Below are 910,722 nucleotides of genomic sequence, written 5' to 3'. Positions count from 1 at the left end.
GACCCGGAAAGCATCGAACTGCTGTGGATTCCCGTCGAGGAGGTGGCCGGCATTAACCTGCATCCTTCCTTTGCCGCCTCCTGGCCGGAGCTGCGCGGCAGGCTGCTGGACGGCTCCGACCATGGACGCTGAGAAGTTCCGGCAGCTGCTGGAAGAGGAACGGGAGAGAAAGCTCGCCCTTCTGCCGGCCCTGCGCGCAGACATAGCCTCAGCTAATGCCGCCCGGCACAACTCCAACGTCGACGACGAGCATGATCCCGAAGGTGCAACCATCGCCTTTGAACTTTCGCAGGCGTCGGCACTCCTGGACCAAAGCCGGTCCGGATTGGCGGAGGTGGACGCTGCCCTTGAGCGGATCGACGCGGGCACTTACGGAATATGCACGGTGTGCGGAAAGCAGATCGCCGAAGGGCGGCTGGAGGCCCGTCCCTGGACCCCCTTCTGCATCCGCCACACGGGCGGCCGGGCCTAATCCCGGCTCCGCTGCCGAGGATACCGCGGAGCTGTTCCGCCAAAGGGAAGAGCATCGTACTCTAGGGCTGGGAGGTGATTGCCATGCAGGCAACCCAGGGAGACCGCATCATCATCCGGGGCAGGACAGTGGAGTCCTCGGACCGGCACGGTGAGATTCTGGAGGTCCGGGGCCCGAACGGAGCGCCGCCGTACCATGTCCGTTTCGACGATGGCCACGAGACCATCCTGTACCCCGGCGGCGACTTCACCGTCGAGCACCACACCACCTAGCTGCCCGGATGACCGCACCGCCACGGCCCGACCGGATCCTGATTTCAGTCCTTGCCATCATTGCCGGTCTCGTCGCCGTGGCGCTCGCTGTGGTCTTTTTTCCGGGGCGAGCCTGAGCCGCTTGCTGAGAGTCATTGCTCGGCGCTGTGTCCCAGCTGTTCGGGCTGCTGGCCCGCGCCGCACCCGGCGTGGCGGGTGCGGACGGGGTGGTTGAAGGAACGGAATGGCGCTCTTCCCTGGCCGCGTGTGTGGTGTGGGCGGCCGCCTGGGCGTGGCACCGGTGGATGTGGTGGTCATCGGACCGGACGCCCCGGATCGGCGTCATCCCGGTTAGGGACCACACAGTCCCACAGCGGAAGCCTCAACACGGAAGCCTCAGGAAACGGGTTGCCCCTTAATGGGAGCCCGGTCCGCGCCGTACTCGGCCGTCACGAGGATGGGCAGGTGATCCGACTTCCCCCGGGGGAGAGTTTCCACGCTTTCAATGTCCAGTCCCAGTGACGTCGCAAAGTCGAAGTGGCCCTTGAAAACCTTGTACCGGGTGTAGGTCCTGCGGTTGCTCAGGGACAGTGCGTAGCCGGAGTTCTTCATGTGCGTGTCAAGGCTCTTGGTGAAGAACGGATAATTAAAGTCGCCCACCATCAGTGTCATGAGCCCCGTGCCCATGCTCAGCAACTCGGCATGCGCCGCGTGGATCTGCTTGCGCCGCAGTGAGTTTGACGCGGTGAGCGGGGCGGCGTGGAACGAACCCACCACCAGCTCATGATCGGTTTCGTTGTCCACCATCCGGGTGCCGATCAGCCGCTCATGGGCCGGTGCCATCACGCGGTCGTGCATGGACTTCTTCAGGGCGAAGGCCTTGGTTTCCAGGGCAGTGAACCGGTCAGCCCGGTAATAAATGGCCAGGCCCAGCCTGTTGCCCTTGGTGTAGTCGGCCAGGTGGAGCGGGCCGAGCGTGTCAGGCAGATCGGATGAGTCACACTCCTGAAGGCAGAGGACGTCTATCCCAAAGTTGCGGGCCAGACTCATCAGTTCGCCACTCGCCTTGTGTTTGCGGAGGTTGTAGCTAATAACTCGCATCAGTGGAACACCTCTTCCGAGGGCTGCTAGAAGGACCAGTCTCCGAGTCTACCCAGATCATCATATGGAGATCCGGACATTAAGCGCGCGTCCGGCCGGGGCAAAAAAATGCCGCGCCGGACGTATGCCGGATTCCACAAGATGCTGCTGCCCGACCTGCCGCTGGCGACCTGCCGTTTGTTACCTGCCCCTGTTACCTTCCGCCATCGGAGGCGGTCACCGATACCGTGCCGCCGCTGATGGCGATGTGCCGGCCATCGAGGCCCTCGGAGGATTCGGATACCGTTACGGTTCCGTTCGCGATGGTCAGCTGGTTCTGCGCCTTCAAGCCGTCGCCGCCGGCCGTGATCTGTTATGTGCCGTCCAGCAGTACGGGTTGATGGGCTTCGCCGGGTTGGAGGAAGCTGTAAACGGCTTCCGGCCCGCGAGGCCTGAGACGGCTCCGTATGCCGGAAGCGATAGAGTGAACGGGGATTAACCGATCACGCTGTAAAGGAGTCAACGTTGACTGCTGAACTCCCGGAACTCGCCGACGGCGACTTCTACTACCAGGACCTCGGCGACGGCCGCTTCCGCTCCACCATCCACGCCCAGGGGGCCTGGAACGCCCACGAGCAGCACATGGCCCCGGCGTCCGGACTCCTGGCGGACCGGCTGGACCGGCACGAAACCCGGGACGACATGCGGATGGCCAGGCTCAGCTACGAAATTCTGGGACTGATCCCCGGCGGGGAATTTGAAATCGTCACCACGACGCTGCGCCCGGGACGCACCATCGAGCTGCTGCAGGCCGAACTGGTGGCGGCCGGGCGCGTGGCCATCAGGGCGACAGCCTGGCGCATGATCACCAGCGACACGTCCGCGGTGGCGGCCGTCGAGGATGGCCCCATCCCCGCGCCGGAAGAATGCAAGCCCTATGACGGTGCGAGCGTGTGGCCGGGAGGGTATATCCGTTCCCTGGAAATGAGGGTGGCGGAAGGTCACCGGCCGGGTGCCGGGAAGGTGTGGCTGCGCACGGACCATCCGCTGACGGACGGAAACGACAGCACGGACATGGCGAGGCTCATGGGGCTCGTGGACACCGCCAACGGCATTGCCGCACGCGTGCCCCCCGGCATGGACAGCTACGCGTTCCCGAACCTGGACCTCCAGATCCACATGTATCGGCGGCCGGAGGGTGAGTGGCTGGGACTGGACAACGCGGTGTCCTTTGGTTTCGACGGCATCGGCCTCACTTCGACCGTGCTCCATGACCTGTCCGGCCCCTTCGGACGGGCGGAACAGATCCTCACGCTCCGGAAGAGCTGACCGCTGCCGGCCTCGTGGAAGACCAGCCAGCCCACCAGCGTGGCGAGGGCGGTCAGAAGGGCGCCCCACGCCATGTCAACGGCAATGAGCGGCAGCGGCCAGGTCTTGAGCGTCGCGGCGTTGGTGAGGTCGTAGGTTGCGTAGGCAAAGGCGCCCAGCGCCGCCCCGTGGCCGACGGCGGTCAGCCAGGTGCCGCCGTCGAGCGCCGGCCGCAGGGCAAAGAAACTATGCCCGCAATGTAAATCAAATAGAACGCCACGGCGTACCCTAGATGGGGCCGGCCGGCCAGCAATTCACCGATGTGGCTGCGGTAGAACGGGTTCATGAGCTTGAGCGACACGGCGTCGATCACGGCGAAGGCAGCGGCCACGACCAGAAACTGCAATACGACCATAAGGGAGCTCAGCAACATGCAGCAGGCCGGGGCTGATTCACGGACTCTGACCCTCGTCCGGCAGGAGCAGTCCCTTGGCGCCGTCCGCGACCTTGATTTTGGGATCGAGCTCCTCGGCAAAGCCCGGGCCGGGGACATCGGACCCACCCTTCGGCTGTACCGGCCCGCACCGACTGTTGCTTTCGGCCAGCGCGACACCCGCCTGCCCGGCTTCGGCGCCGCCGCCCAGGCCTGCCGTGAGCTGGGGTTCGAGCCGCTGATCCGCAAGGCGGGTGGCCGCGCTGCCGCATACCACGAGGGCACCCTCATCATCGACCATGTGGAGCCCCACAGCGATGCGATCGCCGGAGCCAAAGGCCGGTTCGCATTTTTCGGCGAGATGCTGGCGGGGGCGCTCCGGAGCGTGGGCGTGCACGCCGCCGTCGGCGAGATTCCCGGGGAATACTGTCCGGGCGAATACAGCGTCCACGGCTTCGAACCCGTTGCCCCCGCGCGCCGCATCAAGCTGGTGGGAACAGCCCAGCGCGTGGTGTCGGGCGCCTGGCTGTTCAGTTCCGTCGTGGTGGTGGAGAACTCGGCGCCCATCCGCGAGGTGCTTACGGCCAGCTACGCGGCCCTGGGGCTGGACTGGGATCCCGAGACCGCCGGTGCGGTCAACGACCTTGTGCCCGGCCTTGACGTGCAGGCCATCGAGGACGCCGTGGTCCGCACCTACGCGGAGTACGCCACGATGGGCCAGGCCGACTTCAGCAGCCTCCGTTGACAGGCCGCGACGCGGAGTGTATTGCTAAGTGCAGAGCAAGGAGGTCCCCTTGTGGCCACCGTAAGCGTGCGGTACATCGTCGATGATGTCGATGCTGCGATCAACTTCTACCGCGACCATCTGGCATTCACGCTCGTCATGCATCCCGCTCCAGCTTTTGCCATGCTCGACCGCGGTGATCTGAGGCTGCTGCTGAGTGCTCCTAGCGGCCAGGGTGGGGGAGGCCAAAGCATGCCCGACGGCACCAGTCCTGCGCCGGGCGGCTGGAATCGCTTCACGCTGGAGGTGTCCGACCTCGCGGCAACCGTGCGGGCCCTCCGCGACGCGGGCGTGCCGTTCCGAAGTGACATCGTGACCGGTATCGGCGGCAACCAGGTACTGATCCAAGATCCCTCAGGCAATCCGATCGAACTGTTCGAGCCGAAGATCCCTGAGGCGCGGCTCGCCACATCCTGATTCCCGGTGGCGGCTGGGCGCAGAACGGCCTCGCGACGAGTTATTCGGTGGCCGGGGGGATCTGGCAGATCATGAGGACGTTTCCGTCCGGGTCCCGGAAGTTGAACCACTGGTCATCGTTGACGTCGGTGAGTTCCACACCCCGGGTTTTCATGAACGCGTGGGCCGCATGGATGTCGGCGGTGTTGAAGTGGAACGCAGGAACCTGGAAAACCGCGCCAGGGGAGTAGATCCTGCTGTCCAGGACGAGGCCGGCCCCCTCCATGGGGAGTATATACAGATGGTCCAGCAGGACCTTGTCATCGGCGGGCACGCCCAAGATGCCGCAATACCAGTCGCGGGCTTCCTCGATATCGCTGACGGGGACAAAGACGGTGCCGATCTGCGGGGAAACTGGATTCACAGCAATCCTTTGGAACGCGGGAAGGAACTCGAACTGTAACGCGCCCGACTGGCAATCGCCAGAAGCGGCGCCGGGCCCGGATTTTTCGTACCCCGACCTGTCGATTTCAAACGCAGAGGGGAGGACGATTAAGGAACAGCCGCTGAAAAGGAGGTCGGTGATGTGCTATTCATCGCGGGCGGATTTCGGCTGGGACACACGAAAGGATACCGTCCGAAAGCCTGAGGCGCACCGGGAACCGGTGCCCCCGGAAGCTGCGCCCGGGAACCCGCTGCCTGTGGACCATCCGGAACCCCGGACCCACGCGGACGACACCAGGCTGTGGGCCTTCCTGGCCCGCCGCAAGGAGCCCCGCCGCAAGGAAACCCACGCTCCCAGGCCGACACAGGACCGGATCGGCGAAAAGGTCTGATCCGCCGGAGGGGCCTGGGACAGCCATGGCATGGAAACAGTAAAGGCACCGGTCTCCGGTGCCTTTACTGGATAACATGCTGCGGCGTCAGCCCTAGGCGGCGAGCCTGCTCTTGACCTCTGCAGCGGACGGGTTCGTGGCAGCGGTGCCGTCCGGGAAGAGGACGGTGGGGACGGTGCGGTTGCCGCCGTTGATCTGCTCCACGAGCTCGGCCGTGCCGTCGACCTCTTCGATGTTGATCTCGGTGTAGCCGATGCCCTGGGCGTCCAGCTGCTTCTTCAGCCGGTTGCAGTAGCCGCACCAGGTGGTCGAGAACATGGTGATGGTGCCGTCTTCGGGGGTAAAGTCCACGGGCTCTCCTCGGATTGTATGGTCCTGTCGGTTTCCTTCCCCACAACCGTAACCCGGACACCGGTATTCCCCAGCCTCTGTTGCAATGGCATGCTGGTGCCATGTGTGGACGTTACGTCATGGCCCGGGCAGTGGGGGATCTGCTGGCCGAATTCGACGCCGAACTTGAGAACGAAACCGAAATCCCGCCGTCGTGGAACGTTGCGCCCACCGACGGCGCGCCCATTGTCCTGGAACGGCTTATCGACGGCGCCACGGTCCGCCAGCTGCACGTCGCACGCTGGGGGCTGGTGCCGTCCTGGGCGAAAAGCCCGGCCATCGGCGCGAAGATGATCAATGCGAGGAGCGAGTCGATCCTGGAGAAGCCGGCGTTCCGCAAGGCTGTGCAGTCGAGGCGCTGCGCGGTCCCGGCCGACGGCTACTACGAGTGGAAACAGGGGGAGGGCCGCAGCAAGCAGCCGTATTACGTGCATCCCCGGGACGAGTCCGCCATGGCCTTCGCCGGACTGTACGAGTGGTGGAAGGACCCGTCCGTGCCGCCGGGTGAACCCGCCCAGTGGATGCTCTCGATGTCCATCATGACGGCGGACTCGCCGCCGGCGGGAACTGAAGGCACGGTGTTCGCCGAACTGACAGCGCTCCACGACCGCGTCCCGCTGCCCATGAGCCGCGACACCATGGCGGCCTGGCTTGACCCCCAGGTGGACGACGCCGCCGGCCTGGTGGACCTCGTCCGGTCCGGCGTAAAGGACGTAGCCGCCGGCTGGCGGGTGGATTCCGTGGGCAAGGCGGTGGGCAACGTCCGCAACAACTCCCCGGAACTGATCGAGCCCGTGGAGGCACTCTTCTGAGTCTGCCTTCTGTGGGTCCGGGACAGGCGGAGCCGGCCGTAATCAGACCCGGGCCTGCCTTCAGACGGTGACCTGGCCGCCGTCGTCCACTGTCCAGGTGGGGTTGAACGCAATCTCCCAGCGGAAGCCGTCCGGATCGGCGAAGTATCCGGTGTAGCCGCCCCAGGGCTGGGTCTTGGGAGGGGCCACGACGGCGGCGCCGGCGGACTCTGCCTGGGCCATCACCTGGTCCACCTGCTCGGCGCTGCCGACGTTGTGGCTGAGCGTAATGCAGGGAACTGCGGCGGGAGCATCGACGACGGCCTCGGCCTGCATCTGTCCGGCATCCCACAGGGAGAGAATCAGGCCGTGGTTCGCCTGGATGAAGACCACCTCGTTGGGAACCTCGCGGTGGACCGGCCAGCCCAGGCCGTCCACATAGAAGCGCCGGGAGGCGGCCACGCTGCGCACTCCCAATGAAATAAAATCGACTCTGGGCTGCATGGTTCGATACTGTCATGATCATGCCCACAAATCACGGAGACGAGAAAAACGCCCAGGCTGACCGGGAACAGCTCGCCGCCGTGCGGGTCGCGGTGGATGAGGTGGACGAGCAGATCGTCACGCTGATCGCCCGCCGCGAGCGCCTGATTCGCATCGCGGGAACCCTGAAGGGTGACGATGCCGAAGTGCGTGCCCCGGGGCGCGTGGAGCGGGTTATCGAGCATGTGCGCTCGGCAGCCGAGAAAAAAGAAATAGACCCGGACATCGTGGAAAGCACGTACCGGGCCATGATCTCGAAGTTCATCGAGCTTGAGATGAAAATCCACAACGACAACAGCTGAGCTGTTGTTTCTGGCTGTCAGTGTTCTGTTTGCTGAAGGGTTCTGGTGGCTGACAGGCGCGCCGGGGCGCAGGGCCGGCTGATCCGGGCTGGTGCCCGGTGCCGCTCGCGGGGGGGCGCTGACCCTCTAAAGCTTCTCCTCGACAGGCACGCCGGACTGGAATTCCCGCCCGTCCGCCTCGCTGAACGCGGACATGAGGTGGCTCTTGTCCAGCCCCAGTACCGTGCTCATGGGGAAGTTGCCCGTGATGGTGTTGCCCGAGTGCTCAACGCTGCTGAGGTCGAAGTTCTCTTCCGTGCCGTCGTGGCTGAAGGAGTAGATCGAGACCGCCTCGCCGTTCATGAACTCGATTCCCAGCCTCCGTTGATGTGAATAGTCCGGAGTTGCAGCCACGAGCCCCACAACAAAGGCGCCCGATGCTGGAATGTTGCCGTCGATATCGAACTTGGCCACCAATGTGCTTTCTTTGGCGGCGATGCTTACCTGCTTCAGGAGCGCGTCATTGGAACTCATGGGACCATCCTGCCCTGTGAGCCGCCGTCCGTCCACACCCATCTAGGTTTTGTCTCCGGCCCGGCGTAGACTGGAACTATTCGAATACATATTCGAATGACTGCGTATTTTCTGCAGGATGAGATTGGTATCCGGAGGCACCCATGGGAACGTTCAGCGAGTCTGTTGACGTCGTCTGCGCACCTACCGGTGAGCCAGCGGAACTTCGGTGGGGCGGCACGGAATACCGGGTCTGCGCTGAACCCTTGCGCTGGTACGAACGCCGCCAGTGGTGGGCAGAAGAACGGCGTGCTCCGCTGGGAAGCGGTCCCGGGCTTGTGGACCATGAGATCTGGCGGGTGCAGGTCCTGCCTGCCGGCAGAAGCAGCCCACCGGAAACTCCGGCTGCAGAACCGGCTGAACCTCTAACCCTTGACCTGGTGCGGCATGCCGGCAGCGGACGCTGGCGGCTGCTCCGGATCCACGACGCCCTCCGGCCCAAAGACGCACTCCGGCACAAATCAGCATGAGCTTCACTCACCTTCACGTTTCCACCGCCTTCAGCGCCCACTACGGTGTCTCCTGGCCAGATGAACTCGCCCAGGCAGCAGCTGCCCAGGGAGCAACCGCCCTCGGATGCACGGACCGCGACGGGCTGTACGGCACGGTAAAACACCTCAAGGCATGTATGGCTGCCGGAATTGACCCGGTGGTCGGCGTGGATCTGTCGGTATTCGACGACGAGGGGGACCACGAGGCCGGGGTGGCTGATGCACGGGTTTCCAAAACCCGGTTTCCGGCAGCCCGCGTCACCGGGCGGGTCGTTGTCCTCGCGCATGGCCACAACAACGGCGCGGGATACAAGGCATTGTGCCGGCTGATCTCCGACGCGCATGCCCGCACCACGGGCAAGGCCGGGGGAGCGGTGCCCGTTGCTGTCACCAGGGCTGAACTCGCCTCACGCGTCCTGGACCCGGAAACCCTGAAACCGGTGCTCACCGTGCTGTTGGGCCCGGATTCCGACGTCGGCATCGCGCTGGGCGGGCGGCGGTACCTCCGGCCCCGCACCCTTTTCAAGGGCTGGCTGGACGCCATGCCGGCCGGAAGTGTTGCGGCAGAGATCGTCACCCACCTCAGTGCACCGGGTGAGCCGTTAAGCACCGCCCATGCGGTCCGCATGCTCAAGCTGGCGCAGGAGTACGGCGTGCCGGCCGTGCTCACCAACGCAGTCCGTTACTGCGAAGAGGACGGGGCGGCAACCGCCGATGTCCTGGACTCGGCCCGCACGCTGAAGTCGCTTCCCGAACTCTCCGCCGCGCCGCTGCTTCAGCCCAACGGGCAGGGCTGGCTGAAAACCCCGGACCAAATGGTGGAACTGGGAAAGGAAGTCATCCATGCAGCCGGCTACGGGTCCGCAGATCTCCAGGTGCTGCTCACGCAGACTGAGGCGCTCGCGGACCGTTGCCGCATGGATCCCGTGTCTGACATGGGCTGGAAGCAGCCGGTGGTGCCCGAGGCCGCCGTCATCGGCATCGAAGGGGATCCGCTGGCAGAACTGGCCCAGCGCTGCGAGGCGGGAATTGCGCGGCGATTCCCCGGCATCGCCGGGAAGGCGGAAGCGGACATGCGTGCTCGGCTGCAGCATGAGCTGAAGATCATTGCCCGCCTCGGCTTTGCCTCCTACTTCCTCACCGTGGCCGAGGTTTCCCGCATGATCCTGGATATGGGTGTGAGGGCGGCAGCCAGGGGATCGGGGGCTTCCAGCCTGGTGAACTACCTGATTGACATCAGCCAGGTGAACCCCCTCCAGCATGACCTGATCTTTGAACGGTTCCTCTCCGGCGACCGGTCAACGCTGCCTGACATCGACATCGATGTTGAAAGCGCTGAGCGGCACAACGTCTACCGGAAGATCTTTGACCGGTTCGGCTCCCAGCGCGTCACACTGATGAGCATGCAGAACGGCTACCGCGCTCGCGGTGCGGTGCGGGACGCCGGCATGGCTTTGGGGATGGACGACGGCGATGTCGGCGAGATTGCCAAACAGCTGTGGCGCTTTTCGGCACGGAAGTTCCGGGAGGCACTGGAGGAAAAGCCGGAACTTCGAGAGTTCGCCGGACGTGTGGAACAGCGGAACTTTGCGGAGAACCAGCAGCTGGACCTGCTGGTGGATCTCACCGAACGGCTGGACCGGCTTCCGCGCCATATCTCCATGCACCCCTGCGGGGTGATCCTCGGTGATGCCACCCTGCTGGACCGGACCCCCGTCCAGCCCAGCGGCCTTGGCCTGCCCATGAGCCAGTTCGATAAACACGACATGGACCCCATGGGCATGCTGAAGTTGGATGTCCTGGGAGTCAGGATGCAAAGCGCCATGGCCTTTGCCGTGCGGGAGATCATCCGCATCCATCCCTCCAAGGCTGAAGTGGTGGCAGCCGGAGCCCACCCCGTGGCAACGGATGGCAGCGGTCCGGACTACATCGCCGAGGACGGCCGGATCGACCTCAATGCCGTGCCCCTGGATGATGAGCCGACGTATGAGCTGATCAGAAGCACCCACACGCTGGGGTGCTTCCAGATCGAATCACCGGGCCAGCGGGAGCTGGTGGGCAAGATGGCCCCGCGCGAATTCAACGACCTCATCATCGACATCTCACTGTTCCGCCCTGGGCCCATGAAATCGGACATGGTCCGGCCGTTCCTGGAACACAGGCACGGCTTCGCGCCAGAGACCTACCCGCACCCTGACCTGAAGCCGGTACTTCAGGAAACCCACGGGGTGACGGTCTTCCATGAGCAGATCCTGCGGACCTTTGATGTGATGACCGGCTGCGGGCTGGCAAAAGCCGACGAGTTCCGCAGGGCGTTGAGCAATGACGTCATGGAAGGGCAGGTTGAGGAGTTTTTCCGCCGCGAGGCAAAAGCCAGAGGATATAAGCCGGACGTCGTGGACAAAGTTTGGGGCACCCTGAAATCGTTCGCCAGTTTCGGGTTCTGCAAAGCCCACGGCGCCGCCTTTGCCGTGCCCACCTACCAGTCGGCCTGGCTGAAGGCGCACCATCCGGAAGCGTTCCTCGCTGGCCTGTGGGAACACGATCCCGGGATGTATCCCAAGCGTCTCCTTGTGGCCGAAGCACGCCGCATGGGGATCCCCATTCTTCCGCTGGACATCAACCGCAGCGGGGCGGAATACCGGGTTGAGCGCGTCGCGGAAGGCCCGGACCGGGGAAAGCTGGGCATCCGACTGAGCCTCAACGGCATCTTCGGGCTGTCCGGTTCTGAGCTGAAGCGGATCGTTGCAGGCCAGCCCTATGACTCACTGGCGGATCTAAGGGCACGCTCCAGGCTGAGCAAGCCCAGCATCAAGCGGCTCGCCCAACTGGGTGCCTTTGACACACTGCACCGGGAATCCGGCGGAACAGCCAACCGGGCAGACCTTGTCCACCACCTGCAGAGCCTGCAGGGCAAGCCGGCAAAGAAGGGCGCCGACGTCATTGAGGGGCAGCTCGCGTTGCCTCTTGGGGATGTCGAGTTGCGGAACGTCAAGGCCGGGCTGCCGGAGCCCACCATGGTGGAGAACGTCCGGGCGGAACTTGACCTGATGGCTGTTGATGTCAGTGAACACCTGATGTCCAGCCACCGGCCGCTCCTGGACCGGCTGGGCGTCACCACAGCGGATAAACTGCTAGGGCTGCGCAACGGCACGGAGGTCCTGGTTGCCGGTGTCCGCATCGCCACCCAGACCCCGCCCATGCGCGGCGGCAGGCGGGTGGTCTTCATCAGCATCGATGATGGCACCGGGTGCGTGGATTCCGTGTTCTTTCACGAGGCGCAGGAGCATGCAGGCCCGCTGCTGTTCAGCACCCGGCTGCTGCTTATCCGGGGAACCACCCGGCGGACCGGTCCGCGTGGCATCAGCCTCAGCGCCAGCATGGCGTGGGACCTCAGCCAGGTGGATACCCTGCCATTCCCAGGACGGGGGACCGCTGCCCCGGGGAACGGCGAGGCGGGAAACCTTGAGCAGGGGAACCTTGAGCCGGGAGATCTCGAGCCAGGGAACGGCGAACCAGGAAGCATCGAACATGAATTCAGGCAGCCGGGACCACTGGAAGGCATCAGCAGGAACCTGGCCATCACCGGCCTGGGAAGCTGACCCGCCCCTTTCCTTTTCCAATTGTTCCCATTGGGTGCCGCCGTGCCGCTTTGGCTCGCCACTTCTGCAACAGATAACATTGACGAGGCTGGCTGTGGTCCCCGTACGCCACAAGCTACGAAGCCTGAACCTTGAATAGGAGACACCCGTGTCAGATGCCCAGCAGATCACCCTCATCGTCGATGGCGAAGAAATGAAGGTGACTACCGGGACCACCGGCGCGGAACTCTTCTTTGAGCGCCGCGACGTCGTTGTGGCCCGGGTCGACGGCGAACTCAAAGACCTGGACCAGCCCCTTCCCGAGGGTGCCGAGGTTGAAGGCGTCACCATCGATTCCCCCGACGGGCTCAACGTCCTCCGGCACTCGACTGCCCACGTCATGGCCCAGGCCGTGCAGCAGCTGCGCCCGGACGCCAAGCTTGGCATTGGTCCCTACATCAATGACGGGTTCTACTTCGACTTCGACGTCGCGGAGCCCTTCACTCCCGAGGACCTGCGCCAGCTGGAAAAGATGATGCTCAAGATCGTCAACCAGAACCAGAAGTTCGTCCGCCGCGTCGTCTCGGAGGACGAGGCCCGCGAGGCCATGAAGAATGAGCCGTACAAGCTTGAACTGCTGGGGAAGAAGAACGACGCCGCCGAAGCCGGCGAAGGCGTCAACGTCGAAGTGGGCGCCGGAGACATCACCATCTACGACAACGTCGACCGCAAGAGCGGGGACAGCGTCTGGTGCGACCTGTGCCGCGGCCCCCACCTGCCCAACACCAAGCTCATCTCCAACGCCTTTGCCCTGACCCGGTCCTCGGCCGCGTACTGGCTGGGCAACCAGAACAACCAGCAGCTGCAGCGCATCTACGGCACCGCGTGGCCCACCAAGGATGCCCTGAAGGCGTACCAGGAACGCATCGCCGAGGCCGAGCGCCGCGACCACCGGAAGCTTGGTGCCGAGCTGGACCTGTTCTCCTTCCCCGATGAGCTGGGATCTGGCCTGCCCGTCTTCCACCCCAAGGGCGGCATCATCCGCAAGGCCATGGAGGACTACTCCCGGCAGCGGCACGTGGACGCCGGCTACGAGTTCGTCTACACCCCGCACATCACCAAGGGGCACCTGTACGAGGTATCCGGCCACCTGGACTGGTACCGGGACGGCATGTTCCCCGCAATGCACATCGACGCGGAGCACAACGAGGACGGCACCGTCCGCAAGCCCGGCCAGGACTACTACCTGAAGCCGATGAACTGCCCCATGCACAACCTGATCTTCCGCTCCCGCGGACGCTCCTACCGCGAACTGCCGCTGCGGCTGTTCGAATTCGGCTCGGTCTACCGGTACGAAAAGTCCGGTGTGGTCCACGGCCTGACCCGCGTGCGCGGCATGACACAGGACGACGCCCACATTTACTGCACCCGCGAGCAGATGAAGGACGAGCTCACCACCACGCTGAACTTCGTGCTGGGCCTCCTCAAGGACTACGGCCTGGACGACTTCTACCTCGAGCTGTCCACCAAGAACGAGGACAAGTTCGTCGGTGACGACGCCACCTGGGAGGAAGCCACCCGCACCCTGGCCGAAGTTGCCGAGGCCTCCGGACTGGAGCTGGTTCCGGACCCGGGCGGAGCTGCGTTCTACGGGCCCAAGATCTCGGTCCAGGCGAAGGATGCCCTGGGCCGCACCTGGCAGATGTCCACGATCCAGCTCGACTTCAACCTGCCTGAGCGCTTCGAACTTGAGTTCCAGGCCGCCGACGGCACCCGCCAGCGTCCCGTCATGATCCACCGGGCCTTGTTCGGATCGGTGGAGCGGTTCATGGGCGTCCTCACCGAGCACTATGCCGGCGCCTTCCCGGCCTGGCTCGCTCCGGTGCAGGTGGTGGGCATCCCCGTAGCGGAGGCCTTCAACGACTACATGTTCGACGTCGTCGACAAGCTCAAGGCGGCCGGCATCCGCGCCGAGGTGGACATCTCCTCGGACCGTTTCCCGAAGAAGATCCGCACGGCCAGCAAGGACAAGATCCCGTTCGTGCTGATTGCCGGCGGTGAGGACGCGGAGGCGGGCGCGGTCTCCTTCCGGTTCCGGGACGGCAGCCAGGACAACGGCGTGCCCGTGGCCGAGGCTGTCCAGCGGATCGTGGACGCCGTCCGCAACCGGACCAGCTAGCCGCGGCGGAGGGGAACACGTGCAGGACAACACAGGGTCGGGCTATCCGGGCGACGCGGAAGTGACGGACGATTTTGGCCTCGCCGGCGTTCCGGATGCCTTCCAGCGGCTGTGGACTCCGCACCGCATGGCCTACATCAAGGGCGGGCAGCACCAGTTTAAGAACACGGACGACTGCCCGTTCTGCATCGCGCCCGCGCGCACCGATGAGGAGTCGCTCATCGTGTACCGAGGGCGCACGAGCTACGTGGTGCTCAACCTGTTCCCCTACAACCCCGGCCACCTGCTGGTGTGCCCGTACCGCCACGTCCCCGATTACACGGACCTGACGGTGGAGGAGACCGCCGAATTCGCCGACCTGACGCAGACTGCCATGCGCGTGCTGCGGAAGGTGGCGAATCCCGGCGGCTTCAACCTGGGCATGAACCAGGGGGTTGTGGGCGGGGCCGGCATCGCGGGGCACCTGCATCAGCACATCGTTCCGCGCTGGGGCGGCGACGGTAACTTCTTTCCGATCATCGCCCAGACCAAGGCGATCACCCAGACGCTCGACGAGGTCCGCCAGCAGGTTGCCGACGCGTGGCCCGGGGAGACGCATGCTGAATAGGCATGCCCGCGGCTTCTTCACCGCGCTGTTTACCCCCCTTGCACGCTGGCTGCTGAAAGTTGGCGTCTCGCCGGACGCCATCACCATTGTGGGAACTGCCGGCGTGGTGGTTGGTGCCCTGGTGTTCTATCCGCTGGGCCAGCTGTTCTGGGGAACCGTCTTCATCACGGCGTTCATCTTCTCCGACGTCATCGACGGCATCATGGCCCGGATGCAGAACCTCGGCGGCCGCTGGGGCAACTTCCTGGACTCCAGCCTGGACCGGCTGGCTGACGGGGCCCTCTTTGCCGGCCTTGCCATCTGGTTTTTCACCGGCGGTGCGGATGCCCCCATAGCCATCGCCGCCGTCGTCTGCCTTGTTCTTGGCATGGTGGTCTCCTATGTCCGGGCGAAGGCCGAATCCCTCGGCTTCCAGGCCAACGTGGGCATTGCCGAGCGTGCCGAACGGCTGGTTTCCGTCCTGGTGATCACCGGCCTCACCGGTGCCGGGCTGCCGCCCGTGGTGCTGTTGGCGACTCTGGTACTGCTGGCCGCGGCGAGCCTCGTCACCGTGGTCCAGCGCGTCCTGACCGTGCGCGTCCAGTCGCTGGAAGACTCCGAGCAAACCTGATTAAGCCGGGCTGCCGCGGGGGGACTAGTATTAGGACTGCCCGGTCAATGGATCCGGTAATCCGGTGTGTGCAAAAACGGCATGTCCATGCCGCCCGCACTGCCGGCGAAGGTCATCTAGCTACCCATAGGGGTTTTTGTGTCTACACCTGATGTAAGCAACGAAGCCGGCTCGTCCGCCAACAGCGTGACGGGCAGCAACCGCGTCAAGCGCGGCATGGCAGAGATGCTCAAAGGCGGCGTCATCATGGACGTCGTCAACGTCGAGCAGGCCCGCATCGCCGAAGACGCCGGTGCCGTTGCCGTTATGGCGCTCGAGCGCGTCCCGGCCGACATCCGCGCGCAGGGCGGCGTGTCCCGCATGTCCGATCCGGACATGATCGACCAGATCATCGATGCCGTGTCCATCCCGGTCATGGCCAAGGCCAGGATCGGGCACTTCGTCGAGGCCCAGATCCTCCAGTCTCTCGGTGTCGACTACATCGACGAGTCCGAGGTCCTGACCCCGGCCGACTACACGAACCACATCGACAAGTGGAACTTCACCGTTCCCTTCGTCTGTGGTGCCACCAACCTCGGTGAGGCGCTGCGCCGCATCAACGAGGGCGCGGCCATGATCCGTTCCAAGGGCGAGGCCGGCACCGGCGACGTCTCGAACGCCACCACGCACATGCGGCAGATCCGCGCCGAGATCAAGAAGCTCGCCTCGCTGCCCGAGGACGAGCTGTACGTCGCGGCCAAGGAACTGCAGGCCCCGTACGAACTGGTCAAGGAAATTGCCGCCACCGGCAAGCTTCCGGTGGTGCTGTTCACCGCCGGCGGCATCGCCACCCCGGCCGACGCCGCGATGATGATGCAGCTCGGCGCCGACGGCGTGTTCGTCGGCTCGGGCATCTTCAAGTCCGGCAACCCGGCCCAGCGTGCCGCCGCCGTCGTGAAGGCCACCACCTTCTTCGATGACCCGGACGTCATCGCCAAGGCCTCCCGCGGCCTCGGTGAGGCCATGGTCGGCATCAACGTGGACGAGATCCCCCAGCCGCACCGCCTCGCCGAGCGCGGCTGGTAACTCGCACCGTTAGGTGCGCCGGACGGCGCGATCCCCGCTCAATACACTGAGTCTTTTGGCCCAATAAGAGAGACTGCAGAGGCTCCGTAGACGAGGCGCCCAAGCGCCGAGTTTGTGGAGGGGCAGTCGAACGCCGCTCGGCGCCTGGCGCTTCTGACTAAACGACGCCGGCCGGTCACCCTTCGAGGTGACCGGCCGGCGTCGTAGTTTTTGGCGTTACTCCAGGCCGCGGCGCTTGAGTAGGGGCTCGAGGGCAGCGTCGCGGCCGCGCAGCGTCCGGAACGACTCGAGCGGATCCCGGCTGTTGCCGCGGGAGAGGAGTTCGGCGCGGAAGCGGTCGCCGTTGGCCCGGCTGAGCCCGCCGTTCTCGGTGAACCAGTCCACGGTCTCGGCGTCCAGCACCTCGCTCCAGATGTAGGAGTAGTAGCCCGCAGCGTAGCCGTCGCCCGCGAAGACATGCTGGAAGTAGCCGGTCCGGTACCGCGGGGGAATGAGCGGATGTGCCACTCCCGCTGCGGCCAGTGCCTTCGCCTCGAACTCGAGGGCGTCCTCCGGAACGCCGCCGGCTTCCAGGACGTGCCAGGCCAGGTCCAGCAGCGCCGCGCCGAGGTACTCCGTGGTGGCGAACCCCTCGCCCCACAGGCGGGACTCGTTGAGCCGGTCGATGACGTCCTGGGCCAGCGGCTCCCCGGTGGCGTGGTGGCGGGCGTAGTTGGCCAGCACCTCCGGCCACATGATCCACATCTCGTTGACCTGTGACGGGTACTCCACGAAGTCCCGCGGCACCGACGTGCCCGAGAACCGCGGATAAGTGACGTTGGAAAACAGCCCGTGCAGGGCGTGGCCGAACTCGTGGAACGCGGTCCGCACCTCATCGAGCGTGAGCAGCGTAGGCTCACCCGCGGGCGGCTTGGAGATGTTCAGGTTGTTGATGACCACCGGCTTGGTGTCCAGGAGCGCCGACTGGTCCACCAGCGAATTCATCCACGCGCCGCCCCGCTTGGTTTCGCGGGTGTAGTAGTCGCCCAGGAACAGCCCCAACTCTGTTCCGTCCGCGTCACGGACCTCCCAGACCCGGACGTCCTCGTGGTAGCCGGCGAGGTCCTTGCGCTCATGGAAGGTGATGCCGAAGAGCGAGGTCGCGGCGAAAAACACGCCATCCGTCAGTACCCGGTCCAGCTCGAAGTACGGCCTGATGGCCTGCTCGTCCACGGTGTAGCGTTCCCGCCGTACCTTGGCGGAGTAGTAGGCCCAATCCCAGGCCTCCAGCGGGTGGCCGGCGCTCTCGGCCAGGGCAGCAGCCTCGGCGTCGGCGTTCCGGACGGCGGCGGGCGCCAGCCGGTTCAGCATGGTCCGGACAGCACCGAAGTCCGGGGCCGTTTGCCGGTCCACCACCAGTTCAGCGTAGTTGGCGAAGCCCAGCAGGGCGGCCTTTTCGGCGCGGAGCCGGACCATGGATTTCACGAGGTCGAGGACGTCGAGGTCTCCACCGGAGCTGCCGCGGGCCACGGACGCCTCGAAAAGCTGCCGGCGCACGTCCCTGTTGTCCAGTGACGCCAAGGCGGGCTGGTTGCTTGGCTGGATGAGCGTCAGGAGGAACTTGCCCTCATGTCCGGCAATGCGGGCCGCTTCCGCGGCGCTGGCGATCTCGTCCCCGGGAAGGCCGGCGAGGTCGTCGACGCTGTCCAGCAGCAGGGCGGCGGACTTCATCGCTTCCTTGACGAGCTGGCCGAATTCCGTGCCCAGCCGGGACAGCTCGGCGTTCAGGGAACGGAGCCGGTCCTGGCCGGCGTCGTCCAGCTGAATGCCTGACTGGCGGAACTCCTTGAGGTACTCCTCGACAAGCCTGGCCGATTCGGCGTCGAGGCCCCCGGTTTCCACGGCGTCGAACCGCTCGTAAAGCGCCCGGTTGAGGTAGACGGCGTCCTGATGGGCGGCGAAACGGGGCGAAAGTTCGGTTTCCAGCTTCCTGATGGCCTCGGAGGCGTCGGCCGAAACCAAGGTGAAGAACGAAGCGGCGGCGCGGTCCAGCAGGCGGCCGGACTTTTCCATGGCCTGCGCGGTGTTCTCGAACGTGGCCGGCTCGGGGTTGTCCACGATGGCCTGGATCTCGGCCAGGTGTTCGGCGAGTCCGGCGTCAATGGCCTCGGTGTAGTGGGCGTCGTCGATGTCGGCAAACGGCGGCAGGCCGAAGGGCAGGGCGCTAGGGGACAGCAGGGGATTGGTCATGAAGCAACCCTTTCATGCAGCTCCGCGGTGCACAATGTTTTGGCGGACTTCCACGGACCGGTTGCCCGCCGTCGGCGTGCCCCGGACTTAGGCTTTGGTCATGGGGAAAAACAACATACCGAGCCGTGCGATTCGGGCGGCCGCCGCCGCACTGCTGATGGTGGCGCTGGCATCCTGCGGCGTGCTCGCCGAACAGGCCCGGCCACAACCCGGCAACCAGTCCGGTACCCAGCCTTCCAGTGCGGCCGGCCAGCCCTCGAGCCCGGCAGCGCAGCCGGGCGCCGGGAACACCGCAGTTCCAACGCCGACGGCGGCCCCCGTCCCGAGCGCCGCAGCCACCCCCACCCCGGGTGCCGGCCCCGCCTGCAAGGCGGTCCGCTGCACGTCCGTCCTGGTCACCGGCGACATGCTGGTGCACGCCCAGCTCTGGCAACAGGCCCACGAGGACGCCGTGGCCGGCGGCGTCAAGGGACTCGACTTCGGTCCGCTGCTGGAAGGCCAGCGGCGCTACATCGAACAGAGCGACCTTGCCATTTGCCACCAGGAGACGCCGGTGGCCCTGCCCGGCGGCCCCTTCTCCGCCTATCCCTCCTTCAACGTCCCGCCCCAGATCGCCGCTGCCTCCAAGGCGGTCGGCTACCGTGCCTGCACCACGGCCAGCAACCACACCATCGACCAAGGCACCGAGGGCCTCGCCAGGACACTGGATGTGCTGGATGCAGCAGGGCTGGAGCACACCGGCTCCTACCGGACACAGGCTGAGTCCCGGGGGATCCTCATCCTGCAAACGGACGCCGCCCGGATTGCCGTCATCGCGGGCACTTACGGGCTCAACGGGCAGGTCCCGGAACAGCCGTGGCAGGTGGACATGCTCGATGCCCCCGCCATGATCGCCAAAGCCAAAGAGGCCCGGAACCAGGGCGCGGACATCGTGCTGGCCGCCATGCACGCCGGGGACGAGTACTCCAGTGCCCCCAACGCCCAGCAGTTGGAGGTGGCGCACGCGCTGGCGGACAGCGGGCAGTTCACCATGATCTATGGGCACCACACGCACTCGGTGCTTCCCGTTGAAAAGTACAAGGGAACCTGGATCGCCTACGGGCTGGGCAACGGAGTGACGGAACTGTCTCCGACGTACGTCGTCAACAACGAGGGCCTGCTGCTCCGGGCACAGTTCAGCCAGGACAGTGCCGGCAAGTGGACCGCATCCGACGTCGCCTGGGCGCCGTCAGTCATCGTCAGCAGCCCATACCGCTGGTGCTCTGTGGCCGCGGACGCCCCGCAGGGCGTCTGCGCCAGTCCCGCGGCGGACGCCGACACCCGGCTGCGGACCAAGCAGGTAGTGGAGTCCATGGGCGCGGCGCAGGCCGGAGCCCACGAGCTGCTGCTCACCAGGGAGCGGTGATACAGCAGCGGTGACACAGGAGCGGTGATAACCGAACGGCAGCCCGGCCGGGTTACTCCCTAACGGGGCCGGCGGGCCGCGTGCTCGCGGGCCAGGACGGCGTAGCGGTCATCCGGTTCGCCGGGAGTGAAGGTTCCGTACTTGCGTTCGACGGCGGTCCGGATCAGGAAGTCGGCGATGGCCGGGTTCTTGGGCAGCAGGGAACCGTGCAGGTAGCTTGCCACGATGTTGCGGTAGCGGGCGCCCTCCTGGCCATCGCTGCTGTTGTTGCCGGTGCCCTTCGCCACCGTCCCCAGAGGTTCGACGCCGGGGCCCAGGGTGGTCTGGCCGCTGTGGTTTTCGTATCCCAGGACCTCGCCGAATTCGGCGGTGGTGACCTTGACGTTGCCGATCAGCCGCTCATCCGTGCCGTGGGTCTCCACGTCCAGAACTCCGATGCCGGGAATGACCGGGCCCGAGCGGGTCTTGAAGAAGCGGCCGAACAGCTGGTACATGCCGCAGATCAGGAGCATGGGCGCACCGTCCTCGGCCATCCCCTTGAGGAGGCCGGCCCGTGACTGGAGGTCGTCCTGGATGACGAGCTGGCCGCTGTCCTGGCCACCGCCGCCCAGGATGATGTCCGCCCCCTCGGGGAACTCGTCGCCCACGTCGTACTCAAGCAGTTCCGGGGTGTACCCGTGCCACTTCAGGCGCTGCCGCAGCACCAAGGCATTGCCCCAGTCGCCATAGATGTTCATCTCCCGCGGGTACAGCTGCACGACCCGGATGGTGCCCTTTGACGCGGTAGTGCCGGCGCCTGAATCGGGGGTCAAGAGACCACCTCCACTGTGGTGATTTTGGACAGCTCACGGCGGATGGCGAGCATCGCGGTGTAGGTGCAGAAGACCCGCTTCGGCTTGCCTTTGCCCTTGCGGATGAAGTCGGCCAGGTCGGCCGCGATGTCAGTGCCCACAGCCCCGACCTGCACTTCGTCGTACTGCAGGCGCAGGGCCATGTCATACGCGCGGGAGCCGGTGACCTGGTCCACTCCTTCCGCGCGCAGCGAGTCAAAGTCAACGTCCCACAGCCAGGACATGTCGCGGCCGTCCGCGTAGTTGTCGTTGATGGCGATCATGGTGGCGTAGCCGCCCGAGGGGAACGACTTGAGGCCCAGCCGGAAGCCGCTCGGGTTCTTGACCAGGACCAGATCCAGAGGGAGCCCGTCCACCGTGAGGCTTTCGCCGCGCCCGAACGCCGGGGCCACCTCGGACAGGGCCCTCAGCAGGGTGCTGTGGTCCGCCGTGGCGGCGCCGCTGCCGCAGATGCTGCGGGCCAGGGCCAGCGCAGCCGCGGCGTTGAAGATGTTGTAGACGCCGCGGAGCTTCATCCCGGTGGTGACAGTCACGCCGTCGTACTCAAAATCGGCATCATCGGCACCCACGCGGCGGAGGACGACGTCGGCCTGCGGCCGTTCCGGCACCGCAGGGATGGGGCTGCCCGGCCCGGCGCGGAGTTCATCGTCGCTGGGGAAGGTTCCCAGCAGCGAGTCGTCCAGTCCGAAGTAGAGGACCTCGGGGCCATGCAGCGTATCGGCGATCCTGGCCACCCGCGGGTCCTCGCGGTTCAGCACCACGGTTCCCGTGGTCTTGACGGCGATGTGCTGGAGGAGCTGGGCGGTCTTGTCGATCTCACCGAAACGGTCCAGCTGGTCGCGGAGGACGTTCAGCAGCAGGCTGTAGCGCGGCGGGACGCGGTTGACGAAGTGCACGGCGTGGGCCTCGTCCAGTTCCAGCACGGCGATGTCGGCGTCGAGCCGTCCGCGCCAGTCAACGTCGCCGAGCAGGGCGGCCGCCACGCCGCGGGTGAAGTTGCTCCCGGTGCGGTTGGTGAACACCTTCAGGCCCTGGCTTTCCAGCAGTTCCACCACCATCTTCGTGGTGGTGGTTTTGCCGTTGGTGCCGCTGACCACGGCGACGCCGTGGGGAAGGGTGGACAGGGTCCGCTGCATGAAGCCGGGGTCGATTTTTTCGACCACCAGGCCGGGTAGTGCAGAGCCTCCGCCCCTGAGCCGGGTAACCCGGCGAACGAATTTGCCGAGCGGAACGCTGAGGGAAAACATGCTCTGTAATATATCCCAGCAACGACAAGCAATGTGGCGGAGGGCCGACGGCGGAGGCGGCCGTTCGCCGTCGGGACACTATGCTGTTTAGATGACCAATTCCCTTTCGAGCGCCCTTCCGCGCCCTGCCGGCGTGCCCGAAAAGCCCGGCACCGGCCTGCGAATCGGCGTTCTGGCGCTGCAGGGCGACTTCCGCGAGCACCTCCGGGCAGTCGAGACAGCAGGCGCCGCCGGCGTTGGCGTCCGCCGCCCCGCCGAGCTCGACGGACTCGACGGACTCATCATCCCCGGCGGCGAGTCGACGGCCATCGATAAACTTGCTCGCGCCTTCGACCTCGCCGGCCCGCTGCGGCAGCGGATCGCCGACGGCCTCCCGGTGTACGGTTCCTGCGCGGGCATGATCCTGCTGGCGCACGACATCGCCGACCCCGCGGCAGACCTCGCCGGCAACCCCCAGCAGACGTTCGGCGGCCTGGACATCACGGTGCGCCGCAACGCGTTCGGCCGGCAGCGCGAGTCCTTCGAGACCGACCTCGACTTCAAGGGCCTGGAGTTCAGCGCCACCGAGCACGGCGTGGCACCGGTTCACGCTGTGTTCATCCGCGGCCCCTGGGTGGAACGCGTCGGGCCCGGCGTTGACGTCCTGGCGCAGGTGGAGCCGGCCGACCAGGAGCACGCCTCCCACGAGGCCGATCTGCAGGGGACGGCTAGAATTGTTGCAGTGCGTTCCGGCCAACTGCTGGCCACCTCCTTCCATCCGGAAGTGACAGGGGAGAAGCGCGTGCATGAACTTTTTATCCGCATGATCAGAGGAGAAGCGTAAAGCATGTCAGGCCACTCCAAATGGGCAACGACCAAGCACAAGAAGGCCATCATTGATAGCCGCCGGGCAAAGTCGTTCGCCAAGCTGATCAAGAACATCGAAGTCGCGGCCCGGATGGGCGGCCCGGACCTCGCCGGCAACCCCGGACTCGAACTCGCCGTCACCAAGGCCAAGAAGACTTCGGTTCCGAACGACAACATCGACCGCGCCATCAAGCGCGGCGCCGGGCTCACCGGCGAGGTCGTGGACTACACGGAGATCATGTACGAATGCCGCGGCCCGCAGGGTTCCGCGCTGCTGATCGAGTGCCTTACCGACAACAAGAACCGTGCCGCATCCGAGGTCCGGCTGGCCATCTCCCGCAATGGCGGCACCATTGCCGACCCCGGCTCCGTGAGCTACCTCTTCACCCGCAAGGGCGTTGTCACCCTGCCCAAGAACGACCTCACCGAGGACGACGTCCTCATGGCCGTGCTGGATGCCGGCGCCGAGGAAGTCAAGGACAACGGGGATACCTTCGAGATCCACTCGGACCCGAAGGACCTTCAGGCTGTCCGCGATGCGCTCAAGGAAGCCGGCATTGACTACGACACCGACGAGGCCGAGTTCGTGCCCTCCATGGAGGTGCCGCTGGACCTTGACGCCGCCAAGAAGTTCATGAAGCTCGTTGATGCCCTCGAGGACCTCGACGACGTCCAGAACGTCTACAGCAACGCTGACCTCAGCGACGAAGTTCAGGCAGCCCTGGAAGCCGAGTGATTTTCCGCGTGGCGGACCGGGGCGGTTGCACGTGACGCTGCGCGTACTGGGAATCGACCCCGGACTGACCCGCTGCGGCATCGGCGTAGTGGACGTCGAGAAGAACCGGCGGGCCACTATGGTGGCCGTCGGCGTGGTGGGAACGTCACCCGAGGAAACGCTCGACCAGCGTCTGCTGGTGATCGCCCTCGCCATCGACGACTGGCTCGACCGTTACGAGCCCCACGTGCTCGCGGTGGAACGGGTCTTCTCGCAGCTCAATGTCAGCACGGTCATGGGCGTTGCCCAGGCCTCCGGCGTCGTCATCGCCGCGGCAGCCCGGCGCGGCATTCCCGTGGCTTTGCACACGCCCTCGGAGGTCAAGGCAGCGGTGACGGGCAGCGGATCCTCGAACAAGGAGGCCGTCACCAAGCTGGTCACCAAGATTCTCCGGCTCGATGCTCCGCCGCGTCCCGCGGACGCGGCGGACGCCCTGGCTCTCGCCATCACCCACGCGTGGCGCGCGGGCAGCGGCGCCACCGTAGCCACCACCGGTCCCGGGAGCCAGTCACTGACCCCGGCCCAGCGTGCGTGGGCCGAGGCTGAGGCGAAGGCGCGCCGCGCACGCTGAATGTCGCCGTCCCTTGCTAGGGTATTCGTAGATATGTTCGGATAGTCGGTTTTTGCCGGCGCAAGTTCAGGAGCCCCGGCCTTGATTAGTTTTCTCCGCGGAACCGTGGCGCACGTCGGACTGTCCACCGCCGTCATCGACCTCAACGGCGCCGGCATGAGCGTGTACGCGACGCCGCAGACGCTCAGCAAGCTGCGGACCGGCGAGGAAGGGAAACTTTTCACCTCCCTGATCGTCCGGGAGGACTCCCTGACCCTGTTCGGCTTCGCGAGCGACGACGAACGGGAAGTTTTCGACGTTCTGCTCAGTGTCAGCGGTGTGGGTCCGCGGCTCGCCCTCGCGGTCCTCGCTGTGCACGACCCCGAAGCCATCCGGGTGGCGGCACACACCGGGGACAGCAAGACGTTCACCAAGGTCCCGGGTATCGGCCCGAAGGTTGCCGGGCGCATCGTCCTGGAACTCGCCGGGAAACTGGTTCCGCACGGCACGGCTACACCCGCGGGAGCGCCGGCCGCGTCGTCTGAAGGCGTCTGGAAGCCACAGGTGGTGGCCGCCATGACCAGCCTGGGCTGGTCCGAGAAGGACGCTGCGGGCAGCATTGACAAGGCCCTGGCAGATGCGCCGGAACTTGCCGGCGAAGGCAACGTTGCCGAGATCCTGCGCACCACGCTGCGCTGGCTCGGCCAGGACGGCGCCCGAGCGGGCAACAGGGTAGGCAGCCGTGGCTGAACCGTCCCTGGTCGCCGGGGGAGAAGAGCCGGAGGAGCGGGCCATCGAGGCGGCGCTCCGGCCTAAGAACCTCGACGACTTCGTGGGCCAGCACAGGGTCCGCAAGCAGCTCTCCCTCGTGTTGAAGGCATCCCGGATGCGCGGGCGCAGCGCCGATCATGTCCTTTTTTCCGGACCCCCCGGCCTCGGCAAGACCACGCTCGCCATGATTGTCGCGTCCGAGATGAACGCGCCGCTGCGGATCAGCAGCGGCCCGGCCATCCAGCACGCCGGCGACCTCGCCGCCATACTTTCCTCGCTGTCCGAGGGCGAAGTCCTCTTCCTGGACGAAATCCACCGGATGTCCCGTCCGGCCGAGGAAATGCTCTACATGGCCATGGAGGACTTCCGCGTAGACATCGTGGTGGGCAAGGGCGCCGGCGCCACGGCCATTCCGCTGGAGTTGCCGCCTTTCACGCTGGTGGGTGCCACCACGCGTGCCGGACTCCTGCCGGGGCCGCTCCGGGACCGGTTCGGGTTCACGGGCCACCTAGAGTTTTATTCGGTGGAGGAGCTGGAGTTGGTGCTGCGTAGGTCCGCCGGCCTTCTGGACCTGAAGGTGAACTCGGCGGGATTCACTGAGATCGCCGGACGGTCCCGCGGCACCCCCCGCATCGCCAACCGGCTGCTGCGGCGGGTCCGGGACTGGGCGCTGGTGCACGGGATCGAACAAATTGATGCCCGTTCCGCCTCCGCCGCGCTGGATATGTACGAGGTGGACAAGCGCGGGCTGGACCGGCTGGACCGATCAGTGCTGGAGGCGCTGATTACCAAATTCGGCGGCGGCCCCGTGGGCCTGTCAACCCTGGCCATAGCCGTGGGCGAGGAGCCGGAGACCGTGGAGACGGTCGCCGAGCCGTACCTGGTCCGGGAGGGGCTGCTGGGCAGGACACCGCGGGGCAGGATCGCCATGGCGCCGGCCTGGACCCACCTTGGGCTGGCAGTACCCGCGGGGGTCTTTGGCCAGGAGACCCTGGACCTTTTCGCGGCCGGGCCGGGCGATGAAGAATCGTCATCTGAATGGGTTTCCAGCACCCAATAGCAGCGCCCTCCCAGCTTTTCCCTCTAGACTGGAAAGACGCTCGGCACGTCCGGGCTTTGTTTCCGTGTCCCGCTACGGCGGGCCGCCCGCGGCCGCTCTCCCGCGTCTGGGCGGGCAGCGCGGTGCAAAGCGGACGTCGCTGTCAACCAGCTACGCAAGTACAGAACGGAACTTCACTTGTTCGGACATATTACTGCCCAGGCCCAGCCGCAGGCCGGCGGCGGCATCGACATCATGACCATTCTGCTGTTCGTCATGCTCGGCGTTTTCATCTTCATGATGTTCCGCCGCAACAAGAAGACCCAGCAGCAGCAGGCAAAGCTGCAGTCGGAGTTTGCTCCCGGCATCGAGGTTATGACCAGCTTCGGACTGTTCGGCCGCATCGTGTCGATTGATGAGGCGGAGAACAAGGTCGTCCTGGAGCTGTCGCCCGGCAACCTGGCCACCGTCCACCGCCAGGCGGTGAACAAGATCGTGGAACCCGCCGAAACCCAGGCCGTTCCCGACGACGCGTCAGCACTGACGGCCGAGGACCCGCTGGCCCCTGAAACCAAGGCCGCCACAGCCGACGAGACTCCGGACGAAACCCTCAAGCGCCTCAATGACGAGGGCAAGAAGGACATTTAGTCCGCCGCTTCCGCACAGCACAGCTGTCTACGGCTGCGGAGCCGCCGGGCGCGACAAGGCTCGCTCCGGCGGCCCTCCGCAATTAATAGAAAGATAGGCAATGGCACGAACTGGCCGCAATAAACCATCCCTTCGGGTGCTGGTCTGGCTTGGCGTTATCCTGGCTGCCATGACGGCCGTCCTTGCGGGCGGCACAATGTCCGGGGTTGCCAGCTGGAGCCCGAAGCTTGCCCTGGACCTGGAGGGCGGCACGCAGATGATCCTGGCACCCAAGGTTGAGGGTGGCTCGGACATCAACGAGGAGCAGCTCAACCAGGCGGTGGCCATCATCCGCCAGCGTGTGGACGGCTCCGGTGTCGCTGAGGCTGAGATCAGCACGCAGTCCGGCCGCAACGTGGTGGTGAGCCTTCCCGGTACGCCGTCCACAGAGACCCGCGCCCTGATCCAGGCCTCCGCGGACATGAACTTCCGCCCGGTTCTCGTCACGGGCGCGGGGGCAGCAGTTCCCGCCGCGCAGCGGACACCTGCTGCCCAGCTGCCGAAGCCGACGGCCAAGCCCACGAACGCCAGCGATTCGAACTGGATCACTGCGGACGTCCAGAAGCAGTTCGAGGCCCTTGACTGTGACCACCCGGCCCAGGACAAGCAGGAACGTTCCGACCCGGCCAAGCCGCTGGTCACCTGCGAGCCTGCCACGGACCAGACACCCGCCATCAAGTACATCCTGGGTCCTGTCGAGGTCAAGGGTGTGGAGATCCAGGGCTCGACGTTCCAGCTCCAGCAGGGCGCCCAGGGTGCCGTCACCAACGAATGGGCTGTGAATATCCAGTTCAACGCGGAGGGTACGGCCAAGTTCAAGACCGTCACCGAACGCCTCAACCAGTTCTACGTTGCTGCAGGCGGTGAGACCGGCAGCGATCCCAAGTCGCAGTTCGCCATCGTCCTGGATAACCAGGTCATTTCGGCCCCGCGGTCCCAGGCCGTGATTACCGACGGACGCCCGCAGATCACCGGCGGCTTCACGGAAAAGTCCGCCAAGGCGCTGTCCGACCAGCTCCGGTTCGGTGCCCTGCCCATCAGCTTCGACATCCAGAGCGAGCAGCAGATTTCCGCCACCCTCGGCGGCGAGCAGCTTCGGATGGGCCTCCTCGCCGGCCTGATCGGCCTGCTGCTGGTGGTTGTCTACTCGCTGTTCCAGTACCGGGCGCTCGGCTTCGTCACCATTTTCTCCCTCGTGGTGGCAGGGGCGCTCACTTACCTTGCCATTGCCATCCTTGGCTGGACCGAAAACTACCGCCTGTCCCTCGCGGGCGTCGCCGGTCTTATTGTGGCCATTGGCCAGACGGCTGACTCGTTCATTGTCTACTTCGAACGCATCCGCGATGAGCTGCGGGAAGGCCGTGGCCTGGTGTCGGCAGTGGAGAACGGCTGGAAGCGGGCCAAGCGGACCGTCCTTGCATCCAAGGCGGTCAACCTTCTCGCTGCACTGGTGCTGTACTTCGTGGCGGTTGGCAACGTGCGGGGCTTTGCCTTCACGTTGGGCCTAACCGCCATCGCCGACCTCATCGTCGTCTTCATGTTCACCCACCCCACGCTGCAGCAGCTGGCCAGGACCCGGTTCTTCGGCGAAGGCCACAAGTTCTCCGGCCTTGACCCTGAGCGCCTCGGCGCGGTGCCGCTCTACCGCGGCGCCGGCAGGCTCCGCAGTCCCGAGGACAAGCCATCACCGGTGCGCGCCAAGAACACCGGTGCCGCCGCTGAGGCTGAGCGCCGGATGACCATCGCTGAACGCCGCCGCGCGGAGCAGCAGGAGCAGCTCGCCGGTTCCTCCAAGGGCCCGGCCAAGGAGGGCAAGTAATGTCCAGTTTCGCGAAATTCGGTAACGAGCTCTACACGGGCAAGCGTTCCTACGACTTCGTCGGGGCCAAGAAAATCTGGTTCGCCGTGGCCGCTGTGGCGGTTGCGCTGTCCATCCTGATCCCGGCGGTCAAGGGCGGCTTCAACCTGGGCATTGAGTTCCGTGGCGGTTCCGAGTTCACGGTGTCCAACGTCAAGACCACCGAAGCATCCGTAGGCGAGAAGGCAGTCCACGACGTCGTTCCCGGCAGTGTGCCGCGCGTCGCCAACGTCGCCGGAACCACCATGCGGATCCAGACGGACAAGCTCTCCGATGACGAGACCCTCAAGATCAAGGAGGGCCTCACCAAGGCCTACGGCGTGACTGACAACGAGGTGACCTCCACCTTTGTCGGGCCCACGTGGGGGGCTGACGTCACCAAGCAGGCCCTGATTGGCCTCGTGGTCTTCGTTGCCCTCGCGACGGTCCTGATGGCCCTGTACTTCCGGACCTGGAAAATGTCCCTCTCGGCGATCGTGGGCATGCTCGTCACGATGTTCATTACGGCCGGTGTCTACGCCCTGAGCGACTTCGAGGTCACGCCCTCGGCGATCATCGGGTTTCTGACGGTGCTCAGCTACTCGCTGTACGACACCGTGGTGGTGTTCGACAAGATCCGTGAAAACACGGCCGACATCGACTCCTCCACGCGCCGGACCTTCGGCGAGGAAGTCAACCTGGCCGTCAACCAGACCCTGGTCCGTTCCATCAACACCATGATGGTGGCCATCCTTCCGGTCGGGGCGATCCTGTTCATCGGGGCCGGCCTTCTGGGCGCGGGAACCCTGCGCGACCTTTCGTTGGCCCTGTTCGTCGGGATCCTGATCGGCACGGCCGCTACGATCTTCATCGCGGCCCCGATGTATGCCTGGCTGCGCCAAAGCGAGGCGCCCCTGGTCAAGCAGGCCCAGCGTGTCAAGCAGCGCCGCGCTGACGCTGCTGCCAAGGCTGCGGCCGCCGAGCCCGCGAAAGCCTAGGTGCCTGCAATGCCTGGGGCGCCCGCGAAAGCGTAGAGCCCCGCCCTTGGACCGGATGCCGTCACCGCGACGGCGTCCGGTCTTTGCATTAAAGCGCCCGTCTTAGTCGCGTCCGGCCGTCCGGGTACCGGGCTGCGTAGGCGGCTGCCCCGTTGGTGACGGACCCGGTTATCGGTCGGGCCCGGAGCGGGAATAGACTGGGATAATTAAACGGGTCGTGAGGGGTACTTCATTGGAAGAAGGTTCGACGTCGGCGCCAACGGCGGCCGGAGGCAACGGTCCGGGCCAGGGACAGCAGACTGGTCTGGTGGCTGCCGGACGCCCGGCGCCCGGCGTGCCTGTGGACAACTCCGGCGTCCGACCCACTTTCCCGGGCCGGCGTGAGCGCACGAGGTCCCGCCTGGCGCGGCTGACGGGCCGCAGTACCGCGACGTACTCGCCCATCCTGGAGCCGCTGCTGCGGACCGTGCGGGCGAACAACCCCAAGGAAGACTTCGACCTCATCCAGCGCGCCTTTGTGGTCGCGGAGCAGAGCCACAGAGGGCAGAAGCGCAAGAGCGGCGACCCCTACATCACCCACCCTGTCGCCGTCGCGACAATCCTCGCCGAGCTGGGGCTCAGCGGCACCACCCTGGCCGCCGCGCTCCTCCACGACACTGTGGAGGACACGCCCTACACCCTTGAGGACCTCCGGGCGGACTTCGGGCCCGAAGTCGCCATGCTGGTTGACGGCGTCACCAAGCTGGACAAGGTCAGCTTCGGCGAGGCAGCCCAGTCCGAGACCGTCCGCAAGATGGTCGTGGCCATGGCCAAGGACATCCGGGTCCTCATGATCAAACTTGCGGACAGGCTGCACAACGCGCGCACGTGGCGGTTCGTCTCCGCCGAGTCCTCAGCCCGCAAAGCCCGGGAAACCCTGGAAATCTTCGCACCGCTGGCACACCGGCTCGGCATGAACACGATCAAGTGGGAGCTCGAGGACCTGTCCTTCGCGGCGCTTTATCCCAAGGTGTACGAGGAAATCGTCCGCATGGTTGGGGACCGCACTCCGGAGCGCGAAAAGAGCCTCAGCGTGATCCGGAACCAGATCGCCGACGATCTGCGCACCGCACGGATCAAGGCCACGATTACCGGCAGGCCCAAGCACTACTACTCGATCTACCAAAAAATGATCGTCCGGGACAAGGACTTCGACGACATCAACGACCTCATGGGCGTCCGGGTCCTGGTGGACTCGGTCCGCGACTGTTACGCCGCCCTGGGCACCCTGCATTCGCGCTGGAACCCGCTGCCTGGCCGGTTCAAGGACTACATCGCGATGCCGAAGTTCAACATGTACCAGTCGCTCCACACCACGGTCATCGGCCCCGGCGGCAAACCGGTTGAAATCCAGATCCGCACGCATGAGATGCATCGCCGCGCCGAGTACGGTGTGGCCGCGCACTGGAAGTACAAGGACCAGCCGAACCGGACCGCCACCGGACCCGGCAGCCCGCGCGACGGCGACATGGGCTGGCTCCGGTCCCTGGTGGACTGGCAGCAGGAGACCTCCGATCCCGGGGAGTTCCTCGACTCGCTCCGGTTCGAGATCAACGCCCGCGAAGTGTTCGTGTTCACCCCCAAGGGTGAGGTCATGGCGCTGCCGGCCGGCTCCACCCCGGTGGACTTCGCCTATGCCGTGCACACCGAGGTGGGCCACCGCACCATCGGAGCCCGGGTCAACGGCAAGCTCGTGCCGCTCAACAGCGAACTCAACCACGGCGACTGGGTGGAGATCTTCACGTCGAAGGCCGAGGGGGCCGGCCCCAGCCAGGATTGGCAGCACTTCGTCAAGAGCGCCCGGGCACGCAACAAGATCCGGCAATGGTTTAGCAAGGAACGCCGCGAAGAGGCGATTGACCGCGGCAAGGAGCTGCTGACCCGCGCCATGCGGAAGCAGAACCTCCCGCTGCAGCGCCTGATGACGCACGACGCCCTGGCCGCCGTGGCCGAGGACTTCAAGTACGTCGACATTTCCGGGCTGTACGCCGGAGTGGGCGACGGCCACACCTCCGCGCAGTCCGTCATGGAAAAGCTCGTGGAGAGCCTTGGCGGCAATGAAACACCCGACGACGACCTTACCGAAGTCAGCATTCCCACCCAGGTCAGCAAGGCCCGGTTCTCAGATTCCGGCGTGGTGGTCCGTGGCGTGGGCGATGTCTGGGTGAAGCTGGCCCGCTGCTGCACGCCGGTGCCGCCGGACCCGATCCTCGGCTTCGTCACGCGCGGCTCGGGCGTGTCGGTGCACCGGACTGACTGCACCAACGTGGCAGGCCTGAAGGACCAGCCGGACCGGATCGTCGACGTTGACTGGGCGCCGACACAGTCAAGCGTCTTCCTGGTGGAGATCCAGGTGGAGGCGCTGGACCGGAAGTCCCTCCTGTCCGACGTGACGCGCGTGCTCTCCGAGAACCACGTGAACATCCTGGCGGCCAGCGTCCACACGTCCACGGACCGCGTGGCCATCTCAAAGTTTGCCTTCGAGATGGGTGACCCTAAGTACCTCAGCCACGTGCTCAGTGCTGTACGGCGGATCGACGGGGTGTTCGACGTCTACCGGACCACGGGCAACCGCCGGAGAAGCTAACAGCGAGAGCTTCTCCAGGGCTGCGTTCTTGTGCGGCAGCCGGGGCATCGCCTCGACGGCCAGCACCAGGAGCCGGAGCCTGACATCGAGTTCGGGTTTCGCCAGGAGCAGCCTCAGGGCCGGAACTGCCCTCTCGGTCTCCACGTGCAAGGCGATGTCCAGTGCTGTCCGGAGCGGACTCGAGACCATCAGGCCGCCGAGGCTGACGACGTCAAACGGTCCGAGCCGGACCTCGTGGAGCGTGCAGCCGCGGGTGGACCGAAGGCTGGAGATGCGGCGTTTGGCGTCCACCAGGAGGGCCAGCCGGTCCGGCTCGCGGGCGCAGCCGTAGATCCAGGCCGCGGTCATCCGTCCTGCCACCACGCGCCGCCGCACCGGGGCGGGCACCCCGTGAGCCGCTGCGCGTGCCCGCAGCTGCGGGGAGGCCGCCGTCCCGGGAACGGTGTAGCCGTGCTGATAAAGCTGCGTGAGCACGCCGTCGGCCGCCATGGACTGGAGCTCGGGCCACGTGAAGGGAAGCCCCGGCGAATAGAGTTCCTGTAGCTGTTTGGGGGAGTCCGCGGGCGGGGAATCGCCCCGCGCCAAGGAGGCGTGGGCCTGGGTCACAGGTGTCTGGGTCACAGGTGTCTGGGTCACAGGTGTCTGGGTCACAGGTGTCTGCGAAACAGGGGGCTGGGAGAACGGTGCCATTCCGTCATCCTGCCGGAAGCGGACTTAACGGGTAAGGCCCCGCCCCGGTTATGTGGATAACCGGGGCGGGGCCTTACTGATGCTCCTTAGGAGAGCTCGCTCGCCGAACGCTGGATCTGGTCCAGCCATGCCTGGCGGGCTTCAAGGGCTTCCCTTGCGGCCTTGATCTTGCGCTGGTCGCCTGCCTTCTCCGCGTCGGCCAGGTCATCCTTCAGGCCGGCGATGGCGGATTCGAGCTGGGTCAAGGCGCTGTTGGTGCGGGCCTTGGTCTCGGGGTTGGAGCGCTGCCACTTCTCGTCCTCGGCCTGACGGACTGCATCCTCGATCCGGCGCAGCCCGGCCTCGATCCGGCCCATGTCCGCACGCGGAACCTTGCCTGCCTCCTCCCAGCGGTCGTGGATGGACTGCAGGGCCTTCTTGGCGGCGGCGATGTCCTTGACCGGAACGATGGACGACGCCTCCTCGAGGAGAGCCTCCTTGACCTTCAGGTTGGCGGCGTATTCCTGGTCGATCTCGTCGTTGGCGGCCTGGCGCGAGCTGAAGAAGACGTCCTGCGCGGCGCGGAACCGGGCCCACAGTGCGTCGTCATCCTTGCGGCTGGCCCGCGGTGATGCCTTCCACTCGTCCATCAGCCGGCGGTATTCCCCGGCAGCGAAGCCCCAGTCGGTGGACGTCGACAGAGCCTCGGCCTCCGCAATCAGCTTCTCCTTGGCAGCCTTCGCCGCCGAGTTGTTGCTGTCCAGCTGGGAGAAGTAGGCCCGGCGGTGCCGGTCAAAGACGGTCCGGGCGGCACGGAACCGCTTCCACAGGGCGTCCTCGTTGCTGCGGCCCAGGCGGACCCCGCTCTTCTGCGCGGCCTTCCAGCTTTCAAACAGCTCGTTCATGCGTGCGCTGGACGTCTTCCACTGAACCTGGGCCGGATCGGTGCCGGAGATCGCCTCGGCCTCGGCCACGATGGCCTCACGGGCGGCGAGCTCGGCGGCGCGGACGGCGTCGTGCTGTGCCTTTTCCGCCTTCTCCAGCTCGGTGATCTGGGTGGACAGGGTGTCCAGCCGGCCCTCGGCGGAACGGATGTCGCCCACCATGTTCCGTTCAGCGAGCTGCTCGCGCAGGTGCGTCACGGTCTTCTGCATGTCAGTGGTGGGGGTTTTCGAGGCCACGCGCTGTTCCAGCAGGACAATCTGGGCGACGACGTCGTCATACTTCCGTGCGAAGTAGGCCAGGGCCTCGTCGTTGCTGACGTCCGGGTACTGACCGACCGGGTGCTCCTCGCCGTCGATGGTCAGGAACACGTGGCCGTCGCCCTCAACGCGGCCCCAGCGGGCGGCTTCGGCCAGCGACGTGGCGGGCGGTGCCTGCACCGGCGTTACGGTGGCAGCGGGGCCAGCCTTGGGTCGGGCAGCAAACGCTGCCGGCGTCGGCGCGGGCCGGGGTGCCGGCGCCGGACGCGGTGACGGTGCGGGGCTGGGTGCCGGCGCTTCCTCCACAGCCTCCGGCCGCGGGCTTTCCTGCGTGGCCTCGGGCTCCACAGCCTCCTCGGGCTGCACCGCGTCGGCCTGCGCGGCCTCTTCGGGCTGCGCCTCACCCTCGGGCTGCACCTGATCCACAGGCTCGGCAGCCTCCACAGGCTCGGCCGCTCCCACGGTCTCCGGGGAAGCCTGGACCTCGGTCACTTCGGCTGCTGTTTCGTCGGATTTCTGACTGTCTGTCACCGCTAAAAGTCTTTCGCTTGGAGGAAGATACTCATTCATAAGTCGCCTGGGGCCGCTGGCGCGGCAGGGGTTCCTACTTCAGAGAAAACGAGTCTATCCTGACTGCTTCCGCAGGTGCGCCGTCAGTGCCACTTTCGCCGGCCTTAAGACCGGCAGCCGCAATCTTCGTCACGACATCCAGGCCCGAGGTCACCTTGCCCACGATGGTGTAGCCGCCGGCGGAGTCGGCCGGAATGACGGTGTCCTTGTAGACAATGAAGAACTGCGTGCCGTTGCCGTAGGCGTTGTTGCCCGTGCGGGCCACGGCAATGGTGCCGGCAGGATACTTGTTGTCTGCCGGCGTGTTCTCCAGCGGCCCCCAGGTGTAGTTGGGGTCGCCCTGGCCATCGCCGGTCTTGGAGCCGCACTGCAGGACACCGAAGTTCTCGGCGGTGGTGAGGCGGTGGCAGCTGACGCCCTTGTAGTAGTTCTGGTCGGCCAGGGACTTGAACACGGCGGCTGCCTGCGGGGCCTTGGTGCCGTCCAGCTGCACGCCCAAGGTGCCGCTGTTCAGCTTCAGTGAGCCGGTGAACGTCTTGCCGGCCGCCGTCGCGGGCTTGGGGATGTTCGCCGCGTTGGTCTGCGCGGCAGTGGGAGTGGCGGAAGGGGCGGCTGACGGCGTGGCAAGGCCCGCCTCGGCAGCAGCGAATTCCTCTTCGGTGGGGTTCCCGGCAAACACCGTCAGTTGAAGCACGACGGCGAGCACCACCGCCGCGGCCGCCGCACTTCCCGCTACCAGGTTGTCCCGCTTGCGGCGCTTCTCCTGGTCCCGTCGAAGCTCACGTTTGGCTTCCATCTGCTGGATGCGCCTCTTGGCTTCGCGCGTTTCGCGTGGACTGGCCGCCACGGGTCCTCCTCATCGATCGGACTGCCCGGCCGGGCAAGCCCCTGAAGGCATCCCCGGCTGCAGATTGCACTGCGGCAGCCCGCCACCGCCTGGTTTCCCGCATTAGAGATGCAGGCGCCGAAAGCATAAACTGACTGCCGCACATAAGTTTATGCAGAACAGGCTGGACTCCCGCCGCTGCCGCAGCTGTTTGATTTCAAATAGCGACGCGGAACATGGCGCAGCGGCTCCGGTCTTCGTTTACCTGAGGAGAAACTCCACCATGGCACGCACCGCCTCCCTGTCCGGATTCCCCGAGTGGCTTCCTGAGGAGCGGCTGGTGGAGCAGCATGTCCTGGACTCGCTGCGCCGCACGTTCGAGCTGCACGGTTTCGGCTCCATCGAGACCCGCGCCGTGGAGACGGTCGGCCAGCTGCTGCGCAAGGGCGAGATCGACAAAGAGGTCTACGGGCTGAGCCGGCTCCAGGACGATGAGGGAGAGGAAGCGAAGGGCAAGCACGATCCGCATGCCCTGGCCCTGCACTTCGACCTCACCGTGCCCTTCGCCCGGTACGTCGTGGAAAACGCCGGCTACCTGGCCTTCCCGTTCCGCCGCTACCAGATCCAGAAGGTCTGGCGCGGGGAACGCCCGCAGGAAGGCCGAGCCCGCGAGTTCACCCAGGCGGACATCGACGTGGTGGGCGACGGCGAGCTGCCCTTCCGCTACGACGTCGAGATTGCCCTGGTCATCGCCGAGGCGCTGGGCGCCCTCCCGATTCCGGAGTTCCGGCTGCGCATCAACAACAGGAAGCTCGCCGAGGGCTTCTACCGGGGCATCGGCCTGCCCGACACCGCCGGAGTGCTGCGCAGCATCGACAAGCTGGAGAAGATCGGCCCGGAGAAGGTGGCTGAGCTCCTCAAGTCCGAGCTCGGCGCCACAGACGAGCAGGCACAGGCGGCGTTGAAGCTGGCCGGCATCAAGACCGAGGACACATCCTTCGTGGCGCAGGTCCGTTCGCTAGGGGTCAGCAACGACCTCCTGGAGGAGGGCCTGAACGAACTCGAACAGGTGATCGAGGCCGCCGTGAAGCGGGTCCCGGGCAAGGTTGTCGCGGACCTCAGCATTGCCCGCGGCCTGGACTACTACACCGGCACGGTCGTGGAAACCGTCCTGGTTGGCCACGAGCAGCTCGGCTCGATCTGTTCCGGCGGCCGCTATGACGCCCTGGCGAGCAAGGGCAACCGGAAGTTCCCCGGCGTCGGGCTGTCCATCGGCGTGACCCGGCTCGTCTCGCGCATCCTCAGCCAGGACCTGGCCAAAGCTTCCCGTTCCGTGCCGACGGCAGTGTTCGTGGCGCTCACGTCGGACGAGAGCTGGGGCGAGGCGCAGGACGTGGCCACGGAGCTGCGCAGCCGCGGCATCGCCGCCGAGGTGGCCGCCAAGGCAGAGAAGTTCGGCAAGCAGATCAAGTTCGCGGACCGGCGGGGCATCCCCTTCGTCTGGTTCACGGACGAGGACGGCAAGCACCAGGTCAAGGACATCCGCTCCGGCGTGCAGGTGGACGCCGATCCGGCGACGTGGACGCCGTCGGACGAGGACATTCGCGTCCAGGTCGTTCCCGCGCCGGTTTCCTGAGCTACCGCTTACTGAGTTACCGCTTCCCGGGCTGCAGCCGTCGCTTCCGGAACGCAAGGACGACGGCGCGCCCGGCGAGTCCGACGGCCATGATGGCCGCCATGCCGAGCACCGAGGCCGCCGGCAGGGTGAACGCCAGGACCAGGCACCCGGCCAGCCCTGCGGCGTTGAGCCACCTGGGCGCGTGCCGGGCCCGGTCCCTGAGCGTGAACGCGGCGGCATTCGTCACGGCGTAATACAGCAGGACGCCGAAGCTGGAGAAGCCAACCACCGTCAGCACGTCCGTGGTCAGCAACAACAGAACGACGACGGCGGCCACCGCCAGTTCGGCCGTTACCGGCACCGGATGGCGCCCGCCCACCCTGGCCAGGGGAGCGGGGAGGTCGCGTTCGCGGGCCATCGCCATGGCCGTGCGTCCCACCCCGGTGATGAGGGCAAGCAGAGCGCCGAGCGAGGCGGCGGCGGCACCTGCCTGGACTGCCGGCGCCCCGGCGGCCAGCCGGGACTGTTCCACAGCGTTGAGCAGCGGCGCCGTGGAGGAGGCAAGCACGTGCGCCGAAAGATGCACCAGGAGCAGCGCCCCCAGCAGCAGGTAGATCACCAGGGCACCGCCCAGTGCCCCGAGGATGGCGCGCGGAATGACCCGCGCCGGGTCCTTCACCTCCTCGCCGAGCGTGGCGATGCGGGCGTACCCGGCAAAGGCGAAGAACACCAGGCCTGCGGCGGGCAGGACGCCCCAGGCACTGCCGGCCTGCCCGGGAAAGGCGCCTGCCTGTCCGGAAACTGTCCCGCCGTCGGGAACATGCGGTCCCAGAATGCTCGCGGCGGCCACGAAGGCGAGGGTGGCCAGGACCACGGCCAGCAGGATGCGCGTCAGGAAGGCCGTCCGGGTGATGCCCAGCAGGTTCACGCCGGTCAGCGCGGCCACCGCTGCGATGGCCACGGGGGTGGCGTAGCCCGGCGCAACGTACTGGCCGAAGGTCAGGGCCATGGCCGCGCAGGACGCCGATTTGCCGGTCACAAAACCCCAGCCGGCAAGGAACCCGGGCCACTCGCCGAGCTGCTTGCGGCCGTAGACGTAGGTGCCGCCGCTTTGCGGATACTTTGAAGCGAGCTGGGCCGAGGCGACGGCATTGCAGTAGGCCACGGCGCCGGCCAGCGCTATGGCCGCGAGGAACAGCGGTCCGGCCAGCCGGGCAGCCGGCGCGAAGACGACAAAAACGCCGGCGCCGAGCATGGATCCGAGCCCGATGGCTGTTGCATCGGCCACACCGAGCCTACGTTGCAGCTGCTGGTGCTTGGTCATGGCGGGGCGGGAACCTTTCAAACGGGTAAACTCGGACGGGATCGTTTCCGCAACGATCGTATTTAAACTTCATTCTGTCTTCCTTCTGAAAGGAATGCTGTGCTGCGCACACATGACCTCGGATCACTTCGCTCCGAGCACATTGGACAAACCGTAACCCTGGCAGGCTGGGTCGGCCGCCGTCGTGATCACGGTGGTGTCGCATTCGTCGATCTGCGTGACGCCTCGGGCGTGGCGCAGGTGGTGGTCCGTGAGGAAGAGGTCTTCCACGGGCTGCGCAACGAATACGTGCTGCAGGTGACCGGCACGGTCTCCAAGCGTCCGGAAGGCAACGAGAACCCTGCCCTGGCCACGGGCGAGGTCGAGGTCATGGCGGACAAGGTGGTCATCCTCAACACCGCCGACGCCCTGCCCTTCCAGATCGATGAGCACGTGGAAGTGGGGGAGGAAGCCCGGCTCAAGCACCGCTACCTGGACCTGCGCCGCCCCGGCCCCGCCCGCAACCTGCGCCTGCGTTCCGAAGCAAACCGCGTGGCCCGCGAACTGCTCCACCAGGACGGCTTCGTGGAGATCGAGACGCCCACGCTGACGCGCTCGACGCCGGAAGGCGCCCGTGACTTCGTGGTCCCCGCACGCCTCGCGCCGGGTTCCTGGTACGCCCTGCCGCAGTCGCCGCAGCTGTTCAAGCAGCTCCTGCAGGTGGGCGGCTTCGAGAAGTACTACCAGATCGCCCGCTGCTACCGCGATGAGGACTTCCGGGCCGACCGCCAGCCGGAATTCACCCAGCTGGACATCGAGGCCAGCTTCGTGGACCAGGACGACATCATTTCGCTGGGCGAAAACATCGTCAAGGCACTGTGGAAACTCATCGACGTCGAGATCCCCACGCCCATCCAGCGCATCACCTATGCTGACGCGATGGCGCGATACGGCTCCGACAAGCCCGACCTTCGTTTCGGCGTGGAGTTGACCGAGCTCACCGAGTTCTTCAAGGACACCAACTTCGGCGTCTTCAAGGCCCCGTACGTGGGTGCCGTCGTCATGCCCGGCGGTGCCTCCCAGCCGCGCCGCACTCTGGACGGCTGGCAGGAATTCGCCAAGCAGCGCGGGCACAAGGGCCTGGCGTACGTCCTCTTCAAGGAGGACGGCGAACTGGCCGGTCCCGTAGCCAAGAACCTGACCGACACCGAGCGTGAAGGCCTGGCCGCCGCCGTGGGCGCCAACCCCGGCGACTGCATCTTCTTCGCCGCCGGCGAGAAGTCCGCGGCCCGCGCCCTCCTGGGTGCTGCCCGCGTGGAGATCGGCCACCGCACCGGCCTGATCGACCCCAGCGCCTGGGCCTTCTGCTGGGTGGTGGACGCGCCGATGTTCGAACCGGCCGCCGCAGCAGTGGCATCCGGGGACGTCGCCGTCGGAGCCGGCAAGTGGACGGCCGTCCACCACGCCTTCACCTCGCCCAAGCCCGAGTTCCTGGACACCTTTGACCAGGACCCGGAATCCGCGCTGTCCTACGCGTACGACATCGTCTGCAACGGCAACGAAATCGGCGGCGGCTCCATCCGTATCCACGAGCGCGACGTCCAGGAACGTGTCTTCGAACTGATGGGCCTGGACCGGGCAGATGCCCAGACCAAGTTCGGGTTCCTGTTGGAGGGCTTCAAATACGGCGCTCCGCCGCACGGCGGCATCGCCTTCGGCTGGGACCGCGTGGTGGCGCTGCTCGCCGGTGTTGAGTCCATCCGCGACGTCATTGCCTTCCCGAAGACCGGCAACGGCTACGACCCGCTGACCCAGGCCCCAGCGCCGATCACGCCGCAGCAGCGCAAGGAGGCCGGCGTCGACTTCAAGCCGGAGGCCAAGAAGCCGGAAGAGAAGAAGGCCGACTGAGCCGCGCGGCCAGCGTGCAGCTTTACCTCGACGCGTGAGCTGACGCGAAGCATCACCAGGAGCAGGAGGCTCCCCGGATCTGCACCGCAGATCACCGGGGAGCCTCCTGCCGTTGACGAAGGAGTGCCACGGCCGTGATCGACTTGCCCGATGCCGACTTGCCGGCTGCCGCCTTGCCAGATGCCGGCCTCCCGGATCTGGAAGCGGCCATGGATGCAGCCTGGCCCGCGCCGGACCGGGAGCTGTCCGGAGGCTGGGTTCTACGCGCCGCCAACGGCGTGACCCAGCGTGCCAACTCCATCTGGCCGCGTTCGGAGCCCCGGGGGACGCGGGATGAACGGCTCGCGGCACTGCGGGATGCCCGGGCCTGGTACCGGGGCCGCCGGCTGCCGGTGATCTTCCAGGTCTTCGACACTCCCGGCAGCTCCGCGCTGAACGCCGTCCTGGACGAGGAAGGCTTCACTCGGCAATCCGAAACGCTGGTCATGGTGCGTGCAGCTGACCTTGCACCTGCAGCCCTCGGGGATGCTCCGGAAACTGGCGCCGGCGTCGAAATGAGCGAACATCCATCGGCCGAATGGCTGGACCTGTGGTGGTCCGTGGACGGCCGCGGCGGGGCCCCGGAACTGGACGCCGCCCGTGCCATCCTCACCGCTTGCCCGGCGCTGTACGCCCTGGTGAGGGACGACGACGGCGGGCCGGCCGCCGTCGGACGCCTCGCCGTTGTTCCGGGCGGGACTGTCGGTCCCTGCGGGGCAGCGGTTCCCGGTACGGGAGTTGTTCCCGGCGCAGCAGGCAGCTGGGGCGGGCTGTACTGCATGGCCACCCGGCCCGATGCCCGGCGCCGGGGGTACGCCACCCGGGTCCAGCAGGCCCTGTTCAGCGCAGGTGCGGCACGGAGGACTGGCGGGTTACTGGCTGCTGGTGATGGCGTCGAACTCCGCTGCCCGGGAGCTGTACTCCCGGGCAGGCTTCCTTGAGGTGTCCCGATATTACTACCGGCAGGAACGGCCCCGGCGGTCGCTGACCGGCTGCTGAGCGGGGCTACACTCCGCCGTTTCGACGGTTCCCTACGCACACGACATTGCGGAACATCGAGTGGGCAGGGAACCGTCGAAACGGGCGGTAGCAGTGCGGCTACGGGCCTTCGGTCCGGTAGTGCAGGCCCATCCACGGGGCGGTGACCAGCTTGCCGTCGCCTGGGGGGATCAGACTGGGGGAGTTGTTTCGGCAGCCACCGGAGCATGGGTCGGATCAGGAGCCGCGGCGGACGTGAGAATGTCCTGGGGCCGGACGACTGCAATTTGCTGCGTAGACGCGCCATTTCCGTGCAAAGCGTTGCGGACTCAACGCGGTGCCAGGGCGAAAAATATGCAGGGTCCGGGCTCCCACCGGCATAGTTAAGATTTCGGGCTTGCATTTATGGGTACAGTCACCGCATAAACGCAAGACAGAAACGAACAGGGGCTTGACTTGGCAGGGAATGCAACCTTCCGGCACAGCAACACCGGGCTGCTTTCGGTGAGCAGTGTTGAGGCGCCGAGGATCGTGAGTTCCACGGATTTCGACCGCAGGTTGGCTTCGACCCTGCAGCGGCTGAAGTTCCCCCCGCGGCTGCTTGAGCGCGTTGCCGGCATCACGCACCGTCGCTGGTGGGCCGCCGGGACATCGTTCGATGATGCTGCGGTTGAAGCGGGCGCGAAGGCCCTGGCCGAGGCCGGCGTCGAAGCGTCCGAGATCGGCCTGCTGATCAATACTTCGGTCACGCGGCGCAACCTCGAACCGTCCGTGGCGGTGAAGATCCACCACGGACTGAGCCTGCCATCGTCGGCCATGAACTTCGATCTGGCCAACGCCTGCCTCGGATTCGTCAACGGCATGACGCTGGCGGCCACCATGATCGACTCCGGCCAGATCAGGTACGCGATGATCGTCAACGGCGAGGATGCCCAGGCAACGCAGGAGGCGACCCTGGCCCGATTGCAGCGGCCCGAGACGACCCGCGAGGACTTCAACCGCGAGTTCGCCACCCTTACCCTCGGCTCCGGAGCCGCTGCGGCTGTCCTGGGCCCGGCGGACCAGCACCCAGGGGCGCACCGGATCCTCGGCGGCGTGATGCGCGCGGGCACGGAGCACCATGAACTGTGCGTGGGTGGCATCGACGGCATGGCCACTGACACCAAGGGCCTGCTCGACGGCGGCCTGCAGCTCGTGGCCGATGCCTGGCACGAGGCCCAGCCGGAGTGGAACTGGGCCTCGATGGACCGCTACGTCACGCACCAGGTCAGCAATGCCTACACCCAGGCCATCATCGACGCCATCGACCTGGACCCGGCCAAGGTGCCGATCACGTTCCCGCACTGGGGCAATGTAGGCCCCGCCTCCCTCCCCATGACCCTCGCCGCCGAAGCGCAATCTCTCGAAACCGGGGACCGCGTGCTGTGCATGGGCGTCGGTTCCGGGCTGAACACCGCCATGATGGAAATCGTTTGGTAATCGCCGACTGGTCCGGCGTCGACCCCGAATGGTCGCGCGAAATCACTGTGGCGTCCACATCGGCCGTGGATGCGCCAGGCACAGTGCGCCGCTGGCACCTGCTCGACAACGGCGCCCAGCTTTCCCGCCATGGCCTGGCGCCCGCCGGTACCCTGCTGTGCGTGCATGGCAATCCAACCTGGTCATATCTGTGGCGGACGCTGCTGGCCGCCGGATCCGACCCGGCACATCCGTGGCGCGTGGTGGCGGTGGACCAACTGGACATGGGCTACTCGGAGCGCACCGGCAGGTTCCGGCGTCTGGCGGACCGGATCAACGACCTGGGGGACCTTACCGCCGCGCTGGGACTGGACGGACCGGTCGTTACGGTGGGTCATGACTGGGGCGGAGTGATCAGCCTGGGCTGGGCCTTGGCGCACCCGCAGCACGTCACCGGGGTGGTGCTGACTAACACAGCCGTCCACCAGCCCTCCGATTCGGCAATCCCGCCAGCCCTCCGGCTTGCCTTGCACCCTGCCGTGCACCGGTGGGGCACGAGGACGTCGGACGCCTTTCTGCGGGTGACACACTCGCTGGCAAACCCGCCGCTGCCCGCCGACATCCGAAAGGCCTACATGGCCCCCTACCGCGGAGCCCGCCGCCGGTCCGGGGTGGGAAACTTTGTTGCGGATATTCCCGCAGACGCTTCCCATCCCAGCTTCCGGGCGCTCAACCGCGTAGCGGAAGGGTTGCGCGGGCTGAAGGTCCCGGCCCTGATGCTCTGGGGTCCCCGGGATCCCATCTTTTCCGACCGGTACCTCAAGGATCTCATCAGGCGGCTTCCGCACGCGGACGTGCATCGCTTCGAAGGCGCCGGACATCTCGTGGCTGAAGACCGAAACATTGCCACGCCCGTCTTCCAATGGCTCGCCGAGCACGGCGGTGCCAGTGGCAGCGATTCCCCGGCAGCCGAAGCCGCAACGACCGGTGGCCAGGGGCTGAAGGATCCGGCCGGGCGGGAGCCCGGGGGATTCCGGCCCCTTTGGGAGTTGCTCGGCGAGCTGGCGGCAGGGCCGGCGAAAGGAGATACCGCCGTAGCGGAAATGGCGCCGGGCGGCAGAGTCAGCCGCTCGCTCAGCTGGCAGCAGCTGGACCGGAACATCACGGACCTCGCCGCGGGGCTACAGGAAGCCGGAGTGGGAAGCGGCAGCCGGGTGAGCCTGATGGTTCCGCCCGGGGTGGACCTGACCGTAGCCCTCTACGCCTGCCTGCGGCTGGGCGCTGTGGTGGTCGTGGCCGACGCCGGGCTGGGAACCAGAGGCCTGAGCCGCGCCGTAAAGGGCGCCACCGCCGATTTCCTCATCGGAATCGACAAGGCGCTGGCGGCTGCCTCGGTGCTCGGCTGGCCGGGACGGCGGATCAGCGTACGGGACCTCCCGGCCGCCCGCCGCCGAATCCTGGGTGTCGAAACCTCCCTCACCGCCCTGGCTGGGCGAGGTGCCGGACGCGGTTCGAGGCGGCCAACGCACACTATGGACCCAGCTGCCCCAGCCGCCGTACTCTTCACGTCCGGCTCTACCGGTCCTGCCAAAGGCGTGCTCTATACGCACCGGCAGCTGGCCGCGATGCGGGATACGGTGGCCGCAACTTTCGGGATCCGTTCCGGCGCCCGGCTCGTGGCGGGCTTCGCCCCGTTCGCCCTGCTGGGGCCGGCGCTCGGAGCGGTTTCGGTGACGCCGGCCATGGACGTGACTGCGCCCCGCACCTTGACGGCCCGCGCGCTGGCGGACGCCGCCGCGGCCATAGACGCTACGGTCGTCTTCGCCTCGCCGGCGGCGTTGCGCAACGTCCTTGCCACCCGGGATGCCGTGAGTGAGGCAGGGCACAAAGCCCTGGAACATGTCGAGTTGCTTTTGTCTGCCGGCGCACCCGTCCCGGAACCGCTCCTGGCGGAGGTCCAACGGCTGCTGCCCGGGGCATCGCTGCATACCCCGTACGGGATGACTGAGGCGCTGCCGGTCACCGACATCAGTCTCGAACAAATCCAGGCCGCCGATGCCGAAACGGCTGCCGGCACCGTAGCGGGCGTAGGCAACGGCGTGTGCGTGGGGAGGCCCGTGCATGGCGCCCGCGTGGCCGTCGTCCCACTGGCTGCGGATGGCACCGCACCCGGGTCCCATCTCGTGACGGCGGCTGGCGTGACCGGCGAGATTCTGGTCAGCGCCGCGCACGTCAAGGAAGCGTACGACAGGCTCTGGCTGACCCAGCGGGAGAGCATCAGTCTGCCCGGATGGCACCGCACCGGCGACGTGGGGCACTTCGACGCGGCCGGCCGTCTCTGGGTCGAGGGACGTCTAGCCCATGTCGTGACGGCGCCCGGGGCTGTGGTGACGCCCGTGGGCGCCGAACAGGCCATCGTACGCCTGGACGGCGTCCGGCTGGCCGCTATCGCCGGGATCGGGCCGGCAGGGACGCAAGCCGTCGTCGCCGTCGTCGAGACCGTACCTCCCGCCCGCAAAGCCGGCCCTGCTGCGCCGCAACTCGCCGGGCGTGTCCGCAGGGCGGCCCTTGAGGCTGGCGTCGATATCTCCGCTGTGCTAACAGTCCCCGCACAGCCCACCGACATCCGGCACAACGCCAAGATCGACAGGACCCGCCTGTCCCGCTGGGCTTCACGGGTGCTGGCCGGCGGCCGCCCGGGAAAGCCATGAAGGTCCTCGTCACCGGCGCAAGCGGGCTGCTCGGGCGGGAAGTGGCCCGGCTACTGGTCCGCCAGGGCCATGCCGTGGCCACGTTCCAGCGCCGTCCCTCGGGAGTCGACGGCGCAGCGGACTTCTGCGGGTCCGTCACGGACGATGCAGCGCTCCGGGGAGCAGTCGACGGGTCAGAAGGAATCATCCACCTGGCCGCGAAAGTTTCTTTTACGGGCCGTGCCTTGGAGTTCGAGGAGGTGAACGTCGAAGGAACCCGCCGTCTGCTCCATTCCGCCCGTGCGGCCGGGGTACGGGACGTGGTGTTCGTCTCCTCTCCGTCCGTGGCCAACTCCGGCGCCGCCATCGTCGGGCTGGGTGCGGAGCCGGCTGACCCGCAGCATGCGCACGGCGACTACTCCCGCACCAAGGCCGAGGCGGAGTTGCTGGCGCTGGCAGCGGACGCTCCGGAATTCCGGGTTGCAGCGGTGCGCCCCCACATCGTCTGGGGCCCCGGCGACACCCAACTGGTGGAACGGGTCTTGGCACGCGCCAGCCGCAGCCGCCTGCCGCTGCTCGACGCCGGTGCGGCCCTGATCGACACCACCTACGTGGACAACGCCGCCTCGGCCATCGTCGCCGCGCTGCACCGCATGGAACACGTCCATGGCAGCGCCCTGGTCGTGAGCAACGGCGAGCCCCGCCCGGTCGGCGAGCTGCTGGCGGGCATATGCGCTGCAGGAGGCGTCCCCGCGCCGTCGTGGACTGTCCCGGGTGGGGTGGCGCGGGCAGCGGGAGCGGTAATGGAAAAGCTCTGGACCTGGGCAGGGCGGAAAGAGGAGCCGCCGATGACCAGGTTCCTTGCTGAGCAGCTCTCCACCGCCCACTGGTTCGACCAGCGCCGGACCCGTGAACTGCTCAACTGGACGCCCGCTGTCTCGCTTGATGACGGACTGGCGAGGCTGGCCGAGCACTATAGTTCCCGGTCATCGGCGCGGGTTCGCCGGTCCTGAGGCTTAAGTGAAAGTTGCCCTTTGGTCACAGGGGATGTGTCACGGGCCCGTTAGCCGCTGCGGGCCGCTCGAGGACAAGGAGACTTTGCCGGCAGAGGCTGGAAGCTGGCGGACCTGTCTGAGCTGATCAGAGCGACAGGCAGGTGCTAGCTGTTCTCAGGGCCACACCAGCGATGGGCCGCCTAGCCTCTGGCCGCAGTCCGGCGTCCTTGGTCCTGCCCGCACGGTTGAAAATCAAGGCTGTTCTTCCCTTGGCTCAGACCCTAGGCTATGCCTCACACTTATCGACCTGTGGAGGCTGCTGTGCGTGTATCCGAAAAAACTGACCGGTCGGCTCAAGCCCGTCATCTCCAGGAAAACCTCATGGCCCGTCTGTCCAAGGGGAGGGAATGGGCGACGCCAGGTGTCGAATCCGCCTTGCGCCGAGCGTTGGGACGAATTGATGCGGGTAGAGACGTGGCATCTCCCCGCCTCCAGGCCACTTTGAGGGCCATTGCCGACGAACTGGCCGGGGGAGTGGAGACGGTGACGCCGCGGCTTCACGAGCGCATCGCGCGGATCATTCCCGAGGTAGAAGTTCCGGTGCCGGATGAGCCCCAGGCTGGAAAGCTGGCAGGGAAGCCTTGGTTGGTAGCGGCGGCGGGCATTGCGGCCGTGGCCGCTGGGCTCTCCCTGTGGCGTGTGCTGCGGGTGGGCGAACCTGCGTCGGAACATCAGGAAGTTCCAGCTGCGGATGCCGGGCCAATCCAGGCCAGCGCCCTCCCAGGCAACCAGCCGGACTCGCCGTCGGCCCGGCCTTGACGCGGCCGGTCGCTGAGTTCCGGAAGGTCGAAGCCTCGGACGGCCTGGAAGCGTCTTGGCCGTTGTCTTGCTCGCTGCCCCAGGCGCAGGAATCCGCATCTCCGACCGCCACCCGTACGTCCACGCTGCCGGGCTAAGGTGCTCAGGACGGTGCGGTAGGAGTTTTCGGTGCTCACCCACAGGGAACGCCATCACGGCTGAGGACAATCAGAGCTTCCACTCCGTGAAGGAAATCTGGGCCGCCAAGGACTTCAAGGAATTCGAGTCCTGCGACTTGTACGCGGACGGAACCTGGCACAGCGACACCTTCTCGCTGGAACCGGATGAAGCCGCCATGGTCAAACAGGTCGGAGCCGACGGCGGGGACATCAGCGTGCCGTCCTCCGCATTTCGTCAACGTGCTGCTGCTGCGCGCTGGCGCCCGAGAAGGGGTGGGACCGCAAACGGGGTGATAACGCGGCTGGTCCCAAAGTCCGCTCCGAGGCCAAGGCCTCGGTGAAGATGTGCCCCACGGCGCCATTCGTCGCAGAGCTCAAACTCGTTGCCAACGGTGTGCCTCCCAGCCGACAAGCCAACCATGGGCAACGGCACCTACGCCATCGCCAAAGACATCGCCGCGGGCAACCACCAGGTGAACGCATCAACCGGAGCCAATGGCATCCACGACCGCTATTGGGAACGGACAGGACCCCCAAGGCGGCACCATCGCAAACGACTTCCTAACCTTCGCACCGCAAGGGCCCGTCGTCACCGTCTAAGGGGGCGAAGCGTTCGTCAGCAAGAGCTGTGGGACCTGGACTAAGAACGGCTGAATCCACAGCATTCATGCCAGTGCAAGGTCGCTGCTGGGCGAAGCTTCCCGCGGCGAAACCGTCAGGGTGAAACCTATGACCTTGTCCCGGACATGTCCAGAAATGCTCGTTCGGACCCTATCCTGACGGCCATCAGGAGGGTGCATGACGTCAGGTTGGGGTGTGCTTCAGTCGGTCGGCCAAACCATGCTTCCATATTTGAATTTCAGCGGTATGAGACTTCCAGCAACGCCGTTTGGCGGCTGGCACGTTCCGCCGAATCAAGCGGGGACCACACAAGGCGCGTTATTTGAGGCCTGCCGTCGAATCGCGTACTACGAGTTCAGGTTCTACGACGTAGTGCTGGGCCGGCTCTCCGGTGAGGATCTGATGGTGGAGCATTCTGAACGTCGCGGTTCCCAGGGCCCGGAAGTCGAGCCGCATGGTGGTCAGCGGAGGGGAGAAGTAGGCGGCGGCCGGCATGTCATCGACCCCGACGATTGAATAGTCGTAAGGCGCGTGGAGGCCGCGTTTTTCCATTGCGCTCAGGAAGCCGAGTGCAATCTCGTCGTTGGCGGCGAAGGCAGCGGTGAACGTGCCCGGATCCGCGAGTTCGCCGGCGCGGTATCCGGAGGGCGAGGACCAGTCCTTTGCCGTATCGAGGACTTGGGGGCTTAGTCCGGCGCTCTGCATGGCATCGCGGTAGCCGCGCTCACGTTCGTGTGCTTCATTGCGAGTTGAGGGGCCGGCGACGTGCAGGATGTTGCGGTGGCCCAGCCCGATGAGGTGGCGGGTCGCCTCCCAGCCGGCGGCGTAAGAGTGGGTGCCGGCGGAGCCTTCTTCCGCTGATGGGAGCTCGGAAACCGTGATCAGCGGCGTTGACTGGTCCCAGCCGACGAGTAGCTTGTTTACGTCGGGCAACGGTGTGGATAAGACGATCCCGTCCACCTGCACCGACTTGAAGTGTGCGAGTGCCCGCCGCGCCTCGGCTTCCCAGTTCTTTGCTTCGAAGTCGAGATCAAGCTGAGCGATGGTCAGTGTGACATCGGCCTCGCGGGCTGCGAGTCCCAATCCGGTGAGCACGCCTGCGCTTCCGTAATTAATTCCGCCCATGGTCAACACGCCCACTGAGTTCGTCCTGCTCGTGCGGAGGGCGCGGGCGGACTGGTTCGGCACGTACCCGAGCTCTTCAATGGCGGCGGCTATCCGCTCGCGCGTCTCTGCCCGCACGTAACCGACGCCGGTGAAATAGCGCGACACCGTCTGGGCGGAGATGTTGGCCAGCCTGGCGACGTCGGCCATGCTCGGCCGTGCCGCCGTCCTTCCATTTGCCATCTCTAGCCCTCCCCGGAGCAGTCTTCACTGAGAATAAGTTTACGATAACCCACGCTCAAACCACAGCAGCTTGTCTTTTTCAACGGATATTGGTCAACCGGTTGACGTGGGTTATCGTAAACCTGCATACTCCTTATGGGCTGGATCACATCTCCTTCGGCCGAGGAATTCGGTGACCAAAGCAACCCCAAACTACCTACGAAAGGACGCGACGATGCGTTTGATTGCCAAAGGCGCTGTTGCTCTGACCGCCATTGCTGTGCTGGCTGGCTGTTCAGCCGGCTCCGGCTCTTCTACTTCCGGCAAAACCGAGCTGAATTGGTGGGTGATCAACCCCAGCGCCCCGACGGCGGTGGCCGCCCAGGACAAGATCATCAAGGATTTTGAAGCGGCGAATCCGGATATCACGGTCAAGAAGACCAACCGTGCAGTTGACGCGCACAAGGACGCTTTGCGGACGTCGATTGGCACCTCTGCGGCGCCGGACATCTACGATTACTGGGCAGGTCCGGGCTTGGGCGGTGAGCTGGTCAAGAACGGCGCCAGTGCCGACCTCACCTCCTACTACACGCAGTACAAGTGGGACAGCCGGTTCACTGACGCTGCCCTCGGGCCGGCGAAGCAGTACGGCGGATACAACGGGGTACCGTGGAAGCTCAACGGGGAGGCGATGTTCTACAACAAGGCCCTGTTCCAGAAGGCGGGCATCACCAAGCTGCCGACGACCATTGATGAACTGAACGACGCTGCCGCCAAGCTCAAGGCTGCCGGCATCACCCCGATCCAGTTTGGCGGGACCGTCAACTGGCACGTCATGCGCCTGCTGGACACCTTCCTCGAGGGCTACTGCGGTTCGGCAACCTTCGACAAGCTCGTCACCAACCAAGCCAACTGGGGCCAGGAGGAGTGCGTCAGCAAGTCGTTCACGAACCTGCAGAAATGGTCCAAGGACTACTTCAACTCCGGCTTCATCGGCATCAACAACGACGAATCGTCCTCCCTGTTCTACACGGGCAAGGCCGCCATGGCCCTTGAAGGTGACTGGTTTAACGCCAACATCAAGGACAACGCCAAGGCAGAAGACTTCGGCGTGTTTCCCCTTCCCACCGGCACCGGCCGCATGTACGGCTTCGAGCAGGCCATGTACATCACCAAGGACAGCAAGAAGCAGGACGCTGCTGCTAAGTTCCTGGACTTCATGATGTCCACGGCGGTACAGAAGGAAACCGTGGGCACGTTCTCGACCCAGTCAGTGAACAAGGAAGTCAAGGCCGCGGCCACTGACGAACTGAGCAAGTCCTGGGACGGCATCTTCAAGAACGCCAAGGGCCTGTACATGAACAACGACCAGAACCTCAGCCAGTCCCAGACCACCGAGTACTGGCGGATCCAGAACCTGGTTGCCACCGGCGGCCTGGACCCGGCCAACGCCGGCGCTGAGTTCCAGAAGTTCCTCGATTCGAGCAAGTAGCTCGTTCGCTGAAGGGCGGGACTGTGCCCCGCCCTTCAGCCCACTGACCGATCCTCAGATCAAAGGCGACCTCTCTTGTCTAAGCTCACAGCCACGCGTCTGGAGACTCCACCGGGCCCTGTTACGCGGCATCCTTCAAAAAAACCGCTCCTGAAGCGCATCGCCGGCGGCGGCTTCATCGCAGCTCTGCCCTTCCTCGCTCCCGCCCTGGCGGCATACGTTGTCTTCGTCATTGGCCCGATGGTCACAGCCGTGCGCCTGAGCCTGTTCGAGTGGTCCGGCTTCAACGCGGACCCGCAGGTGTTCGTCGGCTTCAAGAACTACGTCCGTCTCTTCACAGCCGATCCGGTGTTCTGGACCGCCATGCAGAACACCATCGTCTGGGTTCTGCTCTCGCTGGTGATTCCCACCAGCCTGGGCCTGGTGATGGCTCTGGCCCTGAACCGCCCGATTTTCGGCCGGAACCTGTTCCGATCCGTCTTCTACATCCCGGGTGTCCTTGCCCCAATCGCCATCGCGAACATGTGGCGCTGGATGTACAACCCCAACTACGGCGTCTTCTCCGAACTCGCCAAGGCCTGGCACATCGGCGACGGCTCCGGTGTCACCTTCCTCAGCGACCCCAAAGTGGCCATCTACGCCATCTTCGCCGCGTTCGTCTGGCAGATCGCCGGACTTAACATGGTGCTCTTCCTCGCCGGCCTCCAAAGTGTTTCGAAGGAACTGGTTGAATCGGCCCGTCTGGACGGGGCGAACAGCTGGAAAGTGTTCCGCCACGTGACCTTCCCGGCGCTGCGCCCGACCGTCGTCGTCGTCCTGGTGCTGACCATCGTCCACTCCATTAAGGTCTTCGACCTGGTGGTCGGCATGACCGGCGGCGGCCCCGCCCAGTCCTCGCAGGTGCTGGCACTGTGGTCCTACTCGCAGTCCTTCCTGCAGCACGACTTCGGCATGGGCAACGCGGTGGCCACGGTGCTGCTAGCCATCACCCTTGTCCTTGTCATCCCCTACCTGATCTGGTCCACCAAAGGAAACGAAGACTGATGAGCACCCTCACTCTCGGGCGCGTAAAGCACGCCGACGGGACCGCCCGTCCACGCCGCAACGTCGACTACGTCAGGGTGGGGCTGTGGCTCGCCCTGGCCGTGACGATGCTCATCTGGGCCATGCCCCTAATCTTCGTGATCTTCACGTCCCTGAAGTCCGAAGCCGCGATTTTCTCCACGTCATCCTTCTCCCTGCCCACTTCAGCCGAGTGGTCGAACTACGCCGAAGCCCTGGAAACCGGAAACCTCTTCACGGCCGGCGGCAACAGCCTGCTCATCGCGGCCATCAAGGTTCCCCTCGGTCTGCTCTTCTCGGCGGCTGCCGCCTTCGGCCTGTCCCGGATCCGCTTCAAGCACAGCAAGCTGGTCCTCGGAGCCTTCGCGCTGGGCTCCATGGTTCCCATCCAGGTGGCCCTCGGCCCGCTGTTCAAGATCATTCTGGACCTCGGCCTGCTCAACAGTCCGGTCGGCGTGATCCTTCCCTACATCGGGTTCGGCCTGCCCATCCAGATCTTTATCCTGCACGGCTTCTTCAGCGCCATCCCGAAGGAGATAGACGAGAGCGTCCGGGTTGATGGCGGCGGCAACTGGCGGCTGTTCTGGCAGATCATCCTGCCGCTGTCCAAGCCCGCACTGGCAGCACTGTTCATCCTGGACTTCGTCTCCACCTGGAACGAATACGCGATCGCACTGGTCATCCTCCAGGACCAGGGAGCGCAGACCATCCCGCTGGCCATCCAGGGCTTCCAGTCCCAGTTCACCAGCTCCTATGGGCCGCTGAACGCCTTCACCATCATGTCCATCCTGCCCGTCATGATCGTCTACCTGCTGTTCCAGCGCTACTTCGTCGAGGGCATGTTCAGCGGCGCCGTCAAGGGCTGACCGTCTCTCCGGATCAACAGCTAACCTTCACTGAAGCTTTCACCGCAGAAAGGCCATAATGGCGACCTTCACCGCACAGACCCCGCTCTTCGACGTCATGCGCGACCCCGCAGGGCATGAGATCCTGGCCAGCCATGTTCCCGACCTGGCAGCCAACCCGCTGCTCCACACGCTGTACCACTACCAGCTCGGCCTGATCCTCGGCACCGAGGAATCCCTTCGCAACGACCCGGCGAAGAAGGCCGAAATCCTCGCCAAGATCGAGGCGCTGGACCCCGTGCCCGCCGGCCAGGACCGCTTGGTTCGGGACATTGAACGGACATCCGGGTACGAACCGGATTCCGTGGAGCCCGGCAGCGCCGACGCCGCGTTCCCGGCCGAGGTGCGCAAGTGGGAGCGGTTCGAGCTCACCCTCCAGGGACCCTCCCATGGCAACCCCTTCACCGACGTCGAACTCCGCGCCGACTTCACCAGCGGCGGGCGGACACTCAGGGTCCCGGGCTTCTATGACGGGAACGGCACCTACCGCGTCCGTCTGCTGGTGCCCGCTGAGGGCGAGTGGTTCTTCACGACGGACAGCAATGCCCGCTCGCTTGACCGGATCACCGGCTCGTTTACGGCGGCAGGCACGGAACCGGCGTCGCGTGGTGTGGTCCGCGTGGCGGACACGTTCCACTTCGCGTACGACGACGGCTCCCCCTACCTGCCGATCGGCACCACCGCCTACGTCTGGACCCATCAGGGCAACGAGCTCGAAGAACAGACCCTCGCGTCCCTGGAATCCGGACCGTTCAATAAGATGCGCATGTGCGTCTTCCCCAAGTCCTACCTGTTCAACGAAAACGAACCCGGGATTTACCCCTATGAGGGATCGCTGCAGGAAGGCTTCGACTACACCCGGCCGAACCCTACCTACTACCACCACCTGGAACGGCGCATCAGCCAGCTCGAAGAGCTGGGCATCGAAGCGGACCTCATCCTCTTCCACGCGTACGACCGGTGGGGTTTCTCCACCATGAATGCCGCGGCCGACGACCTCTACGTCAAGTACGTCACCGCCCGGCTGGCGTCCCACCGGAATATCTGGTGGTCCCTGGCCAACGAATACGACCTCATGTTCGAGAAGACCACCGAGGACTGGGAACGTTTCGCGGCCATCGTGCAGGAGAATGACCCGAACCAGCACTTGCTCTCCATCCACAACTGCCGGGACTTCTATGACCACACCCGTCCCTGGGTCACCCACTGCAGCATCCAGCGGCGGGACATCTACAAGACCGCCGAGATGACCACGGAATGGCGCGAGCAGTACGGCAAGCCGATTGTCATTGACGAATGCGCCTACGAGGGCAACATTGACCAGGGCTGGGGCAATATCACCGGCGAAGAGATGACCCGCCGCTTCTGGGAAGGTGCAATCCGCGGCGGTTATGTGGGGCACGGCGAGACCTACGTCCACCCCGAGGACATCCTCTGGTGGGCCAAGGGCGGCGAGCTGCGCGGAACCAGCCCGGACCGGATCGGCTTCCTGCGCCGAATCCTCGAGGAAAGCCCCGGCGGGCACCTCGAACCGCTGGCCGGCCACTGGGACGCGCCCAGCGCAGGCATCAAGGACCAGTACGAACTGATCTACTTCGGGTTCAACCAGCCCACTTACCGCCGGTTCGTCAAGCCGCAGGACCAGACGTTCGAGATCGATGTCATCGACACCTGGGACATGACCGTGGAGACGCTCCCCGGCACGTTCTCGGGGCGGTTCAAGATCGAGCTGCCGGGCAAGCAGTTCGTGGCCGTGCGGCTGCGCGCCGTCTGACCATTCCATATCCGGCCGGGGACAGGTTCACCTGTCCCCGGCCTGACCATCGCGACCGAAAGCACAGACGTGATCCTCGCCGAGAACACATCCCGGTTCCCTGCACCGGCCCGCACGATTGAAAGCGGCCCGTGGCGCCTGCAGTTGCGCGGGGACGAACTTGCCGACATCGAATACCGCGGCCACCCCGTGCTCCGGGCCATCCGGCCTGTGGTCCGGGACCACGACTGGCGGACCCTGATTCCGGCGGTCCAATCCGTGACCGGCGACGACGACGGCGCGGACGGCTTTACTTTACGGCTCGCCGTCAGCTTCACCGGCTTCGGCGCCGAATACGCTGCCGACCTTGAGGTCATCATTTCGGGCAATGAGCTCATGGTCGCCTTCGACGGCACCTCGCCCAGCGAATTCCGCAGCAACCGGATCGGCCTGGTGGTCCTGCACAGGCCCGACGACGCCGGACGGAACGTCACCATTTCCGCTCCCGACCAGACCCGCACCGAGTCTGCCTTTCCGACCGACATCAGCCCGCACCAGCCCTTTGTGGACATCGCGGCCATGGCCTGGGACCGCGACGGCACCGCCTTCGCGCTGGAGTTCAGCGGCGACGTCTTTGAAACCGAAGACCAGCGCAACTGGACCGACGCCTCGTTCAAGACCTACAGCACGCCGCTGTCCCGTCCCTTCCCGGTCAGCGTGCACGCCGGGGACCAGGTGCAGCAGCGTATCCGCCTCACCGCAGAGCCGGCAGCTGCCCCGGCAGAAGCTCCTTCCCCGGAACCTGCAGACGACGTGCTGACGGTGCGGCGACAGGTCCGGGGCCGGGTGCCCGCGCTGGGAACCTCATCGTCACAGCCGGCGGTCAGGCTCGGCCCGGTGCCAGGCCTGGACGCGCTGATCGTCGAGTTGGCTGGTGGTGACAACGCCACAGCCGCGGGGATCCTCCGGAACGCGGTGCAGCAGGCCACAGAGCTGGGCGTTCCGCTTGACGCCCGGATCATCGCGGCCAGTGCTGGCGACGTCGCGCCCGTGTTGGACCTGCTTCCCCTTGGGAACGTGGCCAGGCTCGGGGCATTCAGCTCAGACAGCCACGTCACCGAGCCTGCGTTGTGGGAGGAACTGCATGCCGAAGCGGTGCGGCGTGGCTTCACCGGCACACTGCTCGCTGGCGCCCGCTCACACTTCACCGAGCTCAACCGCCGGCAGGACGTCCTTCCCGGCGACGCCGGTGCCATCACCTACAGCATCACGCCCCAGATGCACGCGACCGAAGTACCCCACATCGTCGAGAGCCTCCCGATCCAACGGCTAACGGCGCTGAACGCCCTCCGAATCGGATCCGGAAAAGCACTGCATGTCGGTCCCGTGACGCTCAAGGCCCGGTTCAACGCCGTCGCCACCGACGGGGCCTACGACGCCGGGACCATCAAACAGATGACGACCGACCCGCTGCAGGCAGAAGACTTCACCGCCGCCTGGCTGCTGGGCAGCATCAATGCCCTGACCCTGCCCGGCGTCGACTCCGTCAGCTATTTCGAGGCCAGCGGACCCAGGGGCCTGATCACCGAAGACGAGACCCCGACGCCGGCCTTCCGGCTTTTCGAAAAACTGGCCGCCCTGCGCGACGCCTACGTGCTGGAAGTGCCGCACAGTGTCCCCGGGCTGGTGCTTTACCCGGTCTCGGCAGACTCCGGCGTCCTGCTCTTCGCCGCAAACCTCACAGCAGCACCGCGCTCCGTGGCCGTCCGACTTGAATACGGCGGCACGCACACCCTCGACATTCCCGCCTGGTCGCACACGGCCCGGCGGTTCAGTTGAATCATCACCACGAAATGAGGAACAAGATGTCCAATAGGCTTGCAGGAAAGACCGCCCTTGTCACCGGCGCCGGATCCGGAATAGGGCTGGCCGTGGCACAGCGGTTCACGGCCGAGGGCGCCCGCGTGTACTTCGCCGACATCAACGCCGAAGCCGCCGAAAAGGCCGCCGCGGCCACCGGCAGCGACCTAGCGACGGCCCTGCCGGTGGACATTTCCGAGGAACCCAGCGTCGAAGCCGCCTACGCCTCCATTGCGGCCGGCGGACCGCTGGATATCGTGGTGGCCAATGCCGGGGTCCAGCTCTTCGGACAGGACGCCAAGGTGGGCGACCTTTCCCTGGACGTGTGGGAAAAGACCGTGGCGGTCAACCACCGCGGGGCATTCCTTACGCTCAAGCATGCGGTGCGGGCGCTGCAGGGGAGGGGCGGATCCATCATCTGCACCGGCAGCCCCACCGCGGTGACCGCCTGCGGGCAGACCTTCACCGCCTACTCCAGCTCCAAAGCGGGCGTGCACGGGCTGGCACGCGTCGTCGCGGCTGACTATGCCAAGGACGGCATCCGCGTGAACACGGTCGTTCCCGGATATACCGAGACCCCGCTGGTGCAGACCATCGCAGACGACCCCACCAGCCGCGCCGGCCTCGTGGATTCCACCATGCTTGGGCGGGCCGGCACCGCCGCAGACGTCGAAGGCATCATGGTCTACCTCGCCAGCGACGAATCCGCCTACGCGACAGGAGGCCTGTTCACGGTCGACGGCGGCCTGACAGCACTATGACAGCAACAGCACCGTTAGACATACCGATGGAAAATACCCGTTTCCCGGATGATCCTGCTGGAAACGGGCGCTCACAAACGGAGTAGGGCATGATCACATCCGGCCCACAGGCATTGAACGAATCGATCCTCACAGCGCCCGAATATCGCCCCGGACTGCTTAGACACATCGTTCTCTTCCAGTACCAAGAAATAACGACACCGACGCAGCGCCAAGAAATCGCAGACCACTTCCATGCCCTGGCGGAATCTCGCAGGCAAGGTAAGCGGTACATCGTCAGCATCGAGTCCGGCTCGCAGAACAGCCCGGAAGGCCTACACCACGGCCTGGAGTGGGCCTTCATCGTCATCTTCCGGTCGGAGGGAGACAGGAACTACTACCTAGGGGAGCCGCTAATTAGGAATCCTTCCTTCTACGACCCTGCGCATCATCGGTTCAAGAGATTCATCCGCTCGTTTTTGGACCCAGCAGGTATTCTCGTTTTCGACTTCGCCGTCGATCGGCATTTGACAAAAGATCTGCTTCGTCAATTAGTGCTCTGCGTATCTCAGTGGCTTGGCGGTGGCTTCTATTTCCGTGCTGCACGCGTACCTGCGTCCGTGCCCGACCCCGTCGTCGGAACGAACTTCCAGGTGAAAGACCCGTCATCCCGGAGTGTCATCCGAAGGAACCCGTGGGTGTTGCTGAACCGCTTCACGATGTACGAAGGACTGCTGGTGAAGGGGCGGAGACCAATGCCTCCAGTGGAAACCTGGAACGCTGTCATCCCGTCACTGACGCACCGGTCCTCATTGTTCACCGGACATGAGCGTTCGTAGTTGTGTTGTGACCCTGACAGGGTCAGCCGGACCCGGTGCTTCCACATCACGTCGATCCACGGCTTGTGGTCACGGGCCCGCTTATGTTCCTTCGTATTCGACGTGAAGTACGGTTCATGGTGCACGACCGCCAGGTGTTTACCCGCCGCCTGAGCAGCAGCGAGGTCCTTGTCCAGCCACGCCGTCAATGCCCGAGCCTGCGTAGGGTTGTACCGCCAGTGCGCGGAGGACAGGAACGCGAAGTGCCAGTTCCCGAAGTCCTTCGAGTACGGCTTCCCGTTTTCGATGAACCCACGCTGCTGGTTGATCGCAGCCTTCGCCTTAGACCCCGGGCATTGGCCGTTCATGAAGTTGTCGAGGTCTTCGTTCCGTCCGGGCTTCCAGTCATGGTTGGGTGCGGACACCCAGTACAACTTGGGTTTCGTGCCACCCCACAGCCGCGTCCAGTACTTCACATAGTCAGCGCAGTACGCGGTGTCATACTGGAAGTCCCCGAGCCCCAGGAACGCGTCAATCTCGTTCTTCTGCACAAGCCTGGTGATCGCCGCACCGTTCCGCCCGGACCGGCTATTCGGTGCGTACGTCCTCGGGCCGTTCATGTCACCGACAGCAGCGATCCTCACCGCACGCCCAGGTGAAGCGGCCTTGGGTGACGGTGGGGGTGGCGCAGCGAGAGTCGTAGTTGGTTGCGGCACCCCATTGGCGGTGTTCCCACCGCCGCTACTGAGGGCCAAAAGCCCAGTGACGACTAAGAGGAAAGCGGACGTTCCAGCGATAACACGATTGCGGCGCATGGGGCCGTGCCTCCCTTCGTGGGGGCGGTGCTACTTCGGGCAAGATGGGGGTTCGCCCGGTATGTCGAGTGTAGAACAACCGGAACGATCAGGGCATCACGGTTCTCGTCACCGCGCAGGTTCCCGTTCGCCATTCGGATATCGCGGGTACTTCATGGGGCAGATCGCCCACAGCACGTACACCTTCGCGCGTTTCCCACTTCGGCTGATTTTCTAACGCCGTAACGGCCTTCCGTCAACCTGTCGGGCTTCTGGCGTCAGGTTGGGGTGGAGTTCAACTGGACTTCCCCCGTGCGCCAAAACCCACCGGTCCCTTCGCGAATCGTCGGCTAGGATCAGGCAGGCCAGCGGGGACGGGTCAGCTCAGGAACTCATCCTGTGGCACACTCGCTCAGCAACACCGACGGCCACCTGGGCTTCGGGCACGGGGTCCACAGCTGCCTCGGCGCGCCCCTCGCCAGGCTTGAGGTCCTGGTCACGGTGAAGCTCCTGGCCGAACATTCGCATCGCTAACCCTGGATCCGGACAAGCCCATCGAATACGTGCGCGGCAACAACCTGACAAACTCGGGCCCGGAGCACCTCTACGTGATGCTGGAGGAGACCAATGCGTAGCGGGACAGGCACCGCTGCACCGGTACTGATCCAGGACCCGGTCTTGACCCAGGACCCGGTGCTGACCCAGAAAGTGGTCATCGTCGGTTCGGGACACTCCGGCGTCGCTGTCGCCGCAGGGCTCCGCACCCGCGGCTGGGAAGGCGGCATTCTGCTCATCGACGCGGAGAACGAACTGCCGCCGTCGACACCGTAGCCAACCTGGCCGACTTCCGCACGGCCAAGCGGCTGATCGCGCAGGGACCCCGGATAGACCCGGTGCTGGCCGCGGACCCCGGCATCCCCCTCGCCGAAGCCATCTCCGGCAACTCCAACCACTCCGGCCACGTGTTCCTGGAGCAGGAGGTCTTCGACACCTTGGAGGAACGCAGCGACGACGAACTCGAGCTGCTGGTGGAGGCCGAGGGTTACCGGGAATGCGGCTCGCGGCTCTCCTGCCAGGTGGGCTTCAGCCGGGACCTCAACGGGGTCACCGTGACGCTGGCGCCCGAGGAGTAGAAACGGCGCGGGTGCGGTTGGCGGTCACCGCCGGGGCGGGTCCGTCACGGTCACCCGCACCGCGCAGGCGTCCGCCGCGGCTTTCTTCAGGACAGCCGTACGGGGATCGGGAACATCGAGGTAGGCCAGGCGCGGCAGGCCTGCCCAGGGCTTCAGGGCGGGCAGTGCCAGGACTTCGTCGGCCAGGCCGCGGTCACCGCCCGGGAGGATGTACTCGAAGGCCTGGCCACCAAAAACCAGCCGCGCCTGCTCCGCAACCGCCTCCACCATCGCGTCCGCCTGGTTGGCGCGGCGCCGGGCGAACCGCTGCTGCGACTGGCCGCCGGCGGCGGTGCGGGGCTGCACATACTTCGAACCGGTCTTGGCGGCGAGGATGATTCCCTCGCTGGCGACGGCCACACCGTATCCTCCGCGGCGGACCAGGACCAGGCCGACCGTGCGCGGCTGGGAAGCCAGCGAAGCCAGCCGTTCCACGAGGCCGGATCCCCGCCCCGGCCGGCCGTCGTCGGGCCATGGCGCCACCAGCAGGGCGGTGGCGCCGTCCGCGGCAGCCAGCCGTACGCCGTCGTCGTGGTCCTCATATTCAAGGTCACCGTGGCTGGCGGCAAACCGTTCCACCCAGCCGGCCAGCCGCGGGCCGGGGATGAACGCGGTCCTGGTGGACGCCGCACGTCCCTGCGTCGGACGGCTGCCTGGCATCGCCGATTCCCTGCTTTCGTGGCCGGATTTTTCCTGCTGCATCTAGAAGTAGCCTATCTATGTGGATGATCTCTTTGGTTCGGCGGCCCAGGACAGCGACGACGGCGACAACGACGACGCTGCCGATTCGGCCCAGTCCCGGTCCGGCCAGTCCCGTTCAGCACAGTCCCGCTCCACCCCGCCGCGCAGCCCGCTGGCCGTCCGGATGCGCCCCCGAACGCTGGACGAGGTGGTGGGCCAGCAGCACCTGCTGGGCCAAGGTTCCCCGCTGCGGCAGCTGGCTGCAGGTGCCGACGCCGCCGGCCCGGCCGGCCCCAGCTCGCTGATCCTCTGGGGGCCGCCGGGCACCGGGAAAACCACGCTGGCCCACGTGATCGCACGCGGGCCGGGGCGCAAGTTCGTGGAGCTCTCAGCCATTACCTCCGGGGTCAAGGATGTCCGCCGCGTCATGGACGACGCCCTGACAGCCCGTGACCTGTACAAGACCACCACCGTCCTGTTCCTCGACGAGATTCACCGCTTCAATAAGGCACAGCAGGATGCGCTGCTGCCCGGCGTTGAAAAGGGCTGGGTTGTCCTGGTGGCGGCAACCACGGAAAATCCTTCGTTTTCGGTGGTGTCGCCGCTGCTGTCCCGCTCCCTGCTGCTGACGCTCAAGCCGCTCACCGATGCGGACATCGAGGGCCTGCTGGTGCGGGCCGTTGAGGATCCCCGCGGGCTGAACGGCAACGTCCGGCTCAGCGACGAGGCCCTGGAGCACCTCGTGCGGCTTTCCGGCGGCGACGCCCGCCGTGCGCTGACCGCGCTGGATGCCGCTGCCGGCGTTGCATTCGGCGACGCGGACGACGTCGGAAGTGCAGGTGCGGGGGACGGTGGCACCGATGCAGACGGCACAGCTGGTATCGGCGGAGGGCAGCAGACCACCGTTGAACCGGTCACCGTGGAGCTGCGGCACACAGAGCGCGCCCTGGACGCCGCGGCCGTCCGCTACGACCGTGCCGGGGACCAGCACTACGACGTGGCCAGCGCGTTCATCAAGTCCATCCGCGGGTCCGACGTTGACGCTGCGCTGCACTACCTCGCGCGGATGCTGGAGGCCGGGGAGGACCCGCGCTTCGTGGCCCGGCGCATCGTGATTTCGGCCGCGGAGGACGTGGGCATGGCGGATCCGACGGCGCTGCAGACGGCCGTGGCCGCGGCGCAGGCCGTGCAGCTCATCGGAATGCCCGAGGGCCGCATAGTGCTCGCCGAGGCAGTGGTCCACCTGGCCACGGCGCCAAAGTCCAACGCTGCCTACATGGGGATCAACAAAGCCATCGCGGACGTGCGGGCTGGCCTGGGCAACGGGATCCCCTCGCACCTGCGCGACGCACACTATCCGGGGTCCAAGCAGCTGGGCCACGGCGTGGGCTACAAGTACGCCCATGACGCCCCGCACTCGGTGGCCGCCCAGCAGTACCCGCCGGACGACCTCGTGGGCCGCGACTACTACGAGCCCACCGCCAACGGCGCGGAGCGGGACATCGCCGTCCGGCTTGAACGGCTGCGGAAGATCGTCCGGGGCAAGTGACCGCCGTGGTAGGATGGATGTTTGTCTGGCAAGGCACGGGCGCACAATCCACCGAATTTAGTTCGACGGAGCTGTGCCCTGTGCCCAGTAGCAAAAGGCAGCGGTTGGCCGATGCTCTCCATCGTGGAGGCCAGTAACACTGACACACCGCAGATATTGGAAGGACACAAGTGGCTAACAACACTCGTGCTCGCCGTCAGGCCCGCCTCTCGCGGTCCCTCGGCATCGCTCTGACCCCCAAGGCCGCCAAGTACATGGAGCGCCGCCCGTACGGCCCCGGTGAGCATGGCCGTGCCCGCAAGAAGCAGGACTCCGACTACGCCGTACGTCTGCGCGAAAAGCAGCGTCTGCGCGCCCAGTACGGTATCCGCGAAGCCCAGATGACCCGTGCCTTCGAAGAAGCACGCCGCACCAAGGGCCTGACCGGTGAAAACCTCATCGAACTGCTCGAAATGCGCCTCGATGCCCTCGTGCTGCGTGCCGGCTTCGCCCGCACCATCGCCCAGGCGCGCCAGCTGGTTGTGCACCGCCACATCCTGGTTGACGGCATCCGCGTTGACCGCCCGTCCTTCCGCGTCGGCGAGGGCCAGCTGGTCCACGTTCACAGCCGCAGCGAAACCATGCCTCCGTTCCAGGTTGCAGCAGCCGGCGCACACCGCGACGTCCTGCCCCAGGTTCCGGCCTACCTGGACGTCAAGCTTGACGCCCTGCAGGCCCGCCTGGTTCGCCGCCCGAAGCGCGCCGAGGTCCCCGTGACCTGCGAAGAGCAGCTCGTCGTCGAATTCTACGCACGCTAAATTCCGGCAGCGTATACAAAGAAGCCCGTGGCAAGCGCCGCGGGCTTCTTTGTATGTAAGGTACTTGGGGGACATTTGCGGCTGCAGCACTTTGGCCGCTGCAGGCCCGGTACAGTTCCACGGAGTTTCAAGGAGATGAACGTTTATGTCTGGTGGCGATATTGCCGGCCTGATCGCGGCCGGGGTATTTGCGCTCCTGGTCCTGTTGCTTGCTGTGCCCATCCTCAAGCTGGGACGGGTGTTCGACGAGGTGCGGACATCCATCCGCTCCATCAGCGACGGCGCCACCCCGCTCATGGACGAGGTCACCGCGACGGTCTCCACCACGAACCAGCAGCTGAAGAAGGTGGACGGCATTGCCTCCAACGTTTCGGATGCCTCGGCCAACATCTCCGCGCTGTCCTCCCTCGTGGCCGCGACTGTCGGGTCGCCGCTGATCAAGGTGGCCGCGTTCAGCTACGGCGTCCGTTCCGCGTTCGCCACCCGCAAGAAGCCCGCCACCGGCCGCCGCAGCCGCTAAGCCCACCCGGAGAACTGAAATGAAACGACTTGTCTGGATGGGAATCGGCGTGGCCATCGGGGTCATCGCCTTCCGCAAGGTCACCGAGGCGCAGTCAGCGCTGGGCCCCGAAGGCCTGAACCGGGCCGTGGGCCGGCTCGCCGACGGAGTCTACGACTTCGCCGACGCCGTCCGCGCCGGCATGCACGAACGGGAAACGGACCTGCGCGCCGCTCTGGGTGTTGAATCCCAGGACATCGTCCGCCGCTAAACGCGCGAGAATTAAAATCTGCAGTGCCCTCCAACACCGGGACTGCCTCTGAATCAAACTGTCACGCGCCAGCATGCGTGAACCAAGAAGGGTAAGTAATCAGCTCATGAAGTCGCAGGAGATCACAAAGCGCTGGGTCGATTTTTTCGTCAGCAAAGGCCACACGGCGGTTCCCTCCGCATCGCTGGTCTCCAGCGACCCCTCCCTGCTGTTCACGGTTGCCGGCATGGTTCCGTTCATCCCGTACCTGACTGCGCGCGAGGAACCGCCCTACACCCGGGCCACCAGTGTCCAGAAGTGCATCCGCACCGGTGACATTGAGGAAGTCGGCAAGACCGCCCGCCACGGAACCTTCTTCCAGATGTGCGGCAACTTCTCCTTTGGGGATTACTTCAAGGAAGACGCCATCAAGTTCGCGTGGGAGCTGCTCACCACGAGCGTTGCCGACGGCGGGTACGGACTTCCGCCAGAGCTGCTGTGGGTGACGGTCTACGAAGAGGACGACGAAGCCGAGGAACTCTGGCTCAAGTACACCGGAGTACCCGCTGAGCGCATCCAGCGCATGGGCAAGTCGGACAACTACTGGTCCACCGGCCAGCCCGGCCCGGCCGGCCCCTGCTCGGAAATCTACTACGACCGCGGCCCGGCCTACGGCGCCGAGGGCGGCCCCATCGCCGACGAGAACCGCTACGTGGAGATCTGGAACCTCGTGTTCATGCAGTACCAGATCGACAACGTCCGCTCGAAGGTCGAGTTCGACATCATGGGCGAACTGCCCAAGAAGAACATCGACACCGGCCTGGGCATGGAACGTCTTGCCATGATCCTGCAGGACGTCGAGAACATGTACGAGACCGACCAGGTCCGCCCGGTCATCGACATGGCCGCCAAGCTCTCGGGCAAGGAATACACCTCCGCCGAGACCGAGGACGATCCGCACCACACCGATGACGTCCGCATGCGCGTCGTCGCCGACCACATCCGCTCGGCCCTGATGCTCATCGCCGACGGCGTCACGCCCTCCAACGAAGGCCGTGGCTACGTGCTGCGCCGCCTCATCCGCCGCGCGGTCCGCTCCATGCGCCTGCTCGGCGTGGAACAGGCCTGCCTGCCGGACCTCCTGCCCGCCTCGCGCGACGCCATGAAGGGCGTGTACCCCATCGTGGACACGGACTTCGACCGCATCAGCCGGATCGCCTATGCCGAAGAGAAGGCGTTCCTGCGCACCATCGCGTCCGGCACGGCCCGCCTCGAGGACGCCGTCAACGAATCCAAGGCCGCAGGCCGCCCCCTCTCCGGCGCCGACGCGTTCACGCTGCACGACACCTACGGGTTCCCGATCGACCTGACGCTCGAAATGGCCGAGGAAGCCGGCCTGAAGGTGGACGAGCCCGAATTCCGCAAGCTCATGCTCGAGCAGCGCCAGCGCGCCCAGGCCGATGCCAAGGGCAAGAAGGGCGGCCACGCCGACCTCAGCGCCTTCCAGGAACTGCTCGCAGAGGGCGAAACGGTCTTCACGGGCTACACCGACCTCGAAGGCGAGTCCCGGGTCCGCGGCATCCTCAGCGGCGGCAGCAAGGTGTCCCAGGCTGCCACCGGCGACGAAATCGAACTCGTGCTCGCCGAGACCCCGTTCTACGCCGAGGCCGGCGGGCAGGCAGCCGACACCGGTCTCATCACCGGCGACGGCTTCGTCGTCGAGGTTCTCGACGTCCAGCGTCCGCTCAAGGGCCTGAGCGTCCACAAGGCCATCGTCCGCGAAGGCGAGATCGCCTCCGACGCACTGGTCCGTGCTGCGGTGGACCGCGAACGGCGCCACGCTGCCGAGCAGGCGCATACCGGAACGCACATCGTGCACGCGGCACTGCACCAGATCCTCGGCCCGCAGGCCACCCAGCGCGGTTCGTTCAACAAAGCCGGGTACCTGCGCTTCGACTTCGCCTGGGGTGAGGGACTGAGCGCCGCCACCAAGTCCGAAATCGAGGAAGTCTCCAACCTCGCCATCCGGAACAACTTCCACGTGGACACCAAGGTCATGGGCCTCGCAGAGGCCAAGGCCCTGGGCGCCATGGCGCTGTTTGGCGAGAACTACGGCAGCGAAGTCCGGGTTGTGGAGATCGACGGCGCGTGGTCCCGTGAGCTGTGCGGCGGCACCCATGTGTCCAACACCTCCCTGATCGGCAGCCTGTCCCTGCTCGGCGAGCAGTCCGTCGGATCCGGAAACCGCCGCGTCGAGGCGTTCGTCGGCATGGATGCCTTCCGGCACCTGGCGGCTGAACGCGCCCTGGTGACCGAACTCACCGAGATGCTCAAGGTGCCCTCCGGGCAGCTGGCTGACCGCATCTCCGCGACCCTCACCAAGCTGAAGGCCACGGAAAAGGAGCTCGAGCGGCTCCGGAAGGAGCAGCTCGCTGCCGCTGCCGCCCAGCTCGCCGGAACCGCTGTGGACGCCGCCGGCGTCCGGGTCATCGCGCACGATGCAGGCCAGGTCAGCGGTGCCGACGACATCCGCGGTCTCGCCCTGGACCTCCGCAACCGGCTCGGGTCCGAAGCCTCCACGGTTGCCGTGGCCGGCGTCAGCAACGACCGCCCGGTCATCCTGGTGGCCACCAATGAAGCCGCCCGTGAAGCCGGCGTGAAGGCAGGTGCCCTGGTCCGGCTCGCCGCCGGAATCCTCGGCGGCGGCGGTGGCGGCAAGGACGACGTGGCCCAGGGCGGCGGCACCGACGCCTCCAAGGTCGGCGCCGCACTGACCGCCGTCGTCGATGCCGTCACCAGGCGCTAACCAACCGTGACTTCTTCCGCTGAGCCGCACGTCCACCCCCGGGGCATCAAACTGGGGGTGGACGTGGGGACCGTCCGCGTCGGCGTCGCCATCTGTGACCGGGACGAGATCCTGGCCACACCGCTGAAGACGCTGGAACGCAATGCCAAGAAGAATTCGGATGTCCGGGTCATTGCAGCCCTGGCGGCGGACCAGGGAGCCGTGCAGATTTTCGTGGGCCTGCCACGGACCATGAAGGGCGAGGAACACGCCTCAGCCCGCATGGCCACGGAGTACGCCCAGCTGCTGGCCGACGAACTGGACCGCGCAGGTTCGGACGTCCCGGTACACCTGGTTGACGAGCGGCTCAGCACCGTCACGGCCCACCGTAACCTTCACGAAGCTGGCATGAGCAGCAAAAATCACCGTAAAGTGGTGGATCAGGTTGCGGCTGCAGGAATATTGCAGCACGCCATCGACATGCAAAAAGCCAGGGGAACGGATGTGGGGAGCCGTGTGCGCGCGCTTCCCCGTACGGGGCTGCCCGGACACGCCGCCGCAGATACTGCTGGACGGCCTGACCCGGAAAAGGAAACACGATCTTCAGAGGATGGACAGCTACAGTGAGCCCGGCCAATAGCGACGACTCCTCCGGCGACCCCTTCGCGGACGCCGGACGGCCCCTGACACGCAAAGAGATCCGCGCCCGCGAGAAGGCCATCACCGCCGAGTCCGGCGATGCCGTACCCGAGCAGGCCTACGAGTCCGGCGAAGAGCTGCACGTGGGTGTGGGCGCCGCACAGCGGGCCGGGTCATCGGCTACGGCGTCCGGTTCGGGCAGCCCCCGGACGGCGGCAATAGCCGCACCTCCGGCTGCCGTTCCTGCTGCATCCGCTGTCCCGGAAGCCCACATTCCTGACGCCCAGGTTCCGGATGCCCGGCCTGTTCCGGCCGTGGAAGTTCCCGATGCAGAGCCTGTTCCGTCCGCCGAGGTACCTGACGTTCCGCCGGTTCCGCCAACGATCCACGACCCGGCTGAACATGCCGACCCCGCCGTTCACGGGGACGCTGCTGCCGAGGTCCACGGCGCCCAGTCTGAGTACGCCCCACATTTTGCCGAGTTTGCGGACGGCCACCATTATGACGTCCACCACGACGCAGTCGCCCACGAGCCCTACGAGGAGCATGCGCCCTACGAGCAGCAGGCCGTGGGGCACCAGCTCCTGGCCGGCGCCGAGAACGCAGCCACGGTGACACGGCCCTCCAAGAAAGTCCGGCGCCGGCGCCGACTCGTGGCTCTGCTGCTGACCCTCGCGCTCTTCGTCACAGCCACCGTCGTCGGCGCGCAGTTCCTGAAACCGCTGCTGGGGAACGATAAGCCGGCCGACTATCCGGGCCCCGGCACCGGCCAGGTCAAGGTATCGGTCGAACCGGGCGAAGGCCCGGTGTCCGTCGCGGCCAAGCTGGAGGACGCGAAGGTGGTGGCCAACGCCGACACCTTCGTGGCGGCGCTGTCCGCATCCGGCGGAACGCTCTCGCCGGGGGAGTACGACTTCAAGCAGGAGATGAAGAACTCCGACGCCGTCTCCGTACTTCTCAACGAGGGACAGGCCAAGGTCATGTACTTCGCCCTCAGCGCCGGCCTGCGGATCGATGAATCGCTGCAGGCCATCTCGGAGGGCTCGGGCCTTTCCGTCGCCCAGCTGAAGGCGCTCAGCGACTCGCCCAAGCAGTTCGGACTGAGCTCCAAGGCCAAGAACCTGGAAGGCTTCCTGGCCCCGGGGGAGTACCGCTTCCCGCTGGGAACCACCGCCAAGGACATCCTCACCAAACTGGTCAAAGCCACCCAGGACGAACTGAAGGCACAGGGCGTCACGGACGCCGCCAAACAGTACGACGTGGTGACCGTCGCCAGCATCGTGCAGGCAGAGGGCGGCCAGGCCGAGTACAAGGACGTGGCAGGCGCCATCTACAACCGCCTCAAGCCCACCAACACGGAGACCAACGGGCTGATCCAGTCGGACGCCACCGTCACGTACGGCCTGGGCAAGAAGACCTTCCACATCGACGAAGCCGAAAAGGCAGACAAGTCCAACCCGTACAACACCTACGCCATCAAGGGCCTGCCCGCGGGGCCCATCGGATCGCCGGGCAAGACGGCCATCGACGCGGCAGCCAAGCCGAACAACAACGATTACCTGTACTGGGTGACCATCAACCTCGACACCAAGGAGACGAAATTCTCCAAGACGCTGGCCGAGCACAACGGCTACGTCGAACAGTACAACGCCTGGTGCGAGGCCAACCCGGGCCGTTGCGTATGAGCCTGCGGGCGGCCGTCCTGGGGCACCCCATCGGCCATTCGAAGTCACCGGCGCTCCACCTTGCCGCCTACGCGCGGCTCGGAGCGGACATCGGCTACAGCGCCATCGATGTGACTGAAGAGTCACTGCCGGCGTTCATGGACTCCGTCCGCGCCGAGACCGGCTGGCGGGGACTGTCCGTGACCATGCCGCTGAAGAAAGCCATGGTCGCCGAGGTGGACGAGGTCCGCGGCGTGGCCCGGATCCTGGGCGTCGTCAACACGGTGGTGTTCGAGGGCGCTGGGGATTCCGCGCGGCGCATCGGCTACAACACCGACGTCGCAGGAATCGTTAACGCCCTCCGCAACGCCGGGGCCGGCGACGGCCCCTCGGGCGTCATACTCGGCGGCGGCGGAACGGCAGCCGCGGCAGTGGCAGCCCTGCAGGAGCTTGGCGCGGTCTCCGTAGACCTGTACGTTCGGAACACTGCCCGGGCTGAAGAGGCCAGGGCAGCGGCCAGCGGGCTGGGCTTGGGCATCACCGTCCAGTCCCTCGACGGCGCCGTCGAAGCGATGGCCGGTGCCGGCGTCGTAATCTCCACACTGCCGCCGCGGGCGGCCGACGGGATGGCTGCAGAACTCGAAGCGCTGGGCCGGCGCACAGACGGCGTCCTGCTGGACGTCGCCTACGATCCCTGGCCCAGCCAGATCGCCGCGGCCTGGCACGCCGGAGGCGGAACAGTGGTCCCCGGCCTTGAGATGCTGCTCTACCAGGCGGTGGAGCAGGTCCGCCATTTCACCGGCCTGGCAGAAGCCGGCAGTGCCGAAGTCATAGATGTGATGTGCGACGCAGTCGGGGCACCCCGGCGGGTGTCCTGACCGCCAAACATGGCAGGATGGTTTTTATGTTGCGTTGGTTGACCGCCGGTGAATCCCATGGCCCGGCATTGGTCGGAATTATTGAAGGCGTCCCCGCAGGTGTTGAACTCACCAGCGGGCAGATCGCCGATGCCCTTGCCCGCCGGCGGCTCGGCTATGGCCGCGGGGCACGGATGAAGTTTGAGCAGGACGTCGTTACGATCCTCGGCGGTGTCCGCCACGGCATCACCCAAGGCGGCCCCGTCGCCATCCAGGTGGGCAACACCGAATGGCCCAAGTGGGAACAGATCATGTCAGCCGATCCGGTGGACCCCGAGGAACTCGAGGGCCAGGCCCGCAACGCCCCGCTGACCCGACCGCGCCCCGGACACGCCGATTTCACCGGCATGCAGAAGTACGGCTTCGACGAGGCCCGTCCCGTGCTTGAGCGCGCCAGCGCCCGCGAGACCGCCACGCGTGTTGCCATGGGCACGGTTGCCGCCCAGTTCCTGAAGCACCTGGGCATTGAGCTCGTCAGTCACACAGTATCCATCGCCAGCGTGACCGTTCCGGAAGGCCGGCCGCTGCCGGTGCCGGACAACGTGATTGCGCTCGACGCCGATCCGCTGCGCTGCTTTGACCGCGAAACGTCCGACGCCATGGTCGCGGAGGTGGACGCCGCCCACAAGGAAGGCGAAACCCTCGGCGGCGTGGTGGAGGTGCTCGCCTACGGCCTGCCCCCGGGACTCGGCAGCTACGTCCACTGGGACCGTCGCCTTGATTCCCGCCTGGCCGCCGCCCTCATGGGCATCCAGGCCATCAAGGGCGTTGAGGTCGGCGACGGTTTCCTCACCGCCGCACGCCGGGGCTCCGCCGCCCACGACGAGATCGTCAAGGACGCTGACGGCAGGATCATCCGCACCAGCAACCGCGCCGGCGGCATCGAAGGCGGTATGAGCATCGGCGACGTCCTGCGCGTCAGGGCTGCCATGAAGCCCATCGCCACCGTGCCGCGCGCCCTGAAGACCATCGACATCAGCACCGGCGAGGCGGCCAAGGCCCACCACCAGCGCTCGGACGTCTGTGCGGTTCCGGCTGCCGGCGTGGTGGCCGAGGCCATGGTTGCGCTGGTCCTGGCCGAGGCCGTGACTGAAAAGTTCGGCGGCGACTCCGTGGCCGAGACAGCCCGCAACATCAAGGGCTACCTCGAGAGCATTCCGGCGTCGCTGGATACGATCGGACTCTAGTGCCCCGGAGCAATACACCCTGCGCCGCAGGGGACCGGCCCATTGTGCTCATTGGGCCCATGGCGGTCGGCAAATCGGCGATCGGGCAGCAGCTGGCGCAACAGCTGGACGCCCCGTTCGTGGACACCGACTCGGTCATTGTGGAGGGCCACGGTTCCATCGCCGACATCTTCGCCAGCCGCGGCGAGCGTGCCTTCCGGGAGATCGAAGCCCGGACGGTTGCCCGCATCATCGAGGCCGCGGCCGGCACCGCAACCGTGGTTTCCCTGGGCGGCGGGTCGGTCCTGGACTCCGGCACGCAGCAGCTGCTGGAACGATGCACCGTTGTCTATCTGGAGTGCGATGCCGATACCGTCGCCGCCCGTATCGCCAAGAACTCCGGGCGGCCGCTGCTGGCCGGTGACGGCATCCGGCGCTGGAAGGCGCTGTTCGCCACCCGGAAGCCGGTCTATGAACGCCTCGCGGACATTGTGCTGGACGTCCGGCAGGGAACTGTGCCGCAGCTGGGGCTGAAGCTCGAAGCGGCGCTGCGCGATTTCGCCGCCGGTAAACCGCAGGAATCCACCACCCGCGAGATCAACAAAACCGCGACGACGGCAGGCAACGGAAGTGCTGCCGCGAAACAGGAAGTTGAAAAGTGAGCGAATCAACAGTCATCAAGGTCACCGGCCAGTCGGCCGGGGACAACTACGACGTCGTAGTTGGCCGCGGCCTGCTCGGCACGCTGCCGGGACTGCTGGGGGAGCGCGTCCGCCGCGTCCTCGTCATCCATCCGCGGGCCCTCCGGCTCACCGGCGACACCGTCCGGGATGAACTGGCCGCTGCCGGTTTCACCGCCGTCACCGCGGAAATCCCCGATGCCGAGGAAGGCAAGCACATCCAGGTTGCCGCCTTCTGCTGGCAGGTGCTGGGACAGAACGATTTCACCCGCTCCGATGCCGTGGTCTCCGTCGGCGGAGGCGCTGTCACCGACCTTGCCGGCTTCGTGGCAGCCACCTGGCTGCGCGGCGTCAAGGTCATCCACATGCCCACCAGCCTCCTCGGCATGGTCGACGCCGCCGTGGGCGGCAAGACCGGGATCAACACGGCCGAAGGCAAGAACCTGGTTGGTTCCTTCCACCCGCCCGCGGCTGTCCTCGCGGACCTGGACACGCTGAAGACCCTGCCCCGGAACGAGATTATCTCCGGCATGGCCGAGGTCATTAAGTGCGGCTTCATTGCCGATCCCGCCATCCTGGACCTGGTGGAGAAGGATCCCGACGCCGTGACGGATCCAGGCTCAGACGTCCTGCGCGAACTCATCGAACGCGCCATCGCCGTCAAAGCCCGCGTCGTCTCGGAGGACCTAAAGGAATCCGGACTCCGGGAAATCCTGAACTACGGCCACACCCTGGGCCACGCCATCGAACTCGTGGAACGCTATTCCTGGCGGCACGGCGCTGCCGTCTCGGTGGGCATGATGTTCGCGGCCGAGTTGTCCCGCAGCGTGGGCCGGCTCAGCGACGCCGACGCCGACCGGCACCGCAGCATCCTCGAATCCCTCGGGTTGCCCGTCACGTACCGTCGCGACCGGTGGCAGGGCCTTCTGGACGGCATGCGCCGGGACAAAAAGTCCCGCGGCGACCTGCTCCGCTTCGTGGTCCTCGACGGGATTGCCAAGCCCGGGATCCTGGACGTGCCCGATACCTCCCTGCTCTTCGCCGCCTACCAGGAGATTGCTTCCTGATGCGCGACAACCAGAGCGGAACGATCGAATGGCCCGACGGCGGATTCCCGGGGATCCGGGTCAACCCCGAATCGCTGCTTCCTGAAATCATCAGCGAAGAGACGTGTGCCGCCGCGCTCGAGGCATCCACCGACCCCGCCGAGCGGGTCCTTGTGCTGCTCGTCGAGGGACGCGCCGCGGACGCGGCCGAAGTGCTGGCAGAGGCCCGATACAGGGATCCCGAGTCGTTCCGGCTGCGGGCCTATGAAGCGGACGTCCTGCGCGTCTCCCACCGCTACGACCGCGCCGTCGAGCTCTTCCGGCAGCTCCTCACCGAGGCACACGGCACGGCCAACGAAGCCCTCGTCCACCAGTACCTTGGCCGGGCGTACTTTGCCTCGGGGAACATCGGCGCCGCGGTGGAATCCTTCGCCCGGGCGCTCGATCTCCGGGTGGCGCAGTCCGCCGACGCTGCGCTCATCTACTCCTCAACGGTGGCGTTGCAGCGGGCTCGGGACGTCTTCGAACTGGCCTCCTGACGGGTCTTCCGGCTGCGCCGCAGCGGTCCTCCGGCCGCACCGCCAGGGGGCCCCGAAAAAGTGTGCCCGCCTTTTCCGCTAGAATAGATTCTGGATTTTTGATAAATACACGCTGGCGCGCCGTTCGGCAAGCCTGCTTGGCATAACCAGCTGGCAGCCAGAACCAGTCAGACACAACCAGAGGAAACCAGTGGCAACCACAAATGACATCAAGAACGGCACCGTCCTGAAGCTCGAGGGCCAGCTCTGGAACGTCATCGAGTTCCAGCACGTCAAGCCGGGCAAGGGCGGCGCCTTCGTGCGCACCAAGATGCGCAACGTCATGTCCGGCAAGGTAGTGGACAAGACCTTCAACGCAGGCCTCAAGATCGAGACCGCCACCGTTGACCGCCGCGACTACCAGTACCTGTACCAGGACGGCGCAGACTTCGTCTTCATGGACACCTCGGACTACGACCAGATCACCGTTTCGGGCGCCACCGTGGGCGATGCCACCAACTTCATGCTCGAAAACCAGATGGTCAACATTGCCATCCACGAAGGCACCCCGCTGTACATCGAGCTGCCGCCGAGCGTTGTCCTCGAAATCACCTACACCGAGCCGGGCCTGCAGGGCGACCGCTCCTCCGCCGGCACCAAGCCTGCCACCCTGGAGACGGGTTACGAGATCCAGGTGCCCCTGTTCGTTGAGAACAACACCAAGGTCAAGGTCGACACCCGCGACGGCAGCTACCTGGGCCGGGTCAACGACTAGTGAGCGCCCGCGGTAAAGCCCGCAACAGGGCTCTTGAGGTCCTCTTCGAAGCCGAGCAGCGCTCTGTCTCGGCCTTCGACGTGCTGCGTGCGCGCCGCGAGAGGACCGACCAGATCGTCAATCCGTACACCCTCGAGATCGTCGAGGGAGTTGTGTCGATGCAGTCCACCATCGACGAATTCCTCGAGACCTACTCACAGGGCTGGACCCTGGAGCGCATGCCGTCCGTAGACCGCATCATCCTGCGGATCGGCACCTGGGAGCTGCTCTACAACGACGACGTTCCCGACGGCGTCGCTGTCAGCGAAGCTGTCGCTTTGGCCAAGACGCTCTCCACCGACGAGTCGCCGTCGTTCATCAACGGCCTCCTGGGGCGCCTTCAGCAGTTGAAGCCGTCCCTGCTCGCCTGAGCTGAGTCATACGCAGAAAGCCTCTGCCGGTTTTGCCGGCAGGGGCTTTCTGGATTTAAGCCTCGATGTTGGAGCGCCACCTACTGCTGGACGGCAGCCCGCAGCACGGTCAGGTGGCGCAGCTGCTGCACTTCGTCCTGCTGGTGCAGCGGCACATCCCTGCCGCTGAGGATCCGCTGCCGGGTGAAGGCCAGGCGCGTCGCCGCCTTGACGAACTCCTTCATCTCTTCGCCCCGGTTGTACGACCCGGCCCAGCGCACAGCCTGCCGGCGGCCTCCGGGAGTGGACAGCAGCTCCACCTCGGCCGGCGCGAACCACCCCGCTGCGGCGTACTCCTGGAGGCGCTGCCGGGTGAGGCGCGTTTCCGCGACCCGCAGCACCACGATGCACACCACCGCGAGCAGGAAGATGGGGACCTGCACCAGCACGTACTGGGCCAGGAAGTCCTGTCCCATGCTGTTCCACCTGTTGTGCAGGACCATGGCGGGAACCAGGCCAACGAAGAACGCGAGCACCGAAATACCGGAGTGCCCGCGCCGCGCGGCCAGGCCCATGATCAGGCCGGTGGTTCCGGTGAAGATGGCGTGCGCGAACGGCGACATCACCCCGCGCAGGAAGAAGACCTGGACAAGGTCGCTGCCGGGAGTGCTGGACTCGGCGATCGCCCGGCCGAAGTAGAGAATGTTCTCGGTGAACGCGAAGCCGCCGGCGATGGTGAAGGCAAACACCACGCCGTCGACTGGGCCGTCAAAGTTGCGGCGGGCGAACAGGAGGAGCAGCAGCAGGCCCAGGGACTTCGCGAACTCCTCCACCACAGGGGCCTGCACGGTGGTCATGAAATCGCGGAAGGCCGCCTCATCAGTGACGGGGGCCGCGAGGGCGAAGACCGGCTGGATGAGCAGCGTCACGGCAATGGACACGGCCGCGCCCCAGGTGAAGGCAAACAGCAGCAGGCGCTTTGGCTCGGGTTCCCACCGGTCAATGACGGCCACGGCGAACAGCACCGCCGCCAGCGGGATCAGGGACGCAATAAAACCGATGACGAAACCGGTCACGCCGGTGCTGGCCAGGAGGAACGGCACCACAAGGAACAGGCTGACGAAGGCAAGTATCCCGCCGCCCACGACGAGTCCCAGGGTCCCTGCCCCCAGCCGGGCCGCCACGGTGGACGCGGCTTCCGGGATGACCTGGTACACCGCGCCGCCGCTGTGCCCGGGCGCCGGCCGGTAGTCCTGCGGCTGGACGTGGCCCATCCAGCTGGGATTGGCGGGCTGGCCCTGGAACTGCCGCCCGGGATCGCCGGGGCGGTTCCAGGCTGAGCTGTTCCGGCCAGGGCCGGAAGGCGGCTGCTGCGGGTTCATCGACATAGACACGAGCCTATGTGCCGCGGGGTAGGCAGCAAAGGAGCAGCCGCACGGTGTGACGGACGACGCCTTCTGGCGGGGCCGGGGGCAGACGCTGGTGTGGTAATTTTGGAAGGCAAATGTTCCTTTTTTAATTCCGTCCCGTGAGGCGGGGAAAGGGGAGACGAGCGATGACTCCTGTCACGCAGGCACCGGTTCCGGCCAGGGTTGTTCTCAACCAGGCGGACATTGACCGTGCCCTCACTCGTATCGCCCATGAGATCCTCGAGGCCAACAAGGGCTCCCAGGACCTGGTGCTGCTGGGCATTCCCCGCCGCGGCTACCCGCTTGCAGTCCGGCTCGCCCAGAAAATCGCCGCCGCCGATCCCGCCGTGGACGCCGCCGCCATCGTCGGCCAGCTGGACGTCACCATGTTCCGGGACGATCTTTCCCACCAGCCCACAAGGCCGCCGCACCATACGCGGCTGCCGCTGACTGGCATCGACAACAAAGTGGTTGTGCTGATCGACGACGTCCTGTATTCCGGCCGGACCATCCGTGCCGCACTGGACGCGCTTGTGGACCTCGGCCGGCCGCGCATCGTTCGCCTGGCTGTCCTGATTGACCGGGGCCACCGCGAACTTCCCATCCGCGCGGACCACGTGGGCAAGAACCTGCCCACGTCCTCCGCCGAGAAGGTCCGGGTCCGGCTCGAGGAGACCGATGCCGTCGACGGCCAGGCAGTCAATGAAGTGGTAATCGAGGCCGGCGCATGAAGCACCTGCTTTCCACCGAAGACCTCAGCCTGGCCAACGCCGTGCGCATCCTCGACACCGCCGAAGAGATGTCGACCGTGGGGGAGCGCGAGGTCAAGAAGCTTCCCGCCCTGCGCGGACGGACCGTGGTGAACCTCTTCTTCGAGGATTCCACCAGGACCCGCATTTCCTTCGAGGCCGCAGCCAAGCGGCTCTCGGCGGACGTCATCAACTTCGCCGCCAAGGGATCGTCGGTCTCCAAGGGCGAGTCGCTCAAGGACACCGCCCAGACGCTGGCCGCCATGGGGGCTGACGCCGTCGTAATCCGCCACTGGGCCTCCGGTGCCCCGCACCGGCTGGCGGCCACCGACTGGATCGACGCCGCAGTCATCAACGCCGGAGACGGCACCCACGAACACCCCACCCAGGCACTGCTGGACGCCTTCACCATGCGGCGGCACTGGACCAAACTCTCCGGCCTGCCCTCCACGGGGGCGGACCTGCGCGGCATGCGCGTCGCCATCGCCGGCGACGTCCTGCACTCCCGCGTGGCGCGGTCCAACGTCTGGCTGCTGCGCACCCTCGGCGCCGACGTGACCCTGGTGGCGCCGCCCACACTGCTGCCCATCGGCGTCGAACACTGGCCCTGCAGCATCAGCTACGACATTGACGAGACCCTGGAAAAGGGCGTCGACGCGGTGATGATGCTCCGCGTCCAGGGCGAGCGGATGAACGCCTCGTTTTTCCCGTCCACCCGTGAGTACTCCCGCCGTTGGGGGTTCGATGACAACAGGCTCCGCGCGCTGGACAGCCTGGGCCTGAAGGACACCATCATCATGCACCCCGGACCCATGAACCGGGGCCTGGAAATTTCCGCGGCCGCCGCCGACTCGCCCCGTTCCACCGTGCTCGCACAGGTCAAGAACGGTGTGTCGATCCGCATGGCCGCCCTGTACCTGCTGCTCTCCGGGGATACCCGGGAACCAGCCACCACCCTGAAGGAGAGCAACTGATGGCTGACGAGACCACATACCTTATCCGGGGCGCCGCGATCCTTGGCGGCGACCGCGAGGACCTGCTCATCCGCGGCGGCCTGATCACTGCCAGGGGCACCGACCTCTCGGAGACGGACGCAGCGGACGGAGCCACGGTGATTGACGCCGAGGGCCTCGTCGCCCTGCCGGGCATGGTGGACGTCCACACCCACCTCCGTGAACCGGGCCGCGAAGACGCCGAAACGGTGGAAACCGGCACGCGCGCCGCAGCGCTCGGCGGCTTCACCGCCGTGCACGCCATGGCCAACAGCACCCCGGTGGCGGACACCGCCGGTGTGGTGGAACAGGTCTACAGCCTGGGCCGGTCCGCCGGCTGGGTGGACGTCCGCCCCGTGGGCGCCGTCACCGTGGGGCTGGCCGGCGAACAGCTCGCCGAGCTCGGCGCGATGGCCGATTCCCGCGCCCGGGTCCGCATGTTCTCCGACGACGGCATCTGCGTCCACGATCCCGTCCTGATGCGCCGCGCCCTCGAGTACGTCAAGGCGTTCGACGGCGTCGTGGCCCAGCACGCGCAGGAACCGCGCCTCACCGCCGGTGCCCAGATGAACGAAGGCGAAGTGTCCGCTGTCCTCGGCCTGACCGGCTGGCCGGCAGTGGCCGAGGAGAGCATCATCGCCCGCGACGTCCTGCTGGCCCAGCACGTGGGATCCCGGCTCCACGTTTGCCACGTCTCCACCGCGGGTTCGGTGGAGATCATCCGCTGGGCCAAGGGCCGCGGCATCAACGTCACCGCCGAAGTGACGCCGCACCATCTTCTACTCACCGATGACTTGGTCCGCAGCTACGACCCCGTCTACAAGGTCAACCCGCCGCTTCGCACCAACGACGACGTCCAGGCCCTGCGCGCCGCCCTCGCCGACGGCACTATCGACGTCGTCGGCACCGACCACGCCCCGCACCCAAGCGAGCACAAGGAGTGCGAGTGGGCCCAGGCGGCCATGGGCATGACGGGGCTGGAAACCGCCCTGTCAGTGGTCCAGCACGCCATGATCGAGACTGGCCTCATGACCTGGGCCGACTTTGCCAGGGTCACCTCCACCGCGCCAGCTGGCATCGGGCGGCTCACGGACCAGGGCCGGCCGCTGGAAAAGGGCGAACCCGCCAACATCGTCCTGGTGGATCCGGCCGCGCGCTGGACAGTGGATCCTTCCGCGATGGCAACCATGGGGCGCAACTCGCCGTTCCGCGGCATGGAACTCCCCGGCAAGGTGGTGGCCACGTTCTTCAAGGGCCACCCCACGGTCCTGGACGGCAAGCTCAATACGCCTTACCGCTACCCCACGGAAGCGCCGGTTGCCAGCGCAGCAGGTGCCAACTGATGGAAAAAGTCCTTCCCGGACTTGCGATGCTGGCGGTCGTCGCCGTCGTTTTTGTCCTGATCTGGATCGGCTGGCGCAACCGGCTGCGACGGCAGTCCGACATCGACCAGCTGCCGGCAGTTCCTGCTGGGCTGGGCGAGCCGCTGCTCTCGGCCGACGGACAGTACGTGGCCTCCACCACCGCGGGGGACTGGCTGGACAGGATCGCCGTGCACGGCCTCGGCATCCGCACCAACGCGGAGCTCTCCATCCATCCGGAGGGGGTGCTCCTGGACCGCTCCGGTGCGCGGCCGCTGTTCATCCCGGCGGCTTCGCTGGCCGGCGTCCGGCAGGACAGCGGCATGGCCGGTAAATTCGTGGAAAAGGACGGGCTGCTGATGCTCAGCTGGACGCTCGGAACCCACGCCCTGGACACCGGCTTCCGCACACGGCGCGCCGCGGACAAGCCGGCCGTCCTCCAACAACTTCAGGAAATGATCTCCCCAGGCCCCCAGGCAGGTGCCCATAGTGGAAAGTAATAAAGTGACGGAAACCGAAGTGACAGTAAATGCAGGAACTGCGCCGCAGGCCGCAGCATCCGCCCCCGCCGTCCTGGTGCTCGAAGACGGCCGCATCTTCCGCGGCCGCAGCTACGGCGCGCAGGGTACCGCCCTGGGGGAAGCGGTCTTCGCCACCGGCATGACCGGCTACCAGGAGACCATTACGGACCCGTCCTACGCACGCCAGCTGGTGGTGCAGACGGCACCGCACATCGGCAACACCGGTGTGAACAGCGAGGACGCCGAATCCCGCCGCATCTGGGTGGCCGGCTACATTGTCCGTGACGCCGCCCGCCGTCCGTCCAACTGGCGGTCTGAGCGATCTCTCGACTCCGAACTCGTCGAGCAGGGCATCGTCGGCATCCAGGGCGTGGATACCCGGGCCATCACCCGCCACCTGCGCGAGCACAAGACCATGCGCGCCGGCATCTTCTCCGGCGAGGCGGCCAAGGCCACCGACAAGGAACTCGTCGACACCGTACTCGCCAGTGAGCCGATGGAAGGCGCCCGGCTTGCCGAGGAAGTCAGCATCGACGAAGCCTACGTGGTGGAGCCCAAGGACCACGGCTGGGACGGCGACGCACGCTTCAGCATCGCGGCGATCGACCTAGGCATCAAGGCCATGACGCCGGTGCGCTTCGCCGAGCGCGGTGTCCGCGTGCACGTGCTGCCCGCCACGGCCACCATCGACGACGTCAAGGCCGTCAGCCCTGACGGCTTCTTCATGTCCAACGGCCCCGGCGACCCCGCTACAGCTGACAACCAGGTCAAGCTGCTCCGCACCGTCCTGGACGAGAAGCTGCCGTACTTCGGCATCTGCTTCGGCAACCAGATCCTGGGCCGCGCCCTCGGCTTCGGCACCTACAAGCTGCGCTACGGCCACCGCGGCATAAACCAGCCCGTCATGGACCGCCGCACGGGCAAGGTGGAGATCACCTCGCAGAACCACGGCTTCGCCGTCGACGCCCCGCTGGACGGCCCCACCAACGCGCCGGAAGAGCGCTACGGACGGGTCGAGGTCAGCCACGTCAGCCTGAACGACGAGGTCGTGGAAGGCCTGGCCTGCCTGGACATCCCGGCTTTCTCTGTCCAGTACCACCCCGAAGCTGCCGCCGGCCCGCACGACGCCGCCTACCTCTTCGACCGCTTCATCAAGCTGATGGAAGACACTAAGCCAAACACCGACGGCCGCACCGCCAACCTGTCCAAGGAACCCGTGGACGCGCAGCACCCCGCAGAGGCCCAGCAGAACCCGGCCGAGCCGCACACGACTGACAACAAGACTGAGGACAAGAAGTAATGCCCAAGAGAACTGACCTTAAGAGCGTCCTGGTCATCGGTTCCGGCCCGATCGTCATCGGCCAGGCCGCTGAATTCGACTACTCCGGCACGCAGGCCCTTCGCGTCCTCAAGGAGGAAGGCCTGCGCGTCATCCTCGTCAACTCCAACCCGGCCACCATCATGACCGACCCGGAGTTCGCTGACGCCACCTACATCGAGCCCATCACCCCCGAGGTGGTGGAGAAGATCATCGCCAAGGAGCGCCCGGACGCCGTGCTGCCCACCCTGGGCGGCCAAACGGCACTGAACACCGCCATCGCGCTGGACAAGAACGGTGTGCTGGAGAAGTACAACGTGGAACTGATTGGCGCGAACATCGCCGCGATCGAGCTCGGCGAGGACCGCGAGAAGTTCAAGGGCGTCGTGGAGCGCTGCGGCGCCGAGTCCGCCCGCAGCCACATCATCCACACCATGGACGAGGCCCTGAAGGCAGCCGACGACCTCGGCTACCCCATGGTGGTCCGCCCCTCCTTCACCATGGGCGGCCTCGGTTCCGGCCTGGCGTACAACGAAGAGGACCTGCGCCGGATCGTCGGCCAGGGCCTGCAGTACAGCCCCACCAGCGAGGTGCTGCTCGAAGAGAGCATCCTGGGCTGGAAGGAATACGAGCTCGAGATGATGCGGGACAAGAACGACAACGTGGTTGTCGTCTGTTCCATCGAGAACTTTGATCCCGTGGGCGTGCACACCGGCGACTCCATCACCGTTGCCCCGGCACTGACCCTTACCGACCGCGAATACCAGCGGCTGCGCGACATCTCCATCGCGGTCATCCGTGAGGTCGGCGTGGACACCGGCGGCTGCAACATCCAGTTCGCCATCGATCCCGCGACCGGCCGCGTAGTGGTCATCGAAATGAACCCGCGCGTGTCCCGCTCCTCGGCGCTGGCGTCCAAGGCCACGGGCTTCGCCATCGCCAAGATCGCCACCAAGCTCTCGCTGGGCTACACCCTGGACGAGATCCCGAACGACATCACCCAGAAGACCCCCGCCTCCTTCGAGCCGACGCTCGACTACGTGGTGGTCAAGGTCCCGCGGTTCGCGTTCGAGAAGTTCCCCGCCGCGGACCCCACGCTCACCACCACCATGAAGTCGGTGGGCGAGGCGATGGCCATGGGCCGCAACTTCACCGAAGCCCTGCAGAAGGCCCTGCGCTCCTTGGAGCAGAAGGGCTCGCAGCTGGACTTCAGCTCCGTCCCCGAATGGGAAGTCCCGGAGCTCATCGAGAAGGCCAAGCGCCCCACGACGGAACGCCTGCACCAGGTCCAGCGCGCCCTGCTCGGCGGCGCCAGCGTGGAGGAACTCCACGAGGCCACCAAGATCGACCCCTGGTTCCTTGACCAGCTCCAGCTGCTCAACGAAATCTCCCAGGAGATCCGCCACTCCGGCGCCCTGACTCAGGACATGCTCCGCAACGCCAAGCGCCACGGCTTCTCCGACGAACAGATCGGTTCGCTGACGCATAACTCGGAGGCCGTTGTCCGCGGCGTCCGCCAGGCACTGGGCATCCGCCCGGTCTACAAGACCGTGGACACCTGCGCCGCGGAATTCGCCGCCTACACGCCGTATCACTACTCGGCCTACGACGAGGAGGACGAGGTTGCGCTGCACTCCAAGCCGTCCATCCTTATCCTCGGCTCCGGGCCCAACCGCATCGGCCAGGGCATTGAGTTCGACTACTCCTGCGTCCACGCCTCGATGGCACTGCGCAAGGCCGGCTACGAGACGGTCATGGTCAACTGCAACCCGGAAACCGTCTCCACCGACTACGACATCTCCACCCGGCTCTACTTCGAGCCGCTGACCCTTGAGGACGTCCTCGAGGTCATCGCGGCTGAGGAGCGCACCGGCGGCGTGATGGGCGTCTTCGTGCAGCTCGGCGGCCAGACCCCGCTGAAGCTGGCCCAGCAGCTGGCCGACGCCGGCGTGCCGATCCTGGGCACCTCGCCCGAAGCGATCGACCTCGCCGAGCACCGCGGCGCCTTCGCCCGCGTGCTGGACGAAGCTGGCCTGGTTTCCCCGAAGAACGGCACTGCCGTCTCCTTCGAGGACGCCAAGAAGATCGCCGACGAGATCGGTTACCCCGTCCTGGTCCGCCCGTCCTACGTCCTGGGCGGCCGCGGCATGGAGATTGTCTACGACGAGCCCAACCTGTCCCGCTACATCGCCAACGCCACCGAAATCACCGCCGAGCACCCTGTGCTGATTGACCGGTTCCTCGAGGACGCAGTCGAGATCGACGTCGACGCCCTCTTCGACGGCACGGACATGTACCTGGGCGGCATCATGGAGCACATCGAGGAGGCCGGCGTTCACTCCGGCGACTCTGCGTGCGTCCTCCCGCCCATCACGCTGGGCAACAATGTGCTGGAACGCGTCCGCACCGCCACCCGGGCCATCGCCGAGGGTGTGGGCGTCCGCGGCCTCATCAACATCCAGTTCGCGCTGGCCTCCGACGTCCTTTACGTCCTGGAAGCCAACCCGCGCGCCTCCCGGACCGTGCCCTTCGTGTCCAAGGCCACCGGCGTGCAGATGGCCAAGGCCGCTGCCCTGATCGGCACCGGCGTGACCATCGGCCAGCTCCGCAGCGCGTACAAGATTCTCCCGGAAACCGGCGACGGCTCCACGCTGCCGCTGGACGCGCCCGTGTCCGTCAAGGAAGCGGTCCTGCCGTTCAGCCGCTTCCGGACCCCGGAGGGCAAGGTCGTGGACTCCCTGCTCGGCCCGGAAATGCGTTCCACCGGCGAGGTCATGGGCATCGACAAGCACTTTGACACCGCCTTCGCCAAGAGCCAGGCCGCGGCGAACAACGCCCTGCCCACCGAGGGCAAGGTCTTCGTTTCCGTGGCGAACCGCGACAAGCGTTCGGTGATCATGGGCGTCAAGCGCCTCTCCGACCTCGGCTTCGAGATCGTTTCCACCGGCGGCACCGCCGACGTGCTGCGCCGCAACGGCATCCAGGCCACCCCGGTGCGCAAGGTGGCCGAGGGCAGCAGCGCCGAAGGTGAAGGCACCATCGCCGACCTCGTGATTGCCGGCGAAATCGACATGGTGTTCAACACCCCGTCCGGCGGCGAGGCCCGCAGCGACGGGTACGAACTCCGTGCCGCCGCCACGTCCATCGGCATCCCCTGCATCACCACCGTGGCCGAGTTCAACGCCGCCGTCCAGGCGATTGAGGCCCTGCGCACCTACGCCTGGTCCGTGACCAGCCTGCAGGAGCACGCCGCAGCGCTCGTTGCGTCGCAGGAGGCCGCCCTGCAGAAGGCAGCCGCGCAGAGCCCGGCAGCGCAGAATGCCTGAGGCAGGGGACACTGCCGCAGGCGCCGGCCGGGAGTCGTTCGGCTCCCGGCTGGGCCGGGCCATGGCGGACCGCGGTCCGCTGTGCGTCGGGATTGATCCCCATCCCGCCCTCCTGGGCAGCTGGGGCCTGAACGACGACGTCGCCGGCCTGAGGCGCTTTTCGCTCACCGCCCTGGAGGCCGTGGCTTCGCTCGCTGCCGCGGTCAAGCCGCAGGTGGCGCTGTACGAACGGCACGGGTCGGCAGGCATGGCGGTACTCGAAGAGGTTCTCGCCACTGCCCGGGACGAGGGCGTGCTGACCATCGCCGACGCCAAGCGCGGCGACATCGGCTCCACCATGGCCGCGTACGCCGACGCCTGGCTCCGTGACGGGTCGGCCCTCGCCGCGGATTCCGTGACGCTGAGCCCGTACCTCGGCTTCGAGTCCCTCCGTCCGGCCCTGGATCTTGCTGCCGAGCACGGCCGGGGCGTGTTTGTCCTCGCGCTGACGTCCAACCCGGAGGGCGCCTCGGTACAGCACGTGGGCGGAAACGATTCCGTGGCACGCCGGATCGTTGAGGCCGCAGCCGCGGAAAACGAACGCTACTCCGGGCCCCTGGGCTCGGTGGGCCTCGTGGTGGGAGCCACCGTGGGCACGGCGCTGGCCGACCTGCAGCTTGACCTCGGTGCCGTCCGCGGCCCGATCCTCGCGCCGGGCCTGGGCGCCCAGGGGGCAACCCCGGCAGACCTGCGCCGGACCTTCGGCACCGCCTATCCCCAGGTCCTGGGAACCTCCAGCCGCGACATCCTCAAGGCCGGCCCCGGCGTCCGGGAGCTGACCGAGGCGGCGGAGCGCACCCTCGCCGGACTCCGCTCCGAATAGTCCATTGATTTCTCCGGCCGGCAGGGAGTAGGTTCAGGACAAATCCGTGGCTGCTCCAACGCCGCCGGCCGCGGATCCGTTGGCTGACCCCAGGGGAAATGACCGTGAGCTTGCGACCCTTGTCACCGCAGGAACGTTCCGACGCACTTAGGAAGGCCGCGGCGGCAAGGGCTGCCAGGGCCTCAGCCAAGGAGCGGCTCAAATCCGGAGAGCTGACCGTGGCCCAGATCCTGGACTCCGGCGGCACCGAGGAGGCCATAGCGCGCATGCGCGTCTCGGAACTCCTCGAGGCCCTGCCGGGGATCGGGAAGGTCCGGGCCGCGGCCATCATGGACAGCCTCGGCATCGCCGCATCCCGCAGGGTCCGGGGGCTGGGCATCCACCAGCGCCGGGCGCTGGTAGATTTTATGAACGAGAAATAGCTTCATCCGAACAGAGTCATCTGTAGACCGTCCAAAGGAATACGTGAGCAACAAACCCGGACTGACAGTCCTCGCTGGTCCTACGGCTGTTGGCAAAGGCACCGTGTCCACCTATATCCGCGACAACTATCCCGAAGTCTGGCTGTCCGTGTCAGCCACCACCCGGGCCCCGCGGCCCGGTGAGGTCGACGGTGTGCACTACTACTTCAAGTCCAAGGAAGAGTTCGAATCCCTTGTGGCCGCCGGCGAATTTCTGGAGTGGGCCGTGGTGCACGGGCAGAACACCTACGGAACCCTGAAGAGCACCGTCAACCAGGCCATCGCCGAGGGCCGCTCCGTGCTGCTGGAGATCGACCTGCAGGGTGCACGCCAGGTGAAGGAGGCCGTTCCGGACGCCCAGTTCGTGTTCCTGGCACCGCCCAGCTGGGAAGAACTCGTCCGCCGGCTGGTGGGCCGCGGCACGGAATCGGCCGAGGAACAGCAGCGCCGGCTGGAAACCGGTAAAGTAGAACTTGCTGCTGAACCGGAGTTCGACCACACCGTCATCAATGACGACGTCCGCCGGGCAGCAGACGAGCTTGTTTCACTCATGGGGCTGACCCCGCACCCGCGCCAGCCGCAGACGCCATCAGCCCGCTAGAAATTTGGAGAATTCGTGTCCACGAACCTTGAAGGCATCATCAACCCGCCGATCGATTCGCTGCTCGAGGCGGCCGATTCCAAGTACGGCCTGGTGATCTTCGGTGCCAAGCGTGCACGCCAGATCAACGCCTACTACGCGCAGCTGCACGAGGGCCTGTTCGAGTACGTCGGCCCGCTGGTTGACACCAAGCTGAACGAGAAGTCGCTGTCCATCGCCCTGCGCGAGATCAACGAGGGCAAGCTGGTTTCCACGCCGATCGAAGCTGCAGAGTAACCTCCGCAGAGTAAACAGACTGCCTGCTGACGGAGTTCACGTGCGCATAGTCCTCGGAGTCGGGGGAGGGATTGCCGCCTACAAGGTGGCATCGCTCCTCCGGCTTTTTACTGAAGCCGGCCATGACGTCACAGTCATTCCCACGGAAGCAGCCACCCGCTTTGTCGGCGTGGCCACCTGGGAGGCGCTGTCCGGGAACCCGGTGACCAACAGCGTCTTCGTCGACGTTGACCAGGTCAAGCACGTGCGGCTGGGCCACGAGGCAGACCTCATTGTGGTGGCCCCCGCCACAGCCGACCTCCTGGCCCGCGCCGCCACCGGCCAGGCCAACGACCTGCTCACCAACACCCTCCTGATGGCGAGCGGCCCGGTGCTGTTCGCCCCGGCGATGCATACCGAGATGTGGCAGCATGCTGCCACCCAGGCGAACGTTGAAACTCTGCGCAGCCGTGGCGTGACCGTCCTGGAACCCGCCAGCGGGCGGCTGACCGGCAGCGACTCCGGCCCCGGCCGGCTGCCCGAGCCCGAAGCCATCTTCGACGCCGCCATGGTGCTCTCCCAAGGGCTGGCGCTTTCCCACGGCCTCCAGTCCGACGCCGTGCTGTCCCGGTCCGCAGCCGGAGCCGCGGACGGTACCTCCACTGGGCCGCTCTTCCCGCTGGCCGGCCGCACCGTGACCATCAGTGCCGGCGGCACCCGGGAGCCCCTGGACCCGGTTCGGTTTCTGGGCAACCGCTCCTCCGGCAAACAGGGTGTGGCGCTGGCCGCCGCCGCGCGCGACGCCGGAGCCACCGTGCGGCTCGTGGCAGCACACATGGAAGTGCCAGCCCCGCCGGGCGTCGACCTCGTCGCCGTCGAAACGGCCCTGCAGCTCCGCCAAGCCATGCTGGCAGCGGCAGCTGATTCCGACGTCGTCATCATGGCGGCAGCGGTGGCCGACTTCCGGCCGGCGGAGGTGTCCGAAAGCAAGATCAAGAAGCGGGACGACACCGCCGACCCCGTGATCACGCTGGTCCGCAACCCCGACATCCTGCACGAGCTGGTCGCGGTCCGCGACGCCGCAGGCAGCAGCCAGCTCGTGGTGGGCTTTGCCGCCGAGACAGGGGACGAGCAGGGTGATGTGCTGTCCTACGCAGAGGCAAAGCTGAAGCGTAAAGGCTGCGACCTGCTGGTGGTGAACCACGTGGGCGCTGACAAGGTCTTCGGCCAGGACCACAACTCCGTGGTCATCCTCTCGCGGGCCGGTTCCGAGCCCCAGTCGGCCTCGGGCTCCAAGCAGGACGTCGCCGCCATTGTCATCGACCGCATCGGCTCCGAACTGAGCCGGGTCTTTCCGCGAACCTGACGGGCGTAAGCAACGTCTCCTTAGCATGGGGACACACGCTGCCGCCCCTCCGTTTGCCAACCAGTAAGGTAGTTGAGTGACTTTACCGCTGCACATTCCAGAATCCCACGGGTCCGCACCCGCCGCGCTTCGGCTCTTCACCTCCGAGTCGGTAACTGAAGGGCACCCGGACAAGATCTGTGACCAGATCAGTGATGCGATCCTGGACGCCCTGCTGGACAAGGACCCCGAGTCCCGTGTCGCCGTCGAGACCATGGCCACCACCGGCCTGGTCCACGTGGCCGGCGAAGTGACCACCGACGCATATGTCGAAATCCCCCAGATCGTCCGCGAGACCATCCTGGGCATCGGCTACGACTCCTCCGCCAACGGCTTCGACGGCGCACGCTGCGGCGTTTCCGTGTCCATCGGCCAGCAGTCCAACGACATCGCCGGAGGCGTCTTCAATTCCCTCGAAGCCCGCGAAGGCCGCCAGGAGGACGACTACGATCTCCAGGGCGCCGGCGACCAGGGCCTGATGTTCGGCTACGCCAGCGATGAGACCCCGTCCTACATGCCGACGCCGATCTGGATCGCGCACCGCCTCTCGGAGCGGCTCACCGAGGTCCGCAAGAACGGCGAACTCTCCTACCTCCGCCCGGACGGCAAGACCCAGGCCACCATTGGGTACGACGGCGACCGTCCGGTTTCGGTCGAGACCATCGTGATCTCCAGCCAGCACGCCGACGGCTTCAGCCTTGACCAGCTGCGGGCCGACCTCGCGACGCACGTCATCGACCCCGTCCTCGCCCTCGCGGACCTGGATATTTCGCGCACCAACAACATCCTGAACCCCGCTGGCGCGTTCGTGATCGGCGGCCCGGTGGGCGACGCCGGACTCACCGGACGCAAGATCATCGTGGACACCTACGGCGGCATGGCCCGCCACGGCGGCGGCGCCTTCTCTGGCAAGGACCCGTCCAAGGTGGACCGCTCCGCAGCGTATGCCATGCGCTGGGTTGCCAAGAACGTGGTTGCAGCAGGACTCGCCAAGCGTGCCGAGATCCAGATCGCCTACGCGATCGGCCAGGCCCGCCCGGTGGGAACCTACGTAGAGACGTTCGGGACCGAGACCGTCGACCCGGCAAAGATCAGCGCCGCGATTGCGGAGATATTCGATCTGCGCCCGCGTGCCATCATCGACGCCCTGGACCTCAAGCGTCCCATCTATGCCAAGACCGCCGCCCACGGCCACTTCGGCCGCGATGACCCGGACTTCACCTGGGAGCGCCTGGACCGCGTGGATGACCTGAAGGCGTACTTCAACGCCTGAGCCGTCCCGTCCGCGGCCATCAGCATCGGGAATGTCAGACCCGTGTGATTGGCTGATGAGTAGGCCAGGACGGAGGTAGGGCGCCATTTCCGCGAACAGCAAGTCTTCACACGGCATGTCTTCGAACCGCATGCCTTCGCACCCAACGCCAGAGCCGCTGCAGCTGTCACTGCTGCAGGGGTTCCCGGCAACGGCCAGGGCCGCCGGCGGGCCGCCGCTGGCCGCCGACCGTCCGGTGGCGCGCGTGCTCATCGAGTCGCCGCTGCCGCACCTGGACCGGCCGTTCGACTACAGCGTGCCCGCGGAACTGGATGAGGACGCCCAGCCGGGCGTCCGCGTCCGGGTGAAGTTCAGCGGCCAGGAACTCGGCGGCTACATCCTGGACCGGGTTGAGGAGTCGGACGCCGGCCAGCCCCTCGTCCCGCTGCACAAGGTCGTCTCGCCGGTCGCCGTCCTGACCCCCGCCCTGCAGGAACTCGCCGGGCGCGTCGCCGCACGCTACGCAGGCACGGTCAGCGATGTGCTTCGCGTGGCCATCCCGCCCCGGGTGGTCAAGGTGGAGAAGGAGCTTGCCGGCGTTGAGCCGGCCGAGCCTCCCGCGGCGGATCATGACCTGTCCGGCTCCGGGTGGACCACGTACCGGAACGGCGCCGCCTTCCTCCGCCATCTTGCGTCCGGAGGCTCACCCCGGGCTGCCCTCAGCGCGCTGCAGGGGTTCGGCCCGGACGGCTGGCCGCGGCTTATCGCGGAAGCCGTGGCGGCGGTCCGGCAGTCCGGACGCGGCGCGGTCGTCGTCGTTCCCGACTACCGCGACCTGGACCGCGTCCAGGCTGCGCTCGAGGACATCCTGCCCGCCGATGACGTTGCGCGGCTGACGGCCGACGACGGCCAGACACCCAGGTACCGCAACTACCTCAGAATCCTCAAGGGTTCCGCGGGCGTCGCCGTGGGCACCCGCTCGGCGGCCTACGCCCCGGTGCAGAACCTGGGACTGGTGGTGTGCTGGGACGACGGCGACGACCTGCACGTCGAACAGCGCTCCCCGTACGCCCACACCCGCGAAGTGTTGCTGCTTCGTGCCGAACAGGAGGGTGCTGCCTGCCTGCTGGCGGGGCACGCGCGCAGCACGGAGGTGCAGCGGCTGGTGGACGCCGGCTGGGCTATGCCCGTGGAAGCCGAACGCACGGTGCTCCGCCGGACGGTTCCCAGGGTCCTCAACACCGCCGACAGCTTTGAACAGGAGCGCGACCCGCTCGCCCGGCTGGCCAGGCTGCCGGGCGCTGCGTGGCGCACCGCCAAGGAGGCACTGGAGCGGGGCCCCGTCCTGGTGCAGGTTGCCCGGGCCGGGTATGCGCCGTCGCTGGCGTGTGAAACCTGCCGGGAACCGGCGCGCTGCCCGTCCTGCCAAGGGCCGCTCGCCATCGCGGGCAGCGCCGCTGTTCCCCAATGCCGCTGGTGTTCGACGCCGGCACCGGAGTGGCGCTGCGGGCACTGTAACGGCGCCCGGCTGCGCCGCGGCGCGGCCGGCGTTCTCCGTACGGCCGAGGAGCTGGGCCGGGCGTTCCCCGGCAAGGCCGTAGTCACGTCCTCCGGCCAGAACGTCAAGGCCACGGTGCCGGATGCCTGTGCGCTGGTGGTGGCCACGGTGGGTGCCGAGCCCGTGGCTCCGGGCGGGTACGCTGCGGCGCTTCTGCTCGACGGCGACTCGCTGCTGCGCCGGGAGAACCTCCGCGCGGGCGAGGACGCCGTGCGGCGCTGGTTCAACGCCGCCAGCCTGGTCCGGCCCGCCACAGAGGGCGGGATCGTCGTCATCACCGCCGACGACACTGCTGCCGTCGGCGCGCTGCTGCGGTGGGACCCGGCGGGCTATGCCCAGCGTGAGCTGGGTCTGCGCGCCGAGCTGCAGCTGCCCCCGGCGGTGAGGGTAGCCGCCGTCACCGGCGGCAGCACCGCCGTCGGCCATTTCACGACGGCAGCCACAAAGCTTCTTGCCGCCGAGGGCGTGGAACTGCGCATTGCGGGCCCGGCCCCGCTGCTGCATACGGCAAGCATCCAAACCCCCAGCATCCAGGCCCCGGGCGTTCAGGCACCGGGCTCGGAAAGCGTGGAGGTGCGCACGCTGCTGTTCATTCCGTACGCGCAGGCCGCCACCGTGACGAGGGTGCTTCGGGCCGCTAAGGCCGCAGGGGCGGCGAAGCGCACCGAGGCCCCGGTGCAGCTGCGGCTCGACGGGGTTGACGTGCTCTGACGGATTGACGCTGCCTGTTACCTGCGGCGTAGTGCGACTACCTCCGCCGCAACGTCCACCAGCTGGCGGGCGGATTCGTCCCAGCTGAATTGCTGTGCGCGCGCCGCCGACCGCCGGGAGATGTCCTGCCAGTGCTGCACGTCGGCGAGGCTGCGCGCTGCGGCGGCGAACTCCGGCGCCGACTCCGGATCAACGTAGGCGGCGGCATCCGCACCCACCTCCCGGAAGATCGGGATGTCGCTGGCGATGACCGGGGTGCCCAGTGCCATGGCTTCCACCAGGGGCAGGCCGTAGCCCTCGGCCTTGGACAGGGTAACCAGCGCGGTGGTGCGGTTCAGCAGTGCCGTGTATTCGTCGTCAGTGACGCCGTTATGGAACACAACGTTCGCGCCGGCGGGGATCTGCGCTTCAAGCTCGGCGCGGCGGTGCGGGGTGATCCGGCTGAGCAGGTGCAGCGTGTAGTCAGGCAGTTCCGCCATCCCGGCGAGCATGGTCTCGACGTTCTTGTAGGGCATGAACGAGCCCATGTAGAGCAGTGTCTTCTCCGGCGCCGCGGCCGGGTCGCGGGGCCGCTGGGCCGGCTGTGGAGCGTTGCTGACGATGCGCACCGGACGGCTGGTCAGGCGGTACTTGGCCATCAGGGCCTCGGTGGTCCTGCTGATGGTGGCGACGACGTCGGCACGGTTGAGCAGGAGCCGCTGGGGCCAGAACGCCTTGTGGTACAGGCGCCACAGGATCCGCACCGGGGCCGGCAGGAAGCCTGGCGGTGCCGGGTGTTCGTAGTAGATGAGGTCGTGCAGGGTCAGTACCAGGCCGTACTTGCGTCCCCACGTCCCCATGGTCTGCATGGGGCACACCACCACATCCGCTCCGAGCTGATTGACTTTCCGCGCCACGAAGAGCTCGGCGGGGGAGAGCGGGCTGCTGATGAGCGTGTACGGAACGTCGGGAAGCAGGGCCAGTTGCCGGAGGTCGCTGATGAGCATGGACACATCGGCGATCTTTGAGACGGCGGCAATGAGGCTGGAGCCGTAGCGGCTGATCCCGTCGTGGTGGTCCGTCCGGGTGAACCGGGCGTCGATGAGTATCTTCACGCGGGGTGGTCCTTAAGGAAGCGGCGGATGAATCCTGCGGCAGGTTCGGGCGTTTCGTAGTGGATCAGGTGGCCGACGCCCGGGATGACATCGAGCGTTGCGTCGGGGAGCAGCCCGGCAAGCCGGTGCTGGTCCCGCAGCAGGGCGATTTCGTCCTTTTCGCCGGCGACCAGCAGCACGGGCAGGGTGAGCTGGGGCGCGACTTCGGCCACGTTGCTGCTGACGGACGCGGTGAAGGATTCCAGCAGGCTCTCCCGGTTTGCGAACGCACTGAAGTACGCGCGGTGCTGCCCGTGAATGAACCGCAGCAGGTCCTTGTCCTTCGTCTTCGCCATGGCCATGCTCATCACCCGCACGATGAGCGGGCTGCGGAGCAAGGCCAGGCCAAGTGGGCGGGGGAGCCGCGCGGAGAGGCGGTAGTACAGCACGGCAAGCCGGGTCATGACGCCCTTGGGGCCTTCGAGCGCGGGCGCTGCAATGGGGTTGACCAGTATGAGCGGGCGGACGGCGTCCGGATGGGCGGCAACGAAGTGGGCGGCCACGATGGAGCCGAACGAGTGCCCCAGCAGTACGGTGTCCGGCCCGAGTCCGAGGGCCGCCATGAAGTCGCTGATGAACCGGCCGTAGCGTTCCACGCTGTGGGCACCGTTGGTGAATGCCCCGGAGCTGCCAAAACCAGGAAGGTCCGGCATGATCAGGCGCATGTCCGGCAGCTGGTCGGCCACCCGCAGCAGCCCGTGGTGGTCGCCGCGGAAGCCGTGGATGACCAGGATGGTCCGCGTATCAGCCGTCGTCTTTTCCGGTTCGTAGACCCAGTAGGCAATGTTGCTGCCTGCCAGCTGCACGGTCGATGCCCGGGTGCGGGCGGCGAGTCCGCTGCTGACGAAGGACGGTGCGGTTGCGGGCTCGGAGTCGGCTGTTCTCATCTGTTGGGGAGTCCTAGTTGACGTTGTCGGGGTGGGAGCCGGTACGGTGGCCGCGGTCCAGGGCCTCGATGTCAGCCATGTCCAGGGCTGAGAGCTCGAACTGGAAGACGTCGAGGTTCTCACGGATCCTGGCGGCAGAGCTTGCCTTCGGGATGGCGACGTTGCCCAGCTGCACCTGCCAGCGCAGGATGACCTGCGCGGCGCTCACCTTGTGCTCGGCCGCGAGGGCGCCGATGACGGGATCCTCCAGCACCTGGCCGCGGCCCAGGGGGCTCCACGCTTCGGTGAGGATTCCCAGCCCGCGGTGCTTTTCCCGGAGCTCAGCCTGCTGCAGCCACGGGTGCAGTTCGATCTGGTTGACGGCCGGCACCACCTCGGCTGTCTCCAGCAGCTGGTCCAGGTGCTGCGGCTGGAAGTTGGACACGCCGATGGCCCGCACCTTTCCCTCGCGGTACAGCGTCTCCATGGCGCGGTACGTTTCCTGGAAAAGTCCCCGCTTCGCGCACGGCCAGTGGATCAGGTACATGTCCACGTATTCCAGGCCGAGGTTGATCATGGACTTGTCGAAGGCCCGCAGCGTGGCGTCGTAGCCGTGGTCGTCGTTCCAGACCTTGGTGGTGATGAACAGATCCTCGCGGGAAGTACTGTGCGCCGCCTCGCCAGAACCACCGGTGGCGGCTTCCGTGGCGAATAGGTCTACCAGGCCCCGCGCCACCCCGGACTCGTTCCCGTACATGGCCGCCGTATCGAAATGCCGGTACCCGGCCTCCAGAGCAGTCGCGACCAGGTTGGCGGTGTCTTTCGGCGGAACCTTGTAAAGCCCGAAACCCAACTGGTCGATCAGCACGCCGTTGTTCAGGCTGAGCCGGGGTGAGGTAGTCATGGATACGACTCTACCGATACCGTGCCGCCACGCGTGTGACCGGCAGGCGCAGTGTCAGCCCTGCGGGGGTTCAGCCCCAGCAGAGACAGAAGGGGTGGCCGGCAGGGTCTGCGTACACCTGGAAGCCCTCGGCGGAGGTGATGTCCTCCGCGGCCTTGAGCAGGCGTGCACCGAGCGACATGGCCTCATCGTGGGCGGACGCGACGTCCTCAACGTACAGGTCAAGGTGGATCTGCTGCGGGTTCCCGTCGGGCCATTCCGGCGGCACGTGGTTGGGTGCAAGCTGAAAGCCCAGGCGCGGCTTCCCGTCGACACTGACCGTGTGCCAGTCGTCGTCCGCGTCCACGGTACCTCCCAGCAGGCCGGCCCAGAAGGCGCTCTCGGCAGGAAGGTCGGCGGCGTCGAACACAACGATCTCTCTGGTGATTTTCATGCGGTCATCCTTGCATGGCTGCACTGATTTTCCGAGAGTTTCCCACCGGTTGTCGTTGGGTGGTCCTTGAAAAGTGGCCCCTGGAATAACGCTTCGAGGGCGCGGCTAGCCTTCGCTGATGTCGATGCCTGTGACGGGTGCTCCGAAGGTGAGTGGGTAAAGGAAAGGTTCAGCTGGTCTACGAGGTCGGCCTCCAGCAGCGATGTCGCCGCTGCCGGTGACCAGGATGTCGTTGAACCGGTGCTCCTTTTCAGTTCCCGCCTTCGAAGCTCACGAGCCGCCGGGCCGAGGCCTCGTCCAAGATCAAGTCAGTCGCCAGCCCGGCCACCAGTGCTCCGCGGAGCCCGTTGATCTTGGACGCGCCGGACACGACGCAGATCCGGCGGCGCACCTGGCGGAGCTGGTCCAGCGACGGGCCCGTGGAGCGTTCATTCAGGGTGATGCCGTCAGAGGAGCCGTCGCCGCGGAAGAATACCGTGGCCACGTCCCCGACGACGTCGGACTTCGCCAGGGTTGCCAGGTCGTCCTCGTCGAGGTAGCCGCCGGCGTAGACGTGGCTGGGGTAGTCTGCATCCACCGAGCCCACGCCGAAGATCGCGATGCTCATGCGGGACTGCAGGTCGAGGATGCGTTGCACGCTCCGCTCATTCCACATCGCGGTCTTGGTGGCGGCATGGTCGAAGAAGGCCGGCACGGGAAACTGTTCAACCCGCGCCCCGTAGGCGCTGCCGAAGCGCCGCATGATGTCGCTGGCGTAGGTGATGCCCGTGGTCTGCATGTTGCCCGCCCCGTTCAGTTGCACCACCACGCTGTCGTGGGTGATCTTGCGCGTGAGGTGCCGGCTCACCGCGCTGAGGGTGGCTCCCCAGGCCACGCCGATGATCGCGTTGGAGTCCACGAGGGGGCCGATGGTGCGGGCCGCCTGCATGGCCACGCGGTCCAGCGTCTCCGCCTCATTAAGCGTGTCCAGAACGGGCACCACGTGCACATCCACCTTGTACTGCGTCCGGATCAGCCGCTCCAGCTCCGGCCCTGTGTCGAGTGGACTGCGGATCTGGATCTGCACCAGGCCTGTCTCCCGAGCGGTTGAAAGGAGCCTGGAAACCGTGGAGCGGGAGGTCCGCAATTCGCGGGCGATGGCGTCCATGGTGAGGTCCTGCATGTAGTACAGCTGGGCGGCGCGCAGCGCTTCGGAGTGGCGGGGACGGGGCATGCATCCTTCCGTTCTGCACGTTTGTGCATAGTGCTTGACGTCATTTTCCAATAATTCAAACAATAGTGGTGAACGGCCCCGCACCTTTCGGTGCGCGGCCCGCAACAAGCCTTTCCGAACCAAACCCAAAGGAGCAGATTTGGGACTCAAGGATTCATCCGGCCATACCAACAGCGCTACCGCCCGCGGCGCGGAGCGCGAGTCCGTTTCCCGGCTGCGCCGCCGGCCCAACGCCCGGGTCCTGATCATCGGTGGCGGCATCAACGGCGTCGGAACATTCCGCGACCTCGCCCTGCAGGGCGTCGACGTGGCGCTGGTGGAGCGCGGTGACTACTGCCAGGGCGCCAGCGGTGCCTCGTCGCACATGATCCACGGCGGCATCCGTTATCTGGAAAACGGCGAGTTCCGCCTGGTCCGGGAATCCGTGGTTGAGCGCAACAGGCTCCTGCGGATCGCGCCCCACTATGTGAAGCCGCTTCAGACCACCATTCCAATCTTCAGCACATTCTCCGGTGTCCTGGCCGCGCCCCTGCGGTTTCTGACCCACAAGCAGCAGGGCAAGACCAAGGAGCGCGGCGCGTTCCTGATCAAGCTGGGACTCAGCCTTTATGACTCCTTCTCCCGCGACGGCGGCAGCGTCCCGCGCCACCAGTTCCGCACACGGCAGAAGGCGCTGGCCGAACTCCCGATGCTGCACCCCGGCATCAAATACACAGCCACTTACTTCGACGCATCCGTGCACAATCCCGAGCGCCTCACCCTGGATGTCCTGCAGGACGGCGAGAAGGCGGGCGGCCGGGCCAGCAACTACCTGTCCCTGGCGTCCGTCGGGTCCAACGCAGACGGTTCCAGCACCGCGACGCTCCGGGACGAACTGACGGGCAAGGAATTCACCTTCACCGCGGACGTCATCGTCAACACCACCGGCGCGTGGGTGGACCTCACCAACCAGGCCATGGGCGCGCCAACCACGTTCATGGGCGGAACCAAGGGCTCACACATCGTCCTTGACCACCCCGGCCTGCTCACCGCCTGCAAGGGACGAGAGATCTTCTTCGAACATACGGACGGCCGGATCGTTCTGATCTACCCCATGGGTGACCGCGTGCTGGTGGGAACCACCGACGTCGACGCCGACATGGCGGAGGACGCCGTCTGCACCGACGAGGAGATCGACTACTTCTTCGAACTCATTGGCCACGTCTTCCCTGACATCACCGTGAACCGCGGCCAGATCGTCTACACGTTCTCGGGCGTGCGTCCGCTCCCGCGGCACGACGCAACTCAGCCGGGGTTCGTGTCGCGGGACTACCGCATCGAACGGCGAGCGCCGGAAGCCGGCGGCAGCGGCGCCGTCGTGCTCAGCCTGGTGGGCGGCAAATGGACCACCTTCCGTGCCCTGGCCGAACACCTGGCCGACGACGTCCTCGCCGAACTGGGAACGGAACGGAAAATTTCGACGGCGAAGCTCGCCATCGGCGGCGGCTCAGCGTTCCCGGAGAGCGAAGCCGGAATCCAGAAGTGGATCAAGGCGCACATGACCGCCACCCGCGACGCCGACCGGACCGCCGGCCTCCTCACCAGGTACGGCACCCGTGCCGAGGAAGTCATCAGCTACCTCGACGCCGGCCCCGACCGCCTTCTGCGCTCCACCCGCGAACTGAGCGTCAGGGAACTGCACTTCATGGCGGCCCACGAACAGATCGGCCATCTCGTGGACGTCCTGATCCGGCGCACATCGCTCGCCTTCCGCGGACTGGTCACCGGGGAGCTTCTGAACGAGGTTGCCGAGGCCTTGGCCGGCCCGCTCGGCTGGGATGCGGCAGGGGTTGCCGCTGAGATCAACCACGCGCAGGAGGTGTTGAAGCGATATCACGGCGTCGAAGTCCACAGCCTCGTCGCTTAGCGGGAAACCGTCCTTCAAACACGCGAAGGACTGACAACAGAAAATAGAGGAGTCAAAGATGTCTCTTGGATTGGTTTTTCTTTCCGAAGTATTCGGAACCGCGATGCTGACCCTGCTGGGTTGCGGCGTGGTGGCCAACGTTGCGCTCAAAGGCACGAAGGGCAACAACGGAGGGTTCCTGATGGTCACCTGGGGATGGGGCATCGCCGTCTTCGCCGGTGTCTACGTCGCCGCCAGGTCGGGCTCGCACCTGAACCCTGCCGTCACGCTGGGTCTTCTAGTGAACGGCAAGCCGGAGTACGCGGCGGGCGTTCCGGTGGACTTTGCCTCCACGTTGACATATTTCGGCGGTGAGCTGACCGGCGCGTTCCTTGGCGCCGTGCTGACCTGGCTGGCGCACAAGCAGCACTTCGACGCCGAACCCGAGCCCGCGAACAAACTCGGCGTCTTCTCCACCGGCCCGGCGATCCGGTCCACGCCGTGGAACCTGATCACGGAAATCATCGGCACCTTCGTGCTCGTGTTCGTCATCCTAACCTTCGGCGGAACACCGTCGGGGCTTGGCCCGCTGGCGGTGGCGCTTCTCGTCGTCGGCATCGGTGTCTCGCTGGGCGGACCCACCGGCTACGCTATCAATCCCGCCCGTGACCTCGGGCCACGCATCGCACACGCGGTCCTGCCCATCAAGGGCAAGGGATCCAGCGACTGGAGCTACTCCTGGATCCCGGTGGTCGGCCCGCTCGTTGGCGGCGCACTGGCCGGCCTCGTGGGGTATCTGCCCATCGTGTTTACGGCCGCCACCTGAAGCGCGGCACCTGAGCCACGGCACCTAGTTTCGAAACCATATCCATAACCACATCTGTTCAAACTGAATCAAACCGAAGCACAACGACAAGGACGTCATCATGAGCCAATACGTAATTGCCATCGACCAGGGCACCACCAGCACCCGCGCCATCGTCTTCGACCAGAGCGGCAGCATCGTGTCCTCCGGCCAGATGGAACACGAGCAGATCTTCCCGCAGGCCGGCTGGGTGGAGCACGATCCTGCGGAGATCTGGGACAACACCCGCGAGGTCATCGGCTCGGCCCTGTCCAAGGCGAACCTGACCCGGCACGACATCGCCGCCGTCGGCATCACCAACCAGCGCGAAACAGCGGTGGTCTGGGACAAGACCACCGGCAAGCCGATCTACAACGCGATCGTGTGGCAGGACACACGCACCCAGCCGATCGTCGACGAACTGGCGAAGGACGGGGGAGCGGACCGGTTCAAGCAGAAGGTCGGGCTGCCGCTGGCCACGTACTTCTCCGGAACCAAGATCAAGTGGATCCTGGACAACGTCGACGGTGCACGGGAGAAGGCCGAGGCCGGGGATCTGGTCTTCGGCAATACCGACTGCTGGGTGCTGTGGAACCTCACCGGCGGCGTGGATGGCGGAGTGCACGTCACCGATGTCACCAACGCTTCGAGGACCATGTTCATGGACCTCGACACGCTGCAGTGGGACGAGGAGATCCTCGGCATCTTTGGTGTTCCGGCGACCATGATGCCCGCCATCAAGTCCTCCTCCGAGGTCTACGGCACGGTGCACACCTCGCAGCTGCTGCGGGAGGTCCCGGTGGCGGGTATCCTGGGCGACCAGCAGGCGGCCACCTTCGGCCAGGCTGCGTTTGAGACCGGTGAAGCGAAGAACACCTACGGCACCGGATGCTTCCTGATCTTCAACACCGGCGAGGAGATCGTGCACTCCAAGAACGGACTGCTGACCACCGTCGGCTACAAGCTTGGGGACGCGGCACCGCACTACGCGCTGGAAGGCTCGATCGCCGTCACCGGTTCGCTCATCCAGTGGCTGCGCGACAACCTGAACATGATCAGCAGCGCCCCCGAGGTGGAGTCCCTCGCCGCCTCGGTCAAGGACAACGGCGGCGTGTACATCGTCCCCGCGTTCTCCGGACTCTTCGCGCCCTACTGGCGCTCGGACGCCCGGGGCGCCATCGTCGGCCTGACCAGATTCGTTAATAAGAGCCACATCGCCAGGGCCGCGCTCGAGGCCACAGCCTTCCAGACCCGCGAGGTTTTGGATGCTGTCAACGCCGACTCGGGCGTTCCGCTGACGGAACTGAAGGTCGACGGCGGGATGGTCGCCAACGATGCCCTCATGCAGTTCCAGGCGGACATCCTCGGCGTGCCGGTCATCCGCCCGAAGGTGGTGGAAACCACGGCGCTGGGTGCGGCGTACGCGGCGGGCCTCGCCGTCGGCTTCTGGAAGGACCTCGGGGAGCTGTCCGCCAACTGGTCCGAGGACAAGCGCTGGGAACCGAACATGGATACGGAGGAGCGGGACCGGCAGCTGCGCCTCTGGAGGAAAGCGGTCACCAAGTCCATGGACTGGGTCGACGCGGACGTGAGGTAGCCGGTCCGCAGGGGCCGCCGCTGTCAAGGGCCTGCCTCACGCTTCAGAGAGGAGGCCGCACCCGCCCGCCCGTCCCCGGCTGCTCCCTGACACTCGCAAGCTCGTGTCGGGGCCCTCGCAGCCGGGGGCCCATCGCGGTGCCCACCACACCCTGGCGGGGTGCGGCCTCCTCTCTTCCGCTGCGTCTGCATCCAAATCCAAACTACGCGTGCCCATGGGCTTGGGGTGCCGGGAGGGCGATGGTGGTGCGCTAAAGTAGGTGTATGCGTGCGATCCTTCTGCTTAGCTAGCCGCTTGGTATCCCGAACCAAATACGGATTATCGAGCGGCCGCCCCTCCATGTCGAGGGGCTTTTGTGTGTCCCGGGAGACCTTCCCGGCAGGCGGCGGGGATCAGACCGTTGTGACAGGACAGAGGTCATGACAGAACAGAAGAGGGCAGCAGTGAGCGTTCAGCCGGAGACCGAAACCGGAACAGCAGCAGGTGGAGCGGAGACGCCCGAAGAGGGCGCGTACAGCTTCGCGGCGATGGAGGCGCGGTGGCCGCAGGTGTGGGAAGACCTAAAGGTCTTCACCCCCGCCGACGACGGATCCCGGGAACGCCGCTACGTCCTGGACATGTTCCCGTACCCGTCCGGCGACCTTCACATGGGCCACGCCGAAGCCTTCGCCATGGGCGATGTGGTGGCGCGGTACCTGCGCCAGCAGGGATACGATGTGCTGCACCCGATCGGCTGGGACTCGTTCGGGCTCCCCGCGGAAAACGCGGCCATCAAGCGCAACGCCCACCCGAGCGAGTGGACATACGCCAACATCGACACCCAGGCCGCCTCCTTCAAGCGCTACGCTATCTCCGCTGACTGGTCTCGCCGGCTGCACACCTCCGATCCGGAGTACTACCGCTGGACGCAGTGGCTGTTCAAGCGCTTCTACGAGCGCGGCCTCGCATACCGCAAGGACTCACCTGTCAACTGGTGCCCCAAGGACCTGACCGTGCTGGCCAACGAGCAGGTGGTCAACGGGGCCTGTGAGCGCTGCGGCACGGCCGTGACCAAGAAGTCGCTGAACCAGTGGTATTTCAAGATCACCGACTACGCGGACCGGCTGCTGGACGACATGTCCGAGCTGCAGGGGCACTGGCCCGAGCGAGTACTGGCGATGCAGCGAAACTGGATCGGCCGCTCAGAAGGCGCGCATGTTCGGTTCGTGATCGAGGCGTCTGACGGGCGTGCCGAGCGCGAAGTCACCGTCTTCACCACGCGTCCGGACACCCTGTACGGGGCCACCTTCTTCGTCGTGGCCGCGGACGCGCACCTGGCCCTGGACCTGGTCACCCCCGAACACCACGACGCACTGATGGCCTATCGTGAGAAGGTCAAGGCCCTTTCCGATATCGAACGCCAGTCCACCGAGCGCGAAAAGACCGGCGTGTTCACCGGGCGCTACGCCATCAATCCCCTGAACGGTGAAAAGCTGCCCGTCTGGGCAGCGGACTACGTCCTGGCCGACTACGGCACGGGCGCCATCATGGCCGTCCCCGCGCACGACCAGCGCGACCTCGACTTCGCCAAGGAGTTCGGCCTGCCTGTGCGCGCGGTGCTGGACACCGGCGAGGAGGACCCGGCCGTGTCCGGTACGGCAACGGCGGGGGAGGGCACCCTGATAAACTCCGGTCCGCTCGATGGCCTGCCTAAGTCGGAAGCCATTCCGGCCGCCATCGAAATCCTCGGCAAGCAGGGCACCGGCGAGAAGTTCGTGAACTTCCGGCTGCGTGACTGGCTCCTGAGCCGCCAGCGCTTCTGGGGCACCCCGATCCCCATTATCCACTGCGCCGAGTGCGGCGAAGTGCCGGTACCCGACGAGCAACTGCCGGTTACGCTTCCCGAAGACCTGCGTGGCGAGGCGCTGTCCCCGAGGGGCACTTCCCCCCTGGCCGCGGCCGCCGAATGGGTGAATGTCGAGTGCCCGAATTGCGGACGTGCAGCCCAGCGGGACACGGACACCATGGACACCTTCGTGGACTCGTCCTGGTACTTCCTCCGCTTCGTCTCCCCGCACTACACCGACGGTCCCTTCGATCCCGCGAAGATCAACGACTGGATGCCCGTCGGGCAGTACGTGGGCGGCGTCGAGCACGCCATCCTGCACCTGCTGTACGCCCGCTTCTTTACCAAAGTCATTCATGACATGGGCCTACTGGCTGCAGACGAGCCCTTCAGTGCCCTGCTCAACCAGGGTCAGGTCCTGAACGGCGGTAAGGCGATGAGCAAGTCGCTGGGCAACGGTGTTGACCTGGGCGAGCAGCTGGACAAGTACGGCGTCGACGCCGTCCGGCTCACCATGATCTTCGCCTCCCCGCCCGAGGACGACGTCGACTGGGCGGACGTTTCGCCGTCGGGCTCCGCGAAGTTCCTGGCCCGCGCCTGGCGACTCGGCCAGGACGTTGCCAGCGCCCCCGGTGTTGACTTCAGCACCGGAGACCGCTCCCTGCGCTCGGTCACGCACAGGACCATCGCGGACGCTGCGGAGCTGCTGGACAACAACAAGTTCAACGTCGTGGTGGCCAAGCTGATGGAACTGGTCAATGCCACCCGCAAGACCATCGACTCCGGCGCCGGCGGTGCCGATCCGGCCGTGCGTGAAGCCGCGGAAGCGGTGGCTGTCATCCTGAGCCTCTTCGCGCCCTACACCGCGGAAGACCTTTGGAACGTCCTCGGGCACCCGGCGTCGGTGGCCAACGCCGGCTGGCCTTCGCACGACGAGGCCCTTCTGGTGCAGGACACCATCACCGCGGTGGTCCAGGTCCAGGGCAAGGTCAGGGACCGGCTCGAGGTCTCACCGGCCATTTCCGAGGACGACCTGCGCGAGCTTGCGCTGGCCTCCGAGAACGTCCAGCGGGCCCTCGACGGCCGGGGCATCCGGACCGTTATCGTGCGTGCACCTAAACTGGTGAACATCGTCCCGGCCTAACGGGAGCGACTGACTGGCCGGGTTCCGGCCGCCGGCCCTGCCGGCGGCCGGAAGCAACTGCAGGAGGTGTGCCGTGATTGACCGCGAACCGGCAGCCTGGCTGTGGTTAAAGGAGCACCTGGTCCGTCTCCGCCAGGCCACCAGGCCGGGCCAGGCCCCGCCCACGGGTGAGCCCGCCGTCGTCGTCCGCACTGCCGTGGTGACGGACTCCGCCGCCGCCCTGCCCGCCGACTGGGTGCGGGCCTTCTCCATCAACGGCCGGCTGGCTGTCATCCCCATGCCCGTCATGGTGGGTGAGGAGATCTACGGTGAGGGCGAGGATGACATCAGCGGTACCATCGCGGTGGCCCTGGCCGCCGCGACGCCCGTCAAGACCTCCCGGCCGTCGCCGGGCCAGTTTGAGCAGGCCTACCTGGCCGCCGAACGGCAGGGCTTTGAGTCCGTTGTGTCCATTCATATTTCCGGTGGCCTATCGGGCACCGCAGATGCCGCCCGCCTCGCTGCCGGCCGGGTGAAGATCCCTGTGGAGGTGCTGGACACCCGCACCGTGGGAATGGCTCAGGGACTCGCCGTCCAGAGCGCCGTGGTGGCAGCGGCGGACGGCCGCGATGCCAGCGACGTCTGCCGGCTCGCCGCGGAACGCGCCGCGAGGTCCAAAGTGTATTTCTACGTGCCCAGCCTGGAGCAGTTGCGGCGCGGCGGACGCATCGGCGCTGCAGCCTCGCTGGTCGGAGCCATGCTCGCCATCAAGCCGATTCTCGCGGTCGACGGCGGTAAGATCGTTCCGCTGGAAAAGGTCCGCTCCGCTGCGAAAGCCGTTGCCCGGCTTGAGGAGATCGTGGTGGCGGAGGCCGCGGGGCGCCCTATGGGGGAGGCACGGCTCGCCATCCACCACTTCGGCAACCGGCCCGAAGCCGAGATGCTCGCGGCCCGGCTCGCGGCGAAGCTCCCGGCCATTCCGCCGGCCCAGATCAGCTCCCTGCCTGCCGTCCTGGCGGCGCACGCCGGGCTTGGCGTCCTCGCGGTGATCGTGGGGGAGAGCAGCTCGTCGGTTGCCGGTTGCCTCGCCGTCGGTGCCGGCGGCACTGAGGCCAGCACCTAACCCTTCGCAAGCAGCGCTCGATGCACCTGATCCGGTTCCTGTGCAGCGTTTCTGTGCGGCGGCGTTTTTGTCGGTGCCTCGTGGGATGCTCGCGGGATGAAAGAAAATCTGGCTCTGGAGTCGATGGACGCCCTCGTATCCTCCCTCTCTGCACTGGCTGCTTTTGTCCGCCGCGGCACGGGCAGCCTGGTCTCTGCGGATGCTGATACTCGTCGGGACCAGGCTGACGCGTGTCTGAGCGGGCTCCCTGAGGTGGCCAGGGTGGAAGCTCTCATTGCCGCCCTGAAACGCCACCTTCTAACCGGAAACGGCACCGCGGACACGCCCGTGGCGCTGCCGGCTAAGAGGCCCCGGGACGTTCCGTGATGCCACCGCCTGTGGCCGCGGGGCTTTCCGGTGTGCCCTTTTTGCACCACACGGGACCCCGCACCACGCGGTGCCCGTTGCAACCGGCACCACTCCTCGGCACGGTATTTTTGTCGGTGCCTCGTGGGATGCTTTCGGCATGAAAGACAATGCAGTGGTGGAGGCGGTGGAGGCGGTCGGTGCTTCCTGCTCTGCGCTTGCTGTTTTGGCTCGCCGCGGGACGGGCGGGCCGGTGGTGACTGGTGCTGGAGCCGGTCCGGATGTACATGTCCTGGGTCAGGCGGATCCTTTGCGGGAGCGGGCGGATGCGTGCCTGGAGGGGCTGGCGGAGGTGGCCAGGCTGGAGGCCCGGGCGGCGGCGTTGAAAGTCCATTTCGCTGCCGAGTATGCCAAGGCTTCCGGGGCGTTGGCAACGCCGGCTGAGAGCCTGCGGGACCGTGAGGTCCGGCGGATGTCCGTGACCGCTGAGGTTGCCTGTGCCCTGACCGTGAGCGAGGGATCGGCGGCACGGTTTCTGGCTGAGTCGGCCATGCTGAGCATGGACTTGCCGTTGACGCTGGCGGCGCTGGGGTCGGGGACCCTGTCGTGGCAGCATGCCCGGGTGATGTGTGATGAAACGGACGGGCTGGATCGGGCGGCCGCTGCGGCGTTGGAGGCGCATTTCCTGGACGCTGACGCGCCGCATGCTGCCAGGGGGTGTCCGGCCGGGGAGCTGACACCGTCCAGGTTCCGGGCCAGGGCACGTTATTGGCGGGAGCGGCATCACCCGGTCAGCATCGAAACCCGGCACCGCAACTGTGCGAAGGACCGCCGGCTGGAGTATGTGCCTGACCGGGACGGCATGGCCTGGCTGTCGGCGTATCTGCCCGCGGACCAGGCTGCCGGGATCTGGGACCGCGCCACCGCCGCCGCCCGCGCCCTGCAGGGCCCGTCCGAGTCCCGGACCCTGACACACCTCCGGGTGGACGTTGCCGCCGCGTGGCTGCTGGGCCCAGATCAGCGGCTTCACGGCGCGCCTGGCGACCGGGCGGCAGGATCCTTTCCGGCAGATTCCCTGCCGGCGGGGTCCGCGCCAGGCGATCCTGTGCGGGCCGGTGAGGTTCCGTCCCCGGCAGCGCAGGTGCTGGTCACGGTTCCGGTGTTCTCGCTGCTCGGCCTGACCGGGGAACCGGCCACGCTCGACGGGCACGGGCCGATCCCGGCGTCGATGGCCCGCCGGCTCGTGGCCGACGGCGGGACGTCGTTCCTGCGGGTGCTGACCGACCCGCGGGACGGGGCGCCGCTGGAGATCGGGCGCACCAGCTACCGGATCCCCAAACCGATGCGCCAATGGCTGCGCCTGAGGGACGGACGGTGCACGTTTCCCGGCTGCACCAACCACTCCCTGGACAACGACGCCGACCACATCCTGGCCTGGGCCGACGGGGGGACCACCGGGATCAGCAACCTTGGCCAGCCCTGCCCCAAGCACCACCGCCTCAAACACAACACAACATGGAGACCGGTCGGCGCCACCCGGGACACGCCACCTGGCTGGATCTCACCCACCGGCCGCCACTACCCCAGCGAACAGCAGGACTGGGAACCGCCAACCTGGCCTGAACCGCCGCCTGTAGAGGACTCTCCGGAGCCGCCACCCGCCCAGGACTATCCGGAACTACAATCCGTCCGGGACTATCCGGAACCATCACCCGTCCGGGACTATCTGGAGCCGCCACCCAGGCAAGACTGGTCGGAGCCGTCTGGCTGGGCCGACCAGACGGATCGGCCAAGCTGGCCCGATGGGTGCGACGACCACTCAGGCCTCGACAGTTACCGTGGCCCGGAATCTTGGGAAGCTCCCGACGACCTTGACGGTGCTGCTCCCAACGACCTCGACGGCGCTGAGAGCCCGGTGGCCCTCGACGGCCTTGAACCACCGCTGCCAGTGGATCCATGGCCCGACTGGGCGTCTTCCACAGCAGCGTAGGAATATTCCTGCCCCAACACCCCGGCCGTATGGGCGCCCAGGCGGCTGCCCATGCCTTCGCGGCGCGGAACCTGCCGCTTGCCCAGTGTCAACCCAACAGCTGTTCGACTTCTTGTGACGCCTAGCAGTGCCTGCCCACCGGTAGTACAGTCTCCCCACCGAGCAAGGAGGCTCCCATGTCCATGCAAGTCCACCACGTCGCCCAGCTGGATCGGGATGTGGCCGACGAAGTCACGAAATGGCTGAAGTACCTGAAGGGCCAGGTGACGAGCGTCCAGTTCCTCACCACCACTGTCCCTGATCCCAAGGAACCGGAGAAGTGGCGCGTGCAGTACGAGGCGTACATCACCTACCAGCGGTAGCGGCGCTATCCACATACGGCATGACGGGGCTGTCGGGAGGACTGCCCGTTTCCTAGCGTGGTGGATATGTCACGCCGGACCGCTGGAGCAGCAGCCAGCGCTCAGCCGCGCGTCGGTGAGGTGCACGCCGGTCATGGACGTGGCCCCGTGCAGCGGAGGGCCGCAGATGGGCGGGCGGCCAGAAGACTGGCCGCCTCGCTCGGGCCCCCTGCCATGCCGGAACATCCTGGCGATGAAGAGCCCAACCGGCAGCCGGGCGGCCCCACGGGACTGCTGGAGGCGGGAACGGGGGGCGGCTTCGCCTACGGCCGGCAGGCCGCTTCCGCCGGGTCTGCGGCGTCTGGCGAAGTGACCGAACCGCGGTTCCGCTGGCGCCTCGGCATCCGTGCCGCGGCACTGGTGGGCGTGCTGTCGCTGATGGCCGGAGCCATGCTCTGGTGGCAGGTGGCTGCCAACGGTCCTGTTGTCCTTCCGCTCAGCCCGGTGACCCACGACGCCGCGGGAAAACCGGCCGCCAGTACTCATGACCAGGAGAGGAGTAGCCCGGACAGCGGCACCACGGAAAGCAGTGGGCCGGACGGAGAGGGGAACGACGCTGACGGGAAAGACGCTGGCGGAACGAACATTGACGTGCCGGCGGCCGGGAACGTCGTGGTGCACGTCGCCGGAGCGGTGAAGAAGGCCGGAGTGGTCCGGCTTCCAAGGGGAAGCCGGGTACATGAGGTCATCGCTGCCGCCGGGGGAGCCAGCCCGGAGGCCGACCTCGACCGGCTCAATCTCGCCTCCCTGCTGGATGACGGCCAGAAAATCTACGTACCGCGCCGCGGCGAGGCAGCACCAGCTGACAAATCCGCCCCAGCCGGCACATCAGGAGCAGACGCCGCCGAAGCCGAAGGAACCGCTGGGCCCGCAGGCGAGGCCAGCGGAGGCAAGATCAACCTCAATACCGCCACCGCGGAAGAACTCGCTGAGCTGCCGAAGGTTGGCCCCGTATTGGCCCAGCGCATCGTCGACTGGCGCACGCAGCAAGGCCCTTTCAAGTCCCCTGAGGAACTGGACGCCGTCGACGGAGTCGGCCCCAAAATGCTGGAAGCGCTGCTTCCCCTGGTGACCGTCTGAAATGGACGGCAGGAACGGACGCGCGCCGAGCCGATGGCACCCCTATGTCCAGGCGGCCGTGGATTTCCCAAGGGTCGACTCTACGCAGGGTGAACCTTTCCCTGGCGATTTCGCGCCTGCTCATGCTTGGCCGCTACAGCCTGAGGCCCGACCCGGTCCCGCGAGTGCACTCGGGCAGAAGATCCGGGCTGACATCCGCCGGCGCCTGCTGCCAGACGAACGGGACGCGGTCGCAACCGAACCGAACCGCCGCCGGACTGACCTTCGCCTTGCCCCGGCCGCGCTCCTGGTGTGGGCAGCCACCGTCGCCGGGCCATGGCTGGCGCCGGCCACACTCCTGATTGTGTGGGGCGGTCTCGCCGCGTGCGCCGGAGTGCTCCTTGCCATGGTTCTGCGCAGGAAGAGAGCAGGAGGACACTGGCGGCGCAGTTTCCTGACCACCCTGACCGCTGCACTCATGCTTGCCGCGGCATCGACTGCCCATTCGGCAGTGTCGTCGGCCCAGCGCCACGACGAGCAGGTGGCGGGACTGGTCGCCGGGCGGGCATCAGTTGTGGCGGAACTAGAGATCACCGGGGCTCCGCGTGCCCTTAAGACGCCTGGCCCCTCCGGGCGTGCCGAACGCTGGGCAGTGGGGGCAGTGGCTCGGGCATTGACGTCGGGAGGTCAGGTGACGCATGCCCGTCTGCCTCTGGTCATCATTGGCGGGCAGGGGTGGCAGCACGCCGGCACCGGCCAGGTGTTCCGGGTCACCGGAAAGCTCCGGCCCCCGGACGCCGGTCGGGTGGAGGCGGCGATCCTGAGCGCGTCATCACCGCCCGTCAGGCTCGAAGCAGCGCAGGATTGGCAGCAGGCGCCCGCCGTCCTGGGCCAGCGCTTCGCTTCGGAGGCCAGCCGGCTGGCCCCCGATGCGAGGGGTCTCCTCCCGGGCATGGTCACGGGAGATACCGGCGGCCTGAGCGAGGAGCTCGAGACGGCCATGAAAACCGTGGGCCTGACTCACCTGACGGCCGTCTCCGGCGCCAACTGCAGCCTGATACTCGGCGCCCTGCTGTTGGCGGCACGCTCGCTGCGCCTTGCCAGGATCCCGGCTGCGGCCGTCGCTCTCTCCGGCCTCGGCTTGTTCGTCCTCATGGTGGGTCCCGATGCCAGCGTGCTGAGGGCATCGCTGATGGGCGCGGTTGCTCTCGTGTCCCTGGCGGGCGGCCGGGTCGGCCGCGGATTGAGTTTCCTTTGCCTGGCCGTGATTGCCCTGCTGCTCGTGGAGCCCGAACTGGGCATCAGCTTCGGGTTCCTGCTCTCCGTCCTTGCCACCCTGGGGATCATTGTGCTGGGCCGGTGCATCATGGGCTGGTTTCCAGCGAGCGTGCCACGCTGGGTGGCGGCTGCCATCGCCGTACCCCTGTCAGCCCAAGTGCTGTGCGGCCCCGTCATCGTGGTGCTCCAACCACAGTTTTCGACTTACTCGCTGCTTGCCAACGTGCTTGTTGCCCCGCTTGTAGCACCCGTCACCATCCTGGGCACAGCTGCCGCGGCGTTCCTGCCCCTGGCACCTTGGCTGGCGTCTGTACTGATGGGCGCGGCCGGCTTCTTTGCCGGTGGTGTGGCAGCCATCGCCCGGTTCACCGCCGGTCTTCCCGGCGCCGCGCCGCCCTGGCCGGAGGGTGTGTTCGGGTTGCTGACCATGCTGCTGTTCTCGGCTGTAACTTTGCTCGCCGTATGGATGGCCGCCCATCCCGCCCGGACCGTCAAGCTCGTCCTCGCTGCGCACGCCGGCACCGTCCGGCTCGTTGACCGGCTACCGGAGGCCAAGTTCCGCCGCGGCAGCCCCAGCCGCCGTGGGAGACTTAGAGTCTGCAACCTGAACTCCGGGAGGAATCACCAGTGGCCGCTGCCCAGCAACGACCGAAGACGCCGGCAGCCAATTCGGCGTCCTGGCGGGACGTAACCCCTGCGGCGGTCGTCCTGATCACGGGTCCCGAGGAGTACCTCGGCATCCGGGCAATGGACCGTGTCCGGACACAGGTACGGGCGGCCGCGCCGGACGTGGAGGTTACCAAGCTTAGTGCCGGAGCGTACGAGCCCGGGGCGCTGGCCATGAATGTCAGTCCGTCACTGTTCGGCGAGAGCAAGCTGATCGAGGTCGACGGCCTCGAAGCGATGAACGACTCCTTCCTGGCGGACGCACTAACCTATCTCAAGCACGTGGAACAGGACGCTGTCCTCGTGCTCCGGCACGGCGGCGGAACCCGCGGCAAGAAGCTCCTCGACGCCGTGAGGGCAGGGGGATGGCCGACCGTCGACTGCCAGCCGCTGAAAAAAGATGCGGAAAAGACCGCCTTTGTCACCGCGGAATTCAAGGCCGCCGGCAGACGGATCACGCCGGAGGCAGTGCAGTCCCTGGTCAACGCGGTCGGCGCCAACCTGTCCGAACTGGCGGCGGCGTGCAGCCAGCTCATTGCCGACGCCTCCACTGGCGTTGACGCCGACATGGTCGACCGCTACTACGGCGGTAGGGTCGAAGCAACGGCCTTCAAGGTGGCCGACGCCGCGATGGCAGGTAACGGTCCCGTGGCCCTGTCCACACTCCGTCACGCGCTGGCCACCGGTGCCGACCCGGTGCCGCTGGTCGCGGCCTTGGCGGCGAAGCTACGGACAGTCGCCAAGGTCGCCGGCGCCAAGGGCTCGGCGGCGCAGATCGCCAAGCAGTTGGGCATGCAGCCGTGGCTGGTGGAGCAGGCACAGCGGGACGTCCGGAGGTGGACCCCGGAGGGCCTGGCGCGGTCCATCCAGGTCACGGCCGAAGCCGACGCGCAGGTCAAGGGACTTTCGCGTGATCCTGTCTACGCCGTGGAACACGCCGTGACGGTGATAGCGGCTGCCGCCCGCGGCCGCTAGCTGTCCTGTCCCGGCATATAGGCGCCCGGTCAGTCTTAAGGCCCGGATCAGCTTGTGGGCCCCCGGTCGGCTTGTAGGCCGGGGTCAGCTTGTAGGCTCTGGGTCAGGGGTGTGGTTGTGACTGACGTGTCGTTGATGAGCGGTCCGCGCGGGCGCCAGTTCTGCCTGGGCGTTCTCACGGCTACGAGACCGGAAATTTGGACCCTGGCTGCCAGGGCGGCGGAACATTCCGGAAATCAGGGATTCGCCAGTGAACTGGCCGAGGCGCTCCGCAGCCCGGCGTCCGTAACGGCCGCGGCATCCGCTGGTGGCGAGGCGTTGCTGGCTGGGCTAGCCGAGGCGGTCGACACCGCGCGTTACTGGCAGCAGCCTGACGAAACGGACGCCCTGCTCGCACAACCCGCCATCCAGTTGGCTCTGGGGCCGGTCGCCCGTGCCCTGGCTGGCGCCCTTGCCGCGTGGTGGAGTCGCGGGTTCCTGGACCGGGACCGCCAGAATTTCGTGCAGTGGACAGACGAACGAAAAGGTCCGCCGCCGGATCTCGGCGGCACAGTCAGAAGGCTGGCCGATTGGAAGGCGGCCGTCCTCGCCGACGAACGCCAGGCGGCCAAACGGCCAAAGAACCCGGCCGCGAACTGGGGCGGCTGGTGGTGGTCCACGCCCACACCCTCCGGGCTGCTCACCACCACCCGAAGCCTGCCGGACCTCGGCGCCATTGGTCTCCTGCTGGTCGAGGACAGTCTCGGGTGGAAGCAGGCTACCGTCTGGCCACTCGTACCGCGGACGGACTGTCGTGTGTACGAGATAGATGGCCCGGCGGCGTGGACCGAACTGGCTGCACGGTACCCATTGGACGTCAGCCTCTCCAAACGCCACGACTGGTGGCGGACCACGGGGATTGCCGGCCCCTGGTTGGTTCCCGACTGGTCCGCCGTTGCTGCCGACTACGACGGCGTTCATCTAACCCTCTGGGGATACCTCACGACCGCCGGACTCGCGCTACCCGCAAGTCCATCCGCCGGACCGTCTGTTTCAGTGCGTGAGCGGACGGTCCTGGCGGGCTGGAATCCCGATGAGACCTACTGGCTCAACGACGTCCTCACATCGGGCGCCGCCCCCTCCAACTGGCTCAGCGACGGGTCCGGCCGGTGGTCCAGGCAGAGGTAGTTCAGACAGAGATAGTTCAGACAGAGATAGTTCAGACAGAGGCAGTCCAGGAGAGCGGTCAGCCTTAGCGGCCCTGGTAAGCGGCCAGGGGCGGGGTCTGGGACAGCCGTCGGAAGCACCGCCGTCGGAAGCACCGCCGTCGGAAGTTAAAAGAGAAGTGGCCGGCACCAATGGTGCCGGCCACAAGCATCAGTTCAGATGAACTGGAAAACCTTAGAGTGCGTTGACCTTCTTGGAGATCGCCGACTTGCGGTTTGCAGCGTTGTTCTTGTGCAGAACACCCTTGCTGACAGCCTTGTCCAGCTTACGGCTGGCAGAAACGAGCGCAGTAGTAGCAGCTTCCTTGTCGGAGGACTCAACGGCGGTGTTGACGGCGCGGATGGCCGTCTTCAGCTCGGACTTGACTGCGTTGTTGCGCAGGCGAGCCTTCTCGTTGGTCAGGATGCGCTTCTTCTGGGACTTGATATTTGCCACGTGTGAACTCTCTTTGTAATGCGGAAATGGTCTAGAGGGCTTTCAAGCTGGCCTTGACTGAGCGGCGTGGGGATACCTATGGCGGCCAGCCATCAGTGACCGTCGACCTGCACGGACACACAGCTATAAATCTTAGCAGGTCGGGGCCATTTGTGGCCATTCAGCGCGCTGACGGCGCGCCGGCGTCATTTCCAGCCGTGCAGCCGCCGTAACTCGTCCGCCACAAGCCTAAACTTCTTCCGGTCCAGAACCGACCCCTCGCGCCGGATGTCGGCCGGATGGATCTGCAGGACGCGGTCCAGCTTGGCCTCGCTGGGGCGGCCCTGCCTGTCCCAAGGGCCGGTGCCGATATCCACGTAATCGAGGTGGGCGCGCGGGTGGCCGTCATGATCCTTGCTGGTCAGCATCAGGCCCAGCAGAAACCGCCCGTGGCTGCCAACAAGGAGGACCGGCCGGTCCTTGCCGCGCGAATGGTCCTCTTCGAAGGGAACCCATGTCCACACGATCTCGCCGGGGTCCGGGCGACCGTCCGGGGAAGGGGAGTACCGCAGCGTCGCCGTGCCGGTGAAGTCGCCCGGGTAGCTCCCTGTTACGCCGGTGCGGAGCCGGGGTGCGTTTCCGGGCCCGCCCCGGGCGGGCACCGGAGTTCGAACCGCAGGTTGCCTCAGCAGGCCGAGGAAGCGGAGCGATGCGCGGACGGCGCCGCCGGTGGAGAAGAAGTTCAATGCCATGCGGGCCACCCTACCGGCGCGGCCTCCGGAGCTGCCGGACCTCCGGCCGTGCGCACCGCACAAAATGTACTGCCAGCGCCCGGGACGTGGGAGACTAGAAGTTCAGATATTGCGGCAGGCAGCAGGATGGCCAGAGTTCAGCCTGAACAACGCCGCTGAAATGCCAACAGTAAGGACCCTGCGTGTCTCCCATGGCCCGCACCGCCCCGGTGCCCGCCGCGACAGATCCGGCCATTATTCGGAATTTCTGCATCATCGCGCACATTGACCACGGTAAGTCCACTCTGGCCGACCGCATGCTGCAGTTCACCGGCGTCGTGCAGTCCCGCGACATGAAGGCCCAGTATCTGGACCGCATGGATATCGAGCGGGAACGCGGCATCACCATCAAGTCCCAGGCTGTCCGCATGCCCTGGGAGCTCGATGGCGTGAGCTACGCCCTGAACATGATCGACACGCCGGGCCACGTGGACTTCACCTACGAGGTGTCCCGCTCTCTCGCCGCCTGCGAGGGTGCCGTTCTGCTGGTGGACGCAGCGCAGGGCATCGAGGCCCAGACGCTCGCCAACCTGTATCTGGCCATGGAAAACGACCTCACCATCATCCCGGTCCTGAACAAGATCGACCTGCCGGCCGCCCAGCCGGAGAAGTACGCCGCCGAACTGGCCAGCCTGATTGGCGGCGATCCCGAAGACGTGCTGCTGGTCTCGGGCAAGACCGGCGTGGGTGTCGAAGCACTGCTGGACAAGATCGTGCGCGACCTGCCCGCACCTGTGGGCGACCCCGATGCACCTGCCCGGGCCATGATCTTCGACTCCGTCTACGACACGTACCGCGGCGTGGTCACCTATGTCCGCGTGGTGGACGGCATGCTGCACCCGCGTGAGCGCATCCAGATGATGTCCACCAGGGCCAGCCACGAACTCCTGGAAATCGGCGTCAGTTCCCCGGAGCCCATACCGTCCAAGGGCCTGGGCGTCGGTGAGGTTGGATATCTCATCACCGGTGTGAAGGATGTCCGCCAGTCGAAAGTGGGCGACACCGTCACCAATCTGGCCAAGCCGGCCGCGGAATCGCTGAGCGGCTATGCGGATCCCAAGCCGATGGTGTTCTCGGGTCTCTACCCGCTGGACGGCACCGACTACCCGGTGCTGCGTGACGCGCTGGACAAGCTCAAGCTGAACGATGCTGCCCTGATCTACGAACCGGAAACTTCCGCAGCGCTCGGCTTCGGCTTCCGCGTGGGCTTCCTCGGCCTGCTGCACCTGGAAATCGTCCGTGAGCGCCTCGAACGCGAATTCAACCTGGACCTGATCTCCACGGCACCGAATGTCGTCTACGAGGTCACGCTTGAGGACAAGAACGTGGTCACCGTGACGAACCCCAGCGAGTTCCCCTCCGGGAAGATCAACGAGGTCCGCGAGCCCATGGTGGCCGCGACAATCCTCGCGCCTAACGAGTTCGTCGGTGCCATCATGGAGCTCTGCCAGGGCCGCCGCGGCGTCATGCGCGGCATGGACTACCTGTCCGAGGACCGGGTTGAGCTGCGGTACTGGATGCCGTTGGCCGAAATTGTTTTCGACTTCTTCGACCTGCTCAAGTCCAAGACGCGCGGCTACGCCTCTCTGGACTGGAAGGCCGACGGTGAACAGGTCGCCGACCTGGTCAAGGTGGACATCCTGCTCCAGGGCGAACAGGTGGACGCCTTCAGCGCCATCACCCACAAGGACAAGGCCTACGCCTACGGCGTCATGATGACCGGCAAGCTGCGCGAACTCATCCCGCGCCAGCAGTTCGAGGTACCCATCCAGGCCGCGATCGGCTCCCGGATCATCGCCCGCGAGTCCATCCGCGCCATCCGCAAGGACGTTCTCGCCAAGTGCTACGGCGGTGACATCTCCCGTAAGCGCAAATTGCTGGAAAAGCAGAAGGAAGGCAAGAAGCGCATGAAGATGGTGGGGCGTGTGGAAGTGCCGCAGGAAGCCTTCATCGCAGCCCTGACCACCGACGAATCCAAGGACAAGGCCAAGAAGTAGTGATGACCGTGGCCGGAACCTCCGGAGGCCGCACGCATGCCTAGCGTTCTTCCTCTGGGTGACCCCGCGCCGTCGGACGGCCTGCTGCCGCAGCAGGCGGCTAACGGTGCAGCCAACCGGGCCTTCGGGCTCTACGTGCACATCCCGTTTTGCGCGGTGCGCTGCGGTTACTGCGACTTCAACACCTACACCGCAACCGAGCTCGGCGGCGGCGCGTCCCAGGACGCCTACGCCTCTACTGCCATCTCGGAGGTGGACTTTGCCGCGCGCGTCTTGGCGGAGTCCGGCTTGCCAGTCCGCAAGCTGAGCACCGTGTTTTTTGGCGGCGGCACGCCCACGCTCCTGCCTGCCGAGGATCTGGCCAGAATCCTCCGTGCCGCCATAGACACGTGGGGGATCGAACCCGGTGCCGAAGTGACCACGGAGGCCAACCCGGATTCCGTCACTCCGGAGTCCCTTCAGCTGCTCGCCGACGCGGGCTTCACACGGGTCTCCTTCGGCATGCAGTCCGCCGTACCCCACGTGCTGAAGGTCCTCGACCGCACCCACACTCCGAGCCGTGTCCCGCTCGTGGTGCAGTGGGCGCGCGACGCTGGACTCGCCGTCAGCCTGGACCTGATCTACGGCACACCCGGCGAGTCAATCGAGGACTGGCGCTTTTCGCTGGAGACCGCACTGTCGTACCGGCCGGACCACATCAGCGCCTACGCGCTGATCATTGAGGACGGCACCAAGCTCGCCGCCCAGATCCGCCGTGGCGAAGTTCCACAAATCGACGACGACGATCACGCCGACAAATACGAACTCGCCGACCGGATGATTTCCGACGCCGGCCTGCACTGGTACGAGGTCAGCAACTGGTCCGCGACGCCGGAGCAGGCGTGCCGCCACAACCTCGCCTACTGGCGCGGGGATGACTGGTGGGGCATCGGCCCGGGCGCGCACTCGCATGTGGGCGGGGTGCGCTGGTGGAACGTCAAGCACCCCACCGCGTATGCCGGCAGGCTCGGCTCAGGCGTCTCGCCGGCGGCCGGACGCGAGACCCTCGACGCGGAAACCCGGAGCGTCGAAAAGGTCATGCTGGAGGCCCGGCTTTCTTCGGGGCTGGAAACCGCTGCCCTCTCGCCGTCCGGAAGGAAGGCCGTGGCCGGCCTGATCGCCGACGGCCTCGTGGTCCCCGAGGACGCCTTCCGGGGCAGCCTGGTCCTCACGCTGAAGGGCCGCCTGCTGGCGGATGCCGTCGTCCGCAGGATCCTGCCGGACTAGTCCCCACCCGCACCCTAACCTCGCAAGTCCGGTCCGGCTCCCTGCCCTCGCAAACTCGGGCCGGGGCCCTCGCCGGAGCGGCTCCACGGCCAGGGGACCCTGCGGGCGTGGGCCCACCTTACGGGTGGGGACTACTTGATCCAGCGGAGGTTGTACTGGTAGCGGTGCGGCTGGCCCTTGTTCACGTGGACGCCGGCGGACACCGCGAAGCAGGTCAGCGCAATCCAGATGAGCGTGGCCAGCACAGCGAACAGATTGCCGACGACGGGAAGCAACACCAGGAGGTTGGCCACGAAGGCCGCAATGGTCGGCGGCAGGGTGAAGTTGAGGGCTTCCTTGGACTCCTGCGCGGTGAACGGGCCGCGGTCGCGGAAGATCAGGTAAATCAGCAGCGCCGGAACACAGCCGAGGATGCCACCGAAGTGTGCGAGGGTGGCCCACTGCCGGTCCTCGCTGGCGGTCAGCGGAAGAGCGTTGGCCGGAACCCCATGGTACTGGGGCAGGTCCTGGCCGGACTGTGTGTCCCTGCGGTCGCGAGCGTCTTCTGCCACGGTGTCTTCCTTTAGCTTGCGTTGGTGCGATAGCGGCGCCGGGGCCGCGGTGCGGTGGCGCCGTACCAAGGATACCGGCCCGTACGGGCAATCGCGGGCTCAACGCCGAATCGGGGAACCGTAGCTACGGAACTGTTAGGAAATCGATGACCTCTTCCACCCGGCCCAGCAGGGCGGGCTCAAGGTCAGCGTAGGTGCGCACGGCGCCGAGGAGTTTCTGCCAGCCGAGGCCAATGTCTTCCTTCGTCTCGTGCGGCCAGCCGAAGGCGGTCAGGATGCCGGTTTTCCAGTCCGTGCCGCGCGGCACCACAGGCCACTGCGGAATGCCCAGTACCGACGGCCGGATCGCCTGCCAGACGTCGACGTAGGGGTGACCCACGATCAGCACGTTCCCGGCGGCGCCGGGGGATGCCATCACGGCGTCGGCGATCCTGGACTCCTTGGAATCGGGGACCAGGTGGTCCACCAGGACGCCCAGCCGGCGGCCGGGACCGGGGCGGAAGGAGGCAACGGCCGCCGCCAGGTCGTCAATGCCATGGAGGGGTTCGACGACGATGCCCTCTACCCGGAGGTCGTCGCCCCAGACTTTTTCCACGAGTTCGGCATCATGCTTGCCTTCAACCCAGATCCGGCTGGCCTTGGCGACCTGCGCGCGCTGTCCTTCCACCCGCACCGAACCCGACGCCGTCCGTGCAGCGCCCTGTCCTGCGGGCTTCGCCTTGGGGGCCGGGGGCATCAGGCGGATCGGCTGCCCCTCCAGGAGAAATCCGAAGCCCAGCTTGAAGGACCGCGACTTTCCGCGGCGGTCTTCGAGCGCCACCACGTGCATCCCGCCGGACTTCTCCACCCGGGTTACTGCGCCCACCCAGCCGGACTGGACGTCCTCGAGCACCATGCCGCGCTCCACCGGCACCTCGGGCAGGCTGTTCTTGGCGGGCGCTGCGATCTCCTGCGGGCCCCAGGTCTGGTACTGCATTCGTTCACCGCTCTGCACTCGGAAGGAGCCGCTCCGGCCGCGGGCATGCCGCCGGGGGACAGGCGCCCGGAATTTCGCCCGGAGCGGTACCAATGCTAACAACGCGGCGACTCATATTAGACTTGTTAGCACTTAGGCATGTCGAGTGCTAACCACAGCGTTTTGCGGGCAGGATTAACGCCCGGCGCGGTTATGGCCAAGAGGAGGTGGACTGTGAGCGAACCACGGAAGCTTGAGGTGCTGCGCGCCATCGTGGAGGACTATGTCCATTCCCGCGAACCTGTCGGCTCCAAGGCCCTGGTGGAACGGCACCACCTGGGCGTTTCCAGCGCCACCATCCGCAACGACATGGCGGCGCTGGAGGACGAGGGCCTCATCACGGCCCCGCACACCAGTGCGGGCAGGATCCCCACGGACAAGGGTTACCGCCTGTTCGTCGACCAGATCTCGGCGGTCAAGCCACTCTCCCAGGCGGAGAAGCGCGCCATCCAGACCCTGCTTGAGGGGTCCGAGGACCTTGACGACGTCCTGGACCGGACTGCCCGGCTCCTGTCCCAGCTGACCAACCAGGTGGCCGTCGTGCAGTACCCGCACCTGAGCCGCGCCGTGGTCCGGCACATCGAATTCGTGCTGTTGGCGCCGCGGAAGGTGCTGATCGTGCTGATCGCCGACTCCGGCAAGGTTGACCAGCGCGTCGTCGACGCCGGACAGGACCTGTCGGACGACACGCTCGCCGCCCTGCGCACCCGGTTCCTGACCGGTGTCGCCGGAACGCCGGTGGCCATCCTGCCCCAGCATCTGGCCGCCGTCGTGGCCGGCTGCACGCCGGCCGAACGCCCCATTGCCATGGCCCTCGGCAAGGGGCTGGAGGGCCTCGCCCACAACAGCCGGGAAGACAGGATCGTCCTGGCCGGAACGGCCAACCTGGCGCGGTCCAACGTGGACTTCCCGCTCAGCATCGGACCAGTGCTGGAGGCCCTCGAGGAGCAGGTGGTGATGCTGCGGCTCCTGAGCGACATGGCGCAGGACCCGCGCGGCGTGGCCGTCAGCATCGGCCGGGAGAACCCCTATGACGGGCTGGCCGAGGCGTCGGTGGTGGCCACCGGCTACGGACCCGATGCCACCGCCAAGGTGGGCATTCTTGGCCCCACCCGGATGGACTATCCCACTACCATGGCCGCCGTGCGCGCGGTGGCCCGCTACCTTTCGAGGATTCTGGGCCCGTGACCGCACGCCCCGGACATCCTTTGACCACAGGCAGTACAACCAGGAAGAGATACGAACTTTGAGCAGCCACTACGACGTTCTTGGAGTCTCCCCGGAAGCCACCGGCGAGGAGATCAAAAAGGCCTACCGCAAGCTGGCCCGCTCGCTTCACCCGGACGTCAACTCCGGGGAAGACGCCGCCGAACGCTTCAAGGCCGTCACCCACGCCTACGAGGTGCTGTCCGATCCGCAGAAGCGCAGGGTCTACGACACCACAGGCAATGAGAACGGCACCGATAACGGTTTCGGCGGTGGCGGCTACGCCGGCCAGGGCTTCGCGTTCCAAGACATCTTTGACACCTTCTTCGGCGCCGGCGGCACGTCCGGGCCCGCGTCCCGCGTCCGCCGCGGCCAGGACGCGCTCATCAGCGTCCGCATCGACCTGCGCGATGCCGTCTTCGGCGTCAACAAGAAGCTGGAAGTGGACACGGCCGTCACCTGCCCCACCTGTGAAGGCTCCTGCTGCCGCGAGGGAAGCCACCCGGAACGCTGCGACATCTGTGGCGGCAGCGGCCAGGTGCAGCGGGCGGTCCGTTCCATCCTCGGCCAGGTCATGACCGCCGCACCCTGCGGATCCTGCGAGGGCTTCGGCACGGTCATCAAGGACCCCTGCAACGAATGCAGCGGCCAGGGCCGCATCCGCAGCCGCCGCTCCCTGACCATCAAGGTTCCGGCCGGGGTGGCCACCGGAACGCGGATCCAGCTCTCCGGGCAGGGTGAAGCCGGCCCCGCGGGCGGCCCGTCCGGAGACCTCTACGTGGAAATCCGGGTTAACAACGATTCCACCTACATCCGCGAGGGCGACGACCTCCACGCGACCCTGAACATTCCCATGACTGCCGCTGCCCTTGGCACCGAACTGAGCCTGGAAACCTTCGACGGCAAGCAGGAGATCGACGTCAAGGCGGGCACGCAGTCCGGCGAGATCATCACCCTCCGCGGCCTCGGCGTCACCCACCTTCGCGGCTACGGCCGCGGTGACCTCAAGGTCCACCTGCAGGTGGAAACCCCGTCCAAGCTCGACCCCGCCCAGGAGGACCTGCTCCGGCAGCTTGCAAAGCTCCGCGGCGAGCAGTTCTCCGAGGGCAAGCTCGCAGCCAGCGGCGGCGTGTTCGCCAAGCTGCGGGACCGCCTCGGTAACCTGTAGCGGTGAGCAACCCCGTATTCTTCACACCGGCCGGCGCGCTGGACAGCACGGTTCCCGGTTCTGTGTTCGTCCTCGACGGCGCCGAGGCCCGGCACGCGGTCACCGTCAAGCGCCTGGCCGTGGGGGAGCGGGTGGACATTGCCGACGGCGCCGGCAAGCGCATCACCGGAACCGTGACGGATGCCGCCCCCGCCGAGCTGACGGTCGAATGTACGTCCATCAGCGTGGAACCGCGGCCGGACGTCCGTCTGGTGCTCGTACAGGCACTGGCCAAGGGTGACCGGGACGAACTCGCGATCGAAACCGCCACCGAGTTGGGCATCGACGCCGTGGTTCCATGGCAGTCGGAACGGTCCATCGTCAGGTGGAAGGGTGACCGGGCGGCCAAAGCCCACGGGAAGTGGCAGTCCACCGTGACGGCCGCCGCCAAGCAGGCGCGCCGCGCCTGGATCCCCGAGGTGCGCCCCGCCGTCGACACCCATGCACTGGCTAAGGAAGTGGCGGAAGCCGGCCTTGCCGTGATTCTGCACGAAGACGCGGTCACGCCGCTTCGGCGGGTTCTCGGCAAATGGTCTGAGGAGCGCCAGGAGGCGTCCAATCCCAGCGAGATTTTCCTCATTGTTGGTCCCGAAGGGGGCATCAGTCCCCGCGAGGTCACCCGGCTGTGCAGCGCCGGGGCGGTCACGGCTCTGCTGGGACCGCACGTCCTGCGGTCATCGACGGCGGGACCTGCCGGCGTCGTGGTTGCCAGCGACGTCCTGGGCCGCTGGTAGCTTTAGCGAACTGTGAACCCGCGCGTGTCCACGTTGAGTTCGTCCTGGGGCTTGCCCGGGTCGATCTGGGAGACGCGCACCTCGTAGTTGCCGGGCGCCAGATTGACCGTGATGCCGAAGACTCCGGAGGCGGCGGGATCCGCGGCAGCCGTGGCTTCGCCGGTCAGGTAGCTTTCCTTGTCGCCGTTGTCCTGGACCTTGAGGATGCGCCAGTGGAGTTTGCCGCTGGGGACGGTGCTTCGTCCGGAGATCTTGACCCGGCCGTCGCCGACTTCGGTGCCCTGTTGCGGATCGATGATCCATACCGGCGCCACCATTCCGGCGCTGCGGGACGTGGGGGCACCGAGCTTGACGTGCTTGAAGGCCAGGTAGTCGGTGTGCCCGTCCACCAGGATCACCACTTCGATTTGCTGGCCGGCGTCAATCAGGCCCGAGCTGGCTCCTGCGGCCGTTGCGGTGTACACCAGTTGCTGGATGGCCCGCTGGGCCATGTCCGCGTCAAGGTTGCTGTTGAAGGCATCGGCGGAAACGTCCACGGTAATGACGTTGGTGCCCGAGATCGAGGTCGCGAGGTTCTTGGGGTTCTGCCACGGCGTGAAGAAGTCCGGATCCAGCGGCGTCTCCGACATCATGGCGCGAAGTGCCCGCGTGATCGGGTTCTCATCGTCCGGCACGTCGCGGAACTCGCGGTACAGGAAGACATTGCTGTTGCTGCGCCCGATCCAGTACACGGGTGCCTTGTTGGACGACTGCGTCGTTTCCAGCGGCGCGCTGGTGGTGGGGACGCCGTCCGTGCCCGCGGCCCTGCGCGACGAGGAGGTCGGCGGGTTCGCGGTCACCGCGGGGTCGGGATCGGCGATGCACCCGGACAGCAGCAGGGCAGCCGGAAGCAGCGCTGACAGCAGCGCGGAGCGCATCCGCGGTACTTTCCGGCCCGGAGTTCCTGGCTGACTGATGCTGGCGATCCCTTCAAATGAGCAGTTGCGGTGCGGGCACCCCGGACCGTTGCCGGCGGGCTCCTTTTCCAGCATTACACGAGACTTTGGAGCGTTGCGTGCCTTTTGCGGCAGGCCGCCGAACTGCAACGGGAACGATATGAGGCCGATACAAAGTTGATACCAAATTGCGGGAACGCGTTACGGAATCGCGGTCCGCCGTGACCTTCCGGGACGGCAGGCCAAGGCGTGCGCTGGCGTAAGATGTAAAGACACAAACGAGTTACATTCCGAACTGGAGGGAACCGAAGGCCCGAGGGCCGTCACCATGACTGAATCAGCTAACGGAAAGCGCCGCCTCAACACGGGGGACCGCACCACGGGCGAATTCCCCCATACTCTCCCCGGTGTCCGGACGGAGGTGGTCATCTTCGATAACTCTGATCAGATGGTGCAGTCGTTGGGAAGCCACGACGAGGCCCTCCGCTTCATCGAGGACCAGTTCCCGGCCGTCAGTTTCCACGTCCGCGGCAACGAACTCTCCATCAACGGACCCGCGGCCGATGTTCCGCGGATCATGCGCCTGCTCCACGAGGTCCGGGGTCTCGTGGCCCGCGGCACCGTGATCACGCCGTCAGTTCTCCAGCAGCTGGTTTCGCTTCTCCGCAGCCAGTCTCTGCAGAATCCGGTGGAGGTGCTGACGCACGACATCCTGTCCAGCCGCGGCAAGACCATCCGGCCCAAGACGCTGAACCAGAAGAACTATGTGGACGCCATCGACGCGAACACCGTGATCTTCGGGATCGGCCCCGCCGGTACGGGAAAGACCTACCTCGCGGTGGCTAAGGCGGTGCAGGCCCTGCAGCAGAAGGAAGTCAGCCGGATCATCCTCACCCGCCCCGCCGTTGAAGCAGGCGAACGGCTCGGTTTCCTCCCCGGCACGCTCAGCGACAAGATCGACCCGTACCTGCGGCCGCTGTACGACGCGCTCCACGACATGATGGACCCCGAGTCCATTCCCCGGCTGATGGCGGCCGGAACCATTGAAGTGGCGCCGCTGGCCTACATGAGGGGCCGGACGCTGAACGACGCTTTCATCATTCTTGACGAGGCACAGAACACCACGCCGGAACAGATGAAGATGTTCCTGACCCGACTCGGCTTCGGCTCCAAGATGGTGGTCACCGGCGACGTCACCCAGGTGGACCTTCCGTTCGGAACACGCTCCGGCCTGCGCATCGTCGAGGAGATCCTCAGCGGAATCGACGACGTCAGCTTCTCCGTTCTGGACGCCGCCGACGTCGTCCGCCACCGCCTGGTGGGGGACATCGTCAACGCCTACAGCATCTGGGACGAAGCACAACGCAACCGGGTCAAGCATTCCGTTCCCCGGGAACGACGGGAGCACGCATGAGCATCGAAGTTAACAACGAATCCGGCATCCAGGTGGACGAAGCCCGGCTGGTGGCGTTGGCACGCTTCATCTTTGAGCAGCTGTACATCCATCCGCAGGCGGAGCTGTCCATTCTGCTGGTGGACGAGCCGGCCATGGAAAAGCTGCACATCGAGCTTATGGATGAGCCCGGCGCCACCGACGTGCTCTCCGTGCCTATGGACGAGCTGACCCCGGGAACCCCGGACAAGCCGACTCCGCAGGGCATGCTCGGCGACATCGCGATCTGCCCCCAGGTGGCCGAGGTCCAGGCCCGCAACGCCGGACACTCCACGCAGGACGAGATGCTGCTGCTGACCACGCACGGAATTCTGCACCTGCTCGGCTATGACCACGCCGAACCCGAGGAGAAGGCAGAAATGTTCGGCCTGCAGCGCGAACTGCTGACGGCATTCACCGGCAAAGAAGCACCGGCCGAGACCACCCAGTGACCTCCCTGCTCCTTGTCTGCATGGCGCTGGCGTTTCTCGGTGCCGCAGCGCTGCTGACTGCTGCCGAGGCGGCGTTCAGCTTTCTTCCGCGCCACGACGCCGAGCAGGCGGTGCAGGGGAGCCAGGGCCCGGCGTTGCGGAGGATCCTGGATCAGCCGATGACACACATGCGTGCCCTGCGCTTCTGGCGGGTCTGGTTCGAGTCGGCCTCTGCCGTGGCCGTGGCCGTGCTGCTTTACAGCTTGCTGGACAACGTCTGGCTGGCCGGCCTGGCGGCGACAGGCATCATGGCGGTCCTCGGGTTTGTGCTGGTGGGGGTCTCGCCGCGCCAGCTGGGCCGCTCGCATCCTGCGGCCGTGGCGCAGTATTCGGCGTCACTGGTCCGTTTCCTGGCCTGGATACTCGGACCCATCCCCGCCTTGCTGGTCCGGCTGGGCAGCGCCGTGGCCCCGGGTTCGCCCAACGGTGACGACTCCTACTTCAGCGAGGAGGAGTTCCGCGAACTGGTTGACCGGGCCACCGAGTCCGACGTGATCGAGGACAACGAGGCCGAACTGATCCAGTCCGTCTTCGAGTTCGGCGATACCCTGGTCCGCGCGGTCATGGTGCCGCGGACGGACATCCTGACCATCGACGCGGGCTCGAGCCTGCACAGCGCGATGGCACTGTTCCTGCGGTCGGGGTATTCCAGGATCCCCGTCATCGGCGAAAACACCGACCAGATCCTGGGCATCATCTACCTCAAGGATGTGGCTGCCGCGATTCACGGCATGGACCCGGAGGCCGAACCTCCGGTGGTGGATGTGCTGGCCCGCGAGGTCCGCTACGTTCCGGATTCCAAGCCGGTGAGCGACCTCCTGCGGGAACTCCAGAAGGAGTCAACCCACGTGGCCATCGTCATCGACGAATACGGCGGGACCGCAGGGCTGGTGACGCTCGAGGACCTGATCGAAGAGCTCGTCGGCGAAATTGTGGATGAATACGACTCGGAGAGTGCCGCCGTCGTCGATCTGGGCGACGGCACGTACCGGGTAAGTGCCCGGATGGGGATCGACGACCTCGGGGAGCTGTTCGGCATCGAACTGGACGACGACGAGGTGGACACCGTGGGCGGCCTGCTGGCCAAGGCCCTGGGCCGGGTCCCGATCGTGGGCAGTGCGGTGGATGTCGACGGCGTTTCGCTGCGCGCCGAGCGGCTGGAGGGCCGCCGGAACCGCGTCAGCCACATTATTGCGGCCGTTGCGCCGAAAGAACACACTGACCTTGAAGAACTTCTCGACGAGGCCGAATCAATGCAACAGGGAGTTCCACGTGAGCAAGCAGAATAAGGCCGACGGCGGCGAACCGTTCGGTGGGTACCATGCCGGATTCGCGGTGCTGGTGGGCCGGCCCAACGCGGGCAAATCCACCCTTACCAACGCCCTGGTGGGCAAGAAGGTGGCCATCACGTCCGCCAAGCCGCAGACCACTCGGCATACCATCCGGGGAATCGTCCACCGCGAGGACGCCCAGCTGATCCTCGTGGACACCCCGGGCCTGCACCGGCCCCGCACACTGCTGGGCAAGCGGCTTAATGACCTCGTAGCCGACACACTCTCAGAAGTGGACGCCATCGGGTTCTGCATCCCCGCCAACGAGAAGATCGGCCCCGGTGACAAATTCATCGCTGCCCAGCTCGCAGCCGTCGGCCGCAAGCCAGTGATTGCCCTCGTCACCAAGGCAGACCTGGTGGACCGGCAGGCCCTGACGGAGCAGCTGCTGGCCGTCGCCGAGCTCGGCAGGGAAGTGCTGGGCGAGGACGGCTGGAAGGACATCGTCCCGGTCTCGGCCGCGGATGGGTTCCAGGTAGGCACGGTGGCAGATGTCCTGATCAGCCACATGCCGCCGTCGCCGCCGCTCTATCCGGACGGCGAGCTGACCGATGAGCCGGAGGCCGTCATGGTGGCCGAACTCATCCGCGAGGCTGCACTGGAGGGTGTGCGCGACGAGCTGCCGCACTCGCTGGCCGTGGTGGTGGAGGAAATCGTTCCGCGCGAGGGCCGGACCGAAGACAACCCGCTCCTGGACGTCCGCGTCAACCTCTACGTAGAGCGCCCGTCGCAGAAGGCCATCATCATCGGCAAGGGCGGAAGCCGCCTGCGCGAGGTGGGAACCAATGCCCGGAAGGGCATCGAGGCGCTCCTGGGCACCCGCATCTACCTCGACCTGCACGTCAAGGTGGCAAAGGACTGGCAGCGCGACCCCAAGCAGCTGGTGAAGCTCGGGTTCTGACCCGCTGCCGCCTGCATTCCGGGGCTGGTGCCTGCGCGCCGGGCCGCGAACGCCGGATTTCCGGCGTTTTCCCAGAAACGGCCACTAAAATAGGCCGGATCCCATTTTTTCGAGGAAGGTACACCCTGTGGTGCGACGCCGCGACAACCGCGCCCAAGGACCGGGCACACCCGTCCGCTCCGAGCCAGCTGCCCGGCATGCTGAGGACCCCCGACTGGGCGCTGCCCGGCACTTGAATGTCCGCCACATGCCCACGTGGCTCAAGGTAACCACCGCCGTCGTCGCTGTGGTCCTGGCTGGCGGCCTGGCCTTTGCCGGCTACTGGTACTTCAGGCTCCAGTCCAACATCTCCACGGCCGCTCTGGGCGCCGGCAGCAGCCGCACGGACACCACGGACGACGCCACCGGCCGGCTGCAGATTCTGATTCTGGGCTCCGACACCCGTGACGGCAAGAACTCGAATTACGGCAGCACCGAGGATTCCACCGGCTACGGCAATTCCGACGTCATGATGCTCATGGACATCTCGGAGGACAACAAGCGGGTCAACGTCATCAGCTTCCCCCGCGACCTGCTCGTGGACATCCCCAAGTGCACCGACCAGAAGACCGGCAAGCAGTACGCGGCCCGGAGCGGCATCATGATCAATGAGGCCATGAAGGAGGCTGGCATCGGCTGCGCCGTGGACACGGTCAACAAGCTGACCGGCATGGAGGTGGACCATTTCATGATGGCCGACTTCAACGCCGTCAAGGAGCTGTCGAACGCCGTGGGCGGCGTCGCGGTGTGCATCAGCGACGCCGTCTATGACCCCGACTCGCGGCTGCGGCTACCCAAGGGCACCTCCCAGGTGCAGGGCGAACAGGCCCTTGCGTTCCTGCGCACACGCCACGCTTTCGGCGACGGCGGCGACCTCGGCCGCATCAAGGCGCAGCAGGGCTTCCTGTCCTCGCTGACCCGGAAGATCAAGGATGACGGCACTCTCTCCAACCCGGCGAAGCTGCTGAACATCGCTGACGTCATCACCAAGAACCTGACCGTCGACGACGGACTCGCATCCGTACCGTCGATGGTCACCATCGCCAACCGGCTGAAGACGATCGACGTCGGCAAGGTCGCCTTTGTGGCGCTGCCGACTGTCCCTGCCACCAGCGATCCCAACCGGTTGGAAGCCGCGCAGCCGGCCGCCTCCCAGCTGTTCGCTGCCCTGCGCAAGGACGTCGACCTGACGGACCCGGATGGGAAGGAAAGCCCTTCACCGTCGGCGACGCCCAAACCTTCGGCGAGCTCCACTCCCAAGGCCACCCCGAAGCCCACCGCGACGGCGGCGCCGTATGACAAGGCGCTGCAGCCCATCACCGTGGCCAACGGAACCGGCTCAGCCACCAGGACGCAGGAAATCGTTGAGGCCGTTGTTGCCGGCGGCTTCTCCCAGGTGGGGCAGCTGGAGGCCGACACGACGGCAAAGACCATGGTTTACTACGGACCTGAGTACGCGGACGTCGCCGCAGATGTGGCAGCCCTGTTCGGTATTCCGGCCGCCCAGGTGGCGCCGTCGTCCGGCGTCGCGGGAGTGCAGCTGTACCTCGGCAGCGACTTCCCGTCCGGAACCAAGTACGGCAAGACCACGGTTCCCAAGGACATCGTCAACCAGACGGCCAGCGACACCGTCTGCCAGCAGGCAAACCCGGAGCTGATCGTCCAGCAGTGACCATCCAGCAGTGACCATCCAGATAGCCCAGTAGGTCCCGGACAAAGTGGGCCACATACAAAGTGGGCCACATACAAAAGCAGGCCGGACACAAAAAATGCCGGGCCGCCCCGAACGGGAGCGGCCCGGCATTTCTGCGCTCACCAGATGCTGACGCGCTCCGCCGGAGGCATCCACATGCCGTCCTCCTCCGTGACGCCGAACGCGGCGTGGAAGGAGTCGAGGTTCTTGGCAATGGCGTTGGTGCGGAACTCGTTGGGGGAGTGCGGGTCCGTGGCGAGGCGCCGGATGGCCTCCTCGGTGCGGATCACCTGGCGCCACCCGGCGGCCCAGGAAGCGAAGAAGCGCTGTTCACCCGTCAGCCCGTCGAGCACGGGAGGTTCCTGCCCGTCGAGGCTGAGGCGGTAGGCCTTATGCGCAATGGTGAGTCCGCCAAGGTCGCCGATGTTTTCGCCCAGCGTGAGCTTGCCGTTGACGTTGTGCCCGGGCGCGGCGTACGGGGACAGCGCGTCGAACTGGTCCACGAGGCGTCCGGTCAGTGCTTCGAAGGCTTTTCGGTCGTCCTCGGTCCACCAGTTGCGAAGCTCGCCCGTGCCGTCGAACTGTGAGCCCTGGTCATCGAAGCCGTGGCCGATCTCGTGTCCGATCACGGCCCCGATGCCTCCGTAGTTCACCGCATCGTCCGCTTCGGCGGTGAAGAATGGCGGCTGCAGGATGGCGGCCGGGAAGACGATTTCGTTCAGCATCGGGTGGTAGTACGCGTTGACGGTCTGCGGCGTCATGAGCCACTTGTTGTGGTCCACCGGCTTGCCCACCTCGTCCAGGTGCCGGTCGACGTCGGCATTGTGGGCCCGTTCGACGTTCCCCAGCAGGTCTGTGGGGTCGATCACCACTGCCGAGTAGTCGATCCACTCGTCGGGGAAGCCGATCTTTGCCCGGAAAGCCCCCAGTTTCCGGAGCGCCTCGGCCTTGGTGTCCTCGCCCATCCATTCCAGGGCGCTGATGCTCTGCCGGTAGGCCTCGATCAGGTTGCCCACGAGCGTCTGCATGCGGGCCTTGTGGCCCTCCGGGAAATGCTTGGCCACATAGATCTGGCCCACGGCCTCGCCCAGTGCTGCCTCGACGACGGCGACGCCCCGCTTCCAGCGGTCCTTGTTCCGCGGGGTGCCGCTGATGGTGGTGCCGTAGAAGGCAAAGTTCGTGTCCACAAAAGCTGACGAGAGGTAGGGGGCCGCCGAGTTGATGACCCGCAGGGCAAGCCATTCCTGCCACACCGGCAGCGGTTCCGAGGCCAGCAGTGCGGCGGCGCCGGCAAAGAAGTCAGGGGTGCTGACCACGATCTCCTCCCGCTTGTCCGCGGCGATGTCTGCGGCGTCGAACCACGTGTCCAGCAGGGGGAACAGCTCACGCGCCTCGTCCGCCGACTTCAGGTTGTAGGTCTTCTGCGGATCGCGGAGCGTGACGTTGTCCCAGTGGTGCGAGGCGAGGGCGGTCTCCAGTGCCACCACGCGGGCCGCGGCGTTTCCGGGATCGGCCACGCCGGCCAGGCCGAACATGGTGCCCACGTACTCCCGGTAGGACTGCACCACCGGGGCGAATTTCTCTTCGCGGTAATAGGACTCGTCCGGGAGCCCGAGGCCGCCCTGGCCCGTGTACAGCAGAACGCGGTCGGGGTTGCCGGCGTCGGGCGCCGGGTAAATGTAGAAGAGCCCGGAAACATCAGCACGGAAGAGACGGCCGGCCAGTGCCAGCAGTTCGGAAATGCTGGCCGTGGCGAAGACCTCGGCCAGGCGTCCGCGGATAGGATCCAGGCCCTTGGCCTCGACGGCGGCCTCATCCATGAAGCTGCTGTACAGGTCGCCGATCTTCCGCTCGATGCCGCTGGCCTCGGCCCCCTTGGCAGCGGCTTCCTCGATGATTTCCTTGACTGCCAGCTCGGAGCCGTCGCGAAGGGCCGTGAATGTGCCTTCCAGCGGACGGTCGTCAGGGATGGTGGTGTCCTTGAGCCAGGCGCCGTTCACATGCTGGTAGAGGTCGTCCTGTGGCCTCACACTGCGGTCGATGTTTGACAGGGCGATCCCCGAAATTGGCACAGGAGCTCCTTCGATGACGGGCTGCGGCCGGCACTTTCACCGGTGCCGCGTCTGCATGGTGGACGTTGCTGGAGGTGTTGCCCCTTCATCTTACGCACCCGTGTTACTGTGAAATCGTGCGTGCAGAGCTCCTTCTTCTTAGCTGCCGCGGCGAGGCCTCAGACGCGATCTAGCGCAAGGCCCACCCTCGTCGCGGAGTTTGTGTTGCCCGGCCACCCTTTCACTTAGGAATCACAGAAAAGGCCAGATTAATGCGAAACGCACAGAAGCCCTCGGGAATGCCGATCCACCGCTACATCCCCTTCCAGGACCAGATCAAGGTCGATCTGCCAGATCGTACCTGGCCGGACAAGATCATCACCACGGCCCCGCGCTGGTGCGCAGTGGATCTGCGCGACGGCAACCAGGCACTGATCGACCCCATGAGCCCGGCGCGCAAGATGAAGATGTTCGACCTGCTGGTCCGGATGGGCTACAAGGAAATCGAAGTCGGTTTTCCCTCCGCGTCCCAGACCGACTTCGACTTCGTCCGCCAGCTGATCGAGGGCAACCACATCCCGGATGACGTCACCATCCAGGTGCTGACCCAAGCCCGCGAACACCTCATCGAGCGGACTTACGAGTCCCTGGTGGGCGCCAGGCAGGCCATCGTGCACCTGTACAACTCCACGTCCGTCCTGCAGCGCCGCGTGGTGTTCAACCAGGACGAGGACGGCATCCTGGACATCGCGCTGCAGGGCGCCCGCCTGTGCAAGAAGTACGAAGAAACGCTGGGCGACACCCACATCACCTACGAGTACTCGCCCGAGTCCTTCACCGGCACCGAGCTGGAGTACGCGGTCCGCGTCTGCAACGCCGTCGCCGACGTTTTCGAGGCATCCGCCGACCGCCAGGTGATCATCAACCTGCCCGCCACCGTGGAAATGGCCACCCCCAACGTCTACGCGGACTCCATCGAGTGGATGAGCCGCCACTTGCACCCCCGCGAAGGCATCATCCTCTCCCTGCACCCGCACAACGACCGCGGCACCGGCGTGGCCGCGGCCGAGCTGGGCTATCAGGCTGGCGCCGACCGCATCGAGGGCTGCCTGTTCGGCAACGGTGAGCGCACGGGCAACGTGGACCTGGTGACCCTCGGCCTGAACATGTTCGTGCAGGGCATTGACCCGATGATCGATTTCTCCGACATCGACGACGTCCGGCGCACCGTGGAGTACTGCAACCAGCTGCCCGTCGCGGAGCGTGCACCGTACGGCGGCGACCTCGTCTTCACAGCGTTCTCCGGGTCCCACCAGGACGCCATCAAGAAGGGCCTCGAAGCCCTGGAGAAGGACGCGGCGGCAGCAGGCAAGGACGTCAGCGACTTCACCTGGCAGGTTCCCTACCTGCCCGTGGACCCGAAGGACCTCGGCCGCAGCTACGAGGCCGTGATCCGCGTCAACTCCCAGTCCGGCAAGGGCGGCGTGGCCTACCTGCTGAAGAACGAGCACAGCCTGGACCTGCCGCGGCGGGCGCAGATCGAATTCTCCGGCGTTATCCAGCGGCAAACGGACACCGTGGGCGGCGAAGTCAGCGGTGCCCAGCTGTGGCAGCTGTTCCAGGACGAGTACCTGCCCTCGGCCAAGGCGGAAAGCCAGTGGGGCCGGTACTCCCTCGGCTCGGTGAAAACCGAAACCGACGAGGACGGCTCCATGACCCTGCACGCCTCGCTGGGCGTGGACGGCACCCACGTCAGCCGCACCGGCACCGGCAACGGCCCCATCGCCGCGCTGCTGGACATCCTCGGCCAGGACGGTGTGGACGTGCGGGTGCTGGACTACAGCGAGCACGCCCTGTCTGAAGGCGGCAGCGCCCTCGCCGCGGCCTACGTCGAATGCGCCGTGGGAGAACGTGTCCTGTGGGGCGTCGGCATCGATTCAAACACCAGCACCTCGGCGCTGAAGGCTGTCATCTCTGCCGTGAACCGGGCCATCCGGGACGCCCAGGCCTGAGCTTCCTGGCAGCTGCGCCGCCGGTCCACACCGGCGGCGCAGCTGTTTGCGGGAGTCAATGGGAAGATTAAGCGTGGTCCAATCATTTGCAGCGCGCAGCTACCGCGACGACGCCGTGGTGTTGCGCACCCACAAGCTGGGCGAGGCGGACCGCATCATCACCCTCCTGACCAAGCACCACGGCCAGGTCAGGGCGGTGGCCAAAGGGGTCCGGCGGACCACCAGCCGCTTCGGCGCCCGCCTGGAGCCCTTCATGGTGGCAGACCTGCAGCTCGTGTCCGGCAAGACCCTCGACATCGTGACGCAGGCCGTCGCGAAAGGGGCGTACGGGGGCAACATCGCCGCCGACTACGGGCGGTACACGGTGGCAGCGGCCATGACCGAGACCGCGGAAAAGCTCACCGACGTCGACGGTGAAGCCGGAACCGCGCAGTACAACCTTCTGGTCGGCGCCCTGGCCTCGCTGAGCCGCGGGGACCATGCGCCGGAGCTGATCCTGGATTCCTACCTGCTGCGGGCCCTTTCAACCGGCGGCTGGGCGCCCAGCTTCACCGACTGCGCGCGCTGCGGCGCGCCCGGACCCCACACCGCCTTCTCTGCCCCGCTGGGTGGCATGGTCTGCGGCGACTGCCGCCCGCCGGGCTCGCCGGCACCGGCGCCGGCGACGGTCTCCCTGCTGGGTGCGCTGCTTACCGGTGACTGGCGGACAGCGGATGCCTCCCTTCCGCTCAACCGCAGGGAATCCGCGGGTCTGGTGGCAAGCTATCTGCAGTGGCACCTGGAGCGTGTCCTGAAATCCCTCAAACATGTGGAGCGTACCTAACAGTGTCCTTGGGAAAGAAGACCAGTCCTGCCCGGCGGCGGACCGCTCCGGTGGTGGCCCCGTACCCGCACCACTCGGGCGCGGTTCCGCCGTCGATTCCGGCCGAGTTCGTGCCCCGGCACGTGGCCATTGTGATGGACGGAAACGGCAGGTGGGCCAACCAGCGCGGCCTGCCGCGGATCGAAGGCCACAAGGCAGGGGAACCCGCCCTGCTCGACGTCGTAGCCGGTGCCATCGAACTCGGCATCGAATACGTCAGCGTGTACGCCTTCTCCACGGAGAACTGGCGCCGGTCGCCCGAGGAAGTCCGGTTCCTGATGGGGTTCAACAAGGAGGTGCTGCGCAGGCAGCGCAACCAGCTGGATGACTGGGGTGTGCGGATCCGCTGGTCCGGCAGGCGTCCCCGGCTTTGGGGCTCGGTGATCCGCGAGCTCGAGGAGGCGGAGGAGTACACCGCAGGAAACAGCACCTGCACGCTGACCATGTGCGTGAACTACGGGGGCCGGGCGGAAATAACGGACGCCGTGTCCGCCATTGCCCGGGACGTGGCCGACGGCAGGCTTAAGCCCGGGGCCATCACCGAGAAGACGATCCAAAAGTACCTCGACGAGCCGGACCTTCCCGACGTCGACCTCTTCCTCCGCAGTTCCGGTGAACAGCGCCTGTCCAACTTCATGCTGTGGCAGTCGGCGTACGCGGAGTTCGTCTTCCTGGACACCCTGTGGCCCGACGTCGACCGCCGGACCCTCTGGGATGCGGTGGAGATCTATGCGCAGCGGGACCGCCGGTACGGCGGGGCGGTGGACGCCGCCCAGGCCCTCTAGGTTTTTGATGCCCTGCACCCCGCTTAGGCGGCGTAACCCCTGATCCACCTGGCCAGGCGGCTGTAGGCGTCGGCCCGCACATCGGTGCGGGAAAGGAACACATCGTGGAGGGCGCCGTCGATGCGCTCCACGGTGACGCTCCTGCCCAGCGACACGGCACGGGCGGCAATGGTGTTGACGTCCAGCACCGCGTCCGCCCGGCGCATCTCTTCGCTCCACACCATCCCGTTCTCACTCGCGGCGGACAGCAGCACCAGAATGGGGACCCCGATGCGCAGGCCGCGCGCCACCTTGGCCTGCCCGGCCAGGATGGCACTGAGCCAGGCGGCGCGCACCGGAAAAGCCAGGGGCGGCCGGTAGGCGGGGTCCAGTGTCCACTCGCCTTCGGCGGAACTGCTGATGCTCCGCCAGTAGAAACCGCGTTCCGGTAGCCTGAGCACCGCCTCCGGCCGCAGGCGGGCGATCGGCTCCACCATGGTCCAGGCCGCGCGCCGGACCAGGGCGCTGCCGTGCATTTCCAGCCAGGGACTGTTCAGGACCAGCTGGGAAACCGCACCGGGATTGCGGCTGGCCCACAGGGCTGCCACGAGGCCGCCCGTGGAATGGCCCATGAGCGCGAGCTGCACGGGTCCTGCCCCGCCGGACTCGGCGATCATGCCCACTGCGGTAACGATCTCGGCGTCATAGTTTCCCAGATCCGCGACGTAGCCGCCGTGGGTGCCCGGCTGCAGGCTGCGGCCATGGTTGTGCATGTCCAAGGCAAAGAACTCGAAGCCGTGCGCGTCCCAGAACCGCGCCAGCTCAACATTGAAGAAGTAGTCGCTCCAGCCATGCAGGAAGAGCACCGCCCGGCGCGGCCCGGCAGAACCGACCCCGGAGGCATCCGGGGGAGTGAAGCGGACCAGCGTCGCCTTGCGGCGGACGCCGTCTTCGCCCGCGGCTTCGAAGGCGCAGGACTCGAAGCCCGGCCCCAGGATGTCGCTCTGCCACTCCATGGCAACAGCGTAGGCTTTCCAGTCCCGGCCCGGGTGGTGTTGTGTCAGCCCGGTTTGGTCTGTACCGCCGAAGACGGAAAACTAGAGGCATGCGCGTATACCCCACATTTTTCAGGCTGGCCTTTTCATGGATGGACGCCGAACGCGCCCACAAGATCGGTTTCAAAGGAATCCGGCTGGTCCATTCCGTGGGAGCGGGTCGACTGCTGGAACGGGTTACGGCACCGCCGGCGTCCCTGCAGACGAACGCGCTCGGCCTGACCTTCCCGTCGCCGTTCGGGCTGGCTGCAGGCTTCGACAAGGAGGGCCACGGGATCGAGGCCCTTACGGAGCTTGGATTCGGTCACGTTGAGGTGGGGACCATCACCGGCCAGGCCCAGCCCGGCAACGAAAAGCCCCGGCTGTTCCGGCTGATTGAGGACCGGGCCGTCATCAACCGGATGGGATTCAACAACGACGGGGCCTCTGCCGTGGCTCCGCGGCTGAAGTCCGCCCGGGCTGCGCTGCAGCGGCGCCATGCCAAGGTGCGGCCTGTGATAGGCGTTAACATCGGCAAAACCAAAGTCGTGGAGCTCGAGGACGCCGTGGAGGACTACCTCATCAGCGCGCGCGGCCTCGCCCCAGCAGCGGACTACCTTGTGGTGAACGTCAGCTCGCCGAACACGCCCGGGCTCCGGCTCCTGCAGAACGTGGAGACGCTCCGGCCGCTGCTGAAGGCAGTAGGGGAGGAAGCCGACAAGTCCGCCGGCAGGCACGTCCCGCTGCTGGTTAAGATCGCCCCTGACCTCACCGACGAGGACGTCGACGACGTCGCCCGGCTGGCGATGGACCTGGGCCTGGACGGCATCATTGCCACGAACACCACCATCAGCCGCGATGGGCTCGGTTCTGCAACGGAAAAGGTGGAGGCCTGCGGTGCCGGCGGTCTGTCGGGTGCTCCGCTGAAGAGCCGTTCGCTGGAGGTGCTGCGCCGGCTGAAGTCGGTCACGCAGGACAGGCTGACGCTGATTTCCGTGGGCGGCGTGGAGACCGGCCAGGACGTCCAAAACCGACTGGACGCGGGCGCCACCCTGGTACAGGGCTACACCGCCTTCCTGTACGAAGGGCCGTTCTGGGCCGCCCGGATCAATAAGGAACTGGCCAAGAACCGCCGGAAAGCCGGTTAAACGCCGGAAAGCCGGTTAAACACGGCACGCGCATTAAAGACAGCAGCCCGGCGGTGGAACCGCCGGGCTGCTGTGTTCAGGTCCGGGACCGACTCCGCGCACGCTGGGCCGCAGGAGGAAGACGTGGGATCAGGAGGGGTACTGCCCGCGGCGGACCAGGGGCTTGGGCAGGCGAAGCTTGCGGAACTGCAGCGAACGCATGGAGCCGTACCAGACGGTGCCGCGCTCAACTTCGCCGAACTTTTCGGCGAGGCGCTTGCGGAGCTTGCGGGACAGGATGAACACGTCCACGAAAACAGCCAGGAACATTACCCAGAAGCCGCCCAGCACGTAAACCATCATGTTGCTGCTGGCAGGCACCACGAGGGAGATGATGACGAACACCAAGGCGCCGAACATGAGGTACTCGCCCAGGCTGAAGCGGGCGTCCACGTAATCACGGGCAAACCGCTTCTGCGGGCCCTTGTCGCGGATCGGCAGGAACCGTTCGTCGCCGGTATCCAGTGCCTGGCGCATCTTCAGGCGCTGCTCCTGGGCGGCGGCACGCTCCGCTTCCTTGGAGGCCTTGCGGTCCTCCGGCACGAGGGGGCGCTTGCGGGCCGCTACCTGTGCTTTGCGCTTGGGCGTGGGTGCGCCTTTGCCTGCTACTGCGGCTGCCTCGGCAGCCTGCTGGTCAACTACATCCTGCGCCGCTGGCGCTTCCTTTTTACGTCCGAACACCACAACAGAATACCTTGACGGGCTGCGCCCCCGGTCAAGCCCGGCTGCCCGCAGAACGTCATGCCGGGGCAACGGGTGCCCCCTGACGGCGATGTTTGTTGTGGCGTGTGACACAGGTAGTGTTTGGCCATGACTTCATTCCCTGCGGCGACCCCGCAACAGTACGGCGACTCCGCGGCCGGCGTTGACACAGACGCCCTGCGGGCCGCCGTTGACACAGACGCCCTGCGGGCCGTCGTTGACGCGGCCTTCGACACCACGGTTGCACAGCTGAAGGACCTGGTGGCCATACCCGGCATCGCCTGGCCCAGCTTTGACCCTGCCCCACTGGACGCCAGCGCCGAGGCTGTGGCCAATCTGGTGCGCGCGGCGGGCATTGGGGACGTCCGGATCCTGCGGTGCGACAGGGAAGATGGCACCCCCGGCGGGCCCGCCGTGGTGGCACGCCGCGAGGCCGCGCCCGGCAAACCGACCATTCTTCTCTACGCCCACCACGACGTCCAGCCCCCAGGTGATCCGGCACTGTGGGAGTCCGAGCCGTTTACCGCCGTCGAACGCAACGGGCGGCTCTACGGGCGCGGCGCGGCCGACGACAAGGCCGGGATCATGGCCCACGTCGCCGCCTACGGCGCTGTCACCCGGGTGCTCGGTGACGAATTCGGACTGGGCGTCACCCTGTTCCTCGAAGGGGAGGAGGAGGCCGGTTCGCCGACCTTCAGGACGTTCCTCGAAACCCACCGCGAACTGCTCCGCGCCGACGTTATCGTGGTGGCCGATTCCAGCAACTGGAAGGTGGGCGTCCCGGCCCTGACCACCAGCCTGCGCGGGCTGGTCGACGGAACTATCGAGGTGCAGGTCCTCGACCACGCCGTGCATTCGGGAATGTTCGGCGGGCCGGTGCTCGATGCGCCCACCCTGCTCTCGCGCCTGATCGCCACACTCCACGATGACGATGGCAGCGTGGCCATTGCGGGGCTGGTTAGCCGGGACGAAACCACCGTGGACCTCACCGAGGAGGAGTACCGGGCGGATTCGTCAGTGCTCGACGGCGTGAAGCTGGCAGGCACGGGGACCATCGCCTCGCGACTGTGGACCAAGCCGGCCCTGTCGATCATCGGCTTCGATGCGCCGGCCGTCAGCGTAGCCTCCAACACCCTGCTGCCCCGCGCCCGAGCCAAGTTCAGCCTGCGGCTGGCCCCCGGACAGGACCCGGCGGAAGCCATGGAAGCGGTGCGCCGGCACGTTGAAACCCACGCACCGTTCGGCGCCAAGGTGACCTTCACACCGGGGGAGAGCGGCAACGCCTTCCAGACGGACACAGGTTCGGCAGCTGCCGGCATCGCTTTGTGGGCGCTTGGCGAGGCCTGGGGCGTTCCGGCCGTGGAAATGGGGATCGGCGGTTCGATTCCGTTCATCAGTGACCTGACCGAGCTGTACCCCGAGGTCCAGATCCTGGTCACGGGCGTGGAGGACCCCGATTCCCGCGCCCACTCCGCCAACGAGTCGCTGCACCTCGGGGACTTCCGAAATGCGGTGGTGGCCGAGGCCCTGCTCTTGGCGCGGCTGAATTCAGAAGGGCTCAGCTAGCAGGCCACGGAGGGAACAACGAAGGGCCTGGGAGGGTTACGCCTGAAGTTAGAGCTCCGCGCCGGATCGACGTAGCATGTAGCTATAGCCCGTACCGTTTCCGTAGGGGCAGGCACCGTGCAAGCGGGGCAGCCACAACCGTCGTTAGTAAGGTAGGCCAATGAGCACTACGACCAATGAAAACAGCACCGAACCCACCGGCACTGCCAGTGAGGAACTGGCGAGCCACGAGGTTCAGCTGACGGACGTTGCAGCAGGCAAGGTCCGCAGCCTCCTGGAGCAGGAAGGCCGCACCGATCTCCGCCTCCGCGTAGCCGTGCAGCCGGGCGGTTGCTCCGGCCTCATTTACCAGCTGTACTTCGATGAGCGTCTCCTTGAAGGTGACGCGGTACGCGACTACGACGGCGTCGAGGTCGTCGTGGACAAGATGAGCGTCCCGTACCTCAGCGGTGCCAGCATCGACTTTGAAGACACCATCTCCAAGCAGGGCTTCACCATCGACAACCCGAACGCGGGCGGCTCATGCGCCTGCGGTGATTCGTTCCACTAAAGGGCAAGTAAGCCCTTCCTGAACCTCTTGGCGGCGCCGGTGAAAACCGGCGCCGCCACACGGTGGGGACATGTGGGCGAAAACCTGCGGGGAGCGGTAAGCTCTACACCGAGTAGTAAAACTTTTAGTGTGCCCGGGAAGCTTTTTGCCGCCCTGGCAACAGCAACAAGTAGGAAGGGCCGTCTGTGAGTTCGCAGAACCGAACCGGCAGCCGACGCAAAACGATCACTACGATCACTGGCTTGGCAACTGCCGGCGCGTTGGTTTTGACTGGATGTTCGCCAGAGGTAGAGAAGGGGTGGCTGCCCACCGAGCGTGGCACCACCAATCACACTGACCGCATCATGGACCTCTGGGTCAACTCATGGATTGCCGCCCTCGTGGTGGGCATCATCACTTGGGGCCTGATCGTCTGGTGCCTCGTTGCCTACCGCCGCCGCAAGGGCACCGTGGGCTTCCCGCGGCAGACCAGCTTCAACCTGCCCCTTGAGGTCTTCTACCTGACAATCCCGCTCTTCATGGTCCTGGTGTTCTTCTACTTCACCGACCGCGACCAGCAGGCGATCGATGACCGCTCGCAGCCGGCCGACGTCGTAGTGGACGTCCGCGGCAAGCAGTGGGCGTGGGACTTCAACTATAAAAAGGGCGACGTCATCACCGAAGACGTCCACGAAGCCGGTGTCCAGGCGCACCTGACCGGTAAGGAAGTGGACAAGGAGAAGCTCCCCACCCTCTACCTGCCCGTCAACAAGTCCGTGGACCTGGAACTGAACTCGCGCGACGTCATCCACTCCTTCTGGGTTCCTGCATTCCTGCAGAAGAGGGACATGATCCCGGGCAAGACGAACTACATCCGGTTCACCCCCACCAAAGAGGGCACCTACGACGGCAAGTGCGCCGAGCTCTGCGGTGAGTACCACTCCGAAATGCTGTTCCGCGTCAAGGTTGTTTCCGAGTCCGAATTCCAGGCTCACATGAACCAGCTTCGCCAGGACGGCAACACGGGCCTGCTCGGCCCTGAGTATGACCGCAACCCGAACCTGAACGCTACGAAGTAAGGGAAGCGAAGTGGCTATTTACACCCAGACCCCCGGGATCCTCGAGGCTCCCGTAGTTCCCAAATCCAAGGGGCGCATCGTCGTCAACTGGATCACCTCCACGGACCACAAGACCATCGGGTACATGTACCTGATCGCGTCCTTCGTGTTCTTCTGCTTCGGCGGCGTGATGGCCCTGCTCATCCGCGCCGAGCTCTTCGAGCCGGGTATGCAGATCCTGCAGACCAAGGAGCAGTACAACCAGCTGTTCACCATGCACGGCACGGTCATGCTGCTGATGTTCGCCACCCCGCTCTTCGCCGGCTTTGCGAACGTGATCATGCCGCTGCAGATCGGTGCACCGGACGTCGCGTTCCCCCGACTGAATGCACTGGCCTTCTGGTTCTTCCTGTTCGGTTCCACCATCGCCGTTTCCGGCTTCATCACCCCGCAGGGTGCTGCGTCGTTCGGCTGGTTCGCATACGCGCCGCTTTCCAACACCACCTTCAGCCCCGGCGTCGGCGGTGACCTGTGGGTCTTCGGCCTGGCACTGTCCGGCTTCGGCACCATCCTCGGCGCGGTCAACTTCATCACCACCATCATCTGCATGCGTGCCCCGGGCATGACCATGTGGCGCATGCCGATCTTCACGTGGAACACCCTCGTCACGGCCATCCTGGTCCTGATGGCGTTCCCGCCGCTGGCCGCAGCACTCTTCGCCCTCGGCGCGGACCGCCGCTTCGGTGCCCACATCTTCGACCCGGAGAACGGCGGCGCCGTCCTGTGGCAGCACCTGTTCTGGTTCTTCGGCCACCCCGAGGTGTACATCATTGCCCTGCCGTTCTTCGGCATCGTGTCCGAGATCTTCCCGGTCTTCAGCCGCAAGCCGATCTTCGGCTACAAGGGCCTGGTCTACGCGACCATCGCGATCGCTGCCTTGTCCGTAACCGTGTGGGCGCACCACATGTACGTCACCGGCTCCGTGCTGCTGCCGTTCTTCTCCTTCATGACCATGCTCATCGCAGTCCCCACCGGCGTGAAGTTCTTCAACTGGATCGGCACCATGTGGCGCGGTTCCATCACCTTTGAGACCCCCATGCTGTGGAGCATCGGCTTCCTCATCACGTTCCTCTTCGGCGGCCTGACCGGCATCATCCTGGCCTCCCCGCCGCTGGACTTCCACGTCTCCGACTCGTACTTCGTGGTGGCGCACTTCCACTACGTGGTCTTCGGCACCGTGGTGTTCGCGATGTTCGCCGGCTTCTACTTCTGGTGGCCGAAGTGGACGGGCAAGATGCTCAACGAGCGCCTCGGCAAGATCCACTTCTGGCTCCTGTTCCTGGGCTTCCACGGCACCTTCCTGATCCAGCACTGGCTCGGCGTCGAGGGCATGCCCCGCCGCTACGCCGACTACCTGGTGGAGGACAACTTCACCTGGATGAACCAGTTCTCCACCATTGCCTCGTTTGTCCTGGGTGCGTCCCTGATCCCGTTCTTCTGGAACGTGTACATCACCGCACGCAGCGCCGAGAAGGTTCAGGTTGACGATCCCTGGGGCTTTGGTGCCTCACTCGAGTGGGCCACGTCCTGCCCGCCGCCGCGGCACAACTTCACGTCCCTGCCGCGCATCCGCTCGGAGCGTCCGGCACTGGACCTGCACCACCCTGAGCTCTCCCAGTCACACACCATTGAGTCGCCGGCACCTGCAGCAAGCGTGCTGGGCAACGCCGATCAGAAGGACACCGCGCAATGAGAATCGAGTCATGGATTTTTGGAGCAGGAGTCTTCTTCTTCGTTCCGGTTTCCATCATCTACGGCTTCCTCACCAACTGGTCTGAGTGGGTTGGCACCTTGGGCATCCTCCTGGTGGGCGGCCTGGCGGGCATGATCGGTGCCTACCTCGGCTTCACCGGCAAGCGCGTGGGCATGCGTCCTGAGGACCGTGCGGACGCCGAAATCCACGAAGGCGCCGGCGAGCAGGGCCACTTCAGCCCCTGGAGCTGGTGGCCGCTGGTCCTGGGCCTGTCCTGCGCCGCAGGATTCCTCGGCCTGGCCGTAGGCTTCTGGATCGTGTTCATCGCCGGCGGTATGGCGCTGGTGGCCCTCGTGGGCTGGGTCTACGAATACAGCCGCGGAGACCACGCACACTAGCGTTTCCGTTCCATAGAACGACGGCGGGCCCCACCTTTTTGGTGGGGCCCGCCTTCGTTCTTCTTGTATTTAAGCCGGCACTAGCTGGCCTTCTGCGATGCCAACAGCTCCACGAGACCCGAGAGGGCCGCCTCGGCCTCACCCAGGCTCTTGCCCGCAGGCAAAGCCGATTCCTTGACTGCCAGCTCAACCTCGCAGCCGTAGTTGAAGTCGGCAGTCATGACCTCGAGCAGGGATCGGGCATCTACGGCGTCACTGCCATCTTTGCGGATGGTCACCGGTAACCCTGTCTCCGTTACGGCGCGGACGAACACCGCTGCGGGCCTGGCGTGCAGGCCGATGGCCGCAGAAACGATTGCCTTACGAACGGGCAACTGGACTCCTTCGTCTTGGACGGGATGGCACATTGGGGGGAAGCCGCCGTCGTGCTTCAATTTTGTTCGCCTCTAAGAATATCGGCCCCCGTGCCGTCAACCTGCGCGGGGAGGGGTCTGGTCTAGACCTGTGGCTGCGTTGGCTTACCCTTGAACTGTGAGCATGCAATACAGGAGCGGCCGCCATGACGGCTAACGTGGCCGGCATTACCGGTGAAATCGACAGAACCAGCGGGACGCCGATCTACGTCCAGCTCCGCGAGATCCTCAGGAGCTACATCGCGACGTCCTGCCCGCCAGGCTCGGCGCTACCGTCCGAACGGGACCTGGCCGAACGTTTCAGCCTGGCTCGGATGACGGTCCGCCAGGCCATCGACGCCCTGGTGGGGGAGGAGGTCATCGAGCGGGTGGTGGGCCTTGGCACCTTCGTCCGGAAACCGAAGCTGGACCTCCAGGTCAAGCTGACCTCCTACAGCGAGGAGATGCAGCGCCGTGGCATGGTGCCGGCTGCGAAGGTGCTGAGCTTTGAGCAGATCGCCGCCAGCGCCTTCCTGGCACGCGAACTGCAGCTGGAGGAGGGAACACCCCTGGTGCGCTTCCGCCGCCTCCTGCTGGCCGATAACGAGCCAATGAGCGTGGATGAGAATTTCATCCCGGCCCACCGTGTCCCGGGGCTGCTCGACGGCGAGCCGCCCACCTCGCTCTACAACGTCCTGAGCGAACAGTTCGGCCTTGTCATGGAATGGGGCGAGGACATGATCGAGGCCACGGCTGCGTCACCCTCCACCGCCCGGCTGCTCAACGTTGAAATCGGCGCGCCCCTGCTGAAGATCCAGCGGCACGCCTTCGTCGCCCGGGCAATGGTTGACTACTCCGTGTCCTTCTACCGGGCCGACCGGTACAAGCTCTGGGTGCCGCTGCAGCGGCCCGGAGTCCGGCCCACCCGCAACTACGCGTCGGGTTACCGGCAGCAGTAGCCTGGCCGGCTGCCGTTTCCTTCAGGAGACACAGCGTTGCCCACGGCATGCATAAACCGGACGGAAAATCCGGACACAGAGAAGGCCCGGTCCTGGCGGACCGGGCCTTCTCTGTGTAATGCCTGGGTGAAGCGCTGCTGCCTAGTGGCCGAGCTTCTTAGTGGCTGAGGGTCTTCTGACCCTCGCCGGCTTCAACGGCCTCGTGGTGGCCGTGGCTGGCTTCCAGCTCGGCGGGCGTTGCCGGAGCAACCCGGTCCTCGAAGAACCAGCGGGACAGCTTGGCGCGGCGGTTTTCCTTGCGGGTCACCACACCGTGCTCGTTCGGCTCGGCCGGAAGGGGCGCGAGCGACTCGAAGCCAACAAGCCTGTAGCGCTTGTACTCGTCGAGCGGAGCATGCACCTCAATGAACTCACCGTGCGGTAGGCGGACGATGCGTCCGGTCTCGCGGCCGTGGAGGGCGATTTCGCGGTCCTTGCGCTGCAGGGCCAGGGCCACACGCTTGGTGACCACGAACGCGATGACCGGTCCGATGAAGAACAGTGCACGCAGCCAGTACGTAACGTCGTTCAGTGCCACGTGGAAGTGCGTGGCGATGAGGTCCGAACCGGCGGCGGCCCACATGACGCTGTACCAGGTGAAGCCGGCTACACCGATCGCGGTACGCGTGGGAGCGTTCCGGGGACGGTCGAGCACGTGGTGCTCCCGGTTGTCCTTGGTGATCCAGCGCTCGATCCACGGGTAGGTGAACAGCACGGTAAAAATGATGCCAGCCGGAACAAGTGCCGGAAGCAGGACATTCAGCGTGAGGACGTGGCCAAAGATGATGTATTCGAAGTGGAAGCCGCTGACCACACCGGGCATCAGGCGCAGCGCACCGTCGACGAAGCCGATGTACCAGTCAGGCTGGGTACCTGCGGACACGGGGGAGGGATCGTACGGGCCGTAGTTCCAGATCGGGTTGATGGTGAAGAACCCGGCCATGAGCGCAATGACACCGAAGACGATGAAGAAGAATCCGCCGGCCTTCGCAGCATAGACCGGGCCGAGAGGGTAGCCGACGACGTTGCGGTCGTTGCGTCCCGGGCCGGGGTACTGCGTGTGCTTGTGGACAACCACCATGAAGAGGTGCACGACGATCATGAGCAAGATCAGTGCCGGCACGAGCAGGATGTGCAGCGTGAAGAGGCGGCTGATGATGACCGTGCCGGGGAACTCTCCACCGAACAGGAAGAAGGAGATGTAGGTGCCGATCACGGGGATCGACTTGATGACGCCGTCGATGATGCGCAGGCCGTTACCGGACAGCAGGTCATCGGGGAGCGAGTAACCGGTGAAGCCGGCAGCCATGGCCAGGATGAGCAGGACACCGCCCACCACCCAGTTCATTTCGCGGGGCTTCCGGAACGCGCCGGTGAAGAACACCCGGAGCATGTGCACGGCCACGGAGGCCACGAACAGCAGCGCTGCCCAGTGGTGGACCTGGCGCATGAACAGGCCGCCGCGAACGTCGAAGGAGATATCCAGCGAGGAGCTGTAGGCCACGGACATTTCGACGTTCTTCAGCGGCGTGTAGGAGCCGGCGTAGTGCGTCTCCGCCATCGACGGATCGAAGAAGAACGTCAGGAACGTTCCCGACAGGAGCAGGATGACGAAGGAGTACAGCGCCACCTCGCCAAACATGAAGGACCAGTGGTCCGGGAATACCTTGCGGCCGAATTCGCGGAGGATTCCCGACCCGCCGACGCGCTCGTCGACGAAGTCAGTAAAGCGTCCGACTTTGGTGTTGGCTACGTAGGCGGGGGCTTCAGCTGTTGATGCTGCGCTCATGCTCATCACGCTCCCAGTAACTTGGTCCTACAGGTTCTTTGAAGTCGCTGGTGGCGACCAGGTAGCCCTCATCGTCAACTGCGATGGGCAGCTGGGGGAGCGGGCGGCTGGCCGGGCCGAAGATAACCTTGCATTCCTGGGTCAGGTCGAAGGTTGACTGGTGGCACGGGCACAGCAGATGGTGCGTCTGCTGCTCGTAGAGGGCAACAGGGCAACCGACGTGGGTGCAGATCTTGGAGTAGGCAACGATGCCGTTGTAGCCCCAGTTTTCGCGTCCCGCGGAGGGGTTGAGCGAGGCGGGGTCGAGGCGCATCAGCAGAACGACGGCCTTGGCCTTTTCGTTCAGCTTGCCTTCGTGCAGTTCGTTGAGGCCTTCCGGAATGACGTGGAAGGCGGAACCAATGGTGACATCCGAGGCCTTGATGGGGGTTCCATCGGGGTCGCGGGTGAGCCGCTTGAGCTTGCCGTCCTGCGGAGCCCACATGGTGTGCGCCAGCTTGTCGTCCGGGCGCGGTCCGAGGTCACCGAAGATGGCGATGGCCGGCAGGGGTGCCAGTGCCATAGCGCCAAGCAGGGTGTTCCGGATGAGGGGACGGCGCTTGATGCCCGTTTCCTCCACGATGTCGTCGACGATGCGGACTGCGGCCTGGCGGTCGTCCTCCTCGCGGATCGCGTGGCGTTCCTCGGAGACTTCGTGGTCCGGCATCAGAGCCTTGGCCCAGTGCACGATACCGGTGCCGATGCCGAGCATGGCGAACGCGGTGCCGATGCCGAGCAGCGCATTCTGCAGCCGGATGGTGGCAATGCTGGAGTCGTCTCCCAGGTCAATGGCGAAGTACGCCACCAGGAAGACCACGGTGCCAATGACTGAGGTTGCGAACAGAGCGGCAACCTGCCGTTCTGCCCGCTTGGCGGCTTTCGGGTCCGTGTCAGCCAGGCGCAAGCGGTGCGGGGGAATTCCAGGATCCTGGAATTTCTCCACCTCATGCTGACCAGCCGTAGCTACGGTGCCCGAGTGGTTCGGACTGCCGTCACTATGGTTGCCCATGATTCGCCTCATCCTTCTCTCGTCTCGGCGTTTGCCGAGTTAGTGTTCAGTTCCAAACCTGCTGTGCAATCAGCAGGACGTTCTTGTTGTGCCCGTTGTGGCTAGGACGAGCGGGACGTCAGCCAGATGGTGAAGGCGATGATGACGCCCAGGCCGGCGATCCACACGAACAGGCCCTCAGAAACAGGACCCAGGGCACCCAGGTCTGCGCCGCCCGGGGAACCGTTGGCTTCAATCTGCTTCAGGAAGGTGATGATGTTGCGCTTGCCTTCGGGGGAGATGTTCGAGTCGTTGAACACCGGCATGTTCTGCGGGCCGGTCGCCATTGCTTCGTAAATGTGCTTGCCCGTGACGTCGGCCAGGGCCGGGGCGAACTTGCCGCGGGTAAGTGCACCGCCCGCTGCTGCGGCGTTGTGGCACATGGCGCAGTTCACGCGGAACAGCTCGCCACCTTCGGCGGCGTTGCCCTTCTCATCCAGGTATTCGTCGGCCGGGATGGCGGGACCTGCGCCCAGCGAAGCAACGTATGCAGCCAGCTGGTGGGTCTGGGTGTCGTTGAACTGGGCCGGCTTCTTGTAGGCCTGGGGTCCGTTCATCTGCATGGGCATGCGTCCGGTGCCGACCTGGAAGTCAACAGCGGCGGCGCCGACGCCAACCAGTGAGGGACCATCCTGCGTTCCGCTGGCACCCATGCCATGGCAGGTGGCGCAGTTGGCTTCGAAGAGCTTCTGGCCTTCCTGTGTATCGCTGGCGGTGAACTCTGCAGTGCTGGCTTTGGCCTCGTTGACGGTGGTGGCAACGGCGTACAGCCCACCAGTGAGGAGGAGGCCCATCAACAGCAGGGCTATTGCTGCCAGTGGGTGACGTCGCTTCTGCGAGAGTGCCTTCACGTGGTGGTTCCTTTATTCGATCGTGCGTCGGCTCCGTGAGCCGCTTCTTGAAATTCGTTCTCTTGGAGAAGAGGGAGAAAAGCCTGGACTACTGGAGGACGTAGATGACCAGGAAGAGGCCAATCCACACGACGTCCACGAAGTGCCAGTAGTACGAGGTGACAATGGCCGAGGTTGCCTCGAAGTGACCGAACTTCTTGGCGGCGAAGGAGCGGCCCATGATGAGCAGGAATGCGACCAGGCCGCCGATGACGTGCAGGCCGTGGAAGCCGGTGGTCATGTAGAAGGCAGAGCCGTAGGCGTTGGAGGACAGCGACACGTGCTCAGAGACCAGCATGGCGTATTCCGTGGTCTGGCCGGCAACGAAGAATGCGCCCATGAGGAAGGTCAGGGTGAACCATTCGTTCATGCCCCAGCGGGTGAACTGGAGCGGCCCGCCGCTGCGTCGCGGCTGGAGCCTTTCGGCGGCGAAAACGCCCATCTGGCAAGTGAACGAACTTGCCACGAGGACGATCGTGTTAACAAGCGCAAAGGGGAAGTTGAGCTTGGCCGTCTCTTCCGCCCACATCTGGCCGGACGTGGACCGGAGTGTGAAGTACATGGCGAAGAGGCCGGCGAAGAACATCAACTCGCTGGAGAGCCAGACGACGGTCCCGACGGAGACCATATTCGGGCGGTTCAGCGTGGGGTGCGCAGGGGTACTGGGGGCATGGGTCGCAGATGTCACATAGACATTATGTCTGTAAAACTTCGGCTTGCCCAACGCAAACCGCCTTTTGCGGAGACTTTTTCTACAAAGACGCGAAATCGCGCTGAAAAGTTCCCGGGGACGTTCATATTGGTCTTTGCGACGGGCACCTCGATAGCATCAGGAGGTGACTTCACAGGCATCGGCACCGGCGGCAGGCAACACCTGGCCGCGCCTCATCTCGGCACTGTTGAACGGCGAACACCTGAGCGCGGACAGTACGTCATGGGCCATGGACACCATCATGTCGGGGGCCGCCACACCCGTCCAGATCGCCGGTTTCCTCGTGGCGTTGCGCGCCAAGGGCGAGACCGTGGAGGAGATCGCCGGCCTCGTGGACGCCATGGTGTCCCATGCCAATCCGATCTCCATCTCCGGTGAAAAGCTGGACATCGTGGGCACCGGGGGTGACCAACTCAACACTGTGAACATCTCCACCATGGCCGCGCTGGTCTGTGCTGGAGCGGGCGCAAAGGTCGTTAAGCACGGCAACCGGGCGGCGTCGTCGTCGTCGGGATCGGCGGACGTCCTGGAAGCACTGGGGGTGCGGCTCGACCTCCCCATAGCCGACGTTGCCCGGAACGCCGAGGAAGCCGGCATCACCTTCTGCTTCGCCCAGGTCTTCCACCCGTCCTTCCGGCACACCGCGGTTCCCAGGCGTGAACTCGCCATCCCCACAGCCTTCAACTTCCTGGGCCCCCTCACCAACCCCGCGCGGGTTCAGGCCTCCGCGGTAGGTGTGGCGAACGCCCGCATGGCGCCGCTGGTGGCAGGTGTCCTGGCCCGCCGCGGCAGCCGCGGCCTGGTGTTCCGGGGAAGCGACGGCCTGGACGAACTGACCACCACTGGACCGTCAACCGTGTGGGAGATCCGCGGCGGCGAGGTGACCGAACAGACTTTCTCGCCCCAGGACCTGGGCATCCGTCAGGCGACGGTGGAGCAGCTTCGCGGCGGGGACGCACAGGCGAACGCCGCCGTCGTCCGCAATGTCCTGGCCGGGGAGACCGGTCCGGTCAGGGACGCTGTCCTGCTGAACGCGGCGGCGGGCCTGGTGGCGTACGACCTTCAGGCCGACGGTCCGCTCACCGACCGCATGAAGCTTGCCCTGGACCGGGCTGCGGAATCCATTGGCTCGGGCGCAGCCGCTGCCGTCCTCGATAAATGGGTCAGCCTCTCGCAGGCATAAGGCACCGAACAGCACTGACGCACCAACAATGGAGGGCCAGGCACCTGCAGGTGCCTGGCCCTCCATTGCTAGTTAGCGATTAGGGGGCTGCTATTCCTCGAACCCCAGCGCGAAGGCGGCATCGAGATCGTGCTGTGAGTAGGCGCGGAAGGCAATATGGGTGGTGGTGTGCACGACGGCGGGCACCTTGGACAGCTTGTCGGCGATGACGTCCGCGAGGTCTTCGTGCTGGGCTACGCGTGCGACAGCGATCAGGTCCCATTCCCCGGTAACGGAGTAAACCTCGCTGATGCCCTCAATGGCGGAAATTTCCTCGGCCGTCTCGGGGATGCGCGAGGCGTCTGTCTTGATCAGGACGAATGCGGTGATCACTGTGAACCCTTCCGGATCTGTTGAGCTGTGCTGCCAGCCTAATACATGGGCGGGCCGGTACATGGGTGGCCACCCGCCGGGCCCCAGGCGGGGGCGCCGGCCTGGAGGAGTCAGGCGCGGCGGCGTCCGCGCAGTCGGAGGACTATGGCGACAATGAGGCGGTAGCCGAGGAGGAACACTGCCAGGCTCAGCAGTGCCACGATCACAAACGGCAGGACCACGGTCTGTCCCGTGAGCGCCCGCAGCGCCATTCCGATGGCCACCGTGCCGAGCCAGACAGCCACCCCGGCGGGCCACAGCGCCAGGGGCCGTCGCCAGACCCGCAGCAGCAGCCAGGCGACGGCTGCGCCGGCCAGGAACGGCCAGGCCGTGGCCAGGATTCCCGTCACTGATTCGCCGCGCGCGTGGGCGTCGCGGCCAATGGCGGCAAAGATCAGAATGAGGATGAAATCGGCCGCCGCTGCGGCTGCTGTGAAGGCCGGAACCGCCCGTGTTGCGGAACGGTCTGTTGTGGAAGGCATGCTTCCGAGCCTATCCGTTTTTGGCGGGTCTTGCCCCGACGGGAATATCCCGTGACGATGTCAGCCAGAACCAATGCGTACGGCTTGAAGGAGTCCTGTGAAGCTCACCCAGATCGCGCAGCGTGCCGAAGACCTTGACCGGGCGGCGGAGTTCTACTCTGCCCTGCTGGGCGCCGCTCCGGCGGCGGTCTTCGACCCGCCGGGACTGCTGTTCTTCGATCTCGACGGCGTGCGGCTCCTGCTGGAGCGGGGAGCGCCGTCGTCGGTGATCTACCTCCACGTCCCGGACGTCCGGTCACGCGTGGCCGAGCTGGAAGCCGCGGGAGTGGAGGTTGTCGGCGCGCCGCACGTGATCTTCCATCACGATGATGCGCGGCTCGGCCCGGCGGGAACGGACGAATGGATGGCGTTCATCAGGGACAGTGAAGGAAACACCATCGGCCTGGTGAGCCACGCGTCCGACGACGGTCCGCCCGCCTGACAGGTGTCAGGCACTTGTCGGCCGGCGACCATTGTCCCCGGCATTTGGCGGGACTAGTCTCAGGGCGGAATACTCAGGAGATTTCCGGGTGCCCAAGCCTGTCGGAAGGGCTCCGGCCCTTCGAAGGGGAGAGAGGAGAGCGGCGTGCAGAAGATCACACCCTGCCTGTGGTTCGATAACCAGGCGGAGGAGGCGGCCGGATACTATGTGTCTGTCTTCGACAACGCCTCGATCACCAGCGTCTCACGCTTCGGCGAGGGCGGCCCCGGGCCGGCAGGCCAGGCCATCGTCGTTGAATTTGAAATCGAAGGCCAGGTTTTTCAGGCATTGAACGGGGGACCGGCCTTCTCCTTCACTGAGGCGGTGTCCTTCGTGGTGGACTGCGCCTCGCAGGAAGAGGTTGACCGTTACTGGAACTCCCTTACGGAAGGCGGGAGCGAGAGCCAGTGCGGTTGGCTCAAGGACAGGTACGGCGTTTCGTGGCAGATAGTGCCGACAGTCCTCAGCCAGCTCATTAACGGGCCGGACCCCGCCGGCGCCCAGCGTGCGGTCCAGGCCATGCTGGGCATGCAGAAGCTGGAGATCGCCGAACTCCAGCGGGCTTACGACGGCGGGTAGTTACCTCCGGCCAGCCGGCCCACCCCAGAACCCCAAGGTTTCCCAAGAATCGTGGGCAAACCGAGGTGAGGCCATGCTGTGGAGGGTAAAAGCTGGCAACGGCAATTACCGGAACCGTCACCAATCAAACCCAGATGATCGTCGATTGGGTGCGCGTTTACCGGTGGCACCAGATCAGGAACGTCTCCGGGGGGGACGACGGCGAGAGGTCCCGCCGTCGTCCGTTTTCTGTCAGGCGGTGGCCTGGTAGGCCTTGACCCGCTGTTCCACCACAAGGTGAATGAGGGCGAAGACGCCGTCCTCATCGATGGCGGCCAACGCCGCGTCCAAGGCGGCCGGAACGTCCTTGTCCTCGGTGACAGTAATTCCGTAACCGCCAAAGGCCGTGGCCATCATGCCGAAGTTCGGATTCTTCAGCTGGGTGCCGGAGACGCGTTCGGGATAGTGTCGCTCCTGATGCGTGCGGATGGTGCCGTACTCCTGGTTGTCCATGACAATAACCAGCGGCGTGGCACCGTACTGGGCGGCGGTGGCCAGTTCCTGGCCGTTCATAAGGAACTCCCCGTCGCCGGCAATCGTGACCACGCGGCGCCGCGGTTCAGCAAGTGACGCCGCGACGGCCGACGGGATGGAATAGCCCATGGAGCCGTTCCGGGCGCTGATCATGGAAGCGTACCGGCGGGTGGGGAAGTACCGATGGGCCCAGTTAGTGTGCTCGCCCGCCCCGAACGTCACCAGGGCGTCCTCCGGCAGCCTGGGGACCAGGTTCGCCATCAAGGTGTCCATTCTGGCCGGGCCCGCAGCGGGAGTGGATGGGGGGAGCGCGGCGAAGGACTCCTGCTCGGCCCTCATCCGGCCTGTCCACGCCTTCCACTCCTCCTTCACCTGCAGGTCGATGCCGGCCAGGTCGCTGACAAAGGCCTCGGGTTTAGCCAGGATCTGCCGCGAGACGGGACCTGAACGGCCGCGCAGTGAGGGGTCAACGGTGACTAGGAAATTCTTCTTGCTCCAGTCCTGCCGGCAGACGAATCCGTCCGTAATCACGTCTCCCGGGACAGTGCCCACAAATACCAGAAGGTCGGTTTCCTCAAGCAGGTCGTAGGTGGGGCGCGGGCGGCCGTACCCGATGGGCCCCACATAGGACGGGGAGTCAAAGGAGACGGTTCCCTGGGTGCGCCATTCGGCGGCGGCTGGAATCTGGTGCCGCTCCAGCCAGCCGGTCAGTTGGTCCGCTGCTGACTGGGTCCAGTCGTTGCCGCCCGTCACGAATAGCGGCTTGTTGGACGAAGCCAGTGCAGCCTTCAGTGCCTCGACATCGTTGCTGCTCATGCCGCCGCCCGCCACCGGGATGGCCGGGTGCAGCGTCGGATCAATCAATTGCCGGATGATGTCCTCCGGCAGGCCCACCACCACTGGCCCCGGCCGGCCGCTCATCGCCGCAAACATTGCCTCGGCCACGATCTCGGATGCCCGCTCCGCGTGGTCCAGGACCATGACGCGTTTGGCGCCGGTATCGAACCAGGCTTTGATGTCGAACTCCTGGAAGGCCTCGCGGTCCCGGTGCGCGAACGGAATCAGGCCCACGAACAGCAGCATCGGCGTCGAGTCCTGCCAGGCCGTGTGCAGTCCCACGTGGGCGTTGGCTGCGCCGGGTCCCCGGGTGACCATCGCCACCCCGGGCAGCTGATTCATTTTTCCGTCGGCCTCGGCCATATACGCTGCCCCGCCCTCGTGTCGGCACACGATGGTTTCTATCTCCGAGCTGTGCAGGCCGTCCAATACGTCAAGGAAGCTTTCGCCGGGAACCACATAGGTGCGTTCCACGCCATGGGCCGCGAGCGAATCAACAATCACATGCCCGGCAGATTTCAGGGCCGTACGCGGTGCTGCAGGCACGCTCTCGGGGCCCGTCTGGAGGAACTTTTGTTCTTGGGCCCTGCCAAGATCGGGACGGATGTCGGTTGCGGTCAGGGTGGACTGAGACTCTGTTGTCATGTGCTTTCTTTGGCTATTCGGCGGGTGGGTATGAGTGAAGGTGCGGACTTTTATCTGATGGGCGTCGGGTTGGCGATGACGGGGGACATGCCGGTGAACCCTTCTCGGGCTTCGGCGATCTCGTGGATCCGTTTGCGGCAGGCGTACCAGCCGGCGACCATGAGGGCGATGGCGATGAGTGTGACCAGCAGGGTCAGGGGCGAGTCGATGAAGACCATGACGAGGACGCCGACCAGGAAGAGCAGTGAGAGGTAGCCGGTGTAGGGGGCGCCGAACATCCGGAAGGCGGGGCGTTTGAGCCAGCCTTTGTCTGCCCAGCGCTTGAGTTGGATCTGGCACAGGACGATGGTGGCCCAGGTGACGATGATGCCCACGGAGGCGATGTTCAGGACGATCTCGAACGCCTGGGAGGGGACGAGGTAGTTCAGCGGGACGCCGAGCAGGGAGACGCCGGCGGTGATGGCGATGCCGCCGTAGGGGACGCCGGCTTTGTTCATGCGCTGGGCGAATTTGGGGGCGGAGCCGGCGACGGACATGGAGCGCAGGATCCGGCCGGTGGAGTAGAGGCCGGCGTTGAGGGAGGACAGGGCGGCGGTGAGGACCACGAGGTTCATGATGACGTCCACGCCCTGGATGCCGATGGAGCCGAAGAATGTCACGAAGGGGCTGACGCCCTTCTGGTAGGAGGTGAAGGGCAGGAGCAGGGCCAGCAGGATGACGGAGCCGACGTAGAACACGGCGATGCGGAAGACCACGGAGTTGATGGCCTTGGGCATGATTTTTTCGGGGTTTTCGGTTTCGCCGGCGGCGGTGCCGACGAGTTCGATGGAGGCGTAGGCGAACAGGACGCCCTGCATGAGGATGATCATGGGCAGGAGGCCGTTGGGGAAGATGCCGCCGTTGTCGGTGATGAGGTTGAACCCGGTTTCCTGGCCGGGCACGGGGGTGCCGAAGATGACGAAGTAGGTGCCGATGAGCAGGAACGCGACGAGGGCGGCGACCTTGATGATGGCGAACCAGAATTCCATCTCGCCGAAGACCTTGACGGAGACGAGGTTCAGGCCCAGGACGACGATGAGGGCGGTCAGGGCCCAGACCCACTGGGGGACATCGGCCATCCAGGGGACGTAGTTGCCGAAGAAGTTCATGTAGAGGGCGGCGGCGGTGATGTCCACGATGGTGGTGGTGGCCCAGTTGATCCAGTAGAACCAGCCGGAGACGAAGGCTGCCTTTTCGCCGAAGAATTCGCGGGCGTAGGAGACGAACGAGCCGGAGGAGGGCCGGTGGAGGACGAGTTCGCCGAGGGCGCGCAGGATCAGGAAGGCGAAGAAGCCGCAGACGGCGTAGGCGATGACCAGGGACGGGCCGGCGGCGTTGAGCCGGCCGCCGGCGCCGAGGAACAGGCCGGTGCCGATCGCGCCGCCGATGGCGATCATCTGGATCTGCCGCGGCTTCAGGCTCTTGTGGTAGCCCTTGTCCTCGGCATGGAGAAGGTTTTCGGTCGCATGTGAATGGGATGGGACAGCCTGATGCAAAGCAACCTCGCCATTGGGGTTGTCGTGGGGCATGGTGTTCCTTTCGATCCTGGATGGATTGATTGGTTGGGGGACTAGGTGGGGGAATGGGTTCCGGTTTGAGGCCCGCGCGGACGGCTGGCCTGCCGGTCAGAAAACGGACCAGCCGGTGCGGTCGGACAGATCGGCGAGCGCGGCGCTGCCCGCAAGCGAGTTGCCTTTTGCATCCAGGCGGGGACTCCAGACGGAGATGGCGCAGTGGCCCGGGACAATGACCAGGATGCCGCCGCCCACGCCGCTTTTTCCTGGCAGTCCTACCCGGTAGGCGAATTCGCCTGCAGCGTCGTACATGCCGCAGGTCAGCATGATGGAGCCAATGCGTTTCGCCTCGCTCCGGGACACCACGGTTCCCGAGGGTCCGCGGCCTTCCCGTGCGAGGAAGAGCCCGGCCTTGGCCAGTTCCACACAGGTCATCATGATGGAGCACTGGCGGACGTAGTTTTCCACCACAGCCTCGGCGGACTGCCTGAGGTTGCCGAAGTCTTTGAGGAAGTGGGCCAGGGCCAGGTTGCGGCTGCTGCTGGAGAGTTCACTGATCGCGGCTGCCTCGTCGATGAACGGTCCTGGTTCCCCCGTTTGTCCGGTGAGGAAGCACAGGAGGGAACTGGCGGCGTCGGGGGTTTCTTCCATCAGGTGGTCGGTGACCACCAGGGCGCCGGCGTTGATGAACGGGTTCCGCGGGATGCCGTGTTCCACTTCCAGTTGGACGAGGGAGTTAAAGGCTGTCCCTGAGGGTTCCCGCAGCACCCGGGACCACAGTGGTCCCGAGCTGTCCCGGCGTAGCGCCATAGCCAGCGTGAACACCTTGGAGATGCTTTGGATGGAAAAGGGGACATTGGCGTCACCTGAGGCGAAGACCTCCCCGGCTGCGGTGGCGACAGCTATGCCGAACCTGTCGAAGGGAACGGCCGCCAGGGACGGGATATTCGCCGGGATGGAGCCAGCTTCCCGCTGCGGCCTGTGGCTGCTGACGATGTCATCGAGCATCGGGCCCAAGGGCGGAGCGTCGAGTGTTGTGGTCATTTCCTTCCCTGAAGTTCTTTGTGGAGGTCGGCCCATTCCTGGACATGCAGCAGTGCCACCAGAGCATCGCGGGGGTTGCCGAAGTCCAGGCCGGTGACCCGGGTGGCCTTGCTGATCCTGTAGTAGACGGTGTTCTTGTGCAGTGCCATACGTTTGGCACACTCGGCGACGTCGAGTGAGGCTTCGAAGTACACAAGCAAGGTTTCCGCGAGATCGCTGTCGTCCCGCAGAAGAGTGGAGAGGCTGCGGTGGCGGAACGTCGAGGACAAAAAATTCCGGACGGCGTCACGGAAGAGGATTTCGCCCTCGAAGTCAGCCACTGTGGCTACGGTGGTGCCAGGGGAGGTGCTAACGCAGTCCAGCAGGGCCTCGGTGATCGGGGTAACCGAGTGGAGAGCCAGCAGATCCGGGGCCACCGGACCGACGGCGGCGAAGGGGCTGATGCCGAGGTGTTTCGCGGCGTCCCTGACGATGGATTCTGCCAGGCTCCGTAGTCCGGGTTCCCCCGTGGTGGATTGCAGCCCGGGGACGATCACGGCTGTGCCGCCCTTGAATTGCCCGACGACGGCGGATGCCTTGTAGGCGGCGGCATGGATGGATGCCAGGCTGGCGAGCTCGCCGTGCTTCAATGCGGCATCATCAGCCTGCACATCGGCACGGGACATTCCGATCAGGATCAGTGCGGCGGGACGCTCCACCGGGATTTTCCCGCTGCGCGCACTTGCAGCGGCCTCCGCGGGGCCGGACAGGAGCCGGGCAATACGGTCTTCTCGCATGTGCACTGACTGCTGGTTGCGGTAACGGATCAGTTCGGCGGAGGCCCGGGCCGCGGATCCCCTCAGAACGTAGTCAACATCCGCGCCGAAGCCGTCCCCGGTCTCCTGTAGCCAGATGTAGCCCATGATCCGGTCACCGGCAAACAGCGTGATGGCCACCCGTTCCCTGAGGCCGTCCTGTGGCCGGGCCGGCACACGCACCGGGAGACGGGTCCTGTGCAGTTCGCGGTAGGCGCCGAGGTCCTTGAGCAGCAGTTCGTATTTTCGCGGGCCCCGCCGGGCCAGGATGGATGCCTTGCGCAGTTCGTCGATGTCGTTCGAGACGGTGGAGTAGGCCAGGACCTTGTTGGCGGCGTCCTCAATAACCACGTGGCTGGAGGTCAGCCGTGCGGTGGTCTGGGCGATGGCAAACAGGTCCTCTTCCAGCAGTGTCAGCACTTCACTCTGGTAACTGCGCGGCTGTATCCGGTCCTTGGCGATAGACAGCAGCCGGTCCCAATCGGCGGCGGGGTCCACCAGCAGCAGCCCGCTGCCTGCTGCGGCCAGCAGTTCTTCGGCATCGGTCAGCTCTTCGCGGTTTCCCTTGACCGCGACAACCGGCGGCGGGTTCTTCAGGAGCCGGCGCAGCGCGGGCAAAGCCGAGCGGCCGCGGACGCCGATCAGCAGGACAAAGGCCTCTCCTGCGTCGGACGTTTCATCGTCGGCGTCGACGATGAGGAATCGTTCGACCGCCGAATGCTCCGGGGCCGGTCGCAGGATGAGGGTGGCGAAACCCAGGGGGAAATCCGAAAGGATATCGTCCACCGTAACCGCGGCCATGAGTTTCCTTCTGAGTCGATCCACCCGGACGGCTCTGTCCGGTCACCTCATGCTACCGAGCCGGTATTCAACAAAATATGTGATGGAACCCAAATAGGTTTGTACGTTTTCGGTTTCCGGTCCAATGCGCCTCACGTTTCAGTTCCTGGCTGGCCTGTCCTGACCGTGCGGCGGGGGAGTGCCGCGTGGGGCAGACTGGTGCCATGAATGATGATTCGAATGCGGTTACGACGCAGCGCTCGACGGTTGAGGATTGGACCCAGGCATTGGCGCAGTCCGTTGGTTCTCCAGGCGGCGGCGCCGGCGCGGGTGTGATGCTTGCCATCGCCGCGTCACTGGCCTCCATGGTCGCCGGATATACGGAAGCTGACGGGCAACAGCGGCAGGAACTGGCCGATGTTCACGCGCGAGTGCGTTCGCTGCGGGAAGCCGCCCTCCGGCTGGCCGACGAGGACGCCTCAGCGTCCCAGGCTTTCGGCGCCGCCTTCCGGCTGGATCCGGGTCCGGAACGGCAAGATGCGATACACCGGGCATCCGTGGACGCCGCCAAGGCCTCTGCCGTGCTCGGCGAGCGCGCCATCGATGCCATTGGGGACCTGGAATGGCTGGCATCCAACGGGAATCCGGCGCTTGTTGCCGATGTCGTCGTCGCATTCGGGGCGCTCAGGGCGGCGGTGACCGGAGCGCGGACCAATGTGAGTTTCGACCTCGCTTCGCTCACCTCCGCAGGCCGAACGCTTGAACAGATCCGGCAAGAGCAGCCTGCCCTGTGGTCGACAGTCGAAAACCTTGAGGCCGCGGTTGACCGGATCGACCGGCTGACTGCCGAGGTGAATCACCGTTCCGCTCCTGCTGGTTCCGGTTCCTAGGGCGCAACCCCGTAGGTGTGACAGGCAGTGGGATTTTAGCCGGCTGCCTGGTCTGGTTCCGATGCAGGGACAATCGTGTGACCCAGCGCCGAACCGAACAGTGCACGGGGCTCACACCCGTTGGCGCTAATCCAGAACAGTTCCCCGGAGGGCGTGGCGGTTTCCACGTAACCCACGCGGATGACCGTTCCTGCTCGTTCCACCCTGACTTCTGTCCCTATATGGTCGCGCGCATCATGTGTGCTTCCTGCAATTGTCCCCGGCGTCACTGTCGGTGGCTCCTTCGAATAGAACGGCGTCGGCCTGACCATCTTGTGGGCCAGGCTAAATAAATGAACGTCATTCATTTTATGCGATCGGCACCGATATGCATAGCGGCAATGCCTGGGGTTGCTCAGGCGCCTTCAGGGCTCGAGGCCGCCGCTTGGCTGCGCAGCGTTTCCAGCGCGTCTGCCAGCGGCATGCGGAGAGCAGGGCCATGGCCCGGCAGCACCACCGAGGCGTCGATTTCGTCCAGGCGGTGGGTGGCCGCGAGCGCCTGTGCAGGGTCGGTTTGGAACATCTGGTGCAGCATCTGCGGTCCGGCTGTCCGGCTCAGCGGATGGCCGCTCACGAAGGAATCACCCACCGCTATCGCACAGGCCTCAGGAAGCAGGATGGCGACATTGCCCGGTGTGTGCCCCGGCAGAGGAACGGCTTCCGGCTTGCCGGGAAGGTTCTTCAACGTGTCGGCGCTCCAAGCCTGGGCATCCGTTGCCGGCTTCGCCCTGAGGGCTCCCGACTTGATGACATGGAGCATCCAGCGGAACACGCGGGGCCGCCAGGCGCGGACGATGACTTGGGCGAACGTGACCTGGTGCTTTTCCCTCCCGCGGACGTGAGCCAGCTCCTCAGGCGCGCAGAGGATGGGCGTGCCATAGGTTTCGGAGAAGTAGGCCGCTGAACCGGTGTGGTCGACGTGACCGTGCGTGATGAGCATGGCCCGGGCGTCAGACGGGCGCAGGCCCAGATGGCGGATGGATTCAAGGACCAGGGGACGGTCGGACGGGTAACCGCTGTCGATGATCATGAATCCGGTCTCGTCGCGGACCACGATCCAGTTTGATGCGGGTCCCTCGATGAAAAAGACACCGGGGGACGGCTCGGACGTGCTGGAGGAGGCCTGCCACATATGGGTTTGCTGCTTCACATGCACATCCTAGCCACCGGCCAGTGGGGCTCGGCGCCCATTTCGCCGTCGCGTGGCTACGGGGGAGTGATGCCCAACCCGGACACGAACCCGATTGTCGCCGCGCTGAACAGCCGCCCCAAGTACGTCGTGTCCACCAGCCTCGCCAACCCACGGTGGGCAGGCACGACTGTCCTTCGGGGCGACGTCGCCACGGCCATCGGTGATCTGAAGGCGAATCACGAGGGCGAGTTGCTGGTGCCGGGCAGCGGTGCCCTCGTTAGATGGCTGCTGGCCAATGACTTCGTTGACCAGCTCGACCTGGACCCCGACGACGTGTTCTAGCTGCGCCGACCCGACTGGGCCGCGAACGATCTGGCGAGGGGCGCCGGACACCGGGCCACCGTCGACAAATCGCCGCGGAGGAGAATGGCGGCCGCGGCTTCGTGTCAGGTGATCCCTTTTCCGAGACCACAAACAAATTAGGCTGACGCTGTGGAGTACAAAGCAAGCGGAATACCAGTGCATTATGTCGAGCACGGTGACGGGGCACCGATCCTTGTATTACACGGTGCCGGCGTGGATCACCGGGAGATGGTCGGTGCCATGGAGCCGATATTTGGCGAGCTACTTGATTGTCTGCGCCTGTACCCGGATTTGCCGGGCATGGGGCAGACGCCTGCGTCGGGCACGCTGAACAGCGCCGACGACGTTCTCGACCTCCTGCTCGCGTTTGTCGATGGTGTGATCGGTGATAGGCGGTTCCGGCTCATAGGCCATTCGGCTGGAGCGTACTATGCCCGGGCCATCGCCGGCAGGTACCCGGAACAGGTGGCAGGGCTTGCGCTGATCTGTCCGTTGGGCGAGAACATTCGGAATGTTCCTGCGCACCAGGTCTTGCATGCCTCAGTCGATCCGGGCGAGATGCTCGGCCCGGCCGAGGAGAGCGTATTCCGCGATTACTTTGTCGTGCAGACGCAGGCGACGCTGGAGCGGTACAAGGAGTACGTCGTCCCCGCCCTTGGCCTGGTCGACGAGGCCGGGCTCGAGCGGATCGGCCAACACTGGCGGTTCAGCGGCAGTCCCGAAGGTGGCCCACCGTACTCCGGCCCCGTCCTTATCCTCACAGGACGCCAGGACTCCATGGTGGGGTACGCCAGCCAATGGGATCTTCTCGAACACTATCCGCGGGCGACATTCGCCGTGCTAGACCGCGCCGGTCATGCGTTGCCGCACGAGCAGCCCGGCCTCATCAAGGCGCTGATCATCGAATGGCTCGACCGCGTGCGCGAACATCGCATCGGCACTGATCTGTGAGTTCGAAGCGGTTGACCCGTGGATGCCGTGCGCCATTGGCGGCCGTTCGGCACAGCCTGTCAAGGGCTGACGGGGGAGGTTTGATCTGGCGTCCGATGCAGTGATCGCGAGTTTACTTTACATAATGCTGATTATCGGCGTTATGTATGGGGATGCAGAAGTGGGGGCGAAAGCACCCTGTACGGCGGATCCGTATCGCTTACAGATCAGGTTCATCTCCGTAAAGGTTTGGGCGTTTCCAGCCACAGTTTTCCGCCATGACGTACTGGCCGGCACTGACACGCCGACAGGATTCGAAACCATGTCGCGTTTTCGATCTTTTGTCTTCGGACGATCACGTCGTCCCGTAGGAACCCCCAGGAAGATGCCTTCACCGGTTAACTTGACATAATGTCTACTCTCTCAGCGCTCCGACCTAATTCGGCGTGTGGATGTTGGAGGCAGCTGTGCCACCAAGCAAATCAGCGCGATCGTGGCATTTCCGCGCCAGTGCGTAGGCCGACCTGGAAGATCGTCCTCGTTGCCCTGATAACGATCACGGCGAGCTTCGTTGCCGCGGCGGGAATCGCCTGGGTTGCCTTGAACTTCTAGCAGGTGCTGTTGTGGAGGGAGGGCAAGCCGGCACCGTACCCTCTCCACTGTCAGCTGTATCCCAGCCACTGTCCGGTCGTAAGGAAGGAACCATGCTTATCACCAATGTCCGTCCGTGGGGCGGGAACGCCGTGGATATCGAGATCAGCGAGGGACGGATTGCTGCACTGCACCCCGTGGGGGCCGCCGCCGTCAGTGCCGGGACTGCCGCTGGCGCAGTGAACGGGCGCCACCGGATCGCCATTCCCGCATTCACCGACGTCCATGTCCACCTCGATTCGACCCGGATCGGGCTGCCGTTCCGGGAGCACACCGGCGCGCCCGGGGTATGGAACATGATGTGCAACGACCGGGAGAACTGGCGCGACACTCCCATCCCCTACCTGGAGGTGGTGGCGGGAACGCTGGAACGGATGATTGCGCGGGGCACCACCCGCGTCCGCTCGTACGCCCAGATCGACGTCGACTGCAAACTGGAGCGTTTCGAGGCGGTCATGGCTGCCAAGGAGCGCTTCGCCCGCGCCGCAACAGTGGAGATCATGGCATTTCCCCAGGCCGGACTCCTGCTGGAGGACGGTACAGTCCCACTCCTGGAGGATGCCTTCAGGGCGGGTGCCACGACAATCGGCGGCATAGATCCCTGCCAGCTGGACCGGGATCCGGCGCGCCATTTGGACATCGTTTTTGGCCTGGCAGAGAAGTACGGAGTCGACATCGACATCCACCTGCACGAGCCCGGCCACCTCGGCGTTTTCAGCGCGGAACTCATCTTTGAACGCACCCGGGCACTGGGCATGGAGGGGCGCGTCTCGCTCTCCCACGCCTACGACCTGGCCAACGTCCATCCGGAAGTGACCGCGCGGCTCCTGGAGCAGATGGCCGAGCTGGACATTGCCTGGGCGACGGTGGCCCCTGCCAGCGGAGGCACCCAGTTCGACCTGGCACAGATGACCGACGCCGGGATCCGGGTTGGGTTGGGCGAGGACGGCCAGCGGGACTACTGGAGCCCCTACGGCAATTGCGACATGCTCGACCGCACCTGGCAGCTGGCCTTCACCCACCGGCTGCGCAAGGATCGGCTGATCGAGCACTGCGCGGCGATCGCGACCGTTGGGGGTGCCTCCATCATGGACCGGGCAGTCCACCGCCTCACGAGCCCCGACGACCGGCCCGGGCTGGCCGTCGGGGACACAGCAGACATCGTCCTGGTCGATGGCGAAACCATCACGAGCACCGTCATGGACCGCGGAGCGGACCGCACCGTCATCCACGAGGGCCGCGTTGTCGCCGACGGGTTGTCCGTTCTGCCACGCCCGGCGGCATAACCAACCCGCCTTCCTGCGGGCCCCGACGGGCGGCGTTTTCCCACACTGGACGCGCGAACGGACACTTGCGGCCCCACGTCCACCCGTTTCAAGGGCCCCAAGTGTCCGTTCGCGCCAGCCGGTCAGCTGGCGCCGACGTAGGCTGCGAGGTGCTCGCCGGTTAGCGTTGATCGGGCGGCCACAAGATCTGCCGGCGATCCCTCGAAGACGATCTTGCCGCCGTCGTGCCCGGCGCCGGGCCCGAGGTCGATGAGCCAGTCGGCATGCGCCATGACTGCCTGGTGGTGCTCGATGACGATCACCGACTTTCCCGAGTCGACGAGCCGGTCGAGCAGGCCCAGCAGGTTTTCGACGTCGGCCAGATGCAGGCCCGTGGTCGGCTCGTCGAGGATGTAGACGTCGCCCTTCTCTGCCATCTGCGCGGCCAGCTTGAGCCGCTGCCGCTCACCGCCGGACAGCGTCGTGAGCGGTTGGCCGAGGGTCAGATAGCCAAGCCCGACGTCGGCCAGCCGGTCGAGGACCTTGTGGGCGGCCGGTGTACGCGCATCGCCATCTTCGAAGAACTCCTTGGCCTCCGCCACTGACATGGCCAGCACCTCGGCGATGTTCCGGCCCCCGAGCGTAAACTCCAGAACTGCTGCCTGGAACCGCTTGCCGTCGCATTCCTCGCAGGTGGTCTCGACGGTTGCCATGACGCCGAGGTCCGTGTAGATGACGCCGGCGCCGTTGCACGTGGGGCATGCACCCTCGGAGTTGGAGCTGAACAAAGCGGGCTTCACGCCGTTCGCCTTGGCAAACGCCTTGCGGATCGGCTCGAGCAGCCCGGTGTAAGTGGCAGGGTTGCTGCGCCGTGAACCCCGGATGCCGGCTTGGTCGATCACCACCACGCCGTCGCGCTTGGCGACGGAGCCGTGGATGAGGGAGCTCTTACCGGAACCGGCAACGCCGGTAAGGACGCAGAGCACGCCGAGCGGGATGTCGACGTCGACGTTTTTGAGGTTGTTCGTCGACGCGCCACGGACCTCCAGCGCGCCGGAAGGCGAGCGCACCGCCTCCTTGAGTTGCGCCCGGTCGTCGAGGTGCCGGCCGGTGATGGTGCCACTCCCCCGGAGCCCGTCGACGGTGCCTTCGAAGCAGACGGTGCCGCCCCCGGTTCCGGCGCCCGGGCCGAGGTCGACGATGTGGTCGGCGATCGCGATGCTCTCCGGCTTGTGCTCCACGACGAGCACCGTGTTGCCCTTGTCACGCAACTGCAGCAGCAGGGAGTTCATGCGCTCGATGTCGTGCGGGTGCAGGCCGATCGTGGGCTCGTCGAAGACGTAGGTGACGTCTGTGAGCGACGAACCGAGGTGGCGGATCATCTTGGTGCGCTGAGACTCTCCCCCGGAAAGTGTGCCCGACGGCCGGTCCAGCGAGAGGTAGCCCAGTCCGATTTCCGCGAACGAGTCCAAAAGGTGCTGCAGCCCGGCGAGCAGCGGGGACACGGATGGCTCGTCCAGGCCCCGGACCCAGTCGGCCAGGTCGGTGATCTGCATAGTGCAGACGTCGGCGATGTTCTTGCCCTTGATCTTCGACGACAGGGCTTCCTGGCTGAGCCGGGTGCCGCCGCAATCGGGACAAGTCGTGAAGGTGATGGCCCGCTCCACGAAGGCGCGGACGTGCGGCTGCAGCGCGTCCACGTCCTTGGAAAGCATCGATTTCTGGATCTTGGGGATGAGGCCCTCATAGGTCAGGTTGATGCCCTCGACCTTGATCTTCGTCGGCTCCTTGTAGAGCAGGTCGTGCAGTTCCTTCTTGGTGAACTTGTTGATTGGCTTGTCCATGTTGAAGCCGGCTCCGCTGAAGATGCGGCCGTACCAGCCATCCATGCTGTAGCCCGGAATGGTCAGGGCACCCCCGCTGAGCGACTTGCTGTCGTCATACAGCGCCGTAAGGTCGAAGTCGCTGACGTTGCCCATGCCTTCGCAGCGGGGGCACATGCCGCCGAGCCGGTTGAACGTCGCCTTCTCCGCCTTGGTCCTGTTGCCGCGCTCGACGGTGATTGCGCCGCTGGCCTTCACCGTGGGGATGTTGAAGGAGTAGGCATTAGGCGAGCCGATGTGGGGCTGGCCCAGCCTGCTGAAGAGGATCCGCAGCATCGCGTTGGCGTCGGTGGCGGTGCCCACGGTGGAGCGCGGGTTGGCCCCCATCCGCTCCTGGTCGACGATGATGGCCGTCGTCAGCCCCTCCAGCACATCGACGTCGGGCCGCGACAGTGTGGGCATGAACCCCTGCACGAAGGCGCTGTACGTCTCATTGATCATCCGCTGCGACTCCGCGGCGATTGTGCCGAACACGAGGGAGCTCTTACCCGAGCCGGAGACACCGGTGAACACGGTCAGGCGGCGCTTGGGGATCTCGACGTTGACATCCTTGAGGTTGTTCACGCGCGCGCCCTGCACACGGATCAGGTCATGGCCGTCGGCGGTGTGCAGTCCGGATGACTTCGTGTCCGTCCTCGTGGTTATGGTCATCGTGTCTCCATCTGTTAAGCGGATAGCAGGTTGAGCCCGCCGGCTTCGCGCGCCATGTCTGATTCTTGTTCGTTGGCGCGGTTGCGGCAACAGTAACTCCGCACGACAACCGGCGGACGCAGCAGTTGCGCCCGCCGGTCGTGGTCGAAAATTACTTAGCGGACCTCGTTGATGCGGATCAGGTTCCCCGCAGGGTCGCGGAAGGCGCAGTCCCGGACGCCGTACGCCTGCTCGGTGGGCTCCTGCACCACCTCGGCGCCGCTGGCCTGCACCTTTTCGAAGGTGCCCTCCAGGTCCGGGGTGCCGAGCACGAGGCGGGCGTAGGTGCCCTTGGCCATCATCTCGGTGATGGTGCGCCGCTCGTCCTCGGTGATGCCCGGGTCGGCTGCCGGCGGTTCCAGGACCACAGAGGTGCCGGGCTGGTCCGGAGGACCGACGGTGAGCCAGCGCATCCCGCCGTACCCCACATCGTTGCGAAGCTCGAAACCGAGGGTGTCGCGGTAGAACGCCAGGGAGGCGTCGGCGTCGTTATGCGGAAGGAATGTCCAGTGAATGGTGAGGTTCATGCCGCCAGTCTAGGTGCGGCCTGACGGGGCCGCTTCTCGATTCCTGACCGGTCTGCTCACCTGTTTCACCACGCATGACGCCATGCCTGCCGTCTCCCCCGCCGCCTGTGTCCGGTACACACTGGGCGCCACGCCGACCAGCTCGGTGAAGCGGCTGCTGAACGTGCCCAGCGACGAACAGCCCACGGCGAAACACACCTCCGTGACGCTGAGGTCGCCGCGCCGCAGCAGCGCCATCGCCCGCTCGATGCGCCGCGTCATGAGGTAGGCGTACGGGGGCTCGCCATAGGCTTCCCGGAACTGCCGGCTGAGGTGCCCGGCTGACATGTTCACGCCGCGGGCAAGCGCCTCGACGTCCAGTGGCTGGGCGTACTCCCTGTCGATGCGGTCGCGGACGCGGCGCAGCCGCGCCAGATCGTCAAGGCGCTGTTCTGCGGCGGGTCTGGTGGTCACAATCGAGATGGTGCTACCTCCCGCCCGAGTTGTCCAGTCCCGCGGTAGTTGTCCGGTTGCGGCCAGTCCAATCCATTGTCTTAACCTGCGCTCTCGTTAAGAATGAACGAATGACGGTCTATGTGAGAGCTCTCGAAACTGCAGTTCCGCCGACTTTGCTCATCCAGCATGAGGCCCGTGACGTGTTCGCAGCTCAGCCCGGGCTGACACGCCTTGGCACACGGCTTGTGTCCACGTGCTTTGATTCGGCCGCCATCGACACCCGCTACACGGCGGTCCGCGAACTGACCCTGGACTCCACCGCCGAAAACCCCCAGTTTTTCGACCCGCAGACCGGCCTGCTGCGGAGCCCCAGCACCAAGGCACGCAACAACCTCTTCGCCGAGGAAGCCACGAAGCTTTTCATCCAGGCGGCGGACGCGGCCGTCTCCAAGTGCGACGGCATTGACCCGCTGGACATCACGCACCTCATCACCGTCTCCTGCACCGGCTTTTTCAACCCCGGTCCGGACTACAAGATCGTCCGCGCCCTGGGCCTCAACCCTGCGGTGCAGCGCTATCACCTCGGCTTCATGGGCTGCTATGCAGCCTTCCCGGCGCTCCGGGCGGCCAAATCCTTCTGTGAGGCGGACCCGACGGCGGTTGTGCTGGTCGTGTGCGCCGAGCTTTGCTCCCTGCACGTGCGGACCTCCAACGATCCCGACACCATCATGGGATCTGCGCTGTTTGCGGACGGCGCGGCGGCAGCCGTCGTCACGGCACGCGAGGACCTGGAATCCCCGCCGCAGCTCCAGCTGGACCACTTCGAGACGGTCCTGACCCCGGTGGGTGAGGACTCGATGGCCTGGAACATCGGTGATGAAGGCTTTGAGATGGTGCTCGGCAACTACGTGCCGCACATCATCGACGACCACATCGTGGGCGCGCTCGAGCCGCTGCTGGCACGCGACCCCTCGCTGCGGGAGCTCGCTTACCGCGACATCACCCACTGGGCCATCCACCCGGGCGGTCGCAGCATCCTGGACAAGGTGCAGTCCCGGCTGGACCTCACCGATGAGCAGCTGCATCCGGCCCGCGAAACGCTGCGGAATTACGGCAACATGAGCAGCGCCACGGTGCTTTTCGTCCTCAAACACATTCTGGATCTTCCTTCGCGGGAGGGGGACGAACGCATCTGCTCCATGGCGTTCGGCCCAGGGCTCACGGTGGAAACGGGGCTGTTCACCAAGGTGAAGCAGCCGGCGGATGAGCTTCATGCGGTGGCCGGCGAGGCCGAGCCGTCCCTGGCCTGACGGCCGTGAGAATCCCGGGAACGGGCCCAGGCATCCTTGGCCTGCGGGACACGGACGCCGTCGAGGACATGGACCGGCCGGACTGCGATCCGGACCGACTGCAGCGCACTTACGAACAGTTCGCGGTGGTCAACCGCGTTGTCTCCGGCTGGCACCGGCTGTACCGCACCAGAGTGCGCCCGCAGGTGGCCGGCGTGGGCACCGCAACGCTGTTGGACGTAGGCTGCGGCGGGGGCGACGTGGCCGTGATGCTCGCCCGCTGGGCGTCGAGGGACGGGATCCAGCTTCACGTGACGGGGATCGACCCGGATGAACGGGCCTTCCGTTTCGCCGCCGGCCGCACGCCCGTCCCCGGCGTGGAGTTCCGACAGGCGAGCAGCGGCGATCTGCTCACCGAGGGAAAGTATTACGACGTCGTCATCTCCAACCACGTGCTGCACCATCTGACTGCGCCGGAATTGCAGCAATTCCTGGATGATTCCGCCCGGCTGGCCCGCCGCCTGGTCCTGCACAACGATCTAAGTCGGAGCGCGGCTGCCTTTGCGCTGTTCAGTGCCGGCGCCCTCCCGCTCACCGGCTCCTATATCCGCGGGGACGGGCTGACCTCGATCAGGCGCAGCTACACCGTCCCGGAGCTGGCCGCCATGGTCCCTGCCGGCTGGACGGTGGAACCGCACTCCCCCTTCCACTGCCTGCTCACCTACCGGCGGCGCCCGGCATGACCGACGTGCTGATCGTGGGCGGCGGGCCGGTTGGACTATTTCTCGGTTCACTGCTCCTGCAGCACGGGGTTTCGGTGCGGGTCCTCGAAAGGCGGACCGGCCGGAACGCCCACACCCGGGCCATCGGCATCCATCCGCCTGCGCTCGCCGCCCTGGAGCGCATCGGCGTTGCCCAGGAGCTGGTCGGCCGCGGCGTCCCCATCCGCCAGGGCTTCGCCGTGAGTAACAGGCGGAAGATCGCCCGCATGCCGTTCGCCCCGGTTTCCGACCGGTACCCGTTCGTCCTCGCCGTGCCCCAGCCCGTGACGGAGGGAGTCCTGGAGCGGCGGCTCCGGGAGCTGGACGGCGGCGCGCTTGTCCGTGGCGCCCGGGTCACAGGAATGCACGACGACGGCGGCCGGGTCACGCTCAGCGTCACCACTGCCGGGGCCGCCTCCAGCCACTCCGCCGCTTTCGCGGTGGGCGCCGACGGCGCCTACTCGACGGTGCGGACGCTTCTGGGGGTCGCGGCGCCGGAGAAACTGTATCCGGACCACTACCTGATGGGTGACTTCCCCGAATCCAGCCCCTTCGGCAGCGACGCCGCGCTGTTCCTGGAAAGCGACGGCATTGTGGAGTCCTTCCCGCTGCCCGGTGGAGTCCGCCGCTGGGTAGTCCGGCTGGGGAGACCGCCGGCACGCCCCGATGCAGAGCATCTGGCCGGACTCGTTGTCCGCAGAACCAGCGTGGCGCTGGACCCCGGCGCGAACACCATGCTCAGCAGCTTCAGCGTCCGTTCGCGGCTGGCCGCGCGCATGGTTTCCGGCCGGACGGCGCTCATCGGTGATGCGGCGCACGAGATCAGCCCCATCGGCGGCCAGGGAATGAACCTTGGCTGGCTGGATGCTGAAGCGCTGCTGCCGGCGATCCTCGCCGTCGTGCGCGGTGAGCCTTCCGCTCAAGCGCTGCGGCGTTTCGATGCCTCACGGCGCCGGGCCGCAGCCGCCGCGAGACGCCAGGCCGAGGTGAACATGGCGCTGGGCAGGCCGCTTCCGGTCGGCCTGCTGCGGCCCCGGAACGCGGCGATCGCCAGCGTCGCGGCCGTACCGGCCTTCAACGCGTTGGTGGCCCGGCGCTTCACGATGCAGTAGCGCGCCGCTGCACCGCGTGAGACGGCACGGCACTGCGCAACGCGGCACTAGGCTGTCCCCATGACCCACGCATCTCCGCCCACGTCCTACAGCCCCGCCCGCATCAGGGAAACAGTGCAGGAACTGCTGGCCTCGGAGGCACTGCCGCCCATCGTGCAGGCCGGGCACCCGGTCCTGAGGCAGCACGCGGCTCCCTTCGACGGCCAGTTGGAGCCCGATGAACTCAGCCAGCTGATCGTCCTGATGAGGAAGGTCATGCATGCCGCACCCGGCGTCGGCCTGGCAGCTCCGCAGCTTGGCATTCCGCTGCAGCTGGCCGTCCTTGAAGACCAGTTCGAGATCGACGAGGTCACGGCCGCGGCCCGGGGCAGGGCGCCGCTGGAGTTCTTCGCCATGCTGAATCCGTCTTACTCCCGCCTGGGCAACGGCACGGCCGCCTTCTTCGAAGGCTGCCTCTCGCTGTCCGGACTGCAGGCCGTGGTTGAGCGCCCCGAAAGCGTGCGGCTGGAGTACGTAACGCCCGACGGCGGGCATGTCACCAAGGACTTCAGCGGCTGGCAGGCGCGGATCGCGCAGCACGAAACCGACCACCTCCACGGCCGGCTCTACATTGACCGGGCCGAGCTCCGCTCACTCAGCACGAACAGCGAGTACGCCGCGCGCTGGGCCGGGCCCGGCATCGCTACTGCCAGCCGAGAGCTTGGCTTCCCGGCCGGCACGGGGGCCGGCCGGGAAGCCGGAACGGATAAGACGGAGGCGGATTAGTCGGCGGCGGACTCGGCCGACGCTGATTAGATCCACACGGGCTAGGCGGTGCCGGCGCGGTTGCTGTCCGTCGGCAGGTACTTCGCCCACCAGGCCAGGATATGTTCGAACCGCTGCCGCCGGTGATGTGGCGTCCCCGAGCGTGACAGCTCGTGGTCCTCGCCCGGGAACACGAGGAACGCCGAGTCGACGCCCTGCTGTTTGAGGGCAGTGAAGTAGCGCTGGCCCTGTTCCACCGGGCAGCGCAGGTCATCTTCGCTGTGGATCACCAGCGTGGGCGTCCTGACGGCGGCAACCGTTGCCATGGGGCTCTGCGCGGCAATCTGCTCGGCCGCCGAGCCGACGTACTCACCGCCGAAGAACCAGCCGATGTCCGACGAGCCCGTGAAGCTCACGGGATCCAGAAAACCCCGCTCCACGATGGCGGCCTGAAACCGGTGGTCCTGGCTGATGGTCCACGCCGTGAGGTAGCCGCCATACGAACCGCCCATGATCCCCAGGGCGCCGGCGTCCAGGGACGAGAACTTCTCAAGGCTTCCGTCCAGGAATGCGAGTACGTCCTGCATATCCACGGTGCCCATCCGCTCTTTGATGGACCGGCCGTGGGCCTGGCCATAACCTGCCGAGCCGCGCGGATTGCACATCAAAACGGCGTATCCGGCCGCGGCATAAACCTGTGCTTCATCGAAGAACGCGGTGGTGTACTGCGAGAACGGTCCGCCGTGGATGTTCAGCAGCACCGGGTGCGGGCCTTTCCCCGGCGGCAGAACCAGCCAGCCGTGGACCGGGTAGCCGTCAGGGGCAGGGAACGTCAGTTCCTGCGGTTCGATGATGCCTGCTTCAGTGCGCAGCGCTGCCGAGAAATCGGTGAGCAGGCGGAGCTGACCCTCCTCGAGGACTCCGACATCACCCGCCGTCGCGGCGTCGCTGTAGCTTAGGAAGACCGTGCCCGCACCATCCCCGGCTCCGGCGACCACCCGGTCACCATGAACGAGGAGGGAGTGGTCTCCCGTGGCGCTGAACTCGAGCAGCTCCACCGTTCCCTGGGCATTGTTGAGCACCAGCGCACTGTCGTTGCCGCGGAGGCCGATGGTGGCACCGGGCGCTTCGACGTCCATGTTCTCCGCGTCGCTAAGGGCCGTGGCGTCGCCGCCGGCGACGGGCATGACGTGGAGGACCGTGTTCTTGGCAACGAAGTCCTGACGGGTGCTGCCCAGGTCCTGGGACGTGAAGAACAGCCAGCGTCCGTCGGCCGATTCCCGGACATCGGAAACGGTCTGGGCGCCCAAGTTGGCGTGCGGCACCAAAGCTGGTGTGCCGCCGTCGGCTGCTATGCGGTAGATCCCGGATACCAGGTCCTGGTCAGCGTCCTCGTGGAGTGCTGCCACGAAGTAAATGGCACTGCCGTCGCTGCTGAAGGTGGCGCCGGTGTGGTCGGTTGCCGACGTCGTGAGCTGGCGTGCCTCCGGGAAGCCGCCGGAATCCTCGCCGGATTCCGCCGAACGTTCACCCTCACCGCCGTTCTTGGCCTCCCCACTGTCGCTCCGCTTGGCGGCGCGCCCCACTGGCTTTACCCAGGGTTCCCCGCCCAGTTCCGGAACTTCGAGCATGAATAGCTGCAGCGGCTTGTCCCGCGTGTAGCCCACGCCGTTCATCCTGTACTTGTAGTCCGCGATCAACCGGGCGTCCTCAGCGCCGGACCCCACGCCGTCGAGCGATCCGTAACGGCCCTCTTCCGGTTCCCTCGAACCGAAGACGATTCGGGTGGAATCCGGCGACCAGGCGAAGGAGCTGACGCCCATCTTTCTGTCGGTCAGGGCCTGCGGTTCCCCGCCAGCGGCCTCCACGACGTGAAGCTGGGGTTTGCCGCCCGGGGCGGCACGGAGGAAAGCCAGCACCCGGCCATCCGGCGAAAAGGCCGGCGCCGTGTCGCGGAAGCCCCGGGTCACGCGGCGGGGCAGCTTTTCCGGGTCCCGGGGCACGCTCCACAACTGGCCCACATAGGAGTCGGCGTCAAAGTCCGGACGGACAACGGACACAACGGCCCTGGTGCCGTCGGGGTGGACGGCGGGCGCGGAGACGGAGTTGAGCAGCGGCAAATGTTCAGGCTTCACCCACGTGAGCCTAGCGGGTCGGGAAAGGGCACGGAACGGCAACCGCCGAAAACACCTGCCCTAGGATTGTCCTCATGCTCTCGCGCCTGCCCGTTCTGCTTTGTCCCGTCTGCCGCCAGGAACTCCAGCCCGTCCACGACGGCGGCAACGGCAGGGTCCGCGCGCTGGCGTGCCCGGAGCGCCATAGCTTCGACGCCGCCCGGCAGGGGTACTTCAACCTGCTGGTGGGCAAGGGAACCGCCTTCGAATCGGACACCGCGGAGATGGTTGCGGCACGGGCAGCCTTCCTCGATGCCGGTCACTACCGGCCCTTGGCCGACGCGCTGGCCGAGGCAGCCCGGCCGGCCCTGAACGGGCCAGCCCCGGCTGTCCTTGATTCCGGCACGGGAACCGGACACTACCTGCGCGCGATTCTTGATTATCTGGACAGCGACGATCATCTGGACAGCGACGATGACTTGAAGAACAGGGAATCCGCGGCCGCCGTCGCCCCGGTGGACGGCACCGGCGGCGTGGCCGCGGTCGGGCTGGACATCTCCAAGTTCGCCCTGCGCCGCGCCGCCAAACTCAATCCTGAAGCCATCAATCTGGTGGGTGACGTCTGGCAGCCGCTGCCCCTGCCTGATGCCGCCGTCGACGTCGTCACCGTGGTGTTCGCGCCCCGCAACGCTGCCGAGTTCGCCCGCGTCCTCAAACCCTCAGGCAGGCTCATCGTGGTGACACCGCGCGCCGGCCACCTCGGGGAAATTGTCGGCCAGGCGGGAATGCTGGGCATCGACCCTGACAAAGACGAGCGCTTGGGCGAGGCGCTCGCAGGCCGCTTCTCGCCGCTGTCGACGCAGGACATTGACGTGGAGCTGTCGCTGTCGCCCGTGGACGTGACCAACCTTGCGCTTATGGGTCCCGCCGGCCACCACACGGACCGCGTCACACTGACCGAACGGCTCGTTGGCCTCCCGCCAACAACCAGGGTCTCCGCGCGGTTCCGGATCAGCATCTTCGTCCCGGCGGAAATTCCCGCTCCATAACGGCTTGGCCACGTTCCTGCGCTGCCCGCCGTTCCCCTGCCGGGCGCTCCTGCTTCGGTCTACGATGGAAGAAAGTTACTGAGGGTCTGCCCCGCAGCCCTCGGGATCAAGGGGGAACGCGATGTTGGAATGGCTTGGCCAAAACTGGTGGGCACTGTGGCTCACCCTCTTCCTGGTGTTCGCCGCCGTGGAGATGCTGACCCTTGATCTGTTTTTCATCATGCTGGGCGGAGGTGCCCTTGCCGGCCTGGTGGCCGACTTTGCCGGCGCTGACCTCTGGCTTCAGATCGTGGTGTTCTGCGTCGTCTCGCTGCTCATGATTGCGTTCGTCCGCCCGGTGACACTCAAGCACCTGCACAAGGGCCCGCCGGAACAGCGCACCAACATCGACCGCCTGATCGGCGAATCAGCGCTCGTCCTGGAGGCGGTAACGGCCACCGGCGGACGAGTGAAGATCGGCGGCGACATCTGGAGCGCCCGCTCGCAGTCCGGCGTCCTTCCCGAAGGCCAGCGCGTGATCGTCTCGGCCATTGAAGGTGCGACGGCGGTCGTCTCACCTCAGGCTGAGACCGCCGTCCAGTAGGCGGCTCCCCCATGGGTTTCTGCTCCCGCCGCGGCGGAGCAGCAGATTGCGGCGAGTTTTCGCCAGGTTAGAGCTTCACTGAAAGTTGGGGACAAAGGAGAAGTATGGATAGCCCTGGAGGAATCGCACTCACGTTCGTGATGGTGGTTCTGATCATTTTCGTCATCATCGTGCTGGTCCGCTCGGTGCGGATCGTGCCCCAGGCCCGGGCCGGCGTCGTCGAACGGCTGGGGAAGTACCAGCGCACGCTTAATCCCGGCCTGACGCTCCTCATCCCCTTTGTTGACCGGCTCCTGCCGCTGCTGGACCTGCGCGAGCAGGTGGTCTCCTTCCCGCCGCAGCCCGTGATCACCGAGGACAACCTCGTGGTGTCCATCGACACCGTGGTCTACTTCCAGGTCACCGATCCGCGCGCCGCCACCTATGAGATCGCCAACTACATCCAGGCCGTGGAGCAGCTGACCACCACCACCCTCCGTAACGTGGTGGGCGGCCTGAACCTGGAAGAGGCGCTCACTTCCCGCGACCAGATCAACGGCCAGCTGCGCGGTGTCCTGGATGAAGCCACTGGCCGGTGGGGTATCCGCGTCTCCCGGGTGGAGCTGAAGGCCATCGACCCGCCGCACTCCATCCAGGATTCGATGGAGAAGCAGATGAGGGCAGAACGTGACCGCCGCGCTGCCATCCTGACCGCCGAGGGAACCAAGCAGTCCGCCATCCTGACTGCTGAAGGGCAGCGGCAGGCCGCCATCCTCAAGGCCGAGGGTGACGCGAAGGCTGCCATCCTGCGCGCAGACGGTGAGGCGCAGGCCATCCAGAAGGTGTTCGACGCCATCCACAAGGGCAACCCGGACCAGAAGCTGCTGGCCTACCAGTACCTGCAGACCCTGCCGAAGCTCGCCGACGGCTCCTCCAACAAGCTGTGGATCATTCCCAGTGAAGTCGGCGAGGCACTGAAAGGCATTGGCAGCGCATTGGGCGGAACCAACCCTGATCCCCGCTCCGGCGACCTGTTCGGGGGCCCGGACGGCGGTCAGACCGGCGGGGCAGCGGCCCGGACCCAGTCCTAGCGTTACAAGGCAAAGAAAACGGGAGGCGGGCCGCAGCGGCCTGCCTCCCGTTTTCTTGTGCACCCGGCTGGGTTGCTGCAGCCTGCAGGATTGCTGTGCCGTCGGATTGCCGCACCCCGTTGGAATCCGTATAATGGGATATTTGTCCGGCCGGATCAGTCCGTGCGGAACAACAATGCTTGGCGAAGCGTTTCACCTAGTGATGCTACGTGAACCACACCGTAGTCCGGAGGCACCCTTACCAGGGCTTCCGACTAGCGCGGAGTCCGCTCCGCGAACCGATTAGAGGGAGAAATCATGAGCGATCGCAGCCTGCGGGGCATGCGTCTTGGCGCCCAAAGCATGGAGACCGAATCCGGCGTGGAGCCGGCTCCGCGTCAGCGGGTTGAGTACCGGTGCGAGGACGGCGAACAGGTTTTTGTAACCTTTTCCTCCGAAGCCGAAATTCCCCCTGTCTGGGTTTCCAAGACCGGCAAGGAAGCGCTGCTCGTTGATGGCGAACGCCCGGACACCAGCAATGAAAAGGCAGTCCGTACGCACTGGGACATGCTGCTGGAGCGCCGCTCGCTTCCCGAGCTGGAGCAGATCCTCGAAGACCGCCTCACCATCCTGCGCGAGCGTCGCGGCGAACGGCGTTCAGCCTAGCCGCTGCTAGCTAGCAGGCAGGCGCTACAGCCAAAAGGCCGGACCGGCTGCATCCATGGATGCAGCCGGTCCGGCCTTTTGTGTGCCAGCCTGGCTCTTTGTGCCAGCTAGGCTCTTTGAACCAGCTAGTCGCGCGGGCTCCTGCCCGTCAGCTTCCTCCAGCGGGCGGTCAAGCCCCACTTCGTCACGTTGACCATGGCCTCAACCACGATGTTGCCGCTCATCTTGGAAGCCCCGAGTTCCCGCTCCACGAAAGTGATGGGCCGCTCCACGATGTTCAGGCCCATCTTCGCGACGCGCCATGCCAGGTCCACCTGGAAGCCGTAACCGACGGAATCGACCTGGTCCAGGTTCAGCTTCTCCAGCGTGGTGCGTCGGAACGCGCGGTAACCGCCCGTCACGTCCTTGATCTTGAGGCCGAGCATGATGCGCGCGTACGTGCTGCCGGTCCGGGAAATAGCCTGGCGGTACAGGGGCCAGTTCACGACGCTTCCGCCCTTCACCCAGCGGGAACCCATGGCGAGGTCTGCGCCTTGGTCCACAGCCTCAAGCAGGGAGGGCAGCTGTTCGGGCTGGTGCGAGCCGTCGGCGTCCATCTCCACCAGGACGTCGTAGCCGGCCTCCAGTCCCCACTTGAAGCCCGCGATGTAGGCCGCGCCCAGGCCTTCCTTGCCCTTCCGGTGCAGGACGTGGACCTGGTTGTCCCCGGCAGCGATGCTGTCCGCCAGCTGCCCGGTGCCGTCCGGGCTGTTGTCGTCCACAACGAGGACGTCGGAAGCCGGCACGGCGGCCCGCAGGCGTCCGAGAGTCTTGGGAAGCGACTCCAGCTCGTTGTAGGTGGGGATGATGGTGAGGACACGCACAGGGAGGCCTTTCCTGGATGGGAGCGGTCAGCACGCGGGGAGCCCGGCGGGAACGCCGGCTCGTAAAGCGCAACTCCCCATTATACGGGCCCCGCAGAGCGCTTCCGTCCGCGCAGCTTTTCTGTCCACGCAGCAGGCGATGGGGCTCAAGTGTCCGTTCGCGCTTGCCGCCCAGCGGCAGGGGCGGGATCTGCGGGCTCAAGTGTCCGTTCGCGCTTGTCTGGCAGCACGGGGTGGTGAGGACTCCGGTCTCCGCCACGGGCGGGTCCATGCGCTACGGGCCAGTTCCTGATGCCGCGATAAGCGGATGGAGGAACTGTTTTCTGCTGCGCTTTGGACCCGCCCCGGAAGCTCAATGCTACGGACTGGCTGGGGGCTGTCAACAGCCCCCTGACCTGCCCGTTCACGTATCGCCGCAGCTCAGAGCCCTTTTCCGGGAGGGAATCACGGCACGGCCGGGCGCTATGTGTCGCCGAATTAAGCCGAATTAAGCCCGTCCAAATCAGGCCCGGAGGGCGTCGGCGGAGAACAGTTCCAGCCCGTTCCGCACGGTCTGCAGGCACCGGGGATCCGTGCCGGTGTCCAGTGCGGGCAGCAGCGGCGTGCGGGCGCGGGGATCCGTGCTCCAGGACTGGACCCTGTTGTCGGCCACCTGGATCATGAGCTCATCCACTTCCCAGACGGCGAAGGTTGCCGGTGCGCCCGGTACCAGTTGGCCCGCCATGGGGTTCTCGTAGCGGGCGGCGCGCCAGCCGGCCCGCGTGTGGCCGAGGAAGGCCGCCCGGGCGGAGACCCGCTGGCCTGCGTCGTGGTGCTCAAGGCACGCCCGTACGCTGGACCAGGGACGGAGCGGCGTCACCGGGGTGTCGCTGCCGAAACAAATGGGGACGCCGGCTGAATAGAACGAGGCGAACGGGTTCATGCCCTGGCTGCGGGATCCGAGGCGACGCTCGTAGAGCCGGCCCTGGCCGCCCCACGCGGCGTCGAAGGCGGGCTGCGCGCTGACCGTCACCGAGTACTTCGCCAGGCGGGCGATGGCGTCGGCGTCGGCCATTTCAACGTGCTCGAAGCGGTGCCCGGCCGCCCGGACCCGCTGCTCCCCCACTTCAGCGGCTGCTTCCTCGAGGGCCTGCAGGGCTGCATCGAGGCCGGCGTCGCCAATGACGTGGAATCCGCCCTGGATACCTAGGAGGGAGCACGCAGCCAGGTGCGCGGCCGCATCAGCCACCGACAGGTACGTCGTCCCTGTCTCCTCGGGTGCGTCCGCGTAGGGTTCCCGCAGGGACGCCGTGCGGGAGCCGATTGACCCGTCGATGTTCAGGTCCCCGGCAAATCCACGGACCCGGACGCCAAGCTCTGCAAGGAGCGCCTCCCCGTCGGCCACCGTCGGCGTCAGTTGTCCCCAATACGGCAGTACTTCGGGCGCCGGGTGGGAGCCTGCTGCGTCGTTCCATCCAGCGGCTAGCCGCAGGTCGTCGACGCTGCTGATTCTTGGTGCACCCATCTCGGCCAGTGCCACATACCCGTTGGCCGCAGCCTCGTCCAGGGCACGCCGCTGGTAGTCCTGCAGCGCACCGGAGGACAGGCGGCGGGTGGCCTGCCGGGCGGCAGTGTGGGCCTGGCGCCTGACGTGGCCGCCCGGCGCGTAGCCGTCCAGCTCCGCCAGCCCGGCACTGGCAACGAGTGACGGGGAGACGAGGGCCGAATGCACATCAACCCGGGAAAGATACACGGGACGGCCAGCGGCAGCCCGCTCCAGCTCTCCGGCGTCCGGGAGCGTGGGATCGTCCCAGAGCGACTCATCCCAGCCATGACCCAGCACGGCGCCTTCCCCGCCCGAGGCCGCAACGGCGTCCAGCAGCTCGCGTGCCGACCGCACACCGCCCAGCTGCAGTGAGTCGAGCGCAATGCCGGTCTCGGTCAGGTGGGCGTGGGAATCGACAAAACCAGGAGCAACAAGGGCGCCGCGGAGATCGACGATGTCCATGGAGCTGTCGGCGATCGAGGTGGCCGCCTGTTCCGAGCCGACCCACGCGATAGTGTCGCCGTCCACCAGCACTGCCGTGGCGAAGGGATCAGCCGCGGTGTAGACGGAACCGTTGCGGTACAGCGTGACCTTTGACGGTCCGGTCCCTTCCTGCGGGCGGGCGGGGGCATCGGCCATGGAGGCGCTCCTTGGGGTGTTCTAACGGGGTGTTGGGGACGGCAGTGTTTAGTGCGGACGTGGGGGGCCTGGAGTGCTGGCATTCAGCCCACAGTGGAGTAGGCGACGACGCCCCGCCTGATGAGCCGGATGGCCTCGGCGCAGAGCCGGGCCAGCCGGGGGTCCAGGCCGGGAATCTTGGCCAGCTGGTCCAGCAGGTCGATCACCTGTTTCACCCACCGGACGAAGTCGCCGGCGGCGAGGTCGGTGCCGTTGAGCACTTCCTGCAGATGCCGGCCGCGGGCCCACTTGTACATGGGCCAGATCAGTCCCAGCTCCGGCTCGCCGGTGAGCGGAAGCTTGTTCTGTTCCTCCACGTCCTCGAGCGCAGACCACTCGCGGACCACGATATCCACGGCGGTCTCCAGGGAGACGCTGGGCATGCGGGGCCGCAGGCCGCGGTCCTCACGCTTCGCCTGGTACACCAGCACGCTGGCGAACGCAGCCACCTCCACCGCGTCGAGGTCATCGAAGGCGCCCTGCCGCAGGGCCTGCGAAATCAGGAGGTCCTTTTCGCCGTAAATCCGGCGCAGCCGCTGGCCGTCGGTGCTGATGCGGTGCTGCCCGTCCTCGGTGGACTCGAGGTATCCGTAGGCCGACAGGACATCGCAAACCCGGTCGAACGTCTTGGCGATGGTGTTGGTGCGCCCCTGGATCTGGCGGACCAGACCGTCGGTTTCCTTGCGCAGCTTCCACCAGCGTTCAGACCACCTGGCGTGGTCCTCGCGTTCGCTGCAGCCGTGGCATGGGTGGGCCCGCAAGGCACGCCGCAGGTCGGCGATCTTCCTTTCCTGGTTCTGCAGGGCGGTGCCAAGCCCGAAGTCATTGTTGCGGCTGCTTCCCCTGGCCGGCGGCCGGTTCTCCCGCAGTGCGTTCCGGACGGATGAGGCCAGGTCCCGCCGCGACTTGGGAACCTTCGCATTGAATGACTTGGGGATCCTGATCCGGGTCAGCGGCGCAATAGGGCCCTCCAAGTCATCGACGCCGATCCGGCGCAGCTGGCTTTCCAGCGTCAGCACGGCGGGCCTAGGCTCCCGAGAGCTGTGGTCGGAGCTCAGCACCACGGCAAATCCGGGGGCCCTGCCTGCCGGGACATCCACAACGTCGCCGGGCAGGAGACGGCTCAGGGAGTCCTCGTTGAGCGATTTGCGGGCCCGTGATTTGCTCCGCGAACTGAAATTCTCGGCGTCGGAAAGTTCCCGCCGCAGCCGGGCGTATTCGGTGAAGTCGCCCAGATGGCAGGTCATCGACTTGGCGTAGCCGGCCAGTGATTCCTCGCGGCTGCGGACCTGCCGGGCCAGCCCGACCACCGACCGGTCAGCCTGGAACTGGGCGAAGGAGGACTCCAGGATTTCCCTGGCCCTTGGCCGGCCGAACTGGGCGAGCAGGTTGATGCTCATGTTGTACGTGGGCTGGAAGCTGGAATTCAGCGGATACGTCCGGCGGGAGGCCAGGCCGGCTACCGCGGCGGGGTCCGTACCCGGCTGCCACAGGACCACGGCATGGCCTTCGACGTCGATGCCGCGCCGGCCCGCCCTGCCGGTGAGCTGGGTGTACTCCCCTGCCGTGATGTCCACGTGGGCTTCGCCGTTAAACTTGTCCAGCTTCTCCAGCACCACGGAACGGGCCGGCATGTTGACCCCGAGAGCCAGCGTCTCGGTGGCGAAGACCGCCTTCACGAGGCCGTCGGCGAAAAGCTTCTCGACCACTTCCTTGAACGTGGGAAGCATGCCGGCATGGTGGGCCGCGATGCCGCGCAACAGCCCGTCGCGCCAGTTCCAGAAGCCCAGCACCTCAAGGTCGTCGGACGGGATGTCCTGGCCCGCCTCGTCCACCCGCTGGGCGATGATGCGCTGCTCCCGCTCCGTCGTGAGCCACAGCCCGGATGCCACGCACTGGGCGACGGCGGCGTCACAGCCGGCCCGGGAAAAGATGAAGGTGATCGCAGGCAGCAGGTCCTGCCGGTCGAGGCTGGCAATGACCTGCGGCCGGCTGGCCCGCCGCACTGCGGTCCGGGTCTCCTGCTGGGGCTTGTCACCATAGCGCTGGCGCTGCTGCCGCCGCTGGCTCCGGCCGCCGTGGCCGAAGCGGCCCTGGAAGTTGAGCTGGCTTTCAGCCCTCGAGAGGGTCAGCAACTCCGGGTTGACCTCGAATCCCCGCTGGCCGGCGTCGGCGGGTGAAGGCGCCAGGGGCAGGGCAGTGGCCGCCGCGGGGCTGCCCGCGGGGGCTATTTCGTCAAAGGTGGTCTCGCCGGCGAAAAGATCCACAATGTCCCGGCCCACCATGACGTGCTGCCAGAGCGGCACGGGACGGTGTTCGGAGACGATCACGTCGGTGTCGCCGCGGACGGTGTCCAGCCAGGCGCCGAACTCCTCCGCGTTGGAGACCGTGGCACTGAGGGACGCGACCTGCACCTCGCTGGGGAGGTGGATGATGACTTCCTCCCAGACGGCGCCGCGGAAGCGGTCGGCCAGGTAGTGGACCTCGTCCATGACCACAAAGCCCAGGTCGAACAGGGTGTCCGAGTCGGCGTACAGCATATTGCGCAGGACCTCGGTGGTCATGACCACCACGGGCGCATCACCGTTGATGCTGGTGTCTCCGGTCAGGAGCCCGACGTTCTCCTCGCCGTACTTCTCCGTCAGCTCGGTGAATTTCTGGTTGCTGAGCGCCTTGATGGGCGTGGTGTAGAAGGCCTTCAGTCCGCGCTGGAGCGCCAGGTAAACGGCGAACTCGCCCACGATGGTCTTGCCGGCCCCAGTGGGCGCAGCAACGAGTACACCCCGGCCTTCCTGGAGGGACTTGCACGCCTGCCGCTGGAAGTCGTCCAGTTCAAAGCTCAGTGTGCGGGCGAATGCGCCCAGATGGGTCTTTGCTTCCGCGGCCCGTTCGGTGCTGGCGCGGTACCGTTCGGAGGGCGACGGAGTGGTGGTGGACATGCCTCAAGCCTAGCGGGGGCGCACCTAGAGATTCTTCAGCTCACTGCTTGGAGTCGCGATATCGGCTGTGGCCTCGGTCTCTGCGGCCCGCTTCTCTGCCCGGCGCGCACGACGGCGGTCGTTCAGGACGCACAGGCCGATGGCAAGGAAGAAGAGCAGGAGCATGGGACCGGCAAGGTAGAACATGCTCATTGCGTCGCCGCCGGGGGCGGCCATGGCGGCGAACAGGCAGACAAGGAACACGGTGATGCGCCAGCTCTTTATGAGCTGCTCCCCGCGGAGGAGCCCGGCAAGGTTCAGCCCCACCAGGACAACCGGGAGCAGGAAGGCAATGCCGAAGGCGAGCAGCAGCCGCAGCACGAAGGACAGGTAGACCTGCGCGCTGATGAAGTTGGATCCGCCGGAGGGCGTGAAGTCGGTGAGGACCCGGACGGCGTTCGGCAGGACGAGCCATGCCATGGTCACGCCGCCGATGAAGAGCGGCACCGCGGCCGCCACGAAGGACAGCGCCAGCCGGCGCTCCTTCTTGTGCAGGCCGGGGACGATGAAGGCCCACAGCTGGTACAGCCAGATCGGGCTGGCCAAGATGACGCCCAGGAAGACCGACACCTGGATCATGAGGTCGAAGGAGCTCGCCACGCCGTCGAAGTTGAGGGACGCCTGCCGGCCCTGGCTTTCGTTCAGGTCCCGGATCGGTTTGATCAGGGCCGCGAGCATGGGCTGGTAGACCATGAAGCCCGCAACGGTGGCGAGCACAACGGCAATGGCGGACTTGAACAGTCTGTTCCTGAGTTCGCGCAGATGGTCCAGCAGAGCCATCCGTCCCTCAGGATTGGAGCGACGACTCATGGTTAGTGCCACGTGATCTTAGGCGCGGTTGGGGGGCGGAACGTCGTTTCCGTCGGCAGGACGGTTATCCGTCGCGGAGGAACGCGGGTGGTTGACGACGGTGCCTTCAACGGGATCTGAGCCGTCCTTGGCTTCCGGGGCTCCGTCCTTCTTCATTTCGCGGACTTCCGACTTGAAAATGCGCATCGACTGGCCGAGGCTCCGGGCCATGCCGGGCAGCTTCGGTGCAGCGAAGAGCACCAAAGCCAGGACGATGATGATGATGAGATGCCAGCCTTCAAGCCTCATGGGGGGTGTTCCTTTCGTTTAGTAACATCCTACGTTTATCTGAATTCGATGTCGCCCAGCGATTGGGGCTGGCCCCGTTCGGCCTTCCGGCGGACCCTGCGCTGGCGCCGGGTTTCCCTGCGGGCCTCTTTGGATGCGTGGTAATCATGGCGCATCTGGTGCGGCGAGGCAAAAGGCGCGGTTCCTGGTGCAACCCCGGCGACGTCGGAATCAGGAGCCGTCCCCGTGGCGCCTGCGGACGCTGCCGCCGCAACCGGAAGGCTGGTGAGTTTGTGGCCCGCTTCGCCGAGCTCCTTGACTGTTGCCATGAACTGGCGGAACAGGCGAACACCCATGAGCACGAAGAACAGCAGGGACAGCGACACAAGTGCCACCCAAATAAGGATCCAGGACCACCAAGGCATGCTGAGTAGTCTAGCTGGCGTACTGGCTAGCCGTTGTACTGGGCCAGGGCCGCTGCGATCCAGTCCCGCGAGGCGCGGGTAAGCGCCTCAGGTTCCAGGATCCGTGCCGTTCCGCCGTGCTGGGCTACGAACATGGGCAGCCATGCCGTGTTGCCGAACCGGATCTCGGCCACCAGGCCGCCGCCCGGAAGCGGCGCTGTCCGCTCGGCATAGTAGTCGTCCGCGAGACCGGCACCGCGGGCGGTGAGCTGGACGGTGACCAGGGTGTCGTCGTCGTTGGGGGTGAACAGCTTTGCCGGGAACCCGCCGTCGGGCTTTATCCCGGACGAGACCGGCTTACCGGTCGGGGCGAGGTCCTCGATCCGGTCCAGCCGGAAATTCCGGAGGCCGGCCGCCGAATGGCAGTAGGCCTCGAAGTACCAGGTGTTGTCCATGGAGTAGAGCCGGAGCGGATCCACGTCCCGCTCCGACAGGGTGTCCTTCTGCGCGGAAAGGTAGACGAGGTGCAGCTGGGATCCTGATTCAATGGCGTCGCGGATGACCTCGAGGTTGGCCGAGTTGCCGGGTCCCACCTCGGGCCCGGACAGGGCAGCGGCACGGAGCCCCTCCTCCCCCGCGGCCGCCATCAGCTTGAGCGTCACCGATTCCAGGGCACTGCCCTCGGCCAGTTCCGGCAGGCCGTTGAGGGTCTCGAGGCCCGTGAGCAGCGCGCAGGCCTCGTCCACGGTGAATCGGACGGGGCGGTTCAGCTCCATGGACTGGCTGATGAAAACGTGTCCTTCCTCCCACTGGATGTCCAGCAGTTCGTCCGGGTACCCCTGCGGCAGGCCGGAGCAGATCAGGATCAGCAGATCGCCCTCGAGTTCCTGCCGGGTCACCCCGAACCTGTCGGCGACCTCCTCGATGGGCAGGCCCTGGTTGCGGACCAGGAACGGGACCAACTGCAGCATCCGCTTGAGCTGGTCCTCCGACGTGCGCTTGCGGGTCCGCTTTCCCGTCCCGGCATGACCGAAAGAATAAGACGGCACCGGAGTGTCGATGAAGGCGGCGGCATTCGCAAGGCGGCGCTGCACAGCAGCGGACAGCTCTGCGGGGGCAACCACCCTGACGTTCGGCCCGTAGGAGGCCAGTTCCTCTCCAAGCACCTCAGCGTCACGGTAGGGAACGGTCAGCCGGTCCCAGCCGGCGCCGGCCTCCGTGCCCGTGTCGGCGTCCGGATCCGCATCCGTGACTGTGTCCGAGGACGGAGTGGCCCCGGCCGCACGCTTGCGCAGTCCCAGCAGCTTGCCGCTGCGGACATCCACGACGGCGGCGCTGACCGGAAGCTCCGGAAGGCTGTTCAGCTCGGCACGGACGTTGAAGCCGGCGGGCGGCGTGAAGGCTTCCCTCTCCAGAATTGTGACGGCGGACGTGAAGCGCGACAGCCGGAAGAAGCGCTTGGCGCTACGGCCCCGGTCAAAGCCGACGAGGTACCACTGGCCGAAGCGGCTGCCCAGGCCCCACGGTTCAACGACGCGTTCCGCTTCCCGGCCCGTGCTGCCGGCCAGGTAGCGGAAGCGGACAGCGTGCTGGGCGTGCATGGCGGCCACGAGGTCCTCGAACGCCTGGCCGGCTGGTTTGATGCGCGGCTGCACGCCGGCCGGAAGTTCGACGTCGGCCAGGCCGCCCGCCGCCTGGAGCTTGCGCAGGGCGTTGCCCGCTGCCGTGCCCAGTGCCGCCTGTTCCCAGAGCTGCGAAGCCAGCAGCAGGACCGTCCATTCGTCCGGGGTCAGCTCCACATCGGGCAGACGGTTCGATTCCTTGCCGATCCGGTACCGGGTGGTGCCGGGATCGTCCGAACTCCAGCCCAGGTCCGTGACTGTCTCGACGTCGAAGCCGAAGTCGCGAAGGTCGTTCTTGTCACGTTCGAACATGCGGCCAAAGGCGGCGTCGCTAGCCGCGCCGCCCGCATAGATTTTCTCCCGCAGCTCACTGCGCCGCAGGCCGTACCGCGAGTTCAGCAGGGCGATCAGGAGGTTCAGCAGGCGTTCAGTACGTTGGGCGGACACCCTCGTTACGTTACTAAAGCCGTTCCGGCAAAAACGCGAAAGCGCGGCAACAATCCGGAAAATCCTTCCGATTGTTACCGCGCTTCCGCTGTACGCGTGGGTGGATGCGCCCACACCCGCCGGGTTCCCTGTCCGAGCTTGCGAGGATAGGGGGTGGGTGGATGGGCCCACACCCGCCGGGTTCCCTGTCCGAGCTTGCGAGGATAGGGGGTGGGTGGGGACTAGCGGACGCCCACCAGGTCCACGACGAAGATGAGTGCCTCGTTCGGGCCGATGGCTCCGCCTGCACCGCGTGAGCCGTAAGCCAGCTCCGAGGGGATCTCAAGGCGGCGGCGTCCGCCGACCTTCATGCCGAGCAGCCCCTGGTCCCAGCCCTGGATGACCTGGCCGACGCCGACGCGGAAGTCCAGCGGGGCCCCGCGGCCCCACGAGGCGTCGAACTCTTCGCCGGTAGACCAGGCCACGCCGACGTAGTGCGTGGACACGGTGTCGCCCGCTTTGGCCTCGGGACCGTCGCCCTCAATGAGGTCCGTGATCACGAGTTCCGTGGGCACCGGGCCTTCGGGGAAGTCGATTTCCGGCTTTTCACGGTCGAGCTTGCGCTGGCCAAATGACATGGTTGCTCCTTCTGCGTATGGGAACTTGGGTATTCGGGTGGTTACTTGACGCCTGGCTCTACTTAACGCCCAGGATGTCGACGACGAACACGAGGTCGCCCTTCGCGTCACCCTGGCCGGAGTCGCCGTAGGCGAGATCCTTGGGGATGACGAGCAGGACGCGCGAGCCGACGGTCTTTCCGGCCAAGCCCTGGGTCCAGCCCTTGATGACCTGGTTCAGCGCGAACGATGCCGTCTGCTTGCGGTCAAAGCTGGAGTCGAACTTCTTGCCGCTGGCCAGGGCAACGCCGACGTAGTTCACGGTCAGGGTGTCCGTGGCCTTGACGGCGGCGCCCTTGCCCTTGATCAGGTCCTGGGCGATGAGCTTCTTCGGGGCTGCGACGCCCTTGACCGAGATCTCCGGGACGCCGTCCTTCTCGGTGACGGTCGGCAGGCCGGCGGGCGGGGTGACCGGATCGCCTTCAGGCTTGTCGAGGACCTTCGGGGCCTCCTTGGCCGAGAGCACCTTGATGATCAGAAGCTGGGTCGGCTGGGCAGCCTGTCCTCCGGCCGCTGCCTTGCCCGGGATGGCGAGGGCGAGCTGGGAGCCCACCTTCGCGCCAACAAACGCGTTGTAGACGACCGCGCTGCCGGTCTTGAGTTCATCGTTCAGTTCAAGGGGCTCGGGATCGCGGGGGAAGCTGTCGTCCAGCGTGGAGCCGTCCTTGGCATTGAGGGCAAGGACGGAAATCTCGGCGATCTGGTTGGCCTTCACACGGTCCCCGCTGCCTTCGGTGACAACCTTGACGGTGGGTTCCTTAACGTCGAGGGGCTTGGTGAACTCGACGCCCGGGGCTTTCTTGTCCCCCTTGTCCGTCAGCTTGAGCGAGTCGAGCTTGGCGGTCTCACCCGCGGACTGGCTGGTCGGTTCCGGGGCTGCGGGCTCCTGGCCACCGCAGGCGGTCAGCAGAAGCAGTGCGGGAAGAAGGATTGCTAGTAGTCGGCGCACGTAAGAACTTTCGTCGGGGCAAGATGGATGCCCTGCCGGGATGCTGGACACGGCAAGGCAGTCAGGACCGCGGAACGGCCTCTTCCAGAGTAACGCGGAAAGCTGGGTATCAGCCCATAGAGTCCAGAAGGGCATCCACCCGCTCGTCCTCGTTGCGGAACGGGTCCTTGCACAGAATGGTCTGGTGCGCACGGTCGTTGAGCTTCAGGTGGACCCAGTCCACGGTGTAGTCACGGCCCAGCTCCTGCGCCTTGCGGACGAAGTCGCCACGCAGCTTGGCCCGGGTGGTCTGCGGCGGGGCGTCCACGGCGTCCTTGATGGCCGTCTCCTCCGTCACCCGGCGGACTGCCCCGCGTGACTGCAGCAGGTAGTACAGGCCGCGGGAACGGGAGATGTCGTGGTAGGTGAGGTCCAGCTGCGCGATCCGGGGGGCGTCCAGGCCCAGGCCGTGGCGCCTGCGGTAGCTGTCCATCAGCTTTTTCTTGATCGCCCAGTCGATTTCGGTGTCGATGGTGCTGGAATCGCCGCTTTCGATGGCGCGCAGCGTCCGCCCCCACAGGTCCAGGATCAGGGGGACGTGCGGGTTGTGGGCTCCGTTTTCCTGGACGAACGCCGTGACTTTGCTCAGGTACTCCTGCTGGATCTCCAGCGCGGTGAGCTGGCGGCCGTTGGCGAGCCGGACCAGCGCGCGGCCGCTGAGGTCATGGGAGATCTCACGGATGCTGCGGATGGGGTTTTCCATCCGCATGTCCCGCATGATCACGCCGGCCTCGATCATCCGCAGGATGAGGTCCACGGTGCCCACCTTGAGCAGCGCCGTGGTTTCGGACATGTTGGAGTCGCCGACGATCACGTGCAGGCGGCGGTAGAACTCGGCATCGGCATGCGGCTCGTCCCGGGTGTTGATGATGGGCCGCGAACGGGTGGTCGCGGATGACACGCCCTCCCAGATGTGGTCCGCCCGCTGCGAAAACGCGTAGGTGGCTCCGTGCGGCGTCTTCAGGATCTTGCCAGCACCGGCGATGAGCTGGCGCGTGACGAGGAACGGGATGAGGATCTCGGCCAGCCGGGTGAATTCTCCGCGGCGGGGAATGAGGTAGTTCTCGTGGCTGCCGTAGGAGTTGCCGGCGGAGTCGGTGTTGTTCTTGAACAGGTACACGGTGCCGTTGAAGCCCTCGGCAGCCAGCCTGGACTGGGCCTCATCCACGAGGTCGTCCAGGATGAGCTCCCCGGCGCGGTCATGGGCGATCAGCTGGGCAAGGTCGTCGCATTCTGCGGTTGCGTATTCCGGATGCGAGCCCACGTCGAGGTACAGGCGGGACCCGTTGGTGAGGAACACATTGGATGACCGTCCCCAGCTGACCACTTTGCGGAACAGGTAGCGGGCCACTTCCTCCGGGGCGAGGGGGCGGGAGTCCGGGCTCGAATAGGAAATCCCGAATTCGGTTTCAATGCCGAAGATCCTCTTGTCCATGTCAGCTCTCCTCAGCCAGCAGTTCCACAACGTCCTGGTTGGACAATCTGCGGAAAGCCCTCCGCGTACCCCTGTTGCTTTCCGAACTGCGGTCCAGCACCGCCACTTCCAGGGCCTTGGCCGGCAGGTCGGGTGCCTCGTTGTCCGTCACGAGTCCCCTGACAGCGAGCCGGATAGCCGCCGCGAACGGGAGGTCCCGCTGCCAGCCGCCCTCGATCGCCCCGGACACCTTGTCCGCCTGGCCGCCCATCACGATGAAGTTGTGCTCGTCCGCGATCGAGCCGTCGAACGTGAGCCGGTAGAGGTGGTCGAGGTCCTGGCTGGCTCCGACTTCCGCCACGGCCAGTTCCACCTCGAACGGCTTCTGCTCCGCGGTGAAGACGGCACCCAGGCTCTGGGCGTAGACGCTGGCCAGTCCCCTGGCCGTGACGTCGTCGCGGTCGTAGGAATAGCCGCGGACGTCGGCGTAACGCACCCCGGCCTGACGGAGGCTCTCAAACTCGTTGTACTTCCCGACGGCGGCGAAGGCGATCTTGTCGTAGATCTCGCCGATCTTATGCAGCGACGGTGACGGGTTCTCCGCCACCAGCGCAATCCCGTCCTCGCAGCTGATCACGATCACGGACCGGCCGCGGGCGATGCCTTTCCGTGCGAAATCCGCACGGTCTTTCATCAGCTGCTCGGGAGAGACATAGAACTGCTGCGTCATATCAGGCCTCCCTGCGGGCAGCTGCCCTGGACTCGATAATGTTTCCGGCCATGGCTGCGAGTTCCCGGTCGGATACGCGCCGGGCTCCGGCCCGGTTGACGGCGTACACCACGGGCCACAGCTGCCGCACCGGGTCGGGGCCGCCGGTGGCGGAGTCGTCGTCGGCTGCGTCGTACAGGGATTCGACGGCCACGGAGATCGCTTCGTCCTCGGGCAGGTTGGGCCGCCAAAGCTTCTTGAGGGCGCCGCGGGCGAACATAGATCCGGAGCCCACGGCGTGGTGTTCCTGTTCCTCGTAGCGGCCGCCGGTCACGTCATAGGAGAAGAGCCTGCCTACCCCCGCGGCAGTGTCGAAGCCTGCGAACAGCGGGACCACGGCGAGGCCCTGCAGCGCCATCGGCAGGTTGCCCCGGATCATGGCGCCGAGCCGGTTCGCCTTGCCATCGAGGCTGAGCAGGGTGCCCTCGATCTTCTCGTAGTGCTCGAGCTCCACCTGGAACAGGCGGGTCAGGTCGATCGCAATGCCGGCCGTGCCGGCAATTCCCAGGACTGAATACTGGTCGGCGGGGAAGACCTTTTCGATGTGCCGGCTGGCGATGATGTTGCCCATGGTGGCCCGGCGGTCGCCGGCCATGACGATGCCGCCGGCGTACGTCATGGCCACGATGGTGGTGGCATGGGGCACGGCGGGCGGCTGGCCGGCGGACGTGCCCGTAGCGAACGGTGCGTATTGGGGAAGCAGTTCCGGACGGTCGCGTTGGAGATGCTCAGTGAACGACGACGTCGCGTGGGCGGCTACCTTGTTGGCTGTTGTCTCCTGCACTGGTGCACTCCTTCAACGTGTTACTTCAGCGGCTGTCCGGTACCTCTGGCTTCCGTGCCCGGTGCGGGTGGTGTCGCTGCCGGTCTACTGGCCGCCCTTTTGCACGAATGCCCGGACAAATTCCTCCGCGTTGGACTCCAGGACGCCGTCGATCTCGTCGAGGAGATCGTCAACACCCTGCGTCGAGGCGGATGCCTGTGCATCTGCGGGCGCCGGCGGTACGGGGACCTCTTCCTCGACCTCGGTGTCGCGTGGCTGCGGCTGCTGCTGCTCCTGGCCTGCCATGTCCTTCTCCTTCATCCAGTCCCCCCTTCCGGAGGGACATCCTGTATGCCCATATTGCCACGCAAAGGGCCTTCGCGGGGCGCATTATGCCGGTGGCGGAGCCGGTGCCGATCCGAGGAGTTCCGCAAGGAACGGTGCCGCCTCGCGGTGCCTGTCAAACAGGCCTCCGGTCAGCGCCTTCGTGCCCCGCAGCGGTTCCCGGGTGGGCACGCGCTGCAGCCTTCCGTAGCCCGGCACGTCGAAGATCACCGAGTCCCAACTGGCCCCCACCACGTCCTTGCTGAAGCTGCTGACGCAGCGTCCGCGGAAGTACGCGCGGGTGTCCGACGGCGGTTCCGTCACCGCGGCGGCGATGCCAGCGTCGTCGACGATCCGCTGCATCCGGTTCCGGGAGAGCAGGCGATAGTAGAGCCCCTTTTCGGGGCGGAGGTCAGCCCACTGCAGGTCCACCAGACCCAGCCTGGCGTCATCCCACTGGAGCCCGTCGCGCTGGCGGTAGCCCTCCAGGATGGACAGCTTGGCCAGCCACTCCACCGAGGTAGCGGCGGCGGCCCGGTCGCTGTCCAGCTGGGTCAGGGTGGTGGCCCACCGCTCAAGCACGGCGTGGGTGTGGCCGTCGCCATCAATGGCGTCCGAGACACCCGTATCCTGGGCGAGCTTGGCGGCGGCCTCGTGGTACATCCACTGCAGGTCCAGCGCCGTCACCCGGCGGCCGTCGAGCAGCCTGATCTTGGTGGTGAGGGTGGTGTCGTGGCTGATGGCCTGCAGCGCAGCCACCGGCTCGTGGACCTCGATCCGCGGCGCGAGGCCCGCCTCGATCAGGCTGAGCACCATGGCGGTGGTCCCGAACTTCAGGTAGTTGGACACCTGGCTCAGGTTGGCGTCGCCGATGATGACGTGCAGCCGCCGGTACTTGTCCGCTGTTGCATGGGGCTCGTCGCGGGTGTTGATGATGGGGCGCCGGATAGTGGTTTCGAGCCCCACCTCCGCCTCGAAGAAGTCGGCCCGCTGGCTGATCTGGTAGCCGGACCGGGAGCTGTCCTGGCCCATGCCCACCCGCCCCGAGCCGCAGATGATCTGCCGCGAGACGAAGAACGGGGTCAGCCCGCGGACAATGTCTCCGAACGGCACAGACCGCGGCATCAGGTAGTTTTCGTGCGACCCGTAGGACACGGACTTGTTGTCGGTGTTGTTCTTGTAAAGGTTGACGGCGGGAAGTTCCGTGTCGCTGGCCAGCCTGCGGACCGCGGCCAAGCCCACGAGGTCCCCGGCGGCGTCCCAGGCAACTGCCGCCGCAGGGTTGGTGACCTCCGGGCTGGAGTACTCGGGGTGGGCGTGGTCCACGTAGAGCCGTGCCCCGTTGCCGAGCACCATGTTCATCAGCAGTGATCCCGATTCGTCCTCGCCGTCGAGCTCAAGCTCTTCCCGGCCGTAGGCAAGAGCCACCGCCTCGGCGTCCAGCACGGGCGGCTGGTCCGTCAGCTGGCTCGGGTGGGCCTGGCCGCGTTCGAGGGTCCAGCCGCGGGCGTCATGCAGCGGCTCCTCGTCCGTGTAGTCCCAGCGGGTTTCAGCGCCGCCGGCGGCCCGGAGCCGAGTGACCTGGGCGTAGGCCTGGACCACCCTGGCGGACATCATGGTGGCATTGGCGCCCGGTGCGGCCGGGGCGTGGATCCCGTATTCGGTTTCCGACCCCATGACCCGCATGGCGCCGCCAGCTGGCAGGCCACCTCCCAGCGACGATTCGGAGCCGGCCGTCACAGGTACTGGCCCGTGTTGGGCATGGTCTCGATGGATTTGCCGGGCTCTTGGCCGGCCTTGCCCTGGACGATGGTGCGGATGTACGTGATGCGCTCACCCTTCTTGCCGGAGATGCGCGCCCAGTCATCCGGGTTGGTGGTGTTGGGCATGTCCTCGTGCTCACGGAACTCATCGACGACGGCGCGCAGCAGGTGGTCGATGCGCAGGCCCTTCTGCTGGGTGGTCAGGAGGTCCTTGATGGCGTACTTCTTGGCACGGTCCACGACGTTCTGGACCACGGCCCCGGAGTTGAAGTCCTTGAAGTACAGCATCTCGGTGTCGCCGTTGGCGTAGGTGACTTCGAGGTACTCATTGGACTTCTCGGTGGAGTACATGGCTTCCACTGTCCGCTGGATCATGGCGTCCACCGTCTCCTGGACGTCGCCGTCGTGCTCCACCAGATCGTCCTCGTGGAACGGCAGGTCCGGGGTGATGTACTTCTTGAAGATGTCCGCCGCGGCCTCGGCGTCGGGACGGTGGATCTTGACCTTCACGTCGAGTCGGCCGGGGCGCAGGATGGCGGGGTCGATCATGTCCTCGCGGTTGGAGGCACCGATGACGATCACGTTGTCCAGCCGCTCCACGCCGTCGATCTCGCTCAGCAGCTGCGGCACGATTGTGGTTTCGACGTCTGAGGAGATGCCCGTGCCGCGGGTGCGGAAGAGCGAATCCATCTCGTCAAAGAAGACCACTACGGGGCTGCCGTCCGAGGCCTTTTCGCGGGCCCGGGAGAAGATCAGCCGGATGTGGCGTTCGGTTTCGCCGACGTACTTGTCGAGGAGTTCGGGGCCCTTGATGTTGAGGAAGTAGCTCTTCAGGTCAATGTTGCCCGAGCGTTCCGCGGCCCGCGCGGCAAGGGAGTTTGCCACGGCCTTGGCGATGAGCGTCTTGCCGCAGCCCGGAGGGCCGTAGAGCAGGATGCCCTTGGGCGCCTTGAGCCCGTGTTCGCGGTACAGGTCCGGATGCAGGAACGGCAGTTCGATGGCGTCCCGGATCTGTTCGATCTGCGGGCCGAGGCCGCCGATGTCCTCATAGGTGATGTCCGGGACTTCCTCCAGGACGAGGTTCTCGACCTCGGACCGCGGGACCTTTTCGAGGGCGTACCCGGTGCGGGAATCAATGGACAGGGCATCGCCCACGCGCAGCTTCTCGCTCAGGAGCGGGCCGGCGAGCCGGATGACGCGCTCCTCGTCGGCACGGCCCAGCACCAGGGCGCGGTCCGGGCCGAGCAGCTCCTTGAGCGTGACGAGCTCGCCCGCGCGCTCGTAGCCGAGGCCGGCCACCACCAGGAGAGCCTCATTGAGGAGCACTTCCTGGCCGACCGCCAGCTGGTTGATGTTGACCAGGGGGCTGATGCCAACCCGCATTTTGCGCCCGGCGTTGAAGATGTCCACCGATTCCTCGGTGGCTGCCTGGCCGCTGCCTGCGGCCTGGCGCCGCGGGTTCAGCTGGAGGATGGTTCCGAAGCTGTACGGCGGCTGACCCTCCTGGTCCAGGGCGTTCTTCAGCCGGAGTATTTCCGCCTTGGCAGTTTCCAGCATCGCCACGAGCTTGGAGTTGTTCTGCGTGGCAGCTGCCAGTTGGCGGTCGATATGCCTCAGTTTGTCCCTGAGGATATTGACCTGCCGGTCCGCGACAGACAGTTCGTTGGCGCCAGCCTGCTCAGCCGGCGTAGGCACGGAGTCATTGTTTGGCGTCTCCATGATGCATCAGCCCCTTCCTGCGCTTCTCTTAAGACGATAGCCCCAAGTTGGCTGGTAGAGCCGACGACATCCGAAATACGGACTAGTTTGTGATCTCCGGGTCGTCCTTCACGTTGGTGCCGGCGATCGCGTCCCGCGCGGCCCGGCGGAGCTTCTTGTCGGAGACGAGGCGTTCCCCCACGGCGCCGGGTGTCCAGGCATTGACGTCCTCTTCGTTGAACTCGGTCTTGGATGGGCGCCGCTTGACGGAAATGCCGGTGACGCCGTCGGCGAGCCGCCGGGTAACCAGCAGGAAGCCAGTGTGGGCGACCATGCGGTGGTCGGGACGGACGGCCAGTCCTTCGAGGTGCCAGCCGCGGACCATCGATTCCCAGGCGTCCGGCTCGGTGAAGCGGCCGTCGGCGCGGATGGCTTCCGCCGTGCGGGAGAGCTGGGTGACGGTGGCGACGTAGTTGATCCACACGCCGCCGGGGGCCAGGACGGTGGCCACGGCGTCGAGGCATTCCCAAGGCGCCAGCATATCCAAGACCACGCGGTCGATGGACCCGGGCTCTTCGGCGCGGACAACTTCCTCCTGGAAGTCCCCGAGGGAGATCTGCCAGGCCGGGTGCGGGCCGCCGAAGATGGTCTCCACGTTGCCGCGGGCGATGGCGGCGAATTCCTCGCGGCGTTCGAAGGAGTGCAGGTAGCCCTGGTCCCCTACCGCACGCAGCAGCGAGATGGACAATGCACCTGAGCCCACGCCTGCCTCCACCACGCGGGCACCCGGGAAGATGTCAGCCATGGTGATGATCTGGCCGGCGTCCTTGGGGTAGACCACCGCAGCGCCACGGGGCATGGACAGGACAAAGTCGGACAACAGCGGGCGGAGCGTCTGGTACTGCTGGCCCACGTTGTTGACCACCACCGAGCCGTCCACCTTGCCGATGATGTCATCGTGGTTGAGGAAGCCGCGGTGGGTGTGGAAGGCTCCGCCGGCCTCGAGGCTGATGGTGTTCATGCGCCCGCGCTCGTCCGTCAGCTGGACCCGTTCGCCTTCGCGGAAGGGGCCGCGCCGGCGGGCAGCGCCGACCGGCTGGTCCGCCGTCCCGGCTGCAGTGCCGGAGGAAAGGCCCGTGCTGGCTCCGTTGGCGGCAGATTCGCTGCTCATGACTGTGTCCTCGCTCCTGTAAAAGCTGTCTTGGCGTGCACCGTGGCGGTCCGGCAGGGCGCCGTGCACCCGCTGCCGATTTCACGACCGGCACGTAACTCTACCGGTTCTGGCCCTGTCGGCGCGTGTTTTAGCGGGGGGCCTTGCCTGTTATGGCCGTCACCACGGCGGACTGCCGCAGCAGGCCGGTGACACTGCCGTTGTGGTCAACCACCGCGTAGTCGTGTCCTTCGAGCTGCGCCAGGTACTGGAGCAGCTCCTGGCCTTTGGACCATTCCGGCACGTAGGCGCCGGCGCCGAGCGGGTAGGCCACCGCTCCGGCGGGGGTGGTGCCGGCCACGGTGGCGGGCACAGCCGCCAGAGCCGCGGGGTCCACCACGCTGTTGGGCCTGCCGTCCGGAGCGCAGAGCACGACGGCGGTCCGCCCGCCTGCCGATGATCGCAGGATGTCGCTGACGCTCCCCGCTTCGGAAAGGCCGACGGCGGGTTCAGCCAGTGCGGCGGCGCTCACCAGATGGAGCCGGCTGCGCAGGCGGCCCTGCTGGATTGACGCTGAAGCGCCCATCCAGAGGAAGCCGCCGACCAGGATGGTGATGAGCAGCATGCTGGTGTCCGGGACGTCTCCGCTGAGCAGCGGCCGGACAATGAACCACAGGCCCAGGGCGATGACGATGACGCGCCCGCCCCAGCCCGCGGCGACGGTGCCCTTGGCGTGGCTGCCGGTGGCCTTCCAGACCGCGGATTCCACCAGGCGGCCGCCGTCCAGCGGCAGCCCGGGCAGCACGTTGAAGATGCCGATCACAAGGTTCGCCCAGAAGAAGATGTTCAGGAGGGTGTCCGCAACTCCGGACAGTCCGCCCGAGGAGATCACCAGCCAGGCCGCCCCGGCGAGCACGAAGTTGGCGGCGGGCCCGGCCATGGCCACCAGCACCGACCGTCCGGGCGTGGCGGTGAAGCTTTCAAACTGGGTGTGGCCGCCCCACAGGTTGAGCACGATTTTCTCGCTGGGCCAGCCGTAGATCTTGGCCGTCAGCGCGTGCGCCAGCTCATGGACGAGCACCGACAGCAGGAGCAGGACCGCGTAGGCGAATGCCACGTAGTACGCCCCAATGCCCAGCGAGGGGCTGCCATGCTGCAGCACCGGTCCGTACACGATCACCGTGAAGGCGGCGATGATGAACCAGGAGTAAGCCAGGATGATGGGAATGCCGGCGATCCTGCCGAGCGGGATGCCCTCGCGTCGGCTGTTCTTCGTCAGCACGTTCGGGGGCTGCTGACCGGATCCCGCGGGATCAGACACGTTCCGGGCTCCTTAGTTAACGTTCTCGAAGGTTGCCGCCGGTTCGCTCAAGCCGAGGCGGAGCCTCACCAGCTCCTCGAGTTCGGCCACACTGCGGCCCGCGAGGGAATCCCACGTGGTCCTGCGGGCGTCGTCCGGCAGCGGCACGATGTGCGGAATGGCCACGGTTACGGCGCCCGACGCCACGGCGGCGGCAACGCCCGGTTCCGAGTCCTCCAGCGCCACGCAGTGGTCGACGGTGAGCTCAGGGTCCTGCTGCTTCAGCAGGTCCACGGCCGTGAGATACGCCTCCGGGTGCGGCTTGCCCCTGGTTACCGTGTCGCCGGTAACGAGGAACTCGAAGTAGGGCCGGGGAAGGCTCGCCACAATCTCGCGGGCCAGCGGTGCCTCTGACATGGTCACAAGGGCACAACGCACGCCGGCGCTGAAAAGTTCATCCAGCAGCTCCCGGGCCCCCGGACGCCACGGCACGTTCTCCCGGACGCGGCTGATCACCTGGGCGGTGAGCGTGTCGATGATCTCGCGGATCTCCAGGCGCACTCCGGCGGCCTGGAGGATGCCGGCCGAGTGGACCAGCGATTGCCCCACGAGCTGCATGGCCTGTTCGTGCGACCACGTCCCCCCGTAGGCCGCGACAAGGTTGTGTTCGGCTTCGATCCAGTACGGTTCCGTGTCAACGATGGTGCCGTCCATGTCCCATAAAACGGCTTTGAGCAAGGGCTGAGTGGCGGCAGATTCCATGCTTTCCACTGTACCGGGCCGCCCCGCGGCGCCTTGCCGCGGGCCACGGGCGTACGCCGTCGGCGAATATCCGCGCCCCGCATGACGCGGATGAGGGGTTTTGTCCCGATCTGCGGCGGTTCGTTCTATGCAACAGCAACGCTTGTGGACGTAGGGTGAAGGGATGAACAGCTTCGACGGAGACACCAACGAACCGGGCACCGCGCCTGAGACGGAGCAGCTACTGCAGCCTGTTCCCGAGGGCCAGCGTATTACTGTGATGCTGGCTGCGTTCGAGGGCTGGAATGACGCGGGGGAAGCCGCCAGCGATGCGCTCCGTTACCTGAACAAGCTATGGGGCGGGAAGAAGGTCGCGTCCATAGACGCCGACGAGTACTACGACTTCCAGTTCACCCGGCCCACCGTCCGCCGCACTGCCTCCGGGGAACGCAAGATCAAGTGGCCGTCCACGCGGATCTACAAGGCCAGCGCTCCCGGCACCAACGTGGATGTGATTTTCATCCAGGGAACCGAACCGTCCTATAAGTGGCGCGCGTACACAGCTGAACTGCTAGTTCATGCCGAGGCGCTTCATGTGGACTACGTGGTCCTGGTGGGTGCACTGCTGGCGGATGTGCCTCACAGCCGCCCCATCCCGGTCAGCACGTCCACCGACGACGGCGCGCTGCGGGAACGGCTCAACCTTGAGGCCTCGCAGTATGAAGGGCCAGTGGGGATCGTCGGTGTGCTGTCAGAGGTATCGCTGCTCGCCGGCATCCCCACCGTCTCACTCTGGGCGGCTGTGCCGCACTACGTTGCACAGGCCCCGTCACCCAAGGCGCAGCTGGCGCTCCTGCACCGCATCGAGGAACTGCTCCAGGTTCCGCTGGACACGCACGAGCTGGCCGAGGAGGCCGAGGCGTGGGAGCGCGGCGTCAACGAACTGGCCACCGAGGATCCCGAAATCGCCGCCTATGTGCGGCAGCTGGAGGAAGCGAAGGACACCGCAGACCTGCCCGAGGCCAGCGGTGAATCCATTGCGCGCGAGTTTGAGCGCTACCTGAAACGGCGGGGCAAGGACAAGCCCTAGGGCTCCGCCGCTTCGACGGTTCCCTGTGCAGGGAACCGTCGAAGCGGGGCGCTAAAGTTCGACGGCGCTAAAGTTCGACGCCGAGAAGTGCGTTGACGGCGTCGCGCACCAGGGCCTGGCCTGCTTCGGACACGCTGTCCGTGTTGTTGAGCCCGGTGTTGGAAAGGGCATTGTCCGCCCACTTGTCCACGGCGCTCAGGGCTGCGGGGGCGTCCAGATCGTCGGCCAGGGCCTCGCGCATCTGCCCGATCAGTTCCTCACCCGATCCGGCCGGCGCCGCGGACAGCGCAGAACGCCACCGTTCGAGGCGTGCCTTGGCCTGCTCGAAGCCTTCCGCCGTCCAGGACCAGTCGGACCGGTAGTGGTGCGCCAGGATTGCCAGACGGATGGCTGCGGGTTCTTCGCCCGCCGCGCGCAGCTTGGAGACGAGGACCAGGTTGCCCTTGGACTTGGACATCTTCTCGCCATCGAGTCCCACCATTCCGGCGTGGGCGAAGTGCTCCGCAAGCGGAACACCGGACAGTGAGTAGGCATGCCCCGCGCCCATCTCGTGGTGCGGGAAAATCAGGTCCGAGCCGCCGCCCTGCACCGTGAAGGGTGCCGGCAGGTACTTCTGGGCGATGACGGTGCACTCAATATGCCAGCCGGGCCGGCCCTTCCCCAGCTCGCCGCCGGGCCAGCTGGGCTCGCCGTCGCGGGCCACGCGCCACAGCAGTGGATCGAGGGCCTGGCGCTTGCCTGCCCGGCCGGGGTCGCCGCCCCGTTCGGCGAACAGTTCCAGCATCTCGGCTTCCGGCAGCCCGGAGACTGCTCCGAGGCTCCAGGCGTCCACGCCGACGGCGTGCTTGCTGGCGGCTTCCACGTCGTAGTAGACGTCGCCGTCGGGCTCGCCCTGGGTGCCGTTTACGCGGTAGGCCAGCCCCTGGTGCAGGAGCCGTTCAATCGCGGGGACGATCAGCGGCATGGCTTCGACGGCGCCCACGTAATGATCGGGGGCAATGACGTTGAGGGCTTCCATGTCACTGCGGAAAAGCTGGATCTGGCTGGCCGCGAGCTCGCGCCAGTCGACTCCGGTAGCTTCGGCGCGCTCCAGCAGGGGGTCATCGATGTCGGTGACGTTCTGGACGTACGCAACCTGCTGGCCGCCGTCGCGCCAGGCGCGGTTCAGCAAATCGAAGGCGACGTAGCTGGCGGCATGCCCCATGTGGGTCGCGTCATACGGGGTGATCCCGCAGACATACATCGACTTTTCGCCCTCGGCGTTCAGGGTTACGGCACGGCCTGCGGTTGTGTCAAACAAGCGGAGCGCGGGCATTTCCCCCGGCAGGACAGGCACGGGGCGGGAGATCCAGGACTTCACAGACCAAGCCTAGTGCTAGGCGCTGATGACATTGAAACCGAGCAGCAGGTACAGGGCGAGGCCCAGGAAGATGCGGTACCAGACAAACAGCCGGTAGCTGCGCGTCGAGATGAACTTCAGGAACCAGCCGATGATGACGTAGCCAATGACGAACGCAATTACCGTTGCCAGGGCCGTCTCCCCCAGTCCGAAGGGGCCGCTCACGCCGTCCTTGGCCACCACCTTGAAGAGCTGGTATAGGCCGCTGCCGAACACCGCAGGGATGGCAAGGAGAAAGGAGTAGCGGGCGGCGGCTTCACGCGTGTAACCCATAAGGAGCCCGGCCGTGATGGTGCCGCCGGAGCGTGAAACGCCGGGGATCAGCGCCATGGCCTGGGCGAATCCGTAGAGGATGCCGTGCTTGTAGGTGAGCCGGGTGAGGTCACGGTCCTGCTTGCCAACGGCGTCGGCCACGGCGAGGATCAGGCCGAAGACGATGAGCATCGTGGCTACGATCCACAGGCTCCGCAGAACGGATTCGATCTGGTCCTGGAACAGCAGGCCCAGGACGATGATGGGCAGGCTGCCCAGAATCACCAGCCAGCCCATCCGGGCGTCCGGGTCCTGGCGCGGGACCCGCCCGGTGAGCGCACCGAACCAGGCCCTCACGATCCGGACGATGTCGCGCCAGAAATAAACAATGACGGCGGTCTCCGTGCCGAGCTGCGTGATGGCGGTGAAGGCCGCGCCGGGGTCCGCCGCATTCGGCAGGAAGGAGCCCACAATCCGGAGGTGGGCGCTCGATGAAATAGGTAGGAATTCGGTCAGTCCCTGCACAAGACCCAGCAGGGCCGCTTCAATCCAGTTCACGCTAAGACCCTACGTCATGATGCGGGTGGTTTCCCCGTAAGCTAGCTGCTATGCAGCAGCGTTACATCGGCAACAGCGGGCTCCGCGCGTCCTCCCTTTCCCTCGGCACCATGTCCTGGTCCCGTGAGACGGATGAGCAGGATGCCTCGGAGCTGCTGCGCACCTTCGTGGACGCCGGCGGGACCCTGGTGGACACCGCGGCCTCCTACGCTGACGGTCAGGCCGAAGCCATGCTCGGCTCGATGCTGGGCGACGTCGTCTCCCGCACGGAAGTGGTCATCTCCACCAAAGCGGGGGTGTCGCCGTCGGACGGGCGGCAGCGGGTGGACGCTTCACGGAACGCCATGCTGTCCGGGCTTGACGCCAGCCTGGCGCGGCTAGGCACCGACTATGTTGACCTCTGGCTCGCCCAAGCGTGGGACCCCAACGTCCCACTTGAGGAGACGTTGTCCGCCCTTGACCTTGCCGTCCGCAGCGGACGGGCCCGCTATGCGGGAATCGCCAATTACAACGGCTGGCAGACTGCCAAGGCCGCCGCAGTCGCCGGGATCCCACTCGTGGCCAACCAGTCCGAGTATTCGCTGCTGCGCCGCAGGCCCGAGGCGGAGCTGGTGCCGGCCATCGAGGATGCTGGCCTGGGGCTGATGGCGTGGGCGCCGCTGGGCCGCGGCGTCCTCACCGGCAAGTACCGCGGTCATGTGCCCTCCGATTCCAGGGCGGCCGGGACGCGGCTGGCCAACTACGTGGAGCCTTACCTTGAGCAGCCGTCATCGCAGGTGGTCGAGGCTGTTGCCATGGCGGCCCGCGGCCTGGGGCGGTCGTCCCTGGATGTTGCGCTGAGCTGGCTCCTGTCCCGGCACGCAGTGGCGACCGCCATCGTTGGCGCGCGCACGCCCGTCCAGCTCAAGGAAATACTGGACGCCCAGCTCACGCCGCTGCCGGCGGAAATTGCACGTGCCCTCGAGGATGTCTCCAGCAGCCTGTGCTAGCCAGAGCCGGGTCTGAACGGGCCGGTTACTCTTCAACGATTTCCAGATCCTCGTCGTCGACTTCGCCGTCTTCCTCTTCGTCTTCCTCGTCATCGAAAACCTGGAGCGGCGTCACTTCGTTGTAGGCCTCATAGAGGGCGTCCTCATAGACTTCGAAGGCATCGGCAACCGCAAAGAATGCCGCCTCCACTGAGGGGTCACCATCACCGCGGCGGGCCGAGGCGGCTGCAAGGTGTTCTTCCAAGGCGGCAGTCAAGGACTGAAGCGCGACACGCGGATCGATGCTCATGCCTTCACGTTAGCGGGAAAAGGACGAAAATGGAGAGCAATGAAGGAACATTTTCTGACCAGCTCAGTCCTGCGGGAACGGGACTACGCACGTCAATACGAGTATCTCGTATTGACCGTGGGTCCTGAGGATTCCCTGCCCGAAGCCCGGCGACGGCTCGTGGAACACTCCGAGTACGGCAAGTGGGAACTCGAGCGCAGCAGGCTGTACGTGGGCGGCGGCAGGCGCTTCTGGCTTCGCCGCCGGGTCACGCAGGTGCAGCGCACCGTCTAGGCCGCTCCGGCCCTCTGCGCGCGCACCACGATGGTGCGCGCCACTTTCTGTTGCCGGTTCCAGCTGGTGCCTCCGGCCCGGGCGGGCGCAGGAAGTGAGCGCTGCCCGATTATTCTTCGAGCGGGCCAAGCCAGGCGTTGGCCACGGTGTTGTGCGCTGACTCGTCGTCGGAGGGGTGGAACATGCCGGCCAGGACGTCACGGTACAGGCGCTCCAGCTCCGAACCCCTGAAATAGCTGGAGCCGCCGGAGACCCGGATGGCAAGATCCACCACCGTCCGCGCCGTCTCCGTGGCCCGGATCTTGACGCCCACGAGCTTGGGAAACCACTGGTTGCCATGGTCGGCCAGGCGGTCCACGTCTGCGGCCACCACCGAAAGCTGCGGGTACAGGGCATCCATGGCCATGGCAGCCTCGGCCACCTTCCAGCGGATATCAGGGTCCTGGGCCAGGCTCCTGCCGCCATTCTTGAATGATGTCCTGCGCCTGGCGGCTTCCACCGCCAGCACCAGCGCCCGCTCCCCGATGCCTGCGTAGACGCCCGCAAGCAGGGTCTCAAAGCAAGCGAAGATCGCGAAGATCAGCGGATCGGCGTTGGGGCCCACCGGCAGCTTCCGGAAGATGCGGCCGGGCGGAACGACTGCACCGTCGAGGATGGTGGTGTTGGACTGGCTGGCGCGCATGCCCAGCGTGTTCCAGTCCTCCAGGATCCGGTAGCCGGCCGTGTCCCGACTGATGAATCCGTGCACCAGTTCACCTTCGCCGTTCCGTGCGGCCAAGTCCTTGCCGAAGATGCCCAGGCGCGTCCAGGCCGGCGAGAGGCTCGTGAAGATCTTGGTGCCCGTGAACGAGTAACCGCCGTCCGGCAGGGGCGTGGCCGACGTCAGCGAATCGAACAGGACGGCGTCGTTGCCTGCCTCGGAATTGCCGAAGGCGAATATCTCCCCCGCCGCTGCCTCCTGCAGCACGAAGTCCAGCGAGGAGTCGCCGCGTGCGGCCAGGACGCTGGCCACCCCTGTCCAGACCAGGTGCATGTTGACGGCCAGCGCGGTGGCCGGGGCCGCCGTCGCCAGCCGCCGCTGGCAACGGACCGCAGCCTCCAGGCCAAGGCCTGCACCGCCGTCGGACTCCGGCACGAAAAGCTTCAGGTACCCGGCGGCGGCGAGTTCCTCGAGATCCTCGGCGAAGAAGCGGTTCTGTTCGTCGTACTCCGCAGCCCTCCCGCGGATCCGCTCGAGCAGGCTGTCAGGAAGCAGCTGTTCCGGTTCCACCGCCAGCCTCAGTAGTTGGTGAGCAGCGTGTTCAGGACGCGGGCGCCGAACTTCAGGGATTCCGCCGGAACCCGTTCATCAACTCCGTGGAACATGCCGGTGAAGTCGAGGTCGTCAGGCAGCTGCAGGGGCGCGAAGCCGTAGCCGGTAATGCCGAGCTTTGAGAGCGACTTGTTGTCGGTGCCGCCGGACAGGGTGTAAGGCAGGACTTTCGCGCCCGGGTCTTCGGAGTGCAGGGCGTCGATCATTGAGTCGACCAGGTTGCCGGCGAACGGCACTTCCAGGGAGACATCGTTGTGCACGTAGCTGACGTCAACGCCGCTGCCCGCCAGCTCCCGGACGATCTCGAGAACCTGGTCCTGCTGGCCCGGGAGGGTCCGGCAGTCCACCAGTGCTTCGGCGGACTCGGGGATGACGTTGTGCTTGTAGCCGCCGCCCAGGAGCGTCGGGTTGGACGTGTTCTGCAGCGTGGCCCCCACGAAGCGGGCTACCGTGCCCAGTTCCTTCAGCAGCAGCTCCGGGTTGTCGGGGTCGAATTCGACGCCGGTCAGTTCCGTCACGCCGTCGAGGAACTGGCGCGTGGTGGCGGTCAGCTCGATGGGCCACTGGTACTCACCGATGCGGGTCACCGCGCCGGCGAGCCGGGTGATGGCATTGTCGGTGTTGATCTGAGAGCCGTGGCCGGCACGGCCGTGCGCCACGAGCCGCAGCCAGGAGATGCCCTTTTCCGCCGTCTGCAGCAGGTAGGCGCGCTGGCCGCCGATGGTGGTCGAAAAGCCGCCGACTTCCGAGATGGCCTCGGTCGCACCCTCGAACAGCTCGGGCCGGTGCTTCACCGCGTACTGGGCGCCGTGCACGCCGCCGGCCTCCTCATCGGCAAAGAACGCAAAGACGATGTCCCGCTTGGGCTTGCGCCCGGTGCGGGCGAAGTTGCGCAGCACGGACAGGATCATCGCATCCATGTCCTTCATGTCCACTGCGCCGCGGCCCCAGATCAGTCCGTCTTTGAGCTCGCCGCTGAACGGGTCCACGGACCATTGCTCGCGGAGGGCAGGAACCACGTCCAGGTGGCCATGGACTACGAGGGCGCTGGCGGAGGGATCCTCACCGGCCATGCGGGTGACCACGCTGGCCCGGCCGGGCTCCGATTCGAAGATCTCCGCGCCCAGCCCCACCTCGGTGATCAGGCCGGCGGTGTATTCGGCCGCCGCACGTTCGCCGGGACCCGAGCCGTCCCCGTAGTTGGATGAATCGATGCGGATGAGCTCCTGGCAGATGGTGACGACTTCATCCTCAGGCCGAACGTGAGACATTGATCACTCCTTATAGCGGGGAAACGCGGATTCATGCGGGTTGTGGCGGCTTTTGGCTGCCGGAACGCCCGGGTTCAGCCTACCCAGTCCGCTCGATTCCATCTTTCCGGAAAGTTCGTGTTAGAGTTTTTCTCGCTGCTTCGGAGAGAAGCGAACCGCTGAAAGGCGGAGAGAGTCCTTCGAAATACCACCTGCGCGGGTGGCGGAATGGCAGACGCGCTAGCTTGAGGTGCTAGTCCTCGAAAGGGGGTGGGGGTTCAAGTCCCCCTCCGCGCACAAAGGGAAAACCCCGGGAATCCAATGGATTCCCGGGGTTTTTCGTTTCTCCGTGAAGAGCAGGAACGTACCCCCCACGCTAAACCGACACTTGGCTCCGGCGGTGCCGATCACGGCAGGGCGTCGCTGCCGGCTCCCCGAAAAGGCGCTCGGGAAACGGACTGATGATGACCAAGAAAGTCAGGCGCGTTACTGACTGTGACGGCACTGTCCACACTCTTCCCGTGGGCCGCTGACGGGCGTACAAAGGAACTGGAGGGCAACAGTTGTAACCTCCGCCTCACCGCTCTCCCGGAGCCCGGAAAGCGGGAGACGGGCTGACAAGGAGGTCGTCGGGTGTCCCATCAAGATCGTCCTGACCCGAAACAGCGCCCCGTCCCAGGGGCTCCCCCGGGCGCCGGACAGCCAACCCGCAACACTGCAACCCGTGGTCCGGCGCGGCGCACGCCGTACGTCATAGCCGGCGTACTGCTTTCCGTGGCGATCCTGCTCCCGCTCATGCCGCAGACCTACTCGTTCAATGCCCCAACCTTGGGCGGCATGCCCTTCTTCTACTGGTACCAGCTGCTCTGGGTTCCCATTTCCGCAGCCTTGAGCGGCGTGGCGTACTGGCTCGTGACAACGGAAGACCGGCGACGGCGGGCAGCGGCCCGCGCGGGCGCTGCCGGCGTCGACGGCGACGCAGCGAACGGAGATGAGCGGCCATGAACGGGCGCGAGATCAACTGGGTCGCCCTCATCATCGTGGTGCTGCTCTTCGTCGCAGTCGCCATCATGGGCTTCATGGCCGCCCGGTGGCGCCGGACGGCGGAGACTGAGGGACTGCACAGCCTCGACGAATGGGGACTGGGCGGACGCGGCTTCGGGACATGGATCACGTGGTTCCTGCTGGGCGGCGACCTCTACACCGCCTACACGTTCGTTGCCGTTCCCGCCGCGATGTGGGCCACGGGCGCCGTCAGCGGCTTCTTCGCGGTGCCGTACACGATCGTCCTCTACCCGATCATCTTCATCATCATGAGCCGGCTCTGGTCCGTGTCCCACCGGCACGGCTACGTGACGTCGGCAGACTTCGTGGGTGGCCGCTACGGGAGCCGGTGGTTGTCCCTTGCCGTCGCCGTCACCGGCATTGTGGCAACCATGCCGTACATCGCCCTGCAGCTCGTTGGCATCAAGGCTGTCCTCACCGTGCTCGGCCTGGGCAGCTCCGAGAATGTGCTGCTAACGGACCTGCCGCTCATTCTGGCGTTCGTCGTGCTGGCTGCCTATACCTACACTTCGGGGTTACGGGCGCCGGCGATGATCGCCGTCGTCAAGGACCTGCTGATCTATCTGGCGGTGATCGTCGCGGTCATCTACCTGCCGATCAAGTTCGGCGGGTGGGACGCGATCTTCGGGGCGGCGAAGACGAAGCTGGACACTGTGAATGAAGCGACGGGGAAGCCCGCCGGGGTGTTCATCCCATCGGCCGCGAACTACTCGGCCTACTGGACGCTGGCGCTCGGGTCGGCCATGGCGCTGTTCATGTACCCGCACTCCATCACCGGCGTGCTCGCGTCCAAAGGGCGCAACACGATCCGGCGCAACGCCGCGATTCTGCCGCTGTACTCCCTCATGCTTGGCTTCCTCGCGCTGCTGGGTTTCGTCGCCATCAAGGCCGGCACCAGGCCGATTGACCTGAACGGGTCGGTCAACCCCCAGCTTGTCGTCCCGCAGCTGTTTCTGGACCACTTCCCCGCGTGGTTCGCAGGGGTCGCCCTGGCGGCCATCGCCATCGGGGCGCTGGTACCGGCAGCGATCATGTCCATTGCCGCGGCGAACATGTTTACCCGTAACATCTACCGGGACTTCCTCCGGCCTGACGTCGACCCCAGGACTGAGGCGAAGGTGTCCAAGATCGTTTCCCTGGTGGTGAAGGTCGGCGCGCTTATTTTCGTCATAGCCATGGACCAGTCCACGGCCATCAACATGCAGCTGCTGGGTGGCATCTGGATTCTGCAGACATTCCCCGCTGTTGTCGCCGGCCTCTACACTCGGTGGTTTGACCGCTGGGCGCTGCTGGCCGGATGGGCCGTGGGCATAGCCTTCGGCACGGCCTCGGCCTACAACGTCGTCAATCCCGTCACCCGCGCACACTTCGGCGGCTCCATTGCTCCCATCCCCGGGACCGACTTCACGGTGTACATCGCCGTGTCGGCGTTCGTGCTCAACCTGGTTGTCGCCGTCGTACTTACCTTGGTGCTGCGCGCACTCAAGGTGCCCCAGGGCGAGGACAGGACGCGCCGGTCTGACTACGGCGCCGATGAAACGGACCCGAAGGTTGCAGAGATCGAGCGGACCCAGCGTTTCGTGGAACCCGGAGGACCGTCACCGGTATAGCCGGCCAGGGGCTTCCGGGTGGCGCCGCGCCCAATGGGCGTTTGAAGCTGACATGGACGAATTGAGGAGGAGCAGGATGTGGGCCTCGCGGTGCTGGAGAGCCCGGCCTGGGTCAGGAAGATTGCCAGGCGTCGGCCTAACCCGCCATCTGTAATACGGCACAAGCACGCGGACCCTGCCCGACGGAACCAGCTGCATGTTCGTTGATGATTCGATCGCCGTTCGCGACCGGCTGGTCCGGGGAGGAACGACTGTCACCGGCACCGCGCCGAAATGAACGGTTGAAGGACGGTCCATGCTATGAACGTCAGCGACATCCGCGGGCTTTTCCCCCGGGCTCAAAGACGCCATCTACCTCAACACCGCCACCATGTCAGTGGGCTGCGCCCCTGCCAGGGAAGCCTACGAGCTGGCCGTAGAGCGCTGGTCCGCCGGGCGGTTCGACTGGATGGAAGCAGAGCAGGCGGGTGAGGACGCCCGTGGCATGTTCGCCGAGATCATCGGAGCTACATCGGCAGACATTGCCATTGTCCCCGCCGTCAGCTGGAAGGCTGCGCGACTGCCGCTCGAAAGCTTCCTTGGCACGGACATGGAACCGTCGCCGACGGCGTCGAAGCTGGACGCTTCGTTGGCGTGGTTCCCAGCGCTGGCCGACCAGGTGGCGCTTGCTGTCCTTCGCCGGTTCGGTATTGGCACGGTCCTCGAACGTAACGCGCTGCTTGCCGTTCACCTGCGGAACGCACTGGAAGCGGAGGGCGTCAGCTTCCGGTCCTTCCCCGAACGGCAGCGGTCCACCATCGTCTCTGTTCCGGTGGACGACCCGGATGCCGTCATGGCCCGGCTGCGCCGTGCGAACGTGGTGGTGTCCGTCAGGGCCGGCAGGATCCGGCTGGCGACCCATTTCTACAATCTCGAGGAAGAGCTGGTCCGGGTCGCCGAGCTCATTGCCGGCCACTGAGCGGAGCTCATGGGCCCATGAATCCCCCGGGTTGGTTCTTTGTGTGCCCTGGCGCTGCTGACTGATAGGAGTCACCTGCTGAAGAAATAGTTGCTCGAGGCATTGACGTTGCGCCTCGTAGGGGCCACGATTCTGCTAGACGTTTGGGGGGCGCGAAGGCAGTAGCAATGGAGCCGCGCCGTGAACACATATTCTGCAGTTGAGACTTTCTTCCCCCGTCACCTCAGCGTAGATCTGAGCGTGAACCCGCACACAAGGCGTCCTGAAACGCAAAGAACCGCTGGACTGTCCACCAAACACCGACATCGCCGTCGGCCTGGCAGCACTCCCAGCCCTTCGCTGCCCGTGAAGTCAGCGGGCATGAAGCTGGCGGTGAACAGGCCATGATGGGCGCCATTCTCGGCTGGGTTCTGCAGTTCCGGATCCTTGTCCTGGTCGTGGCCGCCGGCGTCCTCGGGTACGGCTTCACCGCCCTGCCCACCATGCCGGTTGACGCCTTCCCCGAGTTCGCACCGCCGCAGGTCGAAATCCAGACCGAGGCCCTGGGGCTCTCTGCCGGTGAAGTCGAACAGCTCATCACGTCACCCATGGAGGCCGACCTCCTCAACGGTGTGGCATGGGTGGAGGCGATCCGTTCCAAGTCACTTCCCGGCCTGTCCTCGATCCAGTTGGTCTTCCAGCCGGGTACGGACATGTTCCGGGCACGCCAGCTCGTCGCTGAGCGCTTGACCCAGGCCAGGGCGCTGCCCAACGTGTCGGCAGCACCCGTGCTCATGCAACCACTGTCTTCCACCAGCCGGGTGATGATGGTCAGGCTCACGTCCAAGGACATGTCCCCCATCGACATGTCCGTGCTGGCACGGTGGACCATGAAGCCGGCGCTTTTGGCCGTTCCCGGAGTAGCGAACATTTCCATCTGGGGCCAGCGCGACCAGCAGTTGCAGGTACTCGTGGACCCCAAGCGGCTGGAAGCTAAGGGCGTGACACTGGACCAGGTCATCAGGACCACGGGCAACTCCGTGTGGGTGTCCCCGTTGAGCTACCTTGAGGCCTCAACGCCGGGCACGGGCGGCTTTCTGGAGACGGGACATCAGCGGCTGGGCGTCCAGCATGTCCTTCCCATCACCACTCCCGAGGACCTCGGAAAAGTCAGCCTCCAGGGCACCTCCAGCAAACTGCTCCTCGGGGACGTCGCCCAGGTCCAGACGGACCACCAGCCGTTGATCGGTGATGCACAGCCCGGCCAGGACGCTGAGCTGTTGCTGGTAATTGAGAAGTTCCCGGAGACAAACACCGCGGACGTCACAAAGGGGCTCGACGAGACTATGCGCGAGCTCCAGGCCGGGCTACCCGGCGTAACCGCCGACACCACCGTGTACCGGCAGGAGTCGTACGTCGAGCAGGAAATGGGCACCCTTGGTGTCGCGCTGCTTGTCACGCTACTGCTGGTCGCGGCGGCATTCGGAGTGATCTTCCGGTCCTGGCGCAGCGCACTGATCACCCTGATCACCGTACCGCTCTCGCTCATTGCTGCGGCCCTGCTGCTAACCCTACGCGGGGCCGGGCTCAACACCCTGGTCTTCGCCGGCATGATCCTCGCACTGACCGTCATCATCGGGGATGTAGCGGAAGACCTGAACTCCGCCGCCAGGGCCTACCGGGCATCCAAGGCAACCGACCTCGGGGATTCGAGGATCGCCCTGCTTGCGGGTGCGTTACGGCCAGTCCGCACCTCGCTGTTCTACGCCCTGCTGATTATGGCGCTGAGCGTGCTCCCCATGCTCTTTGTCCCTGGCCAAAACGGCGCCATGTTCGGGCCCCTGGTAATTGCATATCTGCTCGCCCTGGCGGTCGCCATGGTCGTGGCCCTCACAGTGACAGCGGCCCTGGCGTTCTTCCTGCCGCCGGCATCAGCGGCCCCGGGCCGCGAGCGCCAGGCTATGCAGCGCCTCCGTATCCGGTATGGGCGGGCACTGTCCCGCCGGCCCGGCAAGCCCGCGTTGGTCCTTGCCGCCGCGGCGGTCATGGCGCTCGCCGCCCTGGCGTTGGCGCCGCAGCTGGTCCCCAACCACCCTGTGGTGCCGGTGCTGGCAGACAACACGCTGGTGGTCCAGTGGAGGGCCGCGCCTGGCACCTCCGACCAGGAGATGGTCCGGATCACCGACACCGCGGCCCGCGAACTGCGGGCGGTGCAGGGCGTCTCCAATGTGGCCACCGAGGTTGGGCGCGCCATTACGTCCGACCACGTGGGAGACATCAGTTCCGGGGAGCTGTGGGTGGGAGTGGCAAAGGATGCCTCGTACTCCAGCACCCTTGAGGACGTACAAAGGGTCGTGGCCGGGTACCCAGGGCTGAGCGCAACGGTCTCCACCTACCCGCAACAGAAAATCGACCAGATCCGGGAAGCTGCCGATTCCGGATTCGGCGTCAGGGTCTACGGCGTAGACATGGCCACCCTCCGGGCAAAGGCCGAGGAAGTGCGGCAGGTTCTCGCGCACACGGCCGGTGTGGTAAATCCCCGCGTTGATGCCGCCATCGAACAGCCGACCGTCCAGGTCAAGGTGGACCTGGCGAAAGCACAGAAGGCAGGCGTCATACCCGGCGATGTCCGGCGTGCGGCGGCTGCGCTGCTGCAGGGCATCGAAGTGGGTAACGTCTACGAGCAGCAGAAGGTCTTCTCCGTGGTGGTCAAGGGAACGCCTGCAACCCGGAACAGCCTCACCAGCGTCAGCGAGCTGCTGATCGACACTCCCAAAGGCGGGCATGTGCGTCTTGGCGACGTCGCCGAGGTCAGTATCGTTCCAAACGATGCGGTCATCGTGCATGACGACACTTCCCGGCGCGTGGATGTAAAGGCGGACATCCAGGGGCGCGGGCTGGCTGATGTGCAGCAGGACATCGAAAGAGGCCTGCAGCAGATCCAGTTCCCGGTGGCCTACCACGCGGAGATCCTCACCCGGTTCGCGCAGCAGCAGTCGGCCTTCCAGTGGCTGTGGCTGCTGGCAGCCGTAGCTGCCTTCGGCATCCTGGTTCTGCTGCAGACAGCGCTGGGCGGGTGGCGGCTTTCAGCCGCCGTATTCCTCGGACTGATCGCATCCCTCTCGGGCGGTGTCATTGCCGCCCTGGCAGATGGCGGGGCCAACTACCTGGCGGCGTTTGTCGCGTTCTCTGCCATCTTGGGCATAGCAGTCCGCAGCTGCCTGCTGCTCGCCGGCGAGGTCAGGAACCTCCGCGCCAGGCATGGCGAAGCCACGGGGCCCGCCCTCGTTATCCGCGCCGCACGCAACAGGCTCAAGCCGACCCTCGCGTCCGTGGTGACCACCGCCGCCGCCCTGCTTCCGCTCGTTCTCCTGGGCGGTGTGACAGGAACTGAGGTCATCCAGCCGATCGCCATCATCATCTGGGGCGGCCTGCTGACTACCACCCTTTTCGTCCTGTTTGTGCTCCCCGCAATCCTGCTCCGCTTCGAAGGCAGCCAGGCAGGGACACGAACAGCAACGACACAACCCGCACTTGCCGACGCCCCCACGGGCCTGTGAAAGCCGGAATACATCATGACAACGACTTCGCCGCGGGTGCGCGGCCTGATGGTTCTTACCGTCCTGGGTCTCCTGACCCAGGCATTGCCGGCATGCAGCCAGCCACCGTCTGAGGCTCCGGCAGCCGGTGACGCTGCCGCGAGCCTTGAGGAGGTACCCGGGACCGACCTTAAGCGCATCACGCTGAATGAACGCGCCGCCGGGAACATCGGCCTCCAGACGTCGACGACGAAGCTGGATGCCAAGAGTGGGAAACTCACTGCCCCCTATCTGGCAATCCTCTACGACAGTGAGGGAAGGACCTGGGTCTATACAATTGCCGGCCCCCGCGTCTATGTCCGCCAATCCGTCACAGTGGATCGGATCGACGGCGAGCTGGCCACGCTAAGCGACGGTCCGGCCCCGGGCACGACTGTGGTCACTCTGGGGGCCGAAGAGCTCTTCGGCGCTGAACTGGATGTGGCGAGCTGACATGCGGTGGATCGTAGGAATCAGCCTCAGGTTCAGGACGATAGTTGTTGCCCTTGCCTGCGTGGTGATGCTGCTGGGATCCGTCCAGCTCAGTAAGGCATCGCTGGATGTTTTCCCGGAGTTCGCGCCCCCGCGGGTCGAGGTCCAGACGGCCTGCCTGGGGCTCACGGCCCAGGAGGTCGAGGAACTCGTCTCAGTGCCGATTGAGGCGTCTCTTTCCGGAATGCCGGGCCTGGATGAGCTGAGGTCAAAGTCGGTGCCCCAGCTGTCCTCGATCGTCCTGATCTTCAAACAGGGGACCGACCTGCTCAACGCCCGGCAGCAGGTTTCCGAGCGGATGGCTTCCGTGACGTCGGCCCTGCCCACGTGGGCTGCTCCCCCGGTGATGCTGCAGCCGCTGTCCTCGACCAGCCGCGTCATGAAAATCGGGATGACGTCGTCCAACCGGTCCCTGATCGAGATGTCCATGCTGTCGTACTGGACCATCCGGGCCCGGCTGCTGCGGGTCCCGGGCGTGGCCAACGTGGCCATCTGGGGCGAGCGGCTCCAGATGCTGCAGGTCCAGGTCCAGCCTGAGCGGCTCAAAGCCAAGAATGTCTCGCTTAACCAGGTCATGGAAGTAACGGCCGGGGCTGTGGACGCCGGTCTGCTCCAGTACTCACCCGGAAAATTCATCGGCACCGGCGGCTTCGTCGGCAGCCCGAACCAGCAGATGAGCATCCGCCACGTCCAGCCGATCACGAGCCCCGAGGATCTGGCCCGGGTGACCATACGCGAAGACCACGGCACCGCACTGCACCTGGGCGACGTTGCCAGGGTGGTGGAGGACCATCAGCCGCTGATCGGTGATGCAGTTATCAACAACGGTCATGGACTGATGCTTATTGTCGAGAAGCTCCCGTGGGGCAACACGCTCGAGGTGACCAAGGGCGTTGAGGAAGCCCTCCACGAACTTCAGCCGGGTATGAGCGGTGTCACCTTTGACACCACCATCTTCCGTCCGGCGAGCTTCATCGAGGAGGCCGTTTCCAACCTCAGCCTCGCCCTCCTCCTGGGCTGCCTGCTGGTGGTCATGATCCTGAGCGCCTTCCTGTTCCAGTGGCGGACAGCGCTCATCAGCCTGATCGCCATTCCGCTCTCCCTACTCACAGCCGTCATGGTGCTGTACCTCACCGGCGGTTCGGTCAACACGATGATCCTGGCCGGGCTGGTCATTGCGGTGGGGGTCGTCGTCGACGACGCGATCATCGACGTCGAAAACATCATGCGCCGCCTGCGGCAACACCGTGGCTACGGCGGAGGTGAATCGACGGCGTCCGTGGTGCTGAAGGCCTCCTTGGAAATGCGAAGCCCGATTGTCTATGCCACCCTGATCATTGTCGTGGCCGCCCTGCCCATCTTTTTCCTGGAAGGGCTCACGGGAGTATTCTTCAGGCCTCTTGCCGTCTCCTACACTCTGGCCGTCCTGGCCTCGATGCTGGTGGCGCTCACCGTGACGCCGGCACTTGCCTTGATCCTGTTGGCCAGGGCAAAACTGGAGCAACTCGATCCGCCGCTGGTCCGCGTGCTCAAACGCGGCTACCACGCGCTACTGTCCCGCATCATGAACCGGCCGCGCTACGGCTACGCCGGCTTCGGGGCCCTTGCCCTTGTGGGTCTGGCGATCGCCCCTCTGCTCGGACAGTCTTTGTTCCCCACGTTCAAGGAACGCGACTTCCTGATGCACTGGGTGTCGGAACCGGGCACGTCGGCAGCAGAAGAATACCGGATTGCCCAGCGGGGCTGCGCAGCGTTCCTCAAGGTGCCCGGGGTCCTCAACTGCGGAACGCATATCGGCCAGGCCTTTCAGGCTGACGAAATTGTCGGCGTCAACGCCGGTGAACACTGGATCAGCATTGACCGTCACGCCAATTACGAGCAGACGGTCGCAGCCGTCCAGGATGTCGTGGACGGATACCCGGGCCTGCACCGCGACGTGCAGACCTACCTGAAGGAGAGGATCGAAGAGGTCCTGACGGGGGCCAGCGAACCCATCCTCGTCCGGGTTTACGGTGACGATCTTGCCGTGCTGCGTGAGCAGGCCCAGAGGATCAAGGGAATCCTCAGTGAGATAGAAGGGACCGACGATCCCCATATCTCCCTGGAAGTCGACGTACCGCAGATTACCGTCAAAGTGAACCTGGCGGCGGCGGAAAAGTTTGGCCTTAAGCCCGGGGACGTGCGACGCGCTGCTGCGACCCTCGTAGCCGGGGAAGAGGTGGGCGACGTCTTCCGGGACGGACGGGCCTACGACGTCCAGGTGTGGAGCACACCGGAGACGCGGGCAAACGTCACCAGCATCGAGGACCTGCCCATAGATACGCCGGGCGGAAAGCGCGTGCGCCTCGCCGACGTCGCCGACGTCAACGTGCAGGCCACCCCGAACCTCATCGACCGCACCAACGGGTCCCGCAGGGTCGAGGTTGGGTCCTTCATCGACCCCGGGGCGGACCTCGGCCACGTTGTCACACAGCTGCAGGAACGCCTGAAGTCCCTCAACCTGCCCGTAGGCTACAGCGTCCAGCTCCTGGGCGAATATACGGAGCGGCAGGCGGCCACGGAGCGCCTGACGATTCTCGCTGTCGCGGCGCTGATTCTGATCCTCGTGCTCCTGCAGGCGTCGTTCCGCAGCTGGCGGTTGGCGATCCTCGCCCTCCTGACCTTGCCTATTGCACTCGTCGGAGGAGTCCTGGCTGCGTATTTCACCGGTGGCGTGCTGTCGCTGGGCTCGCTCGTGGGGTTCCTGACAGTCATGGGAATCGCGGCCCGGAACGGCATCCTGCTCATCAGCCACTGCCTGCATCTGGAAAGGATCGAGGGGGTTCCGTTCAGCGGCTCGCTCGTGCTGAGGGGCGCCGGTGAACGGCTCTCCCCGATCCTTATGACCACCCTTGCCACCGGACTCGCCCTGGTGCCCCTGGTCGTCATGGGGGATGTGCCCGGGCATGAGATCGAATACCCGATGGCTGTGGTCATCCTCGGCGGACTCCTGACCTCCACGCTGCTGAACCTGTTTATTGTGCCGTCGCTCTATCTGCGGTTCGCCCAGTCGAGGAAATCCCGGAAGGCGGCAGAACAGGAGCTCGCCCTGCAGAAACTCGCAGTTCAGTAGGCGGGCTCCTTTCGCTTGACCGCCGGAGCATCATTCAGCCCGTGCTCCGGCGGTCAGGTACAGGTTGCGCGTCTCGATGAGTTGGCGGAGGTAGCGCGCCAGGAAGAGTTTCTCCGCAAGGCGTCCCAGGAGCCCGCACGGCGCCGCGAAGTCGATCCTGTCCACCATGATGGTTCCGGCCCCGTCCGCAGTGAATTCATGGACGTGGCGGAAGTGACGAAACGGCCCGCGGACCTGCTCGTCAACGAAGTAGTGGGGCAGCTGCATCTCGGTAATCCGGCTTGTCATCCGTATCGGCAGCCCGAAGTGCCAGGCGCGCCAGGTTACTTCCTCCCCCAGAGAGATCAGCCCGGAAGCGACGCCACCAACGGCTTCCTCCCGCGAGCGGGCCATGGAGTCCTTGTGGGCATCGATGCTTCGGGAGAGGTCAAACAGCTCGGTCATCCCGATGGTTGTCCGTGTGGTGCTTTCAAACGTGACGGCCATGCTCAGAGTATGCCAGCAGTTTCACCGCGCTACTCCGTCAGCTCACGGCCCTCGGCCGCTGATGGGCGTAAGCTTTCAGGGCTCCGGCAGGCCGCCCCACCCCGGGACGCGCTGCGGGGCCAGGTCCGGGGCAAACAGCAAAGCGGACCGGAAAAGGAGCCAGCGTGGACACCCGGAAGCTGAAGTATTTCCTGGCGGTGGTTGACCACGACGGATTCAACCGTGCGGCGGAACACCTGCTCATCGCGCAGCCGTCCCTGTCCCAGACCATTGCCAGCCTGGAGAAGGACCTGGGCGTGCCGCTGTTCCACCGCATCGGGCGCCGGGCCGTCCTTAGCGAGGCCGGAAAGGAACTTGTGGGGCCAGCCCGGCTGGTGATGCGCGACCTGGACGCTGCCCAGTCTGCCGTGCAGGCGCTCCGCGGCCTGCGGAGCGGGCGCCTGGACATCATCAGCATGCCCTCCCCCGGCATCGAGCCGCTGACGTCCATGACCGCCGCGTTCACCAGGCTGCACCCGAAGGTCCGCCTCAACGTCAGCGCCGCCTTCACCCCGGAGGAGGTCATCGAGTCGGTCCGCAGCGGCAGCACCGAGATTGGCCTGGCCGGCTCCTCCAGCCCGGTCCGTGTCCCGGGAGTCAACGTACTGGACCTGGAACGCCAGCCGCTGATCCTCATCGTCAACCCCCAGGCGGACGCATTCCCCGACGGGAGCACCATCCAGCGGGAGGACCTGGACGGGCACCGGCTGATCGCCAGCCAGCGCGGATCACTGATGCGCTGGCTCGTGGACGATGCACTGGCGCACGGCGTTAAGGTCGAAATCGTCGTCGAAGTCGCACACCGGACCTCGATCCTGCCCCTGGTGCTGGCCGGCGTCGGACACGCCGTCATGCCATCCTCCTGGGCGCCCACCGCGCACAAGGCCGGCCTTCGCACTCTGCAGATCGAACCCGTCTCCCACCTGGACGTGGCCATCCTGAGCCGGAAGGACGGCCAGACACCGGCTGCCCGCGCCTTCCTCGACGTGGCGGAACGGCACGTTGCCCTGGAGCACGCAGACGCCGACTCATAGGCTGAACCTATTTGCCGGATCGAATCTTGGTCTTGGACGCATCCAACCGGCCTGGCTTCTACTTGAAGAGGAAAGGCAGTGTGACCCTGCCAACACACTCAACGAGGAGGTCGGCAATGAGCGCCACCCAGACATTCAGCATCGCTTCAATCCCCGCAGACGGCGTCGGCAAGGAAGTCGTTTCCGCCGGCCGCCGCGTCCTGGACGCACTGGCGGACAACTCGAACGGCAAGTTCGCCTTCGAGTGGACCGAGTTCCCGTGGGGCTGCGGCTACTACGAGAAGACCGGGCAGATGATGGACCCCAACGGCCTGGAGGCCCTGAAGGACTTCGACGCCATCTACTTCGGCGCCGTCGGCTGGGAGAACGTCCCGGACCACGTCAGCCTGTGGGGCCTGCGCCTGAACATCACGCAGAACTTCGACCAGTGGGCCAACATCCGGCCGGTCAAGTTCCTCCCCGGCATCCAGTCCCCGCTCCGCAAGGCAGACAACACAGAACTCGACTGGATCGTTGTCCGCGAGAACAGCGAAGGCGAGTATGCCGGCCTCGGCGGCCGAAACCTGAGCGGCCGCGGCCCCGGCAACGAGGTTGCACTGCAGACCGCGCTGTTCACCGAGAAGGGCTGCGAGCGCATCATGCGGTACGCCTTCGACCTCGCCCGGACCCGCACCGTGAAGAAGGTCTCCTCGGTGACGAAGTCCAACGCGCAGCAGTACGGCATGGTCCTCTGGGATGAAACCTTCAAGCGGGTGGCCCTGGATTACCCAGACGTGCAGACCGAAAGCGTCCTTGTCGATGCGATGAGCGCCAAGTTCATCCTGCATCCCGAGGATCTGTCCGTCGTCGTTGCCTCCAACCTGAACGCCGACATCCTGTCCGACCTCGGCTCAGCCCTGGCCGGCAGCCTCGGCCTGGCGGCGAGCGCCAACCTGAACCCGGAACGCCGCTTCCCGTCCATGTTCGAACCGGTCCACGGCTCCGCCCCGGACATCGCCGGCAAGGGCATCAGCAACCCCATCGGCGCGATCGCCAGCGCAGCCCTGATGCTTGACCACTTCGGCCTGCACGAGGAAGCCCGCCGCGTCGAGGCCGCCATTGAGCAGACCACCGGCGCCGGGCACCTGACCCGCGACGTCGGCGGTGAATCCACCACCGACGACGTCACCGAAGCGATTATCGCGGCCCTGACCCACTCGCTTGCCTCTGTCTAGGCCGCGCTCTTACGTGCGACGGGCGGCCCCCCCCCCCCCGGCCGCCGTCGTCCCGTGGAGGTCCCTTCCCAACGCCCGCAAGCTCGCGTCGGGTCGCTCGGGACGCCGCTTACGCCCGCTTACTGAAACGTACGATGGCGGCCGGGCCGGCCGCCGTCGGACGCCGCTTAACCAAACCCTTCAGCCTTCTCCAGCGACATTCCACAACGAGGTAGGAATCATGGACCACATCACCACCGCCGGCCCGGCTGCCCCAGCCAAGACGCAGTCGGCCCGCAAGACACGTTGGTACAGGCAGCTGTACTTCTGGGTGCTGACAGCCATTGTCTTCGGCATTCTGCTCGGCTGGCTGGCGCCGGCCGCCGGCATCGCCATGGAACCCATCGGCGCCACTTTCGTCAACGCGATGAAGATGCTCATCGGGCCGATTGTGTTCCTGACCATCGTGGGCGGCATCGCCAGCGTCGCCGACCTCAAAAAGGTGGGGATGACCGGACTGAAGGCCCTCACCTATTTCCAGATCGGCACCATCTGCGCCATGGTCTTCGGCCTGGTAGCCATCAACATCTTCCGCCTCGGGGACGGTGTCAACGCCGACGCCAGCACCATCAAGACCTCCGAATCCGCGGCAAAGCTCATCGACGCCGGCCAGCACCAGGAGTGGTGGCAGTTCCTCACGCACATCATCCCCAACAGCATCGTGGGGCCATTCGTGGAGGGCGACATCCTGCAGATCATCTTCATCGCTGTTGTTTTCGGCATTGCCCTGAACGCCATGGGCAAGGTGGGTACGCCCGTCCTGGACGGTGTTCAGCGCCTGACCGCGGTGATGTTCAAAATCCTTGGCTTCATCATGAAGGCCGCCCCGATCGGTGCCTTCGGGGCGATGGCCTACGCCGTGGGCAAGTTCGGCGTCTCCTCCCTCACCAGCATGGGCGGCCTCATCGCATTGTTCTACGCCACCTCGATCCTCTTCGTGGTGATCGTGCTCGGCTCGGTCATGGCCTTCCTGAAGCTGAACATCTTCACGATGATCCGCCACCTCAAAGAGGAATACATGCTCATCCTCGGCACCTCCACCGCGGAGCCGGCCCTGCCCGGCCTGATGCGCAAGCTCGAGCATGCGGGCGTGAAGAAGGAAACCGTCGGCCTCGTCGTCCCCACCGGGTACAGCTTCAACCTGGACGGCGCCGCGATCTACCTGTCCCTGGCCGCGCTCTACATCGCCCAGGCCACCAACACTGATCTCACCATCGGACAGCAGCTGGGCCTGCTCGCCGTGATGCTGCTGACCTCCAAGAGTGCGGCGGGTGTTGCCGGCGGCGGTTTCATCGCCCTGACCGCCACGCTGACCACCCTCGGCACCATCCCCGCCGCCGGTATCATGCTCATCTTCGGCATCGACAAGTTCATGTCCGAATGCCGTGCCCTGGTGAACTTCACCGGCAATGCCGTCGCCACCCTCTTCATCGCCTGGTGGGACCGCACCCTCGACGCCGACCGCGCCCGCCGGGTCTTCGCCGGGGAAACCGTCGAGCCGATGCCCGCCGAGGATCCCGTCCATGCCGAAGACGTCACCCGCATCGACGAGGACCTCACCGAATACGGCCACCACTCCACCCGGCACGATGCCAAGAACGGGAATGCCGGGCCCGGGGACGCCAAACACCACACGGCGGACCCCGCCCATTACCGCCGCCGCGCCTACTCGGAAACCGTCTGACATGCACAACGCTACCGCCCCGGCTCCCGTACGTGCCCTGATCGCACCCGACAAATTCAAAGGCAGCCTCACCGCGGCTGAGGTGGCCGGTGCCCTGGCCGCAGGGCTCCGCTCCGCAACTGGTGTGTCCGGCAGAGCCGGAGCGGTCCACTGTGAACTGCTTCCGCTGGCCGACGGCGGCGACGGCAGTGTGGATGCTGCCGTCACCTCCGGCTTCACCCGTTACAGCGTCACCGTGCCCGGCCCTACCGGCCGGCCCGTCCAGGCGGACATCGCCTTCGACGGCGCCACGGCAGTCGTCGAGGTCGCCAACACCTGCGGTCTCGCACTCCTGCCCGACGGCGAGCTGGACCCGCTGAATGCCTCCAGCCGCGGCTTCGGGGAAGCGGTCCTGTTCGCCCTCGGCCTTAAGCCCGCACGGGTGGTGCTGGCACTGGGCGGCAGTGCCAGCACTGACGGCGGCATAGGCATGCTGTCCGCGCTGGGCTACCGCTTCCTTGACGCCGCGGGACATGAGCTCAACGGCGCCGGCGAAGCCCTCGGCCGGATCCGGTCCATTGAGCGGACCGGCCGCCCCGACCTCGATGGAATCGAACTGGTCATGGCCAGCGATATACTCAATCCGCTGCTTGGCCCCCGGGGCGCGCCTGCCGTCTTCGGGCCGCAGAAAGGTGCGGGGCCGAAGCAAATCGCGGCCCTCGAGGACGGGCTGAAACGCTTTGTGGACACGCTGTCGGAGGCCGGGGTCCTCAATGCCGGGACGCTGGCGGAACACGCCGGCGCGGGAAGCGCGGGAGGACTCGGCTTCGCCTGCCTGCTTCTGGGGGCAACGCAGGTGTCAGGCGCGGACTATTTCCTGGACCTGCTGGACTTCAATGCCCGCAAGGACAGCTGCGACGTCGTCATCACTGGGGAGGGCAGCATCGACGAACAGACCCTGGCCGGCAAACTCCCTGCCGCCGTCGCCCGGCGCTCGGTCGGCCGCCCGCTCATCGCGGTGGCTGGCAGGTCGCTGCTCCCGAGGGAGCGCTGGGCCGAGATGGCGTTGAGCCGGGTCTACACGCTGGCGGAGTACACGGACCGGGACTCCGCCCGGGACCCCGGGCTGTCCGCCACCCTGCTGCGCCGAATCGGGCAGGACATAGCGGCAGGCCTCCTGTAGCAGGAGGGAGCAAGAGTGGAAGGCACAACAAAGAAAGGCCCCGCACCGGCGGGGCCTTTCTTTGTTGTGCCTACGCGTTCTCGCGGATGCGGTCAGGCTCACGGTCAGCGGTTTCCTCCAGCCGGGCGAGGTAGGCCCACATCCTGCTTTCCTCTGCCTGCACCTGGGGTTCAGGGGTCTCGGCCGGCCTTGCTTCCGGCCGTCCCTCGGCCTCCTTGGCCGCTTCCTTCCTGTAATTCCGCCATCCTTCACACGATGAATAGCACATCACCGACCTCCTAACAGTTGGTGTATCTTAATCGTCCTCCCATTGCCGGACGGTGTCGATCGGCAGGAAGTCGTGACACCCAGCCTGCTCAGGTGAGCCGCTGACGGACGATGTCGCTCACGGCCTTTCCGTCGAAGCGGCCTGCCACCCGGGCCGTCACCGGCTTCATCACGGCGCCCATGTGCCGCACGGACAGCTCGGTGCCGTCCGCCCGCAACCCCTCGATGACCTCGTCGACGATGCCCTCCACCTCGGCGGCGGAGAGGGCCTTGGGCAGGTAAGCCTCAATGACCTCCGCTTCGGCGACTTCCGCCGCGGCCCGCTCCGATTCCCCGGCTTCAGTGTAGATGCGGGCCGTGTCGCGCCGTTTCGCCGCCTCCTTCTGCAGCAGTGCCGTCACCTGCGCATCGTCCAGCTCCACCGGCGTCTTGCCGGACTTCTCCCGGGTCTCGATCTCGCCCAGGACGCTGCGCACGGTGCCCAGGGCCACCTTGTTGTGCTCTTTCAGATGTGCAACGACGTCCCCATGCAGGCGTTCCTTCAGCGTGGCCATGGCTTCCTTCTCTCGGGATTAGTGTGTACCTCAATCGTGGACCCGGCCGGGCTGCACTGCCAGAACCCCGCAGCGCCCGGAATCAGGTGTTGCCCGCGTGTCCTTCGCCGCTGCAGCCGGCATTCGCACATATGTTCTACGTATGGAAGAGGAACACCCCGGTGAACTTGCCGGGCAGATGTCAATCAATGAGCTCCTTGTCGCGATGGGTGAAGCCCCGGTGGAAAGCATGCTGCATCTGGTGGTTCCGGACGACGCTTCATCGCTGATGGAGGATCCGCCCACGCTGCCCGGGCTCTGAGCCGGACCCGAAAGGGCAATGCCCCTGTAGCCTTGACTCCTATGGTTTATGTGCAAGTCCCCGGCCTGTCCCTGCCGGAACAATGGTGGGACCGGGTGGCTTCTGGATTCACCCACACGGCCCTTCCCGTGGTCTCCGTCACCGAGCTCCTGGCAGTCGTGTTCATTGCGGCGGTGCTGTCCGTTCCCCGTGCCACGTGGCGCTATTTCGGCCTGCTCGCCACGGTTACGCATGAACTCGGGCACGCCTTTGCAGCCCTGACCAGCGGCCAGCGGCTGGGCGGCATCCGGCTGCAGCTGAATCACGGCGGAACCACCACGTCCTACACCCGGGGGCGTGCCGCCGCAGTCTGGTCAGGATTTTGGGGCTATCCCGTTCCCGGCGTGACGGGCGCCGCCCTGGTGTGGGCGGGCTTCAGCGGCTGGGGCCCGGCGGCCCTGTCTGCCGGACTGCTGGTCCTGCTGGCTTCGCTGATCTTCATCCGCAACGCCGCCGGCGTACTCATCCTCCTTGGGGCTGTGGTGGCGGTGGCGGCCATGATCATCAATGTGCCCGCCGCGTTCACCGGCCACGTGGCCATCATCCTGGGCCTCGCACTCCTCGTTGCCGCTGTCCGGGACCTGCTCAAGCTCACGAACGTCCACCTCCGCCGCCGCGACCAGCTCCGCTCCTCCGACGCCTACATCCTCTACCGCGCCACCGCCGTGCCGTCCGGCGTCTGGATCGCCCTGTTCTCGCTGGTGGTGGGGGCCTGCTGGGTGGTTGCCTGGCTGCCGATGTCGCGGGTCTTTGGGGCGGCAACATAGTCTGGTGCCATGAGTGAGAAGACCAGCACAGTCGAAGCACACAGCAGTGTCGAGGGACACAGCATTGACGAGGAACACAGCACCCGGGGCGCGTACGTCACCGGCGGCGAGTTCACCCGGGACACCAACTACATCGAGGACCGCATCACCCGGGACGGCACCCCCGGGCCGAACGGTGAGCCCGGCTGGCCAGTGGAGCCGGGGCGCTACCGGCTGATTGCCGCGCGGGCGTGCCCGTGGGCCAACCGCACCGTCATCGTTCGCAGGCTCCTGGGGCTCGAGGACGTGATCAGCCTCGGCCAGCCCGGCCCCACCCACGATGCCCGGTCCTGGACCTTTGACCTGGACGCGGACGGCAAGGACCCCGTGCTGGGCATCGAGCGGCTGCAGGAGGCGTACTTCCGCCGTTTTCCGGACTACCCGCGAGGCATCACGGTTCCTGCCGTGGTTGACATCGCCAGCGGCGCGGTGGTGACAAACAACTACCCTCAGATCACGCTGGACTTCTCCACGGAATGGACGGACTTCCACCGCCCAGGTGCGCCGCAGCTGTACCCCGAGCACCTGCGCGGGGAAATCGACAGTGTTAACCGACGCGTTTTCACCGAGGTCAACAACGGTGTCTACAGGTGTGGCTTCGCCGGGTCCCAGGAGGCCTACGATGCTGCCTACACCCGGCTGTGGAACGCGATGGACTGGCTCGAGGAACGGCTCACCGGCCAGAGGTACCTGGTGGGCGATTCCATCACCGAGGCGGACGTCCGGCTTTTCACCACCCTCGCACGCTTCGATGCCGTCTACCACGGCCACTTCAAGTGCAATCTGAACAAGCTCAGCGAAATGCCGGCGCTGTGGGGTTATGCCCGGGACCTGTTCCAGACCCCCGGCTTCGGGGACACCATCGACTTTGTGCAGATCAAGCAGCACTACTACATAGTGCACGAGGACATAAACCCCACGCAGATCGTCCCCGCGGGCCCGGAATTGTCCGGGTGGCTGACCGCCCACGGCAGGGAGTCCCTGGGTGGCAGCCCCTTCGGCGAGAGCACTCCGCCGGGACCGGTCAAGGCGGGCGAGGAAGTGGCCGCCGGCCACGGAGCCGGCTAGCACCGCAGGGTGAGCACCTCGAAACAGCACCAGACAGCGGCCCGTGATCCGCTGCCACGGAGGATCTGGCAGTCAGTGTCCACCAGCGCTGCGCGTGCCCTCGCCGCGCCGCGCCTTCAGCTGGCGGCCAAGGCGGGACTGGCGGCCGGCGTCGCGTTCTGGGTTGCGCCCTTCATGCCTGGGGCTGCCGCCCACTACGCTTATTACGCCCCGCTCGGCGCACTCGTTGCTATGTATGAGAACGTGTCGGGATCGATGCGACAGGGGCTGCAGACCCTCGTGGGCCTGGGCGCGGGCATTGCCCTGGCGTTTGTCCTGATCAGCTTCGGCGCCTCGCCGCTCAGCGTGGCAGCAGTCATGGCACTGGGCGTCCTGCTGGCGGGGCTGCCGCGCCTGGGCGCGGGCCGCGACTGGATTCCGACGGCTGCGCTGCTGGTGCTGCTGGTCGGCGGCCAGAACCCGGATGATTTTTCTTTCGGCTACCTGCTGCAGATGGGTGTGGGCGTTGCCGTCGGCATCGCCGTCAATCTGCTGGTCTTCCCGCCACTGCACTTCAACGCTGCCGCCCTCAGCCTCGCGGAGCTGCGCCTGTCGCTGTCGCGCCAGCTGAAGGACATGGGGGCAGCCATGCACGAAAAATGGCCCCCCGAACACGAGGACTGGTCACGCCGCTCGGAGGACCTGGCCCAGTCAGCCCGCTCGGTCCGGGCAGCCGTGCAGAAGGCGGACGCCAGCCGCGAGGCGAATCCGCGGCGTCGCTTCCATCCCCGCGACGTGGACGAGGACTACCGCAGCGTCCGCGACCTGGAGCAGATCACCTTCCACATCCAGGACATGACTGAGGTGCTTGCCGACGTCATCTGGAGCGAGGAGATGCCTTTCACCATCCCCCTGCCCTACAGTGAACCGCTCGCGGAGGCTCTTTCTGCCGTGGGCGAGGTGCTCCGCTCCGCGGAGGAGGACGACGCCGAACGGCAGGCAGAGCTGTTCCAGGCGGCCCATGCGGCGGTCGCCTCCCTGGAGGACCGCACCGCAGCCGAAGGCAACGGGGCCGGCACGCCGAGCGCCGCAGGATCAATCCTGCTCAGCCTGCACCGCATCCTCCGGGTCGCCGACCCGAACGGCAAGTAGCCCGGCACAGCATCTATGGGGCGCTGCAGCACACCACGTGCTACAGCGCCGCCACCGATCCGCTGAAGTGCTTCCGCCCGGACCGTGGACTCCAGGCCACGTAGTCGGACCGCAGCCAGCCGCCGTCCCCGGCCTCCGCCGTCGAAATATCCAGCGCCACCCGTGCGGGCAGGAAAACCGGGGCCTCGAACCCCACATCCCAGCGGAAGGCGTCGCCTTTGGCCGAGCCCACATCCGCCAGCGCCCTCGACGCCAGGTACATGCCGTGGGCGATGGACCGGCGCAGGCCCAGGGCCCTGGCGGAAAGGACACTCAGGTGGATCGGGTTGAAGTCCCCCGACACGGCAGCGTAGGCGCGGCCGGTGTCCACGCCAAGCTGCCAGAGTCCCGTGGGGTCCGGAGCCGAGAAACCCTGCGGCGCCGCTGCTGCCGACGCCTTGTCGATGCCGGGCAGGAACACGCCCTTGGCGAGATAGGTGGACACGCCGCACCAGGACATAGCGCTGTCACCGGCGGCGCGTACCTCCACCGCGATATCCACCTGGGTTCCGGCGCGGTGCGCCCGGAGCGTCTCCGCCCTGGCCACAATGTCCAGGGGCTCAGTGAACCTGACCGGCCTGCGGTACTCAATCACGTTCCGCAGATGGATCATCCCCAGCAGGGGCAGCGGAAAGTCGTCGCGGTTCATGACGCTCATGGCCACGGGGAATGCCAGCGCATGGATGAACCCTGCCGGCAGCACGTCGCTGGCGGTCTCACCCAGCAGGTGCTGGTAAGCCGTGAGGTTTTCGACGTCGGTACGGACGTCGCGGACTTCGTGGCTCACTGCGGGCAGCACAGCGGCAGCATGCGAGCCCAGGATCCTGCGGCGGGCCGCCGTCGCCGCCGCGTTCACGTACAGCTTGGAGAGGGACGGCATCTCGCCCAGGATGAGGGGCTGGCTGCCGGTCATGCCCCCACCAGGTTTTGTCCGCACACCCTCAGCACCTCTCCGGAAATGCCCCCGGCGGAATCGCCCGCGAGGAAGGAAATGGCCTCGGCAACGTCCCCCGGCTGACCGCCCTGCTGCAGTGAATTCAGCCGCCGGGCAATCTCCCGGGTGGCGAAGGGAATCCGGGCCGTCATCTCTGTCTCGATGAATCCGGGTGCCACCGCATTGATCGAACCGCCGTACTGAGCCAGGAGCGGTGCGGTGGCCCGGACCATGCCCATGACCCCGCCCTTGGACGCCGCATAGTTGGTCTGTCCGCGGTTGCCGGCGATACCGCTCGTGGAAGCAACCGAAACGATGCGCGGCGCTGAACGGAAATACTCGGAGGCAAGGAGGGCCTCATTGATGCGGAGCTGGGCGGCGATGTTCACGTCAATAACTGAACCCCAGCGGGACTGGTCCATGTTGACCAGCAGCTTGTCCCGGGTGATGCCGGCATTGTGGACCACGATGTCGAGCCGGCCATGGCGGCGCACGGCATGGTCGATGATTCTTTGCCCGGCATGGTCGCGTGTGATGTCCAGCTGCAGCGCGGTCCCGCGGATCCCGTTGGCAACCTCCGCCAGATGGTCCCCCGCCGCGGGAATGTCCACCGCCACAACGGTGGCCCCGTCACGGTGAAGCGTCCGGGCGATGGCCGCACCGATGCCGCGGGCCGCACCGGTCACAACGGCTACCTTCCCCGCGAGCGGCGCGTCGACGTCGTCGGGCAGGCTGCCTTCGGCGGAACTGACGCGGACGAACTGGCCGTCCACGAAAGCGGACCGGCCGGAGAGGAAGAAGTGCAGCGCACCTAGTGCTGAAGGCGCGGTGGGACTGACGTCGTCGTCCAGCAGGATGCCGTTACCGGTGGCGCCGGCGCGCAGTTCCTTGGCCAGGGACCTCAGAAGCCCGTCCACTCCTTGCCGGGCGGCGGCCGTGGCCGGCGAACCGCCTGGCACCCGCGAGACAGTCACCACCCGTCCGCCCGGGGCAAGGTCGCGAAGTGACGGGGCTGCCGCAAGGACCGGCTGCTCCAGGTCGCCGGGGGCTTCGAGGGCGTCGAGAACCAGCACGATTCCGCCGAGCCGTTCCTTGGGAACAGCGTGGCGGCGGACATCGAGTCCCCACGAAAGCAGCGCCGCCGCGATCCCGTCGGCACCGGGTCCGGAACCGCCAACCAGGACCGGTCCGTCGATCAGTTGCTGGCCAGGCCGGTAGCGCCGCAATTCGGCCGGCTGCGGCAGGCCGAGCTTCCGTGCCAGATCCCGGCCGAGGCCGCGGTTAACCAGCCGTGCGTAGGTGTCAGTCATTGATGTCCCCCGCGGAGGTTCCTGCCGGGTACGCTTCGAGCAGCGCCACAACGCCCTGGCCGCCGGCGGCGCAAACGGACACGAGTCCCAGGGCGGGGCGCCCGCCGGCGCTGCCCTTCTCGTGCAGCATTTTGGCAAGCGTGGCCACGATGCGTCCGCCCGTGGCAGCGAACGGGTGTCCGGCTGCCAGCGATGATCCGTTGACGTTCAGCTTGGACCTGTCGACCTTGCCGAAGGCACCGTCCAGCCCGAGGCGCTCGCGGCCGAACTTTTCGTCCTCCCAGGCGGCGAGCGTGCTCAGTACCGTCCCGGCGAAGGCTTCGTGGATCTCGAAGTAGTCGATGTCGTCCAGGGTGAGGCCGTTGCGTGCCAGCAGGCGCGGGACGGCGAACACCGGCGCCATCAGCAGCCCGTCCTTGCCGTGGACGAAATCGACGGCGGCTGCCTCGCCGTCCAGGACGGTGGCGAGCTTGGGCAGGTCGTGCCCGTCCGCCCAGTCCTCCGAGGCGAGCAGTACCGTGGAGGCGCCATCGGTCAGCGGCGTGGAGTTGCCGGCCGTCATGGTGGCTTCCGAACCGAGGTTCCGGCCGAACACCGGCTTCAGCGACGCCAGCTTTTCGGGGCTCGTGTCGGGCCTGAGGTTGGAGTCCCGGGTGAGCCCCCGGTAGGGCGTGAGGAGATCATCGAAGAACCCGGCGTCATAGGCGGCGGCGAGGTTCCGGTGGCTGTTGAGGGCGAGCTCGTCCTGGGCCTCGCGGGAGATGTTCCACTGGGCCGTGGTCAGGGCCTGGTGCTCGCCCATCGACAGGCCGGTCCTGGGCTCTCCGGTGTTCGGAGCGTCCGGGGCGAGGTCCTTGGGGCGCAGGCGGGCGAGGATCTGAAGCCGCTGCGGGAGTGTCTTGGCGCGGCTGAGGTCCAGCAGCACCTCGCGGAGTCCTTCGCTGACGGCGATGGGGGCGTCCGAGGCGGAGTCCACGCCGCCCGCGATGGCTGAATCCAGTTGGCCGAGCCTGATCTTGTTGGCCAGGCCCAGCACTGTTTCCAGTCCGGTGGCGCAGGCCTGCTGCAGGTCGTAGGCGGGAGTTTCCGGTGACAGTGCCGAGCCCAGGACTGCTTCGCGCGTCAGGTTGAAATCCCGGGAGTGCTTAAGGACGGCGCCTGCGGCCACTTCACCGATGCGCTCCTCCTGCAGGCCGAAGCGGGCGATCAGGCCGTCCAGGGCTGCGGTGAGCATGTCCTGGTTGGACGACTTGGTGTACGCGCCGCCTGTGCGGGCGAACGGGATCCTGTTGCCGCCGACCACCACGGCTTTCCGCACGGTTTGAGGCTGACGATCCACGGGCATGTGCTATCTCCTTTGATGCGGCTGGTTATCGATACCCAGCGTACCTGATACGCTGGGTATCGTGAACTTGATTCCCCCGGCCGCGTCGCCGGCCCCCACCTCAGAAGCCGTGGACGGTCGCGCCTCGCGCTGGCAGGGGCACCGGGAAGAACGCAGGCGCGAACTCATCAAGGCCGCCCGGCGGGCAGTGCACACGCTCGGCAGCGACGCGTCGATGGAGGACATTGCCGCCGCGGCCGGCACCTCCAAGTCGGTGTTCTACCGGTACTTCGGCGACAAAGCCGGCCTGCAGCAGGCGGTGGGGGAAGTGGTGCTGGGACAGATGCAGCAGCGCATCAAGGAAGCGGCGCAGAGCGCGCAGACGCCCCGGGAGGGTCTGTTCGCCATGGTCTCGGCCTACCTCCAGATGGCTGAAACCAGCCCCAACGTCTACACGTTTGTGACCCGGTACTCTGCTGCGGAGCCCGACGGCGGTCCCACCTCGATCACGACGGCCGGCGCCCTGGGCCACTTCTTTGATGCCATCGCGGACATGATCGCCACGCCCATGCGGGCCCACCTCGGCGAAGGCAGGGAGTCCGTCATCGGCTACTGGCCCAATGCCGCCATCGGCCTGGTCCGGAACGCCGGCGAGCAATGGCTGGCAAGTCCGGACTCCCCGGCCAAGCCGGACCAGGAAACCATGGCACGCCAGATCACCGACTGGCTGTGCGTCGGCATCGCGCCGGAACTCACGGACATTCAATAGCACCGGAACCTGTCAATACCAACGAACGGAATCGACATGACTGAAGTAGCGGACCGCCAGGGCATAACCACCCATGAAGCAGCCGCCGGGACGGTAGGCCCGTTGCCCGCCGTCGACGTCGCCGCTCTGGGTGAGCTGCTCCTGGGCAAGTGGGCAGACGTCCGCCGGCAGGCGCGTGACCTGGCCGCACGCGAGGAGCTCCACAAGACGGAAGGCCTCACACACACGGAGCACCGGGTGCGCACCTTCGGACAGCTGAAGCACCTTGTGGACAGCGGCGCCGTCCACCGTGCCTTCCCGGCCAGGTTCGGCGGGTCCGACGACCACGGCGGCAACATCGCCGGCTTTGAGGAACTGGTCACCGCAGACCCGTCCCTACAGATCAAGGCCGGTGTGCAGTGGGGCCTGTTCGGCTCGGCCGTGATGCACCTGGGCACGCCGGAACACCACCAGAAGTGGCTTCCGGGCATCATGAACCTGGACATCCCGGGCTGCTTCGCCATGACCGAAACGGGACACGGTTCGGACGTCGCCAGCATCGCCACCACGGCAACCTATGATCCGGACGCGCAGGAGTTCGTGATCCACACCCCGTTCCGCGCCGCCTGGAAGGATTACATCGGCAACGCGGCCATTGACGGCCTCGGTGCCGTGGTGTTCGCCCAGCTGGTGACGCGCGGGGTCAATCACGGCGTGCACGCGTTCTACGTGGACCTGCGTGACCGCGCCACCAAGGCATTCCTGCCGGGGATCGGCGGCGAGGATGACGGCGTGAAGGGCGGGCTCAACGGCATCGACAACGGCCGGCTGCACTTCGACCATGTCCGTGTCCCCCGCACTAACCTGCTGAACCGCTACGGCGACGTGGATGCCGAGGGCAACTACACCTCCCCCATCGCGAGCCCCGGGCGGCGGTTCTTCACCATGCTCGGCACGCTGGTGCAGGGCCGAGTGAGCCTTGACGGCGCCGCCGTCGCCGCGTCCAAGATCGCACTTAAGACGGCCATCACCTACGCCACCGAACGGCGGCAGTTCAACGCCTCGTCCCCCGTCGAGGAAGAGGTGCTGCTGGACTACCAGCGGCACCAGCGGCGGCTCTTCACCCGGTTGGCCACCACGTACGCCGCGGGTTTCGCGCATGATCAGCTGCTCGAAAAGCTGGATGACGTCTTTTCCGGCGCCCACGATTCCGACGAGGACCGCCAGGACCTGGAAACCCTGGCCGCGGCGCTGAAGCCGCTGAGCACCTGGCACGCACTGGATACGCTGCAGGAATGCCGGGAAGCCTGCGGCGGAGCCGGGTTCCTGATTGAGAACCGCTTCGCCTCGCTCCGCGCCGACCTGGACGTCTATGTCACGTTCGAGGGCGACAACACCGTCCTGCTGCAGCTCGTGGCCAAGCGGCTGCTGGCCGACTACGCCAAGGAATTCCGCAGCGCGACGTTCGGGGTGCTGGCACGGTACGTGGTCAACCAGGCCGCCGGCACCGCCGTGCACCGCACGGGCCTCCGCCAGGTGGCACAGTTCATGGCCGACAACGGCTCCGTCCAGAAGGCGGCCATTGCCCTTCGCGACGAGGAAAGCCAGCGCGCACTGCTCACCGACCGCGTCCAGACGATGGTTGCAGAAGCAGCCGCGGCCCTCAGGGGCGCCAACCGGCTGCCGCAGCGCGAAGCGTCCGCCCTGTTCAACCAGCACCAGGACGAACTCATCGATGCCGCCCGGGCGCACGCCGAACTCCTGCAGTGGGAGGCCTTCACCGAGGCCCTGGGCAGGGTCAGCGACCCGGGAACCAGGACCGTGCTGACGTGGCTTCGCGACCTGTTCGGGCTGTCCCTCATCGAGAACAACCTCTCGTGGTACCTAATGAACGGCAGGCTCTCCATGCAGCGCGCCCGGACCGTGGGCGGGTACATCAACCGGCTCCTGGTCAAGCTGCGGCCGCATGCGCTGGACCTCGTGGACGCCTTTGGCTACGGCCCGGCCCACCTGCGCGCCGCCATCGCCACCGGCGCTGAAAAAGTCCGCCAGGACGAGGCACGGGACTACTACCGGCTGCAGCGCGCCAGCGGCATAGCCCCCGTACCGGAGAAGTTCAGTAGTTCCCGCCCCTCCCCAACCGCTCCCTAACCTCGCAAGCTCGGCCGGGGGACGCTGCGGTCGTGGCCCCACGTTCAGCCAGCCATTGAACAGCACAGCGCCCGACGGCGGGAACCCGCCTAAGGAGGTCCCCGCCGTCGGGAGCTGTATTAGGTGACGCTAGCTGAGGACGGAACGGTAGACGTCCAGCGTGGTCTGGGTGATCGACTCCCAGGAGAAGTGCTCCTCGGCGCGCTTGCGGCCGGCCTGGCCCATGGCGCGGGCACGGTCCGGGTCCGACACAACCTCCGTCAGGGCCGCGGCGAACTCGCTGACGAACTTCTCCGGATCCAGCGGGGTGCCGGTACCGTCGGTCACCTGTTCGAGCTCCACCAGCAGGCCGGTCTCGCCGTGGTTGACCACCTCGGGGATGCCGCCGGTTGCACTGGCCACCACGGCAGCGCCGCAGGCCATCGCTTCGAGGTTCACGATACCGAGCGGTTCGTAGATGGAGGGGCAGGCGAAAGCGGTGGCGTGGCTGAGGACCTGGATCAGCTCGTTGCGGGGAAGCATGCGCTCGATCAGCACCACGCCGCTGCGCTGGCTTTGCAGCTCCTCGATCAGCCGGGCGGTCTCCGCTGCGAGTTCCGGTGTGTCCGCCGCGCCGAGGCAGAGGACCAGCTGGACGTCGGCAGGTAGCTTGGCGGCCGCCCGCAGCAGGTACGGGACACCCTTCTGCCGGGTGTTGCGGCCAACGAACACCACGCTGGGGCGGGCGGGGTCGATGCCCAGGGAGCGGATGACGTCATCGTTTTCGTCGCGGTTCCACAGGCTGACGTCGATGCCGTTGTGCACCACCTTGACCTTGGCCGGGTCCACCTCCGGGTAGCTGCGCAGGATGTCCTGGCGCATGCCCTCGGAGACGGCGATGATCGCGGCCGCCGCCTCATACGCGGTCTTCTCCACCCACGAGGACAGGGCGTAGCCGCCGCCCAGCTGCTCCGCCTTCCAGGGCCGCAGCGGTTCCAGGCTGTGGGCGCTGAGCACGTGCGGGATGCCGTGCAGCAGCGATGCCAAGTGGCCGGCCATGTTCGCATACCACGTGTGCGAATGCACCAGATCCGCGCCGACGATGTCCGGGACGATGCGCAGGTCCACGCCCAGGGTCTGCACGGCAGCGTTCGCTGCACCCAGGTCCTCGGGCACCGAGTAGGAAGTCACGGAGGCGCCATGGTAGTCGGCGTCCCGGGGCGCGCCAAAGGCACGTACCTGAAGGTCGACATGCTTGGCCAGGACCCGGCTCAGCTCGGCAACGTGGACGCCCGCGCCGCCATAGATTTCCGGCGGAAATTCTTTAGTCACAATGTCTATTCGCACGTTACCCAAGGTAGTCGTTACGGTTGAACTGTTCTAGTGTGAAGAAAGTCCGGACAAACCGGATTTTTTGGGGAGTTACGAAGGCGTACAGGAGCGACCATGCCGTTAACGAAGAAAGTCCTGGCCATTGTCCTCGCGGGAGGCGAGGGAAACCGTCTCATGCCGCTGACGGCAGACCGGGCGAAACCTGGCGTGCCCTTTGCCGGCAGTTACCGCCTCATCGATTTCGCGCTGTCCAACCTCGTCAACTCCCGGTACCTGCAGATCGTGGTCCTGACGCAGTACAAGTCCCACAGCCTTGACCGCCACATCTCCGAGACGTGGCGGATGTCCACGCAGCTCGGCAACTACGTCGCCTCCGTTCCGGCCCAGCAGCGCGTCGGCAAGAGTTGGTTCCTCGGCAGCGCCAACGCCATCTACCAGTCCCTGAACCTGATCCGCGACGCCAATCCCGATATCGTCGTCGTGGTGGGCGCCGACCACGTGTACCGCATGGACTTCGCCCAGATGGTTGAGCAGCACGTCCTGAGCGGTGCCAAGGCCACTGTGGCCGCCGTCCGCCAGCCGCTCAACATGGCCAACCAGTTCGGCGTCATCGAGGTGGACCCCGAAGACTCCCAGAAGATCGCCGCGTTCGTGGAGAAGCCTGCCTCCACCCCGGGGCTGGCCGCAGACCCCACCCAGTTCCTGGCCTCCATGGGCAACTACGTCTTTGACGCCGACGCCCTGGTGGACGCCCTTCACGTTGACGCCGAACGGCTGGACACCAAGCACGACATGGGCGGGGACATCATCCCCTACTTCGTGAACCAGGGTCAGGCCGGCGTCTACGACTTCACGCTGAACGATATTCCCGGCTCCACTGAGCGGGACCGGACCTACTGGCGTGACGTGGGAACCATTGATTCCTTCTACGAGGCCCACATGGACCTGATCTCGCCGCTGCCGGTGTTCAACCTGTACAACTCCGAATGGCCCATCTACACCCGGCAGAGCATTTCCCCGCCGGCTAAGTTCGTCCGGGGCGGGAACAACACCGTGGGAACGGCCCTTGATTCCATCGTGGCCAGCGGCGTGGTCATCTCCGGCGGCATCGTGGAAGGTTCTGTGCTGTCCAACGATGTCTACGTCGGGACGGCCAGCCGCGTCATTGACTCGGTGCTCATGGACAAGGTGCAGATTGGCGAAGGCGCCGTGGTCCGCCGGGCCATCATCGACAAGAACGTCAAGGTTCCCGCCGGCGCTGCGATCGGCCTCGACGCGGAACTGGACCGCTCGCGCGGTTTCAAGGTGACCGACTCGGGCATCACTGTGCTCTCCAAGGGCCAGGCCGTTCCTGAGCCGGGCGACGAGGAGCGGGCGCTGTCCGCCGCGAACCTGCACCTGGTCCCCGATGCCGTAAAGGCTGCCACGGAGAACTGGCCCGAGGTCCGCAGCTCGGTGGAAAAGGTGGGCAAGGTCCAGGCGGCCGCCGTCGGCGTGGACTCCCCGCCGCAGCAGGCCGTCCGTTCCTGATCCCCTGTTCAAGCAATTTCCTTGAGGCAGGTCTGACGCTCCACAGGCTGTAAAATCAGATCAATGAGCTCCGCCGATCTGACGCCTGAAGAGATTCAAGCCTGCCTCAAGGTTTTGAACGCCATCCACGTCTACGACGAGGAACACCCCGACTACGTCTCGGTGCGCCGCGCCACCGGCAAGATGTTCAAGGCGGTGAAGCGGCACCGGCGGGTGACCAAGCGCGACCTGATCGCGGAAGCTGACCGCGCCGTGCTTGCGCAGACCGCCACCGCCGCGCCGGACCGGATCGACGACGAGACGCGCGGCAACAAACTCGCCCCGTCCGCCACGGGAAAGGTCGCCGGCCACCTCATCAGGTCCCGGCCCTGCTACATCTGCAAGCAGCACTACACCCAGGTGGACGCCTTTTACCACCAGCTGTGCCCCGAGTGTGCGGCGTTCAGCCATTCCAAGCGCGATGCCCGCACTGACCTCACCGGCCGGCGTGCCCTGCTGACCGGCGGCCGCGCCAAGATCGGCATGTACATCGCCCTGCGGCTGCTGCGCGACGGCGCACACACCACCATCACCACGCGCTTCCCCAAGGACGCCGCGCGCCGCTTCGCTGCCATGGAGGACAGCGGGGAATGGCTGCACCGGCTGAAGATCGTCGGCATCGACCTCCGCGACCCGTCGCAGGTCATGGCCCTCACCGATGACCTCAATGCCGCCGGCCCCCTGGACATCATCATCAACAATGCAGCGCAGACAGTGCGCCGCTCCGGCAATGCCTACAAGCCGCTTGTCGACGCCGAGGACGAGCCTCTCCCGGCCGCCCTGGAGGCAGCCAACGGGGGCCCGGAACTGGTCACCTTCGGCCACGCGCACGACAAGCATCCGCTCGCGATTGCCAGCAGCGTCACCGAACACCCGGTCCTGGCCGGGGATGCGGTCACGTCCCTTGCCCTGTCCACCGGTTCGGCCTCCCTGGAACGGATCGCAGCCGGAACGGCCATTGACGCCGGTGGCCTGGTCCCGGACCTCGCCACCATCAACAGCTGGACGCAGGTGGTGGACGAGGTGGACCCGCTGGAGATGCTAGAGGTGCAGCTGTGCAACGTGACCGCGCCCTTCCTGCTGGTCAGCCGCCTGCGGGACGCCATGAAGCGCTCAACTGCGCGCCGCAAGTACATCGTCAACGTCTCCGCCATGGAGGGCCAGTTCTCCCGGGCCTACAAGGGACCCGGCCACCCGCACACCAACATGGCCAAGGCGGCCCTGAACATGATGACGCGGACCAGCGCCCAGGAGATGCTGGAAACCGACGGGATCCTCATGACCGCCGTCGATACCGGTTGGATCACCGACGAACGCCCGCACTTCACCAAGGTCCGGCTGATGGAGGAAGGCTTCCACGCTCCCCTGGACCTGGTGGACGGCGCGGCCCGGGTCTACGACCCCATCGTCATGGGTGAAAAGGGAGAAGACCAGTACGGTGTGTTCCTGAAGGATTACAAAGCGAGCCCCTGGTAAACCGGCGCTGCCCGGGTCGAAGACCACCGCAGGGCGGCTTTTGAGTAGCCCGGACCGATCTGGCGGGTCCAGCGGCTCGGGCGTAGGCTCAGGTCCATGACCGACGTGCAGCCCGCCGAAGCATCCCACGAGTCCGTTGAACGTTTGGATTCCAGCCAGTGCTGGCACCTGCTCCGCCAGGTTTCGGTCGGCAGGCTGGCAGTCTGGGTGGAGGACCACCCAGACATTTTCCCGCTCAACTACACCGTGGACCACGGCACGCTGGTGTTCCGAACAGCTGAGGGCACCAAACTTGGTGGTGTCCTCGGGGAATCTCCGGTGGCACTGGAAGCCGACGGAGTGGATGCCGATTCGGGGATGGCCTGGAGCGTCGTGGTCAAGGGGAAAGCTGCAGCCCTCAAGAGCACCGAGGAAATCCTCGATTCTGCAAGCCTCTACCTCTTCCCCTGGCAGGCGGGCCAGAAGGACCACTTCGTGCGCATCACACCCGATTCGGTCACCGGCAGGCGCTTCAAGGTCACGCCGCCGCTCACCTGGTGGACGCAGCTCAGCGGCGCAGTGCGGTCCTCGCCGGAGTAGTCCGCCTCCGGTTTAGGCCAAGCGGGTGATCTCCACGCTTACGCTGAGGTCCGAGCCGCCGCCGCCGGACAGGATGCCCTTGAGCGGCGGAACGTCCCGGTAGTCCCGGCCGCGGGCCACCGTCACGTGAAAGTCACCGGCCGGCTTGTGGTTGGTCGGGTCCCAGCTGCGCCATTCTCCGTCCCACCATTCCAGCCACGCGTGGGACTGGCCGGCCACCGTCTCGCCGATGTCCGCCGTCGACCGCGGGTGCAGGTAACCGGAGACGTACCGGGCCGGGATGCCGCAGCTGCGCAGGGCACCAATGGCGAGGTGGGCCAGGTCCTGGCATACGCCCTGGCGATGACCCCAGGCTTCCTCAGCGTTGGTGGTCACGCCCGTGGTGCCCTTCATATAGGTCATTTCGCCGCGCATCCAGGCGAAGATGGCCATTGCGGCCTCATGCGGGTTCTTGCCTGCAACCACGCCGGGGATGATGCCCAAGACCTCCTCCCCCGGACCGGTGAGCTGTGACTGCGGCACCCAGTCGCTGAACTGGTTGAGCGTCTCGGGGAAAGCGAGGTCGTCCCAGCCCACAATGTCGGCCTCCGAGGGGACACGCACCGCCCGGTGGACCTCCACTGTGGTGGTGGCAAGGACTTCCAGGTGCTCGTGCGGCATCTGCATGTCGAACGCCGTGACCCGGGTTCCCCAGTAGTCGCGGTAGCTGCTGACCGCAGCCTGCGACGGCGTGACCTTCATGGAGGACTCCAGCACCACCTGCTGCGGGTCCGTAAGGGGCGTCATGCGTGCCTCGTTGTAGGACAGCGTGACGCGCCCCTTGTACTTGTAGCCCGTCCTGTGGACGATGCTCAGCCGGGTCATGAAACTTCTCCCACCCAGGCCAGTTCATCCGCCTGATTGAAGTACTTACGGGAAATGGCGTCGGACGCCTGCGCGACGGCCTTCTGCACGCGCTCCATGTGCTCCGGAAGTTCGGACATGAGGTCGTCCGTGCGGTGGAACTCCAGGAAGGTGCGGGCCTGGCCCACGATCCGGCGGGCGTCGTTGATGAAGCCAACGCGCTGGGCCGAGGGGTCCAGCTTCGCCAGGCAATCGTCGGCATCGCGCAGGGCGTAGACGATGGAGCGCGGAAACAGCCGGTCCAGCAACAGGAACTCGGCCGCGTGCTGGTCGCCGAACGCGGCCCGGCGGGTCCGCAGGAAGGACTCGTAGGCGCCCGCGCAGCGGAGCATGTTCACCCAGGACATGCCTGCGGAGAGGACGTCCCTCGTGGAGAGCATTCGGGCGGTCATGTCGGCCCGCTCCAGCGAGCGGCCCAGCGCCAGGAAGAGCCAGCTGTCGTCGTGACTGACCGTGGTGTCGGCCAGACCGCTGACCATGGCCGTGCGCTCGAGCACCCAATGGCAGAAACGGTACGTGCCCACCACGTCCTTGCGGTGCTGGTTCAGCCCGTAGTAGGTGGTGTTCAGGCTCTCCCAGAGGCCGGACGACACCGTTTCGCGGGCACGCCTGGCGTTCTCGCGGGCAGCGCCGAGGGACCCTGCAATCGAGGTGGCGCTGTGTTTGTCGTAAGCCAGGGCGTGGAGCAGTTCCTCCAGCCCGAAGTCCTCGTTCTGCGGGCGGGCACCCATGACGCCGAGCAGCTCGCGGGCAACGCTGCGCCGCTCCTCGGTGGGCAGGTGGTTCAGGCGCTCCAGGTGGACGTCGAGGATACGGGCCGTTCCGTCGGCCCGTTCAACGTAGCGGCCGATCCAGAACAGGGATTCGGCAATTCGGCTAAGCATTCGCGGGTACCTCCTGCGCGTCAGAAATCTGCTGCTGCTGCTGCTGTTCCGACTGCCGGTCGCGCCAGTTGCTCTCGACCGGCCACACGGAGACCCGCTCGCGGACGGTGACGGACTGCCGCGGCAGCTGCTCCACCGGCACCTGCGGCGACCCGGCCAGCACCCAGGTGTCCTTCGACCCGCCGCCCTGGCTGGAATTCACGATCAGCGACCCTTCCTTGAGGGCAACGCGGGTCAGCCCGCCGGGCAGCACCCAGACGTCATCGCCGTCGTTGACCGCGAACGGCCGGAGGTCGACGTGCCGGGGCCCGAACTTGTCGCCGCTGAGCGTGGGCACGGTGGACAGCTGCAGCACCGGCTGCGCGATCCAGCCGCGAGGGTCGGCGATGATCCGCTTGCGCAGCGCGTCGAGCTCGTCCTTGGACGCGTCCGGGCCGATCACCAGGCCCTTGCCGCCGGAGCCGTCCACGGGCTTGACCACGAGTTCATCCAGCCGGTCCAGGACGTGCTCGCGGGCTTCCTTCTCCTCCAGCCGGAAGGTGTCTACGTTGGCGATCACGGGTTCCTCGCCGAGGTAATAGCGGATCAGGTCCGGAACGTAGCTGTAGACCAGTTTGTCGTCCGCCACGCCGTTGCCCACCGCGTTGGCGATGGTGACGCCACCGGCGCGGGCGGCGTTGACCAGGCCGGGGCAGCCGAGCATGGAGTCGGAGCGGAACTGCAGGGGGTCGAGGAAATCGTCGTCGATGCGCTTGTAGATAACGTCGACGCGCTGCTCGCCGGCCGTGGTGCGCATGTACACGCGGTTGCCGCGGCAGATGAGGTCGCGGCCTTCCACGAGTTCCACGCCCATCAGGCCGGCCAGGAGGGTGTGCTCGAAGTACGCGCTGTTGAAGACGCCGGGAGTCAGCACCACCACGGTGGGGTCGTCCACGCCCGAGGGCGCCGTCTTACGGAGGGCCGAAAGCAGCCGGCGCGGGTATTCCTCCACCGGGCGGATGAGCTGCTGGCCGAAAGCCTCCGGGAGGCCTTTTGCCATGGCCCGCCGGTTCTCCAGCACGTAGCTCACGCCGGAGGGCACGCGGACGTTGTCCTCCAGGACCCGGAACGTTCCGGCGGCGTCCCGCACCACGTCGATGCCGGAGATGTGGACGCGCACCCCGCCCGCGGGTTCGAAGCCGTGCACGGCGCGGTGGAAGTGCGCGCTGGTGGTGACCAGCTGGCGCGGGATCACGCCGTCGGACACCACGGTCATCTTGTCGTAGACGTCGTTCAGGAACGCCTCGAGGGCGCGCACCCGCTGGGCGACGCCGCGCTCCAGCACGTCCCATTCGTCGGCGGGGATGACGCGCGGCACGATGTCCAGCGGGAACGGGCGCTCCTCCCCCGCGAAGTCAAAGGTCACGCCGCGGTCCAGGAACGTCCTCGCCATCGAGTCCGCCCGGGCGCTGACATCTGCCAGGGACAGCTCCCGCAGGGCACCCGCAACCTGGCCATACGACTGGCGTGCCTTTTGCCCGGGGGCAAACATCTCGTCGTAGGCGCCGGTGCGGCCGGCAGCCTCAGAGTAATCCTGGAATAGGTCAGACATGGTAATTAGCCAACCACCTTTTTGTTGCGAATTCATTTCCCGTCCCGCCCTGGCGTGTTGGCGGGACTTCCGGTTGGTCTTTGGCGCCGACGTCCGGCAAGGTTGGGAGGTGCCAGACTTCCGACTCCCGCCGCCGCTGCTAACGCAGTTGCGCGGGATGACGCATCAGAACCTTACCCGGATTCTGCCCGGCCTGCTGACCGCCGTCGTCGCCCTGGCCTTCGCGTTCGCAATTCATGCGGCCGTGCCCGCGCTTCCGGCCATGACCCTGGCCGTGGTCCTGGGCCTGCTGGCAGCAAACCTTCCCGGCACGGCGGTGTGGACGGCCGGCCGGGCACGGCCGGGGCTGGACTTCGCCGGCAAGCACCTGATGCGCGGCGGGATCGTGCTCCTGGGACTGAAGGTGAGTATCTCGGACGTGTTGGGCCTCGGCTGGCTGGCCCTCCTGCTCATCACCGCGGTGGTGGTGGCCAGCTTCGCGGGCACCTACGGGATTTCCCGGTTGTTCCGGCTTCCGGCCGATACTGCGCTGCTGATTGCCACCGGTTTTTCCATCTGCGGTGCCTCGGCGATCGGCGCGGTGGCCGCGGTCCGGCGCATCAGCCACCGGGACACCGTCCTGCCCGTGGCGCTCGTGACGCTGTGCGGGACGCTGGCCATCGGCGTGCTCCCGCTGCTGGTCCACCCCCTGCACCTGAGCACCGAGGCCTTCGGTGCGTGGACCGGCGCCTCGGTCCACGACGTCGGGCAGGTAGTGGCCACGGCGCAAACCGCAGGTCCGGTGGCACTGGCCCTCGCCGTCGTCGTCAAACTCACCCGGGTGATCCTCCTGGCTCCGATGGTGGCCATGGCCGGGGCAGAACAGAGGATCCGGCACCGCCGGGAGGCGGGCAGCCGGGCCGGCGGCCCTGCCGCGGGCAAGCCTCCGCTTGTTCCGCTGTTCGCCGTCGGATTCATCGTCACGGTGGCGCTGCGCTCCAGCGGCTGGCTCTCCGCCGGGTGGCTGGAGGCAGCGGCCGGTCTGCAGGACGTGCTGCTGGGCGCTGCCCTGTTTGGGCTCGGATCGGCGGTCCGTATCCGCACCCTGCTGCACACCGGGGCGCGCGCCGTGCTGGCCGCCCTCGCGGCGTGGCTGCTGATCGCGGTCCTTGGGCTGGCCGCCGCGCTGCTGATGGTTCAATAGCCCCCGTGGTTCAGAGGGCGTGGTTCAGTGGCCGCGTGGTTCAATAGCGCACGTGGTTCAATGGCTGGGTGCCGAACCAGAATCTCCAGCGCAGCGAAGCGGCAGAGCGGTCCGCCCTGATCACCACCCACAGCTACGACGTCTCGCTCGACGTCCGCAGCGCACGGGATCCCGAGGCCGCGGGGTACACCAGCCGCAGCACCATCGCCTTCTCGGCAGCGAAGCCGGGAGCATCCACCTTCCTGGACTTCATCGCCGGGGACGTGCGCAGCGTGGTCCTCAACGGCGTCGAGCTGCCCGTCCCTGACGTGGTGGACGGCGCACGGATCCGGTTGGACAACCTGCAGGCCGAGAACAAGGTGACGGTCACCGGAACTGCCCTCTACAGCAGCTCGGGCGAGGGCATGCACCGGTTCTTCGACCCGGCCGACGGCCAGTGCTACCTCTACACCCAGTACGAGCCGGCCGATGCCCGCCGGGTCTTCGCGAACTTCGAACAGCCCGACCTCAAGGCCCGGTTCACCTTCTCCGTCACCGCCCCGGCCGGCTGGGAGGTGGCCTCCAACGGCGCCGAGGCAGCGCGCCTTCCTTTGGCGGAGGACTCCGCCGCGGCCCGCTGGGACTTCGCTCCCACCCTGCCCATGTCCACCTACATCACCTCGGTGCTGGCCGGGCCCTACTTCAAGGCCGAGGACCACTGGAGCAGGACGGACGACGGCGGGACCCGCCTTGACGTGCCGCTGGCACTTTACTGCCGGGCCTCCATGGCGCCCTCGTTCGATGCCGCCGAGCTGTTCAGGCTCACCAAGCAGGGACTGGAATTCTTCAACCAACTGTTTGACTACCCCTATCCGTGGGGCAAGTACGACCAGGCGTTCGTGCCCGAATACAACCTGGGCGCGATGGAAAACCCCGGCCTGGTCACCTTCACGGAAAACTACGTGTTCACTTCGCGGGCCGCCGATTCCCAGTACCAGGGCCGGGCCAACACCCTGCTGCATGAGATGGCGCACATGTGGTTCGGCGACCTCGTGACCATGCACTGGTGGGACGACCTGTGGCTGAAGGAATCCTTCGCGGACTACATGGGCACCCTCGGCGTGGACCGCGCGACGGACTGGGACACAGCCTGGGTCAACTTCGCGAACAATCGCAAGGCCTGGGCCTACGTCCAGGACCAGCTGCCCACCACCCACCCCATCGTCGCAGACATCCCGGACCTCGAGGCGGCCAAGCAGAACTTCGACGGCATCACGTACGCGAAGGGCGCCTCCGTCCTCAAACAGCTCGTGGCGTACGTCGGCTTCGACGCCTTCATTGCCGGGTCCCGGCAGTACTTCAGGGACCACGAGTACGGCAACACCACGCTGGCGGACCTGCTCGGCGCCCTGGCCGGTTCCTCGGGACGGGACCTCACCACCTGGGCTAGGCAGTGGCTCCGGACGTCCGGCATCTCAACGCTGAGCGCCGAACTGGAGACAGCTGAAACGGCTGACCGCACGGCCATTCTCGAGCGGGTCACGCTGCTGCAGGACGCCCCCGATCCCGTCACCGGGCAGCAGGAGCCACGCCCGCACCGGCTGCGCATCGGGCTGTACAACTTCGACGCTGCCGGCATGCTGGTCCGGACTGATTCCGTGGAGACCGACCTGGCCGGCGGGGCCGAGCAAATCACGGCCCTGTCCGGGAAGGCCCGCCCGGCGCTGCTCCTGGTCAATGACGAGGACCTCAGCTATGCCAAGGTCCGGCTGGACCCCGTTTCCGAGGCCACCGTGCGCGCCTCACTGGACCGGATCAGCGATCCCATGGCCCGCGCCCTGTGCTGGTCCGCGCTGTGGAACTCGGCCCGGGACGGCATTGTGCCCGCTTCACAGTACGTGGACGCCGTTCTCCGGTTTGCTTCCGCCGAGTCCGGGATCGGCGTGCTGGTGAACATCCTGGGCAACGCCACCATGGCCCTTGAACAGTACGTGCCGGCCACGGAACGCGAGGGCCTGCGGAAGTCCTTTGCCGAGGGCGCGGCACGGGAACTGTACGCGGCGGAGCCCGGTTCCGACCAGCAGCTTTCCTGGGCCAGGACCCTCGCCACGGTCAGCCGGACCGAGGGCAGCCAGGCGGCGCTGCTCCGCGGGCTGCTGGATGGCAGCGAGCGGGTGCCCGGGCTGGCCGTGGACGCGGAGCTCCGCTGGAGCCTGTGGCACGCGCTGGCGGCCCGGGGCCTGGCCACGGACCAGGAGCTCGACGCCGAGCTGGCCAGGGACACCACGGCCTCGGGACGGGCAGGCCATGCCACGGCGCTGGCGGCCAGGCCTGAGGCGGCGGTCAAGGCCGCGGCCTGGGAAGCAGCGGTCCGCGGGACGGGGCTCTCCAACCAGCTGCTCAGCGCGACGATCGCAGGGTTCAACACAGCCTCCGAAGAACTCCTGGACCCGTTTGTGGAGCCCTACTTCGAATGCCTGCAAAAGGTGTGGGCGGAGCGGAGCATCGAAATCGCGAGCCGGATCGTCCGCGGGCTCTACCCCGGGGTCCGGGACCTGGGCCCGGCCGGGAACCCGGAGGACCATCCCGTGCTGGCACGCACCGACCACTGGCTCTCAGAACACGCGGACGCCCCGCGTGCCCTGCGCCGGATCATCATCGAACAGCGCAGCCACCTGCATCGTTCGCTGGCCGCCCAGGCTCTCTCGGCCGGATGTTAAGGCACCCGGTGCAGCCACGCGTCCGTGCCGAACTTTGATGCGACACGTTCACGGGCGGTTTCCAGTTCCAGCGCCGTGATCTCCGACGGAGTGGCCCCGTAGCGTTCGGTGAACACTTCCATCATGGCCGCCACGATCTCGGCCCGGGCCAGGCCTGTCTGGCGGCGCAGCGGGTCCACGCGTTTCTTGGCGCTGGTGGTTCCCTTGTCCGAGAGCTTTTCCTTGCCGATGCGGAGCACGTCCACCATCTTGTCGGCGTCGATGTCGTAGCTCATGGTCACATGGTGGAGCATGCCGCCGTTGGCCAGCCGCTTCTGGGCCGCCCCGCCGATCTTGCCCTGGCCGGTGGCGATGTCGTTGAGCGGGACGTAGAAGGCGTCGATGCCGAGCTTCTTCAGGGCGGCCATGACCCACGCGTCGAGGAACGCGTAGGAGTCGGCGAAGCTGATGCCGTCCACGAGGGTCTGCGGCAGGTAGAGCGAGTACGTGATGCAGTTGCCCGCCTCCATGAACATCGCTCCTCCGCCGCTGATGCGCCGGACCACGGTAATGCCGTGCCGGGACACGCCCTCGGGATGTACCTCATTGCGGTAGGACTGGAAGCTGCCGATCACCACCGACGGTTCCTCCCAGTCCCAGAAGCGAATGGTGGGGTTGCGGCGGCCGGCGCCGACCTCCTCGGTGAGCACCTCGTCCAGCGCCACATTGAGGTGGGTGGGCAGCACGCTGGGTACGATGATGTTCCAGTGATGGTCCGTCCATGCGGTGGCCTTGGCCAGCGCCCTGCGGACGGCGATGGCCACGGCGTCGGCCGAGAACCCGAACAGCACCGCGTCCTCCGGGAGTGAAGCCTCCACAGCGGCGGCGATGTCGGCCGCCGTCGAACTTTCCGGCAGGCCTCCCAAGGCGCCGTTGATGGCCAGGAGGGCCTCATCAGGTTCGAGGAAGAAGTCGCCGCTGACGGAAACGTCCGCCAAGACGCCGTCCTCGACATCGAGGTCCACCACCACGAGCTTGCCGCCCGGGACCTTGTACTCACCGTGCAGCCCCGCGGCCGCTTCTCCCCTTGCAGATATTGGCGTGGCAGTCATGCCTTCCATCCTGCCCCACAAACGCGAAAAGCCCGCACCGTTGCCGGTGCGGGCTTTACAAAGAACCTTGGGGAGAAGTGACTTACTTCTTGCCGCCGAAGCCCTTGAAGCGAGCGTTGAAGCGCTCGACGCGGCCAGCGGAGTCCATGATGCGCTGCTTGCCCGTGTAGAACGGGTGGGACTCGGAGGAGATTTCGACGTCGATGACCGGGTAGGTGTTGCCGTCTTCCCACTCGATGGTCTTCGAGGAAGACACGGTGGAGCGGGTCAGGAACTTCGTGCCGGAGGCCAGGTCGTTGAAAACAACAGCTTCGTACTTCGGGTGGATATCAGACTTCATAATGGGACCTTTTGTTCACGCAGCTGGATTTTGCCAGTTGCCAGGTATGAATGGGATGGCTTCCATCCGTGCTTCGGCCGGCCAAAAGGCCAGCGAAAAACACAGTGGAACCAGCTATCAATCATAGCGGATGGTGGAGGATCTAACGAACCCGCCGCTCCGCGTGCTCAGGCCCGCGGCCGCAGCTCCCAGAATGCGACGGCGGACGCCGCCGCCACGTTGAGTGAGTCCACGCCCGCGCGCATCGGGATCTTGACGGCGAGGTCGACGGCGGCAAGCGTGTCCGCGCTCATGCCGGCACCTTCCGTACCCAGCACCAGGGCGAGCCGCTCGGGGTTTCTTGCTGCCAGCTCGTCCAGGTCCACGGCGTCGTCGGTGAGCTCCATGGCTGCCACCGTGAACCCCTGCTCCTTGAGGAGGGTCAGGTCCTGCGGCCAGCTGTCCAGCCTGGCCCACGGCACCTGGAAGACGGTGCCCATGCTGACGCGGACGCTGCGGCGGTACAGCGGATCGCCACAGCGGGGTGAGACCAGGACGGCGTCGACGTCGAGCGCCGCAGCCGACCGGAAGATTGCCCCCACGTTGGTGTGGTCCACGATGTCCTCGAGGACTGCCACGCGCCGGGCGCCTGCCAGCAGTTCCGGCAGCGGGACCGGCGCCGGGCGGTGCATGGCTGCCATGGCCCCGCGGTGCAGGTGGAACCCGGTGATTTCCTCCAGGAGGCCGGCGCTGCCGATGTACGCGGGAACGTCAGGGTACTGCTCGAAGATGTCCGCAAGGTCCGGAAGCCATTTCTCGGCGAGGAAAAAGGACCGCGGCCGGTGCCCGGCTGCGAGGGCGCGCCGGAGTACCCGGGAGGATTCGGCGATGTACATGCCCTCGGCGGGTTCGCGGAGTTTCCGGAGGTGCACGTCCGTCAGCTGGGTGTAGTCGGCGACGCGCGGATCCGCGGCAGACTCGAGATAGTGGAAAGTCACCGGCCAGTCATTTCAGTAATCATTTGAGCAGGTTCGCGACCAGGAAGCCGAGCGCCACCAGGCCGAGGGCAAAGATGACGCCGCGCAGTACGGGCGGGGACAGTCTGCGGCCCACTTTGGCGCCAACGAGGCCGCCGATGAGGGAACTGACAGCGATGATGGCCACCACTGCCCAGTTGATCCGGTCGAAGGCAAACAGCAGGTAGGAGGCGGCGGCAATCAGGTTGACGCCGAGCACCAGGACGTTTTTCATGGCGTTGGCGTTCTGGATGGTGCCCGTCATGAACACGCCGAGGATGCCCACCAGCAGGATTCCCTGTGCCGCGACGAAGTATCCGCCATACACACCGGCGAGGAAGACGAGGACCACCAGCAATACACCGTGGTGCTTGTCCCGGAGGGCGTGCTCGGGGTTTTCCTCTCGGTTCCGCACCCACCGCTGAAGCCTGGGCTGGAACACCACCATCAGCAGGGCCAGGACAATGAGCACTGGCGCCGCGTAGTGGAAGACCTTCTCCGGCAAATGGAGCAGGAGCCAGGCTCCGCTGATGCCGCCCAGCAGGGAAGCCGGCAGCAGCCGCAGGAGCTGCCGGCCTCGGCCCTTCAGTTCCCGGCGGTAACCCCACGCGCCCGCCGCGCCACCGGCGACGAGGCCCATGGCATTGCTCATGGAGGCCGTCACCGGTGCGATGCCCAGGGCGATCAGCACCGGGAAGGTGACAAGGGTTCCGGACCCGACGACGCTGTTGATGGTGCCCGCCCAGAGGCCGGCGAAGAACACAAGGATGCCGCTGAAAAACTCCACGCTGTGCCGGCCGCTCCGCTAGCGGCGGGCGGTTGCGGTGTAACGGCCGGCGTTTACTGAAACGTCCAGGGCCAGGCCGAACGTCTCGCTCAGGTTGTCCGAGGTGAGGACATCTTCGACCGGCCCGGCAGCCACCACTTCGCCGTCGCGCATGAGCATGGCGTGGGTGAAGCCCGGCGGGACTTCCTCAAGATGGTGGGTGACCAGCACGATCGCCGGGGCGTCCTCGTCCATGGCCAGCTGGCTGAGGCGGTGCACAAGGTCCTCGCGGCCGCCAAGGTCGAGGCCGGCGGCGGGCTCATCGAGCAGCAGCAGCTCGGGGTCGGTCATGAGCGCGCGGGCGATCTGCACGCGCTTGCGTTCACCCTCAGAAAGCGTGGAGAACTTGCGGTTCAGGAGCGGGCCCATGCCCCAGTCGTTCAGGAGGGCGAAGGCGCGGCGTTCGTCGTCCTTCTCGTACCCTTCGCGCCACCGGCCGGTCACCCCGTAGGCTGCGGTGACCACGACGTTGAGCACCTTCTCGTATTCGGGGATCTGGTTGGCCAGGGCGGCCGACGAGAGCCCGATCCGTGGCCGCAGTTCGAAGACGTCAACCTTTCCGAGGCTTTCGTCCAGGATGCCGGCGATGCCGCTGGTGGGATGCAGCCGTGCCGCGGCGATCTGCAGCAGAGTGGTCTTGCCGGCGCCGTTGGGGCCGAGGATGACCCACCGCTCGCCCTCCCTGACCTGCCAGTCCACCTTGCTCAGGAGCGTCTTGGCTCCGCGCACAACGCTGACGGCGGCCATTTCAAGAACATCACTCATAGAAGTAGACACTAGGACAAAACACGTCCCGACTGATAACCGGTACCGACGGCCGCCAGTGGACCGTCCGCCTGTATGAAAAGATATGCGTATGAACGCAGATAAGCAGGCTTGCGGGCTCGACGTCGACAGCCAGTACGTGGAGCTCGCGGTGGAGATTTTCGCCATGCTGGCAGACGCCACAAGGGTGCGGATCATCCTGGCCTTGCGCGAGGGTGAGATGGCCGTGGGGGCTTTGGCCGAGGCGGTGGGAAAGTCACCGGCGGCCGTGTCCCAGCACCTGGCCAAAATGCGGCTAGCGCGCATGGTTTCCACGCGCCAGGACGGGACCAGGGTCCTCTACCGGCTCGAAAACGAGCACGCACGCCAGCTCGTTGCTGATGCAATCTTCCAGGCCGAACATGCGCTCGGCGGGCAGCCTGCCCACCACCGCATGAAGGGAACCGCATCATGAGCGACCGGACTCGGACCACCGGAGTGCCAGCGGGCGGAAGCGCACCGGACCACCACCGGCACGACCACTCGCACGATCACAGGCACGATGACGCACATGGCCACGGCCACGAGCATGAGGGGCATCACCCACACGGCCACGGGCACACGCATCACAAGGGGCTCAAGGGCTGGCTTTTCGAGCTGTTCGTCCCGCACACCCATGACGCGGCCGACTCGGTTGATGATGCCCTGGAGGCCAGCGCGCAGGGCATCAGGGCGCTGAAAATCAGCCTGTTCATGCTGCTCGGGACGACCGTCCTGCAGTTCCTGGTCGTCCTGGTGAGCAGCTCGGTTGCCTTGCTGGCCGACACGATTCACAACTTTTCCGACGCCCTGACCGCCGTTCCCCTGTGGGTGGCGTTCGTCCTGGGGCGCCGCGCGGCCACCCGCCGCTACACCTATGGCTTCGGCCGGGCGGAGGATCTGGCAGGGCTGTTCATCGTGGCCGTCGTCGCTCTTTCGGCAGTAATGGCTGCCTGGCAGTCGGCGGAACGGCTGATCCACCCGCAGGTGCCCCAGAATCTGGGCTGGGTCATGGGCGCAGGGCTGATCGGCTTTGCCGGAAACGAGGCAGTGGCGATGTACCGCATCAGGATCGGGCGCCGGATCGGCTCGGCTGCGCTGGTGGCCGACGGCGTTCATGCGCGGATGGATGGCTTCACATCCCTGGCCGTAGTGCTCGGCGCCGGCGGCGTCATGCTCGGCTTCCCACTGGCGGACCCGATTGTTGGCCTGCTGATCTCGGCGGCCATCATCATCCTGCTCTGGGGAACTGTCCGCAGCATCGGCCGCCGGCTGATGGACGGCATCGAGCCCGAACTCGTGGACCGCGCCCGCCGCACGCTTGAGGGCACGCCTGGCGTCTTTGACGTCAAGCGCGTGCAGCTGCGGTGGGTGGGGCACCGCCTCCAAGGCGCGGCGACCATCGCCCTAGACGACGACGCCAGTCTTTGGCTGGCTGAACAGACCCTGCACGAGGCGAGGCACCGGCTCCGCCACGCCCTGCCCAAACTCGACGAGATGGTGCTGACGCCGACGGCTGCAGGTACCCGAGCGTCCTAGCCTTCATGGGTTCTTAAGTCTTGGCACGGTTCTTCGAAGAACCGTGCCGGGCTGCGTCCGTGAACACCGCAACCGCTGCAACAGCCAGCGCCACCCCGAAGGAAGCCACGATGTCGGTAAGCCAGTGGTAGCCCAAATACAGGCGGCTTAAGCCAACCAGCGCTGTGACTGCAAAGGCCGCGGAGAACCCAAGCACCGCCGTCGTACGCGTCCCCGACCGTGACAATACGAGGTAGGCGAGCACAACCGTGAACACGCCGATCCCCACCGTGTGCCCCGAGGGAAACGAGAGGGCGTCATCCGGGCCGAGCAGGAAATCAGAAGCGGGCGGGCGGGACCGGCTGACGAATTGCTTGATGAGGGTGGTCAGCACCACGGCCAACAGTATGGCCCCCATGAGCACGGCCGGGCGCCACAACTCGCGCTTCCAGACAGCCCACGCCAGGGCAAACGCCGCGCCGATGACGCCCAGCATTTCCGGCGATGTCACGGTGGTCACTGCCGCCAACAACGCCGTGGCGGCAGGATTGCGCGAATCCACTATCAGGCTGTGCACAGGAACGTCCATCGCCGCCAGCCCCGAGTCAGACTGGACGGCAGCGAACATGAGCCAGAAAACAGCGTCACCGGCCACCAGGAGAGCCCCGGCCCAGCAAAAAAGCACCTCCCGCGGCGCCCTCAGCAGGGGCGTCGGGCGCAGGCGGGCAATCAGGGCAAAGAGCATCGGACCATTCTGCCCGACCGGCCTCCCGGTTGGCCGGACGTTTGCTGGGAGCCGGCTGGGGGCCGCCGCTATGCACTGGATGCCAGGCAGCGCATGCCAGCCGCGGATGCCATGGCTGGATGCCGAACGGATTCGGGAGGCGGCGCTGCGCTGGATAAGATTGCAGCCATGACTTCGAACGTGACTGCGGTCAGCTATGGCCTGAAACTGTCCCCCTCGGAACCGGAAAACCTGCGGTCACTGCTGGCGGACTCCGGCGCCACCTTCAAAGAGGCCTCCAGCACAGGGGACGGACGCTTCGACGTCTGCACCGTGGACTTTTCCGTGCCTTCGGGCTCCGTCGCAGACATCGCCGGCCTGCGGCACACGATTGCCGCCGCGAAGGAAAACGCGGAGCGCACCGGCGTGGACACGGCCATCGTCCCCGCGGAACTGCGGAGGGCGCAGCGCAAACTGCTCGTCATGGACGTCGACTCCACCCTCATCCAGCAGGAGGTCATCGAACTCCTCGCCGCCTACGCCGGAAAGCGCGACGAAGTCGCGGCCGTCACGGAAGCCGCTATGCGCGGTGAACTCGACTTCGCGCAAAGCCTGCACGCCCGCGTGGCCGTCCTCGCAGGGCTGCCGGCTGCCGTCGTCGACTCCGTCCGCGCGGAAGTGAAGCTGAGCGAAGGAGCTGCCGAGCTGGTGGCCGCGTTCAAGGCCGCAGGCCATGCCGTGGCGGTGGTGTCCGGCGGCTTCAACCAGATCCTGCGCCCCATCGCCGAGGACCTCGGCATGGACTACTGGATCGCCAACGAGCTGGAGATCGTTGACGGGGCCCTGACCGGCAAGGTCCTCGGCGCCGTGATCGACCGCGCCGCCAAGGAAAAATACCTCCGCGAATGGGCAGCCGCCGAGGGCATCGCGCTGGAGCACACCATCGCGGTGGGCGACGGCGCGAACGACCTGGACATGCTCGGCGCCGCGGGGATCGGGGTGGCTTTCAACGCCAAGCCCGCCGTCCGCGCCGTGGCCGACGCCGCCATCAACATGCCGTACCTCGACGCGGTGCGGCACATCGCTGGAGTCTGAACGACCGGAACTAGAAGCCCGACGGCGGAGTGAACTGGCTTGCGGTGAAAACAGCCCCGCCGGGGTCCCTGATCAGGGCGGTCCGTGTCCACTCGGTGTCGTCCTGCCCCAGGACGTGGCCGCCGAGGCGCTCTGCCTCCTGGACCGCCCGGTCCCGGTCCGCCACGGTGAAGGTGACATGCCAGTGCGGCCGCTCGCCCGGGGCCACCGGTGCAAGCCAGCCCACTGCGTCCTCGAAGCCGGCCGGGACCGCGTCACCCGATTGCCGGGTCCTGATGCCGGGGTCGATGGTTGCCTCCAGATGGTCGCCGTACCCGGGGCGGCGGATCATGATGCCGAAGTCAAGGCGGTCGAACTGCCAGCCGAAGGCCCTGGCGTAGAAGTCCGCGGCAGCATCCGTGTCCGCTGTGTGGAGGTCGCTGAAGTTCCAGCCACCCGGCAGGTTGACCGCCTGGGCGCCCGGCCGCTCCCCGGGCTGCCAGATGCGGAACTCGGCTCCCTCTGGATCGGCCAGCGCGGCCCGCACGCCTCCAACGCCCGTATCGGCAGGAGCCGATTTCAGGGTTGCACCCGCCGAGAGCAGGTGACGAACCGCGGCGTCCGCATCCTCGACCGCGATGTACGTGTTCCAGGCGGGGACGCCGTGGATGCCGGCGCCGAAACCGGTGATGGCGCCCGTCTCCTGGCCGCCGAGCCGGGCGACCGCGTAACTGCCAGTTTCCCCGGGCGGCGCCGAACCGGCGTAGAACTCCCAACCGAACAGTCCCCCGTAGAACCTCAAGGCTGCTTCCACGTCGGGCTGCTGGCTGTCCACCCAGCACGGCACGCCGGCCGGATAGCTCCGCTTCGTTACTGCTGCATCCTCTGCCATGGCTATGACCCTAGGCGCCCCGGGCCGCCCGGACAACGCCTGCGCGGCCTGATTTGGGTGCTAGCGCCGGGGCAGCGAAGGCCCGGCGCTGTTGCACCGGGCCTTCGTGTCAAGGAACCGCGTCAGGCACCCGCGGAGAGAGTGACTAGCCGGCGTTCTTGCCGAAGTAGTCCGCGCCGCCGGCGTATTCCGTGTGGCCGGACTCGACATCCGCGGTGGCCATGCTGGCAACCACTGCGGCGAACTCCTCGACGGAGTACAGCTTGCCGGCCTCGGCGCGGCGGGCCTCGATGGCGCCCGGGTTTGAACGGTCCAACAGCGTGGCGGTTACGGTTCCCTCGATCATGTCGCCGGACACGACCACCAGGGAGATGCCCTTGTCCGCAAGGTTCGGCAGGAGCTCGCGCAGGGCGTCTTCACCGGCGCGCTTGCTGCGGGCAACAGGCTCGTACTCGGGCATGGTGGCGACCGAGTTGATGAAGTGGGCCTGGTGGCTGGTCACGAAGACGACCCGGGAGCCTTCCTTCATGAGGGGCACGGCGGCGTTGAGCATGTTGACCTGGGCGTCGCGGTTGAGCTTGAGGGCGTAGCCCTCCTCCATGCCGGTTTCCATGCCGCCCGAGGCGTTGAGGACCAGGACGTCGAGCGAGCCGAAGTTTTCCATGGCGGCGCTGGCCAGCGCCTGCACGCCTTCGAGGGTGGTCAGGTCCGCGCCAACGGCAACTGCACGGCCGCCGTCGGCCTCGATTCCTGCCACCACTTTGTTGGCGCGCGGCGCCTTCTGGCGGTAGTTAACGACGACGGCGGCGCCCTCGCCGGCGAGGATCTTGGCAACTTCGGCGCCGATGCCGCGCGAAGAACCGGTGACGATGGCTGTCTTGTTGTCCAGCTGTCCCATGTGGGCTCCCTTGTCTAAAGCTTTATCTTTGTTCAAAACGTCTAATAGCTGATGGCCTGCATTCCATCATGCCAGCGGGCGCGCCGGTTTCCTTTGTCGGAACGCGACAAAGAAGGTGCCGGCCCGCCCGTTGATATTGTTGGCGCCAGAGGCGGCCTAGTGCCCCATGCCGAGCCCGCCGTCGACCGGAATGACGGCGCCCGAAATGTAGGCGGCCTCATCGCTGGAGATCCAGCGCACCACGTTGGCCACCTCGGAGGCATCAGCGAAGCGTCCGGCGGGGATGCTGGACAGGTAATCCTTCTGGGTTGCCTCCGGCAGCTCTGCCGTCATGTCCGTGTTGATGAACCCGGGCGCCACCACGTTGGCCGTGATCCCCCGCGAACCGAGCTCGCGGGTCAGGGAGCGGGCAATGCCGACGAGCCCGGCCTTGGAGGCGGAGTAGTTGATCTGCCCCGGTGCGCCGTAGAGGCCCGAGACCGAGGAGATGAGCACCACGCGGCCCCTGCGCAGCCGGATCATGCCCTTCGAGGCGCGCTTGATGACGCGGAACGCGCCGGTCAGGTTGGTGTCGATGACGGACGTGAAGTCGTCCTCGCTCATGCGCAGCAGCAACGTGTCCTTGGTGATGCCAGCGTTGGCCACCAGAACCTCGACGGGGCCGTGGGCGGCCTCAACCTCGGTGAATGCAGCGTCAACGGAGGCTTCGTCGGTCACGTCGGCCTTGACCCCCAGGATGCCCTCCGGCAGCTTCGATTCGCTGCGGTACGTCACGGCCACCTTGTCGCCGTTGGCCAGGAATGCCTCCGCGATGGCCAGGCCAATGCCGCGGTTTCCGCCGGTGATGAGGACGCTGCGGGCCGTGGTTGCTGCTTCAGACATGTGTGCTCCGGATTTCCGCGGAGCCTCGCTCCGCTGTGGTGGCTGGATTTTTAACTGCCTCCGATCTTATCGCCCGATTGGGAGCGACCTTCGGATGGTGAGAGAATTGTGGTAGCCATTGGAGCGTGATGAGACAGTCGTGACAACTGAACCCCAACCCGGACAGCAGACGCCCGGGAAGCGTGAAGCAGCCGCCGGCCATCCGGAAGTAATCAGCATCACGGACGCCGCCGCAGCGCATTCCGAAGACATGCGGGAGCGCATGATCAAGTACGCCCTCGCCATGGGTATCCGCATGGTGTGCCTGATCCTGATCTTCGTGGTGGACGGCTGGTTCAAGTTGGTTGCCGTGGCGGGCGCGGTATTCCTGCCGTGGGTCGCTGTTGTGATCGCCAACGGTTCGGACAAGGCGGAGATCCACAGCGATGCGCTGCTCGATTACACGCCGTACGCCGAGCTGGGAGCGGCCGACGACTCCGGGACTGCGGAAGGCGCCGACACCGCGGATGAACCGGCGGTGCTCCAGGGCGAACTCATTGCTGATGACGAAGAAGACGACGACGGCCGGGGACAGAAAGCTTCATGAACATTTTCAACCTGGGTGGCGGCAGCGGTGATCTTGCCGGACCGGCATCCGCGGCCACGTGCTCCCGCAAAGCCTGCCGGGCCGACGCGTCCTGGCAGCTGCTGTGGAACAATCCCAAGATCCACACGCCTGACCGCCGCAAGGTGTGGCTGGCGTGCGGTGAGCACAAGGCGTGGCTGGAGGATTACCTGCAGACGCGCGGCCTTTGGAAGGAGACCGTGCCGCTCGAGGCCGCAGAGACCGGCGGGAACAGCTGAATGTACAAGTTCCTGTTTTCCAGCAAGTGGCTGGGCTACCTCCTGCTGGCCGCGATCTTCGCCACCGGCTGCGTGTTCCTTGGCCGCTGGCAGATGGATCGCCGGGCGGAGACCCTGGCGGAAATTCAGCGGGTAACGTCGAATTACTCGGCAACTCCCATCACCTTTGATCAGGCCCGCGCTGAATTCAACCAGCTGGATCCGTCCAGGGAATGGACCCAGGTCAAGCTCCAGGGCAGCTATGACGTCGACGGGCAGCGGATCGTTCGTAACCGGCCCCTGAACGGGCAGCCCGGGTATGAAGTGGTGGTGCCGTTCAAGCTCGTGTCGGGCGAGACAGTGGTGATTGACCGCGGCTGGCTACCGATCGGCAACAAGACCCCCGGCCGGCCGGACTCCATTCCGGCGCCGCCGTCCGGGCAGATCACGGCAGTAGTGCGGCTCAAGCACAGCGAACCCACGCTCCAGCGCGGCGCTCCGGAGGGCCAGCTCGCCTCCATTGACCTGCCCACTTACGCCGCCGAGCTCGGCTATCCGCTCCTGACAGGGGCCTACGGGCAGCTCGCGTCAGAGACGCCACCGGTGGCCGACATGCCACAGCCGTTCCCCATGCCCTCGGTGGACGAGGGAACGCACCTGTCCTACTCGCTGCAGTGGTTTGCCTTCGGCGTCCTCATGTTCGTGGGCTTTGGTTACGCTGCCCGGCAGCAGGCACGCAACGCCGCGATGGATGCCGAGGACGCCGAGGCGTTGGACGGCGAGCCTGCCCACACCGCCGCGGGAGCCCGCCGTCGTCCGCCGGCGCCCCGGAAGCGCAGGCGGCCGACGGCTGAAGAAGAGGAAGACGCGATCCTGGATGCCCAAGGCTACTGACGACCGGGGTGCGGATATCCTTGCCGACCCGGTGGCCAACGTGCGCCGCGCTCTTACCGCCGCAGGCGCCCGCGACACAGTCACGGTTCTTCCCGGTGCGGTTCCGACGGCGGCCGCCGCGGCTGACGCGCTCGGCTGCGACGTTGCGGCAATCACCAACAGCCTGGTGTTCGAAGTGGACGGTACTCCCCTGCTGATCCTCGCCAGCGGCGCCGCGAAAGTGGACGTCGGGCTGGTCGCCTCCCAGCTGGGCACCGGACGGATCCGCCGCGCGGCCCCGGATTTCGTGCTGCACCACACCGGCCAGGAGGTGGGCGGCGTTGCGCCGGTGGGCCATCCTGCCAAGATCCGCACCCTGCTGGATGCCTCGCTCGAAGAGCACCCAACGCTCTGGGCCGGAGCCGGCGACCATCACTCCATGTTCTCCATCAGCTACGGCGAGCTGCAGCGCATCACGGACGCCCACGCATTACGCGTGCGGTGAGTGCCGCCGGGGGCCGGCTCAATCCTTTGGCGTCGTGAGCGGAAGTAGGTGTTGCGTCCGGTTGCCTTCAATTCAGACATGCAGGGTGGGCCGGTAGATGAGCTCTTGGGTGTGGCCATCGAGCGTCCGGGTTTCGATCAGCTCGAGGTCGAAGTCGGCCGCGCCACGGAAGATCGGCTCCGCCCCGGTCTGGCCGGTGATCACGGGGAAGACAGTCACCTGGACGCGGTCCACCAGACCGGCGGCCATCAGTGCCCGGTTCATCGACAGGCTGCCGTGGGAGCGCAGCGGCACTGCTGACTCTTCCTTGAGCCGGGCGACGACGTCCACCGCGTCGCCACTCGCGACAGCTGCGTCCGGCCAGTCGAGCGGTTCTTGCAGCGTGGTCGACACCACCGTTGCCGGCAGGTTCCTCATCCGTGCGACCCAGGGGTCACGGACCTCGGACTCCTCGGTGCTTGCGGCCAGCATCTGCGCGAACGCCCGGTACGTGTTGGCCCCGAAGACCATTCGCTGCTCCTCGCCGTATAAGGCGAGGCGGTGCTCGAGCAGCTCGGGGCCTTGCTTGCCCCAGTAGCCGCCCCAGTTTCCGTTGTGGGAGCCGAAGCCGTCGAGGCTGGAAAAGATGTCGAAGGTGTAGGTAGCGCTCATGATGCTCTCCTCGAGTGCGGCTGATGGGGTTTGGGAATGCATATGTCACAGCGGGACGAGCTTAGCCACCGAAGCGGAGGCTGACCACCAGGCTGACTGCTGCGGTACGGCTCGAAGACAGCGAACCCCCGCTGCAGCGGCGCGCTGCTGGGCAGTTCACGTTCTTTATCAGATACGGCCAGCTGTGTCGCAATACAGACGCCCAGGCTCGGGTGCTGAGTGCTCGGGCCAGTTTCATTCGTGTTGGGGTCGTGAGCGGAAGTAGTTGTTGCGGTGGGGGTCGAGTTCTGGTGGGGGTTTGAACCAGGGGACTTCGGCGGTGACTTCGATGTGCCAGTGTTCCTTGTGGATCAAATGATGGTGGGGATGTGGGGCGGGAAGACCCGTGAGGCGCGGCCGATGTCCAGGATGCGGCCTTCGCTGCCGAGGACGACGGGGATGATGTCGGCGTCGCAGGCGATTTTGCGGATCGTGGCCGGGTTCACCGGGCCGGTGAACCCGAACAATGCGGTGCCGTCGCCGGTCCGGCCGGTATAAGCCGACCGGGGACCCCGCGCGCCCTGGGCCCACAGTGCTCCTTGTCGTTGGTGGAGTTCGCCGAGGAGGTCGCGGTAGTTGGTGCCGGGGTGCGGGGGTTGGTGGCGGTGTTCATGACGGTGGTGAGGGTTTCGAACTGTTCGGTGGTGGCGTAGATTTCCAGGTGCTGCAGGCCGTGTTTGGGGCGGCGGATGAAGGCGCCTTGGATTTGGCGGAGGGCTGCTTCGGAGGGTTCGGTCCCGTCCTGGTCGATGGCCTCGGTCCAGTGTTTGGTGACCCGGGTAAGGAAGTCGGCGTCGTTGTCGATGGCGGTGCGGGTCAGGGCGTGTTCCATCTCGGTGCTGAGGGCCGGGGTGGTGAGGTGCCGGGCCCGGTCCAGGGCCAGAGTGATGGTGGTCCCGGCGCGGGAGCTGATCTGGGCGGTGCTGATCGCGGCGGCGAGTTCTTCGTAGCGGGGAGGGAGCTGCTGGCCGCCGAAACCAGCCCGGGGCAGCACGGCGCCGGCCAGGCCGAGCCGGCGGCGGGCTTCGCCGGCCGGGATCCTCAGCCTCGCCTGCAGGAACTCGACAGTGTTGCGGGACCCGTCATCCCCCGGAGCCGGCTCGCCACCGGAGACGGCAGCGGTCGGGTCGAGGGGTGACGTCGCGCCGGTGAGCGCCCCGGTGCGGGCCCGGTCCACCGCGCCGGCGGCCACCACCTGCAGAAACTCCACGTGACGGGAGAGCCGCTCGACCCGGCCCGCGAAATCCGCGGCCTGCCCGAAACCCCACAACGCCGTGTCTTCGGCGGTGATCGCGCTGGAAGTCAGCAGATCAAGGCTGCGGTCCACCACGTCCGCCGCAGCAGGAAGGCTCTGAAGGGCGTTGGCGCCGGCAGTAGCCAACCCGTCGGCAGTAGCCAACCCACCGGCACCAGGCCATCCGGCCCGGTCTGCGGTGAACCCCCCAATGGCTTCCATGGAACCAGTCTGATCAGGGGGCCTGACCTTCAAGGCCTCAGCGAGGCCTGGCAGCGATAGCTGGCACACCGGCCAGCCCCCGGTGAAACTAGGCCAGCGTGATGAGGTCCAGGTAGTCCTCGTTCCAGAGGTCCTCAACGCCGTCGGGCAGCAGCACCACGCGCTCCGGGTTGAGGGCCTCAACGGCGCCTTCGTCGTGGCTGACCAGGACGACGGCGCCGGTGTAGTTGCGCAGTGCGCCCAGGATCTCGGCGCGGCTGGCAGGGTCGAGGTTGTTGGTGGGCTCGTCCAGGAGGAGAACGTTCGCGCTGGAGGCCACGATGGTGGCCAGCGCCAGACGGGTCTTCTCACCGCCGGAGAGCACTCCGGCGGGCTTGTCGACGTCGTCACCGGAGAACAGGAACGAGCCCAGGATGCCGCGGACCTCCGCGTCCTTCATATCCGGCGCAGAGGAACGCATGTTTTCGAGGACTGTCCGGTCGTGGTCCAGGGTTTCGTGTTCCTGGGCGTAGTAGCCCACCTTGAGTCCGTGCCCGGGAACGATGTCGCCGGTGTCCGGGCGGTCCACGCCGGCGAGCATCCGCAGCAGGGTGGTCTTGCCGGCACCGTTGAGGCCGAGGATGACCACCTTGGAGCCGCGGTCGATGGCGAGGTCCACGTCGGTGAAGATCTCCAGCGAACCGTAGGACTTGCTGAGGCCCTCGGCCGTGAGCGGGGTCTTGCCGCAGGGGGACGGGTCCGGGAAGCGCAATGCCGCCACGCGGTCGTTCTCGCGGACGGCCTCCAGGCCGCTGAGCAGCCGCTCGGCGCGCTTGGCCATGTTCTGCGCGGCGACGGCCTTGGTGGCCTTGGCGCGCATCTTGTTGGCCTGGTCCATCAGGACCTGGGCCTTCTTCTCGGCGTTGGCCCGTTCGCGCTTGCGGGCGCGTTCGTCGGTCTCGCGCTGCGTTAGGTAGCGCTTCCAGTCCATGTTGTAGAAATCGATCTGGGCGCGGTTGGCATCCAGCAGAAACACCTTGTTCACGGTTGCTTCCAGCAGTTCGGTGTCGTGGCTGATCACGATCAGCCCGCCCTGGTGGTTCTTCAGGAAGTCCCGGAGCCAGGAGATGGAATCTGCGTCCAGGTGGTTCGTGGGCTCATCCAGCAGCATGGTCTCTGCCCCGGAGTACAAAATCCGGGCAAGCTCCACGCGGCGGCGCTGGCCGCCGGAGAGCGTCTTCAGCGGCTGGTTCAGGATGCGGTCCGGCAACGCAAGGTTGGAGGAAATGGCCGCCGCTTCCGCTTCGGCCGCATAACCGCCGCCCGCGAGGAACTCGGATTCCAGCCGGTCGTACCGGTTCATGGCCTTGCGCTGGACTGCCGCGTCGTCACTGGCCATTTCCTCGTGGGCCTTCTTGAGCTTCCCGACGACGACATCCAGGCCGCGCGCGGACAGGATCCTGTCTCGGGCCAACTGTTCCATGTCCGGCGTGCGGGGGTCCTGCGGCAGGTAGCCGATCTCGCCGCTGCGGGTTACCTTGCCGGCGGCCGGGAGGCCCTCGCCGGCAAGAACGCGGGTCAGGGTAGTCTTACCGGCGCCATTGCGGCCAACCAGGCCGATCTTGTCACCCTTGTCGATGCGGAAGCTCACCTGGTCCATGAGCAGGCGGGCGCCGGCGCGCAGTTCAAGATCCTGGACGGTAATCAAAGCAGGTAAGGCCTTTCACAACAGGGAACGCCGCGGCACAACGAAAATGGAACCTAGTGGGTACCGGAGGTGTGGCCGAGAGAACGGCCCCTACAAGTCTACCGGCCGCAACAAGAGCACGTAACCGGACGCGTCGCCCGCCATTTGACCGGTGCGCAGGGCCGCCATTTGTGCCGTGGACCAAGCACCGGAGCCTCCGGCTTGTAGAAGACCCACAAAATACACCTTTTCCCGGGCCAGTAACGTCGAGACCAGCTGATAATTGTTTGTACCCTCTCGACAGGACCACCCATGACCCAGACCCATTCCGCCGGCACCCTGCAGCCGGCAAAGCGCAGCCGCTGGAACGCCACCGACCTCGGACTCATCGCCGTCTTCGCCGCGCTCGTGGCCGCGTCAGCCCTGGTTGCGGCCATCCCGGTGGGCGGCCTCGGCGTCCCCATTACGCTCCAGACGCTCGCCGTCATGCTGACCGGGCTCGCCCTCGGCCCCGGCCGCGCGTTCGCCGCCGTCGGCCTCCATACCCTGCTTGGGCTCGCCGGACTCCCCATTTTCAGCGGCGGCCGCAGCGGGCTGGGAATCCTGGCCGGACCGTCGGCCGGCTACATCATCGCGTTCCCCCTCGCCGCCGCGGCGGTGGGCTGGCTGGCCGCCGTCGTCATCCGCCGCACGGTGAAGTTCCGTGCCGTGTTCCTGTTCGCGGCCGCCATGGTTATCAGCATTGTGCTGATCCACGGCCTGGGCATCGCCGGCATGATGGTCAACGCCAAGCTGGACTTCTCCAAGGCCTTCCTGGCCGATCTGCCCTTCTACCCGGGTGACATCATCAAGAATGTCCTCGCGGTGGCGGTGGCCATCGCCCTGCACAAGGCCTTCCCCGACCTGCTGGTCCGCCGCGTCCGGCAGCTCCCGCAGAAGTCCACCACGGAGCAGCGCGCCACGCCGGAAGCCTCCGCACAGCAGTGAGCACCATCTCCCTCAGGAACGCAGGGGTCAGCGTGGCCGTCGACGGCCGCACAGACCCCAAAGTTCTGCTCCAGGACATATCACTGGAACTCACCGAGGAGCGCATCGGCGTGATCGGGGCCAACGGTTCCGGCAAGTCGACGCTCCTCCGAATGCTCAACGGCCTCGTTGCCCCCACGGCAGGGACAGTGACCGTCAACGGCGCCGACACGGTCCGCAATGTGCGCGCCGTGCGGCAGCAGGTGGGCTTCGTCTTCACCGATCCCCTCTCCCAGCTGGTCATGCCCACCGGGCGTGAGGATGTGGAGCTGTCCCTCCGGCGTTCGGTGCGGCACGGGAAGGAACGCCGGGAGCAGGCCACGGCCGCCCTGGACCGTTTCGGGCTGCTGCCGCTGGCTGACCAGAGCATCTATGAACTCTCCGGAGGCGAGCGGCAGCTCCTCGCCCTGGCTTCCGTGCTGGCGGTGGAACCTGACGTGCTCGTGCTCGATGAGCCCTCCACGCTGCTGGATCTCCGGAACCGCGAGCTGCTGCGCCGCACACTTTCTGGCCTTAGCCAGCAGATCGTCATGTCCACCCATGACCTGGAGCTGGCCCTGGACATGGACCGGATCCTGGTGGTCGAATCCGGACGGATAGCGTACGACGGCGGTGCTGCCGCCGCCGTCGAGCAATACCGCTCGCTTTCTGCCCGGAGCCTGTCAGGCGGGGACTTCCGGTGAGGGGACACGGCTTCCTGCTCGCCAACTACGTGCCCGGCACCTCCCTGATCCACCGCATGCCGCTGTGGCTGAAGTTCCTGCTCGTCCTGGCCTGCGGAATGGCCTCGTTCCTGATCGTCGACTGGCGGCTCGCCGCCGCGGCCCTCCTTGTGGTGTGCGTGCTGTTCCTGCTCAGCGGCGCCGGAGCGGTGCGCCTCTTCCGTGCGGTCCGGCCGCTGCTGCCCATCCTGCTAGTCATCGGCGCGTTCCAGTGGTGGCAGCTGGGCGGGCCTGTTGCCGCGCGGATCGTCCTGAACATCCTGCTGTGCGTCGTGGCCGCATCCCTGCTGACCGCCACAACGCCGCTGCACCGGCTGCTTGACGGCGTGGTTTCCCTGGCCCGCCCGTTCCGGCGCTTCGGCGCGGACCCCGAACGCTTTGCACTGACCATCGCCATCATGCTGCGGAGCATTCCCTTTATCGCCGGGGCATTCGCAGACGTCCGGGACTCTGCCCGGGCACGCGGCCTGGAACGAAACCCGAGGGCACTGGTCCTGCCGGTGTTCATCACCACTGTTGCCTATGCCCGCCACACGGGCGAAGCGCTGGCCGCCCGGGGCCTGGGCGAGCCGGAGGACTAGGAGCTTCCGGTTCTCAGCCCGCCTGGCTCAGCCTGCCGCTGACGACGGCGCCCGCTGGGCCGGCCCCGTCGACTGTCCTTCCTCGAAACGGCAGATCACCACAGCCTGGCGCATGGGGCCGCCCCGCTCCTCGAGCTGATCCACGAGCGTTTCGACGCCCATGCGTCCCAGCTCCGTGCTGGGCAGCGTGAGGACGGTCAGCCGAGGATCCGTCGTCGCGGCCCCGTCCGGCGTTGAGCCAATCAGCAGGACCGACATGTCGCCGGGCACGTCGATTCCGTGCTTGTCCAGGCCGTTGATGAAGCCGAACGACGCGTTGTCGTTCATGAGGATTACCGCCGTCGTGTCCGGGGCGGTTTCGAGCAGCCTTTCGGCGGCGCCCTGACCTGATATGGGCGATTCCTCGCACGAGATGTGGACGGATGCCAGCCCCCGGCGCTCCACTTCCGCGGCAAAGGTCGCCCGGCTCCGCACCACGGGGCCGTAGCCGCTGAGTGCATGCTCGGCCCCGCCGCTGTCAACGAAGCAGAACCGGCGGTGGCCCAGCCCCTCCAGGTAGGAGACGGCCTCGATCATGGAATTCTCAAAGTCGACGTCCGCATACGGCAGTTCCTCGGGGTGCCGCGTCCGTCCAATCAGGGCAAACGGCAACGTGGAACGCCGCAGCCGCTCCACCCGCGCATCGTCCAGCTGCACTTCCATGAGCAGGACACCGTCGATGAAGCCGCTCGAGATGAGCTCCTCAACCTCTTCGGCGTCGTTGCTGATGGGCCACAGCACAAGGTTGTACCCGAGGTCCTTCGCCGTCTGCGTGGCGCTGGTGAAGAACTTCACGGCGGTCTCGCTGAGCCGCCGCTGCAGCGCGGGGTACAGCAGCGCAATGATCCGGGTGCGCTTGCTGGCCAGCGCGCGCCCTAGGGCATTCCGGCGATAGCCAAGTTGCAGCATGGCCTCCTCAACCCTGGCGCGGGTGGCCGGGGCAACCGGTTTGGTGTCGTTGATGACAAACGACACCGTGGCGATCGAGACGTCCGCCAGCCTCGCAACGTCTCTCATGGTGGGCACGGCACGCCTCTTTCAGTTCAGACTCGGGAAACCGGACAGGACTCCAGTAAAGCGGTTAACTTTTTCCTTGACAACCCCTCGCCGCGGCATGCAGAGTTGTTTCGACATCCCCCGACACATTGAACCCGTGCCGGACTCGGCCAACGAGTTAACCGCTTAACTGCCGATTTGCACGAGCCTACTTTTCGACAGGAGGACGATGACGTCCACAACATCAGAGCCGGGAAAGCTGCGGATAGCCCTAATCGGCTACTCGTTCATGGGCTCCATTCACGCCCAGGCCTGGACCACGGCACCGAGGTTCTTCGACCTCGACGTTGTGCCCGTCCTCGCAGCGGTCTGCGGCCGCAACCAGGAAGCAGCCGAATCCTTTGCTGACAAATTCGGCATCGGCCGGGTGGAGACCGACTGGCGGGCCCTCGTGGCGGACCCGGAGATCGACGCCGTCGACATCTGCGTTCCCGGGAACCTGCACGCCGAGATTGCCATCGCCGCGCTCCAGGCCGGCAAGCACGTCCTCTGCGAAAAGCCCCTCGCCAACACACTGGCCGAAGCCGAGAGGATGGCCCTCGCAGCAGAGGAGGCGAAGGCCCGGGGCGCCCTGGCGATGGTCGGCTTCAGCTACCGCCGGACCCCGGCACTCGCCTACGCCCGGGATCTGGTCCGGGACGGCAGGCTCGGTACCATCCGCCATATCCGTGCCTCCTACTTGCAGGACTGGATCGTGGACGAGGACTTCCCGCTGGTCTGGCGACTGGAGAAGGACAAGGCAGGCTCGGGTGCGCTCGGCGACATCGGCGCACACATCATCGACCTCGCGCAGTACGTCACCGGACACCGCCTCGCCGGGATCAGTGCGCTGACGGAGACTTTCGTGAAGACCCGGCCGCTCGCCGGCTCGTCGTCCGGCCTGCGGGCCCAAGGCCACGACAAGGCTGAACAGGGCACAGTGACCGTGGATGATGCCGCCGTCATCGTCGGCCGGACAGCCGAAGGGGCGTTGGCCACGTTCGAGGCAACCCGCTTCGCCACCGGCCGCAAGAACGCCATCCGGCTTGAGGTCAACGGTTCACTCGGTTCCCTGGCCTTCGACTTCGAAGACCTCAATGAGCTCTGGTTCCATGACCACACCGACCCCGCCGAGTCGGCAGGCTTCCGCCGGATCCTCGTCACCGAGCCCACTCACCCCTACGCCGGAGCGTGGTGGCCGCCCGGACACGGGCTCGGCTACGACCACGCCTTCGTCCATCAGGCTGCCGACTTCGCCCGGTGCATCGCCCGCGGCGAGCAGCCGGAGCCATCATTCGCGGAGGGGCTGCAGATCCAGCGCCTCCTCGACGCCGCCGAAACCAGTGCCGCCCACAACGCCCAGTGGCAGGACGTAACGGCCGGCGCGTAGCCCGCCGTCGTTCCCGCCACCGGAACCACCACCGGAACCGCCCCACCAAACCAACCAAACCGCAGCGGCTGCAGGCCGTCTGGACGATCCCTTGCGCCCGGAACCACCGAATCACCGGAACCAGCAAGATACCTAAACACCGAACACCTAAACCACCGAATCACGGCAAAGGAGCCCCCAATGAAGAAAGCATCACTCACCTGCCTGATGGCCATGGCCGCCATCGCACCCCTCACCCTCACCGCCTGTGGCGGGGGCAGCAGCCAGGCCGCCGCCAATGAGAAGGTCGACTCGCTGACCGTCCTGGACTACTACAACAACGAACCTGACAAGACCCACATCCAAGGCGCGCTGGACAAGTGCGCCGCGCAGCTGGGCGTGACCCTCAAGCGCGAGACCGTCCCCGGCAAGGACCTCATCCAGAAGGTCCTCCAGCGGTCGTCCTCCCGGACCCTTCCGGATGTGCTCATGCTGGACAACCCCGACGTGCAGGAGATCGCCGCAACCGGGGGCCTGGCCCCGCTGAACGACTTCGGCGTGGACACCTCCGGCTTTGCCCAGGGCATGCTGGAGGCCGCCACATACGAGGGCAAGGTGTATGGCCTTGCCCCCACCGCCAACACGCTGGGCCTGTTCTACAACAAGGAGATGCTCGCCGCTGCCGGCATCCAGCCGCCCAAGACCTGGGATGAGCTGAAGGCAGCGGCGGAAAAGCTGACCACCGGCGACCGCTACGGCCTGGCCTTCTCCGCGATCGCCACCTATGAAGGCAGCTGGCAGTTCCTGCCCTTCATGTGGACCAATGGCGGGGAGGAAACCGACCTGAAGAGCCCCAAGGTGGCGGAGGCTCTGAGCTTCATTGACGGCCTGGTGTCCTCGGGGTCAGCGTCCAAGAGCGTGGTGAACTGGAGCCAGGCGGACGTGCGGGACCAGTTCGCTGCAGGCAAGGCCGCCATGATGATCAACGGCCCGTGGCAGATCCCCTCCCTGGCGAAGACGCCGAACATCAAGTGGGAGGCAGTCCAGGTCCCCGTCAACGCACAGGGGCTGACTCCCGTCGCCCCGCTGGGCGGCGAGGTGTGGACCGTGCCGCAGACCGGCAACAAGGCCAAGCAGGCCAAGTCCGCCGAGCTCGTGGAATGCATCAGCAGCGACGAGAACCAGCTGGCCCTGGCCAAGGAGCGCTTCACAGTGCCGACCAAGACCGCCCTCGCCGGCGAGTACGTGAAGGCCGTGCCGGAGATGGCAGCGTTCGCCGAGCAGGTGGCCAACGCCCAGTCCCGGACAGGCAAGCTTGGCAAGGAATGGCCCAAGACGGCGACGGTCATGTACACGGCGATCCAGCTGGCCCTGACTGACCAGGCGTCCCCGCAGGAGGCCTTTACGAAGGCCGAAGCGAAGTAGGCCCGGGATGAGGCAAGGACCCATCACGCAATACGGAGAGGAGCCAGAGCCGTGCCAACAATGACAACCAGCCGGGCGCCGGGAGACCTCTCCCCCGCCAGCGCGGGCACGGCAGAACGGGAAGGACGACGGCGGGGCTTCCGCCGGGAGCGCCTGGTCCAGGCACTCTTTCTGGCACCCGCTGCGCTCTTCCTCCTGCTGTTCTTCGGCTACCCCGTGGCGAAGAACGTTGTGATGAGCCTTCAGGAGTACACCACCCGGACCTTCTTCACCGGAGAAGCACCCTGGGTGGGCCTGGCGAACTATGCCACCGCCGTCGGAAGCAGCCTTTTCGGTCCGGCCATGCTCAACACGGCACTGTTCACCCTGGGTTCGATCGCGGGCCAGTTTGTCATCGGCCTGGCCCTGGCCAGTTTCTTCAAGCGGCGGTTTCCGCTGAGCGGTTTCCTTCGTTCGATGTTGCTGCTGCCGTGGCTGCTGCCGCTGATTGTCTCGAGTGCCACGTGGCGGTCGATCCTCGACCAGGACAGCGGCATCCTCAACGCGTTCCTGCGGAACCTGGGCGTCATCCAGGAACCGGTCCCCTGGCTGACCAGCCCGTCGGTGGCGCTGCTGGCCGTGGTCCTGGTCAACATCTGGGTGGGCATTCCCTTCAATGTCACCCTCATCTACGGCGGCCTTCAGGAGATTCCCGAGGAACTGTACGAGGCGGGCGCGGTGGACGGCGCAACGGGCTGGAAGGCGTTCTGGCACATTACCTGGCCCAACCTGCGCCCGGTGGTCAGCGTGGTCCTGGTCCTCGGCGTCGTCTACACGCTCAAGGTCCTGGACATCATCCTCGGCCTGACCAACGGCGGACCGGCGAACGCCACCCAGACCCTGGCCGTGCGCTCCTACCAGGAGTCGTTCGTCAACTTCCAGTTCGGCGTCGGCGCTGCCTTCAGCAACATCCTGATCCTGATCTCACTGGTGTTCGCGGTGGTTTACCTCCGCATGAACCGACGTGCGGTCGACGAGTAAGAGGACCACCATGACAACCCTGGATGTAACGACCGCGCGCTCCGCGCCGGCTCGGCCGCGGAAGGCCAACCGGCCCAAGCTGGGGCACACCGCCGTCGGACTTCTGCTTCTCGCGGTGATGCTGTTCCCGGTGTACTGGATGGTCAACGCGTCCCTGCAGCCTTCCGGCAACACCCTCACCGCGGACCTCCTGCCGCTGAACCCAAGTTTCGAGGGCTATGAAAAGGCGATCGCGCAGCAGGGCCCGAACCTGCTGACCAGCCTGGTCATCTCGCTCGGCACGGTGGTGTTCAGCCTGGCCGTCGCCGCCCCTGCTGCATATATGCTGGCGCAATTCCGGTTCCGCTGGATCAACGCCGCGCTGCTGGCGATCCTCATTTCCCAGATGATCCCCGGCATCGTGATCGCCAACGCCCTCTACGCGGCCTACAACCACCTCGGCCTGCTCAACTCCATCCCCGGGCTGATCCTGGCCGACTCGACCCACGCCATCCCGTTCGTGATTCTGATCATGCGGGCCTTCATGATGCGGATCCCGCCCAGCATCGTGGAGGCAGCGAGGGTGGACGGCGCCGGGCTGGTCCGGGCGTTCGTCTCGATCGTGCTGCCCATCAGCCGCAACTCGCTCATTACCGCGGGCCTGTTCGCTTTCCTTTTTTCCTGGAGCGACTTCCTGTTCGCCCTGACGCTGACCACCACGGAGGACGTGCGGCCCGTGACGCTGGGCATCTACCAGTACCTGGGCACCCAGGTTTCCAACTGGAGTGCGGTGATGGCGACGGCGGTGCTGTCCTCGCTGCCGGCCATCGTGCTGCTGGTCCTGGCGCAGAAGTACATCGCGGCCGGGGCCACCGGCGGCGCCGTCAAATAGCTCCTTCATCATTTTGAACCTAAGGAACCATTCATGACTGAGAACCACACTCCCCTGCGCGTCACCGTATGGGGCGAAAACCGCCACGAACAGCACCAGCCCCACGTGGCCGAGATCTATCCGGACGGCATGCACAACACCATCCGTGAGGGCATCGAGGAGAACCTTGGCCCGCGGGCCGAGGTGGCAACCGTGACCCTCGACGAGCCAGAGCACGGCCTCACCGAGGAGCGGCTGCGGGACACGGATGTCCTGGTCTGGTGGGGCCACGCCGCCCACGGCGAGGTGGCGGACGAGGTGGTGGAGCGCGTCCACCGGCACGTGCTGGCCGGAATGGGCCTTGTGGTGCTCCACTCCGGGCACTGGTCGAAGATCTTCGGCAAGCTCATGGGCACCACCTGCACGCTGCGCTGGCGCTCGGAACGGGACCGCGAGATTGTCTGGACGGTGGACCCGACCCATCCGATCGCGCAGGGCGTGCCGCACCCGTTCATCATTCCGGAGCAGGAGATGTACGGCGAGCACTTCGACATCCCCGCCCCCGACGAGCTGATCTTCCTGAGCACATTCTCCGGCGGTGAGGTGTTCCGCAGCGGGTGCACGTTCAAGCGGGGCTATGGCAAGATCTTCTTCTTCTCCCCCGGCGACCAGGACTACCCGGTTTATCACCACAGGGACGTGCGCAGGGTCATCGCCAACGGCGTGGAATGGGCCCGCACCCTGCGGCCCGAGCGCACCGACCCGGTCCTGCTGCGGTACGAGACCGAGGCGTTCTACACCGGCCACAGCTACGAGGGGGCGATGGCCAATTGAGCCGCGTCGCTACTTTGCTTGACCCTTCGGCACCTGTCCGCGTGGTCCAGGTGGGGGCGGGCGGCATGGGCCGGGCGTGGCTGCGTCTCCTGGGCGAGTCGGCCGAGGTCGAACTGGCCGGCGTCGTGGACCTCAACCCGCAGGCGGCACGGGACGCGCTGACCGCTCTGGGCCTTGGTTCCGTACCGGTGGGGGCGAGCCTGACCGAGCTGGCTGGCGCCGTCGGGGCGCAGGCGGTGGTGAACGTGACAGTCCCCGCCGCGCACCATCCGGTGAACGTCGAGGCGCACTTCCTCGGCCTGCCGGTGCTGTGCGAGAAGCCGGCGGCACCGACCGTCGCGGAAGCCCTCTCCCTCGCCGCGGTCGCCGACGCAACCGGCCAGCTGCTGATGATCAGCCAGTCCCGCCGCTACTTCCGGACGCTCGGCGCCTTCAAGCGGCAGGCTGCCCGGCTCGGTGAGATCGGGCTGCTTACCTGCGACTTCTTCAAGGCGCCGCATTTCGGTGGCTTCCGGGAGGAGATGGAACACGTGCTGCTGGTGGACATGGCCATCCACGCGTTCGACGCCGCGCGGTACCTCCTCGGCCGGAACCCGGTATCCGTGTACTGCGAGGAGTTCAACCCCGGCTGGAGCTGGTACGCCGGGGATGCGGCTGCCACGGCCGTCTTCGAGATGGACGGCGGGACGCGCTTTGTCTACACCGGAAGCTGGTGCGCCGACGGACTGGAAACCTCGTGGAACGGCAGCTGGCGGATCAACGGAGCCAACGGCACCGCGGCCTGGGACGGCGCCGCGGCGCCGGTCGCGGAGCATGTTGCCGGGGCTGTGGCGGACGGCGGCCAGCCGGGTTCTGCTTCTTCCTCGCCGGATTCTTTGGCTGCGGAGGGCGAGACCCCGGAAGAGATCGCCGGGGCGCTGGCGGAGTTCGTCCGGAGCCTCCGGACAGGTGAGGTTCCTGCGGGTGAGATTCATGCGAACGTCCTGAGTCTGGCCATGGTCGAGGCGGCCGTGAGGTCTTCGCAGACCGGGCAGAAGGTGCTCATCTGGGACGTGCTGGATGACGCGCACCGGCAGGCGCTCGCCGTCGAGTCGGTCCCCGCCGCCAGGGAGGTCCTGGCCTCGTGGGCATCGCCGCTCGAGGCCCTGGAGCGGGCTGGCCATTCAGAGCAGTCCGTTTCCATGACGCTGGGGTAGGCGCCGCGGCGGGAGTCCTTCCTGGAACGGGTACCAGCAGGGACTCCCACAGCGTTGTAAACGCTGGTTAGGTGGAACGGCACCGCATCACCGCCGTCGAACTGGCGGCAGCCCTCTACCCCTTGAACGGAGGCAGCGTGACTGTGACCGACGCTCCGGTGACCACGCGCGAACAGGCAGTCGGACGGCCATTGGCAATTGTCCTTGGCCTGCTGACCATCTTCGGTCCGATTTCCATGGACCTGTACCTGCCGGTCCTGCCGGCCCTGACGGCGGAGCTTGGAAGCTCCACATCTACAGCGCAGCTGACCATCACCGCGTGCCTGCTCGGACTGGCCATCGGCCAGGTGATCGCGGGCCCGCTGTCGGACCGCTTCGGCCGCCGGCTCCCGCTGCTGATCGGCGTCTCCGCCTACACAGTCACGTCCGTTCTCTGTGCCGTCAGCCCCACCGTGGAGACGCTGATCACTGCTCGGTTCGTCCAGGGCCTGGCCGGCGCTGTGGGCATTGTGATTGCGCAGGCAGCCGGGCGGGACGTGTACGAGGGCGCCAAGCTCCTCCGCTACTACGGCCGCCTGACTGTGCTCGGCGGACTGGCGGCGATCGTTGGGCCGGTCATCGGCGGCCAGCTGGCCGCCGTCACCGACTGGCGCGGCGTCTTCCTCTTCCTCGCGGCGGTCGGCGTGGCAATCCTGGTGGCCTGCCTGGTGATTTTCAAGGAGACACTTCCGGCTCAAAGGCGGGCGGCAGGCGGGTTTGCGCACACCCTGCAGGACTTCCGTCGCCTGCTGGCGGACCGTGTGTTCGTCGGCGCCGTGCTGATCACGGGCTTTACGTACTCTGCGATCTTCGCCTACCTCAGCGGCGCCACGTTCGTCCTGCAGGGCATTTACGGGCTTTCGCCGCAGGGCTACTCGTTTGCTTTCGGCCTGAACTCCCTGGGGTTCATGATCTTTGGCTTCTTTGGCGGCCGGCTGGCCGAACGGTGGTCGGAGAAGGCGACGCTGGTGATCGGGCTGGCGATGGCTACCGCCGGTTCGCTCGGACTGCTCGTCACCGCGCTCCTGCACCTGCCCCTGATTGCGGTGATCCTGTCCCTCTTCACGATGGTGGGCGGCGTGGCGGCGGCCAGCCCGCCTGCGACCTCCCTGGCGCTGAAGGGCTATCCGGACATTGCCGGCACCGCGTCGTCGCTGCTGGGCCTGGCCAGGTTCGCTTTCGGCGGCGTCGCCGCACCGCTGGTGGGCATCGGCGGGGCGGACAACGCCCTTCCGTTCGGCATCGTCACGGTCGCGTCGGTCGCAGCTGCAGTGGCCTGCCTCGGGCTGATTCGGGCGCGCACGACGGCGGGGTGAATCTTCTCTGATGTGCGTCCCTGACGGGTCGTGCGAGCCGTGGACGCTCTCGCGAAACCGACCACGAGTGAAGAGATGAGCGGCTGTGTGCCATAGAGAGCTGCGTGTGGCCTTGCCATGGACTCGCGCCCATTGTCACTCTCCGAGCCGTGCCGGGTCGGCCGCCTGGTGGGTGTAACAGTCTGCCGGTGCCCGGGAGGACGGCCTGAATGGTACCCACCGCACGACCGGCCGGGCATTTGGTTCCGGTTTGATTGGTGCCCACCTTCACCGTTGATTCCATCAGTTTGGAATCAACGTGCGGGAGTGCCGATGACGTTCATACCTAGAGCTACTATGTTTGATACCCTTCAGATCTAGGTATAGGAGGCGCAGTGCGCATTGACAAGGACCTGGTCGCTGCCTCGGCCACCCCGCTTGTGCTGGGCATCCTGTCGGACGGGGACCTGTACGGCTACGCAATCCTCAAGCGGGTGAGTGAGCTGTCGGGCGGTGGCATGCAGTGGACCGACGGGATGCTCTACCCGCTGCTGCACCGACTCGAGCGTCTCGGCTACGTATCGTCGTTGTGGGGTACCTCCGACGCCGGGCGCCGGCGTAAGCACTACACAATCACGCCAGCGGGCCGGGAAGCACTCGCCGACCGGCAGGAGCAGTGGACCGTCGTCGCAGACGCACTGCGCCAGGTGTGGCAGACCACGCCGCGGTTCCCTGCCGCCGTGGAGGGGTGGGCGTAATGGAGTCACACGCGGAACTGGAGGCCCAGATCGACCGGTGGCGCGGATTTGTTCAGCGTAGCCAGGCGATCTCACCCGCGGACGTTGACGAGCTGGAGGACCACCTGCGCGAGCAGATTGCCGACCGGCAAGCGACCGGCTTGGATGATGAGGAGGCTTTCCTCGTCGCCATCAAGCGCCTAGGCAACCTCGACGCCGTCTCCCACGAGTTTGCCCGCGAACACTCCGACCGGCTGTGGAAGCAGCTCGTCCTAGTTCCGGAGCGTTCCGACGACGCCGGCACGCCACCCTGGCGCGAGCTGGCAGTCGTCCTTGCACTGGCTGTCGGGGCGGGCGTGGCGGTCAAGGCCGGCCTTGCATGCATCAACGGAGGCGAAGCGCTGATGCGCAACGTGGGCCTGCTCGTCTTCCCCTTCCTGGCCGCGTACTTCGCGTGGAAGCGCCGATTCTCCGTGGCGGTGACGGTGACACTATTCGTCCCCTTCGCCGGTCTGGCAGTCGCGCTCAACCTCTACCCGTTTGCGTCAGGCGGTTCCACCGGGATGCTCGCCGCCATCCACGCCCTGGTGGTCTTGTGGCTGCTGGCCGGAGGGGCCTACCTCGGAGGGAGGTGGCGGTCCGACAGGCGACGCATGGACTTCGTCCGGTTTACCGGTGAGCTCGCGATCTACTTCACGCTACTAGCGCTCGGGGGCGCCGTCCTGATCGCGCTCACACTCGCCACCCTCCGGATCATGGGCGTCAACTTCGAACCGGTCCTGGAAGACTGGATCCTGCCGTTCGCGGTGCCCGGGGCGCTTGTGGTCGCGGGCTGGCTCGTCGAAGCCAAACAGCAGGTCGTCGAAAACATCGCGCCCGTCCTGACGCGCGTGTTCACCCCCTTGACGGTTGTCATGCTGCTGGTGCTTCTGCCCGTGCTTGCCTCCGCGGGTGGTTTCGTCGACATCGACCGGGACCTGCTCATCCTCATGGACGCAATCCTCGTGCTCGTGCTGTGCCTGTTGCTCTACTCGATTTCCGCCCGCGACTCGCTCGCTCCTCCCGGGCTGTTTGATGCCCTGCAGTTGGTCCTGGTGGTCGCGGCCCTTGGTGTCGATGCCGTGATGTTGACGGCGATGCTTACGCGTATCGCCGAGTTCGGCTACAGCCCCAACAAGATCGCCGCGCTTGGCCTAAACGTTGTACTTCTGGTCCACCTGTTCGGGGCGGCATGGCTCGCCGTCGGATTCCTGCGCGGCCGGCGCCCGTTCACCGCCGTCGAGCGCTGGCAAACACGGTACCTGCCGGTCTACGGCGCCTGGGCCGCCGTCGTAGTTCTGCTCTTCCCTCCCCTGTTCGGGTTCGCCTAAGAGCGCTTCCGCTAAACGCTTGAGCAGCAGGGGTCGACTCCGGCAGCCCAGCCCAGTCAAGGTTCGCCCGGCATGAAGCCCAACCAGGGTAACCATGAAGCCCAACCGGGGTAAGCACGGGCCCTGACTAGCCGGGACGGGGAACTTCGTCGCGGAGCTCCTCAAGTTGATGCTCAAGTGCCCGAACGCGCCGGAGTCTCTGCCGTCCGTCTAGAGCGCTTGCCTTCATGGATTCCCCAGGTGCAAGCCGCCCTACTTGTCTCCTGTTACCCCCGATGTGCCGCTCGCAAAACCGCCGAGCCTGTCGCGAAGCGCGTCATACCAATCGCTGAGGTATGGGTCGACTGAGCCATCCCGCTTCTGGATGTACCGATCATCAAGACGGCCGGGACCTGATTGAAGGGTGGGGAGCACCCACTCCCGCGCCTTCTCCACCGCTTGGGCTGAGCCGTCCGTCCTTTGGTCCATCGCAAGCGACTCATACTCCCGCGCCAACTCGGGCAGCCGGATGAGCCCCAGTAGCGTGGCGAAGGCCAGCATGTCTAGGGTCACGGCTTCCATGTCGGTGGCCTGCGGATCGGCCCGCCTTGCAGCGGAGGGATACCCCACCCACTCACCCCGCCCGTTCGGGAAGATGTTCCACTTCTCCTGATACCCCATGCTGGCCACAATAGCGGTGGCTACGCCAACAGGACCGTCCCGCAGTTATCGGCAGCGTCACGAAGAAAGGAGCAGGCTCTGCGATTGACACTTATGGGAGCGTCAGGTGTGCACGGCAAAAGCTATTTCAATAGGGCCAACATGTAGCGCTGAACTCCACAGGGCAGCGATTTCGGAGGCTCGCCGAAGGCAGGCCAGAAACGGTCGTTGTTGACCTCCCAGCTGTCGCTGACCGTGAGATGTGTTCCCGAGACATCCACCCGCCAGCGGGTCTCGACACGGACGGCGGCTGCATCGCCCCCAAACTGTAGGCTTTGCGCTCGTGTACATAGGTCATTTCGCCGCGGCAGCGGCCATTCTCACTGTGGCGCCCGAGGCGCCCGCTCTGCCCATCGCCGTCGCGGTCGCTTGGCCCGACCTTGTGTGGCCTGCGCTGGTTTTCGCCGGCAGGGAGCGGCTAAGGGTAGACCGCGACAATCCGTTGCAGACGGGGGTCGAATTCACCTCCTACCCGTATTCTCATTCGCTGGTTCTCGGCGGCGCACTTAGCCTCTTGCCGGCGCTGTTGGCCGGCCTGATCTACCAGAGTGCTCTTGTCGGCGTGCTTTTCTGGATTGGCGTCTTGTCGCACTGGCTTCTTGATGCAGTGGTTCACCTCCGTGACCTGCCAATTCGAGGATGGGGCCAAAGTGACCGCCTTATCGGGCTTGGCTTGTGGTCGCGCCCCCGCCTGGCCTTCGCTCTCGAGTATGCGTTCTTCGCGGCAACGGTTCTCGTGCTGGCCCCGTCCTCCATGCATGTCGGGCTGCTGGGCGGCGGTTTGCTGCTTCACCTTTTCAACATCAATTCCTTTTTCGGGTTCACGAAAAATAACCCGTTCGGGACGCCCAAACGGTTCGCACTTCTGGCACTAGTGGGATATGCCTTCGCGACCGTCTGGTTCACAATGTCCTGGCAGTAGCTTCTTCATGATTCCTGTCGAGTACACACTCCCGGAGATGCGCAGCCGGCTCTGTTTGCCAGGCGTCATACTCTGGAATCGTGATCTGCCCCCAGTTGGACTTGGTCAACCCGGGGCAGAACGCCGAGTTGCGCGTCGCCGGTTGTAAGCGCATCATCGTCGACCACGAAGAGCCCAGCCGGATCGCGGATTGCCTCGATTGGGTCGCATGCCTCGACTACTTCCGCCCTGGCGACGTAGGCTTGGCGCCGTCGCCGGTCGCAGACGCCTCGGTGGTCCACGGGCGCACGAGGCCGGCTACAACAAGTGCCTGACAATTTGAAGGAGGCCTGACACGATGTTCACGAAGAAGGGTGACGCAGCCGTTCTCACCAAACTCAGCGAAGCCCCCGCACAGTACCGGGAGATTGGAGAGCGCCTGCATCGCATCATCCGGGAGAGCGCGCCCTCGTTAGAGCCGATCGTCCGCTGGGGACTCCCGTTCTATGTGAAGGACGGCAAGGACATCTGCTACATCAAACCGGATAAGGACTTCATAGCGTTCGGCTTTGGCGAAGTTGTGAACCCCGCACGCGAGGAGGGCGCCAACATGCACCCGGTCGCCTGGACCATCACCTCGCTGGATGCTACGACTGAGGCCAAGATTCGCGCGCTCGTCGAGAAAGCGGCTGCCTGACACGGTCCCGTGCCACCCAGTGGGTGCCTGCCGTCTTCAGGGCGAGCAGGTGCCAGGCGTTTGACCGGGGAGAGCTTTGGCTGTTTCCGCGCAGCTTCCTCCTGGGCTTTGGCGATCCGCCATCTGGGACCGTAACGGGTCCCGCAGGAGGTTCCCCAACGGCGAGACCGGAGGAAGAGGCTCAGTCACGGTTGAGTTTCAACCCGACGCCGCGAGTAGATCGTACAAGGGCAAGGCAGGGCAGGAAACCGTCCTCATCTCGTCCATGCCCCAGACCTGCACCGGTGGGGAGTCCTATCCCAACGGGGACCCGCTGGACACGAATCAACGAGTCCTCATCTTCGCCACCGAGCAGGACCGCGAGTGGTTCACGATGACCCCTGACCAGGGGGTCGTCCCGTTCGAACAGGGCGCTCCTTTGCCATTCAACCCCGGCTAGCGGGGAATGTCCTTGCGTCCACTGCACCAGATGGTCAGTTTTCGCCCGGTCAGGGTTCGGCTCCCGGTAATCCGACCAACGCGAAATGGGTGTGCTTAGGATGACCACATGGGCATCCCCGAAGATCCCGACGAACCTCTGCAGAAACTGCCGGCGGGAATGCCGAGAAGGTACGCAGAATATAAGCCAGTCACTTCGGATGCCGTGGTACCCCCGCCAACCAACGTCGGCGGATACGACGAACTCCACAGCTATTTCCAAGAGCGAGGTCAAACACTGCTACGCAAAGCAGAAAGCCTCGCCACTCTTGATCAGGCCATCAATGATGGTTTGCCGGCCGAGCTTGCCCGCCCTATCGGCATGTTCTACGGAGATCTCCTCACGCACACAGTTCCCGGCGCCCACTGGGAAGTAATCGAGGAGGGATACCCTCGGGTTCGTATCACCAGGAACAATGCCGTCGACGTCGTTCGAGTCGCGCTAGGACGCCTGGCTACCCCGGAGCCCACACTTGAACAAAACTATGCCCACGTCCTCGAAGTGGTTCGGCGAGAGCCGTAGAAGGAAAACTGGCCGGCTGGGTCCGACTCTTCGCAACGACCGCAGGTGGGTATCAAGTATCTATTCTGTCCGCTGGTGGTTCCTCTGGTGATCATCGCCAAGCGTGCAAATGCAGGAATAAATGCCCTCCAAGAATCTGCGCGCAGGTTTCTGAGGAGTGAAGAGACAGCAGCACACCCCAACTTGCTGGTTTGGGCACTCTGTTGACATTGACTCCCGGAACTTGTTCAGTCGAGTCCCGGCTCGCCACTGGAGCTAATCGGTCCGCCTTGGTAGCTTCAACGCATGGCCATCAAACTTGAGAACGTCGGTATCGCCGTTCGCGACCTCGAAGCAGCAATCGCGTTTTTCACCGACCTGGGGCTCACGGTCGTCGGCCGTGATACGGTCAGCGGCGAGTGGACCGAGACGGCCGTCGGCCTTGATGGCAACCACGCCAAAATTGCGATGCTCCAGACACCAGACGGTCATGGTCGACTTGAGCTCTTCGAATACATCCACCCCAAAGCGATCGAGTCGAACCCAACTCGTCCCAACGACATCGGCATGCACCGCGTGGCCTTCTCGGTCGACGACATAGACAAAGCCCTTGAGGTAGCTGCGAAGCACGGATGCCGTCCGCTTCGCGGCGTGGCGACCTACGGCGACGTCTACAAACTCACGTACCTCCGCGGTCCCAGCGGAATCCTCGTGATGCTCGCCGAGAAACTGAAGAAAGACTGACACCCGGATCGGCCCATAGCCAGACCATTTGGGTCGCTCGTCCCATCACCTGGAGTTCTTCCGGGCGAGCCCAGAGGCGGGGATCACCCAGCCCAAACCTAGCTGGCGGGGTCGTATTGGAAAGCGCGCACCTCCTGCGCGCAACGGCAGGCGACCGCCATCTTCGCGGCCCACTCCAAGGCCGCACCGTACGAGGGCAGCTCCAGCACCGAGTAGCCGCCCTCCAGCTGCGTCGTCTGCGGGTAGGTGCCATCGCGCACGGTCCCATCGCCGTCGACCATGACGGGCGGGATGCTCTCATCGATGCCGCCGCCGAACACCCAGACGCCGGCGTCCTTCGCCTCCTGAACGATTGCGTGCGCCGCATCCGAAACGGCCTGCAGGTCTTCGTCAGGGAAGACCATGGCGGCACTCGGAAACGAGATCAGATACTTGGTCATCGCGTCGACTCCTTCATCGCAGCACGGGCATCGCTTTCATCCTCGCCGATGCCATCGTGCCGCGCAAAGGTCTCAGCGGTCCCGGTGCCCCTTCACGGACCAGCTAACGACTGCGCCAGCGCCAGAATGTGGTTTCGCTTCAGACGCCCCCTCTGGGGTCCGCGCCGCCGTGTCGAGGGCTTCCAACACCCGCGCATTGTTGGCCGCGTCCGCGAGATCGTAGCGGAGCGGCGTACCGTTTAAGACGCTGTCGGCGAAGTGTTCGCCCATCCGTACGAAGTGGTTTTCGCCCTTGACCTCGTGATAGATAGTGTCCTGCCCGAAGTGATGCTCCTCCAGGACCGAATCCTCCTCCAAGAGCCCAAAAGGATTGTCGAGGTAGAGCCGGCCCTCGGTGCCCGTGAGTTCTAAAAAGTTGCGACGCTCGAGGTTCACCCCGGTATCAAAAAGCGCGGTTGCGCTGCCGGGGAAGCGCAGCATGCCCGCAATGCTGGTGTCAATCAGACCTCCGTCGTTGGCGTCGCGGTAGTTGCCAAAGGCGGCGACTCCACTCGGCTCCTGCGCCGTGACCATCCGGCTCACGTTGACGCAGTAGCACCCCGTGTCGAAAAGTGCGCCGCCGCCAAGCCCGGAATACCAGCGGATGTTGTCGTCCCCGCCCGCGTCGAAGGAGTGTCCGACGTGGACAAATGTCAGCTTGCCCACCGCATGGGCCGCGAGCAGCTCTTGCAGCTTCTCGAAACGCGGGTGAAAACGGTACATGAAGCCTTCCATGACTCTGAGCCCGGTCTCGTCGGCCTTGCGCGCAATCTCCTCGCACTCGGCGGCACTCATCGCCAAGGGTTTTTCACAGAGGACGTGCTTGCCTGCGTCCAGGGATTTTAGGATCCACTCGAGGTGCAGTGCGTTCGGCAGCGGAATGTAGACAGCGTCGATGTCTGGGGAGGCGAGGAGCGCCTCATAAGAGCCAAACGCCTGCGGGATGCCGTGCTTGTCGGCGTATTCCCTAGCCTTTTCCTCAGTGCGGGAAGCGATGCCTACGACTTCACCGTTTTTCGTTTCCTGTAATGCCGGAATCGTCTTGCGGACGATGCGGGCACTGCCCAGGACGCCCCAACGCAATTTTTCGCGCATTGAACTCTCCTTTTTTCACAACCTACCCCGACTGAGAACGGTACTGTCGAGGCCCAGCTTCCGCACGCGAACAGGCCGGACGGCTCAAAAAAGGGAGCGACGCCGTCACCAACCACCGCGCGTCGGCGTGTGTCCCTTTCGGGCATCGTCGGGCATGGCCATTTCGGCCCGCAGGCCCAGGAGCCGGATCGGACGGCCCGCTTCGATTCCGGCTGCGAGATCCAAGGCCCGGGCGAGGATTTCGTTCCGGTCGAATGTCTCGGGCATCTTCCTCGCGTGGGTCTTGGTGAAGAACGGCGCGTACCGAACCTTGAGGGTCAGCCCGACCACGGGCCGTCCTTCGGCCACAACGTCCTCCAGGACACGCGCTGTCAGCTCCCGCACGGCGTCGTCCACCTGGACAGGCTCGGTCAGGTCGCGCTGGAAGGTGGTCTCCCGGCTATGCCCGCGGGCAACCCACGGGGTGTCGTCCACAACGCTGGCGCCGTCGCCGCGTCCGAGCTCCGCGTACCAGGGACCCATCTTGGGGCCAAACTCCGGGACCAGGTCTTGGGGGTCGGACGCGGCGAGCTCGGCGACTGTGTTGATGCCGAGTTTGGCCAGCCGACCCGACACTTTGGTTCCGACGCCCCACAGGTCCTTGGTGGGCCGACTGCCCATGACCTCTAGCCAGTTCCCGGCGGTGAGACGGAAGACGCCGGCCGGCTTGCCGAAACCGGTGGCGACCTTGGCTCGGACCAGGGTGTCGCCGATGCCCACGCTGCAATGCAGCTGCGTCCGCTTCAGGACGGCGGCCTGCAGCTGCCGGGCGTAGGCTTCCGGATTCTCTGTCTCAGTGCCTACAAAGGCTTCATCCCAACCCAGCACCTGCACGATGGCGCCGGGTTGCGCGCGCAGGGTAGCCATCACCGTTTCAGACGCCGCGAGGTAGGCCTCCTGGTCGACGGGCAGGATCACAGCGTCGGGCACTTTCCGGGCCGCAATGCGTAGGGGCATGCCGGAACCCACGCCGAACGCCCTGGCTTCGTAGGATGCGGTGGACACCACAGCCCGTTCCGTGGGGTCGCCCCGGCCCCCGACAATGAGCGGCTTGCCCGCAAGCTCCGGCCGCCGGAGCACTTCGACCGCCGCGATGAACTGGTCGAGATCGACGTGCAGCACCCACCGGATTCCGCTCACGCCACCAGTCTGCCCTAAAGTTCCCGGGCAGGCACCGGCTCCAGTAAGCACGACGACGAGGCCGCCTAATATGCCCTTGGCAATTGCGCCCTTTCGTCTGTTTCAACTCGGGCGATCGCGATTGGGGCCGTCAATCACCCATACAATTTCTCACCCCTTTGAGCGATCGCTTCTTCACGCTCCAGGAGGAAGCGCAGGAACGCGGCCTGGTTGTCGATTTCCCGCTGCTTGCGGGGAGAGATCCAGTCCAGCATTTCTTTGTCGTCAGCCATTGTGTTCACCCCTTTCACCCTCGTATTTATGCTCACCCCGTTCGGGCAAGATAGGCGAAAGTTTCGGGCAAGATAGGCGAAGGTCTTGTCTACAGCGATTCTGGCCCCTAACCGTCAGCACCGGACGCCAGGACCGTACCAGAACTGCCGTCCACAATGACGCGCTGCCCCTCGGCCAGGATGCGCGTGCCCGTGCCGGTCCCCATGACGGCGGGGATTCCGTACTCCCTCGCCACGATCGCCGCGTGGGAGCCCAGCCCTCCCATGTCGACGACGACGGCGGCAGCGCGCTGGAACAGCGGCGTCCAGGAAGGATTCGTGTACGGGCACACCAGGATGTCGCCGCTGCGCAGCCGGCCGAACTGGTCCGGTCCCCTGATGATCCTCACGGGCCCTTCCGCGTGGCCGCGGCTGGCCGGCGTACCGGAGACCAGGACACCGGCAGCACTGCGGCGGTTCCTGAATAGCAGCGCCGCATCCAGCAGCGGAATCCCTTCGAATTCACGGCGCTTGGCCGCCCTGGCCTGCAGGAGCGGCCGGTAATGCTGCCGAACGGAAGCCGGCAGCGCGCCGCCGTCGTCCGTTATCGCCTCCAGTTCCTCAAACCGCAGGTGGTAGATGTCCCTGACGTCATCAATGACACCGACGGCAACGAGACGCCGGCCGAGCTCCCGGTACGCGCGGCGCATGGGCGGGATGACTTTGGTGGCGTAGAAGTGGCTGTCCTCGCGGAACGCCATGCCAGCCCGGGCGTCGTCGACGGCGGCCAGCACGTGCCGCCGGATACGCCTGAATCGAAGGAGCGGATGGCGCTTCAGCTCCGCCAGCGCCGCGCCGGTCTGGTCGGCCGTGCGGGGCCGCTGGCCCAGGAGCGCCTTGACGAGCCCCAGCACAACCCCGGGGGCCTCGGACCAGGTGGGTGAACTGCTCAGCACAACGCTGACCGTTTCGCGGTTCCCGTATTCGCGCAGGAACCGAGCGAACGCCTCGCGGAAGGCGGCGTGCGTCGGGTCCCGCTCCACGAGCTGCAGCAAGGCCGGCCCGTCGGATGACGCAAAGGCGCCGGCCAGCCGCGGATCCGCACGGACCACCCCGGCCAGCTGCTCCAGGGACCGGTTCGCCTGGCTCGTCATGGTTTCCGCACCCGCGACCAGGGCGGAGGCCAGCCTCGTCCTGCCCAGCAGGACGAGCATCAGGCGCAGCCGAAGCATGGGCAGGAATATGCCGGGCATGTAGGAGCTGCGCAGGTCGGTGATGCCCCGCATCGTGGCGAAGGACTCCCGCGCAACGCCCACGACCTCGGACCAGGGCAAGGGTTCGGGGTCCCGTGCGTTCAGCCGATCCACCTCCTCCAGGAAGGTGATGAACCGGGAATCGTTCTTCCAGTCGGCCATTTTGAACTGCCTCGCGCGGCGGGCCAGGGTCAGCGGTGCGGCCAGAACGCGGGGCGTTAGCCGCGGGGACGGGGGCACGAGCTGGACCACCACGCCATCTTCCTCGGGCAGCAGCTCCTCGACCCCGGGAAACTGTACTCCAACGCTGCCGGCCATCCGGTGCAGCATGGCCAGGATCCCCTGCTCCATCCAGCCGGACACATCCAACGGGTAGGGCCGTTCCTGGAACATTTCGATGAAGAACGGACCGACCCGCCGCTGGATCGCGTTGAGCCGCAGCGGCTGCGGCGGCAGTGCTGTCATGGGCCTCGATTGCAGGACATGGATTTGGCCGCCGGCCAGCGCCCACTCGATATCCTGCGGCCGGCCGAAGTGCTCCTGCGCCCTGCGGCCCAGGCCGGCCAACTCCCGCAGCTGTTCCGCGGTCAGGGAGGGGACCGAGCTGCGGCTGCCGGGCTGTTCCCGCGTGCCGCCGCCTGCGTCCGGGCTGATCACCACCTCCCCGCCGCCGGGACGGAAGCTGCGGATCCTGCCCGTGCGGTCCAGCACGTAGTGTTCCGGCGTCACTCTTCCCGAGACCACCGCCTCCCCCAGGCCCGGACTCGCGTCCACAACGATCTCACCGCGCTCACCCGTGACCGGGTTCGCCGTGAACATGACGCCTGCGACGTCCGCCAGCGCCATCTTTTGGACGACGACGGCGATCGCCACCTCCCGCGGGTCGATCCCCTGCCGCCGCCGGTAGGCAATGGCCCGGTCAGTCCAAAGGGAAGCCCAGCAGTCACCGACCGCCTTGGCCACTGCCTCCTCGCCGACGACATTCAGGAATGTGTCCTGCTGGCCGGCGAACGCCGCCCCGGGCAGGTCTTCGGCAGTGGCGCTGGAACGCACTGCCACGGCGCCCCCTCCCAGGGCCGCATATGCCTGGCCAATCTCCGCCCGCAAAGCCGCCGGCATGCCGAAGCGCGCGAACAGCGCACGGAGGGCCCCGCCGTCGGGCATGTTTTGATCCATGCCGTCCAGGGCCGCCCCGAGCCCCGTCGCTGCGAGGAGCAAGCGGTAGGCGTCCGTCGTGACGATGAATCCCTCAGGCACCGGAAACCCTTGCCGCACCAGTTCGCCCAAGGCGGCACCCTTCCCGCCAGCGGCGGCGAGGTCCGTCCGGCCGAATTCAGCGAGGGGGCCGGTTGTCTTACGTGTCATCCGGGGCTCCTCGTGGCGGTTGGCAGCAGGGTCTTCGCTGGCGGACGCCGCACGGCCATCCGGACGTGTAAAAGCTACTCCGCCGTCACTTGCTCGCATAGTGTTTGACCACTAAGAATGGCTTTCGCCGCCGGGTTGCGCGACATTACAGGTGCCTCTTGACCCCTCCCTGCATCGGGACCACACTCGTTACTGATTACCAATTTACAGATTCGTGAATTCTTCTCGGCACCTCAAAGGCAGCAGCGTTGACGGTCCGGCGCCGCGACGGGGGCAGGTGGGCATGAGTACCTAGGCGATGTGTCTTTTGGCGATTTCTGCACGTCATGCGGCGCCCTGAAGCGCAAGCCCCGACGGCCGCAGTCAATTTATGTAGGGTCTCAAATCCGAGGAGCACGTCATGGGCCAACGGCCGATTGATGAGTGGTGGAATGAGCTTGATGAGCCCACGAAGAAGTGGCTCATCGAAAATCCCGGTTGCGTGGTTCTTCCGCGGACCGTGGCAAACGTGGTGTACCAGGCCTCAGGCGGCCACGTCGCCCAGGACCAGCACGGCGAACACCAGCTGTCACAAGCAGAGCAGTCCTTTCTCAGGGCCAAGTGCAAAGCGGCCGGGGCAGCGACCGGCAGAAAACGGAACCTTACCGGCTGATGGTCAACGGCTTCACCGCCAATACACACGATGCCCGCTGCAGGAGAACGACGGCGGCCCCCGCCACGCGGTTGTTCGCGCCGTAAACACGCCATTATGGCCCCCAAGAGCACAACGGAACGGGGACCGTCTGCAGCAGACGGTCCCCGCACCCTTGGTTTCAGATCAGCAGTTGCACCCGGTCACCGCGTTCCGGTGGTGAAGGTCCAGCTCCGCGGGACGAACGGGTTGCCGGCCATGTCACGTACGGACGAGATCGACATGGTGTAGGTCCGGTTCGGCGCCAGGGTTGCCGACGGGTTCAGCGTCACTGTGCGGGTGACGTTGTTGTAGCTCACGACGGCGCGAATGACCGTTGTGCCGAGCCGCAGCACCACCGTTCCGGCGCTCGCGCCGGTGATCGGTTCGCTGAAGCGGGCCGTCACGTTGGCCGTCCGGGACACGCCCCGTGCCGAGATCCCGGGACTCACCGAGACCAGGGTGGGGGCGGGCCCTGTGGTGAACTGCCATGAGGTGAACGCCATCGCGTTTCCGGCCGAGTCGCGGACGGAGGATACAGCCACGCTGTAGTTCCGGTCCGCCAGCAGGTTCGCGTTCGGGTTCAGCGTTGCCGTCCGGGTCAGGTTGTTGTAGCTCACCGTTGCCGGGACCACGCTGGTTCCGAGCCGCAGCACCACCGTTCCGCTGTTGACGTTCGCCACCGGCTCACTGAAGGTGATAGTCAGGTTGTTGGTCTGGCTGACCGACTTTGCGCCAGCTGCCGGGGTGCGTGCGGTGATCGTCGGGGCGACAAATTCCGTCCGCGGCGTGGTGACTGCCGTCCGGGCCGACCTGGCACCGGTGCCGGCCGAGTTGATCGCCGCCACGTCGAAGGTGTAGCCAGTGGCGTTGATCAGCCCGTCCACGACGGCGCCCGTGCCGGTTCCGACCGTCAGGGTCCTTGCCGGGATGGTTGCGGCGCCGATGAAGGTGCGGACCTCGTAGCCGCTGATCTGTGCACCGCCGTCGGAGGCCGGAACAGTCCAGGCCAGCGTGGCCGCTGCGTTGCCCGCCACTGCCGTCACTCCGGTGGGAGCGCCGGGTGCGGTGGCCGCGGGCGGCGGGGGAACCTCGACGGTTGCCGCCGGAATCACCACGTTGGACGCTACCGAGAACGGGCTGGTGCCCTGGGCGTTCGTTGCCGAGACCCGGAACACGTACTTGTTCCCGTTGGTCAGCCCCGGCACCACCAAGCTTGTGTCCGTGCCTGCCGCGGTGAGCAGTCCGCCCACCTGGACGCCGGCCGGGTTCGTCGTCACATCGAGCGTCTTCACGTTGAAGCTGCTGGCGATGCCGATGGTCGGCGCGGTCCAGGTAACTGTTGCCCGGGCGTTGCCTGCGGTCGCGACGCCGATTACCGGAGCGTTGGTGACCACCGTGTCGGCGAAGGCCAGGGTCTCGATGTTCCGCAGTGTGTCGGTTCCGTCGGCACCGACGTTGTCCGTCACCGTCGTCGTCGAACCGGGTGAGCCGAGGGTGCCGTCGCCGCCGGTGGTGCTGACGGTGTAGTTGGCCGCGGGGCCGGAGAACACTGCGGTGTCGACGTTGCCCGCGGTCTGCGCGGCCGTCGGCGTGATGACTTCACGGACTGCCGCCAGGTTGCCGGGGTCGATGACACCGGCGGCGACGTCGGCCTCCAGGGTGTGGGGGTTGCCCGCCTGGTAAGTGTGCTCCATGAGGTCGGTCCTGCCGATCTCGGTGGCCGGGTCGCTCGGGTTGGTGCGTACGCTGATCCAGACCCGGACGTACCGGTCGCCGTCGAGGACGTCGTTCGCCCCGCGACCTTCAAGCCTGTCGCTGCCGAGGCCGCCGAGCAGGATGTTGCCGTCGCCCCAGACCGGGCCCTCAAGCGGGCAGGCTCCCATGGCCGAAGCCGCCGCGATCGGTTCCAGCGGGGTGCTGGGCGCGGGAAGGATGGCCGCCAGGCCGGCGATCCTGTCGATGCCTGCCTGGTCGAGAACGTCGCAGCCGCTGAAGCCGGCGCCGCCCACGGTGCTCGGCGCCCGGTCGTCACCCTTGATCACGTCGTCGAACGCGGATCCGGAGTTGGCTTCCGTCTCCTGCCAGCGGTCTCGGTTGACCACAATCTGCAGCGGCAGGCCGCCAAGGTTCTGGTTGATCTTCATGTCATCGTTGGCGCCCACCGTGTCGTACTGGTGGATGGCCCAGTCGAACCCGGCCGCACCGGCGAACCGGTCGATCGCCGCGTTGGACGCCATGAGGTCATCGCCGCCTTCGGCGTCGTAGTCGTTCTCACCGACCTGGCCAACCATGATGTCGTTGCCCGGCTTGGTCTGCGCCGGGTCATCGAAGAACGGAGCACCGTGGTCGCCTTGGAGCAGGTCCTGGCCGGAGCCGCCCTGGATCCAGTCGTCCCCGCCGTCGCCGAACACCGCGTCCGCACCGTCGCCGGCCCGGATGAAGTCGTCTCCGGGCCCGGCGAACGTCTCGTTGTCGTTGGCGCCGCCGTTCATGAAGTCCTGGCCGTCGCCGCCCATCATGATGTCGTCGCCGATACCGGCATTGGTGTAGTCGTTGCCCGGGCCGCCCTTGAGCACGTCGGCTCCGGACAGGTCTGTGATCCTGTCGTTGCCGTCGCCGCCAAGCGCCACGTCATCGCCGCCGTTGCCTTCAATGACGTCGTTGCCGGCGTTGCCCCAGAAGGTGTCGTTGTCGTTGCCGCCGGTGACCCGGTCCACGGCGGCAGTGCCGTTGTACACGGACTGGCCGTTGATGCCGGACGGGTCGACGGTGTTCTTCTCCAGATACTGGATGGTGCCGTCAGGCTTGCGCAGGAGCAGCGCGTTCTCGTTGCAGTCGGTGGTCGTGCTGTCGTCCGCGACCGTGAGACCTGACGTGGTGAAGCCTTCCGGCGTGCCGGCGAGGTTGCCCAGCTGGAACTTGCAGTCCGCCGTCGCAAACACATCGGCCTTCAGTGTGTTCACGCCGTCGGTGTTGCGCATGATCATCTCGGCGAAGCTGTTGCCCTCCAGCTGGGTGCGCAGGTTCATGCCGGGCGTGCGGGCCAGGTAGTACAGCCGGTCGCCGTTCTGGAGGTCCGTCAGCTGGTTCTCGAACACATAGTTGAATGTGCTGCCGAGGAGGCCGCCGAATAGGTTGGTCTTCTCGGCGAGGCCGCCGACCCACAGGTCCACCTTGTTCAGCCCGGTCTCCTGGTTGGCCCACGCTCCGGAGCTGTTCATGAAGTCGATCATGTCCGCCGTGGGGGGCGTGACACCGGGGCCCGGATCCACGATGGCCTTTGCGGCTGCGCGCTTGTCCGCCAGGGTGGTGGCGTTCACGATACTCGGGTAGGTGCCGTATGCGGCCACGAAGTTGATCAGCGACTCGGGGTGCTTGATGTTCTGGCCGAAGTCAGCCCAGCTTGTGTACGGGGCAAGCTGCCCGTCACCGGTGGAGTCGTGGATCTGGCGGCGCACCTCGTTCAGCGGCGGGACGCCGGCTTCGCGGGCACGGGTCATGTTGATGGTCGCGAGGTCCAGGGGCAGGCCCAGCAGGTTGTTGCGGAGGGTGTCGGTGACGAACTCATCGAGCTCGTTGCCCGCCTGGTCGCTCATGCCCATGACGACGGCGCCTGCGGCCTGCTCGGAGTTGAGTTGGTGTCCGTGGCCGTCATCGGTGTACGACGGCGGATTCAGGAAGCCGTTCAGCAGCGGGATCGAGTTGTCCGTCCCGTCCGGGTTGGTGCGGGCGATGGTCTCGGTCAGCATCGAGTGGCCGAACCGGTACACCGCATGCGCGAACTCGGCGTGGATCGCGGCGTTGACGTCCGTGTGGTAGACGTGGAACGGCTGGATTGCCGGCTGCACCTTGCGGGCGAATTCCTCGAAGACGAGGTGCTGGTATTCCATCTCGGTGACGAAGCGGGCGGCCTGGAAGAGGCGTTCGCCGTTCCAGCCGTCTGCGCCGCCGGCCAGCTTCCATTCGGCGAGTGCAGCGATGCCGGTGACTGAGGTGTCGTTGGTCAGGGTGTTCTTGAAGTCATCCACGAGCCGGTCGTGTTCGGAGTGGAAAATCTGGTGGATGGTAGTGAGGCCGATGTTCTCATTGACGCGGCCGTCGCCGGCGACGAAGTGTGCATTCAGCATTTCATCGTCGTAGGTGCCGGGGGCCTGGCTGGCGAAATCAGCAGAGGCAACGGTGTCGGCGTCGGGCGCCGGCGTGACCGGAGGGGTTCCCGGATTGTGGTCCGTGTCCTGCCGGGACGGGTCTGCGTTGTGCGCGATGTCCGTCAGGAACGGGGTGTCGAAGTAACGGACATTCGCCGGCACCGGGACGGGGTTGGCAAGATCGCCTTCGACCAGGCCGGTCGTGGTGACGTACTGTGGCAGCCCTCGCTCCGGCCCCGGGATGAACTTGCCGTAGGGGTCCACCGCGAGTTGGGGGACGTTCAGGACGTCCGCATCGGCGAGCTGGAGCCCCAGCAGCGAAGCAGCCTGGTCCTTGACGGTGGCCCACGTGGCCATGCCGTTGGCGGCGTTGGTGCCAGGTTTCCCGCCGAGCAGCTTGCCCGTGGCGACCGGCTTGCCGTCGGCGTTCCTAACGTACTCCCGCAAGAACACCTGGTGGGACGGGTGCGAGGTGTAGGTCTGGGACTGGTCCACGTACGGGGAGTCAGTGTTGGAGGCCTCCCGGACGTCGTCCGCGGTGCCCGGGACGCCGTCGGGGCCGGGCTGGTTCTGTGCGCGAGTCAGCACCATGAAGCGCTGGTTGGCGGGCAGGTCATCGGCGTTGCCGAAGATGTGGTCCTTGCCGGCTACCAGCGGGTCGTCAGCGCGGAGCGGCACGAACACGTTGCCGCCGCTCTTGACGGTCTGGTCCACGCCGTGGTCGAAGAACTGTCCGAACAGCGTGAACATTGAGTTGTATGGTGGCGAGAGGCCGACGTCGGTGGTGACGTTCGGGATGAAGAGCGTGTTGTGTGACGGCACGCAACCGGCGGGGACACCCTCCACCGGCGGGGTGGCCAGTGGATCCGGGTCGGTGGTGCAGGGGTGAACGCCTACGTTGCCCTGGGTGCGGACCGGGAAGCCGGCGGCAGCCACGGCTGCGGGGTTGGTGGAGGTCTGGTCCACGATGAGGTTGCTGATGTCGCGCGGCTTGCTGTCGAAGACGTTCCCGCTCTTCTGCTTGTAAGAGGTAGGGCCAGCGGGACCAAAGCCGGCGGGCACGGGGTCTGCATCGTTGAAGACCGGCGTGGTGTAGCGGGGGAACTTCTGATCAGCGGCGCCGTAGGTTTCGCGCCCGGCCAGGAGGTTGTTGCAGGATCCGTCGACCGTACGGAGACCGTACGAGGTCAGCGCGTCGGGGATCTGGTTGGGGCCCGTACCGATCAGGGCGCCACAGGGGCCGGTGGCCGACGTCGTGTTGGCCACATGGGCTTCAGCGATCTTGATCTGTTTGAGGATGAAGGCAAGGTCTGATGCCGTGACGGTGAAGCCCTCGCCCACCGGCGCGGTCACGGCCTGGGCCGCGATGCTTGCTGACTGGCCGATGGCCGCCACCAGGGACATGGCCACGCCGGCCGCGACGACGCGGTTAGGGACGCCGAACAGGCGCCGCCAGCTCCCTTTCGGGTGCTTCGGGCGCCGTGGCGCTCCACGGGACGCCGTCCGATCACCTCCAACGGTTCTGATTGGGTGGAACGCTTTCATGACGCACCTGCCTGTTTTGTTGGTTGAACGCTCTGATTGAACGTTGCATCGGACGGTGCAAGATTGCGGACGGTGCCTTGCGGAAACCTTGGGCCGTTTTTGCCGGTGATGACGCCGGTTGCACCGGCGGCAAGGACTGCGCCCGGCGCTTACTAGGGCGTTTCAACCGCGAGGCGGCAACGTCCTCCCCCAGATCAGGGGGTGCACCCACGTCAGACGGCCCGCCTGGTCGGAGGATTCCTCAGGACGCGCTTACTAGGCTCGCCCGTCCTACGGAGCTCGCCCGCCCGGCGGTGGGCCTGACCTGATGCGAAATCGTCCGTGATTCTCAGGGAACTCCCAGTTGTTGACAAGCCTGTCCGAAGGATTGCTCCAGTACCTTGTCCCCAGTTGCCACACAGATTTGTGGGACTGCCGCTAGGAAGGCCCCGCACACCACCTCTAACTGAGGCGTGCGGGGCACTCTCCTCTTGAGGGCAAAGGAAGTGATGCCTACTGATTAAAGCCAGCATCCGGCTGTGCCCCTAATCCCTACTTTTCGGTATACCTAAATTTCGGTTATCCTCGTCTTATCAGTACCCCCAAAGACGAGGATGAATGATGGCTGTTTCGACCCTTACAGAACGCACCGCGCCGGCACGGGTCTGGTCGCGCCTGCTGTTGCTGGGTCCAGCGTTCGTGGCGGCCATCGCCTACGTCGACCCGGGCAACGTTGCGGCAAACCTGACGGCCGGGGCAAGCTACGGCTATCTGCTGGTCTGGGTGCTCGTGGCAGCCAATGCCATGGCCGTGCTGGTGCAGTACCAGTCCGCCAAGCTCGGCCTGGCCACCGGCATGAGCCTTCCCGAGATTCTGGGCAAGCGCCTGGGAACCCGCCGCCGGCGGGCGTACTGGGCGCAGGCGGAGATCGTGGCTGGAGCCACCGACATGGCCGAAGTGATCGGCGGTGCCGTCGCGCTGAACCTTCTGTTCGGACTTCCGCTGCTTGCCGGCGGGATCATCATCGGCCTCGCGTCGATGGCGCTGCTCTCGCTGCAGTCGAACCGGAGCCAGAAGTCGTTTGAAGTGGCCATTCTGACGCTGCTAGGCGTGATTGCTGTCGGGTTTGTGTCCGGCCTGTTTGTCAATCCGCCGGACGCCGGGAACGCCCTGACGGGTCTGGTGCCGCGCTTCGAGGGAACCGACACCATCCTGCTCGCCGCGAGCATGCTCGGCGCCACGGTGATGCCGCACGCCATCTACCTGCATTCCGCCCTCGCCCGGGACCGGCACGGCTTCTCCGAGAACCCTGCCGTGAGGACCCGCCTGATCCGGGCCACCCGGTTTGACGTGGCCGGAGCCCTGTTGCTGGCCGGCGTCGTCAACATCGCCATGCTGCTGCTGGCAGCGTCCAGCCTGCGCGGCGTGGAAGGCACCGACACCATCGCCGGCGCGCACGCGGCCGTGACGTCGGCACTGGGGCCGGTGATCGGCGTCGTGTTCGCCATCGGGCTGCTTGCCTCGGGCCTGGCCTCCACCTCCGTCGGTTGCTACGCCGGCGCCACCATCATGGGCGGTCTGCTGAAGGTGCGAGTGCCGCTGCTTACCCGGAGGGTGATCACGCTGATTCCGGCGCTGGTGATCCTCGGTGCGGGCATCGAGCCGACGCTGGCGCTGGTCCTGAGCCAGGTGCTCCTCAGCTTCGGCATCCCGTTCGCGCTGATTCCGCTGATCCGGCTCACCGGGAAGCGCGAGGTCATGGGCATCCACACTGATTCGACCCCATTGAAGATCGCGGGCTGGACCAGCGCCACGCTCATCGTCGGCCTGAACTGCGTGCTGATCGTCCTGACCGCACTCGGAGTGTCCTGACGGGCCTGCCCAGACCGATCAGTCCTCCCGAGGTGGAATAGCCAGACGCCGGTGAGGCGGGCGCTTCCTGCGGAGCCTGGTTCGGCGCTCCAGCACTTTTAGCACCGCCCGGCCATGGGAGGCACTGCCGTTACCTGTATTAGCAGCAACTCCCACGCCCGCCGGGAGTGCGGTTTTCTGGATTCGTGGCAACGCTCATCGGTGCCCGCTTCGTGCAGTGCAGCGCTTAACCAACAGAAGGAAATCCAATGACCACCTGGCTCATCACAGGCTGCTCCACCGGACTCGGCCGGGCCCTCGCCCAGACGGTGCTCGCGCACGGCCACAACGCCGTCGTCACCGCACGGAACGTCAACGCGGTGAAGGACATCGCGGCTGATTTCCCCGACACCGCGCTGCCCCTCCCCCTCGATGTCACTGACAAGGAGCAGATCAGCTCTGCGGTGCAGCAGGCGCAGGCCCGGTTCGGCGGCATTGACGTCCTCGTCAACAATGCCGGTTACGGCTACCGTGCCGCCGTGGAAGAAGCGGACGACGCCGACATCCGCCAGCTGTTCGACACGAACCTTTTCGGCGCCGTCGACATGATCAAAGCAGTCCTGCCGGACATGCGCGCGAAGCGGTCGGGTGCGATCCTGAACATCTCCTCCATCGGCGCGCGCATCTCGCCGGCCGGGTCCGGCTACTACTCCGCCACCAAGGCGGCCCTGGAGGGCCTGTCGGGTTCGCTGCACAAGGAACTCCAACCGCTCGGCATCAGTGTCACAGCCATCGAACCCGGCGCGTTCCGCACTGACTTCGCCGGCCGCTCGCTAACGCAGTCGGCGACGGCGATTCCGGACTACGCGGAGACGGCCGGCAAGCGCCGCAAGGAGAATGACACCGTCCACGGCACGCAGCCCGGGGACCCCGGCAAGGCCGCGGAGGCGATCATCGCCGTCGTCGAAAGCGCCAACCCGCCGTCGCTGCTGGTGCTCGGCCAGGACGCCTTTGGTGCGTTTGCCGCCGTCGCCGACGCCCAGCGCGCGGAGCTGGACCAATGGCGCGAGCTGAGCCTCAGCACGGGCATCGACGAATAACAACCGGTACGGCACGGCGGTGCCGGGCTTCTGGGCGTTGCGGTTCTACTCGGCTTCGAAGCCCAGGCGGTCGCGGACGAGCTTCGCGACGACGGCGGCGTGCTGATTCTTGTCCGAGCGAGCTTCTGATTTGAGCGTCGCAAGATATGCAACGTACGCGGCAGTCCGAGTGTCATAGGCCGCGGCGCGCGTTTCGAGCGCCAGGGCAAGAGTGGCATGCGCCTGGGCCAGCCTGATCTGCAGTTCGGCGTCGACATCGGCACCTGAGAGGGCCTGCTCGGCGGCGGAGAGAAGGGACTGTGCGATGTCGGCGTGCTCGTTCGCGGCGCGCTGGCCAAGGTCGGGCTGCAATGGCTCTGCCTCTCTTCATTCAGCTCGCGACGGGCTAACGCGAGATGTGGAGTAAGCCTAAAACACGATGTGCGGTTCTGTTATGCCCTCTTGTCTGTCTGCTTAGGACAGACAAGCCGCGATTTCTTCGACGGCGTCGACAAGCGCGGCCATCGATTCCGGGCCACCGTGCCCTTCGTTCTCGATGACGATGAGACGGCTACCTTCCCATCGTTGATGGAGCTTCCAGGCCGTGACGACGGGGCCGCTCACGTCCCGCCGGCCGTGAATGAGGTAGCCGGGAACCCCGTTAAGCTCGTGGATCCGCTCCATGATGCCTTGTCCGTTCCTGAGAAAAGCATCATGGGACCAGTAGTGGGTGACCAGGATAGCGAAGGCCATGCGCTCGTGGTCGTCGTCAAACATAGGGCCGGGTTGCCACAGGGGATCCAAGGAAATGTGCGTCGATTCCCACCGGTCCCAAGCCAGAGATGCCGCCTCTGCGTCGTCCCTGTCTTCGCCTGCGAGGCGGCGGGCGTACGCTTCCACGACCCGCTCCCCGGGTCTGCGTTTGGCTGCCTTCGCGAACTCTGCCCAAGCTTCCGGGAAGATCCCTCGCACGCCTTCCGTGATCCACTGAACCTCTTCGCGGCTTGTGGTTGTCACAGCCACCAGGGCGATTCCATGCACGCGAGTCGGATGCTTGAGGGCATAGGCCAAGGCAAGGGTGCTTCCCCAGGACACCCCTGTGACGATCCACTTCCCGATTCCAAGATTCTTACGCACTTCCTCGATGTCCTCGATCAGGGCCTGGGTGGTGTTCGCCGATAGGGAGCCCAGATCATCCTGGACCGCCGGAGTGCTCCTCCCGCAGCCGCGCTGATCCAGGCCGACGACCCAGAATTTTGCAGTGTCATGGCGGGTCCGGTAGCCCTGGCCCAGAGAAGCACCGGGGCCGCCGTGGAGGAAGAGCACGGGAATCCCCGAGGGGTTCCCCGTCGTCTCCCAATAGATTTCAGCCCGGCCGGCCTTCACCCAGCCGGCATTCTCCCCCGTCATGCAACAAACGCTACGAGAAGTACTCCGGCAGGGGTAGTGTCGGTGCAAACGTCAGATGGGGAATGTCCTGGTAAGCCTACGTCGATCGGTAGGCTCGCATGGTGACGGACAAACGGGTTCAGGACGCCTACGCTGATCGTGCGGCAGAATACACAGCGCTGTTCGGATCGACTGACAGAGCCCATGAGCAGGATCAGCGGCTTATGGTGCGCTGGGCACAGTCGCTTCGTGGTCCGGCCATCGATGCAGGCTGCGGTCCAGGGCACTGGACCGCATTTCTCGCCGACCACGGCGTGGACGCTGAGGGCATCGACCTGGTTCCTGTCTTCATCGAAAAAGCTCGACGGCGGTTTCCGGCCATACGCTTTCGAGTTGCCACACTCCGCGCATTGGAGGTCCCGGATGGTCATTTGGGCGGCATCCTCGCCTGGTATTCGTTGATCCATTTCGAGCCGGCCGAAGTGCCTCTCGTTCTTGGCGAATTTGCCCGTTGCATCGGCCCAGGGGGCACCATTCTTCTCGGCTTCTTCAATGGGCCGGCCGGGGAATCATTCCCGCACGCGGTCACGAGCGCGTACTACTGGTCCGAGGACGCCATGAGTCAGCACCTCGTCGCCGCAGGCTTTGAAGTCCAAGAAGTCCACGTCCGCACCGAACCGGGAAATCGCCCGCACGCAGCAATAATCGCAGTTCGGACCGCCGGCGAGGATAGCGCATCACCTCCCCCAAGAGGCCAGTCAGGCAATGCAGGGAAATCGTTGACAAATTCAACTAGTTAAATAACCATTAGTTGTCCCCTTCAACTTTCTTCGACTGACTGAGGTTGCCCGAATGACTCGTAATCTGCGCCAAAGCTGCCGCACCATCGCTTCCACATCGGCCCTTGCCGCCCTGCTCGTCACGGCCGCGGCGTCCCCAGCGGCCCTCGCCGCCCAGCCCTCCGCAGATGCTTCGACGCCGGCTCCCGCGCCAACAACAGCATCAGCAGCACCGCCGACGGCCGCCACCGGCACCCTCGCCGACGGAGCGGCCTGGCGTGCCGAGGTGCCGGCGAACTGGAACGGGAAGCTGGTCCTCTTTGCCCACGGCTTCCGCCCGGGACCGGCGAACCCCGCCTGGGACACAGGATTCACACCCACCGCCAGCGCGCTTGTGGCCCGTGGCTACGCCGTCGCCTCCTCTTCCTACGCCACCGCCGGCTGGGCGCTCGGAACCGCAGCCCAGGATCAGCTCGACACCCTGGCCGCCTTCGAGCAACGCTTTGGGAAGGCAAATCGGGTTATCGCCGTCGGACGGTCCATGGGAGGCCTCGTGACGAGCATGATGGCGGAAATCCCGGACTCCGGCATCGACGGCGCCGTCAGCACCTGCGGCCTGGTGGGCGGCGGCGTTTCCCTGAACAACTACCAGCTCGATGCTGCCTACGCGGCAGCGGAACTGCTCCTTCCCGGGCAGGACATCCGACTTGCCGGCTTCACCACACCGGCAGAGTCCGCCGAGACCATCGCCGCGCTGAAGGCAGCCCTGCAGCAGGCCACCGCATCCGCCGATGGCCGCGCTCGCCTGGCTCTGGTGGCCGCGCTGCTGAACACTCCGACCGAACTCGACGGCGTTGACGCGAACAACCCGGAGGCCTTGGCGGCGGCCCAGGCGAAGCTGGTCCTCGAGACGCTCCCCACGGTAATCGAACGGCGCCACACCATTGTCAACGCCGCCGGCGGTGACAGCGGCTGGACCACCGGCGTCGACTACGCAAAAGTCCTGCAGTCCTCAGCCCAGCGCCAGCTGGTGGGGCACATGTACGCCACGGCCGGGCTGAACCTGAACCGCGACCTTTCCACGCTCACGGCCAACGCCGACATCGAGCCCAGCAATCAGGGCCTCCGGTGGATGCTGCGGACCTCCACCCCCACCGGCGAGCTCCAGGTGCCGCTGCTGGCCACCCACACCACGGTGGACCTCCTGGCCCCCGTCGAATATCAGGAGGAGTACGCAGAAACAGTTCGCCAGGCGGGCAGGAACTCCCTGTTCCGCCAGGCGTTCGTCAACCGGGCAGGACACTGCAACTTCACGGTGGCGGAGAATATCGCCGCCATCGAGGCCATGGACCAGCGGCTCCAAACCGGTCACTGGGGCTCCATTGCCACAACCGCCAACCTGCAGCACGCCGCAACATCACTGGACCTGGACGGCGCCAACTACGTCGAGTTCCGTCCGGACGAATTTATCAACGACCGGGTCTGGACGCCCACCCGCTAGGCCGCAGCGACACGCCTGCTCCGCTACCCGTCCAAGCCGGGCCACAGCGCCTTGCGGAGCAGGCGTTTCAGCTCCGCTACTTCGTCCCGGTTCAGCCGGTCCAGCGCCTCCGACTCCGCCCGGCGGGTCGCCTTGCTGGCTTCCGTAAACAGCCGCTGCCCCTCTGCGGTGGCCGTGACGATCTTGGCCCGCCGGTCCTGCCGGCCGGGTGCCCTCAGCACCAGTTCCCGCTTCTCCAGGTCATCCACCAGGGAGACGATCTGGCTCGGGTCCAGGCTGAGGAAATCAGCCATCTCGCGCTGGCTCGGTTCAAGGCCGCTCGCGGCCAGGGCCAGCACTGAATACGAGCGCTCCTTCAGATCGAACTCCTCCAGCGCCCGGTTATTAACCACCGACCCCGCGGCATGCAGCTTGGCCAGGAGGAAGCCGGCATCGCTGCTGATGGAGGCAGGAACCAGCTTGTCCGCCGCGGGGGCAAGCTGCCCCGTCCCGGTCTCAGTCATGACCCTCCAATAGTGATCAAAAATAATCATTGACTTTTTCAACTATCCAGATTTTCATGGATACAGAACAGCATCCCATGCCGGAGCGCAGGATGCACGATCCGCTAGCAAAGGAGCAGCAATGAGCCTGTCAGGCAAAGTAGCAATCGTCACGGGCAGCGGCCGCGGTCTGGGCCTGGCCTACGCCCGCGAACTCGCCCGCCAGGGCGCTGCCGTCGTCATCAATGACGTTGACGCCGACGTCGCCTCGGAAGCAGTCCGGACCATCGAGGCCGACGGCGGGAAGGCGGCCGCCGTCGTCGCTCCGGTCGGCAGCACGGAAGTTGCGCAGCAACTCATCCAGGCGGCGGTCAATGCATTCGGCCGCCTCGATATCCTGGTCACCAACGCCGGCATCCTGCGGGACAAGAGCCTGCTGAAGATGACGGACGAGGATTTCGACGCCGTCATCAACGTCCACCTCCGCGGCACCTTTACCTGTGTCCGCGAAGCCTTCGCCTACTTCAAGGCCAACAACGTTCAGGGCCGCATCATCACCATCGGCTCCCCCACCGGCCAGCGGGGCAACTTCGGCCAGACCAACTACGCGGCCGCGAAAGCCGGCATCGTTGGCATGGTCCGCACCTGGGCCCTGGAGATGAAGAAGGCCGGCGTCACCGCCAACGCCGTCATCCCGGTGGCCGCCACCGCCATGACCAAGACGGTCCCCTACTTCCAGAAGGCTGTCGAGGCGGACGAACGCGGCGAGGCCATGCCGTCCTTCTTCCGTCACGACCTCGGCTTCGGCACGTCCGACGACGTCGCCGGACTGATTGCCTTCCTCGCCTCCGATGAAGCCGCTGGCATCACCGGCCAGGCCATCGGCGCCGGCGGGGACCGCCTGCAGGTCTGGACACACCCGACTGCGGCCACCACCGAATACCGCGACGGCGGCTGGAGCTATGAGGCCCTGCACGCGAACGCCGGCACCCTCTTCACCCAAGACACGCTGCAGGGCTACGGCGAGGAGTTCCTCCCGCTGCCGGCAGAGCTGCAGCCCGAATCCCGGCCGGTACAGCCCGAGCCGGCGCAGGTGCCCTGATATGACCACCACCCGCTATGAACTGGGCATCGATGCCGGAAAGATCGCCGCGATCGACATGCACGTCCACCTCGAAGTGGACAGCTGCGGCCACGGCTCCTTGCCTGAGGCCCTGACCGAGGCTTCTGCCAAGTACTTCAAGGCCGAGGACCGCACGCCGTCCCTGGACCGCATCGCCGAGGTCTACCGGGAACTGAACATGGCCGCCGTCGTCTTCACCGTGGACGCCCGGACCCAGCTCAAGCACGAGCCCAACAGCATCCCAGAACTCATCGCCGGTGCCGCGCGGAACAACGACGTCCTGATCCCGTTCGGCAGTGTCGATCCCCGCACCGGCGAGGACGCCATCGCCGGCGCCAAGCACCAGGCCGTGGAACTGGGCGCCCGGGGATTCAAGTTCCACCCCAGCCTGCAGGGCTTCGACCCCTCCAACGAACGCTTCTACCCGCTCTGGGAAACCCTCCAGGAACTGGGCCTGCCCGCCATTTTCCACACCGGCCAGAACGGCATGGGCGCGGGGATGCCCGGCGGGTACGGCATCAAGCTGGCCTACTCGAACCCGCTGCTCCTGGACGCGGTGGCCGCGGATTTCCCGGAGCTGCAGATCATCATGGCCCACCCCTCGGTGCCGTGGCAGGACGAGGCCAACTCCATTGCCACGCACAAGGCCAACGTGTTCATCGACCTCTCCGGCTGGTCGCCCAAGTACTTCCCGGAGTCCCTGGTTAAGGCGTCCAGCTCCTACCTGCAGGACAAGGTGCTCTTCGGCACCGACTTCCCGCTCATCACGCCGCAGAAGTGGCTGGGTGCCTTCGGGGACCTGCCGCTGAAGGACGAGGTGCGGCCGAAGATCCTCAAGCACAACGCCGTCCGCCTGCTCGGCCTGGGGGCATGACATGGACACGACGACGGCGGAACCCGCCGTGGGTGCCCGACTCCAGGAGGGCATGGCGCAAGACGGCGGCACTGCAGCGCAGGACCGGCTTTACGCCTTGGCGGACTGGTACGACGCCGAAGCCCTCCTCACAGTCGAGGAGCGCCACGTCCTCTGCCGGCTCCGGGACTTCCTGGACCGAGAGGCCAAGCCGCTGCTGGCCGACTACTGGGAGCGCGGCGAGTTCCCGGAACAGCTGGCCCGCCCGCTGATCGACCTAGACCTGATGGAACCCGCCGGGCTCACGGGTGCCCGGGATGCAGAACGAATCCCCGCTCGCGGGATCTACCAGGGCTTCCGGATTTTTGAACTCGGCCGCACCGATGCCTCGCTGGCCACCTGGTACACCGCGCAGGCCGGACTGTTCCGTACAGCCATCCGGGTGGGTGCCTCGGCGGAGCAGCAGGCTGAGTGGATGCCCAAGGTGATTGATTTTTCACTCAAGGGCGTCTTCTCGCTCACCGAACCTGAATCCGGCTCTGACATTGCCGGCGGGCTCTCAACAACGGCACGCCGCGAGAGGGATTCCTGGGTCCTGGACGGCGCCAAGCGCTGGATCGGGGGCGCTGCGACGGCGGACGTCCTTGCGGTGTTCGCCCGTGACGTGGCCGACGGGCAGGTCAAGGCCTTCCTGGTTGACCGGCAGGCGGACGGCGTGACGCTGGAGAAGATCCGTGGCAAGACGTCATTGCGGATGATGCAGAACGCCCACATCACGCTGGAAGGCGTCCGTGTTCCGGAGTCCATGCGGCTACACAACGTGAACTCCTTCAGGGACGTCGCGGCGATGCTGCGGGCCATGCGCTCAGATGTGGCCTGGATTGCCACCGGCATCCAGGCCGGGGCATTCGAAGCGGCCCTCCGGTACGTCACCGGACGCAACCAGTTCGGCCGCCCGGTCGGCTCCTTCCAGCTGGTCCAGGAAAAGCTCGCCCGCATACTCGGCAACGTCACGGCCAGCCTGTCCCTGGTGGTCCGGCTGACCGAACAGCAGGCCAAGGGCATCTACCGCGACCAGGACTCAGCCCTGGCCAAGATGCAGACCAGCCTGTTCATGCGCGATACCGTCGCGCTGGCCCGCGAAGTGGTGGGCGGCAACGGCATCACGCTCGAAGCGGACGTCGCTCGCTTCCATGCTGACGCCGAGGCCGTCTACTCCTACGAGGGCACGCACGAAATCAACGCGCTCATCGTGGGCCGGGCCCTCACCGGCGAAAGCGCCTTCACCCGCTAACTGAAGCACCACCAACCCAAGCCCGACGCCGGCAGCACCGGACCGCCGTCGTACGTCCGCAACGCCAAACTTCCGCAACTAGAACCACCACATCAGGAGGCACCACATGCCCAATCTCGTCGTCGACTTCGACAAACTGCTCACCCTCGCCGGCACCGACCTTGGCGTCACGGAATACCGCGAAATCACCCAGGAACAGATCAACAAATTCGCCGACGCTACGGGCGACGACCAGTGGATCCACGTGGACCCCGAGCGCGCCAAGGACGGCCCGTTCGGCGCCCCGATCGCGCACGGCTTCCTCACGCTCTCGCTCATCATCCCGTTCTGGGGAGAGCTGTTCGACGTCGACGGCGTCACTACGAAGGTCAACTACGGTCTGGACAAGGTCCGCTTCACCTCCCCGGTCAAGGTGGGCTCACGGATCCGGATGCAGGCCACCATCACCGAGGTCACCGAGGTCAAGGGCGGCGCCCAGATCAAGGTCTCCAACACCATCGAAATCGAAGGCCAGGAACGCCCCGCCGTCGTGGCCGAATTCCTCGCCCGCTTCTATAAGTAGCCGCTTCCAACCCTCCCCCACCCGCACGTGCAGTAAGGAACAACGATGTCCCAAACTTCGCAGCTTCAGACCATGGATGTGACCGCCAGGCGCAGGGAAGCCCGCACCGTCATCGCCTCCAGCTACCTGGGCAGCACCATCGAGTACTACGACTTCCTGCTCTACGCCACCGCCGCCGCAGTGGTCTTCCCGAAAGTCTTCTTCTCCGGGCTCGACGACTGGGTGGGCGTTGTGGCCGCCTACGGCACCTTCGCCGCCGGCTATGTGGCCCGGCCCCTCGGCGGCATCATCTTCGGCCACTTCGGCGACAGGGTGGGCCGCAAGGGAATGCTGATCGTTTCCATGGCAGTCATGGGCGTGGCCTCCACGCTGATCGGCGTTATCCCCGATGCCTCGGTGGCAGGCCCGTGGGGCGCCGTCCTCCTCGTCCTGCTGCGCGTATTCCAAGGCATTGCCGTGGGCGGCGAATGGGGCGGAGCGGCCCTGATGGCACTGGAGCATTCCGAGTCCGGACGGCGCGGCTTTGCGGCATCCTTCGTCAACGCGGGCGCACCCTCAGGTGCAGTACTGGGCACCCTCATCATGGGCGCCTTCGCTGCCCTGCCCAACGAGCAGTTCCTCTCCTGGGGCTGGCGGGTGCCGTTCCTGCTCTCCTTCGTCCTGTTGATCGTCGGGATGTTCGTCCGGCTCAAGGTCTCCGAGAGCCCCATCTTTAAGGCCGCCATCGAGCAGGAAGCGCTGGCAAAGAGCCAGGACTCCGCCGCGACAGGCACCACGGCCCCGCGCTTTCCGCTGGTACAGGTCCTGCGCCGCCCCCGGACACTGATCTTCACCATGCTCGCCGGAGCCGCCGGGTTTGCCCTGCAGGTGGTGATGGCGACGTTCTCGGTCACCTTCGCGGTCTCCAAGGGCGCCGAGCGGCAGGGCGTTCTGTACGCCTTCGCCGCCGCCTCCCTCATCTCCATCGCCTTCGTGGTCCTGGGCGGCAGGCTCTCGGACCGGCTGGGCCGCCGTCCGGTGATGATCGGCGGGCTGGGGCTCTTCATCCTGTACCTCTTGCCGATGTTCCAGCTGCTGTCCTCCAACAACATCTTCCTCATCTTCGTGGCCTTCACCGTAGGGCTGATGATCCACTCCACCCTCTTCGGCCCCATTGCGGCGTTCGTCTCCGAGCAGTTCGCCACCACCTCCCGCTACACCGGCGCCTCCCTGGGCTACCAGCTCGCGACGCTCCTGGGCGCCGGCTTCACGCCCGGCATCGTGGCGCAGATCTTCAAGGACTCGGGCCAGAACACCGGCTCCGTGGCCCTGTACCTGGCCGGAATGTCCGTGGTGTCCATCGTCTTCATCCTGCTTACCAGGGAACCCAAGAACAACGATTTGGAGTCCTCACGGCTCTGATCAGCCGCACAGGGACTATTTTGAGACAAGAAAGGATGCTCGATGGAAAATTTTGGCATCGGCTCGTGGCTGCAACGGCGCCGCCCGAAATCCGGGGACAAGACGGCGCTCATCGCCGGGGACCGGAAACTCAGCTATGAACAGTTCGCTGACCGCAGCTGCCGGCTGGCCAACGCCCTGCGGCACCGCGGCGTGGCCAGGGGCCACAGGGTGGCCTATCTCGGGGAAAACCACCCCGCCTTCCTGGAGACGCTCTTCGCCTGCGGCCAGCTGGGCGCGATCTTTGTTCCCCTCAATACGCGGCTCGCACCGCCGGAAATCAGGTTCCAGCTGGACGACTGCTCCGCCGCCGCTTTGGTCTACGCCGCGGACCTGGGTACCGTGGCCCGTGCGGCTGCCGTGGGGACAGCGCTGACGCGCCTCGCAGTCGGCGACGCTGCAGCTGCTGGCGCCGATGCAGCTGCCGAGGACTATGAGGACGTCGTGGCATCGGGCAGCGCCGAGCCCGTGGACGAACCGGTCACCCTGGACGACGGCGCCATGATCCTCTACACCTCCGGAACCACCGGCAACCCCAAGGGCGCCCTGCTCACGCATGGGAACATCACCTGGAACTGCATCAACGTCATCACCGATTTCGACTTCTCTTTCGCCGACGTGGCTCTGATGATCTCCCCGATGTTCCATGTGGCGTCGCTGGACATGGGGGTCCTGCCCACCCTGCTCAAGGGCGGCACGGTGATCCTCGAGCCCAGGTTCGATCCGCAGCGGACGCTGCAGCTCATCGAACGCCACCGCGTGACCACCATCAGCGGGGTGCCCACCACCTACCAGATGCTCTGCGAACATCCGGAATGGCCGACGTCGGACATCAGCTCGCTGAACAAGCTCACCTGCGGCGGATCCGCCGTCCCCCTGCGGGTCCTGGAAGCCTACGAAGCCCGGGGCCTGCGTTTCTCGAACGGCTACGGCATGACGGAAACGGCCCCGGGGGCAACCACCCTGCCCGCTTCCCGGTCCCGGGACAAGGCCGGCTCCTCCGGGCTGCCGCACTTCTTCACCGACGTGAGGATCGCCGACCCCGCCGGCGGCCCGGTCCAGCAGGGCGCCGTGGGTGAAATCCAGATCAAGGGCCCCAACGTCATCCGCGAATACTGGAACCGGCCGGACGCCACCGCCGGGTCCTACTCCGACGGCGGCTGGTTCAAGTCCGGCGACATGGGCTACCAGGACCAGGACGGGTTCGTCTTCGTTTCCGACCGGCTCAAGGACATGATCATTTCCGGCGGCGAGAACATCTACCCGGCCGAGGTGGAGCAGGCCATCGCCGAGATCGACGCGGTGGGGAGCGTCGCGGTGATCGGTGTTCCGGACGACAAGTGGGGTGAAGTGCCACGGGCCGTTGTGGTGGTCCGCGAAGGTGCGACCCTGACCGAACAGCAGGTCCGGGCACACCTCGACGGCCGGCTCGCGCGCTACAAGATCCCCAAGGCGGTGGTGTTCGTCGACGAGATGCCGCGAACGGCCAGTGGGAAGATCCGCAAGAAGGACCTCCGGCAGCAGCTGTTCCCGGACCCGGCAACCCTGTAGCGGTTCTTTGGTGCGTCCGTCCGGTCTACAGCCGGATGTGGCGGAACAGCGCCGCGGTGCCCATGCCGCCGGCGATGCTGATCATCGCCAGGGCTAACGTTCCTTGGGCAGGAGCGGCCGGTTCCTGCCGGGCCTGCGCCAGCAGCCGGGTGACCAGTACCGCCCCGGACGCGCCGTAGGCATGGCCCAAAGCCAGGGCCCCGCCGTCGGCGTTGGCCCGGAGCGAATCGATCCCCAGCTGGTCCAGGCACGCGAGGGTCTGCGAGGCGAAGGCCTCGTTGAACTCCACCAAGTCCACGTTCGCCGCTTCCACAGACTGCGCGGCCAGCAGCCGTGAGGCGGCCGCTGCGGCACCGATGCCCAGCAGCTGCGGCTCCACCCCCGCCGTCTCCGTGCCCAGCACGGCCAGTCCGTCGGCAGCGCCCAGTTCCCGGGCCCTGGCCAGGGAGGTGATAACGACGGCGGCTGCACCGTCCGCGTCGAAACACGAGTTTCCGGCGGTAACAGTCCCGGACTCCACGAACGCCGCGGGGAACCGCGCCATCAGCGCCTCGCTGAGTTTGGGGCGGGGACCGTCGTCGGCCGTCACTTTCGCCGGGACAGTTTCCGGCGCCGGCGCTGTCCCCGAAACGGCCGGTAGCGCCACCGTCTCCCGGGCAAACGTGCCACCGGCCTGCGCAGCCACAGCTCTGCGGTGGCTGCGCAGCGCAAACTCGTCCTGCCGGGCCCGGCTGATGCCATACTCCCGGGCCACGTTCTCTGCCGCGACGCCCATATCCGGGTCGCCGTGGCTGTGCGGCGCAAACTGGACGCGGCTGAAGAAGGCGGGTTCGCCGTCGTCGTTCCGATGTGCGCGCAGCGGCGCGGTGCTGATGCTTTCGACGCCGCCCGCGAGGTACGTGCCGCCGCCGGCGGCGACGAGCCGGGAGGCGAGGACGATGGCGTCCAAGCCGGAGCCGCACTGGCGGTCGACGGTGAGGCCGGGAACGGTGACGGGCAGGCCGGCTTCCAGGGCCGCGAGCCGGGCAACGTTGCCGCCCGCGCCCACCGCGTTGCCGATGACGACGTCCGCCACCTCGCCCGTGTCCACTCCCGTTTCGGCGAGAAGCGCCGTGAGGACAGGGGCCAGGAGCTCGTGGGAGCGCAGGTGCTTCAGCGCCCCGTTCGCCCGGCAGACCGGAGTGCGCAGCGCAGCGATGATCACCGGCTGCCGGTCATCCGGCAGTCCGAGCCCGGGCCGCTCGAACCCGGAGCTGCCCGGCCCCGAGCTGCTGTGCCCCAGGCTGGACTCTGTGCTCCTAGACAAGGTGCCGGACCCGGCTGTCACGGGCTGCGATCCACTCGAGCAGCAGGCGGCGGCTGACCTTTCCACGGTCCGTCACCGGAAGCTCGTCGAGGGCGAAGTACTGCAGCGGCCGCTTGTCCTTGGCCAGGACGTCCTCCAGGCCGGTCTTGAGCTGCGTCGCCGTAACCCCGCCATGGGACGGAACGATGCCGGCCACCACGCGCTGGCCGCGGAGGTCATCGTCCATGCCGGCGGCAATCGCCGACGCCACCCCCGGCACGGAGGACAGCGCCAGCTCCACCTCGTGCGGGTAAACGTTCTTGCCTGCGGTGATGATCATGTCGGCGCGGCGGCCGAGGATGTGCAGCACCCCGCCGGACAGGTAGCCCTGGTCCCCCACGGTGAACCAGCCGTCGAAGCAGCGCAACGCCTGGCCGTCGTCGCCCCAGAGGTAGCCGTTGCTGACCATCCCGCTTTGTACACTGATGTTGCCTGCCGCCCCGTCGGGAACCTCCGCCCCGGCGTCGTCCAGGATCCGCACCTCGACGCCCGGGAACGGCCGGCCGATAGCGGTGCTTCCGGCGGCGAACGGCTCCCCCGCGGCCAGCCCTGCACCGGAGACAAAACTCAGCTCCGACGCGCCGTAGTACTCGAAGATGGTGGCGTGCGGTGCCCACCGGCGGGCCGCCTCCAGCGTGCGCGCATCCAGCTTCGAGCCCGCACAGATGATGGTCCGGACGCCTGACGCGTCCACGCAGCCCAGCAGCCCGCGTTCGCTGAGCAGCCGCAGCATGGTGGGTACCAGCACCAGCCGGGTGATGCCGTCGTGGGCGATGGCGGCGTGGACGTCCCCGACGTCGAAGGATTCGAGCGTGTGGAACTCAGAGCCGGCGTAGAGGCACTCGGCCAGGGCGTAGAGGTTGAGGCTCGCGGCCAGCGGGCCCGGTGCCAGCGTTTTGTCCTGCTGGCTGAGCCCGAAAAACTCCATGGAGGCTTTGAAGGACTGCTGCCAGGAGCTGCGCGAACGCGTGAAGGCCTTGGGTACGGAGGTGGTGCCGGAGGTCAGACCAATGAGGAACGAGGCCGCAGGATCCCCGTCCGCCAACTCTGTGCCGGCGCTGCCGGGCACGGGGTCAACCCTGCTGCCGAGGCGCTGGACAATCTCGTCCTGCAGCGCTTCAGGCCATGCGGGGTCCAGGACCGCGCACTCACGGTCGCCGGCAACGGCAGCAGCGAAATCAACGGCGAACCGGGTGGAATTGGGCTGGGCGAGGACTGTGACGGGAGCCGAGCTGCCGGCCGCCGCGGCCAGCGCACCATCGCGCAGTTCGGCCCAGCTGAGCCGTTTTCCGGCCACGACGACGGCGGTGTCGTCGGGGCGTTCATCGGCCCAGCGCTGAAGGTTGTTGAGAAAAGGCATCGGACCAACTTTACCGGCCTGAGCCTGCCACAGCCCTGTGGCAAAGACTATTGTGACAACATGAGCTTCAATGACGGGGTCGAGCTGGACCCATCCCAGGTGGAAGACCGGCGTGGCGGTGGAGTCGGCCGCGGCACGAAGATCGGCGGAGGCATCGGGGGCGGTGTCGTCCTGCTCCTTGCGGCCCTGTTCGGCATCAATCCGCAGTTGCTTGGCGGACTCCTGGGCACCGGCGGGGAACAGCCCGCCCAGAGCACGGGAACGCCTCTCACCCAGTGCAAGCTGGGTTCCGACGCCGACAGGGACCTCGACTGCCGGATTGCCGGGACGGTCAACAGCCTTAACGTGTTCTGGCCGGCCTATCTCGCTGACTACAACGTGAAGTACCCGCGGCCGAAGGCTGTGCTGTTCGAGGGCGCCACCCGCACCGGCTGCGGCACGGCCACGTCCGAGGTGGGCCCGTTCTACTGCCCGCCAGACACCACCGCCTACTTCGATCCCGGGTTCTTCCAGGACCTCGTGACCCGTTTCGGCTCCTCAGGTGGCCCGCTGGCCCAGGAATACGTGGTGGCACATGAGTTCGGCCACCACATTCAGAACATCCTCGGAGATCTGGACAAGGCGCAGCAGGATCCGCAGGGCGCGGATTCCGGCGCCGTCAGGGTGGAACTTCAGGCCGATTGCTACGCCGGGCTCTGGACTCGGTATGCCACCACGCAGAAGGACCCGAAGACCGGCAAGCCCTTCCTTGAGCCGCTCAAGCAGCAGGACCTGAACGACGCGCTGTCTGCTGCCTCCGCCGTCGGCGACGACCGGATCCAGAAAGCCGCCACGGGCCGCGTCAACCCCGAGGGCTGGACGCACGGGTCCAGCGCGCAGCGGCAGAAGTGGTTCTACCAGGGCTACAAGACCGGCGACATCAACCAGTGTGACACGTTCAGCGCCCCCACCCTCTGAGGTGGGCCCACGCCGGCAAGGTTCCCTGGCCGAGCTTGCGAGGCTAGGGGGCCGGTGGGGAACGACGACGGCCGGTCACCTTCGCTGGGAAGGTGACCGGCCGTCGTCTCATGTCAGGGGCCTCCGCCTGGGCCCACGCTACCGAGGTGCCCCAATCGAGCTTGCGAGATTGGGGAGGTAGCGGGGAGGGTTCCCTGGCCGACGCGAAGCGAGGCGAGGGAGGCGGTGGGGATTTAGATGTTGAAGCCGAGGGCCCGCATCTGGTCCTTGCCGTCGTCGGTGATCCGCTCCGGACCCCATGGCGGCATCCATACCCAGTTCAGGCGCCACTCGTCCACTACGCCGTCAAGCGCCTTGCCGACCTGCTCCTCGAGTACGTCGGTCAGCGGACAGGCGGCCGTGGTGAGGGTCATGTCGATCAGCAGTGCGCCGTCGTCCTCCGAGTACTTCAGGCCGTACAGCAGCCCCAGGTCCACGATGTTAACCCCGAGCTCGGGGTCGATGACATCCTTGAGTGCCTCTTCGACATCCTCCAGCCCGGTCCGGGCTGCGTCGATTTCTGTCATGGCGTGTCCTTACTAGGCCTGGGCTGCGGCGGGAGCGATCGAGGCTGCGCCCGCGCCCTTGGCGTAGCGGTCGTAGCCTTCTTCTTCAAGGCGGTCGGCGAGCTCCGGGCCGCCCTCTTCAACAATCTGGCCGTCAACGAAGACGTGGACGAACTCAGGCTTGATGTAGCGCAGGATGCGCGTGTAGTGCGTGATGAGCATGGTGCCCATGTTGCCTTCGGCGTGCGCGCGGTTGACGCCTTCGGAGACGATCTTCAGGGCGTCGACGTCCAGGCCGGAGTCGGTCTCGTCAAGCACTGCGAACTTGGGCTTGAAGAGCTCGAGCTGGAGGATCTCCACGCGCTTCTTTTCGCCGCCTGAGAAGCCCTCGTTGACGTTGCGCTGCGCGAAATCCGCATCTATGCGCAGCTGCTGCATGGCGGCCTTGACGTCTTTGGTCCACGTACGCAGCGCCGGCGCCTGGCCGTCGATGGCGGTCTTGGCAGTCCGCAGGAAGTTGGTCATGGTGACGCCGGGAACCTCCACCGGGTACTGCATGGCCAGGAAGAGGCCGGCGCGTGCACGCTCGTCAACGCTCATGGCGAGGACGTCTTCGCCGTCCAGCGTGATGGTGCCGCCGGTGACGTTGTAGCGCGGGTGGCCTGCGATGGTGGATGCAAGGGTGGACTTGCCCGAGCCGTTGGGGCCCATGATGGCGTGGGTCTCACCGGTGCGGATGGTCAGGCTGACGCCCTTCAGGATCTCCTTGGTGCCCTGCTCGGTGTCGATGCTGACGTGCAGGTCCTTGATCTCAAGAGTAGACATGTGTCTTGTTCTCCTCTGCACCGTGCCGTTGGGGCGGCGGTGCGGTCTTTTGGTCTGGAAGTTGTTTAGTTCTGGTACAGGCCGGGCTAGCTGAAGTTCGGGGTTTCGGCGCCGTTGAGGACGTTGGTGAAGTCCACGTAGACCTCGTCCCCGACGATCTCCACCGCGAACACGGGCACGGGGTCGTAGGCCGGCAGCTGGAGAGGTTCGCCGGTGCGCAGGTCGAACTGCGACCCGTGGCCCCAGCATTCGATGGCACAGCCCTCGACCTCGCCCTCCGAGAGGGAGATGTCCGCGTGCGAGCAGGTGTCGCCGATAGCGTGGATCTCTCCCATGGAGTCCTTGACGATCGCGACGGGGAAGTCATCGATCAGGATCCGCAGGGCCTGCTTGGGCTGGATCTCGTTCACGTTGCAGACGAGCTCGCCCTTTGGCTGTTCAGTCATCCGTTGTCCTGTACTTTCCGGGGCTGCTTAGTTCTCGGTCGCGGCGAGTTCACGCTCAACAGCCTCGGTCAGGCGCTCTTCGAGGGCCGGGACCTTGATCTGCTGGATGATCTCGTTGAGGAAGCCGCGCACGACGAGCCGCCGCGCAACCTCTTCCGGAATGCCGCGTGCCATGAGGTAGAACAGGTGTTCGTCGTCAAAACGCCCGGTGGAGCTCGCGTGTCCGGCGCCCTCGATGAGACCAGTCTCGATCTCGAGGTTCGGAACAGAGTCGGCCCGGCAGCCGTCCGTCAGCACGAGGTTCTGGTTCTTCTCGTAGGAGTCGGTGCCCAGGGCGTGCTTCTGGATCAGGACGTCGCCGACCCATACCGTGTGCGCGTTCTTGCCCTGCAGGGCGCCCTTGTACAGCACGTTGGACTTGCAGTTGGCCACGTTGTGGTCAACGAAGGACCGGTGCTCCAGGTGCTGCCCGGCGTCGGCGAAGTAGAGGCCCAGCAGCTCGGCCTCGGCACCTTCACCCGCGAAGCGGACGTTTGAGTTCAGGCGCACGATGGATCCGCCAAGGGACACGGCGATGTGCTTGTACACAGCGTCCTTGCCCACCTGCGCGTCGTGCTGTGCGAGGTGCTTGGCGTCGTCTTCCCAGAGCTGCACCGAGATGACGGTGAGCTTTGCGCCCTCGCCAACGATGACTTCCAGGTTGCCGTTGTGGTCAGCGGCACCGGTGTGCTCCAGGATCACCACGCTGCGCGAGTTGGCCCCGGCTTCCAGCACGTAGTGTGCGTTGGAGCGGCGGCCGGCGCCCGCGCCGTGGACCAGGATCCGCACCGGCTCAGCCGGTTCGGCTTCCGCCGGGATGACCACGTGCAGGGCCTCGTCGGTGTTTGCTGAGCCGACGACGGCGGCCCGGTCGGCCGGGGTCAGCACGGTTCCGCGCGGGGCGGCTCCCTGTGCCAGGCTGCCGCGGACATAGCCTTCGGGGGCTTCCACGGTGAACGCGGCCGCTTCGCCGTCCGACGCTGCATCGGAGAGCAGGTTGGCCAGCCCGCGGACCGGGCTGAAGCGCCACTCTTCCTCGCGGCCGGTGGGCAGCGCGAAGTCGGCGACGTCGAAGCTCGTGAGGCGCTCGGCGCGGGAGGACATCACGGTGAGGCCGTGGTTGTGGCTGTGGTCCACCTTGGCGGAAACCAGGCCCTCGCCTTCCTCGGTGAAGCCTGCGATGGAAGGCGCTCCGATTCGGGCCTTTTCAGTAGTAATTTCGGCAGTCATTAACCGACGGATCCTTCCATCTGGAGTTCAATGAGGCGGTTCAGCTCGAGGGCGTATTCCATCGGCAGCTCGCGGGCGATCGGCTCGATGAAGCCGCGCACGATCATGGCCATGGCTTCGTCTTCGCGCATGCCGCGGGACATAAGGTAGAAGAGCTGTTCTTCGGAAACGCGCGAGACAGTAGCCTCGTGACCCAGCTGGACGTCATCCTCGCGGATGTCGATGTAAGGGTAGGTATCCGAGCGGCTGATGGTGTCCACCAGCAAGGCGTCGCATCGCACGGTGTTGGCCGAGTGCTTGGCGCCTTCGCGGATCTGGACCAGGCCGCGGTAGGCCGCGCGTCCGCCGCCGCGGGCCACGGACTTGGAGATGATGGAGCTCTTGGTGTTCGGCGCGATGTGGACCATCTTGGAGCCGGTGTCCTGGTGCTGGCCTTCGCCGGCGAACGCGATGGACAGAGTCTCGCCCTTGGCGTGCTCGCCCGTGAGGTAGACGGCCGGGTACTTCATGGTGACCTTGGAACCGATGTTGCCATCGATCCACTCCATGGTGGCGCCTTCTTCGCAGATCGCGCGCTTGGTCACCAGGTTATACACATTGTTGGACCAGTTCTGGATGGTGGTGTAACGGACGCGGGCGCCCTTCTTGACCACGATTTCCACGACGGCGGAGTGCAGCGAGTCCGAGGTGTAGATCGGGGCGGTGCAGCCCTCGATGTAGTGGACGTAGGAGTCCTCGTCCGCGATGATCAGCGTGCGCTCGAACTGGCCCATGTTTTCCGTGTTGATGCGGAAGTAGGCCTGCAGCGGGATGTCGACGTGCACGCCCTTGGGCACGTACACGAAGGAGCCGCCGGACCATACGGCCGTGTTCAGCGAGGCGAACTTGTTGTCGCCCACCGGAATGATGGTGCCGAAGTATTCCTGGAAGATCTCCGGGTGCTCGCGCAGCGCGGTGTCGGTGTCCAGGAAGATGACGCCCTGGGCCTCAAGGTCCTCGCGGATCTGGTGGTAGACCACCTCGGACTCGTACTGGGCGGCCACGCCGGAGACCAGGCGGCTGCGCTCGGCTTCCGGGATGCCGAGCTTCTCGTACGTGTTCCGGATGTCCTCGGGAAGGTCTTCCCAGGTAGCGGCCTGCTTCTCGGTGGAGCGCACGAAGTACTTGATGTTGTCGAAGTCGATGCCGGAGAGGTCCGCACCCCAGGTGGGCATGGGCTTACGGTCGAAGTACTTCAGGCCCTTAAGGCGAAGGTCCAGCATCCATTCCGGCTCGCTCTTCTTGGCCGAGATGTCGCGGACGACGTCCTCGTTGAGGCCACGGCGTGCGTTAGCGCCGACGTCGTTCTTGTCGGCCCAGCCGTACTCGTAGGTGCCGATTCCGTGGAGCTCGGGATTCTTTTCCAGAATCTCCGAAATCACAGCAGTCTCGGCAACCGTCTTCTCTGATAGTTGGTCCGTCATCACGGCCTTTCTTGCAGATGGTTGGATACTTCATCCAGGTTGTCCGGGGCGCCATGCGTGGCTGAGGCCACTGTGACGGCCGGACGGCCTGTGGGTATGTGGGTGGTGCAGACGTGTCCCCCGCGGGCGAGCGTGGAAAGCCTGCGGACATCGACACCAACGAGGCGCGAAAACATTTCCGTTTCCGCGTCGCAGAACACGGGAAACTGGGTGGCCAGTTGCTGGATGGGGCAGTGACCCTGGCACAGCTGGACGCTGGAGAGTGCGGCGGGCAGGGGGGCCTTGGCTTCAATAGTGGCAGTGGAAGCGACGAAGCCGTCCCGGGACAGGGCGGCAGACAGCGCCTGCGCGCGGGCGGTGATGTCGGTTCCGGCCGCTTCCACCTCCGGGGCGTAGCGGCGTTCCATCTCCGCGAAACGCTCGACGGCGAACTGGCGGACGGCTTCGTCCCCCGCCACCGCGCCGAGCTGCTTGAGCGCCAGGCTGGCAATGTTCAGATAGTCGTCACCCAGTGAGGACTGGCCCTGGGAGCTGAGGACGTAGCGGCGGGCGGGGCGGCCGGCACCGGCGCCGGCGCGGGCCACGCGCTTGACCTCGATGACGCCAGCACGGGACAGGTGGTCCAGGTGGCGGCGGACGGCGGCCGGGGTGAATCCGAGCAGGTCGCCCAATTCCGCGGCGCTGACCGGCCCGTGTTCCAGGACGGCGCTAAGGACGCGGTCACGCGTGCGCTCATCGGCATCGGCCGCGGCGGGCACGGATGCCAGGGCAGCACGTTTTCCACCGCGCAGCGCACCTGCAGGCGCGCCCTGCCCGGCCAAAGGCGCGGAAGTGGTGTTGGTCATGGAATACACAACACAATCATGTCGTAATTTGTTGCGGCGTTCCAGTAAGGCAAGGCTGACCTGCGCCCGGCACCCCCGCTCACCGGTGACAGTACTACTTCACGTAGAATACTGGGGTGCGATCCCCCAAATCCCCCGTATTGACCATCGACGGGCTCATCAAGGACGTCGGTCCACTCTCCACCCTCGATGGCAAGATGCTCAGGGTGGTGAGCGACGTCTCACTCGTCGCCGGCCGCGGCGAGGTGACGGCGCTGCTCGGAGCCAACGGTGCCGGCAAGACTACCACCATCGAATGCGCCCAAGGGCTCCAGAAGCGCACGGGCGGAACTATTACGCTGCTCGGCGCCGATCCCGGCACCGCCGGTGCAGAACTGCGCGCCCGCGTCGGCGTCATGCTTCAGGACGGCGGCCTCCCGCCGTCGGCCCGTCCCATTCCCCTGCTCCGCCACATTGCCGGTATGTACCGCAATCCCAGGCCCCTGGATGAGCTGGTGCAGCGGCTGGGCATCGACACCTTCAGCCGGACCAATGTCCGCAGGCTGTCCGGCGGACAGAAGCAGCGGCTGGCCCTCGCCGCCGCCCTGATCGGCAACCCCGAGGTCCTGTTCCTGGACGAACCGAGCGCCGGGCTGGACCCGCAATCCCGCCAGCTGGTCTTCGAACTGATCACCGAACTCCGGGACAGCGGGATGGGGATCATCCTCACAACCCATCTCATGGATGATGCGCAGCGCCTGGCCGACTACGTTTACATCATCGACGCCGGCAGGAATGTTGCGGAGGGCACCGTGGCCCAGCTGCTCCAGCACAACATGCCGGAGACGCCCCACAGGGACCACGTCCGGACGCTGCACTTCGAGGCACTGCCGGGGCTGGACTTCACCGGCGTGTTGCCTGCCGAGGTCGAGATCCGCGAGACGCGTTCCGGGAGCTACACGGCCACCGGCGCGCTGACCCCCGAGGACCTCGCCGCGCTGACGGCCTGGTGGGCACATCACGGCATCATGCCTGGCTCGCTGAGCATGGAGGCCCGGAGCCTCGAAGATGTATTCCTTGACATTTCCGGAAGGGAAATCCGATGACGACAGCCACGGGCAGCGCACCTGCTCCCCTGCTCCGCCGGATCCTGCTGCAGGGCAAATATGAGGCCACCACAATGCTCCGGAACGGCGAACAGCTGATCCTGGCCGTGGTCCTGCCGCTGCTTGCCCTGATCGGACTGACAGTCACCCCGCTGCTCGACGGCATCGGGGACAGCCGGGTCAATGTTGCCGTCCCCGGCATCCTCGCGCTCTGCGCCATGTCCACTGCGTTCACCGGTCAGGGCATCGCGACCGGCTTCGACCGCCGGTACGGCGTGCTGCGGTTCCTGTCCACCACACCGCTGGGACGGACCGGCCTCATCGCTGGGAAGATCCTCGCGGTCCTGGCCGTCCTGGTGATCCAGATGGCCATCGTCGCCGCCGTCGCTTTCCCCCTCGGATGGCGGCCAAATCCGCTGGGCGTGCTGCCCGGTCTGGGCCTGCTTATCCTGGGCGCGGCCGCATTCACCGCCCTGGGCCTGCTGGTGGCCGGCACCGTCCGGCCCGAGGCCACGCTGGCCATCACGAACCTGCTGTGGATCCTCCTCGGCGCCCTGGGCGGCATCGTGATCCCCATGCAGCGGCTGCCGGAACTTGCCCAGAACACCGTCCACCTGCTGCCGTCCGGGTCCCTCGGCGAAGGCCTGCGCGACGCGTTCCTGCATGGCGCCGTGAACGGCAACGCTGTCCTTGTCCTGCTGATGTGGACGGTTCTCGCCGGCGCAGCAGCCATCCGCTGGTTCAAATGGAATTGAGAATAAAGTGAGCACGGCTCCGCGCTTCCCCCAGTTCGTCGGCCGCCTGGCATCGAGGCTGCCCGTCACCGTCGATTCGACCGTCCGCCGCCTAGCCGTGCTGTCCCTGATCGGACAGACGGTCCTGGTGGTCACCGGCGGCGCCGTCCGGCTGACCGCCTCGGGCCTGGGCTGCCCCACCTGGCCCAGGTGCACGAACAATTCCCTGGTGAACACCCCCGAGATGGGCATCCACGGCTTCATCGAGTTCGGCAACCGTCTCCTGACGTTCGCCCTGGCCGCCGTCGCAGCGCTCATGCTGGTCTACCTGTGGAACCTGCGCAAGGAGCGCAAGGACCTGTTCCTGCTGGCCTTGGGGCTGCTGGCGAGCATCCCGGCGCAGGCAATCATTGGCGGCATCACCGTGCTCACCCAACTGAACCCGTGGGTGGTTGGCCTGCACTTCCTGGTGTCCATGGCCCTGGTGGTTTTCGCCACGCTGCTGGTCAACCGGGCCTACGGAAGGACGGGCCAGTTCCGGACGCTGCCGCTCACCTCACTGCCGGGGGTCGTGCGGCCGGTGATGACCGCCGTCGCGCTCTTCTCCGCGATCGCCGTCATGCTGGGCGTCGTGGTTACCGGCGCCGGGCCGCACGCGGGTGACGCCAATGCGCCGCGCAACGACCTGGACTGGGACCTGTTCTCGCACATCCATGCCGTCCCCGCCTACCTTGTCACCGCCGGGACGCTGCTCGCCGTGTACTTTGTGTTCCGGCGCGGCATTTCGGGGACGTTCCGGACGGCCGTGCTGATGCTGCTCGGCGTCACCGTGCTCCAGGCCATCATTGGCTTCACGCAGTACTACAACGGCATTCCGGCGCTCCTCGTGGGCGCGCACATGCTGGGTGCGGCCCTGCTGATGGCCGCGGCAACCAACGCCGCCGACATCGCCCGCTCCAGCCCCGTCGGGTAGCGGCGCTCACTCAGGACCAACGCTTCCTCAGGTCCCGTCGCTTCATTTCCGACGCTCTCTCAGATTTCGTCGCCTCATCCCGGACGCTCCCGCAGGTTTGGCCGCTTGCGGCCAAGGAAAACGCCCCTTCACATCAAGTGAAGGGGCGTTTCCGCATTCGGCAAGACCAGAGGGAGCGTCCCGAGAAACACGCAGGATCTGAGGAAGGGTCCAGGGGGACCCTGAAGGATCTGAGGAAGCGTCCGGGGGAACGCTGCAGGATCTGAGGAGGCGTCCGGGGCTTCTGGACTGCTGGAGGGCTCTTGGCTGGTGGGTTAGCCCATGATCGGCGAGCCGACGAACGGGTCGACAGCCAGCGCGATGAAGAGGAGCGTCAGGTAGCTGATGGAGCCGTGGAAGACCTTCATGGCGCCCTTGTCGGAGAGGTCCCCGCCCTGGGCCCGGTTGTAGAGGGCATGGGACTCATACAGGAACCAGGCACCGGCCAGCACGGCTACCACAGTGTAAACCCAGCCCGCGTTGCCCGCCGGGATCATCAGCAGCGAGCACGCAACCATGGCCCAGGCGTACAGGACCACCTGGACGGACACGACCTTGGCACCGGCGATGGCTCCGAGCATCGGCACGTTGGCGTTCCGGTAGTCCTCGCCGTAGCGCATCGATAGCGGCCAGTAGTGCGGCGGTGTCCAGAGGAAGATCACCATGAACAGGACTACGGCTGGCCACTCCACCGTGTTGGTCACGGCGGACCAGGCGATCAGCACCGGGAAACAGCCGGCGGCGCCGCCCCAGACGATATTTTGGGCAGTGCGGCGCTTGAGGATCATCGTGTAGATGACGACGTAGAAGACGATGGCGCCGAGTCCGAGCCAGGCGGAGAGCGGGTTCGCGCCGAACCAAAGTATGGCGATTGCTGCGGCGCCCAGCAGCCACGCAAAGATCAGGGCCTCGCGCGGCGTGACCTCACCGGTCACCAGGGGACGCTTCTCCGTGCGGTGCATCAGCTTGTCGATGTCGCGGTCGATATAGCAGTTGAACGCACCGGCGCTGCCGGCAGCGAACGCGCCGCCCACGAGAGTGGCCATGATGAGGCCGAGGGACGGGAAGCCGCGCTGCGCGTAAATCATGGTGGGCAGGGTGCTGACCAGCAGGAGTTCAATGACCCTGGGCTTGGTGAGTGCAAGGTACGCCTTGGCCTTGCGGGCTAGTCCGGCTCTTCCGTGGACCCGGGAAGAGGTCAGCGGCGTATCTGTTGTGCTCACGTGGCAGTCACTCTGTTTCTGTCTGGCTGTTTATCTGATCAGTCCATCTGGACACACGGCCCGGACCGATCCCTCAACGGCGGTAGCGGGCTGTCATGTGCGCACTTGAGCCCGCCCTGTCCGCCGGTGGCCTCCCGATATCATACCGCGGTCCCGCATGGATCGCTGGCATCAGTGTGTGACGGGAAATCACTGAAAATGATTCGTTCGTGCTTGCTTCAATCACATTAACGCAGCCTCACCGCACGAATGATTCACAAAAGAGAAATTGCGTCCAACTGGTGAGATTTTGGCCGCTCGAAGTGTGGAATGGAGCTAAGCTGTCTGCAGATCAGCGCACACTGGAAGACGGGCAAGAAACCGCATTCCATACCGTCCGGCGACTGAATGAAGATCAACGTTTCAATGGTGAACGGCTGGTAGGCACAAATGCAGCGGGCACCAATTATGCCCTGCCGCTGTGTGTCATTACCGCTTGCCGTTAACACAGAGAGGGGCCCGGTTACGTGGCACATTTGAAAGAGCAAGAACTGACTTGGACCGACCTCGACCAGCGCGCCGTTGACACTGTGCGCGTCCTGGCCGCCGACGCCGTCGAGAAGGTGGGCAACGGCCACCCCGGCACGGCGATGAGCCTGGCTCCGGCCGCTTACCTTCTGTTCCAGAAGCTGATGCGGCATGACCCGAAGAACCCGGACTGGATCGGCCGCGACCGCTTCGTCCTCTCCCCCGGCCACACGTCTTTGACGCTGTACATCCAGCTGTTCCTCTCCGGCTACGGCCTGGAACTGAAGGACCTTGAGGCATTGCGCACGTGGGGTTCGCTGACCCCGGGCCACCCGGAATACAAGCACACCGCCGGGGTGGAAATCACCACCGGCCCGCTGGGCCAGGGCCTGGCCTCCTCGGTGGGCTTCGCGTACTCCCAGCGCCGCATGCGCGGCCTGTTCGACGCCGATGCTCCCGCCGGCGAGAGCCCGTTCGACCACACCATCTGGGTTATCGCTTCCGACGGCGACCTCCAGGAAGGCGTGACCTCCGAGGCGTCCTCCCTCGCCGGACACCAGGAACTGGGCAACCTCGTGGTCATCTACGACGAGAACCACATCTCCATCGAAGACGACACTGACATCGCCTTCACTGAAGACGTCCTGAAGCGCTACGAAGCCTACGGCTGGCACACCCAGCGCGTGGACTGGACCAAGACCGGCGACTACGTCGAAGACGTCCAGGAGCTGTACTCGGCTTTGCTGGCGGCCAAGGCGGAAACCTCCAAGCCGTCCATCATCTCGCTGCGCACCATCATCGGCTACCCGGCCCCGAAGAAGCAGAACACCGGCAAGATCCACGGCTCGGCCCTGGGCTCGGAAGAAGTGGCAGCACTGAAGAACGTCCTCGGCTTCGACCCCGAGAAGTCCTTCGAGGTGGACGAGGACGTGCTGGCCCACGCCCGCGGCGTCGTCGACCGCGGCGCCCACGCACGTAAGGAATGGGAAGAGTCCTTCTCGGCCTGGCAGTCCGCCAACCCGGAAGCTGCCGCCCTGCTGGAGCGCGTCGAGGCCCGCCAGCTCCCCGCCGAGCTCGACGGCGTCCTGCCGGTCTTCCCGGCAGGCAAGGACGTTTCCACCCGCGCCGCGTCCGGCAAGGTCCTGAACGCCATCGGCCCGGTCATGCCGGAACTGTGGGGCGGCTCGGCCGACCTCGCCGAGTCCAACAACACCACGATCGAGGGCTCGCCGTCGTTCGTTCCTGCGGGCAAGCAGACCAACGCCTGGTCCGGCAACCCGTACGGCCGGGTCCTGCACTTCGGTATCCGCGAGCACGCCGCAGCCTCGATCGTGAACGGCATCAGCCTGCACGGCAACACCCGCGCGTTCTCCGGCACGTTCCTGATCTTCAGCGACTACCAGCGTCCCGCAATCCGCCTCGGCGCCCTCATGGGCGTGCCCTCCCTGTACGTATGGACGCATGACTCCATCGGCCTCGGCGAAGACGGCCCGACGCACCAGCCGGTGGAGCAGCTCGCTTCGCTGCGTGCCATCCCGGGTCTCGACGTCGTCCGCCCGGGCGACGCCAACGAGGTTGCGGCAGCGTGGAAGACGATGCTGGAGAATCACGAGAACCCGGCAGGCATCGTCCTGACCCGCCAGAACATCCCCACCTACGAGCGTGGCGAGGGCGCGGCCGAGGGTGACACCTTCGGTTCGACCGCAGGCGTTGCCAAGGGCGGCTACGTGCTGGCCGAGGCCTCCAAGGACGGCAAGACCGTGGACGCGCAGGTCATCCTGATCGGCACCGGCTCGGAAGTCCAGCTGGCTGTCCAGGCCCGCGAAGCACTCCAGGCCGAAGGCATCGCCACCCGCGTGGTGTCCATGCCGTGTGTCGAGTGGTTCAACAAGCAGGACGCCGCCTACCGTGACGCTGTCCTGCCCGCAGCGGTCAAGGCCCGCGTCTCCGTCGAAGCCGGCCTGTCCCAGGGCTGGCGCGAGTTCGTCGGCGACGCCGGCCGCTCCATCAGCCTCGAGCACTACGGCGCATCCGCCGACTACAAGCGCCTGTTCCAGGAATTCGGCATCACGGCAGAAGCAGTTGCCGCCGCCGCCAAGGATTCCCTCGCCGGACTCCAGTCCTGACAGACTCCCCCACAGTTCAAGGAGATTAGAAATGACTAGCACTCCCACCCAGCAGCTTTCCGACGCCGGCGTTTCCATCTGGCTCGACGACCTCTCCCGCGGCCGCCTGAAGACCGGCACGCTGCAGAAGCTGATCGAAGAGAAGAACGTTGTGGGTGTCACCACGAACCCCAGCATCTTCCACGCCGCCATCACCTCGGGCACGGACTACGACGCCACCATCGCGGCCCAGGCCGCTGCCGGCGCCTCCATCGAAGAGACCATCTTCGAAATCACGACGACGGACGTCGCCGACGCCTGCGACCTCTTCGCCCCGGTCGCCGCGGCAACCAAGGGTGTTGACGGCCGCGTCTCCATCGAGGTGGACCCCCGCCTCGCCTGGGACACCGCCGGCACCATCGCCGAAGCGAAGCACCTCTACAAGAAGGTCAACCGCGACAACGTCCACATCAAGATCCCTGCCACGCTTGAGGGCCTGGAAGCCATCACGGCAACCCTGGCCGAGGGCATCAGCGTCAACGTGACCCTGATCTTCTCCCTGGAGCGCTACCGGGCCGTCATTAACGCCTTCCAGAGCGGCCTGGAGCAGGCCAAGGACAACGGCCATGACCTGTCCAAGATCCACTCCGTTGCGTCGTTCTTCGTCTCCCGCGTGGACACCGAAATCGACAAGCGCCTCGATGCGATCGGCACGGAAGAAGCCAAGGCACTCAAGGGCAAGGCCGGCGTTGCCAACGCCCGCCTCGCCTACCAGGTGTACGAGGAGCTCTTCTCCACGGAACGCTGGGCTGTGCTGGCCGAGGCCGGCGCCCTGCCGCAGCGCCCGCTGTGGGCTTCCACCGGCGTGAAGGACCCGGCCTACCCGGACACCCTCTACGTCACCGAGCTCGTTGCCCCCGGCGTCGTGAACACCATGCCGGAGAAGACCCTGGACGCCACGTTCGACCACGGCGTGGTCACGGGCGACACCGTCACCAACGGCTACGATGAAGCGAACGCCACCCTCAACGCCCTCGACGCCCTCGGCGTCTCCTACAACGAGGTCGTCGCCCTGCTGGAATCCGAAGGCCTGGACAAGTTTGTTGCCAGCTGGAAGGAACTCCTGGCCGACGTCGAAGGCGCCCTCGCCACTGCACGGAAGGCTTCCTAGTCCACAATGAGCACACTCAGCTACGACGCCACCGGTGCCGCCCGGAAGGCTCTTGAGCAGCACCTGCCCGCCCTCGTGGAAGACCGCGTTGCCACCCGCATCTTCGCCGAGGACCACACCCTGTGGGGTCCCGACGCGGAAGCCGAATCGGCCATCCGCCTTGGCTGGGTCGAGGCGGCCACCGTCTCCCGGCCCCTGGTGGACGGGATCCTGGAACTCCGGGATGCCCTGAAGGCCGAGGGGGTGACCCGGATTGTCCTGTGCGGCATGGGCGGGTCCTCCCTTGCTCCCGAAGTCATCGCCGGCACCGCTGGCGTCGAGCTGACTGTGCTGGACAGCACCGACCCCGAACAGGTCGGTGCTGCCCTCGCGGACCGTCTCGCGGAAACCGCGATCGTGGTTTCCTCGAAGTCCGGTTCAACCCTGGAAACCGATTCGCAGCGCCGGATCTTCGAGCACGCCTTCACCGAAGCCGGCCTCGATGCCAAGAGCAGGATCATCGTTGTGACCGATCCCGGTTCCCCGCTGGACAAGGCGTCCCGCGATGCCGGCTACCGTGCGGTCTTCAACGCGGACCCGAATGTGGGCGGCCGCTACTCGGCCCTGACGGCCTTCGGGCTGGTCCCCTCCGGCCTGGCCGGCGTGGACATCGCGGCCCTGCTGGATGAGGCAGAGGAAGCTGCCGAGATCCTGAACGAGGACGCCCCCGAGAACATCGGGCTGGTCCTGGGTGCCGCCCTGGGCGGCACCAACCCGCTGCGCAACAAGATCGTCATCGCGGAGGACGGCTCCGGCATCGTGGGATTCGCTGACTGGGCCGAACAGCTCATCGCTGAATCCACCGGCAAGCTCGGCACCGGCATCCTGCCGGTGGTAGCAGGGCCAAACGCTCCGGAAGTTACCTCCGGCGCTGAAGACGTCCTGGTGGTCCGCCTGGTCAGCACGAATGCCGACGTCGAACTCGGCGAGAATGAAGTTGCCATTGCCGGCGGCCTCGCCTCGCAGATGATGGTGTGGGAATTCGCCACCGCCGTGGCCGGACGCCTCCTGGGCATCAACCCGTTTGACCAGCCCGACGTCGAAGCCGCCAAGGTGGCTGCCCGCGGACTGCTGGACGCGCAGCCGGAACCGACGCCGGCCAGCTTCGTCGACGGAGCCATCGAGGTCCGCGGCGGCGAGTGGCTGGGCGAGGCCGCTAGGGCCGAAGCCACAGCAACAGCTGCCGTTTCGGAGTTGCTCGCGCAGTTGGGCGGCGACGGCTACCTGAGCGTCCAGGCCTACTTCGACCGCCTGGCTTACGCGCAGCTCGAGGGCGTGCGGGACGAGCTCGCCGCAGTGAGCGGCCGTCCGGTCACCTTCGGCTGGGGACCCCGCTTCCTCCACTCCACGGGCCAGTTCCACAAGGGCGGCCCCGCCATCGGTGTTTTCCTGCAGGTCACGGCGGCGTCTGCACAGGACCTCGCAATTCCGGAGCGTCCGTTCACCTTCGGCGAGCTGATCGCGGCCCAGGCCGCCGGCGACGCCCAGGTACTCAGCGAGCACGGCCGGCCTGTCCTGCGCCTGCACCTCACCGACCGCGCAGCGGGCGTTGCCCAGCTGCAGGAGATCGTTTCGTCGCTGGCCAGCAAGGCAGCATCCGCCACTGAGAGCTAAGGCACCGAATAAACCATGCCAGATACTTTGAACGGCAAGAGGTCAGCGGCCCGGTCCGGGAATCCCTTGCGGGATCCGCGGGACCGGCGGCTGAACCGGATTGCCGGACCGTCCTCGCTTGTGCTCTTCGGAGTCACGGGGGACCTCGCTCGTAAGAAACTCATGCCCGCCGTGTATGACCTGGCCAACCGTGGCCTGCTGCCGCCCAGCTTCGCGCTGGTCGGCTTCGGCCGGCGGGACTGGGATAACGAGGACTTCGCCGCGGAGGTGAAGGACGCCGTGAAGTCCTACGCACGGACACCGTTTGATGAGGCGGTCTGGAACCAGCTCTCGGAGGGCATCCGGTTCGTGCAGGGCGCGTTCGACGACGATTCGGCGTTTGAGCGGCTCGGCGAGACGATCAAGGAACTCGACGAGAACCGCGGCACCCGCGGCAACCACGCGTTTTACCTGTCTATCCCGCCGAAGGCCTTCGAACAGGTCTGCCGGCAGCTGTCCAAGCACGGCCTGGCGCAGGCCGAGGGCGAGAAGTGGCGGCGGGTGGTCATCGAGAAGCCGTTCGGGCACGACCTCGAATCGGCCCGGCAGCTGAACGACATCGTGGAATCGGTGTTCCCGCAGGACGCGGTGTTCCGCATCGACCATTACCTGGGCAAGGAAACGGTGCAGAACATCCTGGCGCTGCGTTTTGCGAACCAGCTGTTCGAGCCGTTGTGGAACGCGAATTACGTGGACCATGTGCAGATCACCATGGCCGAGGACATCGGCACCGGCGGCCGGGCAGGGTATTACGACGGCGTGGGGGCGGCCCGCGACGTGATCCAGAACCACCTGCTGCAGCTGCTGGCCCTGACGGCGATGGAGGAGCCGATTTCCTTCAACGCCGATGACCTGCGGGCGGAGAAGGAAAAGGTTCTCGCTGCGGTGAGGCTCCCGGAGGACCTGTCCACGCATTCGGCCCGCGGGCAGTTCGCCGGCGGTTGGCAGGGCGGGGAGCAGGTCCAGGGGTACCTGGACGAAGAGGGCATCCCGGCCGACTCCACCACTGAAACCTATGCCGCGATCCGGGTGGACATCAACACCCGGCGCTGGAACGGGGTGCCGTTCTACCTGCGCGCGGGCAAGCGGCTGGGCCGCCGCGTGACGGAGATCGCGGTGGTCTTCAAGCGGGCACCGAACCTGCTGTTCCGGGACCACGGCGACGACGATTTCGGCCAGAACGCCGTGGTGATCCGGGTCCAGCCCGACGAGGGCGCCACGATCCGGTTCGGGTCCAAGGTCCCTGGCACCCAGATGGAAGTCCGGGACGTGACCATGGACTTCGGCTACGGGCACTCGTTCACCGAGTCCAGCCCCGAAGCCTACGAGCGGCTGATCCTGGACGTGCTCCTTGGCGAGCCGCCGCTGTTCCCGCGGCACGAGGAAGTGGAGCTGTCCTGGAAGATCCTGGACCCCTTCGAAGAGTACTGGGCCGGCCTGGGTGAACAGCCCGAGCCGTACGCGCCCGGCAGCTGGGGCCCGGCCTCGGCTGACGAGCTGCTAGCCCGCGACGGACGCACCTGGAGAAGGCCATGATCGTAGACCTGCCGAACACCACCACCTCGAACGTTTCCAAGAAGATCCAGTCCCTGCGCGAGCAGGGCGGCGTGATCGCCCTTGGCCGGGTCCTCACCCTCGTGGTGGTCACCAAGTCAGGGCTCGAGGAAGAGGCGATCGAGGCGGCCAATGAGGCCAGCCGCGAACACCCCTGCCGGATCATCGTGCTGGCCGACGCCGGCTCCTCCGCGCCGAACCGCCTCGACGCGCAGATCCGGGTCGGCGGGGATGCCGGCGCGTCCGAGGTCATCGTGCTGCGCGGCTTCGGTGAACTCGCCGAGGAAAGCGAGTCCCTCGTCGCCGCGCTGCTGCTGCCCGACGCCCCGATCGTGGCCTGGTGGCCGCACGGGGCACCGAAGAATGCCAGCGAAACCTCTATCGGCCGAATCGCGCACCGCAGGATCACGGACTCGGCGAACGAGGCCGAGCCTCAGGTGGCCCTGGAAAACATCCGGAACACCTACAAGGCAGGCGACACCGACCTCGCCTGGACCCGGCTGACCAACTGGCGCATCCAGCTCGCCGCGGTCCTGGACCAGGCCGACTCCTCGCCCGTCACCGCCGTCGCGGTCGAAGGCGCGTCGGACTCGCCCAGCACCATCCTGCTGGCGGCCTGGCTGACCCTGTCCCTGGACGCCCCGGTGACGATCGTCGCCGACCCTGCCGGCACCGGCATCCGCCGGGTCCGGCTGACCCGCTCCAGCGGCGACGTCCAGCTTTTCCGCCCCGGACTTTCCATCGCCGAACTCACCCAGCCAGGCCAACCCGCACAACGGATCTCCCTCCCGCGGCGCAGCCTCCGCGACTGCCTCGCCGAAGAACTCCGCCGCCTCGACCCCGACGAAGTATTCGGCGAAGTGATTACTATTGGACTGCCACGTACCAACCTAAGGAGTGTCCGTCCCAGTGAGCGCTGAGCCCAGAGTAAGCATCCATCCTGACTCTTCCGTACTCATGGCCGCCATCGCGGCCCGCCTGATCACCAAGCTCGTGGATGTGCAGGACCGATTCGGTGAAGCCACGGTGGTGCTTACGGGAGGCACGGTGGGCATCGGAACGCTGAAGGCCGTGGCCGATTCGCCGGCCGCGCCCGCCGTGGACTGGGCCAAGGTGAACTTCTGGTGGGGTGACGAACGCTTCGTCGGCTCCCAGGACCCGGACCGCAATGCGGTCCAGGCCCAGGAGGCGCTTCTGAAGCACATCGATGTTGATCCTGCGCGCGTCCACGTGCCCGGGTCAACTGATGACTTTGAATCACCGGAACAGGCCGCAGAGGACTACGCGCGCCGCCTCAGCGAGGCGGCAGCGGCAGAGCACGCCGCGGACGCTTCGGACGACCGTCCAGAGGAAGCAGGCAGGCTTCCCCGCTTCGACGTCGTCCTGCTCGGTGTGGGCCCTGACGCGCACGTGGCATCCCTGTTCCCGGAGCAGGGCGGCATCCGCGAGAAGCAGCTGACGGTGGTGGGGGTCCGCAACTCCCCCAAGCCGCCGCCCGAGCGTATTTCCTTGACCCTGCCGGCGATCAACACCTCCGCAGAGGTGTGGATGGTGGTCGCAGGCGAGGACAAGGCCGGTGCGGTTGGCCTGGCCCTGGCCGGGGCCAATCCCGTGCAGGTGCCCGCGGCCGGCCCTGCAGGCCGATCCCGGACGCTGTGGCTGATCGACGAAAACGCGGCCTCGCGCGTTCCTGAACAGCTAGTCCGGAAGGCGCCGGCCGGCTCTTAGCCGCTGCAGCGCTCCAGCCAGAACGTCTTCGGCGTCCTGGCTGGAGCGTCTTTCTTTAACGTATTCCAGATGGGTCTTGAAGCCCTCTTCCGGGGCTTCGCTCGGCACCCCGGCACCGGGGTTGCGCGACGCCGGCCGGCCGCACTGGCGGCAGTCCCAGGCATCCGGTATCTGGTCGTCCGGCAACTTAAGGAAAACAGGCCGCGTCTCATGTCCCATGGCGCACCAATAGGACACACAAATACGCGGCAGGGGCTCCCCGGGAGGACCATCCCCCTGGTTCTTCAATCCGGCTCCTTGAATGACACCTACGCGGGTGCCGTGAAATCCTGAAGAGGAATGCACCATGGGAACTCCCTCGCTGCTAATGGCGGCGCTGCCGTTAGATCCGATAGCGACAGTTTAGACCGCAGTTCCTCCTGGCGGCAGAAAAAGCCCGGCCCAATCAGGAACAGCTCCTGATTGGGCCGGGCTTTTGGTGTTGAATGGCTGCGACAGCGTTAGGAGTCAGCCACACCTGTGAAGCGCATGAGGAGGCCGAGGGCGATGATCACGACGCCCCAGGTGACGCCGAGGATGATGGTGAACCTGTTCAGGTTGCGCTCAGCAACACCGGAGGAGGCCAACCCCGAGCTCATTCCGCCGCCGAACATGTCTGACAGGCCGCCGCCGCGTCCCTTGTGGAGCAGGATGAGCAGGGTCAGCAGAAGGCTGGTAATGCCCAGCAGGATCTGCAGAATCACATGAAGAACGTCCACGACGGCCTTTCCAAAGTTGGTGGATGCGGGAGCGTGCCAGATGAACGGACTAGTCCGTTACGAGGTGGCTCTCGAACCTGACAATATTAGCAAACTCAGCGGGATCAAGGCTGGCACCGCCCACCAGCACGCCGTCGACGTCGCGTTCCTTAAGAATGGCGGCAGCGTTGCTGGCCTTGACCGAACCGCCGTACAGCAGGCGGACCTTTGCGGCCACATCGGCATCGAAGAGTTCGGTGAGTTCGGCACGGATCGCGGCACACATTTCCTGGGCATCCTCCGGGCCTGCAACCTCACCGGTGCCAATGGCCCAGACGGGCTCATAGGCGACGACGAGCTGGGCCGCCTGCTCGCCGGTGAGGCCTTCGACGTCGGCGCGGAGCTGGTTCAGCGTGTGCTGGACGTGGGTGCCTGCCTGGCGGATCTCCAGGCCTTCCCCGACGCAGAGGACGGGGATGACGTTGTGGCGGTAGGCCGCCTTGACCTTGGCATTCAGGACTTCGTCCGACTCAGCGTGGATGGTCCGGCGTTCGCTGTGGCCGACGAGGACGTACTTGCAGCCGAGCTTGTTCAGGAACTGGCCGGAGATGTCCCCGGTGTAGGCGCCGGAGTCAAACTGGGACAGGTCCTGGGCGCCGTACGCGACGTCGAGTTCGTCGCCCTGGACGAGGGTCTGCACACCGCGGAGGTCGGTGAAGGGAGGGAAGACAGCGGCCTCCACGCGGCTGTAGTCGTGCTTGGCGTCGGACAGCGTCCAGGCCAGCTTCTGCAGGAGGGTGATGCCCTGGACGTGGTCCATGTTCATCTTCCAGTTGCCTGCAATCAAAGGCGTGCGGTCAAAGGTGCCGTTGGTTGACGTGGTCACGTGTTCTCCAAAAATGCCGGTCAATCTGCTGATCATGTGAACAGCCGGCAGGGCGCCTTCACGGTGCGGAAGGTGCCCTGCCGGCTGGTGTGTCTTTAGCGGTCCAGAACGCTCAGGCCGGGAAGTTCCTTGCCTTCAAGGTATTCCAGGCTGGCGCCGCCGCCGGTGGAAATGTGTCCGAACTGGTCATCGGCGAAGCCGAGCGTGCGGACCGCAGCCGCGGAGTCGCCGCCGCCGACCACCGTGAACGCGTCCGTCTCCGTCAGCGCCTGGGCGATGGCCCGGGTCCCTGCGGAGAACGCCTCGAACTCGAAGACGCCCATCGGTCCGTTCCAGAACACCGTCTTGGCGCTCTTGATCTGCTCCGCGAACGCCCGGGCGGACTCCGGTCCGATGTCCAGGCCGATGCCCTGCGCCCCGAAGCTGCTGCCTTCGATGGCGTCTGCGCTGACCGTCTCGTGGTCGGCGTCGGCTGCGAACTTGGCCGCAACGACGACGTCAGTGGGGATCACGAATTCCGTGCCGGCGTCGGCTGCACGCTTGAGGTAGTCCTGGACGACCGGGATCTGGTCCTCTTCCAGCAGGCTGCCGGCCACCTTGTGACCCTCGGCTGCCAGGAACGTAAACAGCATGCCGCCGCCCACGAGGATGGTGTCTGCCTTGCCGAGCAGGTTGTCGATGACCGCGAGCTTGTCCGAAACCTTCGACCCGCCCAGCACCACAACGTAGGGACGCTGGGTGTCTGCGGTGAGCTTGCGGAGGACTTCCACCTCGGTGGCCACAAGGTCGCCGAGGTAAGACGGGAGCCGGGTGGCGACGTCGTAAACGCTGGCGTGCTTGCGGTGCACGGCCCCGAAGGCGTCGTTCACGAAGGACCCGTTTTCGCCGGTGAGTCCCACCAGCTCGTCGGCAAATGAACCACGCTCGGCCTCGTCCTTGCTGGTCTCGCGGGCGTCGAAACGCACGTTCTCGAGGACCAGGACCTGGCCGTCCTGCAGCGCAGCCGCCTTCTCCTTGGCCGAGGGGCCCACCGTGTCCTCCGCGAGGGAGACAGGGAAGGAAGCGAGCTCGGCCAGGCGGGCAACCGCCGGCTTGAGCGAGTACTTGTCTTCAGGGGCGCCCTTGGGGCGGCCGAGGTGGGCTGTTACCAGCACGCGGGCACCGGCGTCCGTGAGCTTTCCCAGCACTGGCAGTGAGGCCCTGATGCGGCCGTCGTCAGTCACTGTAGAGCCGTCGAGCGGCACATTCAGGTCACTTCGAACCAGAATGTACCGCCCGCGGACACCTTCAGCGATCAGTTCGTTGAGGGTGTGAGATGTCATGTAGCTAACCCTAGCCCAGCTTTGCCGCTACAAGCTCCGTGAGGTCCACAAGGCGGTTTGAGTAGCCCCATTCGTTGTCATACCACGAAACAACCTTGACCTGGTTACCAATGACCTTGGTCAAACCGGAGTCAAAAATGGACGAGGCGGGGTCGCCGACGATGTCCGAGGAGACGATCGGAGCATCGGTGTACGTCAGGATGCCCTGCCATTCGTCGGACTCTGCGGCCTTCTTGAGCGTCGCGTTGACTTCCTCGACCGTGGTCTCGCGGGAGACCGTGACGGTGAGGTCGGTGGCGGAGCCGGTGGGGACCGGGACGCGGATGGCGTAGCCGTCCAGCTTGCCCTTGAGCTCCGGCAGGACCAGGCCAATGGCCTTGGCGGCACCGGTGGAGGTGGGGACCATGTTGATGGCGGCGGCGCGGGCACGGCGGAGGTCGTTGTGCGGGCCGTCCTGCAGGTTCTGGTCTGCGGTGTACGCGTGGACGGTGGTCATCAGGCCACGCTCGATGCCGAAGGCGTCGTTAACAACCTTGGCCAGCGGGCCGAGGCAGTTGGTGGTGCAGGAAGCGTTGGAGATGATGTGGTGGTTCTCGGGGTCGTACAGGCCGTCGTTGACGCCCATCACGATGGTGATGTCCTCGTCCGAGGCGGGGGCGGAGATCAGGACCTTCTTGGCACCGGCTTCGATGTGCTTCTTGGCGGCAGCTGCCTTGGTGAAGAAACCGGTGGACTCGATGACGATGTCAACGCCCAGGTCCTTCCAGGGGAGGTTGGCGGGGTCGCGCTCGGCCAGGACCTTGATCGCGTTGCCGTTGACGACGAGGTTGCCTTCCTTGACCTCGATGGTTTCGGCCAGGCGCCCACCAACGGAGTCGTACTTGAGCAGGTGGGCCAGCGCCTCGGGGCTGGTGAGGTCGTTGACGGCAACGATCTCAAGGTCCGCACCCTGAGCAAGTGCAGCGCGGAAGTAGTTGCGGCCGATGCGGCCGAAGCCGTTGATACCAATACGGGTGGTCACTTTTTAGTCTCCTTTGTGCCTTGGAAGCACAACTAGTAAGCGGGCGTTCAAGCCAACTAACAGATCCCGCACGCCATTGGGCAGAGATATTTTTCAGATCGGAGGGCGACCAGCCTCATTGCTGAAGGCTAACCGCCTTCCGTGATCCATCTTACGTTTAAGTAGGTCCGCCCCCGCAAGTGCGGGGGCGGACCGTCCATAATTCGGCCCTAAAGTCGCCGAATGTGAAGTTTATTACTGCTTTGTGTACGCCGGGTCACACTTAGAGGGTAATGAGACCCGTCGCGTTGGCGCGGGCCGCGGCGAAGCGGGCGGACACGTCAGCCCAGTTGACGATGTTCCAGAACGCCTTGACGTAGTCGGCCTTGACGTTGACGTAGTCCAGGTAGAAGGCGTGCTCCCACATGTCCAGCATCAGCAGCGGGGTGGTGCCCAGCGCGACGTTGCCCTGCTGGTCGTAGAGCTGTTCGATGACGAGGTTGCCACCGATGGGCTCGTAGGCCAGGAAGCCCCAGCCCGACCCCTGCAGGCCGAGGGCGGCTGCGGAGAACTGGGCGCGGAAGGCATCGAACGAGCCGAAGGCGTCGTCGATGGCGGCGGCGAGCTCACCTTCAGGCTTATCCCCCCCGTCCGGGGAGAGGTTGTTCCAGAACACGGAGTGGTTGACGTGGCCGCCGGTGTGGAAGGCCAGGTCCTTGGAAAGCCGGTTGATGTTGGCGAAGTCGCCCTTTTCGCGTGCCTCTGCCAGCTGGGCCAGCGCGTTGTTGGCGCCCGTCACGTACGCGGCGTGGTGCTTGCTGTGGTGCAGCTCCATGATCCGTGCAGAGATGTGGGGCTCGAGCGCTGCGTAGTCGTAGCTGAGTTCGGGCAGAACGTACTCGGTCACAAAATCCTCCAATGTCGTGGACAGTTTGTCCGGTTTTGCTAACTTGCGGATTGTGCATCCCGGATGACGGGTCATCCGGAAAACTCCGATGGCGGCAACAGCCGCCACCTGGTCTTGATTCTATGGGCGCCGTTTACTCGTCCAGCATTTCCGGCGTCACATTGGCATCCGTGCCCGGGATGCCAAGATCCGAGGCGCGTTTGTCCGCCATGGCCAGCAGCCGGCGGATGCGGCCGGCGATGGCGTCCTTCGTCATGGGCGGATCGGCAAGCCGGCCAAGTTCGTCGAGGCTGGCCTGCTTGTGGGCCACCCGGAGTTCACCGGCGTACTTGAGGTGGTCAGGGACGTCGTCGCCGAGGATCTCCAGGGCCCGGTCCACCCGGGCGCCGGCTGCCACGGCGGCCTGCGCGGAACGGCGGAGGTTGGCGTCATCAAAGTTGGCGAGCCGGTTCGCCGTCGCCCGCACTTCCTTGCGCATCCGCCGCTCCTCCCAGACCATGAGGGCGTCGTGGGCGCCCATCCGGGTGAGTAGCGCGGCGATGGTGTCGCCGTCGCGGATGACCACGCGGTCCACTCCCCTGACTTCCCGGGCCTTGGCCTGGATCCCCAGCCGCCGCGCCGCGCCAACGAGTGCGAGAGCGGATTCGGGGCCGGGGCAGGTGACCTCCATGGACGATGACCGGCCGGGTTCAGTGAGTGAGCCGTGGGCCAGGAAGGCGCCGCGCCACACCGCTTCGGCGTCGGCGGCGGAGCCGTTGACGACGACGGACGGCAGCCCCCGTACGGGCCGTCCCCGGCCGTCGAGGAGACCTGTCTGCCGGGCCAGCGCCTCGCCGTCGCGGACGACGCGGACAACGTAACGGCTTCCGCGGCGCAGGCCGCTGCCGGAGACGACGATGATCTCGCTCTGGTGCCCGTAGACCTCGGCGATCGCGGCGCGCAGGCGCCGGGCAGTGGAGGCCAGATCCACCTCGGCCTCGATGACGATCCGGCCCGAGATGATATGCAGTCCCCCGGCGAAGCGGAGCATGGCCGAGACCTCGGCCTTGCGGACTGATGACTTCTTGATGTCCAGGCGGGAGAGTTCTTCCTTGACTGATGCTGTCAGTGCCATGGCACCTTTCCTAACTATTCCCGAAAATATCCTGGTAGGCCGTAGCCAGCCGCAAGGGGTCGTGGACCGGACGCTGGCCCGAAGCCCCTACTCTACCCAAGACAACCTCGGCGCCGATCATCCCCGCGGCCCGCTTAAACTCGGTCAGGTCCGAAACCGAAGCCGGGTCCGCGAGCACCACGTCCGCGCTGAACTCCGGCGCGTAGTCGCGCAGGACGTGAAGATGGTCCGCGGCGGACATGCCGGACGTTTCCTTGGTGTCCATGGCGAGGTTCATCGTGAGGCAGCGCTTGGCCGGGGTGTCGCAGAGCGCCTGCCGCATCTCCGGCAGCAACAGGTGAGGGAGCACGGAGGTGTACCAGGAGCCGGGGCCCAGCACTACCCAGTCGGCAAGCTCAATCGCGGTCAGGGCGTCAACGCAGGCGGGCGCCTCTTCGGGCAGCAGGCGGACGCTTTCCAGCGAGCCCGCCACGGCGCAGCGCGCCTGGCCCCTGATGGTGGTGACCGTGCTGCTGCCGTCGGGGGCGGTCACGCGCACGTCGCCCTCGATGGTGAGCGGAACGGTGGACATGGGCAGGACCTGTCCGCGGGCGCCAAGCAGTGCACCGGCCCATTTCAGGCCGGCCACTGCATCCCCGAGCAGTTCCCAGAGGGTGACGATCAGCAGGTTGCCCATGGCGTGTTCATCCAGTGAGGCACCGCCGCGGGCGGAGCGGAACCGATGCTGCATGACGTCGCGCCAGGTGCGGCCCCAGTCGGTGTCGTCGCACAGGGCCGACAGGGCCATTCGGAGATCACCGGGCGGAAGGACGCCGTACTCCTCGCGGAGGCGGCCGGAGGACCCGCCGTCGTCCGCCACGGTGACCACCGCCGTGAGTTCGGAAGTAAGCAGCCGCAATGCCGAGAGGGAGGCCGAAAGGCCGTGGCCGCCGCCGAGTGCGACGACGGTGGGCCCCTTGTCCTGTTGGGAACCGGTCAGGCCGGCCGGCGGAATCAGGGGCAGCGGGCCGGTAAGAACGCCCACTACTCGCGCCCCAGGTCCCGGTGCGTCGTGGTCACAGTTACGCGGGGATATTGTGCGAGGCGTTTGGAGAGCTCCATGGCGACTGCCACCGAGCGGTGCTTTCCACCTGTGCATCCGACGGCGATGGTGGCGTAGTGCTTGTTCTCCCGGCGGTAGCCCTCCATGACAGGTTCCAGGGCGAGGACGTACCGTTCCACGAAGTCGGGCACGCCCTCGGCTCCGAGGACGTACTCGCTGACGTCCTGGTCCAGGCCCGTGTGCGGCCGCAGCGCGGGTACCCAATGCGGGTTCGGGATGAACCTGACGTCAGCGACGTAGTTCGCGTCCATAGGCAGGCCGTACTTGAAGCCGAAGCTCATGATGTTGAGGCGGATCGCAATGGGGCCGGTCTCGGTGAACAGTTCGGTGATCGCGGTGGCGAGCCCGTGCACGTTCAGGGACGAGGTGTCCAGGACGAGATCGGAGGAGTCGCGCAGCTCCTTGAGGAGTTCACGCTCGGCGGCGATGCCGTCCAGGATCCTTCCGCCGCCCTGCAGCGGGTGCGGACGCCGTCCCTGCTCGAAGCGGCGGACCAGGACGTCGTCGCTGGCATCGAGGAACAGCACCCGGAAGGTGACACCGCTGGCTTCGAGGGCCCGCAGCGCCGCGCGGATATCGGCGAACAGCGCCTTGCTGCGCACGTCCATCACCACGGCAAGCTTGGGGATGGACTGCGGTGCGTGGGACACGAGTTCGGCAAGCGTCCCCAGCATCTGTGGCGGCAGGTTTTCGACGACGTACCAGCCGTGGTCCTCCAGCGCATCGGAGGCAGTGCTGCGGCCTGCGCCGGACATGCCGGTCACGATGAGCAGTTCCGCTTCGGCGGGCTTGACCGGTGTCAGGCCGTCCTCTTCCGTGCTGGACTCCGCCGTCGACTCTGCCATTGATTCCAGCCTCATTCCTGCTGTTGCTTCCGCGCGCAGTCTCTGCGCGGTTGCTGTTTGCGGCACACGCCGATTTCCCGTACTTACCCTAACCAAGTTTCGGGGCGCGGGCTAAGTTTCCAGCACTTCCCCGGTGGTCATGTTGATCCCGGGAACGGTGTCACCCGAGTCGCCTCCGGCTCCGCCCGGACTGAAGTGCGTGACGATGGCCGCGGCCAGCGCCGGCCCAACACCCTTGGCCGCGGTCAGTTCCTCGGCGGACGCCGCCTTGATCCTCTTAACGGAGCCAAAGTGGGCGAGCAGGGCCTTCCGCTTGGAATCGCCCAGCCCGGGTACGCCGTCGAGGGCTGAGACGGTCATCGCCTTGCCGCGTTTTTGCCGATGGAACGAGATGGCGAACCGGTGGGCCTCGTCGCGGATGCGCTGCAGCATGTAGAGGCCCTGCGAGGAGCGGGGCAGGATGACCGGAAAGTCGCTGTCCGGCAGCCAGACCTCCTCGAGCCGCTTGGCGAGCCCGACCACATAAACGTCCTCGATGCCCAGCGATTCGAGGGCACGGGCGGCCGCGTTGACCTGGGGCTTGCCGCCGTCTACCACCACGAGGTTGGGCGGGTAGGCGAACTTCGCGCGGGGCGCCGGGGTGGTGGTGTCGGACAGCGCGGCGTCCGGCGCGGTGGCTCCTGGTGTGCCCCCGTTGGCCAGTGCCGCCCCGTTGGCCAGCGCCGCCCCGGTGGCGCCGGCAGTCGCGACTGCCGGCGTGGCGACCAGTTCGGCTTCCTCAACCTGGGCCGTTTTGTCCATGAGGTAGTGCCGGAAGCGCCGCGTCAGGACGTCGTGCATCGCAGCGGTGTCATCCGAGGCAGCGGCCCCGGTGATGGAGAACTTGCGGTAGTCGGACTTCTTGGGCAGTCCGTCCTCCACCACCACCATGGAGGCCACCACGTTGGTGCCCTGGACGTGGGAGACGTCGTAGCACTCGATGCGCAGCAGCGGGACGGGGAGCTCCAGTGCCTCCTGGAGCTCCTGCAGCGCCTGCGACCGGACGGTAAGGTCGCCGGCCCGGCGGGTCTTGTGGAGCCGGAGCGCGTGCTCGGCGTTTTCGCGGACCGTGGACATCAGGGCGGCCTTGTCCCCGCGCTGCGGAACGCGGATATCCACCTTGGCTCCGCGGATGCCCGCCAGCCACACGGCCAGATCCTGCGCATTGCTCGGCTCAACAGGCACCAGCACCTCGCGGGGAAGCCTGCCCTGGACCTCGGCGTCCTCGCCGTAGACCTGCTGGAGGAGGTGTTCGACGAGGTCGGGGGTGGTGAAGTCCTCCACCTTTTCGACCACCCAGCCGCGCTGGCCGCGGACCCGTCCGCCCCGGACATGGAACACCTGGACGGCCGCTTCGAGCTCGTCCTCGTGGAGGGCGAAAACGTCGGCGTCAGTGTCTTCAGCGAGCACCACGGCGTTCCGCTCGAAGACCTTCCGGAGGGCGGTGATGTCGTCGCGCAGCCGGGCGGCGCGTTCGTAGTCAAGGATGGCGACGGCGGCCCCCATCTCCTTTTCGAGCCGGGCGATGAACCGCTTCGCCTCGCCTCCCATGAAGGCGCAGAAGTCCTCGGCCAGGGCGCGGTGTTCCTCAGGGGTGACCCGGCCGACGCAGGGGGCCGAACATTTGTCGATGTAGCCCAGCAGGCACGGCCGGCCGCTGGCCTGGGCACGCTTCAGCACGCCCGCGCTGCAGCTACGCACCGGAAAGACCCGCAGCAGGGTGTCCATGGTCTCCCGGATGGCACCGGCCGTGTAGGGCCCGAAGTACCGCGTGCCCTTCCGCCGCTCGCCGCGCATGACCTGCACGCGGGGCAGCTTCTCGCCCATGGTGACGGCGAGGTAGGGATACGTCTTGTCGTCCCGGAAGACCACGTTGAAGCGCGGCTTGAATTCCTTGATCCAGGTGTATTCCAGCTGCAGGGATTCCAGCTCGCTGCCCACCACGGTCCACTCGACGCTGCTGGCTGCGTACACCATGGCGTGCGTCTTGGGCAGCAGCCCGGCCGGGTTCGCGAAGTACGAGTTCAGCCGCGACCGGAGGTTCTTGGCCTTGCCGACGTAGATAACCCGCCCATGGGGATCCCTGAACCTGTAAACACCCGGATTGGTCGGAATCTCACCCGTCTGGGGCCTATAACTCGATGGATCTGCCACGTTTCCAGTCTACTGAGCTGAGGGGCTGCGGATTGCCGCAGGCCATCTTGAAGGAACGGCCGGCCGATGCGAGGGAACCGCCGGCTATTCGATGACCTTGCTCTGGTTGTAGCTGGTGGAGCGCTCCTGGCCGCTGAGCTCGGCGATGGCGTCCATGATCCGGTCGGTCACCTGGCGCCGGGCGGGGAGGGAATGGTCCGGCCCGGTCTTGTCGAAGTAGATGGGCTCCCCCACCTTCATGGTGAAGTGCTGGGGCTTCACCGCATTGCGGCCAGCGGGCTGCAGCTTCTCCGTGCCGATGAGCCCCACCGGGATCACCGGCGCGCCGGTGGTGAGGGCCAGCCATCCGACACCGGTCCGGCCGCGGTACAGGATTCCGTCCCGGGACCGGGTGCCCTCGGGGTAGATGCCGATGCCCCGGCCGTCCTCGAGGATGTCAAGGAGTGTCTTGAGGGCCTGCACGCTGGCGGCCTGCTCACCGCGCTCGACCGGAATGGAGCCAACAGCCTCGAAGAAGGACTTCATCACGCGACCCTTGATGCCCTTGGTGGTGAAGTACTCCGCCTTGGCAAAGAAAGCCACGGGGCGGGGCATGAGCGCCTGGACAATCACGCTGTCCAGAAAGGAGAGGTGGTTAGGCGCCACGATGAAGGGACCGTCCTTGGGGACGTTCTCCAGCCCGATGACGGTGGGCCGGCAGGTACCGGAGATAAGGGTCCGCGTAGTCCAGCGGACGCCGTCAAACAGCTCCATCGTTGCGCACCTCGCTCAGGGCTGCGGCACGGACGTTCTCCAGCTCCTCGACTTTGGCACGCAGGCTGGCGGTGTCGTGCACGACGGCCACAGCTCCCGCTGCCTCCAGTTCGCCGTCGGGCGCAAAACCCCAGCTGACGCCGATGCAGTCGAGTCCGTTGGCCAATGCTCCGGCCACGTCCTGCGCGCGGTCGCCCACCATCACGGCGTGCTGCGTGCGGAGGTCGGTCATGGCGGCGGCGATGATGCCGGTTTTGCCGACCGGACCCGCTGCAGCCTCGGTCTCGTCCGCGGCTGACCCTCTGATGGTGAGGAACCGGCCAGCGATCTTGTGGTGTTCAAGCACGATATTCGCAAGGTTTTCCGGCTTTTGCGTCGCCACTGCCACGGGCCGTCCCGCCGCCACATAGCCGTCCAGCAGGTCGACGATGCCCGGGTACAGGCGGCTCTGGGAAATGCCGGAGTCCAGGTAATGCGTCCGGTAGGTCTGGATGACCGCCTTGAGCATGGCCGGAGGAACAGCCGCTACGTTCAGCAGGGAGTCGCTCAGCTTGGGACCCACCATCGCGTCGAGAAGGTCCTGGCTTGGGACGGCAAGGCCATGTTCCGTGAGGGCCGCGGCAATTCCGTCTGTTATCCCGCCGGCCGGATCGACAAGAGTGCCGTCCAGGTCGAAGATCACGGGCACTGTTGTTGAAGTCACCGGCTTAGTTTCTCACGATGACACGCCTGCTCAAACTCGTATGCCTTCCGAGGAATACTTCGGAGGACGACGTCGGCCCGCCAGTTGATCTGGCGGGCCGACGTGCTGGTTTCGCGTTGGGCTAGGCCCGCTAGCCGAGGATTTCGGCCAAAAACTTTGCGGTATGGCTCTCCGAGGACTTGGAGACCTGCTCCGGGGTACCGGACGCCACGATCCGGCCGCCGCCGGAACCTCCGTCAGGGCCCAGGTCCACGACCCAGTCGGCGCTCTTGATGACGTCTAGGTTGTGCTCGATGGTGATGACCGTGTTGCCCTTCTCCACGAGGCCCTGCAGCACCATGAGCAGCTTCCGGATGTCCTCGAAGTGAAGCCCGGTGGTGGGCTCGTCCAGGACATAGACGCTGCGGCCGTTGGACCGCTTCTGGAGTTCGGCCGCCAGCTTGACGCGCTGCGCCTCGCCGCCGGACAACGTGGTGGCGGGCTGGCCCAGCCGGACATACCCGAGGCCTACGTCCACGAGTGTCTTGAGATGGCGTGCAATCGGGGAGAAAGCGGCGAAGAACTCGGCTCCCTCCTCGATGGGCATGTTCAGGACGTCGGCGATGGTCTTGCCCTTGTAATGCACCTCGAGCGTCTCACGGTTGTACCGCGCACCGTGGCAGACCTCGCACGGAACGTAGACGTCCGGCAGGAAGTTCATCTCGATCTTGAGCGTGCCGTCACCCGAGCAGGCCTCGCAGCGGCCGCCCTTGACATTGAAGGAGAACCGTCCGGGCATGTAGCCGCGGACCTTTGCTTCGGTGGTTTCGGCGAAGAGCTTCCGGATGTGGTCGAACACTCCGGTGTATGTGGCTGGGTTGGAGCGCGGGGTACGGCCGATAGGGCTCTGGTCCACGTGCACCACCTTGTCCAGGTGCTCGAGGCCCTGGACTGTGCGGTGGCGCCCGGCCACCTGCTTGGCGCCGTTGAGCTTGTTGGCCAGCACCTTGTACAGGATCTCGTTGACCAGGGTGGACTTGCCGGAGCCGCTGACGCCGGTCACGGCCGTGAACAGGCCCAGGGGGAAGGCGGCATCAACGTTGACGAGGTTGTTCTCGCGGGCGCCGACCACCTTCAGCTCGCGCTTCTTGTCGTACTTGCGCCGCTTCTTGGGGACGTCGATGCTCTTCCGGCCGGAGAGGTAGTCGCCGGTCAGGGACTTCGTGTTCTCCAGGAGTGCCGTGTAGGACCCCGAGTGGACCACCTGTCCGCCGTGCTCGCCGGCTCCCGGGCCGATGTCCACGATCCAGTCGGCCTCGTGGATGGTGTCCTCGTCGTGCTCGACCACAATGAGGGTGTTGCCCAAGTCCCGCAACCGCGTCAGGGTCTCAATCAGGCGCCGGTTGTCCCGCTGGTGCAGTCCGATGGAGGGCTCGTCCAGGACGTACAGGACGCCCACAAGGCCGGAGCCGATCTGGGTGGCCAGCCTGATGCGCTGGGCCTCGCCGCCGGAGAGGGTGCCGGAAGGACGCTCCAGGTTCAGGTATTCCAGGCCCACGTCCAGTAGGAAGGTCAGGCGGGCCTGGATCTCCTTGAGGACCTGGTGCGCGATCTGCGCCTCGCGGCCGGTCAACACGAGGTTGTCCAGGAATGCTGCGCATTCGCGCATGGGCAGCCTCGCGACGTCGGCAATGGACTTGCCGTTGATGAGAACCGAGAGCGACGCCGGGTTTAGCCGTGCGCCGTCGCAGGCCGGGCAGGGGATCTGCCGCATGTATTCCTCGTAGCGGTCCCTGGCATAGTCAGACTCGGTTTCGGTGTGCTTGCGGTGAACGTACTGCACCACGCCTTCGAAGCCGGTGCTGTACTTGCGCTCCCTGCCGAACCGGTTCCGGTACTGCACCACAACCTTGTGGTCCTTGCCATGCAGGACAGTCTGCCGGACCTCGGACGGAAGGTCCTGCCACGGCGTGGTCATGGAGAACCCGAGTTCCTTGGCGAGTCCACCGAGCAGCCGGTTCCAGTACTCGGTGGTGGCGGTGCCCAGGGACCACGGCGCGATGGCTCCGTCCTCGAGCGCAAGCTCCGGATTGGGAATGATCAGGTCCTCATCGACTTCCAGCCGCGTGCCGATGCCGCTGCAGGCCGAGCAGGCACCGAACGGGTTGTTGAACGAGAAGGACCGGGGTTCGATCTCATCGATAGCCAAGGGGTGCTCGTTGGGGCAGGCCAGGTTTTCCGAGAAGGCACGCGTGCGGTGGGGGTCGTCGGCGTCGAGGTCAACGAAGTCGGCCAGGACGCGCCCCTCGGCGAGTCCGAGCGCCGTCTCGATGGAGTCCGTCAGCCGCTGTCGGATGCCTTCCTTGACCACGAGCCGGTCCACCACCACCTCAATGGTGTGCTTGAACTGCTTGCCAAGCTTGGGCGGATCGCTCAGCTGGACGAGGTCGCCGTCGACCCGGGCACGGGAATAGCCCTTCGCCGTCAATTCCTTGAAGAGGTCGACGAACTCACCCTTGCGCCCGCGCACCACCGGAGCGAGGATCTGGAAACGGGTGCCGTCCTCCAGTTCGAGCAGCTGGTCCACAATCTGCTGCGGCGTCTGCTTGATGACGGGTTCACCGCATACGGGGCAGTGCGGACGGCCCACGCGCGCCCACAGGAGACGCATGTAGTCGTAGATTTCGGTGATGGTGCCCACGGTGGAGCGCGGATTCTTGCTCGTGGACTTCTGGTCGATCGAGACCGCCGGCGACAGGCCCTCGATGAAATCGACGTCGGGCTTGTCCACCTGGCCCAGAAACTGCCGGGCGTAGGCAGAGAGCGATTCGACGTAGCGGCGCTGGCCCTCCGCGAAGATGGTGTCGAAGGCCAGGGACGACTTTCCGGAGCCGGACAGGCCCGTGAAGACGATCATGGCGTCACGCGGCAGGTCGAGGTCGACGTTGCGGAGGTTGTGCTCGCGGGCGCCCTTGACCACCAGCCGGGACAGGTCCGGGCGTGCCGGATTGGCGGGGCTCAGGGGGACGACGGCGGAGGAGGCAACAGCGGTTTCTTCAGCTACGGCTTTAGGCACCCACTAATGCTAGTCGAAAACTTCTTCGAATATCCACGCGGGTGTCCTGTGCCACCTTCGCTACTCAGCGTCGTAGGCAGCCGCCAGCAGGTGGACCGCCTGGGCGAAAGTTGCGCCCTGCGATTTGGCGGCTGCGGCATACTCGGCTGCGGCCTCGGACAAAGCCCCCCAACGCTCGTCGCGGGCGCAGACCACCGTCCCATTGCGGCCCTTGGTGGCGACGACGCCCGCAGCTTCGAGTTCCTTGTACGCCCGTGCCACCGTGTGGGGTGCCACGCCGAGGGTTCCGGCGAGGGTCCGCACTGCCGGCAGCCGCGTGCCGGGGGCAAGCTTTCCCTGGTCCGCCTGTTCGATCACGTGCAGCCGCAGCTGCTCAAAGAGGGCCACGGAGCTGCCGGTGTTCGGCTTCCACTGCCCCGGGAAGGTATCGCCGGCGGTCACAGGCCGGACCCCCGGTAGCGCTGCTGGCCCGCGGCGTGCCTGCCTTGCTGGCGGCGGATGGCGCCGAGTTCGCGGTCCACCCCGCGGAACTGGGCCTCGTACAGGTTCCTGTAATGGCCGTCCACGGACAGCAGGCTGCTGTGCGTCCCCTGTTCAACAATGCGTCCGTGATCCATGACGAGAATTAGATCAGCGTCGCGCACGGTGGACAACCTGTGGGCAATGATGAAGCTCGTCTTGCCCTGCCTCAGCCTGTTCATCGCGAGCTTGATCTGCACCTCGGTCCGGGTGTCCACGGAGCTTGTTGCCTCGTCCAGGATCAGAACGCTGCGGTCCGCGAGCCGGGCCCGGGCGATAGTGATCAGTTGCCTTTGGCCCTGGCTAAGCGAATCGCCGTGGTCGCCAAGGACCGTGGCGTAGCCGGCGGGCAGCGACCGCACGAAGTGGTCCACGTGGCTGGCTTCGGCCGCTGCCAGGACCCGGGCATCATCCGCTCCCGGGGAACCGTATTCGATGTTTTCGCGGATGGTGCCATTGAACAGCCAGACGTCCTGCATGACCACGGCGAAATTGGACCGCAGCGAGTCCACAGGCACCGTGGCGATGTCTGTGCCGTCGATCGTGATACGGCCTGAATCGAGTTCATAGAATCGCATCAGGAGGTTCACCACGGTGGTCTTGCCTGCACCGGTGTGGCCCACGATGGCCACGGTTTGACCCGGGAGGACGGAGAAGGACAGCCCGCTGACGGTTGGCGCCCCCGGGGTGTACCCGAAGGTGACGTCCTCGAAATCAATCCGGCCGCGCAGGTTTTCCTCGCGGGTCGGAACGTCGTCCTCGCGGGGTATCTCAGGCTCGTCAAGCAGGGCGAAGACCCGTTCCGCCGAGGCCGCACAGGACTGCATGAGGGTAAGCATGCCGCCGATCTGGCCCATCGGCTGGGTGAAGAGGCGGCTGAACTGGATGAACGCCTGGATGCCGCCGATCGTCATGGCGCCGGCTGCCACCTGCAGGGCGCCCACGACGGCCACCGCCACGTAGTTGAGGTTGGCGACGAAGACCATGAGCGGCTGCACGGCTCCGGAGACGAATTGGGCGCGCGCGCTGCTGCGGGCCAGCCGGTCGTTGCCGCGGCCGAAGATGGCCGACACCGTGCCTTGCTGCCCAAATGCCTTGATCACCTCGTGACCGGTGATGAATTCCTCAATGTGTGCGTTCAGCTCCCCGGTAGATGCCCATTGGGCGGCGAAATAGGCCTGGGACTGGCGCGCCATGAACACCGTTATCAGCGTGGACAGAGGTACGGACACCAGGGCGATGGCCGCCAGCAGCGGGGAGATCCAGAGCATCATGGCCAGCGAACCGCACAGCATCAGAACAGACATGATCAGCTGCGTGAGCAACTGGTTGAGCGCCTGCGAGATGTTGTCGACGTCGTTGGTGGCCCTGCTGAGTACATCGCCCCTGGCCTGCTCGTGGAAGTGCGCGGACGGCAGCCGGTGCAGTTTGTCCTCGACCGCGGCGCGAAGGCCGAAAACAAGCCGCTGCACCGTCTGGGCGGTCAGGGCGCCCTGGACCCAGTTGAAGATGGACGTGCCGACGTACATCAGGGACACCGCGGCGAGCAGCGCGGCCAGCCTGCCGGCGTCGAACGTGCCATGCGTGAAGCCGTTGACGATGACGTCGGTGGCGTCACCGAGGAGCTTTGGAGCTGCCACATTGAGGGCCGCGAAGCCACAGGTCGCCGCGACGGCCAGGGCCATCTTGCCCTTGAACGGGCGCAGCAGGCCCAGCAGGCGTGTGGCCGCCGGCAGGAAGCTGCCGGTTTTGCGTTCGGCGGCGTGCGTGCCCCTCATGGCTGCCCGATTCTCAAGGCTGCTCATCAAGGGCCAGCTGAGACTCGGCGATCTCCCGGTAGGTGGCCGACGATCCCAGCAGTTCCGCGTGGGTTCCCTGGGCCACCAGCCGGCCATCCTCGAGCACCAGGATCCGATCCGCGCCCATGATGGTCGGGATGCGTTCAGCCACCATGAGCACGGTTGATGCTGCCAGCACGGGCTCCAGCGCCCGTCTGACCGCGGCCTCGGTGGCATAGTCCAGGGCGGAAAAACTGTCATCAAAGAGGTAGAGGTCCGCGGTACGGAGCATGGCGCGGGCAATGCAGAGGCGCTGCCGCTGCCCGCCCGACAGCCCGGCCCCGCCCTGGGCGACGGCGGCATGGAGTCCCTGCGGGAGGAGGCGGACGAAGTCGTCGGCCTGTGCCAGCCGCAGGGCTTTCCACAGGTCGTCCTCAGTGGCCTCCGGTGCGGCCATCCGCAGGTTGCCCGCCACGGTGCCTGAGAAGAGATAGGAGTTCTGCGGGACCACCGAAATCCGTTCCCGGAGCCGTTCAGCGGACAGTTTCCGGATGTCGGCTCCGCCGAACCGGATTTCACCTGACGTGGCGTTCAGGAACCGCGGCAGGAGATTCAGGAGCGTGGACTTGCCACTGCCGGTCGCACCAATGATGGCCGTGGTGGTGCCCGGTGCGGCAGTAAATGAGATGTCGGCCAGGACCGGGGTCTCCGCCCCCGGATAGGCGAACCAGACGTGGCCGAACTCGACTCCTCCGCCGCCCGGGGGTGCCGGCCCCGGCGCGGCGGGCCGGGTGGTTACGGGCCGGGTCCCGGCGGGCTCCGGCACAGCGGGCTCCGACGCGGCGGGGATGGCCAGTGCCGGGGTCACGTCCAGCACGTCCTGGATCCGCTCGGCGCAGACAGCCGCGCGCGGTGCGGTGCTGAACACATACATGGCCATCATGATGGCCAGCAGGATCTGCAGGATGTAGGCGATGAGGGCCGTGAGGGCACCCACCTCCATGCTGCCGCTGGCGATCAGTTGCCCACCGAACCAGACCACGGCCACCGAGGAGAGGTTCACCACGATCATGATCATCGGAAGCATGCCCGCAACCAGGAGCGCGGACTGGAGGTTGTTACTGGTCAGCCGCCGGTTCGCTTCCATGAAACGGGCAACCTCATGCTTCTGCCGGACAAAGCCCCGGATGACGTTGGCGCCTATGATCTGTTCGCGGAGGATCCGGGTGATGCCGTCGATGAGAGCCTGCCCCTGCCGGTAGAGCGGGATAAGGCGACGCACGATCAGGTACATGATGAGCACCAGCACCGGAACTATGACGATCACGACAGAGGAGAGGGCCGCGTTCTGCTGGACGGCCAGGATGATTCCCCCGATGCCCATGACCGGCGCTGCGGCGAGCATGGTGAAGACCAGGACCGCGAAGGTCTGGATTTGCTGGACGTCGTTGGTGGCCCTGGTGACGAGGCTTGGGGTGCCGAACATCCCGACCTCCTGGGATGACATCGCCTGGACCTGGGAGAACAGCTCCCGCCTGAGGCGGTGGCCGATCTTCATGGCGACGTCGGCCCCAAGGTACCCGGCGCCCAGGGCGGCTGCAGCCTGCACAGCGGTGAGGACCATCATCCAGCCGCCGAGCCCCAGGATTACCCCAGGCTGGTTGGCAAGGATTCCGTCGTCGATGATGCTCGCGTTCAGCGTCGGCAGCAGCAAATTGCCTGCCGTCTGCAGCACCTGCAGCACGATGATCGCCCAGACAGCAGGCCGGTGTTCGGCGAGGAGGCGGAGCATTAGGTTAAACAGCACCGCGCGCCTCCTCCATCGCCAGGGGCGTACGGGAGCCTGGGCAGGCCCCCAATCGCCGCTTGGCCATTGTAAGCCAGATCACATGTGACCGCGCGGGACGCCGCCCGCGCGGCGGAAGCGGCAGCCCTAAAGCTTGCGGGCCACCGCGAAAATCCGTCGGAACGGGTAAACCGTTCCGTGCGGCGTGCCCGGATAGGCCTCGGCCAGCCGGGTGCCGTATTCGGCCTCGAACTCGGCGGCATCGTCTGGCGACAGCGCAGCCAGCACGGGCCGCAGGCCGGCGCCGCGCACCCAATCCAGCACCGGGTTTTCGCCCGTGAGCACCTGCTGGTAAGTGGTCTCCCACGCGTCTGCCGCGCACCCGGCGTCGAGCATGATCTGCAGGTAGCGCGCGGGGTGCGCCACCGCCTCGTCGTGGCGCAGCACGCCAGCGAGCTTGCCGGCCCATCTGGGCGACTCGGCCACGTCCCGCATCAGGGTGTGGGACGCGGAGGAGAAGTTGCCCGGCACCTGGAGGGCGAACCACGCCCCCGGTTTCAGAGCCTTGAGCCAGGTTGCCAGCAGTTCCGGGTGCCCGGGGACCCATTGCAGGGCCGCGTTGCTCACCACCACGTCGGTGTCCGCGGATGGCAGCCAGGAAGCGATGTCTCCAAGGCTGAACTCCAGTAGCGGCGCTGTCTGCCGGTGCTGCTCCGCCGTGGCCAGCATCTCGGCAGATGAATCCAGTCCCACCACCCGCGCGGAAGGCCAGCGGGCAGCGAGCGTAGCGGTCAGGTTGCCGGGGCCGCAGCCCAGGTCAACCACCTCCCGCGGGGAGTCGGCAAGGATGCGGCCGGTCAGGTCAAAGAACGGACGCTGCCGGTAGTCGCCGAACTGGACGTACTTGGCGGGATCCCACACATGGCCTCCGGTTGCTCGTGGCGGTTGTTCGTGAACAGTCTGCCCGGACGGCCGATGGTCCAGACATCGCGAGCCTAGCGCCGGACCGGCGCGAAATGGTTGCGGGACGCGCGGGCACTAAGCTGGAAGGCAATGAAACTCGTTGAACAGCTCCCCGCCCCGTCCGCACGGATCACCACCGGAACCGGCGCGGACCCGGACACGCTGTACGAGCGCTTCGTGGAGTGGACCGAAAGCCGGGGCCTGCAGCTCTACCCCGCCCAGGACGAGGCGATCATGGAACTGGCCTCCGGCGCCAACGTGATCCTCGCAACGCCCACCGGATCCGGCAAGTCCCTCGTCGCCGTTGCCGCCCACTTCCAGGCGATGGCCCGCGGTGAGCGTAGTTACTACACGGCCCCCATCAAGGCCCTGGTGTCCGAAAAGTTCTTCGCCCTCTGCGAGATCTTCGGGGCGGAGAACGTCGGCATGATCACCGGCGACTCCGGGGTGAACCAGGACGCCCCGATCATCTGCTGCACCGCCGAGATCCTGGCCAACACCGCGCTGCGCGAAGGCGCCGCGGCCGATCTGGGCGCCGTCATCATGGACGAGTTCCACTTCTACTCCGATCCGCAGCGCGGCTGGGCATGGCAGGTTCCGCTGCTGGAACTTCCACAGGCACAGTTCCTCCTGATGTCCGCCACACTGGGCGACGTGAGCCGATTCGAAGCCGGCATGACCGAACTCACGGGACGGCCCACCACCACCGTCAGCTCGGCGGAACGCCCGATTCCGCTGCACTACTACTACCGCGAGACGCCGGTCCACGAGACCCTCGAAGAGTTGCTGGGCACCAAGGAAGTGCCAGTCTACGTGGTGCATTTCAGCCAGGCCGAAGCCATCGAGCGCGCCCAGACGCTCATGAGCATCAACGTGTGCACGCGCGAGGAAAAGGACAAAATCGCCGAGCTCATCGCGAACTTCCGCTTCGCGGCAGGCTTCGGCAAGACCTTGAACCGCCTGGTCCGGCACGGCATCGGCGTGCACCACGCGGGCATGCTGCCCAAGTACCGCCGGCTCGTGGAGCAGCTGGCCCAGGCCGGCCTGCTTAAGGTCATCTGCGGCACGGACACGCTGGGCGTGGGAATCAATGTGCCCATCCGCACCGTCGTGCTCACCGCACTGAGCAAGTACGACGGCGTACGCACCCGGCTGCTCAACTCCCGTGAGTTCCACCAGATTGCCGGAAGGGCCGGCCGTGCCGGCTACGATACGGCCGGCACCGTGGTGGTCCAGGCCCCCGAACACGTGGTGGAGAACGTCAAGGCGATGGCCAAGGCCACCGCAAAGTTCGGCGATGACCAGCGGAAGCTGCGCCAGGTTGTGAAGAAGAAGCCGCCGGAGGGGTTCGTGTCCTGGGGCCAGCCCACGTACAACCGGCTGGTGGAGTCCGTTCCCGACCCGCTGAACTCCAGCTTCGCCGTGACCCATGCGATGCTCATGAACCTCATGGAGCGTCCGGGCGACCCGTTCGCTGCCGCCCGGCGGCTCCTCACCGAGAACCATGAAACCCGCCCTTCCCAGCTCCGGCTCATGAAGAAGGCCTTGGGGATCTACCGGGAGCTGCTCGCGGCCGAGGTTGTGGAGCGTATCCCTGCTGCAGAGCAGGGGGCGGACGGCCGCACGGTGCGCCTGACCGTCCACCTGCAGCCGAATTTTGCCCTCAACCAACCGCTGTCCCCGTTTGCCCTGGCCGCGCTGGACCTGCTGGATCCAGAATCGCCCTCATACGCAGTCGACGTGGTCTCCGTGATTGAAGCCACGCTGGAGAAGCCGCGGCAGATCCTCTCTGCGCAGCAGAAGAAGGCACGCGGCGAGGCAGTGGCCGCCATGAAGGCAGACGGCATCGAGTATGAGCAGCGGATGGCCATGCTCGACGAGGTCACGTATCCCCAGCCGCTGGCGGAAATCCTGGGCGAGGCCTTCGAGGTGTACCGGAAGGCAGCGCCGTGGGTGGGCGACTTTGAACTGGCCCCCAAGTCGGTCATCCGGGACATGTACGAGCGCGCCATGAACTTCGGTGAGTTCGTGCAGTTCTACGGCCTTGCCCGTTCCGAAGGCATTGTGCTGCGGTACCTGGCGGACGGTTTCAAAGCGCTCCGGCAGACCGTGCCGCAGGATGCGCTGCGTGAAGACCTCGAGGACCTGATCGCCTGGCTGGGTGAGCTGGTGCGGCAGGTGGACTCCAGCCTGCTGGACGAGTGGGAGGAACTGACCTCCGGTGCCGCGCCGACCCCGCACGATGCCCCGCCTCCCCCGCCGCCGTCCCTCACGTCCAACATCCGGGCTTTCCGGGTTATGGTCCGCAACGAGATGTTCCGGCGCGTCGAGCTTTTTGCAGACGAGGACGCCACTGCCCTGGGCGAACTCGACGGCGACGCCGGCTGGGACGCGGACCGCTGGGAGGACGTCCTGGACGACTACTTCGACGAGCACGACGACATCGGCACCGGCCCTGGCGCCCGCGGACCCGGGCTGCTCATCATCACCGAGGAGCCCGGCGTCTGGAAGGTCCGTCAGATCTTCGACGACCCGGCCGGGAACCACGACTGGGGGATCTCCGCCGAGGTGGATCTGGCCGCCTCGGACGAGACGGGCACTGCGGTGGTGCGGGTTACCGGTGCGAACCGGCTCTAATCTCCCTGACATGGACTCGGTCGAATGGTGCGTCCCGTCCCTACGGACAGACCGCAGAATCTCACAGCTTCAGGACAACCGCCACTGCCGCAGTGAGGGAACCCGGCAGCCCCACTGAATCTGGCTCAACGGCGTCGACCAGCCACCGATGGCGGCCGCCTTCCTGCCCCTCCACCAGAGGCACCCCGGTTACGAAGGGCCCGGCCGGCGCCGTTTGCAGAAGGTCCGGCAGCAGCGGAACGGGACCCGCTACGTCCAGGAGACCCGGGTCGACGACGGCCAACCCCCTGCCCAGCGCTTTGAGGACTGCTTCCTTGCGCGTCCACAGATGTGTCTGGACACTCGGCCGGAGTGCGGGCTCCACTCTCTGAAGGTGTTCCCGCTCGCGCTCCGAAAGGGCAACCGCCCCGAACCCTTCGAAGCCTGCGGCTGTGCTGCCTTCAAGGTCCACGCCAACTCCCAGCACCTGTTCATCTGTTGTCGCGGCCAGCAGGCACCAGTCCCCCGCCCGGCTCAGGCTCGCCAGTACGGTGGGCCTGGACGGACCGGCCTGGTACCGGGGCGTTCCGTGCACGTGGTCGCTCCGGGTGCACTCCCGGCAGTAGTAGTCAGCCTGCAGTGCGCCAGCACCGACTCCTGCGGCCCTTGCCGCCTGGCGCCGCAGCGCTATGCGTCCGGCCAGGAACCTGTCCCGCTGCAGTTCGGAACGGAACGACGCCGCCCGCTGGCGCTCGCCGTCGTCCAAAGTATCGGCCTGGCGAAGGTCTATGCTGGAGAGCATCACAGCGGCCAGAAGGATCCGTTTAGGATCCGGTTCGGCTGGCCTTTCCACGCCGTCCCCGGAAGGGTTGCTGCACTGTTGGTAGGTCATTGGAGTCAACAGCCTATACTCCGGGTGCATCCTGCCCTGCGTGCTGCGGCCTGATCCAGCAAGCCCGGACCCAGTAAGCTCGGACTCATGAGTGCAATCCGTCCCGCAACACCCGCCGACGTTCCCGTAATCCTGCAGTTCATCCACGAACTGGCTCTCTACGAAAAGGAGCCTGACGCCGTCCGCAACACCCCCGAGATGCTCACCGAGGTGCTCTTCGGCAGCAACCCGCGCGTGTACGCCAACATGGCCGAGAACGAGGACGGCGAGGTGCGTGGCTTCGCACTCTGGTTCCTGAACTACTCAACGTGGGAGGGCGTGCACGGGATCTACCTGGAGGACCTCTACGTCACCCCGGAGGCGCGCGGCGAGGGCCACGGGAAGGCTCTCTTGCAGCATCTGGCGGCGACCGCCGTCGAACGCGGCTACGCACGCGTCGAATGGAGCGTGCTGGACTGGAACGAACCGTCCATCAACTTCTACCGGAAGCTCGGTGCGTTCCCGATGGACGAATGGTCCACGTTCCGGCTGACCGGAACGGCGCTGGCCGAATTCGGCAGCCGCAGCGAGGTCGGTGTCCATGGCTGAGGCAACGCTGGACACCACTGTGCATAAGGACCCCCTCCATACAGTCCGCGCCAGGCACCAGTTCCGCGGCATGCGCACGGCGGAACACTACTTCACGCTTCCGCTGGACCATTTCGCCGGCCCGGAGGGAGAAGACGGGGCAGAGAGAATCACAGTGTTCGCCCGCGAGTACGTGTCCGCCGAGCACAGTAAGGCAGAGGCGGCCGATCTGCCGTGGCTCCTGTATCTGCAGGGCGGCCCCGGCGGACGCGGCAACCGCTTAGCGTCGCTGGGCGGCTGGAGCAAGGCAGCCGCAAAGGACTTCCGCATCCTGATGCTGGACCAACGGGGAACCGGACTATCCTCCCCCATTGACCGCAACACCCTGCCGCTGCGCGGGGATGCCGCGGCGCAGGCGAGGTACCTTGAGCACTTCCGTGCAGACTCGATCGTTGCCGACGCCGAGCTCATCCGCCAGGCTCTCGGCGCGGAGCCGTGGACCGTCTACGGGCAGAGCTACGGCGGCTTCTGCGCGCTCACCTACCTGTCGTTCGCGCCCACCGGACTGCGCGAGGTGCTGATCACCGGCGGGCTTGCCCCGCTGACCGGTTCCCCCGACCGGGTCTACCGCGAGACCTTTAAGCGGGTGGCAGCCCGCAACGCAGAGTACTTCGGCTGGTACCCCGAGGACCGGGAAACCGTAAACCGGGTCACCAATCACCTCCGCAGCACGGCGGAACACCTCCCGGACGGCTCTCCCCTCACCGTGGAGAGGTTCCAGATGGTGGGATCCTTCCTCGGCGGGAATACCCGGGTGGACAGCCTGCACAACCTGCTGGAGGACGCCTTCGTGGAGACGCCCGGCGGTCCGCGTCTCTCAGACCCGTTCCTGGAGCAGGTCCGCACGCTGGTCTCGCGCGCGGCCAACCCTCTATACGCGCTGATGCACGAATCCATCTACGGCCAGGGTGCGGCCACGGACTGGGCCGCCTGGCGGGTCCTCAAGGAGTTCCCTGAGTTCAGCCCGGACGCCGCCGAGGTTCTCCTGACCGGCGAGATGGTCTACCCGTGGTACTTCGAGCAGGATCCCGCCCTGAGCCCGCTCAAGGACGTGGCGGAACTGCTGGCGGCCAAGGCTGACTGGACGCCGCTCTATGACACTGCACAGCTGGCCGCCAACATCGTGCCGGCGGCCGCCGCCGTGTACCGCGACGATATCTACGTGGACCACGGGCTCTCCCTGGAGACCGCCGCCACCGTCCGCAAGCTGAAGACTTGGGAAACCGGCGAGTTCCACCACGACGGCATCGCCGACGACGGTGAGGCCATCTTCGGCCGCCTGCTCGGCATGGTCCGCTCCGCCCGCTGAGACCAGCGCGAACGGACACTTCAGCCCCCGCCCGAACGGACACCTAAGCCCCCGCCCGCACAAGACAAAGCAACCCCGGCCACCTGGTGGCCGGGGTTGCTTTTCCGCTGAAACGGATCCGTAGAACCTAGTCGACGTCGCTCAGGCTCTTCCGGGCGTCCTCCTCGAGGCGGGCGTCCAGCTTGGCCTTCTGCGCGCCGGAGGTCACCAGGCTGGCGATCACGGCGATGATGATCGTGCCGATGATGACGGCGAGGGACACATAGGTGGGGATTTCCGGAGCCCATTCGATGTGGTGCCCGCCGTTGATGAACGGCAGTTCGTTGACGTGCATGGCGTGCAGGACCAGCTTCACGCCAATGAAGGCCAGGATGATGGACAGGGCGTGCTTCAGGTAGATGAGGCGGTTCATCAGGCCGCCAAGCAGGAAGTACAGCTGCCGCAGGCCCATCAGCGCGAAGATGTTGGCCGTGAACACGATGAAGGCGCTTTGCGTCAGCCCGAAGATTGCCGGGATGGAGTCGACGGCGAACAGAAGGTCAGTCATGCCAATGGTGATGAAGACGATCACCATTGGGGTGAACACCTTCTTGCCGTCGACCGTGGTGCGCAGCTTGCCGCCGTCGAACTTCTCCGACATGGGGATGACCTTGCGGAGCTTGCTGATGAGGGCGTTTTCCTTGTCCTCTTCGTCTTCACCCTCGTCCTGCGCCTGCTTCCAGGCGGTCCAGAGGAGGAAGGCGCCGAAGATGTAGAAGACCCAGCTGAACTGTTCGATCACGATGGCGCCGAGCATGATGAAGATGCCGCGCAGGATCAGCGCGATGATGATGCCCACCATCAGCACTTCCTGCTGGTACTTACGCGGCACCGAGAAGCGGGCCATGATGATGATGAAAACAAACAGGTTGTCGATGCTGAGGCTGTATTCAGTCACCCAGCCGGCCACGAACTGGCTGCCGTACTCGGGTCCCGTGAACATGAACATGGCACCGGCGAACACGAGGGCCAGTGCCACGTAAAAGGCCACCCAGAGGCCGGCTTCTTTCATTGAGGGTTCGTGCGGACGGCGCACTACCAGAAGCAGGTCCATGAGGAGGATGATGCCGAGGACGACGAACGAGCCGACCTCGAACCAGACGGGAAGTTCCACAAAAATGCCTTTCGCAGGGTACAGAAAACCGGTGTAAGTCTCTCCGGCGAACCTGTGCACTTGGTGCTGATGTGGCTGCCCGCTACGCCCGGCAGGGCATCTGTGCCCTGCGTGCTGACGTTCGTAGCGCTTGGGATACTCCCCTACGTGACCTCAACTTTACCCTAGAGGCGGCGCCCGATGCGCCAGGTGACGTCGCGCCCCGTGGCTTACCGACCGGCCGCGCCCCTGTCAGCCTTAGGCGTGCCCGGCCGACTGCATCTGGCGCAGTTCCTTCTTCAGCTCGGAAACCTCGTCGCGGATCCGGGCAGCCACTTCGAACTGCAGCTCGGCGGCCGCTCCGTGCATCTGTTCGGTCAGCTGTTCGATCAGCCCCACCAGGTCCTCTGCAGGTGCCGCTGCCAGCCCGTCGGCGCGGACGGTGGCCGCGCCCTTGGCGGCGGACTTGCCCCGCTTGGCGCCCTTGGCGAGGCGGTTGTTGTTGAGGAGCTCCTGGGTATCGGCGTCTTCCTTGGCCAGCTGGTCAGTGATGTCGGCGATCTTCTTCCGCAGCGGCTGCGGATCGATGCCTCTTTCCGTGTTGTACGCCACCTGGATGGCCCGGCGCCGGTTGGTCTCCTCGATGGCGTGGGCCATGGAGTCCGTGATGCGGTCGGCGTACATGTGCACCTGTCCGGAGACGTTACGTGCGGCACGGCCGATGGTCTGGATCAGCGACGTGGACGACCGCAGGAAGCCTTCCTTGTCGGCGTCCAGAATGCTCACCAGTGAGACCTCGGGCAGGTCCAGGCCTTCCCGGAGCAGGTTGATGCCCACCAGGACGTCGAACGTGCCCATCCGGAGTTCGCGGAGCAGCTCCACGCGCCGCAGGGTGTCCACGTCCGAGTGCAGGTACTCCACCTTCACTCCGTGGCCCAGGAGGTAGTCGGTCAGGTCCTCCGCCATGCGCTTGGTAAGCGTGGTGACCAGGACACGTTCATTCTTCTCTGTCCGCGTTTTGATTTCACCGAGCAGGTCGTCGATCTGGCCCTTGGTGGGCTTGACGACCACTTCGGGGTCGATGAGGCCGGTGGGCCTGATGATCTGCTGGACAAAGCCGTCAGCCTTGCCAAGTTCGTACTTTCCGGGAGTGGCGGACAAGTAAACGGTCTGGCCTACGCGTTGGAGGAATTCGTCCCACTTGAGTGGACGGTTGTCCATGGCGGAGGGCAGGCGGAACCCGAAGTCCACCAGGTTCCGCTTGCGGGACATATCGCCCTCGTACATGGCGCCGATCTGCGGGACGGTGACGTGGGATTCATCGATCACCAGCAGGAAGTCGTCAGGGAAATAATCAAGGAGGCAGTGCGGAGCCGTACCGGGGGCACGGCCATCAATGTGCACGGAGTAGTTCTCGATGCCGTTGCAGAAGCCCATCTGCTGCATCATCTCGAGGTCGTACGTGGTGCGCATCCGCAGCCGCTGGGCTTCGACGAGTTTGTTCTGGCTTTCCAGGACCTGCAGCCGGTCGGCGAGTTCGTCTTCGATCCGCTTGATTGCTCGGGCCATGCGCTCGGGCCCGGCAACATAGTGCGAGGCCGGGAAGACGTACATTTCCTCCTCGTCCCGGATCACTTCACCGGTCAGCGGATGCAGCGTGTGGATGTTTTCAATCTCGTCGCCGAAAAACTCGATCCGGATGGCCAGTTCCTCGTACATCGGGATGATTTCCACGGTGTCTCCGCGGACCCGGAAGGTGCCGCGGTGGAAGTCCATGTCATTGCGCACGTATTGCATGGCGACGAACTTCCGGAGCAAATGGTCGCGGTTCATCTCCTCGCCCTTGCGGAGAGTGACCATACCGGCGATGTACTCCTCGGGTGTGCCGAGGCCGTAGATGCAGGACACCGTGGCCACCACTATGACATCGCGGCGGGTCAGCAGGGCGTTGGTGGCGGAGTGGCGAAGCCGTTCCACTTCCTCATTGATGGAGGAGTCCTTCTCGATGAAGGTGTCCGTCTGCGCCACATAGGCCTCGGGCTGGTAGTAGTCGTAGTAGGAGACGAAGTATTCCACCGCGTTGTTGGGCAGCAGCTCGCGGAACTCGTTGGCGAGCTGTGCCGCGAGGGTCTTGTTCTGGACCATCACCAGGGTGGGCCGCTGCACCTGCTCCACCAGCCACGCCGTCGTGGCGCTCTTGCCGGTGCCCGTGGCGCCCAGCAGGACCACGTCCTTTTCACCGTTCTTGATGCGTTCGGTGAGTTCGGCGATGGCCGCCGGCTGGTCACCGGCCGGCTGGAACTCGCTGATGACCTCGAAGGGGGCAACGACGCGGTTGATCTCCTGCGCAAGACTCATGTATCTAATCTACCGCCGGCCACTGACAGGAACCCCTGATTCAGCTTTGGGCTGCACCTGTCACCTCTGGGCCGCGTTGGCGGAATCGGAAACGTACGACGGCGGCTGCCAGCCGCTGCTTTCGGCCCACCGTTCCATTCCGGGAGCCGCGACGTCGCGGAACCAGGCCTCCTTGTCGTCGGCATAGCCGGAGGTGTTGGCATCGGAGGCGTGCAGGGCTGCCACCCGGCGCTTCTCCGCTGCATACTTCTCCCGTGCGGCCGGGTCGGCGCGAAGCCAGTCGCGGAAGCAGAGGGCGAAGCGCCAACCCGGTGAACCTGCCACCCGGACATGGAGGTTTACGGGACGCGCGGGATCGGCGTTGCCGTGCAGGCGCTTGGACCAGGCAGCGGGGTCGTGGCGTCCGTGGGGGCTGTCCATCAGGATGCCCGGCCAGGGCGGGAACCCCGCGGCACCCAGCAGGGGCGCAATCCGGTCTGCCGTGGCGAGATCAGAGACCGCGAGCTGCAGGTCGATGACGTCCTTCGCCTCGAGGCCGGGAACCGACGTCGATCCTATGTGGTCCACAGCCAGGATGTCCTCCGGCGCCGCGACCTTCAGCCGCTCGGCCAGGCCTGCAGCCTGGCGCGGCCAGTCGGAGTTCGGCGTGGCCAGGACTGGCGCGCCCCTGCGGGCGGCCACTGTGGCCTGGCTGATGTTCCGCGCGAAAGGCAGCAGCCGCTCGTCCCACAGCCCGTCCACCGCTGCCAGCAACTCCTCGCGCGTGCCCGAATTGGTGAGGACCACGTCCGCCGCGGCGAGCCTGTCCTGCCGGGACGCCTGCGCGGCCATCCGTGAACGGGCATCCGCTTCAGTCATTCCACGGTGCTCGGTCATGCGCTGCAGCCGGACATCCTCGGGCGCATCAACCACCAGAACGAGGTGGAAGTTACTCTGCTGTCCGGTTTCCACCAGGAGCGGAATGTCCTGCACCACCACCGCGTCCTCCGGAGCGGCCGCTATCACCGCCGCGGCGCGTTCCCGGACCAACGGATGGACGATGCCGTTGAGCTCCTCACGCCGTTCCGGCTGCTGAAACACGATGGCACCGAGGCGCGGCCGGTCGAGCCGCCCCTCGCCGTCGAGGATCTCCGGGCCGAACGCGTCCACGACGGCGGCGAGGCCAGGAGTACCCGGTTCCACGACTTCACGGGCGATCGCGTCGGCGTCGACGAGCACAGCCCCCAGCTCCGCCAGACGTGTTGCCACCAGCGACTTCCCCGAGGCGATGCCGCCCGTCAACCCAATCTTCAGCACTCCCCAAGACTAAACTGAACCGGTGGCAGACGAGGCAGTTCCAACACAGACAGAGACGACACAAAGCAGGCAGTCCGCGTACACCACCCTGGCTGCGGGGGACGGATTCCGCCACGAGATCGAGATCAAGCGTTCCCGGTTCATCACCGTGCTGCACCGCGCGGCGACCGAAGAAGACGCCCGCGCCCTGGTGTCCGAACTCCGCCGCGAGTTCCATGACGCACGGCACCACTGCTCGGCCTTCGTGCTTGGGCCGGACCGGGACATCCAGCGCTCCAGCGACGACGGGGAACCCTCGGGCACGGCCGGGATCCCTATGCTGGAGGCCCTTCTCCGGCGGGAAACTGCCCCAGGGGTGACGGACCTCAGCGACGTGAGTGCCGTCGTCGTGCGCTATTTCGGCGGGATACTGCTGGGAGCCGGCGGGCTGGTGCGCGCCTACTCCGATTCTGTCTCGACGGCGCTCGAGTTGGCTCCGATGGTGCAGCGCCGGCGGCTGCGCATTTGTGCCGTGCGGGTACCGCACACCGCGGCCGGGCGGCTCGAGAACGACCTGCGCAGCGCGGGCTATGCGATGGCGGAAACCGGCTACGAAGCCCAGTCCACGGTGCTGCGGCTCGCCCTGCCGGATACGCCCGATGACCTGGCGGCGGCCGCCGACCGGCTGGCCGCCTTGACCGCCGGAAGTGCGGCCCTCCAGCGCGAGGGCACGGAGTGGATTGACGTCCTGCGCTGACGGCTGATCCAGGAAATCATCAGCTTGCTTATGAGTTTTCGCTTTTCTAGGGTGGACCTGTAAGGCATCACAGGAAAGGAGGACTCATGTCAGAGCACAACATCACCGGCAAGAGGGTCGCGTTTCTGCTGACGGACGGCGTGGAGCAGGTTGAACTGACCAGCCCGTGGGACGCCGTCAAGAACGCCGGCGGCGAGCCTGTCCTGGTGGCCCCGAAGAGCGGCAAGCTGCAGGGTTTTGAGGGCGTAGAGAAGGGTGACACCTTCGACGTGGACCTGACCCTGAAGGACGCCAATGCCTCGGACTTCCATGCCCTGGTGATTCCGGGCGGCGTGGTGAACGCCGACCATCTCAGGGTGGACAAGGACGCCCAGGCGTTTGCGCGGAGCTTCTTCGAGCAGCACAAGCCGGTGGCGGCCATCTGCCATGGCCCGTGGCTGCTTATTGACGCGGGCGTCGTCAAGGGCAGGAACCTCACCTCGTACCACACGCTGGCCACGGACCTTCGGAACGCGGGCGCCAACTGGAGCGACCAGGAAGTCGTGGTGGACCAGGGCTTCGTGACCAGCCGGAAACCGGACGACCTCCCGGCATTCAACGACAAGGTGCTGGAGGAGATCGCCGAAGGCGAGCACGCCGGCCAGACCGCCTGACGCAGCCAATCAGGCAGCCTGCGAGCAACAAACTGCGGGCAACAAAAAAGGTGGCCGCCCCCTTTCGGGGACGGCCACCTTTTTACTGGCTTTCAGCCAGCGCGGGGCAATTAGTTGCCGGTCAGCTTCTCGCGCAGAGCGGCAAGAGCCTCGTCCGAAGCAAGCGTGCCTGCACCGGAATCGGTGGCAGCCGGCTCGGAGGAGTAGCTGGTGGTGCCGGAGTCGCTGTCCCCGGACGTCGCAGCAACGGCGTCGTCGGCAGCGTGCTGGGCAACCTGCTTCTTGTGTGCTTCCCAGCGGGTCTGGGCGTCAGCGTACTGCTGCTCCCAGGCTGCGCGCTGTGTTTCGTAGCCTTCAAGCCACTCGTTGGACTCGGGGTCGAAGCCCTCCGGGTACTTGTAGTTGCCCTCTTCGTCGTACTCTGCGGCCATGCCGTACAGAGCCGGATCGAACTCGGTGCTGTCGGCGTCAACGCCCTCGTTCGCCTGCTTGAGGGAGAGGGAGATGCGGCGGCGCTCGAGGTCGATGTCGATGACCTTGACGAACAGTTCGTCGCCAACGGAGACAACCTGCTCAGCCAGCTCAACGTGGCGGACAGCCAGTTCGGAGATGTGAACGAGGCCTTCGATGCCGTCTTCGACGCGGACGAACGCACCGAACGGAACCAGCTTGGTGACCTTACCCGGAACAACCTGGCCGAGGGCGTGGGTGCGGGCGAAGGTCTGCCACGGATCTTCCTGCGTAGCCTTGAGCGACAGGGAGACACGCTCGCGGTCCAGATCCACTTCGAGGACCTCGACGGTGACTTCCTGGCCAACTTCGACAACCTCGGACGGGTGGTCGATGTGCTTCCAGGACAGCTCGGAAACGTGAACCAGGCCGTCTACGCCGCCCAGGTCCACGAAGGCACCGAAGTTGACGATGGAGGAAACGACGCCGGGACGGACCTGGCCCTTTTCCAGCTTGTTGAGGAAGGTGGAGCGGACCTCGGACTGGGTCTGCTCGAGCCATGCACGGCGGGACAGCACAACGTTGTTGCGGTTCTTGTCCAGCTCGATGATCTTGGCTTCGATCTGCTGACCGATGTACGGAGCCAGGTCGCGCACGCGGCGCATCTCGACGAGGGATGCGGGCAGGAAGCCGCGCAGGCCGATGTCGAGGATAAGACCACCCTTGACAACCTCGATGACGGTACCGGTGACAACACCGTCTTCTTCCTTGACCTTCTCGATGTCGCCCCAGGCGCGCTCGTACTGAGCACGCTTCTTGGAGAGGATCAGGCGGCCTTCTTTGTCTTCCTTGGTGAGCACCAGGGCTTCGACCTGATCGCCAACGGAGACGACGTCTCCGGGGTCAACGTCGTGCTTGATGGAAAGCTCGCGGGAGGGAATGACACCTTCGGTCTTGTAACCGATGTCGAGCAGAACTTCGTCGCGGTCGACCTTGACGACGGTACCTTCGACGAGGTCTCCGTCGTTGAAGTACTTGATGGTCGCGTCGACAGCTGCGAGGAAGTCCTCAGCGGTACCGATGTCGTTGATCGCGACTACGGGGGTACCGGGCTTCTCGGTGGAGGTGATGGTCATGTAGTAGGGGCTCCGTTGTGGATAGTTAGTCGGTCAGGCAAACCGCCGCGCCTGCGTTATGGAACGCAGGCGCAGGTGCGGGCACTTCGCAGGGAAGTGCCTGGTCATCCTGATTTTGTGGATTGAAGAAAAAACGTGCACGTAGTACACGCCCGTTTATTCTAGTGGCAAGCGCCAACCGGGGTCAAAGCGTTAGAAATGCGTCAGGCAGTGTGGCGCGCGTTCGACGGCGAACATCCGGGCGGCGCGGAACGCCGCGTCCGGCGTGTGCACCAGAATGCGCCCCGACGCCGCCAGCGTTACGGGGTTGACTCCGCCGAGGTAGATGGCGGACAGCGCCGCCACATCCAGCTCGAGGTCCGGCGCACTGATGTCCGGCGCGCCGCTCTCCACGGCCGTGACGACGGCGTTGCCGCCATCAACCGCCAGGGCGAACGTGCCACCGGTCAGGCCGAGGGAGTCGGTGACTTGCAGAACCAACCGCCCGTCGGCCGGATACTGCCGGGCTTCCAGCGCCTTCGTCACGTCGAGGATCCGCAGCCAAAGCATGTCCCGCGCCGCCGACGTCTCCACGCAGCGCGCGTCCTCGAGAGCCCACCGCAGCGGGTCGTCCACCGGCGCTTCCTCCCAGGTGACGCGTTCCACGAGGTCGATGGCGGCCAGGTACTGCCACAGCTCGAGGTACGCTGCCCCGGTCGCCGCGACCAGGTCCACGACTTCCATGGTGAAGGGGGTGCTGGACCAGCCGGCGAACCTGTAGGAGACGTAGCCGTCCACGTCGCCGCCGGGCCCGTAGTGCAGCGCCACCTTGACCTTCGGGTCTTCGCCGCCGTCTCGGCTGACGGAACCCGAGGCGAACTGCCGGTAGAACTCATGCCGGCCGATCGATCCGGGCGTGCTGCGGTGAGCACGGTCGAAGACTTTCGGAGCCAGCTCCAGAAGAACCTTGGGATCGGCAACTTCGACACTGCCCACCGGCGTGTGGTTGAGCCTGAAACGCGCCGTGGTGTCCACCTTAACGGCCTGCTCGGACGTTGCGACCCCGAACCCGAACCGCCCGTAGATCGAGGCCTCGGAGGCCGTGAGGGCTGCCATCGCGAGGCCTTCCTCCCGGGCCAGGGCCAGGTCCTCCCCCATCATGCGGCGCAGCAGGCCGCGGCGCCGGTGGGACGTTCGGACCGTCACGGCAGTCACCAGCCGGGTGTCCAACAGCCTGCCAAAACCGATGTTCAGGGTCTTGGTCATTGTGCCGAAGGTGGCTACAGGCACATCGGCGCCGAGCGAGTGACCGGCAACAGTTCCTGTCTGGTACGCACCGGTCATGACGCGTTGGTCCGTGCGCTGCAGTTCGATGCTCGTGTCCACGCGCTCATCGCTGCGCCGGGCTTCGTGGAAGCCGAAGGCAACCGCCCGCATCCAGGCAACCGAGTCCGCGTACGCGGGATCGTCTTTGGCCGCCGCTTGGAACCGACGGATTTCATAGTCAGCGCTCAGATTAGACACAACCCCGAGCCTAGCCAATCCAGCCGCCGGTCCGGTACCGGCACGCCGCTGGCGCGCCGGTACCGGACCCAAGGCCCACCAACGCTAGTGGCCGGCGTCGTACCAGCTGGTGCCGACGCCGATCTGGACTTCCAGCGGAACGCTCAGTTCAGCGGCGGCAGCCATCTGCTCCGTGACGAGCTTTTCGACTGCCTCGCGTTCGCCCTTGGCCACTTCCAGCACGAGTTCGTCATGGACCTGCAGCAGCATCCGTGACTTCAGTCCCTGGGCAGCCAGTTCCGCATGCACGCCCAGCATGGCGCGCTTGATGATGTCCGCGGCGGAGCCCTGGATCGGCGAGTTCAGGGCGATGCGTTCTGCGTTCTCCCGCAGCTGCCGGTCCGTGCTGGTGAGGTCCGGCAGGTAGCGGCGCCGGCCCTCGATCGTGGCGGTGTAGCCGTCCACCCTGGCCTGGTCCACCACGCCGCGGAGGTAGTCGCGCACGGCACCAAACCGGTCGAAGTAGTCCTTCATGAGGTTCCTGGCCTCGTCCACCGAGATCTCGAGCTGCTTGGACAGTCCGAAGGACGTCAGCCCGTAGGCCAGGCCGTAGGACATCGCCTTGACCTTGGAACGCATCGCGCTGGTGACCTCGGCCGGCGGCACGTGGAAGATGGACGAGCCGACGAAGCGGTGCAGGTCCTCCCCCTCGCGGTAGGCCTCGATCAGCCCGGCATCCCCGGATAGGTGCGCCATGATGCGCATTTCGATCTGCGAGTAGTCCGCGGACAGCAGGCACTCATAGCCGTCGCTGACCACGAAGATGCCACGCACGCGGCGGCCTTCCTCGCTGCGGATGGGGATGTTCTGCAGGTTGGGGTTGTTGGACGAGATACGACCGGTGGCGGCCACGTTCTGGGCGTAGGTGGTGTGGATGCGCCCGTCCTCGGCAACCGACTTCTTCAGCGTCTCCACCATCTGCCGCAGCTTCGCCGATTCGCGGTGTGCCATGAGCTGGACCAGGAATTCATGCCCGGTCTTCTCCAGCAGGTTCTTCAGGGATGCCGCGTCCGTGGTGTAGCCGGACTTGATCTTCTTGGTCTTGGGCAGTTGCAGTTCATCGAAGAGGACGGTCTGCAGTTGCTTCGGCGAGCCGAGGTTCACCTCGTGGCCGATCGCTGCGAACGCCCGCTCCTGGGCGTCGTCGATCACCCTGGCCAGATCCGCCAGCTGTTCGTCCATCAGCTCCATGGAGACGGCGATGCCGGTCTTCTCCATGTCAGCCAGGACACGGCTCACCGGCAGTTCCAGCGTGGCCAGCAGGTCCTCGGCCTTGCGGTCCTTCAGTTCCGATTCGAAGTACCGGCTCAGTTTATGGACGACGGCGGCCACCTGGACCAGCGCGCCGGACGCCGCGGCGGAGTCGTCGTCGAACGACAGCTCCAGCTGGCCCGCCTTGGCGGCCTCGGGCGTGATGTGGATGTTCAGGTGGAACTGTGCCAGTTCGGCCAGTTCATAGGTGCGGCGGTCGGGCTGGATGAGGTAGCCGGAGATGGAGGTGTCATCCACCACGCCCTCCAGGCCGAACCCGCGGTTGGCCAGTGCCTTCAGCGCCGCCTTGTAGCCGTGCATCACCTTCGGGGATCCCGCGTCCCGGAGCCACTGCGCCAGGATGTTTTCCGCGTCGGCGTCCAGCATGGTGAGGTCCACGTACGCCGCGGCATCGTCCCGCACTATCGCGACGGCGTCCGCATCTTCGCCGATCCGGCCGGGCAGCACGTCCACGGCAAGGGCAGAGCGCTGCCCGGCCCCTGCCTGAAGGAACGCCCGGAGCGCGTGCGCGTCCGTGAGCGTTGCGAAGTCCCTGGTCTCCAAGGCTTCGCGTTCAGGCGCCGGAGCCTCGCTGGCGTAAAGATCAAAGAGCCGGGTGCGGATGGTCTTGAATTCGAGCTCGTCGAAGAGCTCCTCGAGCGCCTGCTGGTCCGGCCGCGGATCAGCCAGCTCGTCCAGCGTCACCGGGAGGTCAAGGTCGGTGTGGAGCTGGTTCAGCTTGCGGTTGCGCTTGACGGCGTCCACATTGGCGCGCAGCGATTCCCCCACCTTCCCACCGATGGCATCGAGGTGGTCCAGCACGCCTTCGAGGCCGCCGTAGAGGTTGATCCACTTGGCGGCCGTCTTTGGCCCGACGCCGGGGACGCCCGGCAGGTTGTCCGCGGTCTCGCCCACCAGGGCCGCGAGATCCGAATAGCGGGAGGGGCTGACGAAGTACTTTTCCTCTACCGCGGCGGCGTCCATGCGCGGGATGTCGCTGACGCCCTTCCTCGGGTACAGCACGAACACGTTGTCGGTGATGAGCTGGAAGGCGTCGCGGTCGCCGGACACGAGCAGCACCTCGTAGCCGGCCTTTTCGCCCATCGCGGCGAGCGTGGCCAGGATGTCGTCCGCCTCGTAGCCGGGCATCTTGATGGTCTTGATGCCCCAGGCGCCCATGACCTGGTCAATGAGGTCGATCTGGCCGCTCATTTCCCGGGGCGTCTCGTTGCGGCCGCCCTTGTACTCGCTGTACTCGGCCTTGCGGTGAGTGGTGTCATCCGAGACGTCGAAAGCGACCGCGACGTGGGTTGGCTTCTGTTCCTTGATCAGGTTGATGAGCATGGACGTGAAGCCGTGGATCGCGTTGGTGTGCTGGCCCCGGGCGGTCGAGAACTTGTCAGCCGGGAGGGCAAAGAAAGCCCGGAAGGCCATGGAGTGCCCGTCCAGCACCAGAAGCCGGGGCTGCTCCGTCATAGGAACGACGGGAGCCTCGGTGGCCGACACCGATCGGGCGTCAGGCGAGGACACCGGAATGTCCTGAAGGGTCTGGGTTGTGGACGGAATTGGGGCCGGTTTGGTTGTTTCACTCACAGGTGCCAGCCTAGTTGCCATGATGGACAATTTCACGCCCGGGCCCGCCGGTGAGGCCAGCCCCACAGAGGCCAGCCCGACGCCGGAAGCACGCTCCGCCGTCGGAACGCCTGCCTCGGTTGAAGCGCCAGCCGCGGTGGAAGCCGCGGTGGAAGCCGCGGTGGAAGCACAGTTCAGGGAAGAGCTGTTCGCCGCCGGCGTCCCGGAACACCTCCACGACTGGCTCGCCGACTACGGCATCGGTGCCTTGGTGGTGAAGATGGGGATCCGGTTCCTGGAGATGAGCCCCGAACGGTGCGTGGCCACGATGCCGGTCGAGGGGAACACCCAGGTGGCAGGGATCCTGCACGGCGGCGCGCACGTGGTGCTGGCCGAAACCCTGGGGTCGTTTGCCGCCGGGATGCATGCCGGTCCCGGCCGGCAGGCGCTGGGCATCGAGGTCGGCGCCACACACCACCGCGCCGTTTCCGCCGGCACGGTGACCGGAACCTGTACGGCCATCCACCTCGGCCGCACGCTGACCACCCACGAAATCGTGATGACCGACGAGCAGGGACGCAGGCTGTCCACGGCGCGCATCACCAACCTCATCCGGGACACCGGCCGGTAGACGGAAAACTAGCGCGCCTCCAAACTAGCGCGCAGGCCAGCTGTACCGGAGCTCCACGATCCCCCGCCCCTGGGGACGCGCCTCCTGCAACTCAAGTGGCGCCGTCGGGCCCTGGCCGAGCGGAAGAAGCCGCTTTCCGCCGCCAAGCACCACGGGGATGACCGAGACGATCAGTTCGTCCAGAAGGCCGGCGCCGGCGAACTGGGCGGCGAGCTCGCCGCCGCCCACCAGCCAGATGTTTTTGCCGCCGGCGTCACGCCGGAGGTCGTCGATGAATTCGGTCACCTCGCCGCGCACGAACGTGATGTCTGCCCCCGGCGGGGCGCTGAACTCGTGGTGGGTGAAGATCCAGCAAGGCGTGCCGGGGTAGGGCCAGTTGCCGGGTTCGTGCTCCATCAGCCACTCGTAGGTGGTCCCGCCCATGACGATGCAGCCGACGCCGGCCATGAAGGTTTCGTAGCTTTCCTTGCCGCCTTCGAAGCCGTCGAACTGCAGCAGCCAGGCAAGATCGTCGTCTGCGGTGGCGATGAAGCCGTCGAGGGAGGACGCAACGTAATACTGGACACTGGGCATGCGCCCAGCCTAGCCAGTCCGGTTCCCTCTTCCCAGAGGACGAGGCTAGCTGCTGAAGTACGGGATGATGAGGTAGAGCCCGAACAGCACGGCGATTCCGCAGAGCCCGAAGCAGGCGTAGGAGAGGTACTTGACCCACGCCGGCGCGGCGACCTGGCGGTCACCGGCGATGGCGGTAAGCCGGACGCCGAGGGAATAGAGGACCACGACGGTCACGGCGGCGACCAGTGTGGCGCCGGCTACGGTGAGGAGTTCCAGCCACTTCATCGCTGCGGGCCCTTCGGGTTGTTGTTCTTGGCGCGCTCGGCGGCGCGTGCCCTGGCGAGGGCCTTCTTCTTTGCCCAGCGGACTGCCTGCCCTGCTTCTTCGACCTCCACGGCATTGTGATGGCCAACCTGGGACTTGCGGGATACCAGGAACATGTAAAGCACCGCCCCTGTGCCGGCCACGGCCGCGATCACCACACCGGCAACGCCGGTCTTCACCAGCAGCGCAGTCAATGCTCCCACGATGCCAGCAGCGGGCAGGGTCAAGAGCCAGCCGACGGCGATCCGTCCCACCATGCCCCAGCGCACCGTGGTGCCCCGGCGGCCCATTCCCGAACCGATCACAGATCCGGAGGCCACCTGGGTAGTGGACAGGGCAAAGCCCAGGTGCGAGGAGGCCAGAATGGCGGAGGCCGTGCTCGACTCGGCTGCGAAGCCCTGGGCGGGTTTCACCTCGGTGAGTCCCGCACCCATGGTCCGGATGATCCGCCAGCCGCCGGCGTAGGTGCCGATGGCAATGGCTAGCGCGCAGGCTGCGATCACCCAGAGCTGCGGGCCCGAGCCGGGCTCCTGCGTTCCCGCCGCGATCAGCACCAGGGTGATGATTCCCATGGTCTTCTGGGCGTCGTTTGTGCCGTGGGCCAGCGCCACCAGGCTGGAGGTGAAGACCTGGCCGTTCCGGAAGCCGCCGCGCTTCTGCGTCAGCTTGCTGCCCGTCTCGGGATCATGCCGGGACGTCAGCGCGTAGGCGATGCGGGTGCAAACGTAGGCGACAAGTCCGGCGATGACCGGAGCGAAGACGGCGGGCAGAATGACCTTCTGGAGCAGCGTCTCGAGGTTGACGGACTGGAAGCCGATGCCGACGACCGCGGCCCCGATGAGGCCCCCGAAGAGCGCATGGGATGAACTGGAGGGCAGTCCCTTGAGCCAGGTGATCATGTTCCACAGGATGGCGCCCATGAGGCCCGCGAAAATAATGTCGGGGGTGATCTGGACCCCGCCGGACCCCTCACGGATGATGCCGCCCGAGACCGTCTTGGCAACTTCCGTGGACAGGAACGCGCCAACCAGGTTCAGGGCCGCCGCGAGGGCAACCGCAGTCTTGGGCTTGATGGCACCGGTGGCAATGGGCGTGGCCATCGCGTTTGCGGTGTCATGGAAACCGTTCGTGAAGTCGAAAAATAATGCCAGCGCAATGACCAGCGCCACCATGAAGGTGATGTCCACCTGTTGCCCAATCTGCAGAGTCTACGTACAGCAGTTCCACTTCCCCTGCCTGCACTGCAAAGCATAGTTCACCCGGTGTTCGGCAAAACGTCTGAGGGTGGGGATAGCGGAGCTGCAGGGCGGGCTTGAAACCTTATCGATGGTACGCGTCCTGCAGACGAGGTCCAACCTGCAACGCGTAGGCTCTGTCACACCTGCCGGTCCGGACGCCGGGCGAAGGCGCGGATCGCCTCCAGGTCTCCCGGCGACAGGCCTGTCCGGGGATCCGGTGAGACCAGCAAAGCACGCCGGCCAAGGATCCGCGCCCACGCCTGCGCCCGGCCCTCGAAGGCGAGCTGGTCGTCCACCCAGATGATCCGCTCCGGCGTGTTCCTTCCAACATCCGCTTGGAGGGCTTCCAGCTTCCACCACTCCGCGCCGCTTCCCGCCCCGTCGGCGGTCAGCACCGGCCACGAGCTTCCCTCCAGTCCCGTAACCGGGCAGAGCACTGCAGGCGCCAGCTCCTCCCAGCTGGTGAGCCAGACGAAACGGAGCCCGGGCCACAGCCGCAGCCGGTTCAGGGCCGCCACCAGCTCCGCCGCGTAAGCCACCTCCAGCATCCCGGCGTAGGCATACTGCCAGGCCGAGCCCCATGGCGTTGTGCCCGTGGGGCCGAACGGGCACACGACGCCGTCGACGTCGAGGTACAGGGTGACCCTAGCCTCCGGGCCGCCATTCAGCGCGGCGTTCCCGTTTGGCGCGGCATTTCCCACGGCATTCCTCCAACGCCTGCAACCGGCGCTGGACTCAACGCTACGGAACGCCCGCGGGGCGAGGCAATGCTTTCCAGCTGCAATGCCTTCATGCTGCAAGGCCCCGCCCGGGGCAGGTTCCTACGCCGGAACCTTGGACCGCACGGACGGCGCCGGCAGGGACGTGGAGGGCACGCCGTCGCCATCCTGGCCGTACAGCCAGTCGTTGTACTGGTAGTCGCCGTCCTTCCGGCTCTTGAAGAGCAGGTTGCGCAGGGTGCGCGCCAGGCCCGAGACGTGCCAGGACTCGCCCCAGACACGCGCGGTGCGCTGGACCCGGGCGGTGCGCGCGGCGCGCGCTGCGTTGAAGTTCGTGATCGCGGCGTCCCAGGCGCCGGCGTCGGGGCCGTCCTCCGTGAAGACGGTCCCGAGGGTGGCCTCCTGCAGGACGGCGGCGTCCTCGAGGGCCTGGCAGGCGCCCTGGGCGAGGTACTGGAGCATGGGGTGCGCGGCGTCGCCCATCAGGACCATCCTGCCTGCCACCCAGTTTTCGATGGGGTCGCGGTCGTACATGGGCCAGCGGATCCCTGTGGCCAGGTTTTTCAGCGCTTCACGGACCGCGGGGACGCAGTCCCGGTAGGCCGCCTCGAGCTCGTCCACTCCCCCATACTGTTCCTCACCGCGTTCAAAGGAGGCCGATTTGAAGACCGCAACGGTGTTGAGCAGCTCGCCCTTCCGCAGCGGGTACTGGACCAGGTGGCAGTCCGGGCCGAGATAGACAATCACGTCCTCGAGGTCGCCCTGGGGCGTGTCCGCCGTGATGGGAACGGTTCCGCGGTAGGCAACGTACGACGACGACACGGGGCCGTCCTGCGCGACCTCGCGGCGGAGTGTGGACTTGAGTCCGTCTGCCCCGAGAACGACGTCGGCTTCGTAGGTGGAGCCGTCCGCCGCCCGTGCGGTGGCGCGGCCGTCCACGGTCTGGACGGTTTCGACCATGACATCGTTCACCAGGCGGACGCCGGCGTCCTGGCAGGCCTCGAGGAGGATGCGGTGCAGGTCGCTCCGGTGGATGACCACGTAGGGGGCGCCGTAGCGTTCCTCGAAGCTGCCGCCAAGGGACTGCCGGGTGAGTTCCTCGCCCGTCACAGCGTCCCGGAACACGAGGTGCTTGGGCCGGACACCGATCTCCAGCGCCTTGTCCAGCAGGCCCCAGCGCTTGAGCACGCGGGAGGCGTTGGGCGCCATCTGCAGGCCCGCCCCGACTTCGCCGAACTCCGGCGCCCGTTCCAGCAGGGTGACCTCGGCGCCGTTTTCGCGGAGGGCGAGGGCTCCGGCGAGGCCGGCCATTCCGCCGCCGATCACCAGGACATCGGTGGACGGTTTCGGGTTAGACATTGTTGACTCCTACAGGGGTTGGGGTTGTGCGGATGGTTTTGGCGCCGACGGCGACGAGCAGGAGTGCTGCGACGGCGGCGGCCCCGGCGAATGCCAGGAAGTTGGAGCTGACGCCCAGGCCTGCCGCCAGCAGCAGGCCTCCGGCCTGCGGGGCGGCTACCGCGCCGATCCGGCCCACGCCGAGGGCCCAGCCGAGGGCTGTCCCCCGCAGGTGGGCGGGGTAGTGGCTGGCGACGGCGGCGATGATCAGGCACTGCGTTCCGTGCGTTCCGACGCCGGCCAGGACCAGCATCAGGTACACCACGGTGACCGGCGGCCCGGCAACCAGCACCAGGAGGGCGAGGGCGGCGACGGCGGCTGCCGCGACCGCCGTCGGGACGGGGCCGAAGCGGGTCCCGGCCCAGGCTGTGGCCACGGAACCGACGACCGCGCCGAGGTTCAGGGCCAGGGCGAAGGTGAGCGCCGAACCGAGGTTGTAGCCGGCCAACTGCATCAGGTTGGGCAGCCAGGTGCCCAGCCCGTACCAGGCAAAGAGGGTCACGAGGGTCGCCACGGCATAGAGCACGCTCACGCCCAGGTAGGGCGCCCGGAGCAGGGAACCGAAGCCTGCGCGAGGGGTCGTCGGGGTTGTGGTTCCAGCCGCTGGCCGTGTGACTCCGGCCGGCGGCAGGGTCTCGGGCAGGTAGCGCAGGCCCAGCGGGATCACCACGGCAAGGGCAAGCACCGCAACGAGGAACATGACGGGCCAGCCGAAGGCCGGGATCAGCGGGATGCCGGCCAGCGCCGCCAGCGATCCGCCAATCGGCACGCCGGACATCATCAGGGTAGCTACGGTGGACCGCCACTTCGCCGGCACAAGTTCGGCCACGAGGGCATTGGCCGAGGGCACCAGTCCGCCGAGGCCGATGCCGGCCAGCAGCCGCAGCGTGCCGAAGACGTAAGCGTTCGGGGCGAAGGCGCAGAGGATGGTGAAGACGGAGAACAGCACGGCGCAGCCGATGATGGTCTTGCGGCGGCCCCAGGTGTCGGCCATCCGGCCCGCGAAGACGGCGCCGATCATCATGCCGGCGAATGCCATGGATCCGACCGTTCCGGCGGTGGCCTTCGTCAGCCCCCAGCCGGTGTCATTGATGAGCGCCGACTGCACGGTCCCGTAGACGATGAGATCGTAGCCGTCGAAGACCACCAGCAGCCAGCAGACGAGCACGGCCATTGCGGATTGTTTGGGAAACCGGGGCGGCGACGCCGGCGGAAGGACCGCTCCGGGCGTGGGCCGCTCCGTCGCTGCAGCGGAAGGTGTGTGATTCATGCCACCAACTCTCATGGCTGAAGCCGTGGCCCTCCAATAGAATTCTGTCATGCAGAACTTGCCGCTCCGGAAGAGGCCCACATATTCGATCGAGGCGGTTGACAACGCGCTGCAGCTCCTGCAGCTGCTGCGGGACGGCGGCAGCCTGCGGCTCAAGGATGCGGCCACTGAACTGGGCGTGGCACCGTCCACCGCGCACCGCCTGCTGGCCATGCTGGTGTACCGGGGCTTCGCCGTCCAGGACGAAACCCGGCGCTACATCCCCGGACCGGCGATGGGGGCCGGTCCGGCCGGCGTCACTTGGACCCGGCTGCTGCGGAATGTGGCACGCCCCCACATGGAGCTGCTGAGCTCCCGCCTCAACGAGACCGTGAACCTCATGATCCGGGTAGGCACCAAGGTCCGGTTCCTGGAGACGGTGGAAGGAACCAGCGCCCTCCGCGTGGGCGACAGGCAAGGCACCGTACTGCCAGCGAACAGGGCGTCGGGCGGGAAGGCGATGCTGGCCGAGCTGGAACCGGCGCTGATTGAGCAGCTGTTCCGGAGCCAGAATGCGGAAATTGGCGGCGACAACATTCCCGACGCCGAGTACCCGGGGTTCCTGCGGGAGCTGGAAACGGTCCGTGGCAACGGCTTCGCGGCGAATTTCGAGGGAACCGAGGAGGGCATCAGCGCCTTGGGCATGGCCCTGCACAACGGGAAGGGCGAGGTGGTGGGTGCCATCAGCGTAGCCACCCCGGTGACCAGGTTCCGCGCCGTGTTCGACGCCGGGCTGGTCCCGGTCATGCTGGAAACGCGCCGGCAGCTGGAGATCGACATCGCCGCCAATCCCGCCGAGCACGGCTGACGGAAGCGGGCGCAAGACCAAATAATTCTGCCTGCCAGAATATGCTGTGGTTCACAGCCCCGCTGTCCCTAATCTCGGTACTACGCCAAGACGTCATCCATACCCACCGAGGAGGCCGCCGTGCCCATCAGCGCCGAGACCACGACCCACGAATCAGTTGCCGCCGCCCATGTGGCCCCGGAGCCCACACCGGAGGAGGCCGTGCAACTCGAGCAGCTGTACCGCGACTTCAAGCAGGATAACCTCATCCCGCTGTGGACCGAGATCGGTGACCTGATGCCGATGGTTCCAGCACCTAAGGCCCGGCCCCACGTGTGGCGCTGGAACGACCTGTACCCCTTGGCCGCCCGCGCCGGTGACCTGGTCCCGGTGGGGCGGGGCGGCGAGCGGCGGGCCATAGCCCTCGCCAACCCGGGGCTGGGTGGCACGCCTTATGCGACACCGACGCTGTGGGCGGCCATCCAGTACCTGGGCGCCCGCGAGACCGCACCGGAGCACCGGCACTCGCAAAACGCCTTCCGCTTCGTCGTCGAGGGCGAAGGCGTCTGGACCGTGGTGAACGGGGACCCGGTGGCCATGCGCCGCGGCGACTTCCTGCTGACCCCGGGCTGGAATTTCCACGGCCACCACAACGACACCGACCAGCCTATGGCCTGGATCGACGGCCTGGACATCCCGTTCGTGCACTACGCCGACGCCGGGTTCTTCGAGTTCGGCACCGAGCGCGTCACGGATGAAGCCACCCCGGACATCTCCCGTTCTGAGCGGCTTTGGGCACACCCCGGCCTGCGTCCGCTCTCCGGCCTGGACAACACCACCAACTCCCCCATCGCCGCGTACCGCTGGGAACACACCGACCGCGCACTTCGCGAGCAGCTGCTGCTGGAGGACGAGGGCCACCCGGCCACCGTGTCCCAGGGCCACGCCGCGATCCGCTACTCCAACCCGACCACGGGCGGGGACGTGATGCCCACGATCCGCGCCGAGTTCCACCGGCTCCGCGCCGGCGCCGCCACCGAAGCACTCCGTGAGGTCGGTTCCAGCGTGTGGCAGGTCTTCGAAGGCACCGGCAGCGTGCTGCTCAACGGCGAACGCAAGGACCTCGCTAAGGGCGACCTGTTCGTCGTTCCGTCCTGGGCTGAATGGTCCCTGCAGGCAGAAACCGAATTCGATCTGTTCCGGTTCAGCGACGCCCCCATCTTTGAACGGCTGAACTTCAACCGCACCTACACCGAAGGACGCAAGAACGCATGAGACTCCTCACCCTCCGCCTCCCCAACGGGCACAATACCGTCACAAAAGCCGTCCGCCAGGACGGCGGCACCCTCACCGAGATCGACGGCTTCGCCGACGTGGGCGAACTCCTCCGCAGCGAAGACTGGGAAACCACCGCTGCCGCGGCCAACGGCGCAACGCACGCGCTCGACGGCGCCGACCTGGCCGCCGTCGTACCCTCCCCGGGGAAGATCATCTGCGTGGGCCACAACTATCGGAACCACATCAAGGAGATGGGCCGGGAAATCCCGGACCACCCCACCCTGTTCGCCAAGTACGCCGAATCCCTGATCGGCCCGAACGATGACCTGGCGCTCCCGCAGGAATCGGACACCGTGGACTGGGAGGCCGAGCTCGCCGTCGTGATCGGCAAGCAGGGCCGCCGGATCAGCGAAGCCGACGCCGCGGACCACATCGCCGGCTACTCGGTCCTGAACGACATCAGCATGCGCGACTACCAGTTCCGCACCGTCCAGTGGCTGCAGGGCAAGACCTGGGAAAACTCCACCCCGTTCGGCCCAGCCCTGGTCACGAAGGACGAATTCAGTGCGGGTCCGCTCATGACCTCGGCCGTGGACGGCGAGATCCAGCAGAGCACCCCCACCGGGGACCTCGTGTTCACCCCGGAATTCCTGGTCTCTTACATCTCCACGATCATCACGCTGAACCCCGGAGATGTGATCGCCACAGGCACCCCAGGCGGGGTGGGCCACGCCCAGGACCCCAAGCGCTACCTGCAAGAAGGCCAGGTCCTGGTCACCACGATCGAAGGCCTGGGCCAGCTGACCAACCGCGTGGTCAAGGAGGCCTGATGGTCGCCCGTGCCGATCAGACGACCGACCCGGGCCTGCAGGAAGAACTCCTGCAGGCACGGCGGGGCACCGCGTTCTTTGCCCGCAAGCTCAATGAACTCACCGATGGGGAGCTCGACGGCGGCTCCCTCCTCCCGGGTTGGACGCGCCGTCACGTCGTGGCCCACGTCGGCTACAACGCCCGGGCGATCGCCCGGCTGGTGGAGTGGGCCGGCACCGGGGTGGAGACGCCCATGTATCCCTCCATTGCGGTTCGGGACCACGAGATCAACTTCGGCGCCACGCTGAGCCCGATTGCCCTGCGGAACCTCTTCGACCACTCGGCGGTGCACCTGTCCGTCGAGTGGCGCGACCTGCCCGACCGGGACTGGGCCAACGAAGTCAAGACCATCCAGGGCCGCACCGTCCCGGCGACCGAAACCGTGTGGATGCGCACCCGCGAAGTCTGGATCCACGCCGTCGACCTCGGCAACGGGGCAACCTTCGCGGACATCCCGGAGCCCGTCCTGGAACGGCTGCTGCGGGACATCACCTCGGCCTGGGCAAACCGCGGCACTGACGCCGGGCTGGTCATCAGGGTGACGGGCACAGACCTGGTGTTCGGCGACACTAACGCGGCGCATCCCGTCACGGTCAGCGGGCCGCTCGCCGGCGTGGCTGCCTGGGCCGCCGGACGGACGGCCGGAGCAGGCTGCTTCGGGGTCACCGCCGCAGGCGGGACAGAGGTGCTGTCCGACGTTCCCGCCGCCCCGAAGTGGATCTGACGCCAAAGTGGGTCTGAGGCCCGAAATGGATCCGGGTTTGCGGCCAAAACGCCGGGGTAGACTGTGCCCGTCAGCGCTGGAGCGGATCCGACGGAAGGCACATTCATGGGCATGGCCGGGGCAAACGGGGCAATTTCCGACGACGAACTGGACCTCCTCCACCGCTACTGGAGCGCGGCGAACTACCTGACGGTGGCCCAGATCTACCTCCAGGACAATGCTCTGCTTCGGGAGCCGCTACGGCCGGAACACATCAAGCCGCGGCTGCTGGGCCACTGGGGCACCGGCCCCGGGCTGTCGCTGATCTACGCCCACCTGAACCGCCTGATCAGGAATACGTCTGCCGAGGTCCTGTTCGTCGCTGGGCCGGGCCATGGCGGACCGTCGGTGGTGGCGAACGTCTACCTCGAAGGTACCTACTCCGAGATCTACCCCGATGTGAGCCGCGATGCTGCCGGCCTGCGCCGGCTGGCGCGGCAGTTTTCGACGCCGGGCGGCGTGGGCAGCCACGTGGGCCCCGCCACCCCCGGATCCATCCACGAGGGCGGCGAGCTGGGCTATTCACTCATGCATGCGACCGGCGCGGTGATGGACAACCCCGGACTCATCGCCGCCTGTGTGGTGGGCGACGGCGAAGCCGAGACCGGCCCGCTCGCCGCCTCCTGGACGGCGCCGTTCTTCCTCAACCCCGCGCGGGACGGCGCTGTCCTGCCCATCCTGCACCTCAATGGGGCCAAAATTTCCGGGCCTACTGTCCTGGGACGCCGCACGGACGAGGATGTTGAGGCGCTGCTGCGCGCCAACGGCTGGAAGCCCGTAACGGTCTCCGGCGACCAGCCTGGGAAGGTCCACCGGGCCCTGGCCGCCGCACTCGACAATGCGTACGGGACCATCCGGGACATCCAGCGGGACGCCCGGGACGCCGGTTCCGGTGACACCGGAACGGGCCGTAATCGAACGACGGCGGCCCGCTGGCCGGCGATCATCCTGCGCACGCCCAAGGGCTGGACGGGTCCGCAAACCGTGGACGGCATCCAGGTGGAAGGCACGTTCCGTGCGCACCAGGTTCCCCTGTCCGGTGTCAAGGACAACCCGGAGCACCTGGCGCTGCTGGAGCAGTGGATGCGCTCCTACCAGCCGGAATCGCTGTTCGACGGCGCCGGCCGGCTTCTGCCCGAACTGGCGGCGCTGGCACCCGAAGGCAGGCTCCGGATGGGGGCCGCACCCTGGGCCAACGGCCGGCCGTCCGTCCCGCTGGAGATTCCGGACCTCGCGCAGTACGCCGTCGACCCGGGCCGGCCGGGCTCCACCAGCATCGAAACCACCAAGCCGCTGGGCGAGCTGTTCCGCGACCTCTACACCGGAACGGAGGACGACCCTCGGTTCCGGCTGTTCTGCCCGGACGAGACCAACAGCAACAGGCTGGGCGCCGTGTTCGAGGCCACTGACCGCTGCCTCCTGCTGCCGAGCAGCGACGGGGACGACCATGTCTCGGCGGACGGCCGCGTGATGGAGGTGCTCTCGGAGCACCTCTGCCAGGGCTGGCTGGAAGGGTACCTGCTGACCGGCCGGCACGGGTTCTTCGCCAGCTACGAGGCCTTCGCCATGGTCAGCGCCTCCATGACCGTCCAGCACGCCAAGTGGCTGCAGCACGCGCGCGAGCTGGAGTGGCGTTCACCGGTGCCGAGCCTGAACATCCTGCTGACCTCCACGTGCTGGCGCAACGACCACAACGGCTTCAGCCACCAGGGTCCGGGCCTGATCGACACCGTGCTGTCCCTGTCCGGCGAGGTGACGAGGATCTACCTGCCGCCGGACACCAACACTTTGCTGGCGGCGGCGGAGCACGCCCTGCGCAGCAAGGACTACGTGAACCTGGTCGTCGTCGACAAGCAGTCCCACCCCCAGTACCTCACGCTCGCGGAAGCCCGCGCGCACGCCGAGGCGGGAGCGTCCCGGTGGGAATGGGCCGGCAACGAGAATGGCAGCAGCGCTGAACCCGACGTCATTCTCGCTTGCGCCGGCGACATCCCCACCGAGGAGGCACTGGCGGCAGCCTGGCTGCTGCAGCGCCACGTTCCGGATGCCGCCGTGCGCGTGGTGAACGTCATGGATGCCATGGTGCTTCCGCCGCGGAACGTGCACCCCCACGGGCTCGACGACGGGACGTTCACTTCGCTGTTTACGGATACCTGCGAGGTGGTGGTGGCCTGGCACGGCTACGCCCGATCCTTCCACCAGCTCCTGCACGGCCGGCCGAATCCGGAGAGGTTCCACGTCCGCGGCTACAGCCAGCAGGGCACCACCACCACGCCGTTCGACATGGTGGTGGTCAACCGGATGAGCCGCTACCACCTGGCGCTGGAAGCGCTCCGGCGGGTGCCGCGGCAGTTCGACGGCGCGGAGGCCCTGGCTGATCATTGCAACCACCAGCTGGACGCCCACGCCGCATATATCCGGGAGCACTTTGAAGACCTGCCCGAAATCCGAGAGTGGGTCTGGTCGCCGCCAGGTTCCTGAACGGCCAGGTTTCTGAAGTGCCGGATATTGGGCCCGGCCGGCGCAGGCATCCCCGGCGTTTCCAGCGTCAGGGCGCGGCAGTACTCTGGACTCATCCGGGGAAAATCACATGCCTGAACTCGAACAATTGATCCTGACTGCCCGCGAGGCCTACGACCGGCGGGACTGGGCCGCTGCACGGCGCGGCTTCGGCGCCGCGCGCCTGCGGGCACCGCTGGACGCCCCGGATCTTGATGCGCTGGCGAGTTCGGCCTGGTGGCTGGGCGACACGTCCGCGGCGCTGGCTACGGCCGAGGAACTGTACCACCGGCTGGCCACGGATGGCGACCGGACGGGTGCGGCGATGGCGGCGCTCAACCTGTCCCTCCGCTGGGGCACCCGGGGCGACCTCGCCGTGGCCTCGGGCTGGCTGAACAGGGCACGCCGCATGCTGGAGGGGCTGCCGGAAGGTCCGCCCAGCGGCTACCTGCTCTACCTGGAGGCGGGCATGACAATGGACGTTGAGGGCGATCCGGCACCAGCCCGGGCTGCCGCCGCAACGGTCGAAGCACTCGCCGTACGCTTCGGGGACCCGGCGCTGGCGTGCTTTGCCAGGGTCCTGTCCGGCCTGGCACGTGTCCGGGAGGGACAGACTGAAGCAGGATTCCGGGACCTCGACGAGGCCATGCTTCCTGTCCTTGCCGGCCAGGTTCCGCAGGAGTGGGCCGGCGACATCTACTGCACGGTGACCCATCTCTGCCACGTGCTGGGGGACTTCTCCCGGATGCGGTCCTGGACCACGGCCATGGAGCGGTGGACGGCTGGCCAGTCCCGCACATTCGTCTATGCCGACGTGACCCGGGTCCACGAGCTCCAGCTCCTGTGCACGGAGGGCAACTGGGATGCCGCGGAACGGGAACTCCGGCCCCTGAGCGACAGGCTCGCCCAGTCCCACGGCTGGATGGCAGGCGCCGGCTACTACGAACTGGGCGAGATAAGCCGGCTGCGGGGCGACCCGGCCGGCGCCCTCGATGCCTATGCCCGCGCACGGGCACTCGGCGTCGAACCGCAGCCGGGAGAGGCCTGGCTCCACCTTGCCACCGGTGAACGCGGCCTGGCGCTGGAGGAGCTGCGGGTCGCTCTGGCCGAATGCGGCCCCTTGGACAAAGCCCGGCTGCTCCTGGCCGCCACCGAACTGGCCGGCGCCTGCGGCGACGGGGACCTCGCTGCAACATACTGCGCCGAACTGGAACAGACGGCCGCCCGCTACTCCTCCCCTGGCCTGCGGGCGTGGGCAAGCCACACCCGGGGTGTGGTGCTCCTGGCCGCGGCCCGGCCGGCCGATGCCCTGTCAGCCTTCGAAGCGGCAGGCCGGATTTACCGCGACCAGCGGGCCCGCTACAGCACGGCGGTAATCCATGAACTGGAATCGTCCTGCCGCAGGTCCCTGGGATATCCGGAAGCAGCTGACGCGGACCTGGCCACGGCGGCGGCCATCTACCGGCAGCTTGGCGCAGCACCCGACCTCCAGCGGCTCCAGGCTAATCTCCAACGGATTCGAGGGTCCGCGCCGGGCGGCCTGACGGCGCGGGAAGCCGAGGTCCTGGCGCTGGTCAGCGGCGGAGCGAGCAACCGCCAGGTGGCCGATGCCCTGGTGATCAGCGAGAAAACGGTGGGCCGCCACCTGGCGAACATCTTCGGCAAGATCGGCGTCTCCTCTCGCACCGGCGCCGCGGCGTGGGCGCGCGAGCATGGCCTCCCGGGCTCCTAAGCAGCGGCCTGCATGATCTGCCCCATCCCCGCACGGAAAGATGCATCGTCCGCCCGACGCGAGGCGGCCTGCCCCGCGCCTACCTTCAGAAGTAACCGACCGCAGTTCCCAAAGGGTCCGCAGTTCCCGAAAGGCACGAATCATGAGCACCTTCCAAAGCGAGGCAGCCACCGCCCCCGAGGCAGCCGTCGAGGCTGCTGCTGGCAGGCTGGTGGGGATCCTCAATGACAGCTCCGCGGCCATCCTGGCCAGCATCGGCTACCAGACCGGCCTCTTCGAAGCGATGGCGGACCTGCCGGCCGCCACCAGCGAGCAGGTAGCCGACGCCGCGGGACTCAATGAGCGCTACGTCCGCGAATGGCTGGGCGGGATGACCACCGCCGGGTTCGTTGACTACAACCCTGCGGCACGGACCTACCTGCTGCGCCCCGACGTCGCCCCGTCCGTCACCGGCCCCGGAGTGGACAACCTGGCCCGCACGCTGATGTACATCACGCTCATGGGAGAAGTGGCGGGCAAGATTGCCGGCAAATTCCGGACCGGCGGCGGCCTGAACTACGCAGATTACCCGGGTTTCGTGGAGATCCAGGCGGCCGACAGCGGCTCCGTGCACGACGCGTCCCTCATCGACGCCATCGTTCCGCTCGCCGGACGCGTGGACGCGCTGCGGACGGGAATCGACGTCGCGGATATCGGCTGTGGCGCCGGCCACGCGGTGAACCTGATGGCAGCAGCGTTCCCGGCAAGCAGGTTCACCGGATATGACTTCCTCGAGGAAGCCCTGGCCGCCGGCCGGGTCGAGGCTGAGCGCCTTGGCCTCACCAACGTGCGCTTCGAGCAGCGCGACGCCGCCGGCCTGGACATCGACGAAGAGCTGGATCTGGTCACCGTCTTCGATGCCATCCACGACCAGGCGCACCCGGCCACCGTCCTGCGGAACATCCACCGGGCCCTGCGGCCCGGCGGAACGTTCCTGATGGTGGACATGAAGGCGTCCAGCAAGCTCGAGGAAAACCTCGACCTTCCGTGGGCGACGTTCCTCTACGCCATCTCCACCACGCACTGCATGTCCGTGTCACTCGCCCAGGGCGGCGACGCGCTGGGCACGGTGTGGGGCGTCCAGCGTGCCGGGTCCATGGTTCGGGAGGCCGGCTTCGATGAGGTTGACGTCAAGGAGCTGGACGACGACCCGTTCAATGCCTACTTCGTCGCTAGGAAGCCGGAGCTGCCGCGGCTCCGCTGATGTTCACCAGCCACGCGATGCCGAACTTGTCCGTGCACATGCCGAAGATGTCGCCCCACGGAGCCTTCTCCATCGGGACGGTGACTGTGCCGCCGTCCGACAGTTTGTCGTAGTAGCCGCGCAGTTCGGTCTCGTCGTCGCCGCTGAGCGACACGGAAATTGTGCTCCCCGGCGAGTAGTCCATGGAGTTGGGGGTGTCGGCCCCCATGAGGACGAGCCCCTTCTCCGAGGTCAGCATGCCGTGCATGATCTTGTCCGACTCCGCGGGATCTTCACTGGCGTTGAACTCCCCGAAGGTGCTGAGCGCCAGGTCGCCGCCGAACACCGACTGGTAGAAGGTCATGGCGTCGCGGGCGTTGTCACGGAAGCTGATGTACGGGTTGAGCAGGGTGGACACGATCGGTTCTCCTTCGGCTGTACATGTGGCGCCCGCTGCGCGGCGCCCGGCATTACACATGTTGCCCGAATCCGGCTCCCCTTCATAGGGGTTCACGGAAGTTCACGGTCCGTTCATAGGTGCAGGTCAGGGCCGGAAGCGGTAGCCGATGCCGGCCTCGGTCAGCAGATGGCGCGGGTTGCCGGTGTCCGCCTCGAGCTTGCGCCGGAGCTGCGCCATGTAGACGCGCAGGTAGTTGGCTTCCTTCTCGTAGGCGGGCCCCCACACGCTGGCCAGGATCTGCTGCTGGGTAATGAGCTTCCCCGGGTTCCGCACCAGCAGTTCGAGGATGCTCCACTCCGTGGGGGTGAGCCGGACGGGCTCTCCGTTCCGGGTGACCATCCGCCGTCCCAGGTCCACGCTGAACTCCGGGGTATCCACCGTGGACGGCTCGGTGGCTTCCGGGGCGCGGCGCAGGAGTGCGCGAAGCCGGGCCAGGAGCTCCTCCAGTCCAAAGGGCTTGGTGATGTAATCGTCCGCGCCGGCGTCGAGGGCGTCCACCTTGTCTGATGAGCCGTGCCGGGCCGAGAGCACCAGGACCGGTGCGGTGCTCCAGCGGCGAAGCTCCCTGAGCACCGCGGCGCCGTCCATGTCGGGCAGTCCGAGGTCCAGGACAACAATCCCCGGCGGATTGCGGGAGGCGGCAATCAGCGCCGCCTCGCCGTCCGCCGCCGTCTCCACCGCATAGCCATGCGCCTGCAGCGTGATCCGCAGGGCCTTCAGCAGATGCTGGTCATCGTCCACCACGAGGACGCCGGTCACTGGGCAGTCTCCTGTGGAGAAACGGCAGGAATAGCGGCGGATGGCCCGCCGTCGTGCCCGTCATGCCCTGGTGAGCCGTGCCCCGTCGAGAGGGGAAGCCGGATGACCATCGTGAGTCCCCCGCCGGGCGTCTCCTCCGCCGCCAGGCTGCCGCCCATGGCCGTGACGAATCCCCTGGCCACGGCGAGTCCGAGGCCCACGCCGGTTGACTGCGACAGATCATCCAGGCGCTGGAAGGGCCGGAACATCGCTGGCACGTTGCGGTCTGGCACGCCGCGTCCGTGGTCGATGATCCGCAGCTCGCCGGCCGGGTGGCCGTTGAGGACGGCGCCGCTGAGCCCGCCCGACGCCGAGGTCACGGTGACGTCCGATGCGGGCGCGTACTTGACCGCGTTTTCTGCGATGTTGGCGATGACGCGTTCCAGCAGGACCGCGTCAGCGTCGACGGCGGGAAGGTTCGGCGGCAATACCACCCGCACCCTGCCCGGCGGAAGGCCACGCAGCGCCGGAGGCACGACGTCGAGCCACCGGACGGGCTTCATCAGGGGGCGCACCGAGTCGGCCGTGATCCTGGACATGTCCAAGAGGTTTCCCACCAGGGCGTCCAGCCGGTCCGAGCATTCGTCGATGGTTTCCAAAAGCTCCTGTTTCTCTTCGGGGGTGTAGCTGACGGCGGTCTGCAGGAGACCGCCGACGGCGAGCTTGATGCCGGCGAGCGGCGTGCGGAGGTCATGCGAGACAGCCCGCAGGATGGCGGTGCGCATGGTGTTACCTTCGGCTAGCCGCAGCACCTCCAGGCGGCTGGCGGCCAGTTGCCGGCGCTCCAGCTGAGCCAGCACGTGCGCTGCGAAGGCGCCCAGCAGGCTACTGTCGGCGGCCGGCACCGTCCTGCCGAACAGCACCAGCCAGGTGCCGTCGTCGACCGGTTCCACGGTGTGCTCGGCAAAGTCCGCGCCTTCCCGTTCAGAATCGGTCAGCTCGCCCGCACTCGCAAGCAGCTTCCTCCCTGCCCCGCCCTCCCCGTCGCGGAAAGCAGGCGCGGCACCGAAAGGCTGCGCATCGCCAGAAGCCATCCCGTTCCGGAAAGCCGGCCCGCTGAAGAGAGCCGCCCCGCGGACTCCGAAGACGTCCAGCGCCTGTTCCAGCAGGCTGCCCACCGTGTCCTCCGCGCGTGTGGCTCCGCGGGCCAGCTCGCCGAGCGTCGCGGCCTCGGCGCGCGCCCGGGCGGCTTCCTTGGAGCGCCGGGCGGACCTGTCCACGACGCCGGCCACGGCAACCGAGACGCCCACGAACACGCCCAGGGAAAGCAGGTCCTGCGGGTCTTTGATGGCCAGCTCACCAAGCGGCGGCGTCGAGAAGTAGTTGACCAGCAGGCTGCTCCAGAGCGCACCCGCGACAGCCGGCCAGAGGCCTCCCACAAGCGCCACGGCCACGGCCCCGGCGAGCTGGACCAGGACGGCAGTGGCCACACTGTGCTCGATGACGGCGAGCGCCAGCTGCATCAGGATGGGGACGGCGGCCGCCAGCACGAACCCGACGGCGACGCGCGCGCGGCCGAGGTCCCGCTGCCGCCGCCGGCCTGTGCCTCGCCCGGCCAGCGGATGCGGCACCACCTGCACGTCGAGGGCCCCGGCACGGCGGATGATCCGTGTCTCCGTCGCGCCAGTGAAAAGCCTCGAGAGCGGGCGTGCCCGCGACTGGCCGATGACCAGCCGGGTGGCGCCCACATGGGACGCGAACCCGAGGAGTGCTTCGACGGGGTCTTGCGCGGCGACGGTGTGGTAACTGCCGCCCAGCTCTACCACCAGGCGGCGCTGAGATTCGAGGGCGCTGGTTGATTCGCGCGACGCGCCTTCCGCGGAACGGATGTGGACGGCGAGCAGGTCCCCGCCGCCAGCCCCGTCCAGGACCTTGACGGCACGGCGGATCAGGACCTCCCCCTCAAGGCCTCCCGACAGGCCAATGACGATCCGTTCCCCTGCCATGACGCCATTCTTTCACCAGTCCGGTGGCCAAGGCGGCACGCGCGGTGGGGTGCTTCACAACGGCGTTAAGGATCCGTCAAGATTCGGCTTCCGGCGGTTCCGCCGCTCCTGCCCGGTGCTACGTTCGGCTGTGCCCCAACGAAATCCCGCGGCATCGGTGAGATACCGCGGCCGCGGGGCACCACCACAGATGAAAGGCACCATGACCACCATGAGCCGCCCACCGGCGGAACCCTCGGCGCTGCGCCACACCCGGAGGCAGCGGCTCAACAGCTGGCTGCTGCTGGGTCTGCAGGACAGCAAAGGATCCCACCAGGGACCCGGCGGCCGGACCATGGCCCACGAGCGGAAGCATGCATGGTGGCAGGTCATGTGCCTGACCGGCGTGGACTACTTCTCCACGCTCGGCTACCAGCCCGCCATCGCCGCGCTCGCTGCCGGCGTCATTTCCCCGCTGGCCACGCTGGTCCTGGTGGCCGTCACACTGTTCGGGGCACTGCCGGTGTACCGCCGCGTGGCGGGCGAAAGTTCCCACGGCGAGGGTTCCATCGCCATGCTGGAGCGGCTCCTCCCCCGCTGGGGCGGCAAGCTGTTCGTCCTGGTGCTGCTCGGCTTTGCGGCGACGGACTTCATGATCACCATGACCCTTTCCGCCGCCGACGCCACGGCGCACCTCATCCAGAATCCGTACGCCCCGATGTGGCTGCATGGGCAGGAGGTGACGGTGACCCTCGTTCTCCTGGCCCTGCTCGCCGCCGTGTTCCTGCGGGGGTTCAAGGAGGCGATCGGGATCGCCGTCGTCCTGGTGGCGGTCTATCTGGGACTGAACGTCGTGGTGGTGGCAACAGCCGCCGTCGAATCCCTGGCCCACCCGGCCGCCGTCGGGGACTGGTGGCAGGCCCTGGGGACGTCACACGGCAATCCTGTACTGGCGGTGGCCATAGCGCTGCTGGTGTTTCCCAAGCTGGCCCTTGGGCTGTCCGGCTTCGAAACAGGCGTGGCGGTCATGCCGCAGGTCCGCGGCCGGGATTCGGATACGGAGGAGCACCCGGCGGGCCGCGTCGAGGGAACCCGCCGCATGCTGACCACGGCCGCGCTGATCATGAGCGCGTTCCTCATCGCCAGTAGCTTCACCACGGTGATCCTCATTCCGGCCGCCGAATTTCAACCCGGCGGGCAGGCCAACGGGCGCGCCCTTGCCTTTCTGGCCCATCAGTACCTGGGGAACGGGTTCGGCACGGTCTACGACGTGAGCACCATCGCCATCCTGTGGTTCGCCGGTGCGTCCGCGATGGCAGGGCTGCTGAACCTGGTGCCGAGGTACCTGCCGCGGTACGGGATGGCGCCGGAGTGGGCCAAGGCGGTCCGGCCGCTGGTGCTGGTTTTCGGCGTCATTGCCTTCCTGGTCACCATCCTTTTCGAGGCCGACGTCGACGCCCAGGGCGGTGCCTACGCCACCGGCGTGCTGGTGCTGATGACCTCGGCGGCAGTCGCCGTCGCACTGTCCGCCCGGCGCCGGCGGCAGCGGAAGCGCACCGCCGGCTTCGGGCTGATCGCCCTGGTGTTCATCTATACGACGGTCGCGAACATCATTGAGCGGCCCGAGGGCATCCGCATTGCCGCCTTCTTCATCGCCGGCATCATCGTCATTTCGCTGCTGTCCCGGATCGGGCGGTCCTTCGAGCTGCACGCCACCCACGTCCGGCTCGACCGGACGGCCCTGGAGTTCGTCGCCGAGGACGAGAGCGGCCCCATCGGCATCATCGCCCACGAACCCCGCAGACTGACCGCGGAGGCGTACCGGCAGAAGCTGACCTCCGCCATCGAGGTAAGCCACCTGCCGGTCCACTACCAGGCGCTGTTCCTCGAGGTGATCGTGGACGACTCCTCCGACTTCGAAACCGAACTGCAGGTGCACGGCGTGGTGCGGCACGGCTACCGGGTGCTGGAGGTGCACGGGCCCGTGGTGCCGAACACCATCGCCTCCGTTCTCCTGCACATCCGGGACGTCACCGGGCTCATGCCGCACATCTACTTCCGCTGGACCGAGGGCAATCCGGTGGTGAACCTGCTTCGCTTCCTGTTCCTCGGAGAGGGTGAGATCGCGCCGGTCACCCGGGAAGTGCTGCGGGAAGCCGAGCCGGATGTCACCAAGCGCCCGTGGGTGCATGTGGGGTGAGCGGGCGTGCCTGCGTGGGTGCGTGCGCGGAACGCCGCCCGGCCGTAGGCTCGACGCATGGCGAAATTCTTTGATGTCCACCCCGAGGACCCCCAGCCCCGCGCGATCTCGCAGATCGTGGAGCTCCTGCGATCGGGCGGGCTGATCGCCTACCCCACGGACTCCTGCTACGCCCTCGGCGCCCAGCTGGGGAACAAGGAGGCGCTGGACAGGATCCGATCCATCCGCCAGCTGGACAGCAAGCACCATTTCACGCTGGTCTGCCGGGACTTCGCGCAGCTGGGGCAGTTCGTGAACATCGGCAACGACGTGTTTCGCAGCATCAAGTCCGTCACGCCGGGCAGCTACACCTTCATCCTGCCGGCCACCAAGGAGGTTCCGCGCCGGCTGCTGCACCCCAAGAAGAAGACTGTGGGCGTGCGCATCCCAAGGCACAACTTCGTCCAGGCGCTGCTGGCGGAGCTTGGCGAACCGCTGCTGTCCAGCACGCTGCTGCTGCCGGACGAGGAGGACCCGCTGACCCAGGGCTGGGAAATCAAGGAGCGGCTCGACCATGTGGTCGACGCGGTGGTCGAGGCCGGTGACTGTGGTGCCGAGCCGACCACGGTCGTCGACTTCTCCGGCGGCACCGCCGAGGTGGTGCGCCGCGGCACCGGCGACCCGTCCCGGTTTGAGTAGGGCGGGTTTGAGTAGCGGTGTTCGACTGGAGGCACCGGGCCCGGGCGGCGCGGCGCCGCCGGCTAGTCCGGCTTCTTCGCCCTGCTGGCCTGCACCCGGGGCGGTTCGCCCGGCATCTTGGGGTAGTCCGGCGGGAACGGCAGTTCACCCAGTCCGTTCGCGACGTCGCGCTCCCACCATTCCAGCAGCGTGTCGATGGTTCCCGGCTTCGCGTGCATGTCCGCCCACGGGTCCCCCACCGTTTTCAGCCTGTCCGGGACGGTGAGGATGGTGAAGTCCTTGGGCCTGACGTCCGCCAGCTCGTCCCAGGTGATGGGGCAGGACACGGAAGCATGCGGGAGGGCCCGCGGGCTGTATGCGCCGGCGATGGTGCGGTCCCGGTTGGCCTGGTTGAAGTCGACAAAGATGCGCTCGCCGCGTTCCTCCTTCCACCAGTTGGTGGTGACCTTCTCCGGCATGCGCCGCTCGAGCTCCCTGGCGGCAGCGATCACCGCGTGGCGGACATCCAGGAACTCGCGGGTCGGCTCAACGGGGGCGTAGACGTGCAGGCCGCGGTTGCCAGAGGTTTTCAGGAAGGCGTCCAGCCCTGCGTCGGCGAGCACCTTCCGAAGTTCGAGCGCGGCGGGGATGGCGTCGTCATAGTCAGTGCCCGGCTGGGGGTCCAGGTCGATTCGCAGTTGGTCGGGATTGTCCGAATTGTCCGCATGGGACGGCCAAGGGTGAAAAACCACCGTGTTCATCTGCGCCGCCCAGACCGCCGCCGCGGGCTCGTCAAGGACCAGCATGGGATGCGAGCGCGCGCTCGGAAAGGTGACCTTCACCGTGCGGATGAAGTCCGGCGTCCCCTTCGGCGGATTCTTGGAGAAGAACTGCTCTCCGTCCACGGTGCCTGAAAACCGCTGCAGCGCCACCGGCCGGCCTCCGTTGGCCCGGATGAAGGCCTCCCCCACATCCACGAAGTAGCGCGCCAGGTCCAGCTTGGTCAGCCCCAGTTCGGGCCACAACACCCGGCTTGGACTGGAGACGCGCATTTCCCGGGGGCCGTCGGGCCCGTCGACACTGATGGTGGTCTGTTCACTGGCCATGGGGACAACCTACCCCCGCGCGGCCCGCGGCGTCAGCAGTACGCCCGCCGCGATTCTCACGATGATCTATGGTGCGCGGATCCCTCGGGCGAGTCCCGCCGTCGGGCACTGAGAAACATCTGCCCGCTCTCTGGGCAGCGGCGGGGCCATCTGTAAGGATGAAACACACCGGGCGCCGCCAGGCGCAGAGCATCCTCGAAGGAGACCCGTTCCATGGTTGAATCCCCGAGTCTGGACGCTACCCAGGGACCATCCGCCGCCCAGGAATCCGGTTCACCGCAGCCGTCCGGGGCATCCCAGGCAGGCAACCGCCAGCTGTTCAGCACGGTGGCCGGGAAGGCCGGCCTGGAAGCGGGCAGTGGGGACCGGGACGCACTGGAGCGGCGGTTCGACCACCACTTCCCCGACCTGTCCAGGCTGTTCCGTTCACTGTACGGATCACGGCCGGACATCGAGGAACAGCTGGCGGCCCTCGCGCTGGAGATCGCCCGCTCCTGGAAGGAGCGGCCGGCAGACCTGAAAGAGCTGGACGCCGGCCGCGAGGGAAATACCGAATGGTTCCAGTCCAACCGCATGCTTGGCGGCGTCTGCTACGTGGACCGGTATGCGGCAGACCTCGAGGGGGTCCGCGCCCGCATCCCCTATTTCAAGGAACTCGGCCTCACCTACCTGCACCTGATGCCGCTGTTCCTGGCCCCGGAGCCGCTGTCGGACGGCGGCTATGCCGTGTCCAGCTACCGTGAGGTCAACCCGAAGCTCGGCACCGTGGACCAGCTGCGGGCGCTCGCCGCCGAGTTGCGCGCCAACGGCATCAGCCTGGTGGTGGACTTCATCTTCAACCACACCTCGAACGAGCACGAGTGGGCGCAGCGGGCCGCCGCGGGCGATCCGCACTACAGCGACTACTACTGGATCTTCCCGGACCGCGCCATGCCTGACGCGTTCGAACAGACCGTGCGGGAAATCTTCCCGGAAGACCATCCCGGTTCCTTCGTGCAATTGCCGGACGGCCGGTGGGTCTGGGCCACCTTCCACACGTTCCAGTGGGACCTGAACTACTCCAACCCCGAGGTGTTCCGCGCCATGGCGGGAGAAATGCTGTTCCTGGCCAACCTGGGAGTGGACATCCTGCGGATGGACGCGGTGGCCTTCATCTGGAAGCAGCTGGGGACACCGTGCGAAAGCCTGCCCGAGGCACACACCCTGCTGCAGGCCTTCAACGCGGTCTGCCGGCTGGCGGCGCCATCGCTGCTGTTCAAGTCCGAAGCAATCGTGCACCCGGACGAGGTGGCCCTGTACATCGATCCGGCCGAGTGCCAGCTCTCCTACAACCCGCTGCAGATGGCACTGACCTGGGAAGCCCTGGCCACGCGGAACGTGTCGCTGCTCGCCCAGGCGCTTGAACGGAGGCACAACATTGCGCCGGGAACGTCCTGGGTGAACTATGTGCGGAGCCACGACGACATCGGCTGGACGTTCGCGGATGAGGACGCTGCCGAGTTCGGCATCAACGGGTTCGACCACCGCCGGTTCCTGAACTCCTTCTACGTTAACCGTTTCCCCGGCAGCTTCGCCCGTGGCGTGCCGTTCCAGGACAACCCGCGGACCGGCGACTGCCGCATCTCCGGCACCATGGCGTCGCTGTGCGGCCTGGAGGACGGTTCGGCCGAGGCCATCCGCCGCATTCTGCTCACCCACTCGGTGGCCTTCAGCACCGGCGGCATCCCGCTGCTCTACCTCGGCGATGAGGTGGGGCAGCTCAATGACTACGACTACACGCTGGAGGACGGCCACGAGACCGACAGCCGGTGGGTGCACCGGCCCCAGTTCCCGGCCGAAAAGTACGCAAAGCGCCTGGACCCGGCCACGCCCGAGGGCGCTGTGTTCGCAGGGCTCAGGCGGCTGGCGGAGGTCCGTGCGGCAACCCCGGAGTTGGCCGGCACCCGCCTGGTCCCGTTCACCACGAACAATCCCGCCGTGCTGGGGTACCAGCGGCCCGGCGAGGGAACGGTGGTCCTGGCCCTCGCCAACTTCGGTGACGGCCCGCAGGTGGTGTCTGCGGACACGCTGTCCGGGTTCGCGGCCGAAGCTTTGGACCTGTTTTCCGACGAGCCGGTCCGGATCGACGAGGGGCTCGTGCTGCGGCCGTTAGATTACGCCTGGCTCAGGGTGGTGCCCGCTTCCTGAGAAATCTCGCCACCACTCCGGATCGGGCATGATGGAGTCATGCCCACCGCTGACTCGCCCATCACCATCACCATCGCCGTCGGCGACGGCCACGTCTCCGGCGCCTACGCGAGGCCGGCCAGTCCGTTCGCAACGCTCGTGCTGGCCCACGGCGCCGGCGCGGGCATGGAGCATCCGTTCATGCGCGGGTTCACGGGCGCATTGAACGACGACGGCGTCGCCACCTTGCGCTTCAACTTCCCCTACCGTGAGGCGGGTCGGAAGTTCCCCGACCGGCCGCCGGCAGCGATTGCCGCCTGGCGGGCGGCGATGGCCGAAGCGGCGGCCCGGGCGGAATCCGCAGGGGAAGCCGAGCCGGTGTGGGCGGCCGGGAAGTCGTTCGGCGGCCGGATGGCCTCCATGGCGGTGGCAGAAGGAATGCCGGCCGCCGGCCTGATCTATCTCGGCTACCCGCTGCACCCGCCGGGCAAGCCGGAGAAGCTCCGCGACGAGCACCTCTACGGGCTGGAAACCCCGATGCTTTTCCTGCAGGGAACGCGCGACACCTTCGCCACCCGGGAGCTGCTGGAAGGCGTGGTGTCCCGCATCGGACCCACCGCCGCACTCCAGTGGTGCGAGGGCGGCGACCACTCATTTGCGGTCGCCGGAAACAAGCGCAGGGCCGAAGACATTGGCGCCTCCCTGGCGGCGCCAGTCGCAGCGTTCTTGCGTGCCAACATCCCCGCTGGCTAAGGACGTCAGGCGTTCGCAGCCGCCGGCGCCACGTTGCCCGGGACGGGTTCGTGCCGCAGGTAACTGCGGCGGAACCGGCCGGTGCCGGCGGTCAGCGCCCGCAATTGGACCGCATACCGGAGGAGCTCCCCGTCCGGGACCTCGGCGGTGACCTCCGTGGCATCCCCGCCGGACGACGTCGTGCCAGTGAGCCGGCCACGGCGTGAGGAGAGGTCGCTCATGACAGCCCCGACGTACTCGTCCGGGATGCTGATGGTGACGGCGGAGACGGGCTCCAGCAGCTGGATGCGGCCGGCGGCTGCGGCCTCGCGCAGCGCCAGCGCGCCGGCGGACTGGAACGCGGCGTCCGAGGAGTCAACGCTGTGGGCCTTGCCGCCCACCAGGGTCACCCGGATGTCCACCACCGGGAAACCGGCCGAGACGCCCTTCTGCATCTGCGCCCGCACGCCCTTCTCCACCGAGCCAATGAACTGGTTCGGCACCACCCCGCCCACGGTCTTGTCCACGAACTCGAAACCCGCGCCGCGCTCAAGCGCCTCCACCTCGATGTCGCAGATGGCGTACTGGCCGTGTCCGCCGGACTGCTTCACGTAGCGTCCATGCCCGGCGGCGGGGGCGGCGAAGGTCTCGCGCAGCGGCGTCACCACGGGCACGGTCTGCAGCTTCACGCCCTGGTCCCGCAGCCGGTCAAGGACCACCTCGCCGTGCGCCTCGCCCATGCACCACAGGATCAGCTGGTGGGTTTCTGCGTTGCGTTCCACCCGAAGGGTTGGGTCCCCGGCGGCCACTTTGCCCAGGCTCTTGGCGAGGGCGTCCTCGTCGCTACGGGTGGCGGCCTCGACGGCGACCGGCATGAGCGGTTCGGGCATGTCCCAGGCGGTGATCAGCAACGGGGCATCCTTCGCTGACACGGTATCGCCCGTCTCGGCGCTGCCCAGCTTCGTGATCGCGCAGATGTCGCCTGCCACGGAGTACGGGACGGGACGCAGGCTTGCCCCCAGCGGCGAATACAGGTGGGTGAGACGCTCATCGCTGTCGTGGTCCTCATGGCCGCGTTCGGCCAGGCCGCGGCCGCTGACGTGCACGGCCGAATCCTCGCGCAGCGTGCCGGAAAAGACGCGCACCAGGCAGACCCGCCCCAGGAACGGATCCATGGTGGTTCGCACCACCTCACCGGCCAGCGGTCCGTCGGGATCGCAGGAGAGCGGCCCGGCCGGTTCGCCGGCAAGGTCAGTCACGTCCGGTAAGGCACGCTCAACGGGTGTCGGAAACGCCCGGGTCAGCATGTCCAGCAGCTCCGTGATCCCCAGTCCCGTTTCAGCCGATGTCGCCAGGACAGGAAAGAACGATCCGCGCGCCACAGCCGTTTCGAGGTCGCCCACCAGGACGTCGGCGTCGATGTCCTCGCCTCCAAGGTAGCGGTCCATCAGCGACTCGTCTTCGCTCTCGGAGATGATCCCCTCGATCAGCGTGCCACGCTCGGACTCCGCGGCGGCGAGCTCCTCGGCACTCGCGTCCCGGACCGCGGGCTCCGGGGATTCGCCGTCGTATTCCGAGACCTGCCCGGACAGCAGCCCCAGCAGCGCCGTGGCGCTGCCGTTCCCGCGGAGCGGCAGGTAGGCGGGCACCACCGACTGGCCAAAGGCGCGCTGGCAGGCAGCCAGGGCGGCATCAAAATTCGCCCGCGGATGATCAAGCCGGCTGATCACCACGGCCCGCGGTGTATCCAGCTGGGCGCACTCCGCCCACAGCGCGGTGGTGGCGGCATCGACGCCGTCCACGGCCGACACCACGAACAGTGCCGCGTCCGCAGCGCGCAACCCGGCACGCAGCTCGCCCGTGAAGTCCCCGTAGCCCGGTGTGTCCAGCAGGTTTACCTTGACGCCGTCGTAAATCAGCGGCGCTACGGAAAGGACCACAGAGCGCTGCTGGTGGATCTCGGACGGTTCGGCATCACTGACCGTGTTGCCGTCAACGATGGAACCCATCCGCGGGATGGTCCCGGTGGCGGCGAGCAGGGCCTCGAGCAGCATGGTTTTGCCGGCCCCGGAGTGTCCTACCAGCGCGACGTTGCGGATGCCCTCCGGCTTGTCCACCGGCGCCCCTGCCGAGGCGTCCGCCCGCCGGAGATCGGAACTGCCGCGGCCCGTGCCCTTGCCCCGGCCATTAGTGCCCTTTACCGACATGACCATCTCCCGGCGTGCTAGTCGTGAGCCGCCAAGCGGCCTTAGTAAGAAGATTCGACACCCAAAGCTGCTGTTCAGCAAGGGGTCCAGCCGCTCAACGCCAGTCCGACGGCGGCGGGGCGCGGCTCTTCCGGAGCCGTCACCGCCGGTAGGCAATAACCCGTTGCGGCGTCATCCCGGTAGGGGGACGATGGATAACGTGGCCGCACGGGCCGGCCCATGCCATCCGACTAGTCGCCAGGGAGCGGTCGATGAGTGCGTGGAATGAAAATATCGGTGCAGGATCATCCGGCCTGACAGCGGTGACCGTGGTGGAGGGCTCCTCCTTCTGCATCTCTGCCGAGAGCGGGGACGTGTTTCCCGGCCAGCCGCAGGGAGCCTTCTACCAGGACACCAGGATTCTGTCCCGCTGGCAGCTGACGGTCGACGGCGCTTCTCTGGAACCGCTGTCCGGCCAGACCCGGGAACCCTACCGGGCGGTGTTCGTCGGCAGGCCCCGGGGGGTCAACGGTGCGGTGGAGAGCCCGCTGGTAGTGGAGCACAGCCGGCAGGTCGGGCCCGGCCTGCGTGACGACCTCAAGGTCCACAACTATTCGGAACAGCCGCGGACCTGCCGGATCCAGATCAGGGTGGACGCGGACCTGAGCGACCTGTTCGACGTCAAAGGCGGAAAGGTTGTGCCGTCCACCGAGCACAGCCGACAGGTCAGAGCAGATGCACTGCAGATTGACGCCATGCGCAACGGCATCCACCGCGGCGTGGTCATCAGCGCCTCCGGAGCCACGGTCACCGAGGACGCCCTGACATTCGACGCCGAACTGGCCCCCCGCGGCTTGTGGACGGCCACCGTGCTCACCACGCCCCTGGTTGACGGCGCGGGACCGGAGCAGCCGTTCACGCATGAGTCGGCCCCGCACGTGGGGGCGCAGCGCTACGCCGCCTGGGAAGAACATGTTCCCCGGCTGACAGTGACGGACAAAAACGTGGAGAAGGTCCTGACCCGCAGCCAAGAGGACCTGGGCGCTCTCCGGATCTTCGACCCCGACCACCCCGAGCGGGCCGCCGTAGCCGCCGGCGCCCCGTGGTTCATGGCCCTGTTCGGCAGGGACTCCATCCTTTCTTCCTACATGGCGCTGCCGGTGGATCCGAAGCTGGCGGCGGGGACCCTCCAGACCCTGGCCTCGCTGCAGGGCCAGAAGGTTGACCCGGACACCGAGGAGGAACCTGGCAGGATCCTGCACGAAGTGCGGCTGGGGGTCACCGCGGGACTGGCCCTCGGCGGCAGTCAGGCGTACTACGGCACCGCGGACGCAACGCCCCTGTTCGTGGCGCTGCTGGCCGAACTGGGGCGCTGGGGGCTGGCGGGCGAGCTGCTGGAATCGCTCCTGCCGCACGCAGACCGGGCCCTGGAATGGGTGGAGCACTACGGCGACCGCGACGGCGACGGCTTCGTGGAGTACCAGCGCGCCAACGAGCACGGACTGCTGAACCAGGGCTGGAAGGACTCCTGGGACGGGATCAACTTCGCCGACGGCCGGATGGCGGAGGCCCCCATTGCGCTGTGTGAGGTGCAGGGCTACGTCTACAGCGCCTACCTGGGGCGAGCGCTGCTCGCCCAGCAGCTCGGCGACGAGGAAACCACCGCCAAGTGGAACCGCCGAGCCGCAGACATCAAGGCCGAGTTCAATGAGAAGTTCTGGCTTCCTGAGCAGGGATACTTCGCCGTGGCCCTGGACAAGGACAAGCGCCCCGTTGATGCCTGCACGTCCAACATGGGCCATTGCCTCTGGGTGGGCATCGTCGACGCCGAAAAGGCGCCGCTGGTGGCCAAGCGGCTCATGTCGCCGGAGATGTTCACAGGATGGGGCATCCGGACGCTCGCCTCGGACATGGGCGCCTACAACCCGGTCAGCTACCACAACGGTTCGGTGTGGCCGCACGACACAGCACTGGTGGCCGCCGGACTGATGCGGTACGGCTTCGTCGACGAGGCCACGCGCATTGCCACCGGCCTGTTCGACGCCGCCGAACAGTTCGACGGGCGGCTGCCGGAACTCTTCTGCGGATTCTCCCGGGACGATTTCCCGGACCCCGTCCCCTTCCCCACGTCCTGCTCGCCGCAGGCCTGGGCTTCGGCCGCGCCGGTGCAACTGATGCGGACCCTCCTGCGCTTTGATCCGCTGCTTTCGCGCCAGGAGGTCTGCCTGGCCCCCGTGCTGCCGGCTGTGTTCGGCAGCTTCCGCGCGGACAAGGTGCAGATGGACTCTTCCCGGATCACCCTGAGCGCCAACGGCAGCGAAGGGTCCATTGACGGCCTGCCGTCGGGCGTGACCCTGCTCAACAAGCCCCGGCCGCCGCTGGAGCGGCTGATGGCGCCTTAACGACCGGCGCCTGGTTCCACCCACAACTGAATGGTCTCAGGAGTTAAGGCGGTCTCAGTACATCCGGACGACAAGGGAGCTGCGGATGCGTATCGGTTTAATTGCGGGGCCTTGGTATCCGATTCCCCCGGCCGGTTACGGAGGCATCGAACTGGTAGTCGATGCGCTCGCCAGGGGCTTCGTCAGGGCGGGCCATGAGGTGCTGCTCGCCGCCGCAGCGGAAAGCACCTGCCCGGTGCCACAGCTCCCCGGGATGCGCATCTCCGAACCCGACCTCGTTGGCAACACGTCCTCTGAGCTGAGCCACATCATCGACGCCTACGCCGGCATGGCGGGCATGGTGGACCTGGTGCACGACCATACCATCGCCGGGCCGCTCTACCGGGGCCGTCCCGAGGGGCTGCCGGTGGTAACCACGATGCACAGCGACCTGAGTCCGGAATTCGCCGCCGTCTATGGCGCGGCGGCCCGGGACACGACCCTGATCGCCATCTCCAAAAGCCAGGTCAGCAGCGCGCTGGCAGACCGGGTCGCGGCCATCATCCCCCACGGCATGGAGGTGGCCGCTGTTTCGGTGGGGCACGGGCAGGGCGGCTATGCGTGTTTCCTTGGCCGGATGTGCCCCGACAAAGGCGTGGTCGAGGCCATCAGGGTGGCCCAGCTGGCCGGGGTTCCGCTCCGGATCGCCGCCAAGATGCGGGAACCGGCTGAAATGCAGTACTACCGCGATGTTGTGAAGCCGCTGCAGGGTCCGGACGTGGAGTTCCTGGGCGAGGTGGGCGGCGCGGAGAAGTACGAACTGCTCGGCGAGGCCATCGCCCTGCTGAATCCCATCCAGTGGATGGAGCCGTTCGGGCTGGTGATGATCGAGGCGATGGCCACCGGCACACCCGTCGTGGCCACGCCCATGGGGTCAGCGCCGGAGATTGTTGACGACGGCGTCAGCGGCTACCTGGCCTCGTCGCTGGAGGACCTGGCCGGGCTCCTGCTGCGCGCTGGGAACCTGGACCGCAGGACAGTACGGGCCCAGGCAGAAGACCGGTTCAGCACCGAGCGGATGGTCGGTGCCCATCTGGCCCTCTACTCACGCCTGACCGGTGTGGCTTCCGCGCGGTAGTGGCTTCTGCGTGCTAGTCACTTCCGTGTATTGGTCCGTGCGGTCGCCGTCGCGGCCCAGGGGTCCTCGGGCCAGGGGTGCTTGGGATAGCGGCCCCGCATCTCGGCGCGGACCTGCGCGTAGGGGCCGGACCAGAAGGAGGCGAGGTCGTCGGTGACGGCCAGCGGCCGCCGGGCCGGCGACAGCAGGTGGAACTGCACCGCCACCCGTCCGCCGGCGAGCAGCGGCGTCCGGTCCCAGCCAAAGCATTCCTGGAGCTTGACGGCGACCACCGGCCTGCCGCCGTCGTCCCCGGCCGCGGGATAGTCAATCCGGATGCGGGAACCGCTGGGCACCTCCAGGAACTCCGGGGCGAGCTCGCCCAGCCGGGCGGCATCGGGCCATGGCAGCAGTCGCCGCAGCGGGTCCGTCAGGTCAATGCCGGAGGTCGCGGCCCCGCCGGCCAGCGCCTCCAGCTCCGGACCAAGCCAGTCGTCGAGCCGGGACAGCAAAGCATGCTCGGACATGTCCGGCCAGGGATCGCCCAGTTCCCGGTGCAGCAGCGCCAGACGGCGGCGCAACGCATCTGCTGCCGTCGACCATCCGATGGCTCCCAGCCCCTGCTCCGCCAAAGCGCGGGCGACGGCGGCTCGGCCGTCACCTGCCGACGCCCGCACCGGCGTGGAGGAGAGGGATATGGCGCCAAGGCGCCGCTCCCTGCGGGCCGTCACACGGCCCTGGCTGAATGTTGCCTCCACCGAGTCGAGCAGCAGGTGCGCCGCGGCGGCCTCGGCCGTGTCCGCCGTCAGCGGCGCGGCAGAGCGGATCACCGCGCCGGTCCCGGCGGCGTCCCGCCCGTCCGCCCGCGCAACCTCGGCCACGGCCAGCCACTCGTATCCGGCAAGCGGGCTGCCGGCGGGAAGGCCGGCCCGCGTCCCGGAGGTCAGCAGGTAACGCTCCGGCCCGTCTCCAGGGACGCGGCGGGCCACCCGGTCCGGGAACGCCAGGGCGACGACCAGGCCAATCTGCTCGGCGGTTCCCGCCGGCACAGTGACGGAGGGAAGCCCGACGCCGGACCCCGCCTGGCGTGCCAAAGTGTCCAGCCGCCGTGCCTCATCGGCCCACCGCCTGGATGCGGGATCCTTGCCGGAGCGGAGGGCGGTCACCAGCCGGGGCAGATCGGCTCCCGTGGCGCGCTGGTCCCCGGCGACGGCAGCAACCACCTCCGCCGCCAGCCCTTTACCTGCAGTCCCGGAACCAGTAGTCCCGGAACCAGTACCGCCGGCATACCCTCCGCCCAGCAGCGCCGACCCCACCAGGAGGGCGCGTCCCAGGCGGGGGTCGGCGGGGATGCGCGCAAGTGCTTTGCCCAGCGCCGTTGCGAGGCCGTCCTCCCCTACCGCGCCAAGCTCTCCCAGCACCTCGACGGCGTCACCCATCGCCGACTGCGGCGGGGCGTCAGGAAGCCCAAGCCCGCGGCCGCCGGGTGAGCCCCAGCACGCGAGGATCAGGGCTGCGCCCGTCAGGTCGGACACGGCAATCTCGGGCGTTTGGTGCGCAGGCGCTGCGCCGAGGGTCTTCTGGTCGTAGCAGCGGACCACCTTCCCTGGCCCTTGCCGCGCCGCACGTCCGGCGCGCTGTTCCGCGGAGGCCCGGGAGCAGGAGACGGTGACCAGGCCGGTCATGCCGCGGCCGGCGTCGCGGCGCGGTTCGCGGGAGAGCCCGGCGTCGACCACCAGCCGGACACCGGGCACAGTCAGCGATGACTCGGCGAGCCCTGTGGACACGATGATCCGGGCGGGATCCCCGGGCTTGCGGCCGGACACGGCGCGGTCCTGGGCCGCGGGGCTCACCTGGCCGTGCAGCTCCAGGATTTCGACGCCGGGACCCACCCGAGTGCGCAGCCGGCCGGCCACGTGGGACACCTCCCGCGCGCCCGGCAGGAACACCAGGGCGTCGGTGCCGGGGTCGGCGGCAAGGGCTTGCGCATATGACGCCGCGGCGGTTTCCGCGACATGATCGAGGAAGGGGCGCGTCACGCCGCGCCCGTCCAGCCGCGCCACCGGCGCGGGCGCCCAGGCCGTCTCCAACGGGTGAAGAGCGGAAGGACAGTCGACGACGGGAGCAGGCCCGCCGCCGTCGGCCTCCTTGGCTTGTTCCCGGCCGGAGTCCGCGCCGAGCAGCGCCGCGAACCGCGGCGCGTCCAGGGTGGCGGACATGGCAACGAGCATGAGGTCGCCGCGCAGCTGGCGTACCTCGGCGAGCAGGCCCAGCAGCAGATCGGTTTCCAGGCCGCGTTCGTGCACCTCATCGAGGATGACGGCGGCGGTGCCCTCCAGGCCGGGATCGGCCAGCAGGCGGCGAAGCAGGATGCCCGGCGTCACAAACTCGATGAGAGTGGCCGGACCGGCCTGCCGTTCGCCGCGGACGGCGTAGCCCACTCTGTCCCCCAGCTCCGTCCCGTCCAGGGAAGCGAGGCGCTTTGCAGCCGACCGGGCGGCCACCCGGCGTGGCTGGGTCACCACGATGCGCGGCCGCTCATCGCCGGTGGCAGCCTGTGCCAGGTTGGCAACCAGGGGAGGCACCAAGGTGGTTTTGCCGGTGCCGGGCGGGGCCTGGACCACCGCAGCTCCGCCGTCGCCCTGCCTTCCCAAGACGTCGGCCAGCTCTCCCAGCGACTCCGCAAAGACCAGCCCGGAGCCGATGGCCTGCAGGTTGAACGGGACGGAACGGCCAGGGGCGTCCTTTGGGATGCCTTGAAGCGCGGCGGGCGGGAGGGGTGCAGAAGTCACCACTCCATTGTGCCCGCCCGGTGCGTTCTGCTCGGTGCCGGGGCCCGTTCCGCGCTGTCCGGCAGAAGGACTTCCCGCTCAGGGCCCTCCCCCGCCGGCCTACCTCTGCTGAACTCCAGAGGCTGGCCTCCGTTCTCGGCGCCTAGCGGGTCAACGGCACTGGGTCAACGGCAGCGGGTCAACGGCACGCCACTTCGCAACGGCGTGGTTGTCCCACGGCGGCCGAGGTGTTGGAGCGGCCGCCTCAATGCTTGACCCAGGCGTCTTCCTGCGCTTAAGCAAGCGCCTTCCTACGCTGCTCTGAAAGATGCCCAGTCTGGCCATGGATCCACCGGTAATGGTGGTCCCAAGCCGTCGGGAGCCTCCGGATCTTCGGAACCGGCAGGGTCCTCGGGCCAGCCTGGCGGTTCAGGGCAGTCTGGCGGTTCAGGGCAATCGAGCGGCTCCGACCAGTCCTGGGCGGGTGGCGGCTCCGGATATTCCTGGCCGGGTGGCGGCTCCGGCCAGGTTGGTGGTTCCCAGTCCTGTTGTTCGCTGGGGTAGTGGCGGCCGGTGGGTGAGATCCAGCCAGGTGGCGTGTCCCGGGTGGCTCCGACCGGTCTCCATGTTGTGTGGTGTTTGAGGCGGTGGTGTTTGGGGCAGGGCTGGCCGAGGTTGCTGATTCCGGTGGTCCGGCCGTCGGCCCAGGCCAGCACGTGGTCGGCGTCGTTGTCCAGGGAGTGGTTGTTGCAGCCGGGAAACGTGCATCGTCCGTCCCTCAGCCGCAGCCATTGGCGCATCGGTTTAGGGATCCGGTAGCTGGTGCGTCCGATCTCCAGCGGCGCACCGTCCCGCGGGTCGGTCAACACCCGCAGGAACGACGTCCCGCCGTCGGCGACGAGCCGGCGGGCCATGGACGGCGGGATCGGCCCATACCCGTCCAGCGTGGCCGGTTCGTGGGTCAGGCCGAGCAGCGAGAACACCGGAACCGTGACCAGCACCTGCGCCGCCGGAGACGGCACATTACCGGCCCGCACAGGACCGCCTGGCGCGGACCCCGCCGGCAGGGAATCTGCCGGAAAGGATCCTGCCGCCCGGTCGCCAGGCGCGCCGTCAACCCGCTGAACCGGGCCCAGCAGCCACGCGGCGGCGACATCCACCCGGAGTTGGGTCAGGGTCCGGGACTCGGACGGGCCCTGCAGGGCGCGGGCGGCGGCGGTGGCGCGGTCCCAGATCCCGGCCGCCTGGTCCGCGGGCAGATACGCCGACAGCCAGGCCATGCCGTCCCGGTCAGGAACATACTCCAGCCGGCGGTCCTTCGCACAGTTGCGGTGCCGGGTTTCGATGCTGACCGGGTGATGCCGCTCCCGCCAATAACGTGCCCTGGCCCGGAACCTGGACGGTGTCAGCTCCCCGGCCGGACACCCCCTGGCAGCATGCGGCGCCTCAGGGTCCAGGAAATGCGCCTCCAACGCCGCAGCGGCCGCCCGATCCATCCTGTCCGTTTCATCACACATCACCCGGGCATGCTGCCACGACAGGGTTCCCGACCCCAGCGCCGCCAGCGTCAACGGCAGGTCCGTGCTCAACGTGGCCGACTCAGCCAGAAACCGTGCCGCCGATCCCTCGCTCACGGTCAGGGCACAGGCAACCTCAGCGGTCACGGACATCCGCCGGACCTCACGGTCCCGCAGGCTATCAGCCGGTGCCGCCAACGCCCCGGAAGCCTTGGCATACTCGGCAGCGAAATGGACTTTCAACGCCGCCGCCCGGGCCTCCAGCCTGGCCACCTCCGCCAGCCCCTCCAGGCACGCATCCGCCCGCTCCCGCAAAGGATCCGCCTGACCCGGGACAAGTACATCCGGACCGGCTCCAGCACCAGTCACCACCGGCCCGCCCGTCCCGCGGCGAGCCAAAACAGCAAGCGCAGAGCAGGAAGCACCGACCGCCTCCACCGCCTCCACAACTGCATTGTCTTTCATGCCGAAAGCATCCCACGAGGCACCGACAAAAATGCCCTGCTGATCAGGGACCTGGCTATCCGTCTTCGACGGGCCGACACAGTCAGGGCAGAGACAGGGCAGGCCTTCAGCGGAGGCCGTGCAGGAGCTTCCTTTAGGCCGTACCCCATATTGACCACAGGCCCGGTATCGGTCTCCCGCAACCGCCTATGAGGCGCATAATGGCATGATCCACAGGCAGGAATTCCGACGGCGGCCAAGGACAAGGGAGGTCCGGATGCTGAGGCTTCCGCGCATCACGGTTGAGGTGCCGGTCCTGGGCGTCGGCGCCAAACCCGCGGACTACGAACAGCTCGCAGCGTACGCGGACGGCCTGCGCAGGCCGCAGGGACTGCACATGACCCTGCTCCACATCGGCATCCTGGAAGACTTCGCCGCCGACGTTGCCGACTGGACCAAGGGCGCCACTGACCCCGCCGCGGCCGCCGTCAAGACTGCCGACTGGCTGCGCGCGCTGCCCGTGCTGGAGGGTTTCTCCGGAACAGCGGAGCGGCTGGTCCTGCTGGGCGGCGGCAGGGTGTCCGGACTGGAGGTGGAAGTGCCCCAGGGCGTGCGAGACTTTCAGGTCTCGCTCGTCCAGGCCCTCCATGAGTTGCTGGATGACCTGCTGGTGGACAACCCCGATGACTTCATCCTCAGTTCCCGCGCCCTGGGCTACAGGTATCCGCGGTGGCGCCCCCACGTTGCTGTGGGAAAACCAAAGCTGCAGGGCAGCTCAGGGGAAGGCCGTCCACGGGAACGAAGCGGCTCCTGGGAAATCCGACCGCTCACGGTGGAGTTCGGACCGTCGCAGATCAGGAACCGGCAGTTGCTGCCCGGCCACGGCCACGGCCTTCCTTAGCGGCCCGCTTTCCGTAGCCGACCGTGTTCCTTAGCGGCCCTTCCCTGACGGTTGGCTTGTCTCACCTCGCAGGTTTGACCACCATGGCGGAGCCGCCGCCGCGCCTGACCGGCTCGGCCGCGGCGACCAGGCGTCCGCCTGACTTGAACTCGATGGCGGTGGCCGCGCCGATCTCCGCTGCCGAGGTGAACGCGTCACCGGACGGGGTGAACTCGTGGCCGAACGGCTTCAGCTGGCGTTCATACGCGGTGATGAATCCGGGCTCGGCCGTGACCTTGGCAGAGTTCCGCTGCGCCGCCCGCGGAGCGGCGATGGCATCGGAAATGTTCATCCCCAGATCCACCCTGTTCAGGATCGTCTGCAGGACGGTGGTGATGATCGTCGAACCGCCGGGCGAACCGAGGGCGAGGAACGGGTCCCCGTCCTCGAGGATGATCGTCGGGGACATCGAGGACCGCGGCCGCTTGCCGGGCTCAATCCGGTTAGGGTCCTTCGGGTCGTAGACGGTGGAGAAGTCGGTCAGCTCGTTGTTCAGCAGGAATCCGCGGCCGGGAACCACAATGCCCGACCCGCCGGTCTGCTCGATGGTGAGGGTGTACTCAACGACGTTGCCCCACTTGTCCGCGACCGTCAGGTTGGTGGTGGAGATGTTCTCGGTGTCCTTCTCGCTGGCGGGGGCCGCCGCGGCGGCCGGGCACGCGCCGTCGTAATTTGCCACGTCACCCGGCGCCACCGGCTTCACGGCTGCCACCTTCGGGTCAATCTCGCACGAGCGTTCCTTGCCGAACAGGGGATCCGTCAGGGCGCCTGTGGGAACGTCGACGAACGCGGGGTCGCCAACGTACTTGCCGCGGTCCGCAAAGGCGAGGGCGCTGGCTTCGAGGTAATGGTGCAGCGCCGTGGGCGCGGACATTCCGGAAAGGTCGAACGGCTCAAGGATGTTCAGCGCCTCGCCCACCGTGGTGCCGCCGCTGCTCGACGGTGCCATGCCGTAGACGTCCAGGCCGCGGTATTCAACATGGGTGGGCGACTGGTTCAGGGCGCGGTACTTGGCGAGGTCCGCTGCGGTCAGGCGGCCGGCCGGGACGGGCAGCTTGGTGGTCTTGGTTTTCGGCGGAGCCTGGACGGTTGACGCTATCTCTTTGGCGAGCGCGCCGTGGTAGAAGCCGCCGGTCCCCTTGTCCGCGAGCAGCCGGTAAGTTGCCGCGAGGTCCGGGTTCCTGAAGATACTGCCGACGGCGGGTGCGTCACCGCCCGGGAGGAAAAGCTTGCTGGTGGAGGTGAATGCCTCGAAGCGGAGCTTGTTGTCGAGGGTCTGTTGGCGGAAGGTGTCGTCCACCACGAAGCCGCGGTCCGCTACCTGGATGGCGGGCTCAAGGACGTCGTCCAGGTCCTTGGTTCCCCACCGGTCAAGCGCGCGCTCCCAGGTGGCCGGCGTGCCGGGCACGCCCACCGACACGCCGCTGGTGACAAGCTCGGGGGTGAAGTTGTAGGGCTTGCCGGTCTTGGGATCGATGAATGCATTGTGCGGCATGGCGGCCGGCGCTGCCTCACGGCCGTCGATGGTGCCCACATGCCCGGTATGTGCGCTGTAGAAGAGGAAGTACCCGCCGCCGCCCACCCCGGCGCTGTAAGGCTCGGTCACACCGAGGGTGGCCGCGGCTGCAACGGCGGCGTCCGCCGCGTTGCCTCCCCTGCGGAGAATGTCGATGGCCGCCGCGGATGCCTCCGGGTCCACGGTGCTGACGGCGCCGCCGTACCCGGTGGCCGTGGCGGTCTTTTCGGTCTCCCGCTGGTCAGCAAAAGCGGGGGCGGTGACGGTCCCCGCCGTCACGCTCAACGCCACGGCCGTGGTGACGGCGGCTACTCGGCTTCTCAGGTATGGCATGGTCGCTCCCGGGTCGGTCTAATGCGGGTTGACGGTACTGTCACGCTACTCCGCCGGGGGAGGACACTCAACGGCCGAACCCTTCATCGGGGCAGCGGTCAACGGCCGTGTGCTTCATCAGCTGCGGCGCGCTGGCGGCGGCTGGCGTACAGGAACGGCACCGCGGCCAGCTGGATTACGCCGCTGAACGCCAGCGACGCCGAGTAGCCGTAAACATCGGCTGCCCGCCCCAGCAACGGCTGCACCACCACGCCGCCGCTCGAACCCGTGAGGGAGGCGAAGCTGAGCACCGTGGCCCGCTGCCTGGAGTCGATCATGTCGTTGAGGTAGGCCTGCCCCACCGGTGTCCCCACCTCGGCCACCAGCGCCCACACAGCCAGCAGCACCAGGGCCAGCCAGAACTCACGGGTGAACCCGAGTGCCACCAGGATCACTGCACTCACGGCGCCGCTGAGGATCAGCACCGTGGTGCGTTTGCGGACCAGGCGCCGGAAGCGCGGCGCCAGCCATCCGCCGAGGACCTCGGCCCCTGCCACGATGGCTGCCGCCAGGCCCGCGATGGCGTACGCGCCGCGGTCGCCGAACAGCTCAAGCAGGAACGGCTGCAGGGCGTAGAAGACGTAGATTCCGACGCCGGCAGTAAACGGCGCGGACAGCATCACGTAACGCACGGGCGGGTTCTTCAGGCCGTTCTCGATGGAGGCGGACAGGACGGCGCGCGTCGCCTGAAGGGGACGCGCCGAGCGTTCGGGGGTGAAGCCGACGTCGTGCATGAGCCACAGGGCCACCACGAACATGGCGAGCAGAACGCCCACGCGCAGCAGGAACGGCACACCGAGGTCGGTGGCCTGGGCGATGACGCCGCCCGCGACAGACCCGATGAGCATGGCGGTGCCGGACACCATCTGGCCGCGCCCGAGCACCGTCTCCAGTGCACCGTCGTAACCGGAGAAGTGCAGGGCGTCCACGAGCCAGGCCTCCACCGCGCCGGAGAAGAAGGTGAAGCCCAGGCCGAGCAGCACGGACACGACTGCCCACGCCCAGAACGGCGCGGAAATCTGCCACAGCAGGTAGTAGAGGAACGTCGAGACGGACAGCGTTGCAGTGCCGAGCAGGAAGGAAACGCGGCGCCCCCAGCCGTCGGCCACCACGCCGGTGGGTACCTCGAACAGCACCATGCCGGCGGTGAAGAAGGCGTTCGCGGCAAAGGCTTCGAGGTTGCTGAGCCCGGCGTCGAGGAGGAAGAGCGTGTTGATGCCCCAGATGAACGAGGCCGCGAGGGTATTGCCCAGTGTCAGCGTCAGGTAGATGCGCTGCACCTTGCGGGCCGCCGGGTTCATCGCCTCGCTGTCCGTCCCGGCGCGAAGTTGGGGCACGAAACCCATTCTCGTCGTCTTCACCGGGGGCCGCCAGAGGCCCTTTTATCAGGAGGCGTTCGAGCGTAGCGTCATGCCCAACGGAGTAGGCGGCGAACGGCAGTGCGGCTCCGGTCCGCACAACGCCGCCTCTCCCTGAGCCGTCGAAGGAGGCGGGCATGGCTGCTGGCTGGAACGCTGATACGGCCGCCGGTCCTGTGGGGTCGGGCACGGTCACCCTGGTGGAAGGTTCGTCCTTCTGTATCTCCTCGGCGAACGGGGACATCCATCCTGAGCACCCGCACGGGGTTTTCCATGAGGACACCCGCATCCTGTCCCGCTGGAACCTGTCGGTGAATGGCCTGCCCCTGGAGGCGCTGACGGCGGAAACCAAGGAGCCTTACCGGGCGCTGTTTATTGGCCGGGTTCCCCGCTCTGACGGGTACGCGGACAGCCCCCTGATCGTGGAGCGCCTGCGGGAGGTCGGTGCAGGCATTCACGAGGAGATCACCATCCGGAACTATTCCTCGCAGGGGACCGAATGCATTGTTTCCCTCAGCGTGGAGTCGGACTTCGCGGATCTCTTTGAGGTGAAGGAGGCCCGTGTCCAGCGGCGCTGGGAAGAATCCCGCCGGCCCGAGGGCGACTCCCTGGTGATCAGGGCCGGCTGGCAGGACCTCGTTAAGAGCGTCGTCGTCAACGCAGCCGGCGCCGAGGTCACCGCCGATGCCCTTACTTTCCGGACGGTGGTCCCGCCGCGCGGTGCATGGAGCTCGCGGGTGAGCGTGGCACCTGCCGCCAACGGCCGCGGGGTCCCGCCGTCGTCGTTGGTCCGCCCAGCCGCCGGTGACCTTTCCCCGAGTGACCGCCGTCGGCAGGAATGGGTGGCCAAGATTCCCAAGCTGCACATGGGCAACCGGTCCATCGAGCGTACCCTGCGGCGCAGCTACGACGACCTCGGCGCGCTGCGCATTGAGGATCCCGACCATCCGGAGCGGATCGTGGTGGCTGCGGGTGCGCCGTGGTTCATGACGCTGTTCGGCCGGGACTCGCTGTGGGCTTCGGAAATGGCGCTGCCCGTGGACCCTTCCCTGGCCCTTGGCACCCTGCAGACGCTGGCCGACCGGCAGGGCAGAGTGGTGGATCCGATGAGCGAGGAGGAGCCCGGGAAGATTCTGCACGAGGTCCGGCTCGGTGTCTCCAGCGGGCTGGCGCTGGGCGGCAAATCCGCCTACTACGGCAGCGTCGATGCCACGCCGCAGTTTGTGATGGCACTAGGGTCGGTGAGCCGCTGGGGTTTCGCCCGTGACACTATCGCCGCCCTCCTCCCCCATGCCGACCGTGCGCTGGACTGGGTCCGGAGCTACGGTGACAAGGACGGCGACGGGTTTGTCGAGTATGAGCGCCTCAACGACCAGGGCCTCATCAACCAGGGCTGGAAGGACTCCTGGGACGGCATCAACTTCGCTGACGGGACGCTGGCCGAGCCGCCCATCGCGCTGTGCGAAGTCCAGGCGCTGGTCTACTCCGCGTACCTGTCCCGGGCGTGGATAGCGTACGACGCCGGCGACGCACCTTTGGCAGCCCGGCTCACCGAAGAGGCGGCGCAGTTGAAGAAGAAATTCAACGAAGAGTTCTGGCTGCCTGACCGCGGCTATTTCGCCGTCGCCTTGGACCGCGACAAGCGGCCCGTTGACGCGTGCGCGTCCAACATGGGGCAGTGCCTGTGGCACGGCATCATCGATGAGGACAAGGTGCCCCAGGTGGCCGAGCGGCTGATGTCCCCCCAGATGTTCAGCGGCTGGGGTGTCCGGACGCTGGGCACAGACATGGGCGCCTACAACCCGGCCAGTTACCACAACGGGTCAGTCTGGCCGCACGACAACGCCATCATCGCGGCGGGGCTGTTGCGCTACGGCTTCGTGGAGGAGGCGCAGCGGATCGCCACGGCGCTGCTCGAGGCGGCCGACTACACCGACGGGCGCCTGCCGGAACTTTTCTGCGGCTTCAGCCGGGACCAGGTCACCGAGCCGGTGCCCTATCCGACAGCGTGCTCCCCGCAGGCATGGGCTGCCACCACGCCAATCATGCTAATGACCAGCCTGATGCGGTACGACGCGCATGTGTCCCGGGGCGGCATGTGGATGGATCCGGTACTGCCGGCATCCTACGGCGATCTGCACATCACCAACGCGCCCATGGGCGGCGGCCGAATCACCATCGACATCACGGGTTCCGAACCTTCCGTCCAGGGGCTGGCGGAAGGATTGACCTTCCACCGCGAACACCGGCCGTGGCTGACAGAGCTTATGGCTGAAGCCGGGCTGGAAAAGTAGGAAGTCGTCGTGGTCCGTCCGGTCCAGATTCAGGTCTAGGGGCGGCGGTCCAGCGCCTGCAGCAGCCGGGGGACCGAACCGCCGAGGTTCCATTCGGTCGCGAGCCGTTCGAGTTCCGCCCGCGCCTCGCCCGTGACTGAATGAAGTTCCGCGCGCACTTCTTCCAGGGACGGCAGCTCCAGATTGCGCACCACGTTGACGACGGCGGGAGCGACCTTGAGATAGTCCGCGGCCGCAGCGAGCTTGGAGCGCACCGAGGCGGACAGCCTGCCGCCGGGATCCGCCGCCGCCGCGAGCAGCCCGTCGAGCGTGCCGTGTTCCAGGAGCAGCGCCGCCGCGGTCTTCTCGCCGATGCCGGCGACGCCCGGCAGCCCGTCCGAGGCATCGCCGCGGAGGGTCGCGTAGTCGGCGTACTGCTCGGGCAGCACGCGGTACTTTCCGACCACGACGGCGTCGGTCATGACTTCGAGGTTCTTCATCCCCCGGGCGGTGTAGATCACACGAACCTGGCGGGCGTCGTCGACCACCTGGAAGAGGTCCCGGTCCCCCGTCACCACGTCAACCGGAAGGTCAGCGTGGCTGGCGTAGGTGCCCACGACGTCGTCGGCCTCATGTTCCGGAACACCCACGACGGCGATGCCGGCCAAGTCCAGCACGTGGCGGATCAAGGGGATCTGCGCCTCAAGGGCGTCCGGCACCACTTCCACGTCGGCCGCACCGGCCACCACCTCGGCCACGCGGTGGGCCTTGTAGGTCGGAATGAGGTCCACGCGCCACTGCGGACGCCAGTCGTTGTCCCAGCAGGCCACCAGATGCGTTGCGCCGTAGTCGGTGGTGAGCCGCGCGATCATGTCGAGCAGGCCGCGGACGGCGTTCACCGGGGTGCCGTCGGCCCGGCGGATGGTGTCCGGCAGGCCGTAGAAGGCGCGGAAGTACAGGGAGGCGGTGTCGAGCAGCATCAGGCGGTTGACCATGACTGATCCTGACATGGATTCGCCGTGCGGTGCCCGTGACACGGGCCGGAAGTGGGAGGATGGGCGCATGGAACTGCACATCACCGGCGACGATGCCGCCGACAAACTGCTCAGCGATGACGCCTTCGCGCTGCTCACCGGCATGCTGCTTGACCAGCAGGTGACCATGGAGTCGGCGTTTGCCGGACCCGAAAAGATCCGCACGCGCATCGGCTCCATCAGTCCTGCCGCCGTGGCCGAACATGACCCGGCAGGCTTCGTAGAGGTCTTCAAGGAGCGCCCTGCAGTGCACCGCTTCCCCGGCTCCATGGCCGGCCGCGTCCAGGCGCTCGCCGAGGCCGTGCAGACTGAGTGGGGCGGCGAGGCAACTGCCATCTGGACCCGGGACGAACCGGACGGCAAGGAAGTGCTCCGCAGACTGAAGGCATTGCCGGGTTTCGGCGAACAGAAGGCCAAAATCTTCCTGGCGCTGCTCGGCAAGCAGTGCGGGCTCCAGGCGCCGGGCTGGCGTGAGGCCGCGGGCCACTACGGCGAAGAGGGTTCATACCTCTCGGTCGCGGACATCGTGGACCCCGAGTCGCTGACGAAGGTGCGCGCCAGCAAGCAGGCAGCAAAGGCCGCCGCCAAGGCAGCGAAGGCGCCGGCCGCCGAGTAGTTAGGTACGACGGCGGCCGGTCGCCTGGGCGGAGCTGCTCAGTACTCGCCCTTGATCACGAAGTAGGAGCCGCGGATCTCACCGGCCAACTTCGACTTTTGGCGCGCGAACTTGAAGCTTGATGCGAGTTCCTCTGGAACTTCCATGCCTTCCGAGAGCTTGAACCCTACTGCGCGCTTCGCTCCGGCCTCAATGCCGTACATTACGTTGACTGACAGGCCGGACTCGTAAAACACATAAGCCATTCGGAAACCGTCCACTTCGAAGGAAGTAACCTCAAGCGGACGGGCTGAGATGACGATGTTGCGCTCGTCGGAGAGGATGCGGTTCACCCAGTCGAGCGTTTCCGGCGCCTCACGTGCGGGGCAGACGGTGAAAGCGTGGTCGTACTTGTTCTTGTAATAACGCGCCTCGTTGGCACGCAGTCCTGCCAGCGGCTCCGCCACTGGGGACGATTGCACGCCAACTGTGGACACGTTCTGGAAGTCTACGGTGTATGGCATGCGCCCTCCTGGTAATGATTCATCGCACTCTTCACCCTAGTGTCCAGCGGTGCGGCCCGGCTTCTCGATTCCTGATCGAGTACGTCATGGGCTCCCGTTTCTCATGCAGTTGCCTGGACAGCCCTTCGACGTTCTGCACCTCGATGGCCAAGCGGGCGAATGCAGCACCCGTGTCAAAGGTTGCGGGCCGGTTCACTATAGCGCCAGCTAGTATCGCCAGCGGAGGGCGGCGATCACAGCCTCACGGTCGAGCTTGGCAAACCGCTCGGCTTCGCCCCGCCGCACAGCCACGTAGGCGTCCAGCAATTCATGGCCCAACGCTGTGCGGAGGAAGCTGCTGCCGTCCAGATCGTCCAGGGCCGTGAACATATCAGGCGCAAATGCCCGGATGTCCAGGCGCTTCCTCTCCGCGTCGCTCAATATGCCGGGGTCGACCGTGACCTCGGCAGGCAGTTTCAACTGACCCCCGAAGCCCTCCAGTGCGGCTGCCAGAATTGCAGCTACGGCAAGGTACTGGTTGGCGGAGCCGTCGCAGCATTTCACTTCCACGTTCGATTGCTCGTCCTCGTAGCCCTTCAGACCCGGCACGAAGCGGACGGCGGCCTCGCGGTTGCCCGTGCCCCAGCAAATAAAACTGCCCGCCCACTGTGCCGGTTGAAGCCGGACCAAGCTCAGGGCGCTACCTCCCAGCAATGCCGAGCTTTCAGCCAGTTTCCCGAGCACGCCGGCGATCATGCTCTCCCCTGCCGGGCGCATCTGCGTGGCGGCCGCAGCGTCGTAGAAGACGTTGCCGTCCCCGTTCCTCGCGGAGAAATGGATGTGGCATCCGTTGGTCGCAGTATTGGAATCCGCTATTGGCGAGTAGGAAACATGCAATCCATGCTGTCGGGAAACCCGGGTGACAATGAACCGGGCAAGAAGGTAATCATCCACAGCCTCAACGGGGCTCCTCGGGGCCAGTGCGATCTCCACCTGGCCCCTGCCATATTCGGGGTGAATCTGTTCAACCGGAACGCCGGCCTCCACAAGCCCCGTGAGCACGTCCAGATGCCATGCTTCCAGCTGCAGGAATGCAGCCGCACCATAGCCCGGACCATCATGCGCCAGAACGGGCGCGTCCGGCGTACCGCTGAACACTGTGAACTCGAGCTCGAAGCCTACCGAAACCTCCAGTCCGGCTGTTCCCCATTCGGCAGCAACACGTTTAAGTGCCGTGCGCTGGCAGGCTGGATAAGGAGCACCATGCAGATCCACCAGGTCGGCCGGCGCCCAGGCGAGGCCGCTTGCCTTGTCGATGAGAGCAACCGCTGAGCGGTCCGGCATTCCGCGAAGGTCACCGACAATGGCATCGATCTCGGATGACCGGGTGACGTGGTCATCCGACGCCAACAGGACTCCGACACTCACTGAGACACCACAGCCATTGTGGAAAGCACCCTCTACCTTGGGTCCCGGCAGAACTTTGACCCTTGAAACGCCGGCGTTGTCCAGGCTGGAAATGACAAGAGCCCTGACGTATTGGAGATCCATGTCTGCCTTTGGATTTGAAGTCACCGCTTTTCCCTTCGTGTTCAGGCGACCGGCATTTGGGCTTTTAGGCGTCCAATTTATAGACGCGCCTGGCGTTTTTCGAGGCAACCATCGTGGCAATTCTCTCGGCGTCGTTCGGGGTTGCCCAGCCCGAGCCAACCCATTCGTCCATCAGGTCTGCGAATGAAGTTCGCCAGTTGGCCGCGCTGACGGCGTAGTGCTCGCCAAGGCCGTACGAATCCGATGAGTAGAGAATCTTGCTGAATGGCGCAATTTCCATCGCCTGGCGGACTGCTGTGCCGGAGCTTGGCCCCAGGTAATGCGAAACCAGACCCACATCCAGGTAGACGTGCGGGAAGATCTGGGCGAGGATTCCGGCTTCCCTGACGAAGGGGTAGCAGTGCAGCAGCATGAAATCGACGCCCAGTGATTTGGTGGCGTGGAAGAGTGGATTGAGTCGGGATGGGTCAGCCCGGAAAAGCTCAATGTCGCCGTCGCCGTATCCCGTGTGGAGCTGAATGGGAAGGCCTGTCTCAATCCCCGCCCAAAGCCCGAACGTCAGCAGTACCGGGTCAGTGATCCTGAATGTTCCCGTCTTCCCGGCGGCACGAAACCATTCGTCAGCCGCCTTGAGCGCTTCACGCTCGGTTGGCCGTTCTGCAGGGATGTCGAAGCCATGACGGTAGGCAATGATGGATTTCAGCCCCACGGCTTCCCGGCTTCTGGCTGCCAGCGTCTCCGGGAGCTTTGAAACGAAGCCGGCTGCTGTGGACTCGGAAGCAAGGTTCTCCGCCACCCTCTCGATACGGACGATTTCGCGGGTGCGGGCATCAGCACACGCCGCCATGGCGGCGGGGTCAAGAAGCCTCGTATCCGGTATGCCCGTGTCAAGAAGGTAGTCGGATGTTCCGGTGCTGCGAAGCAGCAGCCTGTTCGCTTCAGCGGCGCCAATGGTCCTGCGATGCGCGATGTAGTCATCAATTGGCGCAAGCGGCTCAAGTCCGAGGATCGGGGCGCAAAGACGCCGTACCGCCAGCCCGAAGGGTGAATCAAGGCTGTCAGTGCCTGCCGGTCCCGGCCAGTCGGATTCTGTGGCCAGGCTCCTGAACTCGTCATCGCTGAGTTCTGTTTCGACCACGCCATGGCAATGGTGATCAACCAGGGGCAGGTCAATCCTGCGGTTGTTGGTGTCGGTCATGATCCCCGCCAGCTGTTTGTGTTTGGCCACCCTTAGATCGAGTATGGGTCTGATGCCGCGGGAGCACCATGCGGCGCCGGGGAGCCGTTTAAGGCTGAAGTACGACGGCGGCCGGTCGCCCGGGGCGCGGCGCCCAATTTCAGGAAAGCCGCTGGGCCGGCTGGTACGTCGCCATCAGCACTCCAGTCGCGGTGGGCGAGCAGTCGACCAATCTCAGCCGGCGCGCCTCATCATCCGGTCCGAACAAGCGGCGGCCCGAGCCGAGCACCAGCGGGTGAATCATCAGAAATAGTTGGTCGATCAGGCCGTGCGGGAGCAGGGACCGGATGAGCTGGCCACTGCCCATGATCACGAGGTTGCCCCCGGGCTGTTCGCGCAGTGCAGCGACCTCAGCGGGTACGTCCCCGCTGAGTAGCGTGGAGTTCGGCCAGGGCAAGTCGGCATCGGGGCTGGACGAGGCGACGTACTTCCTTGTTTTGTTGAGGCCGTCCTTGAACGGGCCACCGGCCTGATTCCAGTAGGTGAGCATGTCGTCGTAGCTGCGGCGGCCGAACAGCCAGGCGAAGTCCTGCCCCATCCGCTCGCCCATGGCGTCGAACATGGCCGGGTCATTCGCCTCCTGGGCCCAGCCGCCGTGCAGGAAGCCGTCACGGGTGTCTTCGTCAGGGCGGCCCGGCCCCTGCAAGACGCCGTCAAGGCTGACGTGGTTAATGACCAGAACGCGCATACGGGACTCCGTCCGTTATCAGCTGGCGTTGACCGCCGTTTGCCGAAGCAAACCTTCCCGCCCGGTGCCATAACTGCCGTGTTTCTCCCCACTCATGTCACCGATTCTAGGTGCTGAACACTGCGATTGACCGGATGTCGCCGACCACGACTGGACCAGCGCCCCCCTGTCCGGGCAGACCCGGCCATGCACCGGCCGAGTTTCCTGACAGAGTCGCTAAGCCGGTGCCCTTCCTGCTGGGGCCACCACCAGAGTAGGGACCCGACTAAGGTCCCGGCCGTCTGATTGTCGGGACCCCACAAAATCTTGCCGTCGATGGGGAATTAGCGTCAGTTCGGAGGAATAGCCACCACACGCAAAGGACCCATCAATGACGATTCAGGCAAACGCGAGCGAAGCCACAAGCCACGCGATCCCCGGCACCTTCCCCATCCTGGAGACCGCCCGCCAGCAGGTTCTCGAGGACGGCATCGGGCTCACCCAGGAGCAGCTCGAGGAAGTACTTCGCCTTCCGGATGAGGCCCTTCCCGCAGCCCTGCAGCTTGCCCACGAGGTCCGGCTGAGGCACTGCGGCGAGGACGTCGAGGTGGAAGGCATCATCTCCATCAAGACCGGCGGCTGCCCGGAGGACTGCCACTTCTGCAGCCAGTCCGGCCTGTTCGACTCCCCCGTCCGCGGCGTCTGGCTCGACATTCCCGAACTGGTGAAGGCCGCGAAGGAAACCGCCGCCACCGGAGCCACCGAGTTCTGCATCGTTGCCGCCGTCCGCGGCCCCGACATCAAGCTCATGAACCAGATCAAGTTCGCGATCGACCGCATCAACGAGGAGGTCGACATTAACATCGCCTGCTCGCTTGGGATGCTCACCCAGCGCCAGGTGGACCAGCTCGCGGAATGGGGCGTGCACCGCTACAACCACAACCTGGAAACAGCCCGCAGCTATTTCCCCGAAGTCGTCACCACACACAGCTACGAGGAACGCCTCGACACCTGCAACATGGTCAAGGCAGCCGGCATGGAACTGTGCTGCGGCGCCCTGATCGGCATGGGCGAATCCCTGGAGCAGCGCGCCGAACTCGCCGCGCAGCTCGCAGCCCTCGAACCGCACGAAGTCCCGCTGAACTTCCTCAACCCGCGCCCGGGCACCCCGCTCGAAAACCAGGGCATCATGGACGGCAAGGACGCCCTCCGCGCCATCGCCGCCTTCCGCCTCGCCATGCCCCGCACCGTGCTGCGCTACGCCGGCGGCCGCGAACTCACGCTCGGCGACCTCGGCACCCGCGACGGCCTCCTCGGCGGCATCAACGCCGTGATCGTCGGCAACTACCTCACCACCCTGGGCCGCCCGGCGACGGCGGACCTGAACCTGCTGGTCGAGCTGAACATGCCGATCAAAGAGCTCCAGAAAACGCTGTGAACGAAGGGATTTTGACCGGCACCGGCGCAACCACGGCTGCCTTTTGCGGGCACTGCGGTGAGCCGTACGACGGCGGCGACGGCCCGCCGTCGTACGCTCACCGGAAGTGCGGCGAACGCCTGGCCATGGAACCGCCGCGCTATTGCACAGCCTGCCGGCGCCGGATGAAGGTGCAGGTCACTCCGCTGGGGTGGTCCGCCGAATGTTCCCGCCACGGGGTGCTGGTCCCGTGACGCAGAAATGGCAGCAGACCGGCCTGATCCAGCGTGACCGCGCCCGGTTGTGGCACCCGTACGCATCCGCTTCCCCGGACCTTCCGCTGTGGGAGGTGGAGGCAGCCGACGGCGTGCGTCTGCGGCTCCGCGGCGAAGACGGCACACGCCACGAGGTGATCGACGCGATGTCCTCGTGGTGGTCGGTGATCCACGGCTACCGCCACCCGGCACTGGATGCCGCTGCCAACGCGCAGCTGGGAAAGTTCAGTCACGTGATGTTCGGCGGGCTTACCCATGCCCCGGCGGTGGAACTGGCCGAGCGGCTGGTGGACATGGCTCCGGCTGCCCCGGGCCGGCCGGGGCTGGAGCGGGTGTTCCTCGCGGACTCGGGCTCCGTTGCCGTGGAGGTTGCGCTGAAGCTGGCGGTGCAGTTCCAGACAGCGGCCGGCCATCCGCAGCGGCAACGGTTCCTCAGCGTCCGTGGCGGCTACCACGGCGACACGTTCGCGGCCATGGGGGTCTGCGATCCCGTGGACGGCATGCATTCGGCCTTCCCCGGACTGCTCGCCGGCAACCTGTTTGCGCCCCGTCCTCCGGCGGCGGGATCGGCAACCCCGGAAACCGTCCAGGCCTGGGCATCCGAAGTTGCCGGGCTCGCGGCCCTGCACTCTGCGGAACTGGCGGCGGTCATCGTCGAGCCGGTGCTTCAGGGTGCCGGCGGCATGCACGCGTATCCGGCCGAATGCCTGACGGCGCTCCGGGAGGTGGCGGACCGGAACGGACTGCTGCTCATCTTCGACGAGATCGCCACTGGCTTTGGCCGCACCGGCGAGCTGTTCGCGGCCGATCATGCCGGTGTCGTGCCAGACATCATGTGCGTGGGCAAGGCACTGACCGGCGGGTACCTGACCCTTGCTGCGATGCTCTGCTCCGCCGAGGTGGCCGCGACTGTTTCCGCCGGCCAGGCAGGTGCCCTGCTGCACGGCCCCACCTTCATGGGCAACCCGCTGGCCTGTTCCGTGGCCAACGCCAGCCTCGGGATCATTGAGTCCGGGAGCTGGCGGGCCGACGTCGCCCGAATCGGCACCGGCCTGGCGGCCGGGCTGGCGCCTGCCCTTGAACTTGGTGCCGTCCGGGAGGTCCGCACCATCGGCGCCGTCGGGGTCATCGAGCTGCATGGCGCCGTCGACGTTCCCGCCGTCACCGCCGCAGCCATCCGCCACGGCGTCTGGGTCCGCCCGTTCCGGAACCTTGTCTACACCATGCCGCCGTACATCAGCACCGCGGCGGACATCGCCAGGATCACGGCGGGGATGGCAGCGGCCGTCACCGAGGTCCATGAGGCTGGGGTCCATGAAGCTGGGGTTCACGAAGCCGACGTTCCTGAACCCCACGTCCAACGGGTCCGAGTCAGCGCCGGACGTGCGTCATGAGCGCCTCGATGACCCAGTGGCTCGAACGGCAGGCAGCGGTCCGGGAACGCCGGGGCCAGGTGCGCCGCCCCCTCCCCCGCGCCGCGCACGAACAGTTCATCGACCTGGCCAGCAACGACTATCTGGGCCTCGCAACGGAGCCGCGGGTTACCGGGGCAGCGGCGGAAGCCGTATCGCGCTGGGGCGCAGGCGCCACGTCCTCGCGGCTGGTGGCCGGTACCACGCAGCTGCATCTGGACCTCGAGCAGGAGCTGGCCATGCTGGTCGGGATGGAATCGGCGCTGGTCTTCTCCTCCGGCTACCTGGCCAACATCGGGGTGATCACGGCGCTGGGCGGTCCGGGGACCCTGATCATCGCGGACGAGCACTGCCACGCCTCGATGATCGACGGCTTCCGGCTCAGCCGGTCCCGCACCGAATCGTTCGCCCACAACAGCGTCGGGGAAGCCGGCCGGCTGCTTGGCGGCCGGACGGAACCGCGGGCGATGATCGCCGTCGAATCCGTCTACAGCGTCCTTGGAGACGAGGCGCCGCTCCCGGACCTGCTGGCCCTGGCCGAGCAGCACGACGCCGTGCTGCTCATCGACGAGGCCCACAGCCTCGGCGTCACCGGCAGCGGAAGCTTTCAAGGCTGTGGCTCGGTGGCGGGGACCGTCCTTGCCGGCCATCCGAACGTGATCGTGACCGCCACGCTGTCGAAGGCCCTGGGCAGCCAGGGCGGAGCCGTCCTGGGATCCGTCCTCTTGCGGGAACACGTCCTGAACCGTGCCCGCAGCTTCATCTTCGACACCGGTCTGGCGCCGGCGTCCGCCGCAGGTGCCCTCGCCGCGGTGCGGATCATCAGGGAGGAACCGTGGCGGGCGGCATCCGTCCACAGCAACGCGGCCGCGCTTGCCGCCGGGCTTGCCCCGGCCCTTGCCAACCGCGGCGCGGTCCCTGACCGGACAGCGGGAGCCGTCCAGTCCATCCCCATGCCGTCCGCGGAGTCAGCCCTGGCGGCCGCCGAGTCCGCCCGCAGCGCCGGCGTCCGGATCGGCTGTTTCCGCCCACCGTCCGTTCCGGACGGGATCCCGCGGTTGCGGCTCACCGCTCGCGCCACGCTCACGCCCGAAGAAATCGAAACAGGCTGCGCGGTGCTGCGCGGCATTTTGGAGGAACTTCCATGAACCTGTCCCCCGTCGTTCTGGTCACCGGAACGGACACCGGCGTCGGCAAAACCATCACGACGGCGGCCCTCGCCGCTGTCCTGCACGGAACGGGACGCAGCGTGGCGGTGTACAAGCCGTGCCAGTCGGGTGCCGCCGACGGTGATTCCGATGCGGCCGAAATCGTCCGGCTCGCCGGCGTGAGCGCTGAGGCCGGGGTCGTCCTGCAGGAACCCATGGCGCCCGTCGCGGCTGCGGCCCTCGATGGGACGCCGCTGCCCTCGTTGGCTGCGCACGCAGAGCGGATCCGCGAACTCGCCGACGCCCACGACCACGTCCTGGTGGAGGGCGCCGGCGGCCTCCTCGTGGAGCTGGATTCCGACGGCGGCACCATGGCGGACCTCGGATCCCTGCTGGCGGCGGCATTTGTGGTCGTCGTCCGTCCGGGGCTTGGCACGCTGAACCACACCGCCCTGACCCTCGAGGCGCTTTCCGCGCGCGGGCTTGATGTCCTCGGCGTGGTGATCGGAAGCTGGCCAGCCAGCCCCCACGCCGTCCACAACAGCAACCGGCAGGTTCTCGGAACGCTGCGGGTGCCGCTCCTGGGCGCCCTTCCGGGCCAGGCCTCCGAACTGTCCCCGGCTGACTTCCGTGCCGGCGCAGCCGCCTGGCTGAACGGGGTGCCCGCATGATGCCGGCGGCTCTCACTACCGGGTCCGCGGCGAAGGTGGCTCGGGGGAAAGCCCCGGGCGGCTCCGGGTGTCCGTATCTTGTGGTCCGGGACCCGGAATCGGTCCGGGAGGTCCTGCACCGGCCCGCCGATTTCAGTCCGGCGAATGCCCTGGTGGCGGTGACCCCGCTGGAGGGACCGGCCCTGCGCGTGCTGCAGCGCGTGGGCTTTGCACTGCCTCCGGTGCTGGCCAGCAATGGCACCGGCACGCACGGCGGCATCCGCAAGGTGGTGGCGGGGTTTTTCACCCCTGCCACCGTCGCCGCCATGGAGCCGCGCATCCGGGAACTGGCCAGGGAAGCTGCAGCGAAAACCGCCGGCCAGCTCGCCCGATCCGGCCACGCGGACCTCGTGCAGACGGTGGCGGCATTTCCTCCGGCAGTCATCATGTTCGAACTCCTGGGACTGCCCGTCCGGGATCTTCCCGACCTCAAGCGCTGGGGCCTTGACTCCATGGAGCTGTTCTGGGGCTGGCCGGACGGGGACCGGCAGCTCGAGCTTGCCCGCAGCGCCGCCGAGTTCTATGTCTGGCTGCGCCGGCTCGTGGCCGAATCCGTGGCGGCCCCGGGACGCAACCTGTTCAAGTCGCTGGCCGAACATGGCCTTTCGAGGACTGAGATGTGCTCGCTCGGCTACTTCCTGCTGATCGCCGGCCAGGAAACCACCACCCAGCTGATCAGCACCACGCTGTTCCGGCTGCTGGAGGGTGCCGCGCCGGTCGGCTGGACGGAAGCGGCCTCGGAAGCTGCCGCCCGGTCCGTTGTCCGGCATGTGCTCGCCACCGAATCGTCCGTCCCCACCTGGCGCCGCGTGGCAGCCCACAGCACGGACCTCGGCGGCGACCGGATCCCGGCCGGGACAGAGATACTCCTTGAGCTGTCCGGCAACCAGATAACGGCAGCGGCCGGACCGGGAAGCCCGTCCCCGCAGGCACAGGCCGGCGGCGGATACTCGACGGGACTCATCTTTGGTTCGGGCATCCACCGCTGCCTCGGGGCCAAGCTCGCCGAACTGGAGGCCGGCGTCATTGTCCAGGAAGCCGCGGCGGCACTGCCCGGGATCCAGCTGCGGGACCATGAACCGGACTGGATCCGGCTCCTGTCCTTCCAGGCACCCCGGAGCGCCAGCGTAGCGAACGGTCCAGGCTGACCGGAGCCGAAAACGGCGGGGGCTAGAAGGACGAAACCGTGAAGCCAAGGCCCAGCAGGCCCCGGCCTGCCTGCTCAAGGATCGGATCCAGGCTCAGGGTCGGGTGGTTGAGCAGGACATTCACGTCGCGCTGGATCCGCTGCAGGGGATGCGATAGCCGGTGGGCACTCCCGCCGGAGCCCGCGACGATGAGCCGGACGGCTTCTTCGGCTGCCTCACCGCTAAGGACGAGCGAGAGCCGGTGGCCGGCGCGTTCCTCTTCCGTCAGTGTTGATGGCCGGCGCCGATGGGACTCAGCGGCCGCCTTGACCGCCTCCTGCCAGTGCAGGCGCGCGGTGGCCACGAGTCCGTAGGCTTTCGAGTACCGCGCCTGGGCCAGCGGGCCAGCATCCAGACGTGCTCGATCAGGTGCCCGGCTGTCCATGCCGTGGATGCGCAGCCGCGGGCAAGCCGCCGGGTGACCTCGGCATAGGTTTCCACGCCCATGCCGTAGCCGCCCACACTCTTCGGAGCGAGGATTCTGAAGACGCCGGCGTCCTTCAGTTCTGTCATGGTGGAGTCCGGGGGGCGGCGCAGCTGCTCCGTTTCCTCGGCCCGTTCCCGCAGCCGGGGAACCAGGTCGTCAACACGGCGGAGCATCTCGTCGTGGCTGGGAACGGTGCCTGCAGGCACCGGCGGTACGGGCCCGACGTCGGCACTCGAAAGTTCCAGCGTATGTGCGGTGCGGTCCCGCTTCGCCGCCATGTAGCCGTGGTTGGCCGGCGAGAGGTACACGCCGGTAGGAACCTGTTCGGTGACGCTGATGCCCAGGGCCGACAGTTGCGCGGCTTTGTCCGGGTTGTTGCTGAGCAGTCGGACGCTCGTGGCGCCGAGGGCGTCCAGCATCTGGGCGGCGGCAGTGTAGTCGCGTTCGTCCTCGCCGTGGCCCAGTGCCAGGTTGGCGTCGTAGGTATCGAGGCCTGTGTCCTGCAGGGCGTAGGCGTCGAGCTTAGAATACAGGCCGATGCCGCGTCCCTCCTGTCGGAGGTAAAGCAGGAATCCGCCGGCTGAGGCGATCTCTTCGACAGCCTCGCGCAGCTGCGGACCGCAGTCGCAGCGCTGGCTGCCGAACACGTCGCCGGTCATGCATTCGCTGTGCAGCCGGACCAGCGGCACGTCATGTGCGAGGAGCTGCTGCTCCCACTGCCCCAGGGCGAGCAGCAGGTGCTCCTTGCCGTCCGCGAGGCCGCGGAACGTGAGCACCTCGGCCGTGGTGCTGAATCCGTCCGGAAAGCGCAGCGGCACGGTCACCTGACTGCGCACAGTAACCTGGTGGGGCTCGGCAACCCGGCCGCGCCCGGTGGCGGCGGGCAGGGGCGAAGTCTGCGGGGCGGTTTCAACACATGCGGTCATCTGCGGTCCTCGACGTTCCATTGCGGAGTACTTGAACCTTGAAGTTAAGCGTAGTCCCATTTAGTTAAAGCTTCAAGTAATTAGTCGTCCTATGACCGGACCGTCGCCATCCCGGAATCTCTCCCTTGAGGCAAAGTACGAGTCCAGGCGTCTCGATGGCCGGTCCTTGACCTTGCCGCAACGTCAACCTTTAGAGTCGGAACATCGGATCAATAGCGGAAGGAGGAGCGCATGGACTGGTCGATCCAGCAGATCGCCAGGATCGCCGGGACCACCAGCCGGACCCTGCGCCACTATGACGACATCGGCCTGCTGAGGCCCAGCCGGATTGCCCGCAACGGCTATCGGCACTACGACCAGGAAGCACTGATCCAGCTTCAGCGGATTCTGCTGCTGCGTGAACTGGGCCTGGGCCTGCCGGTGATCGCCGAGGTGCTGGGCAAGGAGTCGGACGCCGCCACAGCCCTGAGTGGCCACCTGCAGTGGCTCCGGCAGGAGCAGGACAGGCTGAACCGGCAAATTTCGTCGGTCCAGCGCACGATTGACGCGGTGAAAGGAGGTGGAGAACTTATGGCAGAAAACATGTTCGACGGCTTTGACCACGCCCGCTACAAGGATGAGGTGGAGGAGCGCTGGGGCAAGGATGCCTACGCCAGCAGCGACGCCTGGTGGCGCGGAATGGACGCCGGCCAGAAGGCGGCCTGGAAGCAACGCTCACAGCAGCTCGGCAGCGACTGGATCGCCGCGGCGGGCTCGGGTATGGCAGCTGACAGCGCCGAGGCCCAGGATCTTGCCCGGCGGCAGGTGGAATGGCTTCGCGGCATCCCAGGAACACCCGCGGCAGCGCCGGACGGTGACGTGAAGGGCTATGTCATGGGCCTGGGTGAGATGTATGTCGCGGATCCGCGGTTCAGCGCAAACTACGGCGGCGAGTCCGGAGCCGCTTTCGTCCGTGACGCGCTGCGCATCTACGCTGAAGCGAACCTGTAGCAGCTCAAGCAAGCCACTCCGACGCCCGGCCGGGATTTCCCAGCCGGGCGTTGCTCTGATCCCTCAGAGCTGCCCATGCAGGGCTAGGCGCGCAGATGCGCAGGGGCTTTGGTGACTTTTTCTATATCGGCAGCGGTGACCTCAATTAGCTGATGGGCCAAATCCGCCAGAGCGCGGGCGGTCGCCAGCTCATCCCCGATGTCGGGGACGTCGGAGTCGGCGGGGTTCAGCCTGGCCATTCCGATACCTTCCAGTTCGGGCCTGTTCCCGGCGCGCAATCGCGCCGTGGCCCTCGTTTGGCCTTCATGTTCGTCGATTGCGATGTTCACCGACCAGCTTTTCTCTTGCATGGTGGCCTCCTCCATCCAAATTCCACCATGCCAAGCCGCGGGCAAGCCGTCAAGGGTCGGAAAACTTCCCGGCAGAACGGACCGTAAACGGTCCCTAACGAACAGCGCCGGAATGATAACGACATCGGGCCTGCAGCAGCACCTACGCCTGCTTCCGGCTCACAGGCGGGACGCGCAAGCTCCCGTACCGCTCCATGCGGTGCCAGCGAAGGTGTACACCCGCAAGCGCTGTGACGACGGACTGGATGACCACCAGGTACATCAGCTGCCGGTACACGAACTGCTGAAGCGGGAGGGTCCAAAGCGGGCCCAGACGTTCCCTGTCAAGCCGGAATGCGTAAGCGGCCATGAGCAACTGCACCACGAGGAACACGAGCCACAGGACGGCGATGCGCATCGGGTCAAGGAAGAACAGACCGTAAACGGCGAATACATCAACGACCGGTGCGAACAGCGGAAGGAGGACCTGGAGCACGAGTAGATAGCCGAGGCCCCGGCGACCGAGTTTGCCGGCCTGTCCGCCCTGGACCACCGCGCCGCGGTGCTTCCACATGGCCTGAAGGGTTCCATAGCACCAGCGGTACCGCTGCTTCCACAAGGCACCAAGCGTCGCCGGCGCCTCGGTCCACGCCCGGGCGTCGTCCTGGTACACGACGCGCCAGCCGTCGCGGCACAGCGACATTGTCAGGTCGGTGTCTTCGGCCAGCGTCTCGTCGCTCACCCCGCCCACCCGGACGAGTGCGTCGCGGCGGAACCCGCCGACGGCTCCCGGCACGGTAGGCATGCATTCGGCGACGTCGAACAGGCGGCGGTCCAGGTTAAAGCCGACGACATATTCGATGTGCTGCCATGCCCCAAGGATGCCGCCGCGGTTGGCGACCTTCGTGTTTCCTGAGACCGCGCCCACCCTCGGGTCGGCGAAGGGCTGGATGAGCGCCCGGACCGTGTCGGGCTCGAAGACGGTGTCGCCGTCGACCATGACAACGAGGTCGTGGCTGGCGGCATACAGGCCCTCGTTGAGCGCGGATGGCTTTCCGCCATTTTCTTTCCGGATGAGCGTCACACCCGGCAGGTTGAGGGCCTCCACAAGGTCCGCGGTACCGTCCGTTGACCCATCGTCCACGACGACGATCTCGACCGGATGGGTCGAAGCGGCGATGGAACGCACGGCGGCCTCGATCCCGGCCGACTCGTTATACGCAGGGACGATGACTGTCACGGGCTCTGTAATTGCCGTTCCACCGGCAGCACTGCCAGCCAGCCGCTGGCGCCGTGTCGCACGGCAGTGCCTCACTGCGGCGCCCATGACGAGGACAGCCCGGACGACGGTCACGAAGCCGCTTGCCACGAGTGCCCACGAAATTGCCACCACCAGCCACTCGCTGAGCCTGATGCCCCAGATGAATGCGGCCCCGCTTGCCTGCTCGGCCGGTGTGGCCTGGCGTGTGCTGGACACTCCAATGGCGTCCCCGACCGTGGTCACGTCGTAGCCCTGCCGGTCCAGACGGGAAAGGAGCGAGTCCAGTGCCGCAACGGTCTGGCCGCGGTCTCCGCCGCCGTCGTGCATCAGCAGCACCTGGCCCCGATTTCCGGTTGGTGCGAGGTTCCGCTCGATGGACCCAACCCCTGGCCGCTTCCAGTCCTCGCTGTCCTGCGTGGTCAGCACTGTCAGGTACCCCTCATCAGCTGCGGCGCGGATGGAGGCCCAGGCAGGGTCGGTGACCTCGTTGTTCCCGGAGCTGAACGGCGGCCGGAGCAAGGATGCCGCCTGCCCCGTGAGGCCCATGATGATCTGCTGGGCGCCCTGCACCTCAAGTTTCTGGCGCCAGTCGGGCGAGCGCCCAAGATCTGCGTGCGTTAGGGTGTGAACCCCGATCTCGTGTCCGTCCGCGACGATGCGCCGGACGAGGTCGGGATGGTCGACGGCCGCGGTGCCGACCACGAAGAAGGTGGCATGAACGTGATGCTTTTTCAGGACATCGAGGATCCGCGGGGTCCAGGCGGCGTCCGGGCCGTCGTCGAATGTCAGCGCGAGCGTGCGCTCTGGCGGACCCACGGTGCGGATGCTTCCTCCCCGGGCGTCGATGACCGGGCCTCCCTTGGATACGGAGGCGGGGACGCCGGACGTGGAACCAGCGGCGGGGGCGGCATCATTGCCGATCCCGGCCAGGTGGTGCAGGTATCCCTGCACCGTCAGCGCGAAGGCAACGGCGAACAGAACCGCGCAGAGAACCAGCCAGTGCGCGCGGACTGAGACGGGGCCCCTTGATTTACGGTGGCGGCTCACGGATGCGGAGGCGGTGTCGGGCGAGCCGCCTGTCCCGGAGCGGTGTCAGACTTTCCGGGTGCGGTCGGGGCCGTCGTCGGCGCCGGTTGGGCGGGGCCTTGACCTGCGGGCGCCGGTTCGGCCGGGCCGTGACCTATGGGTGCCGGCGCCACGGGTGCGGGCGTCGCGGCGGTACCAGCCTGCACGGGACTTCCAGCCGGTTGGGCCGCCTGGCTCCTGGAACCGGATGCTGCGGGCGCCGCCGGAGCACCCGCGACCGCTTGCCCAACCGGCAGTGCCCCTTCACCCGGGTTGGTTGTGACTGCCTGAACAATCCCTGCGGCAGGGGGCTGGGGCGTGGCGGACGGCCGTTCGGCCTGGACTTTCTTTTCGGCCTGCAGTGCCGGACCGGCAGGCTTCGGCAGATACGGTGCGACGATGTCGGGACCGCCGAAAATGGCGACCAGGAAAAGAACCACGTATCCCGCCACGAGGACGAGAGCGAGGAAGCCGGCGACGCGTGCCCACCGCAGCCGCCGCCCCGAAGAGTCTACGAAAATCGGGCCGGGTGCATGCACTCCGGACCGTTTAGGGGTACTGCTGGAAGCCGCCATAACGCTAAACATCGTAGGCGACCGGCTGCACCGGCCCCAAACCAGCAAGGACAACGAGGCCGTGATCTGCCCGGATTTGACTTACCCTGCATTGCTGTCCGGCGGGCCGTCGAGCACGGTGGGGATGTACTCCAGCAGCTGGAGCCGGCCGTCGAAGGTCCGGCTGTCCACCATTTCGAGCGAGACGTCCGGATAGTCGTCGTAGATCCGTTCCCGCCCGGTGCGTCCTGTGATCACAGGGAAGACGACCAAGCGGAACCGGTCCACGAGGCCGGCGGTCAGCAAGGACCGGCAGAGGCTGAGGCTGCCGAGCGTGCTCAAGGGCCTGGTCCCGGTCCGTTTCATCTCCCGCACGGCCTCGACGGCGTTCCCGGTCACCAGCTTCGAGTTCGGCCAAGTCAGGGGTGCCTGCAGGGTGGAGGAGAAGACCACCTTGGGCACGGCGTCAAGGCCGGTCAGGGCGGCCCCCTCCTCCTTGGAGAATCCCGACCCCTCGGCCGCCGCCTCCTCGGACATGCTGGACATCGCCCGGTACGTGTTCGCCCCCATGAGGAAGGCGTAGTTCTTCTTTCCCTCCTCCTCGAGCCAGCCCAGGTATTCCGGCCCCTCCAAGCCCCACCAGCCGGGCCACCCCTCGGCCGAGGCATACCCGTCCAGGGAGATGATCAGGTCGACCATCAGGTCCGCTGATGACGTTTCTGCAGGCATTTCACCCATGGCCGTCTCCTCGATCTGATCGACGTCACTGGCCGTCGAGACGCTGCGCCACCGGGTACGCTGCGCCGTCGACGCCCGTGCCGGCAATGCTATCCATGGAGCCACCGGCCGTTCAAGGGCCCGCTCCGTCGACTTCCTGGCGCGCCGAAGGACCGCGCCACGCGTCGCGCCTGGGCAAGGGGGAAGTGCTCTGGAAACTGCTGCCGGAAGGTGCCAATGTGAAGCAGTGGAGTGAACCATCCGGCACGCAAGCAACGGAGGATGTCATGAATCTCGACGATCTGGTCTTCCACCCCTGGGCTGTGCAGGGGCCGCGCGAGGTGCCTACGTTGATCGGCGGCTCCGGGAGCCACGTCTTCGACGGCGACGGAAGGCGCTACCTGGACTTTAGCTCGCAGCTGGTGTTCACCAACCTCGGTCACCAGCATCCCCGAATTGTCGCTGCGATCAAGGAGCAAGCTGACCGATTGTGCACCCTCGCACCCGGCAACGCATCCGATGTACGGGGCGAAGCGGCCCGGCTGATAGTAGAGGTCGCACCGGAGCATCTCGGGCACGTGCTGTTCACCACCGGCGGGACCGAGGCTATCGAGCATGCAGTGCGGATGGCGCGTCTGCACACGGGACGGCCCAAGGTGCTCGCTGCCTACCGCTCGTATCATGGCTCGACGACCACATCAATCCACCTCACGGGCGACCCGCGCCGGTGGCCCTCGGACATGGGCGCAGCTGGCGCCGTACACTTCTTCGGTCCTTTCCTGTACCGATCCGCCTTCGGATCAAAGACTCCGGAGGAAGAGTCTGAGCGGGCGCTGGCCCATCTCGAGCAGGTGATCCTCCTGGAAGGCCCGTCGACTATCGCCGGCCTGGTCCTGGAATCAGTCATCGGCAGTTCGGGTGTCATCGTGCCGCCGCCCGGCTACCTGCGCGGGGTTCGCGAGTTGTGCGACCGCCACGGCATTGTCTACATCGCCGATGAGGTGATGGTGGGTTTTTGCCGCACGGGAGCCTGGTTTGGCGTGGACCACGCTGGTGTGGCACCCGACCTGATGGCGTTCGCGAAAGGCGTCAACTCCGGGTACGTTCCGCTGGGCGGCGTACTCGTCAGCGACACGATCTATGAGACTTTCACCAAACGCCCCTACCCGGCGGGCATGACGTACAGCGGCCACCCTCTGGCCTGCGCAGCAGCCGTCGGCGCCATCAACGCGATGCACGAGGAAGGCACCGAAGCGGCAGCTGCCCGCCTTGGCAAGGATGTCCTAGGGCCAGCGCTGAGGGTGCTTGCCGAGAAGCACGTGTCCGTCGGGGATGTGCGGGGTATCGGCGGCCTCTGGGGCCTGGAGCTGGTCCGCAACCGGCAGACGAAAGAGCCGCTCGTGCCCGCAGGAGCCACAGCCGCTGACAACGCACCGATGGTTGCCGTCGCCAAGGCATGCCTGGACCGGGGGCTTTTGCCGCTGATTCAGGGCAACCGTGTCAACGTCGCTCCACCCCTCAACGTGACCGACTCTGATGCGGCCGCGGGCCTGGCTATCCTGGACGAGGCACTGTCCGTGGCCGACGCCTACCTGAGCTAAAGCTATATACGGCAGTTCGTCGCTGCTCGACCAGATCAGGACAGTACGCGGTAGGTTACGTGCGTCACGAGTGTCGCCGCCCGCGACTTCACCTGCTCGAGCTTAAGCGGCGGGACGCCCTCGAACAGCCGGGTGCCGGCGCCGAACGTGAGCGGAGCAATGTGCACGCGCAGTTCGTCGATCAGACCGGCGGCCAGGTACTGATTGATGGTTGTCGCGCCGCCCCCGATCGCGACATCGCCGTCGCCGGCCGCCGCGCGTGCCTGTGCCAGCGCCGACTCGACGCCGTCGGTAACGAAGTGGAACGTGGTGCCGCCGCCCATCGGCTGCGGTTCGCGGGCGTGGTGCGTGAGCACGAAGACAGGGTGGTGGAAGGGCGGGTCGTCGCCCCACCACCCGTTCCACTGCCGATCCCACTCACCACGCACAGGGCCAAACATGTTGCGCCCCATGATGAATGCTTTAGCGGCAACGATCTGGTCGATCTCCGCCCGGTTCTCGTCGGGAGTCTTGAACATCCAGGCATGCAGCCCGTCGCCGGAGCCGTCGCCGCCGTCGTCGCCGAACGGGCGCTGCTCGGTCTGGTTGAGCCCGGCCGAGTATCCGTCGGCGGTAACGGTGATGTCGCAGACCACCCTGCCCATACCTTCAGTCATTGCTCTACCCTCCTCATGGCGACCTCCATCGCCTCGCGGTGAGCTTGCTTGCAAGCATCAGCTTAGACAGCCCCGGCTCCCTGTCCAGTGGCAAAGCGCGCGTGAGAAGACCCTCACAGGCTTCTCATGCGTGTCTCAGGTCCGCGGGTCACCATGGAGGGTGTAGAAGGCGATGAATCAACTGGGCCTTGTTCCGGCCCGGGCATCGGGACAGTCGGGACGGAAAAATGCTGATAGCTCTGGAGAAAGCCCACCACCAAGCCGAGGCGGCAGCGTCATCCTTCCTTTTCGACCAGGTGGCGGGGCTGCTCTCTTACGACCCCAGCGTGCGATCCGGCGAACAGGACGCCTCAAATGCCATGAGTGCCGCCGCGCGCCGGGTATGGTCCGCGCTCGGGGACCGCAAGCTGTTCAACAGGACTGCAGTGGATGAGCTCCGGGCAGAGCTGACATGGCTCTCCGAGTCCCTGGCACCACTCAGCCGCTCCGCAGCCGTGCATGAAAAGACCCTACGGAACCAGCACGCGCGCACCGTCCAGGAAACCGCGTATGAAGCGGCCTATGACAGAGCACTCGCCGCACTCGAATCCGACCGGTACTACCGGCTGGTCGCCGACCTCCAACACTTCTGTTCCACTCCCCCGGTCAGACAGCCGCGGCGCAGGCACCTCTACAGGGGATGACCTCAAGTCCGGCAAAGCACCGGATGCCGCCGACCAGGACGTATGATTTCTCCCCGGTGGGTTTCTCCTTCCCGGAACGGCCCGGAGCAGGGCCGACCCGAGGGAAGGAAACAGTGATGGCTAAATGACCGTCAAGAATCCATCGGCCAGTGGGACGGGGCGCAGCGATGTTCTGCTCCGCATCGGACGGCTGCTCGGTGATGAGTCCGGGGACCGCACCCCGCCTGTCATCCTGGCGGTCGTGCTGGTTCTGGCAGCACTCGGCCTCATCGAGGTGCCTCGGCCTCGTCGGTGGAGTCAGTGGCGGCCGGCAGGAACCCCTACGACCTTCCGCTGAAGCAGGGCATGTGGACGGCGGCCGGCATAGTCATCATGTTCGGCCTGGCCCGTCTCCGGACCCGGCACATCCGTTGGCTCGCCTGGCCACTTCTGGGGGTCGCCGTCGTGGCCCTCGGCCTGGTGTTCACACCGCTGGGCATGACCGTGAACGGCAACAGGAACTGGTTGGGGTTCGGCGGGTTTACGGTCCAGCCTTCCGAGTTCGCGAAGCTCGCGCTCATCGTCTGGGCAGCGGCCGTGCTGTCCCGCAAGCAGGCCCTGCTGCATGAGTGGAAGCACGCCGTCGTGCCGCTGCTCCTGCCGACCGGCGCCCTCATTATCGGGCTTGTCGCCCTGGGCCATGACCTGGGCACCGCCATGATCATCATGATGATCCTCGCTGCCACGATGTTTTACGGCGGGGTGCGGATGAAAGTCTTCGGCGTAGCCGGAATTCTCTGCACCGTCGCAGCCCTCATCCTTGCCGCCACCAGTGGCAACCGCGTATCCCGCATTTCGTCTTGGCTCGGTGCGGGTTCCGCTGACGATTCCCAGGGGGTCGGCTACCAGGCGCTGCACGGCCAGTACGCCCTGGCCTCCGGCGGATGGCTGGGCGTGGGACTGGGGCAGAGCCGGCAGAAATGGAACTGGATCCCGAGGCCCACAACGACTTCACCTTCACCATCCTCGGTGAAGAACTCGGACTGGCTGGAACTCTCCTGGTGCTCGTGATGTTTACGGTCCTCGGCATCGCTGTTTTCAAGGTCATTGCCCGGACCCAGGACACGTTCGCCCGCATTGTCTCCTCCAGCGTGATCACCTGGATCATCGGTCAAGCCGTCGTAAACATCGCCATGGTCACCGGCCTGCTCCCGGTTATCGGCGTGCCGTTGCCGTTCATCTCCTACGGCGGCTCCGCGATGGTCTCCTCGATGGCCGGGGTGGGCATGATCCTGGCCGGCACCCGCCCCCAGCCGGTTCAAACCGTTCGATCGAAGAGGCAGCAAGCCGTGCACAGCGGCTGATTGCAGGACCTAGTCGTGTGCGGATGCCGCCTTGGCCTTGGCGGGTGCGTCCGGGCTGGTGCTCTTGCTGTCCACGGCAGGCATCGCGACAACGGCAACAACGGTGAGTACTGCACAGACCAATACCGCCAGGAAAACGGCGGTCGACGCCGACACAGTTGTCTGAGGATCGGAAACGCCGCCGGGGGCACTGGCGTAGATCGCGTTGGCAACTGCCCCGAAAACGGCGACACCAATGGAACTGCCGATCGAACGCGCAAAAAGATTGGTACCGGTGACTACACCGCGCTCATTCCATTCGACGCTTGACTGGGCGGCAATGAGGCTCGGGGTCGCTACCAACCCCAGTCCAAGTCCGACGACGAAGCAACCTGCCGCTGCCACCAAAATGTTGGGTGCGGAGGCAGTCAGGGCCAGAACGGCTGTCCCGATGACTGTGACCGTGACGCCGATCAGGGCGGTCCTCCGGAAACCTATCCGAAGATAGAAACGGCCCGCCTGGGACGCACTGATCGGCCAGCCGATGGTCAGTGCCGCCAAGGCGAGCCCGGCGAAAATCGGGGAGGTCCGGAGGGATCCTTCGAGGAACGTGGGGACGTAAGAGGTGAGGCCGAGCATGACTGCACCGACGCCGAAAGAGATCATCGCCGTCGTCGCCAGCAGCCGACGGGACACGACCCACGGCGGCAGGACCGGCTCCGCAGCCTTGCTCTCGACGAGCATGAATGCGGCGAACAACAGAGCCCCGACGGCAAAGACGGCGATACTGATGGAAGAGTTCCAGGCCCACGCCTGGCCACCCTCCAGGGCCCCAAGGATGAGCAGGCTGAGGGAAAATGTCAGCAGTGCCGCCCCCAAGTAGTCGACCCGGTGCTTCGCGCGCTCGACATTTTCGTGGAAGGTTCGGATCAGCATCCACGCTGCCAGGATGCAAAGGGGAATGTTCACGAGGAAGATCCCACGCCAGATGCCCAGTGAGGAAAACACGCCCCCGAGCGTCGGGCCGACGACTGACGATACCGCCCACACGCTGGCAAGGTAGCCTTGCACCTTTGCCCGCTCGGTCAGCGTGTAGATATCGCCCGCTATTGTGATCGCCACCGGCTGGACTGCTCCCGCGCCCAGGCCCTGCAGCACACGGAACGCGATGAGGGCCGGCATGCTCCAGGCCACTCCGCAGAGGATCGAACCGAGCAGGAAAAGACCGATACCGCTGAGGATGATCGGTTTACGGCCGACGACGTCCGAGAGCTTCGCGTAGACCGGCACCGATACAGCCTGCGCCAACAGATAGGCCGAAAAAAGCCACGGAAAGGACGTGAACCCGCCGACGTCATCCACGATCGAAGGCACCGCCGTGGCAACGATCGTCGAGTCGATCGCCACCAAACCCGTCGAGAGCATCAGGGCAATTAGGATGGGTCCCCGCCGGGAACGGAACCCTATTCCCTCGGCAGTGGTCGTCGTCATGTAATCTCATTCCCGTTGTCAGCGAAGGAAGATGCGTGCGCGTAGCCCTGTTGGGCCCCACGTGCATAACTGCGCCAACGGCCGAATTAGTCCCGCCGCCAAGCGAGATTCATCCCAGTTCCGCAGGCCCGCCCGGACGTCTTCCTCCGCCGAGTGGGGTCTTTAGGAAAACTTGGCCGGTTCCTTGCCGCAGCCCCCAATATGGCACGCGCCCTCAAAGCCGTCCTGAACCTGGACCTTGGCGAACTGGCGGAGCGGCTGGTCCGAGCAAGATCAGCGCCATTTTGCACTGACCGGAGTGCCGGGAGGCGCATCAGCACCCCAACCCATGAACACCGACGTACCGAAGCTGTGTCGGTATTGTGCAAGGCTGGTCTGTATGGATCTGGAGGTGTTTCCCGCGCTCACAATTCCCGCATCGGAACTGCGCTGGCGGTTCTCGCGTTCATCCGGGCCAGGCGGTCAACACGTCAACACCTCGGACAGCCGCGTCGAGCTCTCCTGGAACGTTAGCGAGTCCGTGGCCCTTTCCGACGGCCAACGGCTGATGCTGCTCACGCGTCTCGGCCGACGAATCATCACCGGGGTGATCACCGTAACCGCCTCCGAGCGGCGCTCTCAGCTACGCAATCGCGAGATCGCCCTCGCCAAGCTGGCAGACCTCGTGGCAGAGGGTCTTGCGCCCGAAGCTGCCCGCCGCCGGGCGACCAAACCCACCCGCGGTTCGAACCGCCGGCGCCTCGCCGCCAAGGAACAACGTGCAGCAACGAAACGACAGCGACAACGACCGCCCGCCGAGTAGCACGCTGTCCAGTCGACGATAAACTTTCAGCCGCGAGCAGGGGGCCGTTCTGCACCAGTGCGGCATACGATCGCATCGGCCGTGGCCCGATCATCTTGTATTCCGATCCGGCAAAAAGGGCCTGCAGAAGGCCGCACTCTCCAGCCAGGTAGCCACGACCCTTTCGCTAATATGTCGTTAGGCGCGTGGCTCCAGCCTCGCTACCCGTCACCCATTCGGGACCGAACGACGACGACCCTGGGTTCTTGCAAAAGTCAGCCAACGCCGCTTCAACAGAATCCAGATCATGAACCAACCGAGAAGGCATGAATCCCTTCACATCCCCCATCGGAATCTCCACCGACTCATCCGCGATACCCGCAGACCTCACCAATACCGCCCATGACCCCTCGTTGGTAGCATCAGCATTCCGGTGACAGACCAGCCCCAACGCAACACCGCCAGCCACTTCAAAACGAGCCGACCCGCGGTCAACGGACAGACGCCCACGCGTCCCCCCGTCCAAGGCATGCAACGCCGCACCGGCCGCCTTCCGCGCCTCCGCCACTGTGCTGAAGCCTTGGCCATCCACCGCCCAGGCCGCCTTTGCAGCCGTTACCTGTTGGTTTTTTGCGGCCAACCTCCAAGCCACTCCAAAATGCGTTCCGGCGACGAACCCTCCGATCCATGCGATGCCTGCCGGACCGACCACATCCACGTTCATCCACAAAGTCACGCACACCGCCAAAGCGCCAAGCAGACACAGCAGCGGCACCCAGCCGTGACGAGATCCGGATCGAAAGAGCCAGATCCCCAGCGCAGCCCCTGCGACCAAAGCAGCGAAAGAGGGCCACGTCGCCTCCAACCGTCCAAAAATAACCAGCGCAAAGGTCCCGCCCAGGACGGCAACGCCGAAAATAAGGTACGCGAGCCCCGTTTCGCGTTTCCGCTTGTATCGCTTCATTGTTTTGCTATTTGTTTCTAATCGCATGTAACAGCCCAGCATTCCTTTACCAACGTCTCCGCCCCAGCCGACAGTTACACCGCCAACCGACCCACCCCACACGCCAATGGTATTAGTCTGCGTGAAGTTGAAGATCCCTGAGATGGTGCGAGGCGCGAAATACGGCGCCTGAGGGTAAGTGTTTACCCCAGCTGCCGGGAAATGGGGCCGATACCGGGGAGTTGTTTTCGGGGCACTGCCGCAGTTACCCCAGCAAACAAAGAACTTGTGGCAATATGCGCCGGATCAACAGGCTTACCAGCCATTGCGCGGGAATCCTGGGAGCGATAGTGATCCTTTATGGTCCTTCTGCGAAGAGCCGGGCTACCGGCCGGGAAGCCAACTAAGCCGCCTCGGCCGGAGCACATCTATGACCCCTGTCCGCCCTCTACGAGACTGAGGACCTCCATGAATGACAGCTTCGTCAGCGGTGGTGACGTCTGGCTGGCCATTGCACTGATCAATGCCGGTTAGCCGGGCAGAAGAACCGGAGCCGGCTCGTGTGGTTTTTCATCTCGGTCTTTTTCGGGCCGATTGCGACGCTGCTGATCGTAGTGATGCCGCCGCCAACTGCGGCTGTACCCGCCCGCCGGCGCCTACCTCGGGAGTGACCGTCGGCGGCGGCTCCTGACTAAGCCACCTCTCCTGCCTTCAACCGCTCGCACAAATTCAAGAACTTCTGTGCCCAGGACTGAACTGAAGGACCAAGAATTGGCTACATGACGTGCGGCAGAGTCAAAAAGCTCTCGAGCTTTATCGGACTCTAGATAGCCGAAATATGGGACCAACCCGTCCAGAAAAATATGGGGAACCATCGGTGAGACGCCAACGATTCGTTCACCGTTGGCTGCCGATGACTCCGCCGGGCACCAGGCGGAGTACGCTAGCGCCGGCGGGCGCGGTGGCGACGGCCTCCTGGACGTGGACCGAGAACATCGCGATGGATGCTGCCTTCAAGGATCTGTCGGCCCAGATGGAGCGCCACGTTGCCTCGTCAATGGTGATGGCCGACTCGATCTCCCTCAGCGACTCCGCAAAGCGGAATTCCCTCCGGGCACCGCTAAAGTCCTGGGCGTCGATGAAGAGCGTGGCGTCTGAGCCCCGCCACTCACACCGGATTGTCCCGACATCAACCATGCCAGCCGAGAGTTCCGCCGCAAAGTTGTCTGGCTCCTGCATCCGACCCACTTTCCTGCCCCGTTCCGTTCCTGCACCGCGGTGGTCAGCCTCCCCCGCGCCCTTTGACCCTGGCCTTGATGTCCTCCAGCACTGCCAGGTCATCATCGTTGGGCCCGCTCCGTACGATGGCGAGCGTCTCCAGCCTGTAGCCCAGATCGACCGAGGTGATCGTGTAGGTGTACGAACTGACGGTAATCGTGCCCCTGTACTGGGGGGCCTCCAGGTTTGTAAGCGCAGCGATCAGCACTCCCGGTTCCTCCACGATCGGCCGGCTGGCGTCCAGTTGCCAGTCATCATCCTCCCGGCCCAGGAATGTCGAGTACCGCGGCAACACCAGAGACCATGGAGGACGACGCGGCGGCGTACCCCTGCCCGGGGCTTCCTCAAAATATCCTGAGTCCTGCTCAAACCGCATTCCCCACGGCGCCTGAACGAACCGGCCACCGCCGTCGAGGGTGACCTCCCAGAAACCGCCCGGGAAGTACCTAAACGAGCCCGTCTCGCCCTCCGGCCCGGAAGCACTCCTGAATCTGGTCGCAAAATCCCCGGCGACAAACCCCGGATCGGCGTGGGCCAGGAGTCCGATCAGCTGCTGGTGATTCGGGATCATGAGGAGAAGCGTAGCCGCATTCGTGGGCGTTCCTCAGTCCATACCTAATAACTGCTTCAGGGGTAGATCTTGACGCGATTGAGTGGCGAAATCCCTGTGCTGCGAGACTCTCGCCCATCTCATCAAGGAATTCTCATAGCTTCAGAAGCTGCACTATCCCTTCATCTCATCAATAACATGCCCTGCTGTGCACGACGAAAACATCGCCAAGGCCGACGTCGAAAATGATCTCCGCAGCCGGACGGGAGTCCGCGCAGCCAAAGATGACTGCGAACGGGTTCGGGGTGTTCACCGGCTCGCTGCGCCGGGCAGCGGCTAAATTTTCTTCATCTGACGGTAACTCCCGGCGGGGTTCCGGAAACCTAGTTATCGAGCGGGCCGTTCAGCCCGCCGACATAGATATTGGGGGTACAGAAATGAATTCAAACCGCGCCGGATTCTTTACGGTCGTCACAATGGCGGGTTTTGCCGCCAGCCTCATGCTTGGCGGGTGCGGGTCACAGGCAGGACGTGATCCTGCCGCCACCGCGAACGGGACCGTGAATGACAAAGCCGAGTCCACGCCGAGGCTGGCCTTCGCACCAGCTTCCACTGCCGCACCGGCGGCCCCGGGCGCCAGGGAGGTGCCCGCGTCAGTGGTAGGTGCCTCATCGAAGAAGCATGCAGATCCAGCCCTGAAGACCTTCACATTCCCCGACGGACACATCTCCTTCGCCTATCCGGCCACGTGGACGGTGCGGACCGTGCTCCCCGCTGTCGGAGTTCCCGGCGTTGAAGTGATCGTCGCCGACGGTGCCGGCAGCGATCTGCTCTCCCTGGCCCATGGCTTCACCGCTGGTTGTGCCGGCGGTCCCGTGTCACGTCGAGTGCTCGACGAAGCGGCAGTTCCGGGAATGACCGCACAGGACGGCACGGAGCCCGTGTTCGGGTTCGCCGCGGAAAGCTATGAGAATGGCAAAGGCGTTGCCTACGTCATGGGGCTGACCGATCCCCGGTCGCTGGAGGAAGGCGAAAACGTCGCATCATGGTGCAATCTCGTGCCAACGGGTAACGGCGGCCTGAGCACCCGTGTTCTTTTCGACGACCCGGGATTCCCGAACAGGGGCGCAGCCAGGGCATGGATGGCCACAGACCAATACGCCCAACTCAAAGCACTGTTGGTGAGCCTGACCTACGCCTAAGCTGGCCCTCGCATTGGGGTGACACTCAACCAGAATGCGACTCACAGGCCGGAGTTAAGCGGTCCTTCACGGGTTTCTTGCCGCAACCGTGATGAGGTCGCGGCGGAAGGCTGCGGTTCATCGTCGATGGGGAGGTCGACAAGGTCTTCGGCCCCGTCAAGAAATTCTTTCGAGTCCGGCGTGAGTGAGGTGAAGACGGTGGTGAGCTCCTCTTGTTCGGGTCCTTGGTCGGCGACGAGTTCGAAGGTTTTGTGGTCAGCGGCATCGATGTGCAGGCTGTCGATGAGTACGCGGGCGATTTGGTCGCGGGCGACGACGCCGTCGGCGGGTGAGCCGGACTGCCGTCTGTCGCCCTGGAGCAGGGCGATCTTCCGCTGGTCGGGTTGGTTGTAGTCGAACCAGCCCGGCCGGACGATCGTATAGGCGTTGCCGCTGGCGCGGACAAGCCGTTGCTGCGCAGCTTCCACTGGGCATACGCGACGCCGGGCCGTGTGGTGCCGATTGCGGTCATGAGGGCGATGCGGACCCCGCGGCCGGGCAGTGCCTTAAGGACGTTCGCGACGCCGGCATAGTCGTTGTCCCGCACGTCGCGTTCACTGGTGGTGGACCCGTGCGTGAACGGTGGTTCATTTTTTCTCCTTGACTGCGGCCGCTGTGGTTTCGCGCTGGGTGGCGGCCCAGCTGGCCAGGACCTTAGCGCATCCTCGGACGGGTCCCGGGGTCTGCTGTGTACACGTTGATCCGCAGTCCCGGATCAGCGGGGAGTTCGAGTGCCTCGAAGCTCAGGTCCAGGTCCCCGACGATCGGGTGGTGGAGCCGTTTGCGGCCGGTGCGGTGGTATTTCACGTCGTGTCGGGCCCAACGGGTGCGGAATTACTCGCTTCGGGTTGAGAGTTCACCGATGAGGTCTGTGAGGTCTTTGTCGTAGGGGTTTTTCCCGGCTGTGGACCTGAGGACAGCGACGATGTCGTCCGCGCTGCGGTCCCAGTCGGCGAAGAACTCCCGCGCTTTCGGGTTCAGGAAGGTGAACCGTGCGCTGTTTGGCGGGGTGGTTTGTTCTGCCATCAGGTCCAGGTAGAGGGCCCGGCCGAGTTCGTTGGCCGCCAGGACGTCGCCGCGGTCGTTGCGGACCCAGGCTGGGGCCGTGGTGATCGCGTCGATGACGCGTTGCACGCTAGGCCGCACCGTTTGCGGGCTGCGCTTGCGCCGCACGCGAGGCGAGGCGGTGGCGGCGCGGGCGAGATCGAAAAGGTGGGCCGTTTCGGCGTCGTCGGGCTTCAGGGCCCGGGCGAGTGCCTCGATGACGCTGTCCGAGGCGCCGGAGAGGTTTCCACGCTCCAGGCGGACGTAGTAGTCGACGCTCATCCCGGCGAGCATCGCGACTTCCTCGCGGCGCAGGCCGGTGACCCGGCGGTTGCCGCCGTAGAGGGCAGTCCTGCCTCCTCGGGCGTGATTCTGGCTCGGCGGGAGGTCGGGAACTTCCGCACGTCGTCGCTGTGTGTCATGGCATCCACGCTACGCGGGGGCTGATGCCCGAGGGAGGCACTGGCATTACCCGGAACGACAGGAACTCCCGGCGCCTAAGAAATCACGGTTCCATTGAAAGCATGAAACCTGCACCCACATCCGCTGCCCACCCGGCTGCGATCCTGGCGATCATCTTGGCCAGCTACTTCATGATTCCTGGCACGGTCGATGACACCGTCGCTCGGCGACTGCAAACCAGGCTCGATGTCGAAGAACAACGCCTCACCGGCGTCGAAATCATCGACTGAAATACTTCGGAACAACTGACCACTTCAGAGTCCAAACCGGAAGAAGGACCATCACGGCTGACCAGCCCAAGCAGCTTGGAGGCGGGCAGTTCCTGCCATCTGCGGTACTCTCCGCCAGCGAGGGTGATGAATTGTCCAGAACCGAAAACATGCCCTGTTGCACCTTTGTCTGGCAGGGTATGTTGCACGAATGGACGATACATATCAGGTGATCGTGGTCGGCGGCGGGTTTGCCGGCATGACAGCAGCTGAGCAACTCGGGCGCAAAGGCATTCGGGTACTCCTTATCGACGCGAACAACTACCACCAGTTCCAGCCCCTCCTCTACCAGGTGGCTGCTTCGCAGATCGGCGTGTCCGCTGTGGCCAGGCCGCTGCGGTCCGTGTTCCGCAGCACCAAAAGTGTCCGGGTCCTCACTGCGGAGGTAACGGCGATCGATTCCGCCACCCGTACCGTGACCACCGTCGATGGCTCCCGCTTCCAGGCGAAGATCCTGGTCATTGCCGCAGGCGCGGTACCGAACTTCTTCAACACTCCCGGTGCCGAAGAACATGCCTACCCGCTGTACTCAGTGACCGACGCCACCCGCCTGAGCGCTGCCTTCACAACAGCCCTGGACCAGGCAGACCGTGTGGAGGCCGGCCGCGCGGACGTGGTTGTGGTCGGCGGCGGCCCCACCGGAGTCGAGACAGCCGGCGCCCTCGCCGAGAACATCAAGTACCTGGTGCCCAAGTACTTTTCGCCCGGGCTGGCAGACCGGTGCCGCGTCCATCTTGTGGATATGGTGCCGAACGTGCTCATGCCCTTCTCTGCCAAGTCGCAGGCGTACACCCGGGACCGACTGATAAAACTTGGAGTTCAGCTGCACATGGGCCAGGGAGTGACCGAAGTCCGAGCCGACGGCGTGACGCTGGCGGATGGGACTATCATTCCCGCGCAGATCGTCGTGTGGGCCGGCGGCCTGAAAGCCGGAAAAATCATCGCCGAATCCGGCCTGCGGCAGGGGAAAGGCGGACGCATCGACGTGCTGCCGGACCTGACCGCGCCCGGCGCCGAAGGCGTCTACGTCCTGGGTGACTCCGCCAACATCACCGACGCCACCGGCGCCAAACTGCCCCAGCTCGGCTCTGTTGCCGAGCAGTGCGGAAAATGGGCCGCCCGCAACATCCACGCTGACCTTACCGGCGGCACACGGCAGCCGTTCGCGTATTGGGACAAGGGTTACATGGCCATGGTCGGCCGTGGGGCAGCAGTCGCCGAACTGGGCCGCAAACGCATCCAACTCCAAGGACCACTGGCGTTCCTCTCCTGGCTCGCGGTTCACCTCGCCTTGCTCCCCGGCACCCAACAGAAGGTCCGTGCACTCTCCTCCTGGCTCACTGGGTACGTCACGCACAGCCCGTCACAAGTCGTCGTCGGAAGGCCCGACTAGGAGCCGCACGACCAGATGAAACAGCGTAGTTCCGGATGCGGGGCACGCACAGCATTGGCTGACGCCTCACAGGCACTGATGACGAACACAGGTAGCGACCGCTATCCGGCGACGGCGGGACCTTGCCTGTGCGACCACGTCCCTGACTGCCCTGAAGGTTCGGAACCGCCGTCGACATCGGCGCTGGCCCCGGCGTAGGCTGGCAACATCGGCGCATGTGCCCGGTGACTCTGCGTCGATACACCAATCGATGAAGGAGGACCAATGAGTGCCGTACGTGAATTCATGACTACGGATGCACAGTGTATTAAGGAGAACCAGTCCCTCGCAGATGCCGCACGGATGATGCTGGATCTAGACTGCGGATCGTTGCCGATCTGTGGTGACGACGGCAAGTTGAAAGGCATGATCACCGACCGGGATATCGTGCTCAAGTGCGTGGCCATGGGCCGCGATCCACGCGAGATGCCGGCCCGCGACCTCGCCACGGGCAAGCCACACTGGATTGACGCCGATGCGAACGTTGACGCCGCCATCGAAATGATGGAGAAGTACCAGGTCCGGCGGCTCCCGGTCATTGCCGACCACAAGTTAGTTGGCATCATCAGCCAGGGTGACATCGCGCGCAACTACTCGGAGGAGCGTGTTGGCGAACTGGTAGAGCACATTTCGGAACGCCAACGAATGCAGTCGAGCAGTTCATAAAACCAAATTCATCAGCAAATAAGCGCCACGGAGAACTCTCCGTGGCGCGACTTTGTACCCGATTATCCGAGGCCGCGTGTGGCCTCGCTCTGCATTCGGCAGCTTGCGCACAAGCCGGACCAGGCAGCCGACATTACGGAACGCAGGAAGAAGGGACCAATTTGGACACATAGTTGCCTTCTAAGCATCATGTGTTGCATAGTCGTTCATGTGATCGGAATCACTCCCATCACCGTGCCGGCTCAGTCCGGCGGCAGTCCCAGGACGGCACAACACGCCAGACCAGACAGTGGAGAACTATGAGCCCGCAGTTAACACCGGAAGAAATCACTTCGGCAGCATCCCGTATCGTTGCGGCTTTTGCCGCCATGGACGAAGACGCATACTTCGCCTCTTTCGACCCGGCGGCCACTTTCATCTTCCACGGGACCCCTGCACGGCTCACCAGCCGGGACGACTACGAAGCGCAGTGGCGAACCTGGGTGTCCGAAGGATGGAAAGTGATCAGCTGCCACAGCAGTGATCCGTTCATCCAGCTCTACGGCACAACCGCGGTCTTTTCGCACAGCGTGGCAACCACCACCGAGGAACAGGGGCAGCGGACGACCACTGAGGAACGGGAGACCATCCTGTTCACCCGGTCCGGCTCCGACGGCATCCTGGCCGTTCACGAGCACCTCTCACTCAACACTTTCTGATCACGGAGTCGACAATGACCTCAGAAACGTCAGACCAGCCCAAGGCGCGGCCCGGCGCACCCCTGATCGAGATACGCTCCATCGACTGGGTTCCCGATAACGAACGGCACGGGAAGCTATGGCACCAGACGCCGCTGTGGTTCCTGGGCAACTTCCAATACTTCTCCATCCCGATCGGTTTCATAGGCCCTTCGATGGGCCTGAGCCTGGGATGGACCGTCGTCGCGAGCGTCCTTGGCATCGCGGTCGGAACCGTCTTTATGGCCTTCCATGCCTCTCAGGGGCCCACCATGGGTCTTCCGCAGATGATCCAGTCGCGGGCCCAATTCGGTTACAGGGGCGTAGTGATTCCCTTGATTGCCACTCTGTTCACCTATGTGGCTTTCAACGTCGTTGACACGGTCCTCCTCAGTGACGGCCTAAGCAGCGCCTTCGGCTGGAGCCCTGCCATCATCGCCATCGTCGCGGCCCTCGGTGCGGCAGCTCTTGCGATCTTCGGACACGACTGGGTGCACAAGGCCTTCCGCGTGCTGCTCTACGTTTCCCTGCCGCTCATGCTGATCCTTACCATCGGCGTCATCACCGGCAACGCCGGCGGAGCCGCAAGCGCCACTGAGTACGGCTTCAACTGGGGTGCGTTCATGGCGCAGTTCGCAGCGGCAGCGGCGTACAACATCACCTACGCACCTTACGTTTCCGACTATTCGCGCTACCTGCCGTCCAAGACCAGGAGCCGGTCCGTTATCGCAGCCGTCTTCTTCGGCGCATCCTCCTCCGCGATCTGGCTCATCATCCTCGGGGCCTGGCTGGCAATCCGGCTCGGTGCCACAGACGGCCTCGCCGGCCTCCAGCTGGCCGGAAACACCGTGTTCGTCAACCTTGGCGACGCCACCGCGCTGCTTTCGGCCCTCGCTCTGGCGGCCACCATGGGAATGAACGCCTACGGCGGGATGCTCACCGTGCTGACCACCATCGACTCCTTTCGGCCCATCAAACCGACCCGCAATGCCCGGATCATCACCGTCCTTATCCTGACTGCGGTGTGGTACCTCATCGCCAGTACGATCACCTCGGGGGCTGTCGCCACAGTTTTCTCAGCACTGACCCTGATGTTGTATCTGCTGGTTCCGTGGACGGCGACGAACCTGGTCGATTACTTCGTGGTCCGCAAGGGCCATTACGCCATCACCGACCTGTTCACCCCCAAGGGCATCTACGGAGTCTGGGCGTGGCGTGGTCTGGTCGCCTTCGCCATCGGTCTCCTGGCTGAAATCCCGTTCATGGTGCTGCCCCAGGTCGGTTCCTGGAGCTACATCGGGCCAATTGCCGACGCACTTGGCGGTGTCGACATCGCCTGGCTCGTCGGACTCGTGGTCACCTCTGTCGTCTACTTCCTGCTCAGCCGCTCGCTGGACCTTTCCGAGGAACGCACCGCGATGGACCGGAGCGAGCAGCAGCTCGGCCATGGTGCGCCAGCACCGACGGCAGGGCATTGACAGGAACGGCAACAAAACGCTCCGGACAAACGCAAAGGAAGTCCTAGACCAATGACAATCACCCGCAAGTCTGTTTCGTCGGACGCTGTCACCTTCCGAAGCGACGCCGGACTGGGCGTCGAGCCGATCCATGTCACGGCTCCCGGGCGCGGCCAGATCAGAGTCGAGATCCGAGCCACCGGCGTCTGCCACTCCGACCTTCACATCGTCAACGGAGACTGGCCCGCCGACAAGCCACTCGTCCTGGGACATGAAGCAGCCGGAATAATCAGGGAAACCGGGCCGGACGTGGCCGCTGTATCCGTGGGCGACCATGTCGTGCTGTCCTGGTTCGCGCCGTGCGGCCGGTGCACCAACTGCGCGGCAGGCCGGGCATGGCTGTGTACTGGAACCAAGGCTCTGGAAAACACTCTTCCCGACGGGTCAACTGCCTACACCGACACGGACGGGCAGGCACTCTGGCCCTATCTGGGTCTCGGAACGTTTACCCACAGCGTCATCGTTCCCGAAGCAGCGGCGATCACCATCCCGAAAGAACTGCCCTTCGAGGTCGGCGCACTGCTGGGCTGCTCCATCACCACCGGAGTGGGGGCCGTTGTGAACACCGCCAAGGTGCCCATCGGGTCCTCCGCCGTCGTCATCGGCTGCGGGGGTGTGGGGCTGTCCATCATCATGGGCCTCAAGCTCATCGGCGCCAACCCCATCATCGCCGTCGACCTCTCGGATGAAAAACTCACCAAAGCAGCAGAACTCGGTGCCACCGTCACGCTCCGCGCGGACCAAGTAGATGTGCCCTCCCACCTTCAGGAAAGCTACGGCGGAGTGGACTTCGCTTTCGAGGCCATAGGCCGGGTGTCCACCATTGAGAGCCTTCCCCGCATGCTGGTCCGCGGCGGCACCGCCGTTCTAGTCGGTATGGCGGCCGCGGGATCCCGCGCCTCCATCGACCCATTCGATCTGGCAGATCAGGGCAAAAACATACTGGGCTGCAACTACGGTTCCAGCGTCGCCAAAATCGACATCCCAAAACTCGTCAACCTCTACCTCGCCGGCCTGCTCCCACTGGGTGAACTCATCGGCCAGATCCGGCCCCTCGACGAAGCTCCGGCAGCTCTGGAAGACCTCCACCACGGCAAAGGCCTTCGCGCAATTCTGGTCCCGTCCTGACGGAATGACATCACCGGCGCCGCCTCCATATGCGGCCGGGACCATCAACAGGAGGGCGGGCCAGTACCAATGACCCGCCGCCTGCCTCCGCATCAGCCTCGCTGGGCAGCTTCCTTGATCTTGCTGACAGCGTCGTTGAACCCATTGGGAGTACCGCTGGATCCGGCGATCTTCTGGACGCGGAGCTGGTCAATCCTGCGGCCAACAACAACGGCCCGGACAGCGTCCGCGATCCTTTCCTGGTAGTCCAGGGAGGTCGGATCCGTGGCGTTCGGCGTCACCCGGACCGCCGTGACAACGCCGTTGTCCAGCGTCATGCTGACGCCGATGCTGGACGGGCCGCTGCCGTACGAACCCGTGGCTTGGTACTGACCGTCGGCGTACTCCCCTGCCGTTACCGGCTGGCTGGCAGAGGGATACGGCACAGTCGAGGTGGCCGCTGTCGCTCCCGGCCCGGGGGGTGCAGCCGGCGACGGCTGCCGTTGCGGCCAGGCCTGCGATCGTTGCTGCGCCGGCCCTGGCTGCGTTCCTCCGGGACGATGCAACTGTCCTTGGAACTTTCCGGACTTCCGGTTCATTGTCCATGCGAAGCTCAGGCTTCGGGGATGTCGCGGCTGAATGCCTCGGGGGTCACGGTTTCCGGTTCCGGGCCGCCACGCACACCCGTGTCGAGGCCGTCGATGGCGGTGATCTGTTCAGGGCTGAGTTCAAAATCGAAAACGTCGAAGTTCGCGGCGATGCGGTCCGGGTTCTCGGACTTCGGGATTACCGAACGTCCTTCCTGCAGGTGCCAGCGCAGCATGACCTGGGCCGGGTCGTAGGCGCGGCGGGCCCCCACACGGTCCGAGAATGTCCCGGCGAACAGCTGCAGCGCGGAAAACATCAACGTGTAACCGGTACGATCCACTGCAGCCCGGACAGGCCGCCCCCGAGGTCTCTGCGGATCGAAGGCAGCGCCACGTTGACGATCTGGGGAGGGCGACAACGAAGAAGCCCAGCATGGCAACTGCCAGGGACGCCCGCGGCCGGGCCAGGATTCCTTTCAAACAGGGAAACAGGAACTGATTCAAGAGAACCAGCTCATTCAGGCGCGTGGGAGTACCTGCTGTGAGGTGTAATGACAGTTCCTGTTTGATAAGGACCCACGCGTCGTAGCGTGGGAACCATGGACAACAGCAAGGACGTACGCGAGTTCCTCACGAGCCGCCGTGCCAGGATTACCCCGGCCCAAGCCGGACTGCCCGCGTACGGCGGGAACCGGAGGGTGCAGGGGCTCAAGCGCGAAGAAGTTGCCATGCTCTCGGGCGTCAGCACGGAGTACTACGCCCGCCTTGAACGGCGAAACCTCCGAGGGGTTTCGGAGTCGGTGCTTGATTCCCTCGCCCGCACCCTTCAACTCGACGAAGCCGAACGCGTCCACCTTTTCGACTTGGCCAAGGCAGCAGCTCCATCGCCTGCCTCGCGGCCCCGTGGCCCACGCTGGGCACACATGCACATACGCCCCAGCACGCAACGGATCCTTGACGGAATGACCGGCACGCCGGCATACACCGCAATGCCCGCCGGGATATTATCGCCGCCAATAGTCTCGGCTTCGCCCTTTACAGCGGAATCTTCAACCCGGACACTCTGCCCCTGAATCTCGCCCGCTTCATCTTTCTGGACCCGCGTTCCCAGGAGTTCTTCCTCGAATGGAACGCCGTGGCCGACGACCTGGCGGCCGCCCTTCGCGTTGAATCCGGCCGCAGCCCCAATGACCGGGAATTGAACGTTCTCATCGGCGATCTCGCGACCGGCAGCGTCGAATTCTCCACCCGCTGGGCCCGACACAACGTCCGGCACCACCGTTCGGCACGCAAGACCCTGCACAACGCGCTGGTCGGCGACATCGAACTCACGGGCGACGCACTGGAACTGCCCGGCGAGGATCTGACCCTGATCGCCTACACTGCCGAGCCGGGCAGCCACGCCCAGGAACAACTCGATTTTCTCGCCAGCTGGAACACCTCCCGCCGGGACCCTTCTGAAACCCTCTCAAACGATCCTGCAGACCGCAGCGACCAGCCCCGCTGAAGCGCGCACGACCGCGCCGAACCGCGTTCCAGCTAACTGAACATGACGGACATTGGCGTGGCCTTATACGCCGCTGGCCGAAAGCGATCCGCCATCAAAGTCGCCAACCACGTTCGTCGCTGCATGTCGACCAGCGATCTGGTTTCTCCGGGTGTCACGCCGACGTCGGAACACAGGCGGGCGTGCCCGGCCGGGACCGTTGGGAGGTGTCTTAGCTGTGTTGCGTAAGCTGCTGTTCTGTGCCGTCGCGGTGGTGTTTCCTCTGCCACTGGTGCTCACCCACCACATCCAGGCAACGGATCCGTGGCGCTTGAAGTACTGCACCTGCTCGGTCTCGTTGCGTACTCATGGTGGCTGCTGTCCATCGTGCCCACTGCAGGCTCTGGTGCTGGCCGAACAGCGCATGAGATGCCCGTTCATGAGCCCGCCTTCGACGGCCGCAAACCCTCTGTTTCCAGCGAGGCCTGGATGGCTCCCACGGGGCGAAGGCCATCAGACAAGGGATGGAATCTTCCGCAATGTGGAAGTTTTATTTCGATGTTAAACGTGGCTGAACCTTTGATGTAGCAGTTACGAAACACTGCCTCCATAGCGTCAACTGTGACCTCGGCCGCGGATTCCTGCGGCTCCCACACAGACAGGCAGCTCATGAAGATCCCCCCAGCTCCAGCGGCCGGCCCTTCGGCCATGAAGAAGCCACTGCACAAATCCTTGTTCTTCCAGATCCTGATCGCTGTGATTGCCGGCGTCTCGGTCGGATCCTTCTGGCCGGAACTGGGATCCAGCCTGCGGCCCCTGGGCGACGGCTTCATTCAGCTCATCAAGATGATCATTGCACCGTTGATCTTCCTGGTGATCGTCACCGGCATCTCGGCAGTAGACGACGTGAAGTCCGTTGGCCGCGTGGGCGTGAAGGCCCTGCTCTACTTCACGGGCGCCACGCTCTTCGCCCTGGCCTTCGGACTCGTGGTGGCCAATGTCGTCCAGCCCGGAGCAGGCCTGAACGTGGATCCGGCAACGCTTTCCCAGGACGCCCTGAACGCGAAGACCACTACGGCGTCGCCCAAAGACGCAGGGCAGTTCCTTCTGGGGATTATTCCCACCAGCGTGGTTGGTGCTTTTGCCTCCAACACTCTGCTGCAGGTCCTCTGCTTCTCTGTGTTCTTCGGGGCTGCCATCGTCGCGGTCGGGCGGGAGCGGTGCAAGCCGGTCATAGCTCTTCTGGAAACAACCCTCGAGCTGTTTTTCAAGATCATGGGCTGGGTGATGCGGGTTGCACCGTTGGGTGCATTCGGCGCAATGGCCTTCGTCATCGGCCAGTACGGCCTCAGCTCCCTAGGCACCTATGCTCTGCTGATCGGTGCCTGCTACGGCTCAGCTTTGGTTTTCATAGGCCTTCTGTTCATCGTGGCCTGGGTTTATCCGCGAGTCCCGCTGTGGCAGTTCATCAAGTACTCCCGCGAAGAGTTTCTGCTGGCACTGGGCACGGCCTCCACTGAATCCGTCCTTCCGCGGATCATGACCAAGCTGACCAACGCAGGCTGCTCCCGTGCCACCACCGGCCTCGTCGTGCCGACAGGCTACTCATTCAATCTGGACGGGGCGGCCCTGTACCTGTCCATCTCGCTCCTGTTCCTGGCTCAAGCCTTCGGGCACAGCCTTGACCTCGGCCAACAGCTGACAGCCCTTGGCATCCTCATGCTGACCTCAAAAGGCATGGCCGGCGTGCCCGGGTCAGCATTCCTGGCCCTATCGGCAACCGCCGGGGCACTGGGCGTCTTCCCCGTGGCGGGCGTAGCGCTGCTGCTGGGCGCCGACCGCCTGATGGACTCCATGCGCGTCACCGTGAACCTCCTGGGAAACTGCGTCGCGACATTCGTTGTAGCCAAATGGGAAGGCCAGTTCGACCGTCACGCCATGCTGGCGGCCTTCCAGGGTGAAACGGCGGCGGCCGCTGAAATCCTGACCGCCGGACCTGCAGGACAGGCAGGACCGGCTGCCAGTATCCCGGGCCCAGGCGCTGACGACGTTGCCATCCAAAAAGTCCGCTAATTGCCGACACCGCTTTTGGTGATGCCGGCGCTGCCGCCTTCGCCGGTTTTTCCCCGTGGTGAACATTCTCTTCAGGAGAAGTCCTTCAACGCCTCCGTCAGGCGGCTGCCCGGTGGGCCGAGCCGCCGGTGGATGCCGTTGGAGGCCACCAGCTCGCCGGCGATGACGACGTCGGTGACGTCGCTGGCCGTGGCGCTGAACGGAAACTGCAGTGCCTTCGAACCGGCCGTGCGTGCCGACCCGGGATCCACAGCCATCAGGTCGCAGACCGCGCCGACCGACAGGACAAATGCGGCGATGGGCGTGGCCATGGCTCGAGTGGCCCCGTCCGTAGCGGCCCGCAGCAGTTCCTGCGGGGAGAACCTGCCGCGCTGCCCGGAACCGAGTCGCTCACCGTGCTCCAGCGTGCGCATTTCCACCCACGGATCGATGATGGCGTGCTGGTCGGTGCCCAGTGCTATGGCGGCTCCGGCGTCGAACAACGCGCGGGCCGGGCCGATCCCGTCGGCAAGGTCGGCCTCGGTGCTGGGACACATCACCACCGTTGCCCCGGCGGTGCCGAGCAAGGCGATGTCCCCGGGCGTCAGATGCGTGGCATGGACGGCCGAGAGCCGCCGGGACAGCAGTCCGTGCCGCTCCAGCAGACCCGCGGGCGTGACGCCGTAAGCCGCAAGGCAGGCCTCGTTCTCCGCCGGCTGTTCGCTGAGGTGGATGTGCAGAGGCATATCCGCGGGCAGCTGTCCGGCCACCGCCGCCAGGTCCTCGTCCGGGACGCCGCGCACGGAATGCAGCGCGGCACCCACGCCCACCATCTCGGGGGGAAAGCTTCGCGCGATTTCGGTACGAAGCGATTCCAGCCTCTCCAGCCAGGCCTGGACATCGGCGTCGCCGAACCTCGACTGCTCGGGACTCAGCGGCGTGCCGATCCCTCCCGCGAGGTACAGCGTGTCAAGGAGCGTCAGCCGGATCCCGGCTGCCATTGCTGCCCGTGCCAGGGCCAGCTCCATGGCGTGGGGTTCCGCGTAGTGGGCCCCGCCCGGCTGGTGGTGCACATAGTGGAACTCGGCCACGCTGCTGAAACCGGCAACCACCATTTCCGCGAACACCGCGCTGGCGAGCTTTTCGTACGTCTCCGGCGTCAGCTCGGCCGCGCTCCGGTACATCTGTTCCCGCCAAACCCAGAAATCGCCGCGTCCGTCGTGCGTGCGTCCCCGCAGGATCCTATGGAAGGCGTGGGAATGGGCGTTGGCCGCGGCCGGAAAGACGACGCCCTTCAAGATGTGGTCGCCGGGCTCCGCCTCCGCACCCGGCGTGAGCGCCGCAATGCGGCCGTCCCGTATCTCCAGCCGTACCGACGCGAGCGCGGTGGGACCGCCGTCGGCTTCGCCGGTGCCACCCTCGCCGCCCACAACAGCAGACTCGCACCAGAACCCGGTCACAGCAGGCCCTCCAGGACATCCGCCAGGGCCTCGGCCCCGGTGTTGGCGTCCTCGTCAGCAACATACTCTTCAGGCGAATGCGAGATGCCGCTGGGATTGCGGACGAACAGCATCGCGGACGGCACATAGGCGGCGAGGACCCCGGCGTCGTGGCCGGCACCGGTGGCCAGCAGCGGAGCGCCGGGCAGGATACCGCTGATCCGCCGGGTCAGGCCGGGATCGAAACGGACAGTGCCGCTGTAGGACTCCTCGGTGAGGGAAACTGAGCACCCTTCGCCGTCCGCTATCTGCCGGGCGGCGCCGTAGATCGACTCGATCAGCCTGGCGGTCACGGCGTCGTCGGGATGCCGGGCATCGAGCCACATGTCCACGCGGGAGGCAATGACGTTGGTTCCGCCGGGTACCGGCAGCAGGCGCCCGACCGTGGCGCGCGCATCCGGCTGGGCTGCGGCGGCGTCACGTACGGCGACGATGATCTGCGCCGCTGCCACCATCGGATCCGCCCGGTCCGCCATCAGGGTGGTGCCGGCGTGGTTGCCCTGGCCGCCGATGCTCAGCTTCCACCGGCCATGCCCCAAGATGGAACTTCCGACGGCGATGGCAGGGCCGCCCGTCCCCAAGCCTTTGCCCTGCTCCACGTGCAGTTCGACGAAGTCGCCGATCCGGGCCAGGGCCTCGGGATCCGGACCGACGTGCAGGGGATCGAGGCCGTTCAACCTTGCGACGTCCGCAAAGGTGTTGCCTTCGCCGTCACGCAGGTTCCGGGCTTTATCGACGTCGATGGCTCCGGCGAGAAGGCGGGATCCGAGGCAGGCCACCCCGAAGCGGGAGCCCTCCTCTTCCGGGAACACTGTGATGGCCAGGGACCGGTTCGGCACTTTTCCGCGGGCTATGAGAATGTCGACGGCGGCGAGTGCCGATGCGACGCCGAGCGGGCCGTCAAAGGCGCCGCCGCCGGGGACAGAATCGAGATGGCTTCCCGTGACCAGTGCGCCGTCCTGGGGTTTGCCCCACCACGCCCAGATGATGCCGTTGCGGTCGGTCTCGACGGCCAGCCCGCGCTGGAGCGCCTGTTCGGTGAACCACGCCCTCAGGTCGAGTTCAGCCGTCGAGTAGACGGCCCGGGAATAGCCTCCGCGCACCGCGTCGCGGCCCACGTCCTTGATCGAGTCAAGGAGCTGATTGACGGTTTCCAAAATGAACCTCCGCGTTGTACGAACTGCCATCAAGTAAAAACCAGTTTCTACTGAGTGACAAGGCGTCGCCGCAGGCACCCCTGACAGTTAACACGCCCGCAACCTGGCCGAAACGGGATCGTTGCACACGGTCTCAATCAACCCCGACTTCGTGAAGAACCCGTGAAATATAAAGGCCAGCTATTGCCGTCCGGTGAAAGTTGGTTTTTACTTGGTGGCAAGACAAAGTGATTCGGACCACTTGAAAGTGGGTCATAAAGTGGCTGCAGATTCTTCAACACGGACGGTTGAGAGGGCGTTGGCACTGCTCAGTGCAGTGTGTACTGACGGCTCCCTCACCCTGAGCGACGCCGCCCGCGTCGTCGACCTGTCAGCGAGCACGGCCCTTCGCCTCCTGCGCACTCTGGAGAACAGCGGTTTCGTTTCACGGGACCCGGGCGGGAACTTCCGCCCCGGTGCAAGTGTCATCCAGCTTGGCGCCCTGGCGTTGGGCCAGGAGTCACTGGTTTCGCTCTGCACCCCGCACATGAAGCGGCTGGTGGCCCAGACAGGCGAGTCCTGCTATCTGAGCATTCCCGGTCCTGGAGACACCGGAATCTACATAGCAATTGTCGAGGGCACCCGCTCCGTCCGGCATACCAGCTGGGTGGGCAGAAGCATCCCGCTGGAAGGGTCGGCCGCCGGGCAGGTCCTGACTAGCGGCCAACCAGACGGCGGCTTCGCGATAGTGCGAAGCGGCGTTGAAGACGACATCACAGCCGTCGCCGCACCGATCGTAATTGGTGGCCGCACCGTGGCCGCCCTGAGCATCGTGGTACCCAGCTACCGGCTGGACGAGGCGAAGGCCAAAAACATTGGCGAGGAGCTTGTGAAGGCGGCCGACAACATCCTCACCGAGCCCTCCAAAGACCATGGATCACCCCCGGAAAGCATGGAAGAGAAATGATCAAGTTTGAAAATGTCACCAAGGCCTATCCCGACGGCACGGTTGCTGTCGACGGGCTGAACCTTGAAGCCCCTACCGGGAAGCTGACCATTCTGGTTGGGCCTTCGGGCTGCGGCAAGACCACGTCCCTGCGGATGATCAACCGCCTGATCGAGCCCACCAGCGGCACCATCTACCTGGACGACGAGCCAACTTCCGGCATGGATGCAGCGTTGCTCCGCCGCCGGATCGGGTATGTCATCCAGCACGCCGGACTGTTCCCGCACCGCACCATCGTGGATAACGTCGCAACCATGCCGGTGCTGCTCGGAGAGAGCCGGCAAAAAGCCCGCATAAAGGCCCTTGAGCTTATGGAGCGGGTCGGCCTCCCGGCGAACTTCGCCAAACGCTACCCCTGGCAGCTTTCGGGCGGCCAGCAGCAGCGTGTCGGTGTGGCCCGCGCCTTGGCATCGGACCCTGCCTTCATGCTCATGGACGAACCCTTCAGCGCCGTCGACCCCGTGGTCCGTGCGCAGCTCCAGGACGAATTCCTCCGTCTGCAGCGTGAAATCGGCAAGACCATCATCATGGTTACCCACGACATCGACGAGGCCCTCAAGCTCGGGGACCAGGTGGCTGTGATGCGCGTCGGCGGAAAGCTCGCCCAGATGGCCACGCCGTCGGAGCTGCTGACCTCCCCCGCCGACGAATTCGTGGCCGACTTCGTCGGACGCGACCGGGGCTACCGTTCCCTCGGCTTCACAAACGCGGCCGGGAACGTGACGGTCAGCGAAGAGTCCGTGGTCCAGCTTGGAGCGTCCTCCGCAGAGGCGCACGCGAAGGCCTCCGGGGCATGGGTCCTGGTGGTCGACGGCGGACGGAAGCCGCTTGGCTGGGCACAGCCTGAACTGATCGCCGGCGAGCTGAAGCGGGAGCATCTGAACCTCAGCGGCACGTCCGCCACATCGTCCGGAACCATGCGCCAGCTGCTTGACGCCGCATTGTCCTCCCCCAGCCGCCGCGGCGTCGTCGTCAATGACCGCGGTGAGCTCATCGGCACCGTCACTGCGTCCGACATCGTCAGGGCCATCGAGGCCGAGCCGCATCTGGAGACGGCCCGATGAACCTTGAATGGCTGGGACGCCAGTTCGACAACATTGTGTTCCTGCTCGGCTGGCATGTGCTGCTGGCCGTCACCCCGCTGATCCTCGGCCTGCTGATTGCCCTGCCCCTGGGCTGGTGGGCACACCGCAGCCGCCGGATCTACCCCCTCCTGGTGGGCACCGCGGGCCTGCTGTACACCGTGCCCTCGCTGGCATTGTTTGTACTGCTGCCGCTGGTCCTGGGCACCAAGATCCTGGACCCCCTCAACATCGTGGCCGCGCTGACCATCTACACCGTGGCGCTGCTCGTCCGCGTAGTCGCCGATGCCCTGGACTCCGTTCCCGAAGATACCGTCCAGGCGGCAAAGGCCATGGGCTACCGCGGCTACCAGAGCCTCCTGAAAGTGGAACTCCCCGTCGGCGTCCCGGTGATCAGCGCTGGCCTCCGGGTCGCCGCGGTCTCCAACGTCAGCCTCGTGTCAGTGGCCGCACTGCTCGGCATCCCCCAGCTCGGTTCCCTCTTCACCCAGGGCTTCCAGCTGCGGTTCTTTACCCCGATCATCGCCGGCATCATCCTCTGCGTGGTGCTTGCCATGATCCTTGACGGACTGATCATCCTCCTCAACCGGTGGCTGACACCATGGACCCCCAAGGTGGTGGCATCATGATCAACTACTTGTTCGACCCCGCGCACTGGACCGGTGCCGACGGCATCCCCAACCTGATCGGCGAGCACCTCGTGTACTCGCTTATCGCCCTCGCCATCGCGGCCGTGATCGCGGTTCCGCTTGGCATCTACATCGGCGTCACCGGCAAGGGTGTGTTCCTGATCGCCGGACTCGCAAACGCCCTCCGCGCCCTCCCCAGCGTGGGACTGCTGATCCTGCTCGTGCTCCTGATCTCGCCGGCTTTCCCATCCAAGATGGGCTACGTCCTGCCGAGCCTCATCGTGCTGGTGCTGCTCGCGGTGCCGCCCATCCTGACCAACACCTATGCCGGCATCCGCGCGGTGGATGCGGCCGCCGTCGACGCCGCCAAGGGCATGGGCTTCCGCACCATGAGGATCCTCACGGATGTGCAGCTCCCCTGCTCACTCCCGCTGGTGCTGTCAGGCGTCCGCAGCGCACTGCTGCAGATCATCTCGACGGCGACCATCGCGGCCTACATTTCACTCGGTGGCCTCGGCCGCCTCCTGATCGACGGCAAGGCCCAAAACGACTACAGCCAGATGGTTGCCGGCGCCGTGCTGGTGGCCCTGATGGCCCTGTTCTTCGACCAGTTGCTCGCCTTCATCACCCGCCGGATCGTCTCACCAGGACTCACCCGGCGCCTCGTCAAGACCGCCGCCGCGGTCGACACCGTGAAAATCCCCGCCACGGTCTGAACCACCGCCCCAAGCATCATCCCAACCGCCGTCCGACACCAGACCCAACCCCAGCCTGGCCGCTGCATGCCCTGCGCCAGCCTCCCCAGAGAGCATTGACATGAAAAAATACCTGACCGGCATCACCCTCGCAGCTGCTGCCGCCCTTGCCCTGACCGCCTGCGGCGGGGATCCGATGAGCAGCTCCAGCACCCAGACCGCCGCCTCGGGCGACAGCATCATCGTCGGCTCTGCGGACTTCCCGGAAAGCCAGCTGATAGCCAAGATCTACGCCGAAGCGCTCAAGGCAAGGGGTGTCCAGGTGACCGAAAAGCCCAGCATCGGCAGCCGCGAAGTCACCATCCCGGCCCTCAAGGACGGCTCCATCGATCTCATGCCCGAATACGGCGGAGCCCTCCTGCAGTACCTTGACTCGGCCACCAAAGCGGTCACGCCGGATGAAGTCACCAAGGAACTGGGCACCAAGATCCCGTCGGGGCTGACCCAGCTGACAGCATCGAAGGCACAGGACAAGGACGTGCTGGCGGTCAAGAAGGAAACAGCCGACCAGCACAAGCTCAAGTCCGTCAGCGACCTCCAGCCCGTGGCCAAGGAGCTCGTCCTGGGCGGCCCGCCGGAGTGGAAGACCCGCATCAACGGTGTGGCCGGCCTGAAGTCCGTCTACGGTCTTGAATTCAAGGAATTCTCGGCGCTCGACGCCGGCGGGCCCCTGACGCTGAACGCCCTCCTTTCCGGCCAGGTACAGGTTGCCGACCTCTTCAGCACCGACCCTGCGCTGGCCGCCAACAACCTGGTGGCCCTCGAAGACGACAAGAACCTCTTCCTGTCCGAGAACATCGTCCCCGTCATCAACGAGAAGAAGTCCACGGCCACCGTCAAGGAGGTCCTGGACAAGGTCTCCGCCGCGCTCACCACGGAAGACCTGATCGAGATGAACGGCCGCGTGGCGAAGTTCGAGGACGTCGGCGAGATCGCCAAGGACTGGCTCAAGTCCAAGACCCTCGCCTAGGTCACGCAGAATATTAGGAGCAATACATTGAAAGCCGATTTCACCACCGGTGCCCGCCCGGTCAAAGCAGCCCGCGGCACCGAGCTCACCGCCAGGTCCTGGCAGACCGAGGCACCGCTGCGCATGCTCATGAACAACCTCGATCCCGAGGTCGCCGAACGTCCCGATGACCTGGTGGTCTACGGCGGAACCGGCCGGGCGGTGCGCAGTTGGGCCGCGTTCGACGCGATCACCCGCACCCTGGAAACCATGGAGAAGGACGAGACCCTGCTGGTCCAGTCCGGCAAGCCGGTGGGTGTTTTCCGCACCAACGAATGGGCGCCGCGGGTGCTGCTGGCCAACTCCAATCTCGTCGGGGACTGGGCGACGTGGCCCGAATTCCGCCGGCTCGAGGCCGAGGGCCTGATGATGTACGGCCAGATGACGGCCGGGTCCTGGATCTACATAGGCACCCAGGGCATCCTGCAGGGCACGTTCGAGACGTTCGCCGCGATCGCCCGCAAGCTCACCGGCGATGAGAACGGCACGCTCGCCGGGACGCTGACCCTGACCGGCGGCTGCGGCGGCATGGGCGGCGCGCAGCCCCTCGCCGTCACCCTGAACGAGGGCGCGTGCCTGATTGTGGACGTCGACGAGACCCGCCTGCGCCGCCGGGCCGGCAAGCGTTACCTGGACGAGGTGGAGACCGACCTCGACACCGCGATCGCCAAGGTCCTGAAGGCCAAGGAGGAACGCCGCGGCTGGTCCGTGGGGTTTGTAGGCAACGCCGCCGAGGTCTTCCCGGAGCTGCTGCGCCGCCACCAGGCCGGCGAGCTGGCCATCGATATCGTCACCGACCAGACCTCCGCCCACGACCCGCTGTCCTACCTGCCGGAGGGTATCTCCGTGGATGAGTGGCACCGCGAAGCCGACGCGGACCCGGAGGGCTTCACTAAGAAGGCCCAGGCATCGATGGCCAAGCACGTCCAGGCCATGGTGGAATTCCAGGACGCCGGCGCCGAGGTGTTCGACTACGGCAACTCGATCCGCGATGAGGCCCGCAAGGGCGGCTACAGCCGGGCGTTCGAGTTTCCCGGCTTCGTCCCGGCCTACATCCGGCCCCTCTTCTGCGAGGGCCTGGGCCCGTTCCGCTGGGTGGCGCTCTCCGGTGACCCCGAGGACATCGCCGTCACGGACAAGGCCATCAAGGAGCTGTTCCCGGAGAACAAACACCTGCATCGCTGGATCGACGCCGCAGGCGAACGCGTCGAGTTCGAAGGCCTGCCGGCCCGTATTTGCTGGCTGGGCTACGGCGAACGCGCCAAGGCCGGCCTGCTGTTCAACCAGCTCGTCAGGGAAGGCAAGGTCAAAGCGCCGATCGTGATCGGCCGCGACCACCTGGACTCCGGCTCGGTCGCGTCCCCGTACCGGGAAACGGAAGCCATGGCCGACGGTTCGGATGCGATCGCTGACTGGCCGCTGCTGAACGCCCTGCTCAACACCTCCTCCGGGGCCACCTGGGTCTCGATCCACCACGGCGGCGGGGTCGGCATCGGCCGCTCCATCCACGCCGGCCAGGTCTCCGTCGCCGACGGCACGGACCTCGCAGCCGAGAAGCTCGAACGGCTCCTCACCAACGACCCCGGCATGGGCGTCATCCGCCATGCCGACGCCGGCTACGACCGCGCCGTCGACGTCGCCAGGGAGCGCGGCGTCCGCATCCCGATGAACGAAAGCCGCTAACTAACCCATCGATAGCTCCGTAGCCGCCGTTTTGGGCCGCCAAAAGGGCGCCTACGGAGCAATCGACAAGAAAGGATCATCCGTGATTGAAATCGACGGCCGCGAACTGGCTTTGGCAGACATCGCTGCGGTGGCTGCCGGGGGCATCCGGGTGACCCTGACGCCGTCGGCCGTTGAGCGGATGGCGGAATCCCAGCGGTCAGCGCGGGCAACCGCGCTAGTCCGCCCTGTCTACGGGCGGTCCACCGGCGTGGGCGCCAACCGCTCGGTCGCCCTGGATCAGGCGGCCGGGGCAGCGGATACGCACGGGCTGAACCTCCTGCGGAGCCATGCAGTGGACGCCGGGAATGTTCTTGATCGGGAAACCGTCCGGGCGATGCTCGTCATTAGGCTCTCCCAGCTCGCCGCCGGATCCTCCGGGATCAACCCGGCGGTGGCCGAAGCCTTACAGGAGATGCTTAATTCGGATTCCCTGCCGGAGGTCCGGGAGTACGGCGGCATCGGCACCGCCGATCTCCCAGCCCTGTCCGGCACCGCACTCACCCTGCTGGGTGAACGCAAGACAATGGACGGCCAGCAGATCGCAGCAGCGCTTCCCTGCTGGGCCACCGAGGACGCCTTGCCGTTCATCAGTTCCAGTGCCCTGACCATTGCGCAGGCAGTACTGGCCCGGCAAAAGCTGACTGCCCTCCTGCACAACCTGGTGTCCGTCAGTGCGTTGTCCTTCACCGCGATGTCCGGCAACCCCGAGGCCTACAGGCCGGAGGTGGGCCAGGCGGCCGACTCGGTGGCCGTCACCGGCATGGCGGCCGAACTGCGCGCGCTGGTCGACGGCGGCGGCACTCCGGCAAGGATCCAGGACCCGTACTGCCTGCGAACCCTCCCGCAGGTCTTCGGCGCCGTGGCCGAAGAACTGGACGCCCTCAAAGCCGTGCTGGAACGCCTCGTGGTCGCCGGCAATGAGAACCCGCTCGTTTTCGGCTCCGTGGATGACGGCAGCAACGGGGTCGCCCATCACGGCCTGTTCCAGATGACCACCCTGGCACGGCGCGTGGACGCGGTCCAGCTCGCCATTGGTGCGGCGTGTGCCACGAACCTTCGCAGGATCAGCCTCCTGTGCGACCCCGCTTACACCGGACTCAACCGCTTCCTGGCGGCCGACACTGCCGGCCAGTCCGGCGTCATGATGCTGGAGTACGTGGCGGCCGCCGCAGCCGGACGCATCCGCGCCAACGCGCACCCGGCAAGCCTGCAGACAGTGGTCCTGTCCCTGGGCGCCGAAGAAGATGCAAGTTTTGCGAGCGTGGGGGCGGCCCAGTTGGACTCCACCGTGCGGGCCCTCTCCACGATCGCCGGCGTCGAACTCATCTGTGCGGGGCGGGCTCTGAGGCTCCAGGGCCGGACACCACGGCACTTCAACAGCGAGCGGTTCCGGAGGACCCTTGAAGCCGCGCTGTCACTGCCTGCCGACGTCCAGGACCGCGACCTTAGGGGAGACGTCGACGCCGCCGTCCGGCTGGTGATGCTTCCGGAGTTCCGCTAGCCCGAGCCCGGTACGCGTCGGGGTCAGTGGATCCCGTCACCGGACAGAGCTTTGATGCGGGCTTGGGGAAGGCCTTCGTGAATGATTTGGCGGGCGGCATCGTGTGCGAGGCGCGGGGTGTCGGGATCCAGGGTGCCCATGGTTAGTGCCAGCGCCCCTTCAAGGAGAAGTGCCAGCTTTCTGGCCAGTTCGTCCCCGGTTTGGCGGGACATACTACGGATCCACTCCAGAACCCCGGCCCTGTGCGCGGTGACCCTGAGTTGCACGGCGCTGCGGGGCTGGCCTCGGCGGAAGCCTTCAGGAACGCGGCGCCCCGCTACTCCTCCGGATGCCCGCCCCAGAGCAGGGCATCCAAACATGCCTGCCAGCCGGACGGTCGACACGGCCTCGTCATGGCCTGCAGCCCGCCGCAGCGCAGCAGTCCAGAGCTCGTCCATCTCATCCTGGTAGGCCAAGACGAGATGCTCCTTGGTGGGAAGTATCTGTAAAAGGTCGCTTTGGCGACCTCGGCCTCCTCGATAATTCTGTTGACTCCCACACCACGCAGGCCGTCGACATAAAACAGGTCAGAAGCGGTCGGGAGGATCAGGCCGCCTTCGTGCGCGCTGGAGCATCGCTGCTGTCGGGCGTTGCGGTGTGCCCGGACGAACTGTGCCGCGCCGTTCGTTGCTTCAGCGCGGATAAGGTGCACGAGGGTGTTGATTAGGCCCAGGTGGGTGAACGCTTGTGGGAAGTTCAGGCTCCCGCGGAGGCTGTCTGCGCCGGCCTCGGCCTGGCCTATCTGTGGGTTTACTCTCGTGACAGAATAGGCGTTACGCACCACCGTATCTGCGCTTGCGCTAGGGATCGGAAATGAAGAGAGAGCTGAAGGACGCCGCGAACGCGGTCGAGGATGCATCGAACTCTAGGGCTCTCGTGATTGCCGCCAGGGCAGGTTTTGCCGTCAGCGGCCTGTTGCACCTGCTGATCGGGTTCGTCGCAATCCAGTTGGCATTAGGCACGGCGGGAAAGGCGGGACCGGCGGATCAGGCCGGTGCAGTCGCCCAACTCGCCTCCCAGCCGCAGGGTCTGCTGCTGCTCTGGGCCGGATTCGCCGCCTGCGTTGCTCTGGCTCTCTGGCAAACCAGCAACGCCGTATTCGATTACGGTCAACTGGAGGCCCGGAAGAAAGTAGGAAAGAAGCTTTCCGCAGCCGGCAAAGCGGTGGTGTTCGCTATCATCGCCCTGACATTTGCTGCCTCCGCCAGCGGAAACAGCAAGAACAGCGGAAAGACCACCAGCGATTTCACCGTCTCAATCATCAAAGCGCCCGGGGGTGCGTTCCTGCTGATCGCCATCGGGGCCGCGATCGCCATCGCCGGCCTTGTCTTCGTAGTCCTCGGAGTCAAAGGAACGTTCAAGAAGGATCTGCAGCTGCCACCCTCGGGCACCGCACGCTCCGTCGTGACGGGGCTGGGAGCGGTCGGCTATGCAGCGGAGGGCGTCGCACTGTTTCTGGTGGGACTGCTGTTCATCATTTCCACCGTTAACGCCAACCCTCGGGAGTCCACCGGCCTGGATGGCGGGCTGAAGGCACTGCGCGAGCAGCCGTACGGGATTTACATGTTGTCCGCCGTCGGCGCCGGTTTGATCTGTTATGGGCTCTACCTGATGGTGAAGGCCAAATTCGCGCGGATGTAGGCTCCCCGCCGCCGTCCTCCCCCTTCGCCTGGCGGCGCGCCCTTAGCGGCTGGACGCCAAAACCTCGCCTCATAGTGCTCTACCTTGAGCATGGGCATATCTTCCCGACCGGCGCGCCAACGCCGGCACATGATCAGACTTGCAGACGAGCGGGAGTAGGTGCGTCCGCCACTCCCCCGTCGGCCGTCAGCCGAGCCGCCCTGTGGCTCGTTCATAGAGTTAATCGCCGTCCGCCTGGGTGTTGAAGAATGTCAGTCAAAACCCCACACAAACAAGCATGGGTAGTCATACAGTCGCAAGGGAGCTCTGCCATGAAGAGACAGCACCCACGGGCTCCCCCAACTCCAAAAGGTCAGCCCAGCACACTCATCAGCCAGGTTGGGAGTGCAACCTTGGCTTCCGGCTTGCCTTGAACGGTGGCAGTCCTGCTGGTCCTGGACGTCGCGGAGGTGGGTGAGCAGAGCCTGCTCGGGATGCCGGCGGAAACACCAGCCTCGTGAACCATGCGCTCACAGAACGTGCACCAGGCTTTCGAGTCGTTAGCTCGATGCGTGACTTCGGTGTCTGGTCTCGTGTTGGTTCCTTGGGGTCGGCCTGCCCCGGCCTGCTGCAGTGCTTTCTCTGACCGGGTGAGTGTCGTCGGGACGGGCGAGCCGTCCCCGGGAGCGTTCGGCGATGAGCGGTGCGGAGTGCTTCAAACAAGGATTGACGCGGGTAGTGACAACGGCGCCGACGAGTTGACTTCCAGCCGGTCAACAGCAGAGCCTGCTCGGACGCTTCGGTCATCGTGGGTAGTGGCGGTGGCGCTCGATGAGCGACTTGGCCATCAGTTGGGCCAGTTCAGCGGCCTGCGGATCGCCTTCCATGGCGGAGACGACCGAGCCCTTCAACAACAGGTGCCACGCCCGGGCGAATTCACCGCAGCGCTCCAGCCCGGCGTCCTCGGCCAGTGCCTGGACGTGTCCTCGGATCCTCGCCATGTATCCCACGCAGGGCCCTGCCCAGGGGATGGTCCGGGCCCATTTCCACGCGCTGGGCCTCCGCCACGACTTCGGCGAACCAGATCTGGTCCCGGAGGGCCAGAACTGCCAGGACCAGATCGTCCTTGGACGGGAAGTGCCGGTAGAACGTCGACTTGGCAACCCCAGAGGACTCGATCAGTTCGTTGACGCCCACATCACGGATACCCCGCCGGGAGAACAGATCATAGGCGATGCCAAGAATGCGACCCACAGTGCCGGCCGTGGCCACCGAGGGCCGGCCCGGAAGCGAAATGCCGTGCGGAACCTCGGCTGCGGTCATGATCGAGAGTCTACGCCCCGGAAGACCGAAGGCACCTCGCGTGGGACGGCAAACCGCCATACAGTTCTGTGGTTTACCGCCATGCCCGGTTAACCCATTACAGCGACTCCGTGGCGCTCTGATGCCCGTTACCGCTCCGGCTCGGGACATCGGGGCGAACCAGGCACGTCGCACCCTGGATGATCTACGCAGTCAGGTGCAATAGTGGCGGGATGATCAACCAGCAACAGCTCTGGGACGAGGACGCCGCGAAACAGTACGACACACCCGGCGAGGGAATGTTCTCCCCCGAGGTACTGGCCCCCACGGTGGAGGTCCTGTCAAAGCTCGCGGGTGGCGGTCCGGTCATTGAGTTTGCCATTGGCACCGGCCGTGTCGCCATCCCCCTCTCAGAGGCGGGGGTCCGGGTCACCGGCATCGAACTGTCTCACGCGATGATCTCCCGGCTACGGGAGAAGGTCGGAGAGGACGACATTCCCGTCGTGCAAGGCGACATGACCGAGGCAGTGGCCGGGGCCCATTTCACGCTTGCGTTCCTGGTGTTCAACACCATCGCCAATCTCTTGACGCAGGACGAACAGGTCCGGTGTTTCCAAAACGCCGCCCGCCATCTTGAACCCGGCGGACGCTTCGTGATCGAGCTCTGGGTGCCACAACTGCGTTCGCTGCCACCGGGACACGGCGGAACGGTCGAGGTGAGCCAGCCCGGGTATCTCCTGGTCGATACCTATGACGTGCTGCACCAGCACGTCATCTCGCACCACATGCGGTTCGGCCCGGAACTATCGGACGGGCGGGATGCACGGATCGGGCGGACACCACACCGGTACATCTGGCCCAGCGAGCTCGACCTCATGGCGCGGCTCGCCGGGTTTGAGCTGGAATCCAGGTGGGCGGACTGGGACCGCAGCGAATTCACGGCCGAATCCCGCAGCCACATCTCCGTATACCGGCTCAGCTCACCGCATGCCTAGGGCTTCGTCTGTTGCAGCTGCCAAAAGACCGCCATCAGAGGAGGGAGCCCGGTTCCCTGGGCTTGACGAGACTGGCGCCTCCGCCAGGACCGACGCTTCTGGGCTATGTACAGGCCCCGGCAGCGCGGGGTAGTTTCAATACCGGACCCCTGCGTGCCAGCGCCTTTTGGGCAGGGGGACCCCTCAGGCGGTTGGTGCACCGCATGGAGGTAACGCCGCTATAGCCTCATGGCGGCCCAACATGCACCCTGAGGAAAGAGCCTGCCATGGCCACCTCGCATTTCCGGCAGTTCCTTCACCACGCCACGTCCCCCGCCCCCGACACCGACATTCCGCTGGGGTCCGGCTGCCTCTACGGGCTGTACACGAGCTGGTGCCCGCTCCAAGGAATGACACGTAAATCCGGACCGTCTTTCCGAGCCGGTACACGCCTGCGCCGCATCAACATTCATAACCGCAGGGTGAGGATGAAGGGCCGCGCCGCGGCAGGCTACATACTCGCCAGCTACCGACACTCCGCCTGATCATGTCACACGGATCTCCCGGCTTCCGCCCTGGCGGCGCCGGCCGGCCGCCCCGCGTGCAGCCGGTAATGTGCGAGCACTGTGGTACGCACCGCCACCTCACCATCAGATCCATGACGGATCTTCCGCAATACCCGGCCGGTGTCGTCCTGGTGTCCTACACCTGCAGCCAGTGCCGGCGGTTCGGTGAACATCCTGCCCGGACCGCAGACGTGTCCATGGTCCTGGCCAGCACGGAACCGACCGGCGACGTGCTGATCTTCGACAGCCACTACATGCACTGCGGACAGCCGATGGGAACGGCAGGTTCGGAACTCCGCCGGCTCTCCGCGCCCCTGTCCACCGAAGGCACAGGCGAGGACGGCCCGGACATCTACCTTTCCACCAGGGTCCTCAGATGCGTCTGCGGCTTCCAACTGGAACTACCCGAGTAACGATCTGCGCCGCAGCCGGCACTCCAGCCCTGGGGTGATTCTTGGGCATAGCAAGCAAGGAGGAACGACGGGATGGCTATCGATTACGACTCCCCACGACAGGCACCCGAAGATGATCTGACTGGGACGCCTGAGCACGTCGGCAGGGACAAAACCGCTGCACGCGGGGCTGCCATCGACGCAGATGAAAGCGAAATCGCCGAAGGCTTCGAGCTGCCCGGAGTAGACCTGTCCAAAGAAGAACTACTCATCCACATCGTCCCCCTCCAGCCCGACGAATTCACCTGCATGTCCTGCTTCCTAGTTCACCATCGCAGCCAACTGGCACGCGAAAAGGACGGCAAGAAGTACTGCACGGAATGTGAAAGCTAACCGCTCCACCCGCATGACCTCAGACAAACAGGAGCGGCCCGGTGCCCGCTGTCGGCCGAGTGAAACCCAGGCCATGAAAGCCAAGAGGGTCGCCTCACCGTGCTCGTCGCACTCGCACTGGCCGTGGTGTTCAGGGCCGGGTTATGGTTCGCAGGCTTTGACGGTTGATCGCAACGGACACTGCAGTGCAGGCGTGCAGGCAGATGATCGGGAAACGTCCCCCTCCGGTCCGACCCTGTTCAGACCCATTCGGCCTAGAACGGCCGGATGTTCTCCGCCTGGGGACCTTTCGGGCCGTGGGCCACCTCGAACCGGACTTTCTGGTTCTCCTCCAGGGAACGGTAGCCGCTGGAAGCGATCGCTGAGTAGTGGGCAAAAATATCGCCGGACCCGTCGTCAGGGGCGATGAAGCCAAAGCCTTTTTCCGCGTTAAACCACGTCACTGTGCCTGTGGCCATGCCTGTACCCCCAAGTACTTCATTGTCTCTCCGCAGGCACCGCTTGCCCGCGGGCGGAAGGATCCTTCCGCTGGTCCCCAACCTACGGTTACCGTCCCGCCGGCACAAGTAAGAGGCGGCACCAGGGGACGGTCTGCGGCCCGGCGAATGCCATTTTCTTGGGCCCATCGACGCATCGAGCCATACGGCAACCGCCGTCGTAACGGTGTCGGCGGTTGCCATGCGGTCCGATGGCCCCTGGCGCCGGCGAGCGGCTAACGGCGTGCGGAGCAAAGCGGAGTCGGTTAGGACCTGCGCCTGGGGTCCGGGTCCTCTGGTCGCGGTTCCGGCTCCGGTAAAGGGCCGGGGGCCGGAGCAGGAAGTGGTTCCGGCTCAGGAGGTGTCCTGTCCGGAGACCCAGGACCTGGAGACTCAGGATCCGGCGAGCCAGGCCCGGCCGGCCCTGGGTCCATAGGAAACGGCTCCGGTTCTGGCAACGGTGGGATGGTCACGGCTTCCCCCTTTGTTGGATAGTAACGAACATCCGGACGGCGCTGCCTTCAGGTGGTCCCGGGCAGTACCTGCCATCCTGATGATCCTGACCACGCCGCAGCTGTCATGGACGGGTAGCCCGAGCCTCTGCCCTCTCGGAACTGCCTGCGGTCGCCGTCTGTGGATCACCGGTTTCCGGCAGGGCCGCGGAAAGGGAGGCACGGCACTTTCTGCTCCGGGACGTCGGGCAATGGATTCAGTAGAAGGAGATGAGCTCGACGAGCTCTCCGACCCTGTCCTCGGGGTAGTTCCGGGCGATGTCTGCCTGGCTGAGCATGCCAATCAGGTCGTGGCCGTCAATGACCGGCAGCCTGCGCACCTGGTGCTCCCCCATGGTCCTGATTGCGTCTTCTATGGAGTCGTCGGCACCGATGGTCACCGGTTTGCCCTGGCCGAAATCCCCGGCCTTGGCTGTGCGTGGGTCTCCTCCTTCGGCGAAGCATTTGATCACGATGTCACGGTCGGTGATCATGCCCTTGAGGCGGTTGTCCTCTCCGCATATTGGCAGGGCGCCCACGTCCAGCTCTTTCATTTTCCGGGCGGCTGCTTCCAGCGTCTCGTTCTCGCCGATGCATTCAACGCCGCCGGTCATGATTTCACGTGCAGTTGTCATCGCATTCTCCTCAGACGATCCGAAGGGCTTCCAGAGTTAGCGGTCGCCATCCTTGTCAGTCAGGCAATCGCCACTCCTGCACGGTAAGTCCGCCGCCTGCCTGTGTCCAGACCTCGCTTCAATAAAAACTCGGGCCGTGCAGTGGTCTTTACGACATGGTTACGGAGCGGGTTCCACAACTCGCACCCTACCGTCGTAGCGTCTCTGCACTTTTTCAAAATGCAGGTTGGCCGGGGCATGTGTACGGGCCGTTCTAAGCAACTTTGCAAATACCGGTTCACCAATCGCAACAAGGCAAAGCTGACTGACATAGACGCGCTCTTGCGGTCCACACCTGGAACCCGACTTGTCGCTCGTATCTGGCAGCTGACGCCGAATCAACAGTAGGAAGCCAGATGGCGTTTCCGTCCACGCCCCGTCACGGTGGCGCAATGTCACCGGCCTAACCCCTTGCCGGTAGTTAACCGAAGTGGTAAAAAATCTGTATCAGCGGTTATAGATCTGTTTCTGTCAATGGTGATCAAGGAGGTATGTCATGTTGATGGTGAGCGATCCCTTCCGCCAGCTGGACCGGTGACCCGGGGACCGCGCCACACTGCACGACTCGGCGCACGCCCGCAGACAAAGAGGAGGACCGGACTCGCTGCAATGCCAGTCACACGCAACGTTGCCTGGGACAGGCGTTTGGAATCCTTCAAGGGCAGGGACACGACACAATACGTGCTCACGGCTGCCTCCATGGCCAGCGCCTGCGCTGCCTGCCGGGCACCCCTTGAGTCCGGTGAGCCGCTCTCATTGCTGGTGAACGTCACGGAAAGCACCGCACCGGACGGAACCAGGTACGTCACCTTCACCGACTGCGTCTGCCACCGCCGCTGCAGCGATCCCGGCCTGAGTGTCCAGCGGAGCCAGTGGGCGCCAAACGAACTCGCCCCCATGGCCGCCCGGATGGTCCTCACCCAGCAGTCCGGCAACGGACAGGAACGATTGGTACCGGTGCTGGCCTACACGTTGGTCCCGGTCGTGGCTTTTCGGGAGAACGACGGCGACCTGACCTCTGCACTCGTATCGATCCTGCTCTTCCACGGCTTCCAATTGGCCATGAGCCCGGACTACGTCGGCATCCTGGAAGACGCCGTCGAAACGTCAGCCAGCTGCAGCTTCGCCGTGACACCGCAGGGCCTGATCACCCTCAGCATTGGCGGCAAAACCCTCTTCGGAGAACAGCTCCACCCAGATGATCCCGACGACGCGCTGTGGCTCGAGGCCGCCCGCAACGGCCACGTCCTGGTCATCAGCGGGGACAACCTCATCATCACAGCCAATAGCCTCGACATCCGCCATGCCGCAGCCCAAGGAACACTGGTCATCGGCACAGTCCCCATCTGCGCATAGGCCATGGACCCCCGCCCTGTCCCGCGCATGCTGGATAACAAGGACGCGTGCATGCCCGGCGGCAAGAGGCTAGTCCACGAGCGGCGGAGGGCCGAAGAGGAATTCGTTGGCGTGGGATACCGCTTTGCGGAACGCGTCATTCCGAAGCGCGACCAGGTGTTCAATGTCATCGACGCCGGGCTCAAGGAACCCGGTAAAGCCCGGGCGAAGCACCCAGATATCCCCCGCAGGGGGCAGGTAGAACACCCCGAAGGAACGGTGCTGATGGTCGTCGTCGGACCAGATGGGCACCACGGCCAGGGCCGCACCGGTTGCGGGATTGATCCACTGTGCGCGGGGCAGCGGCTCCTCATGGGTTTCGGGGTCCAGGAACGGCGCTGTGCCCTTGCCCCAACGCTGCTCGAACCGCTCGTGGAAGGCAGGGATCAGGTGTGAGTCGTAGCGGCGCCAGTCGCTCATCGTGGTAGTTCTCCTCTGGGTCTGGTTCATGTGCGGTTACGCCCACGGTCCGCTCTCCCACCTGACGGGAGTGGCGCGCAGTGGCGGCTCTCGGCGCCGGACCACCCGGACCGGAATATCTTGCGGACTACTGTCGTCCCGGCCTTCGGCGCTCTGGCGGGCGTCCTGGCCGTTCGCTTCCGAAGGTTTCCGCGGCCGGTTGTGCTCGGCGGGTGGATCAGCAGGCCCGGCGCGGGAGGCTTCCCGGTCGTAGGCGTGGCGGCGCTTTGGGTCACGGAGCACGGAGAAGGCCTGCATGATGAGCTGCAGTTCGGCGGGCGCGGCCTCTCCGCCGGCGACATCGGGATGATGCCGGCGCATGAGGGCGCGGTAGGCGCGCGCGATTTCCTGTGGCGATGCGCCACGGGAAACGTTCAGGACCGCGTAGTAGTCCGGGACAGGTCTGGTCATCATGAAGCCCGTTGCTGCTGCAGGATTGTGCTGGTCGTTGCGGTTGCCGGTGGCAGCGGTCCGGGGCGGCCTCCGGTAGACGCCCGAAGGCGGGAATCCGGACACCGCCCCGTCAGGCGCATCGAAGGGCTACGTCTCGATCTGGTGCTGCTGGCCTTTGCTTTCGATCTCGATCTTCCGCGGCTTTGCCTGCTCGGCAACGGGGATCCGCAGTGTCAGCACGCCGACGTCGTAGCTGGCCTTGATGTTCTCAGTGTCCAGGGTGTCGCCAAGAATGAGCTGGCGGCTGAAGACGCCGCGCGGCCGCTCGGAGACCACCAGCTCCACGTTGGGCTGGGTGGCGTCCCGGCGCTCTGCCCGGACAGTGAGGACGTTCCTTTCAACGTTCAGATCCACGGCGTCGGGCGAAATCCCGGGCAGGTCAAACGCCACGACAAACTCCCCGTCTTCCTGCCACGCGTCCATCGGCATGGCCGCCGGACGGGCTGCTGTTCCGAAGACCTGCTGGGTGAGCCGATCCAGCTCACGGAACGGGTCAGTACGGATTAGCATCATTTCCCACTCCCTTCAGCATCTAGGTTTCATGGCTACCCACCGCCGTGTATCTGTGACAGTGGATATAGATTTCTTATAGCACTGGTGACAAACTGGTGCAAGAGGAAGATCCAAGCAAATTGACGGGAAAGTTATGGCAAATCAACGCAGGAGCGGACGCGGGCTGTACGCCATTTCGGTGGTGGCGGAACTCCTGGGGACGGGCCAGCAAAACATCCGGCTCTATGAGCGCCGCGGCCTGCTGACCCCTGAACGGACCGAGGGAGGCACCCGCCAGTACAGTGAATCCGACCTCGCGGTGCTGCGCCGGATCGGAGAGCTCCTGGATGAGGGACTCAACCTGGCGGGCGTGGCCAAGGTGCTGGAACTGGAGATGGACAACGCCCGATTGCGGCGCCAGCTAAAGCGCGCCCGCAGCGCCCGTCCGGACGACGACCGCACGTAAGGCAGTCAGGACCCATTCGTGCGGCTTAAAGCCTGCTGCCCGCGAACAGACCGGCTCCAGCAGGAGCACCCGGCCCTTGGGCGGAACCGTCAGCACACCCAGGTCCGGCGGGACAGCCGATCAATGAAGAGGCAGCGGGGATCCAGCGCCTGATTGCTGTTGGCATTCAATCCAGGGGCCAGACTCCAACCGAAGCCGTCACATATGGCAGCAGCCACCCGGAACAGTCCCGTCCACACATCGTTCTTATGATGCCTTCTCCGCCCCTAGGACAGGCCCGCAATGCCCGGTTGCTTCCAGGACGGTTCCCGTCCGGGTATGTTCCGGCTGATCAGGTCCAGCCGTTCGCCCTGGTCCAGGCCGGTCGCCTCGCTGATCTCGGCAAGGGTGGCATCCCCGGTGCGCAGCAGCGCCGCGGCGGATTCCCGCAGCGTCCGGTATGCCACGTTCAGGGTGGTTTCGGCGGTTGCTATGACCGCCGCCAGTGCCCGCAGCCTCTGAAGTTCTGGGTTCATTTCCATCACCGCCCTTCGTCTGGATCCCTTCCGGACCAGGAGTCCGGCGGATTGTTCCGGCGTGCACCCGGTGGGGCTCGAACCCACGACCCGAGGATTAAAAGTCCCCTGCTCTCCCGGCTGAGCTACGGGTGCCCCCTGCTCTGCGCAATATTCGGTCACTTCGCTGTTTGCATTATCACGGATCTATGTCAACCACCATAGATTTTCTAGCACTGCCGCAGGGCGGACGCAAGAGTTTTCCGGGTGGGAAACCGGCCAGATAACCCTTGCAAGATGCGGCGGCGCGTGCTATTTAAATCTATGTCAGTGGATATAGATCGATCCGGATCGAAGGTGTCAAAGGTGATCAAAGGAGGCATGTCATGTTGATGCTCGATCCATTCCGTCAGCTGGACCGCCTCGCCGAACAGGTGCTGGGCACCGTGGCCCATCCTGCCGCCATGCCGATGGATGCCTGGCGGGAAGGTGATGAGTACGTCATCGCACTCGACCTGCCCGGAGTCGAGGTCGATTCCATCGACGTGGGTGTTGACAAGAACGTCCTGACAGTCCGTGCCGAACGGAAGGACCCGGCCGGAAGAGATACTGAGATGGTGGCATCCGAGCGGCCACGCGGAGTCTTCAGCCGCCAGCTCATCCTCGGGGATGTCATGGAGACAGAGAACATCAAGGCGGGCTACGACGCCGGCGTCCTGATGCTGCGCATTCCCGTCGTCGCCCAGGCAGCACCACGGAAGATCGAAATCGAGACCAAGGGAGGCCAGCAGCCCCAGATCAACGCGGCCTAACAGACCGGAACGGGACGCCCGTTACACGCCAACGCTGCCTCTTTGGGCGGCTGGCATCAGAAATGCAACGCCACCGCGCCTGATAGCGCACATGCAGCTGCCGCGCACGGGCTGTCCCAAACCGGCGGTCCCCGGCCACCTTATGGCCGGGGACCGTTTTCCTGCTACGGCCGCAGGCAGGCCCATAGATGTTGCTGCTCTTTTTGCACGGCCTGCCCCGCGGCTTTCCGGGATGGCCGGCAGTTAGTGTCCAATAGCAGTCCTCCTCGTGGACTGGGGGCCGCCGGGTCAGACATCCAAGCGGCTTGCGACTGGGGTTGGTGTTGCGTTCCGCCGTAGAAGCTTTGCCTGGATCACAAGGCCTAGGGCGGCGAGGGCAATGACCGACGTCGCGTAGGACTGCAAGGTCGGAACGAGCCCCCATCGGGGCGCGAGTTGGCCGGCGATGATGACCGGCACGCCGAAGGAGAGGTAGGCGGCGGTGTAGATGCCGGAGAAGACGCCGGCGCGCTGGTGCGGTTGTATGTGCGGGGCGAGCAGGCGAAGCTGTCCGCCGAACGTGCCACCGAAGCCAACGCCGCCGAGCGCGGCACCGATCCAGACTGCAGGCAGCCACGTTTGAGTGACTCCCAGGAGGACCACGCTCATTCCCGCGAGGATGAGGCTGGCCCCGACGATGGTGCTGCGTCGTGCGGGATGCCGGCTGAAGGCGAAACCCGAAACCGCGGCGGCGAACGGACCAAGGAAGGCTGTGAACCCGGCCACGAGACCGCCGTCCAGGCCGAATTGGAGCCGGAGCACGGCCGGTGAGAGGCCGAGGAAGAGGGCCGGGAACATCCAGCCTGCGATGTGTATCGGGACCCCCGCCAGAAATTCACCACGAATGTGGTGTGGGAGGTCTATGCGCGGACTGAGGGAGCGAAGCGCCCCTGGCCGCTTCGCGGCTGTCTCGGCAGTAAAGCTCACAAAGACGATGGCCAGAACCATGACCCCAGCGAGGACGCTGAAGATGAGCGTGTTGGCGTCAGGGGTGAATTGAACCGCCGCCCCGGTCAGCAGGGCGCCGATCCCAAGGCCCCCTGCCATGGAAGCGCCGGCCAGGCCGCCTGCGAGCTTCTTGAGATGGGCCGGCGCGTGCTCAGCGAGGGCCGCTGAGAACGCGCTGGTCGCCAGACCAGTGGCGAGGCCCTGGATGGCACGGGCGAGGATGACCCAGGTGATTGTCGGCGCGATCAAAAAAGCAATGATTGACACGAGCTCGCCATAGAGGGCCGCGAGCATGACCGGTCGCCGACCGATGTGGTCAGGAAGCGACCCGCCGACCAGGAGCGCGACCAGCAGACCAAAGGCGTAAACGGAAAAGGCGACGGTGAGAAGGCCGGCCGAGAAGCCCCACTCCTGCTGGCGGAGCGCGAGCAAGGGCGTGGGTGCGCCGGCGGCGAGGAAGAACGCGGCAAAGACGGCGGCGACCCCGGCAAAGGCGGTTTTGGGCGGCACTGTACGGGACAAGAAGGACTCCTTTAGACAGAACGGTATAAGAGCCTCCAGTTAGACAGATCTGTCTCATCAAGTCAAGATTTTTTTAGACAGATCTGTCTGATATTGTTCGGGGTATGACCTCCTCGACGCGGTCCCCCGCCCGGCAACGGCTACTTGATGCAGCGGACCGGCTCTTCTATGCCGAGGGCGTGCACACTGTCGGGATCGACCGGGTCATCGGCGAGGCGGGCGTCGCCAAACGCTCGCTCTTCTACAATTTCTCCGGCAAGGACGAGCTCGTGGCCGCGTACCTCGCGGGCCGGGACCAACGTCGGCGTGACCGGATCGCAAGGCACCAGGAGGGCCTGGAAAACCCTGTCGAGAAACTACTCGCAGTCTTTGACGCTCTGCACGAAGCGGTTGCTGCGCCCGGCTACAACGGGTGCGCGTTCGCGAACGCGAACGCCGAGGCGCTCCCGGGCAGTGTGGAGGCCGAAGCGCTCCGCACCTTCCGTGGCTGGCTCGCCGGCATGTTCCTTGACCTGACCAGGCAAGCCGGGTTTGCCGACCCCGAGGACGTCGCGAACCGCCTGCGCCTGCTCTACGACGGAGCAGTCGCCAACTCACAGCTCGATGCGCATCCGGACGCGGTCCGATTAGCCAAAGAGCTTGCCACCATGGTCCTGGAGACCTCGCAGCGAGACACCGGAGCGGGTAAGAAGCCCTCCTGAACCGGCAGATGGTGCGAACCCTGCCGCGTGTTTCACCCCCACTTCTTATCCAGTTGGCGGACAGCTACGTGGCTTCCCGGACCTAGGAGTGGACGGGCTAGCCCGAGGTCCTTTGCCCTTCCACCGGCACCCCAGTCGCACGCCGCAGGGGCCTTAGCTTCCAGTTCCTGGCGACAACAGCCCGAAGCTACGCTTCTCGGTGCAGGCCGGCTTGCTCCACAAGTTCAGCCAGTTAGGGGCGTTGCTGATGTGCAGGTCACCGTAACAATCCGGCAGTACTGGAGCCAGCCAGGCGGCCCAAAATCGACCTCAACGCGCAGAAATACCCCGTCGAACTCGCTCGCGGCAATGCCCTGAAGCACACGACCCTGGCCACAATGCGTGCTGCGACAAGCCCCCGGAGTCGCTCGGCGAGGATGCCGTCACGTGCTAGGATCCCGAGAATCCTCAAAACGACCGCATGCAAGTCCCACTCACTCAGGAGGTTCGCGGTGCCGAACACCACCTGCCACATGTCGATCTCACTGGACGGCTTCGTCGCCGGGCCGGACCAGAGCCGCGAGGACCCCCTGGGCAAGCGGGGGCTGGAGCTGCACGGCTGGCACATCGGCGACCCGCGTGCCAACGGTGCCGACAAGGTCGCAAACGAGTGGCTCATGCGCCCGCGGGGCGCGTATGTGATGGGTCGGAACATGTTTGGCCCGATCCGCGGGGACTGGGATGAGGAATGGACCGGGTGGTGGGGCTCCGAACCGCCGTACCACGCGCCGGTGTTCGTGCTGACCCATCACGGACATGATCCGATCCAGATGGACGGCGGAACGACCTTCCACTTCGTCACTGAGGGCTTCGACGCGGCCTACTCCGCAGCGTGCGAGGCCGCCGGGGACAAAGGCGTGGACATCGCCGGTGGGGCCTCGACCGTCCGACAGGCACTGATCGCCGGCGTGATCGACGAGCTCACCCTCGACATCGCACCGGTACTGCTCGGTTCGGGCGAACGCATCTTCGACGGGTTTGAATCCTTTGGCTTCGAACCCGCCGAGGTACTTCACTCACCGCTGGCCACCCACATCCGCTATCGCCGCGTCGGCTAACTCCGCAGGCGCTGCCGGCCCTCTGCGCAGCAGGACGGTCATTCACTCCGCTCGGGACGCCCTTTTAACGGACGGTGGGACAAATCGGGGCCAGTGCCCCAGCTCTCGAACTTGTCGCCCGTGTTGTTGAGGGAAACTGTGCTCGTCGCGGAAACAGAGGATATTCGCCTTAGCACCGAGCGGATCGAAGCACTTTGGCGTCCGAACTTATCCGCTGAGGCGCTCTTGTCGGAGGGAACAGCGGGTGGCCAGAATTTTGCGACGCAAACATCCTGCACCCACAGGCTTCACTCCATGGCAGCCTGCCGACAACTGAACCCAGTTGCAAGGCCTGACGTCGAGATCCAGGCGGGGCAACGATCGTCGACCATGGGCTGTAGAAGTTGTCACGAAGCACGTCTGGGTTCGTTGCGTAGAAGGAAGGCCGTATCAGGGGCCTTCCTATTACGCCAATTGGAGGCTGCTGCCATCCAAGCCCCCGCGCAATTACCAGGACGGCAGGGCCGGCAAGGGGTCGTCAGCCTCGACATTGTCAGCAACGCCGCGAGCCAGCCAGTCAAGCAATCCTTCGTGATCCGTCGAGACTCGAAGAGCACCATCGCCAAATAACCCGCTCGTCGCGTTCCTCCGTCACCAGGGTCATGCCCGGCGCTCCCTTGGCACGCGTAGTGCGAACGGCAGCTTCAAGGGCGTTCAGAACCGAATCCGGATCGGCCTCCTCGATGGTCCAGGCAGTGTCGAGATCGTGGTGGTGGACGACAACCTCGGCGATCCGCAATGCCACGATGGATGTCGCGGGAATCTGCTTGCCGTGCAGATGCACCTCCTCGACAGCGAGTTCGCCTCCCAGCCGCAAGGCTACGTTCGACGGCCGAAGTCCTGGAATTCTCGCCGGCTGTCCTATCCTCGCGGCCCACACGGCCAACGCGACGCGTGATAACTTCCCAGCCTTGATATATTAGTTCTGGCCTCTGATATATATTAGTTCTCATGAGATCTGGTTTCTTCGGAGGATCGATCGTCAACTCGATGAGGAGTGAAAGAGCATGCAGCAACTCGCGCACCGGCTCGAACGCCTAGGCACCGAAACGGCCTTCAGCGTCGCACAAGCAGCCGCCGCCTGGAAGGCGAAGGGGAACCTGGTGTACCCCTTCCATCTCGGCGATATCAACATCCCCACCGCGCCGAACATCGTGGAAGCGATGAACCGGGCGATCGCGGACGGCTACACGGGCTACTGCCCCGGCCCCGGCATCCCGCAGCTGCGTGAAGCCCTTGCCGATGACATAGGCTCGCGCCGCGGTATCCAGTTCTCCCCCGACAACGTGGTCGTGATGACCGGCGGCAAGCCCGTCATCACGAAGTTCCTGCAGGCGGTCATGAACCCCGGCCAGGAAGTGCTCTACCCCAATCCCGGCTTCCCGATCTATGAATCGCAGATCGAGTACCTCGGCGGCACTGCCATGCCCTACCGCTATGTCCCCACGAGCACGGGCTTCGCCATCGACCTCGAGCAAATCCGCTCGTCGATCACGCCGAACACAGTCGCGATCATCTACAACGACCTGCAGAACCCCATCTCTGCCGAGTCGACGGCGGCCGAGCGTGAGGCCATCGCACGGCTCGCGATGGAACACGACCTTTGGGTGCTCTCCGACGAGGCCTACTTCGAGACTCGCTATGAGGGGGTCTCGAGCTCTATCGCATCGCTTCCCGGCATGGCCGAGCGTACCGTCATCCTCTACACGTTCAGCAAGAAGTTCGCCATGACCGGCTCGCGCCTCGGCTGCGCCGTCGCCCCGCGTGAGATCGCCCAGGTGCTCAGCACACTAAACACCAACGACGAGTCCTGCACGACACACTATGTGCAGTGGGCCGGGGTCGAAGCGCTCCGTGGCCCCCAGGAATCTGTGCAGCAGATGCTTAACATCCTGCAGAAGCGTCGGGACACCGCCTGCGAGCTCGTGAATGCCATCCCCGGCATGCACGTCGCCGTGCCGCAGTCGACGTTCTACCTGTTCCCCGACGTCACCGATGTCATGGAGCGCATGGGATACTCGGCGGTCGGCGACTTCGCCACGGATGCCCTGTACAAGACCGGTGTCTCCTTCTGCACACGCGAGCACTTCGGCCGACGCCTGCCCGGCGAGGAGCGGCAGTACATCCGGCTCGCCTACTCGGGCATCGAGGTGTCAGACATCCGCGACGGCCTGGGACGCCTGCGCGAGTGGATCGAGACGGCATGAGCCGGGTAGTCGTCACAGGGCGGGTTCCCGACGCCGCGCTCGAAAAGCTTCGTAGCGAGCACGAGGTCGATGCCTGGACCGGTGCGGAGTCGATTGGCCGCGAGGAGCTCCTGCGCCGCGTAGCGGGGGCCGATGCCATCGTGAGCCTGCTCACTGAACGTGTCGACGGCGAGCTGCTCGATGCCGCGGGCCCGCAGCTCAAAGTCGTCTCCAACGTCGCCGTCGGCTATGACAACATCGACGTGCCGGCCTGCACCGGACGGGGTATCGTCGCCACCAACACACCCGGGGTGCTCACCGAGGCGACTGCCGACATTGCGTTCGGGCTCATCCTCATGGCAACCCGCCGGCTCGGTGAGGGCGAACGGCTCATCCGCGCCGGCCAGGCGTGGAAGTGGGGCATGTTCTTCCTGCTCGGCAGCAGCCTGCAGGGCAAGACCCTCGGCGTCGTCGGCATGGGCGGCATCGGACAGGCGACGGCACGCCGGGCCAAGGCCTTCGGCATGGACATCGTCTACCAGTCACGCAGCGAGATCGATCCCGCGATCGCCGCGGAACTGGGCGCCCGGAGGGTCGATCTCGACGAGTTGCTGACTGTTTCCGATGTCGTTTCGCTGCACTGCCCTTACGGAGCCGCAACGCACCATCTGATCGGCGCCGAGCAGCTCGCAGCGATGAAGAGCTCAACGTACCTCGTCAACACCGCACGCGGACCGATCGTCGACGAAGCGGCCCTCGCCGCCGCGCTTCGCGAAGGCGTCATCGCAGGTGCCGGACTGGACGTCTTCGAGCACGAGCCCCAAGTCCATCCCGAGTTGCTGGACTTGGAAAATGTGACACTCGTGCCGCACCTCGGCTCGGCCACCGTCGAGACGCGCACCGCCATGGCAGTGCTCGCCGCCGACAACGCGCTCGCCGTGCTCCGCGGTGAGCGGCCGCCCACTCCGATCAACTAGTGGCGACGGGCGCCCACCAGAAACGCGACACCCGGCCGACCTGGAGTTCAAGTGCCGGCCGAGCTTCACGCATGGCAGGTGGGTAACGCGCGCCTGAGAAGCCCGCACGAATCAGTGTGATTCGCCCCGGGCGCGTCCGAAGCATCATTCCTGCGAAGGATCTGTTTCAGCTCGCCAACGACACGAACAACGCAAAACGAGTACGAGCCCCGTCCCGAAGGATGAGGCTCGTACTCGTTCTAGTGTTCACGGCACTGGACCTCGCCGACCTGGCCGTCGGAATCAATCCAGCACACTACTTCGCGGTGGAATCGAGCGGCGCCGCGGCGTCAAAAAGCCGCCCCGAACCAGGAGAGGTAGGGGCGGCCCTTTGGCTGACGCTAGTACTGCCGAACTTAGTTCGGCCACCAGCCGATGGTTGCGTGGTTGGTCGAGGTCGTCGAGGTGGAGGACGTGGTGCTGTCCTGGTCCTTCGGCGCGGCGTTAGCCGGAGCGGCGAACCCTGCTATGGCGAGAATGCCGGTCATCAGAAGTGTGGCAGCAAGTTTTTTCATCGCGATGTTTCCCCCTTGGTGGTGCTGATGTGATACGTGTGCACGTATCGGCGTCAGTATATGGTCTCCACCTCAAGTTTTGGCAGGGGATGATCAGCCTGTGTGACGATACGCGGTGCTTGCATGGTGACGAACAGGGTCAGCGGCTTGCCCGGCAAGGACGGGCGAAGGACCGTGACAAATGGGACGTGGCCGGCGCTGGGGTTGGCCAGCGCCGTGGCCCAGGCGGTGCCGGCCGGTCCGGACAGGTGGCCCAAGACCGTGTTCACGTGGGCGGCGTTGATGCCGTTGCCGTTGAACGATTCCCCGATCTGGACCCTCTGTTCAGGAGCGGCGAGGTCTGGTGCAGAGGGTGAGGCGTGGGTTTGGGTGGTCATGTGTTAGATCAGGCCTTCCGATTCGAGCCATTCCTTGGCGATGTCCGCCGGGGTCTTCGCCGTCAACGTCGGCTTTGGCGTTGAGCTGCTGCATGACTTCGGTGGTGAGTTTCGGGGAGATCTGGGCGATGACGTCGGCGATGGCCGGGTATTTGGCCAGCAGGTCCGCCTTGATGGTCAGCGCGCCCTGGTAGATCGGGAAGAAGTGCTTGTCGTCCTCCATGACCTGCAGCTTGAGTGCAGAGATGCGCCCGTCCGTTTCGAAGACCTCGCCGAAGTTGCAGTCCTGTCCTTTCTGCGTGGCGGTGTAGATGTCGCCGGTGTCGAGCATGGATACCTTCGCGTCGGGACTCAGGCCGTATTCCTTTTTCAGGCCAGGCCAGCCGTCGTCCCGGGTGGAGAATTCACTTTCCATGCAGAAGGTCTGTTCGCTGTCAGGCAGTCTGGCGACGTCGGAGAGGCTCTTTACGCCGAGTTCCTTGGCTTTGTCCTCGCGGATGGCAAAGGCGTAGGTGTTGTTCAGCGGCGCCGATCCAGCCAGGCGATGCCCTTCTTGGCGTCGGCCTTTTTTACGGCCTGGAACATTTCCGCCTTGTCCTTAAGTAGCGTGGTCTGCTTGTTGTAGGTGATCCAGGAGGTGCCGGTGTATTCCCAGTAGCTGGTGAACTGTCCGGATTCGAACGCGGTGCGGACATTGGGCGATCCCACGACGCTGGTGTCGGTGGTGGTGTCTGCGCCGTGGGCGTTCAACAGTTCGCTGGTGATATGGGAGACGATGAACGGCTCGGAGAAGTCCTTTGCGCCGATGACGCCGGTGAGGCCCTTGGGTTCGGTGCCTTTGGCCTGAGCGGCGGAGCCTGCGCCGCCCCCCGCAGGCTGTGAGCGTCAGCACGGCTGCGACGCCGGCTGCGAGGAGAGTTGATGCTGGTTTTTCAGGATTAGATGCCTTTGGGTTTGAGGAGGAGGTCCTCGGCTAGCCCGGCGAGCCAGTCGATGGTGAGGGCAGTGCAGGAGACAACGACGACGCCGGTGATCAGCACCGGCCAGCGCTGCAGCTTCAGTCCGTTGACGATCATGTCGCCCAGACCCACGGCGTTGATGAACGTCGCGACGGTGGCGACACCGACGCAGAACACCAGTGCGGTCCGCAGCCCGGCGACGAGACGGGGATGGCCAGGGGAAGCTCGATCCGGGTGACGACTTGCAGCGGATGCATACCCATGCCGCGGGCGGGCTTCGGTGAGGCTGGCGTCCACCTGTTCCAGGCCCACCAGGGTGTTCCTGAGTACGGGCAGCACGGAGTAGGCGACCAGGCCCACGAGGGCTACTTCGAACCCGAGTTTCCAGACAACGGCCAACAGGACCACCAGGCCGATCGCGGGGCTGGACTGGGCCACGTTGGCGATGCCGAACACGATGGCGTGCACTGCCCTGGAATGGATCCGGCTCAACCCGATGCCGACCGGGATCGCGATCGCGGCCACAATCGCCGAGGCGACGACCGTGAGCCGCAGGTGCTCGAAGGTCCTGTCCTGCAGGTAAGCCCAGTTCAGAAACGCAGGTTCCCGGGCAGCTCGAAGCTGGGGCTGGTGACTGGGACCACCAGAATTGATCCCAAGCCTTGGCATCCAGCACGAACGCTGCGACTTGAATGCTCTTTGCGCCCACATAGCACCCACAATGCCGAGGGTGAGAAGGAGAACGCCTGGCCCGTTCCCAAGGTCCACCGGGTATACGTTGGCCTTACCTCAAGCGAGGGACAGAAGGAACGAAAGCACGAACCCGGCCGCGGTGCTCAGAGCCACTGCCGGTCCTCCATGCTCGAACGCCTCCGGCATCAAGGTGTCCGCCAGCGCGGCGATCACTGCTCCGGCCGCGAAGGCCAACGGCAACGAGATGGTCTTGGGATCGCTGCCCGACAAGGGCCCGGCGCCGAGCACCACGGCAATGACCAGCACGATCGAGCACAATCCCCAGAGTCTGAGGATGGCGGGCGTGGACATGCCTTGGCTGCACATTGAGGCTGCCCCGACAAGGGCCTCTGGCAGATTGGAGACGAAGATTGCGGCCAACAACGCCAAACCCCCGGTCCCCTCCCCAAGCGAGACGCCCAACGCGAGATTTTCCGGTACGCCGTCAAGCGTGGCGGCGGCAAGCAGTGCCAGACCCGCCGCACCCCGGGTGGATGCCGGGGAAGGCGCTCGCCCCGTGGCGGCGGCGTCCGTATCAAGCTTGGCGCTGCCTCGGTGCTCGTCCGCTGGAACCGGGTCCTGGCCCGCCTGCGCCCAGCGGTCAAGTAGCGCACTCAAGACCGTGAACACCACTGCACCAATGAACAGGCCAATCGCGGCGAGCCAAATCCCGCCGCGCTGGAAGGCGTCCTCGAAGAGCTCGAAACTCAGGGCAGTAATCAGGGCGCCTGACGCGAAGGACAGGATGATCGCCAGCACGCGCTTGGGCAATTCGAAACGCACACCGATGAATGCCCCCAGAACCAAGGCGCTGGAAGTCACGACGCCAAAGAGCAGCGACATTGCCACACGGCCATTATGAGTGGTTGCCGAAACCGAAGACAACCGCAAGACAAAGCCTCAAACGGATACTGGAGAGCTGGCATCGACACCGATGCAACAGAAGCCAAATATGCCTAGGTGGTCGAGCCGTCGGCGAGGACGGTCCACCGAATGTTGGTCCGGGTATAGCCACACGGTGATTGTGCCGGCGACCTGGTGCAATTTCCGCAAGTACAGGTGCTTGTGCTTGACGCCTCCCACAGCATTGGGCTGCCCCGCTGGTGCACACCTGCAGCACAGCCGCCGAGCACTTGATTACGAGTGATGGCAGGATGAAGGTATGGACATCATTGATTTCCTTGAAGCCCGAATCAGTGAAGACGAAACCGTTGCACAGGCAGCGTCCCCCGCGCCATGGGAGTGGTTTACCAAAGCCGGGAACCCAACGCCCGCACTCTACGGCGCGGACGAGCAGGCCGTGCTCGACGCGCACTCGGACCACGCGCCTGGGTATCTGTCGTGCAAAGCCGAAGACCGGGTCTACATCGCTCAGTTCAACCCGGGCCGCATCCTCGCTGAATGCGCTGCGAAGCGGCAGGTGCTCGCCAATGTCCCGCTCGTGGTCACCGACACTGCCAGCGAGGTCGGCGCGACCAGCGAATTTGTCCTCATGTGTATGGCGTCCCCATACAGGGACCACCCCGACTACCAAGAGGGCTGGGCAATAGAGCTCTGAGGTCAAATCAGCTTCCGCTACCGATTGCCCGTCTACCCTTCGGCCCCCAGTCTTGCCCCCTGCGGGCCTAACGCAACCCTTTGTGTGTTGCCCTGGCTGGACTGCACTTCCGCCGAAAGGATGGCCATGACGGCCAGCGGAAGACAGGCAATGTTAGTGGCATGGAACGTACCGATGTCAGTGTCTGGGTTACCAGGGCCCGGTAGCGTCGCGGCATCGAACTCAGAAGAAACCGGGCCTGGGCCATGTCCGCCTTGGCGCCGGCCGGCTGTCATAACTGCGTGCTCAGCGCCAGGCGGGTGTCCACCTCGGAGGTGCAGGAGATGGACCCATGCTGGAACAGCCTGAGAGCCAGATGGAGCATTACGGCCGCGCCGATCCCCATGTGTCCTGTAACCCTCGCTTTCCCAGTCCGAAACGACGAACTTGTCGGCCGGACCCTTTGAGGCCAAACAACCAATTACGGCTACCAGCAAGACCGTTAGGGCCAGTGGCTGCGGTGAGACTAGGCCTTAAGCTCAAGCTCCGGGCAGATCACTCGGTTGGATTCCAGCCAGAACAGCAGCAGGTCAGTTGCCCTGGCTTTTGGCTCCAGTTTCTTCGCTCCTTCCAGGAATTTCGTTGAATCGGCACCGGATTCCATGTACATGCAGGAAAGCAGTCCGAGACGGGCGATCCGGTCATCCGGCAGCATCCCTGAGCCGCCCTTTCCGAGCGTTCCAAGCCGGTCCGAGTTGGCGAATCCTTCCAGCTTGTCTCCCCATTTATCAAAGGCGTCCGTAACTCCCTGATCGCAGGCATTCTCGGACAGATCAGAGCACGCGTATTTTTTGCCGTTGATTTGAATGGTCTTTGGACCGGAGTTCGGCTGGGTGGCCACAGGAGAGTCGGTGGGCGTTCCTGTGCCGGTGTCTGTACTGGTCGGTGACTCTGTTCCGGTGGCAGTTGCTGACCCTGCAGCGTTAGATGTTCCCGGAGCGTTAGATGTTCCCGTGGCGGTGCTCGTACCGGTTGCCGTGGTGGTGCTCGTACCGGTTCCCGTGGCGGTGCTCGTACCGGTTGCCGTGGTGGCATCGGGGACAGGTGTTGTGGGCAGGAGTCCTGGTTCGGTCTGCGTCTGGGTGGGAGTCGCTGCCACCGTCTGGGTGATAGTGGTGGCGGGAGCGGCGGGTTCCCCGCCGCCGCAGGCTGGTACGACAGGAATAAGGCAAAGCCCGATAAGGATGGGTGATCGTTTTTTCTGCATGGGGTCATCCCGGTGGTTGCTTCAGCCCTGGGGCGAGCGGTTAAAGTGAAGAGCAGAGCCGCGCTGCGGCTCCTTGATGAGACGACAAACGGGACAATAGCCCCTTGATCACGATTTCAGGCAGTGGACACCTCCTCGTACCCGCTCCGATCACAACCCTCACCGGACCTCCCCGGCGGACGCCGGAAAAAGCCAGATAGAGCAATCAAAGTACGCCTGGGCAATAAGGGTGTCAAGAACGTTTTGCCACCTCTAGTGAGGCGTCATGCCGATGTACCGTAACCAGCGCCACGCCTACCAATTATTTGCAGTCAGAATTGTCATCGCCGCTTATTATCGAAACAATTTTATTGTTTACTGGCGTGAACCGACAATCGCAGAAATTCGCAGAACCTTCTTTATCAGCCGAGCAATTGAGATGGGGCGCGTCGGAATTCAGCCCGCCTTAGCTCGGGGCCCGCTAACCCGGCAGGTTGCGCTTCTTCCACCGTCTGCGGAGCAGTTCCGTGATGGCCAGACAGCCAGGCTACCCGGTGAGAGCACAACTCCCACGTTAACAGCAGCATCCAGACCAATGTAACCAGAGGTGGGTGTCGCCTGTTCAACAGCGACAGGCCGTCGAGCATCCCGGTGGCCCAGAAGGCGGCGAGGAAGTAGACACCAGCAACCGCGATCACCGCGGCCAGGTAGAACAGCCTGCTGAGCTTCCGCTTGCCACGACCGTTTCCAGAATGCGGGTCATCACGATGGTCAGGCCGATGATGGGCCAGGCCTTGGTCGCACTGGTCGCGGCAATGCCGAACGTTTCGAAAAAGACGGTCGACAGCAGCAGGCCAAGAATGCAGCCGGTCGCTGCCTTCCTTCTCGGTACGCACGGATTCCCTCTCCCAGGCTTCGCGGTCACGAAGGTACAGGGCGTCCGGTGCGCAAATTCTTACTGTATCCACTGAACGCTGGTTCGTGGTCCAAGTGACGGTGCCGGTAACGCGGCTGGTTTGAGGACTCAATGAAAGCCTGGGCCGCGGGGCGTAGTCCGCCAAGCCAGGCCGCTATAACGTCTACAGCCGAATCTCCCAACGCGGTGATTGAGCTCCTCAATGATTGCAGCAAGCTCCATGGCGCGGCCGTCCGCAGGCACGGGAGTCTGTTCTCAAAGCCGAGGGTTATCTGCTCTTCGGAGTAGCTGCCGGTTTTGGCCGACCACCGATAGAGGTCCCGTTCCATGGCGTGGTTTTCCGGGCTCTCCAAGAACCCGGATTCAATTTTCGCTGAGCGGTCGACCGGATCGAGGTCGTAAGGACTTCTTGGCGTCCTCGCGGATGGACGCGATCATCCATGCGTTGGGGGTCGAGCTGCCCTCGCATCCGGTGAGCCGCAGATCGCTGATCTCCACGGCGTTCATCACGGTCGTGCTTTGGGCTATTTTGGCGTCGCGGCCCGTCTCGAGCCAGGACCAACCTGTGTTCCACCGCTGCCAATCGCGGGCACCCTTTGGCTCGTCTTTCAGGTGCACCGCTGGAGAAGCCGGCGTCCACCTGAATTTCCGAGTTGATAAATTCATCAAGTTTGCTGACCGGAAAGGGTTACTCTGTCAGAGAGGCTTGGGGAGGGTTTCCGGCTGAAGGCCAGAGGGGGGCAGCTGAATGCCAAGCAGTGCGGCAATGTCGATGACCGTCACATCGGGGAACGACTCCGGGGACAGGTTCCCGGACTTCGTTCCGGACCGGGAACCAAATGAACTCCGCGAGAGTTTGGGTTCGAACAACGACCATCCCCCGGAGGGGCAGCGGTTCCGGTGCCAGAGAATCGATGGTTCCCAGGTTCTTCCCGGTCTATTTATTTATCCGAGTGCCTGAAGGCTGAGGACCGGCTCCCGCCGCTTTGTCGGTGGGTGATCTACACACCTGAAATTGCATACAGGCTGGGGCCAGCTGGAGGATATTTGGGGCTGCAGCCGCTCGAAGATTGGAGTGTCATGCACCGCCCTGCCAGATTACTCGTGGCACTGTTGTCTGCGGCAGTGCTGCTGGCAACATCGGCCTGTTCCCCGGAGCAGCCGGCCGCAGAAAACCGGACACTGAAGATCGTCTACCAAAAGACGGACTCCTTTACCGCCCTCGACACCTTGTTCAAGGATGCGAAGAAGGACTTTGAAGCTGCCAATCAAGGCACCACCGTTGAGCTGCAGCCCATCGAGGCGAACGACGACGACTATGGGACCAAGCTTGCACTGGCCCTGAGGTCAGCGGAAACCGCACCTGACGTCTTATACGAGGACACCTTCAAAGTGCGGTCGGACGTCGACGCCGGATACCTCCTGAAGCTGGACAGTTACCTTGAGAAATGGGACGACTGGAAGACCTATAACGAAGCCGTCAAGGCTGCCGGCACCGGTGACGACGGCAGCATCTACGCTGTCCCGTTGGGCACTGACACCCGCGGCATCTGGTACAACAAGAAGGTCCTGCAAAAGGCAGGGATCGCCGTGCCGTGGCAGCCCCGGACCTGGGATGAGATCCTCGACGCTGCCCGCAAAATGAAGGCCGCGGATCCGTCCGTGGTTCCCTTCAACATGTACGCCGGCAAGGCGTCCGGTGAAGGCACCGTGATGCAAAGCTTCTACGAGCTGTTGTATGGCACGGACAGTGAGCTGTATGACCAGCAGGAAAAGAAGTGGGTGGTCGGTTCGCAGGGCTTCACCGATTCGCTGGCCTTCCTGAAAACCCTCTACGACGAAAAACTGGCTGTTACGCCTGCCGAGGCTCTCGACGCGAATGTCTGGAAGAAGGTCTTCGGCGAATGGTTGCCGCAGGGCAAAATGGGGGCCGTCGTGGAAGGCTCCTACTCGCCGTCGTTCTGGCAGAAGGGCGGCAGTTACGAGTGGGCAGGCTACGCCGAAGATATGGGCGTTGCTAAGTTCCCCACCCAGCGCGGCCAGGAGCCGGGCGGCGTCAGCATGTCGGGCGGCTGGACCCTGGCCGTCGGTGCGGATTCCAAGAATCCGGACCAGGCGTTCCAATTCCTCGCCACGGCTCTGAACAAGAAGAACTCACTGGCGTTCACCGTTGCGAGTTCCCAAATCGCGGTGCGGTCCGACGTTGCCGCCGAACCCGACTATCTGGCGGCCAACCCGTTCGTCAAGGACGTGTCAAAACTCGTTTCCGTCACGCATTACCGGCCCGCAACAGCGGACTACCCACGGATCTCCGCGGCCGTGCAGGTTGCCACTGAAGCCGTGATCACGGGTACGCTCTCGCCGCAGGAGGCAGCCGAGCAGTACGACAAGACAATCAGGGATCAGGTGGGCGACGCCAAGGTCCTGCAGAAGTAACGCATGAGTGCACGCAAGTCCGTCCGGCAGCAGCTCCGGCTGCTCCCGGTCGTGCCGTCCGTCCTGCTCCTCCTCTTTTTCCTCGCGGCGCCCGTTCTGTGGTCCTTCCACGCGTCCTTCACGAATGCGGCCCTTACCGGCCGGAACGCCAGGAATCCGGCCTGGACCGGCGTCGACAACTACGCGCGGCTGCTGACCGACTCGGCGTTCCCGGCCTCAGTTGTCCTGACGGTCGTTTTCGTGGTGGCGTCCGCCATCCTGGGCCAGAACCTGCTGGGACTGCTGATTGCCGGACTGATGACGCGTGCCCGGAAGCCCGTGTCCGCCGTCGTGGGTACCGCCGTGGTGGCGGCCTGGGTGCTTCCCGAGATTGTTGCCGCGTTCGCCGCTTACGCCTATTTCAGCAAGGACGGGACGCTCAATCAGCTGCTGGCGGGTGCGGGCTGGGCCGGTGCCGACTGGCTGTACGCGTTCCCCATGGTGGCTGTGGTGCTCGCCAACATCTGGCGCGGTACCGCCTTCTCTATGCTGGTGTACCGGGCGGCCCTCGCCGACGTGCCGCAGGACATCGCCGAAGCCGCCCTCATGGACGGCGCATCCGGCGGGCAGCGGCTGGTGTTCATTACGCTGCCATTGATCCGGTCCAGCATTGCCACCAACCTGATGCTCGTGACCCTCCAGACCCTGGCGGTCTTCACCCTGATCTGGGTGATGACAACCGGCGGACCATCCAATGCCAGCACCACTTTGCCGGTCCTTGCCTATCAGGAGGCCTTCAAGTTCGGCGACATCGGCTACGGCACCGCCATCGCCTCCGTGCTCATTGTCCTGGGCTTGGTGTTCGGGATTGCTTACGTCCGGCTGCTCAAGGGGGACAATCGATGACGACGGCGCAACAGGCGGCCCGGCGGACCGCTAACGGGAGGGTACCCTCGAAGGAGCGCCGCCAGGCCAGTGCTCCGGCAGATGCCGCGCTGCTACTAATCGGCGCCTGCTTTCTGCTGCCTTTACTGTGGTTGGTATTCGCTTCGTTGGATACCAACGCCGGTTACCAGACACAGCTGCCCGCCACCGCCTCGCTCACCAACTTTGCGGCCGTCCTCACGCCGGAGTTGCTGCTCAGGCCGCTCTGGAACAGCCTGCTACTCTCCGGCGGGACGGCAACGGTGACCCTGGCCGCTGCCGTGCTGGCCGCCTACCCGCTTTCCCGGTTCCAGTCCAGGTTCAATAAGCCGTTCCTGTATTCGATCCTGTGCGGAACCTGCCTGCCCATCACCGCGATCATGGTTCCGGTCTACGGCCTGTTTGTCCAGTTGCGGCTGCTGGACTCCATGCCGTCAACCGTTCTCTTTATGGCGGCAACGGCGCTGCCAATGGCCATCTGGATGACCAAGAACTTCATGGACACGGTGCCCGTCTCGCTGGAGGAAGCCGCCTGGATGGATGGTGCCTCCGGGCTGACTGCCCTGCGCTCCGTGGTGCTGCCCCTAATGCGCCAGGGCCTGGGCGTGGTATTCATCTTCGTTTTCATCCAGACCTGGGGCAACTTCTTCGTGCCCTTCATACTCCTGCTGTCCCCGTCGAAACAGCCTGCGTCCGTCTCGATCTTCAGCTTCTTCGGCCAGCATGGAGCCATCGCCTACGGCCAGCTGGCCGCATTCTCCATCCTTTATTCGGTTCCGGTCCTGTTCCTGTACGTTCTAGTGGCGCGCGGGGCCGGCGGATCGTTCGCAGTGTCCGGGGCGCTCAAGGGCTAAGCCCGCGGGGCAGTCGATGTCTTCAACCACCCTTTGCGAACGGGATGGTGTCGTCCCGGTGTGCGTTGTGGTCGGGCGGGTCCAGGGTTGTAGAGAACCGTGACTCCGTGCAGCTTGTCGGCCCGGAAATTGATGGTGGCGTCGGTTTTATGGGTCATGGGTCATGGCCATGAACATCGTCTGACCTGACCCAGCAGCATCTGGCCCAGCGACTCAAGGTAACGAGAGGAACTATTGTCAGGCTGGAACGTGGATAAGGGGTGTCCGTCGTCGTCGCAGTGCAGGCCATCAGGATCATGCGCCGCGACGTAACCCTTGTGCCACGGTTCTCGAAGCTCATATTGCTCGATAATGCTCCACTACATCGTCGAAACCTCGGATCGCCCCTTTTGATCGTGATCCGGTTCGGATCACCGTCCCTTTCTCGGGGGCATGACGGTGGCGGTGCCATGCCGGTCCACGTCCACCGTGAAGGTCAGGCCTCCGGCCTTTAGCCCTTCGAACGTGCACGCGCCGAAAGGCGTCGGGACAACCGGAGCCACTGCGGGCAGCAGGCCGGGTCCCTGCGCGGTAAGCCCGAGTGTTGCCAGCATCAGGGGAACGGCCGATGCAGCTGCCCAGGCTTGAGGGCGGCATGATGCCGGGTAGGGCTGCGGTGCGCCCTGGGCTAAGTTGTGACCTGAGAACAGTTCAGGTAGCCGGTAGTCGAAGATTTCCGCCGCGTCCATCACGCCGGCGGCCAAGAGGGCTGCTTCGTCGCTATAGCCGGCTTTTGTGAGGCCGTCCAGCGTCATGGCTGTGTCATGGGCCCACACGGAACCCGAGTGGTAGCGCAGGGGCCAATAGGCCCCGTTGCCGGTATTCAAGGTACGGACGCCGTAACCGGAAAACATCGTGGGGTGCATGATCCTCCGGGCCACCAGCTCGCTTTCCTCCTCATTCAGGATCAAGGTGCCCAGCAGGTGGCCCATGTTGCTTGCGACTCCGTCCACTGGGCGCTTCTCCACGTCCAGTGCTATCGCCGGGTAAGCCCCGAGTCCGTCCCGGCACCAAAACGCGTTGCGGAATCTCTCGGCCAGGTCCGCGGCATAGTCCCGCCATTCCTCCGCGCCAGGGAGCCCAAAGGCCTCGAACAGGTCGGCCGCGTTGGTCGCGGCCTGGTAGGCATATCCCTGGACCTCTGCCAGTGCAATGGGTCCTGTGGCCAGCGAACCGTCGTTCCAGCGGATGGAGTCTGCGGAGTCTTTCCAGCCTTGATTCGCCAGCCCGTATCCTGTCTCGTCGATGTACTCAAGGAAGCCGTCACTGTCGGGGTCTGCCCAGTCGCGCAGCCACAGTAATGCTGCTTCCAGGTTGCTCATCAAATCCTTGACTTCCTCCTCGGGCATGCCCCATTGCCAGGCATCGTGGAGAAGGGCAATCCAGAGCAACGTGGCGTCCACGGTTCCGTAATACACGGGCGGCAGCCGGAGTTCTCCGTTGCTGGCGTCCGCGGGCATCCGAAGCTCACCGCGGCGCACTTCATGAAGGATCTTCCCCGGTTGTTCAGCCGTCGCGGGGTCGTACTTTCTGCCCTGGCGGGCTGCGAGAGTGCGCAGCGTCCCGGCCGCCAGTAACGGGTCGATCGGAAGAAGCATCCGCGCGGCGATCAGCGAGTCCCGCCCGAAAAGAGTGAAAAACCAGGGAGCCCCGGCCGCGAGGAAAACATCCTGTGGCGAGGAAACGGCCGACATACGTAGCCCCTGGAGGTCCCCCAACGCCCTTTCTGCCAACGCCGTCAGGCGCCGGTCATCGCCCTGGACGCGCAAGGCTGCCTGCGTGGGTTGGGCTGCGGCAACGAATGGGGCAAGAGTGTCCGCAGCCTGCACCTCCCAACCAGCACGGGCGGTACCCCGGGCCGGAATGTTCAATTTCCACCTGAGGCGAAGCTGACTGTTGTTCTGCTCAGCGACGGCCCCCGGCGCGCTGATCATGGAACCGACGCCTTCCACCGCCGCCCGCCACACCCCGCCGTGCAGTTCGGGTGGGACAGGGTGGGCCCGGCCGCCGGCTTTGACTGACTCCAGCGGCGAAAAGTCGGATCCGACCGCCATCTCAATCACAGCGGTGACGTCCCGGCTCAGGTCCGAGCGCAGGATGATTTCCTCACTGAGCCGATCGGCGAGGATGCTCCGGCGGCGGGTCAGGCTAACCAGCGTGGTGCAGGGGATCTACTGCGCGGACACACGGATGATCGATGAGGCTATTCCTTACCGCCGCTGCGTCGCAACTGGCCTTAATGACTGAGGCCGAGTCATGGGCGTCGCAAGGTGCTGCTTATGTGTCGTTAGCAAGCCGGCGGGCCAGCGGTTTTCTACCTAGCCCTTGCATATGAGGACGCCGCGACGTTCTATAAGAAACGCCTCACTTCACAGTAAGGGCATCGATCGCGGTGGTCCCGTCCCCTCCGGTTATCTTTTCAGTTGCAGTGCAGCAACTACTAACCCGGCCGAATTTGACGCACGATGTCTGGTTGACTGGACCGGATGATCAGGGAAGCAAGAGCAAAAGACCTCCCGAAGATGCGCGACATTGAAGTCGCAGCGGGCGAGGCATTCCGAACCATCGGTATGGGAGCCATCGCCGATGAAGCGCCACCCAGCCTGGAGGCCCTGGCTGTCTATCAGCAGAACGCCAGAGCATGGGTCGCCACCGATTCCGGTGACGAGGCGGTGGCCTACATATTGGTTGACGTGGTCGGGCCGTTTGCCCATATCGAGCAGGTAACCGTCCACCCGCTCTATGCGCGGCAGGCTATTGGCCGAAGACTTATCGACGAAGCCGCTCTCTGGGCGGCGGCTCGCGGGCTCAAAGGGATGACCCTGACGACCTTCGAAAGAGTTCCTTGGAACGCTCCCTACTACGCCCGCTTGGGATTCCAGCCGGTGCCTGAATACCAGTGGTCGGATGGTCTGCGCCAGATCGTGCAGTCCGAACGCTCTCAAGGTTTGGATGCATGGCCACGAGTCATCATGAAAATGGACCTCCCAGGAGAGTAGACCGGCAATTGACTCCTAATGCGTCCGACGGCGTTTCGTTCGATCTCCTAATGCGCAAAACGAACCCTCATAGTCACGCAGTTAACCGGTAGCTCTGCCATGAACAGTTGTGAAGGCAGAAACAGGCACCTATCCGAGGCCCGGGTGTGCACATTGTGCACACCCCCTTTTTGCGACTTTGATGCACCGTCGAGTGCAGTGCCGCAGCCCACGCGGCGCCGCAACCCGCCTTGTGCGCGTGCAGGCACCAGCTTCCTTTCGAGGAAATGCCGATGAATCAACATCAAGGAAGCGGGCAATCCCGCCCTCGTTGAAAGCGGCGCATCCGCGGCCGCAAGCTCCGGCGTCTCCCAACACCTTGCACGTTCAGCTACGACGTCGTCCGCTGGCGGAATTGCCCACCGTCGCCTTTGTCCGCGATTTCCGGTCTTTCCATGCTTACGGCACTGAGCACGTCTCCGGTTACGGTGTGCCCAACGGTCCGACCCCAATGCGGTCGCTGCCCGCCGCTCCGGGGAGCGGCTGTCCTATGAAGCCGAAGCATCAGCCGCGGAGCGAGATCTCGGAAAACGAGATCTCGGGGAGAGACCCATCATCGGCTTCAATCCAAGCGGTGAAGTCTGCATACGACATAAATGAGTAGTAGTCGCAGAACCTCGCACACCCTCTTTCATAGGTGCCCACGCTAGTAAGAACTCCTCCTTTCTTGACCGTCTAATCACTACAACCGACATTGCGGATTGCGCATTCCCGACGAAGTGAACAAGGCATGAGGGCACAGTATTTCAGTTCGAACAGGCGCTCGGCTGGCGCCCGAGGAAGCCGCATTCCACGCCCTCGATGTGGTGGCCGTTTGGGGCTTTCCCCTTTTGTTTTTTGGGTAGGGCGCCTGCGGGAATCTATCTTGCCAGTCTCTTGCGCCGGTGCTATTAAATCTATGTCAGTGGATATAGATCGATTGGTTCGTGGGCCTAGCCGGGAAAGCACCATACTTCACACCACAGCCGTATTGCCCGTTTCGCCAGGACATTGCCGTCCTGACGTATCCAGAATGGAGGCAAGACAGTGACGATCCAGTACATGGACAACGGTTTCGCTCCGCATGTTGATCGGGGCCTGGCAACGGCAAGGTCGCGTCTGGATTCCGGCGGCGCGGGCTGGGACCAGGGCGGGGAGGCCGAAAAGCACTCCCGGGCTATGGTCGAACACATTCTCGCCCTGGAACCCGAAGGCGTCCCTGCCGTCACGGCTGAACTGTTCGCGGAGGCCATCGCCGTAGCCAACGCCATGCGCCAAACGCAAGGAAGAGGACCTGTTACGTCTTTCCGAGCCCGGGACTTTTGGGAGATTTTGAAAGACCTGATTGACAGCGTGCTGGAGCACTAGCCGGAACAACCGGAACGGAGTACCCGCTAGCGTACGACGCTGGTAGAGGTTACTGAAGGGAATGGTTTGCGTGGTGAAGATCGCTGTGGTGGTTGGCAGCACCCGGCCCGGCCGGCGGAGCAAGCAGGTGGCAGACTGGGTGCTGGCCAGGGCAACCGCCCGGGGCGGTGCGGAATTCGAGTTGCTGGATCTGGCTGATTACGAGCTGCCCCTGCTGGACGAACCGATGCCGCCGTCTCTGGGCAACTACCAGCACGAACACACCAAAGTCTGGGCGGCCACGATCGCCCGGTTCGACGGGTTCATTTTCGTTACGGCCGAATACAACCACTCCGTTCCCGGGGTCCTGAAGAACGCCCTGGATTACCTCTATGAGGAATGGAACAACAAGGCCGCTGGCTTCGTCTCCTACGGTAGCGCCGGCGGAGTCCGGGCGGCAGAAAACCTGCGCCTGATCGCCGGTGAACTGCAGATCGCCGACGTCCGCGCCCAGGTGGCGTTGCCCTTCGCCACCGACTTCGAAAACTTCACCACGTTCACGCCCAGCAACGCCGCGGAAGAAGCCCTGGAACCACTCCTTCAGCAGCTCATCGCCTGGGCCACAGCTCTCAAGACACTCCGCGCCTGATTGCTGCCTGACGCTACCCGGTCGAGGTCCTTGTGCCCCATTCGTGGCCCTGCCCGGCAGCGCCTCTCGGGCGAACCCGGCCAAGGGGACGTTGATCCTGGCGGACACTCCTCGTATCGAGGTGCACTGCCGGCACCGGCCATGTAACAAGAGAGGAAGCTCCAATGTACGCCCGGCAACCAACATCACGCCGTTCCTCCCGCATAGGCGGGATCCTGGGTGCGGCGGCGGTCCTCGCAACGATCCTGTCAGGGTGCACGGCTCCCGGGCAGTTCCCGGTTCCGTCATCACAGCAGTCTTCCAGCAACGCCACCGGCAGCGCATCGGGGATTGCTTCAGGTGGTGCACCAGGAGGCGGGATCACGCGGGACCAGCCGTCCGAGGCGCAAGCACCACCGGCTGTGGGCGGGGGCCCGGGGACCAGTCAAGGGCCGGTCGATATTCCCACGATTGTCAGCAACGTCCAGCCCTCTGTCGTGACTGTCTTCACCGACGGCGGGCTGGGAAGCGGCGTGGTGTATTCGAACGACGGGCTGATCCTCACGAACGAGCACGTGGTGCGCGGAAACAGCAGTGTGGAGGTGGGCTTCGCCGATGGCCGCCGCGTAGCCGGAACGGTACGGGCAACGGACGCAATCTCGGACCTTGCCTTGGTGGAGGCAAAGCGGACAGGCCTCCCTGCCGCCAAATTCCAGCCTGCCCTGCCCCGGATCGGTGAACTGTCCGTGGTCATCGGGTCGCCGCTCGGATTTGAGAACACGGCGACGGCGGGCATCATCTCGGGCCTGCACCGGCAGATCCCAGGGTCCGCGTCCAGCAGCCAGTCCCTCGTAGACCTCATCCAAACCGATGCCGCGATCAGCCCCGGCAACTCCGGCGGCGCCGTCGTGAACAGCAGGGGCGAGGTGGTCGGGATCAGCGAGGCCTACATACCCCCGCAGTCCGGTGCCGTGGCACTCGGCTTCGCCATCCCGGCCGCCACAGCGGTGAAGGTAGCAGACCAGCTCCGTGCGGACGGGACCGCCGAGCACTCCTTCATTGGCTTGGGACTGGGCGAGATCACTCGACAGATCGCCGAAGAACTGGGGCTGCCGGACACCCGCGGGGCGCTGGCACTCACGGTCCAGGAAGGCGGGCCCGCAGACAAGGCCGGTATCCGGCCCGGTGACGTCCTCACTAGGCTTGACGGCGACGAGCTCGCATCCCCCGAGGACCTGCTCGCCGCGCTGAGAAGCAAGAACCCCGGCCAGACCGTCACAGTCGAATTCCGCCGAGGAACGACCCAACAGGAGGTCAAAGTTCCGCTGGCTGCACGCCCTGCCTCATAAGCCCGGCACGCGCAAAAGCTGATGTGGGAAGGCATTGACGAGCCGTTGGAGTCCGGCAACTGGCAGGCAGTTGGCCCGTCCGCGCTGCCCTACGGGCCCGGCAACCAGACACCGCTTGAACTCGATCGCGCCGGCATGGACGCCATCAAGGAAGAGTTCGTGGCCGCCACGCTTCGCGCCGACCAGGCCGGATTCGACCTCCTGGAGATTCACGCCGCCCACGGCTACCTGCTGTCTTCCTTCCTTTCGCCGGTCTCCAACCGCCGGTCGGATGAATACGGCGGCAGCCTGGAGAGCCGGCTACGGTTCCCGTTGGAAGTGTTCGACGCCGTCCGTGCGGCGTGGCCCGCCAGCAAGCCTGTGACGGTCCGCATTTCAGCGACCGACTGGATCGAGGGCGGCAACACTTCGGACGATTCGGTCGAGATAGCCCGCGCTTTCGTTGCTCACGGCGCCGCTGGACTCGATATCTCCACAGGCCAGGTGGCCAAGGAAGAGAAGCCCGCGTTCGGACGCAGCTACCAGACGCCGTTTGCTGACCGCATCCGCCAGGAAGTAGCCGAACCCGCTGGCGTGGCCGTGATCGCCGTGGGTGCCATTTCCACGTACGACGACGTCAACTCCGTCCTGCTTGCAGGCCGGGCCGACCTCGTGGCCCTCGGCCGTACGCACCTGTACGACCCGCAGTGGACACTGCACGCAGCAGCCGAACAGGAATACCAGGGCCCCGGTGCCCAGTGGATTCCCCAGTTCAGGGCCGGTCGCCGCAAGCCGCCGAGCTCACGTACCGACGCCGTCCGCCCGCGGCTTTCCCTCCTGCGGGAGCCGGACTCCGAGGCAACGTCGGCGCACCTGCGCTGGACGCCTGACGCCTTGGCCAAGGAACCCTCCCTGCTTCCGAGCAAGTAGGGCATCAAAGTCTGTGGGCCTGCCCGGAGAAGGGCAGGCCCACAGGAGGTACAGGTCCACGGGCCGCTGCAGTCACGGACGTTCAGCAGGTACAGGGAACGCCCTTCCCTGTTTGCTTTGAAGGTCCTAGAACGTGCCTGCGTCGATCACAAAGCGGTACCCGACGTCGCGGGCGACAACCCGGTCGAAGGCGTCGTTGATTTTGGTCGCAGGAATGACCTCGACTTCAGCCCCGATGCCGCGGGCTGCGCAGAAGTTCAGCATTTCCTGCGTCTGCCGTATACCGCCCATTTTGGATCCGGCGAGATTCCGCCGGAATGCCACGAGGGACCAGGCGCGTTGGGACAGCGGCTTCGCGGGCAGCCCCACGAGAACCATCGTGCCGTCCAAAGCAAGCAGCGAAAGGTACTGGTCGACGTCGATATCGGCCGAGACCGTGTTGATAATCAGGTCAAAGTGGCCCGCCAGGGATTCGAACGTGGCGGGGTCCGACGTGGCATAGTAGCGTTCCGCCCCCAGGCGGAGCGCGTCCTCCTGCTTCTTGAGAGACTGGCTCAGTACCGTGACTCCAGCGCCCATGGCGGCCGCCATCTTGACCCCCATGTGGCCCAGGCCGCCCATGCCGATGATCGCCACACGTTTCCCGGGCCCGGCATTCCAGTTCCGCAGCGGCGAGTACATGGTGATGCCGGCGCACAGCAGAGGGGCGGCCGCTTCAAGCGAAATGCCGTCAGGAATCCGCAGCACGTAGTTCTCATCCACGACGATGCTCGTGCTGTAGCCCCCTGCAGTCGGCAGGCCGTCCCGGCCCACAGAGTTGTACGTGCTGGTGGATCCTGCGAGGCAGTGCTGTTCTTCGCCGGCACGGCAGTTGACGCAGACCCGGCAGGAATCCACAAAGCAGCCCACGCCGACGCGGTCCCCCACCGCATGGCGCGTCACCTTGGCTCCAACCGCCTCGACGACGCCGGCGATCTCATGGCCAACCACTACCGGGTATGTCACGCTCGCCCAATCACCACGCGCAGTGTGGATATCGGAGTGACAGATCCCAGTGAATTTAATGGCAATTTGTACCTCGAACTCACCGGGCTCACGCCGTTCGATGGTGCCGGGTTCCAAAGGGGCGGCAGGCGAAGTCGCGACAAAGGCTTTGGCAAGGGTGGGCATGGTGCCTCCTTAACTGCTTGTGGGGACGGACCCGGTGCGGGCTTGAGGGTTTGCCAGGTGCTCGGGGCGGAGAATCTTCTCGAGTTCGTCCGCCGTGAGCAGCCCGCGTTCCAGGACAAGGGAAGTGACGCTGCGGCCCGTTGAGACCGCCTGCCGGGCAATGGAGGTGGCCGCGTCGTAGCCGATGAGCGGGTTGAGGACGGTGACGACACCGATGCTCGCTTCGACCTGGGAGCGGAGATATTCCTTGTTCGCGGTGATCCCGTCGATGCAGTGGTCCGCCAGGGTTCGGCATGCCGCGGTGAGGTGGGTGAGGCTGGCAAACATGGAACGGGCGATGATCGGCTCAAACGCATTGAGCTGCAGCTGGCCGGCTTCGGCGGCCATGGTGATGGTCAGGTCGTTCCCGATCACCTCGAATGCCACCTGGTTCACCACTTCAGGAATGACCGGGTTGACTTTCCCGGGCATGATGCTCGAGCCCGCCTGCCGCGGGGGAAGGTTGATCTCAGCGAAGCCTGCCCGGGGCCCAGAGGACAGCAGCCGCAGGTCGTTACAGATCTTCGACAGCTTTACCGCGACCCGTTTGAGCATCCCGGAGAACAGCACGAAAACACCACAGTCCTGCGTTGCTTCGACGAGGTTGCCGGCAGTTACAAGCGGCAGCCCGGTGATGCGCCGCAGGTGTGCGCAGGCCTTGGCGGCATAACGCGGGTGGGTATTAATGCCGGTACCGATCGCGGTCGCGCCGAGGTTGATCTCGTGCAGGTGAACCAAGGCCTCGCGGACCCGCCGCTCGTCCTCGTCAACCATCACCGCATACGTGCCGAACTCCTGGCCAAGGGTCATCGGCACGGCGTCCTGCAGCTGGGTGCGGCCGACCTTCACCACATCGTCGAACTCCACTGCTTTGCGCGCGAGTGCTTCGCGGAGATGCGCCATTGCCGCCAACAGTTCGTGGGCACCCTGGATCGTGGCGATTTTGATCGCCGTCGGATACACGTCGTTGGTTGACTGCCCCATGTTCACATCCCCATTTGGGTGGATCACGGAGTACTCGCCCCTGGCGAGGCCTGCATGCTCCAGCGCATGGTTCGCGATAACCTCGTTGGCATTCATGTTCGTTGAGGTACCGGCACCGCCCTGGATGACATCAACCACAAACTGATCCAGGAGCCGGCCCTGTTCAATTTCCCGGCATGCCTGCACGATGGCGTCCTTTTTGGCCCCATCAATCAGTCCCAGATCGAAGTTGGCCAACACGGCCGCATGCTTGATCTGGGCCAGCGCCCTGACGAGTCCCGGATAGGCCGAGATTGTTGTGCCCGTGATCGGGAAGTTCTCCACTGCGCGCAGGGTCTGGATGCCCCAGTAGGCGGCCGCAGGGATCTCCCGGGGGCCCATGAAGTCGGTCTCGGTTCTGCTATCCGGCGCTTCCAACAGGGTCGATTTGTCTGTCACGTCTTGTCCTTGTGCCGACTGCTCCGTAAGCGCCCTTTTGAACATTCGAAACGGCACTTACGGAGCAATCGATGGGTTTAGTTGGCTAGGGAGGGCGCAGGAGTCGGGACGAACCCGAGGGCCTTGTCCACGACGTTTTCCAGTGGCTCGCCGGTGCAGTACCGTTTCAGGTTGTCCACGAACAGCTTGCCGAGGTCATCGAGATAGTCGTCCGTGTCACCGCTCATGTGGGGCGTGATGATGACGTTCTCCATAGCCCACAGGGCGTGGCCTTCGGGCAGCGGCTCGGGGTGCACCACATCAAGGGCGGCCCCCGCAATCGCTCCCGAGGCCAGCGCTTCGGTCAGTGCCCCGGTATCCACCAGGGGCCCGCGGCCTACGTTGATCACATACGCGGACTGCTTCATGGCCGCAAGGACGTCTGCGGTAACCAAACCACTGGTCTCAGCAGTCAGCGGTGCTGCAAGCACCACAACGTCGTAGCCGTGGACGATTCCGGCGAGGCCGGCCGAGGAGTGGATGCGTCCGAAGTCCGCGTCCCCGGGACGGCCGGTCCGGCCCGCGCCGTCGACGTCCATGCCGACGGCGCAGAAGAGCCGGGCGATCTCCCGGCCGATGGACCCGGTGCCTACCACCAAAGCGCGCTGGCCGTGGATCTTGCGGGTGACCCGGTGCTGCCATCGTTGCTGCTGCTGCAGCCGGAACGAACCCCGGGCATCCTTGGCCATGTCCAGCACAAAACCCAGTGCGAACTCCGCGATCGCCCGGCTAAGCACGCCACGGGAGTTCGTGTAGGTAACGCCACTTGCGATCAGCTCATCAAACATCAGCTGGCTCACTCCCGCCGCCGTGACATGGACCCATTGCAGGGAGGAGGCGGCGCCCCAGTTCTCCCGCAAAGCCGGGGAGAACGAGTGCCACTGATACAGGACGTCGGCGCCGTCCAAAGCCTCTGCAAAACCGTCGGCCTTGGTCAGCCGAACCTCCGCGAGCTCCTCGACCTCCGCCAGGCGGGGCGGCAGCGCCTCCCGGTAAAGGGCCGCGACGACGGGACGCCTGCGTTCCGGGGCGGTCATCCCGTTGGCGTTGCGGCCGCGCTATCCGCGTAGACTGCGGCAAGCGCATCAATGGCGGCCACCACCGCAGCCGTGAACTCCGACGTCGACGAGGTTCCCCCAACATCCCGGGTGCCGAAGCCGTTGCGCAGCGCCGATTCGAACGCGGCCTGCAGGTGGGCGGCGGCCTCGGGATGGCCGAGGTGCTCCAGCATCATCGCCCCCGACCAGATCTGCCCCACCGGGTTTGCCAGGCCCTTCCCGGCAATATCCGGAGCCGAACCATGAACCGGCTCGAAGAGGGACGGGAAGTCGCCCTCGGGGTTCAGGTTGGCGCTGGGCGCCAGGCCGATGGAGCCGGTCGCTGCACTGCCCAGGTCCGAGAGGATGTCGCCGAACAGGTTGGACGCCACGATGACATCCAGCGTCCAGGGCTTCAGGACCAAGTGCGCCGCCAAAGCGTCCACCAGTTCGCTGGTGAGCGTCACGTCCGGGTACTCGCGAACCGTTTCACCAACGACCTCGTCCCAAAACGGCATGGTGTGCACGATGCCGTTGCTCTTGGTGGCGGAGGTAAGGTGTCCGCGCCTGGAGGCAGCCAGCCGTGCCGCATAGTGCGCTGCCCGCAGCACGCCCAGCCGGGTGAAGACGGTGGTCTGCATGGCACTTTCCTCAGGCTGCCCACGGTACATGCGGCCGCCGACCTCCGAATATTCCCCTTCGTTGTTCTCCCGCACGATGAGGAGGTCGATCGGATGCTTGGCCGCAAGCGGTGACGCAACGCCGTCGAGCGTTTTCACGGGACGCAGGTTGATGTACTGCTGGAACTCGCGCCGGATCGGGATCAGCAGCCCCCACAGCGATTCAGTGTCCGGAACGTCCGGCGAACCCACCGCGCCCAGGAAAATAGCGTGGTGCTTGGCGAGCTGCTCCAGCCCGTCCTCGGCCATCATCCGGCCGTGCCGGGCGTAGTATTCGGATCCCCAGTCGAAGTACGTGAACTCCAGATCCAGGGAATGAAGTTCCGCAATGCGCTCAAGGCAGTCGACAGCAGCAGGGACGACTTCGTTCCCGATGCCGTCGCCGGGGATGACAGCGATCTTGTGGGTGCTCATGACATTTTCCGTTCCGGCAGGCCGCCCGGCAGCTGTTGCCAGCGGTGACCCGATCCTCCGAGGTTGACTATGGTGCTTTTAGGCTCCGTCATCTCGTGGACGGCATACCGGACGCCTTCCCGCCCCACACCGGACTTCTTGAAGCCGCCGAACGGCATGGAATCGATGCGGACGTCGCTGGTTTCGTTGATCACCACGGCGCCCACGTGCAGCTTCTCCGCGAGAGCCAGCGCCCGGTCGATGGACTGTGTAAAGACGCCGGCCTGCAGTCCGTAGTCCGAGCTGTTGGCGGCATGGACAGCGTCTGCGATGCTGATGAAGGGCATGATGCTGACGACCGGACCGAACACTTCCTCGCGGATCACGCGGCACTCCGCCGGCACATCGGTCAGGACCGTCGGCTCATAGTAGGCGTTGCGACGCTTCCCCCCGGCGTGGATGCGTGCCCCGGCGGCCTTGGCCTCTTCGACCCATTCCTCGACCCGGCGGGCTTCCGCTTCGGAGATGAGCGGGCCCACGTCAGTGCTGCGGTCGAATTTCGGCCCGGTTCTGAGCGCCTTTGTGCCGCGGGTTACCCGCTCGAGTACGTCCTCGAACAGCGAGATGTGCACGTAGACGCGCTGAACCGAGAGGCAGTTTTGCCCGGCCACACCAAACGCCCCAGCCACGATGGCATCAGATGCCTGAACCGCATCCGCATCGGAACAGACGATCGTTGCATTGTTCCCGCCCAGTTCAGAGAGGATCTTCTTGGCTCCGGCTGTCCCAGCTATGCGGTCCGCAGTCTGGGGACCGCCGGTGAAGGAAATCAGATCGACCTGCTCATCACCCACCAGCGCTTCGGAAACGCCGGGCCCGGAGACAATCGCGGCGATGCGTCCCGACGGGACACCCGCTTCGAGCAGCAACTGGACGAACGCCAGCCCGGTCAGCGGGGTACGGCCGGAAGGCTTAAGCACGACGCCGTTGCCGCCGATGAGGGCCGGGCCCAGCTTGTGTGCCACCAGGTTCAGCGGATCGTTGAACGGAGTAATCGCGGCAACAATCCCCACCGGCTTCCGGCTGTACCAGCCGATCTTGCCCGCACCGGCCATGCTGTCCTCGAAGCCCAGCGTCTCCCCCGTAAGTTCTCCGGAGGCGGCGGCTGAAAGGCGCAGGGTTTCGATGCAGCGTCGCACCTCACGCTCCGCCTCGGTGATGGTTTTGCTGCTCTCCGCGGCGATGATCCTGGCGAATCGCCCAGACTGATCGGCGAGAAGCTGGGCTGCGGTCTCCAACGCCTGTCTGCGGGTCCGCAGAGGCCACTCTGGACCCTGAAGATGGCGGTGGATGTGGGCGACTGCCCGCCGTACGTCCTGGGGCGAAGATGAGCAGACCCGGCCGAGCAGAATGCCGTCTTCAGGGTCCCGTATTTCCACGATCATGTCGGTGGTCTGCCATTGGCCTTCGAAGAAGGCACCGCCGGGAAGGTTAGCAATTTCTGCCCTGCTGTACCCTGTTTCCGGGCGCGCGTCAGCGAGGGATTTCGATGGCGTCATGTGATCCCTTGCCTACTTGACTCGGTCGATGATCTTGGCGGCTGCGCCGATGAAGGGCAGGAACCAGGGCGGGCCGAAGTGGCCCGGCACGGGCGGGTTTTTTAGGTCCTCCCACACGTTGGCGCTCTTGTCCCCGGCCATGTAGTGGGCCATCCGCTTGCCCATGTGGGCGGCCATCTGTACCCCGTGTCCGCTGTAGCAGAGCGAGTAGAAGAGCCCGTCGTGGACACCTGCATGGACCATCTGGTCCATGGAGAGATCCACCAGTCCGCCCCAGATGTAGTCCACCTTCGCGTTGGAAAGGTAGGGGAAAAGTTCAAGCATGGCCTTCCGCAGGATCTCGGCGCTCTTCACGTCCGAGTCCGGGCTGGACAGCGCGAAGCGGGCACGCCCGCCGAAGAGGAGCCTGTTGTCCGGCGTGATCCGGAAGTAGTAGGTCAGCATTTTGCTGTCCGAGGCTTGGCGACGGTTGGGCAGGATGCGGTTGACTACGTCTTCGGGCAGCGGGTCGGTCACAATGATGAAGCTGCCCACCGGGATCACGCGGCGCTGCAGCCACGGGGTGATCCCGCCGGTGTAGCCGCTGGTGGCGACCAATATCTGCTTGGCCCTGGTGATGCCGCGGGTGGTGTGCACATCGTGCACGGTGCCCGAAACCTTCTTCAGCTCGGTGACCGCTGCGTTCTCGCAGATGTCCGCTCCGGTAGCAGCGGCCACCTTCGCCAGCCCATGGACGAACTTCCCGACATGCAGACCCGCACCCAGCGGATCCATCATCGCGCCCTGGTAGAAGTCCGTTCCGATTTCGCTGTGGATCTCGGACTTCGGGATAACGGTGACATGGTGATCGGCCAGTTTGGCCAGCTTCTCCTGCGACTTCAGGAAGCCCTCATAGTGGGACTTGTGGAAGGCCAGCGAGAGCTTTCCAAAGCGCTTGTAGTCGCAGTCGATGCCATTGTCATGCACGAGCTTCTCGATGGTGTCGATGGCGTCGTTGTATTCCTGGAACATCTCCACGGCGCGCGTGGCGCCGTAGCGCTTGACCGCGGTGCTGAAGCTGATGGCCAACCCGGTCGTCGCCATTCCCCCGTTGCGGCCGGATGCGCCCCAACCCACGGTGTGGCGTTCGAAAACGGCAACGCTGGCGCCTTGCTTGGCAAATTCCAGGGCGGCGGACAGCCCCGTAAAACCGGCGCCGATGATTGCCACATCGACATTCTCGGGTACCGGAGTCTGCCGGTAGTCCCCGGATGCTTCGGCTGTGTCCAGCCAGTAAGGAATGAGTTTCACGGTTTGACCTTTCGCCTCGACGTCGGTTTAGAGACCGAGGTGCTTGTTGATCTCGTCCAGGGACTTAGCAGTGTTGAGGTCGTAGCCCGGGCCAATAGGGTCATAGCCACGGTCCAGCATCCAGAGGTTCCGGAAGCCCATGTCGTGCATCGGATGCATGTCGTAGCGTGTGTGCGAGGAGATGTGCAGGAAGTCCTCCGGCTTGGCGTTCAGAGTGTCCAGCATGTACTCGAACGCCTGGTAGCGCGGTTTGTAGGCCTGGGCCTGCTCAGCGGTCAGCACGGCGTGGAAGTCAGCGCCGAGCTTGGGAATGCTGATGTCCAGGAAGCTGTCGTCTGCGTTGGACAGAGCCACCAGCTTGTAGTTGTCGCCCATGAGCTTCAGCGGAGCCGGCACGTCCTCGTGGGCAACCCAGCCGCGCACAGCCTCAGCGAACGCTGCGCCGGCGCCTTCGGTCGGGCCAATGCCCCAGCGCTTGCACACCCGGTCAAAGGAATCCTGAAGGATCTGCTCGTACGGCTTGTAGTCGCCAAGGACCTCGTCGAACCGGTACCCGCGGAACTGCTTCTTGAACGTAGGCCACTGCTCTTCAGAGATGCGGCCATCAAGCAGACGTCGCGTGGTGGGATCAATATCGAAGTTGATCAGCGTGCCGTAGACATCAAAAGAGATGTACTTCGGCCGGGAGTTCGTAGTCGCCATGATTCGTCCGTTCAGTAGAAATTTTATGCGAGGGCCGGGCGGATGGCCATCCGGTGTCCGTTGGCCGAGCTGCCGGTGTCTTCCAGGCTGGAACACTCTTCAGCCCGTTGCTCTCGACTGTAGGGCCGAAAATTGTCAATTGTCAACAGTTCTTACTGAGATTCCTTCTCAAGAAATGCCGCACCAAAGTCCATCGATTTTTTTATCGTCAATTGTTGACAATCTGCGATCGAGAGGGTTGCATTGCTCTTGGATGCGGAACGAGATCCGGATCACAACCCGCATGAAGCAACAAGCGCCAGCACCACCTTCGCCTCCGCCAGCAGCATGGCAAGACGAGCGGAAAGTCCTGGAAATACTGCACCCGTTCCAGACCAACCTCAGCTGGAACCATTCGAAGGGAAGCACCATGAAAACCAGAAACAAAGTTCAGACTGCCACGGCAGCACTTGGCGTCTTGCTGGCCCTGAGCGCCTGTGGAGGCACAGCCGCAAGCACCCCAGCCCCGGACAGCTCCAAGACGTCAAACACAGCAGATATTTCCGAGGGTGTCCAGCCGGATGCGGCCGCCGTCGCACTGCTGCCGCAGTCCATCAAGGATAAGGGCGAACTCACTGTTGCAATGGACCTGCACTATCCGCCGACGACGTTCCTTGCTGACGACAACACCACCCCGATCGGCCTTAATCCGGACATCGCCCGCCTGGTGTCCAAGAAGCTCGGCCTGAAGCTCAAGTTTGAAAACACCGGTTTTGACACGATCATTCCCGGTATCGACGGCGGCCGCTACGACTTCACTATCACCACCATGTCCCCCACGCCCGAGCGGCTAAAGGTCCTGGACATGATCGACTACTTCACGGCCGGCAATTCAGTAGCAGTCAGTGCAGGAAATCCGCTGAAGCTCACCAATGAGACACTGTGCGGTAAGAACATAGCCGTCACAGCCGGATCGACCGGCCAGCTCAAACGCCTCCCGGCCCTCTCGGAGCAAACCTGCACCTCCAAGGGACAGCCAGCCATCAACGCCGTGACGCTGCCCAACGTCCAGGACGCGCTGACCCAGCTGGCCTCAAAGCGCATCGACGGCATCCTCTACGACACCACCTCCCTCGCGTGGGCCGCGAAGCAGCAGCCGGACGCGTTCACCCTCCTCACCCCCCAGATCAACGTCGGCAACAGCGACCTTGTGTCTGTCGGGCTGAAGAAGGGCTCGGCCCTGACCCCCGCTCTGCAGAAAGCCGTGCAGGATGTCCTGGACAGCCCGGAATACAAGAAGTCGCTCGCCAACTGGAGCCTGGAATCGGGCGCCATCAAGACCGCCAAGCTCAACTAATGGGTGCATCCATGCTTCAAACGATTCCCCAAGGAAAAGAAACCACAATGAGCGGGATGGACCCGGCACTCAAACCACGGCTACGGCGGCGAAGCACCTTCGAGTACGTCGCCTGGGTTGTATGTAGCCTTATCGGACTGGGCATTCTCATTTCGGTTTCGACTAATCCCAATTTCAAGTGGGGCGTGGTCGCGAAGTACTTCACGTATGAAACGATCCTCCGCGGCCTGATGCTCACGATCTTCCTGACACTTGCCAGCATGGCCCTCGGCACGCTTCTGGGCCTGGCGCTTGCCGTCATGAGATCCTCGAACCTCAAACCGATTGCCGCCACCGCCGGTGTCTACATCACCCTGTTCCGCGGCACCCCGGTCCTGGTGCAACTCATTTTCTGGTTCAACATCGCCGCGCTCTACCCCAACCTGACCATCGGCATCCCCTTCACCAACATCAGCACCGCGATCGACGTGAACGCCCTGATGGCGCCCATCACCGCAGCCCTGATCGGCCTGACCCTGAACCAGGCCGCCTACATGGCCGAAATCATCCGCGGCGGCTTTTCCTCCGTCGGCAAGGGCCAGATCGAAGCCGCCGACTCCCTGGGCATGAGCGCGGGGATGAAGATGCGCAAGGTCATCATTCCCCAGGCGATGCCCTCGATCATCCCGGCCACCGGAAACCAGTTCATCGGCATGTTCAAGGAAACCTCCCTCGTCAGCGTGCTCGGCGTCGCCGAACTGCTCCAAAGCGCCCAGCTGATCTACGCCCGCACCTACGAGACCATCCCGCTGCTGATCGTCGCCAGCCTCTGGTACCTCGTGATGACCCTCCTGCTGAGCTACCCGCAGTCCAAGCTCGAGCAAAAATATTCCCGTTCAACCTCCAGGCTTCCCCGAAAAGCGAAAAAGGTTGTCCTGACAGACCCGGAAGGTATTGCCCGATGAGTACCGACGGCACCATTCACGCCCGTAAAATCCGCAAGTCCTTCGGATCCAAAACAGTCCTCAAAGACATCGACCTGGACATCGCCAGCGGCGAAATCTGCTGCATCATCGGCCCCAGCGGCTCCGGCAAATCCACCGTCCTGCGCTGCATCAACGGCCTGGAAACCGTCGACACCGGAGTCCTGAAGGTCAACGGTGAAGACTTCGGCTACTACGAAACCGACACCGCCTACCACGCACTGCGCCCGAAGAAGCTTGCCGAGCAGCGCACCCGGGTAGGCATGGTCTTCCAGCAGTTCAACCTCTTCCCCAACATGACGGCAAACGAAAACATCATGGCCGGACCCGTCATGGTCAAAGGCCAGGACAAGAAACAAGCCCTGAAACGGGCGCACGAACTGCTCGCCAGTGTCGGCCTGGCCGGTTTCGGCGACTACTACCCGGCCCAGCTCTCCGGCGGGCAGCAGCAGCGCGTCGCGATCGCCCGGTCCCTGGCCATGGACCCGGAGATCATGCTCTTCGATGAACCCACCTCCGCCCTGGACCCCGAAAAAGTCGGCGAAGTCCTCACGGTCATGCAGGACCTGGCCAAGAAAGGCATGACCATGGTAGTCGTCACCCACGAAATGGGCTTCGCCCGCGAAGTCGCTGACTCCCTGATCTTCATGGACGACGGCTGCGTCGTCGAACGCGGCGACGCCCGCGAAGTCCTCCGCAACCCCAAAGAACCCCGCACCCAGGCCTTCCTGGACAAGGTGATCTGACATGACCGACGGAAAACTCGCAGTCATCGGCCTGGGCAGCATCGGATCCATGGCCCTGTGGCAAGCCTCCCGCCTGTCCGACTCAGTCACGGGATTCGAGGCCGCCTCGCCCGCCCACGGCCGCAGCGCCGTCGGCGGCGACACCCGCCTGTTCCGCATGATCTACCGCGGCAACCCCGGCTACTACCCCATCCTGGAACGCTCCCGCACCCTCTGGGCCGAACTCGAAGCCGAAACCGGCCAGAACATCCTCACCCGCTGCGGCGGGCTCTCCATCGGAACCGCCGACGGCCCCTACCTCTCAGCCCTGCTCGAAACCACCAGGACCACCGGAGCAGAGCACCAGATCCTGAGCCGCGAGGACATGGCCGAACGCTACCCCCAGCACAACCTCCGGGGTGACGACATCGCCGTCTACGACCCCCACGCCGGCGCCCTGCGCACCGACCGCGCCGTCACCGCAGCCGTCGCAGCCGCCCAAGCCAACGGGACCACCATCCACACCAACACCCCAATCGACAGCATCACCGAAACCACCGACGGCGCCCTCATCACCTCCGGCGAAAAGTCCTGGACCTTCGACAACGTCATCGTCTGCTCCGGCAGCTGGTCCCAACGCCTCATGCCCGACTACCTCAAGGCCGCAACGGAAACCAAGCGGATCTTCCTCACCTGGTTCGTCGCCCGCGACGCCGCCGAATTCTCGCCGGAGAAATTCCCCGTCTTCATCCGCATCTCCGGGGACCGGTCCATGTATGGGGCACCCGCCGTCGACGGCGTCACCGTCAAAGCCACCCTGGACGGCCGCGGAGCACCAACCCCTTCCCCGGACACCGTCCCCAGGGAACTCACCCCGGCGGAAATCACCGAAACCATCGAAACCGTCACCGAGTTCTTCCCCGGCCTGATCCCCAATATCGTGCGCTCCGACGCATTCCCCGACCTCTTCACCAAGGACAGCAACCCGCTGCTCGGCCGACTGAAGGAAGACAGCAGAATCTACTGCGCCACCGGCTTCTCCGGTGCAGGCTTCAAAATGGCCTCCGGCTACGGCGAGATTGCCGCCCACGAGGCCTTGGGTAAACGCTCCTTTGACGGCCTGGACTTCGTGCGTCCCCAACGCTTCACCTCCTAAACCGACCCCGTCCGGTCGGACAAAAGGCGACTCATCACGATCGCCAATTGTTGACAATCTACAGCTCGTAAGAAAGTATGAAGCCATGGCAACTCTTAGCCCCATCCTCAAGCAGGCAACGCCGGTCATCGTTGATCACGCAGTCGGCTCCTGGATCCACGCCACCGACGGCAAAAAGTACCTCGATTTCACCACCGGCATCGGAGTGACCAGCACGGGCCACTGCCACCCTGACGTCGTCGCTGCCGCCCGCGAACAGGTGGGCAAGATTGTCCATGCCCAATACACCACTGTGATGCACAAGCCCCTCCTCGAACTCACAGAAAAGTTGGGAGAATTCCTGCCCACCGGGCTGGACAGCGTCTTCTACGCCACCTCGGGCTCCGAAGCCGTGGAAGCCTCAGTGCGCCTGGCCCGCATGGCAACCGGCCGGCCCAACATCATTTCCTTCCAGGGCGGCTTCCACGGCAGGACAGTCGGAGCAGCCTCCCTCACCACCGCAGGCACCAAATTCCGCTCAGGGTTCTCCCCCCTCATGGGCGGCGTGCATGTTGCACCCTTCCCGCACGCCTACCGGTACGGCTGGGATGAAGAAACAGCGGTTGCCTTCGCCCTGAAGGAACTGGACCACCTCCTGGTCAGCATCAGCAGCCCCAGTGACACGGCAGGCTTCATCATCGAGCCCGTCCTCGGCGACGGCGGCTACATCCCCACCCCTGTTGCCTTCCTGCAGGGCTTGCGGGAGCGTGCCGACCGGCACGGCATCGTCCTCATCGTGGACGAAGTCCAGGCAGGCGTGGGCCGCACCGGAAAATTCTGGGGACACGACTGGGCGGGCATCACCCCGGACGTTGTCATCACCGCCAAAGGCCTCGCCAGCGGATACCCGATCTCGGCGATTGCCGCCTCGACGGAACTGATGGGCAAGGCATGGCCTGGCTCCCAGGGCGGCACCTACGGCGGAAACGCCGTCGCCGCCGCGGCCGGTGTCGCAACCCTGGGCGTCATCGAGCGCGAAAACCTGGTCTCCAACGCACTGGTCCGCGGCGATGAACTGCGCTCCGGGCTCGATGGCCTCACCCCCGAGTTCACGGCCATCGGAGACGTCAGGGGCCGGGGCCTGATGCAGTCTGTCGAATTCACCGCAGCAGATGGAACTCCGGATGCCGCCACCGCACTGGTCGTCCAGCAGGCCGCCATCAAGGAAGAACTCCTGCTCCTCACCTGCGGCCCCTACGGCAACGTCATCCGCATCATCCCGGCACTCAACGTCAGCAGCGACGAGATCCAAGCTGGGCTGACCAGGTTCACCCAGGCACTGAAAACAGCCACCTCCTAATCTCCCCTACGATCCCCGAAAGCGTGACATGAGCACATCATTCGACCCCTCAGGTCTTCATAGGGACCTGTTCATCGATGGCGTTTGGCAGAAGGCCGCCACCGGCGCCACGTTCCCGGTGGAAAACCCGGCCACCCATGAGATCATCGCCCACGTAGCCGATGGCGGCTCCGAAGAAGCCCGCGCAGCCATCGAGGCAGCAGGGCGGGCCCAGGTCGAATGGGGCAAGTCCACCCCCCGCGAACGGGCTGACATCCTGCGCCGCGCTTTTGAACTGGTTCTTGCGAACACTGACCGGCTGGCTGCCATCATGACCGCGGAGATGGGCAAGCCTTTAGCCGAGGCAAAGGGCGAAGTGGCCTACGGCGCCGAAATGCTTCGCTGGTTCTCGGAAGAAGCCGTCCGCATCGGCGGAAGACCATGCCACCTCCGTTGACGGGAACACCCGGATCATGATCACCAAGGAACCTGTCGGCCCCTGCGTGCTGGTCACCCCGTGGAACTTCCCGCTGGCCATGGGCGCCCGCAAGATCGCTCCCGCCGTGGCAGCGGGCTGCACCATGGTCTTCAAGCCCGCTGAGCTGACCCCGCTGACCTCCTTGGCCCTGGTGGACATTTTCCGGCAGGCAGGCCTTCCGGACGGGGTCCTGAACGTCGTGACCACGTCCACTGCAGCCAGCGTCGTGGAGACCTGGACCAGCAGCGGCATCGCACGGAAGATTAGCTTCACCGGTTCTACCGAGGTGGGCAAGATCCTCCTGCGCCAGGCGGCCGACAATGTCATGCGTTCCTCCATGGAACTGGGCGGCAACGCCCCCTTCATCGTCCTGGCCGACGCGGACATCGAAAAAGCCGTCGACGGTGCCATGAAGGCCAAGATGCGCAACATGGGCGAGGCCTGCACCGCGGCGAACCGTTTCTTCGTGCACCGTTCCGTCGTTGAGGAGTTCAGTGAGAAGTTCGCCAAGCGGATCTCCGAACTGAAGGTTGGCAACGGCGCCCTGGCGGGAACCGACGTCGGACCCCTGATCGAGCAGAAGGGCCTGGACAAGGTCGAAAGCCTCGTCAAGGACGCGGTTAACAAGGGTGCGCGAATCCTCACTGGCGGAACGCGTCCGGAAGGTCCGGGATACTTCTTCACCCCCACCGTCCTGACGGACGTGACCGCAGACGCAGAACTGATGAACACCGAGATCTTCGGTCCGGTAGCGGCGATTACGCCCTTCGACAGCGAGGATGAAGTCCTCCGCCTGGCCAACGACACCGAGTGGGGTCTGGTTGGCTACGTCTTTACTGAGAACATGGACAAGGCCTTGCGCTTCTCCGCGGAACTGGAAGTCGGAATGGTCGGACTGAACACCGGACTGGTCTCCAATCCTGCAGCACCGTTCGGAGGCGTGAAGCAGTCCGGGCTGGGACGTGAAGGCGGCAAGGTCGGAATCGAAGAATTTCTTGAGACCAAGTACACCGCAATAGCGGTCTAGCGAGCCAGTAAGTCGAAGAATGAAATGAGGGGGATGCAATGGCGGCACCGGAAGGACTGTTCGTCCTGGAGGGACGGCCCACCGCGCAGCTGATCGCTGATCAGCTGCGAGAACAAATCGTCCAAGGAACCTTTCGCCCCGGACAGCAGATCAACGAATCTCTCCTGGCCAGCCAGCTTCACACTTCCCGGGGGCCGCTCCGGGAAGCGCTGCAGCGTCTGTGCCAGGAAGGGATCCTGGTCAGCCACCGCAACCGCGGAGTGTTCGTCCTTGAGCTTTCGACGGCGGACGTCAAGGAGATCTATGCCGTCCGTGAGTCCGTGGAACTGGCCGCTGCCAATACACTGCTCGACGCCGGCCAGCAGGAAATCAACGACACCGGCGACGTGCTCAGGGGAATCATCGCGGACATGGCCAAGCAGGTCGCGGTCTCAGACTGGCAGGCGATCGCTCGGCTGGACATGGAGTTCCACACTGCCTTCGTTGCCGGTGCCGGCAACACACGCCTGATCCGGATCTACAAGACCCTGGCAGCGGAATCAAGGATGTGCATTCTCAACCTGGAAGTCTCCTACCCGCGGGTGGATGTACTGGTGCAGGAACACCAGAACATCCTGGACCTGCTGGAAGCAGGAGACCGAAAGGGACTCCAGCACGCCATCAAAGGGCACATGCAAAAGGGTGTGGAGGACCTCACCGCAACCAGGCACGACATCGATATCACCGCCTAGAGAGTCCCTCGAAGCGCAATACCGATGAAGAGGTGGCCGGGTCGAGAGGATCTGGCCACCTCCTCGTTTTTGCGCAGCAACAAAGGAGGAGCGGACTAACGGTTGTGGCACGGCCGACAGACATGAAAGTAACCTGAGAAAGTTTCTGTAAATTGTCGATCATCTGCGATCTCGGTGGTTGCATTATTAGATAGGAGACGGCAGGGAAACAGGTGGAACACAAGTCCGGCACCGCCGTCGCACGAGGAAAGCAGCGATGAGGATCAGAACCAAGGTCCAGAGTGTAGTTGCAGCATTGGCGGTTGTGTTGGCACTGACCGCTTGTGGCCCGGGTGCCAACAGTGATTCGGAAGCCGAGGGCGCCAGTACCTCGAACACTGCCGATATTTCCGAGGGTGTCCAGCCTGATGCGGCGGCAGTGAAGCTTTTGCCGCAGTCGTACCAGGACAAGGGAGAACTGACGGTTGCCATGGACCTGCACTACCCGCCCACCACGTTCCTCGCAGACGATAACGTCACTCCCATCGGCCTGAACCCGGACATCGCCCGACTCGTGGCGAAGAAGCTGGGCCTGAAGCTGAAGTTCGAGAACACCTCCTTTGACACCATCATTCCCGGCATTGATGGCGGTCGGTATGACTTCACTGTCACCACCATGGCCCCCACTCCTGAACGGCTTAAGGTCCTGGACATGATCGACTACTTCAACGGGGGCCTTTCTGTTGCCGTGAGCGCCGGCAACCCGCTGATGATCAGCAACGACGAGATGTGCGGCAGGAACATCGCCGTCACGAAGGGCTCCACCGGGCAGCTGATCCACCTGCCGAACGTCTCCGAGTGGACCTGCGCCTCCAGGGGCAAGCCGGCCATCAACGCTGTTACGCTCCCCAACGTCCAAGAGGCCCTGACGCAATTGGCCTCCAAGCGGATCGACGGCATCTTCTACGACACCGCTTCGCTGGTTTGGGCGGAAAAGCAACAGCCGGACACATTTACGATTCTGTCTCCGCAGGTGGATACCCGCACGGACCACACCGTTGCCATCGGCCTGAAGAAGGGGTCACCGCTGACTCCCGCACTGCAGAAGGCCACGCAGTCTGTCCTGGACAGCCCCGAATACAAGAAATCACTCGGCAATTGGGGCCTGGAATCAGGCGCCATCACCGAAGCGAAGCTTAACTGAAGGCCCGCCGTGCTGAAGTTCACTAATCGAGGAAGGCGGCCAACAGTGGGGGCGATAAACCCTGCCCTAAAGCCAAGGCTGCGGCGCCGGAGCACCTTTGAGTACGTCGCGTGGGTAGCCTGCAGCCTGCTTGCTCTGGGCATTCTGATCTCGGTTTTGACCAATCTCAACTTCAAATGGCACGTGGTCGCCAGATACTTCACCCATGAAACGATCATCCGCGGCCTGATGCTGACGGTTTTCCTGACCCTTGCAAGTATGGCGCTCGGCACCCTGCTGGGCCTGGTGCTAGCTATCATGAGGTCCTCCAGCATCAAGCCGATCGCCGCCACCGCAGGCGTGTACATCACGCTCTTCCGTGGCACCCCGGTCCTGGTGCAACTGATTTTCTGGTTCAACATCGCTGCGCTGTACCCGAACCTGACCATCGGAATACCGTTCACCGACTTCAGCACCGCAGTCGATGTCAATGCCCTGATGGCACCCATCACGGCAGCCCTCGTGGGCCTCACGCTCAATGAAGGCGCCTACATGGCCGAAATCATCCGCGGCGGGTTCTCCGCCGTCGGAAAGGGCCAGATCGAGGCCGCCGACTCGCTGGGCATGAGCGGGGCAATGAAGATGCGCAAGGTCATCATCCCGCAGGCCATGCCCTCGATCATTCCGGCGACCGGAAACCAGGTCATCGGCATGTTCAAGGAAACCTCCCTGGTCAGCGTCCTCGGTGTTGCGGAGCTTCTCCAGAGCGCACAGCTCATCTACGCCCGCACCTACGAGACCATTCCGCTGCTGATCGTGGCCAGCCTCTGGTACCTGGCGATGACCCTTCTGCTGAGCTATCCGCAATCCAAGCTTGAGCAAAGGTACTCACGTGCAACCTCCGCGCTGCCGAGGAGGGCGAGAAGAGCGCCCCTGACAGAACAGGAGGGAATTGCCCGATGAGTGCCGACGGCACCATTCATGCCCGTGGAATCCGAAAGTCCTTCGGACCCAAAACCGTCCTGCATAACATCGACTTGGACATCGCCAGCGGTGAAATCTGCTGCATCATCGGCCCCAGCGGCTCCGGCAAATCCACTCTGCTGCGCTGCATCAACGGCCTGGAGACCGTCGACACCGGAGTCCTGAAGGTCAACGGCGAAGACTTGGGGTACTACGAAACCGATACCGCGTACCACGCCCTGCCCCCGAAGGTACTAGCGCGCCAGCGCACCAGAATTGGCATGGTCTTCCAGCAGTTCAACCTCTTCCCCAACATGACCGCCCAGGAGAATGTCATGGCCGGCCCCGTGCTGGTCAAGGGCGGCGACAGGAAGCAGGCCGCCACGCGGGCAGAGGAACTGCTGGCCAGCGTCGGCCTCTCTGGTTTCGGCGACCACTATCCCGCCCAGCTCTCCGGCGGGCAGCAGCAGCGCGTGGCGATCGCCCGGTCCTTGGCGATGGACCCGGAGATCATGCTCTTCGATGAGCCCACCAGCGCCCTGGACCCTGAAAAAGTCGGTGAGGTCCTCGCCGTCATGAAGGACCTGGCCAGAGAAGGGATGACCATGGTGGTGGTCACCCACGAAATGGGCTTCGCCCGCGAAGTCGCAGACTCCCTGATCTTCATGGCCGAAGGCTGCATCATCGAGCGCGGCGACGCTAGGGAAATTCTCCGCAACCCCAAGGAACCCCGCACCCAATCCTTCCTGGAAAAGGTGCTCTAACAATGAATGAACTGGCATCCTGCACCGTCGGGTACAGGTAATATGCGAAGAGTGAGATGAGGAATGACATGGCGGCAACCGAAGGACTATTTGCCCTGGAAGGAAGGCCCACGGCCCAGCTGATTGCCGATCAGTTGCGGGAACAAATCGTGCAGGGGATCTTCCGTCCGGGCGAGCAGATCAATGAATCTGCCATGGCCAGCCGGCTGCGCACATCCAGGGGCCCCCTCCGGGAAGCATTGCAGCGCCTGTGCCAGGAAGGCATCCTGGTCAACCACCGCAACCGCGGAGTGTTCGTCCTGGAACTTACGACCGAGGACATCAAGGAGATCTACGCCGTCCGCGAGGCGGTGGAATCGGCCGCAGCCAATACACTGCTGGACGGCAGGGAGGAACAGGTCGCCGACACCTGCGACGTGCTGCAGGGAATCATCAAGGACATGGCGAAGCAGGTGGCCGTTTCCGACTGGCAGGCGATCGCACGGCTCGACATGCAGTTCCACACCGCCTTCGTGGCAGGCACGGGAAATTCCCGCCTGATCCGGGTCTATGAGACGCTGGCCGCCGAATCCCGAATGTGCATTCTCAGTCTGGAAGTCGCCTATCCTCGTGTTGATGTTCTCGTGCAGGAGCACCAGAACATCCTGGATCTCCTGGCAGCACGGGACAGAAGGGGACTCCAGAACGCCATCAAACGGCACATGCAAAAGGCAGTGGACGATCTCACCGCCACCAAGTAGCTGAAACCCACGCCCAGCACTCGGCCAGGCCTCTGGACAAGAGCTCCCCGGGCAGCTGTTGCTGCCCGGGGCTCTTGCGGTTTGAGGATTACTCGCTCGTGGCCGGCAGGTCCTTGACGACCCACATCTTGCGCAGCGTCTCGTGGATGGTCCAGCTGCCCTCCCAGCCGGCAGGAGTCACGAACAGGGTACCCGGGCCGATGTCGAAGCTGGTGCCGTCCGGCTCCGTGATGGTGCCGGTCCCGCTCAGAATCTGGCAGATCTCGTCGTAGCCGGGCCGGGTGCTCTTGAACGTTCCCGGAGTGACCTCCCAGATGCCCGTCCTGAAGTCGTCCCTGGCCCAAAGATGCAGGGACACCTCGGTCTGCCCTTCGGTAATAGAGGTTTCCTTGGCTTTGTGCTCCCCCGGGTTTGCGGTTGTTGCATCGCTCATGACGGTCGCCTTGACCATAGTTGCTCCTTCTTGGGCCATGCCCTGTATGTAGGTGCCTGCCTTCGTAGGAAGGCACGGATTTCATCCTAGCAATTGTCAACAATCGACGATAGGCTTGGCGTGGAAGTTTTTCCATCGGGGGCTGCCCCGGACGACGTACCGTCATTCCGGAGCCAAGATAGCTAGGGCAGAAACCGTGGCCGCCAATCGAGGCAATTCACAGAAAGGCACACAAAATGCGACAGAGCCGTCGTGTATCCATGTGGACGTCCCTGCAGCGCGGAGACGTCATCACTCTTTGCCGGCAGGGCGTCGAATGTTACAAGGGTTCAATTGATGAGCGGACTGAGGATGGTCGGACGATTTGGGTGACAGACCAGATCGGAGACCGTCGCCTGTTCCATGTCGAGGATGACTACGACCTGCTGGTTTCGGGCAATGTCTACTCCTACTAGGCAACTTGCGGGAATACGTCGGTTCGGAAGCCTCTGCGGAACGTTGGGACTGGGGGCGGCGCGGTGCTCAGTCTGATCTTGCTCATCACAGCAGGGCTCCTAACCAGCTCAAGCGCCGTCTCGCGACTACCGCGGTCAACAAGACGTGAACGCCGCCGGAGGAAATTCGAAGCCAACGTCCCATTGCAGATCTCCGCCGGAATCCTCGCCTTGGGCGCCGTCCTCCTGGCTGTTAATGTTCAACTGGGCGCGCTCCAATGACCGAACCAACACCCGGTATTCCTATGGCTGCGTTCGGGGACAGCCCCCAGTCGTTGCCAGCCGGCGGCCCCTCACCGACAGCAGCGGCGGTGGTCTTCCACGACCCTCTCTCGGGTTCGCTGCCCGAGGGGCAAGCGCTGCGCTCCCACCGCCCCCTCGAGTCTTCTCATCGTTCGTCCCCATCCAATCGCTCGGGACCAAGACGCCTAAAGAAGAGCAGGCTTGCCGCGCGAGCCGATGCAATCGAAGCTGTTGCGCGGGAACTGCAGCTCTTGGCCCAGCGCCGAGGAAAGCCATGAATGCCGCCGGTCTCCCGTGGGCAACCCGCGCACCAAGGGCTTGGCCGATTCGAGCACGTCCCTTCTGCAGCGGCAAACGCACGATATCGTCAGCTTCGCCATGGGGAGTCCCGCTGCTGGAGCGGTCCCATCCGAGGCTTTCAGCGAGATCTACAGTTCCGTTCTCGCCAGAAACGGGGCAGGCAGGGGCCAGTCGTCGCTGGAAAAGCACTTCAGCGGATTGGCGACATGGACGAATCCCCAAGGCGGATCCTTCCTGTGGCTCACCTTTACCACGTCGACACTTCAAAACTCTTTGATCTGGCTGTCCGGAACGGTGTGGCATTCATCCCGGGACGCGCATTTTCGGTGAGCGGACAGTTCGGCAATGCCCTGCGGCTGTGCCTTGCCTCGCAAACCCCCGAACGGACGGAGCTCGGCATCTCCCGGCCCGCGGAGGGACTCAAGGCCTTCTGAAGGCGGCCCGCATGCCGGCCCACCTCGAGCGCGCCGCACACAATTTGGCTTTCAGGAGCTCTGGCCTCCGCCGGCAAGCAGGAGTATCTTCGGTGAAAGATTGGCTACGGCGGACGCCTGCAACACAACCTCCAGGCGCCGTGGCGTCGGTTTCTTGAAGGGGCCAGGATGGCTGGATGGAACGCTGACACTGCTGCCGGACCTGTGGGGGCAGGGACGATCACCCTGGTGGAAGGCACGTCCTTCTGCATCTCCCTGCCGAACGGAGACATCCATCCCGAATATCCGCACGGCGTATTCTTCCAGGACACCCGCATCCTTTCCCGCTGGAGCCTGACCGTTAATGGCCAGTCGCTGGAACCGCTGGCCGCAGAGACGAAGGAACCGTACCGCGCACTGTTTGCCGGCCGTGTCACCCGTTCCGACGGGTATGCGGACAGCCCCCTAATCGTGGAGCGGCTGCGCGAAGTGGGGGCAGGCATCCAGGAGCAGGTCACCATACGCAACTACTCCCCGGATCCGGCCGAATGCACCATTTCCGTCCGGGCCGAGGCGGACTTCGCGGACCTTTTCGAGGTCAAGGAGGCCCGGATCCAAGGGCGGTGGGAAGAAACCCGGGAAGTGGACGCTGACACTCTGACCATCCGCGCTGTATGGCGGGATGTCCGGAAGGGGCTTCTGGTCCAGGCTCCCGGAGCCGAAGTCAGCCAGGACGCCCTGACGTACCGCGTGTCCCTCGCGCCGCACAGCCATTGGAGCACAATGCTGACTGCGTTGCCCAGCGCCGAGGCAGCGAGCCCTCCCCCGCCGTCGTTCATCCATACAGACGGCGAGAAACTGTCCCCCCGCGACCGCCGCCGGCAGGAGTGGGTGGCCAAGATCCCCAAGCTCCACATGGCCAACCACTCCATCGAACGGACCCTACGGCGCAGCTACGACGACTTGGGGGCGCTCCGCATCGAGGACCCCAACCACCCGGAGCGGATTGTGGTGGCAGCCGGCGCGCCGTGGTTCATGACTCTCTTCGGCCGCGACTCGCTGTGGGCGTCGGAAATGGCAATGCCGGTGGACCCTTCCCTGGCACTGGGCACGCTGCAAACGCTGGCCGACCGCCAGGGCAGCGTGGTGGACCAGATGAGCGAGGAGGAACCGGGCAAGATCCTGCACGAGGTCAGGCTGGACGTCTCCAGTGGACTCGCGCTCGGCGGCAAGTCCGTCTACTACGGCAGCATCGACGCCACCCCGCTCTTCGTGACGGTGCTTGGATCCGTGAGCCGCTGGGGCTTCGGCAAGGAAACCATCGCGGCGCTGCTGCCCCACGCGGACCGTGCATTGGACTGGATCCGCGACTATGGCGACAGGGACGGTGACGGGTTCGTCGAGTATGAGCGCCTCAATCCGCGGGGGCTGATTAATCAGGGCTGGAAGGACTCCTGGGACGGCATCAACTTCGCCAATGGCCGCCTGGCCGAGCCTCCCATCGCGCTCTGCGAAGTGCAGGCGTACGTCTACGACGCCTACATGGCTCGCGCCTGGATTGCGTACGACGCCGGCGACACGCCTTTGGGTGATGAACTCGCCGACCGCGCGAAGCAACTGAAGAAGCGGTTCAACGAGCAGTTCTGGATCCCGGAGCGCGGGTATTACGCGATCGCGCTGGACGGCAAGAAGCGGCAGGTCGATGCGTGCGCGTCGAACATGGGCCACTGCCTGTGGGTGGGCCTGGTGGATGAGGATAAGGCGCCGCAGGTGGCTGAACACCTTATGTCGCCGGAGATGTTCAGCGGCTGGGGAGTGAGGACCCTGGCCAGCGACATGGGAGCCTACAACCCTGCGAGCTACCACAACGGCTCCGTCTGGCCGCACGACAACGCCGTGGTTGCGGCAGGCCTGATGCGCTACGGGTTCGTGGCAGAGGCGCAGCGCATCTCCACGGCGCTCCTGGAGGCTGCCGAATATTCGGACGGCCGGCTGCCGGAGCTGTTTTGCGGCTTCAGCCGGGACCAGTTCGCTGAGCCCGTCCCCTACCCGACGGCGTGTTCGCCACAAGCCTGGGCAGCCACAACGCCGATCCAGCTCGTGACGACATTGATGCGGTATGACACGCATGTTTCCCGTGGCGGCTTTTGGATGGATCCCGTCCTCCCAGAGTCCTACGGCGACCTGCATATCACCAACGCGCCGATGGCCGGCGGCCGGATCACGATTGACATCGCCAACTCGGTACCCACGGTCCAGGGCCTGCCCGAGGGAATGATTTTCCACAAGGGGCACCGGCCATGGCTGACCGAACTCGTGAAAGAAGCAGAGGAGCACCGCAAGGGCTAGTTGTAGGGTCCCACCCAAGCACCGTTACACAGCGAATGCGGAACTGTATGCCCAGTCGCTTCCCAATCTGTCCGGATTCAACGCACAGGATGCTACGCCGAACGAGGAGGCCATCTCTGCAGCGGCCCTTCCGGATCCGATCCCGCCGGCCACGAGGGCGTCTCATACCGACTCCTTGCCGGCCGCGTTGCGCGTGCCCTGCACAACGATGGCAGGCGCCTGCGACCGCTTCACCGCCCGTAACTTCCCGGCCGGCCCCACCTCCCCCGTCCACAGCTCATCCCGCGCTTGCCAAGGAACAGGCAAGCAACCAGACGCAACTGGACCAAATAACAAACCACGAACTCGCCCTCACATGTGCAACGGCCAGGAGCATGACCGTGAACCTCGAGGTCGGCCAGGTCTTCGCTCATCTGGTGCCCATGACCACCGAGCCGGGCAGCGCAGCCGTCGCCGGCTTCTGTATGGTCCCGGCACCATAGACAAATCACGCACCGTCGGAGCTGCCCGACCAACGTCTGGCCTGACCGAGAATTTGGGGCCGGAGCTCCCGAAACCGCGGGTCATGGCAGGGTCGGTCGGACATTAGCTCGAATTCTTAGCACTCTGCCTGCTCCTAGCCAGGTATGTCGCCACTCCGAGAACCAAGGACGTAGCGAGGACAGCAGGCAAAGGGATGTTTCCGTTCACCCACGCGGCGACCAGCGAAACCGCCGCAACCGAAAAACCCGTGACGACGGCGAAGGTCCTGCCCTTTATTGTTTTCCCCATGGTGGGAGCATAGCGGCGTTCACGGACCACCCGGGAGGACCATGTCCGAATCGTGCATCAGTCCCTGATTTCTGCGTCCTGATCCTCGCAACAGGCGCAACCCTTGCCAAGGATGGTGGCAACAACCTTTTGGACAAATTTGGATATGGTTTGGCAGGATATGGGAACCGGGATGATCTGGTGAGAAAGACGGGGGAACGAGGGCAATGAGTACGCGGGGGACCTTTCCGGTCGCTGCGGCCATAGTGAGCGAGGTGGCCGTCATGGCCTGCAGTGTGCCCGCTGCTGCACCCAGCTTCCCCTCGACGCGGAACCGTCCCTAGTTCTTCAGGTCACCAACTGACAAAAGACGTAGATTGCGGTCCCTTTCGCGCGGGAAGCTGACATTCCATGACCGTCCCCGGAAGGGGAAGCCACATCGTCGAAGGAGTCAGTCATGCAGGCAATCACGCCGCAACAGATCCGTTCATCCTTTATCAACGCCACCCGTTCGGAGGCCGCAAGGCTCACCCTGCCCAAAAACCTCGATTCCCAGGAATGGGACACCCTGGACTTCCTGGGCTGGCGGGACGAAAAGATGCCGCTTCGGGGGTATTTGGTAGTGCCCGGGCCAAAAGGCCTGACCGGGATTATGCTCCGCGCACCCGAGGGCGGTGCCAAGAAGAACCGCTCGGTGCTTTGTGAGTTGTGCCGGGATGTGTTCTCCAAGGAGGATGTGCTCCTTTGGGTGGCCAAACGCGCTGGCCAGTCCGGTCGTGACGGGAACACCGTTGGCACGTTGATCTGCGCAGACTTCCTGTGCAGCGAGAACGTGCGAAAGGAGCCTCCGGCCAACGAGATCAACCCGGACCCTGCGGCCGTCGTCCTCCGCCAGATTGAGGGCCTCCAAAACCGCACGGGGCACTTTCTCAAGCGGGTCCAGCAAAGCTAGGCGGAGAGCAGTCAACAAGCCGGGAAACGGCCTCTATTTCCGCGCCCGAGAGCGGCGCATGACCAGATACCGGATGCTTACGGGGTCCGGGGAAGCCTGCCAGACTAACACTGGCAGGCTTCCCCGGAACGAATCTATAGCTTGTCTGTCTACGCATTCCGCGCCTACGGGCGTGAGCACCTGGCGTTCCTGGTACGAGTATTTGGCTGTCGGCACGGATCAGGGCAGCTCAAACTTTCGGGGCACCAAGTCTGAACAACTCCACCACGAAAGAGCCGTGTTTCGGGATGCCTCCCGAAACTACGGCTGACTTGGCAATGATAAAAAGGCGCTCCTTCGCCACTGCACGCCCACCCCAACTGACGGAATCCCCATTTTCGGCGTTATAAGCTCCCCGGAAACGCGGGAAAATTGCCCCATTACTGGCCGAACTGCTTGCGAATCTCGGAGGACTATGCCGGTGTTGGTCTTTCATGCGACCATGCGGCAATGAGGAGTGAGAAGGACGTCCTTGTCATCATGGACAGGGCGAGGGAAGAGATGATTTACATCGGGCCTGACCACCCGTACTACCCATTGTTGTCGGACCTGGTTTCGGCGATCCCGGACGCCTGGCAGCAGGGGTACAACAGCCACCAAGCCGGCAGGTCCAGCATCAATCCTTATCGCTGGAACGACGCAGGATCATGACTGAGCTTCCGGCCGCGCACCTCCTTCTGGGAAGATCGCCCCACGGCACGGTTGGGGATCTTGCGGACTGAAGCTTGTGCGTCCGGATCCTGGTGTCAGGCTGTGGGCCGGTCCCTGGCCTCCCCTGCTTTGCTGTCCTGTTGTACAGCCGGTGATAGGAAAGGCGCCAGAAATGACTGAAGAGCAGCTTCCCGACAAAGAACCCTATACCGTCCAGGATGACGACGTCCTGCCTGACCAGCTGCAAGACGCATGGTGCAAGAACGGCCGCGTCCAGTCGCTGGGCCACTAGGATCATCACTCATGGCTAGACGCGAACATCGTCTAGTTTGCGTGGCAAAACTAGTGTGGTTTCTTGCGCTGGTTGCGCCAGAAACCGATTCCCAAAGGGAGGAGAATCCAGACACGGCGTGCAGCCGGCCGCAGGACGGTTGAGCCGGGCCGCAGGACGGTTGAGCCGGTGGAGCGGCACGTACGATCCGCAGGAATCGCAATGATGTTGTCAACGGACGTGTGCGGAGGCTGGCACCTGTACCGGTGCCCCCTCCCCCAGCATGTTTTTGCCTGCTGGCGGAGCTTCGCGTAGCTGTGCCCGACGGAGCCGGGGTAACCCGAAGGGCAAGCAGCGGATGGATTGGGTGCGGAAATCAGCGCAGCGCCGAACCCCAATCCATCGGCTGCGCGGCCGTCCGCGGGACGCTTTCATGGTTGGAAAACGGGTACCTGCACGACGCCAGCATCCTGGTCCAGGGCGGCCGGGCCTACGCCTTCGTGGTGCACACCCTGGGCAGGAGCACGGCGGACATCCCGGCGCGAACCGGGTCATCCACGAACTCACCCACGCGGTTTTGGAGAAGCTGTTCTAACACCCACCGATCCCGGCGCCTCTGTGGGGGCATCGGCAGGACCAGGCACTCACGTTCCATGTCCCCAGCGGCGTAGCGCTCGGCGGCCTCGTACCATTCGTGCTCGAACTGGTACAAGGCGATGTCAGTGGCGGAGTCAAGAACCGTGACGCGATGATGTTCGGGCCGTCGGGCCATGAAGGATCCGACAAGCGTCGTCATAGCCAGCCATGTGTGCGGACGGATGCCTGTGAGTCACAGGACCCAGCTCGGGAAATTCCTTTCACTTGACAGTCAGCATTCCGTGCATGTCCGGGTGGAAGAAGCAGTGGAAAGGGTAGTTGCCGGGTTTGGACGGGGCGATGAACGTGGCTGTCCCGCCGCTGCCGGTGACGTTTACGTCGAACGCCGATCCTTCGTCGGCCGTCACGGAGTGTGCGTCGGTATCCATGTTTGTCACAGTTACCGTCGCCCCGGAAGGCACGGCCGTGGGCGTTTGGTAGGAGAAGTCCCTGATCGTGATCGCTGTAGCCGAGGCCGACGGGCCGGCCGTCTCCGAGGGGGTGCGGCTATCGACGCTGCATCCTGCCATTCCGGACAGTATCGCCACCAGTGTCAGGGCGCCCATCGCCTTAGCTGATTTCATCAGCCACCCGTCCTCAACTACACACGCATGCGTGTGCCCATTGGCCGAATTCCTAGCGCCGTCAGCCGAGGGCATCGAGCAACTCGCGCTCGCGCTGCGCGCTGAGGCCCGCGCGCCTTTCCCGGTCCAGCCCCTGCTCGCGTTCCCAGCGCAGCGTGTCGGCCAGCATCTCCGCCCGGGGTCGGTGACGCAGCCCCGCGGCGCGCGCCGAGGCCCCGTCCCGGGCCGACCACCCTTCCCGGCCCGGCTCGACCAGCCACATCGCGAGCGATTCGGACCCCATGTACTGGGACACGCCGTTGGCGAGCAGCCACGCCGATTCGGCGTTGACCACCGGACCGGTGTGCCCGCCAATGGCGCGGCACAGCTCGATCCACTCTCCGAACGGAACGACCGGACCGACCGCGTTGTAGGTGCCGGTGGTTCCCGTCTCCGCGGCGTCGAGCAGCCAGGCGGTGAGGTCCCTCACATCGACTACCTGGGTCGGCATGGCCGGTGTGTCGGGGACCAGCAGGGGCCCTTGCGGATCGCGTGCGGCGCGGGCGACCCAGTAGCCGGAGCGCCCTCTGTGATCGCCCGGGCCGCCGATGAGCCCGGCTCGTGCGATGAGGAGGCGGTCGCCCACAGCGGCCGTCGACGCCTGCTCGCAAGCGACCTTCGCCTCGCCGTACAACTCGCGATCGACCTCGCTCCGGTCGGTCGGCGCGAGCAGGGCCGCGGAGTCGTCCGCCCCCGGCGTGGTGTGGGAGGCGTAGGCGTTGCCGGACGAGATATACACCCAGTGCCCAGCCTTGCTGCCCAGCACGTCGAGTGCCTCACGAACGAAGCCCGGCTGCCATGACACCTCGACGATCGCGTCCCACACGCGGTCGAGCAGGGGCCCGTACGCCGAGGGATCGCGCCGGTCGGCGGCGACCAGTGTCGCTCGGTCCGCCACTTTTCCGCTCTCGCCACGCGCGAGGCAGGTCACCCGATGGCCGCGCTTGATCGCCCGCCGCGACAGCTCCCGACCCACCCATGCCGTTCCGCCCAGAACCAGGATCTCCATACCGACACACAAGCACTGGAATCACCACGCGGCCAGACGGTTTCGCTGACAGCAGATGGTCAGCCGCGAGATCGATCTCACCCCTCCGGCAACGGTGGCCACGGCGAGATACAGTGGCGGGCCGACCCCCCCGCTCTCGTGGTCACGCGCCAAGCGGTATGGGAGCGGTGGCATGAAATCGACGAGACCCTGCCCAAGAGCGAGGCGTGGGGCCCTCCTCACTGAACGACGCGGTGCCCGAGTAATTTCGCAGCCCCGGGTAAAGCAGCATCGCCGCCACCTCTGATCCCACACGATTCGGCTCGCGGCGTTTGCTCGAGCAGAACTCTGAATCGGAACGAGAGGGCCGCTCGGGTGGGACAGCGCAACCCTTCGGTTTGCATCCGCCAAGCCGTTGCTGGGCTTCAGGCCACTGCGGCGGTCGATTCACCGGGCCGGAGCGCGCGGACGCCAGAGTCTTGAGGCGCGCTCAGCAGTCGAATACCGACCAACAGATGTCGTTGCGTAATCGCTGATCATCCATCACCAGCCCTCTAATCGCCTCCGGTAGCTGATCACGCTGCCATTGACCCTCACGTCGTCCTGCGGCGGCGGCCTCAGCTGCAGGGGCTGCAGCACGTGCAGCCTTGATTGCATACGCGGCCGCGCCAAGTTCGTGGGCAGCGACATGTGCCACTGCCCCGGCCTGACCAGCGGCATACGCGGCATGGCGTGCTGCCCCATGCAAGTCTCGGGCCGCCCCCATTGCATGGCCGCCCATCGCGCGGGCCTCCATCATCCTGACTTCGCCACGCACCCAACCACGGGCACCCTCAATCGCCTGACGCGGACGCAGATCCCCCGGCCGGGCCGACTCGAACAGATCAAGGACATGCTCGGCGCAGGACGCCGCCCAGAGAACGAGGAGGTGATGATCGGAATCAGAAAGGGTTCCACCTCGGCGGATCGTCACGAAACGAGGGTCACGGATCTTCGGGAGGATCATAGTGGAGCTCCTGCTGGCGGTAATGCTCTCAACCTACCCATTGAGAGAACGGGCCGCTATGTCGTCCGCCGGCTGTTCGTCTTCGGGAATTCACGGAGCGTGGCCGCTACGGCTCTGACCGCCGCCGGGTCTTTTGTCCAGGGCAGGCCTGTCCGGGTGCAGGCCTGGAAGCTCGTCACTTTCGAGTCTTTGGCAGCCTCAGTGAGTTCTGCCCACGCTGCGCTCAGTTCCTCCTGAAGCTCCGGTGACATGGGTGCATCCTGCACATGGGCGGCCGCCTCAACAGGAACCACGTGTGCCGCACTTGCTGCTTGGCGCTGAAAAAGACTTCTAAGGCCCATTTCTGTGTCCCCCTTCTGACCTTGAGCGAACCCAGAGTACCAATGCCCCCTCAAGATGTCCGGGCCCTCCAAACCCGGAAGACTGCGGCATAGGCCGTGTTCAGCCCGGCTATACAGACATCGCTGGCTGCGCCGCCCGGCCTGCCAATGGCAATAGTTCCAAGCTAGACAGGCGCATGCTCGTAGGGCTCGCACCTGTTGTGTCCACGTCGATGCCCCTATGGGGTCAATTGCAGACCGGCCCAGGCCGGTGTCACGGGCTCGGCTGCGATTCTGAACAACAGACGGGGTTGCTGATTCCTTTACCGGTCATTTCCCGGCCTCACGATTTCCAGGAAGGCCTCCGGGGCTGGAGCGAGGGGGCCATTCGGCGGGACAGGATAATTGGGCGTCCCAGAGGGGGAAGCATCGGGCGCAACATGCAGTCTCCGATGTTTGATCCCATCGTTGGGTCCACCACAGGGCGTAGCCTGCTCCTCCAGCGACCAGCGGCATGATTCCTTCAGTACTCCCCGGGAATCAAGGGCGCCTCTCCCCCGCGATGCATAGGCACGGCCAGAGGACAGCCAGAGTCCGCACCAACTCTTCGTTTAGGGGTGGTAGCGAATGTCCCTCTGAACAGCCTTTGCTTAAGCATGAGGCGCGGCAGGGCTGCGGGACACATACGCTAACTTTCGCCAGTCACATCAGGTCAGGGAGGGTCTCGAGGACGAGCGCCTACTTGGCAGCAAGTCAGCCGCAGTTCCATGCATACTCAGTTTAGGTCAAGCGTGCTTCACTTCTTAAGGTACATATCGAGCAATCGGTCGGCGCGCATCCCGACGCGACCGCCACCATGAGACGAGGAACCACTGCCATGGAGCTGAAGGTCAACATCCAGGTGTCCGTCGACGGCGTCTACCAGTCCAACGGCGGACGTCATCCCGACTTCGACCCGGGCATGGAGAGAGGCGGCTGGGCCAGGCCGCTGTTCGACGACGAGTCGCTGGCCTACGTCGGCGACTACTACCAGCGCGCCGACGCGTTCCTTTTCGGCCGACGCACGTACGAGATGTTCGCCTGGTCCTGGGGAACCGGCACCTGGGGCTCCGACCAAGGCGACAACCCGATCTCCACGGCCTTGAACACCAGGCCGAAGTACGTTGCATCCACCATCCTCACCGACCCGGCCTGGGCGAACACGACCGTGCTCTCCGGGGACCTCGCCAGCGCGATCCGCGAGCTCAAGACGCCGCCCGGCGGCGAACTGCAGCTGCACGGCAGTGGCGCACTCGCCCGCTGGTTGCTTGCAAACGACCTCGTCGACGAGCTCACCCTGCTCGTGTGCCCCGTGATCGTCGGCCAGGGCGCGCGGCTGTTCCCCGAAAACGGCCCCGATCTGGCGCTCGAACTGGTAGCTACACGGGCCTTCCCGAAGGGAATCATTCTGCAGACGTACCGGCCCGCCGGACTCCCCCGGTACGCGTCCGACCCCACCAGGTGAGAATCAGGAGACCAGCAATGGCCGCCGGCCTCGTCGACCGGCTCCAGGTGACGATCTTCCCGGTGATCAGCGGCCAGACCGGAGACGCACCGATCTTCGCCGGTGCCGCCGACTTCGACCTGGAGCTGATCGAGAGTCGTACGCTCGACGGCCGCACCCAAGAACTCCTCTACCTCCCCACTCGGCATCACTGACAGAACACTGCGAGGAGAATCACCATGAGCAAGGCCATCCTGTACATGTCGATGTCTCTCGACGGCTACATCGCAGGTCCCGACGATGGCCCGGACAACGGGCTCGGAACCGGCGGTCTCCGACTTCACGAGTGGCTGGGCGAGCCCGTATCCGACTATCCCCACTTCGACCCGCCGGGAGTCAGCGGGCAGGTCCTCGCCGAGTCAATGGCGACCGGCGCGGTCGTCGTCGGCCGCAAGACCTTTGACTACGCCGGCCACTGGGGCGGCGACCACCACGGCGTGCCCATCTTCGTGCCCACCCGTGGCCCCTTGCCCGAGCCCCAGAGCGGCTGGGTCCACTACCTGCACGACCCGGCCACGGCGGTCCGCGAGGCCAAGGCAGCCGCCGGTGACCGGGACGTGATGGTGCACGGGGCCGGGCTCGCCCAGTCCCTTCTCCGCGAGGGCCTGCTCGATGAGCTGGAGATCCATCTGATCCCGGTGCTGCTCGGTGGCGGGCGGCGACTGTTCGGCGCAGAACGCGCCGAACTGGAGCTGACGCGTGTAATCGACGCACCCGGCGTCACGCACATGCACTACCGGGTGGCGTAGCGCCTCCCGCCGCGTCGGCTCGGCCGAGCAGCCCTTCCCGCGATGCGCCAGGGCTACTCGCCTGCGGCCGCGACTGCGTCGAGCAGATCGTCACCAGCCATCCTGACTGTCTGTCGCCCCGCGCCTGGCATGTGTCGACCCGACCCACCAGTTAGCGAAACCCATAAAGGCCCCGGCCCAGGGGCATCCAAGAGCACCAGGGCCCGATCCAACCTTCTTCTCAGAGGTGGGTAGCCGAGGCTGCCTCCCCAGAGGGGGAGCCCAAGAACCGCGTCTTCCCGGGAGATTTCTGGTCTCCCACTTATGCAACAAAGTCATGACTTGCCTAGGCAAACGCACCGCAGTTTGCACCACCGAACAGGTTTTCGTCGAAAAGGCAGAGTGCGCCGCCCAAAAACAACTCTTCCACTAACCACCTGTGCTATGTACAATTTCACATATCACGTGACATGGCCCACATCGACCGACGGCCCTTTGGTCCCCACATGGAAGATCGATATGACCCTTTCAGAAATCGCAGACGGTAAGCTCGCGCCCCGTCTGGGCATCAAGTTAGACAACATCTCGAAGCGCTACGGCGACCATACGGTCCTCGATGACGTGTCCCTGCACGTTGAACCCGGGACGGTCACCGCGCTCATTGGCCCTTCAGGCGCCGGTAAAAGCACCTTCTTGAGGTGCATCAACCTCCTTGAGCGGCCCGATTCCGGCACCATCCAGGTAGACCAGCACATCATCGAGCCGGGCAAGGACGTCAACAGTCGCGACCTTGCCGCTCTGCGCCGCACGGTAGGCATGGTGTTCCAGTCCTTCAACCTGTTTCCGCACATGTCGGCGCTGAAGAACATCAGCTTCCCGCAGCAGAAGGTTCTCGGTCGCAGCAAAGAGGAGGCCGACGCACGCTCGATGCAGCTGCTGGAGCGGGTGGGCCTGAAAGAAAAGGCGGACCAGCACCCCGGACGGTGCTCGGGCGGCCAGCAGCAGCGAATCGCGATCGCCCGGGCGCTGGCGCTCGATCCGAGCATCATGCTTTTTGACGAGCCGACGTCGGCCCTGGACCCCGAGGTGGGGCTTGAGGTCCTGGCCGTGATGCGCGAGCTGGCCGCCGACGGCATGACGATGATCGTGGTCACTCATGAAATGCAGTTCGCCCGGGACGTCTCGGACACCCTGGTCGTCATGGCAGATTGCAGGATCATTGAGCAAGGAGATCCACGGGCCATCATGAGCGACCCTCAGGAATCCCGCACCCGCCGCTTCCTGCGGGCCGTACTGGAGCGCTGATATGGACGCCTTTTCAGCAGTACTCCAAGGCTTGCCCATGACCATCGTGCTAACGCTGTCGGCATTCGCGATCGGCATCGTAGGCGCCGTCCCACTGGCCTTGGGCCTGTCGTCGTCGAACATTCTTGTCGGGCTGGCGTCGCGACTCTTCGTGGACTTGGTCCGGGGTGTGCCGATCATCGTCTGGTTGTTCCTGCTCAAGTTCGGCATCCAGATCGGAACCTTCAAGTTCAACCCCGTTGGCGCGGCGATAGTCGGACTGGGCGTGGTCTCCGTGGCCTACCTCGCTGAAATCTATCGTGGCGGACTCCAAGCAGTTCCGCGTGGCCAAGGCGAAGCTGCCCACGCACTGGGCCTGACCCGCGGCACGACGTTCTACGGTGTAATGGTCCCCCAGGCCTTCCGCATTGTGTCCCCGTCCATCGCCACGTACCTGACAGGCCTGCTCAAGGATTCCTCGATCGCCTCCACGATCATCGTTGCCGAAATGGTCTTCCAGTCGCAGTCCTTCGCCCGGCAGCACCCGACAATCGAGGGGATCCTGCCCTACATCCTGGTGGGCATCCTCTACATCGTGCTCAGCCTGCCGGTCGCCTACCTGTCCCGCAGACTCGATTCCCGCATGAGGAAGGCTGTTTACGCATGACCTGGCTTACTGAATGGGCGGCATATCTGCCACAGATGATGTCCGGCCTGAGCGTCAGCCTCCTGATCGCGGGGGTGTCAATTGTCGCCGGCTATCCCCTGGGGCTGATCCTCAGCGTCATGGTGAGCGCGAAGAACACGGCCCTCCGAACCCTGGCGCTTGCCGTCGTCGAAGTCGGTCGCGGGGCGCCGGCCCTGGTGATCCTCTACCTCTTCTACTACGGCCTGCCGAAGTTCGGCATCGCCTTTGAAAGCATCACCGCGGCATGCCTGGCACTGATCTGGAACTCGGCCGCGTACTCGTCCGAGATCATGCGGGCCGGCATCCAGTCCGTTGGCCGCGGACAGCTCGAGGCCTCCAACGCCCTGGGCCTGTCCCAGGCGCACACCTTCTGGCGGGTCATCATGCCGCAGGGCATGCGCTCGGCAATCCCCGGACTAATGGGAGTGGCCATCCAGATGTTCCAGGGCACCTCCCTGGCCTACGCCATCGCAGTCCCCGAGCTGATGAAATCCGCCTACAACATCGGCAGCCAGGACTTCAACTACCTGCAGATCTTCACCCTCGCCGGCCTCTGCTACGCCGCCATATCAATGCCGGCCACCTGGATCACCGTCTTCTTCGAGAAACGCCTGGCCCGCCACGCCTGATCACCAGACCCTACCAACGTTCCATCAGTCCCCCTCTGAACACCACAGGAGCAACCATGATCAACACCCGCCTCAAGACAGCAGGACTTCTCACGTCCAGCGCACTCGCACTCGTACTCGGCCTGTCCGCTTGCGGAGGGACCTCGGATGCAGGGACTTCAGGGTGCAGCCCCAAGCACTCTGACATCCAGACCGTCGCCCCGGGCAAGCTCACTATCGGAGTCATCGACATCCCGCCGTTCAGCAGCTACGGCTCGGGCAACCCGACGGGCATCGATATAGAGATCGTCAACAAGATCGCAAAAGATGAGTGCCTCACCCCGGCATACCAGCAGGCCACATATGCCGATGCCGTCCAGTCCATCGCGAGTGGAAACATTGACCTCGCAGTGGGCACAATCGACGCCACCGAGAAGCGGCTCAAGGTCGTCGATTTCTCCGCTTCCACGTACCTTGACGGCATGGGCATCGTCTCCAAATCCGGCGCCACCACGGTGGCCGACCTGGAGAAGATGAACAAGGTGGGTACCATCGACGGCTACCTCTGGGTCGAGGACCTCAAGAAGATCCTGGGCGACCGACTGGTGACCTATCCCAGCAGCGTGGAGCTGAAGGCCGATTTCGACGCCGGCCGCCTCGATGCCGACGTCGATGCCTATGGCGTGCAGGTGCTCCAGTTCAAGGACGCCAAGGGCGTGACCGTGGCCCTTTCCAACGAAAAGCCGGATCCGCGCGTCGGCGCCATCAAAAATGCCCCGGAGGCTGCCTTCCCGATCACCAAAGGCAACACAAGCCTTAAGGATGCACTCGACGCCGGCATTGTCGCCCAGCGCGAAGACGGAACGATCGCGAAGCTCCTGACCGGCGCCGGCCTGTCCGAAGGGCTTGGCAAGGTCGCGGCCGAACAGTATGTAGTCCCCGCCAGTTAGCCACGGCTCGGATTGCATCAAAACCTGGTCCCAACGCCAACCACCCCGATTTTCATCCACCTGTGCAATGTCACATGGTAAGTTTGGCCGTGAGGTACGTCACGGCCGCAGCACACGCGCCAAGCGTGCCAACCGAAAGGATCATCCATCATGACCGAAACCCGTAAGCCGTGGCATGGAGTACTCGTCGCTACCTCACTGCCGTTCAACGACGACCTGAGCGTGGACTACGACGCCTACGCCGAGCACGTCCGCTTCCTGGCAAACGCAGGCTGCCACGGTGTGGCCCCGAACGGTTCCCTGGGTGAATACCAGACCCTGAGCGAAGAAGAACGCGCCCGGGTCATCACCACGGCGGTTGAAGCCGCCCCTGAAGGCTTCACTGTGATGGCTGGCGTGGGCGCGTACGGCGGCCTGCAAACCCTGAAATGGGCCGAACAGGCTGCCGAAGGCGGCGCCGGCGCCCTGATGCTGCTCCCCCCGAACTCGTACCGGGCCACCGATGAAGAGGTCGTGGAGCACTACCGCCTCGCGGCCGCCGTCGGACTGCCGATCGTGGCGTACAACAACCCGATCGACACCAAGGTGGACCTGACCCCGCAGCTTATCGCCCGGCTGCACGGCGAAGGCCTGATCGTCGGGGTCAAGGAGTTCACCGGCGACGTCCGCCGCGCGTACGAGATCAAGGAGCTCGCTCCCGGAGCGGACCTCCTGATCGGCACGGATGACACCGTGTTGGAGATGGGTCTGGCGGGTGCTGTGGGTTGGGTGGCGGGCTACCCGAACGCCATTCCGGAAGCCACCCTCGAGCTGTACCGGCTCTCCACCTCCGATGATGTTGCAGACCTTGAGCGGGCCCGCGAAATCTATCGCGACCTGCATTCGCTGCTCCGCTGGGACAGCAAGACGGAGTTCGTTCAGGCCATCAAGCTGTCCATGGACGTCGTTGGCCTCCGCGGCGGCGCCTGCCGCCCGCCGCGCGGTCCGCTGACCGCGGCCATGCGCGACGCCGTCATTCGGGACACCGAAGCAGCCCTCGCTAAGGGCTACAAATAATCAACCAGGTCACCGCCAGTTCCGTGACTGCCCCCTTGAAAGAGTTTAAGGGGGCAGTCACCGAACATCAGATCGAACAAATAGGGAGTATTCCATGAGAACCAGCCGCATTTTCCACGCCGTGGACTCGCACACTGAAGGCATGCCCACGCGCGTTATCACCGGCGGAATCGGGACGATCCCCGGCGCCACAATGGCTGAACGGCGCCTGTGGTTCATGGAGAACAGCGACTGGATCCGCACCCTCCTGATGGCCGAGCCGCGCGGCCACGCCTCGATGAGCGGGGCCATCCTCCAGCCATCCACGCGGCCGGACGCGGACTTCGGTGTGCTGTATATCGAAGTTTCCGGTCTGCTGCCGATGTGCGGCCACGGCACCATCGGAGTGGCAACCGTCCTGGTAGAGACGGGCATGGTCGAGGTTGTGGAGCCGGTTACCACCGTACGGCTCGACACACCTGCCGGCCTGGTGATCGCCGAGGTGGCTGTCAAGGACGGGCACGCCGCGTCCGTGACCATCCGCAACGTTCCGTCGTTCGTTGAGCGGCTGGACGCCAAGGTCGAAGTGCCCGGGTTCGGTCCTGTGTCCTACGACCTGGCGTTCGGCGGAAATTTCTACGCGATCGTGGACCTGGAGGGACTGGATTTACCGTTCGAGCGCGGGCGTAAGGATGACCTGCTCAAGGCTGGATTGGCCATCATGGAGGCGATCAACGCCACGGATGAACCGGTCCACCCGGAGCGCGCCGACATTCGCGGCTGCCACCACGTGTACCTCAAGGCCCCGGGATCTACGGCGGAGCATTCCCGGCATGCGATGGCGATCCACCCGGGGTGGTTTGACCGCTCCCCCTGCGGCACGGGCACGAGCGCGCGGATGGCCCAGCTGCACGGCCGCGGCGAGCTTGGCCTGGACAGGGACTTCGTCAACGAGTCCTACATAGGTTCGCGTTTCGTCGGCCGTCTGGTCGAGGAGACGGAAGTGGCCGGCCGGCCGGCGGTGATCCCCACCGTCACGGGACGGGCCTGGCTTACCGGGACTGCACAGTATTTCCTCGATCCCACCGATCCGTTTCCTGCGGGGTTCCTGCTGTGAATATTCCCTACTTTGATTCGACGGCTGTCCGCGCGGCAGCTCCTTGGACGACTGCCGTCGAGGCCCTGGAGCAGGCGCTTCTGAACGTTGTTGACCCTGAGGACGATAGCCCACGGCTGTTTAGCCCCGCTCCAAACGGTGAATTCCTGCTCATGCCTGCAAAGAACCGGCAGTATAGCGGGATCAAGGCGCTCACTGTGTCCCCAACCAACCCGGCACGGGGGCTGGAAAAGATCCAAGGGGTCTATGTTCTCTTCGATTCGGACACGTCAGCCCCTTTGGCCACGATGGACGGTAACGAGCTCACGGCCATCCGGACACCGGCCACCACGCTGCTGGCCGTCAAATACATTCTTGCCTCGGCGCCCCGCGCCGCCGATCCCCGTCGCCCCCGCGCACCCCGGGTGATCGTGTTCGGCACCGGAGTGCAGGCGCTCAACCACCTGCGTGCCACGCACTCCGTGCTCCCGGAGGCAGGCCTCGCCGTCGTCGGCCGGCGCCCAGAGGGGATAGCTGCGCTCATCCGGCAGCTAACAGCCGAGGGCCTGGACGTCCGTCAAGCCACATCCACTGACGTGGCCGAGGCTGATGTGGTGATCTGTGCAACTTCCTCCCACACGCCGCTGTTCGACGGCGGTCTGGTTGCCCCCGGTGCCGTCGTGGCGGCGGTGGGGCAGCACGGGCTGGGCGCCCGGGAGGTTGATGCTGAACTCGTTCGCCGCAGCGATGTGGTTGTCGAAGGACGGGCCTCAGCGCTGCGTGAAGCCGGGGACCTGATACCTGCACGGTCTGCGGAGGAATGGGAAGCGATCTGTCCTGCCAACCTCCGCGATCTCGTGAAAGGCGAATTCGAGCGCGCGGCAGGGAAGCCCTGCCTGTACGCAGGGGTGGGTATGGCATGGGAAGACCTTGTGATCGCCAGCCTGGTGTATGAAGGAGGCACTCGATCATGAAGTCCGTCCAAGGAGTGCTCACCGTGCCAACCAACAACCAGCTCCCGATCGCCCCGCTCGGCCGCCAGCACAGCCTGCGCGAGTCCGTGACGGAGTCCCTGCGCACAGCGATCATTGCCGGCACGCTGGTGGAGGGCACCCTCTATTCCGCGCCGGCACTTGCCGCCGCCTTTGGCGTCTCAGCCACGCCGGTGCGCGAGGCGATGATGGACCTCACCCGCGAAGGCTTGGTGGAGACAGTCAAAAACAAAGGCTTCCGGATCACCACCATGAGCGACCGGGAGCTGGACGAGCTGACGGAGATCCGCCTGCTGCTCGAGCCACCAGTTGTTGGCGATGTGGCCGGCACTGTTCCACCCTCCGGGGTGAAGGTCCTGCGGTCCATGGCCGACGACATTGTGGATGCAGCGCGGCAGGGCGACCTCACCGCATACCTTGCCGCGGACCGAATCTTCCACGCGGAGCTTTTGCGGTATGCCGGCAACGGCCAGCTCGTTGAACTGGCCACCAGCCTCCGATCCCGAACCCGCCTGTACGGCCTCAAGATCCTGAGCGAGAGCAACCGCTTGGCCGATTCCGCCCAGGAACACCACGTTCTGCTGGACCTCATCGAGGCCGGAGACGGAGCCGCCGCCACTGAATTGATGCGCCAACACATCAGCCACGCCCGCGGCCTATGGGCTACCGGAGAGACCGAGACACCGCAGGAGCAGCAGACATGAACGCAGGGAGCGATGTGCTCGTCATCGGCGCAGGGGTAGTCGGGGCCGCCACTGCCTATTTTGCAACGCAACAGGGCCTCACCGTGACAGTCCTTGACAAGGGGCTTCCCGCCAGCGGAACCTCGTCCGCCTGCGAAGGAAACATCCTCGTCTCGGACAAGGAGCTTGGCCCCGAGCTCGAACTGACGCGCTACTCCCTGGACGTCTGGCACGGCGAGCTCGCTGAGCACAAGCGGCTCTGGGAATTCGAGTCCAAGGGCGGCATCATCGTGGCCTCCCGCGAAAGCAGCCTGGCCTCGCTCAACCGGGTGATGGCCTCCCAGTCGGGATACGGCGTTACTGTGGACAGGCTGGACCCCGATGAGCTGCGGAAAGCCGAACCGCACATCACGCCGGACGCGTTGGGCGGGGCGTTCTACCCGGAGGACTGCCAGGTGCAGCCCATGCTGGTTGCCGCGCATCTGGTCCGGCTGGCCGCCCAAAGCGGAGCACGTTTCCTTGGAGATACGCCCGTTAGCGGCTTCCTCAGGAGCGGAGACCGCGTCACCGGCGTCCGGACACCCCGCGGCGACTTCTCCGCCGACGCCGTGGTCAACTGCACCGGGACGTGGGCCGGCCAGCTCGCCGCCCTTGCCGGGCTCAGGGTGCCCGTCCTTCCCCGCCGCGGCTTCGTTATGGTCACCGAGCCGCTGCCGCCCATGGTCCACCACAAGGTCTACGCAGCCGAATACATCGACAACGTGGGCAGCTCCGACGCCGGGCTCCAGGCCTCCCCAGTGGTCGAAGGAACTCCCAGCGGCACCATCCTCATCGGCTCCACACGTGAACGCGTCGACTTCGACCGCACCGTGAGCACCGACGCCCTCCGGCTCCTGGCGGGCAACGCCATGGCGCTCTTTCCCTTCCTCGAACACGTCAAGGCCATCCGGCACTACCACGGCTTCCGGCCCTACTGCCCGGATCACCTCCCGGTAATAGGCCACGACGACCGCGCCCCCGGCCTGTGGCATGCGGCAGGCCACGAGGGTGCCGGCATTGGCCTCTCCGCAGGAACGGGCAAGCTTCTGGCACAGGCTCTGGCAGGCCAGTCGCCGGATCTTGACCTGGCATCCTTTGCCCCGGCCCGATTCGGCGAACAAGCCCCCGACATCACAACCCAGCGAGAGGAGGCCACAGCATGAGCGCCTACCCATCAGGAACCAGCCTTTCCGGCACGCCGGACGAAGTAACCATCAGCTTTGACGGCCGTCAGATCACAACGGCTGCCGGCCAAAGCGTTGGCTCGGCGCTGGTCACCAACGGCATCACCGCCTGGCGCGATACGCGCAAGCAGGCACGTCCCCGCGGCCTGTTCTGCGGCATCGGCGTTTGCTTCGACTGCCTTGTCGCGGTCGACGGCGAACCCAATCAGCGTGCCTGCCTGGTGGAAGTGCGCGAAGGCATGGAGATCAAGGGTTCCTGCGGGCCTTCTGTGCATCCCCTGGCTGAGCCCGAAGGGGGACGGGAATGAGTGCCACCGTTCCGGGCACCGTCGAAACGGGCGTTGCCGTCGTGGGTGCTGGGCCGGCGGGGCTGGCTGCGGCCGTTTCGGCAGCCGAGGCCGGAGCCGCCGTCGTGGTTGTGGATGCCTGCCCCCAACCTGGCGGCCAGTTCTGGCGGCACCGGCCCGAAACCGTCGAGCCCAACCCCGATGGTAAAGGCCACCATGGCTGGCGGACCTACCGCGACCTCCGTGCCCGTTTCGACGCCGGCCGCCATACCGGCCGGATCAAATATCTGCCCGGCCAACAGGTCTGGATGGCGGAAAAGACCGACGGCGGATTCGTTGTCCGCATGACACCTACCGTGACCGCGGACCCGGCGTACGGGACGGCCGGCAGCGGCAGCACGGTCGTTGCCCGCCGATTGGTTTTGTGTCCCGGCGGCTACGACCGCCAGTTGCCGGTTCCCGGTTGGGACCTGCCCGGCGTTATGGCCGCCGGCGGAATCCAGGCGTTCATCAAGGCCAACGGTGCCTTGCCGGGGAAGCGCTTCGTCATCGCCGGCACCGGCCCTTTCCTTTTGCCGGTGGCGGCTGGCATTGCCCAAGCCGGCGGCCAGGTCCTCGCGGTACTGGAGTCGTCCTCACCGAAGGCCTGGCTGCCGCACCTCAAAGCAGCCGCGAGTGTGCCGGAGAAGGCCGTCGAGGGTGTCGAGTACGCAGCCGTCTTTGCCCGGCACCGGATCCCGTACCGTATTCGCACCATAGCCACGGAAGTACTGGGAGACGCCCGCGCCTCGGGCGTTCGCACAGCCAAAGTGGACGCCGACGGCCGGGTCCGTCCCGGTACGGAGCGCGTTTACACGGACGTGGACGTCGTCGGTTTCGGCTGGGGTTTCACGCCGCAGATGGAGTTGCCCCTGTCCCTCGGAGTTGAAACCCGCCTGGATGCGGATAGCTCCCTAGTCGGCGTCGTCACTGAGCGACAGGAATCCAGCATTCCCGGCCTGTTCCTGGCCGGGGAGGTGACCGGTGTCGGAGGCGCCTCGCTGGCGGTGCTGGAAGGCCTCACTGCCGGCGCGTCCGCCGCGGCCGAACCGGATTCCGCGGCAGGGCCGCCGGGCTTCCGTGCCATGGCGCGGCACCGGCGCTTCGCGGAGGCCATGCACCGCGCCCATCCCATACCGGATGTCTGGCAGGACTGGCTGACGCCGGACACCACCGTGTGCCGCTGCGAAGAAGTCACGGCCGGCGAGATCACCGAGGCCCGGGAGAATTTGGGAGCCCGCGACGCCCGCACACTCAAATCCTTCACCCGTGCCGGAATGGGCTGGTGCCAGGGGCGGGTCTGCGGTTTCGCTGCCGCCTGCCTGGGCTCCGGCCCGGGTGCGCTTCCCACCGTTGCAAGCCTGTCTGCCGCCGCAAAACGGCCGCTGGCAGCGCCGGTGGGGATCGGCGAACTGGCCGACCTTATACCTACAGACGACTGAACTTGCCCATCTGACCTGCCTCCTGAAAGGAGACTGCGCATGACCACGTCCACCCAAACCACCGCCGTCGTAGCCCCGCCAACTACCGACGTCGAACTTGAGACGCTGCTAACAGCAGCCCACGCAGCGGCGACACCGCTCGCCGGCCTGCGTCCCACCGACCGGGCGAAGCTGCTCGATGCCGTCGCCGACGCCTTGGATGAGGCAGCGGACCAACTTGTCCCCGTGGCTGAAAGGGAGACCCGTCTGTCCGAGGCGCGCCTGCGCAACGAGCTCAAGCGCACCACCTTCCAGCTGCGCCTCTTCGGGGAAGAACTGCGCGACGGCGGCTACCTTGATGCCCGCATCGACCATGCCGACGCCGAGTGGCCCATGGGCGCGCCGAGACCGGATCTGCGGCGCCTGCGCGCGCCCTTGGGACCCGTGGTGGTGTTCGCGGCCAGCAACTTTCCTTTCGCGTTCTCCGTTGCCGGCGGCGACACCGCCTCGGCGCTGGCGGCAGGCTGCCCTGTGCTTCTCAAAGCCCACTCCGGCCACCCCGGGCTGTCCCGGCTCACGGCTGAGGTGGTGACCTCCGCGCTTCGCGCCGCCGGAGCTCCGGACGGCACGTTCGCGCTCATCGCCGGGACTGCTGCGGGGGCGGACGCCCTGCGCGACCGGCGGGTCAAAGCCGGCGCCTTCACCGGGTCCATCCCAGGCGGGCGCGCACTCTTCGACATCGCAAGCTCCCGGCCCGAACCCATCCCCTTCTACGGCGAATTGGGCAGCAACAATCCCGCCTTTGTCACGGAGGCTGCAGCCAGCGAGCGCAGAACGGAGATTGCCGAAGGGTTCGTGAGCTCCTTCACCCTAGGGGCCGGACAATTCTGCACCAAGCCCGGGACGCTCTTCGTTCCGGCGGGATCCGGAATGGTGGAGGCACTGCGCGATGCCGCACTGCCGCAGGCCGCTCCCCTGCTCAACGGACGCATCCAGTCCGGCTACGAAGACGTCCTGCAGGACCTGCTATCCAACCGGCGCCTCGAGGTCCTTGCCCAGGGACCCGGCCCCCTGGCCGATCCGCCCGGCCCGACGCTCCTCCTCACAACCGCCGCGGACATGCTCGCCGAGCCACACGCCCTCCAAACCGAATGCTTCGGCCCCACCGCCGTGGTGGTCACCTACGATGACGAGTCCCAGCTCCCCGAGCTCGCCGAGACCTTCGAGGGGCAACTGACAGCCAGCATCCAAGGGACAGACACCTGCCAGGTAGCAGCACTTGTGGAGGTTCTGGCCCGCAAGGCGGGACGCGTGGTCTGGAACCAATGGCCAACAGGTGTGTCGGTAACCCACGCGCAACAGCACGGCGGACCCTACCCCGCGACCACCGCCGTCGGAAGCACCTCCGTAGGAACCGCCGCAATCGAACGCTTCCTACGTCCCGTCGCCTACCAAGGCTTCCCGCAGCACCTCCTGCCGGAAGCACTCCACGAGGACAATCCCCTTCGAGTGCCGCGCCTGGTGGACGGCCGGCGGGAGGCGTAGCCGTGGTTGTCGTGGAGTGGCTGCAGTCTTTCGCCCGGCGAGGGCTGCGGCCATTGGGTCTGGCTGCCCTCGTTCCCCAAGATGATTCAGGGCAGCAAATCCTGAATGAACGGCTCCACGCCAGTGATCCATACTGGTGGATCCTCGCCGGCGGAATACACGTTCAAGGATTTGGTCCGTACACTGGGCCCACTGAACCAGCACCCTGACTTCACCCCGAAAGCCCAGCCACTCTTTCACCCGGAGCAGGGGCACCAACTCACCTGTCCTGCACCACCCGATTTCTGAAAATAAGGCTACTGCCTATAGGCCTGGGTCAGCACTTTCGCGTTGCCCCAACAACCGAAGTGTTCTAGTCACCGAGAAGAACCCCGCGCAACTGGGCCCGTGCCGCGGCGTTCTTCTTTGCAGTCGCTCCTTCACGGTTCGGATGCCCCGTGACGCGCTGCTTCAGGGCAGCGCGGGACTCTTTTGTCGTTGGCGACGAGTTGCCGGCATCCAGTCAATCCCAGACCCGTCGATCGTTCGAGTCGGCAGGTTGACGGAGCCTTCATTGTCGGCGTTCGGGAATCAGTCAACAAAGGGCCAAGAACTGGATCGGCAAAACCAGCCACGAGAACCAGACACTGCCCATCCTCCAGCTGCGCGAAAACCCAGCGCAAGCTCCGGAAGCGGCATCCACCTCCTTGGAGCCAGGAACGCCCCTCCGCGCGCTCGGCTCCACCATGCCCCCAAACCGTGGCAGCCCAGGCGCTTGGCTACTGCCCCAAGTCCTTGCAGAAGCGCCAAACCACGTGAATTCCCAGATCTCAATTCACCGGTTTCCCAGTAAAACGGCGTCAGACGTCGGTAATGCTCTGCCGCTGCCTGGCCTCGACTACTTCATCGACGTCGAGGGCTATTGAGATACGCGTGAGGTCGGAAACGCGAGAAGGGTCAAGTGCCAGCGGCTCGGGGTAGCGGCTACTGCCAGTCGGCTGACGTCGCACAGGCCGAAGCTGACCACGCCGGGCTCGTTAAAGGACCACCGTGAGTGGCCCGCATTGTCCGCCTGACCCCACCTAATATTGTCATTTCCCGGGTTAGCGGGTCAGCGCGATGGCGACTTCCCCACCGAGGGACACGTTATTGCGGTACACATCGACATTTACATTCAGGCTGCGGCCGTTCGTCTCGCGCTGAATGAAGTCCAAAAGGAACGGTGTGGTGGCCTTGCCGGTGATCCCGTTCTTCTCTGCCTGCGCCCATGCCCGGGAGAGAATGTCGTCGAGCTCGGCCGGAGGGAACTGTTTGTCCTCTGCGATCGGGTTTGCCAAGAGGATGGCCGATGCGATGTGCAAGTCATCGCGTGCCCTGCAGATTGCCGCGACTTCGTCCGGACTGTTGACCGCGTACTCGATGTCAAACCCCGAGTCGGCAACGTAGAAGCCAGGGTACTTCGTGGTCTTGTAACCGACGACCGGGATGTTGAGTGTTTCGAAGCGTTCGAGGGTGGCCGCGACGTCCAGGATGGACTTCACGCCAGCGCTGACGACGACGATCGGGGTAGTAGCCAAGGTAGTCATATCGGCAGATTCATCAAAGGATGTTGCCGCACCATGGTGAACTCCACCCAAACCACCGGTTGAGAACACTTTGATGCCGGCCCGGTGTGCCAGGAACGCCGTCGCTGCCACAGTGGTGCCGCCATGGAACCGAAGAGCAGCGGCCACGGGAAGATCGCGGAGGCTGACTTTCTTGACTGCCGCGTCATTGGAGAGCGAGGTGATCTGCTCACGGCTGAGCCCCACCGTCGGAACGCCGGCGAAAACACCGATGGTTGCAGGAACGACCCCCTGACTGCGGAGGCGTTCCTCTGTTTCCAAAGCAATTTCGAGATTGCGCGGACGCGGAAGGCCGTGAGTGAAAATGGTCGATTCCAAAGCGACGACAGGGCGCCCTCCAGCAACGGCTCCGGCCACTTGCCCTGAGACGTGGAACGCGGCGCTGGTGCTCGTGGATGACACCGTGGTCTCCCGGTCGAACGTGACTGACCTGACGCACCAAGGTTCCCTCACACGAGAACTAACAACAAGACATCGCCGTGCGATCGGTCCGGGCTGCGGCCCTGGATTATTGGCGGTCCGGCGAGGTTGTCTCTCGGCGTAGCGTGACCGGCCCGGGGCCCGCTTCGGCCGGACAGCTTCCTATGGGGCCGCGTGCCGGAACGCCGGAATCAGCCGCGGAAGGGCAAGCCGCAAAAGCAGAGGCCAGCTGTTGTTGTGCCAGAGGCAAGGCCGTAAGTCGAGCGGCCCTTTGTGTGTCTCAGGAGCTTCAGACGGACCGGCGGAAAACATGGCCCGAGCTGCACTCCCCAGAAGGTGTCGCCGAGGCGCAGCTAAAGTTCATGGGTACTGTCGCTGCCTATCTAGGCAGCTGAGACTACGGAATCGCGTCGCCCATCACCCAGTAGCGCAGGCGCTCTCCGCCCTTGCCCAGGCCGCAGCCGGGCCAGTCGTCTGGGCCGGTAATAAAGCCGTCAACGGGACGTGGTGATGAACGCGATAACCTTGCCCATCAGGCGCCCCGCATGTCCTGCGTCGCCACGCTGCCCGCTCGGTCGTAGACCAGCGACACTGCCCCCTTCGGGAAGGTGCGCGCCGGCTCGGCGAGGCGGAAGGAGGCGGGAACGGTCCCGGTATCGAAGATGCGCTTGCCCTGCCCGAGGGTGATCGGATAGAGCCAGAGGTGGAGGCGGTCGAGCACGTCCGCCGCCAGTAGCGACCGGATGAGGACGCCGCTGCCGAACATGTGCACCTCGTCGAACTCTTCACGGAGCTGGCCCGCTGCCTCTGCATTTGGCAGCACCTTGGTGCCCGCCCACGCCGGAGCAACCAGTGAATTGGAGACGACGAACTTGGGCGCCCGGTTGAGCGTGCCGCCGATCTCGTCGGACTGGTGCGGCCAGTAGGCCGCGAAAATGTCGTAGGTCTTCCGACCGAGGAGCAGGGCGTCGATGCGGCCAATCTCCTCGCCGATGGCAGCGCCGGCCTCGTCATCGGACACCGGCGCCTGCCAGCCACCGAAGGCGAATCCGCCCGCGGTATCTTCTTCGCTGCCGCCCGGCGCCTGGTAGACGCCGTCGAGGGTGACAAACAGGTTGGCGACGATGATGCCCACGCGCCCATTCTGGAACAGGGCCTAATCGCTGTCCATAGCCAGCGGCCGTGACAGACTGGTGCCATGCTACTCGACGAGCTCGTGAGGACCTCGGAAGCCGTCGCGGCCACCCGCTCCCGGCTCGCCAAGGTCAACGAACTGGCAGGCCTGCTGCTCCGGCTCGACCCCGCGGACATCCCGACGGCGGTCGGCTTGCTCACCGCCAAGCCTCGCCAGGGCCGAGTCGGGATCGGCTGGAGCGGCATGCGGGCGGCCAGGGGCGAGCCAGCTCCTGAGCCGAATCTCACTATCGCCCACCTCGACGTTGCGTTGGACCGGCTGCTGGCAGCCGCAGGCGCTGGCTCGACCGTTGAACGCGCCGCCACCCTTCGGACTCTGATGGCGGAAGCCACCGAACGAGAGCAGGCCTTCATCGCCGGCGTGCTGCTCGGAGAACTTCGTACCGGTGCACTCGAAGGCGTACTGACGGATGCGGTTGCCCGCGCCGCCGGCCGGCCGGTCGAGGCCGTACGCCGCGCAGCGATGCTCTCCGGCGATCTCGGCGGGACCGCCCTGCTGGCGGTCACGGGCACCGCGGCCCAGCTTGACGCCGTCGGCCTCGTCGTCGGACGTCCCGTGCAGCCCATGCTCGCCGCAACCGCGGCCAGTGCCGGCGAGGCGCTGGAGACGACGGGGGAAGCGTCGGTGGAATACAAACTCGACGGCGCACGCATCCAGGTGCACCGTGCCGGCGACGACGTGCGCATCTACACCCGCACCCTGGCCGAAGTGACCCACCGGCTGCCTGAGGTGGTGGAGGTGGTGCGAGGACTGCCCGTGCGCGATGTGATCCTCGACGGCGAGACCTTAGCCCTCGACGAGGACGGCGGGCCGCGGCCGTTCCAGGAGACCATGTCCCGGTTCGGGGCGAACGCGGCGCGCACCACGCTGCTGCATCCGTGGTTTTTCGACGTGCTGCACATCGACGGGCGCGACCTGCTCGACGAGCCGCTGTCCACACGCATCGGTGTGCTCGAGCGCATCGCCCCCGGGCACCGCATCCCGGGAAAAATCACTGCGGATGCGGCTGTTGCCGAGAGAGTGTCGCGCGATGCGCTGGCCGCCGGCCATGAGGGCGTGGTCGTGAAGGCGGTGGACTCGGCCTACGCCGCCGGGCGGCGGGGTTCGAACTGGATCAAGGTGAAGCCGGTGCTCACCTACGACCTGGTGGTGCTCGCCTGCGAATGGGGGTCAGGACGGCGCAACGGGCTGCTGTCGAACCTGCACCTCGGAGCCCTGGACCCTGTTGGCGAGTTCGGCGAACCCGGTGGTTACGTGATGGTGGGCAAGACGTTCAAGGGCCTCACCGACGCGCTGCTGCGATGGCAGACTGAAAGGTTCCAGGAGTTGGAGGTGCGGCGCACGGCGGGTACGGTGTGGACCGAGCCGGTCACCGTGGTCGAGATCGCCATCGACGGCGTCCAGCACTCTCCCCGCTATCCGGGTGGAATCGCCCTTCGGTTCGCACGCGTCAAGCGCTACCGTGACGACAAGACGGCCGCGGAGGCCGACACCATCCAGACGTTGCGCGCTCTGCTCCGTCCCCCGCGGGGCAGAAAGGTATCGCCCGCGCCGGCGGAGCCAGATTGGGGAAGAGACGTCCCACACCCGCAAAATTGATGGTTTAGCGTTTTCCGTGCAGGCGCGTGCACGAGCTTCAGATCCTAGCAGCGGAGAAGGTCTCGATGCGCCGACGATCGTCACGTGCCGAGCTCTCCGGGCCCTGGCTGAGGATCCTTAATTAGGATGTTGCTTTGATGGAGGGAAGCCGGTGAACAAGAACCGTCTGGAGGCGTTCAGTGATGGTGTGCTCGCCATCATCATCACAATCATGGTGCTGGAACTCCATGTGCCGGACGAACCGACCTGGCGTGGTTTGGGGTCCGTCCTGCCCACGTTCCTCAGCTACCTGCTCAGCTTCGTCTACGTCGGAATTTACTGGAACAATCACCACCACATGATCCACCTGGCAGGCAGGGTCAACGGGGCGATCCTCTGGGCCAATCTGCACTTGTTGTTCTGGCTTTCACTAATCCCGTTCACCACCCGCTGGATGGATGAGTCCGGCTTCGTGCAGATCCCGGTGCTGACGTACGGGATCAACTTACTGTGCGCCGCGATCGCCTACTTCATCCTGGAACGGGCACTGATCCGCCAACAGGGCCGGGACGGCCCCCTCGCCCAGGCAATTGGCCGGGACTGGAAAGGCAAAACGTCGCCACTGATTTACCTCGCAGGCCTTGGGCTGACCGCTGTCCAGCCACTGCTTGGGGTTGCGGTCTACACCATTGTGGCCCTGATCTGGCTAATTCCTGACCGCCGGGTTGAGCACTTCGTCACCCGTGCTCACCCGGACTGACCCGCCCGGGCGGCATATAGTCCGCTACCTGTAAATGTTTGAGTAGCCGGCTGCCTGTCCCATCAGAACGGGCCCGCAATAAGGAAGATGCAACGATAGTCTCCGGTGTCCAGTGCCGCGGCAGAAAGCGCTACCTGATCGTTGTCCTAATTTAAATCGTCAACGTGGGCTCAGATACCGCGGCGTCATCACAGCCACCAACTCGTCGAACTGAACTCGACCCAACTCATCAAAGACCCACTCATGGCATGGCTGGAACCCCGCCTGGGAACCGCAGGCCGACACGCTTCTCCCCGACGACGTCGTAATCCAAGAAGACACGGCCGGACCGTTTCCCGCCTCGTCAGCCGATCGGTGCGCTTTAGGTTGGCGAAACGGCGGTTATCGGCGTTCCGAAATCACTCAGGAGTAGGGGCTCCGGGCCGTGCACGAAGGCCGAAACGTGTGAGCCGTTGAAGGGCTCGAAGCGGTTACTGAACCTGATAGAGCATTTCGCTGTCCTGTGCTGTTCCGCCGAGGCAGGCAAGGAGTCCGAACTCAGGAGGTAGGGGCGACAGTGGGTCTGGATGTGGGTGCCCAGACCCGCCGCTGCTGCCGTTATGGAATTGTTGGACATTCAGAACGGTTGCCGTTTGGCTGGCGGGCCTCCCTTGTGGTCGTGCCGCTATGCGTGCGGCAACGGGGCTGCGTGAAAACAGAGAAGCTGGCCGGTTTGCAGCCGGCCAGCTTCCTGAGAACCACTTAGAGCGGCTGGATGTTCTCCGCCTGCGGACCCTTAGGGCCCTGGGTGACGTCGAACTGAACCTTCTGGTTCTCGTCCAGGGAGCGGTAACCGCTGGATGCGATTGCTGAAAAGTGTGCGAACACGTCAGCGCTTCCGTCGTCGGGGGCGATGAATCCGAAGCCCTTTTCGGCGTTGAACCACTTGACCGTACCTGTTGCCATGCTTTTTTCCTTCACGGGTCGCGGGCCGGATCCGCTTGTCGGATTGCCGTCCCCGCCACTCACATGTTGAGCCTATGTGTCAGTGCCGGTGCGGGCTACAGATCGGTCAAAGCGGAACCTGGATGAAGCGGTCTGCCCCACTGCCCACGGCGTAGTCGACCGCTCCACGCGGGCCTCTGGGATCCAGTCCTGTCCAACCGCGATCCCAGCCGCGGATTCTTCCACGCAACCCGCCCCTTCAGGCCTCGCTGCCTTACGGGAAAGAGGGCGTGACCTCCCCCGCGTCCTGGTCGTCGGGCACCTTGAGCGCGGCCCCACAACGTGACCCAAGGTAATAGTTGGCGGCGTACAGGGAAGAGCTCAGTCAGATGACGGATGTCCGGGCCTTGCTCCATGGTCATGATGGACAAGTCCAATCCGGGGGCCTGGGCCCTGCTCGCAGCGGGCGGAAGCCGGCTCGGGTGGCCCGTGGGTGGCATCGGCTTAAACGAATAGGAGTAAGACATGCCGGAGAAGTTCACGGGACGTTGCGAGTGTGGCGCCCTCACGTACGAGTTCAGCAACACACCCGACGTCATTGCGAACTGTTAGTGCAAGGATTGTCAGAGATCGTCCGGGGGCGTACTGGCTAGCTATTTCAGGGTGGCCCAGGACGACTTCAAGCCCCTCAGTGGCAGCCCGCGTTCCTATCCTTATGGGGCCGACAGTGGAAACACGCTGGAACGCAACTTCTGTCCTGATTGCGGTGCCCGGGTCTATACCAGACAAGCTCTCAGGATTCCCGGGCCAGGTATTCGTGATGCTCGGCAGCCTCAACGACCCTGAAAGCGTCAGCCGCCGATCATGGAGATGCGAACCTCTCGGATCTACTCGGTGCGGCACGGACGTTCGATCTCACCTTCCCAGACTTTGGACCGCTTGAACGTGCCGGTTTGATCCGGGTAGCAGACGGCATCCTGACGTTTCGCCATCCCGTCCTCCGGTCAGCTATACACGGTGCAGCGACAAGTGAGGAGATCCACCGAGCCCACGAGGCTCTGGCACTGACAATTTCCGACCCTGACCGTGCCGCGTGGCATCGGGCGGCGGCAACAGCGTGCGTCTCCTGTGGGGCCAGGTTCGGGAGGGCTTGGCCGATGCAGAGTACGCCATGCGGATGGCCCGGGATACCTCCCAGCCAATGCTGGGAAGCCACGCCGCAGCCACGGTAGCACGCGCCAACGCCCTCCTCGGAGACTTCTCCAAGGCACAAGCCGCCCTCGCCCATAGTCGCGAACTGATGAAGACTTCACCGCTTGCTGTGACCAGTCCAGACACGCGGTGGGCAGCTGGTCTCATCGCAGTTGGGCAGCAGCGTTTTCGTGATGCCCTCATCGAATTCACCCACATGAGTGTCCATCCTTCACGTGCCCTGTGGGCGATCGCGGATCGTGCTGGGGCGGCAGTGCGTGCGGGCCGGCCCGAGAGCATACTCGAGAATGTAGCTCAGGCTGACACCAGCACCGCCGGCCTCATGGCCCGGAGCGCTGCTACAGGCTCACCTAGCCGACCCGAACCAGTCCGGCGTCAACCTAACCTGCGGAAACGCCGAATTAGCAGCCATGGAACGGAAGCTCCCGCCGCTGCCCTTCCATGGCCCAACGGTACCTATCGGTTGAATCTTCCGGAAGATCCGGGGACTAGGGACCGCCCATGAGGTCGCAGACGAAGACGCCATCCTCGGTGCGGACCGAAATGGAAGTTACCACGCTGTTCCCTGGCGGCGGGTCGGCGGCGTAGATGTCGGCGCCGCCGGCGGTCTTACCGCGCACGGTTAGCCCGTCCAAGGTTCGCCCCGGCCTCGGCTGGGCGCCGGGCCCGCAGTTGAACTCGCGGTCATCGTACTGGACCTTCGAGGGCACCTCTTTCGGTGTCAGTGTCCAATCCGAAGTCAGGAGGTGGACCTCCCACAACCTGATCCCGACCGGAACGAGGACGATGACCAGTGCGGCGGCGACTGCTGCCGACACCGCCCACGCGAGGATGCGCTTCTTCCTGTTCATGGCACTGTTACCCGCTCATCCACATGATCCGAGTACGGCCGTTTGTCGGGGCAGTCAACCGATGCCGAAGTCACCTGTCCGGATGCCACCGCGAACTGCACGCAGGCGCCGACGGTGCGCTGTTCTCCCCACCAGCCGCCGCTGGTCGTCAGGTGCTCCCGGTAGTAGTGATCGGTGTAGAAGTCCCCTTCGGCGTCCCAGCCAAAGTCGTATGGATTACCCAGGCCCTCGAGCTTCGAGGTCACCAGGACCCTGTTGGCCGTGTCAGTGGCTGCCGTGAACTCGGTGAACCAGGCCTTGCCCTCGGCGGCCTTTTCCCAGATGGCGTTGCGTCCCATCTCCTCGGTCGACGGCCCGGCACACGAGCTCAGGGTCAGCACCAGCAGCAGGCAGGCAGCTGCAGCGGGATTCAAGCGCCGGCCCATCAGTCGCGCATGCTGAGTTCGATGTCCGCCCCGTCGACGCAGAGCCGGATGCTCACCCCGTCCACCCAGCCATCAGCGCAGTCCGGCCGGTAGACCGTCCCTACTTCCAGGTCGTATCCCGTGGCCGCGGCCAGCTCGTCGACGTAGACCGGCTCCGCAGCCGGCCATGTCCGGGACAATTTGTGGCAGGACTGGTCAAACGGGATGCAGCCGATGTCGTGTTTCGGGTTCGAGGAGGACGTCAGCTCCCAGTCAGCGGACGGAATGCCATCCGCGATAGAAACCATTCTCTCGATCTCGGCTGATTCTCTGAGGTTGGCACTCACCATCCATACGACGATGAGGGCCATGATCGTAGCGCCGATGCCGCCGAGCGTGTACCAGAGCCACCGCTGACAGCTATTTCGTTGCACGTAATTGTCGTATTGGCCCGGCACAAAGTTAGGTTGTTCCATCAGTCCCCCTGCTGTGGTTTTACTGCCCCCATGGAAACATGCGCAGTATGACATGGGTCCATGAGGGTGACTGGGAAACGGCGCTGCTGGATCCGGAAATCGACCAGAATGAAGCAAGCCAAGCTTGGCCGCCGCGTCCGCGTCGCGCTGACCGCCGAGTAGGCGTTTGGGTCATGTCTGGTTTTCTTCGAAGACCAGGCCTGCGGCGGCGCAGACTTCGACCGGCCCGTGGGTGCGCATCGGACTTCGACCGGCCCGTGGGTGCGCATCGCTCCCTCGGGCACAGTCGTTCGCACGTCCCGCCTTGAGTGGGGCCCGTTGGCTTTCTGGCTCTGAGGGGATCGCAGGCCCGCTGCTTTGCGCGATTTCCGTAGGAAGTTGCGGCTAACTCTTCCTCCCGAGGAGGGGGCCACGGGATTCGAAGCGGTCAGCCCGCGGCCTGACCCTCGCGGGCCACCTCCTCCAGAATCCTGGCTGTCGGCGACGCCGACATCAGTTGCCCCATCACATCCGGCTTATCCCACACCTCGCTGCGCAGCTTTTCCAGAAAGGCGGTCGCTGCTTCCTTGGTGTCGAAGTCAAGGAGTACGGCCACGCCGTTTTGGTCGTCTGTATCCCGGAACACCCGGACAGACCGGGCACCCGAGGCGGCGCGGCCTGCGGGATCGGTGTCGAAGACTTTTTTCCATGCCTCGTAGTCCCGGACCGGATAGCTTGTATGCAGGGTGAACATCGTAGTTCCTTTCCCTCGTGCTAGGTCAGAACCACGATAGGCCGTCCGGCGTCATCCCGGTAGGGCTCGACGCTGGCCGTGATCCGGTGCCGTGTCGGGAAGCCCGCGGCGTCAGGAGAAGGCACCTGTACCGACGAGTTTCGGGCGTAAAGTAGACGAGCCGGCAGCCTCGACATGGGCGCCCTTCCCAGTCTGGACCCGCGAAGCAGAAAGACCAGCTGTCAGTGACAGCGGGTCTTTCTGTTGGTGGTTCGTGCAGGATTAGCTCACGACCCGGCACCGACATCCACGCCAGGCTGGTCGAATCGCTGTCCGGCGGGGTTGGACGGCAAAATCATGAAAACGAGCACGGCGATGGCGCCCAGGAACGGGACCAGGACGAGGAGCAGCAGCCAGCCGCTGAAGTTTCCGTCGTGCAGGCGGCGGACCGACAGTGCCAGGGACGGAACGAGAGTCGCCAGTCCCCAGATGACGAGCAAGACCGTCCCGAAGACGGAACCGGGGCCGGCGGTCGCCGTGCCGGTGAGGCTCGAAGTGGTTGATCCGGCGCTGATGATGATGTTCAGGATGATGCTCACGCCGATGGACACGAGCGTCCACCACCAGTATTCGCTGCGGCTGGCCCTGCCGGAGAACGTGGCGTACTTCTTGAAGAACCGCTTGACGGCCACAGGGAACGGCGCCCCGTAATAGGGGGCCCAAAGCGGAGGTTCACCCTGCCAGGATTGCTGCTGCTGTGGATACGGCTGCTGGGACGGGTATTGCGGCTGACTCAAGGTTTCCCCCCATTGGTTAAGAGTGAAGTGACGCGCTCATCGTACGACCGCTTGAGGGCAAAGTCCCTGCTCAGAGGGCTAATTTACGTGGACTTTCCTGAAAGCGATACGGGCACGCAAAAGGGGCGGCACCGAAGTGCCGCCCCTTTTTGGGAGGATAATTTGACGATGCGAAGTACCGGACGGCGGAAGCGGAGCATCGCGCCGGGCTGGAGAAGAAAACGGTCGGAAGCGTCAGGAGTGCCAGCAGTGACAGTCCGTTGAAGACCGGCTGGCTGATGCCGATGGCAAGTGCGGAAGCGAGGATCAGGATCTGGAGGGATTTGCGGGTTCTCATGCCGTCCATGTGTGCGTCACACCCCCGCCACCGGCGGGGCAGTCAGTGTGATTCCCCGGCGCCCATGATGGAGAAGTGTGCAGCTTAGCCACCCAGGCTGGTGAGCATGGTGGATCGGGCCACGTACAGCCCGATCTTGTGGCCATCAGCTGTATTCGTGCGCAGGACAGCGCGGAGCTGTGCGTTGCGGGTGCTGGCCCCACTGGTCTTGCCCACCTTGTGGTGGCGGGTAACGGAGGATGGAAAGATCATTTGGATCCACTCGTTGGTAGAAGGCCGCCGGCTTTTTGAGAAGTCAGAGTTCTACGAGGCGTGAGCCGCCGAGGAGCGTGCACGCTGTCACTGCCTGGGTGGTGACCCCGGGAACTCCAGAGCTCACCACGGGCATCGAGGATGGATCCGGCGTCAGACATCGCCGGATCCACATGCTCCGGCAAGTCGTCTCTAGGTCGAACCGACGACTCCCGCTTTAGAACAAGGCGCTACTGGTGCCTGGAAATGGGCCGTCCATGTCGGAATCTAGCTTCCGGACGGCAGTCTCCGGCTACTTCAACATTTGACCGGACGGGCTGACCAAGTACCACGCGTTGTTGACGCCCTGGCCGAGGATGTCCCCCGCCTTCGTGTCCTTGGCATAGAAGTAAACCGGCATGCCGTTGAGCGTGATCTGCTTCGAACCGCCGGCTGTGCTGATGGTACCGACTGTGCCTGTGATCCCTTCCACTTTGGGTGCATCCGAGTCTGTCGTGACCGCCGGCCATGCCGCCGCACAGGCGTCCTTGCAGGCACTGGTGGACGAATTCTTGACGTCCTTTGTGAAGAAATAGACGCTTTTCCCGTCCTTGTCCACCACGATCGGGCCCGCCGCTGAGGTGGCGGTCTTGAGCTCCACGTCCGCTGCCGCAGTAGTGGATATACCCGGTGCCGGAGCGGTGGCAGACGCCTGCGGTGTACCTGTGGTAGGACTTGTGGAGCCGGGGTTGCCGCCGCAGCCACCAAGCGCCGCAGCCAGAGTAAGCATCGAGAAGCTGATGCGCAGTTGCTTTTTCATGTCTGCTCCTTAGTTGCCGGTGGCGCCTGTACCTATTTTGCTGCTGGCCAGGGCACAATCAACAGATCTCATGGTTAGGCCCAGGAGATCAATCCCAGAAGGTGTTCTGTTGGATCAAGAAGCGGCGGTGCACGCACCCGCGGCAGGCAGGCCAACGGCCAGGCTGCGTCGATCGCAGTTGCTTCCAACCTTGCAGGACTTGGAGAGCCGGCTACACGACCGGCTTGACCGGACGGAATGAGAGTCATCAGGGCGGACCGCTCGCTCATTGGTCGCATGGCCGTGATGTCACCGGGGACCAGTTCATTCTCCACAGCAATGGCCCCAGGCAACCCGAAGCTCACGTGCGCTTGTGCAAGCGGGCATGGTCGTTCGCCCAGAGCCGTGCCCGGTCCTTCTACCAGCACCGGCAGGGCTGACGGGACGGATTCGACCCGGACAGGGTCCTTCGCGGAATGGATTGCGCTTCTCCGTCGAGTTGGTAGAGGAGTGGCTTGAGCGTGGTGAACGCCAGTCACTGGCGCTTGGTTGCTCACCCGCCGCGAGTCGTGGCGAGCAGTGCCGTCAGAAGCATGTGCCATTGGGCCAATGCGGGAAGACGGTCCTCCGCTTTTGCCGGTGCTAACCCGACTGCGTGAACACCGATCTTCCTGATGTCCCCTCCGGGTGGGACGATTCGGTTATGAGCGAGAAAAATGGCGAGAAGCAGACCAATAGTGAACCGGCCCAGCAGCCACAACCGGCACCGGCAACCCAGCAGATGCGCACCGTGGGTCAACGCCGCCGTGACGCAGAAGAGAAACTGGAGCACCACCTCCAGGAAGCCCGCCACAAAGATGATCCCGAACCTGATGAGTCCGTTCCACAGGAGGTTGAAACGGTTGATGGCAGCGACGTCGCCGCCATCCAGAACGATGACGAGCTAACCGCCGCTGACCGCGTGGACCTGATCGCAAACCAGGTGGTCCCCAAAGGCGGGAATAGCGGGAACAAAGCCGGCTGAAACCTGCGCCAGATCCCGAACGGTAACCAGGCTCAGAACGCCACTTTTCGGTACCCTCACACCCGCCCTGTTCCGCTTGGTTCCGAATCACAGGTGGCCTTACGTGATCGCGTCCTGGCCGGTACCGGATGACTTATCCGCCAAAGTACCTCCCCGGGTGCCGTCCCGGGATCGAAGGCTGCCATGAGCGCGGTGAACGGTTTGTCTTCCCGGGCTTCCCTGCGATCATGGCGCGCGGCTCGCCCCCGGCCAGCCACCGGTTAACACTGCCGCAGAGGTGACCGCTGTGTCGACCCCTATGGAACAAGGCGTGATTGGGTCAGCGCCGGCCCATTACTATTGCCTTGACCGACAATCCCCAGAGTCGGACGATGCAGGCGCGGACATGCCTTGGCTGCGCATTGAGGCCGCCCCGACCAGGGCCTCGGGCAGGTTGGAGACGAAGATCGCAGCGAGCAGCGCCAGTTCCCCTCCCCGAGCGAGACACCCAGCGCGAGATTCTCCTGTACGCCGTCAAGCGTGGCGGTTGCGTGCGGATCGCAAGCTGGCGCTGGAAGCGTCCGGCGGAAGGATTATCCGGCGTTAGGTTCTTCGCCTCATCCGCGAGGTCCTGGCTGACCCGGACATCGAGGAAGAGGTCCGATCCGGATTGCTCAGGCTCAGGACTTCAACGGGTATGTCCGTGCAATTGGGCGTGCGCATAGACTACGGGAAGAGATTCCTGCACTCCATGAAGGACACCCGGATGCCTGCTCTTGATTCAGAGCACCTGATCTTTCGGTATAGCTGCGAGTATCGGGGCGTCCCTGGACCGGATCACGATCCGGCCGGCTATCCAATGGATTGGACGGTCTCGGTTCGCGGCGCGGCCTCGGGCGACAAGGACGGGGCCGACGGCGATGACGTGCACGTTGGTGAGGCGAACTTCAGGATCATCCCTGATGCCGGTACGATCCACTTGCTGGACTCCATGGACGTGGTTGACCAGGAGATGATGCTGCTCGCAGAGATGCTTTTCCACGAAAGACCTGACCTTATGCATTCGGCGGGGATGGACCTGGGAGGCGACCTGCTCCTCCTCTCCTCTATGACCGTTGAGCCCAAGTTCCGGGGCAACCGGATTGGCCACACTATCCTGAAGGCGATCCTGGGAACCGTGGCGCGCAACACCGCCCTGGTCATGCTGGAGGCGGTGCCGCCGCTGGCGGAGGAGACGCCGGAGGAAGGGTCTCCGGAGCATGTGGCGGCCACGGCCGCATTACGGCGCTACTGGATGGACTTCGGCTTCGAGGAAGCCGCCGGCGACTATCTCTACCTCGAGGCCGCCTAAAGCCTCGGGAGCGATGGCACCTCCTGTCCACCGGCCAGTGCCTTTGCGAAGATGACCACATGACCCACGAACAGCAGCAAACCGCCACCCAGAAACCACAAACAGCCCATGACCCCGCCTTCGAAGCCGCCTACCAGGCTGCCCAAAAGAGCCTCGGCGAAGGCGGGATCCCCATCGGAGCAGCGCTGGCCCGTAACGGCGTGGTCATCGCGAGCGGGCACAACGAACGAGTCCAAAACGGCGATCCGATCGCGCACGGCGAAATGTCCGCACTTCGCGCAGCCGGCCGGCAGAAGAGGTACCGGGACACCACGCTCTACACCACCCTCGCCCCGTGTGCCATGTGCACCGGAACCATCATCCAATTCAAAATTCCCCGAGTGGTGGTGGGTGAAGCGCGCACCTTCGACGGCGAATTCGAGCTACTGCGATCACGTGGCGTTGAGGTGGTGGTTCTGGATGATCAGCGCTGCGTTGACATGATGCGCACCTTCCAGAACAACAACCCGGACCTTTGGGCGGAGGACATCGCCGAGCAGGCCTAGTCTTCCATGTCGAAGTCCAGGTCGAGGTCTTCCAGAGCGCCCAGCAGGTCGTGCTGGAAACACGCGGGCGTCCGCAACAGGTTACGCGGTGGCGGTGTTTGGAGTAATTTGGGTAGCCACCGGGCGCCGGCGTCTGAGCGTCCAGCCCCTGTTGCAGACGAGGGACGTTATGGCCAAGAAACCCACCAGCAACCCAGCGAAAACGCTGTACCGGCCGATCGGGCTGGCCTCAGGACTGATCGGCGGCGCCATCGCTGGACAAATTTTCAAACAGGTGTGGAAGCACGCCGCCCCGGGCGACCGGGATGAGCCCCCAACCCCCCTGGCAACCGACTACGGTCTGAAAGAGATCCTGATAGCCGCCGCCATCCAGGGCGCTATTTTCGCAGTGATAAAGACGGTCATCGACCGCGGCGGCGCGCGGCTCTTCGAGCGCTGGACGGGAGAATGGCCCGGCAACTGACTCGGTCTCTGGCTTGCAGTGCCGACCACCTCCAAGCACTACTTTCAACTTCGCTGACGTCGTAATGACTGCTGGAAAAGGTGACCACACGTAGAAGCTTCCTGGTTAGGGCAGGAGCCCTTACAGTGGCTGCTGCCCTCTCCGCCGTTCTGGAGTAAATATGGACCGTCCGCGGGAAACTTCGCTGAATTTCGCTGCTTTGATTGCCAGGCCCGGAAAGGAACCTGCCTCGATACCTGTTCCCGGGCAGCATGCTCTCGGCCTTGACTCTGCGCCGAACACATTGTTCTATGTGCCGGCGGGCATAGGGGCCGTACAGCCGGCCCCGCTTATTCTTTTGCTTCACGGCGCCGGGGGTGAAGCAGCGGGAGGTTTAGGGCTGCTGTCCGCCTTTGCCAAGTCACACAAGATCGTCCTGGCAGCACCGTCGTCGCGAACCTCAACGTGGGATGGCGTCCGTGGAACCTTCGGCCCCGATGTCGAGATGATTAAACAGGCACTGGAGCGGATATTCCAACTGGTCTTCGTTGACCCGAACCGGATCGCTGTGGGCGGCTTCTCGGACGGGGCTTCCTACGCGCTGGGTTTGGGTCTGGCAAATGGGGGCCTCTTTTCCAGGGTCATGGCATTCTCGCCAGGGTTTGTCCCTCCCGTACCTCGTACTGGCAAACCCCGCCTTTTCGTTTCCCACGGAGAGGGGGATACTGTCTTGCCGATTGACCGCACCAGCCGACGGTTGGTGCCTCTCCTAAAAACGGACGGCTACGACGTCACCTATCGAGAGTTCCCGGGCGGCCATTCTGTACCCACCGCCATCTCCCGGGAAGCTATCAACTGGCTGGGCTGGCAGAGGTAGAGGAACCGAAAGTGGTAAGCGGCATTTCCAGCATGCGACGTCCCGCCCGTTCTACCCCGGAACAGTGAAGAAGGCCTTCGGGTCGTCGGCGCCGAGCAGGTCGTGATGGAATACGATGGCGTCCACCGGACGGGTGTCCACGAACTGCACCGCCAACGTTCTGGAGTGGACGACGGTCCACCCAGGAATGGATCCCGGTGTACGCCTCGACGTCCGGCCGTCACGGAGCAGGCCCCGCTCCGAGAGCAGGTCGTAGACAACATTCCAGGCGCGATCCATCAGGTCGTTGATCACCGCTTCCACTGTTGGAGCCGTCACCCCTTCATGGTCCTCCCGGGCACCGACAGGATGGCGGGTACAGCGCGGCGTGTCTTCCAGATGATGCATCTTGATCGGCACGGTGGTTGTTTCGAACTGCTGGCTTGCCCACCACGGAAGCGTGGGAATGAAGGACAGGCCGCACCGGATCGGACTTGCCCTGTGCCTGCTGATCCCTTTAAGCGGGACTGCGGGGTGCGTCTATGACTACCCGGAGCCGGTGCACACGCCAACAACTGACCCCGAACCCGCGCACACCCACACTCCTGCCCCGGCGCCGGTAGCAAGGCCCCCGAAGCCCCACAGGGATCCTCAGGTCCTGGCGCGTGAGGTCAAAAACTACGCTGAGCTGGACCGGCTCCTTAAGGCAGTGCCGGGGCCAAGCCTCCTTTTTGAGGAAGGGCCACTCGATGGCCCCCTCCGGGGCTTTGGCACGACGGCGAAGGTGCCGGCAGCCGGGCTATACACCGTCACTGCAGCCTGTGTTGGTGCTTCCGGTGCGAAGGTCGCCGTTGGACAGGAGCATCCCGGCGCCCCCTTCCGGCCGATGGAGCTCGCACTGGATTGCGCCAGGACCACTTCCCGGGTCATTGGAATTCAGCAGGGGTACCTTTTCGCTCATCTGTTGCTCCCCAGCCCGGGCGATACGCCGTGGACAGGGCCAGTGGGCGGAGTACGTGTGACCGGTCAGGTGCATCACGCCTGCTCCGCGCCAGCTCCCCGTCCACCTTGAGTTCGCCGGCAGCGACGTGCTCAACGGTGCCCCGGTAGGCCTCGGCGACATAGTCCTCGAGGTCGTTGGCCCCGATGCGCCAGATGGCCCGGCCGCCGACCTGGATGGCGCGAAGCTCACCGCTACTTGATCAGTGACCGGATGAGGCTTTGCTTCACGTTCAGCTCTTCAGCGGCCTGGTCAATGGTCAGGAATCAGTGCTTCTAGGGTTCATCGGACACCGGACCATCCTACGTGCATAAGAAAGCCCCGCTGTCAGGTGACAACGGGCTTCTCAGGCGATCAGCTCGCTGGCGGTGTCAGTAACCTGCGGGCTGGTCGAACCGCTGCCCGGCGGGGGCGGAACCGAGGGTAAACACCAGCAGGAAGATCGGGCCTGCGCACGGGATCAGGCCGAGCAGGATCATCCATCCGCTCTTGTTGCTGTCGTGGAGACGGCGCACCGTCAGCGTCAACGACGGGACAATGGTGGCCAAGGCCCAGATAACAACAAGAATCAGCCCGAAGGCGGCCCCTGGGCCCAGCTGCGGGCTGCTGCTGAGGCCCGATGACCTCATTGCCGCGCCGGCATTGGCGACAATGTTCAGGATGAAGCTGACGATGCCGGCCACGAGGGGTCCATCACCAGTACTCGCTCCGGCTGGCGCTGCCGGTGAACGTCGCGTACTTCTTGAAGAACTGCCTGTCGGCGACGGGAAACGGGGCCCCGTAGTACGGGGCACACAGCGGTGGTTCGCCGGCGGTGTCCTGGTAAGGATTCTGCTGTTGCGGGTATTGCGGATAGCTCAAGATTCCCCCGAATGCCGAGTGATGAGAGGAGCTCATCGTACGGTGGCCTGCCTCCCTGCTTAGCGGCGACCAAGCATCGCTGCTCGCGTCCTGCGAAGCGGACGCGTGCGAACGATTCTTCCTCCGCACCCACGCACGACGGCAATGGTGCTCAACCCGCTGCGGCGACCGAGTCCGCGCCGCACGCGCCTACTCACGCAAAGGAGCGATACACAGCGCATAATTCATCTGCTGCCGAAGCCACTCAAATGACCAACACGCCCGCCCTGATCGGGCGGGGATGGACATTTCATCTCTGCAGCTAGCGGCCCGGTTGGTCTACCGCAGCCACAGCGGACCTGCCATCCGCTTGTGCCGTTGGTCTGTAAGGCAAAGTGGTGGCGGCCAGCATTCCGACAGCCATGAGCAGCCCGGCGGCGACGGCGAGTGCACTGCCGTACCCAGCGGCAAGTTGACCACCCTCGGAGAAGTCGGCATGGTCCGGGCTGCTGGTGACCGTTGCGGCGATACCGGCCAGAACGGCCAAACCAAGCGCGACACTGATAGGCCGGGATTGCGTCAGCAGGGCTGACGCAATCCCGGCCTCCTTCCATTCGGTGTGGTAGACCGCGGCCTGGGTCAGGGCGATGACACCGAGCCCGAACCCAAGGGCAAGGACAAACATGGCCGGCGCCAAATGCAGCCAGTAGCTCGTGTCGACCTGGATGAAGGAAAACCAGAAAACGGCCAAGGCGCTGAGCAGCGCACCCGCCGCGGCAACAAAGCGTGGAGCGGCCCGGTTCAGCAGTTTGAAAGCGGATCCTGCACCGACCGCGAGTCCTGCTGCGAATGGCAGCCAGCCAGCGCCGGTCTGCAGCGGGCTGTACTGCTGAACCTGCTGGAGGTAGAGGGTAATGACGTAAAAGGTGCCCATGGGGCCGATGGCGAGCAGCAACATGGACGCGTAAGCGCCGCCGCGGCCGCGGTCCCGGAACAAACTCAGTCCGTCAAAAAAGGGGGTGTTGAGCCAGGCGGACATAACTTCATAGGAGCCTGATTCGACCAGTCCCATCACCGTTTTGTCTGTGTACCTGGCCTACGCCCTGTTCAATCCGCCATTGATCTCGACTGGGGGCAACTTCCATCTTGGCAAACGACACAACCAACGTAATCGCCGGTATCGACACCCATGCCGACACACACCATGTGGCCGTCATCAACGAACACGGCAAATCCCTCGCGGACAGGGAATTCCTGGCCGTGGGCTCCGGATGCCGGAAAATCGTGGAGTCCACCAGCCACGGTGTGGTCACTGCCGTAGGGGTCGAAGGAAACAGGCTCCTACGGGGCCGAAATCGCCCAGACCCTGCGTGGTGAAGGCCTGACCGTGCTGGAAGTGAACCGCCCAAACCGGGCCGCGCGACGGCTAAAGGGCAAATCCGACCCCTTGGACGCCTACCAGGCCGCTCAATCGGTACTCGACGGCCGGACCAAGTCGATCCCGAAGGCCAAGGACGGTCCCGTTGAATGCCTCCGGATCCTGCGCGCCGGGCGCACTTCGGCGCTAAGGCGCGCACCGCAGCCATCAATCAGATCAAAAGCCTCCTCGTTTCAGCTCCGAACAAACTCCGTCCCAAATACCGGGCACTCGGAACCTCCGCGCTCATCACCGCCCTGCAGCGCACCAGACCAACCGGCCATATCGCTGACCCCGAGTACGTGATGATGCTGACGTTGGAAGCCCCAGCCACCCGCTGCCAGTCCCTGGCAGCCTACATCGCAGCCGCGGACGCCGCTCTCCAAGAAATACTCGGCGCATACGGGCCGATGCTTTGCGACCTTCCGGATGTCGGAACGGAAGTGGACAGCCAGCTCCTGGTGACCGTCGGAGACAACCCGGACCGCCTCGGAAATGAGGCCCAGTTCGCGGCCCTCGTCGGGGTTGCACCCGTATCCGCATCCTCGGGCAAAACCACCCGTCACCGGCTCAGCCGAGGCGGTGACCGCAACGGCAACCATGCCTTGTATCCGGTCGTACTGGTCCGCATGGCATCGTGCCAACGGACCAAGGACTACGTGGCCAAACGCACCGCGGAGGGCGAGAGCAAAGGGGAAATCATGCGCTGCCTCAAACGCTACGCAGCCCGGGAAATCTATCGCCAGATCACCAAACCCCAAGCAACTCCAGACAACACCGATCTGCGCCAAAGGCGCACCGCACTCGGTCTCACCATCACGACCGCAGCCCGCGAGCTTGGCCAATGGCCCTCCAGCATTTCCCTCCTGGAACGGGGCCTCCTCCGCAACGACACCCTTGCGAAGAATTACCGTCATTGGTTGACAGGCCAGCATGAAGCACCCGTCGTTATGTCTCTCTCGCATGACCCGAAATTGCTGACGCATTCCGACAGGTGAACCAGGCACAGGCCTTGACATGGGTCGTTGCTGCCTTTGTCTCCGTAACTCGACTGCGGAAACGAAGGTCCTCACTTTTACGGAAATAACTCCCGCAAAACACCGCGTCCACCCACCGGATACCCATGGGCAATACATCTAATCGGCCCGCGGTGTAGCGGTATTGCTGATTGAGGGATGTTGCCCGGACTGATAGGCAGACGCAATGACTGGTTCGAGTTCGTCGATCACGGTACGGTTCCCGGGGAGAACCACATGGGCGAGAAATTCCGATTCGAGAGTGGCAACCCCGGCTGCCACCGCTGCGAGTTTGGCCTCAGTCGATAGGGCGAAGGCATGCCAAACCCTGCGGGCATTGAGCTCCAGGACTTTTGCTGTAACTTCGCCGTGGACATCCGCGGCGCCTCCCAGGACAGCAGAGATTCCGTCGGGCTGCGGCAATGAGATGACAATGCGGAACTGCCTTCCGCAGGCCCTGAACGCGATGGCGCTGAGGCGCCCGCGCTGACTGAAACGAACATCCGTCGCCCCAAAGTCCAGGAGCGCACGCTCGACATGTTCCCGTGAAGCCCCAACGCTGAAAGAGTCACCACGCGTGTAAAAACTCCGGGAATCAAAAGTTGCCATCGTCTAACTATGCGCCCCCATGCCGCCCTTCGACTGCCTTCAGCGTATCGGCGGGACGAACAAAGCCACAGGAACGATTTCTGGAGCTCAGGTGCAACGGGGTCCGCCGGGGCTAGTGTTGGATGTGTCGGCACATCCCGCAACTACCCTAGAGAGGGTGCAAGAACTCCAAACAGTCCAGCTCGGAACAATTCATGCTGTATCTGAAAAGTCTGGGTGGTTTAGCTGACGTTACCGGACCTGCATGCGTGGTCAGCGATGAGGACACCGTGGAGACGGTTATCTCGCGACTCAGGATGGAGAAGTACACGCATGGCAGTTACCACGTGGACCCTTCAAATTCTTGAGGCCTCCGCGCAAGTCCTAATCAGCAGGCGCGACGAGAGCGATTCCGTCCACCAGCCCGAGCATCCGCAAGAAGGGGACTTTCAGCTGGGTATCCGCCTGAGTGGTTCCCACACAACCAGGGAAACCATTCCCATGAAGAGCCTGAAAGACGCCAAGGTATGGGTCAGAGAACGACTCGACGCCATAGGTGCCCACGCCGGTGTTATCTACTTCTCCACCCTTGGCAGCACTGGACCGAGAACACGGACACTCGCTTCCAACTTTGAACGCTCCGTCGGCTGGCTGGTACCGATAAACACACCGCCCGCCACCACAGAATGAACGACATCCTCGACTGGATAGGCCGAAAAAGGAAAGCAATCTCCACATCCTCCCCGGCTGGCCGTCGAGGCCCCGATCAGCCGTGCATCGACGCTACACAACGTGGCTATCCGCAAGATACTCCTTCGCTGTCAGCTGAACAATGGCGGGAGGAAGCGCAGCATTCCTCAGGGACCCCCATTACTGGCGACGCTACGTCTACCACTGCTTCACGCTTATCCCTGATGTCTGTCCCACTGGTTCATCATCCGGAAGGCGCGTGGACATGAAACAACGGTTCAAATTCATCGGCACGGTGGCCGCGGGTCTAATCGGGATTCTGGCCGCATCAGGGTGCAGTGCGCCCACCGCCAGCCCGCCTGCCACGGAACAAACCAAAACCCTGCGGATTGCCACCGATGACGAACCCGGCCGCCCGGCCGCCGCCCAGATCGAAGAATTCTCCCGCCAGGTCAAGGAACTCTCAGGCGGCAGAGTCCTCATCGAACCTGTCTGGAAGGCCGTAGGCGAGGACAAGGACGACTGGGATCAAGCCGTGGCACGCGGAGTGATTGCCGGCGACTTCGATATGGGTCTCATTCCCGCCCGGGCTTGGGACACCGAAGGTGTGAGTTCGTTCGCCGCCTTGCACGCCCCGTTCCTGGTGACATCAAATGCCCTCATGGCAAAAGTGGCGGAGCCCGCCATTGCGGACGAGATGCTGGGAGGACTGGACAAAGTCGGTGTGTCCGGTCTGGCCCTGTTCCCCGAAGGCACGCGAATGCTCTTCTCCTTCCGCGGACCGGTACTCAAGCCTTCAGATCTTGCCGGGAAGACGGTGCGGGCTCCCCGCTCCGACACCACGTATGCGTTGCTGAAGGCGTTCGGGGCCACCCCCGACGATCTTGTGGGTGATGCGTTCCCAGAGGGCGTTGCCGCCGGAGAAGTTGTCGCGGCGGAGTCGTCGTTCTTGGGGGCCAAGTCCTTGCCTCAGCCCACGACTGCGGCCGCTAACGTGGTGCTTTATTCAAAGTTGAACTCCCTCGTGGCCAACACCCACAGCTTTCAAGCCCTGAGCGAGGCTCAGCGGCAGGCCCTCCAGGACGCTGCGGCAGCTACCCGTACCTGGGCGGCCGACGCCATGACCACGTCCGCGGACGACGCCGCCAACTTCTGTAAGGACGGTGGCACCGTTGTCACGGCGACTGAAAACGAGCTTGCCGCGTTCAAGTCGGCGGGCGCGCCTGTCTACGCGAAGCTCGAAGCGGACCCGGAAACAAAAACACGTATAGCCAAGATCAGGGAGCTGAGAGCCGGCGAACCTGCCCCGGCCGCCATCAAGCCATGCAGCCCCGGCGACTAACTTCCGTCCGCCGCACCTGAACGTGACGGTTTAAGCAGTGACGATCATGGTCTGTTTCAGCCCCCCTTTGCGAGCTCGCAGTCGACTTCGAGGTAGGCAGGTGTGGCACTGGCGTCCTGACCACGATGTAGGCGGTGCCGTCTTTCTATGTCAATCTCTTGAATCAGGTCCACCGCGACGTGGGTGAGGGGTAAGCGTCAGCTCGATCGGCGCACGCACACGCAGCGGCATCATTGTGTGAAGCGTTCAGAGATATTTTCGGCTGACTGCAGCAGACGGAACAGTCGTGGCCGCCGTCTCACCGAGGTTCACGACGATTAAGGAAGTCGTGGACGGCAATGAGGCTGTGTGTAAAACGCTGCAGCGGGGTTTGTTGTGGATCGTTCCTCCTATACCGCTGATCCCGGCCAGGGCTACTCTTCCCGTACGGACGGCCAGTTGCTCGACGAGCCACCGTTTTCGATATAGCCTGACGGAAACCCGGCCGCAACGTGCCCGGGACGACCAGCCGGCGGCGATGCTGCGGTTGATGCAACGACTTGGGGGAGTCAATGACAATTCAACCTCTCACCGAAAACCGGGAGCCGCTCCCGGAGCCCACGATCCTGGTCCGGACTCCTGCGGAAGCCCTGACCATGCCCTCGCCGGATCTCCTTCTTACCGAGAGCTACTCAGACTTCGCCGTCGACCGCCTGAGTCCGGGAGTACCCGGATCATCCTGCGGCCCAACACCCGCATCACAGACGATGACTGTATCCGGACAGGTGCAGAACTGCTGGCGCTCACCGGAGGAAAGCCCGGAGCCGTGCTGCTACAGGTCAGCGGCGTCGGCTCCGTCAGTCGGACAGCAATCAGCCTTTATTGTGAAGCAGCCGCCGTCACGGCGTTCGCCATCCTGGGCGATACCCCGGTCGACCGCGTCATCGCCCACACCCTTCTGCGGCTGGCGCCGCCCAAGTGCCCAACGAAATACTTCACGGAGGAAGAAAAAGCCGTCTTCTGGCTCCAAACCACCGGGTGACCCCCGACAAACTCCTTGACTTGGCCAGCTTGCTGCGCATGACGCTCTAACGGTGAAGGCATGAAGAGGCCACGGATATCACCTCGCGATGGATGCAGCTGGACTGGTAACCGGAGCGGCAGATCTGACAGGTGTTGTCGCCGACGACGAACTGGCCGACCTGGATGGTGTGGACGTCGTCGCCGATCTCCTCGACGATGCTGACGTATTCGTGCCCCATCGGATGTGGCTCGTCGGTGGGAACGGTGCCGCGGTAGGGCCACAAATCGGATCCGCAACACACGCTGCGGCGACCTTGATGATCGCGTCGGTGGGGTGCTGGATGGTGGGTTTGCCGCGGTCTTCGACGCCGACGTCGCCGGGTGCGCGGAGGTGGTTGCGCGCATGAGGAGGTAGTGCCTTCCAGGGTTAGTGATCGGTACAGGAGGGGATGGGCGGGACGGTTTAGCGGCCTTCGAACCCGTCGTCGGTGATTTGCTCGCCCACCAGGAGGCGATGTCGGCGCCGTCGTCGGCTTCCAGGAGCACGATATGTTCCATAAACATCCCGGGGGCTGCTGCGTGCCAGTGCTCTTCGCCGGGGGTCTGTAGAGGGTCTGGTCGGGGTGGACTTCGATGATGTTGCCGTCGCGGTCGCCGAACCGGACGATGCCGTCAGTGACTTGCAGGTACTGGCCGCGGGCGTGGGAGTGCCAGGCGGTGCGGACTCCGGGCTGGAAGCGTACTTTCGCCATTGTCGAGCGCTGCTGGGTCCGTGTGGTGCTGCGATGACGTCGAGGCACACTCCGCCGGGGAACTGTGCTTCCGGGTTCAGGATGGTCTCGCGCTGGGGTTCGATGATCATAATTTTTCCTTTTCGGGGGTGCTACTTGGTGAGAATGCGCTGGGCGAGGGTGAGGGCGGAGACCGCGCGCGGCCAGCCGGCGTAGAACGCGACATGAGTGATCGCTTCGATGATCTCTTCCTTGGTCAGTCCGTTGGCGATACCCATGGGGATGTGCGCTTCGAGCTGCTCGATGTTTCCTGTCGAGACGAGGCTGCTGATCGTGGCAAGGCTGCGGTCGCGGCGGGATAGCTCGGGCCGGGACCACACCTGACCGAAGAGCACCTCGTCGGTCAGAGACACGAAGGTAGGGGCGAAGTCGCCCATCATCCTCTGCATGGGGGTCTGCTCGTAGTCGGTCATTTGGCGTGACTCCTTGGGGTGGGGTGTTGTTGGGGCTGGGCTTGGGGGCGCGGGTGCGCGTTAGGAGATGAGGGCAGCGTTGCTGGCCAGGAACAGGGCGACCTTGGCGATGTCGTCGGGGCCCGCCGAGTCGCTTGAGGAGGACACGCCCGGTGACCTGGTTGACGCTCGCGGTGGAGTTCTCATCCATTGCACCGACACCGGGCGTCCTGACGAGTCCGGGAGCGATGCCGTTGACGCGGATGCCGAACTTGGCGAGATTCAGCGCCAGCGAGCGGGTCAGCATGACGACGCCGCCCTTGGAGGCGTCGTAGGCCTCGAAGTCGATGTTGGGCTTGAATCCGCCGGTGGAGGCGACGTTGATGATCTGCCCGGGACGGTCGTCTGCCCGAAGTGCCCGCACGTACGCCTGGGCCAGCCTCAGCGTTTATCCTGACGACTCCCCGAGCGTACCGCTGGATGCCCGAGTTCAGTTGCGGACGTCGTAGTGGCTGGAGATTGCCACCCGGTTGAACGCGTTGATTGTGATTGCCACCCATTCCACTGCGGCTATCTGGTCGTCGTTGAGTGCTGCCACTTCGTCTTGGGGCAGGGTCAGCCGGTCGGAGATCAGGGTTGTGCTCTCTGCGATGGCGAGGGCATGTCTCTCTTCTGGGGTGAAGTACCCGGTATCCCGCCAGGCGGGCAGGATGGCGAGGCGGTCCTGGGTTTCGCCGTGGGAGATGGCGTCGCGGATGTGCATCCTCAGGCAGAACGCGCAGCCGTTGATTTGGGAGCAGCGAATCTTGACGAGCTCGATGAGGAGGGGTTCCAGGCCTGCTACACCGGCCGCGGTAGAGGATTCGTCGTTAAGGAGCAGCAAGGTCTTGTATGCCGCTGGTACGGCTTGGTTCAAGCGAATGTGATTGCCCATGGCGGTCTGCTTTCAGAAAGTATTGCCTTCTATCGAAAAAGCTGGGGAGCGGGGTGCCCTTCAACGTCCTCTGTGAAGGGCACCCCGCGCTGTCCGGCTACTGCTGGTTCAGCCATTCTTCGAAGCGGGTGTTATAAATGGTCGCTTCGTTGCCGGGGAGCAGTTCGCGATCCTGGAGCAGGGCGTTGAAGTAGCGTGCGTTGGGGTCGGTGACGACCTCGCGGGGGTCGCCTTGGAAGCTGAGGCGCTTGCGGATGAGCTCGTCGAGACCGAATTGCTCGGGGCCGGCGACCTCGATGGTGGCATTTTGTGGACTTCCGACGGCGGTGCGGGCAACAGCGGTGGCTACGTCCTCAGCGGCCATGGGCTGAATCAGCGCGGGTGACAGACGAACGGTGTTTCCGTCGGTCGCGGCCTGTGCGATGCTCTTGACGAACTCGAAAAACTGCGTCGCATGGACAATGGAGTACGGGACACCTGATTCCTTGATGAGCTTCTCCTGGGCGATTTTCGCCCGGAAGTAGCCGCTCTCGGCCAAACGCTCGGTGCCGACGACCGACAGTGCGACGTGGTGGCCGACACCGGCTTCCTTCTCCGCGGCGAGCTGGTTGCGGGTGGACGTAGTGAAGAAGTTCAGCACAGCTGCATCTTCAAACGAGGGCGAGTTCGACACGTCGACTACAGTGTCGGCGCCCTGCAGCACGTCCGCGAGGCCTTCGCCGGTGAGGGTGTTCACACCCGAGTCAGGGGAAGCGGCCACTGCTTCGTGTCCGTGTTCGCCGAGCTTGTTGACCAGTTTCGACCCGATGAGTCCGGTTCCGCCGATAACTACGATCTTCATGATCTTCCTTCCGATAAGTGACGCAGAGGGATGCAGTGACATCCGTCCACCAGCTGTGACCGTGTGCCAACGCAATCTGTGACAGCCTGAGGAAGATTGCTTCATCCGCGTCCGGGTACTGCGTCATAGTGGGTGTCGTAGACAGGCTCACAATGGGACGCCATAGGTCAGGTGCCAACCCTTGTAACGCCCGGAGAGATGGTCCGGGTTCAACGCGGGTGAATTCCAGCCTGCGGTCATGCTGCTGCCGAGCTAGCCGATGTCCTGGCTATGGTGTCCGGAGCTGGGTAGCGTCCGTTAATCGGGAGAAACGCTGCTGGCGAAATCTCCTATAGTCGCGGAGACGTAGCTACAGGCCGTGCTATGACGTCAAGTTCAGCCACTCCTTGAGGGTGATGTCCCCGATGCGGGTTTCACCGACGGGAACGATGCTTGTCTCTTCGATCGGTATACCGAAGTAGCCGGCTTCGGTATCAATGACCACTGGGCGGGAATCATTGCGGGCCGCGAGAACCCGACCCACGAATTCATTAAGTCCTGCGCGCTCAGGGCCCGCCATTTCAAGGACGCCGTCAATCGCAGGCGAGACCGCCGTCTCCGCCACAATGCGAGCAACGTCTGCAGCAGCCATGGGCTGCATCAGGTGACTTGTCACATAAACCGACCCGCCGCGTGTTCCGGCGTCAGCGATCATCGGGATGAACTCGAAGAATTGAGTGGCCCGCAGAATGGTGTACGGCACTCCGCCTTCTCTAACAGCCTTCTCCTGCGCAGTCTTTCCGGCAAAGTAGCTGGCGGCCCCGATACGGTCGGTTCCAACGACGGACAGAGCCACATGATGTTGCACGCCTGCCTTTTGCTCGGCGGCGAGAAGATTGTGGGATGAAGTGGAGAAGAAGGGAACGACTACCTTCTCATCGAAATCGGCGGTGTTCGTCAGGTCGACAACTACGTCCGCCCCCGCCATCGCCTCATCCAATCCCTGGCCGGTCACCGAATCCACCCCGGTGGAAGGGGACGCCGCTTTCGCCTCATGGCCCTGACTGCTTAGGATCTCCACAACCTGCTTGCCGATCAGGCCAGTGCCGCCGATAACAACGATCTTCATGATGATTTTCCCTTCGATAATGGCTTAGCGGAATGTCGTGACATTCCGTCCACCAGCTATGACCGGGAACCAAATCAATCTGTGACAGCGTTGGGAAAATTGCACGCTAGTTCAGCGCCAAAGTTCGTAACTCCGGGGGCTTGTCTGGGCCAACTTTCGGAACAGCCGAAAAGTGCCACGCGGCAGGATCCGTGATCGATCAGCTTGCTTCCCGCTTCTGTCCGGGTTGCAACACCGTCACCACGACGACCACTGCACTCACAACCGCGATTCCGCCCACCACTCCGGCAACCCCGATCGCACTGACGCTAGCCGGAATCGCCAGCACCGTCCCCACCGCTGGCAATATCACCGACGGGCGGATGACTCGCCGGACGGTGAGCGGCGCGAGAATCGCCCACAACAATCCCATTAAAACGGCGGTCGGAATCGCGACGCAGTGCCCGGCGATAAACGCCTGCGCCAGGGGCTGAGGTCCGGTCAGCGGGAGCGTGATCGCAACTTCGAGGCCTGCGCCGAGGGCGGCTAAGGCCGCAAAGATGGCGAAGTGCCAGTATCCCCACAGGTATGATTTGTCACGATTTTTGGACAATGTCTCACCCGCCGGCTGGAGGAAGTACAACCACCACAGGGCGAACAACAGCACGAGGCTGGAGGCCGAGACAGCAACCAAGTATGCGCTCACGCCGCCGGATCTCAATGCAGCGGCCACGCCATTCGATGCGGCCAACACGCTTTCGCCGAACAGAATCCGGCCAGCCGCCGGACGGCCTTACGATACGCGGTCGGATTCGCGGTTGTTGCCGGGGCAGCTGCAGCTCGTCGCGTTCGTGGTGCTCGCTATTTTACCCCGCCTCCTGCAACACCAACCGCAGGACCCACCCCAGTTGAAGGACACAATAAAGCCCAGGGTGACCCCCAGATAGTCACCGTCGTTGAAGGCCTCCGGCACACCTGCACCCAGCAGCAGCACGCCTCCCATTTGCAGCATCGTCAGCAGCCGGTAAAGCGCATCGTCGTCCGTGTCGAACGCAGACGCAAACCAGGTGAAGTTCATCCACGCCCACTAGATCGCGAAGAACACCTGCAGGAACGGCAGGATCGACCCTGCTAGATGATCTTCAGCGATCCCGTGCGCCAGTTGCGCTGTAAGGCTGGCGACAGCGACCACGAAAGTGAGGTCGAACAGCAGCTCCAGCTGGCTTGCATGGCGTGGGGTTCGTCCGACGCACGGGCTCTCATACGCACACGCGGACCATACTGCGCCGGGCCGATCTCAGACATTAGCCCTGCCACATGATCGGTTCAGGAAGCCCACAGGTCAGCCGCCAACCCTCGCCACGCCGGAGAGCTTGTCCGGATTCATCGTCCACAACAGCCGATCAATACCATCGGCAGACGCCGTGAGAGTCACCACCGCAAACACCACCCCGTCCCGTGCCAGCCGTGCCGAGGGCCGCCCGTTAGCCATGAAGGGCTCGGTATCGACACCATCCCAGAAGCGCGCCGCGAATGCCCGATAGTACTTCGCGACCCGTTCCCGTCCGACAACAGGGAACTTGGAAGCCCGAACCTTACCGCCGCCGTCGGAGTAGCTGACGACGTCCGCGGCGAACAATGCCTCCAGCGCGGCCAGATTTCCGGTTCGCGCAGCAACCAGGAATGCTTCCAGCAGATGCCGCTGCTCGGTCACGCTCACCGTTGCGCGTTTCTCCTCGGCAAGGCGTTTGCGCGCCCGGCTTACCAGCTGCCGGGCATTCGCTTCTGTCTGTTGGATGATCTCCGCGATCTGCTCATACGGGTAGTCGAATGCTTGCCGCAACACGTACGCGGCCCGTTCTGTCGGCGACAACTTTTCCAGTATCAGCAACACGGCCAGCTCGAGCGCTTCACCACGTACTGCGCCCAGTTCAGGATCGGCGCTTGTGTCCACCGGCTCGGGCAGCCACGGACCGACATAAGTCTCACGACGGACACGTGCCGACTGCCCGACATTGATGGCAAGACGGGTGGCGGTGGTCGCCAGGAACGCCGGCGCATTCCGAACCGTGCTGCGATCGCATGTCTGCCACCGAACCCACGTCTCTTGGACGATGTCCTCCGCCTCGCTGACACTGCCGAGCATCCGGTAGGCAATCCCGAACAACCGAGAACGGACCTCCGCGAATATCGTCGACGCGGTTTCTAATTCGGCGTCTGACCCGGTGTCGGCAATCATGCCCCCTATGTTACTGGTCCCCCGGGCGGACCACAGCCGCGGAATTGCGGCTCGATTATGGCATTCGAAATCGGACAGTCTGGCGGTGCTGTCGATGAGGCGGTAAAAGTCGTAAGGGAGCAAGCCACGTTCCATTTCGAGTTTGGCGAACCGAATCCGATGCTGGTTTACTCGACGAGTTTGTCCGCCGTTGTGACCGGTTGACGCATGAGTGTCGCGATCTCGTGCGATACGGGCGCGATGCCTTCGTGCTCGATGCCACGAGCAGGAGACCAAACGAGGTTCACCTGCAAGGTTGGATCAAGATCCGGATAGTCGCTGCGGCTATGACAGCCGCGGGTTTCACAGCGTTCACGGGCCGCTTCAAGCGTCGCGCGCGCCGCAAGAGCGGCCGCCTTCAGATCGAAGGCGTGAGCAAGATCCTGATATCCGGCGATGTCGGCATGCACACCCACCGCTGTGATGCGGGCTTCAATCCCGTCGAGTTCGGCGAGGCCCTGCGTAAGACCTTCTTCGTTCCGTACGACACCCGCATGCTCGGTCATGGTGTCACGGATGGCACGCTGCAATACGCGGACGTTCTCGTGTCCATTAGCCTAGAGTCCCACCGCTTTTCTTACAGTCACCGCGTCGGCGTGCTCTGCCGCGGCACCCGGCGACTCAGCCCAGCCGGCCGAGACCGAAGCACCAAACCACGCCACGGGGTGGGAGCTGAATAAGCAGGGCGGGGCCGAACGCATCAAGGCCGCCGGACTTGACGTTCCGAAGTCCGAAGGCGTCGCCGAACACTTCCACGCGCAACCTGGACACCTTCGTGAACAGCAAGGCGATGATCGTCCCCGGCCGACATCGGTTTCGAATTCAACGCCGGCGGCAAGCCCGCGGGCATCTCTGCGCACCCACGACGATTCCGGCATCATCCATGTGGAGGCACCCGTCGGCGACACGTACACCATGGGCCAGCTGCTGACCGAATGGGGCGCCCTGGATGGAACCGCCCCCACTACCGGCACTGCGGCCCACGCCGCGTTCAGGGTCGAGTCTAGCGGCAGGGACCTCGGGCACGGTATCAGGGGACCGGCCTTCCCGAAATAGTTATCAGGCGCGACGTGGCGACACGGTCTCCCGGGGCAGTGACTTTCAACTGCCTAGGGCGGCGTGACGGACGAAAATGGGTCTTCCATGAATAGACGCCAGCTGAAAGACCTTGGGGACATCTTGACCGCCTATCCCCCACATGGGCGGGCTGGATCCGCAGTGACCGGCGGAAGCCAGGGCCGGCAGGGTCATTCTCCTCCGGGTAGTGAACCGAGGCGGCTCTTGCTGCGCCGGCCCGGCGGGACGCTAACTAACATCTGTCCGATCCCCACCAGGAGCATCCGGCCGTCCGGGAACACCGGAAGGAGATTGGCCGCATGGACCGCAGCGAGCGGCAGGATGATCCAGCCCGGGGCGCCGGCCAGCAGAAACACTATGCAGCACGCAGCCCCGGAAAGGGGTCCGGCGGCGGCCGTGGCCACATTTTGGGCGCCCCGCATCTGCGGTCCGGTGATCCACACATACGCCAGTGAATGGTTGGCTTCGCCGGCTGTTTGGTCGCGCAGCACAAGGCGGAGGACGATCAGATGTGCGGCCTCATGAACGACCAGGGAGCAAAGGCAAGTCGCGAATCCGGTTCCGGCGGCGGAGAGTGGTTCACCGTAGAAGCCCGTGGCCAGCGCTGCTGCCGCGCCAGCTCCGAAGAACAGGACGGCGACGGCCGCTGCTGGCAACACCGCCGCCCTGGCGACGGAGAGAAGCGCCCCGGCTGCGCCCCGTCCAAGTTTCCAGCTCCCATGGCCCCAGCTCCGCGCCTTTGCTTCCTCAAAGCTGCCATCTGTTTGCGGCGGACCAGGGGCCGCGGAACTCACGCGCTGGCCATTTCCGTGCGGTGCAGCGCCAGCCAGCGGGCGGTCAGCAGGTACCACGCATAGGCAGCCGCCATCATGGCTATCTGGACGGCGAGGCTGATGAGGAGGTTCGCGGATGCCGCGAGCATGGACTGCAGGCCGAAGGTCAGGCCCAGCAGGCCAACCACGGCAACAGCCTCGGACACAGCGCCACCGATGGACTGGTCCCGGCTGACAGGGAGCAGCAGCCCCAGCGCACAGCTGGCGCACAGCTCCACAAACAGCATTGGCAGGGCCAGGGCAAACTCCACCGGCCCGGCACCGGAAACCAGCATGAAAGCCGTCCCGTACACCGCCATCATGCCCGCCCAGATCAGCAGGACGGCCCTGAACTTTGGCCCGATCCACGCCGTCGCGGTGCCGGTGACCCGGTACATCCAGTGGTGCCGGCGGGTGGGTCCGTAGCAGCCGATCCCGATCGCACTGGCCACGCCCAGCGCCACGTAGAAGACACCGAGCTCATCGCCGCCCGTTGCGGCGGCGGAGACAACGGCCGCGGCGCACAGTCCGTTGATGAACAGCAGCAGTACAGCGTTGGGCGGATACCGCAGCCACTGGCGCAGTTCAAGCACCATGAAGGTGGGCCCCTTGCTCGCGGCCTTGGCTGTTCGGGTCCCCCCTAAACGTGGCCGCCACGGCGCGAACTCCTTACGCGGCGCCGCCTCGAGCAAGCCGAGAGCCGCGAGCAGAATCACAGGGGACGCGGCCACCAGGACGAGCACCCACCAGGCAGGTGCCGTGGCACCGAGCAGCCAGGCGAGCACCTCGCCCAGCGGCAGGAGCACTCCCCTGCCGTCCCCGCCGTTCATGGGCATCGACGTCATGAACGAGTAGAGGAGCAGCGCAGCGGTGAGCAGGCCGCTGATGCCCTGGACCATCACGCCGTTGCGGCCCAGTATCCGTCCGGCGGCCACTTGGGCCAGTTCCGTCAGCACCTGGGTGGCCAGGCAGCCCAGCAATGCGGCGAAGACGGCGTAGCCGACGCCCACGAGGGCCACGGCAGCACTTCCGGTGAACACAAACTGCAGGGCGAGCGGAGCGGAGACGAGCAATCCGCCAGAGAACCCTACGGCCACTGTCAGCCAGCGGGTTGCACCGCGGACGTGCGCCTCGCGCACGGGAAGGACGGACAGCAGCTCGGTCAGCAAAGTGCGGCTCGGTGCGTACAGGACCGCCATGAGTGTGGCCAGGGCAGGCATCGCGAACATGACGCTCGCCACGGGGACCGCAATTTCGCGCCCGGTCTCCGGGTCTAGGCCCAGTTGTTTGCCCAGCTCCACGCTGGACCAGGCTGTCCACGCAGCAATGGCCGCAAGGATCGCGATGACCAGTGTTTTCGCTTTGGCCTTTGAACCAAGGGAGCGGGACAGATCGTTGTACCACATCCGCCACGTGATGCGGTGCACGGCCGCCGTGACGGCGAGCGGGCCGACGCGCCGCGGTGCGGCCACCCGGCTCACTGCTGTCGAGTGGTCCGCTTGGCCTTGGAGGCCAGCCAAACCACGAGGGCCGCGGCCACGGCCAGCACCAGCGGGCCGAGAGGGTTAAAGAACATGCTTGTTTCGGGGGCCCCGGAGCCGTTGGTGGTGGACTCCACGGAAATAAAGACCGGGATGGAGAAGCTGCCGTTAGTGACGAACGTCGTGATAAAGATTGCGACGAGGGCAACCAGGGAGACGAGGATTCCGACGCCGAGTGCTTTCATAAAGTTCATCAATGTCACTTTCACTGTAGGTTTTATCGCATGAATATCAGTAGGACAGCAGGCGCTGCAATTCTTCTTCTTTACCAGCCATGGCCTGGTGCAGCCCCGTCGCGTGGACAAACAATTCCTCCAATGACGCTGACCCGCTTTCCCGAATAAGTTCCGCGGGACGGCCTGCGGCGACTTTCCGGCCATCGGCAAGAATCACCACGGAATCGCAAAAACGTTCGGCCGCAAGGAGATCGTGCGTTGCGATCAGGATGGCGCCGCCTTCCCGTGTGAAGGTCCGCAGGAGCGAGTTCATCAGCAGTCCCGCCTCCGGATCGAGCCCGCGCATGGGCTCGTCCAAAATCAGCAGGTCCGGCCGGTGGGACAGCGCCAGCACCAGCTGAAGCTTGCGCTTCATGCCGTGGGAGTAGTCACCCACATATTTGTCCAGGTGTGGCTCGAGCCCCAGGAGGTCGGCCAGGCCGGACGCCGTCCCCTCATGGAACAGCGGGCGCAGCCGCCGGTGAAAACCGAGGAGCTCGCGGGCCGTCAGGGCTTCGGGGACCGGCAGGTCGTCCGGGAAAAATCCAAAGCGGTCCTTGGCCTCCACGGTGTCGTGCGGAAGGCCGCAGATGCTCACTGCGCCGGACGTCGGGCAAATGAAGCCGGAAATGCAGTGGATCGTGGTGGACTTGCCTGACCCGTTGGGGCCAAGCAGCCCGGTCACTTCCCCTGCACGCACGGTGAAGTCGAGATCCTGAACGCCACGCCGGGTTCCATAGTCCTTGGTGAGTCCGGCGACGGCCAGCGGGTCAGGCAAGTTTTCCATTATTGGTCCTTAAACGTTGTCAGGCTAGTAGCAACCGAGCTTGACGCCGATCTTAATCCCCCAAGGACCCTTGACGGCCTCGATGTGGCCGGTGAAGCCACGGTAGCCCGAATTGCGGCAGTAGATCCAGGCCACCGCTGCGGCGATGACCAAGATGCCAATCAGCACAAGCCAGACCCAGCGGAATTCGCTGTTCTTGTCGAGTGCGGACTTTACTGCCCGTGCAACTGCGTTTTGCGCCGAGACCTGCGCAGCAATTGCATAATCGGTGAGTGCGAGCATGGAAATACCTTCCTACAGATGCGAGTGGTTTACATGAACAGCCAAACGAATGGCGGATTCCCCCCAAATACAAACGCGGCTCGAATCCGCTATGCCCGAGCGTAGAGGTCGGACCGCTACGCGTCAACGATTTCCTCCACCGAGTTTATTTATGTCCCTGGCGAGGTCCTAACCTGATGCTGATTGTGTCTTCAGCCAACCGGCACAGCCCCGCCCACTACTTAGCGAGGGCGGTCAGAACGCCTTCCGGTCTCCGCTATTGTCGGCTGGTCCGCGACCGTGAACGGCAAAAAGCGGCCCGGCAGCATCTCCTCGGTCGTCCTGAAGGCCCACGACCAAATCGTGCTTTACCAGGGCACGCCGCCATCCCCAATGCCTTCCACGTTCGCGTTCCCGGAAGGTGAGTAAGACCGGATCTTGGACCAGCGACAGGCCCCTGCGCGGCTGGAGTTCGCGCCTCGTAATCTGACCGTCCCGGATGTTGTCCCAAAACCTGGCGCCTGAACGACAGTCACAGAGGCAACTTTCGGGATGGGTACTCTCATTCGCCTCGGGATTCCATGCTCAGGTAGCGGTAAACGGTGGCGCGGCTGGCCCCGATGATCTTTCCGATGTCAGCCGGCTTGAGTCCTCTTGTCTTCAGTTCGTGCGCCCGCAATACCTTCTCATGGTCGGCAGTGACTTCCCGTCGTCCCGCCTTTCGTCCATTGGCAGCTGTGGCAGCCATGCCGGCCTTAGTGCGCTCTGAGAGCTCGTCTCGCTCGAGTTGAGCGAAAGCAGAAATGATGGTCACCATGGCTTGTGGCATCGCTCCCCCGACGTCACTGTCGGGATCAGTTGCAATGCCGTCCCGAAGCGACCGGAACTTGATGCCCCGGGATTTGAAGTCATCCAACAGCTCAAGCAGGTGCCGAGTGTTACGCCCCAGCCGGTCCAGCTTCCACACCACGACCTCGTCACCTCTACCGAGACGATCCAATGTCCGGTCCAACTCCGGACGGCTTATCCGGGTCCCACTGATCCCGTGATCCGCGTAGATCCGTTCGCACCCCGCAGTTTCCAGCTCACGGATCTGCAGATCGGTAGCCTGATCCGCCAAGCTGACCCGGGCATATCTAAGACGCGCCATTCACTCCCCAAGTCTTATCAAAGGACAAAAACCTGTGAAGTCGAGAATCTCAAAGTGAGACACATTGGCTGGACGATGATGCGTGACCGACGTCACCCACCGACGGCGGGAAACCGCCAAATAACGATCAAACCCAAAATGGGCTGGGGCGGCCTTCTGCCGTCTTAGCAAGGGATCCATAGATAAGACAACGAACTGCCGGACACCGAATGTCCGAGCGGTAGCGATCCATGCTCCGATCTGCCTCGTAACTAACGGGATATCCAGCGATCCGACCAGAAGGTTAGGAGACGTAGTTATGAGAGTCGCCAGCCACGTACGAACCCATACGATTCCACGGAAATTAAGGCGATGCCGTCATCGCGCTCGTTCAGGCGGCGAGACGTTCCATATCCCAAGGGTTGTGAGACGGCCGTAGTGCTCCAGTTGAGGAGGCGTTAGGAGACTAGCCGGTTAGATTCTCGGACTCGAGCTTCTAAGAGAAAGGCCCGCGCGGATTCCGATCCGCAGACCCCGTTGGGGAGTCATCCGGGGCCTCACCGAAGAAGCGTCGAGCTCGTGGCAACCAAAGGGGGCCGATGAGGACCACCGGAACCAAGAACAGTAGCCATCTCCAGGATGGCGGCCACGAGAACCCGAATCCGCACAGCAAGACAGTGTAGCTCAGGTAATAGCGCATGTTTCGATCGCCATCTTTAAGGGTCTGGATAAAACTGGCACCGACGACAGAGAGCAGAAGCAAAATAAACCCAGAAAGCCAGGGAACCCACGCCGGCTGGGGTTCTTTCACCATTTCTAAAATGGCCAGAACGCCAAGAACGTCAATGCAAGCTATCGCCCCCAGTAACGCCCAAACAGCAAAGAGGACCTCGAAGGGTGGCTCCCTTTTATTCTCACCGGTACTGACTGGGCCTTCGTTCCGTCTCGCCATGGCCCGAGCCTAGACCCTGCTGTTGTCCGGAACTATCCCTTCAAGGGCCGGCAACGGGACGGCTTCGAAACCGGGCCAATGCGGGACGCTGCTGGCCCGCATGTTCCCACGTTGCCGTCTTAAATTCACCCATTTCTTTTCAGCGTTCTTTCCTCAGTTTGATAGAGATTTTCGATGACCCTCTCGGCATGAGTTGTACCGATCTTGGGATACATGGCGCGCAGCTCCATAACGGCAGCCTCATGCCCTTGATTTACGTGGATGGCTCGCAACCAGATGATATGCATGCCGGATAGGCGGAGTCCTCTCTTGGACATGTGATGCTGTTCTACAATGCGCCAGATACTCACCGCCCCTTGGGCGAGTGCGAGCGTGATAATCAGGGGCGTTAGGGCATCGATTGTTAGCGGAGTGGTTAGGTACATCGCCGTAAACCAGATCGCGATCAGAAGAGTTCCTATACCGAAATTCTGGGATCGCATCCAGTCTAAAAAACTCATCGAGTTTAAAGGCGGAACTTCCGAGCGCAGAGCCGATTCTGCCGGCTTCACCGAGAGTGCCAGCGAACTGAGAAACAGGACCAGTGACCAAATAGGGGGACTAGCGGGATCCCAAAGTTCGGCCACGGCCGCGAAGACGGATCCGATGACGGCCGCGGGCAGGAGGGCTAAGAGCATATCTGCCGGCTGCGGCCGCATTAGAACGGTAGGCGTTGATCGGCGGTCCCAAAAAAGAATGATGCAGCCTTGGATAAAGGCCATTGCAGCGAACCCTGCGGTGAACGCCGCTACTCAGCCGTGTTCGTTCTCATTCAAAACATTGCGGCTCGCCAGAGGCTCAAGCCCGCGGCAACCACTACAACTCCACCCCCCAGGACAGACACCCGCTTCGCGTTACGGATTACCCGCATGAACGACGATCCTCCCACCTAGAGCAGCGCCCCATCACTGCTTAGCTGTATCCTAGACCCGGAAACCGAGGTGCTCTCTGCAAGGGACGATTTGCCTCTGATTCCATTCGGCTTCAGCCCTGCTTTTGGGTGTTTCGAAACCTCGTCGCCTCGAAACCCTAGGGTTACGAAACGGCCGAAGTGCTCCAGTTCGAGGACCTTCAGCGGCCGTTGAATCGGACAGGGTATACGGGGCTTCCCAGGACAGCAGCCGGGTGTGGGAAGCGAGTCGAAGATCCTGGCCCGGTGATCGACCCTCTTTCGGGACGTTATGCGGACAGGCCTCTTTCGGGACGTTATGCGGACAGGCCTCTTTCGGGACGCTAGGCCAGCCGCTGGCCTATTAGGAACTTCCACCAGCCCAGGGCTGCTACAAGGCGTTGAAGCGAATAAATCGCCTGTGGCCCCCTCTTCCATTGAAGCGTTAGGCTGTTCGAACAAGTCGACAGGCTGGCCAGGGACTGAAGCAAAGGGCATGACAACTCTGCGGTCAATTAAGCGCCTGCTCATGGAGCTACCTCAGCCGGCGCGACGCTATCACGCGTTACTGTGAGCCTCACTTCTAGTCTGCCTTGCCCTTGCATTAGCGACCGCTATCTCTTGGGTGGCGCTGCTCGGCATAGGTGTGGCAAACGTCTTCGCCTTCCTCTTTGGACGCTGCATTTATCGTGATTGGAACGGGGCGGCGACTTTCTGGTCCAATACCTACAAAGAGAGTCGTGGAATTCCTCCAGATCGCTTCACCTTCTTTGATGTTCCGACAGCAAAGGCAATGGGCTTCTTCTATATGCTCATGGGTATCTACTGGACGGGCGGGGCGCTGGTTGTAACAATCCAGTCGATGCTGGCGTCGTCCATATAAAGGGACGTCGAGCGGAATTAGGACCGCGACAAATAGGTCGCAGCGCAGAAATCTTCCATTTAGCGTTCGCCGTCTGGACTGCATTGACAGCGCCCGCAGCGGATTTTCCTGCTTTCTTTACTCTTCCGGGAACTGGCGGACAATGTCGATGGGAAAGGCGTTCAGCAATTTGCGTCTGAGTTTCTTGCTGTCTTTCCAGTCATCGGTGTGGACGTCGGTGCTTCTTCCGCGCCGATCCATCAGGCAGATGCAGCCGCAGCTGCGGTCGCCTACGAGGATGACGTCGGCCAGCTTGATCGACTTCGTTTTGCCTGATTCGAGCTTCAGCAGGTGGGTTTCTGTGAGCGTTAAGGCTGCCTTAGATGTCTTGCTTCGCCATTTCTGATGCCCGTCGGGGGACTCTTGTGGCTTTAGGTCGTCTGTGCCGTTGTGGCGCTGCCAGATCTCATAGGGGTCCAGGGTGAGTTCCAGTGCGGTCGCGTCGGCTTTGCGGACCTTGGTATTCTCGTCGACAGCGACGATGAGTGATTCCAGGGATGCGGTCAGTGTGGCCCTTAATTCAGCGCTGGTTATCGAGGCGGCTGCGTCGAGCAGTGCCTGCCTGGTCGGAGTCGTTCGTCCGAGAAGGCCGTTGACTGCCACCTGAGGGAGGTGATCGGAAGCGACAGTATCGTCCCACGTGAACACTGCTTGGAGTGCGTGGCGGGCGGCCTGAACCGCGTCATCGGTGAAGCCCTCGGCTGCCACGTCACGGACAGCAGCGACGCTGGCCCGCAAAGCTGCGGCGGTGTTGGCCGCGACCGGGTCAAGGATGAGGTCGAGCTGGCAGCAGTCATTATCGAGCTGCGTTGTGAGAATCACGACCGAGTAGATGAGGCCGGTGGGGTGCCGAAGCCGTGCGAGCAGCTCATATCTCAGTGCCTCTCCAAGGAATGCGGAATTCCTCGACGGGACCATGAAGGAAAGTGCCACTCCGCTCTTCTGTGACCTGATAAGAGTTGGCGTTGTGATGACGGGATCGGGCTGGTGCCGGGTGACGGGGGTACCCTGCGGAAGACGAATGTCCAGGGAGCCGGGTACCGGCCCGGTGAAGGCGACGGCCGCGTTCTCGGCGGTGAACCACCGCTGGGCCCATTCGATCGCCTCGGCCCGGCTGATGCCTGTGATCGTCGGGGAACCAAAGTGCCCGGCCCCCTGCCCGTTCGTTCCGAACCGGCAGGTCAGCAGGCCGCTGGACACTGTACTGAACCCTTGGGGATTTTCCGCTTCCATGATTGATTTTTCCAGCGCGAGATCTTCCTCGCTTACAGCCGTAAAACCAGAAACCGCGGCCGCGATGGCATTGAGATAGCCGGCATCGGCATCGCCACAGGCGTAGAACTCAACCGAATCCATCTGTACCGCTCCGCCGTGCCACAAGTCACCGGTTGGACCATACGGAGAACGGCGTGCTCGAGCAGGTGAGTAATGCCAGCCAGCGTCACAGGTTCATTGCGGAACCCAACTCCAAACAGGCACGAGACCGGAATGGGCAAAACCAGAGACCGGTGTCTGGGGTCCGCGTATGGGGATCTGTCCCACATGGGACGGCGGGGCTGGCGGAGCTTTTGTACCTTCTGTGATTCGTGATGGAACCACTAGGGTGTTGCCGGACACTTATAGGTATGGGGGACAAAGAGACGCCATCCACGGACAGGGAGCTTTGGCTGCAGGTCATAGATGGTGACGGTGCCGCGTTCGCTTCCCTCTTCCTACGGCACCGGGACCGGGTCTTCGTTCACAGTCTCCGGCTGGTGAAAACTCCCTTTGAAGCTGAAGACGTCACCGCCATGGTGTTCCTTGAGGCCTGGCGCTGCAGATCCAGAATCCGGCTGGTCAACGATTCGATACTTGGATGGCTGCTGATAACAGCCACGAACGTGGCAAGGAACAAGATTAGGTCCAGACTGCGCTATGAACGCCTCCTGCGGAAACTTCCGCAGTCCCAGGAGATGCCCGATCACAGCGACTCTGTGGCTGAGACCTTCGACCAGGCGCGGCGGTCTGAACTCCTGCACCGGGCCTACCGTTCGCTGCGCCCGCGCGATCAGGAAGTTATTGGGCTCTGCGTTCTGGAGGACATGAGCACGGCTGAGGTGAGCGAGTTGCTGGGCATTCCGCCGGGCACCGTAAAGTCCCGGCTCTCAAGGGCCAAAGAGAAACTGGCGCAGCTGATGAACCCCCAGGCCGGATCCATGCCGGCACCGCGTCCACTTAGGCCGGAAGAGGAAACACCATGAATGAGATTCCGCGTTCACAGCGCTTCAGCGCGGAACGCAGCGCAGCCATCGAGGCGCTCCTGGCCAATGTCGCGCAGGAGGGAACCCCGGAGAACCGGCACTTCCAGAACACCAAAGGCAAGAGGATCCTGATCTCCGGTGTCGCCGTCGCCCTGGCGGCAACCGGAGGTGCCATCGTCATGCAACTGCCTGTCACGGACAAAAGCTCGATAGATTGCTTTGCACGAGCTGAACTCCACGGCAACCGTTTCCCCGGCACCACCGTGACTGTTGGAATCCCGAGCACGGCCGAGCGTCGGGACCGCAGAGTGATAATCGAAGACGCACTGTCAGTATGCCGGGATATGTGGGCTCAACATGTCCTCGACCCCAACGATCCTGACGGAAGCGCACATCCCAGCTTGCATGACCGCAGCTTCTCCTACCCCATTCCGGATCCCTTGACCGTATGCGTACTCAATGACGGCCGAGCCGCGGTCATCCCCGGAGACGAAAACGTGTGCAGTTCACTGGGGCTCGCTCTGAAAACCGACACTGTGCCCTAAATGGACCAATCCCAGCATTCGTCCCGTAGAGGGTCCTCTGTGGGGTGAACTCGCTAGCGCGTTATTGTGAGTGACTCCTGTGGCATTGCACAGGAGACGAGCTCATACTGCGCTGTTCCTTCTGCGCGGTTGTTTCTACCGGTGTCGTCGCACCAGTCGATGCTGTACGGCATTGCAGTCACCGTCGCTACTCCAACCGCTATTTTCGCAGGAACGGTGAAAACGTACGTGAATTCCCCGGCATCAGTCATTGGGGCAATTGCGTCGACGACTTTGGCGCCGCTTTTATCGGTGACACTCACTTGGACCTGAGCACTGTTGCCGTAGCGCGGGTTACATTCCGCCGCCGGCGCTGCGACTGTCACCTTGTCGCCCGGTTTAGCGCTTGCGGGATTCACCGAATAGGCAGGAGGGAAGCAAGGCGGTTCTCCGTCCGAGGATGAGGAGCAGGCACCTGCTGTAGCTACTAAAGCAGCACTAAACAGGATCACGAAGAATGACTGCCACGAATTCTTTTTCATTGGAAACCTGCCTGGGAGCTTCATGTACCCATTGTTGTCCCGCTTGCGCGACCACCCTTGAAAAGTTCAAAGTCGTCCCCGAATCGTTGTCCTCCTTCGGTACGGCCGCCATCTCTGACACACGCACCGATGAGGGTTCGGCTCCCGGTGATCCGACCGACGCCAAATGGGTGTGCCGACCCTTCAGATTCAAGCCCGTCCAAGTGACCTTCGACTGAAGCACCTGACTGCAATCCGCTCTGACGATTGGCCGGTAGGGGTATCGCCACATTCACGGATTCGTGCTGTGATGATGACCAGAGTGACAGCCCGCAATTTTGAACCACGGTGGGAGCTGACATGCAGATCCAAGGATTTTTGCACTGGCGTCCATCCCGAAGCGCGGCCGCCAAAACTGACCTCCGAATCCTTGGAGTCTTCACGGCCGCCCTGTGTCTTATCGGCCTATCTGATCTGATGTTCCAGACGAGTGGAGCAATAGTGCCCATCGTCATCCTGCTGCTCGCCGGTGGCGGGCTCCTTGCCTTCATGCGTAGATGGAAAAAGAGTCGTCACAGTTCCCCAAGCCTCCTCGTCATAGATCCACTCCGCGGCCTACGACGAGGGTCGGTGCCCTTCTGGCGAAGCAACCAACTCTCTTGAACAGTTTGGTTGTCGTGCTGGTCTACGTTGGTGTGCTGAACCTGGCGGGCGTTCTGGTCACGGGCATGACGATGGCAGGTGCCGTACTGGTGACCTTCGCCGTTGTAGCGATCGTCGGAGCATTTGCCGCATTCCGGTTCAGGCAGAACACCAGAACTGCAGGGCGCCAAGGCTAAGCCCTTGCAGGGAAGGAGCGGCGGCAACTACCGGGGAATAGCTTTTCGTGCCATTAAGGGTTCCCCCGGACGGTTCGCACCGGTTACAGCGGATACTTTCGGAGTTAGGTTTGGGGAATGAGAGAGGTTCGCCGATCGGGTGACGGTGCCTGATGTTGTCGGGCTGCCATTTCACGTCGGCCGAGATGTGGCACAGGATGCCGGCGTGACCCTGGCGAATCCTGATCCGGATGGGCCGCCCATCGGAGCCCTCGCTTGGCCCGGACTGTTCTACATCACATCGCAACATCCAGCCGCCGGTACAATCGCCTATCGCTGGGACTCGGTGGTTGTCGAGACTGTCGCGCACGGAGATTCGGAATCCAACGCCTGGCTGAAGCGCCCTGGGTGAGTATGTCAACATGACTCAGGACCACTGAGACGGCCTGATCCAGGACCACACTGGGCCTGACACAGCATCGTCTTTAGGCTTGCAATTTCGAGTGGAGCTCTGGCTCCCCGTTTTGATGGACGGTATTCGGGCGGCCAAGGAGCCCGCCTTCGGGGTGGGCTGTTTTGGGATGCTCGTCCTCCCGGGCACCGCCTGGCAGCGCCCGGGCCGGGGGCCCGGTTTCACAGCTGGATGCCGGCCCTTACGGCGTCGAGCGGGAAGGGGCTGTTCCCGGGGGACTGCCCGGTGCGTACGTGCGCGGGGTCCGAAGTGTTGCAGACCTCGTCCCGGCTGGTCCAGACACGGTAACGATCCCTGCCCTCGCGGTGTGATCCGCAGGTCCTCGTCAGAACCCGCTTAGCCAGAGACGGGTTCTAGCGTTTATCTTCGATGAGCGCGGCGAGCCCCGAGAGGCCGTTAGCGCCGGCGACGGCTCGACGGACGACGTTGGCGCGGGCACTGCCAAGCGCTTCTGTGGCCGTGGAGAACAGGTCCATGTCGATGAGTTCGAGTCCTGTGAGGTGCGCCGAGTTCTCAACGGTGATCGCCGGCCCAAACGCTTCAAGGGCGAAACTCGTGGCCGATCCCGAGCAGAAGACATCAAGCAAAGGAGTCAGGGGAAGCCCGAGTTCCTCCGCGAGGGCGAGGATTTCGATGAGGTTCTGGTGGTTCATCATCATGAGCGTGTTGTTGAAGAGTTTCCCGGACTGGCCGGAACCGATGGCTCCGACATGGATCACCCGTTTGGAGAACGTGTTGAAGACTGGCCGCAGCCGATCGACCACGGCTTCCTGCCCGCCGACGATCGTTGTGAGTTGACGCGCGAGGGCGACGGCGCGGCCCCCACTGACGGGAGCATCGACCACTTCAATGCCGTAGGGGGCGGCAAGTTCAGCGAGCTGCTGCATTGCCCGTGGGGTGCCGGTGCCTTGGTTGACGAGGACTGAGCCGCGGCGCATGTGTGCGAGCAGGCCTCCTGTTGTGGCCACTTCGAGGTTGTCCGAGTCCTCAGGCAGGCAGAGGGCGACGATGTTGCTGGCGGCGGCCAGTGCGGCAACGGTTGCATGTGCGGTGAAGGGGACGCCGGTGAGTGCTTTGAGCGAGGCCGGACGGCGCGCCCATACCTGCAGCGGATAGCCCGCGTCGGCGATGGCGGCGGCTATCGGCGCCCCCTGGTCTCCGAGCCCAACGAACCCAACGGTTGGATGGGCTGATCTTTGCGTTGTGGTCATGATGTTCCGTTCTGGAATAAAAGAAGGTCTGTATAGAGGGGCGGATCGCCCAACGTCGACGAGTAGCAGAAATGCCGGGGCGTGTGGGGTGCTGCTGGTGCAAGCACCCCACACGTGCGGCATCCGTGATGATCGGGCAGGTGCCCCGGCCCCTAGGCCCGGGCCAGCTCGACCGGCGCGATTGCGTCGAGTTCGGCGACAGCGTCCGCCGGCAGCACCAGCTCGGCAGCGGCCATGTTCTCGCGCAGGTGGGCAACTGATGAAGTTCCCGGGATCACAACGGAGGTAGCGGAGCGCTGCAGGAGCCAGGCCAGGGCTGTCTGCTGCGGGGTAGCGCCGAGCCGGGTTGCGACGGCGGTGAGGACATCGGACTGCAGGGGCGAGAAGCCGCCGAGCGGGAAGAAGGACGCGAAGGCGATGTTCTCGCGGGCGGCACGGGCGACGAGTGCGTCGTCCTCACGGTTGACGAGGTTGTAAAGATTCTGAATGGCAACGACCGGGGCGATGGTCAGCGCCTCCGTCAACTGGGCATCGGAAATGCCGCTGAGGCCCAGGTGCTTAATGACGCCCGCCTGCCGCAGTTCGGCCAGGGCTGTGAACTCGCGGGCGATGGAATCATCGGTCGTTCCATCGTGTGAGCCCAGCCGCAGGTAAACGACGTCCAGGACGTCCAGGCCAAGGTTCTCGAGGTTGGAGTAGACCTGTTCTTTCAGTGATTCCGGCTCCGTATTGGGGATCCATGAGCCGTCCTGGCCGCGAAGCGCGCCAACCTTGGTGAAGATGTGCAGGTCCTTGGCGTACGGGCTCAGGGCTTCCTTGATGATTCCGTTGGTCACGCCAGGCCCATAGAAATCGGCGGTGTCGATGTAGTTCACGCCGAGCTCTAGAGCAGTGCGGAGCACAGCAAGCGCCTGGTCACGGTCTTTGGGCTGGCCGAACACATTCGGGCCGGTCAGCTGCATGGAGCCGTAGCCGACCCGGTTGATGGTGAGGTCGTCGGCGAGAGTAAGGGTTCCACCGGGTGTGGTTGTCATGACTGTTTTCCTTTTCAAAGGGGTACCAGCAGCAGGACTAACTAACTGGTTAGCTAAAGTATGAACTGTGTCTAACCGGTTAGTCAACTAGACTGGTGGGAACGAGAGGAAATGCCATGCAGAACGCAGAAGCCACCAAGGAGCGCATCCTGAAAGCAGCACTGGGCGAGTTTTCCGCGCACGGGGTAGCCGGAGCGCGGGTTGACCGCATCGCGAAGGCGGCCGGCTGCAACAAGAACCTGATCTACATCTACTTCGACAACAAGGAGACGTTGTTTACGACGGTCCTGGAGCGGAACCTGGCCCGCGTGTACGAGGACATGCCGTTCACGCCCGAGGACCCGGCAGCCTTCGCCGGGCGGGTGTTCGACTTCTCGATGGAAAACCCGGAGCTCCTGAGGCTCCTGGCCTGGTCTACCCTTGAAGAATCGGTCGAACTCCCTGCCGGCCGCGCCGGCTCCCACAATACGAAAGTCGCAGCGGTCGCCCAGGCGCAGGTGGACGGGAAAATCAGCGCCGAGTTTTCCGCCCCGTACCTCATGACGACGATCATGGCACTGGCAACCTCGTGGTCCCCAGCCTTTCCCTTCGGGATGGCACCGGACGAGCAACAGCCCGCCCCGGCAGAGTTGCGACGCTACATTGTCCGCACGATCGCGGCCATCACAGAGGGCAGCGCAGCCGACGAAGGGCCGTCGAGGCAGGGCTAAACCGACAACATGGCGCCGGACTCCAGGGGTCGCCATTCGAAGATCCCAGGCTTTGTAGTCACCGGCAATCATCCACAAACGTGTCCCGTCTAGCCGCCCGCTCCCCCACCGCTGATATTCTCAAAAACCGATCGTTTGTGAGAAAACGTCACCTGCAGTTGTAAGGCCCGCCGAGATAGACGCTCCTAACAACCGTCGGTTGCTTCAATGGTTCCTGGTGTCTCCCCTTGCTTATCTCAGACCCAGAGCGCCAAGCCCTCCAGTGCTTCCGTCGCGGAAGTGGCGAAGATCCCTACAGGGCCGAGACCTCTGGCCTGGCCCCGATCTTCAAATGTAACGGGCGACTGCCACGGTTGGACCGACCCGTTCGGAAGCTGCGATATGTGTTCCTGGCAGCGGAAACGGTAATACTGGAAACGGACTTGAACCGGTGTGACTCAAGCGGAAACCGACGTGCCTTCGAGTACTGTCCTCCTGGATTCGTCCACCGGTTCAAGGTTCGTCGGGGGTGTTGAGTCAGGCGGACATGACTTCATAGGAGCCTGAATCAACCATTCCCATTACCGTTCTGTCTGCCCACCTGGCCTGCGTTCCCACCAGTCAGTCAGTGACCGAATGAGGGGCAGCTTCTACTTTGGATACCAAAACAAGTGTCGTCGTCGGGATCGACACCCATGCGGACACGCATCACGTGGCCGTCATTAATGAACACGGCAAACCCATCGCTGATCGGGAGTTTCTTGCAGTAGGTTCCGGATACCGCAAGATCGTAGAGTTCATCATCAGCCATGGCACGGTTATGGCCGTTGGTGTTGAAGGGACTGGCTCTTATGGAGCTGAACTCACCAAGATCCTGCGCAACGCGGGAATGAACGTGCTGGATGTTAACCGTCCGAATCGGGCCGAACGCAGGCTAAGAGGCAAGTCTGATCCGCTGGACGCCTACCAGGCTGCTCAATCGGTACTAGCCGGCAAGGGGACTTCGATACCAAAGGCAAAGGACGGCCCGGTTGAATGCCTCCGGATCCTTCGCACCGGGCGCTCTTCAGCGGTAAAGGCCCACACTGCCGCCGTCAATCAAATCAAAGGCCTTCTCGTTTCAGCTCCGGACAGCCTCAGGGCGAAGTACCGGGGTTTGAGGACCCCGGCACTGATCACGACACTTTGTCGTGCCAGGCCCTCGGGACACTTCGCTGATCCTGAGTATGTGTGCCTCTTGACCATGAAGTCCCTGGCTCTTCGCTGCCAGTCACTAGTAGCTGAGATTTCAGCGGCCGACACTGCGTTGCAGGACATCCTTGATGCCTACGCACCACTGCTGTGCGACCTTCCCGGAGTCGGAACTGAGGTAGCCAGCCAGATGCTCGTAACAGTCGGTGATAACCCGGAGCGCGTCGGCAATGAGGCACAATTCGCCTCCCTGGTCGGGGTCGCGCCTATCCCAGCATCATCGGGAAAGACAACACGACATCGGCTAAGCCGGGGCGGTGACCGCGACGCTAATCTTGCCCTGCACCGGATAGTTCTTACCCGCATGTCGACGTGCGGGCAGACAAAGACGTACGTCAGCAAGCGCACCGCTGAAGGCAAAAGTAAACGAGAGATCATTCGATGCCTCAAGCGATATGTGGCACGAGAAATTTACCGGCAGATAATGAACCCTCAACCAGCGCCCAATAACGCCGACTTGCGCCAGAGGCGCAATGAAATGGGCGTTACCCTAGCCAGTGCAGCCGGCGCTCTGGGCCAGTGGCCCTCCGTAATTTCCCGGCTCCGGGCGAGGCCTCATCCGGAACGACTACCTCGCCACGACCTACCGCCAATGGCTAACGGAGCAAACAGCCGCGATCCCGGTTTAACGAGTTACGACAGCGATATGCCACTCACTGGAGTGCCGGGCGGGAGCGTCAAAACTTGTTTGTGGATTTGGCCAGCGATATCTAGGGCCACGACGAAGTCACTGACTTCGACATTCCTGACTTCAGTTGCACCTCCCAGTACGGGTGGAACGCGGAAGCTGTAGACCTCACTCTCACCTGGTTGCAAACCAGAGCTCTCCGCTTTTCCAGCCAAACTGATCATCAAATACTCATCCTGCCCTGAACGAGAATTCAGTTCAGCATTCAACTCATCCTGATTCGACCATTGATGGTTCAGTTCGCCCGCAAGCACATCAAGGAACCAGAAGCCGTCGTCCGCTTGGAAAAAGACATCACCGAAGGGTGAAGTGAAAAGAGGGCTTTTGCCTGCGAAGTCTAGAAACGACCACGACTCGAGGGCAGCAGCGTAAAGAGAAGGTGGGAATCGACGAATGGGCTCCATATAGCGACATTAGCTGAGGCGCGCGGAGCTGCGACGGAACCACCACAAACCGCCGCGCCGAGCCCAACTCCGAGCCATACGGTTCCCGGGAAAAGCCCGATGCCCCACGTTCTCCCCCAATCCGCATTTGACGCGCATAGGAGCATCCAATGAGTGACTATTAGCTGGAGAGACTCGGCACACGAGAATTCGAGCACGTCACCCGGGCCTTGGCGACGGCCGTATTCGGGGCGGGAGTTCGCCCGTTTGGGGATCCCCTTTAGGGCTGCGCCGTGCGCCAAATAGCGCTGTGAAAACGCCGCCATTTATCGCTGAAAATCACACGAGCAGCCAGAGAACAAGGACTGAATCGGCCTCTCCCCCATTGCCCCCCGGGAGTGCATCCAGAAACGGTCGTTTTTGACACGCAGCTCACAATCAAATGGGTGTGTGAACACACAGAGATGGAGTTGATTCTTGTTCCCGCCTTGATCACTGGCCTAGTTACTGGTCTGATCGCACTATGCGGTGTTGTCTACACCCAGAGACAAGCCGCTGCAAGAGAAGCCGAGAAGTGGGCCCGGGATCAGGCTCATTCGGCCGCGGAGCACGAACGCCAGCGCCGGATCTGGGCAAAAGACCACAGATTCAAGGCACATGTGAGCTTCATGGCGGAGCATCACCGCGCCTCGCACGGGGCGGACAATCTTCTGATCAAGTCACCGAGGTGGGCCGGGCAGGTGCCGGCCGCCCACCTAACGGACGGACATGTCGATAACAGGACACCCGGACGGGGCCAAGCGTTTAATGAGTCACGTCCGCGGGGCGGAACGGCCTGCAACTACTCTGCCAGCCAATCCCAGACCAGCCACCCCAATCCTCACACGCGTTTAGGGCGTGCTCTCCCTTTCGCTTGGCCCCCCCAATAAGCGAAAGTGTTTCGAACTACCGAGAAGAACGCCGCGCAAATGACTCGTACCGCCGGGGTTCTTCTTCGAAGCCCATCCTTCACGGCTCAGATGTGCCCTGTCGGGCTGCTTGACGGCAGTGCTGGAACCTTACTTGGACTACTGGCCCCGCCAGCAGCGTCAGTCGCTCAATCTTGTTGCATTGGCAGTGGCAGGCGAAGATGGGAAATCCGTGCCTTAGGTGATCTCCGCGCATGATGATGCCGGCTGAGCGGTTACTACTTGGGTATTCGGATCGTGCTCTAGGGCCGGCCTTCCGGCCACGATCACTGTAGCGCGCTCCCATGGCCGGTCTTCAAGTAGGAAGGGAATTTCTTGTTCTTCCCACTCCCTGTGCAGGTCTTCTTCTTCCTGGCCATCTCGTGCCCGGAGGCGTCGTCGGGCTTCAAGGTTTTCGCACTGCACCCAGATCGAAGCGTCGATTAGGTCGGAGAGTGCTTTCCGTGATGATCCGCTCCCTTCCACCCACACCACGGAGCGCCCGGCGGGTAGAGCTATGGCACCTGGACGTTCTCGGGCCACCCAACCCGGCGGACGGTAATGGACTGCCTCGCCTTGGAGCAGGGGTTCGAGGACACCATCACGGAGTTCATCGGCCCAGTCAAAAAACGAAAGATGCCACGCTACATCGTCCGTGTGAACGACATCTGAGTCCGGCACTTGAGCTAGTAGACGATCGACCAGGGTGGTCTTGCCTGCGCCGCTCCTTCCATCTACCGCTACAATCCAGGGGCGGTTCGGACGTTGTCCTGCTGCCGGCAGTAACCGCCGCACCAAGCCTTCCAGTGACTCGGCTTGCCACGGTCCCGCATCCGGTTCGCCGACTTCCGGTTTCAGATCCATGGTTACCTCGACTTCGACTATCGGTCCCGTCCAAAGCTGCCTGGTATGAAGTCTCAAGAGTTGCCGTGTTGAGCGCAAGCTCCTCTCGGGGCCAAGGATAGCTGGTGTACTTCAATCTATGTCGGCCTGCCGTATTACGGGTGTCCCGCTGGATCAGTGCGATAAAGGTCTAGGGTCATTTCCCTGTTGTGGGGAGAGCGCGGTGCCGTAGCGCAGCAACGTGCGCTAATCGCGGACCGGCCCTCCGAAGGCCCATGCCGCCGCATGCCGCAGGCCTTGAGCAGCACTTTGACTCGGACACGGCAGTAGGACAGCGACTATCAGGAGCACTGTCCGAATGAACTACAGCCCAACCTGACGTCAGGACGAAGCGCCTAAAGCGTCATAATAGGGCTCGCTTGATCTACTTCTGACACTGACCCGAGAAACTGTTGGATCGCAACGTGACACGTCTGGCTCGTTCCCCAACGGCAGGGCGACATCGGGAGCCACATTATGGGTTCTTATCGGCTGAGGGTGCTTCGGCCTCCCACCACTCCGTCATGTAGTCATCCAACAGACCGGCCATGAACAGACACGAAAGACCAGCCAGGCAGCAGATACCTCACGTCGGGATATCGTGCCAAAAATCCACTGCGTCAGGTAGTAGACACCGAAAGCAACCACGAAGTGGTAACGGCGAGAAACCATCGATCCGGGGAGGAAAGGCGATGCGAACTTCATGGGCTACATGGCAGCGATGTGGGCACCCCGTCGGGCACGGCAACTGGGGCGCGAGCATGATCTACGCCACCGGCCGCACTCCCACACCTGGGAGGACGAGCGCGTCCTCCCCCTCCCCCTCGACGTCACCGACCCCGCCAGCATCCAGGCAGCCGTCGACGCCGCCGGGGACGTCACGGTGCTGATCAACAATGACGGAGCCTCCGTGGCAAGCCCAGGCATCCTCACCCACACTGACGCGGAAATCCGGACCAACGTCGAGACGAATTTCCTCGGCCCACTGTTCCTCGCCCGCGCCTTCGCACCGACCCTGTACGCGAAAGATGAGTCGATATTCATCGACATCCACTCCGCAATGAGCTGGTACGCCATTGGTGGCGTTTACAGCGCCGGCAGGGCCGCCCTCTGGTCGGCCACCAACTCACTGCGCCTGGAACTCGCCCCGGAAGGGGTGCACGTGGTGGGCGTGCACGTCGTGTACGTCGACACGGTAATGGCTGCAACGCCACCGATCCTAAGATGGACCCGGCCGATCTCGTACGCACCGTAATGGATGCCGTCCAAGCAGGCGAGTACGAAGTTCTCGCCGACGAGACATCCGTGCAGCTCAAGGCCAAACTCAGCGCCCCCTCGAGACCCTCTACCCACAACCTACCCGCAACAAAGCCTAGGAAAACGATAGTGCCGTGGTCATGACTCAAGTTCACGACCACGGCCCTACAAGCTGGGATCATCGAACCGGCATGGGCACTGCGAGCAGGGGAGACGAAGATTACCCCGCTTCATATGCGCAGACGGGCGCGCTCCGCGACTCGCTCCTACCCGCAACCGAAAGGCTCTCGTCTGGAGAGTCGTAAGCGGCCCGCATGCCGGCCGCTTACGACAGCCATCGCAATACGCGCCAACCGGTGGCCGGCGACGCGGCCAAAACCGGGCTACATCGGAACCTGCGCCAAAGTTAACACCAGCCCTTAACCCTGCGGTCAACCCCGAGCAGCAGACCTACGGAACTCCAGCGCTTCCCTGGCCACAAGAGAGAGAACTCGTCTGTGGCATCGGGGCAGACAGGGCCAGCTGGGCGTCTCTTGACAAGTATCTGAGTGCAGTCATAATTGAGTTAAATCAATATTTGATGGTCCAGCTCCACGAGTAGCGGCCCGGACAACGTGTCCGGCGCGACTGGATGGCCCCGGATATTGCTGTCCTAGTGGCAGCAACTGCTAACCAACCTCATTACAGAAGGAGCATCCCGGCATGCGAGCGTTCGTCGTCACCAAGTACAAGGAGCCTCTGCGCGAAGTTGAGGTCGCTGAGCCGGCCGTCGGCGAACTGGACGTGCTCGTCCAGGTTCAAGCGGCGGGCCTGAACCCGTTGGACGAGAAGATCCGGCTGGGTGAGTTCAAACAGATCCTCCCCTACAGGCTCCAGCTGATCCTCGGCAACGACGTGGCTGGCACCGTCCTGCAGGTAGGGGCTAAGGTGCGCGGTTTTAAGCCCGGTGATGAGGTTTACGGCCGCCCTGACAAGGACCGCATCGGCACGTTCGCCGAGCGCATCGCCGTCGCCGAGGAGGACCTTGCGTTGAAGCCCGCATCGGCCAGCATGGAGGAGGCCGGCTCGCTGCCGCTCGTGGCGCTGACCGCTTGGCAGGCCCTCGTCGAGCGGAGCAACGTGCGGGCCGGGCAGAAGGTTCTCATTCACGCAGGTGCCGGCGGGGTCGGCTCGGTTGCCATCCAGCTCGCCAAGCACCTCGGCGCGGCCGTTGCCACCACCGCTAGCAGCTCCAACGCCGGCTTCGTGCGGGACCTCGGCGCGGACATCGTGATCGACTACCGCACCCAGGACTTTGAGCAGCTCCTCAGCGGTTACGACCTCGTGCTCGATAGCCTCGGCGGGGAGAACCTGCAGAAGTCACTGCGCGTCCTGAAGCCCGGCGGAAAGGTGATTGGAATCGCCGGACCGCCGGATCCGGCGTTCGCTCGCGAAGCCGGGCTGAATCCTGTGCTGCGCCTGGCGGTCACCGTGCTTAGCAGCAAGATTCGGCGGCAGGCGAGCAAGCTCGGCGTCAGCTATGAGTTCCTCTTCATGCGGGCCAGCGGCGACCAACTGCGCCAGATCGCATCGCTGGTCGACGACGGCGTGCTGCGCCCCACCGTAGGGAAGGTCTTCAGCTTTGACCAGACCCCAGAGGCGCTGCAGTCCCTGGCCGAGGGCGGCATCCGCGGCAAAGCAGTCGTCGCTCTTACCCACTGACCCCCCATCCTTTTCGTCATCACAAACCACGCAGGAGAAGTACCGTAATGGACAACACCAACACCCCGAAGGAATTCCTCGTCACCTCGTACGCGAAAGCACCTGCCAGCGCCATCACCGCCAGAGGCATCACCTATGCTTACCGCGAGCTGGGGCCGAAGGGCGGCATCCCGGTCGTGTTTTTCGTGCACCTCGCCGCCACGATGGATAACTGGGATCCCCGGATCATCGACCCCATTGCCAAGAACCGCCACGTCATCACCTTCGACCTGCCCGGCGTTGGCGCGTCCACCGGGCATGTTCCCGACAGCATCGAGGCAATGGCCGACGACGCCTACACCTTCATTAACGCCCTCGGGTTCGACAAAATCGATGTCTTCGCCTTCTCACTGGGCGGCATGATCGCCCAGGACCTGGCCCTCAAGCATCCGAACCTTGTCCGCAAGCTCGTGCTGACCGGGACCGGCCCGCGGGGAGGCAAAGACATCGACAGGGTCGTCGGCACCACCTACCGGGACATTTTCCGCGCAACCCTGACAAGGTCGGACCCCAAGGAATTCCTGTTCTTCAACCGCAACAGCACCGGCAAACCCGCAGCGAAAGCGTTCATCAAGCGCCTTAAGGAGCGCACGGTCGACCGTGACAAGCCGATCAGCACCCTTGCGTTCCAGACGCAGCTGAGGGCAATCCAGAAGTTCGGCCGCTCCGCCCCAGCGGACCTGTCCACGCTCACGCACCCAACCCTTATCGCCAACGGTGACAACGACCGCATGGTGCCTTCCGTCCTCTCCGAGGACCTGCATCGACGCATCGAGGGATCCGAACTGATCATCTACCCTGACTCCGGTCACGGCGGCATCTTCCAGTATCACGCCAAGTTCGCCCCCGCCGCCGTCGAATTCCTCACCCCCTGACCATTCCCGCTCGCGACAGGAAGGCACGAATGGGCACCTCACCGTCAACATCATCGCCGCCACCCCAGGCCTGTCGGAATACCGGCAGATCCACCTCGCCGAAAACAAACCCGGCCTGTGGCCCGCCACGGCCGGCGTGGAGACCGCCATCCCGGATGACCTGAAGATCGACGGCGTCGCGGAAGTCACCTTCCAATCCGTGCTCTCCCCGCTGCAGGGGCGCAAGCAGACCGCTCTGGCATATAAGGACGAGGTCAACGTATTCCGCCGCACGGTTCTCTACGCCACTCGGCGAAAGTCTTCCCGCTGGTACGACGGCGCCACCCCGGCAGAGACAGTCGGCTCCCGCGTGGTCATCTTCCACCGCATCTTCCTCCGCCGCCGCCACGGTGTCCGCGGAAGCGCGTTTCACAAATTCACAAACAAGCAACTCGTCCACGCCCTCGGCGAACCGGCTTGCTGAAGGAACTGCGCACGCAGTCCTTCATGCCATGGATCAACAAGATGTGGGAGAAACCCAACGTCGCCCACGGCAACCCCAGCGACCAGCACTTTCGCGCCTCCCTCATCCTGGGCTTCGCCAACAACGCCGCCTGCGACACCTTCTTCAGCAGCAGCACGGTTGAAAAGCTTTCCCGCCAGCTGACCCCGCTGGCCCCCGCGATCCACGCCTACGACGTCGAAGCCGCCCTCACCTATGCCAGGCAAGACGGCCACCACCAACAGGAGAGCACCCGCGGGAGGAATCGGGCTCGGGCTCGTTATACTCAATACTGAGTCCAGTCAGTTTACGTCCGGAGGAACCCCCATGCCTGTCACGTCCCAGCCGATCGGACGGCGCGAGCGGAACAAGCAGCATAAACTCGACCGCATCACCGCCGCAGCCAGCGAACTGTTCGCGGAACACGGCATCGAGGACGTCACAACCCAGCAAATCGCCGAAAAGGCCGACATCGGCACCGGAACCCTGTTCCTCTACGCCAAAACCAAAGGAGAACTCCTCCTGCTCGTTCAGAACGCCCACTACGCCGAAGCCCTCGAGCGGGGCCGTGCAGATGCCGAAAGCATCCCCGATGCACTGGAAGCAGTGATGGCCATCGTGCGGCCAATCGTGGAGTGCAACCGAACCCAAGTCGACAACGGGCGCACCTACCTGCGCGAGATGGTCTTCGGCGACTCGACGGAGCCGCACCACAGCGAGGCCCTCTCCATCGTGGCGAAAACCGAGGAGGCCATCGCTGCCGTTCTGGCCAGAGATGGGCTGACCGGTGCCGCTGATGCCGCAACAACGGCACACATTGTCTCGGCAATCATGTTCCTCAGCATGGCAGCAAGCGTGAACGCTGCCTCGAGTACCGATGCAATCACTCACGACATCCGCACCCAAACCAGCCTGCTCGTACCCCGCTAACGCCTCCGGTAAGAACATCGACAAGGTGCACTGTCTAGGGCAGGCCCCCTTGGGCGATTATTCGGCAGAGCTGGTGGTCCAGCGCGCAGGCAGCCATGTTCCAAAAACCGTCCTTGCTCGTGACGACGGAATCAACAGGGAGACCCTCTACCAGAACCTGCGCCACACCCAGAGGGATGAATCGCTCACCTGCCGGCGCGGGACTGTCCGATTTTCGGTGGATCCCCGGTTGGCGTTTAGTTGATTCTTCCGTCTGTCGGTGACGGTCGAAAATTGAGCCATTGTGCCGGTTGAAAACTGAGCCACCCGTTCCAAACGATTGGGTGGGTGATCACAGTGGAGGATTGGGCGCTTATTCGGCGGTTGCATCTTGCCGAGGGTGAGTCGATGAGGTCGATAGCGGCGCGGCTGGGCATTTCCCGGAACACGGTCGCGAAAGCGGTCAGCGCTGAGAGCCCGCCGACGTATGTTCGGGCGCCTCGGGACTCCGGGATCAAAGCGGTCGAGCCGGCCATACGGGCGCTGCTGAGGGAGAACCCGCGGATGCCGGCCACGGTGCTTGCAGAACGCGTGGGCTGGTCCGGGTCGCCGGCCTGGTTCAGGGAAAACGTGGCCAGGATCCGGCCGGAGTATGCCCCGGCTGACCCTGCTGACCGGATCACTTACGAACCCGGGGATCAGGCGCAGTGCGACCTGTGGTTCCCGGAGGTGCGAATCCCGGTTGGGGCGGGAAAGCCAAGGATCCTGCCGGTGCTGGTCATGGTGTCCTCGCATTCGCGGTTCGTCATGGCGCGGATGATTCCGTCCCGCATGACCGGGGATTTGCTGGCCGGGATGTGGGAGCTGATCGGTGGTTTGGGGGCGGTTCCGAGGCGGCTGATCTGGGACAACGAAACCGGGATCGGGCGACGGAACAGCTTCGCGGCCGGAGTACCGGCGTTCGCTGGAGTGCTCGCGACCAGGATCGTGCAGGTCAGGCCCTACGACCCGGAGAGCAAGGGAGTCGTGGAGCGGACGAACCAGTTCCTGGAGACCTCGTTCCTGCCGGGACGGTCCTTCGCTTCGCCGGAGGACTTCAACGCCCAGCTCGCGGAGTGGCTGCTCAAGGCCAATACCCGGCTGGTCCGCCGGATTGGTGCCCGGCCCACGGAACTTCTCCCTCAGGACAAGGCGGCGATGCTTGGATTGCCGCCGGTTCCGCCGGTGACAGGGTTCGCCGCGAGGGTCAGGCTCCCACGGGATTACTACGTCAGGATGGGATCCAACGACTACTCCGTGCACCCGCAGGCTATCGGTAGGTTCGTCGACGTCACCGCAGACCTGGCCACTGTCCGCGTCAGCCTGGATGGCAGAAGCGTCGGAGACCACTCCCGCTCTTGGGGCACTGGCCTGACGATCACCGATCCGGTCCACGTCGACGCTGCCCGGACGCTGCGGAAAGCCTTCCAAAACCCGGTGCCCGCGGAGCGCGCCGGAGTGCGGGACCTGGCCGACTACGACCGCGCATTCGGCGTCGTTCTCGATGATGGGCAGGTCGCCTGATGCCCGAGGCCAAAGAAACCGCAGGACAGATCGAGTACTACTCCCGGGCCATGAAGGCACCCCGTATCCGGGAAGCAGCGGCCCGGCTCGCTGACCAGGCAAGAGACGGCGGCTGGACCCACGAGGAATACCTCGCCGCGGTCCTGTCCCGGGAAGTCGCCGCCAGGGAGGCCTCCGGAGCTGAAGCCCGGGCCAGGGCCGCAGGATTCCCGGCCCGAAAATCGCTCGAGGACTTCAGCTTCGACCACCAGCCCGGCCTCAAACGCGACACCATCGCGCACCTGGCCACGGGCGCATTCCTCAGCGAAGCGTCCAACATTGTCCTGCTCGGCCCGCCCGGGACCGGCAAGACACATCTCGCTACCGGGCTCGGCCTCCGGGCCACCCTGCTCGGCCACCGGGTCCTGTTCGCCACCGCCATCGACTGGGTCGCCCGGCTCCAGGCTGCTCATCAAAATGGGCGGCTGCCACAGGAACTGGTCAGGCTGCGCCGCTACGGGCTGATCATCGTCGACGAGGTCGGCTACATCCCGTTCGAGCAGGACGCGGCGAACCTGTTCTTCCAACTCGTCTCATCGCGCTACGAACACGCCTCGCTGATCCTGACCTCGAACCTGCCCTTCGCCCGCTGGGGTGACGTCTTCGGAGACCAGGTCGTGGCCTCGGCCATGATTGACCGGATCGTCCACCACGCCGAAGTCATTACCCTCAAGGGCTCCAGCTACCGGCTCAAACACACGCAAGCGGACTCGTTGCCCTCGACACGGCCAGAAAATACGGCAGAATAACCAACGTCAACGTGGCTCAGTTTTCAACCCGCGAAATGGCTCACTTTTCGACCATCGCTGACATCCGTCGAAGCCGATGGCGAAGGCGTTCAGGGCCGGCTTCCATCGTGTGGCCCATCGTGCCCTGCCTTTGCCGGTGGGGTCCAGTGCCCGGGTGGCGAGGTAGAGGCATTCAGGGCCGCCTGCTCGCTGGGGAAATGGCCCCGGGCCCTGGCCGCGCGCCGGTAGCGGGCGTTGAGGTATTCGGTGGCGTTGGCGCTGCAGATGACCCGCCGGATTTCGGCGTCGTAGTCCAGGAACGGCACGAACTCGCTCCAGGCGTTTTCCCACAGCCGGGTGATCGCCGGGTACTGCCGGCCCCGTTTGCCCGAGAACTCCACAAATCGCTCCTTCGCCGCGGCCTCGGACGGTGCCGTGTAGACCGGGCGAAGGTCACGGGACATCTCGTCCCAGTACTGCCGGGCCGCGTAGCGGAAGGTGTTGCGGATCAGGTGCACGATGCAGGTCTGGACCACCGCCAGGGCCCGGACCGTGCTGATGGCCAACTACCGCGCACAACCTCTGCGCCCCCCCGCGTCGAGGTCGTCCAGCCAGTCCAGTGCATCGTCATTCTCGAAAGGCAAAAAGCCTCATGCGCCGATCTGTTCGCCCTTTCGGTAGCCGTTTAACTGTGGATTGAGCCTAATCTGACCGAAGCTCTCGGCGCGAGAGCTGAAACTGCCTGCCGGCAGCTCAAGCGGAGTCAGTCGGTGCTCCGACTGTCCATGGACAGTTGCGGCTACCCCGGAGCCGTGAAGAAGGCCTTCGGGTCGTCGGCGCCGAGCAGGTCGTGATGGAACACGATGGCGTCCACAGGACGGGTGTCGGCGAACAGCACCGCCACGGCCTGGGAGTGGACGACGGTGTAGCGGGTGAGGCCGTCCACCCAGGAACGGATCCCGGTGTACGCCTCGACGTCCAGCCGTCACCGAGCAGGCCCCGCTCCGAGAGCAGGTCGTAGACAACATTCCAGGCGCGATCCATCAGGTCGTTGATCACCGCTTCCACTGTTGGAGCCGTCACGCCTTCATGGTCCTCCCGGGCACCGACAGGATGGCGGGTACAGCGCGGAGTGTCTTCCAGATGATGCATCTTGATCGGCACGGTGGTTGTTTCGAACTGCTGGCTTGCCCACCATGGAAACGTGGGAATGAAGGACAGGCGGCACCAGATCGGACTTGCCCTGTGCCTGCTGATCCCTTTAAGCGGGACTGCGGGGTGCGTCTATGACTACCCGGAGCCGGTGCACACGCCAACAACTGACCCCGAACCCGCGCACACCCACACTCCTGCCCCGGCGCCGGTAGCAAGGCGCCGCCGAAGCCCCACAGGGATCCTCAGGTCCTGGCGCGTGAGGTCAAAAACTACGCTGAGCTGGACCGGCTCCTTAAGGCAGTGCCGGGGCCAAGCCTCCTTTTTGAGGAAGGGCCACTCGATGGCCCCCTCCGGGGCTTTGGCACGACGGCGAAGGTGCCGGCAGCCGGGCTATACACCGTCACTGCAGCCTGTGTTGGTGCTTCCGGTGCGAAGGTCGCCGTTGGACAGGAGCATCCCGGCGCCCCCTTCCGGCCGATGGAGCTCGCACTGGATTGCGCCAGGACCACTTCCCGGGTCATTGGAATTCAGCAGGGGTACCTTTTCGCACATCTGTTGCCCCCCAGCCCGGGCGATACGCCGTGGACAGGGCCAGTGGGCGGAGTACGTGTGACCGGTCAGGTGCATCACGCCTGCCCCGCGCCAGGCTCCCCGTCCACCTTGAGTTCCCCGGCAGCGACGTGCTCAACGGTGCGCCGGTAGGCCTCGGCGATATAGTCCACGAGGTCGTTGGCCCCGATGCGCCAGATGGCCCGGCCGCCGACCTGGATGGCGCGAAGCTCACCGCTACTTGATCAGTGACCGGATGAGGCTTTGCTCCACGTTCAGCTCTTCAGCGGCCTGGTCAATGATCAGGAATCAGTGCTTCTTGGGTTCATCGGACACCGGACCATCCTACGTGCATAAGAAAGCCCCGCCGTCAGGTGACAACGGGCTTCTCAGGCGATCAGCTCGCTGGCGGTGTCAGTAACCTGCGGGCTGGTCGAACCGCTGCCCGGCGGGGGCGGAACCGAGGGTAAACACCAGCAGGAAGATAGGGCCTGCGCACGGGATCAGGCCGTCACCCTCAACGCCGCCTATCTCATGCGCCCCCATTGCCGAGCAAACAGGAAGGGCCCGGCAAACGCCGGGCCCTTCCTGTTTTCATCGTGACCGGGCCCATAGCGGATTGGAGTATGTTGACGTCGTGGCTATCCAGTGGCACGAGGCCGCGTCGGAGCTGGTATCCCCAGTTCGCTGCCGCGGTGAGGTGCAGCTGGTCATGAACCGACCGCAGGTCCACAGGTGCAGCGTCAGCGTAATGAACGCGCCGCCGGAACGGTCCGAAGCCGCCTTCATCTGCCTGCCAGATCTCGTCGTCGGCGATTTCACCCAGGGCGGTGAAGTGCCGCAGCGGGGTTTTGTCTCCGAGCCGGTGGACCGGCGAGTAGAAAATGAGCGTGTCGCCGGCCTGCATGCGCGCCAGGCTCCCCCGCTTTCCATGGCAGATTTGTGCGATACCCAGAGCGACGGCGCGGCGAACGTGCTCAGCAGATACAACTCCCAACCACGCGCTCATCTCGCCCCCAGAGGCCCATTCAGGCGGTCCTGTTCAGACGGTGTCATGGATCGTGATCCTGTAGCCGTCCGGGTCAGCGAAGGTGAAGGTGCGTCCGAACGGCCCGTCGAACGGCGCCGAGGTGATCGGCGTGCCGGCCGCGGCTAGAGCGTCGTGAAGCTGTTGGGCGTCCGTGGCGCGGAGCCAGAGCGCGATGCCTTCTCCTGGCCGGGGGACCGTGTCGAGGCTCGTTCCTGGCAGCGGTTCGCGTACCGCGAAGGAAACGGGCTGCGTTTCGAAGACGACGGCGTGGGGCGGGCCGGCCTTCGCTCGCGCCAGCCCCAGTTGCTGCTCGTAGAACGCCGCCGAGCGTTCCAGATCACGCACCTGCAGGGAAATGAAATCGGGCCCAATAGCGGTCATGGCATTACCTCCTGTTTATGTCAGTATACTGACATCGAGGAATCTATGTCAGAATGTTGACATGAGTCAAGACAGCATGGAGATCGACCTGGACACGTCACTGAGCTATCTCCTCAAGCAGGCGCACAGCGTGCTGCGGTCAGCGCTGGATACTGCGCTGCGACCACTGGGAATGACGGTGCCGCAGTACGCCTGCCTCGAGCTCCTCGCTCAGCGACCGGGTCTCTCCAATTCCGAGCTGGCCCGCGGAGCCTTCGTCTCCCGGCAGTCGATGAACGTCCTCTTGCAGTCCCTCGAACGGGAACGTCTCGTCTCCCGGTCTGAGCAGCCGTCTGCTGGCCGGACCCTCCCCGTCGAGCTGACCCCGCTGGGGCGAGAGCGGCTGCAGGCCGCCAGCGCCGCTGCCAGCGCGGTGGAGACTCAAATGCGGCAGCGGCTCAACACCACCGAACAACGACAACTGCGGGACTTGCTCGCATCCTGCATCAAGGCCCTTTCCGATTCCTGACCAGCCGCCCAGCCCCCTGGCCCGCGCGCCCTGAGGGGGTGGCGGGACGAATGGAAGGATGGACCCGTGGCGACAACGAGGCGGGGCAAGGCTCCGAACCAGGAGTGGGTCCTCATGTACCGGAAGGGCCTGAGCCGCGACCAGATCGCGCGTCTGGTCAGAGCGGCACGCTCAACCGTGGGCTACCACCTGAAGATTGCCCGCAAGCTCGAACCGGGGTTGGAGGCAGAACACGCGGCCACCGCCGGAACAAAACCCGCCCCCGCCACTCCCCAAGGCCTGGAACGCATGCACCAGTTGGTTTCCTGGGTCCAAAAAAGCGGGCGCTTATCCGTCCCGGCAGTCCCCCAGCGAAACCGAGCGGACACTCGCGGCCTGGCTGCAGCGGAGGCGGGAGGACGCGCGGGCCGGGACCCTTGCCGAGGAGTACCGGTAAGGTCTAGCCGTGCTGCCGGGCTGGCAGACCCGGCCGCGCGCAGAGGGGGACGAGGCAAGGTGGCATCAACGGCTTGCAGCGCGTACCGCCTACCGGGCAGCCGGGCACGACTGGCCGCGGCACAAAGCAGCAATCACAGGTGTCGAGCACGACCTGGGCGTCTGGCCGCACTCCCAACGCTCAAAGTTCCACCACGGCGAGCTGGACGAGTCCAAAATCCAGGCGCTGGACCGGGTTCTGCCTGGCTGGCAAAGCGGCAGGCAACGGGGAAGGAAACCGCGCCAGTCCCCGGATGGCGGATGAAGCTTGAGGAAACCCTAAAGACACCACACGGTCCCCCTCAGACAGGGGGTAAAAGCGATCCACCGCTCTCAGGTAGGCCCTGCATTTCACAATGTGCGCACCCGACCCTGGTCTTGTCACTGAAGCATAGGTAGCCGCGAACCGACGCTTCAGATGGCCGGATCCGCAACGCATTCCCCCTTGCATACGGACCCGGCGAAGACGCCAGCCCCGCATTCACAACTGGTCGGCGACGAGTCCGAATGGCACCAGGCGGAGTACGCCTGCGCCGGCAGATGCGGTGGCAATGGCCTCCTGCACGTGGATCGAGAACATCGCGATGGACCCTGCCTGCAAGGGCCTGTCGGCGGGTACCCCTGTTGCTGTTCATGGCAGCCGGTGACGGCTGTCAGAACCGCCGCGCACATCAGGATCAAGGGGCCCGGAGGGAACACCCACCGCCCCGGCCCGCACGCACTGGCATTTCTTTGGGCCGCATCGATCACGCATGGTAGACCTCGAAGACAGGGCTTCACAGAACTCTTGGTACAGCGTTCGCCTGCGCAATGCGCCCCTTCAGCCCTCAGCACAGTTCACACAGTGACCCTACGCACCCTCAGCGCAGTGGTGCCTATTTGTATTCCAGGCTGAGCAGCAGGCCCTTGAGCTGATGGAACTTCTCAGTTGCCGTCCAGGCTTTGGCTGCCTCGGGGGTTGCGAAGGCGGGCTTCTTCTCGTCGTGGAAGACCCCGAAGGCAGACATGACCCCGTTGGCCAGGAGCACCTGGTTTGTTCCGGAACTGTCCTGGGACGGCAGGAACTCGTGGGCGAGCCTGACGTCCATGAAATAGTCCGGGCGGCCAGCGATGATGTCGTAGCCGAATCCGAACTCAGTTGGCTCCCCGGCCTTATCGGTGATCCCGCGCACGGGGGCGTGATCCAGGACGGTCCGCTTGGCTGGACCGGCAGCGGCATCGCCGTACATGCCGCTGTGGATGCGGGCAACTTCCGATCCGGAGCTGTCCGCCAGGACAGCGATCACGGAACCGGCTTTGTCCTTCTCGGTCAGGTACGGGCCCTGTTCGGTCCTGACCGTCCAGTCGGCCGGGTAGTTGAATGAGATGTGCCCGTCAGGGAAGGTGAAATGTTTCCCGTGCCGGGTCTCCGCGTTGGGCGCGGATGAGGACGTGGTTGCTGCCGTTGTCGGTTCAGCTGTGGACGTTGGGGTGGCCCCTGGTGTTGTGACGGACCGTTGCGGACCGCCCGGTTGGGCGGTGCAGGCCGTGCTGGTGAGCACGATGACTGCCAGGGTGGCTGCTGCGAGCGAATGGTGCATGCTGCGGGTCTTCAATTTGCTCTCCAAAGAAGTACGCGGACAGGCGCCCCCCCGGACAGAGAATACCGCTCCCACCTGCTCTTGGACACGCCTCGGAAGCAGCAGCCGGACCGACCCGAGAAAGGCCGGCCTGCTCTCCCGGCTAAGCTACGCGAGTGCGCGGTGTGCCAGGAGCCCGATCAAATGCTGATGATTCGATGTCATCGCCTGCTAGCTGTTCTTCCCACCGAGGCGACCGTCGGGTTGATCGCACCCGCGGGTCGGTTGCCCACGGCGGTGCCGGGCGATGAGGTACTCGGCCATCTGCTTGGCCAGTTCGGTGGCCTCCTGATCGCCTTCCATGGCAGAGATGATCGAGCCTTCCAGCGGGAGGTGCCATGCACCGGCGAACAGCTCGCAGTGCTCCAGCCCGGCGTCTTCGGACCCGGCCTGGGCGTGTCCCCGGATCCTGGCTAGGTATTCGACGGGCCCGGCCCAACGGATCGTCCGGGCCCATTTCCATTAGGACCTTTATCAACATGTTGGACTTGTAGCCCCCGGCTCCAGACTGTCTAGAAAAATGCCGGGCCCGGTTTACTTAGGGGGTGCATCCGGCCCGGTTTACTCTGCTCCGCCACGACCACGCCTTTAATTAGCCTGAGTGTTGTCGCGCGTTCGGATGCAGTGTTGACGGCCTCTTGGGCGTGAATCGAAAACATCGCGATGGAGGCTTTCTCCAGTGTCGTGCCCGGCCACATGGTGCGGCCGGGGAGTACCTGGCGCTCGGTGAAATGGCTGACGCCTTCGACGCCTGAACCGTCGCCGTCCCGTCCTTCCATGGCGGCCCGGCAGCCCGGGGTCTTTCGAGTGGTCTAACCGCCGAACAGCTTTTCCCTATCTTCGCGAAGACCCCCGGCTCGAGAGACGCATCGATCACTGTGGGTTGGACCGAGAAGTCTGTTCCACGGTCAGTCAGCGGGCGGCGAATGTTGTTCCAGTCCACGGACTTTAAGTCTGGTTTGTAAACGGGGGGCGTTACGCCCTTAGCTCGGAAGACCTCCCACATCCCGGCGGGATATTGCCCAATGTTCGGGGATATGCAAGTAGCTGCTGCGCCCAAGTATCAGCGCCAGCTGGGCGGCCGCCGGGTACCAGTCCCCGTCCGGGTCCCGCTGCAGGTGCTCTTCGTCAAGAAAATCGACTCGGCCTGGCTTATAGGGAAAGACGTGAACCTCGGCGGTAGTCCAGGTTCCGAGTCCGGGCCTGTAAGCCAGGTCCCGGCACTCGTCCAGCCAGCGATTCAAGGCGTCATGCGAAAAATCGTCGTCAGAGCTGCGCCCTTTGTAGATGATCTCGGTGCCTGAAACCTTGTGGCCATAGCCAAAAGTATTTGTCCTGCGATGGACGAGTACGTGCACCACTTCGTCCATGCCGACAGCAAACCCCGACGCTGCGAATGCCCCATTGTCCCCTCCCCCGTATGCCTGCTGCTGTTCGGCGCCACCATCGACTGGGCCTGACTGTCCGCATACGGCTCGTTCCGACACCTCATCGCGGCAGCCGCCGGCTAGGCCCGGGCGCCAATACAGTTAGGTCATGGCTTTTGAACCCATAATCCCGGACGGCATGCACCTCGGGTCGTCAGGAAGCAATGCTCACGTCGTTTCGCATCTGCAATTATCCGAGGCGCTCGAACACCATCGTTGCCTGGATGCGGTCACCGCCGCCAATCATTCCCTTGCTCCCACTGCTCGCGGTGGTGATGGTGTGGAGCCGGTAGCCCTTCGCAGCCTGATCGTTGATGGCCTTCTCCAGGGAGGTCAGGTTGCCCGAACCTGTTCCCCACAGTTTCTCTTTGAGGATTACCTGTATGACGACGTACTGCTGCATGACGCTGCTTCCTCCCGTTGCTGGTCAACTGGCAGCAATGCTACGCGATGGCTCGGAAGGCTCCTCGGGGCCGTGAGCGGCGGCGCGTCAAGGACTTCACTACTCCAAAAAACGGTCAGCGGCGCTTTGCCATCGGCCGGTATCTGATACCAAAGGCGACCAGGGAGCTCTGGAGCAGCGTCGTGCTGTGCAGTATGCCACGGGCCGGGAACGGGATCCTGCCGGCAGTGGGCTGACCATCCAGGCGGCGAACACGTTATGAGGAATCTGCTCATCGCCTGGTCAAAAAGCCGCAGCACCGGTTCGTGAAAGTGCCCGTCTATGAGCTGGAAGCCCGGGCAGAAGGTGTCCTCCCCGATGAACACCCGAACTGCGCGGCGCATTGCCTCCGGGTCGCTTAGGGACTGGAAGTGAGTCTCCAGGTCCGCCGCGGTCGGCAGGGTGAATTTCTTCGCGGATGCTGTCCCAGATATGCTCCGGGACAGCCGGCCAGAACCGCTCAGCCAACGCACTCGACGCAGTAGGCATGGCCGTCCTTCTCGCGCGCCTTCTGTGAACGGTGGCGGACCAGGAAGCAGGAAAAGCAGGTGAACTCATCGTCAGCCTGCGGGATGACCTGAACGACGAGCTCTTCGGCAATGAACTCGCCACCAGGGGTCAGGCCGTCCAGGGCGTCAGCCTCGTCGAGCTCTTGGACCACGGACTTGGCGTCCGGGGCTTTGGCGGACTTCAGGGCCTCCAAGGAGCTTTCCTGGGATTCCTTGACGTCGGTGCGCAGTTCATCGTAATCAGTGGCCACGAAAGTGCATCTCTTCTCTGTTGAGGTTTGTCGGCGACTGTAACGTACCGGACACAGGAAGAATTCCCTAAATGATCAGTGCTGCCGCCCCAAGACAAGATCCCTGTATATAGGGAGCGGCATGCCCTACGCCAGCACCCGCGCGATATCGTAGCCGGCCGGCTTCAACAGCTTGTGCCGTGATCTGTCATAGGGTCTGGCGGTCGGGATCGGCCTGGCCAGTCCGGTCCACACTGACGCTGGCACCTCTATTCAGGTGGTGTGAAGAAGCTCTTCGGGTCGTCGGCGCCCAGGAGGTCGTGAGCAGGTCGTAGCCAGGCGAGATCCATCAGTTCGTGAATCGCCGCCTCCACTGTTGGAGCCGTCATACGAAAAATGGTGCTCCTGACCACTGACAGAATTAGAGAACCGGCCCGCGTGTCATCACGTCGGACCACCGCGGCTTTTCTGACAGCTCTCCTGACCGGCTGCGCCAAAGGCAGGATCATAAGCGGCAGATCATCGGCGCAGCTTCTGGCGGTTTGATGCCTGCCTAGCCCCTTCCTCCGGGCTCACTCTCACACCACTCCTCCGCAGCCATGCTGCCGAAGGAAAGCGCAGCCGGATAAGACGCCGCAGCGAGCAGCGCGAGGGCCATCAAGAACCACATCCAGCGCATGCATCGCGTAGTGCTCCTTCTAATTCTCAGGTAGGCCACAACTGACAAGGCGATCGACGCCGCCGCGAGCAGAACAAACCAGGCGGTCTTTCCTGAGGCGCCGGGGGAAAACGCAGAGATTCCCGCCACAACGATCCAGAGCAAGGCCCAGGGAGCCAAGAGCACCAGCGCTCCGATGTAAGCAGCCCCGAAACCCGTCCCCGGAGACTTCACCCGACTGTCCAGCGCTCTACTCACTCCGTCAGTCTCGCTGCGGGAACGGCGTCGGAGCGCTGCGACTTCTCCTCCTCGTAGGACCTCAACCCGTGCTTAACTCCCAGCCGGATGATCCAGTAGAGCAGCACAGCAATGACAGCTGTGGGCAGTACGAACGTCACTATGGCCGCAATGACACCAAGCATGGTTCCCCCTTTTACAAGCTTTCGTGCCTGACCAGCCTCTCACGGGTGGTCTCAGTCTTCAGCACGAGAGGCGGCGCCCCTATTCCCGACTTAGCCCCGCAGAGCTGGGGACTTCACCCTAGAGCACCAGCGTCTTGGTCCCGCAAGTTACCCGTAGCTGATCGCCGGCCGTATCCAGCCGGCAATTCTGGTCCGTCACGCGCGGCCAACCGGAAATTTCCGGTGCACTGCGGACCCGTTTGTAGCGGTGCTCGTCCTGCTCCGTGTAGATGTCGACGCTGTCGCCGTCGAAACCGTCCTGGGTGATAAGCACGGAGCGGCCGTCCGCGGCTGTGATCTTCACGGTGTCCCCGATGCCAAAGGCGCCGAAATACGCGAAGAGGAACATAAGGCCGAAGTACGGCACCGCGGCCGCAACTGCTGCAACTGCTGTCCACCCGATGATGCGCCGTGGAATTTTCCGCGGAATGCGGCCTATCAGCGCCGGGAGCAGGAGCAGCAGCCCAGCGACAGCCGACAGTAGACCCGCAATTCGGAACCAGGACGCGATGGAGTCCGCGGGTATGCCGATGTAGAGCAGCAGGTCGTCCCGTGCAGCGGCCCAATACGCCTCATTGATGGCATGGTCTGCCCAGGCAGCCAGAGCAGCAACAATCAGCAGGGCTACACCCCCGATCCCGCGGCGTTTCACACTGCCTTCTTCGCCCGGGCATCCCTCGCAACCATCGACCCCATCGTTAGGACGACTTCCAGGAGCATCATTCCGAGCCAGGTCAGGACGGCAATGATTGCGAACACGAACCCGAATATTCCGGCCGAAAGAAGCATCACAGCGGCCACGACAGGAAGCCCTCCGAACAGGAACCAGCGCGTGTAGCAGGTAGCGGGGCTCCCAGCGATGGCCAAGCCCGCGTGACCAAGCCAGAGAACCAGGGTGATCGCGGGTATCAGCAGGAAAACGCTCATCACTCGCCCCGCACCGTGTCGCTCAACCAGTGCAGTGGCTGCCCTGCGTCCCCCAACGTCATTGGTCCAGCCTACCGTCGCCCAAGACCGCCCAGACGCGCCTCGCGGCACGTCCTATCCCGCGGCCACGAGCTCGATTTCGAATCCGTCTGAATTTTCCAGGTAGGCGGCGTAATGCTCCCGTCCGCCTGCGTGGGGATACTTTTCCGTAAACAACGGTTTCCAGCCGTGCTCAGCGCCTTCTCTGGCCAGTGCGTCCACACGTGCCCTGCTGCGTACTGAATAGGCCAGATGATTCAATACTGGCAATGTCCGTAGATGATGCGGGCCGGTCAGGTCCGGAGATTTTTCCAGAACTATGTACGTTGATCTCTTCAGCCAACTGATTCCCTGTGGCCAGCTCTGATAGGTCGCGTACCCCAGAGAAGATAGAACCCAGCCCCACTCGGTGGTGGCCCTTTTGAGATCCGGCACCCACAGCTCGATATGGTGCAAGGCACCCTCTGACTCGTCATTCACTGTGCGAGTCTTTCATGCGTCTTTGGCGTTTGCTGCCCCAGTAGACACCAAGGATCCCGGTCTAGAGTCCATGCAGCCTGGCTAGGGCAGGTCTGCAACCCTTTAGACGTTGCGGGCGTGATGCTGGATCAGTCTCTTGACCGAGATGACGGTGGCCGGGACGAGGAGAACGGCGCTGCAAACGCGCTGGACGAGGGTGACGTTGATGTTGCCGGCCCCCGGCCAGGGGACGTAACCGAAACGGTTGCCTCCGTATTCAATAAGTTCCGTGATGGAGGTGCCCAGCCCTATCACTGCCAGAAGTGCCAGGACGAGCCAGGCAAGACTACTGAGCCGGATGGTTACAGGACCGTTGGTGGGTTCTGATGCTGTCTGCGGGTTGCTCATCTTCGTTTCCTTTTGTTGGTGCTGTTTTCTGCTCCAGCTCAGATCAGCGGCCATGCCGCGAAGGGTCCGGCCGGCGATGGCCCGGTCAATAGACCCGCGAGACAGCCCCCGTCGTTTACCGTTGGCGACCTGCTCGTAGAGGTCTGATAGCAATTCGTCATATCGTTCCTGTGCCACGCGGGCAGGCACGAAGCGCGTGTAGAAGGTGACCCACCAGAGAACGGCTGTCATGGTTCTCGAATCCGGAAGTCCCCGCACGCAGCTCATGGCTGAACCTGCCGGAGCGTCGGCAGCGGGCGGGCACGTTCAGCAGGTGCGGTCTGAGCCGCAGTCAGCGCAGCGCTCCCCCTCGATGAGATGCGGTACAGGCGGCGCCGCGGCCTGCCCTCAGCCTCCGCTGTTTCAGGATCTTCCCACTCGGTTTTCAGAAGGCCCGCATCGGCTAAACGCCCCAGCGCTTTGTACAAGGTGCCATGCGCGGTCAGTGACTTCCCGCCGTCCTCCGACAACGCACTCGCTAAGGCAAACCCGTACACAGGCGTGCCGTCGGACTGTGCTTTTTGAGCGACCTCAAGGATGCGGACTTCCAGTGGAAGTAGCGTTCCTGCTTTACGTCGTGGCATCTCCAAAGAATAGGAAGATAGCTTCCCTAGGTCAATGGCTAGGTTCCAGGCAGTGCTCTGAAGTCCAGGATTCCGTCTGTTCACCAGGCGGAGCGCTGGCTCTGGCTATGGGACACGCCCCAGACCTCCGCTTCCTTCCGACCAGCCGCAGAGCCCACGCCGTCTAACAACCAGAATTGGGGCAAGAACTACTCCAAGTGCATTCTGTCTGGCACAGATTTTGCTTCCGCTGATGGGGGCAGAGCGGCGGAAAATGCGAGGAATGCCAGTCTGCCAACGCCTACAAGCACCAAGCCTGCCGCGAGTACGACGAGGTGGCAAAGGAAGAAAACGAACCCGATTCCCACTGTGGCAAGAAACGTCAGATTCAAGGTAAGGGTAGGTCCAAGCTCCATCAGTCGCCCAAAAGCCGGCGTTCATGAGCATAGGCGATTAATTGGAGTCTGGTGCGTAAAGAGAGCTTGTCCAGGACGCTTCTCAGGTGGGTTTTGACCGTGGCATCAGAAATGAACAGAGCCTCCGCTACATCCCTGTTACTGAGTCCTTTGGCAACGAGAAGGAACACATCCCGCTCACGGACGGAGAGGACGTCGAGGACTGAGAGATCTGGCCCGATGCTTGGACCGCGATTGGCGGCGTGTTCGAACAGTGAGTGCACGGATCCCGGGGCTATGACTGAGTAGCCGGAATGAACAGTTCTGATTGCTGCAAGCAGGAATTCGGGTTCCGCGCTTTTGAGCAGGTATCCGCTCGCGCCGGCCTGAACGGCATCCAGGACGGCGTGATCGCGGTTGAAGGTAGTCAGCGCGATGATCCTGGGCCTGTCCGAGTTGCACGCGTCCGCCTCGCTGATGATGCGGCGGGTGACGGCGACTCCGTCCATGACCGGCATCCGCAGGTCCATGAGCATCACATCGGGACGGCGTTCGGACGCCAGTGCCACAGCCTGTTCCCCGTTAGCTGCGTCTCCGCAGAACTTCATATCGATCTGGCTTTCTATGAGCATGCGGATACCGGCCAGGAATAACGGCTGGTCATCGACCAGGGCAACGCTGATGCGCGTCCCGGCATCAGTCATTGCGACCAGCTTCTCCTGCGGCCGCCATTTGAAGACTCTCTGCTGAAAGAGCGTGCCCATGAGCGTGCTTTGCCGTTTGAGCGGAGCCTTCGACGTCAGTGAGATAAGGGATGAAAGCTGTGACGCAGAATTGTTCACCATCAGGTCCTGCCGTCAGCCACCCGCCGGCGAGATGCGCACGCTCGCGCATTCCGGGAAGACCCCGGCCAAGGCGTTGCGGGGCAGCGTCCGTTGATTGTCCGCGTTTACCAGGGGCAGCTTTTGATGCGACATGAACTGTCAGACCGGGCCCGCTCCAATCGAGGTGGAGGTGGACGGGAGCGCCCCTCCCGCCATGCTTGAGAGCGTTCGTCAGACATTCCTGCACGATGCGGAAGACTGCCACCTGCTGTCCGCCCGTGAGCTCAATACGGTCCCCGGATTCGCTGGTCTCTATCTTCAGGCTGCCCCGCTGCAGCCCCTCGACCAGCGGCTGGATATCGCTGAGCCGCGGCTGCGGAACGGCCATCCCGTCGTCGCGCACTCCTTCGATGACACGCTGGGCGTCCACCAGGGCAGTCCTCGCCGACCCGGCGATGTTTTCCAGAGCACTCAGGACCGGTTTCGGCTGATCCTTGCTCAGATACCGGGTTCCGTCTGCCTGGGCAGCTATGACAGCGAGGGAATGGGCGAGAACGTCGTGAAGATCGCGGGCGATGCGTGTCCGCTCCTGTTCCACTATCAAATCGACCTCGGTCGCCTCCAGGGTGCTTTGTGCAAGTTCCCGTGCACGGAACAAGCTGCCTCTTTCCTGATACAGGGCCAGCAGAAGACCCAGGCTGAAACACGACGCGGCGATCAACACCAGCAAGGCAAACGGCTGCCAGCCGTTCCTGAGAAGGATCCCCAAGTCACCGCCGTACTGGCTGAACCACCCCACACCCGCCCCATACCGCCACGAGAGCATCAGGAAAGTCATGACCGCGGCGAAAATCAGATTCACGCCAGCTACCACGAGCCGTAGCCGACCCTGGGTTGTCCACGCCATGAAGACCAGCGCGATGAACGAGCCGATATAGATCGCCCAGTAGTTGGCGTACATAGGAGGAATCAGGAAGGTCAGCTGGCCAATGAGCAGCAGACCAGTGAGCGCCAGGGAGATCAGCGGCCGCCAGACTGACACTGCGATGGCCAAGGTCATCAGCACCAGGGGCCATGTCCCTGCCCAGGTATGCAATCCTCCAGGACCCCAATGACCGCCATTGGGCCCCATCCGGCCCGCCTCGGCAACACACCACAGGGCAAAGAAAGTGCCAGCCACCACAGGGGCGCCCCAACGCCGTGCAAACTTCAAAACTGGTTCCATGCCTGTCACCATATCCGCGGCAATCAGGCACACGAGGCCATATTCGGTCGATCTCCACCCAGCGGTTAGAACAATTCATCCTTCAGGCAAGGTTCGTGAGCTCTCAAACCAGGAAGTCTGACCACCTGAATCGGCGGTGGTTGCCTTAAGCAGAGGGCGTACCCACCATGGAAGTGTGGGTACGAAGGGCCGTTGCGGGCTCGGCTTTGTCCTCTGTTTGCTGATCCTTCTAGGCGGAGCGGCGGGTTGCGTCTACGAGTACCCTGAGCCCGTGCACTCGCCAGCAGCTGTCCCTGCCCCTGTGTACACCGCAACAGCCGGCCCGGCGCCTGTACCGGCGACCACAAAGCCCTACAGGGATCAGCAGGTACTGGAACGCGAGGCTCGGAACTACACTGAGCTGGACCGGCTCCTCCGGGCAGCGCCGGAGCCAGTCATCCTTTACGATGTGGGGCCACTGGACGGTCCACGGAGGGGCTTTGGCAGTACCGAGAAGGTGCCGGGGGTCGGCCGGTACACGGTCACCGCTGCCTGTGTCGGTGCTTCCGGTGCGAAGGTCGCCGTCGGGCAGGAGCATCCAGGTGCCCCCTTCCGGCCGATGCAGCTCGCGCTGGATTGCACCAGGGCCACTTCACAGGTCATTGCGCTTGAGCAGGGTTACGTTTTCGCACATCTTTTGCTGCCCGGCCCGGGCGATACGCCATGGACAGGGGCGGTCGGAGGTGTCCGTGTGACCAGGGCCGGCTGAAGAGGGTCACTCCTGCACGGCGCCACGTTCCCTCTCATCATCCTTGAGCTCGCCGGCGGCGATCCGCTCGGCAGTGCGGCGATAGGCCTCGGCGATGTAGTCTTCGATGTCGCTGGCTCCGATGCGCCAGACTCCGCGTGTATCTTGCCTCAATGTCGTTGAGAGACTCGTGTGTTGAAGCACGGTCCTCTTTTATACTCACTCTTTTTCGCATGCGTGTGAGGATGGCCGTGGTCGTCCGTTATGTACCTGCTCGGGATGATGGTTCCCTGCAGGTGACGCTCCCTGTGTCATATGAGTGCCCAAGTTTCGGTGGACGTCCTTTTGGCGGTGGCTGGTTCGGCGTAGAGTCCTTTCAACGAGCAGTGGCATGGTCGATGACCTACGGGGGCCTGTAACTGATGAAGGCGACTTGGCGGCCGCTGTTTTGACCCGACCGTCCTTCTGGGCGGTCGCTATGCTCCAGATTGCAATGGGAACCCAGATCGCGGTGGCCGTGGGTGTCGCCTTCGGTCCGGAAACATCCTTCCGGGATCGCCTGTGGCCGCTCGGGCCGGTCGTTGCCATTGCCATCACAGCGTCCATTATCTTTTCCCCGCTCCTCGAGAGAGTTGTCCGCAAGGACGATGGCAGGCTCAGCGATGAGCAGTCCGCTGCAATGGAAGGGGCGCTTCGCACAGGTGCGCCACCTCTTGTCAGTCTTTTTGCTGACTGGGGTCCCGCACTTGAAAAGAGGCGGCGAGACTTGGTTTCCGGCCGCTGGCTGGGGCTGATTTTGATGGCTGTCCTTATCGCTCTGAACGTCTTTGATTCCTGCCTCGACCCGGAAGGTATTTGGTTTTACTGGATCAGCGCGGTTTTTTACGCAGTCCTTGCGATAACAGGTGTACTTCTCGGGCGTCGGAAAATCCGGCGCATTCTGGTGCTTAAGAGTCAGCTTGAGGAGCTTCGCGGCGAGTCCCGACAAGGTCTCAGCTCGTAAGGCGACGCGGCCTTAGCTGGCCGGCAACACAACGAGTACGTTCCGTGTGAGCACAGTTTGGTAATCGTTAATCCCTTGGTCCAGCCCTAGCTGTTGTTTGCCTTGATTCGGACAGGAAAGCTTGCGTTTGTGGTGACTTTTCAAGCGGTTCAGGGTGCGGTCGACAAAGGCACGAACGTGTGGGTAGTGGTGGATGGCCGTTTCGTTCTGAGGGAAGAATTCCGTGGTTACGCGCTGTGGTTGTCGCATTCGGGCGTGCCGTGAATACTCAGAAGGCTTACCAGTTGAGGCTGGCGCGGTTCCTGTCCTGGTGCGCGGAGACGGGCACGGCCTGGACCGGGCTCCGTTTCCATCAGCTAGCGGCTTACAAGGCGTGTCTTGAAGGCCCCTATGCCAACGGCGGTCGGCTTTCAGGAAAGACGGTCAATGCCCACTTGACGGCCGTGATGGTGTTCTTGCGCTACGCCGTGGCACACGGGTTCGCGACTGACCTCTGGGCGACCGTCGAAGGAGGCCGCCCCGGAGCGGATTCTCTGAAACTAGCGGGGCAGTGGAAGATGGCTCCGGCAAGGCTGGCAAAGGCCCGCGAGATTAAGCGGCGACCGGTGGTTCTCACCCTGTTACAAGCCGACCGTATTTTGGATGCTGTCGATCGCCCGAGGGACAGGCTCCTGGTGCTGCTAATGCTGCGTTGCGGTCTGCGTGCCGGTGAAGCGCTCGGTCTGAGGCTGGAGGACATGCACATGCTGCCCGACTCCGGCCATCTGGGCTGCACAATCCCAGGACCCCACGTCCACATCGAAAGGCGCAGCAACCCGAACGGTGCCTGGGCCAAGTCACCATATGAACGAAATGTCCCGGTGCCAGCTGATGTTTGCGAGGTGCATTCGGCCTACATGGCGCAGAGATACAGTTCCCTTGGCGCCACCAGCCCGACGCAGTGTTTCTGTCTACGACCGGTCAGAGCCCGGCGCCGCTGGGATACTCGGGGCTTCACAACATGCTCACGGCTATCGGGAAGGCCACGGGTCTGCCGGTCAGGGCACATCAGTTCCGGAATACCGCAGCCACCGGCTGGGCGCGGGCCAAGGTCGACCCGGATGTCATCATGGCACTGCTGGGCCACAGGCCCCTGGCCTCGGCGTCCATTTATCTCACCCCGCGCCGGAGGAGCTTCGAAGCGCGGTGGAAGGAACGCAGCCGAACCGGGAGGCGCAGCAGTGACCGCCGCCGCCGACTTCCTGCGCCGTGAATCACCGGTGCCCGAGGCGGGTTCATACCTCGCCTTTCTGGAATCCATGCTGGAACACCCCTGGCGTTCCGGGGAATGGGACGCCCGGTTATGGCTGTTCGCTACAGACCCGGACCATCCGTTAACCGGAATCTATGCCTGCCCGACGCCGGGGTGCCCCCGGGTCGCTACCGTCACAGGTCGTCTCTGCCGTTCCTGCACCGGCGGCGAACCAGGTGCTGAACCTGTGCCGACCCGGCGCCGGGACTTGGACCCGAACCCACCCGCGCTGCATAGTCGGCTCAGCCGGGCAGGGCTGCCGGGCCATGGGCATGATCAAGGGACTCTGCAACCGGCATTACGCACGCTGGCACCACAGCTCGGACAACGGACAGCAACGGCCCACCATCGAGGACTTCGCCGCGGCGGAGAATGAGATGTTTCCGCCCGGCAAGGCGTGCGCATCCCGGGGATGCGGGGAGGAATCGAACCAGCGCGCGTCCGGTCTGTGTCTGTGGCACCACGCCATGTTCCGGAAACTCGCTAAACTCGGTGTCGACCACGAAGCCTTCATCTCCGTCGAACGTCCCCTGGACATCCGCTACCACCGTCACGAGTTCTCCTTCATCGATCTGCCACCGATCCTTCGCACTGAGTTGCTGCTCGTCCTCCAGGAACGGGACCGGAATTCATACTGGATCCTGCCTGCCACGATGCGCAGGATCGTCCGCGTTGCCATGGACACCCGCGCCCGCTCCATCCACAGACTGCTGGACACCGAACAGGCCCGGCCACGCCCCGACGCCGGCGTCGTCGGCTTTTCTCCGGCACGCCGGCCTGCTCACCGCCCGCTGGCGCTACCGTCACTCGGGCCTGGACATGCGCTCCGAGGACGTCTGGGACGCCGCGGTCATCGGCCTCCGCGAGGACCGGACAACCCACACAATGTGCTCCAAAGGAACTCTCGATTTCCGCCCCATCACGGTGGACTGGCTGCGTCAGGCAGCCCAGGATTACTCCCGCCAATTCGACCTCGCAGCCGATCAGGTCCGCGACGTCATTCGCACCGTCCAGGTCCCCTCGGACGCCCTGGCACGCCGGCCACACGGACCCCGGCCCGAGCAACTGACCCGAGCGGACACGAACGCGGTCGTGGACGGATATCGCCACCTCACCGGCCCCGACGGCGAACCCCGCACGGATTCGGTCAAGTACGACTACTTCAAGCTCTTCCAGCGGATTCTCCGGGACGGCGGGGACCTCGAAACCTTGACCTGGGTCAGGGCCATGGGTTGTGAGACATGTCAAGTTGGATTAGGAGAAGGATTCGGCTGCCTGCAAGAGGATCCCTATCCTGCCGGATCCTCTGCGGTGAAGAACAGGATCCGGCAGGAACGTCACGATCGCCTCGGAACACAGCGCCACGAATCCTTGGGTGGCCCGAAGCCCGCGCTGATCCGACGTCGGGCACTCAGCGCCTGGTCTCGTACCTGGTCAGGACCACACCGTCGGGAAACGTCCGGGTCTCCACCAGGCTCAGGTTCACCCAGTTGTCCAGGGCTGTGAAGAACGGCGTGCCGCCGCCCACCAGGACCGGATGGGTGACGATCGCGTACTCGTCGATCAGCCCGGCCCGCATGGCCGCCGCGGCGAGTGTGGCACCGCCGATGTCCATGGAGCCGCCGTCGTCGGCCTTGAGCCGGGTGATCTCGGTGACCGCGTCGCCGGTGAACAGGCGGGTGTTCCAGTCGACCGTGCTGGTCGTCGAGGAGAACACCATTTTCGGCATGTCCCGCCAGCGGCGGGCGAACTCGATCTGCGCCGGTGAGGCGCCAGGCTGCTGGTCGGCGGTCGGCCAGTGGGCGCTCATCGTCTCCCACAGTTTGCGCCCGTACAGCGCCAGGCCCGTCGCCCCTACCCGTTCGGACCACCATTGGAACAGCTCGTCGCTCGGTACACTCCAGCCGAGGTCGTCGCCTGGCGCGGCGATGTAGCCGTCCACGCTCACGTTCATGCCGAAGGTCAGGTTGCGCATGGCGTCAGTCTTCCGTGAGTCGGTGTTCGTTGTACAGAAAAGCAGATGCTCCGTAAGGAAAGGATCCCTGAACAAGACACCACGAGCACCTAGATAGCGGTTTTCGAAGTGAATAGCAGCGGTAAATGGCGGCGTTTTCGCGCCGTTATTTGGCGCGCCGACCGTGCGCCGGTCAAAGCATTGTGGTCAGTACTCCGCCGTCGGCCCGCACGGCAGCCCCGTTCGTTGCAGAGGAAAGCGGGCTCGAGAGATAAACGGCGAGAGTCGCGATTTCGTCCGGCTCGATGAAGCGCTCGAGCAGAGACGTTTGGTTCTCGCCCATGATCACCGCCTTCAAATCTTCCGTGGAGAGTCGCTGCGCCCCGGCGATGTCGCGGACGGTATTGGCGACGCCGTCTGAATAGGTCGGGCCGCCCAGGATCGTGTTGACCGTCACGCCGGTACCTCGGGTGAGCTTGGCGAGACCGTTACTCAAAGCGAGCATCCCTGCTTTGGTCACGCCGTAGTGCGTCATGTCAGCGGGTATGTTTACACCTGATTCGCTCCCAACAAAGATGATCCGGCCCCATCCTGCGTCGATCATCCCCGGCATCAGCTCTCGCGACAGTCTGACCCCGCTCATCACATTGACGTCAAAATAACGCGACCAGTTCTCGTCGGGTATTTCGGCGAAGGGTTTTAGCTCGAAGAGACCGACGTTGTTGACGAGGATGTCGACGCCGCCGAGTGCAGCGAGCAGGCGCTGCACTTGGGCGGCGACCGCAAAGTCCGCCGCAATACCGGTCACGCTCCCGCCGGGAACTTCGGCTTCGAGGTTCTTCACCGCTTGCTGGACCCGGCTGTCGTCACGGCCGTTGATAACGACTGCCACGCCCTCCCGGAGAAGAGCTTTCGCGATCGAATACCCGATCCCCTGCGTTGAGCCGCTTATGAAAGCGCGTTTGTTTGCCAGCTGCATATCCATGGTCGTTTCACCTCTTAGCTTTTACTTGCTCAGTCAAGCAAAATTAGCCTCATTTTGCTTGCTCAGTCAAGCAACCTTGTAACCTGTATGAATGAGTGATTCCAGCGCCCCGAATAGTCTCACAGGAGATGACCTAACGACGTGGGCGGCCCTTGCGACGGTACTGGAATGGTTACCGCCCGCCCTCGACGCCCCTCTGGTTCGGTGTTTCGATCTCACACACTTCGAGTACGGCATCCTGTTCGCATTGGCTGACGCGCCGGACCACGCCCTCAGGATGACCGTCCTGGCCAGCTATGCGAACAGCTCGCTCTCACGGCTCTCTCGAGCCGTGTCGCGGATTGAAGGCCGGGGCTGGGTACAGCGCACTCGAGACCCTTTGGACGGGCGGTCAACCCTGGCCACCCTGACCCAGGCCGGGCTGGAGATGCTCGAAGAGGCCACTCCCGTACAAGCTCAGACGGTCACCGAATTAGTCCTCGAGCCTCTCACAAACGCCCAACGGGGTCAGCTGCGCGAGATCAGTCTGCGGATCCAGCGAGCCATCCGGGAGCAGGAGGGATGGCAGCCGCCGCCCGTCTCGTCCGGCGCTGATTAGCGGGTTGAGCGGGACCCAGACCAGGACGGCGAGTGGTTGGACTTTCTTGTGTCCGGAAAGACGCCTCTCAACACTAAGGTTTCGAGGCACAGAGGTTTTGAGACACCATGTTGATGGGGGAAGGAGTCGCTGCCGGCAGGCCGATCCCTCACCGAACACGGGAGCCTTGTCGGCATGCCCAGGTCCAACACGATCAGGTCAGGATGGCTGCTGCGGATGCCGGCGACAGCGTTTGTTCCGTCGGCGACGGAGTGCACCTTCGCTTCTCCATCCTTTGGCTCCCTGGTTCATTGTGCCGCAGGTGAAGACCTTCCATGTCCCCCGGTCGGCCCTCGAGCGTCTTGATCCGGGAAAGAGTCACGCCAGTTTCTCCGGAGCGGTCGGCCGATGCCCTTGTCTAGGCGTACGGGCTTTGGCCGGACCGGTCGGTTTTTTTGCGGGGCCCTCTGGTCGATTGGGTCGTGTGCCGGGCTATTTCGTGAGTTTGATGATCCTGGCTCCGAGGTCGGGTCCGCCCATGGTGTAGGCGGCACCCGCCGCGAATCCTGCGGACCGGCCTCAGACCCCTCGGATGCGGGGCCCTGTCTTGAATCGCTGACAGTCAGCAGGCCCGGGCCACGGGCTCTGGTTACATGAGCGGAACGGCCAGCAATAGTGGGGCGACGGCTGTTGAGGCGACGAGGGCTTTCTTCACTATGCGATAGAGGGTCCCCCCAAATGGGCGGCCCGGGCGGACTTCCCGCCGGCGAGGCGGATTCAGTCGCGATGCGTGGTGCCCAAGCTCCATCAAGGATGTTTGCAAGATCTCCCTGTTAGTCCTTGACCTCAGCGCGACACCACAGCTCGCGCTTCTGAGGCCCCGGTCTCTGGAGAAAATACTCAACAGGGGATGAGAGCATGATCAAGAATTTCGATGCCAAACGCGCCACCCGCGCCAAGAGCTCTGGCGGGCGGGACCCGGTGCCCCGGCCCGGGGCCTCAGGGCTGCGCCGGTGGTTGGCGACCGCAGTGTCCACAACCATGCTGGCGGCTGCGCTGGCACCGCTGGGCATTGCCCCGGTGCAGGCGGCAGTGGCCGGAATGGGTGCCGTAGACCCACAGAACGGCTTTCCCACCTGGTATTCGGACGGCAACGTCAAACTGCAGCTGTGCTACATGGCTGGTGCCGGGTGCCTCTCCGAGCCCCCGGACGCGGCAAAGCCGGCATCCTATCCGGACAATTTCCCGGAGGAGGCCTTCTGGTTCCAGGCCAGCGCCACGAGCGGGAACCTCCTCTACGAAGCGGCCCTGGAAGGAGCCCACCTCAACGGAGCCGTCGTCCCCGGGGAGCAGATGGGCTTTGGCCGGCTCCGCTTCATCGTGGATAACCTCAAAGCCGGGGCATCGTACAAAATCACACACCCTTACGGCGTTAACACCTTCGTTGCCGCTCCCGACAAAAAAGTCCCCACCCTCGGCCGGATCAAGCAAACCATTGACGCCGGAGTCTGCGCTCCCAGCGCCACGACGCCTTGTGACTGGGCGGGGGTCGGCGAAGCCTTCCTCGGTGACTACAAAGTAGGTACCACAGCGAGCTTCCTCAAACAGGTCGGAGCCGCCCCTGGCACCCTGGGTGACATCAACACGGCCCGCCCGGTAACTGGAGCCCCATCCGGGAACAACTTCGTCACCGTGGAAGGACCCGACGCCGGAGGCCCCGGTGTTGACGTCCTGACCGTCAGTACGTTCACTGTGCAGGGCCTGATCTACGATGGCGCCGATGCCGCTCCGTCCGTTCCCGATCTGACCGCAGCCGGTGACAGCGGCCGGTCCGGCACCGACAACATCACCAACGCCACCACGCCAACGTTCACCGGCACCGTTCCGGGCACCGGCCCGGCCGGTACCACCGTAGAGCTGCTCGTGGACGGGGCCGCGGTAGCGTCAGCCGTCTCGGACGGCACTGCATACTCCCTCTCGCCCGCGTCCCCCATGGCACCGGGGTCCCACAAGATCCAGACACGCACACCCAATCCCGCCTACACGCTGGATCCGAACGGAATTCCCGTCGACCCCGCCGCACCCCAGTACCTGGTCTCACTGGCACTGACAATCACCGTGGATACGACCGCGCCTTCGACGACCGTCTCGGCACCGTTTCCATCAAACCCCACACTGGACAACACACCAACGTTGAACTTCACCCGGGAAGCCGGAGCAACGTCCGAATGCCAGCTGATGCCGACCAACACGTCCTGGGATCCTACCTGCAGCTCCCCGCAAACCTACGATGCCCAGGTCGACGGCAACTACACCTTCAACGTCCGCTCCACCGATGCAGCCGGCAATGTCGGCGCGCCCGCGACATATTCATGGCGCATCGGCCCGGCAGACACCCTGGCGCCCACCGTCGCGGGGCACACGCCTGCCGACACCGCCCTAAATGTGAGCACCACGGCCACCGTCACAGCCACCTTCAGCGAAGACGTCCAAGGCGTCAGCAACACCACGATGACCCTCCAGGACGCTTCCGGCACCCCGGTAATAGCCGACGTCACCCGCAACGGAGCCACAAATCAGTGGATCCTGGACCCGACAGCGAACCTTGCCGCAGGCACCACATACACGGCCACGCTCACCGGCGGCCCGGCCGCCATCAGGGACGCCACGAACAACCAGCTCACGACCACCAGCTGGACCTTCACCACCGCGCCCCCGCCCGACACCACCGCGCCCACCCTAACCGCATGGACACCATCAACGGCGGCCACCAACGTCGACACCACAGCCAACGTCACCGCCACCTTCAGCGAAGCCGTCCAAGGCGTCAGCGCCGCCACCTTCACCCTCAAGGACGCAGCAGGAACCGCCATACCCGCCACGGTCACCTACGACTCCGCAACCCGCGTGGCCACTCTTGACCCGACTGCCAGCCTCGCAGCCAACAACACCTACACAGCCGCACTTACCGGCGGAGCCTCCGGAATCCGGGACGCCGCCAACAACGCGCTGACAACATCAACCTGGACCTTCACCACCGCCCCACCGCCCGACACGGCCGCACCCACCCTGACAACACGGGCACCGGCCCCGGCGGAGACCACCGTCAGCACCACCGCCAACATCACCGCCACGTTCAACGAAACAGTCCAGGGTGTCAGCGGCACCACCTTCACCTTGAAGAACACCGCCGGAACAGCCGTAGCAGCCACGATCACCCGCAACGGAACCACCAACCAGTGGATTCTTGACCCAACCGCTGCCCTGGTCCCGGACACGAAATACACCGCCACCCTGACCGGCAGCCCCTCGGCCATCAGGGACGGAGCCAACAACCCGCTGGCAACAACCAGTTGGACCTTCATCACCGGACCCGCACCCACCATCACCACCCGCACCCCCGGGACAGGAGCCTTCGCCGCCTCCACCACCGCCAACATCACCGCCACCTTCAACGAAAACGTGACCGGTGTCAGCGGCACCACATTCACCCTGAAGAACGCGGCAGGAACAGCAATAACGGCAGCAGTCTCCTACAACGCCACCACCCGGGTCGCGACCCTTAACCCGTCAGCCAACCTCACAGCCGATACCAAATACACCGCTACCCTGACCGGCGGTACCGCCGCGATCCGCGACACGGCCGGCAACCCGGCTGCGACCTCAAGCTGGACCTTCACCACCGGTCCAGCCCCCACCATCACCAGCCGCACCGCCGCCTCCGGCGCGACCGGCGTTTCCCGCACGGCAAACATCACCGCCACCTTCAGTGAAAACGTCACCGGTGTCAGCGGCACCACGTTCACCCTGAAGAACGGCACCACCTCCATCACCGCGGTCGTGACTTACAACGCCACCACCCGGGTAGCCACGCTCAACCCCTCAGCGACCCTGGCGGCAAGTACCCGCTACACCGCCGCGCTGACCGGCGGGGCTGCAGCAATCCGGGACGCCGGCGGCAACCCACTGGCCAGCACAACCTGGACCTTCACCACCGGGAGGTAACGGACGGCTGCACGCCTGCAACACATGGTGCCGGGCCCCTGAACACTGACAAACCGGTTCAGGGGCCCGGCCCTGTTTACGATGCATTCATGGACCGCATCTCACGCTCGGCGAATGTGAGCTTCAGGAGAACACGCCCTCTTTCCACCCGAGGCAGACGTGCGTTTCTCGGCATCCATCCCCGTCGCGGCGGGATCCTGATCAACATCGTTCTCGCCAGGCAGCTCAAATCTCCACGGGTGAACCGCGCCGATCGCGCCTATCCGCCAACCGGTGGCGCAACGAGATCATCCTGCTCGACCCCAAGGAGATTGATGCCGAACTATTCACGTGGATCCGCGAAGGACATACCCTCACCGTCTGAGGCATCAGACGCGGCGGTCCCCCGATTCTCGATCGTATCGTTCGCGTTCGTGGAGTCCTTCGTTGGAACGATGCGTCGCGCCCGCTCGTCAGACTCCGAGGCAACTGACTGCTTGTGGCCAGCAGTGGGTCTGGCGGGGCGGGGGCCGTGAAACTAGGCTCAGCTGCGGGAGGAAACCGGGCTTTATGAAGGGATCGAACATGAGAAGAATGAGTCATATCCCTCTTCGCCTGACGACCGGGGCGTTTATCCTGAATGCCGGTTACGGCAAGCGCCACCTGGATAAGGACAGCGCGGCCGGGCTCCAGTCGATGGCGGCCAAGGTCATTCCGCCGGTCACCCGGATGAAACCCGAAACTTTCGGCAAGGTGCTCAGCTATGCGGAAATGACCCTGGGTGCGGCCCTGCTGGCACCGTTCCTGCCGAGCCGCCTGGTCGGAGTCGGTCTCGGGATCTTCTCCGGGTCCCTGTTGACCATGTATCGGAGGATCCCCGGCATGACCCAGGCGGATGGTATCCGTCCCAGCCAGCAGGGAACGGCCCTGGCAAAGGACGTCTGGATGTTCGGCATCGCTGTCGCCCTCGTGCTGGACCGTAAGCCCAAATCCGGAAACACCCGTTAGCGAACTCCGTAAAGGGGGGCCTTGCCGGATACCTACAGGCGACTGCCCATGGAACGTCGGAGTGAAATCATCCGTCGGATCTCCACGTCGTACTCCATGAACGGCACGAATTCCGCCCAGGAGGACTCCCAGAGCCGCACGATTGCCGGAAATGGCTGACCCCACTCGGCGTGAACTCGGCGAACCGGTCCTTCGCCGCTTGCTCGGACGGGGCCGTGTAGACCGGCTTGAGCGCCTTGACGATGCCGTCGCGGTGCTGGCGTCCGGCGTAGCGGAAGCTGTTGCGGATCAGGTGCACGATGCATGCACTGCTGCACCACCGTTCGCTCCCACGTGGTCGTGATCGCCTCCGGCAGGCCCTTGAGCCCATCGCAGACAGCGATCAACACATCTTCAACGCCCCGGTTCTTCAGCTCGGAGAATACCTGCAGCCAGAACCGGGCACCCTCGCCGCCGTTGCCGGCCCAGATGCCCAGGTTCTCCCGCTCCCCGTTCACGGTGACGCCCATGACGACGTAGAACGGGGTGTTGCGCACCTGCCCGTCACGGACCTTGACCACGATCGCGTCAACGAAGAGCACCGGATAGACCGGATCCAAAGGTCGGGCCGACCATTCGGCCAGTCCCCCCGGCGACCTTCTCCGTGATCCGGCTGATGGTGTCCTTGGAGACCTTGGCCCCGTAGACCTCCTCGAAGTGCGCGGCGATTTCCCCAGTGGTCAGCCCACGGGCAGAGAGTGAGAGGACGATATGGTCGATCCCGTCCAGACGCCGTTTCCGCTTGGGCACGATCACCGGCTCGAACGAGCCGTCCCGATCCCGGGGCACCTCAATCTCGACCGGGCCGATCTCGGTCAGCACGGTCTTCGGCCTGGTGCCGTTGCGCACGTTGGCTGCGATCGGCGTCTGGCCATGCTCGTGCCCGAGGTGCTCGGTCAATTCCGCTTCCAGCGCGGTCTCCAGCACATTCCTCGTAAGCTGGTTCAGCAGCCCGCCCGGGCCCACCAGGCTCACGCCCTGCTCCTTGGCCTGCGCGAGCAACCGCTCCGCAAGCTCCTTCTGATCGATGATCCCTCCCGTCACAGGATCGATCATCACCCCTGCCATCTCGGTCGTGGACTCTGACACGGCCGTCTCCTTTCGGATCAGGCCGGACCCCACACACCGTTATTCAGACAGGCCCCACGGCGGAAGTCATTGGGGCATGGCGTCCAGTTGGGGATGGTGACAGCGGTCGTGAGACGAACCATTTACGGGAGGGTCTAGGGGGAATTTCCCTGTTTGGTGTGGTTTTTGGGCTTTCCGCCAGTGTTCTGTGATCAGGATGGACCATGAAGTTCAACACAGTCCTTGGCCGGTCTGATAGTTCCAGTTTGCTCAGCGAGATCGTGGCTTTGAGAACACAGGCCACCGTGCGGACGAAAAGCGTCAGTCAGTCCGGGGCGAGCCATTTTCAGTTTGTTGCCGAGCTGGACGCGGAGGCAGAGGAATGGCACATGATTACCGACCAGGGCCTGAGGTGGTCGGCGGTTGACGGAATGCTCTCGCTGGAACCTGACCCTCCGCACGCAGTTGCATTCCCTCGCGGCATGCCGACCGAGGTCCAAATGCTTCATCCCGAGGCGCTTCTAATGTGGGGTCGTCGCGGCGAGAGCTTTTACCCGATGCTCATCCAGGAGATCGGCCGAAGGTCGTTACTGATCACGTTCGAGCATGTAGAAGACCCATTCCGAGCCACCGCCGTGATCAATCGCACCACAGGCATCATCGAGAAGATGGCCGCACTTGGTGACCTCACCATTTTGACCGAAGTGGAGTTGAGCGCCGCTTGATCCGGGACGCAAGGTCGAGTTCCTGCCAATTACGGATTTGATTCGACCCAATTACTGATTGAAGTGTTGTCGGCTGGCTCGTCAGAGACAAATTCGGGGTCAGGCCAAGGGCTCCGCACATCAATGCCCTGCCAAGCTCGTGCGCCGGGTTCCGGCTCAACACGGAAATCGGTGCCACCCAGGGACGACAGTGCGCGATGACGCGGGACTCTCATTCTGCGAAAGGCGGCTGCAACTCGCTTGGCAAAGCAGCAGAAATGGTCACAAAAAGAGGGTGTGGACACTGTCCACACCCTGGGCTTCGGATTCAGTTGTACCGGCATCGGACCGGGCCGGACTGGGGATGTTTTCGGCGGACTGGCGGATTATCAGGGGGAGCGGCTGGTTCGAGTCCCATCTCGGGCACGTGTTTCCCTGTTCAGGGGCTTTTTAGCCTCTGAGTGTGGACAATTTGTGTTGTGAAGGGCCCCTTCGGGGGCCTTTTCATTGGTGGCCGGTGCTGTGGCCCGGTGCCTCCTTCGTTGCCTGGTCGGTGGTTTTGATGCTTGTTACCTGTTCATGGGCGTGACTGGTTGGGGCAACATGACCTGAGAAAATTTCTGGTCGGGTTTCTTTTCTTGGCCGTTGGGTCACAGGCTTCTCCTTTTCGCGGTGGCTGTTCTGCTTCTTCACGGTGGGCCCGGGGGAGTGCGACATGACTTGTGCCCAGCTGTTCGAGAATCGCTTCCGCCGGACTCCCGACACTGCTCTGACACCGGTTACGTGCCCGACTTGGAGCCTTGGTTAGCGGTGCCATTGCAGCAGACTACTGACTAAGTCCCGGAAATATGCGGAAGCCGGCCCGAACCATCACCGGTACTACCCAGTCCGAGGCCCGAAGTGTGGGCATTGTCCATGCCCATATTCATCCACTGATCACCCAAGAGAAAATTGCATTCCCTACTGTGGGAACGCGGCTTTTTGCGCTGGCAAGGGTGCCCGGTTATGAACGAGTATGCCCCGTCCTAACGTCTTGAGTGCCTCCGATTGCGACGGACCGAGAGGCCCGCCAAACACTGTAGAGGTTGGCTCTGGCGACACCTCCTTCTCCCATCTCATGGGCTGCTCGGCAGGCACATGACGCAGCCAAAGGAGTTGAGGTGGCCATCCGGCTCGGCTCCACAACCGGACGCTGCTATGCCGGAGGCATTCAGCGCCACCCGGTGCGTGATTCCAGAGCGGGCGGCCCGTTTAGTGCGGCGAAGAAGGGCGGCCGTGCGGACGTGTCGCCACCTTCTGGACCTGCTGGCCCGTCGGCAACGAATCGCGCCATGCGATTTCAGAGATCGTCTTCGGGTCGGGCGGCGAGGATATGATTGGCCCTGACCTGCAGGATGCCGAGCGACTCCTGGATCAGGGGCGATGCGATGCTGCCCCTGCGCACCGCAGCGACAATACGGCGCGCGGGCTTCCCCTTGCCAGTAATGCGCAGTCGAACCACGTTTTCGGCACTACGCAGGGGCGCCAGCCGCGGCAGCAGGCCCACGCCCAGGCCCGCACCAACGAAGGCGATCTGGGTTTCCCATTCAACGGCCTCGTGGGCAATCCGCGGCGTCACCCCGACTGCCGTGAACGCCGCGGTGAATAGGGCATGGTAGGTGGAACCGGTGGCCTCGGTGATCCAGGGTTCCGACGCCAGCTCTTCGAGCGTCACCGTTTCCCGCGATGCCAGTGGATGGTTGGAGGGAATGATCACGTCCAAAGGATCGTCGAGCAGAACGGTCTGCTCGAAGCGCGGATCGTCCTCACCATAGGTGTCGGACTGCATCGCGACGACGACCGCGAGGTCGATTCGCTCGGCAACCAACAAGTCGAAGCAGCGGGCAGGGTTAGCCTCGAGTACCTGCACCTCCAGTAGGGGGCGTGTCGAGCGCAGCGTGGCGGCCAGCGGCGCGAGCAATTGGGCGGCCGCCGTGGAGAATCCACCGAGCCCAAAACGGGACTGGACCTGGTCGCCGGCCTCCATAGCCGCGGCGCGCAGGCTCTCCCATTCCGCAATCAGGGTGTCCGAGCCCGCCACGAGAAAGCGGCCCGTGGCAGTAAGTCGCACACCCCGGCCGTCCTTCGTCAGCAGTTGCATTCCAAGCACGCGCTGGAGCTCCCGCAATTGTGCGGAGACGGCGGAGGGAGAATAACCCGTGAGCTCCGCGGTTGCGCCAACGGTGCCGCATCGGGCAAACACCCGAAGTGTTATGAGCCGTGGATCAATCATGCACCCATTGTGCACCATTATCTCCTAAATCTTGCGCTTTTGTTGCAGGTCAATCCTCCCTAATCTCGTAACTAGAAACGTTTTCGCCAACGCCAGCTGCACCCACCCACCCGTGGTCCCCACGAATCGCACACTACCCAGGCCCCCCCGGGAGGAAACACATGTCTGTTCCAGTGAACTTGCCCCTCAATTCACGCGGAAAACTCGCTTCATCATTGCCTGCCGAGCAGCTAGCGGAAATCACCGAGTTGTTCGATCTCCGGCGCGTGGGATATTCCCTCGATGCCCCCTTCTACACCGATCCGACGATTTTCAACATCGACATGCAGGCCATTTTTGGCAAGCACTGGATCTTTGCTGCCAGCATCGCCGAGCTCCCGGAGCCGGGCGACTACGTCACCGTCGACTACGGGCCTTACTCCCTAATCGTTCTGCGCAACGACGACGGCGGCGTGAACGTCCTGCACAATGTGTGCCGCCACCGCGGCGCCCGCGTCCTGACCGAACCCGCGGGGTCAACGGGAAACCTTGTATGCGGCTATCACTCCTGGACCTACTCCCCCAACGGCGATTTGATTCATGCCTCGGCACCGGGGGAAACGAAGTTCGACAAGGGCTGCTTCGGCCTCAAGCGCGCCCACAGCCGCGTGTTCGCCGGACTCATCTTCGTCTGCATTGGGGACGAACCGCCGGCGGATTTCGACGAAACCGGAAAGATCTTCGAGCCTTACCTCGCGCCCCACGATCTGTCGAAGACGAAAATCGCCTACCAGCAGAACATCATCGAGGAGGGCAACTGGAAGCTCGTCATGGAGAACAACCGTGAGTGCTACCACTGCGACGGCCACCCGGAGCTCGCTTGTTCCCTCTTTCCCACCTGGGGCCTGACGGAGGGCCTGGTCCCGGCCCATCTCGAGGAAGTGTGGGACCGCAACAAGGAAGCGCAGTCCTCGCTTGAGGAGCGTTGCAGGCGCTATGGCCTTCCCTATGAGGTCGTCGAGGAGCTCGACACGCGCATAGCGGGAATCCGCATCTCACGGGAATCGCTCGACGGTGAGGGCGAATCGTTCTCGCCCGATGGGCGCAGGCTCTCCAAGAAGCTGCTCGGTGACTTGCGGGACTTCCGCCTTGGCCGCTGCTCGATGCACCTGCAGCCTAACAGCTGGTTCCATTTCCTCGGGGACCACGTCATCACGTTCGCCGTCTTCCCCGTCAACGAACACCAGACACTGGTACGCACCACCTGGCTGGTGGCTGACGACGCCGAGGAAGGCGTTGATTACGATCTGGAGAAACTCACCTACACCTGGAAGCAGACAAATCTGCAGGACAAGGCGTTCGTGGAGCTGTGCCAGAAGGGCGCCAGCAGCCCCGCCTACGAGCCCGGCCCCTACATGAAGAGCGAATACCAGGTCGAGGCGTTCATCAACTGGTACGTACAGCGCGTGCAGGAGCACTTGGCATGATTGAACTCCGCACCGACACGGCAATCCAGGAACCACAGCGCATTCGCGGTCTTGAGATGCCGTGGAACAGGGTGATGGGCAGCACCGAGGGACCCGCCCGCGCTGCCCACGCATTGGGCCCCTGGCATCCGCAGGAGTTCACGGCGGAATGCGTCGAGACCGTTCCCGAGGCGGGCGGCATGATGACCTTCGTGTTCCGCCGCTGCGACGGTGCGCCCCTGGCGTTCCGTGCGGGCCAGTACGTGAACGTCGCCTTTCCCGTAAACGGCGAGGACCAGGATCCGGTGGACCGCAGCTACTCGCTGTCCAGTTCGCCCACCCAGCCGTGGACATTCAACATCACAGTCAAACGCGACCCCACTGGACTCGTCTCACCCTGGGTGCACGAGAACGTCAAACCCGGCACCGTCCTCGAGATGCTCGGACCGGTCGGGGCATTCCACCTGCCTGACGCCGACCGCCGGGCACGGTACCTCTTGCTGGCCGCCGGCGCAGGCATCACCCCCATCATGTCGATGGTGCGGACCATCCACTCCCTGCCCGGACAGGCCGATGTCGTGGTGCTCTACCACGGAGCGGAGGCCGGAGGATATGCCTTCCACCAGGAGCTTGCCTACATCGCCTCCATGGACTCGCGAGTCAAGGTCTTCTACGCCCTGGGTGACCGCAGCAAACCCGAAGGGTGGGAATGGCTCAGCGGAAGGCTGACGGCGGCCATGCTCGACGAGGTTGCCCCCGATGCCAACGGCCGCCAGGTCTATGCCTGCGGCCCCGAGGGTTACCTGAACACCGCCACCGAGCTACTGGGGAAGGTCGGCGTCGACGACACCTCCATCAACATGGAATTCTTCTCGGGAGATCGCCAGACGATCCTAGAATACCAGGCGGAGATCGCGCTTGCAGAGGACATTGCCGAGGAAATCGCCGAGGAAATCGCAGATTCCGCCGAGGACTACTATGAAAGCCAGCCCACAGCGTTCGGGCTCTACGAACCCGGCTACAACGCCGAGGGACCCCTGAAGGCCATGGGGCTGCCGCTGGAAATCATGGACACGGCACCCTATTCCGAAGCCTCCGACGAAAGTTCGGACGTGGGGCCGGAGGCTGTGTCCCCTGATGCCTCTAGCTTCGACACGGTCGGAACGGGAAGCCTCACCCTGTCCTTCATGCGGACCGGCATCAATGTGCGCATCGACCCCGACCAACACATCCTCGGGGCAGCCCAGCGTGCGGGCGTCAGGATCGGCGCGAACTGCAAGGAAGGGATGTGCGGCTCCTGCAAGGTCGTCAAGCTTTCCGGGGAGGTCGAGATGAACCACCAGGGCGGGATCCGGGCACGGGAAATCGATGCAGGCAAGTTCCTGCCCTGCTGCTCCACCGCGCGGACCGATTTGGTGATCGATGCCTAACCGCTTCCAGCTGCTCTAGGCCAGACAGCATCAGGGATTGTTTTCACGGCAAGAATACAAGTGCGAGAATGCCAACCGTGGCGTTTCGCTTGCCCCCATGGATACGCGGGCTCCCCCGCGACGCAAACCGCGGTGGCGGTAGCAGACGCGCCGTTTTCCGATCCGGCCAGAAGCGACACCAAAGCACTTGGAGAAAGCCCCCGTAACGGATCACACGGGTCAAGATAAGTCTGGATAGAGTACACCCCACCTTGACGGCAAGCAGCAATGGGAAGATTTTGGACCTGGTTCCTCTGCGGGGATTTGCATCTTGGCTGAATATCCGGCGGTAAAAGCGGCGGCGGCAGTGGCCGGTTCCTGACGATCGGCGAATATTAGGCTGTCTTCTCCATGGTTACCGGATAGACGTTCTCGCGTTCCTCCAGGGCTCCGGTTACTGAGGCTGTGAGGCTGTTGGCGATGTGGGTCCGTGCGAGTTCAGCTGCGCCGGGACCATCGCCGGAGGCTACAAGTTCAAGGATCTGGTGGTGCTGGTTCAGGTCGATGGTCCGGGGTTCATCACCGGATGGAAGTTCCAGACCGAGGCGGCGGTAGCGGTCGGACTTGTCCCACAGGTCATCCAGGAGCTTGATCATGCTGGCGTTGTGGGAGGCGGCGTAGACGGCCCGGTGGAAATCGCGGTGTGCCGTGATGGCTTCCTCACCCCAGACCCGGGTGACCGGCAGCAGTTTCTCCGCCGCGGTCCGCATGGCGGCGATGTCAGCTTCGGTCCGGCGGTGTGCCGCCAACCCGGTCGCTGACGGCTCCAGCGAGAGGCGGACTTCAAGGAGTTCGCGGGCCTCGGAAGCACTCACGTCAGCCACACGGGAGTCCCGGTGGGTGTCCATGATGATCAGACCCTCGCTTGAGAGTCGGCGGATCGCTTCCCGCAGGGGGGTGATGCTCATCTGCATGTTGTCCGCCAGTTCGTACTGGGAGACGCGTGAGCCCGGGGCAAGGCCGCCCGAGAGGATCAGCTGGCGGAGTTCGCTGTAGGCCAGACTGCCCTTACTGGAAAAGACGTTCGTGGTGCTCATCTGACGCTCCAAATCTCTTACTGAAGACGGGGCCACCTCGCTCCCCTTACACATCTTATAAGAAATTCCATCCGAAGACTTGTGCGCCCCTTAACTCGCCGCTAACCTTATCGCAGGTCTTATAAGATATTCGCTCGAAGGACTTGCGTGTTCCTCGTACCTCGGATTGTCCTCGACCCAAGTCTTATAAGAAATAAGACCACTATCAGGAGAGATTCAAAGATGAAAATCGTTTCTGCCCACGTTGGCACCATTCCCATCAGTTCCTCGATCCGCAACGCCTTCATTGACTTCACCAAGATGGACTGCACAATCATCGCGCTCGTCTCCGATGTGTTCGTCGATGGCAAGCCTCTGGTTGGCTACGGCTTCAACTCCAACGGCCGCTACAACGCGACGGGCATCCTGAAAGACCGCGTTCTCCCGCGCATCATGGATGCCCCGTCCGAGGACCTTCTCGATGAGGACGGCCAACTCTCGCCGGAGAAGGCGTGGGACCTGATGATGTCCAACGAGAAGCCCGGCGGCCACGGCGAACGCTCTGTCGCTGTCGGCGTGGCCGACATGGCCCTGCACGATCTGGCTGCGAAGATCGCCGGCGTCCCGCTGTACCGGTGGATCTCGGATCACTACGGTGACGGCAACCCGGACAAGGACGTCTTCGTTTACGCCGCCGGCGGCTACTACGCACCCGGCAAGACCCTCGAGGACCTGCAGAACGAAATGCGCGGCTTCCTCGCCAAGGGCTACAACGTCGTCAAAATGAAGATCGGCGGCGCCGACCTCGCCGAAGACCTCCGCCGCATCGAAGCCGTCATCGAGGTCCTGGACGGCGACGCTTCCCGCCTAATGGTGGACGTCAACGGCAAGTTTGACCTGGAGACGGCGCTGGAATACGGCAAAGCCATCGACCAGTACGGGCTGTTCTGGTACGAGGAAGTCGGCGATCCGCTCGACTACGCCCTGAATGCCACCCTCTCTGAGCACTACAGGAACCCGATCGCCAGCCGGAGAAAACCTGTTCTCCCTCCAGGACGCGCGGAACCTCGTCCGTTACGGCGGGATGCGCCCGGACCGCGACTTCATCCAGGTCGACCCGGCACTGAGCTACGGCCTGACCGAATACCGCCGGATCCAGGACATGCTCGCCCAGCACGGTTGGTCCTCACGCCGCTGCATCCCCCACGGCGGACACCAGTTCTCCCTGCACATCGCAGCAGCCCTCAAGCTCGGTGGCAACGAGTCCTACCCGGGCGAGTTCCAGCCCACCGGTGGCTTCACCGACGACGCTGTCATCGTCAACAGCCGCGTGGCTCCGGGCGATCTGCCGGGGATCGGGCTCGAAGGTAAAGCCGAGTTCTACAAAGTCCTGCGCGAACTGCACAACTAAGCAATCCGGTAGTGCCCGGTCCCGGGCAGCATCACTGCCCGGGACCGCACCTCTCAAGTTTTCTCCGTCTGTCGTGCAAAGGAGCACCCAAGATGTCGTCCCACACCATGCAGGACCCGCAGCATTCCGCCCCGCCCAAGCAGCGATCCCGGTTCGGCCGGCTGATCCGCGAACTCTGGTTCCAAGTCGTTCTGGGTGCCGTCCTGGGCATCGCCGTCGGACTGCTCCTGCCCTCCGTCGGTAAACAGCTCACACCGCTCAGCGACTGGTTCATCGCCCTGGTGAAGATGATCGTCATCCCCGTGGTGTTCTGCGTCGTGTCCCTTGGCATCGCCTCGATGGACAGCCTTCGCAAAGCCGGCCGCATCGGCGTGAAGGCACTGGGCTACTTCCTCGCCCTCTCGCTCGTGTCGATGCTGATCGGCCTGGTCGTCGCCAACGTATTCCGCCCCGGCGACGGCATGAACATCGACCCGTCACAGCTGGACTCCAGCAAGGTGCCGGCGGCCGCTAGCAAGGGCTTCGACGGTCTCGAGTTCGTCAGCAACATCATCCCCGAATCACTGTTCGGTGCCCTGACTGGCCACACCATCATCGCCGCGCTGATGGTCTCCATCATCTTTGGCGCCGCCATGAACGTCTCCGGCGAATCCGGCGCGTTCCTGATCAAGGGCATCCAGGCCCTGTCCACCGTGATCTTCAAGATCGTCAGCTGGGTCATGCGCCTGGCTCCCATCGGTACCTTCGGCGCGCTGGCGGCAGTGGTGGCCAACTACGGCACCCAAAGCCTGCAGCAACTCGGCTACCTCGTCGTGTTGTTCACCGTGACCTGCATCCTCTATGTCCTCGTGGTCCTGAGCACCATCGCCGGTGCCTGCGGACTGAACATCTTCACGGTGATGCGCTACTTCAAGGCCGAGCTGCTGATCGCCCTGAGCACCTGCTCCAGCGAAGCGGTACTCCCGCAGCTGATCAAGAAGCTCGAAGCCATGGGCGTCGGCAAGTCCACCGTAGGCATCGTGATCCCATCCGGGTTCTCCTTCAACCTCGACGGATCCGCCGTCTACCTGACCATGGCCTCAGTCTTCCTGGCCCAGGCCGTCGGTATGGACCTCTCCTGGGAACAGCAGCTCGTCATGGTCGGCGTCATGATGCTCACCAGCAAGGGCACCGCTGGAATTGCCGGCGGCGCGTTCATCGTCCTGGCCAGCACCTTGAGCTCAGTCGGCGGCATCCCGCTGGCCGCTCTCGCCCTCATCGTCGGTATCGACCGACTCCTGAACGAAGGCCGGGTGTTCATCAACGTCCTTGGCAACGTGATGGCAGCCGTCGTCGTCGGCAAATGGGAAAAGGACTACGACCCCGAACAGGCCCGCAAAGCCCTCCACGCCTCAGGCCAGAAGAAGAACGAAATCGAAGCAAGGACACCGACCGCCGTGGAAGCGGACAAGGTTGACGTCTACTAACACCGCACCACGCAGGGCCGCCGCACATCGCGGCGGCCCTGCCCACGTGAACCGTAAACCCACAGCCGCTGACGGCAGCGCATCCGCACCAGATAAAAAGAGGAATCCACCCACACCATGGCCGCCCGCATCCTGATCACCACCGACTACCTCCACCCGGGAGATACCGTTGACCAGCTCCTGCGGGACCATGGCTTGGAACCGGTCTACTCACCCTCGCGGGGGCCACGCAGCCCGAAGGAACGCAGCTCGTTATTCAACAGCATTTCCGGGGCGATCCTCGCCAGCGAACCCGTCACCGCCGACATGCTCACCGGCGCTGCCTCCCTCAAAGTCATCGCACGCAGCGGGGTGGGGTACGACTCCATCGACGTCCAGGCGGCCGCCGCAGGGGGGATCAGGGTCTGCAACGCCCCCGGAACCAACCACCACTCCGTCGCCGAACTGACCATAGGACTGATAATCATGGCCGCACGCCGCCTCGCCGAGGTCACCACAGCTGTCCGCCAAGCCACTGGCCCCGCGAAGCCGGCCATGAACTCCGCGGATCCACCCTGGGCATCATCGGCTACGGACCCAGTGGACGCGCCACCGCACAACTGGGACCGCCGTCGGCATGAACGTCCTGGTCAGCACCGCCCACCCCGACCCTGACACCAGAGCCATTCGGTTCACGGATCTCGACACGGTCATCCGTGAGGCCGACTACCTCTCCCTGCATACCCGCGGAGGCCAATCCACCGGCAAGCTGATCGACGCGGGCCGGCTGCAAATGATGAAACCCACCGCCGTGCTCATCAACGCAGCCCGCGGCTCACTCGTGGACGAAGAAGCCCTCGCCAAAGCACTGTACGACGGCACCATCGCCGGCGCCGCGTTGGACGTGCTCGAGACCGAACCCCTGCCAGGCGACAGCCCCCTCCGGGGCTTGGACAATGTCCTCATCACTTACCACCTTGCCGGGCAGACGGCCCAAGCCCGGACCCGGGCCGGCCTGGCAGCCGCGCACGCCGTCATCGACGTCCTCGAAAACCGCGAACCGGCACACCCGGTCGACCGCTAACCCGAACACCAAGCAGAGACAAAGAAGGAACCCTGATGTCGAAACCCCACCGCATCGCAGTCATTCCCGGCGACGGAATCGGCACCGAAGTCGTGCCCGAAGGACTGCGCATCCTGGACGCCGCAGCCTCAGCCTTCGACCTCAACCTCAAATACGAGCACTTCGACTACGCCTCCGCGGACTACTACACCCGGCACGGGAAGATGCTCCCCGACGGATGGTTCGACCAGCTGAACCAGTTCGATTCCATCTTCTTCGGCGCCGTCGGCTGGCCCGACGTCGTCCCCGACCACATCTCACTGTGGGGAAGCCTCCTGCAATTCCGCCGCCACTTCGACCAGTACGTCAGCCTCCGCCCGGTCAAACTCCTCCCCGGCGTCCCCAGCCCCCTGACAGGCCGTGTCCCCGGCGACGTGGACTTCTACGTCGTGCGCGAAAACACCGAAGGCGAATACTCCAGCATCGGAGGAAAGATCTTCGAAGGCACCGACCGCGAAACCGTAGTCCAGGAAACGGTCATGACCCGTACCGGCGTGGACCGCATCCTCAAATACGCCTTCGACCTTGCCCAGAGCAGGCCCAAAAAGCACCTGACCTCCGCCACGAAGAGCAACGGGATCTCCATCACCATGCCCTACTGGGACGAACGGGTGCAGGCCATGTCTGCGGACTACCCGGAGGTCGACGTGGACAAGTACCACATCGACATCCTGGCCGCTAACTTTGTCATGCACCCCGACTGGTTCGATGTTGTCGTCGCCAGCAACCTCTTCGGCGATATCCTCTCCGACCTCGGCCCGGCCTGCACCGGGACCGTCGGCATCGCCCCCAGCGGCAACATCAACCCCGAACGCACGTTCCCCAGCCTCTTCGAACCACCACGGCTCCGCCCCGGACATCGCAGGCAAAGGCATCGCCAACCCCATAGGGCAAATCTGGTGTGCCGCGATGATGCTGGACCATCTGGGAGAACCCGAAGCCGCGGCCGCCATCACCACCGCCATGGAAACCGTGCTCGCCGGCGGAACACACAACCTCACACCCGACATGGGCGGCAATGCCACCACAGAGGAACTGGGCAAAGCAGTGGCGTCGGCTCTGACCGCACCATGACCCCCTCGACCGGCCCCAGCAACCGGCACGCACCCGCCTTCGGAGAGCGGATCATGCTCCGCCAGTACATCCATTGGCGCCGGCTTATCGGAACGACCGTCCAGATCCGCCAGCATGGCCAGATCATCCGCACCGGAACGGTCGATGATGCCATGGCAGACTCCACAGCGCTCTGGATCGCAGGCGACGCCGCCCAACCACGTACGATGTACGACGCAGCGCTCGGGATCGAAGTGTGGACAGAACCGGAAGAAGCCGAAGACGGGCTCTGCTACCACCGGATGGCATCCCCAACACCATCACCCAACTGAGCCAGCACGGAGACCCATGACGCAGCACACCTACATGCCCCAAAAGCCCCGAAGACACCACCCTCGCCACCCCGCCGCTCAGTGACGCACCCCAGGCCTTTATCCCGGAACGCAACATCCCGGCAGACATTGCCCGCTCCTGGCTGCTGGTCGACGCGATGAAGACTGACCTCTTCGACCAGTCTGCCGTCTCCCGGGCCGACGCGATCATCCTCGACGTCGAAGACGCAGTGGACCCGTCACAGAAGGACACCGCCCGGAATAACGTCGTGAACTGGCTGACCGCCGGCGGCCAGGCCTGGGTCCGCATCAACGATGCCACCAGCCCGTTCTGGGCCGACGACCTCGCCGGGCTGCGCGGCACCCCCGGCCTGCTGGGCATCATGCTGGCCAAGACCGAATCGGCCGACCAGGTCACGGAGAGCTTCCACCGAATGGACGGCAAGACCCCGGTCATCCCGCTGGTGGAGTCCGCCGTCGGCATTGAGGAAGCCAACAACATCGTCAAAGCCCAGGGCGCCTTCCGGCTGGCCTTCGGTTCCGGCGACTTCCGCCGCGACACCGGCATGGCAGCCACCGCCGAAGCCATGGCCTACCCGCGCGCCAATCCCCATTATCGGCGTCTAGGGGTCTCCGGAAGAATAGGACTGCAGCCATACGAACTCAATCACAGCGATCCTCCCTTTGTTGGCGTCCCGTCTGCAGGCGTGCGCAGACACCGAAAAGGACCCCGCCCTGCTCCTAGCCCAGTTCGGGGCAGCAGCTGTCCCTGACGGCCTGTCGATCTGGACCCAGACGCCCTGAACTGTCTGAGGGTGTCCATCGAATAGAGCCTGGCAAGCGGCGGCAGCCCAGCTGCACCACTCACCCCCGACGATCCGATGGGTCGGCGCGGAAGGGCGAACATCGAGGCGATTGCAGCCGCAGCCTGCCGTGGCAGGTGAGCGTTCACGCTGAAGAACGCAGCCGGGGCCACGATCCCCGCCACGGTGACCTACGACCAGGCCAGCCGGCGGGCATCGACCCCACCGCCCTGCTCACCCCTAGCACCCCCTACACCGCCACCCTGACCGGCGGCGCGGCGGGCATCCGCGACTTGGCCAATCGGCCCTCTGGCTTCAACCAGCTGGCGGTTCACCACAAGCGCCGCGCCGACCGTGACCTCCAGGGCTCCGGGAGTGAACTCGACCGGGATGCTCCGGACAGCCAACATCACAGCTACCTTCAGTAAGCCCGTCAACGGCGTCGGCACCGCCACCTTCACCCTGAAGAACGCGGCCACCGGTGCGGCGGTGGCAGCCACCGTCACCCGTAACGGGACCACCAACCAGTGGATCCTCAACCCGGCAGCCACGCTTGCGGCCAGCACTAGGTACACCGTCACCATCACGGGCGACCCCACGGCGGTACGGGATGTGGCCGGCACTCCCCTGGCCAGCACGGCCTGGAACTTCACCACCGGCACCCGCTAACCATCCACATCCAACGAAAGCGACCCCAGGAAGCACCGCCCCGTTCAGATTGCGGGCGGTGCTTCCGCGCGGCACAGCCACACAAAATTCGGGCCGCCCCTCATCGCCCACCTCATGTATCTGAACACGGATTGCATTCCTCGAGGAACCACGGCGAGCATGGTCGTGCACCTCCTCGCTTTCACAATATCCGGAGGAAGGGCGGTGATCCGGCCGCAACTGGTCAAGGAGGATCAGGCCTGCGCGAACAGGTGGTCCACAGGGCGCCAGGGCGAAAATTGTCTGGAGCAAGCACGCCTACCTTGCCGGGCCATTGTTAGCCAGCACCACCGCGACACTCTCAGGGAGTCGATGGTGAAGGCATTGCCTACTTCGAACCGCGGGCAGCGACAGAAGGGGCGGACGTGCCCGCCCTCCTTCAAGTCTCTTCCGAGGAACCGCAACTCGGGTCAGGCTTCATCAGCCGGGACAACAAGGACCAGACAGCCCACAATTCGAACCCTTGCCGCGGAAGCCAGGTGTGCGTGACTGCAACCAAAGTACCGGGGCGTCTCAGTTCAGATGGTTCCGGGCGGCGCGGTTTCGCCCGGTTGCCTTCGCCCGATAGAGGGCCGAGTCGGCTGATGAGATCATCATTCTCAGATCGGCGGCGCCGGAATTGTTTGTGGCGATCCCGTAGCTGACGGTCGGAAACCGGACGTTCTCCGGGATCTCCACCGCGGCAAAGCGGCGGCTTATTTCCCCTGCTATGGCCTCGGCCCGGTCCGGACCTGCTCCGGGAAGGAAAATAATGAATTCTTCACCGCCGTATCTGCCCACGAGGTCCGTAGACCGGACCGATGCCAAGCAGGCCGCGGCGAACGCCTGGAGAACTGAGTCTCCCGCAGGATGCCCATAGCTGTCATTGACTGCCTTGAAGTGGTCAAGGTCAGCGAGAACGAGTGATGCTGAGGCTCTCGTGAAGCGCAACCGACGTACGTCTCCGGCGGCGAGGTTCAGGAAGGTTGTGCGGTTCAGGACGCCTGTCAGGCCGTCCCGGGTGGCGCGGGCACTGAGGTCTTTTGTCAGTTGTTCGTGACTGAGCACGGCCATGCTGAAGGACACAACCACAAGGAGGGCCATGGTGAGAAGCGTCGTGGGCGCGGAACCGAAGTAAGTGAGGAAAACCGGCCCTGTCGGACCTTCAGCAAGGAAGACCAGCAACCGGCCGAAGTAGTATGCCGCGAGCAGCCCCGACATCACCGCCAACGGCCGGTGGACTCGGGAGTCGTCGGGTTTTAGCAGCCCCAGTTCCCGGGCGGCAAGGCCAATCATCAACGACATCAACGCCAGAAAAACCGGCCCGCCTGACCAGTCGTTGGTGGCCGGATGATCCAGTGCCGAGGCAACCGCGGTGGAGGCCGGGGCCAGGGTCAGCTGCCACCACAGCGGCCGGCTCGTCCTCAAAGAACGGGCGGCGGACCAGACACTCGCAGCGCCAGCAACCAGCATGGTGTTTCCCAGCGGGTTCGCCCATACCTGCTGGGAGGTTCCGTCAAGAAGAAACGAAGCGGCTCCGAAAAGGAACAGGCCGAGCGCCGTGCACCACCAGGCACTGTACTCCGAACGGGTGTGACGGAACGTCACGAGGTAGAAAAGAACCAGCAGGGTAAGCGCGATCACCCCGAAAGCGGCACGCAGGGTCGTCGTATCAAGCATCATGGTGGGCCCCCGGTCCGTCATACTCGTGGAACCAGTATGGCACCGCAGGCCGCACCGTGACGTAGCGCAAGGCTCCCCGATGCCGATACCGCCCTGTTCCCTGCCGGCCGGCAAACCTGGTCAGACGCTGTGACCAAGCCTCTCGGGTGGCGGGATCCTTCCCCACAAGCCCCGCCCCGGCTTTGGCGGTACAAAAGGGCCTGCGGGGAAACCCACTGACGGGCCTCCGCCGGGAAGGCGTCCGGGAGCACCTCTGCACGGGCTATTTCCCGTATCTGCCTTCTTGGAGAGATGTTTCCAGGAAGCGTGCGAATTTCCCCTGGCCGGGGGCCTCGGTGCCGCTGGCCGCACAAACAACAGCTGCCAGCCGACCGGGCGTGGGAGTGCTTGACCACGTGGGCAGGACGGTTCAGCGGAATTCGGCGGCGTTAGCGTGTCCTGTGCAAACCCTGTCCCGATCCTGCCCGAACAGTGTAGAGAACCGCGTGAAACACTGCACCTGGCGGTGCACTATCAATCCACAGGAAAATGCAACGACAATGAATGGAGGTGGCCGGAGTGGCAACAAGAGCAGACAAGGCCAACTACCGATACGGCGACTTTTACTGCTTCATGTCACTGGCGGACTTCACCGCATACATCTCGCGTGATGACGACGACATCGAGAGTAGCTTCGCGATCAGCAGCAGCCCTCTGACGGTTTAAACGAACCACCGTCCAGGAAACATCAAGGCGAAACGCCTTACTCCCCAGAGCCCGCCACAAGATTTCGGTCACCAGTGGCTGCTCACGCCGGCCGAACGCTCCCCTAGTGCTCTGCTTCCCTGAGGGTGGATGCCGCCTGCAGATCCCGGTCGGTCCCCGCGGCCTTGGCGCAGCTGCTCCGCAGTATGGGCGCCCTACCGCTCGAGCGCGTCCAGCTACGCTTCGGCGGGCGGGGTCTATCCGCTGTTCGAGGGCCGGCCGTCTGACTGAGGACCGGCGAAGACATTTTGCTCTTCGGCAATCATCGTGCCTTCGCGTGGCGCCTGGGACACGGCGCTAGGTAGGGTCGCTCGGGACCTTTTGGTGACCCAAAACCTTTTCAAGCTCCCTCGGCAGCCGATAAAGTGAGTGGTCTCAGGCGGTATGCAGACTCCGTCGTTGTCGTACATTGGACAACGCGATGGAGCAACATGTCCGGCCACTTTGAAGTCTTCGATTCCCCTGAAGGGGGCTACCGCTTTCGGCTGGTGGATGCCGCAGGGAATCACCTGGCAACGTCCGGGGTGTTTCCGACGAAACAGGCAGCGGCGGCAGGAATATTCACCGTACGGGAGATCGCCGGAACCGGCCTGGTCAGCGACATGTGCGGCGATGAGGCGAAGACATCTGGCCCTGAATACGTCCGACCCATTCGGCAGGGCTCGGAACGGCGCCCACTTGGTATGACCTCTCCGCGCGTCCATGCCTGGAGGTGGTCCCCGGCCCACTGAGAAATGCATGGTCGCGCGCCTACTGTGGCCCGGCAAAGGCGCCGGACCACGCCACCCTTAGCTGCAAGGGCGTCCGCAGCTGGCACCGGAGCCGATCCGGCCGTTTCAAAGGGATACCCAGTGGACCCCTCCACCATCATGGCCTACGCCCTCGCGTACTTAGCGACCATGGGCACCGTTTTTGTCATGTTCTTGCCCGCCATCCTCAGCCTGGTCCTGCTCCTCCTCGTAGGTGGGGCCGTCCATCTGGTGATTCTCGTCCTGAGGCTTACTGCCATCGGGCTATTCAGAAGCGTGAAGGCGCTGACCGGGGGGCTGATCGAAAAGCTCCATCGCCCCGGGAGCGGCAGCAGGCTGGCACACCACTGACATCAGTCATTCAGCCGATTCCGGTGGGTCACCTCATCAAACCACTGCACGACGGCGTTGCCACCGTTAGCGCGGCTGGTGGTCTCCTGCAGCCTGTCTGCCTGCTGCACAGCGAGGTCTAGTTCCGCAATCGTCGTCATGATTCCGATGGTGCTATTATCGTGGCCCTGATGGAAAGGCCGGCCGGGCTCCGCGGAACGGTGCCATTCCGCCAGCTGCCCCAGGACGACTTCAAGGGACCGGATGGTGTCCAGCAGGTTGCCAGGTTGGAATAGCTGTCGGCAGCGCGGTCCAGGCTGTCGGCATTCTGCATCATGTCACGGGCGGCGCGGGACAGCCTCGCCGCGGCATGGAAAAGCTTCCCGCGACCCCGACTCAGCCATGGGGGTCTAGCGGTCGCTGCAGCCGGTGTCGCTGCCGGTCTTCTGCTTACCGGGGTCCGCCTCATTCGTGTCTCGCAAGCTTCATCGCTTACACGCGAAGCGCAACGGATTGGGGGACAAGGTAGGAAGACAGGGCGCACGCGATATTCCGGCCGAAGTGGGGTCTCATCTAAGTCTTGATGGGACGCCCTCAGCGCTAAGTTCGCACTCCCCTCTTTGGAACATAGGATTGTGCGGTGGAAATCACCGGAACGATCCAGATGCCCGACGGCAGCACACACAGGAGGAACGGCCAGCACCTACTCTGCCAGCCAGTCCCGGACCAGCCACCGCAATCCTCACAGTGTTTAGCGTTGGCCTTGGTGAGGCCGAAGCCGCCGTGGGGAAGCCTCGTCTGACAATTCAACGGCTCGCATCCCCGAGCCACTGATGCAGAACCGTTCGAAATTCCGGTTCCTGTTCTCTGTCTCTTTTTGTTAAGAGCTAGCGAGGGGGCGCACTATGAGGGCGTGTTTTAGAAACAGCAGTATCCAAAGCCAGTTGCAACCTGCATGCCTGTCCGACCGGTTGTTTTCAGCTTAGCAATCGGTTTAACCGGCTGCGGGTGGCCAGGGTGGCGGGGTTATCCGGGCCCAGGATCCGGACCTGGTCCTGGAGCAGGTCGAGGCACAAGGCGATGGCCCCGGGGGTGTCCCCGGCCTGCCCGGTCCAGTAGGCCAGGTTGCCGCGGGTGGCCAGGGTGTCGGGGTTATCCGGGCCCAGAATCCGGATCTGGTCCTGGAGCAGCTCACGGAAAAAGGCGAGGGCCCCGGCAGTGTCCCCGGCCTGCCCGGTCCAGGAGGCCAGGTTGCTGCGGGTTCTCAGGGTGTCGGGGTTATCCGGGCCCAGGATGCGGATCTGGTCCTGGAGCAGCTCGCGGCCCAAGGCGAGGGCCCCGACAGGGTCCCCGGCCTCCCCGGTCCAGTAGGCCAGGTTGTTTCGGGCAACCAGGGTGGCGGGGTTATCCGGACCCTGAATGCGGATCTGGTCCTGGAGCAGCTCACGGAACAAGGCAATGGCCCCGGCAGTGTCCCCGGCCTCCCCGGTCCAGGCGGCCAGAGCCTGTTGGAGATTCATCCGATCGAGACTGTCGGCAGACAAAAAGTCTTCGGCCCGATTTGCCCAGGACTCTAGGAGGTCACGGTTGTCGGCCGCCCGGTGCCCGAGCCCGGTGACCACCAATTCGATGGCCTCCCCGTAGCGTCCCAGCTCCCAGAGATGTTCGGGGGCGGGCTGATGCCGGTAGGCACCCGACGCAGCTGCCGCCGCGTGCTTGTTCGCCTTTCCGGCGACAACACCCTGCCTGATACTGAAGCCAACAGCTACCACCGAAACTATCAGCGCCAGTAGGGCTAGCATCTCAGATGTTTGCATGAGTTTCTCCTATGTCAAGCGGCGGAGCTGCTGCCCGAGTCGTCAACTGTGCTGTCTTCGGTGACCACGGAGGTGTCGGGGCAGCTGTGCCTCCCCCGCCGGTGTCCCCGCTGCCGCACCCGCCCAGCGCTGCCGCACCACGACTGCCCCCGCCGACGTCCGCGCCAGAGCGACCTGCATGGTCACCCCTTCGTTCCCTGCCCTGCTCCAGTGTTGCTCGCAGACAGGTAGTTTGCTCGCTTCCAGCACGACAGCCGCAATCGCGTCAGTCGGAGGGCTTGACGGAGGGCGGCAGCCCGATGGCCTTTCGCAGCGCATCTGTATCGGTATCGGAGGTGGCCTCAGGGGAGTCAGTTTCCTTGAGGCGCTCCTTCATCTCGGCCAGCGAGCCAGCGGCGGCCACCTTAACCCATGTGTCCATCCCGCCTTCATCGGTGGTGTAGTCCACGCGGATGGTGGCGGGCAGGTCCGAGGGCACGCTGGGCGGCCAGTCGTAGTCCCGCACGAAGTTGCCGAACTCGCCCAGCGCGTCCGCCACCCCGGCTGCGGCCTTCTGCAGTGCCGGCAGGTCGGTGCTGCCTGAGTCATAGCGGTTGTAGAAGGTGTCATACGCCGCTCTCACTTTGCCTGCGGCAGTGAGGTAGTCGCTCTGGGCCTGCCTGATGGCCGGGTGGGAGGTATCGACTGCCGGGACGCTGGCAGCGGTACTGGGCGCTGGGCTGTCGGCGGTGCTGGTTCCGCCGCTGCAGCCGGTCAGCCCGACCAGCGCCACGGCTGCCGTGATCAGCACCCTCGTCACCATACTGTGCATCTCGTGCATAACTGCTCCTTGTTGTGTAGAAGTACTGGTTTTTGCCGTCTATTAGAGCGGGGCTTCTAGGCTGCTAGCTTGCTGCCCCCTGCTCCTTCCGATGTCCGACCAGGACGTCCCCGAACGGCGTTCCTGGTCCACGAAAGGACCGATCTTCCTTTTTGTCTTGGTGATGATTAGAGGCGAAAGGGTGCGGGAATGTTCCCCGAATCAATCCGCTTTTCCGGGCCGTCGTGTGTCAGTTATCCATGCACCCTTCAGATGGGGAAGCCCGCGGCTATGAAAGGATCATCGGCGAGCCCATCAACGTTGACGCCAATGCAGCCTGGCGGCAAGCCGGAGCCTGACGATGCGCGGGTCGCGGGCGGGAATGTTCCCGGGAATTTCAGCTATTTGGAGGGAACTTTCCGGGGTGCCGGGACCTCTACTGAACATCAAGAAGCTTGATCGGGACAACGGATCATGGGCCCAAGGCAGCGAAGTTTGGCAGACTGTGGAAGGAAAGGTAGCCAAAGTGGCAACGAGGTCAGAGAAACTAAAGTACCGCTACAGCGACTTTTACTGCTTCATGTCCCTTGCGGACTTCACTGCCTATGTCTCACGTGATGACGCCGGCGGGGAAAGCGGCTTTTCAATCAGCGACAGCAGCAAGCCTGCTCCATGAGCTGTAAAGACGTCGACAGCGGACGGCTGACATTTCTACAGGACCAAATCGGCCTGTTTCGCAGCGACCATTGCCCGACGTGGCTGCCGATCTGCTCCTTCACGGCTACGATACTCCGGCCCTTCGCCAACTGGCCGGATACACCGGGAATGATCCGGCAGGAGCCCACGATTTGTGGCTGCTGGTCAGGGAAGAATTGGGAAGAGCTGTTGAGGACGACGGCGCGGCCCGGCGTCTCCTCATCCGAAACTGGCTGTGCCAGATTGTCGATCGCCCTGGACCCAGTCTCCGGCGCGAGCCTCGTCTTTATGCATGGAAGATATGCCGCAACTCAGTGAAGAGATTAACCGCCAGCTCTTGGCCCCTGCACGTACCATTCCGGACCGATGGTCAGCCGCTGCCCCTTGAAAAGCCGTAGCGCTCGGACTACACATGAATGCGGCACACTGCCACACACATTTGTGGGAGCCTCAAGGGTCCGGAAATCCCGGTGCAGGGCCTGGAGATGTCGGATCCGGCGAGTCAGGGCCGGTGGGCCCCGGCTCAGGCGGAAACGGCTCGGGTTCTGGCAGCGGCGGAATAGTCACGGGCTCCCCTAATCCTGCTCCGGCATCGGAAGGAAATTTCAGACTACGACCCGCTGGGTGGACATCCCCCTTGGGACCTGAGGTCAAGTGAATGGGGTGATCAGGGTCCATTCGCGGTCGTGGGTGTGGCTCACTTTGACAATCGGGCCGGGTTCCCGCGAATCGGTCGACGATGTCCCGGCCGTTCTGGTCTTCGGAGTCGGTGTAGTAGTGCAGGACACGCCGGCCATTTGATGTCTGGGTAGCGACCAGCAGGCCCCGGGTCCAAGGGCTGCCGACAGGTCCTCTTCGAGCCGGTGCAGGTCTATCGCTTCGTCGTAGTCCGGTAGCCCGTCAGGGCGGGTTTGCGGGTAACCGACTTCGAGGGCTGTTGCAGGTCCAGCAGGGGGTGGTCGATCCACCGATGGGGACGCAGGGCTCTGATGATCGTGCGCGGTCCCGAGGATGTTCCAGCGTCCTCAAGGCATGGGAGCGGTAATAGGCCTCGTTGTCGGTCAGGATCCGCTGAAGATACGGCGAACCCAAGGCGAAGCAGCGGAGGAGAGCCGTTTGCCGTCCCGGCGAATAATTCGTTGATGCTGCCGGGGGCAGGAAAGTTCCCGGAAATCCCAATTTTCTTTAGGGAACTTTCGTGGTCGGCCGGGCCTCTAATGAATATAGACAGAACCGCAAAGCACTCGAATTATTGTCCAACCCGAAAAGAAGTCCAACAAACGATAGAAGTAGAGGTAACTAAAATGGCAACAAAGGCGGAGAAATCGAACTACCGCTACAGCGACTTTTACTGCTACATGTCCCTTGCGGACTTCACTGCCTATATCGAATGTGATGACCTTGATACGGGAAATGGCTTTTCAATTACCAGCAGTAAACTGTTCGCGGGGGGAACGCCAGGGCGTTAAAGCGGTCTTCGCTAATAAGTGCCTCATCACCCGGCAAGACCGGAATCTGTTACCACAGTAGGACATCCTCCACGCTCTACCTGGACGATCTCAAACAATGATCGCCCCGGTATCCCAAGACGTTGGGCAGTCTCCCCCCAGGTCGCAAACTTTCCGCACCGCCGGAAAAGCAGTTTACATCCTATTCAGGCGTCATTTCCCCAGTAAAGGGTCACCGTGAAAAAACCTCGATTTGTCTCTGCCGTCGTCTTTTCCTTGCTGTTGGTCTGCACGGCATGCTCTGCGGCTCCGGCCGGTCAAAACCTGAGTCCGGCGTCAAGTCAGTCGTCCGCAGATTCGGTTGATCCCCTGCCGGATCCGGCCATCTTGTCCGCGACAGCGGAGGAGCCAACGGCCTCCCCCTCGTACAACGCCGTCGCGCCATCGTCGACCGCTCCTGGTCCCGCGCCGCTTTCGCCCGCTAAGACCCAGCCCAACGCACTCAGGAGCAAACTGGCCTACGCCGATGCCATGGCGCCAACCATGTCCTCGTTCCTGGCCGGGGTCATGACCGACGTCGCCAGGTACTGGACCGCGGTTTGGCAAGAAGCTGGCTACCCAGTGCCGTACGTGAACGCGATCTATCCCGGCCCCGGCGAAAAGATGATGGACCCCTGCGGCAACAGGATGACCACCGACCAGGACGTGTTCTACTGCGGCGCCAATGACACCATCGTCATTTCTCAAGTCATGGCCACCGAAATCTGGAACGGCCGGGTCAAAGCCAACACCGACCCCGCCACCGGAAATCCCTCCGGGGACTTCTCAGTTGCCTTCGCTGTGGCCCATGAATACGCCCACAACCTCCAGACGGAACTGGGTATTCTTCCCACTGCTCCGGCTTCGCTGACCTACGCCGTCTACAAAACTGAACTCCACGCCGATTGTTGGGCCGGAGTCTGGGCCAACTCGGCCCTTCACGAGGGCATCCTCGAGGCGGGGGACATCGAAGAAGGTATCCAGGCCACGATGTTGATGGGCGATTACGCCTTCAACGACCCGGCACATCATGGCACGCCAGAGCAAAGGTCCAAGGCCTTCATGACCGGATACAAGTCCGGCGTCCCAGCCAGCTGTGACCCCTGGCTGACGGAGTCGTACTAAGACCCTCGTCCCCAACGAAAAGGAAACTGGCCCCACACCTACAGCCTCACAGCGCCTCAGGCCACTCAGCTTGGACGTAACTGACCAACTGCACGCATCACGCCAAAACGCAAGGAGACCATCATGACCTACACACAGCAACAGCAGCACTCCCGGCCGGCGAGTTACACGCCGCTTTCGGCGCCGCTCTACGGCGCCTCCGCCCCAGACGCCTTCATCCGGTTCTTCAAGAAGTACGCAACCTTCTCGGGGCGGGCCAGCCGCAGCGAATACTGGTGGTGGGTGCTCGTAAACAGCATCGTCACCATACTGTTCTACCTCGTCCTTGGGCTTACCAGCCCCAACGGCACCGGTGAGGCCAGCCCGGGGCTTCTCATCGCCCTGATCCTCCTGAGCGTCTGGGTACTGGTGACCATCGTCCCGGGAGTGGCGCTGCTCGTCCGCCGCCTGCATGACGCCAACCTTAGCGGCTGGATGGCGCTCCTCGGGCTGATTCCGCTCATAGGCGGCATCATCCTACTCGTCCTCGTCCTGATAGGCCCCAAGCCGGACGCCCAACGGTTCGACCAGCCGCGAGCGTATAGGGGCTAGGGCTGGCCTGTGCCAACCAGCACAGAAATGTTCTGCAGTATTCCAAGCTCCTCAAGGAACTATCCGAGGGATCCCACCCTCTGGTAAGTAAGCATAAACGGAATCAGGGAGTCAGTTTCTCACTACTGAGGCCAGCTGATCCAGGTCGCATGACCCCTAACTTCACTGAACTCTGAAATGTGCGCAACTCTTCTCCACCTCTACACGAAAAGTTCATCCCATGCGCAATTGGATTAAAAAAATGTTTGCATTCTTCGCTGCCGTTGCCTTTGCCTTGATAATGTCTACGGTTGCATCCTCCCAGGCTCTGGCCGTCTCACCCTATGGCCGGCCAAACGCCATGACCTGCGTCGCCCATGGCGTCATCATTGATGCACCCACCAATGTGCCCATCTCAGGTGAGGTTCTTTGGCAAGCCGAAGTGCAGTCCTACAACACAGCTACGAGCCAATGGGAGGCTGCTTTCCGGAGCCCCTACCTCAAGAACGTTGCAGACAGCGTCTTCGTCACGGCTGGCCCCTGGTACGACTCCGATGGCAACACGCAGTACTCCACAGTGGCGGCCATGAATGGGACCGGGCGACTCCAGATCAGGGTATATAACCACTTCTGGCGCGCAGACCAAGGGCAATGGGTCTACGTCAACGACGGCTGGTTTTCCACTCTTGATGGCACTGCCACCGGCCAGGACACCTGCGTCCTCGATAACGGTCCGATCGTTGTATAGAAGCGCACTGAACTAGCCAGGCACTAGGTCGCTGGCCCGGCACGAATGGGCTAGCAATGGCGCTAATTGAGTCTTTCAGTCAAAGGGATCGACGGCCAGCTCCAAGTGGGTTGGCCGTTTGTCTTGTGCCTAGATAGAGATTTACTCCGTGATTTCCCCGGTCCACGTTTTCTGGCGGCCGTCGCTAACTACACGGGGCTCGTCAAAAAAGTAAGTCAATCTCTGAGTCGGCACTACACCGGTAATACTGACTGGAACTTATGTGGTCAGCGTGTGCAGTTACAGGTAGTGCAATCCTGCTCCAACCCACTCACCACACGACCTCCGGCCACGGCAGGACAACCTGGCGCCGCGCGCCCAGATCAACAGTGAAAGTCGGTGGTCGTGGCCAAGATCCGGATGACGTTCCGAGAGGACGTTCCTCATCTCCGGGCCGCCCCTCCCAGCCGAACTGGTTGAATCCCTTGCCGCGCAGTTCTTCCAGTGCCTGCGCGGCTTTGTCGGAGTGCAGAACTATCTCCGACTCCGACGCGGACGCCGCCCGAAGTGGTTGTGAGACGAGCTGCGCGTCAACCATGGGTGGTCGGAACGAAGGGATGATTCTTGTCGAACACGTGAATGGTCACCATGCCACGCCGTTTTTGACCATGAAGTTGCTAGTAGCGCGTGGCCCGACCATTATTCAGGGCCTTGGGCTGCGTCCAGTTGGATGGAAAGGACAGCCGTGCTTGTTTACGGCCTGCCCTTGATTGGCTTTGGCATTCCTGGGTGCAGGGATGAGCGGGAAGCTTGACCGCTAGTATCCAACTGCACCCGAATCTAGCCTTTGGCCGCAAAGACCGGCAGATCTTGGATCTGCGGGTTGTTCTCTCATCTCTTGGTTAAGACCCGGGTGTATCCGATGAGCTTGCGCGCCATGACAGCCTCTATGTCTCGCAACGGCGTGTGAGCAGAATCTGCCAAGCACGGAGAGGACCTAGCATCGGCATTTTGTCCCAGAGGTTGCGGGACAAACTGGAGAGATGGGTCACCGCGCGAGGTCGTCGGGGCGGGGCGGACCCTTTAGGCGCAAGGGTGCCTGCTGGTTGCGGGCAGCTCAGAAGAGCCAGGTATGGTCGGCGCACGCATCAGGAAGTACCAGAGGTCACGATGGCCTCGAAAGCCTGCCTGCCCCTGGCAATCCTGCTCTTCACTGTGGGCACGCCCACGCCCTGATAGTCACCGATCTGAGCATACGTGTAGTCACACAGCTCCCGCAGCACAAGGGCCACACGGAGATCCGTCGGCATAGTGTTCAGCGCCCGCTGGACGAGATCAGCTTCGGCGAGCTGTTCCGCGAAGTTACGTTCAGGAGAGTAAGTTTCATCAACCTCGACCTCCGTTGGCCGCCTGGCTCGGAGGATAGCCAACGCCGAGTCTGCCGCAATCCTGTAGATCCAGGTCCCGAAACCGTATTCGCGGCGAAATTGCTGTATGCCCCGCCACGCGGCCACCAGGGTGTCCTGAAGGGCGTCTTCGGCATCGTAGGTGTTCCCGGTGATCCTCAGGCATACAGACCAGATCATGGCCCGAGACTCCCTGGTTAGAGCCTCAAAGGCACTCACATCACCGCTTATTGCCGCCTCAAGCTGGCGCCTCTGGGCTACGGTCGCGTCCATGCGTCCCCCACCTGGGTAAGGTCGCCGTGCCCCCCGCACTAGCCGGTATTACGGCCACTATAGACCCTGGCGAAATGCTCGACCACACTTGCAACACGGGGAATAGGCCGCGCCCTCCGGGCCCGAGACGATGAGGGCAGAGAATTGGTTGACTTTTCTGGCCGGCCCCATGGGACCGAGCCACTTGGAGGATGTAAAAGTGTCACTGGTTGTTTGGGCGCTGCTTGCCGCGGGTGGTATCGCCCTCGCCATTTTTGCCATGGACACTGTTTCCAACGTCCTGGACATTTTACTCGGCCGGGTCAGAGTGATTGGGTTCCTTCAAGCCCAGAGACGATCAGGTCGGTAAAGCTCCTGCATCCCGCTTAGCGGAACCCGGCATTTGGTCCGGAAGCCTTGCCCACGCCAGAGGACCATGCCGCCCCGATGAGGGCCCCTTTTCTTTCCGCATGCGCGCACAGGCCGGGCCCGCGCCTAATTTGGAGGTGAGACGTTTCTGCCTCCTTCTCGCGACATCATCGGAGCCACCTCCTGCGGGACGGATGCGCATTGCGATCAAGTCACTCACCCCCCCGTTTCGGTGACTGTTCGAGATGTGAGGGACTGCTTCAGCGCTGGGCCGTCGTGGCGGCAAATGGCCCCTCCGATTGGAAGCACCGGAGGGGCCGCGAAGAAGGGTGGGAATGGTGTGCCCGCCGTTCGCTTATGCCAAGGGGTCGGGTTTTTAGTTAGGCAAGGCCTAGCCCCACGTCGTACCCATCGATCCAGCCGTCCTCGTTGGGGTCGTAACCGATGGTTTCGTAGTAGTTGTTCTCGTTCAGGTCGAACCAGTAGGTGTCGGGCAGCCCGTTGCCGTCGGTGTCCACGGCATAGGTATCGGTCTTGCCATTGCCGCTGGAGTCTGCGGTGTATACGACGTAGCCAATGATGGTTTCTGTGCTCATGATGGTCTCCTTGCTTAGGCGGAAGGGGGCTTCCGGAATTTGTTGATGTGCATTAGAGGCCAAGGACCTCTGAAAAGTTCCTCCCAAAAAGTTGGATCTTTGGGGAACATTCTCGATGACCGCAGCATCAAATTGGCATGGGGTTCAGTCCGGAAGGAGGATTGGCAATGGAAGCTCCGGCCAGTTATCCCGGCCTGCGGTCCAGCGCGGAGCAGTTGTTGGACGAGATCACCGTGCTGCTAGGCCCGTCCGGGGCGCAAACGATTGACGTATTCAGAAGGGCGCTCAGGAGGCCGGCCATCATTGCGGTGACTGGCCGGGTGAATACTGGCAAGTCAACCTTGGTGAACAGTCTGATTGGTGAAAAGTGGGCACCGACCTCCGCCCAAGAAACCACGGCCCTGGTTTGTTGCTATGCATATGGTGCACCGGCCCGGGCGGAAGCTGTGCTGGATGCCGGTGAAGTGGTGCCTATTCCGTTCGGCCGCACGGGGCCAGTCCTTGAAGATCTCCGGCAGGAAGCCGTTGATTGCCTGAGGCTCTATTTGCAGGCCGCCACCCTGCGGTTTGCTACCGTCGTCGACACGCCCGGCCTCGCCTCGGCGGCGACAGAGAACTCCGGCAGGACCGAGTCGTGGTTGCTGGGCGACCGGGATTGGCAGGACAGCCCAGATGCTCTGCTGTATCTCGTCCGGGACTCGTTCCGCCCGGACGATGAAGACTTTATTGCCAGGTTCAGGGAGCGCCACGGCAACCTGGCGGCGCGTGGATCGCTGCCTGTCATCGGTATCATCGCGCATGCTGACAATCACGGAGGAGGTCCCTGGAGCAACGCGGAACCGGTGGAGACAGCTAAGAAGGCGGCAGCCGAGCTCGCCCGGACGATGCCTCAGCTCGAAACGGTGCTTCCGGTCTCCGGATTGCTCGCCGAAACCGTGAGGACAGGGGCGCTGCGGGAACAGGATGTGCGGAACCTTCGTCTGCTTCAAGGCGCCGATGAAACTCAGCTGCAGTTCGCCGAACACCTTGGTCCTCCCCGGGGCGTGGCCATGGAAGACTTTCGGCGCCTCACGGAGCTGATCGGACCCTACGGGGTACGGCACGGAAGGGAACAGTGCAGTTCTGCCGGCCATCTTGCTGACTGGCTGTACGAGCGGTCAGGGCTTGCCCAGCTTGAGCGTGCCCTGCAAGCCTCGGTCACCGGGCCTGTCGAAAGTGAGAGGGTCGAGGACATGCTTTCCGGGCTGATGGCCGCGGCACGCGGCCAGTCCTGGCCGCCGGAGGTGCGTCGCCTGGTTGAAGCGGCAAGGCACGCGCCTGCTTTTCACCCATTGCAGGAAGAAGCTGCGCTGGCTTTGCTGCGTGCGTCCGATCCGAAGCACGACCTGATCCCGGTATTAGAGGGGCTGCGGCGCTCAGATTCGTGGGCGCCGGCTGCTTCTGCGGAAGCACCGGAAGTGAAAAACTTCCTGGAACTGGCATCGCGTTACCAGGCTATGGCCGGTACGGCATCCACGGGGGCTGAGGCGCGTGCCGCCAGGGTGATCGCCCGATCACTGCTCATTCGCTCTGGCGCGGCGAGGACTCTGGCATGAGTGGCCCTGAATCAGAGAATGCCCGTGGTAAGCGCCTGCTCGAAGGCGTGACGGGCGCGGTTAATTCTTGTCTTCACAGTGGCCAGGCCCACGCCCTGGTACTCTGCGACCTGCTCATACGTGAAGTCGCACAATTCGCGCAGTATCAGAGCCACTCGGAGATCTTCCGGGATGGACTTCATCGTCCGCTGTACGAGATCGGCGTCCGCGAGTTTCTCGGCGAAGTCCCGTTCCGGAGCGAACGCTTCGGAGATCTCGTCGGTGCTCCGTCTCGCGCGAATGATTGCCAGTGCCGCGTTGGCCGCGATCCGGTAAATCCACGTCCCGAAGCTGGAATCGCGCCGAAATCGTCCAATGCCGCGCCAAGCCGCCAGCAGCGTGTCCTGAAGGGCATCTTCGGCGTCGTAGGTATTGCCGGTGATCCGCAGGCAAACGGACCAGATCATGGTCCTGTGCTGCTCCGCCAATCTTTCAAATGCTCGGGCGTCTCCCCCGATCGCCGCGTCCATAAGCAGCATCCGGGCCGGGTCTGCGTCCATAATTCCCCCATTTGGGTCCAGATCGCAGTGCCCCCCGCACTAGCCGATAGTACGCCCACTTTAAACCTGACCGCAGTGCCAAACCACCCATACGCAACAAATTCTTGGAAATGAGTCACGCCATGCCTGAAATAAACTTCAAAGAGATGTTCCTGGTTCCCGATGGTCCCCCGGAGTCGGTTTGGGAACGCGCCGTTGACGCCGTCTATGCCGCAGCGGAACAGGACAGCGCCCAGGACGACCCATCCGCCGGAGCTGTCGTGTCAGGGCCAGAAGATGCAGGCATTCTGGCTATGAGCGGTGATGAGGACCATTCCGACGCAACCCACGACAACGACTCGGGGACCCCTGACTGGGACAACAGGCAAGGACACGACCGCGACGCAGTCGAGGGCGGCGATGACGACGGCGATGGCATTCCAGGCGGCGGCGATGACCTCTTATGAAACGGGCCAGCTTGCCACCCTGAACTCGGCAAGAACTGTGCTCAGCACCGCCACCCGCTTGCTTCGGACGGCAGGACATGCGGAAGCTGCCGACCAGGTCATCCGTCAGGCTACCGGTTCGACAGGCACCCCCGTCGTCGTCTTTGTCGGCGAAAGCGGGCGAGGCAAATCCTCATTAGTCGATTTGCTGGCCGGTGACCTGCCCGACATCCACGCAAGCGGATCAGGGCAGCTACTCTACAGGTGGGTAGTTCCACCCAAGAAGGAAGGCACTAAATCTGGTCCCGTATGGATCTACCCTGATGGCTCACGTTCGGGATCAGGAACGGACGCGGTAGACCCCATAGGCGTTGAATTAGAAACACGCCAGGGGTTGCTGGCGGACGTGGTACTCCTTGACGCCCCCAGTCCAGGAGGCTTGACGGCACCCCCGTCAGTGTTGAACCTCAGGATTCTCGAAGCCGCAGCCATCGCCACATTTGTCACCGATGCCGGTGCGCTGCTCTCCAGCGCCGAGATTGAGTACCTGGAGCAGTGCTCCACCCGGGTCGAAACCATCGGGGTGGTCGTCACCAAAACCGATCTATACCCAAGTTCCTGGCGGGAAGTTGTGGCAGGAAACGCCGCACTACTCAGTGCCCGTATTCCAAGGTTGGCCCCATCATTTGTCATCGGCGTCTCGACCGTTATCGCCAATGCAGCGAACTCCGTGCCGGATCCGTCCAAGCGCGAGGAACTCCTGAGTGCCTCCGGACTGCCAGGGTTGCTGAAATCCCTGAAACAGGACCTTGCCCGCGCTGGTGCCGCCCCCACGGCCAACGCCCTCCGTATCGCGCGCACTGCCTTGGACACTCACCGCACCTCCTTACTGACCCGACTCGCCATCGCCAATGCTCCTGCTGAGGCCCGGGCCGAAATGGTGACGCAACGTCAAAGGCTTTCCGAACTGAAAGAACAACAGCAGCGGTGGACCTTGGATCTGGAGCGGGACCTCGGGGAGTTGCGGGCCGGTGTTATGCGCAAAGCAGCCTCAGAGCTTGACGGCTGGGCCACGCAATGGAGAAACCGTATCCAGGCGATGCGAACTTTACGGATGGGCAGGATCACGCAACAGTTCACAAGCGACGTCTTCGCCGAACTCCTGGTACTCCGCGCAGAGCTTATCGATGAAGCCGAGGAACAGCTTGGGCAGCTGCTGCACGGGTTGTTCCGGGAAATCCCTCTGCCCGACGTACTCAACGAACTCCTGAGCCGTGGGGAGCGGCCCGCGGACACGCCCCATATGGGCAGCGAAAAGCATCACACGGGATTCGACCCCACAGTAGCCATGTCTTTTGTCATGGGATCGACCATGGGAAGGTCCGTCGCCGGCATTCTTCCTGCTCTGGGCGTGGGCGCCACCGTGCTTGGCTTGCCGGTGGCTGCCTTAACTGTCCCGTTTGCCGTGGCGGGAGCGGGAGGATGGTTCGCCGTTAACAGGTTTTACCGGCAGAACATGCTGGAGAAGAGCCGCCTCTTGGCCGAAATTCCCAAACTCGCGCAGGCGGAGCGCGCCACCATAGGGGACTACTTGGACTCGCGGTTGCGCCGGTTGAAACCGGAAATTGTCGTGACTTATCGCGCCCAGCTGCAGGAATCCTCCACCCGGCTGCAGCAGCTGATCCAGGAGAGCCAGGCCCAGGAACAGCTCTCTGCCCGTGCGTCCGAGCAGCGGATCGATGCCCTTAAGCACGAGGTAGCCGTCGTTGAAAAGCAACTCGAGGACATCGACGCGAGCCTGGCCAAGCTCCGGCACCCCTGAACAAGTCCTTCTGCAACAAGCTTCGCACTGCCACCTGCAGCTCAAGGAGGAACACATGGACCCACGCGCAGAACTCGCCATCGGCCCTCCCTACTGGGTCCTGGCCGCAATCGCCGCTGCAGCGCTGGCAACGCTCATCCTTGGTTTCACTGCGGCAAAGGTACTGAGGCGAGGTGCAGTGCGGGGGGATCCGGCCCCGATACCAGCCCCAGCATCGTCCGGCGTGGACTGCGGGGCCAAAGTTCTGAGCACGCAGCGGTACAACGTCCTGCTGCAGGCACTTATGGGAACCTATGACCTGTCCTCAAGTGAAATCGTCCGGGCACACGTGCAAAAGTCACTCCGAACGGTCGGGGTTACACCCATCACTCCGACCTTAGGGGAGCCTTTTGATCTCGAACTGCATAACGGTGTTGCCGGGGTAACGGCCCCGTCCCCGTACCTCGTGTTCCGGGTAGCCCGGGTCCTGCGGCCAGGATGGCGCACCGACGACGCGGTCCTGCGCTTGGCCGACGTCGAAGTTTACAAGCGGGAGACGACCTAGACACCGAAGCCCGTATCCCTGCCGACAACGAGTGAAGGACGAAGCCATGACGGAAGGAATCCCTTGGCGCTTGGCCATCGACTTTGGCACCTCAAACACAGCGGCCGCCGTCGCCCAGGACGGAGGAGGCGTAGTTGTTCTGCGTTTGGGAGCACGTTCGGACGCCATTCCCTCCTGCGTAGCGGCTTACAACGGCGAAATCGTCACGGGTGAAGCCGCCCTCCGAATCGCGGGTATCTATCCGGCGGCCTTCGAGCCGACACCAAAGCGCCGACTGGCCGAGGAAGCGGTGGTCCTGGGCAGCCAAATTTGGGACCCAGTCGAGCTTGTCGCTGCGGTATTGACTTACGTTTTCGGCCAAGCCAAGCGGTACGTCGGCGGCGGGACACCGGCACGCGTTGTCCTGACCCACCCCGAAGCTTGGGATGAATACATGAAGCGACGTCTGACTGCCGCAGCACTCAAAGCCGGCATCTTGGAGGAGAGCCTTGTTCTGATGCCCGAACCCGTCGCGGCCGGATGGCATTACGCCGCAACGTCCGACGTCGATCCCGGGGCCCACGTAGCCGTACTGGATTTCGGCGGCGGCACCTGTGACGCTGCCGTGCTGGAACTTGCCCATACACCGGAAGGGCCTGCTTTCCATGTCGTAAAAGCAGACGGTATCGACCCGCTGGGCGGCCATGACTTCGACGCCCTGCTAGAGGGCTGGGTGTACTCCCAACTCGCGGCTGAAAGCAAAAACGAGCTGCTGGAAGGGCTGAAGTCGGAGCGTTCGGCGGCTGACAGGGCGGTGTTGCGGGACCAGATCCGGGAGGCTAAACACGCTCTTAGCTTCCACAGTTCAGCCCCAATCGGAATACATTCCGGGGACCACGAATGGGTCTGCACTGTGACGCGCGGGGAGTTTGAGCACCTCATCGAACCGCATTTGCGCCGCGCCGTGGAATTGGTGCAGCACGTCATCGAGGAAGCGCTTCCGTCCGTGCAGCAACTCCACCGTGTTTACCTCACAGGGGGATCCAGCCACATCCCGGCCCTGCAAGCCCAACTCAGCGAAATCCTGCCGCTGAAACTCGGACTGATGGGCGATCCGAAACAAGTCACCAGCATCGGTGCGCTGGAAGCGCCCGCCTCCCGGGGAGACCCCGCCGGCACGGAAGTCCGCCAGGTCCCCGAGCCTGAAGCCGGGACAACGGGACCAGGCCAACCACGGGAATCAGGCCGAACGGGCCCCTTCAGGCTTCACCACCGTCTGTCAGCCCGGTACCAGCACCGCTTCTCTGGAACGAAGGGCCGTCCGCGAACGCCTCACCTGCCTAAGAAGGTGCTTCTAGCTGCCGGGGCAGCTGCTTCCGCCGCTTTGGTTGTTGCAGCGGTCATGCTGTCTTCCGGAGGGACACCGATACCGCCCCCGGCCGTAAACGCCTCGTCATTCGGGCGGACAGAGGCATCGACTGGCAAGTGCGCAGGCAAGGAACGACCGGACCTGAGGGAGGGCGAGTGCTATCTGTTGACCAGCGTCAACAGTCTCGGGCTGATCGCCCCGGACAGTTGTGTCGGCAACAACGACCTTTCAGGAGCCAGCAGCGGACTGATCTGCGGCCCGTCCGTTACCAGCAACTTCAGCTCAATTGAACGGCCGTCGGTGTACGTCTACGGCTACGCATCCGCCCAGTCATTGAGCAGTGCCTTTGACGACAGCATCAAACGATTCAACGCGAGCCCGCGCTCGGCGACGAAGCCACCCGGTTGGGAAACATGGCACCTGCGGGACGATCAATCGCAGAAGGTTAGGGGACGAGTCCTCGGCGCATCAGAGAACGGCACCAACTACCTCGTCTGGACCGAAGACGAGTCACTCATGATGATCAGGGCAGAATCCGATGCCGCTGACGTGGACAAACTGTACTCGTGGTGGCACAAATAAGGACGATGCCTGATATCAGTGCTTGCCGGGCACCACGAACTCCACATGGAACTGCTGGTCAAATTTGGCAGGGTCTGAGAGGAGGTTGAGCCCGTCAACCACGGCAGTCGCGCCGGGGAGTATGGATTCGGTGATGTCACACATCTTTGCGATAGTGGCCACAGACGTATTCTGTAACCGCGTCAGCAGCATGCCCGGCTTGATCCCCGCTTTGCTGGCGCCCGCACCTGCAGTGACCCCCTTGACGTAAAGCCCGCCTTTAACCCCTTGCCGCGCCAGCTGGGCGTCCAGAGCAGGACCCCGTGTGCTGTCCAAAGCCGCAAAATAGCCGGGGTAATATTCCTCGACTGCCCACCCCATGTTGTTCGGCGAGTCACCTTTGAGGAGCTTGTCGACGATCTCGCGCTTGGCCGAATCGCTCGATATGGAATAGAACTGACCCTGAGCTGGCGCATTCTGCGAGCCCAAGTAGGTCAAGGTATTTATCCCTACGATACGGCCATGGTGATCCAGCAAGGGACCCCCGGAGTTCCCGGGATTGACGGTCGCCCCGTGCTGGATTGTGTCCTTATATTCAGGCAGGCCAGGACCCCGGGCCGGCACCTTTATCGCGTTTACCAGACCCGAGGTGATGAGCAATTTCTGTTCCGCAGAGTTCTGGGTGGCGGTACCCGGGAAACCGAGCACAGTCACAGAATCGCCCGGCTTCACGTCAGCGGAATTGCCGAAGATGAGAGCCTCGGTTTGCTTTGGCAGCGCGGAGGAGAAGTGCACGACGGCAAGATCCGTACATGGATCCGATGCGATCACGTGAAGAGCCCCCTTCTCGCCGGTGTTGAATCGGCCAGAAATCGCCGAGAGACCCTCCACTACATGGGCATTCGTGACACCCATCCCCCCTTCCTTGTCCACCAGGAAACCGGTGGCAGACACTACGAAGTCATCCGGCCGCTGCCCCTCAATCGCGAACACCGACTTTTCACCAAGTGCATACAACTCTTGGGGCCTCAACTCAGCAGGATGCTGGTCACCTTGAGGCAGTGGATCAGCCTGTGAGATACCGCCCTCCATATGATGGGAGGCCCCGGATGAGCCCTCCGATGTGCTGGCCGAGGTTGAAGCCGGCTGCGAGGACGATTGGCTTGGCGTGGAACTTCCCTGCTGGCAGCCCGCAACTAGTAACGTCACAGCCCCGAGCACGACCGCGCAACGGGGTAGCGAGTGAGCGTATTTTTCCAGTTCCATGATTTCCTCCTCCTGACCTGCACTCTGCCGTGACCACGTATCACGCGCCCGGGAGGGGCGGTCGCTACACGGGGTGTATTGCTTGTGCAGTCAGGTGACAAGCATGCGCCTCCAGCAACCAGGGACGCACGGACAGTTGGATGCGCTTAAACGCGGGATTGTCCGTCTGGGACAAGAGCTAGGTCCTAAGAACTACAAAAGAAACCCCCAAGGGGAGGGCTTCTACTGGCCGTGGCGCCTTTGAACATTGGCCTTCATTGGCAGCAAATAAGAGTCCACTTAGTAAACTCGCAATACGCCACGGCATGCCTGAAGGTCTAACAGGCTTGACATTTGCCGTCAACGGACAGAATGACACTCGTCCAAGCACTGCCAAAGCTGGCTCCAGCTGAAATGTAAAACCATCCGCCAGAAAAATCGAGTCATCCAGCTGGGCCCCGAGGGGGAGGACAACGGCTGCGTCGTTGTAGCCCGCTGTCATCCACGCCAACAAAAAATGACTTATTCCTACTCATGATGACCTCGCGAACTCCCACTACGCCATCAGCCGAGAGGCTTACTTCCGCGATGGAAAATATCAGGATTTCCTTTAAGCCCACTGGGCAGATATCTGCATGCAACACCTCGGCATTTAATCCGTGGAGAAAAGCATATCGCACCGTCAAGTTTTATGGGAAAGTTTCTGGCCGGAACAAGGAACTTCTCCGCATTGTGGTGTGAATATTGTGACGAAAGAGGCAAGAGGAATGTTCTGTGCCGTTGTGGGACAACGGCATTCCGCGCGGTCCCCGAACTGAACTCACCTGAGAACGAGCAACTATGCCTAAGCCAGACGCTGCTGAACACATAGCCGACCCTGTGGCGACGTCCCCGCAGCGCGTTTCAGATTCCGCAAGCCCTTTGACTGAGAAATTGCGGAAGTGTGAGGCCGAATGGTCGCCGGCCACGGGCAGGGCTCCGTCCCTTTCCGCTGTCCGACCGGTACCTCGCCGGTGTCGATGCCGTGGTGGATGATACGGCTGATCCTGAGTTCCGGGGCAGAGTGGGCCTGGTGGTGTGAGATGGCGATGAGAGATGCGTCGTCCCAGGGTGGCGCACGGGGGGAAATTGAAGGGAACCAATGAACATTGAGAGAGCTACAGCTGACGAGCTTTACCGCCTGCTGTTGGACGTCCAGGACCAGCTCAACGAGCTGGTGGCAGACGACCGACTGAAGTTGGCAAGGGATGCTGAGCAGTTGCACGGAACGGCACGTAATGCCGTGGGCTTGGTGGTGCATAATCTGGACGTGGCCAGGCAAATGCTGGCCGTGCTGGAAACTACCGACTAGAAGCCGGTGCCTAACTTCGGTGACCAGCGTTGGTTGTGGTTGCAGCTACGCAGTTGTCCTAGCTAGAGAAGGCAGCAGAATCGTACGCCCGCCAGTGCCGTACGGCGTGGAACCGTTCGGAAACCGTACGCAAGCCGTCCAGAACGGTCTACGCGTGCACAGAAGCGCCTAAGTCTCCGGCAGCGAGAGAGCCCGCGTTTGCGATGAAACGCTAACGCTGAGCCGCTGAGCCGTTTCCTTCAAAGTCTTTCCCTCGTTGCGCAACTGCCGGGCGGTTTCCAGCTTCCCTGGGGTCATGGACCGTGGCCTGCCGCCGAGCCGCCCACGTGCCTTTGCTGCGGCCAGGCCGGCTTTCGTCCTTTCAGACAGTCGGGACCGTTCATATTCTGCTAGGGAAGCGAACATGTCGAAGATGAATTTGCCGTGCGCACTGGTCGTGTCTAGCCAGGGTTCAGCGAGAGAACGGAAACCTATCCCCCGCTGTCCCAGTACGGTGACGATGTCAGCCAGGTCTGCGGTGCTGCGGCGCAATCTGGTCAGATCTGCAACCATCAGGACATTGCCTGGTTGCAGGTAGTCAAGGCATTCTTTCCACCGGGTCCTGGCTTGAAAAGCCCCAGATGCGTATTCCTGGAACACGCGGACCGCGCTGTCGTCCTTCGACGGGAAGTGCCGGTAGAAGGTCGACTTCGCAACCCCAGAGGTCTCGATCAGCTCGTTAACGCCGACATCCCGGATACTCCGCCGGGAAAACAGTTCGTACGCGGTACTGAGGACACGTGCTCTGGTAACTAGGGCAGGCCCGCGGGCTGTGTCAGAGCTTCGCGACCGAGTCGAGTTGATCGCAGGATTGGAAGTTCCCGGCTGCTTCCCTGGTTGCGGCACTCTGATGATGCGCCTTATCCGGCGTCGAAGCTTTCGTCCTCGTCATTGGGCGATTTCTCCTGAGGAAGGTCGTTGCCACTGCCGTTCGGGATGCCTGCGGCTTCCTGGCCGGAACCCGAGGAAGCAGGCACAGACTCCTCGGAATCGCCGCCGAGAATCATCTCGGGTTCAGCCTGCTCGTGGTTTTCCTGTGTCATGCTTCCTCCTGTTTAGCATTGCTGATATTGCTGGTCTCGATGATCTGGTTGGCCGAGGACCAAAGTCCGTGGCATCTGGTAATAATCAGTAAACTTACCAAGTGTCGCAGATCGGGCAACTGGCAGTCTCGTGTCTGACGTTTCACTGCCAGGAGCACTGGTTCCTCGACGGAGCGCAGCGGAACGCAGAGCTTGAGCTAAGGGGTTCTGTCCGCTTGCGGGCAGGTAGAGCCCCGCACAGCTTAAAACTGGAAATGAGACTCCCGTTTCAGGTCGCGGTGGAGACGTTGCCGGTGACCAGGGTGCCGAGCCGGGCCGCGGCGTCGATGTTCACTCCGGTGCTTGTGATCTTCAGATAGTCACCGCTGATCACCAGGATCTTGCCTTCACGCCCGGCCGCTTCCAGCCATGCGGCATCCCCCGCAGCCGCCGGATCGAGTTGCTGGGAATGTATCCGCTCCCCGTTGATGTGGAGGGAGACCCGGCCCTCCTCCGTGGCGGTGCAGCTGACACTGGTGTGCACATCCCGGGCATGCCGGAGCATCTCGGCGTAGTCGCTGCTCATGGTCAGCCGGAAGCCGTGGGAGATCAGCACCGAGACAAGAACGGAGGTGAGTTCACCGCCGGGCTCACGGAACGTCAGGACCGGGGCCAGCGTGTAGGCCAGCACCGGAACCGCCCGAATGCCTGACCTGTCCGGATGTCCAAGGATGAGCCGCGCCCCGATGGTCTTGAGCTCATCAGGTGCACCGGCAGCCGTCCGCAGCGTCAGGTCCGGTTCCCGGCAGCGCCGGTGGCAGATGCAGGTGTCAAAGGCCAGGAACTCGATCCCGCCGCCGTCCGCGCCCTCGGTAATGTCCACGATCAGCGAAAGTTGCTCCTCCGGCCGCACGGGCAGCCCGCACTCCGCGCACGCACTCGCTACTGCCGCGACCAGGGCCACGAACTCTCCCGTGTCCCTGCCCTTGAAGGCTTCCAGGCGTCCGTCCCAGGCGACATTGCGTGTGACCGGCATGCTTGCCAGACTACCGCCCCGCGCCGCGGGCTGTTCCTAGCGGCGGTCACACCCCACGGCACCGGAACCTTTGGGTGCCGGCGACGGTGGGGGGATAAGCAAAGGTCTCAGAGGGCTCAAGCCATCGCCGGCCACCCCCAGCGTTACCGGCGAACCTTATGAAAAACCTCGACTAATACCCCGCCGCTTGTCTGGCATATCCTGAGCAAACTCCGAGTACCGGACCCGGGATCGCCCTCGTCCATCCGGGAACACTCAGAAGCTCAGAAAGGCATCATCAATGGAGATGAAGATAAAGGACAACTGGGACCGGCTCAGCCCCGCCACGCAGCAGTGGCTAACCAACAACCCCGGATGCCTGATCCTGCCGCGCACCATGACGGAAGAGCTCTGCCAGGAAACCGGCGTAAGGCTTGACTGTGACGAGCACGGCCAGGCGATGCTCTCCCAGAAGGACCTGGATTTCATCCGGGCCAAGGCGGAAGGAACCGGAACCCAAACAGCCCCACCGGAGCACCGGTTCTTCGACGCAGTCCAGCCCGGGGAAGGCACCTAGCCGCTTCCGCTCCGGAAGCGGTCACATCGGGTGGATGTTCTCCGCCTGCCGGCCTTTCGGACCGCCGACAACGTCGAACTGGACTTTCTGGTTCTCCTCCAGGGAACGGTAACCGCTGGAAGCGATCGCGGAGTAATGGGCGAACACGTCGGCTGAGCCGTCATCAGGGGCTATGAAACTGAAGCCCTTTTCCGAGTTGGACCATTTAACCGTGCCTGTTGCCCTGCCCGCTGCCCCTAGCAACTCTTCATCTCACCCGCGGGCTTTACGGCACCGGCGGACCGGAAGTACTCTCCCGCTGGTCCCAAAACTACGGTTCCCTGCGTCCCGACGCGCCAGAGCAGTTGAGCGAGTTTGAAACCGGCGGCGGGCTGGATGTCCACCGGGATGGCCGCCCTGTGCCCGGGCCCGGCAGGGGAGATGGGCAACGGAAGCGCCCGCCCCTCCCGCAACCTTCAGTGGATGCAGTTTAGGTACAGCGCCGGCGAACAGGAAGCCCCAAGGGGCCCGCAGTCTGCCATTCCTGTAGGTGCCGATCTCCCTCTTGAAGGGCAATAGTAAGCATGCTTAGCTTGAGGTGCCGCCCGGTTCCCCGAGGCCAGGAGGCGTCGGACTTCTCAGGCGCAGGCGGGTTCCCAGAGGGTGGGCAGGTCCTGTCAAGGGGGAAGCCTGCAAGATCGAGATCAGCCAAAGCTCCCGCTCAGGTTTGCAATGTTCCACCCGTCCCTTCCCGGTTGTACGTCCGTGAATATGAAGGTTCCCATGGCGCTGTCAGATGAAGAACGCAGGCACCTTGAAAATCTCGAACAGGAACTGGCCGCCGCCGATCCGGATCTAAACCGGATACTTCAGTCGGGATTACGGCGCAACAGAGCAACGGCGCGTATTGTTTACGGTGTCCTGGCGCCTTAGCCGGCTTCGCCCTGGTCATCGCGGGAATTAACACGCAGCTCACGGCCATCGGAGCCATCGCCTTCCTCCTGATGGTTGCAGGTGCTCACTTGTTCCTCAGCGGCCTCGGCCCACAGGACAGGTCCGGAGAGCCGACATGACATCGCGGAAGCACTCCCATATCGGCCTCTTGCGGCAGAGGTTCGATGGAGCTAGGAGACGCGCCACCGGCCGGCAATTCAGGGCGTCTGGATACCTCTGAATGCCCGGATCGAACCACGGCGGGCCTCGTCTCAGTTCCTTCGTTATTGAGAAGCGGCTGGGGATGCAGGGGTTTCGGCGGCTCCCTGCGACTTGCATGACCCTTCTCCATCACCCAGGGCGGTGGGACGATGAATTCCATGAACGAGAGCCAGCTACCGGGTGCGCCGCCGGCGTCTCCTAGCGGGGCAGGAAATCACGAGCACCCGGCGCATGCAGGGAATCACGGAATACTGTCCACACAACAACTGCCTGCCGTGGGCCGAAGGCGACGGGACGCTGAAGAGAAACTCGAGCAGCACCAGCAAGACGCCCGGCATAAAACCGGACCGGAAAACGGCGCCGACGACGCGACGGCCCAGCAGTGACAATTGCGGCAGGTTCCCGCCGTGTGACCGGTGGGTAGAATCGCTGGATGCCTGTCACACGCAATGTCGCCTGGGACGGGCGTCTGGAGTCCTTCAAGGGCAGGGATGCGACGCATTATGTGACCACGGCGGCAGCGATCGCCACCACATGCGCTGTATGCCGCCGGCCGCTGCAGCCCGACGAACCTCTGTCATTGAGCGTGGATATCATCGAGAGCACGGCCCCGGACGGGACGGAGTACGTCACGTTCGTTGACTATGTCTGCCACCGGCAGTGCAGCGAACCTGGCTTGACCGTGCGCAGGGCACCGTGGAAGCCGGCAGATCTGACCCCTCTCGCCGCCCGGATGCTACTCACCCAGCAGCCCGATCCCGGCAATCCCGGGATCGTCGTCCCGGTGCTGGCTTACACGCTGGTCCCGGTCGTCGCCTTCCGCGAACACGACGGGGAACTGACCTCAGCCCTGGTCTCGATTCTGCTCTCCCACGGCTTCCAGCTGGCCATGAACCCGGACTACACCGACGTCCTGGACCAGGCCACCGAGGTAGCCGGCAGCTGCAGCCTGACCGTGACGGGCGGCAACCTTGTCACCCTCAACATCGACGGGGAAACCGTCTACGCGGAGCAGCTTGACCCGGCGGAGCCGGACGACGCTGAGTGGTTGGAGCAGGCGACAGGAGAGGGCAGCGTCCTGGTCATCGGCGGTGACAACCTGGTCATCACCGAAACCGTGCTGGACGTTGATGCCGCCGCATCGCTGGGGACGCTGGTCATCGGAAAAGTCACCGTCCGGTTCTGACCGGAGTCTGCCCGCCAGCTCGTTCAGCGGGCCCGGCGGGCACGACAAGAGCAACTACAGGGTCCGGGCCATCAAAGCCGAAGCAGCAGCTGACCAGCTGCATGCCCCCGGCCAGCTATTGCTGGGGGCTGTCCTTGAGGAATTTGTGGATGGCCCTCAGCGCGGAGAGCGCACAGGTATTTACCGTGTCGGTTGGGATGTTCAGGTGCACGGCCAGTTCGCTTACCGGGATCTTGCGATAATGCAGCGCCACCAGTACCTCACGCTGTTCCCGGTCCAGCCTCGTCAGCGCTTCCTCGATCAGGTCACGTTTCAAGGAGCCTTCGACCTCCGGGAATGAGCTCTGGATGTGATGCCAAGATCTCCTGCAGCTCAGACTCTAACGCGTAGCCGGCATCGGCTGGCTCCAGCCAAGACCCGTCGCCCTGCCGAATGAGTAACCCACCCATGTCTACCGACCCTTCCACGCGGTCCCCATGCCCCCTGAGCATGTACCAATCCGAACATCGCGCTTCTAAACGGCAACCATCGCAATCTAACTCTGCTCGGTCAAGATCCCGTCAAGGCAGGCGACGACTGTCGGTCCCCCAACTTGAGCGCTAGGCCGTCTCGCAACCTAAGGGATTCGGGACACAAGGGCTAGTAGACACTGCGCCAAGCCTGAGACCTGGTCCTGGCCGAGCAGGTATGGACATAGGTAATCCGCGGGCCTACCGTCGGTAGAAACGGTGGCAACCGGACTCTTGCGTTAGGGGCTGCCGCCGTCCGCTTCTGGCAGCCCGCCCCTTCATCAGGAGGAGAGCATGCAAACAGTCGAAGAAACCATTGACGTCGAGGTCCCGGTGCGCACCGCGTATGACCAGTGGACCCAGTTCGAGTCTTTCCCCAATTTCATGTCCGGAGTGGACTCGGTCACCCAGCTCACCGACCGGACGAATCACTGGGTGGTGAACATCGGCGGGGTGAAGCGGGAATTCGATACCGAAATCATCGAACAACGCCCCTATGAGCGGATTGCCTGGCGCAGCACTGACGGTGAGTCGCACGCCGGCGCCGTGGCCTTCACACCGCTAAAGACCGGGATGACACGGGTGTGGGTCCGGTTGGAATGGGCACCCGACACCTTCACCGAGAAGGCCGGGGCCGCGCTGGGGTTCGACAACATGCAGGTCAGGGCGGACCTGCGCCGCTTCAAGGACTTCATCGAAGCCAGAGGCACCGAAACCGGCACCTGGCGCGGAGAGGTCTACTAGAACCAACCCACCCAACAGGACAGAGGAGCATACGATGACCACCGCACGCGAGATCATGACCGGCGGCGCTGAGTGCGTCGGCGAAAACGAAACCCTGGAACAGGCCGCACGGAAAATGAAAGACCTGGACGTCGGATCCCTGCCGATCTGCGGGGAAGACAACCGGCTCAAGGGCATGCTGACCGACCGGGACATTGTCATCCGCTGCCTGGCCGACGGCGGAGACCCGCGCACCGCCACCGCCGGGGAATTTGGCCAGGGCAAGCCGGTGACCATCGGCGCTGACGACTTGATCGAAGAGGCGATCAAGACGATGCAGGACCATAAGGTGCGCCGGCTGCCCGTGATTGACGGACACGATCTGGTGGGGATGCTCAGCCAGGCCGACATCGCCCGGAATTACCCCGAGGACCGCGTCGGGGAACTCGTCGCCTTCATCTCCTACTAAGAAAACCACCCGACCGCGAGACTCTGGAGGTGATAAGGGGCGGGAGGGGTTTTATCGTGTCCCGGCTGGGCGGGCTGTTGGCCTCATGGTGTCCGGTAAAAGACTCTCAGTACGGCTCCGCTGCCATGCACGAGCCACCGACCAATGGCGGGGTCGGATATCCGGGCCGGCCCGGAGGCCCGGGCAGCGACGGTTTCCGCGCTCAAGATTGGCTCAAGAATGACTGGAAACCCCTGTCTGGAGCAAACGACGTCCTGTCATGCACGGTAGGTTTATCGCTGGCGGTGCGGCTTTCCACCAAGAGCTGCCCTATCCGGGGAGTCCCCTACCTGTTGCCGTGTGGCCCGGGCCGGGCCTCCCCGCCCCACCTCCCGATCGCCGAATACGCTCAGCCGTAAATGCCCAGCGCAGCGTCACACTGCATCCCATCAGGCTTCCCGCAGTTGCGCCGGCCTTCCGTTCCTCGCGATCCTGCCAGTCATTCACCTGTCCACAGTCGTCTGCACCAATGATTGGCCGGTCCCTTGAGGTTGCGGTCGTAGACTATGCAGCAGGCACTACGGTCGGGGGGCTACTGTGGGTTCACGCGGGCTTTGCCTGGTCATCGAGGACGACCAGGATATTCGTGATCTGCTGACGCTGATCCTGACGCGGGTTGGCTTTGATGTTCATGCGGTCGCCAACGGCATTGAGGGTGTCGCCGCGGCGTGGGAACACCATCCCGTCCTGGTGACGGTGGACCTGAATCTGCCGGACATGGACGGCTTGGACGTTGCCGGGTATATCCGGAAAAGGTCCGAGGCGCCCTTGCTGTTCATTACTGCCCGGGCAGAGGTTGACGACGAAATGGCAGGCATGGCCTCGGGAGCGGCGGCCTATCTGACTAAGCCCTTCCGCCCCCGGCAGCTCATCGAGGCAGTGAACCGGCTCTGCCCCACAGGCCCCCTGACCGCCCATTTCCAGGATCAGCACACCTAGCCGGCCCGCTGTCCAAAGTCCCGTCCGGGGTCAAAGTCCTGCGTCCGAGGGCGGATGGACTCCAGTCCATCCGGTTCCCGGTCCTCTGCGTCCTCTCGCCCTTCCCAGTCCTTCACGTGTCTGTTCGGGATTTCCAGGATGCTCCGCCAGGTTCCGGAGCAATCCGAGGCGGACATCCTCCTTGACCGTACTGTCGTTCAGGATCTCGCGGATGAGGTGATGGACCTGGCAGCGGATAATCTCTCCGCCTGCAGTACTGCCGACCGGTGTCCGGGCCGCGGGTAGCCGTGCAGGGACTTGTCCGCCCAAGTGGTCAGGCCAGAGGTTCGGGGGCGGTTCACGCGGTGTTACCGGAATCGCTTCGGCACCGCTGTTGCTGGGCGTGGTGTCGCCGTCTGCCGGCATCGTTGCCGGGAATTCATGGTCCAGCATGTTCCTCGCACTCCTTCGTCGGCTGTCAGCATTGTCTTTTGGCGACGTTGCAGTCAGCCGGGACCGGCAGGAACCGGCGAGGATGCGGGGGGACCCAAGTGAGCGGGGGGTTTCAAGAGCACGGGAAATGGGGGCCTGCACCTGCGGGAGTGGGGGTCTTGGGGCCGTGGGCTCGTCCATGTTTTTTGCAGGACACCCTTGTCAGGCTATGGGGTATCTGGTCGGCAGGTACCCCGCCGATACCGTCGGCCAGACCACCGGTTCCGGCAAAACGCACCCCCTTTGACGCCGGGACCGGTCGCATTTTCATCGCATGACCATCCATAACGGCCAGAGCCGGGACAACCGTGAAGCCTGCTGGAGCGGTCAATCCTCACCGGCCCAGGCCTGGTACAGGCCGACGCCGGAAACGCCGCTGGTTTCCCCATGGCAGTGGGCCCAGCAGGCCGCCGATCCAAAAATCCCTGCACTCCGCTGTGCCCGCCCTTGTGCCCGCAGGCAGGGAACCGTAGTTATGGGACCAGCGGGAGAAGGCTCCCGCTCCGCGGGTAAAGCACAGCCCCCGGTGAGGCAGAGTTACTAGGGGCAGCCGGCATGGCAACAGGCACAGTGAAATGGTTCAGGCTTTGGCTTCATAGCCCCTGACGACGGATCCAAAGACGTCTTTGCCCATTACTCAGCGATCGCTTCCAGCGGCTACCGCTCGCTGGAAGAGAACCAGAAAGTCCAGTTCGAGGTAACCCAGGGCCCAAGGGGTCCCCAGGCGGAGAACATCCGTCCGTTGTAACCGCCCACGCAGGCTCACGGTCAACCCCATTGACTGGCCGGGATGGTGGCACGGCTCCTGTCAGAACCGGACGGTGACTTTTCCGATGACCAGCGTCCCCAGCGATGCGGCGGCATCAACGTCCAGCACGGTTTCGGTGATGACCAGGTTGTCACCGCCGATGACCAGGACGCTGCCCTCTCCTGTCGCCTGCTCCAACCACTCAGCGTCGTCCGGCTCCGCCGGGTCAAGCTGCTCCGCGTAGACGGTTTCCCCGTCGATGTTGAGGGTGACAAGGTTGCCGCCCGTCACGGTCAGGCTGCAGCTGCCGGCTACCTCGGTGGCCTGGTCCAGGACGTCGGTGTAGTCCGGGTTCATGGCCAGCTGGAAGCCGTGGGAGAGCAGAATCGAGACCAGGGCTGAGGTCAGTTCCCCGTCGTGTTCGCGGAAGGCGACGACCGGGACCAGCGTGTAAGCCAGCACCGGGACGACGATCCCGGGATTGCCGGGATCGGGCTGCTGGGTGAGTAGCATCCGGGCGGCGAGAGGGGTCAGATCTGCCGGCTTCCACGGTGCCCTGCGCACGGTCAAGCCAGGTTCGCTGCACTGCCGGTGGCAGACATAGTCAACGAACGTGACGTACTCCGTCCCGTCCGGGGCCGTGCTCTCGATGATATCCACGCTCAATGACAGAGGTTCGTCGGGCTGCAGCGGCCGGCGGCATACAGCGCATGTGGTGGCGATCGCTGCCGCCGTGGTCACATAATGCGTCGCATCCCTGCCCTTGAAGGACTCCAGACGCCCGTCCCAGGCGACATTGCGTGTGACAGGCATCCAGCGATTCTACCCACCGGTCACACGGCGGGAACCTGCCGCAATTGTCACTGCTGGGCCGTCGCGTCGTCGGCGCCGTTTTCCGGTCCGGTTTTATGCCGGGCGTCTTGCTGGTGCTGCTCGAGTTTCTCTTCAGCGTCCCGTCGCCTTCGGCCCACGGCAGGCAGTTGTTGTGTGGACAGTATTCCGTGATTCCCTGCATGCGCCGGGTGCTCGTGATTTCCTGCCCCGCTAGGAGACGCCGGCGGCGCACCCGGTAGCTGGCTCTCGTTCATGGAATTCATCGTCCCACCGCCCTGGGTGATGGAGAAGGGTCATGCAAGTCGCAGGGAGCCGCCGAAACCCCTGCATCCCCAGCCGCTTCTCAATAACGAAGGAATCCAAGAACAGGTGATTCGAGAATCGTTGTGCCTGCCCGAGCGGCCGCGCAGGGGCGCCATGCGTGCGACTGTTAGCCCAGAATGGCGTTTAAGTCGCAGTTTAAAATGGCGGTTTGCCACAGGGGCGAGCACCTATGTCTCTGAACTCTAGCGTTTGGACACGCGGAGGTTTCGGGACAGCGAGTCGGATTAGGAGAAGGAGTCACCCGTCCGACAGCGCGTTCGCGATTCGACGTGCCTCGTCAGGGAGGGCGTGATCGTGTTCGTCTACGTATCGGCCTGACTAGCAAAGTGCTTGGGTGCTCCGCTGGACTGGCGCGGGATGAGGGTCGGCATGGACCGCCGAATATGGGGCTCCGCGCCTGGGTTAATAATGAGGTCGATGGCGGTGGCCGCAATCTGGTCCAGCGGAACTCGCACGGAGCTCAATGGGGTGGGAAGCCGTGCAGCGAGGGGGATGTCGTTGTATCCGACCAGCGCGAGATCATCAGGGATGGTGATGCCGTTGCGGTGGGCCGCTGCCATGACACCCATGGCGATGTTGTCGTTGGCGGCAAAGATGGCTGTGGGACGCACCCGTGGTTTTCCAGCGAAGAGTGTTTCGCCTGCAGTGAAGCCGTTTTCGATGCCATAGCCGGCGGCGATCAGCCACTCTTCCCGCGATTTGATTCCTGCTTCGTCCAGAGCTCTGCGGGCTCCTGCCAGACGTGCGGTTCCGGTGGAGGTGAAGTTCGGCCCGGTGACGACCGCGATCTCGCGGTGTCCCAGATCGATGAGGTGGCGTACGGCGAGATATCCACCGACCTCGTCATCCCCTATAGCGGAGGGGCTCTCGCCGTCGGTACGCAGAACCAGCGCGTGGGCTACTCCGCGTTGGCGGAGGAGCCGGGGCAGTTCATCGTCGAGCCGGGCGGTGGCGAGGATCAGGCCGTCCACGTTTCTGTCCAGGAGTGTTTCGGCCGCCCGACGCTCGTCTTCGGGGTCGTCCCCGCTGCTGGCGACCATGGCAAAGTAGCCCCTGCCGGAAGCGGCCCGTTCGACCGCCTCGAACATCAGCGCCATCACGGTGTCACTGAGACGAGGCACCAACACGCCTAGGGTCCTGGTTTCGCCCCGTCGGAGGCTGGATGCGAAGGAGTTGCGGCGGTAGCCCAGTTCCTCGGCTATTTTCCTGACGTGCGCGGCGGCAGCGGAACGTGACGTCGTCCGTTCATCCAGGGCACGGCTGGCAGTCGAGATGCTCACGCCGCTGGCCGCGGCGACGTCCTTCAGCGTGACGATAGTGCCCGGTGCTGCCGGTTCCATGGCGGTTCTCCTCTTCAGCAGGGGTTGTAACAGACACTCTATTCCTCCAACTTGCAAACGTTCTCTTGACAGTGAGTTGAGACACGTGCAAACTTGAAAACGTTCCCGCAAACGTTCTCATCATAGCGGGACTGCCGACCATCAAAGAAGACATGAGGTAGCTGAAAATGACCATCGATCTCCGCGGACTCGTTCCCGCCCCCGTCACCCCCTTCAACCGCGACGGCAGCGTCGACGTCGACGCGATCCACCGGCTCGGCGGCTGGCTGGCCAGCGTCGAAGGCGTCAAGGGCCTGGTGGTCCTCGGCCATGCAGGCGAAGGCACCTTCCTCACCCAGGACGAGCAAGCCCTGGTCATCCGCGAGTTCAAGAACGCCGTCAACGGCGAGATCCCGATCATCGCCGGCATCACCGGTGAAGGAAACACCGTCGCGGCCCTGGAAGCCAAGCGGGCCGTTGAAGCCGGCGCATCGGCCGGACTGGTCTACCCCTCCCACGGCTGGCTCCGGTTCGGGTACCAGAAGGGCGCCCCGCAGACCCGCTACAAGGAAATCTACGAAACCTCCGGCCTGCCGCTGATCCTCTTCCAGTACCCCGACGCCACCAAGGCCACCTACGACCTGGAAACACAGCTCGAAATCGCAGGCCAGGAAGGCGTGTTCGCCACCAAGAACGGCGTCCGGAACATGAAGCGCTGGGACACCGAAATCCCCGTCCTGCGCGCAACCTACCCGGACCTGCAGATCCTGACCTGCCACGACGAGTACCTGCTGCACACCATGTTCGACGTCGACGGCGCACTGGTCGGCTACGGCGGACTCGCCCCCGAGCCGCTGGTGGAACTGATCGCCGCCGGCAAGGCCAAGGACTACACCGCCGCACGCGCCATCCACGACCGCCTCCTGCCGGTCACCAAGAACGTCTACCACCGCGGCTCCCACATGGAAGGCACCGTCGCCCTCAAGGAAGGCCTCGTCGCCCGCGGCATCCTCGAGCACGCCACCGTCCGCCCGCCACTGCTTCCCCTGGCCGAAGGAGCCGACCAGGAAATCGCCCTGGCACTGAAGTCCGCGAACCTGGGCAGCGTCACCGCTACCGTCTGATCCACAACTCCCTGGATCCGAGGGTGGCAGGTAAAATTACCTGCCACCCTCCCCAAAAAGCCTTTAACACTCCACTCTTGGTCAATGAGGACCCCAGCATCAACGCTGGAGAAGGAGGACTCGCAATGCGCGAGCCGAACACCGCAACAATGGCCAGTGGCCCCGAGGCCGCCAGAATCAACGCCGAGCTGGTAGCCAGGCTCGAACGGCTCCCGGTCACCCGACGTCTGAGCCTCATCCGCATCATCATCGGATCCGCAACCTTTTTCGACGCCTACACCGTCCTGGCCATCGCCTTCGCGATGCCCCAACTGGTAACGGAATGGCACCTGAGCGCAGGCGAGATCGGAATGATCCTTTCCGCCGGCTACGTCGGACAAATCTTCGGGGCGCTCTTCTTCGGACACCTAGCGGAGAGGATCGGCCGGCTGCCCGTCCTGCTCATCACCATCCTGCTATTCGTGTCCATGGACATCGGCTGCCTGTTCGCCTGGGGAGCCTGGTCCATGATCATCCTCCGCTTCCTTCAAGGCATCGGCACCGGCGGCGAAGTCCCGGTCGCCAGCGCCTACATCAACGAATTCATCGGGGCCAAAAAACGCGGACGCTTCTTCCTCCTCTACGAAGTGATCTTCCCCGTCGGCCTCATGTTCGCAGGCATCGCCGGCTACTTCCTGGTCCCGGTCTTCGGCTGGAAAGCCATGTTCATCGTCGGACTCATCCCCGCGGTACTCACCATCCCCATGCGGGCACTGATGCCCGAGTCACCACGGTGGCTCGCCTCTACCGGACGCGTCAAAAAAGCCGACGCAGTCGTCAGCATGCTCGAAAACGAAGCAGTCAAAGCCGGGGCCACACTTTCCGAACCCGTCGTACGGCCAGTGGACTCCAAGGCCACGGCCCGGTCCGACTGGCGCGAACTCTTCAAGGGCATCTACCGCAAACGCACCTTCACCATCTGGTTCCTGTGGATCTGCGTCTACATGGTCAACAACGGCCTCATCACCTGGTTGCCGACCCTGTATAAGCAGGCCTTCAACCTTCCCCTGCAGACCAGCCTCGCCTACGGCTGGGTGACATCCGCCGTCGGCGTGATCGCGTCCATCCTCTGCGCCCTGCTCATCGACCGGGTCGGTCGCAAGCGCTGGTATTCAGTAGCCTTCCTTGCCTCTACGGTTCCTCTCGTCATCCTCACAGCACTCGGCGCGGTCTCCGCGACACAAGTCGTCGTGTTCGCCAGCGTCGCGTACGCCATCCTGCAAACCATCTCGTTCTCGCTTTACCTCTACTCTGCAGAGCTCTACCCAACCCGGCTGCGCGCCATCGGTACCGGATTCGGCAGTGCCTGGCTCCGGGCAGGATCCGCGATCGGGCCGCTCCTCGTCGGATGGATCGTCGACAGCTACGGCGTCAGCGTTGTCTTCACCGTGTTCGCAGCCGTCGCCCTTATCGGAGGCCTTATCACCATCTTCTTCGCCATCGAGACCAAGGGCCGCGTCCTCGAAGAACTCTCACCCTAAGCAAGCGCGCACAAACAGCCGAAAGGGCCAGCGGCACGGACTCCACACGGTCCGTGCCGCCTTGCTTTGTAGGGTGGGGACAGGACACTCGGGGACGCGGGCCGTCTCCATCTCGGGGCCAGTGGCGTTCCTAGCGGAATCGCCTTCTGGCAGTCGATCCCTGGTGCCTCCGCAGAAACTTTTGGACGTGGATACGGCATCTTCGTCCGGCCGGAGAATAGGTTGCGCTTCACCGATCTTGCAGAGCATCAACGGCTACTGTCCCGTCCGGCAGGTCTATGTATATCGGGCGCCATTGCACATCCATTCGCTCTTGCTCGCGTAGCCCACTGCGGTCGTTCCCCCTTCGCTATTGGAGTCACCGGTGAAGCCGGGGGACGCTGTCACGCTACAGGGAGAAACGCTACAGATCGAAGTCTCATACCCCTTGGGATACGAGACGTCTCACCGACCGAGCAGTCACCTCGACTGCGGCGGTTCAATTTTCGTGGAATCATAAGCGTTCGCCCGCGACCAGCCGATTCTCGTAACTATGTATCGAAACCTTCTGCCGCATCGAAACCTTCTGCTTGAATCGGCGTATTCATCGGTAGTTGTGAGACACGTTAGAGCGCCATGACGAAGCTAATCGGCTTACCCACGCGCCTCGGTGCGGCAACAGTTCACCGCCGTCAGGTAGTCACTTAGCAGGCTGGCCATGAACGGATATGAAAAGCGCATCCATCCAGCAGCAGACCAAAGACTGGACGTCGCGCAAAGAGAGTGCAGACGTCATGCAGTAGACGCCAAACGTAGCCATGAACAGGTAAAGTCCCCAAAACACAGGGTGCAGGATGAAAGGCGGTGTGACTTTCATGGGCCAAATGTACGGCGATACCGGCTCCAAGTCGGGCACGTAACCGGTGTCAGAGCAGTGTCGGGAGTCCGGCGGAACCGATTCTCGAACAGCTGGGCACAAGTCATGTCGCACTCCCCCAGACCCACCATGAACAGGCAGAACAGCCACCGCGAATTGAGAAGGAGAAGCCTGTGACCCAACGGCCAAGAAAAGAAGCGCGGCCAGAAATTTTCTCAGGTCATGTTGCCCCAGCCAGTCACGTCCATGAACAGGTAACAAGCATCAAAACCACCGACCAGGGAACGAAGGAGGCACCGGGCCACAGCACCGGCCGCCAATGAAAAAGGCCCCCGGAGGGGCCCTTCACAACACAAATTGTGCACACGCAGAGGCTAAAAAACGCCCCTGAACAGGGAAAACACTGTGCCCGAGGCGGGACTCGAACCAGCCGCTCCCCCTGAAAATCCGCCACTCTTTCGAAAACATCCTCGGTCCGGCCCACTCCGAGGCCGGAACCACCGAATCCGAAGCCCAGGGCGTGGACACTGTCCACACCCTCTTTTGTGAGCATTTTGAGGCCCACAACCCATCCGCATGTGACTGCTCTTCTGGACTTGGAGTCCCTCGCCGGCACCGGCCGCCGCGCCGCCCACTGTGACGACGCTTACGGGCTCAGCCGGAATCCGACCCACGATAACGGCGGAGCAGTGGTGTGCGGAGCAAGCCGAGGGCTGGGGTTCAACGAGCGTCATGGGGGTTGCGACCTCCTTCGAACATCTCATGGGTGGAGACCACAGAAGAAGACATGACCCGACCTCGTCCTATCGAGCACCGGATTGCCACAAGGCCCGGCACCTTCCAAACGACGAAAGGTCAAATATCGGCGCTCACTACGGAAGAAGAAGCGCATGCAATGCCCCGGGCAGCAAGGAATGGCTGAAATGCCGGACTCAGACACACGTTGCGCGCCCCCAGGTTATGCCAGTTGTTCTCACTGGTCGGGCGCCGGGTCCGTACCGGCCGCTGACACAAGCGGTCCCAGCATCAGACTTCCTGGGGTGAACTCCTCACCGCATTCCGCACACGACACGACCGGTTTCAGGTCGGCCCCGCAACTGTGCCGGAAGGAGGCACGGGGTGTCTCGTCGCGCATCCATGTACTGCTCCACGCTGCGAGTGAAATGAGGATGGGCGCGACTTCGGCCCCGGAAGTTGTGAGGTGGTACTCGTAGCGCGGGGGGCGCTCGGAGTACTGGACGCGCTCGATCACGCCTTGGCTTTCGAGTGTGCGCAGTCGGCCCACCAGGATGTCGCGGGACGCGCCGGTATTACGCGCGATCTGATCGAACCGGTGAACGCCCAAGGACATCTCGCGAAGCGCCAGCAGCGCCCACCGCTCCCCGAGCACGTCGAGCCCCGCCGCGATGAAACACGCCCTGGGCGCATCTACTGCCTTGTCGGTCGGCCGATTCATCGTTCACCTGCTTTCGGTCCTTTCTTCAAGTATACAAGTCAGTTGGAAAATCAAACTCACTCGGCTATTCTGATGCTCTGAGGTCACGACAACCGCATCGTCGCCTTTCTGAGATCAGGAGAATCCATGCCACTGCTATCTGGCGCCGTCGTCCTCGTTACCGGTGCAAATGGAGGCCTGGGCCGCGAGCTCGTGGAACAGGCCCTCGCCCGGGGTGCTGCGAAGGTGTACGCGACGGCCCGCCGCCCGCAAAAGTGGAACGACTCCCGGGTGGTCGCCCTCGCCCTCGATGTCACCAACCCTGACTCGATCCGGGCCGCCGTTACCCAGGCCCAGGACGTCACCGTTCTGATCAACAACGCCGGCATGAGCGTCGAATCGGACACGTTCTTGGCACTCCCCGACGAGAAGATCCGCGAGGTCATGGAGACCAACTTCTTCGGACCGGTCGCCTTAACCAGGGCATTCGCACCGGTGCTCGCCGCCAGCGGGACATCAGCGGTCCTCAACATCCACTCGGCGCTCAGCTGGATCGCACTCACCGGCGCCTACAGTGCATCAAAGGCCGGGCTGTGGTCGGCGACCAACTCCTTCCGCGTGGAACTGGCCCCCCAAGGCACGCAGGTCACGGGTGTTCACGTCGGCTACATGGACACAGCCATGGCCAAGGGCGTGAATGCCCCGAAGACCTCCCCCGAGGAAGTCGCGCGGAAGTCGTTCGATGGGCTCGAACAGGGCGATTACGAGGTCATCGTGGACGAAATCAGCGCCGGAGTGAAGCGCGGCCTGTCTGGCTCGATCTCGGATCTGTACCCTGTACTGGCAGCCAACACCCCGGTATGACCGCGACAAACCCTGAAGACCTGCAGAGCTCTAAGGAGGAAACCCCGGTGTCAACCAACAGCTCGGCGCAACGCTCGGAAACCTTCACCTGGATTGATCCGGCAGTCGCGCTCGAACAGCTGCCACGGCTGTCGGGTCTGGAGTACTTTTCCGGCCTCCGCGACGGCAGCATTGCGCCGCCGCCGATCGCTTCCCTTATGAATTTCGATGTCGTCGATGCGAGGTACGGACACGTCGAGTTCCAGTGCTGGCCGGGAGAAGCACACTACAACCCCCTCGGAATGGTGCACGGCGGCCTGGCCTGCACGCTCCTCGACACGGTGCTCGGCTGCGCAGCACACAGTACCTTGGAAGCAGGGATCGGCTACACCTCTATCGACCTGGCGGTAAAGTACCTGCGACCCATCACGCTTCAGAAGGGTGCTCTGCGCGCAGAGGGGTCAGTCGTGAAAACCGGCCCGCGGGTGATCTTCACCGAAGGCCGCCTCAGCACCGCCGCAGGAGAACTCCTCGCCACCGCCACGAGCACGCTGCTCATCTTCCCCCATCAACCGGGCGCTCTGACAACATGACTGATACCGGCACCGCCGGTGCCCTAACGCCTGCCGCTCAGGATCGCGCCTTGCCTCCGCCCCGCGTTCGGGAATGCCCGCGTTGAGCCGCTTCGGCATGCCCTTGAGGCTTGCCGGCCTTGGCGGCGGCTGGTCCGCCGCGAGGAGCTCTCTCGGGTCCCCGAGTGGCCGGAGGAAATTCACTACGGGGCAGCCAGCTCGCTGTGGCTGATCCTGACCGCTGTCTACGTGTTTCGGGACCTTCGCCGGAAAAGAGCATTCCGGGCCGACCTGCGACACGAAGTGGCGGGCCTTTCGCGTCCTTTATCCTGCTAGTGGCGATCCTGCTTTCGTCCCACTACAGCCGGTATCTTCCGCCATGGGGCGCCTGGCTGTGCATGGGTTTCATTGCCGCCCTTGCCATCGTCGCCGCCCAGCTCCTCGCCCACTGGGTCACGAGCGGGGTCTCCATCCAGTCCATCCATCCCGGCTACCTGCTGCCCGTCGTGCCCGGATTCTTCGTTGCCAGCATCGGATTCTCAAGCATCCACGCCCGAGATGCAGCCATGGCCGCGTTTGGCATTGGCGGCCGTCCAGCTTGGTCTAACAGGCGTGCTGGTGATCATGGCACTGACGCAGGTCATGCTCCTCCCCGAGTACCGCAAGCTTCCCTTCACGCAGATGTTTTGGGTGTTCACCTTTCCGGTTGGTGCCACCGCGAACTATCCCATCCGCTCACAACAGATCTGCGCCGGCCCCGAAACTTTCGGTCCATCTGCCCGTTTCAAAAGCGCGGGGTTTCAGGAAGCAGGAGCTTCGCGCATTCCGTGCTCTGTGGTGCGTCGAGTCTCGCTGACTTTGGGGCGATGGCTGTTGGGACGGTGCGAGCGGCAATGACCAACGTGAAGGCCGTTGCGAGGCCGAGAATCGTCCACGCGTAAATTTCCCGGCCGGGGAGGCCGGTTGTTGCAAGCCACAGCCACACTCGCTCTCTTGTTCGCACGTCACTGTCTGTGCTGGCTGGTCAACGGCGGAAGGTGTCGGCATCGACGTTACGAAGGACCAATCGTCGTGCTCCATCAGCGATCAACTGCCGCAAAGCCGGTCCGGTGACAACACCCCCGGATCACGAACGGCTGGGGACAGAAATCATGCCGGGACCGACCGGCCAACACACCCTTATCGTGCACCAGACTACTTAGCCAGTTACGGTGCCGAGGCTCGAGGTGCCGGGGTAGACCGGCCATCTATGGCTCCGGAGAGACACTAGCCGGACTACTCACCCAAACAGGAACTTCAATTACCTACCGCTATGGGAGCCCGAACAGCGTTGCCCCATTCGGTCCATGAGCCGTCGTAGTTCCTCACCCTGTCCATGCCCAGCAGGAAAGTCAGGGCGAACCACGAATGGCTTGAACGCTCGCCAATGCGGCAGTAGGTGATGACTTCATCGCCGGCTCGCAGGCCTACTTCGTTGAAGTAGATCTCCTCGAGGTCCCTCCGCGGCCGGAACGTCCCGTCGTCGGAAACAGCCTGCGCCCACGGGACATTGCGCGCCCCGGGGATATGCCCGCCGCGGAGGACCCCCTCCTGCGGGTAATCGGGAATTGACGTGCGCTCACCCGTGTATTCCTCAGGGCTGCGGATGTCTATCAGGGGTAGGCCGATGTGTTCCTGGACGTCATTCTTAAACGCCCGGATGGACGCGTCGTCCCGTGTGATCACCGGATACGGTGGCGCGCTCCTGGCCAGCGCAGGCGACATCTCGAGAGGACGCCCTTCGGCAATCCACTTTTCACGTCCGCCGTCTAGCAAGCGGACGTCAGGATGGCCAAACAGACTGAACACCCAGAGGGTATAGGCCGCCCACCAGTTGTGCTTGTCACCATAAATGACAACGGTGCTGTCCCGTGAAATACCGCGGGAGGTCATCAGGTTGGCAAATTCCTGCCCCGTCAAGTAGTCGCGCATCACCTGGTTGTTCAGGTCTTTATTCCAATCAATTTTCACGGCCGACGGTATATGGCCCACGTCATACAGCAGCGGATCCTCGTCAGACTCCACGATGACCAGCCTGCGGTCAGCCATGTGCTGCACCAGCCATTCGGCGGTGACCAGCCTGTCGGGATGTGCGTATTCTGCGATTCGGTCAGAAGTGTCCGGAGGTAAGGCTTGCATTGGGGTCCTTAATGGATTGATAGCCCGTCAGCGAAAAAGGCCTCCCCTGCTCACTTTGTTCAGCCAGGAACAGGGACAGGACTCAATCCACGAGCTTTGATTCATGTTTTCGCGCCCGGTGAGCTCGAAGATTCGCCGGGTTTCCGCAGATTTTCACGTCATGCCAAACGCCGCTGTTGTTGCGTGAACGGTCAAAGAACGCAACCCTGCATTTTTCGCTGCGGCATAGTTTGAGCCGGTGCCAGGTTCCCGCGAGCTGGGCCTGGAAAATCTCCGTCATGGCCAGGGATTCAATGTGCCCGGCTCCCGCTCCCTGCGGTTCTGCCTGGACTATTCCATTGGATTTGAGCTTCAGGGACGTGGCGGTTGTCCAGACTGTGGGCAGGGCGTCGACGTCGGAACGCACGACGGCGTCAGGGTCCCCTTCGGCGTTGAGCGTGCTGGCAAGTTCGTCGCGAAAGTACCGCAGATGTTCCAGGTCGCGTTCCGTAAGCTTGACTTCGACATAGCGCCTGCCGGTGGCCAGGGCCCACTGTTTCAGCCCCGCATCCACCCAGACTTGGGCGAGCCCAAGGTCAAGCAATAAGTCGGACCTTCGCGGCTTTCCAGCGGATTTCGTGTTGAGCAGGTCATGCACAAAACCGAGCCCGCCAGGAGCACTTTCCATGTCATAGCGCTGCGTCGCGTTCCAGTCGCTCACTGCATCCTCTTTCGCCAACTTCTAGGGCACTTGGCCAACCACTAGCTTAAAGGCCTCAGCGGCCTTGAAATTCCAATACAGGCCGCGGCCGTCCAGCTTTGAGGGCTTCCACTGCCGAGTTCAGCCCCACTTGGGTGTCTTCGCGTTCAAACAAGGGCATGGCGATGTCAAACATGGCCTGGTCGGCCGCAGCGACACCGCCCAGCGACCAGGTCCTCAGCAGTGCCTTGTGCGCGGCGTATGCCCGCGTGGCTCCGGTAGCGATTCGCTGCGCAAACGCCAAGACTTCCTCCCGGAGCTTGTCGTCGGAAACGACGCGGTTCACTACTCCGGCGCGGCTCATTTCCGACGCCGGTACTTTTTCCGAGGTCATGGCCCATTCTGCTGCCCGTGCCTTGCCTGCCCTTTCTGCGACCCGGTAGATGCCGCCCAGGAGGGTAACGATGCCAAGAGTTTGCTCCGGATGCCCGAACTCCGCTGACTCGGCCGCAAAGATGAGGTCGGCCCGCAGGGCGAGTTCAAATCCACCTCCGAAGCAAAGACCCTGGACTTCGGCAATGACCGGCATGGGCAGCAATTCGAGCTGGTTGAAGACTGACATGTAGCGCTCAAACAGGGCACGCAGTTCCCGGGTTTCGGCGCCCGGCCACGTCATGATGTCACCTCCGAAGCTGAAGTCCGGGCCTTCCGACCGGATGATGACCGCACGGGCGTCACTGCTGCCGATGGCGGTGATGGCTTCGGAAAGCTCGTCGGCCATCTGCAGGTCGATTCGGTTCTGGGGCGGATTGTCCAGGACGATGGTGGCAATCTGGTCCTGGACAGTGAACGTAAGGTGGGTCATTGGCTTAGGCCCTTTCGTTGAGGAAGTGGTTTGCAAACCGGCTGAGGGCCGCACGATTCAGTCGGCGGAGTAGAACCGGGATTCACCCACGGCCTTCCCGATCCGCTTGCCGAGTTCAGCCGAAAAGCGGAGTGCTGCGTCAAGCGGACGGTGGTGGATGGCGGCGGAGATGATCTGACCGGCTTCGTCCTTGGTGAGGACGGTGACTCCGTAGAGCTTGAGCCCGCCGAACGCCGTCGCCTGCCACTCAAGATAGGTGCGCGGACCATTAACGGTTTGCTGCGTGAACTCGAGGGACTCGTAAATGGAGCTGGCTGAGCTCATCACCGTTTTGACGTTCTCCCGGCCGGTGATCGGAGACCGGATGACAGAAGCCTCAAGGACAACGTCGCGGTGGAAGGCCTCGCCAAAGTCGTCCGCGGACTTGCTGGCAAAGGCGTTGATCCAGCCTTGAGCGCCGGCCCCGCCGGGCGCAGTGGCAGATCCTTCAGAAATTTCTTTGAGGAAGCGGCCGATGAGTCCGGCCACGTTCTGGGGCTGCTGAACGTGAGGCCAGTGGCCCGCCCCGCTGAGTATTTCCTCCTTCACGTACTGGAATCGTGGGGCGACCGCTGAAGACACCAGCTCAGCGGTGGCGAAACCGTCGGCTTCACCGCGGATTATTAATACAGGTGAGCTAAATTCACTCTTCTCAGGGGCGTCCGGGATCCCCTCGTTCCAGCAGTCAACAAGGTGGGTCACCACTTCCGGGCGGATGCGGCTGCCTATATAGGTGAGCTTGTCCAAGCCGAATTCGTTCAACCCGCCGCCCAGGTACATCCGAACCCCGCGCTGCGCTTCTACATCCCCACCGAGCTGCCGGAAGGAACCAACAGCTTCCTCGGGAAGGTGCGTCCCCGCCAACGGCACGGGCGTAACGAATACTGCGCCCACCACCTTGTCCGGGTGGCGGACACCCACGAGCTCGGCCACGAGCGTTCCCATGCTTTGCGCGACGATCACTACGGGCTTGTCCAGCCCATCCACGACGCGGGCGACGTCGTCGGCATACCGCTGCAGACTGTAGGGGCCCTCATCCCCGCTCCGGTCCCCCATCCCTGCCAAGTCCAGCCTCAGCAGTTGGGCGTCCGCGGTGGCGAGTTCGGAGACGACGTCGTCCCAGACACTCTGATCGTCCAGGAAACCGTGGATGAAAAGCACGGCCACATCGCCGCTGCCAGTCACCGTTAGGGAGGGATCCTGCTCCTGCAACTGCTCCATTACGGTAGTCACTTACTGCTCCTTGGCGAGGGTGGACCCGGACGCCGACCAGGCTGCTGTATTAATTGGCGACCAGTCATCCGGCTGACCGTCCAGGCGTGCCATGCGCTGCTTGTGTTTGGACTTGAGGAGGTCGTCCTCAAGGGGTGTGGTGAACACGTTTTCCACCAGGGTGTATTCAGCCGCCAGCCGGCCCACAGCCGTGACCGCCGCAGTGTCAATCCGGCCCCGTTCCAGGTACAGCTCGTCCTTGATGTGGAAACGGACCACTTCGCCCCAGACGACGTGGTCGTTCATGTCGCCCACGGGAATGATGCGGTTAACGATGCATTCCATCGCAATAGGGGCATCTTTGATCCTGGGTGCTGTCACGGCCTGCGAAGCCTCTTTTTCGAGCCCCACCGCCTCAAACTCGTCGATTCCCGAGGGGAATTCGAAGGCGGAGGAGTGCAGGGCGTGAGCCTGCGGAAGTGTGGCCACGTTGACCACAAAGTTGCCCGTTTCGCGAATGTTGACGAACGTGTCCTTGAGTGTCGTGCCGTCTGAGCGTGGCTGCAGCGAGATGGACACCATGGGCGGCTTTCGTCCCACCGCGGTGAAGAAGGAGATGGGCGCAAGATTGGCCACACCCTCTTCAGAGATGGTGCTCACCCAAGCGATCGCCCGGGGAATGATGCTCCCGATGAGGAGTTTGTAGGAGTGTGTGGCGTCGAGGTCAGCGCTGTTGATGATCATGGAGGCCTGTATCTTTCCCTGTGAGTGTGTGTTGGCGTTCCCAAGAGGAAATGCGACCTGAGGCTGCATCGGCGCAGCCGGCGAAGGAAGTGTTGGAGCTTCTGTGGAATCAGTCTGAAGTAAGCGTACCTATTTTACCTATGTCATTCAAGACTATGGGTACAGAATCCGAAAAAGCCTCAAGGAGGGCCGCAGGCAGGGCAGGACCGCAGCTTAGCGCTCCAGCACAACGGCGAGGCCTTGCCCCACCCCGATGCAAATGGCGGCAACTCCAACCCCTCCCCCGCGGCGTTTCAGCTCCCGCGCCAGGTGGATCAGGACGCGGGAGCCGGACGCGCCCAGCGGGTGCCCCACGGCCAGCGCGCCACCGTGAATGTTCACCTTCTCCGGATCCAGGTCAGGCCACAGCCGCAGGCATGCCAGGCTTTGGGCCGCGAAGGCTTCATTGAGCTCCACGACATCGACGTCGGCCCAGGTCTTCCCTGCCCGGGCCAGGGCCTGGTTGGCGGCCTCCACGGGCGCAATGCCGAAGATGTCTGGATCGTTGCCGGCCACCCCGCGTGAAACGATGCGTGCCAGGGGTTCCGTTTCCAGGGCGCCCTCGCGGCCGATAAGCATGGCTGCTGCCCCGTCATTGAGCGGAGATGAATTGCCTGCAGTGACTGAACCGCCGTCGCGGAATGCCGGAGCCAGACCGGCCAAGGCCTCCTCAGAGGTAGTGGGCCGGACACCCTCGTCGGTGAGGAGCTGTGAATCCGGATGGGGCACCACCTCGTCGTCGTAGATGCCCTCGGACCAGGCCTTCGCGGCCAGCCGGTGGCTGCGAACGGCAAACTGGTCCTGTTCTGTCCTTGAGATGTCGAACTTGTCGGCGAGGTTTTCTGCCGTTTCTCCATTGGAGATGGTCCAGGCCTGGTTCATCCTGGGGTTGACCATGCGCCAGCCCAGCGTTGAACTGTGGAGAGTTTCCGGGCCGGCAGGAAAGGCCCGCTCGGGTTTTGCAAGGATCCAGGGCGCCCTGCTCATGGATTCGACGCCCCCGGCGACAACCAGGTCGGCATCGCCGATTTCCACCGCTCGGCTGGCCTGGATGGCAGCCTCGAGGCCGGAACCGCACAGCCGATTGACCGTAACGCCAGGCACCGACGTCGGAAGCCCGGCGAGCAGCGCAGACATGCGCGCCACGTTGCGGTTATCTTCTCCCGCGCCGTTCGCGTTGCCCAGAATCACCTCATCAATCCTTTGCGTTTCCAGCCCCGGCTGCCTGTCCACCACCTCGCGGATGACATGGGAGGCCAGATCGTCGGGGCGGATGCCCGCCAACGACTTCCCGAATTTTCCGAAGGGGGTCCGGATCCCGTCGTAAATGAAGCTGCCTGCCATCGTTCTGCCTTTCGCCGTGCATAGGTGAAGAAATCTGGAATGGGGGCCGGCCCGCGGCCGTGAAAGGAGCATACGCCAAAATATCGTTGCAGGACATAGCCTAATCCTGTACGCTTATTTCACGTCTTGCACCCGTACGGCTGAAGCTTCCCGCTGAAACCGGGGCTCAGGCCCTTAACCACCACGCAACTGATTCGTTCCAAGATTCCCCACGGCGGGCGGCGTGGCTCCCGCGGGTTTTCACGTCCACCCGGCCACGAGCGCCGGAGAGAAAAGAGAGACTCATGGCAGAACGACTGGATGTTGAATTTACCGCCGAGGGTGGCATCAAGCTCCGCGCTTGGCTCTACATTCCGGATGGCCCGGGACCCCATCCCGCCATCACCATGGCCCACGGCTATGCCGGCACACGCGCCCACGGGCTCGCCGCCTATGCCTCCCGCTTTGCCGACAACGGATTCGTGGTCCTGGTCCACGACCACCGGAATTTCGGCGCCAGCGAGGGGGAACTTCGCCACGACATCAATCCCTGGCAGCAGATCAAGGACTGGCGCCGCGCGGTGACCTATCTGGAGGACAGGCCCGAGGTAGACGCCTCCCGCATAGGCCTGTGGGGCTCCAGCTACTCTGGCGGGCACGCCCTGGTTCTTGGAGCAACGGAACAGCGGCTCAAAGCAGTCGTGTCCCAAGTGCCCGCCATCAACGGCTATGTGGCTGGTTCCCGGCGCACGGTAGGCGACGCCAAGACGGCGCTGGAACAGTCCTTCGTCGACGACGAAAGGGACCAGGCCGCTGGTAAGGCACCCAGGATGATCGCAGTGGTGAGCAGTGATCCAAGCCAGCCTGCTGCATACCGGCTACCCTCCGCCCTGCGCTTCTACACGCAGCCCGGCCCGGAAGAATACGGCTGGGACAACACCGTCACGTTGCAGTCCACCCGCGCAGCGCGCCTCTACGAACCCGGGGTCTGGGCCTCACGGGTCTCGCCGAAGCCGCTGCTCTTCATCGTGGCCGCTGACGATGAACTGACAGGCACGGACCTGGCCCTGGAAGCCTACGAACAGGCCCAGGAGCCCAAATCCCTGGTGATGCTTCCGGGCGGCCACTTCGAGCCCTACGTCGAGAACTTCGAAGACTCAAGTTCCGCCGCCCTCGACTGGTTTCTGCAGCATCTCTAAACACCACGAACTTCAGGGAAAGTGACACATACTATGGCACCCACAACCGAACTCGCTTACGACGTCTTCGTCTCCGGCACCCTGCCTCAAACGGGTAGAGGAACACTCCCGAACGGGGATCCGCGCATCTGGTCCCCGCTGTCCTCCACACTGATTTCCGGACGGGAGAACGCGGTGCTGGTTGACCCGCCCATGACGGTGGAACAGACAACGAAGGTCGGGGACTGGATCGAGGCATCGGGAAAGACACTCAGCCACATCTACATCACCCACGGCCACGGTGACCACTGGTTCGGTGCAGGTCCCCTCGCAGAGCGGTTTCCGGGCGTCATAGTACTGGCAACCCCGGGCACGCTCCAGGAGATGGCCATGCACGGCTCCCCCGGGTTCCGCTCCTCCTTCTGGGACTCGATTTTCCCGGACCAGATTCCGCCCACAACCACAGTCACCCAGCAAATCGACAGTGGGTCCTTTGAACTTGAGGGTCATGAACTGCAGATCATTGAAGTGGGCCACACCGACACTGACAACACCACCATGCTGTTCGTTCCATCCATCGGGCTCCTGGTAGCCGGGGACGCCGTCTATAACGGGGTCCACCCCTACCTGACCGAGTCGCAGGACGGGGGTCTCGAAGCCTGGCTGGGAGCGCTTGATATCGCGGAGAGCCTCGAGCCAAAGTTCGTGGTGGCCGGGCACAAGAACCCCGCATTGCCCGATCTGCCCGGACAGATCCAAGAGACCCGCGGGTACCTATTGGACGCATCAAAGCTCCTGGCAGAGGAACCAGCGCCGGAGGAGTTCTTCTCGGCAATGCTTGCGCTTCATCCTGACCGGATAAACCCCGGCGCGTTGTGGGGTGCGGCCCTGAAACTGCTCAGTTGACCAGCAGCCAGGTGCCCACGATGGGGCCCGTTGCGACGGCTTCGGAAGCACGGGAGCCCGATCTCCTCACGGAACCTCCGCCAAAGCCTGCGACGCACCCCTTCAACGTGTTTGCCGTTCCCCTGGGCATCACCGGGTTGGGAGGCGCCTGGCAGGCAGCCCGTCTGACACTTCATGCCCCCGCGTGGCCAGCGGAAGTCTTCTACGGGATCAGTGCCGGTATCTGGTCCGTCCTGCTTGTCTGGTACCTGGCGAAAAGTTTCCGGTACACGTCCAAGGGACACTTCGACAAAGAACTGAGACACCCCGGAAACGGCCCGTCGGCGTCCTTCATTCCCCTGGTGGGCATCCTCCTGAGCAGTCACTACATCGAATACAACAAGGTGTTCTGGTCCGCGCTGTGCCTGTTCTTCATCATCGCTCTCACGCTCCTCGGAGCAAGACTTCTGGTCCACTGGGTGACCGGCGGAGTGACCCTGGAATGGGTTCACCCGGGTTACCTGCTTCCCGTCGCTGCAGGTCCCTTCATCGCCAGCATCGGCTTCTGCACCATGGGTTGGACTCAAGCGGCGATCGCTGCCTGGGGAACCGGTGGTTTTTTCTGGCTGATGATCGGAACGGTGGTGACGGTGCGCTTCATGGCGGGGATTGAAATGCCGGACGACTTGAAGCCCGTCTTGGCCGGGTACCTGGCCGCCCCCGCAACGGCCTGCGTTGCCTGGATAGTCATCCGCCCGGAGGGCTCCGGAATCATCCAGTTAGGACTCACGGGAATCCTCCTCATGATGATTCTGATGCAGGTGGTTCTCCTCCCCCACTACGCCAGCCTGCCGTTTTCGCTGACGTTCTGGATCTTCACCTTCCCGGTGTCAACGTCGGCGAACTACGGCATCAGATGGCTCGGAACCCTCGGCGTCGCCGGCTCGGAACTCATCTCCTGGGCCCTCTTAGGCCTTGCCACGGCTTTTGTCCTTGGTATCGGAATACAGACGCTCGTCCAGGGTTCGCCGGCCAAGACACGGCGCTGACGCTTCGGCGCACCCGTAACCAAAGCAAAGTCCGCGCGGAGGCGCCTAACTCGATGTCCGACGTCGGGGCTTGAGTTGTGGGAAACAGTTGGAGCGTGCAGGAGTGACAAAGAAGGACCTCCGGGTGGAGCGGGACTTGCTGAGAGTCCAACTCCACTCGGAGGTCCTTGTGTCTGCCTAACGCTGTTCTCGCCGAGCGGGGCAGGCGCAAGGTACTGCGGGCTGCCCGGGGATTGGTCTCACGGGGTAAGCGAGCCCGGAGCAGCTATACGGTGGAAGGTCCACAGCCTCTTGATCCGGAGGATCTCCCCGATGAGGTCCCGGCTGTGAACTCCAGCCTGGGGTCCTTGTTCCAGGTCGTCGTTCATGACACTACGGAATCATCGGTGCGGGACGCCACTCGCCTCTCCCGCCGGCACCTGCCGGAGGCGCTGCCAGCGAACTACGGCTGGAGTGGCGGACGAAGAGGCTACGTATGGAACGGTCGAAAGGCAATAGCATCGCCCAAGCGTTCTTGGGACCCCGCTTATTACCAAAAGGCCAGTTCCGGAAAATGGCTGGGGCTGCCCGGGCGGGCGGCATGGTGGACACGGTTCTCAGCCCACTACAAGGACGTAGTCCGACCTCACCTGACCGGCCAGATCCAGGAATATACCACCGGCATCCTGCACAGCTTCAGCGAGACCCCGGTACTGGAGGAACAGATCCGTGAATCCCTTCCTGCAGGCACTACCTGGCTGCCGGAGAACCTCACAGTCAGATCCCAGCTCCACGAAGGACCTGCGCCCCTGGCCGCCTCCATCCCCGAGAGGCTCACCCACATGCTCGTGCCCATCACGTCAGCCTAAGGCAAACAAGATGAGGCAGGAGAAGAAGGGTTCCCCAGACGGTTCACCGCCCCTAAAACTCAGCTTGCATGCCCGCCGGTATCCCGTCCGGAAGTTTGTGTTCACCGAAACTGCTCTCCGGCTGGCTCCGCAAACAGCCGAGCCACCTTGCTCTGGAGCAGGAGCAAGGTGGCTCGAATTGGACTCTGTATCGCTGCGGTCCGGTGACCATGCGACGATCAGGGTCGGTAAATGCAGGCCGCCTTACGAGTCTGCACGTGAACGGCGTGTGGTCATCGCCCTGACTGCACCCACGGCCCCAGCTCCCGCCAGCAGCGGAATGGCCAGGGCGAAGAAGATCTGGTCCACGCCCCATCCTGCGCCCAGCATCACGCCACCCAGCAGACCGCTGACGATGGAACCGGCCTTGCCGAAGCTGTGCATCCATGACACACCGGTTGCGCGGGCTTCAGTGGGGAAAACCGATGTGCTCAGGGCGTTCATGCCGCTGTTGGCACCCACCAGCACAACGCCGATGGTGAAGCCCAGAACCAGCAGCAGGGGCAAGGTCAGGTTGACTGACGCAAGGATCCAGGCCGCTCCGGCGGCCAGCGTGAAGGCCGCACCGAGGGATACATATTTGCCCAGCTTCTCCATGGCAAAACCAATGGCCAAAGCTCCGATCACACCGCCGAGGCCGAACAGCGACACCACATTGCCTGTGCCGGCGGCGTCGATATTAAGTTGCTTGACGATTAGCGGCAGGTAGTTCAGGAACATATAAACCACTGCGGCGCAGATGAAGTAGCAAAGCCAGATTAGCAGCGATACCAGCACAAGTTTCTTGGACAGTACCGCCCTGACGCCGCCAACCGGCTTGGCACCGCCGCTGCGGACTGCGCCTGTCAGATCCACCCTCTTCATGTCGAAACCGGGAATGATGGCACTCAGCACCTTCGTCACGTTTTCTGTCCGGCCTCCCCGTCGAATCATGAATACGGTGGATTCCGGCAGGCCCCACAGCAGTGCTGGCAGAAGGATCAAGGCGAGGAGTGTTCCGGTCCCGAGCAGCCACTGCCAGCCCAGGGTGGGAATGATGGTTGATGCCAGGAGGCCAGTGACTATTGTTCCCAGTGGGAAGCCGGTGAACGTGATGGCCACAATGGCGGCCTTCCGCTTTTCAGGCGCGAACTCAGCCACGAGCGTGATGACCAGGGGCATAACCGCTCCGAGGAACAGGCATGCCACCACCCGGAAGATTCCTAACGTCTGGTCGTTTTGTGCCAGCGCGCCCCCTAGGGTGGCGAGCCCGAATCCTGCCGTACCCACGATGATGGGGAGCCTTCGCCCAATTTGGTCGGACAGCGGGCCGGCAACCATCGAACCGACAGTAAGCCCCACAACTCCCAGTGTCACCATGGTGGTAACTGTTGCCAGCGAGGTACCCCACTGGGTGACTATTTGGGGGTAGATAAATCCCCACAGGCCGATTTCAACTCCTTCGAGGGTCATGGTCAGGAACCCGAGAAGGATGATCGCGCGGCGCCTGTTGCCCAGCGGCGCTTGGTTGAGTAATTCCTGAACGGTCAAGCGGGAGGACGCCGAGGTCCGGAGGTCGGTCGTCTTTGACGCCTCGTTGCCTATTGCCATGTTGTTCGCCTTTCTGATGCACGCCGTCGTTGGCGTGCTTGAGCTGATTCGAAGCTCGTAGTGCTCTTGGATCGGGGCACGCAGCCTTCTGTGAGCGGTTGCCGTCTAGGTTGTTCCCCAGCGCCTTGCTCATGACAACCGAACCCTCAAGTGTGTTCGGGGACACAAAGGTGAACTCTGCGATTGAAAGAAGCATAGGCCATACAGCTCTTTCAAGCAATGGTTTTCGGCGTATCCAATTAGGCCCCCGCTACCAGATGAGACATAGTATGCGCACGGCCAGGGAATCCCTGATGTAACTAACTAACGGCGGTCGAACGTACAGCCCGCCACGCAACACCGCTCCCCCGTAGACCGAGAATCCGATGTCTTGGCACTCAACCACTTTGCCTCCCTTTATGGGAGATCGCCTCGACCCGCAGCGCCTTCAACCAGTCACTGATCACGCTCCAGGGCTGTTCCCAGCCGCCGTCGAGCATCATGTCATGCCCGATCCCGGCGAGCTCCCGCACATCGGCGCCATAGCGCCGTGCGGTTGCGCGCGCCGACCGCACGGGCACCATTCGGTCGTGCGTGCTATAGACGGACAGCAGCGGATATGCAGACTTCACCTTCGACGGGAGGTGGAAAAGCAGCTGGTACTGGACCCAGGGTGACTCGCCACAAAGAGATCGAGAAATCTCCGCCGCCTCCTCGGTGCCCATCCGCTCGAACAGCATGTCCGGGGGCAGCCGAAGGCTTCGACCCGCAAGAAACCGCATCGCCTGCCAGGGATGGTTTCGCAGCACCGAAATAACCGTCCCGAAGGCCGGACCGGAAGTGATGGAGCCAACGAGCACGCCCGCGCTCACCTTCGCCGGCCGCAATGCCAACACCCGCTGCACAACCAAGCCACCAAGTGAGTGCCCAACCAGGACGAGCTCATCAGCATCGACAGCTTCGACTGCACGAAGGACATCAGCAACATAGTCCTTCAGCCACGCCGAGCGCAGGCTTCCACCACTCGCGCCGTGGCCCCTGAGGGAGATAGAGTACGCCGCATGGCCGTCAGCGGAAGCTGCTCGCATCCAGTTGCGCCAGCATGCGGCGTCATGGCCGAGCCCATGCACAAAGAGCAGCGCAGGACGGGGCCCGGCTACGCCAGCAGGAGCCGCGGCAAGCATTTCGAGTTGAACATCGTTACCAGTGCCAAACATCATCGTTTTCACAGCGATGAACATATCAGAAGGCAACAGAGGTAACAATAGTTTGGTTCTTTCGCAGCTTACTCTGGAATTGTGCCTACTTTAATCCGCCGCAGCACACTTCCTTGCGGAGGTATCGGAAGTCGCAGCCCTCGAGGCGCTGCTGGCGAACGCAAAAAGGCCGCGAGCTGCTCACGGGCAGGCGCTGGTACGTCATGAAATCCGCGTGTGAGGCCGGCGCGACGTGGGCCCAGATCGGCGAAGCACTGGGATCACGAAACAAGCCGCCTATGACTTCTACCGCCGCAAGATTGAAGAACAGGAGAAGTACCTGCCGGACCTTCACGACGCGGCAGCCGCGCGGGCGGTCTTGGAAGAAGCCAAGGAAGACTAGCCAGGGCTCCTGTACTCAGCATCGCCTGCAGGTGGAGAAGGACTCGTCCGGCCAACTCCCCTAGGTTGACGAAACACCGGTTATCGCGTTCGAAAATCGGCAGGGGAGTGCCTCCAGAAGGGCTGCTTTCTGCGTCTATGTCGCAGCGTTTTCTCCACAGACTCCCGTCCAGGCCTGGTTCCAGGGCATCAGTTGGAAGACGTGCCGCCGGCGCGGCTGCTGCGCGAAGGAAACGTTGAGGACGCGGCACGGGATGAGATCACGCGCGCCTTTGGAATGCTCGGCCTACGTTGTAAGGACGAATAGGACATCCCCGCCCCCAGCGGCCTAGATTGACGAACGGCCAAGCGCTTCTTCGCGGACACCGAATTCGCGTATTCTGTTCGGTGTCCGCGAAGTTGTTAGTAGGCGAACTGCCACATGTAGCGGCGGCCTTCCAAGGAGTATCCGCGCACTGCCGCGTAGTGGGCCGCTAGGCGGAAGGCGATTGTGTAGAAGACCAGCGGGGCTATGAAAGAGCGCTGGTTTTCGGGGATGCCTGGCAGCTCCAGGTCCCGGCTGTCGATGACGAAGGTCTCTCCGCTGTACTTCTGGAGGAAGCGCTCCGCACGCTCAGCCATGGGCCGCGTTTCGTCCTCGCTTAGGTACAGGATGCTCTTCGTTTCCTTATCAAAGACCTCAAACGGGCCCTGGAAGAACTCGTTCGCGTTGATGGTTGCAGCGTGCATCCACTGCATTTCCTGAAGGAAGCAGCTCGTAAACGTAGTTCCCATCCCCTGCAGCGACCCTGAAGCAATGAGGTAGGTGACAGGAACGTCCTTCATGTTTTCGGCGATCTTGGCGGCGAAGGGTTCGAATGCCCGCACGGCCTTTTCGGCGGCGGCAGGAAGCGCGGAAAGTGCGGAAAGTTCATCGGCCACGTCCTGGCCCTCACGCTTCAGGATGGCAAGAGCCACCAGCTGAAGGAGGAGCTGGTTGCCGTCCCCGGTCTCCGCGACGAAGGCGGTGTTGACCGCCTTGGCCAGGTCACCCTCGGCATTCAATGTCACTGCTGCCACAGCGGCCCCCCGCTCCTGGGCCCAAGACGCTGCCCGAACAGTCTCAGGGGTCGTGCCAGCCGCGGAAAGCGCCATGACGAACGCGCCAGAACCCACTCCTGGAGACCCGCGGTGGTAGAACTCACCGGAGTTTACGGAGGTCGCAGGGATTTTGCTCCGCCTGTCGAGGAGGTACTGCACAGCGTTCAGCCCGGAGAGGGAGCCTCCGGCTCCGACGAGATACACGCGCTTAAGGTCGGGGATCCCCGCTACAAAGGATTCGATCTCGGGCCATAGGGTGAGCGCATGTTCCTGCGAGCTGCGCAGGTTGTCGGGGATTTCCTTGACAGGTTGTACTCCGATAAAGGTGCCGTCGGTCATGTTATTCCTTACTTTTCCTGATTCGATGAATGGGCATTCGCCCTGGAACGCTGAGTGGTCAGCAGGTCGTAGATGCTCCGATTTCGGAGGCGATGGGTACGCCGTGGCCGAAGGCGCCAAATTGCGTGCACGTCAGGGCAGCTGCAGCTGCTGCCTTGGGTAGGAAGTGGCTGGGATCTTCGTTCCGAAGGAGGCCCACCAGGACCCGCGCGCAGAACGTGTCACCGGCGCCGAGGGTGTCGATGACCCCATCCGCGCGGTGCGCCTGGCTCTTCCAGCGGCGTCGCCCGCCGTTGCTGAGTGTCGCTCCTTCGGTTCCACGGGTCACCAGTGTCCAGGTGGCTCCGGAGCCTTCGCCCTGCTCCAGGAGAGATTCGAAAGCGGCGTCGTCCAGTCCCCCACCGGACAAGATGATGAGGTAACACGAACGGCCGACACGTTTGATGTGGTCTGCGTCATGGCGGGTTCCCAAGTCATACGAGAGCCGTGTCTCTGCCGCAAACGCTGGAACCCAAGGGTCCAGTCCACTGGTAGCTCCCACGTGAATGGCGTCGAACGACTTCAGGCGTGCTAGGTCCTCCGCTGACGGAGTGAAGACGGATACCCCCAAGTCTGAGGAGACAAAAACCCTGTCGCCCTGGGCATCATGTCCAATCACGCAGTGTGCCGTGGAGCCCCGGACGCGCCGCAGACCGGAGGTGTCCACTCCCTCATCCTGCAGAGCTGTGGCTATGGCGTCTCCAGCGGCGTCAGCGGCTATTTGGCCCAGGTAGGCCGAGGAAGCGCCGAAGCGGGCGGCGAAGACTGAGACATTGAGAGTGTTTCCTCCCGGGAACATCGTGCCCAGTTCCCGATAGCAGTCGACAACATTGTCCCCGGCGGCAGCGATGCGGGGCTGCACCATCACAGCACCTCGGAGAGGAAGCGCTGGAGGCGTTCGCTGCGCGGGTAGTCGAAGAGTTGGGACGGTGTTCCGGCTTCAACGACTTCACCTTCGTCCATGAAGACCACCTGGTCGGCGACCTTGCGGGCGAAGCCCATCTCGTGCGTGACCACCAGCATGGTCATGCCGCGTTTGCCCAGTCCTGCCATGAGGTTCAGGACGCCTTTGACCAGTTCCGGGTCCAGGGCGCTAGTGGCTTCATCGAAGAGCATCACTTCCGGTTCCATGGCCAGTGCGCGGGCGATCGCGACGCGCTGCTGCTGGCCGCCGGAGAGGTCTCTGGGGCGGTGGTCGGCCCGTTCGGCCAGGCCCACTTCGGCGAGGCGGCGGCGGGCGCGTTCCCTGGCCTCGGCCTTGGGCATGCCCTTGACGCTCCAGAGGGCCAGTGCCACGTTCTCGAGTGCGGTGTGGTCAGGGAAGAGGTTGAAGTGCTGGAAGACCATGCCGATCCGGGCGCGCAGGATGTCGGGTTTGACCTGCAGTGCGCTTTCGCCGGCGAGCAGCACGTCGCCGCTCTTGGGTTCATGCAGCCGGTTGACCCCCCGCAGCAGGGTGGACTTGCCCGAGCCCGAGGGGCCGATGATGCAGGTGGTGGTGCCCGGGGCGACCGTGAGGCTGACGTTCCGGAGGACTTCGACGTCCCCGTAGGCCATGGTCAGGTTCTTCAGCTCCAGGCTGGAGCCGTGGAACGTCTCGATGTCCGGGGCTTTGTGTGCGGGCGTCTTATTTGGGGTCGGCTTGCTGGTGCTGGCGCTTGTGAGGTTCATGTGTTGCTCCCGGTGATCAGCGGCGAGGCCGCGTCGAGTTCGGTGACTTCCTTCAGGCCGGACGTGGGCGCGGTGGGGCGGCGGCGTCCGGTGCGGAAGCGGCTGTCAAAGTAATTCACCAGGTGCGTGAGGGGCACGGTGATGACGAGGTAGAAGATGCCGGCCATGACCAGGGGCGAGAGGTTCCCGGAGAGCACGGCGGCGTCCTGACCTACCCGGAAGAGTTCGCGTTCGCTGACCAGCAGGCCCAGGAAGTAGACCAGGGAGGAGTCCTTGACGATGGCGATGAACTGGTTCACCAGGGCCGGCAGGACGCGGCGGACACCCTGCGGCACCACCACGAGCCGCATCGATTTGGCGTAGCTCATACCCAGGGCACGGCAGGCTTCACCCTGGCCCTTGTCGACGCTTTGGATGCCGGCGCGGAAGATTTCGCCGATGTAGGCACTGGCGATCAGGCTCAGCGCGATGATCCCCAGCGGGTATGGAGAGGGACCGAAGACCGACTGGCTGAACCGGGCGAAGCCCTGGCCAATCAGCAGGATGGTGAGGATCGCGGGCAGGCCGCGGAAGAGGTCTGTGTAGATCCGGGCAGGGACCCGCAGCCATTTGGACGGTGAGATGCCCATGACCGCGACGACCATGCCGAGCGCGACGCCGATGATGGTGGCGGCGACGGAAATGATAAGGGTGTTCAGGAGCCCGACTCCGAGGAGTTGGGGCAGGACTTCGGCCATTGCGCCGAAATCAAAGAAAGTACGGATGATGGTGTTGAACCAGTCCATTGATTGCTCTCAGACGTTAGTGTTCTATTCGGATGCCAGGCGAGTGGTTCCCGTGCCGGGCGGGCCGGGGTGCGGCCCGCCCGACCGGAACGGCGCTATGCCGGTCCGGCCGCCGCTTACTTGCTTGCGGTCGGAGCCGGGATGGCAGTCTGCTCTGTCTTGGGCAGGTACTGCTCAGGCATCGGCGAGCCCGGGAACCACTTCTGGTAGAGCTTCTTCCAGGTGCCGTCCTCCATCGCCTCGGCCAGGCCCTTGTTCAGCGCTTCCTTGAAGGCGGGCTTGTCCTTGGCGACTGCGAACCCTGCGGGGGCGTCGAAGGAGGGGATGTCCGCCGCGCTGACCAGGCCGTGCTGCTTCTCGTAGGCCTTGGCAGACTCATAGTCCAGGAAGTGGGCGTCGGCGGTGCCACTGTTCACAGCAGCGACGGCAGAGTTGTTGTCCGGGAAGCGCACCAGGTTCGCGGAGGGAAAGTTCTTCACGGCATACGCTTCCTGCAGCGTCCCTTGAACCACGCCCAAGCGCTTGCCGGCAAGGCCGTCCACATTCTTGATGCCCGAGGCCTTGGTGGTGATGACCGTCAGGTAGCCGGCCAGGTAGCCGTTGGAGAAGTCCACCGTTTCCTTGCGCTTGTCCGTTATGCCGATGGCGGCTACGCCGACGTCGAACTGGCCGTTGGCGACGGCCGGAAGAATGGCGGAGAAGTCCTGGCCGGTGAAGACCACGTTGTCCACGCCGGCGCGGTGGGCCACGTCCTTGAACAGTTCGACGTCGAAGCCGGTGAAATTACCCTGCGCGTCCGCGAACGTATAGGGCTTAAGGTCCCCCACGCTGGCAACACGTACCGTGCCCTTCTCTATCAGGCCGTACGGATTCTCTTGCGTTGACGAGGATGCAGGAGCTCCGCCGCACGCCGACAGCACGCTCACCGCCAAGGCGGCGGAGGCCGCAATCGCGCCAAAGCGAAACGTCCGGGAAATAGGGATACGCATTCCATTCCAATCTGTAGAGGGGGTTACTTGCTCACCTTTGAGCTGAGAGCGTTATCAGGTCATGTGTAAGCTACATCTCTTTCTCGGCACGCGTCAAGGAGCTTCCTCATCCGCCTTGACAAGCCGCGACAACGGCGCAGAGCCCTGCATTTGCGGGCACCGTGACGCTGCTGTCTGCGCGCGGGTAGGTGCAGAAAGACCGTCAGGAAGATACTGGAAAATGTGCGAACGTTCTCATACAATGGAGCGTGCCGTTGCTGCATGTGGCAGGTAAGCTACTGACCTGCGGCTTGCGACAAGACTTCCACAACCCGACGCCGAAACAGCCACGGAAAGATACCAATGCCCACCTCCGCGAGAATCACCATCACCCAGGTCGCAGCTGAAGCCGGGGTCAGCACAGCCACTGCGGGGCGGGTTCTCGGCAACTATGGCTACACCAGCGACGACGTCGCGGCAAAGGTACGAACTGCAGCCCAGAAACTCGGCTACAAGCCCAACTCGCTTGCCCGCAGCCTCGTCACCGGCAAGAGCCACACCATAGGAGTAGTGGCCGCGGACATCGATAACGCCTTCTACGCCAGGGTCCTGCGCGGCATCGGCGACGTCGCACGGTCACGCGGGTTCGGCGTTATCTTGACCAACAGCGATGAAGATCTTGAGCGTGAAAGAGAAGCTGTACAACTCCTGCTCGAAAAACGCGTAGATGGCCTCATTGTTGCCCCAAGCGATGTTCAAGGCTCCGAGCACCTCCACAACCTCATAGCCGGTGGTTGTCCCACGGTACAGATTGACCGTGCGGCGTACAATCTGGCGGCCGACTCAGTGACCGTCGACAACAGGGGATCCGCCCGGGAAGCAGTCAACCACCTGCTGAACGCCGGACATCGCCGAATAGCGATCATCGCCGAACTCGAACAACGTCACAACGGGAGCCTTGACGAATTCATCCGACAGGCTTCCCACTTCTCAGCCAGCGGAGAAACCCTCTATCCGAGCTGGCAGCGCCTCCAGGGATACCTCGATGCCCACCGAGACTTCGGCATACCTGTCGACCCAAGCCTTATCCGCCGTGCCGGATCCTACTCCTCTGAAGCCGCACGCCAAGAGGCCGCTCTCCTGCTCCAAGCCGCCGACCGACCAACGGCTCTATTCACCGCCGACGGAACGATGTCCATCGGAGCAATGCAGGCAATAGCCGATTCAACCTTCCAAATCCCGGACCAACTCTCACTCATCTGCTTCGACGACCTCGACTGGATGACGTTCACCCGACCGGCCATCACAACGATCCACCAACCCGTACACCGAATTGGCTCCATGGCCGCAGAGCTTCTCCTTGCGAGGATCGCAGGCGATACTTCCGTCCCGAAACACAATGTCCTGGAAGCGCGGCTTCAAGTCCGCGGTTCGGTGGCTCCGCCTAAGAGCTAACCAGCGCACCACGTCACGGCGGTCACATTCCCCGCCCTTAACCTTCGATTTTCCGGGCCTTCACTGACGAGGCCTCCGGAAGGGCCACCGCCAGATGCTCCAGCGCACCCCTCGGGGATGTTCTGGAACCGCCCTGTCCGTGACTACGGCATCAGCCGGGAAACCCTGTACTAGCACCTGGGCCCGACCACACTCCTGAAGCCCATATCGGGAAGCCGCTACGCACCAACTGGACCCGTGCTAGCTTGACGGAATCTCCATTATCGGCGTTCGAAAACGGCTGGGGGGAGTGGCTCAAAAGGGGCTAAAGGAAACATCCAGACCGCTCATAATTCCCCTGCGCGTCCTCGCGGTGCAAACACTTACGCCGGGGCGTGAACTTTGCCTCAGTTGCGCTGGCTGGATTATTTGCGCTGACGGCGCGCTCAATCTAGGATCTCGTCCGTCCGTGACGCTTGTCCGTTGCTGCCCAGCGGCTGGCTGGTGGGCTGCTCGTTTCATCTTTCCAGGTCCTTACTTGAGGTGTTTTCAAAGAGTGTGCCATCGCTCCGGGCGCGGCTGCTTCAGTGGGCGTCGCTCCGTGCCCTGACCTTCTGCTGCACTGTTGACGCCCTGTTGTCTGCCATCCCCGGTCCAGGGTGGCGTACGTGCCCGTGCTGACTAGCTGTTGTTCGCGCTGGTGGCGTGGCTGGCCCATTGCCGGCCTTCTTGTCCTTCTGTGGGCAGTCCGGAGGCGGCGAGGATCCGGTCGAGCAGCCGCTGGGTATGGACGGCTTCGCGGCCGGAGGTCAGTGGCTGGGCCCCGGTCGGCGACCCGGTCCAGGAAATGGTGGACGGCGGCGGAGAATCCGAGCGTATCGGTCGCTGTGGCCCAGCCGTAGGCCTCGGCGCTGAGCTCCCGTGAGGTGGTGACTCCCTAGACGGTGGTCGAGACGGTTTCCGGTGCCCTGACTTCGACGGTCTTTCCGTCGCCGTAGGCGTCGAGTTTCTCGTTCCAGGCACCTGCTGTTCGGGCTGCCATGAGCACTCCGGTGTTGCCGGTGCTGAATCGCATCATGGCTGCGACGCCGTCTTCTTCCCAGGGGTCGTCGCCGGCTGCGTGTGCGGCCACGTCCACGGGTTCGCCGCCGCAGTACCAGCGGAGCAGGTCGACCATGTGGATGGCGTTCTCGAACGTGGCGCGGTATTCCGATCCGGGGCGGTTCTTTTGCGCGACGCAGAAGGTAGCGCCTTTCTCACCGAACGCCTCACGCCCTGCCGTGTAGACAGGTGCGTAGCGGCGGTTGAAGTCGACCATCAGGATGCGGCCGCGCTCGTCGGCGAGGTCCGCCAGACGTTCTGCCTCCTCGGTGGCCGGCGCCAGGGGTTTTTCGCAGAACACGTCGACGTCATTGTTAAGGCACAGCTGGACGGCGTGGGCGTGTTCGGACCGGGGTGTGAGGACGAAGACGGCGTCCAGGTCCTGCGCGTCCAGCATGTCCTCGACGGACCGGTAGGCGGCGCCGAAGCCCCAGCGCCGGACCAGGTTTCCCGGGTCCTCGCGGCAGGATACCAGGGCTGCCAACTCGACATCGTCGCGCTGTACGAGTGTGGGCAGTTGGGCGATGGTGGCGATATTGCCTGCGCCGATGACGCCGACGCGGAGACGCTGGGCGTTCATCGGGCGTTCTCCATCTCAGCGAGATCAGTGAGCATTCCGCGCAGTGTGGTCGCGGATTCCCGGAATCCGTCCTCGGGGGTGGGGAGGTCTTGCGGGTGCCAGCGGTACTCGTACTCGATGCTCAGCAGGTCATCGTAGCCGTGGCGCAGCAGCGCCGCGAGGATCTGGGGCCAGGGAAGGACGCCGGTGCCGATGACACGTGACCGGACGGCGCGCTCGGACGCGTCGACGCGGGCCGTTTCCGTGGCGCGGAAGGCCGCGTTGGGATCGGTGAACACGAGATCTTTCACGTGGACGTGACCGATCAGGTCGCCCTGGACGGCAAAGGCCTCCTCGAACGTCTCGTCGTGGGTGAACGTGAGGTTGGCCTGGTCGTAGAGAACACGAATGGCCGGGTGGGCAATCTCCCGGAGGGAAAACCTGCTGCCCCTGGAGTACCAGACACTCATGGATGTCGCAGGAGTGAACCTGCGGCTGGGAAGATCCGTCGTACTTGACGCACCCTTCGGCGCTTACTTCGCCGTACCGGACTACCTGGCGCGCGCCGCAGAAGAGTTCCACTGGCCCCCCTCGCAGACCACGGTGGTGCGGGTACAGGTCCCCCAGGACGTTCTCCGGGAACGACTTATTCGAAGGGGCCTGGAAAGAGACCGATGGAAACTTGCGCATTGGGACGAGTACTGGGCAGCGCACGGCAGCCTGGACTGCGCCTGGTCCGGCGTCCAATTCCTTGATCTCAACAACGAAAAGCCCCTGCCAATTGAGGGATAACGGCTCAGTCCGGGGCGTGCGGGTCAAGCCGGCTGTGCTCCGCTCTCAGCGCGACGGCAAGTTCCATAGCGCGTGAGCTTCCGGCGGGCCCTTTCACCGCAGCGTGATACCGCGGCGCCGCTAAAGCTTGCCAAGGCACGTTCCACGTCGTTCCTGCCCCGGTCGCTGACCTCCCCCGGCCAACAGCGGTCGATTAATCGGCAGGCTTCCGATGGCGTCGCGCACCTTGGCCCCTGAGGGTCGGGGCCGGCCACCGCATTAGGTCGATCCAACCCGGAGCGTCTCCTCTTCGACGGAATAGCCTTTGCCGTTAAGCACCAGAGGCAGCCCCTGACACCGAACACCCGGGCTGCCATCCCGGGCTTTGCCACGGCCCCTTCGCCCAGCCCGGTCCGCGCCGAGCCGTCGAACAAGGGCGTCAGCAGGTACTCCTATCAGCCGCTGACGCAAGATCGAGACCTCGTTTCCGAATCGAAAAAATTCGTTCACAGACCCGCCTACCCTACGTATTGTTTCTTGCAACCGATCTCAGCGACGCGATCACTGCATCCGATCTCATTACCAGCCAGATGCATAGGCTCCCTGGAGTTTGCCCTCGGCAATACCCATGAGCGAGGTACAGGCGGGCAAGACCGACCCACCACGTCGTTGCGGTTCTCCCGAAAATTCCAATACCCCTCCCCCAGCAAACGTGAAAATATGGAGAGTTCAATGAAGACCTCAAAAGAAGCCTTCGGCAGCCCGGACCCTTCGGAGCTTCCCGAAGTGTCCGAACGCCCTCACCGCCCCGTCAACATGGTGGCAGGCACCATCGGCCACTTCGTGGAATGGTACGACTGGTACATCTACGGGCTGCTGGCCGCGGTGTTCTCGACACAGATTTTCCCCAGCGAGTCCCCCTTCGCATCCCTTGTCGCAGCACTGCTCACTTACGCTGTCGGGTTTGTTGTACGCCCACTCAGCGGCATTATCATCTCCCCTGGCCGACCGCTTCGGCCGACGGCTGATCCTGACGCTGTCCATCTCCGGGATGGCCCTCGGCGCTCTGATCATCGGCCTCACACCTCCTTTTGCGACGATCGGCTACGCAGCACCGGTGCTCTTTCTGGTTGCACGCATCCTCCAGGGAATCTCGGCCGGCACTGAGCAGCAGAGCGCCATCGCGTTCATGGTCGAACACGCTCCCGCGAACCGGAGGGGCCTGTTCGGCTCGTTCTCCAACATGGCAAGCGGCCTCGCGACCCTTGCAGCGACCGGCGGCGCGGCGATGGTGACCTCATCCTTTGCTCCCGCCGACCTCGCCTCCTTTGGCTGGCGCATTCCCTTCCTCGTAGGTGGCGTCCTCGGCGTCGTCGGTCTCATCCTGCGGGCCCGCGCAGACGAGACCCCTGAGTTTGAGGCAAGTACCCTCGTCGATCAAAAGTCCGCCTGGGCGCGCCTGATGGACCTGCTCCGCGAACACCCGAAGGCGCTGCTGCAGGCAGCGGCGCTCTCTGCCCCGGCAGTGGCCTACTACACCTGGGCCACCTTCCTCCCCACCTACGCCAAGCTGACCACCGGCCGGGACCTGTCCTCCACCCTGGCCGGGAGCGTCATCGGGCTGGCCTTGCTCGTCGTCATCGTGCCAGTCTGCGGCGCGCTGTCAGATCGACTCGGCCGCCGCAAGATCTTCCCCATCATCGGTGCCATCGGCATGATCGTGCTCTTCTACCCCTTGCTCCTGCTGCTGAACCAGCCGGGCTTCGGCGTACGTTCTGGTTTCGGCATCCGGATGGGTGGTTCTCGGTATCTGGCAGTCCGTTTACCCGACCATTCAGGCCGAGCTGTTTCCGGCCTCAGTCCGGGTATCCGGCATTGGTTTCGCGCATCAGATTGTGATCGCCGTCTTCGGTGGCACCGCACCACTGATCGCCGCCGCATTCGTCGGCGCGGGACAACCCATGTACGTCGCGGTCTACATGATCGCCATTGTCTCCCTCAGTCTCATCGTCTACTTCACGCTCCCGGAGACTGGCAGCCGGGCCGGGCGTGTCACCGTAGCTCCGGCCGACCCCGAGGTACTGGAGGGTGAGCACCTGCTCTCCGGGACTGCACCCGGCGGGATCCAGGCGAAGGGTTCCAAGCCGTAGGGGTCCTTCTCCTCGGCGGAGGACCGGTTCTCTGGAACTGCCTCAATAAGCGTTAGAGGCTGCTCTCCGACGGCACTGCTGCTCTGCTGGCGTAACGCCCCGCACTTCGGGGATCGCCCTCGACCGAGGCTCGGTCGAGGGCGATCCTCTTTGCGGCCCAAGGCCAGCAATGGGCTGGATGTCCTTGTAGACAAGCACAAGCGAGTCGGCGGCCGCCTTTAAGCGTCGCGACACCGGGAACAGGCGTAGTGGGGCGGATCCTCATATCAGGTTGAAATACACCCCAAGCTGACAGCGGAAACCACTTAGGTCGACGGAAGGCCGGATATCGGCCTTCAAAGCACAGGGGGATAGGGGAGGTTGACTTCTTTGTTTGTCCGTTTTCAGTCCAGATGTCAGGGCGCGTGCTGGATGAGCCGGTGTTCTCGGCTTTGGCGTCGCTGCGGTTGGAGTCTGCGCTGCCTGTCCGTTCCTTCTTTTCCTTGGCTTGGCAAGCGTAATTATGGGGGTTCGTGGTGGTCCAACACGCCGTGCTCGCATGTGGGCTTTGAGAGTTTGCTGGAGCGGGATTTCCCGATGCTTGCCGATCACGACAGGGACGTTGTCGGCATCGCGTCCCGGCCCTTTGCTGTGCTGTGGCCTAAAGGGACCGAGCGTGCCCGCGGACATGTGCCGGACTTCTTTGTGCGGCTGAGTGATACCGGGCTGGTAGCTTGCGAGGGCTTGGAGGTATCCTGCGCAAGAAGCTCACGATCAAATCGGCAACCGCCAGGCCGCTCCGACAGGGAAAGGCTATTCCCCGTCTGCCGCAACAAGCGGCACACCACCCCAACTCGGTCATGGCGCCAGACTGTCTGGGACCACGGAACGTAACCCTCCGCGCACCCGTCACCGAAGTTCCCGCAGATCGTGGCAGAAATGCTCGGTTACAGCCAGTTACCAGTGCGTAATCAGAAGAGGCGCTACGCAGCCCGCCATAGTGCCCCTGCAGTCAGGCGGAGCCCCGGGAGGCGCCGGTTCAGGCCTTGGTTACCCGAGATACGGGCGGGGTTCTCGGGTTCTGCGATGATTCCACGGGGTCTTGGCTGCGGCGAACTCGCTTAAGAGGGAGCTGATTTCTGACGTGGGTGTTCGATCGTCATCCTGCCGACAGCGAAACCGCCAGGCTACGTTGTCTGGCCACGCATGAACTCGACGGGCAGGACGATGTCTTGGTGTTCGCCTTGCCGTATTGAGATGAGATCCATGACAGCATTCGCGATCTGTTCGATCGGTTGCCGCACGGTAGTTAGCCGCGGTGTAATCATTTGCCCCCAGCCGATGCCGTCGAAGCCGCAAATGGCGATATCCTCGGGCACGCGTATGCCGGCTCGCTGCAGTTCGAAGAGAACCTGGATGGCGAGGACGTCGTTGCCGGCAAAGTAGGCGTCGATGGTTCGATCACCGATAAGTATGTCGGCTGCGACGGTACCAGCGTCGGACGTACGGACCTGACCGAACGCCGCCTGCGCTACCTCAAGGCCTACCTTCGCGGCTTCGTCGATGAATCCTGCGGCTCGGCTTGCCGACGTCGGCAGTCCCCGCGGCGGGCCGGTTACCAGCGCGCGCCGGCGTCCGAGTGAACGAAAATGGCGCGCCACCATGCGGGCCCCCGCTTCGTTGTCAACGGACACCGCGCCGGCGCCCGCATGGGACGTTATCTCATCCACGATGACAATCGGCGGACCGGAATTGAAGCGGGACTCTACTTCATGCACAGCGTCGCTTGTCATGGGGACATAGATAATCCCATCCGGCACCTCGTCGAATACGGCGCCTAAATAAGACACCTCGCGGGCGCGATCCAGCTGGCAGTTCATAAGTGAGAGCAGGAAACCCCTGCCGCTCGCCGCATTCTCGATGGCGGCGATGAGCTCCGCATAGAAAGGGTTGGTGACGTCCGGCACCACGGCTGATAGCGACTTCGGCGCGCCGCGGCGCAGTGCGCGGGCGTGCCGGTTGCGCTGGTAGCCCAGTTGGCGAACCACTTCCAGGACCCGTTCACGCGTGGCGTCCGCCACCGGCGCCTTTCCTGCGAGAACGAAGCTGACTGTTGCCGTTGACACGCCTGCTTCGCGCGCGACGTCAATGATTCCGACTCGCCTGGCGTTCTTATGATGACTAGGCACTATGGAATGATCCTAGCGCCTCCCGCTTCTGACAGCGCGGACATGGGAACTAAGTTCTCCGGTCTTTGGCTCGCCTGGTTCTATGAACGCCCGCATAGGCAACCCGCCGCCATTGGCGGCATTCAGCCCACACGGGTCCGATACGTCCAACACCGTGAGCGTGGCTTTCGAACTGCAGCCTGCCAGTATCCGCGTTCCCGACGGCATAGCCCTTCGCGGTTTCAACAGGATCCGCGCGGGTGACCGAAAGGCCTCACTGCCTACGTTGAGCCGCAATCGGACGTCATCGGCAGCACCGTGACAGGCATCGCCTCGACATCTAAGGGGCGACGAACAGGACATCGTCCTCCCCCCGGACCCCTCCCCCATGCTCTGAGTACCACGCTCCAAGGCTATTGATATGTAAGGACATTAAGACTAACATCGGGATCTAAAGCTTTAGATAGCCTGGTCGTCCTCATTTCCGCACAAAGACGTACGAAAGGAACACTCATGCAGCTCGGACTAATTACCGACTCGCTGGGTTCGCGTCCGCTCGAGCAGGTGCTCGATATTGCAGCCGAACTTGGCATGGACACTGTGGAGATCGCCACCGGCAACTGGTCCGATTCCCCCCATGCAAACCTCGACCAGCTCGTTTCCAGCACCTCAGCACGCAAGGCACTAGCTGAAGCCATCCGCTCCCGCGGGCTCACCCTCAGCGCACTGAACGCGAATGGAAATCAGCTCCATCCCGTGACCGGACCTGCCCACGACAGGGTCGTGCGCGACACCATTAGGGTGGCCTCCGAGATGGGCGTGCCCACGGTTGTTCTGATGTCCGGGCTTCCCGGCGCGCGGGGTGAGAAGGCGCCTAACTGGATCACTACATCGTGGCCGCCGGAGACGCTTGAGATCCTCGAATACCAATGGTCAGAAGTAGCAGAGCCCTACTGGGTTCAGCTCGCTGAATTCGCAAGAAGCCATAACGTTCGCCTGGCGGTTGAAATGCACGGGCGGCAACTCGTCTTCAATGTGGCCACAATGAAGCGGCTGCAGGGCATTGTCGGTGACGACGTCGTTGGTGCAAACCTCGATCCGTCCCATCTCATGTGGATGGGCGCGGACATTCTTGCGGTCATACGCGCGCTGGGCTCCTCAATTTTCCACGTACATGCCAAAGACGCCCGCGTTGAGACGCCCAACACGGCAGTCAACGGCATTCTCGACACGTTGCCCCCGGCCCGTGCCACGGACCGATCCTGGAACTACGTGACCCTTGGTCTAGGCCATCCCGGCGGTGCCGCATTCTGGGCAGACTTCGTCTACAGCCTGCGGTCAGTCGGCTACAACGGCCCGCTTAACATCGAGCACGAGGACGTCCTTGTGAACTCCGGCGAAGGCGTCCGCAAGTCTGCCGAACTCCTGAGTTCCGTGCTGCTCCGTGATGCCCCGGACTGGGCTCCCGCCCGCATCTGACCCTCCCAAACAAAGGACCAATATGCAGACGCAGACGTCTCCTGTACTTGGAAAACCCCGCATTACCGAATCCACTGGCCCGAAGCTGGGATTGATCACTGCGATCGCGACCCTTGGCGGCTTGCTGTTCGGCTATGACACCGGCGTCATCAGCGGCGCCCTCCCATTCATGACACTACCTGGAAGCGCAGGCGGGCTGGAGCTCACCGCCGCCCAAGAAGGCGTTGTGACCGCTTCCCTCGTTTTCGGGGCGGCGTTTGGGGCGCTGTTTGGCGGACGCCTCTCGGATCGACAGGGCCGCAAACGCAACATCATGTTGCTCGCGGTGATCTTCTTCATTGGTGCCATCGGGTGTGCCATCGCTCCGAACACTGCCATAATCATAGTTGCCCGCTTCATTCTCGGTCTGGCCGTGGGCGGAGCCTCGGCTACTGTGCCGGTCTTCCTCGCCGAGCTCGCCCCAGCCTCACGACGCGGGCAGATTGTCACGGTGAACGAACTGATGATCGTTACCGGCCAGCTCATCGCTTACAGCTCGAACGCATATCTCGGTTCGATATCCGACGACGGACACATCTGGCGCGGAATGCTGATGCTGGCATCCGTCCCCGCGGTACTCCTCTGGCTGGGCATGCTGTTCGTCCCGGAATCCGCGCGGTGGCTGGTCAGCAAAGGACGCATTGAGGAAGCTCGAAAGTCGTTGCTCCGGACGCGACCGGCGGACATTATCGACGACGAACTTCAGGAGATGCAGGCATCGGCGGCAAAAGACGCCGGGAGCAGAACGGGCAGCATCCTGGACCTCAAAACACCATGGATTCGTAAACTTGTCTTCCTCGGGATTGCTATTGCATTCCTTTCACAGACAACAGGCGTCAACAGCATCATGTATTTCGCGCCTTCGGTCCTGATTTCAACGGGGCTGGATACGCAAGCGTCCCTGGTGGCAACCATCTGCAACGGCGTGGTGTCCGTGCTCGCAACCCTGCTGGGCATCTATCTGCTGCATCGTGGAGTTGGCCGGCGTCCAATCATCATTACTGGCCAAGCCGGACTGACCGCGGCACTGGCTCTCATCGGCATCTTCTTCCTTTTGCCGGAGTCTTCACTTCGCTCCTACCTCGTCCTGGCAGGCATGTTGCTATTCCTCCTGTTCATGCAGGCCTGCATCGGGCCGATCTTCTGGCTCCTGCTGGCCGAGATCTTCCCGTTGAGGATCCGTGGATTCGCTACCGGACTCGCGATCTCCTTCGTCTGGATCGCCAACACGATCGTATCCTTGGTCTTCCCCATCCTTATCGACTCGATCCAAGGCTCTACATTCTTCCTCTTCGCCGTGATCAATATCGGAACACTCATCTTCTACATCCGATCAATTCCCGAAACCAAAGGCCGCAGCTTGGAAAAGGTAGAGGAGGAACTTCAGCGTCGCTTCACTAGCTAGGCAGGTACCGCTCATCCGGCCATGAACGGCCAGCCATCCTCAATCAAGTCGGAAGCATCAGGTTCCCGACCCCACTGGAACCGAAGGAGATTTCATTTTGAAGAAAGCGTCTCTGCGGCGGATCGCCGCCACAGCAGCATGGCAGGCCGGACAGCGTCGTAAATGGCGGAGGGGGTGGGCAGGTTGCCGCCACGCCGCGTATGAAGGTCGCCCTAATCACCCATGCGGCACCCGGCGACGGGACATCTGACGAAGCCGCAGCAAAGGATAACGTCGAGGTTCTCTGCACTTCAGACCCGCAGGGAGGCCGGCAGGCACAGCTCATCCAGCAAGCGGTGGACCAGAAGGTTGATGGGATTGCCGTCACGCTTGCTAAGCCGGACGCCGTCAAGGGCGCTTTGAAAAAAGCAGTGGACGCGGGCATACCGGTAGTCAGCATCAACGCCGGTGAATCAGTCTCCGCACAGCTTGGCGCCTTTACCCACTTCGGGTCCAATGAACAGCTAGCCGGGCAGGCAGTCGGCTCCAAACTCAGCAAGTTGGGATTTAAGCATCCTATCTGCGTAATCCAGGAGCAGGGCCACGTTGGTCACGAAGCCCGCTGTGCAGGGCTAAGGCCGCCGAGAAGTTCGACTTCTTGCTGCGGCCGCTGACACCCGGAAAGTACACCATCAGCATCCAATTCCTGCACTGGATCACCTCGGAGGTCCTCGCCACTAAGACCGTCACCGTCACCGCAGCCTGAATCCTTGCCCGCTGCTCATCAGACCGGTGGAACAGCTCCGACGTAAGCGTAAGCGGGAAGCATGGAAAAATTCTGAACGGCAACAGGCCTTCGTGCCCGGCACCGCCCAGATGGGTGGCGCTCAGCGTCTCACCTGGGCTTCACCGCTGCCGCTTGATGTAACGCAAACCTGGCGGTTGCGCCATGCGCACGCTCATCCCGGCGCCCTTCCGGGTTAAAAGGATGTAGCCCGGGACATTGGGGGCCGTTCCAGGCTACACGCCTACTGTAAACAGTCAGACGTCTAACAACCTATACGCCCGTCCAAAGCTCAAAGGGCCGGTGTTGGGATGCCCGCATGCTCGGCCCGATCTCTCATCTGATGATGCCCGACTGGAGCACAGCGGCCGTCTCATAACCCTAGACTTTTGAGACACACTTTGGTTACGAGACGCGAGCGTGTATTCCGCAGCGTAGCCGCCGCATACCAGACACGAGGGTCAACAGCGGGTTGTAAGGCTCGACGACGGAGCAGGTGGGGGACTGGCACGGGGAAGCCGGTGCTGCGCTCGTCGAGACCTTGAATCGTCACGGTGGCGCCGTGGTCGCCGTATTTCGTTTCGATGGAGTCGAGGGCGGCAACGGTTGAGGCGTCCCAGATCTGGGCGCGGCTGAGATCAATGGTCACGGAGGTCGGGTCGTCGGTGTAAGCGAAATGCTCGACGAGGTCATTGCTGCTCCCGAAGAACAGCGGTCCGCTACCTCGTAGCGGACACTCTCGCCGTCGCCGGCGAGGGTCCGGTCGACGCTGATGACGTGGGCCACTCGCCGTGCGAAAAGCACCATCGCAGCCCGGCCACGATCGTCGAAATGCGGGTGCGGGCCTGGCCGGTCTTCACGTTAAGGACGGTCTCGCCGATCATTGCGCAGCCGGCAATGCCGCCGTAGAAGCCGGCGAGGATGTTCGAGACGCCCAGCGCCCAGGACTCGCGGCCCTTGTGTGAGGGGGTTTCGGTGATGTCGTCGACGAGTTTCGCGGTAAGGAGGGTTTCCATGAGACCGACGAACGCCACGCTCAGCGCAGTTGGCAAAATCAGTTGGAAGGTTGCCAGGTCCAACGGAACGAGGAACGGGGTGATCCCGGGCATCTTCCCGGTCAGGGGACCCTCGTCGGCGACGTTCGGAACAACGAGGTGGGCGATGATGATGATCGCCGTGACGACGACTATCGCCACCAGCGGTGACGGGACGGCCTTGGTGAAACGCGGGAGGATGAGGTGCGATCACAGCCGCGTCCTGGTCGTCGGGTACCTTGAGCGCGGCCGCATAGTTGGTGGCGTACAAGGAAGAGCTCAGTCAGATGACGGATGTCCGGGCCTTGCTGCACGGTCATGATGGACAAGTCCAATCCGGGGGCCTGAGCCCTGCTCGCAGCGGGCGGAGGCCGGCCCGGGTGGCCCATGGGTGGCATCGGCATATACGAATAGGAGTAAGACATGTCGGAGAAGTTCACGGGTCGTTGTGAGTGCGGCGCCCTCACGTACGAGTTCAGCAACACACCCGACGTCATTGCGAACTGTTATTGCAAGGATTGTCAGCGATCGTCCGGGGGCGTAATGGCTACCTATTTCAGTGTGGCCCAGGACGACTTCAAGCTCCTCGTGGCAGCCCGCGTTCCTATCCCTATGTGGTCGACAGCGGAAACACGCTGGAGCGCAGCTTCTGTCCTGATTGCGGTGCCCGGGTCTATACCGACAAGCTCTCAGGATTCCCGGGCCAAGTATTCGTGATGCTCGGCAGCCTCAACGACCCTGAAAGCGTCAAGCGGTCCACAGAAGAGAGTACGCCTAGTGGCTGTGGCTAGGCGTGGGGCTGGCCAGACGATCAGCACGAAAGATACGCGCCAGCAGGCAAGTTCAACTCAGGGGAATAACGTGACGTATCACGCACTTAGAGTGAGTTGGTATTGCTCAACATAGTGCTCCAAGCGGAGCTTCAGAAGTCACGGCTCGGATAGCCGGTCACTGGAAGAGTGATGCTCAAGACGAGGAGAAAACAAATGGCAGTCTTAGTTATCGGTGCCACCGGCACTATTGCAAGCCGTGTAGCTCAAGAGCTGCTCGAACAGGGGGACGGTGTTCGCGGGACCGTTCGGGACGCCTCACGGGTGACAGCCCTTCCGGTGGGAGTAAAACCAGCGATTGCTGACCTAGATGATGCCAGCGCGGTCAACAAGGCAATGGAGGGCATTGATCGTGTGGTTCTTATCGCCGCCAACTCACCTAGACAGGCTGAGCAGGAAGGCAATGTGATTGAGGCTGCTCGTCGAGTAGGCGTAGAGCATCTGGTTAAGCTATCGGTAGGTGGGGCCAGCCCTGATGCGGGGTTGGCTCTGGCGCGCGCACACTGGGCCGCTGAGATGCAACTACAAGAGAGCGCGGTGCCTTTCACAATCGTCCGTCCGGGATTCTTCATGCAGAACTTGCTGCAGTACGCTTCGTGGATTGAAGCGGACGGCGCATGGCGCCTCCCGATGGGAGAATCCCCGATTGCGATGGTTCACGCCAATGACGTGGCACAGGTAATCGCCTCAGTTGTGCACTCTGAACCGCCTGCTTACGAAGTGAGCGTTACAGGTGGCGCCCCTCTAACCATGGCTCAGGCCGCGACAGCCATCAGTCTGGCCAGTGGGAGGCAAATCCGTTACATAGACGGTGACCCGGATGCGTATTTTGCTCAAATGCTCGCTGCAGGCAATGACGAGCAGTACGCACGGGATATGACGATCCTGTACGACCAAGTCATTCGCGCGGGCTACGCGGGTGCTGTTTCCAGCGATGTGCAGAAATTGCTGCACCGGGATCCGCTCGACTTTGCACACTTCGCTGCGGAATCGGCCGCGATTTTCCGGGCAGGCGCCCTAATCCGCGGCTAGGAACCTCAAGGTGGCGACGCCCGCATGTGCCTTTGGCTTGAGGAGACCTTGGTTGATAAGCACCTAGTCAAGACTCCCGGGAGCAGATTGGCCAGCCGATTGTCCTGCGGCGGGGTGTGGTCTTTCTGCTGCGACAGTCGGGTAGGCGTCGAGCCTTCGGCATTGCCGAAAACGTCAAGGCCGGGCACTACCGGGCTGCTGGCTTCTGCCAGGAAGTAGTAGCGCGGTGGTCTTGTTCCATGATGTTATAGGTGAGCGCGGACCGCGGCCCTTGTTTCGGCGTACAGGGTGCTTTCAGCGGCCACGAGCAGGCCGGTGACGACGGCCACGAGGACGAGTGCCGCCAGCGGTGCCAGCGGAGCCGCTACCGGAATGAGCAGGAGCAACACGGCGCTGCCACCGAGCCGCCACTTCTTCCAACCACCTCCTACGCGCCGCCAGAATGCCGCGCTGCCGAGCAGGTAGAGGGCCGTACCGCCGAACAGTACGGACGCCCCGAGTGTGCCGAAGCCCTCGGTCTCGGCGGCGTGGGCGAGGACGTCTTCCACGCCGAACGCTGAGAGCACGATACCGGCAACGAGGGGCAGGTGCAGGTAGGTGTAAGCATCGACAGCCATTGCTGTTCGTGCGCTTCCGCGCAGTGCGGCAAATCGGTGTTCGGCGGCTATGGCTGTGACGTCGAAGTGGAGCCACCATAGGCAGATGGACAGAGCGACGCCCGCGAAGGCTCCCAGGAGGATGGGTACGCTGACGGGTTCAGCCGAGGCACCCACGCCGATAGCGACGATGGATTCGCCAAGTGCCAGGATCACAACGAGGCCGTAGCGCTCAGTCCAGTGTGCTGCTGAGTGGACACGCCAGTTGCCGCGTGCGGAGGTGACGTAGGTGATGCCGGCATCGGTGGCGACCCCTGCCGCCCAGAACCACGTTTGTGCCAACCCTTCAACCAGTGCCCCTGTGACAATCAATGCATCACCTGCTGCATAGGCGTAAAGACTGAGGTGCAGGACGCGGACGACAACGTAGGCCAACGCCAGAACGAGCGGTCCGTTGAGCCCTCCCTCGAGATCAGTGAATGATTCGGGGATGGCAAGTGCGGCGATAAACATTGAGATCATGGCGGCGCCAGTCCGAGTCGCATCAGGCCTTCGTCCGCGTGGGTCTGGTTAGCCAGCCAGGAGTAGCAAACCCAGGACCACCACAGCATCGAGAGGATGATCAGGCCTTGAAAGACACCGAAGAATGAGTGCTCGTGCGTCATGAACCCCGTTACCTGGGTAAACGCAAAGACGAAGACCAGGTCGAAGAAGAGCTCAAACGTGGTGACGCGATGTGACTCGTCGGATACGCGTACTGTGGGAAGTGTTCGGCGCTGGCTTCGCATGACACAAAGGATAAAGGCCAGAGATCACCTTGCTGGAAATTCCGGGTCTCTACCGACGGGCGAGTGGAACCGGATCCGGGCTGCCATAATAGCCGCATGTCAGCTTTCGAGCCCACTTCTCCCCTGGCCCGGCGCGCATCAACAAATCCCGCTGATCGCGATATCGATGTCGATGTTTTCCTGGAAACAAGCGGCGACCATCCTGATGCCGAACTCGCCGCTCATAGTCAGCGAGATCGCCTAACTGAAACCCTGTTCCGTACCCCGAAGGCCGGTGAGCATCTGGACGCCGAGTCGCTGGAAGAAGAACTCGAAGGCTCGCGACACACAACCACTGGTGAGTATTCCTGCACACCCGCCGGCGCACCTGGAGGTAAGACAGTGCCGCTCAGTTTTCTTAGCGGTACGTCAAATAACGCCTTCTTAGCGTTGGTCGCCACCATTCCGCGCCTGCCTAGGCGGACCGCAACCATATGTGGGCATTATGAAGCGCTTTTGGGGCGCCGTCTTGGCTCCCGGCGCCCCCGACACGCCGAAGGGGTAATCCGGGTATCGAAAAACTTCACCCTTGACGTGCCTTGCTCCTTGGGTTTTTCTTGTTGAGCACGAGCGTCCGACCTTTACGGCGGACCACTTGGCTGCCTGGATTGGTCTTGAAAGCGCGGAGCGAATTACGGACCTTCACCGGTATCCCCTCTATGGATCTGCGTTGGACATTCGTTCCGTTTGTTCAACTGGGCGTAGCGTGTCGCTATTCCTTGCCGCCCCCACTTACACCAACCAGGGGCAAAACCACGGAAGTGCGCCGGACTTGGCGGAGCACTTGATTGATCCTCCGGCGTTGCAATGTTCGAATTGCCCAGCTCACAGCGCAACCAGATGCCCACTCCTACGTTCGCGGCGGTGTCCTTGACCGCAGGGTATTTGTTTTAGATTCAGAAGGACTCGGCAAGGAAGCGGTGGGCGAAAGTCACGGCCATCGCTCCCTCTCCTACCGCTGAGGCCACTCTTTTGATGGAGTTGTGCCGCACGTCTCCGGCCGCGAATGATCCAGGCACGCTCGTCTCCAAGTAAAACGGGGGTCGCTCCAAAGGCCAAACGCCGTCGAGGTCCTTGTTCTGCAGGTCCGGGCCTGTCACCAGGTAGCCCAGCTGGTCCCGGATAATTGGGGTTCCGGCCGCCCATTCGGTTTCCGGTTCCCCTCCAATGCAGATGAAGAGGCTGCTCGCGTTATGGGTCTCGTGCACGTCGGTTGCGTCCACGAGAGTGACGCCAGCAAGGATTCCATCGTGGGCCTGCAGGTGCGAGACCCGGGTGTTGAGCCTGACTTCGACGTTCGGCTGGGTCGCGATGCGCTCTGACAAGTAGCTTGAGAGTGTGGCTGCAAGGGAATCACCCCGCACAACCATAATTACGCGCGTTGCATAGGCCGCGAGATTCATGACGGCTTGGCCGGCTGAATTGCCTCCGCCCACCACCACGACCTCTGTGTCGACGCAGTTTCCTGCCTCGCTCGTTCCGGCACCGTAGTAGACGCCTCGCCCGATGAGCTCCTCCTCGTGTGGCAGGCCAAGGCGGCGCCATCGGACCCCTGTTGCACAGACATTCGATCGGGACACCATCGTCGAACCGTCGGCGAGGGTCGCGTACATCAGGCCGTCGCGGAAGTTCCCCTTAATTCCCTCTCTCATAATGAGGATTTCTGCTCCGAAGTCGAGGGCTTGCTGGCGGGCACGCTCGGCGAGCTGGGCGCCTGCGATTCCCTGGGGGAATCCCAGGTAGTTTTCAATCAAACTGCTGGACCCGGCCTGGCCTCCCACGGCGTCACGTTCGAGAACGACAACCCGTAGTCCTTCGGAAGCTGCGTAGACAGCGGCAGATAGACCTGCAGGACCAGCACCATAGATCGACAGGTCGTATTCATGAAGCTTGGGTTGCGATAACCAGCCAAGCGCGCCAGCCACGGTCGATACGATGGCATTGGTGACACGCCTGCCCTCGGGGAACTCCACAATGGGCAGCAGTGGTGAGCGGGAAAGGTCAGTGGAAGTAACGTCTTCCCAGGCGTAGCTGACTCCGCTTCGGGTGAGAAAGTCGCGGATGGCGAAAGCTTCCGGGCTTCCCCCGAGCCCCAGCACCCGCACAAGCCCTGGTTTGTGTGCATCGTTCATGCGCGAGGTCCCAACAAGATGCTCCTCCACTCCCCCGGCACCCTGCCCCGAGGTCCTGGTACACCCTGGGATTCAGGGTGGCTGGTAGGTGGCGCCAGCTGGGCTCCTGCAACCACCTGTTGCTCCGGGTAGCTCCAAAACCAGGTTTCTCCGGGTTCGAAACTTTGGACGTAGGGATGGCCCGTTTGCCTGTAGTGAGCAGTGGCGTGCTTGTTCAGGGAATCATCACAACATCCAACGTGCCCGCACGCCGCGCAACGGCGTAAATGCACCCACCAACTACCAATGGCATCGCATTCGACACATCCTTCCCCGCTCGGAGGGACCGATTCGTTGATCCCGCTGTCAATTCCCATGTTGGCTCCTTTTCGCCTCCGTGCACTGTGCGCTGCTGACCGGGAGGAGATGCGCTGCCTGATCGACTCCCGGCACTTCAAAAGGCCTCATGAAGGCTGTTGCCAGCAACGACTGCCGCCCCTAACTCAATAATCCGCCGTATGTGTAGACGGTGCGGACAGCAATCGGTACCGCGGCCACCCACAGCACCGATTGCGTTACCGTCTCAGGAATCAGTTCACCGCTGGTTCACTCGGAGCATCGATGAACACATACACAGCGGTGATAGCGCCGTCTTTAATCGTCAGGGCGTCCCGGCCTGTCACGACTGCAGGTTGGCCCTTAGGACCGAGGGTCCACGTGTATGTGGTGAGTTCCTGTGCGGTCTGGATTGGACCGGTGAGCTTCAGCTGCATGCCGGGAAGGGCAGCGTGCAGACCGTCGATGGCTTGCTCCACTCCCGATCGTCCACGGTAGGTGGCCTCTGACTCGGCTACGACAGCGTCCGATGCATAAGTTCCAGCCACCGCCGATGTGCGTTCCGGGCCCGGTTGGGAGTTCCATATTCTCAGGTGTTCAGCGGCGATGGCAGCGATGGATTCGGCCATGTCTTTCTCCTTTTGACGTCGGTAAGGTACGCAGTGGCGGGATGGACAGGGTGAAAAAGTGATGGGACTGCACGCACCTTTGCATTCCTGTCCCGCTCCGTGATCAGGCCAGTGCTGCTTTCAGTGACGCAACAGCGAGCAGGATGGCGTGTTTCGCGGCCTCGGTGTCGTGAAGCGAGTTGAGCATGACGAAGTCATGGACGATGCCGCCAAACCGGGCGTTGGTTGCCTTGACTCCAGCCTGACGCAGCCGGGCTGCGAAAACCTCGCCCTCGTCACGCAGAACGTCGGCCTCAGCGGTGATGATCAGGGTCTCGGGCAGGCCCGCCAGCTCCTGGAGGGAGGCCCGCAATGGCGAGGCCGTTGACTTGGTGCGCTCTCCGTCCTGGGTGTATTGGTCCCAGTACCACTTCATGCCATCGCGGGTCAGGAAGTAGCCCTCGGCAAACTCGATGTACGAGCCGGTATCGAAGGAAGCATCTGTTACGGGGTAGAACAGGATTTGCTTCGCGAACTTCAGGTCGCCGCGTTCCTTGGCCAGGAGCGATACCGCGATGGTCATGTTGCCGCCGACGGAGTCGCCGGCGATTGCCAGCCTGCTGGCATCCAGACCTTTTTCGCTGCCGTTCGCCGCAACCCACTGCGCCACTGCGTAGCTCTGTTCGATCGCAACCGGGTATCTAACTTCCGGTGAGCGGTCGTACTCGGGGAACACCACGGCCGCATGCGTCCCGATAGCGAGGTCACGGACGAGCCGGTCGTGGGTATGGGCATTGCCAAATACCCACCCTGCGCCATGGATATACAGGATCACCGGCAAATTCCCGGTGCTGTTCAGAGGCTTGACGATACGGGCCTTCACTAATCCTGTCGGCCCGCCCTGGACCTCTATCCACTCCTCATCGACATCCGGCTTCGCGATGGGCGAATCCTGGACTCCATCGACAGCCTTCCGCCCCTCGGCCGCCGGCAGCTCGTACAGGAAGGGAGGGTTGGACGTCGCTTCCACAAAGTCCTGCGCCGCAGGTTCCAGCGCATAAGCTTTCGGGTTTCCGGGCATGACGGCTCCTTGCTAGGAAAGGGGGGGTGAGGGATCCTTATCTCCCTTCCACCTTTGCCGAACACTTGTGGCCGTGCATCCGTCAACTGACGTATCCGTGCTGAAACCACCGTCGATCACGCTTCGACCCTAGGGATGATCGACAGGACGCGGGAGTGTCCCGGAGCGTATCAATTCCTCATAAACCATCTCGAAAGTCTCCGCGAGCAAGTCCATACGCTGATCATCAAGAACGCTGAGAAACATCCCTTTGACCAACGCGATGTGACCGGGAGAGGCCGCAGCCAAGGATGTTCTACCCAGTTTGGTCAGCGAGACTGCGGTCGACCGCTTATCTGTCGCACTGGGCTGCAGATGGACAAGCCCACGCCCAGACATACGCCGTGCATGGTGACTGACCCGGCTACGCTCCCACCCAATCCTGGTTGCAAGGCTTGATACGGAGAGTGTGGCGTCATCGTCGCTGATGAGAGCAACAAGTATGTCGTAGTCAGCCAGCGAGAGGCCGTGGTCTTCCCGAAGTTGGCGGTTCATCTCATAACGAAGCCGAAGCTGAACCTTCATGTAGGCGTACCACGCCCTGGTTTCCTTAGTGGACAGAAGGGCATAGGGAGACTCCTCCGCAATTTCATACTCGCCAGGCACCGTCATCGTCCTCTCCTAACCCTGGTCCCCACGAAACGGCGACCAACAGACACCGCACCAACCCAGAGGATCGGCCCTTGGTTAGGGCCCTGCTCCTTGACTACGAATCACACCCCGCGTATAGATTTGTGTGATATTTCACGCAAATCCGGAAGAAGGCCATGTCCAGACCTCTGTGGGAGGCTAACAGTAACAAAGCCGTTGAGGAGGCTGCACACGACCGAGTCGTTGGTCGCGATGAGGAGCTTAGCCGGTTGACCGCTCTGATCGCTGGAGCAGGCAAGGCCGCCCGGGCTCTGATCATCGAAGGTGACCCAGGCACCGGGAAATCCATCCTCTTAAACCATGCTGAGCGGCAGGCAAGAAAGGCAGGTTTCCGGACCCTCCGCTGCACCGGCATGCAAGGCGCTGCTGCGATCGGATTCAACGGTCTGCACGAGATGCTGTATCCGATACTGCACTACATCGACGCCATCCCTCCCCGTCAACGCGAAGCACTGATGACAGCGCTGGCGATGCTGGAAGGCCCTCCCCCCGGCAAACTGCAGGTATGCGTAGCGGCGTTGAGCCTGCTCGAAGAGGCTGCTGCTGATAAACCGATCTTCATCGGCGTGGATGATTTGCACTGGGTAGACCACTCCAGCACTGACGTCATCACATTCGTCAGCCTCCGCTTGGAAAACTCCCCAATCGCCTTGCTGGCCTCGACCCGACCACGATGGGACCGGACAGCAATCACTGACATGCGTTTGGAACGGCTCCTGCTTGGGCCCCTCAATTCCCAATCATCCGAGGAACTCATTACCGTTCTTGGTGCCGCATTCTCACCCAGCGAACGGGCACGGGTGCTGCGGGAAGCCGAAGGCAACCCGTTGGCGCTTTGCGAACTATCGGTAGCGCTCCGTCGTGACGGAGTAGCGGACACGGCACTTCACGCGACACTTCCTACAACAAAACGGCTGGAGCATACCTTCCTCAGCCATAACCGCACCCTGCCGGAACGAAGCCAAAAAATGTTGCTGCTGGCAGCGGTCGCGGATGATGCGAACCTTTCGGATCTACTCGACGCGGCACGTACGTTCGATCTCACCTTTGCAGACTTTGCACCGCTTGAACGTGCCGGTCTGATCCGGATAGCAGACGGCATCCTGACATTTCGCCATCCCGTCCTCCGGTCAGCTATCCAGGGTGCAGCGACAAGCGATGAGATCCGCCGAGCCCACGAGGCTCTGGCACTATCAAATTCCGACCCTGACCGCGCCACGTGGCATCGGGCGGCGGCAACACTGGGACAGGACGAAACCATAGCTGCCGAGTTGGACAACGTGGCCAGACGGGCCGAAGGCCGTGGAGCCCTCATTGAAGCCGCAGTGACCTTCCGCAAATCCGCAATGCTCTCCCCCAAACCAGCCAAGAAAGCCTCACGCTTGGCTTCAGCAGCCTCGATAGCACGTTCAGCGGGAAAAACGAGCGAAGCACTCGAAAGCCTGGAACACGCTGAACTGATCGCTGAGGATGCCGACACCGTCTCACGCCTGGCAATGATTCGGAGCATCCTGAGCCTCACCGCGGGAGTTCGCGGACTCACACGAAGTGACCTGGACCTCATCCTGGGGAAACTTACCGGCCCTGAAAACGTCGAACACCGAACCACTGTCTTGTGGTGTGCTGCTCTGTCCGCTCGAGGCCGGAATTCTCCAAAAGAAGACCGGCACTGGCTGCAGGACCAACTCTGCTCCACCAAAACACCCAATCCGCTAAAGACAGTGGCCCTGGCAGTCCTGGAACCGCTCGGCGGCATCCCCGAGCTCCGAACAGAACTGCCACAACTTGTGTCCCAGCTCGTTGACCAGCCCCTCGGACTAGTATCTCTTGCGATAGCGGCAGAATCCCTTCAGGACACCGAAACCGCCCTCACCGCATGGAGTCTCGCATACGAGCGCTTCGCGGCCCGAGGGGCCGCCGCTGACGAGGTGCAGGCGCTGCGAGGGCGAGCCGGCGTCCGACTCCTCTGGGGCCAGGTCCGGGAAGGCTTGGCCGATGCAGAGTACGCCATGCGGATGGCCCGGGATACCTCCCAGCCAATGCTGGAAAGCACCGCCGCAGCCACGGTCGCACGCGCCAACGCCCTCCTCGGAGACTTCTCCAAGGCACAAGCCGCCCTCGCCCATAGTCGCGAACTGATGAAGACTTCACCGCTTGCGGTGACCAGTGCAGACACGCGGTGGGCAGCTGGTCTCATCGCACTTGGGCAGCAGCGTTTTCGTGACGCCCTCATCGAATTCACCCACATGAGTGTCCATCCAACACGTGCCCTGTGGGCGATCGCGGATCGTGCCGAGGCGGCAGTGCGGGCGGGCCGGCCCGAGAGCATACTCGAGAACGTAGCGCAGGCTGACACCATCGCCAGGGCGTATCGCTCCCCACTTCTAGCCTCACTCGTGGAACGAAGCAAAGCTCTCCTCGCCGCCCCCTCCACCGCGGTCGGGCACTTCGAACGGGCCATACAGCACGGTGAGCTCAGTGAGTCAGCGCTCGAGCTTGCACGCACCCAGCTCCTTTACGGTGAATGGTTGCGCCGGGACCGGCAACCGGCGGAGGCGCGAATTCATCTGTCGGCAGCGCTGCAGGCCTTCAACGCCGCAGGCGCCGCCCAGTTTGCCGATCGTGCTGCCAAGGAACTGCGGGCGGCCGGAGAAGTGCCGCGGACATTAACCGCGGCCGCACCCTCAGAACTGGATATGCTCACACCTCAGGAACTGCAGATCGCCACACTCGCCAGCCGCGGCCTGTCCAATAAGGAGATCGCAGATCAGATCTACCTGTCACATCGGACGGTAAGCACACATCTGTACCGTGTTTTCCCCAAACTCGGTATCACCAGTCGATTTCAGCTACGGGAAGCCTTCGAGCGCATCGCGCCGGCCCAAGGTTCAGTACCGTCACCAAACGACGCCGCTCGTCATTCCCACCAAGAAAGCTGAGGCCGGCTCCCCGAGGGCTGGCGCCATCAACGGCACCTCCCCGCCCATGGTGTCCGCATGAACGCCGGGCAGGTGACATCAGCCGTCCTAACGCACTCGAGGACGCGAAGCCATCGGCCGACAGTGTGGGATCTACCGAGGAACTCGTCACTGAAGCAGCACCGGTCAGGCAGCCGCTTGGCCAAGCCCGGCCTTCCTCTCAAACACGGACTGACACAGCTGCGCCGTTCCAGAGTGCACACGGGCTTGAGCACCCCCTGCAGAAGCGCTGCGAGCACCGTGGTTTCATGGTGCCCCTGTCCTTGCTAGGCTCCCTCCATGAGCGCCGATGATCCATTGATCCAAGCAGGGAAGGACCTGATTTCCAGCCGCCTCCACCCAGCCATCATCAACCACAGCATCAGGGTCTTCGGGTTCGCGCAGGCCATCGCTGAGCATGAAGGGTGTGCCGTGGACTTGCAGGCACTGCAGGTAGCTGCGCTTTTCCATGACGCAGGGACTGCCAAGGAATACGACGGGCCCCACCGGTTCGAGATCGAAGGCGCCGATGCGGCCGCAGGTTTTCTCGGTGAACGTGGGTGGGACGCGTCCCGCGTCGATGCAGTGTGGGAAGCAATCGCCCTGCACACCTCGCCACAGATCGCCGAACGCCGGGGCCCCTTAACTCGTTACCTCCGGCTCGGCGTCCGCGTTGATTTCGGTGATGAAACGCTGCTGCCGCACACAGCCCGTTACCGCTCCACGGCCGAAGCACTGCACCCCCGACTCATGATCGAGCAGGAACTTGGGAATGCCGTGGTCAAACAGGCAGCACGAAACCCCGCCAAAGCACCGCCGGCCTCATGGCCCGGAGCGCTGCTACAGGCTCACCTAGCCGACCCGAACCAGTCCGGCGTCAACCCTGCCTTCTGAGGACCTGTTGCGACCGCGGACACTGCGCGCCGCGACGTCCGCGGCCTGCGCCCGGGTCTGGTCTGGTACGCCCTCCGAAGCCCAAAGCCGGCCAGTTGCTGCCGCCACTCCCCTCTTGGCCCGTCAGCTCGGCCTACTGGTATCCGGTGCATATTAGATTTCGGATTATTCGTGCTTTTGAAGAACGCCGTCGCGGAGTTCGCTAAATTTGGGGCACACCCCACACTGACATCAAACGATCCAGGTATCCTGACCTGCTCCAAAAAAGGCCGTAGAACTCAATCTGACAGGTTGAGGGTTTGGAGGCTCAGGTGGCTGGTCAGCGGACCGGGTACGTGCGCGTCAGCACGCTGGACCAGAACGAGAAACCCCAGCTCGACGGCCAGGTTCTGGACCGGGTCTTCACGGACAAAGCCTCGGCGGGGACACGGCCAGACCGGAGCTGGCTGAGTTGCTGCGATTCGCCCGTGACGGGGACACCGTCACCGTGCACAGCATGGACCGGCTTGCACGCAATATGGATGACCTGCGTTCCTTGGGCCAGACTCTGACCCGTAAGGGCGTGCAGGTGGAGTTCGTCAAAAAGAGAGTCTGGTCTTCACCGGGGAGGACTCCCTCATGGCCAACCTCATGCTCTCGGTAATGGGTGCCTTCGCCGAATTCGAACGCTCCCTGATCAGGGAGCGGCAGAGGGAAGGCATCGCTCTGGCCCAGCAACGCGGTGCCTACCGCGGGCGGAAAAAGACCCTCACACCGGAACGGGAGGCCGAGCTGGTGCAGCGGGCCGACAGCAGTCCTCCAGGCGCAGTGCGCTGAGCTTCCTGAACGCCGCACAACTAAACTCCCCGGAGGCCTACATCAGTTGACCCGGCAGCCTGCGGAGAGGACGGCGAGGTCAAAAACGAGGGGACGAGGGAGTTCCTGCGCCACTACATGGACGAATACGCCGCCTTCATCGCCCCGGTCCTTGACGCGACGTCAGCCGGGCACATCGGCGATGAGCACCCCGACTCGCGCAAGTAAGCCACCAGCTTTCCGAGACCCGCGCCAGATTGCAGGGCCGCCCCCACGAACTCTCCGGGGCGGGCCTGCGCGGCAGCTTGCCTACTCATCGGCCTAACTAATTCCCCTGTTGTACTTGGCCGGGGATGCGTTCGGCAGCGTTGGCCTTGCCGAAGTACTGCTGGCGCGGGACGTAGGGGATGCCGGCCGGGTCGCGATGTTTGTGGAGCGTCAACACAGCCAAATTAACCGCAACTTCCGTACTGGGGGAATCTGCCGCGAGGGGTCAGCGCCAGCCCAGCTGTGGCGCCACATACTTCAGGATCGACTCGATGACGTGAGCGTTGTAGTCAACGCCGAGCTGGTTCGGGACCGTGAGCAGCAGTGTGTCTGCCGTGGCGATCGCCTCATCCTCGGCCAGCTTCGCGGCCAGCTCGTCCGGGGCACCCGCATAGGACCGGCCAAAAACCGCGCGCGTTTTCTCGTCGATGTTGCCCACTTGGTCAGAGCTGTTGCGGTCGCGGCCGAAGTACTGCCAGTCGCGCTCGTCCGTCAGCGCGAAGATGCTGCGGCTGACCGAGACGCGCGGCTCCCGCTCGTGCCCGGCCTCCTTCCTGGCCAGCCGGTAGAGCTCGATCTGCTCAGCCTGCTGGACGTGGAACGGCTTACCGCTCTCGTCATCCTTGAGCGTGGAGCTCTGCAGGTTCATCCCGAGCTTCGCGGCCCAGATGGCCGTGGCGTTCGAGCCCGAACCCCACCAGATACGATCACGCAGGCCCTCAGAGTGCGGCTCCACGCGCAACAGCCCCGGCGGGTTCGGGAACATCGGGCGGGGATTAGGCGCCGCGAAGCCCTCACCGGTGAGCACCTCGAGCAGACGCTCGGTGTGCCTGCGGCCCATGTCCGCGTCCGACTCGCCCTCGCCGGGGACGAAGCCGAAGTGACGCCACCCCTCGATGACCTGCTCGGGTGAACCCCTGCTAATACCCAGCTGCAGCCGGCCACCCGAGATCAGGTCGGCCGCGCCGGCATCCTCCGCCATGTAAAGCGGGTTCTCGTAGCGCATGTCGATCACAGCGGTACCAATCTCAATGCGACTTGTCCGTGCCCCAATCGCAGCAAGCAGCGGGAACGGGGAGGCATACTGCTGGGCGAAGTGGTGGACGCGGAAGTAAGCGCCGTCCGCCCCCAGCTCCTCGGCCGCGACCGCGAGGTCGATCGCCTGCAACAGCGCGTCCGACGCGGTGCGCGTGCCCGACTCCGGGTGGTCGGTCCAATGGCCGAAGGACAGGAACCCGATGTTCTTCACACCGGAAACGAACATTGTGGCGGCGGTTCTTATTCCGGCGGTAGTACGCGCAGCTTTTCAACCAGCGCTGTTGCGTTGCGGGTGTACTCCACCCACACATTTGCTGAAGGTGTTGCGTTCGCGGGCCCGGTTCTGGAGACCTTGCGTTTGTTGCGCGCGGAGGCGTTCCATTTCCGCTGCGGCCTCGGTGGCCAGGTGCGGTGAGTCCGTCCATTCTTCACGCAGGGCACCGAGCTTCAAATCGGAGGCGAGCATGCCGCCGCCGAACCAGAACGGGCGCTCCCCTTGCATGGGGCGTTCCGCTACGGAGTACCCAACGATGACGTCGGTGGTGTTCTTGGCATACCGCGGGCGCGTTCACCCGTCACGGCCGTCAGCAGGGGCGGGGCAGCGGAAGCTGAAGTGCCGTCCGGAACACTGGCCATATCCCGCGGGCAGGTCAACAATGACTGGATGGGGTATTCAGCAAGGGTCGCGTCATCTGTCCAGTTCGTGGCAGAACTGGACAGGTCCGTGAACTTCTACCGGGACCTGTTCAGGTGTGAGGAGACCATCCGCTCGGGCGAGGCGGCCCTCCTCCTCGCACCCGGAGGCTTCCAGCTCTACCTCATCGAGCGTGGCAAGCGGGAGGAGCGCCACTCCGGTGGCCTCGGACATCACCTGCTGATGTGGGCGACAGACACCGCCGAAGGCTTGAAATATTTCGAGCAGACTCTGAAAGAGATGGGGCGATACACGGAGACCCGCACAGCCGGAGGAATCACTGTGGTGGAAGGCCGCGACCCTGATGGAATTCCCGTCATGGTCGCCCACCCCGATCCCTCAGAAAAGCCCCGATCGGTCTTCGATAGCCACCTCTACACCTGAACCCTCTTGAAACCGGAGGACGCCGTTGTCCAATTAGCCTGGATGTGTTCGGTGCCCACCCAGCCCCAATTGTCCAGATGGGGGTGAATGCCGGGAGAAGCTGGATCCGGGCGCGCTGACCGATAATACCTACTCGTTAACCGCCCTTGCCCGGCTCGATCAAATTCAGGCCCGGGTTTCCTGACGCTGTTCACACGCGGGCAGACCGCCGGATCAGGCCTGGCTCCGGGAGGGAGTCCAACAAGTGCTGGATGTCACCCTTGTGGGTCAGGTCAGAATCCAGTCACTCGGCGAAGCGGTCCCGCGGAATGATCACCGGAGACCGGTCGTGCACCTTTCTGCCCGCCCAGGGGAATAAGGGGTGGATGCTGTATGTTGCTATCGCGACAAACCCAGAACAAGAGAAATGAGAAGCGCCACAGTGGCAACCGATTACGACGAACTTCGGACCGATGTCAAGGAATCCCAGAACGACTCCCTGGAGGCCCTCAAAACCGCTAAGGCTCCGGACGCGAAATCTGTGGTTCTGGAACTCGATGAAGCCGACGTCCTGGACGGCCTGACCCCCGGCGGCGAGTTCATCGCCGAAGAGCTCGTCGTTCAGGTCATCCCCCAAGCCGATGACGAGTTCACCTGCTATTCCTGCTTCCTGGTCCGCCACCGCTCCCAGAAGGTGCGGGAGAAGGACGGCCATGGCTACTGCATCGAATGTGAAGGCTGAGCGGTTCTGGCCGACAGTCCGGAGCACATCAGGGACCGCATCCGCAAACAGTTCACCCTCCCGACCGCGCGCTGAGCTCACCCTGCACTTCGAAACGCTCGGTGAGCACGCCATGCAGCGGCCCCACGGGTGTTCATAGGCGAGAACACCTTCTGCCCGGGAGCGACAGCCACACTTCCAAGCACGCCTTCGCAAGGCTCGGCCTGGCTTGGAAGAAGAGTAGGCCACTCCCCCGACCATTCACCGGCCTAGTTCGAGGGACTGTCCGATAAACGGTTTGTGGGTCCGGCCGGTTTTCATTAGTGAATGCTTCTTTCGAACCGGCCGGCGAAGGTAATCGCGAACGCGTTTAGTGAGGGCTTCCACCTCGTCACCCAGCGTGCCCGACCGCCGCCGGTGGGATCAAGAGATCTGGTGACCAGGTACAGGCATTTCAGCGCAGCGGTTTCGTTCGGAAAGTGCCCGCGGGCCCTTACTGCTCTTCGGTAGCGTGCGTTGATCGACTCGATTGCGTTCGTCGTGCAGATCACTCGTCGGATTTCCACGTCGTACTCCATGAACGGCACGAATTCCGCCCAGGAGGACTCCCAGAGCCGCATGATGGCCGGATATCGCTGGCCCCATTCGGTCGTGAACTCGGCGAACCGGTCCTTCGCGGCCTGCTCGGACGGGGCCGTGTAGACGGGCTTGAGCGCCTTGACGATGCCGTCGCGGTGATCGCCTCCGGCAGGCCCTTGAGCCCATCGCAGACAGCGATGAATACGTCTTCCACGCCGCGGTTCTTTAGCTCGGAGAATACCTGCAGCCAGAACCGGGCGCCCTCGCCGCCGTTGCCGGCCCAGATGCCCAGGTTCTCCCGCTCCCCGTTCACGGTGACGCCCATGACGACGTAGAACGGGGTGTTGCGCACCTGCCCGTCACGGACCTTGACTACGATCGCGTCAACGAAGAGCACCGGATAGATCGGATCCAGTGGACGGGCAGACCACTCCGCGAGTTCGCCAACAACCTTCTCCGTGATGCGGCTGATGGTGTCTTTGGAGACCTTGGCCCCGTAGATCTCCTCGAAGTGCGCGGCGATTTCCCCAGTGGTCAGCCCACGGGCAGAGAGTGAGAGCACGATATGGTCGATCCCGTCCAGACGCCGTTTCCGATTGGGTACGATCACCGGCTCGAAAGAGCCGTCCCGATCCCGGGGCACCTCAATCTCGACCGGGCCGATCTCGGTCAGCAGGGTCTTCGGCCTGGTGCCGTTGCGCATGTTGGCTGCGATCGGCGTCTGGCCATGCTCGTGGCCCAGGTGCTCGGTCAGTTCCGCTTCCAGCGCGGTCTCGAGCACATTCCTCGTGAGCTGGTTCAGCAGCCCGCCCGGGCCTACGAGGCTCACGCCCTGCTCCTTGGCCTGCGTGAGCAGCCGCTCCGCAAGCTCCTTCTGATCGATGATCTCTCCCGTCACAGGATCGATCATCACCCCTGCCATCTCGGTCGTGGACTCTGACACGGCCGTCTCCTTTCGGATCCGGCCGGACCCCACACACCGTTATTCTTACAGTCCCCCAATCCGGCCCAGTCGCCGACTGGAGAGCTGCGCCCTGATGGCGAAAAAGCTGCTACTACCGTAGCCGCCATCTTGGTCCAAGCGGCCTGGTCCAGCAGGTTGTTCTTCTACTGGCCGCCTTGGTCTCTTCTTGCTGTGATCGCTAGGGGAGGATTTTGTGGATGACTGAGCCGTCACCGTGAAAGATTAGGCTTCGGCTTTGCCCGTCGATCCAGACCCAAAAGTATGTGGCGTCCTCGCCAACGTCGTCCACGGTGCCGTGCTCTTGCGCGAACCCGCTCCGTTTGACGGTGACTCGGTCCCCCGGGTTTAGGTGGACCCAGCTGTGGTAGCTGAGCGGGCGGGCTTTGGTCTCAAGCGTCAGGACGTTCGGCATCTGAGTGTCCGCGTTCATGTTGCTCCTTCCCGGCTTTAATCAAGCTTCTGTGTAGAGAGCGGGCGGGGCATGCATTTGTGTGCATGCCCCGCCCGGTTGCCTTTGGTACTAGGTGGGTCAGTTTTGAGGTTCTACCGCGTGCTTGGGTACGGCTGCCACCTCGGCTGGGCTCTTGTTCATCTCTGCTGCGACCAGTTTCTTCTGCACCCTGCGCGCCCAGGCGGCAGTCACGATCGGGCAGAGCACTGCGGAGACGACGACCGAGGCTGCGACCAGGACGGTGGCGTGGTCTGCCGCCGGCGCGTAGACGGGGTTGGCCGCGGCGACGATGGCCGGGACGAGGGCCGCGTTGCCGGCTGTGGTTGCTGCGGCGAGGCCGGCCACGCCGTCGCCGCCGGTGAGTTTGTCGGCGAGTAGCAGCACGGCGCCGCCGATGAAGACCACGAACAGGCCGAGTGCGATGCCGAGCAGTCCTGCTTCGACGACGGCGTTGAGGTTGATGGTCAGGCCGAGGGCCAGGCCCAGGAACGGAACCATTGCCGGTACCAGCGGGGCCAGGAGATGCCGCATGTTCTTGTCCAGGTTTCCGAGGAGCATGCCCAGTGCCAGTGGGAGGATGGCGCCGACGAGTGCCTGCCAGGGGAAGGCGGCGAGGCCGGCGATGCCGAGGGTGACCATGGTCAGGAAGGGGCCGGATTCGAGCGAGAGGATGGAGTAGGCTCCGGCGTCGCGTTTGCGGCCGAACTGTCCCATCAGGGAGATGTAGAGGCCGCCGTTGGTGTCGTTCAGGGCGGCGACGAGTGCGAGGGTTGAGAGGCCGGCAAGGATCCCGGTTTCGATGGGCGCTTCGCCGAGGAAGCGTCCGGCGATGACGCCGATCAGGATTGCGAAGAGGATTTTGGAGCCGAGGAGCACGCCGCCCTTTTTGAGGATGTACGGCGTTGATTTGACTTCGAGTGTCGCACCGAGGCATACGAAGAACACGGCAAGGAGGGGCGGAAGGCCGGTGAAGAAGGCTCCGGTGAAGGACCCGAAGAATTTTCCGGCGTCTGGGGCGAGGGTGTGGATGACGGCGCCGATGCCAAGGGGCACCAGCATCATTCCGCCGGGGATTCTTTCCAGGGCTTTCTTGATGGGAATCGACATTGATTTCTCCTCTGAATAACTGGGTGGTTGGGAGCTGCACGGGTCGGACCGTCAGTTCCGGTGAGGGCTGGGGTTAGCCCAGGCCCGGGATGAGCAGGACTTTGCAGGCGTCTCCGGTGAGCAGTTCGACGGCTTCGTCGATTTCGCTGAGCTTCTTGCGGTGGGTGATGAGCCAGTCCAGCTCCAGCTTCCCGGAGTCCAGCAGCAGCAGGCTTTGTTCCCAGGTTTCCCAGAGACGGCGACCGAAGATACCGCGAAGGGTGATGCCTTTTTTGTTGATGTATGCGGCGATGTCGACTTCCGCGGGGCGGCTGGGATGTCCGACGGTGATGACGGTGGCTTCGCGGCGGACGGCCTCGAAGAGGGTCGTCAGGGTGCCGGGCGCTCCTGAGCATTCGAAGGCGACGTCGAAGCCGCCGCGGCGGCCGGTCAGTTCGCGGCAGCGTTCGATGATGCCGTCGTTGGGGTGCAGGGCGGTCGCACCGAGCTTTTCGGCTTGGGCGCGCCGGTAGGGGTTGGGGTCGACGGCGATGACATGGCTGGCGCCCATGAGCAGTGCCAGGTTCACGACGACGAGGCCGACCGGGCCTGCGCCGCTGACGAGCACGGCCCGGCCTGCGACGGAGTAATTGGCGCGCTGGATGGCATGCACGGCCACACCGGCTGCCTCGAGCAAAGCTCCGGATTCGAGGGACAGGCCGGTGGGGAGCTTGACGCAGATGTCCTGCGGCACGGCAGCGTATTCGGCGAAGACGCCGTCGATGTGCATGCCCAAGATCCCGGTGCGTTCGCAGGTGTGGGCGTCTCCGGTGCGGCAGGGGAAGCACTGGCCGCAGGTCAGGTGACTTTCGAGGGCGACCTGGTCGCCAACCTGCAGTCCGGTCACTCCGGGACCGACCTCGACGATGGTTCCTGCGCCTTCGTGGCCGAGGATGACCGGGAGGTTGAGGTTGAACGCCTGGGCAGAGGGGGTCCATTCGTAGAGTTCACGGTCGGTGCCGCACAGGGACGCGGCGCCGACTTCGATGACGACGGAGCCTTCTGTGGCCTTGGGGTCGCCGGCGTCGGTGATGTAGGTTACGCCTCGCTCGGCTGCGTTCTTAACTACTGCCCGCATGGGGGCCGCCTTTCGTTGGTTCTGGTGATGCGTGGAGGAATTGTGTTGGGGGGATCAGCTGGGGAGTTGGCCGGCGAAGCGGCGCAGGATGTCGGTCGGGCCGACCTGTCCGCCCTTGAGCAGCAGGCGGCACCCGCCGACAGCGGAGGCGCCGTCGGCCCGCAGGATTGGGCCGGCTGTGACGAACTGGTCAGAAACGCGCAGCTGGCGTACACCCATGGCGATGAGTGCGTGGCTGGAGGTGTCGCCGCCGCACACGGCGATGTCGCGGGTGAGCCCGGCGTCGGCCATCCGGGCGGCGATGCCGCCGATCAGTGCGCCGACGTAGCCTGCGTCCACCGGTTTGCCGGCGTCGTAGCGGGGGTCTGCCGATCCGCGGGTGGTGTGCACGACGACGTTCCTGCCTGCCCGAAGGGCAGCGGACACCCGTTCATCGAGGGCTGCCACGAGGGTGGTGTCATCGCGTTGCAGCAGTTCGGCAGGGACGGGAACGTCCTCCCAGCCGTTTGAGATGGCGTCGTTGATTTGCTCGGCTGTGGTGCTGGACGCTGAAGCGCTGACGGCGAGAACCGGTCCGGACGGGCGTTGCGGGCCGGGTGTGCGCGGAGGCTGGTCCGAGAGGGACCGTGCCAGTGCTGCCATGATGCCGCCGGATCCCACGACGATCGAGGGTCCGTGGCCGTGTTCTTCCCGAGTGAGTGCTTCTGCGATGGCGTCCATCTGGTGTTCGTCCACGGCGTCGACGACAAAGGCCTGTGCCCCGGGTTCCCGGCGCCGGTCCGCCCAGGAGTCCTTGAAGGTGCCGTCGTCAAAGGCGGGCAGGTGGATCGCCTCGGGCACCTGGGTGCCGCCGAGTTGTTCGGCCAGGACCTGGCGCAGGTCCGCCTCGGACATGGGGGTGGAGGGGTGCCGGGACATGACCGGGTGGCGGTCCAGCCGGTAGATTTTGCCGGCGTAGGTGGCGTAGTGGTTGCTGAAGGCGGTGTACCGGCCGAAGCCCGGCTGGGCGGGCACCACGGGAACGGGGCCGTGCAGGGGGAATTGCTGATGGAGCAGCTGGATCCCGCGGCCGATGCTCCCGACAGTGACGGAGCTGTCGAAGGTGGAGCAGACCTTGTACAGCAGCACGTCCAGATTCAGGGCCGCAATCCCGGCGAGGTCACGGGTTACCAGGGTGTCGAACGCTGTTCCGGACAGGGAGCGGGCCGGTCCTGCGAACCCGACGACGTCGGTGTCCGTGGGCAGCGGCGCGTCCCCGATGACCAGCGCAGCTTCCAGGCCGTAGCGGTGGGACTGGGCCAGGACGTCGGCGGCTCCGGTGAGGTCGTCTGCGACGAAACCGAAAGCTGGCATGTCAGGCACCTTTCCCAAAAGTCTGGACTGCGTGCAGGAGAGCATCGTCCCCCGTTGAGGCGAGTTTGTCGGCTGCCGTCTGCAGCGGAACTCCGTTCACGGCCGCTTTCCACGCCTGGCGCAGGCTCCGCACTCCGGCGCCGGGGCCGTCCGGGTGGGCTGCGACGCCGCCGCCGGCGAGCATCATCAGGTCGGTGGACCCCACCGCGTCGAAGGTGGGGCCGGGAGTGGTGACGTTCTGCCCGGAGGACAACACTGGAAGTGGTGCAATGGTCTGTCCGAGGGGTTCGAGCAGGCTGCGGATGTTGGCCGCGACCTCTTCGTCCAGTTCGTAGAACTTGCTGCCCAGTCCACTGGCATGCAGGTGGTCAGCACCGGCAAGGCGGGCCATTTGCTGCCAGACCCGGTAGTCCATGCCCAGGGCCTTGGACCGCATGGAGGCGGCGAGGCCGGCGCGGTGGCCGTGGATCGGTACCTCGGCGAAGCTGCGCAGCAGGGCCAGGGCTGGGAGCCCCATTACCGGGATGTTCAGCATCACGCAGCGGCCACCGGCTTCAACAACCAGGTCGTGGCGCTTCTGCAGGCTGGCGAGGTCACCGGTGATGTTGAAGGCATACATGGTCGAGTGGCCCGTGACCTGCTCGGCGGCGCGGATTTCTTCGGTGGCGACTGCGACCCGGCGTTCCAAGGGCAGATACGCCGGATCGGTCATGAGCTCGTCGTCTTTGATCAGGTCAATGGACGCCATCGCCAAGTCCCGGACCACCAGCCGGAACTCCTCTTCCGAGAGCCCGACATTGGGTTTGACGATGGTGCCGACCATCACGCCCTGAACGTCACTGATGAGCTTGCGCGTCCCCTCGATGCCGAAGGCCGGGCCAGGGTGGGCGGCCACGAAGTCCTCTGGCAGCTCAATGTCCTGCAACCGGCACGCGTAGAGGTCGCCCAGTTCGAAGAGGTTGCCTGCAATGGCGGTCTGCAGGGTCGCCAGGTCGGTTCCGACGTTCTCCATCGGGAAATCAACGGTCACCAATGCTGCGCGGACTTTTTCCGGGTTAGCCCGTGACGGCAAGGAAGGCCGGCAAAAACCAAGCTCCTGCACATCGGATATCCGGGCGGCGTGCCGTTCCCGGATCCGGGCCGATTCGCCCGGGACCGGCAGGAAGGTGCCGCTGGACTGCTCGCCCGCCATGATGGCGGCGGCCTTCCCGGGGTCAATCTCGGACTCTAGGTAGTAGGTGCAACGCACCGAGCGCGGGTCGCGCATGGATTCTCCAATTCGAGGGGTTTTTGAAACTCACGTATCCGGCTGTCACTTGCAGGTACTTTCACGTCGCTCACGCGCCGATGCGGGCTCAAGTAGGTGACTCGCACTTCGGGTCCACGGCATCTCCTGTGATTCCTAGCCGAAGTTGTACGTACCTTTGATACGTACAATAATGGGTGGTGTGGGTCACGTCAAGGCCGGCTATGCCACTACACGGGCTAGGCAGGCGGCGGGAGGGCTAAGATTTGCACAGCGGCAGAGGAGTTAGCGTGAGTTTGGAACCAGCAGAAACAGCGTCGGAGCCGGCGGGACGCAGCGGTGGTTTAAACCGGGAAGCCGGAGGCCCGCTCCATGCTCAAATTCGGGACATCCTGCACCGGCAGATCGTGGACCTTGCACTGTCCCCGGGCTCCTCGCTGCCCACTGAAGAGGAACTGCAAAGGCAGTTCGGTGTCTCCCGCAGCGTTGTGCGTCAGGCCCTGTCAGGCCTTGCCGACCTCGGCCTGATCCGACGCCAGCGCGGCCGCGGCAGCGTAGTAGCCGCAACGCCCGTCCTCCGCCGGCACGTTCAGCGCGCGGGCGGCCTGGATGAACAGGCAGCCGCACACGGCCAGCGCCTGCGCACTCACGTCCTCACCGTAGAACCATCCGAGCCGCCCCAGGCAGGCATCGAGGCCCTCAATACCACCAACACCTGGAAAATCGAGCGGGTCCGCTACCTCGATGATCTTCCCGTTGCTTTCATGCGGACCTGGGTCCCGCGCGACTTCTTCCCGCACTTCACCGTGGAACTGCTCGAAAACGCGTCACTCCTCAGCCTGATGCGCGACCACGGTTACCACCCCGCCGGAGGACCCCGTCAGGTCCAGGCCGTGTCCTCAGATCCTGACCTGGCGCGGAAACTGAACATCAACACCCGCGAACCACTGCTCCTGCTCCAAGGCGTAACCCGGGACGCTCTCGGCCATGGTCTCGAATGGTTCAATGTCTGGCACAGCCCCAACACCGTCTTCGACGTCGACGCACAAGTCACAACCCAACCGGGACGCGTCTCCCAAGAGCACCTCCGGCGCCTACGAAACCTGACCCAGCAACTCGAATCAGAACTCGCTGATCTTGAACGAGGAGCAGGCTAAAAGCGAGGACCCACTGCAAACGACTTCTGACCTCTGTTGGGACGACTCCTAAACACGACACCCGCTGGAGACCCTTTATACGGCGAACCAGGTCAAATGTCCCACTTGCTGTGTCGCATAAACGATGTGTGGCGGATTCATCGTTGGTTGTGAGACACGTGAGAGCGCCATGCCGAAGCTAATCGGCTACCCACGCCTCTCGACGCGGCAACAGTCCACCGGCGTCAGGTAGTCATTTAGCAGGCTGGCCATGAACGGATATGAAAGAGCATCCATCCAGCAGCGGATCAAAGACGGCGCGCAACGAGAGTACAGCGTGATGAAGTAGACGCCGAACGTTAGCCATGAACAGGTAACGTCCCCAAAACACAGGGTGCAGGATGAAAGGTGGTGTGACCTTGATGGGCCACATATACGGCGATGCCGGCTCCAAGTCAGGCACGGTAACCGGTGTCAAAGCAGCGTCGGGAGTCCGCCGGAACCGGTTCCCTAACAGCTGGGCACAAGTCATGCCGCCCTCCCCCGCACCCACCATGAATAAGCAACAACGCCAACAACAACCGAGAGGGAGAAGCGTTGTGAACACCCAACGACCTAGAAAAGAAACCGGCACCGAATTCTTCTCAGGTCATGTTGCCCAAGCCAAGGAAGCCCATGAACTGGTAACGAACAACAACCCGTCCATCCAGAAAGGCAAGGAGGCGCCGGGCCACACCATCGGCCACCAATGAAAAGGCCCCCGACGGGGCCCTTCACAACACAAATTGTCCACAGTCAGAGGCTAAAAAGCCCCTAAACAGGGGAAACACGTGCCCGAGGTGGGACTCGAACCAGCCTCTTCCCCCGCAAATCCGCCACTCTTTCGAAAACATCCCCAGTCCGGCCCAGTCCGAGGCCGGTACAACCGAATCCGAAGCCCAGGATGTGGACACTGTCCACACCCTCTTTTGTGAGCACTTTGAGCCCCAACCCATCCGAGCTTGACGATCCTTTTGCGGCGCTGGGAATCCCTCTCCACCACCAGCTGCCGCGCAGGCCAACTGAGACGAGACGACGTTCCCAGGCTCAGCCGGAATCCGACTCACGAAATGGGCCGAGCAGTGATGTACTGAGCAAGCCGAGGACTCGGATTCATTGAACGTCATAGCGTTGCGACCTCCCTTCGACCATCTCATGGGCGCAGACAGTAGAAGAGAGCATGACCAGGACTTCGCTCCATAGAGCACGGCACATCCATAAGGCCCCAGCATTTCCCGCATGCACTATCCGCGGTATCTGGCCTTCAGCGCCGTCGGCGGACTGACTTGGGGTACGGGCTTTGTGCTGCTCGGCTACCTGGCCGGCAATTCGTACGAAGCTGTGGCCAAACCGTCGGCAGGGACGTCACCGCTGTCGCCGTCGTCATCGCGATCGTCGCCGTGGCGGTCTGGCGCGTCCGCTCCGAACGCAGAAAAAGGCAACCCACACTCAACCCGCCTGAACACAGCTAGGTGAGAGCGACAAGGCTAACCATGAGAACGACTGGTGCTGGTTGCTTGTTCGGTCATCGGCGGTAGACTTCCCGGGCGCCATAGCTTCTAAGAGAGCGGATGATTCCTCGTTTGCTCCTACCTTCCGCGGTGCGTTTGTCCACGCAGCCCCTGGTTCACGGGGACGATGCCATGCGGACCAGGTCGACCTGACGCAGGGCACGCTTGGCGTTGCGGTCCCCGCCTCGGCTGAGCCAAGCGCCGGTCAGAGTATCTTCGCCCCTCCGCAAAACAAGGGCTTTGCGGAGCTACCAATCCTGCGGCGCAAAGAAGGGCCAGTGAACCCTTGATTGAAATCTGCGGTGATGGTGGTCGGTCCTTGAGGCCAGTATCGGAGCATTATCAACGAAAACCACCTGTTGACGATGTGAAAATGAGGGGTTCCCTAAGGTGACCGATGACCAGGATCTTCCTGTCCTGGCCGACGGCCTGTTTCAGGAGTTGACGGAAGACGCCGGAGAGGCTGTCGCCGGATTATTTATGGAGGAGTACTTCCGGATGCTGCCCGTCCGCGCCGCGAAGATCTTCAAAGGCTGTCCGGCAGGGACGTTGAGCCGACCCTGGAAGCACTCATCAGCCTGAAGCTCAGCTCCGCGATGGCAGGCGCTTTGCGGCTTGAAGAGTACTGACGCGCCTTGGAGAACGCGCTCAAGGACGGCCACGACCCGGACACCTTGGCCGTTCGGGCTGTCCTCTTTGCCAACATCCGGCTGGTAATCCGTGAAGCGTCACGGCGAGGGTACCTGCCATCCCCGGCAGGCACCCAACCCTTGACGGGCCGGAACGCCAACCGCGGTTCCTTGGGCACCCTTTCGGCGAGCAGCGGAGCCGGCGTCCAAGGTGGGCCCATCATTCTTCGGCGGAACTGGTGGAATCCAGCGGCGCCGCTGCGGCAAAAAGCCGCCCCAACCGGGAGGTAGGGGCGGTCCTTTGGCTAGCCAGATTCCGCCGAATTTAGTTCGGCCACCAGCCGATCGTTGCGTAGTTGGTCGAGGTAGTCGAAGAGGAAGTGGTGCTGTCCTGATCCTTCGGTGCGGCGTTAGCCGGAGCGGCAAACCCTGCTACAGCGAGAATGCCGGTCATCAGAAGTGTGGCGGCAAGTTTTTTCATCGCGATGTTCCCCCTTGGTGGTGCTGTGATACGTGTGCACGTATCGGGGTCAGTATATGGCTCCCACCTCAAGTTTCGGCCGGATGATCAGCCCTTTATCGGCCAGCCACCGGTTACGTGTTTCAGTCATAGGGTTAACCAGCTATCCGCAAGGTCCCGGCGAGAAGCTTGTATCCGGCCGCACGGTCGCCTTCACGTCTACCGGACCGGCCGCCGGGCAGCAGCGATGCTACCGGTTCCTGAAGCTGCGGCGTCAACGACACCAGCATCTTCAGTGGCGGCGCACCTGAGAGACCGAAACGCCCGGTGCGCCCACAGAGGAGCCCCGCACAGCCCTCCGCGGGGCTCCTCACTTGCATGGCGGCCGGCAGAAGCGGCGGCCTCGGACTGCAAAGGCCGGCGCTGCTCATGTTGTTTAGTTGCCCGTGGCGTAGAAGTCGCGGAAAACCTGCACGAATACGGGGCGCAGCTGTTTCGGATCGACGGTGCCGTTGGCAGCCCGCTGGATGGCGGCGTCCGCGTCTGCCAGGAAAGCGCCGGGTGATGGATACCCGTCCGGCACGCGGATCATCCAGACGTAGCCTCTGGGCCGGGGCGGAAGGTCGGCGTCCCGGAGGTAGGCATCGATTTCGTCATCGATTATGTCCCGGTCATCTGATGTGAAGGGCTCCATAAAGGGTTCCCGCTCCCCTGCCTGCTCGATGTAGCCTGTCACCGTCCTGCCGGCGTCCGAGGTCGGGTAGCGACGCAGGTTCTCTTCGCCGGCTGCCCATCCCATCAGGGCTCCCCAGCCGTTCTCTGCCAGTTCCAGCCATGATGCTGACGGCGCGGGCTGCTGTACGTCGCTCCACTGGTCACTCCTTGCCGGCCGCGTTGCGCGTGCCTTTGACCCAACGATGGCAGTGCCACGGACTGTCACGCTAGGGATCCAATCCCTTTGAGTTGGCGTTGAAGTGGGCTTGGCCGGCAGAAACAGCCGGTTCAGCCCCCAAGGCACGGTTCGGCGGGTAGCTGACAGATACGGATGCCGATACGCTGCGGGCATGTGGTTCATTGGGGGAAAACACGTCCGCGGCATGACACTCTTACTGGTCATGGCCAGCTTGGCAGGGGTCTTGAGCGCCTGCGCATACACGGACGACGAGGCGGCACCGGCGACCGCCTCACCGCCCGTACCTTCCCGGCCGGCCCCACCTCCCCCGCCCACAGCTGATCCCGCCCTTGCCAAGGAACAGGCAAGCAACCAGACGCAGCTGGACCAGCTCCTCGGCCCGAGACCTTCTGACCTCGTTCTGGGCAGCTCGGGCGGGCTTGGCGGCGATGGGCACCGCACCTCGCTGCCGGGCATACCTGAGGGCCGCTACAAGGTGACCTCTGCATGCGTCGGCGTCACGGATGCAGCCCTTCTCATCGCGCAGCCTGACCGCAGAGGCGGATCAAGCCACGAGCTCGCCCTCAAGTGCGGAACAGCCAGGAGCATGACCGTGAACCTCGAGGCAGGCCAGGTCTTCGCTCATCTGGTGCCCATGACCACCGAGCCGGGCACCGCAGCCGTCGCCGGCTTCTGGCTGGTCCCGGCACCATAGACGAACTACGCTCCGTCGGCGCAGACACCGACCAAGTCCTCGCCAGGGTCGCCACACCCCAAGCATGACCCGTTCCTGTCACATGGGTCCACAGGGGCAGATCTACCGCAGGGCCGCGCGCAGCCTTTCCGAGAGCTCCCCGAGGGATTCCCGCCATTCCGGTTCATCAGCGTCGTCCCACAGCTCGGCGACGTCGGATTCTTCCCCTGCCACGCAGTCGACCGCCTGCAGCGCGAGTTCCACGTCCTCGGGGCCGAGCTCCGCCCCATGAGCGGTCCCCCATGTCGCCACATTCTCCGGTAAGTCACCTGGTGGGTTTCCCTGGCAGGCCGAGATGACCTCCGCGGCGGCGATGGCGACGCTGCCCTCCGGCGCCTCCACGTAGCCGGCATCTGCTTTCGCCAGAGCCCCGCGTACTACCTCTGCCCCGCCGGCTTCGAGTTCATCCAGCCAATCCAGTGCATCGTCATTCTCGAAAGGCAAGAAGCCCCATGCGCCCATCTATTCGTCGCCCTTTCGGTCGCCGGTTAGTACGATCATGGGCTGAGCTTGGCGCCCCACTCCTGCGGTGGAACAACCCTCGTCTGTTGGGAGAACTCCCAACGATGTCCTTCCAGGTCCTCGACGGTGAATTGGCGAAGACCCCAGGGTTTGTCCTCGATCGGCGCGATAGTCTTTGCGCCGGCGGCCTTGGTCCGCTGGTAGCGGCTGTCTATGTCGTCAACTATCGCGATGATTACTGAACTGGTTGCTCCAAGCGTTCGGGGACTGGGCTGGTCCTTGGAGGACTGAGCCAGTTCCACAAAGGCATCACCCAACATCATTTCTGCATGCCGCACAACGCCCTCGGGCGACGTCCAGCGAAGATGCTCGCGAAGACCAAAGACCTCTTTAAGCCATACCAGCGCGCGTTCCACATCGTCGTACCGGGAAGGCATGATCCGCGGGAACCCGTCCGCCGGATCGTAGGAGTGTTTCTGATCCATGGCCCATTCTCGCAGTCAGGAGGCACCGCCAGGAAGGACGACGGTCCACGAGCAAACCCTCAGCTCCGGGAACTGACCGCATCCGTGGACAGTTCAAAAGTCACCCCGGGTGCCGGGAAGTGCACGACGGACCCACCTGGCCGGTTGCACCAAACGCCAGATCACCACGAGAAGGAACGTCACCGCCGGGCCCGGCCAATATTCACAGCGTCGCAAGTCACAGAGCCCCCGCGGACGCCTTCCCCATGGTCCACACCATGCGCTGCCGTGGCACTTCAAAGGCCACTAGGTCTTCTTCAGCAGGAACGACACAGGACCGCACTGCACGGCACCCCTGGGTACAAACAATACGACAGCCCCCTCCCGCGCGGCCGCGAAACACGACGCATCCTGCAGAAGCACAGAGGTGCTCACGGAATGACCGCGGGCACCTTATTGCTCACTCTGAATGTGATCGCTCAGATGCTGGAGTGCGGCGTACTGGTGAATACAACGGCGCCGCCCTTGGCGCTCCAGATGATCTGGCCACCCTGGAACTTCTGCATCATCCTGCCGTCGGGGTCGATGAGTTCGCCGGTCGTCGGGTAGCCGAGAACGCCGTTCTGGGCTGCGGATTTCAGCCAGGCTGTGCGGATGGCACCCTTGGACACCTGGGCGCCGGTCCAAGGCGACCAGACGATCGCTCCTCCGCGGAACGACTGCGTTGCGCCGCCGGCCCGGTCACTTCATCAGAAACAGGCGCGCCCAGAGACCCGGGCGTCCCAAGTCCACCCTCCCATTTGGCCCGGATGGCTCCGACAAGGGCATGCGCGCCGCCTGTGGAAGTCCAGGGAAATGGTTTCACCCTGGTACTTCTGGAAGGTGACGCCGGCGATGCCTGCCTCCAGCATCGTCGGGTATCCGAGTCGGCCCTTCTCGTAGCCGAGCTTGCCGTAGGCCGTGCGGATCGCACCCCGAGAGACCTGCGCGCCGGTCGACGGCGAATAGACCACAAAACCGCGCTGATACTGCCGGTACGCGCCGCCCTCCTTCAGGCCGGTCCGGACCGGGCCCAATGCAGAGCCGAGGTTGTTACCGGCGGCGACTCTGCAGATCTCCTCGTCTAGGGATCGTAGGACTGGGAGCCGGGGCGGGTGTGGTGTTATCCCCGCTACCGCCGCCAGGCGTCACGCCGCCGTAGCCGTCCCCACAGCAGGAGGTTGTACCGTTGGGCGCAGTTTGGCACCCCTCGGCAGCGTGGGCCGGTGCGATGGCCAGGATGGAGCTGCTGAGGAGGCCGAGACCGAGCACGGCGGAAAGAATTTTCAAGCGCATGAATCCCCCATTGAAAATGGCGGGAATGGCCCGGCTGCGGAAATCATAATCTCTCGGCCCGGCCATCCACTTGGCCAGTTGGCAGCCCTGCTCGTCACAGCAAGGTAGCCCGCGAGCGCTTCCTCGCCGCGGTCCGGCTGGCCGAGGGCATCAACTCTGCGCCCTTCTCGGCGATGGCAGTCCCGACGCAGGCAGATGATGTGCCCGGGATACTCCGTCCGTCAGGCACGCGGCGACGGCTGATCAAAGTTCGCTCATGCCCCTTCTCCCCATACTGGCCCCGCAAGTAGACTGCGGGCGGGATACGGCAGCTAATCCGCGGCCGGGCAAAGGCAGGGGGAGCCAATGAGTGATGCGCAGATTCAGCCAGACGGGACAGCCTCGGAGGAGGCGTCGTCCCAGGAACAGGGGTTCTTCTCCGGGGGGTGGAAGCATCCTGTACGGCCCGAGGCTTCGTCCGGGTACAACCGGGACCATTGGCCTGACTACCGACCCTCAGTCAGGTGACGCCCATTCAGCAGCTGATCGGACTTCTGGCCCGCGCCGATCCGGGGTTTGTCGCCGGGGACTTTGCCACCCGCTTCAGGAGTGCGTCCGGGCCGGAGGGCGAGGCGGGCTTTTTCCGGTACTTCCAGGGCGGTTTCTGGGAGGTCAGCATCGACGGCGCCAGGCCGGTCACTGAGGGCTCCGTGGGGCCTGCGTATTGAGCTGGCATCAGGCCGTGTCGAGGAAGCCCCGGGAAGGGCACACTGCCGCCGCGTTATCCCCCGTGGTCCCTCGTGCTGCCGCGGTACTCGACATTCCTGGGCCGGGAACATGATGACTGGAAGCTGGACGCCAGCCGGCCAATCCTGGAGGACAACCGCTCGCTGATCGCTGCGCTAACGAATCTGGAGATCCCCAATACAGCGGCATGCTTACAGTCACCACGGACACCTACACGATCACGTCGGTCGACCTGGACACATGGTGCAGACGCTCGCCATTGTCCGTACAGAGCCGGACGCCGAGGACCTGGCAGTTCTGGAGGACATCAAGGCCAGCATCAAGGCATCAGGTGAGGCCTAGGAGCCCGCTATCCTTGCCCGTTGAGATCCTCAGTCATCCGTTCGGGAAGCTGCCGCTGCTGCGTGCCTGTGCGTCTTGGGGGGCTACCCACCATGGATGACAGCAGTCCCTCGGGCCACGGGAACACCGGAAGGCTCGCCTGGAGGGTCGTGTAGCCATGAACTCCTGCCCAGACTGCGACGGCGACGGCGTCCGTGCTGTCACTGAAGCCCTCCTCACTGCACGCCTGGACGGCATCGTTAAGCATACCGATGGCTTCGGAGGTGCGACCAGTGTAGCCGCTGCCAAGAATGAGCCAGCAGCCGAGGTGAGCGCGGAACAGGACCATCATCGAGACGGGCTCCGGACCGGCCGTCAGGGCGGTGACACGAAGTTCGGCCCCGCCGCTGAATCCATTAACAATCGGCACTCTAGGAGGCTGAAGTTCGCCCTGATGGTTTTCGGGCGGCCGGCTGCAGGGACCGGAGTCTCCTGCCCTTGCTTCCGGCGCTGTATCGGCCGTTACCGGCGATAACAGGCGTGTGGAGAAAAGGCCACAAACGTCTTTCGGCACCCCCGAAATGGGCCCCGGAATTACGCTCCCGTGATCGGATTCCCAGCCGCTTAACGGTTGCACGAAGAACCGGAAACAACCCTCGTTTCCGGCTTTTGGCGCTCCTACGCTTGAGTCATCCAATCACTCACACCCGTAAGGGGTACCCACATGAAAAAACTAAGCGCCTGGTTGACAGCCATCGTCATAGCCCTCGGGCTGGGCCTGCTGGCTCCGGGATCCTCCTCCGCAGCCTCTACCTGCGCGCTGGCCTGGGGCTCGCTGGCCAAGTCCAACCCGGCCATGAGCGCCGCATCGGTAACCAACGTTCGCTCAGGAAAGTACTCCTGCTTCGACCGCCTGGTGGTCGACATCAACGGGAAGGGAACCGGCTACAACGTCCGCTACGTCTCAAATGTTGTACAGGACGGGTCCGGGCGGCCCATCAAGCTGCGGGGCGGTGCATTCCTGCAGGTCACCGCCCACTCACCCAGCTATGACAACGCCACGGGCAAGGCCACTTTCGTGCCGGCCAACCGCTCCGAGGTCACCAACGTTTCGACGTACAAGACGTTCAGGCAGGTTGCCTGGGCAGGCAGCTTCGAGGGCCACACCACCCTGGGCCTCGGCGTCCGTGCCCGGCTGCCCTTCAAGGTCTTCACCCTTGCAGGTCCCGGCAACGGATCCCGGCTCGTGATCGACGTCGCCCACCAATGGTGACAGCTAAAGCCAGATAAGTAGCGGTGCCCCGCTCCCAGAAGGGAGGCGGGGCCCGCTTTGCCTGTACGGTGCGGCGACGCATCATTGGACAAGCTAGGGGCTAGGAACGGCCTTCACCGTCCCTTCACTTCGAGGACATCGAAGACCCTGCGGAGCAGCGCCAGGGCGAGGCTCCACCCCCGGTGTACTCGACGATCTGGCGGAACAAGGCCTGCTGCACATCAGTGGGTGGCTTCATGCCGTCAGCCTAGCCAGACACGGTTTCAGGTGCGCGCGCATCATCCACCGCCCAGCATCAGGTCTCATGGTCCCCTAGCCGGTCCTCGAGCAACTTTAGGCCGGTATCACCGGCCGCCACATGGAGCGGCCGCTCATCCGTTTCGAGGGCAATGAAGCTCCGGCCCCATTTCAACTCCGGGGGTCTCTTGGCCGGCGGTTGGACCGGGCCTTCGAGGATGACATCGGAGAACGTTCTGATCGCGCCGGCTGGCCTGCCTTCGGCGCCAAAATCCGGCTGGAACCTGACCGCCCCTCGGCTCACTTCGGCAAGCCCAGGCAACCAGCGGCTGCGGAGGGAACCCGGTTGGGAATTGGGATAGCGGACCGCGCATTGGATGATGCCACGTTCTGCATCACGTGCCACGCGCTCCTTCCTCTCAGGCACCGCGAGCCGGACAACCAGGAGAGCGGCCAAGCCCCCCTCTAATGGTTATGCGCATGGAAACCCCAGAAACCGAGAGCATCACGGAGCAGGCTCGACGTGAACACAGGCAGAAGGATCAGCTACCAATACGACCCTGCCGCGATCTTTTCCCACCTGCCCCGAGGTGGGATGTTGAGCCTCTCCCCTGCCATGCCAGAATCCTACGGCTTGCTCCGCCTATCCTGCCTGCCGTATGTGGCCGGAGATCTGTGCGGTTAGCCAGCCGAGCTGCTGGCCGGTGCCCGAGGCCTTCATGGGGATTCGTGCTCCCACGGGCTGTTGTACACCGCGTACCGGTACCGCTCTCCAGCCAGAACGACCAGCTTCACGTTCTCCAGCCGGGCGAGTTCGACCTCAAGCTGGGCTTGGACCGTGTCGCACCACTGGTGGATCGGCGGGCTGGTGCGGTAGTTCGTCCCCAGCTTCATGTCTAAGGATCGATGACGGTGTCCGGATGCACCAGGTGGTGTTTGGCGGACAGGATGTACCAGCGGTCGCATGTCCGATCCGCATAAGCTGCAGCCTTCTTGAAGAGTTGGGAGATACATCTCCCGTGCCGGGGCTGTGCGACGCAGCTTCTGCGAAGCGCAACCGACCATGGCGCTCGATGAGGGATTGGGCTAACTCCCGGGCTATTTTGGCCGCCTCTCGATCGCCTTCCATGGCGGAGATGATGGAGCCTTTCAGGAGGAGGTGCCATGCCCGGGCAAACATCTCGGAGTCCTCTAGTCCGGCGTCTTCGGCCAGGTCCTGGACATGCCCGCGGATCCTGGCCAACGCCGACGCCTGAGCGGAGCTGGCCGACACCGCCATGGTCCACGCCCTGCGGGAGAACGAAACCGCCGGACACTGATCAGAGTCCCCGGTACGCCTCCCGGGTCAGGCATGCCCCTTCAGGTAATCTTCACCCGAAAAGGAGCATGTGGAGGCGTTCCTCCTGGAGACGAGGAGACGATGAGAGTCCCGGGGCAGGTCGTGGTGGACGGCAAGAAAACTTGCAGCGTATGCAAGCAGCTGTCCCGGGCTGGCTGCCGCCCAACTGGAGGGACGGCCGCCTGATCTATGCCCTGCCCATCAACACGCCGACGCGGTGGATCGACCTGACGGCAGCCGAGTCGATCGCTTCACTGAACCGGCACCTCGGGCAGCAACTGGACGAAGCCGACGGCATCCCCGCCATCACGTTGGCCACCCTTGCGGGAGAAGACCGTGAAGCAACCACCGCCATCGCCGAGTGGCTCCGCGAACAGGTCCTTGACGACGGAAACTACGCCGCCGGCGTCCCGGCACACTCAAAATATGGTGGAGGCATGGGCTGGGGGCCTACCCGAACCGTGGGAGGAGGCTAGTGGTTAGTGGGTCTACGAGTTAGACCCCTGCGGCTGGCAAAGATCGGCGATAAGTCCCATTCCGGCGTACTCGCGTACCGCGACAATGCCTGCGATAGCTGCTGGCTTATCGCCAAAGTCCCTGGAGACGGCCATCACGGTTCCGTCGGGTGCCTTGATCCGGAATCTGAAGTGCGACTGCGCATCGACGAACAGTTCAATGGTGCCGGCCATGTGTATCCAAAATGATAATTGCCTACCTCAAGTAGCTAACTCAGCAAGGCTTGGCGGGATCTTGTCGCCCTCCGGTTTCACCACTCCACGAACAGTAGATAGGAGTGGAACGGGCAGGTGAGAGAAGAACCGTACCGGCGCCCCCCAAGCACTCACACCGGCACGGTCCTCGCTCCATTGCAGAACACTATTCCAGGCGAAAGAGCCCCCCACCGGGACCAGTCTAACTGAAAAAGGCGGGTGAAACAATACGGTCGACCGGTTATGGCTCGAATGGCCTTCACTTTCCGTGAGGAGAGAAACGTGGCGGCATCTGCTGAAGCAGCGCTTTACCCGTTGCCGACAGGGAAGTCAGCGGATACCAATGCGGACAGGACCTCGGGGTCCGTCGGGAAGTCCTCATGCATGATCCCGGGCAGCAGGATGGCCCACATTTCTTCGATGCGCTGCAGTACGTCTGCACGGCGAGTCAGAATGCCCGATACCATCTGAACTCCCGTGAACGATGCGACCAGAAATCGCGCAAGCTCAGCCGGGGCCACGGAAGACCGGATCTGCCGTTCCTTCTGGCCCTGATCGGCCAGCTTTTCCATCGTGGCGATCCAGTCTTCGTACGGTCCGGTCACTGGATCGCCGAACGCGGTCGCTTCAAGCGTCAGGCGGATACCCGCCCTGACAATCGGTTCGTGGACGAGCTTGAGCCCGAACGCGCGGCACATCAGGATCATCGTTGTCAGGGCAGGTTGGCGCTCACCGAGGATGCCCTCGCTCTCCGCGACGACGATGCGGTGCTGCTCGTCAATCACGGCCTTGGCCAGCTCCTCCTTGGATTTGAAATGGAAGTAGAGGGCACCTTTGGTCACCCTGGCCGCGTCAGAGACTTGGCTCAGGCTGGCATTGCCATAGCCTCGCTCCTCAAAGACTGTTGCAGCCCCGGCAATGATGGCCTCACGGGTTGCCTTTGCGCGATCCTGAAGGACCATCAATAAACCCTCAACTCTAGTCAGAGGCATGTTTCCAGGACGCTCACTCCGCCTTCGGGGCGCCAGCGCCAGTGCGGGCGAGGGTTTCTGAGCGGAGCCAGCGGTTAGGTCGGACGCCGGACCCGCCCAGGCGCTGAAGGCAACGTCACAAGTGTCCTGGTTTCGATCCTAGCAAGACGGTACTGGACCTCGTCGGCAAAGCTGAGCTTGATTAAGTTCCCTTCCCAGTGGCCGGGAAGGGGACTTAATCATCGGTTCGACAGCATCGAAGTCCGCGATCCGGACCCTCGTCGAACGCACCACGGGATACGTGATGTTGCTGCATCTGCCCGAGGACCACACCGCCCGCACCGTCGCCGAGGCCATGATCACCGCGATGAATACCCTCCCCGAGCAGCTGCGCCGTTCGACGACCTGGGATCAAGGAGCGGAGATGTTCCCGGCATCAGGAGATCACGATGGCAACCGGTATGCCAGTCTACTTCTGCGACCCACATTCGCCCTGGCAGCGCGGCAGCAACGAAAACACCCAGGCTCCTCCGCGGGTACTTCCCGAAAAGCACCGACCTGTCCTTCCACGGGCCCGGAATCCTCGAGAACGTCGCCGCGGAACGCAGCCGCTGGCCACACAAACGACACGGCTACCGAACGCCCGCAGAAGTCCTCGCCGAGCTAGTCTCGAAGCCATCAACTAAACCCGGTGTTGCAGGCACCACTTGAATCCGCCCCGGGCGATTTTCGAGACACCGAACCGGATTGGAGAAGGAATCGGCCGCCTCAGAAGGACCCTTCAGCGGCACCCGGAAACTGCCAGGAACTTCGGCCGTCGCCGGACCGGTCTCGGTTCGCCTTCTTTCCGTGCAAACCTCAAGGTTTTTGTAGGTTTCGGCCACGAGCATTGACCCATTCCGCGAACGCATTGGGGGTGGTCATGGATTCTCATACCGGCGTAGTTCCGGCAGGCGCATTGACCCGCCGCCAGTTTGGCTGGGTGGTCGGCGGTGGGGCTTTCCTGTTAGTAGCCGGAGGGACATACGGCGTTGTTTCACGCAGTGGACTTGGTGCGGTAACCGGCGCTGACACGGCATTCGGGAGGGTGTCTGTTATTCGTGCGGATCGCGTTGCGCGCCTGGATGCCGCGGGTCGAACGGCGGCCAGCAACCTGGTGGCCGGAGCGTCGCAGACCACCGCGGGCGACGCCGGTTTAGCCCGGGCTGCCGGGGGCACGGCCGGCACCGGCGGGCACGGTCATGGTGGCGCGCTCCTGGACCAGGGCGGCTGGCCACAGCCGGCGAACCTCACCTGGGGCGATGTTGTCGTGGTGGAGGTGGAGGTACATAACGGGGGACCGCAGCCTGTTCTGTTCAGCCCGGGCGAGTTGCGTCTGAGGCTGGCACCCTCGGGTACGACGGTCACCGCCCAGGACTCCGACCGCAGCCTGGGCGTTGTGGAGCCACAGACGACCGAGCACATGCTGATCAGCTCCCTCGCACCGCGCGATTCCGGGGGCTTGGAGCTGGAGCATTCGGACTCACAGAGGGACCAGCCTGTGCGCTTGGCCCTGCCGCCACTGAACACGAGCGAGGCCCTGTCATGAGCACCCTTGATATCCACATCAACGAGGGTTTCGTACGGATGGTGGACGGGTCACTGGTGTATCACCGTGGCTTCGGCGACCGGCCCACGCCTGTCAACGATCCCCGGCCTGCACTGGTGATGAGCCCCCGGGTGATCACCGCTGCCGGACGGGTGGTCGCCAGCAGGACCTACCCGCTCGGCGCCCCGGTACCCCCGGCGGGCAGGCCCAGGGCGTTGGGCCCTGATCCGGTGAACCGCAAGGAGTTCCTGGTGCGGCGGGGGTACTGGGCCAGCTTCTTCCCGGACCAGACGCTGATCGCCGAAACAGGCAGCACCATCCAGATACTGCTGCACAATCATCTGGCCCAACCGCACGAACTCCGGTTCCACCGTGCCGGTACCGCGGGCGCGGACGTCAGCTCGGGACCGGTCGCGCCGGGGAAGACCAAGCTCTTTCAGTTCAGCGCCCCGGCACCTGGAACCTATCTGTTCACCGACCCGGGCAACGAGCCCGTGGAACGAACTTTGGGCCTGTTCGGTGCCCTGGTGGTGATAGACCCCCGCAACGCCTGGCGCCTCGCCCCCGGAGCGGCCGAGTTCGAACGGCAGTGGCTGTGGATCTGCCACGACGTCGACTCCGAGTGGGCACGGATCGCCTCACGGGGACAGACCGTTAATCCGGCCACGACACCGGCCGTTCCCCGGTACTTCACCATCAACGGGCATTCAGGTTTTGAGGCGCTGGCGGTCAGCACCGACAAGGAACTGAACGAACGGCGCGAGGAGGACACGTTGGCCTCCGGGTTTCCCCGGGAAACCGATGTACGGAATTTCAGCGCCTCCCCTGCTCCCGGTGCCATCCGCACCGGGCAGCTGATGAGAATGGTCAACGCCGGGATCGTGGTCCATTCGCTGCACTACCACGGCAACCACGTGTGGACGGTGCGCGCCAACGGGGTCGATTTCCCCCGCTCCGGCGGCCGTGTTACCGGCGGTGACGTCGTCCTGCAGCAGTGGGAGGACACCGTCCAGCTGCAGCCGCTGGAGCGGAAGGAAGCCATGCTTCCCGTTCGCCGTCCGCCCGAGGTGGTGGACGCCGTCTGGGAAGCGCGGGACGAGGACTGGAAATACCCGATGCACTGCCATGCGGAACCGTCCCAGACCGCCGCCGGAGGGCTCTACCCCGGCGGGCTGGTCGCGGACTGGGCGCTGGCCGCCGAAACCATCCCCGACCCGGGCACGCCGCCCACCGCCGCGGATCCCCATGAGTTGTTCCGCAGCCAGGTGGACTTCGCTTCGGACCAGCCCCATGAGGGCGCTCCGCAGACGGAGCATGCCCTGCCGCCGGACGTTGCCGTGGAGTTCGACTTCTTCAACCGGAAAATGCCGTTCCCGGACGGCTCCGAGCACGAGGTGTGGAGCTTTGAGTCCGACAAACTGGGGCGCCAGCTACCGGGCCCGTCGCTGCGGCTAACGGAGGGCCAGATCTTCCACGGCACGGTCAAGCCGGGCAAAAGGGTCCACACCATCCACTGGCACGGTCTCGAACCCGATCCCCGCAACGACGGCGTGGGCCACACCTCCTTCGAGGTCACCGGGCATTACACCTATCAATGGCGGCCGGAGGTGGGCGTGCCCGGCAACCCCAACCGCGGGGCCGCGGGAACCTATTTCTATCACTGCCATGTCAACACCCCGCTGCACGTCCAGATGGGCATGTTCGGGGCGGTCATCGTCGATCCACCCCCCAGCATCGCCTCTCCCTGGCCGGCCGGGACACGGCGTCATTCTGTGAACGGTCCCCTGTATGACATCGCCACGGAGACCCTGATCGGGCCCTACTCCCTCGATCCGCGGTGGCATGAACTGAACCACGCCGCAGGGCTCTCGGGCGAAGACGTGGGCCTGAACCGCTTCGAGCCCAGGCACTTCTTCCTCCTCGGCGGGGCACTGGCCAGCAGGCCGGTCGGTGATGACATTGTCTGGAGCATCTCCTCCATGCGGGCAAACGTCGCCAGGGGAAGCAAGCACCCCACGCTGGTGCGGATGGTCAACATCGACTACTTCCCCACGCTCACGCGCTTTACCGACGCAGCAGGCCGGCCGGCCCCCATCGCGGAACTGATCGCCCACGACGGCCGCCCCTTCTGGAACACCCCCAACCCGAACGGGCCCGCGGTGCACCCGTCAGCGGCCGGCCAGGCCCTGCTCACCAGCCTCATCAAAGCCAGTGCAGCCGAGAAGTACGACTTCCTGCTCCGGCCCCCCGCCGCGGGAAAATACACCATTTCTGTTGACTTCCTGCACTGGATCACCGGGCAGAGGCTCGCAACCAAAACCGTCACGATCACCGCCACCTGACCCGCTGCCCTCGATCAAAAAAGCTCAACAGCAGCACTACGCCGACTTGGGGTGGGCCGCTACATACTGGACGTTGAGCCGAAGCAGCGTTGCGGATGAAAGGAAGGCCTGGAACATGGGGCGTTACCTAGCCATGCCATCCGCTGGCCGGCTGGCGCACCTATCACTGTCAGTCCGTCTTAGACCGGGCTCCGTGCTTTCGGGCCATGGAAACACGTTCTTCCGGAAAACGCTGTGAATAGCCAATAATCCCCTTGGCGGCAGAAGGCAGCGCAGGCCTGTAAAGTGTCCCCCTTGTTCCGATCAGCACACCACCGTTGCGGGGCGATCACCTGCCTCCGCAGCCCGGACATCATAGGGTTCACCGGGTTTCCGGAACCCGCTGGCGTCAAGCTGCCGGTATCTGGCCGGGAAGTTAAAAGCCGTATCAGGTTCCGGTCAGTGCGCCGGGCGAGGCAGGGCACACCCTCCGTCCATGCCAAGCCCGGCGCCCCCCCCTTCCGCTTCCGGAGCGCCGACGCCCACCGGGCCCCACGTCACCGAAGCGGCGTCACGGATTGGACTGGAAATCCCTCTCACCAACAACGTTGCCTGGGACAGAAGATTAGAGGCCTTCAAGGGCAGGGACACCGCCCAGTACATCGCAACGGTTATTGCCCTGGCCAGCCGCTGCACAGCAGACACCGCGGTCACGAACCGGCTGCCCATCGATAGCGACCCGAACGAGGCCACGGCGGACGAAACGGACGCGGGGACGCTCGGCGAGGCGCGCGCGCACCGACCGGCGCACCTGCACCCCGGCTTTGTGCTGGTCGTCATCACCGGAGGCGTGTTCGGTGCCCTGGCCCGTTTTGGGCTCAGCACCGTTCTGCCGTCCCCGGGCGGGTGGCCGCTGCCCGCGCTGATGATCAACCTGGCCGGGGCTTTCCTGCTGGGCGTGCTGCTCGAGGCGCTGGTCCGCCGCGGCCCTGACACCGGCAGGCCAAGGGTGATTCGTCTGCTCGCCGGGACCGGGTTCATGGGCGCCTTCACCACGTACAGCACGCTGGCCCTGGAAACGAACACCCTGCTCGGCTCCGGAAGGACCACCGACGCTTTGCTCTATGTGGCTGCCACGCTGCTGGGCGGCGCCATAGCAACGGTGGCGGGGATCCGGGCTGCCGTCGGACACCACGCCCGGATGACCACCCGGCGCCGGGATGCGACCCTCCGCCCCGACCGGCACGAGGGCAGCCGGTGAACGCGCTGACCATTCTCCTGCTGGGCCTCGCCGGCGGCCTCGGCGCCGGAACGCGCTTCGTCGTCGACGGGCTGGTCCGCTCCAAAATCCGCACCACCCTGCCAATCGGCACCGTCGCCACCAACGTCACCGGATCCTTCCTCCTGGGACTCGTCGCCGGTGCCGTGATCGCCCACGCCGCCCCGGTCGAGCTGCAGGCCATCGCCGGTACCGGGTTCCTGGGCGGAGACACGACCTTCAGCACAGCCAGCTTCGAGACCGTCCGGCTCATCCAGTCCCGCCGTACCCGGCTGGCCCTCCTGAACGGCATCGGCACCGCCGCAGCCGCGATTGGGGCCGCAGCGGCAGGCCTGGCCCTGGCAAGCCTCCTATGAGACCGGCCAGCCACCGAACCACACCCACGAATCAGACCAGGGAGCGGAAGTGCCGGAAATGAATCGAGAGCAGGTCACGACGGACGGCACAGGGAAAGCCCGGCGGAACAGGCTCGGGCCCATGGGGTTCGTGCTGGCCTTCGGCGTGGTCGGCATGCTCGCCGACGTCGTCTACGAAGGTGCCCGGTCCATCACGGGACCGTTCCTGGCCACCCTTGGCGCGTCCGCGGTCATGGTCGGTTTCATCACCGGGTTCGGGGAGGCCGTGGCCCTGGTCCTGCGCCTGGGCACCGGCCCCCTGGCGGACAGGACCCGCAAGTACTGGTCGTTGACCATTGCCGGGTACGCGGTGACCGTGGTCGCCGTACCGGCACAAGCTGTCAGCACGGTAAGCGCGGCGAGCCCAAGCAGCGATAGGCTCGGGCGAGACCGGTAACAAGAACTTGACTGGCAGGCCGCCAGAAACGATGCCACAATCCACGGCCGGCTGATCTCCTCGGGGAACCGCCGCGACTATTGAATGGGACCCCCCGGGCGGCGCGGTGGCCGGTGCGGAGGGTGAGGGCCGGGATGCGGGCCCGGCGGCCGGGGTACGTGCTTACGTAGATGCGGTGGCGGGGCCGGCGGGCCGCCATGCTGCAACGGATGCGGGGGCCGTTGCACTGCAGCCCGCAACCTGGTGGCCTCGATCCGTCCTTCCTCGCCCACGGAATCGGCCGTAGTTTCGGTCAGCATTGCGTCCCCGGCTGCCGCCGTTGAGTCGTCCGGCCCCGATCCTGTGGAGGATCCTTCATTGGATGCGCCGGCGTCGAGACCGTAGTAGCTGTAGAGCTCCTGTTCCTGCGTCTCCGTGATAGCGCCGCGGTCGCTGTCGATGCGGGGGCCGTTCTTCACCGTGTCTTTGGCGAAGGCGACCCTGATCACGGATTCCTCGAGGCTGGCACCGGAGAGCGGGGCGAAGGATTCGGACATACCGAACAGGCCTGTCCGCACGGTGACGAAGACTGGCTCCGCGGAATCGCCGCTGGTGAAGACTTGTTCCACGGAGCCAATTTTCTCCCTGGTCACGTCCACAACGATGCCTCCGTTGAGGACGATATTGTCAATGTCCTGCAGACTGAGGATGAGGCACATCCTTTCGTGAGGGATTCCGGTGATACCGGCCGACCCGTCCTATATTTTGTCCTGATTCGTCGCTTCCGGCGACAGGGTTCGTTCCAGGCGCCGGCCACTGAACTGACCCACTGCCCAGAGCCCACTGCCCAGAGATTTACGTCCCGGTGGCTGCCAGTGCCGCCACCGCCGCGAGCACGGTCAGGGGTGCGACGATCAAACCGAAGAGCGCGTAGCCCTTCCAGGTAATCAGCACATTCATCCGGACAAGTCGGTCGTGCCAGAGCAGCGTGGCAAGGGACGCCCACGGCGTGATGAGCGGACCGGCGTTGACTCCGATCAGCAGGGCCGCCATGCGCTGCGGCGTCTGCGCCAGTGGCTCGGCCAGCAGGTAGGCAGGCAAGTTGTTCAGCACATTGGAACCGGCGGCGCCCGTTGCGGCCAGCCTGACAAGATCCAGGAAGCCCTGGCCTTGCCCGGCGAGCTGGCCCACCAATACAGAAGCGCCCAGATGCCGGGCGGTTTCCATCACTAGAAAGAGTCCGGAGGCGAAAAGCAGCAGGGACCACGGAACCAGCGAGACCCTGAGCACCCGCGGCCGCCGGAGCGCGAACACCACACCCAGCACAACAGCGGCAGCCAGGGCGGGAATCCAGACCGGAGCCCCGGACACCAGAGCCGGCAGCAGCAATGCCAGCACGAGGGCGGTGGCGCCGAGCAGGACCCGGTCAGCCGTTGCAGGCATCGATCCTTCGCCGAATTCCTGATCCGGTCGTATCCGCACGACCGGGATCCGTGAATAGCGCTTACGCAGATCGCGGCGGAAGACGATGCCCACGAACACCACTGGCACCAGAATGGCCGCAAGGGACGGGGCCCACATCAGGGCCGCGAAACCGGCAGGACTGATACCGTTCAGGCTGTGCTGCGCGAGCAGGTTGGTCAGATTGGAAATGGGCAGCAGCAGGCTCGCGGTGTTGGCCAGCCACACAGTCATCAGGGCAAAAGGGAGCGGCGGCAAGCCAGCCTGCCTGGTCACGCCCACCACAACCGGGGTCAAGAGCACCGCGGTCGTGTCCAGGGACAGAAAGATGGTGCTCAACGTTGCGAACACAGCGAGGAACAACCACAAAACAACGCTGTATCCGCGGCCCCAATGCCGGAGCCGGCGCGCAGTCCAAAGGAAGACGCCGCCCTCGCTCGCCAGCTCCGTCACCACGGTCATCGCGACGACAAACAACAGGATCGGAGCCACCCGGTCAATCAGCGCCGCCAGATCGGCCAAGGGCAGCGCCCCGGTGACCACCGCCACGGCGCCAGCCACCAGCAGAACCGCTCCAATGATCGCCAAACGCATGAACGGAGTCTATTCCCCAACACGAATCGCCAGACCGCAAACCCCTGTTCCTGCCGACAAAGGTGGACGGCAAGTGGCTCAGGTGGGTACCGTTCGGGCCGTCCTGGCGGGCTTCAACCAAGTTGACATACTCATACTGTTCATCACCTCACCATGAATGCGCCCGCCGTTGTTGACCTAGATGCCGTTCTGACTGGCCCACTCTCGAGGGGCCTTAGTGTCCGTATCACTGGAAGATCTACGTGCCGTTGTCTCCCGGCCGCCGGACTCACGGCCCGCTCAAATGAGTCGCTTCATCGCTTCACGAGCTCATTTGACTGATCTACATTGAGATCATTCTGGTGTTCAATGCCAGCACGAATATGCAAGCATGTGGGCCTTCCCCCTGGCACCGGGATGACCCACACTTTTCGCAAGGAGTTTTGTCCCCGCGTCGGAGAAAGGCACGTCATGGTCTCTCTAATCTCCCTGGCAGCGATCATTGGACCGCAGGACCTCAAACCCACCGTCCCGGCTCCCCGGAGCATTACGCCCGTGGACCTGCCGAAACTTGCAGACCTCTATCAGTATGCCTATGCGGACGGAACATCCCGTCCGGACAGTGAAAAAGCGGCCGGCAGGATCAGGGCGGTCTTCGACGGTATCCACGGAACCCCCATCCCGCAAGCTTCCCTGTTGACCGCTGACGCCGATGGCCACATCACCGCCGCCATCGTTACTACCGAGCGCGCCCTCGGAAGCGATGAATCCAGAACGGCTTTCATCGCCGAACTTTTCACCCACCCCGATCACCGCAGGCAGGGCATCGCCGAAGACCTGCTCAGCCATGCCATGCAGGCCCTCCACGATTTGGGACACAAAACCCTTGCGGTGACCGTAAACAGCGGCAACGCGGCCGCCATCGCTCTCTACCTGTCCCGAGACTTCCGCCGTCTGACCCAAGCAGCCCACCCGCGCCCGACAGGCTAACGCCCTGCTCGCGGGCCTGCTCCAGCAGCGCCTCCGCGAGCTCCTTCTGATCGATGATCTCTCCGGTCATGGGACCGATCATCACTGCAGTCTCGGTCATAGCCTTGCCTTTCGGTCAGGCCACGCCGTTCCACCGTTCTTCTTACAGTTCTAGTCGTTCCCTATGGGCTCCGATGGCCTGCCCAAAGCCGACCCGTTGGACCTCAAGGGCTTCGCAAACTCGAACGTCGGCGCCAACCCGGGGAACATGTCCGTGTTCAACGAGGCATGAAATGAAATGGGAGCCGAGGCCAGAGCGGCACAGGTCCGCAGGGCAGTTGACTATCTGCTGCGCGGGCCGCAGCCTAGGGAAAGCTTGTGGCGCGACTATTCGACACGCATGTCCTGACATAGGAGAATCCGTAGGCCACAGGCGTCTCCCGTCCGGTGTCACGTCTTGTAAGCCTTGGGATACGAGATGTCTCACCGATTGGGCAGTCGCCTCACATTCACCTTTCGCGGAACGAGTACCCAAGTTTAAGCTGTTAATTTCCGAAGTCGTCTGCACGGAGGTTACGTGAGGGGAGGAGGCTCCTGACATGAACACCGAGCCATCAGTGGGCCTCCGCTTTTGAAAGCGGAAGACTTACGGCCGTTACGGCCTGCCAATGACATAGACATTTGGTGAATCGTGAAGCTACGCCGGCATCTTTATGAGTCACCGCGGCCGATTGCCGTAGCGTGGGAGCGGTCCTATCATGGTTGCACCGTTTCCTCCCTGTACCCGAGCAGGGACGCTTTTTAAGGGTCGCGAGTGCCATGGCGAAGAATCCTTTCAGGCATCGGACGCATGAATCGGACAAGCCGAAGAAGCCTGAGGAGCATCACGGGCTGCATCTGACCGAGTGGCTGAGGCGAGAGGACGAGGGAATGGAACGCAGCTACAGCAGCATCTTCCTCAGCTACCATGACCGGCCGCTTCCACCGGAGAGGACTTGCATTCAGGGGCATGAGATCCCGCCGGGGCAGGATCACTGCTCGCACGGGCATCCCGTCGGATAAGGACGCGCTTCAGCCCCTACCTCGATGGCGGGGTCCTGGTAGTGGGCATTCTCAGCAAGTATCTCTACATTCCCCGACGTCCGGCCCGTCACCGAGCAGTCCCCCGCTCATCCATGCGTGCTGCGTGTCCTTCTGGCCGGGGACGACAGGCGCTTTCTCAACTGGCTGGCTCGCAGAGCCTGTCCAGGGTCTCGTTGAGGGTCGACTCGATCTGGCCGTTCATGAGGTCCCGCTTGTTCTGGCTGGACGGGTCCTCGAACTCGGTGGGCATCGGCGGCGTAGTGACGGTCATCGCGGCCTGGTAGCGCCCGTCGTCGCTGCTGACCGCTACCGTCTGGTAGTCCCAGAAGGAGCCCCGGCCTTCGTGCCGCGACTCGATCGAGCATCCGTCCGCGTGCTCCCACACACCCAGCCCGTACGGGGCGAAGCCGGGGCTAGTCTTCATCTCCCGCAACGACGCCGCAGAGAGCGCCCGTCCCTGGAAGAGGCCAGCCATGAAGAAGTTCAGGTCTTCCACGGTCGACACCGCTCCCCCTGCCGGATTGCCGACCGCGAAGGTGTTGTCTGTGGTGTCGACGCGTTCACCGCGGAGGGTAACGTAGCCGTGCAAAAGTCCGGCCTCGTGCGGGTCGATGCGGTCCAGGCTGGTGTTCTTCAAACCGAGGGGGTCAAAGACCTGCTCGCGCATGACTTGGACGAAGGGCTTGTGCCGCAGTGTCTGGATCAGGAGGCCGAGTGCGAGGTAGTTCGTGTTCGAGTACGCGAAGGACCCAACATTGGCCGAGCCCCAGGGGAGGGTCCCGGCTAACTGCAAGCCCCGCTCCATCGTGAGCGTCCTGGAGAGCACGGGACGGAAGTCAACATCGCGTGGCAGGGCATCGTTGACCTCAGGCATCCCGGATGTGTGGCTGAGCAGTTGCCTCACGGTGATCGGAGCGGGAGGCTTGAGTGCGGACGTGAACCCGGGAATGACGTCATTGACGGGATCGTCGAGGCCGATGAGGCGGTCGTCCACGAGCTTCAGCACCGCCACGGCCGTCATCGTTTTAGTGACGCTTGCGATCCCCACCCGGCCCGTCGGCTGAGCCGGGGTCATGGACTCGAGGTCGCGCACGCCGTAGGCCTTGGACCACTCCCCCTCCGGCCACCGGATCTGTACGACGGCGGCCACCGCGCCTTGGTCCATGAACATCTGAACCTGTTTCTCCAAGGGAGCCAAGGGATTCGGTGAGGTTGGCGACGGTGTGGTGTCGTTTGTCGTGTAGGTACAGCCAGAGACAGCGAGGACGATGGCGAAGGCCACTCGCCTCCAGACGTGATTCTTCGTGCTCATTGCGGGCCATCTGCTCGGGCCTAGATGACGACAGGGTCTTGGCCGCCTGCGACACCACGTCCGGCCAGACCTGCGACGGCGCCGTCGCCCCAGCACCTCAATAATAAGGCGGGCTCCCGTGATGGGGGAAGCAGTGGCCCGGTAATCCAGCAGGCCCAGTGACTGGCCCGGGTCTTCCTTAGGAGGAGAGTCGCCTATCTAGACCCCACAATGCGGGGAGCGATGTTGTGGTTGAAGCTGCAACACCCTGGCGTCTCACAACCCTAGGGATTCGGGATACAGGGGTTAGTAGACACCGAGTTTGGATGGGGAACCTCAAACGGGCGCTTTCTCGGGCCCTTTGTGCTTTTCGGCCAGGGTGAGATTGGCCTACCGGCAGCCCAGAGCTGCTTCCTGACTATGCGGCATCATCCTCGGTTGGCCCTCCCATTCGACGTCGCGTTGGCTCGACTGGCTGACCGTGGCTTCCTGCCCCTTGTCGCTCAAACAGTGAGCGATTTCCTCATCGCCTTTCGCGCAGCCTGCCAAAAGGCCGCCGTGCGAGTCGATGCTGACATCTTTGCGCGCGTTATTCGGCTCGACGAAGCTTTCCGATCACATCTGCTCTGTGTTGCGGTCAATGATGTGGCCCTGGCCAGGGTGCTGGACAGCGCTTGCGCCGGCCGGTGCCGCTGCCGTGGGGATGGCGTTGTCGACGAGGACGGCTGCGATGGCGGCGGCGGTGGCGAAGGTGTCGGCGTCGAGGACTCGGCTGCGGGCCGAGGCGCCATCCAGGAGCAGCGCCAGTTGCTCGCCGAGCCGCTCGGGGTCCTTGGCGCCGGCCTCGCGGGCCGTTTCGGTGAGCCGCGCCGCAAATGCCTTCTTGTAGTCGTGAGCGAGTACGCGTGCTGGATGGCCCGGGTCCTGGATTTCGACGGCCGCCCCGATGAACGGACACAGGGGCGAGTGGACACGGTCAAGCAGGAAAAGGGCGCGATCGACGTGCTGTGGGCAAGCGCTGGGACGGGCGGGCAGGGCAGGCTCGGCGAGATCACCGCAGAGCAGTTCGACGCCGCCTTCTCGCTGAACGCGCGCGGCACGCTGTTCACGGTTCAGAAGGCACTGCCTCTGTTCAACGACGGGGGCTCGATCTTCATGACCGGGTCAAACGCCTCGCTTCGGGGCTACCCCGATTGGAGTGTGTACGCAGCCAGCAAGGCCGTGCTGCCCGCCTACGCACGGGTGTGGGTGTCCGAGCTGAGGGATAGGAAGATCCGGGTGAACGTGCTGACCCCCGGCCAGGTCGGCACGCCGATGATGATGGCGGTGATGGACGCGGAGATGAAGGCGCAATTCGAGTCTGTGATCCCGCGGCGAGAGATGGGCCGCACTGAAGAGATCGCGTCGGTCGCGTTGTTCCTCGCCTCGGACGACTCGAGCTACGTCAACGGCATGGAGCTGGTCGCCGACGGCGGCACCACAGTGATCTGAACCGCACACCAGGAATGCCGCGGGCACATTCCGCAACAGCCAGTCGCCACAACGACCTTATCTCGAAGGCGCACGAACGAGACAGAGCGACACCTCCAGAACAGGAAAAGAGCACACCTCATGAGCAGCATCACCTTCATCGGTACGGGGAACATGGCCTGTACCATCGGCACCCTCGCGGTGGCAGGCGGCAACACCGTCGAGATCATGGGACGCGATCAGCCCAAAGCCGATGACCTGGCCAAGGCCCTGGGCGGCGGCGCGACGACGGGTAAGTGGGGCGCCGTCCCGGCCGGGGACATCGTCATCACGGCCCTGTTGTACGACGGTGTCGTTCCGGTCGTCGCCGAATACGGAGACGCCCTCGCGGGCAAGGTCATCGTCGACATCAGCAACCCCTTCAACGCCGCGTTTGACGGACTGGCCCACAGCGAGGAGACCTCGATCGCGCAGGAAGTCGCCAAGGTGGCCCCGGCCAGCGCCAGGGTGGTGAAGGCATTCAACACCGTCTTCCGTGGTGTCCTGGAGAAGGGCCGGCCCAACGTCTTTATCGCTGGCGACAATGCGCAGGCCAAGGCAGGCGTGGCCGCATTCATCGAGAGTCTCGGGCTGCGCCCGCTGGACGTTGGCGGCCTGAAAATGGCGCACTGGCTGGAAGGAGTGGGCGTGGTCACGGTGGGCCTCGCCAGCAACGGGGTTGGCCACTGGGACTTCGCCCTCGGCGTCAACGAATTTACCGGCTGAGCTCCGGGGGCAGAGCAGTCGGCGGACTCGAGGACCTTGACTACGACACCCTGTGGGTCGGCAGCCGCCTGGTCACGACGGTTGATGTGGACAGCAGCTATGTGGCCCACAGGCCACAGATGACCCGCTGCCTCGGTCTGGTGCTGCTGTTCACAGTTTCAACCGAGCGACCCGCGGGTCCATATTCAACCGAGCGATCCGCGGGTCCAGAGCAGTCACTAGGCACTGAGCTACCAGAGACACCTCCACCCGTCCGTGACTGCCCGTAAGGCGGTCCTCTGGCGGCGGCCTGTCCCCGCGGTCCGGCCGGATTCGTCTCATGTCCTGTGTACCGAATCCCTAGGGATTCGGGACACAGGGGTTTCGAGACACCGAGTTGGATGACGACAAGGAGTCGGCCGCTCGCGCGTGGATCCGTCATCGAACAGGGACGCCGGAGGACCAGGCGGGCGGTGAGCTGGGTCGGTGACGTGGGGCTGGCCATTCCGAGGGACCGCGACGGTTGGTTCACGCCGCAAGTGGCTCCCGCCGCACCGGGGGACTGGATGAGATGGTATCAGCATCCAGGCCCGCAGAACACAGCCAGCCGGGGGTTTGGCCCGCGTCGGCGAGTCTGCGGACCTTGCGCTCCTCATCGGCACAGGCAGTACGGGCAACCAGTGGCTTGAATACACTTCATTCCTCCAACCACCGCTTATGCGCCTCCAAACCGCTGGTGCTCCATACCTTCCTTTGAGGGGCACGGGACTCGAATTAGCCCAGTGAGTCGCAGATGTTCACTTGCCGGGCGGCTCCGCTGAATTTGCGGACCTCCGTATTCGTGTCGAGCGATACGGCGTAGTTGACGTTTCCAGTCACGAATACGGGATCGAAAAGCGTTGAGTCTCCTGGATCATTGGGGACGAACAACAGGTTGTTTCCGGTGGCCTTGACTTCAAAGTAGTCATCCTGGCCGGGCCTTTCGGTCCTCGTGAAGAAAACCGTTCCCGTGGCTACGTATTTTACGGAGGCACCAACTGGGTTGCCGTCGCCGTCCAATGCCGTGGCCGTGAACTTCAGGTTGGGAGAGATGACCGTGTGATTACCGAGCGCCGGCCCGTTGACCTTCTCCTTGCCGGTCACGACGAGCTGAACACCGAAATCGCACAGAACCCCAGGATCGAAGACTAGGGTCCCCGCGTTCGGATTTTCGTGAGGCGGTGCTGCCGTTGCGGGGAGAGCCGATACGCCTACGCCTAAGAGCGCCAATGAAAACGCGGCGGCAGCACGGACACGATTGTTGTTCCTTTTTTGCATGGGTGTCTCCAAACGTCTACGGCCAGAGCAGGCCAGGAAATCCTATGTGGGAGGGATGCGCAGGAATCGCTGCGCTTTGGATGCACGGCCCCGTCTTCTCTTTACGGCGGCTGAGGCGTCGGGCTACTCCGGAATTCTTTCGTTAGGAACGGAATCTTGTGGTTCCAAACGCGGGAGCCGGATGCTTCAAGGCCCCACAGTCATGCTGCGACCTTGGAAAAACCTTGGGACGCCGCGTTGCCTGAGGCCACCCATCAGAGGTCGGCCGTGATCTCCGCCCGGTTTCTCTCCGGGCCGGGTGCAATGCACAATCGCCGTCGTCGCGGTCGTTCAGTCGGTGAGACCTCTCATATCCCAAGGATTGCGAGACGCCAGGGTGTGGGAGTCGGGGCGCCTTCACCGGCAAATCCCCTAACCGGCCCGCCGGGGACTGTCTGACCACCGGCGCATCCGGGGCTGGACGGACACGCCGGCCCGTGGTTTCCACCCGGGAAGGGAACGAATAGTTTTGTGGCGCGGGGGATGGTGCCCGGGTTATGCTCAGCGCGGGTGGTCAGCGTCGACCACCAGCACGTGAGCGGTCCGCGCGGAAGCCGCTGTCAGGGCCCGTCCCGTACCTGAAAGGCACGCGCTGCCCTCCTGAGCGGCACGTTGGCCGCACCCTCTCACGCTGCAGGGGCAATTAACCTCGCATCCCTGACCGGCACCGTCCACATCGTCCTCCCGCCCAACCCGGCCCGGGTACACACCAAACTGATCCAGGTCAGCGCGTCCAACGCCCAAACCAGCTGTAAGGCCCGCGGCGCCGAACAGTTCACCCTGAACACCGCCACCGAAACGTTCACCGGCAGCTACCCCTTCACCCTTCCGCCCAACCCCGTCCGAGTGGGGCTGGCCGCAAGTCCCTAGGACAGATCGACGAACGCGGGGAGGAAAGGAACATCCGACCGTCCGCACCGCGAGGAGCCCGCGCCGACGACTTCTGACAATCCGTGCAGAGGACTTCTGAAATGACGGGGACCTGATCCGGATGCGCACCCGTGAGGGAATGGCGGGCGGCTGGAAGGCAAACAGCCAAAGTTATCCAAGACGCAGCGCAGGCACCTCCTGATGCCCCCACCTTGCTGCCGTCGGGGACCGTCCCTCTTGGGTTGAGGCCGACGAAACTCCAGCAATCGCCGCGACCCTACACCTGCTCAATCCTTTGCCCACGTCTCGTATCCCTTGGGATACGAGACGTCTCACCGACCGAGCAGTCACCTCGACTGCAGTGGCTCAATTTTCGTGGAATCATAAGCGTTCGCCCGCGACCGGGCGATTCTACTAAGAAAACGAAGGTGACCTCCCTGCGGAAAGTGGGGTGAGGTTGGGCTCGAATCCGAGCGAGAGCATGCGGCGTTAGAGGCGTTTCCTGGCGCGTCGGGGTTCGTTTTGTCGTAATGATCGACGCCGAGTTCGTCATAGGCGACTCCGTCGTGGAGCATGTTCCAGACGATGACAAGCAGCGTGTGTTGGAGAGCGACTACGGCACGAAGGGCACCGGCATGGGATTGAACGCGGCGGTATTTCACGGCGAGATAGGTTGTTTTTGATCGGGAGACGGCCAGCGCCGCGATACCCAATGCGGCTTTGAGGTAATGGTCGCCGGGTCTGGTTTGGGTGGATTTGATTCGTCTAGGGGACTCGTTCTGGCTCGGACACACTCCCGCCCACGATGCCAGGTGGCCCGCGGTGTCGAACACGGTCATGTCGACGCCAGCTTCGGCGATGATGACGTTAGCGACATTCTTCGATATCCCGGGGACGGTCACCTCTCCCGGGCCAAGGCGAAAGGTTGCATCACCGTGTCGATGCAGGCGTCGAGGGCTTCGAGGTCGCCTCGAGCTGGTCGATGCGGTCCACGTGCAGCCGCGCCATGAATGCGTGGTGGTCGGTGAAGCGCCCCGTGAGGGCTTCGACGAGCGCCGCGGATTTGCGGCCCATCGAGCGTGCGCCAGCGAAGCCAAGGTCTGCGGGTCACGTTCTCCGGATATGAGAGCGTCGAGGATGCTGCGGGCGGATCGGGTGCTCAGCGTGCTGACAACCGAGGACAACTTGATGCTGGAGTCCTCCAGCCCCTTTTCCAGCCGTGGATATTCGCGGGTGCGCTCATGAGTCAGGTTCGACCTCGTCCGGGTCAAATCCCGCAACTGGCGGATCGGCTCGGGCGGCACGAAACTGGCCCGCAGCAGATTGTGGGCGGCAAGCTCCGCCAGCCATGTCGCGTCTGCAACATCGCTCTTCCGTCCCGGGATATTCCGCGCAGCTTTAGCGTTGACCAGTTGCACATTTAGCGACTCCGACAGCAGGAAGTAGAACGGTCTCCAGTAGTCGCCGGTGGCCTCCATCACCACCACGGTCACCGCGGCGGCCTCCAGATCACGGCGCAGGCGCATGATCTCATTCGTCGTCGACCCATATGTGGTCACTGTCCTACTGGACGTTCCTGCCCGCGCTCCTGGTATCCGGATGCAGACCTTCGCATCGCGTTTGGAAATATCCATCCCGGCGGCACGCTCGTGCACGATGTCCATCATCTACTCCTCGCATCCGGTGCAACAACACCACCGGCTGGTGGTGCCGGGTGCCGCGGGAAGGGCGGGGAAATGATTCAGGAATCTACTAAACGGGCTCTTCAAACCCGCTGCTGCTGGGCTTGCGGCACCAATCCACGGTTCCCGTGGAAGCCCTCCACACCACGCTCATAAACAGGCTCTAAGCACTAAGAATCACCGGCGTCGACCGCGGCACCGCCATCATCCGCCGCTACCCAACCCAGCCACAAGGCCGTTTTCTCAAAACCACAGCGCAGCGAAGGTGCTACACAGCTCGTAACTATGTCGCATAACCTTCTGGTTGAATCGGTGTGTTCATCGGTAATTGTGAGACACGTTAGAGCGCCATGACGAAGCTAATCGGCTTACGCTGGCGTCTCGATGCGGCAACAGTTCACCGCCGTCAGGTAGTCACTTAGCAGGCTGGCCATGAACGGATATGAAAAGAGCATCCATCCAGCAGCGGACCAAAGACTGGACGTCGCGCAAAGAGAGTGCAGACGTCATGCAGTAGACGCCAAACGTAGCCATGAACAGGTAAAGTCCCCAAAACACAGGGTGCAGGATGAAAGGTGGTGTGACTTTCATGGGCCAAATGTACGGCGATGCCGGCTCCAAGTCGGGCACGTAACCGGTGTCAGAGCAGCGTCGGGAGTCCGGCAGAAGCGATTCTCGAACAGCTGGGCACAAGTCATGCCGCACTCCCCCAGACCCACCATGAACAGGCAGAACAGCAACCACGAACCGATAAGGAGAAGCCTGGTGAACACCCAACAACCAAGAAAAGAAAACCCACCAGAATTTTTCTCAGGTCATGTTGCCCCAGCCAGTCACGCCCATGAACAAGTAACCAGCACCAAGACCGCCGACCAGGCAACGAAGGAGCCACCAGGCCACAGCACCGGCCACCAATGAAAAGGCCCCCGAAGGGGCCCTTCACAGCACAAATTGTCCACGCTTAGAGGCTAAAAAGCCTCTGAACAGGGAAAACACGTGCCCGAGGTGGGACTCGAACCAGCCGCTCCCCCTGAAAATCCGCCGCTCCCCCGAAAACATCCCCAATCCGGCCCGGTCCGACGCCGGTACAACCGAATCCGAAGCCCAGGGTGTGCACATTGTGCACACCCTCTTTTTGAGTCTTTTGGAGCACCAGGCAGCGACGTGCACAGTCCGGAGGGCGTGGGGAATCCTTCTCCTCGCCCTCCATCATTCAGCCTTCCACCGATGCTTCCGAGCTCAGCCGGAATGCGACGCACGACGTTGGCTGAGCATTTCTGTGCGGGGCAAGCCAAGGGCTGGGAATCAACGAACGTCATAGCGTTGCGGCCTCCTTCGAACATCTCATAGTCAAAACAATCAACGAGGCCATGACTAGAACCTTCGCCCAGGATAGCCATAGGGCCAGCGCCTCAGCATGACTGAATCATGGTTATCGACTCTTCTATGGTTGTCAATGCAGTAATGGCTGGGGACTGTTGGCATTGAGTGTGCGGTAGATCCTTCGGGCGAGGTAGCGTTTCACACACCGGCGGATCTCCTTCTTGGTTCGCCCTTCTGCTCGCCGTTTTGCTACGTATTCGATGGTCTCTGGGTCGAATGCCATCCTGGTTAGAGCAACCATGTGAAGGGCTTTATTCAGGGTCCTGTCGCCGCCGCGGTTGAGCCTGTGGCGGACGGTATTTCCCGATGAAGCGGGAATGGGGTTGACCCCGGCCAGGGATGCGAAGGCCGCCTCGGAACGTACCCTGCCCTGATGAGACCAGGCGGTCAGACATATGGCTGCCGTGACGGGTCCGAAGCCGGATTCCTGCAGCAGCGGCGCGGCTTCGCTTACCTCGACCAGTTCGGTGATCCGGGAGCCGTTGGCTTTGATCTCAGCGTCAAGGTCGCCGATGCGCTTGGCCAGTCTGACCGCTTCAGAGCGGGCCACCGAGACGGCAAGAGGTTCTTCACGGACCCGCCATCGGGACACCTCCAGTATCTGGCTTCCGGTCAACGAGCTGCGCGCGTCCAATCCCAAATCATTGATCCGGAGCAGGGCCGTCAAGGCGTTCACGGTCCTGGTCCTGTCGGTGGTCATTGAATGACGCGCAGTGACCAGGACCCGCAGCGCTGCGCGGACCCCTTCGTTCAGCCGTGGCCGGCGCAACTGCTTCTCTTCCAAGGCAAGGACGGCAGAAGCGATTCGATTCGCGTCCAACGGATCCGACTTGCCAATCCCACGACGCGGCAGGGCGTCCATGCGCGTGGCTTCGGCGACCTGGTAGCCGGCAGCTGCGACAGCCCCGGCCAGCACGGCACCATAGGAAGCCGCGCCCTCGATCACCCACAAGGTGGCCAGATCGGCTTCGGTGCGACGAGCGACCCAAGCGATGGCGCGGCTGATTCCGGCGCCCGTTGTGGGGAACTCCCGGGTTTCGAGGCGCTCACCGCCGGCCGTGGCAATGATGGCATACACGTGCTTCCGGGCGTGGGTGTCGACGCCCACGACAAACGGGTGGGAATACGCAACGATAGTCATAGCGGCACTGGCACCTTCCTCATTTCGCGGACATGCTCAGGCCCGTAACGGGCCGGTACCAGTCCGGGTAGAGGTCACTTCGGAACAGCACCGTGACGAGCCACGCCCCGCACGGGGGCGGACAAACTTCTGATCAAGTCACCGAGGTGGGCCGGGCAGGTGCCGGCCGCCCACCCAACGGACGGACATGTCGATAACAGGACACCCGGACGGGGCCAAGCGTTTAATGAGTCACGTCCGCGGGGCGGAACGGCCTGCAACTACTCTGCCAGCCAATCCCAGACCAGCCACCCCAACCCTCACAGGCGTTATAAGTTCTCCGGAAACGCGGGGGCGTTGCCCCATTACTGGCCGAACTGCTCGCGAATCTCGGAGGACTATGGCCGGTGTTGGTCTTTCATGCAACCATGCGGCAATGAGAAGTGAGAAGGACGTCCTTGCCATCATTGACCGGGCCAGGGAAGAGATGATTTACATCGGGCCTGACCACCCGTACTACCCATTGTTGTCGGACCTGGTTTCGGCAATCCAAGATGCCTGGCAGCAGGGCTACAACAGCCACCAAGCGGGCAGGTCCAGCATCAATCCTTATCGCTGGAACGAGGCAGGATCATGACTGGGTCTTCCGGCGCGCACCTCCCTCTGGGAAGATCGCCCAAGGCACGGTTGGGGATCTTGCGGACTGAAGATTGTGCGTCCAGATCCTGGTGTCAGGCTCACGGCCGGCCCCGGGCCTCCCCTGCTTTGCTGTCCTGTTATACAGCCGGTGATAAGAAAGGCGCCAGAAATGACTGAAGAGCAGCTTCCCGACCAAGCACCCTATACCCGCCGGGATGACGTCCCGACTGACCAGAGCCCAGATGCTGCTTCCGCTTTGGAACGCCCTGTTTCCGGAGGACCGGACAATTACCCTGGCACCGCGGAGACCAACCCCGGCCGGGGACAGGAGGACCCTCTTCTGCAGGACGATACGGTGTCCGGAGAGGAAGAGGATTTCCTGAGCGAACAGCCTCTGCACGACGAAACCCAGCACGCCACGGACGTGCCGACGCTGGAGGAGGCTGCCGCCGACACAGAACTGGGCGAAATGCCCACCGGCGAAGAGGCCGAGGGCAGGAACGACCAGGCAGACTTCGGAGGGTCTCCGCTGAGCCAATTCGATCCGGAGGACCTTGAGCACTGACTCCTGTCCGGTCCACGAGGGGTGAATGTCCCGCTCGCAGCCAGCGAAAGACGGGCATGGCCCGGCCGCGACTGGTCGACAGTAGCAGCACCAGCCGAATTGCCCGCGCCGTGGGCCACTGGCAAACCCCGGTCGCCGGACTCCTCATCGTTCAAGTTGACGAAAGGCCGGTCACAGACTCTTCTATGGTTGTCAACGTAGCGATGGCTTGAGGCAGTTGGCATTGAGCGTGCGGTAGATCCGTCGGGCGAGGTAGCGTTTCACGCACCGACGGATCTCCTTTTTGGTTAGACCTTCTGCCTTCCGTTTGGCTACGTATGCGATGGTTTCTGGATCGAATGCCATCCTTGTTAGAGCAATCATGTGCAGTGCTTTATTGAGGGTCCTGTCGCCTCCGCGGTTGAGCCTGTGACGGACGGTATTTCCGGATGAAGCGGGAATGGGGTTGACTCCGGCCAGGGAGGCGAAAGCTGCCTCGGAACGTACCCGGCCCTGATGAGACCAAGCGGTGAGGCAAATGGCTGTCGTGACAGGTCCGAAGCCGGCTTCCTGCAGCAGGGGCGCGGCTTCGCTTACCTCAACCAGTTCAGTGATCCGGTAGCCCTTTGCTTTGATTTCAGCATCAAGGTCGCCGATGCGCTTAGCCAGCCTAACGGCTTCGGAACGGGCTACCGACACCGCAAGAGGTTCTTCACGGGCCCGCCAGCGCGACACCTCCAGTATCTGGCTCCCGGTCAACGAGCTGCGCGCATCCAACCCCAAATCATTCGTCCGGAGCAGTGCGGTCAACGCATTCACGGTCCTGGTCCGGTCGGTTGTCATCGACTGACGTGCACAGACCAGGACCCGCAAGGCCGCGCGGACCCCGTCGTTCAACCGTGGCCGGCGCAACTTATCCTCTTCCAAGGAAAGGACAGCAGAAGCGATCCGGTGCGCGTCCAACGGATCCGACTTTCCAACCCCACGACGCGGCAGGGCATCCATGCGCGTGGCTTCGGCGACCTGGTAACCGGCGGCTGCAACAGCCCCGGCCAGCACGGCACCATAGGAAGCGGCGCCCTCGATCACCCACAGAGTGGCTAGATCGGCTTCGGTGCGACGAGCGACCCAAGCTATAGCGCGACTGATCCCGGCACCAGTCGCCGGGAAATCCCTGTTGTCGATCCGTTCGCCGCTTGGCACGGCGATGATGGCGAAGACGTGCTTCCGGGCATGGGTGTCGACACCCACGACAAACGGGTGGGAATAGGCAACGATAGTCATAGCGGTTCTGGCACCTTCCTCATTTCGCGGACATGGTCAGGGCCGTTACGGGCCGGTACCAGTCCGGGTAGAGGTCACTTCGGAACAGCACTGTGACGAGCCACGCCCCGTGCGGAGCGGACAATCTTCTGATCAAGTCACCGAGGTGGGCCGGGCAGGTGCCGGCCGCCCCACCCAGCAGACGGACATGTCGATAACAGGACACCCAGAAAGAGCCGGGGCCAAGCGTTTAATGAGTCACGACCGCCAGGGTGGAACGGCCTGCACTTACTCTGCCAGCCAATCCCAGACCAGCCACCCCAATCCTCACAGGCGTTCAATTGGGAAGCGTTCAAAGCAGATGACAGAAGGCGCCGACAAGAAAAGAAATAGGGCAACAAACGTCAGGTTGAGCTTAGTACGACACTCCTCCGTCTCTGACCCGCGGAAACGTCCGTCAGGAAACCGGGCCGTATGCCGTTGCTAGACCTCTTTGACCCGCCCTGCACCTGACCGTGTCTTCTGCGACGCCTCCTGCAAATCGCGGCTGAACGGCGGGCTCAGACTCCGTGGGGAATGTTGAAGGGCGTGATGACTTCGATTTGGGAGGCGTGGCCGGCGTCGGCCTCCGGTAGGGCACCGTGTGCGTGCATGAGGATTCGACAGCAGCGCTGGATGTCCTGCTTGAGATCGTGATGGAGCAGGGCCGACATGGTGCCTGAGCGCAGCAGGGCGATGTTGTCGGGGGCCAGGTCGTGGCCGATGAACACATGCGGTTTCCGTCCCGCCGCTTCGAATGCTTGAATGATGCCGGCGTTGCCGCCGCCGATAGAGTAGACGGCGCTGACGTCAGGGTGCGCGTCCAGGGCTTCGCCCATCAGCCGTAGCGCCGTCTGATCCAGTCCGTCGCTGGCGGGCAGATACAGGACCGCCCGCCCGGGATCCACGGAACGCATGGCCGAACGGAAACCCATCTCCCGTTCCTCCTCCCCGCGGAAGAAGTCGTTACTCACCGTGACGGCAACCGCTCCCGGGTTCATCCCTAACCACTGGTGGATCAGGTAAGCCGCCGTGGCCCCCGCGGACCGGTTGTCCATGCCTACATAAGCCACCCTGCTGCTGGCGGGGAGGTCGGTGACCAGAGTGACGACGGGGATCCCGCCCTCGGCAAGCCGGCTCACGGCAGCTCTAACCACCGGTACGTCCGGAGCCTTGAGGATGACGCCGTGGCTGCCCCGTTTGCCGATCCTGTCCAGCTCGGCCGCACATTCCTCGGCGTTCCATTGCTCGTGCAGGTGGAACCGGGCCCTGAACACTGCAGGCCGCAGCAGCGGCAGCACCGATTCCAGTGCGTCTTTCACCGAGGTGGTGAACCTGACGGGGGCGTCAGCAACTACGTCGATCATAAACCGCCGCCCCGTCAGCTCCAGTTGGAGCCGCTGGGCCTCCAGATCCCTGATGGCCTGGCGTACCTGCCCGGCGGTGCTTTGCCGCACGCCCGGACGATTGTGAAGGACGCGGTCCACGGTCGCGTCACTGACCCCTGCCTGGCGGGCGATTTCCCTAACCGAGTACGGGTGCGCCATCGGGGTCCTTGCGATTGGTCAATGAAGTTTTCCTGAGGTGTTTCAGGGCTACCAAGACTCTCGCACCGGTTCCCGCAACCTGGCAAGAGATCCGATCCCCTGTGTAAAAAGCGCCGAATCCGAATTTGGACATGATGGATTCTTGAGGGATTTCAGCGTTGCGCTGGACTCATCGGATGCAAGAAGCTGGAAACCGCACCGGCGCTCATGCGAACACTGTTTCAAGCCGCATCACTGTTTCAAGGAGGAAACGCCATGACCACCACCGCATCGTCACACGCACCCGGAACCCACGCTCCACAGTGGTTCGGCCATGACAGCTGCAGGCTCGAGGATTTCGTTGTCATCGTCGGCGAAAAGACGAAGCTGGAGGACTACGCGTACGCTGACGCCGTCGAGCAGAACGCGCTCATTTACGGCAAGCGCCTACACAGCTATCTGGAGTCTCCCGAAGAGCGCGCTGACGTTCAGGCTGAACTCATCCGTGCCCTGACTGCCGGGCCGGGCATCGTCGTTTTCAAGCGCGCCTTCGCCGACACCGCCATCGTGGACCGCGCCACCGAAGCGTTCAACAGCATCATCGCCGAGCAGAAAGCCTCCGGCGCCGCCGCCGGCGACCACTTCGCCAAACCGGGCGCAAACGACCGCATCTGGGGCGCGCTGGACAAGCTGGCCGTTCGCGACCCGCAGGTGTTCGCCGAGTACTACTCCAGCGACATTCTGGCCCTCATTTCCGAGGCCTGGCTCGGCCCCAACTACCAGGTCACCTCACAGGTCAACGTCGTGAACCCCGGTGGTTCCGCACAGACCGCCCACCGCGACTACCACCTCGGCTTCATGTCCAGCGAGCAGGCCGCCCGCTACCCGGCCCACATCCACCTGCTCTCCCCTGCGCTGACACTGCAGGGCGCCGTCGCCCACTGCGACATGCCGGTAGAGTCGGGCCCCACCCTTTACCTACCGCACTCCCACAAGTACGACGCCGGGTATCTCGCCTTCCACCGTCCCGAGTTCACCCGCTACTTCGAGGAGAACTACGTGCAGCTGCCGCTTGAGAAAGGCGATGCTGCATTCTTCAACCCCGCCCTGTTCCACGGCGCCGGCCACAACAAGTCCACCGACATCCGCCGCATGGCCAACCTGCTGCAGGTCTCCTCCGCATTCGGCCGAGCCATGGAATCCGTGGACCGCACGGCCATGTCCGCTGCCCTGTACCCGACCCTTCGGCAGCTCAAGGCGGAAGGCGCCAGCGACAGGTTCCTGCGCAACGTCATCGCCGCATCAGCCGAAGGCTACGGCTTCCCCACTAATCTTGACCGCGACCAGCCGGTGGGAGGCATCGCCCCTGAATCGCAGGCTGAGCTGGTCTGGCGGAGCCTCCAGGAAGACGCCGCACCTGATGCCCTGCTTCGTGATCTGGAGGCCGCCGCCCAGCGCCGCCTCACGGATGGCCTGTGAGACCGCAGGGATCGCCATGAAGAAGCTGAACGTCGCCTTGTGCGGGTCGGGCCGCATCGGCCGGGTGCATGCTGCCAACCTCGCGGCCCATCCGGGGATCAACCTGACCTGGGTTGCCGATCCTGCGACCGAGAGCGCGGAAGAAGTCGCCACGCAGTACGGGGCCCGCCCTACCGGCTCCACTGCTGACGTCTTCGCCGACGCATCACTGGACGCCGTCGTAATCTGTTCGCCGACCCCAACACACGTCCAGCTGATTGAGGCGGCGGCCGCGAGAGGCATCGCTGTGCTGTGTGAAAAACCGATCGATCTCGACATTGAGCGGGTGCGAAGCTGCCGGGAGACGCTGGCCGCCGCCGGCATTCCGCTCATGATGGGCTTCAACCGGCGGTTTGATCCCGCCTTCGCAGCGATTCGTCAGCGCGTAACGGCGGGAGAGATCGGACGGCTCGAGCACCTGTCCATAATCAGCCGGGACCCGGCGCCGGCCCCTGCGGCCTATATCGCCGCATCCGGAGGAATCTTCAGGGACATGACCATCCACGACCTCGACATGGCCCGGTTCTTCATTCCGGACATTGTGGAGGTCGCCGCGCACGGTGCGAACGTCTTCAGCGACTACATCGCCAAGGCGGGAGACTTCGACTCCGCCGTCGTGACCCTCCGAGGCCGGAACGGGGAACTCGTCAGCATCACGAACTCCCGGCACAGCGCCTACGGGTATGACCAGAGGCTTGAAGCCTTTGGAAGCGGGGGGATGCTGCGGGCCGACAACATTTCACCCACTACCGTTCGCAGTTTCGGAAGCCGCGCTGTGGAGGCGGCAGACCCGTACGAGCCGTTCTTCCTGGAGCGCTACGCTGCCGCGTACCGGCGCGAGCTCGACCATTTCGTCGAGACCGTCAACACCGGCACCCCTTGTTCGCCCGGATTCGACGACGGCATATCCGCGCTGATCCTGGCCGATACGGCAGCTGAATCGGCAGCAACAGGCAGGACCATCACCGTTGAAGGAACATTGCAGACATGACAGCACCAGGGCTGCTCAAGGACACCGTCGTACTAATCAGCGGGGGCACCCAGGGCCTCGGCGCCCCCATTGCCCGGCAGGCCGCGGCCGAGGGAGCCGCGGGCATCGCCGTCACCGGACGCTCCGCGGAGGCCGGCGGGAAAATCGCCGAGGACCTCACCGGAATTGGTGTGCCTTCGGTATTCCTGCAGGCAGACCTCGGGGACACGCCGCAGGCAAGCAGCACGGTCACCAGGACCATCGAGCACTTCGGCCGTCTAGATGCGGTGGTCAATGCCGCGGGCCTGACAACCCGGGGCAGCATGACCGACACAACCCCTGAACTGTTCGATGAACATATTGCCGTCAACCTCAAGGCGCCGTTCTTCATCATGTCCGAGGCCATCAAGCACTTCAAGGAACGTGAAGCTCCGGGGAATATCGTCAACATCATCAGCATGTCCTCACACGGAGGCCAGCCCTACCTGGCGCCATACGTCGCGTCCAAGGCCGGGCTCGCCGGACTGACCCGGAATGCGGCCCACGCCCACCGGTGGGACAGGATCCGAATCAACGGGGTCAACATCGGTTGGACGGCAACGGAGGGCGAAGACCTCATTCAGCGCCGGTTCCACGGCGCCGGCGACGACTGGCTCGAAAAAGCCAACGCCTCCGTCCCGATGGGCAAGCTCGGCCAGGTCGATGAGATTGCCGAATTTGTCGTGTTCCTGCTCTCTGCCCGCAGCGGCATAGTGACCGGTTCCGTCATCGACTGGGACCAGAATGTGGTTGGCGGCGCGGATTGAGATGTGCGCCGGGTCCCGGGCGACGAGTCGCATAAGCCCTAGTTGGCGGCCCGAAGGCGTTTTGGTCGCCGCACAAACGGACGACGGCGGGAGCGCAGCCGTCGTCCGTTTGTGTTAAGGGGTACTCCCCGCTGCCTGGGAAACCGAGGCGGGAGCCAGGAAGGACCGGTCGCCAAGCTCGAACTTAGAACTGTGAGTTGCGACGTGTCGCGATCCGCGTGAACTGCTTCCGGCATAGATGTGTTCAGCCACCTTCGTTGGCTCCGACCTTGCATGGCAGGCGGGTAGCGAGCGATTCGTGGACGGCGAGGCGCACAGCGAGGTTTTGTTCGGTTAATTCCCTGTTTACGATGCCTGCTGCATGGCCGCATGCCAAGACGCTGCTGAAGCGTTCAATCTCGACCTTGAAATGGTCTTCCGTAATGTCTAAGATCTCCGTTTGTCCGGTCCGCAGGGAGACCGTTACCCGCTCGGATTCCCCGGGGTCGGGGTCGAAGGCCTTATCCAGGGTGATTTGCCCTTCTGTTCCTATGATCTGGAAGGTGTTGGTCCGGGGCCCTTCAAAGCCGCAGTCGAACGTTCCCAGGACTCCGTTGTAGTCGAGGATAGCTGCCACGGTTGTTTCAACGGGATCCGAGGGGCTTGTTCCTTTGGCGTAGACGTTAGTCGGAGGGCCGCCCATGACCATGTTCATGATGTCGATGGCGTAGCAGCCGACGTCGTTGACTGCCCCGCCTTCCAGGTTGGGCTGGAGCCGGACCTCGCTGGGGGCCCGGTCCATGTTGAAGTGGAAGCGGGCGTGCATGGAGACGACGTCGCCTATCCTGCCTGCATCCAGGAGCTCCCGGACTTTATGGTGCTGTGGGTGGAAGCGGTACATGAACGCCTCCATGAGCGTTACTTCGTTCCGTTCGCAGGCTTCCACTACCCGTCGATAGTCCTGCAGGCTGCACACCAGAGGCTTCTCGCAGAGGATGTCTTTGCCGGCATCTGCCGCGGCGATGATCCACTCTGCGTGCAGACCATTGGGAAACGGAAGGTAGACGGCTTCGATGTTTGGGTCGGCGAGGAGCTCTTCAACACACTGTGTTGATCGGCGTTGCGGAGATGCAACGCGGTAAGACGGCTACATCATTCGTGAAGGACGGCCGTCGTCCTACACCAGCAGAACGCGACCAGATAACGGGCATTGAAGCGTGATCAGAACTGGAAACCGCGGTAGCTGCTCCTCACGTTGAACCGCCAGCCCTGCTTCCTGCGTTCCAGGAAACCGACGCTCGTCTCTATGTCGTTTGGCCGCATCTTCAGTTCACGGCATTTGCCTCTGACCTGCTCAACTGTGACGGAGGCCCACCGCTCGAGGCGGTTCATCATGTCGGCCTTGAGCTTGTCTTCTTCATTCCATTTGAGTCCGGAGTCATATCCGGCCGCCCACTGTGCAAGGCTTTTGAGGATCCGGATCACGTCTTCCGGTAGGGGTTCGCCGACGGCTGACAGAGCGGCTTGTGGTCCTGACGCAGGCTGCGGAGTCTGTTCCGGAAGGAGTCGTACCGGCTGAGCGACTTCCAACCAAGTGGCTGTTTCGGCAGTTCCCCACTCGATGACGACGATAGCGTCAGCTTGTGAGCCCCACAGATCGTTCAGATGTTGCCGGTCGGGCCATGCGTAGACGACACGCCGGTGGGTAAGGGACCCGGCAGAGAAACCGCGCCAGGTGAGGTGCACCGTATCAAGTCTTCCCACCAACCGCTTGAGGGTTTCGCTCTCGAACCGACGCTGTGGCGTTACAACGGCAATTGGGCCGCCAGGTTGTTGCGAGAGCCACGCGACCGCGCGGGCATCTTGCGCTTCACGGGAGTCATGAGCGCCCAGTTGGGACACGCAACTGGAAACGGGTATTCACTTGACGACATCGATACTCCCTGCTCGGTTTAGACGGACCTTAGCAGTTGCATCCGACACCAGCCCCGCCCAGACACCGGGCACCAAGGATTCTCGTTTAGCAGGCGACCTCTTGGATAGGCCGCTGGACTAGGGTTTGAATGCGCCACCCGGTTTGAGGCGCCGCACTGCCCGCTAACGGATCCTTTACCGGACACTTGCGTCCGGATTCAGTGTCCTTCACCGGTTGATAGACGCCGCGGGCGGCTCTTCGCGTGCGAAGAGCCCCCGTACGATCCTCACCACTAGCAGGGTGAATGTGAGCTCCACGGCAGCGAACTCAATGTCGAATTCGCCTCGCGGCCACGTGATCACGCTGTGAACGAAAGACTGATCCTGGATCTTCAGTTCGTCGCCGAGCACCTCGACCGCGGTGCCGGCCTCGCCGAAACCCGCCTCAACAACAGAGAGGCTGGCACCAAAGTAGCTGGCCTAAAACCACTCATAACCCACTTGGCTGTCGCCGATCAATGCCCGGAGGGAGACGACGTCACGATCGACCTGGCCGAGCAAGTCGATAACACCGTCATGGACGTTGACGTCAATGAGTTTCTCGGCTCCGGAGTGGGGCACGGGCCGGATCGACTGGCGGGCCCCCAACCACTGACGCCCCTTTTCCGCCCGAGGGCCTTAGCTCTGATTCGAAGTCACCGTGCAGTCCCGGTGTCAGTGGGAGAAGTTTGCTGAGATCTCGGCGAGGGTGCGCCCCTTCGTCTCAGGCGCGAGCCATTGCGAGAGGACTGCACCGAGTAATGCGACGGCCGCGGCTACGACCATGCTTGGGCCCATGCCGATGTTGCTGATCGCCCATGGCAGGGCGAAGGTGCCGAGTGCGGCTCCGATGCGGCTGAAGGCCGCGGCGAAGCCCATGCCGATGCCGCGCAGGTGGCCGGGGAATACCTCGGCCGGATAGACCTGGGTCATCGTGGTGTAGCCGGCATTGAAGAAGGAGAAGGCGAGAAACAGGCCGAGCACGAGGATCGCTGGTGCGTTCGCCCAGACTCCGATGATCAACAGGATGCCTGCGCAGAGCCACTGCCCGGGCACGGTGAGGATTCGGCGGCCGAGCTTGTCAATCAGAAGCACGGTGGTGACAACACCCGCGGCCGCAAGTGCGGACAGGCCGACTCCACCGGCCCAGCCGCCGCCGAAGCCGAATTGGTTGAGCACGTCGTCGGCGAAGGTCGCGATCGCGAAGTACGGAGTGACCGCGCAGAACCAAAAACCTGAGGTGAAGAGGGTGGTGCGCCAGTACTGCCTCGAGAACAGCATTCCGAAGGAGGCGCCCTTGATTTTGGTCCTACTCTGCGCGGCTTGGGCCTCCTGGATCATCCTCAGATCGATCTCTTCGGTGATGCTGTTGTGCATCTGGGGCGATTCGACGTATCTGCGTGCGATCGCGAGTGCTTCCTCACGCCGTCCCTTCGTAATGAGCCAGCTCGGCGATTCGGGGAGGCCCAAGCGGGCGAGGAACAGGACGAATGCGAGTATCGTGCTCGTGCCGATTACGAGGCGCCATGGGGTGCCGGCGTCGTGCAGGAGCGTGCCGATGATGAATGCCATCATGAAACCGACGTACCAGGCGATCAGAGTCAGCCCGAGCAATCGCCCGCGGAGCTTTGGAGGGGAGAACTCTGATAGCAATGGCCCACCGATTGAGTACTCGCCGCCGATCGCGACGCCCATGAAGAACCGGATGATGGCGAGCTGAATCACGGCCCCGTCTCCGGAGGTTACGAAGAACTGGGCCGCTGAGGCGACCAGGAACAGGCCCATGTCCACGAGGAACATAGGCTTGCGTCCGAACTTGTCAGTAGCCCAGCCGGCCAGCGGGGAGCCGACGAAGATACCAGCCAGCGGGCCTGCAGCGATCATGCCCAGAGATAGTGCGTCGAGCTGGAGATCTGACCGCATGGGTCCGGTGACGGGGCCGATGATTCCGAGGATGTAACCGTCGAGGAACATGCCGCCGATGAAGACAGCGACAAGCCGCACCATGAAGCGGCGTTTGAACTTGGAGCTGGTCTCTCTTGATATGGAGGTGTCGACGGAGGCCGTCGTCCCGGTCGGATAGATCATTGAGATTTGTTCCCTTCTGACTTCAGCGCAAACCGCTGACGCCGTTTCCTAGACGCACGGACAGCCGCCTGCCCTTAGCGACCGGTGGACGATGCCGACTGGCTTGACGCCAGCCGATATGGCCGCGCAGGACTCGCGAGATGATTTCGGCGTCGTCATGTATCACTGCTCTTCGAGATGGATACGGGAAGGCCTTGGTTTCCACCCTCGCGCCGAACCATCGAGATCAAAACCTCGAGACCGGGTCGGCAAAGTATGACATATATGACTCATATATCAGAGAACTCTAAAGGTGCGATCCTCACCCGGTCAAGAGTTTGATGTGTTAATTGGTTGTATCCGTCGGCTCACATTAATTGGTTGTATCCGTCGACTCACGGGGGTCTGTCTGAACCGGCGCAGGTTCCGTGCCGCAGTCATACGAGTTGCGGGGGCGCGTAGTGGACCGCCTCGAATTCGGTCGGCGTGGCCATTTGCGATGGCTGCCGTGGAGCCTGCAGATCTTTAGGCCCCATAAGGCTGCCGATCTCGCTTGTGTAGATCGTCTCCGGAATTTCCGCTCGATCCGTCCCAAGCCACATCAGTACGCGGTCACGGTGCTCGACGACCATTCCCGCCACGCCGTTCGTAACGAGTGCCCACCCGAGGGCATGGTGGCCATCGACGCGCACACTGTGCGCGGTGCCTTTGCAATTCTGATAGACCTAGCGGTGTGGGCGAAACCCGAAAGCATCCGCGTCCTGGCGAACTCGGTCAATTCATCGGCCAGGACTGTTACTAGGAATGAGGCGTGATAGGGACCGGGCCGATCGGGCTTGAAGGTCGCTAAGCACTCGGATGCCGTGGCTCCGGCTCCAGGGCCGGATGCAATGGCGAAGCGTGCGATGACCGTTTCACCGCCCGCCGGTCGTGGCATGGGTGCGATCAGGCCGCTTGGCTTGATTCCCAGAGTGCTGACGCCGGAAGCGTAGAAGCCGAAGGCTTCAAGGGCGGCGACCGGATGCTCGCGCCGCTCGGCGGCAAAAGCCTGCTCCGCCAGTGGGATCCCTCACCGTGCACTAGTGTCCCGCGGTGCGAGTGGCAACGTTAGCGCGACGCGGGCCTCGTCCCCCAACTGGCTCGGGTCCCTTGAAAGGCTGCCTGCATGAGTACTAGAAAGAAGTCCCGTAAGCTGGCCGATAGAATCTGCCCCACCGAGAAGGATCCCGGGTACGCGATCTACCGGAGCCTCGCGCGCATGGTCAATCAAGCGCCTAAGCCACAACCGCTGTGGCTCGACAATGAGTCCGACGAGGAGCAGCGTAGGGCAGCCGCACCTGGCCTTGCTTGGGGCTGGCTCCAGCGCACGCTGAGCAACGGCGAGGCCGCGATCAAGCTCGAGAAGAGTGGCTACGGGAGCGAATCCGCGCCGCTTCTTCGCTCCGCCCTCGGGCACGCAATGCGCCTTGTCTGGGCGGACTCAGGCGAAGGGAAGTTCGTCGAGGTGGCCATGCTGGCCAAGAAGAATACGAGCAAGAAGATGCTCGAGGCCCAGCATGACGGTTGGCGATTCGATATGCATATGGCCGACCAGCTCCAGCAGTACGCAGATGCCACTACCGACGAGTTCAAGAGCATGGAGACTTTCACCCATCTGAAGAATGCGATCGACAAGAGTCCGGAGGAGATCAAGGACCGGCTCAAGAGCATGTATCTGGCGTGGCTCGCCTACACTGCGGCCAGCCACCCATCGATCGACTCCGCGGAGCCATACATTGATAAGAAGCCGGGCAGCCACTACATGGCCCTGCTCTCGGTAGCTCTGTCGGTGACGGTCGAAAATTGAGCCATTGTGCCGGTTGAAAACTGAGCCACCCGTTCCAAACGATTGGGTGGGTGATCACAGTGGAGGATTGGGCGCTTATTCGGCGGTTGCATCTTGCCGAGGGTGAGTCGATGAGGTCGATAGCGGCGCGGCTGGGCATTTCCCGGAACACGGTCGCGAAAGCGGTCAGCGCTGAGAGCCCGCCGACGTATGTTCGGGCGCCTCGGGACTCCGGGATCAAAGCGGTCGAGCCGGCCATACGGGCGCTGCTGAGGGAGAACCCGCGGATGCCGGCCACGGTGCTTGCAGAACGCGTGGGCTGGTCCGGGTCGCCGGCCTGGTTCAGGGAAAACGTGGCCAGGATCCGGCCGGAGTATGCCCCGGCTGACCCTGCTGACCGGATCACTTACGAACCCGGGGATCAGGCGCAGTGCGACCTGTGGTTCCCGGAGGTGCGAATCCCGGTTGGGGCGGGAAAGCCAAGGATCCTGCCGGTGCTGGTCATGGTGTCCTCGCATTCGCGGTTCGTCATGGCGCGGATGATTCCGTCCCGCATGACCGGGGATTTGCTGGCCGGGATGTGGGAGCTGATCGGTGGTTTGGGGGCGGTTCCGAGGCGGCTGATCTGGGACAACGAAACCGGGATCGGGCGACGGAACAGCTTCGCGGCCGGAGTACCGGCGTTCGCTGGAGTGCTCGCGACCAGGATCGTGCAGGTCAGGCCCTACGACCCGGAGAGCAAGGGAGTCGTGGAGCGGACGAACCAGTTCCTGGAGACCTCGTTCCTGCCGGGACGGTCCTTCGCTTCGCCGGAGGACTTCAACGCCCAGCTCGCGGAGTGGCTGCTCAAGGCCAATACCCGGCTGGTCCGCCGGATTGGTGCCCGGCCCACGGAACTTCTCCCTCAGGACAAGGCGGCGATGCTTGGATTGCCGCCGGTTCCGCCGGTGACAGGGTTCGCCGCGAGGGTCAGGCTCCCACGGGATTACTACGTCAGGATGGGATCCAACGACTACTCCGTGCACCCGCAGGCTATCGGTAGGTTCGTCGACGTCACCGCAGACCTGGCCACTGTCCGCGTCAGCCTGGATGGCAGAAGCGTCGGAGACCACTCCCGCTCTTGGGGCACTGGCCTGACGATCACCGATCCGGTCCACGTCGACGCTGCCCGGACGCTGCGGAAAGCCTTCCAAAACCCGGTGCCCGCGGAGCGCGCCGGAGTGCGGGACCTGGCCGACTACGACCGCGCATTCGGCGTCGTTCTCGATGATGGGCAGGTCGCCTGATGCCCGAGGCCAAAGAAACCGCAGGACAGATCGAGTACTACTCCCGGGCCATGAAGGCACCCCGTATCCGGGAAGCAGCGGCCCGGCTCGCTGACCAGGCAAGAGACGGCGGCTGGACCCACGAGGAATACCTCGCCGCGGTCCTGTCCCGGGAAGTCGCCGCCAGGGAGGCCTCCGGAGCTGAAGCCCGGGCCAGGGCCGCAGGATTCCCGGCCCGAAAATCGCTCGAGGACTTCAGCTTCGACCACCAGCCCGGCCTCAAACGCGACACCATCGCGCACCTGGCCACGGGCGCATTCCTCAGCGAAGCGTCCAACATTGTCCTGCTCGGCCCGCCCGGGACCGGCAAGACACATCTCGCTACCGGGCTCGGCCTCCGGGCCACCCTGCTCGGCCACCGGGTCCTGTTCGCCACCGCCATCGACTGGGTCGCCCGGCTCCAGGCTGCTCATCAAAATGGGCGGCTGCCACAGGAACTGGTCAGGCTGCGCCGCTACGGGCTGATCATCGTCGACGAGGTCGGCTACATCCCGTTCGAGCAGGACGCGGCGAACCTGTTCTTCCAACTCGTCTCATCGCGCTACGAACACGCCTCGCTGATCCTGACCTCGAACCTGCCCTTCGCCCGCTGGGGTGACGTCTTCGGAGACCAGGTCGTGGCCTCGGCCATGATTGACCGGATCGTCCACCACGCCGAAGTCATTACCCTCAAGGGCTCCAGCTACCGGCTCAAACACACGCAAGCGGACTCGTTGCCCTCGACACGGCCAGAAAATACGGCAGAATAACCAACGTCAACGTGGCTCAGTTTTCAACCCGCGAAATGGCTCACTTTTCGACCATCGCTGACAAGCTCGACCACGACCGGCCGCAGACTGCGCGGCGGTGTCCAGTCTGGCGCTCATCGGCGCCGCTTACGGGTACTCGCGCGTGACCGGCCTCGAGGCACACTTCGCTCCGGCCCTTCAGGGCATCATCGATCAGCACGCGAGGTACTTCGCTGACCTGCCTCAGGGGTGAACCCTAGCTGGAACGCCCGAAGGGCGCCGTTCCGGGCCTTCAAAAACGACCCCTTGATGTAGCCGAGGGATGGCCGCCCCTTTGGCGGTCATCCCTCGGTTTTTAGCTTAGGGGGCGGCGTTCACCACGGATGTCTTTACGGATGTCCAGGTCGAGACGGTTCCGGCGGGGGCGCCAGGGTAGTCCTTCAGCAGTACGTCCTGTTCCCCGATCACCAGTCCCGAGGTGGGATCGATGATGATGTCGCGCCTCGTTCCGCCGTCGGGAGGGGATGCCGATAGCGATGCCGGTTCTGCCGTCGACTGTTGCCTGCCTGTCCCGACGGTTACGCCGGGGATAAGGGCAGCGGCCTTGTATAGGGCGGCGCGCAGGTCGGCTGGGACGACTCCGGTGCGCAGACCGTCAGCGATCGTGACGAATGCCTCTGCTTCGGGAGACTTTCCGGCGCCTTTTGTCCGGTCGTAGATGATGTCCAGCAGAGCCTGTGGATCCCTGGGCAGACTGCCGGCTTCCTTGAGAGGTGTGCCGATAATGAGTGTTGGCTGGTTCCCGTAGAAGGCACCTCCTGGGGCACGCTGAATCCCGACCGGGCGGGGCTGCCCTTCCGGCCACAGTGATGAGGCATTCCGTTTTCGTATCTCGGCTGCTGCGGCCTTAGCGGCTTCACTGGAGGACTCAAGGGGGACACGCTCTTCACGGTTCCAGACCCATTCCCCTTCCCTGTCTGCCGGAACATAGACGTGCCCGCCCGTCGTTTCCTGCCAGGAAATGTCACTTCCATCGGCCGCTTGCATGCCTCCGCCGGTGAGCTCCGTCGTCTCGATTTTCAGGTACTGGCCGGGTCCCACCACCGGGTCGGAGGTCTGGATGGTTGCTGCCGCCGCGTTGTTCAGGACCTCGGCTGCTTCAGCGGTTGCTCCCGGACCACTAGGCCTTACAATGTCCGCCAATACGATTCCGCCCACGAGCAGAGCCGCAGCTGCCGAAGCGATCAGGACACGGCGCCGGACCGGACGGGACTGGCGATGGGGGCCGGACATGGTGTCAGTGGCCAGGATTTGCTGCAGTCTGGCCTCGGACCGAAGCCGGGCGGTCGGGTCGGTTGCTACAAGCGGGGCCGGATCGAGGGCGCGCAGTGCGTTGAGGTGCGTGTCAGTCTTCATGTCAGTTGCTCCGTAACTGAATAGTCTGGGTCGAACGCCGTGGAGGTCGTGTGTTTGAGGATCCGGCGCAGTACGAGCCGGGCCCGGTAGAGGCGGATCCTGTAGGTGGCTGCGGTAATCCCGAGCACCCTGCCGGCTTGCGGGGAGGAAAGATTCTCCCAAATGGCAAGAGAGAGGACTTCCTGGTCTTCCGGGCGTAGTTGCTGCCAGGCACGGGACAGATCCACGTGGAAGGCAACCAGATCATCCTCTGATTCGGTGATTCCCTTCGTCACTTCAGCGATTCTCACTTCGAGGGCGCCCTGTCTGAATTGGCTTCGCTGGTCGTTGAGCAGGCAGTGTCTGGCTGTGCCAAACAACCAGGCACGTGCGTCATCCCTACCCGCCGGCACATCGTCGAATCGCCGCCAGGCAACCAAGAATGCTTTGTGGACGACGTCTTCTGCGCGGTGTGGCCCGGCCCGTCTCTGCACAAACCGCAGCACATCTGTATAGGCATCGGTGTAGAGGGCCGCGAATCGGCCCTCGCGTTTCTCTCGTGTTTGCGGTGTCCCCATACCTATACCTGTCCGGTCCGTCAACCACCATCATGCCGGGACAACCCAGCAGAGGCGGCTTCCGGGTCAAAAACGACCGTTTCTGACCTGCATTCGGCAAGCCTCCGAAAAAAGTCTGTGAATCGCAGCGATAAATGGCGTTCTTTTCGCGGCGCTATTTGTCACCCGGCAGCCCGCAGAGGGATCCTTTACCGGGCGCCGCCGCGAGTGAGCGTGACCAGTAACGGTCGTATTCGTGCGCTGGCCACACCGCATCGTCCGCGGCTCCTGACGCCGCGCCAATTCGCGGAACGCCGACACTGACCTTTGCACGAAACACTGCACGTGTGGAGTTGGTCGCTCTGTGGCGGCGTTTTTTGGTCGCTCCCTGTCGCAACAGTGCCCGTAAGGCGAGCACCTATTCCCAATACATCGCAGCCGCACGTGAGCAGAGGCGCATCTCATGACCGCCGACACGAAACGCCGAGGCTAGTCGACGCACCGGATCGCGTCGCAGACGTTCACGGCTGGGCGTGACGCTCCAACGCGTCCAGAGTCGTCTCGGGCGATGTGTTGAAGCAGAAGGTGATTCCGGGCGATACCGCATTGCACACGTTGATGATCCGTTCGAAGAGCTCGGTGTACTCCGGGATCATCCTGATGCCGCCCCCGATCATCACGAGGCCGAAACTATCACGACCGAACGCCGAGCGAATCTCTGCTTCGGCCTCGTCCGGGGAGGTGCCGATCAGGCAGTTGACGGCGTCGAAGCCGGCGGCCGTAGTGGCCCCGAACCCCGCTTCGATCCGTTCGGTCATCGTGGCCTCGTCGAGGCCAGGAGGCAGCTTGCTATAGTCGAGGGCTCGCGCGTGGATGCCGATCATGAGGATTCGAGTCATGGGCCTCATTGTGGCATGCACGCCTCACCAACGAATTAGCCAAGCCGCACCACCAATCAGGCGGGCCCGCTGGATCCTTGCTCGACCCGCCCCGCCCCAGATGAGCTGTTCCTGTAGTGCAGAGGACTCCTGACGTTCCGTGCAGACGACTTCGGAAAATGACATCGGTGGGCCGGCCCCAGGTTGCGACCGCCCGTTAGACGGTCGATCAGCGTGCCCTTGGTGCCCGTTGGTCGAACCCCAGCTGGAACAGTTGCAGAGGTCTAGTCCATGACGGCCCGCCAAGTCCTCATTTCAAGAACGCTGACCGGGCAGTTGGGTCAGTCCCGCCGGCTGCTTCAGGTCTTGGGGCTAATGATGGATACGTCGCCGCTTTTTAGGCGGCGTCGAAGGCAGTCTGCGATACGCTCAGCATCTTCTTCTTTCGCCGCTTCGCGAAGTTTGATGCTCAAGTGCGTCGACGGCAGATTTGCACTTTGAATTGACTCCTCGATAATCGGGTATTCGAGGCACGGGTCTATCACGCCGCTCCTCGGGCCGGCCACGCCTACGACCCAGCGGTCAGATTTGCCGGGGGTGACGTTTGCCTCTCCTGGGATCATCGCGCAGCTTCCTAAGGCAAGTGGAGAAACACTTATCCCAATAATCCACTGCCAATTCGTCTTCTTGGCCCTTGCTAGAGCTCGCAGCATGGCCCGAGCATACTCCGCAGCTCTCGAGCTTTCGTGGGGGAAGTTGTCTCGAGTACGGGGCTGTCCTCATAAGGCCAACCTTCTACGGACCTTAAGCCACTAATCTTGCGGAGGAGCTGATCTCCTGCGGTGCAGAAGAACGATAGTGACCAAATACGCAGCAAAAGTCAGCCCAAGAACCGTGACCCCCGTCGTACCTACGTCGTCGGGAAGTAACACCCGCAAAAGAATCGAGAGGCCCGAAAATAACTAGCAAGAACAATGTCCTTGCCCCAACGCTCCAACTCTTCATGGTTCAAGGTACCCGGGATAAATGTCATGAGTAAGACCTACATAACGTCGGGCCTAGGCAGTGGCCCCCACGGGAACCCTGACCGGGCGGAAAATCGGCTCTCCACCAAGACTGGCCAAATACGGCCAAGAAGTCGTAATCAGGGGGCAAGGGGCATGACGCTAAACGGCGAACTGTTTCCGTTCCCAACGAGCCCACGGAGCGTTCTTGTTCTTGTAGAGAAGTTCTCAGGAAGGACCAGTGTTGGTCTGCTGGTCCGCGGCAAGACGGGGATCGAGCTTCCAGGGGATTCCTGCGCGGTCGAGGTCCATCAGCGTGCTGCCGTCGATGCCCACGCCGGTGACGGCTGCGAGGCGCTTGTCCGGGCGCATCAGCACTGAGAAGTGCGTGTAGGGAAGCAGGCTTGTCTCCGTTCCGGCCAGAGCAGGCAGCGGGACGGGATGGCCAAGGAAGTTCTCGTCGAATCCCTTGCGGCCGGCAAGGGATTCGGCGGTCGCGGTTGGAGTTATCAGTAGTTCGTCCATGACCGGACACTACCAGCGGGCAGTAGCGGGCACATGAACGACGGACTAAAACGAGATTCCGACTTCACCCCGGAACGGTGAAGAATTATTTCGGGTCGTCGGCGCCTAGCAGGTCGTGGCGGAAGACGATCGCGTCCACCGGACGGCTGTCCACGAACAGGACGCAATTTCGCTGGAATGGACCACGACCACGCCTGAACGGGTTACGCCGTGGCGGTGTTTGGAGTAATTTGGGTAGCCACCCGGCGCCGCGTTCGAGCGGCCGGCCCCTGTTGTACCCGAGGGATGTCATGGTCAAGATACCCACCAGCAAGCCAGCGAAACTGTATCGGCCGATCGGGCTGGCTTCAGGAATGATCGGCGGCATCATCGCTGGCCAAATCTTCAAACAGGTGTGGAAGCACGCCGCCCCAGGCGACCGGGGCGAGGCACCCAACCCCCTGTCCACCGATTATGCGCTGAAAGAGATCCTCATCACCGCCGCCATACAGGGCGCTATTTACGCTGTGATAAAGACGCTCATCGACCGCGGCGGAGCGCGGCTCTTCGAACGTTGGACCGGAGAATGGCCCGGGAACTGACCGGCCACCCATTGCATATTATGCGCCAGCATGTCGCCGGACGCTCCCAGTGAGGCACGTAGACCTACAGAGTAAGGAAGCTTTTCGGGTCGTCGGCGCCGAGCAGGTCGTGATGGAACACGATGGCGTCCACAGGCCGGGTGTCCAGGAACAGGACGGCCACCGACCTCGAGTGGACCACGGTGCATCGGGTGAGGCCGTCCACCCAGGAGTGGATCCCGGTGTATTCCTCGAGGTCCAGCCCGTCGCCCAGCAAGCCCCGCTCTTGAAGCAGGTCGTAGACAAGATTCCAAGCAAGATCCACCAGTTCATGGATCGCCGCCTCAACCGAGGTGGGTCGGTTCAGGCCCACGTTTCCCCTGTTCAGGCAAGGTTCTCGGCTTTCAATCGGCCCCTGGCACGGCGATCAAGTCGACCGTGCAGATCCCGTACATATGGACCCACACCCGGTCGGTGTTGCGTGGCTTATTTACGAGTGCCCAGACTGTGGCGGGATCGCCACGTCGCGCTAAACAGCGGCTGGTGGACCCCCAGGGACGTCCCCAGCCCATTACATTCCAGGCAATATGTATACGGGGAGGACTGGCGCGGTCCCTGTAGCGGCGCGGGGCGCGATTAGTACCAGTACCGTCTTCCGGCAAGAGGGCGTCCGATTGCACCGAGCACGAAAAGCACGAGGCCGACAACAGCCAGAATCCACCCAATAGTTATCAGGATTCCAATGTTGAAAATATAACCAAGGATTAGTAGAACAACTCCGAGTGAAAGCACTTTAGTCCTTACCTTTCCAAATATTCGGACCAACACTAAGTTGCAAGCCGGTTCCGTGCGCTCGTCCCATTCGTACCACACCGGGTTGTGGAGTGGAACAGATGTCCGTCCCAGCACCGTCCTTTTTTAGCGCGGCATACACGCACCGCCAGGTTCACCTTTACCTTCCGTCCGGTGCCGGCGAACAGAGCCCGCGCCGACCGGTAGGTGAACGGCTCGGCGGACGCATACTCCTCATCAATCGCCCACCGGTAGAACAGCGACAGGATGCTCATGTGCTGGCCCCACGTCGTCGCCGCGAACCTGCCCTTCACGGGTCCGGCCGCCCGGCGCTCGGCGTACCGGCTCAACCCGGCCTTCCATCTGTTCACCAGTGTCGCGGGCCGCGGTGCAGCCGGACCGTCCTCGAACAGCAAGTCGTCATCGACCAGCACCGGCATACCCTCCGGGATCACCGGCCTGTACTCGAGATCCCAGGACTGCCAGCGTTGCGACGAGAAGAAACTCATAATCACGAGCTCTGACAATAGAAACACCACACTACTGTCACGCAAAGCCCAGACACCGAGGGGCCGCCCACCTCAAAGGCTTATCGCAACAGGGGAACTAAGCGCAGACAATGTGCCGCAGACCGTGCGGGCTGATGTCCTTCTACGCCGGCTTTGCGGGCAAGCCGCTGAACCGTGCGGAATGCCTCTGACCGGTTCCAGGCCCGGAACCACATCAGCACCGCTGGTGCCCAGGTTGAAGTTCAGTGCCTAGACAGCAGGAGCCGGCACGGTGTCTCGACCTTCCGCACGCTTTCGGACGGAAGCCTGGATCGCTGTACAGGCACGGGCCGACGGCATTCGCGACGTCGTAGACGGACACATGTTTGGCCGCGACCTCGTGACCCGCTGTGCCTGGAGTCGTGAACTCCTCACCCCCGCGACGCATAAGCATAACCTGAGGACAGTCAGAGTCCGCACCAACTCCCAAGTCCGGGATGGGTGGCGAAAATTCCACCTGAACAGCCGCTGTACTTAGTCAGGCGGCGCGGAGTCCTGCGACACCCATCCCCCAAAATTCGCCAGTAATTGTTGACTTTGGAGGTGGTTCCTTACTACGGGGCTTTCTTTCCCGAGCTGTTCGAGCGACAACCCGGTCCGATCACCCGCTACGGATGAGATGGCAGAAGAAGGTGCGGAGACTTCCGGGATCCGAGATAAACAGGTTCCGGACGGGAAGCCCAATGCCGCTCAACGATGCCCACTTTGGGGATCTTCTCTGCCCCAGGGAGCTTCAAGGGAGCCTTGCTCCGACCAGCTTGATATCAGCCGGTGAGCAACTGCAGGTTCGTGGAACAGCATATGTACCGACGGTGGGCTGCTCTCCCCCCAAGATGCGACTCTCAAGTACCGCGGCCCGATGCTGGTCAATTCAAGTTCGCGGCCGATTGAAGTCTCATCGGCGCATCGAATACCTCAAAAAGTGATTATGGGTCACAAACTATTAGCCGGAGATGGGTAGCAGAAATGGCTTTGACCTCCGGAAATGCACGAAATCGCCCTGTTTTGAATCCATATAAACTTCCAGATTTTCTCGCCAGTGAATGTTGACTTAGGAGGTGTCTACCTAGGCAGAATCTCCCCTGCTTGCCGAGCTGCACGCCGACGCCTGAGGTCGCTAATTCAGCGATAAAGGATCTCAGTTCTTCGACCACCGTGACCGGTAGTCGAGCGGCTTCTGCGCACCACGGGCCGTGGAGGTGCCCGATGACAAGGGCCACGGCCTCGTCGAACAAGTCGCCAGGGAGACGTGGGTGGGTGTCCGCTCTGCTGCAGACGCCAACGGCTCCAGACGACTATGGCAATGACAGGGCGTCCTGCCGTTCAAGTCCTTGACAGCCTTCTAGTAACGCGAGTAATCTTGCTCACATCTTGTTGGTAACCCGCGTTACTCACCGCAAACGCGGGACAACTCAGCCCCACCCTGGCACTACACACCCAGGATCGACGAAGACCACCGGAGCATTCAATGGCGAAGACCACGACCCCCAACAAAGCCGCGGCTGTGCGGCAGCGGGGTGTCACCATGAGTGATGTCGCCAAGCACGCCGGCGTCTCCCGGACAGCGGTCTCGTTCGTGCTGAGCAACCGCGAAAACGCCAGCATTTCCGAGGAAACGCGCACCCGCATCAACGACGCCGTGCAGGCACTGGGTTACCGCCCGAATGCCGGAGCACGCGCACTGGCTTCCCAGCGCAGTGATTGGTACGGAATCGTCACCGAGATCGTTACGGCCCCGTTCGCAGTGGACATCATCAAGGGCGCCCAGGACCAAGCCTGGCTTGACCACCGGTTCCTGCTCATCGCGCCTTCCGACCAGGCCGATGCCGTAGGGCCCAACCAGGGCCTGGAAGACGCAGCCACCGAAAAGCTGCTGGAACAACGAGTGGAAGGACTTCTGTACGCGGCAACATACCACCGCGGCGTGCATGTTCCGGAAAGCGCCCACGAGGTGCCCACGGTCCTCATCAACTGCTTCGACGCGGACGGGAAGCTGCCCTCGATCGTCCCGGACGAGCGCGCCGGCGGCCGGGTCGCCGTCGAGCGGTTGCTCCAAGCCGGCCACAGCAGGATCGGAGTCATCAACCTGGACCCGCACATTCCCGCGGCCGTCGGGCGTTTGAAGGGTGCACGCGACGCACTCGCCGGCGCCGGGCTGGAACTGGATCCGGAACTGGTGGTATCCGGGCATGCGACGGCGGACGGCGGCTACGAGGCGGCGTGCGAAATCCTGGACCGTTACCCCAAGCAGGACAGGCCAACCGCACTGTTCTGCCTCAACGACCGCATGGCGATGGGCGCTTACGACGCCATCAAGGAACGGGGACTGACCATCCCCGCAGACATCGCCGTGATCGGCTTCGACAACCAGGAACTCATTGCGGCCTACCTCAGGCCAAAGCTGACCACGGTTGCGTTGCCATTCGAAAAAATGGGCGCTCTGGGAGTCCAGACGCTCGCCGCTCTGACAGCAGGACAGCCGATCACTGCCGACCAGCAAATGGTCGACTGTCCGCTGCTAGAACGCTCTTCCGTCTGACCGCGAAATCAAGTTTCGAAGAGCAAACCCCTTACCCACCCCTTCACCTTGCTGATGAAGATAGGAAAGAGATACCCATCATGACACAACCCCGATACCTGAGGTCTGCCCGCATCACCGCGGCCGGGCTGGCGGTAGGCGCAATGCTGCAACAGGCTGTGCAGCCACCGTCAACAAGTCCGCCGGCACCGACGCCGGAGCGAACGCGAACGCCATGCTCACCATCCCACGGGAAGACATGAGCACCTTCGACCGCAACTTCAATCCCTTTGCGCCCGCGGTGAATCCCATGGTCAACCAGGCGATCTACGAACCCCTGTTGGTCTTCAACCCGGCCAAGGGAGACACGACGCCGTGGCTCGCCACCGAATGGAAGACTGCTGCTGACGGCAAATCCATCACGTTCACCCTGCGCGACGGTGTGAAGTGGTCCGATGGCAAGCCACTCGTGGCCGACGACGTCGCCTACACGTTCGAGCTGCAGAAGAAGCTCAAGGGCGGCTACGAGTACCTCGTCGGCGCCACCGCCGAGGGAACCAACAAGGTGACCTTCACCTTCAACAAGCCTTGGTCTCCGGCGCTCTACGAAGTGGGCCAGCTACCCATTCTGCCCAAGCACATCTGGTCTGCGATCGCCGACCCGGCGAAGTACCCCAACGCCACGCCCGTGGGAACAGGACCTTACACGGAGGTCGATTCCTTCCAGGCTCAGTCCTACGCACTCAAGAAAAACCCCAACTACTGGCAGCCGGAAAAACAGAAGATTGCTGGCATCAAGATGCTTGCAATGTCCGGCAACGACGCAGCCAATCTGGCCAGCGTCAACGGGGATGTCGACTGGTCCACCCAGTTCATCCCAAACATCGAGAAGACCTTCATCTCCAAAGATAAGGAGCACCGCCACTACTGGTTCCCGCCCACGGGTGCCATGATCAATTGGCAGCTCAACACCACCAAGGCTCCGTTTAACGACCCAAAGGTGCGCAAGGCGCTCAGCATGGCCGTGGACCGCGACCAAGTGACCAAGATCGGGATGAGCGGCTACGCCCAGCCCGCCGACTGCACCGGCCTTTCCGGCAACTACGAGAAGTGGAAGAACCCGGCCGTCAAGGACAACTGCAGCTGGACCAAGCTCAACGTGGACGAAGCCAACAAAGTCTTGGACGAAGCCGGCTACCCCAAGGGGGCCGACGGCAAGCGCACCTTGAAGGATGGAACGCCTTTCGAGTTCAAGATCTCCGTGGGCGCCAGCTCCTCCGACTGGCTGTCCGTAGCCAACGTGATCTCACAGAACCTCCAAGCAGTGGGAGTCACGGCCAAGGTGGACTCTCCGGACTGGGCCTCCGTGGTGGCCGGATACGAACAGGGCACGTTTGACTCCGGCATTGTCTGGAGCGCCAACGATCCCAGCCCGTTCAAGTACCTCAACAATGCCATGGGCAGCGCCACAGTGAAGCCGGTCGGCACCAAGACGTTCGACAACTACCACCGCTTTGGTGACCCCAAAGCCGATGCGCTCCTGCAGGATTTCGTTGCCGCCGGCGATGAAGCCAAGCAGAAGGACGTCGCGTACAAGCTCCAGGAAGAATACAACGACGCCGCCCCGCTGGTGCCGCTGTTCTCAGGACCTGAATGGGGCGACTACACGGACGTCCACTTCACGGGATGGCCGTCGCAGGACAATCCTTATGCCACACTTTCCGATCGTTCTCCTACCACGGTGCTGATTCTCACCACTTTGGAACCGCGCAAGTAACAGCTGGGCCCCGCAGGCCCAGCAGCCCGGCATGCCCGGCGCCGGATCACCGCGCCGGGCATGCCGCCCCCTCCCCATTACCGCAATACCTGAATGGAGGAAACCGTGCGCTTTATCCTGCGCCGACTGGGTTTCTACCTGATCGCCTTCTGGGCGTCCATCACCTTGAACTTCCTGCTCCCGCGCTTCATGCCCGGTGACCCCGTCTCGCGCATGTTTGCCCGTACCCAGGGCAAGATGCAGCCTGAACAGATCGACGCACTGCGTAAGCTGCTCGGTGTGGACGACCGTCCCATCTGGGAGCAGTACATCGACTATCTGCACAACATTGTCACGGGCAACATGGGCATTTCGATTTCCCGCTTCCCCGCCCCGGTCACCGAGGTCATCGCCGCCCAGATCGGCTGGACCCTCCTGCTCGGCGGCACCGCACTGGTGATTGCCGCCGTCGCAGGTAACTTGCTCGGCATCCTGGCCGCCTGGCGGCGAGGCGGCGCGATCGACTCCGCACTGCCGCCAGTGTTGATCTTCATCGGCTCCTTCCCATACTTCTGGCTAGCTATGGGCGCGCTGTACCTGTTCGGCGTAGTGCTGGGCTGGTCGCCGCTGCGCCACGCGTTCACGGACGGTGTGGAACCCGGCTTCACCTGGGAGTTCCTTTCCGACGTCGGCGCCCACTTGGTGCTTCCGGCGCTGACAATCGTGCTGGTGTCGATCGGCGGGTGGATGCTGGGCATGCGCAACACGATGATCGCAACCAACTCCGAGGACTACATCACCATGGCCGGGGCCAAGGGACTACGTCCGGGACGCATCATGTTCCGCTACGCCGCACGCAACGCCATGCTCCCCTCCGTGACAAGTTTCGGCATGGGCCTGGGCTTCGTGGTGGGCGGTGCCATGCTGACCGAGGTGGTGTTCGCGTATCCCGGCGTCGGCTACCAGCTCCTCAACGCCGTCCAAGGCCTCGACTACCCGCTTATGCAGGGCCTGTTCCTGACCATCACCGCCGCCGTGCTGCTGGCCAACTTCCTGGTGGACATCCTCTACGTCCGCCTCGACCCGCGCGTGCGCAGCAACTGAGGGACCCATCATGACAACCGCAATTCTGAAGCAGCCCAGTGAGCCCACTGAGCCCACAGCTGCCCGCAAGCCCAACCGCAGTTTCGTCCACGGACTTATCACCAACAAGAAGGCCCTGGGGGGCATGATCGTGATGCTCGTGTTCATCGCGCTTGCGTTGCTGGCCCCCGTGCTGTTCCCCGGCGACCCGTCCAGGATCACCGCGATGGCCTCGCTGGAACCGTCTCCCGAGCACTGGCTCGGCACCACGGCTAAAGGTCAGGACGTGCTTGCCCTGACTGTCCACGGCTCCCGCAGTTCCCTGTTCGTCGGGTTGACTGTGGGCTTCGCATCCACCTTCATTGGCATTTTGGTGGGCCTGGCCTCGGCGTACTTTGGCAAGTTCATTGACGAAGCACTGTCCCTGGTGACCAACGTCTTCCTGCTCCTGCCCGGACTGCCGCTCCTTGTCATCCTGGCCGCGTTCCTGCCGCCGGGTTTGGGAACCGTGATCCTGGTCCTCGTGGTCACTGGCTGGGCTGGGTCGGCACGTGTATTGCGCTCTCAGGCGCTGTCCATCCGCTCAAAGGACTTTGTGGCCGCGGCCGTGGTTTCCGGCGAACGGGCGGGCCGGATCATGTTCCGCGAGATCCTGCCGAACATGGCCTCGATCGTCATGGGTACCCTGCTGGCCTGCGTGATCTACGGCATCGGCGCCCAGGCAGGCCTGGAGTTCCTTGGCCTGGGTGACGTGAGCACCGTTTCCTGGGGCAACAACCTCTTCTGGGCCGGCAATGAGGGCGCCCTACTGACCGGCAGCTGGTGGGTCTTTGTTCCCTCGGGTGTTTGCATCGCGCTGGTCGCGTTCGCACTGTCGCTCATCAACTACGCCGTGGACGAAGTCACTAATCCGCGGCTGCGGAAGATCAAAACCCCAAAAATTACCGAAAGGAGCGCCGCCAAGTGACTGTCTCCCAAGTTTCCTTCGGCTCCCACGAGCCCGTCCTGGAGGTCAGGAACCTCACCGTAAAGTACGTCGGCGACACCCGCTCCACCACCGCCGTCGACCGTGTTTCCTTCAGCATCGGCACCGGTGAGGTGTTCGGGCTGGCGGGCGAGTCCGGCTGTGGGAAGTCGACCATCGCCAACTCGATCATGCGGCTCCTTAAGGATCCCGCGAAGATCGCCGGCGGCAGCATCTCCTTTGGCGGCAAGGACGTCCTGGCCATGAGCCCGGAGGAGCTGCGGCGTTTCCGCTGGCAGGACGTGGCCATGGTGTTCCAGTCGGCCATGAACTCGCTGAACCCGGTGCTGACCATCGGCGAGCAGATCATGGATATTTTCACCACTCATGCGGGCTACTCGCGTAAGGACTCGCTGCGGCGTGCCGGTGAGTTGCTCGAATTGGTGAGGATCGACCCCGCACGCCTCAAGTCCTACCCGCACCAGCTCTCGGGCGGCATGCGGCAGCGCGCCGTGATCGCCATGGCCGTGGCGCTCAAGCCGTCCCTGTTGATCCTCGACGAACCTACCACCGCGCTGGACGTGGTGGTGCAGCAGGAAATCATGGCCCAAATCAAGGAACTCCAACGCGAACTGGGCTTCTCCGTCCTCTTCATCACCCACGACATGTCCCTCATGGTGGAGCTCTCGCACCGCATGGCCGTGATGTACGGAGGCCGGATCGTGGAGACCGCGAAAGCCCATGACGTCTACACCAACCCCCGCCACCCCTACACGCAGGCCCTGATGGGTGCATTCCCGCCGCTCACCGGTCCGAGGGTTTCGCTGACCGGACTGCCCGACGGCGTGAAGTTCCGGAACATCCCGGACCTCACCGAAGCAGCACCCGGCCATTTCGTGGCATCTGTCAGTGCCGACGCTGAAGCAGCCGTCCTGGAAGGAGCCGCACGATGAGCCACGCTGTACTGTCTTCCTCACGTCCAGACGTTTCCACCCAAACCCCCGCCCTCGAGGTCCGCGGACTGGGTAAGTCGTTCCCCATTGGCGGTCTGTTCTCCCGTCAGTCGGTCCGGGCACTGCACCGCGTCGACCTGACCATCGGCCGCGGCGAAATCGTGGCCCTCGTGGGAGAGTCTGGGTCGGGTAAGAGCACCCTGGCCCGCTGCGTTGCCCGGCTCGAGAAGCCGAGCTCCGGCGCGATCCTGCTCGACGGCGTCGACGTCCTCAAGCGCGACCGTGTCCAGGCATCGCGAGCCTTCCGCTCGCAACTGCAGATGGTCTTCCAGGATCCCTTCGGCTCGCTGAATCCTGCCCACAGAGTGGAGCACTTCCTGCGGAGGTCGCTGGCGATCCACCGGAAGGGCGGCAGCTCCGAGACAGCGACGCAGCAGCGACTCGAGGAGCTCATGACCACCGTGGGCCTGCAGGCCGACATGCTGAACTCCTACCCGCACGAGCTCTCCGGCGGGCAGCGCCAACGAGTCGCGGTTGCCCGGGCCCTTGCCGTGGAACCACGGGTCATCCTCGCCGACGAACCCACCTCCATGCTGGATGTTTCGGTCCGGATCGGCGTGCTGAACCTGATGCGAAAGCTCCGCGATGAGCAGGGAATCTCCATGCTCTACATCACCCACGACCTCGCCTCGGCCCGATACCTGGCGGACCGGACGGCGGTCATGTTCGCGGGAGAGCTCGTTGAAGAGGGCGAGTCCTTGGATCTCCTGGCCAACCCGGCCCACCCGTACACGCAGCTGCTGGTCTCGGCCGTCCCGGATCCGGCCCGGGCGGGCTCTTACGATCCTGTCCGCCGTGCCGAGCTGCGGCAGGCTGTGATGGCGTCGACCAGCTGCGCTTTCGACGGCGACCCAAACCAGACCTGCTCGGCCGAGGAACCCGTTCGCCATCGCGTGGGCGACCCCGAAAACCGCCACTGGGTGCGCTGCCACCTCTACCGCCCACGTGCTGGTGCCGGCGGCCATGCACTGGCAGCTGAACCCACGCTGGCAACTGAACCTACAGCCAAGCAAACCCCATGACAGAACAGACCCACCCGCTCGCTACCGCTTCTACTTGGTTTCCGCTGCCGGTTGGCTCCAAGGTCACTACGGCGTATGCCAGTGGAACGGCCCCTATCACCTCTTCTACCAGTACAACCCGGAGGGCACCTTCGCCCACCGGAGCGAGTCGATCAGGAATGGGACGGCTACGTCTCCCAGCCCGAGAAGGTCGGCGTCGACATTGTCGAGGACTACCAGCGGCCCACGACAACGACAAAAAGTGCCCCCTAACTCTCCTCAGCGGTGAGTCGGCGTCTCCCCCATCCGCCCACCAGCTCCACTCATCCACCTGCCGGCATTCCTACGGGACCTGCAGAGACCACTCCTGCCCAAGAAATGAGACCTCACCTTCATGACTGCCGCGACCGACACGATAACTGAGACCTTCCGGCCGGCCCTGCACTACGCAGCCGGGAATACCTGGCTCAATGACCCAAACGGCCTGATTTTTCATGACGGCGTCTACCACCTCTACTACCAGAACAACCCGCAGGGAAACGTCTGGGGAAACATGTCCTGGGGACACGCCACTTCCACGGACCTGCTGACCTGGACCGAACACCCTGTCGCCATCGCCTGTGATGAGAACGAAGAGATCTTCTCCGGCAGCATCGTCTATGACCGGGACAACACCAGCGGCTTCGGCACCGAATCCGTTGCCCCCCTTGTGGCCATTTACACCAGCGCCTACAAACCTGGCTCCGAGCATGAGGGCGTCCAGGCCCAGTCCCTTGCTCATAGCCTGGACGGGGGCTACACCTGGACCAAACACACAGGCAACCCCGTGCTCAACCGCGGGTCCGCCGACTTCCGCGACCCCAAAGTCATCCGGTATGACGGCGACGCGGGCACCTACTGGGTGATGGTCGCTGTCGAAGCCAAAGACTTCCAGGTGGTCTTCTACAAATCCGACAACCTGAAGAACTGGGAACTGCTGAGTACCTTCGGCCCGGCGAACGCCACCGGCGGCATCTGGGAATGCCCGGACCTGATCCCCCTTCCTGTGGACGGCGACCCGGAAAACCTCAAGTGGGTCCTAACCGTCAACCTCAACCCCGGCGGACCCAACAACGGCTCAGCCGGCCAATACTTCGTTGGCGACTTCGACGGGAAATCATTCATCTCGGCCAGCACTGTCAGCGAAGGCCTCCAGGACCCTGACCGGCTGGGCGAATACCAGTGGCTGGACTGGGGCCGGGACTACTACGCCGCCGTCTCCTTTTACGACGCCCCGGATAACCGCCGCCTCATGATCGCCTGGATGAATAACTGGGAATACGCCAACCACATCCCCACCACACCCTGGCGCAGCCCCATGAGCCTCGCCCGCGAAATCACACTCACTGCCAGCGACGGCAATTTGAGCCTGATGCAGCAGCCCGTGGGTGATTGGGCAGCGCTGGCCGACCCGTCCAAATCCTTCACCCTTTCAGAAACTACCATTTCCGATACGACGCTGGTTTTGGACGGCGCGGCCGGAACGGTCCAGCGCATTGACGCTACTTTCGCGCCCGGAAGCGGGGAGGAATTCGGTCTTATCGTCCGGGGAGATGGCGTGCAGGGGACGCGGGTGGGCATCCGGCCCGGAGAAGACTCCTTGGTTGTGGACCGCCGGGAATCAGGGATTACAGATTTCCATGAGACCTTCCCCTCTTGCGACTCCGCTCCCATTCAACCGTTGGACGGGGGCTATCACCTCACAATCTTCGTGGACCACTGCTCTGTTGAAATATTCGCCCAAGGCGGTCAGGTCACCATGACCGAGCTAATCTTTCCGGCCGACACCAGTACCGACGTGGCCGTCTACGCAACCGGCGGAACAGCAACCGTGAACTACCTGCAGATCACACAGGTTGCGTAGAGCGGGTACCCACGGGGCTGCCATCAGGTTGAACCACCCCTCAACCTGACAGTCGGGCAGGGGAGCCGCCGGGTGTCGAGGTAGGGTTCGTTTCCTTCGTTTCTGACGGCGGCTCCCGGAACTCTTGGATGCCAACACGACAGGGACACCCTGATGCATCGCCACAGAGGTCGAGACAGGTTGGGCAAGAGAGGCCATGCCTGGCGGGCGGGCTTTCCGGACGTCGGCAGACGAGTCGCCCAAGAAGACAGAGCCGCACCCCACAGCGTGACGTATGGGCGCCGCTAAGGGTGCTTCCGCGGCTCATCATTCCGTCATGCGGTGATCCAGCAGGCCGGCAATGAACAACCATGAGAGACCAGCCAGGCAGCCGTACCTCGGTTCGGGACATTGCGGTAAAAATCCACAGCGTCATGCAGTGGACCCCGACGGCAACCATGAACAGCTATCGACGGAAAACCCTCAATCCACGGAAGAAGGGCGGTGAGAATCATGGGCAACAACCTAGAGCAGTGCTGCCTCACCGTCAGGCAGTATCGGACGGCCTGTGGGCGCCGGCGACACCGGTTCCCAACGGGTTGGGCGCACGTCATGCCGCCCTCCCCCGCACCGACCATGAAGAAGCAGAACAGCCACCAACAGCCGCTAAGGAGGAACCTGGTGAACACCCAGCGATGCGATAAAGAAACTCGCGCCAGATTGTTCTCAGGTCATGTCCGAAGAACGATGAACGCCCATGAACTGGTATAGAACGACAAACCGTCGCTCCAACTAGGGAAGGAGGCAACCGGCCACAGCACCGGCCACCAATAGAAAAGGCCCCCGAAGGGGCCGACAAGTGAACAAATTGTCCACAGTCAGAGACCTACAAGCCTCTGAACAGGGAAAACACGTGCCCGAGGTGGGACTCGAACCAGCCGATCCCCCTGAAAATCCGCCACTTTCCCGAAAACATCTCCAATCCGGCCCAGTCCGATACCGGTACAACCGAATCCGAAGCCTAGGGTGTGGACACTGTCCACACCCTCTTTGTGCCCGTTTTGAGGCCGCCACTCAACGAGGTGCATCACTTCAGGGCAAAGGTTCCCTCTCAACGGCCCGCCCCGCCGCTCGGACGCGTGGCACCCTTCTTCCAGGCATAGCCGGTATCCAATCCGCGACCGCGGCCCGGGGCCTCTGTCCAGAGCAAGCCAATGGCAGGGATTCAATGAACGTCATAGCGTTGTGACCTCCTTCGAACATCTCTCATGGGCGGAGACACAGAAGAAGGCATGACGGGACTGTCTGAATAACGGTAGATCGGCCGGATGGCCTGACACGCCGGGCGTCGCCTGGCGGGGAGAACTGATAGTGAAATGGACGAACACCTCGGATACGAAAAGCACGACGTGTCCGGGGCGCGGGAGCGGCGCGATGTCGCCATCGACGACTGGCAGGTCCCCACCTCAGGAGTGACGTACATAAGGCAAGCGGACGACGGCGGGACTTCTCGCCGTCGTCCGTTGCCTTTGGCAGGGCCCTCCATCGTGCCCCTGTGTGCCACGGTGCTTAGGCGGCGAGCAGCAGGTCGAACAGTTGCTCAGCAAGCCTGATCAGGTGGCGGGGCACGTGGGCCTCTTCACCCGGACGTCCGTGGCCTTAGAACAACGAGGTGCCGTGGAGGGTTTCCTCGACATTGAAGTGCTGTCGTGTCCTAGTTCAACAGCTTTGATGTGCACCGGGTGGGCGAGGCGGGCCGGGACAACGAGGGCGTTGCAGTGGGTATTCATGGTCAAGTCCTTGACGTGGTCGCGGTGTGGAGCGCGCGGCCGGGCAGACTAAGTCCCGGAGCTGGCCGCCCGCTGGCATGTCACCGCTGGTTTCAGCCGACGGCGACGTCCGTGGCGGCCGTCATGTCGCGCCGGCTCGGGGCCTGTGCCACGTTGCGGCCGGCGATGCGTCCCGAAACCATTGCCCAGCCAATGTGCAGCCCGTGGTTGAGAAGCTGGAGCCCGCCCTGCCCCGTTGATCCGGCCGCCCACAGGCCGGGGATGGCTTCCCCTTCGGCCGTGGTCACCCTCAGTTCGGTGTCGACGGCCAGTCCGCCGTCGGCCAAGGTGATGTAGGCGTTCATTGGGCCGAGGGCATAAAAGGGCCCCTCCGTCACGCCCTGGCCAAGATGCCGTCGCCCGAATTCACCGTCGGTACCGCTGGCCACCTTCACGTTCCACTCCTCAACGCTTGCGGTCAACACCGCGGGATCGAGGCCGGTGCTCGCGGCCAGTTCCGCGATGGTGCCGGCCCGGTGATAGACGTCCGGGCGATACCGCTTGTAGTCGTCGACGTAGGCATAGGCCACTCCGGGGAACGTGGACACCGGGTTGGGCCAGGCCGAGAACTTCCGGGCCACCCGCTCGTCGAAGATCATGTACGCGGTATTTTTGGCATCGGCGGCGGTGGCCCGTGCCATGGCCTTGTCCGAGTCCTCGTTGGCGATGCGCTTCCCGGCGTGGCCCACAAGGACCGCCCCGGCCCGGTACATGGTGTTGTTGGGGCCAACCCAGCTGGTCAGTGCGCCGCGGATGACGTAGGCCAGGATCTTCCGCGGCAGACGCTCGACCACCAGGCGCATGGCCTTGGAAATGAGTGGATGGGACGGGAGCATCTTGATCGGGTCCACCCGGGTAGAGGGGGCGAAACGAAGCCCCTCATACAGGCGGTCCATCTGCATCATGACCCCGCCCGCGTCGGCTCCCAGCTTGAGACCGTCGCCGGTGTTGTTGGGGTTGACGGGAGGGATCTTCGCCGCGTCCTCCCCCACGTACTTGGCCTTCATTTCTGTAGAAGCCGAGTAGTCGCCGGTGGCCAGGATGACACCCTGGCGGCCGAAGTACTCCACTCCGTTGGCCCGCGCGCCGATGATCTCGCCACCCGCGTTGCGCAGCAGTTCCTCCACGCGCATGGATGTGTGGATGACCACTCCGTGCTTCCTGCACTCCCGCAGCAGCGCTTCGGCGTAGGCCCCGGAGTTGGGCAGGACGTTATGCATTCGTGGCTTTTCGTAGGGCGGCTCGGGGGTGGGGCCGAGGAATTGCACGCCGATGCTGCCGAGCCACTCCACCGTGGGGCCCGCGTTCTCGGCGAGGATCCGGCGCAGTTCCTTGTTTTCGCGCTGTTCAAATTCGCCGTTGGCCACCTTCATGTCCTCGACGAACAGCTCGATGCTGTCATTGACTCCCGCACGGTACTGGTACGCGGTGTTGGCGGCGGTAAAGGAGCCCACGGACATCGCCGTGCTTCCGCCCACGGTCGCGCACTTTTCCAGCACAATCACGGTGGCTCCGCTGGTGGCCGCCGAGATCGCGGCACTCATGCCGGACCCTCCGCCGCCGATCACCAGGACGTCCGCCGTTGAACTTCCTGCTGTTGATTTCACTGCTGCTGATCTCACTGTGCGTTCCTTTCACTGCCGCGCCCGTCGACACCGACGACGGCGAGGCTTGCGTTCCGTACGAACGAGGCCGCCCGCTCGGCGGCCGAGGTCCCGGCCCAGCGGCCGGTGATGTAGCCGGGGGCTAGGCCGCCGGCGTAGCCGTAGTTGGACAGCCCGCCGATATCGGCACCGGCGGCAAACAGCCCCGGCACGGCTGCGCCGTCGTGATCCAGGGCTTCGCCGCGCGTATTGGTGCGGACCCCGCCGAAGGTGAACGTGATGGACGGTTGGACCATGAGCGCGTAGAAGGGGCCATCCTGCGGCGCCCGCGCGGAGGCGGACACTGTTACGCCGTCGGCGGTGCCGCCGCCCTGGCCGGCAACTTCCGCATACCGGTCCAGGGTGGGGGAGAGCTGATCGCGCTCCACGCCCCAGCCGGCGACCAGGTTCACTAGCTCCGGGAGGGTCTGCGCCACGGCGTGCTGGCCGCCGGCTTCGATGGCGATGCCGAGGCGGTCGATCCTGCCCAGGCCCGGGAACGGTTCTTCGAGCACCTCCGTGCTTCGGACGAACTCGTCGAAGATGAGGATCCCGCGCGCTTCAGGCTGGAAGGTGACGGCCTGGTTGAGCAGCTCGTCGCCGTCGGTCTCGTCCGCGAAGCGCTTGCCCTGCAGGTTCACCAGCACAGTGGAGCCGGAGTAGTACTGCGAATAGGGCAGGTAGTGTTCGGTCTCGAACCTGGGGAGCGGATACGGCAGCAGGTGCCCGTAGAAGGTGCTCATCGCCGTCGTGCCTCCGGTGCCGGCGGCGCGCGCGAGGCGCAGCCCGTCGCCGACGCTGCCGGGGTTGGAGCGCAGCACCAGCCGGTCCGCGTTAGGTCCGACGGATCGGGTCAGTTCGGCGCGGTCGCCCTGGAAGCCGCCGCTGGCCAAAACGACGGCGGCAGCCTCGTAGCGGATGCGGCGGCCGTCCGCGGTGCGCACCAGAACTCCCGTGACGGCGCAGCCGTTCCGCACCAGTCCGGTGACGACGGCTCCGGCGGTGGCCTCTCCCCCGGCCGCGACGATCCGGTCCCGGCACCACGCCAGGATGCCGTGGATGTCCGTGGAGTAGCCGATGCCGAAGGTCATGATGTCCCGCTTCGGCTCGTCGGCAACCCGGAGGCCGGCGGCCCGCAGCTCGGCGAGTGCGTCTTCATAGTCGGCCACCAAGCGGCTGCCGAGCTCCACGTTGCCCAGCGGAATCCGTTTCCGGTAGGCCTCCACGCTGGGCGCGGTCCAGAACATGCCCGCCGAGAGCGCGGCCGAACCGCCGAAGGCCGTCTGTTTCTCCAGCAGCGCCACTGTGGCGCCGCGCCGGGCGGCTGTCATGGCCGCGGCGGAACCGCTGACACCGGATCCGACCACCACTACATCCACCCGGCGGACCTCGTCCACGCTGTCCTCGCCGTGGTCTGTTGCCGTAATACTTTCCTTCTGCTGCGGCGCGCCCATGCTCATTGCGCCACGCCCGATGCCAGCTTGGCGGCTGCGTGCTCCGCTGCAATGCGGCCGAAGACGACTCCCTTGCCCAGTGAGGTGCCGGTCATGTAGGCGGCGCCGTGGAATCCGCCGGTCAGCTCCCCGACCGCATACAGGCCGCGGATCACTTCGCCGTCGACGTCAAGCACCTCGGCGCTGGGATTGATGGTCAGGCCACAGTAGGTGGTGGTCATCAGGGCCTTGGCCGGGTAGGCGTAGAACGGTCCCTGGTCCAGCGGCAGGAGGTCGCCGACGCCGTTGCACAGGTGGGTGCGGCCCACCTCGTCCCCGCCGCGGCCGGCCACCGTAACGTTGTACCGTGCCACGGTCGCCCCCAGGCCGGCGGCATCGATGCCGGCGGCCTCGGCCAATTCCTCGAGGGTGTCCGCCTTGAAGAGGTGGCCCAGGTCCTCGATCATGCCAATGTCGTTGAGCGGGATGCCGGGGTGCGATTTGGCCCTGACCTTCGCGTCGAAGATCTCGAAGCCCAGTCCTTCGGGCTGCTTGAGCACCTCGCGGCCAAGGGTCTTGTAGGACTTGGACTCGTCGACGAAGCGCCGGCCGTCCTTGTTCACGATGATCGCGCCCATATAATACGCGGTGAGCAGTTCGTGGAACTCCTCGCCGGTTTCCGGGTGGGAGCCGTAGGTGGCGGTGATGTAGGACATGTCCGCCACGCCGGCACCGAGTTTCCAGGCCATCTTGAGGCCGTCACCGGTGTTGCCCGCCCCGCCGTAGGGGATGGCCGCCAGCTGTTCCGGCGCGAAAGTGCGCAGCAGATCGGTGCTGCGGCTGAAGCCGCCGGTCGCGAGGATCACGCCGGCGCGTGCGGTGAACAGGGACTCGATGCCTTCGGATTCGACGACGACGCCGGTCACCCGGCCTTCGGTGCTGCGCACCAGCCGGACCGCGCGGTGTCCCAAAAGGGTTTCGCCGCCGTTGTCGGTGAAGGTCCGGTGCAGGTTGGCGAGCAGTTCGGTGATCACGGTGTTATGGCTGCGCGGCGCCGACTGTCCGGAGCTGATCTCCAGGGCCCGGAACTTCGCGCCCTGGTCCTTGAGCCACTGGTATGTCTCATCCTGGTGGTCCAGGTACCCGTCCAGCAGGGCATGGTCGTTGACGCCGCCGCCGGTGGAGAGCAGGTCCTGCAGGAACAGGTCCGCGGAGTCCTCCACGCCTTCGGCTGCCTGCTCTTCGGTCCCGGAGAAGGCGAAGAATCCGCCGCTCATGGCCGAGGAGCCGCCGAGCTTGCCGGTCTTTTCCAGGAGGACCACCTTGAGGCCGGCCTGCGCCGCGCTGGTGGCTGCGGACTGTCCCGCGATGCCGGATCCGAGGACCACCACGTCGTAGTCGTGTTCGGGCATGGTCATGGTGCTGTCCCTTTCAGGTGTGTTGCTGTCATTGGTTCTGCACCCCCTTGTGAGGCGGGTTGCGTGCGCGGCGGCTGGGCGTTTCAGCAGGTGAGCCAGCCGCCGTTGACGTCCAGGCTGATGCCGGTGATGTAGGTGGACTGGTTGCCGGTGAGGAAGGCCACCGCGTCGGCGATTTCCTCCGGCCTCGCGAAGCGCTTCATCGGGACCTGTCCCAGGAGTCGGGCGTCCTGGGTTACATCGCCCATCATCGGTGTCTGCACGAATCCCGGGGCCACGCCGTTGACGCGGATCTTCAGGTCGGCGAGTTCGTGGGCGAGGCTGGCGGTCAGGTTCTGCAGCGCCGCCTTGGACGCCCCGTAGGCCACGGAGCTGGGGAAGAACGGGGCGAAGTCCGCGTCCGGGCCGCCGCCGGTGCCGGTCTTGGCCGTGATGGACAGCAGGTTCACGATGCTGGCGGAACCGTCAGTGGGCATGTGCGGGTAGACCTCGCGGATGAGGAAGAAGGGCGCTGCGACGTTGACCGCCATGACGGTGTTCCACTCCTCGTCGCTGAGTTCGAAGAAGCGGATCTTGTGGCCGTTGCGCTTGGGGGAAATGCCGACCGCGTTGACCACCACCCCCACCGGACCGGTTTGAGCGGCGAACGCGGCAAGTTCCCGGTTGGCTGCTCCGTCGGCCAGGTTGCCGGCGAAGCCGCGGTGTTCTGCCCAGCCCACGTCGGGGAGTGAGGCGGCCGTCCGATCCGCCGCGTCCTGGTCGAGGTCCGCGACGACGACGGCGTAGCCTTCCGCCGCGAGGCGCCGGCTGATGGCCTGGCCGATGCCGCCGGCGCCGCCGGTCACGATCGCCGTCTGCAGCAGCACCGGTTGCTTGATTGCCTCAGCGTCGAGTGTGGCTGTGGGATTACTGGTCATGGCCGGGCTCCTGGTTCCGGCTGAACGCCGTGTGGGAATCGGTGATGGCAACGGGTAGAGTACGGATCGGCGAGAAGGACGTCGGGTACATGATCCGGTTCTCCATCGTCATGATCATCGGTCGGATGATGGCCAGGCATTCCTGCCACTGCCCGTTCTTGGCGAGCTCGGCACGGCGGGTCCGGCGGTCCTCCAGGTCCGCATACGCCCAGAAGTGGTTGAGCTCGTTCTGCCGCCCGAATTCGGTGACGAAGTAGCCGAGGAAGCCGCCCAGGATCGGCTTCTGCGCGGGCAGGCCGATGCTTTCGTACGATTCGAGGTACTCGTTGAGCCGGGCGCCGGTGTGCAGGACGTAGGTGCGCTGTTCAACGATCATCGGGTCACGGCCTCTTCGGCATCTGCGGAGCCGGCCAGCCCGGTGACGGCGGGCGCCGTCGTCGTCGTTTCCTCAACGGGAACATAGCGGCCGAAGCGGTGCTGGCCGCCCTCGAGGGTCTTACCGTCGCCCATCATCACCATGTTGATCAGCGCGGCGGCGATGATCACGATCCAGGCAATGGTGATGGAGACGGTGCTGCCGCCGCTGATGCTCATCAGCCAGGAGGCCAGGAACGGCGCAGGGGCCGCGAAGATCAGATTGGAACCGGTGAGGGCGAGTGCTGATCCCGTGTACCGCATGTGGGTGGGGAACGCCTCGGCAAAGAGCGCCCCCTGGCCGGCGTTTCCGAACTGCGCGGTCACCAGGGAGAACGCCACCATGCCCAGCGTCAGCGGGAAGCTGCCCAGGTTCACCACCGGGAAGAACAGGACGGCGGCGAGCAGGGTGCCTGCCGATCCGATCATCAGGATCCGACGGCGGCCGTAGACATCCGCGAGACGCCCGCCCCACCAGATCGCGATCACGGAGAGGAAGTTGGAGATCATGATGATCGTGAACGTCTGGCTCTGCGAGAAGCCGTGGGTGGTGAGGTAGCTGATGCCGAACACCGAGACGATGTAGAACGTCACGACGATCGGGGCGAAGGCGAGAATGAGCCGCAGGATGGTGATGCCGTGCGTCTTGATCACGGTGGCCGGAGTGGTGGATTCCTGGGCGACCTCCTGCATGCCTTCCTTGAACACGGGCGTCTCTTCAACCTTGAGCCGGATGTAGATGCCCACGGCCACCAGCAGGATGCTCAGCAGGAACGGCACGCGCCAGCCCCAGGCGAGGAACGCTTCCGGGCTCAGTACGCCGGAAAGGACTGCCAGCACCAGGTTCGCAGCCACTTGGCTGATCGGCGAACCCATCGCCATGAGCCCACCGTAGAAGGCGCGGCGGTCCGCGGGTGCGTGTTCCATGGTCATCAGCTGGGCTCCCGTAGCTTCGCCGCCGAGCGCGATGCCCTGGATGAAGCGCATGAGAACCAGCAGGGCAGGGGCGGCGATGCCGATCGCTGACTGCGGCGGAAGCAGGCCGATGACCATCGACGCGACGCCCATCATGATGAAAGTAGTAAGTAGGATCTTGCGGCGTCCCAGGCGGTCCCCCAGATGGCCGAACACGATTCCGCCGAGCGGGCGGGCCACGAATCCGACGCCGAATGTTGCGAAGGATGCAAGCAGCGCGATTGCTGGATTCATGTCGTTGAAGAACAGCTTGGGGAAGACGGTTGCGGCCATGGCGCCGTAGACGGCGAAGTCGAACCATTCGAGGGCGGACCCGAAGGTACCGCTGAGGACGGCGCGCTTGGCCTGCCGGGAGGCGGGTGCTGCGGGCTTGAGCGAGCGCTTTACGGCTCGTGACGGCTGGGACAGACTCATCAAGACTCCTTCGTCGGGTGAGCAGCGGCGCCTGTTGCGCCTTCATTTTGGGGAGATTCAGTTAGGGAGTTCAGCTGGGGAGTGAACGATGCGCGGCCCGGCTTTTCGCGGGATTCGTTGCGTAGGTTGTGATCTGAGGCTAGCCAGCCCTATGCGTCAAACGCAATGGCTGCTACCGTAAATTGCGTGATACGCAAAGAAGATGCACCGCGGGTAGAGTCCGTTCACCGAGCGCTGGTGCTGCTCAAGCACATGGCGGAGCAGGGTTCGATCAGCGTGACTGAGGCCTCCAGCATCCTCGAGGTGAACCCGTCAACGGCCCAGCGCCTGCTGGTGACGCTGGTCGGAGACGGCTTCGCTGAGCAAGTGGCCCAGCGGCGCTATGCCCCGGGCCCGGACTACCGGAGGCCGGCCATCGACCACGCCCCGCCGTCGCTGCCCGTGCGTGTGCGCCCCTATTTGGAGCGGCTATTCACCCGCGTTGGAGAAACGAGCCACCTTGCAGTGCTCATCGGTGCGGAAATCCACCACCTGGACGGCATCGAGGCCACCACACATGCGCTCCGTTTTGGCCTCCGCACCGGCGTCGTCCTTCCAGCCCATGTCACGTCGGCCGGCAAGGCCATGCTGGCGGACCTGCCGCGGGAGGACATTGAGAGGCGCTACCGCGTCCTCGACGACACGGCCTCCGCCGTCAACGCCAGCATCGATTTCCCCAAGCTGTACCGGGATGTGGACCAGGCACGCCGGCAGAAGATCGGCATGAACTTCGAAGAGAGCGAGGACGACGTGGCTGCCATGGCCGTGTCCCTAGGAGTGGTTGACGGCCAGCATGCCGCCCTAAGCATCGCCATGCCAATCGGTCGCTTCGCCCGGCAGGACGCAAAACGCCTTTCCGCCCAACTGCTCGAAACGGCCGCTGAATTCAAGAAGCAGGAGCTCCCGGCCTGACGTGGCCCAAAACCAGCTCGAAAGAGTTGTACACCGCCTCTGGGGCCACGGAGGCACAGCGGCTACTGGTAGCACCCCACGGCCGCTTCGATCTGCAACGTGTGGAAGGGGGCCGGCAGGCACTGCCCCCCTTCTATTGCTTTGTGGCCTTTGTCGTGGAACGGAGAGAAACACTGTGCAGGTGCGCTGCAGCTCACAGCGGCGTCAGGTAGGAGGCCCCGAAGGTAACCATGAACAAGCTATCGAGGAAAAACCCTTGATTTCAGGAAGAGATACGGTGAGCTTGATGGTTTTCACGTGCGGCGACGTCAGCTCACCCTCGAGCACGGTACCCAATGTCAGATCGCTTGTGGATATCCGGCGACAGCGCTTTCCAAGGGGTTAGGCGCAAGTCATGCCGCCCCCGGAACGGAACCAGCTTCTTCGCCCGAAAAATGCGCCCTCTCCTGAAAACATCCGCAGTCCGGCGCCAGTACAAACGAATCCGAAGCCCAGGGTGTGGGCACTGTCCACACCCTCTTTTTTGACGCTGTCGACGCCCGTCGTCTTCATTCCGCACGCTGGCACCAAGCACCGGCGGGTGGCCAGGAGTCCGCAAACAGTCCCAGTCCAGCGCTGACGCGCGCAGCGCGACTTAAGCTCGGATCCAGAGGACCCAGAGCATCATGGGATTCACGAGTCCGTGCACAACACTGAACCCGAAACTTGGTCCTCTACGAGAACCTAAACCTCGACCGCAGGCGCTTATGGCTTCCGTCAGAAATGGCGAAAGGCCCAGTAACGGCATTTCCCCAATGCTGTCATCAGACGATGGGAATGAAGCATCTTCTGCCGTTAGTGCGATGGTGCAACTTCTAGGGACTGTCCGCGAACTCCCCCCGATGTTTTGTGTGGCTACCGGGCCAGCGGTACTTATCAGGGCCGTAGCTTTCACAACTTTCCCAAGCTGGTTGTGGTGGCGAGTTACCACCGGGTGGCGAGGCCGCGCCGAGACTAGTGAGACGTTCTCGGCAGCGCATATCGGCCACGGTGCCCCGTCCCGTTGAGCGAAAAGTCATTGATCTGAAATGCCGGTCTCCCCGGGTCAGCTCAGTCGCCGTCGGTGGCTCTGCGGATCTGTTGTTTAAGCAGGTTCAGGCGCGGGTCTGCCACAAGGTTCTCGACGTTCATGGCCCGGGAGATGGCACGTGCCGTGGTGTGCAACGCATGGAGGTAGGTGAGTTCATCAGCACCGCCGCGTTTTATCGTGATGGAGAGAGCTGCGATAACCCCGCCGTCTGCCGCCAGGATCGGAACAGCAATTCCAGAGACGTCGGCGTGGATCCAGCCCGCAGCCACAGCATAGCCCGCCCGGCGCGCTTCAGCGATGATCTTCCTCAGCTCGTCGCGGTCCATGACGGTTTGATTGTTGAACGCTGTGAGCCGGCCCCAGGCGAGTAGTTCGTCCCGAACAGGCGGCGATGAGTACGCAGCAAGGACGATGCCTGGTGCGCACTGCAACGCGGGCAGGCGGGACCCTGCCGTTGCGGTATTGGCGGACGTGGCGTCCGTGGATGAGAGCCGTTCGAGGTAGAGCACGTCGTATCGGTCCAGAACCGACAGCTGGGCGTGTTGTCTGACCACTGCGTGGAGATCCTCCATGTACGGGAGAGCAATGTCCCGCAGCGACATTGCGCTTGAAGCCCGGGTTGCGAGTTCCCACAGACGCAAGCCGATGCGGACTCGGCGGTCCGGTTCACGTTCCAGCACCCTTGCGGCCACGAGTTCCCGGACGATGCGGTGAGCGGTTGCCTGCGGAAGTTTGGATCTTCTGGCGATCTCTGATGCTGTCAAGGCATACTCGCCGGCGCCGAAAACCTCGAGGATGCGTATGACCCGTTCAATCATCGTCTCGTTCTGCGTTGGCATTCGCCTCCGACCTCCGTGTCCGGCCCGGTTCGCTGGCTGCCCAACGAGCCAACTTTTTTGCCAGCACAGCAGATCATATCCCCGCAACCGCCACGGGCAGGCGAATTCTTCCTTCTCACTCAGCGAGAAATGCTCTCGACCGTGACCCTGCTCACGACCATTCTCGAGGGAGCGCCAGATTGGGATCGAACCGGAGGGGACGGTGCGACAACAAGACTGCGGCGCCAACCCATAACCACACCAGCACGCACTGTCCGCCGGGCGTCCGCAAACTAGGAGTCTTCACCAATGATCAAGACCGGAGCAACCGCTCAGACCAGAAAGGCAGCCCTCTCCGCATTCCTCGGCGGCGCACTCGAGTACTACGACTTCGTCCTGTTCGCTTCTGCTGCCGCATTTATCTTCCCTGTCGTTTTCTTCCCCGGCTCGCAGGCCGCGACCTTGATGTCATTCGCCACCTTCGGAGTCGCCTACCTCGCCCGCCCCCTGGGTGCCGTCGTGATCGGTCATTTCGGTGACAAGTTTGGGCGCAAGAGCGCCCTACTGGCCACGCTGCTCATCATGGGGCTGGCAACATTCGTCATAGGGCTTCTTCCCGGCTACGACCAGATCGGCCCCTGGGCGCCACTGCTTTTGGTCGCCATGCGGCTCCTGCAGGGCTTTTCTGCCGGTGGAGAAGTGGCAGGCGCCAGCTCGCTGACCATCGAACACGCACCCGACCGCAGCCGGGCGTTCTGGGGCAGCTGGACTGTCGAGGGCGTGGGTGCCGGCATGCTTCTAGCTACCCTCATCCTCATTCCCGTCGCAGCGATGCCCGACGAGATCCTCTTCTCATGGGGTTGGCGGCTGCCATTCCTGGCCAGCATCATCGTCCTCCTTATCGCGTTCTTTGTCCGCCGGACCCTTGAGGAGCCCGAGGTGTTCGAGCACGTCAAACAGAAGGGCGAGACGGCGAAGGTGCCGCTCTTCGACGCACTCCGCAGCAGCTGGCGGGGTATCAGCCGGGTGGCGTTGGCGACTCTCTACTTCGTCCCCGATTCCATCATGAATGTTTTCGGTGTCGCGTTCGCCATCTCGATGGGGATCGACCGGACCACAGTCCTGTGGTCCGCCGTCGTGACGCAGATCGTTGCGCTGATTGTTCGCCCCTTGGCGGGGATATTCGCTGACAGGATCGGACGCCGGCCTGTATTCGTGATCGGTGCACTCGGCACCGGGGTCATGACGTTCGGGTTCTTCGCGGCAGTATCGGCAGGCAACATTGCGCTGATGTTTGTCACCAACGCGCTGATGGTTGGCTTGTTCCTGGCGTTCTGCGGTGCAATCTATCCAGCTTTCTACGCAGAGATGTTCACGGCGCGGGTCCGGTACACCTCGATGGCGGTCGGCCTCCAGATCGGGTCAGTCGTATCCGGGTTTGCACCTTCAATCGCAACCGTCCTGACCCAAGGTGTCCCCACCAATTGGATGCCCGTCGCCTGCATGGTGGCAGGTGCACTCATTATCGCCGCGGTTGCCGCGCTCACCGCCCGCGAAACGTACCGCACTCCCTTGGAAGAGCTCGGGCTGCCACAAACGGATCGGCTGCCCGCGGACAATGTGACCACGGGCGAAGATGGTCCCGCCCAGATGGCGGTCGCGGAACCGACGAACTAACCGCGACAGACCCATGCGCCCCCATTGGGATGCAGGTCGATCAGGGACACCTCGCGAAGATCCGAGCCGTCCCGCCCCCGAAACATCTGAAAGCGAGAGTCGAGAATGACTGTTCCTGAATACACTTATGACCTGGTGGTTATCGGCTCCGGCATCGCCGGGCAATCCACCGCGACTTCCGCAGCGGAGGCAGGCCTGTCCGTGATGCTGCTGGAGAAGACCGGGCAACTGGGCGGCTCCTCGGCCATGAGCGGCGGCTGGTTCGCGTTCACAGGCACCGAGGAGCAGGCCGCGGAAGGCATCGACGACTCCCCTGAATTATTCCTCCAGGACCTGCTTGAGGTGGGAGAACACCGCAACGACCGGTCGCTGCTGGATGCGTACCTGGCCCAACAGACAGAAACCTACCGCTGGCTCAAGGCGCACGGGGTGGTCTTCCGGGAAGTTGAGATCAGCTCCGGCCAGTCCGCCCGGCGCAGCCACAACTCCTCAATCAAAGAAGTCCTGGCCACGCTGCACCGGGACTACACCGCCTTGGGTGGGCAGACCCGGCTGTACAGCAGCGCGCAGAAGCTGATCCGCAACACCGACGGCCGGGTAACCGCCGTGGTGGCTGAGACCCCCGAAGGAAAGCAGCTATTCGCAGGGCGTGCGGGAGTCGTTTTGGCAACCGGCGGGTTCAGTCGGGGTACCGATCTGCTGAAGATCTTCGCCCCTGAACAGCTCGCCGCCATCCCTTACGGCGGCAAGGGAAACACAGGTGACGGGCTGAAAATGGCGTGGAAGCTCGGTGCCGGCATGGCGGACATGTCGTTCATCTCCGGCACTTACGGCTCGCATCCCGAGACAGGTGAGGAGTTCCACGAACTACTCACTGCCTATTACATGGGCGCCATCATTGTGAATAAGCACGGCCGACGTTTTATGGACGAGTCACAGGACTACAAGACCCTAGGACGGGAAGTGCTTGACCAACCCGAGGGCCTCGGCTTCGAGATTTTCGACGCCAAGGTCCGCGCCATGTCACACCGGGGCATCCCGCTGAAGGACATCGACACGCTGGAGGACATCGGCCACGTCCACCGCGCCGACACCCTTGAAGAACTGGCGGAGGTCGCCGGAATAGACCCAACCGCGCTCGTTGAAACCGTGGCACGGTACAACGCTGCCGCCATCGGGCGGCAGGAGGACGAGGTAGGCCGGACCAGCCTGTGCAACGGGGTGGGTGAGCTGCAGCCAATCGATCAGGCGCCGTTCTACGCCTACCCTGCCAAGTCGCTGATGACCACGACTTACTGCGGGGTCACCATCAACACCAGCGGTGCAGTGACCGACGTCGACGGGCAGGTCATAGAAGGCCTCTACGCGGCCGGCGAGGTCACCGGCGGGTTCCATGGCGCCGCCTACATGACCGGCACATCGCTGGGCAAGGGAGCAGTCTTCGGCCGTGTCGTCGCACGTCAAGCAGCCACCCAGTTGGCCCTCAAGTCCTGACACTCCCCCAACACCGCCCACGCGGCATCTGACAAAGCTACCCCACAAGCTTGAAAACGAAAGGTTTAACCATGGCCCCGAATGTTCCAGCCCTGTACCACCCGACCTTGGCCGTTCCCGATCTTGAAGAGGCCCGCGCCTGGTTCCGCAAGGTCTTCGCCCGTCCAGCTCTGCGCTGGGAAGAAACACTCGATCTTGGCCTGCTTAACCCCGACTACCCGGTGAACTATTCGTTCTTCGCCTTCATCACCGACGTTCACTGGGTTTTCCTATGCCCTGCGCTCCACGCGCAAGGTGCCCTCGCAGGCCAAACCCGGTACAAGGGCGTTTCCGACGGGATGATCGGGATGGGTTGGTACACCGACGACGCCGTTGGAATGTTCGAAAAACTGGCAGATGCCGGCGTTCGGGCCCACGACCAGCAGGGACAGATCATCACCAGCGCCAAACCCCCCACCTCCTCATTCGCTTCGGACGTATTCACCGGTTTCACAATGCCCGAGGACACGGGCATCCGGTACGAATTCCAGGAAACAGGCAAACGGCACTGGGAGTACTACTCGAGGCAGGCGGATCCGCGTCTGCGCCCCGACTGGACCGGTCCGTCGCCGGACCCTGACGACCCGCTCTCCATCGAGCTGACGTCACACCACACGATCCTCACGCTGAACCCCGAACGCTTGACAAAGCTGTACGTCGACCTACTGGACGGGCAGGTAATTGCCGGGGCCCACAACGCCGCGCTGAACGCGGAAAGCACATTCATCCGGCTTGCGGACACTGTCCTCGAATGCGCCGTTCCCAACCCGGAAAGCCCCTACTCGGCCAAACTTTCGGACGACCGCGACCTGTACTACGGCGTCAGTTTCCTAGTGACGGACCCCGAGAGAGTACGCACGCACCTGGCGGAGGTCGATGTTCCCTTCACGCACGACGACGGGTCAGTGGTCATCGAACCAGCCAACGGGTTCGGGGCGCAATGGCGCTTTATCCCGGAGCTGCCATACCCGGCGGCAGAACGCCGGCCAGCACGATTCTAGGACGGCAGCGCCGAGATCCGTTCCGTGGGGCCGCGGCCGCGTGAGCCGCACCGCGGACCCCTCGGTCCCCGAACGCGGCGCGGCGGCCGGTGCATCACCTCAGCGTGGCGATGCACCGGCCGCCGAATTCACAGGTATGGAAGCCCGCGTTCATGAAACGTCCTTTTCCACTCGAGAGAACTCCCCACCAGTGGCATATCGCCGACAATCTCGCAAACGGTATTTGCACGCCGCGCGCCAATCCCCGCATCTTCCCGGCGGTTCCCCATCAAAAATGAAGGCCGATTCTGCCCCCAGCCGCTCGGCAATGGTGAGGCGGTCGGCATGAACGAAGCGGCCGGCCGCAGCGTCCGCGACACGGGCTGCCGCTAAGCAAACGAATCTGCAGAGCTGGGCGGGGTGCTCCGCCTCAAGGCGCACACGTGGGGCGAGGCCGCCGTCGTGCCCTACGCCGCAGCCCGGCAGCCCAATGTTGCCGCGCTGCTATCGCAAAATCCCAGGCGCACTTGCCGCAGTAGTTGCAGAAGTACGCAGCGGGAATGAGGACGCGTGGTCCCACTTTCGAACGGGAGACGTTGGCGTCTAAACTGGCCGCCCAGCTAGGGCTCTCCGGACGAGACTAAAAGGCGGGTCCGGTCAAAATCCGGCGCGGGCCGTGGATGATGGTCAGCTCCGTGTGGCATAAGCCAGCTCCCGCCTTCCCGACCAGCAGTTGCCCGGCTTCCGGCGCCGGGGCCAAACCCCGCGGTACTCGGCAGCTAGCCCCATTCGACCATTTTGGTACGCCTGCACCGAAACAACGACAATAGGCCGGACCAGGGCAGGCACCAGGCGGGATCACGCGCCCCTATCACCTTGACTCCGACTACGTTGGCAACACAGCTTCAGGGACCTTTGTCAGAAGTTGGCGCGAGACTTCACGGGCGTGAGCAGTAAAGGCCAAGACATGCTCGCGGTCGTCATTTTGACGCGTCATGGCAACCGCGGTTGAGGAAGGTGCCCCATCGATTCGCAGTGCCCGCAAATCGGAATACTGGGCACTCATCCGCCAGGCGGTGAGCGTCATCGGCATGACCACCTCTCTGCTGCTCATCAACGCAAATTGCAGCTCCGCGAGCGTGCGTACGGATTGGCCCGTTCTCGGGGCAGACCTGCGAAGGTCATCCAGATGCCAGAAACTCGTCCACGACGGCGGAGCGTCGCCCATGGCCAGCATCGTTTCGTCCATGATTGCATCAGCAGACACCATCGATGCCTCTGCCAGTTTGTGATCTGACCTGAGCGCCAAAACTAACGGCTCGCCAAAAAGCGGCGTTGTGCTCACCCGTTCGTCTCCACAAGGAGCGCGGACGAGGGCAACATCGACATGCCCGTCCACGACCGCCGTAAATTGGTCGGCGAAGTCCAGCTCCCGCACCCCGACCGTGACATCCGGACAGAGACGCTGAAAGCCCCGGATAATGTCGGCAGTCAACTCCGACGCCGAAGCCGCCCCGGAAATCAACCCTACGGTCAGGGTTTTCTGGCTCCTACCGGCCTGTTGGACGATGTCGACGGTCCGCTCCAACGAGCGGACAATCTCGTAAGCCTGTTCGAGCAGCAGCTTCCCCGCCACCGTCAGTTCAATACCTCGGGGCGAACGCTGGACCAGCTGTGTTTGAAGTTGTCTTTCGAGAGCGCGCAACAACTTTGACACGGCCGGCTGCGCCAGCATCATCCGGCGGGCACCGCCGTGAATGCTGCCTTCTTCGGCCACAGCGATAAACAGTTGAAGTTGCCGCACATCCATGGGCGATCTCCTTCTCGCACAACGGTGTGCGATGGAACACATGATTCCATCCAGTCTATGTTCCCCTCCCTGCTAAGAGAAGTCGGGAATGCACTGTCCAGCGTGGCACAGAACCACCGCCATCCGCGTCCTCAAGGGGCAGCACCAGAGGCATGGCCGCGGCGGATGCGCCGAATTGCCCCACAGGGGTGATCTCCCGGACACATCACCTGATAACAAAGCGGCGCCTACCGTGACCCAGATCACCCCCATAAGTTTAATACCAAGCAAGCCAAGGCATCGATCGGGAGGTCCGGGAAAGCGCACCGGCGACCGCGGACAGCTTTCGTCAGTGGCCAACGCCCTCCCGGCGCGCCCTTCCATCGATCTCCTTCCCGACCTTTCCATTCCCCTGCGGGACCTCGTTCCCGCCTAATCCACCGAGGAAACCCCCATGATCAAGATCACCTACGTCACCGCTGACGGAAAAGAACAGCCCGTTGAAGTCGAACCCGGCATGAGCCTCATGGAAGTCGCAACGCTGCGCGGCATCGACGGCATCGTCGCCGAATGCGGCGGCGGCTGCTCCTGCGCCACCTGCCACGTATACGTCGACGCACCCTGGCACAACACCTTCGAAGAACCGGCACCGGAGGAGGAAGCCCTCATCGAATTCCTGGACGAAGCCCGGCCGACATCCCGCCTTTCCTGCCAGCTCCTGCTCGGCGCCGAACACGACGGCCTCTGCGTCCGGACCCCACCCTCCCAAGGCTGAACCGCCGCTGAACATTCAAGGAGCATGCATGACGGACCAATTCCAATGCCCCTGTGCCGACTCGTTGGAGGCAGCGGCTCAAGCCAGTCGGCTTGAGGACGACCACCAGCCTGCCGAGGTGGGCAGCACTTTAGCTGCCCTTCCCTGGTCGGGGCTGCACTATGAATAAAAAACCCAGTTATGACAACGATGGACATTCCCGCTCGCTGGATTCTGAAAGGACAGGCGGATGACACGTGAAGAAGCCTTCGCAAAATGCTCCCCTGACTCGTATGTCGAATTTTACGGCGGCCGATGGCTCGTGGTGCCGTTCGCCCAGGTGGAGCAGCCGACGTTCTTCGTTTGCTCACCCGACAGGCTCCGCAGCAGGCTTTAGCCCCGACCTGGAAGGCCTCGACAGGCATGTGTCTTCTGCCGCAGAGCCCAATCATCGGCAATCAAGCGTTCGAACTACATGCCACGAGACTGGCTCCCTAAGGCGACAGCTTCGCCCTTCTTGATCCCGCAACCGCGGCAGAATTACTTGGCTAACAGCCATTCGCCTCAGCGTCCTTGAAATCCAAGCTCCAGGTTTCTTCGCGCTCACTCATTGAGTAACCCTTCGAAAAATCCTGACACGACGATGAGAAGTTCGGATCGTGTCTGAACCCTCGCAGGGGGTGATGCCAAGGAAGCATCATCTAATAGCGAACTGAGCCCTACCGTGAGCCGAATCACAACAATAGCCTTTTTCCATCCGGTGATGCTCCCCCAATCCACTATGGCGCTGTAGCTACACCGGAAAACGAGAACAGCACCCCATCGCAAACATCGACGTCTGCAAGGGGGAGAAACGGAAGGTATGCCATGACTACTCAAGAAGTGAACCCAACCACAGGAACTGACACTGCGCTGACCGACTATGTCCAGCAACTCGAAGCCCGCCTCAGGGTCCTTGAAGATAAGGAAGCCCTCGGGGCTCTCATGAATCGCTATTGCCGCACCTCCGACGCGAAGGATTGGTACGCCTGGAGCCTTTGCTTCGTCGAGGACGCTGAATTCGAATTCGGGCCTTTCGGTACACACCACGGCCGGCAGAAGATCCGTGAGGTATGCGAGGCCGCGGAAGAACCCTACCTCTCCATGCAGCATTCAATGACAAACATGCAGTTCGAGGTCGACGGGGATACTGCCACCGGCACCGCCTACCTTTGGTTCGCCGGAGTACAGGACCCAGAAAATCCCTCAAAGCATTACGACATCGGCGGCCCCTACGAATGGACTTTCCGCCGCACTCCCGAAGGTTGGCGTTTGTCCCGCATGCACCTGCGCGTCGTCTGGACCCAAGGCGACCAGGAACAGAGCGTCTTCGGCTGATCACGCCAGGCGCCATCTTCAGCTCCCACCCCACCCCGTTCGCCCCACACTCGTGGGGACCCATCACCAGGAGATCCCTCATGTCTACTGCCGTCACCCAAGACCAGGCCATCATCCCGGACGACGTCGCCAAATCCGTGATCCTTCCAGCCTCCTACCGCGATGAGGCCGGCATCGTGCACCCGGCACTGACGTGGCTGCGCGAAAACATGCCCTTCGCCCGCGCCGAGGTCGAAGGCTATGCTCCCATCTGGCTGGCCACTAAGCATGCCGACATCATGGAGATCGAACGGACCCCGACGGTCTTCCGCAGTGGTCTCGGCGAGCCCTACATCAATTCAGTGGTTGACACCGAATTCCTCAAAACCATGAACGAGGGCAGGCGGGGCCTGGACACGCTGGCCAACATGGACGCCCCCGAACACACCAAGATCAAGAACGTCACTGCGTCCTGGTTCATGCCCGCGAATGTCCGTAAGCGGGAAGAGGCGATCCGGGCTATTGCACGGCAGTCGGTGGAAAAATTGCTCTCTTACGACGGGGAGGTCGACTTCGTCAAAGACATCGCGCTCCACTACCCACTGCGCGTGATCATGAGCCTGTTCGGTGTTCCGCAAGAGGACGAACCGACGATGCTCAAGCTGACCCAGGAGATGTTCGGCAACTCGGACCCGGAGCACCAGCGCACGGACGTTCCCGCCACGCCGGAGGCTGCGGCGCGTGCCTGGCGCGAAGCGGTTCTCGAGTTCCATCAGTACTTCGACAAGCTCTCTGCCGAACGGCGGGCGAACCCTACCCACGATCTCGCCTCGATTGTCGCGAACGCAGAGGTCGATGGGGCGCCACTGCCCGACTCGTTCGTCAACGGTTACTACATTGCCATCGCCACCGCTGGCCACGATACGACCTCGGCAACGACGGCAACAGCGATCCAGCAGCTGGCGGCCCACCCGGAGCAGCTGAGGGCGGTACGCGATGATGTCTCCCTCATTCCGGGACTGGTGGACGAGGCTCTCCGCTGGGCTTCCCCCGTCAAGCATTTCCACCGCATCGTGGGCGAAGACATGGAGTTCCGTGGCCGCCAGCTGCGCGAAGGCGACAGCCTCATGCTGATGTACCCGTCGGCCAACCGTGACGAGGACATCTTCACCGATCCGTTCTCCTTTGACATCACGCGCAAACCGAACAGGCACATCGCCTTTGGATACGGCCCCCACCAGTGCATCGGACAGCACGTGGCGAAACTCGAAATGCGTATCCTCTTCGAGGAGCTGCTGCCGCGCCTGAAGTCGATCGAGCTGGCTGGTCCTGTCAGCTACGTCCAGGCCAACTTCCTGTCCGGCCCCAAGACCCTTCCGATCCGGTTCGAGGCAGCCTGAAGATGAGTGCCAACGACACGGCAACACAGTCTGATTCCCTGCAATCACGCGTCCTCATCGTGGGTGCCGGCCACGCCGGGGCCGCCACAGCCGCAACACTGCGCCAGTACGGGCACTCAGGCACCATCACTATAGTCGGCGACGAGGACGAGTACCCGTACCACCGCCCGCCGATCTCCAAGGCGTACCTCCATGGGGAGGCCGACGCCGATCTGCTCCGTGCCCCGTCCTACTACACGGACCAGAACATCGAACTGAAGCTCGGCCGCCGGGTTGAGTCCGTGGACCTGCCCACCCGTACTGCGACGCTAGATGACAGGACGGAGCTTGGTTTTGACGAGCTGGTTCTGGCGACTGGTGCACGAGCCCGCACGTTGCCGCATGCGCTACCCGAACGCGGCTGCTGGTGGTTGAGGACCTACCGCGACGCCATCGGATTCCGCTCTGTGCTTCAGTCACGCTCACGTGTCGTCATCATCGGCGGCGGCTTCGTCGGACTCGAGGTCGCTGCCGCGGGACGGAGCCGCGGGTGCGAGGTCACTGTCATCGAACGCGAGGAGCGCCTCCTGCAGCGCGTGGCGAGCCCGCTCCTCTCGGAGGCATTGACCGCGCTCCACCGGGACAAGGGCGTCGATATCCTCGTCAACGCGGCACTGAAGGAGGTCGTGGCCGGCGAGGACGGCGCGGTCGAGGCTGTCATTCTCGAAGATGGTAGACGGCTTCCCTGCGACGCCATAGTCATCGGAGTCGGAGCCGAGCCCCGGGACGAGTTGCTGCGGCAACTGGGGGCAGAGTGCGACGGCGGCGTCGTCGTCGACGCATCCGCCCGCTCGAGCCTGCCCCGTGTCTACGCAGTGGGGGACGTAACGCGCCGGGAAGTGCCGGGCTATCCAGGGCGGATCAGGCTGGAGAGCATACCGAATGCCACGGAGCAGGCAAAGCAGGCCGCGGCGGCCATCACCGGCCGGGCTGTACCCCGCGCCGAGGTGCCCTGGTTCTGGTCCGATCAGTACGACGTAAACCTCAAGATCGCCGGGCTGCTCGCAGGGTCATCCCGCACGATACTGCGCGGCAACCCTTCCTCGGCCTCGTTCGCAATCTACCACCTGGACGCCGCCGATCGGCTTCTCGCGGTGGAGGCAGTCAACGCACCCGGAGATTTCATGGCAGGAAAGAAATGGATCGCTTCCGGCGCCTCCCCTTCCATCGATCTCCTCCCCGACATTTCCATTCCCCTGCGGGACCTCGTTCCCGCCTGATCCACCGAGGAAACCCCTTGATCAAGATCACCTACGTCACCGCTGACGGAAAAGAACAGCCCGTTGAAGTCGAACCCGGCATGAGCCTCATGGAAGTCGCAACGCTGCGCGGCATCGACGGCATCGTCGCCGAATGCGGCGGCGGCTGCTCCTGCGCCACCTGCCACGTATACGTCGACGCACCCTGGCACAACACCTTCGAAGAACCGGCACCGGAGGAGGAAGCCCTCATCGAATTCCTGGACGAAGCCCGGCCGACATCCCGCCTTTCCTGCCAGCTCCTGCTCGGCGCCGAACACGACGGCCTCTGCGTCCGGACCCCACCCTCCCAAGGCTGAACCGCACATCCGCAGCTTCCATCAACCCACCACTAAGCACCACCTTGAGGAGAAATGCCATGATTGTCACTGACGAAACGACCACTCAAACCCAGCTGTACATTGGCGGGGAATGGGTCGACCCCTCAACCAACAGCGTGATTCGGCCCGTCAATCCATCGACGGAGGAGCCCGTCGGGCAGGTCCCCGAAGCCCACGAGAAAGACGTCGACCGGGCAGTCGAGGCAGCCCGCGCAGCATTCGACGATCCCCAGGGGTGGGCCTCATGGGACGCCGACCGCCGAGCCGAGATCATCGAACGCTTCGCGGACGAACTCGAAAAGCGGGGCGGCGAAATCGCGCGTCAGGTCAGCAGCCAGAACGGCATGCCCATCTCGATGTCCGGGCCCGTTGAGGGCGGCTTCCCAGCCGTTGCACTGCGCTATTACGCCGGTCTCATCCGCGAAAGGGGCATCGAGGAGCAGCGTGCCGGCATCTTCGGCCGCCCGACCCGCGTGCGGCACGAGCCGGTCGGCGTTGTCGCAGCAATCGTCCCGTGGAACTTTCCCCAGGCTCTCGCGTTCGTCAAGATCGCTCCCGCCCTGGCAGCAGGCTGCACGATGGTCATCAAGCCGTCGCCCGAGACAGTCCTCGACTCCTACACCCTGGCTGAGGCCGCCCAGGCGGCGGGCATTCCCGCAGGAGTCCTGAACATCGTCCCTGCGGGCCGTGAAGTGGGAGCCTACCTCGTAGGCCACCCCGGCGTGGACAAAGTAGGCTTTACGGGCTCAACCGAGGCTGGCCGCAGCATCGGCGCTACCTGCGGCCAGCTGCTTCGCCCCGTGACGCTCGAACTCGGAGGCAAGTCCGCAGCCATCCTTCTCGACGACGCAGATCTTCCCGCGCTGGCGGCGGAGTTCGTCGATGCCACGCTGCAGAACAACGGCCAGACCTGCTACCTGTGCACGCGTATTTTCGCCCCACGTGCCAAATACAACGAATTCGTCGACCAGATCACTGACATCGTGGGCTCACTCAGGGTCGGTGACGCCCTCGACCCGGCCACACAGGTGGGACCGCTCGTCTCGGAACGGCAACGTGCCCGCGTCGAGAGGTACATCGAGGTGGGGCTGGCCGAAGGTGGCCGAATCACCACCGGCGGCAAGCGCCCTGCCCACCTCGACCGGGGCTACTTCATCGAGCCCACGGTCTTCGCCGACGTCACCAACGACTCAACGATTGCACGGGAAGAGATCTTCGGCCCGGTCCTGGCCGTCATTCCCTACGACACAATCGATGACGCCATCGCGATGGCCAACGACAGCGAATTCGGCCTCGGTGGTTCTGTCTGGGGACAGGACACCGATCGCGCCCTCGACGTCGCACGCCGTATCCAGACCGGCGGCGTTGGCATCAACTTCTACAGCCACGACATCGGTTCGCCGTTCGGCGGCGTCAAGGCCAGCGGACTGGGCCGGGAACAAGGTCCGGAGGGACTGGCCGCATACCAGAGCCTCAAGACGATCTACAACGCGCCGTGAACCGGCCTAACGACAGACGATCGTCCACGATTCAGGAATTGAGGAGACCATCATGAAAGATTATGACTACGACTACATCATCGTCGGCGCCGGGTCTGCCGGCTGTGCCGTCGCCGGACGCTTGAGTGAGGACGGCTACAGCGTCCTGCTCCTTGAGGCTGGCGGAAGCGACGACGACGACCTGATCCGCACCCCACTTCTGTTCGCCGGCCTCTTCCAAGGTGAAAAAGACTGGAACTACAACTCCGACCCGGAACCCGGTCTTGCAGGTCGAAGGCTGTTCCTGCCGCGCGGCAAGGTGCTCGGCGGCAGCTCCTCCCTTAATGCCATGTTCTACGTACGCGGCGCCCGCGGGGACTTCGATGCCTGGGAGAACGAACACGGGGCCACGGGATGGTCCTATGACCAGGTCCTGCCTTACTTCAAGCGCTCCGAAGCGAACACGGACCTCCAGGACGAATTTCACGGTACCGACGGACCGATGGGTGTCACGACAAAGCGCTGGTTCTCCGGGTACGAGCAGAACTACATCGACGCGGCGGTCCAGCTCGGCATCGAGCGGAACGACGACATCAACGGTGCACAGCAGGCCGGCGTCGGCCGGCTCCAGGTGACCGGCCGCGACGGACAGCGCTGCTCTTCGGCGGACGCCTTCCTGCGCCCGGCACTGGCCCGGCAGAACTTCGTGCTGGTGACCAACGCCTACGTGCAGCGCATCCTCGTCGAGTCCGGACGCGCCGTCGGCGTCCAGTTCGAGCACGACGGCGACGTTGTCACCGCCCGGGCAGGACGTGAAATCGTGCTCTCTGCCGGCGCCTACAACACCCCTAAACTCCTGATGCTCTCGGGCATCGGACCGGCAGACGAACTCCGCGCCCTCGGAATCGACGTCGTGCTCGACTCCCCCCAGGTCGGCCGAAACCTTCAGGACCATCCATTCACCTTGACCCACTACGCGACGGATGCCGATAACACTCTCGCCGTCGCCGGCGATCCCGCCGCAGCAGAAGAGTGGCGCACTTCCCGCACGGGCGTGCTTACATCCAACGCCGGCGAAGCCGCGATCTTCTGGCGTTCCGACCCTGCCCTTGCCAGCCCGGACTTTCAGATGATCTTCGTCCCGGGCTGGTTCTGGGAGCATGGATTCCGGTCCCCCAACACCCTCGGAATGTCCATCGGGCTGTCTTACAACGGCCCGAGCTCGCGAGGCGCCGTCACGCTTCGCTCAGCAGACCCAGCGGCTCCCCCGCGCATTGTCAGCAACCTGCTCAGCCAGCAGCATGAGGTCGATGCTGTCCTCCGGGCACTCGACTTCGTCTCGGAGCTTACCCAGCAATCACCGCTCCGGTCGATTCTGCGGGAGCAGGTAAACCCCGGCACTTCGGTCACCGGCGCCCTGCGGGAGCAGTGGGTACGCGCCGACACGCAGCACATGTATCACGCCGCCGGGTCCTGCCGGATCGGCACGCCGGAGACAGGCGTCGTCGACGCTGAGCTGCGCGTGCACGGCATAGCAGGGCTCCGCATCGCGGACGCCTCGATCATGCCGCAAATCACCAGCGGCAACACCAACGCGCCCTCGATCATGATCGGAGAGAAAGCCGCTGACCTGCTCCGCGGCGTCACCTCAGCGCAGGACGAGGCTGCAGCCTCGGGCTGCCCCTACCTGGCCGCGACCTCCGGCGCCCCCGCCTGACCGCGTCAGCGGGTGCGGGCGGGCCTCCCGCCCGCACCTGTCCCGCGAGAACCGATATTCCGACCACCGGAAGGACACCATGACCGAGACCGTGACTGACACAGCAATAGTCCCAAACCACATAGCCGAAGCAGTGATGCTGCCTGCCTCCTACGCCGAAGAGCAGACGCGCACCTATCCGGCACTCGCGTGGCTCAGAGCCAACAACCCCTTCGGCTTGGCCAAGATCGACGGCTACGATCCCGTCTGGCTGGCAACGAAGCACGCTGACATCATGGAGATCGAACGCAATCCCAAGATCTTCTCTAGCGCGAAGGCCGACCCGTTCCTCGTCGACCGGGCCGGGCGCGAATACCTGAAGGCCGCGAACAACGGTGCGCGGACGCAGGACACCCTCGCCTACATGGACGCCCCGGAACACACGAAGATCAAGAACGTGACGAGCGCCTGGTTCATGCCGGCCAACGTCCGCAAACGCGAAGAAGCGATCCGCGAACTCGCCCGCGCATCCGTGAACAAGCTCCTGACGGGCGATCGCGAGGTCGACATCGTCAAGGACTTCTCGCTGTACTACCCGCTGCGGGTCATCATGACCCTCTTCGGCGTTCCGCCCGAGGATGAACCAATGATGCTCACCCTCACACAGGCACTGTTCGGTACGACCGATGAAGACTCCAAACGCAGCGACGCCGACGATGGCGAGGGCGCTAGCGCGAAAGCGTGGAAGGCAACGCTGCAGGACTTCTTCCGCTACTTCAACGAACTGTCGGCCGACCGCCGGAAGAACCCGACCGACGACCTCGCCTCCCTCATCGCCAACGCCAAGGTCGACGGAGAGTATCTGCCAGAGTCTTTCGTCAACGGCTACTACGTCGCGATCGCCACGGCCGGACACGACACCACCTCGTCGACGATCTCGGGCGCCATCGAGCAATTCGCGCGCCATCCCGAACTGCTCGACGCGGTGCACGCCGACCCGAGCCTGATCCCCGGCGTCGTCGACGAGGCCCTTCGCTGGGCATCGCCCGTCAAGCACTTCTTCAGGATCGTGGCGGAGGACACCGAGTTCCGCGGCCGCAAGCTGTCCGCCGGCGACGGGGTCATGCTGCTGTACCCGTCCGCGAACCGCGACGAGGAAGTCTTCGAGAACCCGAACGAGTTTGACATCACCCGCAAGCCGAACAAACACCTCGCCTTCGGTTTTGGCCCGCACCAGTGCATCGGCCAGCACGTGGCCAAGCTCGAGATGCGAATCGTCCTCGAGGAACTCCTCCCCCGCCTGGCGAAGGTCGAGCTACTCGGGGAACCGCTGTTCGTGGCCGCGAATTTCCTGTCCGGCCCCAAAACCCTGCCGGTTCGGATCACACCTGCATAGTCCGCCAGGATGCAAGACGCCCCACCATGACACCGCTCCGAAACAAGTAAACCACCGAAAGGAAACACAACCATGGCAAACAACGGACCCGTCCTCGCCTTCGAGGTATACCGCTGGGCCGGCACAAGCGCCGAAGAGTTCCAAACGCACTACAAGGACGTACACGCGAAGATTGGAATGCGTATCCCGGGTCTTGTTTGGTACGAATCGTTCATGAACAAGAACTCGCAGGAGGGCTGGCCCGTGATCGGAGGAGCCGCCAAGCCCGACGCAATCGTCGTGATGATGTTCGATTCCGAAGAATCCAAGGCCAAAATCGCTGAGTCGGAAGCATGGACGGAAGCTGCGGCAGACGATATCGGGTTCTGCAGCCACTTCGAAATCTTCGAAGTGGACCGCTTCACCTGGATCCCCGAAGCCACTTTGCGGGAACCTTTCCATGCCCAGGAGGCAGCGTCCGTGTGACTGGTAGCCCACGTCGGGGCTTGAAGTAGACGACGCTGGGCCGGGGTCGCGCCTTCGTGTGTGGCTCCGGCCCGGAACCCGTGATGACCTTGTCGGTCCCTGGCCAGGAGCCGATGATTCTCATAGGACAGCGGAAGCCTAAGCAGAAGGAGATGAAGGAATTGTTGAAGTTCGAAGGGCGCGTTGCCATTGTTACCGGTGCCGGTCAAGGAATGGGCAAGGCCCACGCCGTCACTCTCGCGTCACGTGGTGCCCGGGTAGTGGTCAACGATGTTTCCCGCGAGCACGCCGAGCAGGTTGTGAAGGAGATCGAAGGCGCTGGTGGAACCGCTGTCATCGACGTACATGATGTTGCCAACGAGGCCTCCCGGATCGTCCAAACCGCCCTTGACGCTTTCGGGCAACTGGACATCGTGGTCAACAACGCAGGTATCATCCGCGTCGGGCTCTTTGGAGAGCAACCCATGGAGGAATTCTGGAAGGTCTTCGATGTCTCCTTCAGGGGCACGGTGGAGCTTTCCCAAGCTGCATGGCCACACCTGGTGAAGTCCGGTTCCGGCCGCCTGATCCTCGTCTCCTCCAGCGGCATTCTGGCCAATCCCGGCGCCGCGGCCTACGGCGCCGCCAAGGGCGCGATCTGGGCGCTGGGCAACACGCTCGCCCAGGAGGGAGACCGGGTTGGTGTACAGGTTTCAACGCTGATGCCCACGGCGTGGACACCCATGACGGAGAGCGCCTATAGCGACCCGAACATCATCCGTACACTACGCGACGGGCTCGGTCCCGAGCACGTCGCAAATTTCGTTGCCTACCTCTCGCACCAGGACACCACGGTGCACGGGGACATGTTCCAGGTCAGCGGCGGCCGAGCAAGTCGGATGGTTCTGACGGGCCTGCCACGGGTCCAGTCCACCGAGAACGCCCCCGAGGGATGGATCGCAGTCGCTGACCAATTGAGCGCGGACTCCGAGGACCTCACCCAGTACCGTGTCACCGGCCAACAGTTCGCTGACGAGATGATTGCGGCAAATCCTTCCGTTGCCGAGGCTTTCAAGAACATGAATCCCGCGGACCTCGGCGCCTAGAAGGCCCACCGGCCGCACCCAAAGTAGCGGCAGTCCATGGACACCGTCATGTCCCCCGCACTTATGAATGCCTGAGCAGGGTTCGCAACAGCCGTCCGACTTGTGACCAGAACCCTGAATCAAACATGGCCTGCCGACGAGCACAGATGAGGGGCGCTCGGGCCCAGCCCCCTGAACGACCGCCGAGGAGCTAAGGCCCGAGCCCCCGGCGAACGTACGGACGGCAAGCCACGGCCTCATTCCCGCGCGCCGTGCCGCGTGCACCGGCACCGGCACCGGTTTCCACCAGCCAGAAATGCGCATACCGACAGAACCGAACGTACCTGTTGCGAAAGCAACCCGCCCCGACATGAAGGAGTACCGCCCATGTGGAACCCGTTTCCCATGATGTTCCACCCGACACTGATCGTCGAAGACCTTGAACAGTCGTCCGCCTGGTTCAGCCGGGTCTTTGGCCGGCCCGAGGTGCGTTGGGAAAACAAGTGGGATCTGACCTTGCTCAACCCGACCTACCCTATTAACTACTCATACTTCTATGTCCTGGGCGATGTCAGCCTGGATGTCCTGTGCCCCTCCCTCCTGGTTCTCCCCGGCGGGAAAAAAGCCGTATACCCCGAAGGTGAGGGCCTCTCCGACATCGCCTGGTACACCGACCGCATCGAGGAAGTCTCCCGGCAACTTGAAACACACGGCTTCCGGACGCGGGACCAGGAAGGCAACATCATCCACGACGGCGTGGTCCCAGAGTCCAACCTCGTCGCCGATTGCCCCATGATCTGGTCCCTTCCAGAAGATACAGGCCTAACATACGAGTTCTACGACATGGCCCGACGCCACTGGGACAAATACTCCGAACATGCCGATCCCCGTCTGAGCCCAAACTGGAGGCCGGATCGGGTCGTTGAAGACGATCCTCTCGGGATCGTGCGCACCGCCTATCACACCATATTGACGAAGGACCGCGCCCGAGCGAAGAAGCTTTTTGCCGATGTCCTGGACGGCAAAGTCGTCGACGAATTCCACGACCCGGAGATGGACGCCGACTGTGTCGAAATAGCCTACGCAAAGTCCGTGCTCCGTTTCGCAACACCCCGCACCGAGCCCATCATGGACGTGCTCACCGGCGAACCGACCCACACCGATCAGTATCTCGGCATCACCTTTGACGTCCTGGACGTCAAAGCAGCAGCAGCACACCTCGAACACGAAGGCGTCTCAATCGTTCATCGCCAAGACCAAAGCATCGTCACGGATCCAACGACATCAAAAGGGGTCGTCTGGGGCTTCCGGACCGCATAACGTGCTGTGCATCCTGCGAAATCACACATAGCTAACGGACGACACCCTGATTACTCAGGCTCGGGCCTATGGCTCTACCGCTAATATCGAGGCCATGGAACTTATCGATTGCCTCGGCTTCGCCGCCGTCGCCGCTTAGGAAATCGCGCAGATCGGGTCACCAACACGAGGCGGCACGCAAAACACGGGTTTTCAACGATGGGAGCTTTTCATGCAAGCATGGCGGCTGACTGCTGCGAACGAACCACTCAAGCTCATGGACGTACCTGACCCCGTGGCAGGGCCCAACGAGGTGGTGATCGATGTCAAGGCCGCGGGAATCTGCCACACCGACGTGGGATACCTGGACGGCACGCTCACTGGCATTCTGGGCTTCACCCCCATCACTCTCGGACACGAAATCGCAGGGATCGTGGCACAACTGGGAGACGCAGTCACCGGCCTGTCCTTAGGCCAGCGAGTAGCCATCCCTGCAACCATCCAAGGCCCCGGGACGGGCACCGACGGCGGCTTCGCGGACAAGGTTAAGGCCTTCGACTATCAGGTCATCCCGGTTCCGGACGGTGTGGCGTGGGAGCAGGCTGCGCCGGCCACCGATGCGGGCATGACGTCCTACCATGCGCTCAAGGTAGGCGGTGTTCAGTCGGGGACCAAGCTGGGGATCATAGGTGCTGGCGGGCTGGGCAGCCTGGCGATCCAGTTCGCCAAGGCGCTCGGTGCGAAGATCTACGTGGCGGAGGTGAACCGCGGTCGCTTGGGAACGCATCTCCGGCTTCGGGATCGATGGGCTCGCTGAGAACATTCGCGACTTCGCCGATGAGGACCTCGACGTGATTGTTGACTACGCGGGGTTCGATACCACGACCGATGACGCTATCGAAACGGTCGGGTTCCGGGGTGCTGTCGTTCAGGTCGGCATGGGAACGGAGCGGACGAATATCTCGACCACGACGATGATCCTCAAACAGCTGCGCTATCTCGGTTCGAATGGAGGCACCAACGAGGACTGCGCAGAAGTTCTCAACCTCATCGCCCAAGGCACTGTGTCCTCGCACGTCGAGACAATAGGCTTCGACGAAATCTACGACTCCATCCGACGCTTCGAGCGTGGCGAAGTCAACGGACGCCTGGTCGCCATCCGCTCCTGACAAGCAGATCGCGGTCGGGCGTCCGTCACGTCTGACGATGCATTTTGGGATCGTCGCTCAGCCAAGGTTCCCGCTTCCGATGGTTCCCCCGCAACGGAGGCCGGGCAGGATCGGCTGCATCCTGGTTGATCACGTGGAACGACTGACCGGATTCCCGATCTGAGGGATCTGTGCGTTAGAGGAGGCAGGGCCAGGTTGAGCCGGGCTTGCCTGGTTTTCCCTCTGGGTGCCAGGCCCTCGGGCCCGCCAGGCGACGCCGAGTCTGAGGTTCACCGCGTGGCTGGGCCTGTCGGCGCTGCGCCGTAGAGGTCCCCGATGATGGCCTTGGCGATGGTCGACGCCGGGTCCCGTCCGTCCGGTGACGGGGCAAGGTTGGTCCACACCACCAAGGTCACTTTGTCCTGCGGATCCCTTCCCATGAAGGTGTTGTAGCCGGGGAGTTCGCCGGTGTGTCCGTAGAGCGGGCCGAACTGGGCCAGTGCCATGCCATACAGCGCCGCGTCTGGGTTGTCCGGGTCGATCGGCGCAAGGCTGTCCATCCGCTTCTTTTGAAGGTCCGGGTTGAGCAGCTTGCCATCGGTGAGGCCCTCGGCCAAGGTCATGAGGTCGCCCGCCGTGGAGACGCCCTGCCCGGCAGCCCATGTCCACGAAGGGTTGGCGTTTGTGTAGTCATTCGGTTTCAATGAGCCGTCCTGTGCCTTGGCGATCAAGTCCGCCGGAAGCCTGGGCGTGGACAGGGTGAGGAGATTGTCCATGTACATGTAACCGCGGGAGAAAGGCTTGGGAAGGCCCGAAGTGTCCGACGCCGGAAGCGATGTTTGTTTCAGGCCGAGTGGTCCGAAGATCCGATCGCGCACGATCTGCCCGAAGCCCTTGCCCTCCAGCTTCTCGGCTATGAGCCCCAGCAGAACCGTGTTGGTGTTCGAATAGTGAAAGCCTTCGCCGGGGCCGAAATATGCGGGCAACGGCAAGGCGATGGCCACCAGTTGCTCAGGCGTCCAGACCCGTTGCGGCGTGGTATCGAGGGCGTTGCTGAGCTCGTACGACTCCGAGTAGTTGTAGATTCCGCTACGCATGGTCAGGAGTTGTTCGATGGTGATGTTGTCGCCGTTCGGTACGTCAGAGCGGTACTTCGAAACGGGATCCTCAAGCTTGAGTTTGCCTTCCTGCACGAGCTGCAGGATGACGGTCCCAGTCCACGTCTTTGTGACGGAGCCGATGCGGATGTGGTCATCGAGTGAGACAGATGTTGACCCTCCGGCGCTCGTCACGCCGTAGGTGAGGCTGACGTCTCCCTGGGGGGTGCGGAGCATCATGGCCGCTCCCGGTACGAGCAGCTCCTTGGCCAGAGTCCGGAATGTGTCCTGGACCCTGGCTTTGTCCAGTGCGCCCAGAGTCGCCGATCCTGTCTTTCCTCCCTCCGTCGTGCCGGTAGTTGAAGCGGCCCCCGACGGCGGTCCCGTGGACGACGCCGGGGCCTGCGTTGGCGTGGATGTGCACCCGGAGATCGCCAACGCAGTTGCGGTTGCGATGCCGAATGCGATGAGGAGGCGGGAGGGGACATGCCAATGGTGATTGTGCCTGCTACTGGTCACGGTTGACTCCCCGGCGACGCTGATAATTGCGCTCAACCTACCCCAGCGGGGTGCCGAGATCTACCCCCTTCCCGGACCTAATGACATGAGGCAACAGACGATCTCCGATTACCTCTTGGTATCCAAAGCCACGCCCTAGGGGGAGCCCCGGCCCGGCTCCTCACGGCCGGTGCGCAAGCTTTGATTCCTCCCCATCTGGCCGCTCGATCCGGAGGATCCCGCTCAGGGGGTCACCATTCCACTTTGCAGATCACCGAACCTGGCGAGCGGCTTGGATTCGGCAGTGCCTGGCTGCGCCACCGCCATCTGCAGTTCGAAATCTCCTCCCCCATCGCGCTGATGGCCGCCAGCCAGCGCACCTCCCGGATCGAGCTGGCAACGGCTGCGGACCCCGCTGGGCTGGGAAAACCACCGCGGATCTGCTGGCCGGGGACGAATCAATCCAAGGCCCAGAGGGCTGGACCCAATTTGCCTGTGCCATAAGCGGTGGCACATCTGCGGTGAAGGGCGATGTGAGCACAGTGGACCAATGCTGGCTGACCAACCCGCTGGTAGCGGTCAGGGTTACGGAATCCCGATTATCGGCGTTACCTCAAGCTCCGATTAGAAGGGGCAGATCTGTAGTGCCTGATGCCCTCTGGCCGATCTGGCCAGAGGGGCGAGGCTCGCTTTCGACCATAACAATTCAGTCAGAAACGTCCCGCTTAACTAGTTGTTGCCACATGCCTGCGCTCAGAGCCTGTTGCCGGAACCGGTCATTCCCACCAGGGGCAGAGTGATAACTGGATGAGTTGGGGCGCCGCCGGGGCCGGTGACGGTTGATCTCGTACCTGCAGTGACGCCACGAAGCAGGGCTGGAGCTCCAGGGAGCTCATCCACCAGGTCTGGTTGGACCTAGAGGGACGCCAATGTTGTGAGAGTTGAGGCGAGAGCGTCTGCCCGCTCCTTCCCCTTGGTCACGAAATGCTGGGAAAACTGGCTGCGGTGCTCTTCGTGCTCGTGGAAATGGTGAGGAGTTAGGACCCCGGAGAATACTGGTACGTCCGTTTCCAACTGCACTCTCATGAGGGCGTCCACGACGCTTTGTGCGACAAATTCGTGGCGATAAATACCTCCGTCAACCACCAGGGCAGAGGTGGCGATACCGTCGTACTGACCGGACGCTGCGAGCCGTCGGACGAGTAGAGGAATTTCGAAGGCCCCGGGCACTTGGCGGACATCCACGTTGACGATGCCGAGTTCCTTGAGTCGCGTCTGGAAGCTGTCGACCGCATGATCAACGATGTCGGCATGCCATCGGGCACTAACGATCGCTACCCGGAAGGAGGAAGTGGCAGGAGGTGACAAGGTGTGTTCCTTTCTTTGGGAGGTCGTTGGAGGTTTCTTTCGAGCTGACGCAAGACTCACCAGATGACGAATCCGCCATCGACCAGCAGGTCAACTCCTGTCACAAATGCTGCTGCGTCGCTGAGGAGGAATGCCACGGGTCCGGCGATGTCTTCGGGTTCGGCGTTTCTGCCCAGAGGGGTGTCTTGTGCGTAGCCGGCCATGGCGCTGGCCTGTTCGGGGCGCTTGGTCATGGGCGTGTTGGTGTAGCCCGGGCTGACGCGGATGCCGCGGGAGGCCCACTCCCAGGCGAGGCTCTTGCCCAGGTGGACGACACCTGCTTTGGCGGTGTTGTAGTGGGCTTGGAGCAGTCCTCTATTGGCGATGGTGGCGGACATCGAGGCGATGTTAACGATGGATCCGCCGCCGTTGCGGAGCATGGCGTTGCCTTCTGCCTGGCAAGACAGGAACACCCCGGTCAGGTCGACGTCCAGAACCTTCTGCCATTGTGCAAGCGGCATGTCTTCTGCGGGGGCTGCGTTAGCGATGCCTGCGGCGTTGACTGCCAGGGAGATGGCTCCCAGTTCCTGTTCAATGCTGGTTACGGCGTTGATCATGTCCTGGGACTGGGTGACGTCGGCCGCGAAGTACGCGGCGCGACCCCCGGAGTTCTTGATCTCGGCGGTGACGCCTTCCAGGTCGCTGCCGGGCAGGTCGACGCAGCCTACTGCGGCTCCCAGTTCAGCGATGGCCACGGCAATGGCCCGGCCGATGCCGCTGCTTGCTCCTGTGACGACGGCGGTCTTGTTTTCCAGCGTGAACTTTGGGGCACTCACTGTGTTCTCCTCGTTGAAGGGGGCGGATGTGTCCCGGCGGGACGGTGTTTGCGAGGGACCTTGTCGGTCCGGGAGGGACTGGTCACTGGCAGCAGGGCGAAGACGTGTCGGTTCCGGTCAGTTTTGGTGGCGGCGGACGATTGATTGGAGGTCTTGGAAGTTGCCCTGCACGTTGGCGTAGATGTTTTTGTACAGCTGGAAGTACTCCATGTACATGTCGTGGTTCTGCTGATCGGGCTCAAGGTGCTCCCTATAGGTGCACCATTCCTTGGCGACACTGAAGTCATCGAATACTCCGACGCCCACGCCGGCCAGGATGGCGTCCCCGAGGGGCGCCCCGGTGCGGCCCTTGAGCATTGCCGTCGGGATGCCGAAAACGTCCGTGATGATCCGGCGCCAGACTTCGCTTTTCGCCCCACCCTCGTTGAAGATGAGAGGGTGGTTGATCTTCAGTCCCGTTCGCTGCAAAACCGAGAACGAGTCAAAGAGCGCGTATGCGACGCCTTCCATGAAAGCCCGGAAAACGTGGCCTCGGTGATGATGCAGTGAGAGGCCGAACATGACGGCGCGGGCTGACGTATCCCAAATAGGAGAACGCTCACCCATCAGGTAGGGCAGCACCAGCAACCCTTCGCTGCCAGGCGGGACGTCGCGGGCCTGGAGGGTGATCAGGTCGTAGGAGCTGACCTTGAGGAGCCGTTCAACGTCGGCCTCGCCCTCGCCGAAGGTGTCGCGGAGGTACCGCAGGGCCTGCCCGCCGGTGGTCGTGACTGCGACGGCAGAAAACGTGTCCCGGGGCGAGGTGGTGTACGGGATGTTCACCATCCGGAGACCGTCCGGGGAGCTGAGGTAGTCCATGTTCTGGTGCACGACGCCGAGGACGCCGCTGGTCCCGAGGTTCAGCTGCATGTCCCCGGCTTCGACCGCTCCGCCGGCGATCCAGCCCGCGTTGCAGTCGACCTGTCCTCCAACGACGCGAGTGCCGGCGTGGAGGCCGGTGGCGCCGGCAGCCTCGGCCGTGATGCTTCCCACCACGTCGGTGCTGTCGCAGAGGCGGGGCAGGATGTTCGGGTCAATGTGGAGCTTTTCCAGGATGTCGTCGTGGAAGACGCCTTTTCGGATGTCGAAGGCGACCCCGTAGAAAACGGCCGAGCTTGTGTTGAGGGTGAACTCGCCGGTGAGCCGGGACACAGTGAAGCCGTCGATGGTGAGGGCTTTGTAGACCTTGTCATAGATCTGCGGTTTGTTGCGCTGATACCAGAAAAGGTTGACCAGGTTGGGATGGTCCTCGATGCGGTTGGCCGTCACGTCCTCGATGACGGACTCCCCCACGACGTTCCTGATGACGGTAACTTCTTCCAGGGCGCGACGGTCCATGAGATTCATGGCAGGGGCCACCGGACGCCCCTGGTCATCGACCAGCACCATGGACGGCAAGGCGCTGGAGACGGCTATTCCCGCGATTTCCTGCGGCAGGCACTGGGTGTCCCGCAGCACCTGCTGGTTGAAGAGTCGTTACCGCAGCATTCGGTATGACGCGCGATTCGCCGACGGACGCGAGGAGAACGGCGTCGATTTGAACGCCGTTCTTCAGGGAGCCCGCTTCCCTGCGGACTACTGGTCCACGCGAAACGGCGCCGACCTGGCATGCCCAGAAGAAGGCACCGGGCTATGGGTGGACTATCCCTACGGTCGGCCGCTCTACCAGGCAAAATAAAGAACCAGTGCCCGGTGAGGGTTCCTCAAACGCGACTATGCACCGCACCCACTTCGGCTGTCCATGGTTGGGGGCAATAATGAACAGAAACTTGGGAGAGCGGACTAACCGTGACAGCAACACTGAATGAAACAACGCTGGACGCCCCGGTGGATGTCCGGTTCACCGCCACCGGTATTCCCCTGGCCGTCCGCTACGACGGGCGGGTGTGGGTCGTGGCAGCGGAACCAGTGCACTGGTTCGACCGGGACTCCTGGTGGCCGACCCGGCGCAGCGCACCGGTCGGTGTCGGGAACGTCGTGGACATCGAACGTTGGCGCGTGCAGGTACGCCTCGGGTCCTCAACGTCGGCGCTGCGGACCTTCGAGCTGCGCCGCGATCCGCTGTCGGAGCAGTGGCTGCTGGAATCCATCGCTGACAACTGATCCAGCCCTTGCGTAGCGTGGGCCCATGGGACTGATCTACGACGATGCGGCTGGCCGCGCTGACACTGACGCGCAGCGCAACGGTGCCGGGTACCTGGCGGAGCTGGTCATCGCCTTGGCCCGGGCCAGGTTTATCGCCCTCGATGAGCTGGCCCGGGCCACCGGGCCCAGCACGGCAGAGCTGCTGGATGCAGTGGAAGTCGAGGCGCTGGAAGGTCTTGATGACGGCGCCTGACCCGCGGGTCGCTGCCGGGTTGCCGGCGGGGCTTGCCCCGCCGGTGAAAGTCGCCTTGGCCCGGGCCGTCACCAAGATGCCCCGGGTCGGCGCACTGCCCGGAACTTTAACCTTTGAGCCCAAATGGGACGGGTACATTCACTGCATCCTGTCAACCCGTGGTCCGATCTGCGAGGAGAAATGCAGGCACCTTCGCTTGGGCGTTCGTGGGGCTCATGCCTGAATAGACCGTCGCCCCTCAAGGTCATCGCGTCGAAACGGCGGGGCGCCGATGAGCTCCTTCGAGCGCCGGCGTCACCTGTCTCGTAACTAACGATGGGCGAGTTCAGGTGGTGAGTGCAACACCCTGAATTCTGTGGGGTGTCGTCGATGGGCAGACCGTGGTCGTGGGTGTTCGTTTAGCGTTCTGGGAAGGGCTGGATGCCGGGCTGTCGGTAGCCTTAGCGGCGCAGGCCGCCGGGGTGTCGCGTCCGACCGCGTACCGGTGGTTGAGCGACCATCAGAAGGTGTTGCCATCGCCGGTTCCGGATTTCACTGTGCCCCGTGCAGGGCTTTTGTCGTTGCGTGAGCGGGAAGAGATCGGTTTCCAGCTCGCCCAAGGCCTTGGAGTGCGTCGTATTGCCGCCGTTCTGGGCCGGGCTCCGTCGACGATCAGCCGGGAGGTCGCAAGGAATCGGGTCGGTGATAGGTATTCGCCATCGCTCGCGCAGGAGCAGACGTGGGCTCCGTGCCCGTAGGCCGAAGCCGCGGAAGTTGGACGGGTTAGCGTTACGGGAACAGGTCACCACGATGCTCACCGACCGGTTCAGCCCGGAACAGGTCGCTGGCCGACTGAAGGTGGAGCATCCGGAGAATCCGGAGATGCAGGTGTCACACGAAACGATCTATCAGACCCTCTACGTCCAGGGCCGCGGATCCTTGCGCCTGGAAGTTGCGACGGCGCTGCGGTCCGGACGGGTGAGTCGGCGCCCGCAAAGACCGGAGGGTCCTCGCCCGCAGCGGTTCCGGGAGATGGTGATGATCTCTGACCGGCCGGCCGAGGTCGAGGACCGCGCCGTTCCCGGCCATTGGGAATCTCAATGTTTCTGTCAAGCCGCCTGAGCTCTGCTGCTTGGCATTGTCTCCTGGTAGAGGGTGTGGTCACGGAGCATGGCCCAGAGGACATTGATGCGGCGGCGGGCGAGGGCGATGAGGGCCTGTTTATGGGACTTCCTTCTCCGCGCTTCCGGTCGTAGTAGATTCTTGAGGCCGGGCTGTTTTTGAGGCTGGAGAGGGCTGCGAGGTAACAGGTTCGCAGGAGTCTGCGGTTGAAGCGACGCGGCCGGTGCAGGTTACCGCTGATTCGTCCGGAATCACGTGGGACGGGAGACAGGCCTGCGACGCTGGCGAGCCGGTCGACAGAGTCGAACGCCTCCAGATTGCCACCGATGTTGGCGAGGAAAGTCGCCGCAAGCACGGGCCCGAAACCCGGCATGCTCAGCAGAACATCGGCGCTTTCGTGCTGCCGGAACAGGTCGGTGATCTGGGCATCGACGTCGTCGATCTCTGCATCGAGAGTGTTGATTTGTGCGGTCAGCCGGGCGACCAGGGCTGAGCCTGTGGTCTGTGTTGGCAGGACGGTGTGCTGGGAGTTCGCGGCTACTAGGGCCTTCTCGGCCATCTTGGCACTGTTCCGGCAGCCGTGTTTCTTCAGCCAGCCGGCGAGCCGGGTTAGACCTGTCCGCCGGATACTCTCGGGGGTCTGGTAGCGACCGAGAAGGATGAGGGGCGCCTTCTTCGAGTAATCGAACGCCCGCTCGAGCGCAGGGAAGTACTCCAACAAGGTGGCACGGAGCCTGTTAATTGCCCTGACACGGTCGCAGATCAGATCGTTGCGACGGGCGGTCAGGAGCCGCAGGTCCACGCTGATCTGGTCTCCACCACGGACGGGTTGGAGGTCGGTGCGCATCCTCCGCGCCTGGTCCGCGATGATCCTGGCGTCCTTCGCGTCGGTCTTGCCGTCGCCGCGGTATGTTGCTGCGGCGTGGTGCACGATCCGTCCGGGGATATAAAGCAGCTTCTGTTCATGCGCTGCCAATAGCTCGATCAGCAGCGCGGCGCCGCCGGCGTTCAGGTCCGTGGCCCAACAGACATCGCCACCGGCCGCGATCTCGACGACCTTTGCGATTAACTCGAGGAGCACGCCCTCGTCGTTTTCAACCCTCATCGAGAGCAGGACCTTCCCGGCCTGATCGATCACCACGCAATGATGAGCCCGCTTGCCCGAGTCGATTCCCACCCAAACCGCCGGCATGCTTATCCCCCTTCGATCAGCTTCAACTTTTCGTGGCCCTGTCGATAACTACGCCGGCACGTCCTTACCCAACGATCAATGTCGTAATTCTCAATCAGCGGTCGAGTCATCGGCGGGCAGCGGGCGGCCATTCCCAGTGAGCCGTCCAAGCGGCAGGGAGACTTGTGCCATACCCGCCACCCGAGGGTGATCGAAACACTACGACAGCCCCGAAATCACCCACAACAAAAACGTAAGGAAGGGATTTAATCATCGGTTCGACGGCATCGAAGTCCGCGATCGGGACCCTCATCGAACGCACCACGGGATACGTGATGTTGCTGCATCTGCCTGAGGACCACACCGCCCGCACCCTCGCCGACGCCATGATCACCGCGATGAAGACCTTGCCCGAGCAGCTGCGCCGTTCGACGACCTGGGATCAAGGAGCGGAGATGTTCCTGCATCAGGAGATCACAATGGCAACCGGCATGCCGATCTACTTCTGCGACCCACATTCGCCCTGGCAGCGCGGCAGCAACGAAAACACCAACGGGCTCCTCCGCGAGTACTTCCCGAAAAGCACCGACCTGTCCTTCCACGGGCCCGGAATCCTCGAGAACGTCGCCGCGGAACTCAACCGCCGGCCACGCAAACGACACGGCTACCGAACGCCAGCAGAAGTCCTCGCCGAGCTAGTCTCGAACCCATCAACTAAATCCGGTGTTGCAGGCACCACTTGAATTCGCCCATCAGGGCGGAGGCACCCCTCCCCCAGACAGCGGTCCCCGGTCCCCGCGACCCGGGGACCGCTTCATGCCGGCCACGGTAATGCTGAAGCACACGCAATGTGCCCACCACCCCGTTATCGGGCTCCTGCAGATCCCAGACCCCTGGCCACTTCCCCGGAAGTGGGACTCCCGTCTCAGGTCGCGATGGAGACGTTGCCGGTGACCGAGAGCACCGGTTCTTTGACGCAATCCAGCCCGGAGAAGGCACCTAGCCGCTTCGGGGACCGCCGTCACACGGGGTGGGATGTTCTCCACCTGCGGGGGCCGTTCGGACCGCGAGTTGGGACTGAACTTTCTGGCTCTCCTCCAAGAAGACGATGCCGCTGCTGGCGATGAACAGTGGTGGGTGAACCGGTGGTCTCTGTCGTCCCGAGTGAGGTTAAATGAGCGGCTTTGTATTTATCCATCACGTCAGCGGGAATGCGCCCGCGGCTACTGACCTGGATACCGTTCTGTTTGGCCCACTCCCGAACGGCCTTAGTGCCCGTATCGCCGACAGATCTACGCTGACTGCCCCGGCCAGCGGACTTACGAGCGGCTGAAAGGTATCGCTTCATCGCGTCGCGGAGCTCATTTGCATGAGCTTCATTCAGATCAATCTCGCACTCAACGCCGTCGATCGCGAAGGAAACTGTCTCGACTGCCGCAGAACCGTCGAGATCATCCTCGAGCAGCACCACTGTCTTTTTGCCATCAGTAAAGACTACTGCTGCCCGCATCGTCTCCTACTCCCCTCGGCACGATACACGTGGCATTTTTCCAAGCCGCAGTGCGTGCAGCCTCGGCATGCGACCTGCCCGGACCTCCAGGCGGGGCAAGTGCTCAGGTCAGTGATGAAACGCTGACGCTGAGCGTTGTCTTTGAGGCATTTTTCCCTCACGGCGGTGCTTGGGCTTAGCATGGCGGTCTCTGTCGTTCGCGCTCACCGGGGTAGCGTGGGCGACATCCGGTAAGAGGCGGTATCCGGCCCGTCCTGCGGAGTCCAGGGGAAGGCGGCGTTGACAGGTGTGTATCAGTGAGTTGTGGGACAGGCTGGATTCCACGACGAAGAACTGGCTCACGGACAATCCCGGATGCCAGATCCTGCCGTGGACGATGTCGGCGAAGATCAGCAGCGCTGGGGGCGGAAACATTGATTGTGACCAACACGGGCAGATGGTGCTGACTCCGGAGGACCGCGCCTTTATCGCAGTCAAGGCCAACGCCACCCCGGATGCTCCGGGCAACACCGGTTCTTGATGCTGGGCCCAGGCGCGGCGGGGCTGTGACCCAGACCACGGCCTGCCTGCCATGCCAGACCCCGCGGCCAGTCTCAGGTCGGACTGCTGCCGGGATCAGCTGTGCAGGCCTGTGTCGGTGGTGTCCGCGCAGGGGACGGGTCTCAGGGCTGCGAGCTCGCCGAGCTGCTTTTTACGCCGCGCTTCCTCCAACCAGCCCATGCAGGCCCGTACCTTTTCCAAGTCGTCCCGCGCTCGGGCAGCTCACAAAGTGTGCTTAGGCAATGAAGCTGGCTAGAAGCCGCAGAGCCAGGTTGAGGACCGGCGACGGGCCGGTGTGCCTGTAGGCATGGGGTACGGCTCGTCTCGGGACCGCCGCCGGCCTGCGCCGCATTTAGGCGGGATCAGGGATTGACACAGGCCCACATGTGCCTTCCAGTGTCCGGGAGCGGTCTCGCGCTGTGCCCATCGGTTGTATCCGGCAACGCCCTCAGGTGCCGGAGATCTGGACAGGTGAGGGTGAACTCCGTAAATTCAGGAACGGAACCCGGTACCCCGTCCAGGCGGGAACCCTTCCCTGCCTTTGCGCACGGCCGCCAAGGCGGCCGCTGGAGCAGTGTGGCGGCAAAACCGGATGCACGCCGAGAAAGAAGTGACCATGATGATCTCGCACTTTCAACGGTTCCTCGATGAAGCCACCATCCCCGATCCCGAGTCGGACCACCCGCTTGGGCCGGACTGCCTCTACGGCCTGTACACCAGCTGGTGCCTGCTCCACCGGATCGGTCCGGTGTCCGACATCGCCTTCCGGGCCGCCATGCGCCGCTTGGGCATCGATATTTATCACGTCCGGCTCGAAATGGCCGGTCCCGCCGCGGCCGACTACATCCTTGCCAGCTACCCCGGGACACCGTAAGCCTACCTTTGAGAGCAGACGCCCACCCGGACGCGAGCCAGTCAAAAGCAAGACCCGGGCAGAATCTATTCCCCACCCCTCACTGGGGCAGTTTCCATTCCTGAATGGTGCGCCAACCACGAAACGGGGGAAGAGCCGAATTGTTCCTCCCCACTGCAGACGCTGGACGCAGATCGGAGCGATCGGGGCAGGTGCCCCGCGTTTGATCGGGGCCGGTCACCACACGTTTTACGAGCTGGCCGTGTAAGGTGGGCTTGCCCTTTGCCTCCAGGGTCGGATTCCTTCCTGTCCCCGCCCTCCCGCGGGGAGGGGTTATGGATCGGGTCCGGGAACAGACAGATAATGAATGCACGGTACGTCCCGTGCCGCCGGCGCTCAGGGTGTGGAAAACGGCGTGGTATTCCCAGTCCTTTGGCTCCCGGCCGTACCTCCGTGAGCAGGAAGGTTCCTATGGCGCTGTCGGATGAAGAGCGCAGGCGCCTTGAAGAGCTGGAACAGGAACTGACCGCCACCGATCCGGATCTGGACAGGGAACTGAAGGCCGGATTGTCCCGCAGCAGGGCGGCGGCACGTATTGTCTACGGTGTCCTGGCCGCTTTAGCCGGTCTCGCAGTGATCATCGCGGGGAGTATCACGCGGCTGACGGTCCTCGGTGCCATCGGCTTCCTGCTGATGGTTGCAGGCGCTCACGGGTTCCTCAGCGGCCTCTGCCCGCGCGGGACAGGTCCGGGGGGCAGCCATGAAACGCGAAACTGAAAAAGCGCTCTTCACGGCCGGGCTCGTCCTCCCCGGCGCGGGCCCAACTGCGGGTTCTGACGCTGAGATCACAGTTCCGGGGGTGCCCGAGCTCGCGTTCCATCTGGGCACGGAGCCCGGGGGCCACGGGTTGTGCGGCCGCCCAGCCGGCCTCTACATTGAGGCATGACCAACCCAGCGGGCCAGCAATCTGTCGTTGAGCTTCACGACCCGAGCACCAGCGGGGCAAGGGCCGCCCTGTGTTTGCCCACGGGAGGGCCAGGATGCGCATAGGTCTGATCGCTCCGCCCTGGATACCCGTGCCTCCGCCGGCCTATGGCGGCATCGAGGCCATAGTTGACTCACTGGCCCGAGGTCTGACCGCTGCTGGACACGAGGTCCTGCTCGCCGCAGCGGCAGGCAGCACCTGCCCGGTCCCCCAACTTCCAGGGGACTTCGTTGCAGACCTGGCCAGAGTCGGGACGGGATCAGATGAGCTCCGGCACATTGTGTCCGCCTACGAAGGGATGGACGGCGTCGACCTGGTCCACGACCACACCCTCGCCGGGCCGCTGTACCGGCACCGGCCGAACCAGGCACCCATCATGACCACAGCGCACGGACCTCTCACCGGCGAGCTGGGCCGGGTCTATCAGGCGATAACCGCCGACGCATCTCTCATCGCCATCTCACACCACCAGGCCAGCGCCGCCCCGGAACTAAGGATCAGCGGTGTCATCCACCACGGCATCGACGCCGCCGAGGTACCGGTCGGAAGCGGCGGGGGCGGCTACGCGTGCTTTCTGGGCCGGATGAATCCGGACAAGGGCCTGCTCCAGGCCATCGAGGCCGCACGGCTGGCAGAGATGCCGCTGCGGATTGGGGCGAAAATGACCAGCCGGGACGAACACGAGTATTTCCGCGCCGTCATCGCGCCACTGCTCGGGCCCGACGTGGAGTATCTCGGCGAGCTGAACACCCAGGACAAATACGCCCTGCTGGGAGACGCCGTGGCCCTGCTGAATCCTATTCAATGGCCCGAACCGTTCGGCATGGTCATGATCGAGGCCCTCGCCGCCGGGACCCCCGTCATCGCCACTCCCCAGGGCTCGGCCCCGGAAATCATCGACGACGGCGCAACCGGCTTCCTGCGCTCCGGAATCCACGAACTCGTTCTCGCCCTGCACGACGCCGGAACCCTGGACCGGCGCATCTGCCGCCACGCCACCGAAACACGCTTCAGCGCCGAACGAATGACCTTTGAACACCTTCAGCTCTATAAGGAGACCCTCACTGGTGCTCCCCGTACGGCCATGCCGGCAATCAGACGTTCCTAAGTCGAGCTCGAGGACGAGAACCAGTCCCGATCATGAGGCATTCATACATGTGGACGCTTCTCCCCTGCGTTGGCCGGAACGCCGGTCAGAAGGCGCACGGACAAGGGCATATGAAGGAGGGCCCTCCACGGCGAATCAAATTTCTATCTGCTCGGGTTTCTATCGGTTCAGCCCCGCGGGATGCTCTGTCCTCCGTACCGTCGTCCGTGCGGCCCGGGCCGGCATCCTGATCCTCGGCAGGGCGGACACCCTCGTCCGCATCCCACAACCTACGGGCACTACCACCGGGAGGGCAAGCGGGCCAAAGCCTTTGAGCTGACATCCGGGCCCAGGTGAGGTGCGAAGAACCGCGGCATCGGCAAGGCAGTAGCCACCCTCACGGGGATGCTCACCCTGCCGCCGGTCCCTTCAGGAATCATGGCACTATTTGCCTCTGTTCCCGCGTCCGAGGGAGGGGGCGTGACTAGACTCATTGTCATGCCAGTCACACGCAATGTTGCCTGGGACGGCCGCCTCGAATCTTTTAAGGGCCCTGACACGGCACACTACGTGCTCACGGCAGCGGACCTGGCCAAGACCTGCGCCGCCTGCCGGGAACCGTTGAAGCCCGATGAGCCGCTCTCCTTGTTGGTGAACATCACGCAAAGCACCGCCCCGGACGGGACCGAATACTTCACCTTCATCGACAACGTCTGCCACCGCCGGTGCAGCGGGCCGGCACTGACCGTCAAGCACGTTGCCTGGCATCTCGAAGAGCTCTCCCCTCTGGCCGCGAGGGTCATCCTCACCCAGGCATCCGGTGCCGGTCGGATAAGAGTGGTCCCGGTGCTCGCCTACACCCTGGTCCCCGTCGTAACCTTCCGGGAAAACGGCGGGGAGCGGACCTCAGCGCTGGTCACCCTCCTGCTCTCGCATGGTTTTCAGCTGGCGATGAGCGCGGAATACGACGACCTCCTGGACCATGCTGGCCCGGTGGCCGCAGGCTGCAGCTTCACGGTGACACCCGAGGGCGTCCTACTGTTCAGCATTGATGGGGAAATCCTTTACCGTGACCAGCTCGAGCTTGACCCGGACAATCCCCATGACGCGCCCTGGCTCCAGGCAGCACGCACCGCGGCCTACATCCTTGTCATCAGCGGAGACAACCTGGATATCACCGAGGCAATCCTCGATATCCACGGCGCCGCCCGGCAGGGAACGCTGGTGATCGGCACCGTCCCACTCTTCGAGGGGCACTGAGACAAGAGGAACCACTTCCGGCTCATCTGCCAGTGGCCGCTCTCCCCCTACCGCCCCTATCCCTCGCATTCCCGGCAGAACTTCAGGCCGTTGGCTTCCCTGGCCAGCTGTGAACGGTGATGGACCAAAAAGCAGGATCCGCACGTAAACTCATCGGCCCTGACCGGAACGACGACAATATTGAGCTCTTCACCGGAAAGATCAGCACCTGGGAGTTCGATCCCTTCGGCCGTGTCGCTTTCATCCACGTCAATGGACGAGGGCTGCGCTGTCACCGCACGTGTTGGGTCCAGCCCCTCCAAAGACTCGGAAGCAGCGTCCTCCTCGCTTCGGCGAGGGGCATCATAATCAGTAGTTGCCATCGAACCTCCTTCATTCCGGGCCTGAAGTCCGCCGCCTGCGGCGTCAGCACCACACGGTGCTGGCTGTGGCCTTGCCGGTCCATGCAGCGGACGTGAACTTCGGACCTGGTGTTGCTTCATCGCTCACGCGTCATGCCCCACCTGGACACACTCGACAGCCCGCCCAGCCGGGACACGATAAAAACCCCTTCCGCCCCTGATCACCTTCAGAGTCTCGCCGTCGAGTGGGTTGTTAGTAGGAGATGAAGGCGACGAGTTCCCCGACGCGGTCCTCGGGGTAATTCCGGGCGATGTCGGCCTGGCTGAGCATCCCCACCAGGTGGTGCCCGCAGATCGGCAGGGATCCGACGTCCAGGTCCTTCATTTTCCGTGCAGCCTGTTCCAGGGTTTCGTTTTCGCCGACGCATTCAGCGCCGCCGGTCATGATCTCGCGTGCGGTGGTCATCGTATGCTCCTCTGTCCTGTTGGGTGGGTTGGTTCTAGTAGACCTCTCCGCGCCAGGCGCCGGTTTCGGTGCCTCTGGCTTCGATGAAGTCCTTGAAGCGGCCCAGGTCCGCCCTGACCTGCATGTTGTCGAACCCCAGCGCGGCCCCGGCCTTCTCGGTGAAGGTGTCCGGTGCCCGTTCCAACCGGACCCACACCGTGTCATCCCGGTCTTTAGCTGTGTGAAGGCCACGGCGCCGGCGTGCGACTCACCGTCGGTGCTGCGCCAGGCAATCCGCTCATCGGGGCGTTGTTCGATGATTTCGGTATCGAATTCCCGTTTCACCCCGCCGATGTTCACCACCCAGTGATTCGTCCGGTCGGTAAGCTGGCTGACCGAGTCCACCCCTGACATGAAATTGGGGAAAGACTCGAACTGTGTCCACTGGTCATACGCGGTGCGCACCGGGACCTCGACGTCAATGGTTTCTTCGACTGTTTGCATGCTCTCCTCCTGATGAAGGGGCGGGCTGCCAGAAGCGGACGTTGGCGGGAATTGGGCCCGGGTCCGATGGGCGTGTCCGCCACCGCCACCCGGGTCGGGTGCTTATTGGGGCAGCTCCATTTGGAAGCCGCAGGCGCAGCGCAGGACCCGTGTATGGAGATAGACCTCCAGCGCTCCTTGGGAGGTCTGCTCTGTCCGCACCTGCTCGGTGGTCACCGGGGCGTAGACGCTGCGCAGTTCGGAGCCGGCGGCGTGCATCGGTTCGCCGCAGTGAATGTATTCGGATCCGAACTGCAGTACCTCCGCAGCATGACGCGGCCCGGGCCGGTTCAGCACCGCGGCGGTCTGCGGGAAGGTGGCCGGGTGGCGGTAGTACTGACCGCATGCGGCGCAGGTGTAAGTGACATCAACCTTTCCCGGCGTACCGGTTGTCCATTCCTCGATGGAGTGGATGATCAGGTGCCTGTCGGTGTGGCACTCCGGACACTGCAGGTCCTCTCCGTCCGGCTGATGCGCGCCGGCCGGGAGGTGTGGATAGGAGATGGTCGACATCGACTGCTTCCTTTGAAAGGGAGGTTCCGCCCGTCTGCTGGAGCCTTACTCCCGGTTCAGGCTAGCCCCGGATCTGCGACCGGGGCAAGCATCTGCCGCTGGGACCGGCCCCGTACAGGCCATCGGATCGGCTGGCCTGGATCTCTCCGCTAGCCAGGCGCGCGACTGTCTCAACCGTTACCGATAATCAGGCCGCCGGGGTCTGTCAGATGGGTTTGTGGGACGGGAAAACAAGGGCCGTGGTGCCTGGACCCCTGTCACCCTTCTCCCTCGCCAGGGTTATGGGAGGATCCATGCATGAACGAGAGCCCGCTGCAGGGTGCGCCGTCCCCGGGCGGCGCAGGACACGCCCGCGCAGTGCACGCAGGTAATCACGGAACACTGTCCGCCCGGCAACTGCGGGCCGTCGGCCGCAGGCGCCGGGACGCCGAAAAGAAACTTGAACAGCACCAGCGGAACGCCCGGCATAAAGCTGAACCGGAAAACGGTGCGGACGACGCCCCGGCCCGGCAGTGGCAAGTGTGGGCAGGGTCCGGGGGTGCGACACGCAGGTAGCCTCGCTCGCATGCCTGTCACACGCAATGTCGCCTGGGACAGCCGTCTGGAATCCTTCAACGGCAGGGACACCACGCACTACGTGAGCACGGCCGCAGCCATCGCCACCACGTGCCCTGTTTGCCGGCACCCGCTGCAGCCCAACGAACCGCTGTCACTGAGCGTGGACATCACCGAAAGCACCGCACCGGACGGGACGGAGTACGTCACGTTCCGTGACTACGTCTGCCACCGGCACTGCAGCGCACCGGGTCTGACCGTGCACACGGCGCCGTGGAGACCGGCGGATCTGACGCCTCTCGCAGCCCGGCTGGTCCTCACACAAACGGCCGGCGCCGGCAATCCCGGGATCGTTGTCCCGGCCCTGGCGTACACGCTGGTCCCGGTCGTATCCTTCCGTGAACCGGGCGGGGAACTGACCTCCGCCCTGGTGTCGATGCTGCTCTCCCACGGCTTCCAGTTGGCCCTGAGCCCGGATTACACCGCCATCCTGGAACAGGCAGCCGATGTGGCGGCAAGCTGCCGCCTGACCGCGACCAGGACCGGGTTTATCACTCTGGATATTGGCGGGGAAACCATCTATTCCGAACAGCTTGACCCGATGAAGCCAGACGATGCCCAATGGCTGGAGCAGGCGGCAGCCCAAGGCAGCGTCCTGGTCATCGCAGGGGACAACCTGGTCATCACCGACAGGGTCTTGGACGTGGACGCAGCCGTAGTGCTGGCACCCTGGTCATCGGGAAGGTCCCCGTCCGCTCATGACAGGAGTCCGCCCGCCAGCTCGTTCAGCGGGCCCGGCGGGCACGACAAGAGCAACTACAGGGTCCGGGCCATCAAAGCCGAAGCAGCAGCTGACCAGCTGCATGCCCGCGGCCAGCTATTGCTGGGGGCTGTCCTTGAGGAATTTGTGGATGGCCCTCAGCGCGGAGAGCGCACAGGTATTTACCGTGTCGGTTGGGATGTTCAGGTGCACGGCCAGTTCGCTTACCGGGATCTTGCGATAATGCAGCGCCACCAGTACCTCACGCTGTTCCCGGTCCAGCCTCGTCAGCGCTTCCTCGATCAGGTCACGTTTCAAGGAGCCTTCGACCTGCCCGGCCGCTTCCGAACCGGTCCCGTTGGGTTTCGCGGCATTGGGTGGACATTTCGATTTCCCTTGGACCATGGAACCCAGTCTGCCCCCGCCTTCTAAAATCCCGGCGGACCTCCCCCACATTGAGCGCATCGCGCCCGAAGCCCTCCGCAGTCTCATCGCGCATTGCGGACGGCTTGGACGTTCCCGGGGATGAGCCGTTGCACTTCACGTTCACGGCCCTGGGAAGAAAAGAGAAGGGCCGCCGGTGGTCCGGCGGGAGGACCAGGGGCGGGGGCTGGTTTTGGGACAAGCGCCACCGAAGCCGGTTCCTCAACCTCAAACGGATCAATAAATCTAACCGGCTCCATCACAACGTCCCCCGTGTTCATGGTTTGTTCTTTCTACCATGAACTGGTCCCGTCTATCGCCGGACCACTCCGGAAAAATCAAGTTCGTTTTACCTCGGCACGCCTAGAGCGATCTCACCAGCGGAGTCACGACCGCCCTCAGCGAAGGGCTGAGACGTCTCATATCCCTAGGGTTGCGAGACGTCCCGTAGTGAACGACTTCCCCGTACCAACCTAGGTGCCGAAGTGCCCTCAACTGCCAGGACCAGGTCGTCCTTAGACGGGAAGTGCCGGTAGAAGGTCGACTTGCCAGCCCGGACAGCTCAGCTCTTGACGCCCACATTCCGGATACTGCCCCGGGAGAACAGTTCGTACGCGCTATTAAGGATATGTTCCGTAACACCAAGCCGGGCCCCGATGGATGGCCCGGCAGCGGATCGACGTGCCAAGCCCCGCGCACCGGTCACGGTACGGAAGTCTTCGGTCCGCGGTGCTCTGGCCCTGCTCAGGTGGTGTGGCGGGCTTTGTCCAGAATGAAGTCACGGTCCTCCTGTGACAACAGCGAGCCGCCGTGCAGGTCCCGGTCTGCCGGTTTGTCGATTTCCTTGCAGATACGGGCGACGATCGTGCGCGGCAGGATCGCGGATCCTGGGTTCTCAGTGAGCCATTGCTGCGTGGAGGGGCTGAGCCTGTCCCAGTTCCCTCTGATGTCCATCTCCATTGATGTTGCCTTCCTGGGCTTGGCATGCACGGCGCCACTACCGGCGGGTGGATCGCGCCCAGCTTACGTCCAACGAATGGTTTGGGAAAGAGAGATGAGGGGGTCATGGAAGGAACGGGTAGGGCAAACGTGGAGCGGATTGACCCTGGTGGAGGGCCGATGTGTGGGGGTACCTGATGTGTGGGGGCATTGGCTTCATAGGGTTCGTCGGGTATTTCCTTGGGGACGGCGAAAGGATCGGACAACTGGCCGAAACGGTGACTCCTCGACCAGTCTGCCGGGCCCGGCAAATGCACCCCCCTGTAGCGCCTGGCCCGGCGGGAACCATGCCCCTTGCCGGCAGAAGTCCGGGTTACGGCGCGCCCGATGGTCGGAAAAGCCGCATGGAGCTGTCAGGCGGCTAACGGGGGTTGGGGAAAACTACTGTCATTGCTATTACTGTCAGCCGGTGCGGTCACGGGGATTATGAGGCCAAGCAGAAGGAATGCGCGCCCGCCCGGCCCGCGGCTGGCCAGGGCTCGGACAGAGGGACGCGACGTGGGCCGACCAAGGCAGACGTCCTGCGTCCTTGGAACCGAAGTGGCGGTAGAAGGTCGACTTGGCCACACCGTATAGGGCGATCAGTTCATCGACGCAGACGTCCCGGATCCCCCGGCGTGAAAACAGCTCGAGGGCCACCTGCAGGATCCGCTCCGCGGGCCCGGGCCAAGCCGTGGTCGCTACCGCGGATCCGGCCAATGAGTGGTTGGATGAACGGTCCATGATACGAGCATCCTATGCCCAGCAGAGGTGGTTCTGGATCACGCCGCCGTCTCTGTGGTCCTGACTCAGGTTGAGATACTCAATGCCGCTCGGATCATGCCGGGTTGGCGGTGGTGTCCTCTGTACCGGGCTGTGCTGGGAACCGACGTCCAGTCCACATCAGGGAGTTCGTCGAGGGTCACGGGGTGGTTCGGAGCCAGATGAGGGCTTCTTCTTCATCCGTGAAGTATTCGGTTGGGCACTTGGGTGGCGCCAGTCGCAGAAGGGTGTGGGCGATGACGCGGTCGACCGGTGTACTGCCGAGGATGGCGAACGCCGTGACGGCGGCTGCTTCACAATAAAGGCTGATTGCTGTCCGACTGACGGAGCCGACGCCGCTGACCTGTAGCAGCACGGCTCCGGGCTTTCCTCCGGTGAGCGCCAGCAGTTCTGCACCTGTCCGGATACAGTCATCGTCGGTGATGCGGGTGTTGGGCCGCAGGATGATCCGGGCTACTCCCGGACTTACGCGGTCGACGGAGAAGTCTGAGTAGCTCTCGGTAAGAAGCAGATCCGGCGAGAGCCTGGTCCGGGCTTTGGGAGGAGTCCGGGACAGGATTGTGGGCTCCGGAAGCGGCACCCGGTTTTCGGTGAGAGGCTGAACTGTTGTCATTGACTCCCCCAAGTCATTGCGTCACCTGCAGCATCGCCGCCGGCTGGATCGTCCCGGCCACGTGGCGGCTGGGTTTCCCGTCAGGCTATATCGAAAACGGTGGCTCGTCGAGCAACTGGCTATCAGTGCGGGAGGAGCAGCCCTGGTCTGGATCAGCGGTACAGGAGGAACGATCCACAACAAACCCCGCTGCAGCGTTTTACACACAGCCTCAATGCCGTCCACGACTTCCTTAATAGTCGTGAACCTCGGTGAGACGGCCACGACTGTTCCATCTGCTGCAGTCAGCCGAAAAAGGAGTGTCCCCTCGCCATCTTGGATGATTTCGAACGTGCCAGCCACCACCGTTGTCTCCCTGCTTGGGCATCGTTGCCTCGGACCATTGAGTCACGGAGTGGCGGATGCAAGTGGTGCTTGCAACACCGGATTTATTTGTTGGGTTCGAGACTAGCTCGGTGAGGACTTCTGCGGGCGTTCGGTAGCCGTGTCGTTTGCGTGGCCGGCGGTTGAGTTCCGCGGCGACGCTTTCCAGGATTCCGGGTCCGTGGAAGGACAGGTCGGTGCTTTTCGGGAAGTACTCGCGGAGAGTGCTGCCAGTCAGGACAGACAAAAGGAGGTGGGTTCCCGTGGACGTCGAGATGACCGGCGACGCTGCTGGCGCGGACGGTCCAACGGCTGCCCCTCAGCAGTGGTACGCCGCTACGCCCGCAGTGGCGGCCCTGGCTCGCAGGACCGGGCGGGCTTCTGCAGTTTCAGCTCAAGCAGCTGATCGGCGGGATCCTCGCTCAGCCGGACCTCGATCCTGGCATACGTCTGGCGCTGCTCCGGCACCTGTCCCAGAACCCCGGGCATCCGAGCAGGCTCTGCGCGCCCACCTCTGCTGCGTCCAGGAGCCGGAGGATCTGCCACCGTTCAGGGCCTGCCGGAAACCTACGATGCAGTCCTCTGGTTCGTAGTCTGCCTTTCCGGCGGCGCGGCTGGCCCCTGTCCCGGGGATGTTTTTGCCGGGGAAGAGCAGCCGCGGCTGTTCCAGGAGACGAACCAGTTCTGCACCTTGGTCGCGGCGTAAAATTGGAAGCGGCCGGCGGCGGACGGCCGCTGGTGTCCCCATGCCAGCCGGCACCCAGCTCCGTCGTCGGTCCTAAGAATCCCGCCGCTGTTGACTCTTGTGTCAGGGGAGCGGTGGGCCCTAGGTTGGACACCAGCGGAGGAGGACTTCCGCCTCCGCCGCCACTACGGTGTGTGCGGTGAGATGATGACTTCCCAAAGGGGCAGCGGGCATGGCGACAGGTACTGTGAAATGGTTCAACACGGAAAAAGGCTTTGGTTTCATCGCCCCTGATGACGGATCAGCAGATGTCTTTGCCCATTACTCGGCGATCGCGTCCAGCGGATACCGCTCCCTGGAGGAGAACCAAAAGGTCCAGTTCGACGTAGTTCAGGGTCAGAAGGGCCCCCAAGCGGAGAACATCAACCCGCTGTAACCTCCCGCGCCGCTGATCGGACGGGACTGTACGATCACCAACGCCTCCAGGGTCGCGACTGCATCCAGTGAGGATTCATTGGGGCGCTCTTTTGCGGGGCAGGGGGTTTGGGAAGGACCGGGAAACCCCGTTATTTCCTAGGCAGACGCTGGCAGGCTTTGGACATCTGGTCGAGGGAGGCCGCGAATCCCGTCCAGACGGCCGGTCCTGTCAGGTAGTCCATCGGGGACTGGGTGGAGCCCAAAGCCGCGGCGAGCTGCCACTTCTGTGGCCGGGACGGCAGGAGGCCCCAGTGAGCATTCAACGACAGAACGCCACGGTTCAGACGCGCGCCATTTCCGCGTTCTGGCGGTGGTGGTCAGCAGAAGGCGTCGGGCTCCTCAGCGGCGCCGTCACGACAGGTGACTACCGGGACCTTCCGGACATGCTCGATGGCATGGTCAAGGCAATCGGCCCGGGGCTCGGCTGGGAGACCGGACCGGGCGTGCGTGCACGGCACCAGTTCTGCGTCTCAGGCGGTGGGGACCCGGGACTGCGGGTCCTGGCCGAACGGTGGCGGCGGGCCGCTCCGCCGTCGACGCCGATGTGGGAATTCGCCGGAGCCAGGCAGCCGCAACCCGGCATGCTCGCCGTCACCATCGAAGCTGCCGGGAAGCCGATCAATCTTGGCCTGGCCCGGGTTTCAGTGACCCTGGACGAGGAACGGGCCCGGGCCCACGTCAGCCTCCACCACCCGGCCTTCACCGCGCTGAGCCCCGGCTACCAGTACCAGCTCTCCTGCCTGCTGCTGGATTGGCTGCTCGGAGAAGACCACGTCCAGGGATGGATCGGCACCATCAACGCCGCCGAGACCGAACCCCCGGACAGCCTGCCGGCAACAGACCTTCCCGAGATCATCAACGCCATGACGGCCCGGCACGCGCGCATCGGCTGGCCACTGAAGGACGCCGGAACAGACCGCGCACGATCATCAGAGCCTTGCGTCCTCTCCGGTGGATCGACCACCCTCTGCTGGACCTGCACACAGCCCTCGAAGTCGGTTACCCGCAGACTCGCCCGACGGGCTACCGGACTACGACGAAGCGATAGACCTGCACTGGCTCGAAGAGGACCTGGCAGCAGCCCTTGGACCCGGGGCCTGCTGGTCGCTACCCAGACATCAAATGGCCGGCGTGTCCTGCACTACTACACCGACCCTGAAGACCAGAACGGCCGGGACACCATGGACCGCTTCGCGGGAACCCGGCCCGATGTCGAAGTGACCCACACCCACGACCCCGGATGGACTCTGATCAGCCCACTCACATGACCGCAGGTCCCAAACGCAGGAAATGTCCGTGTTTCTTGTTCTAATTCCCGCCAGCGGACAGATGTCCGTCGAAGGTGATCTCGAAAGCGTTTAGGGCGGCCTTCCAGCGGTTGCTCCAGCGTTTACGGCCTTTACAGGCACGGCCCAGGCTCGTGATCGCCAGGAGAGAGAGTGCGTGCACCGGACCCCACCAGGAACAGTTCTCAATTATCCGGTGCCCGCCCAGAAGCAGTGGACCGTGGCCGGCGGCACCGGGACGCCGAAATGAAGCTTGAACAGCACCAGCAGGACGCCCGGCGCAAAGCCGACCCGAAGACCGGTCCGGAAGACCGAGTAAGGCATGAGTAGCGGGTCCGGTGCATCATCCGCTTTCACGCCCTGTCGGGCGTTTTGGTTCAGTTATTAGTCGCCTGGCCATTCGCCTGTCATCCGCTCGAAGAGGCGTGCGCCTCCCCGATCGATGATTGCCTTGACGAGGGCGTAGATCGCGCCCTGAATGACGCTGGAAATGAGGATTTCCTTCAGCGGGTACCCGGTGCTGAGGGCTTTGGGGGCTTCGTCCCGGTCACTGGGAGAGACCCGTTTCCACACCTGTCTGTACACCTGAGCTGCAATGAGCCCGCCGACCAGACCGGATATTAGACCGACGGGGCGGTAGAGGATTTTCGCTGACTTGCTGGTCTGTTTCTGGGACACGGTGTCCTCCAAGAGGTACTGGAGCTTCCTGCCGGTGTTTTCAAAGCTACTCCGCGGGGGCATCAGGCGTAACCCGTACCCGGCCCAGTCTGGATAGATGAGGGATTCCCGAGAAAGGGTGACATGGCCGGAATTCAGCGTTAGATTCGGGCTAAGCAGGTGTGCTGCTGCAAACGTGTGCACCGGAGGAGCGCCAAGAACGTGTAGCCGCGACCTAGCCGGCGGTTGCCCCGTCGTTCGAAGGAAACGGGCTCGACTGACCGGAGTGGCTGAATGGAGCCGAGAGCTCTTCGGGAACCCCGGGGGGCCGGGAGTAATGATCGATTAGAGGAGATCTGATGGACGATCCCGCGAAATCCAACGACGCGAAAGAGCAGCCGGTGGCGGAGCTGCTCACCCAACTCTCGCAACAGACCTCCCGGCTGGTCCGCGATGAGCTGCGCCTCGCCCAGGCCGAACTCAAGGAAAAGGGCAGGCACGCCGGACGGGGTGCCGGGCTTTTCGGCGCGGCAGGGTTTCTGGCCTTTTTCGGCGCCGCGGCCCTGATCACCACGATCATCCTGGCCCTGTCCCTGCTCCTGCCGGCCTGGCTAAGCGCCCTAATCGTTTCCGTCGTGCTGTTGATTGCAGCAGGCATCGCGGCACTGGTCGGGAAGAAGGAAGTCAACCAGGTGGGCCCCCCGGCACCGGAGGCGACGGTTAAGAACGTGAAGCGCGATATCAACGAAGTCAAGGAGCACAGACACGCATGAGCACTCCGATCACACCCCAGAACCCGGCCGCACCCCCGAGCCCGGAACCACCGAAGGATGCCGGACCTGAGGAGATTCAGCGTGATATCGAGCGTACCCGCGAGGAGCTGGGGGACACCGTGGAAGCCCTGGCAGCCAAGCTTGACTTCAAGGCGCAGGCCAGGAACAAGGCTGATGCCGTCAAGGCACGCGCCGGCAGCGCCGCTGCCGCTGCCCGAAAGCAGGTGACGGACACCGCGGCCTTGGCAAGCGGGCGGCTCAGCGAAATATCGCGCAAAGCATCAGAGAACGTTCCCAAGGACGGTACGCAACGGACGCAGCTGATGGTGGCCGCGTCCGGTATTGCAGCAGCGGTAATCGTCCCCCTGATATGGCGCGCCTGCACGCGGTCCTCAAGACCTTCCCAGTGATCGGCGGCCAATAGGCCCAGAACGGCACCGGCGATGGCCCTAAGAACGCCGGTGAGTCACCGGTGCTCTTGCGGTTCTACTGGGATTGGTGCTTGGTAAGTGGCGTCGAAGATCTGGCGGGACGTTGCGCCCGTCCCTCCAGGTCCGTGCCGGCGGGAATGAGGTGGTCCGCCTAGGTAGTGGACGAGGTGGCGGCAGGATCGTTGGGGATCATTCCGCTGACAGGTGCCGGGTCCGGTGCAGGCTCGACAGAGGCTTCCGAGACAGGCGGTTCCCCGCCTGGGCGCAGGGTGCGCCGGAGTGCGGCACCGCAGAGCGCCGCGGCTGCCACGATTCCGGCAATCAACCACGGCTTCCGGGATGGCCGGCCAGAGGGGGTCAGCTCTGCGCTCAGGTCCGGGGCGGGAGGGGTGGTCTTCTGGGTGATCTGCGTGATCCGCTCGTGAACGCGGGGAGTGACAGCGTCCACTCCGCCGGCCAGCTCGTCCGCAATAGTGCGCAGGCTGGCCTGTATCCGCGGAGATGCGGCCTCCAGGCCGCTGTCGATCCCGGTCAGTGCCCGATGTAAGGCGGCTTCAATTCCGGGGGTGGCCCACTCCCTGCCCTTGGTCAGCCGGGTGCGGAGGTTTTCCTGGAGATGATGGGTCCGGGCGGTGGGGACGGTGGCTTGTGATGTACGCACTGGTTACTCCATATGGGGTGTGGGGATGTCAACGCAAAAGCTAAGGGGTCCTCCGCAAAACCAGTGTTGTTTTGCAGAGATGTGGCAGGCGGGCGCCGAACGATTGCGGTACTGGACGTGGCTGGGAGGGATCCCTTGCGGGCACCGGTGCCGGCCGGGGCCGGGCCCGGTGCCGCGGGATCGCGTTCTGCTGTTATCGGCGGGTTTCGCCGGTGTCGGTATCGGTATCGATGTTTTCTTTGCGGACTTCCTCCTGGACGGTGACATCATCGGTCACGGTGTCTTTGTCGAGGCGGACGCGTTCGACCGGGACGGTTTCCTTCTCCACCACGGGGCGTTCCTCATGCAGGGTGACCTCGTGTTCGTCCTCGGTGATGTCCGGGCCGGACATCGCCGCGCCGCGGTTCTCCTCAGTGATCGGTTCGCGTTCGAGCCTGACTTCCTCCCGCTGCACCGGAACTGTCTGGCTGACGTTTTCGGTGGTGACATATTTGCGCAGCCGCGCCCTGCCGGCGGCCTGCTTCTCGGTGTCGACCCGCAGTCGCTCCTCCGAACGGGTCATCGCATCATCGGCACCGCGGGCGGAGGTGTCCCTGTCCGTCGTTCCGATCGTTTCCCTTGACATGTCAGTGTCGGTGTAGGTGGTGCCTCCGCCCATGCCGTAGTGGGCGTAGAGACGCTCTTCCTCGCCGGGTTCCAGGTGGCCGTCCTCGGCGACCCGCGGGGCGTCCTTGACCTGGTCCTTGGTGTACGGGACGAGGATGTCGTTGCCTTCGACGCGTGCGCCCTCGAGCGGGACGAACGACTCGGAGGTGCCGAACAGCCCGGTCTTGACCGTGACGAAGGTGGGCTCGCCGCTGTTGTCGTCGGCGTAGACCTGGCCGATGGAACCGATCTTGTCCCCGTCGGTAGTCAGGACGTTACCGCCGGCATTAAGCACACGGTCAATGTGTTCCCTGCTGAACATGATGTCTCTCCTTCGATCTGGTTGTGGGTGGTGTTGATTCAGGTGTTGGGTTCTATAAGTAAGGCGGAGGCGCAGGCGTCGGTGACTGCGCCAGCGCCGGCGGGAGCGCCGCCGGCGTGAGGCTTGACCTCACGGCTTTTAGATTCGGGGCAAGAGAGGCGCCGAACCCGCGACCGAGACCCGTCGGGCGGCCTTCAACAGTTATCTCATAAGTATACTTACTATCCTCCGGGTGTGGTGGTTACGATGGAATTGTTAGCCGCCGGCGGCCAGCCGGCGCGCGCGAACCGTAGGGAGAGACACCATGGGTTTGGATGACAAGATTAAGAACGCCGCCGACAAGCTGGGCGGCAAGGGCAAAGAAGCCGCCGGCGAGGCTAGCGGCGATGAGAGCCTGAAGGCCGAGGGTAAAGGTGACCAGGCAAAGTCGGACCTGAAGCAGGCCGGGGAAAAGGTCAAGGACGTCTTCAAGAAGGACTGACCGCGTTTGACCGCCTGCACAAAAGAATGACGATCCATACTGGATGGGTGCAACCCCGCGGGGGAGTTGCACCCTTTCCTTCGTCCCCTACGGATTTCCCGTGCCTCGGGGTACATTGCAGTCCTCCTGATACGGGTCTCTTGCCATGGAGATGACGGCCGGTGCAGGTTACGGGACCTGGCTGTTCCGTGGTCATTGCCGCGGGCTCGACCCGCCGGATTTGTCTGTGTCGTCAGTGTGCTGCTCGCGGAGCTCGCGGCCGCGCTGGATGTCTTCCTCTTCCTGCTTGTGGAGTTTGTCGCTCTTCTTCGTGCCGCGGGGTGGCAGTTGGATGCTTTCCTCGGCTTCGATGCCTGACTGGAGTTCCCGGCCGCGCTCCATCTCGGCGTCGAATTCGGCTCCGAACAGTAGCGACATGTTCAGGATCCAAAGCCACAGGAGCATGACGATCACGCCGCCGATGGCCCCGTAGGTCTTGTTGTAGTTGCTGAAGTTGGCAACGTAGAAGCCAAAGCCCAGTGAGGCCAGCACGAAGGCCACCAGGGCGATGAAGGACCCGATGCTCATCCAGCGGAACTTCGGCTGCCGGACGTTAGGGGTGGCGTAGTAGAGGATGGCGATGACCACAATGACCAGCAGGATGATGACCGGCCATTTGGCGATGTTCCAGACGGTAAGGAATACCCCGCCCAGTCCCAGGACGCCGCCGACCGCTTCGGCGACAGGGCCGCTGAGCACCAGCATGGCCGCGAGCAGCGCCACGATGACCACGGCAAGCACCGTCACGCCGAGCATGGTTCCGCGAAGCTTGATGAACCCGCGGCCCTCATCGACTTCATAGACCCGGTTCATGGCCCGGCCGAATCCGTTCACGTAGCCCGACGCGGACCACAGGGCCATTGCCAGGCCGATGACCAGGGTGAAGCCTGCCGCCGGTGATGTGGTGAGTTCCTGGATCGGTCCTTTAATCATGTCCACTGTGGATCCGGGCGCCACGCCCTGCACGATTTCCAAGAGGGCTGCCGTGGTTTTTTCCGCCTGGCCAAAGATGCCGAGCAGCGACACCAGTGCGAGCAGCGCCGGGAAAAGCGAGAAGATGGCGTAATACGTCAGCGCCGCGGCGAGGTCGGGGCACTGGTCCTGGCTGAATTCCCGGAGTGTTTTCTTGGCGATGTACTTCCAGGACGGCTTGGTCAGATCCGTGGGGCTGTCGGGTTTGCGTCCGTCATCCGGGGCAGGCGCTGTGGACGCCTTTTCCCTGCTGGTATCAGGGGCTTCTTTCTCGGGCACGCAACGCGTCCTTTCCGGCAGGAGACGCTTACCGTTAAATAATAAGCGAGCTTTCTATTCTTAAGGAGTCCCCGGGGTGAGACCGCCGTGCTGAAACGTAAACGTAAGTGTGCTGGTCACATGGCCGGAACCCTCCGGGAAGTCGGGAAAACTGTTGGGCGGCTGGACCGGACCTTGGTCGAGCGCGTCAGCCATCTCCCGCCCAGCAGCGCCGACGGTGCGGTTCAGGGGTTGTCTTGGGCCGCAAGTTACAGCAAGCTCTGGTTTGCGGTAGCAGGGGCGATGGCGCTGCGAAACGGCCGGCCACGGCGGGCTGCTGCCCATGGCCTGACCGCGCTTGCTCTCGCTTCGGGCACGAACGCGGTGTTCAAGGCACTGCTGCCGTCCCGGCCGCGACCCGAGCAATTATCGTTCCGGCGATTCGGGCCTCCGGAGTCCGGCAGTTCCTCCCTGCCGTCGGGTCATTCGGCGTCCGCGGCGGCTTTTGCCACCGGTGTCGCCCTGGTGAGTCCGGGACTGGGCGCCGCCGTCATTCCCGTCGCCGCGGGCGTCGCGTATTCCCCCGTCCACACCGGCGCGCACTGGCCCTCCGATGTCGTCCTGGGCTCCACACTGGGTATCGGCGCAGCGTTGCTGACCAAGAGTTGGCGGCCGGGGCTCCAGTCATGCAGAGGAGCCGCCCTTATGCATTGGCGACAGTCGAGACCTGACAGATGAGGCAGGTCCTAAAGACCTCACCCGACGCCGGCCTTCGGCAGTGAAGCGCCTCACAGCTTCTTCACCTCACCACAGACAACTGGCCAAATCACGTGGAGCATATCCGGGCGGCCACCGTGGGCCATGCTCAACCCGGGATGTTCCTCGGATCGCTGCCGTGGCTGTCCTTCTCTGCGATCTTTCCGTCCTGGTTTTTGATGATGGGTTCAGCACCGTGCCGACTCGCCGCTGCCCGGCCTTCGGCGATGGCTTCGTCCTTGTCGAGGCGCCGGCGGAAAATGCCCGGTCCGTTCCTTCGCGGCGGTTCTTCCACTGGCGGTCTTCGATATAGGTCTCGATGTCCCCCTTTGACATTGAACTGCCTTCTATCGCGGATCACTTCCACCCGCCACGCTGCACAACCTCTCTCGACCTCTCCACGCCGAAGACTGTTCAGCCTGTTGTAGTGCGCGCTGCAGCACGTCAGCACGTCGAGCCTGGGTGCGGAGGCAGCGGCAGCGTGAAGACGGCGTGCCTTCATCCAGTATTCCCTTCGCTCCCGGGCTGAAGACCCGGCCTGCTGCAGCCTTGAGAACTTGGCCCGGCTTATTGTGCGGCGGCGGTTATCGCTCCCTCAAACGAAGGAATTCGACAAGATGTTGACTCGGGGACGGTTCATGTCACATAAAGGAGATTTCCGGCTCGGCTACGTCCTCTGCTTCTACCCATGTTGTAAAGTCCGCCAGCGACATAAAGCAGTAGAAATCGCAGTACCGCAGATTCTGCTTCTCCACCTTGCTCATGTCAGTAATTCGAAGCAAGGTTCCACCAGGATGGCACCCGGCCAGGGGATTTTTACATGACGGGCACGCCGTCCGTAATGCCCGCCAGGAAGCAGGCAACGTCCGCGACATCCTGACCTGCTGCGCTGCGCCACTAAGCACCACCCCGGTCTGCAGATTCGGGTCGCCCGAGAGGCCAGCATGACCTTCAACAAGCCCCGTGGCTGCCGTCGGAGTCGTCGCCGCTTGGAAGTTCCCCAAGCCAATCGCCGCGCGGGGATTCGCCCCCACCTTGGCTGCTGGCAATACCGATGTTCCTAAAGAAAAGTCAGCGATCTCACTTTTGGGCCCATCCGGTCCTTGCACCGCTCCGAACTGTCTGTGTCCCGTTCACGGGAGAACCACCACCACTTGCATGAGGAGAAAGCTTCCGATGAATAAGACTCTGCGACTTTTGGCCGTGCCCACGCTGGCGCTTGGAGCGCTGGCCCTCTCCGGTGCCCCTGCCATGGCCCACGATGGCGACCACTCGTACCAGGCCACCCTTGGCCAGCTCAATGGCAGCTCCGCGTCGGGCAGCGCTGCCGTGCACGTCACGGGCAACCAGGCCCACGTGCTCCTGAACGTCTCCGGCCTCGCCCCGACCTTCCAAGATGCCCCGTACCCGCACGTGCAGCACATCCACGTGGGCGCCAAGGGCCAGTGCCCTTCTCCGGCCGCGGACACCAACGGTGACGGGGTCGTCTCCACCACCGAAGGCGGCCCGTCCTACGGCAAGATCGGAACCACGCTCTCCACCAGCGGGGACACCAGCCCTGCTGCCGGACTGGACCTCAAGCTCGCCGGCCAGGGCGGCGCCTACACCATCGACCGCACCTTCGAGCTCAACGCCGAAACCAAGGAGGCCCTGCACAACGGCACGGCCGTCGTCGTGGTCCACGGCCTGGATCCCGCAACGCTGAGCGCTGCAGGGCAGGCCGCCAAAAGCGACCTCGTGCCCAGCCTCCCGCTGGCGGCAACCTCCCCGGCCCTCTGCGGAACGCTCACCGCTGGCCAGATGAGCATGCCGGTCGGCGGCGCTGACACCGGCGTTGCGCAAGCTCCGCAGAACAACGACGTCGGCGTGCTGGCTCTGGGCGGTGGCCTGGTGCTCGCTGCCGCTGCGGGCGGAACCTACATCGTCCGCCGCCGCAAGGCAGCCGAAGCCGCCTAGGCTTCGTTGCGCCAGGCCCTGGCGGTTGTCGTCCCTGACAGCCCAGAGCAGGGCCGGCAGGGGACACGAAATTTCCGGCTGCCGCGGACGCCTTGGGGGCGCCCGCGGCAGCCAGAATTCCCGGCCGCGGAACCGGCCAGTTCCGCCCACAACATCGGGCCATGCTGAAGGAGAGGACGCGAGGATGACCACAGCAATGAGAAACCGCAAGCACACGATGGCCGCCCTGGCCATGGCGTCGCTGCTGCTCACCGGCTGCTCCGCAGCCGCAGGAAGCACAGGGCCAGCGTCACCGTCAGCACCCCACGCGCCAGAAAGCCCCCCAGCCGCACCGCCGGAGAACCAGCCTGCAGGCGGCCGCCCGGACACTGTCCCCGCCACCCCATCCACAGCCAGTGGCCCTTCAGATGCCACCAAGATGATCTGCGGCCAGGAAACCAAGGAAGACATTTCCTCCATCCTGGCCCTCCAAGCAGCGCCCCGCACCACGAGCAACTGGGCAGATAGCACGTACACGTGCACCTACCACCTCACTGACGGACCACTGGTCATCTCCGTGAAGGAATCGGCGGACCCGGCCTCGGCCCGGACACACTTCGACGCCCTGCGGAGGAAGCTCCAAGGCGCGGCACCCATTAAAGGGCTCGCCAACCTCGGGTTTCCCGCGTACCAAACCAGCGGCGGGGCGGTGGTCTTCCTGAAGGACAACAGCACCCTGTACGTGGACGCCACACAGCTGCCCGCCGCCGTGGGGCCCGGCCAGGTGACACCCGCCGCATTCGCCTACCAGGTGTCCACCACGATCCTGGCCTGCTGGAAGGAGCACCACTAACGCCATGGCCACAGCATCCCCACACAGCCGCAGTGCCCCGTTCGCGGCAGCCGCCCTCCTGATCCTGACCGGCTTGGTCCTGAGCGGCTGCGGAACCGCAGCCCCATCAACCGCGCCTTCCCCGGGCGCCACAGCCTCCTCAACGGCCGGCGCAGCGAACCGGCCCGCTGCCCCCGCGACGACGCCACCGCCACCGAAGCCGGCTCAAAGCACACCCGCCTCAGCCGGCCGATCAGCACTTGTGCCCTCTCCTGCCCGGCCGGCCCCCGCTCCCGTGACTTTGACCATTCCAGCGATTGACGTGCAGTCGCCGCTGGTGAAGCTGGGTCTGCGGCAGAACAGGTCCCTGGAGGTGCCGCCGGACGGACCTGGTGCTCCGGCGGGCTGGTACTCAGGTTCGCCATCGCCGGGCGAGACCGGCCCGGCCGTGATGCTGGGCCACGTCAACGCTACCGACGGCGGCCCGGGGGTGTTCGCGGACCTCCGGGCCCTTAAGACCGGCGCCGGGATCACCGTGCAGCGCACCGACGGCAGCAGGGCCGTCTTCACGGTCACCAGGGCAGCGGCATACCAAAAGAACAGCTTCCCCACGCTCGAGGTCTACGGCAACACCAAGGGCCCGGAACTGCGGCTCATCACCTGCGACGGGTACAACCCCTCAACGGGCCTGTTCGACGACAACTACGTGGTCTACGCGAAACTCAAAACCAAGGCTGGCTGAACATGGCTGTGTGTCACAGGAAAGCGACAAACGGTTGTCTCGACTTGCACGTGCCCGAGTTGCCGGAATCCTCATAGTCCCCGACAGTTGCGCCGGGGCGGTCCAGCCCATGGGATAGTCTTCCGGATCGTGACCCGGTCCGGGAATACTCCTGTACTCGCAGCGGTAGGTGAACGTCATGGTGTCGGGATCAAGAGTGGTCATCGGGATCCGTTCGGTAGAGGTGGGTATGGCCAAATGGGCAGTCTATGGGCCCGGCCGCGTTCGGAGCTGACCTTCGGGCTGATCGGTCTCCATCTACCCGTCGAGGATCAACATCCCGCTCCGCCGAGCCATTGGCATGGTCGCTTCACTTCGACAGGCCGGCCGCCTGACAGAGATCTATGCGGCTTTTCCGACCAGCGGGCGCGCTGTAACCCGGACTTCTGGCTGCAAGGGGCGTGGTTCCCGCCGGGCCCGGCGTACAGGGGGGTGCATTCCCGGCCCGGCGGACTGGTCGAGGAGTCACCGTATCGGCCTGTTGTCCGATCCTTTCGCGCTCCCCTAGGGAATACCTGACGAACCCTATGAACCCAATGCCCCCACAAATCAGGCGCCCCCAAATCAGACCCTCCACACACTGGTCAATCGGCTCCAGTTTGCCGGACCCTTCAGCGATGCGAAGGCTGCCGGTCATTGACGGGCATTACCTCATGGGCATCCGCAGCCAGGCGGACATTGCCCAGCACTGGCCGGAGGGCCGGGTCGGGGAACTCGTGACCTTCCTGTCGTTGTGATTCAACCGGCGGTCTCTTTCGGAAACCCGTCGCTGGACGTAGGCTGGGCGCGATCCACTCGCCTGTATTGGGCGGGGTGGCGCTCTCTGCCCAGGAAGGCACATCAATGGAGATGGACATCAGGGGGAACTGGGACAGGCTCAGCCCCTCCACGCAGCAATGGCTCACTGAAAACCCGGGTTCCGCGATCCTGCCGCGGACGATAGCCGCCATTATCTGCAAGGAGATCGGCAAACCAGCGGACCGGGACCTGCACGGCGGCACTCTGTTGTCACAGGAGGACCGGGACTTCATCCTGGACAAAGCCCGCCACGCCACGCCGGAAGGGCCGGAGGTCCGTTTTTCCGGTCCTGCATCGACAACACCGCGGACCTAGGACTTCCGTACCGTGACCGGTGCGCGGGGCTTGGCACGTCGATCCGCTGCCGGGCCATCCATCGAGGCCCTGCTTGGTGTTACGGAACATATCCTCAATAGCGCGTACGAACTGTTCTCCCGGGGCTGTATCCGGGATGTCGGCGTCAACGCGCTTATCGAATCGTCCGGGTTTGCCGTCGACCTGCGAAAGAAAGGCTACTGGTGGACCGAGATCGATGCGGCTTTTCCGCCCAGCGGGGGCGTCGTAACGGGGGTTTTCAGGCCTGCAAGAGGGCGGGGTTTCCAGCGGGGCCAGACATGCAGCTGTTGCTTGAGGGTTCGCATGTAGGGTGTCCGTTATTCCTTACGACGGGGGCGTTTGACTCTTCCCCGGGCGAACGGACGGCCTCGGCCACGGGCATCAGCCGGTGTGACTTGTTCTTTAGTAGATGACGGTGCCGGTGGTCGCCACGGTGGAGCCGGAAACGGGGTTGCGGCCGCTGACCTCGAGCTGGATTCCTGTCCGCCGCAGCGGTGTTTCCAAGGCCGTGGAGAGGTCCGGAATGACCCTGGCGTTAATGCTGTGGAGGATGTCCTGGATGTCGGCGCGGTTGTTGACCGTGACTTTCATCGTGAGATCCGGTTCCCTGGCGCTGCCGCGCAGCAGCGCCGAGGAACCCACAACACCGGGCAGGGTATTGATCTGGTTTTCCACGGCGGAGCCCAGTACCGAGGCTTCACATAGTGTGGTTCCGGAGGCGGGGTCCTGATGCAGCCGGTACCTGTCGGCGGGATTCCTTCGTGGAATCTGTGCCAGGATCCACAACAACCCCAGGGCGCCCAGGAGAATCCCGGCCACCAGGACAATGGCCGTAACAGAGGCCGGCTCGAAGACTGTGTGCAGGTCCCCTGTCACGACGGGATTCTCTGCAGCGACCGTTGCAGGGCTCATGGCGTGCAGCGTTCCGCTGGCGGCCAGCAGTATCAGGACGCCGCCGGCCAGGGCGAGAATGCCAAGGATGACCAGCCAGGTGCGGTTCAACGCTCCGGCGTGTTGTCGCATGGGGTGCCTACTTTCCGGAATGCGGGAGGATGGTTGCCGCGGGTCATTCCTTGGACCGGACGGACGCGGTGACCTTTGGGACCGGGTTGAGCCCGGCGCCGGTAAGGCGTTCCCTGACCACGGCAATGACACGCCCGCGCAGCTCCCCTGTTTCGTGCAGGGCCGTTGTCACGTTCAGGTGGACCTCGCGTGCGGAGGCCGTGGCCGATGCTGAACGGACGCCGTCGACGAGTTCACAGTGCGCCGCCGCGTACCGCGCAACGGCCCGCCGCGTCATGACAATCTCCTGCGCGCCCGCCACCGGGACCAGGCGCCCGTCCCCGGGCGCCTGCAGCCGCAGGGCGTTAAAGCGGCCTGGAACCAGTGCTGCCACTAACAGGACGACCCCCACGACCGCCGCCGCAGCCCCCACGGCCCAGACTCCCGGATCGTTCCACGTCAAACCGGTCAGCCAGTCCCGGGGGCCGGCCAGATACACCGGCCAGGATCCCGTGAGCAGCCGGGCGACTGCCGCCCATACCAGCGCCACGCCGGCGGCCAGAAGCAGCGTTCCCAGGATCAGGGCAGGAACAGCCCGGCTGGGACGGTGCCGCAGGGGCGTAGCCTTCCCATCGTGCCGGCTCATAACAGCCTCCGGCGGCCCGTGGTTTCATCGGCAGGTTTCAGCCAGGACACGGTGATGTCGATCTGGCGTACCTCCACCCCGGTCAGGGCGGTGACGCGTTCGCTGATCCGGCGGCGCAACTGTTCGGTGACCTGGCGCAGCGGTACCGGGTAGAGCAGCCCTATTTCCATGCTGAGGGCGGCGATATTACCGGCCAGCTCCACCGTGACTTCGGGCCGGGCGGAAAAGTCCGAATGTGCTCCGATACCCAGAAACCCTCCGGAGGACCCGCCGGCAAAGGACTCTTCGCTGGCGACCTGACTGGCGATCTTCTCCACCACCTTCCGGTCAAGGACAGTGCGCCCCCGCGAATTCAGGTCCCGGGAACCGGCATGTGCTGCAGTGGCATTCATCGGCTGGATGCTTTGCCGAACAGGGCCTGCAGATCCAGTTTCCCTTCCGCAATACGGCCCACCAGCAGCCCGATCAGGCCAAAGAGGACCGCTATCACCAGGGCTGTAAAACCTCCGAAGGCCAAAACGATTCCTAATACCAGACCGATGGCCAGACACCATCGTGTAGTGGACATGCGGCACTCCTTCCAGAATCGGTTACCCGCCCGAAAACCAGGCCGGGCGGGTGGTGGTTACTCCAGGGGCTTCTTGGTGTCTTCTTGGGGCCGCTCATCCTCGGGCAGATGAACATCGGTGACGTGGACATTCACTTCCAGTACCTCCAGACCGGTTGCGCGCTCCACCGACTGGATGACATTGCGCCGGATACCTTGGCTCACCTCGACAATGGACGTTCCGTACTCCACGACGATGCTTAAGTCGATGGCGGTCTGGCGTTCGCCCTTCTCCACGCTCACCCCGCCGCTCACATTCGTCTGGGAACCGGGAATGCGCTCGGTCATCGCGCCGAACGCGCGCCGGGCAGCGCTGCCCATCGCATACACGCCGGGAACCTCACGCGTGGCCATGCCGGCCAGCTTCTGGACCACAGTTTCCTCAATCGTGGTATCCCCCCGGTCCGTGTGCAGCAGGTCAGTGCTGCGGCGAGTCTCAACGGCGGCGTTCCGTATCTGCTCCTCCTGCGTTGCCGCCATGCCTCCGTACTGTCCTGGAAGCTGCGGGGCTTCTGTCACGGGAACCATCTCCTAAATCAACCGATGCGATTTTGCCTACATGGTTAAAGACGCACGTCACCACTAAACGTCACGCGGAAAGGCAAACTGTTTTGTCCCTGCTTCCCCCGGACTGGGCATTCCCATGGCCGGCTCCGTCTGAAAATATTGTTCTTAAATCCCGGAACCAGGATGGCGCGGTTCCGGGGCCAAAGGGGATAGCGGTGACGATGGACGAGCGCGAACCCGTTGTCCTGACCCGGCCCGAGGATCTTGACGAGGCGACCGTCGTCGCCCGGGCCCAGGACGGCAACCTGGACGCCTTCGAATACCTCGTCGAGGCGTATCAGGGCAGACTATTCCGTCTCGCTTTCCGAATGCTCCATGACCGCGGCGAGGCCGAAGACGTCGTGCAGGACACCCTCGTGGCCTGCTGGAGAAAGCTGCCGCTGCTGACAAGCGTGCAGGCTTTCAGCGGATGGCTCTACCAAATGGCCACCAACCGCTGCCTGGACAGGCTGCGTCGACGGTCCAGCCGGGCGGAGCTCGTCCAGGAACCGGTGACTCTGCAAACAACCGCCGATTCCTTCGCCGGACCGCGAGCCGGAGGCGATCCCGCCCGCGAAGCGGAAATCTCCTGCGAGATCGACGGCCTGGCCACAGCGCTGTTGACCCTCCCGCCCGGGCAGCGCGCCTGCTGGCTCCTGCGGGAAATCCACGAACGCAGCTACGCTGAAATAGCCGCAACGCTAAAGGTCAGTGAACAAACGGTCAGAGGCCGCCTCGCCAGAGCACGCGCACAACTCGCGGAAAAGATGAGTCAATGGCAATAGACGAAACCATCCCCCTCCTGGGCTGTGGCCGCAGCATCGACGAGGTCTGGGCAACCATCAACCAGCCCCCCACCGCCCACGAAAGCGGCTGCGTCCAGTGCCGGACGGCACGGGCCAGCCTGGCAAAGCTCGCGCAGGCCGCCCGCACGCTCCGGGACAATGATGCAGAAGACGCCTCCCTGCAGCCCCATCACGCCGTCAAGGACGCCATCATGAACGTGGCCCGCGCCGAAGTCCGAAGGGGCAGCCGGCTGCCCGTCTACCGGGCCGACCAGGGGAACATCACGATCAGCGAGCAAGCCATCACTTCAGTCATCTGGTTCGGCGCCGATGCCCTTCCGGGAGTACGGGCCCGTCGCTGCCGAGTCCATCCTGACCCGGATACCGCGGACGCCCCCCGCCCCGCTGGGACCGCCGGCATCTCGGTGCACCTTCGAATCGCCGTGGCCTCCGGCACCGACATCCCCGGAACCGCCGAGCTGCTGCGTCAGCGGATCATCGGCATGATCACCACGCACGTCGGACTCAACGCCGGAGCCGTCAACATCACCGTGGAGGATTTCTACGATGTCTGAGCGTCCCCTCGAAGCCCGGCTGATCAGCCGCCACCTCATTGCCGACCTTGCTGCCCGCACCGCCCTCGATACACCAGGTGTCCTCCGGCTCGAACCGACCCTGAAAAACTTTCTCACCCACCTGGGAAAAGGAACAGTCCAAAATCTCCGCAGGACAGACACCGGCACCACCCCCGCCCGGCACGATGGCGTCTTCGTCACCGTCCACAACGGCATCGCCGACGTCCAGCTCGACATCGCCACCGACATCGCCTTCCCAGCCCTGAACGTCGCCCAGGCCGTGCGGGAGCAGATCACCCGGACCATCAGCTACACCGGCCTCATCCCCGGGCGCATCGACATCTCGGTCTTGGCCATAGAGCACCCAGCCACTGCCCGAGCGGCCCGTCCCCCCACGCCCCTCTGACCCGAACACCAACATGACAGCCACCCCGCCAACATCGTTACGAATCCGTTTGACGATTCCGAACCACGGCACCGCACCCGGACTCCCGGGCGCTACCCCCTCGGCATTGGAACCGGCATGAACTCTGAACCCGACAACCAGGAAAACCCGCCCGAAGGAAACACGAACGGAACCGGCCGGCACCAAGGCAAGACATTCTGGGCAACGGCCATCCTCCTCCCACCGGCGCTGCTGCTATGCGGCGTCTGGATGCTGCTGATTGCCAACTACCTTCCCGCCACCGTGTTCTTCTTCGCCGCCATGGCCGCTCTGGCCTACTTCGCGGCCAGACGCCGGCCCGGCCGCCCGCCGCCAAGACCCTGACGGAACATGGGGCCATCCGGAGGAACGGCCAGTCGGACTCAACACACCCACCTGGCCATTCTTGACCAGCACACGATACGGCGCCAGACCACGACAACCTGGACGAGCTAGGGGTCGAAGGGCTTGGCCCAGGTGGAGCCGAGCTGTTTCCAGGGCGGCCGGTGGTGTAAATCAGCCTGTAGCGCTGGCAGATCTCGTGGACCTTCCGTGCTGGCGCTCTACGGCTGGGTCCCCGCAACAGGGACAAGCAAGGCCACAACGAGCTAAATGCACGTTTGGCGCAGAGGACCTCGGTACAAATTGCCCGTAGTGGAGCCGAGTTAAGCCCCCGTCCGTACCGTCTCCACGGGATGCGTAATACTGGCGCCGGAACGCCGGTGTCGCTGGACGGACGGCTGGTCGACTATTAAAGTCCTTTGTTACTGAAACCGGCATGGGCACACGCAGTGCCCGGGGAGGAGGAGCACATCACCGCAGACCAATACCACGCACTATCTGTCCCATTCGTTGAAAGCCCCTTCCGAGGGGCTTTCCCGTTTGTAGGTACCCGCAGCCCCACTTCTCGATGAAGGGACCGGCGGTCACTTATCCTCACGTCGTGTCAGTGCGTGGACGGCAGGGCTGGCGACTCCATCGAGTGGCTGGATGTGGGCCGGAGGGTTCTCTCCGCGGCGCTGACCGACCAGACGGCCGAGACCCTGGACATCGTCGGCTATGCCAACACCGTCGTCATTCGGGCCTGCCCCGGCAGACACATGAGCTGTCTGCTCCTGCCGGCTGTCTTGAAACGCTTGGGATACGAGACGTCTCACCGACCGAGCAGTCACCTCGACTGCAGCGGTTCAATTTTCCTGGAATCATAAGCGTTCGCCCGCGACCAGCCGATTCTCGTAACTATGTATCAAAACCTTCTGCCGTATCGAAACCTTCTGCTTGAATCGGCGTATTCATCGGTAGTTGTGAGACACGTTACAGCGCCAGGACGAAGCTAATCGGCTTGACCACGCGTCTCGATGCGGCACAGTTCACCGCCGTCAGGTAGTCACTTAGCAGGCTGGCCATGAACGGATATGAAAAGCGCATCCATCCAGCAGCGGACCAAAGACTGGACGTCGCGCAAAGAGAGTGCAGACGTCATGCAGTAGACGCCAAACGTAGCCATGAACAGGTAAAGTCCCCAAAACACAGGGTGCAGGATGAAAGGTGGTGTGACTTTCATGGGCCAAATGTACGGCGATGCCGGCTCCAAGTCGGGCACGTAACCGGTGTCAGAGCAGTGTCGGGAGTCCGGCGGAACCGATTCTCGAACAGCTGGGCACAAGTCATGTCGCACTCCCCCAGACCCACCATGAACAGGCAGAACAGCAACCACGAACCGATAAGGAGAAGCCTGGTGAACACCCAACAACCAAGAAAAGAAATCCCACCAGAATTTTTCTCAGGTCATGTTGCCCCAGCCAGTCACGCCCATGAACAAGTAACCAGCACCAAGACCGCCGACCAGGCAACGAAGGAGGCACCGGGCCACAGCACCGGCCACCAATGAAAAGGCCCCCGAAGGGGCCCTTCACAGCACAAATTGTCCACAGTCAGAGGCTAAAAAGCCCCTAATCAGGGGAAACACGTGCCCGAGGTGGGACTCGAACCAGCCTCTTCCCCCGCAAATCCGCCACTCTTTCGAAAACATCCCCAGTCCGGCCCAGTCCGAGGCCGGTACAACCGAATCCGAAGCCCAGGATGTGGACACTGTCCACACCCTCTTTTGTGAGCACTTTGAGCCCCAACCCATCCGAGCTTGACGATCCTTTTGCGGCGCTGGGAATCCCTCTCCACCACCAGCTGCCGCGCAGGCCAACTGAGACGAGACGACGTTCCCAGGCTCAGCCGGAATCCGACTCACGAAATGGGCCGAGCAGTGATGTACTGAGCAAGCCGAGGACTCGGATTCATTGAACGTCATAGCGTTGCGACCTCCCTCCGACCATCTCATGGGCGCAGACAGGAGAAGAGAGCATGACCAAGACTCCGCTCTATTTAGCACGGAACAGCCCCGCGCCTTCCAGCACGACGGAATCTTTATTATCGGCGTCCGGCATAGCTTAAAACTAGGCGGGTAAAGCGGCTGTCTTTCTGGATGAGATGCGGTTTACCGAAGCCGGCGGACGCCGGCGCAGTGGGTGGCGATCCGTCACGGTCACAGCAAGGCAAGGGAAAGGCGCGCACCGCGAATGGTGCGCGCCTTTCCTACCTCTCTTGTTTTCCAACTGTTCGCCAACGGTGATATCCGGAAATTCCAGACGGCGAGGCCGTTTCTCCCGCCATCCAATTGTCCAGACATCCCCTGCGGTGACAACGGCCCTCCAAAAGCACGTCCAGTAACTCGGTATCAAGCCGATATCCCGCAGGGCTCCTTTACTGTGTTAACCCGCCGGAAGCACCATGTCATAGGTGTAGTCCTTGTCGGCCTGCCAGTAATAGCTAATGCATGTCTGAGGGTCACCGGGTTGGTAGTTGCCTGCCGGCACACCCTCTACACCTACCTTGTAGGCACCAACGCGATGGTTGGGAGCCCCATGGGGGTCACTCGACGGATCGAAGATGATCGAACCATCGGGGCCGAAGGAGTAGCTGTCCCCCGTAAGCCCAATCTTGGCAATGGCCTCATCATAGTCACCGTTTTGGAGTGCTCCTTGGGTATAAGCGGCCTCTGTCCAGTTGCCTGCGAAGCAGTCTGCGAGCAGTTCGTTCCATGCACCACGCGGGGGTTTGACTCCCGCTGAAGGCTGATTCTTTGTGTACCAGTCCTCCAGACTGGACTCAACGTGATGCCCGAACTCGTGAGCAATTGTCTCCGCGAAAGCGAAGTCGCCTGGCCACTGTGACTGGCCGTTGCCGTATACGTCACCGTTCACAATTCCGATCATCGATGTGAGGGGCAGCCAGATAACTCCTGTGCGGCCGTCTGCCATCTTGTCGGTAGCGCAGAAGAAAGCACTGCCCTCGTCGGTAACCGGCTTGTGCGTCCCGCCTCCGGCGTCGGTGCATGTTGTTGTTCCTTGGGCGCCCTTTGGAACGATGATGAAGGCCACGTCTTGTTGTGGGATTCCTCGCTGCTGGAACCAGCTGTTCCAGGTGTCGATGAGGTTCTGACCGATGTAATTGGCGTAATCGGTGTAGGCCTTTACAACTGCCGGGTCCTCGGTCGAGCTGTCCGTTGGGAGTCCGCTCTCCGCGAGACCCTGGCCACTTCCCTGGAGTCCCTCGCTAGCTCCACGCGTTTGTAGAGCTGCCGGGGCCGACGTCGTAGCCTGCTGCGAGCCCTGCTGCGTTCCCGGCGCACACGCCGTCATCATAAGTACTATGCCGAGGGCTGCAGCGGTATAGCGGTAGTTCTTAATTGAAAGCATGGTGTATCCCTTTATTTTGGGTTTCAGGTGCCGCTTTTGAGGCGGTTCCCTTCGTCGTGAAGGGACGTCCTGAATTGTTGGTGCATGCTTAGAGAACTGAGTCCATTGAAAAGTTCCCCTGAAATAATTTGGATTTGAGGGAACTTTTTGCGCGAAGCAACCACTTCATAAAGACATGTCGTCCCTCTTGCGCCCTAGCACGCACCTCTTTCTCGTCCCTGAAAGCCTTGTGTTTCATTGTCGAAGCCAAGATGAGTGTCTGCTTCCGAAGTTCGCTAACTAGTTCTGGCAGGTGAATAGCACTCGTCTTCCTGATGTCCTTGATGGCACTGGCAACGAAGTCGTCAGCAGGCATTCTCTTCTTCTGGTCGGTGTAATGCACCTGATACCAGCCGTTGATAGGAGGCACATCTTCCCTTGGATCCGTGTCCTCATCGTCAGGGTCGAGGACATAACCATCAGCAGACAACTCAACGCCAGCATCGATGCCAATGGCGAAGCCGTCACTATTGGCATAGTTCCTCCACAACGTAAGACTGTCATCGTCAGCCGACGCCGAGATCTAGTAAATCTCCTTGATAACAGTGTTGATGTAGCGGTCATCGAGAACCTCAGACAGCATCACTTGGGACTGCCCCCGGTTTGGTTGACTCCTGACTTGTGAGGATTCTGTCCTTGCAGGAAGGATGTTCCTGTGCCCAAGCCCTACCCCGCCGAGTTCCGCCGCGATGTCGTTGCGGTCGCTCGGAAGCATGAAGCCCCGCTGGCGCAGATCGCCAAGGACTTCGGGATTTCCGAAGCAACCCTGCATAACTGGCTGAATAAAGCCGACATCGAGGACGGCGTCAGTTCCGGCGTCACCGAGAAGGAAGCTGCCGAGTTGCGGGAGGCAAAGAAGCGGATCCGTCTTCTTGAGCAGGAGAACGAGATCCTGCGCCGGGCCGCGGCGTTCTTCGCCAGGGGAGCTGCCCCCAAAATGAGCTTCCCGCTGGTCCTTAACCTTGCCGCAGCCGGAATCCCCGTGGCGGTGACCTGCCGGGTGCTTGGCTTCTCCAAGCAGGCGTTCTACAAATGGAAGGCCAACCCCGTCTCCGACCGGGACAGGGCTGATGCGCACCTGATCAACGCAGCCCTGGGCGCATCCACCGCGACGACCCAGCCTTCGGGTACCGGTTTATCGCCGATGAACTGCCGTCCCAAGGCATCAGGGCCGGGGAGAACCGGTGCAGCGGCTGTGCAGCAGCCAGCGTATCTGGTCCGTTTTTGCCAAGAAGCGGGGCCTGAACCGTAAAGCAGGTCCGCCGGTCCATGATGATCTGGTCGGCCGGGACTTCACCGCCGCGGCGCCGAATGAGCTGTGGCTCACTGACATCACCGAGCACCGAACCGACGAGGGCAAGCTGTACCTGTACGCGATCAAGGACGTCTATTCGAACAGGATCGTTGGCTATTCCATTGATTCCCGAATGAAGGCGGCGCTGGCCGTCGCTGCACTTCGCAACGCGGCCGCCCTCAGGCCGCCGGAAGGAACTGTGGTGCATTCGGACCGCGGATCCCAGTTCCGCTCCACCGCGTTTGTCAGGACGCTCAAGAGCCACGGGCTGACCGGCTCGATGGGCCGCGTCGGAGCGTGCGGTGACAACGCCGCCATGGAATCGTTGTATGCTCTGCTCCAGAAGAACGTGCTGGACCGGCAACGGTGGACCTCACGGCAGGAATTGCGTCTGGCCATCGTGACCTGGATCGAGAAAACCTACCACCGCCGGCGCCGCCAACGCAGCCTCGGTCGTCTCACGCCCATAGAGTTCGAGACAATCGAACCCGGCCTTCAAGCCGCCTAAAAACTATCAACCCCGAGAGTCAACAAAACCCGGGGCAGTCCCCTTCCTCGATTACCCGCACCCTCTGTTGCGTGAGATCGCCTTCCTGCCGTAGTGCTTCCATTGCTCGCTTGAAAGCATCTCGGATGATGCCAATGCCGTGTTTGACTTCTGAAGCATCGTTAAGGTGCTGGGGTGAGGACGCCCAGAAAAGGTGATTATTCAGCACCTGCATCAGCACCCAGCCACTCGTGTAATGCCACACCCTCCGGTTGGATGAATATTTGAGATCCTCCGCAGGCTGAACTGGCGGAGCTGTTCCGGGTGTCTCGGACGACGGTCTACCGCGAGCTCCAAGGACGATCGCCGGCGCCAACCACTAAGAACGTCACCTAGCGCTGTGACTTCTGTAAACGACACTAAAGCTGCAGCCATTCACAACCAGGCAGCGTCATCGGAAGCATCTCGAGTGCATCACGATTCCCATTTCCGATCCTTCGGGGACCTGTGCCGTTGGAGATGCGTCCTGGACACTTTCCACATCGCAGGCGCCCCCGCAATATACGGATCGACTGAGAGGGACTAAAGATATCGGTCGTATTTGAGGCCTCGTAGCGGTCGCCTAGAATTCGCAGGTGTCCCCAAAGTTGATCCGCACCCGCAGGCTCCTACTAAAAGCTGTCTGGCATGTGGCTACAGTGACTTGCCCACTGATTGCTGGCGCATTGTTGGGCCAGTTCTTTGCCTTATCAGCAGATGCCAAGAAGTCCAGTCCTCAGTCCACGCCCGAGGATCAGGCTACCGTCGTATTGACACAGCTATGGGAGGGCTACTGGGGTTGGATTATCGCTGTCGGAGTCCTTCTGGTGGCTATCGTCGTGCTTGCATTCAATCGCAAGCATCTTCGGGAACAGCCTGGCGTGCAGACGAAACTGCTGCTCGATGCTCTCGCTGTTGCTGCGCGACGGATTGCGGACACCGAACACAAGACAGAGCGTGACAAGAAATCTGATCTCGGGGCCCTGTGCACCCACTTAGTTGGCGCTCTGGTCCGCGCCTATCCGGCCGTGGAGGATGTGCGCGCCATTGCCTATCTCTTCAATAGGGAACATACAAAGTTGATCCCGGCATACGACGCTGGCACACGACGGCCGTCTGGCCCTTTCCTCATCACTGACCAACGAGGAAAGGCCGCAATCGACTTCGCGCACAAAAGTGAAAAGGCTTGGCTTCAGGAGGACACCAGGAAAGGAGCTGAGGGATGGAGAGGAAGCGGAGACGGTTACCGCTGCTTCATTGCCGCCCCAATCCTCAGTGCTGGTGACCGCTACGGGATGCTTACGATCGATGCCAAGGCGCCATATGCCCTAACCCCCGAAGACGAACTCGTTGTTCAACTGGCTGCCAGCCTAATCGGAATTGCTAAGGCTTCGATAAAGGGGCGGGTCAAATTGTCCGACCCAATGAATACACTGGAAGAACCCAGCGGAGGTGGCAAGAATGGAGACAGTAGCGAAGCGCAGGATAGCCAAGCAGAAGTTGGCCCGCAGGCGCGCTTCTAAGGCGCCGGTGAAGCTTGTGCCCTACTCCCTTCCGGAGCCAGTGATCTTGCCGGACTGGAATGACGAGGGGATCTTCCGCAAGTACCGCGACGCTGCCGAACGCAGAGAACGAGAGTCTAGGCGAAGCCGTGTAAGGAATTTCCTTTATCACCTTATGAACCTGTGATGAGCAAGCTGCATGTTTCTGGTACTGATCTCGGAAGGGCCGGCACATGCCGGCCCTTCCTGTTCCCCTGGGTAAGAACTCTGTGGTTCGTCCGTCACATCCCCTACAGACGCTGATCTCAACCACCGGCAGTACTACGTCTCCTTTGACGAGTTCACCAACGCCTCCTGAGCATGTCAGTCTGATCGGAGCCCATTAGGACGGCCCGAACGATACCCGCCTGCTCGCTGCTGGCCATGGGAAGTCGGCATAGACCGTCTGGAAGGTGGCGCAGGACCGCGCAACTCTCCGTCCGAGCGAGGTGAGCCGACTCTCCTTTGCTGCTCGTCGGACTTCTCGGGTCCGTCCGTCTGATGCGGGCGTATTCAGCATCGGCTGCGAGCGGTATTCTCTGTCCAGGGGTCACCTGTCCTTCCACCTCTTCCGTTCGGAGAGCAAATTGAAGACACGCAGCATGCACCACTCACTGGCAGCAGCCGCTCTGGCAGGCGTCGTGCTCACCGGCACGGCCTGTACCGCGCAACCGGATGGTCCGCAGCGGTCCGTCACACCGCCAGTGGCTACCCCGACGTCCACAGCTGGACCGACACCGGCAACAACCACGTCCTCATCTGCTCCCAACGCGGAGACCCTGCAAGGGCACAGTTTCACTTTCCCTGACGGGCACATCTCGTTCAGGTACCCGGCCGGCTGGGCGGTCAAGACCGAACAGGGCCCATACCTGACCGAGGAGGATAAGGCCGGTTCCGTGATTGCTGTCGTGACGGACAGCTCCGGGTCAGAAGTTGCCCGCGTCCTCAGCGGCATGTACGGCGATGCCGCTGCCGGCCCAGCCAAGCGGACCGTCCTGGATCACGCGCCCGTGCCCGGCATCACCGATAAGGCCGGGAAGCCCACGGAGTTCGGTTTCGGCTATGACATCATCGCTGGCCGCCCGTTCTATTTCATGGACGTCAGGATCGCCGACGAGTTCCTGCCGTCCCAGGACAATTCCGGAACAAACCAGGTGCGCCTGCCCAACGGGGTCCTGTCTGCCTTCGTGGTCTTCCAGGACGAGAAGAAGCCCGCCTTCGCAACCCCCGAGGCAGCCAAAGCCTGGACGGCAACGGAGAAGTTCCGTCAACTCAAGGCCCTCTTGCTCAGCCTGGAATACAAATAGGCACCACTTCCCCTAGCGGTTCGCACAGTCATTATGTGAAGCGTTTCTGCAGAATTGGGCAACGGGCAAACCAGCCACCACCACGCCCAGAGGGAACCATCAGTCTTGATGGCGAACGAAGTGCCCGTAACCGGTGCTTATGCTTATGGGGGCGACGTCGCTAGACCGCGCCCCTGATCGGGGGCCGGCCGATTGGTCTCGTGTGGCCTCATCCTTCCCCATCGCAACCGAAACCACCAGGCGGAGATGGCAGCACAGGTAGCCGCCTGGCATGCTGACCAAATTGCGCCCGGGAAGGTGAGGGAAGCGGGATACCGCCGTTCGTTTTCGCCGGGCGCTGCAGTTGGGGGACCTGCATCGTGCAATGAATCGACCGGGTATACGTGAAAGCCGACGCCCGCCCTGACGTAGGCAAGCCTTCGACCTATTGCGCCCGTGGAGCGACCGGCTTACTGGCCACGGAAGATTCTCGTAGGTCATGGATCGACGCCGGCCGCCCGTCGCAGAGCCTTCTGGATTCCGGGACCTTGTCCAAGGCGCACTGAGGTATTTCCCATCTACGGTGGACCTAGATGAAGTCCGTACCCTTGAATGCGTCATGGTTGGAAGCGACACCTCTTGGGCAGGTCTCGCCATCCTCTCCAAGAAAGGCTTCGGATTCTTTGAGTACGACGAGTGCCTTGTCGAAGACACCTCTACAGGCAGCCCAGTAATTTTCAAGCTTAAGGATCTGTCCGGATGCACAGTGGTAAAGCCAGAGAGCTTTTCACTCGAATTGTTTGGCCAAGTGACGCTGATAAGCGCACCTCAGACCAATCTAATAATTAAACTTGAACTCAAGAACCAGACCTTTGTGCGACTTGGTGTTCCTATCGACGCCTACACGCCAGAAGAAAAGCCCCACTTAGAAAGACTCATCCACAGCTTCCTGAAGCGCATCGAAGGAAAACTGGTTAAGCGGGCATCTGTCTAAGGCTCTCCAATCTTGGCAGGACGGATCGAAGGGTCTGCGTGGCTTGTCATCACAACCTCTGAGGTTTTCCTGAGCGACAGTTCGCTGCAGACGACTTCTGAAAATGACATGCGGCATCCCTGACGGCGTCTGGAATGTCCTCCGGAAGCTATGCCAAAACTAGAAGCGCGCTATGCGGCTGCAGTTGCAGCTTCTGGGACGTCGTTCCGGCTCAGGGCCCGGGTCAGTGATGAGACGCTGACGCTGAGTATCTGGGCTGTCTCCTTCAGGGTTTTTCCTTGGCTGCGCAGTTGCCGGGCGGCCTCTGTCTTGGAGGGAGTCATCGTTCGAGGGCGTCCGCCGAGTCGGCCGCGTGCTTTGGCCGCTGCCAGGCCGGCCTTGGTCCGTTCGGACAACCGCGACCGTTCGTACTCCGCAAGGGATGCGAACATGTCAAAGATCAACTTGCCGTGTGCGCTGGTGGTATCCAACCACGGTTCTGCCAGGGAACGGAAACCTATCCCCCGCTGTCCCAGTACCGTCACAATGTCAGCCAGGTCCGCGGTGCTGCGGCCCAGCCTGGTGAGATCTGCAACCGTCAGAACATTGCCGGGCTGCAGGTAGTCCAGGCATTCTTTCCAGCGGGTTCTGGTCTGAGTAGCGCCAGACGCGTACTCCTGAAATACGCGGACGGCTCCAGCAGCTACGAGTGCATCCACCTGGGAGTCTAAGGACTGCCCTCTGGTGCTTACCCTCGCATAACCAATCACGTTGCCAGCCACGTCAAAAAGCCTCCAGTTCAGGTTTTGACCAGCTTTCATTTCGAAAAACAGTTTTGACCACGATAAGAGTGCTTTTTGAAGATTTTTCGGAGGCGTGCCGGGAGCAGCTCAGAAACGGTCGTTATTGACTAGCCCCTAATCGGCCTCCGAGCAGCCAGAGAACAAGGACGGAATCGGCCTCTCCCCCATTGCCCCCCGGGAGTGCATCCAGAAACGGTCGTTTCTAACCTGCATCCAGCCAACGAGCGACTAAGAAGTCCAACCGGCGTACTGCGAAGCCAAGTATGCCGCTGACATTCCCTAAGCGGAGCTCTCTGTCTCGCAACTAATGGTGAGCAGCGATATTGAAGAACGTAGTTACGACACATAGATGTAAGAAGCCCTTGGGCCCTGAGATCCGCCTCCATAGGTGCGGAGCGCGCTCAGCGGGTGAGACGTCTCGTATCCCAAGGGTTGTGAGACATCATTCAGTTCTAGTCGAGGTGCCTTAGCGCTACTACGGTCTTGGTAGCGCTGGCGCCTCAGAATGAACGGACCGTTATCGCTACCCCACCCGTCGGGCGGATTCGGCCAGTTGAGCGGAAGAGGTTCGTCTGGCTTGCGTGGCTTAGGCGTTCGGAATCTGCTGGTTATGTGCGGGATATACGCGCGAGCGAAAACATCTACGTCGTCCGGAGCTGCCCAGAGTATGTCGTGCTGCCGCAGGAAATCGTCGATCTGGTCAAAGTTCAGCGGGTTCTCTGTGTACTCGAGTGACTCGTCGTGATGCTTTGCAGTTCCGCTAAAGTCCGCGAAGTACCCTCCGAAGTTGTCGCCTTCAGTCCGTACAGGAAGCAGCAGAAACCGGCGTTTTGGCACGATTCGCCATGTGCCGACGTGAACGAAACAGTCCTCGTATGGGCCGCCAACCACAAGTCCAACAAACGTCATCTGACCTGCCTCATAGGCAGCTCGGCTGGGTCTGTACTCGCGGGCCAGTTCGCTCAATGACAAGACAATCTCGGCCTAAGAAGCACTTATCTGTGGGGCTTTCAAAGATACAGTTCAACCAAGGAGATCGTGGCGTTTGGCGCTCCTTCGCTGGACAGTCCACCGGACCAGTCTTACGGGACACCGCTTCCGAAAAGCAGCAGACCCGCATGCCAGGGAACTTTCATCCCGGCTCAGGACCGGCTTGCGGGACGATATACGGGCCGCCCTCTTTCGGGACGTTTTTTGACGCCCCGGGTTTCGGCTCTCGGCTTTAGATGTCTGAACTAGGATTCAACTCATGCCTGCCGCCAACCCCAAAGAACTCCGCCAACACATGGCAGAGATATTCGACTGGAAAACTAGTCCCGAAACCGGCAGCAAATTCTTCAATCTGTACACCTGGTGGCGGGACCCGGAAGTTGTAGCCGGCGTAGGGGATCTGCTCGCTGAATCCTTCCGCACGGCCAGTCCCACCGTTGTCATCGGCCCCTCCGCCAGCGGATACCTCACAGGTATCCTCGCCGCGGCGAGCTTGGGCGTCGGCTTTTGCCCAATCCGTAAGGACGCTGCCCAATCCTTCGACAGCGATCCTTGGGTCACGGTCACTAGCCCGCCCGATTACAAAGACCGCCACCTCGAGCTGGGGCTGCCGAAGGGCCTCATCCGCTCCGGGGACCGGGTACTCGCCGTAGACGATCTGATCGACAGTGGTGGTCAGCTCATGGCGCTGCAACGACTCATTGCTGAAATTGGAGCGGCATGGGTCGGGGCATCGGTCCTGATCGACAATCTCAAGGAGAGCCAGCCGAGGCGTCAGCTGAACCTCAAGTCTGTTTTTCATATCCGAGACCTTTAGGGCGAATCCAATACTTTGCCGTCCTCTTGGATAGCGCGACACCAAACGTCCTACTTGAACATCATCGGCAGTTGGCTGATCGTGGTCCGCTCCTCGACTGAAAGTTCCTGATACCACTCCGGCTCATCGATAGGCACAAGGGAAATCTTGCCTTCTAACTCACGCGTGAGGAACCGTAGAGCAGCAAATAGAGGCTTCCAAGCTCCGCGTTCAACAACGTATTCCTCATAGGCCGCTTCCCGAACTGGCCAACGGTGGCGCTTGTCTGCTTTCGGAAGTGTTTCTGTCGGAGCCCAAATCGGGGCCGAGGATGCTATGTGCAAAACCCCGCTGCGAGGCTTGAAGAATGACCGATTGTCCTCAGCAGTCCCTATGATGACTGGTGCATCGCCCTGTCCCGAACATGGCGCAGCCCTGGCAGGACCCGTCCTTCTTGGTCCTGATCTCGACGAGACTCATAGCCCGGTTCTTCACCTCTCAACTGCTCGTCGAGGGCACATGCCCAGTGCAGCGCTTCGGTTGCGGCAACGGCGCAGGAAGGCAGATGCTTGCGACGGGCTGAGTCAAGCGTGCGCCAGGCTGCCCCAGCCAAACCTCGGTGTGCCAGCGACATGGCCTCCGGGCGGTCAGCAATCCCCATACCGACACTTTCTCACGCCCACCCGTCTCAGTCGGTCAATCGTGTACCTGGCGGCCGGGAAGCATATTCGCGCTGGATGGTTGTGAGGTCGTTGGCGAGTGCCGTGATTCGTGGCGTGGGTGGTTCTGGCGCTTCCTTGCTGTCGCCGAACCATTTCTGGCAGACAGCGGCGACTAGCTCTGGAGTGACGGGTTCGCCTTTGGCGATGAGGCGCGTGAAGTCTTCGATTTCGGGGTCGTATTCGTCGGGCGGCGCATCGTCCAAGACTCCGAGAAGGTCATGAGCGTTGACGCACGCGGTTACCTCACGGCGCAGGCGTCGGTACTCCTGAGTTCTGGCATCCATGCGGTCATTCTAAGAGGAATCACACCCGGTAGAGGTTCCTGAAGGGGCGAAAGGGTAGGTGTGGGTACCCCCTCTCGGGATGTTATGCGGACGGGCGGCTTACCGACGTTACTAACGCTCCGGGTTCGGCTATTGGCTTAGATGTCTGAACTAGGATTCAACTCATGCTTGCCGCTAAGCCCAGAGCCAAGTTCGACGTCCATGTCCGGCATCAGAGATTCATTCCATGGTGAGGCCTGACATTCCATATGGCCTTTCAGGCCATCGCGTCTCAGTCGGCATATGCAAAGCAGGTCCTCAGGCCGGGTGCTATGTTGCCTGCTTAAGGTAGGTCACTCCGAACGTGCCGGACTGGTACATGGTCGAATTCGGTGACGGCCGGGGAATTACTGACCCGGACGCAGAAATGGACTTCGACGATGTGGCCGAGCTAGACGACTACCTCAATAATCTAGACGTCTCCTGGTTTGCGGATCAGGAAGCGCAGGATGCATTACGGAAAGCATTTCCGGCGCATCCGGTCTATCCCAGATTTGTAGAACAAATCATCGCATGGATATCGGACTGGCGGTGGAGGCGTAAGGGGTTATGAGTGCCGTTCGCCCTTCGTCTCACGATCAGCTTGCAGGATGCTCAAATGGGAGATCTGCAGAATTAGTGAAGAGGACGTCCTTGCGGACCGCCCAACGGCCGATGGCTGCCGCTACGCCAACGGTGGCCCACGGGATTAGCATTACGGGCTGCCAGCCAAAACCCAAGACACTGCCCAACAGCCAGAACGCAAGAGTTGGTACAACGGAAAAGGCTCCGATGTGGACCCATTGATTCCGGACCGGGCGCAAAAGGTAGGCCAACACCCAGCCCAGTGGCGCCGCGAACACCAAGGCAACTCCGAAGCCATAAAAAGTCGCCATACCCAATAAGCCCCACACGTGGCCGGCGTCATTCCCATTCCGGACGGCGGGCACGCCAAAGTATGCCGCTACCACCAACAGCAGTACACCTACCCAGAGCGAAGTTGCGATCAGCCAGGCCTTGATGAACCCGTAGGCATCCAGAACCACCCTGTTTGATCGAACTGCCTGCGGCTGCGCCGCGTCCCCCAACGCCATGGGCCCAGCCTACCGATAGGCCGTCATTCGCGTCCCTTGGGGTCCCGTCTGAGGGGCGGCCGACTCCTTCAGCTAACCCATTCGGTGTCTCGAAACCTCTGCGCCTCGAAACCCTATGGTTGTGGGGACTGTCCGATTTTCGGTGGATCCATGGTTGGCATTTAGTTGATTCTTCCGTCGAAGCTGATGGCGAAGGCGTTCAGGGCCGGCTTCCATCGTGTGGCGCATCGTGCCCTGCCTTTGCCGGTGGGGTCCAGTGCCCGGGTGGCGAGGTAGAGGCATTTCAGGGCCGCCTGCTCGGTGGGGAAATGCCCCCGGGCCCTGACCGCGCGCCGGTAGCGGGCGTTGAGGGATTCGATGGCATTGGTGCTGCAGATGACCCGCCGGATTTCGACGTCGTAGTCCAGGAACGGCACGAACTCGCTCCAGGCGTTCTCCCACAGCCGGGTGATCGCCGGGTACTGCCGGCCCCATTTGGTCGAGAACTCCACGAATCGCTCCTTCGCCGCGGCCTCGGAGGGTGCCGTGTAGACCGGACGGAGGTCACGGGACATCTCGTCCCAGTACTGCCGGGCCGCGTAGCGGAAGGTGTTCCGGATCAGGTGCACGATGCAGGTCTGGACCACCGCCAGGGCCCAGACCGTGGTGATCGCCTCGGGCAGGCCCTTGAGCCCGTCGCAGACCGTGATGCAGACGTCCTCGACGCCGCGGTTCTTGATCTCGGTCAGCACCGAGAGCCAGAACTTTGCCCCTTCGCCGCCGTCCCCGGCCCACAGCCCCAGGATGTCCCGTTCCCCGTTGACGCTGACACCGATAGCCACGTAAACGGGCCGGTTCGTGACCTGCCCGTCGCGGACCTTGACGTGGATCGCGTCGATGAACACCACCGGGTAGACCCGGTCCAGCGGCCGGTTCTGCCACTCAGTCATCTCCCCAATGACCTTCTCCGTGATCCGCGAGATGGTGTCCTTGGAGACCCTGGCGCCGAACACTTCCGCGAAATGGGCCGCGATCTCACCGGTCGTGAGCCCTTTCGCGCTCAGTGACAACACGATCTCGTCAACACCGGTCAGCCGGCGCTGCCGCTTCTTGACGATCTGCGGATCAAACGTCGAGCCGGTGTCCCGCGGCACGTCGATCTCCACGGGCCCGATCTCCGTCAGCGCGGTCTTCGTGCGTGTGCCGTTGCGGGAGTTCCCGCTCCCGCGCCCGGACACATCGTGCTTTTCGTATCCGAGGTGTTCGTCCATTTCGGCTTCCAAAGCGGTCTCCAGGACGTTTTTGGTGAGCCGGTTCAACAGCCCGTCCGGGCCGACGAGGTCGATGCCCTGCTCCCTCGCCTGGGCCAGGAGCTGCTGCGCTAACTCTTGCTGATCCACATCAGTCGCCATGGGATCCATGGTGTCGCTCATGATCAGTCCTCCCCGCCAGGCAACGCCCGGCGTGTCAGGCCAACCATGAATCCACCGTTATTCCGACAGTCCCGGTTGTGAGACTGCCGTAGTGCTCCAGTTCGGGGACTTACCGGGCAAAGGGGAGGAGCTTAGGACTTGCGATGGCAATCTGTCGGCCAGTTGCCGGAAGATGCCCGCTCAGCCGGCAGACCGGACGGTGACATGGCAGTGGCGACTGAACCAAGCCAGACCACTTAAGTACGCCGCGACCCAAGGTTTCGTCCAGTTCTACGGGCGCCTTGTCCATCAGAACCTTGCGGCTGCGATTAGTGACCCGACCGAGCTTCGGTGGATTTGCGAGGTAAGCGGGTCTAGCCTGTCTCTAGGCTCACTGCGGCTCAGCCGTGGCGGTTCCTGTCGCTGGGAAGCCCCCGCATCCACTTGGTTGGATGCGGGGGCTTCCGCTTTCACTCCGACGTTCCGTGGCCAGCCGCCTGCAGGTATCCGGCAAGGCCCGCTGTGCGGAGTTCGCTAACGGGTGTTTCCGGATTTGGGCTAGCGGTCCAGCACGAGGGCGACATCGATGCCGAACATCCAGACGTCCGTTGCCAGGGCCGGGCCCATGAACCGATTTGTCATTGTTCAGGGGCCCGGCCATGTGTTGCAGGCGTGCAGCCGTCCGTTACCTCCCGGTGGTGAAGGTCCAGGTTGTGCTGGCCAGTGGGTTGCCGCCGGCGTCCCGGATTGCTGCAGCCCCGCCGGTCAGCGCGGCGGTGTAGCGGGTACTTGCCGCCAGGGTCGCTGAGGGGTTGAGCGTGGCTACCCGGGTGGTGGCGTTGTAGGTCACGACCGCGGTGATGGAGGTGGTGCCGTTCTTCAGGGTGAACGTGGTGCCGCTGACACCGGTGACGTTTTCGCTGAAGGTGGCGGTGATGTTTGCTGTGCGGGAAACGCCGGTCGCGCCGGAGGCGGCGGTGCGGCTGGTGATGGTGGGGGCTGGACCGGTGGTGAAGGTCCAGCTTGAGGTCGCAGCCGGGTTGCCGGCCGTGTCGCGGATCGCGGCGGTACCGCCGGTCAGGGTAGCGGTGTATTTGGTATCGGCTGTGAGGTTGGCTGACGGGTTAAGGGTCGCGACCCGGGTGGTGGCGTTGTAGGAGACTGCTGCCGTTATTGCTGTTCCTGCCGCGTTCTTCAGGGTGAATGTGGTGCCGCTGACACCGGTCACGTTTTCGTTGAAGGTGGCGGTGATGTTGGCGGTGGTGGAGGCGGCGAAGGCTCCTGTCCCGGGGGTGCGGGTGGTGATGGTGGGTGCGGGTCCGGTGATGAAGGTCCAACTGGTTGTTGCCAGCGGGTTGTTGGCTCCGTCCCTGATGGCCGAGGGGCTGCCGGTCAGGGTGGCGGTGTATTTCGTGTCCGGGACCAGGGCAGCGGTTGGGTCAAGAATCCACTGGTTGGTGGTTCCGTTGCGGGTGATCGTGGCTGCTACGGCTGTTCCGGCGGTGTTCTTCAAGGTGAAGGTGGTGCCGCTGACACCCTGGACTGTTTCGTTGAACGTGGCGGTGATGTTGGCGGTGGTGCTGACGGTGGTCTCCGCCGGGGCCGGTGCCCGTGTTGTCAGGGTGGGTGCGGCCGTGTCGGGCGGTGGGGCGGTGGTGAAGGTCCAGGTTGATGTTGTCAGCGCGTTGTTGGCGGCGTCCCGGATTCCGGAGGCTCCGCCGGTAAGTGCGGCTGTGTAGGTGTTGTTGGCTGCGAGGCTGGCAGTCGGGTCAAGAGTGGCCACGCGGGTTGCGGAGTCGTAGGTGACCGTGGCGGGTATGGCGGTTCCTGCTGCGTCCTTGAGGGTGAAGGTGGCGGCGCTGACGCCTTGGACGGCTTCGCTGAAGGTGGCGGTGACGTTGGCTGTGGTGTCGACGTTGGTGGCCGCCGTTGATGGTGTCCATGCGGTTAGGGTGGGCGCGGTGGTGTCGGGCGGGGGCGCGGTGGTGAAGGTCCAGCTGGTGGTCGTGAGCTGGTTGTTCGTGGCGTCCCTGATGGCGGCCGGGCCGCCGGTGAGCGTGGCCGTGTATGTGGTGCCTGCGGCAAGGTTCGCTGTCGGGTCCAGGATCCACTGATTTGTGGCTCCGTTGCGGGTGACGTCGGCTATTACCGGGGTGCCGGAAGCGTCCTGGAGGGTCATCGTGGTGTTGCTGACGCCTTGGACGTCTTCGCTGAAGGTGGCTGTGACGGTGGCCGTGGTGCTCACATTTAGGGCGGTGTCGGCAGGCGTGTGCCCCGCGACGGTGGGCGCCAGGGTGTCTGCCGGGCCGATGCGCCATGAATATGTCGCGGGCGCGCCGACATTGCCGGCTGCATCGGTGGAGCGGACGTTGAAGGTGTAGTTGCCGTCGACCTGGGCATCGTAGGTTTGCGGGGAGCTGCAGGTAGGATCCCAGGACGTGTTGGTCGGCATCAGCTGGCATTCGGACGTTGCTCCGGCTTCCCGGGTGAAGTTCAACGTTGGTGTGTTGTCCAGTGTGGGGTTTGATGGAAACGGTGCCGAGACGGTCGTCGAAGGCGCGGTCGTATCCACGGTGATTGTCAGTGCCAGTGAGACCAGGTACTGGGGTGCGGCGGGGTCGACGGGAATTCCGTTCGGATCCAGCGTGTAGGCGGGATTGGGTGTGCGTGTCTGGATCTTGTGGGACCCCGGTGCCATGGGGGACGCGGGCGAGAGGGAGTATGCAGTGCCGTCCGAGACGGCTGACGCTACCGCGGCCCCGTCCACGAGCAGCTCTACGGTGGTACCGGCCGGGCCGGTGCCCGGAACGGTGCCGGTGAACGTTGGCGTGGTGGCGTTGGTGATGTTGTCGGTGCCGGACCGGCCGCTGTCACCGGCTGCGGTCAGATCGGGAACGGACGGAGCGGCATCGGCGCCATCGTAGATCAGGCCCTGCACAGTGAACGTACTGACGGTCAGGACGTCAACACCGGGGCCTCCGGCGTCGGGTCCTTCCACGGTGACGAAGTTGTTCCCGGATGGGGCTCCAGTTACCGGGCGGGCCGTGTTGATGTCACCCAGGGTGCCAGGGGCGGCTCCGACCTGTTTGAGGAAGCTCGCTGTGGTACCTACTTTGTAGTCACCGAGGAAGGCTTCGCCGACCCCCGCCCAGTCACAAGGCGTCGTGGCGCTGGGAGCGCAGACTCCGGCGTCAATGGTTTGCTTGATCCGGCCGAGGGTGGGGACTTTTTTGTCGGGAGCGGCAACGAAGGTGTTAACGCCGTAAGGGTGTGTGATTTTGTACGATGCCCCGGCTTTGAGGTTATCCACGATGAAGCGGAGCCGGCCAAAGCCCATCTGCTCCCCGGGGACGACGGCTCCGTTGAGGTGGGCTCCTTCCAGGGCCGCTTCGTAGAGGAGGTTCCCGCTCGTGGCGCTGGCCTGGAACCAGAAGGCCTCCTCCGGGAAATTGTCCGGATAGGATGCCGGCTTTGCCGCGTCCGGGGGCTCGGAGAGGCACCCGGCACCAGCCATGTAGCACAGCTGCAGTTTGACGTTGCCGTCCGAATACCAGGTGGGAAAGCCGTTCTGTGGGTCTACGGCACCCATTCCGGCCACTGCCGCCTGCACCGGGGCAATGCCCAGCGGTGCCAGCGCAGCCGCCAGCATGGTTGTGGACACTGCGGTCGCCAACCACCGGCGCAGCCCTGAGGCCCCGGGCCGGGGCACCGGGTCCCGCCCGCCAGAGCTCTTGGCGCGGGTGGCGCGTTTGGCATCGAAATTCTTGATCATGCTCTCATCCCCTGTTGAGTATTTTCTCCAGAGACCGGGGCCTCAGAAGCGCGAGCTGTGGTGTCGCGCTGAGGTCAAGGACTAACAGGGAGATCTTGCAAACATCCTTGATGGAGCTTGGGCACCACGCATCGCGACTGAATCCGCCTCGCCGGCGGGAAGTCCGCCCGGGCCGCCCATTTGGGGGGACCCTCTATCGCATAGTGAAGAAAGCCCTCGTCGCCTCAGCAGCCGTCGCCCCACTATTGCTGGCCGTTTTTCCGCTCATGTAACCAGAGCCCGTGGCCAGGCCTGCTGACTGTCAGCGATTCAAGACAGGGCCCCGCATCCGAGGGGTCTGAGGCCGATCCGCAGGATTCGCGGCGGTCCGCAGCCCTCATCCTCGCCCTGATCCCGGCACCACGTCCGAGCCGACAGCCGACGCATCCAGGTGCATGGAGCAGTAACCTGACACCCGGAGGGGAAGACATGAGTCTCACTGCACAGATCAAGAAAGCCAGTAGGGCGCTGTCCCCGGCAGACTTCGGTGCTGCCGGGCTGCTCAAGCGGACATTACTTCTGCCACCAGTAGAAAAGGGGTGCGTTCGTCCCGGGCGATGGTTCATACTGGGAACGTTCTGGGCTGGGCAGTTCGTGTGATGACCTCGGCTGAGTCTTGGAACCCCGGGCCCGGTACCGCATTAGCGGTCCGGCCCGCTGGCTTGCCACCGCTTCACTCTGTGCCCGGAGCTGCGACCGGATGCGCGCTGCCCTTCAGCGAGGTCGCAAGAGGAAATGGGGACAATGCGGGCGCAGCTTGGACGGGGACGGTCCCGATCACGAGTGTTCCGTGCCGGGCGGCGACGTAAAGGTCGAGGGTCGTTGCCGTTATGTCGAGGTTGTCTCCGCTGATGACCAAGATCTGGCCTGACGGACTGCCCGGAGCCACTCCGCGTCGTCGGCGTCTTCAGGGTCAAGCTGTTCGCGGTAGAGGTTTTCCCCGTCAATGGTGAGCCGGATGAGGCCTTGAGGCGTCAGGGTGAAGCTGCCGCCGGCGGCCGTTGGCCGGCCTGTTCCAGGATGTCCGGGTAGTTCGGGCTCATGGCCATCTGGAAACCATGGTTGAGCAGGAGAGAGACCAGGGCTGAGGTCAGTTTGCGGCCGTTTTCCCGGAAGCCAAGCACCAGGACCAGGGTGTAGGCCAGCACAGGAACTATCCTTTCCCGGTCGGCCCTGGATTTCTGTGTGAGAGGACCACCCGGGCGGCCACCGGCGAAAGTTCGTCCGGCCTCCAGATAGTCTCCTGAACCTTCAGGACCGGCCCGCTGCAACGACGGGTGGCAGACGCAGTCGGCGAAGGTGAGGTACTCGGTTCCATCCGGCGCGGTACTTTGCCTGATGTTCACGAGCAGGGAAAGCTCTACGTCGGGCGTCAACGGCATGCGGCAGGCTCCGCACGACTTCGCCAGGTCCGCGGCATACAGGCGGCCAGGGTTCCTAGTGGCTGCATCGCCTTGGGAAAAGCCGTCAAACCTTGGCTCGTTCTCCATAGTCGTTGTACCAAGGTCCTGAAAATATCCTCACCGTGGCCGGCCCTCAGCGGTTAGGGGGCATCTTGAGTGCCTAGGTACATAGGGTGGACAGGGGATTCTGCAGGGTCGCGGTGTCAGACTGTGTCATCTGGCTGGGGAGTTAGACCTCAGACTCGTTCCGGTCAGTGCGCCGGGTCTGGCAGCGCACGCCTCGCGTCATGCCAGCCCGGCGGCCAACTCCCGCTCCAGGACGTGATTGCCGCGCAATGACCGCGTCACCGGAGTGGCATCACGGATTGGACGGCGGAAATGCCCATCATCAGCAATGTCGCGTGGGACGCACGACTGGAAACTTTCAAGGGCAGGGACACCGCCCAATACATTGAGTCGGTGATAGCTGTGGCCCGCCGCTGTGCCGCGTGCGGGCTCCCTTTTGGTCCCGGCACTGCCTTGGCCCTGGCGGTGGAAATCACCGAAGGCTGCGATACGGAGGGCACGGTGTCCCTTACCTTCGATCCTGCCGTCTATCACCTGCAGTGCCAGCAACCCGGGCTGAACGTGAGCCAGGCGACCGATTGTATCGGGGATGATCTGGCCTCCGTTGGTGCCCGGCTGGTCCTCAACTGGGGCGGGACCGGGCAAACGAAAATTCCCGTGCTGGCCTACACCATGGTGCCCAGCCTGGTCTTCGGTGAGCCCGGAGGTGAGATGACATCCGCACTGGTTTCAGCACTGCTCAACCACGGGTTCCAAATGGCCCTGAGCGACAGTTATGGCGAGATCGTGCGGCAAGCTGTCCCGGTGGGGGGCACATGTGCCTGCACCGTTAGCGGCGACGGAGCTATTGAACTGCACGTTGACGGTGCACTGATGCATTCCCAACAGCTGGACCGAACAGACCCCGGCGACGCCATATGGCTCGAAGGAGCCAGGGCAGGGCACGTCCTCGTCATCAGCGGTGACAACCTCGGATTCACGGACACTGGTCTGGAACTGGGCGCTGCGGCACGCTTGGGCACACTGGTCACGGGAGCCGTCCCCGTGCTCGTGAAGGCAGATGACAAGCAGAGTCCATTCCGCGGTTCCCGGCAGGCGAAAGGGCAGGATCGATGACCCTTCTCGAACTTCCTCTCATGACCAAGCCCAATCGCAAGCGTGCCGCCCCATCCGAAATGCACCTTCCCGCGGCAGATACTCTGCCGGCACGGTCCGTACAGGGCGGGCTTCTGCAGTTCCAGCTCAAGCGCTTGATAGGCGAGCTCCTGGTCCAAGGCGACCTCAATCCCGACGTGCGGGCGTCACTGCTGCGACATTTGGCCATAAGCCCCGACCGCCCTGAGCTGGTTCTGCTGGCCCATCTGCGCGACATCCAAGATCCGAACGATCTGCCACCCTATTAGGTCAGGGTGCAGACGACCGACTTCGAGGAATGATCAGGGGTTCTCGGAGCGCCTGGCCTTCAGGCGTTCCAGACTCCCGCGAAGCCCGCCCTTTGCTGAGGGCCTTCGGCGGAATTAGTGCGCTGCGCTGGCTCGCACCCGGTGCCTGGTCCGGACGTGGCACGCTCGTCCCGTCCCTTTTCGTTCCGGCGGAGATTAGAGACTCAGGCTGGTTCGGATCCAGCACACTAGCCATCCTCGCCACCTACACAGCACTCGTCATGAGCGTCCCAATCCTGATGCTGTACCGGGTCCGGACAGCGAGGATCGCGCTCAGTGTGGCGGCCATCTGTTTCACAGTGGCAGTCCTCGCGGCTCCCGCGTTGGAATCCGTGTGGGCGTACGTCCTCGTCATGATCGGTGCGGCAATGATGTGGCTCCCGCAATCCAACCAGTACATGCGGAAACGAATACTGCACGGAAACGGAGCGATGCTCTAAACGCCGTCGAACCGCTGGCGGTGAGCCGCATGAAACCCTTCTCCTAATCCGATTCGGCGTCTCGAACCCTCTGCGCCTCGAAACCATAGCGTTCTGAGACCCCGCGGGCTCTTGGTGCATCAAGATGATGAAGCCGGCGCGAGGGCCTCTGGTGGTGTCCGAACGTTCCGAAGTCGTCTTCGCTGTTGCAGCAACGAGTGGCTCCGCGACGGCGACAATGCGAGTCAACCGGTTGTACGCTCCGAAGAAGCCCGAAACTTAAGGCGCGCCCATCCGAAGGAGGAGGGATGAACGCTGCTGCAGCTGTATGGGCCCTGCTGGCTCTATGCGGGGTAGCCCTTGCTGTTTCCGCCGCCGACGCCGTTTCCAACATCCTGGGGATTTTGCTGGGCGTAGTTGGGGTTATCGGATTCATCCTGGCCAAGAGACGTCAAAGTAAATAGATCCAGCAGTCCGTAGCGGGCGCGATTCGGGCAAGCTAATCGCCCAGCGGCCCGGTCACGCGTTGCTCAATCGGTTCACACGTCGGTGAGTTGTGACTTTCATCCCGAATGCTTGCCAATATACCCCCCGGGGGTATATTGAGGGTGTTGTCAGTGAAGTGGTATGTCCAGGTCGGGCGATCCGCCGGCCGTCACAGCCGTTCAACCCCAGCAGCCATCGAATCGAACCGTTTTGAAGGAATGGAACTGACATGTGTGGAACCGAATCCCGCAAGGAACTGCCGCTGGTATCGGCCGCGTCCGGCTGCAGCTGCTGCTCAAACGAAACCGCCAACGAGGTGACCGTGGCCGGGGACGCCGAATACGCCCTCGAAGGACTCACCTGCGGCCACTGCGTACAAACAGTCGAGAAGGCTGTCACCGCCGTGGCCGGTGTTGATGCGGCATCCGTCGAGCTCGTTCCCGGCGGCCGCTCACGCTTGGTTGTTTCCGGAGCCGTCGCTGAGGCAGAGCTCCGTGACGCTGTTGCCTCCGCCGGGTACAGCCTGCTCACCACTTAGCAAGGATTCGCCAGTGCGTCACCCGGATTCCTATCAGCGCACAGGCCCGGATCCCCTCTCGAGGAGGAACCATGGAAGACCACACGCAACACCATAACCACCATGCCGGCCCGGTCAGGGAAGCCGCGCCTCGCGCGCCCGCCCACACCCGGGAGTCGCAGGGCGGCCATGACGGGCACCGGATGGACGACGATCATATTGTGCACAGCCATGGCCAGCACGCCGGGCACAGCACGGCGATGTTCAAGGACAAGTTCTGGCTGACCCTGGTCCTGTCGGTGCCGGTGGTGTACTTCAGCCCGATGTTCGGCCATCTGCTCGGCTACATGCCACCGGAGTTCCCCAGCTCAACCTGGATCCCTCCGCTGCTGGGAACCGTGATCTTCCTCTACGGAGGCCAGCCGTTCCTGAAGGGCGGCCTGAACGAACTCAAGTCCCGGCAGCCGGGCATGATGCTGCTGATCGGCATGGCCATCAGCGTCGCCTTCGCCGCCTCCTGGGTGACCAGCCTGGGTATCGGCGGCTTCGATTTGGACTTCTGGTGGGAACTGGCCCTGCTGGTGGCCATCATGCTCCTGGGCCACTGGATCGAAATGCGCGCCCTCGGCTCCGCCCAAGGCGCGCTCGACGCCCTCGCGGCCCTGCTGCCCGATGAGGCCGAGCGCATCACCGACACGGGAACGGAAACCATCAGCGTTGCCGAGCTCAGGGCCGGGGACACCGTGCTGGTCCGGTCCGGGGCCCGGATGCCGGCAGACGGCAACGTCATCGACGGCCAGGCGGAGTTCGACGAATCCATGATCACCGGCGAATCCAAGACCGTCCTCCGCTCCGCCGGAGACTCTGTGGTCGCCGGAACCGTCGCCACCGACAACACGGTCCGGGTCCGGATCACGGCCGTCGGGGACGACACCGCCCTGGCCGGGATCCAGCGGCTGGTCGCCGAAGCCCAGGCGTCCTCCTCACGGGCACAGGCGCTGGCCGACCGGGCCGCGGCGTTCCTGTTCTACTTCGCCACGGGCGCCGGCGTGATTACCTTCATCGCCTGGACGCTGCTGGGCAGCGTCCCCGACGCCGTCACCCGCACCGTCACCGTCCTGGTGATCGCCTGCCCGCACGCCCTGGGCCTGGCCATCCCGCTGGTCATCGCCATCTCCACCGAGCAGGCAGCCCGCGCCGGCGTGCTGATCAAGAACCGGATGGCACTGGAGCGGATGCGCACCATCGACGTCGTCCTGTTCGACAAGACCGGAACCCTGACCAAGGGCGAACCCGAACTCAAAGACATCGCCACTGCCGACGGCGTTGCCCGGGACGAGCTCCTGGCCCTGGCCGCCGCCGTCGAATCCGACAGCGAACACCCCGTGGCACGCGCCATTGTCCGGGCCGCCCACCAGCAAAACCTGGACCTTTCACACGCCAGCGGCTTCACCTCCATGACCGGCCGGGGTGTCCGCGCGACCGTCGATGGCCGGACAGCCTCCGTGGGCGGCCCGGCGCTGCTGCGCGAACTCGGCCTCACCGAGCCCGAATCCCTGGCAGCGACCACCCGGGCTTGGATGGACCGCGGCGCAGCCGTGCTGCACATCGTTGATGGGAACCGGATCCTCGGCGCGGTCAGCCTGGAGGACGCCGTCCGCGAAGAGTCCCGCCAGGCTGTCGCCGCCCTGCAGCACCGGGGCGTCAAGGTCGCCATGATCACCGGCGACGCCCGCCAGGGCGCCGCGGCCGTGGCATCGGAGCTGAAGATCGATGAGGTCTTCGCCGAGGTCCTTCCCGCTGACAAGGACAAGAAGGTCGCCGAGCTGCAGGCCCGCGGCCTGAAGGTGGCCATGGTCGGAGACGGTGTGAACGATTCCCCGGCGCTGGCCAGGGCCGAGGTGGGCATCGCCATCGGTGCCGGCACCGACGTGGCGATGGAATCGGCCGGTGTGGTCCTGGCCGGCAACGATCCAAGAGCCGTCTTGTCCATGGTGGATTTGTCCCGGGCCAGCTACCGGAAGATGTGGCAGAACTTGGTCTGGGCCACCGGCTACAACGTCATTTCCGTCCCGCTGGCCGCCGGCGTGCTCGCCTTCGCCGGGGTCGTGCTCTCTCCTGCAGCCGGCGCGGTCCTGATGTCCGCCTCCACGATCGTGGTCGCCCTGAACGCCCAGCTGCTGCGCCGGGTGAAACTCAACCCGTCCGAGGTTCGGTGACACAAGTGGCGCCACCGGGCATCACGAACACGGCAGCGCTCCGCAGGCCGGTAGCCTAGAAGTCACAGCAAATCCCGCACAGCAAGGAGGAACACCATGAGCGCAACGGATCACCGCCGCGCGCCCGCGTTCCTCCGCCGTGCGGGCCTGGTTGCCGCGGTGTTGGCCATCATCGCCGGCATTTTCGGCATGCACGTTCTGACCGCCACTCACGCCATGCACTCCCCGGCCTCAGCCACGGCAGCCGCCGAGCCGCATGCCACGGCAGTACCCCCTGACCATGCAGGACACTCCGTGGCGTTCTCTCACCCAGGACGATCCCTGGAGCAGGACCGGCCCGGGGCTGTCGTGGGGCAGTGTTCAGAATCAGGCGACTGCACGGGCATGCACGCCATGACTGTGGCCTGCACCCCGTCGGCGAAAACCGAGTCCATGGCGGCACCGCCACCGGGCACGCTCGTGCTCGGGATCAGCAAGAACACCGCGCCGGTCGGCGCTGTTACCGGCCAGTGGTCCTATCTTCCCGGCAGCCCGTCACCCTGCGAGCTGTCCATCAGCAGGACGTAAAAAGGGCCCAGCGCCGCGGCCCCGCCCGGCGCACGCCCCCTTTATCCTGGCCGGTCCCGTCCCGCGGGCCCGTTAGGCGCATCACCGATGCATCCTGTCCCTGCGGCGCCCTTGCGCCAGCTGATGTTTGAAGGACCTGTTTTCCCATGAACAAGAAGTTTCTGACCCTTTCCGCAACCGGCATCGCCGCGGCCATCGCCCTGGCAGGCTGCGCCTCCGGATCCGGCACCGGCTCCTCCGGTACCACCATGCCGATGAACCACGGCAGCACCTCCGCCAGCGCACCTTCGAGCAGCGCCCCGGCTGCGGCCGCGGACCACAACGCCGCGGACGTCACCTTCGCACAGATGATGATCCCCCACCACGCACAGGCCGTTCAGATGAACGACATGATGCTGAAGAAGCAGAACGCGCCGGCCGAGGTCACGGCCCTGGCCACCAAGATCAAGGCCGCCCAAGGCCCGGAGATCGAGACCATGACCGGCTGGCTGAAAGGCTGGAACGAATCCACACAGATGCCCTCTGGCCACAGCATGGACGGCATGATGAGCGACGCGGACATGAAGAACCTCGAGTCCGCCCAGGGCGCCGAAGCGGCCCGGCTCTTCCTGAAGCAGATGATCGCCCACCACGAAGGGGCGATCATGATGGCCAAGACAGAAAACACCGCCGGCAAGAATGCCGACGCGGTCAAGCTCAGCAAGGACATCGTCACGGCCCAGGAAACCGAAATCCAGGAGATGCAGAAGCTGCTGGCCACCCTCTAGCCCGCAAACGGCACCGGCCCTCCGCCCCTTGCTGCGGGGCCGGTGCCGGACACCGCGTCCCTTCATTCCCTCGATCTCCCGGAGCTTCCCATGCCCATCTCCCCCAAAACCGTCCGGCGGGCCGCGGCCCTCAGCGCCAGCACCGCCGCCCTCATCCTCGCCCTCGCGGCCTGCACACCGGCGCCCGAACCATCAGCCGGCGCATCGACCACCGGGCAGACCGGCAGTGGCCTGCCCAGCGCCCACATCCACGGCCTGACCGTCAGCGGCGACACCAGCAAGGTCCTGCTGGCCACCCACAAGGGGCTGTTCGACGTGACAAAACAGCCCGCCAGCAAAATCGGCGGCACCAACGACCTGATGGGGTTCACCGCCGGCAAAGACCCGGGCGTCTTCTACGCCTCGGGCCATCCCGGGGAAGGCTCCGACCTTCCCAACCCGCTCGGGCTGATCAAATCCGTCGACGGCGGCAAGACCTGGGAACAGCTCTCCCGACAGGGCGTCTCGGACTTCCACGCCCTGACCACCACCAAATCCGGCATCGTGGCCTTCGACGGAACCTTGTGGACGAGCCCCGACGGCAAGGCCTGGAAAAAAGCGACAGCAGACTTTGCCCCGGCCTTCCTCGCCGGACACCCTGACAGCGACACCGTTCTGGCCACCACCCCCCGAGGGGTCCAGCGCTCCACGGACGGTGGCGCCACCTGGAACCTGTTGAAGTCCAGTCCTGTCATCATGTTCGCCGCGTTCGCCGACCCTGGTGACGCGGTGGGAGTCGAACCCGACGGGACAGTCCACCTCTCAACCGACGGCGGTGCGACCTGGGCGAAGAAGGGCCGGATCGACGGCCAGGTCATGTCCATAGCAGCGGTCAAGGGCGCCAACGGCAAACCGTGGATCTGGGCCGCCACCACGGAAAGCATCCTCGTCTCCACCGACGGCGGAACGACCTTCCGGCCATCCGACGCCGCCTGAGGCCATGGACATCGGAGCATCGCGCATTCCCGCCGTCACCAACTCCTACGCCCAGTCCCCGAAAGCGCCCGAACCCGGAGCCCCGTGCACCGGAGGGAACGGGTGAGGCGCAGCCCGGGAGTGCCGGCTCCTGCTCATCCTGCCCCGGGAACCGTCGAGGGCGGCATGCCGTGACCGAAGCCGAAGAGATCTGGCGGACGGACCCGAATACGCTGCAGGATGTGATCCTCGACCGGCCCGCGGTCGAGGCACGGCTCGGTGAGTGCCCGCCGCTGGAGCGTGTCTGGATCCTGTCCCTGCTCGGACGCCACGACGAAGCCGTGAAGGAAGGCCAACAGCTGCTGAACTGCTCCCAGGACCGCTTCAAACCCCTGCTGGTACTCGCGCACGCCTACCAGCGCCAGTACCGGTGGGCTGAGGCGGGGGCCCTCCAGGAGCAGGCGCTCCGCCTGGCCTTCACCCGGCCCAGGGAAGCGCTGGTCCGTCACCATATCGGCAGGCGCCTCTTCGACGAAGCACGGTACCGGGACGCAGCAGCGGAGTTCGAATGGGCCAGCGACCTGTACCGGACGTGCGGCCGCGCCCGCCAGGCAGAGGCGTCCCGGCAGGCGGCCCTGCGCTCCCGGCAGGTGCACGCGCAACGGAGCTGGCCGGAACGGGGCTGACGGTCCGCTCGCACAAGTCTAGGGTGGCCGTGACGGCCGGGCCGGCCGCCACGGCCACCCTAATGACAGGAGCTGCATCATGACTCACCACATCAGCGCCATGCTGAACTCACACCCGCAAGGCGTCGATGCCGCCCGGAAGGAAAGCCTCGCTGAATGCATCGCCGCCTGCTTCGAATGCTCCCAGGCCTGTACCGCCTGCGCCGATGCCTGCCTGGGCGAAAAGATGGTCGCTGACCTCGCCGCGTGCATCCGCACCGACCTGGACTGTGCTGACATCTGCGCCGCCACAGGTAACATCCTGACCCGTCAGACCGCCACCAACACAGCCATCACCCGGCCGGTACTCGAGGCCTGCCGGGCAGCCTGTGCAGTCTCCGCCGATGAATGCGAGCAGCACTCCGACATGCACGAGCACTGCAGGATCTGCGCCGAAGCCTGCCGCCGCTGCGAAGCCGCCTGCACTGCACTCCTCAGCGCCCCGGCCTGACCACCCCCACATGAGCTGCGCCCTGGCGGCTCAGGAGCCATTTTCATGCCTTGAATTTTCCGTTGCTCCGGCTGCAGCGACCGGATGCAGACCGGTCATGGTGACATTCACCAGCCGGTGCACGGCGTCGCGGGACGGCAGCCCCGAAGCGGCGTCCAGTGCGTGCAGGCAATAGGCGGCGAGTTCCTCAGGAGCGACATCGTCCCGGAAGGCCCCGCCCTCAGCACCACTGCGGAGCAGGTCCGTGAGGAAATCATTGAGGTGCTGCTGGGCGTGACTGACGTGCGGACTTTGGTGGAGCCGGGCAGCCAAGGCGCCGCCCCGGCGGGAGTACGCCATCACCGCATACGCCTCCAGAACCGCTGCCAGCTGACGCACGGGTCCGTCCGCGCTGAGCCGCGCCTGCGCCAGCTGCTGCAGGTGCTCATGGACTTGGCGCTCGTGCCAGGCAGCGAGGATGGCATCGACATCAGAAAAATACTTGTACAGCGTGGCCCGCCCGATGCCGGCCGCCTGCGCAATCTGCGACATCGTCACCGAGGACAGCCCATGCTCCCCGACCAGCGCAGCAGCTGCGTCCAGAACCGCCACCCGCACCGCACTCCGGTGCGTCTCGATCGTCTCGTTCCACAGCTTCGGCATGGGGAAATCGTACAACCTGACGTCCCAATGGACATACCGACGGGAACGATACATACTGTCTTACAAAACTCGCAGTAAACCACGCGTTCCAAACCGAGGAGTTAGGGCAGGCATGAGTGAAGGACCAGGACGGCCGGCAAGAAAGAGCGCCCGACCGGGGCAGACCGAGAGGCCAGAGCCCTCGACCCCGCGGTGGGTGAAAGCGTTCATCGCGGTTGGCGTGGTCCTGGTCGTCGCGTTCGTGATCCTGCACCTGACCGGAGGCGGCATGGGACTCCATCAGCCGTGAAGCTCATGGCACCGGGACCCCGCAAGCTCGCCCTGACCATTCACATTGCCAGCTCGGTCGGCTGGCTGGGCGCGGTCGCATCCTTTCTGCTCCTCGCAATCACAGGGCTCACCAGCACCAACCCGCAGCAGGTGCGCGCCGCCTACCTGGCCATGGACCTGATCGGCTGGTCCATCATCTTCCCGCTGAGCCTGGCATCCCTGATCTCCGGCATCCTCCAGGCCCTGGGTACCGTCTGGGGACTCTTCCGCCACTACTGGGTCCTGATCAAACTGATCATCACCACCCTCGCCACGGCACTGCTGCTCCTCCACCTCCAGCCCGTCACCCACATGGCCGGCATCGCCTCGGTCTCCGACCTCTCCCCCACCGACATGACCGGAATGCGCACCCAGCTCATCGCAGACGCCGCCGCCGCCGTCCTCGCACTGGTCGTGACCACCGTGCTCTCGCTGTACAAACCCCTCGGTATCACCAAATACGGACGTACGCGTGCCACAGGGCAGCAACCCGTTCCGCATTCATAATCCATGCCCTCACGCGGGCATCAAGGTGGGACGAATCAGAGTCCTGACGTACCGAGGAGCGCATCGTTTCTGGCGAGCCACTGAGTGACATTCGCTCTGCCATCACTTCACGATGCGGAATGTCAGATGTGTGACACCGGCGCCCTCGATCACCCGGGTGCTCTCTAGCTCGATCGGCTCCGCTGTTTGGTCGAACAACCGGACACCATCCCCGAGGAGGACCGGCACCAGGTCTAGGTGTATCTCGTCGAGAAGTCCCGATCGGATGCACTGCTGCACCAGGTTCGCCCCGATCACGCCGACGTCTTTGTCACCGGCGACCGCTTTCGCTTGCGCTACAGCGCTTTCGAGGCCGTCGGTGACGAACGTAAAGGGCGATCCTTCGTAAACCCACTCTTGCGGAACCGAATGGGTAAGAACAAACACCGGTACCCCCAAAGGATGTCCGCCACCCCACCCATGGGTAAGGTCGAATGTCCTCCGTCCCGTCACCAAGGCTCCTGTCGTTGTACTCGTCTCCCGAAGGTATTCGGCGGTTCGCGGCGAGACCTTGAACACCATCTCCGTGCCCGGCAGTCGATATTCGGTGTCGCCGCCGAAATACCAAGCCAAAAGCCGCTCGCCGCCCTCACCCATCGATGCTTCCGGACCGTCGTTCGGCCCAGCAATAAACCCATCCAGTGACGTTGCGTGCCCCGTACGAACTTTCCCCATCGCTTCTTCTCCTACTCTGTTCGTCCGCCCCGCGGACCTTAGCCCGGATCTTGCATGGCTGACGGGACAATCTCATTAGCGGTGTATCCGGCGGTTTCTTTCAGTAGTTTTCAGCTGCCGGGAATCGGTCGCTGGAGGTGATGGCGAAGGCTTTCAAAGCGGGCTTCCAACGCACGGCCCCATCGGGTCTTGCCGGCACCGGTCGGATCAAGTGATCGGGTGACCAGATAGAGGCACTTTAGCGCGGCCTGCTCGGTGGGGAAATGGCCCCGGGCTTTGACGGCGCCGGCACCGTCGCCGTCCCCGAGCGGCGCAGGAAATCACGAGCACCCGGCCCATGCCGGGAATCACGGAATACTGTCCACCCAACAACTGCGCGCCGTGGGCCGAAGGCGCCGGGACGCCGAAGAGAAACTCGAACAGCACCAGCAGGACGCCCGGGATAAAACCCAACCGGAAAACGGCCAGGACGCCGCGCCGGCACAGAAGTGACAAAACCCGGGCATAAGTCCCGGCGTGTGAGGGATGGGTAGAATCGCTGGATGCCTTTCACCCGCAATGCCGGGCGGTTTCTGTGGCCGCCCGGCAAGGGTGTTCTAGGCGGCGTCGGTGGTCGCTTCTTTGCCGCTGTCGATGATGATCTGTCGGTCTCGGATGCGGTGTAGCTTCTCCGGACTAGTAAGTCACCAACAGACGTGTCGTTATTGACCTGCCTTCACAGCCTCAACCCACGCGAGCCATCTCACATTGGCCGTGATACCCCAGGGGGGTATAGTTTAATTCTGTCAGTGACATGGTATGTCCCGGCCGGTGCCTTGCACCTGTGCCCTCACAGCCGTCAACTCCCGCACCCATTGATCCTCCGTCAAGGAATGCAATAACTGACATGCCTAAATGTAAGAATCCCGCCCGAACTTCACCCGCCTCGTCGGCTCCACAGCAGCGGGCGCTGATACCACTGCTCGTGATCGCAACCGCGCAGCTGATGCTGGTACTGGACGACTCGATCGTGAACATCGCGTTGCCAAGCATCCAGCAGGAGCTTCGGGTGCATCCGGTGCTTCTGCCCTGGATCGTGAATGCTTACATCCTCGCGTTCGGCGCCCTGCTGCTCCTGGGCGGGCGGCTGGGCGACCTTTACGGACGTCGACGCGCTTTGCGGGCAGGCCTCGCCATCTTCGTGCTCGCATCACTGGCCGGCGGAATCGGCTTCAGCAGCGAAATGCTTATCGCCGCCCGCGCCATTCAGGGGCTGGGAGCGGCGCTGGTCGCGCCGAACGCGCTGGCACTGATTGCCACGACCTTTTCTGAGCGCAAAACCCGGGACACGGCATTGTCCCTCTACGGTGCGATGTCCGGCCTTGGGATCGTAGTTGGACTGCTGCTCGGCGGCTTCCTCACCGGCACGCTCGGCTGGCGGTGGGTCTTCTTCATCAACGTCCCTATTGGGGTACTCGTTCTCGTTGGCAGCCGAAACCTCGTCGAAGCTGACCGCCACCCCGGGAGCCTCGATCTCAGGGGCGCGGTGCTGGGAACAAGCGGCATGGTCGCCCTGGTTTACGCTATTACCCGTTTTGGTGAGGGCGGCTTCACCGACCCGTTCGGGCTTGGGCTCATCGGCGCAGCAGTCGTGCTGCTTGCAGCATTCATCGCCACGCAAGCGCGCAGCCGCACACCGCTGGTACCCCTGAGCTTGTTCCGGGACCGCGGCCGCGCCGGAGCCTACGCGTCAATGCTGCTCCTGGCTATCGGGCCCATGGGCACCTTCTACGTGATCACCCTCTACCTCCAGCAGGTCCAGCACTACAGCGCCCTGCAGACCGGGGTGAGCTGGCTGCCGTTTGCTGCGGGACTGGCGCTTGGTGCAGGTTCTGCTCCCAAACTGCTTCGCCGGGTCGCGCCGCGCTTTGTCGCCGCGGCGGGCGCTCTGCTTAGTGCCTTGGCCGCATTGTGGTTCTCCTTCATCCAGATTGACTCAAATTATTGGCTGCACCTTGGACCGGCCATGTTCGTCCTTGCTCTGGGGTTCGGCCTCAGTGTCATCGCACTGACCCAAGCGGCGGTTTACCACACGCAATCGCATGAAGCTGGGATCGCGTCTGCTGTCTTGAACTCTGCCCAACAGATAGGTGTCGCTCTTGGTTTGGCCGTTCTGGCCGGAATCGCCGCGACCGTCACCAGCAGTCCCGCGCATGCAAACCTTACCGAGAGTGCCCAGTTGGTCACCGGATACGGCAGCGCGCTCACCATCGCCGCGGGCCTGCTCATAGTCGCCGGCATACTGGCCGTCAGCACCTTGCCTTCCAAACCCACGGCGCAGACGGATGAATCACCTGTCCTCGCGGAGGTAGGCCACCCCGGCCACTAACCGCGGAGAAATTCAGCATGCCCGCTCCTCTCAGGGGCGGCATGCTGGTTATACAGTCATCGCCGCCCTCCATGTCCGGACAAGAATCGCCGCTTGTCATCCGGAGCTTCTTATCCGTGAAGCGCCTTGCCGGTCAGGCGGTAGGTGACGGTTCCTTCGAGCTGTTTGGGCTCAACCCAGATTTGGAAGCCCTCTGAAGCTTCATAAAGGGTTCTTGAGGATTGATCGTCGGATGCAATCCAGATCATGGTGGAATCGGGCATGGCGTCGTCGACGATGCCAGTGCGGATGACTTCGCCATGTTTCTTTATGTCGACCGGGGCGCCGATGAGCCGGGCCCATTCGTGATGGCGGTATGAGGTCATTTTCGTTTCCTCAGGTTGTGACTGTTGGGGGTGTGGAAAGGCGGGCCTTTCGCTGGCTTAAGCCAAGTGCCTCTGGGATTGATGCCCCAGAGGCACTTGGGTTTTCGGTGACGTCTGCCCGAAGTTCGAGGTGGTGATGCAGCGGGGTTGGAACGCTCGGGTTTTTGCCTGGATTAGGTGGTGCTGGCCAGGGCGGGTGCGACCGAGTTTCTGATCCTTACCCGGAGGTCTTCTTCGAATTTGTCGATCTCCTCCAGCCTGCGTAGTACGCCTTCAGCGCGCTCAAGGGGTATGACGGCGACGCCATCATCATCGGCGGTAATGAGGTCACCGGGATTGACGACGGTGCCGCCGCAGGCAACGGGCACTGAGACGGCTCCGGGACCGTATTTCGCCGGCCCGGCAGGTGATACGCCGCGGGCCCAAACGGGCAGGCCGAGGTCTTTGATGGCGGCACGGTCCCTTGTTAGCCCGTCAATGACGACGCCGGCGATGCCGGCAGCGAGGCAAATTTCTGCCAAAAGGTCACCGAATACGGCCCTGGTTGTTCCCCCGAGCGCGTTGATGACCAGGACATCCCCGGGTTCAGCGTCATCGAGGGCACGGTGGACGGCAAGGTTGTCGCCTTCCCGGGTCAGTACCGTCAGTGCCGGACCAACACAGCGGCCGGTGGCCCACTGTGACGCAATGCCGGTGTCCATGAGGTTGAGCCGGTCCATGGCGTCGCCGACGTTGGCTGTGGGATACGGCTTAAGGCCCTCAACAAGCTCAGTGACCGGGTTCGTGGGACGGGGGCTGACCGTGAGTGAAGTAGTTGCTGCGTCGATATACATGTTGTCTCTCAATGACTCGTATGGGGTAGATTCTGGCCGCTTTACACCATCTGCGGGTGTTGTCTCTGTGTTGCTGCTCGCGGCGCGCCAACTGGGCGGGGATACGGCGGTCTTGGGGCTGGTTACGCGGGAGCGGGTGCCGCAACGTTGTTCACGGCATGCTCCGGGCACTGACCGGCAAGGGCCTGTTGGATGGCCCGCAAGGCACCGGTCCCGGCGGCGAGGAAGGCCTCTTTGCTTTGCCCTGCCACATGTGGGGTCACGATCAGGTTCGGCACCTCCGCGATCTGAATCTTGGAGTAGGCGATGGGGTCTTTCATATCCACCGACTCTCCTTCGAGGACATCAAGCCCGGCCCCTCCCAGATGCCCGGCCTGCAGGGCCTTGGCCAGTGCGGGCTCGTCGACGAGACCACCACGGGAGGTGTTGATCAGCACCGACCCCGACTTCATCCTGGCCAGGGTGGCCGTACCGATGATCCGCGCGGTTTGCTCGGTCAGCGGCATGTGCAGGCTTAGGACGTCCGAGCCGGCAATAACCTCATCGACTGTTGCCGGAACGGCACCTGCGGCCTTGATCGCGGATTCCTGCACGAAGGGGTCATGGACCAGCACGTGCATGCCGAAGCCTTGGGCGATGGTGGCGACCATGCGGGCGATGTTGCCGAAGCCGAGGAGTCCCAGGGTGCGGCTATGCAGTTCAAAGCCGTTCATCTGTGGTTTGGCTGCAGCCCATTGCCCGGCTGTGGTCTGCGCAGCGCCGTAGGGCACTTTCCTGGCCAGGGATAGCAGGAGGGCAAAAACGTGCTCGGCCACGGCTCGGCTGTTGCTGCCCGGGGTTGTGGTCACCCAGACACTTGCGTCGGTAGCTGCCTCGATGTCAACGTTATCGGTCCCTACACCGTGGCGGGCGATGATGCGCAGCCGGGGGGAAGAGTCAATCTTTTCCCGGTCGAACCGTTCGGCCCGCAGCAGGACAGCGTCGACATCGGTCCGGACGTCTTCGTAGCGCACGGCCTCCGGGCCGTAGCCCAGGTGAACCTGTCCCAGGGTGTTCAGTTCTGCCAGTACGTCGGCGTGGATCTCGTCGGAGACGTAGAAGGTTGGCATGGTGATCCTAGCGGTAGAGATGGGAAGCGGCGGTGAGGGTGTTTTTGCGGACCGTGCCCAGCAGCACGCCCAGGCCCAGGACACCGAAGATCATCAGCATGTAGGCGGGAATCATGGTGTTGCCGGTGTTCTCGATGAGCCAGGTGGCGACATAGGGGGCGCCGGCGCCGCCGAGCACTGCTCCGACGCTGTGGCCGAATGCGACTCCGCTGTGCCGGACCTCGACGGGGAAGAACTCGGGCATGGCGGCGTAGGTGCCGGCCTGGCAGAGGGCGTACGGCACCATGCCAAGGAGCAGGCCGAAGATAGCCAGCGACAATGAGCCGGCGTTCATGAGCATGAATGAGGGGAACGTGAGCGCGATGTAGGCGATGTAGGAGGCGGTCAGAAGTTTCTTGCTGCCGATGCGGCTGCCCAGTTGGCCGGCCAGTGGGATCAGCAGGGCCGCGGCGGTGACGGCAATGAGCACAATGGTCGCGGCTTCGGCCTTGGTGAAGTCCAGGACCGTGCTGAAGTAGACGGCGACGTAGACGGTGCCAATGTAGGTTCCGATGTTCTGCACGAGGGCGATAAAGAAGACCTTTGTCAGCCGTGAGCGGTGGTTGCGGAACAGTTCAACGATCGGAGCCTTGGTCGTCTCACCTTTGGTCGCGCTCTGTGTGAACTCCGGGCTGTCTTCGATCTTCAACCGCATCACCAGGCACAGGATGCCCAGCGGGATCGCGAGGAGGAACGGGATCCGCCAGCCCCAGGACTCCATTTCGGCAGCGGGCACAAAAGACGCAGCCAGTGCAGCAATTCCTGCGGCTCCGGCCTTACCCAGCACGCCGACGCTGGGGATGAAGGAGATGTAGAGGTTGCGGCGTTCCACTGGGGCCCATTCGCGGATGTAGGTGGCAGCTCCCCCGATTTCTCCGCCTGCGGAGAGGCCTTGCAGCATCCTGAGCAGGCCCAGCAGGATGGGTGCCCAGATACCGATCTGCGCGTATGTCGGCAGCAGCGCGGTAAGCCCTGCCGCGCCGCTCATCAGGATCACTGAACCGATGAGGCTGGCGCGCCGGCCGTAGCGGTCCCCGATGCGCCCGAAGAAGATCGCGCCCAGCGGCCGGACCAGGAAGGCCGTACCGAAAACCAGGAAGGTGTTCAGAAGCCCCGCTACGGGATCACCGCTGGGGAAGAACACCACGGCGATGGTCGCGGCCACATAGCCGAAGACGCTGAAGTCGTAGTACTCGATGAAGGTTCCGAAGGCGGCAACACCGGTGGCCTTCTTCGCCTTTTTCAAATGGAGGGCATCCGCAGCTGGTGGAGCGGACTGACTAACTGGGGGCATCTTTGCTCCTATAAAAAATGGGACAGTGTCCTAATATGTGGTTAAAGTGTGATGTAGGCCATTTCTCCTGTCAAGCGGGCGCCTTGGTCTTCGGCGGCACGTGCAGGCGGTGCCTGACGGTAGCGTGGTGACAGCAGTCGCAGTTCCCAGGAGGAGCTGGAGAATCAAGAGTTGGTGGGGTCAAGTGAGCGACAGTGCCGTGGCAGGGAACGAGCGCATCGTCGAAGTCCTGCATGCCCTGGTCACCCAGGCTGAGGCGAAGGGCGTGCGTGAACTAGCGCAGGCCCTTGGTGCCAGCCGCAGCACCGTCAACCGTGTCCTGCTGTCCTTCGAAGACCATGGGCTGGCATCTGTCAGTGGCAGCGGGAATTATCAGGTCGGCCCGCGGCTGCACGTGCTGGGGGCAGCACTGCACGATCGCCACCCGATGCTGCGGCATGCCGGGGCGGTTTTGGAACGCCTTGGAGAGCAGTCTGACGCCACCGTGCTGGTCGCTCTTCACGACGCACCCCGGCCCCGCGTCGTCGTTGTCTCTTGCCGCCGGCGGCCTGGACCCATCAAGTATCTTCTGGAGCCCGGTACCGTCCTGCCCCTCCACGCCGGGGCCACGGGCCGGTCGATACTTGGCAGGTTAGGAATCAATGCCTTGGGAGATGAGCCGCTGGAGGCGCACACCCCGGAAACCGTGACTGAACGTGCCGAACTGGAAAGGCTGCTCGCCGAGGACGCCCGCGCCGGGTACACGATCAGCGTTGGACAACAATTCCCCCTGGCCGCGGGCGCCGCAGCGTCGTTCCAATGTCACGGTCTCACCGGATCCGTCTCGATCACCCGACCCCGCTTCCTCACCCCCGACGAGGATCTGGTCCGCTTCGGTCCCATGGCCAGGCAAGCCGCACAAGCGATTGAAGCCGCCTGTGCGGAGCACACGTTGCCACGGAAATTGGACCCCATCACTTTCCCGGCAGGATCCACCGCCGTGGAGCGCATCGCCCGCCTCGTCACCGCCCTGGTGGCCAACCCTGATGGCTTGCCCACCGGCAACGATCTCGCTCGCGGCATCGGAGCCAACATAGCCACCACAAACCGACTGGTTTCGACCGCTCTGGCCTCCGGCTTGGCCCTGCAACACCAGGGCACACTGCACCCAGGCCCGCGTCTGTTTCACTGGGCCGCCCTACTCGGCCCTGACATCGACCCCGCCCAGATTGCGCGTCCAATTCTCCGGAAACTCGCCGAAGAATCAGGTGAAACCATCGGCCTCATTCAGTTCCATCACCACTCCAAAGAAGCCGTGATGACCACGGTAGTAGACGGGGTCAAGCCCTTGCACTACGGCCTGGCCTCCGGGGTGCCCATCCCCCTTTACGCCGGCGCAGGCGGTAAAGCCATCCTCGCCCACTGTCCCCCCGACGACGTCCGGGCGCTTAAGCTCGAACCTCTGACCGAACGCACGCAAACCAATCTACAAAGCCTCGAAAAAGACCTCGAAGACATCCGCGAACGTGGATGGGCGATCGGCGAGGGTGAACGCATCCCAGACGCATTCGGCGTCAGCGCCCCCTACTTCATCAACGGAACCATCGCAGGATCCATCACCGCCACCGTTACCAGACTCCGCTTACCCGAAATCGACGTCCAGGCACTTGCCCACATGGTCCAACGAGCTGCCCAACAGGTGACGCGTACCCTTTCAATCCTCTGAATTGGTGTGGCATAACGCCGCCGTACGCCTTCAAAAACACAAGTTTGACTACTACTGCAATCCGTCGCTTCAGCGACGGCAAGGGGAACAGCTCGCGCCCGGTGTCCGGCCCGTAAATTTCAGGAAGCCCCTTAGGGGCGTCAACGCAAGCACACCTCAACCTGACGTCGGGCATGAACCTGCAGGGCTGTCAGAGTAGGGTCGATCCGTCTCTATTCTGACGGCGGCTGGAGAACGTCCTCGGTCTCAACGTGACAGGGCACTGTTGCCGGCGCTTGTCTGCGTGCTCACGACGGGATTGGCGGTCAGCAGGTAACAACGTCATAGATGAGCAGGTCCCCCGCAGCCCGCACGCCGCCGGTCGGCTGATGGGTCGACATTCGGCCGGCCGGCATCAGGTGCACGGGTTTCGCTCCGTCGAGCAGCAGCGCGTGGTCAGCGATTAGCCGCCGGTGACAGCGCCACCAAACCGTTTCGCTGCACATGATGGCCGTCCGCCGTTCTGCTGCTTCCGCCAGCACCTCGGCCAGCGCAGCGGCAAAGCCCGGTGTGCGCATGTAGGCCGCGTAGGCCCGAAGGACTCATTGCGCAGGGCAGTGTCGGGCGAATCCGGCGGTAGCTTACGGAAGCCGCCCAGCCGCTGCTCCCAGCGGTAGGCGATCCCCGCCGCTGGCAGCCATTCTTCCAACCGATCTTTGCCAAAGTGTGGATGCTTCCGGCTGCCCGGCCCGATCCGCACATCGACGACGGAAGCAACCTCCGCTGCCTCCAGCAAGTTCCGGAAGTCCTCCTCGTCGGAGGCACCGTGCCCCACGGTGAGCAGGATCGTAGGTTCGGACCTCATGGGACCGAGCCTACTGCCGTCACAGCTCATGGCCAGTTGGGTTCGGCGTCTCCTCATTCGGTCATGCAGCCATTCAGCAAGCTGGCCATGAACAGGAATGAAAGACCAGCCGAACAGCGGCTCCCCCCAGTTCAGGAGAGTCGGGAAAAGTCCACTACGTCATGCACTCGGCGCCGACGGCAAGCATGAACAGCTATGAACGGAAAAATCCCTGGATCCAGGAAAGAAGAGGGGTGAGCATCATGGGCTACAGCGTAAGGCAACATTCGCTGGCCGTCGGGTCGTATCGGACAGCCCGCGGCCGTCCGGGAGAACCGATCCCCAAACAACACGGCACAAATCGTGTCGCACTCCCCCGGACCCACCATGAAGAAGCAGATCAGCCAAAACCAGCCGCGAAGGAGAATCCAGTGGACAGCCAACGACCCAGAAAAGAATCCCAACCGGAATTCTTCTCAAGTCATGTTGGCCGAGCCATGAACGCCCATGAACTGGTATCGAACGACAAACCGTCGCTCCAGCTAGGCAAGGAGGTCCCGGGCCACAGCACCGGCCACCAATGAAAAAGGCCCCCGAAGGGGCCCACAAGTGAACAAATTGTCCACAGTCAGAGGCTAAAAAGCCTCTGAACAGGGAAAACACGTGCCCGAGGTGGGACTCGAACCGGGCCTCTTCCCCCGCAAATCCGCCCCTCCCCCGAAAACATCTGCAATCCAAGCCAGTCCGACGCCGGTACAACCGAATCCGAAGCCCAGGGTGTGGACACTGTCCACACCCTCTTTTGTGAGCACTTTGAGCCCCAACCCATCCGAGCTTGACGATCCTTTTGCGGCGCTGGGAATCCCTCTCCACCACCAGCTGCCGCGCAGGCCAACTGAGACGAGACGACGTTCCCAGGCTCAGCCGGAATCCGACTCACGAAATGGGCCGAGCAGTGATGTACTGAGCAAGCCGGGGACTCGGATTCATTGAACGTCATAGCGTTGCGACCTCCCTTCGACCATCTCATGGGCGCAGACAGGAGAAGAGAGCATGACCAAGACTCCGCTCTATTTAGCACGGAACAGCCCCGCGCCTTCCAGCACGACGGAATCTTCACTATCGGCGTTCCGAAATCACTCGGGAGTAGGGGCTCCGGGCCGTGCACGAAGGCCGAAACGTGTGAGCCGTTGAAGGGCTCGAAGCGGTTACTGAACCTGATAGAGAGCATTTTGCTGTCCTGTGCTGTTCCGCCGAGGCAGGCAAGGAGTCCGAACTCACGAAGTAGGGGCGACAATGTTTCTGGATGCGTCGGCTATGGCTGCCCAGACCCGCCGCTGCTGTTATGGAATTGTTGGACATTCAGAACGGTTGCCGTTTGGCTGGCGGGCCTCCGTTGTGGTCGTGCCGCTATGCGTGCGGCAATCGGGCCGGATGAAAACAGAGAAGCCGGCCGGTTTGCCGCCGGCCAGCTTCCTGAGAACCACTTAGAGCGGCTGGATGTTCTCCGCCTGCGGACCCTTAGGGCCCTGGGTGACGTCGAACTGCACCTTCTGGTTCTCGTCCAGGGAGCGGTAACCGCTGGATGCGATTGCTGAAAAGTGTGCGAACACGTCAGCGCTTCCGTCGTCGGGGGCGATGAAACCGAAGCCCTTTTCGGCGTTGAACCACTTGACCGTACCTGTTGCCATGCTTTTTTCCTTCACGGGTCGCGGGCCGGATCCACTTGTCGGATTGCCGTCCCCGCCACTCACATGCTGAGCCTATGTGCCAGTACCGGTACGGGCAACAGATTAGTCAAAAAGCGGAACCTGGATGAAGCGGTCTGCCCCACTGCCCACGGCGTAGTCGACCGCTCCACGCGCGCCTCTGGGATCCAGTCCTGTCCAACCGCGATCCCAGCCGCGGATTCTTCCACACACCCCGCCCCTCCAGGCCTCACCGCCTTACGGGAAAGAAGGTGACCTCTCCCCCGGCCGCTCCCCCGCCGCGGACAATAGCTTGACGAAAGGCCCATTATCGGCTTTCAAGAATTGGCCGCTGGAAGGGGTATTTTCGCGTCCGCGACACTGGTGTCCAGGCCTTTGTTCATGGCAAGGCACCGATGAGGCACGTGGTCTGAAAGCTTGGGCCAGAGCCTCAGGCGGGTTGTGGGTGCGGAACTGTAGGGACCTCTCCTTGGATCTGGTGCGCCCCCGTAGGCCTTTGATAAGGCAATTTCCTGCCTGTTCATTTCTCGTGCCGCATGCCGGGCGCGAACGGCCCAGCCGCGGATTGGCAGGACGGACGGGAGGCCGCCCGTCCTGCGGTCCTGTCAGGCCTCCGCGCCCACGCTGTGTTCCGCGGTCCGCTTGGTGTCCGGATGCTCGCCGTTCTGCCGTGCTGCTTCTTTTCGTCCCCAGCCGCCGGGCAGCAGTGCCACGGAGATGATGGAGATGGCCGAGACGATAAGGAGGTAGATAACGATCGAGTCGCTGGACTGGGTGGCTGCGAACAGGGCAGTTGCAATTGTTGGGGCGAATGCGGATCCGCAGATCTGGGAGATGGTGTATCCGACCGAGGCTCCTGTGTAGCGAACCTCCCTGGAAAAGACCATGGAAAACAAAGAGCCGGTTACACCTGAGGCGGGCGACATCGCGATACCGAAGATCAGCACCACGGCCAGGATGAAGTTGGCGGCGACACCGGTATTGATGAGCATGAAGGCCGGTCCGATGAGTACGCCCATGGCCACCGCGCCGGTGAGGTACATCGTTTTGCGACCGTACGTGTCGGAGAGGGCGCCGAAGACCGGCAAGAGGATGACGGCCACTAGTCCGGCGACGAAGATTCCGAGCAAGACGGTCGTTCGGTCGATTTTCACGATGGAGGTTGAGTAGTTCACCAGGTAGGACATGGTGATGTAGGCGAAGACGCCCTGGCTGAGGTAGGTCCCGGCGACGAGGAAGATCTCCTTGGGGTGGCGGCGGAAGGCTTCCTTGATGGGGAGTTTGACGAGTTCCTGCTTCTCGCGGGCGGCTGCGAAGGCCGGGCTTTCAGCGATGGCAAGTCGGATAACCAGTCCGACAATGACCAGGACGGCGCTAACGAGGAAGGGGAGCCGCCAGCCCCATGTGATGAATTGGTCACCGGGGAGCTGGGTGGCTCCGAGGAAGGCGATGGTGGCGAGGCTGGTGCCGGCGGGGGCGCCCATCTGGGGGAATGCTCCGTAAAAGCCCTTTTTACCCTTGGGCGCGTGTTCGACGGCCATGAGCGTGGCTCCGCCCCATTCACCGCCGACCATGAAGCCCTGGAAAATGCGCAGGACGGTCAGCAGAATTGGCGCGGCCATCCCGATCTGGGCGTAGCCGGGCAGAAGGCCCATCAGGAATGTCGCGGCGCCCATGCCAACGAGGGAGATGATGAGCATCTTCTTCCGGCCGACCCGGTCACCGAAGTGCCCGAAAACAATGCCACCCAGGGGCCGGGCGAGGAATCCGACGCCGAAGGTGGCGAAGGAGAGCAATGTGCCCATGAGCGGGCTGGCGTCGGGGAAAAACAGATTAGGAAAGACCAATGCTGCTGCTGTGCCGTAGATAAAGAAATCGTAGTATTCGACGCTGGTTCCGATGAAGCTTGCCATGGCAACCTTCATCGGGCCGGTGCGGCCTTCGCGAGCTGGGGATGTCTTCGCTGACATGGGGTTCCTTAGAACTGAGATAGGACATGGAAGGGAGCCCCGTACCCGGGGGCGTCCAGCGTGCAACCTGTGATCTCCTCGATCGCGGCGGTGCAAGCGATGGGTCCGTCCAGCGTGCTGCCATATTTCACAAGCGAAGTGCACATGTTCATTGATCGAACAATTTTCTTTGAACTGCAGGTCCCTTACTGGTCCCAGAGGAGAATCCTGGTTCCCTGGGCTGCACCTGAGTTGCCGCGCGCACAGCATGTTCTGATCCCGCGCCGGGAAAACGGCCACGCGGCTGAAAGGGCTAGTCCTGCCACCATTTTGTATCGACCGCGATCACATATTGGCCTGGGAACGCGGCGAGCGACCGGGTGCGGCTTCGGCTTCGCCGCTCCCGCGTCTGAAGGTCTTACTAGGGGGTGCGTCGGGACATTGCAGCTCCGAGTCCGCGGGAGATTCCTCTGCCGGCCGCCACTACTGCGGGCACAACGGAGTTCAGGTTCACTGTTCCGGCTGCCACAACAACCGAGAGCGCAGCAACGCACTCTCCGGAGGTGCCAAAGATGGCCGTTGCCACGGATTGTGCGTCCGGACTCGTCTCCTGGTTCACCAGTGCAAATCCTGTCCGCCTGTATTCGCCCAAGTCAGTTCGAAGCTTCTCGGGGTCGGTGATTGTAGTGGGCGTGTAGGCCTTTAAGCCCGCCGAGGTGACTTGCTGAAACAGGCTCTCACCGCCGTGCGCCAGTAGGACTTTCCCTACGCCGGAACTGTGCAGCGGCAGGCGACCCCCTACCTGGGAAACCAGCCCGAGTGCCTTGGATGCGGACATCCGCTCGATGACTACAGCTTCCAGGCCGTCGAGCACCGCCAGTTGGACGTGTTGCCGCAAGGCAGCGTGAAGATCCTCCATGAACGGCAAGGCGACTGTGCGGAGGGGGAGACTTCGGGGGGCAAGTGTGCCCAGTTCCCAGACCCGGATCCCGATGACGTACTTACCGTCGTCGGTACGCTCCAGTAGGCCTTCGGAGAGTAACTCCAGTGCCAGTCGCCGCACGGTGGGATGGGGCATGCCAGTGCGGCGGGTGAGATCGGCGAGCGTCAGGCTGCCGCCGCCGGCCTTGAAGGCAAAGAGTAGGGCGCTGAGGCGGGAGGCCACGCTGCGCCCAGGTTCGGTATTAAGCGGCATCCGACCTCCTGTCGGGTTTGGCAATCCACGAACCAGTTGTTCGTTCAGTGAACATTATCCTCCCATGCGGGAAAGGGGAACGGACTATGGATCCAACCCCACAGCACCGAGTGTCGGCGATGTGACACTCTTTCCCGAAAGGCATAAACATGACTTACGAAACGAACAGGACAGCGGAGCCGCAAGGTCCGCGCATCGTCATCCTGGGCGGCGGGATCGGCGGGCTGGCAGCAGCAGGCTTCCTGCACCGTGCCGGTCTTACCGCGACCGTTTACGAGCAGGCCCCCGAGTTGGGCGCCGTTGGAGCTGGCCTGGTTGTCTCCCCCAACGCCGTACGCCTGATCCGCCGCCTCGGCCATATCAATGCGTTCCTGGAAAAGGCCGTGCCCCTGGATGTCGGATGGGAATTCCGCCGCTGGGAGGACGGCGCAGTCCTGTCGTCCGAGCAGCTCACGGGCAGGTGCGAGGAACTCTACGGCGAACGAACCTATGTGGCCCACCGCGCAGATTTGCTGGATGCCGTTAAAGCGGCGGTCCCGTCCGAGTGGCTACGCCTGGGCAAACGCTGCGTGGAAGTTCAGCCACATGACAACGGCGCGAGGCTAACATTTGATGATGGCAGCACCGCCGATGCAGACGTCCTCATCGGCGCCGACGGAGTCCACTCGGTGGTGAGAAACGCGATTGCCGGCTCCGGCCCCGCAGAATATTCTGGCCTGTGCGCCTACCGCGCCATCGTGCCCATGGAAGATGCCCCCGAATTCGCACGTCGGGCAGCTCAGACCTTGTGGATCGGCCCGGACCATCACCTGGTGCACTATCCCATTTCTGGCGGCAGCGCCGTAAACATCGTGGCTTTCGGTCCCGCCGGCGATTTCACTGCGGAATCCTGGAGCACGAAATCGACTGTCGATGAACTGCTCGCCGAATTTGACGGCTGGGATCCCCGGCTCACGGAACTGATCCGGGCAGCCGGAACCCCGGGACGCTGGGCACTCCTGGACCGTGAACCGTTGACGCAATGGTCCTATGGCCGGCTCACTCTGCTCGGCGACGCAGCCCATCCCATGTTCCCTTTCTTCGCCCAGGGCGCCGCCCAGGCCATCGAAGACGGAGCCGCCCTAGCACAATGCTTGGCCGATGACCCGGAGGACCCGGCCCGCGCCCTGCGGACCTATGAAAAGGTCCGTATCAGCCGGACTACGAAGATCCAGCAGCTCAGCCGCGCCCGAAAACACATAAACCATCTGCCCGACGGCCCCGACCAGCGAGAGCGCGACGACACCTTGGCCCAGGGCGACCCCCTGGTCAGCAACGGTTGGCTCTACGGTCACGACGCGGAACTCGCAGCCAAGGAGGCGTTGGTCTGATGCCTACTTTTGAACATGTGACCCTGGGTCAGCGTGTACTGTTCGGCTCCGGCAAGGCAGCTGAAAACCTCGCCGCAGAGGTATCCCGGCTGGGGTCCACGCGCGTCATGGTGATTGCCTCCGAGTTCGAAGCGCAGATCGCTGCCGACGTGACGACCGGAATTGACGTCGCGTCCTTCTATGACGACGTTGCACCCCATGTACCCATCGAGAAGGCAGAAAAAGCGCGCTCGACGGCTGCGGAGCTGGGCATTGACTTGCTGGTCTGT

The 910,722-nt window shown here is 64.4% G+C and carries 850 protein-coding genes, 2 tRNA genes and 41 pseudogenes (2 of these 893 only partly in view); 485 read left to right on the top strand and 408 right to left on the bottom strand.

Going from position 1 to position 910,722, the window contains the following annotated elements; translation table 11 throughout:
- The 3 genes from QFZ23_RS14600 to QFZ23_RS14590 all read left to right on the top strand — a co-directional run.
- On the top strand, positions 1-132 hold the 3' end of the coding sequence (locus QFZ23_RS14600) for an NUDIX domain-containing protein (protein WP_306923970.1). The gene continues 387 nt to the left of window position 1, outside the view; the window shows 132 of its 519 coding nt (coding positions 388-519); the start codon falls outside the window, past its left edge; the stop codon is at positions 130-132.
- Positions 122-472 (top strand): TraR/DksA family transcriptional regulator, encoded by a 351-nt coding sequence (locus QFZ23_RS14595; RefSeq protein ID WP_306923968.1) that lies wholly within the window; start codon positions 122-124, stop codon positions 470-472. The genes QFZ23_RS14600 and QFZ23_RS14595 overlap by 11 nt, the downstream gene beginning before the upstream one ends.
- An 83-nt stretch (positions 473-555) precedes the next feature.
- Complete coding sequence (locus QFZ23_RS14590; protein ID WP_003800608.1) at positions 556-744, top strand: DUF1918 domain-containing protein; 189 nt, start codon at positions 556-558, stop codon at positions 742-744.
- A 375-nt stretch (positions 745-1,119) separates the two neighbouring features.
- On the opposite strand, the gene QFZ23_RS14585 is transcribed toward QFZ23_RS14590, so the two are convergent.
- Complete coding sequence (locus QFZ23_RS14585; protein ID WP_306923966.1) at positions 1,120-1,824, bottom strand: endonuclease/exonuclease/phosphatase family protein; 705 nt, start codon at positions 1,822-1,824, stop codon at positions 1,120-1,122.
- Between the two features lie 193 nt (positions 1,825-2,017).
- On the bottom strand, positions 2,018-2,173 hold the full coding sequence (locus QFZ23_RS14580) for a carbohydrate-binding domain-containing protein (RefSeq protein WP_306926864.1): 156 nt from the start codon (positions 2,171-2,173) through the stop codon (positions 2,018-2,020).
- A 155-nt stretch (positions 2,174-2,328) separates the two neighbouring features.
- Here QFZ23_RS14580 and QFZ23_RS14575 point away from each other — a divergent pair, with 155 nt between their 5' ends.
- Positions 2,329-3,132: a thioesterase family protein gene (locus tag QFZ23_RS14575; RefSeq protein ID WP_306923964.1), complete on the top strand. Its 804-nt coding sequence runs from the start codon at positions 2,329-2,331 to the stop codon at positions 3,130-3,132.
- Positions 3,133-3,215: 83 nt separating this feature from the next.
- Here the strand turns inward: QFZ23_RS14575 and QFZ23_RS14570 are convergent.
- Positions 3,216-3,526, bottom strand: a pseudogene (locus tag QFZ23_RS14570) (DUF2177 family protein); the annotation flags it as partial.
- A gap of 16 nt (positions 3,527-3,542) precedes the next feature.
- On the opposite strand from QFZ23_RS14570, the gene QFZ23_RS14565 reads away from it, so the two are divergent.
- Complete coding sequence (locus QFZ23_RS14565; protein WP_306923962.1) at positions 3,543-4,289, top strand: lipoate--protein ligase family protein; 747 nt, start codon at positions 3,543-3,545, stop codon at positions 4,287-4,289.
- A 51-nt stretch (positions 4,290-4,340) separates the two neighbouring features.
- Complete coding sequence (locus QFZ23_RS14560; protein WP_306923960.1) at positions 4,341-4,745, top strand: VOC family protein; 405 nt, start codon at positions 4,341-4,343, stop codon at positions 4,743-4,745.
- 40 nt (positions 4,746-4,785) lie between these two features.
- Here QFZ23_RS14560 and QFZ23_RS14555 read toward each other — a convergent pair whose 3' ends face one another.
- Positions 4,786-5,148, bottom strand: a complete 363-nt coding sequence (locus tag QFZ23_RS14555; protein WP_306923959.1) for a VOC family protein — start codon at positions 5,146-5,148, stop codon at positions 4,786-4,788.
- A gap of 160 nt (positions 5,149-5,308) precedes the next feature.
- Between QFZ23_RS14555 and QFZ23_RS14550 the strand changes: the two genes are divergently transcribed.
- The gene (locus QFZ23_RS14550; RefSeq protein ID WP_306923957.1) at positions 5,309-5,560 is read left to right on the top strand and encodes a hypothetical protein; all 252 of its coding nucleotides are present in this window, start codon (positions 5,309-5,311) and stop codon (positions 5,558-5,560) included.
- 93 nt (positions 5,561-5,653) lie between these two features.
- Here the strand turns inward: QFZ23_RS14550 and QFZ23_RS14545 are convergent, their stop codons facing one another.
- Positions 5,654-5,911 carry a mycoredoxin gene (locus QFZ23_RS14545; protein ID WP_078028863.1) on the bottom strand — a complete coding sequence of 86 codons (258 nt, stop codon included), beginning with the start codon at positions 5,909-5,911 and terminating at the stop codon, positions 5,654-5,656.
- A gap of 101 nt (positions 5,912-6,012) precedes the next feature.
- Here QFZ23_RS14545 and QFZ23_RS14540 point away from each other — a divergent pair, with 101 nt between their 5' ends.
- Positions 6,013-6,762, top strand: coding sequence for an SOS response-associated peptidase (locus tag QFZ23_RS14540; RefSeq protein WP_306923954.1), 750 nt, complete (start codon positions 6,013-6,015; stop codon positions 6,760-6,762).
- A gap of 60 nt (positions 6,763-6,822) precedes the next feature.
- Here the strand turns inward: QFZ23_RS14540 and QFZ23_RS14535 are convergent, their stop codons facing one another.
- Positions 6,823-7,245, bottom strand: a complete 423-nt coding sequence (locus tag QFZ23_RS14535; RefSeq protein ID WP_306923953.1) for a VOC family protein — start codon at positions 7,243-7,245, stop codon at positions 6,823-6,825.
- Between the two features lie 14 nt (positions 7,246-7,259).
- On the opposite strand from QFZ23_RS14535, the gene QFZ23_RS14530 reads away from it, so the two are divergent.
- Positions 7,260-7,586 carry a chorismate mutase gene (locus QFZ23_RS14530; RefSeq protein WP_102972334.1) on the top strand — a complete coding sequence of 109 codons (327 nt, stop codon included), beginning with the start codon at positions 7,260-7,262 and terminating at the stop codon, positions 7,584-7,586.
- 126 nt (positions 7,587-7,712) lie between these two features.
- Here the strand turns inward: QFZ23_RS14530 and QFZ23_RS14525 are convergent, their stop codons facing one another.
- Positions 7,713-8,099 (bottom strand): hypothetical protein, encoded by a 387-nt coding sequence (locus QFZ23_RS14525; protein WP_003800653.1) that lies wholly within the window; start codon positions 8,097-8,099, stop codon positions 7,713-7,715.
- A 143-nt stretch (positions 8,100-8,242) separates the two neighbouring features.
- On the opposite strand from QFZ23_RS14525, the gene QFZ23_RS14520 reads away from it, so the two are divergent.
- The 6 genes from QFZ23_RS14520 (at position 8,243) to pdxS (ending at position 16,671) form a co-directional block, all read left to right on the top strand.
- Positions 8,243-8,608: a hypothetical protein gene (locus QFZ23_RS14520; protein WP_306923949.1), complete on the top strand. Its 366-nt coding sequence runs from the start codon at positions 8,243-8,245 to the stop codon at positions 8,606-8,608.
- Entirely contained in the window at positions 8,605-12,231 is a 3,627-nt protein-coding gene (locus QFZ23_RS14515; protein ID WP_306923947.1) for a DNA polymerase III subunit alpha, read from the top strand. Before QFZ23_RS14520 ends, QFZ23_RS14515 begins: the two co-directional genes overlap by 4 nt.
- A gap of 193 nt (positions 12,232-12,424) precedes the next feature.
- Positions 12,425-14,389: a threonine--tRNA ligase gene (thrS, locus tag QFZ23_RS14510; RefSeq protein ID WP_373427940.1), complete on the top strand. Its 1,965-nt coding sequence runs from the start codon at positions 12,425-12,427 to the stop codon at positions 14,387-14,389.
- Between the two features lie 19 nt (positions 14,390-14,408).
- The gene (locus QFZ23_RS14505; RefSeq protein ID WP_306923944.1) at positions 14,409-14,996 is read left to right on the top strand and encodes an HIT family protein; all 588 of its coding nucleotides are present in this window, start codon (positions 14,409-14,411) and stop codon (positions 14,994-14,996) included.
- Positions 14,986-15,606, top strand: coding sequence for a phosphatidylinositol phosphate synthase (gene pgsA, locus QFZ23_RS14500; RefSeq protein ID WP_306923943.1), 621 nt, complete (start codon positions 14,986-14,988; stop codon positions 15,604-15,606). The genes QFZ23_RS14505 and pgsA overlap by 11 nt, the downstream gene beginning before the upstream one ends.
- 138 nt (positions 15,607-15,744) lie before the next feature.
- Positions 15,745-16,671, top strand: a complete 927-nt coding sequence (gene pdxS, locus QFZ23_RS14495; RefSeq protein ID WP_306923942.1) for a pyridoxal 5'-phosphate synthase lyase subunit PdxS — start codon at positions 15,745-15,747, stop codon at positions 16,669-16,671.
- A gap of 216 nt (positions 16,672-16,887) precedes the next feature.
- Here the strand turns inward: pdxS and QFZ23_RS14490 are convergent, their stop codons facing one another.
- A complete protein-coding gene (locus tag QFZ23_RS14490) occupies positions 16,888-18,900 on the bottom strand; it encodes a M3 family metallopeptidase (RefSeq protein ID WP_306923941.1) in 2,013 nt (670 codons plus the stop codon).
- 100 nt (positions 18,901-19,000) lie between these two features.
- Between QFZ23_RS14490 and QFZ23_RS14485 the strand changes: the two genes are divergently transcribed.
- Entirely contained in the window at positions 19,001-20,305 is a 1,305-nt protein-coding gene (locus QFZ23_RS14485) for a CapA family protein (RefSeq protein WP_306923940.1), read from the top strand.
- A 59-nt stretch (positions 20,306-20,364) separates the two neighbouring features.
- Here the strand turns inward: QFZ23_RS14485 and QFZ23_RS14480 are convergent, their stop codons facing one another.
- Together QFZ23_RS14480 and QFZ23_RS14475 are read right to left on the bottom strand one after the other, a co-directional pair.
- Positions 20,365-21,117, bottom strand: a complete 753-nt coding sequence (locus QFZ23_RS14480) for a type 1 glutamine amidotransferase (RefSeq protein WP_306923939.1) — start codon at positions 21,115-21,117, stop codon at positions 20,365-20,367.
- Positions 21,114-22,403: a Mur ligase family protein gene (locus tag QFZ23_RS14475; RefSeq protein WP_306923938.1), complete on the bottom strand. Its 1,290-nt coding sequence runs from the start codon at positions 22,401-22,403 to the stop codon at positions 21,114-21,116. The genes QFZ23_RS14480 and QFZ23_RS14475 overlap by 4 nt, the downstream gene beginning before the upstream one ends.
- Before the next feature lie 91 nt (positions 22,404-22,494).
- Here QFZ23_RS14475 and pdxT point away from each other — a divergent pair, with 91 nt between their 5' ends.
- From pdxT to QFZ23_RS14430, 9 genes are all read left to right on the top strand, one after another.
- Positions 22,495-23,226, top strand: a complete 732-nt coding sequence (gene pdxT, locus QFZ23_RS14470; RefSeq protein WP_306923937.1) for a pyridoxal 5'-phosphate synthase glutaminase subunit PdxT — start codon at positions 22,495-22,497, stop codon at positions 23,224-23,226.
- Positions 23,227-23,229: 3 nt separating this feature from the next.
- Complete coding sequence (locus QFZ23_RS14465) at positions 23,230-23,985, top strand: YebC/PmpR family DNA-binding transcriptional regulator (RefSeq protein WP_003800675.1); 756 nt, start codon at positions 23,230-23,232, stop codon at positions 23,983-23,985.
- Between the two features lie 31 nt (positions 23,986-24,016).
- Positions 24,017-24,595: a crossover junction endodeoxyribonuclease RuvC gene (gene ruvC / locus QFZ23_RS14460; protein ID WP_214856526.1), complete on the top strand. Its 579-nt coding sequence runs from the start codon at positions 24,017-24,019 to the stop codon at positions 24,593-24,595.
- Between the two features lie 81 nt (positions 24,596-24,676).
- Entirely contained in the window at positions 24,677-25,324 is a 648-nt protein-coding gene (ruvA, locus tag QFZ23_RS14455; RefSeq protein ID WP_306923936.1) for a Holliday junction branch migration protein RuvA, read from the top strand.
- Positions 25,317-26,405: a Holliday junction branch migration DNA helicase RuvB gene (gene ruvB / locus QFZ23_RS14450; RefSeq protein ID WP_306923935.1), complete on the top strand. Its 1,089-nt coding sequence runs from the start codon at positions 25,317-25,319 to the stop codon at positions 26,403-26,405. Before ruvA ends, ruvB begins: the two co-directional genes overlap by 8 nt.
- 234 nt (positions 26,406-26,639) lie before the next feature.
- Positions 26,640-27,032 carry a preprotein translocase subunit YajC gene (yajC, locus tag QFZ23_RS14445; RefSeq protein WP_306926862.1) on the top strand — a complete coding sequence of 131 codons (393 nt, stop codon included), beginning with the start codon at positions 26,640-26,642 and terminating at the stop codon, positions 27,030-27,032.
- A gap of 100 nt (positions 27,033-27,132) precedes the next feature.
- Positions 27,133-28,890 carry a protein translocase subunit SecD gene (gene secD, locus QFZ23_RS14440; RefSeq protein ID WP_306923933.1) on the top strand — a complete coding sequence of 586 codons (1,758 nt, stop codon included), beginning with the start codon at positions 27,133-27,135 and terminating at the stop codon, positions 28,888-28,890.
- On the top strand, positions 28,890-29,906 hold the full coding sequence (gene secF, locus QFZ23_RS14435) for a protein translocase subunit SecF (protein WP_306923931.1): 1,017 nt from the start codon (positions 28,890-28,892) through the stop codon (positions 29,904-29,906). Before secD ends, secF begins: the two co-directional genes overlap by 1 nt.
- A 232-nt stretch (positions 29,907-30,138) precedes the next feature.
- The gene (locus tag QFZ23_RS14430) at positions 30,139-32,532 is read left to right on the top strand and encodes a RelA/SpoT family protein (RefSeq protein WP_306923928.1); all 2,394 of its coding nucleotides are present in this window, start codon (positions 30,139-30,141) and stop codon (positions 32,530-32,532) included.
- On the opposite strand, the gene QFZ23_RS14425 is transcribed toward QFZ23_RS14430, so the two are convergent.
- The 3 genes from QFZ23_RS14425 to QFZ23_RS14415 form a co-directional block, all read right to left on the bottom strand.
- Positions 32,413-33,153, bottom strand: a complete 741-nt coding sequence (locus QFZ23_RS14425) for a type IV toxin-antitoxin system AbiEi family antitoxin (protein ID WP_306923926.1) — start codon at positions 33,151-33,153, stop codon at positions 32,413-32,415. The two genes, QFZ23_RS14430 and QFZ23_RS14425, sit on opposite strands and share 120 nt — an antisense overlap.
- A gap of 155 nt (positions 33,154-33,308) precedes the next feature.
- Entirely contained in the window at positions 33,309-34,934 is a 1,626-nt protein-coding gene (locus QFZ23_RS14420; protein WP_306923924.1) for a DUF349 domain-containing protein, read from the bottom strand.
- A gap of 73 nt (positions 34,935-35,007) precedes the next feature.
- Positions 35,008-35,820: a peptidylprolyl isomerase gene (locus QFZ23_RS14415; RefSeq protein WP_306923923.1), complete on the bottom strand. Its 813-nt coding sequence runs from the start codon at positions 35,818-35,820 to the stop codon at positions 35,008-35,010.
- Between the two features lie 262 nt (positions 35,821-36,082).
- On the opposite strand from QFZ23_RS14415, the gene hisS reads away from it, so the two are divergent.
- Positions 36,083-37,435, top strand: a complete 1,353-nt coding sequence (gene hisS, locus QFZ23_RS14410; protein WP_306923921.1) for a histidine--tRNA ligase — start codon at positions 36,083-36,085, stop codon at positions 37,433-37,435.
- A gap of 16 nt (positions 37,436-37,451) precedes the next feature.
- Here hisS and QFZ23_RS14405 read toward each other — a convergent pair whose 3' ends face one another.
- Positions 37,452-38,741, bottom strand: coding sequence for an APC family permease (locus QFZ23_RS14405; RefSeq protein WP_306923919.1), 1,290 nt, complete (start codon positions 38,739-38,741; stop codon positions 37,452-37,454).
- Between the two features lie 99 nt (positions 38,742-38,840).
- Here QFZ23_RS14405 and aspS point away from each other — a divergent pair, with 99 nt between their 5' ends.
- The 6 genes and pseudogenes from aspS to QFZ23_RS14375 all read left to right on the top strand — a co-directional run bounded on the left by aspS (position 38,841) and on the right by QFZ23_RS14375 (position 47,607).
- Positions 38,841-40,628, top strand: a complete 1,788-nt coding sequence (gene aspS, locus QFZ23_RS14400) for an aspartate--tRNA ligase (protein ID WP_306923916.1) — start codon at positions 38,841-38,843, stop codon at positions 40,626-40,628.
- A 209-nt stretch (positions 40,629-40,837) separates the two neighbouring features.
- Positions 40,838-41,666 (top strand): annotated as a pseudogene (locus QFZ23_RS14395) (GNAT family N-acetyltransferase).
- A gap of 435 nt (positions 41,667-42,101) precedes the next feature.
- Positions 42,102-43,124, top strand: coding sequence for a 3-oxoacyl-ACP synthase III (locus tag QFZ23_RS14390; protein WP_306923915.1), 1,023 nt, complete (start codon positions 42,102-42,104; stop codon positions 43,122-43,124).
- The gene (locus QFZ23_RS14385; RefSeq protein ID WP_306923913.1) at positions 43,118-45,814 is read left to right on the top strand and encodes an alpha/beta fold hydrolase; all 2,697 of its coding nucleotides are present in this window, start codon (positions 43,118-43,120) and stop codon (positions 45,812-45,814) included. Before QFZ23_RS14390 ends, QFZ23_RS14385 begins: the two co-directional genes overlap by 7 nt.
- Positions 45,811-46,806: an NAD-dependent epimerase/dehydratase family protein gene (locus QFZ23_RS14380; protein ID WP_306923911.1), complete on the top strand. Its 996-nt coding sequence runs from the start codon at positions 45,811-45,813 to the stop codon at positions 46,804-46,806. Before QFZ23_RS14385 ends, QFZ23_RS14380 begins: the two co-directional genes overlap by 4 nt.
- 456 nt (positions 46,807-47,262) lie before the next feature.
- Positions 47,263-47,607, top strand: a complete 345-nt coding sequence (locus QFZ23_RS14375) for a hypothetical protein (protein WP_306923909.1) — start codon at positions 47,263-47,265, stop codon at positions 47,605-47,607.
- A gap of 207 nt (positions 47,608-47,814) precedes the next feature.
- On the opposite strand, the gene QFZ23_RS14370 is transcribed toward QFZ23_RS14375, so the two are convergent.
- Positions 47,815-47,943: a hypothetical protein gene (locus QFZ23_RS14370; protein ID WP_306923907.1), complete on the bottom strand. Its 129-nt coding sequence runs from the start codon at positions 47,941-47,943 to the stop codon at positions 47,815-47,817.
- A 761-nt stretch (positions 47,944-48,704) separates the two neighbouring features.
- Positions 48,705-49,733 (bottom strand): LacI family DNA-binding transcriptional regulator, encoded by a 1,029-nt coding sequence (locus QFZ23_RS14365; RefSeq protein WP_306923905.1) that lies wholly within the window; start codon positions 49,731-49,733, stop codon positions 48,705-48,707.
- A gap of 325 nt (positions 49,734-50,058) precedes the next feature.
- Here QFZ23_RS14365 and QFZ23_RS14360 point away from each other — a divergent pair, with 325 nt between their 5' ends.
- The 7 genes and pseudogenes from QFZ23_RS14360 to QFZ23_RS14330 form a co-directional block, all read left to right on the top strand.
- Complete coding sequence (locus QFZ23_RS14360) at positions 50,059-51,204, top strand: ABC transporter substrate-binding protein (protein WP_306923904.1); 1,146 nt, start codon at positions 50,059-50,061, stop codon at positions 51,202-51,204.
- Between the two features lie 75 nt (positions 51,205-51,279).
- Positions 51,280-52,248: a carbohydrate ABC transporter permease gene (locus QFZ23_RS14355; RefSeq protein ID WP_306923903.1), complete on the top strand. Its 969-nt coding sequence runs from the start codon at positions 51,280-51,282 to the stop codon at positions 52,246-52,248.
- On the top strand, positions 52,248-53,132 hold the full coding sequence (locus QFZ23_RS14350; protein ID WP_306923900.1) for a carbohydrate ABC transporter permease: 885 nt from the start codon (positions 52,248-52,250) through the stop codon (positions 53,130-53,132). Before QFZ23_RS14355 ends, QFZ23_RS14350 begins: the two co-directional genes overlap by 1 nt.
- 58 nt (positions 53,133-53,190) lie before the next feature.
- Positions 53,191-54,945, top strand: a complete 1,755-nt coding sequence (locus tag QFZ23_RS14345; protein WP_306923899.1) for a DUF5605 domain-containing protein — start codon at positions 53,191-53,193, stop codon at positions 54,943-54,945.
- A gap of 69 nt (positions 54,946-55,014) precedes the next feature.
- Positions 55,015-56,763, top strand: a complete 1,749-nt coding sequence (locus QFZ23_RS14340; protein WP_306923897.1) for a hypothetical protein — start codon at positions 55,015-55,017, stop codon at positions 56,761-56,763.
- Positions 56,764-56,789: 26 nt separating this feature from the next.
- Positions 56,790-57,545: an SDR family NAD(P)-dependent oxidoreductase gene (locus tag QFZ23_RS14335; RefSeq protein ID WP_306923895.1), complete on the top strand. Its 756-nt coding sequence runs from the start codon at positions 56,790-56,792 to the stop codon at positions 57,543-57,545.
- 89 nt (positions 57,546-57,634) lie between these two features.
- Positions 57,635-58,027: pseudogene (locus QFZ23_RS14330) on the top strand (Dabb family protein); the annotation flags it as partial.
- Between the two features lie 86 nt (positions 58,028-58,113).
- On the opposite strand, the gene QFZ23_RS14325 reads toward QFZ23_RS14330, so the two are convergent.
- Positions 58,114-58,962, bottom strand: a complete 849-nt coding sequence (locus tag QFZ23_RS14325) for a metallophosphoesterase family protein (protein WP_373427882.1) — start codon at positions 58,960-58,962, stop codon at positions 58,114-58,116.
- A gap of 573 nt (positions 58,963-59,535) precedes the next feature.
- Here QFZ23_RS14325 and QFZ23_RS14320 point away from each other — a divergent pair.
- From QFZ23_RS14320 to QFZ23_RS14310, 3 genes are all read left to right on the top strand, one after another.
- Positions 59,536-59,670: a cytochrome P450 gene (locus QFZ23_RS14320; protein ID WP_306923891.1), complete on the top strand. Its 135-nt coding sequence runs from the start codon at positions 59,536-59,538 to the stop codon at positions 59,668-59,670.
- A gap of 93 nt (positions 59,671-59,763) precedes the next feature.
- Positions 59,764-59,967 carry a hypothetical protein gene (locus tag QFZ23_RS14315; RefSeq protein ID WP_306923890.1) on the top strand — a complete coding sequence of 68 codons (204 nt, stop codon included), beginning with the start codon at positions 59,764-59,766 and terminating at the stop codon, positions 59,965-59,967.
- 62 nt (positions 59,968-60,029) lie between these two features.
- Complete coding sequence (locus QFZ23_RS14310) at positions 60,030-60,269, top strand: hypothetical protein (RefSeq protein ID WP_306923888.1); 240 nt, start codon at positions 60,030-60,032, stop codon at positions 60,267-60,269.
- Between the two features lie 24 nt (positions 60,270-60,293).
- Here QFZ23_RS14310 and QFZ23_RS14305 read toward each other — a convergent pair whose 3' ends face one another.
- Positions 60,294-60,968: an acVLRF1 family peptidyl-tRNA hydrolase gene (locus QFZ23_RS14305; protein ID WP_306923886.1), complete on the bottom strand. Its 675-nt coding sequence runs from the start codon at positions 60,966-60,968 to the stop codon at positions 60,294-60,296.
- Between the two features lie 61 nt (positions 60,969-61,029).
- Here QFZ23_RS14305 and QFZ23_RS14300 point away from each other — a divergent pair, with 61 nt between their 5' ends.
- From QFZ23_RS14300 to nusB, 14 genes are all read left to right on the top strand, one after another.
- A complete protein-coding gene (locus QFZ23_RS14300) occupies positions 61,030-62,538 on the top strand; it encodes a replication-associated recombination protein A (RefSeq protein ID WP_306923884.1) in 1,509 nt (502 codons plus the stop codon).
- Between the two features lie 170 nt (positions 62,539-62,708).
- Positions 62,709-63,335 carry a 30S ribosomal protein S4 gene (gene rpsD / locus QFZ23_RS14295; RefSeq protein WP_003800725.1) on the top strand — a complete coding sequence of 209 codons (627 nt, stop codon included), beginning with the start codon at positions 62,709-62,711 and terminating at the stop codon, positions 63,333-63,335.
- Positions 63,336-63,480: 145 nt separating this feature from the next.
- Entirely contained in the window at positions 63,481-63,855 is a 375-nt protein-coding gene (locus tag QFZ23_RS14290) for a DUF948 domain-containing protein (protein ID WP_003800727.1), read from the top strand.
- 19 nt (positions 63,856-63,874) lie between these two features.
- On the top strand, positions 63,875-64,105 hold the full coding sequence (locus QFZ23_RS14285) for a DUF6167 family protein (protein WP_306923882.1): 231 nt from the start codon (positions 63,875-63,877) through the stop codon (positions 64,103-64,105).
- Positions 64,106-64,211: 106 nt separating this feature from the next.
- Positions 64,212-66,890, top strand: coding sequence for an alanine--tRNA ligase (gene alaS / locus QFZ23_RS14280; RefSeq protein ID WP_306923880.1), 2,679 nt, complete (start codon positions 64,212-64,214; stop codon positions 66,888-66,890).
- A gap of 6 nt (positions 66,891-66,896) precedes the next feature.
- On the top strand, positions 66,897-67,496 hold the full coding sequence (ruvX, locus tag QFZ23_RS14275; RefSeq protein WP_306923878.1) for a Holliday junction resolvase RuvX: 600 nt from the start codon (positions 66,897-66,899) through the stop codon (positions 67,494-67,496).
- Complete coding sequence (gene mltG / locus QFZ23_RS14270; RefSeq protein ID WP_306923876.1) at positions 67,493-69,193, top strand: endolytic transglycosylase MltG; 1,701 nt, start codon at positions 67,493-67,495, stop codon at positions 69,191-69,193. Before ruvX ends, mltG begins: the two co-directional genes overlap by 4 nt.
- Positions 69,190-70,050, top strand: a complete 861-nt coding sequence (locus tag QFZ23_RS14265; RefSeq protein ID WP_306923875.1) for a shikimate dehydrogenase — start codon at positions 69,190-69,192, stop codon at positions 70,048-70,050. Before mltG ends, QFZ23_RS14265 begins: the two co-directional genes overlap by 4 nt.
- A 26-nt stretch (positions 70,051-70,076) precedes the next feature.
- On the top strand, positions 70,077-71,276 hold the full coding sequence (aroC, locus tag QFZ23_RS14260; RefSeq protein WP_306923873.1) for a chorismate synthase: 1,200 nt from the start codon (positions 70,077-70,079) through the stop codon (positions 71,274-71,276).
- Positions 71,276-71,917 carry a shikimate kinase gene (locus tag QFZ23_RS14255; protein ID WP_306923871.1) on the top strand — a complete coding sequence of 214 codons (642 nt, stop codon included), beginning with the start codon at positions 71,276-71,278 and terminating at the stop codon, positions 71,915-71,917. The genes aroC and QFZ23_RS14255 overlap by 1 nt, the downstream gene beginning before the upstream one ends.
- Positions 71,914-73,002: a 3-dehydroquinate synthase gene (aroB, locus tag QFZ23_RS14250; protein WP_306923870.1), complete on the top strand. Its 1,089-nt coding sequence runs from the start codon at positions 71,914-71,916 to the stop codon at positions 73,000-73,002. Before QFZ23_RS14255 ends, aroB begins: the two co-directional genes overlap by 4 nt.
- Positions 73,002-73,520 carry a tetratricopeptide repeat protein gene (locus tag QFZ23_RS14245; protein WP_306923869.1) on the top strand — a complete coding sequence of 173 codons (519 nt, stop codon included), beginning with the start codon at positions 73,002-73,004 and terminating at the stop codon, positions 73,518-73,520. The genes aroB and QFZ23_RS14245 overlap by 1 nt, the downstream gene beginning before the upstream one ends.
- Positions 73,521-73,710: 190 nt before the next feature.
- Positions 73,711-74,274, top strand: coding sequence for an elongation factor P (gene efp, locus QFZ23_RS14240; RefSeq protein WP_003800749.1), 564 nt, complete (start codon positions 73,711-73,713; stop codon positions 74,272-74,274).
- Positions 74,274-74,684 carry a transcription antitermination factor NusB gene (nusB, locus tag QFZ23_RS14235; RefSeq protein ID WP_076802758.1) on the top strand — a complete coding sequence of 137 codons (411 nt, stop codon included), beginning with the start codon at positions 74,274-74,276 and terminating at the stop codon, positions 74,682-74,684. Before efp ends, nusB begins: the two co-directional genes overlap by 1 nt.
- A gap of 80 nt (positions 74,685-74,764) precedes the next feature.
- Here nusB and QFZ23_RS14230 read toward each other — a convergent pair whose 3' ends face one another.
- On the bottom strand, positions 74,765-76,051 hold the full coding sequence (locus QFZ23_RS14230) for a PrsW family intramembrane metalloprotease (protein WP_306923867.1): 1,287 nt from the start codon (positions 76,049-76,051) through the stop codon (positions 74,765-74,767).
- Between the two features lie 167 nt (positions 76,052-76,218).
- On the opposite strand from QFZ23_RS14230, the gene pyrR reads away from it, so the two are divergent.
- The 13 genes from pyrR to QFZ23_RS14165 all read left to right on the top strand — a co-directional run bounded on the left by pyrR (position 76,219) and on the right by QFZ23_RS14165 (position 91,444).
- Entirely contained in the window at positions 76,219-76,803 is a 585-nt protein-coding gene (gene pyrR, locus QFZ23_RS14225; RefSeq protein WP_306923866.1) for a bifunctional pyr operon transcriptional regulator/uracil phosphoribosyltransferase PyrR, read from the top strand.
- The gene (locus tag QFZ23_RS14220; RefSeq protein ID WP_306923865.1) at positions 76,800-77,795 is read left to right on the top strand and encodes an aspartate carbamoyltransferase catalytic subunit; all 996 of its coding nucleotides are present in this window, start codon (positions 76,800-76,802) and stop codon (positions 77,793-77,795) included. Before pyrR ends, QFZ23_RS14220 begins: the two co-directional genes overlap by 4 nt.
- Entirely contained in the window at positions 77,795-79,156 is a 1,362-nt protein-coding gene (locus tag QFZ23_RS14215) for a dihydroorotase (protein ID WP_306923863.1), read from the top strand. The genes QFZ23_RS14220 and QFZ23_RS14215 overlap by 1 nt, the downstream gene beginning before the upstream one ends.
- Positions 79,156-79,674: a PH-like domain-containing protein gene (locus QFZ23_RS14210; RefSeq protein WP_306923861.1), complete on the top strand. Its 519-nt coding sequence runs from the start codon at positions 79,156-79,158 to the stop codon at positions 79,672-79,674. The genes QFZ23_RS14215 and QFZ23_RS14210 overlap by 1 nt, the downstream gene beginning before the upstream one ends.
- A gap of 4 nt (positions 79,675-79,678) precedes the next feature.
- Positions 79,679-80,995 carry a glutamine-hydrolyzing carbamoyl-phosphate synthase small subunit gene (carA, locus tag QFZ23_RS14205; RefSeq protein WP_306923859.1) on the top strand — a complete coding sequence of 439 codons (1,317 nt, stop codon included), beginning with the start codon at positions 79,679-79,681 and terminating at the stop codon, positions 80,993-80,995.
- The gene (carB, locus tag QFZ23_RS14200; RefSeq protein WP_306923857.1) at positions 80,995-84,339 is read left to right on the top strand and encodes a carbamoyl-phosphate synthase large subunit; all 3,345 of its coding nucleotides are present in this window, start codon (positions 80,995-80,997) and stop codon (positions 84,337-84,339) included. Before carA ends, carB begins: the two co-directional genes overlap by 1 nt.
- Positions 84,332-85,201, top strand: a complete 870-nt coding sequence (gene pyrF / locus QFZ23_RS14195; RefSeq protein WP_306923855.1) for an orotidine-5'-phosphate decarboxylase — start codon at positions 84,332-84,334, stop codon at positions 85,199-85,201. Before carB ends, pyrF begins: the two co-directional genes overlap by 8 nt.
- Before the next feature lie 98 nt (positions 85,202-85,299).
- A complete protein-coding gene (gene mihF / locus QFZ23_RS14190) occupies positions 85,300-85,623 on the top strand; it encodes an integration host factor, actinobacterial type (protein ID WP_043418338.1) in 324 nt (107 codons plus the stop codon).
- Between the two features lie 43 nt (positions 85,624-85,666).
- A complete protein-coding gene (gene gmk, locus QFZ23_RS14185; RefSeq protein WP_306923852.1) occupies positions 85,667-86,263 on the top strand; it encodes a guanylate kinase in 597 nt (198 codons plus the stop codon).
- Positions 86,264-86,278: 15 nt separating this feature from the next.
- A complete protein-coding gene (gene rpoZ / locus QFZ23_RS14180) occupies positions 86,279-86,539 on the top strand; it encodes a DNA-directed RNA polymerase subunit omega (protein WP_003800778.1) in 261 nt (86 codons plus the stop codon).
- 40 nt (positions 86,540-86,579) lie between these two features.
- Positions 86,580-87,884, top strand: a complete 1,305-nt coding sequence (locus QFZ23_RS14175; protein ID WP_306923850.1) for a bifunctional phosphopantothenoylcysteine decarboxylase/phosphopantothenate synthase — start codon at positions 86,580-86,582, stop codon at positions 87,882-87,884.
- A 76-nt stretch (positions 87,885-87,960) separates the two neighbouring features.
- Entirely contained in the window at positions 87,961-89,196 is a 1,236-nt protein-coding gene (gene metK, locus QFZ23_RS14170) for a methionine adenosyltransferase (RefSeq protein ID WP_214856783.1), read from the top strand.
- Positions 89,197-89,311: 115 nt separating this feature from the next.
- Positions 89,312-91,444: a primosomal protein N' gene (locus QFZ23_RS14165; RefSeq protein WP_306923848.1), complete on the top strand. Its 2,133-nt coding sequence runs from the start codon at positions 89,312-89,314 to the stop codon at positions 91,442-91,444.
- Between the two features lie 17 nt (positions 91,445-91,461).
- On the opposite strand, the gene QFZ23_RS14160 is transcribed toward QFZ23_RS14165, so the two are convergent.
- The 5 genes from QFZ23_RS14160 to QFZ23_RS14140 form a co-directional block, all read right to left on the bottom strand.
- Positions 91,462-92,538 carry a glycosyltransferase family 4 protein gene (locus QFZ23_RS14160; protein ID WP_306923846.1) on the bottom strand — a complete coding sequence of 359 codons (1,077 nt, stop codon included), beginning with the start codon at positions 92,536-92,538 and terminating at the stop codon, positions 91,462-91,464.
- Positions 92,535-93,464 carry an alpha/beta fold hydrolase gene (locus QFZ23_RS14155; RefSeq protein WP_306923844.1) on the bottom strand — a complete coding sequence of 310 codons (930 nt, stop codon included), beginning with the start codon at positions 93,462-93,464 and terminating at the stop codon, positions 92,535-92,537. Before QFZ23_RS14155 ends, QFZ23_RS14160 begins: the two co-directional genes overlap by 4 nt.
- Positions 93,465-93,477: 13 nt before the next feature.
- The gene (locus tag QFZ23_RS14150; protein ID WP_306923842.1) at positions 93,478-94,347 is read right to left on the bottom strand and encodes an aldo/keto reductase; all 870 of its coding nucleotides are present in this window, start codon (positions 94,345-94,347) and stop codon (positions 93,478-93,480) included.
- Positions 94,348-94,417: 70 nt separating this feature from the next.
- Positions 94,418-94,780, bottom strand: a complete 363-nt coding sequence (locus QFZ23_RS14145) for a VOC family protein (RefSeq protein WP_306923840.1) — start codon at positions 94,778-94,780, stop codon at positions 94,418-94,420.
- Between the two features lie 250 nt (positions 94,781-95,030).
- Positions 95,031-95,993 carry a sugar-binding transcriptional regulator gene (locus QFZ23_RS14140; RefSeq protein WP_306923838.1) on the bottom strand — a complete coding sequence of 321 codons (963 nt, stop codon included), beginning with the start codon at positions 95,991-95,993 and terminating at the stop codon, positions 95,031-95,033.
- A gap of 139 nt (positions 95,994-96,132) precedes the next feature.
- On the opposite strand from QFZ23_RS14140, the gene QFZ23_RS14135 reads away from it, so the two are divergent.
- The 12 genes from QFZ23_RS14135 (at position 96,133) to QFZ23_RS14080 (ending at position 112,271) form a co-directional block, all read left to right on the top strand.
- Positions 96,133-97,899 (top strand): glycerol-3-phosphate dehydrogenase/oxidase, encoded by a 1,767-nt coding sequence (locus QFZ23_RS14135; protein WP_306923836.1) that lies wholly within the window; start codon positions 96,133-96,135, stop codon positions 97,897-97,899.
- A 58-nt stretch (positions 97,900-97,957) separates the two neighbouring features.
- Complete coding sequence (locus QFZ23_RS14130; RefSeq protein ID WP_306923834.1) at positions 97,958-98,704, top strand: MIP/aquaporin family protein; 747 nt, start codon at positions 97,958-97,960, stop codon at positions 98,702-98,704.
- 100 nt (positions 98,705-98,804) lie between these two features.
- The gene (glpK, locus tag QFZ23_RS14125; RefSeq protein ID WP_306923832.1) at positions 98,805-100,319 is read left to right on the top strand and encodes a glycerol kinase GlpK; all 1,515 of its coding nucleotides are present in this window, start codon (positions 98,805-98,807) and stop codon (positions 100,317-100,319) included.
- Positions 100,320-100,762: 443 nt separating this feature from the next.
- The gene (gene leuS / locus QFZ23_RS14120; protein WP_306926860.1) at positions 100,763-103,288 is read left to right on the top strand and encodes a leucine--tRNA ligase; all 2,526 of its coding nucleotides are present in this window, start codon (positions 100,763-100,765) and stop codon (positions 103,286-103,288) included.
- Positions 103,289-103,361: 73 nt separating this feature from the next.
- Positions 103,362-104,390: a DegV family protein gene (locus QFZ23_RS14115; protein ID WP_306923830.1), complete on the top strand. Its 1,029-nt coding sequence runs from the start codon at positions 103,362-103,364 to the stop codon at positions 104,388-104,390.
- 96 nt (positions 104,391-104,486) lie between these two features.
- Positions 104,487-104,756: a hypothetical protein gene (locus QFZ23_RS14110; RefSeq protein WP_306923828.1), complete on the top strand. Its 270-nt coding sequence runs from the start codon at positions 104,487-104,489 to the stop codon at positions 104,754-104,756.
- A 139-nt stretch (positions 104,757-104,895) separates the two neighbouring features.
- Positions 104,896-106,725, top strand: a complete 1,830-nt coding sequence (locus QFZ23_RS14105; RefSeq protein ID WP_306923826.1) for a DUF222 domain-containing protein — start codon at positions 104,896-104,898, stop codon at positions 106,723-106,725.
- 176 nt (positions 106,726-106,901) lie between these two features.
- A complete protein-coding gene (locus QFZ23_RS14100) occupies positions 106,902-107,087 on the top strand; it encodes a hypothetical protein (protein WP_306923824.1) in 186 nt (61 codons plus the stop codon).
- A 213-nt stretch (positions 107,088-107,300) separates the two neighbouring features.
- The gene (locus QFZ23_RS14095) at positions 107,301-108,206 is read left to right on the top strand and encodes a ComEA family DNA-binding protein (RefSeq protein WP_306923823.1); all 906 of its coding nucleotides are present in this window, start codon (positions 107,301-107,303) and stop codon (positions 108,204-108,206) included.
- Positions 108,207-108,495: 289 nt separating this feature from the next.
- On the top strand, positions 108,496-110,154 hold the full coding sequence (locus QFZ23_RS14090) for a ComEC/Rec2 family competence protein (RefSeq protein ID WP_306923822.1): 1,659 nt from the start codon (positions 108,496-108,498) through the stop codon (positions 110,152-110,154).
- Positions 110,091-111,104: a DNA polymerase III subunit delta gene (gene holA / locus QFZ23_RS14085; RefSeq protein WP_306923820.1), complete on the top strand. Its 1,014-nt coding sequence runs from the start codon at positions 110,091-110,093 to the stop codon at positions 111,102-111,104. The genes QFZ23_RS14090 and holA overlap by 64 nt, the downstream gene beginning before the upstream one ends.
- Before the next feature lie 117 nt (positions 111,105-111,221).
- Complete coding sequence (locus QFZ23_RS14080; protein ID WP_306923818.1) at positions 111,222-112,271, top strand: hypothetical protein; 1,050 nt, start codon at positions 111,222-111,224, stop codon at positions 112,269-112,271.
- Positions 112,272-112,484: 213 nt separating this feature from the next.
- Here QFZ23_RS14080 and rpsT read toward each other — a convergent pair whose 3' ends face one another.
- Positions 112,485-112,745 (bottom strand): 30S ribosomal protein S20, encoded by a 261-nt coding sequence (gene rpsT, locus QFZ23_RS14075; RefSeq protein WP_003800822.1) that lies wholly within the window; start codon positions 112,743-112,745, stop codon positions 112,485-112,487.
- Between the two features lie 185 nt (positions 112,746-112,930).
- A complete protein-coding gene (locus QFZ23_RS14070; RefSeq protein ID WP_306923817.1) occupies positions 112,931-113,476 on the bottom strand; it encodes a type II toxin-antitoxin system PemK/MazF family toxin in 546 nt (181 codons plus the stop codon).
- 182 nt (positions 113,477-113,658) lie between these two features.
- Between QFZ23_RS14070 and lepA the strand changes: the two genes are divergently transcribed.
- Together lepA and hemW are read left to right on the top strand one after the other, a co-directional pair.
- Positions 113,659-115,512, top strand: a complete 1,854-nt coding sequence (lepA, locus tag QFZ23_RS14065) for a translation elongation factor 4 (RefSeq protein ID WP_306923815.1) — start codon at positions 113,659-113,661, stop codon at positions 115,510-115,512.
- A gap of 36 nt (positions 115,513-115,548) precedes the next feature.
- A complete protein-coding gene (gene hemW, locus QFZ23_RS14060) occupies positions 115,549-116,778 on the top strand; it encodes a radical SAM family heme chaperone HemW (protein WP_306923814.1) in 1,230 nt (409 codons plus the stop codon).
- A 131-nt stretch (positions 116,779-116,909) separates the two neighbouring features.
- On the opposite strand, the gene QFZ23_RS14055 is transcribed toward hemW, so the two are convergent.
- On the bottom strand, positions 116,910-117,329 hold the full coding sequence (locus tag QFZ23_RS14055; protein ID WP_076802815.1) for a DUF4870 domain-containing protein: 420 nt from the start codon (positions 117,327-117,329) through the stop codon (positions 116,910-116,912).
- A 124-nt stretch (positions 117,330-117,453) separates the two neighbouring features.
- Entirely contained in the window at positions 117,454-118,305 is an 852-nt protein-coding gene (locus QFZ23_RS14050) for a DUF3097 domain-containing protein (protein ID WP_306923811.1), read from the bottom strand.
- Positions 118,306-118,518: 213 nt separating this feature from the next.
- Between QFZ23_RS14050 and hrcA the strand changes: the two genes are divergently transcribed.
- From hrcA to QFZ23_RS14035, 3 genes are read left to right on the top strand one after another with little or no spacing between them, the layout of a single operon-like run.
- Positions 118,519-119,532, top strand: coding sequence for a heat-inducible transcriptional repressor HrcA (gene hrcA / locus QFZ23_RS14045; protein ID WP_306923809.1), 1,014 nt, complete (start codon positions 118,519-118,521; stop codon positions 119,530-119,532).
- A 58-nt stretch (positions 119,533-119,590) separates the two neighbouring features.
- Positions 119,591-120,718: a molecular chaperone DnaJ gene (gene dnaJ / locus QFZ23_RS14040; protein WP_306923808.1), complete on the top strand. Its 1,128-nt coding sequence runs from the start codon at positions 119,591-119,593 to the stop codon at positions 120,716-120,718.
- Positions 120,719-120,720: 2 nt separating this feature from the next.
- Positions 120,721-121,491: a 16S rRNA (uracil(1498)-N(3))-methyltransferase gene (locus tag QFZ23_RS14035; RefSeq protein WP_306923807.1), complete on the top strand. Its 771-nt coding sequence runs from the start codon at positions 120,721-120,723 to the stop codon at positions 121,489-121,491.
- A gap of 2 nt (positions 121,492-121,493) precedes the next feature.
- Here QFZ23_RS14035 and QFZ23_RS14030 read toward each other — a convergent pair whose 3' ends face one another.
- Positions 121,494-122,408, bottom strand: coding sequence for a GerMN domain-containing protein (locus QFZ23_RS14030; protein ID WP_306926858.1), 915 nt, complete (start codon positions 122,406-122,408; stop codon positions 121,494-121,496).
- A 346-nt stretch (positions 122,409-122,754) separates the two neighbouring features.
- Between QFZ23_RS14030 and QFZ23_RS14025 the strand changes: the two genes are divergently transcribed.
- The 5 genes from QFZ23_RS14025 (at position 122,755) to QFZ23_RS14005 (ending at position 128,292) form a co-directional block, all read left to right on the top strand.
- Positions 122,755-123,840 (top strand): PhoH family protein, encoded by a 1,086-nt coding sequence (locus tag QFZ23_RS14025; RefSeq protein ID WP_306923806.1) that lies wholly within the window; start codon positions 122,755-122,757, stop codon positions 123,838-123,840.
- Positions 123,837-124,310 carry an rRNA maturation RNase YbeY gene (gene ybeY, locus QFZ23_RS14020; protein ID WP_306923804.1) on the top strand — a complete coding sequence of 158 codons (474 nt, stop codon included), beginning with the start codon at positions 123,837-123,839 and terminating at the stop codon, positions 124,308-124,310. Before QFZ23_RS14025 ends, ybeY begins: the two co-directional genes overlap by 4 nt.
- Positions 124,307-125,638, top strand: coding sequence for a hemolysin family protein (locus tag QFZ23_RS14015; RefSeq protein ID WP_306923803.1), 1,332 nt, complete (start codon positions 124,307-124,309; stop codon positions 125,636-125,638). The genes ybeY and QFZ23_RS14015 overlap by 4 nt, the downstream gene beginning before the upstream one ends.
- Entirely contained in the window at positions 125,622-126,581 is a 960-nt protein-coding gene (gene era, locus QFZ23_RS14010) for a GTPase Era (protein ID WP_003800837.1), read from the top strand. Before QFZ23_RS14015 ends, era begins: the two co-directional genes overlap by 17 nt.
- 127 nt (positions 126,582-126,708) lie before the next feature.
- Entirely contained in the window at positions 126,709-128,292 is a 1,584-nt protein-coding gene (locus tag QFZ23_RS14005) for an LCP family protein (RefSeq protein ID WP_306923801.1), read from the top strand.
- A gap of 140 nt (positions 128,293-128,432) precedes the next feature.
- Here the strand turns inward: QFZ23_RS14005 and QFZ23_RS14000 are convergent, their stop codons facing one another.
- Positions 128,433-130,385 carry a M13 family metallopeptidase gene (locus tag QFZ23_RS14000; RefSeq protein ID WP_306923799.1) on the bottom strand — a complete coding sequence of 651 codons (1,953 nt, stop codon included), beginning with the start codon at positions 130,383-130,385 and terminating at the stop codon, positions 128,433-128,435.
- A 251-nt stretch (positions 130,386-130,636) separates the two neighbouring features.
- Here QFZ23_RS14000 and leuA point away from each other — a divergent pair, with 251 nt between their 5' ends.
- Genes leuA through QFZ23_RS13985 form a run of 3 tightly spaced genes read left to right on the top strand, consistent with a single transcriptional unit; the run spans position 130,637 to position 134,023 of the window.
- Entirely contained in the window at positions 130,637-132,376 is a 1,740-nt protein-coding gene (gene leuA, locus QFZ23_RS13995) for a 2-isopropylmalate synthase (protein WP_306923797.1), read from the top strand.
- Between the two features lie 58 nt (positions 132,377-132,434).
- A complete protein-coding gene (recO, locus tag QFZ23_RS13990) occupies positions 132,435-133,199 on the top strand; it encodes a DNA repair protein RecO (RefSeq protein WP_306923794.1) in 765 nt (254 codons plus the stop codon).
- Positions 133,200-133,201: 2 nt separating this feature from the next.
- Positions 133,202-134,023, top strand: coding sequence for an isoprenyl transferase (locus QFZ23_RS13985; protein ID WP_306923792.1), 822 nt, complete (start codon positions 133,202-133,204; stop codon positions 134,021-134,023).
- 23 nt (positions 134,024-134,046) lie between these two features.
- On the opposite strand, the gene QFZ23_RS13980 is transcribed toward QFZ23_RS13985, so the two are convergent.
- Complete coding sequence (locus QFZ23_RS13980) at positions 134,047-135,018, bottom strand: alpha/beta hydrolase (RefSeq protein WP_306923791.1); 972 nt, start codon at positions 135,016-135,018, stop codon at positions 134,047-134,049.
- An 89-nt stretch (positions 135,019-135,107) separates the two neighbouring features.
- On the opposite strand from QFZ23_RS13980, the gene QFZ23_RS13975 reads away from it, so the two are divergent.
- Complete coding sequence (locus tag QFZ23_RS13975) at positions 135,108-136,184, top strand: quinone-dependent dihydroorotate dehydrogenase (RefSeq protein ID WP_306923789.1); 1,077 nt, start codon at positions 135,108-135,110, stop codon at positions 136,182-136,184.
- A gap of 129 nt (positions 136,185-136,313) precedes the next feature.
- Here QFZ23_RS13975 and QFZ23_RS13970 read toward each other — a convergent pair whose 3' ends face one another.
- Positions 136,314-136,904 (bottom strand): DUF3043 domain-containing protein, encoded by a 591-nt coding sequence (locus tag QFZ23_RS13970; protein ID WP_306926856.1) that lies wholly within the window; start codon positions 136,902-136,904, stop codon positions 136,314-136,316.
- Positions 136,905-137,033: 129 nt separating this feature from the next.
- Between QFZ23_RS13970 and QFZ23_RS13965 the strand changes: the two genes are divergently transcribed.
- The 5 genes from QFZ23_RS13965 to QFZ23_RS13945 all read left to right on the top strand — a co-directional run bounded on the left by QFZ23_RS13965 (position 137,034) and on the right by QFZ23_RS13945 (position 142,229).
- Positions 137,034-138,491, top strand: a complete 1,458-nt coding sequence (locus tag QFZ23_RS13965) for a dipeptidase (RefSeq protein ID WP_306923787.1) — start codon at positions 137,034-137,036, stop codon at positions 138,489-138,491.
- 160 nt (positions 138,492-138,651) lie between these two features.
- The gene (locus QFZ23_RS13960; protein ID WP_306923786.1) at positions 138,652-139,041 is read left to right on the top strand and encodes a HesB/IscA family protein; all 390 of its coding nucleotides are present in this window, start codon (positions 138,652-138,654) and stop codon (positions 139,039-139,041) included.
- A 185-nt stretch (positions 139,042-139,226) separates the two neighbouring features.
- A complete protein-coding gene (ctaC, locus tag QFZ23_RS13955; protein ID WP_306923784.1) occupies positions 139,227-140,099 on the top strand; it encodes an aa3-type cytochrome oxidase subunit II in 873 nt (290 codons plus the stop codon).
- A gap of 10 nt (positions 140,100-140,109) precedes the next feature.
- On the top strand, positions 140,110-141,831 hold the full coding sequence (gene ctaD / locus QFZ23_RS13950; protein WP_306923783.1) for an aa3-type cytochrome oxidase subunit I: 1,722 nt from the start codon (positions 140,110-140,112) through the stop codon (positions 141,829-141,831).
- Entirely contained in the window at positions 141,828-142,229 is a 402-nt protein-coding gene (locus tag QFZ23_RS13945) for a cytochrome c oxidase subunit 4 (RefSeq protein WP_214856891.1), read from the top strand. Before ctaD ends, QFZ23_RS13945 begins: the two co-directional genes overlap by 4 nt.
- 80 nt (positions 142,230-142,309) lie before the next feature.
- Here QFZ23_RS13945 and QFZ23_RS13940 read toward each other — a convergent pair whose 3' ends face one another.
- Positions 142,310-142,603 (bottom strand): HPr family phosphocarrier protein, encoded by a 294-nt coding sequence (locus QFZ23_RS13940; protein ID WP_306923781.1) that lies wholly within the window; start codon positions 142,601-142,603, stop codon positions 142,310-142,312.
- Positions 142,604-142,788: 185 nt separating this feature from the next.
- Here QFZ23_RS13940 and QFZ23_RS13935 point away from each other — a divergent pair, with 185 nt between their 5' ends.
- A complete protein-coding gene (locus QFZ23_RS13935; protein WP_306923780.1) occupies positions 142,789-143,580 on the top strand; it encodes a GntR family transcriptional regulator in 792 nt (263 codons plus the stop codon).
- 157 nt (positions 143,581-143,737) lie between these two features.
- Here QFZ23_RS13935 and qcrB read toward each other — a convergent pair whose 3' ends face one another.
- The 4 genes from qcrB to ctaE all read right to left on the bottom strand — a co-directional run bounded on the left by qcrB (position 143,738) and on the right by ctaE (position 148,073).
- Positions 143,738-145,408: a cytochrome bc1 complex cytochrome b subunit gene (qcrB, locus tag QFZ23_RS13930; protein ID WP_306923778.1), complete on the bottom strand. Its 1,671-nt coding sequence runs from the start codon at positions 145,406-145,408 to the stop codon at positions 143,738-143,740.
- Positions 145,386-146,456 (bottom strand): cytochrome bc1 complex Rieske iron-sulfur subunit, encoded by a 1,071-nt coding sequence (qcrA, locus tag QFZ23_RS13925; protein WP_306923777.1) that lies wholly within the window; start codon positions 146,454-146,456, stop codon positions 145,386-145,388. Before qcrA ends, qcrB begins: the two co-directional genes overlap by 23 nt.
- A 101-nt stretch (positions 146,457-146,557) precedes the next feature.
- Positions 146,558-147,346, bottom strand: coding sequence for a cytochrome bc1 complex diheme cytochrome c subunit (qcrC, locus tag QFZ23_RS13920; protein ID WP_306923776.1), 789 nt, complete (start codon positions 147,344-147,346; stop codon positions 146,558-146,560).
- Positions 147,347-147,434: 88 nt separating this feature from the next.
- Positions 147,435-148,073 (bottom strand): aa3-type cytochrome oxidase subunit III, encoded by a 639-nt coding sequence (gene ctaE, locus QFZ23_RS13915; protein ID WP_180987496.1) that lies wholly within the window; start codon positions 148,071-148,073, stop codon positions 147,435-147,437.
- A 148-nt stretch (positions 148,074-148,221) separates the two neighbouring features.
- Between ctaE and trpD the strand changes: the two genes are divergently transcribed.
- Entirely contained in the window at positions 148,222-149,280 is a 1,059-nt protein-coding gene (trpD, locus tag QFZ23_RS13910) for an anthranilate phosphoribosyltransferase (RefSeq protein ID WP_306923773.1), read from the top strand.
- A 90-nt stretch (positions 149,281-149,370) separates the two neighbouring features.
- Here trpD and QFZ23_RS13905 read toward each other — a convergent pair whose 3' ends face one another.
- The gene (locus QFZ23_RS13905; RefSeq protein ID WP_003800871.1) at positions 149,371-149,652 is read right to left on the bottom strand and encodes an Lrp/AsnC family transcriptional regulator; all 282 of its coding nucleotides are present in this window, start codon (positions 149,650-149,652) and stop codon (positions 149,371-149,373) included.
- A 110-nt stretch (positions 149,653-149,762) separates the two neighbouring features.
- Positions 149,763-150,173: a DUF3054 domain-containing protein gene (locus QFZ23_RS13900; protein WP_306923770.1), complete on the bottom strand. Its 411-nt coding sequence runs from the start codon at positions 150,171-150,173 to the stop codon at positions 149,763-149,765.
- A gap of 97 nt (positions 150,174-150,270) precedes the next feature.
- On the opposite strand from QFZ23_RS13900, the gene QFZ23_RS13895 reads away from it, so the two are divergent.
- Both QFZ23_RS13895 and QFZ23_RS13890 read left to right on the top strand, forming a co-directional pair.
- Positions 150,271-150,654 carry a VOC family protein gene (locus QFZ23_RS13895; protein ID WP_306923768.1) on the top strand — a complete coding sequence of 128 codons (384 nt, stop codon included), beginning with the start codon at positions 150,271-150,273 and terminating at the stop codon, positions 150,652-150,654.
- A 144-nt stretch (positions 150,655-150,798) separates the two neighbouring features.
- Positions 150,799-151,272 carry a VOC family protein gene (locus tag QFZ23_RS13890; protein WP_306923766.1) on the top strand — a complete coding sequence of 158 codons (474 nt, stop codon included), beginning with the start codon at positions 150,799-150,801 and terminating at the stop codon, positions 151,270-151,272.
- Positions 151,273-151,503: 231 nt separating this feature from the next.
- Here the strand turns inward: QFZ23_RS13890 and QFZ23_RS13885 are convergent, their stop codons facing one another.
- The 4 genes from QFZ23_RS13885 to QFZ23_RS13870 all read right to left on the bottom strand — a co-directional run bounded on the left by QFZ23_RS13885 (position 151,504) and on the right by QFZ23_RS13870 (position 157,459).
- Entirely contained in the window at positions 151,504-153,267 is a 1,764-nt protein-coding gene (locus tag QFZ23_RS13885) for a thiamine pyrophosphate-dependent enzyme (RefSeq protein ID WP_306923765.1), read from the bottom strand.
- Between the two features lie 50 nt (positions 153,268-153,317).
- Entirely contained in the window at positions 153,318-154,835 is a 1,518-nt protein-coding gene (locus QFZ23_RS13880; RefSeq protein ID WP_306923764.1) for an amino acid permease, read from the bottom strand.
- A 96-nt stretch (positions 154,836-154,931) separates the two neighbouring features.
- Complete coding sequence (locus tag QFZ23_RS13875; RefSeq protein ID WP_306923763.1) at positions 154,932-155,864, bottom strand: glutaminase; 933 nt, start codon at positions 155,862-155,864, stop codon at positions 154,932-154,934.
- Complete coding sequence (locus tag QFZ23_RS13870) at positions 155,861-157,459, bottom strand: PucR family transcriptional regulator (RefSeq protein WP_306923762.1); 1,599 nt, start codon at positions 157,457-157,459, stop codon at positions 155,861-155,863. The genes QFZ23_RS13875 and QFZ23_RS13870 overlap by 4 nt, the downstream gene beginning before the upstream one ends.
- Positions 157,460-157,662: 203 nt before the next feature.
- On the opposite strand from QFZ23_RS13870, the gene QFZ23_RS13865 reads away from it, so the two are divergent.
- Positions 157,663-158,328, top strand: coding sequence for a cyclodeaminase/cyclohydrolase family protein (locus QFZ23_RS13865; protein WP_306923761.1), 666 nt, complete (start codon positions 157,663-157,665; stop codon positions 158,326-158,328).
- Positions 158,329-158,722: 394 nt separating this feature from the next.
- Here QFZ23_RS13865 and QFZ23_RS13860 read toward each other — a convergent pair whose 3' ends face one another.
- Positions 158,723-159,499 carry an MBL fold metallo-hydrolase gene (locus QFZ23_RS13860; RefSeq protein ID WP_306926854.1) on the bottom strand — a complete coding sequence of 259 codons (777 nt, stop codon included), beginning with the start codon at positions 159,497-159,499 and terminating at the stop codon, positions 158,723-158,725.
- Between QFZ23_RS13860 and QFZ23_RS13855 the strand changes: the two genes are divergently transcribed.
- From QFZ23_RS13855 to QFZ23_RS13845, 3 genes are all read left to right on the top strand, one after another.
- A complete protein-coding gene (locus QFZ23_RS13855; RefSeq protein ID WP_306923759.1) occupies positions 159,500-159,841 on the top strand; it encodes a dihydrofolate reductase family protein in 342 nt (113 codons plus the stop codon). It abuts the gene before it with no gap.
- A 150-nt stretch (positions 159,842-159,991) separates the two neighbouring features.
- Positions 159,992-160,813, top strand: coding sequence for an alpha/beta fold hydrolase (locus QFZ23_RS13850; RefSeq protein ID WP_306923758.1), 822 nt, complete (start codon positions 159,992-159,994; stop codon positions 160,811-160,813).
- A 683-nt stretch (positions 160,814-161,496) separates the two neighbouring features.
- Complete coding sequence (locus tag QFZ23_RS13845) at positions 161,497-162,729, top strand: amidohydrolase family protein (RefSeq protein WP_306923757.1); 1,233 nt, start codon at positions 161,497-161,499, stop codon at positions 162,727-162,729.
- 122 nt (positions 162,730-162,851) lie between these two features.
- Here QFZ23_RS13845 and QFZ23_RS13840 read toward each other — a convergent pair whose 3' ends face one another.
- From QFZ23_RS13840 to QFZ23_RS13830, 3 genes are all read right to left on the bottom strand, one after another.
- Positions 162,852-165,242, bottom strand: coding sequence for an excinuclease ABC subunit UvrA (locus QFZ23_RS13840; RefSeq protein ID WP_306923755.1), 2,391 nt, complete (start codon positions 165,240-165,242; stop codon positions 162,852-162,854).
- Positions 165,243-165,397: 155 nt separating this feature from the next.
- A complete protein-coding gene (locus QFZ23_RS13835) occupies positions 165,398-165,808 on the bottom strand; it encodes a VOC family protein (RefSeq protein ID WP_306923754.1) in 411 nt (136 codons plus the stop codon).
- 9 nt (positions 165,809-165,817) lie between these two features.
- Complete coding sequence (locus tag QFZ23_RS13830; RefSeq protein ID WP_306923752.1) at positions 165,818-166,261, bottom strand: helix-turn-helix transcriptional regulator; 444 nt, start codon at positions 166,259-166,261, stop codon at positions 165,818-165,820.
- Between the two features lie 110 nt (positions 166,262-166,371).
- Here QFZ23_RS13830 and QFZ23_RS13825 point away from each other — a divergent pair, with 110 nt between their 5' ends.
- The 4 genes from QFZ23_RS13825 (at position 166,372) to QFZ23_RS13810 (ending at position 170,170) form a co-directional block, all read left to right on the top strand.
- Entirely contained in the window at positions 166,372-167,553 is a 1,182-nt protein-coding gene (locus tag QFZ23_RS13825; protein WP_306923750.1) for a type III polyketide synthase, read from the top strand.
- Positions 167,554-167,621: 68 nt separating this feature from the next.
- Positions 167,622-168,275: a class I SAM-dependent methyltransferase gene (locus QFZ23_RS13820; protein WP_373427939.1), complete on the top strand. Its 654-nt coding sequence runs from the start codon at positions 167,622-167,624 to the stop codon at positions 168,273-168,275.
- Positions 168,272-169,405, top strand: a complete 1,134-nt coding sequence (locus QFZ23_RS13815) for an FAD-dependent oxidoreductase (protein ID WP_306923749.1) — start codon at positions 168,272-168,274, stop codon at positions 169,403-169,405. Before QFZ23_RS13820 ends, QFZ23_RS13815 begins: the two co-directional genes overlap by 4 nt.
- Positions 169,406-169,465: 60 nt before the next feature.
- Positions 169,466-170,170: a peptide deformylase gene (locus QFZ23_RS13810; RefSeq protein ID WP_306923747.1), complete on the top strand. Its 705-nt coding sequence runs from the start codon at positions 169,466-169,468 to the stop codon at positions 170,168-170,170.
- 41 nt (positions 170,171-170,211) lie between these two features.
- Here QFZ23_RS13810 and QFZ23_RS13805 read toward each other — a convergent pair whose 3' ends face one another.
- On the bottom strand, positions 170,212-172,284 hold the full coding sequence (locus QFZ23_RS13805) for a S9 family peptidase (protein ID WP_306923746.1): 2,073 nt from the start codon (positions 172,282-172,284) through the stop codon (positions 170,212-170,214).
- A 74-nt stretch (positions 172,285-172,358) separates the two neighbouring features.
- On the opposite strand from QFZ23_RS13805, the gene QFZ23_RS13800 reads away from it, so the two are divergent.
- The 4 genes from QFZ23_RS13800 (at position 172,359) to QFZ23_RS13785 (ending at position 175,610) form a co-directional block, all read left to right on the top strand.
- The gene (locus tag QFZ23_RS13800) at positions 172,359-173,312 is read left to right on the top strand and encodes a putative RNA methyltransferase (RefSeq protein WP_306923744.1); all 954 of its coding nucleotides are present in this window, start codon (positions 172,359-172,361) and stop codon (positions 173,310-173,312) included.
- 121 nt (positions 173,313-173,433) lie between these two features.
- Positions 173,434-173,895 (top strand): NfeD family protein, encoded by a 462-nt coding sequence (locus QFZ23_RS13795; protein WP_111904824.1) that lies wholly within the window; start codon positions 173,434-173,436, stop codon positions 173,893-173,895.
- A 104-nt stretch (positions 173,896-173,999) separates the two neighbouring features.
- Positions 174,000-174,965, top strand: coding sequence for an SPFH domain-containing protein (locus QFZ23_RS13790; RefSeq protein WP_306923742.1), 966 nt, complete (start codon positions 174,000-174,002; stop codon positions 174,963-174,965).
- Positions 174,966-175,262: 297 nt separating this feature from the next.
- Positions 175,263-175,610 carry an RNA polymerase-binding protein RbpA gene (locus QFZ23_RS13785; RefSeq protein WP_003802221.1) on the top strand — a complete coding sequence of 116 codons (348 nt, stop codon included), beginning with the start codon at positions 175,263-175,265 and terminating at the stop codon, positions 175,608-175,610.
- Positions 175,611-175,735: 125 nt separating this feature from the next.
- On the opposite strand, the gene QFZ23_RS13780 is transcribed toward QFZ23_RS13785, so the two are convergent.
- The 18 genes from QFZ23_RS13780 to QFZ23_RS13695 form a co-directional block, all read right to left on the bottom strand.
- The gene (locus tag QFZ23_RS13780; protein ID WP_306923740.1) at positions 175,736-176,473 is read right to left on the bottom strand and encodes a polyprenol monophosphomannose synthase; all 738 of its coding nucleotides are present in this window, start codon (positions 176,471-176,473) and stop codon (positions 175,736-175,738) included.
- Positions 176,474-176,975: 502 nt separating this feature from the next.
- Positions 176,976-178,637 carry an amidohydrolase gene (locus QFZ23_RS13775; protein ID WP_306923738.1) on the bottom strand — a complete coding sequence of 554 codons (1,662 nt, stop codon included), beginning with the start codon at positions 178,635-178,637 and terminating at the stop codon, positions 176,976-176,978.
- Positions 178,638-178,720: 83 nt separating this feature from the next.
- Positions 178,721-181,615, bottom strand: coding sequence for a DEAD/DEAH box helicase (locus tag QFZ23_RS13770; RefSeq protein WP_306923736.1), 2,895 nt, complete (start codon positions 181,613-181,615; stop codon positions 178,721-178,723).
- A 24-nt stretch (positions 181,616-181,639) separates the two neighbouring features.
- On the bottom strand, positions 181,640-182,434 hold the full coding sequence (gene tatC / locus QFZ23_RS13765; RefSeq protein ID WP_306923734.1) for a twin-arginine translocase subunit TatC: 795 nt from the start codon (positions 182,432-182,434) through the stop codon (positions 181,640-181,642).
- Between the two features lie 48 nt (positions 182,435-182,482).
- Positions 182,483-182,752 carry a Sec-independent protein translocase subunit TatA gene (tatA, locus tag QFZ23_RS13760; protein WP_306923733.1) on the bottom strand — a complete coding sequence of 90 codons (270 nt, stop codon included), beginning with the start codon at positions 182,750-182,752 and terminating at the stop codon, positions 182,483-182,485.
- 35 nt (positions 182,753-182,787) lie between these two features.
- Positions 182,788-183,156, bottom strand: a complete 369-nt coding sequence (locus tag QFZ23_RS13755; RefSeq protein ID WP_306923732.1) for a hypothetical protein — start codon at positions 183,154-183,156, stop codon at positions 182,788-182,790.
- Positions 183,157-183,182: 26 nt separating this feature from the next.
- A complete protein-coding gene (locus tag QFZ23_RS13750) occupies positions 183,183-185,204 on the bottom strand; it encodes a helix-turn-helix transcriptional regulator (protein ID WP_306923730.1) in 2,022 nt (673 codons plus the stop codon).
- Between the two features lie 221 nt (positions 185,205-185,425).
- Complete coding sequence (locus tag QFZ23_RS13745) at positions 185,426-185,821, bottom strand: FKBP-type peptidyl-prolyl cis-trans isomerase (protein WP_306923728.1); 396 nt, start codon at positions 185,819-185,821, stop codon at positions 185,426-185,428.
- A gap of 58 nt (positions 185,822-185,879) precedes the next feature.
- Positions 185,880-186,809, bottom strand: coding sequence for an FKBP-type peptidyl-prolyl cis-trans isomerase (locus tag QFZ23_RS13740; protein ID WP_306923727.1), 930 nt, complete (start codon positions 186,807-186,809; stop codon positions 185,880-185,882).
- Between the two features lie 109 nt (positions 186,810-186,918).
- The gene (gene pafA, locus QFZ23_RS13735) at positions 186,919-188,283 is read right to left on the bottom strand and encodes a Pup--protein ligase (RefSeq protein ID WP_306923725.1); all 1,365 of its coding nucleotides are present in this window, start codon (positions 188,281-188,283) and stop codon (positions 186,919-186,921) included.
- Position 188,284: 1 nt separating this feature from the next.
- The gene (gene prcA / locus QFZ23_RS13730) at positions 188,285-188,992 is read right to left on the bottom strand and encodes a proteasome subunit alpha (RefSeq protein ID WP_306923723.1); all 708 of its coding nucleotides are present in this window, start codon (positions 188,990-188,992) and stop codon (positions 188,285-188,287) included.
- Position 188,993: 1 nt separating this feature from the next.
- Entirely contained in the window at positions 188,994-189,815 is an 822-nt protein-coding gene (gene prcB, locus QFZ23_RS13725) for a proteasome subunit beta (protein WP_306923721.1), read from the bottom strand.
- A gap of 84 nt (positions 189,816-189,899) precedes the next feature.
- On the bottom strand, positions 189,900-190,100 hold the full coding sequence (locus QFZ23_RS13720; protein WP_306926851.1) for a ubiquitin-like protein Pup: 201 nt from the start codon (positions 190,098-190,100) through the stop codon (positions 189,900-189,902).
- An 84-nt stretch (positions 190,101-190,184) separates the two neighbouring features.
- Complete coding sequence (gene dop / locus QFZ23_RS13715; RefSeq protein WP_306926849.1) at positions 190,185-191,804, bottom strand: depupylase/deamidase Dop; 1,620 nt, start codon at positions 191,802-191,804, stop codon at positions 190,185-190,187.
- Positions 191,805-191,854: 50 nt separating this feature from the next.
- Positions 191,855-193,600, bottom strand: a complete 1,746-nt coding sequence (gene arc, locus QFZ23_RS13710; RefSeq protein ID WP_306923719.1) for a proteasome ATPase — start codon at positions 193,598-193,600, stop codon at positions 191,855-191,857.
- An 82-nt stretch (positions 193,601-193,682) separates the two neighbouring features.
- Positions 193,683-194,750 carry a tRNA (adenine-N1)-methyltransferase gene (locus QFZ23_RS13705; RefSeq protein WP_306923718.1) on the bottom strand — a complete coding sequence of 356 codons (1,068 nt, stop codon included), beginning with the start codon at positions 194,748-194,750 and terminating at the stop codon, positions 193,683-193,685.
- Between the two features lie 130 nt (positions 194,751-194,880).
- Positions 194,881-196,050 (bottom strand): site-2 protease family protein, encoded by a 1,170-nt coding sequence (locus QFZ23_RS13700; RefSeq protein ID WP_306923716.1) that lies wholly within the window; start codon positions 196,048-196,050, stop codon positions 194,881-194,883.
- A 12-nt stretch (positions 196,051-196,062) separates the two neighbouring features.
- Entirely contained in the window at positions 196,063-196,791 is a 729-nt protein-coding gene (locus QFZ23_RS13695; RefSeq protein ID WP_306923714.1) for an HAD family hydrolase, read from the bottom strand.
- Between the two features lie 163 nt (positions 196,792-196,954).
- Between QFZ23_RS13695 and QFZ23_RS13690 the strand changes: the two genes are divergently transcribed.
- Positions 196,955-197,860 carry a PAC2 family protein gene (locus tag QFZ23_RS13690; protein ID WP_003802259.1) on the top strand — a complete coding sequence of 302 codons (906 nt, stop codon included), beginning with the start codon at positions 196,955-196,957 and terminating at the stop codon, positions 197,858-197,860.
- Positions 197,861-197,927: 67 nt separating this feature from the next.
- Here QFZ23_RS13690 and mshC read toward each other — a convergent pair whose 3' ends face one another.
- Both mshC and QFZ23_RS13680 read right to left on the bottom strand, forming a co-directional pair.
- On the bottom strand, positions 197,928-199,220 hold the full coding sequence (gene mshC, locus QFZ23_RS13685; protein WP_306923711.1) for a cysteine--1-D-myo-inosityl 2-amino-2-deoxy-alpha-D-glucopyranoside ligase: 1,293 nt from the start codon (positions 199,218-199,220) through the stop codon (positions 197,928-197,930).
- A 15-nt stretch (positions 199,221-199,235) separates the two neighbouring features.
- The gene (locus QFZ23_RS13680) at positions 199,236-200,069 is read right to left on the bottom strand and encodes an undecaprenyl-diphosphate phosphatase (protein WP_306923709.1); all 834 of its coding nucleotides are present in this window, start codon (positions 200,067-200,069) and stop codon (positions 199,236-199,238) included.
- A gap of 50 nt (positions 200,070-200,119) precedes the next feature.
- Between QFZ23_RS13680 and QFZ23_RS13675 the strand changes: the two genes are divergently transcribed.
- Positions 200,120-201,058: an aldo/keto reductase gene (locus tag QFZ23_RS13675; RefSeq protein WP_306923707.1), complete on the top strand. Its 939-nt coding sequence runs from the start codon at positions 200,120-200,122 to the stop codon at positions 201,056-201,058.
- A gap of 25 nt (positions 201,059-201,083) precedes the next feature.
- Here the strand turns inward: QFZ23_RS13675 and QFZ23_RS13670 are convergent, their stop codons facing one another.
- Complete coding sequence (locus QFZ23_RS13670; RefSeq protein WP_306923705.1) at positions 201,084-201,347, bottom strand: hypothetical protein; 264 nt, start codon at positions 201,345-201,347, stop codon at positions 201,084-201,086.
- Between the two features lie 39 nt (positions 201,348-201,386).
- Here QFZ23_RS13670 and QFZ23_RS13665 point away from each other — a divergent pair, with 39 nt between their 5' ends.
- Positions 201,387-201,620, top strand: a complete 234-nt coding sequence (locus QFZ23_RS13665) for a DUF5703 family protein (RefSeq protein ID WP_102973612.1) — start codon at positions 201,387-201,389, stop codon at positions 201,618-201,620.
- A 109-nt stretch (positions 201,621-201,729) separates the two neighbouring features.
- Here the strand turns inward: QFZ23_RS13665 and QFZ23_RS13660 are convergent, their stop codons facing one another.
- Positions 201,730-202,890, bottom strand: coding sequence for an acyl-CoA dehydrogenase family protein (locus QFZ23_RS13660; protein ID WP_306923703.1), 1,161 nt, complete (start codon positions 202,888-202,890; stop codon positions 201,730-201,732).
- An 8-nt stretch (positions 202,891-202,898) separates the two neighbouring features.
- Positions 202,899-204,203: a M20/M25/M40 family metallo-hydrolase gene (locus QFZ23_RS13655; protein WP_306923701.1), complete on the bottom strand. Its 1,305-nt coding sequence runs from the start codon at positions 204,201-204,203 to the stop codon at positions 202,899-202,901.
- Between the two features lie 193 nt (positions 204,204-204,396).
- Between QFZ23_RS13655 and QFZ23_RS13650 the strand changes: the two genes are divergently transcribed.
- The 7 genes from QFZ23_RS13650 (at position 204,397) to QFZ23_RS13620 (ending at position 214,976) form a co-directional block, all read left to right on the top strand.
- Positions 204,397-204,479: transfer RNA gene (locus QFZ23_RS13650), tRNA-Leu, on the top strand.
- A 336-nt stretch (positions 204,480-204,815) separates the two neighbouring features.
- Positions 204,816-205,187 (top strand): DUF3311 domain-containing protein, encoded by a 372-nt coding sequence (locus QFZ23_RS13645; RefSeq protein ID WP_306923699.1) that lies wholly within the window; start codon positions 204,816-204,818, stop codon positions 205,185-205,187.
- Entirely contained in the window at positions 205,184-206,857 is a 1,674-nt protein-coding gene (gene mctP, locus QFZ23_RS13640; RefSeq protein WP_306923697.1) for a monocarboxylate uptake permease MctP, read from the top strand. The genes QFZ23_RS13645 and mctP overlap by 4 nt, the downstream gene beginning before the upstream one ends.
- 370 nt (positions 206,858-207,227) lie before the next feature.
- Positions 207,228-207,815 carry a hypothetical protein gene (locus QFZ23_RS13635; protein ID WP_306923694.1) on the top strand — a complete coding sequence of 196 codons (588 nt, stop codon included), beginning with the start codon at positions 207,228-207,230 and terminating at the stop codon, positions 207,813-207,815.
- Between the two features lie 383 nt (positions 207,816-208,198).
- Positions 208,199-211,354: an efflux RND transporter permease subunit gene (locus QFZ23_RS13630; RefSeq protein WP_306923692.1), complete on the top strand. Its 3,156-nt coding sequence runs from the start codon at positions 208,199-208,201 to the stop codon at positions 211,352-211,354.
- A 15-nt stretch (positions 211,355-211,369) separates the two neighbouring features.
- Positions 211,370-211,825: a hypothetical protein gene (locus tag QFZ23_RS13625; RefSeq protein WP_306923690.1), complete on the top strand. Its 456-nt coding sequence runs from the start codon at positions 211,370-211,372 to the stop codon at positions 211,823-211,825.
- 1 nt (position 211,826) lies between these two features.
- Positions 211,827-214,976: an efflux RND transporter permease subunit gene (locus QFZ23_RS13620; RefSeq protein ID WP_306923689.1), complete on the top strand. Its 3,150-nt coding sequence runs from the start codon at positions 211,827-211,829 to the stop codon at positions 214,974-214,976.
- 30 nt (positions 214,977-215,006) lie between these two features.
- Here the strand turns inward: QFZ23_RS13620 and QFZ23_RS13615 are convergent, their stop codons facing one another.
- The gene (locus tag QFZ23_RS13615; RefSeq protein ID WP_306923687.1) at positions 215,007-215,462 is read right to left on the bottom strand and encodes an SRPBCC family protein; all 456 of its coding nucleotides are present in this window, start codon (positions 215,460-215,462) and stop codon (positions 215,007-215,009) included.
- Positions 215,463-215,626: 164 nt separating this feature from the next.
- Between QFZ23_RS13615 and QFZ23_RS13610 the strand changes: the two genes are divergently transcribed.
- The 4 genes from QFZ23_RS13610 to QFZ23_RS13595 all read left to right on the top strand — a co-directional run bounded on the left by QFZ23_RS13610 (position 215,627) and on the right by QFZ23_RS13595 (position 220,634).
- Positions 215,627-216,535: a LysR family transcriptional regulator gene (locus tag QFZ23_RS13610; protein WP_306923686.1), complete on the top strand. Its 909-nt coding sequence runs from the start codon at positions 215,627-215,629 to the stop codon at positions 216,533-216,535.
- Between the two features lie 116 nt (positions 216,536-216,651).
- Entirely contained in the window at positions 216,652-217,749 is a 1,098-nt protein-coding gene (locus tag QFZ23_RS13605) for a tartrate dehydrogenase (RefSeq protein WP_306923684.1), read from the top strand.
- Positions 217,750-217,969: 220 nt separating this feature from the next.
- Entirely contained in the window at positions 217,970-219,472 is a 1,503-nt protein-coding gene (dctA, locus tag QFZ23_RS13600; protein ID WP_306923681.1) for a C4-dicarboxylate transporter DctA, read from the top strand.
- A gap of 1 nt (position 219,473) precedes the next feature.
- Positions 219,474-220,634, top strand: coding sequence for a glycerate kinase (locus tag QFZ23_RS13595; protein ID WP_306923679.1), 1,161 nt, complete (start codon positions 219,474-219,476; stop codon positions 220,632-220,634).
- A gap of 70 nt (positions 220,635-220,704) precedes the next feature.
- On the opposite strand, the gene QFZ23_RS13590 is transcribed toward QFZ23_RS13595, so the two are convergent.
- A complete protein-coding gene (locus tag QFZ23_RS13590) occupies positions 220,705-220,902 on the bottom strand; it encodes a hypothetical protein (protein ID WP_306923678.1) in 198 nt (65 codons plus the stop codon).
- Between the two features lie 88 nt (positions 220,903-220,990).
- Positions 220,991-221,455, bottom strand: a complete 465-nt coding sequence (locus QFZ23_RS13585; protein WP_306923677.1) for a GatB/YqeY domain-containing protein — start codon at positions 221,453-221,455, stop codon at positions 220,991-220,993.
- A gap of 142 nt (positions 221,456-221,597) precedes the next feature.
- Here QFZ23_RS13585 and QFZ23_RS13580 point away from each other — a divergent pair, with 142 nt between their 5' ends.
- From QFZ23_RS13580 to QFZ23_RS13565, 4 genes are all read left to right on the top strand, one after another.
- Positions 221,598-221,756 carry a hypothetical protein gene (locus tag QFZ23_RS13580; RefSeq protein ID WP_214854297.1) on the top strand — a complete coding sequence of 53 codons (159 nt, stop codon included), beginning with the start codon at positions 221,598-221,600 and terminating at the stop codon, positions 221,754-221,756.
- Positions 221,757-221,797: 41 nt separating this feature from the next.
- The gene (locus tag QFZ23_RS13575; RefSeq protein WP_306923676.1) at positions 221,798-222,562 is read left to right on the top strand and encodes a M50 family metallopeptidase; all 765 of its coding nucleotides are present in this window, start codon (positions 221,798-221,800) and stop codon (positions 222,560-222,562) included.
- Between the two features lie 9 nt (positions 222,563-222,571).
- Positions 222,572-223,669, top strand: a complete 1,098-nt coding sequence (locus QFZ23_RS13570) for a glutathione S-transferase family protein (RefSeq protein ID WP_306923674.1) — start codon at positions 222,572-222,574, stop codon at positions 223,667-223,669.
- A 75-nt stretch (positions 223,670-223,744) separates the two neighbouring features.
- The gene (locus tag QFZ23_RS13565) at positions 223,745-224,800 is read left to right on the top strand and encodes an FUSC family protein (protein ID WP_306923672.1); all 1,056 of its coding nucleotides are present in this window, start codon (positions 223,745-223,747) and stop codon (positions 224,798-224,800) included.
- A 40-nt stretch (positions 224,801-224,840) separates the two neighbouring features.
- On the opposite strand, the gene QFZ23_RS13560 is transcribed toward QFZ23_RS13565, so the two are convergent.
- From QFZ23_RS13560 to QFZ23_RS13550, 3 genes are read right to left on the bottom strand one after another with little or no spacing between them, the layout of a single operon-like run.
- Positions 224,841-225,752: a MaoC family dehydratase gene (locus QFZ23_RS13560; protein WP_306923671.1), complete on the bottom strand. Its 912-nt coding sequence runs from the start codon at positions 225,750-225,752 to the stop codon at positions 224,841-224,843.
- Positions 225,749-227,083, bottom strand: a complete 1,335-nt coding sequence (locus tag QFZ23_RS13555; RefSeq protein ID WP_306923670.1) for a 3-oxoacyl-ACP reductase — start codon at positions 227,081-227,083, stop codon at positions 225,749-225,751. Before QFZ23_RS13555 ends, QFZ23_RS13560 begins: the two co-directional genes overlap by 4 nt.
- Positions 227,076-228,428, bottom strand: coding sequence for an acetyl-CoA C-acetyltransferase (locus QFZ23_RS13550; protein WP_306923669.1), 1,353 nt, complete (start codon positions 228,426-228,428; stop codon positions 227,076-227,078). Before QFZ23_RS13550 ends, QFZ23_RS13555 begins: the two co-directional genes overlap by 8 nt.
- A gap of 109 nt (positions 228,429-228,537) precedes the next feature.
- Between QFZ23_RS13550 and QFZ23_RS13545 the strand changes: the two genes are divergently transcribed.
- Together QFZ23_RS13545 and QFZ23_RS13540 are read left to right on the top strand one after the other, a co-directional pair.
- Positions 228,538-229,176: a TetR family transcriptional regulator gene (locus QFZ23_RS13545; RefSeq protein ID WP_373427938.1), complete on the top strand. Its 639-nt coding sequence runs from the start codon at positions 228,538-228,540 to the stop codon at positions 229,174-229,176.
- Positions 229,177-229,212: 36 nt separating this feature from the next.
- Entirely contained in the window at positions 229,213-231,306 is a 2,094-nt protein-coding gene (locus QFZ23_RS13540) for an acyl-CoA dehydrogenase family protein (RefSeq protein WP_306923666.1), read from the top strand.
- A 129-nt stretch (positions 231,307-231,435) separates the two neighbouring features.
- Here QFZ23_RS13540 and glgA read toward each other — a convergent pair whose 3' ends face one another.
- Complete coding sequence (glgA, locus tag QFZ23_RS13535) at positions 231,436-232,632, bottom strand: glycogen synthase (RefSeq protein ID WP_306923665.1); 1,197 nt, start codon at positions 232,630-232,632, stop codon at positions 231,436-231,438.
- Between the two features lie 99 nt (positions 232,633-232,731).
- Here glgA and glgC point away from each other — a divergent pair, with 99 nt between their 5' ends.
- The 3 genes from glgC (at position 232,732) to QFZ23_RS13520 (ending at position 236,241) form a co-directional block, all read left to right on the top strand.
- On the top strand, positions 232,732-234,147 hold the full coding sequence (glgC, locus tag QFZ23_RS13530) for a glucose-1-phosphate adenylyltransferase (protein WP_306923663.1): 1,416 nt from the start codon (positions 232,732-232,734) through the stop codon (positions 234,145-234,147).
- 63 nt (positions 234,148-234,210) lie between these two features.
- Entirely contained in the window at positions 234,211-235,662 is a 1,452-nt protein-coding gene (locus QFZ23_RS13525) for an SDR family NAD(P)-dependent oxidoreductase (RefSeq protein ID WP_306923662.1), read from the top strand.
- Positions 235,663-235,758: 96 nt separating this feature from the next.
- Positions 235,759-236,241 (top strand): pyridoxamine 5'-phosphate oxidase family protein, encoded by a 483-nt coding sequence (locus QFZ23_RS13520; protein ID WP_306923661.1) that lies wholly within the window; start codon positions 235,759-235,761, stop codon positions 236,239-236,241.
- Between the two features lie 12 nt (positions 236,242-236,253).
- On the opposite strand, the gene QFZ23_RS13515 is transcribed toward QFZ23_RS13520, so the two are convergent.
- Genes QFZ23_RS13515 through QFZ23_RS13505 form a run of 3 tightly spaced genes read right to left on the bottom strand, consistent with a single transcriptional unit; the run spans position 236,254 to position 239,619 of the window.
- On the bottom strand, positions 236,254-237,105 hold the full coding sequence (locus tag QFZ23_RS13515; protein WP_306923659.1) for a transglutaminase family protein: 852 nt from the start codon (positions 237,103-237,105) through the stop codon (positions 236,254-236,256).
- Positions 237,102-238,028: an alpha-E domain-containing protein gene (locus QFZ23_RS13510; RefSeq protein WP_306923657.1), complete on the bottom strand. Its 927-nt coding sequence runs from the start codon at positions 238,026-238,028 to the stop codon at positions 237,102-237,104. Before QFZ23_RS13510 ends, QFZ23_RS13515 begins: the two co-directional genes overlap by 4 nt.
- The gene (locus QFZ23_RS13505; RefSeq protein ID WP_306923656.1) at positions 238,021-239,619 is read right to left on the bottom strand and encodes a circularly permuted type 2 ATP-grasp protein; all 1,599 of its coding nucleotides are present in this window, start codon (positions 239,617-239,619) and stop codon (positions 238,021-238,023) included. Before QFZ23_RS13505 ends, QFZ23_RS13510 begins: the two co-directional genes overlap by 8 nt.
- Positions 239,620-239,776: 157 nt before the next feature.
- On the opposite strand from QFZ23_RS13505, the gene QFZ23_RS13500 reads away from it, so the two are divergent.
- Both QFZ23_RS13500 and pepN read left to right on the top strand, forming a co-directional pair.
- Positions 239,777-240,802: a YeiH family protein gene (locus QFZ23_RS13500; protein ID WP_306923654.1), complete on the top strand. Its 1,026-nt coding sequence runs from the start codon at positions 239,777-239,779 to the stop codon at positions 240,800-240,802.
- 68 nt (positions 240,803-240,870) lie between these two features.
- Entirely contained in the window at positions 240,871-243,501 is a 2,631-nt protein-coding gene (gene pepN, locus QFZ23_RS13495; protein ID WP_306923652.1) for an aminopeptidase N, read from the top strand.
- On the opposite strand, the gene QFZ23_RS13490 is transcribed toward pepN, so the two are convergent.
- The 5 genes from QFZ23_RS13490 to QFZ23_RS13470 all read right to left on the bottom strand — a co-directional run bounded on the left by QFZ23_RS13490 (position 243,498) and on the right by QFZ23_RS13470 (position 247,518).
- A complete protein-coding gene (locus tag QFZ23_RS13490; RefSeq protein ID WP_306923650.1) occupies positions 243,498-244,592 on the bottom strand; it encodes a lipoate--protein ligase family protein in 1,095 nt (364 codons plus the stop codon). The genes pepN and QFZ23_RS13490 overlap by 4 nt on opposite strands.
- A gap of 82 nt (positions 244,593-244,674) precedes the next feature.
- Positions 244,675-244,932 (bottom strand): type B 50S ribosomal protein L31, encoded by a 258-nt coding sequence (locus QFZ23_RS13485; RefSeq protein ID WP_003802336.1) that lies wholly within the window; start codon positions 244,930-244,932, stop codon positions 244,675-244,677.
- A 167-nt stretch (positions 244,933-245,099) separates the two neighbouring features.
- Entirely contained in the window at positions 245,100-245,909 is an 810-nt protein-coding gene (locus tag QFZ23_RS13480) for a TrmH family RNA methyltransferase (protein ID WP_306923645.1), read from the bottom strand.
- Between the two features lie 19 nt (positions 245,910-245,928).
- The gene (locus QFZ23_RS13475) at positions 245,929-246,714 is read right to left on the bottom strand and encodes a sulfite exporter TauE/SafE family protein (RefSeq protein ID WP_306923643.1); all 786 of its coding nucleotides are present in this window, start codon (positions 246,712-246,714) and stop codon (positions 245,929-245,931) included.
- Positions 246,715-246,732: 18 nt separating this feature from the next.
- On the bottom strand, positions 246,733-247,518 hold the full coding sequence (locus QFZ23_RS13470; RefSeq protein ID WP_306923641.1) for an ABC transporter ATP-binding protein: 786 nt from the start codon (positions 247,516-247,518) through the stop codon (positions 246,733-246,735).
- Positions 247,519-247,609: 91 nt separating this feature from the next.
- Here QFZ23_RS13470 and QFZ23_RS13465 point away from each other — a divergent pair, with 91 nt between their 5' ends.
- Complete coding sequence (locus QFZ23_RS13465; RefSeq protein ID WP_306923639.1) at positions 247,610-247,972, top strand: ArsR/SmtB family transcription factor; 363 nt, start codon at positions 247,610-247,612, stop codon at positions 247,970-247,972.
- Positions 247,969-249,075, top strand: a complete 1,107-nt coding sequence (locus tag QFZ23_RS13460) for a cation diffusion facilitator family transporter (RefSeq protein ID WP_306923638.1) — start codon at positions 247,969-247,971, stop codon at positions 249,073-249,075. Before QFZ23_RS13465 ends, QFZ23_RS13460 begins: the two co-directional genes overlap by 4 nt.
- 13 nt (positions 249,076-249,088) lie before the next feature.
- Here the strand turns inward: QFZ23_RS13460 and QFZ23_RS13455 are convergent, their stop codons facing one another.
- Complete coding sequence (locus tag QFZ23_RS13455) at positions 249,089-249,799, bottom strand: phosphatase PAP2 family protein (protein ID WP_306923636.1); 711 nt, start codon at positions 249,797-249,799, stop codon at positions 249,089-249,091.
- A gap of 168 nt (positions 249,800-249,967) precedes the next feature.
- Here QFZ23_RS13455 and serB point away from each other — a divergent pair, with 168 nt between their 5' ends.
- Entirely contained in the window at positions 249,968-250,873 is a 906-nt protein-coding gene (gene serB, locus QFZ23_RS13450; protein WP_306923634.1) for a phosphoserine phosphatase SerB, read from the top strand.
- A 10-nt stretch (positions 250,874-250,883) separates the two neighbouring features.
- Here serB and QFZ23_RS13445 read toward each other — a convergent pair whose 3' ends face one another.
- The 3 genes from QFZ23_RS13445 to QFZ23_RS13435 all read right to left on the bottom strand — a co-directional run bounded on the left by QFZ23_RS13445 (position 250,884) and on the right by QFZ23_RS13435 (position 253,524).
- Positions 250,884-251,744 (bottom strand): VOC family protein, encoded by an 861-nt coding sequence (locus tag QFZ23_RS13445; protein ID WP_306923631.1) that lies wholly within the window; start codon positions 251,742-251,744, stop codon positions 250,884-250,886.
- A 145-nt stretch (positions 251,745-251,889) separates the two neighbouring features.
- A complete protein-coding gene (locus QFZ23_RS13440) occupies positions 251,890-252,642 on the bottom strand; it encodes an SDR family oxidoreductase (RefSeq protein ID WP_306923629.1) in 753 nt (250 codons plus the stop codon).
- A gap of 156 nt (positions 252,643-252,798) precedes the next feature.
- Positions 252,799-253,524 (bottom strand): beta-ketoacyl-ACP reductase, encoded by a 726-nt coding sequence (locus QFZ23_RS13435; protein WP_306923628.1) that lies wholly within the window; start codon positions 253,522-253,524, stop codon positions 252,799-252,801.
- A 139-nt stretch (positions 253,525-253,663) separates the two neighbouring features.
- Here QFZ23_RS13435 and QFZ23_RS13430 point away from each other — a divergent pair, with 139 nt between their 5' ends.
- The 4 genes from QFZ23_RS13430 to QFZ23_RS13415 are packed head-to-tail and all read left to right on the top strand — an operon-like array spanning position 253,664 to position 255,724.
- Positions 253,664-254,110, top strand: a complete 447-nt coding sequence (locus tag QFZ23_RS13430; protein ID WP_373427881.1) for a DUF3099 domain-containing protein — start codon at positions 253,664-253,666, stop codon at positions 254,108-254,110.
- On the top strand, positions 254,107-254,367 hold the full coding sequence (locus QFZ23_RS13425) for a hypothetical protein (RefSeq protein WP_306923625.1): 261 nt from the start codon (positions 254,107-254,109) through the stop codon (positions 254,365-254,367). Before QFZ23_RS13430 ends, QFZ23_RS13425 begins: the two co-directional genes overlap by 4 nt.
- Positions 254,368-255,240, top strand: a complete 873-nt coding sequence (locus QFZ23_RS13420; protein ID WP_306923624.1) for an SURF1 family cytochrome oxidase biogenesis protein — start codon at positions 254,368-254,370, stop codon at positions 255,238-255,240.
- Complete coding sequence (locus QFZ23_RS13415; protein ID WP_306923623.1) at positions 255,224-255,724, top strand: YbaK/EbsC family protein; 501 nt, start codon at positions 255,224-255,226, stop codon at positions 255,722-255,724. Before QFZ23_RS13420 ends, QFZ23_RS13415 begins: the two co-directional genes overlap by 17 nt.
- A gap of 72 nt (positions 255,725-255,796) precedes the next feature.
- On the opposite strand, the gene QFZ23_RS13410 is transcribed toward QFZ23_RS13415, so the two are convergent.
- The 4 genes from QFZ23_RS13410 to QFZ23_RS13395 all read right to left on the bottom strand — a co-directional run bounded on the left by QFZ23_RS13410 (position 255,797) and on the right by QFZ23_RS13395 (position 259,557).
- Positions 255,797-256,375 carry a dihydrofolate reductase family protein gene (locus QFZ23_RS13410; RefSeq protein ID WP_306923622.1) on the bottom strand — a complete coding sequence of 193 codons (579 nt, stop codon included), beginning with the start codon at positions 256,373-256,375 and terminating at the stop codon, positions 255,797-255,799.
- 350 nt (positions 256,376-256,725) lie between these two features.
- Entirely contained in the window at positions 256,726-256,860 is a 135-nt protein-coding gene (locus tag QFZ23_RS13405) for a hypothetical protein (protein ID WP_306923620.1), read from the bottom strand.
- Positions 256,857-257,870 (bottom strand): DUF222 domain-containing protein, encoded by a 1,014-nt coding sequence (locus tag QFZ23_RS13400; RefSeq protein ID WP_306923617.1) that lies wholly within the window; start codon positions 257,868-257,870, stop codon positions 256,857-256,859. Before QFZ23_RS13400 ends, QFZ23_RS13405 begins: the two co-directional genes overlap by 4 nt.
- An 88-nt stretch (positions 257,871-257,958) precedes the next feature.
- Positions 257,959-259,557 (bottom strand): ABC-F family ATP-binding cassette domain-containing protein, encoded by a 1,599-nt coding sequence (locus tag QFZ23_RS13395; RefSeq protein ID WP_306923616.1) that lies wholly within the window; start codon positions 259,555-259,557, stop codon positions 257,959-257,961.
- A 291-nt stretch (positions 259,558-259,848) separates the two neighbouring features.
- On the opposite strand from QFZ23_RS13395, the gene QFZ23_RS13390 reads away from it, so the two are divergent.
- Genes QFZ23_RS13390 through QFZ23_RS13380 form a run of 3 tightly spaced genes read left to right on the top strand, consistent with a single transcriptional unit; the run spans position 259,849 to position 261,865 of the window.
- Positions 259,849-260,523, top strand: coding sequence for a biotin transporter BioY (locus QFZ23_RS13390; protein ID WP_306923615.1), 675 nt, complete (start codon positions 259,849-259,851; stop codon positions 260,521-260,523).
- Complete coding sequence (locus tag QFZ23_RS13385; RefSeq protein WP_306923612.1) at positions 260,520-261,245, top strand: energy-coupling factor ABC transporter ATP-binding protein; 726 nt, start codon at positions 260,520-260,522, stop codon at positions 261,243-261,245. The genes QFZ23_RS13390 and QFZ23_RS13385 overlap by 4 nt, the downstream gene beginning before the upstream one ends.
- Complete coding sequence (locus QFZ23_RS13380) at positions 261,242-261,865, top strand: energy-coupling factor transporter transmembrane component T family protein (RefSeq protein WP_306923611.1); 624 nt, start codon at positions 261,242-261,244, stop codon at positions 261,863-261,865. The genes QFZ23_RS13385 and QFZ23_RS13380 overlap by 4 nt, the downstream gene beginning before the upstream one ends.
- A 27-nt stretch (positions 261,866-261,892) precedes the next feature.
- On the opposite strand, the gene QFZ23_RS13375 is transcribed toward QFZ23_RS13380, so the two are convergent.
- Positions 261,893-262,921, bottom strand: a complete 1,029-nt coding sequence (locus tag QFZ23_RS13375) for a LacI family DNA-binding transcriptional regulator (RefSeq protein WP_306926848.1) — start codon at positions 262,919-262,921, stop codon at positions 261,893-261,895.
- Positions 262,922-263,129: 208 nt separating this feature from the next.
- Between QFZ23_RS13375 and QFZ23_RS13370 the strand changes: the two genes are divergently transcribed.
- The 9 genes from QFZ23_RS13370 to QFZ23_RS13330 all read left to right on the top strand — a co-directional run bounded on the left by QFZ23_RS13370 (position 263,130) and on the right by QFZ23_RS13330 (position 273,074).
- The gene (locus QFZ23_RS13370; protein ID WP_306923609.1) at positions 263,130-264,329 is read left to right on the top strand and encodes a Gfo/Idh/MocA family protein; all 1,200 of its coding nucleotides are present in this window, start codon (positions 263,130-263,132) and stop codon (positions 264,327-264,329) included.
- A 180-nt stretch (positions 264,330-264,509) separates the two neighbouring features.
- The gene (locus tag QFZ23_RS13365; protein WP_306923607.1) at positions 264,510-265,733 is read left to right on the top strand and encodes a sugar ABC transporter substrate-binding protein; all 1,224 of its coding nucleotides are present in this window, start codon (positions 264,510-264,512) and stop codon (positions 265,731-265,733) included.
- Between the two features lie 60 nt (positions 265,734-265,793).
- Positions 265,794-266,753 carry a carbohydrate ABC transporter permease gene (locus tag QFZ23_RS13360; RefSeq protein ID WP_373427937.1) on the top strand — a complete coding sequence of 320 codons (960 nt, stop codon included), beginning with the start codon at positions 265,794-265,796 and terminating at the stop codon, positions 266,751-266,753.
- A gap of 10 nt (positions 266,754-266,763) precedes the next feature.
- Positions 266,764-267,624: a carbohydrate ABC transporter permease gene (locus QFZ23_RS13355; RefSeq protein ID WP_306923603.1), complete on the top strand. Its 861-nt coding sequence runs from the start codon at positions 266,764-266,766 to the stop codon at positions 267,622-267,624.
- Between the two features lie 33 nt (positions 267,625-267,657).
- On the top strand, positions 267,658-268,437 hold the full coding sequence (locus QFZ23_RS13350) for a ThuA domain-containing protein (protein WP_306923601.1): 780 nt from the start codon (positions 267,658-267,660) through the stop codon (positions 268,435-268,437).
- Entirely contained in the window at positions 268,434-269,633 is a 1,200-nt protein-coding gene (locus QFZ23_RS13345; RefSeq protein WP_306923599.1) for a Gfo/Idh/MocA family protein, read from the top strand. The genes QFZ23_RS13350 and QFZ23_RS13345 overlap by 4 nt, the downstream gene beginning before the upstream one ends.
- Before the next feature lie 137 nt (positions 269,634-269,770).
- Positions 269,771-270,988, top strand: a complete 1,218-nt coding sequence (locus tag QFZ23_RS13340; protein ID WP_373427936.1) for a multidrug effflux MFS transporter — start codon at positions 269,771-269,773, stop codon at positions 270,986-270,988.
- A 374-nt stretch (positions 270,989-271,362) separates the two neighbouring features.
- On the top strand, positions 271,363-271,725 hold the full coding sequence (locus QFZ23_RS13335; protein ID WP_306923597.1) for a PadR family transcriptional regulator: 363 nt from the start codon (positions 271,363-271,365) through the stop codon (positions 271,723-271,725).
- The gene (locus QFZ23_RS13330) at positions 271,725-273,074 is read left to right on the top strand and encodes a permease prefix domain 1-containing protein (RefSeq protein WP_306923595.1); all 1,350 of its coding nucleotides are present in this window, start codon (positions 271,725-271,727) and stop codon (positions 273,072-273,074) included. The genes QFZ23_RS13335 and QFZ23_RS13330 overlap by 1 nt, the downstream gene beginning before the upstream one ends.
- Before the next feature lie 252 nt (positions 273,075-273,326).
- On the opposite strand, the gene QFZ23_RS13325 is transcribed toward QFZ23_RS13330, so the two are convergent.
- The gene (locus QFZ23_RS13325) at positions 273,327-273,734 is read right to left on the bottom strand and encodes a hypothetical protein (RefSeq protein WP_306923594.1); all 408 of its coding nucleotides are present in this window, start codon (positions 273,732-273,734) and stop codon (positions 273,327-273,329) included.
- A gap of 322 nt (positions 273,735-274,056) precedes the next feature.
- Between QFZ23_RS13325 and QFZ23_RS13320 the strand changes: the two genes are divergently transcribed.
- From QFZ23_RS13320 to QFZ23_RS13300, 5 genes are all read left to right on the top strand, one after another.
- Complete coding sequence (locus QFZ23_RS13320; protein ID WP_306923590.1) at positions 274,057-274,695, top strand: hypothetical protein; 639 nt, start codon at positions 274,057-274,059, stop codon at positions 274,693-274,695.
- Positions 274,696-275,032: 337 nt separating this feature from the next.
- A complete protein-coding gene (locus QFZ23_RS13315; protein WP_306923588.1) occupies positions 275,033-275,371 on the top strand; it encodes a DUF1801 domain-containing protein in 339 nt (112 codons plus the stop codon).
- A 265-nt stretch (positions 275,372-275,636) separates the two neighbouring features.
- Positions 275,637-275,810, top strand: coding sequence for a hypothetical protein (locus QFZ23_RS13310; RefSeq protein WP_306923587.1), 174 nt, complete (start codon positions 275,637-275,639; stop codon positions 275,808-275,810).
- A 108-nt stretch (positions 275,811-275,918) separates the two neighbouring features.
- Positions 275,919-276,371 carry a DUF6278 family protein gene (locus tag QFZ23_RS13305; protein ID WP_306923586.1) on the top strand — a complete coding sequence of 151 codons (453 nt, stop codon included), beginning with the start codon at positions 275,919-275,921 and terminating at the stop codon, positions 276,369-276,371.
- A 285-nt stretch (positions 276,372-276,656) separates the two neighbouring features.
- Positions 276,657-277,094, top strand: a complete 438-nt coding sequence (locus QFZ23_RS13300) for a VOC family protein (protein ID WP_306923585.1) — start codon at positions 276,657-276,659, stop codon at positions 277,092-277,094.
- Positions 277,095-277,192: 98 nt separating this feature from the next.
- Here the strand turns inward: QFZ23_RS13300 and QFZ23_RS13295 are convergent, their stop codons facing one another.
- From QFZ23_RS13295 to QFZ23_RS13275, 5 genes are all read right to left on the bottom strand, one after another.
- Positions 277,193-277,534 carry a YciI family protein gene (locus QFZ23_RS13295; protein WP_306923583.1) on the bottom strand — a complete coding sequence of 114 codons (342 nt, stop codon included), beginning with the start codon at positions 277,532-277,534 and terminating at the stop codon, positions 277,193-277,195.
- 72 nt (positions 277,535-277,606) lie between these two features.
- Positions 277,607-278,668 carry a Gfo/Idh/MocA family protein gene (locus tag QFZ23_RS13290; protein WP_306923581.1) on the bottom strand — a complete coding sequence of 354 codons (1,062 nt, stop codon included), beginning with the start codon at positions 278,666-278,668 and terminating at the stop codon, positions 277,607-277,609.
- A gap of 105 nt (positions 278,669-278,773) precedes the next feature.
- A complete protein-coding gene (locus QFZ23_RS13285) occupies positions 278,774-279,847 on the bottom strand; it encodes a DNA polymerase IV (protein WP_444861247.1) in 1,074 nt (357 codons plus the stop codon).
- Between the two features lie 134 nt (positions 279,848-279,981).
- Positions 279,982-280,119 (bottom strand): hypothetical protein, encoded by a 138-nt coding sequence (locus QFZ23_RS13280; protein WP_306923579.1) that lies wholly within the window; start codon positions 280,117-280,119, stop codon positions 279,982-279,984.
- A 107-nt stretch (positions 280,120-280,226) separates the two neighbouring features.
- Positions 280,227-282,716 carry a PEP/pyruvate-binding domain-containing protein gene (locus tag QFZ23_RS13275; RefSeq protein ID WP_306923577.1) on the bottom strand — a complete coding sequence of 830 codons (2,490 nt, stop codon included), beginning with the start codon at positions 282,714-282,716 and terminating at the stop codon, positions 280,227-280,229.
- Positions 282,717-283,116: 400 nt separating this feature from the next.
- Between QFZ23_RS13275 and QFZ23_RS13270 the strand changes: the two genes are divergently transcribed.
- Entirely contained in the window at positions 283,117-283,368 is a 252-nt protein-coding gene (locus QFZ23_RS13270; protein ID WP_306923575.1) for a hypothetical protein, read from the top strand.
- A gap of 182 nt (positions 283,369-283,550) precedes the next feature.
- Here the strand turns inward: QFZ23_RS13270 and QFZ23_RS13265 are convergent, their stop codons facing one another.
- Positions 283,551-289,082 (bottom strand): peroxidase family protein, encoded by a 5,532-nt coding sequence (locus QFZ23_RS13265; protein ID WP_306923573.1) that lies wholly within the window; start codon positions 289,080-289,082, stop codon positions 283,551-283,553.
- 600 nt (positions 289,083-289,682) lie between these two features.
- Between QFZ23_RS13265 and QFZ23_RS13260 the strand changes: the two genes are divergently transcribed.
- Both QFZ23_RS13260 and QFZ23_RS13255 read left to right on the top strand, forming a co-directional pair.
- A complete protein-coding gene (locus QFZ23_RS13260; protein ID WP_306923570.1) occupies positions 289,683-290,933 on the top strand; it encodes an Nramp family divalent metal transporter in 1,251 nt (416 codons plus the stop codon).
- A 248-nt stretch (positions 290,934-291,181) separates the two neighbouring features.
- Complete coding sequence (locus QFZ23_RS13255) at positions 291,182-292,012, top strand: oxidoreductase (RefSeq protein ID WP_306923569.1); 831 nt, start codon at positions 291,182-291,184, stop codon at positions 292,010-292,012.
- Positions 292,013-292,057: 45 nt separating this feature from the next.
- Here the strand turns inward: QFZ23_RS13255 and QFZ23_RS13250 are convergent, their stop codons facing one another.
- Both QFZ23_RS13250 and QFZ23_RS13245 read right to left on the bottom strand, forming a co-directional pair.
- A complete protein-coding gene (locus tag QFZ23_RS13250; RefSeq protein ID WP_306923567.1) occupies positions 292,058-292,363 on the bottom strand; it encodes a hypothetical protein in 306 nt (101 codons plus the stop codon).
- 102 nt (positions 292,364-292,465) lie between these two features.
- Positions 292,466-293,401, bottom strand: coding sequence for an alpha/beta fold hydrolase (locus QFZ23_RS13245; protein WP_306923565.1), 936 nt, complete (start codon positions 293,399-293,401; stop codon positions 292,466-292,468).
- Between the two features lie 98 nt (positions 293,402-293,499).
- Here QFZ23_RS13245 and QFZ23_RS13240 point away from each other — a divergent pair, with 98 nt between their 5' ends.
- Both QFZ23_RS13240 and QFZ23_RS13235 read left to right on the top strand, forming a co-directional pair.
- Positions 293,500-294,180 (top strand): class I SAM-dependent DNA methyltransferase, encoded by a 681-nt coding sequence (locus QFZ23_RS13240; RefSeq protein WP_306923563.1) that lies wholly within the window; start codon positions 293,500-293,502, stop codon positions 294,178-294,180.
- Positions 294,181-294,232: 52 nt separating this feature from the next.
- The gene (locus tag QFZ23_RS13235; RefSeq protein WP_306923562.1) at positions 294,233-295,660 is read left to right on the top strand and encodes an alpha/beta hydrolase family protein; all 1,428 of its coding nucleotides are present in this window, start codon (positions 294,233-294,235) and stop codon (positions 295,658-295,660) included.
- A gap of 23 nt (positions 295,661-295,683) precedes the next feature.
- Here QFZ23_RS13235 and QFZ23_RS13230 read toward each other — a convergent pair whose 3' ends face one another.
- Positions 295,684-296,163 carry a MarR family winged helix-turn-helix transcriptional regulator gene (locus tag QFZ23_RS13230; protein ID WP_306923560.1) on the bottom strand — a complete coding sequence of 160 codons (480 nt, stop codon included), beginning with the start codon at positions 296,161-296,163 and terminating at the stop codon, positions 295,684-295,686.
- 121 nt (positions 296,164-296,284) lie between these two features.
- Here QFZ23_RS13230 and QFZ23_RS13225 point away from each other — a divergent pair, with 121 nt between their 5' ends.
- From QFZ23_RS13225 to menE, 6 genes are all read left to right on the top strand, one after another.
- Positions 296,285-297,244, top strand: coding sequence for an SDR family NAD(P)-dependent oxidoreductase (locus tag QFZ23_RS13225; RefSeq protein ID WP_306923558.1), 960 nt, complete (start codon positions 296,285-296,287; stop codon positions 297,242-297,244).
- A 1-nt stretch (position 297,245) separates the two neighbouring features.
- A complete protein-coding gene (locus QFZ23_RS13220; RefSeq protein ID WP_306923556.1) occupies positions 297,246-298,139 on the top strand; it encodes an amidohydrolase family protein in 894 nt (297 codons plus the stop codon).
- A 52-nt stretch (positions 298,140-298,191) separates the two neighbouring features.
- Positions 298,192-299,412, top strand: a complete 1,221-nt coding sequence (locus QFZ23_RS13215) for an acyl-CoA dehydrogenase family protein (RefSeq protein ID WP_306926843.1) — start codon at positions 298,192-298,194, stop codon at positions 299,410-299,412.
- Positions 299,413-299,518: 106 nt separating this feature from the next.
- Positions 299,519-299,974, top strand: a complete 456-nt coding sequence (locus QFZ23_RS13210) for a MaoC family dehydratase (protein WP_306923554.1) — start codon at positions 299,519-299,521, stop codon at positions 299,972-299,974.
- A 45-nt stretch (positions 299,975-300,019) separates the two neighbouring features.
- Positions 300,020-301,375, top strand: a complete 1,356-nt coding sequence (locus QFZ23_RS13205; protein WP_306923552.1) for an MFS transporter — start codon at positions 300,020-300,022, stop codon at positions 301,373-301,375.
- Positions 301,376-301,417: 42 nt separating this feature from the next.
- Positions 301,418-302,965: an o-succinylbenzoate--CoA ligase gene (menE, locus tag QFZ23_RS13200; protein WP_306923550.1), complete on the top strand. Its 1,548-nt coding sequence runs from the start codon at positions 301,418-301,420 to the stop codon at positions 302,963-302,965.
- A 25-nt stretch (positions 302,966-302,990) separates the two neighbouring features.
- On the opposite strand, the gene QFZ23_RS13195 is transcribed toward menE, so the two are convergent.
- Both QFZ23_RS13195 and QFZ23_RS13190 read right to left on the bottom strand, forming a co-directional pair.
- A complete protein-coding gene (locus QFZ23_RS13195; RefSeq protein ID WP_373427935.1) occupies positions 302,991-304,169 on the bottom strand; it encodes a thiolase family protein in 1,179 nt (392 codons plus the stop codon).
- 94 nt (positions 304,170-304,263) lie between these two features.
- Positions 304,264-305,670: a class I adenylate-forming enzyme family protein gene (locus QFZ23_RS13190; RefSeq protein ID WP_306923548.1), complete on the bottom strand. Its 1,407-nt coding sequence runs from the start codon at positions 305,668-305,670 to the stop codon at positions 304,264-304,266.
- Between the two features lie 60 nt (positions 305,671-305,730).
- Between QFZ23_RS13190 and ypfJ the strand changes: the two genes are divergently transcribed.
- Positions 305,731-306,627: a KPN_02809 family neutral zinc metallopeptidase gene (ypfJ, locus tag QFZ23_RS13185; protein ID WP_306923546.1), complete on the top strand. Its 897-nt coding sequence runs from the start codon at positions 305,731-305,733 to the stop codon at positions 306,625-306,627.
- A 233-nt stretch (positions 306,628-306,860) separates the two neighbouring features.
- On the opposite strand, the gene QFZ23_RS13180 is transcribed toward ypfJ, so the two are convergent.
- The 6 genes from QFZ23_RS13180 to QFZ23_RS13155 all read right to left on the bottom strand — a co-directional run bounded on the left by QFZ23_RS13180 (position 306,861) and on the right by QFZ23_RS13155 (position 312,029).
- A complete protein-coding gene (locus tag QFZ23_RS13180; protein WP_003798940.1) occupies positions 306,861-307,193 on the bottom strand; it encodes a metal-sulfur cluster assembly factor in 333 nt (110 codons plus the stop codon).
- 12 nt (positions 307,194-307,205) lie between these two features.
- The gene (sufC, locus tag QFZ23_RS13175; protein ID WP_306923542.1) at positions 307,206-307,997 is read right to left on the bottom strand and encodes a Fe-S cluster assembly ATPase SufC; all 792 of its coding nucleotides are present in this window, start codon (positions 307,995-307,997) and stop codon (positions 307,206-307,208) included.
- An 86-nt stretch (positions 307,998-308,083) separates the two neighbouring features.
- Positions 308,084-308,443: a non-heme iron oxygenase ferredoxin subunit gene (locus QFZ23_RS13170; RefSeq protein ID WP_306923540.1), complete on the bottom strand. Its 360-nt coding sequence runs from the start codon at positions 308,441-308,443 to the stop codon at positions 308,084-308,086.
- Between the two features lie 27 nt (positions 308,444-308,470).
- Entirely contained in the window at positions 308,471-309,712 is a 1,242-nt protein-coding gene (sufD, locus tag QFZ23_RS13165) for a Fe-S cluster assembly protein SufD (protein ID WP_306923539.1), read from the bottom strand.
- Positions 309,712-311,175, bottom strand: a complete 1,464-nt coding sequence (gene sufB, locus QFZ23_RS13160; RefSeq protein WP_306923537.1) for a Fe-S cluster assembly protein SufB — start codon at positions 311,173-311,175, stop codon at positions 309,712-309,714. Before sufB ends, sufD begins: the two co-directional genes overlap by 1 nt.
- A complete protein-coding gene (locus QFZ23_RS13155) occupies positions 311,175-312,029 on the bottom strand; it encodes a helix-turn-helix transcriptional regulator (protein WP_306923536.1) in 855 nt (284 codons plus the stop codon). The genes sufB and QFZ23_RS13155 overlap by 1 nt, the downstream gene beginning before the upstream one ends.
- 107 nt (positions 312,030-312,136) lie before the next feature.
- Between QFZ23_RS13155 and QFZ23_RS13150 the strand changes: the two genes are divergently transcribed.
- From QFZ23_RS13150 to QFZ23_RS13140, 3 genes are read left to right on the top strand one after another with little or no spacing between them, the layout of a single operon-like run.
- Entirely contained in the window at positions 312,137-313,105 is a 969-nt protein-coding gene (locus tag QFZ23_RS13150; protein ID WP_306923535.1) for an ABC transporter ATP-binding protein, read from the top strand.
- Positions 313,102-313,860, top strand: coding sequence for an ABC transporter permease (locus tag QFZ23_RS13145; RefSeq protein WP_306923532.1), 759 nt, complete (start codon positions 313,102-313,104; stop codon positions 313,858-313,860). The genes QFZ23_RS13150 and QFZ23_RS13145 overlap by 4 nt, the downstream gene beginning before the upstream one ends.
- Positions 313,861-313,867: 7 nt before the next feature.
- A complete protein-coding gene (locus QFZ23_RS13140) occupies positions 313,868-314,812 on the top strand; it encodes a COX15/CtaA family protein (RefSeq protein ID WP_306923531.1) in 945 nt (314 codons plus the stop codon).
- A gap of 314 nt (positions 314,813-315,126) precedes the next feature.
- Here the strand turns inward: QFZ23_RS13140 and QFZ23_RS13135 are convergent, their stop codons facing one another.
- The gene (locus tag QFZ23_RS13135; protein ID WP_306923530.1) at positions 315,127-316,074 is read right to left on the bottom strand and encodes a heme o synthase; all 948 of its coding nucleotides are present in this window, start codon (positions 316,072-316,074) and stop codon (positions 315,127-315,129) included.
- A 209-nt stretch (positions 316,075-316,283) separates the two neighbouring features.
- Here QFZ23_RS13135 and QFZ23_RS13130 point away from each other — a divergent pair, with 209 nt between their 5' ends.
- The 7 genes from QFZ23_RS13130 to pgl are packed head-to-tail and all read left to right on the top strand — an operon-like array spanning position 316,284 to position 324,831.
- The gene (locus QFZ23_RS13130; RefSeq protein WP_306923529.1) at positions 316,284-316,559 is read left to right on the top strand and encodes a hypothetical protein; all 276 of its coding nucleotides are present in this window, start codon (positions 316,284-316,286) and stop codon (positions 316,557-316,559) included.
- A 30-nt stretch (positions 316,560-316,589) separates the two neighbouring features.
- On the top strand, positions 316,590-318,707 hold the full coding sequence (tkt, locus tag QFZ23_RS13125) for a transketolase (protein WP_306926838.1): 2,118 nt from the start codon (positions 316,590-316,592) through the stop codon (positions 318,705-318,707).
- Between the two features lie 31 nt (positions 318,708-318,738).
- Entirely contained in the window at positions 318,739-319,857 is a 1,119-nt protein-coding gene (tal, locus tag QFZ23_RS13120; protein ID WP_306923528.1) for a transaldolase, read from the top strand.
- A gap of 6 nt (positions 319,858-319,863) precedes the next feature.
- A complete protein-coding gene (locus QFZ23_RS13115) occupies positions 319,864-321,510 on the top strand; it encodes a glucose-6-phosphate isomerase (protein WP_306923526.1) in 1,647 nt (548 codons plus the stop codon).
- Between the two features lie 15 nt (positions 321,511-321,525).
- A complete protein-coding gene (gene zwf / locus QFZ23_RS13110; protein ID WP_306923525.1) occupies positions 321,526-323,085 on the top strand; it encodes a glucose-6-phosphate dehydrogenase in 1,560 nt (519 codons plus the stop codon).
- A complete protein-coding gene (locus QFZ23_RS13105) occupies positions 323,082-324,023 on the top strand; it encodes a glucose-6-phosphate dehydrogenase assembly protein OpcA (protein WP_306923523.1) in 942 nt (313 codons plus the stop codon). Before zwf ends, QFZ23_RS13105 begins: the two co-directional genes overlap by 4 nt.
- Positions 324,013-324,831: a 6-phosphogluconolactonase gene (gene pgl, locus QFZ23_RS13100; protein ID WP_306923521.1), complete on the top strand. Its 819-nt coding sequence runs from the start codon at positions 324,013-324,015 to the stop codon at positions 324,829-324,831. Before QFZ23_RS13105 ends, pgl begins: the two co-directional genes overlap by 11 nt.
- Here pgl and QFZ23_RS13095 read toward each other — a convergent pair.
- The 17 genes from QFZ23_RS13095 to QFZ23_RS13015 form a co-directional block, all read right to left on the bottom strand.
- Entirely contained in the window at positions 324,802-325,050 is a 249-nt protein-coding gene (locus QFZ23_RS13095; RefSeq protein ID WP_373427880.1) for an RNA polymerase-binding protein RbpA, read from the bottom strand. The genes pgl and QFZ23_RS13095 overlap by 30 nt on opposite strands.
- A gap of 281 nt (positions 325,051-325,331) precedes the next feature.
- Complete coding sequence (gene secG, locus QFZ23_RS13090) at positions 325,332-325,589, bottom strand: preprotein translocase subunit SecG (RefSeq protein WP_306923517.1); 258 nt, start codon at positions 325,587-325,589, stop codon at positions 325,332-325,334.
- Between the two features lie 49 nt (positions 325,590-325,638).
- Complete coding sequence (gene tpiA / locus QFZ23_RS13085) at positions 325,639-326,454, bottom strand: triose-phosphate isomerase (RefSeq protein ID WP_306923515.1); 816 nt, start codon at positions 326,452-326,454, stop codon at positions 325,639-325,641.
- A 95-nt stretch (positions 326,455-326,549) separates the two neighbouring features.
- Positions 326,550-327,776 (bottom strand): phosphoglycerate kinase, encoded by a 1,227-nt coding sequence (locus QFZ23_RS13080; protein ID WP_306923513.1) that lies wholly within the window; start codon positions 327,774-327,776, stop codon positions 326,550-326,552.
- A gap of 10 nt (positions 327,777-327,786) precedes the next feature.
- Positions 327,787-328,797: a type I glyceraldehyde-3-phosphate dehydrogenase gene (gene gap, locus QFZ23_RS13075; protein ID WP_003805562.1), complete on the bottom strand. Its 1,011-nt coding sequence runs from the start codon at positions 328,795-328,797 to the stop codon at positions 327,787-327,789.
- Between the two features lie 262 nt (positions 328,798-329,059).
- Positions 329,060-329,683 carry a superoxide dismutase gene (locus QFZ23_RS13070; protein ID WP_076803204.1) on the bottom strand — a complete coding sequence of 208 codons (624 nt, stop codon included), beginning with the start codon at positions 329,681-329,683 and terminating at the stop codon, positions 329,060-329,062.
- 133 nt (positions 329,684-329,816) lie between these two features.
- Positions 329,817-330,797: a DNA-binding protein WhiA gene (whiA, locus tag QFZ23_RS13065; RefSeq protein WP_003805560.1), complete on the bottom strand. Its 981-nt coding sequence runs from the start codon at positions 330,795-330,797 to the stop codon at positions 329,817-329,819.
- Positions 330,798-330,807: 10 nt separating this feature from the next.
- The gene (locus QFZ23_RS13060; protein ID WP_306923506.1) at positions 330,808-331,821 is read right to left on the bottom strand and encodes a gluconeogenesis factor YvcK family protein; all 1,014 of its coding nucleotides are present in this window, start codon (positions 331,819-331,821) and stop codon (positions 330,808-330,810) included.
- Complete coding sequence (gene rapZ / locus QFZ23_RS13055) at positions 331,821-332,744, bottom strand: RNase adapter RapZ (protein ID WP_306923504.1); 924 nt, start codon at positions 332,742-332,744, stop codon at positions 331,821-331,823. Before rapZ ends, QFZ23_RS13060 begins: the two co-directional genes overlap by 1 nt.
- A gap of 111 nt (positions 332,745-332,855) precedes the next feature.
- A complete protein-coding gene (uvrC, locus tag QFZ23_RS13050; protein WP_306923502.1) occupies positions 332,856-334,937 on the bottom strand; it encodes an excinuclease ABC subunit UvrC in 2,082 nt (693 codons plus the stop codon).
- Between the two features lie 84 nt (positions 334,938-335,021).
- Positions 335,022-335,690 carry a lysophospholipid acyltransferase family protein gene (locus tag QFZ23_RS13045; RefSeq protein ID WP_306923501.1) on the bottom strand — a complete coding sequence of 223 codons (669 nt, stop codon included), beginning with the start codon at positions 335,688-335,690 and terminating at the stop codon, positions 335,022-335,024.
- Positions 335,677-336,393: an HAD hydrolase-like protein gene (locus QFZ23_RS13040; protein WP_306923498.1), complete on the bottom strand. Its 717-nt coding sequence runs from the start codon at positions 336,391-336,393 to the stop codon at positions 335,677-335,679. The genes QFZ23_RS13045 and QFZ23_RS13040 overlap by 14 nt, the downstream gene beginning before the upstream one ends.
- Before the next feature lie 130 nt (positions 336,394-336,523).
- A complete protein-coding gene (uvrA, locus tag QFZ23_RS13035) occupies positions 336,524-339,448 on the bottom strand; it encodes an excinuclease ABC subunit UvrA (protein ID WP_306923497.1) in 2,925 nt (974 codons plus the stop codon).
- 60 nt (positions 339,449-339,508) lie between these two features.
- A complete protein-coding gene (locus QFZ23_RS13030) occupies positions 339,509-339,889 on the bottom strand; it encodes a GntR family transcriptional regulator (protein WP_306923495.1) in 381 nt (126 codons plus the stop codon).
- Positions 339,886-341,745 carry an ABC transporter ATP-binding protein gene (locus tag QFZ23_RS13025; protein WP_306923494.1) on the bottom strand — a complete coding sequence of 620 codons (1,860 nt, stop codon included), beginning with the start codon at positions 341,743-341,745 and terminating at the stop codon, positions 339,886-339,888. Before QFZ23_RS13025 ends, QFZ23_RS13030 begins: the two co-directional genes overlap by 4 nt.
- A gap of 13 nt (positions 341,746-341,758) precedes the next feature.
- Positions 341,759-343,552 carry an ABC transporter ATP-binding protein gene (locus tag QFZ23_RS13020; RefSeq protein WP_373427879.1) on the bottom strand — a complete coding sequence of 598 codons (1,794 nt, stop codon included), beginning with the start codon at positions 343,550-343,552 and terminating at the stop codon, positions 341,759-341,761.
- Positions 343,553-343,678: 126 nt separating this feature from the next.
- Positions 343,679-344,452: a trans-aconitate 2-methyltransferase gene (locus QFZ23_RS13015; protein WP_306923492.1), complete on the bottom strand. Its 774-nt coding sequence runs from the start codon at positions 344,450-344,452 to the stop codon at positions 343,679-343,681.
- Positions 344,453-344,584: 132 nt separating this feature from the next.
- On the opposite strand from QFZ23_RS13015, the gene QFZ23_RS13010 reads away from it, so the two are divergent.
- Positions 344,585-347,131: a DEAD/DEAH box helicase gene (locus tag QFZ23_RS13010; protein ID WP_306923490.1), complete on the top strand. Its 2,547-nt coding sequence runs from the start codon at positions 344,585-344,587 to the stop codon at positions 347,129-347,131.
- 61 nt (positions 347,132-347,192) lie between these two features.
- On the opposite strand, the gene QFZ23_RS13005 is transcribed toward QFZ23_RS13010, so the two are convergent.
- Positions 347,193-348,002 carry a 4'-phosphopantetheinyl transferase family protein gene (locus QFZ23_RS13005; RefSeq protein ID WP_306923488.1) on the bottom strand — a complete coding sequence of 270 codons (810 nt, stop codon included), beginning with the start codon at positions 348,000-348,002 and terminating at the stop codon, positions 347,193-347,195.
- An 87-nt stretch (positions 348,003-348,089) separates the two neighbouring features.
- Between QFZ23_RS13005 and QFZ23_RS13000 the strand changes: the two genes are divergently transcribed.
- Both QFZ23_RS13000 and QFZ23_RS12995 read left to right on the top strand, forming a co-directional pair.
- Positions 348,090-348,590, top strand: a complete 501-nt coding sequence (locus tag QFZ23_RS13000; RefSeq protein ID WP_306923486.1) for a GNAT family N-acetyltransferase — start codon at positions 348,090-348,092, stop codon at positions 348,588-348,590.
- On the top strand, positions 348,583-349,938 hold the full coding sequence (locus tag QFZ23_RS12995) for an alpha/beta fold hydrolase (protein WP_306923484.1): 1,356 nt from the start codon (positions 348,583-348,585) through the stop codon (positions 349,936-349,938). The genes QFZ23_RS13000 and QFZ23_RS12995 overlap by 8 nt, the downstream gene beginning before the upstream one ends.
- Before the next feature lie 127 nt (positions 349,939-350,065).
- Here the strand turns inward: QFZ23_RS12995 and QFZ23_RS12990 are convergent, their stop codons facing one another.
- From QFZ23_RS12990 to coaE, 3 genes are all read right to left on the bottom strand, one after another.
- Positions 350,066-351,091: a TerC family protein gene (locus QFZ23_RS12990; protein ID WP_306923483.1), complete on the bottom strand. Its 1,026-nt coding sequence runs from the start codon at positions 351,089-351,091 to the stop codon at positions 350,066-350,068.
- Between the two features lie 237 nt (positions 351,092-351,328).
- A complete protein-coding gene (uvrB, locus tag QFZ23_RS12985) occupies positions 351,329-353,428 on the bottom strand; it encodes an excinuclease ABC subunit UvrB (protein WP_306923481.1) in 2,100 nt (699 codons plus the stop codon).
- A 60-nt stretch (positions 353,429-353,488) separates the two neighbouring features.
- The gene (gene coaE, locus QFZ23_RS12980; protein WP_306923480.1) at positions 353,489-354,724 is read right to left on the bottom strand and encodes a dephospho-CoA kinase; all 1,236 of its coding nucleotides are present in this window, start codon (positions 354,722-354,724) and stop codon (positions 353,489-353,491) included.
- A gap of 88 nt (positions 354,725-354,812) precedes the next feature.
- Here coaE and QFZ23_RS12975 point away from each other — a divergent pair, with 88 nt between their 5' ends.
- Positions 354,813-355,460, top strand: a complete 648-nt coding sequence (locus QFZ23_RS12975; protein WP_306926835.1) for a YigZ family protein — start codon at positions 354,813-354,815, stop codon at positions 355,458-355,460.
- An 86-nt stretch (positions 355,461-355,546) separates the two neighbouring features.
- Positions 355,547-356,113, top strand: a complete 567-nt coding sequence (locus QFZ23_RS12970; protein ID WP_306923478.1) for a type 1 glutamine amidotransferase domain-containing protein — start codon at positions 355,547-355,549, stop codon at positions 356,111-356,113.
- Between the two features lie 110 nt (positions 356,114-356,223).
- On the opposite strand, the gene rpsA is transcribed toward QFZ23_RS12970, so the two are convergent.
- The 3 genes from rpsA to polA form a co-directional block, all read right to left on the bottom strand.
- Positions 356,224-357,699 (bottom strand): 30S ribosomal protein S1, encoded by a 1,476-nt coding sequence (rpsA, locus tag QFZ23_RS12965; RefSeq protein ID WP_306923476.1) that lies wholly within the window; start codon positions 357,697-357,699, stop codon positions 356,224-356,226.
- Between the two features lie 192 nt (positions 357,700-357,891).
- Positions 357,892-359,193 (bottom strand): GNAT family N-acetyltransferase, encoded by a 1,302-nt coding sequence (locus QFZ23_RS12960; RefSeq protein WP_306926833.1) that lies wholly within the window; start codon positions 359,191-359,193, stop codon positions 357,892-357,894.
- Positions 359,194-359,286: 93 nt separating this feature from the next.
- Positions 359,287-361,968: a DNA polymerase I gene (gene polA, locus QFZ23_RS12955; protein ID WP_306926831.1), complete on the bottom strand. Its 2,682-nt coding sequence runs from the start codon at positions 361,966-361,968 to the stop codon at positions 359,287-359,289.
- A 136-nt stretch (positions 361,969-362,104) separates the two neighbouring features.
- On the opposite strand from polA, the gene QFZ23_RS12950 reads away from it, so the two are divergent.
- Positions 362,105-362,695 (top strand): hotdog fold thioesterase, encoded by a 591-nt coding sequence (locus QFZ23_RS12950; protein ID WP_306923473.1) that lies wholly within the window; start codon positions 362,105-362,107, stop codon positions 362,693-362,695.
- Positions 362,696-362,719: 24 nt separating this feature from the next.
- Here the strand turns inward: QFZ23_RS12950 and QFZ23_RS12945 are convergent, their stop codons facing one another.
- From QFZ23_RS12945 to QFZ23_RS12920, 6 genes are all read right to left on the bottom strand, one after another.
- Positions 362,720-363,268, bottom strand: a complete 549-nt coding sequence (locus tag QFZ23_RS12945) for a dihydrofolate reductase family protein (protein ID WP_306923471.1) — start codon at positions 363,266-363,268, stop codon at positions 362,720-362,722.
- Between the two features lie 45 nt (positions 363,269-363,313).
- A complete protein-coding gene (locus tag QFZ23_RS12940; protein ID WP_306923470.1) occupies positions 363,314-363,535 on the bottom strand; it encodes a hypothetical protein in 222 nt (73 codons plus the stop codon).
- Positions 363,532-364,761 carry an inorganic phosphate transporter gene (locus QFZ23_RS12935; RefSeq protein WP_306923467.1) on the bottom strand — a complete coding sequence of 410 codons (1,230 nt, stop codon included), beginning with the start codon at positions 364,759-364,761 and terminating at the stop codon, positions 363,532-363,534. Before QFZ23_RS12935 ends, QFZ23_RS12940 begins: the two co-directional genes overlap by 4 nt.
- Positions 364,762-364,949: 188 nt before the next feature.
- A complete protein-coding gene (locus tag QFZ23_RS12930; protein WP_306923465.1) occupies positions 364,950-365,513 on the bottom strand; it encodes an HAD domain-containing protein in 564 nt (187 codons plus the stop codon).
- A 120-nt stretch (positions 365,514-365,633) separates the two neighbouring features.
- Entirely contained in the window at positions 365,634-366,890 is a 1,257-nt protein-coding gene (locus tag QFZ23_RS12925; RefSeq protein WP_306923463.1) for an FAD-dependent oxidoreductase, read from the bottom strand.
- Complete coding sequence (locus tag QFZ23_RS12920; RefSeq protein WP_306923461.1) at positions 366,883-368,199, bottom strand: MFS transporter; 1,317 nt, start codon at positions 368,197-368,199, stop codon at positions 366,883-366,885. The genes QFZ23_RS12925 and QFZ23_RS12920 overlap by 8 nt, the downstream gene beginning before the upstream one ends.
- Before the next feature lie 49 nt (positions 368,200-368,248).
- Between QFZ23_RS12920 and QFZ23_RS12915 the strand changes: the two genes are divergently transcribed.
- The 7 genes from QFZ23_RS12915 (at position 368,249) to QFZ23_RS12885 (ending at position 377,410) form a co-directional block, all read left to right on the top strand.
- Complete coding sequence (locus QFZ23_RS12915; RefSeq protein ID WP_306923460.1) at positions 368,249-369,046, top strand: IclR family transcriptional regulator; 798 nt, start codon at positions 368,249-368,251, stop codon at positions 369,044-369,046.
- Positions 369,047-369,166: 120 nt separating this feature from the next.
- Entirely contained in the window at positions 369,167-370,300 is a 1,134-nt protein-coding gene (locus QFZ23_RS12910; protein ID WP_306923458.1) for a cupin domain-containing protein, read from the top strand.
- Entirely contained in the window at positions 370,297-371,133 is an 837-nt protein-coding gene (locus tag QFZ23_RS12905) for a fumarylacetoacetate hydrolase family protein (RefSeq protein ID WP_306923456.1), read from the top strand. Before QFZ23_RS12910 ends, QFZ23_RS12905 begins: the two co-directional genes overlap by 4 nt.
- Positions 371,133-371,897 carry a maleylpyruvate isomerase family mycothiol-dependent enzyme gene (locus tag QFZ23_RS12900; protein ID WP_306923454.1) on the top strand — a complete coding sequence of 255 codons (765 nt, stop codon included), beginning with the start codon at positions 371,133-371,135 and terminating at the stop codon, positions 371,895-371,897. The genes QFZ23_RS12905 and QFZ23_RS12900 overlap by 1 nt, the downstream gene beginning before the upstream one ends.
- A 105-nt stretch (positions 371,898-372,002) precedes the next feature.
- Positions 372,003-374,417: a phosphoketolase family protein gene (locus tag QFZ23_RS12895; RefSeq protein WP_306923452.1), complete on the top strand. Its 2,415-nt coding sequence runs from the start codon at positions 372,003-372,005 to the stop codon at positions 374,415-374,417.
- Positions 374,418-374,526: 109 nt separating this feature from the next.
- The gene (locus tag QFZ23_RS12890; RefSeq protein ID WP_306923451.1) at positions 374,527-376,167 is read left to right on the top strand and encodes a LuxR family transcriptional regulator; all 1,641 of its coding nucleotides are present in this window, start codon (positions 374,527-374,529) and stop codon (positions 376,165-376,167) included.
- Between the two features lie 142 nt (positions 376,168-376,309).
- Positions 376,310-377,410 carry a class I SAM-dependent methyltransferase gene (locus QFZ23_RS12885; protein ID WP_306923449.1) on the top strand — a complete coding sequence of 367 codons (1,101 nt, stop codon included), beginning with the start codon at positions 376,310-376,312 and terminating at the stop codon, positions 377,408-377,410.
- Here the strand turns inward: QFZ23_RS12885 and QFZ23_RS12880 are convergent.
- From QFZ23_RS12880 to QFZ23_RS12870, 3 genes are all read right to left on the bottom strand, one after another.
- Positions 377,379-377,807 (bottom strand): VOC family protein, encoded by a 429-nt coding sequence (locus QFZ23_RS12880; protein WP_306923447.1) that lies wholly within the window; start codon positions 377,805-377,807, stop codon positions 377,379-377,381. The genes QFZ23_RS12885 and QFZ23_RS12880 overlap by 32 nt on opposite strands.
- A gap of 126 nt (positions 377,808-377,933) precedes the next feature.
- Positions 377,934-378,608 (bottom strand): response regulator, encoded by a 675-nt coding sequence (locus QFZ23_RS12875; RefSeq protein ID WP_306923446.1) that lies wholly within the window; start codon positions 378,606-378,608, stop codon positions 377,934-377,936.
- Positions 378,605-380,593: a DUF4118 domain-containing protein gene (locus tag QFZ23_RS12870; protein WP_306923444.1), complete on the bottom strand. Its 1,989-nt coding sequence runs from the start codon at positions 380,591-380,593 to the stop codon at positions 378,605-378,607. Before QFZ23_RS12870 ends, QFZ23_RS12875 begins: the two co-directional genes overlap by 4 nt.
- A 202-nt stretch (positions 380,594-380,795) precedes the next feature.
- On the opposite strand from QFZ23_RS12870, the gene QFZ23_RS12865 reads away from it, so the two are divergent.
- Both QFZ23_RS12865 and QFZ23_RS12860 read left to right on the top strand, forming a co-directional pair.
- On the top strand, positions 380,796-382,772 hold the full coding sequence (locus QFZ23_RS12865) for an amino acid permease (protein WP_306923442.1): 1,977 nt from the start codon (positions 380,796-380,798) through the stop codon (positions 382,770-382,772).
- Between the two features lie 57 nt (positions 382,773-382,829).
- On the top strand, positions 382,830-383,450 hold the full coding sequence (locus QFZ23_RS12860) for an L-threonylcarbamoyladenylate synthase (protein WP_306923440.1): 621 nt from the start codon (positions 382,830-382,832) through the stop codon (positions 383,448-383,450).
- Between the two features lie 62 nt (positions 383,451-383,512).
- Here the strand turns inward: QFZ23_RS12860 and ligD are convergent, their stop codons facing one another.
- Complete coding sequence (ligD, locus tag QFZ23_RS12855; protein WP_306923438.1) at positions 383,513-384,535, bottom strand: non-homologous end-joining DNA ligase; 1,023 nt, start codon at positions 384,533-384,535, stop codon at positions 383,513-383,515.
- 213 nt (positions 384,536-384,748) lie between these two features.
- Here ligD and QFZ23_RS12850 point away from each other — a divergent pair, with 213 nt between their 5' ends.
- Both QFZ23_RS12850 and QFZ23_RS12845 read left to right on the top strand, forming a co-directional pair.
- Positions 384,749-386,722, top strand: a complete 1,974-nt coding sequence (locus tag QFZ23_RS12850) for an alpha-amylase family protein (protein ID WP_306923436.1) — start codon at positions 384,749-384,751, stop codon at positions 386,720-386,722.
- A gap of 39 nt (positions 386,723-386,761) precedes the next feature.
- The gene (locus QFZ23_RS12845) at positions 386,762-387,454 is read left to right on the top strand and encodes an alpha/beta hydrolase family protein (RefSeq protein WP_306923435.1); all 693 of its coding nucleotides are present in this window, start codon (positions 386,762-386,764) and stop codon (positions 387,452-387,454) included.
- 5 nt (positions 387,455-387,459) lie between these two features.
- Here QFZ23_RS12845 and QFZ23_RS12840 read toward each other — a convergent pair whose 3' ends face one another.
- Positions 387,460-389,640, bottom strand: coding sequence for an elongation factor G-like protein EF-G2 (locus QFZ23_RS12840; protein ID WP_306923433.1), 2,181 nt, complete (start codon positions 389,638-389,640; stop codon positions 387,460-387,462).
- A gap of 251 nt (positions 389,641-389,891) precedes the next feature.
- On the opposite strand from QFZ23_RS12840, the gene QFZ23_RS12835 reads away from it, so the two are divergent.
- Complete coding sequence (locus QFZ23_RS12835) at positions 389,892-392,021, top strand: amylo-alpha-1,6-glucosidase (RefSeq protein ID WP_306923431.1); 2,130 nt, start codon at positions 389,892-389,894, stop codon at positions 392,019-392,021.
- An 85-nt stretch (positions 392,022-392,106) separates the two neighbouring features.
- On the top strand, positions 392,107-393,138 hold the full coding sequence (locus QFZ23_RS12830; RefSeq protein WP_306923429.1) for a glycosyltransferase family 4 protein: 1,032 nt from the start codon (positions 392,107-392,109) through the stop codon (positions 393,136-393,138).
- 17 nt (positions 393,139-393,155) lie between these two features.
- Here the strand turns inward: QFZ23_RS12830 and hrpB are convergent, their stop codons facing one another.
- On the bottom strand, positions 393,156-395,870 hold the full coding sequence (gene hrpB / locus QFZ23_RS12825) for an ATP-dependent helicase HrpB (protein ID WP_306926829.1): 2,715 nt from the start codon (positions 395,868-395,870) through the stop codon (positions 393,156-393,158).
- 329 nt (positions 395,871-396,199) lie between these two features.
- Positions 396,200-397,870 carry an HNH endonuclease signature motif containing protein gene (locus QFZ23_RS12820; RefSeq protein ID WP_306923427.1) on the bottom strand — a complete coding sequence of 557 codons (1,671 nt, stop codon included), beginning with the start codon at positions 397,868-397,870 and terminating at the stop codon, positions 396,200-396,202.
- 256 nt (positions 397,871-398,126) lie between these two features.
- Here QFZ23_RS12820 and QFZ23_RS12815 point away from each other — a divergent pair, with 256 nt between their 5' ends.
- Complete coding sequence (locus tag QFZ23_RS12815) at positions 398,127-398,750, top strand: hypothetical protein (RefSeq protein ID WP_306923426.1); 624 nt, start codon at positions 398,127-398,129, stop codon at positions 398,748-398,750.
- 61 nt (positions 398,751-398,811) lie between these two features.
- On the opposite strand, the gene ggt is transcribed toward QFZ23_RS12815, so the two are convergent.
- Together ggt and QFZ23_RS12805 are read right to left on the bottom strand one after the other, a co-directional pair.
- Positions 398,812-400,638 carry a gamma-glutamyltransferase gene (gene ggt / locus QFZ23_RS12810; RefSeq protein ID WP_306923424.1) on the bottom strand — a complete coding sequence of 609 codons (1,827 nt, stop codon included), beginning with the start codon at positions 400,636-400,638 and terminating at the stop codon, positions 398,812-398,814.
- 98 nt (positions 400,639-400,736) lie between these two features.
- Entirely contained in the window at positions 400,737-401,978 is a 1,242-nt protein-coding gene (locus QFZ23_RS12805) for an MFS transporter (protein ID WP_306926827.1), read from the bottom strand.
- 194 nt (positions 401,979-402,172) lie between these two features.
- On the opposite strand from QFZ23_RS12805, the gene QFZ23_RS12800 reads away from it, so the two are divergent.
- Positions 402,173-404,329 carry an amylo-alpha-1,6-glucosidase gene (locus QFZ23_RS12800; RefSeq protein ID WP_306923422.1) on the top strand — a complete coding sequence of 719 codons (2,157 nt, stop codon included), beginning with the start codon at positions 402,173-402,175 and terminating at the stop codon, positions 404,327-404,329.
- Positions 404,330-404,364: 35 nt separating this feature from the next.
- On the opposite strand, the gene QFZ23_RS12795 is transcribed toward QFZ23_RS12800, so the two are convergent.
- Positions 404,365-405,303 (bottom strand): 5'-3' exonuclease, encoded by a 939-nt coding sequence (locus tag QFZ23_RS12795; protein ID WP_306926825.1) that lies wholly within the window; start codon positions 405,301-405,303, stop codon positions 404,365-404,367.
- Positions 405,304-405,370: 67 nt separating this feature from the next.
- On the opposite strand from QFZ23_RS12795, the gene QFZ23_RS12790 reads away from it, so the two are divergent.
- Complete coding sequence (locus QFZ23_RS12790; protein WP_306923420.1) at positions 405,371-405,958, top strand: HhH-GPD-type base excision DNA repair protein; 588 nt, start codon at positions 405,371-405,373, stop codon at positions 405,956-405,958.
- Positions 405,959-405,996: 38 nt separating this feature from the next.
- Here the strand turns inward: QFZ23_RS12790 and QFZ23_RS12785 are convergent, their stop codons facing one another.
- The 4 genes from QFZ23_RS12785 to QFZ23_RS12770 all read right to left on the bottom strand — a co-directional run bounded on the left by QFZ23_RS12785 (position 405,997) and on the right by QFZ23_RS12770 (position 409,916).
- On the bottom strand, positions 405,997-406,461 hold the full coding sequence (locus QFZ23_RS12785) for a phage tail protein (protein WP_306923418.1): 465 nt from the start codon (positions 406,459-406,461) through the stop codon (positions 405,997-405,999).
- Positions 406,462-406,668: 207 nt separating this feature from the next.
- Positions 406,669-407,850: a glutamine synthetase family protein gene (locus QFZ23_RS12780; RefSeq protein ID WP_306923416.1), complete on the bottom strand. Its 1,182-nt coding sequence runs from the start codon at positions 407,848-407,850 to the stop codon at positions 406,669-406,671.
- Between the two features lie 205 nt (positions 407,851-408,055).
- On the bottom strand, positions 408,056-409,189 hold the full coding sequence (locus tag QFZ23_RS12775) for an amidohydrolase family protein (RefSeq protein ID WP_306923415.1): 1,134 nt from the start codon (positions 409,187-409,189) through the stop codon (positions 408,056-408,058).
- A 139-nt stretch (positions 409,190-409,328) separates the two neighbouring features.
- Positions 409,329-409,916, bottom strand: coding sequence for a dihydrofolate reductase family protein (locus tag QFZ23_RS12770; RefSeq protein WP_306923414.1), 588 nt, complete (start codon positions 409,914-409,916; stop codon positions 409,329-409,331).
- 370 nt (positions 409,917-410,286) lie between these two features.
- On the opposite strand from QFZ23_RS12770, the gene bioB reads away from it, so the two are divergent.
- Genes bioB through QFZ23_RS12740 form a run of 6 tightly spaced genes read left to right on the top strand, consistent with a single transcriptional unit; the run spans position 410,287 to position 416,005 of the window.
- Complete coding sequence (gene bioB, locus QFZ23_RS12765; RefSeq protein WP_306923413.1) at positions 410,287-411,333, top strand: biotin synthase BioB; 1,047 nt, start codon at positions 410,287-410,289, stop codon at positions 411,331-411,333.
- Positions 411,330-411,566, top strand: coding sequence for a biotin synthase auxiliary protein BsaP (gene bsaP, locus QFZ23_RS12760; RefSeq protein ID WP_306923412.1), 237 nt, complete (start codon positions 411,330-411,332; stop codon positions 411,564-411,566). Before bioB ends, bsaP begins: the two co-directional genes overlap by 4 nt.
- The gene (locus tag QFZ23_RS12755; RefSeq protein ID WP_373427878.1) at positions 411,536-412,981 is read left to right on the top strand and encodes an adenosylmethionine--8-amino-7-oxononanoate transaminase; all 1,446 of its coding nucleotides are present in this window, start codon (positions 411,536-411,538) and stop codon (positions 412,979-412,981) included. The genes bsaP and QFZ23_RS12755 overlap by 31 nt, the downstream gene beginning before the upstream one ends.
- A gap of 8 nt (positions 412,982-412,989) precedes the next feature.
- Entirely contained in the window at positions 412,990-414,147 is a 1,158-nt protein-coding gene (locus QFZ23_RS12750) for an 8-amino-7-oxononanoate synthase (protein WP_373427934.1), read from the top strand.
- On the top strand, positions 414,144-414,818 hold the full coding sequence (gene bioD, locus QFZ23_RS12745) for a dethiobiotin synthase (protein WP_306923409.1): 675 nt from the start codon (positions 414,144-414,146) through the stop codon (positions 414,816-414,818). The genes QFZ23_RS12750 and bioD overlap by 4 nt, the downstream gene beginning before the upstream one ends.
- Entirely contained in the window at positions 414,815-416,005 is a 1,191-nt protein-coding gene (locus QFZ23_RS12740; RefSeq protein ID WP_306923407.1) for a cytochrome P450, read from the top strand. Before bioD ends, QFZ23_RS12740 begins: the two co-directional genes overlap by 4 nt.
- 22 nt (positions 416,006-416,027) lie before the next feature.
- On the opposite strand, the gene QFZ23_RS12735 is transcribed toward QFZ23_RS12740, so the two are convergent.
- Both QFZ23_RS12735 and ribA read right to left on the bottom strand, forming a co-directional pair.
- The gene (locus QFZ23_RS12735; protein ID WP_306926824.1) at positions 416,028-416,384 is read right to left on the bottom strand and encodes a hypothetical protein; all 357 of its coding nucleotides are present in this window, start codon (positions 416,382-416,384) and stop codon (positions 416,028-416,030) included.
- Positions 416,270-417,397 (bottom strand): GTP cyclohydrolase II RibA, encoded by a 1,128-nt coding sequence (ribA, locus tag QFZ23_RS12730; protein WP_306923406.1) that lies wholly within the window; start codon positions 417,395-417,397, stop codon positions 416,270-416,272. Before ribA ends, QFZ23_RS12735 begins: the two co-directional genes overlap by 115 nt.
- Before the next feature lie 231 nt (positions 417,398-417,628).
- Between ribA and QFZ23_RS12725 the strand changes: the two genes are divergently transcribed.
- Positions 417,629-418,387, top strand: a complete 759-nt coding sequence (locus QFZ23_RS12725) for a MerR family transcriptional regulator (protein WP_306923404.1) — start codon at positions 417,629-417,631, stop codon at positions 418,385-418,387.
- Between the two features lie 83 nt (positions 418,388-418,470).
- On the opposite strand, the gene QFZ23_RS12720 is transcribed toward QFZ23_RS12725, so the two are convergent.
- The 3 genes from QFZ23_RS12720 to QFZ23_RS12710 form a co-directional block, all read right to left on the bottom strand.
- Positions 418,471-418,752: a DUF1876 domain-containing protein gene (locus QFZ23_RS12720; protein ID WP_306923403.1), complete on the bottom strand. Its 282-nt coding sequence runs from the start codon at positions 418,750-418,752 to the stop codon at positions 418,471-418,473.
- A 127-nt stretch (positions 418,753-418,879) separates the two neighbouring features.
- Positions 418,880-421,024 carry a bifunctional polysaccharide deacetylase/glycosyltransferase family 2 protein gene (locus tag QFZ23_RS12715; protein WP_306923402.1) on the bottom strand — a complete coding sequence of 715 codons (2,145 nt, stop codon included), beginning with the start codon at positions 421,022-421,024 and terminating at the stop codon, positions 418,880-418,882.
- Positions 421,025-421,698: 674 nt separating this feature from the next.
- The gene (locus QFZ23_RS12710) at positions 421,699-422,334 is read right to left on the bottom strand and encodes a dihydrofolate reductase family protein (protein ID WP_306923401.1); all 636 of its coding nucleotides are present in this window, start codon (positions 422,332-422,334) and stop codon (positions 421,699-421,701) included.
- 218 nt (positions 422,335-422,552) lie between these two features.
- On the opposite strand from QFZ23_RS12710, the gene QFZ23_RS12705 reads away from it, so the two are divergent.
- The gene (locus QFZ23_RS12705; RefSeq protein WP_306923400.1) at positions 422,553-423,914 is read left to right on the top strand and encodes an aspartate aminotransferase family protein; all 1,362 of its coding nucleotides are present in this window, start codon (positions 422,553-422,555) and stop codon (positions 423,912-423,914) included.
- 35 nt (positions 423,915-423,949) lie between these two features.
- Here QFZ23_RS12705 and QFZ23_RS12700 read toward each other — a convergent pair whose 3' ends face one another.
- Entirely contained in the window at positions 423,950-424,570 is a 621-nt protein-coding gene (locus QFZ23_RS12700) for a dihydrofolate reductase family protein (protein WP_306923399.1), read from the bottom strand.
- 227 nt (positions 424,571-424,797) lie between these two features.
- Here QFZ23_RS12700 and QFZ23_RS12695 point away from each other — a divergent pair, with 227 nt between their 5' ends.
- Together QFZ23_RS12695 and QFZ23_RS12690 are read left to right on the top strand one after the other, a co-directional pair.
- Positions 424,798-425,253, top strand: a complete 456-nt coding sequence (locus tag QFZ23_RS12695; protein WP_306923397.1) for a CHAD domain-containing protein — start codon at positions 424,798-424,800, stop codon at positions 425,251-425,253.
- A gap of 291 nt (positions 425,254-425,544) precedes the next feature.
- Positions 425,545-426,596: pseudogene (locus QFZ23_RS12690) on the top strand (FtsW/RodA/SpoVE family cell cycle protein).
- 9 nt (positions 426,597-426,605) lie between these two features.
- Here QFZ23_RS12690 and QFZ23_RS12680 read toward each other — a convergent pair.
- Positions 426,606-428,000, bottom strand: a complete 1,395-nt coding sequence (locus tag QFZ23_RS12680; protein WP_306926823.1) for an MFS transporter — start codon at positions 427,998-428,000, stop codon at positions 426,606-426,608.
- Between the two features lie 445 nt (positions 428,001-428,445).
- Between QFZ23_RS12680 and arfB the strand changes: the two genes are divergently transcribed.
- Positions 428,446-428,868 carry an alternative ribosome rescue aminoacyl-tRNA hydrolase ArfB gene (arfB, locus tag QFZ23_RS12675; RefSeq protein ID WP_306923393.1) on the top strand — a complete coding sequence of 141 codons (423 nt, stop codon included), beginning with the start codon at positions 428,446-428,448 and terminating at the stop codon, positions 428,866-428,868.
- A gap of 166 nt (positions 428,869-429,034) precedes the next feature.
- Here arfB and QFZ23_RS12670 read toward each other — a convergent pair whose 3' ends face one another.
- From QFZ23_RS12670 to QFZ23_RS12655, 4 genes and pseudogenes are all read right to left on the bottom strand, one after another.
- Positions 429,035-429,838: a hypothetical protein gene (locus QFZ23_RS12670; RefSeq protein WP_306923391.1), complete on the bottom strand. Its 804-nt coding sequence runs from the start codon at positions 429,836-429,838 to the stop codon at positions 429,035-429,037.
- Between the two features lie 849 nt (positions 429,839-430,687).
- Positions 430,688-431,029: a hypothetical protein gene (locus tag QFZ23_RS12665; RefSeq protein ID WP_306923389.1), complete on the bottom strand. Its 342-nt coding sequence runs from the start codon at positions 431,027-431,029 to the stop codon at positions 430,688-430,690.
- A gap of 43 nt (positions 431,030-431,072) precedes the next feature.
- Positions 431,073-431,639: a hypothetical protein gene (locus tag QFZ23_RS12660; protein WP_306923387.1), complete on the bottom strand. Its 567-nt coding sequence runs from the start codon at positions 431,637-431,639 to the stop codon at positions 431,073-431,075.
- A 168-nt stretch (positions 431,640-431,807) separates the two neighbouring features.
- Positions 431,808-431,916, bottom strand: a pseudogene (locus tag QFZ23_RS12655) (carbonic anhydrase); the annotation flags it as partial.
- 139 nt (positions 431,917-432,055) lie between these two features.
- On the opposite strand from QFZ23_RS12655, the gene QFZ23_RS12650 reads away from it, so the two are divergent.
- Positions 432,056-432,820 (top strand): hypothetical protein, encoded by a 765-nt coding sequence (locus tag QFZ23_RS12650; RefSeq protein WP_306923385.1) that lies wholly within the window; start codon positions 432,056-432,058, stop codon positions 432,818-432,820.
- A gap of 41 nt (positions 432,821-432,861) precedes the next feature.
- Here QFZ23_RS12650 and QFZ23_RS12645 read toward each other — a convergent pair.
- A pseudogene (locus QFZ23_RS12645) lies at positions 432,862-433,290 on the bottom strand (NAD(P)H-binding protein); the annotation flags it as partial.
- A gap of 156 nt (positions 433,291-433,446) precedes the next feature.
- A pseudogene (locus QFZ23_RS12640) lies at positions 433,447-434,325 on the bottom strand (helix-turn-helix transcriptional regulator).
- Positions 434,326-434,427: 102 nt separating this feature from the next.
- Here QFZ23_RS12640 and QFZ23_RS12635 point away from each other — a divergent pair.
- From QFZ23_RS12635 to QFZ23_RS12610, 6 genes are all read left to right on the top strand, one after another.
- A complete protein-coding gene (locus QFZ23_RS12635; protein WP_306923383.1) occupies positions 434,428-434,595 on the top strand; it encodes a hypothetical protein in 168 nt (55 codons plus the stop codon).
- A 190-nt stretch (positions 434,596-434,785) separates the two neighbouring features.
- Positions 434,786-436,027, top strand: a complete 1,242-nt coding sequence (locus QFZ23_RS12630; protein ID WP_306923382.1) for an NAD(P)/FAD-dependent oxidoreductase — start codon at positions 434,786-434,788, stop codon at positions 436,025-436,027.
- A gap of 264 nt (positions 436,028-436,291) precedes the next feature.
- Entirely contained in the window at positions 436,292-436,732 is a 441-nt protein-coding gene (locus tag QFZ23_RS12625; RefSeq protein WP_306923380.1) for a CBS domain-containing protein, read from the top strand.
- 299 nt (positions 436,733-437,031) lie between these two features.
- Positions 437,032-437,430 carry a YybH family protein gene (locus tag QFZ23_RS12620; RefSeq protein WP_306923378.1) on the top strand — a complete coding sequence of 133 codons (399 nt, stop codon included), beginning with the start codon at positions 437,032-437,034 and terminating at the stop codon, positions 437,428-437,430.
- Between the two features lie 14 nt (positions 437,431-437,444).
- Positions 437,445-438,926 carry a purine-cytosine permease family protein gene (locus QFZ23_RS12615; RefSeq protein ID WP_306923376.1) on the top strand — a complete coding sequence of 494 codons (1,482 nt, stop codon included), beginning with the start codon at positions 437,445-437,447 and terminating at the stop codon, positions 438,924-438,926.
- A 51-nt stretch (positions 438,927-438,977) separates the two neighbouring features.
- Positions 438,978-440,093: an alcohol dehydrogenase catalytic domain-containing protein gene (locus QFZ23_RS12610; RefSeq protein WP_306923374.1), complete on the top strand. Its 1,116-nt coding sequence runs from the start codon at positions 438,978-438,980 to the stop codon at positions 440,091-440,093.
- A gap of 92 nt (positions 440,094-440,185) precedes the next feature.
- On the opposite strand, the gene QFZ23_RS12605 is transcribed toward QFZ23_RS12610, so the two are convergent.
- Together QFZ23_RS12605 and QFZ23_RS12600 are read right to left on the bottom strand one after the other, a co-directional pair.
- Positions 440,186-440,518: a hypothetical protein gene (locus tag QFZ23_RS12605; protein WP_306923373.1), complete on the bottom strand. Its 333-nt coding sequence runs from the start codon at positions 440,516-440,518 to the stop codon at positions 440,186-440,188.
- A 167-nt stretch (positions 440,519-440,685) separates the two neighbouring features.
- Positions 440,686-440,907: pseudogene (locus QFZ23_RS12600) on the bottom strand (aldo/keto reductase); the annotation flags it as partial.
- A 351-nt stretch (positions 440,908-441,258) separates the two neighbouring features.
- On the opposite strand from QFZ23_RS12600, the gene QFZ23_RS12595 reads away from it, so the two are divergent.
- The 3 genes from QFZ23_RS12595 (at position 441,259) to QFZ23_RS12585 (ending at position 444,218) form a co-directional block, all read left to right on the top strand.
- A complete protein-coding gene (locus QFZ23_RS12595) occupies positions 441,259-441,732 on the top strand; it encodes a helix-turn-helix domain-containing protein (RefSeq protein WP_306923372.1) in 474 nt (157 codons plus the stop codon).
- A complete protein-coding gene (locus tag QFZ23_RS12590) occupies positions 441,639-442,166 on the top strand; it encodes an MmyB family transcriptional regulator (protein ID WP_306926821.1) in 528 nt (175 codons plus the stop codon). Before QFZ23_RS12595 ends, QFZ23_RS12590 begins: the two co-directional genes overlap by 94 nt.
- A gap of 648 nt (positions 442,167-442,814) precedes the next feature.
- Positions 442,815-444,218 carry a cation:dicarboxylate symporter family transporter gene (locus QFZ23_RS12585; protein ID WP_306923370.1) on the top strand — a complete coding sequence of 468 codons (1,404 nt, stop codon included), beginning with the start codon at positions 442,815-442,817 and terminating at the stop codon, positions 444,216-444,218.
- A gap of 71 nt (positions 444,219-444,289) precedes the next feature.
- Here the strand turns inward: QFZ23_RS12585 and QFZ23_RS12580 are convergent, their stop codons facing one another.
- On the bottom strand, positions 444,290-445,657 hold the full coding sequence (locus QFZ23_RS12580) for a formimidoylglutamate deiminase (protein ID WP_306923366.1): 1,368 nt from the start codon (positions 445,655-445,657) through the stop codon (positions 444,290-444,292).
- Positions 445,654-446,853 carry an allantoate amidohydrolase gene (locus tag QFZ23_RS12575; protein ID WP_306923364.1) on the bottom strand — a complete coding sequence of 400 codons (1,200 nt, stop codon included), beginning with the start codon at positions 446,851-446,853 and terminating at the stop codon, positions 445,654-445,656. Before QFZ23_RS12575 ends, QFZ23_RS12580 begins: the two co-directional genes overlap by 4 nt.
- A gap of 214 nt (positions 446,854-447,067) precedes the next feature.
- On the opposite strand from QFZ23_RS12575, the gene QFZ23_RS12570 reads away from it, so the two are divergent.
- The 7 genes from QFZ23_RS12570 to QFZ23_RS12540 all read left to right on the top strand — a co-directional run bounded on the left by QFZ23_RS12570 (position 447,068) and on the right by QFZ23_RS12540 (position 454,539).
- Positions 447,068-447,799, top strand: coding sequence for an IclR family transcriptional regulator (locus QFZ23_RS12570; RefSeq protein ID WP_306923362.1), 732 nt, complete (start codon positions 447,068-447,070; stop codon positions 447,797-447,799).
- The gene (locus QFZ23_RS12565) at positions 447,796-448,902 is read left to right on the top strand and encodes an ATP-binding cassette domain-containing protein (RefSeq protein ID WP_306923360.1); all 1,107 of its coding nucleotides are present in this window, start codon (positions 447,796-447,798) and stop codon (positions 448,900-448,902) included. Before QFZ23_RS12570 ends, QFZ23_RS12565 begins: the two co-directional genes overlap by 4 nt.
- Complete coding sequence (locus QFZ23_RS12560; RefSeq protein ID WP_306923359.1) at positions 448,899-449,549, top strand: ABC transporter permease; 651 nt, start codon at positions 448,899-448,901, stop codon at positions 449,547-449,549. The genes QFZ23_RS12565 and QFZ23_RS12560 overlap by 4 nt, the downstream gene beginning before the upstream one ends.
- Positions 449,546-450,265: an ABC transporter permease gene (locus QFZ23_RS12555; protein WP_306923357.1), complete on the top strand. Its 720-nt coding sequence runs from the start codon at positions 449,546-449,548 to the stop codon at positions 450,263-450,265. The genes QFZ23_RS12560 and QFZ23_RS12555 overlap by 4 nt, the downstream gene beginning before the upstream one ends.
- 100 nt (positions 450,266-450,365) lie before the next feature.
- Entirely contained in the window at positions 450,366-451,274 is a 909-nt protein-coding gene (locus QFZ23_RS12550; protein WP_306923355.1) for an ABC transporter substrate-binding protein, read from the top strand.
- 27 nt (positions 451,275-451,301) lie between these two features.
- Positions 451,302-452,996, top strand: a complete 1,695-nt coding sequence (gene hutU / locus QFZ23_RS12545; RefSeq protein ID WP_306923354.1) for a urocanate hydratase — start codon at positions 451,302-451,304, stop codon at positions 452,994-452,996.
- 82 nt (positions 452,997-453,078) lie between these two features.
- Complete coding sequence (locus tag QFZ23_RS12540) at positions 453,079-454,539, top strand: aromatic amino acid lyase (protein WP_306923353.1); 1,461 nt, start codon at positions 453,079-453,081, stop codon at positions 454,537-454,539.
- Between the two features lie 23 nt (positions 454,540-454,562).
- Here QFZ23_RS12540 and QFZ23_RS12535 read toward each other — a convergent pair whose 3' ends face one another.
- A complete protein-coding gene (locus QFZ23_RS12535) occupies positions 454,563-454,994 on the bottom strand; it encodes a hypothetical protein (RefSeq protein WP_306923352.1) in 432 nt (143 codons plus the stop codon).
- A 29-nt stretch (positions 454,995-455,023) separates the two neighbouring features.
- Positions 455,024-455,437 (bottom strand): annotated as a pseudogene (locus QFZ23_RS23790) (hypothetical protein); the annotation flags it as partial.
- Between QFZ23_RS23790 and QFZ23_RS12530 the strand changes: the two are divergent.
- Positions 455,392-456,219, top strand: a complete 828-nt coding sequence (locus tag QFZ23_RS12530; RefSeq protein ID WP_306923350.1) for a DUF1206 domain-containing protein — start codon at positions 455,392-455,394, stop codon at positions 456,217-456,219. The pseudogene QFZ23_RS23790 and the gene QFZ23_RS12530 sit on opposite strands and share 46 nt — an antisense overlap.
- 915 nt (positions 456,220-457,134) lie before the next feature.
- Here the strand turns inward: QFZ23_RS12530 and QFZ23_RS12525 are convergent.
- Complete coding sequence (locus QFZ23_RS12525; RefSeq protein WP_306923348.1) at positions 457,135-457,521, bottom strand: TetR/AcrR family transcriptional regulator; 387 nt, start codon at positions 457,519-457,521, stop codon at positions 457,135-457,137.
- Between the two features lie 212 nt (positions 457,522-457,733).
- Between QFZ23_RS12525 and QFZ23_RS12520 the strand changes: the two genes are divergently transcribed.
- The 4 genes from QFZ23_RS12520 (at position 457,734) to QFZ23_RS12505 (ending at position 459,825) form a co-directional block, all read left to right on the top strand.
- The gene (locus QFZ23_RS12520) at positions 457,734-458,495 is read left to right on the top strand and encodes a class I SAM-dependent DNA methyltransferase (RefSeq protein ID WP_306923346.1); all 762 of its coding nucleotides are present in this window, start codon (positions 457,734-457,736) and stop codon (positions 458,493-458,495) included.
- A 266-nt stretch (positions 458,496-458,761) separates the two neighbouring features.
- Positions 458,762-459,019 carry a hypothetical protein gene (locus QFZ23_RS12515; RefSeq protein ID WP_306923345.1) on the top strand — a complete coding sequence of 86 codons (258 nt, stop codon included), beginning with the start codon at positions 458,762-458,764 and terminating at the stop codon, positions 459,017-459,019.
- A 113-nt stretch (positions 459,020-459,132) separates the two neighbouring features.
- Complete coding sequence (locus QFZ23_RS12510; RefSeq protein ID WP_306923344.1) at positions 459,133-459,453, top strand: hypothetical protein; 321 nt, start codon at positions 459,133-459,135, stop codon at positions 459,451-459,453.
- A gap of 72 nt (positions 459,454-459,525) precedes the next feature.
- Positions 459,526-459,825, top strand: a complete 300-nt coding sequence (locus QFZ23_RS12505) for a DUF4193 domain-containing protein (protein WP_306923341.1) — start codon at positions 459,526-459,528, stop codon at positions 459,823-459,825.
- Positions 459,826-460,079: 254 nt separating this feature from the next.
- Here the strand turns inward: QFZ23_RS12505 and QFZ23_RS12500 are convergent, their stop codons facing one another.
- The gene (locus QFZ23_RS12500; RefSeq protein ID WP_306923340.1) at positions 460,080-460,283 is read right to left on the bottom strand and encodes a cold-shock protein; all 204 of its coding nucleotides are present in this window, start codon (positions 460,281-460,283) and stop codon (positions 460,080-460,082) included.
- Between the two features lie 727 nt (positions 460,284-461,010).
- A complete protein-coding gene (locus tag QFZ23_RS12495; RefSeq protein ID WP_306923338.1) occupies positions 461,011-461,427 on the bottom strand; it encodes a CBS domain-containing protein in 417 nt (138 codons plus the stop codon).
- Between the two features lie 648 nt (positions 461,428-462,075).
- On the opposite strand from QFZ23_RS12495, the gene QFZ23_RS12490 reads away from it, so the two are divergent.
- Positions 462,076-462,822 (top strand): hypothetical protein, encoded by a 747-nt coding sequence (locus QFZ23_RS12490; RefSeq protein WP_306923336.1) that lies wholly within the window; start codon positions 462,076-462,078, stop codon positions 462,820-462,822.
- A 69-nt stretch (positions 462,823-462,891) separates the two neighbouring features.
- Here the strand turns inward: QFZ23_RS12490 and QFZ23_RS12485 are convergent, their stop codons facing one another.
- The 3 genes from QFZ23_RS12485 to QFZ23_RS12475 form a co-directional block, all read right to left on the bottom strand.
- Positions 462,892-463,281 (bottom strand): hypothetical protein, encoded by a 390-nt coding sequence (locus QFZ23_RS12485; RefSeq protein WP_306923335.1) that lies wholly within the window; start codon positions 463,279-463,281, stop codon positions 462,892-462,894.
- 36 nt (positions 463,282-463,317) lie between these two features.
- Positions 463,318-463,734, bottom strand: a complete 417-nt coding sequence (locus QFZ23_RS12480; protein WP_306923334.1) for a J domain-containing protein — start codon at positions 463,732-463,734, stop codon at positions 463,318-463,320.
- Positions 463,735-463,860: 126 nt separating this feature from the next.
- Positions 463,861-464,283, bottom strand: a complete 423-nt coding sequence (locus QFZ23_RS12475) for an Hsp20/alpha crystallin family protein (RefSeq protein WP_306926819.1) — start codon at positions 464,281-464,283, stop codon at positions 463,861-463,863.
- A gap of 136 nt (positions 464,284-464,419) precedes the next feature.
- On the opposite strand from QFZ23_RS12475, the gene QFZ23_RS12470 reads away from it, so the two are divergent.
- The gene (locus QFZ23_RS12470) at positions 464,420-464,731 is read left to right on the top strand and encodes a MerR family transcriptional regulator (protein WP_306923332.1); all 312 of its coding nucleotides are present in this window, start codon (positions 464,420-464,422) and stop codon (positions 464,729-464,731) included.
- A gap of 266 nt (positions 464,732-464,997) precedes the next feature.
- Here the strand turns inward: QFZ23_RS12470 and QFZ23_RS12465 are convergent, their stop codons facing one another.
- The gene (locus tag QFZ23_RS12465) at positions 464,998-465,246 is read right to left on the bottom strand and encodes a hypothetical protein (protein WP_306923330.1); all 249 of its coding nucleotides are present in this window, start codon (positions 465,244-465,246) and stop codon (positions 464,998-465,000) included.
- 62 nt (positions 465,247-465,308) lie between these two features.
- Positions 465,309-465,381: transfer RNA gene (locus QFZ23_RS12460), tRNA-Lys, on the bottom strand.
- A gap of 230 nt (positions 465,382-465,611) precedes the next feature.
- Here QFZ23_RS12460 and QFZ23_RS12455 point away from each other — a divergent pair.
- Positions 465,612-466,037 (top strand): Hsp20/alpha crystallin family protein, encoded by a 426-nt coding sequence (locus QFZ23_RS12455; protein WP_306923328.1) that lies wholly within the window; start codon positions 465,612-465,614, stop codon positions 466,035-466,037.
- Between the two features lie 288 nt (positions 466,038-466,325).
- Here QFZ23_RS12455 and QFZ23_RS12450 read toward each other — a convergent pair whose 3' ends face one another.
- Entirely contained in the window at positions 466,326-467,546 is a 1,221-nt protein-coding gene (locus tag QFZ23_RS12450; RefSeq protein WP_306923326.1) for an MFS transporter, read from the bottom strand.
- Positions 467,547-467,650: 104 nt separating this feature from the next.
- Between QFZ23_RS12450 and QFZ23_RS12445 the strand changes: the two genes are divergently transcribed.
- Together QFZ23_RS12445 and QFZ23_RS12440 are read left to right on the top strand one after the other, a co-directional pair.
- Positions 467,651-468,247, top strand: a complete 597-nt coding sequence (locus QFZ23_RS12445; RefSeq protein WP_306923324.1) for a TetR/AcrR family transcriptional regulator — start codon at positions 467,651-467,653, stop codon at positions 468,245-468,247.
- A 512-nt stretch (positions 468,248-468,759) separates the two neighbouring features.
- Positions 468,760-469,344: a dihydrofolate reductase family protein gene (locus tag QFZ23_RS12440; protein WP_306923322.1), complete on the top strand. Its 585-nt coding sequence runs from the start codon at positions 468,760-468,762 to the stop codon at positions 469,342-469,344.
- A gap of 556 nt (positions 469,345-469,900) precedes the next feature.
- Here the strand turns inward: QFZ23_RS12440 and QFZ23_RS12435 are convergent.
- Positions 469,901-470,200, bottom strand: a complete 300-nt coding sequence (locus tag QFZ23_RS12435) for a hypothetical protein (protein WP_306923321.1) — start codon at positions 470,198-470,200, stop codon at positions 469,901-469,903.
- Between the two features lie 190 nt (positions 470,201-470,390).
- On the opposite strand from QFZ23_RS12435, the gene QFZ23_RS12430 reads away from it, so the two are divergent.
- Both QFZ23_RS12430 and QFZ23_RS12425 read left to right on the top strand, forming a co-directional pair.
- On the top strand, positions 470,391-471,590 hold the full coding sequence (locus QFZ23_RS12430; RefSeq protein ID WP_306923320.1) for a pyridoxal phosphate-dependent aminotransferase: 1,200 nt from the start codon (positions 470,391-470,393) through the stop codon (positions 471,588-471,590).
- Entirely contained in the window at positions 471,587-472,546 is a 960-nt protein-coding gene (locus tag QFZ23_RS12425) for a 2-hydroxyacid dehydrogenase (protein ID WP_306923319.1), read from the top strand. Before QFZ23_RS12430 ends, QFZ23_RS12425 begins: the two co-directional genes overlap by 4 nt.
- A 395-nt stretch (positions 472,547-472,941) precedes the next feature.
- On the opposite strand, the gene QFZ23_RS12420 is transcribed toward QFZ23_RS12425, so the two are convergent.
- From QFZ23_RS12420 to QFZ23_RS12400, 5 genes and pseudogenes are all read right to left on the bottom strand, one after another.
- Complete coding sequence (locus QFZ23_RS12420) at positions 472,942-473,100, bottom strand: hypothetical protein (RefSeq protein WP_306923317.1); 159 nt, start codon at positions 473,098-473,100, stop codon at positions 472,942-472,944.
- A gap of 53 nt (positions 473,101-473,153) precedes the next feature.
- The gene (locus QFZ23_RS12415) at positions 473,154-473,477 is read right to left on the bottom strand and encodes a formaldehyde-activating enzyme (RefSeq protein ID WP_306923315.1); all 324 of its coding nucleotides are present in this window, start codon (positions 473,475-473,477) and stop codon (positions 473,154-473,156) included.
- A pseudogene (locus QFZ23_RS12410) lies at positions 473,425-474,227 on the bottom strand (glycine betaine ABC transporter substrate-binding protein). Before QFZ23_RS12410 ends, QFZ23_RS12415 begins: the two are co-directional and overlap by 53 nt.
- A 188-nt stretch (positions 474,228-474,415) precedes the next feature.
- Entirely contained in the window at positions 474,416-475,105 is a 690-nt protein-coding gene (locus QFZ23_RS12405; RefSeq protein WP_306923313.1) for an ABC transporter permease, read from the bottom strand.
- Positions 475,106-475,225: 120 nt separating this feature from the next.
- Positions 475,226-476,017 (bottom strand): ZIP family metal transporter, encoded by a 792-nt coding sequence (locus tag QFZ23_RS12400; RefSeq protein WP_306923312.1) that lies wholly within the window; start codon positions 476,015-476,017, stop codon positions 475,226-475,228.
- 313 nt (positions 476,018-476,330) lie between these two features.
- Between QFZ23_RS12400 and QFZ23_RS12395 the strand changes: the two genes are divergently transcribed.
- Positions 476,331-476,726: a DUF6221 family protein gene (locus tag QFZ23_RS12395; protein ID WP_306923310.1), complete on the top strand. Its 396-nt coding sequence runs from the start codon at positions 476,331-476,333 to the stop codon at positions 476,724-476,726.
- Positions 476,727-477,231: 505 nt separating this feature from the next.
- Here QFZ23_RS12395 and QFZ23_RS12390 read toward each other — a convergent pair.
- Both QFZ23_RS12390 and QFZ23_RS12385 read right to left on the bottom strand, forming a co-directional pair.
- Positions 477,232-477,606 carry a hypothetical protein gene (locus QFZ23_RS12390; protein ID WP_306923308.1) on the bottom strand — a complete coding sequence of 125 codons (375 nt, stop codon included), beginning with the start codon at positions 477,604-477,606 and terminating at the stop codon, positions 477,232-477,234.
- Between the two features lie 767 nt (positions 477,607-478,373).
- Positions 478,374-478,847, bottom strand: coding sequence for a hypothetical protein (locus QFZ23_RS12385; RefSeq protein WP_306923307.1), 474 nt, complete (start codon positions 478,845-478,847; stop codon positions 478,374-478,376).
- Between the two features lie 1,100 nt (positions 478,848-479,947).
- Between QFZ23_RS12385 and QFZ23_RS12380 the strand changes: the two genes are divergently transcribed.
- From QFZ23_RS12380 to QFZ23_RS12370, 3 genes are read left to right on the top strand one after another with little or no spacing between them, the layout of a single operon-like run.
- The gene (locus tag QFZ23_RS12380; RefSeq protein WP_306923305.1) at positions 479,948-481,303 is read left to right on the top strand and encodes an extracellular solute-binding protein; all 1,356 of its coding nucleotides are present in this window, start codon (positions 479,948-479,950) and stop codon (positions 481,301-481,303) included.
- A gap of 3 nt (positions 481,304-481,306) precedes the next feature.
- Positions 481,307-482,188, top strand: a complete 882-nt coding sequence (locus tag QFZ23_RS12375) for a carbohydrate ABC transporter permease (RefSeq protein ID WP_306923303.1) — start codon at positions 481,307-481,309, stop codon at positions 482,186-482,188.
- Entirely contained in the window at positions 482,185-483,060 is an 876-nt protein-coding gene (locus QFZ23_RS12370) for a carbohydrate ABC transporter permease (protein ID WP_306923301.1), read from the top strand. Before QFZ23_RS12375 ends, QFZ23_RS12370 begins: the two co-directional genes overlap by 4 nt.
- Before the next feature lie 410 nt (positions 483,061-483,470).
- Here QFZ23_RS12370 and QFZ23_RS12365 read toward each other — a convergent pair whose 3' ends face one another.
- Positions 483,471-485,246 (bottom strand): MGH1-like glycoside hydrolase domain-containing protein, encoded by a 1,776-nt coding sequence (locus QFZ23_RS12365; RefSeq protein WP_306926817.1) that lies wholly within the window; start codon positions 485,244-485,246, stop codon positions 483,471-483,473.
- Between the two features lie 339 nt (positions 485,247-485,585).
- Here QFZ23_RS12365 and QFZ23_RS12360 point away from each other — a divergent pair, with 339 nt between their 5' ends.
- From QFZ23_RS12360 to QFZ23_RS23780, 5 genes and pseudogenes are all read left to right on the top strand, one after another.
- Positions 485,586-486,098 carry a GNAT family N-acetyltransferase gene (locus QFZ23_RS12360; RefSeq protein WP_306923299.1) on the top strand — a complete coding sequence of 171 codons (513 nt, stop codon included), beginning with the start codon at positions 485,586-485,588 and terminating at the stop codon, positions 486,096-486,098.
- 1,065 nt (positions 486,099-487,163) lie between these two features.
- A complete protein-coding gene (locus QFZ23_RS12355) occupies positions 487,164-487,484 on the top strand; it encodes a hypothetical protein (RefSeq protein WP_306923298.1) in 321 nt (106 codons plus the stop codon).
- Positions 487,485-487,554: 70 nt separating this feature from the next.
- Positions 487,555-488,112 (top strand): NADPH-dependent FMN reductase, encoded by a 558-nt coding sequence (locus QFZ23_RS12350; protein ID WP_306923296.1) that lies wholly within the window; start codon positions 487,555-487,557, stop codon positions 488,110-488,112.
- 476 nt (positions 488,113-488,588) lie between these two features.
- Positions 488,589-489,440, top strand: coding sequence for a S1C family serine protease (locus QFZ23_RS23785; RefSeq protein ID WP_373427877.1), 852 nt, complete (start codon positions 488,589-488,591; stop codon positions 489,438-489,440).
- A 15-nt stretch (positions 489,441-489,455) separates the two neighbouring features.
- Positions 489,456-490,349 (top strand): annotated as a pseudogene (locus QFZ23_RS23780) (oxidoreductase); the annotation flags it as partial.
- A gap of 126 nt (positions 490,350-490,475) precedes the next feature.
- Here the strand turns inward: QFZ23_RS23780 and QFZ23_RS12340 are convergent.
- From QFZ23_RS12340 to QFZ23_RS12310, 7 genes are read right to left on the bottom strand one after another with little or no spacing between them, the layout of a single operon-like run.
- Positions 490,476-491,519: an NAD(P)-dependent alcohol dehydrogenase gene (locus tag QFZ23_RS12340; RefSeq protein WP_306923294.1), complete on the bottom strand. Its 1,044-nt coding sequence runs from the start codon at positions 491,517-491,519 to the stop codon at positions 490,476-490,478.
- A 9-nt stretch (positions 491,520-491,528) separates the two neighbouring features.
- Positions 491,529-493,025 carry an aspartate ammonia-lyase gene (aspA, locus tag QFZ23_RS12335; protein ID WP_306923292.1) on the bottom strand — a complete coding sequence of 499 codons (1,497 nt, stop codon included), beginning with the start codon at positions 493,023-493,025 and terminating at the stop codon, positions 491,529-491,531.
- 32 nt (positions 493,026-493,057) lie between these two features.
- Complete coding sequence (locus QFZ23_RS12330) at positions 493,058-494,056, bottom strand: D-2-hydroxyacid dehydrogenase (RefSeq protein WP_306923290.1); 999 nt, start codon at positions 494,054-494,056, stop codon at positions 493,058-493,060.
- Positions 494,053-495,150: a tartrate dehydrogenase gene (locus QFZ23_RS12325; protein WP_306923289.1), complete on the bottom strand. Its 1,098-nt coding sequence runs from the start codon at positions 495,148-495,150 to the stop codon at positions 494,053-494,055. Before QFZ23_RS12325 ends, QFZ23_RS12330 begins: the two co-directional genes overlap by 4 nt.
- Complete coding sequence (locus tag QFZ23_RS12320; protein WP_306923287.1) at positions 495,147-496,688, bottom strand: aldehyde dehydrogenase family protein; 1,542 nt, start codon at positions 496,686-496,688, stop codon at positions 495,147-495,149. Before QFZ23_RS12320 ends, QFZ23_RS12325 begins: the two co-directional genes overlap by 4 nt.
- A 12-nt stretch (positions 496,689-496,700) precedes the next feature.
- Positions 496,701-497,978 carry an NAD(P)/FAD-dependent oxidoreductase gene (locus QFZ23_RS12315; RefSeq protein ID WP_306923285.1) on the bottom strand — a complete coding sequence of 426 codons (1,278 nt, stop codon included), beginning with the start codon at positions 497,976-497,978 and terminating at the stop codon, positions 496,701-496,703.
- A gap of 27 nt (positions 497,979-498,005) precedes the next feature.
- Positions 498,006-498,680, bottom strand: coding sequence for a haloacid dehalogenase type II (locus QFZ23_RS12310; protein WP_306923283.1), 675 nt, complete (start codon positions 498,678-498,680; stop codon positions 498,006-498,008).
- Positions 498,681-499,089: 409 nt separating this feature from the next.
- Between QFZ23_RS12310 and QFZ23_RS12305 the strand changes: the two genes are divergently transcribed.
- The 11 genes and pseudogenes from QFZ23_RS12305 (at position 499,090) to QFZ23_RS12255 (ending at position 510,042) form a co-directional block, all read left to right on the top strand.
- Positions 499,090-500,016: an ABC transporter substrate-binding protein gene (locus QFZ23_RS12305; protein ID WP_306923281.1), complete on the top strand. Its 927-nt coding sequence runs from the start codon at positions 499,090-499,092 to the stop codon at positions 500,014-500,016.
- Positions 500,017-500,063: 47 nt separating this feature from the next.
- Positions 500,064-500,960 (top strand): amino acid ABC transporter permease, encoded by an 897-nt coding sequence (locus tag QFZ23_RS12300; RefSeq protein WP_306923280.1) that lies wholly within the window; start codon positions 500,064-500,066, stop codon positions 500,958-500,960.
- Complete coding sequence (locus tag QFZ23_RS12295; protein ID WP_306923278.1) at positions 500,957-501,724, top strand: amino acid ABC transporter ATP-binding protein; 768 nt, start codon at positions 500,957-500,959, stop codon at positions 501,722-501,724. The genes QFZ23_RS12300 and QFZ23_RS12295 overlap by 4 nt, the downstream gene beginning before the upstream one ends.
- A 1-nt stretch (position 501,725) precedes the next feature.
- Positions 501,726-502,859 (top strand): FAD-dependent oxidoreductase, encoded by a 1,134-nt coding sequence (locus QFZ23_RS12290; RefSeq protein WP_306923276.1) that lies wholly within the window; start codon positions 501,726-501,728, stop codon positions 502,857-502,859.
- A gap of 85 nt (positions 502,860-502,944) precedes the next feature.
- Positions 502,945-504,198, top strand: coding sequence for an aspartate aminotransferase family protein (locus QFZ23_RS12285; protein WP_306923274.1), 1,254 nt, complete (start codon positions 502,945-502,947; stop codon positions 504,196-504,198).
- 28 nt (positions 504,199-504,226) lie between these two features.
- A pseudogene (locus QFZ23_RS12280) lies at positions 504,227-505,682 on the top strand (NAD-dependent succinate-semialdehyde dehydrogenase).
- Positions 505,683-505,720: 38 nt separating this feature from the next.
- Entirely contained in the window at positions 505,721-506,413 is a 693-nt protein-coding gene (locus tag QFZ23_RS12275) for a GntR family transcriptional regulator (protein ID WP_306923272.1), read from the top strand.
- A 256-nt stretch (positions 506,414-506,669) separates the two neighbouring features.
- Entirely contained in the window at positions 506,670-507,596 is a 927-nt protein-coding gene (locus tag QFZ23_RS12270) for an ABC transporter substrate-binding protein (protein ID WP_306923271.1), read from the top strand.
- A gap of 156 nt (positions 507,597-507,752) precedes the next feature.
- Entirely contained in the window at positions 507,753-508,538 is a 786-nt protein-coding gene (locus QFZ23_RS12265; protein ID WP_306923268.1) for an amino acid ABC transporter permease, read from the top strand.
- The gene (locus QFZ23_RS12260) at positions 508,535-509,302 is read left to right on the top strand and encodes an amino acid ABC transporter ATP-binding protein (protein ID WP_306923266.1); all 768 of its coding nucleotides are present in this window, start codon (positions 508,535-508,537) and stop codon (positions 509,300-509,302) included. Before QFZ23_RS12265 ends, QFZ23_RS12260 begins: the two co-directional genes overlap by 4 nt.
- A gap of 68 nt (positions 509,303-509,370) precedes the next feature.
- A complete protein-coding gene (locus QFZ23_RS12255) occupies positions 509,371-510,042 on the top strand; it encodes a GntR family transcriptional regulator (protein ID WP_306923265.1) in 672 nt (223 codons plus the stop codon).
- A gap of 88 nt (positions 510,043-510,130) precedes the next feature.
- Here QFZ23_RS12255 and QFZ23_RS12250 read toward each other — a convergent pair whose 3' ends face one another.
- The gene (locus tag QFZ23_RS12250; RefSeq protein WP_306923263.1) at positions 510,131-510,475 is read right to left on the bottom strand and encodes a cupin domain-containing protein; all 345 of its coding nucleotides are present in this window, start codon (positions 510,473-510,475) and stop codon (positions 510,131-510,133) included.
- A gap of 1,273 nt (positions 510,476-511,748) precedes the next feature.
- Between QFZ23_RS12250 and QFZ23_RS12245 the strand changes: the two genes are divergently transcribed.
- The 4 genes from QFZ23_RS12245 (at position 511,749) to QFZ23_RS12230 (ending at position 516,666) form a co-directional block, all read left to right on the top strand.
- Positions 511,749-511,946, top strand: a complete 198-nt coding sequence (locus tag QFZ23_RS12245) for a hypothetical protein (protein ID WP_306923262.1) — start codon at positions 511,749-511,751, stop codon at positions 511,944-511,946.
- A 168-nt stretch (positions 511,947-512,114) separates the two neighbouring features.
- Positions 512,115-514,274: an amylo-alpha-1,6-glucosidase gene (locus QFZ23_RS12240; RefSeq protein WP_306923261.1), complete on the top strand. Its 2,160-nt coding sequence runs from the start codon at positions 512,115-512,117 to the stop codon at positions 514,272-514,274.
- 1,207 nt (positions 514,275-515,481) lie between these two features.
- Positions 515,482-515,976, top strand: coding sequence for an FBP domain-containing protein (locus QFZ23_RS12235; protein WP_306923259.1), 495 nt, complete (start codon positions 515,482-515,484; stop codon positions 515,974-515,976).
- A 489-nt stretch (positions 515,977-516,465) separates the two neighbouring features.
- Positions 516,466-516,666 (top strand): hypothetical protein, encoded by a 201-nt coding sequence (locus tag QFZ23_RS12230; RefSeq protein WP_306923257.1) that lies wholly within the window; start codon positions 516,466-516,468, stop codon positions 516,664-516,666.
- Positions 516,667-517,427: 761 nt separating this feature from the next.
- Here the strand turns inward: QFZ23_RS12230 and QFZ23_RS12225 are convergent.
- The 4 genes from QFZ23_RS12225 to QFZ23_RS12210 all read right to left on the bottom strand — a co-directional run bounded on the left by QFZ23_RS12225 (position 517,428) and on the right by QFZ23_RS12210 (position 520,190).
- Positions 517,428-517,733 carry a hypothetical protein gene (locus tag QFZ23_RS12225; RefSeq protein WP_306923255.1) on the bottom strand — a complete coding sequence of 102 codons (306 nt, stop codon included), beginning with the start codon at positions 517,731-517,733 and terminating at the stop codon, positions 517,428-517,430.
- 61 nt (positions 517,734-517,794) lie between these two features.
- Positions 517,795-518,157 (bottom strand): cupredoxin domain-containing protein, encoded by a 363-nt coding sequence (locus QFZ23_RS12220; protein WP_306923253.1) that lies wholly within the window; start codon positions 518,155-518,157, stop codon positions 517,795-517,797.
- 61 nt (positions 518,158-518,218) lie between these two features.
- Positions 518,219-519,205: an NAD-dependent epimerase/dehydratase family protein gene (locus tag QFZ23_RS12215; RefSeq protein ID WP_306923251.1), complete on the bottom strand. Its 987-nt coding sequence runs from the start codon at positions 519,203-519,205 to the stop codon at positions 518,219-518,221.
- Between the two features lie 469 nt (positions 519,206-519,674).
- A complete protein-coding gene (locus tag QFZ23_RS12210; protein ID WP_306923249.1) occupies positions 519,675-520,190 on the bottom strand; it encodes a putative immunity protein in 516 nt (171 codons plus the stop codon).
- Between the two features lie 1,197 nt (positions 520,191-521,387).
- On the opposite strand from QFZ23_RS12210, the gene QFZ23_RS12205 reads away from it, so the two are divergent.
- The 15 genes from QFZ23_RS12205 (at position 521,388) to QFZ23_RS12135 (ending at position 534,632) form a co-directional block, all read left to right on the top strand.
- Positions 521,388-522,014, top strand: coding sequence for a dihydrofolate reductase family protein (locus QFZ23_RS12205; RefSeq protein ID WP_306923248.1), 627 nt, complete (start codon positions 521,388-521,390; stop codon positions 522,012-522,014).
- 17 nt (positions 522,015-522,031) lie between these two features.
- Entirely contained in the window at positions 522,032-522,208 is a 177-nt protein-coding gene (locus QFZ23_RS12200; protein WP_306923246.1) for a dihydrofolate reductase family protein, read from the top strand.
- A gap of 24 nt (positions 522,209-522,232) precedes the next feature.
- A complete protein-coding gene (locus QFZ23_RS12195; protein WP_306923245.1) occupies positions 522,233-522,802 on the top strand; it encodes a dihydrofolate reductase family protein in 570 nt (189 codons plus the stop codon).
- 498 nt (positions 522,803-523,300) lie between these two features.
- Positions 523,301-524,086 (top strand): amino acid ABC transporter ATP-binding protein, encoded by a 786-nt coding sequence (locus QFZ23_RS12190; RefSeq protein WP_306923243.1) that lies wholly within the window; start codon positions 523,301-523,303, stop codon positions 524,084-524,086.
- A gap of 1 nt (position 524,087) precedes the next feature.
- Entirely contained in the window at positions 524,088-524,732 is a 645-nt protein-coding gene (locus QFZ23_RS12185; protein WP_306923241.1) for an amino acid ABC transporter permease, read from the top strand.
- On the top strand, positions 524,729-525,382 hold the full coding sequence (locus QFZ23_RS12180; protein WP_306923239.1) for an amino acid ABC transporter permease: 654 nt from the start codon (positions 524,729-524,731) through the stop codon (positions 525,380-525,382). The genes QFZ23_RS12185 and QFZ23_RS12180 overlap by 4 nt, the downstream gene beginning before the upstream one ends.
- Positions 525,383-525,438: 56 nt before the next feature.
- Complete coding sequence (locus tag QFZ23_RS12175) at positions 525,439-526,311, top strand: substrate-binding periplasmic protein (protein WP_306923237.1); 873 nt, start codon at positions 525,439-525,441, stop codon at positions 526,309-526,311.
- A 150-nt stretch (positions 526,312-526,461) separates the two neighbouring features.
- Positions 526,462-527,367, top strand: a complete 906-nt coding sequence (locus QFZ23_RS12170) for a dihydrodipicolinate synthase family protein (RefSeq protein WP_306923236.1) — start codon at positions 526,462-526,464, stop codon at positions 527,365-527,367.
- Positions 527,368-527,461: 94 nt separating this feature from the next.
- On the top strand, positions 527,462-528,463 hold the full coding sequence (locus QFZ23_RS12165) for a proline racemase family protein (RefSeq protein ID WP_306923235.1): 1,002 nt from the start codon (positions 527,462-527,464) through the stop codon (positions 528,461-528,463).
- The gene (locus QFZ23_RS12160) at positions 528,460-529,416 is read left to right on the top strand and encodes an ornithine cyclodeaminase family protein (protein ID WP_306923233.1); all 957 of its coding nucleotides are present in this window, start codon (positions 528,460-528,462) and stop codon (positions 529,414-529,416) included. Before QFZ23_RS12165 ends, QFZ23_RS12160 begins: the two co-directional genes overlap by 4 nt.
- The gene (locus tag QFZ23_RS12155; RefSeq protein ID WP_306923232.1) at positions 529,413-530,138 is read left to right on the top strand and encodes a GntR family transcriptional regulator; all 726 of its coding nucleotides are present in this window, start codon (positions 529,413-529,415) and stop codon (positions 530,136-530,138) included. Before QFZ23_RS12160 ends, QFZ23_RS12155 begins: the two co-directional genes overlap by 4 nt.
- On the top strand, positions 530,135-531,319 hold the full coding sequence (locus QFZ23_RS12150) for an NAD(P)/FAD-dependent oxidoreductase (protein WP_306923230.1): 1,185 nt from the start codon (positions 530,135-530,137) through the stop codon (positions 531,317-531,319). The genes QFZ23_RS12155 and QFZ23_RS12150 overlap by 4 nt, the downstream gene beginning before the upstream one ends.
- Positions 531,316-531,648 (top strand): (2Fe-2S)-binding protein, encoded by a 333-nt coding sequence (locus tag QFZ23_RS12145; RefSeq protein ID WP_306923228.1) that lies wholly within the window; start codon positions 531,316-531,318, stop codon positions 531,646-531,648. The genes QFZ23_RS12150 and QFZ23_RS12145 overlap by 4 nt, the downstream gene beginning before the upstream one ends.
- A complete protein-coding gene (locus QFZ23_RS12140; RefSeq protein WP_306923226.1) occupies positions 531,645-533,108 on the top strand; it encodes an FAD-dependent oxidoreductase in 1,464 nt (487 codons plus the stop codon). Before QFZ23_RS12145 ends, QFZ23_RS12140 begins: the two co-directional genes overlap by 4 nt.
- Before the next feature lie 39 nt (positions 533,109-533,147).
- Positions 533,148-534,632 carry an aldehyde dehydrogenase (NADP(+)) gene (locus QFZ23_RS12135; RefSeq protein WP_306923224.1) on the top strand — a complete coding sequence of 495 codons (1,485 nt, stop codon included), beginning with the start codon at positions 533,148-533,150 and terminating at the stop codon, positions 534,630-534,632.
- A 1,082-nt stretch (positions 534,633-535,714) separates the two neighbouring features.
- Here QFZ23_RS12135 and QFZ23_RS12130 read toward each other — a convergent pair.
- Positions 535,715-536,593, bottom strand: coding sequence for a pseudouridine-5'-phosphate glycosidase (locus QFZ23_RS12130; protein WP_306923222.1), 879 nt, complete (start codon positions 536,591-536,593; stop codon positions 535,715-535,717).
- A 595-nt stretch (positions 536,594-537,188) separates the two neighbouring features.
- On the bottom strand, positions 537,189-537,791 hold the full coding sequence (locus QFZ23_RS12125) for a dihydrofolate reductase family protein (RefSeq protein ID WP_306923220.1): 603 nt from the start codon (positions 537,789-537,791) through the stop codon (positions 537,189-537,191).
- Between the two features lie 63 nt (positions 537,792-537,854).
- Between QFZ23_RS12125 and QFZ23_RS12120 the strand changes: the two genes are divergently transcribed.
- Together QFZ23_RS12120 and QFZ23_RS12115 are read left to right on the top strand one after the other, a co-directional pair.
- Positions 537,855-539,450: an ATP-dependent DNA ligase gene (locus tag QFZ23_RS12120; RefSeq protein ID WP_306923218.1), complete on the top strand. Its 1,596-nt coding sequence runs from the start codon at positions 537,855-537,857 to the stop codon at positions 539,448-539,450.
- 151 nt (positions 539,451-539,601) lie between these two features.
- Positions 539,602-540,189: a TMEM175 family protein gene (locus tag QFZ23_RS12115; protein WP_306923217.1), complete on the top strand. Its 588-nt coding sequence runs from the start codon at positions 539,602-539,604 to the stop codon at positions 540,187-540,189.
- Positions 540,190-540,930: 741 nt separating this feature from the next.
- On the opposite strand, the gene cspE (QFZ23_RS12110) is transcribed toward QFZ23_RS12115, so the two are convergent.
- On the bottom strand, positions 540,931-541,134 hold the full coding sequence (cspE, locus tag QFZ23_RS12110) for a transcription antiterminator/RNA stability regulator CspE (protein ID WP_104046164.1): 204 nt from the start codon (positions 541,132-541,134) through the stop codon (positions 540,931-540,933).
- A 603-nt stretch (positions 541,135-541,737) separates the two neighbouring features.
- Here cspE (QFZ23_RS12110) and QFZ23_RS23775 point away from each other — a divergent pair.
- Positions 541,738-541,959, top strand: a pseudogene (locus QFZ23_RS23775) (GFA family protein); the annotation flags it as partial.
- Positions 541,960-542,813: 854 nt separating this feature from the next.
- Here the strand turns inward: QFZ23_RS23775 and QFZ23_RS12105 are convergent.
- The 8 genes from QFZ23_RS12105 to QFZ23_RS12070 form a co-directional block, all read right to left on the bottom strand.
- Positions 542,814-543,176 (bottom strand): hypothetical protein, encoded by a 363-nt coding sequence (locus QFZ23_RS12105; RefSeq protein ID WP_306923216.1) that lies wholly within the window; start codon positions 543,174-543,176, stop codon positions 542,814-542,816.
- Positions 543,173-543,589 carry a hypothetical protein gene (locus QFZ23_RS12100; protein ID WP_306923215.1) on the bottom strand — a complete coding sequence of 139 codons (417 nt, stop codon included), beginning with the start codon at positions 543,587-543,589 and terminating at the stop codon, positions 543,173-543,175. The genes QFZ23_RS12105 and QFZ23_RS12100 overlap by 4 nt, the downstream gene beginning before the upstream one ends.
- Before the next feature lie 11 nt (positions 543,590-543,600).
- Positions 543,601-544,014 (bottom strand): hypothetical protein, encoded by a 414-nt coding sequence (locus QFZ23_RS12095; RefSeq protein WP_306923213.1) that lies wholly within the window; start codon positions 544,012-544,014, stop codon positions 543,601-543,603.
- Between the two features lie 469 nt (positions 544,015-544,483).
- Positions 544,484-544,789 (bottom strand): hypothetical protein, encoded by a 306-nt coding sequence (locus QFZ23_RS12090; RefSeq protein WP_306923211.1) that lies wholly within the window; start codon positions 544,787-544,789, stop codon positions 544,484-544,486.
- A gap of 266 nt (positions 544,790-545,055) precedes the next feature.
- Positions 545,056-545,565, bottom strand: a complete 510-nt coding sequence (locus QFZ23_RS12085; protein ID WP_306923210.1) for a DUF805 domain-containing protein — start codon at positions 545,563-545,565, stop codon at positions 545,056-545,058.
- A 70-nt stretch (positions 545,566-545,635) separates the two neighbouring features.
- Positions 545,636-545,902, bottom strand: a complete 267-nt coding sequence (locus tag QFZ23_RS12080) for a hypothetical protein (RefSeq protein WP_306923208.1) — start codon at positions 545,900-545,902, stop codon at positions 545,636-545,638.
- Positions 545,903-545,986: 84 nt separating this feature from the next.
- Positions 545,987-546,154, bottom strand: a complete 168-nt coding sequence (locus QFZ23_RS12075) for a hypothetical protein (protein WP_306923206.1) — start codon at positions 546,152-546,154, stop codon at positions 545,987-545,989.
- A gap of 292 nt (positions 546,155-546,446) precedes the next feature.
- Positions 546,447-546,953 (bottom strand): COG4315 family predicted lipoprotein, encoded by a 507-nt coding sequence (locus QFZ23_RS12070; RefSeq protein ID WP_306923205.1) that lies wholly within the window; start codon positions 546,951-546,953, stop codon positions 546,447-546,449.
- A 682-nt stretch (positions 546,954-547,635) separates the two neighbouring features.
- Between QFZ23_RS12070 and QFZ23_RS12065 the strand changes: the two genes are divergently transcribed.
- The 6 genes from QFZ23_RS12065 to QFZ23_RS12045 all read left to right on the top strand — a co-directional run bounded on the left by QFZ23_RS12065 (position 547,636) and on the right by QFZ23_RS12045 (position 551,150).
- On the top strand, positions 547,636-547,956 hold the full coding sequence (locus tag QFZ23_RS12065; RefSeq protein ID WP_306923202.1) for a hypothetical protein: 321 nt from the start codon (positions 547,636-547,638) through the stop codon (positions 547,954-547,956).
- An 838-nt stretch (positions 547,957-548,794) separates the two neighbouring features.
- A complete protein-coding gene (locus tag QFZ23_RS12060; RefSeq protein ID WP_306923200.1) occupies positions 548,795-549,286 on the top strand; it encodes a hypothetical protein in 492 nt (163 codons plus the stop codon).
- A gap of 59 nt (positions 549,287-549,345) precedes the next feature.
- On the top strand, positions 549,346-549,831 hold the full coding sequence (locus tag QFZ23_RS12055) for a nucleoside deaminase (RefSeq protein ID WP_306923199.1): 486 nt from the start codon (positions 549,346-549,348) through the stop codon (positions 549,829-549,831).
- 169 nt (positions 549,832-550,000) lie between these two features.
- Complete coding sequence (locus QFZ23_RS12050; protein WP_306923198.1) at positions 550,001-550,294, top strand: DUF4235 domain-containing protein; 294 nt, start codon at positions 550,001-550,003, stop codon at positions 550,292-550,294.
- Positions 550,295-550,374: 80 nt separating this feature from the next.
- Positions 550,375-550,452: a twin-arginine translocation signal domain-containing protein gene (locus tag QFZ23_RS23770; protein ID WP_373427933.1), complete on the top strand. Its 78-nt coding sequence runs from the start codon at positions 550,375-550,377 to the stop codon at positions 550,450-550,452.
- A gap of 2 nt (positions 550,453-550,454) precedes the next feature.
- Positions 550,455-551,150 carry a hypothetical protein gene (locus tag QFZ23_RS12045; RefSeq protein ID WP_306923196.1) on the top strand — a complete coding sequence of 232 codons (696 nt, stop codon included), beginning with the start codon at positions 550,455-550,457 and terminating at the stop codon, positions 551,148-551,150.
- 51 nt (positions 551,151-551,201) lie between these two features.
- Here the strand turns inward: QFZ23_RS12045 and QFZ23_RS12040 are convergent, their stop codons facing one another.
- The 3 genes from QFZ23_RS12040 to QFZ23_RS12030 all read right to left on the bottom strand — a co-directional run bounded on the left by QFZ23_RS12040 (position 551,202) and on the right by QFZ23_RS12030 (position 552,990).
- The gene (locus QFZ23_RS12040; protein ID WP_306923194.1) at positions 551,202-551,468 is read right to left on the bottom strand and encodes a hypothetical protein; all 267 of its coding nucleotides are present in this window, start codon (positions 551,466-551,468) and stop codon (positions 551,202-551,204) included.
- Positions 551,469-552,500: 1,032 nt separating this feature from the next.
- Complete coding sequence (locus tag QFZ23_RS12035; protein ID WP_306923193.1) at positions 552,501-552,812, bottom strand: DUF805 domain-containing protein; 312 nt, start codon at positions 552,810-552,812, stop codon at positions 552,501-552,503.
- A gap of 10 nt (positions 552,813-552,822) precedes the next feature.
- A complete protein-coding gene (locus QFZ23_RS12030) occupies positions 552,823-552,990 on the bottom strand; it encodes a hypothetical protein (protein ID WP_306923192.1) in 168 nt (55 codons plus the stop codon).
- Between the two features lie 34 nt (positions 552,991-553,024).
- Between QFZ23_RS12030 and QFZ23_RS12025 the strand changes: the two genes are divergently transcribed.
- Entirely contained in the window at positions 553,025-553,213 is a 189-nt protein-coding gene (locus tag QFZ23_RS12025) for a CGNR zinc finger domain-containing protein (RefSeq protein WP_306926815.1), read from the top strand.
- 78 nt (positions 553,214-553,291) lie between these two features.
- Here QFZ23_RS12025 and QFZ23_RS12020 read toward each other — a convergent pair whose 3' ends face one another.
- Positions 553,292-554,041, bottom strand: a complete 750-nt coding sequence (locus QFZ23_RS12020) for a hypothetical protein (RefSeq protein WP_306923191.1) — start codon at positions 554,039-554,041, stop codon at positions 553,292-553,294.
- 74 nt (positions 554,042-554,115) lie between these two features.
- On the opposite strand from QFZ23_RS12020, the gene QFZ23_RS12015 reads away from it, so the two are divergent.
- Together QFZ23_RS12015 and QFZ23_RS12010 are read left to right on the top strand one after the other, a co-directional pair.
- Positions 554,116-554,346: a hypothetical protein gene (locus QFZ23_RS12015; protein ID WP_306923189.1), complete on the top strand. Its 231-nt coding sequence runs from the start codon at positions 554,116-554,118 to the stop codon at positions 554,344-554,346.
- A gap of 150 nt (positions 554,347-554,496) precedes the next feature.
- Positions 554,497-555,384: a transposase gene (locus tag QFZ23_RS12010; RefSeq protein WP_306923187.1), complete on the top strand. Its 888-nt coding sequence runs from the start codon at positions 554,497-554,499 to the stop codon at positions 555,382-555,384.
- 138 nt (positions 555,385-555,522) lie between these two features.
- Here QFZ23_RS12010 and QFZ23_RS12005 read toward each other — a convergent pair whose 3' ends face one another.
- On the bottom strand, positions 555,523-556,011 hold the full coding sequence (locus QFZ23_RS12005; RefSeq protein ID WP_306923185.1) for a hypothetical protein: 489 nt from the start codon (positions 556,009-556,011) through the stop codon (positions 555,523-555,525).
- Positions 556,012-556,323: 312 nt separating this feature from the next.
- Here QFZ23_RS12005 and QFZ23_RS12000 point away from each other — a divergent pair, with 312 nt between their 5' ends.
- The 3 genes from QFZ23_RS12000 (at position 556,324) to QFZ23_RS23860 (ending at position 559,043) form a co-directional block, all read left to right on the top strand.
- Positions 556,324-556,680: a hypothetical protein gene (locus tag QFZ23_RS12000; protein WP_306923184.1), complete on the top strand. Its 357-nt coding sequence runs from the start codon at positions 556,324-556,326 to the stop codon at positions 556,678-556,680.
- A 265-nt stretch (positions 556,681-556,945) separates the two neighbouring features.
- On the top strand, positions 556,946-558,022 hold the full coding sequence (locus tag QFZ23_RS11995; RefSeq protein WP_306923182.1) for a TRAP transporter substrate-binding protein: 1,077 nt from the start codon (positions 556,946-556,948) through the stop codon (positions 558,020-558,022).
- 517 nt (positions 558,023-558,539) lie between these two features.
- On the top strand, positions 558,540-559,043 hold the full coding sequence (locus tag QFZ23_RS23860) for a DUF7793 family protein (protein WP_444861253.1): 504 nt from the start codon (positions 558,540-558,542) through the stop codon (positions 559,041-559,043).
- Positions 559,044-559,128: 85 nt separating this feature from the next.
- Here QFZ23_RS23860 and QFZ23_RS11985 read toward each other — a convergent pair.
- From QFZ23_RS11985 to QFZ23_RS11940, 11 genes and pseudogenes are all read right to left on the bottom strand, one after another.
- Positions 559,129-559,367, bottom strand: a pseudogene (locus QFZ23_RS11985) (alcohol dehydrogenase catalytic domain-containing protein); the annotation flags it as partial.
- 540 nt (positions 559,368-559,907) lie between these two features.
- The gene (locus QFZ23_RS11980; protein ID WP_306923179.1) at positions 559,908-560,228 is read right to left on the bottom strand and encodes a carboxymuconolactone decarboxylase family protein; all 321 of its coding nucleotides are present in this window, start codon (positions 560,226-560,228) and stop codon (positions 559,908-559,910) included.
- A 60-nt stretch (positions 560,229-560,288) separates the two neighbouring features.
- On the bottom strand, positions 560,289-560,414 hold the full coding sequence (locus tag QFZ23_RS11975) for a hypothetical protein (protein ID WP_306923178.1): 126 nt from the start codon (positions 560,412-560,414) through the stop codon (positions 560,289-560,291).
- Positions 560,407-560,631 (bottom strand): annotated as a pseudogene (locus tag QFZ23_RS23765) (SDR family NAD(P)-dependent oxidoreductase); the annotation flags it as partial. The pseudogene QFZ23_RS23765 and the gene QFZ23_RS11975, both read right to left, overlap by 8 nt.
- A 66-nt stretch (positions 560,632-560,697) precedes the next feature.
- Positions 560,698-561,141, bottom strand: coding sequence for a carboxymuconolactone decarboxylase family protein (locus tag QFZ23_RS11970; protein WP_306923176.1), 444 nt, complete (start codon positions 561,139-561,141; stop codon positions 560,698-560,700).
- A 97-nt stretch (positions 561,142-561,238) separates the two neighbouring features.
- A complete protein-coding gene (locus QFZ23_RS11965) occupies positions 561,239-561,982 on the bottom strand; it encodes an SDR family oxidoreductase (protein ID WP_306923175.1) in 744 nt (247 codons plus the stop codon).
- 361 nt (positions 561,983-562,343) lie between these two features.
- Entirely contained in the window at positions 562,344-563,090 is a 747-nt protein-coding gene (locus tag QFZ23_RS11960) for an SDR family oxidoreductase (protein WP_306923174.1), read from the bottom strand.
- Positions 563,091-563,289: 199 nt separating this feature from the next.
- Entirely contained in the window at positions 563,290-563,838 is a 549-nt protein-coding gene (locus tag QFZ23_RS11955; protein ID WP_306926814.1) for a low temperature requirement protein A, read from the bottom strand.
- A gap of 24 nt (positions 563,839-563,862) precedes the next feature.
- Positions 563,863-564,261 (bottom strand): annotated as a pseudogene (locus QFZ23_RS11950) (low temperature requirement protein A).
- Between the two features lie 150 nt (positions 564,262-564,411).
- Positions 564,412-565,308 carry an RNA polymerase sigma-70 factor gene (locus QFZ23_RS11945; RefSeq protein ID WP_306923173.1) on the bottom strand — a complete coding sequence of 299 codons (897 nt, stop codon included), beginning with the start codon at positions 565,306-565,308 and terminating at the stop codon, positions 564,412-564,414.
- 167 nt (positions 565,309-565,475) lie between these two features.
- Positions 565,476-565,904: pseudogene (locus tag QFZ23_RS11940) on the bottom strand (succinate dehydrogenase); the annotation flags it as partial.
- Positions 565,905-566,232: 328 nt separating this feature from the next.
- On the opposite strand from QFZ23_RS11940, the gene QFZ23_RS11935 reads away from it, so the two are divergent.
- Positions 566,233-566,403: a hypothetical protein gene (locus QFZ23_RS11935; RefSeq protein WP_306923172.1), complete on the top strand. Its 171-nt coding sequence runs from the start codon at positions 566,233-566,235 to the stop codon at positions 566,401-566,403.
- Positions 566,404-566,594: 191 nt separating this feature from the next.
- On the opposite strand, the gene QFZ23_RS11930 is transcribed toward QFZ23_RS11935, so the two are convergent.
- From QFZ23_RS11930 to QFZ23_RS11900, 7 genes are all read right to left on the bottom strand, one after another.
- The gene (locus QFZ23_RS11930; RefSeq protein ID WP_306923170.1) at positions 566,595-567,083 is read right to left on the bottom strand and encodes a hypothetical protein; all 489 of its coding nucleotides are present in this window, start codon (positions 567,081-567,083) and stop codon (positions 566,595-566,597) included.
- A 131-nt stretch (positions 567,084-567,214) separates the two neighbouring features.
- The gene (locus tag QFZ23_RS11925; protein WP_306923167.1) at positions 567,215-568,708 is read right to left on the bottom strand and encodes a hypothetical protein; all 1,494 of its coding nucleotides are present in this window, start codon (positions 568,706-568,708) and stop codon (positions 567,215-567,217) included.
- A gap of 5 nt (positions 568,709-568,713) precedes the next feature.
- Positions 568,714-568,971 (bottom strand): hypothetical protein, encoded by a 258-nt coding sequence (locus tag QFZ23_RS11920; protein WP_306923165.1) that lies wholly within the window; start codon positions 568,969-568,971, stop codon positions 568,714-568,716.
- Positions 568,972-569,008: 37 nt separating this feature from the next.
- Positions 569,009-569,779: an ABC transporter ATP-binding protein gene (locus tag QFZ23_RS11915; RefSeq protein ID WP_306923164.1), complete on the bottom strand. Its 771-nt coding sequence runs from the start codon at positions 569,777-569,779 to the stop codon at positions 569,009-569,011.
- Between the two features lie 24 nt (positions 569,780-569,803).
- Entirely contained in the window at positions 569,804-570,061 is a 258-nt protein-coding gene (locus QFZ23_RS11910) for a hypothetical protein (protein WP_306923162.1), read from the bottom strand.
- Between the two features lie 541 nt (positions 570,062-570,602).
- On the bottom strand, positions 570,603-571,190 hold the full coding sequence (locus tag QFZ23_RS11905; protein WP_306923160.1) for a recombinase family protein: 588 nt from the start codon (positions 571,188-571,190) through the stop codon (positions 570,603-570,605).
- A gap of 1,056 nt (positions 571,191-572,246) precedes the next feature.
- On the bottom strand, positions 572,247-572,882 hold the full coding sequence (locus QFZ23_RS11900) for a hypothetical protein (RefSeq protein ID WP_306923158.1): 636 nt from the start codon (positions 572,880-572,882) through the stop codon (positions 572,247-572,249).
- A gap of 792 nt (positions 572,883-573,674) precedes the next feature.
- On the opposite strand from QFZ23_RS11900, the gene QFZ23_RS11895 reads away from it, so the two are divergent.
- A complete protein-coding gene (locus QFZ23_RS11895) occupies positions 573,675-573,932 on the top strand; it encodes a hypothetical protein (RefSeq protein WP_306923155.1) in 258 nt (85 codons plus the stop codon).
- Between the two features lie 117 nt (positions 573,933-574,049).
- Here the strand turns inward: QFZ23_RS11895 and QFZ23_RS11890 are convergent, their stop codons facing one another.
- Positions 574,050-575,327: a hypothetical protein gene (locus tag QFZ23_RS11890; protein ID WP_306923152.1), complete on the bottom strand. Its 1,278-nt coding sequence runs from the start codon at positions 575,325-575,327 to the stop codon at positions 574,050-574,052.
- A gap of 269 nt (positions 575,328-575,596) precedes the next feature.
- Here QFZ23_RS11890 and QFZ23_RS11885 point away from each other — a divergent pair, with 269 nt between their 5' ends.
- Complete coding sequence (locus tag QFZ23_RS11885; protein WP_306923149.1) at positions 575,597-576,211, top strand: RNA polymerase sigma factor; 615 nt, start codon at positions 575,597-575,599, stop codon at positions 576,209-576,211.
- Complete coding sequence (locus QFZ23_RS11880; RefSeq protein WP_306923147.1) at positions 576,208-576,756, top strand: hypothetical protein; 549 nt, start codon at positions 576,208-576,210, stop codon at positions 576,754-576,756. The genes QFZ23_RS11885 and QFZ23_RS11880 overlap by 4 nt, the downstream gene beginning before the upstream one ends.
- 53 nt (positions 576,757-576,809) lie before the next feature.
- On the opposite strand, the gene QFZ23_RS11875 is transcribed toward QFZ23_RS11880, so the two are convergent.
- The gene (locus QFZ23_RS11875) at positions 576,810-577,277 is read right to left on the bottom strand and encodes a hypothetical protein (RefSeq protein ID WP_306923145.1); all 468 of its coding nucleotides are present in this window, start codon (positions 577,275-577,277) and stop codon (positions 576,810-576,812) included.
- Positions 577,278-577,915: 638 nt separating this feature from the next.
- Between QFZ23_RS11875 and QFZ23_RS11870 the strand changes: the two genes are divergently transcribed.
- Positions 577,916-578,095: a hypothetical protein gene (locus tag QFZ23_RS11870; protein WP_306923144.1), complete on the top strand. Its 180-nt coding sequence runs from the start codon at positions 577,916-577,918 to the stop codon at positions 578,093-578,095.
- Positions 578,096-578,899: 804 nt separating this feature from the next.
- Here the strand turns inward: QFZ23_RS11870 and QFZ23_RS11865 are convergent.
- Together QFZ23_RS11865 and QFZ23_RS11860 are read right to left on the bottom strand one after the other, a co-directional pair.
- Complete coding sequence (locus QFZ23_RS11865; protein WP_306923143.1) at positions 578,900-579,757, bottom strand: NAD(P)-dependent oxidoreductase; 858 nt, start codon at positions 579,755-579,757, stop codon at positions 578,900-578,902.
- A gap of 152 nt (positions 579,758-579,909) precedes the next feature.
- Positions 579,910-580,791 carry an oxidoreductase gene (locus QFZ23_RS11860; RefSeq protein WP_306923140.1) on the bottom strand — a complete coding sequence of 294 codons (882 nt, stop codon included), beginning with the start codon at positions 580,789-580,791 and terminating at the stop codon, positions 579,910-579,912.
- A 116-nt stretch (positions 580,792-580,907) separates the two neighbouring features.
- On the opposite strand from QFZ23_RS11860, the gene QFZ23_RS11855 reads away from it, so the two are divergent.
- On the top strand, positions 580,908-581,501 hold the full coding sequence (locus QFZ23_RS11855; RefSeq protein ID WP_306923139.1) for a TetR family transcriptional regulator: 594 nt from the start codon (positions 580,908-580,910) through the stop codon (positions 581,499-581,501).
- A 604-nt stretch (positions 581,502-582,105) separates the two neighbouring features.
- Here QFZ23_RS11855 and QFZ23_RS11850 read toward each other — a convergent pair.
- The gene (locus QFZ23_RS11850) at positions 582,106-582,291 is read right to left on the bottom strand and encodes a hypothetical protein (protein ID WP_306926984.1); all 186 of its coding nucleotides are present in this window, start codon (positions 582,289-582,291) and stop codon (positions 582,106-582,108) included.
- Here QFZ23_RS11850 and QFZ23_RS11845 point away from each other — a divergent pair.
- Positions 582,202-583,101 (top strand): annotated as a pseudogene (locus QFZ23_RS11845) (transposase); the annotation flags it as partial. The gene QFZ23_RS11850 and the pseudogene QFZ23_RS11845 sit on opposite strands and share 90 nt — an antisense overlap.
- Before the next feature lie 263 nt (positions 583,102-583,364).
- Here the strand turns inward: QFZ23_RS11845 and QFZ23_RS11840 are convergent.
- Positions 583,365-583,823, bottom strand: coding sequence for a T6SS immunity protein Tdi1 domain-containing protein (locus QFZ23_RS11840; protein ID WP_306923137.1), 459 nt, complete (start codon positions 583,821-583,823; stop codon positions 583,365-583,367).
- Positions 583,824-586,334: 2,511 nt separating this feature from the next.
- Here QFZ23_RS11840 and QFZ23_RS11835 point away from each other — a divergent pair.
- From QFZ23_RS11835 to istB (QFZ23_RS11800), 8 genes are all read left to right on the top strand, one after another.
- Positions 586,335-586,886, top strand: coding sequence for an SDR family NAD(P)-dependent oxidoreductase (locus tag QFZ23_RS11835; RefSeq protein ID WP_306923134.1), 552 nt, complete (start codon positions 586,335-586,337; stop codon positions 586,884-586,886).
- A 704-nt stretch (positions 586,887-587,590) separates the two neighbouring features.
- Complete coding sequence (locus QFZ23_RS11830; RefSeq protein WP_306923133.1) at positions 587,591-588,589, top strand: NADP-dependent oxidoreductase; 999 nt, start codon at positions 587,591-587,593, stop codon at positions 588,587-588,589.
- A 47-nt stretch (positions 588,590-588,636) separates the two neighbouring features.
- Entirely contained in the window at positions 588,637-589,503 is an 867-nt protein-coding gene (locus tag QFZ23_RS11825) for an alpha/beta fold hydrolase (RefSeq protein WP_306923132.1), read from the top strand.
- Positions 589,504-589,639: 136 nt separating this feature from the next.
- Positions 589,640-589,966, top strand: a complete 327-nt coding sequence (locus QFZ23_RS11820; RefSeq protein ID WP_306923130.1) for a hypothetical protein — start codon at positions 589,640-589,642, stop codon at positions 589,964-589,966.
- Entirely contained in the window at positions 589,960-590,280 is a 321-nt protein-coding gene (locus tag QFZ23_RS11815) for a hypothetical protein (RefSeq protein ID WP_306923128.1), read from the top strand. Before QFZ23_RS11820 ends, QFZ23_RS11815 begins: the two co-directional genes overlap by 7 nt.
- A gap of 31 nt (positions 590,281-590,311) precedes the next feature.
- Complete coding sequence (locus tag QFZ23_RS11810) at positions 590,312-590,914, top strand: TetR/AcrR family transcriptional regulator (protein ID WP_306923126.1); 603 nt, start codon at positions 590,312-590,314, stop codon at positions 590,912-590,914.
- Between the two features lie 327 nt (positions 590,915-591,241).
- On the top strand, positions 591,242-592,456 hold the full coding sequence (istA, locus tag QFZ23_RS11805) for an IS21 family transposase (protein WP_306922860.1): 1,215 nt from the start codon (positions 591,242-591,244) through the stop codon (positions 592,454-592,456).
- A complete protein-coding gene (gene istB, locus QFZ23_RS11800; RefSeq protein ID WP_306922858.1) occupies positions 592,456-593,244 on the top strand; it encodes an IS21-like element helper ATPase IstB in 789 nt (262 codons plus the stop codon). Before istA (QFZ23_RS11805) ends, istB (QFZ23_RS11800) begins: the two co-directional genes overlap by 1 nt.
- A gap of 6 nt (positions 593,245-593,250) precedes the next feature.
- Here the strand turns inward: istB (QFZ23_RS11800) and QFZ23_RS11795 are convergent.
- From QFZ23_RS11795 to QFZ23_RS11780, 4 genes and pseudogenes are all read right to left on the bottom strand, one after another.
- A pseudogene (locus QFZ23_RS11795) lies at positions 593,251-593,783 on the bottom strand (transposase); the annotation flags it as partial.
- A gap of 239 nt (positions 593,784-594,022) precedes the next feature.
- On the bottom strand, positions 594,023-594,169 hold the full coding sequence (locus tag QFZ23_RS11790; protein ID WP_306923124.1) for a hypothetical protein: 147 nt from the start codon (positions 594,167-594,169) through the stop codon (positions 594,023-594,025).
- 1,290 nt (positions 594,170-595,459) lie between these two features.
- Positions 595,460-595,936, bottom strand: coding sequence for an EVE domain-containing protein (locus QFZ23_RS11785; RefSeq protein ID WP_306923123.1), 477 nt, complete (start codon positions 595,934-595,936; stop codon positions 595,460-595,462).
- Between the two features lie 33 nt (positions 595,937-595,969).
- Positions 595,970-596,338 carry a VOC family protein gene (locus QFZ23_RS11780; protein ID WP_306923122.1) on the bottom strand — a complete coding sequence of 123 codons (369 nt, stop codon included), beginning with the start codon at positions 596,336-596,338 and terminating at the stop codon, positions 595,970-595,972.
- Positions 596,339-596,399: 61 nt separating this feature from the next.
- Here QFZ23_RS11780 and QFZ23_RS11775 point away from each other — a divergent pair, with 61 nt between their 5' ends.
- Complete coding sequence (locus tag QFZ23_RS11775) at positions 596,400-596,846, top strand: MarR family winged helix-turn-helix transcriptional regulator (protein ID WP_306923121.1); 447 nt, start codon at positions 596,400-596,402, stop codon at positions 596,844-596,846.
- 445 nt (positions 596,847-597,291) lie between these two features.
- Complete coding sequence (locus QFZ23_RS11770) at positions 597,292-597,585, top strand: helicase associated domain-containing protein (protein ID WP_306923120.1); 294 nt, start codon at positions 597,292-597,294, stop codon at positions 597,583-597,585.
- Positions 597,586-598,195: 610 nt separating this feature from the next.
- On the opposite strand, the gene QFZ23_RS11765 is transcribed toward QFZ23_RS11770, so the two are convergent.
- On the bottom strand, positions 598,196-598,915 hold the full coding sequence (locus QFZ23_RS11765; RefSeq protein WP_306923119.1) for a hypothetical protein: 720 nt from the start codon (positions 598,913-598,915) through the stop codon (positions 598,196-598,198).
- Between the two features lie 228 nt (positions 598,916-599,143).
- Here QFZ23_RS11765 and QFZ23_RS11760 point away from each other — a divergent pair, with 228 nt between their 5' ends.
- Positions 599,144-599,356, top strand: coding sequence for a hypothetical protein (locus QFZ23_RS11760; protein WP_306923117.1), 213 nt, complete (start codon positions 599,144-599,146; stop codon positions 599,354-599,356).
- Between the two features lie 95 nt (positions 599,357-599,451).
- On the opposite strand, the gene QFZ23_RS11755 is transcribed toward QFZ23_RS11760, so the two are convergent.
- The 13 genes from QFZ23_RS11755 to QFZ23_RS11700 all read right to left on the bottom strand — a co-directional run bounded on the left by QFZ23_RS11755 (position 599,452) and on the right by QFZ23_RS11700 (position 608,446).
- Positions 599,452-599,718 carry a hypothetical protein gene (locus QFZ23_RS11755; protein ID WP_306923115.1) on the bottom strand — a complete coding sequence of 89 codons (267 nt, stop codon included), beginning with the start codon at positions 599,716-599,718 and terminating at the stop codon, positions 599,452-599,454.
- 204 nt (positions 599,719-599,922) lie between these two features.
- Positions 599,923-600,309, bottom strand: a complete 387-nt coding sequence (locus QFZ23_RS11750; RefSeq protein WP_306923113.1) for a hypothetical protein — start codon at positions 600,307-600,309, stop codon at positions 599,923-599,925.
- A 247-nt stretch (positions 600,310-600,556) separates the two neighbouring features.
- Positions 600,557-600,769, bottom strand: a complete 213-nt coding sequence (locus QFZ23_RS11745; protein WP_306923111.1) for a DUF4177 domain-containing protein — start codon at positions 600,767-600,769, stop codon at positions 600,557-600,559.
- Between the two features lie 499 nt (positions 600,770-601,268).
- A complete protein-coding gene (locus tag QFZ23_RS11740) occupies positions 601,269-601,568 on the bottom strand; it encodes a DUF4193 domain-containing protein (protein ID WP_306923109.1) in 300 nt (99 codons plus the stop codon).
- Between the two features lie 891 nt (positions 601,569-602,459).
- Entirely contained in the window at positions 602,460-602,627 is a 168-nt protein-coding gene (locus QFZ23_RS11735; protein ID WP_306923108.1) for a hypothetical protein, read from the bottom strand.
- A gap of 118 nt (positions 602,628-602,745) precedes the next feature.
- Positions 602,746-603,318 (bottom strand): hypothetical protein, encoded by a 573-nt coding sequence (locus QFZ23_RS11730; protein ID WP_306923107.1) that lies wholly within the window; start codon positions 603,316-603,318, stop codon positions 602,746-602,748.
- The gene (locus tag QFZ23_RS11725) at positions 603,315-603,593 is read right to left on the bottom strand and encodes a hypothetical protein (protein ID WP_306923105.1); all 279 of its coding nucleotides are present in this window, start codon (positions 603,591-603,593) and stop codon (positions 603,315-603,317) included. Before QFZ23_RS11725 ends, QFZ23_RS11730 begins: the two co-directional genes overlap by 4 nt.
- Before the next feature lie 114 nt (positions 603,594-603,707).
- Positions 603,708-604,112 (bottom strand): VOC family protein, encoded by a 405-nt coding sequence (locus tag QFZ23_RS11720; protein WP_306923104.1) that lies wholly within the window; start codon positions 604,110-604,112, stop codon positions 603,708-603,710.
- Positions 604,113-604,214: 102 nt separating this feature from the next.
- Positions 604,215-604,499: a hypothetical protein gene (locus QFZ23_RS11715; protein ID WP_306923102.1), complete on the bottom strand. Its 285-nt coding sequence runs from the start codon at positions 604,497-604,499 to the stop codon at positions 604,215-604,217.
- A gap of 263 nt (positions 604,500-604,762) precedes the next feature.
- Positions 604,763-605,122 (bottom strand): PadR family transcriptional regulator, encoded by a 360-nt coding sequence (locus QFZ23_RS23760; RefSeq protein WP_373427876.1) that lies wholly within the window; start codon positions 605,120-605,122, stop codon positions 604,763-604,765.
- Positions 605,123-605,516: 394 nt separating this feature from the next.
- Complete coding sequence (locus tag QFZ23_RS11710) at positions 605,517-606,200, bottom strand: response regulator (protein WP_306923101.1); 684 nt, start codon at positions 606,198-606,200, stop codon at positions 605,517-605,519.
- Entirely contained in the window at positions 606,193-607,380 is a 1,188-nt protein-coding gene (locus QFZ23_RS11705) for a sensor histidine kinase (RefSeq protein WP_306923099.1), read from the bottom strand. The genes QFZ23_RS11710 and QFZ23_RS11705 overlap by 8 nt, the downstream gene beginning before the upstream one ends.
- Before the next feature lie 919 nt (positions 607,381-608,299).
- A complete protein-coding gene (locus QFZ23_RS11700; RefSeq protein WP_306923098.1) occupies positions 608,300-608,446 on the bottom strand; it encodes a hypothetical protein in 147 nt (48 codons plus the stop codon).
- A 304-nt stretch (positions 608,447-608,750) separates the two neighbouring features.
- Here QFZ23_RS11700 and QFZ23_RS11695 point away from each other — a divergent pair, with 304 nt between their 5' ends.
- Both QFZ23_RS11695 and QFZ23_RS23755 read left to right on the top strand, forming a co-directional pair.
- Positions 608,751-609,275, top strand: a complete 525-nt coding sequence (locus QFZ23_RS11695) for a hypothetical protein (protein WP_306923095.1) — start codon at positions 608,751-608,753, stop codon at positions 609,273-609,275.
- Between the two features lie 179 nt (positions 609,276-609,454).
- Positions 609,455-610,527, top strand: a pseudogene (locus QFZ23_RS23755) (tyrosine-type recombinase/integrase).
- Positions 610,528-611,977: 1,450 nt separating this feature from the next.
- Here QFZ23_RS23755 and QFZ23_RS11685 read toward each other — a convergent pair.
- Positions 611,978-612,541: a dihydrofolate reductase family protein gene (locus QFZ23_RS11685; RefSeq protein WP_306923092.1), complete on the bottom strand. Its 564-nt coding sequence runs from the start codon at positions 612,539-612,541 to the stop codon at positions 611,978-611,980.
- Positions 612,542-612,713: 172 nt separating this feature from the next.
- Complete coding sequence (locus QFZ23_RS11680; RefSeq protein ID WP_306923090.1) at positions 612,714-613,505, bottom strand: SDR family NAD(P)-dependent oxidoreductase; 792 nt, start codon at positions 613,503-613,505, stop codon at positions 612,714-612,716.
- Between the two features lie 91 nt (positions 613,506-613,596).
- On the opposite strand from QFZ23_RS11680, the gene QFZ23_RS11675 reads away from it, so the two are divergent.
- The 3 genes from QFZ23_RS11675 to QFZ23_RS11665 all read left to right on the top strand — a co-directional run bounded on the left by QFZ23_RS11675 (position 613,597) and on the right by QFZ23_RS11665 (position 619,074).
- Positions 613,597-614,103, top strand: coding sequence for a MarR family winged helix-turn-helix transcriptional regulator (locus QFZ23_RS11675; RefSeq protein WP_306923088.1), 507 nt, complete (start codon positions 613,597-613,599; stop codon positions 614,101-614,103).
- A gap of 897 nt (positions 614,104-615,000) precedes the next feature.
- Positions 615,001-618,087 (top strand): Ig-like domain-containing protein, encoded by a 3,087-nt coding sequence (locus tag QFZ23_RS11670; protein WP_306922691.1) that lies wholly within the window; start codon positions 615,001-615,003, stop codon positions 618,085-618,087.
- Positions 618,088-618,660: 573 nt separating this feature from the next.
- Entirely contained in the window at positions 618,661-619,074 is a 414-nt protein-coding gene (locus QFZ23_RS11665; RefSeq protein ID WP_306923086.1) for a hypothetical protein, read from the top strand.
- Positions 619,075-619,106: 32 nt separating this feature from the next.
- On the opposite strand, the gene QFZ23_RS23750 is transcribed toward QFZ23_RS11665, so the two are convergent.
- Both QFZ23_RS23750 and QFZ23_RS23745 read right to left on the bottom strand, forming a co-directional pair.
- On the bottom strand, positions 619,107-619,673 hold the full coding sequence (locus QFZ23_RS23750) for a transposase (RefSeq protein ID WP_373427875.1): 567 nt from the start codon (positions 619,671-619,673) through the stop codon (positions 619,107-619,109).
- Complete coding sequence (locus QFZ23_RS23745) at positions 619,642-620,202, bottom strand: transposase (protein ID WP_373427874.1); 561 nt, start codon at positions 620,200-620,202, stop codon at positions 619,642-619,644. The genes QFZ23_RS23750 and QFZ23_RS23745 overlap by 32 nt, the downstream gene beginning before the upstream one ends.
- A gap of 203 nt (positions 620,203-620,405) precedes the next feature.
- On the opposite strand from QFZ23_RS23745, the gene QFZ23_RS11655 reads away from it, so the two are divergent.
- Entirely contained in the window at positions 620,406-620,906 is a 501-nt protein-coding gene (locus tag QFZ23_RS11655) for a hypothetical protein (protein WP_306923085.1), read from the top strand.
- Between the two features lie 1,318 nt (positions 620,907-622,224).
- Here the strand turns inward: QFZ23_RS11655 and QFZ23_RS11650 are convergent.
- Positions 622,225-623,157 carry a LysR family transcriptional regulator gene (locus QFZ23_RS11650; protein WP_306923084.1) on the bottom strand — a complete coding sequence of 311 codons (933 nt, stop codon included), beginning with the start codon at positions 623,155-623,157 and terminating at the stop codon, positions 622,225-622,227.
- A gap of 161 nt (positions 623,158-623,318) precedes the next feature.
- Here QFZ23_RS11650 and QFZ23_RS11645 point away from each other — a divergent pair, with 161 nt between their 5' ends.
- The gene (locus QFZ23_RS11645) at positions 623,319-624,623 is read left to right on the top strand and encodes an aromatic ring-hydroxylating oxygenase subunit alpha (protein ID WP_306923081.1); all 1,305 of its coding nucleotides are present in this window, start codon (positions 623,319-623,321) and stop codon (positions 624,621-624,623) included.
- Complete coding sequence (locus QFZ23_RS11640; protein ID WP_306923079.1) at positions 624,620-626,032, top strand: ferredoxin reductase; 1,413 nt, start codon at positions 624,620-624,622, stop codon at positions 626,030-626,032. The genes QFZ23_RS11645 and QFZ23_RS11640 overlap by 4 nt, the downstream gene beginning before the upstream one ends.
- A 374-nt stretch (positions 626,033-626,406) precedes the next feature.
- Here QFZ23_RS11640 and QFZ23_RS11635 read toward each other — a convergent pair whose 3' ends face one another.
- Complete coding sequence (locus QFZ23_RS11635; RefSeq protein WP_306923075.1) at positions 626,407-627,108, bottom strand: GntR family transcriptional regulator; 702 nt, start codon at positions 627,106-627,108, stop codon at positions 626,407-626,409.
- Between the two features lie 222 nt (positions 627,109-627,330).
- On the opposite strand from QFZ23_RS11635, the pseudogene QFZ23_RS23740 reads away from it, so the two are divergent.
- From QFZ23_RS23740 to QFZ23_RS11590, 10 genes and pseudogenes are all read left to right on the top strand, one after another.
- A pseudogene (locus tag QFZ23_RS23740) lies at positions 627,331-628,053 on the top strand (enolase C-terminal domain-like protein); the annotation flags it as partial.
- Between the two features lie 22 nt (positions 628,054-628,075).
- Complete coding sequence (locus QFZ23_RS23735; protein ID WP_373427932.1) at positions 628,076-628,498, top strand: enolase C-terminal domain-like protein; 423 nt, start codon at positions 628,076-628,078, stop codon at positions 628,496-628,498.
- Positions 628,499-628,590: 92 nt separating this feature from the next.
- The gene (locus QFZ23_RS11625) at positions 628,591-629,964 is read left to right on the top strand and encodes a cation:dicarboxylate symporter family transporter (RefSeq protein ID WP_306923072.1); all 1,374 of its coding nucleotides are present in this window, start codon (positions 628,591-628,593) and stop codon (positions 629,962-629,964) included.
- Between the two features lie 117 nt (positions 629,965-630,081).
- Positions 630,082-630,618: a hypothetical protein gene (locus QFZ23_RS11620; RefSeq protein ID WP_306923070.1), complete on the top strand. Its 537-nt coding sequence runs from the start codon at positions 630,082-630,084 to the stop codon at positions 630,616-630,618.
- On the top strand, positions 630,581-631,027 hold the full coding sequence (locus QFZ23_RS11615; RefSeq protein WP_306923069.1) for an NAD(P)-dependent oxidoreductase: 447 nt from the start codon (positions 630,581-630,583) through the stop codon (positions 631,025-631,027). The genes QFZ23_RS11620 and QFZ23_RS11615 overlap by 38 nt, the downstream gene beginning before the upstream one ends.
- A 35-nt stretch (positions 631,028-631,062) precedes the next feature.
- Positions 631,063-632,140: pseudogene (locus QFZ23_RS11610) on the top strand (tartrate dehydrogenase).
- Positions 632,137-632,451, top strand: coding sequence for a hypothetical protein (locus QFZ23_RS11605; protein WP_306923067.1), 315 nt, complete (start codon positions 632,137-632,139; stop codon positions 632,449-632,451). Before QFZ23_RS11610 ends, QFZ23_RS11605 begins: the two are co-directional and overlap by 4 nt.
- Before the next feature lie 101 nt (positions 632,452-632,552).
- Positions 632,553-633,143, top strand: a pseudogene (locus QFZ23_RS11600) (HpcH/HpaI aldolase/citrate lyase family protein); the annotation flags it as partial.
- Positions 633,144-633,391: 248 nt separating this feature from the next.
- Complete coding sequence (locus QFZ23_RS11595; RefSeq protein ID WP_306923066.1) at positions 633,392-633,682, top strand: Ig-like domain-containing protein; 291 nt, start codon at positions 633,392-633,394, stop codon at positions 633,680-633,682.
- Positions 633,630-633,923 carry an Ig-like domain-containing protein gene (locus QFZ23_RS11590; protein ID WP_306923065.1) on the top strand — a complete coding sequence of 98 codons (294 nt, stop codon included), beginning with the start codon at positions 633,630-633,632 and terminating at the stop codon, positions 633,921-633,923. The genes QFZ23_RS11595 and QFZ23_RS11590 overlap by 53 nt, the downstream gene beginning before the upstream one ends.
- Before the next feature lie 552 nt (positions 633,924-634,475).
- On the opposite strand, the gene QFZ23_RS11585 is transcribed toward QFZ23_RS11590, so the two are convergent.
- On the bottom strand, positions 634,476-635,624 hold the full coding sequence (locus tag QFZ23_RS11585) for a GGDEF domain-containing protein (protein ID WP_306923064.1): 1,149 nt from the start codon (positions 635,622-635,624) through the stop codon (positions 634,476-634,478).
- Positions 635,625-636,182: 558 nt separating this feature from the next.
- Between QFZ23_RS11585 and QFZ23_RS11580 the strand changes: the two genes are divergently transcribed.
- The 3 genes from QFZ23_RS11580 to QFZ23_RS11570 all read left to right on the top strand — a co-directional run bounded on the left by QFZ23_RS11580 (position 636,183) and on the right by QFZ23_RS11570 (position 637,468).
- Positions 636,183-636,329, top strand: coding sequence for a hypothetical protein (locus QFZ23_RS11580; RefSeq protein WP_306923062.1), 147 nt, complete (start codon positions 636,183-636,185; stop codon positions 636,327-636,329).
- A 470-nt stretch (positions 636,330-636,799) separates the two neighbouring features.
- Entirely contained in the window at positions 636,800-637,099 is a 300-nt protein-coding gene (locus tag QFZ23_RS11575) for a YegP family protein (RefSeq protein WP_306923061.1), read from the top strand.
- A 120-nt stretch (positions 637,100-637,219) separates the two neighbouring features.
- On the top strand, positions 637,220-637,468 hold the full coding sequence (locus QFZ23_RS11570) for a hypothetical protein (RefSeq protein WP_306923059.1): 249 nt from the start codon (positions 637,220-637,222) through the stop codon (positions 637,466-637,468).
- Between the two features lie 2 nt (positions 637,469-637,470).
- Here the strand turns inward: QFZ23_RS11570 and QFZ23_RS11565 are convergent, their stop codons facing one another.
- From QFZ23_RS11565 to QFZ23_RS11555, 3 genes are all read right to left on the bottom strand, one after another.
- Positions 637,471-637,608 carry a hypothetical protein gene (locus tag QFZ23_RS11565; RefSeq protein WP_306923058.1) on the bottom strand — a complete coding sequence of 46 codons (138 nt, stop codon included), beginning with the start codon at positions 637,606-637,608 and terminating at the stop codon, positions 637,471-637,473.
- An 816-nt stretch (positions 637,609-638,424) separates the two neighbouring features.
- The gene (locus QFZ23_RS11560; RefSeq protein ID WP_306923056.1) at positions 638,425-639,264 is read right to left on the bottom strand and encodes a tetratricopeptide repeat protein; all 840 of its coding nucleotides are present in this window, start codon (positions 639,262-639,264) and stop codon (positions 638,425-638,427) included.
- 265 nt (positions 639,265-639,529) lie between these two features.
- Entirely contained in the window at positions 639,530-640,084 is a 555-nt protein-coding gene (locus QFZ23_RS11555; protein WP_306923055.1) for a hypothetical protein, read from the bottom strand.
- A gap of 2,510 nt (positions 640,085-642,594) precedes the next feature.
- Here QFZ23_RS11555 and QFZ23_RS11550 point away from each other — a divergent pair.
- From QFZ23_RS11550 to QFZ23_RS11540, 3 genes are all read left to right on the top strand, one after another.
- Positions 642,595-643,371: a neutral zinc metallopeptidase gene (locus QFZ23_RS11550; RefSeq protein ID WP_306923053.1), complete on the top strand. Its 777-nt coding sequence runs from the start codon at positions 642,595-642,597 to the stop codon at positions 643,369-643,371.
- Positions 643,372-643,494: 123 nt separating this feature from the next.
- On the top strand, positions 643,495-643,962 hold the full coding sequence (locus QFZ23_RS11545; protein WP_306923051.1) for a DUF805 domain-containing protein: 468 nt from the start codon (positions 643,495-643,497) through the stop codon (positions 643,960-643,962).
- Between the two features lie 280 nt (positions 643,963-644,242).
- Positions 644,243-644,689 carry a hypothetical protein gene (locus QFZ23_RS11540; RefSeq protein ID WP_306923049.1) on the top strand — a complete coding sequence of 149 codons (447 nt, stop codon included), beginning with the start codon at positions 644,243-644,245 and terminating at the stop codon, positions 644,687-644,689.
- A 1,127-nt stretch (positions 644,690-645,816) separates the two neighbouring features.
- Here QFZ23_RS11540 and QFZ23_RS11535 read toward each other — a convergent pair.
- Together QFZ23_RS11535 and QFZ23_RS11530 are read right to left on the bottom strand one after the other, a co-directional pair.
- Positions 645,817-646,347 carry an RNA polymerase sigma factor gene (locus QFZ23_RS11535; RefSeq protein WP_306923048.1) on the bottom strand — a complete coding sequence of 177 codons (531 nt, stop codon included), beginning with the start codon at positions 646,345-646,347 and terminating at the stop codon, positions 645,817-645,819.
- Between the two features lie 728 nt (positions 646,348-647,075).
- Entirely contained in the window at positions 647,076-647,291 is a 216-nt protein-coding gene (locus tag QFZ23_RS11530) for a hypothetical protein (protein WP_306923047.1), read from the bottom strand.
- 167 nt (positions 647,292-647,458) lie between these two features.
- Between QFZ23_RS11530 and QFZ23_RS11525 the strand changes: the two genes are divergently transcribed.
- Positions 647,459-648,886: a dynamin family protein gene (locus QFZ23_RS11525; protein ID WP_306923046.1), complete on the top strand. Its 1,428-nt coding sequence runs from the start codon at positions 647,459-647,461 to the stop codon at positions 648,884-648,886.
- 11 nt (positions 648,887-648,897) lie between these two features.
- On the opposite strand, the gene QFZ23_RS11520 is transcribed toward QFZ23_RS11525, so the two are convergent.
- Positions 648,898-649,425 carry an RNA polymerase sigma factor gene (locus QFZ23_RS11520; RefSeq protein ID WP_306923044.1) on the bottom strand — a complete coding sequence of 176 codons (528 nt, stop codon included), beginning with the start codon at positions 649,423-649,425 and terminating at the stop codon, positions 648,898-648,900.
- Positions 649,426-649,547: 122 nt separating this feature from the next.
- Here QFZ23_RS11520 and QFZ23_RS11515 point away from each other — a divergent pair, with 122 nt between their 5' ends.
- The 4 genes from QFZ23_RS11515 to QFZ23_RS11500 all read left to right on the top strand — a co-directional run bounded on the left by QFZ23_RS11515 (position 649,548) and on the right by QFZ23_RS11500 (position 654,146).
- The gene (locus tag QFZ23_RS11515; protein WP_306923043.1) at positions 649,548-649,871 is read left to right on the top strand and encodes a hypothetical protein; all 324 of its coding nucleotides are present in this window, start codon (positions 649,548-649,550) and stop codon (positions 649,869-649,871) included.
- Positions 649,872-650,289: 418 nt separating this feature from the next.
- Positions 650,290-651,672, top strand: coding sequence for a hypothetical protein (locus QFZ23_RS11510; RefSeq protein WP_306923041.1), 1,383 nt, complete (start codon positions 650,290-650,292; stop codon positions 651,670-651,672).
- Between the two features lie 55 nt (positions 651,673-651,727).
- A complete protein-coding gene (grpE, locus tag QFZ23_RS11505; protein WP_306923039.1) occupies positions 651,728-652,216 on the top strand; it encodes a nucleotide exchange factor GrpE in 489 nt (162 codons plus the stop codon).
- 46 nt (positions 652,217-652,262) lie between these two features.
- Positions 652,263-654,146 carry an Hsp70 family protein gene (locus QFZ23_RS11500; protein WP_306923038.1) on the top strand — a complete coding sequence of 628 codons (1,884 nt, stop codon included), beginning with the start codon at positions 652,263-652,265 and terminating at the stop codon, positions 654,144-654,146.
- Positions 654,147-654,161: 15 nt separating this feature from the next.
- On the opposite strand, the gene QFZ23_RS11495 is transcribed toward QFZ23_RS11500, so the two are convergent.
- Positions 654,162-655,391 carry a S1C family serine protease gene (locus tag QFZ23_RS11495; protein ID WP_306923037.1) on the bottom strand — a complete coding sequence of 410 codons (1,230 nt, stop codon included), beginning with the start codon at positions 655,389-655,391 and terminating at the stop codon, positions 654,162-654,164.
- 1,120 nt (positions 655,392-656,511) lie between these two features.
- Here QFZ23_RS11495 and QFZ23_RS11490 point away from each other — a divergent pair.
- Positions 656,512-656,721 (top strand): hypothetical protein, encoded by a 210-nt coding sequence (locus QFZ23_RS11490; protein WP_306923036.1) that lies wholly within the window; start codon positions 656,512-656,514, stop codon positions 656,719-656,721.
- A 168-nt stretch (positions 656,722-656,889) separates the two neighbouring features.
- Here QFZ23_RS11490 and QFZ23_RS11485 read toward each other — a convergent pair whose 3' ends face one another.
- The 3 genes from QFZ23_RS11485 to QFZ23_RS11475 all read right to left on the bottom strand — a co-directional run bounded on the left by QFZ23_RS11485 (position 656,890) and on the right by QFZ23_RS11475 (position 658,818).
- Positions 656,890-657,564, bottom strand: a complete 675-nt coding sequence (locus QFZ23_RS11485) for a recombinase family protein (protein WP_444861252.1) — start codon at positions 657,562-657,564, stop codon at positions 656,890-656,892.
- Positions 657,565-657,620: 56 nt separating this feature from the next.
- The gene (locus QFZ23_RS11480) at positions 657,621-657,803 is read right to left on the bottom strand and encodes a hypothetical protein (RefSeq protein WP_306923032.1); all 183 of its coding nucleotides are present in this window, start codon (positions 657,801-657,803) and stop codon (positions 657,621-657,623) included.
- Between the two features lie 268 nt (positions 657,804-658,071).
- On the bottom strand, positions 658,072-658,818 hold the full coding sequence (locus QFZ23_RS11475) for a hypothetical protein (RefSeq protein WP_306923031.1): 747 nt from the start codon (positions 658,816-658,818) through the stop codon (positions 658,072-658,074).
- 280 nt (positions 658,819-659,098) lie between these two features.
- Between QFZ23_RS11475 and QFZ23_RS11470 the strand changes: the two genes are divergently transcribed.
- Positions 659,099-659,374 (top strand): hypothetical protein, encoded by a 276-nt coding sequence (locus tag QFZ23_RS11470; protein ID WP_306923029.1) that lies wholly within the window; start codon positions 659,099-659,101, stop codon positions 659,372-659,374.
- A gap of 21 nt (positions 659,375-659,395) precedes the next feature.
- Here QFZ23_RS11470 and QFZ23_RS11465 read toward each other — a convergent pair whose 3' ends face one another.
- Complete coding sequence (locus QFZ23_RS11465) at positions 659,396-659,617, bottom strand: cold-shock protein (protein WP_306923027.1); 222 nt, start codon at positions 659,615-659,617, stop codon at positions 659,396-659,398.
- Between the two features lie 519 nt (positions 659,618-660,136).
- Here QFZ23_RS11465 and QFZ23_RS11460 point away from each other — a divergent pair.
- A complete protein-coding gene (locus tag QFZ23_RS11460) occupies positions 660,137-660,286 on the top strand; it encodes a DUF3040 domain-containing protein (protein ID WP_306923025.1) in 150 nt (49 codons plus the stop codon).
- Positions 660,287-660,941: 655 nt separating this feature from the next.
- Positions 660,942-661,694, top strand: coding sequence for a hypothetical protein (locus QFZ23_RS11455; RefSeq protein ID WP_306923016.1), 753 nt, complete (start codon positions 660,942-660,944; stop codon positions 661,692-661,694).
- Between the two features lie 115 nt (positions 661,695-661,809).
- Here the strand turns inward: QFZ23_RS11455 and QFZ23_RS11450 are convergent, their stop codons facing one another.
- The gene (locus tag QFZ23_RS11450; RefSeq protein WP_306923023.1) at positions 661,810-662,010 is read right to left on the bottom strand and encodes a sigma factor-like helix-turn-helix DNA-binding protein; all 201 of its coding nucleotides are present in this window, start codon (positions 662,008-662,010) and stop codon (positions 661,810-661,812) included.
- A 487-nt stretch (positions 662,011-662,497) separates the two neighbouring features.
- Here QFZ23_RS11450 and QFZ23_RS11445 point away from each other — a divergent pair, with 487 nt between their 5' ends.
- The 4 genes and pseudogenes from QFZ23_RS11445 (at position 662,498) to QFZ23_RS11430 (ending at position 665,592) form a co-directional block, all read left to right on the top strand.
- A complete protein-coding gene (locus QFZ23_RS11445) occupies positions 662,498-662,947 on the top strand; it encodes an SRPBCC family protein (protein ID WP_306923022.1) in 450 nt (149 codons plus the stop codon).
- A 34-nt stretch (positions 662,948-662,981) separates the two neighbouring features.
- Positions 662,982-663,395 carry a CBS domain-containing protein gene (locus QFZ23_RS11440; protein WP_306923020.1) on the top strand — a complete coding sequence of 138 codons (414 nt, stop codon included), beginning with the start codon at positions 662,982-662,984 and terminating at the stop codon, positions 663,393-663,395.
- A gap of 576 nt (positions 663,396-663,971) precedes the next feature.
- A complete protein-coding gene (locus QFZ23_RS11435; protein ID WP_306923018.1) occupies positions 663,972-664,373 on the top strand; it encodes a response regulator transcription factor in 402 nt (133 codons plus the stop codon).
- A 1,026-nt stretch (positions 664,374-665,399) separates the two neighbouring features.
- Positions 665,400-665,592: pseudogene (locus QFZ23_RS11430) on the top strand (cold-shock protein).
- A gap of 60 nt (positions 665,593-665,652) precedes the next feature.
- On the opposite strand, the gene QFZ23_RS11425 reads toward QFZ23_RS11430, so the two are convergent.
- Both QFZ23_RS11425 and QFZ23_RS11420 read right to left on the bottom strand, forming a co-directional pair.
- A complete protein-coding gene (locus QFZ23_RS11425; RefSeq protein WP_306923016.1) occupies positions 665,653-666,405 on the bottom strand; it encodes a hypothetical protein in 753 nt (250 codons plus the stop codon).
- A 647-nt stretch (positions 666,406-667,052) separates the two neighbouring features.
- Positions 667,053-668,090: a LacI family DNA-binding transcriptional regulator gene (locus QFZ23_RS11420; protein ID WP_306923014.1), complete on the bottom strand. Its 1,038-nt coding sequence runs from the start codon at positions 668,088-668,090 to the stop codon at positions 667,053-667,055.
- 167 nt (positions 668,091-668,257) lie between these two features.
- On the opposite strand from QFZ23_RS11420, the gene QFZ23_RS11415 reads away from it, so the two are divergent.
- Entirely contained in the window at positions 668,258-669,193 is a 936-nt protein-coding gene (locus QFZ23_RS11415; RefSeq protein ID WP_306923012.1) for a dihydrodipicolinate synthase family protein, read from the top strand.
- Positions 669,194-669,318: 125 nt separating this feature from the next.
- The gene (locus QFZ23_RS11410; protein ID WP_306923010.1) at positions 669,319-670,713 is read left to right on the top strand and encodes an MFS transporter; all 1,395 of its coding nucleotides are present in this window, start codon (positions 669,319-669,321) and stop codon (positions 670,711-670,713) included.
- Positions 670,714-672,542: 1,829 nt separating this feature from the next.
- Here the strand turns inward: QFZ23_RS11410 and QFZ23_RS11405 are convergent.
- Positions 672,543-673,025, bottom strand: a complete 483-nt coding sequence (locus QFZ23_RS11405) for a winged helix-turn-helix transcriptional regulator (RefSeq protein WP_306923008.1) — start codon at positions 673,023-673,025, stop codon at positions 672,543-672,545.
- A 126-nt stretch (positions 673,026-673,151) separates the two neighbouring features.
- Between QFZ23_RS11405 and QFZ23_RS11400 the strand changes: the two genes are divergently transcribed.
- The 3 genes from QFZ23_RS11400 to QFZ23_RS11390 all read left to right on the top strand — a co-directional run bounded on the left by QFZ23_RS11400 (position 673,152) and on the right by QFZ23_RS11390 (position 675,316).
- Complete coding sequence (locus tag QFZ23_RS11400) at positions 673,152-673,868, top strand: SDR family oxidoreductase (RefSeq protein WP_306923006.1); 717 nt, start codon at positions 673,152-673,154, stop codon at positions 673,866-673,868.
- Between the two features lie 47 nt (positions 673,869-673,915).
- On the top strand, positions 673,916-674,440 hold the full coding sequence (locus QFZ23_RS11395; protein WP_306923004.1) for a PaaI family thioesterase: 525 nt from the start codon (positions 673,916-673,918) through the stop codon (positions 674,438-674,440).
- A gap of 597 nt (positions 674,441-675,037) precedes the next feature.
- Positions 675,038-675,316, top strand: coding sequence for a hypothetical protein (locus QFZ23_RS11390; RefSeq protein WP_306923003.1), 279 nt, complete (start codon positions 675,038-675,040; stop codon positions 675,314-675,316).
- Positions 675,317-675,715: 399 nt separating this feature from the next.
- On the opposite strand, the gene QFZ23_RS11385 is transcribed toward QFZ23_RS11390, so the two are convergent.
- The 6 genes from QFZ23_RS11385 to QFZ23_RS11360 form a co-directional block, all read right to left on the bottom strand.
- A complete protein-coding gene (locus QFZ23_RS11385) occupies positions 675,716-676,597 on the bottom strand; it encodes a sulfurtransferase (protein ID WP_306923001.1) in 882 nt (293 codons plus the stop codon).
- 82 nt (positions 676,598-676,679) lie between these two features.
- Entirely contained in the window at positions 676,680-677,297 is a 618-nt protein-coding gene (locus tag QFZ23_RS11380) for a CGNR zinc finger domain-containing protein (RefSeq protein ID WP_306923000.1), read from the bottom strand.
- Positions 677,298-677,352: 55 nt separating this feature from the next.
- Positions 677,353-678,141: an enoyl-CoA hydratase/isomerase family protein gene (locus tag QFZ23_RS11375; RefSeq protein ID WP_306922998.1), complete on the bottom strand. Its 789-nt coding sequence runs from the start codon at positions 678,139-678,141 to the stop codon at positions 677,353-677,355.
- A 57-nt stretch (positions 678,142-678,198) separates the two neighbouring features.
- Positions 678,199-679,413 (bottom strand): alpha/beta fold hydrolase, encoded by a 1,215-nt coding sequence (locus QFZ23_RS11370; RefSeq protein ID WP_306922996.1) that lies wholly within the window; start codon positions 679,411-679,413, stop codon positions 678,199-678,201.
- Positions 679,414-680,136: a flavin reductase family protein gene (locus QFZ23_RS11365; protein WP_306922994.1), complete on the bottom strand. Its 723-nt coding sequence runs from the start codon at positions 680,134-680,136 to the stop codon at positions 679,414-679,416.
- A gap of 213 nt (positions 680,137-680,349) precedes the next feature.
- Positions 680,350-681,519: a thiolase family protein gene (locus tag QFZ23_RS11360; protein WP_306922992.1), complete on the bottom strand. Its 1,170-nt coding sequence runs from the start codon at positions 681,517-681,519 to the stop codon at positions 680,350-680,352.
- Between the two features lie 284 nt (positions 681,520-681,803).
- Between QFZ23_RS11360 and QFZ23_RS11355 the strand changes: the two genes are divergently transcribed.
- The 4 genes from QFZ23_RS11355 (at position 681,804) to QFZ23_RS11340 (ending at position 685,458) form a co-directional block, all read left to right on the top strand.
- Positions 681,804-682,697, top strand: a complete 894-nt coding sequence (locus tag QFZ23_RS11355) for an alpha/beta hydrolase (protein WP_306922991.1) — start codon at positions 681,804-681,806, stop codon at positions 682,695-682,697.
- 33 nt (positions 682,698-682,730) lie between these two features.
- The gene (locus QFZ23_RS11350; RefSeq protein WP_306922989.1) at positions 682,731-683,582 is read left to right on the top strand and encodes an MBL fold metallo-hydrolase; all 852 of its coding nucleotides are present in this window, start codon (positions 682,731-682,733) and stop codon (positions 683,580-683,582) included.
- Complete coding sequence (locus QFZ23_RS11345; RefSeq protein WP_306922988.1) at positions 683,579-684,610, top strand: TDT family transporter; 1,032 nt, start codon at positions 683,579-683,581, stop codon at positions 684,608-684,610. Before QFZ23_RS11350 ends, QFZ23_RS11345 begins: the two co-directional genes overlap by 4 nt.
- 326 nt (positions 684,611-684,936) lie before the next feature.
- Positions 684,937-685,458 (top strand): hypothetical protein, encoded by a 522-nt coding sequence (locus QFZ23_RS11340; RefSeq protein WP_306922986.1) that lies wholly within the window; start codon positions 684,937-684,939, stop codon positions 685,456-685,458.
- Positions 685,459-685,701: 243 nt separating this feature from the next.
- On the opposite strand, the gene QFZ23_RS11335 is transcribed toward QFZ23_RS11340, so the two are convergent.
- Positions 685,702-687,087, bottom strand: coding sequence for an MFS transporter (locus QFZ23_RS11335; RefSeq protein ID WP_306922984.1), 1,386 nt, complete (start codon positions 687,085-687,087; stop codon positions 685,702-685,704).
- 377 nt (positions 687,088-687,464) lie between these two features.
- Positions 687,465-688,307, bottom strand: a complete 843-nt coding sequence (locus QFZ23_RS11330; protein WP_306922982.1) for an alpha/beta hydrolase — start codon at positions 688,305-688,307, stop codon at positions 687,465-687,467.
- A 208-nt stretch (positions 688,308-688,515) separates the two neighbouring features.
- Between QFZ23_RS11330 and QFZ23_RS11325 the strand changes: the two genes are divergently transcribed.
- Entirely contained in the window at positions 688,516-688,665 is a 150-nt protein-coding gene (locus QFZ23_RS11325) for a hypothetical protein (protein WP_306922980.1), read from the top strand.
- A gap of 401 nt (positions 688,666-689,066) precedes the next feature.
- Here QFZ23_RS11325 and QFZ23_RS11320 read toward each other — a convergent pair whose 3' ends face one another.
- The 5 genes from QFZ23_RS11320 to QFZ23_RS11300 form a co-directional block, all read right to left on the bottom strand.
- Entirely contained in the window at positions 689,067-690,083 is a 1,017-nt protein-coding gene (locus tag QFZ23_RS11320; RefSeq protein WP_306922978.1) for an SIS domain-containing protein, read from the bottom strand.
- Between the two features lie 58 nt (positions 690,084-690,141).
- Entirely contained in the window at positions 690,142-690,987 is an 846-nt protein-coding gene (locus QFZ23_RS11315) for a PfkB family carbohydrate kinase (protein WP_306922976.1), read from the bottom strand.
- On the bottom strand, positions 690,987-691,793 hold the full coding sequence (locus QFZ23_RS11310) for an amino acid ABC transporter ATP-binding protein (protein WP_306922974.1): 807 nt from the start codon (positions 691,791-691,793) through the stop codon (positions 690,987-690,989). The genes QFZ23_RS11315 and QFZ23_RS11310 overlap by 1 nt, the downstream gene beginning before the upstream one ends.
- A complete protein-coding gene (locus QFZ23_RS11305) occupies positions 691,790-692,578 on the bottom strand; it encodes an amino acid ABC transporter permease (protein ID WP_306922972.1) in 789 nt (262 codons plus the stop codon). The genes QFZ23_RS11310 and QFZ23_RS11305 overlap by 4 nt, the downstream gene beginning before the upstream one ends.
- Positions 692,579-692,694: 116 nt before the next feature.
- Positions 692,695-693,567, bottom strand: coding sequence for an ABC transporter substrate-binding protein (locus tag QFZ23_RS11300; RefSeq protein ID WP_306922970.1), 873 nt, complete (start codon positions 693,565-693,567; stop codon positions 692,695-692,697).
- A gap of 342 nt (positions 693,568-693,909) precedes the next feature.
- Here QFZ23_RS11300 and QFZ23_RS11295 point away from each other — a divergent pair, with 342 nt between their 5' ends.
- Positions 693,910-695,001 carry a LacI family DNA-binding transcriptional regulator gene (locus tag QFZ23_RS11295; RefSeq protein ID WP_306922968.1) on the top strand — a complete coding sequence of 364 codons (1,092 nt, stop codon included), beginning with the start codon at positions 693,910-693,912 and terminating at the stop codon, positions 694,999-695,001.
- A 916-nt stretch (positions 695,002-695,917) separates the two neighbouring features.
- On the opposite strand, the gene QFZ23_RS11290 is transcribed toward QFZ23_RS11295, so the two are convergent.
- Complete coding sequence (locus QFZ23_RS11290) at positions 695,918-696,661, bottom strand: Gfo/Idh/MocA family protein (RefSeq protein ID WP_306922967.1); 744 nt, start codon at positions 696,659-696,661, stop codon at positions 695,918-695,920.
- Entirely contained in the window at positions 696,658-697,110 is a 453-nt protein-coding gene (locus QFZ23_RS11285) for a sugar phosphate isomerase/epimerase family protein (RefSeq protein ID WP_306922966.1), read from the bottom strand. Before QFZ23_RS11285 ends, QFZ23_RS11290 begins: the two co-directional genes overlap by 4 nt.
- Before the next feature lie 1,265 nt (positions 697,111-698,375).
- Between QFZ23_RS11285 and QFZ23_RS11280 the strand changes: the two genes are divergently transcribed.
- Positions 698,376-699,503 (top strand): MFS transporter, encoded by a 1,128-nt coding sequence (locus QFZ23_RS11280; protein WP_306922964.1) that lies wholly within the window; start codon positions 698,376-698,378, stop codon positions 699,501-699,503.
- Positions 699,504-700,727: 1,224 nt separating this feature from the next.
- Here QFZ23_RS11280 and QFZ23_RS11275 read toward each other — a convergent pair.
- The gene (locus QFZ23_RS11275) at positions 700,728-701,729 is read right to left on the bottom strand and encodes a LacI family DNA-binding transcriptional regulator (protein ID WP_306922962.1); all 1,002 of its coding nucleotides are present in this window, start codon (positions 701,727-701,729) and stop codon (positions 700,728-700,730) included.
- A 492-nt stretch (positions 701,730-702,221) separates the two neighbouring features.
- Here QFZ23_RS11275 and QFZ23_RS11270 point away from each other — a divergent pair, with 492 nt between their 5' ends.
- The 3 genes and pseudogenes from QFZ23_RS11270 to QFZ23_RS11260 all read left to right on the top strand — a co-directional run.
- A complete protein-coding gene (locus tag QFZ23_RS11270) occupies positions 702,222-703,187 on the top strand; it encodes a sugar phosphate isomerase/epimerase family protein (RefSeq protein WP_306922961.1) in 966 nt (321 codons plus the stop codon).
- Positions 703,188-703,209: 22 nt separating this feature from the next.
- Positions 703,210-704,631, top strand: a complete 1,422-nt coding sequence (locus QFZ23_RS11265; protein ID WP_306922960.1) for a sugar porter family MFS transporter — start codon at positions 703,210-703,212, stop codon at positions 704,629-704,631.
- A gap of 161 nt (positions 704,632-704,792) precedes the next feature.
- Positions 704,793-705,248 (top strand): annotated as a pseudogene (locus tag QFZ23_RS11260) (substrate-binding domain-containing protein); the annotation flags it as partial.
- A 519-nt stretch (positions 705,249-705,767) separates the two neighbouring features.
- Here the strand turns inward: QFZ23_RS11260 and QFZ23_RS11255 are convergent.
- Together QFZ23_RS11255 and QFZ23_RS11250 are read right to left on the bottom strand one after the other, a co-directional pair.
- Entirely contained in the window at positions 705,768-706,106 is a 339-nt protein-coding gene (locus QFZ23_RS11255; RefSeq protein ID WP_306926812.1) for a hypothetical protein, read from the bottom strand.
- Between the two features lie 7 nt (positions 706,107-706,113).
- Positions 706,114-706,590 carry a SulP family inorganic anion transporter gene (locus tag QFZ23_RS11250; RefSeq protein ID WP_306922958.1) on the bottom strand — a complete coding sequence of 159 codons (477 nt, stop codon included), beginning with the start codon at positions 706,588-706,590 and terminating at the stop codon, positions 706,114-706,116.
- A gap of 261 nt (positions 706,591-706,851) precedes the next feature.
- Between QFZ23_RS11250 and QFZ23_RS23730 the strand changes: the two are divergent.
- A pseudogene (locus QFZ23_RS23730) lies at positions 706,852-707,219 on the top strand (GFA family protein).
- Positions 707,220-707,390: 171 nt separating this feature from the next.
- On the top strand, positions 707,391-708,290 hold the full coding sequence (locus QFZ23_RS11245) for an NmrA family NAD(P)-binding protein (RefSeq protein WP_306926810.1): 900 nt from the start codon (positions 707,391-707,393) through the stop codon (positions 708,288-708,290).
- 245 nt (positions 708,291-708,535) lie between these two features.
- On the opposite strand, the pseudogene QFZ23_RS11240 reads toward QFZ23_RS11245, so the two are convergent.
- Positions 708,536-709,674, bottom strand: a pseudogene (locus QFZ23_RS11240) (low temperature requirement protein A).
- Positions 709,675-709,770: 96 nt separating this feature from the next.
- Between QFZ23_RS11240 and QFZ23_RS11235 the strand changes: the two are divergent.
- Positions 709,771-710,277: a hypothetical protein gene (locus tag QFZ23_RS11235; RefSeq protein ID WP_306926983.1), complete on the top strand. Its 507-nt coding sequence runs from the start codon at positions 709,771-709,773 to the stop codon at positions 710,275-710,277.
- On the opposite strand, the gene QFZ23_RS11230 is transcribed toward QFZ23_RS11235, so the two are convergent.
- The 6 genes from QFZ23_RS11230 to QFZ23_RS11205 form a co-directional block, all read right to left on the bottom strand.
- Complete coding sequence (locus tag QFZ23_RS11230; RefSeq protein WP_306922955.1) at positions 710,237-710,359, bottom strand: ribosomal protein bL36; 123 nt, start codon at positions 710,357-710,359, stop codon at positions 710,237-710,239. The genes QFZ23_RS11235 and QFZ23_RS11230 overlap by 41 nt on opposite strands.
- 250 nt (positions 710,360-710,609) lie before the next feature.
- A complete protein-coding gene (locus QFZ23_RS11225) occupies positions 710,610-711,845 on the bottom strand; it encodes an NAD(P)/FAD-dependent oxidoreductase (protein ID WP_306922954.1) in 1,236 nt (411 codons plus the stop codon).
- On the bottom strand, positions 711,842-712,201 hold the full coding sequence (locus QFZ23_RS11220) for a UBP-type zinc finger domain-containing protein (RefSeq protein ID WP_306922952.1): 360 nt from the start codon (positions 712,199-712,201) through the stop codon (positions 711,842-711,844). Before QFZ23_RS11220 ends, QFZ23_RS11225 begins: the two co-directional genes overlap by 4 nt.
- 213 nt (positions 712,202-712,414) lie before the next feature.
- Positions 712,415-712,789, bottom strand: a complete 375-nt coding sequence (locus tag QFZ23_RS11215) for a nuclear transport factor 2 family protein (RefSeq protein WP_306922951.1) — start codon at positions 712,787-712,789, stop codon at positions 712,415-712,417.
- Positions 712,790-712,892: 103 nt separating this feature from the next.
- Positions 712,893-713,849, bottom strand: a complete 957-nt coding sequence (locus QFZ23_RS11210; protein ID WP_306922950.1) for an alpha/beta hydrolase — start codon at positions 713,847-713,849, stop codon at positions 712,893-712,895.
- A gap of 129 nt (positions 713,850-713,978) precedes the next feature.
- Positions 713,979-714,500 (bottom strand): MarR family winged helix-turn-helix transcriptional regulator, encoded by a 522-nt coding sequence (locus QFZ23_RS11205; RefSeq protein ID WP_306922948.1) that lies wholly within the window; start codon positions 714,498-714,500, stop codon positions 713,979-713,981.
- Between the two features lie 155 nt (positions 714,501-714,655).
- On the opposite strand from QFZ23_RS11205, the gene QFZ23_RS11200 reads away from it, so the two are divergent.
- From QFZ23_RS11200 to QFZ23_RS11190, 3 genes and pseudogenes are all read left to right on the top strand, one after another.
- Complete coding sequence (locus tag QFZ23_RS11200) at positions 714,656-717,478, top strand: AAA family ATPase (protein ID WP_306922947.1); 2,823 nt, start codon at positions 714,656-714,658, stop codon at positions 717,476-717,478.
- A gap of 318 nt (positions 717,479-717,796) precedes the next feature.
- Positions 717,797-718,390 carry an HD domain-containing protein gene (locus tag QFZ23_RS11195; RefSeq protein ID WP_306922945.1) on the top strand — a complete coding sequence of 198 codons (594 nt, stop codon included), beginning with the start codon at positions 717,797-717,799 and terminating at the stop codon, positions 718,388-718,390.
- 311 nt (positions 718,391-718,701) lie between these two features.
- A pseudogene (locus QFZ23_RS11190) lies at positions 718,702-719,200 on the top strand (recombinase family protein); the annotation flags it as partial.
- 478 nt (positions 719,201-719,678) lie between these two features.
- Here QFZ23_RS11190 and QFZ23_RS11180 read toward each other — a convergent pair.
- Together QFZ23_RS11180 and QFZ23_RS11175 are read right to left on the bottom strand one after the other, a co-directional pair.
- A complete protein-coding gene (locus QFZ23_RS11180; RefSeq protein ID WP_444861246.1) occupies positions 719,679-720,716 on the bottom strand; it encodes an LLM class flavin-dependent oxidoreductase in 1,038 nt (345 codons plus the stop codon).
- Positions 720,717-720,739: 23 nt separating this feature from the next.
- Positions 720,740-721,055 (bottom strand): annotated as a pseudogene (locus QFZ23_RS11175) (relaxase/mobilization nuclease domain-containing protein); the annotation flags it as partial.
- A 99-nt stretch (positions 721,056-721,154) separates the two neighbouring features.
- On the opposite strand from QFZ23_RS11175, the gene QFZ23_RS11170 reads away from it, so the two are divergent.
- Together QFZ23_RS11170 and QFZ23_RS11165 are read left to right on the top strand one after the other, a co-directional pair.
- A complete protein-coding gene (locus QFZ23_RS11170) occupies positions 721,155-721,568 on the top strand; it encodes a VOC family protein (RefSeq protein ID WP_306922944.1) in 414 nt (137 codons plus the stop codon).
- Positions 721,569-721,989: 421 nt separating this feature from the next.
- The gene (locus QFZ23_RS11165) at positions 721,990-722,289 is read left to right on the top strand and encodes a DUF4193 domain-containing protein (protein ID WP_306926805.1); all 300 of its coding nucleotides are present in this window, start codon (positions 721,990-721,992) and stop codon (positions 722,287-722,289) included.
- A 299-nt stretch (positions 722,290-722,588) separates the two neighbouring features.
- Here QFZ23_RS11165 and QFZ23_RS11160 read toward each other — a convergent pair.
- From QFZ23_RS11160 to QFZ23_RS11135, 6 genes and pseudogenes are all read right to left on the bottom strand, one after another.
- Positions 722,589-723,757, bottom strand: a pseudogene (locus QFZ23_RS11160) (IS256 family transposase).
- Between the two features lie 232 nt (positions 723,758-723,989).
- Entirely contained in the window at positions 723,990-724,241 is a 252-nt protein-coding gene (locus QFZ23_RS11155; protein WP_306922942.1) for a hypothetical protein, read from the bottom strand.
- Positions 724,242-724,340: 99 nt separating this feature from the next.
- Complete coding sequence (locus QFZ23_RS11150; RefSeq protein WP_306922939.1) at positions 724,341-725,369, bottom strand: 2-keto-3-deoxygluconate permease; 1,029 nt, start codon at positions 725,367-725,369, stop codon at positions 724,341-724,343.
- Positions 725,370-725,442: 73 nt separating this feature from the next.
- Positions 725,443-726,486, bottom strand: a complete 1,044-nt coding sequence (locus tag QFZ23_RS11145) for a zinc-dependent alcohol dehydrogenase (protein ID WP_306922938.1) — start codon at positions 726,484-726,486, stop codon at positions 725,443-725,445.
- Between the two features lie 54 nt (positions 726,487-726,540).
- Complete coding sequence (locus tag QFZ23_RS11140) at positions 726,541-727,839, bottom strand: four-carbon acid sugar kinase family protein (protein ID WP_306922936.1); 1,299 nt, start codon at positions 727,837-727,839, stop codon at positions 726,541-726,543.
- Between the two features lies 1 nt (position 727,840).
- On the bottom strand, positions 727,841-729,106 hold the full coding sequence (locus tag QFZ23_RS11135) for a RuBisCO large subunit C-terminal-like domain-containing protein (RefSeq protein ID WP_306922935.1): 1,266 nt from the start codon (positions 729,104-729,106) through the stop codon (positions 727,841-727,843).
- 269 nt (positions 729,107-729,375) lie between these two features.
- On the opposite strand from QFZ23_RS11135, the gene QFZ23_RS11130 reads away from it, so the two are divergent.
- From QFZ23_RS11130 to QFZ23_RS11120, 3 genes are all read left to right on the top strand, one after another.
- On the top strand, positions 729,376-730,242 hold the full coding sequence (locus tag QFZ23_RS11130; RefSeq protein ID WP_306922933.1) for a GntR family transcriptional regulator: 867 nt from the start codon (positions 729,376-729,378) through the stop codon (positions 730,240-730,242).
- A gap of 578 nt (positions 730,243-730,820) precedes the next feature.
- Positions 730,821-730,973 (top strand): hypothetical protein, encoded by a 153-nt coding sequence (locus QFZ23_RS11125; RefSeq protein ID WP_306922931.1) that lies wholly within the window; start codon positions 730,821-730,823, stop codon positions 730,971-730,973.
- Positions 730,974-732,161: 1,188 nt separating this feature from the next.
- The gene (locus QFZ23_RS11120) at positions 732,162-732,353 is read left to right on the top strand and encodes a hypothetical protein (protein WP_306922930.1); all 192 of its coding nucleotides are present in this window, start codon (positions 732,162-732,164) and stop codon (positions 732,351-732,353) included.
- Positions 732,354-732,725: 372 nt separating this feature from the next.
- On the opposite strand, the gene QFZ23_RS11115 is transcribed toward QFZ23_RS11120, so the two are convergent.
- A complete protein-coding gene (locus QFZ23_RS11115) occupies positions 732,726-732,881 on the bottom strand; it encodes a hypothetical protein (RefSeq protein ID WP_306922928.1) in 156 nt (51 codons plus the stop codon).
- A gap of 415 nt (positions 732,882-733,296) precedes the next feature.
- Complete coding sequence (locus tag QFZ23_RS11110; protein WP_306922927.1) at positions 733,297-733,926, bottom strand: DUF5956 family protein; 630 nt, start codon at positions 733,924-733,926, stop codon at positions 733,297-733,299.
- On the opposite strand from QFZ23_RS11110, the gene QFZ23_RS11105 reads away from it, so the two are divergent.
- The gene (locus QFZ23_RS11105; protein ID WP_306922925.1) at positions 733,925-734,467 is read left to right on the top strand and encodes a hypothetical protein; all 543 of its coding nucleotides are present in this window, start codon (positions 733,925-733,927) and stop codon (positions 734,465-734,467) included. The two genes, QFZ23_RS11110 and QFZ23_RS11105, sit on opposite strands and share 2 nt — an antisense overlap.
- Before the next feature lie 102 nt (positions 734,468-734,569).
- On the opposite strand, the gene QFZ23_RS11100 is transcribed toward QFZ23_RS11105, so the two are convergent.
- The 5 genes and pseudogenes from QFZ23_RS11100 to QFZ23_RS23725 all read right to left on the bottom strand — a co-directional run bounded on the left by QFZ23_RS11100 (position 734,570) and on the right by QFZ23_RS23725 (position 736,508).
- The gene (locus tag QFZ23_RS11100) at positions 734,570-734,968 is read right to left on the bottom strand and encodes a DUF4259 domain-containing protein (protein WP_306922923.1); all 399 of its coding nucleotides are present in this window, start codon (positions 734,966-734,968) and stop codon (positions 734,570-734,572) included.
- Between the two features lie 35 nt (positions 734,969-735,003).
- On the bottom strand, positions 735,004-735,453 hold the full coding sequence (locus tag QFZ23_RS11095) for a VOC family protein (protein ID WP_306922921.1): 450 nt from the start codon (positions 735,451-735,453) through the stop codon (positions 735,004-735,006).
- A 458-nt stretch (positions 735,454-735,911) separates the two neighbouring features.
- Complete coding sequence (locus tag QFZ23_RS11090) at positions 735,912-736,073, bottom strand: hypothetical protein (RefSeq protein WP_306926803.1); 162 nt, start codon at positions 736,071-736,073, stop codon at positions 735,912-735,914.
- Positions 736,062-736,160: pseudogene (locus tag QFZ23_RS11085) on the bottom strand (hypothetical protein); the annotation flags it as partial. The gene QFZ23_RS11090 and the pseudogene QFZ23_RS11085, both read right to left, overlap by 12 nt.
- A 21-nt stretch (positions 736,161-736,181) precedes the next feature.
- Complete coding sequence (locus QFZ23_RS23725) at positions 736,182-736,508, bottom strand: LGFP repeat-containing protein (RefSeq protein ID WP_373427872.1); 327 nt, start codon at positions 736,506-736,508, stop codon at positions 736,182-736,184.
- A gap of 762 nt (positions 736,509-737,270) precedes the next feature.
- Here QFZ23_RS23725 and QFZ23_RS11080 point away from each other — a divergent pair.
- Positions 737,271-737,474 (top strand): hypothetical protein, encoded by a 204-nt coding sequence (locus QFZ23_RS11080; RefSeq protein WP_306922919.1) that lies wholly within the window; start codon positions 737,271-737,273, stop codon positions 737,472-737,474.
- A 368-nt stretch (positions 737,475-737,842) separates the two neighbouring features.
- Here the strand turns inward: QFZ23_RS11080 and QFZ23_RS11075 are convergent, their stop codons facing one another.
- Positions 737,843-738,244 (bottom strand): hypothetical protein, encoded by a 402-nt coding sequence (locus QFZ23_RS11075; protein WP_306922917.1) that lies wholly within the window; start codon positions 738,242-738,244, stop codon positions 737,843-737,845.
- Positions 738,245-738,538: 294 nt separating this feature from the next.
- On the opposite strand from QFZ23_RS11075, the gene QFZ23_RS11070 reads away from it, so the two are divergent.
- Positions 738,539-739,087, top strand: a complete 549-nt coding sequence (locus QFZ23_RS11070; RefSeq protein ID WP_306922915.1) for an AMIN-like domain-containing (lipo)protein — start codon at positions 738,539-738,541, stop codon at positions 739,085-739,087.
- A 954-nt stretch (positions 739,088-740,041) separates the two neighbouring features.
- On the opposite strand, the gene QFZ23_RS11065 is transcribed toward QFZ23_RS11070, so the two are convergent.
- Together QFZ23_RS11065 and QFZ23_RS23720 are read right to left on the bottom strand one after the other, a co-directional pair.
- Positions 740,042-740,218: a hypothetical protein gene (locus tag QFZ23_RS11065; protein ID WP_306922913.1), complete on the bottom strand. Its 177-nt coding sequence runs from the start codon at positions 740,216-740,218 to the stop codon at positions 740,042-740,044.
- 2 nt (positions 740,219-740,220) lie between these two features.
- Positions 740,221-740,490 carry a DUF6884 domain-containing protein gene (locus QFZ23_RS23720; RefSeq protein ID WP_373427871.1) on the bottom strand — a complete coding sequence of 90 codons (270 nt, stop codon included), beginning with the start codon at positions 740,488-740,490 and terminating at the stop codon, positions 740,221-740,223.
- A gap of 304 nt (positions 740,491-740,794) precedes the next feature.
- Here QFZ23_RS23720 and QFZ23_RS11060 point away from each other — a divergent pair, with 304 nt between their 5' ends.
- Positions 740,795-741,139, top strand: coding sequence for a hypothetical protein (locus QFZ23_RS11060; protein WP_306922911.1), 345 nt, complete (start codon positions 740,795-740,797; stop codon positions 741,137-741,139).
- A gap of 12 nt (positions 741,140-741,151) precedes the next feature.
- Here the strand turns inward: QFZ23_RS11060 and QFZ23_RS11055 are convergent, their stop codons facing one another.
- Positions 741,152-741,352, bottom strand: coding sequence for a YegP family protein (locus QFZ23_RS11055; protein ID WP_306922909.1), 201 nt, complete (start codon positions 741,350-741,352; stop codon positions 741,152-741,154).
- A 329-nt stretch (positions 741,353-741,681) separates the two neighbouring features.
- Positions 741,682-742,335, bottom strand: a complete 654-nt coding sequence (locus QFZ23_RS11050; protein ID WP_306926801.1) for a ScbR family autoregulator-binding transcription factor — start codon at positions 742,333-742,335, stop codon at positions 741,682-741,684.
- A 217-nt stretch (positions 742,336-742,552) separates the two neighbouring features.
- Here QFZ23_RS11050 and QFZ23_RS23855 point away from each other — a divergent pair.
- From QFZ23_RS23855 to QFZ23_RS11020, 6 genes and pseudogenes are all read left to right on the top strand, one after another.
- A pseudogene (locus QFZ23_RS23855) lies at positions 742,553-743,055 on the top strand (IS30 family transposase); the annotation flags it as partial.
- A 376-nt stretch (positions 743,056-743,431) separates the two neighbouring features.
- Entirely contained in the window at positions 743,432-743,932 is a 501-nt protein-coding gene (locus QFZ23_RS11040; protein WP_306922907.1) for a hypothetical protein, read from the top strand.
- Positions 743,929-746,274 (top strand): multicopper oxidase domain-containing protein, encoded by a 2,346-nt coding sequence (locus QFZ23_RS11035; RefSeq protein ID WP_306922905.1) that lies wholly within the window; start codon positions 743,929-743,931, stop codon positions 746,272-746,274. The genes QFZ23_RS11040 and QFZ23_RS11035 overlap by 4 nt, the downstream gene beginning before the upstream one ends.
- Before the next feature lie 475 nt (positions 746,275-746,749).
- Positions 746,750-747,514, top strand: a complete 765-nt coding sequence (locus tag QFZ23_RS11030) for a fluoride efflux transporter FluC (protein WP_306922902.1) — start codon at positions 746,750-746,752, stop codon at positions 747,512-747,514.
- 5 nt (positions 747,515-747,519) lie between these two features.
- The gene (locus tag QFZ23_RS11025) at positions 747,520-747,888 is read left to right on the top strand and encodes a fluoride efflux transporter FluC (protein WP_373427931.1); all 369 of its coding nucleotides are present in this window, start codon (positions 747,520-747,522) and stop codon (positions 747,886-747,888) included.
- 49 nt (positions 747,889-747,937) lie between these two features.
- A complete protein-coding gene (locus QFZ23_RS11020) occupies positions 747,938-748,324 on the top strand; it encodes a hypothetical protein (protein WP_306922899.1) in 387 nt (128 codons plus the stop codon).
- A gap of 77 nt (positions 748,325-748,401) precedes the next feature.
- On the opposite strand, the gene QFZ23_RS11015 is transcribed toward QFZ23_RS11020, so the two are convergent.
- Positions 748,402-748,956: a hypothetical protein gene (locus QFZ23_RS11015; RefSeq protein WP_306922898.1), complete on the bottom strand. Its 555-nt coding sequence runs from the start codon at positions 748,954-748,956 to the stop codon at positions 748,402-748,404.
- A gap of 202 nt (positions 748,957-749,158) precedes the next feature.
- The gene (locus QFZ23_RS11010; RefSeq protein WP_306922896.1) at positions 749,159-750,358 is read right to left on the bottom strand and encodes an SLC13 family permease; all 1,200 of its coding nucleotides are present in this window, start codon (positions 750,356-750,358) and stop codon (positions 749,159-749,161) included.
- A 348-nt stretch (positions 750,359-750,706) separates the two neighbouring features.
- Between QFZ23_RS11010 and QFZ23_RS11005 the strand changes: the two genes are divergently transcribed.
- Entirely contained in the window at positions 750,707-751,327 is a 621-nt protein-coding gene (locus QFZ23_RS11005) for a GNAT family N-acetyltransferase (protein ID WP_306922895.1), read from the top strand.
- A gap of 1,198 nt (positions 751,328-752,525) precedes the next feature.
- Here QFZ23_RS11005 and QFZ23_RS11000 read toward each other — a convergent pair.
- Positions 752,526-753,560, bottom strand: a complete 1,035-nt coding sequence (locus tag QFZ23_RS11000) for a serine hydrolase domain-containing protein (RefSeq protein ID WP_306922893.1) — start codon at positions 753,558-753,560, stop codon at positions 752,526-752,528.
- Between the two features lie 630 nt (positions 753,561-754,190).
- On the opposite strand from QFZ23_RS11000, the gene QFZ23_RS10995 reads away from it, so the two are divergent.
- Together QFZ23_RS10995 and QFZ23_RS10990 are read left to right on the top strand one after the other, a co-directional pair.
- Complete coding sequence (locus QFZ23_RS10995) at positions 754,191-755,171, top strand: SDR family NAD(P)-dependent oxidoreductase (RefSeq protein ID WP_306922892.1); 981 nt, start codon at positions 754,191-754,193, stop codon at positions 755,169-755,171.
- 120 nt (positions 755,172-755,291) lie between these two features.
- Positions 755,292-755,915, top strand: coding sequence for an NADPH-dependent F420 reductase (locus QFZ23_RS10990; RefSeq protein WP_306922889.1), 624 nt, complete (start codon positions 755,292-755,294; stop codon positions 755,913-755,915).
- A gap of 753 nt (positions 755,916-756,668) precedes the next feature.
- Here the strand turns inward: QFZ23_RS10990 and QFZ23_RS10985 are convergent.
- Positions 756,669-757,211, bottom strand: coding sequence for a hypothetical protein (locus tag QFZ23_RS10985; RefSeq protein WP_306922887.1), 543 nt, complete (start codon positions 757,209-757,211; stop codon positions 756,669-756,671).
- 651 nt (positions 757,212-757,862) lie between these two features.
- On the opposite strand from QFZ23_RS10985, the gene QFZ23_RS10980 reads away from it, so the two are divergent.
- Positions 757,863-758,120: a hypothetical protein gene (locus QFZ23_RS10980; protein WP_306922885.1), complete on the top strand. Its 258-nt coding sequence runs from the start codon at positions 757,863-757,865 to the stop codon at positions 758,118-758,120.
- 347 nt (positions 758,121-758,467) lie between these two features.
- Here QFZ23_RS10980 and QFZ23_RS10975 read toward each other — a convergent pair whose 3' ends face one another.
- Both QFZ23_RS10975 and QFZ23_RS10970 read right to left on the bottom strand, forming a co-directional pair.
- Positions 758,468-759,784: an IS110 family transposase gene (locus QFZ23_RS10975; protein WP_306922884.1), complete on the bottom strand. Its 1,317-nt coding sequence runs from the start codon at positions 759,782-759,784 to the stop codon at positions 758,468-758,470.
- A 1,471-nt stretch (positions 759,785-761,255) separates the two neighbouring features.
- A complete protein-coding gene (locus tag QFZ23_RS10970) occupies positions 761,256-762,326 on the bottom strand; it encodes an IS110 family transposase (protein ID WP_306922881.1) in 1,071 nt (356 codons plus the stop codon).
- Positions 762,327-762,741: 415 nt separating this feature from the next.
- Between QFZ23_RS10970 and QFZ23_RS10965 the strand changes: the two genes are divergently transcribed.
- Positions 762,742-762,942 carry a hypothetical protein gene (locus QFZ23_RS10965; protein ID WP_306922879.1) on the top strand — a complete coding sequence of 67 codons (201 nt, stop codon included), beginning with the start codon at positions 762,742-762,744 and terminating at the stop codon, positions 762,940-762,942.
- Positions 762,943-763,113: 171 nt separating this feature from the next.
- Positions 763,114-763,509 carry a hypothetical protein gene (locus QFZ23_RS10960; RefSeq protein WP_306922877.1) on the top strand — a complete coding sequence of 132 codons (396 nt, stop codon included), beginning with the start codon at positions 763,114-763,116 and terminating at the stop codon, positions 763,507-763,509.
- 192 nt (positions 763,510-763,701) lie between these two features.
- Here the strand turns inward: QFZ23_RS10960 and QFZ23_RS10955 are convergent, their stop codons facing one another.
- Together QFZ23_RS10955 and QFZ23_RS10950 are read right to left on the bottom strand one after the other, a co-directional pair.
- Entirely contained in the window at positions 763,702-764,772 is a 1,071-nt protein-coding gene (locus QFZ23_RS10955) for an IS110 family transposase (RefSeq protein WP_306922875.1), read from the bottom strand.
- Positions 764,773-765,311: 539 nt separating this feature from the next.
- Positions 765,312-766,337, bottom strand: a complete 1,026-nt coding sequence (locus QFZ23_RS10950) for a LacI family DNA-binding transcriptional regulator (RefSeq protein ID WP_306922874.1) — start codon at positions 766,335-766,337, stop codon at positions 765,312-765,314.
- 255 nt (positions 766,338-766,592) lie between these two features.
- Here QFZ23_RS10950 and QFZ23_RS10945 point away from each other — a divergent pair, with 255 nt between their 5' ends.
- Genes QFZ23_RS10945 through QFZ23_RS10935 form a run of 3 tightly spaced genes read left to right on the top strand, consistent with a single transcriptional unit; the run spans position 766,593 to position 769,610 of the window.
- Positions 766,593-767,795 carry a phytanoyl-CoA dioxygenase family protein gene (locus tag QFZ23_RS10945; RefSeq protein ID WP_306922872.1) on the top strand — a complete coding sequence of 401 codons (1,203 nt, stop codon included), beginning with the start codon at positions 766,593-766,595 and terminating at the stop codon, positions 767,793-767,795.
- A 16-nt stretch (positions 767,796-767,811) separates the two neighbouring features.
- Positions 767,812-768,825 (top strand): inositol 2-dehydrogenase, encoded by a 1,014-nt coding sequence (gene iolG, locus QFZ23_RS10940; protein WP_306922870.1) that lies wholly within the window; start codon positions 767,812-767,814, stop codon positions 768,823-768,825.
- The gene (locus QFZ23_RS10935; RefSeq protein ID WP_306922868.1) at positions 768,822-769,610 is read left to right on the top strand and encodes an SDR family oxidoreductase; all 789 of its coding nucleotides are present in this window, start codon (positions 768,822-768,824) and stop codon (positions 769,608-769,610) included. Before iolG ends, QFZ23_RS10935 begins: the two co-directional genes overlap by 4 nt.
- Before the next feature lie 244 nt (positions 769,611-769,854).
- Here the strand turns inward: QFZ23_RS10935 and QFZ23_RS10930 are convergent, their stop codons facing one another.
- The 4 genes and pseudogenes from QFZ23_RS10930 to QFZ23_RS10915 all read right to left on the bottom strand — a co-directional run bounded on the left by QFZ23_RS10930 (position 769,855) and on the right by QFZ23_RS10915 (position 773,630).
- Entirely contained in the window at positions 769,855-770,490 is a 636-nt protein-coding gene (locus tag QFZ23_RS10930; protein WP_306926798.1) for a Gfo/Idh/MocA family protein, read from the bottom strand.
- A gap of 15 nt (positions 770,491-770,505) precedes the next feature.
- A pseudogene (locus tag QFZ23_RS10925) lies at positions 770,506-770,685 on the bottom strand (Gfo/Idh/MocA family protein); the annotation flags it as partial.
- Positions 770,686-770,810: 125 nt separating this feature from the next.
- Positions 770,811-771,335 (bottom strand): hypothetical protein, encoded by a 525-nt coding sequence (locus tag QFZ23_RS10920; protein ID WP_306922866.1) that lies wholly within the window; start codon positions 771,333-771,335, stop codon positions 770,811-770,813.
- A gap of 882 nt (positions 771,336-772,217) precedes the next feature.
- Complete coding sequence (locus QFZ23_RS10915) at positions 772,218-773,630, bottom strand: MFS transporter (protein ID WP_306922864.1); 1,413 nt, start codon at positions 773,628-773,630, stop codon at positions 772,218-772,220.
- A gap of 1,144 nt (positions 773,631-774,774) precedes the next feature.
- On the opposite strand from QFZ23_RS10915, the gene QFZ23_RS10910 reads away from it, so the two are divergent.
- The 4 genes from QFZ23_RS10910 to QFZ23_RS10895 all read left to right on the top strand — a co-directional run bounded on the left by QFZ23_RS10910 (position 774,775) and on the right by QFZ23_RS10895 (position 777,740).
- Positions 774,775-775,455 carry a hypothetical protein gene (locus QFZ23_RS10910; protein ID WP_306922862.1) on the top strand — a complete coding sequence of 227 codons (681 nt, stop codon included), beginning with the start codon at positions 774,775-774,777 and terminating at the stop codon, positions 775,453-775,455.
- Positions 775,456-775,505: 50 nt separating this feature from the next.
- Positions 775,506-776,720, top strand: coding sequence for an IS21 family transposase (gene istA, locus QFZ23_RS10905; RefSeq protein WP_306922860.1), 1,215 nt, complete (start codon positions 775,506-775,508; stop codon positions 776,718-776,720).
- Positions 776,720-777,508: an IS21-like element helper ATPase IstB gene (gene istB / locus QFZ23_RS10900; protein WP_306922858.1), complete on the top strand. Its 789-nt coding sequence runs from the start codon at positions 776,720-776,722 to the stop codon at positions 777,506-777,508. The genes istA (QFZ23_RS10905) and istB (QFZ23_RS10900) overlap by 1 nt, the downstream gene beginning before the upstream one ends.
- A gap of 97 nt (positions 777,509-777,605) precedes the next feature.
- Positions 777,606-777,740 carry a hypothetical protein gene (locus tag QFZ23_RS10895; RefSeq protein ID WP_306922856.1) on the top strand — a complete coding sequence of 45 codons (135 nt, stop codon included), beginning with the start codon at positions 777,606-777,608 and terminating at the stop codon, positions 777,738-777,740.
- Positions 777,741-777,847: 107 nt separating this feature from the next.
- On the opposite strand, the gene QFZ23_RS10890 is transcribed toward QFZ23_RS10895, so the two are convergent.
- From QFZ23_RS10890 to QFZ23_RS10870, 5 genes are all read right to left on the bottom strand, one after another.
- Positions 777,848-778,903 carry a CU044_5270 family protein gene (locus QFZ23_RS10890; RefSeq protein ID WP_306922855.1) on the bottom strand — a complete coding sequence of 352 codons (1,056 nt, stop codon included), beginning with the start codon at positions 778,901-778,903 and terminating at the stop codon, positions 777,848-777,850.
- Positions 778,900-779,460, bottom strand: coding sequence for an RNA polymerase sigma factor (locus QFZ23_RS10885; protein WP_306922853.1), 561 nt, complete (start codon positions 779,458-779,460; stop codon positions 778,900-778,902). Before QFZ23_RS10885 ends, QFZ23_RS10890 begins: the two co-directional genes overlap by 4 nt.
- Before the next feature lie 500 nt (positions 779,461-779,960).
- Complete coding sequence (locus tag QFZ23_RS10880) at positions 779,961-780,338, bottom strand: hypothetical protein (RefSeq protein ID WP_306922851.1); 378 nt, start codon at positions 780,336-780,338, stop codon at positions 779,961-779,963.
- 338 nt (positions 780,339-780,676) lie between these two features.
- Positions 780,677-780,940: a hypothetical protein gene (locus QFZ23_RS10875; protein WP_306922850.1), complete on the bottom strand. Its 264-nt coding sequence runs from the start codon at positions 780,938-780,940 to the stop codon at positions 780,677-780,679.
- A 609-nt stretch (positions 780,941-781,549) separates the two neighbouring features.
- The gene (locus QFZ23_RS10870; protein WP_306922848.1) at positions 781,550-781,846 is read right to left on the bottom strand and encodes a hypothetical protein; all 297 of its coding nucleotides are present in this window, start codon (positions 781,844-781,846) and stop codon (positions 781,550-781,552) included.
- 290 nt (positions 781,847-782,136) lie between these two features.
- Here QFZ23_RS10870 and QFZ23_RS10865 point away from each other — a divergent pair, with 290 nt between their 5' ends.
- Positions 782,137-782,427: a DUF4235 domain-containing protein gene (locus QFZ23_RS10865; RefSeq protein WP_306922847.1), complete on the top strand. Its 291-nt coding sequence runs from the start codon at positions 782,137-782,139 to the stop codon at positions 782,425-782,427.
- Positions 782,428-782,491: 64 nt separating this feature from the next.
- Here QFZ23_RS10865 and QFZ23_RS10860 read toward each other — a convergent pair whose 3' ends face one another.
- Together QFZ23_RS10860 and QFZ23_RS10855 are read right to left on the bottom strand one after the other, a co-directional pair.
- Complete coding sequence (locus QFZ23_RS10860; protein ID WP_306922845.1) at positions 782,492-782,779, bottom strand: hypothetical protein; 288 nt, start codon at positions 782,777-782,779, stop codon at positions 782,492-782,494.
- Positions 782,780-783,233: 454 nt separating this feature from the next.
- Positions 783,234-783,725 (bottom strand): hypothetical protein, encoded by a 492-nt coding sequence (locus QFZ23_RS10855; protein WP_306922843.1) that lies wholly within the window; start codon positions 783,723-783,725, stop codon positions 783,234-783,236.
- A gap of 1,489 nt (positions 783,726-785,214) precedes the next feature.
- Between QFZ23_RS10855 and QFZ23_RS10850 the strand changes: the two genes are divergently transcribed.
- From QFZ23_RS10850 to QFZ23_RS10820, 7 genes are all read left to right on the top strand, one after another.
- Positions 785,215-786,285: a LacI family DNA-binding transcriptional regulator gene (locus QFZ23_RS10850; protein ID WP_306922841.1), complete on the top strand. Its 1,071-nt coding sequence runs from the start codon at positions 785,215-785,217 to the stop codon at positions 786,283-786,285.
- 214 nt (positions 786,286-786,499) lie between these two features.
- Positions 786,500-788,041, top strand: coding sequence for an ABC transporter substrate-binding protein (locus tag QFZ23_RS10845; protein WP_306922839.1), 1,542 nt, complete (start codon positions 786,500-786,502; stop codon positions 788,039-788,041).
- Between the two features lie 105 nt (positions 788,042-788,146).
- A complete protein-coding gene (locus QFZ23_RS10840) occupies positions 788,147-789,124 on the top strand; it encodes an ABC transporter permease (RefSeq protein WP_306922837.1) in 978 nt (325 codons plus the stop codon).
- 10 nt (positions 789,125-789,134) lie between these two features.
- Complete coding sequence (locus tag QFZ23_RS10835; protein ID WP_306922836.1) at positions 789,135-790,070, top strand: ABC transporter permease; 936 nt, start codon at positions 789,135-789,137, stop codon at positions 790,068-790,070.
- The gene (locus QFZ23_RS10830) at positions 790,067-791,020 is read left to right on the top strand and encodes an ABC transporter ATP-binding protein (protein WP_306922834.1); all 954 of its coding nucleotides are present in this window, start codon (positions 790,067-790,069) and stop codon (positions 791,018-791,020) included. Before QFZ23_RS10835 ends, QFZ23_RS10830 begins: the two co-directional genes overlap by 4 nt.
- Entirely contained in the window at positions 791,017-792,102 is a 1,086-nt protein-coding gene (locus tag QFZ23_RS10825; protein WP_306922832.1) for an ATP-binding cassette domain-containing protein, read from the top strand. The genes QFZ23_RS10830 and QFZ23_RS10825 overlap by 4 nt, the downstream gene beginning before the upstream one ends.
- A gap of 373 nt (positions 792,103-792,475) precedes the next feature.
- Positions 792,476-793,984, top strand: coding sequence for a glycoside hydrolase family 32 protein (locus tag QFZ23_RS10820; protein ID WP_306922830.1), 1,509 nt, complete (start codon positions 792,476-792,478; stop codon positions 793,982-793,984).
- Positions 793,985-795,845: 1,861 nt separating this feature from the next.
- Here the strand turns inward: QFZ23_RS10820 and QFZ23_RS10815 are convergent.
- The 6 genes from QFZ23_RS10815 to QFZ23_RS10790 all read right to left on the bottom strand — a co-directional run bounded on the left by QFZ23_RS10815 (position 795,846) and on the right by QFZ23_RS10790 (position 803,006).
- Complete coding sequence (locus tag QFZ23_RS10815) at positions 795,846-797,414, bottom strand: FAD-dependent oxidoreductase (RefSeq protein ID WP_306922829.1); 1,569 nt, start codon at positions 797,412-797,414, stop codon at positions 795,846-795,848.
- Positions 797,411-798,895 carry an FAD-dependent oxidoreductase gene (locus QFZ23_RS10810; RefSeq protein ID WP_306922827.1) on the bottom strand — a complete coding sequence of 495 codons (1,485 nt, stop codon included), beginning with the start codon at positions 798,893-798,895 and terminating at the stop codon, positions 797,411-797,413. Before QFZ23_RS10810 ends, QFZ23_RS10815 begins: the two co-directional genes overlap by 4 nt.
- Positions 798,892-800,286: an FAD-dependent oxidoreductase gene (locus tag QFZ23_RS10805; protein WP_306922825.1), complete on the bottom strand. Its 1,395-nt coding sequence runs from the start codon at positions 800,284-800,286 to the stop codon at positions 798,892-798,894. The genes QFZ23_RS10810 and QFZ23_RS10805 overlap by 4 nt, the downstream gene beginning before the upstream one ends.
- Positions 800,287-800,369: 83 nt before the next feature.
- Positions 800,370-801,203: an SDR family NAD(P)-dependent oxidoreductase gene (locus tag QFZ23_RS10800; protein ID WP_306922823.1), complete on the bottom strand. Its 834-nt coding sequence runs from the start codon at positions 801,201-801,203 to the stop codon at positions 800,370-800,372.
- Positions 801,193-801,579 carry an NIPSNAP family protein gene (locus QFZ23_RS10795; protein ID WP_306922821.1) on the bottom strand — a complete coding sequence of 129 codons (387 nt, stop codon included), beginning with the start codon at positions 801,577-801,579 and terminating at the stop codon, positions 801,193-801,195. The genes QFZ23_RS10800 and QFZ23_RS10795 overlap by 11 nt, the downstream gene beginning before the upstream one ends.
- Entirely contained in the window at positions 801,576-803,006 is a 1,431-nt protein-coding gene (locus QFZ23_RS10790; protein WP_306922820.1) for an MFS transporter, read from the bottom strand. Before QFZ23_RS10790 ends, QFZ23_RS10795 begins: the two co-directional genes overlap by 4 nt.
- A gap of 186 nt (positions 803,007-803,192) precedes the next feature.
- Here QFZ23_RS10790 and QFZ23_RS10785 point away from each other — a divergent pair, with 186 nt between their 5' ends.
- Positions 803,193-803,957, top strand: coding sequence for an IclR family transcriptional regulator (locus tag QFZ23_RS10785; protein WP_306922818.1), 765 nt, complete (start codon positions 803,193-803,195; stop codon positions 803,955-803,957).
- 1,089 nt (positions 803,958-805,046) lie between these two features.
- Here QFZ23_RS10785 and QFZ23_RS10780 read toward each other — a convergent pair.
- Positions 805,047-805,865, bottom strand: coding sequence for an IclR family transcriptional regulator (locus QFZ23_RS10780; RefSeq protein ID WP_306922816.1), 819 nt, complete (start codon positions 805,863-805,865; stop codon positions 805,047-805,049).
- A gap of 288 nt (positions 805,866-806,153) precedes the next feature.
- Here QFZ23_RS10780 and QFZ23_RS10775 point away from each other — a divergent pair, with 288 nt between their 5' ends.
- The 3 genes from QFZ23_RS10775 to QFZ23_RS10765 all read left to right on the top strand — a co-directional run bounded on the left by QFZ23_RS10775 (position 806,154) and on the right by QFZ23_RS10765 (position 810,055).
- Positions 806,154-807,521: an MFS transporter gene (locus QFZ23_RS10775; protein WP_306922815.1), complete on the top strand. Its 1,368-nt coding sequence runs from the start codon at positions 806,154-806,156 to the stop codon at positions 807,519-807,521.
- A gap of 105 nt (positions 807,522-807,626) precedes the next feature.
- Positions 807,627-809,015, top strand: coding sequence for an FAD-dependent oxidoreductase (locus QFZ23_RS10770; RefSeq protein WP_306922813.1), 1,389 nt, complete (start codon positions 807,627-807,629; stop codon positions 809,013-809,015).
- Between the two features lie 71 nt (positions 809,016-809,086).
- Entirely contained in the window at positions 809,087-810,055 is a 969-nt protein-coding gene (locus QFZ23_RS10765) for a VOC family protein (protein WP_306922812.1), read from the top strand.
- 865 nt (positions 810,056-810,920) lie between these two features.
- Here the strand turns inward: QFZ23_RS10765 and QFZ23_RS10760 are convergent.
- Positions 810,921-811,844, bottom strand: a complete 924-nt coding sequence (locus tag QFZ23_RS10760) for a LysR family transcriptional regulator (protein WP_306922811.1) — start codon at positions 811,842-811,844, stop codon at positions 810,921-810,923.
- Positions 811,845-812,277: 433 nt separating this feature from the next.
- Here QFZ23_RS10760 and QFZ23_RS10755 point away from each other — a divergent pair, with 433 nt between their 5' ends.
- The 15 genes from QFZ23_RS10755 (at position 812,278) to QFZ23_RS10685 (ending at position 825,518) form a co-directional block, all read left to right on the top strand.
- The gene (locus QFZ23_RS10755; RefSeq protein WP_306922799.1) at positions 812,278-812,598 is read left to right on the top strand and encodes a 2Fe-2S iron-sulfur cluster-binding protein; all 321 of its coding nucleotides are present in this window, start codon (positions 812,278-812,280) and stop codon (positions 812,596-812,598) included.
- Positions 812,599-812,626: 28 nt separating this feature from the next.
- On the top strand, positions 812,627-812,767 hold the full coding sequence (locus QFZ23_RS10750; protein WP_306922809.1) for a hypothetical protein: 141 nt from the start codon (positions 812,627-812,629) through the stop codon (positions 812,765-812,767).
- A 60-nt stretch (positions 812,768-812,827) separates the two neighbouring features.
- Positions 812,828-812,974: a hypothetical protein gene (locus QFZ23_RS10745; RefSeq protein ID WP_306922807.1), complete on the top strand. Its 147-nt coding sequence runs from the start codon at positions 812,828-812,830 to the stop codon at positions 812,972-812,974.
- Between the two features lie 470 nt (positions 812,975-813,444).
- The gene (locus tag QFZ23_RS10740) at positions 813,445-813,954 is read left to right on the top strand and encodes a nuclear transport factor 2 family protein (RefSeq protein WP_306922805.1); all 510 of its coding nucleotides are present in this window, start codon (positions 813,445-813,447) and stop codon (positions 813,952-813,954) included.
- An 80-nt stretch (positions 813,955-814,034) separates the two neighbouring features.
- Positions 814,035-815,333 (top strand): cytochrome P450, encoded by a 1,299-nt coding sequence (locus QFZ23_RS10735; RefSeq protein ID WP_306922803.1) that lies wholly within the window; start codon positions 814,035-814,037, stop codon positions 815,331-815,333.
- 2 nt (positions 815,334-815,335) lie between these two features.
- Positions 815,336-816,592: an NAD(P)/FAD-dependent oxidoreductase gene (locus tag QFZ23_RS10730; RefSeq protein WP_306922801.1), complete on the top strand. Its 1,257-nt coding sequence runs from the start codon at positions 815,336-815,338 to the stop codon at positions 816,590-816,592.
- Between the two features lie 17 nt (positions 816,593-816,609).
- Positions 816,610-816,930 carry a 2Fe-2S iron-sulfur cluster-binding protein gene (locus QFZ23_RS10725; RefSeq protein WP_306922799.1) on the top strand — a complete coding sequence of 107 codons (321 nt, stop codon included), beginning with the start codon at positions 816,610-816,612 and terminating at the stop codon, positions 816,928-816,930.
- Between the two features lie 59 nt (positions 816,931-816,989).
- A complete protein-coding gene (locus QFZ23_RS10720) occupies positions 816,990-818,450 on the top strand; it encodes an aldehyde dehydrogenase (protein WP_306922797.1) in 1,461 nt (486 codons plus the stop codon).
- Between the two features lie 52 nt (positions 818,451-818,502).
- Positions 818,503-820,146 carry a GMC family oxidoreductase gene (locus QFZ23_RS10715; protein WP_306922795.1) on the top strand — a complete coding sequence of 548 codons (1,644 nt, stop codon included), beginning with the start codon at positions 818,503-818,505 and terminating at the stop codon, positions 820,144-820,146.
- A gap of 79 nt (positions 820,147-820,225) precedes the next feature.
- Positions 820,226-821,521, top strand: coding sequence for a cytochrome P450 (locus tag QFZ23_RS10710; RefSeq protein ID WP_306922793.1), 1,296 nt, complete (start codon positions 820,226-820,228; stop codon positions 821,519-821,521).
- Positions 821,522-821,593: 72 nt separating this feature from the next.
- Positions 821,594-821,986 carry an EthD domain-containing protein gene (locus tag QFZ23_RS10705; RefSeq protein ID WP_306922791.1) on the top strand — a complete coding sequence of 131 codons (393 nt, stop codon included), beginning with the start codon at positions 821,594-821,596 and terminating at the stop codon, positions 821,984-821,986.
- A 152-nt stretch (positions 821,987-822,138) separates the two neighbouring features.
- Complete coding sequence (locus QFZ23_RS10700; protein ID WP_306922789.1) at positions 822,139-823,071, top strand: SDR family NAD(P)-dependent oxidoreductase; 933 nt, start codon at positions 822,139-822,141, stop codon at positions 823,069-823,071.
- 366 nt (positions 823,072-823,437) lie between these two features.
- The gene (locus QFZ23_RS10695; RefSeq protein ID WP_306922787.1) at positions 823,438-824,370 is read left to right on the top strand and encodes a VOC family protein; all 933 of its coding nucleotides are present in this window, start codon (positions 823,438-823,440) and stop codon (positions 824,368-824,370) included.
- Positions 824,371-824,581: 211 nt separating this feature from the next.
- Complete coding sequence (locus tag QFZ23_RS10690) at positions 824,582-825,166, top strand: alcohol dehydrogenase catalytic domain-containing protein (RefSeq protein ID WP_306922785.1); 585 nt, start codon at positions 824,582-824,584, stop codon at positions 825,164-825,166.
- Entirely contained in the window at positions 825,135-825,518 is a 384-nt protein-coding gene (locus tag QFZ23_RS10685; RefSeq protein WP_306926796.1) for a zinc-binding dehydrogenase, read from the top strand. Before QFZ23_RS10690 ends, QFZ23_RS10685 begins: the two co-directional genes overlap by 32 nt.
- Positions 825,519-825,787: 269 nt before the next feature.
- On the opposite strand, the gene QFZ23_RS10680 is transcribed toward QFZ23_RS10685, so the two are convergent.
- The gene (locus QFZ23_RS10680; protein WP_306922783.1) at positions 825,788-827,113 is read right to left on the bottom strand and encodes a serine hydrolase domain-containing protein; all 1,326 of its coding nucleotides are present in this window, start codon (positions 827,111-827,113) and stop codon (positions 825,788-825,790) included.
- Positions 827,114-827,306: 193 nt separating this feature from the next.
- Between QFZ23_RS10680 and QFZ23_RS10675 the strand changes: the two are divergent.
- Positions 827,307-827,558, top strand: a pseudogene (locus QFZ23_RS10675) (LLM class flavin-dependent oxidoreductase); the annotation flags it as partial.
- 449 nt (positions 827,559-828,007) lie between these two features.
- Here the strand turns inward: QFZ23_RS10675 and QFZ23_RS10670 are convergent.
- From QFZ23_RS10670 to QFZ23_RS10660, 3 genes are all read right to left on the bottom strand, one after another.
- Positions 828,008-828,460 carry a 6,7-dimethyl-8-ribityllumazine synthase gene (locus QFZ23_RS10670; RefSeq protein WP_306922781.1) on the bottom strand — a complete coding sequence of 151 codons (453 nt, stop codon included), beginning with the start codon at positions 828,458-828,460 and terminating at the stop codon, positions 828,008-828,010.
- A 56-nt stretch (positions 828,461-828,516) separates the two neighbouring features.
- The gene (locus QFZ23_RS10665) at positions 828,517-829,275 is read right to left on the bottom strand and encodes an SDR family oxidoreductase (protein ID WP_306922779.1); all 759 of its coding nucleotides are present in this window, start codon (positions 829,273-829,275) and stop codon (positions 828,517-828,519) included.
- A gap of 117 nt (positions 829,276-829,392) precedes the next feature.
- Positions 829,393-830,772 (bottom strand): FGGY-family carbohydrate kinase, encoded by a 1,380-nt coding sequence (locus QFZ23_RS10660; protein ID WP_306922778.1) that lies wholly within the window; start codon positions 830,770-830,772, stop codon positions 829,393-829,395.
- A 330-nt stretch (positions 830,773-831,102) separates the two neighbouring features.
- Here QFZ23_RS10660 and QFZ23_RS10655 point away from each other — a divergent pair, with 330 nt between their 5' ends.
- The 4 genes from QFZ23_RS10655 (at position 831,103) to QFZ23_RS10640 (ending at position 832,753) form a co-directional block, all read left to right on the top strand.
- A complete protein-coding gene (locus QFZ23_RS10655) occupies positions 831,103-831,417 on the top strand; it encodes a hypothetical protein (protein ID WP_373427870.1) in 315 nt (104 codons plus the stop codon).
- A gap of 25 nt (positions 831,418-831,442) precedes the next feature.
- Positions 831,443-831,652: a hypothetical protein gene (locus QFZ23_RS10650; protein ID WP_306922776.1), complete on the top strand. Its 210-nt coding sequence runs from the start codon at positions 831,443-831,445 to the stop codon at positions 831,650-831,652.
- Positions 831,653-832,032: 380 nt separating this feature from the next.
- The gene (locus QFZ23_RS10645) at positions 832,033-832,389 is read left to right on the top strand and encodes a helix-turn-helix domain-containing protein (RefSeq protein ID WP_306922774.1); all 357 of its coding nucleotides are present in this window, start codon (positions 832,033-832,035) and stop codon (positions 832,387-832,389) included.
- 52 nt (positions 832,390-832,441) lie between these two features.
- Positions 832,442-832,753, top strand: a complete 312-nt coding sequence (locus tag QFZ23_RS10640; RefSeq protein ID WP_306922773.1) for a hypothetical protein — start codon at positions 832,442-832,444, stop codon at positions 832,751-832,753.
- On the opposite strand, the pseudogene QFZ23_RS10635 reads toward QFZ23_RS10640, so the two are convergent.
- A pseudogene (locus QFZ23_RS10635) lies at positions 832,741-833,951 on the bottom strand (IS110 family transposase). The gene QFZ23_RS10640 and the pseudogene QFZ23_RS10635 sit on opposite strands and share 13 nt — an antisense overlap.
- Before the next feature lie 236 nt (positions 833,952-834,187).
- Here QFZ23_RS10635 and QFZ23_RS10630 point away from each other — a divergent pair.
- Positions 834,188-834,667: pseudogene (locus QFZ23_RS10630) on the top strand (IS30 family transposase); the annotation flags it as partial.
- 278 nt (positions 834,668-834,945) lie between these two features.
- On the opposite strand, the gene QFZ23_RS10625 reads toward QFZ23_RS10630, so the two are convergent.
- Complete coding sequence (locus QFZ23_RS10625) at positions 834,946-835,434, bottom strand: histone-like nucleoid-structuring protein Lsr2 (protein ID WP_306922771.1); 489 nt, start codon at positions 835,432-835,434, stop codon at positions 834,946-834,948.
- Positions 835,435-835,720: 286 nt separating this feature from the next.
- Here QFZ23_RS10625 and QFZ23_RS10620 point away from each other — a divergent pair, with 286 nt between their 5' ends.
- The 5 genes from QFZ23_RS10620 to QFZ23_RS10600 all read left to right on the top strand — a co-directional run bounded on the left by QFZ23_RS10620 (position 835,721) and on the right by QFZ23_RS10600 (position 840,159).
- Positions 835,721-835,954 carry a hypothetical protein gene (locus tag QFZ23_RS10620; protein ID WP_306922769.1) on the top strand — a complete coding sequence of 78 codons (234 nt, stop codon included), beginning with the start codon at positions 835,721-835,723 and terminating at the stop codon, positions 835,952-835,954.
- A 636-nt stretch (positions 835,955-836,590) separates the two neighbouring features.
- A complete protein-coding gene (locus QFZ23_RS10615; RefSeq protein WP_306922767.1) occupies positions 836,591-836,848 on the top strand; it encodes a hypothetical protein in 258 nt (85 codons plus the stop codon).
- A 450-nt stretch (positions 836,849-837,298) separates the two neighbouring features.
- Positions 837,299-837,604, top strand: coding sequence for a DUF3040 domain-containing protein (locus QFZ23_RS10610; protein ID WP_306922766.1), 306 nt, complete (start codon positions 837,299-837,301; stop codon positions 837,602-837,604).
- Positions 837,605-837,867: 263 nt separating this feature from the next.
- Complete coding sequence (locus tag QFZ23_RS10605; protein WP_306922765.1) at positions 837,868-838,920, top strand: glycosyltransferase family 4 protein; 1,053 nt, start codon at positions 837,868-837,870, stop codon at positions 838,918-838,920.
- Positions 838,921-839,397: 477 nt separating this feature from the next.
- The gene (locus QFZ23_RS10600; protein WP_306922764.1) at positions 839,398-840,159 is read left to right on the top strand and encodes a hypothetical protein; all 762 of its coding nucleotides are present in this window, start codon (positions 839,398-839,400) and stop codon (positions 840,157-840,159) included.
- A gap of 56 nt (positions 840,160-840,215) precedes the next feature.
- On the opposite strand, the gene QFZ23_RS10595 is transcribed toward QFZ23_RS10600, so the two are convergent.
- The 5 genes and pseudogenes from QFZ23_RS10595 to QFZ23_RS10580 form a co-directional block, all read right to left on the bottom strand.
- A complete protein-coding gene (locus QFZ23_RS10595; protein WP_306922762.1) occupies positions 840,216-840,521 on the bottom strand; it encodes a DUF4193 domain-containing protein in 306 nt (101 codons plus the stop codon).
- A 232-nt stretch (positions 840,522-840,753) separates the two neighbouring features.
- Positions 840,754-840,966 carry a CBS domain-containing protein gene (locus QFZ23_RS10590; protein ID WP_306922761.1) on the bottom strand — a complete coding sequence of 71 codons (213 nt, stop codon included), beginning with the start codon at positions 840,964-840,966 and terminating at the stop codon, positions 840,754-840,756.
- 34 nt (positions 840,967-841,000) lie between these two features.
- A complete protein-coding gene (locus tag QFZ23_RS10585) occupies positions 841,001-841,150 on the bottom strand; it encodes a hypothetical protein (RefSeq protein WP_306922759.1) in 150 nt (49 codons plus the stop codon).
- 26 nt (positions 841,151-841,176) lie between these two features.
- A pseudogene (locus QFZ23_RS23715) lies at positions 841,177-841,449 on the bottom strand (SRPBCC family protein); the annotation flags it as partial.
- A 102-nt stretch (positions 841,450-841,551) separates the two neighbouring features.
- Positions 841,552-842,001 (bottom strand): hypothetical protein, encoded by a 450-nt coding sequence (locus QFZ23_RS10580; protein ID WP_306922758.1) that lies wholly within the window; start codon positions 841,999-842,001, stop codon positions 841,552-841,554.
- Between the two features lie 297 nt (positions 842,002-842,298).
- Between QFZ23_RS10580 and QFZ23_RS10575 the strand changes: the two genes are divergently transcribed.
- Together QFZ23_RS10575 and QFZ23_RS10570 are read left to right on the top strand one after the other, a co-directional pair.
- Positions 842,299-842,556: a hypothetical protein gene (locus tag QFZ23_RS10575; RefSeq protein ID WP_306922757.1), complete on the top strand. Its 258-nt coding sequence runs from the start codon at positions 842,299-842,301 to the stop codon at positions 842,554-842,556.
- A gap of 10 nt (positions 842,557-842,566) precedes the next feature.
- Positions 842,567-843,748 (top strand): hypothetical protein, encoded by a 1,182-nt coding sequence (locus QFZ23_RS10570; protein ID WP_306922755.1) that lies wholly within the window; start codon positions 842,567-842,569, stop codon positions 843,746-843,748.
- 418 nt (positions 843,749-844,166) lie between these two features.
- Here QFZ23_RS10570 and QFZ23_RS10565 read toward each other — a convergent pair.
- The 6 genes and pseudogenes from QFZ23_RS10565 to QFZ23_RS10540 all read right to left on the bottom strand — a co-directional run.
- Positions 844,167-844,289 (bottom strand): annotated as a pseudogene (locus QFZ23_RS10565) (TetR/AcrR family transcriptional regulator); the annotation flags it as partial.
- Positions 844,290-844,483: 194 nt separating this feature from the next.
- Complete coding sequence (locus QFZ23_RS10560) at positions 844,484-844,699, bottom strand: hypothetical protein (RefSeq protein ID WP_306922753.1); 216 nt, start codon at positions 844,697-844,699, stop codon at positions 844,484-844,486.
- Positions 844,700-845,140: 441 nt separating this feature from the next.
- A complete protein-coding gene (locus QFZ23_RS23710) occupies positions 845,141-845,461 on the bottom strand; it encodes a TetR/AcrR family transcriptional regulator (protein ID WP_373427869.1) in 321 nt (106 codons plus the stop codon).
- A gap of 178 nt (positions 845,462-845,639) precedes the next feature.
- On the bottom strand, positions 845,640-846,113 hold the full coding sequence (locus QFZ23_RS10550) for a DUF7793 family protein (RefSeq protein ID WP_306922751.1): 474 nt from the start codon (positions 846,111-846,113) through the stop codon (positions 845,640-845,642).
- A gap of 406 nt (positions 846,114-846,519) precedes the next feature.
- A pseudogene (locus QFZ23_RS23850) lies at positions 846,520-846,711 on the bottom strand (IS30 family transposase); the annotation flags it as partial.
- Between the two features lie 101 nt (positions 846,712-846,812).
- Positions 846,813-846,965, bottom strand: a complete 153-nt coding sequence (locus tag QFZ23_RS10540; RefSeq protein WP_306922749.1) for a hypothetical protein — start codon at positions 846,963-846,965, stop codon at positions 846,813-846,815.
- Between the two features lie 428 nt (positions 846,966-847,393).
- Between QFZ23_RS10540 and QFZ23_RS10535 the strand changes: the two genes are divergently transcribed.
- Positions 847,394-847,597 (top strand): cold-shock protein, encoded by a 204-nt coding sequence (locus tag QFZ23_RS10535; protein WP_306922747.1) that lies wholly within the window; start codon positions 847,394-847,396, stop codon positions 847,595-847,597.
- A 292-nt stretch (positions 847,598-847,889) separates the two neighbouring features.
- The gene (locus QFZ23_RS10530; protein ID WP_306922746.1) at positions 847,890-848,906 is read left to right on the top strand and encodes a hypothetical protein; all 1,017 of its coding nucleotides are present in this window, start codon (positions 847,890-847,892) and stop codon (positions 848,904-848,906) included.
- Positions 848,907-849,113: 207 nt separating this feature from the next.
- Here QFZ23_RS10530 and QFZ23_RS10525 read toward each other — a convergent pair whose 3' ends face one another.
- Positions 849,114-849,281, bottom strand: coding sequence for a hypothetical protein (locus tag QFZ23_RS10525; protein WP_306922745.1), 168 nt, complete (start codon positions 849,279-849,281; stop codon positions 849,114-849,116).
- Positions 849,282-849,308: 27 nt separating this feature from the next.
- On the bottom strand, positions 849,309-849,602 hold the full coding sequence (locus tag QFZ23_RS10520) for a DUF4235 domain-containing protein (RefSeq protein ID WP_306922743.1): 294 nt from the start codon (positions 849,600-849,602) through the stop codon (positions 849,309-849,311).
- A 338-nt stretch (positions 849,603-849,940) separates the two neighbouring features.
- Between QFZ23_RS10520 and QFZ23_RS10515 the strand changes: the two genes are divergently transcribed.
- Both QFZ23_RS10515 and QFZ23_RS10510 read left to right on the top strand, forming a co-directional pair.
- The gene (locus tag QFZ23_RS10515; protein ID WP_306922741.1) at positions 849,941-850,354 is read left to right on the top strand and encodes a phage holin family protein; all 414 of its coding nucleotides are present in this window, start codon (positions 849,941-849,943) and stop codon (positions 850,352-850,354) included.
- A complete protein-coding gene (locus QFZ23_RS10510; protein ID WP_306922739.1) occupies positions 850,351-850,764 on the top strand; it encodes a DUF3618 domain-containing protein in 414 nt (137 codons plus the stop codon). The genes QFZ23_RS10515 and QFZ23_RS10510 overlap by 4 nt, the downstream gene beginning before the upstream one ends.
- A 172-nt stretch (positions 850,765-850,936) precedes the next feature.
- Here the strand turns inward: QFZ23_RS10510 and QFZ23_RS10505 are convergent, their stop codons facing one another.
- Positions 850,937-851,446 (bottom strand): hypothetical protein, encoded by a 510-nt coding sequence (locus QFZ23_RS10505; protein ID WP_306922738.1) that lies wholly within the window; start codon positions 851,444-851,446, stop codon positions 850,937-850,939.
- 193 nt (positions 851,447-851,639) lie between these two features.
- Entirely contained in the window at positions 851,640-852,413 is a 774-nt protein-coding gene (locus tag QFZ23_RS10500; protein WP_306922736.1) for a PRC and DUF2382 domain-containing protein, read from the bottom strand.
- 304 nt (positions 852,414-852,717) lie between these two features.
- On the opposite strand from QFZ23_RS10500, the gene QFZ23_RS10495 reads away from it, so the two are divergent.
- Positions 852,718-852,894 carry a CsbD family protein gene (locus tag QFZ23_RS10495; protein WP_306922734.1) on the top strand — a complete coding sequence of 59 codons (177 nt, stop codon included), beginning with the start codon at positions 852,718-852,720 and terminating at the stop codon, positions 852,892-852,894.
- A 192-nt stretch (positions 852,895-853,086) separates the two neighbouring features.
- On the opposite strand, the gene QFZ23_RS10490 is transcribed toward QFZ23_RS10495, so the two are convergent.
- Positions 853,087-854,184, bottom strand: a complete 1,098-nt coding sequence (locus QFZ23_RS10490) for a YihY/virulence factor BrkB family protein (RefSeq protein ID WP_306922732.1) — start codon at positions 854,182-854,184, stop codon at positions 853,087-853,089.
- Positions 854,185-854,304: 120 nt separating this feature from the next.
- Here QFZ23_RS10490 and QFZ23_RS10485 point away from each other — a divergent pair, with 120 nt between their 5' ends.
- On the top strand, positions 854,305-854,901 hold the full coding sequence (locus tag QFZ23_RS10485; protein WP_306922730.1) for a phosphatase PAP2 family protein: 597 nt from the start codon (positions 854,305-854,307) through the stop codon (positions 854,899-854,901).
- A 127-nt stretch (positions 854,902-855,028) separates the two neighbouring features.
- Here QFZ23_RS10485 and QFZ23_RS10480 read toward each other — a convergent pair whose 3' ends face one another.
- Positions 855,029-855,214 carry a DUF2188 domain-containing protein gene (locus QFZ23_RS10480; RefSeq protein WP_306922729.1) on the bottom strand — a complete coding sequence of 62 codons (186 nt, stop codon included), beginning with the start codon at positions 855,212-855,214 and terminating at the stop codon, positions 855,029-855,031.
- Positions 855,215-855,560: 346 nt separating this feature from the next.
- The gene (locus tag QFZ23_RS10475; protein ID WP_306922728.1) at positions 855,561-855,968 is read right to left on the bottom strand and encodes a hypothetical protein; all 408 of its coding nucleotides are present in this window, start codon (positions 855,966-855,968) and stop codon (positions 855,561-855,563) included.
- Between the two features lie 127 nt (positions 855,969-856,095).
- Between QFZ23_RS10475 and QFZ23_RS10470 the strand changes: the two genes are divergently transcribed.
- The 4 genes from QFZ23_RS10470 to QFZ23_RS10455 all read left to right on the top strand — a co-directional run bounded on the left by QFZ23_RS10470 (position 856,096) and on the right by QFZ23_RS10455 (position 859,580).
- The gene (locus QFZ23_RS10470) at positions 856,096-856,875 is read left to right on the top strand and encodes a hypothetical protein (protein WP_306922727.1); all 780 of its coding nucleotides are present in this window, start codon (positions 856,096-856,098) and stop codon (positions 856,873-856,875) included.
- A 184-nt stretch (positions 856,876-857,059) separates the two neighbouring features.
- On the top strand, positions 857,060-857,707 hold the full coding sequence (locus tag QFZ23_RS10465; protein ID WP_306922726.1) for a hypothetical protein: 648 nt from the start codon (positions 857,060-857,062) through the stop codon (positions 857,705-857,707).
- A 4-nt stretch (positions 857,708-857,711) separates the two neighbouring features.
- Entirely contained in the window at positions 857,712-858,428 is a 717-nt protein-coding gene (locus QFZ23_RS10460) for a class F sortase (RefSeq protein WP_306922725.1), read from the top strand.
- A gap of 882 nt (positions 858,429-859,310) precedes the next feature.
- On the top strand, positions 859,311-859,580 hold the full coding sequence (locus QFZ23_RS10455; protein ID WP_306922724.1) for a hypothetical protein: 270 nt from the start codon (positions 859,311-859,313) through the stop codon (positions 859,578-859,580).
- 423 nt (positions 859,581-860,003) lie between these two features.
- On the opposite strand, the gene QFZ23_RS10450 is transcribed toward QFZ23_RS10455, so the two are convergent.
- Genes QFZ23_RS10450 through QFZ23_RS10430 form a run of 5 tightly spaced genes read right to left on the bottom strand, consistent with a single transcriptional unit; the run spans position 860,004 to position 862,375 of the window.
- A complete protein-coding gene (locus QFZ23_RS10450) occupies positions 860,004-860,624 on the bottom strand; it encodes a hypothetical protein (protein ID WP_306922723.1) in 621 nt (206 codons plus the stop codon).
- 43 nt (positions 860,625-860,667) lie between these two features.
- Complete coding sequence (locus QFZ23_RS10445) at positions 860,668-861,249, bottom strand: DUF6286 domain-containing protein (RefSeq protein ID WP_306922722.1); 582 nt, start codon at positions 861,247-861,249, stop codon at positions 860,668-860,670.
- The gene (locus tag QFZ23_RS10440; protein ID WP_306922721.1) at positions 861,246-861,641 is read right to left on the bottom strand and encodes an Asp23/Gls24 family envelope stress response protein; all 396 of its coding nucleotides are present in this window, start codon (positions 861,639-861,641) and stop codon (positions 861,246-861,248) included. The genes QFZ23_RS10445 and QFZ23_RS10440 overlap by 4 nt, the downstream gene beginning before the upstream one ends.
- Positions 861,638-861,817: a hypothetical protein gene (locus tag QFZ23_RS10435; RefSeq protein ID WP_214852148.1), complete on the bottom strand. Its 180-nt coding sequence runs from the start codon at positions 861,815-861,817 to the stop codon at positions 861,638-861,640. Before QFZ23_RS10435 ends, QFZ23_RS10440 begins: the two co-directional genes overlap by 4 nt.
- A gap of 57 nt (positions 861,818-861,874) precedes the next feature.
- Positions 861,875-862,375 carry an Asp23/Gls24 family envelope stress response protein gene (locus tag QFZ23_RS10430; RefSeq protein ID WP_306922720.1) on the bottom strand — a complete coding sequence of 167 codons (501 nt, stop codon included), beginning with the start codon at positions 862,373-862,375 and terminating at the stop codon, positions 861,875-861,877.
- 209 nt (positions 862,376-862,584) lie between these two features.
- Here QFZ23_RS10430 and QFZ23_RS10425 point away from each other — a divergent pair, with 209 nt between their 5' ends.
- From QFZ23_RS10425 to QFZ23_RS10405, 5 genes are all read left to right on the top strand, one after another.
- The gene (locus tag QFZ23_RS10425) at positions 862,585-863,187 is read left to right on the top strand and encodes an RNA polymerase sigma factor (RefSeq protein WP_306926791.1); all 603 of its coding nucleotides are present in this window, start codon (positions 862,585-862,587) and stop codon (positions 863,185-863,187) included.
- Complete coding sequence (locus QFZ23_RS10420; RefSeq protein ID WP_306922719.1) at positions 863,178-863,762, top strand: hypothetical protein; 585 nt, start codon at positions 863,178-863,180, stop codon at positions 863,760-863,762. The genes QFZ23_RS10425 and QFZ23_RS10420 overlap by 10 nt, the downstream gene beginning before the upstream one ends.
- Positions 863,755-864,168 (top strand): Asp23/Gls24 family envelope stress response protein, encoded by a 414-nt coding sequence (locus QFZ23_RS10415; RefSeq protein WP_306922717.1) that lies wholly within the window; start codon positions 863,755-863,757, stop codon positions 864,166-864,168. Before QFZ23_RS10420 ends, QFZ23_RS10415 begins: the two co-directional genes overlap by 8 nt.
- A gap of 117 nt (positions 864,169-864,285) precedes the next feature.
- Positions 864,286-864,531 (top strand): hypothetical protein, encoded by a 246-nt coding sequence (locus tag QFZ23_RS10410; protein WP_306922715.1) that lies wholly within the window; start codon positions 864,286-864,288, stop codon positions 864,529-864,531.
- A gap of 1,393 nt (positions 864,532-865,924) precedes the next feature.
- Positions 865,925-866,077: a hypothetical protein gene (locus QFZ23_RS10405; protein ID WP_306922713.1), complete on the top strand. Its 153-nt coding sequence runs from the start codon at positions 865,925-865,927 to the stop codon at positions 866,075-866,077.
- 874 nt (positions 866,078-866,951) lie between these two features.
- On the opposite strand, the gene QFZ23_RS10400 is transcribed toward QFZ23_RS10405, so the two are convergent.
- Positions 866,952-867,938 (bottom strand): neutral zinc metallopeptidase, encoded by a 987-nt coding sequence (locus QFZ23_RS10400; RefSeq protein WP_306922712.1) that lies wholly within the window; start codon positions 867,936-867,938, stop codon positions 866,952-866,954.
- 88 nt (positions 867,939-868,026) lie between these two features.
- Entirely contained in the window at positions 868,027-868,467 is a 441-nt protein-coding gene (locus QFZ23_RS10395; RefSeq protein WP_306922710.1) for a DUF2971 domain-containing protein, read from the bottom strand.
- Between the two features lie 165 nt (positions 868,468-868,632).
- On the opposite strand from QFZ23_RS10395, the pseudogene QFZ23_RS10390 reads away from it, so the two are divergent.
- The 4 genes and pseudogenes from QFZ23_RS10390 to QFZ23_RS10375 all read left to right on the top strand — a co-directional run bounded on the left by QFZ23_RS10390 (position 868,633) and on the right by QFZ23_RS10375 (position 873,618).
- A pseudogene (locus QFZ23_RS10390) lies at positions 868,633-869,779 on the top strand (IS3 family transposase).
- A 614-nt stretch (positions 869,780-870,393) separates the two neighbouring features.
- Positions 870,394-871,320, top strand: a complete 927-nt coding sequence (locus tag QFZ23_RS10385) for a GAF domain-containing protein (RefSeq protein ID WP_306922708.1) — start codon at positions 870,394-870,396, stop codon at positions 871,318-871,320.
- A 620-nt stretch (positions 871,321-871,940) separates the two neighbouring features.
- A complete protein-coding gene (locus tag QFZ23_RS10380; RefSeq protein WP_306922707.1) occupies positions 871,941-872,645 on the top strand; it encodes a hypothetical protein in 705 nt (234 codons plus the stop codon).
- Positions 872,646-873,243: 598 nt separating this feature from the next.
- Entirely contained in the window at positions 873,244-873,618 is a 375-nt protein-coding gene (locus QFZ23_RS10375; protein WP_306922705.1) for a hypothetical protein, read from the top strand.
- 170 nt (positions 873,619-873,788) lie between these two features.
- Here QFZ23_RS10375 and QFZ23_RS10370 read toward each other — a convergent pair whose 3' ends face one another.
- Complete coding sequence (locus tag QFZ23_RS10370; protein ID WP_373427868.1) at positions 873,789-874,418, bottom strand: recombinase family protein; 630 nt, start codon at positions 874,416-874,418, stop codon at positions 873,789-873,791.
- A 1,231-nt stretch (positions 874,419-875,649) separates the two neighbouring features.
- Between QFZ23_RS10370 and QFZ23_RS10365 the strand changes: the two genes are divergently transcribed.
- Positions 875,650-876,207 (top strand): phosphoribosyltransferase family protein, encoded by a 558-nt coding sequence (locus QFZ23_RS10365; protein WP_306922700.1) that lies wholly within the window; start codon positions 875,650-875,652, stop codon positions 876,205-876,207.
- Between the two features lie 667 nt (positions 876,208-876,874).
- Here the strand turns inward: QFZ23_RS10365 and QFZ23_RS10360 are convergent.
- Complete coding sequence (locus tag QFZ23_RS10360; RefSeq protein ID WP_306922698.1) at positions 876,875-877,192, bottom strand: hypothetical protein; 318 nt, start codon at positions 877,190-877,192, stop codon at positions 876,875-876,877.
- A gap of 343 nt (positions 877,193-877,535) precedes the next feature.
- Here QFZ23_RS10360 and QFZ23_RS10355 point away from each other — a divergent pair, with 343 nt between their 5' ends.
- On the top strand, positions 877,536-877,784 hold the full coding sequence (locus QFZ23_RS10355; protein WP_306922697.1) for a hypothetical protein: 249 nt from the start codon (positions 877,536-877,538) through the stop codon (positions 877,782-877,784).
- Between the two features lie 25 nt (positions 877,785-877,809).
- Here QFZ23_RS10355 and QFZ23_RS10350 read toward each other — a convergent pair whose 3' ends face one another.
- From QFZ23_RS10350 to QFZ23_RS10335, 4 genes are all read right to left on the bottom strand, one after another.
- A complete protein-coding gene (locus tag QFZ23_RS10350) occupies positions 877,810-878,304 on the bottom strand; it encodes a hypothetical protein (RefSeq protein ID WP_306922695.1) in 495 nt (164 codons plus the stop codon).
- A 161-nt stretch (positions 878,305-878,465) separates the two neighbouring features.
- Positions 878,466-879,704, bottom strand: coding sequence for an IS256 family transposase (locus QFZ23_RS10345; RefSeq protein WP_373427930.1), 1,239 nt, complete (start codon positions 879,702-879,704; stop codon positions 878,466-878,468).
- Between the two features lie 676 nt (positions 879,705-880,380).
- Positions 880,381-883,467, bottom strand: coding sequence for an Ig-like domain-containing protein (locus QFZ23_RS10340; protein ID WP_306922691.1), 3,087 nt, complete (start codon positions 883,465-883,467; stop codon positions 880,381-880,383).
- Positions 883,468-884,480: 1,013 nt separating this feature from the next.
- Positions 884,481-884,654: a hypothetical protein gene (locus QFZ23_RS10335; protein ID WP_306922690.1), complete on the bottom strand. Its 174-nt coding sequence runs from the start codon at positions 884,652-884,654 to the stop codon at positions 884,481-884,483.
- Positions 884,655-885,287: 633 nt separating this feature from the next.
- Between QFZ23_RS10335 and QFZ23_RS10330 the strand changes: the two genes are divergently transcribed.
- The 11 genes from QFZ23_RS10330 to QFZ23_RS10280 all read left to right on the top strand — a co-directional run bounded on the left by QFZ23_RS10330 (position 885,288) and on the right by QFZ23_RS10280 (position 893,522).
- Positions 885,288-886,091: a hypothetical protein gene (locus QFZ23_RS10330; RefSeq protein ID WP_306922688.1), complete on the top strand. Its 804-nt coding sequence runs from the start codon at positions 885,288-885,290 to the stop codon at positions 886,089-886,091.
- On the top strand, positions 886,088-886,378 hold the full coding sequence (locus QFZ23_RS10325) for a hypothetical protein (RefSeq protein WP_306922687.1): 291 nt from the start codon (positions 886,088-886,090) through the stop codon (positions 886,376-886,378). The genes QFZ23_RS10330 and QFZ23_RS10325 overlap by 4 nt, the downstream gene beginning before the upstream one ends.
- Before the next feature lie 260 nt (positions 886,379-886,638).
- A complete protein-coding gene (locus QFZ23_RS10320) occupies positions 886,639-886,857 on the top strand; it encodes a hypothetical protein (RefSeq protein ID WP_306922686.1) in 219 nt (72 codons plus the stop codon).
- Positions 886,858-887,144: 287 nt separating this feature from the next.
- Entirely contained in the window at positions 887,145-887,300 is a 156-nt protein-coding gene (locus QFZ23_RS10315; protein ID WP_306922683.1) for a hypothetical protein, read from the top strand.
- Between the two features lie 251 nt (positions 887,301-887,551).
- Positions 887,552-887,860: a heavy-metal-associated domain-containing protein gene (locus tag QFZ23_RS10310; RefSeq protein ID WP_306922682.1), complete on the top strand. Its 309-nt coding sequence runs from the start codon at positions 887,552-887,554 to the stop codon at positions 887,858-887,860.
- A gap of 71 nt (positions 887,861-887,931) precedes the next feature.
- Entirely contained in the window at positions 887,932-890,058 is a 2,127-nt protein-coding gene (locus QFZ23_RS10305) for a copper-translocating P-type ATPase (protein WP_306922681.1), read from the top strand.
- A gap of 96 nt (positions 890,059-890,154) precedes the next feature.
- Entirely contained in the window at positions 890,155-890,625 is a 471-nt protein-coding gene (locus QFZ23_RS10300) for a hypothetical protein (protein ID WP_306922680.1), read from the top strand.
- Between the two features lie 146 nt (positions 890,626-890,771).
- A complete protein-coding gene (locus QFZ23_RS10295; protein WP_306922678.1) occupies positions 890,772-891,392 on the top strand; it encodes a DUF305 domain-containing protein in 621 nt (206 codons plus the stop codon).
- Positions 891,393-891,482: 90 nt separating this feature from the next.
- Positions 891,483-892,367, top strand: a complete 885-nt coding sequence (locus tag QFZ23_RS10290) for a F510_1955 family glycosylhydrolase (protein WP_306922676.1) — start codon at positions 891,483-891,485, stop codon at positions 892,365-892,367.
- A gap of 170 nt (positions 892,368-892,537) precedes the next feature.
- On the top strand, positions 892,538-893,032 hold the full coding sequence (locus tag QFZ23_RS10285; protein WP_306922674.1) for a hypothetical protein: 495 nt from the start codon (positions 892,538-892,540) through the stop codon (positions 893,030-893,032).
- Positions 893,033-893,111: 79 nt separating this feature from the next.
- Entirely contained in the window at positions 893,112-893,522 is a 411-nt protein-coding gene (locus QFZ23_RS10280; RefSeq protein ID WP_306922672.1) for a four-helix bundle copper-binding protein, read from the top strand.
- 30 nt (positions 893,523-893,552) lie between these two features.
- Here QFZ23_RS10280 and QFZ23_RS10275 read toward each other — a convergent pair whose 3' ends face one another.
- Complete coding sequence (locus tag QFZ23_RS10275) at positions 893,553-894,164, bottom strand: TetR/AcrR family transcriptional regulator (protein WP_306922670.1); 612 nt, start codon at positions 894,162-894,164, stop codon at positions 893,553-893,555.
- A 285-nt stretch (positions 894,165-894,449) separates the two neighbouring features.
- Here QFZ23_RS10275 and QFZ23_RS10270 point away from each other — a divergent pair, with 285 nt between their 5' ends.
- Complete coding sequence (locus QFZ23_RS10270) at positions 894,450-894,980, top strand: DUF2269 domain-containing protein (RefSeq protein ID WP_306922668.1); 531 nt, start codon at positions 894,450-894,452, stop codon at positions 894,978-894,980.
- Positions 894,981-895,082: 102 nt separating this feature from the next.
- Here QFZ23_RS10270 and QFZ23_RS10265 read toward each other — a convergent pair whose 3' ends face one another.
- Positions 895,083-895,694 (bottom strand): dihydrofolate reductase family protein, encoded by a 612-nt coding sequence (locus QFZ23_RS10265; RefSeq protein WP_306922667.1) that lies wholly within the window; start codon positions 895,692-895,694, stop codon positions 895,083-895,085.
- 100 nt (positions 895,695-895,794) lie between these two features.
- A pseudogene (locus QFZ23_RS10260) lies at positions 895,795-895,978 on the bottom strand (IS256 family transposase); the annotation flags it as partial.
- Positions 895,979-896,236: 258 nt separating this feature from the next.
- On the opposite strand from QFZ23_RS10260, the gene QFZ23_RS10255 reads away from it, so the two are divergent.
- Together QFZ23_RS10255 and QFZ23_RS10250 are read left to right on the top strand one after the other, a co-directional pair.
- Entirely contained in the window at positions 896,237-896,359 is a 123-nt protein-coding gene (locus QFZ23_RS10255) for a hypothetical protein (RefSeq protein ID WP_306922666.1), read from the top strand.
- Between the two features lie 221 nt (positions 896,360-896,580).
- Entirely contained in the window at positions 896,581-898,062 is a 1,482-nt protein-coding gene (locus tag QFZ23_RS10250; protein ID WP_306922665.1) for an MFS transporter, read from the top strand.
- 110 nt (positions 898,063-898,172) lie between these two features.
- Here QFZ23_RS10250 and QFZ23_RS10245 read toward each other — a convergent pair whose 3' ends face one another.
- From QFZ23_RS10245 to QFZ23_RS10230, 4 genes are all read right to left on the bottom strand, one after another.
- Positions 898,173-898,427, bottom strand: a complete 255-nt coding sequence (locus tag QFZ23_RS10245; protein ID WP_306922664.1) for a hypothetical protein — start codon at positions 898,425-898,427, stop codon at positions 898,173-898,175.
- Between the two features lie 173 nt (positions 898,428-898,600).
- The gene (locus QFZ23_RS10240; protein ID WP_306922662.1) at positions 898,601-899,260 is read right to left on the bottom strand and encodes an RraA family protein; all 660 of its coding nucleotides are present in this window, start codon (positions 899,258-899,260) and stop codon (positions 898,601-898,603) included.
- Positions 899,261-899,382: 122 nt separating this feature from the next.
- Complete coding sequence (locus QFZ23_RS10235) at positions 899,383-900,369, bottom strand: hydroxyacid dehydrogenase (RefSeq protein ID WP_306922660.1); 987 nt, start codon at positions 900,367-900,369, stop codon at positions 899,383-899,385.
- A gap of 7 nt (positions 900,370-900,376) precedes the next feature.
- Positions 900,377-901,702: an MFS transporter gene (locus QFZ23_RS10230; RefSeq protein WP_306922658.1), complete on the bottom strand. Its 1,326-nt coding sequence runs from the start codon at positions 901,700-901,702 to the stop codon at positions 900,377-900,379.
- 184 nt (positions 901,703-901,886) lie between these two features.
- On the opposite strand from QFZ23_RS10230, the gene QFZ23_RS10225 reads away from it, so the two are divergent.
- Positions 901,887-903,407 (top strand): IclR family transcriptional regulator, encoded by a 1,521-nt coding sequence (locus QFZ23_RS10225; protein WP_306922656.1) that lies wholly within the window; start codon positions 901,887-901,889, stop codon positions 903,405-903,407.
- A gap of 305 nt (positions 903,408-903,712) precedes the next feature.
- Here the strand turns inward: QFZ23_RS10225 and QFZ23_RS10220 are convergent, their stop codons facing one another.
- The 5 genes from QFZ23_RS10220 to QFZ23_RS10200 all read right to left on the bottom strand — a co-directional run bounded on the left by QFZ23_RS10220 (position 903,713) and on the right by QFZ23_RS10200 (position 909,083).
- Positions 903,713-903,964: a DUF488 family protein gene (locus QFZ23_RS10220; protein ID WP_306922653.1), complete on the bottom strand. Its 252-nt coding sequence runs from the start codon at positions 903,962-903,964 to the stop codon at positions 903,713-903,715.
- Positions 903,850-904,251 (bottom strand): DUF488 domain-containing protein, encoded by a 402-nt coding sequence (locus tag QFZ23_RS10215; protein WP_306922652.1) that lies wholly within the window; start codon positions 904,249-904,251, stop codon positions 903,850-903,852. Before QFZ23_RS10215 ends, QFZ23_RS10220 begins: the two co-directional genes overlap by 115 nt.
- A gap of 1,466 nt (positions 904,252-905,717) precedes the next feature.
- Positions 905,718-905,921, bottom strand: coding sequence for a transcription antiterminator/RNA stability regulator CspE (cspE, locus tag QFZ23_RS10210; protein ID WP_104046164.1), 204 nt, complete (start codon positions 905,919-905,921; stop codon positions 905,718-905,720).
- A gap of 623 nt (positions 905,922-906,544) precedes the next feature.
- A complete protein-coding gene (locus tag QFZ23_RS10205; protein ID WP_306922650.1) occupies positions 906,545-907,909 on the bottom strand; it encodes an MFS transporter in 1,365 nt (454 codons plus the stop codon).
- Between the two features lie 400 nt (positions 907,910-908,309).
- On the bottom strand, positions 908,310-909,083 hold the full coding sequence (locus tag QFZ23_RS10200; RefSeq protein ID WP_306922649.1) for an IclR family transcriptional regulator: 774 nt from the start codon (positions 909,081-909,083) through the stop codon (positions 908,310-908,312).
- A gap of 149 nt (positions 909,084-909,232) precedes the next feature.
- Here QFZ23_RS10200 and QFZ23_RS10195 point away from each other — a divergent pair, with 149 nt between their 5' ends.
- Both QFZ23_RS10195 and QFZ23_RS10190 read left to right on the top strand, forming a co-directional pair.
- Complete coding sequence (locus QFZ23_RS10195) at positions 909,233-910,453, top strand: FAD-dependent monooxygenase (protein WP_306922647.1); 1,221 nt, start codon at positions 909,233-909,235, stop codon at positions 910,451-910,453.
- Positions 910,453-910,722, top strand: partial view of a maleylacetate reductase gene (locus tag QFZ23_RS10190; protein ID WP_306922646.1) — the 5' end (the start) only. Its footprint extends 792 nt past the window's final position; 270 of the gene's 1,062 nt are visible here — the first part of the coding sequence; the start codon lies at positions 910,453-910,455; its stop codon lies beyond the right edge, outside the window. The genes QFZ23_RS10195 and QFZ23_RS10190 overlap by 1 nt, the downstream gene beginning before the upstream one ends.

This window comes from Arthrobacter globiformis (assembly GCF_030818015.1).
GTDB classification, from domain to species: domain Bacteria; phylum Actinomycetota; class Actinomycetes; order Actinomycetales; family Micrococcaceae; genus Arthrobacter; species Arthrobacter globiformis_C.
Note: the sequence above shows the minus strand (reverse complement) of the source record. Positions and strands in the feature narration are given on the sequence as shown.

Bases quoted from the DNA above. Each gene is read 5' to 3' on its own strand.
- QFZ23_RS14595 (WP_306923968.1), top strand. From the start codon at position 122: ATGGACGCTGAGAAGTTCCGGCAGCTGCTGGAAGAGGAACGGGAGAGA.
- QFZ23_RS14590 (WP_003800608.1), top strand. From the start codon at position 556: ATGCAGGCAACCCAGGGAGACCGCATCATCATCCGGGGCAGGACAGTG.
- QFZ23_RS14585 (WP_306923966.1), bottom strand. From the start codon at position 1,824: ATGCGAGTTATTAGCTACAACCTCCGCAAACACAAGGCGAGTGGCGAA.
- QFZ23_RS14565 (WP_306923962.1), top strand. From the start codon at position 3,543: ATGCAGCAGGCCGGGGCTGATTCACGGACTCTGACCCTCGTCCGGCAG.
- QFZ23_RS14550 (WP_306923957.1), top strand. From the start codon at position 5,309: ATGTGCTATTCATCGCGGGCGGATTTCGGCTGGGACACACGAAAGGAT.
- QFZ23_RS14540 (WP_306923954.1), top strand. From the start codon at position 6,013: ATGTGTGGACGTTACGTCATGGCCCGGGCAGTGGGGGATCTGCTGGCC.
- QFZ23_RS14535 (WP_306923953.1), bottom strand. From the start codon at position 7,245: ATGCAGCCCAGAGTCGATTTTATTTCATTGGGAGTGCGCAGCGTGGCC.
- QFZ23_RS14530 (WP_102972334.1), top strand. From the start codon at position 7,260: ATGATCATGCCCACAAATCACGGAGACGAGAAAAACGCCCAGGCTGAC.
- QFZ23_RS14525 (WP_003800653.1), bottom strand. From the start codon at position 8,099: ATGAGTTCCAATGACGCGCTCCTGAAGCAGGTAAGCATCGCCGCCAAA.
- QFZ23_RS14520 (WP_306923949.1), top strand. From the start codon at position 8,243: ATGGGAACGTTCAGCGAGTCTGTTGACGTCGTCTGCGCACCTACCGGT.
- QFZ23_RS14515 (WP_306923947.1), top strand. From the start codon at position 8,605: ATGAGCTTCACTCACCTTCACGTTTCCACCGCCTTCAGCGCCCACTAC.
- thrS (WP_373427940.1), top strand. From the start codon at position 12,425: ATGAAGGTGACTACCGGGACCACCGGCGCGGAACTCTTCTTTGAGCGC.
- pgsA (WP_306923943.1), top strand. From the start codon at position 14,986: ATGCTGAATAGGCATGCCCGCGGCTTCTTCACCGCGCTGTTTACCCCC.
- QFZ23_RS14490 (WP_306923941.1), bottom strand. From the start codon at position 18,900: ATGACCAATCCCCTGCTGTCCCCTAGCGCCCTGCCCTTCGGCCTGCCG.
- QFZ23_RS14485 (WP_306923940.1), top strand. From the start codon at position 19,001: ATGGGGAAAAACAACATACCGAGCCGTGCGATTCGGGCGGCCGCCGCC.
- QFZ23_RS14475 (WP_306923938.1), bottom strand. From the start codon at position 22,403: ATGTTTTCCCTCAGCGTTCCGCTCGGCAAATTCGTTCGCCGGGTTACC.
- pdxT (WP_306923937.1), top strand. From the start codon at position 22,495: ATGACCAATTCCCTTTCGAGCGCCCTTCCGCGCCCTGCCGGCGTGCCC.
- QFZ23_RS14465 (WP_003800675.1), top strand. From the start codon at position 23,230: ATGTCAGGCCACTCCAAATGGGCAACGACCAAGCACAAGAAGGCCATC.
- yajC (WP_306926862.1), top strand. From the start codon at position 26,640: ATGACCATTCTGCTGTTCGTCATGCTCGGCGTTTTCATCTTCATGATG.
- secD (WP_306923933.1), top strand. From the start codon at position 27,133: ATGGCACGAACTGGCCGCAATAAACCATCCCTTCGGGTGCTGGTCTGG.
- secF (WP_306923931.1), top strand. From the start codon at position 28,890: ATGTCCAGTTTCGCGAAATTCGGTAACGAGCTCTACACGGGCAAGCGT.
- hisS (WP_306923921.1), top strand. From the start codon at position 36,083: ATGGCACGCACCGCCTCCCTGTCCGGATTCCCCGAGTGGCTTCCTGAG.
- QFZ23_RS14405 (WP_306923919.1), bottom strand. From the start codon at position 38,741: ATGACCAAGCACCAGCAGCTGCAACGTAGGCTCGGTGTGGCCGATGCA.
- QFZ23_RS14380 (WP_306923911.1), top strand. From the start codon at position 45,811: ATGAAGGTCCTCGTCACCGGCGCAAGCGGGCTGCTCGGGCGGGAAGTG.
- QFZ23_RS14370 (WP_306923907.1), bottom strand. From the start codon at position 47,943: ATGGCGGCTTCATCCGGTTCCAGCGAGAAGGTGTCGCTGTGCCAGGTT.
- QFZ23_RS14365 (WP_306923905.1), bottom strand. From the start codon at position 49,733: ATGGCAAATGGAAGGACGGCGGCACGGCCGAGCATGGCCGACGTCGCC.
- QFZ23_RS14350 (WP_306923900.1), top strand. From the start codon at position 52,248: ATGAGCACCCTCACTCTCGGGCGCGTAAAGCACGCCGACGGGACCGCC.
- QFZ23_RS14345 (WP_306923899.1), top strand. From the start codon at position 53,191: ATGGCGACCTTCACCGCACAGACCCCGCTCTTCGACGTCATGCGCGAC.
- QFZ23_RS14335 (WP_306923895.1), top strand. From the start codon at position 56,790: ATGTCCAATAGGCTTGCAGGAAAGACCGCCCTTGTCACCGGCGCCGGA.
- QFZ23_RS14325 (WP_373427882.1), bottom strand. From the start codon at position 58,962: ATGAACGGCCCGAGGACGTACGCACCGAATAGCCGGTCCGGGCGGAAC.
- QFZ23_RS14315 (WP_306923890.1), top strand. From the start codon at position 59,764: ATGCGTAGCGGGACAGGCACCGCTGCACCGGTACTGATCCAGGACCCG.
- QFZ23_RS14305 (WP_306923886.1), bottom strand. From the start codon at position 60,968: ATGCCAGGCAGCCGTCCGACGCAGGGACGTGCGGCGTCCACCAGGACC.
- QFZ23_RS14290 (WP_003800727.1), top strand. From the start codon at position 63,481: ATGTCTGGTGGCGATATTGCCGGCCTGATCGCGGCCGGGGTATTTGCG.
- QFZ23_RS14285 (WP_306923882.1), top strand. From the start codon at position 63,875: ATGAAACGACTTGTCTGGATGGGAATCGGCGTGGCCATCGGGGTCATC.
- alaS (WP_306923880.1), top strand. From the start codon at position 64,212: ATGAAGTCGCAGGAGATCACAAAGCGCTGGGTCGATTTTTTCGTCAGC.
- QFZ23_RS14265 (WP_306923875.1), top strand. From the start codon at position 69,190: ATGAGCCTGCGGGCGGCCGTCCTGGGGCACCCCATCGGCCATTCGAAG.
- aroC (WP_306923873.1), top strand. From the start codon at position 70,077: ATGTTGCGTTGGTTGACCGCCGGTGAATCCCATGGCCCGGCATTGGTC.
- QFZ23_RS14245 (WP_306923869.1), top strand. From the start codon at position 73,002: ATGCGCGACAACCAGAGCGGAACGATCGAATGGCCCGACGGCGGATTC.
- QFZ23_RS14230 (WP_306923867.1), bottom strand. From the start codon at position 76,051: ATGTCGATGAACCCGCAGCAGCCGCCTTCCGGCCCTGGCCGGAACAGC.
- pyrR (WP_306923866.1), top strand. From the start codon at position 76,219: ATGACTCCTGTCACGCAGGCACCGGTTCCGGCCAGGGTTGTTCTCAAC.
- QFZ23_RS14220 (WP_306923865.1), top strand. From the start codon at position 76,800: ATGAAGCACCTGCTTTCCACCGAAGACCTCAGCCTGGCCAACGCCGTG.
- QFZ23_RS14215 (WP_306923863.1), top strand. From the start codon at position 77,795: ATGGCTGACGAGACCACATACCTTATCCGGGGCGCCGCGATCCTTGGC.
- QFZ23_RS14210 (WP_306923861.1), top strand. From the start codon at position 79,156: ATGGAAAAAGTCCTTCCCGGACTTGCGATGCTGGCGGTCGTCGCCGTC.
- carB (WP_306923857.1), top strand. From the start codon at position 80,995: ATGCCCAAGAGAACTGACCTTAAGAGCGTCCTGGTCATCGGTTCCGGC.
- pyrF (WP_306923855.1), top strand. From the start codon at position 84,332: ATGCCTGAGGCAGGGGACACTGCCGCAGGCGCCGGCCGGGAGTCGTTC.
- mihF (WP_043418338.1), top strand. From the start codon at position 85,300: ATGACCGTGAGCTTGCGACCCTTGTCACCGCAGGAACGTTCCGACGCA.
- QFZ23_RS14165 (WP_306923848.1), top strand. From the start codon at position 89,312: ATGTCTTCGAACCGCATGCCTTCGCACCCAACGCCAGAGCCGCTGCAG.
- QFZ23_RS14155 (WP_306923844.1), bottom strand. From the start codon at position 93,464: ATGAGAACAGCCGACTCCGAGCCCGCAACCGCACCGTCCTTCGTCAGC.
- QFZ23_RS14150 (WP_306923842.1), bottom strand. From the start codon at position 94,347: ATGACTACCTCACCCCGGCTCAGCCTGAACAACGGCGTGCTGATCGAC.
- QFZ23_RS14145 (WP_306923840.1), bottom strand. From the start codon at position 94,780: ATGAAAATCACCAGAGAGATCGTTGTGTTCGACGCCGCCGACCTTCCT.
- QFZ23_RS14140 (WP_306923838.1), bottom strand. From the start codon at position 95,993: ATGCCCCGTCCCCGCCACTCCGAAGCGCTGCGCGCCGCCCAGCTGTAC.
- QFZ23_RS14130 (WP_306923834.1), top strand. From the start codon at position 97,958: ATGTCTCTTGGATTGGTTTTTCTTTCCGAAGTATTCGGAACCGCGATG.
- glpK (WP_306923832.1), top strand. From the start codon at position 98,805: ATGAGCCAATACGTAATTGCCATCGACCAGGGCACCACCAGCACCCGC.
- QFZ23_RS14110 (WP_306923828.1), top strand. From the start codon at position 104,487: ATGAAAGAAAATCTGGCTCTGGAGTCGATGGACGCCCTCGTATCCTCC.
- QFZ23_RS14105 (WP_306923826.1), top strand. From the start codon at position 104,896: ATGAAAGACAATGCAGTGGTGGAGGCGGTGGAGGCGGTCGGTGCTTCC.
- QFZ23_RS14100 (WP_306923824.1), top strand. From the start codon at position 106,902: ATGTCCATGCAAGTCCACCACGTCGCCCAGCTGGATCGGGATGTGGCC.
- QFZ23_RS14095 (WP_306923823.1), top strand. From the start codon at position 107,301: ATGCCGGAACATCCTGGCGATGAAGAGCCCAACCGGCAGCCGGGCGGC.
- QFZ23_RS14070 (WP_306923817.1), bottom strand. From the start codon at position 113,476: ATGGCATTGAACTTCTTCTCCACCGGCGGCGCCGTCCGCGCATCGCTC.
- hemW (WP_306923814.1), top strand. From the start codon at position 115,549: ATGCCTAGCGTTCTTCCTCTGGGTGACCCCGCGCCGTCGGACGGCCTG.
- QFZ23_RS14050 (WP_306923811.1), bottom strand. From the start codon at position 118,305: ATGCAGTACCAGACCTGGGGCCCGCAGGAGATCGCAGCGCCCGCCAAG.
- QFZ23_RS14030 (WP_306926858.1), bottom strand. From the start codon at position 122,408: ATGCGCTCCGCGCTGCTGTCAGCGCTGCTTCCGGCTGCCCTGCTGCTG.
- QFZ23_RS14025 (WP_306923806.1), top strand. From the start codon at position 122,755: ATGACTGAATCAGCTAACGGAAAGCGCCGCCTCAACACGGGGGACCGC.
- ybeY (WP_306923804.1), top strand. From the start codon at position 123,837: ATGAGCATCGAAGTTAACAACGAATCCGGCATCCAGGTGGACGAAGCC.
- leuA (WP_306923797.1), top strand. From the start codon at position 130,637: ATGCGAAACGCACAGAAGCCCTCGGGAATGCCGATCCACCGCTACATC.
- recO (WP_306923794.1), top strand. From the start codon at position 132,435: ATGGGAAGATTAAGCGTGGTCCAATCATTTGCAGCGCGCAGCTACCGC.
- QFZ23_RS13980 (WP_306923791.1), bottom strand. From the start codon at position 135,018: ATGGAGTGGCAGAGCGACATCCTGGGGCCGGGCTTCGAGTCCTGCGCC.
- QFZ23_RS13975 (WP_306923789.1), top strand. From the start codon at position 135,108: ATGCGCGTATACCCCACATTTTTCAGGCTGGCCTTTTCATGGATGGAC.
- QFZ23_RS13965 (WP_306923787.1), top strand. From the start codon at position 137,034: ATGACTTCATTCCCTGCGGCGACCCCGCAACAGTACGGCGACTCCGCG.
- QFZ23_RS13960 (WP_306923786.1), top strand. From the start codon at position 138,652: ATGAGCACTACGACCAATGAAAACAGCACCGAACCCACCGGCACTGCC.
- QFZ23_RS13945 (WP_214856891.1), top strand. From the start codon at position 141,828: ATGAGAATCGAGTCATGGATTTTTGGAGCAGGAGTCTTCTTCTTCGTT.
- QFZ23_RS13935 (WP_306923780.1), top strand. From the start codon at position 142,789: ATGACGGCTAACGTGGCCGGCATTACCGGTGAAATCGACAGAACCAGC.
- qcrB (WP_306923778.1), bottom strand. From the start codon at position 145,408: ATGAGCGCAGCATCAACAGCTGAAGCCCCCGCCTACGTAGCCAACACC.
- qcrA (WP_306923777.1), bottom strand. From the start codon at position 146,456: ATGGGCAACCATAGTGACGGCAGTCCGAACCACTCGGGCACCGTAGCT.
- QFZ23_RS13900 (WP_306923770.1), bottom strand. From the start codon at position 150,173: ATGCCTTCCACAACAGACCGTTCCGCAACACGGGCGGTTCCGGCCTTC.
- QFZ23_RS13885 (WP_306923765.1), bottom strand. From the start codon at position 153,267: ATGACAACAGAGTCTCAGTCCACCCTGACCGCAACCGACATCCGTCCC.
- QFZ23_RS13880 (WP_306923764.1), bottom strand. From the start codon at position 154,835: ATGCCCCACGACAACCCCAATGGCGAGGTTGCTTTGCATCAGGCTGTC.
- QFZ23_RS13875 (WP_306923763.1), bottom strand. From the start codon at position 155,864: ATGACCACAACACTCGACGCTCCGCCCTTGGGCCCGATGCTCGATGAC.
- QFZ23_RS13870 (WP_306923762.1), bottom strand. From the start codon at position 157,459: ATGGCCGCGGTTACGGTGGACGATATCCTTTCGGATTTCCCCCTGGGT.
- QFZ23_RS13865 (WP_306923761.1), top strand. From the start codon at position 157,663: ATGAATGATGATTCGAATGCGGTTACGACGCAGCGCTCGACGGTTGAG.
- QFZ23_RS13860 (WP_306926854.1), bottom strand. From the start codon at position 159,499: ATGTGGCAGGCCTCCTCCAGCACGTCCGAGCCGTCCCCCGGTGTCTTT.
- QFZ23_RS13855 (WP_306923759.1), top strand. From the start codon at position 159,500: ATGGGTTTGCTGCTTCACATGCACATCCTAGCCACCGGCCAGTGGGGC.
- QFZ23_RS13845 (WP_306923757.1), top strand. From the start codon at position 161,497: ATGCTTATCACCAATGTCCGTCCGTGGGGCGGGAACGCCGTGGATATC.
- QFZ23_RS13840 (WP_306923755.1), bottom strand. From the start codon at position 165,242: ATGACCATAACCACGAGGACGGACACGAAGTCATCCGGACTGCACACC.
- QFZ23_RS13835 (WP_306923754.1), bottom strand. From the start codon at position 165,808: ATGAACCTCACCATTCACTGGACATTCCTTCCGCATAACGACGCCGAC.
- QFZ23_RS13825 (WP_306923750.1), top strand. From the start codon at position 166,372: ATGACGGTCTATGTGAGAGCTCTCGAAACTGCAGTTCCGCCGACTTTG.
- QFZ23_RS13820 (WP_373427939.1), top strand. From the start codon at position 167,622: ATGGACCGGCCGGACTGCGATCCGGACCGACTGCAGCGCACTTACGAA.
- QFZ23_RS13815 (WP_306923749.1), top strand. From the start codon at position 168,272: ATGACCGACGTGCTGATCGTGGGCGGCGGGCCGGTTGGACTATTTCTC.
- QFZ23_RS13810 (WP_306923747.1), top strand. From the start codon at position 169,466: ATGACCCACGCATCTCCGCCCACGTCCTACAGCCCCGCCCGCATCAGG.
- QFZ23_RS13800 (WP_306923744.1), top strand. From the start codon at position 172,359: ATGCTCTCGCGCCTGCCCGTTCTGCTTTGTCCCGTCTGCCGCCAGGAA.
- QFZ23_RS13795 (WP_111904824.1), top strand. From the start codon at position 173,434: ATGTTGGAATGGCTTGGCCAAAACTGGTGGGCACTGTGGCTCACCCTC.
- QFZ23_RS13790 (WP_306923742.1), top strand. From the start codon at position 174,000: ATGGATAGCCCTGGAGGAATCGCACTCACGTTCGTGATGGTGGTTCTG.
- QFZ23_RS13785 (WP_003802221.1), top strand. From the start codon at position 175,263: ATGAGCGATCGCAGCCTGCGGGGCATGCGTCTTGGCGCCCAAAGCATG.
- QFZ23_RS13775 (WP_306923738.1), bottom strand. From the start codon at position 178,637: ATGGCCGATGCCCCCGCCCGCCCGCAGGAAGGGACCGGACCGTCAAAG.
- QFZ23_RS13770 (WP_306923736.1), bottom strand. From the start codon at position 181,615: ATGTCCACCACCACTCCGTCGCCCTCCGAACGGTACCGCGCCAGCACC.
- tatC (WP_306923734.1), bottom strand. From the start codon at position 182,434: ATGGCTCTGCTGGACCATCTGCGCGAACTCAGGAACAGACTGTTCAAG.
- tatA (WP_306923733.1), bottom strand. From the start codon at position 182,752: ATGAGGCTTGAAGGCTGGCATCTCATCATCATCATCGTCCTGGCTTTG.
- QFZ23_RS13755 (WP_306923732.1), bottom strand. From the start codon at position 183,156: ATGCCTTGGTGGTCCTGGATCCTTATTTGGGTGGCACTTGTGTCGCTG.
- QFZ23_RS13745 (WP_306923728.1), bottom strand. From the start codon at position 185,821: ATGTCATTTGGCCAGCGCAAGCTCGACCGTGAAAAGCCGGAAATCGAC.
- pafA (WP_306923725.1), bottom strand. From the start codon at position 188,283: ATGGACAAGAGGATCTTCGGCATTGAAACCGAATTCGGGATTTCCTAT.
- prcA (WP_306923723.1), bottom strand. From the start codon at position 188,992: ATGACGCAGCAGTTCTATGTCTCTCCCGAGCAGCTGATGAAAGACCGT.
- QFZ23_RS13720 (WP_306926851.1), bottom strand. From the start codon at position 190,100: ATGGCAGGCCAGGAGCAGCAGCAGCCGCAGCCACGCGACACCGAGGTC.
- dop (WP_306926849.1), bottom strand. From the start codon at position 191,804: ATGCGGGTCATGGGGTCGGAAACCGAATACGGGATCCACGCCCCGGCC.
- arc (WP_306923719.1), bottom strand. From the start codon at position 193,600: ATGGAGACGCCAAACAATGACTCCGTGCCTACGCCGGCTGAGCAGGCT.
- QFZ23_RS13705 (WP_306923718.1), bottom strand. From the start codon at position 194,750: ATGAGCAGCGAATCTGCCGCCAACGGAGCCAGCACGGGCCTTTCCTCC.
- QFZ23_RS13695 (WP_306923714.1), bottom strand. From the start codon at position 196,791: ATGGAATCTGCCGCCACTCAGCCCTTGCTCAAAGCCGTTTTATGGGAC.
- QFZ23_RS13690 (WP_003802259.1), top strand. From the start codon at position 196,955: ATGAACAGCTTCGACGGAGACACCAACGAACCGGGCACCGCGCCTGAG.
- QFZ23_RS13675 (WP_306923707.1), top strand. From the start codon at position 200,120: ATGCAGCAGCGTTACATCGGCAACAGCGGGCTCCGCGCGTCCTCCCTT.
- QFZ23_RS13670 (WP_306923705.1), bottom strand. From the start codon at position 201,347: ATGAGCATCGATCCGCGTGTCGCGCTTCAGTCCTTGACTGCCGCCTTG.
- QFZ23_RS13665 (WP_102973612.1), top strand. From the start codon at position 201,387: ATGAAGGAACATTTTCTGACCAGCTCAGTCCTGCGGGAACGGGACTAC.
- QFZ23_RS13655 (WP_306923701.1), bottom strand. From the start codon at position 204,203: ATGTCTCACGTTCGGCCTGAGGATGAAGTCGTCACCATCTGCCAGGAG.
- mctP (WP_306923697.1), top strand. From the start codon at position 205,184: ATGAACGGGCGCGAGATCAACTGGGTCGCCCTCATCATCGTGGTGCTG.
- QFZ23_RS13635 (WP_306923694.1), top strand. From the start codon at position 207,228: ATGTCAGTGGGCTGCGCCCCTGCCAGGGAAGCCTACGAGCTGGCCGTA.
- QFZ23_RS13630 (WP_306923692.1), top strand. From the start codon at position 208,199: ATGATGGGCGCCATTCTCGGCTGGGTTCTGCAGTTCCGGATCCTTGTC.
- QFZ23_RS13625 (WP_306923690.1), top strand. From the start codon at position 211,370: ATGACAACGACTTCGCCGCGGGTGCGCGGCCTGATGGTTCTTACCGTC.
- QFZ23_RS13620 (WP_306923689.1), top strand. From the start codon at position 211,827: ATGCGGTGGATCGTAGGAATCAGCCTCAGGTTCAGGACGATAGTTGTT.
- QFZ23_RS13615 (WP_306923687.1), bottom strand. From the start codon at position 215,462: ATGGCCGTCACGTTTGAAAGCACCACACGGACAACCATCGGGATGACC.
- QFZ23_RS13605 (WP_306923684.1), top strand. From the start codon at position 216,652: ATGAGCGCCACCCAGACATTCAGCATCGCTTCAATCCCCGCAGACGGC.
- dctA (WP_306923681.1), top strand. From the start codon at position 217,970: ATGGACCACATCACCACCGCCGGCCCGGCTGCCCCAGCCAAGACGCAG.
- QFZ23_RS13595 (WP_306923679.1), top strand. From the start codon at position 219,474: ATGCACAACGCTACCGCCCCGGCTCCCGTACGTGCCCTGATCGCACCC.
- QFZ23_RS13590 (WP_306923678.1), bottom strand. From the start codon at position 220,902: ATGTGCTATTCATCGTGTGAAGGATGGCGGAATTACAGGAAGGAAGCG.
- QFZ23_RS13585 (WP_306923677.1), bottom strand. From the start codon at position 221,455: ATGGCCACGCTGAAGGAACGCCTGCATGGGGACGTCGTTGCACATCTG.
- QFZ23_RS13580 (WP_214854297.1), top strand. From the start codon at position 221,598: ATGGAAGAGGAACACCCCGGTGAACTTGCCGGGCAGATGTCAATCAAT.
- QFZ23_RS13575 (WP_306923676.1), top strand. From the start codon at position 221,798: ATGGTTTATGTGCAAGTCCCCGGCCTGTCCCTGCCGGAACAATGGTGG.
- QFZ23_RS13570 (WP_306923674.1), top strand. From the start codon at position 222,572: ATGAGTGAGAAGACCAGCACAGTCGAAGCACACAGCAGTGTCGAGGGA.
- QFZ23_RS13560 (WP_306923671.1), bottom strand. From the start codon at position 225,752: ATGACCGGCAGCCAGCCCCTCATCCTGGGCGAGATGCCGTCCCTCTCC.
- QFZ23_RS13555 (WP_306923670.1), bottom strand. From the start codon at position 227,083: ATGACTGACACCTACGCACGGCTGGTTAACCGCGGCCTCGGCCGGGAT.
- QFZ23_RS13550 (WP_306923669.1), bottom strand. From the start codon at position 228,428: ATGCCCGTGGATCGTCAGCCTCAAACCGTGCGGAAAGCCGTGGTGGTC.
- QFZ23_RS13540 (WP_306923666.1), top strand. From the start codon at position 229,213: ATGACTGAAGTAGCGGACCGCCAGGGCATAACCACCCATGAAGCAGCC.
- glgC (WP_306923663.1), top strand. From the start codon at position 232,732: ATGCCGTTAACGAAGAAAGTCCTGGCCATTGTCCTCGCGGGAGGCGAG.
- QFZ23_RS13525 (WP_306923662.1), top strand. From the start codon at position 234,211: ATGAGCTCCGCCGATCTGACGCCTGAAGAGATTCAAGCCTGCCTCAAG.
- QFZ23_RS13520 (WP_306923661.1), top strand. From the start codon at position 235,759: ATGACCGACGTGCAGCCCGCCGAAGCATCCCACGAGTCCGTTGAACGT.
- QFZ23_RS13515 (WP_306923659.1), bottom strand. From the start codon at position 237,105: ATGACCCGGCTGAGCATCGTCCACAGGACGGGCTACAAGTACAAGGGG.
- QFZ23_RS13510 (WP_306923657.1), bottom strand. From the start codon at position 238,028: ATGCTTAGCCGAATTGCCGAATCCCTGTTCTGGATCGGCCGCTACGTT.
- QFZ23_RS13505 (WP_306923656.1), bottom strand. From the start codon at position 239,619: ATGTCTGACCTATTCCAGGATTACTCTGAGGCTGCCGGCCGCACCGGC.
- QFZ23_RS13500 (WP_306923654.1), top strand. From the start codon at position 239,777: ATGACGCATCAGAACCTTACCCGGATTCTGCCCGGCCTGCTGACCGCC.
- QFZ23_RS13490 (WP_306923650.1), bottom strand. From the start codon at position 244,592: ATGACTGCCACGCCAATATCTGCAAGGGGAGAAGCGGCCGCGGGGCTG.
- QFZ23_RS13485 (WP_003802336.1), bottom strand. From the start codon at position 244,932: ATGAAGTCTGATATCCACCCGAAGTACGAAGCTGTTGTTTTCAACGAC.
- QFZ23_RS13470 (WP_306923641.1), bottom strand. From the start codon at position 247,518: ATGAGTGATGTTCTTGAAATGGCCGCCGTCAGCGTTGTGCGCGGAGCC.
- QFZ23_RS13465 (WP_306923639.1), top strand. From the start codon at position 247,610: ATGAACGCAGATAAGCAGGCTTGCGGGCTCGACGTCGACAGCCAGTAC.
- QFZ23_RS13460 (WP_306923638.1), top strand. From the start codon at position 247,969: ATGAGCGACCGGACTCGGACCACCGGAGTGCCAGCGGGCGGAAGCGCA.
- QFZ23_RS13455 (WP_306923636.1), bottom strand. From the start codon at position 249,799: ATGCTCTTTGCCCTGATTGCCCGCCTGCGCCCGACGCCCCTGCTGAGG.
- serB (WP_306923634.1), top strand. From the start codon at position 249,968: ATGACTTCGAACGTGACTGCGGTCAGCTATGGCCTGAAACTGTCCCCC.
- QFZ23_RS13445 (WP_306923631.1), bottom strand. From the start codon at position 251,744: ATGGCAGAGGATGCAGCAGTAACGAAGCGGAGCTATCCGGCCGGCGTG.
- QFZ23_RS13440 (WP_306923629.1), bottom strand. From the start codon at position 252,642: ATGGGACAGCTGGACAACAAGACAGCCATCGTCACCGGTTCTTCGCGC.
- QFZ23_RS13435 (WP_306923628.1), bottom strand. From the start codon at position 253,524: ATGTCTGAAGCAGCAACCACGGCCCGCAGCGTCCTCATCACCGGCGGA.
- QFZ23_RS13425 (WP_306923625.1), top strand. From the start codon at position 254,107: ATGAACATTTTCAACCTGGGTGGCGGCAGCGGTGATCTTGCCGGACCG.
- QFZ23_RS13420 (WP_306923624.1), top strand. From the start codon at position 254,368: ATGTACAAGTTCCTGTTTTCCAGCAAGTGGCTGGGCTACCTCCTGCTG.
- QFZ23_RS13415 (WP_306923623.1), top strand. From the start codon at position 255,224: ATGCCCAAGGCTACTGACGACCGGGGTGCGGATATCCTTGCCGACCCG.
- QFZ23_RS13410 (WP_306923622.1), bottom strand. From the start codon at position 256,375: ATGAGCGCTACCTACACCTTCGACATCTTTTCCAGCCTCGACGGCTTC.
- QFZ23_RS13400 (WP_306923617.1), bottom strand. From the start codon at position 257,870: ATGGAAGCCATTGGGGGGTTCACCGCAGACCGGGCCGGATGGCCTGGT.
- QFZ23_RS13390 (WP_306923615.1), top strand. From the start codon at position 259,849: ATGACCCAGACCCATTCCGCCGGCACCCTGCAGCCGGCAAAGCGCAGC.
- QFZ23_RS13375 (WP_306926848.1), bottom strand. From the start codon at position 262,921: ATGAGAGACGTTGCGAGGCTGGCGGACGTCTCGATCGCCACGGTGTCG.
- QFZ23_RS13370 (WP_306923609.1), top strand. From the start codon at position 263,130: ATGACGTCCACAACATCAGAGCCGGGAAAGCTGCGGATAGCCCTAATC.
- QFZ23_RS13365 (WP_306923607.1), top strand. From the start codon at position 264,510: ATGAAGAAAGCATCACTCACCTGCCTGATGGCCATGGCCGCCATCGCA.
- QFZ23_RS13360 (WP_373427937.1), top strand. From the start codon at position 265,794: ATGACAACCAGCCGGGCGCCGGGAGACCTCTCCCCCGCCAGCGCGGGC.
- QFZ23_RS13355 (WP_306923603.1), top strand. From the start codon at position 266,764: ATGACAACCCTGGATGTAACGACCGCGCGCTCCGCGCCGGCTCGGCCG.
- QFZ23_RS13350 (WP_306923601.1), top strand. From the start codon at position 267,658: ATGACTGAGAACCACACTCCCCTGCGCGTCACCGTATGGGGCGAAAAC.
- QFZ23_RS13330 (WP_306923595.1), top strand. From the start codon at position 271,725: ATGGAGTCACACGCGGAACTGGAGGCCCAGATCGACCGGTGGCGCGGA.
- QFZ23_RS13325 (WP_306923594.1), bottom strand. From the start codon at position 273,734: ATGGGGTATCAGGAGAAGTGGAACATCTTCCCGAACGGGCGGGGTGAG.
- QFZ23_RS13315 (WP_306923588.1), top strand. From the start codon at position 275,033: ATGTTCACGAAGAAGGGTGACGCAGCCGTTCTCACCAAACTCAGCGAA.
- QFZ23_RS13310 (WP_306923587.1), top strand. From the start codon at position 275,637: ATGCCCCAGACCTGCACCGGTGGGGAGTCCTATCCCAACGGGGACCCG.
- QFZ23_RS13305 (WP_306923586.1), top strand. From the start codon at position 275,919: ATGGGCATCCCCGAAGATCCCGACGAACCTCTGCAGAAACTGCCGGCG.
- QFZ23_RS13300 (WP_306923585.1), top strand. From the start codon at position 276,657: ATGGCCATCAAACTTGAGAACGTCGGTATCGCCGTTCGCGACCTCGAA.
- QFZ23_RS13295 (WP_306923583.1), bottom strand. From the start codon at position 277,534: ATGACCAAGTATCTGATCTCGTTTCCGAGTGCCGCCATGGTCTTCCCT.
- QFZ23_RS13290 (WP_306923581.1), bottom strand. From the start codon at position 278,668: ATGCGCGAAAAATTGCGTTGGGGCGTCCTGGGCAGTGCCCGCATCGTC.
- QFZ23_RS13280 (WP_306923579.1), bottom strand. From the start codon at position 280,119: ATGGCTGACGACAAAGAAATGCTGGACTGGATCTCTCCCCGCAAGCAG.
- QFZ23_RS13275 (WP_306923577.1), bottom strand. From the start codon at position 282,716: ATGACACGTAAGACAACCGGCCCCCTCGCTGAATTCGGCCGGACGGAC.
- QFZ23_RS13270 (WP_306923575.1), top strand. From the start codon at position 283,117: ATGGGCCAACGGCCGATTGATGAGTGGTGGAATGAGCTTGATGAGCCC.
- QFZ23_RS13265 (WP_306923573.1), bottom strand. From the start codon at position 289,082: ATGAAAGCGTTCCACCCAATCAGAACCGTTGGAGGTGATCGGACGGCG.
- QFZ23_RS13260 (WP_306923570.1), top strand. From the start codon at position 289,683: ATGGCTGTTTCGACCCTTACAGAACGCACCGCGCCGGCACGGGTCTGG.
- QFZ23_RS13255 (WP_306923569.1), top strand. From the start codon at position 291,182: ATGACCACCTGGCTCATCACAGGCTGCTCCACCGGACTCGGCCGGGCC.
- QFZ23_RS13245 (WP_306923565.1), bottom strand. From the start codon at position 293,401: ATGACGGGGGAGAATGCCGGCTGGGTGAAGGCCGGCCGGGCTGAAATC.
- QFZ23_RS13240 (WP_306923563.1), top strand. From the start codon at position 293,500: ATGGTGACGGACAAACGGGTTCAGGACGCCTACGCTGATCGTGCGGCA.
- QFZ23_RS13235 (WP_306923562.1), top strand. From the start codon at position 294,233: ATGACTCGTAATCTGCGCCAAAGCTGCCGCACCATCGCTTCCACATCG.
- QFZ23_RS13230 (WP_306923560.1), bottom strand. From the start codon at position 296,163: ATGACTGAGACCGGGACGGGGCAGCTTGCCCCCGCGGCGGACAAGCTG.
- QFZ23_RS13225 (WP_306923558.1), top strand. From the start codon at position 296,285: ATGAGCCTGTCAGGCAAAGTAGCAATCGTCACGGGCAGCGGCCGCGGT.
- QFZ23_RS13220 (WP_306923556.1), top strand. From the start codon at position 297,246: ATGACCACCACCCGCTATGAACTGGGCATCGATGCCGGAAAGATCGCC.
- QFZ23_RS13215 (WP_306926843.1), top strand. From the start codon at position 298,192: ATGGCGCAAGACGGCGGCACTGCAGCGCAGGACCGGCTTTACGCCTTG.
- QFZ23_RS13210 (WP_306923554.1), top strand. From the start codon at position 299,519: ATGCCCAATCTCGTCGTCGACTTCGACAAACTGCTCACCCTCGCCGGC.
- QFZ23_RS13205 (WP_306923552.1), top strand. From the start codon at position 300,020: ATGTCCCAAACTTCGCAGCTTCAGACCATGGATGTGACCGCCAGGCGC.
- menE (WP_306923550.1), top strand. From the start codon at position 301,418: ATGGAAAATTTTGGCATCGGCTCGTGGCTGCAACGGCGCCGCCCGAAA.
- QFZ23_RS13190 (WP_306923548.1), bottom strand. From the start codon at position 305,670: ATGCCTTTTCTCAACAACCTTCAGCGCTGGGCCGATGAACGCCCCGAC.
- ypfJ (WP_306923546.1), top strand. From the start codon at position 305,731: ATGAGCTTCAATGACGGGGTCGAGCTGGACCCATCCCAGGTGGAAGAC.
- QFZ23_RS13180 (WP_003798940.1), bottom strand. From the start codon at position 307,193: ATGACAGAAATCGACGCAGCCCGGACCGGGCTGGAGGATGTCGAAGAG.
- sufC (WP_306923542.1), bottom strand. From the start codon at position 307,997: ATGTCTACTCTTGAGATCAAGGACCTGCACGTCAGCATCGACACCGAG.
- QFZ23_RS13170 (WP_306923540.1), bottom strand. From the start codon at position 308,443: ATGACTGAACAGCCAAAGGGCGAGCTCGTCTGCAACGTGAACGAGATC.
- sufD (WP_306923539.1), bottom strand. From the start codon at position 309,712: ATGACTGCCGAAATTACTACTGAAAAGGCCCGAATCGGAGCGCCTTCC.
- sufB (WP_306923537.1), bottom strand. From the start codon at position 311,175: ATGACGGACCAACTATCAGAGAAGACGGTTGCCGAGACTGCTGTGATT.
- QFZ23_RS13145 (WP_306923532.1), top strand. From the start codon at position 313,102: ATGACGACAGCCACGGGCAGCGCACCTGCTCCCCTGCTCCGCCGGATC.
- tal (WP_306923528.1), top strand. From the start codon at position 318,739: ATGACTAGCACTCCCACCCAGCAGCTTTCCGACGCCGGCGTTTCCATC.
- QFZ23_RS13115 (WP_306923526.1), top strand. From the start codon at position 319,864: ATGAGCACACTCAGCTACGACGCCACCGGTGCCGCCCGGAAGGCTCTT.
- zwf (WP_306923525.1), top strand. From the start codon at position 321,526: ATGCCAGATACTTTGAACGGCAAGAGGTCAGCGGCCCGGTCCGGGAAT.
- QFZ23_RS13105 (WP_306923523.1), top strand. From the start codon at position 323,082: ATGATCGTAGACCTGCCGAACACCACCACCTCGAACGTTTCCAAGAAG.
- QFZ23_RS13095 (WP_373427880.1), bottom strand. From the start codon at position 325,050: ATGGGACATGAGACGCGGCCTGTTTTCCTTAAGTTGCCGGACGACCAG.
- QFZ23_RS13080 (WP_306923513.1), bottom strand. From the start codon at position 327,776: ATGACATCTCACACCCTCAACGAACTGATCGCTGAAGGTGTCCGCGGG.
- whiA (WP_003805560.1), bottom strand. From the start codon at position 330,797: ATGGCACTGACAGCATCAGTCAAGGAAGAACTCTCCCGCCTGGACATC.
- rapZ (WP_306923504.1), bottom strand. From the start codon at position 332,744: ATGGCAGAGTCGACGGCGGAGTCCAGCACGGAAGAGGACGGCCTGACA.
- QFZ23_RS13045 (WP_306923501.1), bottom strand. From the start codon at position 335,690: ATGGAGCTGTTTGACGGCGTCCGCTGGACTACGCGGACCCTTATCTCC.
- QFZ23_RS13025 (WP_306923494.1), bottom strand. From the start codon at position 341,745: ATGAGGGGCACGCACGCCGCCGAACGCAAAACCGGCAGCTTCCTGCCG.
- QFZ23_RS13010 (WP_306923490.1), top strand. From the start codon at position 344,585: ATGAAACTCGTTGAACAGCTCCCCGCCCCGTCCGCACGGATCACCACC.
- QFZ23_RS13005 (WP_306923488.1), bottom strand. From the start codon at position 348,002: ATGACCTACCAACAGTGCAGCAACCCTTCCGGGGACGGCGTGGAAAGG.
- QFZ23_RS13000 (WP_306923486.1), top strand. From the start codon at position 348,090: ATGAGTGCAATCCGTCCCGCAACACCCGCCGACGTTCCCGTAATCCTG.
- QFZ23_RS12995 (WP_306923484.1), top strand. From the start codon at position 348,583: ATGGCTGAGGCAACGCTGGACACCACTGTGCATAAGGACCCCCTCCAT.
- uvrB (WP_306923481.1), bottom strand. From the start codon at position 353,428: ATGAGTCTTGCGCAGGAGATCAACCGCGTCGTTGCCCCCTTCGAGGTC.
- QFZ23_RS12970 (WP_306923478.1), top strand. From the start codon at position 355,547: ATGTCAGAGCACAACATCACCGGCAAGAGGGTCGCGTTTCTGCTGACG.
- rpsA (WP_306923476.1), bottom strand. From the start codon at position 357,699: ATGACCATCACCTCCACCGAGAAGCCCGGTACCCCCGTAGTCGCGATC.
- polA (WP_306926831.1), bottom strand. From the start codon at position 361,968: ATGACGGAGCAGCCCCGGCTTCTGGTGCTGGACGGGCACTCCATGGCC.
- QFZ23_RS12950 (WP_306923473.1), top strand. From the start codon at position 362,105: ATGATGGACAATTTCACGCCCGGGCCCGCCGGTGAGGCCAGCCCCACA.
- QFZ23_RS12945 (WP_306923471.1), bottom strand. From the start codon at position 363,268: ATGCCCAGTGTCCAGTATTACGTTGCGTCCTCCCTCGACGGCTTCATC.
- QFZ23_RS12940 (WP_306923470.1), bottom strand. From the start codon at position 363,535: ATGAAGTGGCTGGAACTCCTCACCGTAGCCGGCGCCACACTGGTCGCC.
- QFZ23_RS12925 (WP_306923463.1), bottom strand. From the start codon at position 366,890: ATGTCTAACCCGAAACCGTCCACCGATGTCCTGGTGATCGGCGGCGGA.
- QFZ23_RS12920 (WP_306923461.1), bottom strand. From the start codon at position 368,199: ATGAATCACACACCTTCCGCTGCAGCGACGGAGCGGCCCACGCCCGGA.
- QFZ23_RS12915 (WP_306923460.1), top strand. From the start codon at position 368,249: ATGCAGAACTTGCCGCTCCGGAAGAGGCCCACATATTCGATCGAGGCG.
- QFZ23_RS12905 (WP_306923456.1), top strand. From the start codon at position 370,297: ATGAGACTCCTCACCCTCCGCCTCCCCAACGGGCACAATACCGTCACA.
- QFZ23_RS12900 (WP_306923454.1), top strand. From the start codon at position 371,133: ATGGTCGCCCGTGCCGATCAGACGACCGACCCGGGCCTGCAGGAAGAA.
- QFZ23_RS12895 (WP_306923452.1), top strand. From the start codon at position 372,003: ATGGGCATGGCCGGGGCAAACGGGGCAATTTCCGACGACGAACTGGAC.
- QFZ23_RS12890 (WP_306923451.1), top strand. From the start codon at position 374,527: ATGCCTGAACTCGAACAATTGATCCTGACTGCCCGCGAGGCCTACGAC.
- QFZ23_RS12885 (WP_306923449.1), top strand. From the start codon at position 376,310: ATGAGCACCTTCCAAAGCGAGGCAGCCACCGCCCCCGAGGCAGCCGTC.
- QFZ23_RS12870 (WP_306923444.1), bottom strand. From the start codon at position 380,593: ATGGCAGGGGAACGGATCGTCATTGGCCTGTCGGGAGGCCTTGAGGGG.
- QFZ23_RS12865 (WP_306923442.1), top strand. From the start codon at position 380,796: ATGACCACCATGAGCCGCCCACCGGCGGAACCCTCGGCGCTGCGCCAC.
- QFZ23_RS12860 (WP_306923440.1), top strand. From the start codon at position 382,830: ATGGCGAAATTCTTTGATGTCCACCCCGAGGACCCCCAGCCCCGCGCG.
- ligD (WP_306923438.1), bottom strand. From the start codon at position 384,535: ATGGCCAGTGAACAGACCACCATCAGTGTCGACGGGCCCGACGGCCCC.
- QFZ23_RS12850 (WP_306923436.1), top strand. From the start codon at position 384,749: ATGGTTGAATCCCCGAGTCTGGACGCTACCCAGGGACCATCCGCCGCC.
- QFZ23_RS12845 (WP_306923435.1), top strand. From the start codon at position 386,762: ATGCCCACCGCTGACTCGCCCATCACCATCACCATCGCCGTCGGCGAC.
- QFZ23_RS12840 (WP_306923433.1), bottom strand. From the start codon at position 389,640: ATGTCGGTAAAGGGCACTAATGGCCGGGGCAAGGGCACGGGCCGCGGC.
- QFZ23_RS12835 (WP_306923431.1), top strand. From the start codon at position 389,892: ATGAGTGCGTGGAATGAAAATATCGGTGCAGGATCATCCGGCCTGACA.
- QFZ23_RS12830 (WP_306923429.1), top strand. From the start codon at position 392,107: ATGCGTATCGGTTTAATTGCGGGGCCTTGGTATCCGATTCCCCCGGCC.
- QFZ23_RS12820 (WP_306923427.1), bottom strand. From the start codon at position 397,870: ATGAAAGACAATGCAGTTGTGGAGGCGGTGGAGGCGGTCGGTGCTTCC.
- QFZ23_RS12815 (WP_306923426.1), top strand. From the start codon at position 398,127: ATGCTGAGGCTTCCGCGCATCACGGTTGAGGTGCCGGTCCTGGGCGTC.
- ggt (WP_306923424.1), bottom strand. From the start codon at position 400,638: ATGCCATACCTGAGAAGCCGAGTAGCCGCCGTCACCACGGCCGTGGCG.
- QFZ23_RS12805 (WP_306926827.1), bottom strand. From the start codon at position 401,978: ATGAACCCGGCGGCCCGCAAGGTGCAGCGCATCTACCTGACGCTGACA.
- QFZ23_RS12800 (WP_306923422.1), top strand. From the start codon at position 402,173: ATGGCTGCTGGCTGGAACGCTGATACGGCCGCCGGTCCTGTGGGGTCG.
- QFZ23_RS12795 (WP_306926825.1), bottom strand. From the start codon at position 405,303: ATGGTCAACCGCCTGATGCTGCTCGACACCGCCTCCCTGTACTTCCGC.
- QFZ23_RS12790 (WP_306923420.1), top strand. From the start codon at position 405,371: ATGGAACTGCACATCACCGGCGACGATGCCGCCGACAAACTGCTCAGC.
- QFZ23_RS12785 (WP_306923418.1), bottom strand. From the start codon at position 406,461: ATGCCATACACCGTAGACTTCCAGAACGTGTCCACAGTTGGCGTGCAA.
- QFZ23_RS12775 (WP_306923415.1), bottom strand. From the start codon at position 409,189: ATGACCGACACCAACAACCGCAGGATTGACCTGCCCCTGGTTGATCAC.
- QFZ23_RS12770 (WP_306923414.1), bottom strand. From the start codon at position 409,916: ATGCGCGTTCTGGTCATTAACCACGTCAGCCTTGACGGCGTCTTGCAG.
- bioB (WP_306923413.1), top strand. From the start codon at position 410,287: ATGACGATTCAGGCAAACGCGAGCGAAGCCACAAGCCACGCGATCCCC.
- QFZ23_RS12755 (WP_373427878.1), top strand. From the start codon at position 411,536: ATGTTCCCGCCACGGGGTGCTGGTCCCGTGACGCAGAAATGGCAGCAG.
- QFZ23_RS12750 (WP_373427934.1), top strand. From the start codon at position 412,990: ATGACCCAGTGGCTCGAACGGCAGGCAGCGGTCCGGGAACGCCGGGGC.
- bioD (WP_306923409.1), top strand. From the start codon at position 414,144: ATGAACCTGTCCCCCGTCGTTCTGGTCACCGGAACGGACACCGGCGTC.
- QFZ23_RS12740 (WP_306923407.1), top strand. From the start codon at position 414,815: ATGATGCCGGCGGCTCTCACTACCGGGTCCGCGGCGAAGGTGGCTCGG.
- ribA (WP_306923406.1), bottom strand. From the start codon at position 417,397: ATGACCGCATGTGTTGAAACCGCCCCGCAGACTTCGCCCCTGCCCGCC.
- QFZ23_RS12725 (WP_306923404.1), top strand. From the start codon at position 417,629: ATGGACTGGTCGATCCAGCAGATCGCCAGGATCGCCGGGACCACCAGC.
- QFZ23_RS12720 (WP_306923403.1), bottom strand. From the start codon at position 418,752: ATGGAGGAGGCCACCATGCAAGAGAAAAGCTGGTCGGTGAACATCGCA.
- QFZ23_RS12710 (WP_306923401.1), bottom strand. From the start codon at position 422,334: ATGGGTGAAATGCCTGCAGAAACGTCATCAGCGGACCTGATGGTCGAC.
- QFZ23_RS12700 (WP_306923399.1), bottom strand. From the start codon at position 424,570: ATGACTGAAGGTATGGGCAGGGTGGTCTGCGACATCACCGTTACCGCC.
- QFZ23_RS12695 (WP_306923397.1), top strand. From the start codon at position 424,798: ATGCTGATAGCTCTGGAGAAAGCCCACCACCAAGCCGAGGCGGCAGCG.
- QFZ23_RS12680 (WP_306926823.1), bottom strand. From the start codon at position 428,000: ATGCTCTCGACGGGTTTGGTGGCGATCGACTCGACGATCGTTGCCACG.
- arfB (WP_306923393.1), top strand. From the start codon at position 428,446: ATGGATCTGGAGGTGTTTCCCGCGCTCACAATTCCCGCATCGGAACTG.
- QFZ23_RS12670 (WP_306923391.1), bottom strand. From the start codon at position 429,838: ATGCGATTAGAAACAAATAGCAAAACAATGAAGCGATACAAGCGGAAA.
- QFZ23_RS12665 (WP_306923389.1), bottom strand. From the start codon at position 431,029: ATGCAGGAGCCAGACAACTTTGCGGCGGAACTCTCGGCTGGCATGGTT.
- QFZ23_RS12660 (WP_306923387.1), bottom strand. From the start codon at position 431,639: ATGATCCCGAATCACCAGCAGCTGATCGGACTCCTGGCCCACGCCGAT.
- QFZ23_RS12650 (WP_306923385.1), top strand. From the start codon at position 432,056: ATGAATTCAAACCGCGCCGGATTCTTTACGGTCGTCACAATGGCGGGT.
- QFZ23_RS12635 (WP_306923383.1), top strand. From the start codon at position 434,428: ATGAAACCTGCACCCACATCCGCTGCCCACCCGGCTGCGATCCTGGCG.
- QFZ23_RS12630 (WP_306923382.1), top strand. From the start codon at position 434,786: ATGGACGATACATATCAGGTGATCGTGGTCGGCGGCGGGTTTGCCGGC.
- QFZ23_RS12625 (WP_306923380.1), top strand. From the start codon at position 436,292: ATGAGTGCCGTACGTGAATTCATGACTACGGATGCACAGTGTATTAAG.
- QFZ23_RS12620 (WP_306923378.1), top strand. From the start codon at position 437,032: ATGAGCCCGCAGTTAACACCGGAAGAAATCACTTCGGCAGCATCCCGT.
- QFZ23_RS12615 (WP_306923376.1), top strand. From the start codon at position 437,445: ATGACCTCAGAAACGTCAGACCAGCCCAAGGCGCGGCCCGGCGCACCC.
- QFZ23_RS12610 (WP_306923374.1), top strand. From the start codon at position 438,978: ATGACAATCACCCGCAAGTCTGTTTCGTCGGACGCTGTCACCTTCCGA.
- QFZ23_RS12595 (WP_306923372.1), top strand. From the start codon at position 441,259: ATGGACAACAGCAAGGACGTACGCGAGTTCCTCACGAGCCGCCGTGCC.
- QFZ23_RS12585 (WP_306923370.1), top strand. From the start codon at position 442,815: ATGAAGATCCCCCCAGCTCCAGCGGCCGGCCCTTCGGCCATGAAGAAG.
- QFZ23_RS12565 (WP_306923360.1), top strand. From the start codon at position 447,796: ATGATCAAGTTTGAAAATGTCACCAAGGCCTATCCCGACGGCACGGTT.
- QFZ23_RS12560 (WP_306923359.1), top strand. From the start codon at position 448,899: ATGAACCTTGAATGGCTGGGACGCCAGTTCGACAACATTGTGTTCCTG.
- QFZ23_RS12555 (WP_306923357.1), top strand. From the start codon at position 449,546: ATGATCAACTACTTGTTCGACCCCGCGCACTGGACCGGTGCCGACGGC.
- QFZ23_RS12550 (WP_306923355.1), top strand. From the start codon at position 450,366: ATGAAAAAATACCTGACCGGCATCACCCTCGCAGCTGCTGCCGCCCTT.
- QFZ23_RS12530 (WP_306923350.1), top strand. From the start codon at position 455,392: ATGAAGAGAGAGCTGAAGGACGCCGCGAACGCGGTCGAGGATGCATCG.
- QFZ23_RS12525 (WP_306923348.1), bottom strand. From the start codon at position 457,521: ATGACCGCAGCCGAGGTTCCGCACGGCATTTCGCTTCCGGGCCGGCCC.
- QFZ23_RS12520 (WP_306923346.1), top strand. From the start codon at position 457,734: ATGATCAACCAGCAACAGCTCTGGGACGAGGACGCCGCGAAACAGTAC.
- QFZ23_RS12515 (WP_306923345.1), top strand. From the start codon at position 458,762: ATGGCCACCTCGCATTTCCGGCAGTTCCTTCACCACGCCACGTCCCCC.
- QFZ23_RS12510 (WP_306923344.1), top strand. From the start codon at position 459,133: ATGACGGATCTTCCGCAATACCCGGCCGGTGTCGTCCTGGTGTCCTAC.
- QFZ23_RS12505 (WP_306923341.1), top strand. From the start codon at position 459,526: ATGGCTATCGATTACGACTCCCCACGACAGGCACCCGAAGATGATCTG.
- QFZ23_RS12500 (WP_306923340.1), bottom strand. From the start codon at position 460,283: ATGGCCACAGGCACAGTGACGTGGTTTAACGCGGAAAAAGGCTTTGGC.
- QFZ23_RS12495 (WP_306923338.1), bottom strand. From the start codon at position 461,427: ATGACAACTGCACGTGAAATCATGACCGGCGGCGTTGAATGCATCGGC.
- QFZ23_RS12490 (WP_306923336.1), top strand. From the start codon at position 462,076: ATGCCAGTCACACGCAACGTTGCCTGGGACAGGCGTTTGGAATCCTTC.
- QFZ23_RS12485 (WP_306923335.1), bottom strand. From the start codon at position 463,281: ATGAGCGACTGGCGCCGCTACGACTCACACCTGATCCCTGCCTTCCAC.
- QFZ23_RS12480 (WP_306923334.1), bottom strand. From the start codon at position 463,734: ATGATGACCAGACCTGTCCCGGACTACTACGCGGTCCTGAACGTTTCC.
- QFZ23_RS12475 (WP_306926819.1), bottom strand. From the start codon at position 464,283: ATGCTAATCCGTACTGACCCGTTCCGTGAGCTGGATCGGCTCACCCAG.
- QFZ23_RS12470 (WP_306923332.1), top strand. From the start codon at position 464,420: ATGGCAAATCAACGCAGGAGCGGACGCGGGCTGTACGCCATTTCGGTG.
- QFZ23_RS12465 (WP_306923330.1), bottom strand. From the start codon at position 465,246: ATGAACCCAGAACTTCAGAGGCTGCGGGCACTGGCGGCGGTCATAGCA.
- QFZ23_RS12455 (WP_306923328.1), top strand. From the start codon at position 465,612: ATGTTGATGCTCGATCCATTCCGTCAGCTGGACCGCCTCGCCGAACAG.
- QFZ23_RS12445 (WP_306923324.1), top strand. From the start codon at position 467,651: ATGACCTCCTCGACGCGGTCCCCCGCCCGGCAACGGCTACTTGATGCA.
- QFZ23_RS12440 (WP_306923322.1), top strand. From the start codon at position 468,760: ATGTCGATCTCACTGGACGGCTTCGTCGCCGGGCCGGACCAGAGCCGC.
- QFZ23_RS12430 (WP_306923320.1), top strand. From the start codon at position 470,391: ATGCAGCAACTCGCGCACCGGCTCGAACGCCTAGGCACCGAAACGGCC.
- QFZ23_RS12425 (WP_306923319.1), top strand. From the start codon at position 471,587: ATGAGCCGGGTAGTCGTCACAGGGCGGGTTCCCGACGCCGCGCTCGAA.
- QFZ23_RS12420 (WP_306923317.1), bottom strand. From the start codon at position 473,100: ATGAAAAAACTTGCTGCCACACTTCTGATGACCGGCATTCTCGCCATA.
- QFZ23_RS12415 (WP_306923315.1), bottom strand. From the start codon at position 473,477: ATGACCACCCAAACCCACGCCTCACCCTCTGCACCAGACCTCGCCGCT.
- QFZ23_RS12405 (WP_306923313.1), bottom strand. From the start codon at position 475,105: ATGCCAAGGCTTGGGATCAATTCTGGTGGTCCCAGTCACCAGCCCCAG.
- QFZ23_RS12395 (WP_306923310.1), top strand. From the start codon at position 476,331: ATGGACATCATTGATTTCCTTGAAGCCCGAATCAGTGAAGACGAAACC.
- QFZ23_RS12380 (WP_306923305.1), top strand. From the start codon at position 479,948: ATGCACCGCCCTGCCAGATTACTCGTGGCACTGTTGTCTGCGGCAGTG.
- QFZ23_RS12375 (WP_306923303.1), top strand. From the start codon at position 481,307: ATGAGTGCACGCAAGTCCGTCCGGCAGCAGCTCCGGCTGCTCCCGGTC.
- QFZ23_RS12370 (WP_306923301.1), top strand. From the start codon at position 482,185: ATGACGACGGCGCAACAGGCGGCCCGGCGGACCGCTAACGGGAGGGTA.
- QFZ23_RS12360 (WP_306923299.1), top strand. From the start codon at position 485,586: ATGATCAGGGAAGCAAGAGCAAAAGACCTCCCGAAGATGCGCGACATT.
- QFZ23_RS12340 (WP_306923294.1), bottom strand. From the start codon at position 491,519: ATGCCCACCCTTGCCAAAGCCTTTGTCGCGACTTCGCCTGCCGCCCCT.
- aspA (WP_306923292.1), bottom strand. From the start codon at position 493,025: ATGTTCAAAAGGGCGCTTACGGAGCAGTCGGCACAAGGACAAGACGTG.
- QFZ23_RS12330 (WP_306923290.1), bottom strand. From the start codon at position 494,056: ATGACCGCCCCGGAACGCAGGCGTCCCGTCGTCGCGGCCCTTTACCGG.
- QFZ23_RS12325 (WP_306923289.1), bottom strand. From the start codon at position 495,150: ATGAGCACCCACAAGATCGCTGTCATCCCCGGCGACGGCATCGGGAAC.
- QFZ23_RS12320 (WP_306923287.1), bottom strand. From the start codon at position 496,688: ATGACGCCATCGAAATCCCTCGCTGACGCGCGCCCGGAAACAGGGTAC.
- QFZ23_RS12310 (WP_306923283.1), bottom strand. From the start codon at position 498,680: ATGGCGACTACGAACTCCCGGCCGAAGTACATCTCTTTTGATGTCTAC.
- QFZ23_RS12305 (WP_306923281.1), top strand. From the start codon at position 499,090: ATGAAAACCAGAAACAAAGTTCAGACTGCCACGGCAGCACTTGGCGTC.
- QFZ23_RS12300 (WP_306923280.1), top strand. From the start codon at position 500,064: ATGAGCGGGATGGACCCGGCACTCAAACCACGGCTACGGCGGCGAAGC.
- QFZ23_RS12295 (WP_306923278.1), top strand. From the start codon at position 500,957: ATGAGTACCGACGGCACCATTCACGCCCGTAAAATCCGCAAGTCCTTC.
- QFZ23_RS12290 (WP_306923276.1), top strand. From the start codon at position 501,726: ATGACCGACGGAAAACTCGCAGTCATCGGCCTGGGCAGCATCGGATCC.
- QFZ23_RS12285 (WP_306923274.1), top strand. From the start codon at position 502,945: ATGGCAACTCTTAGCCCCATCCTCAAGCAGGCAACGCCGGTCATCGTT.
- QFZ23_RS12275 (WP_306923272.1), top strand. From the start codon at position 505,721: ATGGCGGCACCGGAAGGACTGTTCGTCCTGGAGGGACGGCCCACCGCG.
- QFZ23_RS12270 (WP_306923271.1), top strand. From the start codon at position 506,670: ATGAGGATCAGAACCAAGGTCCAGAGTGTAGTTGCAGCATTGGCGGTT.
- QFZ23_RS12260 (WP_306923266.1), top strand. From the start codon at position 508,535: ATGAGTGCCGACGGCACCATTCATGCCCGTGGAATCCGAAAGTCCTTC.
- QFZ23_RS12255 (WP_306923265.1), top strand. From the start codon at position 509,371: ATGGCGGCAACCGAAGGACTATTTGCCCTGGAAGGAAGGCCCACGGCC.
- QFZ23_RS12250 (WP_306923263.1), bottom strand. From the start codon at position 510,475: ATGAGCGATGCAACAACCGCAAACCCGGGGGAGCACAAAGCCAAGGAA.
- QFZ23_RS12240 (WP_306923261.1), top strand. From the start codon at position 512,115: ATGGCTGGATGGAACGCTGACACTGCTGCCGGACCTGTGGGGGCAGGG.
- QFZ23_RS12235 (WP_306923259.1), top strand. From the start codon at position 515,482: ATGCAGGCAATCACGCCGCAACAGATCCGTTCATCCTTTATCAACGCC.
- QFZ23_RS12230 (WP_306923257.1), top strand. From the start codon at position 516,466: ATGAGGAGTGAGAAGGACGTCCTTGTCATCATGGACAGGGCGAGGGAA.
- QFZ23_RS12225 (WP_306923255.1), bottom strand. From the start codon at position 517,733: ATGACGACGCTTGTCGGATCCTTCATGGCCCGACGGCCCGAACATCAT.
- QFZ23_RS12220 (WP_306923253.1), bottom strand. From the start codon at position 518,157: ATGAAATCAGCTAAGGCGATGGGCGCCCTGACACTGGTGGCGATACTG.
- QFZ23_RS12215 (WP_306923251.1), bottom strand. From the start codon at position 519,205: ATGGAGATCCTGGTTCTGGGCGGAACGGCATGGGTGGGTCGGGAGCTG.
- QFZ23_RS12210 (WP_306923249.1), bottom strand. From the start codon at position 520,190: ATGATCCTCCCGAAGATCCGTGACCCTCGTTTCGTGACGATCCGCCGA.
- QFZ23_RS12205 (WP_306923248.1), top strand. From the start codon at position 521,388: ATGGAGCTGAAGGTCAACATCCAGGTGTCCGTCGACGGCGTCTACCAG.
- QFZ23_RS12200 (WP_306923246.1), top strand. From the start codon at position 522,032: ATGGCCGCCGGCCTCGTCGACCGGCTCCAGGTGACGATCTTCCCGGTG.
- QFZ23_RS12195 (WP_306923245.1), top strand. From the start codon at position 522,233: ATGAGCAAGGCCATCCTGTACATGTCGATGTCTCTCGACGGCTACATC.
- QFZ23_RS12190 (WP_306923243.1), top strand. From the start codon at position 523,301: ATGACCCTTTCAGAAATCGCAGACGGTAAGCTCGCGCCCCGTCTGGGC.
- QFZ23_RS12185 (WP_306923241.1), top strand. From the start codon at position 524,088: ATGGACGCCTTTTCAGCAGTACTCCAAGGCTTGCCCATGACCATCGTG.
- QFZ23_RS12180 (WP_306923239.1), top strand. From the start codon at position 524,729: ATGACCTGGCTTACTGAATGGGCGGCATATCTGCCACAGATGATGTCC.
- QFZ23_RS12175 (WP_306923237.1), top strand. From the start codon at position 525,439: ATGATCAACACCCGCCTCAAGACAGCAGGACTTCTCACGTCCAGCGCA.
- QFZ23_RS12170 (WP_306923236.1), top strand. From the start codon at position 526,462: ATGACCGAAACCCGTAAGCCGTGGCATGGAGTACTCGTCGCTACCTCA.
- QFZ23_RS12165 (WP_306923235.1), top strand. From the start codon at position 527,462: ATGAGAACCAGCCGCATTTTCCACGCCGTGGACTCGCACACTGAAGGC.
- QFZ23_RS12155 (WP_306923232.1), top strand. From the start codon at position 529,413: ATGAAGTCCGTCCAAGGAGTGCTCACCGTGCCAACCAACAACCAGCTC.
- QFZ23_RS12150 (WP_306923230.1), top strand. From the start codon at position 530,135: ATGAACGCAGGGAGCGATGTGCTCGTCATCGGCGCAGGGGTAGTCGGG.
- QFZ23_RS12145 (WP_306923228.1), top strand. From the start codon at position 531,316: ATGAGCGCCTACCCATCAGGAACCAGCCTTTCCGGCACGCCGGACGAA.
- QFZ23_RS12140 (WP_306923226.1), top strand. From the start codon at position 531,645: ATGAGTGCCACCGTTCCGGGCACCGTCGAAACGGGCGTTGCCGTCGTG.
- QFZ23_RS12135 (WP_306923224.1), top strand. From the start codon at position 533,148: ATGACCACGTCCACCCAAACCACCGCCGTCGTAGCCCCGCCAACTACC.
- QFZ23_RS12120 (WP_306923218.1), top strand. From the start codon at position 537,855: ATGCTACTCGACGAGCTCGTGAGGACCTCGGAAGCCGTCGCGGCCACC.
- cspE (WP_104046164.1), bottom strand. From the start codon at position 541,134: ATGGCAACAGGTACGGTCAAGTGGTTCAACGCCGAAAAGGGCTTCGGA.
- QFZ23_RS12105 (WP_306923216.1), bottom strand. From the start codon at position 543,176: ATGAACAGGAAGAAGCGCATCCTCGCGTGGGCGGTGTCGGCAGCAGTC.
- QFZ23_RS12090 (WP_306923211.1), bottom strand. From the start codon at position 544,789: ATGTTCACCCTGCATACAAGCTATCCGGTCCGGGACTACGAGGCATGG.
- QFZ23_RS12080 (WP_306923208.1), bottom strand. From the start codon at position 545,902: ATGAGAACCCGCAAATCCCTCCAGATCCTGATCCTCGCTTCCGCACTT.
- QFZ23_RS12075 (WP_306923206.1), bottom strand. From the start codon at position 546,154: ATGATCTTTCCATCCTCCGTTACCCGCCACCACAAGGTGGGCAAGACC.
- QFZ23_RS12070 (WP_306923205.1), bottom strand. From the start codon at position 546,953: ATGAAAAAGCAACTGCGCATCAGCTTCTCGATGCTTACTCTGGCTGCG.
- QFZ23_RS12065 (WP_306923202.1), top strand. From the start codon at position 547,636: ATGAGCGAGAAAAATGGCGAGAAGCAGACCAATAGTGAACCGGCCCAG.
- QFZ23_RS12060 (WP_306923200.1), top strand. From the start codon at position 548,795: ATGGATTGGACGGTCTCGGTTCGCGGCGCGGCCTCGGGCGACAAGGAC.
- QFZ23_RS12055 (WP_306923199.1), top strand. From the start codon at position 549,346: ATGACCCACGAACAGCAGCAAACCGCCACCCAGAAACCACAAACAGCC.
- QFZ23_RS12050 (WP_306923198.1), top strand. From the start codon at position 550,001: ATGGCCAAGAAACCCACCAGCAACCCAGCGAAAACGCTGTACCGGCCG.
- QFZ23_RS12045 (WP_306923196.1), top strand. From the start codon at position 550,455: ATGGACCGTCCGCGGGAAACTTCGCTGAATTTCGCTGCTTTGATTGCC.
- QFZ23_RS12020 (WP_306923191.1), bottom strand. From the start codon at position 554,041: ATGGGACTGGTCGAATCAGGCTCCTATGAAGTTATGTCCGCCTGGCTC.
- QFZ23_RS12010 (WP_306923187.1), top strand. From the start codon at position 554,497: ATGCCTCCGGATCCTGCGCGCCGGGCGCACTTCGGCGCTAAGGCGCGC.
- QFZ23_RS12005 (WP_306923185.1), bottom strand. From the start codon at position 556,011: ATGGCAACTTTTGATTCCCGGAGTTTTTACACGCGTGGTGACTCTTTC.
- QFZ23_RS12000 (WP_306923184.1), top strand. From the start codon at position 556,324: ATGGCAGTTACCACGTGGACCCTTCAAATTCTTGAGGCCTCCGCGCAA.
- QFZ23_RS11995 (WP_306923182.1), top strand. From the start codon at position 556,946: ATGAAACAACGGTTCAAATTCATCGGCACGGTGGCCGCGGGTCTAATC.
- QFZ23_RS23860 (WP_444861253.1), top strand. From the start codon at position 558,540: ATGCTGCGGTTGATGCAACGACTTGGGGGAGTCAATGACAATTCAACC.
- QFZ23_RS11980 (WP_306923179.1), bottom strand. From the start codon at position 560,228: ATGACCGACTACGAGCAGACCCCCATGCAGAGGATGATGGGCGACTTC.
- QFZ23_RS11975 (WP_306923178.1), bottom strand. From the start codon at position 560,414: ATGAGAACTCCACCGCGAGCGTCAACCAGGTCACCGGGCGTGTCCTCC.
- QFZ23_RS11970 (WP_306923176.1), bottom strand. From the start codon at position 561,141: ATGGGCAATCACATTCGCTTGAACCAAGCCGTACCAGCGGCATACAAG.
- QFZ23_RS11965 (WP_306923175.1), bottom strand. From the start codon at position 561,982: ATGAAGATCGTAGTTATCGGCGGAACCGGACTCATCGGGTCGAAACTG.
- QFZ23_RS11960 (WP_306923174.1), bottom strand. From the start codon at position 563,090: ATGAAGATCGTTGTTATCGGCGGCACTGGCCTGATCGGCAAGCAGGTT.
- QFZ23_RS11945 (WP_306923173.1), bottom strand. From the start codon at position 565,308: ATGATTGCCGACACCGGGTCAGACGCCGAATTAGAAACCGCGTCGACG.
- QFZ23_RS11920 (WP_306923165.1), bottom strand. From the start codon at position 568,971: ATGAACTTTATGAAAGCACTCGGCGTCGGAATCCTCGTCTCCCTGGTT.
- QFZ23_RS11915 (WP_306923164.1), bottom strand. From the start codon at position 569,779: ATGGAAAACTTGCCTGACCCGCTGGCCGTCGCCGGACTCACCAAGGAC.
- QFZ23_RS11910 (WP_306923162.1), bottom strand. From the start codon at position 570,061: ATGCTCGCACTCACCGATTATGCAATTGCTGCGCAGGTCTCGGCGCAA.
- QFZ23_RS11905 (WP_306923160.1), bottom strand. From the start codon at position 571,190: ATGGCGCGTCTTAGATATGCCCGGGTCAGCTTGGCGGATCAGGCTACC.
- QFZ23_RS11900 (WP_306923158.1), bottom strand. From the start codon at position 572,882: ATGGCCTTTATCCAAGGCTGCATCATTCTTTTTTGGGACCGCCGATCA.
- QFZ23_RS11890 (WP_306923152.1), bottom strand. From the start codon at position 575,327: ATGGATTCGGTTGAGTTCTACGCCTGTGGCGATGCCGATGCCGGCTAT.
- QFZ23_RS11885 (WP_306923149.1), top strand. From the start codon at position 575,597: ATGGGGGACAAAGAGACGCCATCCACGGACAGGGAGCTTTGGCTGCAG.
- QFZ23_RS11880 (WP_306923147.1), top strand. From the start codon at position 576,208: ATGAATGAGATTCCGCGTTCACAGCGCTTCAGCGCGGAACGCAGCGCA.
- QFZ23_RS11875 (WP_306923145.1), bottom strand. From the start codon at position 577,277: ATGAAAAAGAATTCGTGGCAGTCATTCTTCGTGATCCTGTTTAGTGCT.
- QFZ23_RS11865 (WP_306923143.1), bottom strand. From the start codon at position 579,757: ATGACCACAACGCAAAGATCAGCCCATCCAACCGTTGGGTTCGTTGGG.
- QFZ23_RS11860 (WP_306923140.1), bottom strand. From the start codon at position 580,791: ATGACAACCACACCCGGTGGAACCCTTACTCTCGCCGACGACCTCACC.
- QFZ23_RS11855 (WP_306923139.1), top strand. From the start codon at position 580,908: ATGCAGAACGCAGAAGCCACCAAGGAGCGCATCCTGAAAGCAGCACTG.
- QFZ23_RS11850 (WP_306926984.1), bottom strand. From the start codon at position 582,291: ATGGCTGATGATGAACTCTACGATCTTGCGGTATCCGGAACCTACTGC.
- QFZ23_RS11840 (WP_306923137.1), bottom strand. From the start codon at position 583,823: ATGGAGCCCATTCGTCGATTCCCACCTTCTCTTTACGCTGCTGCCCTC.
- QFZ23_RS11835 (WP_306923134.1), top strand. From the start codon at position 586,335: ATGGGCTACATGGCAGCGATGTGGGCACCCCGTCGGGCACGGCAACTG.
- QFZ23_RS11830 (WP_306923133.1), top strand. From the start codon at position 587,591: ATGCGAGCGTTCGTCGTCACCAAGTACAAGGAGCCTCTGCGCGAAGTT.
- QFZ23_RS11825 (WP_306923132.1), top strand. From the start codon at position 588,637: ATGGACAACACCAACACCCCGAAGGAATTCCTCGTCACCTCGTACGCG.
- QFZ23_RS11810 (WP_306923126.1), top strand. From the start codon at position 590,312: ATGCCTGTCACGTCCCAGCCGATCGGACGGCGCGAGCGGAACAAGCAG.
- istB (WP_306922858.1), top strand. From the start codon at position 592,456: ATGCCCGAGGCCAAAGAAACCGCAGGACAGATCGAGTACTACTCCCGG.
- QFZ23_RS11785 (WP_306923123.1), bottom strand. From the start codon at position 595,936: ATGAGCGCGTGGTTGGGAGTTGTATCTGCTGAGCACGTTCGCCGCGCC.
- QFZ23_RS11780 (WP_306923122.1), bottom strand. From the start codon at position 596,338: ATGACCGCTATTGGGCCCGATTTCATTTCCCTGCAGGTGCGTGATCTG.
- QFZ23_RS11775 (WP_306923121.1), top strand. From the start codon at position 596,400: ATGAGTCAAGACAGCATGGAGATCGACCTGGACACGTCACTGAGCTAT.
- QFZ23_RS11755 (WP_306923115.1), bottom strand. From the start codon at position 599,718: ATGGAAGGACGGGACGGCGACGGTTCAGGCGTCGAAGGCGTCAGCCAT.
- QFZ23_RS11750 (WP_306923113.1), bottom strand. From the start codon at position 600,309: ATGGACGAAGTGGTGCACGTACTCGTCCATCGCAGGACAAATACTTTT.
- QFZ23_RS11745 (WP_306923111.1), bottom strand. From the start codon at position 600,769: ATGCAGCAGTACGTCGTCATACAGGTAATCCTCAAAGAGAAACTGTGG.
- QFZ23_RS11735 (WP_306923108.1), bottom strand. From the start codon at position 602,627: ATGCTTGGTGTCATTGCGGCCATAGTGACGTTCGTACTGCCCACAGCT.
- QFZ23_RS11725 (WP_306923105.1), bottom strand. From the start codon at position 603,593: ATGAGCGTTTTCCTGCTGATACCCGCGATCACCCTGGTTCTCTGGCTT.
- QFZ23_RS11715 (WP_306923102.1), bottom strand. From the start codon at position 604,499: ATGAGCAACCCGCAGACAGCATCAGAACCCACCAACGGTCCTGTAACC.
- QFZ23_RS23760 (WP_373427876.1), bottom strand. From the start codon at position 605,122: ATGCCACGACGTAAAGCAGGAACGCTACTTCCACTGGAAGTCCGCATC.
- QFZ23_RS11710 (WP_306923101.1), bottom strand. From the start codon at position 606,200: ATGACTGATGCCGGGACGCGCATCAGCGTTGCCCTGGTCGATGACCAG.
- QFZ23_RS11705 (WP_306923099.1), bottom strand. From the start codon at position 607,380: ATGACCTTGGCCATCGCAGTGTCAGTCTGGCGGCCGCTGATCTCCCTG.
- QFZ23_RS11695 (WP_306923095.1), top strand. From the start codon at position 608,751: ATGCTCCAGATTGCAATGGGAACCCAGATCGCGGTGGCCGTGGGTGTC.
- QFZ23_RS11685 (WP_306923092.1), bottom strand. From the start codon at position 612,541: ATGCGCAACCTGACCTTCGGCATGAACGTGAGCGTGGACGGCTACATC.
- QFZ23_RS11680 (WP_306923090.1), bottom strand. From the start codon at position 613,505: ATGGATATGCAGCTGGCAAACAAACGCGCTTTCATAAGCGGCTCAACG.
- QFZ23_RS11675 (WP_306923088.1), top strand. From the start codon at position 613,597: ATGAGTGATTCCAGCGCCCCGAATAGTCTCACAGGAGATGACCTAACG.
- QFZ23_RS11670 (WP_306922691.1), top strand. From the start codon at position 615,001: ATGATCAAGAATTTCGATGCCAAACGCGCCACCCGCGCCAAGAGCTCT.
- QFZ23_RS11665 (WP_306923086.1), top strand. From the start codon at position 618,661: ATGAGTCATATCCCTCTTCGCCTGACGACCGGGGCGTTTATCCTGAAT.
- QFZ23_RS11655 (WP_306923085.1), top strand. From the start codon at position 620,406: ATGAAGTTCAACACAGTCCTTGGCCGGTCTGATAGTTCCAGTTTGCTC.
- QFZ23_RS11650 (WP_306923084.1), bottom strand. From the start codon at position 623,157: ATGATTGATCCACGGCTCATAACACTTCGGGTGTTTGCCCGATGCGGC.
- QFZ23_RS11645 (WP_306923081.1), top strand. From the start codon at position 623,319: ATGTCTGTTCCAGTGAACTTGCCCCTCAATTCACGCGGAAAACTCGCT.
- QFZ23_RS11640 (WP_306923079.1), top strand. From the start codon at position 624,620: ATGATTGAACTCCGCACCGACACGGCAATCCAGGAACCACAGCGCATT.
- QFZ23_RS11635 (WP_306923075.1), bottom strand. From the start codon at position 627,108: ATGAGCACCACGAACGTCTTTTCCAGTAAGGGCAGTCTGGCCTACAGC.
- QFZ23_RS23735 (WP_373427932.1), top strand. From the start codon at position 628,076: ATGCCACCCTCTCTGAGCACTACAGGAACCCGATCGCCAGCCGGAGAA.
- QFZ23_RS11625 (WP_306923072.1), top strand. From the start codon at position 628,591: ATGTCGTCCCACACCATGCAGGACCCGCAGCATTCCGCCCCGCCCAAG.
- QFZ23_RS11620 (WP_306923070.1), top strand. From the start codon at position 630,082: ATGGCCGCCCGCATCCTGATCACCACCGACTACCTCCACCCGGGAGAT.
- QFZ23_RS11615 (WP_306923069.1), top strand. From the start codon at position 630,581: ATGAACGTCCTGGTCAGCACCGCCCACCCCGACCCTGACACCAGAGCC.
- QFZ23_RS11605 (WP_306923067.1), top strand. From the start codon at position 632,137: ATGACCCCCTCGACCGGCCCCAGCAACCGGCACGCACCCGCCTTCGGA.
- QFZ23_RS11585 (WP_306923064.1), bottom strand. From the start codon at position 635,624: ATGATGCTTGATACGACGACCCTGCGTGCCGCTTTCGGGGTGATCGCG.
- QFZ23_RS11575 (WP_306923061.1), top strand. From the start codon at position 636,800: ATGTCCGGCCACTTTGAAGTCTTCGATTCCCCTGAAGGGGGCTACCGC.
- QFZ23_RS11565 (WP_306923058.1), bottom strand. From the start codon at position 637,608: ATGACGACGATTGCGGAACTAGACCTCGCTGTGCAGCAGGCAGACAGG.
- QFZ23_RS11560 (WP_306923056.1), bottom strand. From the start codon at position 639,264: ATGCAAACATCTGAGATGCTAGCCCTACTGGCGCTGATAGTTTCGGTG.
- QFZ23_RS11555 (WP_306923055.1), bottom strand. From the start codon at position 640,084: ATGCACGAGATGCACAGTATGGTGACGAGGGTGCTGATCACGGCAGCC.
- QFZ23_RS11545 (WP_306923051.1), top strand. From the start codon at position 643,495: ATGACCTACACACAGCAACAGCAGCACTCCCGGCCGGCGAGTTACACG.
- QFZ23_RS11540 (WP_306923049.1), top strand. From the start codon at position 644,243: ATGTCTACGGTTGCATCCTCCCAGGCTCTGGCCGTCTCACCCTATGGC.
- QFZ23_RS11535 (WP_306923048.1), bottom strand. From the start codon at position 646,347: ATGGACGCGACCGTAGCCCAGAGGCGCCAGCTTGAGGCGGCAATAAGC.
- QFZ23_RS11530 (WP_306923047.1), bottom strand. From the start codon at position 647,291: ATGAGCACAGAAACCATCATTGGCTACGTCGTATACACCGCAGACTCC.
- QFZ23_RS11525 (WP_306923046.1), top strand. From the start codon at position 647,459: ATGGAAGCTCCGGCCAGTTATCCCGGCCTGCGGTCCAGCGCGGAGCAG.
- QFZ23_RS11520 (WP_306923044.1), bottom strand. From the start codon at position 649,425: ATGGACGCAGACCCGGCCCGGATGCTGCTTATGGACGCGGCGATCGGG.
- QFZ23_RS11515 (WP_306923043.1), top strand. From the start codon at position 649,548: ATGCCTGAAATAAACTTCAAAGAGATGTTCCTGGTTCCCGATGGTCCC.
- grpE (WP_306923039.1), top strand. From the start codon at position 651,728: ATGGACCCACGCGCAGAACTCGCCATCGGCCCTCCCTACTGGGTCCTG.
- QFZ23_RS11500 (WP_306923038.1), top strand. From the start codon at position 652,263: ATGACGGAAGGAATCCCTTGGCGCTTGGCCATCGACTTTGGCACCTCA.
- QFZ23_RS11495 (WP_306923037.1), bottom strand. From the start codon at position 655,391: ATGGAACTGGAAAAATACGCTCACTCGCTACCCCGTTGCGCGGTCGTG.
- QFZ23_RS11490 (WP_306923036.1), top strand. From the start codon at position 656,512: ATGAACATTGAGAGAGCTACAGCTGACGAGCTTTACCGCCTGCTGTTG.
- QFZ23_RS11480 (WP_306923032.1), bottom strand. From the start codon at position 657,803: ATGACACAGGAAAACCACGAGCAGGCTGAACCCGAGATGATTCTCGGC.
- QFZ23_RS11475 (WP_306923031.1), bottom strand. From the start codon at position 658,818: ATGCCGGTCACACGCAATGTCGCCTGGGACGGACGCCTGGAAGCCTTC.
- QFZ23_RS11470 (WP_306923029.1), top strand. From the start codon at position 659,099: ATGGAGATGAAGATAAAGGACAACTGGGACCGGCTCAGCCCCGCCACG.
- QFZ23_RS11460 (WP_306923025.1), top strand. From the start codon at position 660,137: ATGGCGCTGTCAGATGAAGAACGCAGGCACCTTGAAAATCTCGAACAG.
- QFZ23_RS11455 (WP_306923016.1), top strand. From the start codon at position 660,942: ATGCCTGTCACACGCAATGTCGCCTGGGACGGGCGTCTGGAGTCCTTC.
- QFZ23_RS11445 (WP_306923022.1), top strand. From the start codon at position 662,498: ATGCAAACAGTCGAAGAAACCATTGACGTCGAGGTCCCGGTGCGCACC.
- QFZ23_RS11440 (WP_306923020.1), top strand. From the start codon at position 662,982: ATGACCACCGCACGCGAGATCATGACCGGCGGCGCTGAGTGCGTCGGC.
- QFZ23_RS11425 (WP_306923016.1), bottom strand. From the start codon at position 666,405: ATGCCTGTCACACGCAATGTCGCCTGGGACGGGCGTCTGGAGTCCTTC.
- QFZ23_RS11420 (WP_306923014.1), bottom strand. From the start codon at position 668,090: ATGGAACCGGCAGCACCGGGCACTATCGTCACGCTGAAGGACGTCGCC.
- QFZ23_RS11415 (WP_306923012.1), top strand. From the start codon at position 668,258: ATGACCATCGATCTCCGCGGACTCGTTCCCGCCCCCGTCACCCCCTTC.
- QFZ23_RS11410 (WP_306923010.1), top strand. From the start codon at position 669,319: ATGCGCGAGCCGAACACCGCAACAATGGCCAGTGGCCCCGAGGCCGCC.
- QFZ23_RS11405 (WP_306923008.1), bottom strand. From the start codon at position 673,025: ATGAATCGGCCGACCGACAAGGCAGTAGATGCGCCCAGGGCGTGTTTC.
- QFZ23_RS11400 (WP_306923006.1), top strand. From the start codon at position 673,152: ATGCCACTGCTATCTGGCGCCGTCGTCCTCGTTACCGGTGCAAATGGA.
- QFZ23_RS11385 (WP_306923001.1), bottom strand. From the start codon at position 676,597: ATGCAAGCCTTACCTCCGGACACTTCTGACCGAATCGCAGAATACGCA.
- QFZ23_RS11375 (WP_306922998.1), bottom strand. From the start codon at position 678,141: ATGACCCACCTTACGTTCACTGTCCAGGACCAGATTGCCACCATCGTC.
- QFZ23_RS11365 (WP_306922994.1), bottom strand. From the start codon at position 680,136: ATGATCATCAACAGCGCTGACCTCGACGCCACACACTCCTACAAACTC.
- QFZ23_RS11360 (WP_306922992.1), bottom strand. From the start codon at position 681,519: ATGGCAGGCAGCTTCATTTACGACGGGATCCGGACCCCCTTCGGAAAA.
- QFZ23_RS11355 (WP_306922991.1), top strand. From the start codon at position 681,804: ATGGCAGAACGACTGGATGTTGAATTTACCGCCGAGGGTGGCATCAAG.
- QFZ23_RS11350 (WP_306922989.1), top strand. From the start codon at position 682,731: ATGGCACCCACAACCGAACTCGCTTACGACGTCTTCGTCTCCGGCACC.
- QFZ23_RS11335 (WP_306922984.1), bottom strand. From the start codon at position 687,087: ATGGCAATAGGCAACGAGGCGTCAAAGACGACCGACCTCCGGACCTCG.
- QFZ23_RS11330 (WP_306922982.1), bottom strand. From the start codon at position 688,307: ATGTTCATCGCTGTGAAAACGATGATGTTTGGCACTGGTAACGATGTT.
- QFZ23_RS11320 (WP_306922978.1), bottom strand. From the start codon at position 690,083: ATGACCGACGGCACCTTTATCGGAGTACAACCTGTCAAGGAAATCCCC.
- QFZ23_RS11315 (WP_306922976.1), bottom strand. From the start codon at position 690,987: ATGGTGCAGCCCCGCATCGCTGCCGCCGGGGACAATGTTGTCGACTGC.
- QFZ23_RS11310 (WP_306922974.1), bottom strand. From the start codon at position 691,793: ATGAACCTCACAAGCGCCAGCACCAGCAAGCCGACCCCAAATAAGACG.
- QFZ23_RS11305 (WP_306922972.1), bottom strand. From the start codon at position 692,578: ATGGACTGGTTCAACACCATCATCCGTACTTTCTTTGATTTCGGCGCA.
- QFZ23_RS11300 (WP_306922970.1), bottom strand. From the start codon at position 693,567: ATGCGTATCCCTATTTCCCGGACGTTTCGCTTTGGCGCGATTGCGGCC.
- QFZ23_RS11295 (WP_306922968.1), top strand. From the start codon at position 693,910: ATGCCCACCTCCGCGAGAATCACCATCACCCAGGTCGCAGCTGAAGCC.
- QFZ23_RS11290 (WP_306922967.1), bottom strand. From the start codon at position 696,661: ATGAACGCCCAGCGTCTCCGCGTCGGCGTCATCGGCGCAGGCAATATC.
- QFZ23_RS11285 (WP_306922966.1), bottom strand. From the start codon at position 697,110: ATGAGTGTCTGGTACTCCAGGGGCAGCAGGTTTTCCCTCCGGGAGATT.
- QFZ23_RS11270 (WP_306922961.1), top strand. From the start codon at position 702,222: ATGCAGCTCGGACTAATTACCGACTCGCTGGGTTCGCGTCCGCTCGAG.
- QFZ23_RS11265 (WP_306922960.1), top strand. From the start codon at position 703,210: ATGCAGACGCAGACGTCTCCTGTACTTGGAAAACCCCGCATTACCGAA.
- QFZ23_RS11245 (WP_306926810.1), top strand. From the start codon at position 707,391: ATGCTCAAGACGAGGAGAAAACAAATGGCAGTCTTAGTTATCGGTGCC.
- QFZ23_RS11235 (WP_306926983.1), top strand. From the start codon at position 709,771: ATGTCAGCTTTCGAGCCCACTTCTCCCCTGGCCCGGCGCGCATCAACA.
- QFZ23_RS11225 (WP_306922954.1), bottom strand. From the start codon at position 711,845: ATGAACGATGCACACAAACCAGGGCTTGTGCGGGTGCTGGGGCTCGGG.
- QFZ23_RS11220 (WP_306922952.1), bottom strand. From the start codon at position 712,201: ATGGGAATTGACAGCGGGATCAACGAATCGGTCCCTCCGAGCGGGGAA.
- QFZ23_RS11215 (WP_306922951.1), bottom strand. From the start codon at position 712,789: ATGGCCGAATCCATCGCTGCCATCGCCGCTGAACACCTGAGAATATGG.
- QFZ23_RS11210 (WP_306922950.1), bottom strand. From the start codon at position 713,849: ATGCCCGGAAACCCGAAAGCTTATGCGCTGGAACCTGCGGCGCAGGAC.
- QFZ23_RS11205 (WP_306922948.1), bottom strand. From the start codon at position 714,500: ATGACGGTGCCTGGCGAGTATGAAATTGCGGAGGAGTCTCCCTATGCC.
- QFZ23_RS11200 (WP_306922947.1), top strand. From the start codon at position 714,656: ATGTCCAGACCTCTGTGGGAGGCTAACAGTAACAAAGCCGTTGAGGAG.
- QFZ23_RS11195 (WP_306922945.1), top strand. From the start codon at position 717,797: ATGAGCGCCGATGATCCATTGATCCAAGCAGGGAAGGACCTGATTTCC.
- QFZ23_RS11180 (WP_444861246.1), bottom strand. From the start codon at position 720,716: ATGTTCGTTTCCGGTGTGAAGAACATCGGGTTCCTGTCCTTCGGCCAT.
- QFZ23_RS11170 (WP_306922944.1), top strand. From the start codon at position 721,155: ATGGGGTATTCAGCAAGGGTCGCGTCATCTGTCCAGTTCGTGGCAGAA.
- QFZ23_RS11155 (WP_306922942.1), bottom strand. From the start codon at position 724,241: ATGAACGCGGACACTCAGATGCCGAACGTCCTGACGCTTGAGACCAAA.
- QFZ23_RS11150 (WP_306922939.1), bottom strand. From the start codon at position 725,369: ATGTCGATTCCCATCAAGAAAGCCCTGGAAAGAATCCCCGGCGGAATG.
- QFZ23_RS11145 (WP_306922938.1), bottom strand. From the start codon at position 726,486: ATGCGGGCAGTAGTTAAGAACGCAGCCGAGCGAGGCGTAACCTACATC.
- QFZ23_RS11140 (WP_306922936.1), bottom strand. From the start codon at position 727,839: ATGCCAGCTTTCGGTTTCGTCGCAGACGACCTCACCGGAGCCGCCGAC.
- QFZ23_RS11135 (WP_306922935.1), bottom strand. From the start codon at position 729,106: ATGCGCGACCCGCGCTCGGTGCGTTGCACCTACTACCTAGAGTCCGAG.
- QFZ23_RS11115 (WP_306922928.1), bottom strand. From the start codon at position 732,881: ATGAAAAAACTTGCCGCCACACTTCTGATGACCGGCATTCTCGCTGTA.
- QFZ23_RS11105 (WP_306922925.1), top strand. From the start codon at position 733,925: ATGTGGTTCATTGGGGGAAAACACGTCCGCGGCATGACACTCTTACTG.
- QFZ23_RS11110 (WP_306922927.1), bottom strand. From the start codon at position 733,926: ATGCCCGCAGCGTATCGGCATCCGTATCTGTCAGCTACCCGCCGAACC.
- QFZ23_RS11100 (WP_306922923.1), bottom strand. From the start codon at position 734,968: ATGGGCGCATGGGGCTTCTTGCCTTTCGAGAATGACGATGCACTGGAT.
- QFZ23_RS11095 (WP_306922921.1), bottom strand. From the start codon at position 735,453: ATGGATCAGAAACACTCCTACGATCCGGCGGACGGGTTCCCGCGGATC.
- QFZ23_RS11070 (WP_306922915.1), top strand. From the start codon at position 738,539: ATGAAAAAACTAAGCGCCTGGTTGACAGCCATCGTCATAGCCCTCGGG.
- QFZ23_RS11065 (WP_306922913.1), bottom strand. From the start codon at position 740,218: ATGAAGCTGGGGACGAACTACCGCACCAGCCCGCCGATCCACCAGTGG.
- QFZ23_RS23720 (WP_373427871.1), bottom strand. From the start codon at position 740,490: ATGGCACCTCCTCCTGAAAGGCTCCATCATCTCCGCCATGGAAGGCGA.
- QFZ23_RS11060 (WP_306922911.1), top strand. From the start codon at position 740,795: ATGCAAGCAGCTGTCCCGGGCTGGCTGCCGCCCAACTGGAGGGACGGC.
- QFZ23_RS11055 (WP_306922909.1), bottom strand. From the start codon at position 741,352: ATGGCCGGCACCATTGAACTGTTCGTCGATGCGCAGTCGCACTTCAGA.
- QFZ23_RS11050 (WP_306926801.1), bottom strand. From the start codon at position 742,335: ATGGTCCTTCAGGATCGCGCAAAGGCAACCCGTGAGGCCATCATTGCC.
- QFZ23_RS11035 (WP_306922905.1), top strand. From the start codon at position 743,929: ATGAGCACCCTTGATATCCACATCAACGAGGGTTTCGTACGGATGGTG.
- QFZ23_RS11030 (WP_306922902.1), top strand. From the start codon at position 746,750: ATGCCAAGCCCGGCGCCCCCCCCTTCCGCTTCCGGAGCGCCGACGCCC.
- QFZ23_RS11010 (WP_306922896.1), bottom strand. From the start codon at position 750,358: ATGCGTTTGGCGATCATTGGAGCGGTTCTGCTGGTGGCTGGCGCCGTG.
- QFZ23_RS11005 (WP_306922895.1), top strand. From the start codon at position 750,707: ATGCCAGCACGAATATGCAAGCATGTGGGCCTTCCCCCTGGCACCGGG.
- QFZ23_RS11000 (WP_306922893.1), bottom strand. From the start codon at position 753,560: ATGTTCATGGACCAAGGCGCGGTGGCCGCCGTCGTACAGATCCGGTGG.
- QFZ23_RS10990 (WP_306922889.1), top strand. From the start codon at position 755,292: ATGAGCAGCATCACCTTCATCGGTACGGGGAACATGGCCTGTACCATC.
- QFZ23_RS10985 (WP_306922887.1), bottom strand. From the start codon at position 757,211: ATGCAAAAAAGGAACAACAATCGTGTCCGTGCTGCCGCCGCGTTTTCA.
- QFZ23_RS10975 (WP_306922884.1), bottom strand. From the start codon at position 759,784: ATGGACATCGTGCACGAGCGTGCCGCCGGGATGGATATTTCCAAACGC.
- QFZ23_RS10970 (WP_306922881.1), bottom strand. From the start codon at position 762,326: ATGACTATCGTTGCGTATTCCCACCCGTTTGTCGTGGGCGTCGACACC.
- QFZ23_RS10965 (WP_306922879.1), top strand. From the start codon at position 762,742: ATGAGAAGTGAGAAGGACGTCCTTGCCATCATTGACCGGGCCAGGGAA.
- QFZ23_RS10960 (WP_306922877.1), top strand. From the start codon at position 763,114: ATGACTGAAGAGCAGCTTCCCGACCAAGCACCCTATACCCGCCGGGAT.
- QFZ23_RS10955 (WP_306922875.1), bottom strand. From the start codon at position 764,772: ATGACTATCGTTGCCTATTCCCACCCGTTTGTCGTGGGTGTCGACACC.
- QFZ23_RS10950 (WP_306922874.1), bottom strand. From the start codon at position 766,337: ATGGCGCACCCGTACTCGGTTAGGGAAATCGCCCGCCAGGCAGGGGTC.
- QFZ23_RS10945 (WP_306922872.1), top strand. From the start codon at position 766,593: ATGACCACCACCGCATCGTCACACGCACCCGGAACCCACGCTCCACAG.
- iolG (WP_306922870.1), top strand. From the start codon at position 767,812: ATGAAGAAGCTGAACGTCGCCTTGTGCGGGTCGGGCCGCATCGGCCGG.
- QFZ23_RS10935 (WP_306922868.1), top strand. From the start codon at position 768,822: ATGACAGCACCAGGGCTGCTCAAGGACACCGTCGTACTAATCAGCGGG.
- QFZ23_RS10930 (WP_306926798.1), bottom strand. From the start codon at position 770,490: ATGTACCGCTTCCACCCACAGCACCATAAAGTCCGGGAGCTCCTGGAT.
- QFZ23_RS10915 (WP_306922864.1), bottom strand. From the start codon at position 773,630: ATGATCTATCCGACCGGGACGACGGCCTCCGTCGACACCTCCATATCA.
- QFZ23_RS10910 (WP_306922862.1), top strand. From the start codon at position 774,775: ATGAGTACTAGAAAGAAGTCCCGTAAGCTGGCCGATAGAATCTGCCCC.
- istB (WP_306922858.1), top strand. From the start codon at position 776,720: ATGCCCGAGGCCAAAGAAACCGCAGGACAGATCGAGTACTACTCCCGG.
- QFZ23_RS10890 (WP_306922855.1), bottom strand. From the start codon at position 778,903: ATGAAGACTGACACGCACCTCAACGCACTGCGCGCCCTCGATCCGGCC.
- QFZ23_RS10885 (WP_306922853.1), bottom strand. From the start codon at position 779,460: ATGGGGACACCGCAAACACGAGAGAAACGCGAGGGCCGATTCGCGGCC.
- QFZ23_RS10880 (WP_306922851.1), bottom strand. From the start codon at position 780,338: ATGACTCGAATCCTCATGATCGGCATCCACGCGCGAGCCCTCGACTAT.
- QFZ23_RS10875 (WP_306922850.1), bottom strand. From the start codon at position 780,940: ATGATCCCAGGAGAGGCAAACGTCACCCCCGGCAAATCTGACCGCTGG.
- QFZ23_RS10870 (WP_306922848.1), bottom strand. From the start codon at position 781,846: ATGGACGAACTACTGATAACTCCAACCGCGACCGCCGAATCCCTTGCC.
- QFZ23_RS10865 (WP_306922847.1), top strand. From the start codon at position 782,137: ATGGTCAAGATACCCACCAGCAAGCCAGCGAAACTGTATCGGCCGATC.
- QFZ23_RS10850 (WP_306922841.1), top strand. From the start codon at position 785,215: ATGGCGAAGACCACGACCCCCAACAAAGCCGCGGCTGTGCGGCAGCGG.
- QFZ23_RS10845 (WP_306922839.1), top strand. From the start codon at position 786,500: ATGCTCACCATCCCACGGGAAGACATGAGCACCTTCGACCGCAACTTC.
- QFZ23_RS10835 (WP_306922836.1), top strand. From the start codon at position 789,135: ATGACAACCGCAATTCTGAAGCAGCCCAGTGAGCCCACTGAGCCCACA.
- QFZ23_RS10825 (WP_306922832.1), top strand. From the start codon at position 791,017: ATGAGCCACGCTGTACTGTCTTCCTCACGTCCAGACGTTTCCACCCAA.
- QFZ23_RS10820 (WP_306922830.1), top strand. From the start codon at position 792,476: ATGACTGCCGCGACCGACACGATAACTGAGACCTTCCGGCCGGCCCTG.
- QFZ23_RS10810 (WP_306922827.1), bottom strand. From the start codon at position 798,895: ATGAGCATGGGCGCGCCGCAGCAGAAGGAAAGTATTACGGCAACAGAC.
- QFZ23_RS10805 (WP_306922825.1), bottom strand. From the start codon at position 800,286: ATGACCATGCCCGAACACGACTACGACGTGGTGGTCCTCGGATCCGGC.
- QFZ23_RS10800 (WP_306922823.1), bottom strand. From the start codon at position 801,203: ATGACCAGTAATCCCACAGCCACACTCGACGCTGAGGCAATCAAGCAA.
- QFZ23_RS10795 (WP_306922821.1), bottom strand. From the start codon at position 801,579: ATGATCGTTGAACAGCGCACCTACGTCCTGCACACCGGCGCCCGGCTC.
- QFZ23_RS10790 (WP_306922820.1), bottom strand. From the start codon at position 803,006: ATGAGTCTGTCCCAGCCGTCACGAGCCGTAAAGCGCTCGCTCAAGCCC.
- QFZ23_RS10780 (WP_306922816.1), bottom strand. From the start codon at position 805,865: ATGCCAACGCAGAACGAGACGATGATTGAACGGGTCATACGCATCCTC.
- QFZ23_RS10775 (WP_306922815.1), top strand. From the start codon at position 806,154: ATGATCAAGACCGGAGCAACCGCTCAGACCAGAAAGGCAGCCCTCTCC.
- QFZ23_RS10770 (WP_306922813.1), top strand. From the start codon at position 807,627: ATGACTGTTCCTGAATACACTTATGACCTGGTGGTTATCGGCTCCGGC.
- QFZ23_RS10765 (WP_306922812.1), top strand. From the start codon at position 809,087: ATGGCCCCGAATGTTCCAGCCCTGTACCACCCGACCTTGGCCGTTCCC.
- QFZ23_RS10760 (WP_306922811.1), bottom strand. From the start codon at position 811,844: ATGGATGTGCGGCAACTTCAACTGTTTATCGCTGTGGCCGAAGAAGGC.
- QFZ23_RS10755 (WP_306922799.1), top strand. From the start codon at position 812,278: ATGATCAAGATCACCTACGTCACCGCTGACGGAAAAGAACAGCCCGTT.
- QFZ23_RS10750 (WP_306922809.1), top strand. From the start codon at position 812,627: ATGACGGACCAATTCCAATGCCCCTGTGCCGACTCGTTGGAGGCAGCG.
- QFZ23_RS10745 (WP_306922807.1), top strand. From the start codon at position 812,828: ATGACACGTGAAGAAGCCTTCGCAAAATGCTCCCCTGACTCGTATGTC.
- QFZ23_RS10740 (WP_306922805.1), top strand. From the start codon at position 813,445: ATGACTACTCAAGAAGTGAACCCAACCACAGGAACTGACACTGCGCTG.
- QFZ23_RS10735 (WP_306922803.1), top strand. From the start codon at position 814,035: ATGTCTACTGCCGTCACCCAAGACCAGGCCATCATCCCGGACGACGTC.
- QFZ23_RS10730 (WP_306922801.1), top strand. From the start codon at position 815,336: ATGAGTGCCAACGACACGGCAACACAGTCTGATTCCCTGCAATCACGC.
- QFZ23_RS10720 (WP_306922797.1), top strand. From the start codon at position 816,990: ATGATTGTCACTGACGAAACGACCACTCAAACCCAGCTGTACATTGGC.
- QFZ23_RS10715 (WP_306922795.1), top strand. From the start codon at position 818,503: ATGAAAGATTATGACTACGACTACATCATCGTCGGCGCCGGGTCTGCC.
- QFZ23_RS10710 (WP_306922793.1), top strand. From the start codon at position 820,226: ATGACCGAGACCGTGACTGACACAGCAATAGTCCCAAACCACATAGCC.
- QFZ23_RS10705 (WP_306922791.1), top strand. From the start codon at position 821,594: ATGGCAAACAACGGACCCGTCCTCGCCTTCGAGGTATACCGCTGGGCC.
- QFZ23_RS10700 (WP_306922789.1), top strand. From the start codon at position 822,139: ATGAAGGAATTGTTGAAGTTCGAAGGGCGCGTTGCCATTGTTACCGGT.
- QFZ23_RS10695 (WP_306922787.1), top strand. From the start codon at position 823,438: ATGTGGAACCCGTTTCCCATGATGTTCCACCCGACACTGATCGTCGAA.
- QFZ23_RS10690 (WP_306922785.1), top strand. From the start codon at position 824,582: ATGCAAGCATGGCGGCTGACTGCTGCGAACGAACCACTCAAGCTCATG.
- QFZ23_RS10650 (WP_306922776.1), top strand. From the start codon at position 831,443: ATGGGACTGATCTACGACGATGCGGCTGGCCGCGCTGACACTGACGCG.
- QFZ23_RS10640 (WP_306922773.1), top strand. From the start codon at position 832,442: ATGCTCACCGACCGGTTCAGCCCGGAACAGGTCGCTGGCCGACTGAAG.
- QFZ23_RS10625 (WP_306922771.1), bottom strand. From the start codon at position 835,434: ATGCGGGCAGCAGTAGTCTTTACTGATGGCAAAAAGACAGTGGTGCTG.
- QFZ23_RS10615 (WP_306922767.1), top strand. From the start codon at position 836,591: ATGATGATCTCGCACTTTCAACGGTTCCTCGATGAAGCCACCATCCCC.
- QFZ23_RS10610 (WP_306922766.1), top strand. From the start codon at position 837,299: ATGGCGCTGTCGGATGAAGAGCGCAGGCGCCTTGAAGAGCTGGAACAG.
- QFZ23_RS10605 (WP_306922765.1), top strand. From the start codon at position 837,868: ATGCGCATAGGTCTGATCGCTCCGCCCTGGATACCCGTGCCTCCGCCG.
- QFZ23_RS10600 (WP_306922764.1), top strand. From the start codon at position 839,398: ATGCCAGTCACACGCAATGTTGCCTGGGACGGCCGCCTCGAATCTTTT.
- QFZ23_RS10595 (WP_306922762.1), bottom strand. From the start codon at position 840,521: ATGGCAACTACTGATTATGATGCCCCTCGCCGAAGCGAGGAGGACGCT.
- QFZ23_RS10590 (WP_306922761.1), bottom strand. From the start codon at position 840,966: ATGACCACCGCACGCGAGATCATGACCGGCGGCGCTGAATGCGTCGGC.
- QFZ23_RS10580 (WP_306922758.1), bottom strand. From the start codon at position 842,001: ATGTCGACCATCTCCTATCCACACCTCCCGGCCGGCGCGCATCAGCCG.
- QFZ23_RS10575 (WP_306922757.1), top strand. From the start codon at position 842,299: ATGAACGAGAGCCCGCTGCAGGGTGCGCCGTCCCCGGGCGGCGCAGGA.
- QFZ23_RS10570 (WP_306922755.1), top strand. From the start codon at position 842,567: ATGCCTGTCACACGCAATGTCGCCTGGGACAGCCGTCTGGAATCCTTC.
- QFZ23_RS10560 (WP_306922753.1), bottom strand. From the start codon at position 844,699: ATGGAGATGGACATCAGAGGGAACTGGGACAGGCTCAGCCCCTCCACG.
- QFZ23_RS23710 (WP_373427869.1), bottom strand. From the start codon at position 845,461: ATGGACCGTTCATCCAACCACTCATTGGCCGGATCCGCGGTAGCGACC.
- QFZ23_RS10550 (WP_306922751.1), bottom strand. From the start codon at position 846,113: ATGACAACAGTTCAGCCTCTCACCGAAAACCGGGTGCCGCTTCCGGAG.
- QFZ23_RS10540 (WP_306922749.1), bottom strand. From the start codon at position 846,965: ATGCCCGGGGTTCTGGGACAGGTGCCGGAGCAGCGCCAGACGTATGCC.
- QFZ23_RS10535 (WP_306922747.1), top strand. From the start codon at position 847,394: ATGGCGACAGGTACTGTGAAATGGTTCAACACGGAAAAAGGCTTTGGT.
- QFZ23_RS10515 (WP_306922741.1), top strand. From the start codon at position 849,941: ATGGACGATCCCGCGAAATCCAACGACGCGAAAGAGCAGCCGGTGGCG.
- QFZ23_RS10510 (WP_306922739.1), top strand. From the start codon at position 850,351: ATGAGCACTCCGATCACACCCCAGAACCCGGCCGCACCCCCGAGCCCG.
- QFZ23_RS10500 (WP_306922736.1), bottom strand. From the start codon at position 852,413: ATGTTCAGCAGGGAACACATTGACCGTGTGCTTAATGCCGGCGGTAAC.
- QFZ23_RS10495 (WP_306922734.1), top strand. From the start codon at position 852,718: ATGGGTTTGGATGACAAGATTAAGAACGCCGCCGACAAGCTGGGCGGC.
- QFZ23_RS10485 (WP_306922730.1), top strand. From the start codon at position 854,305: ATGGCCGGAACCCTCCGGGAAGTCGGGAAAACTGTTGGGCGGCTGGAC.
- QFZ23_RS10470 (WP_306922727.1), top strand. From the start codon at position 856,096: ATGAATAAGACTCTGCGACTTTTGGCCGTGCCCACGCTGGCGCTTGGA.
- QFZ23_RS10465 (WP_306922726.1), top strand. From the start codon at position 857,060: ATGACCACAGCAATGAGAAACCGCAAGCACACGATGGCCGCCCTGGCC.
- QFZ23_RS10460 (WP_306922725.1), top strand. From the start codon at position 857,712: ATGGCCACAGCATCCCCACACAGCCGCAGTGCCCCGTTCGCGGCAGCC.
- QFZ23_RS10455 (WP_306922724.1), top strand. From the start codon at position 859,311: ATGGAGATGGACATCAGGGGGAACTGGGACAGGCTCAGCCCCTCCACG.
- QFZ23_RS10450 (WP_306922723.1), bottom strand. From the start codon at position 860,624: ATGCGACAACACGCCGGAGCGTTGAACCGCACCTGGCTGGTCATCCTT.
- QFZ23_RS10445 (WP_306922722.1), bottom strand. From the start codon at position 861,249: ATGAGCCGGCACGATGGGAAGGCTACGCCCCTGCGGCACCGTCCCAGC.
- QFZ23_RS10440 (WP_306922721.1), bottom strand. From the start codon at position 861,641: ATGAATGCCACTGCAGCACATGCCGGTTCCCGGGACCTGAATTCGCGG.
- QFZ23_RS10435 (WP_214852148.1), bottom strand. From the start codon at position 861,817: ATGTCCACTACACGATGGTGTCTGGCCATCGGTCTGGTATTAGGAATC.
- QFZ23_RS10425 (WP_306926791.1), top strand. From the start codon at position 862,585: ATGGACGAGCGCGAACCCGTTGTCCTGACCCGGCCCGAGGATCTTGAC.
- QFZ23_RS10420 (WP_306922719.1), top strand. From the start codon at position 863,178: ATGGCAATAGACGAAACCATCCCCCTCCTGGGCTGTGGCCGCAGCATC.
- QFZ23_RS10415 (WP_306922717.1), top strand. From the start codon at position 863,755: ATGTCTGAGCGTCCCCTCGAAGCCCGGCTGATCAGCCGCCACCTCATT.
- QFZ23_RS10410 (WP_306922715.1), top strand. From the start codon at position 864,286: ATGAACTCTGAACCCGACAACCAGGAAAACCCGCCCGAAGGAAACACG.
- QFZ23_RS10400 (WP_306922712.1), bottom strand. From the start codon at position 867,938: ATGCTTTCAATTAAGAACTACCGCTATACCGCTGCAGCCCTCGGCATA.
- QFZ23_RS10380 (WP_306922707.1), top strand. From the start codon at position 871,941: ATGCACCACTCACTGGCAGCAGCCGCTCTGGCAGGCGTCGTGCTCACC.
- QFZ23_RS10375 (WP_306922705.1), top strand. From the start codon at position 873,244: ATGGTTGGAAGCGACACCTCTTGGGCAGGTCTCGCCATCCTCTCCAAG.
- QFZ23_RS10370 (WP_373427868.1), bottom strand. From the start codon at position 874,418: ATGAAAGCTGGTCAAAACCTGAACTGGAGGCTTTTTGACGTGGCTGGC.
- QFZ23_RS10365 (WP_306922700.1), top strand. From the start codon at position 875,650: ATGCCTGCCGCCAACCCCAAAGAACTCCGCCAACACATGGCAGAGATA.
- QFZ23_RS10360 (WP_306922698.1), bottom strand. From the start codon at position 877,192: ATGGATGCCAGAACTCAGGAGTACCGACGCCTGCGCCGTGAGGTAACC.
- QFZ23_RS10350 (WP_306922695.1), bottom strand. From the start codon at position 878,304: ATGGCGTTGGGGGACGCGGCGCAGCCGCAGGCAGTTCGATCAAACAGG.
- QFZ23_RS10345 (WP_373427930.1), bottom strand. From the start codon at position 879,704: ATGGATCCCATGGCGACTGATGTGGATCAGCAAGAGTTAGCGCAGCAG.
- QFZ23_RS10340 (WP_306922691.1), bottom strand. From the start codon at position 883,467: ATGATCAAGAATTTCGATGCCAAACGCGCCACCCGCGCCAAGAGCTCT.
- QFZ23_RS10330 (WP_306922688.1), top strand. From the start codon at position 885,288: ATGCCCATCATCAGCAATGTCGCGTGGGACGCACGACTGGAAACTTTC.
- QFZ23_RS10325 (WP_306922687.1), top strand. From the start codon at position 886,088: ATGACCCTTCTCGAACTTCCTCTCATGACCAAGCCCAATCGCAAGCGT.
- QFZ23_RS10320 (WP_306922686.1), top strand. From the start codon at position 886,639: ATGAGCGTCCCAATCCTGATGCTGTACCGGGTCCGGACAGCGAGGATC.
- QFZ23_RS10315 (WP_306922683.1), top strand. From the start codon at position 887,145: ATGAACGCTGCTGCAGCTGTATGGGCCCTGCTGGCTCTATGCGGGGTA.
- QFZ23_RS10310 (WP_306922682.1), top strand. From the start codon at position 887,552: ATGTGTGGAACCGAATCCCGCAAGGAACTGCCGCTGGTATCGGCCGCG.
- QFZ23_RS10305 (WP_306922681.1), top strand. From the start codon at position 887,932: ATGGAAGACCACACGCAACACCATAACCACCATGCCGGCCCGGTCAGG.
- QFZ23_RS10300 (WP_306922680.1), top strand. From the start codon at position 890,155: ATGAGCGCAACGGATCACCGCCGCGCGCCCGCGTTCCTCCGCCGTGCG.
- QFZ23_RS10295 (WP_306922678.1), top strand. From the start codon at position 890,772: ATGAACAAGAAGTTTCTGACCCTTTCCGCAACCGGCATCGCCGCGGCC.
- QFZ23_RS10290 (WP_306922676.1), top strand. From the start codon at position 891,483: ATGCCCATCTCCCCCAAAACCGTCCGGCGGGCCGCGGCCCTCAGCGCC.
- QFZ23_RS10280 (WP_306922672.1), top strand. From the start codon at position 893,112: ATGACTCACCACATCAGCGCCATGCTGAACTCACACCCGCAAGGCGTC.
- QFZ23_RS10275 (WP_306922670.1), bottom strand. From the start codon at position 894,164: ATGCCGAAGCTGTGGAACGAGACGATCGAGACGCACCGGAGTGCGGTG.
- QFZ23_RS10265 (WP_306922667.1), bottom strand. From the start codon at position 895,694: ATGGGGAAAGTTCGTACGGGGCACGCAACGTCACTGGATGGGTTTATT.
- QFZ23_RS10255 (WP_306922666.1), top strand. From the start codon at position 896,237: ATGCCTTTCACCCGCAATGCCGGGCGGTTTCTGTGGCCGCCCGGCAAG.
- QFZ23_RS10250 (WP_306922665.1), top strand. From the start codon at position 896,581: ATGCCTAAATGTAAGAATCCCGCCCGAACTTCACCCGCCTCGTCGGCT.
- QFZ23_RS10245 (WP_306922664.1), bottom strand. From the start codon at position 898,427: ATGACCTCATACCGCCATCACGAATGGGCCCGGCTCATCGGCGCCCCG.
- QFZ23_RS10240 (WP_306922662.1), bottom strand. From the start codon at position 899,260: ATGTATATCGACGCAGCAACTACTTCACTCACGGTCAGCCCCCGTCCC.
- QFZ23_RS10235 (WP_306922660.1), bottom strand. From the start codon at position 900,369: ATGCCAACCTTCTACGTCTCCGACGAGATCCACGCCGACGTACTGGCA.
- QFZ23_RS10230 (WP_306922658.1), bottom strand. From the start codon at position 901,702: ATGCCCCCAGTTAGTCAGTCCGCTCCACCAGCTGCGGATGCCCTCCAT.
- QFZ23_RS10220 (WP_306922653.1), bottom strand. From the start codon at position 903,964: ATGCGCACACCGGGCTTTGCCGCTGCGCTGGCCGAGGTGCTGGCGGAA.
- QFZ23_RS10215 (WP_306922652.1), bottom strand. From the start codon at position 904,251: ATGAGGTCCGAACCTACGATCCTGCTCACCGTGGGGCACGGTGCCTCC.
- cspE (WP_104046164.1), bottom strand. From the start codon at position 905,921: ATGGCAACAGGTACGGTCAAGTGGTTCAACGCCGAAAAGGGCTTCGGT.
- QFZ23_RS10205 (WP_306922650.1), bottom strand. From the start codon at position 907,909: ATGTCAGCGAAGACATCCCCAGCTCGCGAAGGCCGCACCGGCCCGATG.
- QFZ23_RS10200 (WP_306922649.1), bottom strand. From the start codon at position 909,083: ATGCCGCTTAATACCGAACCTGGGCGCAGCGTGGCCTCCCGCCTCAGC.
- QFZ23_RS10195 (WP_306922647.1), top strand. From the start codon at position 909,233: ATGACTTACGAAACGAACAGGACAGCGGAGCCGCAAGGTCCGCGCATC.